This window comes from Schaalia odontolytica (assembly GCF_005696695.1).
GTDB classification, from domain to species: Bacteria; Actinomycetota; Actinomycetes; order Actinomycetales; family Actinomycetaceae; genus Pauljensenia; species Pauljensenia odontolytica_C.
The window spans coordinates 1611032-2360133 of sequence record NZ_CP040006.1; the positions used below are offsets into that span (position 1 = coordinate 1611032).

Annotated in this window: 642 protein-coding genes, 14 tRNA genes, 1 other RNA gene, 9 pseudogenes and 3 riboswitches; of the genes and pseudogenes, 256 read left to right on the top strand and 410 right to left on the bottom strand. The window is 65.8% G+C overall.

What is annotated here, in order from left to right; translation table 11 throughout:
* Positions 1-78 precede the first annotated feature (78 nt).
* A complete protein-coding gene (locus FBF35_RS07080) occupies positions 79-996 on the top strand; it encodes a LysR family transcriptional regulator (RefSeq protein ID WP_060567611.1) in 918 nt (305 codons plus the stop codon).
* 44 nt (positions 997-1040) lie between these two features.
* On the opposite strand, the gene FBF35_RS07085 is transcribed toward FBF35_RS07080, so the two are convergent.
* From FBF35_RS07085 to clpS, 4 genes are read right to left on the bottom strand one after another with little or no spacing between them, the layout of a single operon-like run.
* The gene (locus FBF35_RS07085; RefSeq protein ID WP_060567610.1) at positions 1041-1838 is read right to left on the bottom strand and encodes an MBL fold metallo-hydrolase; all 798 of its coding nucleotides are present in this window, start codon (positions 1836-1838) and stop codon (positions 1041-1043) included.
* Positions 1835-2665 (bottom strand): glutamate racemase, encoded by an 831-nt coding sequence (gene murI, locus FBF35_RS07090; protein ID WP_060567609.1) that lies wholly within the window; start codon positions 2663-2665, stop codon positions 1835-1837. Before murI ends, FBF35_RS07085 begins: the two co-directional genes overlap by 4 nt.
* Positions 2666-2681: 16 nt before the next feature.
* Entirely contained in the window at positions 2682-3254 is a 573-nt protein-coding gene (locus tag FBF35_RS07095; protein WP_060567608.1) for a DUF2017 family protein, read from the bottom strand.
* Between the two features lie 4 nt (positions 3255-3258).
* On the bottom strand, positions 3259-3546 hold the full coding sequence (gene clpS / locus FBF35_RS07100; protein WP_060567607.1) for an ATP-dependent Clp protease adapter ClpS: 288 nt from the start codon (positions 3544-3546) through the stop codon (positions 3259-3261).
* A gap of 81 nt (positions 3547-3627) precedes the next feature.
* Here clpS and FBF35_RS07105 point away from each other — a divergent pair, with 81 nt between their 5' ends.
* Positions 3628-4971: a nicotinate phosphoribosyltransferase gene (locus FBF35_RS07105; RefSeq protein ID WP_060567606.1), complete on the top strand. Its 1344-nt coding sequence runs from the start codon at positions 3628-3630 to the stop codon at positions 4969-4971.
* An 833-nt stretch (positions 4972-5804) separates the two neighbouring features.
* Here FBF35_RS07105 and FBF35_RS07110 read toward each other — a convergent pair.
* The 7 genes from FBF35_RS07110 to FBF35_RS07140 all read right to left on the bottom strand — a co-directional run bounded on the left by FBF35_RS07110 (position 5805) and on the right by FBF35_RS07140 (position 13068).
* Positions 5805-7547 (bottom strand): DEAD/DEAH box helicase, encoded by a 1743-nt coding sequence (locus FBF35_RS07110; RefSeq protein ID WP_003790028.1) that lies wholly within the window; start codon positions 7545-7547, stop codon positions 5805-5807.
* A complete protein-coding gene (locus FBF35_RS07115; RefSeq protein ID WP_034464295.1) occupies positions 7544-7876 on the bottom strand; it encodes a DUF3039 domain-containing protein in 333 nt (110 codons plus the stop codon). Before FBF35_RS07115 ends, FBF35_RS07110 begins: the two co-directional genes overlap by 4 nt.
* A 134-nt stretch (positions 7877-8010) precedes the next feature.
* Positions 8011-8784 (bottom strand): glucosamine-6-phosphate deaminase, encoded by a 774-nt coding sequence (nagB, locus tag FBF35_RS07120; protein ID WP_007590223.1) that lies wholly within the window; start codon positions 8782-8784, stop codon positions 8011-8013.
* Positions 8785-8859: 75 nt separating this feature from the next.
* On the bottom strand, positions 8860-9540 hold the full coding sequence (locus FBF35_RS07125) for a copper homeostasis protein CutC (RefSeq protein ID WP_065427126.1): 681 nt from the start codon (positions 9538-9540) through the stop codon (positions 8860-8862).
* Positions 9537-10469, bottom strand: coding sequence for an ROK family protein (locus FBF35_RS07130; protein WP_060567605.1), 933 nt, complete (start codon positions 10467-10469; stop codon positions 9537-9539). Before FBF35_RS07130 ends, FBF35_RS07125 begins: the two co-directional genes overlap by 4 nt.
* Entirely contained in the window at positions 10466-11923 is a 1458-nt protein-coding gene (locus FBF35_RS07135; protein ID WP_060567604.1) for a M81 family metallopeptidase, read from the bottom strand. Before FBF35_RS07135 ends, FBF35_RS07130 begins: the two co-directional genes overlap by 4 nt.
* Positions 11920-13068, bottom strand: a complete 1149-nt coding sequence (locus FBF35_RS07140) for an ROK family protein (RefSeq protein WP_060567603.1) — start codon at positions 13066-13068, stop codon at positions 11920-11922. Before FBF35_RS07140 ends, FBF35_RS07135 begins: the two co-directional genes overlap by 4 nt.
* Before the next feature lie 249 nt (positions 13069-13317).
* Between FBF35_RS07140 and FBF35_RS07145 the strand changes: the two genes are divergently transcribed.
* The 4 genes from FBF35_RS07145 to FBF35_RS07160 all read left to right on the top strand — a co-directional run bounded on the left by FBF35_RS07145 (position 13318) and on the right by FBF35_RS07160 (position 19132).
* Positions 13318-15135 carry a peptide ABC transporter substrate-binding protein gene (locus FBF35_RS07145; RefSeq protein WP_060567602.1) on the top strand — a complete coding sequence of 606 codons (1818 nt, stop codon included), beginning with the start codon at positions 13318-13320 and terminating at the stop codon, positions 15133-15135.
* Between the two features lie 79 nt (positions 15136-15214).
* Positions 15215-16174, top strand: coding sequence for an ABC transporter permease (locus tag FBF35_RS07150; protein ID WP_060567601.1), 960 nt, complete (start codon positions 15215-15217; stop codon positions 16172-16174).
* Entirely contained in the window at positions 16171-17070 is a 900-nt protein-coding gene (locus tag FBF35_RS07155; protein WP_060567600.1) for an ABC transporter permease, read from the top strand. Before FBF35_RS07150 ends, FBF35_RS07155 begins: the two co-directional genes overlap by 4 nt.
* A 10-nt stretch (positions 17071-17080) precedes the next feature.
* Positions 17081-19132, top strand: coding sequence for an ABC transporter ATP-binding protein (locus FBF35_RS07160; RefSeq protein WP_060567599.1), 2052 nt, complete (start codon positions 17081-17083; stop codon positions 19130-19132).
* Between the two features lie 813 nt (positions 19133-19945).
* Here FBF35_RS07160 and FBF35_RS07165 read toward each other — a convergent pair.
* The 7 genes from FBF35_RS07165 to FBF35_RS07195 form a co-directional block, all read right to left on the bottom strand.
* Entirely contained in the window at positions 19946-20227 is a 282-nt protein-coding gene (locus tag FBF35_RS07165; protein WP_003790058.1) for an HU family DNA-binding protein, read from the bottom strand.
* A gap of 364 nt (positions 20228-20591) precedes the next feature.
* Entirely contained in the window at positions 20592-21767 is a 1176-nt protein-coding gene (mmsB, locus tag FBF35_RS07170) for a multiple monosaccharide ABC transporter permease (RefSeq protein WP_060567598.1), read from the bottom strand.
* Positions 21764-23311, bottom strand: coding sequence for a multiple monosaccharide ABC transporter ATP-binding protein (gene mmsA, locus FBF35_RS07175; protein WP_060567597.1), 1548 nt, complete (start codon positions 23309-23311; stop codon positions 21764-21766). The genes mmsB and mmsA overlap by 4 nt, the downstream gene beginning before the upstream one ends.
* A 63-nt stretch (positions 23312-23374) precedes the next feature.
* A complete protein-coding gene (chvE, locus tag FBF35_RS07180; protein WP_060567596.1) occupies positions 23375-24559 on the bottom strand; it encodes a multiple monosaccharide ABC transporter substrate-binding protein in 1185 nt (394 codons plus the stop codon).
* Between the two features lie 238 nt (positions 24560-24797).
* Positions 24798-26306, bottom strand: a complete 1509-nt coding sequence (gene araA / locus FBF35_RS07185; protein WP_060567595.1) for an L-arabinose isomerase — start codon at positions 26304-26306, stop codon at positions 24798-24800.
* Positions 26307-26325: 19 nt separating this feature from the next.
* The gene (locus FBF35_RS07190; RefSeq protein ID WP_060567594.1) at positions 26326-27039 is read right to left on the bottom strand and encodes an L-ribulose-5-phosphate 4-epimerase; all 714 of its coding nucleotides are present in this window, start codon (positions 27037-27039) and stop codon (positions 26326-26328) included.
* A 92-nt stretch (positions 27040-27131) separates the two neighbouring features.
* Complete coding sequence (locus FBF35_RS07195) at positions 27132-28145, bottom strand: LacI family DNA-binding transcriptional regulator (RefSeq protein WP_060567593.1); 1014 nt, start codon at positions 28143-28145, stop codon at positions 27132-27134.
* Positions 28146-28310: 165 nt separating this feature from the next.
* On the opposite strand from FBF35_RS07195, the gene FBF35_RS07200 reads away from it, so the two are divergent.
* Positions 28311-30251 (top strand): solute carrier family 23 protein, encoded by a 1941-nt coding sequence (locus FBF35_RS07200; protein WP_060567592.1) that lies wholly within the window; start codon positions 28311-28313, stop codon positions 30249-30251.
* A 422-nt stretch (positions 30252-30673) separates the two neighbouring features.
* Here the strand turns inward: FBF35_RS07200 and FBF35_RS07205 are convergent, their stop codons facing one another.
* The 6 genes from FBF35_RS07205 to FBF35_RS07230 all read right to left on the bottom strand — a co-directional run bounded on the left by FBF35_RS07205 (position 30674) and on the right by FBF35_RS07230 (position 51116).
* Positions 30674-34603, bottom strand: a complete 3930-nt coding sequence (locus FBF35_RS07205) for a S8 family serine peptidase (protein ID WP_060567591.1) — start codon at positions 34601-34603, stop codon at positions 30674-30676.
* Positions 34604-35046: 443 nt separating this feature from the next.
* A complete protein-coding gene (locus FBF35_RS07210; protein WP_060567590.1) occupies positions 35047-38961 on the bottom strand; it encodes a S8 family serine peptidase in 3915 nt (1304 codons plus the stop codon).
* Positions 38962-39155: 194 nt separating this feature from the next.
* Positions 39156-41774: a leucine-rich repeat protein gene (locus FBF35_RS07215; RefSeq protein ID WP_060567589.1), complete on the bottom strand. Its 2619-nt coding sequence runs from the start codon at positions 41772-41774 to the stop codon at positions 39156-39158.
* Positions 41775-42186: 412 nt separating this feature from the next.
* Positions 42187-48711, bottom strand: a complete 6525-nt coding sequence (locus FBF35_RS07220) for a leucine-rich repeat protein (protein WP_060567588.1) — start codon at positions 48709-48711, stop codon at positions 42187-42189.
* A gap of 315 nt (positions 48712-49026) precedes the next feature.
* The gene (locus tag FBF35_RS07225) at positions 49027-49344 is read right to left on the bottom strand and encodes a heavy metal-binding domain-containing protein (RefSeq protein WP_034465938.1); all 318 of its coding nucleotides are present in this window, start codon (positions 49342-49344) and stop codon (positions 49027-49029) included.
* Positions 49345-49697: 353 nt separating this feature from the next.
* Positions 49698-51116 (bottom strand): hypothetical protein, encoded by a 1419-nt coding sequence (locus FBF35_RS07230; protein ID WP_131726650.1) that lies wholly within the window; start codon positions 51114-51116, stop codon positions 49698-49700.
* A 249-nt stretch (positions 51117-51365) separates the two neighbouring features.
* Between FBF35_RS07230 and FBF35_RS07235 the strand changes: the two genes are divergently transcribed.
* A complete protein-coding gene (locus tag FBF35_RS07235) occupies positions 51366-52151 on the top strand; it encodes an alpha/beta fold hydrolase (protein ID WP_060567587.1) in 786 nt (261 codons plus the stop codon).
* Here the strand turns inward: FBF35_RS07235 and FBF35_RS07240 are convergent.
* The 7 genes from FBF35_RS07240 to FBF35_RS07270 form a co-directional block, all read right to left on the bottom strand.
* Positions 52135-52737, bottom strand: a complete 603-nt coding sequence (locus FBF35_RS07240) for a class I SAM-dependent methyltransferase (RefSeq protein WP_060567586.1) — start codon at positions 52735-52737, stop codon at positions 52135-52137. The two genes, FBF35_RS07235 and FBF35_RS07240, sit on opposite strands and share 17 nt — an antisense overlap.
* A gap of 163 nt (positions 52738-52900) precedes the next feature.
* Entirely contained in the window at positions 52901-53266 is a 366-nt protein-coding gene (locus FBF35_RS07245; protein WP_060567585.1) for a hypothetical protein, read from the bottom strand.
* A gap of 123 nt (positions 53267-53389) precedes the next feature.
* Positions 53390-53569, bottom strand: coding sequence for a hypothetical protein (locus FBF35_RS07250; RefSeq protein WP_060567584.1), 180 nt, complete (start codon positions 53567-53569; stop codon positions 53390-53392).
* Positions 53570-53786: 217 nt separating this feature from the next.
* Complete coding sequence (locus FBF35_RS07255) at positions 53787-55463, bottom strand: FAD-dependent oxidoreductase (protein ID WP_060567583.1); 1677 nt, start codon at positions 55461-55463, stop codon at positions 53787-53789.
* Between the two features lie 204 nt (positions 55464-55667).
* Positions 55668-56753, bottom strand: coding sequence for a type I restriction endonuclease (locus FBF35_RS07260; protein ID WP_241772585.1), 1086 nt, complete (start codon positions 56751-56753; stop codon positions 55668-55670).
* A gap of 324 nt (positions 56754-57077) precedes the next feature.
* On the bottom strand, positions 57078-57539 hold the full coding sequence (locus FBF35_RS07265; protein WP_060567582.1) for a hypothetical protein: 462 nt from the start codon (positions 57537-57539) through the stop codon (positions 57078-57080).
* 64 nt (positions 57540-57603) lie between these two features.
* Positions 57604-57870 carry a helix-turn-helix domain-containing protein gene (locus tag FBF35_RS07270; RefSeq protein WP_060567581.1) on the bottom strand — a complete coding sequence of 89 codons (267 nt, stop codon included), beginning with the start codon at positions 57868-57870 and terminating at the stop codon, positions 57604-57606.
* Between the two features lie 115 nt (positions 57871-57985).
* Between FBF35_RS07270 and FBF35_RS07275 the strand changes: the two genes are divergently transcribed.
* The 22 genes and pseudogenes from FBF35_RS07275 to FBF35_RS07375 all read left to right on the top strand — a co-directional run bounded on the left by FBF35_RS07275 (position 57986) and on the right by FBF35_RS07375 (position 68065).
* On the top strand, positions 57986-58309 hold the full coding sequence (locus tag FBF35_RS07275; protein ID WP_060567580.1) for a helix-turn-helix domain-containing protein: 324 nt from the start codon (positions 57986-57988) through the stop codon (positions 58307-58309).
* Complete coding sequence (locus FBF35_RS07280) at positions 58306-58491, top strand: hypothetical protein (protein ID WP_060567579.1); 186 nt, start codon at positions 58306-58308, stop codon at positions 58489-58491. Before FBF35_RS07275 ends, FBF35_RS07280 begins: the two co-directional genes overlap by 4 nt.
* On the top strand, positions 58488-58709 hold the full coding sequence (locus FBF35_RS07285; protein WP_060567578.1) for a helix-turn-helix domain-containing protein: 222 nt from the start codon (positions 58488-58490) through the stop codon (positions 58707-58709). Before FBF35_RS07280 ends, FBF35_RS07285 begins: the two co-directional genes overlap by 4 nt.
* A gap of 42 nt (positions 58710-58751) precedes the next feature.
* The gene (locus FBF35_RS07290) at positions 58752-58964 is read left to right on the top strand and encodes a hypothetical protein (RefSeq protein WP_060567577.1); all 213 of its coding nucleotides are present in this window, start codon (positions 58752-58754) and stop codon (positions 58962-58964) included.
* Positions 58961-59347, top strand: a complete 387-nt coding sequence (locus tag FBF35_RS07295) for a hypothetical protein (RefSeq protein ID WP_060567576.1) — start codon at positions 58961-58963, stop codon at positions 59345-59347. Before FBF35_RS07290 ends, FBF35_RS07295 begins: the two co-directional genes overlap by 4 nt.
* On the top strand, positions 59347-59547 hold the full coding sequence (locus FBF35_RS07300) for a hypothetical protein (protein ID WP_060567575.1): 201 nt from the start codon (positions 59347-59349) through the stop codon (positions 59545-59547). Before FBF35_RS07295 ends, FBF35_RS07300 begins: the two co-directional genes overlap by 1 nt.
* Before the next feature lie 30 nt (positions 59548-59577).
* On the top strand, positions 59578-60816 hold the full coding sequence (locus FBF35_RS07305; RefSeq protein ID WP_060567574.1) for a hypothetical protein: 1239 nt from the start codon (positions 59578-59580) through the stop codon (positions 60814-60816).
* Positions 60813-61142 carry a hypothetical protein gene (locus tag FBF35_RS07310; RefSeq protein WP_060567573.1) on the top strand — a complete coding sequence of 110 codons (330 nt, stop codon included), beginning with the start codon at positions 60813-60815 and terminating at the stop codon, positions 61140-61142. The genes FBF35_RS07305 and FBF35_RS07310 overlap by 4 nt, the downstream gene beginning before the upstream one ends.
* On the top strand, positions 61139-61390 hold the full coding sequence (locus FBF35_RS07315; RefSeq protein WP_131726649.1) for a hypothetical protein: 252 nt from the start codon (positions 61139-61141) through the stop codon (positions 61388-61390). The genes FBF35_RS07310 and FBF35_RS07315 overlap by 4 nt, the downstream gene beginning before the upstream one ends.
* Positions 61391-61568: 178 nt before the next feature.
* Positions 61569-61922 carry a hypothetical protein gene (locus FBF35_RS07320; protein ID WP_060567571.1) on the top strand — a complete coding sequence of 118 codons (354 nt, stop codon included), beginning with the start codon at positions 61569-61571 and terminating at the stop codon, positions 61920-61922.
* On the top strand, positions 61919-62221 hold the full coding sequence (locus FBF35_RS07325; protein ID WP_060567570.1) for a hypothetical protein: 303 nt from the start codon (positions 61919-61921) through the stop codon (positions 62219-62221). The genes FBF35_RS07320 and FBF35_RS07325 overlap by 4 nt, the downstream gene beginning before the upstream one ends.
* Positions 62218-62460, top strand: coding sequence for a hypothetical protein (locus tag FBF35_RS07330; RefSeq protein WP_060567569.1), 243 nt, complete (start codon positions 62218-62220; stop codon positions 62458-62460). The genes FBF35_RS07325 and FBF35_RS07330 overlap by 4 nt, the downstream gene beginning before the upstream one ends.
* A complete protein-coding gene (locus FBF35_RS10740) occupies positions 62457-62846 on the top strand; it encodes a DUF4326 domain-containing protein (protein ID WP_082632915.1) in 390 nt (129 codons plus the stop codon). The genes FBF35_RS07330 and FBF35_RS10740 overlap by 4 nt, the downstream gene beginning before the upstream one ends.
* A 53-nt stretch (positions 62847-62899) precedes the next feature.
* A pseudogene (locus tag FBF35_RS10640) lies at positions 62900-63367 on the top strand (DNA cytosine methyltransferase); the annotation flags it as partial.
* Positions 63368-63562: 195 nt separating this feature from the next.
* Positions 63563-64090, top strand: a complete 528-nt coding sequence (locus FBF35_RS10645) for a hypothetical protein (protein ID WP_241772587.1) — start codon at positions 63563-63565, stop codon at positions 64088-64090.
* The gene (locus FBF35_RS07345; protein WP_060567566.1) at positions 64087-64395 is read left to right on the top strand and encodes a hypothetical protein; all 309 of its coding nucleotides are present in this window, start codon (positions 64087-64089) and stop codon (positions 64393-64395) included. Before FBF35_RS10645 ends, FBF35_RS07345 begins: the two co-directional genes overlap by 4 nt.
* Positions 64392-64817 carry a hypothetical protein gene (locus FBF35_RS07350; protein ID WP_060567565.1) on the top strand — a complete coding sequence of 142 codons (426 nt, stop codon included), beginning with the start codon at positions 64392-64394 and terminating at the stop codon, positions 64815-64817. The genes FBF35_RS07345 and FBF35_RS07350 overlap by 4 nt, the downstream gene beginning before the upstream one ends.
* Positions 64817-65314 (top strand): single-stranded DNA-binding protein, encoded by a 498-nt coding sequence (locus FBF35_RS07355; protein ID WP_060567564.1) that lies wholly within the window; start codon positions 64817-64819, stop codon positions 65312-65314. Before FBF35_RS07350 ends, FBF35_RS07355 begins: the two co-directional genes overlap by 1 nt.
* Positions 65315-65528: 214 nt before the next feature.
* Positions 65529-66575, top strand: a complete 1047-nt coding sequence (locus tag FBF35_RS07360; RefSeq protein WP_060567562.1) for an HNH endonuclease — start codon at positions 65529-65531, stop codon at positions 66573-66575.
* Positions 66575-66817, top strand: a complete 243-nt coding sequence (locus FBF35_RS07365) for a hypothetical protein (RefSeq protein ID WP_060567561.1) — start codon at positions 66575-66577, stop codon at positions 66815-66817. Before FBF35_RS07360 ends, FBF35_RS07365 begins: the two co-directional genes overlap by 1 nt.
* Entirely contained in the window at positions 66810-67592 is a 783-nt protein-coding gene (locus tag FBF35_RS07370; RefSeq protein WP_060567560.1) for a helix-turn-helix domain-containing protein, read from the top strand. The genes FBF35_RS07365 and FBF35_RS07370 overlap by 8 nt, the downstream gene beginning before the upstream one ends.
* A gap of 167 nt (positions 67593-67759) precedes the next feature.
* The gene (locus FBF35_RS07375) at positions 67760-68065 is read left to right on the top strand and encodes an HNH endonuclease (protein WP_082632913.1); all 306 of its coding nucleotides are present in this window, start codon (positions 67760-67762) and stop codon (positions 68063-68065) included.
* A 153-nt stretch (positions 68066-68218) separates the two neighbouring features.
* Here the strand turns inward: FBF35_RS07375 and FBF35_RS07380 are convergent, their stop codons facing one another.
* Complete coding sequence (locus FBF35_RS07380) at positions 68219-68770, bottom strand: hypothetical protein (protein ID WP_060567559.1); 552 nt, start codon at positions 68768-68770, stop codon at positions 68219-68221.
* Between the two features lie 125 nt (positions 68771-68895).
* Here FBF35_RS07380 and FBF35_RS10505 point away from each other — a divergent pair, with 125 nt between their 5' ends.
* The 25 genes from FBF35_RS10505 (at position 68896) to FBF35_RS07495 (ending at position 90615) form a co-directional block, all read left to right on the top strand.
* Complete coding sequence (locus FBF35_RS10505; RefSeq protein ID WP_187348943.1) at positions 68896-69315, top strand: hypothetical protein; 420 nt, start codon at positions 68896-68898, stop codon at positions 69313-69315.
* Entirely contained in the window at positions 69315-70985 is a 1671-nt protein-coding gene (locus FBF35_RS07390) for a hypothetical protein (RefSeq protein ID WP_060567557.1), read from the top strand. Before FBF35_RS10505 ends, FBF35_RS07390 begins: the two co-directional genes overlap by 1 nt.
* 30 nt (positions 70986-71015) lie before the next feature.
* Positions 71016-72584, top strand: coding sequence for a phage portal protein (locus tag FBF35_RS07395; protein WP_060567556.1), 1569 nt, complete (start codon positions 71016-71018; stop codon positions 72582-72584).
* Positions 72581-73390, top strand: a complete 810-nt coding sequence (locus FBF35_RS07400; protein WP_060567555.1) for a hypothetical protein — start codon at positions 72581-72583, stop codon at positions 73388-73390. Before FBF35_RS07395 ends, FBF35_RS07400 begins: the two co-directional genes overlap by 4 nt.
* A gap of 91 nt (positions 73391-73481) precedes the next feature.
* Positions 73482-74063: a hypothetical protein gene (locus tag FBF35_RS07405; RefSeq protein WP_060567554.1), complete on the top strand. Its 582-nt coding sequence runs from the start codon at positions 73482-73484 to the stop codon at positions 74061-74063.
* 25 nt (positions 74064-74088) lie between these two features.
* On the top strand, positions 74089-74937 hold the full coding sequence (locus tag FBF35_RS07410; RefSeq protein ID WP_060567553.1) for a P22 phage major capsid protein family protein: 849 nt from the start codon (positions 74089-74091) through the stop codon (positions 74935-74937).
* A complete protein-coding gene (locus FBF35_RS10510) occupies positions 74937-75113 on the top strand; it encodes a hypothetical protein (RefSeq protein WP_157843485.1) in 177 nt (58 codons plus the stop codon). The genes FBF35_RS07410 and FBF35_RS10510 overlap by 1 nt, the downstream gene beginning before the upstream one ends.
* 8 nt (positions 75114-75121) lie before the next feature.
* The gene (locus tag FBF35_RS07415) at positions 75122-75703 is read left to right on the top strand and encodes a hypothetical protein (RefSeq protein ID WP_060567552.1); all 582 of its coding nucleotides are present in this window, start codon (positions 75122-75124) and stop codon (positions 75701-75703) included.
* Positions 75700-76038 (top strand): hypothetical protein, encoded by a 339-nt coding sequence (locus tag FBF35_RS07420; protein ID WP_060567551.1) that lies wholly within the window; start codon positions 75700-75702, stop codon positions 76036-76038. Before FBF35_RS07415 ends, FBF35_RS07420 begins: the two co-directional genes overlap by 4 nt.
* A gap of 348 nt (positions 76039-76386) precedes the next feature.
* A complete protein-coding gene (locus tag FBF35_RS07425; protein WP_060567550.1) occupies positions 76387-76779 on the top strand; it encodes a hypothetical protein in 393 nt (130 codons plus the stop codon).
* A 27-nt stretch (positions 76780-76806) separates the two neighbouring features.
* Positions 76807-77469, top strand: coding sequence for a hypothetical protein (locus FBF35_RS07430; RefSeq protein ID WP_060567549.1), 663 nt, complete (start codon positions 76807-76809; stop codon positions 77467-77469).
* Between the two features lie 95 nt (positions 77470-77564).
* Positions 77565-77741, top strand: a complete 177-nt coding sequence (locus FBF35_RS10515) for a hypothetical protein (RefSeq protein WP_157843484.1) — start codon at positions 77565-77567, stop codon at positions 77739-77741.
* Positions 77742-77773: 32 nt separating this feature from the next.
* Entirely contained in the window at positions 77774-78115 is a 342-nt protein-coding gene (locus tag FBF35_RS07435; RefSeq protein WP_060567548.1) for a hypothetical protein, read from the top strand.
* A gap of 221 nt (positions 78116-78336) precedes the next feature.
* Entirely contained in the window at positions 78337-78540 is a 204-nt protein-coding gene (locus FBF35_RS07440; RefSeq protein ID WP_060567547.1) for a hypothetical protein, read from the top strand.
* A gap of 20 nt (positions 78541-78560) precedes the next feature.
* A complete protein-coding gene (locus tag FBF35_RS10715; RefSeq protein WP_138134121.1) occupies positions 78561-82250 on the top strand; it encodes a tape measure protein in 3690 nt (1229 codons plus the stop codon).
* Positions 82251-82399: 149 nt separating this feature from the next.
* Positions 82400-83689 carry a hypothetical protein gene (locus FBF35_RS07450; RefSeq protein ID WP_060567545.1) on the top strand — a complete coding sequence of 430 codons (1290 nt, stop codon included), beginning with the start codon at positions 82400-82402 and terminating at the stop codon, positions 83687-83689.
* The gene (locus FBF35_RS07455; RefSeq protein WP_060567544.1) at positions 83686-84816 is read left to right on the top strand and encodes a hypothetical protein; all 1131 of its coding nucleotides are present in this window, start codon (positions 83686-83688) and stop codon (positions 84814-84816) included. The genes FBF35_RS07450 and FBF35_RS07455 overlap by 4 nt, the downstream gene beginning before the upstream one ends.
* A complete protein-coding gene (locus FBF35_RS07460) occupies positions 84813-85595 on the top strand; it encodes a hypothetical protein (protein ID WP_060567543.1) in 783 nt (260 codons plus the stop codon). Before FBF35_RS07455 ends, FBF35_RS07460 begins: the two co-directional genes overlap by 4 nt.
* Positions 85592-86191 carry a hypothetical protein gene (locus FBF35_RS07465; RefSeq protein WP_060567542.1) on the top strand — a complete coding sequence of 200 codons (600 nt, stop codon included), beginning with the start codon at positions 85592-85594 and terminating at the stop codon, positions 86189-86191. Before FBF35_RS07460 ends, FBF35_RS07465 begins: the two co-directional genes overlap by 4 nt.
* A gap of 182 nt (positions 86192-86373) precedes the next feature.
* Positions 86374-87210, top strand: a complete 837-nt coding sequence (locus FBF35_RS07470) for a CHAP domain-containing protein (protein ID WP_082632912.1) — start codon at positions 86374-86376, stop codon at positions 87208-87210.
* A 2-nt stretch (positions 87211-87212) separates the two neighbouring features.
* Complete coding sequence (locus tag FBF35_RS07475; RefSeq protein ID WP_187348944.1) at positions 87213-87620, top strand: hypothetical protein; 408 nt, start codon at positions 87213-87215, stop codon at positions 87618-87620.
* Positions 87613-88152, top strand: coding sequence for a hypothetical protein (locus FBF35_RS07480; protein ID WP_060567540.1), 540 nt, complete (start codon positions 87613-87615; stop codon positions 88150-88152). Before FBF35_RS07475 ends, FBF35_RS07480 begins: the two co-directional genes overlap by 8 nt.
* Positions 88149-88556: a hypothetical protein gene (locus FBF35_RS07485; RefSeq protein WP_060567539.1), complete on the top strand. Its 408-nt coding sequence runs from the start codon at positions 88149-88151 to the stop codon at positions 88554-88556. Before FBF35_RS07480 ends, FBF35_RS07485 begins: the two co-directional genes overlap by 4 nt.
* 15 nt (positions 88557-88571) lie before the next feature.
* Positions 88572-89741 (top strand): hypothetical protein, encoded by a 1170-nt coding sequence (locus FBF35_RS07490; protein ID WP_060567538.1) that lies wholly within the window; start codon positions 88572-88574, stop codon positions 89739-89741.
* Positions 89734-90615 (top strand): glycerophosphodiester phosphodiesterase, encoded by an 882-nt coding sequence (locus FBF35_RS07495; RefSeq protein ID WP_082632911.1) that lies wholly within the window; start codon positions 89734-89736, stop codon positions 90613-90615. Before FBF35_RS07490 ends, FBF35_RS07495 begins: the two co-directional genes overlap by 8 nt.
* 65 nt (positions 90616-90680) lie before the next feature.
* Here the strand turns inward: FBF35_RS07495 and xerC (FBF35_RS07500) are convergent, their stop codons facing one another.
* The 3 genes from xerC (FBF35_RS07500) to FBF35_RS07510 all read right to left on the bottom strand — a co-directional run bounded on the left by xerC (FBF35_RS07500) (position 90681) and on the right by FBF35_RS07510 (position 92901).
* Positions 90681-91838, bottom strand: a complete 1158-nt coding sequence (gene xerC / locus FBF35_RS07500) for a tyrosine recombinase XerC (RefSeq protein WP_060567536.1) — start codon at positions 91836-91838, stop codon at positions 90681-90683.
* A gap of 270 nt (positions 91839-92108) precedes the next feature.
* Positions 92109-92570: a hypothetical protein gene (locus FBF35_RS07505; RefSeq protein WP_060567582.1), complete on the bottom strand. Its 462-nt coding sequence runs from the start codon at positions 92568-92570 to the stop codon at positions 92109-92111.
* Positions 92571-92634: 64 nt separating this feature from the next.
* Positions 92635-92901 carry a helix-turn-helix domain-containing protein gene (locus FBF35_RS07510; protein ID WP_060567581.1) on the bottom strand — a complete coding sequence of 89 codons (267 nt, stop codon included), beginning with the start codon at positions 92899-92901 and terminating at the stop codon, positions 92635-92637.
* Positions 92902-93016: 115 nt separating this feature from the next.
* Between FBF35_RS07510 and FBF35_RS07515 the strand changes: the two genes are divergently transcribed.
* The 35 genes and pseudogenes from FBF35_RS07515 to FBF35_RS07680 all read left to right on the top strand — a co-directional run bounded on the left by FBF35_RS07515 (position 93017) and on the right by FBF35_RS07680 (position 114816).
* The gene (locus tag FBF35_RS07515) at positions 93017-93340 is read left to right on the top strand and encodes a helix-turn-helix domain-containing protein (RefSeq protein ID WP_060567580.1); all 324 of its coding nucleotides are present in this window, start codon (positions 93017-93019) and stop codon (positions 93338-93340) included.
* Entirely contained in the window at positions 93337-93522 is a 186-nt protein-coding gene (locus tag FBF35_RS07520; RefSeq protein WP_060567579.1) for a hypothetical protein, read from the top strand. Before FBF35_RS07515 ends, FBF35_RS07520 begins: the two co-directional genes overlap by 4 nt.
* Positions 93519-93740 (top strand): helix-turn-helix domain-containing protein, encoded by a 222-nt coding sequence (locus FBF35_RS07525; protein WP_060567578.1) that lies wholly within the window; start codon positions 93519-93521, stop codon positions 93738-93740. Before FBF35_RS07520 ends, FBF35_RS07525 begins: the two co-directional genes overlap by 4 nt.
* Before the next feature lie 42 nt (positions 93741-93782).
* Positions 93783-93995 (top strand): hypothetical protein, encoded by a 213-nt coding sequence (locus tag FBF35_RS07530; protein WP_060567577.1) that lies wholly within the window; start codon positions 93783-93785, stop codon positions 93993-93995.
* Positions 93992-94378, top strand: coding sequence for a hypothetical protein (locus FBF35_RS07535; protein ID WP_060567576.1), 387 nt, complete (start codon positions 93992-93994; stop codon positions 94376-94378). The genes FBF35_RS07530 and FBF35_RS07535 overlap by 4 nt, the downstream gene beginning before the upstream one ends.
* A complete protein-coding gene (locus FBF35_RS07540) occupies positions 94378-94578 on the top strand; it encodes a hypothetical protein (protein ID WP_060567575.1) in 201 nt (66 codons plus the stop codon). Before FBF35_RS07535 ends, FBF35_RS07540 begins: the two co-directional genes overlap by 1 nt.
* Before the next feature lie 30 nt (positions 94579-94608).
* Positions 94609-95847, top strand: coding sequence for a hypothetical protein (locus tag FBF35_RS07545; protein ID WP_060567574.1), 1239 nt, complete (start codon positions 94609-94611; stop codon positions 95845-95847).
* Entirely contained in the window at positions 95844-96173 is a 330-nt protein-coding gene (locus tag FBF35_RS07550) for a hypothetical protein (RefSeq protein ID WP_060567573.1), read from the top strand. Before FBF35_RS07545 ends, FBF35_RS07550 begins: the two co-directional genes overlap by 4 nt.
* The gene (locus tag FBF35_RS07555; protein ID WP_131726649.1) at positions 96170-96421 is read left to right on the top strand and encodes a hypothetical protein; all 252 of its coding nucleotides are present in this window, start codon (positions 96170-96172) and stop codon (positions 96419-96421) included. Before FBF35_RS07550 ends, FBF35_RS07555 begins: the two co-directional genes overlap by 4 nt.
* A 178-nt stretch (positions 96422-96599) precedes the next feature.
* A complete protein-coding gene (locus FBF35_RS07560) occupies positions 96600-96953 on the top strand; it encodes a hypothetical protein (protein ID WP_060567571.1) in 354 nt (117 codons plus the stop codon).
* Complete coding sequence (locus FBF35_RS07565) at positions 96950-97252, top strand: hypothetical protein (RefSeq protein WP_060567570.1); 303 nt, start codon at positions 96950-96952, stop codon at positions 97250-97252. The genes FBF35_RS07560 and FBF35_RS07565 overlap by 4 nt, the downstream gene beginning before the upstream one ends.
* Positions 97249-97491 (top strand): hypothetical protein, encoded by a 243-nt coding sequence (locus FBF35_RS07570; protein ID WP_060567569.1) that lies wholly within the window; start codon positions 97249-97251, stop codon positions 97489-97491. The genes FBF35_RS07565 and FBF35_RS07570 overlap by 4 nt, the downstream gene beginning before the upstream one ends.
* Positions 97488-97877, top strand: coding sequence for a DUF4326 domain-containing protein (locus tag FBF35_RS10745; RefSeq protein ID WP_082632915.1), 390 nt, complete (start codon positions 97488-97490; stop codon positions 97875-97877). Before FBF35_RS07570 ends, FBF35_RS10745 begins: the two co-directional genes overlap by 4 nt.
* A 53-nt stretch (positions 97878-97930) precedes the next feature.
* Positions 97931-98398, top strand: a pseudogene (locus FBF35_RS10660) (DNA cytosine methyltransferase); the annotation flags it as partial.
* Between the two features lie 195 nt (positions 98399-98593).
* Positions 98594-99121 (top strand): hypothetical protein, encoded by a 528-nt coding sequence (locus FBF35_RS10665; protein WP_241772587.1) that lies wholly within the window; start codon positions 98594-98596, stop codon positions 99119-99121.
* The gene (locus FBF35_RS07585; RefSeq protein ID WP_060567566.1) at positions 99118-99426 is read left to right on the top strand and encodes a hypothetical protein; all 309 of its coding nucleotides are present in this window, start codon (positions 99118-99120) and stop codon (positions 99424-99426) included. Before FBF35_RS10665 ends, FBF35_RS07585 begins: the two co-directional genes overlap by 4 nt.
* Complete coding sequence (locus FBF35_RS07590; protein ID WP_060567565.1) at positions 99423-99848, top strand: hypothetical protein; 426 nt, start codon at positions 99423-99425, stop codon at positions 99846-99848. Before FBF35_RS07585 ends, FBF35_RS07590 begins: the two co-directional genes overlap by 4 nt.
* Positions 99848-100345 carry a single-stranded DNA-binding protein gene (locus FBF35_RS07595; RefSeq protein WP_060567564.1) on the top strand — a complete coding sequence of 166 codons (498 nt, stop codon included), beginning with the start codon at positions 99848-99850 and terminating at the stop codon, positions 100343-100345. Before FBF35_RS07590 ends, FBF35_RS07595 begins: the two co-directional genes overlap by 1 nt.
* 214 nt (positions 100346-100559) lie before the next feature.
* Positions 100560-101606, top strand: coding sequence for an HNH endonuclease (locus FBF35_RS07600; RefSeq protein WP_060567562.1), 1047 nt, complete (start codon positions 100560-100562; stop codon positions 101604-101606).
* Positions 101606-101848 carry a hypothetical protein gene (locus tag FBF35_RS07605; RefSeq protein ID WP_060567561.1) on the top strand — a complete coding sequence of 81 codons (243 nt, stop codon included), beginning with the start codon at positions 101606-101608 and terminating at the stop codon, positions 101846-101848. Before FBF35_RS07600 ends, FBF35_RS07605 begins: the two co-directional genes overlap by 1 nt.
* Positions 101841-102623: a helix-turn-helix domain-containing protein gene (locus tag FBF35_RS07610; protein WP_060567560.1), complete on the top strand. Its 783-nt coding sequence runs from the start codon at positions 101841-101843 to the stop codon at positions 102621-102623. The genes FBF35_RS07605 and FBF35_RS07610 overlap by 8 nt, the downstream gene beginning before the upstream one ends.
* 550 nt (positions 102624-103173) lie before the next feature.
* Positions 103174-103455, top strand: coding sequence for a hypothetical protein (locus FBF35_RS10520; RefSeq protein WP_187348945.1), 282 nt, complete (start codon positions 103174-103176; stop codon positions 103453-103455).
* The gene (locus FBF35_RS07620) at positions 103394-103735 is read left to right on the top strand and encodes a tape measure protein (RefSeq protein WP_138134123.1); all 342 of its coding nucleotides are present in this window, start codon (positions 103394-103396) and stop codon (positions 103733-103735) included. Before FBF35_RS10520 ends, FBF35_RS07620 begins: the two co-directional genes overlap by 62 nt.
* 160 nt (positions 103736-103895) lie before the next feature.
* Entirely contained in the window at positions 103896-104309 is a 414-nt protein-coding gene (locus FBF35_RS07625) for a hypothetical protein (protein WP_138134125.1), read from the top strand.
* A 259-nt stretch (positions 104310-104568) separates the two neighbouring features.
* The gene (locus FBF35_RS10720; RefSeq protein ID WP_138134127.1) at positions 104569-106350 is read left to right on the top strand and encodes an NlpC/P60 family protein; all 1782 of its coding nucleotides are present in this window, start codon (positions 104569-104571) and stop codon (positions 106348-106350) included.
* 250 nt (positions 106351-106600) lie between these two features.
* On the top strand, positions 106601-107890 hold the full coding sequence (locus tag FBF35_RS07635; RefSeq protein WP_060567545.1) for a hypothetical protein: 1290 nt from the start codon (positions 106601-106603) through the stop codon (positions 107888-107890).
* Positions 107887-109017 (top strand): hypothetical protein, encoded by a 1131-nt coding sequence (locus FBF35_RS07640; protein ID WP_060567544.1) that lies wholly within the window; start codon positions 107887-107889, stop codon positions 109015-109017. Before FBF35_RS07635 ends, FBF35_RS07640 begins: the two co-directional genes overlap by 4 nt.
* On the top strand, positions 109014-109796 hold the full coding sequence (locus FBF35_RS07645) for a hypothetical protein (protein WP_060567543.1): 783 nt from the start codon (positions 109014-109016) through the stop codon (positions 109794-109796). The genes FBF35_RS07640 and FBF35_RS07645 overlap by 4 nt, the downstream gene beginning before the upstream one ends.
* Positions 109793-110392, top strand: coding sequence for a hypothetical protein (locus FBF35_RS07650; protein WP_060567542.1), 600 nt, complete (start codon positions 109793-109795; stop codon positions 110390-110392). Before FBF35_RS07645 ends, FBF35_RS07650 begins: the two co-directional genes overlap by 4 nt.
* A gap of 182 nt (positions 110393-110574) precedes the next feature.
* Positions 110575-111411 (top strand): CHAP domain-containing protein, encoded by an 837-nt coding sequence (locus FBF35_RS07655; RefSeq protein WP_082632912.1) that lies wholly within the window; start codon positions 110575-110577, stop codon positions 111409-111411.
* 2 nt (positions 111412-111413) lie between these two features.
* Positions 111414-111821 (top strand): hypothetical protein, encoded by a 408-nt coding sequence (locus FBF35_RS07660; protein ID WP_187348944.1) that lies wholly within the window; start codon positions 111414-111416, stop codon positions 111819-111821.
* Positions 111814-112353: a hypothetical protein gene (locus FBF35_RS07665; RefSeq protein WP_060567540.1), complete on the top strand. Its 540-nt coding sequence runs from the start codon at positions 111814-111816 to the stop codon at positions 112351-112353. Before FBF35_RS07660 ends, FBF35_RS07665 begins: the two co-directional genes overlap by 8 nt.
* Entirely contained in the window at positions 112350-112757 is a 408-nt protein-coding gene (locus tag FBF35_RS07670; RefSeq protein WP_060567539.1) for a hypothetical protein, read from the top strand. Before FBF35_RS07665 ends, FBF35_RS07670 begins: the two co-directional genes overlap by 4 nt.
* 15 nt (positions 112758-112772) lie before the next feature.
* Positions 112773-113942 carry a hypothetical protein gene (locus tag FBF35_RS07675; RefSeq protein ID WP_060567538.1) on the top strand — a complete coding sequence of 390 codons (1170 nt, stop codon included), beginning with the start codon at positions 112773-112775 and terminating at the stop codon, positions 113940-113942.
* On the top strand, positions 113935-114816 hold the full coding sequence (locus FBF35_RS07680) for a glycerophosphodiester phosphodiesterase (protein WP_082632911.1): 882 nt from the start codon (positions 113935-113937) through the stop codon (positions 114814-114816). Before FBF35_RS07675 ends, FBF35_RS07680 begins: the two co-directional genes overlap by 8 nt.
* Before the next feature lie 65 nt (positions 114817-114881).
* On the opposite strand, the gene xerC (FBF35_RS07685) is transcribed toward FBF35_RS07680, so the two are convergent.
* The 17 genes from xerC (FBF35_RS07685) to FBF35_RS07760 all read right to left on the bottom strand — a co-directional run bounded on the left by xerC (FBF35_RS07685) (position 114882) and on the right by FBF35_RS07760 (position 132341).
* A complete protein-coding gene (gene xerC / locus FBF35_RS07685; protein ID WP_060567536.1) occupies positions 114882-116039 on the bottom strand; it encodes a tyrosine recombinase XerC in 1158 nt (385 codons plus the stop codon).
* Positions 116040-116217: 178 nt separating this feature from the next.
* Positions 116218-116595: a transfer-messenger RNA gene (gene ssrA, locus FBF35_RS07690) on the bottom strand.
* A 100-nt stretch (positions 116596-116695) separates the two neighbouring features.
* Complete coding sequence (locus FBF35_RS07695) at positions 116696-118900, bottom strand: YhgE/Pip domain-containing protein (RefSeq protein ID WP_060565633.1); 2205 nt, start codon at positions 118898-118900, stop codon at positions 116696-116698.
* The gene (locus FBF35_RS07700; protein ID WP_060565634.1) at positions 118897-121587 is read right to left on the bottom strand and encodes a YhgE/Pip domain-containing protein; all 2691 of its coding nucleotides are present in this window, start codon (positions 121585-121587) and stop codon (positions 118897-118899) included. Before FBF35_RS07700 ends, FBF35_RS07695 begins: the two co-directional genes overlap by 4 nt.
* Before the next feature lie 19 nt (positions 121588-121606).
* Positions 121607-122134: an SsrA-binding protein SmpB gene (smpB, locus tag FBF35_RS07705; protein WP_003790105.1), complete on the bottom strand. Its 528-nt coding sequence runs from the start codon at positions 122132-122134 to the stop codon at positions 121607-121609.
* Positions 122135-122219: 85 nt separating this feature from the next.
* On the bottom strand, positions 122220-123494 hold the full coding sequence (locus tag FBF35_RS07710) for a M23 family metallopeptidase (RefSeq protein ID WP_060565635.1): 1275 nt from the start codon (positions 123492-123494) through the stop codon (positions 122220-122222).
* Positions 123495-123499: 5 nt separating this feature from the next.
* Entirely contained in the window at positions 123500-124414 is a 915-nt protein-coding gene (ftsX, locus tag FBF35_RS07715; RefSeq protein ID WP_060565636.1) for a permease-like cell division protein FtsX, read from the bottom strand.
* A gap of 5 nt (positions 124415-124419) precedes the next feature.
* The gene (gene ftsE / locus FBF35_RS07720; protein ID WP_034464661.1) at positions 124420-125109 is read right to left on the bottom strand and encodes a cell division ATP-binding protein FtsE; all 690 of its coding nucleotides are present in this window, start codon (positions 125107-125109) and stop codon (positions 124420-124422) included.
* A 191-nt stretch (positions 125110-125300) separates the two neighbouring features.
* A complete protein-coding gene (gene prfB / locus FBF35_RS07725) occupies positions 125301-126422 on the bottom strand; it encodes a peptide chain release factor 2 (protein ID WP_060565637.1) in 1122 nt (373 codons plus the stop codon).
* Positions 126423-126558: 136 nt separating this feature from the next.
* Positions 126559-127920 carry an NADP-specific glutamate dehydrogenase gene (gene gdhA / locus FBF35_RS07730; RefSeq protein WP_060565638.1) on the bottom strand — a complete coding sequence of 454 codons (1362 nt, stop codon included), beginning with the start codon at positions 127918-127920 and terminating at the stop codon, positions 126559-126561.
* Positions 127921-127992: 72 nt separating this feature from the next.
* Positions 127993-128436 (bottom strand): hypothetical protein, encoded by a 444-nt coding sequence (locus FBF35_RS07735; protein WP_060565639.1) that lies wholly within the window; start codon positions 128434-128436, stop codon positions 127993-127995.
* The gene (locus FBF35_RS07740) at positions 128429-128827 is read right to left on the bottom strand and encodes a hypothetical protein (RefSeq protein ID WP_060565640.1); all 399 of its coding nucleotides are present in this window, start codon (positions 128825-128827) and stop codon (positions 128429-128431) included. Before FBF35_RS07740 ends, FBF35_RS07735 begins: the two co-directional genes overlap by 8 nt.
* Positions 128824-129198 (bottom strand): hypothetical protein, encoded by a 375-nt coding sequence (locus FBF35_RS07745; protein WP_060565641.1) that lies wholly within the window; start codon positions 129196-129198, stop codon positions 128824-128826. The genes FBF35_RS07740 and FBF35_RS07745 overlap by 4 nt, the downstream gene beginning before the upstream one ends.
* Positions 129185-129355 (bottom strand): membrane protein, encoded by a 171-nt coding sequence (locus FBF35_RS10525; protein ID WP_003790126.1) that lies wholly within the window; start codon positions 129353-129355, stop codon positions 129185-129187. The genes FBF35_RS07745 and FBF35_RS10525 overlap by 14 nt, the downstream gene beginning before the upstream one ends.
* Positions 129356-129370: 15 nt before the next feature.
* Positions 129371-130267 carry a type II secretion system F family protein gene (locus FBF35_RS07750; RefSeq protein ID WP_060565642.1) on the bottom strand — a complete coding sequence of 299 codons (897 nt, stop codon included), beginning with the start codon at positions 130265-130267 and terminating at the stop codon, positions 129371-129373.
* Entirely contained in the window at positions 130264-131130 is an 867-nt protein-coding gene (locus FBF35_RS07755; protein WP_060565643.1) for a type II secretion system F family protein, read from the bottom strand. Before FBF35_RS07755 ends, FBF35_RS07750 begins: the two co-directional genes overlap by 4 nt.
* Positions 131127-132341: a CpaF family protein gene (locus FBF35_RS07760; RefSeq protein ID WP_060565644.1), complete on the bottom strand. Its 1215-nt coding sequence runs from the start codon at positions 132339-132341 to the stop codon at positions 131127-131129. Before FBF35_RS07760 ends, FBF35_RS07755 begins: the two co-directional genes overlap by 4 nt.
* A 143-nt stretch (positions 132342-132484) precedes the next feature.
* Here FBF35_RS07760 and FBF35_RS07765 point away from each other — a divergent pair, with 143 nt between their 5' ends.
* On the top strand, positions 132485-133663 hold the full coding sequence (locus FBF35_RS07765; RefSeq protein ID WP_060565645.1) for a phosphotransferase: 1179 nt from the start codon (positions 132485-132487) through the stop codon (positions 133661-133663).
* A gap of 118 nt (positions 133664-133781) precedes the next feature.
* On the opposite strand, the gene FBF35_RS07770 is transcribed toward FBF35_RS07765, so the two are convergent.
* From FBF35_RS07770 to rfbA, 3 genes are read right to left on the bottom strand one after another with little or no spacing between them, the layout of a single operon-like run.
* Positions 133782-134174: a DUF2304 domain-containing protein gene (locus tag FBF35_RS07770; protein WP_060565646.1), complete on the bottom strand. Its 393-nt coding sequence runs from the start codon at positions 134172-134174 to the stop codon at positions 133782-133784.
* Positions 134171-134926, bottom strand: coding sequence for a glycosyltransferase family 2 protein (locus FBF35_RS07775; RefSeq protein ID WP_060565647.1), 756 nt, complete (start codon positions 134924-134926; stop codon positions 134171-134173). The genes FBF35_RS07770 and FBF35_RS07775 overlap by 4 nt, the downstream gene beginning before the upstream one ends.
* Positions 134927-135799: a glucose-1-phosphate thymidylyltransferase RfbA gene (gene rfbA / locus FBF35_RS07780; RefSeq protein ID WP_003790141.1), complete on the bottom strand. Its 873-nt coding sequence runs from the start codon at positions 135797-135799 to the stop codon at positions 134927-134929.
* A gap of 195 nt (positions 135800-135994) precedes the next feature.
* Between rfbA and FBF35_RS07785 the strand changes: the two genes are divergently transcribed.
* Complete coding sequence (locus FBF35_RS07785) at positions 135995-137422, top strand: sugar nucleotide-binding protein (protein ID WP_060565648.1); 1428 nt, start codon at positions 135995-135997, stop codon at positions 137420-137422.
* Positions 137423-137528: 106 nt separating this feature from the next.
* Here FBF35_RS07785 and FBF35_RS07790 read toward each other — a convergent pair whose 3' ends face one another.
* The 6 genes from FBF35_RS07790 to FBF35_RS07815 all read right to left on the bottom strand — a co-directional run bounded on the left by FBF35_RS07790 (position 137529) and on the right by FBF35_RS07815 (position 145196).
* Complete coding sequence (locus FBF35_RS07790) at positions 137529-138020, bottom strand: HD domain-containing protein (protein ID WP_060565649.1); 492 nt, start codon at positions 138018-138020, stop codon at positions 137529-137531.
* Positions 138017-138910, bottom strand: coding sequence for an NUDIX domain-containing protein (locus tag FBF35_RS07795; RefSeq protein ID WP_060565650.1), 894 nt, complete (start codon positions 138908-138910; stop codon positions 138017-138019). The genes FBF35_RS07790 and FBF35_RS07795 overlap by 4 nt, the downstream gene beginning before the upstream one ends.
* Positions 138907-140187 carry a CorA family divalent cation transporter gene (locus tag FBF35_RS07800; RefSeq protein WP_060565651.1) on the bottom strand — a complete coding sequence of 427 codons (1281 nt, stop codon included), beginning with the start codon at positions 140185-140187 and terminating at the stop codon, positions 138907-138909. The genes FBF35_RS07795 and FBF35_RS07800 overlap by 4 nt, the downstream gene beginning before the upstream one ends.
* 218 nt (positions 140188-140405) lie before the next feature.
* Complete coding sequence (locus tag FBF35_RS07805; RefSeq protein ID WP_060565652.1) at positions 140406-142466, bottom strand: N-acetylmuramoyl-L-alanine amidase; 2061 nt, start codon at positions 142464-142466, stop codon at positions 140406-140408.
* A gap of 250 nt (positions 142467-142716) precedes the next feature.
* Positions 142717-143898 carry a glycosyltransferase gene (locus FBF35_RS07810; protein WP_060565653.1) on the bottom strand — a complete coding sequence of 394 codons (1182 nt, stop codon included), beginning with the start codon at positions 143896-143898 and terminating at the stop codon, positions 142717-142719.
* Positions 143892-145196 (bottom strand): nucleotide sugar dehydrogenase, encoded by a 1305-nt coding sequence (locus FBF35_RS07815; protein WP_060565654.1) that lies wholly within the window; start codon positions 145194-145196, stop codon positions 143892-143894. The genes FBF35_RS07810 and FBF35_RS07815 overlap by 7 nt, the downstream gene beginning before the upstream one ends.
* Here FBF35_RS07815 and FBF35_RS07820 point away from each other — a divergent pair.
* Positions 145189-146385: a glycosyltransferase gene (locus FBF35_RS07820; protein ID WP_060566392.1), complete on the top strand. Its 1197-nt coding sequence runs from the start codon at positions 145189-145191 to the stop codon at positions 146383-146385. The genes FBF35_RS07815 and FBF35_RS07820 overlap by 8 nt on opposite strands.
* 21 nt (positions 146386-146406) lie before the next feature.
* Here the strand turns inward: FBF35_RS07820 and FBF35_RS07825 are convergent, their stop codons facing one another.
* Positions 146407-147690 (bottom strand): lipopolysaccharide biosynthesis protein, encoded by a 1284-nt coding sequence (locus tag FBF35_RS07825; RefSeq protein ID WP_060565655.1) that lies wholly within the window; start codon positions 147688-147690, stop codon positions 146407-146409.
* A gap of 90 nt (positions 147691-147780) precedes the next feature.
* Here FBF35_RS07825 and FBF35_RS07830 point away from each other — a divergent pair, with 90 nt between their 5' ends.
* The gene (locus FBF35_RS07830; protein WP_060565656.1) at positions 147781-148884 is read left to right on the top strand and encodes a glycosyltransferase; all 1104 of its coding nucleotides are present in this window, start codon (positions 147781-147783) and stop codon (positions 148882-148884) included.
* Between the two features lie 9 nt (positions 148885-148893).
* Here FBF35_RS07830 and FBF35_RS07835 read toward each other — a convergent pair whose 3' ends face one another.
* Genes FBF35_RS07835 through FBF35_RS07845 form a run of 3 tightly spaced genes read right to left on the bottom strand, consistent with a single transcriptional unit; the run spans position 148894 to position 151641 of the window.
* On the bottom strand, positions 148894-149877 hold the full coding sequence (locus FBF35_RS07835) for a Gfo/Idh/MocA family protein (RefSeq protein ID WP_060565657.1): 984 nt from the start codon (positions 149875-149877) through the stop codon (positions 148894-148896).
* Between the two features lies 1 nt (position 149878).
* Positions 149879-150979 (bottom strand): DegT/DnrJ/EryC1/StrS family aminotransferase, encoded by a 1101-nt coding sequence (locus FBF35_RS07840; RefSeq protein WP_060565658.1) that lies wholly within the window; start codon positions 150977-150979, stop codon positions 149879-149881.
* Entirely contained in the window at positions 150976-151641 is a 666-nt protein-coding gene (locus FBF35_RS07845) for an acyltransferase (RefSeq protein ID WP_060565659.1), read from the bottom strand. The genes FBF35_RS07840 and FBF35_RS07845 overlap by 4 nt, the downstream gene beginning before the upstream one ends.
* A gap of 95 nt (positions 151642-151736) precedes the next feature.
* Here FBF35_RS07845 and FBF35_RS07850 point away from each other — a divergent pair, with 95 nt between their 5' ends.
* From FBF35_RS07850 to FBF35_RS07865, 4 genes are read left to right on the top strand one after another with little or no spacing between them, the layout of a single operon-like run.
* A complete protein-coding gene (locus FBF35_RS07850; protein ID WP_241772504.1) occupies positions 151737-152417 on the top strand; it encodes a glycosyltransferase family 2 protein in 681 nt (226 codons plus the stop codon).
* Positions 152414-152884 carry a DUF2304 domain-containing protein gene (locus tag FBF35_RS07855; RefSeq protein WP_060565661.1) on the top strand — a complete coding sequence of 157 codons (471 nt, stop codon included), beginning with the start codon at positions 152414-152416 and terminating at the stop codon, positions 152882-152884. The genes FBF35_RS07850 and FBF35_RS07855 overlap by 4 nt, the downstream gene beginning before the upstream one ends.
* The gene (locus tag FBF35_RS07860; RefSeq protein ID WP_060565662.1) at positions 152874-154196 is read left to right on the top strand and encodes an LCP family protein; all 1323 of its coding nucleotides are present in this window, start codon (positions 152874-152876) and stop codon (positions 154194-154196) included. The genes FBF35_RS07855 and FBF35_RS07860 overlap by 11 nt, the downstream gene beginning before the upstream one ends.
* Positions 154193-155575, top strand: coding sequence for an LCP family protein (locus FBF35_RS07865; RefSeq protein ID WP_060565663.1), 1383 nt, complete (start codon positions 154193-154195; stop codon positions 155573-155575). The genes FBF35_RS07860 and FBF35_RS07865 overlap by 4 nt, the downstream gene beginning before the upstream one ends.
* Positions 155576-155655: 80 nt before the next feature.
* Here the strand turns inward: FBF35_RS07865 and galE are convergent, their stop codons facing one another.
* From galE to FBF35_RS07895, 6 genes are all read right to left on the bottom strand, one after another.
* A complete protein-coding gene (galE, locus tag FBF35_RS07870) occupies positions 155656-156651 on the bottom strand; it encodes a UDP-glucose 4-epimerase GalE (RefSeq protein WP_060565664.1) in 996 nt (331 codons plus the stop codon).
* A gap of 63 nt (positions 156652-156714) precedes the next feature.
* Complete coding sequence (gene purE, locus FBF35_RS07875) at positions 156715-157269, bottom strand: 5-(carboxyamino)imidazole ribonucleotide mutase (RefSeq protein WP_034465368.1); 555 nt, start codon at positions 157267-157269, stop codon at positions 156715-156717.
* Positions 157270-157336: 67 nt separating this feature from the next.
* Positions 157337-158491: a 5-(carboxyamino)imidazole ribonucleotide synthase gene (locus FBF35_RS07880; protein WP_060566393.1), complete on the bottom strand. Its 1155-nt coding sequence runs from the start codon at positions 158489-158491 to the stop codon at positions 157337-157339.
* A gap of 33 nt (positions 158492-158524) precedes the next feature.
* Complete coding sequence (locus FBF35_RS07885) at positions 158525-159853, bottom strand: sensor histidine kinase (RefSeq protein ID WP_060565665.1); 1329 nt, start codon at positions 159851-159853, stop codon at positions 158525-158527.
* Positions 159854-159877: 24 nt separating this feature from the next.
* Positions 159878-160555, bottom strand: a complete 678-nt coding sequence (locus FBF35_RS07890) for a response regulator transcription factor (RefSeq protein ID WP_003794418.1) — start codon at positions 160553-160555, stop codon at positions 159878-159880.
* A gap of 93 nt (positions 160556-160648) precedes the next feature.
* Entirely contained in the window at positions 160649-161683 is a 1035-nt protein-coding gene (locus FBF35_RS07895; protein WP_060565666.1) for an adenylate/guanylate cyclase domain-containing protein, read from the bottom strand.
* Between the two features lie 226 nt (positions 161684-161909).
* Here FBF35_RS07895 and FBF35_RS07900 point away from each other — a divergent pair, with 226 nt between their 5' ends.
* Positions 161910-162617 carry a Maf family protein gene (locus FBF35_RS07900; protein ID WP_060565667.1) on the top strand — a complete coding sequence of 236 codons (708 nt, stop codon included), beginning with the start codon at positions 161910-161912 and terminating at the stop codon, positions 162615-162617.
* A gap of 44 nt (positions 162618-162661) precedes the next feature.
* On the top strand, positions 162662-163618 hold the full coding sequence (gene dapD, locus FBF35_RS07905) for a 2,3,4,5-tetrahydropyridine-2,6-dicarboxylate N-succinyltransferase (protein ID WP_060565668.1): 957 nt from the start codon (positions 162662-162664) through the stop codon (positions 163616-163618).
* 77 nt (positions 163619-163695) lie between these two features.
* Here dapD and dapC read toward each other — a convergent pair whose 3' ends face one another.
* Together dapC and fdxA are read right to left on the bottom strand one after the other, a co-directional pair.
* Positions 163696-164841: a succinyldiaminopimelate transaminase gene (dapC, locus tag FBF35_RS07910; RefSeq protein WP_060565669.1), complete on the bottom strand. Its 1146-nt coding sequence runs from the start codon at positions 164839-164841 to the stop codon at positions 163696-163698.
* Positions 164842-164860: 19 nt separating this feature from the next.
* Positions 164861-165202: a ferredoxin gene (fdxA, locus tag FBF35_RS07915; protein WP_003790208.1), complete on the bottom strand. Its 342-nt coding sequence runs from the start codon at positions 165200-165202 to the stop codon at positions 164861-164863.
* 52 nt (positions 165203-165254) lie between these two features.
* Between fdxA and FBF35_RS07920 the strand changes: the two genes are divergently transcribed.
* Positions 165255-165581, top strand: coding sequence for a hypothetical protein (locus tag FBF35_RS07920; protein ID WP_060565670.1), 327 nt, complete (start codon positions 165255-165257; stop codon positions 165579-165581).
* 23 nt (positions 165582-165604) lie between these two features.
* Here FBF35_RS07920 and typA read toward each other — a convergent pair whose 3' ends face one another.
* Positions 165605-167524: a translational GTPase TypA gene (gene typA, locus FBF35_RS07925; RefSeq protein WP_060565671.1), complete on the bottom strand. Its 1920-nt coding sequence runs from the start codon at positions 167522-167524 to the stop codon at positions 165605-165607.
* 237 nt (positions 167525-167761) lie between these two features.
* Between typA and FBF35_RS07930 the strand changes: the two genes are divergently transcribed.
* From FBF35_RS07930 to FBF35_RS07940, 3 genes are read left to right on the top strand one after another with little or no spacing between them, the layout of a single operon-like run.
* Positions 167762-168616, top strand: a complete 855-nt coding sequence (locus tag FBF35_RS07930; RefSeq protein ID WP_060565672.1) for a D-hexose-6-phosphate mutarotase — start codon at positions 167762-167764, stop codon at positions 168614-168616.
* 47 nt (positions 168617-168663) lie between these two features.
* Entirely contained in the window at positions 168664-169242 is a 579-nt protein-coding gene (locus tag FBF35_RS07935) for a 1-acyl-sn-glycerol-3-phosphate acyltransferase (protein WP_060565673.1), read from the top strand.
* Positions 169239-170129, top strand: a complete 891-nt coding sequence (locus tag FBF35_RS07940) for a hypothetical protein (protein ID WP_060565674.1) — start codon at positions 169239-169241, stop codon at positions 170127-170129. The genes FBF35_RS07935 and FBF35_RS07940 overlap by 4 nt, the downstream gene beginning before the upstream one ends.
* Before the next feature lie 60 nt (positions 170130-170189).
* On the opposite strand, the gene FBF35_RS07945 is transcribed toward FBF35_RS07940, so the two are convergent.
* Positions 170190-171683 (bottom strand): glutamine synthetase family protein, encoded by a 1494-nt coding sequence (locus FBF35_RS07945; RefSeq protein ID WP_034511742.1) that lies wholly within the window; start codon positions 171681-171683, stop codon positions 170190-170192.
* Positions 171684-171867: 184 nt separating this feature from the next.
* Between FBF35_RS07945 and FBF35_RS07950 the strand changes: the two genes are divergently transcribed.
* Complete coding sequence (locus FBF35_RS07950) at positions 171868-173031, top strand: family 20 glycosylhydrolase (RefSeq protein WP_060565675.1); 1164 nt, start codon at positions 171868-171870, stop codon at positions 173029-173031.
* A gap of 100 nt (positions 173032-173131) precedes the next feature.
* Here FBF35_RS07950 and FBF35_RS07955 read toward each other — a convergent pair whose 3' ends face one another.
* Both FBF35_RS07955 and FBF35_RS07960 read right to left on the bottom strand, forming a co-directional pair.
* Positions 173132-173587 carry a MerR family transcriptional regulator gene (locus FBF35_RS07955; RefSeq protein WP_060565676.1) on the bottom strand — a complete coding sequence of 152 codons (456 nt, stop codon included), beginning with the start codon at positions 173585-173587 and terminating at the stop codon, positions 173132-173134.
* A gap of 147 nt (positions 173588-173734) precedes the next feature.
* Entirely contained in the window at positions 173735-174361 is a 627-nt protein-coding gene (locus FBF35_RS07960; protein WP_241772505.1) for a GNAT family N-acetyltransferase, read from the bottom strand.
* Positions 174362-174603: 242 nt separating this feature from the next.
* Here FBF35_RS07960 and FBF35_RS07965 point away from each other — a divergent pair, with 242 nt between their 5' ends.
* Positions 174604-177375 (top strand): hypothetical protein, encoded by a 2772-nt coding sequence (locus tag FBF35_RS07965; protein ID WP_060565677.1) that lies wholly within the window; start codon positions 174604-174606, stop codon positions 177373-177375.
* 18 nt (positions 177376-177393) lie between these two features.
* Here the strand turns inward: FBF35_RS07965 and FBF35_RS07970 are convergent, their stop codons facing one another.
* Positions 177394-178482: an EcsC family protein gene (locus tag FBF35_RS07970; RefSeq protein WP_060565678.1), complete on the bottom strand. Its 1089-nt coding sequence runs from the start codon at positions 178480-178482 to the stop codon at positions 177394-177396.
* 65 nt (positions 178483-178547) lie between these two features.
* Entirely contained in the window at positions 178548-179582 is a 1035-nt protein-coding gene (locus tag FBF35_RS07975; RefSeq protein WP_060566394.1) for an EcsC family protein, read from the bottom strand.
* Positions 179583-179745: 163 nt separating this feature from the next.
* Here FBF35_RS07975 and FBF35_RS07980 point away from each other — a divergent pair, with 163 nt between their 5' ends.
* Positions 179746-180564: a YbjN domain-containing protein gene (locus tag FBF35_RS07980; protein WP_048672179.1), complete on the top strand. Its 819-nt coding sequence runs from the start codon at positions 179746-179748 to the stop codon at positions 180562-180564.
* Positions 180565-180654: 90 nt separating this feature from the next.
* Here the strand turns inward: FBF35_RS07980 and FBF35_RS07985 are convergent, their stop codons facing one another.
* Both FBF35_RS07985 and FBF35_RS07990 read right to left on the bottom strand, forming a co-directional pair.
* Positions 180655-182148, bottom strand: a complete 1494-nt coding sequence (locus tag FBF35_RS07985) for an alpha-amylase (RefSeq protein WP_060565679.1) — start codon at positions 182146-182148, stop codon at positions 180655-180657.
* Between the two features lie 130 nt (positions 182149-182278).
* The gene (locus FBF35_RS07990; RefSeq protein ID WP_410060503.1) at positions 182279-183310 is read right to left on the bottom strand and encodes a hypothetical protein; all 1032 of its coding nucleotides are present in this window, start codon (positions 183308-183310) and stop codon (positions 182279-182281) included.
* 360 nt (positions 183311-183670) lie between these two features.
* On the opposite strand from FBF35_RS07990, the gene FBF35_RS07995 reads away from it, so the two are divergent.
* Positions 183671-184414 (top strand): hypothetical protein, encoded by a 744-nt coding sequence (locus tag FBF35_RS07995; protein WP_131726607.1) that lies wholly within the window; start codon positions 183671-183673, stop codon positions 184412-184414.
* Positions 184415-184509: 95 nt separating this feature from the next.
* On the opposite strand, the gene FBF35_RS08000 is transcribed toward FBF35_RS07995, so the two are convergent.
* The 5 genes from FBF35_RS08000 to FBF35_RS08020 all read right to left on the bottom strand — a co-directional run bounded on the left by FBF35_RS08000 (position 184510) and on the right by FBF35_RS08020 (position 187647).
* Positions 184510-185535 carry a hypothetical protein gene (locus tag FBF35_RS08000; RefSeq protein WP_198528830.1) on the bottom strand — a complete coding sequence of 342 codons (1026 nt, stop codon included), beginning with the start codon at positions 185533-185535 and terminating at the stop codon, positions 184510-184512.
* A gap of 497 nt (positions 185536-186032) precedes the next feature.
* Entirely contained in the window at positions 186033-186317 is a 285-nt protein-coding gene (locus tag FBF35_RS08005) for a type II toxin-antitoxin system RelE/ParE family toxin (protein ID WP_241772545.1), read from the bottom strand.
* The gene (locus tag FBF35_RS08010; protein WP_060565680.1) at positions 186289-186825 is read right to left on the bottom strand and encodes a hypothetical protein; all 537 of its coding nucleotides are present in this window, start codon (positions 186823-186825) and stop codon (positions 186289-186291) included. The genes FBF35_RS08005 and FBF35_RS08010 overlap by 29 nt, the downstream gene beginning before the upstream one ends.
* Before the next feature lie 259 nt (positions 186826-187084).
* Positions 187085-187456 carry a type II toxin-antitoxin system VapC family toxin gene (locus tag FBF35_RS08015; protein WP_060565681.1) on the bottom strand — a complete coding sequence of 124 codons (372 nt, stop codon included), beginning with the start codon at positions 187454-187456 and terminating at the stop codon, positions 187085-187087.
* Entirely contained in the window at positions 187453-187647 is a 195-nt protein-coding gene (locus FBF35_RS08020; protein WP_060566396.1) for a type II toxin-antitoxin system VapB family antitoxin, read from the bottom strand. Before FBF35_RS08020 ends, FBF35_RS08015 begins: the two co-directional genes overlap by 4 nt.
* Positions 187648-188155: 508 nt before the next feature.
* Here FBF35_RS08020 and FBF35_RS10725 point away from each other — a divergent pair.
* A complete protein-coding gene (locus FBF35_RS10725; protein ID WP_016423158.1) occupies positions 188156-188509 on the top strand; it encodes a type IIL restriction-modification enzyme MmeI in 354 nt (117 codons plus the stop codon).
* A 70-nt stretch (positions 188510-188579) separates the two neighbouring features.
* Here FBF35_RS10725 and erm read toward each other — a convergent pair whose 3' ends face one another.
* On the bottom strand, positions 188580-189434 hold the full coding sequence (gene erm, locus FBF35_RS08030) for a 23S ribosomal RNA methyltransferase Erm (RefSeq protein WP_016456425.1): 855 nt from the start codon (positions 189432-189434) through the stop codon (positions 188580-188582).
* 840 nt (positions 189435-190274) lie between these two features.
* Between erm and FBF35_RS08035 the strand changes: the two genes are divergently transcribed.
* The 4 genes from FBF35_RS08035 to FBF35_RS08055 all read left to right on the top strand — a co-directional run bounded on the left by FBF35_RS08035 (position 190275) and on the right by FBF35_RS08055 (position 195574).
* Positions 190275-191651, top strand: coding sequence for a recombinase family protein (locus tag FBF35_RS08035; RefSeq protein ID WP_060565682.1), 1377 nt, complete (start codon positions 190275-190277; stop codon positions 191649-191651).
* Between the two features lies 1 nt (position 191652).
* Positions 191653-192174, top strand: a complete 522-nt coding sequence (locus tag FBF35_RS08040; protein WP_060565683.1) for a hypothetical protein — start codon at positions 191653-191655, stop codon at positions 192172-192174.
* Between the two features lie 377 nt (positions 192175-192551).
* Positions 192552-195242 carry a phage/plasmid primase, P4 family gene (locus tag FBF35_RS08050; protein WP_060565684.1) on the top strand — a complete coding sequence of 897 codons (2691 nt, stop codon included), beginning with the start codon at positions 192552-192554 and terminating at the stop codon, positions 195240-195242.
* Between the two features lie 14 nt (positions 195243-195256).
* On the top strand, positions 195257-195574 hold the full coding sequence (locus tag FBF35_RS08055) for a hypothetical protein (RefSeq protein ID WP_241772507.1): 318 nt from the start codon (positions 195257-195259) through the stop codon (positions 195572-195574).
* A gap of 455 nt (positions 195575-196029) precedes the next feature.
* On the opposite strand, the gene ychF is transcribed toward FBF35_RS08055, so the two are convergent.
* Both ychF and FBF35_RS08065 read right to left on the bottom strand, forming a co-directional pair.
* Positions 196030-197118: a redox-regulated ATPase YchF gene (gene ychF / locus FBF35_RS08060; RefSeq protein ID WP_060565685.1), complete on the bottom strand. Its 1089-nt coding sequence runs from the start codon at positions 197116-197118 to the stop codon at positions 196030-196032.
* 37 nt (positions 197119-197155) lie between these two features.
* A complete protein-coding gene (locus FBF35_RS08065; protein WP_060565686.1) occupies positions 197156-198223 on the bottom strand; it encodes a 4-hydroxy-3-methylbut-2-enyl diphosphate reductase in 1068 nt (355 codons plus the stop codon).
* A 129-nt stretch (positions 198224-198352) separates the two neighbouring features.
* Between FBF35_RS08065 and xseA the strand changes: the two genes are divergently transcribed.
* Genes xseA through FBF35_RS08080 form a run of 3 tightly spaced genes read left to right on the top strand, consistent with a single transcriptional unit; the run spans position 198353 to position 200949 of the window.
* A complete protein-coding gene (gene xseA, locus FBF35_RS08070; protein ID WP_222845403.1) occupies positions 198353-199681 on the top strand; it encodes an exodeoxyribonuclease VII large subunit in 1329 nt (442 codons plus the stop codon).
* Positions 199682-199737: 56 nt separating this feature from the next.
* Positions 199738-199968, top strand: coding sequence for an exodeoxyribonuclease VII small subunit (locus FBF35_RS08075; RefSeq protein WP_034465426.1), 231 nt, complete (start codon positions 199738-199740; stop codon positions 199966-199968).
* A gap of 45 nt (positions 199969-200013) precedes the next feature.
* Positions 200014-200949, top strand: a complete 936-nt coding sequence (locus tag FBF35_RS08080; protein ID WP_060565687.1) for a carbohydrate kinase family protein — start codon at positions 200014-200016, stop codon at positions 200947-200949.
* 83 nt (positions 200950-201032) lie between these two features.
* On the opposite strand, the gene FBF35_RS08085 is transcribed toward FBF35_RS08080, so the two are convergent.
* Entirely contained in the window at positions 201033-201794 is a 762-nt protein-coding gene (locus tag FBF35_RS08085) for an isoprenyl transferase (protein ID WP_060565688.1), read from the bottom strand.
* Between the two features lie 187 nt (positions 201795-201981).
* On the opposite strand from FBF35_RS08085, the gene trhA reads away from it, so the two are divergent.
* Positions 201982-202665 (top strand): PAQR family membrane homeostasis protein TrhA, encoded by a 684-nt coding sequence (trhA, locus tag FBF35_RS08090; protein WP_060565689.1) that lies wholly within the window; start codon positions 201982-201984, stop codon positions 202663-202665.
* A gap of 115 nt (positions 202666-202780) precedes the next feature.
* Positions 202781-203260 (top strand): transcription elongation factor GreA, encoded by a 480-nt coding sequence (gene greA / locus FBF35_RS08095; protein ID WP_003794499.1) that lies wholly within the window; start codon positions 202781-202783, stop codon positions 203258-203260.
* 102 nt (positions 203261-203362) lie between these two features.
* Here the strand turns inward: greA and FBF35_RS08100 are convergent, their stop codons facing one another.
* The gene (locus FBF35_RS08100) at positions 203363-204847 is read right to left on the bottom strand and encodes an AI-2E family transporter (RefSeq protein ID WP_060565690.1); all 1485 of its coding nucleotides are present in this window, start codon (positions 204845-204847) and stop codon (positions 203363-203365) included.
* A 99-nt stretch (positions 204848-204946) separates the two neighbouring features.
* Here FBF35_RS08100 and msrA point away from each other — a divergent pair, with 99 nt between their 5' ends.
* Positions 204947-205573, top strand: coding sequence for a peptide-methionine (S)-S-oxide reductase MsrA (gene msrA, locus FBF35_RS08105; RefSeq protein WP_060565691.1), 627 nt, complete (start codon positions 204947-204949; stop codon positions 205571-205573).
* Positions 205574-205639: 66 nt separating this feature from the next.
* On the opposite strand, the gene FBF35_RS08110 is transcribed toward msrA, so the two are convergent.
* The 12 genes from FBF35_RS08110 to galK form a co-directional block, all read right to left on the bottom strand.
* Entirely contained in the window at positions 205640-206038 is a 399-nt protein-coding gene (locus FBF35_RS08110; RefSeq protein ID WP_034463888.1) for an FKBP-type peptidyl-prolyl cis-trans isomerase, read from the bottom strand.
* A gap of 33 nt (positions 206039-206071) precedes the next feature.
* The gene (locus FBF35_RS08115) at positions 206072-207052 is read right to left on the bottom strand and encodes a Bax inhibitor-1/YccA family protein (RefSeq protein WP_060565692.1); all 981 of its coding nucleotides are present in this window, start codon (positions 207050-207052) and stop codon (positions 206072-206074) included.
* A 155-nt stretch (positions 207053-207207) separates the two neighbouring features.
* Positions 207208-207281: transfer RNA gene (locus tag FBF35_RS08120), tRNA-Leu, on the bottom strand.
* Between the two features lie 52 nt (positions 207282-207333).
* On the bottom strand, positions 207334-208302 hold the full coding sequence (locus tag FBF35_RS08125; protein WP_034463892.1) for a Ppx/GppA phosphatase family protein: 969 nt from the start codon (positions 208300-208302) through the stop codon (positions 207334-207336).
* A 61-nt stretch (positions 208303-208363) separates the two neighbouring features.
* Positions 208364-208873 carry a DUF501 domain-containing protein gene (locus tag FBF35_RS08130; protein WP_060565693.1) on the bottom strand — a complete coding sequence of 170 codons (510 nt, stop codon included), beginning with the start codon at positions 208871-208873 and terminating at the stop codon, positions 208364-208366.
* Positions 208870-209631 carry an FtsB family cell division protein gene (locus FBF35_RS08135; RefSeq protein WP_060565694.1) on the bottom strand — a complete coding sequence of 254 codons (762 nt, stop codon included), beginning with the start codon at positions 209629-209631 and terminating at the stop codon, positions 208870-208872. Before FBF35_RS08135 ends, FBF35_RS08130 begins: the two co-directional genes overlap by 4 nt.
* Before the next feature lie 107 nt (positions 209632-209738).
* Positions 209739-211016 carry a phosphopyruvate hydratase gene (gene eno / locus FBF35_RS08140; RefSeq protein WP_241772508.1) on the bottom strand — a complete coding sequence of 426 codons (1278 nt, stop codon included), beginning with the start codon at positions 211014-211016 and terminating at the stop codon, positions 209739-209741.
* Positions 211017-211198: 182 nt separating this feature from the next.
* On the bottom strand, positions 211199-211795 hold the full coding sequence (locus FBF35_RS08145; RefSeq protein ID WP_060565696.1) for a hypothetical protein: 597 nt from the start codon (positions 211793-211795) through the stop codon (positions 211199-211201).
* A gap of 54 nt (positions 211796-211849) precedes the next feature.
* The gene (gene mfd / locus FBF35_RS08150) at positions 211850-215434 is read right to left on the bottom strand and encodes a transcription-repair coupling factor (protein ID WP_060565697.1); all 3585 of its coding nucleotides are present in this window, start codon (positions 215432-215434) and stop codon (positions 211850-211852) included.
* Positions 215435-215488: 54 nt separating this feature from the next.
* The gene (gene pth / locus FBF35_RS08155; protein ID WP_060565698.1) at positions 215489-216091 is read right to left on the bottom strand and encodes an aminoacyl-tRNA hydrolase; all 603 of its coding nucleotides are present in this window, start codon (positions 216089-216091) and stop codon (positions 215489-215491) included.
* Positions 216081-216944: an SGNH/GDSL hydrolase family protein gene (locus FBF35_RS08160; RefSeq protein WP_060565699.1), complete on the bottom strand. Its 864-nt coding sequence runs from the start codon at positions 216942-216944 to the stop codon at positions 216081-216083. Before FBF35_RS08160 ends, pth begins: the two co-directional genes overlap by 11 nt.
* Before the next feature lie 101 nt (positions 216945-217045).
* Complete coding sequence (gene galK, locus FBF35_RS08165; protein ID WP_060565700.1) at positions 217046-218293, bottom strand: galactokinase; 1248 nt, start codon at positions 218291-218293, stop codon at positions 217046-217048.
* A 132-nt stretch (positions 218294-218425) separates the two neighbouring features.
* On the opposite strand from galK, the gene FBF35_RS08170 reads away from it, so the two are divergent.
* Positions 218426-218974 (top strand): 2'-5' RNA ligase family protein, encoded by a 549-nt coding sequence (locus FBF35_RS08170; protein ID WP_060565701.1) that lies wholly within the window; start codon positions 218426-218428, stop codon positions 218972-218974.
* 135 nt (positions 218975-219109) lie between these two features.
* Here FBF35_RS08170 and FBF35_RS08175 read toward each other — a convergent pair whose 3' ends face one another.
* From FBF35_RS08175 to glyA, 3 genes are all read right to left on the bottom strand, one after another.
* Complete coding sequence (locus FBF35_RS08175) at positions 219110-219937, bottom strand: exodeoxyribonuclease III (protein ID WP_060565702.1); 828 nt, start codon at positions 219935-219937, stop codon at positions 219110-219112.
* A 129-nt stretch (positions 219938-220066) separates the two neighbouring features.
* A complete protein-coding gene (locus tag FBF35_RS08180) occupies positions 220067-220975 on the bottom strand; it encodes a bifunctional methylenetetrahydrofolate dehydrogenase/methenyltetrahydrofolate cyclohydrolase (protein ID WP_034466062.1) in 909 nt (302 codons plus the stop codon).
* Positions 220976-220977: 2 nt separating this feature from the next.
* Positions 220978-222261, bottom strand: a complete 1284-nt coding sequence (gene glyA, locus FBF35_RS08185; RefSeq protein ID WP_060565703.1) for a serine hydroxymethyltransferase — start codon at positions 222259-222261, stop codon at positions 220978-220980.
* Positions 222262-222300: 39 nt separating this feature from the next.
* Positions 222301-222385, bottom strand: a riboswitch (ZMP/ZTP riboswitch).
* Between the two features lie 309 nt (positions 222386-222694).
* Here glyA and FBF35_RS08190 point away from each other — a divergent pair.
* On the top strand, positions 222695-223390 hold the full coding sequence (locus tag FBF35_RS08190; RefSeq protein ID WP_060565704.1) for a sugar transferase: 696 nt from the start codon (positions 222695-222697) through the stop codon (positions 223388-223390).
* A gap of 1005 nt (positions 223391-224395) precedes the next feature.
* On the opposite strand, the gene FBF35_RS08195 is transcribed toward FBF35_RS08190, so the two are convergent.
* The 4 genes from FBF35_RS08195 to FBF35_RS08210 form a co-directional block, all read right to left on the bottom strand.
* A complete protein-coding gene (locus tag FBF35_RS08195) occupies positions 224396-225175 on the bottom strand; it encodes a WecB/TagA/CpsF family glycosyltransferase (RefSeq protein ID WP_410060512.1) in 780 nt (259 codons plus the stop codon).
* A gap of 5 nt (positions 225176-225180) precedes the next feature.
* Entirely contained in the window at positions 225181-228645 is a 3465-nt protein-coding gene (locus FBF35_RS08200) for a fibrinogen-like YCDxxxxGGGW domain-containing protein (RefSeq protein ID WP_060565706.1), read from the bottom strand.
* 226 nt (positions 228646-228871) lie between these two features.
* A complete protein-coding gene (locus FBF35_RS08205) occupies positions 228872-232327 on the bottom strand; it encodes a fibrinogen-like YCDxxxxGGGW domain-containing protein (protein ID WP_060565707.1) in 3456 nt (1151 codons plus the stop codon).
* 115 nt (positions 232328-232442) lie between these two features.
* Entirely contained in the window at positions 232443-233930 is a 1488-nt protein-coding gene (locus tag FBF35_RS08210; RefSeq protein ID WP_060565708.1) for an oligosaccharide flippase family protein, read from the bottom strand.
* Between the two features lie 59 nt (positions 233931-233989).
* Between FBF35_RS08210 and FBF35_RS08215 the strand changes: the two genes are divergently transcribed.
* Positions 233990-234643: a hypothetical protein gene (locus tag FBF35_RS08215; protein WP_060565709.1), complete on the top strand. Its 654-nt coding sequence runs from the start codon at positions 233990-233992 to the stop codon at positions 234641-234643.
* Here the strand turns inward: FBF35_RS08215 and FBF35_RS08220 are convergent.
* From FBF35_RS08220 to purU, 7 genes are all read right to left on the bottom strand, one after another.
* Positions 234564-236081 (bottom strand): O-antigen ligase family protein, encoded by a 1518-nt coding sequence (locus tag FBF35_RS08220; protein WP_060565710.1) that lies wholly within the window; start codon positions 236079-236081, stop codon positions 234564-234566. The two genes, FBF35_RS08215 and FBF35_RS08220, sit on opposite strands and share 80 nt — an antisense overlap.
* Positions 236078-237421 (bottom strand): glycosyltransferase family 2 protein, encoded by a 1344-nt coding sequence (locus FBF35_RS08225; RefSeq protein WP_060565711.1) that lies wholly within the window; start codon positions 237419-237421, stop codon positions 236078-236080. The genes FBF35_RS08220 and FBF35_RS08225 overlap by 4 nt, the downstream gene beginning before the upstream one ends.
* Positions 237418-238800 carry a YveK family protein gene (locus tag FBF35_RS08230; protein WP_060565712.1) on the bottom strand — a complete coding sequence of 461 codons (1383 nt, stop codon included), beginning with the start codon at positions 238798-238800 and terminating at the stop codon, positions 237418-237420. The genes FBF35_RS08225 and FBF35_RS08230 overlap by 4 nt, the downstream gene beginning before the upstream one ends.
* Positions 238797-239705 carry a glycosyltransferase family 2 protein gene (locus tag FBF35_RS08235; protein WP_034463953.1) on the bottom strand — a complete coding sequence of 303 codons (909 nt, stop codon included), beginning with the start codon at positions 239703-239705 and terminating at the stop codon, positions 238797-238799. The genes FBF35_RS08230 and FBF35_RS08235 overlap by 4 nt, the downstream gene beginning before the upstream one ends.
* Entirely contained in the window at positions 239698-240480 is a 783-nt protein-coding gene (locus tag FBF35_RS08240) for a CDP-alcohol phosphatidyltransferase family protein (protein WP_060565713.1), read from the bottom strand. The genes FBF35_RS08235 and FBF35_RS08240 overlap by 8 nt, the downstream gene beginning before the upstream one ends.
* On the bottom strand, positions 240477-240974 hold the full coding sequence (locus FBF35_RS08245) for an adenylyltransferase/cytidyltransferase family protein (RefSeq protein WP_060565714.1): 498 nt from the start codon (positions 240972-240974) through the stop codon (positions 240477-240479). Before FBF35_RS08245 ends, FBF35_RS08240 begins: the two co-directional genes overlap by 4 nt.
* A 270-nt stretch (positions 240975-241244) precedes the next feature.
* Entirely contained in the window at positions 241245-242099 is an 855-nt protein-coding gene (gene purU, locus FBF35_RS08250) for a formyltetrahydrofolate deformylase (protein WP_060565715.1), read from the bottom strand.
* A gap of 462 nt (positions 242100-242561) precedes the next feature.
* Here purU and FBF35_RS08255 point away from each other — a divergent pair, with 462 nt between their 5' ends.
* Both FBF35_RS08255 and FBF35_RS08260 read left to right on the top strand, forming a co-directional pair.
* The gene (locus tag FBF35_RS08255) at positions 242562-244295 is read left to right on the top strand and encodes a hypothetical protein (protein ID WP_131726608.1); all 1734 of its coding nucleotides are present in this window, start codon (positions 242562-242564) and stop codon (positions 244293-244295) included.
* A 342-nt stretch (positions 244296-244637) separates the two neighbouring features.
* The gene (locus FBF35_RS08260) at positions 244638-245144 is read left to right on the top strand and encodes a GNAT family N-acetyltransferase (RefSeq protein WP_060566399.1); all 507 of its coding nucleotides are present in this window, start codon (positions 244638-244640) and stop codon (positions 245142-245144) included.
* An 803-nt stretch (positions 245145-245947) separates the two neighbouring features.
* Here the strand turns inward: FBF35_RS08260 and FBF35_RS08265 are convergent.
* The gene (locus FBF35_RS08265; RefSeq protein ID WP_009054243.1) at positions 245948-246937 is read right to left on the bottom strand and encodes a malate dehydrogenase; all 990 of its coding nucleotides are present in this window, start codon (positions 246935-246937) and stop codon (positions 245948-245950) included.
* Positions 246938-247139: 202 nt separating this feature from the next.
* Between FBF35_RS08265 and FBF35_RS08270 the strand changes: the two genes are divergently transcribed.
* Positions 247140-248171 (top strand): cation diffusion facilitator family transporter, encoded by a 1032-nt coding sequence (locus tag FBF35_RS08270; RefSeq protein ID WP_060565717.1) that lies wholly within the window; start codon positions 247140-247142, stop codon positions 248169-248171.
* 170 nt (positions 248172-248341) lie between these two features.
* Here FBF35_RS08270 and pgi read toward each other — a convergent pair whose 3' ends face one another.
* The 4 genes from pgi to FBF35_RS08290 form a co-directional block, all read right to left on the bottom strand.
* Positions 248342-250021 (bottom strand): glucose-6-phosphate isomerase, encoded by a 1680-nt coding sequence (gene pgi / locus FBF35_RS08275; RefSeq protein ID WP_060565718.1) that lies wholly within the window; start codon positions 250019-250021, stop codon positions 248342-248344.
* A gap of 152 nt (positions 250022-250173) precedes the next feature.
* On the bottom strand, positions 250174-252429 hold the full coding sequence (locus FBF35_RS08280; protein WP_060565719.1) for a 6-phosphofructokinase: 2256 nt from the start codon (positions 252427-252429) through the stop codon (positions 250174-250176).
* Between the two features lie 172 nt (positions 252430-252601).
* On the bottom strand, positions 252602-253933 hold the full coding sequence (locus tag FBF35_RS08285) for a dicarboxylate/amino acid:cation symporter (RefSeq protein ID WP_060565720.1): 1332 nt from the start codon (positions 253931-253933) through the stop codon (positions 252602-252604).
* A gap of 169 nt (positions 253934-254102) precedes the next feature.
* Positions 254103-254393, bottom strand: coding sequence for a hypothetical protein (locus FBF35_RS08290; protein ID WP_060565721.1), 291 nt, complete (start codon positions 254391-254393; stop codon positions 254103-254105).
* Positions 254394-254568: 175 nt separating this feature from the next.
* Here FBF35_RS08290 and pta point away from each other — a divergent pair, with 175 nt between their 5' ends.
* The 3 genes from pta (at position 254569) to FBF35_RS08305 (ending at position 258190) form a co-directional block, all read left to right on the top strand.
* Positions 254569-256047: a phosphate acetyltransferase gene (gene pta / locus FBF35_RS08295; protein WP_060565722.1), complete on the top strand. Its 1479-nt coding sequence runs from the start codon at positions 254569-254571 to the stop codon at positions 256045-256047.
* Positions 256048-256146: 99 nt separating this feature from the next.
* Positions 256147-257346, top strand: coding sequence for an acetate/propionate family kinase (locus FBF35_RS08300; RefSeq protein ID WP_060565723.1), 1200 nt, complete (start codon positions 256147-256149; stop codon positions 257344-257346).
* An 88-nt stretch (positions 257347-257434) separates the two neighbouring features.
* Positions 257435-258190, top strand: a complete 756-nt coding sequence (locus FBF35_RS08305) for an NAD-dependent protein deacylase (protein WP_060565724.1) — start codon at positions 257435-257437, stop codon at positions 258188-258190.
* A 24-nt stretch (positions 258191-258214) separates the two neighbouring features.
* Here FBF35_RS08305 and FBF35_RS08310 read toward each other — a convergent pair whose 3' ends face one another.
* Positions 258215-259120: a hypothetical protein gene (locus FBF35_RS08310; protein ID WP_060565725.1), complete on the bottom strand. Its 906-nt coding sequence runs from the start codon at positions 259118-259120 to the stop codon at positions 258215-258217.
* 2 nt (positions 259121-259122) lie between these two features.
* A complete protein-coding gene (locus FBF35_RS08315; protein WP_060565726.1) occupies positions 259123-260133 on the bottom strand; it encodes an SPFH domain-containing protein in 1011 nt (336 codons plus the stop codon).
* 104 nt (positions 260134-260237) lie between these two features.
* On the opposite strand from FBF35_RS08315, the gene FBF35_RS08320 reads away from it, so the two are divergent.
* The 4 genes from FBF35_RS08320 (at position 260238) to FBF35_RS08335 (ending at position 263803) form a co-directional block, all read left to right on the top strand.
* Positions 260238-260993 (top strand): NUDIX hydrolase, encoded by a 756-nt coding sequence (locus FBF35_RS08320; protein WP_060565727.1) that lies wholly within the window; start codon positions 260238-260240, stop codon positions 260991-260993.
* 20 nt (positions 260994-261013) lie between these two features.
* Entirely contained in the window at positions 261014-263095 is a 2082-nt protein-coding gene (locus FBF35_RS08325) for an NAD(+) synthase (RefSeq protein ID WP_060565728.1), read from the top strand.
* A gap of 116 nt (positions 263096-263211) precedes the next feature.
* A complete protein-coding gene (locus tag FBF35_RS08330; RefSeq protein ID WP_082632805.1) occupies positions 263212-263421 on the top strand; it encodes a hypothetical protein in 210 nt (69 codons plus the stop codon).
* Between the two features lie 25 nt (positions 263422-263446).
* Complete coding sequence (locus FBF35_RS08335) at positions 263447-263803, top strand: hypothetical protein (protein ID WP_060565729.1); 357 nt, start codon at positions 263447-263449, stop codon at positions 263801-263803.
* Positions 263804-263912: 109 nt separating this feature from the next.
* Here FBF35_RS08335 and FBF35_RS08340 read toward each other — a convergent pair whose 3' ends face one another.
* The 15 genes from FBF35_RS08340 to FBF35_RS08410 all read right to left on the bottom strand — a co-directional run bounded on the left by FBF35_RS08340 (position 263913) and on the right by FBF35_RS08410 (position 282440).
* Entirely contained in the window at positions 263913-264284 is a 372-nt protein-coding gene (locus tag FBF35_RS08340) for a cupin domain-containing protein (RefSeq protein WP_060565730.1), read from the bottom strand.
* Complete coding sequence (locus FBF35_RS08345) at positions 264281-265102, bottom strand: class I SAM-dependent methyltransferase (RefSeq protein ID WP_060565731.1); 822 nt, start codon at positions 265100-265102, stop codon at positions 264281-264283. The genes FBF35_RS08340 and FBF35_RS08345 overlap by 4 nt, the downstream gene beginning before the upstream one ends.
* An 80-nt stretch (positions 265103-265182) precedes the next feature.
* Complete coding sequence (locus FBF35_RS08350; protein WP_060565732.1) at positions 265183-266856, bottom strand: phospho-sugar mutase; 1674 nt, start codon at positions 266854-266856, stop codon at positions 265183-265185.
* Positions 266857-266860: 4 nt separating this feature from the next.
* A complete protein-coding gene (gene deoC / locus FBF35_RS08355) occupies positions 266861-267514 on the bottom strand; it encodes a deoxyribose-phosphate aldolase (protein ID WP_060565733.1) in 654 nt (217 codons plus the stop codon).
* A 20-nt stretch (positions 267515-267534) separates the two neighbouring features.
* Complete coding sequence (gene deoD, locus FBF35_RS08360; RefSeq protein ID WP_060565734.1) at positions 267535-268242, bottom strand: purine-nucleoside phosphorylase; 708 nt, start codon at positions 268240-268242, stop codon at positions 267535-267537.
* 112 nt (positions 268243-268354) lie between these two features.
* Positions 268355-269338 (bottom strand): sugar-binding transcriptional regulator, encoded by a 984-nt coding sequence (locus FBF35_RS08365; protein WP_060565735.1) that lies wholly within the window; start codon positions 269336-269338, stop codon positions 268355-268357.
* A 36-nt stretch (positions 269339-269374) separates the two neighbouring features.
* Entirely contained in the window at positions 269375-270661 is a 1287-nt protein-coding gene (locus FBF35_RS08370) for a thymidine phosphorylase (RefSeq protein WP_060565736.1), read from the bottom strand.
* The gene (locus FBF35_RS08375; protein WP_060565737.1) at positions 270648-271103 is read right to left on the bottom strand and encodes a cytidine deaminase; all 456 of its coding nucleotides are present in this window, start codon (positions 271101-271103) and stop codon (positions 270648-270650) included. The genes FBF35_RS08370 and FBF35_RS08375 overlap by 14 nt, the downstream gene beginning before the upstream one ends.
* Before the next feature lie 8 nt (positions 271104-271111).
* Complete coding sequence (locus FBF35_RS08380; RefSeq protein WP_060565738.1) at positions 271112-272392, bottom strand: ABC transporter permease; 1281 nt, start codon at positions 272390-272392, stop codon at positions 271112-271114.
* Positions 272379-273518, bottom strand: a complete 1140-nt coding sequence (locus tag FBF35_RS08385; RefSeq protein ID WP_060565739.1) for an ABC transporter permease — start codon at positions 273516-273518, stop codon at positions 272379-272381. The genes FBF35_RS08380 and FBF35_RS08385 overlap by 14 nt, the downstream gene beginning before the upstream one ends.
* Positions 273515-275080 carry an ABC transporter ATP-binding protein gene (locus FBF35_RS08390; protein WP_060565740.1) on the bottom strand — a complete coding sequence of 522 codons (1566 nt, stop codon included), beginning with the start codon at positions 275078-275080 and terminating at the stop codon, positions 273515-273517. The genes FBF35_RS08385 and FBF35_RS08390 overlap by 4 nt, the downstream gene beginning before the upstream one ends.
* 90 nt (positions 275081-275170) lie before the next feature.
* On the bottom strand, positions 275171-276265 hold the full coding sequence (locus tag FBF35_RS08395) for a BMP family protein (protein WP_060565741.1): 1095 nt from the start codon (positions 276263-276265) through the stop codon (positions 275171-275173).
* A gap of 151 nt (positions 276266-276416) precedes the next feature.
* Complete coding sequence (locus FBF35_RS08400) at positions 276417-278720, bottom strand: bifunctional metallophosphatase/5'-nucleotidase (protein ID WP_060565742.1); 2304 nt, start codon at positions 278718-278720, stop codon at positions 276417-276419.
* A gap of 68 nt (positions 278721-278788) precedes the next feature.
* Positions 278789-281038 carry an ExeM/NucH family extracellular endonuclease gene (locus tag FBF35_RS08405; RefSeq protein WP_138134129.1) on the bottom strand — a complete coding sequence of 750 codons (2250 nt, stop codon included), beginning with the start codon at positions 281036-281038 and terminating at the stop codon, positions 278789-278791.
* A gap of 277 nt (positions 281039-281315) precedes the next feature.
* Positions 281316-282440: a GuaB3 family IMP dehydrogenase-related protein gene (locus FBF35_RS08410; protein WP_060565744.1), complete on the bottom strand. Its 1125-nt coding sequence runs from the start codon at positions 282438-282440 to the stop codon at positions 281316-281318.
* 80 nt (positions 282441-282520) lie between these two features.
* Between FBF35_RS08410 and FBF35_RS08415 the strand changes: the two genes are divergently transcribed.
* The gene (locus FBF35_RS08415; RefSeq protein ID WP_060565745.1) at positions 282521-283273 is read left to right on the top strand and encodes an exonuclease domain-containing protein; all 753 of its coding nucleotides are present in this window, start codon (positions 282521-282523) and stop codon (positions 283271-283273) included.
* Positions 283274-283524: 251 nt separating this feature from the next.
* Here the strand turns inward: FBF35_RS08415 and FBF35_RS08420 are convergent, their stop codons facing one another.
* The 4 genes from FBF35_RS08420 to FBF35_RS08435 all read right to left on the bottom strand — a co-directional run bounded on the left by FBF35_RS08420 (position 283525) and on the right by FBF35_RS08435 (position 288255).
* Positions 283525-284214 (bottom strand): transaldolase family protein, encoded by a 690-nt coding sequence (locus FBF35_RS08420; protein ID WP_060565746.1) that lies wholly within the window; start codon positions 284212-284214, stop codon positions 283525-283527.
* 105 nt (positions 284215-284319) lie between these two features.
* Positions 284320-285843: an IMP dehydrogenase gene (guaB, locus tag FBF35_RS08425; protein WP_060565747.1), complete on the bottom strand. Its 1524-nt coding sequence runs from the start codon at positions 285841-285843 to the stop codon at positions 284320-284322.
* Between the two features lie 100 nt (positions 285844-285943).
* Positions 285944-287218, bottom strand: a complete 1275-nt coding sequence (locus tag FBF35_RS08430; protein WP_060565748.1) for an AGE family epimerase/isomerase — start codon at positions 287216-287218, stop codon at positions 285944-285946.
* 116 nt (positions 287219-287334) lie between these two features.
* The gene (locus FBF35_RS08435; RefSeq protein WP_060565749.1) at positions 287335-288255 is read right to left on the bottom strand and encodes a MerR family transcriptional regulator; all 921 of its coding nucleotides are present in this window, start codon (positions 288253-288255) and stop codon (positions 287335-287337) included.
* A gap of 292 nt (positions 288256-288547) precedes the next feature.
* On the opposite strand from FBF35_RS08435, the gene FBF35_RS08440 reads away from it, so the two are divergent.
* Complete coding sequence (locus FBF35_RS08440) at positions 288548-288844, top strand: WhiB family transcriptional regulator (RefSeq protein ID WP_003790481.1); 297 nt, start codon at positions 288548-288550, stop codon at positions 288842-288844.
* A gap of 90 nt (positions 288845-288934) precedes the next feature.
* Positions 288935-289747 carry a DsbA family protein gene (locus tag FBF35_RS08445; protein ID WP_060565750.1) on the top strand — a complete coding sequence of 271 codons (813 nt, stop codon included), beginning with the start codon at positions 288935-288937 and terminating at the stop codon, positions 289745-289747.
* Between the two features lie 108 nt (positions 289748-289855).
* Here FBF35_RS08445 and groES read toward each other — a convergent pair whose 3' ends face one another.
* The gene (gene groES, locus FBF35_RS08450; protein ID WP_003790486.1) at positions 289856-290152 is read right to left on the bottom strand and encodes a co-chaperone GroES; all 297 of its coding nucleotides are present in this window, start codon (positions 290150-290152) and stop codon (positions 289856-289858) included.
* Positions 290153-290382: 230 nt separating this feature from the next.
* Here groES and FBF35_RS08455 point away from each other — a divergent pair, with 230 nt between their 5' ends.
* The 4 genes from FBF35_RS08455 to FBF35_RS08470 all read left to right on the top strand — a co-directional run bounded on the left by FBF35_RS08455 (position 290383) and on the right by FBF35_RS08470 (position 297239).
* Entirely contained in the window at positions 290383-291624 is a 1242-nt protein-coding gene (locus FBF35_RS08455) for a class I SAM-dependent methyltransferase (protein ID WP_060565751.1), read from the top strand.
* Positions 291625-291689: 65 nt separating this feature from the next.
* Positions 291690-292859: a glutamate--cysteine ligase gene (locus FBF35_RS08460; protein ID WP_060565752.1), complete on the top strand. Its 1170-nt coding sequence runs from the start codon at positions 291690-291692 to the stop codon at positions 292857-292859.
* A 145-nt stretch (positions 292860-293004) separates the two neighbouring features.
* Entirely contained in the window at positions 293005-295668 is a 2664-nt protein-coding gene (locus FBF35_RS08465; RefSeq protein WP_060565753.1) for a bifunctional lysylphosphatidylglycerol flippase/synthetase MprF, read from the top strand.
* Complete coding sequence (locus FBF35_RS08470) at positions 295665-297239, top strand: alpha/beta hydrolase (protein WP_060565754.1); 1575 nt, start codon at positions 295665-295667, stop codon at positions 297237-297239. Before FBF35_RS08465 ends, FBF35_RS08470 begins: the two co-directional genes overlap by 4 nt.
* A gap of 15 nt (positions 297240-297254) precedes the next feature.
* Here FBF35_RS08470 and tsaD read toward each other — a convergent pair whose 3' ends face one another.
* The 12 genes from tsaD to glmS all read right to left on the bottom strand — a co-directional run bounded on the left by tsaD (position 297255) and on the right by glmS (position 310555).
* Complete coding sequence (gene tsaD, locus FBF35_RS08475) at positions 297255-298310, bottom strand: tRNA (adenosine(37)-N6)-threonylcarbamoyltransferase complex transferase subunit TsaD (RefSeq protein WP_034466346.1); 1056 nt, start codon at positions 298308-298310, stop codon at positions 297255-297257.
* A gap of 81 nt (positions 298311-298391) precedes the next feature.
* Complete coding sequence (locus tag FBF35_RS08480) at positions 298392-298628, bottom strand: hypothetical protein (RefSeq protein WP_003795596.1); 237 nt, start codon at positions 298626-298628, stop codon at positions 298392-298394.
* 203 nt (positions 298629-298831) lie between these two features.
* Positions 298832-299575, bottom strand: coding sequence for a succinate dehydrogenase/fumarate reductase iron-sulfur subunit (locus FBF35_RS08485; RefSeq protein WP_003790501.1), 744 nt, complete (start codon positions 299573-299575; stop codon positions 298832-298834).
* Complete coding sequence (locus FBF35_RS08490; RefSeq protein WP_034466341.1) at positions 299572-301551, bottom strand: fumarate reductase/succinate dehydrogenase flavoprotein subunit; 1980 nt, start codon at positions 301549-301551, stop codon at positions 299572-299574. The genes FBF35_RS08485 and FBF35_RS08490 overlap by 4 nt, the downstream gene beginning before the upstream one ends.
* Before the next feature lie 16 nt (positions 301552-301567).
* The gene (locus tag FBF35_RS08495; RefSeq protein ID WP_034466371.1) at positions 301568-302281 is read right to left on the bottom strand and encodes a succinate dehydrogenase cytochrome b subunit; all 714 of its coding nucleotides are present in this window, start codon (positions 302279-302281) and stop codon (positions 301568-301570) included.
* Between the two features lie 231 nt (positions 302282-302512).
* Positions 302513-302962, bottom strand: coding sequence for a ribosomal protein S18-alanine N-acetyltransferase (gene rimI, locus FBF35_RS08500; protein ID WP_034466339.1), 450 nt, complete (start codon positions 302960-302962; stop codon positions 302513-302515).
* Entirely contained in the window at positions 302959-303654 is a 696-nt protein-coding gene (gene tsaB, locus FBF35_RS08505) for a tRNA (adenosine(37)-N6)-threonylcarbamoyltransferase complex dimerization subunit type 1 TsaB (protein ID WP_060565755.1), read from the bottom strand. The genes rimI and tsaB overlap by 4 nt, the downstream gene beginning before the upstream one ends.
* Positions 303655-303663: 9 nt before the next feature.
* On the bottom strand, positions 303664-304236 hold the full coding sequence (tsaE, locus tag FBF35_RS08510; protein WP_003790512.1) for a tRNA (adenosine(37)-N6)-threonylcarbamoyltransferase complex ATPase subunit type 1 TsaE: 573 nt from the start codon (positions 304234-304236) through the stop codon (positions 303664-303666).
* Positions 304233-305501 carry an alanine racemase gene (gene alr, locus FBF35_RS08515; protein WP_060565756.1) on the bottom strand — a complete coding sequence of 423 codons (1269 nt, stop codon included), beginning with the start codon at positions 305499-305501 and terminating at the stop codon, positions 304233-304235. The genes tsaE and alr overlap by 4 nt, the downstream gene beginning before the upstream one ends.
* A gap of 72 nt (positions 305502-305573) precedes the next feature.
* A complete protein-coding gene (locus FBF35_RS08520) occupies positions 305574-307355 on the bottom strand; it encodes a bifunctional ADP-dependent NAD(P)H-hydrate dehydratase/NAD(P)H-hydrate epimerase (RefSeq protein WP_060565757.1) in 1782 nt (593 codons plus the stop codon).
* 69 nt (positions 307356-307424) lie between these two features.
* Positions 307425-308324 (bottom strand): GRP family sugar transporter, encoded by a 900-nt coding sequence (locus FBF35_RS08525; RefSeq protein WP_060565758.1) that lies wholly within the window; start codon positions 308322-308324, stop codon positions 307425-307427.
* A gap of 317 nt (positions 308325-308641) precedes the next feature.
* Entirely contained in the window at positions 308642-310555 is a 1914-nt protein-coding gene (glmS, locus tag FBF35_RS08530) for a glutamine--fructose-6-phosphate transaminase (isomerizing) (RefSeq protein ID WP_060565759.1), read from the bottom strand.
* 89 nt (positions 310556-310644) lie between these two features.
* Here glmS and coaA point away from each other — a divergent pair, with 89 nt between their 5' ends.
* Positions 310645-311685, top strand: a complete 1041-nt coding sequence (coaA, locus tag FBF35_RS08535) for a type I pantothenate kinase (RefSeq protein WP_082632807.1) — start codon at positions 310645-310647, stop codon at positions 311683-311685.
* 82 nt (positions 311686-311767) lie between these two features.
* On the opposite strand, the gene FBF35_RS08540 is transcribed toward coaA, so the two are convergent.
* The 5 genes from FBF35_RS08540 to FBF35_RS08560 all read right to left on the bottom strand — a co-directional run bounded on the left by FBF35_RS08540 (position 311768) and on the right by FBF35_RS08560 (position 321894).
* On the bottom strand, positions 311768-315484 hold the full coding sequence (locus FBF35_RS08540; protein ID WP_060565760.1) for a cadherin-like beta sandwich domain-containing protein: 3717 nt from the start codon (positions 315482-315484) through the stop codon (positions 311768-311770).
* Positions 315485-315643: 159 nt separating this feature from the next.
* Positions 315644-316576: a carbohydrate ABC transporter permease gene (locus tag FBF35_RS08545; RefSeq protein ID WP_060565761.1), complete on the bottom strand. Its 933-nt coding sequence runs from the start codon at positions 316574-316576 to the stop codon at positions 315644-315646.
* Positions 316573-317484 carry a carbohydrate ABC transporter permease gene (locus tag FBF35_RS08550; RefSeq protein WP_060565762.1) on the bottom strand — a complete coding sequence of 304 codons (912 nt, stop codon included), beginning with the start codon at positions 317482-317484 and terminating at the stop codon, positions 316573-316575. The genes FBF35_RS08545 and FBF35_RS08550 overlap by 4 nt, the downstream gene beginning before the upstream one ends.
* 106 nt (positions 317485-317590) lie before the next feature.
* Complete coding sequence (locus tag FBF35_RS08555; protein ID WP_060565763.1) at positions 317591-319003, bottom strand: extracellular solute-binding protein; 1413 nt, start codon at positions 319001-319003, stop codon at positions 317591-317593.
* Positions 319004-319167: 164 nt separating this feature from the next.
* Positions 319168-321894 (bottom strand): glycoside hydrolase family 2 TIM barrel-domain containing protein, encoded by a 2727-nt coding sequence (locus FBF35_RS08560; RefSeq protein WP_082632808.1) that lies wholly within the window; start codon positions 321892-321894, stop codon positions 319168-319170.
* 210 nt (positions 321895-322104) lie between these two features.
* Between FBF35_RS08560 and FBF35_RS08565 the strand changes: the two genes are divergently transcribed.
* Positions 322105-323187: a LacI family DNA-binding transcriptional regulator gene (locus FBF35_RS08565; RefSeq protein WP_060565765.1), complete on the top strand. Its 1083-nt coding sequence runs from the start codon at positions 322105-322107 to the stop codon at positions 323185-323187.
* Positions 323188-323317: 130 nt separating this feature from the next.
* Positions 323318-324250, top strand: coding sequence for a hypothetical protein (locus FBF35_RS08570; RefSeq protein WP_060565766.1), 933 nt, complete (start codon positions 323318-323320; stop codon positions 324248-324250).
* Between the two features lie 159 nt (positions 324251-324409).
* Here FBF35_RS08570 and FBF35_RS08575 read toward each other — a convergent pair whose 3' ends face one another.
* The 45 genes and pseudogenes from FBF35_RS08575 to FBF35_RS08795 all read right to left on the bottom strand — a co-directional run bounded on the left by FBF35_RS08575 (position 324410) and on the right by FBF35_RS08795 (position 364215).
* Positions 324410-325312 carry a DUF4862 family protein gene (locus FBF35_RS08575; RefSeq protein ID WP_060565767.1) on the bottom strand — a complete coding sequence of 301 codons (903 nt, stop codon included), beginning with the start codon at positions 325310-325312 and terminating at the stop codon, positions 324410-324412.
* Positions 325313-325484: 172 nt separating this feature from the next.
* Positions 325485-326837, bottom strand: coding sequence for a phosphoglucosamine mutase (gene glmM, locus FBF35_RS08580; RefSeq protein WP_060565768.1), 1353 nt, complete (start codon positions 326835-326837; stop codon positions 325485-325487).
* A gap of 181 nt (positions 326838-327018) precedes the next feature.
* A complete protein-coding gene (rpsI, locus tag FBF35_RS08585; protein WP_009054763.1) occupies positions 327019-327510 on the bottom strand; it encodes a 30S ribosomal protein S9 in 492 nt (163 codons plus the stop codon).
* Between the two features lie 38 nt (positions 327511-327548).
* Complete coding sequence (rplM, locus tag FBF35_RS08590) at positions 327549-327992, bottom strand: 50S ribosomal protein L13 (protein ID WP_009054754.1); 444 nt, start codon at positions 327990-327992, stop codon at positions 327549-327551.
* Positions 327993-328195: 203 nt separating this feature from the next.
* Positions 328196-329104, bottom strand: coding sequence for a tRNA pseudouridine synthase A (locus FBF35_RS08595; RefSeq protein WP_060565769.1), 909 nt, complete (start codon positions 329102-329104; stop codon positions 328196-328198).
* A complete protein-coding gene (locus tag FBF35_RS08600) occupies positions 329101-329850 on the bottom strand; it encodes an ROK family protein (protein ID WP_060565770.1) in 750 nt (249 codons plus the stop codon). The genes FBF35_RS08595 and FBF35_RS08600 overlap by 4 nt, the downstream gene beginning before the upstream one ends.
* Positions 329851-329935: 85 nt before the next feature.
* On the bottom strand, positions 329936-330505 hold the full coding sequence (gene rplQ / locus FBF35_RS08605; RefSeq protein ID WP_060565771.1) for a 50S ribosomal protein L17: 570 nt from the start codon (positions 330503-330505) through the stop codon (positions 329936-329938).
* 43 nt (positions 330506-330548) lie between these two features.
* Positions 330549-331544, bottom strand: coding sequence for a DNA-directed RNA polymerase subunit alpha (locus tag FBF35_RS08610; RefSeq protein ID WP_060565772.1), 996 nt, complete (start codon positions 331542-331544; stop codon positions 330549-330551).
* A 124-nt stretch (positions 331545-331668) separates the two neighbouring features.
* Entirely contained in the window at positions 331669-332079 is a 411-nt protein-coding gene (gene rpsK, locus FBF35_RS08615) for a 30S ribosomal protein S11 (RefSeq protein ID WP_003790556.1), read from the bottom strand.
* Positions 332080-332140: 61 nt separating this feature from the next.
* On the bottom strand, positions 332141-332515 hold the full coding sequence (rpsM, locus tag FBF35_RS08620) for a 30S ribosomal protein S13 (protein WP_005872704.1): 375 nt from the start codon (positions 332513-332515) through the stop codon (positions 332141-332143).
* A 148-nt stretch (positions 332516-332663) separates the two neighbouring features.
* Positions 332664-332777 carry a 50S ribosomal protein L36 gene (gene rpmJ / locus FBF35_RS08625; RefSeq protein WP_003790577.1) on the bottom strand — a complete coding sequence of 38 codons (114 nt, stop codon included), beginning with the start codon at positions 332775-332777 and terminating at the stop codon, positions 332664-332666.
* Positions 332778-332817: 40 nt separating this feature from the next.
* A complete protein-coding gene (gene infA / locus FBF35_RS08630; protein WP_003790580.1) occupies positions 332818-333039 on the bottom strand; it encodes a translation initiation factor IF-1 in 222 nt (73 codons plus the stop codon).
* A 325-nt stretch (positions 333040-333364) separates the two neighbouring features.
* Entirely contained in the window at positions 333365-334273 is a 909-nt protein-coding gene (locus FBF35_RS08635) for a type I methionyl aminopeptidase (RefSeq protein WP_060565773.1), read from the bottom strand.
* Positions 334274-334276: 3 nt separating this feature from the next.
* Positions 334277-334855 (bottom strand): adenylate kinase, encoded by a 579-nt coding sequence (locus tag FBF35_RS08640; RefSeq protein ID WP_060565774.1) that lies wholly within the window; start codon positions 334853-334855, stop codon positions 334277-334279.
* Positions 334852-336144 (bottom strand): preprotein translocase subunit SecY, encoded by a 1293-nt coding sequence (secY, locus tag FBF35_RS08645; protein WP_060565775.1) that lies wholly within the window; start codon positions 336142-336144, stop codon positions 334852-334854. Before secY ends, FBF35_RS08640 begins: the two co-directional genes overlap by 4 nt.
* Positions 336145-336401: 257 nt before the next feature.
* Complete coding sequence (rplO, locus tag FBF35_RS08650; protein WP_003790587.1) at positions 336402-336866, bottom strand: 50S ribosomal protein L15; 465 nt, start codon at positions 336864-336866, stop codon at positions 336402-336404.
* A 2-nt stretch (positions 336867-336868) separates the two neighbouring features.
* Entirely contained in the window at positions 336869-337054 is a 186-nt protein-coding gene (gene rpmD / locus FBF35_RS08655) for a 50S ribosomal protein L30 (RefSeq protein ID WP_060565776.1), read from the bottom strand.
* Positions 337054-337743 carry a 30S ribosomal protein S5 gene (rpsE, locus tag FBF35_RS08660; RefSeq protein ID WP_003790589.1) on the bottom strand — a complete coding sequence of 230 codons (690 nt, stop codon included), beginning with the start codon at positions 337741-337743 and terminating at the stop codon, positions 337054-337056. The genes rpmD and rpsE overlap by 1 nt, the downstream gene beginning before the upstream one ends.
* A gap of 28 nt (positions 337744-337771) precedes the next feature.
* Complete coding sequence (gene rplR / locus FBF35_RS08665; RefSeq protein WP_016460323.1) at positions 337772-338143, bottom strand: 50S ribosomal protein L18; 372 nt, start codon at positions 338141-338143, stop codon at positions 337772-337774.
* Positions 338143-338685, bottom strand: coding sequence for a 50S ribosomal protein L6 (rplF, locus tag FBF35_RS08670; RefSeq protein ID WP_034463460.1), 543 nt, complete (start codon positions 338683-338685; stop codon positions 338143-338145). Before rplF ends, rplR begins: the two co-directional genes overlap by 1 nt.
* Positions 338686-338700: 15 nt before the next feature.
* Positions 338701-339099 (bottom strand): 30S ribosomal protein S8, encoded by a 399-nt coding sequence (gene rpsH, locus FBF35_RS08675; RefSeq protein ID WP_034463449.1) that lies wholly within the window; start codon positions 339097-339099, stop codon positions 338701-338703.
* Between the two features lie 62 nt (positions 339100-339161).
* Positions 339162-339347, bottom strand: coding sequence for a type Z 30S ribosomal protein S14 (locus FBF35_RS08680; protein ID WP_003790603.1), 186 nt, complete (start codon positions 339345-339347; stop codon positions 339162-339164).
* 3 nt (positions 339348-339350) lie between these two features.
* Positions 339351-339896 (bottom strand): 50S ribosomal protein L5, encoded by a 546-nt coding sequence (gene rplE, locus FBF35_RS08685; RefSeq protein ID WP_048775987.1) that lies wholly within the window; start codon positions 339894-339896, stop codon positions 339351-339353.
* 2 nt (positions 339897-339898) lie between these two features.
* On the bottom strand, positions 339899-340330 hold the full coding sequence (rplX, locus tag FBF35_RS08690) for a 50S ribosomal protein L24 (RefSeq protein WP_003790606.1): 432 nt from the start codon (positions 340328-340330) through the stop codon (positions 339899-339901).
* 3 nt (positions 340331-340333) lie between these two features.
* Positions 340334-340702, bottom strand: a complete 369-nt coding sequence (gene rplN / locus FBF35_RS08695) for a 50S ribosomal protein L14 (protein WP_003790609.1) — start codon at positions 340700-340702, stop codon at positions 340334-340336.
* A gap of 88 nt (positions 340703-340790) precedes the next feature.
* Positions 340791-341057, bottom strand: a complete 267-nt coding sequence (gene rpsQ, locus FBF35_RS08700; RefSeq protein ID WP_003790611.1) for a 30S ribosomal protein S17 — start codon at positions 341055-341057, stop codon at positions 340791-340793.
* 5 nt (positions 341058-341062) lie between these two features.
* Positions 341063-341296 carry a 50S ribosomal protein L29 gene (gene rpmC / locus FBF35_RS08705; RefSeq protein WP_003790613.1) on the bottom strand — a complete coding sequence of 78 codons (234 nt, stop codon included), beginning with the start codon at positions 341294-341296 and terminating at the stop codon, positions 341063-341065.
* The gene (rplP, locus tag FBF35_RS08710; protein WP_016460326.1) at positions 341296-341715 is read right to left on the bottom strand and encodes a 50S ribosomal protein L16; all 420 of its coding nucleotides are present in this window, start codon (positions 341713-341715) and stop codon (positions 341296-341298) included. Before rplP ends, rpmC begins: the two co-directional genes overlap by 1 nt.
* 5 nt (positions 341716-341720) lie before the next feature.
* Entirely contained in the window at positions 341721-342530 is an 810-nt protein-coding gene (gene rpsC, locus FBF35_RS08715) for a 30S ribosomal protein S3 (RefSeq protein WP_003790618.1), read from the bottom strand.
* Position 342531: 1 nt separating this feature from the next.
* Entirely contained in the window at positions 342532-342903 is a 372-nt protein-coding gene (gene rplV, locus FBF35_RS08720; protein ID WP_003790620.1) for a 50S ribosomal protein L22, read from the bottom strand.
* A gap of 29 nt (positions 342904-342932) precedes the next feature.
* A complete protein-coding gene (gene rpsS, locus FBF35_RS08725) occupies positions 342933-343214 on the bottom strand; it encodes a 30S ribosomal protein S19 (protein ID WP_003790621.1) in 282 nt (93 codons plus the stop codon).
* Positions 343215-343230: 16 nt separating this feature from the next.
* A complete protein-coding gene (rplB, locus tag FBF35_RS08730; protein WP_003790623.1) occupies positions 343231-344067 on the bottom strand; it encodes a 50S ribosomal protein L2 in 837 nt (278 codons plus the stop codon).
* A gap of 22 nt (positions 344068-344089) precedes the next feature.
* Positions 344090-344395 (bottom strand): 50S ribosomal protein L23, encoded by a 306-nt coding sequence (gene rplW / locus FBF35_RS08735; RefSeq protein WP_003790626.1) that lies wholly within the window; start codon positions 344393-344395, stop codon positions 344090-344092.
* Positions 344392-345036 carry a 50S ribosomal protein L4 gene (rplD, locus tag FBF35_RS08740; protein ID WP_009054699.1) on the bottom strand — a complete coding sequence of 215 codons (645 nt, stop codon included), beginning with the start codon at positions 345034-345036 and terminating at the stop codon, positions 344392-344394. Before rplD ends, rplW begins: the two co-directional genes overlap by 4 nt.
* 2 nt (positions 345037-345038) lie before the next feature.
* Positions 345039-345704, bottom strand: a complete 666-nt coding sequence (rplC, locus tag FBF35_RS08745) for a 50S ribosomal protein L3 (protein ID WP_060565777.1) — start codon at positions 345702-345704, stop codon at positions 345039-345041.
* A gap of 11 nt (positions 345705-345715) precedes the next feature.
* A complete protein-coding gene (gene rpsJ / locus FBF35_RS08750) occupies positions 345716-346024 on the bottom strand; it encodes a 30S ribosomal protein S10 (protein WP_003790631.1) in 309 nt (102 codons plus the stop codon).
* Positions 346025-346632: 608 nt separating this feature from the next.
* Positions 346633-347819, bottom strand: a pseudogene (gene tuf / locus FBF35_RS08755) (elongation factor Tu).
* A 147-nt stretch (positions 347820-347966) separates the two neighbouring features.
* Positions 347967-350090, bottom strand: coding sequence for an elongation factor G (gene fusA, locus FBF35_RS08760; protein WP_034463433.1), 2124 nt, complete (start codon positions 350088-350090; stop codon positions 347967-347969).
* Between the two features lie 80 nt (positions 350091-350170).
* Positions 350171-350641, bottom strand: a complete 471-nt coding sequence (gene rpsG, locus FBF35_RS08765) for a 30S ribosomal protein S7 (RefSeq protein ID WP_003790637.1) — start codon at positions 350639-350641, stop codon at positions 350171-350173.
* On the bottom strand, positions 350641-351015 hold the full coding sequence (gene rpsL, locus FBF35_RS08770) for a 30S ribosomal protein S12 (protein WP_060565778.1): 375 nt from the start codon (positions 351013-351015) through the stop codon (positions 350641-350643). The genes rpsG and rpsL overlap by 1 nt, the downstream gene beginning before the upstream one ends.
* Positions 351016-351521: 506 nt before the next feature.
* On the bottom strand, positions 351522-354473 hold the full coding sequence (locus FBF35_RS08775; protein WP_060565779.1) for a glycoside hydrolase family 3 C-terminal domain-containing protein: 2952 nt from the start codon (positions 354471-354473) through the stop codon (positions 351522-351524).
* 318 nt (positions 354474-354791) lie between these two features.
* Positions 354792-356240: an LPXTG cell wall anchor domain-containing protein gene (locus tag FBF35_RS08780; RefSeq protein ID WP_060565780.1), complete on the bottom strand. Its 1449-nt coding sequence runs from the start codon at positions 356238-356240 to the stop codon at positions 354792-354794.
* Between the two features lie 231 nt (positions 356241-356471).
* The gene (locus tag FBF35_RS08785; protein WP_060565781.1) at positions 356472-360392 is read right to left on the bottom strand and encodes a DNA-directed RNA polymerase subunit beta'; all 3921 of its coding nucleotides are present in this window, start codon (positions 360390-360392) and stop codon (positions 356472-356474) included.
* A 15-nt stretch (positions 360393-360407) separates the two neighbouring features.
* A complete protein-coding gene (gene rpoB, locus FBF35_RS08790) occupies positions 360408-363884 on the bottom strand; it encodes a DNA-directed RNA polymerase subunit beta (RefSeq protein WP_060565782.1) in 3477 nt (1158 codons plus the stop codon).
* Between the two features lie 257 nt (positions 363885-364141).
* Positions 364142-364215 (bottom strand) — tRNA-Ile (locus FBF35_RS08795).
* 141 nt (positions 364216-364356) lie between these two features.
* Here FBF35_RS08795 and FBF35_RS08800 point away from each other — a divergent pair.
* Positions 364357-366099 (top strand): pyruvate dehydrogenase, encoded by a 1743-nt coding sequence (locus FBF35_RS08800; protein WP_060565783.1) that lies wholly within the window; start codon positions 364357-364359, stop codon positions 366097-366099.
* A gap of 258 nt (positions 366100-366357) precedes the next feature.
* Positions 366358-367923, top strand: a complete 1566-nt coding sequence (locus FBF35_RS08805) for a molybdopterin-dependent oxidoreductase (RefSeq protein WP_060565784.1) — start codon at positions 366358-366360, stop codon at positions 367921-367923.
* A gap of 80 nt (positions 367924-368003) precedes the next feature.
* Here the strand turns inward: FBF35_RS08805 and FBF35_RS08810 are convergent, their stop codons facing one another.
* Positions 368004-368816, bottom strand: a complete 813-nt coding sequence (locus FBF35_RS08810) for a fructosamine kinase family protein (protein WP_060565785.1) — start codon at positions 368814-368816, stop codon at positions 368004-368006.
* Between the two features lie 244 nt (positions 368817-369060).
* On the opposite strand from FBF35_RS08810, the gene FBF35_RS08815 reads away from it, so the two are divergent.
* Entirely contained in the window at positions 369061-369240 is a 180-nt protein-coding gene (locus FBF35_RS08815; RefSeq protein ID WP_060565786.1) for a hypothetical protein, read from the top strand.
* A gap of 771 nt (positions 369241-370011) precedes the next feature.
* On the opposite strand, the gene FBF35_RS08820 is transcribed toward FBF35_RS08815, so the two are convergent.
* The 3 genes from FBF35_RS08820 to FBF35_RS08830 all read right to left on the bottom strand — a co-directional run bounded on the left by FBF35_RS08820 (position 370012) and on the right by FBF35_RS08830 (position 373455).
* A complete protein-coding gene (locus tag FBF35_RS08820) occupies positions 370012-370890 on the bottom strand; it encodes an anti-sigma factor (RefSeq protein ID WP_060565787.1) in 879 nt (292 codons plus the stop codon).
* Entirely contained in the window at positions 370887-371447 is a 561-nt protein-coding gene (locus FBF35_RS08825; RefSeq protein ID WP_060565788.1) for a sigma-70 family RNA polymerase sigma factor, read from the bottom strand. The genes FBF35_RS08820 and FBF35_RS08825 overlap by 4 nt, the downstream gene beginning before the upstream one ends.
* Before the next feature lie 103 nt (positions 371448-371550).
* Entirely contained in the window at positions 371551-373455 is a 1905-nt protein-coding gene (locus FBF35_RS08830) for a cytochrome c biogenesis protein CcdA (protein WP_316043220.1), read from the bottom strand.
* Between the two features lie 3 nt (positions 373456-373458).
* On the opposite strand from FBF35_RS08830, the gene FBF35_RS08835 reads away from it, so the two are divergent.
* Entirely contained in the window at positions 373459-373767 is a 309-nt protein-coding gene (locus tag FBF35_RS08835) for a hypothetical protein (RefSeq protein ID WP_060565790.1), read from the top strand.
* Between the two features lie 206 nt (positions 373768-373973).
* Here the strand turns inward: FBF35_RS08835 and FBF35_RS08840 are convergent.
* The 6 genes and pseudogenes from FBF35_RS08840 to FBF35_RS08865 form a co-directional block, all read right to left on the bottom strand.
* Positions 373974-374426: pseudogene (locus FBF35_RS08840) on the bottom strand (SIR2 family NAD-dependent protein deacylase); the annotation flags it as partial.
* 199 nt (positions 374427-374625) lie between these two features.
* Positions 374626-374701, bottom strand: a tRNA-Ala gene (locus FBF35_RS08845).
* A gap of 141 nt (positions 374702-374842) precedes the next feature.
* Positions 374843-375817: a hypothetical protein gene (locus FBF35_RS08850; protein ID WP_060565791.1), complete on the bottom strand. Its 975-nt coding sequence runs from the start codon at positions 375815-375817 to the stop codon at positions 374843-374845.
* A 188-nt stretch (positions 375818-376005) separates the two neighbouring features.
* Entirely contained in the window at positions 376006-376704 is a 699-nt protein-coding gene (locus tag FBF35_RS08855; protein ID WP_060565792.1) for a GNAT family N-acetyltransferase, read from the bottom strand.
* Entirely contained in the window at positions 376701-377927 is a 1227-nt protein-coding gene (glp, locus tag FBF35_RS08860) for a gephyrin-like molybdotransferase Glp (RefSeq protein WP_003790664.1), read from the bottom strand. Before glp ends, FBF35_RS08855 begins: the two co-directional genes overlap by 4 nt.
* A 5-nt stretch (positions 377928-377932) precedes the next feature.
* The gene (locus tag FBF35_RS08865) at positions 377933-378856 is read right to left on the bottom strand and encodes a UTP--glucose-1-phosphate uridylyltransferase (RefSeq protein ID WP_187348946.1); all 924 of its coding nucleotides are present in this window, start codon (positions 378854-378856) and stop codon (positions 377933-377935) included.
* 40 nt (positions 378857-378896) lie between these two features.
* Here FBF35_RS08865 and FBF35_RS08870 point away from each other — a divergent pair, with 40 nt between their 5' ends.
* Both FBF35_RS08870 and mscL read left to right on the top strand, forming a co-directional pair.
* Positions 378897-379541 (top strand): 5-formyltetrahydrofolate cyclo-ligase, encoded by a 645-nt coding sequence (locus tag FBF35_RS08870; RefSeq protein WP_060565794.1) that lies wholly within the window; start codon positions 378897-378899, stop codon positions 379539-379541.
* Positions 379542-379834: 293 nt separating this feature from the next.
* A complete protein-coding gene (gene mscL, locus FBF35_RS08875; RefSeq protein WP_060565795.1) occupies positions 379835-380233 on the top strand; it encodes a large conductance mechanosensitive channel protein MscL in 399 nt (132 codons plus the stop codon).
* Positions 380234-380702: 469 nt separating this feature from the next.
* Here mscL and FBF35_RS08880 read toward each other — a convergent pair whose 3' ends face one another.
* The 7 genes from FBF35_RS08880 to FBF35_RS08910 form a co-directional block, all read right to left on the bottom strand.
* Positions 380703-380924, bottom strand: a complete 222-nt coding sequence (locus FBF35_RS08880) for a hypothetical protein (RefSeq protein ID WP_048672678.1) — start codon at positions 380922-380924, stop codon at positions 380703-380705.
* Positions 380917-385113 carry a hypothetical protein gene (locus FBF35_RS08885; protein WP_060565796.1) on the bottom strand — a complete coding sequence of 1399 codons (4197 nt, stop codon included), beginning with the start codon at positions 385111-385113 and terminating at the stop codon, positions 380917-380919. The genes FBF35_RS08880 and FBF35_RS08885 overlap by 8 nt, the downstream gene beginning before the upstream one ends.
* A gap of 25 nt (positions 385114-385138) precedes the next feature.
* Positions 385139-386056, bottom strand: coding sequence for a DMT family transporter (locus tag FBF35_RS08890; protein WP_060565797.1), 918 nt, complete (start codon positions 386054-386056; stop codon positions 385139-385141).
* Between the two features lie 15 nt (positions 386057-386071).
* Positions 386072-386144, bottom strand: a tRNA-Arg gene (locus FBF35_RS08895).
* 153 nt (positions 386145-386297) lie between these two features.
* Complete coding sequence (locus tag FBF35_RS08900; protein WP_060565798.1) at positions 386298-387230, bottom strand: universal stress protein; 933 nt, start codon at positions 387228-387230, stop codon at positions 386298-386300.
* Positions 387231-387363: 133 nt separating this feature from the next.
* Complete coding sequence (locus FBF35_RS08905; protein WP_347230189.1) at positions 387364-388113, bottom strand: C40 family peptidase; 750 nt, start codon at positions 388111-388113, stop codon at positions 387364-387366.
* A gap of 2 nt (positions 388114-388115) precedes the next feature.
* A riboswitch (cyclic di-AMP (ydaO/yuaA leader) is annotated at positions 388116-388268 on the bottom strand.
* Positions 388269-388493: 225 nt separating this feature from the next.
* Positions 388494-389171, bottom strand: coding sequence for a metal-dependent transcriptional regulator (locus FBF35_RS08910; RefSeq protein WP_060565800.1), 678 nt, complete (start codon positions 389169-389171; stop codon positions 388494-388496).
* Positions 389172-389344: 173 nt separating this feature from the next.
* Between FBF35_RS08910 and serC the strand changes: the two genes are divergently transcribed.
* Positions 389345-390472, top strand: coding sequence for a phosphoserine transaminase (gene serC / locus FBF35_RS08915; RefSeq protein WP_060565801.1), 1128 nt, complete (start codon positions 389345-389347; stop codon positions 390470-390472).
* 19 nt (positions 390473-390491) lie between these two features.
* Here serC and FBF35_RS08920 read toward each other — a convergent pair whose 3' ends face one another.
* From FBF35_RS08920 to FBF35_RS08935, 4 genes are all read right to left on the bottom strand, one after another.
* Positions 390492-391781, bottom strand: coding sequence for an MFS transporter (locus FBF35_RS08920; RefSeq protein WP_060565802.1), 1290 nt, complete (start codon positions 391779-391781; stop codon positions 390492-390494).
* A gap of 146 nt (positions 391782-391927) precedes the next feature.
* The gene (locus FBF35_RS08925; RefSeq protein ID WP_060565803.1) at positions 391928-393379 is read right to left on the bottom strand and encodes an NCS2 family permease; all 1452 of its coding nucleotides are present in this window, start codon (positions 393377-393379) and stop codon (positions 391928-391930) included.
* Positions 393380-393500: 121 nt separating this feature from the next.
* Positions 393501-394355 carry a DUF3027 domain-containing protein gene (locus FBF35_RS08930; RefSeq protein WP_060565804.1) on the bottom strand — a complete coding sequence of 285 codons (855 nt, stop codon included), beginning with the start codon at positions 394353-394355 and terminating at the stop codon, positions 393501-393503.
* Positions 394348-394725: a cold-shock protein gene (locus FBF35_RS08935; RefSeq protein WP_060565805.1), complete on the bottom strand. Its 378-nt coding sequence runs from the start codon at positions 394723-394725 to the stop codon at positions 394348-394350. Before FBF35_RS08935 ends, FBF35_RS08930 begins: the two co-directional genes overlap by 8 nt.
* Before the next feature lie 209 nt (positions 394726-394934).
* On the opposite strand from FBF35_RS08935, the gene FBF35_RS08940 reads away from it, so the two are divergent.
* The 3 genes from FBF35_RS08940 (at position 394935) to FBF35_RS10530 (ending at position 399057) form a co-directional block, all read left to right on the top strand.
* Positions 394935-397031 (top strand): hypothetical protein, encoded by a 2097-nt coding sequence (locus FBF35_RS08940; protein WP_060565806.1) that lies wholly within the window; start codon positions 394935-394937, stop codon positions 397029-397031.
* Positions 397032-397246: 215 nt separating this feature from the next.
* Positions 397247-398800, top strand: coding sequence for a TPM domain-containing protein (locus tag FBF35_RS08945; protein ID WP_241772510.1), 1554 nt, complete (start codon positions 397247-397249; stop codon positions 398798-398800).
* Positions 398801-398919: 119 nt separating this feature from the next.
* Entirely contained in the window at positions 398920-399057 is a 138-nt protein-coding gene (locus FBF35_RS10530; RefSeq protein ID WP_187348947.1) for a hypothetical protein, read from the top strand.
* Positions 399058-399179: 122 nt separating this feature from the next.
* Here the strand turns inward: FBF35_RS10530 and FBF35_RS08950 are convergent, their stop codons facing one another.
* On the bottom strand, positions 399180-400325 hold the full coding sequence (locus tag FBF35_RS08950) for a low temperature requirement protein A (protein WP_082632810.1): 1146 nt from the start codon (positions 400323-400325) through the stop codon (positions 399180-399182).
* Positions 400326-400888: 563 nt separating this feature from the next.
* On the opposite strand from FBF35_RS08950, the pseudogene FBF35_RS08960 reads away from it, so the two are divergent.
* Positions 400889-401556: pseudogene (locus FBF35_RS08960) on the top strand (transposase).
* Between the two features lie 605 nt (positions 401557-402161).
* Positions 402162-402887, top strand: coding sequence for a PspA/IM30 family protein (locus FBF35_RS08965; RefSeq protein WP_060565808.1), 726 nt, complete (start codon positions 402162-402164; stop codon positions 402885-402887).
* 108 nt (positions 402888-402995) lie between these two features.
* Here FBF35_RS08965 and FBF35_RS08970 read toward each other — a convergent pair whose 3' ends face one another.
* From FBF35_RS08970 to FBF35_RS08980, 3 genes are all read right to left on the bottom strand, one after another.
* Positions 402996-403568 carry an NYN domain-containing protein gene (locus FBF35_RS08970; protein WP_060565809.1) on the bottom strand — a complete coding sequence of 191 codons (573 nt, stop codon included), beginning with the start codon at positions 403566-403568 and terminating at the stop codon, positions 402996-402998.
* A 123-nt stretch (positions 403569-403691) separates the two neighbouring features.
* The gene (glpK, locus tag FBF35_RS08975; RefSeq protein ID WP_060565810.1) at positions 403692-405212 is read right to left on the bottom strand and encodes a glycerol kinase GlpK; all 1521 of its coding nucleotides are present in this window, start codon (positions 405210-405212) and stop codon (positions 403692-403694) included.
* A 152-nt stretch (positions 405213-405364) separates the two neighbouring features.
* Positions 405365-406150, bottom strand: a complete 786-nt coding sequence (locus tag FBF35_RS08980) for an MIP/aquaporin family protein (RefSeq protein WP_060565811.1) — start codon at positions 406148-406150, stop codon at positions 405365-405367.
* 313 nt (positions 406151-406463) lie between these two features.
* Here FBF35_RS08980 and FBF35_RS08985 point away from each other — a divergent pair.
* Positions 406464-407404, top strand: a pseudogene (locus tag FBF35_RS08985) (sugar-binding transcriptional regulator).
* 81 nt (positions 407405-407485) lie between these two features.
* On the opposite strand, the gene FBF35_RS08990 reads toward FBF35_RS08985, so the two are convergent.
* Both FBF35_RS08990 and FBF35_RS08995 read right to left on the bottom strand, forming a co-directional pair.
* Complete coding sequence (locus FBF35_RS08990; protein WP_060565813.1) at positions 407486-409105, bottom strand: lysine--tRNA ligase; 1620 nt, start codon at positions 409103-409105, stop codon at positions 407486-407488.
* 56 nt (positions 409106-409161) lie between these two features.
* Positions 409162-410049 (bottom strand): carbohydrate kinase family protein, encoded by an 888-nt coding sequence (locus FBF35_RS08995; protein ID WP_060565814.1) that lies wholly within the window; start codon positions 410047-410049, stop codon positions 409162-409164.
* A 76-nt stretch (positions 410050-410125) separates the two neighbouring features.
* Here FBF35_RS08995 and FBF35_RS09000 point away from each other — a divergent pair, with 76 nt between their 5' ends.
* Entirely contained in the window at positions 410126-411499 is a 1374-nt protein-coding gene (locus FBF35_RS09000; RefSeq protein WP_060565815.1) for a 6-phospho-beta-glucosidase, read from the top strand.
* Positions 411500-411583: 84 nt separating this feature from the next.
* On the opposite strand, the gene FBF35_RS09005 is transcribed toward FBF35_RS09000, so the two are convergent.
* The 9 genes from FBF35_RS09005 to FBF35_RS09045 form a co-directional block, all read right to left on the bottom strand.
* Positions 411584-412279, bottom strand: a complete 696-nt coding sequence (locus tag FBF35_RS09005) for a PIG-L deacetylase family protein (RefSeq protein WP_060565816.1) — start codon at positions 412277-412279, stop codon at positions 411584-411586.
* Between the two features lie 68 nt (positions 412280-412347).
* Complete coding sequence (locus FBF35_RS09010) at positions 412348-413670, bottom strand: ABC transporter substrate-binding protein (protein WP_060565817.1); 1323 nt, start codon at positions 413668-413670, stop codon at positions 412348-412350.
* 30 nt (positions 413671-413700) lie between these two features.
* The gene (locus FBF35_RS09015) at positions 413701-414546 is read right to left on the bottom strand and encodes a carbohydrate ABC transporter permease (RefSeq protein ID WP_060565818.1); all 846 of its coding nucleotides are present in this window, start codon (positions 414544-414546) and stop codon (positions 413701-413703) included.
* The gene (locus FBF35_RS09020) at positions 414533-415411 is read right to left on the bottom strand and encodes a carbohydrate ABC transporter permease (RefSeq protein ID WP_060565819.1); all 879 of its coding nucleotides are present in this window, start codon (positions 415409-415411) and stop codon (positions 414533-414535) included. Before FBF35_RS09020 ends, FBF35_RS09015 begins: the two co-directional genes overlap by 14 nt.
* 180 nt (positions 415412-415591) lie before the next feature.
* Positions 415592-416026 carry an aspartate 1-decarboxylase gene (panD, locus tag FBF35_RS09025; protein WP_060565820.1) on the bottom strand — a complete coding sequence of 145 codons (435 nt, stop codon included), beginning with the start codon at positions 416024-416026 and terminating at the stop codon, positions 415592-415594.
* On the bottom strand, positions 416023-416976 hold the full coding sequence (gene panC / locus FBF35_RS09030; RefSeq protein ID WP_060565821.1) for a pantoate--beta-alanine ligase: 954 nt from the start codon (positions 416974-416976) through the stop codon (positions 416023-416025). Before panC ends, panD begins: the two co-directional genes overlap by 4 nt.
* A gap of 132 nt (positions 416977-417108) precedes the next feature.
* Entirely contained in the window at positions 417109-417996 is an 888-nt protein-coding gene (locus FBF35_RS09035) for a Rossmann-like and DUF2520 domain-containing protein (RefSeq protein ID WP_060566402.1), read from the bottom strand.
* Positions 417997-418021: 25 nt separating this feature from the next.
* Entirely contained in the window at positions 418022-419581 is a 1560-nt protein-coding gene (locus tag FBF35_RS09040) for a PH domain-containing protein (protein WP_060565822.1), read from the bottom strand.
* Complete coding sequence (locus FBF35_RS09045; RefSeq protein ID WP_060565823.1) at positions 419578-420078, bottom strand: PH domain-containing protein; 501 nt, start codon at positions 420076-420078, stop codon at positions 419578-419580. The genes FBF35_RS09040 and FBF35_RS09045 overlap by 4 nt, the downstream gene beginning before the upstream one ends.
* Positions 420079-420206: 128 nt before the next feature.
* Between FBF35_RS09045 and FBF35_RS09050 the strand changes: the two genes are divergently transcribed.
* From FBF35_RS09050 to FBF35_RS09065, 4 genes are all read left to right on the top strand, one after another.
* Positions 420207-420929: a response regulator transcription factor gene (locus tag FBF35_RS09050; protein ID WP_034466075.1), complete on the top strand. Its 723-nt coding sequence runs from the start codon at positions 420207-420209 to the stop codon at positions 420927-420929.
* 1 nt (position 420930) lies between these two features.
* Positions 420931-422397 carry a sensor histidine kinase gene (locus tag FBF35_RS09055; RefSeq protein WP_060565824.1) on the top strand — a complete coding sequence of 489 codons (1467 nt, stop codon included), beginning with the start codon at positions 420931-420933 and terminating at the stop codon, positions 422395-422397.
* Between the two features lie 175 nt (positions 422398-422572).
* Positions 422573-423535 carry a hypothetical protein gene (locus tag FBF35_RS09060; protein WP_060565825.1) on the top strand — a complete coding sequence of 321 codons (963 nt, stop codon included), beginning with the start codon at positions 422573-422575 and terminating at the stop codon, positions 423533-423535.
* Between the two features lie 302 nt (positions 423536-423837).
* Positions 423838-424131, top strand: coding sequence for a WXG100 family type VII secretion target (locus FBF35_RS09065; RefSeq protein ID WP_034465355.1), 294 nt, complete (start codon positions 423838-423840; stop codon positions 424129-424131).
* Positions 424132-424265: 134 nt separating this feature from the next.
* On the opposite strand, the gene groL is transcribed toward FBF35_RS09065, so the two are convergent.
* On the bottom strand, positions 424266-425894 hold the full coding sequence (gene groL, locus FBF35_RS09070; RefSeq protein ID WP_034465353.1) for a chaperonin GroEL: 1629 nt from the start codon (positions 425892-425894) through the stop codon (positions 424266-424268).
* Positions 425895-427220: 1326 nt separating this feature from the next.
* A complete protein-coding gene (locus tag FBF35_RS09080; protein ID WP_060565826.1) occupies positions 427221-427751 on the bottom strand; it encodes a LytR C-terminal domain-containing protein in 531 nt (176 codons plus the stop codon).
* 134 nt (positions 427752-427885) lie between these two features.
* On the opposite strand from FBF35_RS09080, the gene FBF35_RS09085 reads away from it, so the two are divergent.
* Positions 427886-428596, top strand: a complete 711-nt coding sequence (locus tag FBF35_RS09085) for a uracil-DNA glycosylase (protein ID WP_034465090.1) — start codon at positions 427886-427888, stop codon at positions 428594-428596.
* A 69-nt stretch (positions 428597-428665) separates the two neighbouring features.
* On the opposite strand, the gene FBF35_RS09090 is transcribed toward FBF35_RS09085, so the two are convergent.
* The 3 genes from FBF35_RS09090 to FBF35_RS09100 all read right to left on the bottom strand — a co-directional run bounded on the left by FBF35_RS09090 (position 428666) and on the right by FBF35_RS09100 (position 431867).
* Positions 428666-428741, bottom strand: a tRNA-Thr gene (locus tag FBF35_RS09090).
* A gap of 210 nt (positions 428742-428951) precedes the next feature.
* Positions 428952-429884 carry a DsbA family protein gene (locus FBF35_RS09095; protein WP_060565827.1) on the bottom strand — a complete coding sequence of 311 codons (933 nt, stop codon included), beginning with the start codon at positions 429882-429884 and terminating at the stop codon, positions 428952-428954.
* A gap of 60 nt (positions 429885-429944) precedes the next feature.
* A complete protein-coding gene (locus FBF35_RS09100; protein ID WP_060565828.1) occupies positions 429945-431867 on the bottom strand; it encodes a protein kinase domain-containing protein in 1923 nt (640 codons plus the stop codon).
* 261 nt (positions 431868-432128) lie between these two features.
* Between FBF35_RS09100 and FBF35_RS09105 the strand changes: the two genes are divergently transcribed.
* The 3 genes from FBF35_RS09105 to FBF35_RS09115 all read left to right on the top strand — a co-directional run bounded on the left by FBF35_RS09105 (position 432129) and on the right by FBF35_RS09115 (position 435470).
* Positions 432129-433259 carry an ABC transporter ATP-binding protein gene (locus FBF35_RS09105; protein WP_003795790.1) on the top strand — a complete coding sequence of 377 codons (1131 nt, stop codon included), beginning with the start codon at positions 432129-432131 and terminating at the stop codon, positions 433257-433259.
* Between the two features lie 164 nt (positions 433260-433423).
* Positions 433424-434686 carry a DUF4032 domain-containing protein gene (locus FBF35_RS09110; protein WP_060566403.1) on the top strand — a complete coding sequence of 421 codons (1263 nt, stop codon included), beginning with the start codon at positions 433424-433426 and terminating at the stop codon, positions 434684-434686.
* A gap of 40 nt (positions 434687-434726) precedes the next feature.
* A complete protein-coding gene (locus FBF35_RS09115; protein ID WP_060565829.1) occupies positions 434727-435470 on the top strand; it encodes a glycerophosphoryl diester phosphodiesterase in 744 nt (247 codons plus the stop codon).
* Positions 435471-435613: 143 nt separating this feature from the next.
* Here FBF35_RS09115 and FBF35_RS09120 read toward each other — a convergent pair whose 3' ends face one another.
* Positions 435614-436819 carry a hypothetical protein gene (locus FBF35_RS09120; protein WP_060565830.1) on the bottom strand — a complete coding sequence of 402 codons (1206 nt, stop codon included), beginning with the start codon at positions 436817-436819 and terminating at the stop codon, positions 435614-435616.
* A 93-nt stretch (positions 436820-436912) separates the two neighbouring features.
* Complete coding sequence (locus tag FBF35_RS09125) at positions 436913-437140, bottom strand: hypothetical protein (RefSeq protein WP_060565831.1); 228 nt, start codon at positions 437138-437140, stop codon at positions 436913-436915.
* A gap of 247 nt (positions 437141-437387) precedes the next feature.
* On the opposite strand from FBF35_RS09125, the gene FBF35_RS09130 reads away from it, so the two are divergent.
* Entirely contained in the window at positions 437388-438854 is a 1467-nt protein-coding gene (locus tag FBF35_RS09130; protein WP_187348948.1) for a flotillin family protein, read from the top strand.
* An 862-nt stretch (positions 438855-439716) separates the two neighbouring features.
* Here the strand turns inward: FBF35_RS09130 and fbaA are convergent.
* The 3 genes from fbaA to FBF35_RS09150 form a co-directional block, all read right to left on the bottom strand.
* Positions 439717-440742 (bottom strand): class II fructose-bisphosphate aldolase, encoded by a 1026-nt coding sequence (fbaA, locus tag FBF35_RS09140; protein WP_060565832.1) that lies wholly within the window; start codon positions 440740-440742, stop codon positions 439717-439719.
* A 124-nt stretch (positions 440743-440866) separates the two neighbouring features.
* On the bottom strand, positions 440867-443896 hold the full coding sequence (locus FBF35_RS09145) for a family 20 glycosylhydrolase (RefSeq protein WP_060565833.1): 3030 nt from the start codon (positions 443894-443896) through the stop codon (positions 440867-440869).
* 218 nt (positions 443897-444114) lie between these two features.
* Complete coding sequence (locus FBF35_RS09150) at positions 444115-444843, bottom strand: TrmH family RNA methyltransferase (protein ID WP_060565834.1); 729 nt, start codon at positions 444841-444843, stop codon at positions 444115-444117.
* On the opposite strand from FBF35_RS09150, the gene FBF35_RS09155 reads away from it, so the two are divergent.
* On the top strand, positions 444842-445663 hold the full coding sequence (locus FBF35_RS09155; protein WP_060565835.1) for an HAD-IIA family hydrolase: 822 nt from the start codon (positions 444842-444844) through the stop codon (positions 445661-445663). The two genes, FBF35_RS09150 and FBF35_RS09155, sit on opposite strands and share 2 nt — an antisense overlap.
* A 26-nt stretch (positions 445664-445689) precedes the next feature.
* The gene (gene pyrE / locus FBF35_RS09160; RefSeq protein ID WP_060565836.1) at positions 445690-446259 is read left to right on the top strand and encodes an orotate phosphoribosyltransferase; all 570 of its coding nucleotides are present in this window, start codon (positions 445690-445692) and stop codon (positions 446257-446259) included.
* A 75-nt stretch (positions 446260-446334) separates the two neighbouring features.
* Here the strand turns inward: pyrE and FBF35_RS09165 are convergent, their stop codons facing one another.
* Positions 446335-447123, bottom strand: a complete 789-nt coding sequence (locus FBF35_RS09165) for an SDR family NAD(P)-dependent oxidoreductase (protein ID WP_060565837.1) — start codon at positions 447121-447123, stop codon at positions 446335-446337.
* An 81-nt stretch (positions 447124-447204) separates the two neighbouring features.
* A complete protein-coding gene (locus tag FBF35_RS09170) occupies positions 447205-450282 on the bottom strand; it encodes a choice-of-anchor M domain-containing protein (RefSeq protein WP_060565838.1) in 3078 nt (1025 codons plus the stop codon).
* A gap of 139 nt (positions 450283-450421) precedes the next feature.
* Between FBF35_RS09170 and FBF35_RS09175 the strand changes: the two genes are divergently transcribed.
* On the top strand, positions 450422-451237 hold the full coding sequence (locus tag FBF35_RS09175; protein WP_060565839.1) for an exodeoxyribonuclease III: 816 nt from the start codon (positions 450422-450424) through the stop codon (positions 451235-451237).
* Positions 451238-451315: 78 nt separating this feature from the next.
* Here the strand turns inward: FBF35_RS09175 and FBF35_RS09180 are convergent, their stop codons facing one another.
* The 13 genes from FBF35_RS09180 to dnaK form a co-directional block, all read right to left on the bottom strand.
* Positions 451316-452119, bottom strand: coding sequence for a serine hydrolase domain-containing protein (locus tag FBF35_RS09180; protein WP_060565840.1), 804 nt, complete (start codon positions 452117-452119; stop codon positions 451316-451318).
* Positions 452116-452904 (bottom strand): TetR/AcrR family transcriptional regulator, encoded by a 789-nt coding sequence (locus tag FBF35_RS09185; RefSeq protein ID WP_060565841.1) that lies wholly within the window; start codon positions 452902-452904, stop codon positions 452116-452118. The genes FBF35_RS09180 and FBF35_RS09185 overlap by 4 nt, the downstream gene beginning before the upstream one ends.
* 75 nt (positions 452905-452979) lie before the next feature.
* Complete coding sequence (gene clpB, locus FBF35_RS09190) at positions 452980-455592, bottom strand: ATP-dependent chaperone ClpB (RefSeq protein ID WP_060565842.1); 2613 nt, start codon at positions 455590-455592, stop codon at positions 452980-452982.
* Between the two features lie 120 nt (positions 455593-455712).
* A complete protein-coding gene (locus tag FBF35_RS09195; protein ID WP_060565843.1) occupies positions 455713-456375 on the bottom strand; it encodes a YbjN domain-containing protein in 663 nt (220 codons plus the stop codon).
* Between the two features lie 359 nt (positions 456376-456734).
* Positions 456735-458147: a DUF418 domain-containing protein gene (locus tag FBF35_RS09200; protein WP_060565844.1), complete on the bottom strand. Its 1413-nt coding sequence runs from the start codon at positions 458145-458147 to the stop codon at positions 456735-456737.
* A gap of 88 nt (positions 458148-458235) precedes the next feature.
* The gene (locus FBF35_RS09205; RefSeq protein ID WP_060565845.1) at positions 458236-458949 is read right to left on the bottom strand and encodes a hypothetical protein; all 714 of its coding nucleotides are present in this window, start codon (positions 458947-458949) and stop codon (positions 458236-458238) included.
* 202 nt (positions 458950-459151) lie between these two features.
* Positions 459152-459808 (bottom strand): hypothetical protein, encoded by a 657-nt coding sequence (locus FBF35_RS09210; RefSeq protein WP_060565846.1) that lies wholly within the window; start codon positions 459806-459808, stop codon positions 459152-459154.
* A gap of 134 nt (positions 459809-459942) precedes the next feature.
* The gene (locus tag FBF35_RS09215; RefSeq protein WP_060565847.1) at positions 459943-460683 is read right to left on the bottom strand and encodes a type 1 glutamine amidotransferase; all 741 of its coding nucleotides are present in this window, start codon (positions 460681-460683) and stop codon (positions 459943-459945) included.
* Entirely contained in the window at positions 460680-461990 is a 1311-nt protein-coding gene (locus FBF35_RS09220) for a Mur ligase family protein (protein ID WP_187348949.1), read from the bottom strand. The genes FBF35_RS09215 and FBF35_RS09220 overlap by 4 nt, the downstream gene beginning before the upstream one ends.
* A gap of 564 nt (positions 461991-462554) precedes the next feature.
* On the bottom strand, positions 462555-463109 hold the full coding sequence (locus tag FBF35_RS09225; protein ID WP_060565848.1) for a heat shock protein transcriptional repressor HspR: 555 nt from the start codon (positions 463107-463109) through the stop codon (positions 462555-462557).
* Between the two features lie 3 nt (positions 463110-463112).
* Positions 463113-464162, bottom strand: a complete 1050-nt coding sequence (locus tag FBF35_RS09230) for a DnaJ C-terminal domain-containing protein (RefSeq protein WP_060565849.1) — start codon at positions 464160-464162, stop codon at positions 463113-463115.
* A gap of 39 nt (positions 464163-464201) precedes the next feature.
* A complete protein-coding gene (locus tag FBF35_RS09235) occupies positions 464202-464858 on the bottom strand; it encodes a nucleotide exchange factor GrpE (RefSeq protein ID WP_007590345.1) in 657 nt (218 codons plus the stop codon).
* On the bottom strand, positions 464855-466690 hold the full coding sequence (dnaK, locus tag FBF35_RS09240) for a molecular chaperone DnaK (RefSeq protein ID WP_007590341.1): 1836 nt from the start codon (positions 466688-466690) through the stop codon (positions 464855-464857). Before dnaK ends, FBF35_RS09235 begins: the two co-directional genes overlap by 4 nt.
* Positions 466691-467157: 467 nt before the next feature.
* Here dnaK and FBF35_RS09245 point away from each other — a divergent pair.
* The 3 genes and pseudogenes from FBF35_RS09245 (at position 467158) to FBF35_RS09255 (ending at position 471289) form a co-directional block, all read left to right on the top strand.
* Positions 467158-469529, top strand: a pseudogene (locus FBF35_RS09245) (alpha-L-fucosidase).
* Positions 469530-469608: 79 nt separating this feature from the next.
* Positions 469609-470766: a methyltransferase domain-containing protein gene (locus tag FBF35_RS09250; RefSeq protein WP_060565851.1), complete on the top strand. Its 1158-nt coding sequence runs from the start codon at positions 469609-469611 to the stop codon at positions 470764-470766.
* Between the two features lie 67 nt (positions 470767-470833).
* Positions 470834-471289 carry a GNAT family N-acetyltransferase gene (locus tag FBF35_RS09255; RefSeq protein ID WP_060565852.1) on the top strand — a complete coding sequence of 152 codons (456 nt, stop codon included), beginning with the start codon at positions 470834-470836 and terminating at the stop codon, positions 471287-471289.
* A gap of 1307 nt (positions 471290-472596) precedes the next feature.
* Here the strand turns inward: FBF35_RS09255 and FBF35_RS09265 are convergent.
* Positions 472597-473436, bottom strand: coding sequence for an aldo/keto reductase (locus FBF35_RS09265; protein WP_060565853.1), 840 nt, complete (start codon positions 473434-473436; stop codon positions 472597-472599).
* Positions 473437-473482: 46 nt separating this feature from the next.
* Here FBF35_RS09265 and FBF35_RS09270 point away from each other — a divergent pair, with 46 nt between their 5' ends.
* Positions 473483-474787 (top strand): M18 family aminopeptidase, encoded by a 1305-nt coding sequence (locus tag FBF35_RS09270; RefSeq protein WP_060565854.1) that lies wholly within the window; start codon positions 473483-473485, stop codon positions 474785-474787.
* Between the two features lie 99 nt (positions 474788-474886).
* Here FBF35_RS09270 and FBF35_RS09275 read toward each other — a convergent pair whose 3' ends face one another.
* The 3 genes from FBF35_RS09275 to FBF35_RS09285 form a co-directional block, all read right to left on the bottom strand.
* Positions 474887-475318 carry an Ohr family peroxiredoxin gene (locus FBF35_RS09275; protein ID WP_007587999.1) on the bottom strand — a complete coding sequence of 144 codons (432 nt, stop codon included), beginning with the start codon at positions 475316-475318 and terminating at the stop codon, positions 474887-474889.
* A gap of 110 nt (positions 475319-475428) precedes the next feature.
* On the bottom strand, positions 475429-475950 hold the full coding sequence (locus tag FBF35_RS09280; protein ID WP_060565855.1) for an NUDIX domain-containing protein: 522 nt from the start codon (positions 475948-475950) through the stop codon (positions 475429-475431).
* An 18-nt stretch (positions 475951-475968) separates the two neighbouring features.
* Positions 475969-477543 (bottom strand): aspartate:alanine exchanger family transporter, encoded by a 1575-nt coding sequence (locus tag FBF35_RS09285; RefSeq protein WP_060565856.1) that lies wholly within the window; start codon positions 477541-477543, stop codon positions 475969-475971.
* Between the two features lie 110 nt (positions 477544-477653).
* On the opposite strand from FBF35_RS09285, the gene FBF35_RS09290 reads away from it, so the two are divergent.
* From FBF35_RS09290 to FBF35_RS09315, 6 genes are all read left to right on the top strand, one after another.
* Entirely contained in the window at positions 477654-478145 is a 492-nt protein-coding gene (locus FBF35_RS09290) for a DUF2510 domain-containing protein (protein ID WP_082632814.1), read from the top strand.
* Positions 478142-478858, top strand: coding sequence for a hypothetical protein (locus FBF35_RS09295; protein ID WP_060565858.1), 717 nt, complete (start codon positions 478142-478144; stop codon positions 478856-478858). Before FBF35_RS09290 ends, FBF35_RS09295 begins: the two co-directional genes overlap by 4 nt.
* A gap of 45 nt (positions 478859-478903) precedes the next feature.
* Entirely contained in the window at positions 478904-479467 is a 564-nt protein-coding gene (locus FBF35_RS09300; RefSeq protein ID WP_060565859.1) for a DUF2510 domain-containing protein, read from the top strand.
* Positions 479464-480156 carry a hypothetical protein gene (locus FBF35_RS09305; RefSeq protein ID WP_060565860.1) on the top strand — a complete coding sequence of 231 codons (693 nt, stop codon included), beginning with the start codon at positions 479464-479466 and terminating at the stop codon, positions 480154-480156. The genes FBF35_RS09300 and FBF35_RS09305 overlap by 4 nt, the downstream gene beginning before the upstream one ends.
* An 84-nt stretch (positions 480157-480240) precedes the next feature.
* Positions 480241-480561 (top strand): small transmembrane and glycosylated protein, encoded by a 321-nt coding sequence (locus FBF35_RS09310; RefSeq protein ID WP_241772511.1) that lies wholly within the window; start codon positions 480241-480243, stop codon positions 480559-480561.
* Positions 480558-481271 carry a hypothetical protein gene (locus FBF35_RS09315; protein WP_060565861.1) on the top strand — a complete coding sequence of 238 codons (714 nt, stop codon included), beginning with the start codon at positions 480558-480560 and terminating at the stop codon, positions 481269-481271. Before FBF35_RS09310 ends, FBF35_RS09315 begins: the two co-directional genes overlap by 4 nt.
* 128 nt (positions 481272-481399) lie before the next feature.
* On the opposite strand, the gene FBF35_RS09320 is transcribed toward FBF35_RS09315, so the two are convergent.
* The 5 genes from FBF35_RS09320 to FBF35_RS09340 all read right to left on the bottom strand — a co-directional run bounded on the left by FBF35_RS09320 (position 481400) and on the right by FBF35_RS09340 (position 487114).
* Complete coding sequence (locus FBF35_RS09320; protein WP_060565862.1) at positions 481400-481822, bottom strand: RNA-binding S4 domain-containing protein; 423 nt, start codon at positions 481820-481822, stop codon at positions 481400-481402.
* A gap of 9 nt (positions 481823-481831) precedes the next feature.
* Positions 481832-484534: a hypothetical protein gene (locus tag FBF35_RS09325; protein WP_060565863.1), complete on the bottom strand. Its 2703-nt coding sequence runs from the start codon at positions 484532-484534 to the stop codon at positions 481832-481834.
* A 20-nt stretch (positions 484535-484554) separates the two neighbouring features.
* Positions 484555-485292 carry an ABC transporter ATP-binding protein gene (locus FBF35_RS09330; RefSeq protein WP_034465194.1) on the bottom strand — a complete coding sequence of 246 codons (738 nt, stop codon included), beginning with the start codon at positions 485290-485292 and terminating at the stop codon, positions 484555-484557.
* Positions 485289-485897 (bottom strand): PadR family transcriptional regulator, encoded by a 609-nt coding sequence (locus FBF35_RS09335; RefSeq protein WP_034465196.1) that lies wholly within the window; start codon positions 485895-485897, stop codon positions 485289-485291. Before FBF35_RS09335 ends, FBF35_RS09330 begins: the two co-directional genes overlap by 4 nt.
* A 392-nt stretch (positions 485898-486289) precedes the next feature.
* Entirely contained in the window at positions 486290-487114 is an 825-nt protein-coding gene (locus FBF35_RS09340; RefSeq protein WP_060565864.1) for a hypothetical protein, read from the bottom strand.
* Between the two features lie 154 nt (positions 487115-487268).
* Here FBF35_RS09340 and FBF35_RS09345 point away from each other — a divergent pair, with 154 nt between their 5' ends.
* A complete protein-coding gene (locus FBF35_RS09345; protein WP_060565865.1) occupies positions 487269-488147 on the top strand; it encodes an aldo/keto reductase in 879 nt (292 codons plus the stop codon).
* Positions 488148-488166: 19 nt separating this feature from the next.
* A complete protein-coding gene (locus FBF35_RS09350) occupies positions 488167-489486 on the top strand; it encodes a DUF4921 family protein (RefSeq protein WP_060565866.1) in 1320 nt (439 codons plus the stop codon).
* Between the two features lie 25 nt (positions 489487-489511).
* On the opposite strand, the gene FBF35_RS09355 is transcribed toward FBF35_RS09350, so the two are convergent.
* Positions 489512-490804 (bottom strand): hypothetical protein, encoded by a 1293-nt coding sequence (locus FBF35_RS09355; protein WP_138134132.1) that lies wholly within the window; start codon positions 490802-490804, stop codon positions 489512-489514.
* A 141-nt stretch (positions 490805-490945) separates the two neighbouring features.
* Between FBF35_RS09355 and FBF35_RS09360 the strand changes: the two genes are divergently transcribed.
* Entirely contained in the window at positions 490946-491224 is a 279-nt protein-coding gene (locus FBF35_RS09360) for a DUF4235 domain-containing protein (protein WP_060565868.1), read from the top strand.
* A gap of 31 nt (positions 491225-491255) precedes the next feature.
* On the opposite strand, the gene FBF35_RS09365 is transcribed toward FBF35_RS09360, so the two are convergent.
* Positions 491256-491624: a sterol carrier family protein gene (locus FBF35_RS09365; RefSeq protein WP_060565869.1), complete on the bottom strand. Its 369-nt coding sequence runs from the start codon at positions 491622-491624 to the stop codon at positions 491256-491258.
* Between the two features lie 101 nt (positions 491625-491725).
* Here FBF35_RS09365 and FBF35_RS09370 point away from each other — a divergent pair, with 101 nt between their 5' ends.
* Complete coding sequence (locus FBF35_RS09370; RefSeq protein ID WP_060565870.1) at positions 491726-492634, top strand: hypothetical protein; 909 nt, start codon at positions 491726-491728, stop codon at positions 492632-492634.
* A gap of 392 nt (positions 492635-493026) precedes the next feature.
* On the opposite strand, the gene FBF35_RS09375 is transcribed toward FBF35_RS09370, so the two are convergent.
* The 13 genes from FBF35_RS09375 to FBF35_RS09435 all read right to left on the bottom strand — a co-directional run bounded on the left by FBF35_RS09375 (position 493027) and on the right by FBF35_RS09435 (position 508935).
* Entirely contained in the window at positions 493027-493794 is a 768-nt protein-coding gene (locus FBF35_RS09375) for a CDP-alcohol phosphatidyltransferase family protein (RefSeq protein ID WP_060565871.1), read from the bottom strand.
* 1693 nt (positions 493795-495487) lie between these two features.
* On the bottom strand, positions 495488-497845 hold the full coding sequence (purL, locus tag FBF35_RS09380) for a phosphoribosylformylglycinamidine synthase subunit PurL (protein WP_060565873.1): 2358 nt from the start codon (positions 497843-497845) through the stop codon (positions 495488-495490).
* Positions 497846-497914: 69 nt separating this feature from the next.
* Entirely contained in the window at positions 497915-498622 is a 708-nt protein-coding gene (gene purQ, locus FBF35_RS09385; protein ID WP_060565874.1) for a phosphoribosylformylglycinamidine synthase subunit PurQ, read from the bottom strand.
* Complete coding sequence (locus FBF35_RS09390) at positions 498619-498900, bottom strand: phosphoribosylformylglycinamidine synthase subunit PurS (RefSeq protein ID WP_009054370.1); 282 nt, start codon at positions 498898-498900, stop codon at positions 498619-498621. The genes purQ and FBF35_RS09390 overlap by 4 nt, the downstream gene beginning before the upstream one ends.
* Positions 498901-498964: 64 nt before the next feature.
* Entirely contained in the window at positions 498965-499966 is a 1002-nt protein-coding gene (locus FBF35_RS09395) for a phosphoribosylaminoimidazolesuccinocarboxamide synthase (RefSeq protein WP_060565875.1), read from the bottom strand.
* An 18-nt stretch (positions 499967-499984) separates the two neighbouring features.
* Positions 499985-501319, bottom strand: coding sequence for a phosphoribosylamine--glycine ligase (gene purD, locus FBF35_RS09400; protein WP_060565876.1), 1335 nt, complete (start codon positions 501317-501319; stop codon positions 499985-499987).
* 92 nt (positions 501320-501411) lie between these two features.
* The gene (locus FBF35_RS09405) at positions 501412-502446 is read right to left on the bottom strand and encodes a hypothetical protein (RefSeq protein WP_060565877.1); all 1035 of its coding nucleotides are present in this window, start codon (positions 502444-502446) and stop codon (positions 501412-501414) included.
* A complete protein-coding gene (locus tag FBF35_RS09410) occupies positions 502436-503470 on the bottom strand; it encodes a VWA domain-containing protein (protein WP_060565878.1) in 1035 nt (344 codons plus the stop codon). The genes FBF35_RS09405 and FBF35_RS09410 overlap by 11 nt, the downstream gene beginning before the upstream one ends.
* A 1-nt stretch (position 503471) precedes the next feature.
* Positions 503472-504488, bottom strand: coding sequence for a vWA domain-containing protein (locus FBF35_RS09415; RefSeq protein ID WP_060565879.1), 1017 nt, complete (start codon positions 504486-504488; stop codon positions 503472-503474).
* Positions 504485-504973, bottom strand: coding sequence for a hypothetical protein (locus tag FBF35_RS09420; protein WP_060565880.1), 489 nt, complete (start codon positions 504971-504973; stop codon positions 504485-504487). The genes FBF35_RS09415 and FBF35_RS09420 overlap by 4 nt, the downstream gene beginning before the upstream one ends.
* Complete coding sequence (locus FBF35_RS09425) at positions 504963-505856, bottom strand: DUF58 domain-containing protein (protein WP_060565881.1); 894 nt, start codon at positions 505854-505856, stop codon at positions 504963-504965. The genes FBF35_RS09420 and FBF35_RS09425 overlap by 11 nt, the downstream gene beginning before the upstream one ends.
* 39 nt (positions 505857-505895) lie before the next feature.
* Complete coding sequence (locus FBF35_RS09430) at positions 505896-506885, bottom strand: AAA family ATPase (protein WP_131726610.1); 990 nt, start codon at positions 506883-506885, stop codon at positions 505896-505898.
* 211 nt (positions 506886-507096) lie between these two features.
* Positions 507097-508935 carry a phosphoenolpyruvate carboxykinase (GTP) gene (locus FBF35_RS09435; RefSeq protein WP_060565882.1) on the bottom strand — a complete coding sequence of 613 codons (1839 nt, stop codon included), beginning with the start codon at positions 508933-508935 and terminating at the stop codon, positions 507097-507099.
* Between the two features lie 371 nt (positions 508936-509306).
* On the opposite strand from FBF35_RS09435, the gene FBF35_RS09440 reads away from it, so the two are divergent.
* Genes FBF35_RS09440 through FBF35_RS09450 form a run of 3 tightly spaced genes read left to right on the top strand, consistent with a single transcriptional unit; the run spans position 509307 to position 511444 of the window.
* Entirely contained in the window at positions 509307-509939 is a 633-nt protein-coding gene (locus FBF35_RS09440; RefSeq protein WP_060565883.1) for a DUF47 domain-containing protein, read from the top strand.
* 3 nt (positions 509940-509942) lie between these two features.
* Positions 509943-511007, top strand: a complete 1065-nt coding sequence (locus FBF35_RS09445; RefSeq protein ID WP_060565884.1) for an inorganic phosphate transporter — start codon at positions 509943-509945, stop codon at positions 511005-511007.
* Positions 511007-511444 (top strand): septum formation family protein, encoded by a 438-nt coding sequence (locus tag FBF35_RS09450; protein WP_060565885.1) that lies wholly within the window; start codon positions 511007-511009, stop codon positions 511442-511444. The genes FBF35_RS09445 and FBF35_RS09450 overlap by 1 nt, the downstream gene beginning before the upstream one ends.
* A 182-nt stretch (positions 511445-511626) precedes the next feature.
* On the opposite strand, the gene FBF35_RS09455 is transcribed toward FBF35_RS09450, so the two are convergent.
* Complete coding sequence (locus tag FBF35_RS09455) at positions 511627-512877, bottom strand: NUDIX domain-containing protein (RefSeq protein ID WP_060565886.1); 1251 nt, start codon at positions 512875-512877, stop codon at positions 511627-511629.
* Between the two features lie 134 nt (positions 512878-513011).
* Positions 513012-513641, bottom strand: coding sequence for a hypothetical protein (locus FBF35_RS09460; RefSeq protein WP_003795887.1), 630 nt, complete (start codon positions 513639-513641; stop codon positions 513012-513014).
* Between the two features lie 31 nt (positions 513642-513672).
* Here FBF35_RS09460 and FBF35_RS09465 point away from each other — a divergent pair.
* From FBF35_RS09465 to FBF35_RS09475, 3 genes are all read left to right on the top strand, one after another.
* Positions 513673-513744: transfer RNA gene (locus tag FBF35_RS09465), tRNA-Lys, on the top strand.
* Positions 513745-513813: 69 nt separating this feature from the next.
* Entirely contained in the window at positions 513814-515928 is a 2115-nt protein-coding gene (locus FBF35_RS09470; RefSeq protein WP_060565887.1) for a PfkB family carbohydrate kinase, read from the top strand.
* 139 nt (positions 515929-516067) lie between these two features.
* Positions 516068-517312 (top strand): multidrug effflux MFS transporter, encoded by a 1245-nt coding sequence (locus tag FBF35_RS09475; RefSeq protein ID WP_060565888.1) that lies wholly within the window; start codon positions 516068-516070, stop codon positions 517310-517312.
* A gap of 370 nt (positions 517313-517682) precedes the next feature.
* Here the strand turns inward: FBF35_RS09475 and FBF35_RS09480 are convergent, their stop codons facing one another.
* The 3 genes from FBF35_RS09480 to FBF35_RS09490 all read right to left on the bottom strand — a co-directional run bounded on the left by FBF35_RS09480 (position 517683) and on the right by FBF35_RS09490 (position 522594).
* Entirely contained in the window at positions 517683-518543 is an 861-nt protein-coding gene (locus FBF35_RS09480; protein WP_060565889.1) for an EamA family transporter, read from the bottom strand.
* Positions 518540-518944 carry a peptide-methionine (R)-S-oxide reductase MsrB gene (gene msrB, locus FBF35_RS09485; protein WP_060565890.1) on the bottom strand — a complete coding sequence of 135 codons (405 nt, stop codon included), beginning with the start codon at positions 518942-518944 and terminating at the stop codon, positions 518540-518542. The genes FBF35_RS09480 and msrB overlap by 4 nt, the downstream gene beginning before the upstream one ends.
* Positions 518945-519213: 269 nt before the next feature.
* On the bottom strand, positions 519214-522594 hold the full coding sequence (locus FBF35_RS09490; RefSeq protein ID WP_060565891.1) for a mechanosensitive ion channel family protein: 3381 nt from the start codon (positions 522592-522594) through the stop codon (positions 519214-519216).
* A 163-nt stretch (positions 522595-522757) separates the two neighbouring features.
* Between FBF35_RS09490 and FBF35_RS09495 the strand changes: the two genes are divergently transcribed.
* The 4 genes from FBF35_RS09495 to FBF35_RS09510 all read left to right on the top strand — a co-directional run bounded on the left by FBF35_RS09495 (position 522758) and on the right by FBF35_RS09510 (position 524950).
* A tRNA-Glu gene (locus FBF35_RS09495) sits at positions 522758-522833 on the top strand.
* Positions 522834-522882: 49 nt separating this feature from the next.
* A tRNA-Asp gene (locus tag FBF35_RS09500) sits at positions 522883-522956 on the top strand.
* Between the two features lie 27 nt (positions 522957-522983).
* Positions 522984-523059 (top strand) — tRNA-Phe (locus FBF35_RS09505).
* A 427-nt stretch (positions 523060-523486) separates the two neighbouring features.
* Complete coding sequence (locus tag FBF35_RS09510; RefSeq protein ID WP_060565892.1) at positions 523487-524950, top strand: Ig-like domain-containing protein; 1464 nt, start codon at positions 523487-523489, stop codon at positions 524948-524950.
* 2018 nt (positions 524951-526968) lie between these two features.
* Here FBF35_RS09510 and cas2 read toward each other — a convergent pair.
* The 3 genes from cas2 to cas9 are packed head-to-tail and all read right to left on the bottom strand — an operon-like array spanning position 526969 to position 531654.
* Positions 526969-527289 (bottom strand): CRISPR-associated endonuclease Cas2, encoded by a 321-nt coding sequence (gene cas2 / locus FBF35_RS09515; RefSeq protein ID WP_060565893.1) that lies wholly within the window; start codon positions 527287-527289, stop codon positions 526969-526971.
* A 1-nt stretch (position 527290) separates the two neighbouring features.
* Positions 527291-528208 carry a type II CRISPR-associated endonuclease Cas1 gene (gene cas1, locus FBF35_RS09520; RefSeq protein WP_060565894.1) on the bottom strand — a complete coding sequence of 306 codons (918 nt, stop codon included), beginning with the start codon at positions 528206-528208 and terminating at the stop codon, positions 527291-527293.
* A 2-nt stretch (positions 528209-528210) separates the two neighbouring features.
* On the bottom strand, positions 528211-531654 hold the full coding sequence (cas9, locus tag FBF35_RS09525; protein ID WP_082632815.1) for a type II CRISPR RNA-guided endonuclease Cas9: 3444 nt from the start codon (positions 531652-531654) through the stop codon (positions 528211-528213).
* A gap of 265 nt (positions 531655-531919) precedes the next feature.
* Here cas9 and FBF35_RS09530 point away from each other — a divergent pair, with 265 nt between their 5' ends.
* The 4 genes from FBF35_RS09530 to FBF35_RS09545 all read left to right on the top strand — a co-directional run bounded on the left by FBF35_RS09530 (position 531920) and on the right by FBF35_RS09545 (position 535076).
* Positions 531920-533599, top strand: coding sequence for an ATP-binding cassette domain-containing protein (locus FBF35_RS09530; RefSeq protein WP_060565896.1), 1680 nt, complete (start codon positions 531920-531922; stop codon positions 533597-533599).
* 92 nt (positions 533600-533691) lie between these two features.
* A complete protein-coding gene (locus FBF35_RS09535) occupies positions 533692-534138 on the top strand; it encodes a phage holin family protein (protein ID WP_060565897.1) in 447 nt (148 codons plus the stop codon).
* On the top strand, positions 534135-534563 hold the full coding sequence (locus tag FBF35_RS09540; RefSeq protein WP_060565898.1) for a DUF3618 domain-containing protein: 429 nt from the start codon (positions 534135-534137) through the stop codon (positions 534561-534563). The genes FBF35_RS09535 and FBF35_RS09540 overlap by 4 nt, the downstream gene beginning before the upstream one ends.
* Before the next feature lie 234 nt (positions 534564-534797).
* Positions 534798-535076, top strand: coding sequence for a DUF3073 domain-containing protein (locus FBF35_RS09545; protein WP_003790993.1), 279 nt, complete (start codon positions 534798-534800; stop codon positions 535074-535076).
* Positions 535077-535276: 200 nt separating this feature from the next.
* On the opposite strand, the gene purM is transcribed toward FBF35_RS09545, so the two are convergent.
* Both purM and purF read right to left on the bottom strand, forming a co-directional pair.
* On the bottom strand, positions 535277-536437 hold the full coding sequence (gene purM, locus FBF35_RS09550) for a phosphoribosylformylglycinamidine cyclo-ligase (protein ID WP_060565899.1): 1161 nt from the start codon (positions 536435-536437) through the stop codon (positions 535277-535279).
* 99 nt (positions 536438-536536) lie between these two features.
* A complete protein-coding gene (purF, locus tag FBF35_RS09555) occupies positions 536537-538108 on the bottom strand; it encodes an amidophosphoribosyltransferase (RefSeq protein WP_060565900.1) in 1572 nt (523 codons plus the stop codon).
* Positions 538109-538284: 176 nt separating this feature from the next.
* Here purF and FBF35_RS09560 point away from each other — a divergent pair, with 176 nt between their 5' ends.
* On the top strand, positions 538285-540789 hold the full coding sequence (locus FBF35_RS09560) for a (Fe-S)-binding protein (RefSeq protein WP_060565901.1): 2505 nt from the start codon (positions 538285-538287) through the stop codon (positions 540787-540789).
* Positions 540790-540896: 107 nt separating this feature from the next.
* On the opposite strand, the gene FBF35_RS09565 is transcribed toward FBF35_RS09560, so the two are convergent.
* The 5 genes from FBF35_RS09565 to FBF35_RS09590 form a co-directional block, all read right to left on the bottom strand.
* The gene (locus FBF35_RS09565; RefSeq protein ID WP_060565902.1) at positions 540897-541109 is read right to left on the bottom strand and encodes a molybdopterin-binding protein; all 213 of its coding nucleotides are present in this window, start codon (positions 541107-541109) and stop codon (positions 540897-540899) included.
* A 76-nt stretch (positions 541110-541185) separates the two neighbouring features.
* Positions 541186-542742, bottom strand: coding sequence for a hypothetical protein (locus tag FBF35_RS09570; protein ID WP_060565903.1), 1557 nt, complete (start codon positions 542740-542742; stop codon positions 541186-541188).
* Between the two features lie 45 nt (positions 542743-542787).
* Positions 542788-543369, bottom strand: coding sequence for a dCTP deaminase (dcd, locus tag FBF35_RS09580; protein WP_003791007.1), 582 nt, complete (start codon positions 543367-543369; stop codon positions 542788-542790).
* A gap of 46 nt (positions 543370-543415) precedes the next feature.
* On the bottom strand, positions 543416-544000 hold the full coding sequence (locus FBF35_RS09585; protein WP_060565904.1) for a TM2 domain-containing protein: 585 nt from the start codon (positions 543998-544000) through the stop codon (positions 543416-543418).
* Positions 544001-544214: 214 nt separating this feature from the next.
* On the bottom strand, positions 544215-544529 hold the full coding sequence (locus FBF35_RS09590) for an NINE protein (RefSeq protein WP_060565905.1): 315 nt from the start codon (positions 544527-544529) through the stop codon (positions 544215-544217).
* Between the two features lie 252 nt (positions 544530-544781).
* Between FBF35_RS09590 and FBF35_RS09595 the strand changes: the two genes are divergently transcribed.
* Positions 544782-545618 carry a base excision DNA repair protein gene (locus FBF35_RS09595; RefSeq protein WP_060565906.1) on the top strand — a complete coding sequence of 279 codons (837 nt, stop codon included), beginning with the start codon at positions 544782-544784 and terminating at the stop codon, positions 545616-545618.
* Positions 545619-545698: 80 nt separating this feature from the next.
* Here FBF35_RS09595 and FBF35_RS09600 read toward each other — a convergent pair whose 3' ends face one another.
* The 3 genes from FBF35_RS09600 to FBF35_RS09610 are packed head-to-tail and all read right to left on the bottom strand — an operon-like array spanning position 545699 to position 548954.
* Complete coding sequence (locus FBF35_RS09600) at positions 545699-547030, bottom strand: ABC transporter permease (RefSeq protein WP_060565907.1); 1332 nt, start codon at positions 547028-547030, stop codon at positions 545699-545701.
* Positions 547027-547881 (bottom strand): ABC transporter ATP-binding protein, encoded by an 855-nt coding sequence (locus tag FBF35_RS09605; RefSeq protein ID WP_060565908.1) that lies wholly within the window; start codon positions 547879-547881, stop codon positions 547027-547029. The genes FBF35_RS09600 and FBF35_RS09605 overlap by 4 nt, the downstream gene beginning before the upstream one ends.
* On the bottom strand, positions 547878-548954 hold the full coding sequence (locus FBF35_RS09610) for an efflux RND transporter periplasmic adaptor subunit (protein WP_060565909.1): 1077 nt from the start codon (positions 548952-548954) through the stop codon (positions 547878-547880). Before FBF35_RS09610 ends, FBF35_RS09605 begins: the two co-directional genes overlap by 4 nt.
* 163 nt (positions 548955-549117) lie before the next feature.
* Here FBF35_RS09610 and FBF35_RS09615 point away from each other — a divergent pair, with 163 nt between their 5' ends.
* Positions 549118-549735 carry a GNAT family N-acetyltransferase gene (locus FBF35_RS09615; protein WP_060565910.1) on the top strand — a complete coding sequence of 206 codons (618 nt, stop codon included), beginning with the start codon at positions 549118-549120 and terminating at the stop codon, positions 549733-549735.
* 115 nt (positions 549736-549850) lie between these two features.
* On the opposite strand, the gene trxA is transcribed toward FBF35_RS09615, so the two are convergent.
* From trxA to FBF35_RS09630, 3 genes are all read right to left on the bottom strand, one after another.
* Complete coding sequence (gene trxA / locus FBF35_RS09620; protein ID WP_060565911.1) at positions 549851-550216, bottom strand: thioredoxin; 366 nt, start codon at positions 550214-550216, stop codon at positions 549851-549853.
* A gap of 95 nt (positions 550217-550311) precedes the next feature.
* On the bottom strand, positions 550312-550950 hold the full coding sequence (locus tag FBF35_RS09625) for a TetR/AcrR family transcriptional regulator (RefSeq protein ID WP_060565912.1): 639 nt from the start codon (positions 550948-550950) through the stop codon (positions 550312-550314).
* 167 nt (positions 550951-551117) lie between these two features.
* Positions 551118-551537, bottom strand: coding sequence for a (deoxy)nucleoside triphosphate pyrophosphohydrolase (locus FBF35_RS09630; protein ID WP_060565913.1), 420 nt, complete (start codon positions 551535-551537; stop codon positions 551118-551120).
* Positions 551538-551956: 419 nt separating this feature from the next.
* Here FBF35_RS09630 and FBF35_RS09635 point away from each other — a divergent pair.
* From FBF35_RS09635 to FBF35_RS09645, 3 genes are all read left to right on the top strand, one after another.
* Positions 551957-552030 (top strand) — tRNA-Gly (locus tag FBF35_RS09635).
* A 610-nt stretch (positions 552031-552640) separates the two neighbouring features.
* Positions 552641-553726 carry a hypothetical protein gene (locus FBF35_RS09640; RefSeq protein ID WP_060565914.1) on the top strand — a complete coding sequence of 362 codons (1086 nt, stop codon included), beginning with the start codon at positions 552641-552643 and terminating at the stop codon, positions 553724-553726.
* Positions 553727-554115: 389 nt separating this feature from the next.
* On the top strand, positions 554116-554733 hold the full coding sequence (locus FBF35_RS09645) for a DJ-1/PfpI family protein (RefSeq protein ID WP_060565915.1): 618 nt from the start codon (positions 554116-554118) through the stop codon (positions 554731-554733).
* 41 nt (positions 554734-554774) lie between these two features.
* Here FBF35_RS09645 and FBF35_RS09650 read toward each other — a convergent pair whose 3' ends face one another.
* The 14 genes from FBF35_RS09650 to FBF35_RS09720 form a co-directional block, all read right to left on the bottom strand.
* A complete protein-coding gene (locus tag FBF35_RS09650; protein ID WP_082632816.1) occupies positions 554775-555191 on the bottom strand; it encodes a carboxymuconolactone decarboxylase family protein in 417 nt (138 codons plus the stop codon).
* The gene (locus FBF35_RS09655) at positions 555191-555652 is read right to left on the bottom strand and encodes a MerR family transcriptional regulator (protein ID WP_082632817.1); all 462 of its coding nucleotides are present in this window, start codon (positions 555650-555652) and stop codon (positions 555191-555193) included. The genes FBF35_RS09650 and FBF35_RS09655 overlap by 1 nt, the downstream gene beginning before the upstream one ends.
* A gap of 664 nt (positions 555653-556316) precedes the next feature.
* Positions 556317-556556 (bottom strand): hypothetical protein, encoded by a 240-nt coding sequence (locus FBF35_RS10535; RefSeq protein WP_157843477.1) that lies wholly within the window; start codon positions 556554-556556, stop codon positions 556317-556319.
* A gap of 1091 nt (positions 556557-557647) precedes the next feature.
* The gene (locus tag FBF35_RS09670) at positions 557648-558694 is read right to left on the bottom strand and encodes an aspartate-semialdehyde dehydrogenase (RefSeq protein WP_060565917.1); all 1047 of its coding nucleotides are present in this window, start codon (positions 558692-558694) and stop codon (positions 557648-557650) included.
* Between the two features lie 143 nt (positions 558695-558837).
* Positions 558838-560154, bottom strand: a complete 1317-nt coding sequence (locus FBF35_RS09675; protein WP_060565918.1) for an aspartate kinase — start codon at positions 560152-560154, stop codon at positions 558838-558840.
* 223 nt (positions 560155-560377) lie between these two features.
* Positions 560378-561955 (bottom strand): sensor histidine kinase, encoded by a 1578-nt coding sequence (locus tag FBF35_RS09680; protein ID WP_060565919.1) that lies wholly within the window; start codon positions 561953-561955, stop codon positions 560378-560380.
* Positions 561952-562659, bottom strand: coding sequence for a response regulator transcription factor (locus tag FBF35_RS09685; RefSeq protein WP_060565920.1), 708 nt, complete (start codon positions 562657-562659; stop codon positions 561952-561954). Before FBF35_RS09685 ends, FBF35_RS09680 begins: the two co-directional genes overlap by 4 nt.
* A 210-nt stretch (positions 562660-562869) precedes the next feature.
* On the bottom strand, positions 562870-563463 hold the full coding sequence (gene recR / locus FBF35_RS09690; protein ID WP_060565921.1) for a recombination mediator RecR: 594 nt from the start codon (positions 563461-563463) through the stop codon (positions 562870-562872).
* A gap of 1 nt (position 563464) precedes the next feature.
* A complete protein-coding gene (locus FBF35_RS09695) occupies positions 563465-566422 on the bottom strand; it encodes a DNA polymerase III subunit gamma and tau (RefSeq protein WP_060565922.1) in 2958 nt (985 codons plus the stop codon).
* 209 nt (positions 566423-566631) lie between these two features.
* On the bottom strand, positions 566632-572487 hold the full coding sequence (locus tag FBF35_RS09700) for an SdrD B-like domain-containing protein (protein WP_060565923.1): 5856 nt from the start codon (positions 572485-572487) through the stop codon (positions 566632-566634).
* Positions 572488-572944: 457 nt separating this feature from the next.
* A complete protein-coding gene (locus tag FBF35_RS09705; RefSeq protein WP_060565924.1) occupies positions 572945-580324 on the bottom strand; it encodes an SdrD B-like domain-containing protein in 7380 nt (2459 codons plus the stop codon).
* Positions 580325-580807: 483 nt separating this feature from the next.
* A tRNA-Ser gene (locus FBF35_RS09710) sits at positions 580808-580897 on the bottom strand.
* A 78-nt stretch (positions 580898-580975) separates the two neighbouring features.
* Positions 580976-581062: transfer RNA gene (locus tag FBF35_RS09715), tRNA-Ser, on the bottom strand.
* 82 nt (positions 581063-581144) lie between these two features.
* A complete protein-coding gene (locus FBF35_RS09720) occupies positions 581145-582485 on the bottom strand; it encodes an AGE family epimerase/isomerase (RefSeq protein ID WP_060565925.1) in 1341 nt (446 codons plus the stop codon).
* A gap of 249 nt (positions 582486-582734) precedes the next feature.
* Between FBF35_RS09720 and pgm the strand changes: the two genes are divergently transcribed.
* Positions 582735-584411: a phosphoglucomutase (alpha-D-glucose-1,6-bisphosphate-dependent) gene (gene pgm, locus FBF35_RS09725; protein WP_060565926.1), complete on the top strand. Its 1677-nt coding sequence runs from the start codon at positions 582735-582737 to the stop codon at positions 584409-584411.
* Between the two features lie 101 nt (positions 584412-584512).
* Here the strand turns inward: pgm and FBF35_RS09730 are convergent, their stop codons facing one another.
* The 3 genes from FBF35_RS09730 to FBF35_RS10540 all read right to left on the bottom strand — a co-directional run bounded on the left by FBF35_RS09730 (position 584513) and on the right by FBF35_RS10540 (position 587444).
* Positions 584513-585031, bottom strand: coding sequence for a DUF4853 domain-containing protein (locus FBF35_RS09730; RefSeq protein ID WP_060565927.1), 519 nt, complete (start codon positions 585029-585031; stop codon positions 584513-584515).
* An 80-nt stretch (positions 585032-585111) separates the two neighbouring features.
* Positions 585112-586605 (bottom strand): alpha/beta hydrolase, encoded by a 1494-nt coding sequence (locus tag FBF35_RS09735; RefSeq protein WP_241772512.1) that lies wholly within the window; start codon positions 586603-586605, stop codon positions 585112-585114.
* 116 nt (positions 586606-586721) lie between these two features.
* On the bottom strand, positions 586722-587444 hold the full coding sequence (locus tag FBF35_RS10540) for a hypothetical protein (RefSeq protein WP_187348950.1): 723 nt from the start codon (positions 587442-587444) through the stop codon (positions 586722-586724).
* 214 nt (positions 587445-587658) lie between these two features.
* On the opposite strand from FBF35_RS10540, the gene FBF35_RS09745 reads away from it, so the two are divergent.
* From FBF35_RS09745 to FBF35_RS09765, 5 genes are all read left to right on the top strand, one after another.
* Complete coding sequence (locus tag FBF35_RS09745) at positions 587659-588930, top strand: hypothetical protein (protein ID WP_060565929.1); 1272 nt, start codon at positions 587659-587661, stop codon at positions 588928-588930.
* On the top strand, positions 588927-590225 hold the full coding sequence (locus FBF35_RS09750) for a hypothetical protein (RefSeq protein WP_060565930.1): 1299 nt from the start codon (positions 588927-588929) through the stop codon (positions 590223-590225). Before FBF35_RS09745 ends, FBF35_RS09750 begins: the two co-directional genes overlap by 4 nt.
* Positions 590218-591738 carry a multicopper oxidase domain-containing protein gene (locus FBF35_RS09755; RefSeq protein ID WP_187348951.1) on the top strand — a complete coding sequence of 507 codons (1521 nt, stop codon included), beginning with the start codon at positions 590218-590220 and terminating at the stop codon, positions 591736-591738. Before FBF35_RS09750 ends, FBF35_RS09755 begins: the two co-directional genes overlap by 8 nt.
* A 153-nt stretch (positions 591739-591891) precedes the next feature.
* Positions 591892-593112, top strand: coding sequence for an MFS transporter (locus tag FBF35_RS09760; protein ID WP_060565931.1), 1221 nt, complete (start codon positions 591892-591894; stop codon positions 593110-593112).
* Positions 593113-593158: 46 nt separating this feature from the next.
* On the top strand, positions 593159-594406 hold the full coding sequence (locus FBF35_RS09765; RefSeq protein ID WP_060565932.1) for an App1 family protein: 1248 nt from the start codon (positions 593159-593161) through the stop codon (positions 594404-594406).
* A 100-nt stretch (positions 594407-594506) separates the two neighbouring features.
* Here FBF35_RS09765 and FBF35_RS09770 read toward each other — a convergent pair whose 3' ends face one another.
* On the bottom strand, positions 594507-595115 hold the full coding sequence (locus FBF35_RS09770) for a LytR C-terminal domain-containing protein (protein WP_187348952.1): 609 nt from the start codon (positions 595113-595115) through the stop codon (positions 594507-594509).
* A gap of 204 nt (positions 595116-595319) precedes the next feature.
* On the opposite strand from FBF35_RS09770, the gene FBF35_RS09775 reads away from it, so the two are divergent.
* Entirely contained in the window at positions 595320-596468 is a 1149-nt protein-coding gene (locus FBF35_RS09775) for an acyl-CoA dehydrogenase family protein (RefSeq protein ID WP_060565934.1), read from the top strand.
* A gap of 66 nt (positions 596469-596534) precedes the next feature.
* Here the strand turns inward: FBF35_RS09775 and FBF35_RS09780 are convergent, their stop codons facing one another.
* The 5 genes from FBF35_RS09780 to FBF35_RS09810 form a co-directional block, all read right to left on the bottom strand.
* The gene (locus tag FBF35_RS09780) at positions 596535-597776 is read right to left on the bottom strand and encodes a hypothetical protein (protein ID WP_060565935.1); all 1242 of its coding nucleotides are present in this window, start codon (positions 597774-597776) and stop codon (positions 596535-596537) included.
* A gap of 116 nt (positions 597777-597892) precedes the next feature.
* Complete coding sequence (locus FBF35_RS09790; protein ID WP_060565936.1) at positions 597893-598756, bottom strand: anaerobic ribonucleoside-triphosphate reductase activating protein; 864 nt, start codon at positions 598754-598756, stop codon at positions 597893-597895.
* Entirely contained in the window at positions 598707-600572 is a 1866-nt protein-coding gene (locus FBF35_RS09795) for a ribonucleoside triphosphate reductase (RefSeq protein ID WP_060565937.1), read from the bottom strand. Before FBF35_RS09795 ends, FBF35_RS09790 begins: the two co-directional genes overlap by 50 nt.
* Before the next feature lie 496 nt (positions 600573-601068).
* Complete coding sequence (locus FBF35_RS09805; protein WP_007589743.1) at positions 601069-601593, bottom strand: DoxX family membrane protein; 525 nt, start codon at positions 601591-601593, stop codon at positions 601069-601071.
* A 911-nt stretch (positions 601594-602504) separates the two neighbouring features.
* Entirely contained in the window at positions 602505-603596 is a 1092-nt protein-coding gene (locus tag FBF35_RS09810) for a phosphatase PAP2 family protein (RefSeq protein WP_060565939.1), read from the bottom strand.
* 261 nt (positions 603597-603857) lie between these two features.
* Between FBF35_RS09810 and FBF35_RS09815 the strand changes: the two genes are divergently transcribed.
* The 7 genes from FBF35_RS09815 (at position 603858) to FBF35_RS09845 (ending at position 612184) form a co-directional block, all read left to right on the top strand.
* Positions 603858-604316 carry a YbjN domain-containing protein gene (locus tag FBF35_RS09815; protein ID WP_034512581.1) on the top strand — a complete coding sequence of 153 codons (459 nt, stop codon included), beginning with the start codon at positions 603858-603860 and terminating at the stop codon, positions 604314-604316.
* Positions 604313-604795, top strand: coding sequence for a YbjN domain-containing protein (locus FBF35_RS09820; protein ID WP_060565940.1), 483 nt, complete (start codon positions 604313-604315; stop codon positions 604793-604795). The genes FBF35_RS09815 and FBF35_RS09820 overlap by 4 nt, the downstream gene beginning before the upstream one ends.
* Before the next feature lie 125 nt (positions 604796-604920).
* The gene (locus FBF35_RS09825; RefSeq protein WP_060566409.1) at positions 604921-607500 is read left to right on the top strand and encodes a DEAD/DEAH box helicase; all 2580 of its coding nucleotides are present in this window, start codon (positions 604921-604923) and stop codon (positions 607498-607500) included.
* A gap of 125 nt (positions 607501-607625) precedes the next feature.
* Positions 607626-608816, top strand: coding sequence for a S8 family peptidase (locus FBF35_RS09830; protein WP_060565941.1), 1191 nt, complete (start codon positions 607626-607628; stop codon positions 608814-608816).
* 148 nt (positions 608817-608964) lie between these two features.
* Positions 608965-609435, top strand: coding sequence for a hypothetical protein (locus tag FBF35_RS09835; protein WP_060565942.1), 471 nt, complete (start codon positions 608965-608967; stop codon positions 609433-609435).
* Positions 609436-609461: 26 nt separating this feature from the next.
* On the top strand, positions 609462-611006 hold the full coding sequence (locus FBF35_RS09840; RefSeq protein ID WP_060565943.1) for a hypothetical protein: 1545 nt from the start codon (positions 609462-609464) through the stop codon (positions 611004-611006).
* Entirely contained in the window at positions 610985-612184 is a 1200-nt protein-coding gene (locus FBF35_RS09845; protein ID WP_241772513.1) for a S8 family peptidase, read from the top strand. Before FBF35_RS09840 ends, FBF35_RS09845 begins: the two co-directional genes overlap by 22 nt.
* Positions 612185-613010: 826 nt before the next feature.
* Here FBF35_RS09845 and FBF35_RS09850 read toward each other — a convergent pair.
* The 6 genes from FBF35_RS09850 to FBF35_RS09875 all read right to left on the bottom strand — a co-directional run bounded on the left by FBF35_RS09850 (position 613011) and on the right by FBF35_RS09875 (position 617542).
* Positions 613011-613442 (bottom strand): Rv3654c family TadE-like protein, encoded by a 432-nt coding sequence (locus tag FBF35_RS09850; protein WP_347230190.1) that lies wholly within the window; start codon positions 613440-613442, stop codon positions 613011-613013.
* On the bottom strand, positions 613439-613777 hold the full coding sequence (locus FBF35_RS09855; protein WP_060565945.1) for a TadE/TadG family type IV pilus assembly protein: 339 nt from the start codon (positions 613775-613777) through the stop codon (positions 613439-613441). The genes FBF35_RS09850 and FBF35_RS09855 overlap by 4 nt, the downstream gene beginning before the upstream one ends.
* Positions 613774-614046 (bottom strand): DUF4244 domain-containing protein, encoded by a 273-nt coding sequence (locus tag FBF35_RS09860; RefSeq protein ID WP_060565946.1) that lies wholly within the window; start codon positions 614044-614046, stop codon positions 613774-613776. The genes FBF35_RS09855 and FBF35_RS09860 overlap by 4 nt, the downstream gene beginning before the upstream one ends.
* Positions 614047-614179: 133 nt before the next feature.
* Complete coding sequence (locus FBF35_RS09865; protein WP_241772514.1) at positions 614180-615319, bottom strand: type II secretion system F family protein; 1140 nt, start codon at positions 615317-615319, stop codon at positions 614180-614182.
* Between the two features lie 104 nt (positions 615320-615423).
* Entirely contained in the window at positions 615424-616536 is a 1113-nt protein-coding gene (locus FBF35_RS09870) for a TadA family conjugal transfer-associated ATPase (RefSeq protein ID WP_060565947.1), read from the bottom strand.
* Entirely contained in the window at positions 616529-617542 is a 1014-nt protein-coding gene (locus FBF35_RS09875) for a hypothetical protein (RefSeq protein ID WP_060565948.1), read from the bottom strand. The genes FBF35_RS09870 and FBF35_RS09875 overlap by 8 nt, the downstream gene beginning before the upstream one ends.
* Positions 617543-617685: 143 nt before the next feature.
* On the opposite strand from FBF35_RS09875, the gene FBF35_RS09880 reads away from it, so the two are divergent.
* Entirely contained in the window at positions 617686-618456 is a 771-nt protein-coding gene (locus FBF35_RS09880; protein ID WP_060565949.1) for an HAD family hydrolase, read from the top strand.
* Between the two features lie 9 nt (positions 618457-618465).
* Here the strand turns inward: FBF35_RS09880 and FBF35_RS09885 are convergent, their stop codons facing one another.
* Entirely contained in the window at positions 618466-619302 is an 837-nt protein-coding gene (locus tag FBF35_RS09885) for a hypothetical protein (protein ID WP_060565950.1), read from the bottom strand.
* 17 nt (positions 619303-619319) lie between these two features.
* On the opposite strand from FBF35_RS09885, the gene FBF35_RS09890 reads away from it, so the two are divergent.
* From FBF35_RS09890 to FBF35_RS09905, 4 genes are all read left to right on the top strand, one after another.
* Complete coding sequence (locus FBF35_RS09890) at positions 619320-620249, top strand: hypothetical protein (RefSeq protein ID WP_060565951.1); 930 nt, start codon at positions 619320-619322, stop codon at positions 620247-620249.
* Positions 620250-620303: 54 nt separating this feature from the next.
* On the top strand, positions 620304-622091 hold the full coding sequence (locus FBF35_RS09895) for an MFS transporter (RefSeq protein WP_060565952.1): 1788 nt from the start codon (positions 620304-620306) through the stop codon (positions 622089-622091).
* Positions 622088-622993, top strand: a complete 906-nt coding sequence (locus FBF35_RS09900; protein ID WP_060565953.1) for an alpha/beta fold hydrolase — start codon at positions 622088-622090, stop codon at positions 622991-622993. Before FBF35_RS09895 ends, FBF35_RS09900 begins: the two co-directional genes overlap by 4 nt.
* Positions 622994-623173: 180 nt before the next feature.
* Positions 623174-623857, top strand: a complete 684-nt coding sequence (locus FBF35_RS09905) for a Crp/Fnr family transcriptional regulator (RefSeq protein WP_003791132.1) — start codon at positions 623174-623176, stop codon at positions 623855-623857.
* 142 nt (positions 623858-623999) lie between these two features.
* Here FBF35_RS09905 and FBF35_RS09910 read toward each other — a convergent pair whose 3' ends face one another.
* Complete coding sequence (locus FBF35_RS09910) at positions 624000-624179, bottom strand: DUF4177 domain-containing protein (protein WP_003791133.1); 180 nt, start codon at positions 624177-624179, stop codon at positions 624000-624002.
* Between the two features lie 9 nt (positions 624180-624188).
* Positions 624189-624539 carry a WhiB family transcriptional regulator gene (locus tag FBF35_RS09915; RefSeq protein WP_034468069.1) on the bottom strand — a complete coding sequence of 117 codons (351 nt, stop codon included), beginning with the start codon at positions 624537-624539 and terminating at the stop codon, positions 624189-624191.
* Between the two features lie 169 nt (positions 624540-624708).
* Here FBF35_RS09915 and FBF35_RS09920 point away from each other — a divergent pair, with 169 nt between their 5' ends.
* The 4 genes from FBF35_RS09920 (at position 624709) to FBF35_RS09935 (ending at position 628668) form a co-directional block, all read left to right on the top strand.
* On the top strand, positions 624709-626829 hold the full coding sequence (locus tag FBF35_RS09920; RefSeq protein ID WP_060565954.1) for a transglycosylase domain-containing protein: 2121 nt from the start codon (positions 624709-624711) through the stop codon (positions 626827-626829).
* Positions 626819-627799 (top strand): metallophosphoesterase, encoded by a 981-nt coding sequence (locus FBF35_RS09925; RefSeq protein WP_060565955.1) that lies wholly within the window; start codon positions 626819-626821, stop codon positions 627797-627799. The genes FBF35_RS09920 and FBF35_RS09925 overlap by 11 nt, the downstream gene beginning before the upstream one ends.
* Positions 627800-627936: 137 nt before the next feature.
* Positions 627937-628010, top strand: a tRNA-Pro gene (locus FBF35_RS09930).
* 139 nt (positions 628011-628149) lie between these two features.
* The gene (locus FBF35_RS09935) at positions 628150-628668 is read left to right on the top strand and encodes a hypothetical protein (RefSeq protein WP_060565956.1); all 519 of its coding nucleotides are present in this window, start codon (positions 628150-628152) and stop codon (positions 628666-628668) included.
* Between the two features lie 92 nt (positions 628669-628760).
* Here FBF35_RS09935 and FBF35_RS09940 read toward each other — a convergent pair whose 3' ends face one another.
* Complete coding sequence (locus tag FBF35_RS09940) at positions 628761-629174, bottom strand: hypothetical protein (RefSeq protein WP_204373166.1); 414 nt, start codon at positions 629172-629174, stop codon at positions 628761-628763.
* Positions 629175-629533: 359 nt separating this feature from the next.
* Positions 629534-629647, bottom strand: a pseudogene (locus FBF35_RS10675) (bile acid:sodium symporter family protein); the annotation flags it as partial.
* On the opposite strand from FBF35_RS10675, the gene FBF35_RS09950 reads away from it, so the two are divergent.
* Positions 629636-629709 (top strand) — tRNA-Pro (locus FBF35_RS09950). The pseudogene FBF35_RS10675 and the gene FBF35_RS09950 overlap by 12 nt on opposite strands.
* 139 nt (positions 629710-629848) lie before the next feature.
* Positions 629849-630334 carry a hypothetical protein gene (locus tag FBF35_RS09955; RefSeq protein ID WP_060565957.1) on the top strand — a complete coding sequence of 162 codons (486 nt, stop codon included), beginning with the start codon at positions 629849-629851 and terminating at the stop codon, positions 630332-630334.
* 111 nt (positions 630335-630445) lie between these two features.
* Here FBF35_RS09955 and FBF35_RS09960 read toward each other — a convergent pair whose 3' ends face one another.
* Positions 630446-630811: a hypothetical protein gene (locus tag FBF35_RS09960; protein ID WP_060565958.1), complete on the bottom strand. Its 366-nt coding sequence runs from the start codon at positions 630809-630811 to the stop codon at positions 630446-630448.
* Between the two features lie 59 nt (positions 630812-630870).
* On the bottom strand, positions 630871-631854 hold the full coding sequence (locus FBF35_RS09965) for a bile acid:sodium symporter family protein (protein ID WP_060565959.1): 984 nt from the start codon (positions 631852-631854) through the stop codon (positions 630871-630873).
* 221 nt (positions 631855-632075) lie between these two features.
* Here FBF35_RS09965 and FBF35_RS09970 point away from each other — a divergent pair, with 221 nt between their 5' ends.
* Positions 632076-632858, top strand: coding sequence for a YwiC-like family protein (locus FBF35_RS09970; RefSeq protein WP_060565960.1), 783 nt, complete (start codon positions 632076-632078; stop codon positions 632856-632858).
* A gap of 69 nt (positions 632859-632927) precedes the next feature.
* Here FBF35_RS09970 and hisC read toward each other — a convergent pair whose 3' ends face one another.
* The gene (gene hisC, locus FBF35_RS09975) at positions 632928-633992 is read right to left on the bottom strand and encodes a histidinol-phosphate transaminase (RefSeq protein WP_060565961.1); all 1065 of its coding nucleotides are present in this window, start codon (positions 633990-633992) and stop codon (positions 632928-632930) included.
* Positions 633993-634057: 65 nt separating this feature from the next.
* Between hisC and FBF35_RS09980 the strand changes: the two genes are divergently transcribed.
* Positions 634058-634444 carry a phage holin family protein gene (locus FBF35_RS09980; protein WP_048672739.1) on the top strand — a complete coding sequence of 129 codons (387 nt, stop codon included), beginning with the start codon at positions 634058-634060 and terminating at the stop codon, positions 634442-634444.
* 27 nt (positions 634445-634471) lie between these two features.
* Here FBF35_RS09980 and FBF35_RS09985 read toward each other — a convergent pair whose 3' ends face one another.
* Positions 634472-636166 (bottom strand): alpha/beta hydrolase, encoded by a 1695-nt coding sequence (locus FBF35_RS09985; RefSeq protein WP_060565962.1) that lies wholly within the window; start codon positions 636164-636166, stop codon positions 634472-634474.
* On the bottom strand, positions 636160-636480 hold the full coding sequence (locus FBF35_RS09990) for a hypothetical protein (protein WP_060565963.1): 321 nt from the start codon (positions 636478-636480) through the stop codon (positions 636160-636162). Before FBF35_RS09990 ends, FBF35_RS09985 begins: the two co-directional genes overlap by 7 nt.
* A 228-nt stretch (positions 636481-636708) precedes the next feature.
* Between FBF35_RS09990 and purB the strand changes: the two genes are divergently transcribed.
* Entirely contained in the window at positions 636709-638166 is a 1458-nt protein-coding gene (purB, locus tag FBF35_RS09995; protein WP_060565964.1) for an adenylosuccinate lyase, read from the top strand.
* 90 nt (positions 638167-638256) lie between these two features.
* On the opposite strand, the gene FBF35_RS10000 is transcribed toward purB, so the two are convergent.
* The 6 genes from FBF35_RS10000 to FBF35_RS10025 form a co-directional block, all read right to left on the bottom strand.
* Positions 638257-638949, bottom strand: coding sequence for a DUF4853 domain-containing protein (locus FBF35_RS10000; RefSeq protein ID WP_060565965.1), 693 nt, complete (start codon positions 638947-638949; stop codon positions 638257-638259).
* Between the two features lie 5 nt (positions 638950-638954).
* Positions 638955-639626: a DUF4853 domain-containing protein gene (locus FBF35_RS10005; protein WP_060565966.1), complete on the bottom strand. Its 672-nt coding sequence runs from the start codon at positions 639624-639626 to the stop codon at positions 638955-638957.
* Positions 639623-641308 (bottom strand): alpha/beta hydrolase, encoded by a 1686-nt coding sequence (locus FBF35_RS10010; RefSeq protein WP_060565967.1) that lies wholly within the window; start codon positions 641306-641308, stop codon positions 639623-639625. The genes FBF35_RS10005 and FBF35_RS10010 overlap by 4 nt, the downstream gene beginning before the upstream one ends.
* A complete protein-coding gene (locus FBF35_RS10015) occupies positions 641308-641658 on the bottom strand; it encodes a hypothetical protein (protein WP_060565968.1) in 351 nt (116 codons plus the stop codon). Before FBF35_RS10015 ends, FBF35_RS10010 begins: the two co-directional genes overlap by 1 nt.
* A gap of 133 nt (positions 641659-641791) precedes the next feature.
* The gene (locus tag FBF35_RS10020; protein WP_060565969.1) at positions 641792-642433 is read right to left on the bottom strand and encodes a hypothetical protein; all 642 of its coding nucleotides are present in this window, start codon (positions 642431-642433) and stop codon (positions 641792-641794) included.
* Positions 642430-643911 (bottom strand): hypothetical protein, encoded by a 1482-nt coding sequence (locus FBF35_RS10025; protein WP_060565970.1) that lies wholly within the window; start codon positions 643909-643911, stop codon positions 642430-642432. Before FBF35_RS10025 ends, FBF35_RS10020 begins: the two co-directional genes overlap by 4 nt.
* Before the next feature lie 146 nt (positions 643912-644057).
* Here FBF35_RS10025 and FBF35_RS10030 point away from each other — a divergent pair, with 146 nt between their 5' ends.
* The 3 genes from FBF35_RS10030 (at position 644058) to FBF35_RS10040 (ending at position 647249) form a co-directional block, all read left to right on the top strand.
* Positions 644058-644348: a metal-sensitive transcriptional regulator gene (locus FBF35_RS10030; protein WP_009054594.1), complete on the top strand. Its 291-nt coding sequence runs from the start codon at positions 644058-644060 to the stop codon at positions 644346-644348.
* 15 nt (positions 644349-644363) lie between these two features.
* On the top strand, positions 644364-644609 hold the full coding sequence (locus FBF35_RS10035) for a heavy-metal-associated domain-containing protein (RefSeq protein ID WP_009054619.1): 246 nt from the start codon (positions 644364-644366) through the stop codon (positions 644607-644609).
* A gap of 84 nt (positions 644610-644693) precedes the next feature.
* Positions 644694-647249, top strand: coding sequence for an HAD-IC family P-type ATPase (locus FBF35_RS10040; RefSeq protein ID WP_060565971.1), 2556 nt, complete (start codon positions 644694-644696; stop codon positions 647247-647249).
* A 153-nt stretch (positions 647250-647402) separates the two neighbouring features.
* Here FBF35_RS10040 and FBF35_RS10045 read toward each other — a convergent pair whose 3' ends face one another.
* From FBF35_RS10045 to FBF35_RS10080, 8 genes and pseudogenes are all read right to left on the bottom strand, one after another.
* Positions 647403-648641, bottom strand: a complete 1239-nt coding sequence (locus FBF35_RS10045) for a S8 family peptidase (protein WP_060565972.1) — start codon at positions 648639-648641, stop codon at positions 647403-647405.
* Positions 648620-648889, bottom strand: a pseudogene (locus tag FBF35_RS10050) (hypothetical protein); the annotation flags it as partial. The gene FBF35_RS10045 and the pseudogene FBF35_RS10050, both read right to left, overlap by 22 nt.
* Before the next feature lie 113 nt (positions 648890-649002).
* Positions 649003-649545: a hypothetical protein gene (locus FBF35_RS10055; protein ID WP_060565973.1), complete on the bottom strand. Its 543-nt coding sequence runs from the start codon at positions 649543-649545 to the stop codon at positions 649003-649005.
* Between the two features lie 179 nt (positions 649546-649724).
* A complete protein-coding gene (locus FBF35_RS10060; protein WP_060565974.1) occupies positions 649725-651227 on the bottom strand; it encodes a DUF2079 domain-containing protein in 1503 nt (500 codons plus the stop codon).
* On the bottom strand, positions 651224-652072 hold the full coding sequence (locus FBF35_RS10065) for a glycosyltransferase (protein ID WP_060565975.1): 849 nt from the start codon (positions 652070-652072) through the stop codon (positions 651224-651226). Before FBF35_RS10065 ends, FBF35_RS10060 begins: the two co-directional genes overlap by 4 nt.
* 92 nt (positions 652073-652164) lie before the next feature.
* Entirely contained in the window at positions 652165-653046 is an 882-nt protein-coding gene (locus FBF35_RS10070; RefSeq protein WP_060565976.1) for a DUF5926 family protein, read from the bottom strand.
* Positions 653047-653127: 81 nt separating this feature from the next.
* Complete coding sequence (locus FBF35_RS10075) at positions 653128-654732, bottom strand: xylulokinase (RefSeq protein WP_060565977.1); 1605 nt, start codon at positions 654730-654732, stop codon at positions 653128-653130.
* A gap of 158 nt (positions 654733-654890) precedes the next feature.
* Complete coding sequence (locus FBF35_RS10080) at positions 654891-655490, bottom strand: TetR/AcrR family transcriptional regulator (RefSeq protein WP_060565978.1); 600 nt, start codon at positions 655488-655490, stop codon at positions 654891-654893.
* Between the two features lie 127 nt (positions 655491-655617).
* Between FBF35_RS10080 and FBF35_RS10085 the strand changes: the two genes are divergently transcribed.
* Positions 655618-656790: an alpha/beta fold hydrolase gene (locus FBF35_RS10085; protein WP_060565979.1), complete on the top strand. Its 1173-nt coding sequence runs from the start codon at positions 655618-655620 to the stop codon at positions 656788-656790.
* Here FBF35_RS10085 and FBF35_RS10090 read toward each other — a convergent pair.
* Both FBF35_RS10090 and serS read right to left on the bottom strand, forming a co-directional pair.
* Complete coding sequence (locus tag FBF35_RS10090) at positions 656759-657676, bottom strand: HAD hydrolase family protein (protein ID WP_060565980.1); 918 nt, start codon at positions 657674-657676, stop codon at positions 656759-656761. The genes FBF35_RS10085 and FBF35_RS10090 overlap by 32 nt on opposite strands.
* Entirely contained in the window at positions 657673-658950 is a 1278-nt protein-coding gene (gene serS, locus FBF35_RS10095) for a serine--tRNA ligase (RefSeq protein ID WP_048670776.1), read from the bottom strand. Before serS ends, FBF35_RS10090 begins: the two co-directional genes overlap by 4 nt.
* Before the next feature lie 254 nt (positions 658951-659204).
* On the opposite strand from serS, the gene FBF35_RS10100 reads away from it, so the two are divergent.
* A complete protein-coding gene (locus tag FBF35_RS10100) occupies positions 659205-660524 on the top strand; it encodes a diacylglycerol/lipid kinase family protein (protein ID WP_060565981.1) in 1320 nt (439 codons plus the stop codon).
* A 640-nt stretch (positions 660525-661164) separates the two neighbouring features.
* On the opposite strand, the gene pheA is transcribed toward FBF35_RS10100, so the two are convergent.
* The 3 genes from pheA to FBF35_RS10115 form a co-directional block, all read right to left on the bottom strand.
* Positions 661165-662172, bottom strand: a complete 1008-nt coding sequence (gene pheA, locus FBF35_RS10105; RefSeq protein WP_048670780.1) for a prephenate dehydratase — start codon at positions 662170-662172, stop codon at positions 661165-661167.
* Between the two features lie 98 nt (positions 662173-662270).
* Positions 662271-664547, bottom strand: coding sequence for a DUF6541 family protein (locus tag FBF35_RS10110; RefSeq protein WP_060565982.1), 2277 nt, complete (start codon positions 664545-664547; stop codon positions 662271-662273).
* 3 nt (positions 664548-664550) lie between these two features.
* Positions 664551-665177 carry a DedA family protein gene (locus tag FBF35_RS10115; protein ID WP_051453529.1) on the bottom strand — a complete coding sequence of 209 codons (627 nt, stop codon included), beginning with the start codon at positions 665175-665177 and terminating at the stop codon, positions 664551-664553.
* A 113-nt stretch (positions 665178-665290) separates the two neighbouring features.
* On the opposite strand from FBF35_RS10115, the gene FBF35_RS10120 reads away from it, so the two are divergent.
* On the top strand, positions 665291-668305 hold the full coding sequence (locus FBF35_RS10120) for a lysylphosphatidylglycerol synthase transmembrane domain-containing protein (protein WP_060565983.1): 3015 nt from the start codon (positions 665291-665293) through the stop codon (positions 668303-668305).
* 65 nt (positions 668306-668370) lie between these two features.
* Here FBF35_RS10120 and FBF35_RS10125 read toward each other — a convergent pair whose 3' ends face one another.
* The 5 genes from FBF35_RS10125 to FBF35_RS10160 all read right to left on the bottom strand — a co-directional run bounded on the left by FBF35_RS10125 (position 668371) and on the right by FBF35_RS10160 (position 681116).
* Positions 668371-668835: a hypothetical protein gene (locus FBF35_RS10125; RefSeq protein WP_060565985.1), complete on the bottom strand. Its 465-nt coding sequence runs from the start codon at positions 668833-668835 to the stop codon at positions 668371-668373.
* Between the two features lie 202 nt (positions 668836-669037).
* On the bottom strand, positions 669038-672862 hold the full coding sequence (locus tag FBF35_RS10130) for a S8 family serine peptidase (protein ID WP_060565987.1): 3825 nt from the start codon (positions 672860-672862) through the stop codon (positions 669038-669040).
* A gap of 196 nt (positions 672863-673058) precedes the next feature.
* Positions 673059-676880: a S8 family serine peptidase gene (locus FBF35_RS10135; RefSeq protein ID WP_138134134.1), complete on the bottom strand. Its 3822-nt coding sequence runs from the start codon at positions 676878-676880 to the stop codon at positions 673059-673061.
* A 219-nt stretch (positions 676881-677099) separates the two neighbouring features.
* On the bottom strand, positions 677100-679013 hold the full coding sequence (locus tag FBF35_RS10680) for a hypothetical protein (protein ID WP_157843478.1): 1914 nt from the start codon (positions 679011-679013) through the stop codon (positions 677100-677102).
* 372 nt (positions 679014-679385) lie between these two features.
* Positions 679386-681116, bottom strand: coding sequence for an alpha/beta hydrolase (locus FBF35_RS10160; RefSeq protein WP_082632819.1), 1731 nt, complete (start codon positions 681114-681116; stop codon positions 679386-679388).
* A 250-nt stretch (positions 681117-681366) separates the two neighbouring features.
* Here FBF35_RS10160 and FBF35_RS10165 point away from each other — a divergent pair, with 250 nt between their 5' ends.
* Entirely contained in the window at positions 681367-681879 is a 513-nt protein-coding gene (locus FBF35_RS10165) for a hypothetical protein (protein ID WP_060565996.1), read from the top strand.
* A gap of 28 nt (positions 681880-681907) precedes the next feature.
* Here the strand turns inward: FBF35_RS10165 and FBF35_RS10170 are convergent, their stop codons facing one another.
* From FBF35_RS10170 to FBF35_RS10195, 6 genes are all read right to left on the bottom strand, one after another.
* Entirely contained in the window at positions 681908-682681 is a 774-nt protein-coding gene (locus FBF35_RS10170; protein ID WP_060565997.1) for a class I SAM-dependent methyltransferase, read from the bottom strand.
* Positions 682682-682734: 53 nt separating this feature from the next.
* A complete protein-coding gene (locus FBF35_RS10175; protein WP_060565999.1) occupies positions 682735-684258 on the bottom strand; it encodes a phospholipase D-like domain-containing protein in 1524 nt (507 codons plus the stop codon).
* Positions 684259-684262: 4 nt separating this feature from the next.
* Positions 684263-684856 (bottom strand): hypothetical protein, encoded by a 594-nt coding sequence (locus FBF35_RS10180; RefSeq protein WP_060566000.1) that lies wholly within the window; start codon positions 684854-684856, stop codon positions 684263-684265.
* Positions 684853-687255 carry an ATP-binding cassette domain-containing protein gene (locus FBF35_RS10185; protein WP_060566002.1) on the bottom strand — a complete coding sequence of 801 codons (2403 nt, stop codon included), beginning with the start codon at positions 687253-687255 and terminating at the stop codon, positions 684853-684855. The genes FBF35_RS10180 and FBF35_RS10185 overlap by 4 nt, the downstream gene beginning before the upstream one ends.
* 10 nt (positions 687256-687265) lie before the next feature.
* Positions 687266-687865 (bottom strand): ECF transporter S component, encoded by a 600-nt coding sequence (locus FBF35_RS10190; RefSeq protein ID WP_060566004.1) that lies wholly within the window; start codon positions 687863-687865, stop codon positions 687266-687268.
* Between the two features lie 30 nt (positions 687866-687895).
* Positions 687896-687997, bottom strand: a riboswitch (TPP riboswitch).
* Between the two features lie 28 nt (positions 687998-688025).
* Positions 688026-689495, bottom strand: a complete 1470-nt coding sequence (locus FBF35_RS10195; protein WP_060566006.1) for an amino acid permease — start codon at positions 689493-689495, stop codon at positions 688026-688028.
* Positions 689496-689658: 163 nt separating this feature from the next.
* On the opposite strand from FBF35_RS10195, the gene FBF35_RS10200 reads away from it, so the two are divergent.
* On the top strand, positions 689659-690147 hold the full coding sequence (locus FBF35_RS10200) for a DUF2218 domain-containing protein (RefSeq protein ID WP_060566008.1): 489 nt from the start codon (positions 689659-689661) through the stop codon (positions 690145-690147).
* A 528-nt stretch (positions 690148-690675) separates the two neighbouring features.
* On the opposite strand, the gene FBF35_RS10205 is transcribed toward FBF35_RS10200, so the two are convergent.
* From FBF35_RS10205 to FBF35_RS10230, 6 genes are all read right to left on the bottom strand, one after another.
* On the bottom strand, positions 690676-691155 hold the full coding sequence (locus FBF35_RS10205) for a hypothetical protein (protein ID WP_060566010.1): 480 nt from the start codon (positions 691153-691155) through the stop codon (positions 690676-690678).
* A 236-nt stretch (positions 691156-691391) separates the two neighbouring features.
* Positions 691392-691976 carry a DUF2249 domain-containing protein gene (locus FBF35_RS10210; protein ID WP_060566012.1) on the bottom strand — a complete coding sequence of 195 codons (585 nt, stop codon included), beginning with the start codon at positions 691974-691976 and terminating at the stop codon, positions 691392-691394.
* 82 nt (positions 691977-692058) lie between these two features.
* Complete coding sequence (locus FBF35_RS10215) at positions 692059-692514, bottom strand: RidA family protein (RefSeq protein ID WP_003791248.1); 456 nt, start codon at positions 692512-692514, stop codon at positions 692059-692061.
* Between the two features lie 197 nt (positions 692515-692711).
* Complete coding sequence (locus tag FBF35_RS10220) at positions 692712-694646, bottom strand: carbohydrate-binding domain-containing protein (protein WP_060566013.1); 1935 nt, start codon at positions 694644-694646, stop codon at positions 692712-692714.
* 97 nt (positions 694647-694743) lie between these two features.
* Positions 694744-695565: a polyphosphate polymerase domain-containing protein gene (locus FBF35_RS10225; protein ID WP_060566015.1), complete on the bottom strand. Its 822-nt coding sequence runs from the start codon at positions 695563-695565 to the stop codon at positions 694744-694746.
* Between the two features lie 78 nt (positions 695566-695643).
* Positions 695644-696186 (bottom strand): DUF4956 domain-containing protein, encoded by a 543-nt coding sequence (locus FBF35_RS10230; protein WP_048775245.1) that lies wholly within the window; start codon positions 696184-696186, stop codon positions 695644-695646.
* 905 nt (positions 696187-697091) lie between these two features.
* On the opposite strand from FBF35_RS10230, the gene FBF35_RS10240 reads away from it, so the two are divergent.
* The 3 genes from FBF35_RS10240 (at position 697092) to FBF35_RS10550 (ending at position 699177) form a co-directional block, all read left to right on the top strand.
* Positions 697092-698000 (top strand): SDR family oxidoreductase, encoded by a 909-nt coding sequence (locus FBF35_RS10240; RefSeq protein WP_060566017.1) that lies wholly within the window; start codon positions 697092-697094, stop codon positions 697998-698000.
* Positions 698001-698239: 239 nt separating this feature from the next.
* Positions 698240-699031: a hypothetical protein gene (locus FBF35_RS10245; RefSeq protein ID WP_060566019.1), complete on the top strand. Its 792-nt coding sequence runs from the start codon at positions 698240-698242 to the stop codon at positions 699029-699031.
* Positions 699028-699177, top strand: coding sequence for a hypothetical protein (locus FBF35_RS10550; RefSeq protein WP_187348953.1), 150 nt, complete (start codon positions 699028-699030; stop codon positions 699175-699177). The genes FBF35_RS10245 and FBF35_RS10550 overlap by 4 nt, the downstream gene beginning before the upstream one ends.
* 19 nt (positions 699178-699196) lie before the next feature.
* Here the strand turns inward: FBF35_RS10550 and FBF35_RS10250 are convergent, their stop codons facing one another.
* Entirely contained in the window at positions 699197-700519 is a 1323-nt protein-coding gene (locus FBF35_RS10250; RefSeq protein ID WP_060566020.1) for an ROK family transcriptional regulator, read from the bottom strand.
* 268 nt (positions 700520-700787) lie between these two features.
* Here FBF35_RS10250 and xylA point away from each other — a divergent pair, with 268 nt between their 5' ends.
* The 6 genes from xylA to FBF35_RS10280 all read left to right on the top strand — a co-directional run bounded on the left by xylA (position 700788) and on the right by FBF35_RS10280 (position 709648).
* The gene (xylA, locus tag FBF35_RS10255; RefSeq protein WP_060566022.1) at positions 700788-701963 is read left to right on the top strand and encodes a xylose isomerase; all 1176 of its coding nucleotides are present in this window, start codon (positions 700788-700790) and stop codon (positions 701961-701963) included.
* 26 nt (positions 701964-701989) lie between these two features.
* Complete coding sequence (gene xylB, locus FBF35_RS10260) at positions 701990-703393, top strand: xylulokinase (protein ID WP_060566023.1); 1404 nt, start codon at positions 701990-701992, stop codon at positions 703391-703393.
* On the top strand, positions 703386-704567 hold the full coding sequence (locus FBF35_RS10265; protein ID WP_060566025.1) for a MalY/PatB family protein: 1182 nt from the start codon (positions 703386-703388) through the stop codon (positions 704565-704567). The genes xylB and FBF35_RS10265 overlap by 8 nt, the downstream gene beginning before the upstream one ends.
* A 48-nt stretch (positions 704568-704615) precedes the next feature.
* Positions 704616-706073, top strand: coding sequence for a Na+/H+ antiporter NhaC (gene nhaC, locus FBF35_RS10270; protein WP_060566027.1), 1458 nt, complete (start codon positions 704616-704618; stop codon positions 706071-706073).
* A gap of 267 nt (positions 706074-706340) precedes the next feature.
* A complete protein-coding gene (locus FBF35_RS10275) occupies positions 706341-707648 on the top strand; it encodes an SIR2 family protein (RefSeq protein ID WP_060566029.1) in 1308 nt (435 codons plus the stop codon).
* On the top strand, positions 707645-709648 hold the full coding sequence (locus FBF35_RS10280) for an ATP-binding protein (RefSeq protein WP_082632821.1): 2004 nt from the start codon (positions 707645-707647) through the stop codon (positions 709646-709648). The genes FBF35_RS10275 and FBF35_RS10280 overlap by 4 nt, the downstream gene beginning before the upstream one ends.
* 113 nt (positions 709649-709761) lie before the next feature.
* Here the strand turns inward: FBF35_RS10280 and FBF35_RS10285 are convergent, their stop codons facing one another.
* From FBF35_RS10285 to FBF35_RS10310, 6 genes are all read right to left on the bottom strand, one after another.
* Complete coding sequence (locus tag FBF35_RS10285) at positions 709762-710454, bottom strand: DAK2 domain-containing protein (protein ID WP_060566031.1); 693 nt, start codon at positions 710452-710454, stop codon at positions 709762-709764.
* A 3-nt stretch (positions 710455-710457) separates the two neighbouring features.
* Positions 710458-711459, bottom strand: a complete 1002-nt coding sequence (locus tag FBF35_RS10290) for a dihydroxyacetone kinase subunit DhaK (protein WP_241772515.1) — start codon at positions 711457-711459, stop codon at positions 710458-710460.
* A gap of 2 nt (positions 711460-711461) precedes the next feature.
* Positions 711462-712550: an ABC transporter permease gene (locus FBF35_RS10295; RefSeq protein WP_241772516.1), complete on the bottom strand. Its 1089-nt coding sequence runs from the start codon at positions 712548-712550 to the stop codon at positions 711462-711464.
* Positions 712551-712555: 5 nt separating this feature from the next.
* Positions 712556-713620 (bottom strand): ABC transporter permease, encoded by a 1065-nt coding sequence (locus tag FBF35_RS10300; protein WP_241772517.1) that lies wholly within the window; start codon positions 713618-713620, stop codon positions 712556-712558.
* Between the two features lie 2 nt (positions 713621-713622).
* The gene (locus FBF35_RS10305) at positions 713623-715167 is read right to left on the bottom strand and encodes a sugar ABC transporter ATP-binding protein (RefSeq protein ID WP_060566034.1); all 1545 of its coding nucleotides are present in this window, start codon (positions 715165-715167) and stop codon (positions 713623-713625) included.
* 91 nt (positions 715168-715258) lie between these two features.
* Positions 715259-716305 (bottom strand): substrate-binding domain-containing protein, encoded by a 1047-nt coding sequence (locus tag FBF35_RS10310; RefSeq protein ID WP_060566035.1) that lies wholly within the window; start codon positions 716303-716305, stop codon positions 715259-715261.
* A gap of 394 nt (positions 716306-716699) precedes the next feature.
* On the opposite strand from FBF35_RS10310, the gene FBF35_RS10315 reads away from it, so the two are divergent.
* From FBF35_RS10315 to FBF35_RS10330, 3 genes are all read left to right on the top strand, one after another.
* Positions 716700-717449, top strand: coding sequence for a DeoR/GlpR family DNA-binding transcription regulator (locus tag FBF35_RS10315; protein ID WP_082632822.1), 750 nt, complete (start codon positions 716700-716702; stop codon positions 717447-717449).
* Between the two features lie 105 nt (positions 717450-717554).
* A complete protein-coding gene (locus tag FBF35_RS10320) occupies positions 717555-722681 on the top strand; it encodes a DEAD/DEAH box helicase (protein WP_060566037.1) in 5127 nt (1708 codons plus the stop codon).
* Between the two features lie 1819 nt (positions 722682-724500).
* Complete coding sequence (locus tag FBF35_RS10330) at positions 724501-725235, top strand: DUF4062 domain-containing protein (RefSeq protein ID WP_241772518.1); 735 nt, start codon at positions 724501-724503, stop codon at positions 725233-725235.
* Between the two features lie 25 nt (positions 725236-725260).
* Here FBF35_RS10330 and FBF35_RS10335 read toward each other — a convergent pair whose 3' ends face one another.
* Positions 725261-725587, bottom strand: coding sequence for a hypothetical protein (locus tag FBF35_RS10335; RefSeq protein WP_131726615.1), 327 nt, complete (start codon positions 725585-725587; stop codon positions 725261-725263).
* Positions 725588-726588: 1001 nt separating this feature from the next.
* Between FBF35_RS10335 and FBF35_RS10685 the strand changes: the two genes are divergently transcribed.
* Entirely contained in the window at positions 726589-726783 is a 195-nt protein-coding gene (locus FBF35_RS10685; RefSeq protein ID WP_410060578.1) for a transposase, read from the top strand.
* A 217-nt stretch (positions 726784-727000) separates the two neighbouring features.
* Here FBF35_RS10685 and FBF35_RS10345 read toward each other — a convergent pair whose 3' ends face one another.
* Complete coding sequence (locus FBF35_RS10345; protein ID WP_131726616.1) at positions 727001-727921, bottom strand: hypothetical protein; 921 nt, start codon at positions 727919-727921, stop codon at positions 727001-727003.
* Positions 727922-728217: 296 nt separating this feature from the next.
* Here FBF35_RS10345 and FBF35_RS10350 point away from each other — a divergent pair, with 296 nt between their 5' ends.
* Together FBF35_RS10350 and FBF35_RS10355 are read left to right on the top strand one after the other, a co-directional pair.
* On the top strand, positions 728218-729018 hold the full coding sequence (locus FBF35_RS10350) for a DUF6318 family protein (RefSeq protein ID WP_060566040.1): 801 nt from the start codon (positions 728218-728220) through the stop codon (positions 729016-729018).
* 388 nt (positions 729019-729406) lie between these two features.
* Complete coding sequence (locus FBF35_RS10355; protein ID WP_060566041.1) at positions 729407-729943, top strand: hypothetical protein; 537 nt, start codon at positions 729407-729409, stop codon at positions 729941-729943.
* Positions 729944-730110: 167 nt separating this feature from the next.
* Here the strand turns inward: FBF35_RS10355 and FBF35_RS10360 are convergent, their stop codons facing one another.
* The 5 genes from FBF35_RS10360 to FBF35_RS10380 form a co-directional block, all read right to left on the bottom strand.
* Complete coding sequence (locus FBF35_RS10360; protein WP_060566042.1) at positions 730111-731025, bottom strand: anchored repeat-type ABC transporter permease subunit; 915 nt, start codon at positions 731023-731025, stop codon at positions 730111-730113.
* Entirely contained in the window at positions 731022-731741 is a 720-nt protein-coding gene (locus FBF35_RS10365; RefSeq protein WP_060566043.1) for an anchored repeat-type ABC transporter ATP-binding subunit, read from the bottom strand. The genes FBF35_RS10360 and FBF35_RS10365 overlap by 4 nt, the downstream gene beginning before the upstream one ends.
* The gene (locus FBF35_RS10370) at positions 731738-733081 is read right to left on the bottom strand and encodes a TIGR03773 family transporter-associated surface protein (RefSeq protein WP_241772519.1); all 1344 of its coding nucleotides are present in this window, start codon (positions 733079-733081) and stop codon (positions 731738-731740) included. The genes FBF35_RS10365 and FBF35_RS10370 overlap by 4 nt, the downstream gene beginning before the upstream one ends.
* Complete coding sequence (locus FBF35_RS10375) at positions 733078-734691, bottom strand: anchored repeat ABC transporter, substrate-binding protein (RefSeq protein ID WP_060566045.1); 1614 nt, start codon at positions 734689-734691, stop codon at positions 733078-733080. The genes FBF35_RS10370 and FBF35_RS10375 overlap by 4 nt, the downstream gene beginning before the upstream one ends.
* A gap of 71 nt (positions 734692-734762) precedes the next feature.
* Positions 734763-736742 (bottom strand): TIGR03773 family transporter-associated surface protein, encoded by a 1980-nt coding sequence (locus tag FBF35_RS10380; RefSeq protein WP_060566046.1) that lies wholly within the window; start codon positions 736740-736742, stop codon positions 734763-734765.
* A 978-nt stretch (positions 736743-737720) separates the two neighbouring features.
* Here FBF35_RS10380 and FBF35_RS10750 point away from each other — a divergent pair.
* The 3 genes from FBF35_RS10750 (at position 737721) to FBF35_RS10400 (ending at position 741501) form a co-directional block, all read left to right on the top strand.
* Entirely contained in the window at positions 737721-739007 is a 1287-nt protein-coding gene (locus tag FBF35_RS10750; RefSeq protein WP_060566048.1) for an ATP-binding protein, read from the top strand.
* A 113-nt stretch (positions 739008-739120) separates the two neighbouring features.
* Positions 739121-740449, top strand: coding sequence for a PLP-dependent aminotransferase family protein (locus tag FBF35_RS10395; protein ID WP_060566049.1), 1329 nt, complete (start codon positions 739121-739123; stop codon positions 740447-740449).
* Positions 740450-740472: 23 nt separating this feature from the next.
* Positions 740473-741501 (top strand): D-alanine--D-alanine ligase, encoded by a 1029-nt coding sequence (locus FBF35_RS10400; RefSeq protein ID WP_060566050.1) that lies wholly within the window; start codon positions 740473-740475, stop codon positions 741499-741501.
* Between the two features lie 234 nt (positions 741502-741735).
* Here the strand turns inward: FBF35_RS10400 and FBF35_RS10405 are convergent, their stop codons facing one another.
* The 9 genes from FBF35_RS10405 to rpmH form a co-directional block, all read right to left on the bottom strand.
* Positions 741736-742365 (bottom strand): HAD family hydrolase, encoded by a 630-nt coding sequence (locus FBF35_RS10405; protein WP_060566051.1) that lies wholly within the window; start codon positions 742363-742365, stop codon positions 741736-741738.
* A 146-nt stretch (positions 742366-742511) separates the two neighbouring features.
* Complete coding sequence (locus tag FBF35_RS10410) at positions 742512-743798, bottom strand: ParB/RepB/Spo0J family partition protein (protein ID WP_060566052.1); 1287 nt, start codon at positions 743796-743798, stop codon at positions 742512-742514.
* 170 nt (positions 743799-743968) lie between these two features.
* Positions 743969-744850: a ParA family protein gene (locus tag FBF35_RS10415; RefSeq protein ID WP_277813756.1), complete on the bottom strand. Its 882-nt coding sequence runs from the start codon at positions 744848-744850 to the stop codon at positions 743969-743971.
* 285 nt (positions 744851-745135) lie between these two features.
* Positions 745136-745819 carry a 16S rRNA (guanine(527)-N(7))-methyltransferase RsmG gene (rsmG, locus tag FBF35_RS10420; protein ID WP_034465145.1) on the bottom strand — a complete coding sequence of 228 codons (684 nt, stop codon included), beginning with the start codon at positions 745817-745819 and terminating at the stop codon, positions 745136-745138.
* Entirely contained in the window at positions 745812-746315 is a 504-nt protein-coding gene (locus FBF35_RS10425) for a protein jag (RefSeq protein ID WP_003791364.1), read from the bottom strand. Before FBF35_RS10425 ends, rsmG begins: the two co-directional genes overlap by 8 nt.
* An 83-nt stretch (positions 746316-746398) precedes the next feature.
* Complete coding sequence (yidC, locus tag FBF35_RS10430) at positions 746399-747739, bottom strand: membrane protein insertase YidC (protein WP_060566053.1); 1341 nt, start codon at positions 747737-747739, stop codon at positions 746399-746401.
* A 48-nt stretch (positions 747740-747787) separates the two neighbouring features.
* On the bottom strand, positions 747788-748153 hold the full coding sequence (gene yidD / locus FBF35_RS10435; protein ID WP_060566054.1) for a membrane protein insertion efficiency factor YidD: 366 nt from the start codon (positions 748151-748153) through the stop codon (positions 747788-747790).
* Positions 748150-748503, bottom strand: a complete 354-nt coding sequence (gene rnpA, locus FBF35_RS10440) for a ribonuclease P protein component (RefSeq protein WP_060566055.1) — start codon at positions 748501-748503, stop codon at positions 748150-748152. Before rnpA ends, yidD begins: the two co-directional genes overlap by 4 nt.
* A 9-nt stretch (positions 748504-748512) precedes the next feature.
* A complete protein-coding gene (gene rpmH, locus FBF35_RS10445) occupies positions 748513-748653 on the bottom strand; it encodes a 50S ribosomal protein L34 (protein ID WP_009212821.1) in 141 nt (46 codons plus the stop codon).
* Positions 748654-749102: the final 449 nt, after the last annotated feature.

Genomic DNA, 749102 nt, shown 5'->3' on the forward strand with positions numbered 1-749102 from the left:
TGATGCACCTTCCGCTAGTCAAGCACAATTGAATGGTTCTATAGTTATCTTACAGTTTCACTTAACGAAGGAGTTCGCGTGGATATTGACCCCCGCCGCCTGCCTTTCCTTCTGTCCGTCGCGCGCGAAGGCGGCATCGTTGCCGCCGCCGACATCCTCATGGTCTCGCCCTCGGCAGTGTCCCAGCAGATCCAGAAACTTGAGGAGGAAGTCGGCCTCAAACTCGTCGAACGCACCACGTCCGGCGCGATTCTCACCCCGGCGGGCACGATCGTCGCCGAGGCAGGCGAGCGCATCAACGCCGACATCGAGGAAGCCCTCAAGGCGCTACGCCCCCTCACCGGCCAGGTGACGGGAACGGTCACCATTGGGGCGTTCCTGACAATTTGCCGCTCCACCCTCATCCCCGCACTCCCCGACCTCGCGGAAGCCCTGCCCGGCGTCGACCTGCGCATCGAGGAAACAGAAGAGACCCCGGGCATGGCCGCGCTGCGCACCGGCCAGTACGACATCCTCGTCATCGAACGAGACGAGGACCCGGGCCTGGCCCCTCGCGGGTACACGGACGTTCCCTTCCTCGACGAACCCTGGATGCTCGTCACCCCGGACTCCGCTCCCCCGATCGGCTCGATCGAAGACCTCGCGGACCTCACCTGGCTGCGCGTCAATCCGGGCACCAGCGGCGACCACGTCATGCGCCGTATTACGAAGGCCTTCCCGGACACACGCTGGGCGCCCCACCTGTACACGACCTACGAGGCCGCCCGAGCCCTCGTGCGCGCCCGCACGGGTTCGACGATCCTTCCAGCCATGGCGTTGGCCGGGGCCCACACGGAGGGCATGCGCATCACGCCGCTGCCGTCGCTGGGCACTCGTAAGATCCTGCTGCGCCACAAGAATCACGGATGGTCCGAGGCGTCAGGCCCGGCTCGCGTGGCCACATACTTGGCGGAGTGGAAGCGCCACAACGCCTCGTACTCGACGTCTAGCGACTGACCGAGGAGCGCCTCGCCTCACCCATCGACGGGGCGAGGGTCGGCTCAGAGGCTGACCTGCATCCCGGAGGTCGCGAAGTCGAGGGGACCAGACCAGGTCTGTCGCACTTCGGAGGCCACCCGATCGCGAGGCGTCCACGGCTGGATGTGGGTCGCGATCATTCGGCCCACTCCGGCTCGCGCGGCAACCTCGCCCGCGCGCACGCCATCCATGTGCATGTCGGGCTCGGTCTCGTCGCTCGTGAAGCCGACCTCGCTGAGGAGCACGTCGACACCGCGCGCGCCCTCGATGATCGTGTCACACAGGTCGGTGTCCCCCGTGTAGAACAGCGACACCAGGCGCTCCGGATCCTCCTCGGAGGGGCCCTCGATGCGCAGGCCAAAGGCCTCGACCGGGTGCAGGGCACGGTAGGGGCGGATCGTCATGGGGCCCACCTGGTAGGCCTCGCCCAACTGCATGTGGGTGAAGGCGAATTCAACCTCGTATGCCTCGTCGTCCGGCGCGTCTTCGATCTGGCGCACGCGACGCATCGTCTCGGCGGGCCCGTACAGGGGCAGCGCGGATGCGGCCGCTCCCGGGCCCCACTTGCGGTAGACCTGCAGGGAGATGATGTCGCCCATGTGGTCGGCGTGGCAATGGGACAGCGCGAGGGCGTCGAGCTCGCACGGGCACACGTGCGCCCACAGCGCCCCGAAGGAACCGGGACCCAAGTCGCACACGAGCGAGAAGGTCCGCTCCTCCCCCGTTCGAGGGTCCAGGCCTCGGGCCTGAACAAGGTAGGACGAGGCCGGCGACTCCGGGCCAGACATCGAACCGGTAGCGCCGATGACAGTCAACTTCACGCGATACCACCGCCGGTGTTCACGCGAGCGACGGAACCCACCTCGGGGCCAAGGAAACGGCGCGCCAGGCGCGGGAACGCGTCGGAAGCGCCCGTTGCCAGGAACTGATGCTGCGGCCCCTCACCCGCGGGCCACGGATCGTGAAGGAGCCCGCTGTCCACGAGCTCGTTATAGGTGACGTTCGCGGTCGCCTCCGAGGAGGTCACGAGCGTAACCCCCTCGCCCATAATGCGGCCGATAACACCGGTGAGCAGCGGGTAGTGCGTGCACCCCAGGATCAGCGTATCCACGCCCGCTTCCTTCAGCGGGGTCAGATACTCGCGCGCCACGGCCTCGATCTCCTCGCCCGTGGTCACCCCGGCCTCGACGAAGTCAACGAAAGCGGGGCAGGCCTGCTGGCTGACCGTCAGCCCGGGGACGGCTGCGAGCGCACGCAGGTACGCCTCGGACTGGATGGTGGCCTTCGTACCGATGACGCCCACATGGTGGTTACGCGTGGCGATAACGCTCTGGCGTGCCGCCGGGGTGATGACCTCGATGACGGGGATCCCGGCATCGATCCAGTAGCGTTCCCGAGCGTCCGCGAGCGCGGCGGCCGTCGCCGTGTTGCAGGCGATGACGAGAGCCTTCACGCCGCGCGAGGCCAGCTCGTCGAGAGCGGAGAGCGTCAGCGAGCGAACCTGCGCGATAGCTCGCGGACCGTAAGGCGTGTGCTCGGTGTCGCCCAGGTAGATGATTTCTTCGTCGGGCAGCTTGTCGATGACTGCGCGAGCCACCGTCAGCCCACCTAGGCCCGAGTCGAAAATTCCGATCGGGGCGTTGTTCATGTATCGACCTTATGCGTTACTGGGAATTATTGACGGCTTCTAGGAGTGAGTCCTGCCACCATGTGATGAGCATATAGATGGCGGCGACGGTTTGCGAGCGCTCCCCCGTCGGCTCACTGAGCGCCAATTCTTCGATGCGCTGAGCGTCGTGTTGATCCGATAGGTCCAGCTCACCGGCTAAGCCGAGCCTAATGTCGTTGAGCGCACCCAGCCAGGACCACACGGCCTCGGGCTGGATCCTCAGGGTGTCGCTCTCGCCGTGGACGATGTGGTCAAGATCGCTGACGATCGAACGCAAACGAACGGACTTGTCGGTGCGCAGAGAATCCTCGGTGAGGGCGCGCAGGCGGCCAGCATCTTCATCGTCCTCGCTCATCGAGGGCAGCAGCATACGCAGAGTGCGTTCACGGGGTTCGTCTCGGCGCTGCTCGGTCTCGGTGGCGGCATTCACCATGGACGAGGTCGCGGCGTACTCACCGGGATCATCCAGGACGACGAGAACCTCCGTCGCCAACTGGCGCAGGAGGAGCGCCTCGCCGTCGCTCATCGACGAGGCGTAGACACCGTCTCGAAGAGCGAAGCCTTCCATTTCCTCAGTCCCGGTCCTCTTCGATGGTGGCGCGCAGACCGTACGAGTGCATGGCCATGACGTCCGCCTCGATGCGTTCGCGCACGCCCGTGGAAACGGTGGCGCGCCCGCGCGTATGAACGGCCATCATAAGTTCCTCAGCGCGGGCGCTGGAATAGCCGAAATACTGGCGAAACACGGCGCTCACGTAGCTCATGAGGTTGACAGGATCGTCCCACACGACGGCACGCCAACGCGGCACCGCGGTGGGTGCCTCGTGCGTGCGGGACGCGGGTTGGAAGATCGTTGTCATACGTCAACACTAAGGCGTATTTGGGTATCAGGGAAGGAAATTCGCACCCCGGTGACACGCTTCTCAGGGTAGGCTCACAGTATGCCTGCATCAACATCTACTTCATTGCTGACTGATATGTACGAGCTCACGATGCTCGACGCCGCCCTGAAGGATGGCACCGCGCATCGTCGCTGCACGTTTGAGCTGTTTGGGCGCCGCCTGCCCGCCACGCGACGCTTCGGCGTTGTCGCCGGCACCGGTCGCATTCTCGAGGCCCTGGAACGCTTCGAGTTCGACGCTGAACAGATCGATTGGTTGCGCGACCAGGGGATCATCTCCGAGGAGGCCGCGCAGTTCCTGGCTTCGTGGCGTTTCACGGGCGACATCTGGGGCTACGCCGAGGGCGAGTGCTACTTCCCCGGCTCTCCCCTGCTGACCGTTGAGGGCACGTTCGCGGACTGCACGCTCCTGGAGACGCTGCTCCTGTCGATCCTCAACCACGATTGCGCGGTGGCTTCCGCCGCCTCGCGTATGACGATCGCCGCCCACGGCCGTCCCTGCATGGACATGGGTGCTCGCCGTGCCCACGAACGCGCCGCGGTCTCCGCCGCCCGCGCCGCCATCATCGGCGGTTTCCAGGGCACCTCCGACCTCGAGGCAGCCAAGCGCTACGGGATCCGCTGCATCGGCACGGCCGCCCACGCGTTCACGCTCCTGCACGACAGCGAACGCGACGCCTTCGACTCTCAGGTCGCCAAGCTGGGCGCGGGCACGACCCTGCTCGTGGACACCTACGACATCAGGCAGGGCGTCATCAACGCGGTCGAGGCTGCGCGCGCTGCCGGCGGCGAGCTGGGCGCGGTGCGCCTGGACTCCGGCGACCTGGTCGCTGAAGCGTTCAAGGTGCGCGGACAGCTCGACGCGATGGGCGCGACCACCACGAAGATCACGGTGACCTCCGACCTGGACGAGTACGCGATCGCCGCCCTCGGCGCGGCCCCCGTGGACTCCTACGGCGTGGGCACCAAGCTCGTGACGGGTTCGGGCGTCCCGACGGCCGCCCTGGTCTACAAGGTTGTCCAGCGCGAGGATAGCAACGGCCAGATCGTGTCTGTGGCCAAGAAGGCCGAGTCAAAGTCCACGGTCGGCGGACGCAAGGTTGCCGGCCGCGTCATGGGCGAGGACGGCTACGCGACCGAGGAGCTCCTGCTCGTCGGCACGTCCTTCGAGGAGGGCCAGGCTCTGCTGGCCGAGCGCGGCGCCCGCCCGCTGCAGGTCCAGCTGGTCCGCGGCGGCCAGATCGACGCCGAAGCCTGGGGCCCCGAGGCGCTGTCCCGCGCCCAGGAGCGCCACCTGCGCGCCCGCAACGAGCTGCCCTACCAGGCGTGGCGCCTGTCCGAGGGCGAGGTCGCAATCCCCACGCGCTACGAGCAGGTCGACTGACCCTCAGCTCTCACTGAACGAAGCCCCGGCCTCGTCCTTCACTGAACTGCCTCCCGTTTCTTGGACATCGACATTGAAGTCCAGGGAATGGGAGGCTTTTCATGCCCGCAAATCCGCGCAGAACGCATGGCCCTGTACTGCAAGCCTGAGCCCTCGTCGACTGCTGAATCTACAAAGAAACTTGTTACCCGATGGGGTGTAACACCTGATCGGGAAGATTCAACCCCTTCTGATCGGGTTGAATGCTCCCGATCAGGTTGAATCCTGACGATCGTGTCTTTCGTATTCAGCGTCGGCCCGATGCAGGTCGGGAGGATCAGGCTCACCACGTCACCAATGACGAACTCACACATGTCCCCGCAGTGCGGCTTGTTGCTAAGCGGTGTTACACCACTTAGCAGGGTATTGCACCAGCTCGGAAGTGGTGTACTGCTCCCTAACTGGTGTAATGCTCCCTAAACGGCACAGTACTGCCTGCCGCAGCTTGGTTGACAGCAATGTAACGACACATTGGGGCTTCCCCTGCCGCACGTGAGCTTGTAGCTAAGCAGCAGTGGACTACTTGGCGCAGCATTGCACTAGATAGAAGGCAGTGCAATGCCCTCCTAACTAGTGCATTGCTGCTGCATCTAGTGCAGCACTAGGCTTGCCGGAGCGTCTCTCGGGCCGGTTTTCCACGACAGGGCTTATTACCGATGGGGTCTGACACCCGATCAGCAAGATTCAACCCCTTCTGATCGGGTTGAATACTCCCGATCGGGTTGAATCCTGTCAATCGCGCATTCGCTATCTAGTGGCAGATTGACGCGGAGCGGATGCTGTGGAACCGAAGGTCAGTGGCGGCCGACGAACCACTCGCGCAGCAGGGCGATGCGGGCCTCGATCTGCTCGGTCGTGGCCTGGGCGACCTCGGGGCCGCCGCAGCGCGAACGCAGGCGCGAGTGAATCGTCGCGTGGGTCTCGCCGGAGCGGCGCGACCATGTAGAAACCAGGTGCTGAAGCTCCTTGCGCTTGGCGGCACGCAGCTTGTGGGCGGGGATTCCGGCGTTTTCTTCACGCATCTTCTGCGCGGCGCGGGTCTTCTTCTGGGCGGCAACCTGGTCGGCCTGGCGGGCGCGCAGCAGGGTCGTCACCTGATCGGCGTCCAGCAGGCCGGGAATACCCAGATATTCCTGCTCTTCCTCGGAGCCGACCTCCGCGCCCGCGCCCCACGCGGCACCGTCGAAGAGGACACCGTCAAACTCGGCGTCCGCCCCCAGGACCTCGAACTGCGAGAGCAGGTCGGAGGAAGCTTTCTCCTCGCGGTTCGCGGCCGCGACGAGGGCATCCTCGGGATTCCACATGTCGTCTTCGCTGGCCTCGTCACGCTTGGGCCGGTCCAGCGCATGGTCGCGCTCGACCTCCATGCCGCCGGCGAGCGTCAGCAGGGGCACGACGGAGGGGATGAAGACGGTGGCCGTCTCACCGCGGCGACGGGCTCGCACGTAGCGGCCGATGGCCTGGGCAAAGAACAGCGGCGTGGAGGCATTCGTCGCGTAGACGCCGACCGCGAGGCGGGGCACGTCGACGCCCTCGGACACCATGCGCACGGCGACCATCCACTTGTCGGTGGAGTCGGCGAACTCGGAGATGCGGTCGGAGGCGTCCGCGTCGTCGGACAGGACGATCGTGGGGGCCTTGCCGGTGATCAGGCGCAGGTGGCGGGCGTAGGCGCGCGCGTGCTCCTGGTTGGAGGCGATGACGAGACCTCCCGCGTCGGGCACGGCGCGGCGCACCTCTTCGAGGCGCATATCGGCGGCACGCAGGACGGCGGGAATCCACTCGCCCTTCGGGTCCAGCGCGGTGCGCCAGGCCTGCTTCATCATGTCCTTGGTGAGGGGCTCACCCAGGCGGGCGCTGACCTCGTCGCCCGCGCTGGTGCGCCAGGCCATCTGCCCCGAGTAGGACATGAACAGGACGGGACGAACGACGCCGTCCTTGAGGGCATCGCCGTAGCCGTAGGTGTAGTCGGCGCGCGAGCGTCGGATGCCTTCCTCGTCCTCCTCGTAGGTGACGAAGGGAATCGGAGAGGTATCGGAGCGGAAGGGCGTGCCCGTCAGCGCCAGGCGCCGCGTCGCGTCCGTGAAGGCCTCGCGCACGCCGTCGCCCCACGACAGGGAGTCGCCGGCGTGGTGGATTTCGTCGAGGATGACGAGGGTACGGTAGGCGCGGGTGCGCGCCGCATGAACGGCCGGGTTGGAGCCAATCTGCGCGTAGGTGACGGCCACGCCGTCGAAGTGGGAGCCGGCAACGCCCTGCGAGTTCGTAAAGTCGGGGTCGATGTGGATGCCGAAGCGCGCCGCGCTCGAGGCCCACTGTCCCTTGAGGTGCTCGGTGGGGCACACGACGGTGAGCTTGTCAACGATGCCGCGGGCGATCAGTTCGGTCGCAAGCGTCAGGGCGAAGGTCGTCTTACCTGCGCCCGGCGTTGCGACCGCCAGGAAGTCGCGCGGGGAGGTCGCCATGTAGCGATCCAGGGCAGCGGCCTGCCAGGCGCGCAACCTGCCAACGGGTGCGCGCCGGGTCGTCTCGCTCACTTGTCGGAGCCCTTTCCGCCGTCGGAGAAGGGCCAGTTACGCCCGTTCTTTCCCATCGAGTCGCGCAGCTCCTTGCAGGTGGGGCACACCGGGTACTGCGAGGCGTCGCGGGTGGGGATCCACACCTTGCCGCACAGGGCGACGACGGGCTGTCCCGTCACCATGGACGAGTTTGCCTTGTCCTTGCGCACGAAGTGGGCGAAGCGGTCGCCGTCCCCGCCGGTGCGCTCCTTGCGGGTCTCGGTACGCTCCAGCAGACCGGTCGAGGACGCGGTGGAGGGACCGGAGGGCGCGGAGGGGCCGGTGGGTTCGTCGAGGGCATTACGCATGGGGTCCATTGTACGTGCCTGGGGGTCCTTCCAACGGGTGGCACGCGTGCGCCGGGAGCGAAGAAGCGACGCTCACAATAAGGCCCCGGCCTCGCATTGACGAGGCCGGGGCGAAGTCGGGTGGGGAACCTATCTCACAGGTGTTCCTTCTCCCAGACCTCCTTGTAGAAGTCTGCGAGCTCGAGCTTGGAGGCGGCAGCCTCGTCGAGGAGCACAGTGACGTCGGGGTGGTGCTGGAGGATGGACGCGGGCCAGCGCTGGGTGACGCCGCCCTCGATCATAGCCTTGACAGCGTCGGCCTTGCCTTCACCCGTGGCGATGAAGATGTGGGCGCGCGAGTCCATGATCGTGCCCAGGCCCTGGGTCACGCAGTGCGTGGGAACCTGGTCGATGTCGCCATCGAAGAAGCGGGCGTTGTCGCGGCGGGTCTGCTCGGTCAGGACGCCCACGTGGGTGCGCGACGCGAGGGTGCCGCCGGGCTCGTTGAAGCCGATGTGGCCGTCAGAGCCAATGCCGAGGACCTGGATGTCGATACCGCCGTCGGCCTTGATGGCCTCGTCGTAGGCGGCAGCGCCGGCCTCGAGGTCATCGCACCAGCCGTCGGGGCCGTGTGCCGCACCCTCGGGCATGTCGACGAGGTCGACGAGGTTGCGGTGGATGAAGTTCGCGTAGCCCTCGTAGTGGTCGCGGGGCAGGCCCACGTACTCGTCGAGGTTGTAGGAACGAACCTGGGCAAAGGAGATCTGACCGGCCTCGTAGCGGCGCACGAGCTCTGCGTAGAGCTTCAGCGGCGAGGAGCCGGTGGCCAGGCCGAGCACGAAGTTCGGCTTAGCGCGGTACACCTCGAGGATGCGGTCCGCTGCGAGGGATGCGATCTGATCTTCGTCGTTGAAAATTCCAATTCTCATGTGTTTAACCTTACACTGCTGACGTCGATTTGTCAGACGAATCGATGAAGATTTTTTGAAAACGTGTGATCTGGGTTATCCGTGCAGGGCAGCGACGATTCGCTCGACCTCCGCCCGATCGGTTCCCGAGGTTCCGGGGGCTCGCATGTGGACCTCTCGCGCTCCCGAGGCAGCCACGACCTCGGCGACGTTATGAGCGCGCAGGCCACCCGACACCAGGATGATGATGTCGTCTCCCCCGCGCTCGACGAGGCGGGCGAGGGCGTCCGGCTGCGCGACGGCCGGATCCCCACCCGTCGTCAGCACGCGGTCGTACCCGAGTTCCATGAGAACGTCGAGACCGCGATCCTGATCCACGACCTGGTCGAATCCACGGTGGAAGGTCAGCGGTGCGTCCTCGGCTGTGTCCCGCAGGCGCGCGGCCGCGTTCACGTCGATCTGCCCGTCGCGAGTGATGACGCCAACGACGAAGCCGAGGCGCACGTCCGATCCACGACCGATCGACGACAGGGTCACGATATCGGAGGCGATGCGGTCGACCTCTTCCCGCGTATGGACGAAGTCCCCGGGGCGCGGGCGCACGAGCACCTGAACTCCCCCAGCGGGCGCCACCTCGAGGGCAGCGGCCACCTCGTCGAATGCGGGGGTCAGGCCGCCGCACGACAGGTCGGTGCAGATCTCAATGCGATCCGCTCCCCCGTCGCGCGCACGGCGCACGCCCACGGCATCTTCCACGCAAATCTCTACAGTCGTCACGGCTGCCACCTCTCGTAGCACGTCGAGCCGCCCACGCGGGCAGCCAGGATCGCGGCACCCCAGCGGCCGCCCGCTCCCCCGAGGGAGGCGCGAACGATCTCGGGAGCGTCACGGAATGTCAGCATCGAAGCGAATTCCTCGCGCAGCGGCGCCAGCAGGTTCTCGCCCGCGTGCGACAGGCCGCCGCCGATGATGATGCGCTCGACGTCGACGGTGAGCGTCATGTGGGTGAGGGAGAGCGCGAGTGCGCGAACCGCGGTGTCCCACACCTCGGTCGCGACCGGGTCGGTACCGATGCCAGCCTCGACAGCCTTCGCACCGATATCCTCGCCGGTCGCCTGCTCGTAGCGCCTCGCGATGCCCTTCGCCGAGGCGTAGACCTCCAGGCACCCGCGCGACCCGCAGCGGCAGGACTCACCACCGGGGAAGACGGGCGCGTGCCCAACTTCGCCGGCGCTAAACGTCGCGCCACTCCACAGGTTGTCCCCAAGCATGAGAGCCACGGAGATGCCGGTACCGATGGGCATCATGAGGAAGGAGGAAGCCCCTCGGCCCGCGCCGAGGAGTCCCTCAGCCAGGCCGGCGGCGCGCCCGTCGTGCATGAGTGCGGCGGGCACGCCCGTGGCGTCCTCAACCGCGCGGGCCAGCTGGACGCCGCGCAGCTCGAGGTTCGCCGCGTACACGACGGTCCCGCTCTCCTCATCGACGAGGCCGGGGCAGATCAGGCCGAAACCGACCAATCCCGGATAGTCACTCGCGAGTCGCGCGCCGATTCGTCCCACCTGAGTGGCCACGGCCTCGCGGTTGGTCGGCTCGTTTCCCTGAGTGAGGATCGCGCCCGCCTCATCGACGATCATCCACTTGATGGATGTGCCGCCGATGTCGATGCCCGCAAATACCGGGCCCTCAGAATCCTTGACGGCGCTCATGGTACGACGACCTGAGCATGCAGATCGGGATCTGCCATATCGGGATCGAAGGGGAACATCGGGCGCTCAATCTTGTGGTGACCGAGGCGGATGAGGTCCTGATCGACGCCACCGGGGGTCAGCGCCATGAGCCAGCCCTTCTGGGTCTCGTACAGGTCGGGCTCCAGGTAACCGATCTTGACAACGATGACGTCGGCGGTGGTGATATCCACGCCGAGCAGCTCGAACTGGCTGTACATCGTGTACTGGTTGCGGTTCGTCGTGATGATGAAGCGCAGGCCGCCCGTGCGCAGCAGCGCGGTGTGGCCACCCATCGGGTCGTCAGCGAGGGCCTCGACCGTGGCGTGGACGTTCAGTGTTCCGGGCTCGCGGGTATCGATGTGTCCGCCGACCTCGAGGTCGACCTCGGCGCCGACGCCAGCCTCCCACGCAACGGCGGCCGCGGCGGGATCGATGATCGAGGCGTAGATGACGTCGAGCGTGGCCTCCTGGACGGGCTTCCATGCGAGCAGGGCCGCGAGCGCGACCGTCACGTCGTCGGCACCGCCGGCGCCCGGGTTGTCGCCGGAGTCGGAGATGAAGAAGGGCTTGGGGCCCTCCTCGGCGGCTGCCAGGCACTCTTCCATGGAGGCAACGGGGGCGACGAACTCGAAGCGGTCGTGCACGTCCCAGAAGTACTGGCCGATGCGCTCGGCCTGCTCCTTGACGAGCTCCGCGTCGTCGCCCGTGACGACGACCGCGCCCTTGCAGCGCGGCTGGTCGGCCCACGCGAAGCCGATCCAGATCGCGGCGTCCAGGATGCCGTCCATCGCTTCGATGGGGTCGATCATCTTGTACAGGGACTTGGCGGGTTCGATGCGGGTCGAGGTCTTCTCACCCGGCAGCAGGACGGGGACGTGGACCAGGGCCTTGACGGGCTTGGGCTGGCCGTTGAGGAGGCGCATGCCCAGGTTGTAGGCGGCGCGACGGCGCGACTCGAGGGCGTCCTCGTGGGGTGCGAGGCGGTAGCAGGTGAGGATGTCGCAGCCGTCGAAGAGGTCCTGGGAGACGTTTCCGTGCAGGTCCATCGAGGCGCTGACCATGGGCTCGGGGCCGATGACGCCGCGGATGGCGTTGATGAGGTCGCCCTCGGCATCGTCCATGCCCTGGACGCTCATGGCGCCGTGGATGTCGAAGAAGAGGCCGTCGAGCGGGCCGGCAGCGGCGAGGCCCTCGAGGATCTCAGCCTTCCAGGCGTCGTAGGCGCTGCGCTCGACGACGCCGCCGGGCAGGGCGCGCGAGTGCAGGACGGGGATCCACTCGATCTGGGTGGCCCAGTCCTCGTCGCGCCAGTAGAAGCGGTCCATCAGCTCCTCGCCGCGGGTGACGATGAAGTCGTCGGCGGTCGAGATGTAGGGGGTGAACGTCGAGGATTCGATGTGGATGCCGGCAACCGCGATGCGGGGCTTGGTCATGAGCGATTCTCCTTTGAGATCTTCGAGGGGGTGAGTGTCGAGAGCCCCCAGAGCGCCGCTTCGCGCCCTGATCGAGACGATTCGATCACGAGGTGTTCCATGATCGAGGGGAGGCAGGATTGGTGGAGCGCAGCGCGCACTCCGGCGGTGAAAGCGTCGACGGCGGAGAGTGCTCCACCGACGATGACTCCCTGGGGTGCCAGGAAGGACACGAGGTGGGCGACGCAGTGGCCCAGGAGGGTGCCCGCCTGGCGGATGGCCGTCGCAACTTCGGGGATGCCGTCGCGTGCTGCGGCCAGAAGCTGTGCGTTGTTCTCATAGACGAGGCCTGCTGCGGCCAGGTCTGCTCGGATCGAGTCGGCGGACGCGATCGTTTCGAGGCATCCGACGTTGCCGCACTTGCAGGGGCGGCCCGCGGCGGCCTCGACGGGGATGTGCGAGATATCCCCGGCCAGTCCGCCCTGACCCACCTGCGGCACGCCATCGACGAGGTAGGCGCCACCGATGGCGGAGCCAGCCTTGACATAGATAAGCGTGTCGATGGGGGCCACGCCCTGAAGACGACGCCGGTAGACGGATTCGCCGATGGCTCCCGCGCGCGCGTCGTTTTCGATGAGGGCGGGCAGCCCGCACTGCTCGGTGACGGCCTCGGCGACGTTGATGCCGTCCCACCCGGGCATGCGGGCGGGGCGGATCACGCGAGAGCGCTCCGCGTCCACGGGACCAGGGACCGCCAGGGTGATACCACCGACCCGCACGCCGGCAGCTTCTTCCTGGCGGGATACCTCATCCATGACCGCGTCGAGTACCGCCTGGGGACCTTCCGCGATGTCGATAAGGAGGCTCGAGGCCTGCCCGACTCCGCGGGTGGGGTCCGTCAGGGCGACGAGGCCGTGGTGGGCTCCCAGCTCGACGAGGGCGAGTGCTCCGGCGCCGTCGGAGGTGACGAGGCGGCGCGCACGCCGCCCGCCCGTGGAAACAGAGTGTTCCGCTTCCGCGATGACCCCGGCTTCGACGAGGCGAGACACAGCGGCCGACACCGTTGATGGTGCAAGGCCCGTTTGCTTGACAATCGCGGGCCTGGTGTCTGCTTGACCGGACCCAATCAGCGTCAGGACGGTCTCGTCGACATCATGCGTGGCCATGACACCTCCTCTAAGTACGTATGCAGTAACTACAACGTTACACTGCGCTCATCGTTGAGAACATGATTCATTATGCCCCACCGAAGAAAGTCTGACACTTCTTTCGCCGAAATATCTTGTTATTTTTTCGTAACATTCCACATTTTGGCCAAAGTGGCAACATTCGCCGACAAACTGTCATATGATGAACGTCATCTGACAGGGTTGTCATCCGTCAGTGTCCCCGATCAACGTTGATTTGGAGCAGTCATGAACCTTAGAAAGAAGCGGTGGATGGTCACCGGCGCGGCCCTCGCAATGGTCGCCTCCCTGGGCCTGTCCGCCTGTGGTGGCGGCAGCAGCAGCAGTAGCGGCGGTGGCCAGGCAGCCAACTCGGAAACCGGAAAGAACGAGGTCACGATGGCCTCGCGTACCCCCAACTGGATCTTCCCGGTCTCCGCAAAGGGCTACACGCAGGGCGAGAACGGCCAGTTCATCCAGGCGATGTACCGCCCGCTCTTCGCCTACAAGTCCACCTCTGAAACCCCCTACAAGATCAACCTCCCCAAGTCCCTGGGCACCGTTCCCGAGGTCTCTGAGGACGGCCTGACCTACACCATCAAGCTGCGCGACGACGCCAAGTGGTCCGACGGCACGCCCGTCACCACCCGCGACGTTGAGTTCTGGTGGAACCTCGTCACCAACAACAAGGACGAATGGGCCTCGTACAAGAAGGGCTTCTTCCCCGACGGTGCCGATCTGAAGATCATCGACGAGCACACGTTCTCGATCACCACCGAGACCAAGTTCGCCCCGGCCTGGTTCATTGACAACCAGATCAACAAGGTCGCTCTGCTCCCCCAGCACGCCTGGGACAAGACCAGCGCCGACGAGGCCGTCTCCGACCTCGACCGCACCCCCGAGGGCGCCCAGAAGGTCTTCGCCTACCTGCAGGGCGAGGCCAAGAACCTGTCCTCCTACGCCACCAACCCGCTGTGGCAGACGGTGAACGGCCCCTGGAAGCTCAAGGAATTCACCCCCGACCAGGGCCTGACACTCGTCCCCAACGAGAACTACTGGGGCGAGGACAAGCCCAAGATCGACGCGCTGATCTACAAGGCCTTCACGGGTGACGACGCCGAGTTCAACTCCGTGCGTTCTGGCGCCATCGACTTCGGCTACATCCCGGCCGCGCAGTACAACCAGCGCAAGGCCGTCGAGGACAAGGGCTACAACGTCTTCCTGTGGCCCGGCAACTCCATCACCTACCTGGCCCTGAACTTCGCACCCCAGGCCCCCGGCTCGAAGTTCATCAACCAGAAGTACATCCGCCAGGCGATGCAGCAGCTGATCGACCAGCCGACCCTGTCTGAGAAGATCTGGTCCGGCACCGCCTCCCCGACCTGTGGCCCCGTCCCGATGCCCGCCGAGAAGACCGGCACCACCGAGGGCTGCGTCTACAAGTTCGATCCGGAAGCCGCCAAGAAGCTCCTCGAGGACCACGGCTGGAAGGTCGTGCCCGACGGTGAAACCACCTGCGAGAACCCCGGCACCGGCGCCAACCAGTGTGGCGAGGGCATCGCGGCCGGCGACAAGCTGAGCTTCAAGCTCGTCTCCCAGTCGGGCTTCGTCTCCACGCACCAGATGTTCGAGGAGATCATCTCCCAGTTCGGCAAGCTCGGCATCAAGATCGACATGAACGAGGTCCCCGACTCGGTCGGTGCCTCGCAGGCATGTGACGACGAGACCCCCTGCACCTGGGACATGTCCTTCTTCGGATCCCAGACCTCGTGGGGCTTCCCGATCTACGCCTCCGGCGAGCGCCTCTTCGCCTCTGACGCTCCCGTCAACCTCGGCCAGTACAAGAACCCCGAGGCTGACAAGCTCATCGAAGAGTCGACCCGCTCCTCCGAGCCCAACGCTCTCCAGGCATACAACGACTACCTCGCGGAGGACCTCCCCGTTCTGTGGATGCCCAACCCGTACTACCAGATCACCGCAGTGAAGAAGACGCTCGACCTGGGCGAACTCGACGCCACCGGCGACACCTGGCCCGAGGATTGGTCGTGGTCGACCGAAGGTAAGTAAACCTTCGCCTTGACGCCTCACGGGGCAGGCGCCCGCACCCGCACATGCGGGCGCCTGCCCCCTTACTGTGGAGTTCGCAATGATCCAATTCATCCTCAAACGCCTCGGCCAGGCAGTCGTCGTTGTCTTCCTGGTCACCATCATCACCTTCATCCTCCTCCAGTCTCAGCCGGGCGGCGCAGCCCGAGCGGCACTCGGTAAGGATGCGACCCAAGAACAGCTCGCGGCCTTCGACCACGAAAACGGCTACGACAAGCCCATCCTCGAGCAATACAAAATCTACGTCACCAAAATTGCGCACGGCGACTTCGGCTACTCCTACCAGCACAACCAGTCTGTGAACGACCTGCTGGCCGCCCGCCTGCCGCGCACCATCTTCCTGTCCCTCCTGTCCACCATCCTGGCTCTCATCGTCGCGATCCCCCTGGGCGTGTGGCAGGCCGTCAAGAGAAATAAAGCACCCGATTACATCGTGACGATCGCGTGTCTGCTGGCCTACTCGACGCCGATCTTCTTTGCGGGCCTGCTCCTCATCGTCCTCTTCTCCCAGGTGTGGCCGATCCTGCCCAACGATGCTCCGCAGGGCGAGGCCCTGTCGGTCATGTGGGAACAGTGGGATCACCTGGTTCTGCCTGTGTGTGCCCTGTCGATCGGCACGATCGCCGCCTACGCGCGCTACGTGCGCTCCTCGATGGTGGATAACCTCAACGAGCAGTACGTGCGTACCGCTCGCGCGAAGGGCCTGTCGGAGTTCCGCGTCGTCTTCGTTCACACGCTGCGCAACGCCATGTTCCCCGTCATCACGATGATCGGCCTGTACATCCCCGCGATGTTCTGTGGCGCCCTGGTTATCGAGACGCTCTTCAACTTCAACGGCATGGGCTACCTGTACTACCAGGCGACCGGCAGGCGCGACTACCCGATTCTCCTCGGCGTCGCCCTGATCGTCTCCTTCGCGACCGTCATCGGCGCACTCCTGGCAGACTTCCTCTACGCCCTCGCTGATCCCCGTATCCGACTGGCAGGACGTGCCAAATGACCACCGCAACCGCACCCATCGCCGCGCCGGCCAAGGCGCGCACCGCCCGCAAGTCGACGAAGCTGCAGGGCCTGCAGGTCTTCATGGAGAACAAGCTCGCCGTCTTCGGCGTGTGCCTCATCCTCATCCTGATGGCCTTCTCGTTCATCGGCCCGATGTTCTACGTGACCGACCAGATCCACACGGACCTGTCGAACTCGGCCCTGCCTCCCTCAGCCGAGCACCCGCTTGGCACCGACATGGTCGGTTACGACCAGCTCGGACGCCTCATGAAGGGCGGACAGACCTCGATCATCGTCGGCCTGTTCGCCGGCATCTTCGCCACTACGATCGGCACGTTGTACGGCGCGATCGCCGGCTTCGTGGGCGGTTGGATCGACGCGATCATGATGCGCCTCGTTGACGCGCTCATGTCCGTGCCCGTCCTGTTCCTCTTCATGCTGATCGCCACGATGATTCCGCCGACCGTCCCGGTCCTCATCATCATCATGTCGGCCCTGTCCTGGCTGGGAACGTCCCGATTGATTCGAGGCGAGGCCCTGTCCCTGCGCACGCGCGAGTACGTCGTCGCGATGCGTGGCATGGGCGGCTCGATGCCCCGAGCGATCCGGACGCACATCGTCCGTAACACGATCGGCACCGTCATCGTCAACGCGACCTTCCAGGTCGCAGACGCCGTCCTCTACGTCGCCTACCTGTCGTTCCTCGGCCTGGGCGCGCAGCCTCCCGCCACCGACTGGGGAGCCATGCTCTCCAACAGCCAGTCGCACGTCTACTCGGGCAACTGGTGGCTGCTCTACCCGCCGGGCGTCCTCATCATCCTCCTGGTCCTGTCGTTCAACTTCATTGGCGACGGCCTGCGTGACGCCTTCGAAGTTCGACTGCGCAAGAGGTGAGCACTGAACTATGAATACTCCACTCCTTCAGATCAAAGATCTGCACACCGATATTGAGGTCCGCAACGGCGTGGTTCGCGCCCTCTCGGGTGTCGACCTGCACGTGAACCCGGGCGAGACCCTGGGCATCGTGGGCGAGTCCGGCTCCGGCAAGACCATGACGGCCCTGTCCCTCATGGGCCTGCTCCCCCAGGGCGGCAAGGTCTCCTCCGGCTCGATCATCCTCGACGGCCAGGACCTCACCCAGCTGCCCCTCAAGGAGAAGCGCAAGCTGCGCGGCACCAAGGTCGGCATGATCTTCCAGGATCCTCTCACCTCCCTGAACCCGACTATGAAGATCGGTCTTCAGGTGTGCGAGCCGCTGCGCGTGCACGAGAAGCTCTCGAAGCGGGAAGCACTCGCACGCGCCGTCGAGATCCTCAAGCGCGTCGGCATGCCTCGTCCCGAGGTGGTCATCAATAACTACCCGCACCAGCTCTCGGGCGGCATGCGTCAGCGCGTCATGATCGCCATGGCCCTCGTCTGCAAGCCGCGCATCCTCATCGCGGACGAGCCGACGACGGCCCTGGATGTCACGACGCAGATGCAGATCCTCGACCTCATCGACGAGCTGCGCGACGAGTACAAGATGGGCGTCATCCTCATCACCCACGACCTGGGTGTCGTGGCCGGTCACACCGACCGCGTCGCCGTCATGTACGCCGGTCGTATCGTCGAGACCGCGCCGACGAAGACGCTGTTCACCGAGCCGAAGCACCGCTACACGAGCTCGCTGATGGCGGCACTGCCCGAGCGTGCGCTCGCAGCAGGCACCAAGCTCTTCTCGATTCCGGGCGCTCCCCCGTCGCTGACCAACCTGCCGGTGGGCTGCCGCTTCGCGGCCCGCTGCCTGTGGGCCACCGACGAGTGCCGCGCCGGCTACCCGGACCTGAGCGGGGACGATACCCACACCTTCTCCTGCTTCCACCCGGTGCAGGAGGGCGACGAGTCCCCCGCGGTCCTCCAGGGCAAGCTGGATTCCACCAAGGCCGAGGAAACGACCTCGGATGTCCCGCAGATCTCCCACGACGTCCTGCTCGACGTCAAGGAGGCCTCGCGCGAGTACGAGTCGGCAGGCTCCGGCTTCTTCAAGCGCGAGAAGGGCGTCGTCTCCGCCGTCGACCGCGTGTCCATCACGGTCAAGAAGGGCGAGACCTACGGCCTCGTCGGCGAGTCCGGCTGCGGTAAGTCCACCGTGGGTCGCCTCATTGCCGGCCTCGAGCCCCCGTCGGGCGGCGCCATCGAACTCGACGGACGCGACCTCGCCACGCTCAAGGGACGCGACGCTGTGCGCATCCACCGCGACGTGCAGATGATGTTCCAGGACTCCTACGCGGCAATGGACCCGCGCATGCGCATCGACCAGATCCTGGCCGAGCCCATGAGCATCCAGAAGACCGGCAACGCTCGCCAGATCGCCGAGCGCATCATGGAGATCCTCGAGCAGGTCGGCCTGACCGAAGAGGTCCTGGACCGCTACCCGCACGAGTTCTCGGGCGGTCAGCTCCAACGCCTCGGCTTCGCCCGTTCGCTGACCCTGGCTCCCGACCTGATCGTGGCCGACGAGCCCGTCTCGGCGCTTGACGTCTCCGTCCAGGCGCAGGTCCTCAACCTCATGAAGGATCTGCAGCAGGAGCTGGGCCTGTCCTACCTGTTCATCAGCCACGACCTGGCGGTCGTTCAGTACATGGCCGATCGCATCGGCGTCATGTACCTGGGCCGCATCGTCGAGGAGGGCCCCGCACACGAGGTCGTCAAGAACCCGAAGCACCCCTACACGAAGGCGCTCATCGACTCGATCCCCGTGCCGGACCCCGAGTTCAAGCACGACGAGAGTGCCATCAAGCTCACCGGCGAGCCGCCGAGCGCCGTCAACCCGCCCGAGGGTTGCCGCTTCCGCCCGCGCTGCCCGTTCGCTGGCGAGGAGTGCAAGGTGCAGCCCATGCTCACGGATGAGACGCACCGCGTGGCGTGCCACCACCCGCTCCTGACGCTGAGCGTCAAAGAAGAGGTGAACGCCTAACACACACGTTCATGCGAACTCCATGCGTTGCCCCCGGCCCGCTGATGCGAGCCGGGGGCAACGTTATGTGCGGCATCCACATCGCCGGGCCGTTATGCGCGTCTGAAGGGCGCAGGGCTGCGTCGCCCTCCTGGCGCCCTTCGCGGCGCCTCAGACAGGATGCGCCCCAGCGGGAACATTCCACCTGATCGGGAGCATTCAACCCGTTAGGGAAGATTCCACCCGATCAGAAGGGGTTGAATCTTCCCGATCGGGTGTAGCACCTCTTCGGCCACAAGCATCGTCGCGGAGCCGGCTGACCGCGCCCCTACCCCGTTCCTGTCAGTGATACCCTACCGGCGTTTATCGACACCCCGGCCGGGCGGCGCTGCACCGGTGAGGGGCATTGCACCAGTGAGGGAGCCTGACGCCAGGGGTACTAGTGGGGGGTTTGCATCATTAGAAGCCTCCCTTCGGCGTGTCGCCGGCGTGTCGCGGCCCTAATGACGCAAATCCCCCGTTTGGCGGCGGTGAGGTCACGGTTTGGGGTGGTAAGGCGCCCACATCGCAGACCACCTCGGTGAAAAACATTGAAAATGGGGTATTGCGGCTGAGGTGGTCTGCGTTTTGGGCACAACGGTGCCTGGCCTGGTGTGTTGGTCGCACGCGAACCGCTGAATATGCGCATCAACCCCTTGATACGCACGTAAACCCGTAAATTGGCGCGTTAAACCTCTCATGTGAGCGTGGGCGGGGCTGCCCAGGCCAGCAGATACGCGTGTGGGGCACGACCACGCGGTCGTGCCCCACAGGCTATTCGCTAGTGTCAGCGCGTCACTTGGAGACGGCCTTCTTCAGCGTGGAGCCAGCGGAGAGCTTCACACCGTAGCCAGCGGGGATCTTGATCTCTTCGCCGGTGCGGGGGTTACGGCCGGTGCGGGCGGCGCGCTCAACACGCTCGACGGAGAGCAGACCGGTCACCTTGACGGCCTCGCCCTTAGCCAGGGACTCAACGAGGACGGCCTGGAAGGCGGCCAGGGCCTCGTCGGCCTTCGCCTTGGTCAGGTCGGCGCGTTCGGCAATCTGAGCGACAAGCTCGGTACGGTTCACGGACATTGAGAAACCTCATTCCTGTTCGTTCTTGGTTACCACTGTCGTGGCCACGAATGACACACTACGAAATCTTTTGCGATTTTGCCGACTTTAGGGCCAGATTTCGCGGATTTCACGAAAATATCTCGTTTTTTTGCTCAAAAACCGTCAATTCTGTGCGACAGGTCACTCAAACTTGCCGAGTGGTTGCAATTCTGCGGAACTCAAATGCGCTGCCACCGGCACGTTTTTCGGTAACAGGAACTTTCCCACACACCGAGGACACACCCCTCTCATTAGACCTGACAAACATAGACGACCGACATACAAAAGGGCGGGGAGTGACCCTACGGCCACTCCCCGCCCCGATGAGAAGCTTCGCGATGCCTCAGGCCGAGGCGCGCTGCTTGTTCCACACGTCGAAGGCGACAGCCAGGAGCAGGACAGCGCCCTTGACGATCTGCTGGGTGGAGGTGGAGGCACCCATGAGCTGCATGCCGTTAGACATGACGGCCATGATGAGGCCACCGATGAGGGCGCCGGACAGGCGACCGATACCGCCGGTCGTCGACGCACCACCGATGAAGCATGCGGCGATGGCGTCGAGCTCGAACATATTTCCGGCCGAGGGCTGTGCGCCGTTCATACGAGCCGAGTAGACAACGCCCGCAACACCCGCAAGGAAGCCCATGTTGACGTAGCACCAGAAGGTGACCTTCTTGACGTCGATGCCGGACAGGGCGGCAGCGGACTTGTTGCCACCGATCGCGTACACGTCGCGGCCAAACATCGTCGAGGAGGCGAGGGTTCCGAAGACGAGAACGAGGATCGCCAGGAGGATCAGCACGATGGGCAGGCCGCGCTCGGTGGAGAGCTTGTAGGCAAACCACATGACGACGACGGCGGTCAGCACAATCTTCACGATGAAGAGCCACATCGCCTCAACCGCCTGGTTGTAGGAGATGCGGGCGCGGCGGGTGCGCAGCTGCTGGTAGGCGAAGCCCGCAACGCCGATGCCGAAGATCACCAGGGTGAAGACGTCGAAGCCGTTACCGCCCAGGAGGCCGTTCAGGAAGCCGTTGGCGATGTTGTAGTAGCCCTTCGGGAAGGGCGAGAGCGAGACGTTGTCGAGAACCTGGTAGGTCAGGCCACGGAAGAGGAGCATGCCGGCCAGGGTGACGATGAAGCCCGGGATGCCCACGTACGCGACCCAGAAACCCTGGAAAGCACCGATCAGGATACCCATGACGAGGGCGGCGACGACGCCGACCCACCAGGGGTAGCCCTGCTTGATGACGAGGACGCCACTGAGGGCGCCAGTCACGGCCACGACCGAGCCCACGGAAAGGTCGATCTGGGCCAGGACGATGACGAAGAGCATGCCGATCGCGAGGATCAGGATGTAGGAGTACTGCAGGACGATATTCGTCAGGTTGCCCGACGACAGGAAGGTGTCGGGGTTGAACGCCCAGAAGAGGACGACGATGGCGATGAACGCGATGAAGATGCCGCCCTGACGCAGGTTGGCCTTCAGCGTGTCAACCAGGCTGATTTCGGCGGTCATTTCTGGTCCTCCCTTGCGGGTTCGATAGTCATGAGTTCCATGAGGTTTTCCTGGGTGGCGTCCTCGGCCTTGACCTCGCCGGTGATGCGGCCGTACGCCAGGGTGTAGATGCGGTCCGAGACGCCGAGGACTTCCTCGAGTTCGGAGGAGATGACGATGACGGCCTTGCCTTCTTCGACCATCTTGTTGATGAGCGTGTAGATCTCGAACTTCGCGCCGACGTCGATGCCGCGCGTGGGTTCATCGAGGATGAGGACGTCTGCGTCCGTGTAGAGCCACTTGGACAGAACGACCTTCTGCTGGTTGCCACCCGACAGGGAGCCGGTCTTTTGGAGGACCGAGTTGGAGCGGATGTTCATCCGTTCCTTGTAGTCGGCGGCGACCGCCAGTTCCTTGTGCCCGTCGACGAGGCCTCGGCGCGAGAGCTTGAACAGGCCTGCGGTGGCCACGTTATGCCGGATGTCATCGATGAGGTTGAGACCGTATTGCTTGCGGTCCTCAGTCGCGTAGGCGATGCCATGCTTGATCGCGTCCGAGACGGTCTTGATCTTAATCTCTTTGCCATCCTTGAAGAGCTTGCCCGAGATACGCGCCCCGAAGGAGCGACCAAAAATACTCATCGCAAGCTCAGTACGTCCGGCACCCATGAGGCCAGCAATGCCGACGACCTCGCCATGACGCACGTTGAAGGAAGCACCGGAGATCACGACACGCCCAGCCTGGGTCGGGTGATAGACGGTCCAGTCTTCCACACGGAAGACCTCCTCGCCGATCTCCACGTTGCGCTCGGGGTAGCGCTGGGTGAGGTCACGGCCGACCATGAGCGAGATGATCTTGCCCTGCGTGGAGGCCGGGTCCTTCATATCGATCGTCTCGATGGTCTGACCGTCGCGCAGGATCGTCGTACGGTCGGCGATCTCGGCGATCTCTCCGAGCTTGTGGGAGATGATGACGATGGCGACGCCCTGGTCACGCAGGCTGCGCACGAGGTCGAGGAGCTGGGCCGAGTCGTTGTCGTTGAGGGCGGCGGTGGGCTCGTCCAGGATCAGCAGGCGCACGTCCTTGGACAGGGCCTTGCCGATCTCGATGAGCTGCTGCTTGCCCACGCCGAGGGTGCCGACCTGGGTCGTCACGTTTTCCTTCAGGCCGACCTTTTCCAGGACCTTTTCAGCGCGGTGGTTGACCTCGTGCCAGTCGATGAGGCCGAGCTTGCGGGGCTTCTCAGCGCCCAGGAAGATGTTCTCCGCGATCGACAGGTAGGGAACGAGGGCCAGCTCCTGGTGAATGATGCCAATGCCGAGCGCCTCGGAGTCCTTGATGGAGCGGAATTGGACTTCCTTGCCATCGAAGATAATGGTGCCGTCGTACTGCCCGTGGGGGTAGACGCCGGAGAGAACCTTCATAAGGGTGGACTTGCCGGCGCCGTTTTCGCCGCACAGGGCGTGGACTTCGCCGGGGCGGACATCAAGGTTGACGTGCTTGAGGACGGGCACGCCATTGAAACCCTTGTCGATGTCACGCATTTCCAAAATGTTCTGCGTCATGTTTACATTCCTCGAATCGGAAGGGGTGGGGTGCGGGGCGAGCGCCCCGCACCCCGTCGTCGCTTACTTCTTCACGACGCCCGCATCAACGTCGGCCTGGGTGAAGTAACCGGAGTCGATGAGCTTTTCCTTGAGGTTGTCGGCGTAGATGGTCTCGACCTCGAGCAGGTAGGAGGGCACAACCTTCACACCGTTGTTGTAGGTGGTGGTGTCGTTGGCCTCGGGCTGCTTGCCCTCAGCCATCGCCTTGATGACCGTCACGGCCTGGGCGGCCAGGGTACGGGTGTCCTTGAAGATGGTGGACTGCTGGATGCCATCCGCAATCATCTTGGTGGAGGCGATCTCGGCGTCCTGGCCGGTCACGATGGGCAGGCCATCCTTGATGGCGGGGCCGTAGCCGGCGCCCTGGAGGGCGGTGATGATGCCGCGGGAGATACCATCGAAGGGCGAGAGCACGCCGGCGAGGGGCTCAGATCCACCGCCGTAGGTCGAGGTCAGCAGGTCCTCCATGCGCTTCTGGGCGACTTCCTGCTGCCAGCGCAGGATGGCGACCTGGTCGAAGCTGGTCTGGCCGGACTTCACGACGAGGGTGCCGTCGTCGAGGTAGGGCTTGAGGACGCTCATGGCGCCGTCGAAGAAGAACTTGGCGTTGTTGTCATCGGGCGAACCGGCGAAGAGCTCGATGTTGAGCGGGCCCTTGGGGGCGTTATCGAGCTTCTTGCCGTCCTTGTCGGTCAGGCCCAGGCCGAACAGCAGAGCGTTGCCCTGTGCGACGCCGACCTTGAAGTTGTCGAAGGAGACGTAGAAGTCAACGTTCTCGTTGTCGCGGATGAGGCGGTCGTAAGCGATGACCGGGATGTTCTTCGAACCTGCGGTGTCGAGCTGGCTCGACAGAGCCGTGCCGTCGATGGATGCAATGACCAGGATGGTGGCACCGTTGGTGATCATCTGGTCGATCTGCTGGGTCTGGGTGGGGATGTCGTCGTTGGCGAACTGGAGGTCAACCTCGTATCCGGCTGCCTCAAGGCCTTCCTTCACCGCGTTACCGTCGGCGATCCAGCGCTCCGAGGTCTGGGTCGGCATCGCGACGCCAACCTTGACCTTGCCGCCGTTCGAGGCCGCAGCGCCGCTATCGGAATTGGAAGCGCCACCGGCACCGCCGCCCGCGCATCCGCTCAGCGCAAGGGCACCGGCCGCAAAAGTGGCCGCAACCGTCGCCATCTTGCCAAAGAAACCACGTGTCTTCATGGAATATCTCCTGTTAATTTCCTCGACATCACTGTCGATGAGTGTCACGTCTCCACACATCCGTCGTGTGGTCTGACAACTTTTACCATATGAGAGAGGGGACCCCCTCGCATTGCCCAATTGATAACGTTCCAATAACAATTGTTAACGTTCACAACTTTAAGAACGGACATATACACAAAGGAATCCCCAGGCTGTGTGGGGCCAGACGACCCCACACAGCCGATGTGAGAGGGTTTTACAGCCCCTCGGCGAGACGGTGGTACGCCTGGTTCCAGCGCACGCCGGAGGCAAAGTCGCGTCGCGTCGTCGACTCGTCGATGACGACGAGTTCCATGTGCGCCAGCGCCGCAAAGTTCTCCCACACCTCGGGCTCGATCTGCGTCGACATGCACGTGTGATGCGCTCCGCCAGCCGTCAGCCATGCCTCGACGGAGGTGTAGAAGTCAGGCTCGGGGATCCACATCGCACGGGCGACGGGGAGCTTGGGCATCGGCTGGGGAGGCTCGATGACGTTGACAATGTTCGCGGTAAGGCGGAATCGGTCGCGCATGTCGGACATAGCGACGACGACGCCTCGTCCCGGAGCCGCATCGAAGACCATGCGAACCGGATCCTCGCGATCCCCGATGCCCAGAGGATGAATCTCGATGCGCGGGCGGGCGTTCGTCAGCGAGGGGCACACCTCGAGCATGTGGGCGCCCAGGATCATCTCGGAACCCTCGACGAGGTTGTAGGTGTAGTCCTCCATGAGCGAGGCACCGCCGGGCAGTCCCTCCCCCATCACCTTCGCGGCGCGCACGAGGACCGCGGTCTTCCAGTCCCCCTCGGCGCTGAAACCGTAGCCGACCTCGGTCAGGCGCTGCACGGCCAGGCCGGGGAGCTGACGGAGCCCGCCGAGGTCTTCGAAGTTGGTCGTGAAGGCCATTGCCCCGCGCTCTTCGAGGAAGGTGCGCAGCGCAATCTCCTCGCGGGCGGCGTAGCGCAGCGATTCCGCCCGATCCCCACCCGGGGCCAGCTCGGGGGCAACGTCGTAACGCTCGCAGTATTCGGCCACGAGGGCGTCGATGGCGGCCTCGTCCACGGCGTCAACGACGGCGACGAGGTCGTTGACCGACCACGTGTTGACCGAGACGCCGAGGCGACGCTCAGCCTCGGTCTTATCACCCTCCGTGACGGCCACGTTGCGCATGTTGTCACCGAAGCGCACGACGCGCAGCTCATTGGTCGCCGCGAAACCGCCGGCCGCGCGCACCCAGTTGGCGACGCGACGACGCGTCTTCTCCTGCGAGGCATGACCGACGACCGTGGCGCGAGCCAGGCCCAGGCGCGTGAGGATGTAGGCGTATTCGCGGTCACCGTGCGCCGCCTGGTTCAGGTTCATGAAGTCCATGTCGATGCTACCCCAGGGGATCTCGACATTAGCCTGGGTCGCCAGGTGCAGCAGGGGCTTGCGCAGGACCTCGAGGCCGCGGATCCACATCTTCGCAGGGCTGAACGTGTGCATCCAGGAGATGACGCCGAGGACGCGGTCGTCCGCGCTGGCCTCGAGCATTGCTCGCTTGATGGCGTCGGAGTCCTTCAGGACGGGCTTCCATACGATCGGCGCGGGGAGCAGGTCTGATTCGTTGAGCAGGCGAACGACCTCTTGGGACTGCTTGGCGACCTGCGCCAGGGTTTCCTCGCCGTACAGGTCCTGGCTGCCGGTGACGAACCAGACCTCGCGGCCCTCGTAGAAACTGGTCACGGTGAAATCTCCTTTGATGTCAGTGCTGTCCGTAGACGTTTTGGTAGCGGTCGTAGAGGGAATCAATGTGGTGCTGCTCGATGGGAACGAGAGGTCCGCCCGCCCGGGCGACATGCACGGTCTTGGCGACCTCCTCGACCATGACGGCGGCCTTGACGGCGGCGCGCGCGTCGCGCCCGATCGTGAAGGGGCCGTGGTTGCGCATGAGGACAGCCGGCGAGCGCGATTCGCGCAGGGTGTCAACGATGCCGCGCCCGATCGAGTCGTCGCCAATGAGGGCGAAAGGACCGACGGGGACGAGGCCGCCGAACTCGTCGCCCATCATGGTCAGGACGCAGGGAATCTCCTCGCCGCGCGCCGCCCAGGCGGTGGCGTAGGTGGAGTGCGTGTGCACGACGCCGCCCACCTCGCTCATGTGACGGTAGACGTAGGCGTGCGCGGCGGTGTCCGAGGAGGGCGCCCCCTCCCCCAGCACGAGGTTTCCGTCGAGGTCACACACGACCATCGCCTCGGGACTCAGGTCATCGTAGGACACACCCGAGGGCTTGATGACGAGGAGGTCCTGACTGCCGTCCTGGGCCTCGCCGCGCACTCGCTGGGAGACGTTCCCTGCCGTCCAGACGACGAGGCCCCAGCGGGGTAGCTCGGCATGCAGGGTGGCGACGTATTCACGAACGCGCTCGATCTCGCGCGCGAACTCGGGGGTCCATGTGTCGGGGTTGCGGTGATCCATTCGTACTCCTCACTGAGCACCGATGAGCATCGGTTGGGTTAACGTTAACATTCACCCGCGCATGAAAGCAAGTATGACTACCAAAAGAGCCTCTAACGAGGGCAAACTCCCGTCGAACCGCGCACAACGAGGCGTGTAGGACGCACGTACGTGTCCACCGATTCCCCGTCGAGCGCGTGACTGACCGCCTCAAGTGCGCAGCGCCCAAGGTCCGCGAAATCCTGACGCACCGTCGTCAGCCCCGGCCCCGCGTAGGCGGCCATCGGCACATCGTCGAAACCCGCGACCGACACGTCACCCGGAACACTCACCCCGGCCTCGGCGAAGGCTCGGAGGAGACCGACCGCGACCTCGTCGTTCGCGCACATGACGGCATCAGGCAGGCCATTTTCGACAAGGTTCTGTCCTGCAACGTACCCCCAGCGCGCCTCCCACGAGCCGACGAGCGGCTCGCGCATCGGCAGACCCTCCTGGACCATCGCCTCGCGCCACCCGGCCACGCGTTCACGCGCCTCGAACCACTCCTGAGGACCCGCCACGCAGGCGATATCACGATGACCGAGCGTCATCAGGTGCTCCGCGAGCGCGCGCGCACCTCCGCGCTGGTCCGCGTGAACGACCGACACTCCGCGTCCGAACGTGCGCCCGCCGGAGACCGCGACCACCGGCACGGACGCGCCCTGGGATGCCACGGCCTCGGCGAGGGAATCCACCGGCGCGATGACCACGATCGCCTCGGCGGCCAGGGAGGAGAAGTGGTCGAAGGCACTGGCCACGTCGTCGGCACGGAAACGATCGAGGGCCACAACCGACGTGAAGAGCCCCGCTTTGCGGGCGGCAACCTCCAGTGCCACCAGCATCGAGGAGGGACCGAAGTGGGCCGAGGTCGTGGTCACGACGCCGATAATGCCCGAGCGGGCGGTCACCAGGGCACGGGCCACCGAGTTCGGGCGGTATCCCAGCTGTTCAATCGCGGCCTGCACGCGCTCGCGCGTCCGAGGCGATACGCGCCCCTTGCCGTTCACAACGCGAGACACCGTCTGATGCGAGACACCGACCAATTCGGCCACGTCCGCCATCGACGGAGGACGACCATTGCGCGTCATACCGGCCTCCCTCCCGCATAAGTCCGGCTTTGTTCACATCGTAAACGAAAAGCATCCGCGACATAGAACTCGCCACACTTTTTAAATAACTCGTAAAACAATCATGCCGATCACAGAGAATGGAGGGGTCCCTTCAACACTTGGATAAAGGTCCAGGAGACACAGATGGCATCAAGCCCCTCGTCCGCTCCCCACCCCGTCGATCAAGTCCCTCCCTTTGGGAAACTCACCATTCTGGGCATTCAGCACGTCCTCGCGTTCTACGCGGGCGCCGTGGTCGTCCCGCTCGTCATTGCTTCCGGCCTCGGGCTCGACAACCACACGCTGGTCCACCTCATTAACGCAGACCTGCTCACCTGTGGCATCGCCACCATCATCCAGTCGGCCGGCATTGGCCGCTTCATCGGCGTGAAGCTCCCCCTCATCCAGGGCGTCACGTTCACCGCCGTCTCACCCCTCATCGCAATCGGCGCGGCTGCAACGCCCGTCGGCGCCAACCCGACGACCGGCCTGGCCACCATGTACGGCTCCATCATCGCCGTCGGCCTTCTCGTCTTCCTGGTCGCTCCTTTCTTCGCCAAGCTCCTGCGTTTCTTCCCGCCGATTGTCACGGGCACGCTCTTGACCGTCATGGGCACGACGCTCCTGTCCGTCTCCGCCGGAGACATCGTCGCCTGGGCCGATCGGGCCACCGATGATGCAGCGAAGGCAGCCGCAACATACGAGGCACTCGGCTTCGCTTTTGGAACGATCGCGATCATCGTCATCATCCAGCGCCTCTTCAAGGGCTTCATGGGCACCCTGTCCGTCCTGCTCGCCTTGCTCATCATGACAGCCGTTGCCTTTGCGATGGGCAAGACCGATTTCTCGGGCGTGGGAGAAGCCAGCTGGTTGGGCATCACCACGCCCTTCTACTTCGGCATCCCGAAGTTCTCCGCCACCGCGCTCCTCGCCATGATCATCGTCATGGCCGTGACCGCCGTGGAGACCACGGGCGACGTCTTCGCCACCGGCGAGGTCGTGGGCAAGCGCATCGCCCCGCGCGACATCGCCAACGCCCTGCGCGCCGACGGCCTGTCCACGCTGCTGGGCGGCGTCCTCAACTCCTTCCCCTACACCTGCTTCGCGCAGAACGTCGGCCTCGTGCGCCTCACCCGCGTGAAGTCCCGCTGGGTCGTCACCGCCGCGGGCGTCTTCATGATCGTCCTGGGCCTGCTGCCCAAGGCAGCGGCGATCGTCGCAGCCATCCCGCAGCCTGTCATCGGCGGCGCCTCGCTGGCGATGTTCGCCAACGTCGCCGTCGTCGGCATCCAGACCCTGGCGAAGGTTGACCTGCGCGACAACCGCAACGCCGTCATCGTCTCCACGTCGATCGGCCTGGCCCTCCTCGTGACTCTCAAGCCCGGCATTGTCTCGGTCATGCCCTCCTGGCTGCAGATCATCTTCGGCTCCGGCGTGACCATCGGCTCGCTGACGGCCATCATCCTGAACCTCTTGTTCTTCCACATCGGACGCCCGGCCTCGCCGGACGTGGCCGTGGTGGACGGCAAGAAGATCAACCTGGACGACATCAACGCGATGGATCGCGACCAGTTCGTCGCAACTTTCTCGTCGATGTTCTCCGCTCACACGTGGCCGGTCGAGCGCGCGTGGGAGTCCCGTCCCTTCGCCTCCGTGTCCGAGCTGCGTTCCTCCTTCGAGGACGCCGTCCTGTCGGCTACCCCCGAGGAGGCCGAGGAGCTCATCGCGTCCTACACGGACGTCGTCTCCCTGGTCCTCGACGGCGCGGGTGATGAGCAGGCCAGCTCGGACACCTCGTCCCTGTCCGTGGGCGAGGTGTCCTCCGAAGAAGCCGAGGAACTGCGCGCCCTGGCCGCCGCCTACCGCGAGAAGTTCGGCCGTCCGCTGGTCATCTGCGTGGATAACGTGGTGGACCGCAAGCACCTGCTGTCCTCGGGCTGGCGCCGCGTCGAGCACTCCCCCGCCCGCGAGGCTCGCTTCGCGCTCGGCGAGGTCATCGACATCGCCGACCTGCGTTTCGATCAGCTGGTCGCCGACGCGAACCCCATGCGCGCCGCGTGGGACGCTGGTTTTGAGCGCCTCTGAGTAGCTTTCAGCTTCTCTGACTGACGAGGCCGGGGCGCGTTGGGCAATATGCCTGACGCGCCCCGGCTTTTTCATGCCTCAGCCGTGACGGTTCCCTCACGAGTCGCTCCGGATGCAGATACGCCGAGGGGCCGACCTGGCGGTCGGCCCCTCGGCGTATCCCATCAACACAGTGCAAGTTGTCCCAGAAGGCTCCTCGATGATGTCTCGTCGGCATTGCTCGGGCCCGTGTGGCCCGTGCCGTATTCCCTTGTGATGACACCTACTGTAGGCACCCAACCTTGCGGCAACGGCAAGGCAAGCTGAGAAAAACCTGGGATTTTAACCCCGCAGATAATTGACTGATCACAAGACGAGTGTGCGCCCCCGGTTTCCCGGGGGCGCACACTGCGTTACGCGCTGTCAGTGCTGCGCGTTAGGCCTCAGCCGTTCCACTGGCCGTTCTCGGCGAAGTAGTACCACTTCCAGCCGATCCAGTGCCCACCCGTGTACATCGCACCCGAGTCGGTACTCAGGTAGTACCAGAAGCCACCATCCTTCAGCCAACCGGTCGTCAACGCGCCACTGGAGTGCATGAAGTACCAGGACGAGCCGTCCTTGACCCATCCGGTCGCCATCGCGCCACTACCGGGCGTCAGGTAGTACCAGGTCGGACCATCAAGCAGCCAACCGGTCACCATCCGACCCGTCGCAGGATCCAGGTAGTACCAGGAAGAGCCATCCTTCACCCAGCCACTCGCCTGGGCACCCGAAGCGTCGTGGTAGAACCACGAACCAGCCTCACTCACCCAACCGGTACGCATGTAGCCGCGAGAATCAAAGCGGTAGATCGAGTTGCCGATCTGCAGCGTCTGGCTCACCGGGTAGGTCCCGTCGGCGTAGCGGTACCACCAGCCGAGAGAGTCGCTCACCCACTGGCCACCCTGCGGGGCAGGTGCCGGGGTCGGATCCGGGGAAGGCTCCGGCGCGGGCGCAGGATCCGGGGTCGGAGCGGGCGTCGGATCACCCTGGAGGCGCACCTCCTGCTTGGCGGGGTTGACGCCCCAGTCCCAGGCGAAGAGGTACGGGGTCACCGGGGCCTCGTCCGTGCGTCCCTGCTGCGCCCAGGCGGCCTTCAGCTCCGAGACGGGCACGTCGAAGTGGTAGCGGTGCGTGCCATCGGCGAGGATCTCACCATCGTCCTCGACGAGCTTGCGGTAGTACCACGTGCCATCGGCGTCCTCGTGGAAGTCGATGCCGGCCACGGGCGAGGCGTCGGTGACGTCGAAGGACACCGTGCGGGCATCGCCCTCACCGCTCACCGCCAGGTTGGAGATGACGGGGGCCTGCGTGTCCAGCGTGAACTCGTAGCTCATCTGGTGCTTGCGCGAGGACGGACCATCCGTCGCGGCCTCAATCGTCAGCGTGTAGGCGCCGTCGGCCAGCTCGTTGCCGGACTGGTCATAGCCGTCGAAGAAGGGTTCCTCACCGGCGAACTCACCCGGCTTCGTCCAGCCGGTCTCGAGGTCGTAGAGGGACTTGCGCACGCGGTTGATCGTATAGGAACGCACGGACTCGCCCGCGGAGTTGCGGTAGGTGAGAGTCATCGACGGAACGGAGCGCAGCATGCCGGTCATCGGCGCGATCTTGTCGGGGGCACCCGCCCACTTGGCGCGCGAGGTGATAAGGCGCTGCGTGTTGATCGTGGTGACCAGGTTCGAGTCCTGCTTGTCCGACAGCGGGTTCAGCGCTCCCAGCGGGATAGACGAGTGGGAGTTCACCAGCGCGGAACGGTAGACGTGCACAGGCGTCGTCTCGTTGTCCGACCACTTGCCGTCGAAGACGTTCGGGGCTCCCCACGAGCCGTAGAAGCCCAGGTAGGGCACGGTCAGGCTCGGGGTCCCATCCTTGCTCGTGAAGGTCACGGCGCCGTCGATGAAGGTGCCCTTCGGGGCGTTCTCCGACGCAAAGGCCGCGAACTCGGACTCGGGGGTCACGGTGACGGTCACGGTGGCGTTCGACATCGCGGGGACCGTGATCTGCTGGGCGTCCCCGGCCTCGGCAACGCCGTCACCGGAGAAGGTCAGCGAGATGCCCGCGCCCGCCCAGTTCTGCGAGTGCTCGAGGAAGAGGCCCTCCTCGACCATCTCGGAGAGCGCCTGGCCGCCGAGTGTGTAGGTGTGGGCGGCATCAGAGAGGTTGGTCAGCTGCACCTGGAAGGTCCAGCCCTTCGTCCCGTCGCCGAGGTCGGCCTTGGGTCGGGAGGGGTCGGCGGCGCCCACCACGGTCGGGTAGACGGTCGCGGTGGTCGCTGCGAGCGCGTCGACGGCGCCCGCGCCGACCCTGCGCGGCGAGTAGTAGGTGCCGTCGCCCAGCTCGACGTCGACGAGCGGGTGGGCGGTGCCCATGAGGAGGTTGGTGACGACCGCGTTCTTCTGCTCGGCGCTCATTCCAGAGAAGGCAGGATCGTTCGCGAGGCGCTGGCGCACGAGGGCACTGATGCCCGCGACCTGCGGGGATGCCATCGAGGTGCCCGACAGGCGCTGATACTCGTTGCCGAGGTAGGCCGACATGATGTCGCCGCCGGGGGCAGCGATCTCAGGCTTGAGGGTCAGGTCGGGGGCCACGCCCCACGCCGAAAACTCCGAGGCCGTCGGGTTGTTCGAGGCCAGCACGATGCCGGAGTGCGTGACAGTCACGGTGACGTCGGCTCCGTTGGCGCTAGCCAGGGCCTCGCGGATCGCCTCGCCGTCACGCTTGGTGATGGTCACCGTCGGCATCGACGTCGTCGAGCCGATGATCGCCTGGTAGGGCGTGCCGGCCTCGTCCGTGTCAGCGACCATGAGGGCTGCAGGAGCCGGCGAAAGGGCCGTCAGGTTGCGCGCCTTGAGTTCCTCGGTCATGGCCGAGCCATCGCGGGAGTCGGTGCCGCCCTTGTCCTCGAGGACGATCACGCCGGAGAGGTCGGTGCCCGCGTACTGCTCGAGCTGGCCGGTGCCGCCAGCGCCGGCGTCGACGATGCGGTAGGTCTTCTCAGGAACGTCGCGCAGGCCGCGCACAGCCGCACCCTGGCCGTCGAGGGCGGTGCGGTAGGCGATCTTGCGATCGCCCAGGCTCACGTAGGACAGGGCCTCCTGGTTGTCGACGGAGGCGACGGCCAGGGTGGACTTGTAGGAGGCGGGTTCGCCGAGCGTGCCCGTGTCGGGGTCGGTCGCGAACGGCTTGTTCTGGCCGGAGTTGTTGCCATAGGCGTTGGAGAAGGCGTTGCCGCCCGCCGCGTTGACGGTGATGCCAGCGGCGGCGAGCTTCTCATACACGCCGGCGAATACGCTGCCCGCGTCGCTGCTCATGCCGGAGTCGTCACCCAGGGACAGGTTGATGACGTCGGGCTTGATGACGAGCGCGTCATCGAGGGCCGCCAGCAGCGCGCTGTCAGGCATCGAGCCGTCCGCGTCCGAGGCGACCTTGGCGACGACGATCTGCGCGTGGGGTGCGGTGCCCTGCAGGACGTCCGCGTTGGCGGCCGCGATCGCGGTGACGTGCGTACCGTGGGACAGGTCCTTCTCGGAATGGGGCACGACGTCGGCGTCATTGTCCGCATAGTCGTAGGCGAAGGGGATCTTGCTGTTCACGTACGTGCCGGCTCCGCCGTGCGGGAGCTTGCCCGCGAAGGCCTGCACGTCGGCCTGGCTCATGCGCACGTTGACGCCGTCCATCGAGCCGGCGAAGGCGTCGTGGTCGGTCTGCAGGCCTGAGTCGATGACTTCGATGACCTGACGATCGCCCTTGAGGGCGACCTCGTTCGCGCGCGTCATCGCCAGGGACGAGGCGTTCTTGAGGACGGGCGCACCGCTCCCCTCGGCACCGGTTTCCATCGGCTTGTGGACGCCCTCGATGAAGGCGGTCTTGACGCCCTCGACCTTCTGGATCACGGAGAGAGCGGAGCCGGGCGCCTCGATGGCGAAGCCGACGAAAGCGTTGGTGTACTCGCGCACGGTCGTGACCTGCGCACCGGGGACGACTCCCTCGACCGCGGAGGTAATGCGGGCCTTCACGTCGTCGCGAGTGGCCTGCGTGGAGCCACCGGCTGTTCCATCCTCCAACTGGACGATGATCGTGGTCGGGGTGTCGTCAGCCGCCTCCTGCGCGGACGAGGCCTCGGGCAGGGTCACTCCCCCGGCCTCGGCCTGGCGGATGGACAGCAGCGCGTCCTCGACTCGCGTACCCGACTGCGCGTCCTTCGACGAGGCGTGGGTGGGGTTGGCGGGGAGGACACCGCCCGGCTGCGGGCTCGCTGCGAGCGCCGGGACGCTCACGCCGGTCAGGGCGAGGGCTGCGGCGAGCGCGAGTGCCGGGGTGGAGTGATGGGACATCAATGGCTCACTTACGTATCGACGAGATGACGATCTAGTGCGCGTCCGGATGACGCGCCGTCCCATTATGCGAAAGTTCTTCCAGTTGTGCAGTATGCATGTCCGATAGATGGCCCAGTGTCCACGCACTGACATTTTGTGCAGGCCCGAATATAAGCCGAGGGGCCGACCTTGCGGTCGACCCCTCGGCTTATCCCATCAACACAGTGCAAGTTTTCCCAGAAAGCTCCTCGAAAAAGTCTCGTCGGCATGTCCCGGACCCCCATGGTCCGTGCCGTATTCCCTTGTGATGACATTCAGTGTAAGGATCGAACCTTGCGACAACAGCAAGACAACCTGAAAAAACCCTGGGAATTTTGCGCTTGGTGCCTTTGACAGAAGCCAGGCCCGCACACCCAATGCGAATCGGGGTGCGGGCCTGGGCGGTCAGTCTGAGGGGCGACCTAGCTGATCAGCTGTCCCGTCTCAGAGAAGGTGTACCACGTCCAGAAGATGCGCAGTCGGCCCGTAGCCATCGCGCCGCTTCCGGTCTTCAGGTAGTACCAGGCACCACCGTCCTTGAGCCACCCCGTCATCATCTTGCCGGTGGTGGGGTTGAGATAGTACCAGGTGTCGCCGTCCTTGACCCAGCCGGTCGCCATGACGCCCGTGGCCGGGTCCAGGTAGTACCAGGAGATTCCGTCGAGGACCCAGCCGCTCGCCTGCGCGCCCGATGCGTTGTGGTAGTACCACGAGCCCTGCTCCTTCACCCATCCGGTGCGCATGTAGCCGCGCGCGTCGAAGCGGTACGTCGCTCCGTCGATAGCGAGGGTCGCATCGGCGGGGTACGTGCCGTCCTCGTAGCGGTACCACCAGCCGCGGCCATCCCACTTCCAGGTACCGGCCTTGGGGGCGGGCGCGGGGGCACTGACATGGATGGTGGCGCTGGCGGACACGCTCGGCTGCGTCGGGTCGGAGACGGTGATGGTCGCGTCGCCCGCTCCCACCGCGCGTACCTCGCCGGTCGCACTGACGGTCGCCACGGCCTCGTCCGAGGAAGACCAGACGACGCCGGTCACGTTCGCGTCCGCGGGCTCGTGGGTGGCGCTCAGCGCGAGGGTCTCCCCCACGCCGAGCGTGGCGGACTCGCGCGACAACGCGAGCGACGTCATGGGGATCGCTGTGAGGGCGACCGGCGCCGTTGCCCCGTTGACCGGCCAGTCCCACACGTGCAGGTAGATCGTCGACGGGTCACCGCCGATGCTCGTCAGGGCGTCCTTCAGCGGCACGTCGAAGTGGATGTGGACCAGACCGTCCTCGCTGCGCCCGGTCGGGTAGACCTCGGCGCCGCGCTCGACAACCTTGCCGTCGTCGGTGGCCGAGAAGCCGATACCGGCGATGGCCGAGGAGTCGATGACGTCGAAGGACAGGACGCGATCCTTGCCCTCACCCGACACCGTCACGTTGGAGATGACGGGAGCCTGCGTATCCAGGATGACGCTGTAGCTGATGGCCTGGGTCGCGGGCGACGGGCCGTAGGTCGAGGCATCGATCGTCAGCGTGTAGCGCCCGTCCGGCAACTCGGTGCCGTCCGGCGCATAGCCGTTGAACCAGGGGTCGCAGCCCGGCGCGGAGTCCTCGACCGTGCGCGGAGAGCGCGTGTGCACGTCGTAGATGGACCGATCCGCGCGCCCGCACGTGAAGGAGCGGATCGTCTCCCCGGCCTCGTTCCTAAAGGTGTAGGTCAGCGAGGGAACGGAGCGCAGCAGCACCGTGCCCGGGGTGACGACGGTCCGGGCGTCCTCGTGCGTGGAGCGCGAGATGACGAGGAGGTCGGGGTTGACCCCGTTGATCATCCTCTCGTCCTCGACGTCGAAGGGGCTCTGCTGGCCGAAGGGCAGGCGCCCATTCATGAACGTCGACCCGTATCCGCTGATGTGGTTGTCCGGGGTGACCAGGTCGAAGATCGCAGGCGCACCCCAGGAGCCGTAGAAGCCCACGTAGGGGACGGTGAGGTTCGGAGCCCCGTCGGCGCTCGTAAAGGTGACGGCGCCGTCGATGAACGTGCCCTTGGGCGTGTTCTCCGCAGCGTACGAGGCGAAAGCCTCGCGCGGGGTCACGGTAACGGCCACGGTGGCAGTTCCCTTGGCGGGTACGGTCACCGATTCGGAGGAGAAGGTCAGGTCGATGCCCTGTCCCGCCCAGTTGGTCGAGTGGTGAGTGAACAGCATGCTCTCGACCTTTTCGGACAGCGCCTGTCCGCCCAGCGTGTAGGTGTGGGCGGTGTCGGAGACGTTCGTCAGGGTCACCTGGAAGGTCCACCCGGAGGTTCCGTCGCCCAGGTCGGCCTTGGGGCGCGAGAGGTCAGCTGCCCCGACGACGCTTGGGTACACGGACGAGGTCGTGGCGCCCCGGGCGTCCACCAGGCCTGCACCCACGCGGCGCGGCGAGTAGAAAGTGCCGTTATTCTGCTCCGCGTCCACGATCGGACGGGCGGTACCCATCAGGAGGTTCGTGACCACGGCGTTCTTCTCGGCGGCGGACAGGGCTGCAAAGTCCGGATCGGTTGCCACGCGCTGACGCACGAGGGTGGCGACCGCGCCGGCCTGAGCCGAGGCCTCGGCCGTGCCGGACAGTCGATCGTAGTAGTTCCCGGGGGTCGCGGACATGACCGCGCCGCCGGGGGCCGCGACCTCGGGCTTGAGCCGCAGGTCGGGGGTCACGCCCGTGGAGGAGAAGTCGGAGGCGTGGACCCCCTCGGGCACGGTGAGGATCGTGGAGGGAGAGACGTTCACCTCGATCGATCCGCTCTCCGAGGCCTTGATCGCGTCGTAGAGGCGGTTGCGGTCCGAGGTCGTGATGGTCGCCATCGGCAGGTTGAACCAGCGATCGACCGACCACTTGATGGGGGTCTCGCTGTCGTACCAGTGTCCGAGCAGAACGCCGGCGGGCTTGCTGGTGAGGGACTTGAGGGCCTTGATCTTGTGCTTGACCTCCACCGAGTTACCGCGTGAGTCGTTGCCTCCCAGCTCCTCGAGGAGGATCGTGCGCGACAGGTCCCCGTAGTCCGATCCAAGGTGCTTGGCCAGGTCCTCGCTCGAGCCGTTTCCGGCGTATACAACGCGGTACGTGCCCTCGGCGAGGGTGTCGAATCCGGGGCCGTCACCCTTGCTCATGCGAGCCAGGGGGCGGTAGCCGATCAGGTGGTCACCGAAGGTGAGGGCACCCATGATCTCCTGTTCATTGACCGAGGCCACGGCGAGGGTCGAAGAGAAGGCAGCGGGGAAGCCGAGCGCGCCGTTGTCGGGGTCGTCGGCTCGACCATAGCTCTCGACGTCACCGGCGGGCGCGTAGACGGTCGTGCCCTGCGCGCCGAGCGCCTCGTAGACGTGGGAGTAGAGGGCCTCGGCGTCGTCCGTGAATCCTTCGGTCTTGGAGAAGGAGACCGAGACGACGTCGGGCTTGAGGACCATCGCGTCGTCGAGCGCGGCCAGGAGGTTCACGTCGCTGGCATCATTGCCCGGATCCTTCGTCACCTTCGCGACGATGAGCTGAGCCTGGGGCGCTGCGCCCGCGAACTGTCCGCTGTTAGCCGCGGCGAGGGCTGCGACGTGCGTGCCCTGGCTGTTGGCGCTGCGGGCTCCGTCGCCTCCTTCCTCCGTGGCCAGCACGTCGGTGTCCCCGTCACCGTAGTCGTAGGCGAAGGGGATCTTGGGACTCACCCAGACACCGCCCTTGCCGGCGCCCAGCTGCGAGGCGAGCGAGGCTACCGAGTCCTGCGTGAAGCGCAGCGACGCTGCATCCATGTCGCCGGCAAAAGCCTGGTGCGAGGTATCGATGCCGCTGTCGATGAGCTCGATGACCTGCCCCTGGCCCTTCTGGACAAGGCCGTCGGCCCGCATCATCTGGGCCGCTGCACCGGTGGCTGCATCCGACTCGTCGCCCCCGGCGACGGCTCGATAGCCGCCGGAAATCTCTTCATCCGTGGCGAACGTGTGACTGCCATCGAGGAAGGCACCCTTGACGCCATCCGTCGCCTTGATGGCGCCAAGCGTCGAGGCGGGCGCCTGGATCGCAAAACCGTCAAAGGCGTGGTGGTAGTCGCGCACGTCGGAGATGGTCGCGCCGGGGCTGGCCGCTGCTACGGCCTCGCCGATGCGTTTCTTCATCTGCGCGTAGTACACGGCGTGGTCGGCCCCGGCGTCGCCCGCCTCGAGCTGGACGATGATCGTCGCCGGGGAGTCGTTCGCGCCCTGCTGGGGCGACGAGGCCTGGGTGGCGTCGGCCGCGTCCGCAAAGGCGGCGGGCACGCCGATCGTGGTGAGCGCGAGGGCGCCGGCCGCTATGAGCGTCAGCGCTGCGCGTCGGTAGTGAAACATTGTCGGCTCGCTTTCTTCACACATAATGTGTTGAGCTGCATGAGGGTGGTGATCGCGCAGCACATCCCTGTGGGGCGCGATAGGGCGGGCGGAGCGTATGCGGTGCCCGCGTCGCCTTGCGAGCGCGCCCGCTCCCCCGGCACGAGTCCGGGCGGGGCGGGCGCGACGCATGGGTAGTCCTTCGGGTCAGCGGGTCAGCGGATCAACTTGCCGTTGTCGGCGAATCGGTAGTACTTCCACACGATCCACAGGCGTCCGGTCGCCATCTGGCCGCTGCCGGGCTTGAGGTAGTACCAGGAGCCCTCCTCGTAGTGCCATCCGGTCTTCATCTTCCCGTTGGTGGGGTTCAGGTAGTACCAGTGCGAACCGTCTTCGACCCATCCCGTGGCCATCTGGCCACTTCCGGGGGTCAGGTAGTACCAGGAGACGCCGTCAAGGACCCAGCCGGTGGCCTGCGCGCCGGACAGCGCGTGGTAGTACCAGGCGCCCCGCTCGAAGACCCAGCCCGTGCGCATGTAGCCGTCCGCGTCGAATCGGTAGACCTGGCCGTCGATGGTCTTGGCCGTGTTCGAGGGGTAGGTGCCGTCCGCGTAGCGGTACCACCAGCCGCGAGCGCCCCACGTCCACGTGCCCTGAGCGGGAGCGGAGTCGGAGCCGGCCTTGACGGTCACGGTCGCCGAGGTGACGACGTGGGGATCCTGGCGCACGTCGAGGCGCAGGGTGGCGTCGGCGCTGGTCGGGGTCCAGGTGTAGGAGGCGGTGGATGCGCTCTCATCCGAGCTGCCCTGCATCGATTCCCAGTCCTGGAGAACCGTCTCCGTGCCGTCGCCGCTGATCTGCACGACGCGCATCTGGCGTCCGCCCAGAGTGCCGCCCTGCGCGGAGACGTTCACGGTCGTCGGCGTACCCACCGAGGTGGTGAGCGTGTATCCGGGTCCGGCTTCGGTGATTCCGTCGCCTGACACTGCGACCTGCGGGCGGGTGTACTCGAAGAGGTTGGCCGTGTTGTAGCCGGCGTCCTTCATCGCGGTTTCGGTGAGGGTCCACGCCTTCGACCCCTTGGGGGCGGCGACGTAGATTTCGGTGCCGTCCTTGAGGTCCTGTGCCATGTCGGCCGCGAGCTTGATCTCCTGCACGGTCGAGGGCAGGACCAGGACGCGGGGCGTGTCGAACCAGAAGGTGAAGCTGGTCATCCCCTCGCCGAAGTAGGCGCTGTCGGGGCGGCCGTTGGTGGCCTTGCCCTCGTAGTAGAACTCGCCGTTGTTGCCGCCGCGCACGATGAGGTGGCGCGGGGTGGCGGTGTCTCGCGGTGTCATCCACAGTTCCGTGACCTGCGAGCCCAGTTCAATCGTGTCCAGGCCGTTGTTGACGAGGCCGCGGGCGACCGTCACCGAGTCGGGGATGACGAGATCGGTGAGGTTCGCGTCGCCTTCAAAGGCACCGTAGCCGATAGTCGTCAGCCCCTCGGGCAGGACGACGCGACGCAGGAACGTATTGTGCGCGAAAGCGGTGTCGGCGATAGCGACCGTGCCGTCAGGAACCGTCACGTCAGTGTCCGTCTTCGTGGGAAGGTACAGGACCAGGGTGCGGCCCGCGTTGCCCTTGCTGTACAGGACGCCGTCTTCGACGGTGTACATCGAGTTGGCGGGGGCGACGCTGAGGGAGGCGAGGTTGTTCGCGGCCACGAATGCGGATTCACCGATGGAGGTCAGGCCCGAGCCCAGATGCACAGACCGGAGCGCAGCGTTCCCAGCGAACGCGCCCTTACCGATCGAGGTTACCGAGTCGGGCAACGACACAGAGACGAGAGCCGAACCGTCGAAGGCATAGTCGCCGACCTCGGCCAGGCGATTCAGGTCGGGACGGAAATTCACCTCGGCGAGCGCCTTGTCGTAGCGGAAGGCACTATCCGGCAGCATCGTGGCACCACCCAGATCAACGCGCTCCAGCTTGGACATGTACCAGAAGGCCGTGTCATCCATGGACTCGAACCCGTCAGGCAGGGTCAGGGACGTGATCCGCGATCCCACGAACGCACCCTTGCCGACGTGGCGCAGATGTGAGGGCAGGGTCACGGAGGTGATCTGCGCGGAGGAGAAAGCGCCCTCGTCGATGAATGCGGTTTCCTCGGCAACGGTGTACGAACCGCCCGCATTCTTCGCCTGCGGGTAGGTCGCCAGGTGCGTCAGGCCCTTCGCGTACAGGACACCGTCGAGGCTCTGGTAGTTCTGGTTCGCCGCGTCAACCTCGATGCTCTCCAGGAGCGGGGTGCGCGCGAATGCTGCGAACAGGCCGTCGGCCTGGACGTTCGGGCCGACGGTGACGGAGCGCAGCTTCGCCATGTCGCTGAAGGTCTCGAGGCCTGCCGTCTTGAGAGAACGAGGCAGGGAAACGCTCTCCAGGGGTGTGTATGCGAAGGCGCGCTCCCCGATCGTCTCCAACTGCGAGGGGTGTGCGTCGTCGTCCTGGAAGGTCACCTGGGTGAGCGGCTGGCCTGAAAAGACATAGTCGTCGATTGTGCGCACACTCGCGGGGATCCACACGCTCGTCAGACTCGCGCCATTAAAGGCGTTCGTAGCGATCTCGGTGACACCGTCGGGGATGCGGACATCCGTTGCAGTGCCCGTGTACGACACGAGCACGCCGTCGGCGTCGATGGTGAAGCCATCAGCGTCGACTTGCAGCGGGGCGGCTGCGTTCACCCGACCGGCGGCGCCGGCGTCTGCCGCGAAGGCGGCGGGCACGCTGACCGCGGTCAGGGACAGGGCGCCGGCGAGCGCGAACGCCAGCACCGTTAACTTTCGATGGGACATCTGTGACCCCTTCTATTGACAGTTGGTAAGTGAAGGCTCCGTGTTGCAACCACGACCCCTTGTGTCAAACATATCTCTCAATAGGGTTTTCGGATACCCCCTGAGACACTCCTTCTCAGCATATGTCGCTTGGCGAGACGGCATATTTGCGCGTAGTACCATGCATCAACCCGGACCGATAGAGAGCACTCATCGGCGACATCACAGCCGCATATCACCCATTTTTTCTAGGGTTTCATGACATCTTTCCATCGAATCTGACAAATCAACCGACAGCCAAGATTTGCGCCATATCCACCCCTACAAGCAAGCACGCGCGAAGCCATAGCACACGAGGCCCGACCTAGTGGTCGAAGAAATGCCCGCGCCCCGGAGAGTCTCCGGGGCGCGGGCAAACAGTCTCGCAGCTATGTCAGCCGACGAGCTGTCCCGACTCGTTGAAGTAGTACCACTTCCAGCCGATCCAGTGACCGCCGGTGTACATCGCTCCCGAGTCGGTGCTCAGGTAGTACCAGAAGCCGCCATCCTTCAGCCAGCCGGTGGTCAGCGCGCCGCTGGGGGCCATGTAGTACCAGGAGGAACCATCCTTCACCCAGCCGGTCGCCATCGCGCCGCTGCCGGGCGTCAGGTAGTACCAGGTCAGCCCATCGAGGATCCATCCCGTCACCATCTGTCCGGTCGTCGGGTTCAGGTAGTACCAGGAGGAGCCGTCCTTCACCCAGCCGCTCGCCTGAGCGCCAGACAGATTGTGGAAGTACCACGCGCCATCCTCACTCGCCCAGCCGGTGCGCATGTAGCCATCCGCACCAAAGCGGTACGTGGAGTTGCCGATCTGCACCGTCTGGCTCACCGGGTAGGTGCCATCCGCATAGCGGTACCACCAGCCGACGGAGTCGCTGATCCACTGGCCACCCTGCGGGGCGGGAGCCGGATCGGGCTCAGGCGCCGGAGTCGGGTCCGGCGCGGGCGTCGGGTCCGGCGCGGGCGTCGGGTCCGGCGTCGGCTCAGGCGCAGGCATCGGATCCGGGGTACCCGGCAGCTTGATCATGAGGGCGCTCGTCAGGTAGGAGGCATCACGCACCTGGACGCGCAGGCTCACGTCCACGGCGGACGGGGTCCACGGGAAGGTCACGGAGGAGGCCGCAGCTCGGTCCCCGCCGTCCGTCACCGTCGTCCAGTCGCGCACGAGGGTCTCGGTGCCGTCTGCGCCGATCTGCACGGCTCGGACCTGCTGTGTGCCGGCGATGCCACCGGCAACCGTCGCGGTCACGTCGACCGACGCGCCGACCTCGCCCGTGTACGTGTAGCTTCCCCCGGCCTCGTTAATGTTGGCACCCGCCAGGGTCATCGACGCGCCCGTGTAGGTGTGCAGGTGGGAGGCGTCGATGCCGGCCGCCTCGAGGGCGTCCTTGGCGACATTCCACGCCGGCTCACCCTCGGCTGCGGCAACGTAGACGTGGGTGTCATCCTTCTTCTCGTCGCTCAGCTCAGGCTCGAGGTCGAGTCGGGTGAGCGTGGAGGGCAGGACGAGGACGCGCGGGACGTCCACGCCGAAGGACACGCGGGTCATGCCCTCGCCGAAGTAGGCGCTCTGGCGGCGTCCGTTCGTCGGGCGACCGTCGTACACGAAGGAGCCGTCCACGCCGCCGCGCACGACGATGCGACGAGGCATGGGAACCCAGCTGCCTTCCATGCGGATCGAGGTCACCTTGGAGCCGTACTCGACGAGTTCTAGGGAGTTTCCGGTGACGCCGCTCGAGCGCTCGACCGACTCGGGGATGACGAGCTCGGTGAGGGCCGTGGTGCCCGCGAAGGCGTCGTCGCCGATGACCTTGAGGCCCTCGGGCAGGACGACGCGGGTGAGCGTCTTGTTGTTGGCGAATGCCGTCGCGCCGATCTCGACCGTGCCCGCGCGCACCGTGTAGTCGGTGAGCGTGTTGGCGGCCGGGGACAGCATCAGGTGCAGGCCGTCGTCCGCCTTGCGATACAGGACGTTGTGCTCGGCCGAGTACACCGGGTTGCCATCCACAACGGTCAGCGTCGCGATCTTGCGGTCGTTGTACAGGGCGGTCTCGGCGAAGGAGGTGACGCCCGCTCCGATGTGGAACGAGGTCAGGGCCGTGCTCTCCGAGAATGCCTGCTCGCCGACCGTGGTCACGGAGTCCGGCAGGGACACCGAGGACTGTGCCGTGCGGCTAAACGCGAAGTCGCCGATCGTGGTCAGGCGGCCGAGCTCGGGCCGGAAGTTGACGCCGGCCTTGGCGCTCGTGGACTCAAACGCGCTGCCGCCCAGGGAGATCGTGCCGCCCAGGTCGATGCTCGCGAGCTTGTCGGCGGAGCAGAAGGCGCAGGTGCCGACCGTCTCGAACTTCTCGGGCAGGGTCACAGCGGTGAGCGCGGAGAGGCGGAAGGCCTCGTCCTTGATCTCGCGCAGGCTGTCGGGCAGCGTCACAGTCGTGATGCCCGCCTTCTGGAATGCCTTGGGCGCGATCGTCGTGACACCGTCCAGGACCGTGTACGTGCCTCCCGTGTTCTTGGCGGCCGGGTACAGGATGAGGCGCGAGTGGTCCTTGGAGTACAGGACTCCGTCAACGCTCTCGTAGTTCGGGTTCGCGGGATCGACCTCGACGCTGGTCAGCGCGGCGGTCTCGGCGTAGCCCGAGGTCACGGAGTCGGCGGCGACGTTGGGGCCCAGCTTGATCGTGGTGAGCGCCGAGTTGTAGTCGAAGACCTCCGCGCCGATCGTCACCACGGAGCGCGGCAGCTCGATGGCCTCGAGGCTCGTGTTCGCGAACGCGCGGTCGGCGATCGTGGTCAGCTGGGCCGGGTGGGCCTCGTCGTCGACGAAGGTGATCTTCTTCAGCGAGCTGTAGATGAAGGCCTCCAGGCCGATCGAGCGCACCGAGGCGGGGACCGTCACGGACTCCACGGTGGAGCTCGCGAAGGCACGCTCGCCGATGGAGGTCACGGTGTCGGGCAGGGTGACCTCGGTGGCCGAGCCCTTGTACTTGACGAGGACGCCGTCCTCGCTGATCTCGAAGTCGTCGGCATCGGCGGAGCGCACCGTGACGGGGATGGACGCGGTCTTGGCCGCGCCGGCCTCGGTGGTGACGGTGGCGGTCAACGTTCCGGAGCCCGCGTGATCGCCGGCGGTCAGGGTCGCCTTGCGCGTATCCGTGTCGGCGGCGACCGTGGCCAGGTCGGCAGGCTCCACGCTCCACGTCACCGCGCGGTCCTTCAGCGAGGGCGCCAGGTAAGCCTTCACGGGAGCGGTCTCGCCCACCTTGACGCTCACCTGGTTGTCGGCGAGTTCGATGCCCGCATCCTCGGAGATCGTGCGCACGCGGATCTGGGCGCTGGCCGACAGGGTCGGCTGAGACGCGTCGGTCGCGGTGATCGTCGCCTCGCCGGCGGCCAGGGCGCGGACCTCACCGTTGTCGTTCACGGTGGCCACGGCCTCGTTCGAGGACGTCCACACGAGGTCGGTGACGTTCGCGTTCGCCGGCTCGTAAGAGGGGCTCAGCGTGACCGTCTCGCCCGCGACGACCTCGGAGTCCTGCGGGGTGAGCGCCAGGGAGGTCATCGGGATCGTGCTGAAGCGGATCACCTGGCGGGCCTGGTTCTTCCCCCAGTCCCAGGCGAACAGGTAGGCGGTCGCCGGATCCGAGGAGTCCGCGCGGTCGATGAGGTCGGTCCACTTGATCTCGTAGTGCTTCGCGTAGGTGCCGTCGGCCTGACGGTTCGCGCCCACAGCCTCCTTCTCGTCGTAGTAGCGACGAGAGGTCGGGGACTCGGAGAAGGCGATGCCGGCCAGCGGCGAGTTGTCGGTGACGTCGAAGGACACGACGCGCTCGTCGCCCTCGCCGGTCACCGTCAGGTTGGAGATGACGGGCGCCTGGGTGTCCAGGGTGAAGTCCCAGGTCAGCTGCGAGGAAACGCTCGAGGGCGCGACCGAGGCCGCGTCGATCGTCAGCTTGTAGCGGCCCGCGGGCAGCTCCTTGCCGTCCTTGTCGAAGCCGTCAAAGACCGGGTTGTTGCCCTCCTGGCTTTCGATGGGCTCGACCTTGCTGGCGTGGTAGTTGAACAGGGACTTGCGGGCGCGCTCGAAGGTGTACTCACGCACCACCTCGCCGGCCTCGTTCGTGTAGGTGTAGGTCACCTTCGGCGAGTTACGCAGCAGGCAAGTGCGCGGCAGGATGCGCGAGGGGGCCTCGGGCAGCGCGGAGCGGGACATGATGAAGTACGCGGGGTCGACCGCGCGCACGTCATCGAGTTCCTGTCCGGCGAGCGGGTTCAGGGCGCCCAGGGGCACCTCGGTCGCGGGGTTGATGAGGGTAGAGGAGCAGGCGTGCGCGGTGCTCGTCGTGCCGTCGTACCACTTGCCATCGAAGACGGCAGGCGCGCCCCAGGAGCCGTAGAAGCCCATGTAGGGGACAGTCAGGTCGGGCTGACCGTCGGCGCTCGTGAAGGTCACGGCGCCGTCGATGAACGTGCCCTTGGGAGCGTTCTCATTCGCGTACGAGGCGAAGGCACCCTGCGGGGTCACGGTGACGGTCACGGTCGCGGTGCTCTTTGCAGGCACGGTCACCGAGTCAGCGGAGTAGGTCAGGTCGATGCCCTGCCCCGCCCAGTTCTTGGAGTGCTCGGTGAAGAGGCCCCCCTCGACGATCTCGGAGAGCGCCTGGCCGCCCAGGGTGTACGTGTGGTCGGCGTCGGAGATGTTCGTCAGGGTCACCTGGAAGGTCCACCCGTTCGTGCCCTCGCCCAGGTCAGCCTTGGGACGCCACGGGTTTTCCGCGCCCGCGACGCTCGGGTAGACGGTCGTGGTCGTGGCTGCGAGGGCGTCCACCTGGCCGGCGCCCACGCGGCGCGGCGAGTAGTAGGTGCCGTCGTTCTGGTCGATGTCGAGCAGCGGGTGGGCGGTGCCCATCATGAGGGTGGTGACGATCGCGGCCTTGTCTGCCTCCGACAGGCCGGCGAATGCCGGGTCGTTGTTGACGCGCTGGCGCACGAGGGTCGCGATGCCCGCCACCTGCGGGGTCGCCATGGACGTGCCCGACATGGAGCGGTACGTGTTGCCCAGGACAGCCGCGACAATGTTACCGCCGGGGGCCGCGATCTCAGGCTTGAGCTTGAGGTCGGGCGTGACACCCCACGAGGTGAAGTCGGAGACCGACGGGTTCGTCGAGGCGAGCTTCAGGCCCGCGTGAGGGTTGGAGATCGTGATGGAGCCGGACTCACTGGCCTTGATAGCCTCGATGAGCGCGTCCTTCTCTTTCTTCGTGATGGTCACGGTCGGCATCGTGTGGGTGGCCTCGATGGTCGCCACGTAGGGGTTTTCGACCGTCTCGGAGTCACCGATGATGAGGGCGGCGGGCTTGGAGGTCAGCTGGGTCAGGCCCTTGACCTTGGCCTCGTGGGTCATGTCCGCGCCCGTCGCACTGTCGGAGCCGCCGCGGTCTTCGAGGACGATGACCTGAGAGAGGTCTCCGGGGTGCTCGGCGACGAGCTTGCTGAGGGCTGCCGCGTCACCGATACCCGCGTAGACGAGGGTGTAGGTGCCCTCGGGGATGTCGAGGAGGCTCGGCACGACGGCATCCTTGAGGCCGCGCGACTTGCGGTAGACGACCTGGCGGTCCCCCACCGTCAGGTAGGGTAGGGCGTCCTGGTTGTTGACCGAGGCGACGGCCAGGGTCGAGCTGTAGGACCCGGGCTCGGAGACCGTGCCGGCGTCGGGGTCGGTCGCGTAGGGCTTGTTTCTGCCGCTGTAGTTGGAGTACGCGCTCGAGTAGGAGTTACCCGCAGCGGCGTTGACCGTCACGCCGGCGGCGGCGAGGTTCTTGTAGACCTCCGCGTACATGGTTCCGGCCTCGGTGCCCATACCCGCGTCCTCGCCGAGGGAGAGGTTGATCGAGTCGGGCTTAATAACGACCGCGTCGTCGAGGGCCGCCAGAACAGTGTTGTCGGGGATCGATCCATCCTTGTCGGAGGCGACCTTGGCGACGATGATCTGCGCGTGGGGCGCGGTGCCCTGCAGGTCGGCCGCGTTGGCGGCAGCGATCGCGGCAACGTGGGTGCCGTGCGACAGGTCCTTGCTGGACTTGGGCAGCACGTCCGCGTCGTTGTCCGCGTAGTCGAAGACAAAGGGGATCTTGCTGTTGAGGTAGGCGCCGGTCTTGCCGTGCGGCAGCTTGCCGACGAGGGCCTCGACGTCCCCCTGGCTCAGGCGCACGTCGACGCCATCCATGGAGCCGGAGAACGCCTGGTGGGTGGCCTCGATGCCTGTGTCGATGACCTCGACGACCTGACGATCACCCTTCTGGGTGGTCTGGTTGGCGCGCGTCATCTCCAGGGAGGAGGCGTTTTGCAGGGCGGGATCCACGGCCTCGGCACCGAGTGCGCCCGCGTCCCCCTCGACGACCATGGGCTTGTGGTGGCGCTCGATGAACGCAGCCTTGACGCCCTCGGTCGCCTTGATGGCATCCAGGGACGAGGCCGGGGCCTGGATTGCGAAACCGTCCAGCGCGTGCGTGTAGTCGCGCACGTCGGTGATGTCCGCACCGGGGACCACTGCCTCGACCGAGGTTTCGATGCGTTCCTTGACCGTCTCGTGCTTGGTCGAGGACGACAGGCCGAAGACCCGCTGGTACCACGGGATGCCGACCGAGCCGTCCTCGAGCTGGACGATGATCGTCGTCGGGGTGTCGTCGGCGGGGACGCTCTCGGGGGTGGTGGTCGGGTTCTCGGCCCCGGCCTCGTCGGCGGCTCCCGACTGCGGGGTGCCGGACTGGGCGTCGACGGACGAGGCGGGGGCGGGGGTACCCGACTGGCTTTCCTCGGGGCTGTTGGCCGCGAAAGCCGCCGGGGTGGTCACGGCGGTCATGGCAAGGGTGCCCGCGGTTAGCAGCACCAATGCCGAGGTTGTGCGATGGGACATCTATGGCTCACTTGGTTGACAACTGGGTCAGGGCATGGCCGTGGATACGGCATAACCCAGCGTCTAGGGTAGGGTTACCTATCCTTACTGAAAAGTCCCGATCAGTTTTCTTCTCACCATCCGTCGAGGGCTTTACGTCCGCGTTTATCCGCCGTAAACTATCCCTCTTAGTATCACCTTAGTTACGATAGTCGCCCTTAAATTGCGCTGGTCGCGGCAGGAGACGACAAACCCGCCGAGGAGGGCGCGGACGCGGGGTCCGCATCGCCTCCTGGCGGGCTGTCAGTCGTGCGCGTTGTGGCGCGCAGGCGCGGGTCAGAGAATAACCGCAGTGCCCGTCGCGATGGCGGCGAGCATGCCGTTGTTGGTGCCGGCGGTGAAGTAGTCGACCTTCACGCCGACGACCGCGTTGGCGCCCATGGCCTGGGCGCGGGCGCACATTTCATTGACGGCGGTTGCGGAGGCACCGCCGATCTCTTCCTCGTACTGGGAGGCGCGGCCACCGAACATGTTGGACAGGTTTGCACCGAAGTCCTTGAACATGTTGACGCCGGAGATCGCCTCGCCGGAGACCATGCCGATGTACTGCTTGACGGGCGCGCCCTCAACGGTCGGGGTCGTCACAACGAGCATCATTCACTCCTTCATAGGGGGTTAACGTGGCAACACTACCCGCGATCCCGTGCGTAGGCTAGTAGGCGCTCATCAACTGATTGGCTCAGTTGGTCGCCGCACCCGTTTGCTGCGTTGAAGCGAGCCCCTTTGAGCCGCCACGGCGCTACCATTCGATTCATCATTCCATCCGGGTGCAGCGGCGCGCCCGGCGACTTGTGCGGAGCGATGCCACGAAGATGCACGTTTACGGGTCCGTCGGGCAGAAGAGTCCCACCGTCCTCATCATTCACCCGATGCTGTCCTCGGCATCACTGCCACTGACAAGCCCATAACAACTCAAACAACACCACAATTCAGTGAATCTATACATACTACTCCTCCTGATAACACCACTTACCATTCTCATCAATACTCATAGACCAATAAGCCATCTTGGCGATAATCTTATCCAAAGCTGTCGAAACATAACTCCGAATACAAGAATCAAAATCAACTTTCGCAACGTGCAACGCAAGAAGCCTAACAATAAGCTTACTAAGATCGCATACTACAGTAACTTCACGACCGTCCGGAAAACTACCACGACTCGAATGCTTGATAGCGTTATACGTATTTGCAATTGCCCTCGACAAGGCAACCATGCCACCGAATTCACTCGACAGCTCCAGCTCCAGAACACGCAAACACCGAAAAATACACAATGATACTGGAAGATTCCTTCCCCTACCTTTCAAACATTCCTCACCAACACACTCACCAATCAGCTCACCGGCTGCTTCCATACTCATCGCCGTTGAGAGAATGACATCTTCAGCAAATACACCTTCACGACCAAGAACATTCACGCTCGGGAGAATAAAACGTTCCCACTTCTCATACTCAGCACTCCATACTTCCATACCTCCTACACCGACCATCTGGAAGTTAGCGAGCGGATCGTTCAACTTATCACGACTAGGGACATCACGGACAGAATCGGCAAAAGTCCTAGAACTAATAAGCTGGATACGCGGCTTGATCGGATCTTCCCTACTAGGAAGAGTAAAAGAAAAGCGTTCATCACGGAGAGCATGACGCCGAATGAACAATTGCCGCCCATACATGAATGTCATTAAATGACGCACCTTCTGCTGCTCACGATAGTGATCATCAAAACTCCTCGGACCTGAACGAAAAGAGCTAACCAATGACACATCATCAGCAATCAGCACTTTTCGCTGATACCCGTCAGATTCAGACACCTCTGACCAAATCGATTGAATCCGCATGTTCGTGTCGCCCTGCACCCACTCAAACACTATTTCTGACTTCACCTTTAGCTTAAGCTCATTTGCAATATTCTTCTCATCTACCAAAGGTTCAATACTCACAGCACTCAAGCCCGACCAGGCATTCAGGCCATCAATCCAGCTATATAGTTCATCTATAACAAGAGGGTCTTCAAAACACCCATTACGCGATTCAAGTACTGCGACTGAGGGCCGGAGCTTACCAACCGAAGCCTTCCAAGCGCCAAATGGCGCACGATGGCCCAGCCACACGATACCAAATAAGCCAACAGCCCCTTCTGGGGTAAGTAGCTCCATATTTGTCGGTGCTTTCCGCGATTCAAACCAGTGTCGAACATGATCAAACTGCCCATCATCCGCGCCCTGCAGATATGGCACCTCAACCACAAGACCGCGGCGACGGTCCATCTTTATTGTCGCTCCAACCCACGGCGTACCCTTGACACCATCGGCAAGTAGGCCACTAATACTGTCCCCAATTTCTAACTGAAAGTCGCTCATACGGAAATCCTACACACATTAACTACTTGTCTGTTAGAAAATAAGCAGATTATTTTTGACCACAGTCCCATTACACGAGTACCACCCTTAAACACGTTCCGTGTCAAATCAGATCTACCACAACATATCGCAACATTCTGAGTTCATATAACTGGAATCACTTAGGAGGGAAAACCATTGACACGCCCATACCTTGTTACACTTATGCCATCCCACTAACTCACGCATATTCATGTCAATTCCATCGCAATGCAACTACACGTCTACGGTCCTTGCGGGCACGACTGCCCCACCGTCCTCATCATTCACCCGATGCTGTCCTCGGCCTCGAGCATGAAGGCCTCGCTCTGCGATCACATGGGTCCCGGACTGCGTTTCCTCGTGCCGGACCTGTCCGCCCACGGGGACGAGGCCTCGGCCCCCTACGTGTCGGCGGCGGCGGAAGCGGGGGCGATCCACGAGTGGCTGGCCTCCCACGGGGTGCGTCGCCTATCGCTGGGGTTCGCGGCGTCGCTCGGAGGGGTGATCCTGTTCGAGCTGCTCCGGTACCCGGACCTCTCGTTCGATCGACTGTTCATTGAGGGGGTGAGCTTCTACTCGGGCGGTCCCGTAGCCCGAGTCGGCGGGGCCGTTCTCAGCCGGGTGATGGTCGCTAAGCACCGGAAGGCCGCGCGGGATCCCGAGGCCGGGGCACGCAAGCTCGCACGCCTCTACGGCGAGGAAGCTGCACGCTCGATGGTCGCTAGTTTTGCAGCGATGAGCGAGGAGAGCATCCGCGCGATCGTGCACGACTGCTCGCATGTCAGCCTGCCGCCCCTCTCCCCCGCCATCCAGCGGCGCTGCACGTTCGCGTACGGGGAGAAGGACTCGGACCTGCGGCTCGCGCGCCGCGTGATCCCTCGCCTCTATCCGGAGGCCGAGCTGCGCGTCTGGCCCGACTGGGGGCACTGCGAGCGCATGAGCCGGGACTCGGTCGCCTACGGGGCGATGCTGCGGAACGTCGCCCTGGGCTCGGCATCTACTGATCGTTCGTGAAGGAGGCGATCACGCAGGGAATTCGACCTCGCACGACGCGGTAGGTGACGCCCGTGCAGCCCATACGCTCAAAGAACGCCCGGTAGGACACCGGGTCGAAGTGCTCCTGGAAGTGCACGCCGAATCGGGAGATCACCCTCAGGAACATGGTGTGCGCCCGCTTCTTGGGAATCGCGTAGGTGGGCACGATGATCGTGCCACCCGGGCGCACGACCCGCTTGAGCTCCTTGAGCGCGTCGCCCGGTTCAGGCAGCAAGTGGATAACGTTGCCCGCCACGACGGCGTCAAACGAGTCGTTCGCGTAACGCAAGTCGGTGATATCCGCCTGCTCGACGGTGACGTTCGAGTGTTTCGCGAGCTTCTTGCGTGCCTGCTTGAGCATCCCCTCGGAATAGTCGGTCGCGACCACACGCGCACATGCGGGGGCGATGGCGGCGCTAATCGCGCCCGTTCCGCACGCACATTCGAGCACGGTGTCACCGGGGCGAATCAACCTGGCAACGGCACCGCCCGTCCCGTCATACACCCTCCTGTTGAGCGCGTTGACGGCGAGGTCGTAGAGCGGGGCAACTCGATCCCAGAACAATGCTGAACACCTCCGTATTCCCATGCATCACACGAGGCCGACGCTGCTTCGCGCTGCTGGACATGGTACGCCTACGTGTGAGATGCCGGGGCGGAAAGGGGTTCTGTGCACGGGGACATATCCGCGTAGTCGCCTTCAGCGCGCGAATCGGCCTGTTGCACACCTACATCCGCCGCGAGGAACGCGCGTGGATGAAGGCACCGACGCTATGGGCACCGAAGCCGAGCAGGCTATAGCCCACCCCGTAGATGAGCGCGCTGTCGTTGAGGAACAGGTACATTGGCGCCAGGAAGCACACGAAGGGCGCGAGCAACCACAGGAGGCTGAAGCCCTCCTTCACGCCGTCCCAGGCTCCGAAAGCCATCGCGAGGATTGGCAGGATCGCGAGCAGGATCAGGAACACGAGGCTCTTCACGATCTCCATCGAGTCCGAGACGCGCGAGAGACTAAACCACGCCGCCGGCACCAGCAGGTAGATGCCGAACAGCACGGCGATACGAATCCACGTTGATTTTGTCGCCCACCTCATAACTCAATGATAGCCGCGTCGCATGAATAAAAAAGCACTTTGACACGTCCACTGTGCGGGCCGCGAAATGGGCGTGAACGAGTCAGCGTCGCGGGGCGCGCGACGCTGGCAGTGGGGCGCAGGCTACCTGCAGTAACTGCCGAAGAAACCGCGCTTCTTCTCGGCGGCGGCGTACTCCTCGTCGGAATGGTCCTTATCGCACCACTGATCCGCGGGAACCTGCTCCTTCACCGAGTCGATGTGCTTGCCGCAGCCCTTCCAGGTGGTCTTTCCGCATACCTCGCAGGTGGTGGGTCGACACATGATTGCCTCCTTCGTTGTTGCGCCGCGAATTCGTCAGCGGATCCGCGTCATGGTGTTGCGAGCTTCCGTCCTCCTCAGGCTGGTTGCGCCGTCGCATAAGGCCAGTCGGAGGACCGAACGCTCGAATTTATCGATCGTTATGCTCTCGGTTTTGACAAGAAATTCTACTGCTTCGAACTGTGACGCGGAGTCGTTTTCGAGGACAAAATCCTCGGACTCAGCCCTCCCCCTTCACCAGCACGGCCTCGGCCTTCTCTCCGAGCCACGCGCGCAGCGTCTGGATGCCGCCCGACAGCATGGTGACGTTGAAGCCCGCGTGGCGCACGATGCGGTAGCCGATCCAGGAGCGCACGCCCGCCGCGCACATGACGACGAAGGGCTGGTCGCCGACGTTGGTCTCGACCCAGGCGCGGACTTCATCGAGGCGGTCGCGAAGCTGGGTGTGGGGGATGTTGAGGGAGTTGGGCATGTGCCCGGCCGCGTACTCCCCCACGGTGCGCACATCCAGGACGGGCATGTCCTCGGTGAGAGCGTCTGGGCCAGTCAGGACGAGCTCGCCGGTCAGCACGTTGTGGGCGACCATGCCGGTCTGGTTGACGGGGTCCTTGGCCTGGCCGTAGGGCGGCGCGTAGGCGAGGTCCAGGTCGATGAGGTCCATCGCGCTCAGGCCCGCTCGCATGGCGGTGGCGATGACGTCGATGCGGCGGTCTACGCCGTCGACGCCCACGGCTTGCGCGCCGAGGATCGCTCCGTCCGTACCCACGTGCATGAGGATGTGGACGGGCTTAGCACCGGGGAAATAGCCCGCGTGCTGGTTGGCGTGCGTGTGCACCGTGAAGTACTCCGTGCCCGCCGCGTCCAGGGTCGCACGGTTAGCGCCGGTCATCGCGGCTGTTAGGCCGCCGATCCGAACGATCGCGGTGCCCTGGGGGCTCGGGATGGGGCGCGCGGTGGCCTCGCCGTGCTGCGCGTCAGCGATCACGTCGGCGACGAGGCGTCCCCCGCGGTTCGCGGGTCCAGCCAGGGCGACGGGGCGGTCGTGATCGCGGCCGACCGTGCCATCACCGACCGCATAGACGTCGTCGGCGCTCGTACGCCCGTGCTCGTCGACGAGGATGTAGCCGCGGCTGGTCTCGATGCCCACGGCCTCGGCGAAGGCGGTGTCGGGGCGGACTCCGGTCGACAGGACGATGATGTCGGCAGCCAGCACGGTGCCGTCGGAGAGCGTCACGGAGTCGTGGTCGTCGCCGTGGGTGATGGACTGGGCGGCGACGCCCGCATGGACGTGAACGCCGAGGGCGCGCAGCTCCTGCGTGACCAGCGTGGCCATCTCGACTTCGAGGGGCGGCAGGACATGTTCGGCGAACTCGACGAGGTGGGTCTCGAAGCCGCGATGCGCGAGGGCTTCGGTGGCCTCGATGCCGATGAACCCGGCTCCGAGGACGACAGCTCGCGCGCCCGAGGCCTCGCGCAGGGCGAGAGCGTCGTCGACCGTGCGCAGGGTGTGCACGCGCGGGGAGTCGAGGCCGTCGATCGGGGGCCGGCTCGCGAGGGCACCCGGGGAGAGGATCAGGTGGTCGTAGGTGAGTGTGTAGGCCTCGCCGGTCTCCGTGTCGGTGACCTGGACGCTATGTGCAGCCGGGTCGATCGCGATGACCTCGGAGTTGATGCGCACATCGAGGTTGAGCGCAGCCTTGAGGGTGTGCGGGGTGTGGAGGAGGAGCTTGGCGGGGTCTTCGATCTCGCCGCCGACGTAGTACGGGAGTCCGCAGTTCGCGAAGGACACGTACTTGCTGCGCTCCAGCACGATGATCTCGGCGCCCTCGTCGCGCCTGCGCAGGCGTGCCGCCGCGCTCATGCCACCCGCGACTCCTCCGACGACAACTACTCGCATGTGCGGCTCACTTTCTGGCTCGAGGACGGGTCTTCTTCGACTGCTCTGAGGATACTCCCCCGCGTTTGGATTAGTGCCCCTATGCCAACCTCGCTTGATCTGACCTTAAACCGAATCGCGGCGCGGATTCATAGGTCGGGACAATGAGCGCACATCACGAACACGGTAACGCCCCGGGCACTAAACGCGTCCGGGGCATCACCGTCAGGCCCAGCGTTGCGCAGCCTCGCGGATTTGATCCACATACTGATAGATGTCTTCGACCGAGTTGATGTTGTAGCGTTCCTCAGTCTTATCTTCGTTGACGAACGCAATCACCTTTCGGCGACCGAAGTAGCACCGAAGAATCGGACGCCGATTATTGTCGTCAGCAAGGACGGAGAAGTAGGAACGCACGTCACGGTAGGTGATGCGTTCAAACGGCAGTTCAGCACACGCAATGGCCTTCACGATCCGATAAGCAGCGAGCTCCTCCTCGGTTGTTTCAATACCATCTGACACTTCCTCGACGTGCACCTCTTCGTTAACTTCTTCTTCCACATCATCGGGTACCGGCATCACCGTGTTCACATCCGCACCCAATGCACTCTTCAAGCGATCATTGATCCGTTCATTGAGGAACTGGCGAAGAGCTTTGTCCGTGATCACAGTGAACTTCTCCAGGACCTGCTGCGTCACACGCCCTTCGTAGACACGTGAGGCAAAAAGCCTCACGAAGTCCGCAGAAGGCTCTTTAAACTCCATGCCCACTTCACGCTTGATCGCTCCGAGATACTTGAGCTCCTCCGCAGCACTCACGATCGACGTCAGATCGAAACGTTCCTTCGTGAGCTTCCTCAGCTCAGGCAGGAAAGTCTCATCAATATCCGCAAGATCCAAAACCAAGAAAGGCCTTGAATCCATGACATTGGGGGCATCAAGGTCCGTGTAGAAGTTATAGACACGGCCGTTGGTGAGCACCGCAATTCGCGCTTTTGTCACTGAGAAGTATCGGTACAGCTGAGCGGCATGCTCAGGTGTAAGGTCACCGGCAACTTTCTTGCATTCGATGAGAATCCGAACCTCACCACCATCCATGATGGCGTAGTCAACCTTTTCGCCGCGCTTGGTACCAACATCCGCCGTGAACTCGGGTACAACCTCTTGCGGATCGAAGATGTCATAGCCGAGAACAGTTGAGATGAATGGAAGAATGAACGCGGTTTTCGTTGCTTCTTCAGTTTCGATGTTCTCCCACTGGTCAGCAACCTTGCCAGCCAGGAGGGTAAGAGCGTCTTCAAAGGCCACCATTGACTCCTTGTTGAAATACGTGAGCTTCCTCTATAACTCTAATCACACTTTACCTATGTATGTCAAGTAAGCTAGACAGCTCGCCACAGAACCGCTTCGACAGCACGCCATAGCCATCACCGCAGTTTGGTAGGGCCCCACACAAAAACTAGGGCATACCTTGGTGTGTGTCACGCACGCGTGTCACGCAGCAAGGCATGCCCCGTTTTACCGCAGAATCATGCGGTTTTTGTTGTGGAGATGGGGGGAATCGAACCGAAGGCCCCTAATCGCGCCCGAAAGTGCGCGCGCGGGTCATCGTGCGCCACTACAGCACCACAAAGTTTAGCGGAAAATGCGGCCCCAGCCGCCGGGCTTCGGGGCGGGCTGCTGAGGCATGCCGGTCCAGTGGGCAGGAGCGGGCGGGGCTGCGGGCGCAGGCTGAGACTGTGCGGCCTTCACGGCGGCACGGGTGTGTGCAACGAAGCGCATCAGTCCATCGACGGCTTTGCGCTCGAAATGGAGAGTCAGCAGCGCTTGCCGCGTCTCGATCATGAGCCACTTATCCCCGCCGCTCCTCTTCTTCGCAGCAAACGCGAGGATGCCGAGCGTGACGAGGCGCGTCGCAGTCACGCGCGCCTGCATGGCCTCGCCGTCCTCGACCTCGACGCTGACGACGTCGGTTAGAGGGATCCGCTGGATTGCCTCGCCGCGTCGCTTTGAGTCGTAGAGCAGCTCGGTGTCGGTGCAGATGATCTCAGCGGGGTCGGATGAGTAGAGGCGGAAAGCGCCTTTAGGGCGGTGCATAGCTCCTCCTTTGAGTGCGACCTACCTATATGGGCAGTCTACAGCTCGCACGAGGACGTGGAGGCTATTCCGGAGAGGCTTCGTCCGCGAGGCGGCGCTCCGCCTCGGCAGCTACATCGGAGCCACTGACTCCGAGAGCTTCGCACATCGCACCGAAGTCGCTCATCGTACAAACAGTGTCGCCCGCGAAGATCTTGTAACAGCGCGCGCGAGTGATGCCGGCCCGCTCGGCCAGGCGGTCGATAGTCAGGTCCAGACTTTGCAGACGCTCCTTGAGTACAGCTAAGACAGCGCGTTCAAAGGGACTCGATTTAAGAGATCTGCTTCCCATGAGGTAAGCATATCTACTTTTGTAGACCCATGTCACATGAAAACGAGTTGCAAAATCTCTATTTGTAGACTTATATAGCAGTCATTGGTCTACAAATGTAGAAAGGAACCATGAGATGACGGTCGCAGCCGTAATCAAGAGCATGGCCCGTGAGCTGGGCATCTCTCAGACAGAGCTTGCTGCCCGCGCTCGTATGAGCCGCGCGAGCCTGTCCCTCAAGCTCAACGAGCGCCGAGATCTGACCTTGCCGGAAGTTGAGAGGCTCGCAGCAGTGCTCGGCACGTCCGTCCGCGAGCTCCTCGACCAAGTCGAGCGCACCACCGAGACAGCACCCGCGCCCGATAAATCGCGAGGCTATGCAATCGCCGATAAGGCGACCGGCGTCGTGATCCTCCAGGCCTCGCACGGAAGCATCTACGACGAGGACATCCCGGCATGAGCGCCGTCGTCGCAGTGACCATCGGCCTAGTTCTCGCGGTCGCCGCAATACCTGTCATCGTCTGCGTCGTATACCTCACCGGTATCTACGCAGGGGATGCGCTCGACCGCCTCGTTTGTATGGGCCTCGACGCGGGTGATCGGATCGCCGAAATGATCGATGGGGAGGTGCCCGGGAAATGACCGCCGCTGCACCGTTCGCCCCTGACCGCTGGTACTCAGCCCAGCAGGTTCAGGAAACCCTCAGCCTCTCCCGCTCAACCGTCGAGCGCCTCGGAGTCGAGGGCAAGGTCGCCGCAATCAAGATCGGGCGTTCCGTCCGGTACAGCGGCGACGACCTCAACCACCAGTGCCAGAGCCTCGGCTCCTGCGCCACCGAAAAGAAGAGCTCCCAGCGGTAGAAGCGCTGGGAGCGAGCAGAACCCCTAGAGAAGGAAGATTCCGTGAACAAGACTACCACACGCCGCCGCCACCTGCGGCCCTGGCGAACCCTCATCGGAGGCGCCGCACTCGCCGCCGCCCTCACCCTCGGTTTCGCGATGCGCGGCCTCGACAACCCCGACGGCCTCCCCGAGTGGACCTTCTTCCCGGCCCTCGGACTCCTCGCGCTCGCGGTCTGCTTGATCCGCGCGGACTGGAAGGCAGGGCGGCTGTGAACGCCTCGGTCATCGTCACAGTTGTTTTCCTGCTATTCGCAGGCTGTGTCCTGCTGGCCTGGATCGCGGCGCGCGGGGCCTCTCGTGCGGCCTCCATCGAGGAGATCGCCGCTCGCATGCAGCGATCCGCGTCGAAGGCCAGGGCGAAGGGCACGACACTGCTTGAGCGCCACGTCGGCTTCGATTACTACGACGTGGACGGCGAGGCTCCGCTGCCTCATCTGATCTGCCTCGCGACGCAGGACGTCATTATCGAGGCAGAGCTGAATAACTGCTTCGCCCTCGACACGCCAAAGATCGCGGTCGATCTCGACCGTCAGCAGATCCACGTGACCCTCGAAGTGCTCAGGCTTGATGAGCCGAGCCTGGAGGTGCGGACCTGATGCCGAAGAAGCCGCCGCTCGATGTCGAGATCACACGCGCGATCGCCCGCGCTCACATCCTCTACGCGAACCGCCCGCACATAGATGAGCGTGTGCATCGCCTGGTCACGGAGGCCTGCGCCCGCGCCGCTCACTACCCGGTCGAGGTCAAGCCCTCACGTTCGGCGCTCGCGCCGATGAGGCCTCGCCGATCCGCTTAACCACCAACACCAAGAACAGAAGGAACCACAATGAGTAAGAAGTTCTGGGCAGCAGGCGCTGCCCTCACCCTCGCGGCGCTCGCGCTGCCCTACGGCGCCGCATACGCCGCCGCCGAGGCCGCGCCGACCATGACCGCACAGGTTACCAAGGCGACCAGTGCCTCACGCCAGACCTCGAGTGAGGTCACCGTCGAGGGAACCTGGACCGCGCCGAAGCTCGCGGTCGGCCAGCACTTCACCGTTGCCAGCAAGGACGGCGGCTTCAAGTGGTATGCCGGCTTTCCCTTCGTCCTCGACGACGGAACCAAGATCGGCGACTGCGAGGCCGACGAGGCGACGCTGACCTGCACGGTCACCGAGGTTCCCGCGTCCTACGCGGACAAGACCGACGTGACCGGAAACTTCCATGCCCGCGCGCGTCTCTCGGACGCCGCAGTCGGCACTGAGGACACGCAGATCGTCGTGAACGGCCAAGTCACGCGCACGCTCGTCTGGGGCGACCGTGACGGCTCGGGCACCTGCACGAACGACTGCTCGACGCCCGCGCACTTCGAGTACGCGGCTCCCGAGACGATTAAGTTCGGGTGGACCAACGCGGACCAGTCGATCGGCTGGGGCATCAAGTGGGTAGTTGAAGCCGGAAAGGCCTACACGCTGACGGACGAGACCAACCAGCTGCCGAAGGCTGTGAAGTGCTCGTCCGGCCCGACCTGGGATCCTGCGACGACAACCTGGACCGACGGCACGCTCGACGAGTCAGCGCACACGCTGACGTTCACGCCGCCCGCAGGCTCGCTGGTCTGCATCGTCTATCCTGCAGCGACCACGCACGTCGAGGGCCAGGACACCTACACCAACCGAGCTACGATCAACGGCAAGAGCCTTGAGGCAACCGCAACGATCAAGGCCTCGGGCGGTACCGACGGCGACGGCAAGACCAAGCCGCAGCCCGCGCCGGTCCCCTCGCCTCTCCCGAAGCCCTCGCCGAAGCCGTCCCCGGTTCCTACTCCTTCGGATGAGCCGCAGTCTGCGCCGTCCCCGATGCCTACTCCTACGACCGCGCCGACGCCGGGCACGGTGAAGCCCGCGCCGAAGCATGAGGCCGTGCCGGCTACTGCTCCGGCCCCGCAGGAGCGCCTCGCCAAGACTGGCGCGACCTCCAGCGGACTTTTGCTGATGATCGTCGCGATCCTGGGCGGCGCAGGCGCTGGCCTGTTCCTCCTCCGACTTCTTGAAGGCCCCGCGAGCAAGAAGGGAGAAAAGCTGTGAAGTTCGAGAAGGCACTCGAAAACCCGGTAACGCTCACCCTCGAAGCAGCCGACGTTTTCTACCTGCGCGATTTCCTGTACGAGGAGAGCATCAGTGCCGATGTCGATTTCGACAACGTCGAGACCCTGCACAACGACAGAGCTCGCCAAGCAGCGAAGATGACACTCAGCCGCGAGCACACGAAGATGACGAAGATCATCGACGCCCTGGACGCAACCCTGGACGCAACCGAGGGTCGCGTTGTCGGCGCAAAGAAGATCGCGTCCATGACCGACCCCATGCAGGCCGCTAATGAAGTCGGTACCTCGACGGAGGAGGGGAAGTGATGACTCGATACATCGCGGTCTATTTCGACACCGCTCAGGTGCAGGCTCTGCGAGACGACGCGCAGGAAACGGTCCTCGCCGCTGATGAGGATCTGGAGATCACGAAGCAGCTCAACGACCTCACGGCCCGCCGCCTCGCTCGAGAAGCGATCGACAAGAAACGCGACCTGTATGTCGAGATCGTCGACAAGCTCCAGGAAGCATCCGAGCGCCTCAACGTCGGTGAAGGCGACTACATCGACGAATGAGCACACTCCCCGATGAGCGCGGCCAACGGGGAGGCCACCCGCAAACCAAGAAAAAACAGGCGGGGCAGGTAAAGAGATCGCGCAGCCCGACCAGCAGACCCCCGGGTGCGAGTCCCGGGCGGGCACGAAGCCCGCGCCACGAGCGCGCAGGGCAAGACCCCCTAGAGAAGGACAACCAATGACCACCATCAACGAGATCAAGGACAGGCTGAACGCCGTGGCGTTCGCTGGCCGCAGCTACGCAGGCGCAGACCGCACCGCGATCGCGAAGGCCTACACAGACGCTGTCGCTGCGTTCGACCAGAACGCAGCCGTGGATATGGCGTACCTCCTCGACCGTGTCGATGAGCTGCAGGACGCGATCGCCGTCGCAGCTTCGGACCTCGCCGACGTAGCAAGCTACGTCGCCGCCAGGTACGCCGGCACACCCGACGAAGCCAGCGAAATCCGCCTAGCAATCGGCGAACCAATCGACGCCCTAGTCAACGTCTCACAGGGCACACCGATCACACCCGAGGAGGCCGGGGAATGAGCGGCGCCGGACTCCTCAGCATCGAGTGGGAGATCGCCAACCAACATCTCCCCATGCCTCATATCGTCGCGACGGCCTGCGCCGCGTTCGTCGAGGAAGCAGAACGCCGCGGACTCGTCATCCGCTCCGGACCCTCACCTTCCGTCCTGCACGAGCTCCGGCTCGTGCGAGTCACCGGCAAGGTCACCCGCCAGGACGACGAAACCCCAGAGCCGCAGCCACCGCACACACTGCGCCGATGCCCGGCGTGCGGGGTCCACATCTACGACCTCACCGACATCGAAGGAGCCGAGCAATGATCGAAATCAAGCAGGCGCGCAACGTCCCCGGCTTCCGCTTCTGCCCTGTCTGCCGCACGCGCCTCGCGCCGAAAGGCTCGAACGTTCACGTCACCATCGACGCCGAAAACGAAGCCACCGCAATCGAGCACATCACGCACAAAGCCTGCGCACAGACGGTCATCGACTTCACCCGCGCTCGCGGCTACACGCCCGCCGAGCTCGTGGAGGTCGGCGTCTGGGCTGAGGAGCAGCGATGAGGCTCCCGATCAGGATTCAGCGCCGCCGCGCTCGCGGCTGGAAGATGCCCGCGCACACGAAGTATGTAGGGCGAGGAAGCCTATACGGCAATCCGTTTTGGGTCGCTCGGTCGCCGTTTGAGCTTAAATATGGCGGTGCCCTCGTCGTCGCGTCTCGTGCGGAGGCTGTCGAGAAATTTCGTGAGTGGATCAGGCACACGGCAGAGGGTCGGTTCGTCGCTGGGTGTGCGGCGCGGAACCTCTGGGGCCTCGATCTCGCGTGCTGGTGTCCAGCTGATCAGCCGTGTCATGCGGATGTCCTCTTGGAGATCGCGAACCCGCGCGGTGCGAGGGAGTTCGAGAACCCGTATTACCGCAGGTGGGATCGAGACGAGGCCGCAGAATGACGACTATCGGCAGTCTCTTTACTGGCTACGGCGGTCTAGATATGGCAGTCCGCATGGCGCTTGATCCGGATGCGCGCGTCGCATGGACGAGCGATGTAGAGCCGGGGCCGTGCAGGCTGGCTGAGGTGCGCTGGTCTGGTGTCCCGAATCTCGGTGACATCACGCAGGTCGATTGGTCGGATGTTGAGCCGGTAGACATTATCTGCGGTGGATCGCCCTGTCAGGATCTGAGCCTCGCGGGTAGGCGCGCTGGCATGGCCTCGGGGACGAGGTCGGGCCTGTGGGAGTCGATGTTCGAGGCAATCAAGACGATGCGTCCGCGTCTGGTGATTTGGGAGAACGTGAGAGGAGCGCTGACAAGTGGAGCGTTCAGTCTGGTGGAACAAGAATCGCGACTGCTGGGAGACGGAGCAGATGGACCTGCTCTCAGGGCGGCAGGCCGTGTGGTCGGAGACTTGGCCGGCCTCGGGTATGACGCGCAATGGTGTGTTGTACGAGCTTCCGACGTCGGCGCCCCTCACCAGCGAGAGCGGCTGTTCCTTGTTGGCAACCCCGCAGGCGAACCTTGGCAGCTGCGGGGGCTCACAGCCTCCACAGAAGCGCAGGGAGGGCGGGCACTCCGTGAGTCTCGCGGATCAGATCGAGCACCTGGTGCCCTGATTCCGACGCCGACCGCGTCGGACCACAAGGCAGGCCGTCATCAGGAGGGAACGGGCATGAGTCTGTCGCAGGCAGTACAGATGCTGCCGACCCCGGTCGCGCAGCCCTCGGGCAACTCGCCCGAGGCACACCTGCGTAAGAAGCCAGGCCGCGCGCAGGTCACCGACCTAGCGATCCTCGTCGAGAACGGCCTGCTGGCAACGGGAGGTCTCCTACCGACACCGCAGGCGACGAACGCGACGGCATCCTCGACCGGCTACGGATCGAACCTGCACGAGGTGGCGAGAGGGATGAAGCCCGGCATCTTCGGCGTCTATGGGCAAGCGATTGCCAGGTGGGAGCAGGTGCTCGGACGTGAGGCTCCAGCTCCGACTGTCCCGCCGACACGCGAGGGGGGGCGAGCACGCCTCTCAACGAAGTTCGTCGAGTGGCTCATGGGTTTGCCCGAGGGGCATGTGACCGGCGAGGATCTCGGGCTGACGCGGGAGCAGCAGCTCCGTCTCCTCGGAAATGGGGTCGTCCCGCAGCAGGGCGCCGCCGCTATCTACCAGCTCACCAAGATCACCATTGAGGAGGCAGCATGACCGGCATCGACCCACTGAAGGACATCCCAGGTGTCGAGGAGTTTCAGGAGCGCGCGATCGTCCGCGCGGTCCGGCTGACTCGTGAGAACGCGGAGGCGATCGCCCGCCGCGCGCGCAAGCGTTGTGGCTTCACGCCGGACGGGCGGGTGATGCTCGTCGAGCACACCTACACGATCTGGGCGCTTGAGGGGGACATGATCGTCGCTCGCCCGGGCAGTATGCGTCTGTCGAACCGCATCCCGGAGGACTTCATAGCCTGGTACACGAAGCCGGGCGAGCAGCTGACTGAGGAGGATCTCGGATGAGCGCGCAGCTGGTGTGGGAGTCGCGCGTCTTGCCGCTGACGCGCAGCAAGCTCATCACCGCAAACGACAAATTGCACTGGGCCGCACGCGCGCGGCTCACGAAGCAGATCCGCCAGTGGGGCTATCTGCTCGGTCGCGAGGGTGAGGGGGTCGCGCGTCTCAGGCTGACGCACGCTCGAGTGGAGGTTGAGTTCGCGTATCCGGATCGTCGCCGCCGCGACCGTAGCAACCTCGCGCCGACCGTGAAAGCACTCATGGACGGTCTCATCGATGCCGGGCTGCTGCCTGATGACGCGGACCGCTTCCTCGACGGCCCGCACACGGTCATCGCGGAGCGCCTGGCGGGCAAGCACCTGAACATCCCGATGTACGAGGTCCGCATCCGCGTGTACGCGGACACAGATAAGAAAGAGAGCAAGTAATGGCCGGAGAAACCGTCATCACTGTCATCGGTAACCTGACCGCTGACCCCGAACTGCGTTGGACGCAGTCTGGCGCCGCAGTCGCAGACTTCACCGTCGCGTCGACCCCGAGAACCTACGACCGTAACGCCGGCGAATGGCGCGACGGCGACACCCTCTTCATACGCTGCTCCGTGTGGCGCGAAACCGCTGAGAACGTCGCCGAGTCGCTGCGCAAGGGTATGCGCGTCATCGTTCAGGGTCGCCTCACCCAGCGCTCGTATGACACCCAGCAGGGCGAGCGCCGCACGGTAGTTGAGCTGCAGGTCGACGAGGTCGGCCCCTCCCTGCGCCGCGCACGCGCACAGGTCACCCGTGTTCAGGCACAGGCCGCGAGCGCACCGTCCGCGAGCGCGTCGGCCTCTGGCGGTGCGGCTGGGTGGGGGCAGGAGACTCCGCAGCATGACCCGTGGGGTGAGCCTGGCGGGTCGGCGTTCGGGTCTGAGCCGCCGTTCTGATGGAGCGGTACTGCCCGGACTGCGGCGAGGTTCTCGCTGCAGGGCACGCGCGCTGTAGGCCGTGCTTCCGCAGGTTTGAGGCTGAGTATCAGAGGAAAACCGAGAGGGACTGGATGCGGCGCAACTTCCCGGAGTTCCGGCCCCGGGACTTGTTCCCGGAGGACGGCTGGGAGCAGACGGAGATCAAGACAACAAGTATGAAGGAGGGCGAGTAATGGCCTGGGTCAGAGTGGGCGACGAAGCACTGAGCCACCCGAAGCTCATGAGCTTGTACGACGTGGAGGGCGCCGAGGACATCTCGATCGTCGAAATGTTCGGCTTCCTCATGGCACTCGCGACCTACTCGGCCAAGCACCTAACAGACGGAATCATCGAGAGAGGTGCGGCGTTCCGCGACGGCGATCGTTCGCGGAGTGCGCACCTGATTGATGTGGCGGTCGGCGCCGGGCTGCTCACGTGGGTTGAAGTGGAGGGCAAGCGGAAGCTGCGCCTGTTCACGGACGAGGAGTTTATCCACGTCCAGCCGCGCGAGGAGGTCATGCGTCGCCGTGCGCGGTCGCGGGAGAATCGCGACCCGAACAAGAAAGCTGCTGTGATTTTCCGCGACGGCGACCAGTGCCGTTACTGCGGGAAGGTCGTGCGGTGGACCGGCCCGACAGGTTACAACCTCGGCACGCTCGATCACATTGACCCGGACTCGCTGGGGGACGCCCCGGTCGATGGTCTCGTGGTCGCCTGTCATGAGTGCAACTCCTCGCGCGGGCACGCGCGGGAGGCGTTCGATGCGGCCTCGCCACTGCGTCCCGTCCCGGCCACGCCCTATTACGGAGTGTGGTCGGCAGAATTCCTCACCAGGTACGGATATGAAGCCGCGCCGTCCGTGGATCCGGGCACGCCCGTTGACCCCGCCTCAGAGCCGCCCGCGAGGGGCGTGCTCCCGGGCCGAGGGTCCGGAGCGCCTGTTGACCCCGGGCGCGGCTCCAGCGGCCACGCTGAGGCCGCTGTGCGTGACCCCGGCACACCTGAGCGGTGTGCGTCCGAGGGTCCGCGTATTCGACCTAGTTCGGACTCAAGTCCGAACCCTGGTCCGACGTCGAAGGGTATCAAGGCGAATACTCTCGGGTCGGGTAGGGACGGGACGGGACGGGCAGGCCAGGGAAGGGCAGGCACGGGCCAGGCAGGGAAGGGCCAGGCCGGGCACCCGCGAACACCTCAGCAGAAGCAGACAAGCAAGCGGAACCGTAGAAGGAGAAGAAGGTAATGAGCCAGGAAGAAGAGCTGAGGGGCAAGGTAGAAGATGCCCTCTCAGCACTAGTGCAGGCAGGACACGGAGCCCAGGCATTAACTGGGGCCTGGGTGGTCTGTGCTGAGGTCATGGTCCCCGGCAAAGAAGAGGTCACCGTCTTTATGCACGACGGGGGCGGCTCGATGCTCGCGCGGCGTGGCCTCATCGAGTCTGTGCGCGATCAGCTCGCATCATGGGTGGAGGGATACGATGACTGAGCATGACGACCGCCGGGTTTGCCCGGTGACGGGTGAGCCTCTCCTCGACGGAGAGTACCTGTCTCGCGGCGGCGCTGCCCGCGTCCGTGTGGCGACCGCGTCGATGCCAGGACTCATGAGCGACCTCGCCTATGCTGCGTCGCACGGCGTGCGCACGGGTGAGCAGGTCGGCGGCGCTGGTGTCCCATCGTCGAGGGCTCCTCTCAACCTCGCGCTCATGATCGAGGTTGACGAGATGTGCGACTCGATCCTGACGTGGGCGACGCTGCTCCTCTCGCACGTGATGGGTCCGTCCTACTGGGTGCGCCCCGGCGATTGGTGGATGGTCGCGCGCGTATTCGACCTGCACGAGGACAAGCTCCGCAGGTGGTCGGAAGCCGAGCAGTGCGCAGACGAAGTTCTGTACTCGGTCGCGCGCCTTGAGCGTCTCGCCTCCCCCGGCAGACAGCGCCTCGTCTACGTCGGCTCGTGCAGCCAGTGCGACGCTGATCTTCTCGTCCGCGACCCAGATGAGGAGGCGACGACTTGCCGGGAGTGCGGAGCGGTCGAGCAGATCGGCGAAGCCTGGGAGCGACTCCTCTCGAAAGCTCGTGAGTCTCTGCTGCCGCGCTCGCGGGCGACCCGCGTCGCGGAGATCCTGGCTGGCACGCAGATCAAGGATCCGACTGTCCGGAAGTGGACGCAGCGGGGGCAGCTGGCGCCCCGGGCGAGGAGGGGCGGGGATCGCCTCTACCGGGTCGGGGATATTGAGAGGCTGGCGACACGCAGAATGTAGGCGCGTGTCGCTTGCGATAGGGCTTGTCACGGCGTATTCTCCTAGTGTGGCCCTGAGCGTAAGCGAGGGGCTTCTGCTTTAACGGCAATCCGCGCACTTGTACTGACCCCCGCTCCTATCGGCCCCGGTGGAGCGGGGGTCAGTGCATACGGACTGAGGGGGCGGGCATGGCATGGGAGACATCGGACCGCGCCGTCCGTCTGCCTGATGACTGGGCCGAGCGGCGCGCCTTCGTGCGTGACCGCGCAGCCGGCAGGTGCGAAGCGATGCTGCACGACGGCACGCGATGCCCAGCTGCAGGGACAGACTGCGATCACATCGAGCCAGGTGACGATCACCGAGCGGTGAACCTCCAGTGGCTTTGCCGTTGGCATCACAAACGTAAGACGCAGCAGGAAGCTGCTGCGGCGCTCGCTGCTGAGCGGAAGAAAAACCAGCCGCGAAAGCGTAAGCATCCCGGCCTCATCGACTGACCCACCCACCGGGGACCCCCTCCCCCACACGCTGCACCCACCGTCAAGAGCTGTCGATCTAAGTTTGTACGGGTCTGGGGATTTTGCGAGGGGCACTTTTCGTTGATGTGCCGCGCGAAACAGCGCATCGGAGGGTGGGTGCTCTGAGGATGGTCAGAGGGGCAGGAGTGCCCCGTGCTGGTACACATTGCCGGTAATGGTGATGTATCGGCCTGTCGAGTAAAACTCGATCCGCTGGCCCTTCCACTCGCGCTTGAAGCCGCGGCGTGGAGCTGCGGTGCCCCAGATGTGCAAGCCGCGCCCTGACGGCGAGATCTCGACGTAGGAGCCCTCGTAGTACGCGAGGAGCGTGCGAGTAGCCTCGTTCGGGATGCCGTTCTCGTCGAGGCAGGCGTCCAGGTCGATACAGCCGACGCCGTCGCCGAGGACGAAGCCGAGGGGCGCGCCGGTCGCGCTCGCGGCCTCATACGTGCTCCAGGTCGTCGGATCGGTGACGGACGCCCACGCGCCCGTGCGAGCGCACAGGGGGCGCTTGTTGATGTGGTTGACCCAGCGGGCGCGGGTGGTCAGCTCGACGGGGAGGCCGGCGGCTTCGTCGGCTCGGGTCGAGCGGTGATGAGCGACTCGGCAGCGTGTCGAGCAAAAGCGCGCGTCGGCTCGCGCCCAGGCTTTGAGCTGGTGGCCGCATTGTTCGCACGTTTTCATGTCTCTTATTGTAACGCTTATTTCGTTGATATTCCGCAGAATGGCTGGGGGTGATCTGTGTGGCTGGTCGCGGTCCTGCGCCGAAGCCGGAAGGCTCGCGCGCTCGTCGGAATAAGGATCCGCAGGTGCTCCGGATCATCACTGCGCAGCCGGTCGAGCAGCCGGCGCTTCCGACTATCGAGCAGGTCGTCGTCGATGAGTTCGGCGTGCCGAAGAAGAAGCGCTTCAATTGGCCGACGATCACGAAGCGCTGGTGGAAGATGTGGGGCGAGTCGCCGCTATCTGCCGAGTACACCGAAACCGACTGGGCGTTCCTCATGGACACGGCTTATCTACATGCCCTGTATTGGAAGGGCGACTTCAAGGTCGCAGCAGAGCTTCGTCTGCGCGTCGCTAAGTTCGGTGCAACGCCCGAGGACCGCGCGCGACTGCGGATCCAGTTCGCCGTCGCGGACGGCCTGGAAGATGACGGCCCATCCGCTGAGGCATCGCCGGTCTCATCGAGGTCGAGGAGGCGAAAGACAGTCCTCAAGGCGGTGCAGTAATGCCCTGGCAGCCAATCGACGAAGAGGACGAGTTTCCCACGCTCGGCTATGACGTCGCCGACTGGATGACCGCGTTCCTGCTGACGCCGGACAAGGACGAGATGATCCCGTTCGTGCCGACGCAGGAGCAGCTCGACTTCCTCGTCCATGTGTACGAGCTGGACCCGCAGACAGGGCGCCGACTCAAGCAGCGCGCCGTCCTCTCGCGCCCCCGTGGCTGGGGCAAGTCCCCGTTCCTCGCAGCGATCTGCTGCGCCGAAGCGATGGGGCCTGTCCTGTGCGACGGGTGGGATGCGGAAGGCCAGCCGGTCGGTGTACCGTGGTCGACGCGGCGAACGCCGCTCGTGCAGGTCACGGCAACGACGGACGATCAGACGGCGAACACATGGGATCCGCTCCTGGAGATGCTTCGCGGCTCGCCAGCTGAGGACGAGTACGGCATCGACCCGATGGATAGCTTCGTCGCTCTGCGGCGTGGGCGTATCGAGAAGCGCACGTCCTCGGCAACCTCCGTCAAGGGCGCGAAAGCAGTTATGGCCGTGATGGACCAGACGGAGACTTGGCTACCCGGAAACGGCGGGCCGAAGCTCGCAAAGACGCTACGGTCCAACGCGGACAAGCTCGGCGGTTTGACGATCGAGACACCGAACGCCTTCACGATCGGCGAGCGGTCGGTCGCAGAGAACACGGCACGGTTCTATGAGCTGGTGAAGGCCGGGAAGGTCAAGAAGGAAGCCTCACGAGGTCTCTACTACGACCACCGGCAGGCGCCGCTCGACACGGACATCACGGACCGGGAATCTCTCATCGAGGGCCTGCGGATCGCCTACGGCGACTCGGCTCGGGATCCGCGCGGCTGCGCGATCCACGATCCAGAGTGCGAGCCCGGCTGGGTGGACCTCGAGCGCATCGCAGATTCGTTCTGGCACCCGGATAACGATCCGGCGGACATGTGCGCCGACTTCCTCAACCAGATCAACAGCGCGTCCGACGCCTGGCTCACAATGCCGGAGCTTCGCGCGATCGAGGACCACGGTAAGACGATCTCGTCAACAGAGCCGATCACGCTAGGTTTCGACGGGTCGGAAGGACGCAAGATCGGCATCGCCGACGCGACCGTCCTGATCGGCTACTCGATCACGCAGAAGCATCTGTTCAAGGTGGGTATCTGGACGCAGCCGGACGGCCCTGCGGGTGAGGGGTGGCAACCGCCGCGCCTGGAGATCGAGCAGACCGTGCGCGACGCTTTCGAGCGATACAACGTCGTCGGCTTCTACGCCGACCCGTCGGCAGGTTGGGCGCAAGACGTTAAGACCTGGGAGGCGAAGTATTCGCGCCGACTGCGGGCAAAGATCAGCGCTGCGGAGCCGATCCGCTATCCGCAGCGCAACGTCTCTCAGACGTGCGAGAACTTCGCGCAGCTGCTCTCAGCGATCCACCAAGGACTCATCACCTACGACGGAGACCCGACGATGACCGCGCACTTCCTCAACGCGAGGAAGTCACCGAGACAGGCCGGATACGTGCTCGTCAAGCCCGCCGACGATCAGGACTACTCCAAGATCGACGCGACCTGGGGCGCGATGTTCGCCTATAAGGCTGGCCTTGACGCGGTCGGTAAGGGCGCGGCCAGGCCGACGGCACGCCGCGCTCCGCGACGACTCTACTAACAAACGCACTGGGGAAGGAGGCCCCACCTCATGACCAAGACCCCCGAGGAGTGGCTCTCCTACCTCACCGCAAAGATGGACAAGGAGTGCACCAGGACAGACCTGCTGCGCTCCTACACCAACGGCACAAGTCCCCTACCGGAGATGGGGCCGAACCTGGCGAAAGCCTGGATCAAGTTCCAGCGCCGCGCGCGCACGAGCCCCGGAAAGCTCGTCGTCGCCGCGCTCGTTGACCGACTCATCCCGAACGGCGTGACAGTCGGCGCGAGCGACAAGACGCCGGCAGCGCTGGCAGCAGCCAGGATCTGGCGAGACAACCGCCTCAAGGTCGCGTTCTCCGACGCGATCTGGGACGCCGCGACCCTCGGACGCGGATACCTCCTCGTCACCCAAGACGAGGACGGGCACGCCTGCGTGACCTACGAACGGCCTGAGCACATGTACGTGGAGCCGGATCCGGTCCGGCCCTGGCGTGCGCTCGCGGCTGTGAAGGTCTGGCGCGACTCCGCGGCGGGCATCGATCATCTGGTGATGTGGACGCCAGGGAAGCGCACCTCGTTCTCTCGCTCTGCCTACAGCGACTCGAAGGCCCTGATCTCGACGGTCTCCTCTGGGTGGCGGCAGGACGAGGGCGGCGAGCAGGCGTTCGAGGGCGCACCGCCCGTCGTCGTCCTGGAGAACCGTTTCGGCGAGGGTGAGTTCGAGAACGTCCTCGACCTGATCGACCGAATCAACTGGCAGACGCTGCAGCGTCTCGTCATTATCTCGATGCAGGCTTTCCGGCAGCGTGCGCTCAAGAGCGCCGAAGGGTCGGCGGGCCTGCCCGCTGAGGACGAGGCCGGGAACGAGATCGACTACCAGAAGGTGTTCGAGCCGTCGCCCGCCGCCCTCTGGGAGCTGCCTCCCGGCGTCGAAATATGGGAGTCCTCCCAGACGCAGATCACCGAGATCCTCAACGCCACGAAGGACGACTGGCGAGAGCTAGCGGTCGAGACCTCGACCCCGCTGTCGATCATGCTGCCCGACTCGGCAAACCAGTCAGCCTCGGGCGCCGAGCAGCCACAGAAGGCGCTCCTGTCCAAGGCTGAGGACCGGATCGAGCGATTCAAGCCGGCACTGGCCTACCTCATGGTTCGCGCGCTCGCGGTCGAGGGCATCGACCTTGACGAGACTGAAACCGTCGAGGTGTTGTTCGTGCCTCCGCACGCCGTTTCCCTCACGGAGAAGTACGCCGCAGCCGTGCAGGCCCGCAACGCTGGCGAAGCGTTGGAGACGATCCAGCGGAATATCCTCGGCTACTCGCCGGAACAGATCGCGCAGGACAAGCAGCGCCGGGCAGAAGAGCAGCTGGCTCTCGCGTTCGCCCTGCAGGACAACCCCAAGCCGACCGATGAGGCGCAGCCTCCGGTCACGGGGGGGGATCCGTCTGAACTGAAAACCAAGTTCGACGCGCTCGGTACCGCGATCCGCGCGGGCGTTGCCCCGCAGTCAGCGGCTCAGGTCGTCGGCCTCGACGGAATCAAGTTCACAGGCGCAGTGCCCGTCGCCCTGCGTCTGCCTGAGACGCAGTCAGCAGACCTTGAGGAGAAGCGAGCATGACGGACCTGGACGACCTCACGAGTGTCTACAGTTCCCAGGTCCACGCCGTGCGAACACAGATCACGAAGTTCGGCGAGGCCTACTGGGACTCCATGCCGAACTACCGGGCGAGCGCCGTCGAGGAGATGATCGACGCGCTCGTCCCCAGGGTCACCGCCGGTCAGCTCCGCATCGCGGATCTGACACGCGCCTACCTCGCGCGCTGCGCCCACGAGCTCGGCTGGAAGCTCGTCGTCCCACAGCTCGACAAGGCTGACATTCTCGGCGCTCGCGGCGTCGATCCCCGGACGGTGTACCGCCGCCCTGCGGTCGACGTGTACAAAGCACTGTCTGACGGGAAGCCTGTAGAGCAGGCGGTCTCTGAGGGGCGCTTGCGTTTGACTCAGCTGATCGGCGGCGACGCTCAGCTCGCGAAGGTACACGCATCCCGCCAAGTGATGCGCGCCTACCCGGACACGGGCTCGTATTACCGGCGAGTGCTCACGGGCCGCGAGAACTGCGGCCTCTGCGTCGTCGCTTCGACGCAGCGCTACTACAAGGAAGATCTGCTCCCGATCCATCCGGGATGCGATTGCGACGTGCAGCCGCTGCCGCCCGGAGCGGCAGGCCAGCAGGTCATCGACGAGGACCGCCTGGAGCAGGTCCACAAGATCGCTGCCGAACGGCTCGGCGAAGCCGACCGAGGAGGCAGAACGCCCGACTACCGGAAGCTAATCCGAGTCGAGGCGCACGGGGAGTACGGCGCCACTTTGACGTGGGCAGAGCCGAAAGCCCCGAAGCAAAGCGGCACAGCGGATAAGGCGTAACGCCTAAACGCACCGCCGCGCAATCAAGCCCCGCCGAGGCCGCAACGGCGCTCGCGGGGGAGGCTACCCGAAACGGGAGGACTGATCGACCATGAAGATTCACCTACACGAGCGCCCGCATCTGCGCTTCGCTGATTCCGTGGAAGCGCCTGCGGGCGGGGAAGCGGATGAGGCTCAGGTCTCGGAGGCTGCTGCCGAAACGGAGCAGGCGAAGGACTGGGAAGCCGAAGCGAAGAGGTGGAAGGCGCTCTCACGCCAGAACGAAGCGCGCGCGAAGGAAAACGCCGAGAAAGCTCGCTTGTTCGACGAGCACGAGGAGCAGGGCAAGACGGAGCTGCAGAAGGCTCTCGATAAGGCTGCGCAGGCTGAGGCCCGCGTGAAGGCCCTCGAAGTCCAGGCAGCGCGCGCTCAGGTCGCCGCGGCGAAGGGCGTGGACATGGAACTGCTGTCCGGCTCGACTCTGGAGGAGCTGGAAGCGTCTGCGGATCGTCTGCTGGCGTGGCGAGGAGCGCAGATCCCGAAGGGCGCCCCGGCGTCCGACGCGGGACATCGAGGTGAAGAGATCAGGTCGAGCAAGCAGCTCACACGCGAGGACCTCAAGACCATGAGTGCCGAGCAGATTAACCAGGCCCGTCGAGCGGGCCAACTCAACGACGTGATGGGCCTCGCCTGACAGCGAGCCCGCGAAAGGAGCCACAATGGCTAACACGAACTTCATCCCCGAAGTCTGGTCGGCCTCCATCCTGGAGAGCTTCCGTAACCAGGCTGTCCTGACCGGCCTGACGAACCGCGAGTACGAGGGCGCACTGACCTCCGGATCGAAGATCCACATCGCCGGCATCGTCGACGTCAAGGTCAAGGACTACAAGACCGGCGTCCTCCCCGCCGCGTCCGGCGGCGGCAAGCAGCCGCGCACGACCGCGCCCGACACGGTCGCCGACACGGGTATCGAGCTGGTCATCGATCAGGAGAAGTCCTTCGACTTCCTCGTCGATGACATCGACCGCGCACAGGCGAACAAGAGCTTCGACAAGTACACCGAGTCCGCCGGTATCGGCCTGGTCGAGGACGCGGAAGCCTTCCTCACCGGCCTGCTGTCCACGCAGGGCACGGCGGCAACGGGCATCGCAAACCCCACGGACTGGGCCTCTGCCTACAACGTCGCGCTGGCCCTGCGAGGCAAGCTCACCGACGCAAAGGTGCCGCAGGCAGGTCGCGTCCTGCTCGTGAACGCGAAGTTCGAGAACTTCCTGCTCTCCGACGGCTCGAAGCTCACGGCCTTCGACAAGGCCAACACGACCGACGGTCTGCGAGAAGCGATCATCGGTCGCCTCCTCGGCTTCGACGTCGTTGTCTCCCCGTGGATGGACAACACCAAGCCTATGGCGATCGGCCTGCACAAGCCCTCGGTTGCCTACGTCTCTCAGATCTCCAAGGTCGAGAGCATGCGCGCCGAGAACACCTTCGCCGACCGCGTCCGTGGCCTCCACGTGTACGGCGGCAAGGTGCTGCGCCCGACCGCCGTTCAGGTCTTTAAGGGGGTCTGATGCTCGTCCGTGGAACCAACGGCCTTGAGATCGAGGTCGAGGATCAGGTCGCAACCGCGATGATCGCCGCCGGCATCGTCGAGGCTGTCACAGACGGCACCGAGCCTGTCGAGGACATCGAGGCCGTCGAGGACGTCGAGGATCCGGAGCCCGCTCCGGCCAAGACCAAGAAGTAGGAGGAGAGATGACCGCCGCCCTACCGCTCGCATCCGTCTCAGACCTGGAAGCAGCACTAGGCCGCGACCTCAACGAGACAGAGAAGCGCCGAGCGGAGTTCGTCCTCGACAAGCTCTCAGCAGCTTTCCGAGACCGAGCCCGCCAGACCTTCACCGTTGAGCAGTACACGCACCGACTCAAGGTCGACGGCGGCGGTCGTATCTTCCCCACTCGGACCCCGCTCCTCGCCGTCCAATCGGTAACCACAGACGACGGGACGCCGGTCGCCTGGCAACTCAGGCATGGCTTCGTCCAGGTCGACAAGCCAGCGTCCGACTTCCTCGTCGTCACCTACTCCGCCGGCCTCGACGAAGTCCCCGCCGCCGTCCGGCTCCAACTCGCCGACAGCGCGCGCCGCATCATGTCGATCGACGCCGCCGCCGCACATGGAGCCACGCAGGCCACGGACACGACCGGCCCGTTCACCCAGACCAGGCAGTACGCCAGCTGGGCAATCGGAGGCCAAGCCCTCCTATCCCCCGACGACCAGGCGCTCGCAGACACGTTCAGGCCGCGACGCTCCGGCCATGTGTGGGTGATGGAAGCATGAGCCGGGAGCCGATGGAAGAGTGGAGAACCCCGGTCCAGGTTGAGGGGAGCGTCAGCAGGAACGCCGACGGCTTCCTAGTTGAAGGCAGTGGGCAGCGCCTGATCGGCGGCTGTCTCGTCGCCCCGGGAGCTTTCACGGTCCCAGGGCTGCTGACGTCGCCGACGTCGGAGCAGCCCGACGAGCAAGCGACGCTGTACGCGCCGCCGGGAACGTCGCTCAAGGTCGGCGACAAGATCACAATCCCTGCTGAGCACCCGCTCGGCGGGAAATGGCAAGTCGAGTCGCCGCCGTCGCCTTGGCCGAAAGGCGTCGCAGTCACCATCAACCGGAGGTGAGCCAATGGGGAACAACTTCCGCAGGGACTCAGCCGGCATCAAGGGCTTCCTACAAAGCGGCGCCCTCGCACCCGGACTCCACCAGGAAGCCGAACAGCTCAGGGCCGCTGCCGCCGCAGCCGCCCCGCGAGGCCTCACCGATAACCTCGCCGACTCATACAAGGCCGAAACGACTAAAGCACCGCTCAGACCGGGAGGCCCGGTCCGAGACGTTGGACGCGTCTACAACGACGCACCACACGCGCTTGCTGTCGAGTTCGGCCACCGCTCCAGAACCGGGAAGCCGGTCCCCGGAGCACACACACTCCGAGCACTCCTCGGAACCAGATCTAAACGGAGGCGGTTCAAGTGACCTACACAGACGCGGTCCAGGTCATCCGAGACGCAATCACCGCGGCGACCGGCATCCCGACCGCACGAGTCCTGCAGCCCGGCTTCACCGACGGGCCGCTTCCACTCGCACACGTCTCGCTCGTAAACGCCGACCCTGGCGAATACGACCGAGCCGACACGATCTCTGTCTCCATCTACGCAAAGACCCCGGCCTCACCAGACGAAGTCGGAGCCGCCGCGCTCGCGGACCAGATCGAGGGGGCGCTCGCCGTCCGTCCGGTCGTCGGTGCGTCCGGCTGGGTAGATGAAGCAGAGGTCGAATCGACCCTGGGCGTGCAGCCGTACTTCGAGGCTGTCGAGGTCGTTCACATGACGATCACGGTCACGCACAGGCCCATCTCAGAATGACAACACCTGATTAGGAAGGGGTCTTGCATGACCACCATCGAAGCTCTGAAGAAGAAGCACAACCGCACGACCAACGTCCGTAAGGGTCTGAACGCGCTGGCGTTCCTGGCACCGATGACGGCGACTGTCCCGGAGGCGATCACCGACGCCGGCGGCGCTCTCAAGGAAATCCCGACGGACTTCCTGCCGCTCGGCCTGATCTCGACCGACGGCATCACCAACTCCGCCGACGCGAACACGGAGGACGTGGAGGCCCTCGGCTATGCCGAGGCCGTCCGCACCGACCTCACCAAGGCACCTAAGACCGTGAAGTTCACGGTCCTTGAGCCCATCCGTAAGACCATTCAGCAGCTGGTCTACGGCATCGACCTGTCGCAGACCAAGGCCTCCAAGACCACGGGCGAGATCGTTTTCGACGAGGCCGCGACCCCGGCTCTCGCCGAATACCGTCTCCTGATGGTCATGGCTGACGGTCCCGCCGCCGACGAGTGGATCGTCGGTCGCTGCTACCCGCGCGTGAAGCTCTCGTCCCTGCCGGACGAGAAGTGGGCAGCCAGCGACGCAATCCAGTTCGACCTGGAATTCTCGGCCTTTATGGACGAGACCGCCGGCACTTCCTGCCGTCACTACATCGGTGGATCCGGCGCGATCCGTCACCGCGACGTGATCGGCTTCGATCAGGCCAACTGACCTGCTCTCGATCTCGGGCGGGCCGGAGACGATCTCCCTCCGGCCCGCCCGTCCACACCTCACGCATGGAGATCACCTCACGGATAGGACCAAAGATGAAGTTCCTCAAGACTGTCAAGACCGACGACGGCGACGAGATCAAGCTCGAGCGCGAGACCGACTCTGCGGTCGAGCAGAACCAGCTCATCTCTCAGGGATGGGAGCCCGCCGACGACTCGAAGGCCGACGTCGAGAAGCCGACGCTGCCCGCGCCGCCCACCTTCAACAAGTAACAACAATCCCGACAGATATCTAGGAGATCAATATGTCTGACACCATCAAGCCTACCCTTACGTTCACCGCACTCGAGAAGATTGAGAAGTCCGCGACGCCGGAGCCGTTCACCTTCGGGATCGGGCACACGGTCATCAACTTCCCGGACCCGATGGGGCTCACGACCGAAGAGGCAGAAAAGTTCCTCACGGATATGTCTGAACTTCGCTCGCCGATCAAGGTCATGCGTCGTTGGCTTCCGAAGGACGATGCTGAGCTACTCATCAGCAAGCTCAGCTTCCGTCAGCTCACGCTGCTGCTCCGTCAGGCATCAACGCATTACAACGCCGCGTTCGGGGATGCGGGGGAAGGCAGCGCCTCTACGATCGGCTAAGTCGGTACGAGAGGCAGATTACGTGTGACCTAGCGGAACAGGGCTGGGATGTTCCCGCCCTGTTCCGCGCCCGCCGCTGGCGCTTCCTCCTCACGCTCATCGACGGCCTCGGGCCGACAAGCAGGACAACCGTCGCGATCCTCAACGACCCCGAGCGCTTCGAGGAGATCGCGCGAAGCGTTGCCGAAACTGAAGCGACTACCGACGATACCGAGGCGCGGATGAGGGAACAGACGCCCGTCGTGCGCCTCCTGCAGGACATCTTCGATCTGGTGTCCTCAGTATTCGGCAGCAAAGAGCCGTACCCGCGCCCCGTCTCGGCGGTCGAGCTCGCACTCGAGGACGCGCGCACCGACCACCTTCACGACTTCCGAGATGAAGCGATGAAGGCCCTCCTCCCGAACTGGGAGGACGAAGAAGAATAACTGCAGAGAGGAACCCCATCATGGCAGGCGTCTACAAAGCCGGTACGCTCTACGTTGACGTCGTGCCCTCCATGAAGGGGTTTTTCAAGACTGTCGAGGCCGACGCCAAAGCGCAGATCCCGAACATCGGGCAGAACGTCGGCAGGGACTTTGCGAACGGCCTGCGCTCTGGCATCGGCACCAGCGGTGCACAAGTCGCCAAGAGCATCAGCCAGCCCCTCGACGCCGCCGCAAGCGACGTAAAAAACAGCGTCAACGCGATGACAAAGGGGCTACAGTCCTCGACGAGCGGCATGCAGCGCGCCGCCGACGGAGCAGGACGAAGCCTCTCCACGATGGGAGCCGAAGCGGGCCGCGCTCGCGGGCCGGTTGATTCGGCGGCGCGCGCGCTCGATGGGGCGGCGTCCTCGGCTGGCTCGGCGGCGGGCAGCATGCGAGACGCGGGCTCGGGCTTCTCGTCTATGGCGGGCTTTGCACAGAACGCGATCGCGCCCCTGGCTGCGCTGGCCGCAGCCGTGGGTATCGGGGGCTTCGTCTCTGAGGCTATCGCTGCGTCCGACGCGACGCAGAAATTCGCGGACACGCTGAAATTCGCGGGGATTGATCCGGATCGGATCGAGGAGCTGGGCGCCGCCGCGCAGAAGTACGCCGATGAGACCGTCTACGACCTGTCGGATATTCAGGGCATCACGTCACAGCTCGCAGCGAATAACGTCGAGGGCTTCGACAAGCTCGCGGAAGCAGCGGGCAACCTGAACGCGGTCTCGGGCGGCTCTGCCGAGACCTACAAGCAGGTTGGCCTCGCGCTCGTTCAGGTCAACGGTGCCGGGAAGCTGGCAACGCAGGACTGGAATCAGATCGCAAACGCGATCCCCGGCGCGTCCGGCAAGATCCAGAAAGCGCTCCTCGACGCGGGTGCCTACACGGGGAATTTTCGCGATGCGATGGCCCAGGGCCAGATCAGCGCCGAAGAATTTAACGAGGCATTGCTGAGCCTCGGCTTCGATGAGGTCGCGGCGAACGCGGCTCGCGACACGAGCCGCATTGAAAACGCCGCCGGCAACTTGCAGGCAACCCTCATGGGCGGCTTCAAAGACCTCATTGACTACATGAAGCCTACGATTACGGACTTCATGGGCTGGCTCTCTGACATGTTCTCGAACGCCTTCGACTGGATCAGCGAGCACAAGGATCTGCTGGTCGCCCTCGGTGAGGGGATCGGGATCGCGGTGGCCGCCTACTGGGGCTTCTCGGTCCTGACACAGGTCATCGAGTGGATCAAGAACACGACGCTCGTGCAGGAGGGGCTCAACGCTGCGATGGCCGCGAATCCCATCGGTCTTGCTGTCGTGGCTATCGGCGCGCTCATCGCTGGGCTGATCTACCTCTATAACACGAACGAGGACGTCGCGAACGCGATCAACGCCCTCGGCTCTGGCATCGCCGAATTCTGGACGAACAACGTCACGCCGGTAATCGACGCGTTCGTCGACTATACGAAGAACACGCTCATCCCGGGTATCGAGTCGGCGTGGGGCATCCTCACCACGGGCAACTACGACGGTAATCTCTTCGGTCTCGAAGAGGACTCGGCGCTCGTGGACTTCTTCTTCACCCTGCGGGACGCGCTCCTCGCGGTCGGCGAGATCTCCTACAGGGCGTGGACGGAGCAGATCAAGCCTTCCATTGAGGCGGCGTGGGACTGGATCTCCGGCACGCTCTGGCCGGGCCTCCAAAACTTCTGGTCGACCGTGTTGCAGCCGCTGTTTGAGGGGATCGGCTCGGGCCTCGCTCTCGCCTGGACCGCCGTCATCCGACCTACCCTCATGGCCCTATGGACCGTCGTCTCCCGGGTCATCTGGCCTGTCCTCAAGACCCTCTGGGAGAACGTGATTAAGCCGCTGTGGGAGGGCTTCGCGTCGGCAGTCCAGTCAGCATGGGCCGTGATCTACCCGGCTATGCAGGCGCTCGCGGGTTTCTTCCGCGACACGCTAATGCCTGCGCTGTGGAGCTTCTGGCAGGATGTGGTGGAGCCGGTCTGGACGAACGTGTCGACGTTCATCCTCGCTGTCTGGGATAACGTTCTGTATCCGCTTTTCGACCTGTTCGTGACGGTGATCTCGGGTACCGTCGGTATGGCCTTCGAGGGGCTGTGGACAACCGTCGTGACGGCCTGGAATGGGATCTCGTCGGCGATCCAGACGGTCTGGGGCATTTTGTCCCCGATCTTCTCTGCGATTGGCAGCGCGATCTCCTCGACGCTCGGCCCGACCTTCACGTGGCTGTATGACTCGGTCATTAAGCCGGTCTGGGATCAGATCTCGTCGGCGGTGCAGACGGCCTCCTCCGTCCTGATCGACGTCGTCTTTCCGGCGATTAAGAGCGCGATCGGTGGCGTGAAGGAGTCGTTCGAGTCTTTCCGTCAGTCGGTCGAGTCTGTGTTCGAGAAGATCAAGGGAGCCGCCGCAAAGCCCGTCAACTTCGTCATCACGACGGTCTATCGCGACGGAATTAAGGCAGCGTTCGATACGATCGCCGCGAAGGTCGGCCTCTCCGTGAGGCTCCCCGACGTGAAGCCGATTCCGGCCTACGCGACCGGCGGCGTTTTCTCCACCATGACGCCGGGGTACTCCCCCGGCAAGGACATCTATCACTTCTACAGCCCGGACGGTGGCGGCGCGCTTCGTCTATCCGGCGGCGAGGGCATCATCCGACCCGATGCCCTGCGAGCTCTCGGCGGGAAGCCTTGGCTCGACCGGGTAAATGCTTCGCGCGGCTCCGGCCTCGCGACCGTCGGTGAGACCGGACGCCGCCGCGGCGAAGTCGCTTTCGCTAGCGGTGGCATCTGGAACGCCGTGAAGGGCGGCTTCGGCGGCGCTCTGGACTGGATCAAAGACACGACAGAGGCGGTAGCGGAGATCGTCACCGACCCCGCCGCCGCAATCGCAAACCTGGTCCTCAAGCCGGCGCGCGAGCTACTGTCCCCGAAGGACGGCTCCTTCTGGGAGCAGGTCGCCTACGGTATCCCGCCGATGCTGTTCGACGGCCTCAAGAGCCTGTTCACCTCGAAGGTGAGCGAGTCCGGCCTCTCCGGCGGCGCGGGCCTCGTCGGCGCAGCCATGAAGGCCGTACTCATGGGAGTGCCTTACGTCTGGGGCGGCTCCGGCATCCCGCCGGGCCTGGACTGCTCCGGCCTCGTCTACTGGGCAGCACAGCAGCTCGGCCTCGGCTGGCCGCGACTCACCGCTGCCGGATACCAGTCCGGCTCGACACCCGTCCCCTGGGGCTCCGCGACACCCGGCGACCTCCTCTACTGGGGATCGCCCGCCTGGCACGTTGCCGTCTACGCAGGCAACGGGCAGATGATCGAGGAACCGCGCCCCGGCCTGAGCGCACGCAAGACCGCGATCTGGGGATCCCCCAGCGTCGGCAGGTACGGCGGCGCACGCAAGTACGACCGTGGAGGCTGGCTCCCAGACGGAGTCACCGCTGCAGTCAACCAAACCGGCCAGCGCGAAGCAATCCTCACAGCCCGACAGTGGGCCGACGTCTCCGCGCTCGCGGCCAGCGGTGCGGGAGCTGGCGTCTCGTTGGAGGGCGCTCAGGTGAATCTGGTCCTCGATGACGGCGTGCAGTTCCGCGCTCACGTCGAGGGGATTAGCGCGGGTGTTCTCGCTCGTAGGAAGCAGCTCGCAGGAAGGAGTCGATGATGGCGCGGACGAATCTTTGCCCTAATCCCTCGTTTGCGTATGGGACGAATGGCTGGGCGAAGTACGCGCCGTCGTCGCTCCGGATTGCGTCTGATCCCGCTGTATGGGGCGGGCACGAGCGGCAGTCACCAACTTACCTGGCTGTCGACGTGCCTGCCCAGCTGCAGGGCCAGGTCGCCACTCCTGGCGTGGTTCCTGTCTCGGCGGGGCAGGCGCTGGCTGTGTCTGCGCTGGTTCGCACGAGTCCTGGTATCGGTCTCGCCGTCCGTGTCGAGTGGACGGTCGCAGGTCGCAGTCAGGTCGCGTCTGCGCCGCTGCTGCTGACGTCGAGTGCGGAGGGCGAGCGCCCGACCTGGGTCCACGTGGCCCCGGCGGGCGCCACTCAGGCGCGCGTGCGCTTCGAGGTCTACACCTCGGGAGCGCGCGAGAACAAGCCCGGGTGGGTCCACCTGGACGATGTCATGATCGTCGCTTCGGCGACCGTCGAGGAGGCTGTCGCTGACGCGGCGACCTTCTTCGACGGCGACACGCCGCAGCAACGGATCGGATACTCGCAGCGCGCGATCGCTCACCAGTGGACGGGCACGAAGGGTCTGTCGTCCTCGCGTGAGGTTGAAGGCGCGCTCGATATGACGCGCACGCCGGTCGCGGTCGTCGAGGACGGCCAGGCCCCGCGCGTGCAGCTGGTGATCCCGGCGGCGCTCGCGCCTGCGGGCACGGCCTGCTACGTCGAGGGCATCGCTGCAACGGGTTTCAAGTGGATCCCGCGCGCGGGCGTGTGGACGGGTACGGGTGAGCAGCGTGTGATCGGCGATTCGCTCGCGCCGATCAACACAGAATTCAGGTACAAGTTGACGACGTCGAGCGGCGTCGAGGTGGAGTCCTCGCCGGTCGTGCGCCGCTGGCAGGGCCTCTCGCTCATGACGGACACTGCGGGCAAGATGCCCGTGAACCTGCTTTGGCAGGGAACAGATCAGCGTGAGATGAAGCTGCGGCTGACCGAGCATGAGGTACCAGGCAGGCGGACTCCGGTCATGGTGTACGCGCCGACGATGGGCGCAGGTACTGTCTCGCTGACGGCTCGCACGAATCTCAAGGACACGCCCGCGCTCAAGCTCTTGCTGGGAACGCCGACCCCCGTCGCTCTCTTCCACAATCCCGAGCACTGCGTGCAGTGCAGGGCAGGTGTCTGTGACGTTGACCTGGTGACGCTTATGTCGCCGACGGCGGTATCGATGGAGCGCGCAGCTCGGATCGATATTGCGGAGCGCACGTGGACGATTAAAGGAACGATCACGTCGCTGCCGCAGGCATCGACGCTCCTCGCTCTCTCGACGTGGACGGACTTTGACGGTCGCGCCCTTACCTGGCAGGCGCTCGATGCTCGGCGCCTCACGTGGGAGGGCTTTGACAGGACGATCTGGCAGGAGGAGCGATGAGCTTGACCGGCCCGGACGCGCGCATCCCTGACGATCTGCTGTCGTCTGCGTACACGCTGCAGGCGACGGTCGAGTCGTGGCTCGGCGATGAGTATCTCGGTGAGGTGCCCGTCGAGGACGGCTCGGTCGCCTGGGACGCGACGCAGCAGGTTCAGGGCTCGCTCTCACTCACTGTCCCACGCGTCGGCGCTGCGAGTGAGAGTGAGGACTGGCGGGACTGGGATCCGACGGACCCATCGCATCCGCTCGCCTGCTTTGGGCAGACGTTGCACGTGTCGCTGACGATCGCGTCGGTGATTCCCGGCGGCGGCTGGTGGGACGTCCAGCTCGGACGCTTCCTCATCACCGCTGTCGACCCCGGCCCATCGACAGTGAGGGTGACCGGAAAATCGCTGATGCACCGCCTCGAAGAGGACCGCCTCACGACGCCCCTGTCCCCCATGTGGAACGGGACGCTCGCGAGCGAGATCCGTCGCCTGGTCGGCGGGCACATGGGCGTCGTCATCGATACGGGCCTCGTGGACCGCTGGTGCCCGTCGATGACCTGGGGCGAGTCGAGGATCGATGCAATCTATGAGATCGCGAAGGCCTGGCCGGCATCGATCCGTGAGGGTGGCGACGGCATCCTGTATGTAACACCGCCGGTCTCGCCGCCTGTCTCGCCACCGAAGCTGCGGCTCACGGACGACCTGGACGGAACCGTCGTCGGCGTCTCGTCTCAGGTCTCGCGCGACAAGGTCTATAACCGAGTAGTCGCGCGCGGCCAGGATGGGCACGACGAGGGCGCGCCCGCGTTCCAGGCGGTCGCGGATCAGACGACAGGCCCGATGCGCACCGACGGCCCCTACGGCGTCGTCCCCCGCTTCTTCTCATCGCCGCTCATCACATCGCAGGAGCAAGCGCGCAAAACCGCTGAGGCGATGCTCGCCGAGTCGATCCGCCGAAAAGTGAAAGTCCCCGTGGAGCACGCGCCGGACCCGCGTGTCGGCCTCGATCAGCCTATCGAGATCGTGACGCAGCCTGTCCTCGCGGCGGAGCCGAAAACCCTCTGGGGCCTGGTCACAGCCTACGAAGTCCCGCTCACGTACAAGGGCACGCAGAAAACCGACGTGGAGGTGACCCTGTGACCGCGCGAGTGATGGACTTGATCTCTTCCACGCCGGATGATCTGCCTCCCCGGTACGGGGCGGACAGGTCGACGACGGCGATCGCGCGGATTATCGACCTCGTCGAAGGAGGTCGCCAGCTCATCGTCTCCCTGTACGGCGGGGAGGGCGTGCAGATCCCCGCGACCGCCGTCAACTGGGTAGGCGTGAAAACCGCGCATGTTCTCCTCGACCCGGACACTGGACGCCCGGTACACGCGCTGGGGCCTGCCCCGTCCCCCGAGGGGCCGCTCCCGGCTGTCCCGAAAACGCCCGCCCCTAAGCCTGTGGCCCGGCACGCGGTCCTCACGCCGCAGTGGATGGGCACATGGACAACCGGGGGGTGGTCGCGGTATGGCGACGGCGGCGCGTGGCAGGGCACCAACCCCGCAGGCCAGCGCCTCCGAGGCCTCATCACCTACGGTCGCCAGCTCGAAGCCCTCGGCACGATCACAATCACTCGAGCGCTGCTCACCATCCGGCCCGCGTCGCACGTCCCACCGTGGGCACTCGTGATTCAGCCAGCCGCCTACTCGGAGTCTGGGCCGCAGCCGACCGGCGCGACGCAGACAATCAACGTCAACGCGCAGCAGGCGCAGGTCGACATTACGGCCCTGGCAAAGACCCTCAAAGCGGGAGCTGGCCTCGCGCTCGTCGGCACTGCATACGGCGGCATCACCAAGGGCGGCGCAAGCGCAGCCCTACACCTCGACTACACCGAAACACTCCAAGTCAAACCCACAGGAAGGCGCGCACAATGAGCTACCAGGACCAGCGCGGACACAAGGTGCCCTCCCCCACCGACCCGGCCCGCCGCCAAGACCTCCTCGATCTCTCACTCTCGATCCCGTCCTACAAGGCGTGCGCGTCCGAGACCGCCGCCTCCCAGTACGTCGCCGCGCTCGCGGGCGTGGGCCTCACGGCCTCCCCGGCGCAGCCGGTATACGTGTGGCGAACCGACCTCAACGCTGTGCGCGTCTGGGACGGTCGGCGCTGGGCTGGAGAGTCGAACGTTCAGATGGAGCTGGGCGCCGTCGGAGATATGCCGGTCGGCTCAGGCCTGGGGACGGGAGTGCGGAACGGCCTCATTAAGGCTGGCCGCGTCGCGATATCCAGCGCGGAGGTCGCCTTCGGCAACCTCTACATGCCGCGCGTTACGTTCCAAACGCCCTTCCCGAACGACTGCGTCTCGGTCGTCATCACGCCGCTGTACGGCTCCGGCCCGGCGGGCTGGAACTTCAAGAACGCCAGACAGTTCTGCATCGACGTCATAGACAAGAGCGGCTTCCGCCCGATGCTCCCAGGAGTGACCTCTGAGGAGCGTCACTCCTATTCCTGGGTGGCCTTCGGCTACTGACAACCACCTGATCTTTAACGCCCTCGGACAAGCCCGTCCGGGGGCTTTCCCATACCCAAAGAGGAGAAACACATGGAACCGACCATTGAGCAGCTTATGGCGTCGATGACCCCCGCGACGGACACGCCGCCTGACGTCGTCGCCCCTATCGTCATCCCCTACGAGCAGACGGAGGGCACGCGATGAGCATGACCGCACAGAACGTCCTCGCCTGGGCAGCCGGCGAAATCGGCTACACCCGATGGGACGACCCCGAGGAAGGCTCGAAGTATGGCCGCTGGTACGCGCAGAAGCACGGCGCCTACTACGGCACATCCGGCGTGCCTTTCTGTGCGATGGGGGCCTCCTGGTGTGCGACCGACGAGGAGAAGCAGTCCGTCCTTCCCGGCGGCGACTTCGCTTACGTGCCGTATGGCATCAACGCCGCCGCCCGCGAGGGACGCCTCGTGTCCCCGATGACGCAGGCTGCGCCCGGCGACCTGGTCTGCTTCGACTGGGACGACGACAGTATCGCCGACCATGTCGGAATCGTTGAGGCCAATTATGGCGGGTGGATCCAGACGATCGAATTCAACACGTCGTCCGGCGCTGCTGGATCGCAGAGCAACGGCGGCGGCGTGTGGCGTAGGACCAGAGACTGGTCCTCGGTGTGCGCGGTCATTCGCCCGCACTACGGCGACGCGACCACCTCCTCGGGCTACACCGATGTCACGGCGCTCCAGGCGGCAGTCGGCGCGACCGCTGACAACGTGGTCGGCCCCGACACGACGAAGCGCATTTATGCCGTCGTCGCCGCCTCCAGCTGGGGAGGCCGGCAGTTCCCGTTCGGAGTCGAGTACGTCCAGTCCGTGATCGGCACGGAGCCGGACGGTGTCTGGGGCGATGCCTCGGACGAGGCGCACGACCGCGTCGTCGGCAACCTCCAGCGCGCCGTCGGCGTGGACGACGACGAGATCTACGGCCCGGCCACCAACAACGCGATTAACACCGCGCTCGCGGGCGCGGAGAAGGGAGAATGACGATGAATGATCTTCTGCTCGGTCTCCACACTGACCCATTCCTGACGACGGTCGTCGTCGGTCTGGTCTGGCCGATGGTACAGGCCGCGCTCGACCGTCCGTACTGGACTCCCGCGCGCCGTAAGGCGCTGCTCGCCGTCGTCGCGGTCATCGTCTCTCTCGCTGTCTGGGTGTCCGGTACCTATCCGGCGACCTGGCGGCTGCTCATCGCCCAGGCTGGCGTTTTCCTGGGCATCGCCTGGAGTGTGTTCCAGGTGCTCTCCGCGATCCGTATTAACGGCGTGACACTGATTGACTGGGTAGGCGCGCTGACTCCCGGCGGCGAGTCCATCGAGGAAGTTCGCGCTACCGCTGATGCTGTCCCTTCGACCCGGGTAGTTGACGGGGCCTCGCAGGCCAGCCGTGACTGAACTGCTCGCAGACCCCAAAGTAACGGATGCTCTGGCCGCGCTCGTCGTCGCGATCCTCGTCGCGATGACGGGCATCGTCGCCCTGGCCGCAAGCCAGGTGCGCCGATGGATGGACGCGAAATTCGCGCACGTCCTCGTGGGCGTCGAGGAAGCCAGAGCAGCCGCCCGCTCGGCGGACGCGCAGGTCTCCAACGATCACGACACCAACATCAGGGATGACTTGGACCGCGCGATCGAGACAGTGCGCGCTGTGTCGGATCAGATCGGTGAGTTGACAGGTCACGTCGGCACGCTCGCCGATCAGCTGGGCCGCGTCGAGACGACGCTCAGCAATCACGGCAAGAGCCTCGAAGCCGTCGAATCTCGCGTCGGAAGGATCGACGAACGAGGCGGTCGAATGGCCGAAGAGATCCACGACGAGCGCGTCGCTAGAGAGGCCGCTCAGCGGACAATCGACGAGCACTCGCACGACGCGCACGCGCGCCTGCACGAGCGACTCGACAAACTCGAAGAGAGGATGAACGAACAGTGACCACGACTATTTCGGGCACTGTCGGCAGGCTTGACGGCGCTCCCGAGCCGCAGGCCTACATCGTCGCTACGCTCGCGGGGACAGGTGAGAATCTCGCTGTCCTCGCGGGCGGGCCGGTGGCCCGGCAGGCCGACGTGCGAGGGCAGATAGTCCTCCCGCTTGACATCCACACGGAGACGCAGGTGCATCTGCGTCTCGCAATCCCCGGTCGCACCCTCCGCGAAGCGACCGTGTCCCTGCGCCCGGGCGTGGCTTACGACCTGGCGCAGATCTTCTCCGGCGCCGCGTCGCCGACCCCGTCTCCCGCGCCTGTCCCTGGTATGGGCGGCGTCGAGATCTCCGGCGACGGAGACACCCTCACCCTGGACGGAACGCTCTACGGCGATATATACGACACACTCTAGATCGGAGCCTGACCTATGGCAGCACGACCGACGCTCTACACGAAGCAGGGCACCGATAAGGCGATCGCGCGAGCAGTCGCACCGCTCGCAACAAAGTCGGAGCTCTCCGGCTATGCGACGAAGTCAGAGGTAGCGACAGCCGCCGCAGGCGGCAGAGTCGATCTTACCGACTACGCGAAGAAGGCCGAACTGCGGGGCCTCGCGACCCGCGAGGAACTGTCCGGATACGCGACCACTCGCCAGGTCGCCGACCTCGCCACCCGCGCAGACCTCACGGCCTACGCGACGAAGGACGAGGTCGCCGGAATCGCCAAGCGCTCCGACCTGACCGGCCTCGCGACAAAGTCGGAGCTATCCGGCTACGCGACGAAGGGCGATGTCGCGGGCGTCGCACACGCCTCGGACCTGACCGGCCTTGCCACCAAGGCCGAGCTGCAGGCCGCGCTCACAGGCGTCGGCATCACTGTCGTCGCCACCGAGGCCGAAGCTCAGCGCCTGCCCGACGGCGCGCTGTACTTCCTTGCCGCCGCAGCGTCGCCCGCGCAGCCGCCGACCCCGACCCCAGGCCCCGCGCCCGCCGCCGGCCCCACCGTCGTCGGCCACGCCTCGGGCTCCGTTGTCGGACAGACAATCACCGTCAAACTCGACGGCAAGGCAGGCGACAAGATCATCCTGGGCATCAACGAGAAGGCTCAAGGCGTTCGCGCGACCGTGAGCCTCCCGCAGGGCTGGACGACCCTCGTCGATCCGTACTGGGTCGGCACGATGAGCGCGACCATCATCACCGGCCCCTGGGCACCAACGATCACGATCACGATGTCTCAAAACGCCGAGATCGGATGGGCAGCAGCAGCAGTACGCGGGGCCTCCCGCATCGAAGCCGGCACCGTCAAGAAACGCCAGGCCGAACCTATCGAAACAAAGACCTGCACCGCGCCCGCGCTCGCGGGCACGGGTCTCGCGCTCGGCTTCACTTTCGAGCGCACGAGTGCGGGCGAAACTTCGGACCAGGTCACGGTCTCGGAGGGCTGGGAAAAGCTGGCATTCGCAGCTCAGGACGGTCTGAATTATCAGACTGTGACGCTTGCGAAGCGAACCGCAGCCGCTCCCGCCGACCTCATTGTCACATACCCAAACGTGCAGGGGTCGAACGGCATCGGCGTGCAGGTGGTCGCCCGTGGATGAGCTGACAATCTATCGCCGTCGCCGCGACGGAGGTGACGTGCCCGGGGTCGTCCGTCGCCGCCGCCGCGACGGAGGGGATCTTCTCCTGCGTCGACGTGAGGCGACGACTCCGGTCACGCCGGCCTCGACGGACGTCGTCGAGCAATTCCTCAAGCAGCGGCCCTTCTACATCGCCCATAGGATGAGCGGAACAGAATACCCGGAGTTCACGCAGCGGGGTCTTGATGCTTCGCTGCGCGCGGGCTTCAAGGCGCTGGAGGTCTCCGTCCGGCTCTGCGCCCGGGGGCAGCACGGAGAGCCTGCCGAGTTCGTCGCGATCCACGATTGGAAAACGACAAGAACTGTGCCGGGCACGGATCTCCCGATCTGGTCTACTCCCTGGAGCACGCTCCGGACACTCCAGCAGGGGACCGGGCCGTTTATGCGACTGCGGGACATCGTTGACCAGATCCCGGATGACGTGGTCCTCGCGATCGACCACAAGACAACGTCATCTGAGGATCAGCGGAACGCTGCTGATTTGCAGGCTGAGGAGCAGTTGTTCGAGTATCTGGACACCGCGTTCGGCGGGCATCCCGAGCGTCGCGTGATCTGGAAAGTCTTTGCGAAGGGAACGAGCGCGGCCCGCGCGAAAGCGCGCGGTTACCGCACTATGGCGATGCTGTACCCTGCCGAAGTCCCCGCGGCGCCCCTCGGCTCTTGGGACGTGATCGGTATGGAGTGGTCCGCGTCTGCCGACGTCTGGAACCGCATCAACGCAACCGGGAAACCGACGATCGCGCACATCATCACCAACGAGGGACAGGCGCGCGCAGCGCTCGAAAAGGGAGCGTCCGGCCTCATGGCTTCGTTCCCATCTCGCGTGCATCCGTAGCCGATGCAGAAGGCCCCACCACCCAGAATGGGCGGTGGGGCCTTCTCTTATGCGTTGAGACGGCCTTACGTGAGGACATGTGAGTCCATACGCGCTGCCAGGGCCGCGTCGCGCTCGCGGGTCGCATGCTGATAACGCAGGGCGACATCGACATCACTGTGCCCGCCCCGGTGGAGCAGCTCGGCGAGAGTGGCGCCCTGCTGTGCGAAGATCGTGAGGCCAGTGTGCCGCAGATCGTGGAACTTGAACCAGGGGATGCCCGCGTCCTCGCGGGCGCGCTCCCAGGCTCCGCGCAGGCTATTAGGATGCAGGGGCAGGCGCGGGGATCGCTCGGAGGATAGGAGCCAGGCCGTGCCCGCAGGCGCGACGTAGGACTCAAGATGAGTGCGCAGAGCTGGGACTAGCGACGCGGGGATGACGATCTCGCGGACGCCGGCGGCGCTCTTCGGAGGTAGCTCGACCGGCCCCTCGCCTGTCAGGTACTGAACCTGGCGCTCGATACGGAGAGTCGCAGGAGTGGAGTCGAGGTCGAAGTCGCGCCGCTGCAGGCCGGTCAACTCGCCGAGCCTCGTCTGGCACCATGCAGCGAGCAGGACGGCGATGCGCAGCCGCGCGGGCATCGCGTCGGCGGCTGCGCGGACCTCCTCGGGGGTCGCGACTTGCCGCTCACGCTCGCGCACGGGCCGATGCTTCTGACCACCGGGAACCTTGCACGGGCTCGCCGCGATGACGCCGGCTTTCACCGCGGCGTTCATGCATACAGATAGGGTCATGTAGATCGGGCGCACGACGCCCGGCCCCTTCGCATCCCAGATCCGCTGGTACCAAGCGTCGACATCCTCGACGCTGATCGCCCCGAGCGGCTTCGCGCCAAAGACCGGGACGAGCTGCCTCATCCGATAGGTATGCGTCTCGATGGTCTTAGGGGTGCGGCCCAGTCGCTCGAGCGACGCGAGCCACCTCTCCGACCACGCCGCGAAAGTGATAGCCGCGCGCTCGGCGGCGACCTCCTGCGCGCGATCGCGCTCGCGGCTCTCCTTCGGACTGACCCAGGTGCCCTCGCTAATCTCGGCCTCGACGTGTGCGAGGAAAGCACTAGCGTCGACCTTGCGAACGAATGAGCGCCCGGCGGTGTACTTGCCGCCGTCGGGGCCTGTGTACCGGACCTCGAAGCGTCCGCTGCGGGCTTTCCGGATCGAGCCGAAGGCCCTCCGTCCGCTCATGCCTGCCTCCTAGATCGGGAAGTGGCGCAGCATCTTTTTCCACTGTCTGCGCCACGCCTGCGCCACTAGCAATGCTACATCGTGATGCATCCTGATACATGGGAGAGAGTGGGACGAGGGAGCGAAAAGCGCGCGAGGGCAACGAAAACCCCGGAATCTCAACGAGACTCCGGGGTGTGTGTGGAGATGGGGGGAATCGAACCGAAGGCCCCTAATCGCGCCCGAAAGTGCGCGCGCGGGTCATCGTGCGCCACTACAGCACCACAAAGTTTAGCGGAAAATGCGGCCCCAGCCGCCGGGCTTCGGGGCGGGCTGCTGAGGCATGCCGGTCCAGTGGGCAGGAGCGGGCGGGGCTGCGGGCGCAGGCTGAGACTGTGCGGCCTTCACGGCGGCACGGGTGTGTGCAACGAAGCGCATCAGTCCATCGACGGCTTTGCGCTCGAAATGGAGAGTCAGCAGCGCTTGCCGCGTCTCGATCATGAGCCACTTATCCCCGCCGCTCCTCTTCTTCGCAGCAAACGCGAGGATGCCGAGCGTGACGAGGCGCGTCGCAGTCACGCGCGCCTGCATGGCCTCGCCGTCCTCGACCTCGACGCTGACGACGTCGGTTAGAGGGATCCGCTGGATTGCCTCGCCGCGTCGCTTTGAGTCGTAGAGCAGCTCGGTGTCGGTGCAGATGATCTCAGCGGGGTCGGATGAGTAGAGGCGGAAAGCGCCTTTAGGGCGGTGCATAGCTCCTCCTTTGAGTGCGACCTACCTATATGGGCAGTCTACAGCTCGCACGAGGACGTGGAGGCTATTCCGGAGAGGCTTCGTCCGCGAGGCGGCGCTCCGCCTCGGCAGCTACATCGGAGCCACTGACTCCGAGAGCTTCGCACATCGCACCGAAGTCGCTCATCGTACAAACAGTGTCGCCCGCGAAGATCTTGTAACAGCGCGCGCGAGTGATGCCGGCCCGCTCGGCCAGGCGGTCGATAGTCAGGTCCAGACTTTGCAGACGCTCCTTGAGTACAGCTAAGACAGCGCGTTCAAAGGGACTCGATTTAAGAGATCTGCTTCCCATGAGGTAAGCATATCTACTTTTGTAGACCCATGTCACATGAAAACGAGTTGCAAAATCTCTATTTGTAGACTTATATAGCAGTCATTGGTCTACAAATGTAGAAAGGAACCATGAGATGACGGTCGCAGCCGTAATCAAGAGCATGGCCCGTGAGCTGGGCATCTCTCAGACAGAGCTTGCTGCCCGCGCTCGTATGAGCCGCGCGAGCCTGTCCCTCAAGCTCAACGAGCGCCGAGATCTGACCTTGCCGGAAGTTGAGAGGCTCGCAGCAGTGCTCGGCACGTCCGTCCGCGAGCTCCTCGACCAAGTCGAGCGCACCACCGAGACAGCACCCGCGCCCGATAAATCGCGAGGCTATGCAATCGCCGATAAGGCGACCGGCGTCGTGATCCTCCAGGCCTCGCACGGAAGCATCTACGACGAGGACATCCCGGCATGAGCGCCGTCGTCGCAGTGACCATCGGCCTAGTTCTCGCGGTCGCCGCAATACCTGTCATCGTCTGCGTCGTATACCTCACCGGTATCTACGCAGGGGATGCGCTCGACCGCCTCGTTTGTATGGGCCTCGACGCGGGTGATCGGATCGCCGAAATGATCGATGGGGAGGTGCCCGGGAAATGACCGCCGCTGCACCGTTCGCCCCTGACCGCTGGTACTCAGCCCAGCAGGTTCAGGAAACCCTCAGCCTCTCCCGCTCAACCGTCGAGCGCCTCGGAGTCGAGGGCAAGGTCGCCGCAATCAAGATCGGGCGTTCCGTCCGGTACAGCGGCGACGACCTCAACCACCAGTGCCAGAGCCTCGGCTCCTGCGCCACCGAAAAGAAGAGCTCCCAGCGGTAGAAGCGCTGGGAGCGAGCAGAACCCCTAGAGAAGGAAGATTCCGTGAACAAGACTACCACACGCCGCCGCCACCTGCGGCCCTGGCGAACCCTCATCGGAGGCGCCGCACTCGCCGCCGCCCTCACCCTCGGTTTCGCGATGCGCGGCCTCGACAACCCCGACGGCCTCCCCGAGTGGACCTTCTTCCCGGCCCTCGGACTCCTCGCGCTCGCGGTCTGCTTGATCCGCGCGGACTGGAAGGCAGGGCGGCTGTGAACGCCTCGGTCATCGTCACAGTTGTTTTCCTGCTATTCGCAGGCTGTGTCCTGCTGGCCTGGATCGCGGCGCGCGGGGCCTCTCGTGCGGCCTCCATCGAGGAGATCGCCGCTCGCATGCAGCGATCCGCGTCGAAGGCCAGGGCGAAGGGCACGACACTGCTTGAGCGCCACGTCGGCTTCGATTACTACGACGTGGACGGCGAGGCTCCGCTGCCTCATCTGATCTGCCTCGCGACGCAGGACGTCATTATCGAGGCAGAGCTGAATAACTGCTTCGCCCTCGACACGCCAAAGATCGCGGTCGATCTCGACCGTCAGCAGATCCACGTGACCCTCGAAGTGCTCAGGCTTGATGAGCCGAGCCTGGAGGTGCGGACCTGATGCCGAAGAAGCCGCCGCTCGATGTCGAGATCACACGCGCGATCGCCCGCGCTCACATCCTCTACGCGAACCGCCCGCACATAGATGAGCGTGTGCATCGCCTGGTCACGGAGGCCTGCGCCCGCGCCGCTCACTACCCGGTCGAGGTCAAGCCCTCACGTTCGGCGCTCGCGCCGATGAGGCCTCGCCGATCCGCTTAACCACCAACACCAAGAACAGAAGGAACCACAATGAGTAAGAAGTTCTGGGCAGCAGGCGCTGCCCTCACCCTCGCGGCGCTCGCGCTGCCCTACGGCGCCGCATACGCCGCCGCCGAGGCCGCGCCGACCATGACCGCACAGGTTACCAAGGCGACCAGTGCCTCACGCCAGACCTCGAGTGAGGTCACCGTCGAGGGAACCTGGACCGCGCCGAAGCTCGCGGTCGGCCAGCACTTCACCGTTGCCAGCAAGGACGGCGGCTTCAAGTGGTATGCCGGCTTTCCCTTCGTCCTCGACGACGGAACCAAGATCGGCGACTGCGAGGCCGACGAGGCGACGCTGACCTGCACGGTCACCGAGGTTCCCGCGTCCTACGCGGACAAGACCGACGTGACCGGAAACTTCCATGCCCGCGCGCGTCTCTCGGACGCCGCAGTCGGCACTGAGGACACGCAGATCGTCGTGAACGGCCAAGTCACGCGCACGCTCGTCTGGGGCGACCGTGACGGCTCGGGCACCTGCACGAACGACTGCTCGACGCCCGCGCACTTCGAGTACGCGGCTCCCGAGACGATTAAGTTCGGGTGGACCAACGCGGACCAGTCGATCGGCTGGGGCATCAAGTGGGTAGTTGAAGCCGGAAAGGCCTACACGCTGACGGACGAGACCAACCAGCTGCCGAAGGCTGTGAAGTGCTCGTCCGGCCCGACCTGGGATCCTGCGACGACAACCTGGACCGACGGCACGCTCGACGAGTCAGCGCACACGCTGACGTTCACGCCGCCCGCAGGCTCGCTGGTCTGCATCGTCTATCCTGCAGCGACCACGCACGTCGAGGGCCAGGACACCTACACCAACCGAGCTACGATCAACGGCAAGAGCCTTGAGGCAACCGCAACGATCAAGGCCTCGGGCGGTACCGACGGCGACGGCAAGACCAAGCCGCAGCCCGCGCCGGTCCCCTCGCCTCTCCCGAAGCCCTCGCCGAAGCCGTCCCCGGTTCCTACTCCTTCGGATGAGCCGCAGTCTGCGCCGTCCCCGATGCCTACTCCTACGACCGCGCCGACGCCGGGCACGGTGAAGCCCGCGCCGAAGCATGAGGCCGTGCCGGCTACTGCTCCGGCCCCGCAGGAGCGCCTCGCCAAGACTGGCGCGACCTCCAGCGGACTTTTGCTGATGATCGTCGCGATCCTGGGCGGCGCAGGCGCTGGCCTGTTCCTCCTCCGACTTCTTGAAGGCCCCGCGAGCAAGAAGGGAGAAAAGCTGTGAAGTTCGAGAAGGCACTCGAAAACCCGGTAACGCTCACCCTCGAAGCAGCCGACGTTTTCTACCTGCGCGATTTCCTGTACGAGGAGAGCATCAGTGCCGATGTCGATTTCGACAACGTCGAGACCCTGCACAACGACAGAGCTCGCCAAGCAGCGAAGATGACACTCAGCCGCGAGCACACGAAGATGACGAAGATCATCGACGCCCTGGACGCAACCCTGGACGCAACCGAGGGTCGCGTTGTCGGCGCAAAGAAGATCGCGTCCATGACCGACCCCATGCAGGCCGCTAATGAAGTCGGTACCTCGACGGAGGAGGGGAAGTGATGACTCGATACATCGCGGTCTATTTCGACACCGCTCAGGTGCAGGCTCTGCGAGACGACGCGCAGGAAACGGTCCTCGCCGCTGATGAGGATCTGGAGATCACGAAGCAGCTCAACGACCTCACGGCCCGCCGCCTCGCTCGAGAAGCGATCGACAAGAAACGCGACCTGTATGTCGAGATCGTCGACAAGCTCCAGGAAGCATCCGAGCGCCTCAACGTCGGTGAAGGCGACTACATCGACGAATGAGCACACTCCCCGATGAGCGCGGCCAACGGGGAGGCCACCCGCAAACCAAGAAAAAACAGGCGGGGCAGGTAAAGAGATCGCGCAGCCCGACCAGCAGACCCCCGGGTGCGAGTCCCGGGCGGGCACGAAGCCCGCGCCACGAGCGCGCAGGGCAAGACCCCCTAGAGAAGGACAACCAATGACCACCATCAACGAGATCAAGGACAGGCTGAACGCCGTGGCGTTCGCTGGCCGCAGCTACGCAGGCGCAGACCGCACCGCGATCGCGAAGGCCTACACAGACGCTGTCGCTGCGTTCGACCAGAACGCAGCCGTGGATATGGCGTACCTCCTCGACCGTGTCGATGAGCTGCAGGACGCGATCGCCGTCGCAGCTTCGGACCTCGCCGACGTAGCAAGCTACGTCGCCGCCAGGTACGCCGGCACACCCGACGAAGCCAGCGAAATCCGCCTAGCAATCGGCGAACCAATCGACGCCCTAGTCAACGTCTCACAGGGCACACCGATCACACCCGAGGAGGCCGGGGAATGAGCGGCGCCGGACTCCTCAGCATCGAGTGGGAGATCGCCAACCAACATCTCCCCATGCCTCATATCGTCGCGACGGCCTGCGCCGCGTTCGTCGAGGAAGCAGAACGCCGCGGACTCGTCATCCGCTCCGGACCCTCACCTTCCGTCCTGCACGAGCTCCGGCTCGTGCGAGTCACCGGCAAGGTCACCCGCCAGGACGACGAAACCCCAGAGCCGCAGCCACCGCACACACTGCGCCGATGCCCGGCGTGCGGGGTCCACATCTACGACCTCACCGACATCGAAGGAGCCGAGCAATGATCGAAATCAAGCAGGCGCGCAACGTCCCCGGCTTCCGCTTCTGCCCTGTCTGCCGCACGCGCCTCGCGCCGAAAGGCTCGAACGTTCACGTCACCATCGACGCCGAAAACGAAGCCACCGCAATCGAGCACATCACGCACAAAGCCTGCGCACAGACGGTCATCGACTTCACCCGCGCTCGCGGCTACACGCCCGCCGAGCTCGTGGAGGTCGGCGTCTGGGCTGAGGAGCAGCGATGAGGCTCCCGATCAGGATTCAGCGCCGCCGCGCTCGCGGCTGGAAGATGCCCGCGCACACGAAGTATGTAGGGCGAGGAAGCCTATACGGCAATCCGTTTTGGGTCGCTCGGTCGCCGTTTGAGCTTAAATATGGCGGTGCCCTCGTCGTCGCGTCTCGTGCGGAGGCTGTCGAGAAATTTCGTGAGTGGATCAGGCACACGGCAGAGGGTCGGTTCGTCGCTGGGTGTGCGGCGCGGAACCTCTGGGGCCTCGATCTCGCGTGCTGGTGTCCAGCTGATCAGCCGTGTCATGCGGATGTCCTCTTGGAGATCGCGAACCCGCGCGGTGCGAGGGAGTTCGAGAACCCGTATTACCGCAGGTGGGATCGAGACGAGGCCGCAGAATGACGACTATCGGCAGTCTCTTTACTGGCTACGGCGGTCTAGATATGGCAGTCCGCATGGCGCTTGATCCGGATGCGCGCGTCGCATGGACGAGCGATGTAGAGCCGGGGCCGTGCAGGCTGGCTGAGGTGCGCTGGTCTGGTGTCCCGAATCTCGGTGACATCACGCAGGTCGATTGGTCGGATGTTGAGCCGGTAGACATTATCTGCGGTGGATCGCCCTGTCAGGATCTGAGCCTCGCGGGTAGGCGCGCTGGCATGGCCTCGGGGACGAGGTCGGGCCTGTGGGAGTCGATGTTCGAGGCAATCAAGACGATGCGTCCGCGTCTGGTGATTTGGGAGAACGTGAGAGGAGCGCTGACAAGTGGAGCGTTCAGTCTGGTGGAACAAGAATCGCGACTGCTGGGAGACGGAGCAGATGGACCTGCTCTCAGGGCGGCAGGCCGTGTGGTCGGAGACTTGGCCGGCCTCGGGTATGACGCGCAATGGTGTGTTGTACGAGCTTCCGACGTCGGCGCCCCTCACCAGCGAGAGCGGCTGTTCCTTGTTGGCAACCCCGCAGGCGAACCTTGGCAGCTGCGGGGGCTCACAGCCTCCACAGAAGCGCAGGGAGGGCGGGCACTCCGTGAGTCTCGCGGATCAGATCGAGCACCTGGTGCCCTGATTCCGACGCCGACCGCGTCGGACCACAAGGCAGGCCGTCATCAGGAGGGAACGGGCATGAGTCTGTCGCAGGCAGTACAGATGCTGCCGACCCCGGTCGCGCAGCCCTCGGGCAACTCGCCCGAGGCACACCTGCGTAAGAAGCCAGGCCGCGCGCAGGTCACCGACCTAGCGATCCTCGTCGAGAACGGCCTGCTGGCAACGGGAGGTCTCCTACCGACACCGCAGGCGACGAACGCGACGGCATCCTCGACCGGCTACGGATCGAACCTGCACGAGGTGGCGAGAGGGATGAAGCCCGGCATCTTCGGCGTCTATGGGCAAGCGATTGCCAGGTGGGAGCAGGTGCTCGGACGTGAGGCTCCAGCTCCGACTGTCCCGCCGACACGCGAGGGGGGGCGAGCACGCCTCTCAACGAAGTTCGTCGAGTGGCTCATGGGTTTGCCCGAGGGGCATGTGACCGGCGAGGATCTCGGGCTGACGCGGGAGCAGCAGCTCCGTCTCCTCGGAAATGGGGTCGTCCCGCAGCAGGGCGCCGCCGCTATCTACCAGCTCACCAAGATCACCATTGAGGAGGCAGCATGACCGGCATCGACCCACTGAAGGACATCCCAGGTGTCGAGGAGTTTCAGGAGCGCGCGATCGTCCGCGCGGTCCGGCTGACTCGTGAGAACGCGGAGGCGATCGCCCGCCGCGCGCGCAAGCGTTGTGGCTTCACGCCGGACGGGCGGGTGATGCTCGTCGAGCACACCTACACGATCTGGGCGCTTGAGGGGGACATGATCGTCGCTCGCCCGGGCAGTATGCGTCTGTCGAACCGCATCCCGGAGGACTTCATAGCCTGGTACACGAAGCCGGGCGAGCAGCTGACTGAGGAGGATCTCGGATGAGCGCGCAGCTGGTGTGGGAGTCGCGCGTCTTGCCGCTGACGCGCAGCAAGCTCATCACCGCAAACGACAAATTGCACTGGGCCGCACGCGCGCGGCTCACGAAGCAGATCCGCCAGTGGGGCTATCTGCTCGGTCGCGAGGGTGAGGGGGTCGCGCGTCTCAGGCTGACGCACGCTCGAGTGGAGGTTGAGTTCGCGTATCCGGATCGTCGCCGCCGCGACCGTAGCAACCTCGCGCCGACCGTGAAAGCACTCATGGACGGTCTCATCGATGCCGGGCTGCTGCCTGATGACGCGGACCGCTTCCTCGACGGCCCGCACACGGTCATCGCGGAGCGCCTGGCGGGCAAGCACCTGAACATCCCGATGTACGAGGTCCGCATCCGCGTGTACGCGGACACAGATAAGAAAGAGAGCAAGTAATGGCCGGAGAAACCGTCATCACTGTCATCGGTAACCTGACCGCTGACCCCGAACTGCGTTGGACGCAGTCTGGCGCCGCAGTCGCAGACTTCACCGTCGCGTCGACCCCGAGAACCTACGACCGTAACGCCGGCGAATGGCGCGACGGCGACACCCTCTTCATACGCTGCTCCGTGTGGCGCGAAACCGCTGAGAACGTCGCCGAGTCGCTGCGCAAGGGTATGCGCGTCATCGTTCAGGGTCGCCTCACCCAGCGCTCGTATGACACCCAGCAGGGCGAGCGCCGCACGGTAGTTGAGCTGCAGGTCGACGAGGTCGGCCCCTCCCTGCGCCGCGCACGCGCACAGGTCACCCGTGTTCAGGCACAGGCCGCGAGCGCACCGTCCGCGAGCGCGTCGGCCTCTGGCGGTGCGGCTGGGTGGGGGCAGGAGACTCCGCAGCATGACCCGTGGGGTGAGCCTGGCGGGTCGGCGTTCGGGTCTGAGCCGCCGTTCTGATGGAGCGGTACTGCCCGGACTGCGGCGAGGTTCTCGCTGCAGGGCACGCGCGCTGTAGGCCGTGCTTCCGCAGGTTTGAGGCTGAGTATCAGAGGAAAACCGAGAGGGACTGGATGCGGCGCAACTTCCCGGAGTTCCGGCCCCGGGACTTGTTCCCGGAGGACGGCTGGGAGCAGACGGAGATCAAGACAACAAGTATGAAGGAGGGCGAGTAATGGCCTGGGTCAGAGTGGGCGACGAAGCACTGAGCCACCCGAAGCTCATGAGCTTGTACGACGTGGAGGGCGCCGAGGACATCTCGATCGTCGAAATGTTCGGCTTCCTCATGGCACTCGCGACCTACTCGGCCAAGCACCTAACAGACGGAATCATCGAGAGAGGTGCGGCGTTCCGCGACGGCGATCGTTCGCGGAGTGCGCACCTGATTGATGTGGCGGTCGGCGCCGGGCTGCTCACGTGGGTTGAAGTGGAGGGCAAGCGGAAGCTGCGCCTGTTCACGGACGAGGAGTTTATCCACGTCCAGCCGCGCGAGGAGGTCATGCGTCGCCGTGCGCGGTCGCGGGAGAATCGCGACCCGAACAAGAAAGCTGCTGTGATTTTCCGCGACGGCGACCAGTGCCGTTACTGCGGGAAGGTCGTGCGGTGGACCGGCCCGACAGGTTACAACCTCGGCACGCTCGATCACATTGACCCGGACTCGCTGGGGGACGCCCCGGTCGATGGTCTCGTGGTCGCCTGTCATGAGTGCAACTCCTCGCGCGGGCACGCGCGGGAGGCGTTCGATGCGGCCTCGCCACTGCGTCCCGTCCCGGCCACGCCCTATTACGGAGTGTGGTCGGCAGAATTCCTCACCAGGTACGGATATGAAGCCGCGCCGTCCGTGGATCCGGGCACGCCCGTTGACCCCGCCTCAGAGCCGCCCGCGAGGGGCGTGCTCCCGGGCCGAGGGTCCGGAGCGCCTGTTGACCCCGGGCGCGGCTCCAGCGGCCACGCTGAGGCCGCTGTGCGTGACCCCGGCACACCTGAGCGGTGTGCGTCCGAGGGTCCGCGTATTCGACCTAGTTCGGACTCAAGTCCGAACCCTGGTCCGACGTCGAAGGGTATCAAGGCGAATACTCTCGGGTCGGGTAGGGACGGGACGGGACGGGCAGGCCAGGGAAGGGCAGGCACGGGCCAGGCAGGGAAGGGCCAGGCCGGGCACCCGCGAACACCTCAGCAGAAGCAGACAAGCAAGCGGAACCGTAGAAGGAGAAGAAGGTAATGAGCCAGGAAGAAGAGCTGAGGGGCAAGGTAGAAGATGCCCTCTCAGCACTAGTGCAGGCAGGACACGGAGCCCAGGCATTAACTGGGGCCTGGGTGGTCTGTGCTGAGGTCATGGTCCCCGGCAAAGAAGAGGTCACCGTCTTTATGCACGACGGGGGCGGCTCGATGCTCGCGCGGCGTGGCCTCATCGAGTCTGTGCGCGATCAGCTCGCATCATGGGTGGAGGGATACGATGACTGAGCATGACGACCGCCGGGTTTGCCCGGTGACGGGTGAGCCTCTCCTCGACGGAGAGTACCTGTCTCGCGGCGGCGCTGCCCGCGTCCGTGTGGCGACCGCGTCGATGCCAGGACTCATGAGCGACCTCGCCTATGCTGCGTCGCACGGCGTGCGCACGGGTGAGCAGGTCGGCGGCGCTGGTGTCCCATCGTCGAGGGCTCCTCTCAACCTCGCGCTCATGATCGAGGTTGACGAGATGTGCGACTCGATCCTGACGTGGGCGACGCTGCTCCTCTCGCACGTGATGGGTCCGTCCTACTGGGTGCGCCCCGGCGATTGGTGGATGGTCGCGCGCGTATTCGACCTGCACGAGGACAAGCTCCGCAGGTGGTCGGAAGCCGAGCAGTGCGCAGACGAAGTTCTGTACTCGGTCGCGCGCCTTGAGCGTCTCGCCTCCCCCGGCAGACAGCGCCTCGTCTACGTCGGCTCGTGCAGCCAGTGCGACGCTGATCTTCTCGTCCGCGACCCAGATGAGGAGGCGACGACTTGCCGGGAGTGCGGAGCGGTCGAGCAGATCGGCGAAGCCTGGGAGCGACTCCTCTCGAAAGCTCGTGAGTCTCTGCTGCCGCGCTCGCGGGCGACCCGCGTCGCGGAGATCCTGGCTGGCACGCAGATCAAGGATCCGACTGTCCGGAAGTGGACGCAGCGGGGGCAGCTGGCGCCCCGGGCGAGGAGGGGCGGGGATCGCCTCTACCGGGTCGGGGATATTGAGAGGCTGGCGACACGCAGAATGTAGGCGCGTGTCGCTTGCGATAGGGCTTGTCACGGCGTATTCTCCTAGTGTGGCCCTGAGCGTAAGCGAGGGGCTTCTGCTTTAACGGCAATCCGCGCACTTGTACTGACCCCCGCTCCTATCGGCCCCGGTGGAGCGGGGGTCAGTGCATACGGACTGAGGGGGCGGGCATGGCATGGGAGACATCGGACCGCGCCGTCCGTCTGCCTGATGACTGGGCCGAGCGGCGCGCCTTCGTGCGTGACCGCGCAGCCGGCAGGTGCGAAGCGATGCTGCACGACGGCACGCGATGCCCAGCTGCAGGGACAGACTGCGATCACATCGAGCCAGGTGACGATCACCGAGCGGTGAACCTCCAGTGGCTTTGCCGTTGGCATCACAAACGTAAGACGCAGCAGGAAGCTGCTGCGGCGCTCGCTGCTGAGCGGAAGAAAAACCAGCCGCGAAAGCGTAAGCATCCCGGCCTCAAGCGGGCCGCGCTCGCGGGCCGGTTGATTCGGCGGCGCGCGCGCTCGATGGGGCGGCGTCCTCGGCTGGCTCGGCGGCGGGCAGCATGCGAGACGCGGGCTCGGGCTTCTCGTCTATGGCGGGCTTTGCACAGAACGCGATCGCGCCCCTGGCTGCGCTGGCCGCAGCCGTGGGTATCGGGGGCTTCGTCTCTGAGGCTATCGCTGCGTCCGACGCGACGCAGAAATTCGCGGACACGCTGAAATCGCCGGGGATTGATCCGGATCGGATCGAGGAGCTGGGCGCCGCCGCGCAGAAGTACGCCGATGAGACCGTCTACGACCTGTCGGATATTCAGGGGCATCACGTCACAGCTCGCAGCGAATAACGTCGAGGGCTTCGACAAGCTCGCGGAAGCAGCGGGCAACCTGAACGCGGTCTCGGGCGGCTCTGCCGAGACCTACAAGCAGGTTGGCCTCGCGCTCGTTCAGGTCAACGGTGCCGGGAAGCTGGCAACGCAGGACTGGAATCAGATCGCAAACGCGATCCCCGGCGCGTCCGGCAAGATCCAGAAAGCGCTCCTCGACGCGGGTGCCTACACGGGGAATTTTCGCGATGCGATGGCCCAGGGCCAGATCAGCGCGAAGAATTTAACGAGGCATTGCTGAGCCCTCGGCTTCGATGAGGTCGCGGCGAACGCGGCTCGCGACACGAGCCGCATTGAAAACGCCGCCGGCAACTTGCAGGCAACCCTCATGGGCGGCTTCAAAGACCTCATTGACTACATGAAGCCTACGATTACGGACTTCATGGGGCTGGCTCTCTGACATGTTCTCGAACGCCTTCGACTGGATCAGCGAGCACAAGGATCTGCTGGTCGCCCTCGGTGAGGGGATCGGGATCGCGGTGGCCGCCTACTGGGGCTTCTCGGTCCTGACACAGGTCATCGAGTGGATCAAGAACACGACGCTCGTGCAGGAGGGGCTCAACGCTGCGATGGCCGCGAATCCCATCGGTCTTGCTGTCGTGGCTATCGGCGCGCTCATCGCTGGGCTGATCTACCTCTATAACACAACGAGGACGTCGCGAACGCGATCAACGCCTCGGCTCTGGCATCGCCGAATTCTGGACGAACAACGTCACGCCGGTAATCGACGCGTTCGTCGACTATACGAAGAACACGCTCATCCCGGGTATCGAGTCGGCGTGGGGCATCCTCACCACGGGCAACTACGACGGTAATCTCTTCGGTCTCGAAGAGGACTCCGGCGCTCGTGGACTTCTTCTTCACCCTGCGGGACGCGCTCCTCGCGGTCGGCGAGATCTCCTACAGGGCGTGGACGGAGCAGATCAAGCCTTCCATTGAGGCGGCGTGGGACTGGATCTCCGGCACGCTCTGGCCGGGCCTCCAAAACTTCTGGTCGACCGTGTTGCAGCCGCTGTTTGAGGGATCGGCTCGGGCCTCGCTCTCGCCTGGACCGCCGTCATCCGACCTACCCTCATGGCCCTATGGACCGTCGTCTCCCGGGTCATCTGGCCTGTCCTCAAGACCCTCTGGGAGAACGTGATTAAGCCGCTGTGGGAGGGCTTCGCGTCGGCAGTCCAGTCAGCATGGGCCGTGATCTACCCGGCTATGCAGGCGCTCGCGGGTTTCTTCCGCGACACGCTAATGCCTGCGCTGTGGAGCTTCTGGCAGGATGTGGTGGAGCCGGTCTGGACGAACGTGTCGACGTTCATCCTCGCTGTCTGGGATAACGTTCTGTATCCGCTTTTCGACCTGTTCGTGACGGTGATCTCGGGTACCGTCGGTATGGCCTTCGAGGGGCTGTGGACAACCGTCGTGACGGCCTGGAATGGGATCTCGTCGGCGATCCAGACGGTCTGGGGCATTTTGTCCCCGATCTTCTCTGCGATTGGCAGCGCGATCTCCTCGACGCTCGGCCCGACCTTCACGTGGCTGTATGACTCGGTCATTAAGCCGGTCTGGGATCAGATCTCGTCGGCGGTGCAGACGGCCTCCTCCGTCCTGATCGACGTCGTCTTTCCGGCGATTAAGAGCGCGATCGGTGGCGTGAAGGAGTCGTTCGAGTCTTTCCGTCAGTCGGTCGAGTCTGTGTTCGAGAAGATCAAGGGAGCCGCCGCAAAGCCCGTCAACTTCGTCATCACGACGGTCTATCGCGACGGAATTAAGGCAGCGTTCGATACGATCGCCGCGAAGGTCGGCCTCTCCGTGAGGCTCCCCGACGTGAAGCCGATTCCGGCCTACGCGACCGGCGGCGTTTTCTCCACCATGACGCCGGGGTACTCCCCCGGCAAGGACATCTATCACTTCTACAGCCCGGACGGTGGCGGCGCGCTTCGTCTATCCGGCGGCGAGGGCATCATCCGACCCGATGCCCTGCGAGCTCTCGGCGGGAAGCCTTGGCTCGACCGGGTAAATGCTTCGCGCGGCTCCGGCCTCGCGACCGTCGGTGAGACCGGACGCCGCCGCGGCGAAGTCGCTTTCGCTAGCGGTGGCATCTGGAACGCCGTGAAGGGCGGCTTCGGCGGCGCTCTGGACTGGATCAAAGACACGACAGAGGCGGTAGCGGAGATCGTCACCGACCCCGCCGCCGCAATCGCAAACCTGGTCCTCAAGCCGGCGCGCGAGCTACTGTCCCCGAAGGACGGCTCCTTCTGGGAGCAGGTCGCCTACGGTATCCCGCCGATGCTGTTCGACGGCCTCAAGAGCCTGTTCACCTCGAAGGTGAGCGAGTCCGGCCTCTCCGGCGGCGCGGGCCTCGTCGGCGCAGCCATGAAGGCCGTACTCATGGGAGTGCCTTACGTCTGGGGCGGCTCCGGCATCCCGCCGGGCCTGGACTGCTCCGGCCTCGTCTACTGGGCAGCACAGCAGCTCGGCCTCGGCTGGCCGCGACTCACCGCTGCCGGATACCAGTCCGGCTCGACACCCGTCCCCTGGGGCTCCGCGACACCCGGCGACCTCCTCTACTGGGGATCGCCCGCCTGGCACGTTGCCGTCTACGCAGGCAACGGGCAGATGATCGAGGAACCGCGCCCCGGCCTGAGCGCACGCAAGACCGCGATCTGGGGATCCCCAGCGTCGGCAGGTACGGCGGCGCACGCAAGTACGACCGTGGAGGCTGGCTCCCAGACGGAGTCACCGCTGCAGTCAACCAAACCGGCCAGCGCGAAGCAATCCTCACAGCCCGACAGTGGGCCGACGTCTCCGCGCTCGCGGCCAGCGGTGCGGGAGCTGGCGTCTCGTTGGAGGGCGCTCAGGTGAATCTGGTCCTCGATGACGGCGTGCAGTTCCGCGCTCACGTCGAGGGGATTAGCGCGGGTGTTCTCGCTCGTAGGAAGCAGCTCGCAGGAAGGAGTCGATGATGGCGCGGACGAATCTTTGCCCTAATCCCTCGTTTGCGTATGGGACGAATGGCTGGGCGAAGTACGCGCCGTCGTCGCTCCGGATTGCGTCTGATCCCGCTGTATGGGGCGGGCACGAGCGGCAGTCACCAACTTACCTGGCTGTCGACGTGCCTGCCCAGCTGCAGGGCCAGGTCGCCACTCCTGGCGTGGTTCCTGTCTCGGCGGGGCAGGCGCTGGCTGTGTCTGCGCTGGTTCGCACGAGTCCTGGTATCGGTCTCGCCGTCCGTGTCGAGTGGACGGTCGCAGGTCGCAGTCAGGTCGCGTCTGCGCCGCTGCTGCTGACGTCGAGTGCGGAGGGCGAGCGCCCGACCTGGGTCCACGTGGCCCCGGCGGGCGCCACTCAGGCGCGCGTGCGCTTCGAGGTCTACACCTCGGGAGCGCGCGAGAACAAGCCCGGGTGGGTCCACCTGGACGATGTCATGATCGTCGCTTCGGCGACCGTCGAGGAGGCTGTCGCTGACGCGGCGACCTTCTTCGACGGCGACACGCCGCAGCAACGGATCGGATACTCGCAGCGCGCGATCGCTCACCAGTGGACGGGCACGAAGGGTCTGTCGTCCTCGCGTGAGGTTGAAGGCGCGCTCGATATGACGCGCACGCCGGTCGCGGTCGTCGAGGACGGCCAGGCCCCGCGCGTGCAGCTGGTGATCCCGGCGGCGCTCGCGCCTGCGGGCACGGCCTGCTACGTCGAGGGCATCGCTGCAACGGGTTTCAAGTGGATCCCGCGCGCGGGCGTGTGGACGGGTACGGGTGAGCAGCGTGTGATCGGCGATTCGCTCGCGCCGATCAACACAGAATTCAGGTACAAGTTGACGACGTCGAGCGGCGTCGAGGTGGAGTCCTCGCCGGTCGTGCGCCGCTGGCAGGGCCTCTCGCTCATGACGGACACTGCGGGCAAGATGCCCGTGAACCTGCTTTGGCAGGGAACAGATCAGCGTGAGATGAAGCTGCGGCTGACCGAGCATGAGGTACCAGGCAGGCGGACTCCGGTCATGGTGTACGCGCCGACGATGGGCGCAGGTACTGTCTCGCTGACGGCTCGCACGAATCTCAAGGACACGCCCGCGCTCAAGCTCTTGCTGGGAACGCCGACCCCCGTCGCTCTCTTCCACAATCCCGAGCACTGCGTGCAGTGCAGGGCAGGTGTCTGTGACGTTGACCTGGTGACGCTTATGTCGCCGACGGCGGTATCGATGGAGCGCGCAGCTCGGATCGATATTGCGGAGCGCACGTGGACGATTAAAGGAACGATCACGTCGCTGCCGCAGGCATCGACGCTCCTCGCTCTCTCGACGTGGACGGACTTTGACGGTCGCGCCCTTACCTGGCAGGCGCTCGATGCTCGGCGCCTCACGTGGGAGGGCTTTGACAGGACGATCTGGCAGGAGGAGCGATGAGCTTGACCGGCCCGGACGCGCGCATCCCTGACGATCTGCTGTCGTCTGCGTACACGCTGCAGGCGACGGTCGAGTCGTGGCTCGGCGATGAGTATCTCGGTGAGGTGCCCGTCGAGGACGGCTCGGTCGCCTGGGACGCGACGCAGCAGGTTCAGGGCTCGCTCTCACTCACTGTCCCACGCGTCGGCGCTGCGAGTGAGAGTGAGGACTGGCGGGACTGGGATCCGACGGACCCATCGCATCCGCTCGCCTGCTTTGGGCAGACGTTGCACGTGTCGCTGACGATCGCGTCGGTGATTCCCGGCGGCGGCTGGTGGGACGTCCAGCTCGGACGCTTCCTCATCACCGCTGTCGACCCCGGCCCATCGACAGTGAGGGTGACCGGAAAATCGCTGATGCACCGCCTCGAAGAGGACCGCCTCACGACGCCCCTGTCCCCCATGTGGAACGGGACGCTCGCGAGCGAGATCCGTCGCCTGGTCGGCGGGCACATGGGCGTCGTCATCGATACGGGCCTCGTGGACCGCTGGTGCCCGTCGATGACCTGGGGCGAGTCGAGGATCGATGCAATCTATGAGATCGCGAAGGCCTGGCCGGCATCGATCCGTGAGGGTGGCGACGGCATCCTGTATGTAACACCGCCGGTCTCGCCGCCTGTCTCGCCACCGAAGCTGCGGCTCACGGACGACCTGGACGGAACCGTCGTCGGCGTCTCGTCTCAGGTCTCGCGCGACAAGGTCTATAACCGAGTAGTCGCGCGCGGCCAGGATGGGCACGACGAGGGCGCGCCCGCGTTCCAGGCGGTCGCGGATCAGACGACAGGCCCGATGCGCACCGACGGCCCCTACGGCGTCGTCCCCCGCTTCTTCTCATCGCCGCTCATCACATCGCAGGAGCAAGCGCGCAAAACCGCTGAGGCGATGCTCGCCGAGTCGATCCGCCGAAAAGTGAAAGTCCCCGTGGAGCACGCGCCGGACCCGCGTGTCGGCCTCGATCAGCCTATCGAGATCGTGACGCAGCCTGTCCTCGCGGCGGAGCCGAAAACCCTCTGGGGCCTGGTCACAGCCTACGAAGTCCCGCTCACGTACAAGGGCACGCAGAAAACCGACGTGGAGGTGACCCTGTGACCGCGCGAGTGATGGACTTGATCTCTTCCACGCCGGATGATCTGCCTCCCCGGTACGGGGCGGACAGGTCGACGACGGCGATCGCGCGGATTATCGACCTCGTCGAAGGAGGTCGCCAGCTCATCGTCTCCCTGTACGGCGGGGAGGGCGTGCAGATCCCCGCGACCGCCGTCAACTGGGTAGGCGTGAAAACCGCGCATGTTCTCCTCGACCCGGACACTGGACGCCCGGTACACGCGCTGGGGCCTGCCCCGTCCCCCGAGGGGCCGCTCCCGGCTGTCCCGAAAACGCCCGCCCCTAAGCCTGTGGCCCGGCACGCGGTCCTCACGCCGCAGTGGATGGGCACATGGACAACCGGGGGGTGGTCGCGGTATGGCGACGGCGGCGCGTGGCAGGGCACCAACCCCGCAGGCCAGCGCCTCCGAGGCCTCATCACCTACGGTCGCCAGCTCGAAGCCCTCGGCACGATCACAATCACTCGAGCGCTGCTCACCATCCGGCCCGCGTCGCACGTCCCACCGTGGGCACTCGTGATTCAGCCAGCCGCCTACTCGGAGTCTGGGCCGCAGCCGACCGGCGCGACGCAGACAATCAACGTCAACGCGCAGCAGGCGCAGGTCGACATTACGGCCCTGGCAAAGACCCTCAAAGCGGGAGCTGGCCTCGCGCTCGTCGGCACTGCATACGGCGGCATCACCAAGGGCGGCGCAAGCGCAGCCCTACACCTCGACTACACCGAAACACTCCAAGTCAAACCCACAGGAAGGCGCGCACAATGAGCTACCAGGACCAGCGCGGACACAAGGTGCCCTCCCCCACCGACCCGGCCCGCCGCCAAGACCTCCTCGATCTCTCACTCTCGATCCCGTCCTACAAGGCGTGCGCGTCCGAGACCGCCGCCTCCCAGTACGTCGCCGCGCTCGCGGGCGTGGGCCTCACGGCCTCCCCGGCGCAGCCGGTATACGTGTGGCGAACCGACCTCAACGCTGTGCGCGTCTGGGACGGTCGGCGCTGGGCTGGAGAGTCGAACGTTCAGATGGAGCTGGGCGCCGTCGGAGATATGCCGGTCGGCTCAGGCCTGGGGACGGGAGTGCGGAACGGCCTCATTAAGGCTGGCCGCGTCGCGATATCCAGCGCGGAGGTCGCCTTCGGCAACCTCTACATGCCGCGCGTTACGTTCCAAACGCCCTTCCCGAACGACTGCGTCTCGGTCGTCATCACGCCGCTGTACGGCTCCGGCCCGGCGGGCTGGAACTTCAAGAACGCCAGACAGTTCTGCATCGACGTCATAGACAAGAGCGGCTTCCGCCCGATGCTCCCAGGAGTGACCTCTGAGGAGCGTCACTCCTATTCCTGGGTGGCCTTCGGCTACTGACAACCACCTGATCTTTAACGCCCTCGGACAAGCCCGTCCGGGGGCTTTCCCATACCCAAAGAGGAGAAACACATGGAACCGACCATTGAGCAGCTTATGGCGTCGATGACCCCCGCGACGGACACGCCGCCTGACGTCGTCGCCCCTATCGTCATCCCCTACGAGCAGACGGAGGGCACGCGATGAGCATGACCGCACAGAACGTCCTCGCCTGGGCAGCCGGCGAAATCGGCTACACCCGATGGGACGACCCCGAGGAAGGCTCGAAGTATGGCCGCTGGTACGCGCAGAAGCACGGCGCCTACTACGGCACATCCGGCGTGCCTTTCTGTGCGATGGGGGCCTCCTGGTGTGCGACCGACGAGGAGAAGCAGTCCGTCCTTCCCGGCGGCGACTTCGCTTACGTGCCGTATGGCATCAACGCCGCCGCCCGCGAGGGACGCCTCGTGTCCCCGATGACGCAGGCTGCGCCCGGCGACCTGGTCTGCTTCGACTGGGACGACGACAGTATCGCCGACCATGTCGGAATCGTTGAGGCCAATTATGGCGGGTGGATCCAGACGATCGAATTCAACACGTCGTCCGGCGCTGCTGGATCGCAGAGCAACGGCGGCGGCGTGTGGCGTAGGACCAGAGACTGGTCCTCGGTGTGCGCGGTCATTCGCCCGCACTACGGCGACGCGACCACCTCCTCGGGCTACACCGATGTCACGGCGCTCCAGGCGGCAGTCGGCGCGACCGCTGACAACGTGGTCGGCCCCGACACGACGAAGCGCATTTATGCCGTCGTCGCCGCCTCCAGCTGGGGAGGCCGGCAGTTCCCGTTCGGAGTCGAGTACGTCCAGTCCGTGATCGGCACGGAGCCGGACGGTGTCTGGGGCGATGCCTCGGACGAGGCGCACGACCGCGTCGTCGGCAACCTCCAGCGCGCCGTCGGCGTGGACGACGACGAGATCTACGGCCCGGCCACCAACAACGCGATTAACACCGCGCTCGCGGGCGCGGAGAAGGGAGAATGACGATGAATGATCTTCTGCTCGGTCTCCACACTGACCCATTCCTGACGACGGTCGTCGTCGGTCTGGTCTGGCCGATGGTACAGGCCGCGCTCGACCGTCCGTACTGGACTCCCGCGCGCCGTAAGGCGCTGCTCGCCGTCGTCGCGGTCATCGTCTCTCTCGCTGTCTGGGTGTCCGGTACCTATCCGGCGACCTGGCGGCTGCTCATCGCCCAGGCTGGCGTTTTCCTGGGCATCGCCTGGAGTGTGTTCCAGGTGCTCTCCGCGATCCGTATTAACGGCGTGACACTGATTGACTGGGTAGGCGCGCTGACTCCCGGCGGCGAGTCCATCGAGGAAGTTCGCGCTACCGCTGATGCTGTCCCTTCGACCCGGGTAGTTGACGGGGCCTCGCAGGCCAGCCGTGACTGAACTGCTCGCAGACCCCAAAGTAACGGATGCTCTGGCCGCGCTCGTCGTCGCGATCCTCGTCGCGATGACGGGCATCGTCGCCCTGGCCGCAAGCCAGGTGCGCCGATGGATGGACGCGAAATTCGCGCACGTCCTCGTGGGCGTCGAGGAAGCCAGAGCAGCCGCCCGCTCGGCGGACGCGCAGGTCTCCAACGATCACGACACCAACATCAGGGATGACTTGGACCGCGCGATCGAGACAGTGCGCGCTGTGTCGGATCAGATCGGTGAGTTGACAGGTCACGTCGGCACGCTCGCCGATCAGCTGGGCCGCGTCGAGACGACGCTCAGCAATCACGGCAAGAGCCTCGAAGCCGTCGAATCTCGCGTCGGAAGGATCGACGAACGAGGCGGTCGAATGGCCGAAGAGATCCACGACGAGCGCGTCGCTAGAGAGGCCGCTCAGCGGACAATCGACGAGCACTCGCACGACGCGCACGCGCGCCTGCACGAGCGACTCGACAAACTCGAAGAGAGGATGAACGAACAGTGACCACGACTATTTCGGGCACTGTCGGCAGGCTTGACGGCGCTCCCGAGCCGCAGGCCTACATCGTCGCTACGCTCGCGGGGACAGGTGAGAATCTCGCTGTCCTCGCGGGCGGGCCGGTGGCCCGGCAGGCCGACGTGCGAGGGCAGATAGTCCTCCCGCTTGACATCCACACGGAGACGCAGGTGCATCTGCGTCTCGCAATCCCCGGTCGCACCCTCCGCGAAGCGACCGTGTCCCTGCGCCCGGGCGTGGCTTACGACCTGGCGCAGATCTTCTCCGGCGCCGCGTCGCCGACCCCGTCTCCCGCGCCTGTCCCTGGTATGGGCGGCGTCGAGATCTCCGGCGACGGAGACACCCTCACCCTGGACGGAACGCTCTACGGCGATATATACGACACACTCTAGATCGGAGCCTGACCTATGGCAGCACGACCGACGCTCTACACGAAGCAGGGCACCGATAAGGCGATCGCGCGAGCAGTCGCACCGCTCGCAACAAAGTCGGAGCTCTCCGGCTATGCGACGAAGTCAGAGGTAGCGACAGCCGCCGCAGGCGGCAGAGTCGATCTTACCGACTACGCGAAGAAGGCCGAACTGCGGGGCCTCGCGACCCGCGAGGAACTGTCCGGATACGCGACCACTCGCCAGGTCGCCGACCTCGCCACCCGCGCAGACCTCACGGCCTACGCGACGAAGGACGAGGTCGCCGGAATCGCCAAGCGCTCCGACCTGACCGGCCTCGCGACAAAGTCGGAGCTATCCGGCTACGCGACGAAGGGCGATGTCGCGGGCGTCGCACACGCCTCGGACCTGACCGGCCTTGCCACCAAGGCCGAGCTGCAGGCCGCGCTCACAGGCGTCGGCATCACTGTCGTCGCCACCGAGGCCGAAGCTCAGCGCCTGCCCGACGGCGCGCTGTACTTCCTTGCCGCCGCAGCGTCGCCCGCGCAGCCGCCGACCCCGACCCCAGGCCCCGCGCCCGCCGCCGGCCCCACCGTCGTCGGCCACGCCTCGGGCTCCGTTGTCGGACAGACAATCACCGTCAAACTCGACGGCAAGGCAGGCGACAAGATCATCCTGGGCATCAACGAGAAGGCTCAAGGCGTTCGCGCGACCGTGAGCCTCCCGCAGGGCTGGACGACCCTCGTCGATCCGTACTGGGTCGGCACGATGAGCGCGACCATCATCACCGGCCCCTGGGCACCAACGATCACGATCACGATGTCTCAAAACGCCGAGATCGGATGGGCAGCAGCAGCAGTACGCGGGGCCTCCCGCATCGAAGCCGGCACCGTCAAGAAACGCCAGGCCGAACCTATCGAAACAAAGACCTGCACCGCGCCCGCGCTCGCGGGCACGGGTCTCGCGCTCGGCTTCACTTTCGAGCGCACGAGTGCGGGCGAAACTTCGGACCAGGTCACGGTCTCGGAGGGCTGGGAAAAGCTGGCATTCGCAGCTCAGGACGGTCTGAATTATCAGACTGTGACGCTTGCGAAGCGAACCGCAGCCGCTCCCGCCGACCTCATTGTCACATACCCAAACGTGCAGGGGTCGAACGGCATCGGCGTGCAGGTGGTCGCCCGTGGATGAGCTGACAATCTATCGCCGTCGCCGCGACGGAGGTGACGTGCCCGGGGTCGTCCGTCGCCGCCGCCGCGACGGAGGGGATCTTCTCCTGCGTCGACGTGAGGCGACGACTCCGGTCACGCCGGCCTCGACGGACGTCGTCGAGCAATTCCTCAAGCAGCGGCCCTTCTACATCGCCCATAGGATGAGCGGAACAGAATACCCGGAGTTCACGCAGCGGGGTCTTGATGCTTCGCTGCGCGCGGGCTTCAAGGCGCTGGAGGTCTCCGTCCGGCTCTGCGCCCGGGGGCAGCACGGAGAGCCTGCCGAGTTCGTCGCGATCCACGATTGGAAAACGACAAGAACTGTGCCGGGCACGGATCTCCCGATCTGGTCTACTCCCTGGAGCACGCTCCGGACACTCCAGCAGGGGACCGGGCCGTTTATGCGACTGCGGGACATCGTTGACCAGATCCCGGATGACGTGGTCCTCGCGATCGACCACAAGACAACGTCATCTGAGGATCAGCGGAACGCTGCTGATTTGCAGGCTGAGGAGCAGTTGTTCGAGTATCTGGACACCGCGTTCGGCGGGCATCCCGAGCGTCGCGTGATCTGGAAAGTCTTTGCGAAGGGAACGAGCGCGGCCCGCGCGAAAGCGCGCGGTTACCGCACTATGGCGATGCTGTACCCTGCCGAAGTCCCCGCGGCGCCCCTCGGCTCTTGGGACGTGATCGGTATGGAGTGGTCCGCGTCTGCCGACGTCTGGAACCGCATCAACGCAACCGGGAAACCGACGATCGCGCACATCATCACCAACGAGGGACAGGCGCGCGCAGCGCTCGAAAAGGGAGCGTCCGGCCTCATGGCTTCGTTCCCATCTCGCGTGCATCCGTAGCCGATGCAGAAGGCCCCACCACCCAGAATGGGCGGTGGGGCCTTCTCTTATGCGTTGAGACGGCCTTACGTGAGGACATGTGAGTCCATACGCGCTGCCAGGGCCGCGTCGCGCTCGCGGGTCGCATGCTGATAACGCAGGGCGACATCGACATCACTGTGCCCGCCCCGGTGGAGCAGCTCGGCGAGAGTGGCGCCCTGCTGTGCGAAGATCGTGAGGCCAGTGTGCCGCAGATCGTGGAACTTGAACCAGGGGATGCCCGCGTCCTCGCGGGCGCGCTCCCAGGCTCCGCGCAGGCTATTAGGATGCAGGGGCAGGCGCGGGGATCGCTCGGAGGATAGGAGCCAGGCCGTGCCCGCAGGCGCGACGTAGGACTCAAGATGAGTGCGCAGAGCTGGGACTAGCGACGCGGGGATGACGATCTCGCGGACGCCGGCGGCGCTCTTCGGAGGTAGCTCGACCGGCCCCTCGCCTGTCAGGTACTGAACCTGGCGCTCGATACGGAGAGTCGCAGGAGTGGAGTCGAGGTCGAAGTCGCGCCGCTGCAGGCCGGTCAACTCGCCGAGCCTCGTCTGGCACCATGCAGCGAGCAGGACGGCGATGCGCAGCCGCGCGGGCATCGCGTCGGCGGCTGCGCGGACCTCCTCGGGGGTCGCGACTTGCCGCTCACGCTCGCGCACGGGCCGATGCTTCTGACCACCGGGAACCTTGCACGGGCTCGCCGCGATGACGCCGGCTTTCACCGCGGCGTTCATGCATACAGATAGGGTCATGTAGATCGGGCGCACGACGCCCGGCCCCTTCGCATCCCAGATCCGCTGGTACCAAGCGTCGACATCCTCGACGCTGATCGCCCCGAGCGGCTTCGCGCCAAAGACCGGGACGAGCTGCCTCATCCGATAGGTATGCGTCTCGATGGTCTTAGGGGTGCGGCCCAGTCGCTCGAGCGACGCGAGCCACCTCTCCGACCACGCCGCGAAAGTGATAGCCGCGCGCTCGGCGGCGACCTCCTGCGCGCGATCGCGCTCGCGGCTCTCCTTCGGACTGACCCAGGTGCCCTCGCTAATCTCGGCCTCGACGTGTGCGAGGAAAGCACTAGCGTCGACCTTGCGAACGAATGAGCGCCCGGCGGTGTACTTGCCGCCGTCGGGGCCTGTGTACCGGACCTCGAAGCGTCCGCTGCGGGCTTTCCGGATCGAGCCGAAGGCCCTCCGTCCGCTCATGCCTGCCTCCTAGATCGGGAAGTGGCGCAGCATCTTTTTCCACTGTCTGCGCCACGCCTGCGCCACTAGCAATGCTACATCGTGATGCATCCTGATACATGGGAGAGAGTGGGACGAGGGAGCGAAAAGCGCGCGAGGGCAACGAAAACCCCGGAATCTCAACGAGACTCCGGGGTGTGTGTGGAGATGGGGGGAATCGAACCCCCGTCCAATGGCCGGCCCCGAATTCTTCTCCGAGCGCAGTCTACGTTTTTATTTCTCAGCCCCCAGCATTGCGTAGACACACCGCTGGATAGGCTCAGTTGATGAAGTGTCGGAGGCGCCCCACCAACATGGGCGACTCCCAGTGGCTCCCTAGACGACGCCAGACACCGGGCCGGAAGCAACTCCCGGGCTGACGGACTAAAGGTTCAGGCTGCGATATCAGGCAGCGAGAACGTAGTCGGTGCGATTCTGTTCGGCACCTATTGGTTTGCACGCATCGTTAACGAGTTGAGCGTACATTCTCGGCTCGCTTCACTTCGATCGACGACCACTGTCGAAACCGATCATCCCCTCTTGAGTTTTCAACTCCCCGACACCCTACGAAACCGCAGACCGTCGGACACATCAGTTTACGCCGCCACGCACAACCCGTCAAGGGAAAACCCGACGCCTCAGAGCAGCTTCGTGGACTCCAGCTTCGCCACCATGCGCCGATTGTTACGCACCAGCAGCGGGCGCAGAGCAAGCCCCAGAAACGCGGCAAACAGGATGAAGGAAGCCAAGAACCACATGGCGTCCGCGTACTCGTGCCCCGCGTACCCGGCGATCGACGCTCGCAGCGCCGTGATAGCGTGCGTGGCCGGCAGGAACGGGGACACGGACGAGAAGAAGGAGGGCAGGATCGCCAGCGGGAACGCTCCCCCGGCGCCCGAAATCTGCAGGACCAGGAGCAGCACGCCCAGGGCTTTACCCGCGTTCCCAAACGTCGCAATAAGCGTGTACATGAGGAAAGAGAACACGACGGCCGTCAGCCAGAGCGTACCCATGAACTGCAACGGGTGAGCGTGCTGCACCTTCAGGAAGTACAGGTCTCCCAGCCCCAGGAGCGTCGCCTGCGTGAGAGCGATCGTCCCAAAGATCAGGTAACGCCCCAGGTATCCGGCGGCCAGGCCGACGGGCTTAGCCGTCAGGGTCGCGCGCAGCGGGTCACCTTCGGGCAGGCCGTCGGCAACGTTGGAGTCGGTGACGTCCGAACGCATGGACACGACCATGAGCACGGAGCCGACCCACAGCGCCAGGATCGTGTACAAGGGCGCCATCTGGGAGCCGAAGTTCGCGACCGGGTAGACGGGTGTCTTCTCCACGCCGACGGGGGCCGCAATGGCTGCAGCCAGGGCCTCGGGATTATTCCCGATGATGGTCCCGAGCGTCGTCAGGTCGCCACTGGCAAGCGCATCGCTGATCGAGGCGTGCAGGGAGTCGAGCTTGCCCGCAGCCTCGCGCAGGCTCGCTGCCGCGCCCGTCAGGTTGTCGCGCAGCTGGGTCAGCCCCTCGCGCGCGCTCCCGCTGCCGTTCGAGGCAGTGGACGTCGCGCCCTCCAGGGACGTGCGCGCGGCGCTCAGGGACGACTGGGCCGAGGCCAGGGTGGAGGCCAGCGATTCAAGCTGGGGTCGCAGGTTGGTCTCGTAGTCGGAGGACAGGCCGTCGACCGCGGAGCGCGCCTGGGCGATCAGGCCGTTGACCGTGGCGTGCCCAGCTTCTGCATTCGCGACCTTGGAGTCCAGCTCGGAGGCGGCGGCGCGCAGCCCGTTCGCAACCTCGGTCAGCCGGTCGGAGGCCGCCTGCAGGCGGTCCAGCGAGGACTGGGAGACGGGCGAGCCCGGCAGCGCCTCCAGCGTCGACTTGATGGACGCGAAGCTGGTCGCCTGCGTGTCCAGCACGGATGCCTGCGAACGCAGCGTCGAGGCCGCGTCCGACGCACTCGTTGATCCGTTCGCGTACACGCTCTCGACGGCGCTCGACAGGGAGGACAGCGAGGACTGGGAGGAGGAGATCGCGTCGGACACCGAGGAGACTGCGGCCGATGCAGCGGATCCGAGGCCGCTGGCACCCGCCTGAGCACTCGACACCGCGGACTGCGCGGAGCCCTTCGCGCTCCCGAGCCCGTCCACAAGTGTGCTCGTCGAGTCGATGAGTGTCACCGAGGATCCCACGAGCGACGCGTAGGCGTCCGCGCTATCCGACGCCGTGCGCAGGCGCGAGGCGACGGTCTGCACGCGGTTATCGAGCGCCGTCACCGTATTGACGGCTGTGGGCGACGACAGCGCGCTCCCGACCGACGTCGCCGTATCGAGGGCGACCTCGGAGAGCGTCTGCACGAAGATCTGGTTCACCTGGGCGCTCACGGCCTCGGCGCCCTGCCCGGCGATCTTCGGCGAAATGCCGTTCTTCTTCTCGTTGACGTAATAGGTCATCGGCGCGGAGGATGCTCCCCCGTCGAAGAACGTCAGCATCTCCTGAGAGAAGTCCGAGGGAATGACGATGGCCGCGTAGTACTCGCCCGAGCGCGTCCCCTCAACCGCCTCATCCTCGGAGGCAATGACCCAGTCGAAGTTGTCATTCTTGCGCAGTGCGGACACCACGGAATCGCCGATGTTGATGCGCAGCGGCACCAGGTCCGACTTGTAGCCCGCGTCCGTGTTCGCAATCGCGATGCGCAGGCTCTTCGTGTTGCCGAACGGGTCCCACGACGCCGCCACGTTGAACCACGTGAACAGCGACGGGATGACGACGAGGCCGAAGACGACGACGCTGGCGATCAGGGATCGATGCGCGCGGCGTAGGTCGGCGCGGTAGATGGCCCAGATGGTCCTCACTGTTCTTCTCCCTTCGCCGCCTCCGACGCGTCGCCCGCGCTGTCCTCATCGACGAGGCCGGGGCCGGCCTCGTCCGTATCCTCTCCCCCGTGCTCACCGAGGGAGGACGCCAGCGCCGACGAAATCGACGCACCCACCGCGGCCGCACCCAGCGCGAGACGCGAGCGCGCGCCCTGCACGCGCCGGGTCAGCAGCGAGCGCACGTCCCCCTCATCCATGGCGCCGAGGAGCTGCTGACGCGCCAAGGCCTCGCGCACGTACTGCAGGCCGATCAGGAACGTGATGACGAGGAGCACCCAGACGATCCAGGCACCCAGAATGATCGGCACCTCCGTCACATTCGCGACGGACAGCACCGCCAGAGCCACCGGCACGATAACCCCGAGAATGATCGCGGCGCGGCGGATCGTCGGGTAACGACGCTCGAAACGCGCGGCACGGCCGCTCACCGAGCGCTGGAAGCCGTCGTGATCGGCCAGGGCCGCCACGATCTGCGTCAGGCGGTAGCGGTTCGAAGGAACGCGCGTCGCCTCGGCCAGGAAGAGCCCGGAGGACGCCAGGTCGCGCGTGATCATCGCGTTCAGATTCACCAGGAACGGACGCAGCGCGAGGCCGATCGCGAAGGCAACCAGCGCCTCGGCACCGAGAACCGCCAGGCACGACAGGTAAGTGTGCCCATAGAAGCCGGCCACGATCTCACGCAGCGCGTTAATGCCGTAGGTGAAGGGGAACAGCGGGTGCAGGAAGCGGAAGAAGGACGGCAGCATCTCGATCGGATACAGGCCGGCAGACCCGGGAATCTGCATGACCATGATGATGACGCACAGGCCCTTGCCGATGTGCTGGAAGCACGTGGAGAGCATGTAGACGATCGACACAAACACCAGCGAGATGATCATCGCCGTCCCCACGAACGCGGGACGCGACACCGTCTGCACGCCGATAATCAGGTCACCGATCGACACAACGAGCCCCTGAATGACCCCGAAGAAGGCGAGAAGCATCCACCGGCCCATGTACTTGGCGGCCGACGAGGTCGGGCCGATGCCCTCCTCATCCACATCGAGCTTCAGGAGGAGGACGAGCGAAAACGCGCCGATCCACAGGGCCAGGTTCGTGAACAGCGGAGCCATGGCTGAGCCGTAGGCTGCCACGGGGTAGACGGCCTTCGTCTCGATCTGCGTCGGCGAGGCCATGAAGGAGGCGATCGATTCGGCGTTGACCCCGAGGGCGTCCGCGAGGTCGCGCAGCGTGTTCGAGGAGGACAGCGAGGAGATGTCGGTGGCCACCGAGTCGAGGTCGGTCTTGATCGCCGCAACATTCGTCGAGCTCGTCTGGGTCGCCGTCTTTGCCCCGTCCAGGAGGGAGTCGAGCTGGTCGAGCAGGCCCGACACCTGGTCGCGCTGGCTGCGCAGTGTATCGAGGGAGCCACGCATCGACGAGGACGCGCTCGAGAAGTCATCGAGCGCCGAGGAGATCGCGGGCAGCTGAGCGGACACTCCGCTGCGTGCGTTCGTCACTGCGGTCGACACGGCCGCGGACGCGTCGGAGGCTGACGTCAGCGCGTTCGAAATCGACGTGGACGTGGCCGACAGGTCGGAGTTAAGGGTCGTCAGGCTGCCCAGGGCCGTCGACAGCGCAGTGTTCTGGTTCGTCAGGTCGGTCAGCGCCGTGCCCGCGGCGGGCAGGTTCCCGATCCCCAGAGCATTCAGCTCCGCGAGCACCTCACCCACCGAGTCATTGATCGACGTTCCCTCGGTGAGCAGGCCACCCACACGGCCGGAGGCGCCCTGCACAGCGCCGTCGAGGGTTCCCGCATTCGCGGACACGCCCGCAAGGGCGCTCGCCGCGTTCGACGACAGACCGTCGAGGGCCCCTCCCATCTGGCTCGAGAAGGACGCCAGCGACGTGCGCGAGTCGCTCACCAGCTGGTCCGTCTGGTCCAGGGACGCCAACAGCTCCGCAGCCGCAGAGTCCAGATCGCTCAGGGTCGTGCGAGCCGAGGCCACCGAGGCCTTCGCAGCGTCGATCTTCTCCCCCATGCCGTCCAGGGTCTGCGAGGCGCTTCCGAGCTTGGCCGAGGCCTCGGACACCGACGCGGAAACGTCCGAGCGTTTCTGGTCAGCGTTGTCCGCAATACTGACCCCGGCCTCGGACGCCTTCTCCGACAGCACCTTGGCCACCGTCGAGACGAAGGCGGAGTTGATCTGGCGGTCGAGAGTCGTCGCGCCCGCCCCCGTGATCTTGGGGGCCACCGCGTTGTTCTTCTCGTTGACGTAATACTGGATGTTCGGCTTGACGTACGTGCCGTCAACGATGCCCGTCAGGTCGCGCGAAAACGACGCCGGGATAATGAAGGCCGCGTAGGAGTCCCCGCGTTCCACCTCGGCGCGTGCCTCCTGCGCGCTCACGAAGTGCCAGCCCAGCTGATCGTTCTGCTTGAGCTGAGTCTCGAGCATCGCACCAACGTTCACGGTGCCGATCTGGTCCTTGGTCGCGCCCTCGTCCTCGTTCGCGACGGCGACGCGAATGTGGGAGGTCTGCGAGTACGGATCCCAGAACCCGACGATGTTGAACCACGCGTAGAGCGCGGGCACGAACGCCATGCCGATGATGACGATCCACGCGGCCGGTACACGCACCAGCCTCAGAAGATCACGACCAAAAAACCTGACGGAACCTCGCACAGGGTCGCCTTCTTTCCCCTTATCGGCGGGCCTGCTTCACGTAGCGGCGCATCGCGCGCTCGGCCTCGCGCTGGTCCTGCTTCTCGCGCAGCGCCTGACGCTTATCCCATTCCTGCTTGCCCTTGGCCAGGGCGATCTCGACCTTGACGCGGCCACCGATAAAGTACAGCTCCAGGGGCACGATCGTGTAACCCTTCGCAGCCACGCGGTCCTGCATGCGGTCGATCTCCGCGCGGTGCAGCAGCAGCTTGCGCTTGCGCGTGGGCGCGTGGTTCGTCCACGAGCCCTGCGAGTACAGGGGAATATTGGCACCGTAGAGCCACGCCTCTCCCCCGTTGATCTCAACCCAGGCATCCACGAGAGATGCGCGACCCATGCGCAGCGCCTTCACCTCGGTGCCCATGAGGGCCAGGCCGGCCTCCCAGGTGTCCTCGATCGTGTAGTCGTGGCGCGCCTTCTTGTTACGGGCGATCGTCTTCTTCGCATCGGAGGCAGCCTTGGCGCGCTGCCCCTCCGTGGGCTTGGGCTTCTTCCATTCCTTGGGCATGCTGCCTCCTTTCAGACTCGTTTTCCGCACACCATGCGGAAAGACCCCCGTAGCAAAACGCTACGAGGGTCCATCCTAACGCGGATTACAAATAATCCATCGGTTCAACATAGCTTCCGTTCTGAATGACACCAAAATGCAGGTGGCATCCGGTCGCGTAACCGGTCGAACCGACCTCACCCAGAGCGTCGCCCGCATTGACGTACTGCCCCGGAGACACGTACTGGGCCTGCATGTGCAGGTACTCGGTGATGACGGAGTTACCGCCAACGAGGCCGTGGTTGATATCCACGTAGTTGCCCGCAGAATAGTCCGACGACACCGCATTGACGTAGCCCGACGCCACAGCACGAATGATCGTGCCGCAGTCTGCAGCCATATCCGTGCCCGAGTGGCCCTTCATGACACCCAGGACCGGGTGGTAGCGCATGCCAAACGGGCTGGTGACGACGATCGGAATGTCGAGGGGGCTGCGGAAACCCGAGGCCGACACGTACGAGGCACCCGACGCACGGTTCGCCTCGTCGATGGCAGCCAACTCCGCGCTGCGTGCCTGGTAGTCGGCTTCCGCCTGGTCGAGCGAGGCCTGGACCTTGTCCTTCTGAGAGTCCCATTCGGCTTGCTTGGCCTGCGCCTGCGTCTTCAGGTTGTTGAGCTCGGTGAGCTTGGAGTCGGCCTCATTCTTCGCAGCCTCAGCCTCGGCTTCGGCCTTCGCGGCCTTCTCCTCGAGGTCGGCGATACGGTCCGTGATGGCGTCCTGGCGCGTGGCCTGGGTGCGCTGGGACGAGGACACGTCCAGCGCGGCCGTCATGGTCTGGTTCTCCGTGCGCAGCGCCATGTCGGCCGCCGCCGCACGGTCGGTGATGGACTCCGTGCCGCCAGCAGTCAGGGCGACGGCGACCGGGTCGACGTTGCCCTCGCGGTACTTGCGACGCACGAGGTCAGCGATCGCGCGCTGCGCGTCGTCGGCCTGCGTGGTCGCCTGATTCAGCGACTGACCGATGCGGCTCTGCTCGCCCTGAGCGGCGCTCAGCTCACCCATGATCGTCGCGTGCTCGCGAGACTTCTGGTCGTACGTCGCGGTCGCGCTCTCGTAGGCGGCCTGCGCCACCGGGATCTGCCCGTTCAGCGACTGCAGGTCGATGAACACCTGGGCGAGCGAGGCGTCGATGCCCTCCAACTGCGACTGCAGGGCGTTGACCGTCGCCTCGGCCTCGGCGGCCGCGTTCGCGGCGGCGTCGCGCTCATCGTCCGCGCGCGCGGGCAGGGCCTGGCTCATCGCCGCAAACGAGGCGATCGCGAGGGCCCACGCGCCGGCGCGCAACGCGCGACGACCGGGACGATGCGAGGAGAGGGACATGAGACTCACGCCTTCGTGTACTTCGCGAGCGAGAACGCCGAGGCAATAACCGCCAGCGCCACCGCCGCCAGGACGAGGATCGGCGTCATGATCGCGACCTCGCCCATACCGATAAAGTTCGTCCACTTAAATGCGGGGGCCATCCACCCCTGGACGATAAAGTGCACGCCCGCGAACAGGGTGCCGATCGCGAAGGCGGCGCCCACCAGGGCGGCGAGCGCGCCCTCGATCATGAAGGGAGCCTGAATGAACAGGTTCGAGGCACCCACGTAACGCATGATCTGGGTTTCCTGCTCGCGGCTCATGGCGCTCAGGCGGATCGTCGTGGAGATCAGCAGGATCGCGGCGACGACCATGATGGCGCCCAGGCCCAGCGCAGCCGTGCGGGCAGCGCCCAGCACGCGGAACAGGGGCTCGACGACCTCACGCTGGTCGCGCACCTCGGACACGCCCGCGGTCCCGGAGAATTCCTCCTTGACCACCGAGTACTGCTCGGGGTTGACCAGCTTGATGCGGAACGCGAACTGGAGCATGTCCGGCGTGGTCCACTGGGTCAGAGCGTTGTTGCCGTTGAGACGTTGGAAGTTCTCGTAAGCCTCTTCCTTCGTCTCCTCGTACACGTTCGCCACGTACGGGGTCATCTCTGCGGATGCCAGCTTCTGACGCACGGCGTCGATCTGCGCGTCGGTTGCCTCGGTCGCGTTGCAGTTCGCGGCCGCGTCGTTGATGGCGCACATGTAGATCGTGACCTCGATCTTGTCGTACCACTCCGACTTCATCTTGGACACCTGCATCTGGGTCAGGCCCGCGATGCCCACGAAAAGGAGGGACACGAAGGTCACGAGGATGACGGCGACGCTCATCGCGCGGTTACGCGACAGACCCTTGCCGACCTCGGACAGAATAAAACGAAGCTTCACTGGTCTTACCTCCCGGCCCCGTAGACGCCGCGGTTCTGGTCGCGCACGACGTCGCCGCTGGCGAGCTCGATGACGCGCTTACGCATCTGGTTCACGATGTCCGCGTCGTGGGTCGCCATGACGACGGTCGTGCCCGTGCGATTGATTCGGTCAAGGAGACGCATGATGCCCAGCGACGTCTCCGGGTCAAGGTTGCCGGTGGGCTCGTCCGCGAGCAGCAGCTCGGGGCGGTTCACCATGGCGCGCGCGATCGCGACACGCTGTTCCTCACCGCCGGACAGCTCGTGCGGCAGGCGCGATTCCTTGCCGGACAGGCCCACCAGCTCGAGGGCGTCCGGGACGGCCGTCTCGATCGCGTGGCGAGGCTTGCCGATGACCTGCATGGCCAGAGCGACGTTCTCGTACACGGTCTTAGAGGGCAGCAGTCGGAAGTCCTGGAAGACCGTGCCGATCTGACGGCGCAGCTTCGGAACCGCCCACGTGGACAGCTTGGACACGTCCTTGCCGAGCACCCACACCTTCCCGCTGGTCGCCTTCATTTCGCGCATGACGAGCTGCAGGAACGTGGATTTGCCGGAACCCGACTTGCCGACGAGGAACACGAATTCTTCGCGTTCCACCTCCAGCGAGACGTGGTCCAGCGCGGGCTGGGCACCTGGCGTGTACACCATGGTGACATCTTCAAAACGAATCATGGGACCGTCCGATCGGGGTCAATAGTCCCTGTCAGATTAGGTAACGATCGGGTCACGACCCGGCTACGACACGCGGAAAACAGGCGGTGTGGCGCTCAGCCCTCCACCTGGGGACGCTTGGACACGCAACCCGGCCCCGGCCTCGTTCATGAATCGGCGAGGCCGGGGCCGGTTGCGCGTATGGGCGTCGCTCAGTCCTGAGCGGCCTTCTGCTCGTTCTTGCGCCAGCGGATGCCGGCGTTGATGAAGCCGTCGATGTCGCCATCGAAGACGGACTGGGGGTTGCCGGACTCGTACTCGGTGCGCAGGTCCTTGACCATCTGATACGGCTGGAGCACGTAGGAGCGCATCTGATCGCCCCACGACGCCTTGACGTCGCCGGCGAGCTCCTTCTTCTTCGCCTGCTCTTCCTCGTGACGCAGCACGAGGAGGCGGGACTGCAGGACTCGCAGGGCGGCCGCGCGGTTCTGGATCTGAGACTTCTCATCCTGCATGGACACGACGATGCCCGTGGGGATGTGGGTCATGCGCACGGCCGAGTCGGTCGTGTTCACGGACTGGCCGCCGGGACCCGAAGAGCGGAAGACGTCCACCTTCAGCTCGGACTCGGGGATCTCGATGTGGTCAGTCGTCTCGATGAGGGGGATGACCTCGACGGCCGCGAAGGACGTCTGGCGGCGGCCCTGGTTGTCGAAGGGGCTGATGCGCACGAGACGGTGGGTACCTGCCTCGACACTCAGCGTGCCGTAGGCGTAGGGCGCCTGAACCTCGAAGGTCGCCGACTTCAGGCCGGCCTCTTCCGCGTAGGAGGTGTCCATGACCTTCGTCGGGTAGCCGTGACGCTCCGCCCAGCGCAGGTACATGCGCAGGAGGATCTCGGCGAAGTCAGCGGCGTCCACGCCGCCCGCGCCGCTTCGGATCGTGATGACGGCGTTGCGCTCATCGTACTCGCCGTCCAGCAGCGTGCGGATCTCCAGGTCTCCCAGGTCCTTGCGCAGCTTCTCCAGGTCGGCCTCGGCCTCGGCGAGGATGTCAGCGCTCTCGTCCGGGTCCTCGGCGGCCATGTCCACCATGGCTTCCAGGTCGTCGATGCGCTCGCTCATCTGCGTGATGCGGTCCAGCTCGCTCTGGCGGTGGCTGAGTGCGCTCGTGACGGCCTGGGCGGCGCTCGGGTCGTCCCACAGGTCGGGCGCTGCCGCCTTCTCGTTCAGCTCGGCGATCTGCTCGCGCAGCTTGTCCGGCTGCACGACCGCGACGATGTTCTCCATCGTGGTGCGCAGGGACGGGATCTCTTCAGAAAATTCAATGGCCACGCACCCAGGGTAGCGGATCGGACGCCCAACGAGGAACGCTAAGGGGCGACGGTGGCGGGGTTTACTCCCCCGCCGGCCTCAGATACGACGGTGCCCCGACGCCACACAGGACGCCGGGGCACCGACAAGAAGCGGATCAGATGAGACCCATCGCGACCATTGCGTCGGCCACCTTGCGGAAGCCCGCCAGGTTCGCGCCGGCCACGTAGTCGCCCGCGACGCCGTATTCCTCGGCGGTGGCGACGGTGTTCGCGTGGATATCCACCATGATCTGGTGGAGCTTCGCGTCGGTCTCCTCGAAAGCCCACTGGGTGCGGCCGGAGTTCTGCTGCATCTCGAGGCCGGAGGTGGCCACGCCACCCGCGTTGGAGGCCTTGCCGGGGGCGTAGGCAACGCCGGCAGCCTGCAGGGCCTCGATCGCCTCGGGGGTCGTGGGCATGTTCGCGCCCTCGGCGACCAGCTGGACACCGTTCTTGATGAGGGTCTCGACGCCGGACAGGGGCAGCTCATTCTGGGTCGCGCAGGGCAGCGCAACGTCACAGGGCACATCCCAGATGGAACCGTCGGACACGAAGACGGCGCCGGGGCGCTCGGCCGCGTAGTCGGAGACGCGTCCACGACGCACCTCCTTGATGTCCTTGAGCAGCGCGACGTCGATGCCGGCCTCGTCCACGACGTAGCCGGAGGAGTCGGACACCGCCACGACGGTCGCGCCCAGCTGCTGAGCCTTCTCGGTCGCGTAGATCGCAACGTTACCCGAGCCGGAGACCACGACGCGCTTGCCGTCGAAGCTGGTGCCCTTCGCAGCGAGCATTTCGGCCGCAAAGTAGACGAGGCCGTAGCCGGTGGCCTCAGTACGCACGTAGGAACCGCCCCAGGTCAGGCCCTTGCCCGTCAGGACGCCCGCGTCGAAGCGGTTCTTGAGGCGCTTGTACTGGCCGAACATGTAGCCGATCTCGCGGCCACCCACGCCGATGTCGCCGGCGGGCACGTCGGTGTCGGGGCCGATGTGGCGGGAGAGCTCAGTCATGAAGGACTGGCAGAAACGCATGACCTCGGCGTCGGACTTGCCCTTGGGGTCGAAGTCCGCGCCGCCCTTGCCGCCACCCATGGGCAGGCCGGTGAGGGCGTTCTTGAAGATCTGCTCGAAGCCGAGGAACTTGATGATCGACAGGTTCACGGAGGGGTGGAAGCGCAGGCCACCCTTGTAGGGGCCGAGCGCGGAGTTGTACTCGACGCGGAAGCCGCGGTTCACGTGGATGTTGCCCTTGTCGTCGGCCCACGGGACGCGGAACTGGATCTGGCGCTCGGGCTCGACGATGCGGTCGATGATGGCCAGGTCAGCGTACTCGGGGTGACGCTCGGCGAGGGGGGCGATGGTCAGGAGGACCTCGTAGACGGCCTGGTGGAACTCGGCCTGGGCGGGGTCGCGGCGCTGGACGGATTCAAAAACGGAGGCCAGCGCGGGGGAAAGACGAGATGTATCAAAGCTGCTCATGGCCTAAAGTTTACGTTTCGTTTACTCGACCTTCCCTCGCCGTCCCACAATGTGACCGTCGCGGACGCCACTTTAGGGTGACCCCTGCACCCCACGCAGGCGCGCACTCGAGGTCCTCACCAGCTCGGGAACCACCGCACCGCGAAGCATCGGAGGCAAGAGAGAGACCCTGGGGTGCGCCCTCACACCGACCTCCACCTCCCTGCTGCTCACGCTGACCCAGGAGACGCTCACCCCGTCCCCAACCCGGCACGTCGAGTCCGACAGACCCGCGAGCGCACGGTCGACGCGAGAGCTCGCCGTCTCCTCGTCAACCCCGAGGTCACCTCCCGCGAAGACCGTTGACGAGGAGGCTCCCGACACCCCGGCGCTGGCCAAGGCGTCAGCGCATGACACGAGGCGGCGGTCCTGCATCGCGACCTCAGTGAGCGCGATCGACACGACGAGCAGCAGGCACACGAAGGCACAGCCCGCGCACATGAGGATCCCGACGCGCCCCTCCTCCCCTTCACTCACGGGCGACCACCTCCCGCACGGGCGCGCGGGCGCTCGAGGAGACACCCACGCCAACCCCGCCGAGCCAGGAGGGCATGAAGGGCAGCGGGACCTGCACGGACACGCGCACGTCAACAGCCCCTTCTCCGTCCTGGCAGTTCTCGCACGTCGAGGCCACCTCGGGGGTCGCGTTCACACCGAAGTCCTCGACGATGAGGGTGACGGCGTGGGATGCGTCGGCCGTTCGATCCGGGTCCTCGGCGAGGATACGCGCAGCCTCGCGCGCCCCCGCGTCTACCGCCATCGCACCGGCGCTCACCTGGCCGATCGCGAGCACGATGTAGAGCACCGGGATCACGACGACGACGAGGATCCCAAGGAATTCAACGCTGGCGTCTCCTCGCTCGCTCACGGCCCCTCCACCAGGGCACGCCCGCGCACGGTCAGCCACCTCGGACCGAGTCCTCCGACGAGCGGCAGGCGCGTGCGCACGGTGACGGTGAGGACATCGACGCCCGCGTCGCTCTCGCGATCCACGGCGATCTCGCGGTCCTTCGCGGCCCCCACGAGAGAATCGAGGAGTTCGCCTGTTCTCGCCCGTGCCTCGTCCTCATCCCCTCCGAGGAGGCCGCCACGGCGCGCGCCCTCGGACGCCGCGCTCACGCTCATGGTGCGCACGTGCGAGGCGAAGGCCAGCTGAATGAGCAGGAGGATGACGAGGACGACGAGGCCCTGGACGAGGACCGTCGAGACGACCTCAGATCCCTCCTCAGATGCCCGCAATCGAGTCCATCGCACGGTTAAAGATCTCCACGAGCCGCTCCGAGGCAACACCCCAGATGAGGACGACGAGCGCGGCCGTCATGAGGGTGATGAGGACCCACCCGGGCACGTCGCCGCGCTCCCCGAGGGGAGCCTTCCTGAGAAAGAGTTTCTTCATGACTGTTTCCTTCCTTCACGGGGTGAAATCCAGGGCGATGAGCCCCGGATAGAGGGCGAACATGACAGTGACTGGCAGGATGAGGGAGACGACGGGCAGGAGCATCGCGATTTCGCGGCGTCCACCCTCCTCCATGAGGGCAGCGAGAGAGCGTTCGCGCTGGTCCCGGGCCTGATCGTGCAGGACCGAGGCCAGGGGCGAGCCGCGCTCGATCGCCGTAGTGAGCGTGCGGCTCAGGCGCGTGAGGGCCGGGGATTCGGTGCGCTCAACGAGGTTGGCGAGAGCGCGCACGGAGGGCGTGCCGTTGCGGATGTGCCCGGCTGTCAGCGACAGCTCCGCCCCAAGAGGGCCTCCCGCGCACCCGGCGACGCGCTCGATGGCGGCCGGGATCGACTCGCCGGCCGCCACCGCGAGCGCGAGGAGTTCCGAGCAGTCGGGCACGGCGGCGTCGATCGCGCGCTGGCGGGCGTGTGCGCGCATGGTGAGGAAGCGGTCCATGCCGGCGACCCCGAGGAGGGTTCCGACGAGCGCGCAGGCGCACAGGGGAATCAGGGAGGCGCGCAGGGAGGAAACGTGGCGCGCGGCGACGAGGGCGCACGCTGCGACGAGGCCTGCCACCCCTGCGACTGCCTGGCGCAGCCGGAAGACGGACACGTCCGGGTTCATACCAGCCAGGGCGAGCCTGCGGGCGACGGATTCGCTGGTGGATCCGAGGGAATCGAGGGCTGAGGCGCTCATTCGGCGCGTCCACGCGACGAGCGCGGAGGGTGGCTGCTCCTGCACGCGGCCCTGCGCGACGCGGTCAACGAAGGAGGGGCGGCGCGCGAGGGCGGCGGCCAGGATGAGGACGAGGCCCGCGCCGGCGACGAGGGCGACGGCGAGGTCGAGGGCGCGCATGATCCACGGGTTCATCGCGCGCCCCCAAGGTTCCTTGGGTCGGTGCTCAGGCGGCCCATGGCCTTCATGATCAGGTAGGCGATGACGCAGATGCCGGCCCCCGAGCACAGGACGGCGATACCGCCCGGCGAGTTCCACACGTGTGCGCTGGCCCCGCCTCCCGACAGGAGGAGCAGGACGACCCAGGGGGCCGCGAGGCCGAGTCGGGCGGCGCCCACGGTCCAGGATTGACGCGCCTCAAGTTCTCCGCGCACGCGCGAATCCTCGCGCAGGAGCGAGGCGAGGTCTTGCAGCAGGCGGGTCAGGTCCGCCCCGCCGACAGATCGAGCGATGCGCAACGCCTCGACGATGCGGTCGGCAACGGGGTCCGCGACCGTCTCTTTCATCGTGTCCAAAGCAGGCTCGAAGCGGCCATTAGCACTGTAATCGCGCGAGAACGCTTCGAAGGCGAAGCGCACGGGGACGGGCCCCTCCTCGGCCAGGTCGCAGAGCACCTGGGGCAGCGCAGTGCCCGCACGCACGCCGGACACCATCGCGTCGATGACCTCCGGCCAGGCGGCCCGAACGGTCTTTGCGTGTGCGCCCAGGCGCGAGACGACCCACGCGTAGGGCAGGAACGCGACGCCGACGGAGACGATGAGGGCGACGGGCCAGGCTCCCGTGACGGCCAAGATAGCGAGCGCGACGACGATTCCGACTCCGAGGCTCAGCGCGACGAGGCGCGCGGCCGTCAATCCGGGGATGCGGGCGCGGGCCACGTCCTCGCGCAGGCGCTTCCACGGCCCCCACGGGCGCCACGCCGGCGGCGGCGTGAACCAGGGGGACACGGCTAGGACGAGGCCGATCCCGAACACGAGCCCGCACACGATCGCAATCACGCCGGTCCCCAATCCAGAAGGGACGCGAGGTCGAAGCCGGCGGCGGCAAAACGATCGTGCAGGTCGAGGCCGCCCGTTCCTCGTGCGCACCGGTGCCCATCGAAGCGGAAGAGGGTGGCTGTCTCGATCCGGTTTCCTTCGACGCGCCCGGGGACCGCCATGATCTCGGCGACGTGGCGCTGCCCGTCCGCGCCCCGCTCGACGTGACACACGAGGTCGATGGACGAAGCCAGGGTCGGGGTGACGAATCCCGTCGTCACGTTCTCCCCCGCCAGGAGCGGCAGGATCGACAGCTTGTCGAGGGCCTCGCGGGCCGAGTTCGCATGCACGGTCGCCATGCCCGGCACGCCCGCATTGAGGGCCACCAGCAGGTCGAGGGCTTCAGGGCCTCGGACCTCGCCAACGATCAGGTACTCGGGGCGCATACGCAGCGATTCGCGCACGAGGTCACGCAGCGTTATCTCGCCCGTCCCCTCCGCGCCGGCCGGGCGCGTCTGCATCGCGACGTGGTCCCAGTTGGCCAGACCCAACTCGAAGACCTCCTCGCAGGAGATGACGCGGCGCGACCTGGGCAACTCCCCCGCGAGCGCGCGCAGCAGCGTCGTCTTCCCAGCCTGCGTGCCTCCCGAGACGAGGACGGAGAGCCCCACAGAGACGGCGGCCGCCAAAAAATCCCGCATCGGAGGAGCGAGCATGTCAACCGCGACCAGGTCATCCAGGGTACGGGCGCTCTGGATGTGCTTGCGGATATTAACGCTCCACGACGATCCCGTGACGGGCGGAATGACGACGTGGAGGCGCTCCCCTCCCGCGAGCATCGCATCCACGAAGGGGCTGGACAGATCGAGCCTGCGCCCGGAGTGGTGGAGCATGCGCTCGACGAGCGCGCGCACGTCCTCGTCGGTGAGGATCAGGCTGGTCAGCTCGGCGACACCCGCACGGGCCACGAACACGCGCGACGCCGCATTGATCCAGATTTCCTCGACCGAGGGATCATCCATGAGCGCCTGAAGCGGGCCCAGACCGCAGATGTCATCCATGAGGTCCGCTTCGACCTGCTCGCGGGCCGCGGGCAGCAGGTCGGGCGCAAAACGGTCGATGGCGCGGTGAATGAGCAGACGCACGGATCGAGGGTCTCGGGCCGCGTCGACTCCACCCGCGGCTAAATCCTCACGCACCCGTGCGGCGAGCGCGCGCGTCGTGGCTTCCATCGCTGCGCCTCCTTGCTACAGACCAAGCCAATGTGTCGAAAGTAACAGAGTTTTTCGGCAAGGAGCAAACCCACATCCATTCAATCCTCCTCGCGCCCGCGCGGGGAGAAGCGCACGGCCCCAGGCCGCGATACGTTAAGGCAATGACCTCCCGCAAGAGCCCCCTCGAACTGGCAGCCCTGGCCACCGCAGCCGTCCCCGGCATGCGCGTCACCGCCCTGCGCCCGCCCACCTACAGCGACGAGCTCTCCACCGTGACCGGCATCGAAGACGCCGCCGGACACCGCTGGATCGTCACCTGCCCCCACGAGGAGGTCTCCGGACCCGCACTCGAGGCGACCTCCGGCATCCTGGATCGGCTCGGCCAGGCACACGACCACGACTACATTCCCTTCGACGTGCCGCGCCTGGCAGGCCAGGTAAAGACCAGCGACGGCGGTACCGTCTACGTCCACCGCGACCCGGGCGGCACCGCCCCCACGGACGAGGACCTCGACACCGATCCCCTGCTGCCCGCGTCCCTCGGACGCGCCCTCGCGGCCCTGCACAACCTCCCCGAGACCGTCTTCTCCTCGATCGGCCTGCCCAGCTACACGGCCATCGAGTGCCGCGATCGCAACCTCGCCCTCCTCGACGAGGCCGCCCGCGAAGTCGCCATCCCCGCCGCCCTGTGGAGCCGCTGGGAGGCCGCCCTCGAGGACGTGTCCCTGTGGCGCTTCCCCTCCGCACCCATCCACGGCGATATCCAGGAGCGCTGCCTGTCCGTCAAGCGCGGCTCACTGCTCGCCATCGGCGGCTGGACCAGCGCACACGTCGGCGACCCCGCACTCGACATCGCATGGGTCCAGGCCACCGCCCCCGACGCATTCCTCGACCGTTTCCGCGAGACCTACGGCCACGAGCGCCGCGCCACCGACCTGCACGTCTTCACGCGCGCCCAGCTCCTGTCCGAGATCGCGCTCGTGCGCTGGCTCGTGCACGGCCTGCACGCCGAAGACCCCTCCATCGTCGAAGAGGCCCGCTCAATGCTCGACGACCTGGCCAAGGACCTCGACGGTGAGCCCCTGCTGCCCTCGCACGCATCCGCGATGGGGGCGCGCATCTCCCTGACCCCCATCGAGTCCCCCTCCGCCTCGCCGATCGAGGCCTCGGAACCAACCCCGAGCGCGGCGGACGAGACCGACGACGACTCCAACGAGCCCACCGTCCCCGTGTCGCGCCCGGCCTCCGCGCTCAAGCGCAAGCTCGCCGAGGGCGAGGTCGACCCGGCCGCCCCCACGGAGCGCCTCAGCCTCGGCCCCGACGGCACGCTGCTGCGCTAACCGCGCCGCGCCGCACGCGGAACGACCACCCAGGGGCGCTCCCACGTCGAGAACCGGGGCCCGTCAGGTTTCCACCTGACGGGCCCCGGCCTCGTTGATCGTTGTGAAGGCGCGCGCCTCAGCGGGACTGACCGTCCCCCTGATGGGATGCCTCGAGAGCATCGACGCGGCGCTGCAGATCCTCCACCTGAAGGCGCAGAATCGCGGCCTCCTCGGTCAAGCGACGACGATCCTCGTCCGAACGCGACAGGTCCACCGAGAAACGCAGCGACAGGAGCAGCAGCACCACACCCGCCACGAAGAACCCGAGATTCAGCGGAACGACAACGCCCAGCTGGATCGCACTCCACTTCAGGATCGGCGGGAAGATGGACAGCAGCGCCGTGAAGAAGGCGATGCAGTACCACCACAGGCCGTAGCGTTCCTTCAGGCCCGAGTTACGCATCTTGACGAACACCATCACCAGGATGATGATCGCGAACACCAGTCCAAGCACGTACGTGGGGCTCATGCATTCTCCTCCGGCGCCTGGGTGACCTTCTCTCCGGGGCGCGACAGCGAAACCGCGAGGGCCATCGTCGCGCGCACCAGGAAGAGCGCCGATTTGATCGGGTTGTGGGAGGGCTCGCCGCCCGCGCGCGGGTGCATCTGCACGCCGACCTCGCGCACGACCAGGTGCGAGCGTGCCGCAATGACGAGCGCACCGATCGTGTCACCCAAGTACTCGGCCGGGTAGTTGCGCGCGAAGAGCGAGAGCGCACGAGGACCGTAGAGCTTGAAACCGCTGGTCGTATCGCTCAAATGAGTCTCACACACGCGCGAGAGGATGAACGAGAAAAGGTTCATCGCCCACTTGCGCGGGCCCCGCGCGTGGTAGTTGCCCTTACCCGCGAAACGCGAGCCAATGACGACGTCCGCGTGCTCGCTCGAGGCCGTCTCGATGAGCGTCTCGATCTCTCGCGGGTCGTGCTGGCCATCCGCGTCGAGCTGACACGCATACTCGTAGCCCATGCGCCGCGCGTACTGGAAGCCGGCGCGCATCGCGCCACCGACCCCCAGGTTGAGCGGCAGGTCGAGGACGGCCACGCCCGCGGCGCGCGCGATATCGGCGGTCGCGTCCGTCGACCCGTCGGAGACCACGAGGATGTCCGCGAATGAAGGCTTCTCAACCTTCACCATCTCGAGGACGTCACCGAGCACCTCCTCCTCGTTCCACGCGGGGATAACGATGAGCAGGCGGGACTGAGCACTGGGACGGCTCACTCAGCGACCCTCTCGCTCAAGCAGCTCGAGCAGGTAGGCGCCGTAACCGGACTTGACCAGAGGCTCGGCGCGCTGGCGCAGGCCCTCGTCGTCGATGAAGCCCATGCGCCACGCGACCTCTTCGGGGGCACCGATCTTCATGCCCTGGCGGGCCTCAACCGTACGCACGAAGGCGGTGGCGTCAGCGAGGGAGTCGAACGTGCCGGTGTCGAGCCACGCGGTGCCGCGCGGCAGGACCTCGACCTTGAGCTTGCCAGCCTCGAGGTAGGAGCGGTTCACATCGGTGATCTCGTACTCACCACGCGCGCTCGGCTTGAGGTTGCGGGCGATCTCGACCACGTCGTTATCGTAGAAGTACAGGCCGGGCACCGCATAGTTCGACTTGGGGTGCTCGGGCTTTTCCTCGATCGACAGCGCGTTGAACTCCTCGTCGAATTCCACGACGCCGTACTCACGCGGGTTGGACACGTGGTAGGCGAAGACGGCACCACCGTCGGGGTCGACGTGGCGGCGCAGCTGGGCACCCATGCCGGGGCCGTAGAAGATGTTGTCGCCCAGGACCAGGGCGGCACTGTCGTTGCCCACGTGATCGGCGCCGAGCACGAAGGCCTGCGCGAGGCCGTTGGGCTCGTGCTGGACAGCGTAGGAAATGTTGACGCCGAGCTGGCTGCCGTCGCCAAGCAGGCGATGGAACGACGGAGCGTCGTGGGGGGTCGTGATGACGAGGACCTCAGAAATGCCCGCCAGCATGAGGGTCGACAGCGGGTAGTAGATCATCGGCTTGTCGTAGACGGGGACGAGCTGCTTCGATGTCCCCAGCGTAATCGGGTTGAGACGGGTGCCCGAGCCGCCCGCCAGGATGATGCCTTTCATGTTGCCTCCGCTTCCCGGCGCGTCCTCGTGTGGGTCGCGCGTCGTTGACAATTATCCCTACACAACAGTATTTTTCCACAACTTTGCCCCCGCGCGCGCCCATGGGGCGGCGCACACCGCCGCGGGGGTGCAGATCGGATAGTATTTACATGGAATGTTGCGTCCGCACAAAAACCACGCACGTAAGGAAGAACCATGGCGCCCACCGCTAAGCCCCTGGGGATTACGACCACGCCGATCCCCGGCTTTTTGCGCATTGATCTGACTGTTCACGGCGATAACCGAGGCTGGTTCAAGGAGAATTGGCAGCGCGAGAAGATGGTCGCGCTGGGCCTGCCGGATTTCCAGCCCGTGCAGAACAACATCTCGTTCAACGACGAGGTCGGGGTGACGCGAGGCATTCACGCGGAGCCGTGGGATAAGTTCGTGTCGGTCGCGACCGGCCGCGTGTTTGGCGCGTGGGTGGACCTGCGCGAGGGCCCGTCCTTCGGCACCGTCTACACGACGATCATCGATCCGGGCGTCGCGGTGTTCGTCCCCAAGGGCGTGGGCAACTCCTACCAGACCCTGGAGCCGAACACGGCCTACACGTACCTGGTCAACGACCACTGGTCGCCGGACGCGCGCTACACCTTCCTGAACCTGGCTGACGAGACGGCCGCCGTGGATTGGCCGATCCCGCTCGAGCGCGCCATCCTGTCCGACAAGGACAAGGCACACCCGCGCATGGCGGAGGTGACCCCCTTCCCTGCCCCGGCTCCCGTGGGTCGCCGCGCGCTCGTGACGGGCGCGAACGGCCAGCTCGGCCGCGAGCTCATGCGCGCGCTGCCCGAGGCAGGCTTCACGGTGACGGGCGTGGACCTGCCCGAGGTGTCGATTTCCGACGCCGAGCAGGTGGCCACTCTGCCGTGGGATGACATCGACGTGGTGATCAACGCGGCCGCGTGGACGAACGTCGACGGCGCTGAGACGCCCGAGGGTCGCCGCGCGACCTGGCAGGCGAACTCGACGGGCCCGGCGATCCTGGCCCGCGAGGCCACGGCTCACGGCGCGACGATGGTTCACATCTCGACGGAGTACGTCTTCGATGGCACGCAGGACGTGCACCTCGAGGACGAGGCCCCCTCTCCCCTGGGCGCGTACGGCCAGTCGAAGGCGGGCGGCGACGCCGCTGTGGCCTCGACGCCGAAGCACTACATCGTGCGCACCTCCTGGGTTGTGGGCGACGGCAAGAACTTCCTGAAGACCATGGCATCCCTGGCAGATCAGGGCACTTCCCCCTCGGTCGTGTCCGACCAGGTGGGCCGCCTGACCTTCACCTCCGACCTGGCCAAGGGCATCATTCACCTACTGACCAGCGACGCCCCGTTTGGCACCTACAACCTGTCGGGCGAGGGACCGGTCATGAGCTGGGCGCAGATCGCCAAGCGCGTGTTCGAGCTGTGCGGCCGCAATCCGGAAGACGTCACCGAGGTGACGACGGAGGAGTACTTCGCGGGCCGCGAGGTGGCTCCGCGCCCCCTGTCCTCCGTCCTCGACCTGACGAAGATCAAGGCCGCGGGCTTCACCCCCGAGGATTCCTCGCAGCGCATCGACTCCTACGTCGCTTCCCTGCGCGGCTGACCACCACACCGACGAGGCAGGCCCCGGGCACCGACAGGTGCTCGGGGCCTCGCACATTCTGGGTTGATCTTGGGCAGCGCGCAGCGGATTCGCCCCGAACGTGCACTCAGAGCAGCTGGCTGAGGATCTCCTGTGAACCGTGGATCTCCTTCACTTGAGCGACGAGCACGTCTGCGAGCTTCTTCGCCGCTACGTACTGCGTTGATTCGACGCCGTAGCGACTCGCGATGTCCGCAAGGCGCGCAGGGATGGTCGTGGCGCTGCCATCCTTCGATGTCAACATGTCCGCCAGGTTAAGCACCAGGAGTTCATCCGACTGGTAGGAGCTGTCGGGATCGCCGTGATGGAAGATCTCCGCCCAGTACGCGAACCCCAGGGAGCGCAGCAGCGCACCTCCGAGTTCCTCGTGCTCTGACTGTTCCTGAGCGAATTGATAGCCGACATCGTGCAGGTAGCCCATCACGAACATCTCGCGGCACTTGTCGTCCGACCAACCAAACAGGGCGCGCCCCAGCTCGGAGGCCTTCATGCCCACGCCGCGGCAGTGGCGCAAGCGGTTGTCGTCCATGCCGATTGCCGGCGTCGAGTCATTCATCATGCGATCCTTTGCGTGCCGTCGGCCAGATACCGCAGGAGATCCTCAAGCCTGCGACGCTGAGAGTCAGCGAGGCGCAGATCGAGGAGATTCTCCTTGAGTACCCATCGGAAACCCGTGGATTCAGAGTCGAGGGACACCTCGTGACCCTCGGACACCCCGTGAAACACGACGGTGAACTCCTGGCGCACTTCCCCATCAGAGTATGCGATGCGCACGTCCGGGTCCGTGTAGGTGCCGACAATCCCGGTCACCCGCACGTCGAGGCCGGTCTCCTCCTTGAGCTCGCGGACCGCGCACTCGGCCAGGCTTTCGCCGAATTCAAGGGTGCCGCCCGGGAGCGTCCAATTCCCGCTGTCCCGGCGCTGGAGCATGAGGATGTGCCCCTCGCGCTCGATGGCGACCGCTGCAGCAGGGACGATCGAGTTGGCGGCCGGCGCATCGGGAGCGTGGGAGTAGTCCACGCGCGTGGTTCTCAGGGCCGAGGCCAGCCACGCCTCGACATCTGGGCCGGGGGTGACGACATTCTTGTCGTTCGTGGAGGGAACCTTGATGAAGAGGATCTGCGTCCCCCGCTTCGAGCGCTGCGCGTATGTCGTCCCGGGTTCGATGACGTAGAAGTCGCCCGCACGGAACTCATGCTCCTCGCCGGTGTCCGTATCCAGGTACTGCGTCCACCCCGACAGCATGTACTGGTACTCGGTGGCCTGCGTATGAAAGTGCGGCTGCTCGCTCGCGTCGTCGGAATAGGACGTGATCCCGATTTCAAGATCACTCGTGTCGTAGTGCGCGACCGCCTGCGGCCGAGAGAGGTTGCCCGCCAGGTACTGGCGCGACACGTGCTCCAGCGCCTGCCGGATCTCGCCTGACGTGATGGTGGAGAACATCGTCATCGCCTCCTTGGGGCCTTGTGTCGACTCTTCCTCAGCTGGCGCCTCAAGACAACGAGAACGCCGATCGCGACGACCACACTCGCCAGGCACAGGGCGAGCACGAACCAGAGCGAGGGAAGAGTTTCGCCCTGGTTGAGGCCAATGATGGACATCGAGAAGAAAGAGATGATGAGCGTCGGGACGAAAAAGACTGCGGACGCGAAAGTGAGGAAGGTGTTCGTTCGTTCTGCGGCCTCGGCGTTTTCCTGGTTCGCGACGGCCTGGACGGACTGAGCGGTGTTCGCGAGCAGGCCGGACGCCCGCTCGAGCAGCCGTCGGTATTCTTCGATCGTCGCCTTGAGTTCGGCGACCTTGTGCGTCGCGAGGCTCTGCAGGGCCTCGTTCCCGGTCACGAGTTCGTTGACCTTGGAACGGCGTTCGAGGTTCCTGGACACGAGGAACGCCGTCGTCACGAACTGGGAGAGCACGCCGATTTCTCGCTGCGCCCGCCCGAGGCGCTGCGCGGCTTCTTCCGAGTCATCGCTGATCATGATCTGGAAGGGTTCGTTCTCCCAGAATTCGAACTCAATCCGCCAGTTCTCGAGGTTGTATTGCTCGTATTTGATGGGGATCGAGAACGCCTCAACGATGTTGCCCACGTCCGACGGCTCCGTGAAGTACCCCTGCCCGCGGTTCAGCCAGATGCCGTTGTGCGGCCAGCGAAGGTTGTCGAGCTGGTCTGGCGAAACCGGCTGATAGATCGAGACGGTGCCGTTGCCCATATCGAAAATCCGGCACCAGCGATGAAGGGCACGAAGCGGCTCGGAGGTATCACCGGAACGGGCCGGCAGGTTCTGGGTCAGCAGATCGACGTATGCAATGCGCGTGTCGGCATCGATCTGCAGGGGCACGTTCGTTTTGTTCGCAGACACCCGCTGGATCATCTCCGGCATGGAAGCCATCAGCGCGTGAGCGACGGTCGGCGCCATGAGCTTTTCGAGGAGCGAGGAGATTTCGCCGTCGTGCGCACCATCGAGCGACACCTCGAGCTCGTACCTGTCGATGTCGCTCCACGGGTCCTCACGATGGGTTTCTGCGTCGATGGAGCAGTAGCGGTAGCTTTCGCCATCGTCCAGCAGGGGCAGAACGATCGGATTCTCGAACTCCATGGCCCGGCGATGCCATCCGGACAGAATGACTGCCTGCGTCCCATCCGCGTACTGGCACTTCAGCAGGAAGCTCGGGCCCGCGTCCCAAAGCTGAGGATCAGACGCGTACGTCTTGCTGTAGGAGCACATCGCCCGGGCACCTCCATTCACAGTCGTTGACACGTAGTTGTCCGCAGCTCACGCGGCCCACAGCACGAGGCCGTGGGAACACACCGCTCTTTGAGATTGTAGTCGGTCGCGCAGATGCCGCACCGGAGGGCAACATATGTGCGCGCCGCAGATAAACGAGGCCGGGGCCAGCCACGCTGAATCGCGCAGCCAGCCCCGGCCTCGTCACAGAAGAACTCTCAGAAGTATGCCTTCATCATGGAGACCAGGTCGTAGCCGTAGTTCTTTGCGGCAGCCCAGCCGGTGCGGTTGGGGTTCTCCTGAATGCCCAGGTACTCGACCACGGGGGCCGCACCCTTGCGCACGTAGGTGAAGCGCGGGTCGACGACCGTGTTTGCGAGCGACGCCGTGGTCACCGAGGAGTCCGCGTAGGCGCGCAGGTGCTGCACCTGGGCGCGGATGCCGGTGCGCACGTCCGGGAACGAGGCACCCTTCGCGCCGCCGCCGACCGCGCCAATGCCGGAGAAGTTGTACTGGCTGACGGTCACGTCGCCGCCGAATCGCAGCCAGCCCGTCTCCTTCATCGCCTGGACGAAGACCAGCTCGGGGGACACACCCTCGGCCACGGCCTCGTCGTAGACGATGGACGCGAAGTCGCGGATCGTCGGCGCACCGCCAGCGGCCAGCGCGCTCGGGTAGCTGTATCCAGCCTGATCCCAGGCGTCTTCCATCGCGTCGATGGTCTCCGAGCGCGAGGCGGTGGGCGCGCTCATGATGAGGCGCTGACCGGACGCGTTCGTGACAGAGGCGCTGCGCGAGGCGCTGCGGGAGGCCGCCGGAGCCTCGCTGCCATCCGCGTAGCCGAGCCACGCGCCGGAGGAAGCGAAGTTCGATGCGCGACCCTCGACGGTGACCGTGCCCGTCGCCATGGCACCCGAGTTCGGGTCCAGCCAGTACCAGGCGCCATCCAGGAGCCAGCCGGTGCTCATCGCGCCGGAGGAGTTCAGGTGGTACCAGGTGTCGCCCACCTTGGTCCAGCCGGTCATCATGGCGCCCTCACCATCCAGGTAGTACCACTTGCCGGCGTCGAGGAGCCAGCCGGTGACCATCTGGCCGCTTGAACGCATGTAGTACCAGCGGTTGTCATCCTCAGTCAGCTGCCAGCCGGTGAGCATGCGCGCGTCGTCATCAAAGAGGTACCAGGCGCCATCAACGTTGGTCCAGCCAATCGCGGCCGCACCGTTGACGCGCAGCCAGTACCAGTTGTTGCCATCCTTGAGCCAGCCGGTAACCATGACGCCGTCGGCGTTCATGTAGTACCAGGAGCCGGCGTCCTTCACCCAGCCGGTGGCCATGTCGCCGTCGGGACGCAGGTAGTACCACTTGCCGTCTTCCTTCTTCCAGCCCGTCACCATGGCGGTGGAGTCGTCGAAGAAGTAGCGGCGTCCGTTGATGGTGGACCATCCGCGGATCGTCTGCTTGTTGGAGCCAGCCCAGTACCAGCGGCCACCGGCAGAGAACCAGCCGGTCTTGGCTTCGCCGTTGGAGATGAAGCTCCAGGAGTCGCCCGTGGCGCGCCAGGTGCCCTTGCTCAGCCCGTAGGCCTGGGCGATGCCGGTCGCGTCGGCGACACCGAGGGAGCGCACGAAGCTCTCGTTGCGCAGGAGGGCCGCGTCGGATGCGGAGGTCACGAAAGCGTGCTCAACGATGACGCCGGTCATATTCTCTTCGCGAGCCTGGCGGATGACCGCGTAGTAGTCGCCGGTCGAGCCGTCCGGGTAGTCGTAGTAGGGGTTGTCACGCGTCTTGATGCCGCGATCAGCCAGCCCGAGGCCGGTGAGCTGCTTCTGGATCGCGTTGGACAGGGTGCGGCCCTGCGTGTGGGTGCCGTAGTTGTACGAGGAGGAATTCGGGTACCAGACCTCGGCACCCTTCGCGATGGGCGCGCCCGAGTTGAAGTGGATGGAGACGAGGGCGTCCGCATCCTCCGCAGCCGCCATCTCGACGCGGCTGGACAGGTCGGCGCTGGTGTTTTCCGAGGGACGAGTGTCCGTCGTGCGGGTCATAACGACGCGCACACCGTCGTAGCTTTCCAGCTCTTCCTTCAGTGCCAGGGAGACCGCGAGGGTCAGGTCCTTTTCACGCAGGCCGTTGGCGACCGCGCCAGGGTCGGAGCCGCCGTGCCCGGGGTCGATGGCAATCGTGATACCTGCTGCGTGCGCCGGCGGCACCAGGGCCGCTGCGGCTGCGCCGAGGGCCAGGGTGAGCCCGGCGACGATGGTCCTCCACGAGGAGCGCATAGTAATCCTTCATGTTGCTGATGTGACAGTCGTGATTGTAGGTACTTATGTTGTAACTGTAAACATGAGAATAGTTACACGCATGAACTGGTACGAACTAAAAGGATTCCTCTTTGCATATGAGACGAGGCCGGGGCCTCCTCTGCCCATGCGCACTGTCATCGGGACGCACCGACGCGCCATCGAAAGCACTCATGGCCAGGAATAACTCCACTCAGCGGCGTCAGCCCGAGGGAGAAAAACCGAAGGTCTACGCGAGCGCCGACCGAACCACCGCGGCCGCAGCGCGCGACGAGGCCTCGACTGACCGATGCGCGCTCACCCAGGCGCGCGCACCCTCAGCACCCACCCAGGGGGCAGTCCCCGACGCGAGACCGACCATGGCCTCGGCGATCTCATCGACATCAAGAGAGCACGCGACTCCGAGTTCCCCCTCCGCGACGTCGCTGGCTGCCTGGCCTGGACCCGCGTAAATGACGGGAGTGCCCTGCGCAAGGGAGGCGAGGATCTTCGTCGGGTAGGCGTAGTCGTATCCGCCCGGCCGCAGCGAGGCGAGGGTCGCGGTGGCTCGCGCCATCCACCGGTCTGCCTCATCGGCGCTGACGGCGGGGATCATCTCGACGCCGGTCACGCCTCGCGAGCGCTCGGCGAGGGCATCCCATCCGCTCCCCTGCCCCACGAACACGAGGCGCGCATCCCCGAGCCGCGCTCGCGCGCGCTCGAAGGCATCGACAAAGACCTCGGGGGCCAACCACTGGGCGACCGTACCCGCGTAGACGAAGACGGGACCGTCGCAGGTGGGGAATCCTTCCGGGGTGCCGGTAGCCACGGCGTCGGGCACGCGTACGCCGTTGGGAACGACCGCGACATCGCGCGCACCCAGGTCGCGCGCGCGACGGGCGACCCCATCGGACACAGCGATGACGCGGCGGGCACCACGCAGCGCAAAAGACTCCAGCCCCGCAACCGTGCGCACAACGAGGCCGGGCACACCCGCGAGCGCGGCGGCATCCGAGACAATGTCGGCGCAGTAGTAGACGTAGGGGACGCGGCGTGCCGCACACGCAATGCGGACGGCGGCTCCGGTCGTCGGCGGGGGTTCCGAGACGACGACGACGGGGCGCGGACCGGTGAGCAGCCGGGCGAGGAGGGGCAGGTCAAAGGACATGTAGGAGACGTATCCGCGTACCGCTCCCGTGCGGTCGCGCAGGACGGGGGCGCGGCGAACCTCGACGAGGCCGCTATCCTCCCCCGCATCGACACCACCGTCTGCGAGCCGGCGGGCGTCGCGGGCGACGGAGGGAGCCAGGCGCGAGGTGAGGACCCGGACCCTGTCTCCGCCCGCGGCGAGCGCGCGGGCGAGCGCCCCGAGGCGCAGCGCGGCGGCCGTCGGCTCGGGTGTAAAGGTGCGGGTCGCCAGAGTGACTAGCATGCGGGGGCGCTTCCCCCGCCGATGGTGATGCGCGGGGTGCCGGCCCAGGCCTCGGGTGAGGTGATGGCGCGTCCGTCGACGAGGAGGCGCACGCCGGGCAGGTCAGCGGGGGCCAGGTCCCGGTAGGCGGCGTGGTCGGCCTGGACGATGGCGACGTCCACCGGCTCGCCGAGGTGGTAGGCGTCCCACCCGAAGGCTGCCAGCTCGTCATCCAAATACAGCGGATCGTGAACGCTCACCTGTGCCCCGGCCTCGCGCAGCGCGCAGGTGAGGTCAAAGACACCGGAGAAGGCGGTTTCCTTGACCCCGCCGCGGTAGGCGGCGCCCAGGACCGCGACGCGCAGCCCTTCGAGGGAACCGAGCAGGGCGGCGGCGCGGGAGACCGCGTAGGCGGGCATGCCAGCGTTCGCGGCGCGTGCGGCGGACACGACGGTCGCGTCCGGGTCGCCGGCCAGGTAGAGGCGCGGGTAGACGGGGATGCAGTGGCCGCCGACCGCGATGCCGGGCCGGTGAATGTGGGAGTAGGGCTGGGAGTTGCAGGCCTCGATGACGCGAGCGACGTCGATGCCGACCGTGTCCGCGTAGCGCGCGAACTGGTTGGCCAAGCCGATATTGACGTCCCGGTAGGTGGTCTCGGCGAGCTTGGCCATTTCGGCGGCCTCGGCCCCGCCCATGGGCCACACGCCGTTGGGGTGCGGCAGGTCGTCGCGCTCATCGAAGGAGAGGACGGCTTCATAAAAGCGAACGCCGCGCGCTTCGCCGGATTCGCTGAGGCCCCCGACGAGCTTCGGGTAGCGCGCCAGGTCGGCGAAAACGCGGCCGGTGAGGACGCGCTCGGGCGAAAAGACGACGTCGAAGTCGCGACCCTCGACCAGGCCGGACATCTCCTCGATGAGGGGCTTGTATCGACCGCGCGTCGTGCCCACGGGCAGGGTGGTTTCGTAGGAGACGAGGGTGCCGGCCGTGAGATGAGCGGCCATCGAGCGGGTGGCGGCGTCCATGACGCGGAAGTCGGGGCGACTCTCATCATCGACGACGAGGGGCACGACCATGACGACCGCGTCGGCGCCGGGGATCGCCTCGGCGTACTCGGTCGTGGCGCGAAGGGCGCCGGAGGAGGTCAGTGGGGGCAGGTACTCGGCCAGGTGCGCCTCGCCCGGGAAGGGTTCAACCCCCTCGTTGATAAGGGCGACCACGCGGGGGTTCACGTCCACGCCAACGACGCTGTGCCCGCCGCGCGCGTAGTGCACCGCCAGCGGCAAACCGATCTTGCCCATGCCGACGACCGCGATGCGCATGCGGCTCCCCTTTCCGTCTCCGGCCTCGTTGTTCCCCTCCAGTGTAGTGCCCCGCCCCACCTACAATGGGGGCGTGGATCGCGCGCTCAATCTCCTGCTCTACCCGTCGAACCTGGCCTCGCCCGGGCGACTGGTGAAGATCGCGCGTTCGCTGTCCCCGCTTTTCTCGCGCACGCACGTCGTCGGGATCGATCAGGGCGACCTGCCCACGGACGAGGCCGTGGCCCCCACCGTGCGCCTCACGCGGATTCGGGGCGCGTCCCTGGGCGCGCCCCTGGGTGGTCCGAGGGTCGTCGTGGCGTGGGGCGCTCGGGTGTATCGGCGGTTCGCGAGGCAGCGCGTCGCGGCTGTCTCCGCACAGAACTTGTTCCTGCTGCCCCTCGCGCACGCGTTGGCGCGGCGAACGGGTGCGGTGTTTGCGTACAACGCGCACGAGCTTGAGACCGAGACGGTGGGGTCGGCGGGGCTACGTCAGCGTCTCCAGCGCGTGATTGAGCGCCGCTATATCCACCGCGCGGACGTGGTGTCCGTGGTCAACGAGTCGATCGCGCAGTGGTACCGCGAGGCCTACCCCGGCGTGGATCCGGTGGTCGTGACGAACGCTCCGACGGGCTCGGATGGGGTCATCAACCTGCGCGGGCAGCTGGGGACCCCGCAGGACGCTCTCCTGTACCTGCATTCTGGCTACCTGGCGCCGGGGCGTAACATTCCGTTGATTCTGCGCGCTTTTGAGCAGGTGCCGAGCGCGCACGTCGTCTTCGTCGGCGCGGGTGCCCTGCTGCCCGAGGTTGAGCGTGCGGCTACGACCCACCCGAACATCCACCGCCTGCCTCCCGTGGAGCCGGACCAGGTTCTGGCTATGACGCGCGGGGCTGACGTGGCGCTGTGCCTCATCGAGTCCGGGTGCCTATCGCACCGTATGTCCACGCCCAACAAGATGATGGAGGCCTTCGCGGCCGGTGTGCCCGCGCTGTGTTCTCCCCTGTCCGAGGCCCGCCGATACCTGGGCGATCAGGCCAACACGTGGGTGTTGGAGGATCCGGAGCGCGACCTCGTCGGCGCCCTGGAGCGCATCACGCGAGAAGACATCGCGGCTTTCACGGCTCCCGCGATTCCCACCTGGGAGGAGGGGGCCGCCCGCCTGCGTGAGGCCTACGAGCGGGCCCTCGCCGCGCGAGTTCGCCGGTGAAACACAGGTTTCACAAGGGTTTCACGCGGCCACTGGGCGCGTGACGTCACCCCGGTCGTAGGAGCGCGCAGTCAGGACAGCCATGACGAGCATACCCACCAGCAGCACAGCCATGAGGGCTCCGAGCACCGCGACCGTGGTCTCCACTCCGTAGGGGCTGCAGGCAAGCCACGCCAGCGGCGCCGCGCAGTACACGCACGCGAAGGCCAGCATGCGGCGCTGGTGGTAGGTCGCGACGAACACGTTTGAGAGCGGCGAGGTCGCGACCGTTAAGGCCAGCCAGGGGGCCAGGGATCGAGCGAAGTACCCGGCCGCCTCCCAGCGCGCCCCGAACACGAGGGGGAAGAGCGCGGGGCTCACCCACGCGAGCAGGGCGAACACGGGGATCGAGCATGCCAGCGCGATGCCGCCGACGCGCAGGGCGACGCGGGTCATCTCACCGGAAGGGGTGTCCGACAGGCGCGGCAGGTACACCTGCGACAGCGCCCCCGCGATGAGGGCGACCGGTGCTTGCAGGGCCAGCCACGCCAAGTTGAATTGGCCGAGCGACGCCACGGAATACGTGGCGATCAGCAGAGGGATCGCGCTCGTGCGCACCGCATCGACGACGACGTTGGGCACGCCCACGAGGGCCATCTTGCGGTAGCGCGAGGCAACCTCGCGCAGGGTCGGATCGGTGTCCAGACGCTCGCGGGCGTCGCGGGCGCGCCACGACAGGTACGCGACGGCGAGGCCCTGGCCCGCGATCGTCGCCCCAATCGCCGCACCCAGGCCGCCACCGGCCACGAAACCGCACACCAGCTGCAGGACCGCGATCCCGAGGGCGCGCACTACGGAGGAGCTCGCGATCGCCTGGAATCGCCGGTGGCGGGTCAGCCAGTAGGAGCACACCTGCCCCTGTGCCAGGAACAGGATGGAGACGCCAACGGCGAGCATCCATCCCGCGAGCGCGCTTCCGTAGCGCGCGCTCACCCACGGCCATGCGACGGCCGCAATGAAGGTAGCCAGAGCGGAGGCGACCAGCACGCAGCGCGAGGCGAGGCGGGCCAGGGAGCGGGCCGAGGCCTCATCCCCCGGGGCGGGCAGGACGATGCTGAGGTCGAAGCGGGCGCCCGCGACCGCGGCGCCGAGCGTGGCGGCGGAGGTAAAGATACCCAGGTAGCCCAGGTCCGTGTCCGTGTAGAGGCGGGCGATGCCGATCTGGGCGACGAAGGCGATGACCTGGGCGAGGAGGGTGCCGCCAAGGAGGGTGAGCACCTGCGCGAGGACGCCCGAGCGGGCGGGGCGGGCAGGTGCGTTCGTCATGGACTCATTTAATCACCTGGGGCGCGCGGCTTGCCCCTAGGATGGTGGCATGCCCGCTCACCGATCCGCGCCTGCCCTCGGGTGGAACTCGTGAGGGTCGCCCTGACGAAGGGAACCCTGCTGGTTCCCCCGACCTACTTCGCGCTCTCGCACGCCCTCGCGATGCCGGAGCTCGATTGGCGGGCTTTCACACTCGCGGCACGCATCACCGATCCGGCCGTCACGGTCCCCATTGACGAGGCCGCTCCGCGCGCGCTCAGCAGCCCTCTCCCGCTTCGCATGGCCGCGCAGGCACGAGGCATGGGACGGATGCGCCGCTCGATCACCGCCTGGAATCCGGACGTCATTCACCAGCATCAGGCGACCTGGTCCCTGCCGGCCGTGGGGGCTGCGCGGGAGACGGGGGTGCCCCTCGTGGTGACGCTGCATGGCGGGGACGCCTACCCGAGGCTCGGGCGCGGCGCGGGTGCCGCGTGGAACGCACGCAACCGCACGGCCGCCCTTGAGGGAGCGACCCGGCTGCTGGCCGTCTCCCATTACCTGGCGGACGTCGCGCTGGGCGCGGAAGCCGATCCACAGCGCCTGAGCGTCCACTATCAGGGTGTGGACACGCACTGGTGGACGTCCGCCTCGAACACAACAGAGTCGCGCGAGGAACCCGTCGTCCTGTTCGTCGGCGCGCTCAGCCGTCTCAAGGGGGTGGACGACCTGGCCCGGGCGTCCGCCACCCTCGTGGGGCGCCGCCCGCATCGCCTCGTCCTCGTGGGCGACGGGCCGCTGGCACCCACACTGCGCGCGAACGCACCCGCCCACGTGACGTTCACGGGCCGACTGGATCGTGAGGGGGTACGCGACTGGATGCGCCGCGCCCACGTCCTCGTCCTGCCCACGAAGCCGACGCAGGGGCGGCAGGAGGCCGCGGGACTCGTGCTGCTCGAGGCGCAGGCGTGCGGCGTTCCCGTCATCGCATATCGCACGGGCGGCACGCCGGAGATGATCGCGCCCGAGGTCTCGATGCTGACGGCTGAACGCTCGCCGGACGCTCTCGCTCGCTCCCTCGACGAGGCATTGGCTTGGTCCGAGGACGAACGCGCGGATCGCGGGGTGGCGTGCCGGGCGTGGGTGACACGCGAGCGCTCGCTGCACGGATCCGTGGATCAGCTGCGCGCAATCTACGCAGACGTGACCAGGTAACGCCGCGCTCTACAGGTCGACCGAGCGACCGGTGGCTGCCGAGGAGAGGATAGCCTCGACGACGCGGAGGTTATCCAAGGCCTCGTCCATGGTGACGTGCTCGCTTCCCACGCCGAGGATCGCGTCGCGGAAACGCTCATGTTCGAGGGCGAGGGGCTCGCGCTTGGTGAGCGCGTAGCGCACGACCTGGCCCTCGCTCACCCCGCGGAAGGCGGCGATGGCGTCCCACTGCAGGGGCGCGTGGCCATTCTCGTAGAAGGTCAGGTCCCCCATCGCGGTGTCTGCGACGAGCGCGCCGCGCTCCCCCGTCACGATCGTCGTGCGGTCCTTGTAGGGGGTCAGCCAGTTGACGAGGTGGTTGACGAGGATGCCGCCGGCAAGGACGCCCGAGGCGACCATCATGTCCTCGTGCACTCGCCCAGAGCGCGCGGACGTGCGCGCGTAGATGCTCTCGTAGGGGGCGCCGGCCACCCACGCGGCCAGGTCCACGTCGTGCGTGGCCAAGTCTTTGACGACGCCGACGTCGCTGATGCGGGCGGGGAAGGGGGACTGCCGACGCGTTGCGATCTGCTCAATCGCGCCGAGCTGCCCCTCCGAGATCCGCCTGCGCATGTCGATGAGCGCGGGGTTGCAGCGCTCGACGTAGCCGACGGCGCCGACGAGTCCCGCGGCCGCGAAGGCGTCGCGGATGCGGCGGCCCGCCTCCACGCTCGTGGCAAGGGGCTTTTCGACGAGGGTGTGCACCCCGGCCTCGGCGAGCGCCAGGGCTGCGGCCTCGTGGTGGGCGGTGGGCGCTGCGATGATCGCGGCGTCGATGCCGGCCTCGATGAGTTCCTCGACGCCACCCAGGACGGGCAGGTCGCCGGCGACGCCGAAGCGGTCGCCGCCCGGGTCAGCGAGCGCGACGAGGTCCACGCCGGCGGTGGCGCGGGCGTTGCGCACATGGTGTCGGCCCATCGAGCCGATGCCGAGGATTCCGAGGCGGATGCTCATGTCAGGCCCCCGCTTCCGCGAGCGCGTTCACGGCCTCGGCGATGCGCTCCAGCTCGCCGGAAGTGAGAGATGGGTAGATCGGCAGGGAGAGAACCTGGTCGGCTGCCTCGCGCGTGGCCGCAAGCTCCACACCGGGGGCGAAGCAGGCGAGGGATGGCAGCTCGTGGTTCGGGATCGGGTAGTAGACGCCCGAGCCGACGCCGTATTCCTCGCGCAGGGCGGCGGCAAAGCCGTCGCGGTCTTCGGCCACGCGGATCGTGTACTGGTGGTAGACGTGCGTGGCGCCGGGCGCGACGTGCGGGACGGTGACGCCTCGCAGGTGGGCGTCCAGGAAGGCGGCGTTGTCCTGACGCGCGCGCGTCCACGCGCCAACCTTCGTCAACTGCACGCGTCCGATCGCGGCGTGGATGTCGGTCATGCGATTGTTGAGGCCCACGATTTCGTTGGCGTAGCGCGTCTCCATGCCCTGGTTGCGCGCAAGTTTCACGCCGCGGATGATCTCGGGGTCGCTCGAGGTGACCATGCCGCCCTCACCGCTCGTCATGTTTTTGGTCGGGTAGAAGGAGAAGGCCGCGAAAGCGCCGAAAGAGCCGACCGCGCGCCCGTGCAGGCTCGCGCCGTGAGCCTGGGCGGCGTCTTCGAAGACCATAAGCCCATGCGCGTCGGCGATCTCCTGCAGCGCGTCCATGGGGGCGGGGTGACCGTAGAGGTGGACGGGCATGATGGCCCGCGTGCGCGGCGTGATCGCAGCCTCGACGGCGGCCGGGGACAGCGTGAACGTGAGCGGGTCGATGTCGGCGAACACGGGGGTCGCGCCCGTGATGGCGACCGAGTTGGCGGTGGCCGCGAAGGTGAAGGAGGGGACGATGACCTCGTCGCCCGGACCGATCCCGGCGGCGAGCAGACCCAGATGCAGTGCCGAGGTCCCCGAGTTGACCGCGACCGCCTGCACCCCGGGTACCAGGGCGGCGCAGAACTCCTCCTCGAAGGCAGCGACCTGGGGCCCCTGGGCGATCATGCCGGTGCGCATGACGGCTGCGACCGCGTCGATCTCCTCTTCGCCGATGAGCGGGCGTGCGGGTGGGATGAACGGGTGCGTCACTGCTGGTCCTCACGGGTTTGGTCGGGCATCTGCGCGCCATTCGGGGACGAGGCCTGGGCGGCCTCGGGCGACAGGGCGCCGTCTCGCTCGACGTAGCGGCGGCCCGAGGCCGGACACACCCACGTGCGCTCCCCGGCCTCGTTCGAGGCTTCATCGGCGGCCACGAGCGGCACCCCGGCCTCGCCGACCCACCCGACGCGGCGCGCGGGGACGCCGACGACGAGCGCGTAGGGAGCAACGTCGCGGGTGACGACCGCGCCCGCGCCGACCGACGCCCACTCCCCGATGCGCACGGGAGCCACGCACACGGCGCGTGCTCCGATGGCTGCTCCGCGTTCCACGGTGACGCCGACGCGGTCCCAGTCGCTCGCGCTCTTCAGGGTGCCGTCGGCGTTGATCGCGCGAGGAGCGTGATCATTCGTCAAGACGGCCGCGGGGCCGACAAACACTCCGTCAGCCAGGGAGGCGGGCTCGTAGACGAGCGCGTAGTTCTGGATCTTGCAGCGCGCACCGACTCTCACACCTTCGCCGATGTAGGCGCCACGTCCGACGATCGTCTCCTCCCCGATGCGCGCGTCCTCGCGCACCTGGGCGAGGTGCCAGACTCGCGCGCTGGGAGCGACGATCGCGCTGGGGGCGACGTCGGCGCTGGGCTCGATCACGATGCTTCCCTCTCCTTGTCGCTGCACGCGCGGGTGCGCTCACAGATACCCAACACTATAGGCGCGCGCCCATCCCGATGTGCGACACTATTCAAATGCAGATCGGCTCCGACACGTGGGTGGTGATCCCAGCGTTCAACGAGGCGTCCGTCATCGGGGGCGTCGTCGCGGGAGTCCGCACCTTTTTTCCACGTGTCCTCGTCGTCGATGACGCTTCGAGCGACAACACCGCCGCCGTCGCCCGCGCCGCAGGGGCATACACCGCGACACACCCGCTCAACCTTGGGCAGGGCGCCGCCCTCCAAACCGGATTCGATGCAGCCCTCGCCCGCGGGGCGCGATACGTGGTCACCTTCGATGCCGACGGCCAGCACGACCCCGCAGAGGCGGCGGCCATGGTCGAGCGGGCACTCCGGGAGGATCTCGCGTTCGTCCTCGGCTCTCGTTTTCTGTCGGGATCCCCGTCGTCGGCGGGTAGGGTCAAACGCGCCATGCTGCGACTCGGAGCTTTGGTGGCCCGGCTGCGCACGGGCTTGGATCTCACGGACACTCACAACGGGCTGCGCGTGATCCGCGCCGACGCCCTCGCCCACGTGCATCTCACCCACGCACGCATGGCCCACGCCTCGCAGATCGTCTCCCAGCTGGCCGCCTGTGGCCTGCCCGGCGCCGAGCACCCGGTGACGATTTCCTACACGGACTATTCGCGGGCGAAGGGCCAGCCTCTGCTCAACTCCGTCAACATCGTCGTCGACCTCGCGTTGGGGGGACGATGAGCGCCTACCTCGCCATCCGCATCCTCCTGCTCCTCGCCCTCGCGCTCACCGCGTGGTGGCTGGTGCGCCCGGTCTCCTCGGCCTCGTCGCTCGCGTTGCGCCGCATCGGCATCGGAGCGGTCGTCGCTGCGGCTATCGTGGCCATCCTCGTGCCCTCGCTGGCCAACACGGCTGCCCGCGCGGTCGGCGTTGAGCGAGGGGTCAACCTGATCGTCTACGGCCTCGTTATTGCGTTGATCGCGCAGATGGTGACCGGCTATCGGCGCGAGGCCCGCGCCGAGGAGCGCATGGCTACCCTGGCCCGCTCCCTCGCCCTCGCACACATCCTTCCGCCCGACGATCCGGGGGATGCGAGCACCGAGACGGGCAGCTCACACGCTGATACGAGCGGAGTGGAACGCGCCGCTAACGGCCCTGCTTCACCGACAAACACGCCAGATAACGATATGGTTACGAATGATGAGTAACGTGAATCTGCGACCGATCCAGCACTCGGCCGTCAACTTCGGACGCTTCGGCTTCCTGCGCGGCGCACTCGCCGTGCTCCTGGCCGGCGTCCTGTTCGTCGTGTCCTCCGCAGGCTTCGTCTACGCCAAGCTGAGCACTCAGTTCGCCAACCGCGTCGTCAACATCGACGCCTACGCGAGCGACGAACAGAACAAGGCCACCCCGGACTCCTTCGAAGGCCGTGCCGTCAACATCCTCGTGGTCGGCACCGACTCACGTAACGGCGCCAGCGGAGAGCTCGGCGCGGGTGACGCAGATGACGTTCCCGGCCTGCGTAACGACTCGACGATGGTGATTCACATCAGCGCGGACCGCTCCCGCGTGCAGATCGTCTCCATCCCCCGCGACACCCTCGTGGACATCCCGGCGTGTAAGCACCGCGATGGCACGACCAGCGAGCCGACCACGGACGATATGTTCAACAACGCGATGGTCTACGGCGCGGACGGTGGCGACGAACCGGAAGACATCGGCCCCGGTATCGCATGCGTGCGATCGACCGTCGAAAAGCTCTCCGGCATGTCCATCGATGCCTTCATGGTCGTTGATTTCGCGGGCTTTATTAACATGATCGACTCCCTGGGTGGCGTGTGGTTCAACATCCCCGAGCGCATCGACGACGACTCCGCCCAGCTCTACATCGACGAGGGCTGCTGGAAGCTGTCTGGCACGCACGCGCTGGCCTACATGCGCTCGCGCAAGGGCCAGGGCGACGGCTCCGATATTTCCCGTATCGGCCGCCAGCAGCAGCTGATTTCCGCGATGCTGCGTGAGCTGCAGGACAAGAACTACGTGACCGATCCCGGCTCGCTCATCAGCTTCCTGCAAGCCGCGATTTCCTCCGTGAACGTGTCCCCGAACCTGGGCAACGCCAGCTCGGACGCATCCCTGCTCATCAACGTCCTACAGAAGATCGACCGTTCCAACATTCAGTTCGTGACGATGCCGGTCGAGGAGCCCTCCTGGGATCCGAACCGCCGTATCCCCTCTGAGCCGATGGCCCGCAACGTGTGGAACGCCCTGAAGAATGACCAGGCTCTGCCCGTGGGCACGACCTACACGGACGGCAACGGCGCGCAGCTCGTGGTCCCCGATCCGACCGCGACGACGGCTCCTTCGACGCCCACTCCGACGCAGGCTCCGACCACCGACCCCAGCTCGGAGGAGACGACCACGGATAACACCGCGCAGTCCGCCTCCGTCGCGAATAACGCGGCGAACGAGGAAGCTGCCAAGCAGACAGCCGCCACCTGCCCGCCGAAGAACCAATGAGCAATCCTCCTTCTTTTACGCCTGACCCGAAGCGACGCCGCCCCGGATCCGACGACGCTCACGTCGTCGGTGAGGAGGTGCGCGGTGGCGCACCCACTCCCCCGCCGGAGGCTCTGGCCCCGCAGATGTGGAGAATCTCGGACGACGAGGCCGCGGCGGCCCGCCCGCTGATGCCCCGCACGCTGGATCAGCCGCAGAGGGACTCTCAGTCGATTTTCCCGCGCCGCACCCCGGCCCAGCAGCCGCCGTCGTTCCAGCCGGCCTCCGCTGCTAACCCGCCGTCCTACGCGCCGGGTTCCGGCCGTTCCTCGGGCTCGGGTACGTACGCCCCGTCGGGCAACGGGCCCCGACAGGTGACGATCAATCGCTCCCAGAGCGCACCCTCGCCGGCCCCCGCGCCGGCCGCTCCCACGGCCCCGGCTGCAAAGCCGAGGCGTCGCAAGCGCCGCCATCCGATTCTCAAGACACTGTGCCTGTTCCTGGTCCTCGTCCTCGCGTGGGGCGGATTCCTCATGTGGGATGCCAATACGAACATGGGTCGCGTGAGCGCCCTGTCGGGGGCCGCCGATACTCCGGGCACGACCTACCTGCTGGCGGGTTCCGATTCGCGCGCCGACGGCGCCGTCCAGGATGGCTTCAACGAATCCGAGCGCGCCGACTCGATCATGCTCGTCAACGTCGCCCCGAACGGACAGAAGGTCGCGCTGTCGATTCCGCGTGACACCTACGCGGAGATCCCGGGCGTCGGCTGGGACAAGATCAACGCCTCCTACGCGTACGGCGGCCCGCAGCTGCTCGTGGAGACCGTGGAGAAGCTGACAGGTCTCACCGTCGATCACTTCGTGCAGATCGGCATGGGCGCCGTGCCCGACATGGTGGACGCGGTCGGCGGCGTCGAGCTGTGCTACGACAACGACGCGGACGACCAGTACTCCGGCCTGAAGTGGAGCGCCGGCTGCCACACGGTGGACGGCACGACCGCACTGCAGTTCTCACGTATGCGCTACCAGGACCCGGAGGGCGACATCGGCCGCACGAAGCGTCAGCGCCAGGTGATTTCGAAGGTCATTTCCTCGGCTGCCTCGCCCTCGACCCTCGTTAATCCCGCGAAGACCCTGCGCGTGGAGCGAGCCGGTTCGAAGTCCTTCACAATTGACGAGGACTCCTCTGTTGTGACGGTCGCGTCGCTCGTGTGGGCGCTGCGCAGCGCCTCGTCGAATCAGATGATGGGTGTCCCCCCGATCGAGTCGCTGAACTTCACGACGAACGCCGGAGCCTCTGCTGTCCTGCTGCGCGATACGACCGCGGACGACTTCTTCGCCAAGCTGCGCGCGGGCAAGTTGACCACCTCGGACCTCAACCAGCTCCCGCTCGACTGAGCCCTCTCACCGACGCACGAACCCCGGCCTCGTCTCTCACAGGGAACGAGGCCGGGGTTCTTTGCGTTCTACGAGGGCCCTCAGGAGCCGGGAACGGTGATCGGGCGCGGACCCGCCTGCCAGCCCTCCCAGGCGGAGGTGAGGATCTCGTCGAGGCCGTTGTTGGCCTTCCATCCCAGGTCCACGCCGATGGACAGCGGATCGCCGATCAGCTTGGGCGGGTCGCCCGCACGGCGGTCCAGCTCCTCGACCGGGAAGTCCCAGCCGATGACGCGGCGCAGGCCGTCGATGATCTCGCGGACGGAGGTGCCCAGGCCGGTGCCCACGTTGTAGGTGTGGTGGTCGGGCTGGCGCCCCTCGGCGAGCACGTCGAGGGCTGCGATGTGTGCCTCGGCCAGGTCCAGGACGTGGATGTAGTCGCGCACGCAGGTGCCGTCCGGGGTGTCGTAGTCGGTGCCGAAGATCTTGGCGCTCTCCCCGCGCTCGATGCGGTCGAGGACCATGGGGATCAGGTTCATGATGGCCGGGTCGGCCAGGTCGGGCCAGCCGGCGCCCGCGACGTTGAAGTAGCGCAGGCCGATCCACTTCAGGTCCCAGGCGCGCTCGCAGTCGGCCATCATCCACTCGCCGATCAGCTTGGTCTCGCCGTAGGGGTTGATGGGGTAGCCGGCCATGTCCTCGGTGACGACTTCGGCGGTGGGGATGCCGTAGACGGCGGCCGACGAGGAGAAGATCATCTGGTCGACGCCGGCGTCCTCCATGGCGGCCAGCACGTTCGCCATGCCACCGATGTTCTGCTGGTAGTACCAGGTGGGGCGTGCGACGGACTCGCCGACCTGCTTGCGCGCGGAGAAGTGGATGACGGCCGTGACGTCCTCGTCCACCATGAGGTTGGAGAGAACGGAACGGGCTTCATCGGTAGCGACATCGAGGCGAACCAGGGGCGTGTCCCCGATCCTGGCCGCGTTGGAAGTGGACAGGTCGTCGACGACGACGACGCGATCCCCGCGCTGACGCAGGAGGCGGACAACGTGTGCGCCGATGTAGCCGGCGCCGCCACAAACGAGAATGCTCATGGCTTCAGGATACGACGCGCCGCCCCCTCGCGGCTACCCGCGCGGGGCTTGTGTTGTGCGGCCTCAGCGCGCCTGGGAGACGCGCTGGGCGAGGGCCGCCCCCTTTGCGCTGGCCACGTCGCGTAGGTCCTTCTGGAAGTCGCGCATTGAGGCGCGCAGGGATTCGGCGCGTTCCCCTTCGCCGGCTCCGAGGATCCGGGCGGCGAGCAGCCCCGCGTTACGCGCGCCTGCGATCGACACGGTCGCGACAGGCACGCCTGCGGGCATCTGGACGATGGAGTGCAGGGAGTCGACGCCATCGAGGTGCTTGAGGGGCACGGGCACGCCGATGACGGGCAGTTCGGTGAGCGCGGCGAGCATACCGGGCAGGTGGGCCGCTCCCCCGGCCCCCGCGATGATGACGCGCAGGCCGCGCTCCGAGGCGGATCGACCATAGGCCACCATGTCCTCGGGCATGCGGTGGGCGGAAACGACGCCGACCTCGCAGGCGATGCCGAATTCGGCGAGGGCGCCGACGGCCGCTTCCATCGTGGGCCAGTCGGAGTCGGAGCCCATGACAACACCGACGAGCGGGTTGTCGCCGGTGGCGGTCAGCTGGATGTCGAGCTCGGTGGTCATGGGCGGTCCTTTCGGGAGGGAACGAGGCCGGGGCACCTGGTCCCTCGGCCGCGGACGGGTGGGAGGGTTAGCTGGTGGGGACCTCACCCTTGAGGGCGTAGACGGCTGCCCGGGCTCGCTCGAGGGCAAGAGCCGGGTCCTTTTCGACGACAGTGACGTGGCCGAGCTTGCGGCCCGGGCGCACCTCCTTGCCGTAGAGGTGTACCTTCGCTCCCGCTCCCCCGGCTGCGAAGGCCACCCCGAGGGCGCGCGCAGGCTGATCGTGAGCCGAGCCAAGGAGGTTCACCATGACGGAATATGTACCCGGGGCGCGCAGATCGGTGGACCCCAGCGGCAGGTCGAGGACGGCACGCAGGTGCTGCTCGAATTGGCTCGTGACGGCCCCGTCGATGGTCCAGTGTCCCGTGTTGTGGGGGCGCATGGCGAGCTCGTTGACGAGGACGCGCTCGTCCGCGCCCTCACCGACGACGAACATTTCCACGGCGAGGACGCCGGTGACACCCAGCTCGGCGGCGATACGCTCGCCAATGCGGCGGGCCTCGGCGGCCGTCTCGGGCCGGATGCCAACGGCTGGCGCGGTGACCTCGGCGCACACGCCGTCGATCTGCACGGTGGAGGCGACGGGCCACGAGGCGATCTCACCCGAAGGGGTGCGCGCAAGGAGGGCCGCCACCTCGCCGGTGAAGGGAACCAGGGCCTCGGCCAGCAGAGGGCCGTTGCCCCACCAGGAGGACACGTCCGCGGGGCTATGAGCGACTGCCACGCCGTGCCCGTCGTATCCGCCGCGCGGGGTCTTGACGATGAGGGGCCATCCGATCGTGGCACCGAATTCGGCCAGTTGGGCCTCGTCCTCGACGCGCGCCCACGCGGGGCACGGGATGCCCATCTCGGTGAGGCGCTCGCGCATGGCCAGTTTGTCCTGCGCGTACAGGAGGGCGCTGGCCGGGGGCTGAACGGAGACGAGGCGGGCAGCCTCCTCCATCGTGGGGGCCGGGATGTGCTCGTGCTCGAACGTGAGAACGTCCGCGCCGTCGATCAGCACGCGGACCGCGTCCAGGTCGGCGGGCTCACCCACCGCTTTGTCGACGGTCACCTGACCGGTCGAGCCGTCCGAGGCCTCGACGAGGGCCCGAAGGTTAATGCCGAGCGCGACCGCGCTCTCCTGCATCATGCGTGCGAGCTGTCCGCCGCCGATGACGGCAACAGTGGGAGGGGTCAGCATCTCGTGTTCCACGCCTTTCAATGTACTCCGCTGCTAGAAGCGCCGCGAGCGGCGTCCCATGGACATGAGGGGGCCTTCGGGCATCACGCGATCGGGGTCGAGGGACGCGGGGATCGCGGCGACCGAGACGGTGAAGACCGGCGGCTTGTTCGTCTTGAGCTCGAGACGCCCGCCCATCGCCTGCGCGAGGTCGTGGGCCAGGGCCAGGCCGATACCCGTCGATCCGTGCCCGGAGACGCCCTTTTGAAAAATGTCGGGGGCCAGGGACTCGTCGATACCCTCACCTTCGTCGCTCACCTCAATGACGACGCCACGCTTGGAGGTGCCCGCGTGCGCCCACACGCGCGTGGTCCCGTCGCCGTAGCGCAGCGAGTTTTCGATGAGGGTCGCCAGGACCTGCCCGAGCTTTCCGGCGTCGGCCAGGATCGGACGCTCGGCCTCGTCGAGGAAAACGAGCGGACGTCCCGCCGCCTCGAACTGGTCCTCCCACTCCTCGCGGGCCGTGTTGAAGACCTCGAGAATGTGAATGGCCTCGGTCTGGCTGGTCTGACGCTTAGAAACGTCGAGGAGCTCCGTGACCACGTTGGTCATGCGTTCCACCTGTTCGAGGCAGGTGCGGGCTTCGGCGCGCACCTCGTCCTCTGTGGAGATGAGTTCGATTTCCTCCAGGCGCATGGACAGAGCGGTCAGCGGCGTGCGCAGCTGGTGGGAGGCGTCAGCGGCAGCCTGTCGCTCGGCTGCGAGTCGGCCCGCCATGCGTTCGCCGGTGCGAGCGAGTTCTTCGGAGACCAGGTCGATCTCTTCGATGCCGGACTTCTCCACGCGGGCACGCACGCCTCCCGAGCCGATCTGCTCAGCCTGGGCGGCCAGGTAGATGAGTGGGGCCGACAGCTCACGCGACAGGGAGCGCGCGAGTACCCAGCCGATCACCATGGAAGCGACCATGCCCCCGCCGAACAGCGCGCACGTCCACGCGATGCGGTTCAGAGCGTTCGACGCCGACGCTGTGAGCTGGACAGAAACGCCGCTCGGAGACGAGGCCAGGGCGGTCATGGTCCGCCCAGGGAACGCCTTGCTGTTGGTGGCGAGGTTGGCCTCGGGAACCTTAATGCGGTAGCCGAGTTCGTCCCCGCGGCTGTTCGCCTGATCCGCTACGAGCGAGGCCAGGGTTGCGGGGTCGTTCCCCTCCCCCACGGCACGCCTACGCTCGATGTTTTGGAGGATGAGCTGCGCCTGAACGTCGAGGTTACGCTGTTCGGACGACCAGATGGAGACCGACGCAAAGAAGGCGCCGGGCAGGCCCATCAGCACGCACACGACGGCGACGATGGAGACGATCATCCTCACCGCGCGAGCGCGCATGGCGGGCCTCCCTCAGCGACGCGCTCAGCGCGCGTTCTCGAAGCGGAATCCCATCCCGCGCACGGTGGTGATGTAGTGCGGGTCGGTCGCGTCGTCACCGAGCTTGCGGCGCAGCCACGACACGTGCATGTCGAGAGTCTTCGTGGAGCCGGTCGGATCCGAGCCCCACACCTCACGCATGAGGGTGTCGCGAGCAACGACGGAACCGGCCTCGCGCAGGAGCACGCGCAGCAGGTCGAATTCCTTGGCTGTCAGGCTCAGCTCAACATCGCCCACGAAGGCGCGATGCGCAGCGACATCCATGCGGATGTCCTGAGCGCGCAGCTCGCCCTCGGCAGGTTCGGCAGCCTGGCGACGCAGGAGTGCCCGCACGCGAGCGAGGAGCTCCGCGAGGCGGAAGGGCTTCGTCACGTAGTCGTCTGCGCCCGCATCCAGGCCGACGACCATGTCGACTTCGTCCGTGCGCGCAGTGAGGATCAGAATCGGGACTCGGTTGCCCGAGGAACGGATCTCGCGGGCGACATCCAGGCCGTCCATGTCGGGCAGGCCGAGGTCCAGGACGACCAGGTCAACGCCGCGAACATCCGCGAGGGCTTCAGCGCCTGTCGCGTGTGCGCGCACGTCGTAGCCTTCCCTGCCCAGTGCGCGGGCGAGGGGCTCAGAGATGGCCGGATCGTCTTCAACGAGGAGAACTGTAGTCACGCTTACATCTTAGCAATTCTGAACCAAAACTTGCACCTTTCTTGACCCGTTATGCGGGCCGGTCAGGCACTCGTTCACACTGCGAGATGAACGTTATTTAACAACGCTTGAGAGCAGGTACGGCGAGACAGGACCGAAACCGCGCAAGTCTGCGGTCGGGAACTCTTCAAGCTCGTACCCGTCGCCAACCTCGCCAGCAGCGATGGCGGCAGCCGTGGTCGGATCGGTGAGGATTTTGCCAACCGGCGCAATGTCCACGAGGCGAGACGCGAGGTTCACCGTGGGCCCGAAGACGTCACCCGATCGAGAGAAGACGTCTCCGCGCACGAAAGATGCTCGCACGGGCAGCATTTCGTCGTCGGCGTTCAGTCGCTCGATGAGGGCCGTGGCCACGCGCAGGCCAGTCGGCAGATCATCGGCGATGTAGAGGACGGCGTCACCGATCATCTTGACGACGCGACCCCCCTCCTCGATGACGGCGTTACGACTCTCCTCCTCGAAGCGCTCAATGAGACCCACGAGGGCATCACCGAGGATCGTCGAGGACGACGTGTAGGACACCATGTCGACGAAGCCGAGGCAGCGGTTGAGCGGGAAGCGGTTGTGCCTCTCCTCGTGCCCACGCTGGGATATCTCGCGATCAAAACGGGACAGGGTTGCCTCGAGCTGACGCCGCCAGGCGTATGTGAACATCTCCTGGAAGACGTCGATGTACTCGCGCATATGGTCCAGCACGTACATGCGGGCCGTCGTGTCGTCCAGCATCAGACGACGCATTGAATCCTCGACCAGCGCCTCGAACTGCCACAGGGCCAGGCGATCGGCCAGGTGGGCGTTGGCGCGCAGGAGAGAGCGCGAGGTAGCTGTGTCAATGCCACCGGATTCGACAAGGTCGTGCCAGCGACTGAAAACTTCCAGATCACGCTGAGAGAAAACCTTGTCGTCTGCAGTGGGAGCCTGGAAGCCGAGGGCAATCCAGAAACGGAAGACGCGCTCGATAGGCGTATTCGTCATCTCCGCGAGATCGCGGGCCGAATACGTCAGATGACCTCCGAGCAGCTGGGGAACATAGCTTGTTGCGGTCAGGTCATCAGGAGTTGCAGGGGACGAAGCCGCGTGCTCATCCATCGCAAATCCCTCCTCTTTGGGCTGACTCAACACCACATCAGCGGGTAACGGTATATCAGATCACTTTTCAAAGTCACATCGAGATTGTGACCTCGTACGTAGACAATTGTAGTAGTCTGATGAGTTTTTCACCAGGGTTTTGCACGTTTACCTGCGAAAACCCGCCATCTTGCAACAAATTGCAGTTTGTCTACACGCTTCTCGCGCGATGGTCCACAATGTCCCTATGCGCCTTGTTCTTGCCTCCGCTTCCCCCGCTCGCCGCGCAACACTCATTGCGGCGGGCATCACACCGATCGTCCAGGTGTCCACCGTCGACGAGGACGCCGTCCTTGCTGCGCTGCCCGGCGGGCGCGCATTCTCAGGCGGCACAACCACCCCGGCGGACGAAGTTGCAGCGCTTGCCGCAGCCAAGTGCGCCGACGTCTGCGAGGCTCTGAGCACGCCCGGCACCAACGCCGAACTGCCCGAGGGCGAGGCCGTCCTCGTCGTGGGCTGCGACTCCATGCTCGAGATCGACGGCCAGATGCTCGGCAAGCCCCACACCCCCGACATAGCCCGCGAGCGCATCCGCGCCATGCGTCGCACGAGCGCCACCCTGTGGACGGGCCACTCGGCCGCGATCCTCGCCCCGGCCTCGTCGGATGACGACCAGAGGCACGAACGCGCAGTCACCGCGACCGTTACCCGCTCCGCCTCGACCCAGGTGCACTTCGGGGACATCTCGGATGCCGAGATCGACGCGTACGTCGCCACCGGCGAGCCCCTGCACGTCGCAGGGTCCTTCACGGTGGACGGACTGGGCGGCCCCTTCATCGAGGGCGTGACGGGCGATTATCACTCTGTCGTCGGCATCTCCTTGCCACTGCTGCGCTCCATGGCCACCGAGCTCGGGGTCTTCTGGCCGGACCTGTGGGATGCACCGCGCCCCTGAGTTTCGGCGCCAATCACCCGCCCGTAGCGCCGTACTGTAGGGGCATGGACAACAGCACTGCATGGGGCATCGGCCTCGCAACGATCACTCTGGACGGCACGACACTCGACACGTGGTACCCCGCCCCGCACCTGGGCGAGCCCGGGACCGACGAGGAGCTGGCGACCTCGCTGTCCGTGCTGGAGCGCGTCGATGACGCGCGCCGCGTGCGCACCGTCGTCGTGACCACGACGATTGACCTGCAGGAAGCTCCCGCCTCGACGGAGGACGCCTACCTGCGTCTGCACCTGCTTTCCCACCGCCTGGTACAGCCCAACACGATCAACCTGGACGGTATCTTCGCGGTGCTGCCCAACGTCGTGTGGACGGATGCTGGCCCGTGCGCCGTCGCCGACTTCGAGGCCACCCGCCTGCGCCTGCGCGCTCGCGACGGTCACCCCGTGACCGTGCAGGGCGTCGACAAGTTCCCGCCGATGGTCAACTACGTCCTGCCTTCCGGCGTTCGCATCGCCGACGGCACGCGCGTGCGCCTGGGCGCCTACCTGTCCGAGGGCACGACCGTCATGCACGCCGGCTTCGTCAACTTCAACGCGGGCACGCTGGGCCGCTCGATGGTCGAGGGCCGAGTCTCGCAGGGCGTCGTCATCGGCGACGGCTCGGATGTGGGCGGCGGCGCCTCCACGATGGGCACCCTCTCGGGCGGCGGCAAGCAGCGCGTGCGCCTGGGGGAGCGCTGCCTGCTGGGCGCAAACTCGGGCCTGGGCATCGCGCTCGGCGACGACTGCGTGGTCGAGGCCGGCCTGTACGTGACCGCTGGAGCGAAGGTCAAGCTCATCGACTCTTCCGGAGAGTCCGAGCCGCGCACGGTTGCCGCGCGCGAACTGTCGGGTGCGTCGAACATCCTGTTCCGCCGCAACTCCCAGACGGGCCGCATCGAGGCCATTGCCCGCGCGGGCGTCGTGGGTATCGAGCTCAACGACGCGCTGCACGCGTCGAACTGAGTTTTCTCACCGACGAGGCCGGGGCCGCCTTGCGCAGTGCGCGCGGGCGGCCCCGGCCTCGTTATGTGGCTGACGTGTCAGCGCGCCGTCCAGGCCTCGCGAATGCGGCTCGCGGCGGCCTGAATGCGCTCGTCGGTGGCGGTGAGGGCCACGCGGACGCGCCCGTGAGCTGCCGTGCCGTAGAAGTCGCCGGGCGCCACGAGGATACCGAGATCGGCCAGGCGATTCACAAGGGCCCACGAGTCGGTCGGATTCGCGGGGTCCGAGACCCACAGGTACAGGCCGGCCGCCGTATCGGGATCAACGTCGAGGCCGACGTCGGTCAGCGCCTCGAGGAGGAGGGCGCGACGCACGGCGTAGACGCTGCGCTGGCGCTCCACGTGCTCGGTGTCGCGGAGGGCAACCGCCATCGCGTGCTGGACGGGGGCGGGCACCATGAGTCCGGAGTGCTTGCGCACGCTGACGATCGGTGCGACCAGCGCGGGGTCACCATAGATGAGGGCGCCGCGGTAGCCGGCAAGATTCGACTGCTTGGACAGCGAGTACAGGACGAGGAGGCCGCTCGCGTCGCCGTCGCACACGTCCGTATCGAGCAGGGAGGGCACTCCCTCGCTCACGTAGGGCTCCGACCAGGGCAGGGCCGCGTAGCACTCGTCGGACACGACGACGGCGCCGTGAGCGCGCGCCCAGCCGACGACCGCGCGCAGCTCGTCCTTACTCATGACGTGCCCGTCGGGGTTGCCCGGCGAGTTCAGGTAGACGAGGGCAGCCTCGGGCCAGGCATCGGTGTTCGTGGGGTCGACAGCGACGGGGGTGGCACCGGCCAGGCGGGCGCCAATGTCATAGGTCGGGTAGGCAACCTCGGGCACGAGGACCGTGTCGCCGGGGCGCACGCCCAGCAGGGCGGGAATCCAGGCGACTGCTTCCTTCGAGCCGATCGTGGGGATGACGCCGCCGTGGCCGACGTCGACCATGCCCCGTCGCTGTCCCCATGCGAGAATCGCGTCGCGCACCTCGGCGGTTCCGATCACCGTCGGGTAGCCGTGCGCGTTGGAGGCGTCGGCGAGGGCTTCGCGAATGAACGCGGGGGTGTCGTCGACCGGGGTTCCGACGCTCAGATCGCACATTCCCCCGGGATGTTCAGTGGCGCGCGCCTTGGCGGGCGCCAGCTGATCCCAGGGGAATTCAGGCAGGTCAAGAGGGCGGGGAAGGATCGTTGTCATACCCCTACCCTATCGACTGTCAGAGGTTTTCGGCCTTCCATTCCTCATTCTGAGGCGGCAGCGCGGCGATCATCGGATCGTCGAAGTCCTGGACGCCGGTCTTCTGGGCGCCGCCAGGGCTGCCCAGGTCGTTGAAGAAGTCGACGTTGGCGCGCAGGTAGTCGGACCACTCGGAGGGCAGGTCGTCCTCGTAGAAGATGGCCTCGGTCGGGCACACGGGCTCACACGCACCGCAGTCCACGCACTCCTCGGGGTGGATGTAGAGCGAGCGAGCGCCCTCGTAGATGCAGTCGACGGGGCACTCGTCCACGCACGCGCGATCCTTGACGTCCACGCAGGGCTGCGCGATGACGTAGGTCATGAGACGTTCCTCCTGGTCAGTTCTAAAGACTCGTTGATTCTATTATTCACGTATGAGTAGCCCCGAGTCACCCCGCATCCCCGACAGCGCTGCGAGCGGCGAGAATACGCCGATTCAGCACACCGAGACCGAAGGGGCGCGCGAAGAAATTTCCACACGCGCGCCTGGCGCAATTCCCCAGCTGCCGTGGATGAGCTTCGCTGTCGGAGAGAGGATCGTCATCCGCTACCGTCTGGCAGACGGGTTGCACGACGCCCTGGGAGAGGCTCTCGAGGTGGCCCCCACGCACGTCACGGTCGCGACGAGGCGGGGGCCGGTTCGGGTGGATGCCCGCACGATGGTGACGGGCAAGCGCGTGCCTCCCCCGCCCACCATCTAGCGAGCGGGGGAAGCAGGCGCGGTTCAGCGGTTGGCGCGGCGCTCGCGAGCGGCGATCTTGAAGCGCTCCTGGGCGTCCAGGACGACCTTGCGCACGCGCACGGCCTCAGGCGTGACCTCGACGCACTCGTCGTTGGCCGCGAACTCGAGGGACTCCTCGAGGGTCAGCTTGCGCGAGGGGGTCAGCGACTCGTACACGTCGGCGGTCGCGCTACGCGTGTTCGTCTGCTTCTTCTCGCGGCAGATGTTCACGTCCATGTCCTCACCGCGCGGGTTTTCGCCCACGACCTGGCCCTCGTAGACCTCGGAGGAGGGCTCGACGATGAAGGAGCCGCGCTCCTGCAGGTTCGTCATCGCGTACGGGGTGGCCTGGCCGGCACGGTCGGCGACGAGGGAGCCGGTGAGGCGCTGCTCGATGGTGCCCTGCCAGGGGGCGTAGCCCTCGGAGATGGACGAGGCGATACCGGTGCCGCGCGTTTCGGTGAGGAAGCGCGTACGGAAGCCGATGAGGCCTCGGGCGGGGACCACGAACTCAAGGCGGATCCAGCCCGAGCCGTGGTTCGCCATGGTCTCCATGCGGCCCTTGCGGGCGGCCATGAGCTGCGTGACGGCGCCCAGGTACTCCTCGGGGATGTCGATCGTCATGCGCTCCATAGGCTCGCTGAGGACGCCGTCGATCTCCTTGGTGACGACCTGCGGCTTGCCGACGGTGAGCTCGAAGCCCTCGCGGCGCATCTGCTCCACCAGGATCGCCAGGGCGAGCTCGCCACGGCCCTGGACCTCCCAGGCGTCGGGGCGCTCGGTGGGCAGAACCTTCAGGGACACGTTGCCGATGAGCTCGCGGTCAAGGCGGTCCTTGACCTGGCGGGCCGTGACCTTAGCGCCCTTGACGCGGCCGGCCATGGGCGAGGTGTTGATGCCGATGGTCATGGAGATGGCCGGGTCATCCACCGTAATGAGCGGCAGGGGACGCGGGTCCTCGAGGTCGACGAGGGACTCGCCGATCATGATGTCTTCGATGCCGGCGACGGCGACGATGTCACCGGGGGCGGCGGAGTCGGTGGACACGCGCTCGAGGCCCTCGGTGGCCAGCAGCTCGGAGATGTGGACGCGCTGGATGGTGCCGTCGTGGCGCGCCAGGCCCACGTCAGCGCCCTTCTTCAGGGTCCCGTTGTGGATGCGCAGCAGGGCGAGACGGCCCAGGAACGGGGAGGCGTCCAGGTTGGTGACGTGGGCCTGCAGCGGCATGTCCTCGTCGTAGGTGGGGCCGGGGATACGGTTCAGGATGGTCTCGAACAGGGGCTCGAGGTTCTCGGTGGGCAGCTGGCCGTCACCGGGGTTTTCCAGCGAGCACTTGCCGGCCTTAGCGGAGGCGTAGACGACGGGGACGTCCATGAGGGAGTCCACGTCGATGTCGATGCCTTCGTTCATGAGGTCCTCGCCCAGCGACAGGAGCAGGTCGGTCGTCTCGGAGACGACCTCCTCGATACGCGAGTCGGGACGGTCGACCTTGTTGACGACGACGATGACGGGCAGATGGGCCTGGAGGGCCTTGCGCAGCACGAAGCGGGTCTGCGGGAGCGGGCCCTCGGAGGCATCGACCATGAGGACGACGCCGTCGACCATCGACAGGCCTCGCTCAACCTCGCCGCCGAAGTCGGCGTGGCCGGGGGTGTCGATAACGTTGATGATGACGCCATCCTCGAGGCCCAGGGCCTGCGCGGCGGGGCCGGTGTAGTGGACGGCGGTGTTCTTGGCGAGAATGGTGATGCCCTTCTCGCGCTCGAGGTCGCCGGAGTCCATGACGCGCTCGCCGGTCTTTTCGACCGTGTCACGCTCGGAGAACGCTCCGGACTGCCAGAGCATTGCGTCAACCAGCGTGGTCTTGCCATGATCGACGTGCGCGACGATGGCGACATTTCGCAGGTCGGGACGCGTGGACATATGTGGACTCCTCAAATGTGGATACAGATTTATGCGTGTGAGGGGGCAGGCAAGCCGCAGACACGACCGGTTCGAACCGATTTCACGCACATACGCCTCTAAGAATATCGGCTGAACGAGGGGCAACGCGATCCCCATGTTGCGAATTCCACCACGTCGTGGACACATGGCTGAGATCTGAGGGCCCATCGGCCCGTCTATTTGCTCGTTCACAAGCAATGGCGTTAACTGGCTTGTATGACTGACATCGCCACGCTCAGCGCAGACGTTTCCACGGCCTCGGCCCTTGTCACCCCCTTCGGTGCGCACCTGCTGTCGTGGCGCCCTGCGGGCCACCCGGATGTCCTGTGGCTGTCCTCCCGTGCGGTGTTGGACGGCACGAAGGCGATCCGCGGCGGCATCCCCGTGTGCCTGCCCTGGTTCGGCAGCCCCACCGATTCCCCGACGAGGCCCGGCCAGGGAGCGGGTGCCCACGGGTTCGCACGCACGAGCCCCTGGACACTGCTGGGAAGCACCCAGCCCGCGAACGACGCCCCGGCCTCGTTCTCCTTCGAGCTGCACCACACGGGCGAGACCTCTGCCCTCTACCCGCACTCCTTCTGCGCGCGCCTGGACATCGCCGCCGGAGCCGAGCTGAACGCGACCCTGACCCTCACGAACGATGACGACCACCCCTTCGCTATCGAGGCCGCCCTGCACACCTACCTGCACGTCGGCGACGTCAAGGACGTGACGGTAGAGGGCCTGGACGGGGAGCGCTACTACGACAAGGTCCGCGAGCGCTACGCCACGCAGACCGGCGACGTGACTTTTATCGGCCCGACGGACCGCGTCTACACGTCCACCCAGCAGGTCCAGGTCGTCGATCCGAAGCTGGGACGACGCATCATCGTGGACAAGAACGGTTCGGGCTCGACGATCGTGTGGAACCCCTGGTCGCAGGGCGCGGCCACGATGAGCGACATCGGCGAGGGCGAGTGGCAGAACTTCGTGTGCGTAGAAACCGCGGCGGTGCGCGAGCGCGCGCTGACGCTGTGGCCGGGGCACCCCCACATCATGACGCAGACCCTTGCCGTGGAGACGCTGGACTGACCGACCCGCGGGTAGGATTGGCTCCAGCTACGACCAGAAAGGCCCTCATGGCTCTCACTTCCGCGATCGCGTCCGCGTACCTGTCCGTTTCCCGCTGGAAGCTGTCCACGCAGCCCCTGCCGGACAAGGTCATCGTCATCGGCGCCCCGCACACCTCGAATTGGGACGGTGTCTTCATGGCGATTTCCATGTGGAAGTGTGGGCGCACGTTCTCGTTCCTCGTGAAGGATTCCGTCGTCAAGGCCCCGGTGCTCGGCTGGTTCGTGAAAAAGATTGGCGCGGTCGCCGTCGAGCGCAGCGCCTCGCACGGCCTGGTCGAGCAGGTTGCCCAGCGCATCCGCGAGGCCGACACCTTCACGCTGTGCATCACACCGAAGGGCACGCGATCGCCGCGAGATTTCTGGAAGTCTGGCTTCTACCGCATCGCAATGGAGGCGGGCGTGCCGATCCAGCTGGGCTTCATCGACCGCAACACCCGCACGTTCGGCTGGGGCCCGACGTACCAGCTGACGGGCGACGTGCGCGCCGACATGGAGGTCATCCGCGCGTTTTACGCCGACAAGGTGGGTATTCGCCCCGAGAAGACATCTGTGCCGCGACTGCGCGCTGAGGACGAGGCCGAATGAGGCTCACGCGAGCGCTGCTCGGCACCGCTGGGGCTCTCGCCCTGACGGCGGGCGGCGCTGCGGCGTATGCGGACGAGCCGACGCAGATTCACCTCGTCGAGGTCTACGAGATGACGCCGGGTGTGAGCGCGACCCATGAGGTGACGCTGTCGACGGATCACGCATTGATCGGCGAGCAGTGCCAGTCGATGGGCACGGCCACGCAGGCGACTTCCTCACTGCTGGTGGATGTCGGCGGGGTCATGGGATGCCGTTTCACCTGGAACCTCGAGGACGCGGGCGCCGAGGTCGTCTCGGTCGACGACGGCGGGGTCTTCCACTTCGAGTCGACGTCGGCCCGCCTCCTGGAGGGTTTTTCCTCGCCCGAGGCGTCGGCCTCGATCGAGTCGGTGACCCTCATCGCTCACGATTCATTTGTCGTCGAAGCCTCTGACGGCGGGGAGATTTCGGTTCCTTCGTCGTCCACGAAGAACGATGCGAGCACGGTCGTGTGGCACGGCGTGACGGACAACGTGAGTGCGTCGGGCTCGGTTGAGCCGGGGGCCGCCGCACCGACGCCATCACCCTCCCCCTCTTCGAGTACCAGCCCCACGCCTTCCTCTGAGCAGCGAGGCGGCAGCTCAGTCGGGCGTTCTCTGCTGCCCGTCCTCGCACTAACCGGGTCGGTGCTGGCTCTGGTGATCATCGGAGCGCTCGTGCGTGGCCGCGTCGCGTCGCAGCGGCGAGCAGCAGACGCTCAGTTCGATCGCGATGCCTCGCTGAAGAATGCGCGCCGCGCTCAGGCAGGTGCGCGCAAGACCTCCGCACTCCCCTACGCGCGCAGCGCGGCGAGCTCGAACGACTACGAGCCACGATCGGACGAGGAGCGTTTCGCCCCGCCCGAGTGACCTCGTTCGTCTGTGACAACGACGTGCCCCGACCTCTTCGCGAGGCCGGGGCACGTGCCGTTAGCCGATGTGGAAGTAGCGTTCGACGAGTTCTTCCACCGAAATACGCGAGTCGGCCAGGTCGTCGCGCAGGTGCATGTCTCCGAGCGCAACCAGGTGAGACGCCCACGAATCAATGAGGCCGGCGGGGAACACGCCCTTCGCCTCGTAGTCCTCGCGCTGGGTGAGGAGCCTACCGGCGGCCTCGAAGCAGGAGCCGGGCAGCTGATCGAGGTCGGGGGTCTGCGAGGCGTCGCCGTCGACCTTGCGCTCGCGCGCGTAGTCGGCCATGCCCGGTTCGGTCAGGCCAATGCGCGCCGCAACAGCGATACCGGCCAGCAGCAGGTGGACGGCCGCGGAACCGTCGGGGCTGCGCAGCTCGACCGTTTGGGAGTCGTTCGGCAGCTCGTCAATGGGAGGCTCGGCGGGGTTCGCGTCACGGAACATCGAGTCGTCGATGTTCTGCCATCCCAGGGGCACGCGCACGAGGACGGAGCGGTTACGGTCGCCCCAGCAAATCGCCGTGGGGGCCTCCTGGTGCGGCACGAGGCGCAGGAAGGAGGTGGGGACCGTGTTGCCAAAGGCGGTCAGGGAAGCGGCATGCGACAGGTAACCGCCGATGACCTTCAGGGCCGTTTCCGTCAGGCCCGATCCGGTCGAGAACTGGTTGACACCGTCCTTGACGAGGCGGGTGTGGAAGTGCATGCCCGACCCTGCCTGTCCAACCGCGATCTTCGGCGAGAAAGAGACGTGAATGCCGTAGGAGTGGGCTACCTCGCGCAGCACCCACTTGGCGAGCACCATCTGGTCGGCGGCATCCAGGGCGTCCACGGGCAGGAATTCGATCTCCTGCTGGACCATCTGACGACCGTCGGACACGAAGTTACCGACCTCCGAGTGGGCGTACTTGACCGAGCATCCCATGGACACCAGGTGCAAGAGGGTTTCCGTACGCACGCTCTCCCACTTCGAGAAGGGGCCCGATTCGTGGTAGCCGCGCTGCGGTTCAACGGGGAACAGGTCCTCCTCGTCGGAGAAGAGGTAGTACTCGAGTTCGCCGAGGGCCTGCAGCTCGCAGCCCGTCTCCTCCTTCAGGGCGCGCTGGGCCTTGCGCAGAATCTCCTGCGGCGCCGAGGCCAGGGGCTTGCCGTCGACGTCGTAGAAGCCGCACAGGATATCCAGGGTCGGAATGTGCGAGAAGGGGTTGAGGAAGGACGTGGCCAGGCGGGGCACGACGTACAGATCCGAGGAGGTTGCCTCGACGAAGGCGAAGAGCGACGAGCCGTCGACGCGTTCCCCCAGCGTCAGCACACGATCCAGGTGCGCCTTGGATTGGATCGCGAAGTTGAGTGTCTTCAGGCGACCATCCCCTCCGATGTAGCGCAGGTTGAGCATCCTGATGCCGTTGTCCTCGATATAGCCGATGATGTCGGCTTTCGTAAATTCCTTCGCCGGCTTTCCAAGGGCAGCAACGAGGGGATTTGGACTGAGGGAAACGGTGTCGGTCGACAGCATGAAGCACTCCTCTTTGAGCATGACTGGGTTCACATGAGCACGACCATTGTAGCCCCGTTCAACAAACCTGACAGGCGGGAGATAATCGCGCCCTTCCAACAATTCCGCAGATTGACGAACGAAAACACTCCGCGCCATTAGTGACGCTTGTTACACTTTTTGTACCCAAGCCCAAGGAGCCGCCATGGCGACCACTCACCCCCGCCTTCCCCACGACACAACCAGACCGCCCGCTTGCTCATGGCGCGGTCTCCTCGTCGATTCGGCGCGCACATTCTGGCCGGTCCCCACCATGGAATTGCTCCTGACCGTCATGGCGCGTTACCGATTCAACGTCTTGCACTGGCACCTCACCGACAACACCGGGTGGCGCATGCGCGTGCCCGGATACCCCATGCTGACAGCGATCGGCGGAAACATCCCACGGCAGCCCAGCGACTGGTACGACCCCGAGTGTGCCCCCGGCCGAAAAGGCTCATGGCGCCTCACACCTGCACACTCGACCCAAGGTTTCTACTCGGACGCCAACATTCGCCACCTCGTCAACTTTGCAGCGGCGCGCGACATCCGCATCGTTCCGGAAATTTCCATCCCCTCCCACGCCGGAGCCGCGATCCGCGCCTATCCCCACCTGGGAAACCCCACCCTCGTCAATAAGGCAGCCCAAGGGGTCAACGAAACGCTCTGGCCCAGTGCCGCCTCTCTCAGCTTCGTCGAAGCAGTATTCCATCACGCCTGCTCTCTCTTCCCCTCACCAACCATCCACATCGGGGGAGCATCGACCGACTGGGGGCCATGGGAATCCGACCTCTCGCTGATGCGCGCAGGCCTCACCTCCGGCGCAGCGATTGAACGACTCTTTATCGACCGGGCACTGCGCACCCTCCACTTTCACGGCAGGCGCGCGGCCGCCTGGGATTCCTTCACGAGGACATATCCGACCCCTCCACCGGGAACCACTCTCCTTGCCCACTGTCCCGGGAACACTGGCCGCCAGGCCGCCGAATCCTCTGGAGCGCCGTGGATCCTGGCGGACGCCGACATTCTCACCCTCAGCCACCCCGGGCGAACTAACAGCCCCCTCGAGCCCGCCCACGCCCTCTTCGACGACCTCACCCAGGCGTTGCACGGGGAGCGGCTGAAAGGAGTCGAGGCCGTGGCATGGTCCTCAAGCGTCACCACCCCAGACCTCCTCTTCTACCACCTCCTCCCCAGGCTCATCGTCGTCGCGGAAGCAGCGTGGCACGGGGAGGACGCCCTGCCCTGGGACAAGCTGGCACCCCTCGTCGAACACGAGATGGCACACCTGCGGCACACCATCCCCTACTGGAATCCGCAGCGGCCATGATGAAGGGCCGCGCACCCGAGTCGAATGCGCGGCCCCGTGCCCCCTAGCGGGGCAGGATTCGGAGCAGGCATGAACCCGCCCCACTAGGACTATGAAGGCGTTACGACCAGGCTTTCAGGCGCTCAGCAAGCGCACGCGCCGCAGCGTCCAAACGCTCGGCTTCCTGGGTGTCCCCACCCCTGATCGCACGCCAGTAGGAAACTTTCGTCCGCAAGAACTCGCGACGCAGCTCAAGAATCTGCGCCTCTTCCCGCAGCCGCTCATCCTGCTGCTCCAGCAAGGTGATGAACTCGGAAATATCACGCTCACCACCAAGGCCCGAGCGAACGTACTCACGCATATCAGCAATCGACATGCCGGACGCCGACAGGCATGACACCCACGTCAACAGCTCAAGGTCGTCTTCCTGATAGATGCGATGACCGCTCGAAGGGTCACGCGCGATGGCGGGAATGACGCTCACATCCTCGTAGTAACGCAGGGTGGACGCGGGCAGCCCAACGAGCGCCGCTACCTCCTTGATGGAGTACGTGCGCCCGGAGCGAGTCCCTGCCATGACTTCACCCTAAAAGACCTCAAGTCCTTGAAGTCAAGCGGAAGTGCGGGACGTGCATCACGCGCTGCGACCTGCACAAAGGCGCAATCGCTCATCTATTGCCACGCAGGGTTGAGAAACGGCGCAAAACGTCTGCATGCACCAGCGTTAGAGAAGCTCCGCACGCCTCTCAAAAGCCCAGATCGGACAGGTCTCCTCGCGCATATGCACATCGACGCGGTCGAGGAGTTCACAACCGCCATTGAGATAGAAACGCGCATTCTTTTCCGTCGAGGTCACGAAGCCGTAGGCGCGCCCACCGCGCTTCGCCACGAAATCCGGCAAGACCTTGGAGACCAGCCAACGCCCCACGCCGCGGCCACGCATGCTCGAATCGACGGAGAGCACCTCGAGATACCAGTCGAAATCGCCATTATCGATGGCGATCTGATCAGATCGGTCGGTCACGTCGACAAAATCAGCCACGAGGCGCGGGGAAGCATAGCGGAAGAGCTCATAGCCTCCACTGACAAAGCTACGCACCACGCCAACCTTGCGATCATGCATCAGCGCCGTTGCGACAACTCGCCCCTCATGCTCCACGACAAGTGCGTGCCGTGCCCACTGATAGGAGGACGCAAGCATCCGATTGATCGCGGCCAGACATTGCGGGTAACGGTCCGGCTGGTAGAGGTAGGGCTTGAGCATGATATGCAGCGGATAGTCGAGGAACCCCTCGGTAATAATGCGCGTCATTTCGGGAATATCGTCGCGCGTAGCGGGTCGACACTTCACGGGCCACCTCCTTCATCAACATGGACGTATGGGCAATTTTCTATCGAAAACCGAACTACAGGTAGATACCTGTCATCCTACGGGATAGACACCGATCTAGCCTTGTCAACGAGGCGTGTTTCTCTTTGTCACTCGGCCTTCTTTCATTTGACGATCGGTCAGGCATTCTCGCGCACACTCCCCCTCGTTGCTTTGTATCCACGAACGGACGATAATCGAGTGGTTCATAACAGGAGGACTGCATGCGACTCTTTCGCGCCCTGTGCGCCACGCTCGGGGCACTACTCATCGTGTCGACGCTACCGTCGGGAGCCTACGCCGCCGACGGGCCGACGTTGTCGGAGGCGTTCGTCCTGACCAAGGACGGCCAGCTCGTCGACACACTGACCATCATTGATCCGTCCCGGACAATGAGTGAGTCGGCGTGCCAGCCCTACGCCGGTAAATCATCGGACCAGCATGTCGAGTTCGTGACGCGCGACGACGCAACCGTGTGCCACATGCAGCTCATGTACACGAATGCGGAGAATGAATCTGAGTTCTCCATTGAGGACTCCGGCGAGTTCGTCATGACTGCTCACGCCGAGCGCACGCTCACCGAGTCTCGAAAGTTGTTCCACCCGGACTTGACGCTGAAGTCTCTGTCCCTGAGCGTCGAGGGAGAGGTGCAGTCCGCCACTGCGGGCGCTTCCACGTCTGCAACGACGTACGAGGGCCGCACGTTTTCCGTCACTTCGTGGACCGACACCGTGCCCCAAATAATCACCGTGAAGGGCTCTCTCACCCCTGGCGGAGACCCCAGTGCCGCGGCGACGACGAATGCACTGAAGGATCCGTGGGGCGTGACCCCGATGCCTGCCTCGGCCTCGGCGAGCCCGAGCGCAGCGCCGACGGCGGGCGCTGCCGCCGCACCCGAGTCCTCCGATCCTCCGATCGCTCTTCTCATTGGTCTCATCGTTGGCCTCGTCCTTCTCGTCATCGGCATCGTGGTTGTCGTCTACGTTGTGCGCGCCAAGCGCGGCAAGAAAGCCACATCCGGAACGCAGGCTACAGCCCCGGCTTCTCATGTACGCGCTCCCTCTCCTGCTCGTGGGAACGAGGGCGTGGAGCGTCACGCTCCTCCGACACCGATTGCGCCCGCCCCTACGTCCGCTCCTGCTCCGACTCCCACCGAGCGTCCTTCGGCCTCGATGAATCCTCCACAGCCGACACCGCGCGACACCGGTTTCACGTGGGAGCACAAGTCGCGCCCAACGCCCACCGCCGCTCCCGCAGCTGCGACCCCGGAGGCTCCCAAGAGGCGACGCTCACGCAAGGACCACAGGCCTGCAGTCTTCCCCGAGCGCCCCACCCAGCCGATGGCCGGCCAGCCGATGCCTGGCGCCGGCATGTCCAGCGGCCCCTTCCAGGCCCCGATGACTGGCGTTTCTCAGCGCAGCGCGGCCCCGGTCGCTCCCCCTGTTTCCCCGCAGGCTCATACCGTCGCGCCTACCCCAGCCACCACTCCGACACCCACGCAAGCGTCCCAGCCCATCGTGCCGGCGCCACAGGCCGCAGCATCGGCACCGCAGCGAGAGACTCACACGGAGTCCGCCTCTGATTCCTCGCTTCGTCGTCGTTCGCGCCAGGCCTCGGAGGCTCAGCCAGCGACAGACGCTCAGCCGGCGTTCCCGAGCAGACGTTCGCAGCGTCAGGCGGTCCGCGACGCGCACGTTCCTCAGCCTATTCCGGCCCCCGAAGAAGCACCTGCAGCACAGCAGGTGCCGATTCCCGTGCCCGCGCCTCCCGCTCCGCCCGTGCCGCCGCCTCCCACGAGCGCCGTCGACGCACCCGAGACGATGCTGATCCCGAAGGTCCGCCAGGCTGCTATTCCGATGCCCGAGCCCGTCGCGGTCGTCGAACCCAAGCCGGTCGCGGAACCCGAGCCCGTCGCGGAACCCGAGCCGATCGTCGAACCGGAACCCGTCGCTGTGGTCGAGCCCGAACCGATCATCGAACCCGAACCGGTCGCTGTGGTCGAGCCCGAACCGATCATCGAACCCGAACCGGTCGCTGTGGTCGAGCCCGAACCGATCATCGAACCCGAACCGGTCGCTGTGGTCGAGCCCGAACCGATCATCGAGCCGGAACCCGAGCCTATCGCGGTGGTCGAGCCCGAGCCGGTCGCTGTGGTCGAGCCGGAACCCGTCGCGGAACCCGAACCCGTCGCGGTCGTCGAACCCGAACCCATCGCGGAACCCGAACCCGAACTGTTCGTGGAGCCCGGGCCGGTCGCTATGGTCGAGCCCGAACCGATCGTCGAACCCGAGCCGATTATCGAGCCGGAACCCGAACTGTTCGTGGAGCCCGAGCCGATCGTGGAACCCGAGCCGATCGTGGAACCCGAACCCGTCGTGGTCGTCGAGCCTGAACCCGTCGCGGTCGTCGAACCCGAGCCCGTCGCGGAACCCGAGCCCGAGCCGATTGCCCAGCCGGAGCCCGTCGCGGAACCCGCCCCGGCCTCGTCGATGTCGTTTATTGATGACGCGGAGATGCCGACCGCGCAGATTCGTCGTGTTCGTCGAGTGAGGCCCGCGGACTGGGGGACGCCCGAGCCGGCCGCGCCGGTGCAACAGTCCGAGCCCACCCCTCAGGTGTCTACTCCCCCGATGACGCCGGCTCCGTTCGAGCAGAGTGCGCCCGCTATGCCTTCGGTCGTCGAGCAGCCGCAGGCCCCCGCATCCCCGCAGATGCCTGCCCCCTTCCAGGCGCCGGCCGCTGCGACCCCCTTCCAGGAGGACTGGAACGCGGAAATCTCCCAGAAGAAGGAAGCCCCGCGCGAGCAGGAAGATGACAAGAAGCGCCGCAGGCTGTGGGGCTGGGGCAAGCGTCGCAAGAAGCGCAACGAGGCCGCCACCTCGCCCGAACCCGAGATCGATGAGCCGATCGAGTCCTCTCACGCGCCGATGATTTCAGTCGACGCGCAGGACGAGGACGATTGGAACGACTGGCAGAACTGGAACTCGCGCAGCTAACCGAGCGCCGGGGAGCGCCTATAGGCGGCTCTCGGCCTCGGCAAACTCGACGTAGTGCGCGAGCTCCTCATCCAGATCATCTGGATTGTCTGCCCCATCGGACGCGGCCTCGGCCTCTACATCCGCCTCTTCCTGTCCGTAGCGCTCCAACAGGAGGCGCTCTCGGTAGAGGTTGTCCGCTGTCACCCCGATGGTACGGATGAGGGATGCGTTCAGGGCCATGCCGATGATGATGCCGATAATCGGCAGGATCTGCGCCATCTTCAGGCCGACGAGACGCGCGCCCAGTGCCGCGAACAAGGAGTTCACGGACGCCGTCAGCGCATTGTTCCCGACGCTCTCCATCGATCCGCGTTTGGTGAGCTTACGCACCACCTTGTTGAACATGCGCATCGAGGTCTCCTTCTCGACGGCATGGTCACCAACCGTGCTACGAGGGGCGATCGCCTGGGATAAAACCATCGCGGAAAACAGCTTTTCTGCGGGGTCCTTCGTGTCATACCCGTAATACGCGGCCGTGTGCGACACGAGGCGCGCAGAGGAGGCCAAGAACGTCGCGATATCGAGGCCGATCGCCCCCACGATCACGCCGATGCCGGGCGCCGATGCGATGCCCAGACCGAGGAGAGCAGCGACCGACCCTCCCGTCGCGAATATGCTGCTCACCGCTCCCTCGGTCGCGGTAGCAACGGCGTATCCGACCTTCAGGTGGGGCCTGACCGATTGGATCTCAGCCAGGTTCAGGTTTCGGATGTCCTCGAGACACTCCACGTCGTTGCCGGCCCGGCGATACGCCCTCACAATTCGCTTTCGCGGAACTGAGGATTCGGCGGCTGACGTTGCCTTCTCGACGAGTCCCAGGACAGCCGATGAGGTCTTATCCGCAATCGCGGCCCCGCCGGGCACCTTGCGCGCGAGGTCGACCGTCTTTTTCAAAGGGGCGAGCACGTACGAACGGATGCGCTGAGTGATGACGCGAGGACTGCGCGGGCTGATCTGAGCGGCCTTCCATTCTTGGATCGCATCCCACTGCGCACGATCGTCACCGGTCATGCGGCCACGTATGTCGTCAGCTGTGCTGTTCGCTTCTTCTGAACAATCCGGCATACCCCCAGCCTACACGGCCAACAATCGCGACTTCATGGAACCGCGGGAGCGAGACTGCCGCTCTCCTACGGGCGGCTCTCGGCCTCGGCGATCTCCACGTAGCGCGCGATGTCGGCGCTCAGCTCCTGGGTATCGGCTGTCCTCACCAGGTCTGTCGAGGCACCGTCGGCAGCCTCCACGTGGCCGTAGCGTTCCGCGAGGAAGCGCTCGCGATACAGGTGATCGGCGGTCTCGCCAATGGTGCGCATGAGGGCGGCATTGAGCCCGGCGCTCACGACGACGCCCGCGACGGGGACGATCTGCGCGAGCTTGCGCGACGCCAGGCGCACACCCATCGCACTGAAGAGGGAGTTCATCGCGCTCACGACCACGTTGCCGCCGAGGCCGTCGAGCGAACCGCGCCGGGCGAGGTCGCGCATCACCTTGTTGAAGGCCAGCATCGTCGCTTGCTTTTCAACGACGAAATCGTGGCCGCTGCCCGTCGGATCGATCGCCTGAGAGAGCACCATCGTGGAAAAGAGCCGCTCGGTGGGGTCCTCCGAGTCGTAGCCGTAGTAGGCGGCCGTGTGCGCAACGAGGCGGGTCGCGGCGGCCAGGAAGCTCGTGATATCAACGGCGATCGCCGAGGCCGTGACGCCCACTCCCGGGGCGGAAGCCACGCCCATGCCAAGCACTGCGGCAACGGAACCACCCGAGGCGAACACGCCGCTTACCGCGCCCTCGGCGGCCGCGGTCGTCGAGTAGGCCAGGCTCAGGCGGGGCTTGACGGCGAGGATGTCGTCGAGCGTCAGAGAGCGGATGTCCTGCAGGGTCCGCACGTCAAAGCCCGCGGAACGGTAGGCCTTCAGGATGCGCTTGCGGCGCACCGAGGCCTCGGACGCGGATGCTGCCAGCTCCACGAGGCCGAGGGCAGCGGAGGACACGGTGCGGGTGAGCGCCTCGCCGCCGGGCACCTTGCGCGCGATGGACACCGCCTTACCCAGGGGCGCGAGGGCCGCCGAGCGGACGCGCTGGGAGATGACTCGGGGGCGCATCGGGCGCATCTGCGTGTCCTTCCACCGCTGGATTTCGTCCCAGTGGGCGGCGTCGGACTCGCTCATGCGTGCACGCAGATCGTCAGACATGCTCTCCCCGTTTCTCTCGCGGTCGCTAACTCACCAACACTACACAGTGAGGGCCGCCTGCGAGGCTGTAGCGCCGCCGCGTCCCCTGTTATGCTTGTGACCTGGTAGTCAGATTCGGCCTCGATACGAAGGAGCTTCCGTGGAATCTCGTGAGTCGCTCATCAACCAGATCGCTCTTCTCCATGAGGAGAAGGAACACCAGAAGATCATCGCGCTCATCGAGGGCCAGCCCCCGGCCGCGATGGACTACGAGCTGACGAGCCTTCTGGCGCGCGCCTACATCAATTACGCCCAGCCCTACATGGATTCTTTCCAGGAGCACATCAAGCACGCGGTGGAGCTGCTGCGCAGCGTTGAGGCTGAGGGCATGGCGGACCCGCAGTGGTACTACCGCATTGGCACCGCCCTGTACTGGCAGGACGAGGAAGAAAGCGCCATGACGTACCTGGAGCAGTGCCTCGCGATGGACCCGACCCACGAGGACGCTCCGCAGGTCATCGAGGAGTGCAAGCGCGCCCTCGAGCGTCGCACAGTCGTGCGCCCCCTCGATATGCGTGCACTTATCGACTTCTTCGAGCGCAACGACTACAGGTACGACGTTGAGGACAATCGCCTGCGCACGGGCTTCACGAACGGATACTACGTGTTCTCCGTGATCGACGACGGCGCGGACCTGAGCATGTGGGGCGGCATCCGCGAGGATGTATCAATGGAGCTGCGCCCGCGCCTCATCCAGGCGTGCAACGACTGGAACGCGGCCACCAAGTGGCCCAAGGTCTACGTGGCGACGCTGGATGACGGCACGCAGCGCGTGTGCGCCGAGCAGTTCGTCTCATCTCGCTACGGCATGACTGACGCGCAGGTGTCGATCAACATCGACCGTTTCATCTCCGCGTCCGAGTCCTTCTTCAAGGAGCAGATCGAGCGCATCCCCGCGCTGGGTGGCGCAAGCGAGTAACGCTCGCACAGAAACGTTCCCCGGCCTCGTCTTTTCGGACGAGGCCGGGGTTCGTTATACGGTCACTGCCCGACGCGCTGCGCCAATGCCCTACTCGCTGCGGCGGGGCACGTAGACGCTGAGGCCGCCGTCGCTGACCACACCCGTGAGGATCCCGTCATCCGCGACGCGCACGGACGGGTGGCCTCCGAGGATGCACTCCCACTCCTGGCCTGCGTGGCGCGTTCCCACGTAGAGGGTCTTCTCGGCTGCCATTCGGTCGGAGAGGATGACGGCGCAGCCGGAGCCGGGGATCTCCTCCTTGCCTTCGCGGGCAAAGCCCACCACGTCGGGGTCATCGAAAGCACTGTGCTGCGGGCCGACAGCCGCGCGGGCTCGGATACTCATGAGGACCGGCAGCTCACGCACGGCGGGCAGGTCGTCAGACTCGGGGGAACCCAGAAGGTCACCCCAGAAAACGCAGGGAACCCCGGCCTCGTTGAAGAGGATGATGGCGTAGGCGGCCGCCTTGAACCAGGGGGCGACCGTGGAGGCCAGGGACTGGCCGGGCTGCGTGTCGTGGTTTTCGACGAAAGTGACTGACTTGTCCGGATGGGAGGCGGTCAGCGTGTTCTCCCACAGGCGCGCCAGGTCCACGTTGCCATCCGAGACCGAGGCCTGATGGAGGTGATAGTGCAGAGGAACGTCAAAGAGCATGACGTTGGGGACCCGCTCCAGGTAGCCCTCGAGCTCGCGCACGTCGCCGCTCCAGTACTCGCCGACTGCGGGCAGGCGGCGCCCCGTGGAGGCGCGCAGGTCTTCGAGCCAGCGGGCGTAGAAGTCCGATCCGACGTGCTTGACGGCGTCCAGGCGCAGCCCGTCCACGCCGGTCGTCTCGACGTACCACTTGCCCCAGCGGTCCAGCTCCTCGCTGACGCGGGGGTCGGTGACGTGCACGTCGCAGCCCATCAGGTAGTCGAAGTTGCCGAACTCGGTGTCGACGGAATCGTTCCACTGCTTGCCTTCGAAGAGCCACAGGCCGTTGCGTTTCGTGGCTTCATCCCAGTCGATGCCGTGGAAGCACGTCCAGTCCCACGTGAAGTCCGAGTACACGCCGGCGCGCCCCGGGAATGTGAAGCGGGTCCACGCCTCGATCGTCTCGGGCTCGCCGATCGCCTCGTGACGGTTCTGGGGATTGATCGGGGTGGCTCGCACGGTCTCGGTCGCGTCGGCGCCCATGCGGTGGTTGAGGACGATGTCGGCGCACACGGCGATTCCCGCCTCGTGCAGGGCCTCGATGGCGGCCAGGTACTCGTCTTTCGTCCCGTACTTCGTGGGCACGGAGCCCCTCTGGTCGAACTCGCCCAGGTCGTACAGGTCGTAGACGCCGTAGCCGACGTCGTTGATGCCCTCGTGCCCCTTGTAGGCAGGCGGCAGCCAGACAATAGTGACGCCCAGGTCCGCGATCGCCCGGGCGTGCTCGGCGAGGTAGCGCCAGTGGCTGGCGTCCGGTGCCATGTCCCAGGCGAATGCCTGCAAGATCAGAGGGCCGGCCTCAGTCTGGGACGAGGCCAGGGCCGGTTTCGTCGTCTCATTCACCCGCATATGGTGGCAGGTTTTCTCTCTCCCGGGCGCGCGAGAATGGGAAACAGTGGCGGGATATACACGGTAACGAGGCCGGGGCTAAGCATCACGATTAAGCGCGGTCCCAGCCCCGGCCTCGTCGGTGATGTCATTACTTGCGGCGCCCGAGGCGCCCCTTCAGGCCCCCGGAGAGGCTGGAGGCGCCGTCGGCGATACCCGAGGCCGCGCTCTTAGCACCGACCATCACGACCTTCGCTTTGCCGCGCAGCCCCTTCTTGATAGTCGTCGCCGTCTCAGGTGTCTGTCCCTGCCTGGTCACGCCGAGGCGATGCCGGTCCCACTCGTCGACGTCGACGCCGGGAGGCGGGATCTCGCGCAGGTGCTCTTTGAGGAGCGCGGACTGGGACTGAAGGGCCATGAAGGTCAGGCCACTCGATACGAATCCGCCGATGACGGGGACGATCTTCGAGAATCCCTTGGCGGCGGTGCTCTTCGTGATGTTGATGCCGATGAGGCGCAGGCTGTGCTTGACGACCGGGTACCAGGTGATACTCATGAGGGCGCGCTTGGTCGCGTGATTCTGGTAGGCGGTCTTGGCAGCCACGCGCGCGAACGCCGTGAGGGATTGGGCGGCGCCCCCAACCCCCAGCATGACGCCGAAAAACACGGCGAGTACGCCGAGCGTGTCATCGTCAGCGTCTCGGCCGTCCGGGAGGAGATCTCCCCAGCCGTACAGGTAGGCGAGCTTTTGCATGATCCTCAGCGCGTGCGCGTAGTACTGCATCAGGTCCGCGGGGATGGTGCCGAGCATCGCGAAGCCGCCGGGGATACCCGCGACGAAGGAGATGGCCGCCGACTTGTTCGTCTCGTAGGAGATCGCTTCCTCCGCGAGTTTGTCGATCTCGGTCAGGGAGACGCCGGCGAGCAACGGGCTCGAGTCGATTGCACGTGCGATTGCGTCGTCACCCATGCGGAGCTTGCGCAGCTCCTGGCGCAGGAACTCCTCGCGGTTGACGCGCACGCCGGGCACGCGTACGACCTTCGCCAGGAACTCGAGAGCACGCTGCTCAGCCTCGCTCCGTTGAGCTGCCGTCAACTCCCCACCGCTTGTTTCACGCTGCAGGTCTCGCCCATCTCCGACGTTTTCACCATGTGCGCCAGGTTTATTGAGGCTGCCCCACATGTCATTCCTTTACACCCCGTTGTCGCCTCAGCACTAGGCCTGTATACGCGACAACAATAACCTAGTTATCCTCCATGATGGCGCTCACAACACACCGTCATTTAGCTCGGGTGCGAGGACGTCAGGAACGGACATACTCTGGTCGCATGTGGATCCTCGCTGCTGCCCCTTCAACCCGTCCCACAGGACCAACAATCTAGACACCCAAATCAGAGGCATGAAAATACATACTGTAAGTTACAATTTCACACAATATGAACGCCTGCTCCCACGAAGAGAAGTAGCCAAACCACATCCTCGAAGGGCATAAATATTCGGCAACTGGAAATGCTACACGCTACCACATACAGGAAAGCAGAAATGACAACAATTCCCCCATGCAAAAATGAATCCAGCCTGCACCCATCACTCTCACGCACACAAGCGCTGGCATTAATCCAAGAAGCAACGTCCGCAAAGAATCTTCTGCGCGACTGCATAACATCTATACGCAATATGAAGTACCTCGCCAACGATGCAGATACAACATTCACACTCGGAAGTATTGGAGTTGAAAAACTACTAAAGGTAATTCTAGGCTGCAACACGATAGAAGAATCAGGACAGTGGCCTTCCAAACACACACTCAGCAGGGACTGGGGACACGACATAGAGAACTTAAATGAAAGGATCAACACCATAATATCAGACAGCCTTCACAGTGGAAGAAGCAGCAACTACACACAGGAACTCGCAACAAAAATTACAACGAGCAGTATCATCCCATTACTTTTCAAAAAACTTGCTTGCTACGGCAACTCCGGCCGCTTTTACTACTTAGACATACTCGCAACTGGAAACAACAGAGATAGAGAGGCGCCACTGAAATTATGGGAAGACCTAGAAGACCACATCACCTCCACAATTGATGAATTCAAACAAATACCAACAGAAAACGCAGAGATAGACGACTATGTCAAGCGCACAAACAACTGGATAGCAGATGAATTATCTAACTGGTGGTACTCTATATATCGTCTAGCACAGAATGATTATTTTGGAACGGTCGCAAAAACGATGGCACCGCAACTATGGGACCCTGATCAACATAATCCAAATACATAAGACTCAGATGAATCTAATGACGAAAGCTGAGCAAGATGCGCTAGAACACTACTTCAACCAACGATTGAACGACAGCAAACTAAATCGATCAACGATCAAACGATAACATCCCCCACATGATACCCAACAAGACTAGTCACCAGCATTAATACCTGCAAACAGTTCCGCTTACTGAATTGACGCCTCGAGACACCATGAACACTTGCATGCCGCGAATACACCCGTGGAACACTATCACCTTTATCAACCCAAAATGCCTTATGCGCATTCCAAATTGGCAGCCAGACTAACCCCTGTCGCAGACTCAGATCATCAAACACATCAGGAACATTCGCCCCATTCCGATGATTAGTGAGAGAGCGACGCACCTTCGGATCCGGAACAAAACGTCGAATTAGAGTATCAAGCACAGCGGTCAACATCGCTTGAGCAGATCGAACGTAACCAGCCCGCATCGCACCAATTGCGTCAACAATAAATGCGATCTCATCACCATCCCAATCCTCTGCGCGAGCTTCAAGAATGCTCACACAGTCTTCAATTATCTGTTCATAACACGCACTTAGCACCTGACGCCGCGCAGCCGTATTTTGTGCTCGAACGAGACGCACGACAATGCGTTTCCGCGGCACCAAATATAGAGGAATTCCCTCTTGCTGGACAAAAGAGATTATTTCATCAAGATTGACCTCTTTGCTACAATCCTGCAAGTTCGAGGGAAGCGAACGCCACACAAGTTGCGAAGGGTCTGACAGATTTGCAATCGACTCCACTAAATGGCGTGCCTGGTCTAGAATAGCCGACTGAGCCATTGCAATCTGATTAAATACAGAACTTGCACCAAAGTCACGCAGGGATAAAGCCACACTAGGCAATATCAGATTACTAAATGATGGAAACAGATTCTCGAATTTGAACTTGTTTACACAAATGGTATTCCTATAAGACTCTATCAATGACAAGCCCGAATCATCAAGCTGCCGAAAAAACCGATTTAGGGCATGCACAGTTGCCTCACTTGACACCTGTATCGAAGACGATACAGATTTAGCAAATTCTTGAAATGCTACCTTATTCACCGCGTCGCCATACAACCCGAACGCCCGCTTTGCCTGCGCCATCGCCCGCTGCTCGGGCCACTCAGCTAAAGAGGCCCCCAGATCTCGCATTTTCTAATACCGCTCACGCATATCTTGCAACTCAAGATTCGACACCACTGTTCCGCCTTCGCTCAGATGAGCACGATTTTGCTCTTTATTCATAGTTCAATGAAAAATCCCTTCAAAGACCGAACCACGCAAATGTGGAACATCTTTACACTTTGAACATTAAGATCGCAGCCACACTGCCACAAATTAGATTACATGCACTTTTTCTCTTTTACCATACCGAAACTCTACTTCATACGTTTTGATTCCTTGCGCCAGTTTAGCTAGATACTTTCGATCAGCAGTCGCTTCATCGCATAACTGTATGACATAATGATACGTTAACACACAACTATTGACATTTGATGCACCACATCTCATCACAAGGATCGTTAATTCAGTGTATTTTTGACACAATCGACCGTGTAGCGTGTGTGCAGGTTCATCCAGAACCCCGGGGTGGTGCCGAATTAGCGGGAGAGACGCATGGCGGTGTCTGCCGTGATTCCCCGCTTCCCATGAACGATCTCAACCCCTTCTGGACCCGCGTCGCCCCACCTGAAGCAGATACGCCACTGATCGTTGATTCGGATACTGTACTGCCCCGCACGATTACCGCGCAGACGCTCGAGGCGGTTACCCGGAGGAATCCGGAGGTCTTCCAGACGGCACGCAGCATCAATCTGGCGTAACTTGCGCAGCGCGATGCAGAAGGTTCCGAGGCTACTACCCCTCACCTCCGCCGGAGCCAACACTCCGCAGTTCACGTCCGCGCACGAGTTCCCATTTCTGCGACGCGGCATCGACGAATGACACGTGAGTGATCATTTCTCCCGCTTTTCCCTTTGTCATCATATTCAGTTTTATCTGGGCAACTTCCTGGTCAATGACCGAGCCCCAGTTGTAAGTAGGGTGAGCAGGGATGACAAACTTCCCCGGCGGAAGCACGGCAAGGTCTAACGGTGGGTTTTCGCAGCTCTTATCAGCTCTCTGGCTCTCCACGCGAATGTCGTAAATGGGCGCATCCGAACCATTCACCACCAAGATCGCGTACCGCTCCTCCTGTGGAGCATCAGGACATTGAACGCCGACAACTGTCACATGCTCGGCCTGCCAACGCTCAGCCTCAGTTTCACGCTCCCGATCACGCTTATGCTCGAGCTTCACCACTTTCTCACTCGTCTTCCATGAACCGTACGCGGCACTGACGGCAAGCAGCCCACCGACGGCTCCCACCCAGTCAGCAAGTGTTCCCACGTCCATCTACTGTCCTCCTTGACATCTATTCCAAACTCGACGAGGTCACCATCAATCCCGTTAGAGGGCATGCACTGCAGGCTACCGAAACCGGGGCACAGTGTCAGGCCATTCATAAAGGGTTTACAGGGAGGCAACCATTTTTGTCAAACAGGCACATGTGAGGGCATCGACTAGACACCTCACCCCCGATCACTCCACAACGGCAAAGCCGGGCCACGCCCTCGCGCGACCCGGCCAATGCCTCGAAAGAGACGAGAACCCCTCAGTCAAGGTCCGCTAACACGCCCACGTCGCGCGCTGCCTGACGCAGGCGCTTATCGCGTGTCCACAGCGAGACACCGGGGGTTACGACAGCACTTGCCAGGAGCGCCACGTCTACCGCGCTGAGTCCCCTACCCCACAGCCTCCGCTCCTCTACGAGATGCCGCACGCCTTGATCATCAACGTTGCGCACGATCATCAAGCGCTCGAGCGCTTTCAGGAATACCGACCGATTCTTGAGATTCCCCAACGCGAGTTCAGTGATGACACTCTGATGCACGCACACCTGGTCACGCTCGAGCAGATCAACCAGAACCGGCTCAGTTTTCCGCAGGTGATCGATCCAGATGTTGGTGTCAACCAGGACTCTCACGCGCGCGCTCGACTCCGAGGCGCAGCCTCCGCCGCCGAATCACTGCCACCGAGCGCAGCGAGCTGCCGACCGGTCTCGATGCGAACGAGGAGTTCTACCGCGTCCCGAATCAAAGCGGATCGCTCGCTGATCCCGGTCAGCTCCTCGGCGCGCGCAAGCAGATCATCATCGAGTGTCACTGTGGTTCTCATGCTTACCTCCAGCTTCAGCATAGCACCACAGTCATCATCATTTGATTCTGATTTTGACGCAGCTCCTAGACCACCCAGCTCACACAACAGCAAAGCCGGGCCACGCTCTCGCGCGACCCGGCCACTGCCTCGTTCAGAAACGATCAGACATTGAAGCGGAACTCCACGGAGTGTCGTCGATAAATAACTATTCGATGCGCAAAGTACAACGAAATACCGCTAGAAACAGACAACATATGGGGGTGCACAGAAACACATATAGGTTCTGCGGAAAACCTATAGGGTGCGTCGCTAAAAACCGCTGTGCGCGAAAAACATAAAGGGTTTACGGACCCGGTCCCAGACCCCTCAATACTCTGAGCCGGAAGAATGGAAAGTGGAAGGTTGATGTATCCCCACTATTTATTTTTTCCGTTTTTCGGAGTACATCGGGAGCTACAACTGCGGACCAGCTCTGTGTGAACTAGATGAGAAGGCGCAGCAGCGAATCATCGACGCTGGACAGTTGGTGCTGCGGGCACGCGAGCGGCACCCCCAGCGGTCACTCGCGGAGCACTACAACCCGTTATCGATGGACCCAATTCTGCTCAAGGCTCACAACAACTTGGACCGGGAAGTCGATAAGGCTTTCGATGTGGCACGCAAACTCACCAACGAGCGCCAGCGCCAGGAGCTACTGTTCGCCAGCTACGGGGAGTTGGCGAGGGGCTATGTCTCCTCGCTTTCATCAAAATCGAAACCACCAGCAGGGTCGTTCCCCGTGCGGGTGATTTTGATCGGTCCCGCTGCTGGGTGTAGAACCCTGTCGCTGGCAACGCCGGGAACTATGACTGTGCCCGACGAGAACACGTCACTGCCATAACGCGGCTCACGGTAGACGAACATGGGTCGTTCACTACTACTGGTGGATTTCGGTTTTGGTGGTGGGGGGATTACCGCCGCCGGCCTCGATTTTTCCGTTGAGGAGGGCGTTGACTACTTCCCGATTGTGAAATGGGCCGATGGCGCGGTGAAGAGGAACCAGTCACCTGGAAGAGATCGATCCAGTCGCTGGTGTGCAATCTGGGAGGTAGGGTTGCGGGGTCGATTCCTCGCGAGCGCAACCATGATTGTGTCTCTGAACGTGATGAAAACAACCCTGCCCTTCGGAGAATTTCCCCTATCCCGCGTCCCCGGGCGGTGAAAACGGTGTGCACCATCGCCTGAAAGGCTTTGCGTTGCTCTATCGGGATCTTCGGGTCACCCACCCGGCGGATCACTAAGATCCCCCCGTCAACGTTTGGCTGTGGCCGGAAAGCAGACCTTGGTACTCGGGAACCAAGGTGAAACGTGAACCATGGGGACCACTGAGCTGTCATCATCGTGCTTGCACCTACCCCGGCCCGGCGGCGAGCGACTTCCCACTGCATGAGGAGTACAGCGGCAGTCCATGCCGGCGCATGCAACAACTTTCGAAGAATGGCAGTGGTGAGGTGAAAGGGAATGTTTCCCACAATGACGCAGGGAGTGGCGGGTAACGGGAAGTTGAGGAAATCATCATGGACCACTTCGACCGACGCCGAGGCGGTCTTTTTTGTGAGTTTGGCAGCTAGTTTTGCGTCTACCTCAACTGCCGTTATTGCCCTCCCCAAGTGGGATATCGGGTGAGTGAGGGCACCGCTTCCTGGCCCGATCTCAATGATGGGGCCGGAGGTTTGTTTTACAAGATCGACGATGGAGTTGATGATCTTGTGGTCTGTGAGAAAATTTTGGCCATGTTCGTGACGGCCGTATCCGTATGTAGACATTAGGTGTGCTCCGTGGAGTTGAAACGGAGCCGGGCATGGCAAATGGCCGCCCGGCTAAAGGACCGGAGCGGTTTCTAACCTGCGGGAGGGAGAAAGCCGCCTTAGCGGCTGGTGAGCGGCCGCATGAAAACGGAACCTGAAATCAACATGGGCCTATCGTATCCAATTAATTTCGCAGGGTCCAATACGGTGAGAAAGAAGACAACCGCACCGCAACAGTGCAAGACCTCTCTGGATTGGAATTTAATTGAACATGGGTTTGGGGTACGACGCGCCCTACTCGGAGTGGCACGGACACTACGGCTGCGCGCCCACACACAACAGTAAAGAGCTCGGCAATGCACAGACACGTAACGAGAGCGCCACAAATGTATGTACGTTTAAGTTACAGCATCGACACTGACGCTCCACATGGAGGGACGGCCGCAGCCCTGCAGCAAGCACACGGCAGGGTGTCTGCTTCGGGCGACGTGAAATTACGCAGAAAAATACGAAACACATCACCGCAGGTCACGGTAGGTATTTGCGGGTCATTTCGTAATCTCGTAAACGAAAAGAACAAAACTACGAAACACAAAAACATACGTTGAGCAGCGTAAATGGTTTTCGTTTCGTAATTTTTCCACTTTTTGAAGAAAATCTAAATAAGAAGAGACACCTTGATTGCGATTGTGTCCCGTGTCACATAGCTGCAACCCCTGCAGCGTGCCCTCAACGAGGACGCTCTGTGTCGTAGACATGTGCCTGCAATGCGTGTCTGTGTCTCTCTCTTAAAAGGTTTGGGTCGAAATACCGCCCGATTACCGCACAGAAAAACATAGAGGGGGTAGAATTGACCCCATGAGACGAGACTTCCCCCGCCGCGCTGCCATGTACCTACGCGTCAGCCTCGACGCTACAGGCGAGCACCTCGCAGTTGACCGACAGCGTGCCGACTGCCTCCGAATCATCCGCGAGCGCGGATGGACCCTCACGCAGGAATACGTCGACAACTCCGTTTCCGCGTCGAAGCGGACCGTTCGACGCCCTTCCTACGACCGCATGGTGCAGGACTACGACGCGGGCCTGTTCGACGCCTTGGTGTGCTGGGACCTCGACCGTCTCACCCGTCAGCCCCGACAGCTAGAGGACTGGATTGAACGGGCTGAGGAGCGCGGCCTTGTGATCACGACGGCGAACGGGGAGGCCGATCTATCCACCGACGGCGGGCGCATGTACGCGCGGATTAAGGCCAGCGTTGCCCGTAGCGAGGTTGAGCGTAAATCAGCCCGTCAGAAGGCCGCGAACGCACAGCGGGCGCGGATGGGACGCCCGCCGCTAGGAACGCGGCTCATGGGCTACACGGCCAAGGGCGAACTCATCCCCGAGGAGGCTAAGGTTGTGCGCAGCATCTTCGACAACTTCCTAGCCGGGGAGTCCTTGAAGGGTATCGCGCGAGCCTTGCAGGAAGCGGGTGTGCCCACGCGCCACGGGGGCCGTTGGAACCCCTCGTCTATCCGGACGATTCTCCTCAATGAGCGCTACGGGGGCATCATGGAGTACATGGGCGAGGTACTCCCCAACGTCCCCATCACGTGGGAGCCTATCGTCTCCGAGGACACGTTTTTCCTTGCACAGTCGAAGCTCTCGGACCCGCGTCGCAAGACCGCGAAGGAGGGCACGCACCGCAAGCACCTGGGTTCATCCCTGTTCCGGTGTGCTGAGTGCGGGCACAGCATGTACGCCTTCAGCAACATCCGCTACCGGTGCCCCCGGTGCGAGTTCACGCGCTCGCGGTCGCACATCGACGCTTACGTGCTTGCCGTGGTGCGTGCGCGCCTTGCACAGCCGGACGTCGCAGACCTGTTGGCCGTGGACCACGAGCCAGAGGTGAAGGAGCTGACGGCACAGATTCAACGCCTCCGTGATCGACTGGAGAGGGTGAATCAGGACTACGACGAGGGCATTATTGACGGGCTTCGATACCGGACGGCGGCTGAGCGCGTGCGGGCTGAGCTGACGGCTACCGAGGGGAAGCGGGCGGCCTTGTCCGGTGGGTTGAGCGGCACGACGTCGGTCCTGGGAGCGCCGGACCCGGTGGAGGCGTTCGACACGGCTTCGCTCATGATCCGCCGTCGCGTGATCGACGCGCTGCTAGACGTGCGGTTGAAGCCCGGCAAGCGCGGTTCCAAGACGTTTGACCCGGACAGTGTGATTCTGACGTGGAAGGAGGCCTAACATGACCAAGACGTACATTATCAAGCTCGTTCACCGGCACAAGGGGCGGCGCAATGACACCGTGCTGGACACGTTCGTTCCTGGCGAGGCGGGAGGCTGGACGCCCCTTCCCCAGCTCCACCCTGACCCGTGGCCTCACGGGTACCGCCCCCACAGCCGTCATGAGGTTGCCCTAGAAGGCGGGAGCGTTGCTACCCGGCGGTACCTCGTTGGGGAGACTGAAGAGCAAGGCACCGAGGTGCGCGCGGTTGACTCCCGTACAGCCCGGAACGAACGGGAGGTAGCCCGCCGCCGGGCACAGGAAGACCCCGAGTACCGCGCCCTGATGGACGAGGACCCCTGGGAGGCCCGCAAGGCGTCCCGTCGCCTCGCCTGGCAGATCAACCGGCGGTGCCCTGGGTGCGGTGAGGTGTTGTCGTACTCATTCCGTGAGGAGACGCTTTACCGGGCGTTCGACGGCGTGCGCGAGGCGGGTAGGCGCAAGGTGGGCATTGAGGAGCTAGCGAAGATGCTCAACCACTAGCCGTATTTGCTACGCAGCGTTATACTAAACGGTGTGCCGACTGTCCTATGACGGTCACGCTACCGGTGAGCTGGCACAGTAACACCGGACGCGCGGAATATTCCGGGCGATTCTCATTGCGGTCCTCAACGGGAGCGCGGTTTGTCATGCCTAGGAGGCATCATGGGAACCGCCCGACAGCGAGCCGCTGCGCGCTATGCATCCCTTACCCGTTCAAGGTCCGCGAATGACCCCGCTCTGATTTCAGCCCGGCAAGACCTGCACGCTGCAGAGCTGGAGGACGCTATCAACCGAGCGCTTGCCAGCGCCCCGCCCCTCAATGCTGAGAGCCGCGCCCGACTCGCGGCCATGCTGTCCGCCGGGAAGGCGGTGACAGCATGACTCCCGACGCAAAGAAGGGGGGCTATCCCGGCCCCGAGTCAATGGAACACCGGAATAGCCCCCTCCCCGAGAACCCCGATGCCCGCCAGGGCGGGCATTACACCCCCAATTCTACCCTCGACGAGTTGCCCGCTCTCGTCATGATGGAAGCTCCTCGCGTGGATACCAAGGAGTGGGAACGGCACGAGTACACGCGCGAGAAGTTCACCGACCGCTTCCAGCCGTGCAACGTGCCGGTGCGCTCGGACAAGAACGGCCCGGCCTACGTGGGCGGCTCGTTCCTCGACGAGAACGCCCCTCGTGGCAAGCGCAACATGCGCGAGCGCTGGCTTGTAGCTCTCGACGCCGACGACGTGACCCCCGAGGCGCTCCCGCTCCTCGTCGAGGCCGTGCATGGCCTTGGCTACGAGGCCGTCATTCACGCTACCCATTCCAGCACCGCGAGCGCCCCGCGTTGTCGCGTGCTGTTCGCGCTGTCCGCCCCGCTCCCGGCGGCTGAGTACCCCGAGGTGGCCAACGCCCTTATGGGGGCACTGGAGGTGCCGGGCGCGGCCTGGGATACGTCGTGCAACCAGGCCGAACGTGCCATGTACTGGCCTTCGACGCCCGACCCGGCCAACTACTGGGTGGAGTTCGTCAAGGGGGCACCGTTGGACGCCGCCGAATTCATGGCTGAGCGCGGCCTTCCCGCGCCCGTGGGAGGCCAGGACGCGCCCGCCGTGGGTAAGCGCTCCCCCCGCTCTCTGCCTGGCATCGTCGGGGCCTTCAACCGCGTGTACGACATTGCGGGGGCTATCGACGCTTACGCCCTGCCCTACACGCAAGAGGGGCCGGACCGATGGACGTACAACGGTGCGCACTCCACCGGCGGCCTAAAGCTTGTCCCGGGGCACACCGACCTGGCTATCTCCCGGCACGCGAACGCCGACCCGGCGTGCATCCGCGATAGCCGGGGCGGCTTCCGCGCGGTGACTGCCTTCGACCTCGCGGCCCTGCACCGGTATGGGCACCTCGACAGCGAAGCGGACCGCGCTAAGGGGCCGTCCGAGCGCGCCGCGAGCCAGGCGGCCATGCGACAGCGGGCCGCCCAAGACCCCGCCGTCATGCGCGAGTATGCGGGCGTCGACTTCACGCAGGAACCCGTCGAGGGACGCACTCGCGCGGTCATTGCCAAGACCGCCGAAGCCTCGGACTCTGCCTTGGCTGATTGGTGCGAGCCGCGCCTTGCCGGACGAGTCGAGTACGTCAACGGGGAGGGCTTCCGCATCTACAGCCCCGACCGGGGCACCTGGGACGCCGCCTCCGACGCTGCAGCCGCCCGCGTGGTCGAGAAGGAGTTGCGCGAATGGTACGCGGGCCTTGTCGCGTCCGGTGACTTGAAGCGCGTTCAGAGGGCGGCCAAGTACCTGAATCAGAGCAAGGTCAAGGCCGTGACCCAGCTCCTTCAGGGACGGCTCATGCACGAGGCGTCCGAGTACGATCAGGACCCGGACGTGCTCAACGTCGGCAACGGCGTTGTGGACCTTCGCACCGGGGAGCTACACCCCCACGCGGCGGCCTACAGGTGTACGCGGCATACGCCCGTGCCCTACGACCCCGACGCCACGCACGAGGATTGGGCGGCGGCGCTCGCGGCCCTCCCGGTGGAGGTTCACGCCTGGTTCCGCCGGTGGGTTGGCCAGGCCGCTACCGGCTACACGGCGCGGGAAGATCACACGATGCTCGGTATAGCGGCGGGTATTGGTGCCAACGGGAAGACGACGCTCCTCACGGCGTTGAGGTTCGCGTTGGGCACCTACGCGGGAACGGCCTCGATGGACCTCCTTGTGACGAGCCAGCACAACAAGGGCAACCCGAACAACACGAAAATGGCCCTGTTCGGTAAGCGCTTCGTGCTGGTTGAGGAGTTGCCAGAGGGCCGCCTTGACGGCGTTCAGGTCAAGGCCATTACGGGTACCGAACTCATCCGGGGAAACGCTAAGTTCAAGGACGAGTTCGAGTGGCGAGCCACGCACTCCCTGATCGTTACGACGAACAACCTCCCCACCGTCTCCGAGTTCTCCGAGGGCTTGTGGCGACGTCCGTTCGTCCTGGAGTTCCCCTACCGCTTCACCTCGACCCCAACGGCTGAAGCGGATAGGCCAGGCGACGCGGGGCTGACTCAACGCCTCCTCGCGCCCGACGCCCCGGCCATGCCCGCCGCCCTCGCGTGGGCGGTGCGCGGCGCGGTGGAGTTCTACGCGAACGGCAAGCGGGTGGGTGCCATGCCGACGCTGATTAGCGCCGCTACGACCGCGTGGCAGGAACAGTCTGACGTGCTCCTGGCGTTCGCCTCCGAGCGCCTCGTGAAGGATGCGGGCGCGGTCATTCCCGGCTCGGACCTGTACGCGGCGTTCGAGACGTGGCTTGCCGATCAGGGGGCGGCCCCGTGGAGTCAACGCACCTTCCGGGGGCGCATTGCGTCGCACGGCTACTTCCGGGACGTCAAGGCGGGTATGCACCGGTGGAAGGGGCTGACTCTCTCCCGGTGGCCAGCCGTGAGCGAGCCGCCCAAGGGCGACAAGGTGCGCGGCTTCCGGGGCGTGCGCTTCCGCACGAGCGAGGACGAGCGCCGCGAGCGCAAGGCTGAGCTAGCCGGGCGGGGCCTCCACGTGGTGACTGGCACCGACGACACGGACCTGATCTGAGGAGGAGGGTAGCCATGAAACTGACGGACACTCTCACTCTGAAGGAGCGGGACGAGGCCGCCGCGTCTATCCTCGCGGGGCGTCTCCGAGGCGACGTGCGGTTTAAGGGCCGCCGCTGGTACCTGTGGAATGATGCTGAGAACAGGTGGGAGCGCGCCACGGTTGCGCGCGGTGTCACCCGTCGCATCATTGAGGAGATTCAAGACCTGATTATCCAGGCCGTGTTCGTGAAGAACTACGAGGAGGCTCACGCCTGGACTCGGTACCTCGACCGAAGCGACGTCGGGACACGGCTCACCCCGCGCATTTCACGGATATTGCGGGGAGGCTGAGCCGCTTCGCTCGCGGCGGGGTTAGGCCTCGTCGGGAGCCGGGGAGGGGATGGGGGCGGTATCCCCCCCCTCCCCTTGTGTAACACCCAGAGGCCCAAGCGATATACCCCCCTTGGTTGAATTTTCAACCGGCGAAGCGCAAGGCGTCTCGAATCGCGAACTTGACACCTGTTTTTCGCGCGTCTCACGGCTAGCCTTCGGGGCGGCGCGGGCCTGTACCCACGTGTACCCAGATTTTTCGGCTCTATTTCAACGAAAAGTCGCTTTCTGGGTACGAGTGGGTACACCTTTCAAGTCCCCCCTATGAAAAAACAGTTTTATATAGGTAGTTAAGGAAGCGTACCCAAATTGCACGGAACCCAGACTTTCCCCTGCAATGAGAACGGAAAGTCTGGGTACACGTTTGTTCCGGGCCGCTTTTAGCGGGGCCGTGGGCCTTGTCTTGACACCCTAACTCATGATGTTTTACTAAAGCGGAACTCCACGACGTCTCCGTCTTCCATCACGTAGTCCTTGCCTTCCATGCGGACCTTGCCGGCGGCCTTCGCGGCGGCCATGGAGCCTGCTTCGACCAGGTCATCGTAGGAGACGACCTCGGCCTTGATGAAGCCCTTCTCGAAGTCCGTGTGGATGACGCCGGCGGCCTTGGGGGCAGTGTCGCCCTTGTGGATCGTCCAGGCGCGCGCTTCCTTCTCACCGGCGGTGAGGTAGGTCTGCAGGCCGAGGGTGTCGAAGCCGACACGGGCCAGCTTGTCCAGGCCGGACTCGTCCTGGCCGGATTCGGCGAGCATCTCGCGGGCGTCCTCGTCGTCCAGTTCGACCAGCTCGGCCTCGAACTGGGCGTCCAGGAAGATGGCCTCGGCGGGGGCGACGAGGGCGCGCAGTTCGTCCTTCATCTCCTCGTTGTCCATCTCGGCGGCGTCCATGTTGAACACGAAGATGAAGGGCTTGGAGGTCATGAGCTGGAAGGAGCGCAGCGCATCCTGGTCCAGCTTGGCGCCCTCGGGGCCGGACAGCAGCTCGCCGCGTTCCAGCAGCTCAAGGGCCTGGCGCGCGGTCTCGAGAACGATCGGCTCGGTCTTCTTACCGCGCACCTCCTTCTCGAGGCGCGGGATCTGCTTCTCGATCGTCTGCATGTCGGCGAGGATCAGCTCGGTCTTGATGGTCTCAATGTCCGAGGCCGGGTCCACCTTGCCGTCGACGTGCACGACGTCGGGGTCGGAGAAGGCGCGCGTGACCTGGCAGATCGCGTCGGCCTCGCGGATGTTGGCGAGGAACTGGTTGCCCAGGCCCTCACCCTCAGAGGCACCGCGCACGATGCCCGCAATGTCAACGAAGGACACAGTGGCGGGCAGGATGCGCTGGGAGCCGAAGATCTCCGCGAGCTTGTTCAGGCGCGGGTCGGGCAGGGGGACGACGCCGACGTTGGGCTCGATGGTCGCGAAGGGGTAGTTCGCGGCGAGCACGGTCGCGCGGGTCAGGGCGTTGAACAGGGTGGACTTGCCGACGTTGGGCAGTCCAGCGATACCGATAGTAAGAGACACGCCCCCATCCTATCGGAGCAGGCCCGGTGGTGTTGCCCTACTTCGTGTGGTTTGGCCCGGCGACGCGGGGCGCGTGGGGACGCGCGGGCGCCATGCCGGCCTTCTTCAGGTCGGCGCGCAGGTCGCGGGGCAGCGCGAAGGTCGTGGATTCGGTTTCGGTGCGGGCCACCTCGACGGTGGGGAATCCGCGTTCCTGCAGCCATTCGATGACGTCGCGCACGAGGATCTCGGGCACGGACGCGCCGGAGGTGAGGCCCACGGTGCGGGCGCCCTCGAACCAGGATTCCTGCAGCTCGTCGGCCTTGTCGACGCGGTAGGCGGCGCCGGCCCCGGCCTCGAGCGCGACCTCGACGAGGCGCACGGAGTTCGAGGAGTTCGCCGAGCCGACGACGACCATGACGTCCACCTGGGGTGCAATGTGCTTGACCGCGCCCTGGCGGTTCTGGGTGGCGTAGCAGATGTCGTCCGACGGCGGGTCGATGAGCTGCGGGAAGCGCTGGCGCAGGCGGTCCACGGTCTCGCGGGTCTCGTCGACGGAGAGCGTGGTCTGGGAGATCCACACAACGCGCGAGGGGTCGCGCACGACGACGTTATCCACCTCGTCGGGGGTGCCGACGACCTGGATGTGGTCGGGGGCCTCGCCGAAGGTGCCCTCGACCTCCTCGTGGCCCTGATGGCCCACCAGGATGATGTCGTAGTCTTCCTTCGCGAAGCGCACGGCCTCGCGGTGCACCTTGGTCACGAGCGGGCAGGTCGCGTCGATCGTGGCGAGATGGCGGGTGGCGGCGGCCTCGTGGACGGCCGGGGAGACGCCGTGCGCGGAGAACACGACGCGGGCACCCTCGGGCACCTCATCGGTCTCCTGGACGAAGATCGCGCCGCGCTTGGTCAGCGACTCGACGACGAACTTGTTGTGGACGATTTCCTTGCGCACGTAGACGGGCGCGCCGTAGAGCTCGAGGGCCTTTTCGACGACGTCGACGGCGCGGTCCACGCCGGCGCAGTATCCGCGGGGAGCCGCCAAGAGGATACGGCCGCTGCCCTCACCGTGGGACGAGGGCAGGGGGGTCTCGGCGCTGGCTCGCAGGTCGACGTTTTCATTCATGCGTCCACCCTAGCGCCCGGGGTGGCGTGCGTGCGCGCGCTCGTGGCAATCCCACACGCTCCTCGTCAACGAGGCCGGGGCTGTCCACAGGCCCGCGCTGCGGCAGCGCGGCGGGGACTGTCCTGTGGCATGCTGAGTGGCGTGACATTGCCTCTTTCCCCTGCTGCGCCGCCTCCGGGCGGCTCGCCCCAGCCTCGTCTGCCCGCCGCGAAGGCGGCTGATACGACGCGGGATAATCCGTGGCCGCTGCGCAGGCTGACGGAGAACATCAAGGTGTACGTGGACCGCATGAGCCCCCTGTGGGTGGAGGGCCAGGTCGTCGAGTACAAGGTGCGCCCGGGCGCGAAAATGCACTTTTTGACGCTGCGCGACCTCGAGACGGACACGTCGATGACGGTGACCGCGTGGGCGGGCGTCATGGATTCCACGCCACTGACCGAGGGCGCACGCGTGGTGACGCGCGTGAAGCCGGTTTTTTGGGAGCGTTCGGGCCGCCTTAACCTGCAGGCGGCGGAGATTCACCTGCAGGGCGTGGGCGACCTGCTGGCCCAGATCGAGGCGCTGCGCGCCCGCCTGGCCGCCGAGGGCCTATTTGCGGATGCTCGCAAGAAGCCGTTGCCGTTCCTGCCGCGCACGATCGGCCTAATCTGCGGTCGCAACGCGAAGGCGAAGGACGACGTGGTCGTCAATGCGTCGGACCGCTGGCCGAGCGCGCGCTTCGAGATCCGCGAGGTCGCCGTGCAGGGCGATCACTGCGTGCCCGAGGTGGGCCGCGCCCTCCTCGAGCTGGACGCCATGGACGACGTCGACGTCATCGTCATCGCGCGCGGCGGCGGCGCGGTCGAAGACCTCCTCCCCTTCTCCGACGAGCGTCTCGTGCGCGCCGTCGCGGACGCCCGCACTCCCATCGTCTCCGCGATCGGCCACGAGGGCGACTCTCCCCTGCTGGACCTGGTCGCCGACTACCGGGCCTCGACCCCGACGGATGCGGCTCGCCGCATCGTGCCGGATCGCGCCCGCGAGCGCGACGGCATCTCTCAGGCGCTGACCCGCATGCGTGGGGCGCTGGGCGCGCGCCTGGCGACGGAGCGCTCGAACCTGACGCTCATCGCGTCGCGGCCGGTGCTCCAGGGCCCGGAGGCCATCGTCGAGGGGCACCGCGTGGCCCTCACGCAGCGGGTCACGGCGATGCGATCGGCGATCGAGCGTCGGCTCGCCTCGGAGCGCCAGCAGCTGACTCGCTCGCGCGCGACGCTCACTGCCCTATCCCCGCAGGCGACGCTGGACCGCGGCTACGCGCTGCTCAAGACCCCGTCGGGTGCGCTCATCACCTCTTCGGCGCAGATCAAGAAGGGCGACCTGATCGAAGGCATCCTGGCCTCCGGCCGCATGGTCGCCCAGGTCGTCGGAGCCACGAACCCCGCTCCGCCCGCTGACACCCCCAACGCAGACGCCTGACGCCCTGGGTCCGCCCCGGCCTCGTCCCCGAACCCCTCACCCAAAGGAATACTCTCATGACCACGAACGACCAGCTCCCCGATCCCCAGTCCCTCGGCTACGAGGAGGCGCGCGACGAGCTCGTGCGCATCGTCCAGACCCTCGAGGGCGGGCAGGCCCCGCTCGAGGACACTCTCACGATGTGGGAACGCGGCGAGGCCTTGGCGGCCCGCTGTTCGCAGATCCTGGACGGCGCCCAGGAACGTCTTTCTGGACGCGCCACCACGCCCTCCCCCGAAGCGCGCTAATCTAAAACTCACAGATTTACCCGCGCCCCCAGGTGAGGAGACGTCATGACGGTGCAATCTCAGCCCCACGTGCTCGCGATCGGCGAGGCGCTCATCGATGTCGTCATCACGCACGAGCAGCCTGAATGCCCCTCCGAGATCCCGGGTGGCTCGCCCGCGAACGTCGCCCTGACGCTGGGGCGCCTCGGCCGTCCGGTGGCGCTGGCGACCTGGTTCGGCGCGGATACGCGCGGCCGCCTCATCGACTTCCACATGAACGATTCGGGTGTGTACATCACCCCGGCCTCGCGCGGCGCCTCGCACACGTCGACGGCCCTGGCGCGCCTGGATGAAAACGGCGCGGCCTCCTACACCTTCGACCTCGAGTGGGCCCCGACTGCCCCGATTGAGGTCCCAGAGACCGCGCAGATCATCGAGGCCGGCTCGATCTCCGCGATCATCGAGCCCGGCGCCTCCGCCGTCCTCGACGCGCTTGCCCGGGGCCGCGAGCACGCGCTCATCTTCTTCGACCCGAACGCCCGCCCCTCGATCATGGGCGAACCCGCGGCCGCGCTCGCCTCACTCGAGCGTTTCATCGCCCTCGCGGACGTCGTCAAGGTCTCCGACGAGGACATCGACTGGCTGACCGGCGGCGCGCCCATCGACGAGATCGTGGATCGTTGGCTCGGCATGGGCGTCTCGCTCGTGGTTGTCACGCGCGGCAAGCACGGGAGCGACGTCGCCACGGCCTCGGGCCTGCGCTTTACGAAGACCCCGAGCGACGTCCCGGTCGTCGACACGGTCGGCGCGGGCGACTCTTTCATGGGCGGCATGATCGACGCTATGTGGGGCATGGGCCTGCACGGTGCCGAGGCACGCGAGGCACTGCGCACCCTCCCCGAGGAGCAGGTCCGCGCCATCATCGACCGCGCCAGCGCCGTCTCCGACGTGACCGTCTCACGTAAGGGCGCAAACCCGCCCTGGGCGCACGAGCTCTCCTAAGAACGCCACACACGTGACGAGGCCGGTCCCCTACGACGGGTCCGGCCTCGTTCGTCGCACGCGTCGGCGCGCTCGACGTGCGCTTACTTGCCCATGCGGCGCTCGCGCTGCGCGTAAGAGCGCAGGGCGCGCAGGAAGTCGACGCGGCGGAAATCCGGCCAGTAGACCTCGCAGAAATAGTACTCGGAGTGCACGGACTGCCACAGCATGAAGCCCGATAGGCGCTGCTCGCCCGAGGTACGGATGACGAGGTCGGGGTCGGGCTGGTCCTTCGTGTACAGGTGCGCGGTGATATCCGCGTCGGTGAAGGAGTCGGCGAGCTCGTCGAGGGTGCGTCCCTGGGCCGACGCCTCGCGCATCATGGAGCGCACGGCCTCGGTGATCTCGTGTCGGCCGCCGTAGCCGACCGCGATATTGACGGTCATTCCCTGCACGTCGGCGGTGCGCGCGACGGACGCACGCAGGTCCTCGGCCACCTTCTCGGGCAGCAGGGAGAGGTCGCCGACGACGGCCAGCTTCCAGCGCCCCTGGTCCGCCAGGAGGGAGACAGCCTCGCAGATGATGCGCAGCAGCTCGCCGAGCTCGGCGGCATCGCGCGAGAGATTATCGGTGGACAGGAGCCACAGCGTCACGATCGACACACCCGCATCGTCGGACCACTGGAGGAACTCGCTGATCTTCCCGGCACCAGCGCGGTGTCCCTGCGAGGCGGTCGCGCCCAGGGACTTCGCCCAGCGGCGGTTACCGTCCAGGATCACGCCGATGTGGGCGGGCACGGCGGCATCAGACAGCTCGGCTTTGAGACGACGCTCGTACATGTCGTAGAGCATGTTCCACTGGGCCATGATGTCCCTCCTGCTGCTGTCGCACCCTGCGGTGCGGCGTACTCTTATGACATTAAGGGTATCGCGCCGTAGGACGGCAGGGAAACACAATTACTCTCGGAGTGCGAGAACACGCCTATCGCAACAAGTTACGGCGTAGTAACCTACGGACTCGTAAGAAATGTTGACAGATTGACAGGGGGAACGGATGAAGATCGCGTCGCTCAAGCCCAAGGAATGGTTCTCGGGCCAGCTCGTGCAGATCAAGCCGAAGCTGCGCGGCTGGCTACACCTGGCCGCCGCCCCTCTGTCCCTGGCCGCATCCATCGTCCTCGTCTGCCTCGCACCAACGACCCCCACGAAGATCGGATCCGCCGTCTACCTGGCGTGCTCCCTCATCCTCTTCGGCGTCTCGGCCGCCTACCACCGCTTCTACTGGGCCCCGCGCTGGGAGATCATGTGGAAGCGCCTCGACCACTCCAACATCTTCCTGCTCATCGCGGGCACCTACACACCGATCACGATCGCGCTCCTGGACCGCTTGGATGCGACAGTTCTCCTCTCTGTCGTGTGGGGTGGGGCGCTCGCCGGCATCCTCCTCAACCTCTTCTGGCCCAGCGCACCGCGCTGGCTGACCACCCTCGTCTACGTCGCGCTCGGGTGGGTGGCGGTCTGGTATCTGCCCCAGCTATGGGCGGGCGGCGGCCCCATCGTCGTGTGGCTGATCGTCGCCGGAGGAGTCCTCTACACGCTCGGCGCGGTCGTCTACGGAACGAAGAAGCCCGACCCCTCCCCCACCTGGTTCGGCTTCCACGAGATCTTCCACGCCTTCACCGTCGCCGCGTGGGCCTGCCACTGCGTCGCCGTCTACCTGGCGGTCCTGAATTCCTGACGCGCCACCCGGCCAGGCTGCGCCCGTGGCCTGGCGCAATGTTGCTACACTCGACACCATGCGCGCCGGCACCCGTGTGTCGGCGCTCGATTACTCACACGTCATTGGAGGAACCATGGCTGACACACAGTGGCTCACGCAGGCCCAGTACGACCTGCTCGCAAGCGAGCTGAAGGAGCGCGTCGAGGTCAAGCGCGTCGAGATCGCGCGCCTCATCGACGCCGCCCGCCAGGAGGGCGACCTGCGCGAGAACGGCGGCTACCACGCTGCGCGCAACGAGCAGTCCATGAATGAGACCCGCATCCAGGCCCTCCAGGAAATGCTGGAGCACGCCGAGGTCGGCGAGACCCCCGCCGACGACGGCATCGTCGAGCCCGGCATGGTCGTCACGGCTCTGGTGGCCGGCCGCGAGCAGAAGTTCCTGCTCGGTTCGCGTGACGCCGGCGGCGACCTGGGCATTCAGGTCTTCTCCGCGCAGGCTCCCCTGGGCGCCGCCGTCATCGGCCACAAGGCCGGCGACAAGCTCTCCTTCGAAGCCCCCACGGGCCGCATGATCGACGTCGAGATCCTCGACGCCAAGCCTTTCGAAGGCTGAGCTCACAGGCGAACAGGCCCGCGCGGCCTCGCCCGCCCACACTAACGCGAAGCGGGTCCCACCACTCGGTGGGACCCGCTCGCATATGCGCCTGAGCGAGCCTTACGCCTCCACGTGGGGCGTCGGAGGCTCCCCCGGCTTCTGCTTCTCGGCGGCCGGCGCCTCCTCCGAAGTGGGGTCCTCCTCCGACTCGACGCGGGCCTCGACGTGAAGATCCACGGACGCTACGACCTCGTCCTCATCAGCTTCTGCGCGAGCCACGTACGGGCGCGTATCGGGCTTACCCGCGTAGGAGGCGGCGATCTTCTCCTCGAGCATGCCGGGAGGGCCGCCCGGGCGGTCCTCGGCGGTCGCCAGCTCGGGCATCGGGTCATACCCGTGCAGGTACATGACGGTCGCGTTGATGAAGGCCGCGATCGGCACCGAGAAGATCGCGCCAGCGATGCCGGCGATCGCGGATCCGGCGGTGATGACGAGCATGACGGCGACGGGGTGCAGGGAGACGGCGTTCGACATCATGAAGGGCTGCAGGATGTTTGATTCGACCTGCTGGACCACCAGGATGATCACCAGCATGATAATTGCCTTCGTCAGGCCGCCGTTCACGGCCGCCACGAGCACCGCGATGACGCCGGACGTCAGGGCGCCCAGAATCGGAACGAACGCGGCGAAGAAGGTGATGACACCGATCGGGATGGCCAGGGGCACGCCCAGGAAGAACGCGCCCAACGCAATACCGATCGCGTCGATGGCCGCCACCTGGATCTGCGTGCGCACGTAGGAACCGAAAGTCGCCCAGCCGCGGATCGCGCTCTCGTGGACGGGAACGCGGGCGGGCGCGGGAAGCAGACGCACGCACCACAGCCAGATCGAGCGCCCCTCCTTCAGGAAGAAGAACAGACAGAAGAGCATGGTCAGGCCAGAGGTGGCCAGCGTGCCCACCGAGGAGGTGATGTTCAGGGCGCCGGTCGCCAGCGTTTCCTTGTTGGTATTGAGCCAATTCACCAGCTCGGCACGCAGCTGCTCGGCTGCATTCGTCAGGACGGTCGTGTCCATCTTGAGCGGGCCGTCCTGAAGGAACTCGTTGTGCACAATCGCGTCGAGCAGAGCGTGGAAGCCGTCTGCGGCCTGCGAGGCCAGCTGCGGGACCTGCTGGATGAGTTCGGCGGCGGCCTGGCTCAGCGCGCCCGCAACGGCGGCGAAGAAGACCAGCAGGCCGACGGTAGCGGCCAACGAGGAGGGAAAGTGCAGGCGGCGGCGCATCCAGGAGACGAGGGGCTCCAGAAGAACCGCCACCGTCAGCGCGATTGCGACCGGCATGATGACGAGCGTCAGGCGGGAAATGCCCCACAGGACGGCCATGACCAGACCGGCGACGACGAGGGTGCGCCACGAGATCGCCGCGGCGACGCGAAGGGTGCGCGGGACGGCGGCGGCCACGTCGCGCTCATCCTCGTGTTCCTCGCGCACGGACACCATGACGGGCGCGGGTGCGGGTTCATCTGCGTGTTTTGACGGCAGGGCAGCTGAGAGCCTGCCCATGAGGTCGGATAGCTTCCAGCGCGGCTGTTCCTGAGTGTCGGCCACGGTCCCTCCTTTTCGTTCACCCCTAAGCGTACTCGCCCGCACGCGCATTTCCGTTCGCGCAGCGCGCTCACCCGCCACGAGGGGCGCATACTGGGAGGTATGACATCGTTTTTCAAGCAGGCACACACGAACGTTCACGTCTCCACGCACGCAGTCCTCGGTTCGAACATGAGGGACGAGGCCAGGGCGGGCCAGGAGGTCATCTACCTTGCCGCGGGGTGCTTCTGGGGCGTCGAGAAGGCGCTGTGGAACACTCCCGGGGTCGTGACCACGGCGACCGGCTACATGGGCGGGCATTCGACCAACCCGACGTACGAGCAGGTGTGTTCTCATTCGACAGGTCATGCGGAGACCGTGCGCGTTGTCTTCGATACCGCGCAAACGAGCGCCGCGGAGCTGGTTCGACTCTTCTTTGAGATCCACGATCCGACGCAGGTGGGTGGACAGGGCAACGACATCGGCGACCAGTACCGCTCTGCGATCTGGACGACCACACCCGAGCAGCTGCGCGACGCGACCGCCCTGCGCGCGGCCTACCAGGAGGTGCTCACGAAGCGCGGTTTCGGCCCGATTCAGACCGTCATTTCTGCCGCACCCGACGGGGACTCCACCGCACGTTTCTGGTACGCGGAGGACTACCACCAGCAGTACCTGTTCAAGAACCCGGGCGGCTACGAGTGCCACGCCCGCACGGGTGTCGCCTGCCCGGCACTCCCCCACAAGTAGCCCACGCGTGACACAGATGTGGGGCGGGCCGGCACGTGTGTGCCGGCCCGCCCCACATGCGTGAGATCAGTTCACGCCCAGGATGTCAGTGACGAACACGAGGGTCGCGCCGCCGGGGATACCGGCCTGCGGAACGCCACGCTCACCGTAGCCGAGCTCGGAGGGGATGGACAGCAGGACGCGGTCGCCCACGCGCTTGCCCACGAGGCCCTCGTCCCAGCCGGGGATGACCATTCCAACGCCGATCTGGAAGGACAGGGCGCCGCCGCGGTCGAAGGAGTTATCGAAGTCGACGTCAGAGCCGAAGACCGCACCGTAGTAGTGGCACGTGATCGTATCGCCGGCCTCGACGACCTGGCCGTCACCAGCGTGCAGGACCTCGACGACGAGCTCATCGGAGGGGGTGCCGTCGAAGGACAGGGCGGGCTTGCGGCCGAATTCGCCGGCGACAGAGATGTTTTCCATGATGTCTTTCCTTAGGGTCGGTGAAGCGACGCGTCAGTCGCGGCGCATGAAGTAGGACAGGATCCTGAGGATCTCGAGGTAGATCCAGATGACGTCGGTCATGATGGCGAAGGTGCACAGCCACGAGTACTTCTCAGGCACGTTGTTGGCAACGCCCACCTTCACGGCATCGAAGTCGCGCACGAGGCACAGCACGCCGATGAAGACCGCGAGGACGCCAATAATGACGCCGAGCGGAATACCGAAGATGGAGGTGTTGCGAACGGCCGTCATATTCACGAGGCCGGTGCCCGACAGGAACAGGCTCGCCATGTAGTAGATGAAGAACGCGAAGGAGCCGATGCCCGCGACTCGGGTGAGCGTGTTCGAGTTGCGCACGAAGCCCATCGTGAAGGCACCCAGAGTCACACCAATCACCACGAGGGTCGCCAGAACTGCGCTCACCACGATGCCCGGGTACATCATTTCGAAGGCGCAGGACAGCGCGCCGAGAACGAAGCCCTCAATGAGCGAGTAGGCGACGATCGCACCCGGGCGGACCTTCTTCGAGAACTGGATGAACAGACCCAGGCCCAGCGTCACGGCACAAGCAGCGAAGGCCACGAGCATGGCAGCGCTCAGCGCAACGACGCCCGTCATCCATCCGGCGACCGCGCCCACGAGGAGCAGGCCGAAGCACATGAGGGACTTGACCACGACGTCGTCGTAGGTCATCGTTCCACGATCCACCGCGTCGGCCGCGGGAGCGTTCATCATCGCCTCGTACGAGGCCATCTGCTCCTCGTAACCGGACGGAGCCGGGTAGGCGCTGGGGTTACCCTGCGGAGCGCCGTAGACCGGCTGCCCCGAATAGTCGACACCCTGCTGGGTGCCGTACGGGTTGGTCGCACCCGCGTAGGGGTTCTGCGCCTGCGCCGAAGCCGGCTGGTACCCCGGCATCTCGGGGTAGCCGGCGGGAGTCGTCGACTGGGTCGACCAGTCCTTGACGATCGAATTCATCACCGGGTTGGCCATTTTTCCTCCTCATTCAGTGATGCACTGCCTCTAGTGTCGCACGAGGCATCCACGGGTGGGAAACGTACCATTATGCGCGCAGCGCAACGCGGCGTCCACACGCGCAGCGAGTTCCACCAACTGGCCACGGCCTCGTCGATGACACCGCTGGTCTGTACCCCCGGTGGGACTCGAACCCACAACACACCGATTTTAAGTCGGTTGCCTCTGCCAATTGGGCCACGGGGGCGCGCACGCGCACGTCCAGCCTACGGGAGGCTGGCGTGCACCTCAAGCTCCGCTCAGATCATCGCCTGTGCGATGCCGTCGAGGATGTCGTGCTCGGAGGTGACGACCTGCTCGATCGGGTGCCCGGCGGCCTCGGCGCGCGCCAGAACACGCGTGACGATGCGGCTCCAGATGAGCGCGCCCGCCGCGATGACGTCCTCGCGCCCCTCGGGCATGAAGCCCAGGGAGGCCTTCACGGAGGTCGGCTGATCGACCATGAAGCGCACGGCTTCCTCGAACTGCGCAGCGCTCAGGCGGGCGCCGTGGATGCGCTCGGGCTGGTAGGAGGTGAGCCCCAGCGCCTGGGCGGTCAGGGTGGTCACCGTTCCCGCAACGCCCACGAGGGAGCGCACGCGCGCCAGGTCCACGGACTTCTCCGCACCGTCCAGCTGCTCGTCGATCCAGGCGATCGCACGCTCCTGGTCCTCGACAGGCACGCCGCCCGCCGGATCCACGTGGGAGAAGAACTTCTCGGTGACGCGCACGGCGCCCATGTCGATCGAAATCGCCTGTTCGACGCGGGTCGCACCCAGCACCAGCTCCGTCGACCCACCGCCGATGTCGACGACCAGCATCGGGGCGGTGACGGACTCACCCAGGCCGCTCACCGCGCCATTGAAGGACAGTGAGGCTTCCTCCGTGCCGACGACGACCTCGGGCTCCACACCGATGATGGCCTTGATCTGGCGCACGAAGTCCGCGCTGTTGGACGCGTCTCGGGTGGCGGAGGTCGCCACAAAACGGGTGCGGGTCGCGCCCAGGGCCTCGATCATGCGCTGGTACTCGACCGTGGCCTCGACCGTGCGCTCGATCGCCGCGGGATCCAGGTAGCCGCGCGCATCCACGCCCTGCCCAAGGCGCACGATGCGCATCTGGCGGGTCAGATCGCACAGGTGGGGGCGGCCGTCCTCGCCGATATGTCCATCGGCGACGAGCAGTCGGATCGAATTAGTTCCACAGTCAATGGCAGCTACGCGGGTCATCGCTTCGTTTCTACGGGGGTGAGTCCCGGACGAGGCCGGGGCGGGCACGGGCTAAAGGCGCTCAGCAGGAGCAACGGGAGGTGGAGAACAGGCCACGCTCGTCGAGCATCGCGAGCGCGCGGTCCCCGATCGGATTCACGCCGGGGCCTGCGGCCAGAGAGTGGCCGACGAGGGCGTGCAGGCACTTGACGCGCGTGGGCATTCCGCCGGCGCTCACGCCCGAAATCTCTGGAACATCACCCAGGGTCAGGCGCGCCTGAATGTAGGCCTCGTGGGCGCGTGCATAGGCGGCGCGCAGCTCCTCATCGGCGGCGAGTTCCTCGTTGAGGGTCTCCATGACGTGCTCGGCCTCAAGCGTGGAAGCGCCCTTCACTGCTGCCGGGTGCGTCAGGTAGTAGGTCGTGGGGAACGGCGTCCCGTCAGGCAGGCGCGGCGCGGTGGCCACGACCGTGGGCCGACCACACACGCAGCGCGCAGCGATACCAACGACCCCTCGGGGCACGCGGCCCAGCTGGGAACGCAGGACCTCCAGGTCCTCTTCAGTGGCGTCGGTGGTGTTAACGAGGCTCATTCTCCGCTTTCTTGGCTGGTGGTGGGGGCCTGGCCCGACTGGCTGGTCTCAGCCGACGGGATAGGCGTCGCGCTCGGCGGCTGGTCCGCCTTCCCCACTAGGATACCGAGCTGCTGCACCCAGGGGCGCGCCGGTCCGGTGGAAGCCGCTGCGGCCGCCAGCGCCGAGTCCTGGTATTGCGGCCCCGGATCCACCACCGTGTATTGGGTCTCACCGGGGCGAACGAATCCGAGGCGCTCGCGCGCCTGAGTAGAGATGTAGTCGGGGTCATTCCACAGGTCGAGCTGACGCTGCATGTCGGCATTCTTCTGCTGTTGCTCGGCGACCTGCGTCTTGATCTGCGCCAGTTCACGCTCCTGCTGCCACCACTGGTAGAGGCTGGGCACCAGCATGACCGACAGGATCGCGGCGACGATCAGGACAACGAGAAGTCGCGTGGACACATCGAGGCCACCGATGGACAGGACCGAGGAGCCCTCCGCGGCGGGGCGCACAAACGAAGAGCGCGACGCGCCCTTCTCGCCACCCTTATTCCTGCGGAAAAAGCTGCGCTTTGCCCCCTCATTCTTCTGCGCACCCCGGGCCGTCTTCTGGCGCTTCGCCGAGGCCTCGGCCCCCTTCGAGGACTTCGAAGCCTTCGCGGCCGCCCTGCGCTGGCGCGACTTTTCCGCGTTGATCTCACGCGTCGTACGCGCTGCCTCCGAAGCGGAGGAGCGACGACGCGGAGAGGGGCGGGAAGAAGGACGACGGCTAGCCATTCTTCTATCGTGCCCTAAATTGACGTCTTTGGCTCAGCCCCACGCCGAAAAAACTCCGCGCGGACCCTGTCGGGCCCGCGCGGAGCTATGCGGCTAGTTGCCTAGGCTCACTTGAAGCGAGGGAAGGCAGAGCGGCCGGCGTAAACGGCGGCCTCGCCCAGCTGCTCCTCGATGCGCAGCAGCTGGTTGTACTTGGCGACGCGCTCGGAACGAGCGGGAGCACCGGTCTTGATCTGGCCGGAGTTGGTGGCGACGGCCAGGTCGGCGATCGTGGTGTCCTCGGTCTCGCCGGAGCGGTGCGAGGTCATCGAACGGTAGCCGTTGCGGTGCGCTTCCTCGACGGCGTCGAGGGTCTCGGTCAGCGAACCGATCTGGTTCACCTTGACGAGCAGCGCGTTCGCGGCGCCCAGCTCGATGCCCTTCTTCAGGCGAGCGGGGTTGGTGACGAACAGGTCGTCGCCGACCAGCTGGACGCGGCCACCGATCTCGGAGGTCAGGGCCTTCCAGGCATCCCACTCGTCCTCGGACAGCGGATCCTCGATGGAAACCAGCGGGTAGTTCGAGATGAGCTTCTCGTAGTACTCCACCATGTAGTCAGTCGAGCGGCCTTCGCCCTCGAACTGGTACAGGCCGTCCTTGAAGAACTCGGAGGAGGCAACGTCCAGGGCCAGGGCGACGTCCTCGCCCGGCTTCAGGCCGGCCTTCTCGATCGCGGAGACGATCAGGTCGAGGGCCTCAGCGTTGGAGTCCAGGTTGGGGGCGAAGCCGCCCTCGTCGCCCAGACCGGTGGACAGGCCGCGCTCCTTCACGACGCCCTTGAGCGTGTGGTAGACCTCGGCGCCCCAGCGCAGAGCCTCACGGAAGGAGGGAGCGCCGATGGGGGCGATCATGAACTCCTGGATGTCAACGTTGGAGTCCGCGTGGGAGCCACCGTTGAGGATGTTCATCATGGGGACGGGCAGGACGTGAGCGTTCGGGCCGCCCAGGTACTTGTAGAGGGGCAGGTCCGCGTACTTCGCGGCAGCCTTGGCGACGGCGAGGGAGACGCCGAGGATGGCGTTCGCGCCGAGCTTGCCCTTGTTGGGGGTGCCGTCCAGGTCGATCATGGCCTGGTCGATGTAGCGCTGATCGTCAGCTTCCTCGCCGATGAGCTCGGGGGCGATCTGCTCGACGACGGCGTCAACGGCGTCCTGGACGCCCTTGCCGAGGTAGCGGCCCTTGTCGCCATCGCGACGCTCGACGGCCTCGAACGCGCCGGTGGACGCGCCGGAGGGAACGGACGCGCGCGCAGCGGTGCCGTCCTCGAGGACGACCTCAACCTCAACGGTCGGGTTACCGCGCGAGTCGAGGATCTCGCGTGCACCAATGCCTTCAATAACTGCCACGTCATTCTCCAATCGATGTTGTTGCGTGGAAGCGGTCAGTACAACGGTAATACGGACCGCCATATGTGGTCACCCCCGGCGAGGGGGACGTTGTGGTTTTTGGGGCTATCAACCCCGGTTATGTGCCCGGACAAGCGACATTAGTCCCTGCCGGAGAAGCTGTGAGCGAATACTCACAAGGTTCAGTGAGCGCTGCCACCCAGGAGCGCGGCCGTGGGATCGTCCTTGGCTCCAGATACGGCGTCACCAAAGAGGGGCATGGTCGGTGCCTGGCCTCCACCCAGGGAGGGCTGTGCGAAACGCGGATTAATCTGCGCGTTCGCCTTGACGCGAGCCTGCTCGAGGGTCTCGTTCATGGCAGGCACGGCCGCCGGGTTCATCTGAGCGAACTGGCTGAGCTGCTGATTCAGGAGCACGGAACGCACGGTCGCTCGCGTGCCGCGCCCGATCGCGGGCACCTGAGCGCCGGTCTGCGCCGCAGCCTGCTCAAGAGCCTGGTCGATCTGCTCGTCGGTCACACTGAGGCCCACTGAGTCAGCCACTGCGACGAGCTGCGGCTCGTTGATCAGGCGAACGCGCACCTCGTACGCATCAATGGAAGACTTTCCAGCCGTCACTGTGGCGATCTGGCTCACGGCCTCGTTAACTTCCGCGATGCTGTAGTCGCCGTTGTTGGTGCTGACGGCAGCGCCGGGATGGGCGGAGCACGCCCCCATTCCCAGTCCTGCAGCCACAATCAGGGCGGCGGTGGTGAGCTGGCGTGTGTAGCGCACGAGCATTCCTTCCTCAGATGTGTTGCGACGCAATAGGACCAGTGTATTCCACCACAGGCACTACTCGCCAAAAGGCACAAGAATCTTGGTCACCAGAGTCTCCACCCACTCCAGGAGCGGGCCGTCGGTGAGCGGCGAACCGCCGACTCGCGAGGTAAGCGGTAGCGGCACGAGAACCTGGCGAACGGCGGCTTTGATGACCGTTCCGGGGTGCAGGCGCTTGAGACGCATGACCTGGGAATCGCGCAGTTCGACGGGCGAGACGCGCAGGTACTTGCCCTGCGTGACGATCTCGGTAATCCCCGCGCGTCGCACGATCTCGCGCAGCCGCGCGACGGCGAAGAGCAGGTCGACCTGGGGCGGGATGGGACCGTATCGGTCGACGAGTTCCTCGCGCACGTCCGCTTCCTGTTCGGGCGTGGAGATTGCCGCGATCTTGGCGTAGACCTCGAGGCGCAGGCGTTCGCCGCGCACGTAGCCGTCGGGAATGTGCGCGTCGACCTGCAGGTCCATGCGCACGTCGGTCTTTTCGGTGGGAGCGTCGCCTCGGTAGGCGGCGACAGCGTCGGAGACCATGCGCACGTAGAGGTCGAATCCGACGCCCTCCACGTGGCCGGACTGCGCCCCACCCAGGAGGTTGCCGGCGCCTCGGATCTCAAGGTCGCGCTGAGCGACGGCCAGGCCGGCCCCCAGCTCGGTGTTCGCGGCGATCGTCTTGAGGCGCTCGTGCGCGGTCTCGGTGAGCGCCTTGTCGCCGGGGTAGAAGAAGTACGCGTAGGCGCGTTCGCGGCCTCGTCCGACACGACCGCGCAGCTGGTGGAGCTGGGACAGGCCGAAGGTGTCGGCGCGGTCCACGATGAGCGTATTCGCGTTGGAAATGTCCAGGCCGGTTTCGACGATGGTCGTACACACGAGGACGTCGAACTCGTGGTTCCAGAAGTCCTGAATGACGGCCTCGAGCTGGTGCTCGTTCATCTTTCCGTGGGCGGTGCGCACGCGTGCCTCGGGAACCAGCTCGGTGATGTGGGCGGCGACCGAGGAGATCGAGTCGACGCGATTGTGCACGTAGAAGACCTGGCCGTCGCGCAGGAGCTCGCGTCGGATCGCGGCGCTAACCTGGGCGTCCGTGTAGGCGCCGACGAAAGTCAGGACCGGCTGGCGTTCCTCGGGCGGGGTCTGGAGGATCGACATCTCTCGGATGCCGGAGATCGCCATCTCGAGGGTGCGCGGGATCGGGGTGGCGGACATCGACAGGACGTCGACGTCGGTGCGCAGGGCCTTGAGCGTCTCCTTGTGCTCGACGCCGAAGCGCTGCTCCTCGTCGATGATGACCAGGCCGAGCTTCTTGAACGAAACGGTGCCGGTCAGCAGCGAGTGGGTGCCGATCACCAGGTCGACCTCGCCCGAGGCCAGCCCCGCCTTGACCTCCTCGGTTTCCTTCGGGGTCGAGAAGCGCGAGAGCGTGCCGATGCGCACGGGGAAGCCGGCGTAGCGTTCGGCGAAGGTCTCCGCGTGCTGGGTGACCAGCAGGGTCGTGGGCACGAGGACGGCGGCCTGATAGCCGTCCTGGATGGCCTTGAAGGCGGCGCGCACGGCGATCTCGGTCTTGCCGTAGCCGACGTCGCCGGTGAGCAGGCGGTCCATGGGGACAGGCTTTTCCATGTCGGCCTTGACCTCGTCGATGGTGACGAGCTGGTCGGGGGTCTCGACGTAGGGGAAGGCGTCTTCGAGTTCGCGCTGCCAGGGCGTGTCGGGGCCGAAAGCGTGGCCCTTGGTCTGCTGGCGCACGGCGTACAGGCGGATGAGTTCCTTGGCGACCTCGTTGACGGCCTTCTTGGCGCGGGCCTTGGTCTTGGCCCAGTCGGCGCCGCCCATCTTGGTCAGGGAGGGCTCGTCGGATCCGGTGTACTTCGAGATTTGGTCCAGCGCGTCGGTGGGCACGAAGAGCCGGTCGGCGGGCTGGCCGCGCTTGGAGGGCGCGTATTCGATGACCAGGTAGTCGCGCGTCGAGGCGGCATCCCCACGCCCGATCGTGCGGGAGACGAGCTCGATGAAGCGTCCGATACCGTGCTGGTCGTGGACGATGTAGTCCCCGGGGTGCAGGGTCAGCGGGTCGACGCCCTTGCGCCTGCGCGAAGGCATACGCCGCATGTCGCGCGTGGACGCGCCCGCTCGCCCGGTGAGGTCGCCTTCGGTAAGGATCGCGATCTTCAGGTGGGGCGCGACGAAACCGACGCCGGCCTGCGCCGTCGTAATAGTCACGAGGCCGGGATCGGGGCGCGCTTCCACGTTGTCCGCGAGCGCGGCCGGGCACGAGGCGTCGGTGAGGATGGAGCGGATGCGTCGACCCGGGCCGGGGCCTTCGGTGGTGACGACGATGCGCCAGCCGTCGCGGGCCAGGTCGGTGAGGTCGGCGGCGGCTCGGGCGAAGTCTCCGCGGTAGGGGTGCACGTCTCGGGCGCCCACGCGCATGAGGGTGGGCGAGACAACGACGGGCGCGGGGCCGTCCGCTGAGGGCGAGTCGGCCTCGGCCTCGTCGATCGCGGAGGCGAGGTCGGCGGGCGGCAGGTCGGTGAGCTCCCACCAGGGGCGCTTCCCGCTCCCCCACAGGTCGGCCAGGTCGAGGAACGAGGCCTTGGACGCCTCGAGCGGGGTGTCTGCTCCCCCGGCGGCGGCGCTCCACGCGGCGGCGAGGAACTCCTCGGTCGTGGCGACGAGGTCGGCGGCGCGGGCGCGGATGCGTTCGGGGTCGGAGGCGAGGATCGGCGATCCCGCGGGCAGCAGGTCGAGGAGGGACTCCATGCCGCCCACGAGGATCGGAGCCAGGGATTCAATGCCGGGGGCGGCGATTCCCTCGGCGGCGAGGCTGAGCATCTCGGCGGCGCCGGGCAGGCGGTCGGCGGCCTCGCGGGCGCGCGCACGCACGGCCTGAGTGAGGAGGAGTTCTCGGCAGGGGACGGCCCACAGGCCGTCGGCGGCCTCGCCGAGGGTTCGCTGATCGGAGACGGAGAAGGCGCGGATGTCGTCGACCTCGTCGCCCCACAGCTCCACGCGCAGGGGGTGGGGTTCCTGGGGCGGGAAGACGTCGAGGATGCCGCCGCGCACGCTCATCTGGCCGCGGCCTTCGACCATGTCGACGCGCTCGTAGCCCAGCTCAGCCAGGCGGTTCATGGTCTCGGTGAGGTCGAGAATGTCGCCGCTGCGCACACGCACGGGTTCGAGGTCCGCCAGGCCGGAGATGATCGGCTGGAGGAAGGCGCGGATGGGGACGACGAGGACCGAAACCGGGCCCGCACTGTCGTCTCCCGTGATCGGGTGGACGAGGCGGCGCAGGACGGCGATGCGACGCGCCATCGTATCGACCTGGGGCGAGAGGCGCTCGTGGGGCAGGGTCTCCCACGCGGGCAGCATGGCGACGCCCGGGATCCACGAGGCCAGGGCGTTGGTCAGCGATTCGGCGTCGCGCCCGGTGGCCGTGAGGACGACGAGGGGCGTGGCCGCGCGCGAGGCGACGGCCGCAAGGAGAGGCGGCCGGATGCCGACGGGCGCGACGATCGTGCCGGAACGGCCGGCTTCGACGGAGTCGATGGCCGTCTCGATCGCGGGATCGGTGGTGATGTCCGGGAGGAGTCCGGTGAGTAGCACGCGCTGCCTTTCGCGGTGAGGGTGCGCGGCGACGCCCAAGGGTCGCCGCCTCGATCAGGACCCGGTGTGCAGGGCCATCTGGGTGGGGGCGAATCCCTTGGTCACGATGTCTTCGACGACGTCTGCGGCCTGCTCGAAGGTCACGTCCCAGTCGGGGCGTTCCTTGGAGGGCAGGGGGGCGAGCACGTAGTCGGCGGGGTCCATGCGCCCCGGCGGGCGGCCCACGCCGATGCGCAGCCGGGCGTAGTCACGCGTGCCCAGGTGCTGACTGAGGGACTTCAGGCCGTTATGGCCGCCCTCTCCCCCGCCGACCTTGAGGCGCAGCGTGTGCGCGGGCAGGTCCATGTCGTCGTGGATGACGAGGATGCGCGAGGGCTCGATCTTGTGGAAGGTGGCGAGCGCACTGATCGGCCCACCGGAGGTGTTCATGTAGCTGTCGGAGCGCGCGAGAATCACGCGGGGTCCAGGCACGCCGCCGGGGCCGATCCCTAAGCGGACGTCGGCGGTGTGCGTGCGCGAGCGGTGCGAGGTGAGGGTCGCGCCGCCGCGCGAGGCGAGCACGTCGAGGGTCAAGTACCCGACGTTATGTCGGGTGGAGGCATACTGCGCGCCGGGGTTACCTAACCCGACGACGAGCCACGGTCCGTCAGTCGTCATACTCCGATTGTGCCACCCGCGCCGAGAGCATGTCCCACTGGGGGGCGTCCTCGACGACGGGGGCTGCCTCACGTCGAGACGTGGCCCACGCGTCTGCGAAGAGCTGTGCCCACTTGGTGTAGGCCGCCGAATTCGGGTGGAAGAAGTCCGCAGCGTGGTAGGCGAAGGTGTAGGTCGGCAGGGAGTATTCCTGGGTGAGGGAACGCAGGTCGACCGGGTGCGCGTCGCTGTCGGAGACGGCGGCCGCGATGCGGTCGGACATGTCCTGCGCGCGACTTTCCTGGGGCATGATGCCGAAGGACGGGATCGTGGAGACGAGCGCGTCGGCAGGCAGGACGGCGAGGACTCGACGCAGGCGCTCTTCGAACTGGCCGGGGGCCATGTCCTCGGTCATGACGTCGTTGCCGCCGATGGTCAGCGTCACCAGGTCGGGGCTGTAGGGGCCGTCCAGCAGGCCCAGGCCGCGCATCTGCGGGATCTGAGTGAGTTCCACGGATTCGATCGTGGCCCCGGAGAGGGACAGGTTGAGCAGAAGGACCTCGCGATCCATCTGCGCGGCGATCGAGGAGGCGAGGCGGGCCGGGTAGGACTCGGTGACGCGCGAGGCGCCAACGCCCTGCACGGAGGAGTCGCCGAGGGAGACGATCAGGTAGGGACGCTCATCCTCGGGATGCTCGTCGAGCTCGCGCAGGCGGTCCAGGGTCGCCAGGTTGTGGTTCTCCCATGCCTTGCGGTAGTCACCGCGCTGGGAATCCAGCCGCAGGAGGCGTCCAATCGCCAGGCCGCCGCCGAAGAGGCTCGCGCCGCCGGCTGCTGCGCCCGCTACCTGCCATGCTCGTTTGCTGATCCCCATCGGAATGTCCTTCCCTTGTGTCTGCTGGTCCTCAGTGTAACGAGGCCGGGGCCGGTGCTTCAAATGCTGAAGCACCGGCCCCTCGGTTTGTCTCAGATCGCTCAGTCCAGGCGTCCGGCGGGAGCTCCCGGGAGGGATCGGATGAAGTGAGGAGGCTCCCAGCCTCGCTCCGCGTAGGCGGCCGCGACGGCTCGTGCCACACCCTCGACGGCGCGCACGTCGACGAGCGCGATCGCGCTACCGCCGAAGCCACCGCCCGTCATTCGTGCGCCATGCGCGCCCGCAGCGCGGGCAGCCTCCACGGCCACATCCAGCTCCTCGCAGGAGACCTCGTAGTCGTCGCGCAACGAATCGTGCGAATCGTTCAGGAGAGCGCCCGCGACCGCCAGGCGCGTCCCCTCGAGCGGCCCCTCGTCAAGGAGCTCAATGAAGGCGCGCGTGCGCGCGATTTCGGAGACGACGTGGCGCGTGCGCGCGGCCAGGCGCTCATTACCCAGCGCGGCCGTGGCCTCGTCGAGGTCCTCAACGTCCACGAGCTGGCCCACCCCCAGGATGCGCGCCGACTCCTCGCAGTCCGCGCGGCGCGACCCATACTGGCCGTCCGCCAGCGAATGCTTGGCGCGCGTATCGATGACGAGGAGCTCGAGGCCGACCGCGCTCAGGTCGAAGGGAACCTGGCGCGTCGACATGTCGCGACAGTCGAGGGCCAGCGCATGGCCCTGACGGCAACGCAGAGAGGCCGTCTGATCCAGGCCACCCGTGTTCGCACCCGCCACCTGGTTTTCCGCGGCGCGGGCGGCATCCACGAGCACCTTGCGCCCCTCGTCGTTGGGGGCCTCGATCGTGCCCGCAAGACCCAGCGAGCACACCTCGTCGAGGGCAACCGCGGTCGCACACTCGAGCGCGGCGCTCGACGACAGGCCACCTCCCAAGGGCACACACGACCACAGGGCCGCGTCAAAACCGGGCAGCGGCCCGTATCCCGCCTGCTCGAGGGCCCACGCGACACCGGCGAGATAGGCGGTCCAATGGTTGGCGACCTCGCCAGAGGTCCCCTTCGGGCCGATCACGTCGAGATCGAGGACGTCGATCGCCTCGCGCGTCTGCGGCGAAATCAGGCGAATCGTCCGATCCTCACGAGGCGACAGCGCCACGTAGGCGCGGTGCGGCAGTGCGATCGGAACGCACGGACCACCGTTGTAGTCCACGTGCTCGCCGATGATGTTGACGCGCCCGGGCGCGCTCCACACGCCCCGAGGCTCGTAGCCAAACGCGTCACGGAACAGGTCTGTGGCCTGCGCGGCCCCTTCATCGGGAGTAGCGGCGTCGGCCCACACGAGATCAGTCACAAGATCCTCCTTGGTCTCACTTCCACAAGGCTACGTGAACGCCCTCACACCCTTCAAGCGCTACGGCCTCATCGAACCCGCCCCAACACCCGGTACAGTGGAGCCACCACAACCGCGACACAGGCAGGCCCCATGTTCCTCCCCCAACGACTCCCCGGCCAGGACTGGCTCGGCGTCGTCGTCGCGATCCCCGAACCGTGGGTCACACAGCTCACCGACCTGCGCCTGCGCCTGGGAGACCTTGCGGGATCACGCATCCCCGCGCACATCACGCTGATGCCACCCACGCCCGTCGCACGCGAGGCACGCGCCGAGGTCATCGACCACCTGCGCTCCATCGCCTCGAGGCATTCCCCCTTCCGCGTCACCCTGTCGGGCACCGATTCCTTCCGCCCCGTCTCCAACGTCGCTTTCATGACGCTGGCCGAAGGCGCCTCCGACTGTACGTACCTCGCCGAGGAGATCCGCTCCGGCCCCCTCGACCACGAGATGCGCTTTCCGTATCACCCTCACGTGACTCTGGCACAGGACGTGGACGACGTCGCCCTGGACATGGCACTCGATATCGGAGCGACCGTCGAGGCCTCGTGGATCGTTCCCGGTTTCCGCCTGGACCGCATCGACCCGTCGGGCATCTACTCCTCGATGGCACTGTTCGACTTCGACGCCTCCGGGCACTAATTCGCTGCTTACCAAGCCTTTGCACGCTGGCGTTCCGGGCGCCGGAGGCACCGGCCATTCACGGGCACCTCAGCGCACACACGAAAGGCCGCGGCCCGGGAAGGACTCCCAGGCCGCGGCCTCGTCGATAAAACGTCAGATCTCGTAGGTCACGGAGACCGGCGCGTGATCCGAGAAGCGCTCCGCGTACTCGTCGGCGCGGCCGATCTCGAAGGAACGCGCGCGCTCGCCCAGGGCGGGCGTCGCGTACTGGTAGTCGATGCGCCAGCCCGCGTTGTTGACGAAGGCCTGACCTCGCCATGACCACCACGAGTAGGGGCCCTGCACGTCGCCGGCCAGGTCGCGCACGGTATCGCGCCACCCCTCCTCCACCCACTGGTTGAGGAAAGCAATCTCCTCGTCGAGGACGCCGGCGCGCTTGTTGTGGTTCGGCTTCCAGTTCTTGATGTCGGCCTCCGAGCGCACGACGTTGAAGTCGCCGCACACGAGGGAAGAGATGCCACCGGCGGCCTCTTCAGCAATCAGCTCTGCCATGCGTGCGCCGATGCGGGGCAGGTGCGCCATCTTGGCCTCCTGCTTGGGGGTATCCTTCTCGCCCGAGTGGAAGTATGCGGAGACGACGCGCACGGGGGTGTCGCCGCCCTCGGGACGCACGACGGCCTCGAGCCAGCGGCCCGAATCCACGTCCGTCTCGGCCTCGTCGAGAATCAGGCGCGGCTCACCCTCCAGGACCGCGCGCCCGCGTCGCACTGCTACGCCCACGCCCGCGCGCCCCTTGATGCGGCAGGGAACCCACACGCTCTCCCAGTCCTCGCCCATGATCTCGCGGGAGATCTCCTCGGGCGCACGCACCTCCTGCATGAGCAGCACATCCGTATCGCTCGCCTCCAGCCAGTCGAGGAAGCCGCGCTTGTGGGCGGCTCGGATGCCGTTCAGGTTCACGGTGGTCACCGTCAGAGTCATCGTTTTCTCCTTACGCGAGTTTTCTTCAGTCTAGAGGAACGAGGAGGCGCGGCGAGGAATGGACATCCTCACCGCGCCTCCTCTTCGTTCCCGCGCTCACGCGTCGTTTGCCGAGGCCACGCGCACCTGTCAGTTCGCGCTAATTCCCGCCTGGCGTTCGGCCGCCTCGACGACGTTCGTCACGAGGAGTGCCCGAGTCATCGGGCCAACGCCGCCGGGGTTGGGGCTCAGCCAGCTGGCCACCTCATCCACGCCGTCCGCGACGTCGCCCATCAGTCGAGCCTTGCCATCCTCGCCCTGCACGCGGCTCACGCCGACGTCGAGGACGATGGCGCCGGGGGCGACCATGTCACGAGTGATGATCCCAGCGGATCCCGCCGCGGCCACGATGACGTCCGCACGACGCACGTGATCGGCCAGGTCGGTCGTGCCCGTGTGGCACACGTCGACCGTCGCGTTCACTTCCTTGCGCATGAGCAGGAGGCCGATCGAACGCCCCACGGTCACGCCTCGACCGATAACGCACACGTTCTTGCCGGCCAGGTCGATCCCATGGCGTTCCATGAGCTCGATGACCGCGCGCGGCGTGCACGGCAGAGGCGAATCGATGGGACCCGAGCCTCGCAGCACGAGACGCCCGAGGTTCATCGGATGCAGGCCATCCGCATCCTTCGCGGGGTCGATACGCTCCAGAACGGCGTTCGTATCGATGCCGCGAGGCAGCGGCAGCTGCACGATGTAGCCCGTGCAAGCAGGATCCGCGTTGAGCTGGTCGATCGCGGCCTCCACCTGTTCCTGCGTCGCGTCAGCGGGCAGGTCCACGCGGATCGACTCAGCGCCGATCTGAGCGCAATCGCGGTGCTTGCCGGCGACGTAGGCGACGGACCCGGGGTCCTCTCCCACGAGGATCGTGCCGAGGCCCGGGACAACCCCAGCCTCGCGCAGACGATCGACGCGCTCCTTCAGCTCCGCCTTAATGGCGGCAGCGGTCGCCTTGCCATCCAGGACCCCGGCGGGGCCCTCCCAGGGAGCCCTCACGATCAGAGCCCGGCGTACAGCGGGTGCTTGTCCGTCAGCTTCTTGACGCGGGCGCGCAGGGCGTCCACCTCAACATTGCCGCCGGACGCACCCTGCGACAGGGTCGTGCCGATGATGTCCGCAACCTCGGCGAAGTCCTCGGCGTCGAAGCCACGCGTCGCGAGTGCGGGGGTGCCGATGCGCAGGCCCGAGGTGACGGCCGGCGGACGGGGGTCGAAGGGAACGGCGTTACGGTTGACGGTAATACCGACCTCATGCAGCAGATCCTCGGCCTGCTGACCGTTGAGCTCGGAGTCGACCAGGTCAACGAGGACGAGGTGCACGTCGGTGCCACCCGTGACCAGCTTGATACCGGCCTTCTTCGCGTCGTCAGCGCCCAGGCGCTCGGCAATGATCTGCGCGCCCTCGAGGGTGCGGCGCTGGCGGTCCTTGAATTCGTCGGTCTGCGCGACCTTCATGGCGATGGCCTTCGCGGCAATCGCGTGCATGAGAGGGCCGCCCTGCTGGCCGGGGAACACGGCAGTGTTGAGCTTCTTGCCCCACTGCTCGCCGCGCGAGGACAAGATCATGCCGGAACGAGGACCACCCAGGGTCTTGTGGACCGTCGTCGTCACCACGTCAGCGAAGGGGACGGGGTTCGGGTGCAGGCCCGCGGCCACGAGGCCCGCGAAGTGAGCCATATCCACCCAGAGGGCGGCACCGACCTCGTCCGCGATGTCACGGAAGGCCTGGAAGTCAAGGTGACGCGGGTAGGCGGACCAACCGGCGATGATGACGCGCGGACGCTCGGCGAGAGCAGCCTCACGAACCTTCTCAGGCTCGATGCGCATGGTCTCACGGTCAACCTCGTAGGCGACGGCCTTGTAGTTCTTGCCCGAGAAGTTCAGGCGCATGCCGTGGGTCAAGTGACCGCCGTGGGCCAGCGACAGGCCGAGGATCGGGTCGCCGACATTCGCCATAGCCATGAGCGCGGCAGCGTTGGCCTGCGCACCGGCGTGGGGCTGAACGTTCACGTAGTCGCCGCCGAAAACCTGCTTCGCACGTTCGATGGCGAGCGACTCTGCGACATCCACGAACTCGCAGCCACCGTAGTAGCGGCGGCCCGGGTAGCCCTCGGCGTACTTATTAGTCAGGACCGAGCCCTGCGCCTCGAGGACGGCGCGCGGGACAAAGTTCTCCGAGGCGATCATCTCGAGAGTGTCACGCTGGCGACCAAGCTCGGCGTCCAGAACGGCCTGAATCTCAGGATCCAGCTGCGCAAGTGTCATGTCATTGAGGGAATCCATGGGGTTCTCCTATTGATCATCCGATGATGGTTGGCAGTGGCCTCTAGCCCAGGCGGGCGGCTATCGATGCCGACGCGTCGCTCCCCGGTGGTGGCCCACCTATTCGCCAGTCACGACACGCTGACCAGTCTATCGCTCAGCGGTTTTCCGCGCATTCTGCCAAGGTGTCAGCAAGCTACCAGCTGGTCACGCAACGTTCAGATCTGACTTGCACAACTCGTCAGGTGCACGAAATCACAGCCTTTTTTCGCTTGTACTTAACCCTTTGGTTAGCAACCAAGCTAACCATATGGATAGACTAGGGTTAACACCTAACGGTGACTGAGTTGCGCCAGGGACGTTTACCTAGTAAACATCCCAGTCCAGAGCGGATTTTCCGCCTCTAACCGACATGCAGCATTTGAGTTTGATGAAGTAGAAGGAAGACGCACAGATGACAACTTTGACGAAGCCCACCGCACGAGCCGCATCCACGGCTCTCGCATTCGAGCACGCGTCGGATCTTGCCGCCTCCGCCGACAACGCCATCAAGCGCATGTGCGACATTTTCGCAGCTCTTTTCGGCATTATCCTGCTGACCCCGCTGTGGATTATTGTCGCCGCGATGGTGCGCCTGAACGACGGCGGCCCCGCTCTCTTCACTCAGGAGCGCGTCGGCCTCGACGGCAAGACTTTTACCATGTTTAAGTTCCGCACCATGCGCGTGGACGCCGAAGAGCTCAAAGCCTCCCTCATGGAGGCCAACGAGGCCGACTCCTCCGCCGGAAATTCGATCATGTTCAAAATGGCCAACGATCCGCGCATTACGCGCATCGGAGCCTTCCTGCGCAAGACGTCGATCGACGAGCTGCCCCAGCTGTTCAACGTCCTGCGTGGCGACATGTCCCTCGTGGGCCCGCGCCCCCCACTCCCCAGCGAGGTCGCACAGTACGAACCCCGCGTGATGGGCAAGTTCGCCGTCCGCCCCGGCATCACCGGTCTCTGGCAGATCTCCGGCCGCTCGAACCTCTCCTGGGATGAGACCGTCCACCTGGACCTCTCCTACGCCCAGCACCGCTCCCTCACCCTCGACGCGTGGATCATGCTTCAGACCATCCCCGCGCTCCTGCGTCACGAGGGCGCCTACTAAGCCTTTCCTCTCTGTGTGTGATTGGGTGTGGCCCGAGCCGATTGGCTCGGGCCACACCTTTATCTTCAACGCCCCACCACGGCCTCAAATCCCCGCAACCACAAGGCAATTCACATCGGCTTGGACAGCGCGGCGAGGCCCCATCGCAGTACCTCACGGCAGTGATCACCGCACCACTTCCACCCCTCAGCCACACGTCAGGACCGGATCAACGAGGCTCACGTAGGCCACCCCACCCATTTGAAGATTGAGTCGTCAAACTCGCACATTGCGCTAGCGATCGATTCACATTGCACGGAAGCGCGCATACAGAGAGCAGCTCATCAGCCTCAAGAGAGTTTGACACCTACGCATAAGAGCACCCTTTGCCACCCACATCACAGGGAGGCATCACACCCTCATAATGTTTTGTGTGGGCTACGCCATTCACTGCATAACCCTTTTTAAGCATCTATCCGGAAGCATTTTGAGACACGCTCAGCGCCGCTCCCCCTCCCCCACGCTCGCCCCTTGTGTGCTCCCAAAAGCCGACCAGGGCACTCACACGAAAGAGCCCCTGACCTGCGAGCACACACCTTCACGCGAACCCTGTTGGTGGCCATTCTTCGAGACGTAGAACCGTCCGAAAACAGCCTTGCGCCCCACTTACCGCGGGCACGGGCCCGGAAGACATCTGGCAGGCCGCAGAACATCCGCACCGCAAACTGGATAGGAAGCGACGATCTGGATAGGTTGGAGCGATCTGGATAGGAAAATAACCTATCCCGAAGCGCCGTTCCTATCCAGAACCCCCATCGCAGCCGCCTGGAGCGTACGTCGCCGGATACAGGGGCGTGGCCACACTGGCCGCACACATTGCCAGATGACAGCAGGTACGAGCAACCGTCCCTACGCGCCAGTAGCCGTCACCACCTACCATCGGGCAGCACCAGCCCATCTGGCGATGCAAAGGAGGCCGGACCCCGCAGGGCCGGCCTCCTTCACAACGACTAGCGTCAACCTCGGTCAGCGAAGCGTCACGCCACCGACCAGTCCGAGATCGTCGAAGCTACCCATTGCCTCGAGCCGCGAGATGAGCTCGGGCGCGTGAGCGACGAAGTCGAGGGCTTCGACGGTGTAGCGCTTGGTGAGCCGCTTGGGCTCGTGCGCGATGCGCCAGGCCCACCCGAGGCGGGCGGCGTGCACCCAGTTCGGGAAATAGTCGTCGGCAGCGCGTGCGTACTGGTCGATCCAACCGCCCGCGGTGCACACGGACGCCTCGGGCAGGAGGCCGAGAACGAAGGACGCGACGACCTCCTGGAGACCGGCCCCCAGGCCGACGATCACGAGGCGTGGATCGAAGGCAGTGAGCACCGAGGGATCGACCTTCAGCCGACGAAGCCCCTCGTACCCGTCGATGACCTGCACATCGAAGCGGTGCAGGCGCTCGGCTGCGGCCTGACCAGCCTCGGGAACAGCCCCGATGAGGGTGATGCGGGTGCCATCCTCGAGGCGTTCAAAGACGTGCGGCAGGACGAGGTCCGCGGAGGTGCGGGCGACCTCGTGGCCTGCTGCGCGCAGACGCATCTGCAGGAGGGTCCCGTCGAAGCCGACGGTGTGCATGCGGGCAAGCGCACGGAAGTCGGCGTGCAGGAGGGACCAGTGGTTGAGCCACGTGGTCGTGTGCCCTCGGGTGAGCACGCGCTGCGCCATCGCGTCGAACGCGGGGTCGGTCGCGGGGGCGCCGACCGCGCCGGCGGCCTCGGCCTCTTCCGAGCCGCCGGCGGGGGTTGACGTCACGGTCATGGAGATCACCTCACCAGGCTTGCCGTGAGATCAAAGGTCACGGACGATGCTTTCGCGTAGTTGGCGTGAGACTCAACGGCGATACGGTTGACGCCATCCTTGAGCAGCTTGCGGGGCACCGTGATGCGCACGAGCTTGTTCTTCGCCGTAGTGAGGCCCACGTTGGAGGAGGCTCGCGTGTTGGCGTCGATCGTGCCCTCGGGCATGTTCACGCGCTTAATTTCGGTGCCGTTCACGTAGATGACTGCACCATCGTCAACGCGGACATCGAGGGTGACCTCGAAGTCGGCGCTGAGGGTACCGAAGTTGACGTCACGCACGAAGTAGTTCGTGATGGCTCGGTCCGCCGCAGGCATCGTGAAGGGCGTACCGGCGTCGCGGTCGCCCCAGCCGAGCGGGCTGGCGCCGTGCTTCCACGAGGACAGGTCGGCGGTGGAGTTCCACTTGGCGTCGGGCGCTTCCTTGGAGTTCCAGTAGTTCCAGTACATGCCCGAGAACAGGAAGGGTCCGAAGTTAAGCGCAGACACGTCGAGGACCTCGAGGGGCTTGTCCGGGTCAGGCGTGAGCGGAACATCCGGCTGCGGCTGGGGTGCCGGCTCCGGTTCGGGCGCGGGAGCGGGTGCCGGCTCGTTGCCCTTAGTGACGACCTGTACCATGCCGTCGATGGTCATCGACGAGCTGGAGCGGTAGTTCAGGTGTGTTTCGACGGCCAGCGTGTTCGCGCCGGCGACCAGCTTGTCCGCGGGGACGAAGACCAGCTGTCGGTCGGCTCGCGCAGAGGGCGTCGAGACAGAGGCGGATGCGAATGTAGACGCGTCAACCGTTCCATCGCCCATGCGCTGGCGAGCCACCTCGTTGCCGTTGACGTACACCACGGCACCATCGTCAGCCGTCACGGCGACGTTGACGCCGCCGATGGCGGTGGGATCAGCGACCGTGAAGTTGATTCGCGCGTAGGTGGTGACGGGGCGGGTCTTGGCCGTGCCCGGGGTCAGCTTCGTGTTGAGGCCGGGGCCGCCGTAGCCGATCGGGGATGCACCGCGGCTCCATGCAGAGTCGTCGAACGAGGTCTGGGCCCAGTTCTCGGCGACCGGATCGGTCGACCAGTGGTACGCCCAGGTGTCGTCCTCGTCGACGAGCAGCGAAGAATCGTCGGGCTGCGCGGGCTTACCGTTGGAGTCGACCACGTAGGCGTGCGTGGACGCGCCGCGCAGGCCGTCGGAGGCGACAGCGCGCACGAAGAAGCGGTTCTTGCCGCCCAGGGGCACGGTCACGGAGTTCGAGGTCGTGGTGGCGATCGGACGATCGTCACGCAGGATGTCGTAGGAGACGGCACCGGGCACGGAGGACCACTTGAGGGTCACCTGCTGGGAGTTGCCGTCGGAGGCGCGCAGGTTGGCGGGCACGGCGGGTGCGGTAGCGTTGCGCGCAGGCATGCGCACGAAGCCGCCGGACCACTGTCCCGAGGTGAGCGACGTGTAGGAGTAGTTGAAGTCGCCGCCTGCCCACAGCGCGCCGTCGTCGCCCATTTCGAGGGCCCACGCGCCGGTGAAACGCTGGGAGGACAGGCGGTAGGGGGTCCAGCCGAGCTGGCGGCCCGTGGCCTCGTCCCAGCCGCCGACCCACTGGATTTCGTCGGCACGCGTCCAGGAGGTGCCCAGCGTCAGGTAGTGGTAGGCGTCCTGGAAGGCGAAGTCGGAGCAGTGGCACGAGGCGTAGACGACACCCGTGGCGGAGCGGGTGCTCGCCTGAACGTCTCCGCCGTTCTGCATGGTGATGGAACCCGAGGTGCGGGTCATCGAGTCGGAGTTGTATCCGAAGAGCGAGTGCTGCGAGCCGCCGAAGTACACGCGGCCGTTGCGCGCGGTGACGGTCTGCTGGTACTTGCCGATCAGGTAGGAGTGCTGGAAGGTCCAGGACGAGTCCAGCGCAGCGCCGGTGGCTGTGGACAGTCGACCCGCATTTTCGACGACCAGGTTGTGCGCGCGCGTGAAGTAGCCGGCAGCGTAGTAGTAGGTCTCGTTTTCGTCAACGTCGATATCAATGACGGTGCCGTTGAACTCGGGGTTCCACGAGCGGTCGGGCTTGCCGTTGATATCGAGGCGCGCGCCGTTACGGGCATAGGTCCACGACGCACCGTTGCCCTGGAAGTGCGTGAAGATACCGCCCAGGTAGATGTGGTCGTTGATGATCTTGATGGACTTCACCGAGACGCGGCCACCGTTGGCGCCGGTGCGCGCCTGCAGGGTCCACGACGGGTCGATCTGGCCGGTCGCGGGGTCGATCAGAACCGTGCCGACGTGGGTCTCACCGTTGACCCGGGTGAAGTCGCCGGCCACGAGGAGCTTGCCGTTAGGCAGCTCAGCGAGGTCCTTGACCTGGTTGTTGAAGGAGAAGGTCTGTCCGTTCCACTCCCCCGTCGTCGCGTCGAAGCCGGCGAGACCACTGGAGGCGATTTCCTGGCCGTTCTTACCCTTCTGCACGCCGGTGAAGTTACCGCCGACGTACATGGTCGAGCCGATCTGCTCGAAGGCCTGGACCTGGATATTGCCTTCCTTGTAGGAACCGTTGAGGTTGCCGGTCACGCCCCAAGACATCGGCGAGGCGAACTCAGAAGCGGTGTCCTTCTGCTTTTCGGCGGGCGTGCCGCCGTCGCCGATGGCGCGGAAGCTGGCATCCGTCGAGCGCAGCTGCGGGCGGATGTAGGCCTCGGCGTAGGGGTTAATGATCGAGCCGTTGTAGTGGAAGTACGACGTCGAGGAGGACGTGTCGGCCCACGACGTGGCGAGAGGGCCGTAACCCCAGCCCATCGTGTACTTGTTCTGCGCGGAGGCCGTCAGGTTGACGTATCCCCAGCCAGTGTTCGTGCCGAAGCCCGACCAGACGATGCCGCCGTTGACCCACCACTCGCGGTTGAACTTCACGTCCACGGGGTGGGCGCTCTTAAAGGGCCAGATGAAGTCGCGCATCTTCGGGAAGCGCATGCGTACCGTCTGGTAGGCGGTGCCCCTGTGGTTCCAGGCGCGCTGGACCATGATGCCGTCATCGAGGTCGGAGACCGCGGTGCCGCCGAGCAGGCCGTTGACGGTTTCGTGCGAGGCCTGGACGACGTCGAAGTCGCCGGCCGTACGCGGACGGGTCTTGAGCTTCTCCTGGTCGCCCTTCCCTTGGCTCCACGTCTCCCAGCCTTCGCGGCCGCGACCGATGAGGACCCAGCCGCCGCCGTCCGTGGTCTGGTCGCAGAAGAACTGGCCGGGGGCCTCCATGGTGGAGGTCTGCAGCCAGTACGTTCCGTTCTGAGAACGCGGGTCGTTCTGCTTGATTTCCCAGCACGAGGCCGCAGCGGTGGCCTCGCTCAGGCCATCGTGGAGCGGGTCGGCGGCTGCGTGGGCAGCCGGGGAAAATGCAAGCACGCTCAGGCCGGTCACTGATGCCAGTCCGAGCGCCAAGCAACGGCGCATAAAACTCATGGGGTCCTCACAGGTATCGCGTAAATGGTTACTTCTATAGTGTCACGATAATTGCCAGCGCTCAACCACTTGGTTAGGAGGAGGTGGGAGTCGTTTACCACATACAAGTCAACCCCTGCCAAAACGGCAGGGGTTGGACCTGTCAACACGATTCACGAGCTGGATCGAACCATTTTCACTGGCTCACACCTCGCGCGAACTCGAGCGGAGAAGAACGATTCTTCCCTTATTTCACAAGAGTTGCGTTCAGATCGAAGGTCATCGAGGGCGAGCCCTTGTAGTTGAGGTGTTCCTCAACGCCGATGCGGTTCACGCCGCTTGTCAAGAGGCTGGCGGGGATGGTGACCTCGAGCAGATCGGAGGCTGCCTTGGCGGCACTCACGGCCGAGTTCGCGTAGGTGGTGTGAGTAATGTTTCCATCGGACATACGTTTCGTGTCGATGACCTTGCCATTGACTCGTAGAACGACACCGTCATCCGCGCGCACCTTGACGGTCAGCGAGGTGTTCGGGGTGATCGCGCCCAGGTCAATGTCGCGCGCGAAGTAGTACGTGATCGCACGATCCTTCTTGGCAATGTCGAGGGCGGTCGCCGCACCGGAGTCTCCCCAGCCGATCGGGCCGGAACCGCGGTTCCAGCTCTGGAAGGAGCCGGTCGTGGCCCAGTCGGAGGCGGGGGCTTCCGTCGAGGTCCAGTAGTTCCACTCGTCGCCGGTCTGGATGACCGTGCCGGACTTGACGGAGGCCGCGTTGATCGGCTGCGTCGCGTCGGTCGGCTGGGTGCTGCGATCGGCGGGAACAGAGCTGTTGTCGTCCGGGGTGCCATCCACGCGGAAGATGGAGGCCTGCATGGACACGGTCGCGGTGCGCAAGTAGTTGACGTGGGTTTCCACGGCGATCACGTTGTCACCGGTCTTCAGCGCCGATGCGGGGACGAAGATCTCGGACTGGGAGGCGGAAGCCGCAGCGAAGTTGGGAGCGGCGTCGGCGCGGGTCGTGTAGCTGACCGTGCCGGCACCCATGCGGGTGCGGTCCACCTCGACGCCGTTGATGTAGACGACGGCGCCATCGTCGGCCAGGTACTTGACGTTGATACCCTTGAGGCCCTTCGCGTCAGCCACCTGGAAGTGCGTGCGGTAGTAGGTCGTCACGGGGCGCGAGCCCTTGGTGGCGATCTGGGTCGTGATCGCAGAGTCACCGTAGCCCAGGGGGGCTGCGCCGGTCGGCCACGCGGAGTCGTCGAACGAGGCCTGGGCCCAGTTCTCGGGGGCAGCGCTGGCGTCAGCGCGGTAGTTCCACGTCGCATCGGCCTCGAGGAGGAACGGGTTGGAGGCGTCCACCTGGCCCGGAGCCGGAGCGGCGTAGACCGCGGTGGTCGCGGAGCGGTTGCCCTCGGCGTCGACGGCGCGCACGAAGTAGCGGTTCTCGCCGCCGCGCGGCACCTCGACAGTGGTGGTCTCGGAGGTGGCGATCGGACGATCGTCGCGCAGGATCTCGTAGGACACGGCGTCGGCGACGCCTTCCCAGGCGAGGGTCACGGTGGAGTCGTTGGACGCGGAGGAACGCAGGTAGGAGGGCGCCTCGGGCGCGACGTTGTCGCGGTTGTCGTAGCGGGCGAAGCCGCCGTTCCACTGGGTGCGCGTGGCGTCGGTGTGGGAGAGCGTGAAGTCGCCACCCACCCACAGGTTGCCGTAGTTATCGCTCGTCAGCGCCCAGGCGCCGGTCTTGCGGCGCGAGGAGAGCTCGAAGGGGGTCCACTTCAGGCTCTCGCCGGTAGCGGCATCCCACGCACCGACCCACTTGATCTCGTCGACGCGCGACCAAGAGCCGTTCATCGACCAGACGTACATGTCCTGGTAGGTGCTGTCGGAGCAGTGGCAAGAACCGTAGATAACACCCTTGGCGGACACGGTCGTAGCCTGGAGGTCGCCACCGTTGCTGAAGGTCATGGCGCCGGAGACGCGCTGGTTGGTGGCGGTGTCGTAGCCGAACAGGGAGTGCTCGGAACCGCCGACGTAGACGCGGTTGCCCGCCGTGGCGATGGTCTGCTGGTACTTACCGGCAGTGGCGCTAGAAGGCTCGAAGTTGAAGCCCGCGTCCAGGGCAGCACCCGGCTCGGTGGAGAACTTGGCGGCGTACCAGGCACGCTGATTACCGTGCGCGGTGGTGAAGTGGCCGCCCGCGTAGAAGGCGCTGTTCGCCTCGGAGACGCCGACCGCCTGGACGGAGCCACTGATCTCGGGGTTCCACGAACGGTCGGGGCGCGCATCAAGACCAACGCGGCCGGCGTTGCGTGCGTAGACCTTAGTGCGGCCGCCGCCGGACAGGTGGGTGAACGATCCGCCCATGTAGACGTTGCCGTCGTAGTAGGCCAGGGCGCGCACGCTCACGGCACCGCCGCGCAGCGCGTTGATGACCTGCAGGTCCCACGAGGGGTCGATCTGGCCCGTCGAGGGGTTGATAACGACGGTGCCGGAGTGGGCCTCGCCGTTGACGCGGGTGAAGTCACCGCCGACGAGGAGGCGACCGTCGGGCAGGGCGAGGAGGGCCTTGACCTGCGCGTTGAAGTCGAAGGTCTGGCCGGTGAAGTCGCCGGTGGCCACGTCGAAGGCCGCAAGGCCGCGCGAGGAGATCTCGGCGCCCTTCTCACCCTGCTTCACACCGGTGAAGTTGCCGCCCACGTACATGGTGGAGCCGACCTGGGCGAAGGCCTGGACCTGGATGTTGCCCTCACGGACGGAGCCGTTGAGGTTGCCGCTCACGCCCCACGAGGTCTTGGCGGCGTACTGCGAGACGACACCTGAAACCGTCGAGGCGCTCAGGCCCTCGTCTGGGATGCGGGCGAAGGCAGCCGAGTCCGAGGAGATGCGCGGACGCACGTAGGCCTCGGCGTAGGGGAAGACCGTCAGGCCCGACTTGTGGAAGTAGGAGGTTGCGGAGGTGACGTCACCGGTCCAGTTGGCGGTGAGAGCACCGTAGCCCCAGCCCGTCTTCCAGCCCGTGATACGGGCGGAGGGGTAGGTCTGCAGGCCGTTCCACTCGTTGTCGTAGCCGGTCAGGCCCCACATGAGGCCAGAGCGCCAGCCGCCCTTGTCGAGCTGGATGTTGACCGGGTGGGCCATCTTGAAGGGCCAGACGAAGTCCGTCATCTTCGGGAACTGAAGATCCACCGTCTGGTAGGAGCGGCCCGACGCGCTCCACGAGCGCATGACGCGCACGCCGTCGGCCTGGTCCTTGACCGGCTCGTTGTTGAGGAGCTCGGTGACGGACTTGTTGGAGAGCTGAACGACCTCGAAGTCATCGGAGGTCCGCGAGCGAGAGGTCAACTTCGCAGGATCGCCCTTGCCGCCGCTCCAGGATTCCCATCCTTCACGGCCGCGGCCGATCAGGACCCAGCCGCCGCCATCTGTCGTCTGGTCACAAAAGAACTGGGCGGGGTGATCCATCGCAGGAGTCTGGAGCCAGTAGGCGCCATCCGCTGCCTCAGGATTCCGCTGCTTAATGTCCCAGCACGACGCGGCTGCAGTCGCGGCGCTCGAACCGTCGCGAACAATAGCCTGACCGGGTGCCGAATCTCCCTGACCTGCACCAACAGCGTGAGCCATCGGAGCGAGCGCGAGGGAAGCGCAGGCGACAATCGGCGCAGTTGCAAGGATTGCAAGGCGCGAAATCGCAGAAGCCATGACACGACCTTTCGGAGGAACGGAAACTTGTTGCATAAATAATTACACAACAATCCCCATCAGATCAACCGAATGGTTAACTCAAACTTTCACAGGTGCACCACGCACCGCATTCCTACCCCCGATGACGCCTCGCCAGGGACCCAAGTCCCGACAGGTGCAGACGATCCCTAAACGCCCAGCAAACACAGGCGAAAACCAGGACCGAGAGCGCCGAGCCACCAATGGTCGCAACGAAAGAATCGCGCCCCAGCCACCATGCTATACACCCGCCCGGAATCACCGCAGATACGCCCACAACCAGAATCGGCTTGACCACTTCCGACAATTTCGGTGTCACACCGATAAACCGCGAGACCTGAACGGTCGCCATGGTCGCGTCAAGCACCATGCACACGGCCCAGACGATCGCCGCAGCGACCATTCCTCCGCGAGGAATAAAGATGACGTTACCCACAACGTTGAGGGTAAGGACCACGATCTTGTTGACCGCTGCCCACCCGGAGCGTCCACTCATGATGAGCAGAGAGTGAATGTTTCCCGCCATGAAAGTCACGATGGAGCCGATGCACAGGACCACGAGGACGTTCGCGCCGGGAGCGAAGCCGTCACCGAGGATGCGCATGAGCGCGGGCGCGTAGATCGCCATGAGGGCGTAGATCGGGGCGGCGAACAGGACAAGCCAGATCGAGGCCGTGCTGTAGAGGTCACGCAGCTCCTTCGTCTTACCCTGGTGCAGGAGTTTGGAGAACTGCGGGGAGACGACGACCCGCAAAGCCGTGTCGACGACCATGCCCGCCTGAATGAAGCGAATGGCGCCACCGTAGATGCCCGAGGCCGCATCGCCCGCCAGGAGACCGACGAGGAGGACGTCGAGCCACTGCAGCGCCTGCTCGAGGCCGGCGGTGAGGGTGCGAGGAAGCGCGAAGGACACGACCTGACGACGCCGCTGCGCACTTGGCCAGCGGCCCACCGAGTCGGCCGCCGAGGGCATGTGTCGCAGCAGCAGCCACCACGCGGCGACGAGGACAACGACGAAGGGCAGCGCCCAGGCGACCGAGACGAAGGCCAGCGACCCGGTGAACGCAGCCGCGAGCGCAACGAGGAGCGGGCGCAGGCCGGGCAGCAGCAGGTTCTGAATGAGGACGTACTCGCGCATGTTGCCGAGCGCCCGCAGGGCGGCGGATGCGACCAGGGTGAGGGCGCCGATCGGCACGAACCACAGGACGGCCCGGGTGGATGCCGCCACCTCGGCGTTCCAGATCAGGGGGGCCACGGCCTCGAGAATGAGGACGCACACGGTGGATACGCCCACCGTCAGGGAGGCCATGAAGGACAGGGTCGCGCGGATCTCTTCGGGAGCATCCAGGGACAGGCGAGGCATCAGGTAGATGGCGGTGGAGTCGAGGCCCACCTTGGCCAGGGCCATGACGATCGCGAAGACGCCGGTCGCCTGGGTGACGATACCGGCTCCCTCGGCGCCCAGCATGCGCGACAGGATGATCGTGAACGCGAAGCCCAGGACCGCCGAGGCGGCCGCTCCGACGAAGCCAACGATGCCCCCGCGCGCGAGGGAACGCCTGGCTTGATTTGCCTCACTCATGATTAACCTTCCCGCTACCGCGCGGTAGCCTTTCTCTATAACCTACCGATGGGATACACATGGACTTCATCAACTCGCTCTCCCCTGCCCGCAAGAAGAGCCTGCTGGCAGCCGCAATTCTCCTCATCATCGCGCTCGTCATCGCCGGCTTCCTGCGCCTGACGGGCTCCTCTGAGACGGATGCGGCCGCCTCCGCGGCGTCCGGCGCGCAGAGCGCCGAGGAGGACCCGCAGTCCGACATCCCACAGTCCGTCGCGAAGACCATCACCCCGCAGTCGGGCGGGCCCGCAAACGAATCCGGTTCGCTGGCCACGGACGCCGAGGCCGCCGGACAGGCCACCTTCGTCATGAACACCCTGTGGGACGCGTACACGGACCCCGAGCAGGCTCGTGCGACCGACCTGTCCTCCGTACTCACCGCCTCGGCGCTGGAGGAGTTCGACGCGCAGGCTCTCGAGTGGACGAGGGACGGCACCCACACCACCGGCTCACCCACCCTCGAGGACGTGCACATCCTCAGCGATGACGGTGCCGGAAACGTCACGGTCTCGGCGTGCGTCGATTCTTCCAACGTTCGCGTCCTCAACGACGCGGGAACTGCGCTGACGGACGACACGACCATGACCCGCGCCCTCACCTATTTTCTGTTTGTGAAGGACGGCGGCGCGTGGAAGCTGTCCGGCTTCTCGTTCCCCGACGACCCGACTTGTTGAGTCGAGCAAGCATGTGAGTGGCAAAAGCCCCGTCGTTCGCGGCGGGGCTTGTCCATTGCCCCATGCGCACCGCGCGCTGGGCGCGGACGGTCCCGGCGACGCTACCGGCGCTCGCGCGGCCGTCGCGCTCGACCTCGGCGCGCTTGATCGGATCGCTCTCCTCCTCCAGGTGGCGCGACAGGAGCGCCACCGCGACAACGGAGATCATGAGGCCGGTGTTCATGCCGTAGTAGAACTGCTCCACCAGGGTCGCCAGGATGATGCCGCCCAGGATCGAGCCGTACACGTCCGTGGCGCGCCAGATGCGCGGGAACATGCGCAGGAAGAAGGCGAGGAACAGCGCCAGGCCAACCAGGCCGTAGGAGAAGATGACCGTCCAGAACTGGCCCTGCGTGCCGAGAGACGGCAGCCACGGCGAGGCCGAGGGGCGCGGGGCGCCGAAGCCCAGGAGCGGGGACTGCTGGAGCTCATAGAGCGTCTCGAGGTAGTTGGAGGCGCGGTCTTCCGTCGAGGAGGAGGCCGCGACGCGCTCAAGGAGCGACTGGGAGGCCGGCGTGGCCAGCCACGCGATCACGCCCACGACGATGGCCGCAACGATACCCAGGACGGTACGCCAGGCTCCCGCGCGCAGGCGCTGGAAACCCACCCACACGACGATAACAATGAGGCCGATGTACATGCCGCGGTTGAGCGTCGCGGCTGCCGGAATGACCGACAGAGCGCACACGGCGGCCACGATGAAACGCCACTTGGAGCGCTCGCGCCACAGCACGTACGCGAAGACGAGCGCGAGCGGGAAGATCAGCGAGTAGACGTTACCGTAGGTGTTGGAGTAGATGAAGGGGGCCGACGGGCGCGGGTCGGAGAGGATCCACGACGACGGGTTCCACTGGGTGGTCGCGCGCTTCGTGAACTCTTTGACGAAGTCGTTGGAGTGCAGGGCGCGCGGCACCAGGTAGTACATGAGCGTCTTGAAGCGCAGCGTCGGCGCCGCCATGGCGATGAAGCCGCCGATGGTGGTCGACGCCAGGAAGCCCCACATCGTGCCGGTAATCGTGCGCACGCTCAGGGACTTGCGTGCGTTGAAGGCGTAGACCGCGAAAATAGCTGGCGAGAGCTCCAGCAGGAAGCGATAGAACGCGCCGATGACGCGCCCGCCCGTGTCGAGCATGGTCATCGAGGCCAGCACCCACGCCAGGAAGAACACCCACAGGATGGATCCGGGCGGGAAGCGCAGGCCGTGTCGGCCGATCATGAACACGAGCATGATCGATGCGAACAGCGGCCACATCAGATCACCGGAGCCGAGAACCCACCACAGGAAGTACGCCGAATAGGCCACGACGAAGGGCCACGCAGGCAGATCCTGCGCGTCCTCTCGTAGCGGCCCAATTTGGGCGGGGGCGGGTTTGGCCCAGAGTCCTCGGCGTGGGCTCACGCGTTGCCGTTCCCTTCGCCGGTCGTCTCCGTCGCGGACGAGGCCTGGGCCTCCTCAGCGCTGCTCGGTGCGGTCACGCTATCCTGCGCGGGGGCCGGCTCGGCCTGGCGCGGGGCGCCAAGCTTGTTGCGCTTGCGCGACGACAGGTAGAGGAAGGGACCCTCGAGGAAGCCCTTGATCTCGGACTTGGTGAGCGAGCCGGGCACGTCCTCGTCGGTGCCGGCGACGCGAGCGCCACCGAGCTTGACGCGGTTGAGGACGCCGGGCACACGGGTCGCCAGCGTGCCGAGCACGGAGGGTTTGGCGATGATCGCCTTCGTCAGGAGCGCCGCCATACCCGAGCCGTTGCCGCGGATCTGCTTGTCCAGGCCGGCCTCGTCGACGCGGTGACGGTGGTGCACGAGAGCGTCGGGCGTGTGGACGATGACGTCACCCGTGGCCAGGATGCGCGCGAACATGTCGAGGTCCTCGCCGCCGCGCGTCGAGGTGCCGGCGCCCAGCGCCGGATCGAAGGGACCGACCTCCATGAGGACGTCGCGACGCATGGCCATGCACACGCCCGCACCCACGCGGGCCGTCGTGATCGGGAACAGCGGGCCGCCGTCCCCCTTCTCGCCCAGGACCTCCAGGCCCTCGGGGATATCGCCGACGCACCACACGCGCGGGGACATGTCCTTGGGGAAGCCGCCGCGCGACTCGAACCACCGCTGGGGCGCGTAGCGCTGCTCCAGGGGCAGCGCGATACCCGTCGTGGCGGCCACGTACGGCGAGGCCGTGAACGGGTCGATCATGGCGGTCAGCCAGTGCGGGTCGACGATCGCGTCGTCATCCGTGAAGACGATGACTTCGCCGCGAGCAGCCAGCACGCCGCGGTTGCGGGCGCGAGACAGGCCCGGACGGGAGGCAGAGACGATGCTCAGGCGCGTATCGTCGATACCCGCGAGCTTCTCCCGAGTCAGGCCCGTGTGCGGAGCGTTATCCACCACGACGAGCGTGAAACGCTGGTGATCCTGGGCCAGGATGGCGCGCACGGCATCCTCGAGCATGTCGCACGAGCCGACCGTGCACATGACGACGGTCGCGTCCACGTCGGCGCCAGCGCCCTCTTCCCAGCCGCGCGCAGGGGCCGGTTCGACCTCGAGCACGCGCGGATCGGTCTCCGGATGGTCCGTGCCCTCGATCTCGACGAACGCCGAGTTACGGCCGTTATCGCGCACGAGCACGAGCGCTCGCGGATCCGACGGGTCGCCCGAAATCAGCTGGGAGACGCGCGCAGTGCGGTCAACGTGCCAGATCGAGGCGGCCTTGTGGTCGGCTGCGGTGGTCTCCTCGGCGGTCATTTCTTGCCCTTCTTCGAGGAAGCCTTGGCGTCCGACTTCTTGGAATCGGACGTGTCTTCCGTTTCCTTGGTAGGCGTGGATTCAGCGGCATCGACCTCAGGTTCCGAGGTCTGGGCGGACCCAGCCGGTGCCTCGTCCTTGGGGACAATGACCTCGGCAGACTGAGCGGGAGCGGTCGGAGCGGAGGCGGGCGCGGCCACCTGGTCGCCCAGGTAGATCATGCCGTTCACCTCGCGGTTGATGATCGCGAGCTCGTCGAGCAGGTGGTGCAGCTTCTTCAGATCGTGACCCTTACGCACGGCGACGAGGACGTGGCGCGAGGGGCGGACCTCGTCGAGGAGCGAGGCGAGGGGCTGGTTGATGTCGATGAGGCGCGGCGCGGGCACACGGGTCTCAGCCAGCGAGGCGGACAGGACGCGATGCAGGTCGCGGGCCTGCGGGTCAGATGCGTCGACGATCAGGTCAACCCAGTGATCGCGGTCGATCGCCATCGCGAGCATGCGGGTGGGGGCGAGCCACGGCTCGGGGGCACCCTCCTCGGCACTCCACACGGGCAGCGCCGTCAGGTCGGCGAGCTGCGTGGGCGAGATCAGGGAGCGCGAGCGGGTCTCACGGATGAGGACCAGGACCAGGCCCGCGAAGACGCCAACGACGGTCGAGATCAGGATCAGTCGCACCTTCGAGGGCGAGACCTCGTCGCTCGAGGCCGCGGCCGGGGTGATCACGCGGCCGGCGGTGGCGTGGTAGGGGGCAAGCTGCTCGGCATCCTTCGCAAGCTTCGTCAGCTCGGTGCGAATCTCGGAGGCGCGCGGGTTGTCCTTCGTGTTGCCGTCCTCGTCGACCAGGGGGGTCAGGCCGGCGAGCTCGGTCTCCAGAGCCTGGATCTGCTCGTTGATGCCGGCGGCCATCTCGTCGGCGCGCTGCTCGACGAGGGCGGTGCGCTCGGTCAGGTAGGCGTTGGCGATCGCGTCCGCGGCGTCAACGGCCTGCTGGCGCGTGGGAGCCACGTACTCGATCTTGACGATCGTGCCGTTCGTGTCGCCGGACACCTCCATGTTGGAGCGAAGCTCCTCGGCGGTGACGCCATTGCCGAGGCGCGCGGCTGCGACGTCGAGGACGGCGGCGGACTTCGCGATACCCTGCTCGGTCACCATGTCCGTCGTATTCGACAGGGAGGCGCGCACGGCGGGAGCCGGGGTGATCGACGGAGACGTCACGGTCATCGACACGGCCGCCGAGTGCGACGTGGGGACACCAAAGGCGGCTGCGACACCTACGACCAGGCCGGCCACGGTCCCCGCAACGATCGAGGTCCAGCGGCGTGCCAGCGCGTGACGAAGGATCTGCTGGCCGCCCGTGGGCGGAGGGGTCAGGATCATGACTGTTCTCCTTGGAGGTGAGAGCGCACCCACGCGGCGCGCGCATTGAGCCGGCGCTCGAGAGCGCGGCGAGACGATGCGGGTCGAGACGCGACCCCCTGAGTGTAGACCTGCACGAAGCGGTCGAGCTCACGCTCGGCCTCGTCGCGAGGAAGCGAAACGAGCGAGACCAGGCGCGGCAGCTCCTGGCCCGTCAGAGATACCGACAGGTCAGCGAAGGCCTGGGCCTGCTCGGGATTCTTCCACGAATCCGAGCGCCACGAGGCGTTTCCGGTGACCTGGCCCGGGTGGATGCGGTACAGCAGACCCCAGGGCGCAATACGGCGAATGCGACCGCCCGCGGATGCCACGCGCATCCACAGGTCGTAGTCCTCGGCGGGAACGCTGCGGTAGCCGCCGACGCGGTCCATGATCTCGCGGGTGGCGAGCATGGTCGGGTGGCACACGGGGTTGGTGAGCAGCAGATGCCAGCCCATGTCCTCGGGCGTGATCTCGTAAGGCATGCGGGGCACCGGGCGGGAGCCACGCAGCTCGATCATCTGCGTGAAGACCATGTCGTCGCCGCGCTCGATGGCACGCATCGTGCGCTTGAAGCGGCCCTTGAGAGACACGTCGTCGGCGTCCATACGCCCCACGAGGCGCGAGTCGGTGCGCTCCATGAGCTGAGTGAGGACGCGAGAGACGCCGCCCTCGCCCGGGGTGATGTCCTCGATGCGCAGGCGAGGATCGACCACTCCCCCACGCGACGCGCCGCGGATCGCCTCGCCGACCGTCGAATCCGACGACGAGTCGTTGCCGACGACCAGCTCGGCGTCACGCGGCATGGCCGCCAGCGTCGAGGCCACGGCGCGTGTGATCGTGCCCGCCGCGTTGCGCGCGGGCAGCAGGACGGACAGCTCAGGCACGGGACTCCCCCTGCGTGGCGGCCTGCTTAGCGGCCGCGTCCAGGGCGCGCAGGTCGCGGAACCGGCGACGCAGCGAAATCGAGGAGTGCGCGACCGCGATAACTGCGAGGAACGTGTAGAGCACCATGAAAGGAACGCCGAAGCCCCACAGCACGAAGGACCAGCACAGCACACCCGGGTCGGTGGGCAGCAGCACGAAGGAACGCAGGTTCCCGCCGCGCGTCTGCTTGCGGCCCGCCGCGCGCACGAACTGCTCGGCGAGGATCTGGCTCATGAACTGGCCCGACGTTACCCATCCGTAGACGAGCGCGACGACGGCCAGCCACCACGACTCGGGGCGGTAGATCATGACTGCGGCGGCGGTGCAGAAGTGGATCGCGGGGGAACGGAACGCGTCGGCGACGTGGTCCACCCACTCGCCCGTCTTCGACGAAGCGCCCGTGACACGCGAGACCTGGCCATCCGCGGAGTCGAACATGAAGCCGACCGCAAGAGCCGTGCCGACGATGAGGCCCGTCCACCACGCGGGTTCGAGCGCGACGAGGACGATGAGGCCGAGCGTCGAGAAGCACACGGAGATGAAACTGACGAAGTTCGGGGTCCAGCCAAAAGCCGCGCAGGCGGCTGCCACGACGCGCGCAGCGCCGCGGTTCACCCAGCGCATGTACGCGGGGACGCCCGCGCCCGGCTTCTGCGCGGCAGCCAGCGCGGAGCGGTAAGCGCTAAAACGAGTCCCCCACGAGGAACCCGGCTCGAGCACGACGGGCAGGCTCACTGCGCCTCCCCTTCCGCCGCCTGGTCCGCTTCCTTCGCTGGGGCCTCGTCGGAGAAGTCCTCGGGGGCGATGAAACGGCGCAGCTTCGTCGACGACGTCGACGGCGTGTACGGCAGGTAAACGACGCGCGCGCCGACCTCGGCCATCTCGGCCTCGAGCGCGGCGCCCTTCGGAGTGTCCTTCCAGTCGTCACCCTTGAAGAGGACGTCGAAAGGCTGGAGACGCCACGCGAGGCGCTTGTCCTGGTCCAGGTCGACGACAACCGCATCCACGAAACGCAGCGACGACACGAGGTCGCAGCGCTCCTTGAGCGGGATGACGGGGGCGCGGCCCTTCATACGGATGAGGGCCTCGTCCGAGGTCACGCCGACGACGAGGCGATCGCAGCGCTCACGCGCGGCGCGCAGAATGTTGAGGTGTCCCTGGTGGAACATGTCAAAACCCCCGGGCACGTAGCCGGTGATGGGGGTGCGTTGCTGAGTCGTTTCGTCCACGTAACAAGTGTGCCATTTATCAGGCGGTCAATGCGACACTTACCCACTAAATGACCGAAAGATCACGTCCCAGCGTTCCCCACCAAGTGACAAGACGCTCCACACAGGGCCGTCATATCGCGCAAATATGACCAGATGGCCGCACGTTACCTTGTTACAGGTTGCGACATGCCAGCCGGGTGTCACGAGGCCGGCGCGCCGGTCGGGCGGTCAGGCTCGGCGTGTGCGCGGACCGCGCTCCGGCCTCGTTACTGCGTGCGCGAGGGGACCTCAGCGCGAGAAGACGACCGTTCGGTTGCCATTCATGAGAACGCGACGCTCCGCGTGGAAGCGGACGGCCTGCGCGAGGACGCGGCGCTCCACGTCCTGGCCGAGGGCCACCATGTCAGGCGTGGAGTCGGCGTGGGAGACGCGGGTGACGTCCTGCTCGATAATCGGGCCCTCATCGAGGTCGGCGGTCACGTAGTGGGCGGTCGCGCCAATCAGCTTCACGCCGCGCTCGTGGGCCTGCGCGTAGGGGCGCGCGCCCTTGAAGGAGGGCAGGAAGGAGTGGTGAATGTTGATGACGCGGCCCTGCATGGCGCGGCAGACCTCGTCGGAGAGGATCTGCATGTAGCGCGCCAGGACGACGAGCTCAACATTTTCGGAGGCGATGAGGTCGAGGAGCTGGCGCTCCGCCTGGGCCTTCGTGTCCTTCGTGACGGGGATGTTGAGGAAGGGGACGCCGTAGAACTGGGCGACGGGCGCCAGGTCCGGGTGGTTGCCGACGACCGCGATGACGTCGATGGGCAGGCCCTGCGTCTGCTGGCGATACAGGAGGTCGGTGAGGCAGTGGCCCTCGCGGGAGACCATGATGATGGTGCGCAGCTTGCGGCCCAGGTCGTCGACGCGGTAGGTTGCGGCGAATTCCTCGGCGACGCGGGCAAGGCCCTCGTCGATGGGGGTGCGGCCCTTCGGGGAGTCGACCTCGACGCGCATGAAGAAGGTACCCGTGTCGGAGTCGCCGAACTGCTGGGACTGGATGACGTTGCCGCCGGACTCGCCGATCACACCGGTCACGGCGTGCACGATACCGGGGCGGTCCGGGCAGGACAGAGTCACAACAAGCTGCGCGTTTTCAGTCATGCGTTCCAGTCTAACTAGGTTCATACCCGCGAACGAGGCAGGGGCAGGGTTTGCGGGAGATGCCACGGGGTTACGGGGTGGGGTTGTTGCTGGGCGGGGTTGCGTTGCTACATTGCTGCGGTCGGGGTTGCGGTTTCGCGCTCGTTTCATGAGCCGCCGAGGCTAGCACCCTAGTTTCACGCGCGTTTCACGCACGCCTAGCCTGCTCCTCCCCCAAACGCCTGTGGCCACGCACCCAAGCCGGAGCCAAACTACGCCGGCTGATACAACCGCTGGCACGTCGCCCCACTGAGCGATACCCATCGACCTCTCCTATCGCACTCCACGCTGCAGAACTGCGACACCAGGCACCCGCATGAACATTAGCTTGACACCAAAGCCCCACAAGCTTTCATCTCGGGACCAATTCCCTGGACAGGCTGCTACGATGCGAAGCAGTGACCCCAGAGCAAAGGAGCCAGCATGGTCCCCGCCGACGATGACCCCAAGGACACCCCCGAGGTCGACAGCAGCGCATCCACGAAAGAGTGCAAGAGCAGTCATCTCACCCCCATGCCCGGCTGCCTGATGCACTGGTGGATACCGTTCGTATTAGCCGCCTTTTTGTTCTTAGGCAGCATGTTCATCACCTCCATCTGGGGCTCAGCGACTTTCGACGAGATCATGCATGCGATACAAGACTGCCCCAAGCGCTGGCCATTCCACATGCGCACACCATCTCGCGAGGAAATCGAAGTATGCCTAACCATCACGGCGGCCGGCTTCGCATTCTCGGCTTGGCAGCAGCGGAGCCACGACAACGCCATCAGGGAAGAAGAACGAACGAAGGCGCAGCAGCAAGCCGAAAAGGAACAAAAGAGACAAGAGCATAATCGCCTCGAACAGATTGAGCGCGACGAATACTGGAAGCGCCGCGAACATATTCTTCACACACTCGACAGCAACAATCCAGGTATCCGCCTTGCAGCGGTAAGCCTTCTAGCGGAACTTGCCGATTCAGCCGCACACAGCGGCCAACTCAATCACACTGCACAGCAACAACTCCAACAGCACATCATCAGCACACTTTGTCTCCAGATGCGCCATGAGGGCCAACTAATCGAATCAGAAGGAACCAAAGAAGATCACATTGGGATTCAGAGCGAAATTCTAGAGGTGATTTTCAGACGAGTAGATCCTGCCGACCAAAAAGACCTTCTAGCAAATTGGTCTATGGAAGTTTTAAACTTCAGGAACGTTAACTTCTATACCGAATTTAAAATGATCGACCGTAAGACACAATGTACCATTGTACTAACGGGAGCAGTATTTCACGAAAACGCAACCTTCAGCGGATGCACAATACATAAGCTCGTGTGGCACAAGAGCAGCTTCATGAAGCAACTCACGTTCCACTCACAACGCAAAGAAAATACACCTGGGACGATAGTTTCACACGACAATTTTCCGAAATATATTAGCTACGGGGACTTCAAAGGAATCGCGTTCTGCAAGGACGAGTCCACGGAAGGGATTGACCACAGAATCAACATTCGCGCATCTAACAAATCAGACAGCTCTGACTACGACGATATAAATTATCTCAATTTCTCGGAATGCACTTTCCTCCACACAATTAGCACATTTCATAAAGCCTCAAATAGCCCTGTTGCATACCGGAGAACAGAAGGTAAATCCATATTAGACAAGACACAGCTTCCAGAAAATTACACATGGGGCATACTCCGCATCGAACAAATCAACTACAGCAGCACACCGACGCATGAACGCGACACAGGCTTAAGATTTGACCGGTGCACATTCGAAAAAGTAACCGTTGACTCAGGACTAACACACTCGAACACGGAATTCACATCATGCTACTTCGCATCGCTGGCCTTCATTGCCATCATGACAGCAAATCGATCATCTTCATTCGAGGATCAAGACCACATCATCTTCGAAGATTGCATTTTCGCAATGTCCAGCAATTTTAACACCCCAATCAAACTAGTACATGTAACCAACGGCAACAGCGGTCTCATACCACGTACATTCTTTCGACTGAGGGACAATCAGGCACACATTCAAAATGAGAACGGACAACCAATTTTTCAAACACTAGAATTAACTGGCACCACTATTGGCGAAAGATACTTAAAGATTGGCACAGAAACAAATCACATACCTTTCGAAGAAAGAAACCCCAGCATATAACGCGCACTAAGAGATTAACGATTACACTTCACAATCGCGACAGACACCAACTGCTCCATCTTTACGCTGCACCAACCGACGAGCAGCAAGTTGAGCATCTGCAGATTTCAATTGAGAACGATTGAACCAATCACCTTAAGGCACAACTTTCACATTTTCAGATTTGACCATCATATCAATCACTGCCCACTCCGACACTGTTCGTACACAACAATATGATGCGGTTACACATCACCGCATGCACTTCGATTGCATTAAGTCGAAGTAAACGCATCTTAGGTCCCACATACAATATTTTTCGCCTTTCGCAAAAGACGAATAGTTTGCGTGTACGATTTCAGGATGCAGATTCGAATCGCATCCCCTGGCGACATCGCATTCATCGGGAGCGCGTATGTGCATGCCCGCGCGTTTATGCAGGCGAATGGGAATGCGACTCAGTGGCCCTTCGGATACCCGAGCCACATTGACGCTGAGGAAGACATCGCGCACGGGCACTGTTTCCTTGTGGCTGACGATGAGGGGCCACTTGCTGTTTTCACCCTCGCTCCAGGACCGGATGAGACGTATGCCGAGATCGACGGCGCATGGCATTTCGAGGCTGAGTACCACGTGATTCACCGCGTGGCAGCAGTGCGCGGGCATGGGGTCGCGCGGGCAATTTTCAACTTTGCGGCTGAGCACGCTAACTACCTGCGTTGCGACACCCACGAGAACAACGCCCCGATGCGGCGCGCGCTCGAATCCTTCGGATTCCAAGAGTGCGGCACAATCACCGTTACCAACGACACGGAGCGCGTTGCCTATGACTGGATCAAGGACAGCTCTACCGGCGCAGCAGCCAACTAGTTCCACCTCCTCGACCACACTGAGCTACCGAACAATCTCGCACGTAATTCCTAGACACCACAAATTTGCGATACCCCAGAAAGCGCGGAATTTCAACGTTCTGATTTCAAATTCTGAAGGACTCTGAATAGAATTACGTGCGAAATTTTGAGAGCTGCACCCGTTATGGAGCATTGCACCCGATCAGAACGGGTGCAATGCTCACTGATCGGGTGCACGCCCTCATCGACGACAAGCTCTATCGCGGATGCGCTTCCTACGCGGAACGGACACCACGACTAAACCCCCTCCCACACACCAACGCTCCAGCCAAGGCCACTCACGATGCCACTCACCGACGCACGGCAGGCATCCGACCGCAATCACACTTGCTCCTAACTGGTGTAATGCTCCCTTACTGGCGCAGGGCTGCCCGGCACGGCTCGGCTGGAATCTCGTTGGAGTAGCTATGGAGCAGGCCGCGCCGCGCGCAGGCTTGTTGCGCGGCAGCATTGCACTACTTAGCGCAGCATTGCACTGGATAGTAAGCAGTGCATTGCTGCCGCACCTAGTGGATCGCTCCATGCGCAGGGCTGCCGCACGTCACCGAGGCACCACGACCGCGCCACACTCACAGACGAACACCCCAGCAAGCCCGCGGCCCCAAGCCACGACCACCCCAAGCCACAACCGCAGCCCTCACGCAGGCACACACCGCCCCCGCGGCCATAACCCCCAACAACACCCCGCATACATGCGGGCGCGCGCCCGGCCAATCAGCCGGGCGCGCGCCCTTCCCACCAACCGCCACGAGGGCGGTCGCCTCACTTGATGAAGCCGAGCGCCTTGACGGCGTCGTACTCTTCCTGGAGGGCCTTGATGTTGTGGTCGATTCCGGCGCGGGTCGCGTCGGAGATCTCGAGGCCGTCGACGACCTGCCACTCGCCACCATCGGAGGTGACGGGGAAGCCGAAGTTCAGGCCGGCGGGGACGCCGTAGTGCGTGCCGTCGGACATGACACCGGCGGTGACCCACTCGCCCTCGGGGGTGCCGTGGATCCACGAGTACATGTGGTCGATCGCGGCGTTCGCGGCGGAGGCGGCCGAGGAGGCGCCACGCGCCTCGATGATGGCGGCGCCACGCTTGGCGACGGTGGGACGGTAGTAGCTGGACAGCCACTCTTCGTCCACGAGCTCGGTCGCGGGCTTGCCGGCAACCTTCGCGAAGGAGACGTCCGGGTACTGGTCGGCCGAGTGGTTACCCCACACGACGACGTCCTTGATGTCGGCGTTCGCGGCACCGGTCTTGTGGGCGAGCTGCGCAATCGCGCGGTTGTGGTCGAGGCGCATCATCGCGGTGAAGCGCGACGCGGGGACGTCCGGCGCGGCGTTCTGGGCGATGGTGGCGTTGGTGTTCGCGGGGTTGCCCACGACGAGGACGCGCACGTCGTCGGCGGCGCCGTCGTTGATGGCCTTGCCCTGGGGGCCGAAGATGCCCGCGTTGGCCTCGAGCAGGTCGGCGCGCTCCATACCGGCGCGGCGCGGCATGGCGCCCACCAGGTAAGCGACGTTGGTGCCCTGGAACGCACGGTTCACGTCGTCGAAGATCTCAACGCCGGCCAGGGTCGGGAACGCACAGTCGTCGAGCTCCATCGCGGTGCCCTCGGCAGCCTTCACGGCCTGCGGGATCTCCAGCAGGTGCAGCTTGACGGGCACGTCCGGGCCGAACAGCTGGCCGGAAGCAATGCGGAACAGGAGGGCGTAGCCGATGTTGCCGGCTGCGCCAGTGACGGTGACGATACGAGGTTCTGCCATGATGTGGCGCTCCTTTACAGTTCCTGTGGGCGTGTGCCCTTCAGTCGCGGTGTTCCCCGCGCTCTGTCTTCTAGGATACGTCGTCCGTCACACTCAGACCCGGGCACCCAGTCCCAAGAGAACCCACCCAAGCAGTGATCTGCAACATATCAAAGGAGCGGAGGTCTCCACCGCAGGCCCCATCGGCACGTACAATAGGAGCATGTCCGACAACCGTCCCAGCCCCTCCCCCAGCGCCGGATCCGCGCGAGAATCGGCCCCCGCCTCGTCCCACGTCGACGAGGCCGTGGCTCACTCCCACGATCACGCGCACTCCCCGAGCGGCGAGCGTGGAGGCCACTCGCACGATCATTCCCACGCGGGGGCCTCGACCAAGCGCCTGGGGTGGGCGCTCGCGGTCACGGGTGCCGTCGTTGTCGCCGAGCTGGTCGGCGCCTTCTGGTCCGGATCCCTGTCGCTGGCGGCGGACGCGGGGCACATGGTCGTGGACGCCTCCGGCCTCGTTATCGCGCTGATCGCCGCACGCCTCATGCGCCGCCCGCGCGACGAGAAGCACACGTGGGGGTGGGCGCGCTCCGAGGTCTTGGCCGCCGCCCTGCAGGCCGGCATGCTCCTCGTCATCTGCGTCATGGTCGCGTGGGAGGGCGCGTGGCGCCTGGCATCCCCGCCCGAGGTCGAGGCCGGCCCCATGCTCCTCGTCGGCGTCATCGGCCTGGTAGCAAACATCGTGTCGCTGGCGATCCTCGCGGGCGGGCGCGAGGCGAACCTCAACATGCGTGCCGCGTTCCTCGAGGTCGCGAACGACGCGCTCGGCTCCCTCGCTGTCATCGTTGCGGCCGGTGCCGAGTGGGCCTTCGGGTGGACGCGCGCCGACGCAATCGCCTCGCTCCTGATCGCCCTCCTCATGGCACCTCGCGCGCTCACGCTCCTGCGCCGCTCTGTCGCGATCCTCATGGAACAGACACCCGCGAGCGTGGACGTGACCGAGCTGCGCGCGCACATGATGGGCGTCGAGGGCGTCCTCGACGTGCACGACCTGCATGTCGCCGCCGTGTCCTCGCACCTCGTGACCGTCACCGCGCACGTGACCGTCACGCACGAGGCCGACGGGCCCTCGCGCGACCGCATCGTCCACGAGCTCGGCGAATGCGCGTGCCACCACTTCCCCATCGCGCACTCCACGTTCCAGCTCGAATGTCCCGAGCACGCGAGCCACGAGCACATCGAGCACTAAGCGACGCCTCGTCCCCACAAACAGTGAGGCAGCAAGGGCTTCACACTCTCTCGGGGGTCCGACACTCCCCGTCCGTTGAACACCCCCATACGAGCACGCCAAAACGTGCCCCACATACACGTCGGGGGCCGCGCCTTGCGGCGCGGCCCCCGAGCACAGCTCAGATGCGATTACTTCGTGCGATTCGCGCGGTAGTACTCGATGAGAGCGCGGGTGGACTGATCCTGCGCCTCCAGGGCCTCGGACGAGCCCTCGATGGCGGGGAGGATCTGCTTGGCCAGGACCTTGCCCAGCTCGACGCCCCACTGGTCGAAGGAGTCGATGCCCCACACGGCACCCTCAACGAAGGTGATGTGCTCGTACAGGGCGATCAGCTGGCCCAGGACCGAGGGGGTCAGGGCGGGGGCCATGATCGAGGTCGTGGGACGGTTGCCGGTGAACACGCGGGCGGAGACGATGGCCTCGGGCGTGCCCTCGGCGCGCACCTCCTCGCTGGTCTTACCGAAGGCCAGGGCCTTGGTCTGGGCGAAGAAGTTCGACAGGAACAGCTCGTGCATGTCGGCGTCGCCGTCACCCAGCGCCCACGTCGGGTTCGCGAAGGCAATGAAGTCGGCGGGGACCATGCGGGTGCCCTGGTGGATCAGCTGGTAGAAGGCGTGCTGGCCGTTGGTGCCGGGCTCACCCCAGAAGACCTCGCCGGTCTCGTAGGTGACGGGGCTGCCGTCGCGGCGCACGGACTTGCCGTTGGACTCCATGGTCAGCTGCTGCAGGTACGCGGGGAAGCGGTGCAGGTACTGGGAGTAGGGCAGGACGGCGTGCGTGTCGGCGCCCAGGAAGTTCGAGTACCACACGTTGAGCAGGCCCATCAGCAGGGGCACGTTCTTCTCGGGCGCGGCCTCGGCGAAGTGGCGGTCCATCGCGTGGAAGCCGGCGAGGAAGTCGGAGAAGCCCTCGGGGCCGATCGCGACGGCCAGGGAGGTGCCCACGGCGGAATCCACGGAGTAGCGGCCGCCCACCCAGCTCCAGAAGCCGAAGGCGTTGGCCGGGTCGATGCCGAACTCGGCGACCTTGTCCAGGGCGGTGGACACGGCGACGAAGTGCTTGGCGATTGCTTCCTTCTCGGAGGCCTCGTCGGTGACGATGCCGCGTTCACGCAGGCCGTCGAGCAGCCAGGCGCGCACGACCTTGGCGTTCGTGATGGTCTCGAGCGTCGTGAAGGTCTTGGACGCGACGATCACGAGGGTCGTCTCGGGGTCCAGGTCCTTCGTGGTCTCGCCCGCGTCGGTGGGGTCAATGTTGGAGATGAAGCGGCACTCCAGGCCCTCCTGCACGTAGGGCTTGAGGGCCTCGTACGCCATGACGGGGCCCAGGTCGGAGCCACCGATGCCGACGTTGACGACGGTCTTGACGGGCTTGCCGGTGATGCCGACCCACTCGCCGGAGCGGACGCGGCGAGCGAAGGCGTAGACCTTCTCCAGCACCTCGTGCACGTCGGCGATCGCGTCCTGGCCGTCGACCGTCAGGGAGTCGGTCGCGGGGCGGCGCAGCGCGGTGTGCAGGACGGCGCGGTCCTCGGTGACGTTGATGTGCTCGCCCGCGTACATGCGGTCGCGCAGCTCCAGGACGCCGGTCTGCTCAGCGAGGGCGAGGAGGTGGCCCACCAGCGTGGGGCACACGAGGTTCTTCGACAGGTCGACGTGCAGGTCGGCCGCGTCGAAGGTGAAAGTCTGGGTGCGGTTGGGGTCGTCCGCGAACAGCTTGCGCAGGTCGGGATCGAAGTTGTCGGCCAGCTGGTCGAGCGTGTCCCACGCGGGGGTCATCGTCGGGTCGATCACGGGGATATCACTCATGGGGTCTCCTGACAGTAGAGATTGGTTCGCACTTTAGTTTAGCGGGGTCTGCGCCCCTGGTCACCCTCGTTTCTCGCTTCTGAAACGACGAGGCCGTGGCCCGCAAGTGCTCACGGAACCACGGCCTCGTATGCCGTCAGAAGACCCGGGGTTCAGGCGACCGGATCGTCGATGTGGATGGGAGTGGCCTCGATGCCCGGGTTCTGCAGCGACACGATGCGCTGGACGGGGACGAGGTCAAGCCACCACTGGTGGAACGGGCGACGATTCTCGATGTCGAGGTCATCGAACATGTTCTTGACCGGGCGCGCCTCGACGGCGTTGCCGACCTGGCCGATGTAGTAGGCGCCGCGGTCGCCGCGATCGAACTGGTCGAGGAGCTGCTCGAAGGCGCGCGCCACGAGGCGCGTGGCGAGCAGGCGGTCGTACGGCGAGGGCGAGCCGCCCTGCTGCATGTGGCCGAGGGCCTGGTGCCGCACGTCGTAGATCCCCTCGGACTCGGCGTTGAACACGTCAGCCAGGAACTCGCGGTCGTAGTACTGGGACGCCGACTCGTTGAGCAACGTGAGGAACAGGCGTCGACCGGACTTGAAGGAGGCGACCATCCGATCGGCATCCGCGGCGATCTGCTCGAGGGAGGGGGACTCCTCGTTGATGTACATATATTCCGCGCCGCTCGACAGGGCGCTCATGAGAGTCAGGTAGCCGCATCGGCGCCCCATCGTCTCAGCGATGAAGCAGCGCTTGGACGCGGCCGCGCTCTCCTTGATGCGGTCGATTGCCCACGTCGCATTGTTGATTGCCGTGTCCGTGCCGATCGCGAGCTCGCAGCCCGGCAGGTTGTTGTCGATCGAGGCCGGGATGAGCAGAATCGGAATCTGGAACGCCGGGTAGCGGTCCTTCTCCGAGGTGATCGCGTGAACACCCAGGTAAGCATTCATGCCGCCGATGATGAGGAGGGCGTCGATCTCGTTGCGCTCAATGGCGCGACCCAGCGCGTAGAACTGCTCGACCGGCGGAATATCACGCTTGGTCCCGAGCTCTGCGCCACCCTTGAAGGCCCAGCCTTCCACGTCGGACCAGCTCAGTTCACGCACGCGGTCATCCGCCAGGCCGCTCCACGAGCCGTCGACACCGAGCATCGTCCAGCCGCGCGCGATACCCAGGCGCACGGCCACGCGGGCCGCCGTGTTCATGCCGGGGGCCAGACCGCCCGCGTGCAGGATCGCGACACGCTTGATCTCGCCCGTCGGCTCCGGGGTGAGCTGCGGGGGCGTGGACAGGATCTGGTTGATGCCCACCATCGACGAGAAGGACGAGCCACGCGAGGCCTGGGCCGCCGCGTAGTCGCCGGCCGCAATCAGGTCCTTGACCGCACGCGTATCGTGCACGGCCTTCATGAGGGGGATGCGGGTGATGCGGTTGCGACGCACGCCCAGAATAACGGGCTCATCCTCAGCCGAGGACGCCAGGATCTCCTGGACGGCCGCGTAGCCCAGCAGCGTGGACATCCAGCGGTCGTAGGCCGAGGGAGTGCCGCCGCGCTGCACGTGGCCGAGGATCGTCACGCGGGCGTCCTCGCCCGTGCGCTCCTGGATCGTGTCGGCGATCAGCTGGGTCGACAGCTCGTTGCCGTCGCGGTCGTGCGCGCCCTCAGCCACCAGGACGATGGACTCGCGGCGACCAGCCTCGCGGCCGAGGCGCAGGTGCTCGGCCAGGTCATCCTGCCAGCCCGGGCCCGCAGGGTCCTCGGGCGTGAACACGTAGTCAGCGCCGCCCGCGACAGCCGCCATGAGGGGCAGGTAGCCGCAGTGGCGGCCCATGACCTCAACGACGAACGTGCGCTGGTGCGAGGCCGCCGTGCTGGTCAGCTGGTCGATGGCGTCCAGAATGCGATGCAGCGCTGTGTCCGCGCCGATCGTCATGTCCGTGCCCACCAGGTCGTTGTCGATCGAGCCGACGAGGCCGACGATGATGAGAGCCGGGTGCTCGGCGGCGGTCTCGGGCGAGATCACGCCCTCGGCAGCCAGCTCGGCGACGTGCTGCGCCCACTCGCCGCGGAACTCGTTCGTACCCGACAGGGAGCCGTCGCCACCGATCACGACGAGGTGATCGATACCGTGCTCGAGTAGGTTCGCAGCCGCGCGGTGGCGCCCCTCGTACGTGCGGAAGTCAGCACTGCGAGCCGTGCCGATCACCGTGCCGCCTTCGGCCAGGATCGAGGACACGTCCGACCACTCCATCTTCTTAATGGAATCGCCACCCACGCAGGCACCCTGCCAGCCTTCGTAGATCGCGTAGGGCTGCGCTCCACGCGCCAGCGCCGTACGCACGACGGCTCGAACAGCCGCGTTCATTCCCTGGGCGTCACCGCCCGACGTGAGGACACCGATACGAACTGTGCTCATTTTTCTGCCATCTTTCGTTGACGGAGCGGGCCACGAGGCCCAGTGTGCCTATCGTTCCCTATTCTACGTGACCTGCGCCTCCACCACTAGGGCCTTACTCCCATTTACCGAGGAAACGACAAGCGCGCGCCCGCCGACAACGGCGGGCGCGCGCTCACGCGGTCACTGGAGACTAGGCGACAGTTTCGCTGCTATTGCGGGCGGCGGACTCGGCCAGTTCCTCGGGGCTGACAACGCCCTCGACGGAGACGCGGTCCAGGTAGGCCATGCCGTCAAACGCCAGCTCGCGAGCGTTCTCCGGGTCGCCCTCGTTGCCGATGGAGCCGTGGGCCATGCGGTCCACGATGAGCGCGATCGCGCCGTCGCCCGTCACGTTGGTGGCGGTGCCGAAGGAGTCCAGGGCGATGTAGGTCGCGATCATGAGCGCGACCTGGGCGTCGTTGAAGCCCAGCATGGAGCTCAGCAGGCCGGTGGCCGCCATGATGGCGCCGCCGGGGACGCCGGGGGCGGCGACCATGGTGATGCCCAGCATGAAGATGAAGCCGACCCACTGCAGGGAGCTCACCGTCAGGCCCTGGGTCAGGACGATGGCGAACGCGAAGGAGAAGATCTTCGAGGTCGAGCCAGCCAGGTGGATCGTCGCGCACAGCGGAATCGTGAAGGACGCGACCGCGTCGGACACGCCGTTCTTCTTCGTCTGACGCAGGGTCACCGGGATGGTAGCCGCGGACGAGGAGGTGCCCAGAGCCGTCAGGTAGGCCGGCATCATCGTAACGATGGCCTTGAAGGGGTTACGACGCGCGACGAGGCCCGCGAAGCAGAACTGGGTCAGCAGGATGATGACCTCGAGGACCAGAACCACGATGACCACGCGCACCAGCGTGCGGATGACCGAAGCGGCCTCGCCCGTGTAGGTCAGGTTCAGGAAGATGCCGAAGATGTGCAGCGGCAGCAGCGGAATGATGATCGTCTCGATGAGACGGGTAATGATGGCGCGGAACTCGATGAATCCCTTACGCAGCACGCCGCGCGGGACCATCGACAGGCCCAGGCCCACCACGAAGGACAGGAGCAGCGCCGTCATCACCTGCAGCGGCGCAGGCATTTCGATCGTGAAGTAGGACTCGAGGGCGCTGCCCGGCTCGGCCACGTCGGCCAGCTGGGTGGAAGCGAGGAGGCGCGGGAACAGGGACGCACACACCAGGTAGGTGAGGAAGCCCGAGAAGAGCGTCGACGCGTAGGCGATCGCCGTCGTGATACCCAGCCACTTGCCCGCGCCTCGGCCCAGGTCCGCGATAGCGGGGGTCACGAGGCCGATGATGATCAGCGGGATAGAGAAGGACAGGAACTGGCTGAAGATCGCCGAGAAGGTCGCGAAAATACGGCCGATCTCGACGGGAACCAGGTGGTCGCCGCCAATACGGACGGATCCGAGGACGGTCGCGAGGATGATCGCAGCGATCACCCACACGAGGATTCCGGATTTACGCAGGAACTCGCGCATGTGTTTCACCTTGACAATTAGGGATGATGGGTCGCTCATAGCATGCCCGAGCTTTACGAATTCTTGAAGCGGTAACCAGGATTCGGGATAGATGCGGCAAAAATCACGGAAGAAATGTCGTGCTCGCGCAGGCCGGCCACCGCTCGCAACACCACTGTTCCCAGGGGATTTAGCGCACCGCCAGGGTGGAGACGTAGGGGGCGAACCACCAAATAATCGCGGCGAGAATCACGTACACCGCGGCATCCATCAGACGAGCTCGCGACGCAAACCAGGGCCGTCCCGGCGTCCACAGACGCAGAGCACCCATGCCAACGAGGACAGCGACCATGAGCATGACCGCGCGATGGCGGTGATCGCTCACGGCCAGCGCAATCACGCCGAGAACGCCGAGCGCACTCAGGGCAGCGCCAAGCCACGCACCCACTCGTGCGCGCGCGGTCTTTTCCTCGTTATTCACGCCCCTACCCTATCGCACGAGCGCTCGTCATCATGCGCGCGCTCATCTGCGCCCCACCAAGCCAACCACGGCCTCGTCTTTTCAAAAGAATAGGAATAAGGGGCATGCGGGTTTAGTATTGGTCCAAAGGTCCCTGAGACCCGCAACATATTTCTCGCACCAAAGGAGCATTCGAGTGTCCCGCTTTATTGTCGTCGCCCCCGGTTCGTCGGAGGCAGCCGCCCTCGCTACTGACGAGCTGGCCCGCGTTCTCGGCGTCGCCACCGTCGACGCCCTGGCCGGCACGACGGCTACCGACGCCGCCCTCCGTCCCGCCTCCGCTCTGCCCGCCGCGGTCGAAGCCGTCCGCGCCGCCGGCGACGACGCGCTCATCGCCCCCGCCCGTGAGGCCTCGAACCGCGCCTTCGACCACGTGGCCTGGAACCTGAACCTCGCCGCCTCCACCCGCGCCGGCGTCATCCTTGCCTTCGACGCCGAGGGTGCCAGCGCCGAGCTCCTCGCCGAAGAGATCGCAGCCGCTCGCCTGCGCGCCAAGGCCGCTGCCGCATCCGTCGTCGCCGTCGTCCTGACCGGTGGCGCCCCCGCGCTTCAGGCCGACGTCCCCGTTCTGACCCTGCCGCTGGGCGACGAGGCCGCGGCCACCCTGCGCGCCACCGCCGCCCCCACCGCGGTCACCCCTCTCGCTTTCCAGGCGGACCTCATCGAGCGCGCCCGCGCCGAGCGCAAGCGCATCGTCCTGCCCGAGCCCGACGACGACCGCGTCCTGCAGGCCGCCGCCCAGGTCCTCGCCGCCGGCATCGCCGACATCACCTTCGTGGGCGACGCCGACTACGTTGCCAAGCGCGCCGGCGAGCTCGGCCTCGACCTGAGCGCCGCCCAGGTCGTCTCCGTGAACGATCCCGCCTACCTCGAGCGCTACGCCGAGGAGTTCGCGCGCCTGCGCGCCAAGAAGGGCGTCACCCTCGAGCAGGCCCGTGAGAAGGTCACCGACGTGTCCTACTTCGGCACCATGATGGTTCACATGGGCGACGCCGACGGCATGGTCTCGGGCGCTGCCCACACGACCGCGCACACGATCGTCCCCTCCTTCCAGATCATCAAGACCGCCCCCGGCGTCTCCGTCGTCTCCTCCATCTTCCTCATGGCGATGAAGGACCGCGTGTGGGCCTTCGGCGACTGCGCCGTCAACCCCAACCCCACCTCCGAGCAGCTGGCCGACATCGCCGTGACCTCCGCGCGCACCGCCGCCCAGTTCGGCGTCACCCCGCGCGTCGCCATGCTCTCCTACTCGACCGGCACCTCCGGGGCCGGCCCGGACGTCGACGTCGTCATCGAGGCCACCCGCCTCGCCCGCGAGAAGGCCCCCGAGCTGGCCATCGAAGGCCCCATCCAGTTCGACGCAGCCGTCGACGAGGCCGTCGCCGCCACCAAGCTGCCCGGCTCCGAGGTCGCCGGCAAGGCCACCGTCTTCGTCTTCCCCTCGCTGGAAGCCGGAAACATCGGCTACAAGGCGGTCCAGCGCTCCTCCGGCGCGCTCGCCGTCGGCCCCGTCCTGCAGGGCCTCAACAAGCCCGTCAACGACCTGTCGCGCGGCGCCCTCGTCGAAGACATCGTCAACACCGTCGCCCTGACCGCCGTCCAGGCCCAGGGCTGAACGGGAACGAGCCCCCGGGGTCCGGTTAGTATTGATGCGAACCGGGCCCCGGCCTCGTACTTTTTCTTTCCTATCCCCCACACCACGAAAGGCGAACGCGTGTCCTCGTCCTCCGTCCTCGTCATTAACTCCGGCTCCTCCTCCATCAAGTACCAGCTCGTCGACCCCGAAACCGGCGACGCCATCGCCAAGGGCATCGTCGAGCGCATCGGTGACACCACCGGCCTCATCAAGCATGAGCACGGCGACGCCGTCACCAAGGAAGAGCTCCCGGTTCCCGACCACACCGTCGGCATGCGTGAGGTCCTGCGCCTCTTCGACACGGAGGGCCCGTCCCTGGCCGAGGCCCACATCCTCGCCGTCGGCCACCGCGTCGTTCAGGGCGGCCGCTACTTCGACGGCCCGGCCCTCATCACCGACGAGGTCCGCAACCTGATCGAAGAGCTGTGCCCGCTGGCTCCGCTGCACAACCCCGCCCACCTCAAGGGCATCGACGTGGCGCGTGAGCTCATGCCCGACGTCCCCCACGTCGCCGTCTTCGACACCGCGTTCTTCCAGCAGCTGCCCGACAAGGCCGCCCTGTACGCCCTCGAGACCGAGACCGCCGAGAAGTACTCTGTGCGCCGCTACGGCGCCCACGGCACCTCCCACCAGTTCGTCTCCCAGGAAATCTCCAAGATGCTGGGCCGCGACGACCTCAAGCAGATCGTCCTGCACCTGGGCAACGGCGCGTCCGCCTCCGCCGTCAAGAACGGCCACCCGATCGACACCTCCATGGGCCTGACCCCCCTCGAGGGCCTCATGATGGGCACCCGCACCGGCGACATCGACCCCGCCGTCGTGTTCCACCTGCAGCGCGTCGCCGGCATGACCGTCGACGAGGTCGACACGCTCTTCAACAAGAAGTCCGGCATGAAGGGCATGACCGGTGAGTCCGACATGCGCTCCGTGTGGGAGGTCATCAACAACACCTCCGACCCCGAGGCCGCCAAGCGCGCGCGTACCGCCATGGACGTGTACATCAACCGCCTGCTGAAGTACGTGGGCTCCTACGCCGCTGAGCTCGGCGGCCTGGACGTCATCACCTTCACCGCCGGCATCGGCGAGAACGACGACGACGTGCGCCGCGAGCTGGCCGAGGCCCTCGCCCCCTTCGGCGTGAAGATCGACGTCGAGGCCAACAAGGGCCGCGTCAAGGAGCCGCGCATCGTGTCCGCTCCCGACTCGACCGTCACCCTCGTCGTCTACCCGACCAACGAGGAGCTGGCGATCGCCCGCCAGGCGCTGACCTTCGCCTGATTCGTTCGTGTCAACGAGGCCGGGGTTCCCACGTGGGGCCCCGGCCTCGGGCGTATCCTGGGAGAGTAGTCATCCTGAGGAGGGCCTCATGAACAGCGACGTTTCCACCCTGGCGGACTGGATTGCTGCTTCCCCATCGACCGTGTTTTTCGGCGGCGCAGGCGTCTCGACCGAGTCCGGGATCCCCGATTTTCGCGGGGCGAACGGCTTCTACTTTCAGGAGCGCGAGATCCCCCTCGAGACGGTGCTGAGCATTGACTTCTTTGAGCGACACCCGCAGGCCTACTGGGAGTGGTTCCACGAGATCTACCGTCCGGTGGAGCCCAACGGCGCGCACAGGACCCTGGCCGCGTTGGAGGGCGCCGGGCTCCTCGATGCTGTCATCACGCAGAACATTGACGGCCTGCACCAGCGGGCCGGGTCGCGCTCCGTATGGGAGCTGCACGGCAACTGGGAGCGGCTCGTATGCACGAGCTGCGGGACAGTCGCGTCACTAGGCGATGCCGTCACGGTTGACGGGGATCCCGTGCCCGCGTGCCCCTCGTGCGCCTCGCAGATGCGCCCCGACATCGTCATGTACGGCGAATGCCTCGACGAGGGCGTCATCGAGGCCGCCGTGTCCGCCATCGCGCGGGCATCCACGCTGATCGTGGCGGGCACGTCCCTCGTGGTCTACCCGGCGGCGGGCCTCATCAACTACTTCTCCGGGGACCACCTGGTGCTCATGAACGCCACCCCGACCTCGGCGGATGCGCATGCCGACCTGATCATCCGTGAGCCGGTGGGCGCGACCCTCGACCGCGTCATGGACCAGCTGCGCGCACGGGGTGTTCTGCCTGCGTAGGCGTTGGCGCACGACCCCGCAGGATCAGCCCTCCCCCAGGCCCGCGGGGTCCACGAGGGACAGGGCCCGCGGGGCGCGCGAAATCCGCACGCTTTGGCCCCAGGTGAGGGTCAGCCGGTCGGACTCCATGCCATCGCCGAACAGCACGAGGGATTCGGAGGCGACGACGAGGCTGAGGTCTTCGTCCTCGTCCAGGATCCCCTCGGTGTACTCGACGCCGGTGAAGGGCGAGGGCCACGCCTCGCGCACGAACCACGCGAGCGAGCGCGAGGTCGGAGCGGGCAGGTCCCCCATGTGGCGGCCGCGCTTGAGGGAGGCGCCCCACCCGGTCGCCCCGGTCCCGGTGGAGACGACGACGCCCGAGGAGGACTGTCGCTCCACACGGGGTCCGAGGGCCAGCTCGTAGCGTGCGCTCTGATGGCTCGGGTGCCCAACAAATACCTCGTTGAGGGCGGTGAGCGTGCGAGAGTCGTCGGCGGTCGCCCGCACCATGGTCAGCTGGTCCACCCGCAGGTCGCCGCCCGCGTCGATACGACCGAGGGCCGCGACCCCCTGGTCGGGAGTGCATCGGACGAGTACGCCGGCGTTCGACTGAGGGACCGAGTTGACGCCGACCACGGCCTGGTCGCCCGCATACTTGGCGACGTTGGCGACCAGACCGTCGGGTCCCACGACGACGATGACGTCCTCGGGGGCGAAAAGGAAGCGCGACAGGGAATCACGCTCCACGTCGGCGCTCGCCCACCCGTCCGGTATTCCTGCCCGCACGCGAGCCAGGGCGGCCACGTGAGACTCGTGCGCGCGCTCGACGGACTCGAGGGTGCGCCCGCGGCTGCGCAGGACGAATTCGACCTGGCCGCGCGTGGAGTAGCGGTCCATGAGCTCGTCGAACTCGGTGGGGCGTCGGACGATGACGGCGCGGCGGCGCATGACTACTGTCCCGCCTTCGACGAGCCGGTGAAGGCAGCGACAAGATCGCTGAGCACGTCGGCAGTGATGGTGATGTTCCCGAAGGACGGCATGTTCTTCGCCATTTCCTTCAGCGCGAGGGCACGCGCCACCTCGGGCCCGGCCTGCGCGAGCGCCTGGATGTAGGCAGCGTCGTTGGCGATGCGGGCGCGGCCCGCGGTGTTCCAGTCGACTTCGTACGCCTTGGCTTTTTCGGTGATACGGCGCGCTTCCGCTTCGACCTCAATAGCGTCCGCCGCGGCCTTCTCTTCGGCTTCGCGCCTGGCGTTATGGCCTTCCTGGTCGACGAGGTCGGCACGCTTGCGGGCCAGGTCGAGCTTGGATTGCATCTCGTTTGCGGAGATCTGGGACTCGCGCTCGACGGCGAGCGCCCGGCGTTCGTAGAGGGCGCGGTCGGCCTCGGCCTGGAGTTGCTCGAGGAGCGGGGCGCGCAGGGAGGATTCGACCCCTTCGTCCGGGCGCAGGCTCAGCAGGCGCGCGTCGACGACGGCAACGCCGGTGGCGCGCAGCTGATGATCGTCCGCGAAGGCTTGGGTGAGCACGTGACCAACCTTCTCCAGGGAGCCACTAATAGCGTCGGAGAGGGTCATCTCGCCGATTGCCGAGGCCAGGGCGGAGAAGGCGATGCGGGTGACGGTTTCGTCGATCTGCCACAGTCCCTGGGCGTCTGCTCCCACTTCGCGCGGGTAGAGCCCGAAGTCGTAGTGTGCGGCGGCGGCTTCTGCGTCCTCGATGTGGTAGGTGATGGCAACCTGCGCGTTGATGTTCTGCTGATCCGCGGTGGTCGCCTGCACGAGGAAGCTGTGGGCCCGGTTAGCGGTGGGCACCTCGGCGAGCGCGCAGCGGCCGGCTCGCAGCCAGAAGGACTGGCCGACGCCGGATCGGATCGTGCGTCCGGCGCGGATCTGGACGACGTGATCGCCGGCGCCGCCCTGGTAGCGGATGAGGAAAGGGTGGTGGCGAAGGGTTCCCATGATGACTCCTTGGTTGGGTGGCGAACCACTTGTTTATGTCAGGATGACGATAACCCCTCATCGCATTTAATGTCAACTCGACACAAATAGGCTAGGCTTGCACCATGACCTCACCCCTGACCATTCCCGTCGCGGTCGACATCGTCGCCCTGACGGTCATCGACCACACGCTCCACGCCCTCGTCGTGCGGCGCGGAATCGAGCCTTTCAAGGACCACCTGGCACTTCCCGGCGGCTTTCTACGCGAGGGCGAACAGACCGAAGAGGCCGCAGCGCGCGAACTCGAGGAGGAAACCGGCGTCACTCCGCCGGGACACCTCGAACAGCTCTTCTCCTACGGGCCGGAGGGCCGCGATCCGCGCGGCCCCATCCTCTCCGTCGCCTACCTCCTCCTCGCCCCCTCGTTTTCGCCCACCCAGGCAGGAGGCGACGCCACGGGAGCCCTGTGGCACCCCGTCGACGCCCTCCTTGCGCCCACCTCGCCCCTCGCCTTCGACCACGCGAGAATCCTCGCGGACGGCGTGGAGCGCGCCCGCTCCAAGATCGAATATTCACCCCTGGCCACATCCTTCTGCGGCCCCGAGTTCACGATCACGCAGCTGCGCAACACGTACGAAGCCATCTGGGGATCGGCGCTCGACCCGCGCAATTTTCATCGAAAAGCAACAAAAACCGCGTCATTCATCGAACCAACGGGCGGCACGGTGCGCGAGGGTGCCGGGCGCCCGGCCGCCCTCTACCGACTCGTCCCGGGCGTCGATGCTACGGCCTTCGTCCTCGACCCGCCCCTGCGCCGCCCACCCGCCCCAGCCCCGGCCTCGTCGATGAAGAGCGCGAGCGCGCCGAGTGCGCAAGAATAGCCCAGTACCGAAGGAGAACCATGAACTTCCATTCCCTCTACGATCAGGGCTTTGCGCGCGTTGCCGCCGTGACCCTGCCCGTACACCCCGCCCGCCCGTTCGAGAACGCGCGCGAGATCATCGACGCCGCCCGCGAGCTTGATGCGCGCGGCGTCGCGATGGGCGTATTCCCCGAACTGTGCGTCTCCGGCTACGCCATCGACGACCTGTTCCTGCAGGACGTGCTGCTCGATAACGTCGAGAAGGCCCTCGCACAGATCGTCGAGGCCAGCGCCGACCTGCTCCCCCTCCTCATCGTGGGCGCGCCCCTGCGCAAGGACAACGCCCTGTACAACTGCGCCGTCGCCATCCACCGCGGCCGCGTGCTGGCGATCGTCCCCAAGTCCCACCTGCCCAACTACCGCGAGTTCTACGAGAAGCGCCACTTCGTCACTATGCCCCCGCGCGCCTGCGAGCGCATCGAGGTGCCGTGGGGCGGCGTCGAGGAATTCAGCGGCGGCCCCGTGTGGGTTCCCTTCGGCCAGGCCCTCCTGTCCGCTGACGACGTGCCCGGCCTGACGGTCGGCATCGAAGTCTGCGAGGACATGTGGGTCCCCGTCACCCCATCGACGGAGCTGGCGCTCGCGGGTGCGACCGTCCTGGCCAACCTGTCGGCCTCCCCCATCACCGTGGGACGCGGCGCCGACCGCGAGCTCATGGTGCGCTCAATCTCCTCGCGCTGCTGCGCGGCCTACGTGTACACGGCCGCCGGCATCGGCGAGTCCAGCACGGACCTCGCCTGGGACGGCGAAACCATGATTTACGAGGCCGGGGATCGCCTCGCGATCGGCGAACGCTTCCAGGAGGGCACCCACATCACGATCGCCGACGTGGACCTGGAGCGCCTGCGCACCGAGCGCAAGCGCCAGAACTCGTTCACGGACAACGCACAGCGCTACTTCGCGGGCGACGAGCGCATGGCCCCACAGGAGGTCGAGTTCACGCTCGACCCGCCGCGCACCGACCTGGGCCTGGAGCGAGCAGTCAACCGCTTCCCCTTCGTCCCCAACGATCCCACGCGCCTGGAGCAGGACTGCTACGAGGCCTACAACATTCAGGTGGCCGGCCTGGTCCAGCGCCTGCGCGCGATCGGCAACCCGAAGATCGTCATCGGCGTCTCCGGCGGCCTGGATTCCACGCACGCGCTGGTCGTGGCCGCGCACGCAATGGACTTGCTGGGCCGTCCGCGCACGGACATCCTGTGCTACACGCTGCCCGGTTTCGCCACCTCCGAGCGCACGAAGAAGAACGCGACCCTGCTGTGCCAGTACCTGGGCACGTCCTTCGAGGAGATCGATATCCGTCCGGCTGCCACGCAGATGCTGGAGGACATCGGGCACCCCTACGGCGAGGGCGAGGCCACCTACGACGTGACGTTCGAGAACGTCCAGGCGGGCCTGCGCACCGACTACCTGTTCCGCCTGGCCAACCACCTGGGCGGCATCGTGCTGGGTACGGGAGACCTGTCCGAGCTGGCGCTGGGCTGGTGCACGTACGGCGTGGGCGACCAGATGAGCCACTACGCGGTCAACACGGGCGTGCCGAAGACCCTCATGCAGCACCTGATCCGCTGGGTCGTGGCCTCCAAGCAGTTCGACGACCGCGTTGGCGAGGTACTCCTGTCGATCCTCCACACGGAGATCTCCCCCGAGCTGGTTCCCGCCAAGCCGGGCGAGAAGATGCAGTCCACGCAGGACAAGATCGGCCCCTACAACCTGCAGGACTTCACGCTGTACCACGTGCTGCGTCGCGGCGCGCGCCCCTCGAAGATCGCCTTCCTGGCGGAGAAGGCCTGGTCGGACGCCTCGGTGGGCTCCTGGCCGGTCGGCTTCCCCGAGGAGGACAAGGTCGCGTACTCGCTCGAGGAGATCGTCAAGTGGGAGCGCCTGTTCCTGTGGCGTTTCTTCAGCCAGCAGTTCAAGCGCAGCGCCCTGCCCAACGGCCCGAAGGTCATGGCCGGCGGCTCACTGTCCCCGCGCGGGGATTGGCGCATGCCCTCGGACGTGTCGGGCGCGGATTGGGTCGCCGAACTCGACGAGGCCGTGAAGGGCCTGGTCGACTAACCTGACACACGCTCGGCAAGCCGAGCTGTTTCCTGAGGGGCGGTGCTCACGCGAGCACCGCCCCTTGGCTTACTCACCGCGCTCGTGCTGCGCCAGGCCAGGAGAGGAGCCGTCCTGTGAACGCGTTGACCTCCCCCGCGCAACGCAAGGCTGCCTCCCACACCCCGGCCTCGTCCGCGCACACGAAGCGCCCCACCCGGCGCACCGGCGCGTTCACGTCCCCATCTGCCCGGCGCCGCTGGTGGATCCTCTTCGGGGCCGCGTGCGCGGTGACGAGGCCGGGGCCGGGTAGAATGGTCGCGCGGCCCTTCGTGAAACGGCCGTGAAACGCTTATCTTTCGAGGGGTTCCCGTGCACGTCGGACTGATCGTTGCCTTCCTGATTCTCGCCGTTGCTCTCATCGCGGGTGGGCTCTACCTGTTCGCGTCGGGCCTGACCGCGCGCGCCGGCGTGTGCCGACCTCCCCTGGGGCTGCGCCTTCAGGGCGTCGAGCCCGGCTCGCAGGCTTGGGAGCGCGCCCACCGCGCTGCCTGGCCCATCCTCTTCGGCGGCGGCGTCCTGGGCACCGCCCACGGCATCGCCCTGGCCGCCACCACCCTCATGGACGCGCGCATCTCCGTGCCCATCGTCTTCATCGTCTCAGGCCTCATCGTCGAGGTCGGCCTCTGGCTGGTCGCGAAGGGCGCCGGCAAGGCGTCGCTGAAGTAAACCTCCGCGGGGCGCCGCCGCCCCGCCCGCCCCGCGCGGATACGACAAACGGGCCCCGGCCTCGTGCATCACCTCACGAGGACGGGGCCCGCCGCACAGTGTCGGGGTCTCAGGCCTTGGGGCGCTCGCGACGGTCGAGCATGTACAGGGCCATCTTCGAGGGCTCGAGCGCGCGCACGGCGTGCGGCAGGCGCGTGCCGAAGTGGATGACGTCGCCGGGCTTCAGGACGACGGTGCGACCGTCGGCCTCGATCTCCAGGGCACCCTCAAGGGTGTGCAGGATGACGGGCATCGCGGCGGTGTGCTCGCTGAGGATCTCGTCCTTATCGAAGCTGAAGAGGACCAGGCGCACGCCCTCTGCGTGCATGACGGTGCGCGACACCGTGGCTTCCTCGTTGATCTGGATCATCGAGGCGATGTCCTGCAGGTCCGTCATGATGGGCGTGGGGACCTCGGTGTTCGATTCGGGCGACAGGCTCATTGGCTCTCCTTGGGTTTGCGCGCGACGATGGCGACGCCGCACAGGTGTCGATCATATTTCTTAAACGTGCGCGCCATTGTCGTGACGCGTTCACGCAGGTCTTTGTCCCGCGCGACGTTGCGCATGATACGCAGCGCTCCGAGCACGCCCTCGTCGGCGATCATGCGGCCGGGCTTGAGGAGGGCCATCGGAGCCGTGCGTGTTTCCTCCACGACGAGGCCAACCTCTTCGAGCGCGCGCCTCCAGTCGGCGACCGTGAGGGGCCGGGCGTTGACATTGATGGCGCGTGCCAGCGCGCGGCGGATCTCGGTGGCGGGTTCTTCCGCGATGGAGTCGGGGCGCATCGCCAGCTCGTGGATGACGTACCGGCCGCCGGGGCGCAGGATGCGCGCGGCCTCGCCCATGATGGCGCGTTTGGCTTTCTCTCCCTGCATGGAGAGCATAGCTTCGCCGACGACGACGTCCGCGCTCTCGTCCGGCAGGCCGGTCTCAGCGGCATCAGCATTCACGCAGCGCCCCACACCCGAGGCGATGGCATCCACGCGCGCGGAGGCGTTCGGATCGCGCTCCACGCCGACGTAGGAGGCGGGGCCTACCTCAATAATCGCCGAGGCCGTGACGCCCAGGCCGGGCGCGAACTCGACGACGTCCGAGCCGGGCAACACGGCACGCTTGAGCGCCCACGTACTGAGGGCGAGACCGCCGGGGCGCAGCACCGTCTTTCCGGCGCGCGCAAGGACCCAGTGGCCGGGCGCCTTCTCGACGGGCCGGTCGGCGAAGGGAAGGGTCTCCGCCAGCGATTCACTGTGAGTTGCCATATACGCAAGTATAGCGTTATCTATTTCTTCACGCAGGGCTATACCCACAGAAAATACGCCGACGGAGTCCCGATTCGCCTCTACAGGCCGATAATCTCGGCGAAAGCAGCCTTAATTGCGTCGAGGCGCTCGCGCGCCTGCTCCCAGGGCAGCGGCTCCCCCTCGGCGACCGGCAGGATCACCTCGAGGTAGCACTTGAGCTTTGGCTCGGTGCCCGAGGGGCGCGCGATGACGCGGTCCCCCGCCTCGGTGAGCACGAGGACGCCGTCCGTGGGCGGCAGGCCGCGGTATCCCTGCGACAGGTCCGAGACCTCGACGACGGGAGAGCCGGCCAGGACACTCGGCGGCTGGGCACGCAGGCGTGCCATGCCGCTGGCGATCTGCTCGATCTGCTCGACGCGGAAGGTCAGCGGCGAGCTCACGTGTAGGCCGTGCAGTCGCGCCAGGCGCTCCAGCTCGTCCCACACGCTGCGCCCCTGCGCCTTGAGGGCGGCCACCAGGGAGGCGGCGACGACCGAGGTCGCGATGCCGTCCTTGTCGCGCACGTGGCCCGGATCGGGGCAAAAGCCAATGGCCTCCTCATAGCCGAAGCCGAGGCCCGGGGCCCGGGCGATCCACTTGAAACCGGTGAGCGTCGTGTGGTGCTCCAGGCCGTGGGCACGGGCAATACGCGAGAGCAGACGCGAAGACACAATCGAGTTCGCGAGCGACCCCGTCATGCCGCGCGAAGCCAGGAACTCGCCCAGCAGCGAGCCGATCTGGTCGCCGCTCAGCGGACTCCATCCCGTCTCCGAGGCGGGGTCAGGCACCGCGAGCGCGCAGCGGTCCGCGTCGGGGTCGACCGCGATGATGAGGTCGGCCCCCTGCTCGCGCGCCTGCTCGATCGCCATGTCGAGGGCGCCGGCCTCTTCGGGGTTGGGGAAGGGCACGGTCGGGAAGTCCGGATCGGGATCGGCCTGCGCCGCCACGAGGGAGACGTTGGAGAAACCGGCCTCGGCCAGGACGCGCGAGGTGATCGCGGCGCCAACGCCGTGCATGGCGGTCAGGACGATGCGCAGGTCCTCACGGGCTGAGGCCTCGCCCGAGGCCAGGGCGGACGCGCAGGCCACGTATTCCTCACGCGGGTCCACGGCCTCGATAAGGTCGTCATTCATCGGGACCTCGTCCGCGGGCGGCGCGGCCTCGATGGCCGCCGCGATCTCCGCGTCGAAGGGCGGGACGATCTGGACACCGCGCCCGTCGCCCTGCGCGACGGTGCCACCCAGGTAGACCTTGTAGCCGTTGTCCGGGGCGGGGTTGTGGGAGGCGGTCACCATGACGCCCGCGTCCGCGTCGAAGTGCAGCATCGAGAAGGAGGTGAGCGGGGTCGGGTTGGCCTGGGGCAGCGCGAGGACGCGCACGCCGGCGGCCGAAGCGACGCGGCAGGCGGCCGTGGCGAATTCGGAGGACCCGTAGCGGGCGTCGCAGCCGACCACCAGCGTGGGGGTGCCGGTTGCGTGGCGCTTGACGACCTCGCACAGGCCTGCGGTCGCGCGGATGACGACCGCGAGGTTCATGCGGGACTCGCCCGGACCGACGACGCCTCGCAGGCCGGCGGTGCCGAACTGGAGGGGGCCGTTCATGGCCGCACCGACGCGGGCCGCAGCCTCCTCGTCGCCGCCCTGTGCGGCCTCGATGTCGGCGCTCAGGGCCGAGGCCGTGGCGGGGTCCGGGTCGTGGCTCGCCCACTGGCGGGCACGCTCGAGCAGCTCCATCGTCTCAGTCCTCCAGTCCTGCCAGGATGGCGTTGGTTGCGGACACTCCCAGGCGGGAGGCTCCGGCCTCGATCATGGCCAGGGCGGTCTCGGCGTCGCGGATGCCACCCGAGGCCTTGACCCCCAGGGCGTCGCCGACCGTGGCGCGCATGAGCGCGACCGCGTGGGTCGAGGCGCCGCCCGCGGGGTGGAAGCCCGTCGAGGTCTTGACGAAATCCGCGCCCGCGGCCACCGAGGCGGTGCATGCGGCGACGATCTCGTCGTCCGTCAGCGCGGCGGACTCGATGATGACCTTCAGGATGCGAGGCGCGGGGACGGCGCGGCGCACGGCCGCGATCTCTTCCTCGAGCTCGCGGAGGCGCGCGTCCTTGATCAGCTCGATGTTGATGACCATGTCGATTTCGTCCGCGCCGTCGGCGACGGCCTGGGCGGCCTCGAAGGCCTTGACCTGGGGCTTGACCGCGCCCGAGGGGAAGCCGACCACGCAGGCGACCTTCAGGCCCTCGGGGACGTCGAGGGGCAGCATCGAGGGGGACACGCACACCGAGAAGGTGCCGGCTGCGGCGCCCTCCTCGACGATGCGGGCCACGTCCGCCTTGGTTGCCTCGGGCTTGAGGATCGTGTGGTCAATCATCGCGGCCACGTCACGCTTGTTCATGGAACTACTTTCTTGTCGCATCACAGCTGGGCCAGGGGCAGGGCCAGCTCCATCATGGTGGTAAAGGACGTCTGACGCGCCTGGGCATCGGTGGCCTCGCCCGTCACCAGGGAGTCCGAGACGGTGAAGATACCCACGGCCTCGACGCCCGCGTGGGCGGCGGTGGCGTACAGGCCCGCGGACTCCATCTCGATCGCGAGAACGCCCATGCGCTGCCAGGCCTCGTTGAAGGTCGGGTTCGCGTTGTAGAACGTGTCAGAGGAGAGGATGTTGCCCACGTGGATCGGCACGTCGGCCTCACGGGCACGACGCACCACGTCCTCGATGAGGCGGAAGGAGCCGATCGGCGCGTAGGAACCGGGGATCTGGTACTGATCCAGGAACGCCGAGTTCGAGCAGGCGGCCTGGGCGACCACCACGTCGTACAGGTTGACGTCCGGCTGCAGGGCACCGCATGTGCCCACGCGCACGAGGCGCGTGCAGCCGAACTCGTGGATCAGCTCGTGGGCGTACAGCGAAATCGACGGGATGCCCATACCCGAGCCCATGACGGACACCGGGGTGCCGCGGTACGTGCCGGTGTAGCCCAGCATGTTACGCACGGCGTTGAACTGCTGCGCGTCCTCCAGGTAGGTCTCGGCAATAAACTTCGCGCGCAGCGGGTCTCCGGGCAGGAGGATCGTCGGCGCGATGGGGGCGGTGGGGTTGATGTGCGGTGTCGAGCGCATGTGTCCTCCTGTGGTGTCGAGGAGCCCGGGGCTCCGTCGAGGCTTCTTTACCCTTGTCGCAAGGCTATGCCGTGCAATTGAAATGTGTCAACGAGTGGTTTGACAAATGTTCTCATCCGCTTGGGGTGCGATCATGCACCCCGCGCGGGGTTGCCCCGCGCGGCCGTTCCAGCAGCGCGAGGGCCAGGTCCTGGTCGACCACCAGGTGCGTGGCCAACCCCATGTGCAGCGCCGTGTCCAGCGCCTCCGCTTTCACACGCCCGCCGGCAACGAGCACCCGCACAGGGCGAGAGCGCAGCTCCTCGAGCGTGATGCCAACCGTCCTGCGGTCGACCGATGCCAGGGCGACGCCGCCCTCGCGCGTGAAAAATCGCGAACACGCGTCCCCGACCGCGTCGCGCAGGAGCGCCTCCACCTCGTCGTCCTCGAGCTGGCCAAGGTTGAGCGAGAGGGCCTCGCGACCCAGGGAACCGACGGTAAACACCGCCACGTCCACGCCGCGCCCCTCCTCCAGGATCCGCTCGATCGACCGGTCACGGCGCACGATCGAGAGCATCGCGGTGTCCTGGAAAATGACGGGGAGCGGCAGGTAGCGCGGCTCAGCACCGAAGGCCTCGCAGAAGGACCGCATGATCTCAAAATCGTGCGTCGCCCTCTCGGAAAACGACGCCCCGCCCTTGAGCTGGACGACGCGCACACCCACGCGAGGAGCGCGGGCCAGGTGGGCCGCGAGCGCACTCATCGTGCGCCCCCAAGAAATCCCCACGCTCATACCGTCGCGCACGAGCTGGGTGACAACATCGGCACCGACGCGGCCGACCTGCTCAATGGCTTCGTCCTCAGTCGCGCCCGCGCCATGGGCAACGCGAGCGCAGGCCAGTCCAAAGCGCCTCTCCAGCCGCAGCGCAATCTCCGAGGCATCCTCGCGCGGATCGTGGATCTCGATGGTCACGAAGCCGCGCTCGCGGCCATGAGCGAGGAGTTTGGCAACCGTGGGGCGCGACAGGCCCATGCGGGTGGCGACCTCGGCCTGGCTGAGGCCCTGCTGGTAGTAGAGCTTGACCGCCTCGATCGACTGTTCGTCGCGCCGTTCCACGATTCCTCCTCCCTGTTCGCTCGCGCCTCGCCGGCTTTAGGACACCGTCTCCAGGACGACGCTGCGCGGCTCGAGGGCGACCCCGTCGGCGATCTCGATGGCACCGGAGAGGGACTCCAGGGCGCGCTCGATGCGCCACTCGTCGTCGGTGTGGAGCGTGAGCAGGGGTTGGCCCGCCGCGACGCGCTCGCCCGGCTTTGCATGAATCTCGATGCCGGCGCCCGCCTGCACGGGATCCTCCTTGACGGCGCGGCCAGCGCCCAGCCTCCACGAGGCCACGCCCACGGACAGGGCGTCCATGCCGACCACGGTTCCCCCGGCCTCGGCGAGGACCTGGTGGGTGTGAGCGGCGCGGGGCAGCGGTGCATCCGGGTCTCCGCCCTGCTCGCGGATCATCGCGCGCCAGCGGTCCATCGCGCGCCCATCCGCCAGCGCGGCCTCCACGTCGGCATCGCGGACCCCCGCGAGGTCGAGCATGTTGCGCGCGAGCTCGCACGTCAGCTCGACGACGTCGGAGGGGCCGCCGCCGGCGAGGACCTCGACGGATTCCTCCACTTCGAGGGCGTTGCCGATCTTGCGCCCCAGCGGCACGGACATGTCTGTGAGGAGGGCGCGCGTGGCGACCCCCGCGTCGCGTCCGAGGTCGACCATCGTGCGGGCGAGCTCGCGCGCAGCATCCAGGTCCTTCATGAAGGCACCCGACCCGACCTTGACGTCTAGGACGAGGGCTCCCGTGCCCTCTGCGATCTTCTTGCTCATGATGGAACTGGCGATCAGCGCGATCGACTCGACGGTCGAGGTGATGTCGCGCAGGGCGTAGAGCTTCTTGTCCGCGGGCGCCAGGCCCGAGCCCGCCGCGCAGATGACCGCGCCACAGCCCTGCCCCAGCTGAGTCATGATCTCGTCGTTACTCAGCTGCGCGCGCCACCCGGGGATCGCCTCGAGCTTATCGAGGGTACCGCCCGTGTGCCCCAGGCCTCGGCCCGACAGCTGCGGGACGGCCACGCCGAAGCACGCGACCAGCGGGGCCAGGGGCAGCGTGATCTTGTCACCCACGCCGCCCGTGGAGTGCTTGTCGGCGGTCGGCTTGCCGATACCGGAGAAGTCCATGCGCGCGCCCGAGCGGATCATCGCGTCCGTCCAGCGGGCGATCTCGCCCCGATCCATGCCGCGCAGGAAGATCGCCATCGCCAGGGCGGCCATCTGCTCGTCCTTGATGACGCCCTTCGTGTAGGCGTCGATCGTCCAGTCGATCTGGTCGGGGGTGAGCACTCCCCCGTCGCGCTTGACGCGGATGATGTCAACGGCATCAAAGAGAGCCATCGTGTCCTTCTTTCTCTTCCGATGAGGCCGGGGCCGCCTGGGCGACGCTCGACAGATCGTGGGGTCCGAACGCGCCGGGCAGCACCTCCGTCATGGGTGCGACACCATCGGGCATGAGGACCAGGCAGGAGGGCCCGCCATGCTCGTAGATAAGCTGGCGGCAGCGCCCGCACGGGGCCACCGGCTCCTCGTTGCCGTTGACGGCGACGACCGCGACGAGGGTGCCTCCGCCGGAGCGGATGAGGTCGGAGACCATGCCGCACTCGGCGCACAGAGTGACGCCGTATCCGGCGTTTTCGACGTTGCATCCGCTAACGAGCCAGCCGTCCGCCGTCAGTCCCGCGGCCCCCACGGGGAAGTTCGAGTAGGGGCAGTACGCGTGCTTCATCGCGTCGATGGCCTCGGCCAGCAGGGCGTCCCAGTCAATATCTGTTGGATCCATGCGGGTTCTCACTTCACGTAGGGAATATTTTCAGCGGCCGGCGCGCGCGACTTACCAACGAATCCAGCGACGGCCACGATCGTGACCACGTAGGGAATCATCGAGACGAGGTCGGCGGGGATCGCGGGCTCGATGTTGGGCAGCATCCGGGCCAGGGCCTGCGCGAAGCCGAACATGACGGCCGCACCCATGGCTCCCAGCGGGTTCCACTTGCCCAGGATCATGGCGGCCAAGGCGATGTAGCCGTTGCCCGCGGAAATGTTGTCCGTGAAGGCCAGGCCGGAGCCGATCGTGAAGAACGCGCCACCCAGGCCGGCGAAGGACGACCCCAGGATCGTGTTGAGGGTGCGCGTACACCCCACGTTGATGCCCACCGTGTCGGCGGCGCGCGGGTGCTCACCGCAGGCCCGCAGCCGCAGGCCCCACCGGGAGCGGAACAGGAAGAAGGCCAAGGCGATGACGGCCGCGTACATGAGGTACACGAGGATCGACTGGTTGAACAGGACCGGACCGACGATCGGGATCTCCGACAGGACGGGAATCTTGATGTCGGACAGCGAGAACTGGTTGGTGTTCAGGCTTCCGGGAGCATCCTTCATGATCGTGCCGTAGAAGAACGTCGTCAGGCCCAGGGCCAGGACGTTCAGGACGACGCCGACGATGATCTGATCCACCCCGTATTTGACGGAGAAGAGGGCCAGGAGGGATCCCAGGAGGGCACCCGCAAGGGGAGCCGCGACGAGGCCTGCGTAGGGAGTCTGGAAGTACGAGGCCGCCATGACGCCCGCGAACGCGCCCACCAGGAGGTCACCCTCAATCGCGATATTAACGACGCCCACGCGCTCCGAGATAACACCCGAGAGGGAGCCGAAGATGAGCGGCGTCGAGATCGCCACGGTGGACACCAGGGTCGAGGTCAGCGTGACGACGCCCGACGACCCGGAGCCCGCGTAGAACAGGAAGCCCAGGATCGTGGACAGCCCGACAACCGCCATGCCACCGACGCGTGCCCACTCGGGCTGGGTGATGCGCCGCAGCGTCGCCGCAACCGTCCAGGCGGTGATCGCAATCGTCAGGGCGGCGAGCACCCACACGATGGGAGCGCCCGCGATGACGATGTCTGGAATCGAGTAGGACTGCGACTTGTCGTTCAGGCGCAGCGTCATGTCGCCTCGGGCGGCGGCCGCGAATACCACGAGCAGCACGCAGGCGGCGACGTAGATGCCGGGAAGCTTCCAGGAGCGCTTGGCCTCGACCTGAGCGACCACGCCGGACTCACTTGTGCTCATCGGCGTTCCCCTTTCGCGTGTTAGCCGCGAGCGCGCGGACATCGGGCAGACGGAACAGCCAGCGCACGAGCGCGGGCGCTGCGATCAGCAGAACAATGACCGACTGCAGGATGAGGATCATGTCGATCGGCACGCCCTTGGCCTGCATCGTGTAACCGCCCGCCTTGAAGGCGCCGAAGAGGAGCCCCGCGCCGAAGGTTCCCCAGGTCTTGTTGCGGCCCAGGAGGGCCACCGTGATCGCGTCGAAGCCGATCGAACCGGCCACGTCACGCGAGACGTACCCGATGGTCCCCAACGCCTCGTTCGCCCCGGCCAGGCCGAGGAACGCGCCCGAGAGAACCATCGTGATCGCCGTGATGCGCTCGACCGAGATACCGGCCGTGCGGGCGGCTGCCGCGTTGGCACCAACCGCGCGGATCTGGAATCCCAGCGTGGATCGCTCGATCAACCACCAGAAGGCGACGAGGGCGACCAGGGCAACCAGGAACCCTACATGCAGCTTGAAGGGGGCGGGCAGGAGCCGCGCGAAAGCTGCGCTCTCCGCAACCTTGGGTGTCACCGGCTGATTCGTTCCGGGCACCTGCCATGCCTTCTGCGCGAGCGTGTATCCCAAGCCCAGCGTCGCAATCGAGTTGAGCATGATCGTCACGATCACCTCGTTCGCGCCCGTCTTCGCCTTGAGGACGCCAGCGATGCCGCCGTAGAGGCCGCCCGCAATCACCGCGACGAGGAGGGCCACCAGCGTGTGCACAACCGGAGGCAGGCTCACAGCGAAGCCCACCCACACGGCAGCGAGCGCTCCGACGATGATCTGGCCCTTGCCGCCAATGTTGAACAGGCCGGCACGGAAGCCGAGCGCCAGACCCAGGCCCGAGATGATCAGCGGAATCGAATAGAAGAGAGAGTCCGTCAGCGGCTTGATCATGCGAACAGCGTTCGCCGCGTTCGGATCCACGATGGAGCCGCGGAACATCGCATAGTAGGCGTCCAGCACGGACGCCCCCGACAGCGCGATGAGGATCGCGCCGATCGCGAAGGCGATGAGGACGGCCAGCACCGATACGAACCACTGGGAGCCAAAGACCCGGGTCGCAATCCCCGGCCCGTTACTCTTACGCGTGCTCATTGCTCCTCCTTTCGAGGTGTCCCGGCGTCCCCAGCGGATCCCGAGGAAGCCGCCACGGCCTCGTCCAGGGGGACGCCGGCCATCATGAGGCCGAGGACGTCGCGGCCCGTGTCCGCCGGGACGATGCCAACAATGCGGCCGCGGTACATGACGGCGATGCGGTCGGCCAGTGAGACCACCTCGTCGAGCTCCGAGGAGATGAGCAGGACCGCGCAGCCCTGGTCCCGAACGTCCACGATCCTGCGGTGAATGAACTCGATCGAGCCGACGTCGACGCCTCGCGTCGGCTGATTCGCGACCAGCAGCGTCAGGTCACGCGACATCTCGCGGGCGACGACCACCTTCTGCTGATTGCCGCCCGACAGGGAGGAGACCGGGTCCTCGATTGCCGTCAGGCGAATGTCGTATTCCTTTTCCTTGTCGCGGGCGTTGCGCGCGATCGCGCCGCGCTTGAGGGATCCCGCAGCCGAGAAGGCGGAGGAGCGGAACTGGTCGAGCACCAGGTTGTCCGCGATCGAAAACGAGGCGATGATGCCGTCCGTCGACCGGTCCTCGGGGATGAAACCGACGCCCGCGTCCAGGGACTCGCGAGGCTTCGCGCGGGTAATGTCCGCGTCCTCGAGTCGGATCACGCCACTGTCGGGAGTCCGCAGGCCAAGGATCACCTCGGCAAGCTCCGTCTGCCCGTTGCCCTGCACGCCTGCGACCGCGAGGATCTCGCCGCGGGGAACGTCGAAGGACACGTGGTCAAGCAGCGGCACTCCGCCCGCGCCCAGCAGGGACACGTCCTCGAAGGCCAGGCCGCCGCCAGCGGGACGCGCGGGATCCTTCTCCACGCGCATGAGCACCTCGCGCCCGACCATCTGCGTGGCCAGCGAGGCCTCGGAATCGCTCGGGGACGCGTGCCCCACGACCCGACCGCGGCGAATGACCGTGATCTCGTCGGCCACCGCGCGCACCTCGCGCAGCTTGTGGGTGATGAACACGATCGAGGTCCCGGCATCGGCGAGCTGACGCATGATCGTCATCAGCTCGTCCGTTTCCTGCGGGGTGAGCACCGCCGTCGGTTCGTCGAGGATGAGGACCTTCGCCTGGCGCGACAGGGCCTTGACGATCTCCACGCGCTGTTGGGCACCCACCGGCAGATCCTCAATGAGGGCGTCGGGGTCCAGGTCGAAGCCGAAACGCGCCGACACCTCGCGCACCGTCTGGCGGGCACGCTCACGACTGATGATTCCGGCAGGACCGGTCGGCTCAAAGCCCAGGGCGATCGACTCGGCGACCGTGAAGACGGGGATGAGCATGAAGTGCTGGTGCACCATGCCGATGCCCGCCGCAACCGCGTCGCCGGGACCCTTGAACGTCACGGGCTCGCCGTCAATGAGGATCTGCCCCTCGTCAGGCGCATGCATCCCGTACAGGACGTTCATGAGCGTGGACTTACCCGCGCCATTCTCTCCCAGCAGCGCGTGAATGTGCCCTTCCTCGATCGTTAAGTCAATCGAGTCATTGGCGATGAGGGGACCAAACCTCTTCGTGATCCCCCGCAACTCTAATTTCATACCTTCGACCTTCCCCAGCAGGTGGGCGCCCCGCCCCGATGCCCGTGTGGGGCTGGCAGCGTCACCGCCGCCAGCCCCACACGCGTCGCGTCACTTCGGGGCGTTCTGCGATTCGATGACGAGCTTGCCGGACTTGATGTCGTCCGTGAGCTTGGTCAGGTCTGCCTTGAGTTCCGCGGAGACCTTGTCGTCGAAATCGTGGAACGGGGCGATCGAGACACCGCCGTTGGCCAGCGTGCCCACGTACGGGGTCGAGCTGAACTTGCCGTTCACCGAGTCCTGGATCGCCTGCTCGACAGAGGCGCCGATCTCCTTCATGACCGAGGTCAGCACGATCGAGGAGTAGTCGGGGTTGGCCTCGTACCAGTCGGAGTCAACGCCGATGATCCAAGTGTTGCCATCCGCCTTAGCCGCTGCGGCAGCGCCCAGGCCAACCGGGCCAGCGACGGGCATGATGATGTCCGCACCCTGGGAGATGAACTGCTGGGCCTGCTCCTTGCCGAGCGTCTGATCGTCGAAGGACTGCGTGAAGGAGCCGTTCTGCGAAGCCTTGTCCCAACCGAGCAGCTGCACGTTCGTCCCCTTGGCCTTGTTGTAGGCCGCGACGCCGTCAGCGAAGCCATCCATGAACACCGTCACCGAGGGGATCTGGATACCGCCAAAGGTGGCGACCTTGCCGGTCTTGGTCATGCCCGCGGCCACGTAGCCGGCCAGGTAGGCGGCCTCAGCGGTGTTGAACAGCAGCGGACGCGCGTTGTCCAGCGTCACCGTGTTGTTGTTGCCGTCGTTGAAGCTGGAGTCGATAAGGGCGTAGTGCACGTCCTTGTTCTCGTCGGCGGAGGTGTGGACGGCCTTCTCCAGGTTGAAGCCGACGCCGATAATCAGGTTGCAGCCGTCGGAGACCATGGACTCAACGTTCGGGTTGAAGTCCGCGTCCGAGTTGGACTCGGCCGTGTTGATCTGGATTCCGAGGCTGGTCTGGGAGGCCTTGAGGCCGTCGTAGGCGGACTCGTTGAAGGACTTGTCGTCCCAGCCGCCGGCGTCAGAGACCGCGCAGGCCTTGAACGAGGTGGCATCCTTCGCCCCGCCGGACTGGCTGGTGGCGGTTCCTCCGCCGCCGCCACAGCCGGCCAAGGCGAGCGTTGCAACTCCCGCCGCGGCGAGGAGCTTCGTGAGGTGCTTCATGAGTGTTTTCCTCCGTTGATGTGGATTCTTCCTTGAACCGGTGGCGGCGCGGGCCGCGGATCATGTCCACGCAGCCGCTGCGTGAACATTTGTCATGATCGACTTTTACGTCTGATCCGAGTCTCCCGCGCCGCCCCTCCCCTGTCAAGGTCTACTTGTTTTCGCTTTGGTAACGATTGAAGCGGCGCCGGGCGAACACCCCGGCAACGCCGATCGCTCCGACAAACATCGCCCCGGCCAGGCCACCCACGTCCGCACCCGTGCGGGCCAGGGAGCCCTTGGGCCCCTTCGTGTTCTTGTGCTGCGTGGAAGGTGCTGCCTGGTTACCCGACTGGGAACCATCCGCAGCATCGGCCGACGGACTCAGGTCGGGCGCCGCCGTTCCCGCGCAGGTCACGGGGATCGTCAGGCCGTCCCCGGCCTCGACGACCGTCGCGAAATCGGTGGCGACCGTGACGGGGACGTTCACGACCTCGCCGGCCGCCTTGCCCTCACAGGCACCCACGACCGTCACGTCCACGCTCGCCTGCCCCGCGCCATCCGTCGTGATCACCGAGGCAGCGTCAGAGGCGTGCGCATCCACGAGGGAGTTGTCGACCTCGGCCACGGCCTGCGCTCCCCCGGCGCTCACGCGCACCTTCGAGGTGATGGAGGGCCCCTCGGAGAAGGACAGGCCACGCAGCGGGATCGTCACCGTCGAGCCGTCAGCCACCGCCTCGGTGGGCAGGGTCAGGCCGATGGAGGACTTGGCCTCGCGCGGCGCCAGACCGCCCGTGGCCTGGATCGAGCGGGCGGCCGCACCCGAGTGCGCGCCCAGGTAGGCGTTGAAGGAATCGCGGTCCAGGTTGCCGTTCGTCGTGGCCGCTCCCCCGCGGGTCAGGGCCTCGAAGGAGTCACCGCCGGCGAGCAGGAAGGTCACGGAGCCGACCGTGTACGTCGCGTCGGCCTTCAACGGCTCACCGTTGATCGTCACCGACGTGATGCGCTCCCCGTAGGGCTTGGTCGGGTCGTAGGTGTAGCGCACGTTCGAGGAAAGGCCGAGCTTGAGCATGGGCCGAGAGTTCTGCGAGTTCAGGTCCGTCTTCCACTGCTGCTCGAGCGCGTCCTTGACGTCCGATCCCTTGAGGGTCACGTACCCCAGCTCGTTGGAGAAGGGCTCGACCTCGTAGGTCTGCGCGTAGGTGATCGTGCCGTCCTCGTTCGGCACCAGGTCGGCGCGCAGGCCGCCCGCGTTGATCATGCCGATGTCGACGCTCTTTCCGTTCGGGGTGAGGATGGTTTCGCGCAGCGAGTCGGCCACCAGGTCCCCCAGCGAGGATTCGATGCCTCGGTTCGACCCGGGGTCCGTTGCCCCCTCGGGCGTCGTGAAGACTCCACGCCTGAAGGGTTCCGTGTACCCGGTAGCGACGACGCGCTTGCCGGCTTCCTTCGAGTCGGCCTCGGCCTTATCGACGATCGCCTGGGTGTCGGGATCCGCGCCGCACTGGGCAACCTCGGCGGCCGGGATGAGGATTGAGTCGGCGCTGGTCACCTGACGCGTCGCGGGGTCGATCGTCAGGCGGATGAGACCCAGGTTGTCCGTGTAGGAACCCGATGCGATGCCCGCCAGGCGCGGGTTCGCGGAGTTGAAGGCCTCGACCGAGTTGACGTGGTCGAACTCGTAGGGCACGTGCGTGTCCCCGCCCATGAGGCCGTCGACGTCCTTGCCGACCTTCGTGTAGTTGTTCTTCACGTCGTCGTCCAGCATGGCGATGACGACGTCGGCCTGTCCGCTGGTCTTCAGCTGCGCAGCCAGCGAGTTAATGCGCGCAATCGGGTCCGTGAAGGTCAGGCCCTCAGTCGTTCCGGGGCTCAGCTTGTAGGGCACGTCCTGAGCAATTGCACCGATGAACGCCACCTTCATGCCCGAGGGCGACATCCACACCTTGTAGTCCCCCAGATACGGGATGCCGTCACCGTAGGTGCCCATGCCCTCGATGTTGGCCCCCAGGTAGGGGAAGGTCGCCTGCACGAATTCGCTCGGGTTGGAGCCATCGACGCGCTGCTTGAAGACGGCCTGCCCCATGTCCAGCTCATGGTTGCCGATCGTCGAGGCCAAGGGGTTCATCGTGTTGAGGGCCGCGATGGTCGGGTTATCCTTGAGCGCGCCGGAGATGTAGGGGGACGCGCCGATATTGTCTCCCAGCAGGGTGAACGAGGAGTTGGGATTCGTCGCGCGCGCCTTCTTCAGGTAGCAGTTCATCGCGGGCAACCCGGCCTCGCGCACGACGCCCTTCTTGGCGACCTGCTGGATGTGTCCGTGCACGTCCGTGAGGGTGTAGAGGTCCAGGGTGATGGGCGAGACCTCGTTCCGTGAGGCTTCATCCTGCGGTGCCGCGAGCGCTGTGGCTGGCAGGGACGCCAGGGAGAGTGCGGCCGCCGAGGCGAGCGCGAGGCGAGTCCATGGTCTGCGCATGGGTGTGTTCCTTTCATCGGGGCGGCGTCGGTGCCGCGTCCTACGTGGTGAGTGTGGAGTTCGTGGTGTCAACCGCGGCGGCGAAGGCGGCGCGAGAGGAGGATGAGTCCGCCGCCGAGGGCGGCGAGGAGGATGCCGATGCCGATTGCCGGGCCGGCGTCCGCACCGGTGCGCGCCAGGCCGCCCACCGTCGCGGCGCGCGTGGGCGTCTTTCGGGACGAGGCCGTGGCTGGCCGCGAGGGAGCGGGCGCGGGGGACGCGGACGGGGCTGCGCTCGGTGAGGGGGCCACGCTGGGGGCGGCGGACGGCTCAGTGCTCGGCGTCGGGGCCGGGGCGTCCCCACCGAGCAGGGTGAGCCCGATGAGCTCGGGGTTGTGGTCCGAGGATCGGTAGGGGTTGTCGGCCTCGATCGCCAAGTGGGCGTTCATGCCGGCCCTCGAGTATTCGAAGGCGATGGACTCCTGGGCGTTGACGGCCCAGCTGGTCACCCCCGCGAGGAGTGGCTTCGCGGCCGCGTTGGCGAAAACGTGGTCGAGGGATCCGGAGCGTCCCGCGTAGACGTAGGAGGCCTCGCCCGCGCCGGAGACGCGCTCCCAGCCCGCAGCCTCGAGGGCCTTGATCGGGTCCTCCTGCGAGTAGGAGTTGAAGTCGCCCACGAGCAGGGTCGGCTTGTCCGCAAAGCGGGCGGCGAAGGAGGCCAGGGCGCCCGCCTGGGCGACTCGGATCGCGTTCGCATTGCCCTGACCGTCCCCGCTATCAACATTGCCGGCAGGAGCGCCCTCGGGCACGGATCCCTTCGACTTGAAGTGATTGGCGATGACGACGAAGGAGGCGGGCGCGGATCGCTCGGCGGTGACGCGCGCGAACTCTTGGGCGAGAGGCTGGCGCGCCAGGCCCGTGAACGCCGGGTCGTCGTGGATCAGCGAGGGGCCGACCGGGGCGACGGTCGCGGGCTTGTAGATGAAGGCGACGCGGATGACGTCCTCGGCCTCGGGCACGGCAACGGGCGATGGCACGTACGCCCACGTTCCCGCTCCCGCGTCCTTGTTGAGGGCCTCGACGAGGCGCGCGAGGGACGCGTCGCGGTCTGTCCCGACCCCCACGGCAACGGGGTTTTCGATCTCTTCGAGGGCGACGACGTCAGCGCCCAGCGCGTTGATCGCGGAGACGATCTTGGCCTCCTGGTTGGCGAAGGCCTCGCGCGAGAATGCACCGCGCACCTTGCACTTCTTCGCCGTCACGAAGGCGCCCGTGCGGTCGGGATATCCCGTGCACCCGGCCTCGTCGACGCCGAGGTCGGAGAAGTAGTTGAGGACGTTGAACGTCGCCACGCGGGTGTCGCCACCGACCGTGGGTGCGCTCGGACGCTCCCCGGTGATGGTCACGGGAGAGCGGTCGGGGTGCCCGGCGACCATGGAGGTCGGCTGGAAGACGAAGGACCCGTGCCGAGGCTCGAGGATCACGGGCTTGGTGAAGGCCGCGTGGTAGCCGACGCGCGCGGGCGAACCGTTCGCCAGGTAGGCGTAGGCGACCTCGGTCGCCGCTCCCTTCTGCAGGTTCGTATTGGTGCCGTCGTCAAGGGCGATGGCGCGGGCGGCGTTGGCAGCCTCGTAGTCGCGGGCGGCCTGCCCGGGAGCCACCACGTCGGTGGCCGAGCGCAGCGGGCTCTCACCCGGGGTGAGGGTCAGGGTGCCGTACTGGTTTGTCTGGTAGTTGTCGGTGATGGTCCACGTGCCCTGGGGGGCGAGGAGCATGGACTCGAGGGCCTCCGCCTCGTCCGGCGTGGGGACGTTGGACGCCGGGATGGGCGTCGGCGCCTGGCATCCCTCGACCACGCTGACGGAGGTCACGGCGAGCTGGGTGAGGCTCTGGGGGTTGTCCTTCGCGCTCGTCGCGGGGAACTCACCGACCGTGCCGGTCACGCGCACGCAGGTGCCCGGGGCCGGGATCTCGCCTTTCTTGCCCGCGTAGACGAAGAGGCCGTCGGAGCGTGTGCGCCCCGGCTCCCACGCGCCGCCCGATCCGGGGGTCTGGATCGTGTAGCCGTCCAGGGTCGCGCCCAGCCCGGACTCGGCGGCCGGGTACGCGGCCGTCACGACCCCGAGAGTCGTCACGGTGGTCCCCACCATCGTGGAATCATCCCCCTCTCCCACGGCCTGGATGTCGGGGATCGGAGTATCGACGAGGCCGGGGCTGGCCTCACCCGATTGCGCGGAACCGGACTGGGATGCCTCGTTCGCCCATGCGGCAGGCACAAGCCCAATCGCGGACAGCGCGAGCGCGCCGAATACAGCTAGTGATCGTGTCCCGCACTTCATCGGGATGTCCTCTCAACCTCACCTCACCGTGAGGGGCCGACGAGCCCCGTGCCGCAGGCGTCTTTACCAACGGCAACACGAGTTATGACAAGTGTAGCCTCACGCACAAACGTGCGGAAGCGATTGAGAATATTCTCGAAAATACAAGGCGCAAGCGGGCGGGCGTGCACCCGCGAGCGCGCGGGCACCCCGGCCTCGTCAAACTCAGCCCGGCGTCGTTACGGGCCGTTGCTTCGTCGCGCTCAGCCCAGGCCTCGTCACGCTCAGTGAGCGCGAGTCAGGACGCCGAGTACGGGGAGACGACCACCTGGGCGCGCTGCAGGTCCTTGACCTCCGAGTATCCCGTCGAGGCCATGGTCCGCTTGAGGGCGCCCACGAAGTTCAGGGAGCCGTCCGCGCGCGTCGAGGGGCCGTAGAGGATCTGCTCGAGCGTGCCCGTCGTGCCGACGTGAACGCGCTGGCCGCGCGGCATGTCCGGGTGGGTCGCCTCCGAGCCCCAGTGCCAGCCACGTCCCGGAGCCTCCTCCGCGCGGGCGATGGCGGCGCCGAGCATGACCGCGTCCGCGCCGCACGCGATCGCGCGCGACAGGTCGCCGCTGCGGCCGATGCCGCCGTCGGCGATGACGTGCACGTAGCGGCCGCCGGACTCGTCCATATAGTCGCGCCGGGCCGCGGCCACGTCCGCGATCGCCGTCGCCATGGGCGCGTGCACGCCCAGGGACTGGCGCGTCGAGTGAGCCGCTCCCCCACCGAAGCCAACGAGGACGCCCGCCGCGCCCGTGCGCATCAGGTGCAGGGCCGCCGTGTCCGTGCAGACGCCGCCCACGATGACGGGGACGTCCAGCTCGTAGATGAAGCGCTTCAGGTTGAGGGGCTCGCGGCGCGAGGACACGTGCTCGGCGGACACCGTCGAGCCGCGAATGATGAATAGATCGACGCCCGCGTCCACAACCGCGCGCCAGTACTTCTGCACGCGCTGAGGCGAGAGCTTTCCGGCAACAACCACGCCGGCCTCGCGCAGCTGCTTGAGGCGCTCCGTGATCAGCGAGGGCTTGATCGGCTCGGAGTAGACGCGCTGGAGGGTGGCGATTGACTCCTCCTCACCCAGGTGAGCGATGTGGTCGAGGATCGGGGTGGGGTCCTCGTAGCGGGTCCACAGGCCGTCCAGGTCAAGCACGCCGATGCCGCCGAGGCGGCCGAAAGCGATCGCGGTCTCCGGACTCATCACCGAGTCCATCGGGGCCGCCATCAGGGGGATATCGACGTGGTAGGCGTCGATCTGCCAGCCGACGTTGACATCCTCGGGGTCACGGGTGCGCCGCGAGGGCACGAGGGCGATATCGTCCAGCGTGTAGGCGCGGCGTCCGCGCTTGCCACGACCGATTTCCACTTCGTCGCTCATGACCCGATTCTACTGCCTACGGGACGCAGATGTGCCCACCGTCTGCCACACTGGAGTCACCGGCAAGGCTAGGAGCAATCATGAGCTGGATCGACGACCCGTGGATGGGTTTTGACACCGAGACGACGGGCGTGCGCGCGCTAAAGGATCGTCTCGTCACCGCCGCGCTGGTGCTGCGCATCGACGGCGCTTCCTACCGCAGCGGCATCAGCGCCCCCGACCAGGTGGCCACGTGGCTGACCGACCCGGGCGTCGAGATCCCCGAGCAGGCCACGGCCGTCCACGGCATCACGACCGAGCAGGCGCGACGCGATGGCCGCCCCATCGAGGAGGTTCTGCACGAGCTGGCTGGCTCCATCGTCGAGCACTGGCTGCGCGGCTACCCGGTGGTCGCCTTCAACGCGACCTACGACATCACGCTGGTCAACCAGGAGCTGCGCCGCCACCGCCTGGGTTCCTTCGAGGAACGCCTGGAGGGCGCGCCCATGCTCGTCGTCGACCCGCTCGTCCTGGATCGTAAGCTCGACCGCTTCCGCAAGGGCAAGAAGACGCTGACAGAGATGGCGCCCGTCTACGGGGCGGTCGCCTCCCCCGACGCTCACACGGCCGAGGTCGACGTGGCCATGACGCTCGACGTGCTCGCCGGCATGGTGGACAAGTACCCGCAGCTGGCGTCCATGAGCGCCCTGGAACTCATGGACTACCAGCTCCAGGCTCACCAGGATTGGGCCGAGGACTTCGAGAAGTACCTGCGCAAGCAGGGCAAGGACGCGAACATCGATCGCGAGTGGCCACAGATCACGCCGCGAGGCCGCGGAGACGACCAGGAGTAAGAACGCTTCGGGCGGGGGTCGGGCGCCGGCCCCCGTTTTCGTTGCCTCTCGGATGCCACCAGCGGGGAGGGCGCCGGCGGGGCCGCGGGGCCTGGCCGGGCTTCGAGCCGACGCGCCGAGCGAAGCTCGCGGCGCGGACGGCGAGCGGGCGGGCGGGCCCGACGGCGCCCGGAACACCGGTGGCGCAGCAGCAATGCGAGTATGGAAGAGGCCCGGAGGTGGAACACCACCCCCGGGCCTCTACACAAGGCTCATTTTTCCTTGATGAGGTCCAGCCACGTGCGGCGCTCGCCCACGAGGAAGCCAAAGTCGCGGTTCTGGTCCGCGATGGCGGCGTCGGTCGCGGGGTTCTTGATGAGCGCGGCCAGCACGTCGGGGGCGGCGGTGATGGCACCCACACCCTGGCGGACCAGTTCGAGGACCTGCTCGGAGTTCTTGAAGGACGCGGCCAGGACGTCGGCCTTCAGGTCGTAGGAACGCAGGGTACGGTGGATTTCGGAGGCGACGCGCACGCCGTCAATGCCGTAGTTGTCCATGCGGTTCACGTATGGGGCAACGTAGCGGGCACCGGCCTTGGCGGCCATGAAGCCCTGCATCGAGGAGTGGATGCCGGTCGCGGTCACCTGCATGCCTTCGCGCACGATGCGCGGGATGGCGGCAAAGCCCTCACGCGTGACGGGGAGCTTAATGAAGAGGTTGCCGCCAATCTCGCCGCGCAGGGCGCGGGCCTCGGCGACCATGTCATCGGCACGCTGGGAGACGATCTGGACGTGCAGCTGAGCGCCGTCGGGCAGGAGCGACTTGATGGAGTGCAAGACCTCGAGGGGTTCCTTGCCCTCGCGGTACAGGATCGTCGGGTTGGTGGTCACGCCGTCGATGGGCAGGTATTCCAGGGTCTTGGCGATGGAATCGACGTTCGCGTGATCGATGAGGATGAGCATCTGAGCAGCTCCTTTGCGGTGTTGTGAGTTTTCGCACCCCTAGGATAGCGCGGGCGGGAGCAGCCCACCGACTGCTCCCGCCCATTCCGAACGCTCTGTCTGCGATTACCTCGCCGAAGAGGAGTGGTAGTTCGGCGCTTCCGTCGTCATCTGCACGTCGTGCGGGTGCGACTCGCGCAGGCCCGCGCTGGTGATGCGCACGAAGCGGCCGTTGGCCTTGACCTGGGAGATCGTGGAGGCACCCAGGTAGAACATGGTCTGGTGCAGGCCGCCGACGAGCTGGTAGATGACCTGGGCGAGGGAGCCGGTGTAGGGCACCTGGCCCTCGATGCCCTCGGGGACGATCTTGTCGTCGGAGGTGACGTCGGCCTGGAAGTAGCGGTCCTTGGAGTAGGACTTACGCCCACGCGAGCTCATCGCGCCGAGCGAGCCCATGCCGCGGTAGCGCTTGAACTGCTTGCCGTTGGTGAAGACGACCTCGCCCGGGGACTCCTCGCAGCCGGCCAGCAGGGAGCCGAGCATGACGGTGTCGGCGCCGGCCACGAGGGCCTTGCCGATGTCACCCGAGTACTGCAGGCCGCCGTCCGCGATGAGCGGGACGCCGGCGGGGCCGCAGGCCTTGGCGGCCAGGTGGATCGCGGTGATCTGAGGGACGCCGACGCCCGCGACGACGCGGGTCGTGCAGATCGAGCCGGGGCCCACGCCGACCTTGACGGCGTCGACGCCCGCGTCGATGAGCGCCTGCGCGCCCTCGGTCGTGGCGACGTTACCGCCGATGATGTCGATGCCAGCAAAGGTCGGATCGGCCTTGATGCGGCGGATCATGTCGAGGGCGAGCTGGGCGCCGCCGTTCGCGGTGTCGACGACGAGGACGTCCACGCCGGCCTCGGCCAGGGCGGTGGCGCGCTCCCAGGTGTCGCCCCAGTAGCCGACGGCCGCGCCGACGACGAGGCGCCCGCGCGAGTCCTTCGTGGCGTTGGGGTACTGCTCGGTCTTGACGAAGTCCTTGACGGTGATGAGGCCGGTCAGGTGGTCGTTGTCGTCGACGATGGGCAGCTTTTCAACGCGGTGCTCGGCCAGCAGGTGCTTGGCGTGCTCGCGGGAGATGCCGACCTGACCGACGACCAGCTGATCGCGCGGGGTCATGCAGTCGCGCACGCGCAGGGTAGCCCACTGATCCTGGGGGACGAAGCGCAGGTCGCGGTTCGTGATGATGCCCAGGAGGGCGCCGTCCTCGTTCACGACGGGCAGGCCGGAGACGCGGTAGTGACCGCAGAGGCTGTCGAGTTCGTCGATGGTGGCGTCGGGGCCGACGGTCACCGGATCCTCGACCATGCCGGATTCGCTGCGCTTGACCTGACGGACCTGCGCGGCCTGTTCCTCGATGGAGAGGTTGCGGTGAAGGATACCGATGCCGCCCTGGCGGGCCATGGCGATGGCCATGCGCGCCTCGGTGACGGTGTCCATGGCGGCGGACAGGAGCGGGATGCGCAGCGAGATGTTCTTCGTCAGGCGACTGCTCGTGTCAACGGATGAAGGAACGACGTCCGTAAGCTCGGGTAGGAGCAGGACGTCGTCGTAGGTGAGGCCGGTCAGGCCGAAAGGATCATGTGTAGCGAGTTCTCCCATGGGCCAATTGTAGGCGGTCGGTGGCGCTTTCGCGTAGTCGCTTCCACGCACGCCTCGAAGCCGGGCATCGGGGGACGAGGCCGGAGACCCTCGGGGACCGTCAGGAGGACGCGCTCTGGCTGGCCTGGGAGGCGTAGCGGGCTGCGGTCGCGCCGGTGACTGTGAGATGGATCGGGGCGGCGCCTCGTGCCAGCATGCGGGCGGCGGTGAGGGCGTCGGGGCGCCCCTCCCACACGAGCATGGAGACGGAGCCGTCGGGGGCGACCTCGTGGATCCAACGGCCCATGCCGGCGCGCGCGTGGGAGTCGGCCCAAGCGACGGCGCGAGCGTAGTCAACGGCGAGGTCCTCGGCGCGCGAAGGGTCCACGACCTCGGCGAGGACGCGGGCGGCGCTGGCAGCCTCGCACACGACCCAGTGCATGCGTTGGGGGGCGGCGACGACGCCTGTGGGATCGAGGGTGTAGACGATGCCGCCCACGCCCTCGTCCGTCCATCCGTCGGCGAGGGCACGGTCGTAGAGGGCGGTCGCGGTGTCGATCATCCAGGGGCCGGGTTTTTCGCCCATGTGCGTGAGAATCGCGTAGGTCTGCCCGATGAGGCGGGCGGCCTTGAAGCCGAGGCCGGGGAGCGTATCTCCGGGTCGGATGAGCTCAACGGGAGCCTGATCGCAGGAGGCGGGCAGGGGTCGCCATTCCTCGTCGTAGAGGTCGGGCAGGGCGAAGGCGCAGCGCGCGGCGATCTCTCCGACGAGGCGCAGGATCGAGCGCGCGCGGTCGAACCAGACGCGCTCCCCCGTCGCCTCCCAGGCGGCCAGGTAGGCCTGGGCAGTGTCGAGGTTGGTGGAGAGTCGACGCAGGGGCGACCGGGAGCCGGTCGCGGCATCAATCTCTTCGCGCACGGCTCCGGCGCACGGGTCCCACCAGCGTTGATCCTGGTCCGCTTCGAGGTCGGCGAGCAGGTCACGCGCTTCCTCGTGCCCGACCATGGCGGCAGCGGCAGCCGCACCGATCATCGCGGACTGTGCACGCTGGGAAAATACCGCGCGGGGAACGGGGGTGGCGCTGTTCTCTGACGTGGGCACGACCTCTGCGTACCAGGAGCCATTCGGAGCGCGCAGGGGGCCTGCGAGGGCTGCCAGGCCGTGGTTGACGAGGTGCGCGGCACCCTCAATGCCTCGCATCTGCGCGAGGGCGAAGACGTGGGTCATGCGCGCGCTGATACGCGCGTCGAGGGGACGCCCGAGATCGACCTGACCGTCGGCGCGCAGGAAGGCGAAACCGACCCGCGCCTTCGACCGGGAAGCGAAGGCGACGAGCGCGTCAAAATCAGCGTCAAAAGCGCGGCGCAGATCTTCGTTGTTCCAGGGGGCGTTCATGACTGTTCTCCTGCCGGTACGTGCCTTCACGGTATCACCTGTCCAGGCACCGCGGGTGGAGGTGGGGGCCGCGTGCGCGCAGTTGAGGGCACAATTGCGAGTGAGCCGTCAAGGCGTCAGGAGCGGCCGACGAGCTCCAGGTCGGCCTGGGGCGCAAGGAGGGCGAGGGCTTCCTCGACGCAGGCGCTGATGGTGCGCACGCGCTGCACCTGGGGCGAGAGGATCTCGGGGGCGTCCGCTCCCACCATGATCGTCGGCACTCCGTAGCGCGCGACGAGATTTTCTACCGTTTGCGCGCACTCGGGACCGCATCCGAGGACGACAGTGAGGGCGGGGACGCCTCCGCGCACGTACTCGCGGAAGCGTTCGGTGGTGCTGATGCCGCCGTAGTTTTCGCTGGAGAGCATGCGCACGTCGCAGCCGTACCAGGCCAGAGCGACGCCGATGACCTGGGCGGCGGTCTCGTGGAGCGAGTCGGAGATGATCGCGACGCGGTCCCCTCCGACGAGGGAGCGGGCCGGGCGAGACTGGTAGATGGAGCGGCACACGCGCTGGAAGGCGTTGACCAGCATGAGGGCGGGCGTGCTGCCGATGGGTTCGCCGCCCGGAGCGGAGCGCAGGGATTTGAGGGTCGGTTCGACGAATCGCGACCACGTATGGACGAGGCCATGGCTGGCGACGGCCGCCTCGATCACTTCTTCGAGGCGTTGGTAGTCATCGGAGAGGGCGACGGAGCGCAGCTGGGCGGCGTTCGCTGGGCCTCGACGGGGCAGGAGCGTACTTTCTGCGAGGGCGCGCTTGGCGGCCTCGGCGGCGGACATGCCGGCGCGCACGTGGTGGATCATGGCGCGCAGACGGTCAACGTCCTCGGGCTGGTAGCGACGTCGCTCGCCAGTCTCACGCTGCGCGGGGCCGAGGCCGTAGCGTCGTTCCCAGGTGCGCAGGGTGGAGGGGGATACTCCCAGTTCATCGGAGACAGAGGACATGGTGCGGGAGCGGTCGGCGTGCGCCGACTGCGCCAGTATGGCTCGTGGCATGTCCGCTCCCTCCGGTCCTTGTCCGTGCCTTGCTCTGATTCTTGCGTGTTCGCAGCGCGCACGCCACAGGAAGGGACATGTCACCCACATCCAAGTTGTTCAAAAAGTTATTCATAATCTGTTCACTCTGCGCGCCATACGTTTCTCCACGTTTTCACAGCACGGGCACGCTCGATCTGAGAACTGGCTCATAATTCGAGAAAGATCCTTGAATAACTACCGCACAAGTGTCTATTCTTGCCGACATCGTGTGCCGAAAATGTCGGCACGACAGACATGAAGGAGGCACCCAATGACTGACGTCTCCCGTCTGCCCGGACCCATGATCGACGCGTGGGAATGGCAGTACGAAGCGGCGTGCCGAGACCTGGACACCGAGCTGTTCTTCCACCCCGAGGGTGAGCGCGGCTCCACGCGCCGACGCCGTGCAGCAAACGCTAAGGCAATCTGCGCGACCTGCCCGGTTATCGAGCAGTGCCGGTCTTACGCTCTGGCCGCTCAGGAGCCCTACGGCATCTGGGGTGGAATGACTGAAGAAGAACGACGCGAAGAGATCCGCTCCTCCGGACGCGGTCGCCGCGTCTCCTAACGCGCATCCATTTTTCCGGTGCGGCATCGCCACCGCGATGCCGCACCTTTTTACTGCCCGCCACAACGCCCATCCTCTCCGGGAGCTCGCATGACCAGCAACGACACCAAGGCCTCGCAGAAAAAGGCTGAGGACACCTCCACCAACCTGTACAAGACCCTGTTCTTCGTCACCGCACCGATCACCGCGATCCTCGCGGGCGCGTGCGTGTGGATGGGTGTTCAGCTCTCCTCCACCTCTCCGGCGAGCCAGGCAACCCCGGCGGCCACGCCGACCGCGGCCGAACAGATGCCGCAGAACACGGAGACGGCGGCCCCCAGCCAGACGAACGCCAAAAACCTGGAGATCATGAAGTCTTTCATGCGCCACCAGGCTGACGACCCGCAGGCGAAGGGCGACGTGAATGCCCCCGTCACAATGGTGCTCTTCTCGGACTTCGCGTGCCCCTACTGCACGAAGTACGCCCAGGACGTCGACCCCGCGCTGGCCGACCTCGTCGAGGATGGCACCCTGCGCGTGGAGTGGTACGACCTGGCCCAGATCACCGAGACCTCTCCCCTGGCAGCCCAGGCGGGCATCGCTGCGGGCGAGCAAGGTAAGTTCTGGGAGTTCCACGACGTGGTGTACGCAGCGGCCGACCCGACCGGTCACCCCCAGTACTCCGAGCAGGCCCTCGTTGACTTTGCAGCCAAGGCGGGTGTGCCCGACCTGGACAAGTTCCGCGAGACGATGCTCTCCGACCACACCGCCTCCAAGGTGAAGGCGGCCAAGGAACAGGCCCACCAGTCCGGCATCACGGGCACGCCCACGATGTTCATCAACAAGGCGTTCGTCAGCGGCTACCGCGACGCCGCCTACATCCGCAACACCATCCTCGACCAGGCGGCGCAGTCCGCGTCCTGACGCGAGGCCCCGCGCCGCACGGATGCTCGGCGCGGGAGAGACGAACAAAAGGGGCGGCCCGGAAGGAATCCTTCCGGGCCGCCCCTGTAGCGTTCAGGTGCGAAGCGCTCAGCGCTCCACGACCGCCAGCACGTCACGCGAGGACAGGATCTGGAACTCCTGGCCGTCGTACTTGACCTCGGTGCCGCCGTAGCGCGAGTAGATGACGACGTCGCCGACCTTGACGTCGACGGGGATACGGTTACCGTTGTCGTCCACGCGGCCGGGGCCCACGGCGATAACTTCGCCTTCCTGCGGCTTCTCCTTGGCGGTGTCCGGAATGACCAGGCCGGAGGCGGTGGTCTGCTCGGCCTCAACCTGGCGGATGACGATGCGGTCCTCGAGGGGCTTGATGGAGATCGACATTGTCGCTCCCTTTCTTCTTTGTCACGAAGGTGCTCGTCCTTTCCCTGCCGTCGCGGGGGTCAGGTGCAGGACCGGTCGCGGGTGTTCCCGCGCTTCCTCCACGAGTGTAGGCGCGGTCCTGGCACTCGGGCAAGCTGAGTGCCAGGGGCGTTCACCCTGGGCAGACGACGCCCGCACCCGTCCGCAGGCCCCGCACGGCCTCGTCCCTAAAGAGATGGGACAATGAGCGGGTGAGCGCCCTGACACCCATTCTGTCCTCCCCCGGCTGGGAGCTGCTGGAGTCCCTGCAAGCGAAGCAGGCCACCAACCCCATCCCGCTGCCCGAGCTCGGATCCGCCCTGCGCGCCTCCGGCCTCGACGCAGACCTCGTGGTCGCAGTCCTCACCCAGCTGGCCTTGCGCCAGGCCGCGCGTTCAAAATTTGGCCCGTTTGCCTCTCACATGGTGTTCACCCGCGACGGCCTCGAGCAGGCGACACGCCTCGTCGTGGCAGCCCGCCACGCTCAGCGATTCAGGGATTGCGGCGCGACGCGCGTCGCGGACCTTGGCTGCGGCATTGGGTCGGATGCCATGGCGATCGCCGGCCTGGGCATGAACGTGCTGGCGGTCGACATCGATCCCGATACCGCCGGCGCCGTGGCCGCGAACCTGCGAGCCTTCGAAGGGGCAGAGGTGCGCCTCGGGGACGTCACCGACCTCGACATGGACGAGCTGGCCGCCGAGGGCGTCGACGCAATCTTCGCCGACCCGGCCCGCCGCACGGGCGCCTCGCGCGGGTCGGCGCGCATCACGGACCCGGAGCAGTGGTCTCCTCCCCTCTCGCTCGCCCTCGGCTGGGCCTCCACGATCGAACGAGTCGGCATCAAGGTGGCGCCGGGCATCGCGTACGAGCACATCCCCTCCTCCTGGCACGCGCAGTGGGTGAGCGTGGACGGTGATCTCGTCGAGGCCTCGCTCTGGTCCCCCGCCCTGTCCCCCGAGGGCCGTGGGCGCTCCTGCCTCCTCTTGGACGAGGCCGGGGCCGCCCATTCGCTCTCCACACCCGAGGGGTACGCACCCAACGCCCCCGCAGCCCGCGTGGAGGTCGCTCCCCTGGGCGCAATGGTTGCCGAGCCCGACAGCGCGGTTATCCGCTCGGGCCTCCTGGGACGCCTCGCGGACGAGGTCGGCGCGGGCATCGTGTCCGACAAGATCGCCTACCTGACCGGGGATGACCTGCCCGATTCCCCCTTCTACGACCGCTTCGAGGTCCTCGCAGTGACCAACCTGCGAGCAAAGGCGATTTCCGCCGAGCTACGCACGCGCGGCGCGGGCAGCGTCGAGATCAAGAAGCGCGGCGCCGACATCAACCCCGACGACCTGCGTAAATCGCTGAAACTGGGCGGAGGCGACGAGCAGCTGACCGTCATCGCGACGCGCGTGGACGGGCGCCACCGCGCGATCATCTGCCGACGGTTGGCTAAAAACCTGTAAGAAAGCTCTCCGCCGACACCGCTCGCTCCCCTGCCACAATGGAGGAAGCAAGCGAAAGGATTGACATGTCTTTGCCCTTCGGTTCCTCCCAGCGTTCCACGATCGGTGTCGAGTGGGAGCTCCAGCTCGTCGACCGCGACTCCCACGATCTGCGTCAGAGCGCGGACGCAATCATTGACCGCGCCACGACCGACGGGAAGCTCTACCCGGGCGTCCACCGCGAGATGCTGCTCAACACGATCGAGGTCGTCTCCAAGCCGCGCGCAACCGTCGCCGAGTGCATGGCCGACCTCATGGACTGCGTCGACTACCTGACCCCCCTAGCCTCGGACCTGCGCATCGACCTGGCCACCGCCGGCACGCACCCCTTCGCACGCCCGGGCCGCCAGCGCGTCACCGACTCGGAGCGCTACGCGCAGCTGGTGGAGCGCACCGCCTACTGGGGACACCAGATGCTCCTGTACGGCGTCCACGTGCACGTCGGCGTCGAAGACCGCGCGAAGATCCTCCCGATCCAGGCCGCCCTCACCGCCCACCTGGGCCACCTGCAGGCCATCTCCGCGTCGTCCCCCTTCTGGGCGGGCGAGGACACGGGCTACGCGTCCAACCGCGCGATGGTCTTCCAGCAGCTGCCCACCGCCGGCATCCCGCGCCAGTTCGCCACGTGGGAGGACCTCGAGGCCTACACGGACGACATGATCCGCACGGGCGTCATCGAGGGATTCGACGAAGTCCGCTGGGACATCCGCCCCTCGCCGGCCTTCGGCACGATCGAGAACCGCGTGTACGACGCTGCGACGAACGCGACCGAGGTCGCCACCTTCGCGGCCTTCACCCACGTCCTCGTCGAGCACTTCTCGCGCCTGTACGACGCGGGCGAGCCGCTTCCCTCCCTGCCGGATTGGTTCGTCGCTGAGAACAAGTGGCGCTCGGCGCGCTACGGCATGGACGCGACGCTGATCGTGTCGCGCGACGGCGCGACCGAGAGCGCGCGCGAGGGCATCGCGCGATTGAAGGAAGAGCTGGCCCCCGTGGCCGCCGACCTGAACTGCGCACGCGAGTTCGCCGGACTGGAGACGATCCTGACGATCGGCGCCTCCTACGAGCGTCAGCGGGCCGTCGCGGCGGCCGCTCGCCCCGGCCAGGGCCTCGACGCGGTCGTGGACCTCATGCGTGCGGAGATGAGCGCCGGGCGCCCCCTGGCTCTCGCCGAATTCGCAACCCTGAACGCCTAACCCATTCGAAGCGGTGCCCCGCGTCTTCAACGGCGCGGCGCACTGTCGTCATCGCCACACACTCACAGACAGCATTCAGGTGGTTCTCAGATCGCCGCCGTATCCTTGATGTGGCTCGAAACTGACGCTGAGAGGACACTCGCCCGTGGTACAGGAAGCAACACAGACACCCGATACCGACGGCGCACCATCGACGCTCGTCAGGATCACTTCCCCCATCGGAGCATCCCTGCAGACTGTGTGGCTGCTGCTTTCGTCGCTGGCCCACCTCACCATCCGCTGGCTGTCACGATGCCCGGCAACCGCAGTCCTTACGGTCGCCCTGACGATCGTGTCGGCGACCTACTGGGTGTGGCGCGATCAATTCACTGCCCTCGAGGCCGACCCGTCCGGCCCCCATTGGTGGTCGGTTCTCTCCTCCGTCGGCGCGGTGCCCGGCAACTTCATCGCCACCGCCGTGCTCGGCATCGTCACGATGATCATTGCGGGCGGTGCTGCGGAGCGACACCTGGGCACACGCGCATGGGTGGCCGCAGCTGCCGCCGGCCAGGTCGTCGGCATCGCTGCCACCTGGTTGACACTCCCCCTGCTCACCAGGGTGTTCTCTATGTGGGGGCAGACGATCGATGCGGGGAGCCTGTGGGGCACGAGCCTCATCCTCGTCGCCCTCGTGGGCGCCGCAGCGCAGTCACTGGCCTCTCACTGGCGCTGGCGCGCTCGTTTCCTCCTCATCGGAATCCTCCTCCTGTCGGCGGCGATCCTCGGATCGGCGATCTCGTATGCGCGCGTGTGGGCACTCCTCGCGGGCATGGTCGCCGCGCGCCTGGCTGGGGTTCGAGGGGCGCGCAGCGATTCCGGAAACGACATCACGATCGGACGCCAGCTCGCCTCCGTTGCCGCGCTGTGCTGGGCCTGCGCTGCGGCGCTGACCGTTGTTTCTTCGGCCCCCGAAGGACCGCTCGCTCAGATGCGGTGGTCGCTGGGCCCCGCGTGGTGGCTCGAGGGACGCACGGGCGTCATCACAACTCTCCTGTGTCTGGCCCCTATCACGCTCCAGCTAATCTTCGCGTACGGGCTGCGTAAGGGCAGGCGCGCCGCCTACTTCGGTACTCTCATTCTCCAGCTGGTCCTCGGCCTGTCGACGGTCGCGGCGACGGGTGTCGCTCTCACCCAGGGCACCGACGAGAACGGGATGGCCAGGCCCGAGCTCGTCACCACGGCCTCGCTCCTCCTCGTTCCGGTGATCCTCAACGCTGCCCTGTGCGTCATCACGTGGTGGGTGCGCCGTTCCTTCACGATTCACGCGGAGCCCTCCACGACCTCGACCCTGGTGCGGCGCTGGCTGCTCCTCATGGTCGGCTGCGCGGGCGCGGTCCTCGTCCTCGGGTTCCTCACGAGCGACTCGTTCGTCCCCCTCGAGGCCCTCAACTCCGGCGACGACCTGACCGTCACCGACTATGCGTCTCCCCTGCAGATCCTCCACGACTACACCCTCGCGCTGCTCCCCACGGCGACGGCTTCGATCTTCGAGCCATCCCTGGTTCCGATGACTCTCTTCGCCGAGGCGCCCGTCCTGTGGGTTCCCCTCGTCGCCTGGGTCGGCACCCTCGCGATCATCCTGAGCGCGCTGCTCGCTCGGCCCCGTATCCCGCTGTCCTCGCCGCTCGAGAGCCTCACGCCGCTCCTGCGCGCCCACGGAGCGGGCACCCTCGGGTGGATGCAGACCTGGGAGGGCAACCAGGTGTGGGTCTCCCCTACCGGCGAGGCCGGGGTCGCCTACCGCGGATCGGGCGGAGTCGCGCTGACGGTCACAGACTTGGCGTACGAGCCGGGCAAGGCCTCCGAGGCGATCGCGCTGTTCTCAGCCTTCGCGTCCGACTCGGGCCTGACCCCCGCGCTCTACTCGGTCCACGAGGAACTCGCGCAGGCCGCGCGCGAGGAGGGCTGGACGATCATGCAGGTCGCCGAGGAGTCACTGCTGGACCTGCCCGGCCTCGCTTTCAAGGGCAAGGCCTACCAGGACGTGCGCACCGCCATGAACCACGCGTCCCGCGAGGGCGTTGAGGCCGTGTGGACTACCTGGGAGGAGTGCCCGGCGGGCTGGCGCGATCAGATCACCGTCATCTCCGATACGTGGAGCGACGACAAGGCCCTGCCTGAGATGAGCTTTACGCTCGGTGGTGTTCGAGAGCTTGCGGTCCCCGAGACGCGCATCCTGGTCGCCATCGACGAGGAGTCGACGATCCACGCCGTGACTTCGTGGTTGCCGATCTACCGCGACGGAACAGTCGTCGGCCTGACCCTGGACGTCATGCGTCGGCGCACGACCGGGTGGCGTCCCGCGATCGAGTTCCTCATCGGCAAGGCCGCCCTGGCGGCACAGGAAGAGGGGCTCGAGATCCTGTCTCTGTCGGGTGCTCCCCTGTCGCGCTCGGCCGATGACACCTCGGCCTTTGGCCCCCTCACCGACGCGCTGGCCGCCATCATGGAGCCGCTCTACGGCTTCACCTCGCTGCACGCGTTCAAGCGCAAGTTCAAGCCCCGCACGCAGTCCCTGTACCTGGCGGTGCCGGATCCCGCATCCCTCGCGACGGTCGGACTGGCCATCTCGCACGCCTACGTTCCCCACGTATCCCCTGCGCAGACCCTCACGCTCGTCGCCTCCGTCGCCGGCGGCCTTGCCAAGCTCGCCGCGAAGGGTGTCGGCGACCTGCGATCGACGCGCGCCGCCTCCCGGGAGAGCGCTCCCGACGCGGAAGCGCTCGCTGCCACGGCCTCGTCCGATGGGGGCGGAAAGGAGCAGCGATGAGCGTTTTGGGAAGCATCCCCCTGACCTCGATCAAAACCCTGGTAGCGGTCGCCGTCCTGGCGGTTCTGTCTCTATTGGCGGGGGCGGTCCTACTCGCCCGATCGGCCCCCGCTCGCTGCCCGGGACGCACGAGGCGGTGGCTGGGACGCGCGGTCATCCTCCTCGTGCCTACGATCCTTATCGCGTCCGCGGGGGCGCTCGTCTTCAATCGCTCGCTCGGCCTTGTGAAGACCAGCGGGGATCTAGCGAAACTCGCCCTGTCGACCACCGTTGGAACAACCGCCCAATCCGGCGGCGAGGCCGACGTCAACGCGCAGTCCGCTGCCGCATCCGAACTCGACGCAACCTTCACAAAGACCGAGGACGGCATGCTCCAGACCACCTGGACCGGCCCGTCAAGCGGGATCACCCAGGACGTCTTCGTTATCACCCCACGCGACTACTCCCCCACCGACGGCAAGACCTACGCGGTCATCGAGCTGCTCCACGGCTACCCCGGCGGCCCCGACGGCACCATGCAGGGCGCGCAGGTACAGGAAGCCCTGAACAACGCCATCGACGCGGGGATCATCCCGCCGACAATCATCGTCGGCCCCTCCCTCAACGTCGACGAGGAGGCCCACGACTGTGCCGACATCGAGGGGCGCCCCGCCGTCTACACGTGGGTGTCCCACGACGTCCCCGAGATGATCCGACACAACTTCCCCAATACGACGTCCAATCGCGACGCCTGGATGATCGGCGGCTTCTCCGCCGGCGCCTACTGCGCGATCTGGACGGCCCTGCGTACGCCCGAGACCTACGGCGCCGCCGCCTCGCTGTCCGGCTATGACACGCAGATCGAGGGACAGATGACCAACCAGGGCGACCAGTACCTGGCCGACAACACGCTGTCGATCATGCTCGCAAATCGCACCCCCGACGGGATGCGCATCTACGCGATGGCCGCCGGCGACGACGCCGTTGGCGGCGCGTACACCGCCCTCAAGATGGCCTCAACCGTCAAGGAACCCGACAGCGTCACCACGGACGTCCCTCCGAGCGGCGGGCACGCGGGCCCGCTGTGGCGCGAGCACATTCCGACAATGCTGGCGTGGTGGGGGTCCTCCGACCGGGTCTCCCGGGCCGTCGGCGCCGCTTCGACGGCGGCGACCGCACAGTCCTCCGACGCCAGCGCGTCCATCGTCCCGGTGACGACCGTGACGCACGAGGTCCGGCCGACCGCCCCGAACGGGTACCTGACGCTGGGCCTCCTGATCGCCGGCGTGCTCGTCTCACTCGTGGTCGCGTGGACTGTCGCGCCGCGCTGGCAGCTGCACCGTCACGACGACGAGCGCGAACAGGCCGACGACCATCCGCACCGGGCGCGTCACCGCGCGCAACGCTCGGGTCTCTTCGCCTCTGTACCGCGTCCCGCGCTCCGGGTACTCGGATACCTAGCGCGTCTGATCTCCCTCGGGGCGGCCACGGTAAGCGCCGCGCTTCTCGTCGGCATTGCCGCCAACATGGTGGGCGGCTTCTACACCTCGTGGAGCTCGATCGCGCAGAGCTTTATGGACGGCCTGCGCTAGGCCCGCGGACCGCTCTCAGGCGCGCGGCGCCAGATACGTCGTCGTCAGCTCCATGCCCGAATCCGGGGAGAAGTCCCAGTCCGACGGCGGCAGGCCAGCCGCGACCAGCTCGGAGCCAATCGCCGCGATCTGAGCACCGTTGTCCGTGCAGAAGCGCAGAGGGGGCATGCGAACCTGAACGCCGGCCGCCTCGGCCCGCTCCGTCAGCAGGGCGCGCAGTCGGGAGTTCGCGGAGAACCCGCCGCCCACGACGATCGTGTCGCATCCGGTGTCCAGCGCCGCGCGCACGGCCTTCGCGGTCAGGGAATCGTTGACGGCCTCGGAGAAGGCGGCGCACACGTTTTCCTTGCTGACGACCTCGCCGCGCGCGGTCGCACCCTCGATGTATCGGGCGACGGCGGTCTTCAGGCCCGAGAAGGAGAAGTCGTACTTGTGACGTTCCTTGTCCTTGCCGGCAGCCAGGCCGCGCGGGAAACGGATCGCCTCGCGATCCCCCTGCTGGGACAGACGGTCCACGTGCGGGCCGCCCGGGTAAGGCAGGTCGAGGAGGCGCCCGACCTTGTCGAAGGCCTCGCCCGCGGCGTCGTCCAGGGTTCCGCCCAGCTCGACGACGTCGGTCGCGATGTTGCGGATCTCGAGGATGTTGGAGTGGCCTCCGGAGACGACGAGTCCGATGAAGTGCTCAGGCAGCGGCCCGTCAGCGAGCTTATCGACGGCCAGGTGGCCGATCACGTGGTTGACGCCGTACAGGGGCTTGCCCAGGGACGAGGCCAGCGCCTTCGCCGCGCAGATCCCAACGGTCAGCGAACCGACGAGGCCCGGTCCGGCCGCAACCGCGATCGCGTCCACGTCCGCAAGCGTCACTCCGGCCTCGTCGAGCGCAGCATCCAGCGTAGGCAAGAAGGACTCGAGGTGCGCGCGCGACGCGATCTCGGGGATGATGCCGCCGTAGCGGGCGTACTCATCCATCGACGTGGCCGTGCGGTCGACCAGCAGCTGCGTACCGCGCACGAGGCCGACGCCGGTCTCGTCGCAGGTTGACTCAATACCAAGGACCAGGGGTTCACTCACGCCCCCAGTTTAATCCGCGCATGCGGGCACCGCCGCACGCACGAAGCAAGCGGGTCCGCCGCGTGCGGAGTCGGCGTCGATCTAATCGCGAGAACGCGCGTTCGCGATGAACATCGAGACGCCCGCAACCGCGAAAACCAGCAGGCTCCAGGGGAACAACGAATCGGCGATCGGCTTGATCTGGGGAGAGCCAAAGAGCATGCCCAGGAGCAGGAGGATCGACAGAATCGCAAAGGCGATCATCGCCGTGATGCCGACGGTCGCGCTGACCCAGTAGCGGCGCGTATGCGTGTTCGGACCGGTTTCATCAAATTGCATGGCGTGCTCCTCTCTGAGCCGATGATGCCTCCATGATACGACGCCTACCGCACCGTCATGAGCATTTTGCGTGCGCTACGGCAGCTGTCTCGCCGTGTCATCACCCCACTATCACATCACTGTGCCACCACGTTTGCTCCCCATAAACGCGGGAGGGCCCGGCGCGTGCGCGCCGGGCCCTCCGCGAGGCCACTCCAGCCGAATCAGACGCCCTTGAAGGCAGCCTTGCCGAGCTGGCGGTTGAGGTTTGCGATCACGTCGAGCGGGATCTGCTTGGGGCAGACCTCAGCACACTCGCCGATGTTCGAGCAGGAGCCGAAGCCCTCCTCGTCCATCTGGTTGAGCATGTTGACGACACGCTTGTAGTTCTCGGGCTTGCCCTGCGGGAGCAGGCCGAGGTGCGTGACCTTCGCCGAGGTGAAGAGCATCGCGGAGGCGTTCGGGCAGGCAGCCACGCACGCACCACAGCCGATGCACGCGGCGGCCTCAAACGCGCGATCCGCGTCCTGCTTCGGGACCGGGGTCGCGTGCGCGTCGGGGGCTGCACCCGTGTTCACGGAGATGTAGCCGCCGGCCTGGATGATGCGATCCAGGGCGCTGCGGTTGACCACGAGGTCCTTGATGATAGGGAAGCCCGATGCACGCCACGGCTCGATCGTGATGACGTCGCCATCGTTGAAGGAACGCATGTGCAGCTGGCAGGTCGTGGTGACCTCCGGGCCGTGAGCGATACCGTTGATGACGATGCCACACTGACCGCAGATGCCCTCGCGGCAGTCGGAGTCGAAGGCGATGGGTTCCTCGCCACGTGCGAAGAGCTCTTCGTTCAGGACGTCGAGCATCTCCAGGAACGAGGACTCTTCCGAGATTCCCTTCACCTGGTATTCATGAATTGCGCCCTTGTCTTCGGGACCGTTTTGGCGCCAGATCCTCAGTGTCAGGTTCACTTGTAGCTCCGCTGCTTCAGCTCGATGTCGTTGTAAATCAGGTCTTCCTTGTGGAGGATCGGGGGCTCGCCTTCGCCAGCGTATTCCCAAGCCGCCACGTACAGGAACTTGTCGTCGTGACGCAGGGCCTCACCCTCGGGAGTCTGGGACTCCGCGCGGAAGTGGCCGCCACACGACTCTTCGCGGTGCAGCGCGTCGATGCACATGAGCTCGCCCAGCTCCATGAAGTCGGCGACGCGGCCGGCCTTCTCGAGGGACTGGTTGAGTTCACCGATCGACTTGCCGGGAACGCGAACGTTCTTCCAGTAGTCGGCGCGCAGCTCGCGGATCAAACCGATGGCCTTCTTGAGGCCTTCCTCGGTACGCTCCATGCCGCAGTACTCCCACATGATCTTGCCCAGCTCCTTGTGGAACGAGTCCACGGAGCGGGTGCCGTTGATCGACATGAGGGTGTCGATGCGGCCCTGCGCCGAGTCGAGAGCTTCCTTCACAGAAGGCGAGTTCTCGTCCAGCTTGGGCAGGTGGAAGCAGTGCGCCAGGTAATCGTTGATCGTGTTGGGCAGGACGAAGTAGCCGTCCGACAGGCCCTGCATGAGCGCCGAGGCACCCAGGCGGTTCGCGCCATGGTCGGAGAAGTTCGCCTCGCCGGCCACGTACAGACCGGGCAGGTTCGACTCGAGGTCGTAGTCAACCCACAGGCCACCCATGGTGTAGTGGACGGCCGGGTAGATGCGCATCGGCACCTCGTAGGGGTTGTCGCCCGTGATGCGCTCGTACATGTCGAAGAGGTTGCCGTACTTGGCGGACACGGCGGCCAGGCCCATACGGTTGATCGCGTCGGAGAAGTCGAGGTAGACGCCGCGGGCGACACCGTCGATCTTCGGGCCGACGCCGCGGCCCTCGTCGCACATGTTCTTGGCCTGACGCGACGCGATGTCGCGGGGCACGAGGTTACCGAACGAGGGGTAGATGCGCTCCAGGTAGTAGTCGCGATCCTCTTCGGGGATCTCACGCGGGTCCTTCTCGCAGTCCTCAGCGCGCTTGGGAACCCAGATGCGGCCGTCGTTACGCAGCGACTCCGACATGAGGGTCAGCTTCGACTGCTGGTCGCCGTGCTGGGGGATGCACGTGGGGTGGATCTGCGTGAAGCAGGGGTTGCCGAAGTAGGCGCCCTTGCGGTACGCACGCCAGATGGCGGTCGCGTTGCAGCCCATCGCATTGGTGGACAGGAAGAACACGTTGCCGTAGCCGCCGGTGGCCAGGACGACCGCGTCGGCGATGAAGGTCTCGAGCTTGCCGGTGGACATGTCGCGGGCGACGATTCCGCGGGCCTTGCCCTCGTCGACGATGAGCTCGACCATCTCGTGACGTGAGTGCTCGGTGACGGTACCCGCTGCGACCTGACGCTCGAGCGCCTGGTAGGCGCCGATCAGCAGCTGCTGACCCGTCTGGCCACGCGCGTAGAACGTACGCGACACCTGCACGCCACCGAAGGAGCGGTTGTCGAGGAGGCCGCCGTACTCGCGGGCGAAGGGGACGCCCTGGGCGACGCACTGGTCGATGATGTTGGCGCTGACCTCGGCGAGGCGGTAGACGTTGTCCTCGCGAGCGCGGTAGTCGCCGCCCTTGACCGTGTCGTAGAAGAGACGGTAGACGGAGTCGTTGTCGTTGCGGTAGTTCTTCGCGGCGTTGATACCACCCTGCGCGGCGATGGAGTGCGCGCGGCGGGCGGAGTCCTGGTAGAAGAAGCAGTCGACGTTATAGCCCATTTCGCCGAGCGAGGCGGCGGCGGCGCCGCCCGCGAGGCCGGAGCCGACGATGATGACGCGCAGCTTACGGCGGTTGGCGGGGTTGACCAGCGCGGCGCTGAACTTACGCTGCTCCCAGCGCTGCGCGATCGGGACGTCGTGGGGGGCCTTCGTGTCAGCGATCTTCTCGCCTTCACGGTAGAGGCCGTGGATGAGTGTATCGGTCATGATTGCGTGCCCTTCCTCAGTGGATCAAGCCGGTGACGATGGCGACGGGCGGGGCCATGAACATCACGAAGATGACCAGACCGACCAGGCCCGAGAGGAGAACCAGCGGCTTGCGGGTCGCGTTACGCACCCAACCGAGCGACTGGAACATGGACCAGAAGCCGTGGGAGACGTGGATGCAGGCGCAGCCGACGAACACGGCGTAGAGGATCACCAGGACCGGCGACTGGAAGGAAGCAACCATACGGGCGTAGGGCGTGGTGACGTCAGCGCCGAAGTTCGCGACCTTCGCGGGCAGGCTCACGGTGGTGAAGTGAGCGATGTGGAAGATCAGGATCAGCAGGATGAGAACACCGCTCATACGCATGGTGCGAGCCGCATAGGAGTCCGAGACGGACTTCTTGACGACGTAGCGGGTGGAGCGAGCGCGACGCGAACGCTTCCAGGTGTAGGCGGCGGCCCACAGGTGGATGATGAGCATCAGCACCATGGCGGCGCGGAAGACCCAGATGAATCCGCCGTGCGGGAAGATCGGCACGAAAGCCTCTTCATGCAGCCAGTGCGCGTAGTCGTTGTAGACCTCCGCGCCCAGGAACATCTTGAGGTTGCCGTAGGAGTGGAACAGCAAGAAGAAAACGAAAACGAAGCCCGAGACGGCCATCAGCTGCTTAATAAAGACGCTGGTGGTCCACGCGCGGCGCTTCTTCGTTGCGACATTTTGAGTGGCCATGCCATGAGCATATCGACGCTTTTCGTCCGCTTCGTAGGACCATGGCACGAGGCCGCCCGCGAAGGATCTCGACACGGTGTCATTTTCGGCCATTTTCCGCGGTTATCTCGGGCAGCTTGAGCCGCTATCGCAAGGAAAACACCTAGGACCATCGACCCCGCAAACGGGGGTAAAAAGACACGAATTTTGATACACCGACCATACCTATTTAGTGGCGGTCGTCGCATCACCTCAGATCAGGGGCGCCCTCATCTCGACGGCCTCTTCGACGGGGTTACGGAAGTAGCGCGGACGACGCCCGATTTCAACGAAGCCTCGGGACTCGTACAGGCCGATGGCCCCCTCGTTGGAGGGGCGCACGTCGAGGAAGATCTCGCGCGCTCCAGCCTCGCGCGACCACTCCAGGAGGACATCCAGGATGGCCGCGCCGATACCTCGGCCCCGCGCGTGAGCGCGCACGCCGATGGTCATGACGTCGGCTTGGTCTCCACCGACCTTGACTCCTCCGTATCCGACGACGTCGCCGGACTCATCCGTGGCGATCCAATAGCGCGAGGCCGGGGAGGAAAGTTCCTCGGCGATCATGTAGGGGGTCCAGGGGTCCTCGGGGAACACCTCGGCCTCGAGGGCGGCGAAGAGTTCGAGGTCGCCCGGCTCCGCGACGCGCAGCGTGGCGTTCACAGGCGCGCGGTGGGCTGGCCCTGAATGTCGGGGCGACGCAGGTACAGGGGGTCGGTGCGCAGGCGATCGTCTTCGCCGCGCGACAGGCGCGTGGCGACGATGCGGCTCATGACGGCGGGATCGAGGCTCACCTGGGGTCCGAGGTCTACGTGCGCGAGCGCGTCGACGCTGTGCGCGGGGATCGGCGCTCCCGCGACGACGAGGCCGGGGGCGGTCCGCATGGCGCCCAGGAGCGCGCTGACGTCGCCGACTTCGAGGCGCCCCTCGAGGGTGACGTCGTCGGGCCCGGCGGCCACGTACGAGCCCCAGTAGAGTTCGCGGCGGCGCGCGTCGGCGATCGCGTAGACGCGAGTGTCGGGAGGCAGGAGGTCGAGGCCCTGCCGGGCGATGACGTCGAGGGCTGACACGCCGTAGGCGGGCACGCCGGCGACCGAGGCGAGGACGCGGGCGGAGACGAGGCCGGCGCGCAGCCCGGTGAAGGGGGCGGGGCCGGTGCCCACGAGGACGCGATCAATGCCGGCATCCGCGAGCTGCGCAGGCAGGCCTGCTGCCGCGAGCGCCTCGCGCACGAGCGGGGTGATGGATTCGGCGTGGTGGCGCCCGGAATCGTTCTGGGCGCGGCCGAGAACGCGGCCGTCGTCGATGATGGCGACGGTGGTGGCTGCTTGGGTGTCTAGGGCTATCTCTCGCACGGTGTGATCCTACTCGTCGGTGTCAGCCTCGTCGATGCGGGTTCCGCCATGGGCGGCGACGACGCCGTCGAGGACGCCGTCCCAGCGGTGCCCGTGGGCGTGCAGGACGATGACGCGTGTGCCGTCGTCCATGTTCTCCAGGTCGATGACGTCCCCGTCGTGGGCGGCCTCGCCGCCCGAGGCCCGGCGCACCTCGATGGAGAGGCGTTCGTCGCTCATGGCCTCGGTCTTGCCTTCGCCCCATTCGACGACGGTGACGGCCTCGTCGAGGGAGGAGTCGAGGTCGAGGGTCTCGAGGTCGTTCAGGTCGGTGATGCGGTAGGCGTCCGCGTGGATGAGGTCGGGGCCGCCGCTCAGAGAGGGGTGCACGCGGGCGACGATGAACGTCGGGGATGCGACGCGTCCGCGCACGCCCATGCCGACGCCGATGCCCTGGGTGAGGGTGGTCTTGCCCGCGCCGAGGCCCCCGGAGAGCATGAGGAGGTCTCCGGCCGCGAGGATGCGACCAAGGTCTTCGCCGAACGCGCGCGTCTGGTCGGCGTCGCGCGTCGACACCTCGTAGGAGGCGATGGGCTGGGTCATGAGTTGCTCCCGAAGGTCGCGTCGGCGCCATCCCGGTAGATGCGGGGGATGTGTGCGCCCAGGTGGGTGACGATTTCGTAGTTGATGGTACCGGCTGCCTGTGCCCAGTCGTCGGCCAAGGCCTCGCCATACTCACCGGAGCCGAAGAGGGTGGCGATGTCGCCGGGGACGGCGGGGGCTTGCCCGCTGCGCGCGGTCGGCGTTCCAGGGCATCCCTCGGCTGGCCCGAGGTCGACCATGAACTGGTCCATGCACACGCGTCCGATGAGGGGCGCGTTAAAGGGGCCGGAGGCGGTGTGGACGACGACGCGTGCCCGGTTGGAGGCGGCGCGCAGGATGCCGTCGCCGTAGCCGAGGGGGACGAGGCCGATCCAGCGGCGCGTGGGCGCGACCCAGGTTCCACCGTACGAGGCCGGGGTCCCCTCTTCGATGACCTTGACGGAGGTGAGGGGCGCGCGCAGCTCGAGGGCGGGGATGAGGCCGAGTTGCTCGGAGGTGGCGACCGCCGGGTCGGGGCTCAGCCCGTACAGGCCGATGCCGGCGCGGACCATGTCGTAGTGAGCCTCGGGGTGCCACAGGATGCCCGACGTGGCGGACAGGTGGCGGATGCGCGGCGTGATGCCTGCATCGGCGAGGATCGACAGGCCCTCCTCAAAAATGCGCACGTGGCTCGCGGTCGAGGCGTTGCCCGCCTCGCTGGGGTCGTCGGCGCGGGACATGTGGCTCCAGGCGCCCACGACATCGACGAGGCCGTCGTCGGCGGCCATACGCAGGGCCGAGGCCAGGGCGGGCAGGTCGGCGAGGGTGGAGCCCGCGCGGGACATGCCGGTGTCGATCTTGACGTGGACGCGCGCGGGGCGGCCGGCTTCTCGGGCGGCGGCGCAGATGTCAGCGAGCACCCACGTCCACGACACGGACAGGTCGATGTCGGCCTCGATCGCGGCCGCGAAGTCGGAGGAGGAGGTGGAGATCCACGCGAGGATGGGCGCGTCGGCTCGGGCGATCCCGGCCTCGTCGAGGCCTCGGCGCAGCGTGAAGGCCTCGGCCAGCTGGGCGACACCCAGCCAGTCGGCGCCACCGTCCAGGGCGGCGCGGGCGACCGGGAGGAGTCCGTGCCCGTAGGCGTTCGCCTTGACGGTCGCGAGCTGGAGCGCGCCGGGGGCGGCTGCGCGCAGGACGCCCAGGTTGTGACGGATTGCGGCCAGGTCGACGGCCGCGGATGACGGGTAGTCCCGTCCTTCGACTCGTTCGTCTGTGGAAATCACGCCTCTAGTATCTCACGGCGCGCGCCGACCGCCCCCACGTTCGTCGTCTGCGCGGGCATAGCGACCAGGCCATCACGCCGTGGGCTGCGACAGGACCTTACCGATCGCGGCCGCAATGTCCGAGGCCTGAATGGGCGCAAATCCACGGAAAGCGTCGGCGGCCACCCGAGCTGCTCGCCCGTGGACGCTCACCGCCGCCGCCAGGCGTCCCGGGGTGACGCGCTGGGGCTGCCCATCGGGGCCGGGCACCGCGTCCCCTTCATCGACCGGTCGGGCGAGGACGCCGGCGAGGAATCCGGCGAGCACATCCCCGTTGCCGGCGACGCCCGCCCAGGAGGTCGTCACCTGGCCGACCGTCGGGGTGTAGGAGCGCACGAGGCGCCCCTGCGGCAGCGCGTCCACGTCGGGCCATGCCTCCGCGGCATTGAGCGCACGCTGGAAGGCCTCCTGCACCTCCGTATCGACGTATTCGAAGGAGTAGACGATGGTGACGGGCCCCTTGAGGATCACGTGGCAGCCCGTCGCCTCGTGGAGCGCGCGGGCGTAGCGCAGAGGCGCGGCGGCAACCTCGGCCCGCGTCACCGGAGTGCCGAGGCGCCCCAGAAGGCGCGCGGCCTCGCCGTAGTGCGGGGTGAGGACGGTGGCGTCAGGCTTGATGGAACTCGCCAGCTCGGGGACGAGATCAAGCGCCCACGCATCGATGACGAGGGGCATGCCCGATTGCCCGCAGAATTGCGCGAGCTCGAGCGCGTCCTCGCGCCGATCCTCGTCGAGGCCGGGGCCGATGAGGGCGGACTGGATGCGCCCGCCGACGGTGACAACGCCGGGCTGGTCGGCGAGCACGAGGTCCTGGACGCGCCTCGTGGAGTTCAGACGCACCATGCCCACACCCGCGGCCAGTGCGCCGCGCGTCGCGAGGAGGCCAGCTCCCGGGTAGGTGTCGGATCCGGCGACGAGGCCGACGACGCCGCGCGCGTACTTGTCGTCGGAGAAAGCGGGGACGGGGACGACCTCGTGGGCAGAGACGGCCTCGTCGACGACGTAGAGGTCATCTGCGCCGATCGCGCCGTCATCACCCTGGGCGCGGCCCACCCCATTGCTATCCCAGTCCATCGTCACGAGGCTGATGTCCCCGGTGAACTCGACGGCGGGAGGCAGGACCTGCGCGCGCTTGTAGGTGCCGACCGCGAGGGTGTGGGTGGCGCGCAGGATCGGGCCCGTGATCGCGCCGTCGTCGTCGGTCAGGCCCGAAGGGACGTCAATCGCGATGACGGGGCGCGGCTTGATGGCGGAGAGCCTGTTGAGGAGCTCCACGGATTCCGCGAGCGCGCCCGTGAGCGGGCCGTGGGCACCGGTTCCCACGATGCCGTCGATCCAGGTGTGCGCGAGAAAGACCTCGGACCACGCGGGAGTGTTCTCGATGGAGCGCAGCGACTGTCCGCCGAGGTCGATGATGCGTACGCCCGCTTCCTGGGCGGCGGCGAGGGCGCGGCGGTGGCAGCGCTTCTTCAGGAGGTAAGCGGTCGCTCCAATTCCTCCGCGCGCGAGGATCGCGCAGGCGTAGAGGGCGTCCCCGCCGTTGTCTCCGCCTCCGACGAAGGCTGTGACACGGCTGGCGATCCAGTCGACCCCTTCATCGTCGCCGTTTTCCTCAGCATCCGCGTTGGGATCAGTGTCCTCGCCGTTCCAGCTCACGGGCAGGTCTGCGCAGCGCACGACCGCGGCCGCGACCTCGCCCGCAACGTCGAGCATGTAGCGGTCCGGATCACCCTCGGAAACCGCCTGGTCAACGCACTTTTTCTCCAGTTCCCGCGCGTCGGCGAAGGACAGGGCAGCTCCATCAATCGTGAACATGCGCCATATTGTTTCACACCGCACACGCCTGGGGTGGCCGCTTGCGCGACGACGACGCCGTCGCGCCGATCAGGCGACGTCGAGGGTCTTGGCGACGCCCGCCAGGACCGCGCCCACGATGACGAGCGCGACGCCAATGATGGTCCAGCGCAGCTCCTTGCGCGAGCGCGTCTCGTGGAGCCACAGGATGCCCAGCGGCGTGGAGATGAGGATGCCGAGCTGGGAGAGCGTGAAGCCCGTTCCCGCGCCCAGCTTGTTGGAGTTGAGCTGGAGCAGCAGGATGGCGGTGCCCCACAGGACGCCGTTGAAGATCGAGGGGATCATGCGGCGGTGGCGCAGCGAGTCCTCGGGGTCGACGCCGCCACGGCCCTGGATCGCGAAGAAGATCGCGCAGTAGACGGTGTAGCCGACCGCCTGGGGCAGGAGGAACTCGGCGGGCTGGATCGCAAAGAACTTGATGATGAGCGGGAAGGCGACGAGGCCCAGCGTCGAGGTCGTCAGCAGGAAGGCGCCGCGCTTCCAGTCAAGGGAGGCCGCGTCGGAGCCGGACTCGGAGCGCGACAGGAACCAGATGCCGACAATGAGGACGGCGATGGCGGCGAGGCCGTAGGGCAGCGCGCCACCGTGCAGCCACTCGCCGAAGATGGCGATGCCCGCCAGGGACATGAGGACCAGCTGGCCGCCGGTGGACAGGGGCATCGTGCGGCTCATGCCCAGGACCGAGTAGGAGCGCAGCTGATCGCACACGCCGACGCCCAGGAGCAGGCCGGTCAGGAATGACACACCCAGGTTCAGCGGCGTCCACGCGGGGTGCATGAAGGGGGTGGCAACGGCGGCCATGAGCAGGCCGCCGAGGACGGCGCCCATGACTCGCTGGCGGTCTGATCCGCCGGTCTTTCCCATCAGCGTCGTGGCGACGCCGAAGAAGACAGAGGGCAGGATTCCGATAAGGATCGTGGACAGGGTCATATGCACACCTCCTGGGGTGGTCGCGGCCATCGTTTCACGAGGCCGGGGTTGACTTGCATTGTTGGGTGCGGCGCACGCGGCGCCACCCTTTCCACGCTAGTCACCCCCTCCCCCACCCTCGCACGCTCGATCGCCGTTTTGGCTAGTGTTTCACAGCATTTTCGTGAACGCATTCACCCTTTACGGGCCGTTCGATGACGCAGCACACCTGGGCGCATCCCTATCTGACGGGGCGTCATAAACGCAGCACGGGCCTCGTCCCACATGAGGAACGAGGCCCGTGAGCGTTCACGGGGCACCAGCCCCGCGCGGGTGGATCACTCCACCGTCACGGACTTGGCGAGGTTGCGCGGCTGGTCGACGTCGAGGCCCTTCACGGCGGCGAGCTCGCAGGCGAAGATCTGCAGCGGCACGACGGTCAGGAGCGGCGCGTACAGGGTCGGCACGGCGGGCACGCGGAAGACGACCTCGGCGAACTCGTCGACGGAGGAATCCCCCTCCTCGGCGATGATGATCGTGCGGGCGCCGCGAGCGCGGACCTCGGCGATGTTGGCCAGGACCTTGCCGTGCAGCTCGGGACGGCGCGGGGTCGGCACGATGACGATGACCGGCTGGCCCTCGTCCACGAGCGCGATCGGGCCGTGCTTGAGCTCTCCGGCGGCGAATCCCTCGGCGTGGATGTAGCAGATTTCCTTGAGCTTGAGCGCGCCCTCGAGGGCGACGGGGAAGCCGACGTGGCGGCCGAGGTAGATCACCGAGGTCGCATCCTGCATCGTCCGCGCGAACTGACGCACGCTCTCCCCGTTCTCAAGGACGCGGGAGATAGCGGCGGGGATGGCCGCGAGCTTGTCCATGTAGTCGGCGATCTCGTCGGCGTACTTGTTGCCGCGCACCTGCGCCAGGTACAGGCCCAGGATGTAGCAGGCGGTGACCTGCGCGGTGAACGCCTTAGTGGAGGCGACCGCGATCTCGGGGCCCGCGTGGGTGAGGATCACGGCGTCGGACTCGCGGGAGATGGTCGAGCCGGGCGTGTTGACGATGGCGACGACCTTCGCGCCCTGCTCGCGGGCGTGGCGGATCGCCTGGATGGTGTCCATGGTCTCGCCGCTCTGGGAGATGGCGACGACGAGGGTCTTCTCGCCGACGACCGGGTCGCGGTAGCGGAACTCGCTGGAGAGCTCGACCTCGACGGGGATGCGACACCAGTGCTCGATCGCGTAGCGGGCGACCTGGCCGGCGTAGGACGCGGTGCCGCAGCCAATCATGATGACCTTGTCGACGGAGCGCAGGACGTGCTCGGGGATACGCACCTCGTCCAGGGCCAGGTGGCCGTGGGAGTCGATGCGGTCGGCCAGAGTGGCGCCCACGGCGTCGGGCTGCTCGTGGATTTCCTTCTCCATGAAGGTCGGCCAGCCGTTCTTGGTGGCGCGGTCGGAGGAGAAGTCGACCTCGTACGCCTCGCGCTCGACGGGGTTACCCGCGGGGTCGATGACGGTCACGCCCGTCGCGGAGACAACCACGACCTCGTCCTGGTCGACCTCGACGGCGCGGTTCGTGTGCTCGACGAAGGCCAGGACGTCTGAGCCCAGGAAGTTCTCCCCGTCCCCCAGGCCGATGACCAGCGGGGAGGAGCGGCGGGCCGCGACGATGACGTTCGGGGACTGCGTGCTCAGCACCAGCAGAGTGAAGGTACCGTGCAGCTGCTCGGTGACGGCGCGCATGGCGACGACCAGTCGGCGCGCCACCTCCTCGTCCGTGCCGGTCAGTCCGGCGACCGCACCTTGGTACGAGGCCGGATCGGCCTGGTCGTAGGCGCGGGCCAGCAGGTGGACGACCACCTCGGTGTCGGTCTCCGACGCGAAGGTCTCTCCATCGGCGATGAGGGCGGCGCGCAGGGCGTCCGCGTTTTCGATGATGCCGTTGTGGACGAGGGCGAAGCGCCCGTCCGGGCTGGTATGGGGGTGGGCGTTCGCGACCGTCGGGCGCCCGTGGGTCGCCCAGCGGGTGTGTCCGATGCCCGCAAAGGCATCGGCCGGGGGCTGCGCGTCGAGCTCCTCGGAAAGGTTCACGAGCTTGCCGAGCGCACGGCGCACGTCCAGGTGATCCGGGGACGCCAGGGCGATACCCGCCGAGTCGTACCCGCGATATTCGAGGCGCGCCAGGCCGCCGAGGACAACCTCGCGACTACGCTGGGACGCCTTGCATGCAATATGTCCAACAATTCCGCACATAGCACCCATTGCAACACACCGAACCCCCCTGCTGGTCAGTAACGTGTGTCGCTTCACGTGGTGAACTAAGTGCGCACGAGCACAAACTTGTGGGGCACAATGGGTGCGTGAGCATCACCGAGAGCCCCTCGCCCATCCCATTCCCGGCCTCGTCGAGCGTCTCGTTTGACGAGCAAAAACTGGCCGACGAGCGCAACGCCCCCAACCCCTACGCGCGCTTCGATCGCTCCGAGTGGGACCGCCTCGCCGATCGCACTCCCCTGCCGCTCACGCAGGAGGACATCGACCGCATCGCGTCGCTGGGCGACCCCATCGACATGACCGAGGTCGACGCGATTTACCGCCCTCTGAGCGCGCTGCTGCAGCTCTACATCGACGGGCGCCGCCGCACCGCCGCCGAACGGCATGCCTTCCTCGGAGAGCCCGAAGGCCACTCGACCCCCTTCGTGATCGGTATCGCCGGCTCGGTCGCCGTCGGCAAGTCGACGGTCGCGCGTCTCCTCCAGCTGTTGCTCTCCCGCTGGGATTCCACCCCGCGCGTGGACCTGGTGACGACCGACGGCTTCCTCTACCCGAACCGGATCCTGCACGAACGCTCCCTCATCGCCCGCAAGGGATTCCCGGAGTCCTACGACCGCTCGGCCCTCATCTCGTTCCTGGCCTCGGTGAAGGCCGGTAACCCCCACGCGAAGGCCCCCGTGTACTCGCACGTCACCTACGACATCGTGCCCGACACCTACATCGACGTGGATCGTCCCGACATCCTCATCGTCGAGGGCCTCAACGTGCTCCAGCCGCCGCGCTCGGCGCCCGGATCTATCTCGGTGGCCGTCTCGGACTACTTCGACTTCTCGATCTACGTCGACGCCGACGAGAAGTTCATCGAACAGTGGTACGTCGACCGTTTCCTCAAGCTGCGCGCGACCGCGTTCTCGCGCGAGGACTCCTACTTCAAGACCTACGCCTCCCTCACGGACGACGAGGCCGTCTCGACCGCGCACGTCGTGTGGAACGCGATCAACCTGCCGAACCTGCGCGAGAACATCCGCCCCACCCGCGAGCGCGCGACCCTCATCTTCACGAAGGGCGCCGACCACCGCGTCGAATCGTTGTCGATCCGCAAGGACTGACCCCGCCCCCGCTCGTAGCGCACGCGAACGAGGCCGCAGCCGGAAAACCCGGCCACGGCCTCGTCTCATGTGGAGCTAACGGTTAGCCGATCCACGCGCCCGAGGGCGCGAAGTGGTACCAGGACCAGCCGATGAGTTCCCAACCGGTGGCCATGGAGCCGTTAGAGCGCAGGTAGAACCAGACGGGTCCTTCCTGGTACCAGCCGGTGGTCATCGCGCCATTGGCACCCAGGTGGTACCAGGTACCACCGAGGAGCTGCCAGCCGGTGACCATGGAGCCGGAGGGCGACAGGTAGTACCAAGCGCCACCATCCTTGACCCAACCGGTGCGCATAACGCCGGAGGAGGACAGGTAGAACCAGGTCCCGTCGATCTGGGTCCAGCCGGTCGCCATCTGGCCGGTCGCGGGTGCGAGGTAGTACCAGGAGCCGCGGTCCATGATCCAGCCGTACTGCTGGGCGCCGCTGGAGCCGTGGTAGTACCAGTGTCCGCCGTCGTAGACCCAGCCCATCTTCAGGTAGCCGCTCGCGTCGAAGCGGTAGGTCTGCCCGTCGATGACGAGAGTCTCGTTGGCCGCGTAGGTGCCGTCAGAGTAGCTGTACCACCAGCCGAAGTAGCCGGACTTCCACTGACCGGTACGAGGCTGGGGCGCGGGATCCGGGGTCGGAGCCGGGGTGGGATCCACGGTCGGCTCGGGAGCCGGGGTCGGGTCCACGGTGGGCTGCGGGTCCGGAGTGGGCTGCGGATCGGGCGTCGGCTGCGGGTCCGGAGTCGGAGCCGGGTTCTCGATCGTCACCCAGTACAGGAAGCGCGAGTCGCCGCCACCAACAGCGTGGAGCACGACCTGCGAGGTCTCGCCCTCGCCGAGTTCGACTTCCTGCGTCGTCTTGTCGGCCGGGTTGACGAGCATCAGGTGCGCGTTCGCAGCCGGCTTCTTGACGGTCAGGGTAATGTCCTGAGCGGTCTCGGCCAGCGAGCCGTTGTCGGTGCGCGGGTCGAGGAGGTAGGACGGGTAGCGGGTCTGGCCGGTCAGGGCGTTGACAACCATGAAGCCCTTGGGGACCGTCGTGGAGTCGCCGAAGATCTCGGCGGACTTGGCGGTCTCCAGGCCCTTCAGCTGCTCGAAGTAGCCGACGACGACGTCGCCGGGCATTCCGTCGTTGACGGAGCCGACGTTGGTCACCGACATGTCAACCAGGCCGACGGCCTCGTTGGCGGCCTTGGCCTCGTCGCCGGAGGCGAAGTCACCGTACTTGTAGCCGCTCAGCGAGGGGGTCGCGCCGCGAGCCGCGTACTGGCCGGGCTTGTAGGCGACGAACGTGGAGTTCATGGCCTTCGTGTAGTTACCGATGTAGGTGACGTTGCCGAAGATGTTGGAGAACTCGTAGAACGAACGCGTGGGCGCGCCATCGTGGTCGATGATCGAGGAGCGGTCGTAGCCGTTGTACTCCATGCGGAACAGGCCGAACCACTTCTGGCCGGTGGCCAGGCCCAGGGAGGGCACGATCGACTTCTCGGAGGCCGAGACGTTGGCATCCCAGTTGTAGTCCAGGTACTGGCCGTACAGGATCGGGCTGGAGCCGTCACCGGTGAGGCCCTTGAGGCCGTATTCGCGCTGCTTCTTCCATGTGTTGGTGTTGAGCAGGTCCATGACGACTCGGCTCGGAGCCGGGCCGCCGTTGGCGCCCCAGTAGTACTTGTCCCAGCTGAGCAGGTCGGGCTTGGCGTTTTCGACGTAGTAGCTCAGGTTGGTGTCGCGGTACCAGGACGGGTCGTCCCAGGAGTTGGCGTGGACGACGGCGCCGGGGATGTTCTCCTTGGACCAGGAGAACCAGTTCTTGAAGCACTCGGACTCGCCACGGTTGAATCCACCTTCATCGCCGTACTGGATGTCAACGAGCGTGGAGGCGTAGGGCTTCATGTACTCGTTCATGAAGTCGCGCGGCTCGCCCGCGTTGCACATGCTGTTCTTGCCGGTGGGGGCCTTGGCGAGGGCCCACGGCGCGCCCTTACCCAGGGACTCCATCATGGGGGTGTTGAACATGGGCAGGTCGTAGAACATCGGGAATGCGCCGCCCGTGAGGTCGCGCTCGTTGGCATCGAAGCCGCCGCGGCCGTAGCCCTCGGAGGGGACCCACGCGGGCATCATGACGCCGTACTGCAGCGCGAGGGCCTGGGCGCGGTTGACGCCCCACTTGCCGTCACCGGGGTTGAAGCCGGAGTAGCGCTCGTACATGGAATTGTCGACTGCCGGAGCGACGGGGGTCTTGCCGGCGGGCAGGCCCCACACCTCGACGTCGTTGAAGGTCACCGCGGTGGCGATGTTCTGCGGGGTCTGGGGCTCGGTCTCATCGTTCATCCAGATGCGGATGTTCTTGGCGAGGTGGTAGCTGTTGAAGTCCCAGTACCACAGGCCGCGCGCGTCGCGCGTGAGCGAGCCGTGGGTGACGATGGTCTTCCACGGCCCACCGTCGGCCTCCTGAACCGCGATGGCGACGGAGTTACCGCCGTGCCAGCCCTGCACGCCGGCGGGCAGGGTCGGGGTGCCCCAGCCGTTGACGCGGTGCACGTAGCGGGCCTCGCCCAGGTGCAGCTCGATGCCGGTGACGCTGCTCGACCATTCATTCGCGCGAACGAGCGGATCGGAGGTCCACGTCGTTGTCGGGTCGAGGTCGGTCAAGGCCGCGTTGTCGGCCTCGGTGCCGCCGTTCGCCTGAGCGGTCGCGGGGATCATCACGTTGCCGCGGAAGTCGGTGTCAACCTTGGTGATGTTGACGACGTAGGTGGCTTCCTTGCCGTCCTTGCTGACCGTGGCTGTAATGACGTTCAGGCCGGTGGTGAGGTCGAGGTTGGAGACACGTCCGTCGGCGTCGGGGGTCGCGCCGTTGATGGTGACGGTGGCACCGTCGACAGCGCGGATGCGCGCGGAGACTGTCTTGGCGTGGTAGTAGCCGGTGGCCGTGTAGGTGTGGGTGCCGGGGGCAAAGTCAACGGGCTTGCCGGGCTCGCCGTAGGGCAGCTGGTCGATGACGAAGTCAACGACGAGGTCGGATGCGCCCGATCCCTGCTCGGGGGCCTCGGGGTGGGGCACGACGGGGCGGGCTGCTTCGTGGTTGCCACCGGTGTCCTCGTTGCCGTAGGAGGTGATGGCGTTACCGTCAGCGTCGCAGGGCAGGAGCTTGATGTCGGACAGCGCCATGTCCTTCTTGCCGGGGGCGAGGGAGCGCAGGCCGGTCAGAGCGAAGACGCGCTTCGTGGTCGCCGGGAAGGTGACGTACTGTTCCTTGTTCCCGAACTGAAGGTCGCTTCCGTGCTTGACCTCGGTGCCGCCTTCCCACTTTCCCGCGGCGACGTTGGTCTTCCAGTCGGCGAAGGAGGCTTCGGCGGCCGGATTACCGGGGTCCTCATCGAAGGCAAACACGCGGTATTCGCCGGGGAACTGGTCGTTGCCCAGGGTCGAATCGTAGGTGGGGCGCGGGGTCAGGCCGAGGCCACAGACCTTGGTGCCGGGCGTGGGGTTCTCGACGGCGAGGGCGTGCGGGTATTCGTCGAGGCCACCCTTCCACTTGGTGGTCCAGAAGGTCTTGGTCGCGTCGGTACGGGTCGTGTCGTCGTCGACGAGGGCTGCGATCGTGCCGTTGGGTGCGCTTTCGCCGACCTTCTCTTCGGAGGTCGCCCACAGGACGGTCGGGTGATAAGGGGTTTCGGTGGCGGCGACGGCCGCAGCGGGTGCGAGGCCAAGCATGGTGGCCGCAAGAATCGGGGCTCCGAGTGCACCGATGATGGGTCTAGTCCCCATGAGTTTAACTCCTTCGTCAGTATGGGGGTGGTGGCTGGGATCGGCCGTTAGACGGCCACAAATCCACAATACCTAACACGTGTTAGTTATTTGTGAAAAAACCTCCTTTTAGGTAGAGAAGATCCCCGCGGGTGCGAGGGGCACCCGCGGGGATGAGGATCAGAACTTCAGGCCGCCGTCTTCGATGCCGCGGAAGAAGAACTTCTGGCTGAAGGCGAAGACCAGCACGACGGGGATCATCGCCACGACCGCGCCAGCCAGCACGAGCTGGTAGGTGACACCCTGAGGCGAGTTCTGGATGGCCGTCAGCGTCAGCATCAGCGTCTGCTTGTTCGGGTCGGGCAGCATGAGCAGCGGGAAGATAAAGTCGGACCAGGCGCCAATGAAGGACGTCAGGCCGACGACGGTGAGCGTGCCGCGCACCTGAGGCAGGAAGATCGACCAGAAGCGGCGCAGCTCGCCCGCACCGTCGATCAGGGCCGCGTCCTCGATCTCGTCGGGAATGCCCATGAACGCGGCGCGCATCATGAGGATCTGGAACGGCCCGATCATGGCCACCATCCACACGCCGGGGAGCGTGTTGTACAGGTCCAGCTGCACCATCATCTTGAACAGCGAGAGCATGATCGACTCGAAGGGGAAGATCATGGCGGACAGGACCACGAAGTACATGATGTTGCGGCCGGTCCACCCGCGCCTCGACAGCATGTAGCCGCCGATGCACGACAGGATAACGTTCGAGGTGACCGTCAGGGTCGCGAGAATCGCGGAATTCTTAATCGACAGCAGGATGTTTGTGCGTTCGAAGAGCACGTAGAAGGAGTCCAGCGACCAGTGCTGGGGCAGCATGGTTGCACCCTGACCGAAGACGGATTCGCCGGGGGCCTTGAAGGCCGCCATGAGGGGCAGGACGAGGGGGCCGACCAGGATGAGGGCGACGACGACGAGGAGGGCGTAGCGGGCAATGAGGGCACCGCCGCGCATCTGACGCGATGCCGTGTTGCGCCCCTGGCGTTCGAGGCGGCGCTCCTTGCGCCACTGAGCGAAACGCTCTCCGAAGGAGGCGGGAGTGGTCGAGGTTGCGGTACTCATGAGTCTTCAGCCTTCCTCTGCAGGCTCTGCGAAGCGATGATGAAACCGAAGGTGATGAGGAACAGGCACACCGAGGCGGCGTCGCCCTGTCCCAGCGACCCGAAGGTCGGGTCCACGATTCGGTCTCGGATGTACATCGTGAGGGTCTTCGTGGGCGAGGCGGAGCCGCCCAGCAGGTAGACCTCGGTGAAGATCTTCAGGCATCCGATCGTCGTCAGGGTGGCGACGAGGAACATCATGACCTTGACGCCCGGAACGGTGACGGTCAGGAAACGTCGGATCGGTCCGGCGCCGTCTAGTTCAGCGGCCTCGTACAGCGACTTGTCGACGTTCGCGAGGGCCGACAAGTACAGGATCATGTAGTAGGGCAAGCCCTGCCACAGGGTGATGAGCATGGCACAGAAGAGGATCAACCACTGATTCGACAGGAATGGCACGGGGTCGAGTCCCCAAGATGCCAGCATGTTGTTGATGGGTCCGCGCTGGTCCAGGAGGTAGCGCCACGCGAGCGAAATGACGACCAGCGAGGAGATGGCTGGCAGGTAGTAGAGGGCGCGGAAAAAGCCGATGCCGGGCACGTGCGACTTGACGAGGAGGGCCAGCAGCAGGGGCAGGAGCACCATCAGCGGGACGACGCAGACCGCGTAGATGAGGGAGTTCGTCAGCGACTGCCAGAATTCGGGATCCGACAGCACCGCGGCGAAGTTGTCGATACCAACGAAGCGACCGATGTGTCCCAATGGCTTCGTCTTCGTGAACGACACATAGACGGTCGTGATGAAGGGGTAGATGTAGAAGGAGATGACCGCGAGGACCGGGAGGGTCACCCACAGCCAGGGAACCCAGCCCGGGCGGAATCGGGCGGCGCCATTGAGGGAGCGCGTCTGCGCGCTCTTACGTGTCGGCATACCAAAGTCCTTTTTCAGGGATGCGCGGGGTCGTGAGCCGGCGGCCCGACGCTGGGCGAGGAATGCGTCGGGGGCCGAGGCCAGGCCTCGGCCCCCGAACGGTCAATCAGTCTCCGAGAGCCTTGAGCTTCTCGTTCATCTGATCCTGAGCGGTCTTGAGAGCGGTCTTGGGATCGACCTCACCGCGGATGGCCTTGTTGACGTTCTCAATGAGGGCGTCCTTCACGGCGCCGGTCGCGTAGAAGACGTCGGTGTAGGCCTCGGCGTCCTTGGCGGCCTTAGCGGCCTCCTCGTAGGCGGCCTTGAAGACCGGGTCGTCGGCGATCTCCGGCGGGTTGGCAACGAGCTTGTCAAGGGCGTCGGTGGCGGCCGGGAAGATGATGGCGCCGCCGTCGTGCGTCCAGGCGTACTCGTTCTCAGCGTTGGTGATCCACTCGGCGAACTTCATGGCCAGGGGGGCGTTCTGCGTGGTGACGGAGACGCCGATGTACTGGCCTTCGAAGACGGGCTTGATGCCGGGGTTGGTCGGGAACGGGCCGACGCCGGTGTTCTGGTAGACCGTCTCGTTGTTCTTCTTGACGGACTTGAGGAACGAGGCGTTGGGGGTACCGAAGGCGAGGTTGCCGTCGGTGTAGGCCTTGCCCGGGTCGGGCTCGCCGGTCAGGGAGTCCTTCGGGATGGCGCCGGAGGCGTAGAGCTCGGAGAGCTTGGTGACGTAGTTGATCGCGGCCTCGTTGTCGGCGAAGTCGAAGGCGGTCTTGTCGGCGTTGAGCAGGTTGACGCCCATGCCGTGCAGCTGAGCGATCATGTACCACTCGGGCGAGCCGTAGATACCGTAGTCTCCCTGTCCGTCGGCGCCGACCTTGGCGGCATCCTCGAACAGCTCATCCATGGTCTTGGGCGGCATGTTCTCGTCGAGACCAGCGCGCTTGAAGACCTCCTTGTTGTAGGTGGTGATGTAGGGGCCGAAGTACCAGGGCAGAGCCGTGTGGTGGTCGTTGGCGCCCAGGGCGGTGGACTCCCAAATGGACTTCACGAACTTGTCGCCGATGCCGGGGGCCTTGACGTCGTAGTCCATGAGGAGGTTGGACTTGGACAGGGCGAGGATGGTGGAAGAGGGAACGTTGATGACGTCCGCCATCTTGCAGTTCGAGGCCTGAGCGGTCACGGTCTGGTCGAACTCGGCGCCGCCGCCCTGGTCGGTCCAGTTGATCTTGACGCCGGGGTTGGCGTCCTCGAATTCCTTGATCTTGGCCTTGAAGAAGTCGCCGAAGTCGTTCTGCAGACCCTGGGTCTGGAACGTGATCTCGCCTTCAACCTTCGAGGTGTCGATCTTCGAGTCGTCAAGGTTGCCCGCGGGGATGTCGCACGCGACATCGGGCTCGGGGATGGAACCGGCAGCGGTCGAACCGCCGCTCGAGCTGTCGGAGCTGGAGCCACCAGGGTTGCAGGCGGCCAGGCCGAGGGTGCTGAACATGGCGAGGGCGACAACGCCTGCGGCCATCTTCTTCTTCAACATGCGAAACCTCCATTGGTCCGTTCTTGTTGGTCGATCGATGGGATCGAGTCACTAACTATCTCGTGTTAGTTGATGTCTGAATCATAGCGGCCTGTGACGCTTCGCGCATCATTTGCCAACAACTTTACGCATCGTTATCAAGCCGCAACATAACAGGTTGGGGCTTAATCACCCCCAACCTGGGCAATTACGAATGTCAGGTCCGTATCGCGCATACAACCGGCGAACTCGGGCCGAGAGTCAGGCCCGCACGAACGTGTGCCGATGCCGTCCTGGAATGCGTCGAGCCACAGGAACGTACGCTCACTGTCAGGCAGGTCCTCCCAGTGCGAGGCCTCGGCCAATTCACGCTCGCTCCACGGCGAGGCGCTCCAGCCCAGGGACGAGGTCGGCACGACGAGGAGGTCGCCCGCCTCGCCATGCAGACGGAGGGCTTCGAGGTCGAGGCGCTGCCCGCCTTCCTGGGGGCGCACGCTGACATCCCAGAGCTCTCGCACGGGGGCGCGTCCATATCCGCGAGCGCCACTCACGCGCATGTCGGAGTATCCGATAAGGGTGTCGCCGAGCCACGAGGCTTCCCACTGCGATCCGGGCATCTCGATGCGCACGCCGAGGCGCGGGACACGCTCGGGCCAGGCCCCGTAGGGCACGACGCGAGCAGACACAGACAGGGCCGGGGTCTCCCCCAGCAGCACGGGACGATATTCCCAGGTGAGGGTGACGCCAAACTGCGCGACAGGCGGGGCCCAGCGCTCGACGACGCGCTGGCAGGGGCCATCCTCCTCGACGGATACGAGGCGTCGGCGCAGCAGGTGCAGGCGAGCCTGCTCCCAGCGGGCTGCGTGCGAAGTTCCGTGCTCGCCGCGCCCGACCCCGAGCGGGCCGAGGTCGGCCTCGTCAATCCCCCAGTAGTCGACGGGGCCGCGCCCGCGATCGTTGTCGGTGGGGGCCCTAAAGACGCTGAGGTCGACGCTCACGGGCATGGTACCGATCCGCGCGAGGCGCCCGCGCGCATCGAGCGCGTAGGGGGCTGCCACATCATCGTCCGAGCGGACGACCGCGACGGGGGCGCCGAGGAGCGCGCGCAGTCGGGCCTCATCCGGGCCATGTCCGCGCGAGGACTCGACAGCCTTCGCGAGGGCCGGAGCGTCCGGGGCCATCGCCTGAACCCACGACCAGGTGCCGGCGTAGGGGCGCGACAGGGCATCGATCAGGCCATCGCACACGAAGCTGCCGTCGTGGACCTCCTCGCCGAAGTCGCCACCGTAGGACAGGGCTCGTCGCCCGTCGGGCAGGGTGCGCCACAGGGCATGGTCGCGCCATTCCCACACGAAGCCGCCAGCATGGCGGGGGTGGCCCATCTGCGCGGCGTAGGCGGCGGCGTTTCCGGGACCTGTTCCCATCGCGTGCAGGTATTCGCACATGATGTAGGGGGCGCGGCGGATGCGCTCGCGCGCGGCGTCGTCAACCCGCGCGGCGACGTGCGTGGGGACGGCAACCTCGGCGTGGGGATCGCTTTCGTCGAGGACGGCGGCGACTTCCTCGAGGGTCGGGTACATGCGCGAGTAGATGTCCGTGTATTCGAGGCCGTGGTCGCCCTCGTAGTGAACGATCGCCCGGGAACCCGTGCGCTCGTGGATCCAGCGCGCGCAGGCGACCAGGTTCGCGCCGGTGCCGGACTCGTTGCCAAGGCTCCAGCTCATGATCGAGGGATGGTTCTTGTCGCGCTCGAAGGCGCGGACCGTGCGATCCATGTAGGCATCGGTCCAGCGCGGGTCGTCGGAGGGGTTATCGATCCACTCCCCCTCGCCCTCGAACCCATGCGTTTCAATGTCGCCTTCGAGCATGACCCACAGGCCGATCTCGTCGACCAGGTCGAGCAGGCGGGGGTGGGGCGGGTAGTGGGAGGTGCGAATCGCGTTGATTCCCATGGACTTCATGAGGGTGAGGTCTTCGCGCGCCCAGGCCTCGTCAAACACGCGTCCCTCGGCGGCGCGCACCTCGTGACGGTTAACCCCGTTGAGGGTCAGGGACTCGCCGTTGGCCATGAGAACGCCGTCCTCGATGGACACGCGACGGAAGCCGATGCGCAGGCACCGCTCCCCCGCGTCGAGGCCTTCCGAGCCCTGGACGCTGACGCGCGCTTCGTAGAGGGCTGGGTCCTGCGCGCTCCACGGGCGCACGCTGCCCACTTCGATGCGGCCGCTGCGGTAGCGGCCGTCCTCGCCGCGTTCGAGCGAGCAGGCGAACGACCAGAGGCCGTCGATGCTGAGATGCCCGGACAGATGAGCCTCCTGGGCGCCGAGCACCCGGGCTTCGATGGTCACATAACCCACCCCGGCCTCGTAGTCGGTGTCGACCCACAGGTCTTCGATAGCTCCGGGAGCCAGGCGGCGCAGGCTCACCGAGCGGAAGATGCCGGGCAGCCACCACTGATCCTGGTCCTCGAGGTAGGAGCCGGAGCTGAACTGGTGCACGCGCACGGTGATCGTATTGACGCCGGGGTGCACGGCCTCGGTCACGTCGAACTCGTGGGCGAGGCGCGAACCGCGGGCCATGCCGATCCACGTGCCGTTCACCCACACGGTGGCCTGACTTTCAACGCCGTCGAAACGCAGGCGAATGTGGCTGCCCTGCCAGTCGGCGGGGAGTTCGAAGGTGCGGCGGTAGTCGCCGACAGGGTTGTCGTCGGGCGGGAACGGCGGGTCGACCGGGAAGGGGAAGTCGACGTTGGTGTAGGCGGGGTGGCCCCAGGCGCCCTCGCCGCGCAGGACCCAGTGGCTGGGCACGTCGATCTCGGACGCGTCGCCGGCGGGAGCGGGTTCATCCCAGGGCTGCTCGACGTTGACGAAGGGGGCGGGGTCGGTGCTGTGATAGGCGAAGCTCCACATGCCATCGAGGCTGAGAACCCCACAGTCGTCAGCGAGGTGCGCGCGCGGAGGCACAAGCGCGCCCGCGCCGGGAGCATAGGAAGGTAGTATCGATATCACGTCTCTGTGCCTTTCGGATGTCGTCGTCGAAACTCCGATCGTCAGAGATAAGACTAACACGTTATAGTTGTTGTGTTTCAACGAAACGCAACCGAGGATTGGGAGCCTTGCATGGAGCGCGCAACCCGGGCTGACGTCGCCCGCGCAGCAGGCGTCGCACCGTCGACCGTCTCGCTCGTCCTCAACGGACGAGGCCGGGACGTGAAGATCGCGCCCGCCACCATCGATCGCGTCAAGCAGGCCGCACGCGAACTCAACTACATCCCCAACGCAGCCGCCCGGTCGCTGCGCCGCGGCAAGTCCCACCTCATCGCCCTCCTTATGGCCGAGCTGCCGGACGACCCCTTCGTGCCCGTCGTCCACACGGTCCTCACGACCGCAATGATCGACATTCAGCGCCACGGCTACCTACTGCTCCCCCTCTTCCAGTCCGGCGACGGAGCCTCGGACGCCGAGGTCATCCGCGGGGTCCTGGGCGACACGCAGCTGGCCGGCATCATCCGCGAGACCACGTCGGCCGAGGCCTTCACCTCGCGCCTGCTCGCCAATCTCGGCATCCCTGTCGTCGCCATGTCGATGATCGAGGCCAACCCCACCGGCTCGGAATCCTCCCTCATTCGCATCGACGAGGGTGCCGGCGTGCGCGACGTTCTCTCAGACTGCGCGCTCGTGGATCCGGCGACCGGCACAGGTCAGGGGCGTGCCGTCTTCTTGGCGGGACCAAACACGAATCACGCGCGCCAGAACCCGATCGCGAGCGCGTTCGGCACGAAGTTCACCCTCTACTCGCTGCCCGACTGGGAGCCCACCACGGCCTACCAGGCCGCACTGCGCCTCCTCGACGAAGACCCGTCAATCTCGCTCATCGCCCTGGCCGACGACTCGCAGGCCCCCGGCGTCTTCCAGGCTGCCGCAGACCTGGATCTGTCAGTACCCCACGACCTGTCGGTCCTCGGCTTCGGCAATCAAGACCACCGCAGCGCCTCCGCTCTCGGCCTCACGACGGTCGAGTGGCCCCTCAAGGAAATGACCGAGGCTGCCGTCTCCTCGATCATCAACGTGATCGAGGGCCGCTCCCCCATGACCGATGTTCACCCCAGCGCATCCATCGACGAGGAGGCCCCGGACGGCACCCCGATCGCGACGATCCCGACGCACCCGGTATGGCGCTCATCGGTGGCCAGGCGCGCATAGGAGACGCACTCCCCCGCCGCGTCGGCAGTCGCGAGCTTATTCCCACGCCCACACTTCGCCCCGGGAACTGCGCATCTCCTGCACTGGCTTCCCCACACGCGGACACCGGGACTGCCGCTACAGTGGACCCATGGATCCCGATTACGTATTCAATAAGGCCCTGCCCTATCTGACGGGCAGGCTCGAAGATGCCGGCCTCACGGTTCAGATTGGCTTCAACAAAACCGAGCGCACAATGTTCCTCCTCCTCAACGATTCCGTGAAGTGCGGCATTAATCAACTCATCAACGAGCTGCTAGATGCGGAACCGGACGCGCACCACGATCTGATGGATCCGTGGGTTCCGTACCTCATCGAGCGGACACGCATCGACGAAACCATCCTGAACAAACCCGACGAGCTACGTCGACTCATACGCACCGAGTTCTGCACTGCCGACACTGTCGCACACCCGCAGTTTTCTTACGCCCGCCAATACCCCGGCGGCCTCGCGCTGACGCTCAGCCTCGACTGCCCGACACCCCTGTTCAGGCTGAAAGACGAACAGCTGGCCCAATGCCCCCTGAGCATCGACGAGCTCTTCCATTGCGCACAAAAGAACACCGACGACCTCCCCATCGAGCGCATCCAGCAGTTCGGGCCCTTCACCTGCCTGTCGGCGCAATCCCCGTTCGTCACGGCGAAGGCCGCGAACATACCCGCGCTCATGTCGCGTTTCCAGATCCAGGCACCGCACGGCCTGTTCTTTACGATCCCGGCGAACCACATGATGTACTACGCCCCCGCCGACCCCGCGAACATTTCGAAGCAGCTCTGGGATCTCGCGATCTTCGGCCGCGTCCCCGTCCTCACCACGACCAAGCAGCGCCCGGAGGCTGTTGTGAGCCGCGACATCTTCTACTACTCGCCAGAAGGAACGTACGAGCCGATCACGCAGGGCGATAACCCGGCCATCCAGGAGTTGTTCACGAATCAAGACATCGACGCCGAGACCGTGCGCACCTGCGTCGATCAGTACCTGTCCCCCTCCCCCGCTTTCCGGGCGCGATTCGACTTGCCCTAGTCGCGAGTCCGACGCGAGGGATGCATCACAGGATCCCCGACACGACGCAGGGAGGGGCGGATGTCAGTTGGCATCCGCCCCTCCCTCACACGTGCGCCTCGCGCCGGGCGCCTCCCGCACGCTCACAAAGTGCGAGAGCGACACCCGGCGGCGACGCCGTTACTCACCGAGGCCGCAGGCCCGGTAGATGTTGGTCAGCATGGCCAAACGCTGTTCGAGGGACGCGTCCTTGGGGACGCAGACCTTCGCGCCGAGGTACTTGGCCCCACCCGCGACGGCAGCCTGTGCGCAGCGGGCGATCTCGGCCTCGTCCATGAGCGAGGTCGGTTCGTCGGCCTGCGCGGGCAGGTGTCCGTCGATCCAGGAGTAGCCGTACTGGGTTTCCTCCGGGCCTGCGCCCGAGAAGATGATGCCGTCCAGGACACCGCGCTTGCCGGCCTCGAGCACGTGCTCGTAGGCGGTGTCCGCGCTTCGGCCCTCCACGGCAGAGCGGCCCCAGTTGAGGTGAATGCCGATACCGGCCTCAGAGACGACATCGATCTCGGATTCAAGGGAGAGGAATCCCTTTTCGGGGTTCTGCTCGGGGATGTACTTGTCACAGTGCTCGATGACGAGCGTGGCCCCGCACCAGTCCCAGGTGGCCACCTCGGCGAGCGAACGCTTGAAGGCGTCCACCTGCGCCAGGCGCGTGGGTGCCGAGTGCAGCTGCACGCGGGCGACCAGCTGGCGACCCGCCCGCTCACACAGGGCGGCGAGGTCGTCACGCAGCGCTCGGGTGAAGTCGAGAGCGGCGGCGCGTCCGGCCTCGTCGGGCGAGGCCAGGCCGAAGCTCTCGTTCTTCCACACGTTCTGCATGGTGCCGGGGATCGCGGTGATCGTATTGAAGTCCCAGTGAGCCGCCAGGTGGCTGGCCAGGACCTCACCCTGGGTGGCGAGCTGCCCCGGGTAGGGCATCTCAACGCCGCTCACCCACGGCTGATCTGCGAGGAGTCGGTAGTAGTCAGCTTCCAGCTCCGGTGCCGGATGCGACGCGTACGCGCCAAGGATGAATGGGAGTGCCATGATAGTTGCCCTTCTACGATGAAATTGTCGCACGGATCACTAGAACGAACATACTCCTATTTCGCGCATGTGCGCAGCGAAGTAACACGACGCCCTGCGATTACCCCATCTACATACGCGTGAGGGCGGGCACCAGCCGGTGCCCGCCCTCACGCGTACATCTCTCAGACGCTCACAGCGCCAGGTTCTCCTTGACGACGTCCGCCAGCGAAGCGGCGACCGAGTCGGCCTCTTCCTGCGTGGCGGCCTCGACCATGACGCGCACGAGCGGCTCCGTGCCCGAGGGACGCAGGAGCACGCGGCCGGTGTCGCCCAGGCGAGCCTCGGCGGCTGCCACGGCATCGGCGACGGCCTCGTTCGTCGAGGCGGCCGCGCGGTCCACGCCGCCCACATTGATGAGGGTCTGCGGAAGGCGCGCAATGAAGGACGTGAGGTCGGCCAGCGAACGACCGGACTCCTTCACCATGCGAGAGATGAGCAGCGAGGACAGGATGCCATCACCCGTGGTCGCGTGGTCGCGGGCGATGATGTGGCCGGACTGCTCGCCACCGAGCGAGTAGCCGGACGCCAGCATCTCCTCAAGCACGTATCGGTCGCCCACGCCGGTCTGCACCGTCTTGATGCCGGCCTCGCGCATGGCGATCAGGAGGCCCAGGTTGCTCATGACGGTCACGACGAGGGTGTCCTTGGCGAGCGCCCCGCGCTGCTGCGCGTTCACGGCCAGCGAGCCCATGATCTTGTCGCCGTCGATGAGGTTGCCCTCATGGTCGACGGCGAGGCAGCGATCCGCGTCTCCGTCGTAGGCGACGCCGAAGTCGCAGCCGGCCTCAACGACGGCGGCCTGCAGGGACTCGGGGTGCGTGGAACCCGCGTTCAGGTTGATGTTGCGCCCATCCGGGGACGCGTTGATGACGGTGATATCCGCACCAAGCTCCCGGAACACGGCCGGACCCAGCTCGGAAGCCGCGCCATTCGCGCAGTCGATCGCGATCTTCATGCCGCGCAGATCGGTGCCGATTGCCTCGACGAGGTGCGCAATGTAGGAGTCCTTCGCCCACGCGTGGTCGGCGTTGATCTCGCCGACGGCGTCGCCGGTAGGACGATCCCACTCGGTGTTCACGAGCGCCTCGATCTGGTCCTCCACGGCATCGGCCAGCTTGTAGCCGCCGTGCGCGAAGAACTTGATGCCATTGTCGGGCATCGGGTTGTGTGACGCGGAAATCATGACGCCGAGGTCCACGGTGTCCTCGGTGGCCGTCAAATGCGCGACCGTGGGGGTGGTGACGACGCCGATGCGGGTCACGTCCATGCCGGCACTCGCCAGACCCGCCGCGAGGGCGTGGTCGAGGAACTCGCCCGAGATACGTGTGTCGCGGCCAATGATCGCACGGGGCTTAGAGCCGTCCGCACGCGGGGAGCCGCCGAACTGGCGGGCTGCCGCCTCGCCGAGCTGCAGCGCGAGGTCCGCAGTGATGTCAACGTTTGCCAATCCTCGCACGCCATCCGTGCCGAACATCCTGGGCATAGTCTCTCCGTTCAGTGGGTCATACGACTGCACTAAGCCTACCGCGCCCGCGCCTTCTCCTTGGCACGAGGCCGGGGCACGGACAGCGGAGACGCTCACATCCTGGCACGTGCTGATGGGTAAACGAAGGCCGCGCCCCGCAGGAGCGGGACGCGGCCAACAGAAAATGTGCTGAGTGAAATCAGCGCTTCGAGAACTGCGAAGCCTTGCGGGCCTTCTTGAGGCCTGCCTTCTTACGCTCGGTGGCGCGGGCATCGCGGGTCAGGAAGCCAGCCTTCTTGAGGGCCGGACGGTTCGCGTCGCGGTCGATCTCGTTGAGGGCGCGCGACACGCCGAGGCGCAGGGCGCCGGCCTGGCCGGAGACGCCGCCGCCGTTGATGCGGGCGATGACGTCGAAGCGGCCGTCAATGTCGAGCAGCACGAAGGGGGACTTCACCAGCTGCTGGTGCAGCTTGTTGGGGAAGTAGTCCTCAAGGGTGCGACCGTTGATGGTCCACTTGCCGGAGCCGGGGACCAGGCGAACGCGGGCGACGGCCTCCTTGCGGCGGCCCAGGCCCGCGCCGGGCGCGGTGATGGACTGACCGGCGCCGGCGGGAGCCGACTCGGTCTCGGACGTGTAGGAGCTGGGGACGACTTCCTCGTCCAGCTCAGCGGAAACGATGGTCTCAGCCACGGTTCTCCTCAGGGTCAAAGGCGTTCAGCGACCAAAGGTCACTGAGCCACCTGGGTCAGTTCGTAGGGAACCGGCGACTGGCCGGCGTGGGGGTGCTCCGGGCCAGCGTAAACGTGCAGCTTCTTGAACTGCGCGCGGCCGAGGGAGTTGTGAGGAAGCATGCCCTTAACGGCCTTCTCGACGGCGCGCTCAGGCGTCGCAGCGAGGAGGTCGCGGTAAGCGGTCGCGGTCAGGCCACCGGGACGACCGGAGTGACGGTAGGCCATCTTCTGGTCGAGCTTCTTGCCGGTCAGAGCGACCTTGTCCGCGTTGATGATGATGACGTAGTCGCCCATGTCCATGTGAGGGGCGAACGTCGGCTTGTGCTTCCCACGGAGGAGGGCAGCGGTCTGGGCTGCCAGGCGACCGAGGACGACGTCGGTGGCGTCAATGACGTACCACTTCTTGTCCGCGTCCCCAGGCTTGGGTGAATAGGTGCGCACGGGCGTAACCTTCAATTCTTGTTGGTCATGGGACGCCGCGCCGGTATTTCCGGGGGCATCCGCGATGAAACGGTTCGCGCGAGGCGTCGGCGAGCGCTCCTAGCGAGTGGGAGACACTAGGTACTCTGCTGACGCACAGCACTAGCCATATTATCTGTGCGCAGCCCGGCGGTCAAAGCGCGGCGAATACTGTGTCACATTCCTCAGCCGTCGTCGCCGCAGCACGTGTCGCGCCTGGCCCGGGCCTGCTCGGCCCGCGCGCCCCATCGCGAGGGATCGGGATACTCCACGCCCTCGAGGGTGAGCCCGTGTGCGGGGGCGATCGGCGCGGCCTTGGAGCGGGACCGGGCCCTCAGGATCTGCGCCGGGTAGTCAACGTCGCGCGCGCCCGAGCCCACCAGGAGCAGCGCCCCCACCAGGGAGCGGACCATCGAGTGGCAGAACGCATCCGCCTCGACTCGGAAGACGAGGGTCCCCTCGGCGTCACGCTCGGCGCGCAGGGTACGCAGGGTTCGGATCGTCGTAGCCCCCTCGCGCGGGCGGCAGAACCCGAGGAAGTCGTGTTCCCCGAGGAGGGCGGCCCCGGCCTCGTTCATGGCAGCCTCGTCGAGGGGATCTTCGACCCAGAGGCGATCCCAGCGCCCGAGGGGCTCGGGGCGGTCCGACACACGGTAGGCGTACGAGCGCCCAAGGGCGGAGAAGCGCGCGTCGAAAGTGGGGGCGACAACGGCGGCCGAGTAGATGCGCACGTCGCAGGTCCCGCGCGCGGCGGCCAGGTCGCGGCCACGAGCGCGCTCGCCGTAGCGACCGGAGAGGATCTTGTTGAGTCGGCGGACGATCGCCGAGGCCACGGCCTCGTCGTCGGACTCCCCTCCCCTGGGCGACAGTCGCGTCCAGGCGGCCTCGGAAATGTCCGCGTGACAGACCTGGTGACGCGCATGAACCCCCGCATCGGTACGGCCGGCCACCGTCGTGACGATCTCTTCGCGCGAGGCCATGGCGAGGGCCGCTTCAACCTCGCCCTGGACGGTGCGCAGTCCGGGCTGGGCGGCCCAACCCCGAAAGTCGGTGCCGTCGTAGCCCAGGTCGAGGCGCAGGCGCCGCGCGCTCACAGCTCCCACGCCCGAACGCCGCCGATAATGCCCGCGTCGTTGGGCACGACGATCACGTCATCGCCCATGAGGCGCAGGTTCGAGGCCGTGATGCGCTTGGAGTTGCCGCCACCTAAGTAGAGGCGATCCCACATGTACATGGGGCGCAGTCCATCCACGACGCGGCGAACACGACGCGACCAGTGAACGTCGCCCAGACGCAGGCGCTCATGCTCGCCGATGTAGTCGTCGTATGTCAGGCCCCAGCGAACAGGTCCCTGAGAGACCTCGACGTGGGGCGCCAGCTGGCCGCCGTCGAACACCGCGTTACCGAGGCCCGTTCCCAGGGTGATGATCATTTCGAGGCCGCGGCCCGTGATCGCGCCGGCGCCAGCGACTTCGGCATCGTTCAAGACCTTGGTGGGCAGGCCGAGGGCCTCCTCAATCGCACGGCCCATGTCGAAGTGGTCCCAGCGCTCGACCAGCTCGGGCAGCACGCGCGAGCGCGGCCCATCGCGGGTGATGTAGTGAGGGGTCGCGATGACAACACCGTGGCGGATCATTCCCGGCATACCCATCGTCACTCGCGTCGCAGTGGGAAGCTCACGCGCGAGGCCGATAACGGTTTCCACGAGAAGCTCAGGAGGCAGCGGGTAAGGAGTGGGCACTCTGCGAGGCGGGGCCATCATCGTGCCGCGCTCATCCACGACGGAGCCCTTAATGCCACCGCCGCCGCAGTCAATCGCCAACGTCATCTCACGAGTCATGGCTTCAGGCTACCGGATACGGCAAGGGCCGGACACTCCTTGCGGAATGTCCGGCCCAATGCTCGAGTTGATCAGTGACGAACGGTCACTTCTCGTCGGCGACCTGCTCGGCGGCGTCTGCAGCCTTGCCGGCCTCCTCGGCGATTTCCTCGGCCTCGTTGGCCTTGGCGAGATCGCCTTCCTCGCGAGCCTCTTCGGCGCGCTCGGCGGCAGCCTCGGCGGCCTTCTCGGCCTCTTCGGCGACGGCCTTGGCGGCGGTCTTCTCGGCAGCCTTCACGACGGCCTTCTTCTCGACCTTCTCCATGACGAGCTCAATGCGCATCAGGGGAGCGTTGTCGCCCTTGCGGTTGCCGACGCGGATGAGGCGGGTGTAGCCGCCAGCGCGCTCGGAATCCATCGCGGGAACGAGCTCCTCGAAGAGGATCGCGACGATGCCCTTGTTGGGGATCTTCTTCATGACCGTGCGGCGGGCGTGCTGGTCGCCACGCTTGGCCTTGGTGATGAGCTTCTCGACGTAGGGGCGCAGGGCCTTAGCCTTGGCCTCGGTCGTCGTGATCGCACGGTGTTCGATGAGCTGAGCTGCCAGGTTCGACAGGATCAGCTTCTGGTGTGCCGGGCTACCGCCCAGACGAGCACCCTTCTTGGGGGTGGGCATGAGTTTCTCCTACGGATTCAATGCGTCCATCGGACGCACGGGGTCAGATGGACTGGTCGTCCGAAAAGATCGCGGCGGACTCCGAGTCGCCGAAGCTCGGCATGACCGAGTCCTTCAGCGTCATACCAAGGGCCGCCAGGGACTCCTTGATCTCTTCGATCGACTTGGTGCCGAAGTTGCGGATGTCGAGCAGGTCGGCCTCCGAGTGAGCAACCAGCTCGCCGACGGTCAGGATGCCGCGGCGACGCAGCGCGTTGTAGGAACGCGACTGCAGGTTCAGGTTCTCGATCGGGAGAGCCAGATCGGCTGCGAGGGTGGCGTCGGTGGTGGACGGACCCACCTCGATGCCTTCCGCTTCCTCGTTCAGTTCACGCATGAGGCCGAACAGCTCCACCAGCGTCTTGCCGGCCGAGGCCAGGGCATCGCGCGGGGTGATCGCCGGCTTGGTCTCCACGTCGATGACGAGGCGATCAAAGTCGGTGCGCTGCTCAACACGCGTCGCCTCGACCTTGTAGGTCACCTTGACGACGGGCGAGTAGATCGAATCAATCGGAATGCGAGAGATCTCGGCCTGCGGATCCTTGTTCTGAGCGGCCGACACGTAGCCACGGCCACGCTCGACGGTCAGCTCGATCTCCAGCTTGCCCTTCTCGTTGAGGGTGGCAAGGTGCAGATCGGGGTTGTGGATCTCCACGCCGGCGGGAGGCGTGATGTCGCCGGCGAAAACCTCGCCGGGGCCAGCCTTCCGCAGGTACATGACGACAGGCTCGTCGTTCTCGCTGGACAGGACGATCTGCTTGATGTTCAGGATGATCTCAGCGACATCTTCCTTCACACCTTCGATCGTGCGGAACTCGTGGGGGACGCCATCAATACGGATGGACGTCACCGCTGCACCCGGGATCGAGGACAGGAGGGTACGACGCAGGGAGTTACCCAGCGTGTAGCCGAACCCGGGCTCGAGGGGCTCCAGGGTGAAACGGGAGCGCAGGTCGCTGACCTTTTCTTCGGTCAGGATGGGTCGCTCTGCAATGAGCACGTCTATTCCTTTCTGGCCGGTGCCCGCTATATGACACCGGATATGGGAACCTGCTGAAGCAGGCTAAGGGAGTAAGAACCCGAAGGTTCAGACGTGGGGAGGGCAATGCCCTCCCGTCCACAAGTCAGCCGCGGCGGCGCTTCGGCGGGCGGGTGCCGTTGAAGGCCTGAGGCGTGACGTCCTGGATCGAACCGATCTCGAGGCCGGCGGCCTGGAGGGAACGGATCGCGGTCTCACGGCCGGAGCCGGGACCCTTCACGAAAACGTCAACCTTCTTCATGCCGTGCTCCTGGGCGCGACGAGCCGCAGCCTCGGCCGCGAGCTGCGCGGCGAAGGGGGTGGACTTACGCGAACCCTTGAAGCCAACCTGGCCGGAGGACGCCCAGGCGACAACCGCGCCCGTGGGGTCCGTGAGGGAAACGATGGTGTTGTTGAACGTCGACTTGATGTAGGCGTGGCCGTTGGTGACGTTCTTCGAAATCTTGCGACGCGGCTTGCGGGCACCGCCCGAGCGCGAGGTCTTTGCTGCTGCCATTTCTGGTTCAGTTCCTTCTTGTCGCGGAAAGCTACCCCGAGGGGATGCGCTCTCCTAGGCCTTACTTGGCCTTCTTCTTGCCTGCAACGGTGCGCTTGGGGCCCTTGCGGGTACGCGCGTTGGTCTTGGTGCGCTGACCGTGGACCGGCAGGCCACGACGGTGGCGAAGGCCCTGGTACGAACCGATTTCGATCTTGCGACGAATGTCGGCCTGAACCTCACGGCGGAGGTCACCCTCAACCTTGAAGTTTGCCTCAATGTAGTCACGAAGCTTGACGAGTTCCTCTTCCGTCGCGTCCTTCACGCGAGTGTCCGGGCTGACGCCGGTGGCGGCGAGGGTCTCTGCCGCGCGGGTGCGGCCGACTCCGTAGATGTATGTGAGCGCGATCTCGAGCCGCTTCTCGCGGGGGAGGTCGACGCCGGCAATACGTGCCATGGTGATGTTGCTCCAGTTGTTCATCGGAGGTCGTCATCGCTCAGTCCGGGCGAGCAGCCCGGCCTCGGCCTCCGAACCGAGGGTCACCCACGAGTGGGTGCTTAGAGTGATGCTGTGGGGCTTGGTGCCCCGCGGGTCGCAGCGGGTCTCAGCCCTGGCGCTGCTTGTGCCTGGGGTTGTCGCAGATGACCATGACGTTGCCGTGGCGACGAATCACCTTGCACTTGTCACAGATCTTCTTGACACTCGGCTTGACCTTCATGGTTGTTACCTCCACTGCCCGTCGGGCAGTTTGTGTCGGGTCACTTGTAGCGGTAGACGATACGGCCTCGGGAGAGGTCGTAGGGGCTCAGCTCGACGACAACTCGATCCTCGGGCAGGATGCGGATGTAGTGCTGACGCATCTTTCCCGCAATGTGGCCGAGAACCACGTGGCCATTCTTCAGTTCCACACGGAACATCGCGTTAGGCAGGGCCTCAACGACCGTGCCTTCCATCTCAATGACGCCGTCTTTCTTCGCCATATCCTCCGTTTATCCTCTACATGTCTCGGATAGGTTGCGGCGGATGCCGCTAGGCATAGTGCACCGACGAATGCCGGATGCAGATACGCCCAAGGAACTACTCTACGGCATTGACGCCCATCGGCGGTAGTCAGGGTCCCTGTCGGTTCGCTCACGTTTAATGCGTCACATTTCAGCGAAACGCCCCCACAGTCTGTCTTCTATCGACGAGGCCGGGGCTCGCCACGCGCCACCAGAACCACCAGAGGTCCGGCCGCGACCTCGTCGACGAACGACTCGGGCCCGGCACCTGAATGAGGTACCGGGCCCGCAGCCACACGTCGTGTCAGTCGAGCGACACCGGGGTGACACCATAGGGCGCCAGTCCGGCCACTCCCCCGTCGCGCGCCGTCAGAACGGAGACACCGTCCTCGGTGATCGCGATCGAGTGCTCCCAGTGGGCGGCGTCGCGACCGTCGACCGTGCGCACCGTCCACTCGTCGTCGTCCGTCTGCGAGGCAATGTCACCACGCGTCAGCATCGGCTCGACCGCCAGGACCATGCCAGGCTTGAGGCGAGCCTGAATGCCGCGAACGTTGTAGTTGAGGACATCCGGAGGCATGTGCATCTTCGTGCCGATGCCGTGGCCAACGAACTCCTCGATGATGCCTGCTTCCCAGCCGTTGATCAGAGCATTCTCGGCAACAACGGTCTCGACCGCGTTGCCGACCGCGCTAATACGCTTGCCGGTCGCGAGCCCCGCGAGGGCTGCCCACAGGGACTCACGCGTCACGGCGTCGAGCTGACGACGCTCGCGCAGCAGGTTCTCGTCCACTCCGGCGATAGCACCGGTTGCCCTCTCCCCCGCCGCGAAGTCAGCGTCCGACACAAAGGTTTCCCCGACGATGACGCTGAAGGCTGCGTCTCCGTGCCACTGACGGCCGCCGCGCTCCACGTACGCACCGCAGTCGAAAGACACGATGTCTCCGGGAGCCAGCTCATAGTCACCGGGGATGCCGTGAACGATCACATCGTTCACCGAGATGCACACCGTCGCCGGATAGCCGTAGTAGCCCTTGAAGTTGGACGTCGCTCCCCCATCGGCAATGGCCTGGGCGCTGACCTCGTCCAGCTCACGCGTCGTAATGCCGGGGCGAATGGCACCGCGCAGGGCCTCGTGGATGGACGCGACGACCAGACCGGCCTCGCGCATCCATCGAAGCTCCTGCGCGGACTTCAGTTCAATGCGTGGCATCGCTTAGTTCTTCGCCACCGAGTCGAGGATCTCGAAAATGCGAGCCGTAACCTCGTCGATCGTGCCACTGCCATCGACAACCTCCAGGAGGTCCTGGTCGACGTAGTAGGTGGCGACGGGCAGCGTCTGCTGGTGGTAAACCTCCAGGCGGTGACGCATGACGGGCTCGGTGTCATCCGTGCGGTGCTGCTCCTGAGCGCGCTTGAGCATGCGCTCCACGACCTCGTCCTCGTCCACCTGGATCTCCAGGACGACGTCAATGGACTTGCCCAGATCGAGGAGCATGTCGCGCAGGACGTGCGCCTGCTCCACGGAACGCGGGTAGCCGTCGAGGAGGAAACCGTCGGCAGCGTCGGGGGCTGCGAGGCGCGCCTTCACCATGGCGTTCGTGACCGAGTCCGGAACGAACTCGCCGCGGTCCATGTAGGCCTGCGCCTGCTTGCCGATCTCCGTACCTTCCGCCATGTTGGCACGGAAGATGTCGCCCGTCGAAATAGCCGGGATACCGAGGCGCTCAGCGATGCGCGAGGCCTGGGTGCCCTTGCCAGCTCCGGGAGGGCCGAGGAGGATGACGACTGTCATTTCAGGAATCCTTCATAGTGATGCTGCTGCAGCTGCGTGTTGATTTCCTTCACCGTCTGCAGACCAACGCCGATGATGATGAGCAGCGTGGTGCCACCGAAGGGCATCTGCGAGCTCGAGAGCTTCAGCGGAATGATCGCGAGAGACGGCAGGAGGGCGATAATCACCAGGTAGAGGGCGCCCGCCGACGTGATTCGGTTAATCACGTAGCGCAGGTACTCAGCCGTGGGACGACCCGCACGGTAACCGGGGATGAAGCCTCCGTACTTCTTCATGTTGTCCGCAACCTCGTCCGGGTTGAACGTGATAGCGGTGTAGAAGAAGGTGAAGAACAGAGTCATGAGGGCGTAGATCGTCAGGTAGAACGAGCTGCCCTGCGTGAAGTGCGCGGAGATCCACTGAACCCACGCGTCGTTCGGCTTGCCAAACTGCGCCGCCATCGGGGGCAGGGCGAGAATCGACGACGCGAAGATGACGGGAATAACGCCCGACATGTTGATCTTCAGCGGAATATACGTGGTGGTGCCGCCGTACTGGCGACGCCCAATCATGCGCTTGGCGTACTGGACCGGGATGCGGCGCTGGGCCTGCTCAACGTAGACGACAGCGATCGCGACGAGGAGAAGCAGGGCGACGATAGCGGCGACCGAACCCCACTTGCCGGCCTGGCCGATCGACAGGAGCTGCTCGGGCAGACGGGCCGCGATCGACGTGAAGATCAGCAGCGACATGCCGTTACCGATGCCGCGCTCAGTGATAAGCTCGCCGAGCCACATGATGACGCCGGTGCCGGCCATCATGACGATGATCATCATGATGAACGTCAGAACAGAGCGATCCTTAATGATGTCCTGGTTGCACGACTGGAACAGCTGACCGCTACGCGCGAGTGAGATCGTCGTGGTCGCCTGGAGGATACCCAGGAAGATCGTGAGGTAACGCGTGTACTGCGTCAGCTTGGCCTGGCCCGTCTGGCCTTCCTTGTGAAGGTCGTCGAAGCGAGGAATGACCACCCTCAACAGCTGAATGATGATCGACGCGGTGATGTACGGCATGATGCCGAGCGCGAAGATCGAGAGCTGCAGGAGCGCTCCACCCGAGAACAGGTTGACGAGGTCGAGCAGCGACGCCTGCGACTCCTGCGCCATACAGCGCTGGACGGCCTGAGAGTCCACACCGGGCGTCGGAATGAACGAACCCAGCCGGAACGCGGCCATGATGAACAGGGTAAACAGCAGCTTCCGACGCAAGTCGGGGGTACGGAACGCCTGGGCGAATGCACCGAGCAAGGCTTCCTCCTACGGGTGATGGGCATGCGGGGCAAAGCCCCTAGACTGATCCAGCTTACCCGACACGGGTAGTGGTTGGCGATATCCAATCATTAAAAAAGCGCATTGCCGCGTATTTAACGAGACGCGACGCGCAAAAGCCCCATGTGCTGGGGCAAGTCGGTTTCGCGGGTGAAAAACACTTTGACAGCTCTTCACCCGCGAAAACACAGACACGTAACGGGGGTGGTCCCTCGCGGGACCACCCCCGTTCAGCGTCAGCGAGCCGAGATGGACCCGCCGGCAGCCGTGATCTTCGCCTCGGCAGAGGACGACCAGGAGTCGACCTCAACCTCGAGCTTGACGCTCAGTTCGCCGGTACCGAGCACCTTGACGGGCGCGGAGTCGCGAACGGCGTGCTTGGCGATGAGATCCTCGACCGTGACCTTGCCGCCCTCGGGGAAGAGCTCCCCGAGCTTGCCAACGTTCACGACCTGGTACTCAACGCGGAAGGGGTTCTTGAAGCCGCGAAGCTTCGGCAGACGCATGTGAATCGGCATCTGGCCACCCTCGAAGCCGGCAGCAACCTGGTAACGGGCCTTGGTGCCCTTGGTGCCACGGCCAGCGGTCTTACCCTTCGAACCTTCACCGCGACCCACGCGGGTCTTCGCGGTCTTGGCTCCCGGGGCAGGACGCAGGTGGTGCAGCTTAACGATCTGCGTCTTGTTCGTGGAGTCCGCCATTGTCAGTCGACCTCCTCAGCGGTCACCAGGTGACGCACGGTGCGAACGGCGCCCAGAACGGCATCCGTCTGCTCACGCACGACACTCTGGCCGATCTTGCGCAGCCCGAGGGTGCGCAGCGTGTCCTTCATGTTCTGCTTCGCGTGAGCAGAGGACTTGATCTGCGTGATCTTGATGTTCTTCGCCATCACTTAGCCTCCCCTGCAGCGGCCTTGTCGGCCTCGGCGGCCTCGGCAGCCGCGCGCTTCTCAGCCTCGCCCTCTGCGCGAGCGCGCAGCATGGACGCGGGAGCAACGCGCTCGAGGGGCAGGCCGCGACGTGCGGCGACAGCCTCGGGCTGCTCGAGCTGCTTGAGTGCGTCAACCGTCGCGTGGACGATGTTGATCGCGTTGGACGAGCCCAGCGACTTGGTGAGCACGTCGTGGACGCCTGCGGCCTCCAGGACGGCGCGCACCGGGCCGCCGGCGATAACGCCGGTACCGGGGGCAGCCGGACGCAGGAGGACGACACCGGCGGTGTCGCGGCCCTGCACCACGTGCGTAATCGTGCGGCGGATCATCGGGACGCGGAAGAAGTTCTTCTTCGCCTCCTCGACGCCCTTGGAAATGGCCTGAGGAACTTCCTTGGCCTTTCCGTAGCCGACGCCCACCGTGCCTTCGCCGTCACCCACGACAACCAGGGCGGTGAAGGAGAAACGACGTCCACCCTTCACAACCTTGGAGACGCGGTTAATCGTCACGACGCGCTCGATGTACTCGTTCTTGTTTTCGTTGTTCCGGCGGTTATCGCGATCGTTGCCGCGGCCGGAGCGGCGCTCACGGCGATCGTTGTTCTCGCCCGCGCCCGAACCGTTCCTGTCTCGCTGCTGTGCAGCCATCAGATGATCTCTCTTTCTTTCGGCTCGTTCACAGCTCGAGTCCGCCCTCACGGGCGGCCTCGGCAACGGCCGCAACGCGACCTGCGTACTTGTTACCACCGCGGTCGAAGACGACAGCGGAGATACCGGCAGCCTTCGCACGCTCGGCGATCAGTGCGCCGACCTTGCGAGCCTTGTCGGTCTTCGTGCCCTCGGAACCAGCGAGCTCGGTCTCGATGTCGGAGGCCGACACCAGGGTGTGACCAACCGTATCGTCGATGACCTGAGCCACCATGTGGCGGTTCGAACGGGTGACGACCAGACGGGGACGCTCGGGCGTGCCGTTGATCTTCTTGCGGAGGCGGAGGTGACGGCGCTTGCGCGCGACGAACTTGCCCTTGCCCTTGATCGAGTAAGCCATCACTTACCAGCCTTTCCGACCTTGCGACGGATGGTCTCGCCCACGTAGTGGATGCCCTTGCCCTTGTAGGGCTCCGGCTTCTTCAGCTTGCGGATGCGAGCAGCGGTCTCACCGACGAGCTGCTTGTCGATTCCGGACACCGTGAACAGCGTCTGGGACTTCGGCGCAATCGTGAACTCGATGCCCTCGGGCGGGGTGATGGTGATCGTGTGGGAGAAGCCCAGGGAGAACTCGAGGTCCTTGCCCTTGGCGACCACGCGGTAACCGGTACCCGTGATTTCGAGATCCTTCTTGTAGCCCTCGGTCACGCCGACGATCATGTTGGCGATCAGGGTGCGCGACAGTCCGTGGAGCGAACGCGAGGTGCGCTCGTCGTTCGGACGCTCGACGATAACCTGGCCGTCTTCGATCTTGGCGGTGATCGGCTCGGCAACGACGTGGGAGAGGGTGCCCTTGGGGCCCTTCACCGACACGTTCTGGCCGTCGATCGTGACGTCAACACCGGCGGGGATTGCGATGGGGTTCTTACCAATTCGCGACATTGTTCAGCCTCCTCATCACCAGATGTAGGCGAGGACTTCCCCACCCACACCCTTCTCGGCTGCCTGACGGTCGGTGAGCAGGCCGGAGGACGTGGACAGGATCGCCACGCCGAGGCCGCCGCGGACCTTGGGCAGGTTGGTGGACTTGGCGTACACGCGCAGACCAGGCTTGGACACGCGCTTGAGCCCCTGGATCGCGGCCTCGCGGTGCGAGCCGTACTTCAGGTTGATCGTCAGGGTCTTGCCCACGCGGGCATCCTCGACGGAGGTCGAGGCAATGTAGCCTTCCTCGACCAGGATGTTCGCAATCGCGTTCTTGAGCTTCGAGTACGGCATGGAGACCGCATCGTGGTGCGCACGAGTCGCGTTGCGCAGACGCGTCAGCATATCTGCAATCGGGTCTGTCATTGTCATGGGGGTTTATTCCCCTTCCTCGTCGCGGTTTCTCCGGTTACCCGGGACCTGCGACGTTCGTTTTACCAGCTGCTCTTGGTGACACCGGGGAGTTCGCCACGGTGGGCGAGCTCGCGCAGGCACACGCGGCACAGTCCGAACTTGCGGTACACCGAGTGCGGACGACCGCAACGGTTGCACCGGGTGTAGGCACGCACGCCGAACTTCGGCTTGCGGGCAGCCTTGACCTTCAGGGATGTCTTGGCCATGGGTCAGTCCTCCTTGAACGGGAAGCCGAGGTGACGGAGAAGGGCGCGACCCTCTTCGTCGGTGGTGGCCGAGGTGACAACCGTGATGTCCATGCCGCGCACTCGGTCGATCGAGTCCTGATCGATCTCGTGGAACATCGACTGTTCCGTGAGACCGAAGGTGTAGTTGCCGTGACCGTCGAACTGCTTAGAGGACAGTCCGCGGAAGTCACGGATACGGGGAAGCGCCGTCGAGAGGAGGCGATCCAGGAACTCCCACATGCGGTCACCGCGAAGCGTGACGTGCGCACCGATCGCCTGGCCCTCACGCAGCTTGAACTGCGCGATGGACTTCTTGGCGCGGGTGGTCACGGGCTTCTGGCCAGTGATCGCGGTGAGGTCGCGGAGCGCGCCCTCGAGTGCCTTCGAGTCGCGAGCGGCCTCGCCGACACCCATGTTGACAACGATCTTCGTCAGTCCGCCGACCTGCATGACGTTCTCGTGCTTGAACTCAGCACGGAGCGCCTCGCGGATCTCGGAGACGTACTTTTCCTTCAGACGCGGGGCCATGCTCAGATCTCCTTGCCCTGCTCAACGCCGCGCTTCGCGCCACCACGAGCCACGCGGACTCGGACGGTGCGGGTGCGGCCGCCGCGCTCGACGGTGTCCTCGCGGAAACCGGCGCGAACGCGCTTCTTGGTCTCGGGGTCGACCAGTGCGACCTTGGACAGCGAGATGGGGGCCTCGATGGTCTCGATGCCGCCGGCGCTGCCCTGCTGGCCCTGGCGCACGTGGCGCGTCTTCAGGTTGATGCCCTCGACGAGGACCTTGCCCTCAGCCGGGAACACCTGGATGACGCGGCCCTGCTTGCCCTTGTCGCCGGGGGTCAGGGGCTCGAGGCCCTCTTCCGCACGGCGGGCGTTGCGCTCAGCCAGCGCCTTCTCGTCGGACGTGCGTCCGCGAACGACCTCGACGAGGTCATTCTTACGAATCTTGGCTGCCATGGATCAGATCACCTCCGGAGCGAGGGAGACGATGCGCATGAACTTCTTGTCACGCAGCTCGCGGCCCACGGGGCCGAAGATACGCGTGCCACGCGGCTCGCCATTGTTGTTGATGATGACGGCCGCATTCTCGTCGAAACGAATGTAGGAACCGTCGGGGCGGCGGGTTTCCTTACGCGTGCGAACGATCACTGCCTTGACGACTTCGCCCTTCTTGACGTTGCCGCCGGGAATGGCGTCCTTCACGGTGGCGACAATCGTGTCGCCGATACCCGCGTAGCGCCGACCCGAGCCACCGAGAACACGGATGGTCAGGATCTCCTTGGCCCCTGTGTTGTCGGCGACCTTCAGTCGCGACTCCTGCTGAATCATTTTCTATTGACTCCTGTCGTCGTGCCGGTTCTCTTCCGGATTCTACCGGTCGAGCCTTGCCGAACGGATTTCGGTCTGTGAGCGAAGGTCACTTCGCCTTTTCGAGGATCTCCACAACGCGCCAGCGCTTGGTGGCCGACAGCGGGCGGGTCTCCATGATGAGGACGAGATCGCCGACGCCGCACTCGTTGTGCTCGTCGTGAACCTTGACCTTCTTGTTCTTGCGCATGACCTTGCCGTAGAGGGCGTGCTTGACGCGGTCCTCGATCTGGACGACAACGGTCTTGTCCATCTTGTCGCTGACGACGTAGCCGCGACGGACCTTACGCTCGTTACGAGCGGTGGTTTCTGCCATCAGGCTCACTCCTCAGTGCTCGGGGCGGTGCGGTAGCCAAGCTCCCGCTCACGCGCGATGGTGTAGATCCGGGCAATGTCGCGGCGCACGGTCTTCATGCGACCGTGATCCTCGAGGTTGCCAACGGCCTGCGCAAAACGCAGGTTGAACAGCTCAGCCTTAGCCTTCTCCAGCTCCTTGGACAGCTGGGAGTTGTCCATTGCGTCGAGCTGCTCGGTGGTCAGACCCTTATCTGCCATCAGATGTCACCACCCTCTCGGACCACGAAACGGGTCTTGATAGGAAGCTTGTGCTGGGCACGGCTGAGGGCCTCGCGAGCGAGCTCCTCCGGGACGCCTGCCAGCTCGAACATGACACGTCCGGGCTTGACGGGGGCAACCCACCATTCCGGAGCACCCTTACCGGAACCCATTCGGGTTTCGGCGGGCTTCTTCGTCAGGGGACGGTCCGGGAAGATGTTGATCCAGACCTTACCGCCACGCTTGATGTGACGCGTCACGGCGATACGTGCCGCCTCAATCTGACGGTTGGTGATGTACGCAGGCTCGAGAGCCTGGATGCCGTAGTCGCCGAACGCGAGTTCGGTGCCACCGGAGGCAAAGCCAGTGCGGTGAGGACGGTGCTGCTTGCGGTACTTAGTCCGACGGGGAATGAGCATTGGGCTCAGGCCTCCGATCCGGTCGTGGGCGCAGTGGCCTCGGAGGCCGAAGCCTCACGGGGAGCCTGCTGCGCAGCGGTCTCCTGGTTGGGGCGTCCACCGCGGCGGGGGCCACGGCGGCCATCGCGACGGCCGCCACGCTGGGCCTGCTCGGCCTGCTGGCGAGCGAACTCGCGCTCGGTGATGTCGCCCTTGTAGATCCACACCTTGACGCCGATGCGACCGAAGGTCGTACGGGCCTCGTGGAATCCGTAGTCGATGTTCGCGCGGAGGGTGTGCAGCGGCACGCGGCCCTCGCGGTAGAACTCGGAGCGGGACATTTCAGCGCCACCCAGGCGGCCGGACACCTGGACACGAATGCCCTTGGCGCCAGCGCGCTGCGCGGACTGGATGCCCTTACGCATCGCACGACGGAAGGACACGCGAGCAGCGAGCTGCTCGGCGATGCCCTGCGCAACGAGCTGCGCTTCGAGGTCGGGGTTCTTGACCTCAAGGATGTTCAGCTGAACCTGCTTGCCCGTCAGCTTCTCGAGCTGGACGCGCAGGCGGTCGGCCTCTGCACCACGGCGACCGATGACGATGCCCGGGCGAGCGGTATGCAGGTCGACGCGAACGCGGTCACGCGTGCGCTCGATGCTCACCTCGGCGATGCCGGCGCGCTCGAGGTTGTCGGTCAGGAACTTGCGGATCGCGACGTCTTCAGCCACGTAATCCGCGTAGCGCTGTCCCTTGGTGGTGGAGTCGGAGAACCAGCGAGACCGGTGGTCAGTGGTGATTCCCAGACGGAACCCGCGGGGGTTGACCTTCTGACCCATATCAGCGGTCTCCCTTCTTCTTGTCTTCCTTGGTACCCACCACGATGGTGATGTGGGAGGTGCGCTTCAGGATACGACCGGCGCGCCCCTGAGCACGGGGACGAATGCGCTTCATGGTCGGACCCTCGTCCACGTATGCCTCCAGGACGAGCAGGTCGGCCTCGTTGAAGGTCTCTCCGGCGTTCTCAGCCTTGACCTTCGAGTTGGCGACGGCGCTCAGGAGCACCTTGCGGACATCGGTGGCGACGGCCTGCGGGGCGAACCGCAGAATGTCGGCGGCCTCCAGAACACGCTTGCCGCGAACCTCGTTCACAACACGGCGGGACTTCTGGGGCGTGACGCGGATGAATCGCGCCTGCGCCTTGGCTTCCATGTATCTGCCTCTTCTTCCGTGGGGCCGGCTCAGCGCCGACGTCCCTTACGATCGTCCTTGTCGTGGCTGCGGAAAGTACGCGTGGGAGCGAACTCGCCGAGCTTGTGGCCCACCATCGACTCGGTGACGAAAACGGGCACATGCTTACGGCCGTCGTGGACGGCAATGGTCAGACCCAGGAAGTCCGGGGTGATGACCGAGCGACGCGACCAGGTCTTGATGACGTTCTTAGAGCCGGATTCGTTCGCGGCGTCGACCTTCTTGAGCAGGTGGTCGTCGACGAACGGGCCCTTCTTCAAACTACGCGGCATTTCAATCGACTCCTACTCAGCGGTTCTTGCCGGTCTTGCGACGGCGGACGATCATGCGATCGGACGCCTTCTTCGGACGACGCGTACGGCCCTCGGGCTTGCCCCAAGGCGACACGGGGTGACGACCACCGGACGTGCGGCCTTCACCACCGCCGTGCGGGTGATCAACCGGGTTCATAACGACACCACGGACGTGCGGGCGCTTGCCCTTCCAGCGCATACGGCCGGCCTTGCCCCAGTTGATGTTCGACTGCTCGGCATTGCCGACCTCGCCGATGGTGGCGCGGCAGGTGGCCTCGACGTTGCGGATCTCGCCGGAGGGCATACGCAGCTGGGCGAAGCGGCCTTCCTTAGCGACGAGCTGCACGGAGGTGCCAGCGGAGCGGGCGATCTTGGCGCCGCCACCCGGGTAGAGCTCAACGGCGTGCACAACAGTACCCAGGGGGATGTTGCGCAGCTGCAGCGAGTTGCCGGGCTTGATGTCAGCGCCAACGCCGGCCTCGATCTGATCGCCCTGCTTGAGGCCGGTCGGAGCGAGGATGTAGCGCTTCTCGCCATCCGCGTAGTGCAGGAGGGCGATGCGAGCGGTGCGGTTGGGGTCGTACTCGATGTGAGCGACCGTTGCCGGGACGCCGTCCTTGTCGTGACGACGGAAGTCGATCACGCGGTACTGACGCTTGTGGCCGCCGCCGCGGTGGCGGGAGGTCACGCGGCCGTTGTTGTTACGGCCACCGGTCTTGTGCAGCGGGCGCAGCAGCGACTTCTCGGGGGTGTCGCGGGTGATCTCGACGAAGTCAGAGACGGACGAGAAGCGACGGCCCGGAGTCGTGGGCTTGTACTTGCGAATTCCCATTGTTCAAATGTCCCTTCGGTCCTCAGGCCTGATCGCCGAAGATGTCGATGGTGCCCTCACGCACGGTGACGATGGCACGCTTGACGTCCTTGCGCTTACCGATCCCGTTGCGGGTGCGGTAGGTCTTGCCCTTGCGGTTCTGGGTGGCGATGGAACCGATCTTGACGCCGAAGATACGCTCGAGGGCAATCTTGATCTCGGTCTTGTTCGCGCGGGGGTCAACCTCGAAGGTGTACTTGCCCAGGTCCATGAGGGCGAGCGACTTCTCGGTGGTGACCGGCTTCAGGATGATGTCGCGGGGGTTCTTACCCGCTTCGATCGTGCTCACTTGGTCTCCTCCTTGGTGCCGAGGAAGGACTCAAGGGCGGCCTGCGTGAAGACGATGTCATCGGCGTCCAGGACGTCGTACGTGTTCAGCTGGTCGGCCCACAGGACGTGAACCTCGGGAACGTTGCGCAGGGACAGCGCGGTCAGTTCGTTGCCACGCTCGAGGACGACGAGAGCCTGACGGTCCTCGACGATCGCGCGCAGAGCGGCGAGAGCAGCCTTGGTCGAGGGCTTGTCGCCTTCGAACAGGGCGGTGACAACGTGGATGCGGTCGGCGCGCGCACGGTCGGAGAGAGCGGAACGCAGAGCGCCCTGCTTCATCTTCTTGGGGGTGCGCTGGTCGTAGTCACGCGGCTGAGGGCCGTGGACGATGCCACCGCCGGTGAAGTGAGGCGCACGGATGGAGCCCTGACGGGCGTTACCGGTGCCCTTCTGACGGAACGGCTTCTTGCCGCCGCCAGCGACCTCACCACGGGTCTTCGTCGCGTGCGTGCCCTGACGAGCGGCCGCAAGCTGAGCGACGACAACCTGGTGCATCAGCGGAATGTTGGTGGGAACGTCAAAGATCGAACCCGGGAGAACGACGGAGCCCGCCTTCTTGCCCTTGAGGTCGATGACGTCAACGTTACGATCGTCAGCCATGATCACGCACCCTTCACGGAGGAGCGAACCAGGACCACGCCGTTCTTCGGACCCGGGATGGCGCCGCTGATGAGCAGCAGGCCCTTCTCGGCGTCCACGGCCTGGATCGTCAGGTTCTGGACAGTACGACGGTTGCCACCCATGCGGCCGGCCATACGCAGGCCCTTGAAGATGCGACCGGGAGTTGCGCAGGCGCCGATCGAGCCGGGCTTGCGGTGGTTGCGGTGCGCACCGTGGGAGGCGGAAACGCCAGCGAAGCCGTGACGCTTCATAACGCCGGCAAAACCCTTGCCCTTGGTGGTGCCGGAGACGTCGACGCCTTCGCCAGCCTCGAAGGTGGTGGCGTCGAGTTCCTGGCCGAGCTCGTAAGAGTCATGCTCGGACGTGCGGACCTCAACGAGGTGGCGACGGGGGGCAACCCCGGCCTTCTCGAAGTGGCCCTGGAGGGGCTTGGTGACCTTACGGGAGTCGATCTCACCGAAGCCAAGCTGAATAGCGGAGTAGCCGTCGACCTCTTCGGTACGAACCTGGGTCACGACGTTGGTGCCGACCTGCACGACAGTCAGGGGCACGAGGTGGCCGTCGGCATCCCACACCTGGGTCATGCCGAGCTTGCGGCCGAGCAGCGCCTTGATGGGCGCGCCAGCGTGCTGCTTCTTGTTAGTCATTGCAGATGTCCTCAGAGCTTGATCTCGATGTTGACGTCCGCAGGCAGGTCGAGGCGCATGAGCGAGTCGACGGCCTTGGGGGTCGGATCGATGATGTCGATGAGCCGCTTGTGCGTGCGCATTTCAAAGTGCTCGCGGCTGTCCTTGTACTTGTGGGGCGACCGAATAACGACGAAAACGTTCTTCTCGGTCGGCAGCGGCACCGGGCCCACGACCGTGGCGCCAGCACGCTGTACGGTGTCCACGATCTTGCGCGCGGAGCTGTCGATGACCTCGTGGTCATACGACTTGAGCCGGATGCGGATCTTCTGTCCCGCCATGCCGTCTTACCTCTTCTCGTACAGATTCGCCGCCGGTCCCCGCACTCGGGCGTGTCGCAGCCGTTGTGCGCGCGATTGCTCGCGCTGGACCGACGTCTTGTCCAAAGATCTTGGGCATATTGCCCGATCCATACGTGATGGCACGCATGGACCACCCCAGATACGCTGAGGCAACCGTGCCATTCTGTCAGAGTTCCACCCGCGAGCACAAACCCGAAAGGGGGTTCTCGCATGTGAAACCACCGACAGATTGGCGTGGATAGCGGCCCAAGCTGCGCATAACAGCCCAGACCGTCACCAAGAAACTACCGTACCCCGCACTCGGGCGTGTCGCAACCGGGGATCGGTCACATTCTCATCAACGAGGCATGGGGAAGCCACGCGAATACGCCACGTAGCACCAAAGGACAGTATGCCCATATGCCTCTTGAGCCGCCTATGTCACAGAAGACGCAGCGTAGAGCATTCACGTTCACACAGCGACTCCACGAGCAGAACCATTCACTCACGAGCCGAATAGCGAAAGGCCCCGCCTCTGAAAAGAGGCGGGGCCTTCAATGCCGCTGGATCAGCAGCGAATCAGATCTGAGAAAGTCTCAGAGGTTGATTCACTTGATGATCTTGGTGACACGACCGGAACCAACGGTGCGGCCACCCTCACGGATGGCGAAGCCGAGGCCGGGCTCCATAGCGATCGGCTGGATCAGCTGGACGGAGATCTCGGTGGTGTCGCCAGGCATGACCATGTCGGTGCCCTCGGGGAGGGTGATGACGCCGGTCACGTCCGTGGTACGGAAGTAGAACTGCGGACGGTAGTTCGAGAAGAACGGGTTGTGACGGCCGCCCTCTTCCTTCTTGAGGATGTAGACCTGGCCCTCGAAGTCGGTGTGAGGCGTGATGGAGCCGGGAACGGCCACAACCTGGCCACGCTCGACCTCGTCGCGCTTGGTGCCACGGAGCAGCAGACCACAGTTCTCGCCGGCCCAGGCCTCGTCCATCGACTTGTGGAACATCTCGATGCCGGTAACCGTGGTCTTCTGGGGCTCACGGATACCGAGGATCTCGACCTCGGAGTTGATGGGCAGCTTGCCACGCTCAACACGACCGGTGACGACGGTGCCACGACCGGTGATCGTGAAGACGTCCTCGATCGGCATGAGGAAGGGCTTGTCCATGTCGCGCTCGGGGTGGGGATGTAGGAATCCACAGCCTCCATGAGCTCCTCGACCTTAGCAACCCACTCCGGGTCGCCCTCGAGGGCCTTCAGAGCGGACACCTGGATGATCGGGGCGTCGCGGTCGAAGTCCTGGGACTCGAGCAGGTCGCGGCACTCTTCCTCAACCAGCTCCAGCATCTCCTCGTCGTCGACCATGTCGGCCTTGTTGAGGGCGATGAGGATGGTGGGGACGCCGACCTGACGGGCGAGCAGAACGTGCTCGCGGGTCTGGGCCATGGGGCCGTCGGTGGCGGCGACCACGAGGATCGCGCCGTCCATCTGGGCCGCGCCGGTGATCATGTTCTTGACGTAGTCGGCGTGGCCGGGGGCGTCAACGTGCGCGTAGTGACGCGCCTCGGTCTGGTACTCGACGTGGGAGACGTTGATCGTGATACCACGATCGCGCTCCTCGGGAGCGTTGTCGACCTGATCGAAGGGGGTGAACTCGTTCAGATCCGGGTACTTATCGTGCAGCACCTTGGTGATAGCTGCCGTCAGCGTCGTCTTGCCGTGGTCAACGTGACCAATCGTGCCGATGTTGACGTGCGGCTTGGTGCGCTCAAACTTGGCCTTCGCCACTTGTGTCCTCCTGGACTCGGGTAGATATTCTCAGCCTACGGCTAGGTGCCACTTTAACACCCCTGGGGCTTGAGACCTACTGGGTTTACTTGTGTGTGAGGCGGCTCGCAGGGCAGGTCACCCTGCCCCACGAGCCCCCGGTGGGACTCAGTTGCCCCGAGACTTGCCGACGATCTCGTCCGCGACGGCGCGCGGAACCTCGGCGTAGCTGTCGAACTCCATGGAGTAGACAGCGCGGCCCTGCGTCTTGGAGCGCAGGTCGCCAACGTATCCGAACATCTCGGACAGCGGGACCTGAGCCTTGACGACGCGCACGCCGTGCTGCTCGTCCATCGACGAGATCTGGCCACGGCGAGAGTTGAGGTCGCCGATGACATCGCCCATGTACTCCTCGGGAGTACGAACCTCAACGGCCATGATCGGCTCGAGGAGGACGGGGTTAGCCTTCTTAGCAGCTTCCTTCAGCGCCATCGAGCCAGCAACCTTGAACGCCATTTCGGAGGAGTCAACCTCGTGGTAGGCGCCGTCGAGCAGCGTGGCCTTGATGTCGACCATCGGGTAGCCGGCGAGAACGCCGGACTGCATGGCGTCCTTGATGCCCGCGTCGACCGACGGGATGTACTCGCGAGGAACGCGGCCACCGGTGACCTTGTCCTCGAACATGTACTCTTCCTCGGAGTCGGCCGGGAGGGGCTCCAGGGCGATGATGACACGCGCGAACTGACCGGAACCACCGGTCTGCTTCTTGTGCGTGTATTCGTACTTTTCGACCGTCTTGCGGATGGTCTCGCGGTAGGCAACCATCGGGTTACCCACGTTGGCCTCGACCTTGAACTCGCGACGCATACGGTCGACGATGATGTCGAGGTGGAGCTCACCCATACCACCGATGATGGTCTGGCCGGTCTCAGCGTCGAGCTCGACGGTGAACGTCGGGTCCTCTTCCGCCAGCTTCTGGATGGCGACGCCCATCTTCTCCTGGTCGGCCTTCGACTTGGGCTCGACGGCGACCTGGATAACGGGGGCGGGGAACGTCATCGACTCGAGGACGATCGGCTTGTCCATCGCGGACAGGGTGTCGCCGGTTGTGGTGTCCTTGAGGCCGATCACCGCGTAGATGTGGCCAGCGTGCGCCACGTCGACGGGGTTCTCCTTGTTCGAGTGCATCTGGAAGATCTTACCGATGCGCTCCTTCTTGCCCTTGGTCGAGTTGAGGACCTGGGCGCCGGACTCGACCTTACCGGAGTACACGCGGATGAAGGTGAGCTTGCCGTAGAAGGGGTGAGCGGCGATCTTGAACGCCAGAGCCGAGAAGGGCTCGTTCTCGTCGGGCTTACGAACCTCGGTCTCTTCCTCGGTCTCAGAGCCGGGGAGGAAGCCGCGAACGTCGCCGATATCGAGCGGGGAGGGCAGGAAGTCCACGACGGCGTCGAGGACGGGCTGCACGCCCATGTTGCGCAGAGCGGTACCGCAGTACACGGGGAACGCGCGCGAGGAGATGGTCAGGAGGCGGATGCCTTCCTTGATCTGCTCAAGCGTCAGCTCGCCGTTCTCCAGGTAGGCCTCAGTCAGCTCATCAGAGCCCTCGGCGGCGGCCTCAACGAGTGCCTCACGGTACTCTTCAGCCTTTTCCTGGTACTCGGCGGGGATCGGGCCGCGCTCGACGACGGAGCCGAGCGTGTCGTTGCCCTTGTCGTCCTTGGCCGGGTAGGTCAGGGCCTCCATGGTCAGCAGGTCGATGTTGCCGACGAAGTCGTTCTCGGCGCCCATCGGGAGCTGCATGACGATCGGGGTCGCGTGCAGGCGGTCGCGGATGGTACCAACCGAGAAGTAGAAGTCGGCGCCCATCTTGTCCATCTTGTTGATGAAGCAGATACGGGGGACGTCGTACTTGTCGGCCTGACGCCACACGGTCTCGGACTGGGGCTCAACGCCCTCCTTGCCGTCGAACACGGCGACAGCGCCGTCGAGGACGCGCAGCGAGCGCTCAACCTCAACGGTGAAGTCAACGTGACCGGGGGTGTCAATGATGTTGATCTGGTTACCGTTCCAGAAAGAGGTAACGGCGGCGGACGTAATCGTGATGCCGCGTTCCTTTTCCTGTTCCATCCAGTCGGTCGTCGAGGCGCCATCGTGCGTCTCGCCGATCTTGTAGTTGATGCCCGTGTAGAACAGGATGCGTTCCGTCACGGTCGTCTTGCCGGCATCGATGTGAGCCATGATGCCAATGTTGCGGACCTTGTTGAGATCCGTCAGCACCTCTAGTGCCACGAGTGTGGTTCCTTCGTTCGAAGTAATGGGTGTTCTTGCTGCGTGAGACGAGGCCCGGTTGCCCAGGCCTCGTCTTTAAATCACCAGCGGTAGTGCGCGAAGGCGCGGTTGGACTCAGCCATCTTGTGCATGTCCTCACGGCGCTTCACAGCGGCACCGAGGCCGTTGGAGGCGTCGAGGATCTCGTTGGCGAGACGCTCGGTCATGGTCTTCTCGCGACGCTGACGCGAGAAGTCAACCAGCCAGCGCAGGGCCAGCGTCGTGGCGCGCGCGGGGCGAACCTCGACGGGGACCTGGTAGGTCGCACCGCCGACGCGGCGGGAGCGGACCTCGAGGGCCGGACGAATGTTCTCGAGAGCGCGCTTGAGCACGGAGACGGGCTCCTGCTCGGTGCGCTCGCGAACGGTTTCAAGTGCGCCGTAGACGATGCGCTCGGCGACGGTCTTCTTGCCGTCGAGGAGAACGCGGTTGACCAGCTGGGTCACGACCTTGGAGCCGTAAACCGGGTCATCGACGAGGGGGCGACGGGGAGCGGGGCCCTTACGAGGCATTACTTCTTCTCCTTCTTCGCGCCGTAACGGGAACGAGCCTGCTGACGGCCGCGGACACCCTGGGTGTCGAGCGAGCCGCGGACGATGCGGTAACGCACGCCGGGCAGGTCCTTCACACGACCACCGCGCACGAGCACGATCGAGTGCTCCTGCAGGTTGTGGCCCTCACCGGGGATGTAGGCGGTGACTTCGATGCCGGACGAAAGGCGCACACGAGCGACCTTTCGCAGAGCCGAGTTCGGCTTCCTCGGCGTAGTGGTGTACACACGGGTGCACACGCCGCGACGCTGGGGGGAGCCCTTCAGCGCGGGGGTCTTCACCTTCGCGCGCTTCGAGACACGTCCCTTGCGGACGAGCTGCTGAATGGTAGGCACTGGGTCTCCAGTTTCTTTCCGTCGGCGGCCTCCCCTCGCTTTAAGGGGCGGCCCTGATTGTCAGTCTTCCGCGACTGCTGTCACCCCCGTGTGGGCACACGTGTCCGCCTGGGGGCCGGCGCGCCATGATAACCACGTGGGTCAGAGAATGACGCCCGGAGCTCCGACGGACGGAGCCCGCTCCCGGTTTCCCGGGCACAGAGGTTCCACAGAAGCGGGAACCACCCTCAAGGATAGTGGGAAACGTCGCCGTTCGTCAAAGGGGGTGCATTGTGGTTCCCCCCTCATCGACGAGGCCGGGGCTCGGGAGCGCTCAGATCGTTTCCTTCGCGCTCCCCCGTTTGCATGGTGACGGGCACGCAACTTGTCGCCTCGGGCGTTCCTGCTGTTAGGTCGGTGGCACGCGGAGGGGCCCGCAGGCACTTGCCTGCGGGCCCCTCCCCCACGAGTGATCGTTACCCAATGTCACCCGAGGGCTGTGCTCCATCCGTTTGTTCCCGGATCGGTCACTCTTCCGCCGTCTGCGCCCCGGCCTCGTCGATCGAAGCGTTGGGCTCGACGGTGATCACGGCCTGCGCCTTGCGGCTGCGGTAGCGACGGATCGCCACCACCTCAAGGCCCAGCAGCGACAGGATGATGATTCCCGCAACCACCCACGTGATGTACTCCCACGCGTTGCGCGTGACCTCGGGCTGGCCGTTCTCGTACATCCACGAGTTGGCAACCGTGTAGAGGATGTTGTGCGACGCACCGCGCATCGCGGTCACGCCCGCGGCATCCTGCACGTTGACCGTGGCGATCGGCATGTCGATCGTGGCCAGCATGATGTCGCCGCCGTTACGGGTGATCTGGTCCGCGTTCTGGTAGCCCATGCCCGCGAAGTAGTCGGTGAGGACCATGCCGCGGAAGCCCCACTCGTCGCGCAGGACATTCTTCAGCAGCGCCGAGTTGGCACCCGCGTACTCGGGGCCGATGTAGTTGAACGCGCTCATGATCGCGTGTGCGCCGCCATCCTTGACGCCGATCTCGAAGGAACGCAGGTAGATTTCGCGCATTGCCTGCTCGTTTGTCCAGGTCGCCAGCATGTGCGTGCGGTTGGTTTCCTGATCGTTGAGAGCAAAGTGCTTGAGGAAGGCGTACACACCCTTGGCCTGGGCGCCCTTGATCTCCTCGGCGACCTGCGAGCCGGCCAGGACCGGATCCTCCGAGAAGTACTCGAAGTTACGGCCCGCGTAAGCGTAGCGGTGCGTGTTCGTGGCCGGCGCGTACCAGCCCGAGACCTGCATGTCGTGCGCCATCGTGCCGATCGCATCACCGAAGGAACGCGCGAGCTCCTTGTTAAAGGTCGCCGCCACAGACACCGCGGAGGGCAGGCCGATCGAGCCGACGCCCGTGAAGTTGTTGTTCAGCGAGGCGGGGCCGTCCACGTCGGAGACGCGCAGCTTGCCGATCGAGGAGATCGCCGGGGAACCGTAGCCGCCCTTGGAGATGAGGGTGTTCATTTCCTTGACGGTGAGCTGGTCGAGGAGCTGATCCCACTTCGGGTCGTCGTAATCGAGGCCCGCGAGGTCACCCAGGACGAGGCCATTCTTCGCGCCCGTGGTGGGCATCGTCGCACTACTGTCGGCGTCGGCGGCTGCCGCATCATAGTTCGACGTCGCAAGGAACTTCGCCTTGCTGGCCTCGCTCATCTCGAAGTTCGTAGGAGCCGCGGTAGCCTCCGCCAGGTTGGCGAAGCGGCCCGCACGCGACAGGTAGGTGACGTCACCCTTCGCGTCGTCGAACTGGTTGGTGGCCACGACCTTGTCACCGTCGTGCGTGTTGTCGGCGGTGTTGAAGGTCTGCGTCGCATCCACCGTGTACGTCTTTTGATCGATGACGTCGTGTGAGTTGGAGCGCGCGGAGATCTTGTAGTCGCCGGCCTCGAGCACGTAGGCCTTCGCATTCACCGAGTCGTAGGAAGCGAGCGCATCACGGTTCCACGTGACCGTCAGCGTCTGGGACTCACCGGGCTCCAGCAGCTTCGTCTTCTCGTACGACAGCAGGTTCGCAGAAGCCTTTTCGATGCCACCGTCCGTGTAGGGCGGGTTGTCGTAGATCTGGACGATGTCCTTGCCGGCGACCTGGCCCGTGTTCGTGACGGTCACGTCCGCGGACATGGCTCCCGTGGCCTCGTCAACCGAGATGTCGCCCATCGACTGGGAAAACGTCGTGTAGGACAGGCCGTAGCCGAAGGGGTAGACGACCTCGTTGCCGTAGTCGATGACGCCCTCAGCGGCGGCCGTCTCGTACCAGCGGTAGCCGACGTAGATCGAGTCGTTGTAGTTGACGAAGGACGGCTGCGTCTGGGTGCCCTTGTTGAAGGGGTCGTCCTGGGCGAACTCCGTCATGTTCGTGTACTGGAAGTCGCCGAAGTTGTTGGCCGCGGGGCCCGCCTTGATGACACGCGGGAACGTGTCGGGGGTCTTCGCCGAGGGGTTGACTTCGCCGTCCAGGATGCGGCCCAGCGCGTTGAATCCAACCTGGCCGCCGGGGATCGCCCACACGATCGCGTCGATCTCCGGGTCGTCCTGAAGGTCGCCGAGCTGGAAGACGTTGGCAGCGTTGATGACGACGATCGTCTTCGTCGACGTCTTCTTCGCCAGCTCGATCATGTCCTTCTCGGGACGCGTCAGCTCGAGGTAGCCCTGACCATCCTCGAAGTCCGTGTACTCCTCGGAGTTGTTCGTGTAGCTGAAGTACGGGTTGTCAGCCATCTCCTTATTGACATCGCGCGGCAGGTCGAAGCCCTCTCCGCCCGAGCGGGCGATCGTCACGACCGCGGTATCACCGAAGGCGGTGGCGTTGGAGAGCAGGTCGTCAGAGTACTTGTCCTGCGTGGGCTCGGGCAGCGACCAGTCGGCCTTGAACATGCCGACCTCGGGGCGCTCGGCACGGTAGGAGGTGTACAGGTTCGTCAGCTCGTCGTTCGTGGTGAAGCCAGCGTTGTGCAGGCCGTCGAGGAGGGTCGTCGTCGGGTTGTCCTTCGACAGCGAGCCGGAACCGGTGCCGCCGTAGATCGGGTTCGTCGAGCCCCAACCCCACACGTTGATCGCGGAGCCCTTGGCGAGAGGCAGGGCGCCTCCCTGGTTCTTCAGGAGGACCATGCCCTCGTCAGAAATGTCGTTGCCCAGGTCCTCAACCTGGGCCTTCGACGCGTCCGTGAGGGCGCCCGTGCCGGCCGCCAGGTCGAGCACCGTCTTGAAGCCGCCGTACATCATCGACACGACCGCAACGACAACCGCAACAAACGCTGCGATCCACGCGGTCGAGCGCGTGAGCTTACGGGCAGGCTTGCCCATCTTGAAAACAGCGAGGGAGACGATGATGGCGAGCGCCAGCGCCACGCCGATGACGATCAAGGGGACCTTGATCGACTCAACCATCTTCCACACATCAGACCAGTTGATGGAAAGCATTGTTGATGTCCTCTTTCAGTTCCGAAACCCTGCATCCAGAGCCAGATCAGCTCCCTTTCCATCCCCGTTTGTGTCTCCATAGACGTGGGTCGCCGCAGACCAGAGGGCAGATGGGAACCGCCACCACCTATTCAACCGCACGGTCGGCACCTGGAGGTGGGACCTCGTGCGTTCTGTCGGATTGCGCGCACAATCTGTCAGGGTGGGCACGCTGGCATCCGCGGGCTTCGCCACCAACGAAGGCGATCACAGGGATGCGCGAGGGCCCGGCCCCCTCGCGGGGACCGGGCCCTGTACCGTTATTGACCGGATCTCCGATCAGCGTGCGCGGCGCCTCGCCACGACGAGGCCGACGCCGGCGATGCCGAGCAGGCCAACGAGCGCGATGGCAACACCGGTGTTCGCGCCGGTGCTGGCCAGCTTGGTGCCGTCAGTGCTCTTGCCACCCGCAGGCTGGGGCTGCTCGGCAGTCGACTGCGGCTGCTCAGGGGTGGGCTGCGACTGCTCGACAGTCGGCTGGGGCTGCTCGGGAGTCGGCTGGGGCTGCTCGGGAGTCGGAAGCTCGGGGAAATCACACGTCGAAGACGCCGAGGTATCGGACTCGGCGATGGCTGCGCCACTCGTCGTCGTCCCCGAGATCTTCACGAGCGGAGTAACCTCAGCGCTGCCAGTGATAAGGAACGAGAACTTCACCGACCCGTTGGCGGGAAGCTCCAGATCCTTGAAGGTCAGCACCTTACCCGCGACCGTCGGCTCGGGGGCACCGCTGGCCGACTGGGGAACGTAGGTAGCATCGTCCGACAGGGTCGCAATGACCGTCTGAACCGACTTGACATCACGGTTCGGATTCGTGATCGTCACTCCGATGGTGCGCGTCGCGGTGGAGTCGGCGCCCGGCTGGGCGACGGCGCACGTCGCGGAGGACAGCGCGACCTGGCCCTTCGGCGAGAAGGAGGTGATGAGAGAGTAGTCGGCCGTCATATTCGGCTCGAGCGTACGAGTCCAGCTCACAGCCATGCCGTTATCTCGGTTGGAATCTGCGTACGCGAGCATGTTGGGCAGCGGCGCACGATCCTTGAGCTTATCCCAGACCTCGTAAAAGCCACCGTAGTAGTAGTTCGAACCGGCGGTCGTCGGGACGAACTGCTCGACTCGGCCACGATCCGAATGCCCACCGGTTTCCGGATCCTTCGCTCGGCAGATGACCGTCCCCGTGTTCGCGTCGTACTCGCCGAAGCCGTAATCATCGTCCTGGAGGTAGCAATCCGCCGCGTGGTAGAGAGTAAAGTCCTGAGCGACATCCGAAATGTTCTTCACCGACGAGGTCGTCGCGTAGAAGTCATTGCCCGTGGAGTAGGTGTCCGTCTGCGTAATCTCGAATCCGCCGCCGCGAACGACAGTCGTGAGGACCCACGGATCGGCTTGAGTGCCCGTTCCTGACTTGGATTGCGAGACCGGTGTCCAGGCGATCGCACTCATAGACCGTGCCTGACGCGAATTCAGCTCCCCCGGACCGAAGAGCTCAGATCCTACAGCGAGGAACGTTCCACAGTCGGCTGGATCCGTAGTGGAGTTATCGTTGTAGAACTCGTTGTACCTATCGCCCTTGTAGTTGATCGAGCAGTTGAGCGTGTCGGATATGGCGATCCGAACGAGCGGTCCGTCCGTATCCTCAATCGTGGGACCAGCCGCAAGGGCCGCCAACGGGTTGAGAACGAGGGTCGCGGAGCCGAGCGCAGCAATGACCAGTTTCTTGGACAGGCGCATGAGGGGACATCCTTAAGCGTTGATGGATAGTGTGCGGTCAATCTAGCATCCGCGCGCAAGCTTTCCAAATGGTTGAACTGGTCATGTTCGACCGTCGCCGCCGGTGCTTGATCTGCGCCGCCGTGAGACATCCCCGGCGCACTCAGGGCAAGCGAGTAGACACGACAAGGGGCCCCGGCCTCGTCACGTTCTCACGGACGAGGCCGGGGCCCCAAGCGGTCACGAACCGGATTACTCGCGGAAGTTCATGCCAAAGTCGATGGCGCCCAGCGCGTCGAGGAAGTCCTCGGACACGGAGCCGTCACCGAAGTCGGCCTCGGAGTAGTTCGAGTTCGCCATGGCTTCAGCCGTCGGCTCGACGATGACGTCGTTGTAGCGCGACAGGCCGGTGCCAGCCGGGATGAGCTTACCGAGGATGACGTTCTCCTTGAGGCCCACCAGGGAGTCCGACTTGCCGTTCATGGCGGCCTCGGTCAGGACCTTGGTGGTCTCCTGGAAGGACGCGGCCGACAGCCACGAATCCGTGGCCAGCGACGCCTTCGTGATGCCCATCAGCATCTGGCGACCGGAGGCGGGCTGGCCACCTTCGGCTGCGACGCGACGGTTCTGCGTCAGGTACGCCATGCGGTCGACGAGCTCGCCGGGCATGAACGTCGTGTCGCCGGGCTCCAGGATGGTGACGCGGCGCAGCATCTGACGGACGATGACCTCGATGTGCTTGGCGTGAATGCCCACGCCCTGGTCGCGGTACACCTTCTGGACCTCGTCCACGAGCATCTTCTGGGACACGTTGCGGCCCATGATGCGCAGGATTTCCTTGGGATCCAGCTGGCCCTCGGTCAGCGGGGTGCCGGCCTCGATGTGCTGGCCCTCGGAGACGAGGAGCTTCTGGCGACGCGAGACCTCGATGACCAGGTCTTCCTTGCCGTCGTCACGGGTGATGACAACCTTACGCGCGCTCGGGTCTTCGTCGTCGATGTGGACGCGGCCGGCGGCCTCGTTCATCTTCGCCTCGACCTTCGGGCTGCGGGCCTCGAAGAGTTCCTGAACACGGGGCAGACCCTGCGTAATATCCGCAGCGGAGGCGGCGCCACCGGTGTGGAACGTACGCATCGTCAGCTGCGTGCCGGGCTCGCCAATCGACTGAGCGGCGATAATGCCGACGGCCTCGCCGATGTCGACCTGCTTGCCGGTGGCCAGCGAGCGACCGTAGCAGGCCGCACAGGTGCCGACCTGCGACTCACAGGTGAGGACGGAACGGCAGACGATCTGCTCGACGCCGGCGGCAACCAGCTCGGCGAGCTGATCGTCACCCAGGTCGGTGCCCGCAGGCATGACGACCTCTCCGGCCTCGTTCACCGCGTCACGGGCGAGGTTACGGGCGTAGGCGGTCGTCTCGATGGTCTCGGACGCCTCCCACTCACCGAACTCGTTCTTGTGAGCGATGTCGATCTTCAGGCCGGCGCGGGTGCCACAGTCGGCCTCGCGGACGATAACGTCCTGCGAGACGTCGACCAGACGACGGGTCAGGTAGCCCGACTCGGCGGTACGCAGAGCCGTATCGACCAGGCCCTTACGGGCGCCGTGCGTGGCGATGAAGTACTCGAGAACCGTCAGGCCCTCGCGGTAGTTCGCCTTAATGGGCTGCTCGATCAGCTTCTGCTTCGGGTCGGACACGAGGCCACGCATACCGGCGATCTGCTGAACCTGCGACCAGTTACCACGGGCGCCGGAGTTCACCATGCGGTACACGGTGTTGCGCTCGTCGAAGTTCGCGCGCATGTCGTCGGCGACCTCTTCGGTGCACTGCAGCCACAGCTTCACGAGCTCCTCGTAACGGGTCTCCTCGAGGATGATACCCGTCTCGAACTGCTCGACGATCTCGGCGGCCTTGGCCTCGTAGCGGGCCAGGATCTCGCGCTTACGCGGCGAGGCCTGAATGTCGGAGAACGCAATCGTGATGCCCGACCAGGTCGACCAGTGGAAGCCGGCCGACTTCAGCGCGTCGAGGCAGTCCGCCACGAGCACGTTCGGGTAACGCTGGGTCAGCGTGTTCACGATGTTACCGAGCTGCTTCTTGCCGACGACCTCGTTGACGAACGGGTAGTCGGTGGGCAGCTGCTCGTTGAAGATCGCGCGGCCGAGGCTGGTCTCGAGGATCAGCTCATCGCCGGGCTCCCAGCCCTCGGGGGCTTCCCAGCCCTCGGGGGCTTCCCAGCCCTCGGGCGGCACGGTGCCGTCGGCGAAGCGGATGCGCGCGGTCGCGTTCAGGTGCAGGTTGCCGGCGTCGTACGCCATCTGGGCTTCCGCCTGGCTGGAGAAGTATGGAATCACGGGGTTTCCGTCTTCGTCCTTCTCGACGGGGACCGACGGGTCGGGCGTCGAGGTCAGGTGGAACAGACCGATGATCATGTCCTGCGACGGCATGGCCACGGGGCGGCCGTCGGAGGGCTTGAGGATGTTGTTCGTCGACAGCATGAGGATGCGGGCCTCGGCCTGCGCCTCGGCGCCCAGCGGCAGGTGGACAGCCATCTGGTCGCCGTCGAAGTCGGCGTTGAAGGCGCCACAGGCGAGGGGGTGCAGCTGGATAGCCTTACCCTCAATCAGCTGGGGCTCGAACGCCTGGATGCCGAGGCGGTGCAGCGTAGGTGCACGGTTCAGCAGCACGGGGTGCTCGCGGATGACGTCGTCGAGGACGTCCCACACCTCGGGGCGCTGACGCTCAACCTTGCGCTTGGCGGCCTTGACGTTCTGCGCGTAGTTCTTCTCAACCAGGCGCTTCATGACGAAGGGCTTGAACAGCTCCAGGGCCATCTGCTTGGGCAGACCACACTGGTGCAGCTGCAGCTGCGGGCCGACGACGATAACGGAACGACCCGAGTAGTCGACGCGCTTACCGAGCAGGTTCTGACGGAAACGACCCTGCTTACCCTTGAGCATGTCCGAGATCGACTTCAGCGGACGGTTGCCCGGGCCCGCGACGGGGCGGCCACGGCGGCCGTTGTCGAAGAGGGCGTCAACGGACTCCTGAAGCATGCGCTTCTCGTTGTTGACGATGATCTCGGGGGCACCCAGCTCCAGCAGACGCTTGAGTCGGGTGTTGCGGTTGATGACGCGACGGTACAGGTCGTTGAGGTCGGAGGTCGCGAAGCGGCCGCCGTCCAGCTGAACCATCGGGCGCAGGTCCGGCGGGATCACGGGGATCTTGGTGAGGACCATCGAGGCCGGCGAGTTGCCGGTCGCGACGAAGGCGTTGATGACCTTCAGGCGCTTGATGGCGCGGGCCTTGCGCGGGCCGGAGTCAGAGGCGATGGTCTGACGCAGCGCGGCGACCTCGGCCTCCAGGTCGAAGGTCTCCAGGCGCTTCTGGATGGCGGCAGCGCCCATGTCACCCTTGAAGTAGGTGCCGTAGCGGGCCACCATCGCACGGTAGAGGCGCTCGTCGCCCTCAAGGTCGCCGACCTTGAGGTCCTTGAAGCGCTCCCACACGGCCTCGAGGCCTTCGATGTCGCCGTCGAAGCGGCGGCGAATCTTGGCCATCTCGCGCTCACCCTGCTTGCGAGCGCGCTCGCGCTCGGCCTGCGAGGCGCCGTCCTTTTCCAGGGCGGCCATGTCAGACTCGAGCTGCTCCGCGAAGTCGTTGATCGTCGCGTCGCGGTTGTTCTCCATCTGCTTCTTCTGCACCTCGAGTTCGGCGCGCAGTTCAGCCAGATCCTCGTGGCGACCCTTTTCGTCGACCTCGGTGATCATGTAGGCAGCGAAGTAGATGACCTTCTCGAGGTCCTTGGGCGCGAGGTTGAGCACGTAGCCCAGGCGCGAGGGAACACCCTTGAAGTACCAGATGTGCGTGACGGGGGCCGCCAGGTCGATGTGACCCATGCGCTCACGACGAACGCGCGAGCGAGTGACCTCGACACCGCACTTCTCGCAGACGATGCCCTTGTAGCGCACGCGCTTGTACTTGCCACACGCGCACTCCCAGTCGCGGGTGGGGCCGAAGATCTGCTCACCGAACAGGCCGTCGCGCTCGGGCTTGAGCGTACGGTAGTTGATGGTCTCCGGCTTCTTAACCTCACCGTGGCTCCAGACGGCGATGTCGTCGCCGGTGGCCAGGGTGATCTTCAGGCTGTCGAACGTTTTGGCGTCCAGCAAAGTTATCTCTCCCTATCAGATCGCATCGATGGTCGCCGCAGCGTTCGGACGGGCTTCAAGAGTGATGCCCAGATCCTCACGCGCATTGAAGTCTTCGTCCTGCTCACGCAGGTCAATGACGTTGCCGGCCGCGTCGAGAGCTTCGACGTTCAGGCACAGCGAGCGCATTTCCTGGATGAGGACTCGGAAGGACTCGGGGATGCCGGGCTCGGGGATGTCCTCGCCCTTAACGATGGCCTCGTACACCTTGACGCGGCCGGTGGTGTCGTCCGACTTGATGGTCAGCAGCTCCTGGAGGGCGTAGGCGGCGCCGTAAGCTTCCAGGGCCCACACCTCCATCTCGCCGAAGCGCTGGCCGCCGAACTGGGCCTTACCGCCCAGCGGCTGCTGCGTGATCATCGAGTACGGGCCCGTGGAGCGGGCGTGGATCTTGTCGTCGACCAGGTGGTGGAGCTTGAGCATGTAGGTGTAGCCCACCGAGATCGGGTACGGGAACGGCTCGCCGGAGCGGCCGTCGAACAGGCGCGCCTTGCCCTCGTAGTTGGTGAGGACGTCGCCGTCGCGGTTCGGGTTCACGTTGCGCAGCAGGCCCGCGAGCTCGTCGGCCTCGAGGCCGTCGAACACGGGGGTAGCAACGGGCGTGCCGGGCTCGGTCTTGATGCCGTCGGCGGGCAGGTGCGCCGCCCACTCTTCACCGGCCTCGACAGCGGCCGAGGCATCCCAGCCCTGGTGGGCGAGCCACCCGAGGTGGTACTCGAGCACCTGGCCGACGTTCATTCGGCCGGGGACGCCCAGCGGGTTGAGGATGATGTCGACGGGCGTGCCGTCGGCGAGGAAGGGCATGTCCTCGACCGGGAGGATCTTGGACACGACGCCCTTGTTACCGTGGCGGCCGGCCATCTTGTCGCCGATCGTGATCTTGCGTCGCTGGGCGACGTAGACGCGCACGGTCTGGCGGACGCCGGGGTTGAGGTCGTCTTCGTCGTCGTTGAATTCGCGGACGCCGATGACGATGCCCTCTTCGCCGTGGGGGACGCGCAGGGAGGTGTCGCGCACCTCGCGGGCCTTCTCACCGAAGATGGCGCGCAGGAGGCGCTCTTCGGAGGTCAGCTCGGTCTCGCCCTTCGGGGTGACCTTACCGACGAGGATGTCGCCGGCGGTGACCTCGGCGCCGATGCGGATGATGCCGCGCTCGTCCAGGTCAGCGAGGGATTCCTCGGAGACGTTGGGGATATCGCGGGTGATCTCTTCCTCACCGAGCTTGGTCTCGCGGGCGTCGACCTCGTACTCCTCGATGTGAATCGAGGTGAGGATGTCCTCTTCCACGACGCGACGGCTCAGGATGATGGCGTCCTCGTAGTTGAGGCCTTCCCACGACATGTAGGCGACGAGCAGGTTCTTACCGAGCGCGACCTCACCGTTGGAGGTGGCGGGGCCGTCGGCCAGGACGTCGCCGACCTCGACGCGGTCGCCCTCGTCCACGATAACGCGCTGGTTGGTGCAGTTACCGGGGTTGGAGCGCTCGAACTTCTCGAGGCGGTAGGAGTCGCGGCCGCCCTCGTCCGTGGAAACGACGATCAGGTCCGCGGAGACCTCGGAGACGACGCCGGAGTGCGCGGCGAGGATCATTTCGCCGGAGTCGTGCGCGGCGCGCAGCTCCATGCCGGTACCGACCAGCGGGGCTTCCGTGGTGAGCAGCGGCACGGCCTGACGCTGCATGTTCGCGCCCATGAGGGCTCGGTTCGCGTCGTCGTGCTCCAGGAAGGGAATGAACGCCGCGGCGACGGACACCATCTGACGTGCGGACACGTCCATGTAGTCGACGCGATCGCGGGCGATCAGGGTCGGGTCTTCACCGGCGACACGGCACAGGACGTCGTGCTCGGCGAAGGAGCCGTCGGCCTCGAGGGGCGACGAGGCCTGGGCGATGTAGTGGCCCTTCTCGTCGTCCGCGGTGAGGTAGCGGATTTCGTCGGTGACCTTGCCGTCCTTGACGACGCGGTACGGCGTCTCAATGAAGCCGAAGGGGTTGATGCGCGCGAAGGTCGCGAGCGAGCCGATGAGGCCGATGTTCGGGCCTTCAGGGGACTCGATCGGGCACATACGACCGTAGTGCGAGGGGTGGACGTCTCGAACTTCCATGCCCGCGCGGTCACGCGACAGACCGCCGGGACCCAGGGCCGACAGGCGGCGCTTGTGGGTCAGGCCGGCGAGGGGGTTGTTCTGGTCCATGAACTGCGAGAGCTGGGAGGTTCCGAAGAACTCCTTGATCGCGGCCACGACGGGGCGGATGTTGATCAGCGTCTGGGGCGTGATCGAGTCCGTCTCCTGGGTGGTCATGCGCTCGCGCACGGTGCGCTCCATGCGGGCGAGGCCGGTGCGGACCTGGCCCTGGATGAGCTCGCCGACGGCGCGGATGCGACGGTTGGCGAAGTTGTCGATGTCGTCGACCTCAACGCGGACCTCGACGGGCTCGCCATTGCGGGTGCCGGCGAAGGTCTTGTCGCCCTGGTGCAGGGCGAGGAGGTACTTGACGGTGGCGACGATGTCCTCGAGGGACAGGGTCGAGGCCTTGGGGTCGGCTTCGATGGCCAGCTTCTTGTTGATCTTGTAGCGGCCGACCTTGGCGAGGTCGTAGCGACGAGAGTCGAAGTAGAAGTTGTTGAGCAGCGTCTGGGCGGCGTCGACGTTCGCGGGCTCGCCGGGGCGCAGCTTGCGGTAGATGTCGAGCAGGGCCTCTTCCTGCGTGGCGACCGTGTCCTTCTCGAGGGTCTCGAGGAGGACGGGGTAGTCGGCGAAGGTGTCGCGAATCTCGGATTCGGTCATGCCGATGGCCTTGAGGAAGTGGGTCACCGACTGCTTACGCTTGCGGTCGATACGCACGCCGACGGTGTCGCGCTTGTCGATCTCGAACTCGAGCCATGCGCCGCGCGAGGGGATGATCTTCGCGCCGAAGGTCTCCTTGTCCGACGAGCGGTCCGAGAGCTTCTCGAAGTACACGCCGGGGGAACGCACGAGCTGAGAGACGACGACACGCTCGGTGCCGTTGATGATGAAGGTACCGCGGGGGGTCATGAGCGGGAAGTCGCCCATGAACACCGTCTGGGACTTGATTTCGCCGGTCTCGTAGTTCATGAACTCGGCGGTCACGTACATCGGTGCGGAGTACGTGTAGTCCTTCGCCTTGGCTTCCTCCATGGAGTACTTGGGGGATTCGAGGCGGTGGTCGTGGAACGACAGGCTCATGGTGCCTGCAACGTCCTCAATGGGGGAAATCTCGTGGAAGATTTCTTCGAGGCCGGAGACGTCGGGGACGTCGCCTTGGCCAGATGCCTGAGCGGCTTCGACGCGGGCCTTCCACGCGTCGTTGCCCAGCAGCCAGTCGAAGCTTTCGACCTGCAGGCCCAGCAGATTGGGGGCCTGGAGGGGTTCACGAAGCTTGGCGAACGAGATGCGGTGCTTGGGCTGTTTGGCGGTGCTGTTGGCAGCCAAAGGGGATCCTTCCCTGCATTAACGGTGCGCACGCTGCCTTATCACCCATTATCTGACGCGTCCTGGTCCGTCAAGCGCCTGTTACGACGGCTGGATACGGGTCACCTCGGGCATGATAAGGCGCAAATACTCAGCCTACCGTGAGTCGCATCGCGAGTCAAGGCTGCGTGTGATATGTGCAGGGTTTCACGGGAACGAGGCCGTGGCCAGCTTGTTCGTCAGGCGCGACGCTGGCGGAACCCGGGCTTGGGTGGCGGTGCCCCAAGTCGGGCTTGAACCGACGACCCACGGATTATGAGTCCGCTGCTCTGACCGACTGAGCTATTGGGGCGGTGCCATCCTATCGGAGGAACGCGGGCCTCTTCCACTGACACCCCACCTTGATCCGTCGATCACGCTGAAGCGACATAGGACCTTGGTCATCCTTATGGTTATTTCAGCAGTTCACAGCCAATGAAATGAAGGAGATGGCATGAACGTCGCGGAACAGATTGTGGCTCAACTCGTCGACGCTGGAGTCCACAGGGTCTATGGCATTGTCGGCGACTCGCTCAACCCCATCGTTGACGCCGTGCGCAAGACAGGCGGTTCGAAGAAGGGCGGCATCGACTGGATCCACGTGCGCCACGAGGAGGCGGCGGCGTTCGCAGCATCGGCCGAAGCTCAGCTCACCGGCAAGCTTGCCGTGTGCGCAGGCTCGTGCGGCCCGGGCAACCTTCATCTCATCAACGGCCTGTACGACGCGAACCGCACGGGCGCGCCCGTCCTGGCCATTGCCTCGCACATCCCGAGCGTCCAGATCGGCACGACGTACTTCCAGGAGACCCACCCGGACCGCATTTTCGAGGAGTGCTCGGTCTACAACGAACTCATCTCCTCCGCGGCGCAGTCGCCGCGCACGGTGAACTCGGCGATCCGCCACGCGGTCGGCTTGGGCGGCGTCTCGGTCATTACACTGCCCGGCGACGTCTCCGACCTCAAGGCCGTCGAGCACGTTCCCACCTACGCACCCGCGCGCCCCGCGACGCTTGCTCCCAACGCCACCGACATTGAAGAGGCAGCAGCTCTCCTCAACAAGGCTGACAAGGTCGCGATCTTCGCCGGCGCGGGCGTCGAGGGCGCCCACGACGAGGTCATCGCCCTGGCGGATGCACTCAAGGCACCGATCGGCCACTCGCTACGCGGCAAGCACTTCATCCAGTACGACAACCCCTTCGACGTGGGCATGACGGGTCTGCTGGGCTACGGCGCAGCCGCGGAGGGCATGAACGACGCCGACGTGCTAATCCTGCTCGGCACCGACTTCCCCTACGACCAGTTCCTGCCGTCCACCCCGACCATTCAGGTGGACACGCACGCGGAGAAGCTGGGCCGCCGCACGGACGTCGGCCTCGCGATCCACGCGCAGGTCAAGCCCTTCATCGAGGCACTCCTCCCCCACCTGCGCGCGAATCGTTCCGACTCTTTCCTGAAGTCCAAGATTAAGAAGCACTCGGAGATCATGCACGCTCCCGTGGGCGCCTACACGCGCAACGTGGAGAAGATGCGTCCGATTCACCCCGAGTACGCCGCCCACCTCCTCAACGAGACGGCCGCGAAGGACGCGATTTTCACCGCTGACACAGGCATGTGCAACGTGTGGACCGCCCGCTACATCGATCCCCTCGGCACGCGCCGCCTCATCGGTTCACTACTGCATGGGTCGATGGCGAACGCCCTGCCGATGGCACTGGGCGCTCAGGTCGCCTACCCCGATCGTCAGGTCGTGTCCGTTTCGGGCGACGGCGGTCTCTCGATGCTGCTTGGCGAGCTCATCACCGCAAAGATGTACGACCTGCCGGTCAAGGTGGTCGTCTTCAACAACTCGACGCTGGGCATGGTGAAGCTAGAGATGCTGGTCAACGGCCTTCCCGACTTCCAGACGGATGTCCCGGATACGAATTACGCGGAGATTGCCCGCGCAATTGGTTTCCACGCGGAGCGCGTCGAGGACGCCTCACGTCTGGAGGACGCGTACCGCGAAGCCTTCGCGGCGCCCGGCCCCGCTCTGGTCGAGGTCATCACGGACCCCAACGCTCTCTCACTCCCGCCGGCTATCACGGGCGGCCAGGTCGTCGGTTTCGCGACCGCGATGAGCAAGATCGTTCTCAACCGCGGCATCGCTGAGGCCTTCTCGATGGCCACCTCGAACATGCGCAACATCCCGCGCCTGTAGGTCATTCATATCTCCGGGAACGAGGCCGGGGCTGGGTTCGCACGACCTGGCCCCGGCCTCGTTTTACATGGCCACAACCCGCATTTTATCAACATTCACTTTTCTAAAAGACTGGTTTTTCCCAGCTCAAATATCGCTTGACAAGTGAGAACCTTGTAGCGGACCGCACAGAAAGGCCGTTTGACACCCATTTATGCGCGCATTTTCCCTCTAATCTACGAGGCATTCTATCGTTCACGCCACACAGGAGGAACCGCAATGCACGCGCTCGCAGCAATGGCTAGCGCAGCCGGTGCCGTCGACCTCGATACTTTTCCCGCTTGGCTGAGGATCACCCACTTCATCAACTTCATCATGATGGGCTTCCTCATCCGCTCCGGCTGGGAGGTCCTCGCATCGCACCCACGTCTGTACTGGAACAATCACTGCACGCCCGGATCCGAGTGGCTCAAGTTCACGAAGGACAAGGTGTCGACCGTCCCCGGCGAGTTCACGGCGCGCGACGACCAGCGCAACCTCCACCCGCTGATCTCCCTGCCTGGACGCGGACAGATCGGCCTGGGTCGCGCGTGGCACGCGCTCGTCACGGCCATCTGGCTCGTCAACGGCTTCGTGTACGTTGCCCTCCTCTTCGGGACTGGCCAGTGGCGACGCATCGTCCCCACCTCGTGGTCCATCTTCCCCGAGGCCTGGGAGAGCGCCAAGATCTACATGGGCCTGCAGATTCCCTCCATCGAGCACTTCCAGCCCTATGACGCGCTCCAGAAGCTCATGTACTTCACGGTCGTCTTCATCGTCGCGCCCCTCATGATCGCGACCGGACCCATCATGTCCCCCACCTTCGCGGGGCGCTTCCCCGGGTATGTCAAGATCTTCCGCAACCGCCAGACGGCGCGTTCCATCCACTTCCTGGGCATGGCGTTCTACTGCTTCTTCGTTGTCATGCACGTCGCGCTCGTGTTCATCGTCCACCCGAAGTACAACATCGCGCACATGATGCTCGGCGAAAACTACGACGACATCTCGGCAGCACGATTCGCTCAGGCTGTCACCATGCTGATTATCGGCATCGTCGTGGCCATCGCCCTGTGGATCGGAGCCTCCTACTGGTCCCTGTCGAACCTGCGCCGCACCCAGCGCTGGATCTGGGGTGCCACGCAGCCCATCCGCGCGCTCACGATCGACCGTTTGAAGTCGCGTCAGGTCGCGAAGAAGACCTTCACCGAGGACGACATTTCCCCGTTCCACTGGGTCAACACGCGCCCGCCGACAAAGGAGCAGTCCGAGGAGTACATCGCCCTGCGCGAGGACGACTTCAAGGACTTCCGTCTCGAGATCGGCGGCCTGGTCGAGGAGGAGAAGTCTTTCTCCATCGACGAGCTGAAGGCACTGGGTAAGGTCACGAACATTACGATGCACACCTGCATGCAGGGGTGGACGGGCATCGCGAAGTGGGAGGGTATCCGCCTCAAAGACCTCCTCGAGCAGGTGACGCCCACGGAGGGCGCGCACTACCTGATGGCCACCTCCTTCGGTCACGTCGGACACACCTACGATGGGCGCCCGACCGAGCCCTACTACGAGTGCATCGATCCGTCGATGATCGACGACGATGAGTGCATCCTCGCCTGGGGCATGAACGACGAGCCTCTGCCCGAGGTCTACGGCGGCCCTCTACGCCTGCGTGCCGATTCCCAGCACGGCTACAAGATGGTCAAGTGGGTGCGCCGCCTGGAGTGGATCCACGACTACCACGACGTGGGCGACGGCCAGGGCGGCTCGCGAGAGGATTCGGGCCTGCAGCACTACGACGCTCGCGCCTGATTCCCCCGCCTTCGAGCGTTGCCGCGCCTCCCTCCTCGTCCCCACGCATGCGCGTGCGGGTTCGCGGAGGGAGGCGCGGTCTACGCGTACCTGCGGGCGATCGCCATGGCCTCGGGCACGTAGGAGCGCCCGAAGACGGCACAGTGGATCATGATGATGTGCATCTGGTGGAGGGCGACGCGCTCCCGCCAGCCGTCCTCCAGGCGCGAGGCCTCGTCGTAAGCGGCAAGGATCCGCTCGTAGTGCGGGCAGCCGAAGACCGCGAGGGCCGCGAGGTCCTCCTCGGCGTGGCCGCCCTGCGCGGCGGGGTCGATGAGGACGGCGCCCACCGGGGTCCACATGACGTTGCCACTCCACAGGTCGCCGTGGGTGCGGGCGGCGTCGATGTTGCTCTGGCGGCTTTTCGCTTCTTCGACGAGGCGCGGCTGGCCGTGGTCGAGCGCGCCGGACTCGAGGCACTCACAGAGTTTTTCGATGAGCGTTCGTTCGGCGGCAGTGAAGATGCGGTCGTCAAGGTAGGGGGCGATGCGCTCGCGCGCGTAGAAAGCGCCCCAGGATTCGCCGTGGGACGAGGCCGGGGCCGGGCTCGGGCGGTCGGGTAGCGACAGGTGGGCCTCCCCCATCCAGCCATCCCCCTCGAAGCCGGGCGGCGGCGCACCCAGGTGGCTGGCTCCGGCGGCGTGCGTCTGGGCGAGGGCGCGGCCGAAGTCTTCGGCGGCTCGCGGGGTTGGCGCGATAGAGACCAGACGGGGTTCCTCAAGCCACGTCGCACCGTGATCGAGCACAGGCACGACGGCGGCCCCGGGGTCGGAGGCCCCGGCGAGCCACGCGAGCCCAGCGACCTCGTAAGCGATCCGCCCGCGGCGGCTATCCGCTTTCCTGATGGTGTCCATCGTGTGTGGCCTCCTATCCGCGTGGAAGCTGCGGCGCTCCCTCGTCTCTTGGCGCTTCAGCGCGCGACGAGTCCACGATATCAAGGGCTATGCGGGGCGTAGGTAACTCCTCCAACACTCAGCAGTGCTGCGGGTCGACCAGTCGCCAGCGCAGGTGAGCGCACGGACTAGCGGACTCACGTGCGAACAACACGCCATGCCTGGTGCCGCTGCGCCCGGTCCGCCCCGAACGTAAGGTGGTCCGATGGATGACGCAAACAGCCCCGCCGCCCCCGAGCGCGTTCTCTACGCGCACCTGCCCGAGGGGCCCGGCCGGGACAAGGACCTGCCCGACCCCTGGTACGGGGACTACGGGGACTTCGTGGACACCCTGGCCGTTATCGAGCGCTCCACACCTGCGCTGGTCGACTACGTGCGCCCCTAGGGCGTATCACGTGTGCGGGTGCGGTGGGATCTTTCGGGTATTGTGCCCCCGGCAAGGCCCACTTCCGGCGGGGGTGCCCGCGCCAGGCCTCGCGCCCGCCATGCCGCGGCCTCGGCTCCCGACGACCCGACCAGGTGGCCGGTCGGCGAGGTGACCCGACCCGGCGGGCTGTTTTGCAAGCGTTGTTCCGCATTGGGGTAGGAAACAGGTCATTCGGGCAGGTTAGTAACCTACCCCAATGCTTGGTTTCCTGCCCCAGTGTCGTCCGCTGGGCACTGGAGGGCGCGGCTGTGGTGCGGCGGCACGGCTGCGCCTGGCCCAAGGGCGCCTGGGTCCGGGTGCGCGCCCGCGTCTGCGCCACTTGGGCATTGCCCGCACCACTTAGGCCCCCGACACGCCGGGAGAACCAGGGCCCATTTGGGCCTAAGTGGCGCAGTGGAGCCCTAAGTGGTGTAGCGGTGCGCTAAGTGGTGCAACGGCGGGCTAAGTGGTGAAGCGGCGCACGAAGCCGCGCAACCGCGAGCGAATCCCGCAGCACAGCGTACGAAGCCGCCCAAAGCATCGACAACGAGCCGCACACGCAGCCCCTCCCCACAACCACGCACACAAAAGGACCGGAATCAGACAACACGGCCTAGTCGGGCACGCACGTAAGGGGACTGATTTCCGAAACACACTGCGCATACAACGGCTTGATTCCGCCCTTGTACGCGGTCGCATGTTGCGTAATTCCGATCCTTGTGTGTGTAAAACGGGGCTGCGCGGCGCCGTCTACACTGCGCCCGATTGCCCGTCAGATGATCGTCCCCCGTCCCAGGTGGGCGCGGTTGAGGGGGAGGGCGCCCCTCCCGGGGTGGGGGCCGAGTCCGGGGCCCCGACGCGCAGGACCACCAGGGGCTCGCCCGTCGGCTGGGCGGACCCGCCCTGGGGCTCGAAGGTCAAGAAGATCTCACTGCCCGGCTGGGGCATGATGTCCACGAAGGAGTAGTCCCCGCCCCGCCGCTCGTAAACGCCCAAGGATTCGACGGTGTTTCCGTGGCGCGCCCACACCTGCATCACCTGTCCCTCGGGTGCCCGCAGCGCCGAGGGCGTGGTGATCGCGGTCATCCCCATTTCCGGCGACCAGGTGAGGGTGACAACGTGCCCGTCGGGCATGGTGTCGGTGGAGCGCCGTACGTCTTGCGCCTGGTTGAGGGCGGCGTAGTGACTGGTGGACTCCATTGAGGTCATCGTGGTCCACCGGCCCACGCCGATCCCCGCTATGAAGAGCGCGACCGCCGCAGCCGCCGCGGCGAGGACGCGCGCGAACATGGGGATGGCCCTGCGGTCGCGCGCGGGGGCCTTCCCATGGGCACCTCCGCGGCTTCCGGATCCGGAGTCCGCCCCGGTCTCGGCCGCCACCCCGGAGCCGGAGCCCGCCTCTGATCCTGCCCCCGCCGCAGTGGGCGCCACCATGCGGACGAGGCGCGGGCCGGCGCCGGGGCCGTCCTCCGCTGCGGCCTCCTCAGGGGCCCCCGTCCGCCGCTCCTGCTCGACCTCCTCGATCGCGGCCAGGAGGGCGTCGCGCACGCGCGCCGACGGCTCGACGGGGGCGAGGGAGGCGCCGAGGCGGGCAGCGGTCTCGTCGTCGTCGAAGATGTGGTCGCTCATCGTTCCTCCAAGATGGTGCGCAGGCGGGCGAGGGCCTGGCGGATCGTGCTTTTCACGGTGCCGAGCGGCAGTCCCGTCGCGTCGGCGATCCTCGAATGGCTCAGTCCCCCGAAGTACGACAGGAGGATGACGGTCTTGTGCGGCTCCCCCAGGGAGCCGAGCGCGCGGCGGACGTCTCCGCCCGCGATGCGGGACTCCGCCTCCTCCGCCGTCTGGTCCCAGTCCACGTCCGGGGGCGAGGCGAGTTCGCGGTCGCGCGCCGCCTGGGCCGAGCGCACCCGGTCGATGGCCCGCCTGCGGGCGATGGTGGTGAGCCAGGCGCGGACGCTGCCGCGGCCGGGGTCGTAGGAGGGGGCGCGCCTCCACACGTGGAGGAACGTGTCCTGCAGGACCTCTTCTGCTTGGGCGCGGTCCTTGAGGACGCAGCTGATGAGCGCGAAGAGCGTGGGCGCCCAGGCGTCGTAGAGCCTCGCGAACGCCCGTTTGTCCCCTTCGGCGACCAACTGCAGGTCTTCGCGGCCCAGGTCGCGTTCGGCGGTGTCATTCACGGTGCTCATGATAGAACGCCGTGGCGCCCGGTGCCGGTGGACGCCCGGCGCCGGGCGGGGTCTCCGCCGGGGCGGCGCCGCGAAGGCCACCTGTTCCTCCGCGGCCAAGCCGTCACCCGAAGGTGAAGGAGTAGAGCGCCAAACCCTTGCTGGCCGTGACGGTGAGCAGCCCTGAGGAATCGGTGTCCCCGCTCACCAGCGTCATCGAGTTCGGGGTGCCGCTCACATGCTGGGTGTGGGACTGGCCGTCCATCTCCCAGGTGAGGTCGCCCTCGCCCGAGACCACCAGGTCCACGCGGCGTCCGCGCCACATGAGGCGCAGTTCCGCCTCGTCGTCGGCGGGGCTGATCGACTGGGCGCCGATGGTCCACCGTCCCTGCAGGGCGAAGCGGTCCGCGCCTAACGAGGCCGGGGCCGCGTAGTCGCGCGTCCCGGCGGAGTAGGCCTCCGTCCCCGCGAAGCTTGCTGCACGTTCGTGGCCCAAGTAGGTCTCGGGCGTGCGGTGAAAGGCCACTCCTTCGACGCCGTCGTCGGTGAAGAGCGGGTCGGGCAGCGCGTTGCCCTGGTCGGCCAGGAGCCGGCGGATCAGTGACTCCAGGGTCGCCTCGCCGCCCTCTCCGAAGTGCGTGTAGCGCAGTTGCCCGTGCGCGTCCGCCAGGTACTGGGCGGGCCAGTAGTGGTTGTCGAAATCCGTCCAGGTCTCCAGGTCGGAGTCGACGGCGATCGGGTAGGTGATGCCCAGCTTGTCGCCCCCGGATTGGACGTTCGCGGTCTCCTTCTCGAAGGCGTACTCGGGGGAGTGGACGCCGATGACTTGGAGCCCGTAGGGGTGGTACGCCTCGTAAAGCCTTTCGATCCCGGGAATGGAGCGCTGGCAGTTGATGCACGAGTACGCCCAGAAGTCGACCAGGGTCGCTCCACTGCCCTGGGGGGCCGCCCCGCCGTCCGTGTTGAGCCACGCGGTGGGTTTCAAGGAGGGGAGCGCGCCGCAGTCCGCCAGGGTCGTCGCGCCGTCGACGCAGGCTGAGCGCTGGCCTTCGCCCCTGCTCAGACCCGGATCGGCGCTGCGCTGCAGCGCTGACGTGTAGTCGGGCAGCGCCCTTTGGAGAACGGCGGGCAAGTCGGTGACGATCCCGGCGGCCAACGCCAGGACGGTGGCGCCTGCGGCGATGCGCACGCGCCGCTGGTGGCGGCTGAACGCGGAGACGCGCTCGGTGAGGCGGCGCCCCGCTAGGGCGAAGGCCAGGAGGGGGATCGCTGTGCCCGCGGCGAAGGAGAGCGCCAGGGCCACGGTGTCGGCCCCGATGCGGCCGGTGGAGCCGGCGACGATCACCGCCGCCAGTACGGGTCCCGCGCAGGGCACGTAGGCGGCGCCGAGGACGATGCCCAGGCCGAAGCCGTTGGTCCCCGTGCGCCTACCGGCCTTGGAGAACACGGCGAAGGGCTTCTCCAGGACGTGCATGAACCGTGGGACGATCATGCCCACACCGATGAGGACCAGCAGGACCACCCCGGCCCACCGGATGAAGTCCTGGGGCAGGTGGAGCGCCGTGAGCAGTGTCGAGCCGAGCAGCGTGAATGCTGTGAAGCTGAGGACCAGTCCCGCGACGACCTGGTAGGGCCGCCATTTCGAGGGGGCGCGGGGCACTGGCCGTGTCGCACGGTGGTCTTCCTGTGCGCCGGCAGTCCCCCGAGGGAGATGCCGGTGCCCGGAGCAACAGCGAAGGAAAGGGAGGGGCGCGCCGAAGCGGCGCCACCCGCCATGAAGATGACGGGGAGGACGGGGAGGATGCACGGGGAGATGCCCGTGATGAGGCCACCGAGGAATCCGATGAGGACCAGGGTTGTCATGATGCTCCTTTCGTGTGGTGCTACTCCTGATTCGTCGCAGTCGCAGTCGCGGATCAGCAGATGTCGTGTGTTGTATGTCACTGATGGCTGGATGATCCGTGGCGCTGTTCGCGCCGAATAGGAGGGTGAAGGCGCTAACGGAGCGCCCATCAACAGAAGGAATCACGCAATGAGTATTCGCCGCGCGGCTCTGGCAGCCGCCCTGTCCGTCGTCTTCGCCGCTGGTTTGGCGGCCTGTGGGAACTCCGCCAACGACAAGATGGAGAACCCGTCGTCGCCGTCGATGACGCAGGACACGAAGATGGAGAACTCGATGTCGGGCGATGGCATGAAGGGGGGGATGGACGACGGCAAGATGGACGACGGCAAGATGAACGACGGGAAGATGGACGACGGCAAGATGGACGACGGCAAGATGGACGACGGCAAGATGGACGACGGCAAGATGGACGACGGCAAGATGGACGACGGGAAGTAGGGGTAGCAGTAGGCCGCGGCTCGGGGCGTCCCAGAATCCCAAGGGCGGCGGGCTGATCCATGTGATGTCCCGCCGCCCAGGGCCTATCGATGGGCGCTGGCGGCGCAGTGGGGCGAGCGGGTGCTGTTGCGTGAGTCAGCGCTGTGGGCACCGGGTGCGAAACTGCCTCACGCCGCCACTTACTCTGGCCGCACTGTGGCGCCTGCTCACACGTGCCCCTGGATCTGCGCGAAGACGCGGCCGATGGGCTCGCGGATGATCAGGTCGGCGCGCCCGTCGTAGGGGGTGGGCGTCGCGTTCATGAGGACGAGGCGCCCGCCCTGGTAGTAGTCGATGAGCCCGGCCGCCGGGTAGACCGCCAACGACGTGCCGCCCACGATCAGCATGTCCGCCCCCGCTATGGCCAGGACGGCCCCCTCCAGCGTCGCCGGGTCCAGAGCCTCGCCGTAGAACACGATGTCCGGGCGCACCACGGCGGAGCACGACGGGCAGTGGGGCACGCGCCCGGCCCGGGCCTCGTCGAAGTCGTCGATGGTGGAGCGCGCGCCGCACCCCGTGCACTCCAGCCTCGTCCAGTTCCCGTGGAGCTCGAGCACGCGCTTGGAGCCCGCGGCCTGGTGGAGGCCGTCGATGTTTTGGGTGACCACCGCCTTCAGTTTTGTCCTATAATCCCGAAGCTCGCGGCGCAGACGGCTCGCGGGCGGGCCGCCGCCCACCGGCACACACAGCGGCCCGGCCCCACAACCCGGCCCTGCAGGCGCCCCGAACACCAGCGGCACCAATCAACACAACAACAGGCACCGCACGAACGCGCCCAGGCATACAAAAAACCGACATCCGCGATCGGATGTCGGCCTGTGGTGGAGCTAGGGGGATTCGAACCCCCGACCTTCTCATTGCGAACGAGACGCGCTACCAACTGCGCCATAGCCCCAAGGACTCGAACAGCTTAGCACCATCACAATCGGCCATGCAAGCCGACCACCACCCAGTGCGGCATGACACGAAGCCCACACATGCGACAGCGCCGCGAGCCCGAAGGCCCGCGGCGCGGCATCAGCAGCTGAAAGATCCCCTATTGGGCGCGTCGCGCGTCCAGGACGGCATCCAGGTCGAGGGCGACGGCCTGATCGGCGACGACCTCGGCGGTGGAGCGGGCGCCCACCTGGGCAGTTTGGGCGATCGGGCGAGCCGGGACGGCGGCGGCGATGCGCGGGATGCCGCGCAGGTCGGTGTCGGCGTGGACGATGCGGCCGCGCACGCGCTCGCGCGAGGCGTAGGTGGGTGCAGGGATCGGCGCGACGGTCCAGGCTCGGGCCGGGGTGTCAGCGACCTCAACGACCTCGGGAACCTCGACGTTGAAGACGAGGGAGGGCACGGAGCCGGTCTGAGGCTCGGACGCCTCGACCACCTCGGCGACCTCTTCCAATGAAGAGGAGGAAGACGAAGCCTGAGTCTCCGCAGGGGCAGCGGCGGTGGCGCGCCCAGCGCCGCGCACGTCGCCGCGAAGCTTGGTCAGCAGCTCGAGCTCACGCTCGGAGGCGCGCTGGGAACGCACGGCGGCGACGCGGGAGGTAGCCAGGGATGCGACGAGCGCGGCGGCCGGGATGGCGATCCACGCCCACGCGATAGAGGTCGCCGCGATGACAATGCCGAGCGCGACGGTTGCGAGCGCACACACGCCGGTAACAACCATGCGGCGGCGGCCGGCGGCGCTTTCGGCGGCAAGACGGGCGGCGCGGCGGGCGCGCAGCTTCGCGATCTCACGAACCGCCTTGTTGTTGCGACGGTCGATAACGGGACGCGTGCGCCCCGTGGTGCCCTGGTGCATGCTGCCTCCGCTCATCAACGCGCCCCGCGCCAGGATGGTTCCGCTGGCGTGGTCGCATGTGTCTAATTCTGGCTCATTCGTGTGGATCATGCGCAGCCTCGGAGAGAAACGGTCAATTTCTCGAGACTGAACGATTGCTGTCCTGCGTGCAACGAGCGACGGTACCGTCGCGATGAGCGCGACGAATATCGCTGCAATGACGAGTCCACCAATCTCCACCCTCACAAAGTACGGGCGTTTGTGGCGCTGCGCTTTGTGCGATGGGCGCGTGTCGGGGTCTCAAACCTTTCGGTAAAAAGAGAAGTAATCACAGGTGTCACACCTGTAACATCTGCACCATTTGCACCACCGCGCGAGGCCTCAAGCTCCGGATAGGCAGACCTCAGGGAGAGAATAAACGACGCCGCTCAGTCGATCGCCGAACTCCCCCACCGGCGCCGCACGAGGCCGCCCTCGGGCAGGGACTCAGCATCAATAAAGAACGCAATATGGTCCGCCCACTGGCCACCGATGTGCATGAAGCGCGGACGCAGCCCTTCTTCCACGAGGCCGAGGCCTCGGCACACGCCCAGGGAACGCTCGTTCTCGGGACGCACGCACACTTCGACGCGATGCAGCCCCAACTCGCCGACGACGAGGTCGAGAACGAGTGCCGCGACCAGGGAACCCAGGCCTCGGCCCGACCATTCGGAGACGATCCAGTAGCCGAGCATGCCCGACGACATCGCACCCCAGTGCACATTGGAGACGGAGAACTGGCCGACGAAGCGCCCGTCGATCTGCACGCCAAAAATCAGACCGGTCCCCTCGCGATGATCGCGATCCGCGCGACGCATGTACTGCGAGAACGTCGGGATATGTTCGAGCGTATCCGGGGGCAGGGTCGCCTCCCACGGGCGCAGCCAGTGCCCGTCGGTGCGGCGCACGGCATCGAGCGTGCGGTGTTCCTCGCCGCGCACGGGGCGCACGACGAGCTCGCGCGGGCGCGGATTCGACTCGGTGCCGCTGCGCAGGAAGCCGCGGCCCACCGGGTCGGCCACGCGCAGCGTGAGCATCTCAATGTCGCGGCCCCACACGCACCGGGGACGACGAAGGAAGCATTTCATTCGAGGACCAGGCACTGCAGGCGGTCACCCGCGCGCACCGTCGTCACGTCCTCGGGCACGACGGCGAGCGCGTTGGAGTCCGCGAGCGCGGACAGCAGCAACGAGGCCGGGGTTCCCATGACGGCGGCGTTGTAGCCGGAGCGGGGGGAGCCGGTGAGGCGCACGCGCACGAACTCGCGGCGGCCTCGCGGGGAGTACCAGGAGCGGTCGATGGCGGCGCGCACGACGGGACGGTTGACGGCGGTCCAGCCCTGCATGTGGCGCAGCGCGGGGCGGACGAACACCTCGAAGCAGACCTGGGCGGAGACGGGGTCGCCGGGCAGGCAGACGATGGGAGTGCCGGGCTGTCCGTCCTCGGCGCCGACGGTGCCCACACCCATGATGTGGCCGGGCCAGGCGGCGACGTTGTCGAAGCGGACGGTACCGAGCGCGCCGAGGACCTCACGCACAGTGTCGCCACTGCCGTAGGAGATGCCGCCGGTCGTCAGGATCAGGTCCGCGCGCACCAGCTGGTCCTCGATGGTCTCGCGCAGGCGGGCGCGCTCATCCGGGACGGCGGCGACGCGGAAGGTCTGTGCGCCGGCGTCGGCAACAGCGGTCGACAGGGCGTGACCGTTCGCGTCGAAGACGGTGCCGGGGCGGGCCTCGCCGCCGGGCTCGACGATCTCGTCGCCGATCGAGATGATGACGACGCGCGGGCGCGGGTGAACCAGCACGCGGTCGCGGCCCACGCCGGCGAGGAGCGCCATCTGGCGGGCACCGATTCGCGTGCCGGAGCGCAGCACCGTGTCACCCTGCGCAACATCCTCCGCGCGGCGGCGAATGTTCTCGCCGTTGGCGGGGGCGGTACGCAGGGCGACCTGGGCGATGCCGTGATCCGTGAACTCGAGGGAGACCACCGCCTCGGCGCCGGAGGGCATGGGCGCGCCGGACGCGATGCGGATCGCGGTGCCGGGCACGAGGGCCGCCGGGTCGACGGCGCCAGCGCGGATCTCCTCGGTGACGGGAAGCGTCACCGGCGACTCCAGGGTGGCTCCCTCGCAGTCACGGATGCGAACGGCGTATCCGTCGCACGCCGACAGGTCGGCGACCGGGAGGTTGAAGGGGGCCTGCACGTCCTCTGCGAGCACGCAGCTGACCGCGTCAGCGAGCTGAACGTCGAGCGGCGGCAGCGCGTGGGCAACGGCCATGCAGTCCTGGTAGAAGTCGGCAACGCTTCGCATAGTTCTTAGTCCTCGAGCTTGGAGCGCAGGAACTCCTTGAGTTCCGCTCCAAGCGCCGGGTCCTCAAGGGCGAGCGTGACGTTAGCTTCGAGGTAGCCGAGTTTGTCCCCGGTGTCGAAGCGTCGCTCGTCGATGACTACACCGTACAACCCTCCACCCTCTTCTTCGGGGAGGTCGATCATGCGCGCGTACCCATCTGTGAGCTGATACTCACCGCCGGCGCCCGGTTCGATGTTCTCGAGGGCCGTGAACACGGCCGGGTCGAGCAGGTAGCGGCCGACGACCGCGTACTCGGACTTGACCTCTTCGAGCGGGGGCTTCTCGGTGACGTCGGTGATGCGCATGAGCTGGCCCTCTTCGAGGTCGACGCCCTCGGGGATCGGCAGGACCTCAACGGCGGTCGACGCGTAGGCGGTGGCCTGCTCGGGGGTGACCTTCAGCAGGGCAACGACGGTGCCGCCCAGGGCTGCGCGCACCTGGATCATCTTGCGCAGCAGCTGCGAGCCGGGCTCCATCAGGTCGTCGGGCAGCAGGACCGCGCAGGGGGCGTCGCCCACGTGGGACTTGGCCTGCAGGATCGCGTGGCCGAGGCCGAGGGGGTGGCCCTGGCGCACGGAGTGGACGCGCGCGTACTTCTTGTACTCGTTGACGTACTCGAGGGCCTTCTCCTTGCCGGCCTTCTCCAGGTCGGCCTCGAGGCCGGGTTCGGCGTCGAAGTAGTCTTCGATCGACTGCTTGCCGGCGCGGGTCACGAAGAGGATGTCTTCGATCCCGGCGTCCGTGGCCTCGCGCACGATGTACTCGATCGAGGGACGGTCGACGACGGGCAACATTTCCTTGGGCACGGACTTCGTGATGGGCAGGAAGCGGGTTCCGCGACCGGCCGAGGGAACGACGGCGTGCACTACGGGCTGGTTTTTATCTGACATACTTCACAGAGTAGCGAAAAAACGGCCCGAAAGGGAGACGATGGCCACAAAAACAACTCTCCGCGCGGAGGTGCGTAGCAGGCGCCGCGCTCGGCGCGTCGGCACGCCCGCAGTCGAGGCCCTGTCCACCCCGGAATTCATCCCCTCCCCCATTCCCGTTCGCGACCGCGCCGAAGCGTCAGGGATCGCTCGCCAGATCCACGCCCTGGCCTCGTCGATGGGCGGAGTCGCCCTGCCCGCGCTGTTCGTACCCACCCCCCTCGAACCCGACATATCCCTCACGCTCGGACTGTTTGAACGCGCGCTCCTCCCGGTCCTCCTCGACGAGGCCGGGGCTCCCCTCGGCGCACCGCGCTGGGGACTGTGGGAGGCGGGCCGGGCGTTGGTAACGCTTGGGCGCCCTCCCGCTCAGCCGGACGGCGAGGCACGGGGCGCGAAGTCGCTCAAGGAGGCAGATCTGATTGTTACTCCTGCGCTCGCCGCATCGGCGGACGGGACACGTCTCGGCCAGGGCGGAGGCTGGTACGACCGCGCCCTCATGCACCGCTCCCCCGGCGTGCCGGTCGTTGCTGTGGTTTTCGACGACGAGGTACTGGAGCCCGGAATAATTCCTGCGGAGCCTCACGACGTTCCCGTCGACGCGATTGTGACGCCGACACGCACGATCACAACAAGCGTCCGATAGGCCTTTTTGCCATGTTTTTCCTGTTAATGACAACGCCGACAGTCGTTTGTCACACACCTCTCACAACGGACTGTTCGGCGTAAATCCGCAGCTCGCTGACCGAATTACAAAAAGTGCGACGAAGATTACCCCCTAATCACTATCCTTAAGACAAAAGTCCCCACTAGTGTTTTCAACGGTAAACGAGCGCCGACGCGGCGCGCGCTCCCCGGCGGCACAGAGCCGCCACGCCGAGGCACTTCGGCGATCCAGAATTGCCGGCCCGGCCGGCCTCATTCAACACAGGAGAAGCCATGCTCAAGGGATTCAAGGAATTCATCTCTCGCGGTAACGTCGTCGAGCTCGCCGTCGGTGTCATCATCGGTGCCGCCTTCAAGAACATCGTCGACGCCCTGGTCGACGGCATCATCAACCCGCTGATCGCGGCCGTCATCGGCAAGCACGATTTCTCGGACGCCTTCATCCTCACCCTGAACGGTACCGACGTGAAGTTCGGCCTGCTGATCACCGCCGTCATCAACTTCCTCCTCATGGCCCTCGCGATCTACTTCTGCATCGTTGTGCCCATGAACGCCCTCAACGCTCGCCGCAAGAAGGCTGAGGACGAGGCTCCCGAGGCCGAGGTCTCCGACGAGGTCAAGCTCCTCACCGAGATCCGCGACGCCCTCGCCCAGGGCACGCCGCGCCGCTGAGCATTTGTTCCCTCCTCGTGAGGGACACGGTGGGGCCGATGCGATTGCATCGGCCCCGCCGTTTTGTATGAGCATGAGAGCACCGCTCGGGCGTCCCAGGGTTCTCTCCCCGCTGATCCTCCTCCGCTGATCCTCCCCCACTGAAGTACCCGATCGCACATACTTCCCCGCAAATGTTGCACGTAATTCAACCCGGTCACTTTTGAGCATCCCGAAAAAACGTTGGAATTGCAGCGACGTGATTTCAAGACCTGAAATAGTCAGCGAGGAATTACGTGCGAGATTGGGGGAACGACAGGGTCGAGCGACGAGCCACACCACAGGCCCACCGCTCGAACAACTGGCGGCAGCCCCCGGATAACTGCGCATATCCGGATGGGTAAACAACATCCGGATAGGTAACGAAGATCCGGATAGCTTAATAACCTATCCGGATGCGCATAACCTATCCGGATGCGTGCCTACGCCCCTACGCCCGCGCCTGCGCGTGCGGCGGCACGTTCTCGAGCAGGCGCGCGTCGTTGGCGCCATCCCCGCGGTCGGGGGCGTCGGCCATGGAGCCGGGGCGCGTGTCCTCGGGGCGTACGCGATCCTCCCAGGAAGGCGGCAGGCCCTCCTCGATGAGGCGACGGTCCACGTCGGACACGTAGCGGGCGACGCGGCGACGTTTGCGCGGCGTCGGCTCACTCATCGGTGGAGTCCCCGGGCGCCGCGTCCTCGTCCGACGGCTCATCCGCATCCTGCACGCTCGCGGGCTTCGTGCGGCGCACGACGTTGCCCAGGACCGCGTCGGACTGGAAGCCGCGACGCGTGATGCCCAGGGCCTCGCGCAGCTCTTCGGCGGTCTCCAGGTCCGTGCGCTCGACGCCGTCAGAGCGCACCCAGGCGGCCATCTCGTCGAGCTGGTCGTCGGAGTAGGCGGCCAGCGGTAGCCCCTTGGCGATCGCGGGGCGCGGACCACGGTTTTCTTCGGAGGCGCGCTCCTTGCGCTTGATGGCGAGCAGCATGCCGGTGGTGTCCTCGTCGGCCTTCTTGCGACGCTTAGACTCCTCATCGAGGCCGTCGTCCAGCATCGGCATGCGCGGGGAGGCTGAAGCATCCGAGGCGTCGTCCTCTTCTTCGGCACCATCATCAGAGGAAGCCTCTTCCACGCGCTCTTCCACACGCTCGTCCGCGACCTCGTCATCGGCGATGCGCTCGGGTACCTCGACGGCGGGCTCGTCGTCGGTGGCGCGCAGCTTGTCGAGCGCGTCCAGGACGGCATCGACGACGAGAGATGCTTCCTTGTCGGGGTCGATGAACAGGGGCATCGACAGGGCGGTGTAGACCGCCCAGCCCTGGGCTTCGAGCCAGCGGGGACGGGCGCGGTCGCGCACGCGCTGGCTGGGCTCCGCCAGGTACTCCTCGTCGTCCGTGAGCACCGCGAGGAGCAGGCGCCCCGGAGATTCCGGGTGACCGATGGCGAGCGGAATCCGCATGCCGCCGGGGATACCGACGTTCGCGACGACCTCGAGGCCGCGCGAATACAGGTGCTCAGCGAGGTCGACGAGCAGGCGATCCGGCTCACCGGCCAGGACAGGCCAGGCGTCCATCCCCTCGCCCGCGTGCCCCTCGGCGATCTCCAGGAGGTCGACGAGCATACGCGCACCCTCGTGGCCGAGGCGGTCACGGTCGATCTCCTCGCTGTGCAGGGCAGAGACGAGCGTCAGGTCTCCGCGCACGACGCGCAGGACCTCGGCGAGCGCGTCCGCGCCCTCCTCGCTCGACAGGACGCCGAAGTCATGAATAACGCGCCCGTGCGGGGTCTTCGCGAACCCGACGGACAGGATGAGCGATTCGCGGGTCAGGCCGGCCACCTGGTCGGGGCCGACGACGACGAAGGGTTCCGGCGTCGCGGGATCAAAGAACGAGGTCAGGCCAGGCTCGTCGGCCTTCACGCTCTCCAGGGCTTCGCGGATGCGCTGCGCGTGTCGCTCGGACAGGGCGACGACCGCGAGGGAACGCTCCGGGGCCTCGACCGCGTGTTCGATGACGGCGTCGACGACTGCGCGCACCTCGGCGGCGGTCGATTCGATCGCATGCGCACCGGGTGCGGGCATGCCCGTCGCCTCCACCCAGCGGGCGGACACGGGCGCGTTCGAGGCAGTCCACGGGACGGGGATACCGGCGTGCTCGTAGCCGTACCGGGCGAGCAGCAGGGCCACCTGATCGTTGAGGCGGCGTGGACCGGGCTCGACACGCACGACCGGCAGGACATCAGCCAGCTCGCGGGTCGCGCCGCCTTCCGAGGCACCCGTCAGATCGTCGATCACGACCAGCTGGTGGCCGCGTGCGATGATCGGTGCCAGCTCGGCGAGCGGCAGGCCGTCAGCGCCGTCCAGGACGACGACGTCGACGGTGCGCCCCGTCGGCGCGAGGGCCGGAACCATCGAGGGCACCGTCATGAGGACGGGCAGCAGGTGGCGCACGAGCGGGTACGACGCGAGCAGGTCCAGGTCGGAGGGAGCCGTTCCGTCGGCGAGCAGGTCTCGCAGCTCCTCGTACTGGCTGGGGCGGGCCGCCAGGGCGTTGGTGCGGATTCGGCGCACGCCCGTGATGGCCTGCGGGATGAGAGAGGCCACCTGGGCCTCGTCGAGCTCGCACCCCTCGCGCAACAGTTCCTCGAGGGAGGCGGGGTCCACTCCGCCGAGCGCGGGCTGGGAGGCGAGCATGGCGCGCAGCAGCGAGGCCCACCACGCGAGGTCGAGCTCGGTGTCGATAGCGGCGTCCTCGACCTCACGATCGGCGAGGTCCTGGGCGAGCTTGTCGAGGCCGTGGGCGGCCAGGCGCTCGCGCATCTGCAGGCGCGCGGGCACCTCGCGGGCGGCGGAGGTGTCGCCGGCCCAGCGTTCGATGAGGGTCGTCAGGCGCTGCAGGTGGGTACCCACCAGGTCCGGTTCCTCGGCCACGAACACGGGGGCGATCGCGTCGAGGTCGTCACGCACGGCATCCGTCAGGGCTGAAATCTCGCCGATCTTCGCGGGCAGGATGGGCCACGAGTCGTCGCCGCAGACCGCGCACCACGCGTCGCGGCGCTCCTGAACGCGAATGAGGGCACGGTGCAGGTCGGGCACATGGACGCCCGGGCGCACGAGGTCCTGAGCTTGCTTGACGAGGCGGTTGCGCTCGGAGCGGCCCATCGAAATATCGTGGTCCTTGCGCCACTGCTTGGGCGCGGTCGCAATCACCATGTCGGCGGCGCTGCGCTCGAACACGCGGGGCAGGAAGACGTCGAGGACGTCGGCGATGCCATCGAACATGGCGAGCTGGCGGTCCCACTGGGCGAGCGTGCCGGCGGGCTTGATGCCGGCCTCGCCGGCGACGGCCGCGATGTGCACGCGCAGCTCGGGCAGGGTCTTGGAGAGGCGGTCGACGCGCAGCAGCACGTCGGAAGCCTGCTCGTCGGAGGTCAGGACAGCGTTGCCCCACGCGGAGGAGGCGGAGCCGCTGAGGGTTCCAGATGCCAGGGCCTCGCGCAGCAGGGCGCGGGCACTCTCACCCTGATCAACCGCGATGTCGTAGAGGGTCTTTTCGTCCAGGCGCACGCGGGTCGTGGGCGGGTTCTCCCCGCTCGTGAGGTCGGTGAGGGCACGCAGCGCGTCGGCCGCGCACACGCCGAAGCGACCGTAGGGCTGGTGGAGCGCGGCCGCATACGACGCGAGTGCGGCGCGTACCTGGCGCAGGCGGGCGCGCATCTCGTCAACGCTTGCCTGGTCGACGACGGGCGAGGTGTCCTCCATCGCGGCGCTCACGCGCGCTGCCAGGGTCTTACGCGCGTCGGAATAGCCGTCGATATTCGCCACGATGTCGGCGAGGCCCAGATCGGCCAGGCGCGTGTAGGCGGCGATTGAACGCGACGGGGAGGTCGACACGTGCAGGACCGACCGACCGGTGGCGGCAGCGTCCGCGAGGATCGCCGCGACGACCGACGCGTCGTCACTGTGCGCGGGGATGTCGATGAAGACGCTACGCCCGTCGGAGGCGGCCTCGACCGCGTCCTGCTGGGAGGGAATCAGGTCGCCGATGCCCTTTTCCGCCCACGGGTCTCGGTCAGCGGGGTTGGGAACCGGAGCCTCGGAACGCAAGTCATTGCGCGCGTCCTGGTCGCCCGCGAGCGCGCGGATCACCTGAGAGTCTTCGAGGGCGGTGACGTCCTCGGCCAGGCTGGCGGCGAGGGCACCGGCCGGGTGGCAGAACAGGCCGATCACGAGGTCGTCGCGGACCTCGAAACGCGGCAGGGCGGCGCAGGCCTCGCGCAAAGCTGCCATCGCCTGGGAGGAGGAGAACCCATGTGCGCCGCTCGCCTGCGCGAGGATCGTGTCCCCGTCCACGTCGAGGCCGTGGCTGCGCAGTGCCTCGGACAGTTCGGGCGCGAGCAGGCCGCCGCGTCCGAGCGCAATGAGCACGTCGTCGTCGCGGCGCACGAGGCGCACGGGGCGCAGCAGGGCGGGCACGGTGACGGCGTCGGTTCCGTTACGCCACGAGGCGGTCCCGATTCCCAGGTGGATGGGGCCTGTCCCGTGCGCGGAGGCGCGCTGCTCGGAGCGCGCGATGATGGAACGGGCGCGCTCGAGGGCGCGGCCCAGAGCAATGGGTTCGCGAATGAGGAGGCTCAGGCGGACGGGGTGTTCCGTGTAGAGCTGGGCGAGGCCTCCGGGGTGCGCGCCGGACAGGGACAGCGTCGGCAGGGACGTGGAGTCTGCGGCGATGTCCTGGTCGAGGCGTGAGCGCCACGCATCGCGCGCAGAGCCGACGAGGGTGGTCGGGTGCGTCGACGTGGACGAGGCTTCGGTGGCCTCGGGCTCGGGTGCGGGACGGCGCGAAAAGATACTAGGAACCACGTTTTAACCCTACGGCAGCACCGCCCTATTGTGTGACGCGGCGCGCCCGGAGGAGGTCGACAACGGAAATCGTCACAACCGCGCCGATGATGAGGGCCATGCCGACGATGTCGATCGCCGTGTAGTTGCTTCCCATGATGAGAGCGGAAAAGGCGGTCGCGGCGATGGGCTCGAGGCTCCCGATGAGCGAGGCCTTGACGGGCCCAATGCGGTCCACGCCCCACAGGAAGGCGGTGGAGGCGACGGCGGTGCCGAGGACGACGGTGATGAACATGGCGAGCACGACGTCGGGCGTCCAGGTGATGTCGAATCGCCACACTCGACCGACCAGGCCGACGCACGCACCCGCGATCAGCAGGCCGTATGCCACGACGACGTCCGCGCCATAGGCCGCAATGAGCCGAGCGGGAAGCAGCGTGTATGTCGCCAGCGTGAGCGCGGCGACGGCACCCCAGGCGAGGGCAGTGGGCGTAATGACGAGGGAGTCCAGCGACCCGTGCGTGCACAGCAGGAAGGTGCCGGTCACGGCGAGGACGATGGCGATCACCTCGGAGGCACGCGGCCATCGCCTGTGGGTGAGGCACACCCAAACGACGATGAGGATGAGACCCAGGTACTCAAGGACGGTGCCGGTGCCCGCGTTCGACGCGCGAATTACCCCCATGTAGGTGATCTGACAGGCCGCGAGCCCAAAAACCGCGTAGATCACGAGGTCACGCCAGTTGCGAGGTGTGGACACCAATTCTCGATGACGAGCGGAGACCCCGCGCGAGCGCGCGAGAACGTAGGCGAGGGCGAGAATGCCCGAGACGAACATGCGGAAGAAGCTGATGAGGGTCAGCTCGATACCGTGATGCTCCATGAGGTAGTCGGCGGAGACACCGGAGGCGCCCCAACACAGGGCGGCGACGACGGTCACGAGATACCCGAGAGCGTTGCGCATGGCGTCCTTCTACTGTGCCCCCGAGACGATTCGAACGTCCGACACCCGCTTTAGGAGAGCGGTGCTCTATCCCCTGAGCTACGAGGGCGTGACAAGTTGTCCGCGCCCACTGTAGCAAAGTGCGCGCACCGCTGCCCTGCAACCCCCGTGCGGAGAGCCTCACCTCGGCGGGCTTTCAACCCCACACACGCACGAGGCCGGGGCACCCACGTGGGAACCCCGACCTCGAGACCGTATGCGTTTAGCGGCGCTCCCATTCGGTGTGCACGGCCGTTCCCGCATCCCCAAGGTGGGCGGAGGGAACGATCATAACCGGGCAGGTCGAGTGCCCGAGCACCGTCTGCGACGTCGAACCGAGAAGCACGCCGGCCAGCCCTCCGCGTCCGCGGGTACCGACGACGACCAGGTCGACCGCGGTGGAGAACTCGATGAGCAGAGAAGCCGCTGAGCCGTCGAGGGCGTGGCGGGAGACGTGCAAGTCATCGCCGTCCAGGGCGGCGGCGATCGCAGTATCCATTCCCTCGCGCACCTGCGCGAGCAGGGCCGAGTGATCGACGCCCGTGGGGGTCCACGTCATGACGGACGGGCCCACCGCGATCGGCACGGCGGACACCGCGGTCAGGCGCGCATCCCACAGGCGGGCCTCGCCGATCGCGCGCTTGAGCGCGCACGAGGGCTGATCGGTGCCGTCGATACCAACGACGACGCGCTCGACGGGCGTGAACTTCTTGCCCGAGGTGTGGCGGGGTACAACGACGACGGGGCACTTCGAGTGCGCGGGCAGAGCCGACGAAACGGTACCGAGGAGACGATCAGCGAATCCGCCGCCGCCGCGGGAACCAACGACGATCATGTCCACCTCAGCGGAAAAGTCGATGAGCACCCCCGCCGGGTCTCCGGGCTCGGTCGAACCCGAGACATGCGTCGCTCCGCGTTCGCGTGCCAGGGCCTTTGCCTCCTCGACAACCTGTTCGGCGCCCGCCTTCAGGGCCTCATCGTCGAGAACGGCGTATCCGCCGTCCAAAGCGGCAGCAGAGTACGAGGCCAGCGCGTAGGTACACAGGCAATGGATGCGCGCTCCGGTGCGCGCGCCGCGATCAGCGGCCCATTTGACGGCGGCAAGGCTCTCCGTCGAGCCATCGACACCGACCAGAATGACTTCGGTAGAACTCATGATGTCCTCCTCGTGGTGGCAGTCACTTATATTGTGCCGCATTTTAACGATCCGCGAAAGCCCAACCCGAGCACAAACAGCGATCCCCGCAGCCCGTGGGGGCTGCGGGGATCATCAGCTATGTGTCGCAGGCTCAGTAGCGCACGTAGGTGGCGCCAGGGCGGACCGGCGAGACCTGGGAGAGACGGCCGGGCACCGTGGCCTCGACCATCTGGCCGCCGCCGATGTAGATGGCGACGTGGCCGGGGTAGGACACGATGTCGCCGGGCTGCGGGTCGGACACGATGGTGCCACCAGCGGTCTGAGCGGACGAGGAGTGCGGCAGGGGGATGCCGGCAGCCGCGTACGCGTACTTGACCAGGCCGGAGCAGTCGAGACCGTTGACGGACTCGCCACCGTAGACGTAGGGGATGCCGGTCAGGCCGAGGGCAGTGGCGACGATGCTGCCACCGGCCGCGTTCAGGGCAGCCTGACGGGCGGAGGTGTCGGCGGTCTCGTCAGCGCGAGACTCCGAGCGGGAAGCGGCCGAGTCGGACTGATCGGCGGCGGGGGTCGCGGCAGCGGGGGCCGGCGCGGGAGCCTCGGCGGTCGCGGAAGCTGTGACGTCCTCTTCAGCGGTCCATTCGATGTCCGGGACCTCAACGGTGGTCACATCATCGACGGCGACGGTCGTCGTGTTGAGGTCAGCGCTCTGCGGCTCAGACTGGGGGGTCGCCGGGGCGGCGTTCGCAACGCCGGCGGCAATCGCGGTCAGCGCAACACCGGCGGCCGACGCGAAAGCGATCGGACGGGCGGCGCCGGAAACGTTCATACCCTCAACGACCGAGTCGGTCAGCGGGCGACGTGCCATGCGGTGACGCGGAGCAGGCTTAATAGTCTTCACTCATGTTCTCCCTGTTTCCCTGCGAGGTTAGCTGTCGGGTTCGGACGGGAGGTCCGGCTCGGCGTGCGAGCTTCACCCCAAGGCTCAAGGAGCCACATCTGGGTTCCCCGCGTGAGACGATTTTTCCGCTCCATTCGTCGTCTCACTTCGGGTTCCGAATGGGCGGGTGGTCTGATGACCGATATGAACTATACCTTGGCCGACCGGTCAATGTCACGTTCTGGTAACAGTGACCCTCCTCATCGTTACCATTTCGTGACATTTGCACCCCCAGGATCCCAGGAAAAACTCACCTCTCACACACGTTTCGCGATTCGAGACACACCCCGTAGACGACAAAAGCCGGGGCTTATCGCCCCGGCCTCGTCAATTGTCAGCGCTCACTCACCCCGCACGAAAAGGTGCGCGGCCAGCGCCATCGGAATCGTCAGGTAACCGCGAACCTCGCCGGCCTCGTCGAGAGCGGCGACACGCACGACGTCACCGTGCGCCGAAAGCCCCACGCGAGCGCCCGGACGCAGGCCCAGCTCATCAAAGGAGGCAAGCAGCTCCGCATCCGCCTGAATCGGCTCGCCAATGCGCGCCAGCGTGAGGGCACCCGCCTCAAGCGAACGCACCGCCAGCTCAGCAGAATAGGCGCCCTCCAGCGGCGCACAGCCGGGCATAGGGTTGCCGTAGGGGTCCACGCAGGTATTGCTGAGCAGCTCCTCCAGGCGCGCCTCGACGGCGTCGCTCATCACATGCTCCCAGCGGCACGCCTCGTCGTGCACCTGCGCCCAGTCCATACCGATCACGTCGAGGAGGAGGCGCTCGGCCAGGCGATGCTTACGCAGCACCTCGGTGGCGTGTGCCCGGCCAGTGTCAGTCAGCTCGAGGCGACGATCGCCCATGACGTGCAACAGCCCGTCGCGCTCCATGCGCGCGACCGTCTGCGAGACCGTCGGCCCGGAGTGCCCCAGGCGGTCGACGATGCGCGCACGCAAGGGGGTGACCCCATCCTCCTCGAGCTCGAGGATGGTCTTGAGGTACATCTCTGTGGTGTCGATCAGGTCTGCCATGACGCCCTCCTTTATCAGGCATGTAATAAACACAGAATAGGGTCACCTTCCTTCCCGCAAGCGCAACGACGCGTTGATGCGGAAAAACGGGCGTGTCGGCGTGGGCGCCCTCACGATAATTCGATTAATGAACGTGATGGAAATACCCGACCCGAGGAGACTAGGCTGTTGCCATGGTGGCTTTCCCCGACATCCCCCAGGCCCTCCTCCCCACTGACGGACGCTTCGGCTGCGGCCCCTCCAAGGTGCGCGCCGCACAGCTCGAGGCGCTCTCCTCCCCTCTCCTCATGGGTACCTCCCACCGCGCAACGCCTGTGCGCGACGTGGTCGCCTCGCTGAAGGACGGACTACGCACCCTTCTGTCGGTCCCCAGCGACTACGAGGTCGTCCTGGGCAACGGCGGCGCCTCCGCATTCTGGGACGTGGCCTGCGCGTGCCTCATCTCTTCTCGCGCGGAGTTCGGCTCCTGGGGCGCATTTGGCGCGAAGTTCGCCTCCGAGGCGGCCCGCGCGCCCCACCTCACTACCCCCCTCATCGACGAGGCCGCGCACGGTTCTCTCGTTACCGTGTCCCCACGCGGGGCTTCAGAGGGCGTCGACGTCTACGCCTACCCCCACAACGAGACCTCCACCGGCGTCACCTCTCCCGTCTACCGGGTCGAGGTACCCGACGCGCTCACCCTCGTGGACGGCACGTCGATCGCGGGGGCCGCACCCGTCGACCTGACCCAGGTCGACGCCTACTACTTCTCCCTCCAAAAGGCCCTCGGGTCCGACGGTGGCCTGTGGGTCGCACTCCTCTCCCCCGCCGCCGTCGAGCGCGCCCGCCGCGTCGAGGAGAGCGCCGACGGACGCTGGGTCCCGCAGTTCCTCTCCCTGTCCGCAGCCATCGACAACTCGCGCAAGGACCAGACCCTCAACACTCCCGCGCTCGCAACAATCATCATGGCGGAGCGCCAGGTCCGCTGGCTCCTCAAGCGCGGCGGGATGGACGCGGTGAGCGCCCACTGCGCCCAGGCCTCGTCCCTCATCTACGACTGGGCCGAAGCGAATCTGGCCGCACGCCCCTTCGTGGACAACCCGGCGTGGCGCTCCCCCGTGACCGCCACGATCGAGATCGACGAGGCCGTCAGCACCTCTGAGCTGGCCGCGCACCTGCGCGCACGAGGGATCGTCGATATCGGCGCCTACCGCGGCGTGGGCGCCAACCAGCTGCGCATCGGAACGTGGCCGAGCGTGGAGGTCGAGGACGTGGAGGCCCTCCTCGCCTGCATCGACTACTGCCTGGAGCGCGTGCTCTAAGTCCCTCGCCCTGCGCCGATCAGATCGGGTCGACCGAACGGCGCGGCGCGTCCACGGAGGAATCCGCCTCGATGCCCACCCACGGGAACGAGCAGCGGCGCACGACGCGCCCCTTCCAGTGGATCATCGCCCACGCTCCGCAGATGAGCGCGATGCCGAGGGAGGCGATGCCGCCGACCAGGATCGACCAGCGCGCCCCAAACATGGTCCCCACCCAGCCGACGAGCGGCGAGCCGATCGGTGTCGCACCCAGGAAAACGAGGGAATACAGGGCCATGACGCGCCCGCGCTTGTCGGGATCGGTGCGCGTCTGTACGAGGGCGTTCGCACTCGTATTCATCGTCAGCATGCCAAAGCCCGTGGGAATCGACAGGAGGGCAAACCACCAGTACGAGGGCGATAGACCCAGCAAGATCTCGGCGGTCCCGTAGAAGGCGGCACCCATGAGAATCGTGCGCAGGCGAGGAGCGCGGCGCGCCGCTCCCGTGGATCCGAGAATCGAACCGAAGGCCATGAAGGTCGAGAGAATGCCAAAAGATCCGGCGGCCTTCCCGAACACCGTCGTCGCCATGAGAGCGCTCGTCATCTGGAAGTTCATGCCAAGCGCGCTCACAACGAAGATCAGCGCGAGGATGATGCGAATGTCGGTGCGGCTGTGCACGTAGACGACGGACTCGCGCAGCTGGCCGCGGGCGCGCGGCACGAGCGTGCGCGGATACAGTCGGTCACCGCGCATGAGGGCCAGCGCGATGACGGGGGCCATGAACATGACCGCATCGATGATGAACACCGGGCCGATCCCCCACCAGTCGATGAAGAAGCCCGCGGAGGCCGGGCCGATGAGGCGCGCGGTATGGAAGGCCGTGGCGTTCAGGGCAACGGCGTTCGCCATCTTGTCCTGAGGCACGAGCTCGCCCACGAAGGCCTGGCGCGCCGGGGTATCGACGGCGGAGATAGTCCCCGAGATGAACGCCAGGATGTACTGGTGCCAGAGCTCGCCCGTCCCCGTTAGAACCACGATGCCGATGATGAGGGAGACGAGACCGACCCCCGTCTGCGTGCACTGCAGGAGGCGGCGCCCGGGGACGCGATCCGCGAGGACCCCCGCCCACGCCGAAAACAGGATGATCGGCAGGAACTGCAGAGCGGTGACCACGCCAACCTGCGAGGCATCGTGATCGGTGAGAACCGTCAGCACGTACCAGTCCTGGGCGACGCGCTGAAGCCACACGCCCGTCGACGCAATGAGCGAGGCGACGAACCAGTACCGGTAGTTCACGTAGCGCATGGATGCAAACGTTGCCGACATGCCGTTCCTCCCTCTCTCAATTCACGCACTGTACGAGGCAGGGGCTGACGGCGCTGACCGGCCCCCATCGGTGCACCTTCCCAGGATACGACCGCCCCGCCGGAGGAAGGCTCCGGCGGGGCGGGAAGGGTATGAAGCGTGACGAATCAGCCGACGCCGAGGAGGCGCTGGATCGGACCCATCAGGAAGTAGATGACGAACAGACCGGCGACCAGCCACATGAGCGGGTGCACCTTGGCGGCCTTGCCCTTGACGAGCTGGATGACCGCGTAGGTCACGAAGCCCACACCGATGCCGACGGACACGGAGTAACCGAAGGGCATAAAGGCGATCGTCATGAAGGCGGGGATCGCAACTTCCTCGGAATCCCAGTCGATGCCGGTCACCTGGGTCATCATGAGGAAGCCGACGAACACGAGGGCCGTGGAGGCCGCCTCGGTCGGGACCAGCTCGACGAGGGGCGCCAGGAAGGTCGACAGCAGGAACAGGATGCCGGTGACCACGGAGGCCAGGCCGGTGCGAGCACCCTCGGCGACACCCGAGGCGGACTCAACGTAAGAGGTGTTCGAGGAGACGCCGCCGACGCCGCCGGCCACCGCGGCCAGGGAGTCGATGATCAGGATCTGGCGGGTCTTGGGGGGGTTGCCGTCCTTGTCCAGCAGGTTACCCTCCGCGCCGACGGCCACCATGGTGCCCATCGTGTCGAAGAAGTCCGCGAGCATGAGCGAGAAGACCAGCAGGATCACGGAGACGACGCCGAGCTTGCCGAAGCCGCCGAACAGATCCACCTTGCCGAGCGTGTCGAAGACAGGAACCGCGATCGGGGAACCCTTGAGCTCGGGGACGGTCTGGCCCCAGCCGGTCGGGTTGGTATCGGAGATGCGGTCGATGTGGGCGAAGGCCTGAACAATGACTGCGAGGATCGTGGAGGCGATGATCGAGATCAGCACCGCGCCCTTCACCTTGCGCACGTAGAGGATCATCATGAGGAACAGGCCGAACACGAAGACGAGGGCCGGCCAGCCGTCGAGCGAGCCCGAGATGCCAAACTGGACGGGGGTCGCGCCGGTGCGCACGATGCCCGCGTTCACGAGGCCGATGAGGGCCACGAAGAGGCCCAGGCCCACCGTGATGGCGGTCTTAAGGGCGGCGGGAACCGCACGGAAAACGGCCTCACGGAAGCCCGTGAGGACGAGCAGGAAGATGAGGATACCTTCCCAGGCGATGATGCCCATGGCCTCGCCGTAGCTGAGGCCGGCACCGAGGACCAGGGTAAAGGCGACGACCGCGTTGAGGCCGAGGCCTGCGGCGAGCGCCAGGGGGTAGTTCGCGACAACACCCATGAGGATCGTCATGATGCCCGCGACGAGCGCGGTGCCGGCTGCGATGCCCTGGGTCGTGATGGAGCCGTCTTCGGGAACGGCATTACCCAGGATCGCCGGGTTGACGACCAGGATGTATGCCATCGCGAAGAAGGTGACAATTCCACCGCGGATTTCGTGACTAATAGTCGAGCCGCGCTTGGAAATCTGGAAGAACGAATCAAGTGACTGTGCGAAGCCGCCGTGGGACGGGGCGGTCTTTTCTTGTGTGCTCACCGGATAATCGTGCCTGTTCGGCCGCCCGCATGCAAACAAACTCATCATTTGCCCACTTGCTGAGAAAGCACCCGGGACTCAGTCCCGAGTGCTTTCTGTCAGTTTACAGCGGAAGGAAACGTCAGCCTTCCTGTTCCTCACCCGTCGGGGCCTCGGCCTGGGCGGATATCACTTCGCCGACCACGGCCTCGTCCTTCTTCGCCTCGTTCGATGCGCGCGGCATCGGCTCGGCGTCGAGCGCCCCTTCGTTCACTCGCGAGGGACGCACGGGCCACGCGGTGCCGTTCTTGGGCACGTCGGTCTCCGAGTGAGAGCCGCACGTGTGGTCCAAAGAGACCACGGCACCGTCGTCGGTCGCCCACTCGTTCGCACACACGCCAAACATCGTGCGCATGTCCCCGCCCATCTTCACGAGGAAGCCACACGTCGAACACGTGTTACGCGGGCGACGCCCGGACTTCGGGCCGCGTTCCGACTCGTACCAGCGCTTCGCGGCCTGGCTGTGCCCTTCCGGCGAGAGGACGCGCACCCTCCCTAAGCCGAGCTCTCGCACGACCGGCAGGTCCGGGTCCACGCTCGTATCCTCGAAGCTCTGCACGAGACGCTCATCGTCCGCCTTGTACGGCAGGACGTCGTCGCGAGAAATATCCGAGGGACGCAGGCGATCCTCCCACGGAACCCACTCGGGGGCCAGAAGCGCACCCTCACCAGGGGTCATATCGACTTCACACACGGTGGCGACGCGTCCGCGCGGCACGCGGGCGATGGTCACGGCCCAGCACCAGCCCACGTAACCCGCGTCAGTCGACGCGAAATAGTGGGTAGCCAGGCGCTCCGACACCATCTCGAATCCGACGTGCTCGCCGACGGGACGCGGGTGCGCGACGGCCTCGGCACCGGCGCGCGCGACGTCGACGGCGGCCTCGAGGACGGCGTCCTTCTTCACTGCCCGCAGGCGGGCATTAGTCTTAGGCATCAAATTCCTCTGCGACGGCGCGCAGCACCTTCGCGATCTTGGTTGCGTTGTCCGGGTAGGAACCGCGGCGCAGCGCGGCGCTCGAGGAGTCGAGGAGCTTAATCAGATCCTCGACGACGGGCACCATCGCCTGCGGCTTGCGGCGCTTGGCTCGGGCAACGGAAGCTGTCTCCTTCAGGAAACGCACGCTCAGAGCCTGCGGTCCCTTTCGTCCGTCGGCCACCGAATACTCCACGCGAGCACCCACTCGCGGGTTAGCGTGGTCGGCCGGCAGCGCGGACGAGTGGAGGAAGACATCAGCGCCGTCATCTCCCGCAATGAAGCCAAAACCGCGTTCTGCGTCGAAGAACCTCACTTTACCGGTGGGCATGGTCCCCTCCTTCTCTCAATAGATAGTCTGAAAGCCCCTATGGGCTCTCCCTATCATAGGGCCCTCTTCCTCCGCGCGCGGGAAAGCGGCCGACGCCTGTAGCGAACAGCACCGCTACCCCCATTCCGTCTGAGCTTTCGCGTAGACTGACCCCACGGAAACAACCACCGATGCCGCGGTGCGTCACACGCTAGACGCGCACGGCACACATGGTGTATGTTGACCTGTTCGCCACATCGCAGGAGGACCCCGTGACACGAATCCGCCGTTTCAGCCTCATCGCTGTTCTCACAGCGATACTGCTTGCGCTGGGCCTTCCCGCGCTCGCAGCGTCGCCCATGTCCATCAGTGATTCGGTCACCGATCCCGACGGCTGGCTTGCCAGCGCAGACCGTTCCACGATCGAGTCCGCGACCAGCAGGGCCGCGTCCTCCGGCAAACCCGTCAAGGTCGTCCTCGTCGCTAACTTCTCGGGTACGGACGCAGCGTCCTGGTGCAAGCAGACCGCCGAGCGCTCCTCCCTGGCCAACGGCACCGTCGTCTACGTCATCGCATACTCGCAGCGCCGCGACGCAGCCTGCTCCTACAACGGGCCATCCGGCACCTCCCTTCAGAACGCCGTGCGCGCATCCGAGGCCCAGTTGACGCCCAATCCGCTGACATCTTCCGCCGTCGCCAACGGAGTCGACGCATTCGTTAATACCTACGTAAACAGCTCCTACAACTCCAGTTCCACGGGCTCGAGCTCCACGAGCTCAAGCCCGTCGCGCAGCTCCAGCTCGTCCTCCGACGACACGAGCTCGCTTTTCGGCATGTTCGTCATGTTCCTGCTGCTCGTGGGCGGCGTGATTGCCGTCGCCATCGGAGTTGCGCGCTCGTCGCGTCGCAACAGGGTCGCCGCCCTGCAGGCCGCACAGGTCGACGCCGAGAGCGCGGCGCGTGCCGCTCAGGAAGCGAATCGACAGCTCCTGTCCGCGGACGAGCAGGTACGCACCGCGACGGACGAGCTCAACTACGCGCGCGCACAATTCGGCCTGAGCTCCACGGACGAATTCGCCCGAGCGATCGAAGCCGGTAAGGCAGCGGTCTCGCGCGGCTTCAGCGCCCAGGGGCAGATGAACTCTGCAACCCTGCCGGCCGAGCAGCTCCGCCTGGCCACCGCAATCATGCAGGATCTGGGCGCCAACATGAACCCGCTCAGCGCCATCCAGGCGTCGTTCGCCACCAAGCGCGCCGAGCAGGCCTCGCTCCCCGAGCGAATCGCCGAGGCCCGCGAGCGCCTCGCGGAAGAGCTGGCGGATCTCGAACGCGCGAAGTCCGAGCTGGCCAGCATTTCGGCGCTCTACCCTGCGCAGATGCTCGCATCCCTCCAGGACAACCCGGACCAGGCCTCGGCCCTGCTCACCTCGGCACGCACCGCCATCGACACCGCAGAAGCATCCGCATCCACCGATCGCGCGCACGCCGCGAGCGCCCTCGACACGGCCCTGCGCGCCCTGACGATGGCCAACCACCAGACCGACGCGATCTTCTCGGCGAAGTCCGACCTTGACGCGATCCGCGATCGCCTCGTCGCGGCGATCAGCTCGATCTCCTCGGACATCACCGACGTCAACGAACTGCACACGGATCCGGCGGTCTTCAACCCGCTGGTGGCCGACGCTCACGCGGCCATCGCCGAGGCCCAGGCGGCCCTGGCAAACACGGGCGATCCGCTCGCGGCCCTCGAGCACCTGCGCATGTCCGAGGCAACCCTGGATGCCGCGCTCGAACCGCTGCGCACCAAGGAGGAGGCCTACGAGAAGGCATACACCGCTGCCGAGGCTCAGATTTCGTTGGCCGAGTCCGCCGTCGCCCAGGCCCAGCGCTACGTGCAGGGCCGACGCGGAGCCATCGACCTTGAGCTGCGTTCGACCCTGAACAACGCTGAGAGCGCCCTGAGCACCGCTCAGCGCTCACTCGAGGACGATCCCGAGGCCGCGTCGACACACGCGATGAACGCACGCGCCCTCGCGGACAGCGTCATGGCGACCCCCATCCAGAACTTCGGCGGGTCGTGGGGGCAGCCCACCACGGGCAACGGGTCCTACACGGGCTCGTCCCTGGGTGACTTCCTCCTGTGGTCGACGCTGTTCTCGAATTCCGGTTCGCACCACCGAGACGACTTCGATCCCTTCCACAGCGGCTCCAGCTCGTCCGGATCCGGCTGGTCCTTCGCTTCCGGCGGCGGCTCCGACTGGGGCTCGAGCTCGAGCAGCTCCGACTGGGGTTCGGGCGGCTGGTCCTCCGCTTCCGGTAGCTTCTGAGTGTTGCCCACCCGTGAGGCCCGCACATTCCTTTGTGTGTGGGCCTCACGGCATCCTTGTGGCCTCGGGAAACGTAAGCTAGTCCCTCACAGCTCCTCATATTTCCTCGTAAACTAAGAACGATCGCGAACCGGCGCCGCACCAAACAGCGTGTTGTCAGCGCGATCGAGCCGCACAGCAGAGCTTTATCGCTTCACCGACGAGCAGGAGACACCGTGTCACGGATCCAACGCCTGGTTGTCGCAGCCATCATGATGGTTGCGATGCTGATTAGCGGTGCACCAGCGTTCGCGACCGAGCCGCTCACCACATCAACCTCTATTACCGACCCTGAAGGGTGGCTCGACAAAGAAAACCGGGCGCGCATCGACGATTACATCCACCGTGCTGAAGTACAGGGCTTCGAGGTACGCGTCGCCATCGTACCCAACTTTTCTAATGTCAACCCTCCTGATTGGTGTTCGCGGAGCTTAGCTAATTCCGCTGACTCGGTGAGTGACATCCTCTACGTCGTTGCTTACGAGGAGAGAAGTGATATCTACTGCACCCGTGGCAACCCAACCCAGAAATATCTACTCACGATCGCTCATAAGGCGGCACAGCGCGCATTCAAAACCGATCCCCTAACGCCCGAGGACGCAGCAGAAGCAGCAGTATCTTTCATCTCAAGCCTCCAAAACATGGGATACGGGGAATACGCCCACCGCGCCGAACTCAACACAGCCTCCCAGAAGAGCGCGTCCTCGGAGACTGCAGCCTCTGACGATTACGAATCTGTAGTTTCTATCGTAATTCTTCTTATTCTCACGGGTGCCACAACAGTGTGGGGACTATCGAGACGACGTGCACAACTCGAGAAGGCGGATGATACATCCGAGGTGAACCCCCCTCTCCACACCCCTGTGAGGCGCGAGGCCCTGAGGGCCGCAGCGGAAGCACACCGGCGCTTGTTGGAGGCCGAGGAACAGGTGCGCGCCGCGGAGGAGGACTGGAACTTCGCTCGCGCCCAGTTCGGTAGTGCTGCGGCTGAGGAGTACGGACGTCGCCTCGAGGCAGCGAAGGAAGCTATTGCGCGCGGCTTCGACACCCACAAACAGATCGAGCAGACCCCTGATTCTCACACCAAGCAACGCCTCGCCACAACGATCACGGAGGATCTCGACAAGAACCTTCCGCCCCTGCAGGATGCTCGCAAGGAGTTTGAGGCACAACGCGAGAAGCGGTCATCGCTTCCCAAGCAGCTCGCCGATGCTCGCGAACGCCTCGTCGAGGAGCTCGCCGATCTGGAGCGCTCGAAGGAAGAACTCTTCAGTATCGCAGGCCTCTATCCTGAGTCCATGCTCGCTTCGCTCCAGGACAATCCGCAGCGCGCGGCACAACTGCTGGAGTCCGCTCAAACTGCACTGGAGACCACGAGCGCACATCTCGACACCGATCCCACCCGCGCAGCCTCCGCGCTGGATACCGCCCAGCGTGCACTGACCATGGCCAATGCGCAGACAGGTGCGATCTTCTCTGCGAAGACCGATCTTGACGCATTCCACGAGAGGCTCACCGCTTCCATCGGTTCCGTTTCTACCGCTGTGTCGGACGTGAAGCGGCTCGATTCCTCCAACGCCTTCTCTCCCCTTCTGGACGAGGCCGACGCCGCCATCGCCAGGGGACAGCGTGCGCTGGTCAGCGACGAGGACCCCCTCGGCGCGCTCGAGAACCTTCGCGACATGGAGCTCCGAATGGAAGCGATCCTCACTACTCTCACGACTCAGTAACAGGCAACGCGCAAGATACCGCACAGCGCCACATTCGCAACGCCGATGCTGCCCTCACCTAGGCTTTAACCTACCTAAAGGACCACAAGGGTTCGGCCCTGTTCGACGTGAACAGGCTGATGAGCGAAGCCAACCAGACAATGACCGAAGCGCACGCAGCCCTCGACGAAGATCCCCTCGATGAATTTGTAAGAACCTTTCGCATTGAAAACAAACAGGATGTTAAAACTCAGCTGATTTCAGGGAATTACTTTTAGGTACTTTCAATGTCAGGATTTTAAAATGGGGTAAAAGCGAGACAATAACGAATGACTCCCATTTGGTTCGAAAATCTACAATACCTAAGGAAGTTGATAGACGAATAATGGGCAAATTTAGTTTAGAAGAACCACCAGTAAGGCACGGAATACCGTTTAGTACGCGCAACCCAGAAAGAAATAAAATGACTAGCTATAGCTAGAGTAAAAACGGTTGCAACACTCAACACTGTTATAGGATTAGAGGCGAAAAGCAAAGAGAGAATCAAGGCAGCCAGATAGAGTGTCGCTTGAGCACAGTAGTAACTTCTCGAATAGCGAAGATAGTTTTTGTTATAGGGCCCATTTGCTAGGACAGCAGCTTGGAAGAGGCCAATCCCGATATAAAAGAGGCTGATTGCAACGAGAAGATTAGCATCAGGATTCAGAAGAAAACCCATCGAAACTGTCATCAACATAAGCCCGATGAAAATAGGATAGTGACTATAAATTATAAATAATCCCTTTTGATTGGATCCTTGATCAATAGCATGGTCAAATTCGCCAAAATAAAACAAGAACAGGGAAAGCATGATAACGAAATTAAGAACCGAATAAATCGAGAAATTCTCAACTGTAAAGAAGCTAACTAGCCCAATAACCATCTCTCCAAACGTAATAATGACAAGAAGGGAGACGCGCTCGATTAAATGGGGAAGATTTACCTGGAAATGCTCATCTTTAGTAATCAAGAAAATTGGCACAATAAATGTTAGCAGAATACTAGCAATAAAGATATAGACTCCAACGTAAATAGGAAAAAGAGCTGCCAGATAGACTCCTAAGCTTTGCAGACCTGTTAACCATAGAAAACCTTTGATACTTTCCCGATCAGCATTATCGGTTGATCCTCTAAAAAACTGAACCAAATATTGAAAAAATAAGGTAAGGGTTAATGTGCCAACAGCCCAACAGGTATGATAGTACCATTGTTGCCAATTGTATCCAATCATATTGGATATAAAGAGCATAAGTCCCATGTTGACAAACATGATCACCATGTTAAATAACGAGTTCGTTCCATAGCGATTGGTATAAATGGTTTGAATCATCCAGGAATTGATGATAACCATGACAGAGATGAAGAAATCAAGTAAAGAATCCCAAGCCAAAACACCGCTATGAAGAGGGTGAATTAAAGCAGTTGCTTTTGAAATTGCAAAAACAAACACTAGGTCATAAAATAGTTCTGAAAATTCTACACGTTTATGCTTAATAAGAGTTGCCATCTTAAGACCTTTCTGTTGTATAGGTGCAAGTTATCACAACATACACTATAGAGCATAGTGCAACAAATGAACTCATAGCGCTTCGATAGAAAAGTGAGATTATCCCCACTTACTATTAAATCTAATAGCTCCTCGTTTTCAATCAAGAGCTCTAATGGAGATTTTTTCTCGCTACAATAAAACCGGGTTCATTTTGGTTATGAAATGTCCTTTTCTAAGCAGTTGAATCAACATACAACTCTCTTCCGTGTTCTGTGTATAGCTGATTGCCTCTTGGTCGGTTAAGTAAATCCTCTAAGTGTTGCCCATCCACATGTGGGAAATGCTCGATAGATTTGACAGCTTTTAAGATTTCACCTATTTGATCAGAGCATTTATTAGATTCAAGAACACGCTTTTCTAACTCAATCTCTTTACTAATTCCAAATAGTTAGGTTGGAGTTGCATTGAAACATTCCGCTATATTATCCATGATTTATAAAGGTAGGATAGCCATTTTGTATTTCGTAATCAGAGATGGACTATTTACTGATTCCTACACCGTCCATCTGAAAGACCTCAACATTCCCAGTACCATCTGTGATCGCCCCGATCTGAGCGCGGGCGCTCGCCCGGATGACCTGGGGTTGGAGGTGACGGGTCAGCGCATTGAGCCAGACCCTGCAGTGTTGGTATGCCATATTGCTGGTGAGGATCGGTGGTGCCGACGCTGCGCGTGCCTGGGAACTTCTTGTGGCACGGCGGTCAGGCGCTTGGCTCACGTACCCTGCGGGTGGCGTCCCACATCTGGCTGGCCTCCCAGCCCAACACGTAACGCGAGCGCATGGAGATCGCCGCGATGGATCGATTTACCGGGTTCACAAGCGCAGCCGCTGAAGAACTCCCCGGCGCGAGGGCGGTCATGGATCTCTTCCACGTCGCGCACCTGGCCGGGGATGCTCTCGATGAGTGCCGGAGGCACATCGGGCAAGAACGTCACCAGCGACGCGGGCATCCCTACCGCCCTCACGGAGATCGTCACACTGGGAAGAACGCTCAAACGGTGATCCAGAGATATCCTGGCCTACTTCGACCAGCCCCCACACCACAGGCGATCCCACCGAAGCCATCAACGGCCACCTCGAACACCGACGCGGCTCCGCACTCGAACTTGCGAAACCTCACCAACTACACCACCCGAGCACTCCTCGAAACAGGAGGATTCAAAACCCAACTACACCCCCAACTATGAAGAGCCACTTTTTCCAGTTGACTTAGATGCCCCCTACAGGCAATCGCAGCGGCCTCGCGGGCCACCACGCTCGCCCAGCGCGCGCTTGCAGCACCGGGACGACGATAGAGGAGGTTGACGAGGTTTCATCACCGCGTGACACTGACCACCGTGACCACGTCGCGCATGACCCCACTCAGCATCGGCTCAAGCCCGGCTGATTTCCACCCGCACCCGACCATCGCGTACACTGGTCCCACACCAATACAATGTGACTCAAAATACATTAGATTGAGGGCGCTGCACCTCGCAATGATGTATCTTGATCTGTTCGCCACTAACCGAGGAGGATCACATGCCGCGGATTCGAGACTCTCGAACACGTGCGTGCAATGAGAGCCAGGCCAAATGCCACGCTCGATCCGCTTCGCTGCGCGTGGCACCACTCGGGAGAAACACACTCAGCGTGATGGCACCCCAGTCCCCCACACACACTGATCCAACAACCGGTTCGGGCAACTCGTAGCCCACCCACCAATCGCGCGAGGCCTCATCTCGCTCACAACCCGCGCACACGCGCACCAACCCAAACCGCGCAGATGCGCACCACCTCTAAGGAGAACATCATGGCCGAAAAGCAGACGATCCTGGGCCGCATTGCTCAGCTCGCCAAGGCGAACATCAACGCGCTCCTCGACAAGGCCGAGGACCCGCAGAAGATGATCGACCAGCTCATCCGCGACTACACCAACTCGATCATCGAGGCCGAGAACGCGATCGCTCAGACCCTGGGCAACCTGCGCATGGCCGAGCGTGACTACGAGGAAGACGTTAAGGCCGCCGCCGACTGGGGCCAGAAGGCCGCCGCCGCGTCCGCGAAGGCTGACTCCCTGCGCGCCGCCGGCGACGAGGCCGGAGCCGACAAGTGGGACAACCTGGCCAAGGTTGCCCTCGGCAAGCAGATCCAGTTCGAGAATGAGGTCAAGACCGAGGAGCCCGCTCTCGCTTCTCAGCGCGATGTCGCCGAGCGCCTGAAGACCGGCCTCGCTCAGATGAAGGACAAGCTCTCCGAGCTCAAGAGCCGCCGCGACCAGCTGATCGCCCGCGAGAAGACCGCTAAGGCTCAGGCCCAGGTCACGGAGGCCCTCGGCTCCATCAACATCCTGGACCCCACGAGCGAGCTCGGCCGCTTCGAGGACCGCGTGCGCCAGCAGGAGGCCCTCGCCCAGGGCAAGATGGAACTGGCCGCCTCCTCGCTGGACGCCCAGTTCGCTGAGCTGCAGACCGACTCCTCGCAGGTGGAGATCGAGGCTCGCCTGGCCGCCCTGAAGGGCAACAACACCCAGGCGTGAGCAACGCGGCCCAGCCGCACACATAGACAGGCCGGGCGGCCCCTCGCGGGGCCGCCCGGTTCGTCATGTCGGTGCCAACGCGTCCGCTCGCGGACGCGGGGCCAGGGTTTACAGGAAGGACATCGGGTCGAAGTCGTCGATATCGATGATGTGGAGCCTGGGTAGGCGCACCTGGAAGGCGTGCACGTCGTATTCGAGGTCGATGATCTCCAGGCCTCGTTCCTCCAGCTCGTGGAGCTGGGAGGAGAGGAATTCCTTGAAGCACATGACCGCGACGCGGCGGCCCTGGTCGAGGAGGGTCTCGATCTGGGGCAGGAAGTCGGCATCGTGGCTGGCCAGGATCACGTCGCCCGTACCGAGCTGCGCGATCGCGTCCATGGTGCGCTGGAGGCCGACGTCGACGACCTTCATGTCGGCCGGACCCGACAGGGGGATGACCGAGTAGTCCATGGCCGTGAGCGCCTGGACGAAGCCCATCGGCAGGAAGCCGGAGGAGCCGTTGAGGAAGAACAGGCCCTTGGCCTTCTGGCCCCAGCGGCCGTGCGCGCTCTCGAGGACACGATCCCAGCGGGGGCGCTCCTCGGGGTTCGGGCGCCGATCAAGGACAGAGAGACCCAGCGTGGCATCGATATTTTCGCCGTCTACGACGAGATATGTTGTTTGATTATTAGGGTTTTCCATGGGAATAGAGTAACTGACGATTGTCCATACCTATGCGGCCTTGAGTCCTATGTATAACCCGATAGAGCGAGGCCGGGACTGCTCAGCGCAGCCCCGGCCTCGTCAATTTCTATGGAGTGACAATCACTTCACGTCGTCGTCAACCCAGTCGAGCGTACGCGTGACGGCCTTCTTCCACAGGCGGTAGGTGCGGTCGCGCTCGGCCGGCTCCATGGACGGCGTCCAGCGCTTGCCTTCCTGCCAGTTGGCCACGACGTCCTCGGTGCCCGACCAGTAGCCCACGGCCATACCGGCGGCGTAGGCGGCACCCAGGGCGGTCGTCTCGATGACCTTCGGGCGAACAACGTCGACGCCGCACAGGTCGGCCTGGAACTGCATGACCAGGTCGTCGTGCGTCATGCCGCCGTCAACCTTGAGCTCCTTGAGCGGCACGCCGGAGTCTGCGTTCATCGCGTCGAGGACCTCGGCGCTCTGGAACGCGGTCGACTCCTCGACGGCGCGGGCGATGTGGCCCTTGTTGACGTAGCGGGTGAGACCCACGATCGCGCCGCGGGCGTCCGCGCGCCAGTAGGGGGCAAACAGGCCGGAGAAGGCGGGGACGAAGTACACGCCGCCGTTATCCTCGACCGTGCTGGCCAGCTCGCCAATGTCCGAGGACTTGACGATCATGCCCAGGTTGTCGCGCAGCCACTGGACCAGCGAGCCTGCAACGGCGATCGAACCCTCGAGGGCGTACACGGCCGGCTGATCGCCGATCTTGTAGGCGACCGTGGTGAGCAGGCCGTTGTTGGAGAAGACGGGCTCGGTGCCGGTGTTCATGAGCATGAAGCAGCCGGTGCCGTAGGTGTTCTTCGCCATGCCCTTCTCGAAGCAGGCCTGGCCGAAGGTGGCCGCCTGCTGGTCGCCGAGGATTCCGGCGATCGGGGTGTCGATGAGCAGACCATTCTTGCGGCCGTAGCCGTAGATCTCGGAGGAAGACTTGATCTCGGGGAGCATCGACATCGGGATGCCGAAAATCTCGCAGACGTCCTCGCGCCACTGCAGCGTGCGGATGTCCATGAGCATGGTGCGCGAGGCGTTGGTGACGTCGGTGCAGTGCACGCCGCCGTTGACGCCGCCCGTCAGGTTCCACAGGACCCAGCAGTCGGTGTTGCCGAAGAGCAGGTCGCCGGCCTCGGCGCGCTCGCGAGCGCCCTCGACGTTGTCGAGGATCCACTTGATCTTGGAGCCGGAGAAGTAGGGGGACAGACCCAGGCCACAGATCTGGCGGAAGCGGTCCGGGCCCTCGTCGCCCTCGAGTTCCTTGACGATGTCGGAGGTGCGCATGTCCTGCCAGACGATGGCGTTGTAGACGGGCTCGCCGGTGTTCTTGTCCCACACGACGGTGGTCTCACGCTGGTTGGTGATACCGACGGCCGCGAGGTTGTGGCGGTTGATTTCCGCCTTCTGCAGAGCCTCGGCGACGACGGTACGGGTGGTCTCCCAGATTTCAATGGGGTTGTGCTCGACCCAGCCCGGGTTCGGGAAGATCTGGGTGAATTCCTTCTGTCCGACGGAGACGATCTCGCCGGAGTGGTTGAAGATGATCGCACGGGTCGAGGTGGTGCCCTGATCGATGGCGAGAACGAACATTTCGGTGGTCATGAGTGTCCTTTCGGAGGCGTTGTCACGTCATTGTGTGTGCCGCGTCGAGCCACCTGCGCGGCAAGCGGGACTTCGCAGTCCCACAAAATGTCACCCCGGCGGCGGGGTATGACGCGGGCGAGGCCGCGGAGGCCTCGCCCGCGCACTCACTCTCAGGCGAGAATGAGGAAGTAGAGAACGGTACCGACGATGGCGCCGATGATCGGGCCGACGACGGGAACCCAGGAGTAGCCCCAGTCGGAGCCACCCTTGCCCTTGATCGGGAGGATCGCGTGGGCGATACGGGGGCCGAGGTCACGGGCCGGGTTGATGGCGTATCCGGTGGGGCCGCCAAGCGAGTTACCGATGACAACGATAATCAGCGCGACGCCGAGGGGGCCGAAGTGGGTCTCGGTGTAGCCGGAGACGTAGACCCACAGGATCAGGACGGCGGTGCCGATGGCCTCAGTGAGGCAGTTCCAACCGTAGGAGCGGATCTCGGGGCCGGTGGAGAAGACGCCGAGCTTGAGGGCGGGGTCGCAGTCCTCGTCGAAGTGCTTCTTGAAGGTCAGCCAGCACAGGACAGCGCCGACGAAGGCGCCGAGGAACTGAGCAACGATGTAAACGAGGATGTTGGTCGCGTTGACCGCGACGCCGGGGGCGAGCTCAACAGAGGAGTCGAAGGCGTGGCCGACAGCCTTGGCGATCGTCACGGCGGGGTTCAGGTGACCGCCGGAGCGGAATGCAACGTACACGCCGGCGAAGACCGCGAGGCCCCATCCCCAGTTGATGAGCAGCCAGCCGCCGCCCTTACCCTTGGACTTGGGCAGCAGGTTCGTCGCGACGACGCCGCCACCGAGGAGCAGCAGCACGGCCGTGCCGAGGAATTCGGACCAGAACAGCTGGGCCGTGGTGAAAGCAGCCGTGTCGGCGGCTGCCGGGAGCAGTGTTGTGAGCATGTTTCCCTATCTTTCTCCAGCGCGTCGTCGCGCCGGTCACCGGTGGTTTCCCACCGCGAACAATGTGCCAGCGAACACTATCAACTGAGATAGCGATCCGTGGGTCACACCAAGTATGTCACTTGTTGCACGTTGGCCCAAACTGAGTGCACATTCGTGCAGCCCCAGAGGTGTGACCCTGACCATCTGACGAAGATTAATCTACTCACCCCCGCACGGAAGTCAATGTTCAAACACACACATCTGCACGCTTGTGCATGGCACACTAGAAAACGTGACAATACGTGACGAACAGGCGCATGAGGCCGCCTCGATGTACTACCTCCAGGGGCAGACGATGGAGACAATCGCCCGCCACCTGCAGATATCACGCTCCTCGGTCTCGCGACTTCTCGCCCACGCGCGGGAGGTCGGCCTGGTGCGCATCTCGGTGTCTGCCTCCCCCGGCCTCAAGGGCACCCTCGCAGGACAAATCGCCGACCTCTTCGGCGTCCAGGTTTCTGTCGTTCCCGTTCACGACGTCCACACCGAGGTCAACCGCCTGCACAACGTTGCGCTCGTCGCGGCGGAACACCTTATCGACATGCTCTTCCCCGGCGTCACCCTCGGCATCGCCTGGGGAAACACCACCGCCGAAGTGACGCGGGCCATGCCCCACGTGTCTTTTGCGGGTTCCACAGTCGTCCAGCTCAACGGAGCGGCCACCGCCACCGAGTCGGGCATGCCCTACGCCGAGGCCATCATCGCTCGTGCCGCGAAGGCCATCGGCGGGCGCATCGTCAACTTCCCGTGCCCGCATTCTTCGACTACGCGGACACCAAAGAGGCGCTCTGGCGCGAACGCTCCGTCCAGTCGGTCCTCAACACGATCGACAGCGCAGACGTCGCCCTGTTCGGCGTCGGCTCCATGTCGGCCCGCCTCCCCTCTCACGTCTACTCGGGGGGGTTCCTCGACCCCAACGAGATCGCGGCGGCCCAGAACGACGGGGTTGTCGGCGACGTGTGCACCGTCCTCATCCGCGAGGACGGCTCCACGAACATGCACCTCAACGAGCGCGCCTCGGGCCCGAGCCCAGCCACGCTCAAGAAGATCCCACGCCGCCTCTGCGTCGTCTCCGGCGCCTCGAAGGCGCTACCGCTCCTCGGGGCACTGCGCGCAGGGGTCGCCACCGACCTCGTCCTCGACGACGGGGCCGCGCACGAGCTCCTCGACCTCGTCCACACGCGCATGGCTCCCCGCCGCTCCTACATCTGAGCAGAGGCCACACCGACGCACAAGACAGGACCCCGACCTCGTCCATGATGGAACGAGGCCGGGGTCCTTTCTCAGCTCAGCTCAGCTCAGGCGCTTGACCAGCGGGAACGGAATCGTCTCGCGGATGCCCTGGCCGGTGAGGACCATGAGCAGGCGGTCGATGCCCATGCCCATGCCGCCGCACGGCGGGAAGCCCTGCTCCATGGCGATGAGGAAGTCCTCGTCCATGACCATGGCCTCGGGGTCACCGTTGGCAGCCGCGAGGGCCTGCGCCTCGAAGCGCTCGCGCTGGACGACCGGGTCGGCCAGCTCGGAGTAGGCGGTGCCCGTCTCGAAGCCGCGCACGTACAGGTCCCACTTTTCAGTGAGGCCGGGGCGCGAGCGGTGGTAGCGGGTCAGCGGGGAGGTGTCCTCCGGGAAGTCGTAGACGAAGGTCGGCGCCCACAGCTTGGAGGCGACGAGCTCCTCGAAGATGTCTTCGACGATCTTGCCGGACACGGCGTAGTCGTCGACCTCCAGGCCGATGCGCTCCGCGTACTTGACGAGGGTCTCGCGCGGCGTCTCCACCGTGATCTCCTCGCCCAGGGCCTCGGAGGTGGAGCCGTACAGGTCGATGCGGTCCCACTCGCCCGACAGGTCGTACTCGGTGCCGTCGGCCAGGCGCACGATTTCCTCGCCCTCGGACAGGTCGAAGGCGTCGCGCGCGGCCTGCTGGATGAGGTCGCGGGTCAGCTCAGCCATGCCGTTGTAGTCCGAGTAGGCCTCGTAGGCCTCCAGGGACGTGAACTCGGGGCTGTGCGAGGAGTCCATGCCCTCGTTGCGGAAGTTGCGGTTCATCTCGAAGACGCGGTCCACACCGCCGACGACCGCGCGCTTGAGGTAGATCTCGGTCGCAATGCGCAGGTAGAGATCGGTGTCGAGCGCGTTCATGTGCGTCGTGAAGGGGCGGGCAGCCGCGCCACCGTGGATCATCTGCAGCATCGGCGTCTCGAGCTCGATGTAGTCGCGGCGGAAGAAGTTCTCGCGGATCGAGCGGTTGACGGCTGCGCGGATGCGGACCATGTCGCGCGCGGCGGGGCGCGTGATCAGGTCGAGCTCGCGGCGGCGGATGCGCTGGTCCTCGGACAGGGTGATCTCTTCGCCGTCCTCGGTGGTCCAGGTCTTGGGCAGGGGGCGGATCGCCTTGGAGGCAATGGCCCAGGAGGCGTCGGGGGCGGGCAGCGCGGTGGGCGCGGCGTCGTACTCGGCCTGGGCCTCGGGCGTGACCTCGGCGGGGGTCGCGAAGATCGACAGCTCGCCGCGGCGCGAGGAGATCACGCGGCCGTGAACGAAGAGGTGATCGCCCAGGTCGACGTCGTTCTTGTAGGCGGCCAGGGACTCAGCGCCGACGGAGGCAGCCGAGAGCATGACCTGGATCTTGTTGCCCTCACCGTCCATGAGGGTCGCGAAGCAGAGCTTGCCGCCGTTGCGCGCGAGGATGACGCGGCCCGCCAGGCCCACGTAGTCCTCGGTCTCTTCGCCAGGCTCGAGGTGGGCGTACTTCTCACGCACCGCCTTGATGGTGGTCGTGATCGGCAGGCGCACGGGGTAGGCGGGGATGCCGGCCTCCATGAGGCGCGCGCGCTTGGCCGCGCGAACCTTGACCTGCTCGGGGGTGTCGTCTGCGGGTGCTTGCGTGGGCGTGGAAGAAGAATCGGTCATGCGCCTATCGTACCGGGATTTGGCCTCGTGACGAGGCAGGGGCCCGGTTGGGCTGCTCACGCACCCGGGAGGTCAGCCGCGTAGGGGGCCGAGGAGGATCCGCCGATCCCCTGCGTGGAGTGTGCGGCGGCCTCGCAGGCGAGGGCGAGCGCCTCGGGCCACGGCATGCGGCGCGTGCGGCGCGCCCAGGCCAGCGCCGCCGAAAAGACGTCCCCCGCGCCCGTCGTATCCACCGCCTTCACGGCGGGTGCGGGCACACGCAGGATCTGTCCGTCGACGCACGCAATCACGCCGTTCTTGCCGCAGGTAACCACGCAGTCGCACCCAAAGGACGCGAACCACCGCGCAGCTTCCTCCACGCTGTCGGTGCGCGCGTAGGCGAGCGCCTCCTCCTCGTTGGGCGTGCACACGTCGGCCAGGTGCAAGACCTCCAGGTCGGCCGGGTCCCAGGCCCCGGCCTCGTCCCAGGCTGTATCCGCCAGCACCCAGGTCCCGCGCTCGCGCCAAGACGAGACAACCTCGCCGTTCTCGCTGATTCCCCGCACATCCGCGAGCAGGCACGCCGGCGCGTCGCCTCCCAAGCGTGGCAGCGCGGTCGTCCCGCGCGTCGTCATCGCGCGATCGCCATCAAAAGACAGGGAGACGGTGACGTTTTGATCGCCCACGCGCTCGCACGAGGAGGTGTCCACGCCTTCGCGCGCGAGCATCTCGTCCACGAACGCTCCCATCTGATCGACGCCCACGCGGCTGTGCAGGCGCACGGGCGCACCCAAGCGAGCCAGCGCAATCGCCTGATTGGCCGCGCCGCCCGCGCACATGAGAGCTCCCTCCACCCAGGCCTCGCGGCCGGGAACCGGAGGACCGTCGAGGGGACCCATCACGACGTCAAGAAACGTCGGACCATACACCGCGAACTGAGATGCGGCGGGTAGATGAGATGCCACGGGTCCTCCTAGACGTGAGCGCGACTACAATATGTCACTGAGCCACCACTATACGTATCCAGAGAGGATGCCCGCCATGCAGCTCACCATCGTCGGAGGAGGGGGCTTCCGGGTCCCCGCGATGATCGACGTCTTGGCCCGTTCGCGGTTGGGTCAGGGAGCCTACGCCTCCCTCGACGTCGACCGCGTCGTCCTGTACGACACCGATGCGCGCAGGCTCGACGCGATGATGGCCGTGCTTTCCTCGCTGGACTTCCCGCACTCCCCCACCGTTCGTGCGACGACGGACATCAACGAGGCGCTTCCCGGAGCCGACTTCGTCTTCTCCGCGATGCGCGTGGGCGGGACCTGCGGAAGGGTCCTCGACGAGCACTGCGGCCTCGACAACGGCTTGTTGGGGCAGGAGACCGTCGGCGTGGGCGGCTACTGCTACGCGTTCCGCTCGCTCAGACCGGCACTCGAGCTGGCACGTGCCGCCAAGCGCCTGTGCCCGGGCGCCTGGCTCATCAACTTCACGAACCCGGCCGGGATCATCACCCAGGCGATGCGTTCCGTGCTCGGCGAGCGCGTCATCGGCATCTGCGACACCCCCATCGGCCTCGTCAACCGCACGCTGAACGCCCTGGGCGTTGCCGAAGATGAGCGCACCGACGTGTCCTTCGACTACGTGGGCCTCAACCACCTCGGCTGGCTGCGCTCGCTCTCAGTCGACGGCCGCGACATCCTCCCGCGCCTCTTCGCCGACGAGGCGGCCCTGGGGTCCATGGAAGAATCCCGCGCCATCGGCACGGACTGGATTCGCGCGCTGGGTGCCCTGCCCAACGAATACCTCTTCTACTACTACTGCCATCGCGAAGCCATGGCCCGCATCCACCAGGACCAAACCCGCGGCGAGTACCTGCGCGATCAGCAGGAGGCCTTCTACAACGCCGTCCTCGCGTGCCCCGAGCAGGCGGGACGGACATGGATCGATGCGCTCGCCGACCGGGAGGCGACGTACATGGCCGAGGCCCGCGACGTCGACGAGCGTTCCGGCAGGCGTGCCGAGGACATCGCGGGCGGTGGCTACCAAAAGGTGGCCCTCGACCTCATGAACGCTCTCGCTACGAATACTCCGGCGCGCATGATCCTCAACGTCGGTAACGGCGACGGCGGGTTCTCCTCGATTCCGACGCTGCGCGACACGGACGTCGTCGAGGTTCCCTGCGACGTCGACGCCTCCGGCGTGCATCCGATTCCGGTCGCTCCCTTGGAAGGGGCCGCTCTCGGCCTCGTCCAATCCGTGAAGGCCTGCGAGAATCTCGTCATCGACGCCGCCCGCGAGCGCGACCGCAGCCTCGCGTGGCAGGCGCTGGCGCTGCACCCCCTGGTCGACTCGGTCAACGTCGCGCGCGCCGTACTCGACCAGGCGATCCGCACAAACCCGCTGGTCGCCGCTGCCTTCGACTGAGCGGCGCCCATCAACGCACTGTGCCCCTGCCTCGTACGGACGAGGCCGGGGCACAGTGCGGCAAACAGGCCGGCTAGCGGGCCATCACCCGCGCGTGTCCCAGCGGAAGAACTCTTCTCCCCCTGCGTAACCGTGGGGACACCCCGCGTCGCGGGTGCCCTGTCGGATCCAGGACTCCATCCGGTCGAGGTCGTCGAATTGGGTGACGTGCTCGCGCACTGCCCTGACCTTGGCCTCGATGTCTGCCTGGTCCAGCTCGACGACGTGATTCGTCGACGGGCCGCCTTGGAACCACACTTCTTCGACGACGTGGGGGTCCAGGCCCTCGTCGAGCAGCTCGGGGAACGCGAAGGGGTTGCGCGCGGCCGGGTAGACGGCGTCCGTGACCGCGGCGCCCACGGCTCGGTGGTCCGGGTGATTGGCGTAGATGGACGACCAGTTGTATTCGGGCGAGAGGGTGAGGATCAGGTTCGGTTTCACGCGCCGAATGAGGGCGACGATATCGCGCACGAGCCCGTGGGACGGGGTCACCATACCGTCGGGGTAGCCGTCGAAGAAGACGAGCTCCGTGACGCCCAGTTGCTCGCACGCGCGGCGCTGTTCATCGCGACGCAACTCCCCCATCTGCTGATGTAGATCCTGGTCGGAGCCGCCCGCGTCACCGTCCGTGACGACTGCGACGACGACCCTCGATCCTTCGCGCACGAAGCGAGCCAGCGTCCCGCCCGCGTCCACGTCCGCATCATCGGGGTGGGCGTAAATGCCCAGCACGGTATCCATTCGTGTACTCCTTATTGAGGCGCCGGCGAGATCATGTCCCGCCGGCGCCTGTCCCGAGTCTGTGACGACTACTGATCAATCGCCGCGTTGGCGGCGTCCTGAGCGGCCTGGACGCCCTCATGCACGCCGGTGCGTCCCAGGAAGACTTCCTTGAGCACGCCGTTGTACGCGTCCATTGCCGCGCCCAGCTTCGCGCCGAAGGGAGCCATGATCGTACCCGAAGGAGTCTTCGCCATCACCGAGGTGTCGACGCCCTTGTCCGACCAGTAGGCGGTCCACGTCGCCTGGGCCTTCTCGTTCGCGGGGAAGCCGGCGCCGGTCTTACCCAGCGCGGCACCGCCGTCCTTGCCAGCCAGCCACGCCAGCAGCTTGTGCTGAGCCTCGGGGTTTGCGCTCGCCGTCGAACCGGCGGCGACGACGGAGTTACCGACCGTCACGGCACCGGCGGGACCCTTCGGCTGGGGAGCCAGGCCCCACTCGAAGGAAGCGCCCTCTGCCACGTTCGCCAGGTTGTAGGAACCGGACTGGAACAGAGCGATCTTGCCCTGCAGGAACTGGTCGCGGCTGAAGTCGCCGTTGTCGTTCGTATCGGCCGCCGAGGGGGCCACGTGCTCCTTGTTGATCAGGTCCACCAGGTAGCCGACCGCGGCGTCACCCTCGGGGCTCGCGAACGTAAAGCGACCACTCTCGTCCTGCAGGGTGGCACCGGCCGAGCCCAGGTACGGAATGAACATGGCCTGACCATCCAGCGCAGCGTTGTATCCGTACTGGACGATGTGGTCCGCGTCAAAAGCGGGGTCAGCCGCGTTGCGGCCCGACGAGTCCAGCGTCAGCTTGCGGGTGATCTCCCGCAGAGAGTCCGTGGAAGCGCTCGGGTCCCACGACAGGTTCTGCAGGTCATCGATGCTCACGCCGGCCGCGTCCAGCAGCGACTTGTTGTAGTACACCGCGATCGACGGGTCGGTGAGGACCGGGACGCCGTAGAGCTTTCCGTCAACCGTGTACTGATCGATGGCACCCTGAAGCCAGCCGTCACGCTCGGAGGCGGGGAACTCCTCGTCAATGTTGACAATCTTGCCGCCGCGCGCGTACTCCGTGTAGTTGTTCGTGTTGGACCAGAAGACGTCCGGCCCGGTGCCCGCGGCGAGCTCAGAACGCAGGCCCGTGAAGTAGTCCGACCACGGGACGACCTCGACGTTGACCGTGATCCCCGTTTCCTCGGTGAACGCGGGGAGCGCCGCCTCGTACGCCTGGGCAGCCTGATCATCCCACAGACGCAGGGTCAGGGACGTGCCCGCCTCGCTCGACGCGCTGCCACCCTGCGAGCAGGCGGCCATCAGCATCGACGCGGCACCAATCAGAGCGGTAGCGGTAACAAAACGCCTTTTCATGAAGACCTCCAGTTGTGATGGGTTGTGTTGTTACTTGATGCCCGTCAGGGCAATCGATTCAACGATGTGTCGTTGAAAGACAATGAACAGAGCGATCAGCGGTACGAGCGCGATGGTCGTCGCCGCCATGACGTACGTCCAATTCGCGTTGTACTGGCTCTGCAGGGCGGCCGTCGCAACCGTGAGGACGCGTGGCCTGGTCGCGGCGATGATCCGCGGCCACATGAATGAGTTCCACTGGCTCACAACCGTGATGAGCACGAGCGTCGAAATGATCGGCTTCGACACGGGAACGACGATGGAGAAGAGGATACGCATCTGCCCGGCGCCGTCCATGGTCGCCGCGTCGATGATTTCCTGGGGGATCTGGCGGAACGACTGACGCAGCAGGAACACCGCGTAGGGCGAGGCGAACACGAAGGGCAGGACGATGCCCCAGAAGGTGTTGTTGAGCCCCATCTTGGCCATCATGAGGTACAGCGGGATGACGAGGACCGACGCCGGAATCATCATGGTGCCCAGGAAGAGCCAGAAGATGACCTCGCGCCCCGGGAACTCGATGCGGGCGAACGCGTATGCGGCCAGCACGGAGGACACCAGCTGCCCGACGACCATCACCACGACCATGAGAAGCGTCGTGATGATCGCGTCGCCGAAGTTGACCCGTCCCGTGAGGATCGCCTGGAACGAGGCCAGGGAGGGCGGGGAAGGCAGCGCGAAGGGCGAGTGTGATGCGAAGTCCTGCGGCGACTTAAAGGCCGTGACAAAGCTGAAGAGGAGCGGGACGACCATGATGAACGCGGCCAGCGAGAGCCCCGCGTAGATCCCCATGGTCGACCACCAGGGCCGGCGCGACTGCGACTTAGACGAGCTCATACGTGGTCCTCTTCCGGAAGTACAGGTTCTGGGCCAGCGTCAATCCCATGAGGAGCAGCATCATCACGCACGCCATGACTGCGGCGCGGCCGACGTTTCCGGTCTCGAAGGCCTCCTTGTAGATCAGGTAGGCGAGGACCTCGGTGGAGCCGGATGGGCCTCCCTTGGTGAGGGCGTAGATCTGGTCGAAAACGTTGAAGACCGAGATCACGGAGGTGACCGAGACGAAGAAGAAGGTCGGGCGCAGGAGGGGCATCTTGATGTGCCAGAACACCTGCGAGGAGGATGCCCCGTCCACGGTCGCGGCCTCGGTGAGCTCACGCGGGATCGCGAGCAATCCCGCGATGAAGAAGAGAGCCGTGTACCCCACGTTCGACCAGACGACGACGAAAGCCGCCGCGGGCAGCGCCCAGGTGGGCGACACGAGAATTTCTAGTCGAGTGCCCGCAAGCGCCGAGAGGAGGCCACCGGTGGGGGCAAAGATCCACGACCATACGACGCCGAGGGCCAGCGGAGGCGCGATCCACGGGATGACGATGAGCGTGCGATAGACGACGGTTCCTCGCACGCCTTTCGTCAGCAGGTTCGCGAGGAGTAGGCCCAGGATGATCTGGATGGGGACCACGAGGAGGACGAAGAGAATCGTCGTACGCAGGGACGACAGGAAGGCCGGGTCGCTCAGCACGTTCGTGACGTTGGCCAGGCCCACGTATCGCGTGTCCCCGATCAGATCCCACCGGTACAGGCTCACCCACATGATGACGCCGATGGGGACAACCATGAAGATGAGGACGCCGATGAGGGCAGGCGACAGGAACGCGTATCCGACGAGCGCGTGGCGCGTCCGAGACGCTCGCTTGGTCATGCCCCACCTTCCTTTCGTTCGGTTCTTCGAGGATAGGTGTGACGGGTGTATCAGCGCCGGACGGAGACAAGGTATGGACAATTGTGAACAGCGCATGCCGTCAAACGAGCAAAGGTGCACGAAACGAGGCAAAAAGGGAGCGCCCACTCAGTTGAGTGGACGCTCCTGCCGGTGCGTCAATCAGACGCCGGAGCTTTTCAGCCCCAGCTCGCGGGCACGGGGCGAGTCCTCGGGGACGGTTCCCGCGTGGTCGCCGGCGCTGACGATCCTGTTGGCCTCGTCGACGAAGACGACGGAGGGCTTAATCGTACGCACGAGAGATTCGGGCACCTGAGCGTAGGCCATGATGATGACGAGGTCGCCGACGGTCACCTTGTGGGCAGCCGCCCCGTTGAGCTGAATCGTGCCGCTGCCTCGCTCGCCCGCGATCGTATAGGTCGAGAGGCGCTCGCCGTTGTTGACGTCGACGATGTCGACCTTCTGCCCGGGCACGATGTTCGCGGCGTCCAGCAGGTCCTCGTCCACCGTGATCGAGCCGACGTAGTGCAGGTCGGCGCCGGTGACGACGGCGCGATGGATCTTGCCGATGGCCATCTCGCGGGTCATTTCCATCATGCGAGGTCCCCCGCGCGTTCGGCGAGACGGCCGGCAGGATCGGAAGCGTCGCGCAGCGGCACCTCCATGTTGTCGATGAGGCGCGTCGTGCCCACCTTGGCGGCGATGAGGATGCGTCCCTCACGCGAGCCGTCGGACAGGATCGTGGGCGCGGCAGTGCCCTCGCCGACGGGCACGGACTCGGTGCCAGCGAGGATTTCGAAAGTTCCCGCGTCCACGAGCGCGATGTAGTCCAGGTCGATACTGCCCTCGGCGTCGATAACCGAGCGGCACTGCGCGATGATCTCCGCGGGCTGTGCCCCGGCCTCGGCGGCCTCGGCGCCTCGACGCAGCGCACGCGAGAGGGCACGGGCGCGGATACGCTCATCGTCGCTCAGGTACTGGTTGCGGCTGGACAGGGCGACCCCGTCCTCGGCGCGCACGATCGGCACGGGGTGAACGCGCACGGGGATGTCCAGCTGGGAGAAAACGGTGCGCAGGACGGCCAGCTGCTGGGCGTCCTTCTGACCGTAAAGGGCCACGTCGGGGCGCACAAGGTTGACGACCTTGGTGCACACGAGCGCGACGCCCGCGAAGTGCGTGGGGCGCGTCTTGCCCTCAAGGACGCGCGCGATGGGGCCCGGGTCGATCGTCACGGTCGCGGGCGTGGGGTACACGTCCTGGGGCGCGGGCGCCCACACAAGGTCCGCACCCACCGTCTCGAGCGCGTCCATGTCCGCGTCCAGGGTACGCGGGTAGGCGTCGAAGTCCTCGCCGGGCGCGAATTGCGTCGGGTTGACGAAGATCGTGACGATCACGTGATCGGCCAGTTCGCGGGCTTCGCGCACGAGCTGCAGGTGCCCGGAGTGGAGGGCACCCATGGTCATCACGAGGGCCTTCGTGCCGGGCAGGCGCGACAGGGCGTCGGCCAACTCGGCACGCGTGTGGGTCAGGACGGGACGGTGAGTCATAGTTCTATTCTTGCAACTTCGGCCCGCCGGTGCGCAATCGAGTCGCTTTCCTCACGCCTCGCGTTTTCGCGACGAGGCCGGGGTTGCGCGCATTCTCTCTCCCGCGTTTCGGGCTCGTTGGGTGTGTGGCGATCAGGCGCCCGGGTCGAGGAGGGCGGCCTCGACGCTGGTGGCGGCCCGTTCGTCGAGGAGACGCGCGTCGCGCAGCAGGCGGGTCAGGGCGCGGGTCATGTCCGCGTAGGTGTCGCGTTCCCCCGAGAGACCTTCCCTAGCCCCGAGGCTGCGTGCGTGCGCGGCGATCGTTCCCACGTCCCCGCGGGCGGCGGGCCCGGAGATGCCCACAACCCCCTCAGTGAGGGCCCGGTCGAGGGCGGCCTCGAGGAGGGGGCGCACGTACAGAGCGGGGTTCTCAATGCCGGCCTCGGCGAGAATCCGCGTCGTCTGCACGGTGATGCCCGCGATGAAGTTGGCGCCGTGGGCGAGGCCCGCGTGGTAGAGGGGGCGATCCTCCTCGGCGACGACGACGGGTTCGCCGCCCATTTCGACGACGAGGGCCTGGGCGATCGGCAGGAAGGGTGCCGCAGCCGTCACCGCAAAGGGCGTGCCCACGAGGCGCGCCACATCAACGCTGGTGCCGGTGAAGGTCATCGCCGGGTGGATGGCGAGCGGGATCGCTCCCGCGCCCGCAGCGGCGCCGAGCAGCCCCACGCCGGAGGCACCCGACAGGTGAATGACGATGTGCCCGCTCTGCCAGGCCCCCAAGTCGGCCAACCCGCTCACGAGGGGGCCGATCTGGTCGTCAGGGACGGCCACGATGACCACCTCGGAGCGTCGCACGACCTCCTCGGGCGTGGCGATCGGCACGCCGGGGAGCATCGCGTCGGCACGCTCGCGCGAGGCATCCGACGACGCGGAGACGGCGACGATCTGGTGCCCGACCGCGCGCAGCGCAGAGCCGATGACGGGCCCGACGTGGCCCATGCCGATGATGCCGATTCCGAGGCGTCCGGGGGTACTCATGCCTCCATTGTCGCCGATCATCGGGCTACTTGTCGTCCTCCGCACGCTGCGAGGTCGCCTCAACGATCTCGGTGACGCGAGAGAGCCAGCGCTCGGGAACCTCGGCCTCACGGCGGACCTTCGAGGCCTGCGACAGCTGCGCCCACAACTCCAGAGAGCGGCCCGCCTCGACGTGCTCGGCCATGGACGCCACCGGTCCGGGAACCAGCGCGGCGCGCACCGATGCGACGCGGCGCCAGCGCTGAATGGGTCCCTGATGCAGCGACACCGACTGGATACGCGTGAGCGGGATGATCGAGAAGCGCAGGTTGAAGAAGCCGTCGCGGATCGCAAACACGGCATCGGTCAGGCCGAAGGCTCGGCGCTTATACACGAGAGGATCCAGGATCCTCGCGCGCTGGGGGATCGGTGTCATCCAGCGGTCCTCGCCCGTGCCCACGCGAAGGGACTCGAGGAAGCCGTCGGGATCCTCGACCCCCAGGTCCGGGATCGCCATCGCAATCGCCTGGATGACTTCCACGCGGCTGCCGACGGGAAGCAGCACGTCGGAGGCCACATCCACCTGCATGCCCTTGTTCTTCTCGTCCGTCGTATGCGCCGAGTTGCCGGCCTGCGTGATCTCCACGCGATACCAGCCAAACAGTCGCCAGATCAGCGGCTGCGTCACCTCGATGGCGTGAATGCGCCCCGGAGGGATCGTCACGTGACGGCGAGCCGTCAGGCCGCGGTCGATGCGCACGCCATCGGCAGCGATCGCCGCGGTGAAGCCGAACTCTCGATCGAAACGCGCCCAGACACCCGCCAGGAGGCTGAACGCACCCGCCAGGATGCCCAGGAAGCTCATGATCGACGACACCCCGACAACACCCACGAGGAAGCCGTTGAGACCCAGGAGGAAGATGCCGAAGAACAGGGCGATCGCATTGTCGATGGTCGCCAGCATGGACACCAGGAGCTTGACGAACCCGACCTTGAATACGGGGCGCTCCGGGGCCTCCAGCGGGGTCTGTGCCGTCGTCACTCGGGCCGAGGCCGGGGTAAGGTCGGCGGGATCCACAGCCTCGTCAATCGCACCCGAAGCGAGCGCGAGGAGCAGGGCACGCAGTTCCTCGAGGCGCTGCGCGGGCAGCAGGCCCAGCTTGATACTCGAGTCAGCGCCGCCGGCGACCTCGATGTCCAGATAGCCCAGGCGCAGGAGGCGCCCGATGAGCGAGTAGGACACGTTGATCGTCTGGATGCGCGTCAGCCTCGCATGGCGCTGCGTGCGCTTCAGGATGCCGGCGCGGTACCAGATCGCGGTGTTGCTCACCGCGTAGCGAGTCTTCGTCCACGACAGGTAGCAGTACGCACCCGCGATGGCTAGGACGATGCCCGCGATAATCAGAAGGCCCAGGAAGATCCCGGTCGTCGCGAGCCACGCGGGCGCCTCACCGTTGAGCAGGCGCTCAATCGCGGACGCATTACTCAGGGACACGAGGCCACCAACACCCGTCACGCTCCCTACGACGCGGGGAACGTAGGTGAGCGGGTGAAGCGGCTTCCAGTCCTCGGGGGCGATGCCGTCGGAGGAAAGGTCCGCGCTCATAGGCCCATCAGCTCCGCCGAGCCACGCTCCGCCAGGACGTCACGCAGACGGGCCGCGTCCGCGACGGGCACACCACTCAGCGTCGCGTCGGTCTTCGCGCTCGCGGTCGACAGCTTGATCGTGGAGATGCCAAGCAGGCGCAGCACGGGGCCCTGGTAGATATCGACGTACTGGATGCGGCCATAGGGCACGAGGGTCAACGATCGATTGAAGACGCCGCGGCGGATGACGAAGTCCGTGTCGGCCAGTGCGTAGCGCAGGGCGCGCACCTGGGCGGGCACGAGCCACAGGCAGAAGAGTGCGATGGCGGCGGGCACGAGCATGAGCCACCACAGCGCCGGAATATCGACGACGAGGACGAGCGCGGAAATCGCGCCACACAGGGCGCCGCACAGCGCGAGGGCGTTACCGAGGCGCAGGGTCGCGAGTTTGGGGGACACGTGCTGGAAGTCGACGCCGTCGGGAGACATGACGTCTGCTGCGTTCTGGGATGACATGCTTCAATTCTTGCACATCTTTTCCGCGCCTTTTCCTGTCCTTTGTTTCCGCGCGACCAACCGAGGTGACGAAGCAAACAGAAGTCGCGTCATTACTCCCACCTACCTCACAGGAAACATTCAGACACATGGGCGACACTAGTTGCATGAGTACCCCGGGAACCGAAGCAAAACTGCTCGTCGTCGACGACGAGCCCAACATCCGCGACCTCCTCGCCTCCTCCCTGCGTTTCGCCGGCTTCGACGTCGTCACCGCCGAGGACGGCAGCGGCGCATTTCACGAAGCCCAGGCCTCGCGCCCCGACCTCATCGTCCTCGACGTCATGCTCCCCGACATGGACGGCTTTACCGTCACCAGGCGCCTGCGCGACGCCGGCATCACCACCCCGGTCCTCTTCCTCACCGCGCGCGACGACATGCGCGACAAGATCCAGGGCCTGACCGTCGGCGGCGACGACTACGTCACCAAGCCCTTCGGCCTCGAAGAGGTCGTCGCCCGCATCCGCGCCATCCTGCGCCGCACCATGGGTTCCGAAGAAGACGACGCATTCCTGCGCGTCGGAGACCTCGTCATCGACGAGGACGCCCACGAAGTCACGCGCGCCGGCGTGCCCATCGACCTGTCCCCCACCGAGTTCAAGCTCCTGCGCTACCTCGTCATCAACGCTGGACGCGTCGTCTCCAAGATGCAGATCCTCGACCACGTGTGGGAATACGACTGGGACGGCGAAGTCGCCATCGTCGAGTCCTACATCTCCTACCTGCGGCGCAAGCTCGCCGTCGAGGGGGCCTCCGGGGAGCTGATCCACACCAAGCGCGGGGTCGGCTACATCCTGCGCGCTGAGGACTGACGTGCACCGCAGCCTGGCCCAACGCATCGAGGCATGGTGGGACTCCAAGCCGCTATCCGCGCAGCTCGTCACGCTCATCACGCTGCTCCTGGCCATCGGACTCTCCCTGTCCGGCACGGTCATGATCGGCCTCCTCCAGCGCCACCTCACCTCTCAGATCGACGACCAGCTCGTCGCCACCGCGCATACCATGCAGATCTCCGGATCGGCGGCGACATTCTCCGCCGACGGTCAGGGCGGCATCCCCACCCTCTACTACATCCACATCCACGACACCGGCGGGGGCGACCGCTACTTCTACTCCGAGGACACCCTCAAGGCCTCGGGCAAGCCCCACCTGCCCGAACTCGTCGACACGAGCTCCGCGCCCATCTCCTCCTTCCGCACCCTCCCGGTCACCGTCTCCTCTTCCAAGGCCGGCCTCGGCTGGCGCGCCCTCGTCGTCCCCGTGTACGAAACGGACTCCGGCCACTTCTCCGGATACATGACGATCGCCCTGCCCCTGTCGGACATGCAGCACACTCTGCGCACCACGGCCTCATACTTCGCGGTCGCCGGCATCATCATCGTCCTCATCGGAGGCTGGACCGGGCGCGTCCTTGTGCGCCGCGCCCTCCTCCCCCTGCGCTCCATCGAATCGACCGCCGGAAAGATCGCCGCCGGCGACCTCACCAAGCGCGTCACCCCACACCCTCCCACGACCGAGGTTGGCTCCCTCTCACTCTCACTCAACGCCATGCTCACCCAGGTCGAGCAATCCTTCGAAGCCCGCCAGGCCTCGGAACAAAAGATCAAACGATTCGTCTCCGACGCCTCCCACGAGCTGCGCACCCCCCTCGCGGCCATCTCCGGCTACTGCGAGCTCTACGCCATGGGCGGCGTACCCGCCGAGCGCATCGAGGAAGTCATGGGGCGCATTGCTTCCGAATCCTCGCGCATGGCCACCCTCGTCGAAGACCTCCTCACCCTCGCGCGCCTCGACGAAGGCCGACCCCTCGAGATCACCGACATCGACCTCGTCAAGCTCGCCGATAACGCCGTCTTCGACCTCCAAGCCCTCGACCCCACGCGCACGGTCGGACTCACCGGCATCAACAGCCGCACTCCCCCGATGACCCTCATCGTCCCCGCGGACCGCGACCGCATCTCGCAGGTGTTCACCAACCTCATCGGCAACATCGTGCGCTACACCCCCGAAGGCTCCCCCGTCGAAATCGCGCTCGGACGCAGCGGCGACACCGCCATCGTCGAACTGCGCGACCACGGGCCCGGCATCGACGAAACTGACCGCGGACGCGTCTTCGAACGCTTCTACCGCGCGGACACATCGCGCAACCGCAAGTCCGGGGGCTCCGGCCTCGGCCTCGCAATCGTTTCCGGCATCCTCGCAGCTCACAAGGGCAACGCATCACTCACGAAAACGAAAGGCGGCGGCCTCACCGTTCGCATCGAACTCCCCACAGCGTGAACGACATAACGCACCGGTCAGCACACACGGCTTTTTCGCTCAGTTTTCGCCATTTTTCACCTGACAGTTTCACGAAATCTATCGGGATTTTCCCCGATTTTTTACCAACGAACGTGACCTTCGCTCAAAAGCGCACTAGCATGGCTCGGGTATTCCTCAGCAAGGAGAGTGGCCCATGGGTGCTCAAGCACCTCAGTGGCTGCTGACGTCTTTCGTTGACGCCATGCAGCAAATCGGCGCGACCGCGACCGACACAGACCTCGAACATGAGGGCACGGACCTCATGCAGCGGTGGAGCGCGCCCAACCGGCAGTTGCACAACCTGCGTCGGCTCATGAACACGCTCACCCATATCGATGAAATCTCGTCGTCCGCGCACGACCCCGACATCCTGCGCGTCGCTGCGTGGTACCACGGCGCCTTCCTCAACAAGGCGCTCGAGATCAAGCTCGGCGGGTTCCAAGCAAACTTCGCCTCCACCCGATGCATCGATCACGCGCACAACCGCCTCACCAACCTCGGTGTGCCCGAGGAGGTCGTCGCCCGCATCGACGAGCTGATCGCGTTCCTCACGCGCCACCGCGCGCCCCGCACCGACTTCGACGCGCAGGTGCTCGTCGACGCGGACCTGGCGGGCCTGGCCTGCAGCCCGCAGGACTACAAGAAGCTCCGCACGTCGCTGCGCGCCGAACTCAGCGAGCTCGACGACCTACAGTTCACCAAGGCTCGTATGGCACTCGTCAAGAAGCTCCTGAGCTACGAGACGATCTACCAGTCCCCCCTCGGTTCCGCGTGGGAGGATACCGCCCGCGCAAACCTCGAGGTCGAGCTGACCCGCCTTGAGCGCGAGAAGGCCCAGCTGTGCCAGGCCGCCCAGGCCGAGGACACGGACGACACCGAGGACACGGACGACACCGACGAGGTCGTGGAAGACTCCACGACGACGACCGGCACGCTGATCATCAAGCGCCGCTCAATCAAGAAGCGCATCCCCGTCGCGTCCCCGGACGACGAGGCAACGTCCACCGGCATCCTGCCCCGCAAGATCGAGGAAGATACCGAGTCGGACGAGGACGAGGAGGCAACCTCCTCCCTCGAGTCCGCCGTCGAATCCCTGGACCTTCCCACGTCCGACTGACGAGGCCTCGGCCGCCCGCGAAACTAGGCGACCTCGCTTCGCTCGGTGCCGCGTCTCGAAGCCCGCCCGTGCCCTCCGGTCCCTCCGGCGCCCTCCAAACCTGTGGAGCCTGGCCACTGTGTGCGCTGGTGGGCGGCGGCTCCTCACCCGTCAGCAGCACGGGTATACCCTGGCCTATCCACAGGCATTTTTCGGCGCGGGCGGTTATCCACAGGGCTTCGTTTCTGCCTGGATCACGCGTCGTCACGCGCGTAGCGTCGATGTCGACGGACCCACCCGGGGTCCCACAAAGGAGTGACATCATGACCGCATACGCCGTCGACGCCGAACAAATTGCTGCCGCCTCCGCGCAGGCCTGCACAACCGCATCCACCATCCGCACCGAAGTGGACACGATGATGGCCCAGCTGCTCGCCCTTCAAGACACCTGGACGGGCGGGGCGCAGGTGAACTTCCAGGCTACTATCACGCAGTGGCAGGGCATCCAGGCGCAGACACACGACGCCTTGGACGCTATCTCCTCGCAGATGCAGGTTGCGGCCTCCACCTACGCCGACGCAGAAACCCATTCCGCTTCCCTCTTCGCGGGGGTCTGACACCGCGCGCTACGCCCCGTTCCCCCGCGAGGCGCCACGACCTCGTGGCACACCGGCGCAGACAGACAGAAACGCCTGGGGGCGGGACCCTCACGAGTCCCGCCCCCAGGCGTTTCAGCTTAACGCCGAGCGGATCAGTACATGCCGCCCATGCCAGCGCCAGCGTCGTCGCCACCGGCGGCCGGAGCCTCGGGCTTGTCGGCGACAACGGCCTCGGTCGTCAGGAACATGCCTGCGATCGACGCAGCGTTCTGCAGCGCGGAACGGGTGACCTTGACCGGGTCGGAGATGCCGGCGGCCATGAGGTCGGTGTACTCGCCGGTCGCGGCGTTCAGGCCGTGGCCGGGCTCCATGTGCGCAACGCGGTCGGCAACCACGCCACCCTCGACGCCCGCGTTCTCAGCGATCTGCTTGAGCGGGGCAGAGACGGCCAGGCGCACGATGTTGACGCCGGTCGCCTCGTCGCCGGTGAGGGCATCGAGCTTGGGCAGCGCCACGGTGGCAGCCTGGATCAGGGCGACGCCGCCGCCGGCGACCAGGCCCTCTTCGGAAGCCGCGCGAGCGTTACGAACGGCGTCCTCGATGCGGTGCTTGCGCTCCTTGAGCTCAACCTCGGTGGCCGCGCCGGACTTGATGACGGCGACGCCGCCAGCCAGCTTGGCGAGGCGCTCCTGCAGCTTCTCGCGGTCGTAGTCGGAGTCGGTGTTCTCGATCTCCTGGCGGATCTGGCGCACGCGGGCATCCAGCATGTCCTTGTCGCCAGCGCCCTCGACGATGGTGGTCTCGTCCTTGGAGACGACGATCTTGCGGGCGCGGCCCAGCAGCTCGAGGTCAGCGTTCTCGAGGGAGAGGCCGACGGTCTCGGAGATGACCTGGCCGCCCGTCAGGATGGCCATGTCCTGCAGCATCGCCTTGCGGCGCTCGCCGAAGCCGGGGGCCTTGACGGCCACGGACTTGAAGGTGCCGCGGATCTTGTTGACGACCAGCGTGGCGAGGGCTTCGCCCTCGACGTCCTCGGCGATGATCGCGAGGGGCTTGCCGGTCTGCATGACCTTCTCCAGGACGGGGACGATGTCCTTCACGTTGGAGATCTTGGAGTCCATGAGGAGGACGTAGGCATCCTCGAGGACGGCTTCCTGGCGCTCCTGGTCGGTCACGAAGTAGGCCGACAGGTAGCCCTTGTCGAAGCGCATACCCTCGGTGGTCTCCAGGGTGGTGTCGAAGGAGTTGGTCTCCTCGACGGTGACGACGCCCTCGGCGCCGACCTTCTCGAAGGCCTCGGCGATGAGCTTGCCGATGGCGGGGTCGTTGGCGGAGATGGAGGCCGTGGCAGCGATCTGCTCGGTGGTCTCGACGGGCTTGGCGTCGGCGTGCAGCTGCTCAACGATGGCCTCGACGGCCTGGTCGATGCCGCGCTTGAGGGCGATCGGGTTGGAGCCGGCGGCGACGTTACGCAGGCCCTCGTGAACCAGCGCCTGGGCCAGAACGGTCGCGGTGGTGGTGCCGTCACCCGCGACGTCGTCGGTCTTCTTGGCAACTTCCTTCACCAGCTCGGCGCCGATGCGCTCGAACGGATCGTCAAGGTCGATTTCCTTAGCGACGGAGACGCCATCCTTGGTGATCGTGGGGGCGCCCCACTTCTTGTCGAGCACGACGTTGCGGCCCTTGGGGCCAAGCGTCACCTTAACGGTGTCGGCCAGCAGGTTGAGGCCGTTCTCCATGCCACGACGGGCATCCTCATCAAACTTGATGATCTTGCTCATTGGAAATGTGTCCTTCCGCGATGCGGATCGGGTTCGATGCCCGCGACGGACGGCCACGCTTTTGAGGTGGCCTCATCGAACCGGTGGTCTTATCACTCTCCATGTCGGAGTGCTAACTACGATTTTGGCACTCACCATCCCAGAGTGCAAGGCGAGGTCACGGGGCTTGAGTCCGCTGCGCTCAGGGCGTAACAATCAACGACGAGGCCGGGGCCGGCCCACTGAGCGCACCTGCACACCAAGCGCGGCCGGCGTGGAAGGCGCCGGAGGATCCGGAGGGCCTGGCTGCGGTGCCCGTGGGCGGCGGCGAGGCCTGGCCGGGCTTCGAGACGACGCGCCGAGCGAAGCTCGCGGCGCGGACGGCTCGCGGGCGGGCCGCCGCCCACCGGCACACACAGCGGCCGGGGCCTCCGGCGCCCGGAACACCCGTGGGTAGACACAGCAGCCCGCCGAGCGGGCGGCCGGGCCATCCGGCGCCCAGAACACCAGCGGCAGAACACAACTTGCCCTGTGGGATCCCACGACTGCCGGTCCGCGACAAAATTCGCCCAGCACTGCCCCTCCAGCGGCATTTCCGCGAAAATATTCGCCCTGCTCATATAAAAACGCTGTTTTTGGGGCATTTTGCGCGCGCTGGGCGAACTTTTTCGCACACGAGGCGCGACAACGTGGCGACGTTGAAACCAACAACACCACTGCTCGCCCCCAACAAGGGCCCCTTGAAACCGACATCACCTTTGCACCCGAAAACTGCACCAAAAACACCCATTTCTCACCCGCAAAGGCGATGGCGGTTTCACTCCCACACGGATACCAGCAAGCAAAGGTGATGACAGTTTCAGACAACCGGCCCACCTGGTCGACAGGGCCAGGCGGCGGGGCTGGCCGGGCTTCGAGACGACGCACCAGTCCACACGCCAGCACGCTAAGCGCCGCCGGTGTGGAGGGCGCCGGAGGGCCCGGAGGGCCTGGCTGCGGAGTCCGTGGGCGGTGGCGGGGCCTGGCCGGGCTTCGAGACGACGAGCCAAACAACGTCAGCAGCACACCAGGCCCCACTGGTGTGGAGGGCGCCGGAGGGTCCGGAGGGCCTGGCTGCGGTGCCCGTGGGCGGCGGCGGGGCCTGGCCGGGCTTCGAGCCGACGCGCCGAGCGAAGCTCGCGGCGCGGACGGCTCGCGGGCGGGCCGCCGCCCACGGGCACACCAAGTAGCCCGGCCCCACAGCCGGATCCGACGGCGCCCGGAACACCAGCGGAGCAAGACGCAACCTAGGCATAACAAAGCCGCCCGGCCCCACAGGGGCCGGGCGGTTCAGTCAGTATCAGTGGTTCATCGCAGGATCACGATGATGTCGGGGTCTCCGAGGCCGCTCTCCTGGCGAACGTTGGAAATACCGAGCTTGGCGGCAACGTCCTTCGCGGTTCCCTCCATGCGGGGATCCTCGTAGAAGACGGTGGAGGTCTGCGTGGCCCAGCCGTCAGCGTTCGCGGCGGAGGTGCCTGCGTAGCCGGCCTGGTTCAGGATCTGAGCCTGCTGGCCAGCAAACCCTTGCGTTCCAGTGCCGTTGAGGACCTGGATGACGGCTCCGTGGTCGGGCTCAGAGGAAGCCGACGGGGAGGAGGAGCTGGCGGAAGGCGTGGGCTCAGCGGACGCGGGGGCCTCGGCCGTGGGCGACGCGGAGGGAGCGGAGGCGCTCGGGGTGGTCGCGGCGGGGCTGGGCGCGTTGCTGACAGTGGCCTGCTGGCGCGACAGGGCGGTCGCCGCTGCCCATCCGAGGGCGGGAACGATCACGAGGATGGCCAGGAAAGGCCAGACGTTCTTCCACTTGGACGGCTTGGGGCGGTGCATGCCGACGGGCATATCTTCGCCGGCGCGGTCAAATTCATCCCTGGGGTACTGAGAACTCACGCGTTCAGACTATCGGAAAAGAGGGAGTGGGGCGCGGGTGGCGCGCGGGGAATGTGGCGTGGCCTGTGCGGCATTAGGCTGGTGCTATGAGTGAACACAATCCGCGTCCATTGGCCGAGTTGATTGATCCGGGCTGGGCTCGGGCGCTGGCTCCGGTGGAGGGGCGTGTCCACGAGTTGGGCGCGATGTTGGCCGCTGAGGTCGAGGCGGGACGCGGCTACCTGCCTGCGGGCACGGATGTTCTCCGCGCCTTCACGTACCCGTTCGACAAGGTGAAGGTCCTGATTGTCGGGCAGGATCCGTATCCGACGCCGGGGCACGCGATGGGGCTGTCGTTTTCGGTGCACCCGGGGGTGGCGTTACCCAAGTCGCTCATCAACATTTTCCGCGAGCTGAGCGAGGACATGGGTGTTCCCGCTCCGACGTCGGGTGATCTGACGCCGTGGTGCGAGCAGGGCGTGTGCCTGCTCAACCGTGTGTTGACGGTGCGCCCGGGCGCTCCCGCGTCGCATCGAGGTCGCGGCTGGGAGGAGGTGACGCAGTGCGCGATTGACGCACTGGTGTCCCGGAAGCGTGCCGATGGCTCGCGCGCTCCCCTCGTGGCGATTTTGTGGGGCAAGGACGCGCAGTCGCTCGCGCCGCGCCTGGGTGACACGCCGATTATTGCGTCCGCCCATCCGTCGCCGCTCTCTGCGTATCGAGGGTTTTTCGGGTCGAAGCCGTTCTCGCGTGCAAATGAACTGTTGGAGGCGCAGGGCGCGTCGGGCGTGGATTGGTCGCTGGGCGCTTCTCATTGACGAGGCCGGGGCACCCCACCCGAACGGGCGAGGTGGGCGGCGGCTGCGGTGCCGCGGTGAGGGACTCCGTGGAGCCGGCTATCGGACTCGAACCGATGACCTGCTGTTTACAAGACAGCTGCTCTACCAACTGAGCTAAGCCGGCGGCGGACACTAGTGTGCCACAGGTAGGGGCTCGCGCGCGCGGGCGAGCCAGATCGAGGTCAATGAGCGCGCAGCAACGCGATTCCCCATTGCGTAGTGCAGATAACTGGCGCGCGCCTCAAGGCCCTCCAATGAGCCACAGGGATTTGACGTTCGCACCAAAGAAGTGAGGGGTGGGACCACATGGCCCCACCCCTCACTGATTGAAGGCTCAGTTGGAGCTGTCGGTCGTCTCGGAGCTCTGGGCTTCGCCGGCGCCGCTCTGGGAGGGCTCGGTGGCCTCGGGTGCCGGGGTCTCGGCGGGGACCGGGCTCGCGGAATCGGTGATGCCGAATACCTCCGCGATCGTCTGCTTGGCTGAGGTCAGCGGGGTGTGCAGCGCGATGACGGTCGAGTGATCCTTGATCAGCTCGGGTGTGCCGAGCCCGTTGTTACGGCCGCTGTAGTTGGCATTCTGCCAGGCGGTGGTTGAGGCCTTGAGGTAGTCCTCGGCGGCGTTGAGCGGGAAGGTATCGATGACGTCGGAGGGAACGCCCACCTCGGCGGCGATCGTCTTGACCTGCTTCCAGGAGGCCTCGAGGTTCTGGACGACGGTGCCGTTGGACGCCTGGTACTGGGAGGCGAAGTAGGCGAGCAGCGCGTGGTGGAAGTCCACCCACTTGTCGGGCGCCTTCTGGGCAACGATCAGCGACGCGCTGGTCGCGGGCTTCAGGTAGTCCATGTTGACGGTAATGACCGGCTGGAGCTCGAGGTTGTAGTACCCCTGGGCAGCCCAGGTGGTGAGGTCCTTGCCGACGGCGACATCGAGGTCGGAGCACACGTGGCAGGTGTAGTCAAAGTATTCGGTGAGGGTAGGCAGGTTCGGATCCGCCTCGGTGACGACGCCGTTCCCATTGACGATGACCGGTCGACCGTCGGCGTAGATGCCGAGGACGTCGGAGGCGTCGACGTTGCGCGCGGCGTTGACCTGCGCCTGCTGCTTCCAGATCACACCGCCGACGGCTGCGACGACCGCGAGGACGATCGCGACGACGGCGGAAATGACGATGATGCGGGTGCGGCGGTCAGCGCGCTCCTGCGCCTGGCGCATCTGCGCGGCTTTGGCGCGCACGGGGTCGACGGCCGGCTTCTTCTTCTGAGCCATGGACTCACCTTCCGAAAGTAGTTGAATGTTGTAAGAATATCGAGCGCAGCGTGATCACGCTTAGTGCGACAGCCCACCTGTGACGATGAACCACGCACCCGCAAGGAACCCCACACAGCCTACCGCGAGGAGGCCTCGACCCCAGGCAGGACGCACGATCGTGCGCAGCGTTGTGGATACGCCAACCCTCAGATCGGCGGCAAACGGCATGAGCCAGGCAGTCAGCATCATGAGCGCGGCGAGTGCCCACACGACGATCGTCCCGCGCGGGTCGCTCAGCCAGTAGTCCGTGCGATCAACTCCGGTGGACGCGACGACATCGGCGGGCCATGACCACAGGACGCGCCCCTCGCGCGAATAGGACACAAAGGCCCAGATCCCGTATGGAACGAGGCCCCCGACGACGAGGCCGAGCGCCGTCGACAGGATCGAGCGCACCAGCAGGATCGGCGACATGGCGATGACGGCCGCCGTGTCGCTGGCCTTTGCTCCTCGCAGGATCCGACGACGCTCCAGCCACCGCGACATAGCACCGATCAGGCCGAAAGCGGTGAGAGCGATCCCCACGATCATGGATCCGGTGAGTCCAAAAAGGAAGGGCAGGGAGGCCAGGAGGGCCATCAGCGCACCGCCCGAGATCCACGTCCCCTTCGCGGTGGACGAGGACCCCTCCGCCGAAGCGGCGCCCATCCCCATCGCCGGGTTGGGGTTCCACTGCGGGCCCGTCGCCATCTGCTGTGCGGGGACGCCGGCCTGCGGATAGGGCTGCTGCCCGTAGCCGGGGGCAAAACCTGGATCATACGCACCCTGCGGCCCCGGGTACTGAGGCTGAGCGTAGGGGGCTATGACCTCGGTGGGATCCGAGTCGTCGACGCTCTGCCAGGTGTCGGTGGCGTCGTCGTGCCAGGCGACTTCCCCGGTGTCATCGGACCAGTCGCCATACCCCTGCGCCACCGACGCAGTGTCCACCACGTCGGTATGGTCGTTGGCCGCGGTGAACTCCGAGGCGTCGCGGCGCGGGTGCTGCGGATAGGAGACGGCGCGCGCGCCGGAGGCATCCGGGCGCTGCCCCGCATCCTCCCACTCGGGAGGCGCGGCGATCTCCTGGGGGTCAGAGTTCACCATCTGCGTGCGCATGCCCGTGTCGAGCAGCTGCGCCCAGTTCACGGTCACGTAGTCAAGCTCGCCGGGAGCCCACCCGACGGCGCTCATGAGATCGGCAACAATCAGGGAAGGTGACGGTCGATCGTTGGGATCGGGGGCGAGTCCGCCCGCGAGCGCGTCGGCGACCATGGGGTGCAGTCCGGCGAGGTCGGGGTCCCCTTCGAGGACGCGCAGCATCGTGGCGGACACGTCGCCCTTGCCGAACGGCGGGCGCCCGGTGGCGCAGGACAGCAGGGTGGCACACCACGCCCACCAGTCCGATTCCTTCGTGGCACCGTGGCCCTGCAGGAGTTCGGGCGCGGTGTACCCGGCCGTCCCCGACACGAGGCCGGTGCTGGTCAGGTGCTGATCGGAGGTCGCCATCGCGATACCGAAGTCGATGAGGACCGGGCCGCGCGGCGAACAGATGATGTTGGAAGGCTTAATGTCGCGGTGGATGATGTTCGCATGATGAACGGCCGCGATCGTGGACGCCAAGTGGTAGGACAGGGCGGCGACGCCGCGCAGAGGAACCGGCCCGGAGACGAGGATTTCCGCGAGGGTTGGGCCCTCCACGTACTCCGAGACGACGAAAGGCTGGGAGGCCTCGGTTTCTGCATCGACGATGTGCGCGACGAAGGGTGAGCGCACGGAGTTTACGGTGCGCGTCTCGCGCTCCAGGCGCTGACGCGACTCCTCCGAGGCGGCCATCGCCGGGTGCATGGCTTTGAGGGCGACACGCGTGCCACCCCCGTCTTCGGCTAGCCAGACCGTCCCCGCCCCGCCCGTACCGAGCCGACGGATCAGCCTGTAGCCGCCCAGTTCCTCGCCTTCTTCCACGCCCTCAGCCTACCTGGCCCCTCCCCCATCTGCGGCCACCCGCGCGGGGCGGCCCCGGCCTCGTCCCTGAATGAGACGGGCGAACACACGCTGTCAATCCATCATGTGGCCCGAACTGTACACCCGCGAGCGAGCGTGCTAACTTCGCTATTAGTCGCGCGCGCGGAACGATCCGCGTTCGCACTCCGTGGGCGAAGACGCTCCACGGTCACCCCACTACGGATCGTCCGGCACGTACCTGCCGGTGGGAAGGAAAACTCCATGGCAACCGTTACCTTTGACAAGGCCACCCGCGTCTACCCGGGTTCCGACAAGCCCGCCGTCGACCAGCTCGACCTCGAGATCAAGGACGGCGAATTCCTCGTTCTCGTCGGCCCCTCCGGCTGTGGCAAGTCGACCTCGCTGCGTATGCTCGCCGGCCTGGAGGACGTGAACTCCGGCCGCATCCTCATCGGCGACAAGGACGTCACGGACGTTCCGCCGAAGAACCGCGACATCGCGATGGTCTTCCAGAACTACGCTCTCTACCCCCACATGTCGGTGCGCGAGAACATGGGCTTCGCCCTGAAGATCGCCGGCACCCCCAAGGAAGAGATCAACAAGCGCGTCGAAGAGGCCGCTAAGATCCTCGACCTGGAGCCCTACCTGGACCGCAAGCCCAAGGCCCTGTCCGGCGGCCAGCGTCAGCGTGTCGCCATGGGCCGCGCGATCGTCCGTAAGCCCCAGGTGTTCCTCATGGACGAGCCCCTGTCGAACCTGGACGCGAAGCTGCGTGTCCAGACCCGTACGCAGATCGCCTCCCTGCAGCGTGAGCTCGGCGTCACCACCGTGTACGTCACCCACGACCAGACCGAGGCTCTGACGATGGGCGACCGTATCGCGGTTCTCGCCGGCGGCCTCCTCCAGCAGTGCGGCACCCCGCAGGAGATGTACGAGCGTCCCGCCAACGAGTTCGTCGCCGGCTTCATCGGCTCCCCCGCCATGAACCTGGGCACCTTCACGGTCGAGGGCGAGTGGGCCAAGCTCGGCCCCGCACGCGTGCGCGTCTCCGAGGCTGCACGCGCCGCGATGACCCCTGAGGACGGCGGAAAGATCAAGATCGGCTTCCGTCCCGAGGGCCTGGATGTCGTTGCCGACGGCTCCGAGGGCTCCATCCCCGTCGAGGTCGACTTCGTCGAGGAGCTCGGCTCGGACGCCTACGTGTACGGCCACCTGGCCGGCGCCGCCGAGGGCGAGACCCTGGGCTCCGGCTCCGAGGGCACCGGCAAGCAGCTGATCGTGCGCGTTCCCCCGCGTACCGCTCCCGCGCGCGGCGGCGTCCTGCACGTGCGCATCCGCGAGGGCCAGCAGCACAACTTCTCCGCTGCAACGGGCGTTCGCCTGCCCGAGTGACGCATAGCGCTCACGCACAGCGATAATCGGCCCCGGCCTCGTCCACTCGTACCTCCAGGACGAGGCCGGGGTTTCGCTATGCACACATGTGTTCTTGGCCGCGACTAGCGCACATGCCGCGTCGGGGCTATACGCGCGGCGCTGGAGATGAGAGAATGGTTCTCATGGCTCTGGACATTACGGCGGCGGCAGTTGACCCCGCCCTTTTGGACCTCCCGTGGGATGTTCCCCTCGAGGAGTGGCCGTCCAACCTACTCGCGGCACTTCCCCGCGGCATTTCCCGCCACATCGTGCGCTTCGTGAACCTGTCTGGCCGCGTGCTCGCGGTCAAGGAGATCGGCCCGACGGTCGCCCATCATGAGTACGACCGCCTGCGTGACCTGAAGCGGCTGGACGCCCCGTCCGTCCAACCTGTCGCCGTCATCACGGGCCGCAAAAGCCCCGAGGGCGAGGAACTCAACGCCGTCCTCATCACCGAGCACCTGCAGTTCTCCCTCCCCTACCGCGCACTCTTCTCCCTGTCGATGCGTGAAGACACCGCGACGCGCCTCATCGACGCGCTCGCTCTCCTCCTCGTTCGCCTCCACCTCCTGGGCTTCTACTGGGGCGACGTCTCCCTGTCGAACACGCTGTTCCGCCGCGACGCGGGCGAGTTCGCCGCCTACCTGGTCGACGCCGAAACCGGCGAACTGCACCCGAAGCTCACCCCCGGCCAGCGCGAGTACGACGTCGACCTGGCCCGCACGAACATCATCGGCGAACTCATGGACCTCCAGGCCGGCGGCTTCTTCCCCGAAGACGCCGACCCCATCGACGTCGGCGACCGCATCCGCACCCAGTACGACCTGCTGTGGACCGAAGTCACCGCCGAGGAATCCATCCCGAACGATCAGCGCCAGTACCTCGTCAGTGAGCGCATCCGCCGCCTCAACGACCTCGGTTTCGACGTCGCCGAGCTGCACATGTCCACCGATTCCTCCGGCGAGCGCCTCGTCATTCAACCCAAGGTGGTCGACGCCGGTCACCACAACCGCAAGTTCATGCGCCTGACCGGCATGGACGTCGGCGAGCATCAGGCTGCGCGTCTCCTCGCCGACATCGACGTGTGGCGCGCGACGAACGGCTTCCAGGACCTTCCCCTCGAGCAGGCCGCCCACGAGTGGCTCACCGACGTGTTCGCCCCCGTCGTGCGTGCGATTCCGCGCGAGCTGGCGGGCAAGCTGGAGTCCGCGCAGCTCTACCACGAGTATCTCGAGCACCGCTGGTACATGGCCCAGCAGGCCGGCCACGACGTGCCGCGCGAAGAAGCCGTGGCCTCGTACGTGGAGACGATCCTGCCCTCCAAGCGCGACGAGGCCGTCCTCATCGAGCCCGCCCCAGGTCGCGCGTCCATGCTCAGCGCCGAGGCGAACCTCGACCTATGGTGAGGGGGCACAACGCCCCATCCCGTTCACGCTAGGAGCACCTATGTCTGAATTCCCCCGCATCTTTGCCCACAGGGGCGCGTCGTCCCTGGCTCCCGAGAACACGATCGCCGCGTTCGCCAAGGCCATGGAGGTCGGCGCGCGCTGGTTCGAGTTCGACGTGGACATCACGGGCGACGGCTCGCTGATCGTCATTCACGACGACACCTTGGACCGCACGACGACGGGGTCCGGCTCCTACTACCAGCTCGGGTTCTCGGATATTCGTCGGCTCGACGCCGGCCGCTGGTTCTCGGACACCTACCGCTTCGAGCGCATCCCCGAGGCCGCGGATGCCCTCGCGTTCGCGCATGCCCAGCAGATGGGCGCGAACCTGGAGATCAAGCCCTGCGCGGGCGGGGATCGGCTGCGCGAGCGCCTGATCGAGGCCCTGGCCGTCACGCTGGCCGGAGACAAGGTTCCCTCCCGACTCATCGTCTCCTCCTTCGACCACGACCTCCTCGGCTCCTTCCACGAGGCCTGCCCGACGGTTGCGCTCGGCTGGCTGATCGAGCGCGCCTCCGAGGAGTGGCGCGAGGGCGCGGCCGCCCTGGGTGCGACAGCAATTCATCCGGGCGTTGAGGGCCTCACCGAGTCCGACGTGCGCGCGATGCGCGACGCGGGCTTCGAGGTCAACGTGTGGACCGTCAACGACGTCGAGCAGGCCCGCGAGCTGGCCTCGTGGGGCGTCACCGGCATCTTCACGGATCGCCCGCAGGACTTCCCCGCCGAGGCCCTGAAGGCCTGACGGGTTCGGGTGCTTCCGCGCCGCCACACTGAATTCCCTACGAACACGAGCGCGGGCCGTGCCCGCGCCAGCATCGACAGAAAAAGCAGCCGGGGTCGCTCACGCGGCCCCGGCTACCTCTTAGGTATGCGGCGGAAGGCTCCTTACGCCTCGCCCGCGCGGCGCGCGAAGCGCTTGGAGACGTGCTTGGCCAGGGACAGCTCGGCGATCGAGTCGACGACCATCAGGCCGCCCACGATGCCCGCGAAGCGCATCCAACCTGAACGCGGCGAGGAGGCGCGCACCGCGGCCACAAGCATGCCGGTGCCGACGATGGCCTCGGCGGCGACGGCGGCATGGATGATCCACGGGCGCTCGACGGCCACGGACTCGTAGGAGTTCCACAGGGGCTTCACGACCGACTGCGGCTGGCCCATCATGATGTCGACGCTGCGACCAATCGCGTTGGAGATACCGCGAGCCAGGTGCACGGAGACACCCTCGACGTCCTCGAGGTCAGTGGTGCCCAGGAGGAAGCCGGCGACGGAGCCGGGCAGGCCGAGGGCGCGCACGACCTTCCACACGGATTCCTCGCCGGTCGTGGCCACGGAGGCCCACAGAGCGTCGGCGTCGGAGCCCGGGACAGCCTCGGCGATCTCCAGGAGGTCGAGACGGTCACCCACGAGATCAATGACCTCGCCGGGCAGTTCCGAGGTGCGGTCGTGTCCGCCGGGGACGATCGCGGCGTCCATGCCCCAGTTGTGGGAGATGATGTGCTCGAGGTGATCGTCGGTGACCAGGAAGACCTGGAATTCACCGTCCGTCACAGAGAGAGTCACGAGCGGCAGATCGCCGAAGTTCCAGCCCTCCTTCTCGGCGGGCAGCTCAGCGAGAAGTGCGCGGTGATCATCGGCGAGCTCAAGGTCACCGAGATCCACGCCCTCAAGGGCCGCGAGGAGCGGCACGGACGAGGCAGGGGTGCGGCCGATCTCGACAATGCGGGTCGGGGTAGGTTCAACGGCGGCGGCCTCCTCCTCATCGGAGGGCCAGACCTTGCCGAGCGGCGAGTCACCCTCGGGCAGGTGATCGGCCGTCGCGTTACCGATGCGCACCTCGGCGTCGAACAGAATGGCGAGCTCGTCGGCCAGTTCTGCGGGGGTGGGGCCGGGAACAACCTCGGTCGAGCCGGCGGGGACGGTCGCAACGCGTTCCTTGTCGACGGCAACGTTCAGGCCAAGCAGCTGGGGCGAGGAGGGGAACCACTCGAGCTGGGCGAGGATCGAACGCTCCTTCAGCTCGCCGGCGACCACGCTGGGATCCAGATCGTGGCCGATGATCATGCCTTCAATGCGAGTCCATTCCTGGGCCATGTCGCTACCTTCCTGTCCGTGGTGAGGTCGTCCCACCACTCTATAGTTCCATTGTGTCGCGTGGGTCGCTATTTCGCTCGCCCGCGCGGTCAGTTACGAGATTTTGTGTCGCTGTGCCCCGCCCCACTCGACGGCTGTGAAGCCGGTGCGCGCCGGCAGAGGCGCGAAAGTCTGCGCTTGGACGACGGTATTCGCATCGGCCTCGCAGATCGTCATGAACACCCGAATGAACGTATCCGGCGTGACCGTCGCCCCGGCCTCGTCCGTGAGCGTTCCAACGGGCGCGGCCGTCACAGTCCACGAGGCCTGGGTCCATCGCACACCATTCTTTCAGCATCCAACGCCCATCATTGGGTGGTCCTCGCTGCGGCTCATTCCGCAGTTGCCCCATCATACGGCGCACAAACAGCCGGTTTCAAGAGGCGTGGAGAGGATCGCTGAGCCCAGCAGAGAGCCTCTCAGGTCCGCACGCGGACACGTTTGAGAACCGCGTCATACGTTGCTATCCTGACCGGTTACGCGGCTCTACGGAAAAGGGGGCCGCATCCCTCACGTGAAAGCAACTATCATGCCTCTCCTCAGCACCGCAGCGATCGCCGTCGCTGCCACTGTCTTTTTCCTCCTGTTCCTGTGGGCAAGCTTCGTCTCCGCGTCGCCAGGCGAAATTAAGGTGATCTCCGGCCCCCGAGGCCAGCGCGTCCTGCACGGCAAGACGGGCTGGAAAGTTCCCCTGCTAGAGCGCGTGGACACCATGACCGCCTCGATGATTTCCGTCGACGCGCAGACCACGGACTTCGTCCCCACGAACGACTACATCAACGTGCGCGTCGACGCGGCCGTCAAGGTCCGTATCGCGACCGACGACCCGACGCTGTTCCGCGCGGCGACGCGTAACTTCCTGTACAAGACGACCGCCGAGATCTCCGAGGAGGTGCGTGACACCCTCGAGGGCCACCTGCGCGCCATTATCGGTCAGATGCGACTGACCGACATCATCACCGACCGCGCGGCCTTCTCCGAGCGCGTCCAGGAGAACGCGAAGCAGGACCTGGAGGAGATGGGCCTCGAGATCGTCGCCTTCAACATCCAGAACGTGACCGACCAGAACGGCGTCATCGACAACCTCGGTATCGACAACACGGAGCAGATCCGCAAGACCGCGGCCATCGCGAAGGCGAACGCGCAGAAGGAGGTCGCGCAGGCGACCGCCGTCGCCCAGAAGGAAGCCAACGACGCCCAGGTCGCCTCCCAGCTGGAGATCGCCCAGAAGCAGACGGACCTCGCCAAGCGCCAGGCCGCTCTGAAGGTCGAGGCCGACACCGAGAAGGCAAAGGCCGACGCCGCCTACGAGATCCAGTCCCAGATTCAGCGCCGCGACATTGAGCGCGAGACCGCGCAGGCCGACATCGTCAAGCAGGAGCAGCAGGCCGTCATCAAGGAGAAGGAAGTCGTCGTCACCAAGCAGGCCCTGCAGGCCGAGGTGAACGCAAAGGCCGATGCCGACCGCTACGCCGCCGAAAAGAAGGCCGACGCGGCCCTGTACGCGCGTCAGCGCCAGGCCGAGGCCGAGGCGTTCGAACGCACCAAGAAGGCCGACGCCGACAAGCAGGCCATGCTCGCCGAGGCGCAGGGTATTGAGGCTCGAGGCCGCGCCGAGGCCTCCGCGATCGCTGCGAAGCTGACGGCCGAGGCCGAGGGTCTCGAGAAGAAGGCCGAGGCCATGACCAAGATGAACCAGGCGGCCGTGTTGGAAATGTACTTCCGTGCGCTGCCCGAGGTGGCACGCGCCGTGGCCGAGCCCCTCTCCAAGGTCGACACCATCACGATGTACGGCGAGGGCAACAACGCCCAGATGGTCGGCGACATTACGAAGTCGATCAGCCAGATCAACGCGGGCCTGGGCGATTCGTTGGGCCTGGACCTGCAGCAGATGTTCACGGCGCTCGTGGGCGCCAAGGTCGTCTCCCCGACGATCTCCGACGCGGTTGCGGAGGGCGTGCGCGACGCCTCCGTCCCGAATCCTCCGCAGGAGTGAGCGAGGCCCACGCTCAACGCGGGCGGTAGCCACCTGCACCGCGGGCGCGGCGCGACCGCTTGTGAAGCGGACCGCTCGTGATACGGGGCGGGATCCTACGGGGTCCCGCCCCGCTGCCGCACCCCGACACACCCCCACCATCGGCATTTCCGCGAAAAAACTCGCCCAGCACGCCATAAGACGCCGATTTTTGGCTCTTTGGAGCATGCTGGGCGAACTTTTTCGCGTTCGCGCGCACTCTTGGCCGAGCAGGGCGAAAAAAATCGCGTACAGTGCACTCCGACGCGGGGCTTTGAAACCCACAACACCAATGCTCGCCCCCGAACAGCAACCATTGAAACCAACGACACCTTTGCACCCGGAAACTGCACCAAAAACGCTCGTTTCTCGCCCGCAAAGGTGGTGGCGGTTTCAATCCCACGCATGCACGCACAAGCAAAGGCGATGGCGGTTTCAGACGAGCGTGCTGCCTGTCGTGCAGACCCATAGGCAAGCCACAAGACTTGGGCCTGGCTGCGGCACCCGTGGGCGGCGGCAGGGCCTGACCGCTCACAGCGATAAGCCCCGACCGATAGGAGGCCGCCGCGGGGCCTGCGGGGCCTGGCCGGGCTTCGAGACGACGCGCCGAGCCACACGTCAGCACACCCAGCCCCACTGGTGTGGAGGGCGCCGGAGGGACCGGAGGGCACGGGCGGGCTTCGAGGCGCGGCGCCGAACGAAGTGAGGACGCCTAGCCTCGCGGGCGGCCGGGCCCTCCGGCGCCCGGAACACCCGTGGGGCCACAAGCAACACGAAGCCGCCCAGCCCCTGTGGGGCCGGGCGGCTCACGCATCAGGCCGCTAGGCAGCTCTCAGCGATTGTTTCAGCGCATCTGCGTGCCGTCAGCGCCCAGGCGCTGGCAGGCCTCGACAACGCGGGCGGCCATGCCGGCCTCAGCCGACTTGCCCCACGTACGCGGGTCGTACTGCTTCTTGATGCCGACCTCGCCGTCGATCTTGAGGACGCCGTCGTAGTTGCGCAGCATGTGGTCAACGACCGGGCGGGTGAACGCGTACTGCGTGTCGGTGTCGACGTTCATCTTGATGACGCCGTTGGCGACAGCGGTGGCGATCTCCTCGGCGGTGGAGCCAGAGCCGCCGTGCATGACCAGGTCGAAGGGACGGTGGTCGAGGCCGTAGTGCTCAGCGACCTCCTTCTGGATGGTGCCGAGCAGCTCGGGACGCAGCTTCACGTGGCCGGGCTTGTAGGCGCCGTGCACGTTGCCGAAGGTCAGAGCGGTCAGGTAGCGGCCGTTCTCGCCCAGGCCCAGGGCCTCGACGGTCTTGATGGCGTCGGCGGTGGTGGTGTACAGCTTCTCGTTGATCTCGCCAACGACGCCGTCTTCCTCGCCACCGACAGCGCCGACCTCGATCTCGAGGATCGTGTTGGCCTTGACGGACAGGGCGAGCAGTTCCTTGGCGATCTCGAGGTTCTCATCGAGGTCGATGGCGGAACCGTCCCACATGTGGGACTGGAAGGTGGGCAGCTTGCCTTCGGCAACCTGGCCGGCCTCGATCTCGAGGAGGGGGCGGACCCAGGAGTCGATGTTCTGCTTGGCGCAGTGGTCGGTGTGCAGAGCCACGGTGATGCCGTAGTTCTTGGCAACCTCGGTCGCGTAGGCAGCGAGGGCCAGCGAGCCGGTGACGCGGTTCTTGATGGTGGAGCCGGAGCCGTACTCGGCGCCGCCAACGGACACCTGGAGGATACCGTCGGACTCGGCCTCGGCGAAGCCCTGGAGGGCGGCGGTGATGGTCTGGGACGAGGTCACGTTGATCGCGGGGTAGGCGAACTTGCCATCCCGTGCGCGATTCAGCATCTCTGCGTAGACCTCAGGGGTTGCGATAGGCACTTGGAGCCTCCTAATCGAGTGACAGTTTTGTCGTGATAGATTCTCTCACATTTTGCACGAGCGGGGAGGGGAAGGAAGTCCCGTTTGGACGGTTTTCTTCCAACCCCTCCCCCACTGCTATGCGTCAGTTGGAGCGGCCGATGCGGACTCCGAGTTCGGCGACGGACATGACGTCCGTCAGGTCCTTAGCAACGTCGGCCTGGGCCGAGGTGCCGCGGAACCGGAGGTAGGAGCCGTTGCCCGCAACCGGGATGTCGACGGTGTCGGGGGTGTTGGCCAGGGTCGTCGCGAGGACGGGGTTGCCCTGAGCCTTCACGTCGGCCTTGTTGTCGCCCTGCCCCTTGAGGGCGTCGCGCGATCCAGCGAGGTAGATCTGGACGTCCTTGGCGCGGCCCGAGGCCTTGGGGCCGTTACCGGCGCGCGGCGTGTACGTGACGGCGCAGACGTCGTATCCGGTGGAGCCGTTGCCGATCTTCAGGTCGATCCAGTGGGGCCACTTGCGGGCGTTGTCGGTGCCGGGCAGCTTGGCCTTGTTGGCGTCGATGTACTGGGAGTGCCAGTAGGTCGCGGGGTCACCGTCGGTGGCCATGGATTCCTTGCCGCGCTCCCAGCGTGTTTCGACGGAGTCCGCTGCCACGGCCGCGACCTCGATGCGCGGGCCGCACACGCCGATCAGGCCTTCGCTGGCCACGGTCTTCTCACCGGAGTGCGAGACGGTGACTGTGAAGGTCGCTTCACCGAACTCGGTGGTGGGGCGTGCCCAGAACTTCACGACGCGTGTCTCGCCGGGGGCGAGGCGGTCGATCGGCTGGGGTCCGTTGGCGAGCTTCCAGGAGTTGGAGACGGCGGGGGTCAGGTGGATCTTGGTGGCGTCCGTGGTGCCCTTGTTGGTGACGGAGACCTCGAGGACGGTTTCGCCCCAGTTCTCGTCGCCGATGATGGGCAGGGAGTTGCGATCCATGCCGGACAGGGCGGTCTTCGGGTAGGCCTCGTCACCGACGCGTTTGATGCTCACATCGAGGGCCGAGGAGGCCTGGGAGGTGAGGGTGAAGACCGAGTGGCTGTTGACGGTGACGTCGAACGGCAGCTGCGCGACGGTGCCTTCGGCGGTCTTCTCGCCACCGTTGGGGCGACGCGACAGGTAGCCGGAGTCGATGACGCTCAGGTACTGGTTGGTCATGGCGTTGCGCAGGCGGAAGCCGTCGCCGGCGGGTTCCGCGACCCACTTCTGGGGGTTACGCGTCGCGTAGTCGCCCTGGAACGTGGGGGTGAACTCCTGGCTCGTGTCGGCGCACCCGTAGGCGGTTACCGGGTGTCCGGGGGTCGTCGACACGTGGGACTCGGAGTTAGGCGTTTCCTCGGAGTAGACGGCGAGGCAGCGGTTCGCGTTGACCGAGCGGATCTGGTAGTAGCCGTCGGGGGTGGCGGCCAGCTCCCAGTTATCGGAGGCAGTGCCCGCGGTCGGGGTAGTACCGGACACGCTCAGGGCTCGCCCGTCGGACAGCGCAATCGTGTACTGGCCGGGGGCGAGGGTGTCGCGCGTGGGGTCGACGTAGGTGGAGGGCTCACCCAGGGCCTTGATGCGCGCCTTGAAAGCCTCAACGTTGCCGTCGGCCTTGGGGGTCTTGGCGTTCCAGAACATCTGGGCGCCGTAGCGCAGGCCTTCGGTGACCCAGGCTTCGGCCTCGTGGTCGGTGACCTTGCCGTGGCCACCCTGCCAGATGGAGACCTTGCCGCCGCGGATGGAGGCGTCGGGAACCTTGTAGTCCTCGTTCTGGTAGAACTTGTTCATGTTCCAGTCTTTGTCCTTGTACACGCCCTCGAGGCCCTTCACCTGCATGACGTAGGAGGAAGGCTGGTCGCGGTAGTAGTACAGCGCGGAGGAGGCGTTGACGACGGTGTAACCCGCGTCGACGAGGGTCTTGACGGGCAGGCCGCGGTTGGCGTCCTTCTTGCTGGATTCGCCCTTGCCCCAGTATTCGATGATGACGTCCTTGTCGACCGGGATGCGCGAGATGTCGGCGATGCCGTCGTTCCACACGCGCAGCGTGCCGCCGCGAGACTTGACGTGCGCGTTGACCTTGTTGATGAAGTCATTGAACGCGGCGTCGAAGGTCATGGACTGGTCGCCGTAGTGGCTGCGAATCTGTGCGAGGTACTTCTTGAACTCGCCGGGGCCCTGCTTGAAGAAGAACTCGTCGGCGCCCATGTGCCATTCGGTGGAGCCGAAGGTGTCCATGTACTCGTCGATGAGGTCGAAGTAGAACTGCTGGGCGGCGGGGTCGATGAAGTTGAGGTGGTTGGGGCTCTTCTTGCCGGAGTCGTCGGAAACCTGGTACTGCGGGAAGTTGCCGAGGATGGTGCCGGTGTGGCCGGGGGCGTTGAGGAGCGGGACGACGCGAACGCCGACCTCGCGGCCGTGCTCGACGATCGCCTTGACTTCATCCTTCGTGTAGTAGGAGAAGGAGGTGGTGGCGGGGTACTTGTCGGACTTGATGCGCAACTCGAGGGACAGGTAGTTCATCTTCAGGTCGGACATGCGGTCGATCTGTCGGGTGATCCAGTCCGGGGTGATGTGGGTGCCGCAGGCGCACAGGGTGGCGCCACGGTCGGCGAAGCGCGGAATGTCGGTGATGCTACCGGCGGGCACGGTGCCCTGGCCGGCGCGCACAGCCTGTTCGATGGTGCGGGCACCCCACAGGAGGCCGGAGCGGGTGGCGGCCACGACCTGGGCACCGTTTGCGCTGACGGTCAGCTGGTAGCCCTCATCACCGAGGTCGGTGCGGGACGCGTTGATCGTGAGGGAGACGGCGTTGGAGGCGGGGGCTGCGCCGGTACCCTCGGTGATGCCGGTGATGCCGGCGTCGGTGAGAGCGCGGCTCAGCAGGGCACTGACGCCGGCAGCGTCGGCGGAGTCAGTGCGGACGATCTGCAGTCCGCTGGCAGGAGTCCAGGAGCCCGAGGCCGGGGCCCATCCTTCGAGGGAGGGGATCGTTCCGGGGACTTGGCTGGCCGCCTGCGCGTTCAGGTGGGAGGTCAGGGGGACGAGGACCGCGGCGACGAGGGCACACACGGACGCGAGGATGAGCGCGACTTTCGCTCGGGTGCGCGCGAGCCGCGGCGCCCGCGCATGGCTTGGCGATGACTGAGGCATTAATTCTCCTGTTCAACGGTTTGCTTCCACGCAAACTGTCCAAAGCCCGAATTAAAACGGATGCTCCGTATCCATTCCGACTACTTTTTGGCCTGCAAATGCTATCAAAGATCGGAGGATAAAAACAATAGAAACGGTAAAAGATGAGTTAGCCAGCGAGAATATCGGTCAACCGGGTTAATTAGTGTATTTCAGTTTGACACTTCGCCCACAAGTCACTAGTTTTGCGCGCCCTCCAGACGCGACGCGTGCGCCCACATAACGATCGCGGCGGCATGACCAACGTTCATCGACCGAGTCGAACCGCGCTGAGTAATGGCGACGACAATGTCGCACGCCCGGATCATCTCCTCGCTCAATCCGGAGGCCTCGGATCCAAAAACGAGGCACGCGCGCTCAGGCAGCACCGCACCTTCGAGCGCGACGGACCCCTCAACGTTGTCAACGCCGACGAGTGCCAAGCCTTCCTTCAAGCAATGCTCAACGAGTTCACGCACTTCGGGACGGTGATCCACCGGCAGGTAGCGGTCGGTGACCATCGCGCCGCGTCGGTTCCACCGCTTGCGCCCCACGACATGCACGCGGCGCGCACCCAGAGCATTCGCCGTTCGCACAATCGACCCGATGTTGAAGTCGTGATCGAGATTCTCCACTGCCACCTCGAAGGGCAGCGAGCGGGCTGCGATGTCCGCGCGGATCGCGTCCATCGTCCAGTAGCGGTAGCGGTCTTCGACGTTGCGCCGATCCCCCGCCTTCAGGAGCTCCCGGTCGTAGTGCTCGCCGACCGGCCAGGCGGCCTCCCCACCCGGCCACGGACCGACCCCGACCTGCCCGGACTGCGCGGCCCCGGCCTCGTCGTTCCCGCACGCGCCATCACGCGCGATGTCACACCCGTTTTCGAACTCGTTCACGGATCCCACCCTAGCGGCACCGTAGAATGGAGGCATGACTGCCCTGACGCACGAACCAACACCCCTGACCGATCTGCCTCCCGTCACCGCGTGGCTCTCCGACATGGACGGCGTCCTGGTCAAGGAGAATCGGGCGCTTCCTGGCGCGAACGAGTTCCTCTCGGCGCTGCGCGAGAAGAACATCCCCTTCCTGGTCCTCACGAACAATTCGGTGTTCACGAACCGCGACCTGTCCGCGCGCCTGGCGAACTCCGGCCTGGACATCCCCGAGGACAACATCTGGACCTCCGCGAATGCGACGGCCGCGTTCCTGCACCAGCAGTCGCCCGGCTCAACCGCGTACGTGATCGGCGAGGCCGGCCTGACCACCGCGATCCACACCGCGGGATACGTCATGACGGAGATCGATCCCGAGTTCGTGGTGCTCGGCGAGGTGCGTTCCTACGACTTCCACGCGCTGACCCACGCGATCCGCCTCATCGAGGGCGGCGCGAAGTTCATCGCGACCAACCCTGACGTGTCGGGCCCCTCCGACGAAGGAACCCTCCCCGCCTGCGGCGCCATCGCGGCGATGATCACGGCGGCGACCGGGAAGAAGCCCTACTTCGTGGGCAAGCCGAACCCCGTCATGATCCGCGCTGGCCTGAACAAGATCGGCGCGCACTCCGAGAGCGCCGCCATGGTCGGCGACCGCATGGACACGGACGTGCGCGCGGGCGTCGAGGCCGGCCTGCGCACCCACCTCGTCCTGTCGGGCTCTACCGCCCGCGAAGACGTCAACAATTTCCCGTTCCGCCCCTTCGGTATCCACGAGGGCATCGGCGATCTCATTGAGCTCGTCGAGGCGGCGCACTGACCCACACCGATCCGGAAGGAACACCCATGACCAACGATTCCCACAAGGCGCGCCTGGCTGCCCTCGTCCAGGAGCTGTCCGTCATCCACGAGAAGGTCATCCTGGCCTCGGGCCGCGAGTCCGACTTCTACGTCGATATGCGCCGTTCGACCCTGCACCACGAGGCGGCCCCCCTCATCGGCCACGTCATGCTGGACCTCCTGGAGGAGTCCGGCTTCGCGGTCGGCGAGGAGTACGTGGCCGTCGGCGGTCTGACGATGGGCGCTGACCCCGTCGCGACCGCGATGATGCACGCCGCCGCGTCGCGCGGCCTGGACCTGGACGCATTCGTCGTGCGTAAGGCCGCGAAGGATCACGGCATGAAGCGCCGCATCGAGGGCCCGGACGTCGTGGGTAAGAACGTCGTCGTCCTCGAGGACACGTCGACGACCGGCGGCTCCCCGCTGGAGGCCGCACTCACGCTGCGCGAGGCCGGCGCGAACGTCGTCGCCGTCGCAGTGATCGTGGACCGCGCAACGGGCGCGAAGGAGCGCATTGAGGCCGAGGGCTTCCCGTACTTCTACGCGCTGGGCCTGGAGGACATCGGCCTGGCCTGATTCAGCTTGCATTGACGAGGCCGGGGCCGGGTTCTGCGTGAACCTGGCCCCGGCCTCGTTTCAGTGCACGCGCCCTTACATGTGGGGGACGGAGCGCATGGCGCGCGCTGTCACCCAGCGCGGGGCCAGCTTCATGGCTCCCATGGCGACCTTGTAGGGGATGGTCGGGGTGACCTGAACGCGACCCGCACGCACGGCGTCGAGGGCCTCCGTGACGACCTGTTCCGGGCTGGCCATGAGCCAGGAGGGGGTCGCACGCATGTCGACGCCCGCGCGCTCGAAGAACGGCGTGTCGACGGGGCCGGGGCACACGACTGTGGCGGTGATTCCCGATCCCTTAAGCTCGGCGGCGAGGCCCTCGGTGAAGGCAACGACCCAGGCCTTGTGGGCGGAGTAGGTGCCCGCGCCCGTGCGCGAGGCGACAGAGCCAACGTTGAGGATGGCGCCGCGTCCGCGCGAGCGCATGGAGATGCCGGCGTGGTGGGCCAGGGTCATGACAGCGCGGACCATAACGTTCAGGCCGTTGATTTCGTTCTCGAGGCTGTTGTCCAGGAACTCGGTTCCCAGTCCGAAGCCTGCGTTATTGACGAGGAGGTCCACGGGAGCCAGGTCAGGCTTGTCGCGGTCTGCGGGTCCTCCCACGTCGAGGCGGGCGGCAACGCGCGCGCAGCCCTCATCGGTCGACAGGTCAGCGGCGATCACCTCGGCGCGCACGCCGGCGACGTTCGCGAGCGAGTCCGCGAGCGCACGCAGGGCGTCTTCGCTGCGCGCGACGAGCACCAGGTCGTGGCCCGCAGCGGCCAGTTGCCAACAGAATTCTTCACCAATGCCGGAGGTTGCTCCGGTGACCAGCGCTGTTCCCATGGGGGAAGTCTAGCGCCGCATGGTGCGCGCAGCACGAAGCCGGGGCGGGAACGCTTCGCGCTCCCGCCCCGGCTTGGCGTGTCATCGGGTCCGGATCAGGTATCCAGCTCCACCGCCGGCGAGGGCCGCCGGGATGACGAGGAGGACGAGCCAGTAGGGGCTCCATCCGCCCGATCGGCCGCTCTCGGCGGCCGCAGCGATCGGCACGGCGCCCGATGCGTCGGCCGTCCCGTTCTCGGGGGCGGCCACGCCACCGCTCTGCGCGACCTCACCGCTCTGCGCACCGCTCTGGGGCGCAGCAGAGGGGCTCGCGGACGGGGTGGCCGCGGGGGCCGCCTTCGGGGCAGTCACGGGTGCAGAGCTGGCCGCACCGGTCGTTCCAGTTGCCGCTCCGTTGCTGCGAGCAGCCGGAGCGCCGGTCGCGCTACCGCCGGTCGCCGCATAGGCCGGCGAACGGGTCGCGCCGGACGAGGCCGGGGTGCCTGCGTTTGTCGCGGGCGCTGCGGGCGCTCGAACCGGGCCGCCAGTGGGTGCGGGAGCCGGGAAGGGGCGCGGCATCGGTGCAGGATCCGCAGACGGAGCGGGAGCCGGAGCGGGGTCCGCAGTCGGAGCCGGAGCGGGGTCCGCAGTCGGGGCCGGAGCGGGGTCCGCAGTCGGGGCCGGGGCGGGATCCGCAGTCGGCGCCGGAGCGGGGTCCGTCGTCGGCGCGGGGGCCGGGGCGGGGTCCACAGTCGGCGCGGGAGCCGGAGCAGGGTCCACGCTCGGAGCCGGAGCCGGGTCCGTTGTGGGCGCCGGGAAAGGCGTCGGCATCGGTGCGGGAGCCGGATCGACGCTCGGTGCGGGAGCCGGGTCAGTCGTTGGCGCGGGTGCGGGCGTCGGCTCGGGTGCCGGGGTGGGGACCGGCTCCGGCACCGGGGAGGGTCCGGGCGACGGCGTCGGAACGGGCTCTTCCTCGACCGGCGCGGGCTGCTCATTGCGGTGTCCGGATCGGACGATCACAGTGAAGGACTGAGGCTCGACGAGGCTGCGTTCGCCGCTGCGTGCGCCCACCTCGATGCGGTAGGTGCCGGGCGCACTGAAGACCCAGTTGCCGTGCATGTGCGTCGCTTCGGTCGTGTGGACGAGGCCGTCGCCCTTGGACGAGTCGAAGTGGACCTTCGCACCCGCCCCGAAGGTGCCGCCCTGGAAGAATGCGACGCGCGCGCCTTCGGGGGCCTGCGCGAGGTGCAGGGTCAGGTCCGCGCCCTCGGGCAGGGCCGCGTAGTCGATGCCCTCGGTGGACAGGCCGGGCCACACGATGTCGCTGTTCTGTGTCTCGGGCAGCACGTAGGTGGCGGTGCCCACCGGTCCGAGCACGTCGTAGCTCGCATCCGACAGGGAGGCGGGGCGCACGAAGCGCGCGTTGGGTGCGACCGTGAGGGTCGTGGAGCCGACGGTGCGCAGCACCGAGGTGCGCGCGTTGGTCAGGGAGTCATCCTTGACGGCCAGGCCGTAGGTGAGTCCGCCCTCGCCGCTCGCCTGGGTGAGGCGCACGTCCAGGTGTCCGCGCGCGATCTCCACCGGGTCGCTCAGCAGGGACGAGGCCGGGTCCGGGGTTGGGTCGTTTCCGCCGTTATCGGGGGCGGGAGCAGGCGCGGGCGTCGGGTTCGGCGCGGGCTCCGGTTCCTCGGGGGCGGCGACACCATCGCGCATCTTGAGCATCGCGGTGAGGCCCACGTGGGCGCCAACGGTGACGTCGGAGGCCTCTGCGACGGTCATGACCGCGTCAGAGAGCGGGTGGGGGCGCAGGGTGACGCGCATGTACATGGGGTCGGTCTGGCACACGCCGAGGTCCTGGGCCTTCGTGTCCATGCCGCCCGCGCCCAGGGTGCCTTCCATGGAGCACCAGGGGCTGAAATCCCACTTGGATTCGAGGAACTCGATCTTGTAGGTGGCGCGCAGGGTCGGGTCGTTGGCGCGCACCGTGGCGGTGTACTGATCGGTCGATCCGGGGATGAGGTCGTAGGAGACCTCGACGCGGCGCGAGGAGATCGGCAGGTGGTCGGGGTTCCAGACGGGAGCCGGGTCCGGGTTGGAGGGGCCGAGGATCGTGTCGGTGCCACCGACGGTGACGGGTTCGGTGTCCTTCTGGGAGTACTGAACGGTCTGGGAGATCCAGCGAGCCGAGGCGGAGTCGCTGGGAATGTAGATCGCCTGGACGGCAGCAGCATCGGCGCCCAGCAGCTCGGAGACCGTCGCTCGGCCACCTTCAACGGGAACCTCGGTGAGGAAGTAGCCGTTGACGGTGATCCACGCGCGACCCGTGTCGGTGGCGACGCCCGTGTCGAGCGTGATGTCGGTCAGGTGGTTGTCGCCGGGGTGCTCGCGCTCGCCGTGGTGCGACACGGTGAGCGTCGGGGTAGCCGCGTTGCCGTCGGCGCGCTCAGCGCGCGCCGCGTTGTACGCGGATTCAATGTCCTTGATCGTGCCGTCGGCGGGGTTCGCGCCGCCGACCTGCCAGACCAGCGGCGTAATCGGCGAGGAGTAGATAGCGGTGCCGTCGGCGCTGCGGGCGGTCATCTTGTAGTTCGCGACATAGCGACCCGGCTGCGTGAAGGTCGTGTACAGGTGCGTGTGGCGCGGGTTGTAGACGCTGCGGTATGCGGTGTCGTGACTGGAGAGGAAGCGGTTCACGCTGTCGCCGTTGTCAATGAACATCTCCATGCGACCCGGGCCGTCGACGCTGATGAGGTCGAGCGTGTAGGTCTCGCCCTCGAACTTGTCGGTGTCTCCAATTTCGCCGGCGCCGAGGCCCGCCCAGATGGGCGTATTACCGGGGCCGGGATTCTGGGGGGCAGCGTTCAGGACGGTGCCTTCGGTCCCCAGGAAGGCCAGGTCGGGACGCTTGGCCGGGATGACGAGCTGCGACTTCGCCTCGTCTTTCTCGCCTGTGCCGGTCCACGCCTTGGGGATCCACAGAGCGGTCTTCTCCATCGGCATGTTGATGGTGTTCAGAGAGAAGCTGTTGGTGTCGTCATGCCAGACGGGGATGGGTGCATCAACGTGCTGTCCGGTAACGATCCATTCCTTGTCCTGGTCGGGACCGGCCCACGCGGCGGCGGGGGTCAATGCCAGGAAGAGGGCGAGCGCAGCCGTGCTGATGCGTCGCAGGTGTGACATTCGAGTGCCTTTTCTAGCTATGTTGTTGGTGAGAATCATTATCACTCTAAATAAGCTCACACACAACTCACACCGATCAGGCATGTTTCACGCGTGTTTCACGCAGCCTCACCTCTCCCCCGCCGATAGGCTCGACCCCATGAGATTTGCGACCTGGAACGTCAACTCCATCCGCACGCGCGTCGACCGCGCTATTGCTTTCCTCGAGCGCTCGGGAACGGACGTACTCGCCATGCAGGAAATTAAGTGTCGCCCCGACCAGTTCCCGACACAAGCCTTTGAGGAGGCCGGCTACCACGTCGCCATCCACGGTCTCAACCAGTGGAACGGCGTCGCCGTCGCTTCCCGTCTGCCAATCCTGGACGTGCAGGACCACTTCCCCACCCAGCCCGCCTTTGGCGAACCGCCCGTGGTCGAAGCTCGCGCGCTCGGCGTCACCATCGACACGACCGACACCCTTCCCTCCGAGGACGGGCAGGCCTCGTCGATGACGATCTGGAGCCTGTACGTCCCCAACGGCCGCGAGCTCACGCACGCGCACTACGCCTACAAGCTGGAGTGGCTCGCGAACCTCGCCGAGCAGGGCCGCGCCTGGCTCGCCAACCCGAGCGCCCTGATTGCCCTCGTCGGCGACTGGAACGTCGCTCCCCTGGACGAGGACGTGTGGGACATGAGCGCCTTCGAGGGAGCCACGCACGTGTCGGCGCCCGAGCGCGAGGCCTTCGCCGCTTTCGCCGCGGACGGGTGGGTTGAGGTCACGCGCGAGCGCGTCACGAACTACACCTACTGGGACTACCAGAAGCTGCGCTTCCCCAAGAACGAGGGCATGCGCATCGACTTCGCCTACTGCTCGCCGGCGCTCGCTGCACGTGTGAGCGGCGCACAGATCGACCGCGACGAGCGCAAGGGCAAGGGCGCGTCCGACCACGTGCCCGTCATCATCGACGTCGACTGAGAGGCGAACGAGGCCGGAACTCGGCCGGCCGACACAGGTCGAGGCCTGGGCGCGTGCCCAGGCCTCGTTCCGTATCGATTACGCGTGCTCACGCGCGAGGCGCAGCAGCTCGGAATTGAGGGCCGACCAGTTGTCGTGATGCCACTGCCCGAAAGGCTCCGCGCCAACGAAGGCGGCGCTGGCGCGAAGGTCACGGTCCGCCCACACGAAGGAGCCGGACTGGCCGAAGTGCCCGATCGTGCGCGGGGAGGCGTCGGGCGCGGTCCAGTGCGGCGACTTCTCACCGCGAATCTCGAGGCCGAGGCCCCACGGGCAGGGATTGAAACGCCCGTAGCCGGGCACAACGCCTGCGAGCGCGGGAAACTGCGATAGTGCGGCGAGGGCTGCCAAGGGGCCGCCCACCAGCGTTGGACTCGCAAGCTCAGCGCCGAAGAGGCTGACGTCGGACGCACTGGCGATCCCCGCATGGGCGGGGCTACCGGGAATATCAGCCCTCGCCATGCCGAGCGGCTCAAAGACCGTCTCACGCACCCACTGCGCAATGCCGACGCCAGTCGCGGCCTCAATCACCTCGCCGAGGACGTCGAAGCCCTCGTTCGAGTAGATCCGGCGCTTCTCGGGAGCAGCGACGGGGCGGCGCCCCTCGAACGGCAGGCCCGAGGCGTGGGCGAGCAGGTGACGGACCGTCGCCGCCTCGGGACCAGCGGGATCATCGAGGGAAATCAGGCCTCGTTCGACCGCGACCAACGCCGACCACGCGACGATCGGCTTGGTCACCGACGCGAGCGGGAAGACGCGATCGACGTCTCCGTACGTATAGACGACGTCGCCCTCGACACGAAGGACGAGGGCGACATCAAAGGATGGCAGAGGGCCGATCACGCGGTGGCCTCCGGAGCCGGAGCCGCACCTGCCTCGGCGGCTGCGGTGGTCTTTTCGCTGATCTTACGCAGGGTGCGTGCGTAAACTTCCGCGACCTCCTCGGGGACCGAGGCCCCGAGCTGCAGCACGTAGTGCGCAGGCAGGCGCAGGAGCTGCACACACACAGCAAGGAAGTCCGCCACGAACTCACGAGCGTCGATCGGTTCGTCGTTGTAGCGAGCCGAGACGACGGAGCCGTACCAGTAGCGGATGAGGATCCTCGCAAGCGTGCGAGGAGTGGTGCCGATCTCGGCGCCTTCCTCGTCCACGAAGGTCTGGATCATCGCAGTGAGGGCTTCCTCCATCTGCTGGGTGCGGTACTTGTAGTGTGCGTGTGCAGGGTGCGTCTCAGAGGAGGACTCAGCCCACAGGACACAGTCCAGTGCGATGGCCGCATCGGCGCCGGGCTTCATGGCGAAGCGCATTTCCCCGACCGCCCAGTCAACAAACGAGCCTGCGGTGATACCACCCTCGTCGAACCCACCTTCGGCCTCTTCGTTAATGGAGACGTCGAAGAGCGCGTTCATTTCCTCGTGACGCTGGATTGCGCTGCGCAGGATGGCTTCCTTCGAAGGGAAGTGATAGACCACCGCGGGGTGCGAAATGCCGACTCGGCGGCCAAGGTCACGCAGGGAAAAGCCGTTATAGCCTCGCTCTGCAATCAGAACCATCGCTGCCGAGAGGATGGATTCACGCGTCGCCTGTCCTACGGAGTAGGCGCCACGGGCCTTCCTCTGGGTTGTCATATCATCTCCTGCTGTTGCGGGCACCACATACCGAGCGCCCGAAATACACACTGGTAGTCAGTGTACCGCGCAATCTCAGGGTTTATCAACATTCATGACAAGCCCGTCAATGGAATCGTTGATGTCAACTGTCACATTCTGACCATCTTGAACGTCTCCACTGAGCAGCAGCTTGGCCAGTCGATCGCCAATCTCGCGCTGAATCAAGCGGCGCAGCGGGCGCGCTCCGAAGGCCGGATCGTAGCCGACTCGAGCGAGCCATCCACGGGCCGGTTCGGTTACTGTCAAACCGATGCGACGCTCGCGCAGGCGAGACTCCAGCGACGCGACGAGCAAATCGACGATCTCGCCCAGATTTTCGCGGGTAAGAGCGTCAAACATGACCGTCTCATCCAGCCTATTGAGGAACTCCGGACGGAAGGCCGCCGACACGACGGACATGACAGACTCCCGCTTTTCTTCGGGTGTCAAGTCCGGGTCCGCCAGGAACTGCGATCCGAGGTTCGAGGTGAGGATCAGAATGGTGTTGCGGAAGTCGACCGTCCGCCCCTGTCCGTCAGTGAGACGTCCGTCATCCAGAACCTGCAAAAGAATGTCGAAAATCTCAGGATCGGCCTTCTCAACTTCGTCCAGCAGAACGACGGAGTAGGGACGACGACGCACCGCCTCGGTCAGCTGACCGCCCTGCTCGTAGCCCACGTACCCCGGAGGGGCACCGACGAGGCGCGCCACCGAGTGCTTTTCGGAGTACTCGGACATGTCGATACGCACCATCGCACGCTCGTCGTCGAAGAGGAACTCCGCGAGCGCCTTGGCCAGCTCCGTCTTACCCACACCCGTCGGGCCGAGGAAAAGGAACGAACCGGTCGGACGGTTCGGGTCAGACAGGCCTGCACGGGAGCGACGGACCGCATCGGACACCGCACGCACGGCATCTTTCTGACCGATCAGGCGCTTTCCGAGCTCATCCTCCATGTGCAGGAGCTTGTCCGTCTCCGTTTGCAGGAGCTTACCCGTCGGAATTCCGGTCCACGCCTCGATCACCTCGGCGATCTCTGCGGGGCCGACCTTCTCGGCGATCATCGGCTCGTCGTCGCTTCGAGCATCCTGCTCCTCGGCCTGCGCTTCTGCCTCAGCAATCTGACGCTCGACGGCCGGGATTTCACCGTTCTGCAGGCGCCCGGCTTCCTCCCAGCGTCCCTCGCGCACGGCCAGGTCCAGCTGGGTACGCAGCGAGTCGAGCTGGACGCGCAGCTCACCAACGCGGTTGTGGCCAGCCTTCTCAGCCTCCCAGCGAGCCGTCAGAGCACGCAGGCTCTCCTCGCGGTCAGCGAGGTCGGCACGCAGCTTGCTCAGCCGCTCCTGGGTAGCCTCATCGAGGCCCTCCGGATCGGACTCGGTCAGGTAGGACTCCTCCATGCGGAGGCGATCCACGCTGCGGCGCAGCTCGTCGATCTCGACGGGCGAGGAGTCCAGCTCCATGCGCAGGCGCGAGGCCGCCTCGTCGATCAGGTCGATCGCCTTGTCAGGCAGCTGACGCCCCGTGATGTAGCGGTTCGACAGGGTCGCCGCGGCAACGAGCGCACCGTCGGAGATGGTCACCTTGTGGTGCGCCTCGTACTTCGGCGCGATACCGCGCAGGATCGCAACCGTGTCCTCAACCGAGGGCTCGCCGACGAACACCTGCTGGAAGCGGCGCTCAAGCGCCGGGTCCTTTTCGATGTTCTCGCGGTACTCGTCGAGGGTGGTCGCGCCGACCATGCGTAGCTCGCCGCGGGCGAGCATGGGCTTGAGCATGTTGCCCGCGTCCATCGCACCTTCGGAGCCGCCACCCGCACCAACGACGGTGTGCAGCTCGTCGATGAAGGTGATGATCTGCCCGTCCGAGCGCTGAATCTCAGCGAGGACCGCCTTCAGGCGTTCCTCGAACTCACCGCGGTACTTCGCGCCGGCAACCATCGACGCAACGTCGAGGGAGACGAGGCGCTTGTCGCGCAGGGACTCCGGGACGTCGCCCGCAACGATGCGCTGGGCGAGGCCTTCAACGACGGCCGTCTTGCCGACGCCGGGCTCGCCGATCAGAACAGGATTGTTCTTGGTACGACGGGACAGGACCTGCACGACGCGGCGAATCTCGTTGTCGCGGCCGATGACCGGATCGAGCTTGCCTTCGCGCGCCACCTCCGTCAGGTCCCGCCCGTACTTGGACAGGGCCTCGAAGGACCCCTCGGGGTCCGCCGAGGTGATCGGATCGGGGCGCAGCTGCGCGAGGGCCTGCGTCAGCGCATCAGCTTCGACGCCGCCCTGGGTGAGGATACGCCCCGCCTCGGTCTGCGACGCAGCCAGCGCGATCAGCAGATGCTCGGTCGAGATGTACTGGTCGCCGCCAGCCTCGGCGCGCTCGCCAGCGTCGCGAACGACCGCGAGAAGAGCGTTCGAGGGCTGGGCGCTTCCGGCGGATGCGCCCTGCGCACTCGGGAGCGCCACGAGGGCATTGCGAGTGCGCGCGCCGATCGCGCGCACGTCGGCCCCAACGGCCTCGAGCAGGGAGAGCGCGATACCTTCGCGCTGTTCAATCAGTGCTTCGAGCAGGTGGATGGGCTCCACCTGCGGGTTACCGGCTGCACCGGCAGCCTGGAGCGCAGAGGAGACGGCCTCCTGCGCCTTTGTCGTCATTTCACGTGCCATGAAATCACTCCTCCAAATGGTTTGTCTGGTGGCGTCGAGCTACTCAACGCCTTCTGACAGACACAACGAAGCCGAAGTTGAGTCTATTCCACTCAACTTCAATTTTGGGGAGGATGTGAGTCAGCTCTCGGGAAGCCAGGCAGGGCCATCAAACCCGCGCTGATGACCGCCGGCAGGACCGGACCCTTCATCATCATCAAGGCCATAGCGCTCCTCGAGCGCGCGGAAAAGCTGAAGGGTTGTCGCCAGCGCACACATCACCTGCTGCACGAGCTGCGCATCCGTCGCACCATACTCGTAATCGGCATTCACCTCGGCGACGACACGGTCCCCCTCGTCCTGATCGGCGACGTAGGCCTTGGGCCACAGGAACTCGCCGTGCCACGCCTGCAGGAAGTCACGCAGATCCTCACCAAATTCAATGGGAACGAGGCTCTTCATGAAGGCAACGATCGACAGCACCTCGCGCGAGTCTCCGAGGAAGCGGAAGCAGAACAGATGCCCCTCCCAGAAACCGCAGAGATCTCCATCGCTATCGATACGCCACGCCCACCCCTCAGAGTCAAAAAGGAGCCCTAGGCGCTCCTGCGTGATGGGACGAACCATATCGAAACGATTGGCTTCAAACTCCGAATTACCCGTGACAATTCCTTCCGGAGGTGCTGCATTGCTACCTCCCCATTGTTCCATATCAGAGGCGGTATCGTCCGGCAGTTCGCGGCGGCGAGGCGTCTCCTCACCGTCGGTTCCTCCGTCGGCATCCGCCCGCCATAGCCAGCCCATGATGTACCCCTAGTCGTGCCGATGATTGATGACGCGCCACTGCGTCGCTACCGATGGGGCGAGAGCGCGCCGATCGCCCCTGACTGCGATCTGCACATGCATACCCATTGGCGCCTCCTCAGCTCACCTCATCGTGTTACCAGCACGTGTCTTGGTAACTTCACAGTAGCGCAGAAACCGCGAAAAACCAACGCCCTTGACAGTTTCAGGGCCCCGGAGCGGACTCGCAATAAGACGGCGCGTCGCCATCGTCGCAGCTCACCCCACAGTGCTCACATCACTTCATAACAAATGTTTCGTTGCTCACATTTTGATATAGCCCTTGCACGCAGAGCTCATTTCTATTAAATAGGAAAATTTCACTCGCCTTCGCACGTACTGCCCTGCGCACTCCCCTTGGGCTCGACACCTGGCGCAGGGTCCGGAGCCACCGGGAACGACGAGGCCGGCGCGACTCCTGTGGACGCGCCCGAGCGGACGACGGGAAGGGGCACGAAGGCCGGCATCGGCCTCTTCTTGGCGCTCTTCGCGACCAGCCAGCGCAGCGCCCACTCAGCGGGACCGCGCGACGATCCCAAAGCCTCGGCGATGGCGCAGCCCACGCCGATCAGCGCCCACACGACGAGCGCGATCAGGCCGGACACGGCGACGCCCAACGAGCGCACACCAAACGAGATCGACAACCCACAGATGAGGATGAAGAGCAGCGTCTGGGACAGGTAGGCGGTCATCGAACGACGACCGATCGCGCTGAGGAAAGCGCACGCGGTGCCCAGCTTCTCGCGCGGGCCGCCGCCCACGAGGGCCAGAAGCGCCAGCCAGCCGCACGCACCCGCGACCCCCGAAGCATGGAACAGCGGGTAGGACCAGGCGGCCGAGCCAGCGAATGCCCAATCCAGCTGCATGAGCGCGAAAGGCAACCCTCCGAGTGCTCCGATCCCCAGGCCGCACGCCGCGATGCCGGACAGCAACGCCCCACGCCCACGCGGGTCCTGGAGGAGGCCCCAGCGCGCCACGCCCACGCCGATCATGACGCAGGGAACCACCAGAGCCGTGAGGACAGTCATCGGCGTCGCGATGAGCCAGGAGGCAACAGACACCAGCGGATACCCCACGTCCAGCGATACAGGATCGTGGAACTCCAACATCATCGGTTCTCGGCCCATGAACGCCGCCATCGACCAGATTCCCAGCAGACTTAAGGAGCCAATGAGTGCGCCGACCAGCACACGCACCCATGCGCGCGTCATGACGATCACCTCAGCAAAAACCACCGCAACCAGGCCATACGCCCCGATGATGTCACCCGAGAAGAAGACAGCATGCACCAGGCCGAAGGCCAGCATCCACCAGCCGCGACGGCGAATCAGGCGCGAGGCCGTGCGGCGCGCATAACGCTCGACGTTCTCCTCGACAATCTGTCGTTGGACGGGATGCCAGCCGGCAACCTCCTCGGCAGTGAAGGTCTCCATGGCGGCCCGGCGCTCACGTTCCATCGTGCGCGAGGCCATGATCGCCATGCCGAAACCGAACAGGATCGAGAACAGCGGGTAGGCCCTGCGATCAACGAACAGGGTCCGCGCCAGGTACCACCACTGGTCGGCGCTGCCCATCGCCGCAAGCGCCGCATGCCCGGCGTGAGGCGCCTCCGGGAAGTACCTGAGCCAAAAGGGGACGTTTGCGAGCGCAATGAGCGCGAGCATGAAGCCGCGCGCGACGTCGGGGGCCGGGTATCGAAGCTGGCGTTCTCCCGTGAAAGACAGGGTGTCCATGGCGTCCTTCCTCGTGGTGGTGTTAGTGCGACAAAGGGGCGAGGCCGGAGAGTCTGTCCGGGCCTCGCCCCTGATCACGTCGCACGGGTCAGTACATCGCTGACATCATGGCCTGCTGCTGAAGCTCTTTGGTCTTACTGCCGGCTCGAACCACGAGGACGATACCGACGATCAGCAGGACGATGCCAGTGACGCCAACCACGGTGCTCCACAGGAACGCGCCGGTGGTCGAACCCACCATCTCCTCACCGCTCGCGGGAAGTCCCGTGATCCGTGCGGTGGACGGCAGGCCCTGGCACTGGATCCTGTAAGTACCCTGCGCCAGACCATCGAGGTAAAACACCTCCCCACTGCCCTGCAGCTGCTTCATCTCGAAGCTCTGGTTGCTTGCATTGATCAGCGCGCACGAGGACGCCTTATCGGGAGAGAGAGACACCGTGTAGCTACCGTTAGCGCCAACCTCGACGTTCCCACCGTTCGATACGACAGCGCCAGCGGCCATGTTTTCAGCTATGCCCGTAAGCCCCTGGAACATGAGGACGAAGAAAAGGATGGGGGCGGCGACAAAAGACGCGAGGACGCCCAGGACGATGAGAATGGTGCCGGGGGCCTTGCTGGGGCCCTTCACGATCGGCATCGGGGCCGGACCACCGTAGCCTCCACCCTGGAAGTTCTGAGGTCCTCCCTGCATCGGCATGCCCTGCATGGGCATACCCTGCATCGGAGCTCCCGCTCCGTTGTCACCGTACTGGGGCCAGGGTGTGCCCTGATTGCCCGGGACACCGTAGGTGGGATTCGACATGCGCGTGCCTTCCTAAAGGAAATTTTACTTAAGCATAACAATGCGGCACGCGGACTGAACAGTGCGCCGACGCGATTGGAACGCTCAGATAACCCTCGATCGTACGCTGTTTCCTGCCGTGGGGGAAAGCGTCAGAGGGAAGCGCAAAGGGGACGAGGCCCGGGATAGCTCCCCAGGCCTCGTCCCCTTTGTGGACCTTGAGTCAGCGCACGGCGCTCAGCATGGCTTCCTGCGTGATGCGGCGGCGCTTGCCGTTCACCTTCACCAGGAGAACGATACCGACGATCAGGACGATCAGACCGGTGACACCGACGACGGTTCCCCACACGAAGGGCATGGCGAAGACCTTTGCCACAACCTCAGGCGATGCGTTGAATGCGGTGATGTTCGCACCGCTGGCGATGCCGTCACACTGCAGCACGTACGAGCCCGCGGGCACGTGCTCCACCAGGTACACGTCCTCGCTGCCAGCGTAGGGTTCCAGCTCGTAGCTCTTGTCGTCTGCGCCGACCAGCGAGCAGGAGGGATCCTTGTGCGCGTCGCCGCGCACCATGAAGACGCCGTCCGCGGTCACGGTGACGACGCTGCCATTGGCGGTGGTGCCGCCCTTGACCGCATTACCCTCAGTACCGGCGATACCGGCGATCATCGTGGCAAAAAAGACGACCGGCGCGATGATAACCATGAGCACCACGCCGAGAACGAGCGTGGTAATAGCGCCGCCTCGACCGGGCAGCTTCGGCATGGCCACGGGCGCGGGAGCGCCGTAGCCCTGCGGGGCTGCGGCACCCGGGTAGGAGGTGCCGTTCGTGGGTACCGCGTTCTGCTGGTCCGCGGGACCGTAGGAGGGATTCGACATGTCTATGCCTTTCTGATGAGACATCTACTTGACTCGTGAGTAAGCCGCGCAGATTGACGAGAACGTGCCAACATAGCACACCGGCGACCGCTGCGCGGAATCGGCGGTGAAAAATTCCGAGTTCTGGTCGCGTATCAGCTTAGCGAAACTCCGCTCAGGCGTTCCTCCCGCAGCTCAGCGACACCCGGCACGTCGAGCGGCTCCAGCGTTGCGCCCGTAGCGCGCTCAAGCAGCAGGTCCGCCAGCTCGGGGTTACGAGCCAGAGCGGGACCGTGCATGTAGGTGGCGATGACGGACCCCTGAACGGCGCCGTCGTAGCGCACCTCGGGCGCTTCCTCTCCCTGGGGTGTGCCGTTTCCGACGCCCGAGATGACGCGTCCCAGCGGGGAGGCATCGGGGCCGAGAACGGTGCCACCACCGTGGTTTTCGAAGCCGGTGAGGGTCTGGGTCAAGCCGTCGAGGACGGGCTCACAGACGAGCTCGCCGATCGCTCGGTGTCCCTGGGGGCGCGTCGTAATGTCGAGGACGCCCATGCCGGGAACGCGCACGCCGCGAGCATCCTCGTACCAGTGGCCGAGAACCTGCAGGGACGCGCAGATCGCGAGGAGGGGGCGCCCCGCGTCGAGGGCACGGGCGAGACCGGAGGTGCCGCGGAACTTGTCGGCCGCGAGTGCCTGAGCGGTATCTTCACCACCTCCGAGAGTGTAAATGTCCAGGCTGTCCGGGATCTCCTCGGTCAGGCCGACGTGGACGACCTCGGCATCAATGCCGCGCCTGCGGGCACGCTCGGCGAGGATCAGCGCGTTGCCGCTGTCGCCGTAGGTGCCCAGGACCTCGGGCATGAGGACGCCGATTCGCAGCATGGAGGTGCTCATCGCGTGCCTTCCTTTCGATCGAGCAGGACCTTGAAGTCGCGCATGGCCGTGTAGTTGAGGAGCATCTCGACGCGGCCGGGCTCGCACGCGGCGAGGGCGTCCATGGGCAGCGGAACGAGGTCGCAGTGGACGCCCGCATATTCGAGGCGCACGGCCAGGTCGGCGCCGCGCTCACCGCAGGCTACGACGCGGCGGCCGGGCTGCTTGACGGCGGAAAAGTCGACGTCCCACAGCCAGGAGAGGTCCTGGCCGTCGGGCACCTGGCCGTTGACACCGATGACAACCTGGTCGACGCGCGGGTCGATCATCGTCATAGCTTCCTGCCATCCGGCGGGGTTCTTGGCGAGCATGAGGCGCGCACTGCGTCCGTTGACATCGTGGACGGAGTAGCGTCCCGCGACTTCGGTGACGGCGCTGACGGCCGCGGCGGCAGCAGCGGGGTCAATGCCCATCGCGACGGCGGCGGCGACGGCCTGCGCGGCATTGCCAAGGTTGGCTCGCCCGGGAAGCTTCAGTTCGAGGGGGACGCTGACGCCGTCGGGTCCACGCAGCGTCGCACGCGGCCCCTCGGGGGCCAGCTCGACGTCCTCGAGCCACCACTGAGGCTGAGGACGGCTGCTGAGCTCAGGGAGTTCCTCGCCGTCGAAGGCGGGGATCAGGTGCCAATCCTCGCCGGAGCGGACGACGCGGCCACCGCGCGGGTATGCAGCGGAGTCCCCTCCCCAACCGGCGCCTGCGGCCACCCACACGACGTTCGGATTGTCGGCAGCAGCGGAAACGATCAGCGGGTCGTCGCAGTTCGCAACGACGACGGCACCCGGGTGGGCCGAGGCCCCGTCACGCAGGCGACGCTCAACGGAGCCGATTTCGCCGACGCGGTCGAGCTGATCGCGCGAGAGATTCAGGTACACGAAGACCGATGGATTGACGTCGGCGGCGACAGCGGGCACGTGCATCTCGTCGACCTCGAGGGCCGCACGCGTCGCCTCCTTACCCTGCATGAGGGCCGTAATGACGCCCGAGGTCATGTTGTCGCCATTGATATTGGAGGCCACGGGTCCGGCGCTTTCGAGGGCCGCCCGCACCATGCGGGTCGTCGTCGACTTTCCGTTCGTGCCGGTCACGATAACGGAGGAGTAGGGGGCTGCCAGCTCCGAAAGGAACTTCGGCGAGATGCGCATGGCAACCTCACCGCCGATCATGCCGCCGGATCCGCGTCCGAGGGCCCGGGAGGCGAAGCGGGCGGCACCGCCGGCCGCTTTGGCCACGCGCGAGCGCACCGAGAGGTGATGCGAAGATTTCGTCATGCGTCCACGTTAACGCATGCGGGGCGTCGGTCGCGCCGCTGACGCATCTCGACCCTTTCTATCAGGACACGAACGAGGGGCGCTGCGGGGACCGCTTTCCTCGCGCGACACGCTGATACCCATCTGACCTGCACAGATAGTTACGTATTGCATACCAACGTTATCCACGCCATCTCTCTGTGACGGCGTAGATATATCCCACCGGTCAATATCGACCGATGAGCCACCTCAGAGCACCGTCCCACCGGCTCACAACACGAGCATTTTCAAGGAAAAGGCGCATCCGCGAACAAAATTGCAGGTCAGGGGGCATTTCCAAAAAATAGTAGCGAATCTGACGCACACATTTCGCGCATCCCCTGCACGTTTGCGCCAAGCGGTCCACACCCCAAAAATCAACTATCGAAACCGGCCGTGACCTGGTAAAACTATGTTCAGCAGGCGAAAGCCTGTCGCCTGTTCCAGGCTTCGGTCGGGGATCCTGTGTGCCCCCGGATCCTCGATCGAATATGCTGCGGGACCCATCCTTTGGATGGGTCCCGCAGTCCTTTATGTCTCGATGCCCTAGCGGCAAGAGACGATCGTCCCCTCAATCACCGCGCGCCCATTCGATCGCGGCGCAGCCGGAAGTGCCGAACGCGCCGAAGCCTCGGAGGAGGCGAGCGCCGCGAGCGCCCGCACCGGATTCCACACGGTGAGAGAGCCTCCAGAGCGAGCCTCAGACCTCGAGGAGCTATCCCATGGGCGCTGGCCTCGTCGCATCGGCATGACCTGACCGTCAGCAGACGCAGCAAACACGCGATTGCGCTTAGCCTCGGCCTCGGCGACCGCCCCACGCAGGGCGTCCCGCTCCTCTTCCAAGGCCTCGACGCGCCGCTCGAGCTCGAGGATACGTCGGATACCCGCCAGGTTGATACCCTCTTCCTGGCTCATCCGCTGCACGTCGCGCAGACGCTGCACGTCCCGCTTCGTATAGCGGCGTCCCCGCCCCTTTGTACGGGCGGGGATCACCAGGCCGAGACGGTCGTACTGGCGCAGGGTCTGCGGATGCATGCCCGCCAACTCGGCCGCAACCGAGATGACGAACGTGATCGCATCGTCCGATCCCGTCTTCGCCATGGCTTACTCCTCCACGGCCTCGATCAGGGATGCGCGCACGTCGAGGTCGCCCTCGGCCTTCGCCATCTCCTTCGCGAGCTTCTTGAGGTCGCGGCTCGGCTTTTCCGGAATCTGGATGGCGACACGGGCAATCAGGTCGCCCGTCGCCTTGGAGGTCTTCACTCCCCCGCCGCGCACGCGGATCTCAGCGCCCGAGGAGGAACCCGCGGGCACCTTGACCGTGGCCGTGTTGCCGTCGATCATCGGCACGTCAACGACGGTGCCGAGGATGGCCTCGGACACGGTCACGGGCAGGGTGAGGACCAGGTCGTCACCCTCGCGCGAGAACACGGGATGCGGCTTGACCGTCACGGCGACCTCGAGGTCGCCCGCGGGACCGCCGTTGATGCCGGGCTTGCCGTGGCCCTTGACGCGGACCTTCTGGCCGTCCTTGATACCCGCGGGGATGCGGACCTTGATCGGAGAGCCGCCGACCTTGATGGTCAGGGTCGCGCCGTTCAGGGCCTGACGGAAGGAAATGGCCAGCTTGGCGCGCACGGTCCCGCCCTTTTCAGGGGTGGGTGCCGCCTGCTGGGCGTGACCGGCGGCGCCGAAGGGCGAACCGTAGGGGTCGCCCCCAAAACGCGCGCCACCGCCGCCACCGCCGAAGAGGCCGGAGAGGATGTCCTCGAAGCCCGCCCCGCCGCCGGGCATGCCGGAGGTCTGGAAGCGCACGTTATGGCCGCCGCCTCCGAAGCCACCGGCGCCGCCGAAGGCACCGAAGAGGTCCTCGAAGCCGCCCGCGCCGCCCGATCCGGCGGAGAAGCGTGCCCCGCCGCTAGCCATCGCGCGGATCGCGTCATAGCGCTTACGATCCTCGTCATTGGACAGGACGGCGTAGGCCTCGCCGATTTCCTTGAACTTGGCCTCAGCGGCCTTGTCGCCCGGGTTCTGATCCGGGTGCCACTGCCGAGCCAGCTTGCGGTAGGCCTTGGTGATGGCCTTCTTGTCCGCTGTCTTGTCGACTCCGAGGACCTTGTAGAAGTCCTTGGAGAACCATTCCTGTTCACTCACGCGCGTGTCACCTCTCTTTCAGTTGCGAGCGTGTCGATGTCATTCAGGGTTGTTCACCAGTACCTTCGCGGCGCGCACAACGCGTTCGCCACGGCGGTAGCCGCTCGCGAGGACCTGCCCGATGACGGGATGGTCGACGTCCGGGCTGGTGGTCGCCATGAGGGCGTCGTGCAGGGCGGGATCGAAGTCGTCGCCCGGAGCGCCATAGCGCTCGAGCTCGAAACGCGTCTTGAGCGTCTCCTCGAGCTTCGTGGCGATCGACGCGAAGGGGCCGTCCTCCAGGTCGCCGTGCGCGCGGGCGGCGGCGATGTCGTCGAGGACGCTGATGAGCGACTCGATGACCTCATCCTGGCCCGCGGTCTTGTGGCCGGGGATGGCCTCCTTGGAGCGGCGCACATAGTTGGCGTACTCCTGGCCCTGGTTATACAGCTCCGCGTTGGCGCGGGCCAGCTGGTCTTCGACGCTCGCGATGCGCTCGAGGGCCTTGGCGAGGTCGGAGTCCTCGATCTGCTCCTCGAAGGCGCTCATGTCGTCGGTCGAACCCTCGGACGAGGCTTGGGCAGCGTCATCCGCGCCGGGTGCGGTCTCGTTGTTCTCGGCCGCCTGGCCGGCCGGGGCCGACTCGAAGGAGTCGGCCCCGGCGACGTTGGCGTCTTCGTTGGGCGCCGAGAAACCGTTGGTTTCTTCGGTGCTCACTTGTTGTCCTCGTCAACGATCTCGGCGTCCACGACGTCGTCCTGCGCGGGCGCGGACTGGGCGCCGGCCTCGTCGGCCTGCTGCTTGGCGTAGATCTCCTGGCCGATCTTCATGCCGGACTCGGACAGGGTCGCCATGGCGGTCTTCACGGCCTCGATGTCGTCACCCTTGAGGGCTTCCTTGACGGCGTCGACGTCCTTCTGGACGGCCTCGCGGGTCTCCTCGGAGATCTTGTCGGCCTCGTCCTTGAGCAGCTTCTCCGTCGCGTAGACGGTCTGCTCAGCCTGGTTGCGGGTGTCGGCCTCTTCGCGGCGCTTCTTGTCCTCGGCGGCGTGCTCCTCAGCCTCGCGCACCATGCGGTCGATGTCCTCCTTGGGCAGGGACGAACCGCCGGTGATCGTCACCGACTGCTCCTTGCCGGTGCCACGATCCTTCGCGGAGACGTGAACGATGCCGTTCGCGTCGATGTCGAAGGTGACCTCGATCTGCGGCACGCCGCGGGGGGCCGGGGCGATGCCGGACAGCTCGAAGGTGCCGAGCAGCTTGTTGTCACGGGCGAACTCACGCTCACCCTGGTAGACCTGGATGAGCACGGAGGGCTGGCCGTCCTCGGCGGTGGAGAAGATCTCCGAGGCCTTGGTCGGGATGGCCGTGTTGCGGTCGATGAGCTTGGTCATGACGCCGCCCTTGGTCTCGATGCCGAGCGACAGCGGGGTCACGTCGATGAGCAGGACGTCCTTGCGGTCACCCTGGATGACGCCGGCCTGCAGGGCGGCGCCCACGGCGACGACCTCATCGGGGTTGACGCCCTTGTTGGGCTCGCGACCGCCGGTCAGCTCCTTGACGACCTCGGTGACAGCGGGCATACGGGTGGAGCCGCCGACGAGCACGACGTGGTCGATCTCGGAGACGGTCACGCCGGCCTCGGCCATGACATCGCGGAAGGGCTTCTTGGTGCGCTCGAGCAGGTCGGAGGTGAGCTCCTCGAACTTGGCGCGCGTGAGGGACTCATCCAGGTGGATGGGGCCATCGGCGGTCATGGACAGGTACTGCAGCGAGATGTTCGTGGAGGTCGCGGAGGACAGCTCCTTCTTCGCCTGCTCAGCGGCTTCCTTCAGGCGCTGGAGGGCGACCGCGTCCTTGGACAGGTCGGCGCCGGTCTTAGCCTTGACCTGGTCGATCAGCCAGTTGACGATGCGCTGATCCCAGTCATCGCCACCCAGGTTGTTGTCGCCGGAGGTGGCGCGCACCTGGATGGTGGAGAAGCCGTCGTCATCCTTGCCCACCTCGAGGAGGGACACGTCGAAGGTGCCGCCACCGAGGTCGAAGACCAGGATGAGCTCATCTTCCTTGCCCTTTTCGAGGCCGTAGGCCAGGGCCGCGGCGGTGGGCTCGTTGACGATGCGCTCGACCTTCAGGCCGGCGATCTGACCGGCATCCTTGGTGGCCTGGCGCTGAGCGTCGTTGAAGTAGGCGGGGACGGTGATGACGGCCTCGGTGACGGGCTCACCCAGGTAGGCCTCGGCGTCAGCCTTCAGCTTCATGAGGATGCGCGCGGAGATTTCCTGCGCGGTGTACTTCTTGCCGTCGATCTCCGTGGTCCAGTCGGTGCCCATGTGGCGCTTGACGGAGGAGATGGTGCGGTCGACGTTGGTGACGGCCTGGCGCTTGGCGATCTCGCCAACCAGGACCTCACCGGTCTTGGAGAAGGCGACGACCGAGGGGGTCGTGCGAGCGCCTTCGGCGTTGGGGATGATAGTGGGCTCGCCGCCTTCGAGGACGGCGATAGCGGAGTTGGTGGTACCGAGGTCGATGCCGACTGCACGTGCCATGGTTGTTGTCCTTTCGTTCGCTCAGCCGTCTCCGCTTCTGGAGCGGCTCGCGTTGGTCTGTGTGGTCTATGTGGTGCCGGGAGGGTCCCGACACATCCTTGAGTCTGTTGTACTCAACTTTAGGAGCAGGGTTTTTATTCCGCAACCCGAAGCCCTCAAACTTGAGTCTGATGTACTCAACTTTGCAGGACCGACTTTTATTCCATCGTCGAGTCCCGCAAGCTTGAGCTACTCAAAAGCTGAGTCTGATGTACTCAACTTTCTTTTCTCAGTTTTATTCCATTCCACCTGGCCAGGTAGAACGCGGCCACATGGTGCGGAAATTTGCATAGTGTCAAACGGTCGTAAGTCGAACGAAAGCTTGTCGTAAGTTTTTGCAAAATTCGAAAGTGGCGTACTACACCCCTCCTCTGGCAAACTAGTAACGCTCTCAACGACCGAGAGTCCCGTCAATCAATGGAGACTTGATGCGCATCACGAACCGACTGGCTGGCGGCCTCCTCGCCGGCCTACTGACACTAGGAATGGCAGGTCCCGCCTTGGCCGACACGCCAGCAGCCGACGGTGCCCAGTCCGGCACCCCCGCCCCCAGGCCACCTACGACGCGCGCTACGCGATCCCTGCAGCCGTCGCCGCCTCGAGCGAGGCGAAGGTATCCGAGTGGCAGGACATGAAGTACGCCATGTTCATCCACTGGGGCGTCTACTCCTCCTACGCAGGCTGGTACAAGGGCCAGAAGCAGGAAGTGGGCTACCCCGAGCAGATCAAGGCATGGGGCCACCAGCAGACCTGGGATTCCCGTATCCCGCTGCAGGGCATCCCGCGCGAGGAGTACCTGGCCACCGCCCAGACCTTCGAAGCCCCCAACTTCGACGCGACCGCGTGGTGTCAGCAGGCCAAGGACAGCGGCATGAAGATGCTGCTCATCACCTCCAAGCACCACGACGGCTTCGCCATGTGGGACACGGCCACGACCGACTACAACTTCACGAAGCAGTCGCCCTCGCACCGCGACCCGCTCCTCGAGCTGTCGCAGGCCTGCAAGCAGGTCGGCATCAAGTTCGGCCTCTACTTCTCCAACATCGACTGGGAGAAGCAGCCCGAGAACCCGTGGCGTAACGACAATACGCTGAACGAAGAGGGCTACATGGACTACATCCATGAGCAGCTCAAGGAACTCCTCGGCGGCAAGTACGGCGAGATCGCCGAGCTCTGGTACGACATGGGCAAGCCGAACCCCGAGCAGTCCGACCAGCTGCGCCAGTGGGCGCACGAGCTCCAGCCGAACATCATGATCAACTCGCGCGTCGGTAACGACCGCGCGGACTTCGAGGTCGGCTGGGACAACGAGATGCAGTCCGAGCAGACCCAGGGTCCCTGGGAGTCGGCCGTCTCGATCTTCCACAAGACCTGGGGCTACGCGAACTGGGACGACGCTGCTCCCAAGTTCAAGGACACCGGCTACCCGGACTACTCCGAGGAAGACTGGGACCACATGATCGACGTCGACAACACGACGGCGTTGCGTAAGGCCCCGGGCGGCGCCCACACCAAGACCACCGAGATCGTGGGCAACATGTTCTCGACCGTGGCCCTGGGCGGCCAGTTCCTCTTCAACGTCGGCCCGAAGTTCGACGGCTCCTACGACCCGTGGGACGCCTCGGTCCTCAAGGGCATCGGCGACTGGAACCGCGCACACCCCGGCGTCCTCAACAACTCGCGCCCGACCCACTTCCCCATCGAAACCTGGGGCAAGACCATGGTCGATGATTCCCACATCTACCTGGGCATCGAGAAGTGGCCGGCCGACGGCACGATCACGCTGCGCGGCGCCGGCGCCAACGACATCTCCTCGGTGAAGCTGGACGGCTCCGACGCGGCTCTGACCTACAAGGTCGAGGGCAACGACCTCGTCATCACGCTACCCGCGCAGCCCGACGAGATCCTCCCCGTCGTCACGGTCACCACGAACGGCACGCCCAACTACGTGCCCACCGGCCTGACCACCATCGGCACCGAGGCGACCACGATCCCCGCCTCCGGCCTCGAAAAGTTCAAGGCCCCCACCCCCAAGACCGGTGAGACCAGCTTCACGGCCTCCATCACCTCGGGCGACCAGGTCGCCTCGGGCGTGAGCGTCGCCTTCGACACCGAGGGCTTCACGGACGCCTACGCGAAGTACAAGGTCAGCGTCAACGGACAGGTCATCAAGAACCTCACCGTCGCCGAGCTCAAGGAAGGCGTCGGCCCCTTCGCGATCGGAGCGAACGAGACCGCTCGCGTGACCCTGGAATACGACAACCCGGCGTACGCCCTCAAGGGCTTCGGCAAGGACACGACCGTCAAGTCGGTCACCGTCAAGGCCGAGAAGCTCTCGACCCCCGCCGTGACCGTCGAGCCGTCGACCGTCGAGGCCGGCAAGAACGTCACCGTGAAGGGCACGGGCTTCGCCCCCGAGTCGACCGTGACGCTCACGCTGCACTCTGAGCCCGTCGAGGTCGGCACCGCCACCACTGACGCGAACGGTGACTTCACCGCAGAGGTGACGGTCCCCGCCGACACCGAGGCCGGCGAGCACACGGTCGTCGCTGAGTCCACCACGCCCGCCGTGACGGCCTCCGCGCCGCTGACGGTCACCGCGCCGCCGGCACCCGCCGAGGACCCGAGCGCCGCTCCGAGCGCGCAGCCCTCCGCCGCCCCGGCGCCCACCCCCGAGCAGGGCGGCAAGGGCGGCCTGGCACGCACCGGCACCAACGCGCTGCTCGCTGTGGCAGCCGCGCTGATCGCCGCGGGAGCGGGCACGGCGTTCATCCGCCGCTCACGCCGGGCCAAGGCCTAAGCACCGCGTGGGCATAACCACCACAGATGGGGGCGGGGCGTACCTGACGGTACGCCCCGCCCCCACTTACACTGGAGCAATGCGCTGCGACCACTTTGACGCCGGGACCTGCCGGTCCTGCTCCCTCCTCCCCCAGCCCTACGAGCGTCAGCTCGCCGGCAAGGTCGAGGCCGTCGCAGCCACCCTCTCCCCCGTCCCGGGAGCCGGCGAAATCTCCTGGCTGGCCCCGGCCTCGTCCCCGGAGAAGGGATTTCGCACGAGCGCAAAGCTCGTCGTCGGAGGAACCCGCCGCCGCCCCACCCTGGGTGTCCTGGGGCCCGACCGCCGCGGCGTCGACCTGCCCGGCTGCCCCATCCAGCACCCCGCCATCAACCGCGCGACGCCCGGCCTCAAGCGCTTCATCCGCTCCCTCGATCTGACGCCCTACGACGTCCCCACCAAGCGCGGGGAGCTCAAGAACATCCTCATCACCGTGGGCGACGGCCAGCGGCTCATGATCCGCTTCGTGCTGCGCACGCGCGACCGCGTCTCCGACATTCGCTCGGCGCTGCCGTTGCTGCGCGACCTCGTGCCCAGCGCCCACGTCGTCACGGCGAACATCCACCCCACGCACGAGGCCATCGTCGAGGGCCCCGACGAGATCATCCTGACGCGGGCGCGCACGCTGCCGCTCAGCGTTGAGGGTCTCGAGCTGGGGCCACGCTCCTTCGCGCAGACCAATGCATCCGTCGCCTCCGCCCTGTATGAGCAGGCTACCCTGTGGGCGTCGCGCCCCTTCGCCGACGGGCGTCTGCCCGAGAGCCTGTGGGACCTGTACTGCGGCGTCGGCGGCTTCGCACTCGCCGCCGCGCGAGCCGGATTCCCGCGCGTCACCGGCGTCGAGGTGTCCTCCGGGGCGATCTCCTCGGCGATCAGCGCCGCCCGCCACGCGGGCCTGCCACGGTCGGCTGCGTCCTTCATCGCGGACGACGCGACCTCGTGGGCTCGAGCCCAGGCGCCCGAGGAGGTGCCCGACGTGATCGTCGTGAACCCGCCGCGTCGAGGCATCGGAGCCGACCTGGCAACCTACCTGAACGAGTGCGACGCGCCCCGCGTCATCTACTCCTCGTGCAACCCCGCCTCGCTGGCCACGGACCTGGCGGCCATGCCCACGCTCCGCCCCATCGAAGGCCGCCTCTTCGACATGTTCCCCCACACGACCCACGCCGAGGTCGCCCTCCTCCTCGAGCGCGCGTAAATCGCTCCGATCGCGCGGCCCACCCCGGCCCCGGCCCGTTACAATTGGACCTAACGTTAGGAGAAACATGACCGTCGAACTTATCACCGCCGCCACGCCCGAAATCCACGAGGCTATGGGGCGCCTGATCCCCCAGCTGTCCCGCTCTGCCGCGCCAATGAGTGAGGCCGACGTGGAGCGCTTCCTCTCCCAGTCCGGCGTGCACCTCTTCGTGTTCCGCCCCGACACCGCTGATTCCGAGGGCAATCACCCGATCCTCGGCATGCTGTCGCTGGCCACCTTCGAGATCCCCACGGGCGTGCGCGCGTGGATTGAAGACGTCGTCGTTGACGAGGCCGCCCGCGGTCAGGGTGCCGGCCAGTCCCTCGTGGTCGCCGCGATCGAGCACGCTCAGAAGATCGGCGCACGTACCGTCGACCTCACCTCGCGCCCCTCGCGCGAGGCCGCGAACCGCCTCTACCAGCGCGCCGGCTTCCAGCTGCGTGAGACCAACGTGTACCGAGTGACGCTCGAGAAGAAGTGAGCGCGCGGCGCTTGCATCGCTTGCGGCTGTAGTGTCGTGTGCACTGCTTGTAGCTACTTACCTTCCGCACGTTGCGTGCAGCGCTTGGACTCCAATCAGCCTTTGCCGTACCGCCCGCCCCCGCATGTCGCGTGGGCGGGCGCTTCGTTTGGGCCTTGGGGCGTGACCGGCCTGGGCCGAGCAGGGCGAACTTTTTCGCGCACAGGACCCCGCCCGTGTTGACTTTGCAACCAATGACACCTCTGCAGCCACTGATGCAGGCCAGCATGAAACCCCCATCGCCACTGCGCACCCCTGAACGGCAACCGTTGAAACCGACAACACCACTGCGACCGAAAAACACAACAAAAACACCCAATTCCCACCCGCAAAGGCGATGGCGGTTTCAACCCCAGGCACTTACGAGCGAGCAAAGGCGATGGCGGTTTCACGCGAGAGATTTCCGATGCTCGAGGGCCGCGGCAGGGCCAGAGCCAGAGTCAGAGTCAGACAAAAGTCGCACATAATTTCCCGCGGTCACTTTTGGAGACCGTCCACAAACGTTGCAATTGCAACGACGTGAATTCAAGGTTTGAAGTAGCCTCCAGGGAATTACGTGCGAAATTACTGAGGGCAAGGCACTCACTAGCACCCGAACGCGGCTGGCGTGGGGGTCGCCGCATGGTCTGAGAGCCTAGCTGGGCACGCGTAGGCGAGACATTCTTCGCCCAGCACGAGGCCTATATGGCCTTGCGCGAGACAAAATTCGCCCTGCTGACACAAAAGCGCCTAATTTGGGGTGTTTTGCGCACGCTGGGCGATTTTTCTCTCGCGCACGCGATAAACCAGCTGCGCTGGGCGAGTTTTGTCTCACCTGAACGATGCATAGCGGCCGCCCAGCAACGGTCCCACCGACGCGGAGGCCAACGGACGTTAGGAAGACCTCGGACTCACAAATTTCGCATGCAATTCACCCAGTGCAGGAATCAACACACGCCAAAAAACCGCAGAATATCAACGATTCGATTACAAGATCTGAAATACAGTCCGGGGAATTGCATGCGAAATTGCAAAGCACCGCACGCTTGGAGGGCACCGGAGGGACCTACCGCGGTGCCGGTGGACGGCAGCGGGGCCTGGCCAGGCTTCGAGACGACGCGCCGATCAGCACGCCAGGAACCACTGGTGTGGAGGGCGCCGGAGGGACCGGAGGGCACGGGCGGGCTTCGAGGCGCGGCGCCGAACGAAGTGAGGTCGCCTAGCCTCGCGGGCGGCCGGGGCCTCCGGCGCCCGGAACACCCGTGGGGCCGCAAGCAACATCCAAAAAGTCAGAACTCCTCGTAGTACTCCGGGTTCTGGTCGGCCTGGCGGCCGTCGGGGCGGCCAAGCGCGCTGATCGCAGCCATCTGCTCGTCAGACAGCGAGAAGGAGAAGATGTCGAGGTTTTCGCGCTGGCGCTCAGGGTTACCAGACTTGGGCAGGGGCATCGTGCCGAGCTGGTAGTGCCAGCGCAGGATGAGACGCGACGGGGACACACCCACCTCGGATGCCAGGGCGACGATCGCGGGGTCTTCGACGATGCGCCACTTGCGCCCCAGGGGACTCCACGATTCGGTAAGCACGCCGACCTGCGCGTGATACTCCAGCGCGGCAGCCTGTGGGAAGTAGGGATGCAGCTCGATCTGGTTGACACTCGGGTACTCGCCGGTCTCAGCGTGCACACGTTCGAGGTGCTCGGGCAGGAAGTTGCACACGCCGACGGATCGAATGAGGCCGCGGTCGCGGGCGTCCAGCAGGGCCTGGAAGGCCTCGACGTAGAGGCCGCGCTTGGGGTTGGGCCAGTGGATCAGGTACATGTCCCAGTAGTCCAGGCCGGCGCGCATGAGGGATTCTTCGAGGGTGTAGACGGCCTCGTCGTAGTGCTGGTGGCGCCCGGGGAGTTTGGAGACGAGGCGCAGGTCCTCGCGGGGGATGCCGCAGCGGCGCACGGCGGCACCGAGGGCGCCCTCGTTCTCGTAGTTAAAGGCGCTATCGAGCATGCGATACCCGGCCTCAATGCCCGAGACCATTGAGGAGACGCCCGAGGCGCCACGTAGGTTGTAGGTCCCCAGCGCGATCGCGGGAACATCCAGGCCATCGTTCAGGGTGTACGCGGGGATCTCACTCATGCCTTAAGCGTAGGCCACGCCACGCCCGGCGTTCTACCATTGGGGTATGGCACAGCTTGAACTGGACGAGGTCCACGCGAACGCGGTGGACTATCAGCATTTCCTCCTTGATTCTCCTTCCCCCTATCACGCCGCCGAGGTCGTGGCGCAGCGCCTGGTGGACGCCGGCTTTACGCGCGTCGACGAGAAGGGCGCGTGGGACGCGTCCCCGGGTGGTCACGTGATGGTGCGCGGCGGTGCGGTGGCCGCGTGGTTCGTGCCCGAGACGGTTTCCGACGACGCGGGCTTCCGCATCGTGGGCGCGCACACGGATTCGCCGGCGCTGTCGGTGAAGCCGTCGGTGCAGTCGACGACACCGGATGGCTGGGGCCAGATTGACGTCGAGGTGTACGGCGGCATGATGTGGAACTCGTGGCTGGATCGCGAGCTGACGCTGGCGGGCCGCCTGGTCCTGAACAGTGGCGAAGTCATCCTGGCTCGCACGGGCCCGATTGCGCGCATCCCGCAGCTGGCGATCCACCTGGATCGCGACGTGAATCCGGGCGGGCTGAAGCTGGATCCGCAGAAGCACCTGCACCCGGTGTGGACGGTGGATAACCCGTACGGCAACGTGCTGGAGTACGTGGCGCGCACGGCGGGCCTGGATGACGCGTCGCAGGTTGCGGCGTTCGACCTGATCCTCACACCCAGCCAGGGTCCGGGCTTCTTCGGCGATAAGGGCCAGTTCATCGCGGCCTCGCGCCAGGACAACCTGTCGAGCGTGCACCCGGGCCTGGTGGCCTTGGAGCGCCTGGCCGCGCAGGGTACGCCGGCGGGCGGCGACGTCACGGTGTTCATGTGCTTCGATCACGAGGAGGTGGGCTCGGAGTCGCGCACGGGTGCGGCCGGCCCGATCCTGGAGACGGTGTTGCGCCGCACGGCGAAGGCGCTGGGCCGCGACGAGGACGGTTTCGAGCGCATGCTCGCGGCCTCGTCGTGCGTGAGCGCGGACGCGGCGCATTCGGTGCACCCGAACTACGCGGGCCACCACGATCCGGATAATCGTCCGATGATGGGCCGCGGCCCGATCATCAAGATCAACTCGAAGCAGCGTTACGCGACGGACGCGGAGGGCATCGCCCTGTGGAATCGCGCGTGCGCGGCGGCGGGCGTTGCGTCGCAGAACTTCGTGGGTAATAACGCGATGCCGTGCGGGACGACGATCGGCCCGATCACGGCGACTCGTCTGGGGATCCTGACGGTGGACGTGGGCGTGGGCCTGTTGTCGATGCACTCGGCGCGCGAGATGAGCCACGTGGATGATCTCCTCGACCTTTCCCGGGTGCTTGAGGCGTACTGGCAGGGTGCCTAAAGCGGGCCCTCACAGCGGCGCCTGACGCCTGAGCGCATGAAGTAACCCCGGCCTCGTCCATCGTGACGAGGCCGGGGTTCTTTCGTCTATCGGGCGCGCTCAGAGAGCGGCGACCGCGGTGACGGTGACGGGCACGTTGCCGCGCGTGGCCTTGGAGTAGGGGCACAGCTGGTGGGCGCGGTCGACGAGGGCCTGGGCGCGGTCGAGCTCGACGCCGGGGATGAAGACCTCGATGTCGGCGGTGAGGGCGAAGGAGTCGCCCTCGGGGCCGAGGCCGATCGTGGTGCGCACGACGGAGTCCTTGGTGTCGATACCCAGTTCCTTGGCGGCCAGGCCCATGGCGCCCTGGAAGCAGGCGCCGTAGCCCATGGCGAAGAGGGCTTCGGGGTTGGGGCCGTCGCCGGGGCCGCCCAGTTCCTTGGGCATACGCATGACGTGGCTGATGCCGAGCGCGGGGACGGAGGAGGTGCCGGCGCGACCACCGGTGGAGTCGGCGGTGACGGTGTAAACGATCTCGTTAGGTGTATCCATGACCCCATTCCACCACTAGGACTTCAGTCCCGCAAGGGGTTTGACAGAAACACAAGCGTTTTCGCGCTCACCTCGACGAGGCAGGGGCGTGCCCCTCCGCTCACGCGAGGTCAGGCGGTGAGGAAGTCCGCGTCGGGGCGGGCGCTCAGCGCCTTGGCAACGGCGCGGCGGAAACGGTCATTCATGGGAGGGAGCTGGTCGCCACGGAAGAACGCGGTCTCGCTGTTTTCACCGTCGGCGGGGCTCGGCTCGCCGCTCACCCACTCGGCAGCGAAGGCGACGTCCAGGTAGGTGGTGACGTCTCCGTTGTAGTAGGTGACGGGGCCGACGACCTCGACGGAAAGGAGGCGGCGCACCTCGATGCGAACGTCGGCTTCCTCCAAGGCCTCACGTGCGGCGGCGATCGCGGGCTCCTCGCCCGGGTCAACGATGCCGGTCACGGGAGTCCATGCGCCGTTGTCCGAGCGGCGCACACACAGGATCTCAACCGCCTCGGGAGCAATGGGGCGTTCCCAGTCGATCGCCACCTGGCCCGGCGCGGGACGCATGATAACGACGGTCGTGCCGGGCATCCACAGGGGCGCGTGGCCCATGTGACGGCGCAGTTCGAGGACGAAGTCGGGGGTAGCCATAGCCCTAGTCTACGGCGTTCACAGGAAGGAGGTGATGAGCGGCAGGAGCAGGATCTTGACGATAATTGCGAACGCGAAGAGGGTCGCGTAGGCGGCCTCGATGCGCTCGTCGGTGACGCGGGCGTCGGCGGCCTGCAGGACGGCCGGCTGGCCGAGGAAGCCCGCGATGCCGCCCGCAGCGCGCGCGGAGGACAAGCCGATGAACTTCGCTCCGAGGGCCTGGATGACGCAGCAGACGACGACCATGACGGCGGCGAGGAGCGCGGCGCGCCAACCCTCAGGGCTGCCGAGCAGGCTCGCGAACTGCGGTCCTGCATTCAGGCCGAGGGCCGCGAGGAACAGCATGAGGCCGATCTGTCGGATCGTCAGGTTCGCGGCGGCGGGCAGGGTCCACACGAGCGGTCCGGTGCGGCGCAGTGCGCCGAGCAGCATACCGACGATCAGGGGGCCGGCGGCGGCGCCCAGCTGGAAGCCCTGGCCGCCGGGCAGCGGGAAGGAGACGATACCCAGGAGCAGACCGAGGACGAGGCCGATGCCGAAAGCCATGCCGTCAACCTCGGCGACGCGGCGCTCGGAGTCGCCGAGCCACTCGGCGATGTCATCAAGCTCGTCGGTGGGAACGACGACGGCGACGTGATCGCCGAGCTGCAGGTCAAGGTCGTCGCGAGCCAGGAGGTCCAGGTCGCCTCGGCGCACGCGCGTGATGACGGCACCGAAGCGCTTGGTGACGTTCAGCTCGGAGACGCTACGGCCTGCGACGTCGGGGTTGGACACGACGATCCGCTCGAAGGCGAGATCGGAACGGTCATCCTCAAGGTTGTGGTCGAGGATCTCGCCGACGAGGGGCGCCGTCTCCTTGATCGACGCGGGATCGCCGACCATGACGACGTGGTCGCCCGGCAGCAGGTCCTCGCCGGGAGCGGTGACGCGGGTGCGCCCGTCACGACGCAGGTAGGACAGGCGCACGCGCTGGTCGCGCCACGCGTCGATGTCGCGCGTGTTGGTGTGCTTGGAGACATGAATACTCACGGCTTCCAGGGAGGCCCCCGCGAGGGAAGGCGTGTCCTTGGGACCGACCCACTTCCTCGTCACGGTGATCGTCACAATGAGAATGCCGCCGATGACGCCCACCGGGTAACCGAAGGCGTAGCCGACCGCCGCGTTGGGATCTCCCGTGAGTCGGGTGGCTGTGTCGAGGGCGGGAGCGGCCGTCAGAGCACCCGTGAACAGACCCGAGGTCAGGCCCGATGACAGGCCAAGGAGGCGGCCTCCCGCGAGTGCAATGAGCGCACCCACGACGCACACGATTGTCGTGAGGGCGAGGAGGTTCGTCTGCTTACGCAAATCCTGAAAGAAGGTGGCACCCGCAGAAATGCCGACGCAATACACGAAGAAGGCCAGGCCCATCGGCTGGACGATCGACATGTGGGTGCTGACAACCTCGGGATGCAGGGCCGAGACGGTCAATCCCACGAAGAGCGCGCCGGCCGCTCCGAAGCGCAGCGGGCCGATCCGGATGGCCCCGATCGCCGCACCCAATGCAACGACGACAAACAGTGCGAGCAGGGGCGAAGACGCGAAAAGAGAGGCCATAGCTTTCAGAGTACCTGTCGCGAGTCTGGCCTTCTTCACGACTGTCATATTGCCTGCGTTATGAACCTCACGGATTGGTTACACTGGTGCCAGAAACTGAAAGGACGGTCATGCCTCAACCAGCACCCGGATGGTACCCCGACCCCGCAGGAAGCCAGCGCCTTCGCTGGTGGAACGGCGGCGAGTGGACCGAACAATTCCACGATATGCCACAGCAGGAAGTATCCGCCGGGCAGCGGTGGCCCGCAGACCCGGCGGCGGGGCAGTACGTGCCCACCCAGTCGCAGGCTCCCACCGTTTCCTCGGACCCCTACAACCCGGCAGGCACCGCTCCACAGCTGGGTAACGCCGAAGCGGGATCGCAGCACGCAGGAGACGCCGCACCGAAGAGCGGTCGCGGATGGGTCATCGGCGCTGTTGTCTCTGCCCTCCTCATGGTCGTTTTCTTCGGCACGATGGTGTACGCGGGTATCCAGCTGCGCGCTCAGAACGTGGAGTGGCGCGACGTGCAGGATCAGCGAAACTCTACAAAGATCAGCCTCGACCACAAGCAGGATGAACTCAACGATGTGAAGGAAGAACTCGAGGAGGCACAGAAGTGAGCAACGGATTCCAGCCCCAGGCGAAGAAGCCCTCCAGCCTTCCTAAGATCCTGACGATTATCTGCTCAGTTCTCGCAATCCTCTTCCTCCTTGTCAGCACCAGCATGTTCGTCAGCGCTCGCTCGAAGGCGCAGGAGATTGAGGAAGGGCGCGCCGAGATCCAGTCCGCGGACGCTAAGACCGTGGAAATCGACAGCGAAATCACATCCACTAAGGAGCAGATCGCCGCGGCCAAGGGGAAGAAAGAGGCTCAGAAGTGGTGCGACGACGTCACCCGCGAGAATGCAACGGAGACGAAGCTTCGCAGTCAGGGAAGCGCCCTCAAGTCGATGAACCAACCCACGCGCGACGCAGTCGATAATCTCTGCTCCCAGAAAAAGGCCTTCATTGAAGCTTTCGCGCAAGACGCAAAAGCAAATACCGAAATGATCACCCCCTCGAGCCTCGATTGCCAGAAAGACGGCAAGACGATGACGATTACGGCCACTGTCACAATTACTGCTCCCTCGCTCCTGGCGTATGGCAGCATGGACGTTACTTACAACGTGTTCGCGGCCGATCACGCGATCACCAAATCCGATACTCCGCTCGGGACAGCAACCGCCACCGTTCCTTCGAGCGGGTCGGGTCCCCTGTCCACATCCATGCCGATCTCGGGCAACGAGACGCACTGCTCGATCGAACCGGTGAGTATCTGGCCCACCGGTCTGTAAGCCCCACATCCACAGCGATCTCCCGACACGAGAGCAGGAACCCCGATGAGTGAACCCGCGGAAGGCTGGTACGCCGATCCCAGTGGCGCAAATCAACTGCGCTGGTGGGACGGACACGCGTGGACGGACTACGTCGAGCCGTACGAGGCACCGGCGCCCTCTCCTCAGGACGTTGAGGTCGCAATTCCGGCGGTGGACGAGGCCTTCCCGGCTTCGTCCACCGAGGAGTGGGCCGCCACTTCCGCCGGTACACCTATCCCCATGCCCGAGGCCTCCTTCCCGCAGGAGGTCACCCCAGCCTCGTCGGTAGCGGAGGCACCGGTCGCACCGATTCCGATGCCCGGCTCCCCCGTCGATGAAAAAGACAGCGAGGAGGCGGATGCACCCGAGAAGAGCGGAACGCTCAAGTGGGTTCTCGCATGCGCAGCATCGTGGGTGCTCGTCGCGGTGTTCATTACCGTGCTCGTCATCGCCTGGTCGCACCTGGGGGCCAGCGGCCGCATCCAGGAGGACGCGAAGAACCGCGCCGAGACCGCCCAGAATGAGCTCGACACGGCCCGCTCGACGCTCGAGTCCATCAACCAGCAGCTCCAGGAGGCCACCAAGTGAGCGCTCCCGCACCCCTGCGTGCCGCGACCGTCGCGGGCGCCATCCTCGCCACGGCGTTCATCGTCCTCTCAGCCATCGTCGGGGGCATCAACGCGTGGCGCACGCATTCTGCATCCACGTACGAGGCACAGGCTGAGCAGGCCCAGTCCGACAAGGCCACGGTCGATCAGCAGATTACGGAGGCAAAGGCCGCGCTGGATGCTGCCACCGTACGCAAGGACGCCGAGGCCTGGTGCGATTCGATCACGCGCGAATCCGCCGCGTCGATTCGAGACTCGCTCAAGACCTACGATTCGGCGACTCAGGCCACCAAGGACGCGATCCACGAACAGTGCGCGGCCAAGGAGACCCTCGCGCAGGTCTACCGCACCAACAAGGACGCTGACTTCACCATCGCGGTGGGCGAATGCACAACTGACCAGGTGACGACCACGGTGAACGGAACGCTCACCCTCAAGGACTCTTCCCAGATCACGTCGCTGGGCACACTCGATGTGGAGATCAACGGGTTTACCGCGGACAAGGGGAAGAACCCCAGCCCCGGCTCGCCGTACCAGGGCACGACGACGATCACTCTGACACCCGGCTCGCCCGCCACTTTTACGCTGTCGATTCCCTACGATCCCGCGATGACCGATAAGACCGAGTGCGGCGCGACGATGACCAGCTGGTGGCCCTCCAACCTGTGATGCACGGTGAATCCCGTCACCGCAGCAAATCCAATTTTTTCAACTCGCATAGAATTGGGGAGACACAGTGAAAGGAGTCTCCCCGTGAGCACCCCCACCCCCGGCCTGCCCGAGAATCCGGCTGGCTCCCCCATTCCTCCCGCCGGTCAGGTTCCGGCTGCGCCGAGACCCGCGGTCGCGGCGGCCACGCCGACGTTCACCCCGCTCACCGCCCCGCGCCCGCGCGCTACGGGCGGGCAGATCGCGATCGCCGTCATCACGTCGGTCCTCGTCGTCCTCTTTGCCATTACGACCCTCATGGCTGCCGGCATCTACTCCCTGAAGAGCAAGGACCTCACCGAGACCCAGGAAGAGCTCACCACCGTCCAGCAGGAGCTTCAGGAAGCGCAGGAGGCCACCAAGTGAGTGACAACAACATCCCCACGCCCGAGGCAACCGCCCCGGCTCCCGTGACGGTCGCGACCAAGGCCCCGAAGAGCAAGGGACTGTCGATCTACAACCGCGTCGCGCTCGTCCTCCTCCTCGTCCTCGTCATCGCGACGACCACCCTGTTCACCTTCGCCGTCCAGAAGACAAAGGCGGAGAAGGACATGAAGGATGAGATCCAGACAATCAAGGAGCAGACCGCCGCCCTCGCTGCCCCGGCCTGGTGCGAGCAGGTGACCCCGGACAACGTCGACAAGGTCGACGAGCTGTACTCCAAGTACGACAGGATGTCCTCGGAAGCTCAGGAATCCGTGAAGAAGGAATGCAAGGATCGGGTTGACGCCGTCCAGCTGCTGAAGTTCCAGGACGCCGAGGACGCATTCAAGGTTGATTCTACCTGCGAGCTGGACGACGCTCAGACGACTCTGCACTGCACCGCGGACGTCTCCCCCGCCAGCGACACGGTGAAGACCAAGCTCGAAGCTTTCCAGACGACCGACCTGACGTTCGAGATCCTGTTCGACGATTCGATGTTTGTTGTCGGTACCCCCGACCACGTCACAGAAAACGTCACAACCGCGACGATGACGAAGGGCGAGAAGGTGTCCCTCGAGTTCACGACACCCTACGACCCAAGCTGGGGCGCCCACTACAAGGTCAAGGTCACGAAGTACTTCCCGCACGCGTGAGCCAGGCACTCTGATCGAACGCACAGGTCCCGTCGCCCAATTCCGGGCGGCGGGACCACGTGCATTCACAAGAGGCAGGCGCGCGGTCCACATCGCCACGTAGCCCCGCCACGGCCTCACGCAAGCGCTTAGTAGTGCTCATGTGAGTCGTATCCGCGCAGCCGATCCAGCTCTCGCCGTTCCTTCTTCGTGGGACGCCCGCTCCCCTTCTCACGCATGGCGACGGGAATGTGCACGCGCGGGCGCTCAGGCGTGCGATCGTCGTAGGCCGTGCGCGCCTGCGGGTAGGACACGCGCTTGTTCAGCAGCAGGTTGACCCCCAGGATGCGGTCGAAGCCCTCGATGCGCAGGCGCACCTCGTCGCCGACGCGTACCTTGTAGGCGGCCTTGACGGCCTCTCCGTTGACACGCACGTGCCCGGCGCGCACGGCGGCCGTCGCCTGCGACCGGGACTTGAGCTGGCGAGTCGCCCACAGCCATGTATCGACGCGCACGGCCGACGAGGCGAGGGCACCCGCGGGGATAACGACTTCTTCGGGGGTCTCACTCATAGCGACCGCCTAGTTGATGCGGCGGATGCGCTTCTGGTGGCGGGGCGTCAGGATAATTGCGACGAGGGCGCACAGGATCGGCATGCCGATCAGCATGCCCAGCAGGGCTCCCCAAGGAACGATGGGGCGCAGCGTCGTGGTCAGCGTCGGGAAGATCCCCGAATTCGCGAAGGTGATGACGGCCAGCACGCCCACAACGAGGCCGGAGAGCACAGCCGTCGGAATCGCGTTGAGCGCAAGCACCACGCCCTGCCACGTGGTGACGTGGCGGCGCATCGAGGGAGCGGCACCGATTGCATCAAGGGTGTCGAGGTCCGGGCGCATATCCGAGGAAGACAGTGCCACCACGAGGGCAACCGTCGCCGCAGCCGCGACGACAGCAATCAGGGCGGCAACGTAGGGCAGAACCAGCGACCGCATCGTCGGGGCGATCACCTGTGCGGAGGCACCGGGGACCTGGCGCGCAATCGTCGTCTGGAAGGTGGGCGCGTCCACCGGATTCACCGGCTTCTCGACGGTGAGGAGCTCGCCGAGGGGCACGGCGCGCAGGCCGAGGGCTTCGGAGGCCTGCGGGGACAACACCATGACGTTGATACGCGTGAGGGGCGAGGCCGGGAAGGTCATCGTCCTCTGCACGAGGGCGTCCGGCAGGTCATCATCGGAGGCACCGGCGGCCTTGGCGGCAGCAATCGCCGACATGTCGAGGCTGCGCAGGTCCGCCTGGCCGGCGCCGTTAATCAGCTTCGGATCGGGCACGAGGACGCCACCGGCGTTCAGGGTGGCGATCGCTCGGACCATGTCGTCCTCGTTCAGGTAGCCGGCCTCGCGCAGGTAGGTGCCGTCATCGACGATGTAGGCGACGTCGATCTCCGCCATCGTTCCCATGTCATCGCGCATCGTGAGCGTCGACTTGTCGACGGGGTTCACGGCCTCGACCATGGTCTCCGGGCCACCTGGGCCACTGTTCCACGCCATGCCGTTCATGATGGCGCTGGAGGTGACCGTGCGCTCCCCATCGACGACCTGCTGGGCCGACTGAAGAAGGTTGCGGGTGCGCGTCACCGAGTCGGTCTTATCGACCGTCGAGAGGAAGACCTGCCCACGCTGCCCGGCGTGCGGGCGCGAGTTCCAGCCGGCCTCGTTCGACGAGGACAGGGTGATGAGCAGGCCGCAGGCGACGAACACGGTCGTCAGGATCGAGGCCATGGCGGGGAACGTGCGGTGGCCGTTACGCACGGCGTCGCGAAGCGCCAGGCGCATGCTCATCGACGCGCGACGATTGGGCGCACGCCAGCGGGTGAAGATGTAGGGGATCGACCCGATGAGGCCGGCCTCGAGCAGACCGACACCAACGACGAGGGCGAGCACCCACCCGCGCCAGGCGGCAATCCCCAGCAGCGGGAGTCCGGCCAGCAGCGCCAGGGGGTAGATCATGCGACGACGCACGAGGCGGGAGGGCTCCCACACGCGCCCGCCGATGACTGCGGACGTGTTGATGTGCGACGAGGTGTGCGCCGGCGACACGGACGCCATGAGGGACAGCAGGATCGGCAGGAGCACCGACAGGGCCAGCGGCCACCACGGCACGATGCCGATGCCGAGGCCCGACCAGATGCCGATGCCCACCATGCCGCAGGCGGACAGCACGGCGGAGACAAGCCCCGAGTACAGGCCGATGACGAGGCCGTGGGCGATCGTCAGGCGACGACCGTCGGACTGGTCGCCGCCGTTGGCGACGATCATGGCTGCCGTGCGCATGACCGATCGCTGGGCGACGGTGTAGAGCGGCGAGATGAGCAGGATCATCTCGGTGAGGATGAGGAGGATGCCTGCGACCAGCAGAAGGTACTGCCAGGGGTTGGTAGCACGATTGTTTTGGGGGCCCTCGTACTGAGCGAACTGGGCGGGCAGAGCCGAAACGTCCGGCGGATCAGCGAGTACCTGTCGCGACACGACGGAGAATCCCGACTGGTTGATCTGACGAATATGGTCCCAGGTCACCGGAGTCGGGCCGGTGACGAACCAGGCGGTCTGCGTGCGTCCCGCCACCGCGAGACGGTCAATGTCGATCGTGCCGTCACCGATGATCGCCCGATTCATACCGGGAATGATCTCGTCGATGACGACGCTTCCCGTGAGCGCCTGAGTGGTGCGATCCTTGGCGACAGTCAGCGACAGCGTGAGCGTATCGCCCACCTCGGCCTTGAGTGCGCGCGCGACGTCGTCCGAAATGACGGCGTGGTTCGCGGCGAGCGCGCCGCTCTTTCCACCCGCATTCACGCGTGGAGCATCCAGCGTGGCCGTCTGGGTGCCTGAGTCAACCGTGTAGCCCGTTCCATCCTGCGTCGTGAGGTGGAGCTGGTAGAGGGTGTCGACGGCGATCAGTTGGTCCCCCGCCGGCACCCAGTCGGTGAGGGTGCTCTGGGTAACCGTCACTTCCTCGTCAGAGGCCGTCTTCGATAGAAAGTCGGCGGTGATATCTTGCTCGATGGCCGTCGACGAGCGGTGCAGGGTGACCGCCTGGACGTCGGAACGGTGGCCGAGCCACGACGCGGCCTGGTAGCGCTGGGAGGTCGTCACGTCCCAGAACGTGATCGCGCCGATCGCGATAACGATCGGCAGCGAGATGAGAAAAACCGCCGTCAGCGTGCGCCCCAGGCTTTGGCGCGCATCACGAGAGGCGATGCGGAGTACTACTCCCCATCGCCTCATTCGTGTGTTGAGTCGACTCATCAGATCCTTGGTGCAGTGTCAGCCAGCAGATCCCTCAGCGAGTCTCCGCGCGAGCGGTCGACGATGCGACCGTCGCGGAGGAAGACTGTGCGGTCCGCCCATGCGGCCATTCGGGCCTCATGAGTAACGAGGATACCGGCTGCACCCGCATCAATGTGGTCACGCAACACCAACATGATCTGGTCGCTCGTGTGCGAGTCCAGCGCGCCCGTCGGCTCATCCGCAAGAATGACCGAGCGGTTACCCACGAGGCCTCGGGCGATCGCGATGCGCTGACGCTGACCACCCGAGAGACGCTCGGGGAAGCGATCCGCGAGCTCGGCGACGCCGACCTCTTCGAGGGCAGCCATGGCGGCCTCGCGCACCTTCGACGGGCTAACCCCGTCCAGTTGCAGCGGCATCTCAACGTTTTCGAGGGCCGACAGGGACGGGATCAGGTTGTAGTCCTGGAAGACGTAACCGATGGAACGGCGACGCACCTCAGCACGGTGAGCCGCATCCATCGTGGCCATATCGACGCCGTTGATGAAGACACTTCCGTGCGTCGGACGCTCCAGTCCGCCAGCGATCGACAGCAGGGTCGACTTGCCGGATCCAGAGGGGCCCATAACAGCGAGAAGCTCGCCGGGGGCGACCTCAAGGTCGATCCCGTCGAGCGCTCTCACTCGGACGCCGTCGGCGCCGAACTCATGTCCGACACCCGCCATCCTGATCGGTAGCGGCACAGGCTGGCTCATCGCACCCCGGCACGCTCCGAAATGCCGGCTTCCGTCTGAGCCCAGTTCATCGAGCGACCCTTCGCAGCAGCGAAGGCGGCGCGACGAGCGGCCTCGGAAACAGCACCGGACTCGATGTGATCGAGCCAGTTGAGCTCGGCCTCGAGGTCGAAGATGTGACGCTCCAGGATGAGCTTCCACGCGAGCTCACCCTCGTCGGCCGAAGCCTTCAGGCGGGTGACGTCACGCAGGGAGCCCAGGGTCGAGCGACGCTGGGTCTGGATCATGGCCTCGACGTCGACCGTGGGGTCAGCGGCGGCCACGGCGAGCTTCATGACGAGCTCATCGCGTTCGGGGTGTTCGCGGGGAACGGGGGTGGACCACCAGGCGTTGAGGACGTCGCGACCGGCATCAGTCAGCTCGAAGACCTCGGAATCACGGCCGGCGTTGGTCTCAGCGTGAGACACAACCTGGCCGTCGCGCTCGAGGCGCTGCATCGTCTGGTAGACCTGGCCGATATTCAGCGGCCATGCTCCGCACGTCTGCTCCTCGAACATCTGCTTCAGGCGGTAGACACCGGCGGGCTGCTGCGCAACAAGCGCCAGCAGGGCATTGCGAACCGACATAACTCTCCGTTCGTTGTCTGGACGTGTAGACGATCGTGGTTGAACAGTATCTATCGTACGCGAATTTTGCTCTTAGAGCGGGGAATTCGCGGTGGGTTACCTAACACAAAGCCTACCGCCCGGTTAGACAGGAGACCCCGAATTTTCAGGCTATATCACAGATATTGACCACTATACCAATTTAAGTGTCAACCACATTGCAGACGCCATTCAAGGGTTTTTCAGCGACATTTCAGCGCTTCCCTACTCACGCGGTCAGACCCCTCAAAAGAGAGGACGACGAGCATCCAAAACCGGGAAAAACACCGCAAACAGGCCGACTGACCGCCAGGACAGAAATAATTTGTCACCCGACGTTCTCAGACTGTGAGATCTGCGGTTCAGGAGTTGGACTACTCAGAGAGAACATCCTCGATATCTTCCCAGAGCACCCCCGGCGATGACGGCGCAGCAACCGCCCAGAACTCACCATCCGCGCCCGTCAGCAGGGGCACCTCGTCGGGATACAGCTCGGTGAATTCAACGCCGGCCAGCACCTCGCAGACCTCCTCGCTGGTGGCGAGCAATCGCCAGCTTTCGCCCGACAGGCTCGGGTAGGACGCCACATCGACAACCCGCACGGCCAGACCCACCCACGCCTCATCCGCGACATCCGCCCAGAAGGTCCCCGTCACCTCGTCGACCTCGACATCAATCACCTCGGCAATCTCGCGAGCGACCTTCGGCACCTCCACGAGTATTTCCGTCACCTCCGCCCGTTCGAGGGCACCGAAGAGCGTCGCCGGCACCGCCGTCGGCACAATCCCCTCGCCGGAAGGCTCACCGATAGCGCTGAGCTCGAAGAACGTGTCGCGCAGCTGCGCGGAGTCGACCACCCACACCGACAACGGGTCATCCTCGCCGGGAAGTGGCAGCCCGTCATCGCATCGCAGCACCGCGGCAGAGTGCGGGCCAACGAAGAAGGTGGATCGCCGGCACCCAGCCGGAGCGACGACCCAGGCGGTCAACACCTTCGTCGCCTGCGAGAACGCCTGAAGGAGAGCAGCGAGGCGGGGGACGGGAGTATCACCAACGACGAGGCCCTGGCCGCGCAGCAGCTCAACGAACGGATGGTCGGGGTCAGTCAGAAGTCCGTCGGCGTATGAGCGCAGCGCCTCGCACTCCATCGCGCTCATATCGAAGACGACGCCGTCCTCAGTCTCGTATGCATTGATCATGATTCCTCCTGCGCTCTCACACCAGCGCCGCGCACGGCTTTAAAACGAGGATAACGCTACGACATGCGCACCGACCGCGCCCGCGGACGACGGGACGACGGCAACCGCAGCGCGTGCGGGAGGCTACACTGGGAACGACTAGGAGGATTCACCGATGAACACCCCGCTTCCCGCCGAGAACGCCCCGGCCTCGTCCCCGATTCCGACCCTCACGCTTCCGACGGGCGCTCCCATCCCCGTGCTCGGTTTCGGCACCTACAAGGTCGCGCCCGAGGACACGTACGACGCGGTGAGCCGCGCCCTCGAGGTCGGGTACCGTCATATCGACACCGCTCAGATGTACGGCAACGAGGCCGAGGTCGGGGCGGCGCTCGAGGCATCGGGCATCGCGCGTGAGGACCTGTTCGTCACGACGAAGGTCGACAACTCCAACCACGAGCCCGATCGGGCAGCCGCATCCATCCGACGCTCCCTCGAGGACCTGCGCACCGACTACGTGGACCTCCTCCTTGTGCACTGGCCGCTGCCCACGCTCTACGGGGGCGACGTCGCCCTGCCCTGGCCCGCCCTCGAGGACGCCTTCAACGCGGGCGGCGCACGCGCGATTGGCCTGTCGAACTACGAGCGCGAGCACGTCGAGGCCGTCCGCGCGGTCGCGACCGTCGCTCCGCACGTCCTCCAAGTTGAATCCCACCCCTTCTTCCCCAACGCCGACCTGCGCGCCTACGCCCAGGGCCTCGGCATGGTGTTCGAGGCGTGGTCCCCCTTGGCACGCGGACGCGCGGTCACCGACCCGACGCTCGTCGACATCGGCGCGCAACTCGGAGTGGGCCCGACGCAGGTCGCACTGCGTTGGGCGCTGGATCGCGGCCACGTCGTCTTCCCCAAGACCCTGAGTCGTGAGCGCATGGCCGCCAACTTCGACGTGTTCTCCTTCTCGCTGGATCCCGAACAGACCGCGCGCATCGACGCTCTCGACGCGGGCGAGGCCGGTCGCATGGGGTCGCATCCGGCCACCATGGACCGACTCTGAGGACGGGTACGATACAGGTATGGCTTCCAAGCTCACGCGCGCCGACCGCGCCATCGTTCGACTGGCCGATGGCACCGTCAAACAGCAGAACCTCCTCACGGGCACAGAGGTGTGGACCGTTCCGGGCCGCGGCAACCGGCCCCTCACCGCGCCGCACACGGACCACCACCCCATCGACCACGAGGCCGACGGGCACCACTGCGCGTTCTGTTCCGGCCGTTACCTCGAGACCCCGCCCGAGAAGTCGCGCCTGGTGCGCCATGAGGACGGGTCCTGGGAGCAGCTGGACGCCCTCGGCGCCGATCAGCTCGGCGACACAGTCGCCGAGTTCCGACGCATTCCTAACCTGTTCGAGATCGTCTCCTACAACTACTGGCATCTCAACCACGGGCACGTCCCCTCCGAGGACGACCGTCGTCGCATGGCCCACTACCTGGCCTCGGACGCGGGCTACGAGCACGTCATGAACGTCGTCCGCTCGCGCATGTTGGCCTCGGGCATGAGCGAAGGCGAGTTCGCGGCCACCAGCGAGACCGCGCGCCTCCAATCCGCCAATGGCTTTTTCTCCGGCGGGCACGACCTGATCATCGGCAAGCGCCACTTCGTCGACGGCGCCACCGAGGCCCACCAGCTGGCCGGGTCCGGCACCCTCACCCCCGAGGAACATGAGCAGTACACCGCCTACACGGCCCGCTCGATGCGCGACCTGTACGACCTGGATCCCGCGGTCCGCTACGTAGCGACATTCCAGAACTGGCTGCGCCCCGCGGGCGCGTCCTTCGACCACCTGCACAAGCAGCTCGTCGCGATCGACGACATGTCCGTGCAGACCGAGGCCGAGCTGGAGCGCCTGCGCGCCCAGCCCGACATCTACGACCAGATCTTCACGGTCGCGGCCACGCGCAAGCTCCTCATCGCCCAGAACGAGCACGCCGTCGCCTTGGCTGGCTTCGGGCATCGCTTCCCCGGCATCGCAATCTGGCCCCTGGGCGAGCCGAAAAACCCGTGGGAGGTCAGCCCCGAGGCCATGCGGGGGATCTCCGACATCCTGCACGCCGCGCACGCTGCGACGGGCGTGGAGGTGCCCGCCAACGAGGAGTGGTACCACCGCCCGCCCACCGTGTCCACGCCCATGCGCTGGCGCATCCTGCTCAAGTGGCGCATCTCGACACTCGCGGGTTTCGAGGGTGGCACGCGCATCTACCTCAACACGATCGACCCGTGGAAGGTCGTCGAGCGCACCGTGCCGCGCCTCCTCGAGCTGCGCGAAGCGGGCCTCATCGCCCCCATGCGCATCGGGGAGGAATGCAAAGTCAGCCCCGCAATGCTGCGAGGCTGACTCTTCAGGATGCATCCGGCGGGGATTACTCCTCGTCGTCGCTCGAATCCTCGTATCCCGTGTCGGTCGCGGGGTTATCCGCGGGAGCCGGCTCCGGTTCAGCGTCCTGCGCGCCCGGATCCGTCACCGGATCGGGAGTACTCGGCGTGGCCGGCGCCGGGGAAGCCAGCGCCGAGGTCCACGTGGCCAGCCACGCGCTCATCGCGTCGAGGGAACCGACGGTCTCGTCGGCGACGATCGGGTCGCCGGTGATGCCCATCAGCCAGCCGGCCTTCGTGTCGGCGCCGAGCACACCATCGATCGGGTAGACGGCGCCCGTCGTGGCCAGGGAGCGCTGCGCGGTCTCACCCTGCAGCCACGCGATCAGGGACTCTGCGCCGTCCGACGCGGGCGAGGACGTGGGGGCCGCGTACATGATGCGAGCGATGCACGTCGAGGAGATCGCGGTGCCGTAGGAATCGGCGCCCGTATTCGTCGCCGCTGCGGCCGCCAGCGAGCGCGGGGCCACGATTAGCGGATACGCGCCGGAAGAACCCGCGGAGGCTCCCACGACCTCGGACAGGTACCCCTCGGACACGTGCGCGCCGGCCGTCCACGCGGCGATGGCGCCACCCAGGGAGGAATCCACACGCGGGTTGAGGGACTGCGCGAAAGAACCCAGCCCCTCGCCCGTCTGCGCGGCTGCCTCCTGCACGAAGGCACGGCCCACCGACGACGAGGCCGGGTCCGGGACCGTCAGCAGCGCGCGGATACGCGGTGAGGTCAGATCGCCGAACGAGGTCGGCAGCGGGCGGCCGTTCGCACTCATCCACGACTTGTCGGCGATCACGCACACGTCGTCGCGGCCGTAGGCGATCGCCGCAGCGGCACCGTCCACGACCGTGCCCGCGATCGTCGCCGTATCCTGCGGCGCCGAACCCGCGATCGTGCCCGCCGCGGTCGCCTGCAGGGCATCCGCGCCATCCAGGCCGAGCACCACGTCCGCGCCCGCCTTCGACAGCGCATCCACGCCATCCACCGGCACCGCCGCAACCGTGAAGCCCGTCGCCTTCGTGAACTCCTGCGCGGTCTCCATCGGCAGCTGCGCGCCACCCACCAGGGCGACGGTGACCGTGCCCGAACCGCTACGAGGAGTCGGAGCATCGATCTTGCCAGCCGTGGTCGTACCCGAAGAAGCACGGGCGCTCTGACCCGGAACGATCGGCGACGCGAACGGATCCCGAGGCGCGCTCGACGAAACGGACGGCGTACAAGCCGCCACCGCCGTCGACGCTACAACGAGGGCCGACAACGCGAAAACAGAGCGGGCGCGAGCCATAAGGAATCCTTCAGACGGGAACACTACCGTTCAAGCATAAGACAGGGCACCTGTGGGCCTCGCGCAAGAGCGCCGCGTGGGGCATCATGGAAGCGTGCGCACGCGCACAGGGACAATCACCCATCACGCCAGGAGGCACTCATGGATTCAGCCACCATCGAAAAGCTCGCCACGACCGCCGTCATCGCCGGAGCGGCCTTCGCCGCGACCAAAGTCTTCGAAGCCGGCTGGAAGGTCGCCACCGGCCGACCCGTCCCCGCCGAAGACGCCGACGACGTCACCCTGGCCTCCATCGTGCTTTTCGCCGCGACCTCCGCCGCCATCGCGGCCGTCGCCCAGCGCTACGCGTACAAGGGCTCCCAGAAGTGGCTTAGCCCTAAGCTCGAGGCCCGCTTCGGCGTGCCCCAGCTTCAGGCCTGAGCGCCGCCGGTCGGCGCCCCTCCCCTGCCGCTCACACGAGCGGCAGGAAGGGCCCCAGGTCCGTACGCTCCCCCGACGCGCTGACTCGGGAGTCGGCCACGGCCTCGTCCCACGTAAGGAGGCCGCATGCGAGCGACAGCCACGTGCGCGCGTCGGTCTCCACGACGGCGGGCGGAGTTCCGCGCCGATGCGTCGTGCCCGGCAGGATCTGCACGGCACCGGCGGGAGGCACGCGCACCTCGACCGCGCGGCCCGGATGCGAGATGCCGAGCTCCTCAAGGGTGAAGCGCACCGCGGTGAGCACGACCGCGCGCGCAGGCTCCTCACCGCGCTCCACGGCGCCGCGCCACGAACGCAGCGCCACCATCCCCTCACCGGGGTCAATCCGTCGTTTCGCCATGAGTCGATTCTACGCGGCGCTACCGTCTCTCCCCCGAGCGTGCATTCCGACCGCCTTGTCAGGCACAATGGATACATACAACTTCCGACGAGAGGCCACCCGTGACCGACACAGCTTCCCTCATTACGCTGCGTTCGATCCTCGACATCGAGATCGCACGCAGCTACCAGTGGGACGCGGCCACCATCATCCAGGTTTCCGGCGTCGACCGAGCCGGTGACCTCACGACCCGCATCGTCGAAAACCCCGGCGCCCTCGCCGACATCGCCGCCGAAGGATTTTCGCCCCACTCCGCCGCGGGACACGCACTCTCCCACGAACTCCACGACGCCATCCAACGCCGCGTGCGCCTGTGGATCGCCGAAATCCCCACCGATCAGCTCCCCCGCCTGCGCGAGGCCCTCGGCGACGACCTCGTCCACGAGGCCGGCACGCCCTCCGGCGGATACACTCCCATTGCTCTGTCCCCCCTCGAGCTGCTCGAGCGATGGGCGGCCGGCACCGACGAGCAACGCGAATTCATGCGCGTCGCCATGGCCGGACTCGACACGCTCACGACCTCGTCACACGCCACCCACGCCTCGCGCGCCGTCGGCGCCTCCATCATCGAACGCTCAGCGTTCCTCAGGCTGTGCCGCAACCCCAAGTTCATCGCCTACGTCGTCGTCCTCGTCTACTCGATGGCGCGAGCCCTGCCCGTCATGTACGTCCCCGACTTCCGGGGCGACTGGCGCGTCCTGTGGGCCATCGACATGATCACCGCCATCCCCTACACGTGGGGCCTCATCGAAATGGTCGCCGGGCAAAAGCTCTGGCACCGCGTCGTCGGCGCCATCACCGCCTCCGTGACCTTCCTGGCCCCCTACGTGTACTTCCTCATGTACGGGCGCGACGCTCCCCCCGGCGTATGGACCGCCATCGCGCTGATCTTCTTCGGCGGTATCTTCCTCGAAGTCTTCCGCTACCAGCGCGACCGCGCCGTCAAGAAGGGCCTCGCAGAGCAGCTGTAGGCGCGCTCCGATGCGGCTGCGTCCAGCTGGCGCTCCGGGTGCCGGCGGCCTCGGTCGCCCGCTGGGCCGGGCTGCGCCGTGGGCGGCGGCCCGCCCGCTCGCCGTCCGCGCTGCGAGCCTTCGGCTCGGCGCGTCGTCTCGAAGCCCGGCCAGGCCCCGCCACCGCCCACGGGCACCGCAGCCAGACCCTCCGGTCCCTCCGGCGCCCGTCACACCTGTGGGGCCAGCGTCCGCATACTGTATGTTCACAGCGCACCTTGCCCCGGCCTCGTTCCTCTGAGACTCGCCCGCCCTCACCTGACGTGACCGCGAATGTGTTTATCGGGCTCGCATAACGACGTCCCCCGAGCGCAATGCCCGGGGGACGTTCGTATTCGTTCGTGACGAGGAGGTTACTTGTCCTCGCCGGTCGCTGTGCGGATGAAGCCGGCGATCATGAACCAGCCGCCGCCAACCCAGAACAGGATCAGAGTCCACAGGGGCTGGACCGGGTACACGACCACCAGGTACGCGCACGCGACGATCCACGCGGCCGCACCGATGATGTTCGGGATCTGAAAACGCTTCACACGCGCCGGGTGCGTGTAGTGCAGCGGGACCAGCGTCATGATCGCCAGGAAGATCGTCGCCGCAATGTTCACCCAGGCGGGGGTTTGAAGCACGTACATGACGATCGCAACGCAGTTCCACGCCGCCGGGAAGCCCACGAAGTAGTTGTCGTTCGACTTCTCTCCGTCGTTCGCGTAGCAGAACACGGAAGAGACGATGATGACCACCATCATGATGACCGGGATGGGCTTGGGTCCAAACGGCAGATACATCGCCATGAAGAGCGCCGGCAGGAACGTCCACGTCAGGTAGTCAACGAGGTTGTCGACGACGCCGCCGTCGAACCAGGGAATGACCTGACGGACTCCGACCTTGCGGGCCAGCGTGCCGTCGACACCGTCAACAATCAGGGCAATGACGAACCACAGCCACATCATGGGGATGTTGTTATCGAGCATCGCGAACAGAGCGAGCGTCGCCCATGCGAGCCCGGAGATCGTGAACGCGTGCACCGCCCAGGCTGCGATCACGCGACCCAGGCTGGGTTTGCTGGCACTCTCTGACGAGGCCTGGGCCTGCTCAGTTGTAGTGGGGACATTTTGCTCAGGCACGGACGGCTCCTGTGATGGCGGATATTTTCCGCCCCTCAGTATGCCAAAGATGGGTGGGCTTTTGGTAGTACTTCGACCAAATGGCACGCGTTCGGAGCGTTCTCACAGAACACAGTGGACATTGTTCCTGTTGACCGTGGCATTGCTTCATGACACTTCGCACCGGTACTCGTTGGTGGCTGGAGTACCTGGGCCAATAAGCGGGGGCGTGCCCGCCAGCTCGCTTGCGTGCGCTCGGGTCGAGCAGGTGGCCGCCTGGGCCCTTTCATGCGCACGTTAACCCGACGGGTGGCGGCGCCCAGCTTCCACTAGGTGGGTTTAGCTTCGCATTGAAGGGTTAACACTGCCAGTAGATGGGCCCAGCTGCCATCACTGCCTGCATGACCGCCCCCACCGCGGCACAAGAAGTCCTCATGAGGCAGCTCAGTCACATGCACACCCGCGAATACGCACGCAGGCCCGATGACCTGCACGCGGGCCCGACACCTCGCACGCGGGCCCGATGACATGCACGTGGGCAACGTCGCCCACGTGCATGTCTAGTGGTTTACGTGCGTACTCTCCAGCGGCTCTTCCGTGAAAAAACTCGCCCAGCACGCACAAAAACGCTGAATTTGGGGTGTTGTGAGCGTGCAGGGCGAACTTTTTCGCACCCGAACCACACGAACATCGCCTATTGGCAAAAAATCACACCCAGACATGACGCACTACGCGGCCCAGTGCAACCCGTGGCACCACTGCTCAGGCATCCATCGGCAACCTTGAAACCAGCATTGCCTTTGCTAGCTCCTTTACGGGTACGCATGAAACCAGCGACACCTTTGCTCGCCCACAATGCCGCAAAAACACACATTTCGGGCGAGCAAAGGTGATGGCGGTTTCACCCACGCACGAAGACCGGGCCGCAAAGGTGACAGCGGTTTCAACCCAGCAACGTGTTGCACCAAAAAGGCCAGCAATGCACCAGGTAGCACACCATTGCACTAGCAACCAGGCAGTGCAATGCCCCCCTATCTAGTGCAATACTCTCAAGCAACAAGCTAAATCATGGAGCAGGGGATCCGCACCGAGATTCCGCATGCAATTCCACATCACCCCTCCGCAACATGACCCCATAATCCGCAGAATTCCAACGATCTGAATTCAATGTTTGAAATAGTCGTGGGGGAATTGCATGCGAAATTGGGTGTGGAATCAGCAGCGATAGACGCAAGCGCTGGACACGAGGCCTGCGGCGTGAAGGTGGGGCCTGGCTGCGTTGAGGAGAGCCTGGCCGGGCTTCGAGACGACGCGCCACACATCAGCGACCTAGCCCCACTGGTGTGGAGGGCGCCGGAGGTAGCTGCCGCGGTGCCGGTGGGCGGCGGCAGGGCCTGGCCGGGCTACGAGACGACGCGCCACACATCAGCGACCTAGCCCCACTGGTGTGGAGGGCGCCGGAGGGACCGGAGGGCACGGGCGGGCTTCGAGGCGCGGCGCCGAACGAAGTGAGGACGCCTAGCCTCGCGGGCGGCCGGGCCCTCCGGCGCCCGGAACACCCGTGGGGCCACAAGCAACACCGGCACACACAGCGGCCGGGCCCGAAGGTTGAGCAGCGGACGCCCGGACCGCCAGCGGCACCACAAGCAACACAGCACAGGGGCGCGGGCCCGCAGGCCCGCGCCCCTAGACGCTACGACTCAGACGCGAACGCTCAGAAGTACTTGCGTCCGGTCTCGCTCAGCTCACGCAGCTCGTCAATCGAGGCGATCCAGCCGCAGCCCTCGCCTTCGGCGGCGAGCAGGTCCACGCCGCTGATCGCGAGCATGTCGCCGCCCGTGGTGCCGATGCGCACGGCGTCCACGCCCTCGGCCTCGGCGGCCGCGAACACGGCCTTGACGGCCGCCTCGGGCACCGCGACGAAGGCGCGGGCCTGGGACTCGGACAGGAGCATCTCGTGGTCGCCGACGCAGTCGCGGCGGGCGGCCCCGGCCACGTCGAAGACGCCGCCGATGCCGAAGCGCAGCGCGGAGTCCACGAGGGACTGCACGAGGCCGCCGTTCGACAGGTCGTGTGCGGCGCGCACGAGGGGTCGGCCGTCGGGTCCATCGGCGGCGCTCAGCGCACGCACGACGTTACCGAGGGCAACCTCGGCCTTCAGGTCAACCTCGGGCGGCAGGCCACCCAGGTGCGAGCGGGCAATGCGCGCCCACGCGGACCCGTCGAACTCCTCGCGGGTGGTGCCCAGGAGGATGACGGCGAGGCCCTCTTCGGTGAAGCCGGAGGGGTTGGCGCGCGTGACGTCGGGGAGGATGCCGAGCATGCCGATGACGGGCGTCGGGTTGATCGACGAGTTCGGCAGGCCCTTCTCGGTGCCAGACAAGTTGTACAGCGACACATTGCCGCCGGTCACGGGGATCTCGAGCTCGATGCAGCCGTCCGCGAGCGCGGTCATGGCGGTCACCAGCTGCCACATGGCATCCGTGTCTTCGGGGTTGCCGAAGTTCAGGCAGTCCGTGATGGCGACGGGCTCGGCGCCGACGACGGCGACGTTGCGGTAGGACTCGGCGAGGGCCTGGCGGGCGCCCGCTGCCGGGTCGAGCTTGGTGTACCAGCCGTTGGCGTCGGTCGACAGAGCGACGCCGAGGCCGCTTTCCTCGTCGATACGGATGACGCCCGCATCGTCGGGCTGGGCGAGGGCGGTGTTGCCCTGCACGTAGCGGTCGTACTGGTCGGTGACCCACGCCTTGGAGGCCTGGTTAACGTCGGAGAGCACGGCACGCACGTCGGCGATCAGTTCCTCGCGCGTGGCGGGACGCGCCAGATCCTCGGAGGTGGCGGCCTGCAGCTCGTCCTGCCACGCGGGGCGCGCGTAGGGGCGGTCGTAGACGGGGCCCTCGTGGGCGACGGTCTTCGGGTCGACGTCGACGATGCGGTGACCGTGGTGGTCGATCGTGAGGCGACCGTCGCCGGTCAGGTGGCCGATGACCGCTGCCTCGACGTCCCACTTGTCGATGATCTCGAAGAAGCGTTCGCGATCCTCGGGGGTCACGATCGCCATCATGCGTTCCTGGGACTCGCTCATGAGGATCTCGCCCGCGGTGAGCGTGGGGTCGCGCAGGAGCACGTTCTCGAGGTCGACGTGCATGCCGGAGTCGCCGTTGGAGGCCAGCTCGGAGGTCGCGCACGAGATGCCCGCGGCGCCGAGGTCCTGGATGCCCTGGACGACGTCGGCCTCGAACAGGTCGAGGCAGCACTCGATGAGGACCTTCTCCATGAAGGGGTCGCCCACCTGGACGGAGGGGCGCTTGGCGGGCATGCCGTCTTCGAAGGTTTCGGAGGCGAGGATGGAGGCGCCGCCGATGCCGTCGCCGCCGGTGCGCGCGCCGAAGAGGACGACGAGGTTGCCTTCACCGGTCGCGTTGGCCAGGTGGATGTCGTCGTGGCGCAGCTTGCCGATGCACAGCGCGTTGACGAGGGGGTTGCCCTGGTAGGAGGGGTCAAACTCGGTTTCGCCGCCGATGTTGGGCAGGCCCAGGCAGTTGCCGTAGCCGCCGACGCCGGAGACGACGCCGTGGACGACGCGCGCCGTGTCGGGGTGGTCGACGGCGCCGAAGCGCAGCTGGTCCATGACGGCGATCGGGCGGGCGCCCATGGAGATGATGTCGCGGACGATGCCGCCCACGCCGGTGGCCGCACCCTGGTAGGGCTCGACGAAGGACGGGTGGTTGTGGGACTCGACCTTGAAGGTGACGGCCCAGCCGCCGCCAATGTCGACGACGCCGGCGTTCTGGCCCATGCCGACGAGGAGGTTCTTCCTCATGGCGTCGGTCGTGCGCGCGCCGAACTGCTCGGCAAGGTGCTTCTTGGAGGACTTGTAGGAGCAGTGCTCGGACCACATGACGGAGTACATGGCGAGCTCAGCGTTGGTGGGTCGGCGCCCGAGGATGTCGCAGATGCGCTGGTATTCGTCCTCTTTGAGGCCGAGTTCCTTCCAGGGCATGTCCTGGCCGGGGGTCGCGGCGGCGTTCTCGACGGTGTCGGGCAGCTCGCGGGTGTTTTCGGAGGTCATTCGTGTTTCCATTCGAAAGGTCTGGGACGAGGCCGGGGCTCCCTCACGGGTGAGGGCGCGGTGGCGTCGTCAGCCGACGAGGGATGCGAGGACGGAACGGAAGATGCCCAGGCCGTCGGTGCCGCCGTGGTGGCTGGCGCCGTCGGGGCCGAGGGAGAGCGGGCCGAAGCCGGCTTCGGTCGCGTGCTCGGGGTGGGGCATGAGGCCGACGACGTTTCCCGCGGCGTTGGTGACGCCCGCGATGTCATTGGCGGAGCCGTTGGGGTTGAAGTCGACGTAGCGGAACACGACGCGGCCTTCACCCTCGAGTCGTTCGAGCTCGGCGGGGGACGCCTGGAAGTTGCCTTCGCCGTTCTTGAGGGGGACGGTGATGGTGTCGCCGACGCTGTAGGTGCGCGTCCACGCGGTGTCCGCGTTTTCGATGCGCAACACCTGGTCGCGGCACAGGAACTTCTGATGGTCGTTGCGGATGAGCGCGCCGGGCAGCAGGTGCGACTCGCACAGGACCTGGAAGCCGTTGCAGATGCCCAGGACGGGCAGGCCTCGTCCGGCTTCGCGCACGATTTCGCTCATGACGGGAGCGGTCGCGGCGATAGCGCCGCAGCGCAGGTAGTCGCCGTAGGAGAAGCCGCCGGGGATGACGACCGCGTCGACGCCGTGCAGGTCGGCATCCTTGTGCCACAGGGACACGGCCTGCGCACCGGCGATTTCAACCGCGCGGGCGGCGTCGCGGTCGTCGAGGGTGCCGGGGAAGGTGACGACTCCGACGCGGGTCACTGCACGCCTCCCGCGTAACGGGCGTCGGCCTCGTCGATGGCCTCGACGCGCACAACGTCCTCGATGATCGGGTTGGACAGGACCTCTTCGGCGGCCTTGCGGGCCTGGTCCAGGAGCTCGTCGGTGACGGGACCGTCCACGCTCAGGTGGAAGCACTTACCCTGGCGCACGGCCTCAAAGCTCGTGATTCCGAGCCTGGGTAGCGCCGAACCGACAGCCTTACCTTGGGGATCCAGGATTTCCGGCTTCGGCATCACTTCCACGATGATTCGCCCCACGGCGTTCCTCCTTGTGTTGTTGGTGAGGATCCCGCCGTGCATCTTGCCCGGCGGGCAAGTCTGTTTACAGGATGGGGTCCGACCCGGTGAGTCGGCGGTATGCCTCGACGTAGCGCGCGGCGGTCGCGGCGGCCACGGATTCGGGCAGCGCGGGCGGGTTGGCGCCCGAGGAGCGGTCCCAGCCGGACTGCTCGGAGACCAGCCAGTCGCGCACGTACTGCTTATCGAAGCTGGGCGCGACCTGGCCTTCCACCCACTGGTCGGCGGGCCAGAATCGCGAGGAGTCCGGCGTGAGGATCTCATCCGCGAGCACGAGCGCGCCCGTGGTCACGTCGATGCCGAACTCAAACTTGGTGTCCGCGATGATGATGCCGCGCTCGGCGGCGATGTCGCGGGCGGCCCGGTACAGGGCGATCGACAGGTCGCGGATCGCGACCGCGAGCTCCTCGCCGATGCGCCCGACGGTCTGCTCGAAGGTGATGTTCTCGTCGTGCTCGCCCAGCTCGGCCTTCGCGGCGGGCGTGAAGATCGGCTCCTCGAGGCGCGAGGCCTCGGTGAGGCCCTCGGGCAGCTTGATGCCGCACACGGATCCAGACTCGCGGTACTCGGCCAGGCCTGAGCCGGTCAGGTAGCCGCGCACGACGCACTCGATGGGGATCATGTGCAGGCTGCGGCACACGACCGCGCGCCCATCAACCTCGGCGGGCACCGTGAAGCGCGTGGGCTGGGCGCCCTCCAGGGCGCGCGAGGCCTCGGCCGGAGCCTTCGTGCCGACGGCCAGCAGGTGGTTTTCCACGAGGGGACGAAGCTGTCCCATCCACCAGATGGCGAGCTGGTTGAGGACCGCGCCCTTGCCGGGGATCAGCGTGGGCAACACGTAGTCGTAGGCGCTGATGCGGTCCGAGGTCACCATGAGGAGCGCCTCCGGTCCCGCCTTCGCGTGGCGCGGGCGCCCCGCCGGGGTAGCGCTCTGCGGCGCGGGGCCGACCACGGCCTCGTCGGGAGCGTAGATGTCGCGAACCTTGCCCGCGCTCAGCGGGGTCCAGCCGTGGAGGGTGGCGGTCATGATGCTCCTCAGGGGTTCTCAGTCAAGGGTGACGACCAGGTCGGCGGGCCACGTCGCGATGTCGCTGCGGTGGTGCTCCCCGTCGAAGTGGATGAGGTCGACGCCGCGATAGGCGAGCGCCCGGGCCTCGTCGAGCGTTGCCGCGCGGGCGACGACGTCGAGGACTCGGCCGCCGGAGTTCACCAGCGCGTAGGTCGGCTCGAAGCCGCAGCATCCCGCCGCGACATCGGTCGGGTCGTCGGTGATCTCCTCGGAGGTGCCGGCGTGGATAACGTGGACGCCGTCGAGCTCCTCGGCCGCTTCGATACCCGTGATCTCATGTCCGGTATCCGTGGGGCCCGGGTAGCCGCCCGAGGCCATGACGACCGTGACGGCCGCGTCCTCGCTCCACACGGGGGCGGGGACCTTGGCGAGAGTGCCGGTCGCGGCCGCGTACAGGATGGGGGCCAGCGGGGAGTCGAGGCGCTCGAGGACCGCCTGGGTCTCCGGGTCGCCGAAACGCACGTTGAACTCGACAACGCAGATGCCCTTCGAGGTCATCGCGAGGCCGCAGTACAGGAGGCCGCGGAAGGGGGTGCCGCGACGCGCCATCTCGGTGATGACGGGCTGGGCCACCTCATCGACGATGCGCTGCGTGGCCTCTTCGGGGAGCCACGGCAGGGGGCTGTAGGCGCCCATGCCGCCCGTGTTCGGACCCTCGTTGCCGTCACCCACGCGCTTGAAGTCCTGCGCGGGCTGCAGCGGCACGACGGTGGCACCGTCGGCGAAGCAGAAGAGGGAGACCTCGGGGCCGTCGAGGTAGTCCTCGATGACGACCGCTCCCCCGTCGCGCGACAGGCAGGCGCGCGCATGCTCCGAGGCCTGGGCGCGGTCGGTGGTCACGACGACGCCCTTGCCGGCGGCAAGCGCGTCATCCTTCACGACGTAGGGGGCACCCAGATCGTCGAACGCGGCCTCGACCTCGTCCATCGTGGTGCACGTGAAGGCGCGAGCCGTGGCCACGCCGGCATCGGCCATGACCTGCTTCGCGAAAGACTTGGAGGCCTCGAGACGCGCCGCGTCCTTCGTCGGGCCAAAAACGGGGATTCCGTAATCCAGGACCGCATCCGCGACGCCCGCAACGAGCGGGGCCTCGGGGCCGACGACCACGAGGTCGACGTTCTCGGACGTGGCGCGACGGACGACGTCCTTCGGATCCAGGGGATCCATGGTCAGGGAGCGTCCCAGCTGCTCCAGCGCGGGGTTACCCGCCTGGACGACAAGATCCACAGGATGCTCGGGGGTGGACGTTCGTACAAGCGCACGGGCGATCGCGTGTTCGCGACCCCCGTTACCAACGAGAAGAACCTTCACGATTTAAGCCTATCGGTGTTTGGTAGCCTTCCGGGCCACCGTGGTGTTTTATGGGTGCACGTCACAGCGAAAGTGAGACGGGCTTGCGACCCTCACCAGGCGCCGTTCGGGTTGCCGCTGCGGCGGTCATCCCTCTTATCGCGCTGGTCCTTGTTGCGCTGATCGTTCTTGTGCTGCAGCTCCTCACGGCGCTGCTTCTCTCCCGGGGTCTCGCCCTCGTAGGGGTTTTGCGTGGGGCTCGGGCTGGGACTCGGGTTCGTCTGCTGATCCTTCGCCCCCTTGTCCTGCTGGTCCTTCTGCTGGTCCTGCTGCTGATCCTTCTGCTGGTCGCCCTGCTCCTGGGACTGCTCCTCAGCCTTCTGCTTCTTATCCTCGACGCGTTCCTTGTTCTGGTCGGCGGGGTTATCGGACTGGTTGCCAGACTGCTGCTGGTCGCCGGACTGGTTCTGGTTACTCGACTGGTCCTTGTTGTCGGACTGGTTCTGGTCGTCAGACTGGTTCTGGTCGGACTGGTTCTGGCTGGAGTTGGAGGCGGTCTGACAGGGGGCGACAGTCTCTTCGGCTTCCTGGTAGGTAGTCGCGGCGTTTCCGTAGGCGCCGGCGGCAGCCTGCGCGTCACCCTGAATCTCGATGCCGATCGCAAGGTTGACGCGAACGCGGCATTCGTAGGAGAAGGGCTCGAGTCGGCCAGGCTGGACCTCGGTGGCCTTGGGGACAAGGTCGAAGGCGGTACGCAGCTCCGTCACGCCCTCGTCGGTCTGTCCCTGACGCACGAGAGTGGTGCCGCGGTTGTAGTGCGCGACCCAGCGCTCGATGCCAATCTTCGTCCACGCCATCTGGCCTTCGTAGCCCGCCTGGGCGATGTCATATTCCTGCGCCTTCCAGTGGCTCAGGGATGAGCGCGACCAGAGCGAGAGGCCGATCAGGTACGCGGCGACGCTCAGCACGATGACAAGGATCGGGATGGAGTACCACAGGGGGCGCAGCGCACGGGGGTTGCGCTGGATCTTCTGCTTACCCGACGAGGCCTTGGTGAGCTTCGCACGAACGGACGCATCGACGGGATCGACCTGGGGCGCACCAAAGGGGAGGAGGTCTGCTTCGGGCTGCGAGTTTTCAGATGGCATGGGAGTTCCTCAACTGTTGGGCGCGCAGCGCCAGCGTGGCACCCTCCCACGCGAGGAGAGCCCCAAGAAGGAGTGCGAAAGGCCAGATGATGTAGCGATACGTGTCTTTCAGGTTGCGCGACTCAGCCATCGTCGTCGCCTTGTCGAGGACGGAACGAGCATGCGATTCGATCGCCGACTTGTCGGGCGAATGCACGTAGTCGACGCCCACGCGTGAGGCGACATCCTTCAGGGCGGCCTCGTCGATCTTCGAAATGGCGATCGGGTTGTCGGGCTTCGAGGAGTCGTGGATGTACTCGGGTTCACCACCGCTCTGGGAGCCGCTGTTACCCAGGCGCAGCACCTTCATGGGGCCGCCTTCCTCGGTGCCGTAGCCGAGGACAAGGCCTCCGTCGATGTACTCCTTGACGGCATCCCAGTCGCTGGCGTTGCCGGAGGGGGCGCTGGTCCAGTGGTCCTGGTTGGAGGTCTCGCCGTCGGAGAAGACGAAGAGCGCGCGCACGTTCTGGGGGTGGCGTTCCTTGTTCTTCTTCAGGAGCTTGGCAAGGTCTTGGGCGGGTCGGTTCACCGACGATCCCTGGGAGGAACTGGAGAGCTCGCGATCAAAGGAATCCATGTACGAGATGACCGCGGAAGCGTCGGAGGTCAGCGGCAGGTCGGTGTGGCCCCTCGAGTCCCAGGACATGATGGAGAAGCGCGAGCCGGTGAGGATGTTCATCATGATCGAGATGTCGTTGCGCACACCGTCGATGCGGGGCTTGCTGCCGTCCCAGTCCTCGGCGGCCATGGAGCCGGTGCGGTCGATGACGAAGTAGACCTCGAGGGTCGAGGTCACTTCCTGTGCCTCGCCGGGGATCGACGGGCCCGCGCCCATGATGATGACTGTGACGACGATGAGGAAGCGACGCAGAACGTCCATGACGTGGCGGCGGGTGGCGCGCTTGGCCGACAGGAACACGAAGAGCGCGCCGAGCACGGCAATGATGCCCAGGAGGGCCAGGTGAAAGACGGGGCGAAAAATCATGTCAGAGCCTCCCGAACGCCAGCAGACCGAGCAGGGACACGACGCCGATCAGTGTCCACCCCAGGGCGGCGCCGGGGCGGTCCGTCTCCATCATCTTTCCAGCGGAGTCGAGTTCTTCTTTCTGTTCGGCCTCGATCTGCTTCACCACACTATCCACAGCCGACGGGGACGAGGCATCGTAGAAGTCGCCTCCGGTCTTACGGACCTCGTCGCGCAGCTGTAGGCCCTGGTAGGTCAGGCTGATATCCGATCCCGGGTACAGGGCCGTGACCGTCACGCCCTGGCTCTTCGCGAATTCGATCGCCTCGCTCAGGTCGTAGACGCCCTCGCCGTACACCTCGTTGTCTGTGGCCAGCAGGATGGTGCGGGAACGCTGCTTGTCGTTATGGTCGAAGCCCATGATGCACGAGGCCAGACCGTCGCCGACGAGCGAGGAGACTTGCTGGTCCTCGTCCAAGACGGGCTCCAGGTACTCGAAGAGTTCCCTTGTGCCAGACACCTTTCCACCAATTTGGATGAGGCCGGTGTCGATCGTGTCCGACATGTCCTGGAGGACGTCGGTGGCCATGTCGTAGTCATCAGTGAGCGGGAACATCGTCATCGAGTAGGCGTCCCACAGCTGCAGCGAGATCCTCTCACCCTCGAAGTGGGAGATGATTTGCCGGAAGGCCTCGCCGATCTTCGAATCGTAGGGCAGCATCGATCCAGACGAGTCCAGGCACAGGACGATGTCGCGGCTCGCGGACTTGTCATGCTTGACGTAGCGGTCAACGGGCGCGCCCGCCGACACGGAGGTCGCGATGACGGCGATCAGGAAGCAGACGAAGGCCATGGCCAGCGAGGCGCGCGTGCGACGCACGAGCGCCTGGTACTTCGGCAGGCCGCGCAGGTAGCCAGTGTTGGCAACCCAGCCCTTCTTGCCCGAACGCACGCCGGCGCGACGCGCGAGCAGCCACCCGACGACCGTCGCGATTGCGACGACCGCCAGGACGACGGGGATCAACCACCAGAACCTCATACGTTCACCGCCTCCACGGCCATGGTCAAGACGTTGGTGACGGCCTCGTGAGAAGGCTGTCCCTGCGGGATCTCATCGCCCGAGAAACTGGGGACTTCGCAGGCCTGCAGGATGTTGGCCAGGCCCGGCCACACGGGAACGAGCTCGCGCACCTCGGACACGGTCGCGACCTCGAGGTCTCGGCCCGTTCGCTCGGTGCCCAGGGCACGCATGAGGCCCGCGAGCGCCAGGTGAACGCCGCGCGCATCCAGGTCACCGTCGGCGTAGCGGTCAGCAATCTGATCGATGTAGGTGAGGTACTTCTTACGGCGAGCATCCGTGATCGTCTGAAGTTCCATGACCTCGCCGATACGCGACGTCCACCAGCGCCAGATGCTGTAGACAATCCACCCGAGGACGGCCACGACGAGTACCGTCCCCAGGATCCACATCCAGTTCGGGTAGAGTGCGGGATCGTTCAGGCCATTGGTGAGATCACCGGACATGTGCTCCCCTTTCGAGGGCTCGCATGAGTGCGCGCGGGACGTCCTGACTGGAGCCCACGTCCACGCGGATCACCCCACGTTTATCGAGCATTTGGGCGACCGCGTGTCGGCGCATCGCCACGAGATTGGCGGCTTCCCCGGCCAGCTGCGAGTCGCGCAGCAGGAAGTCCGGGAGGGGCCCTTCGGTCACGTCGACCACGTTCGTCCCCTCCTCAAGGGAGGTCGGGTCGATGTCCTCGACGCTCACGAGGATGACCTGGTGGCGCACGGACAGGGACTTGATGAGGTCATCGGACAGGCGCGTCGGCTCCGGCTGGGTTGCGTCTGTGACGATGACGATGAGGCTGCGGCGTCGGGTCACCGTCCGCGCACGCGCCAAGAGCTTGGGCACATCCGAGTGCGGGGAGGACAGCGTGATGTCCTCCTCGATGCGACGCATGATGGTTTCAGCGTGGGCATTTCCGGATCGGGCCGGCATGAAGCGCACGCGCTCGGCGTCACCGGCGACGAGGCCGATCTGGTCGCCGCGCGCGACGCTCAGCCATGCGATCGCCTCGCATGCGGCGAGGGCGACCTCTTCCTTCGTCTCACCCGACGGGGCGAGAGCACCCATTTCGCGGCCCGTGTCGACGACGAGCATAACCTGCAGGTTCGCCGTGGCCTCGTGCCTCTTGATGACCGGCGAACCGGTGCGAGCCGTCGCCGCCCAGTCGATTTCGCGCACGTCGTCGCCCGGCTGATAGGGAGCCAGGTCCATGAACTCCCAGCCGCGTCCCTGCCGCAGCGCGGAGTGCTGTCCATCCATGATGGACAGCAGCTTGCGCATAACGGGCAGCTGGATGCGCGTGGAGAGCGCGTGGATTTCGCGCGAGCGTACAGGCATTGCGTTCCTCGAGGGCGTCGGCGGCGGGCGGGAGAATCGTTACGGCACGGGCACCGCGTTGAACACGGCGTCGATCAGGCCCTCGATGGAGACGTTGTCCGCCAGTGCGTCAAAGGTACGGATGATGCGGTGGCGCAGGATGCCGTAGCGCATTTCCTTGATGTCGTCGGGCATGACGTGGTTTCGTCCCGCCATGAGGGCGATCGCCTGCGCGATCTGCATGAGGGCGATACCACCACGGGGCGAGGCGCCCACGCGCACGTGCTTGTTCCAGCCCGGCAGCGGGTTCGGGCCGGCGCCGCGGGTGGTGTTGACGATGTCGACGATGTAGGCCTTGAGGGTATCGTGCACGAACACGCGTCGGCGCGCTTCCTGCAGGGTGCGCACGTCGTCAAGGGTGATGGGCGCGACCGAGGCCTGCGAGCTCATCTGGCCGGAGTCGATGCGGGTGAGAACCTCGAGCTCCTCGACGGGCGTCGGGTAGGTGATGACCTCCTTGAGGAGGAATCGGTCCATCTGCGCCTCGGGCAGCACGTAGGTGCCCTCTTCTTCGATGGGGTTCTGGGTGGCCATGACCATGAAGGGGCTGGGCAGCTTGTGGTTGACGCCGCCGATCGTCGTCTGACGTTCCTGCATGGCCTCGAGCATGGCGGACTGGGTCTTCGCCGAAGAACGGTTGATCTCGTCGAGGAGGACCATGTTGGCGTGGACGGGGCCCAGCTGGGTGACCATCTCGCCGCGCTCCTGGTTCCAGATCTGGGAGCCGACGATGTCATTGGGCATCAGGTCGGGCGTGCACTGGATACGGTGGAAGGTTCCGGACACCGCGGACGCGAGGGTCTGCGCGGCCGTCGTCTTCGCCAGGCCGGGCACGGATTCAACCAGGACGTGGCCGCCGGCGAGGAGCGAGGCGGTGAGCGCGCGGCGCAGACCTTCCTGACCCACGACGGTGTGCTGGTAGATGGTGGTCATGCGATCGAGCAGGCTCTTCGCGTGGGCCAGCTCGTCGTTCGTCAAGTAGTTGGGCACGGGCTCTCCTTGCGTGCGCGGTCGGATGCTGTTCCAGTGTAGCCCCTCCCGCTCCTCGTTGACACAACCCGGTCAGTTTTCGCTTCCTCATCGACGAGGCTGGGGCTGACTGCCGCTCGGTATCTTTCCTCTGCGTTTCAGCACCCCCACGGGGAGAAAAAGGGGCGAGCCCCGGAGTTTCCTCCGGGGCTCGCCCTCAGGTCCGCGTTGATCAGGCCTGCTTCGCGGCGGCGATGCGCGCGCGGAACTTGGCCAGCTGCTCGGTGATGGCGGCGGGAACCTTGTCGCCGAACTGCGAGAAGTATTCCTCGGTGTCGTCCATCTCAGCGGCCCAAGCGTCGGGGTCGATCGCGAAGAGCTTCGCCCAAACGGCCTCGTCGATGTCCAGACCGTCGAGGTTGAAGTCCTCGAACTTCGGGTAGCGGCCGGTCACGCCATCGATGGCCTCGACCTCGCCGGCGGCGCGGCGAACGATCCAGTCCAGGACGCGGGCGTTGTCGCCGTAGCCGGGCCACATGAAGTTGCCCTCTTCGTCCTTACGGAACCAGTTGACCTGGTAGACGTGCGGGAACTTCTCGCCCAGCTTGTCCTGCATCTCCAGCCAGTGGCCCCAGTAGTCGGCCATGTTGTAGCCGCAGAAGGGCAGCATGGCGAAGGGGTCGTGGCGCAGCGAGCCGGCCTTGACGTCGGTCGCAGCAGCGGTGACCTCGGAGGCCACGGAGGCGCCGATGAACACGCCGTGGGCGGGCTCGTACTGCTCGGCAACCAGCGGGACGTTGGTGGCGCGGCGGCCACCGAAGAGGATGGCGTCAATGGCGACACCCTCGGGGGCTTCCCAGTCGGGGCAGATGATGGGGCACTGCGAGGCGGGGACGGTGAAGCGGCTGTTCGGGTGAGCAGCCTTCTCGCCGGACTCGGGGGTCCAGTCGTTGCCGTGCCAGTCGATCAGGTGCGAGGGAACCTCGCCGTCGATGCCTTCCCACCACACGTCGCCGTCGTCGGTCAGGGCGACGTTCGTGAAGATGGAGTTGGCCTTGGCGGTCTCCATGGCCATGGGGTTGGTCTTGTAGGAGGTGCCGGGGGCAACGCCGAAGAAGCCAGCCTCGGGGTTGATGGCGCGCAGGCGGCCATCCTCACCGGGACGCATCCACGCGATGTCGTCGCCGACGGTCTCGACCTTGTAGCCGGGGATCGTGGGCTGGAGCATGGCGAGGTTGGTCTTGCCACAGGCCGACGGGAAGGCGGCGGTGACGTGGAACTGCTGGCCGGTGGTCTCGCGGGTCAGGCGCAGGACGAGCATGTGCTCGGCCATCCAGCCGTCGCGGCGGGCCATCGTCGAGGCGATACGCAGGGCGAAGCACTTCTTGCCGAGCAGGGCGTTGCCGCCGTAGCCCGAACCGAAGGACCAGATCTCGTTGGTCTCGGGGAAGTGGGTGATGTACTTCTCGTCGTTGCAGGGCCAGGTGGAGTCTTCCTGACCGGGCTCGAGGGGAGCGCCGACCGAGTGAACGGCGGGAACCCACACGCGGCCCTCGTTGATGAGGTCCATGGCAGCAGCACCCATGCGGGTCATGATGCGCATGTTGACAACGACGTAGGGGGAGTCGGTGATCTCAACACCGAGCTGGGAGATGGGGCCGCCCAGGGGGCCCATGGAGAAGGGCACCACGTACATGGTGCGGCCCTTCATGGCACCCGTGAACTTCTCGCGCAGGGTGGCCTTCATTTCCTTGGGGTCGGCCCAGTGGTTCGTCGGGCCAGCGTCCTCTTCCTTCTCACAGCAGATGAAGGTACGGGACTCAACACGCGCAACGTCGGACGGCTTGGAGCGAGCCAGGAACGAGTTGGGGCGCTTCTCCTCGTTGAGCTTGGTGAACATGCCGCTCTCGACCATCTGAGAGGTCAGGCGATCCCACTCCTCCTGGGAGCCGTCGGAGAACTCGATGGCGTCAGGCGTGGTCAGCTCAGCAATTTCAGCAACCCACTTGATGACATCTTCGGGAGCGTTCGCCGGAGCGGCTGCACGCACGTCCTGTTCGGTCACGGACATTTTGCCTCCTGAGGCATTTCGGATTGTCGAGGCCGCAGTTGCGTCCTCGATTGACAGAATCAATCATGCCGGACCCCTCACCCGCGCTTGCGGGAGCTTGGTCCCGGTCACACCTCAATCGTAGTCGAACAAGTCACACACCGCCCGACTGATAGGGACCTTCAACCCACCCACAAGGGCCTTTATGAACGCCCCACCCCGCCCCGACCTCGTGAATGCGACGGAAGTCGTCCAATCACCCACCACCGTGAGATAGAACACCCAATATGGGGTCACAATTCCATCTCTGAACTTGAAGTCTCACCACCCCATGACCGACGATTACACGTAGCACAACAGTGCTGTTCACCATTGGAAGGACCGAATACACCATGGGACTCCGTTCTAAGACCCAAGGCCCTGACTTTTTTGAAGATCTGACTTCTCAGGCCCGCCAGCTCGTGCAGGCCGTCGAGTTCCTCTCGCACATCTACGCCGCCTCCCCCGAAGAGCGCATCGCCCTGCGCGATCAGCTCCACGAGGTTGAGCACCGCGGTGACGAGCTGAACCACGCGATCGTTCAGCGCATCAACTCCTCGTTCATCACGCCTTTCGACCGCGAGGATCTGCAGTCGCTGGCGTCGCACCTGGACGACTGCCTCGACTTCATCGATGAGGCCGGCGACCTCCTGGTCGTCTACGGCATCGCCGACATCCCCACTTCCCTGGTCTCCCTGCTCAACGAGCAGATCGCGGTCATCGAGCACTGCGCGGCGCTGACCGCCGAGAACATGCCCAAGCTCAAGTCGCCCGTGGACATGCGCGACTACTGGATCGAAGTCAACCGCCTCGAGAACGAGGGCGACCTGGCCTACCGCCGCACCCTGACGGCCCTCTTCGACTCGGGCCTCGACCCGGTCACGATCATCAAGCTCAAGGACATCGTCCAGGGCCTCGAGTCCTGCGCCGACGCGTTCGAGGAGCTGGCCAACGTCATCGAGTCCCTCGCACTGAAGGAATCCTGAGCCGTGGATCTGAATCTGATCCTCGTCTGCGTCGTCATCGCCGTCGCGCTGTTCTTCAGCTACACCAACGGCTTCCACGACGCGGCGAACGCGATCGCGACCTCCGTGTCGACGCGCGCGTGGACTCCTCGCGCGGCGCTCCTCATGGCCGCAACGATGAACGTCATCGGCGCCATGATGGGCACGGCCGTCGCCAAGACGGTCGGTAAAGGCATCATTTCGATCAGCGACTACGCAGAGTCTCCCCTCCCGGAGATGCAGCAAAAAGGCCTGGTCATCATCCTGGCGGCCCTGCTGGGCGCCTGCATCTGGAACCTGATCACCTGGTGGTTCGGACTCCCCTCGTCCTCCTCGCACGCCCTGATCGGCGGCATGGTGGGCGCGGGCCTCATGAGCGGCACGGTCGTGTACTGGTGGGGCATCATGAGCCACGTCGTGATCCCCATGTTCGCCTCCCCCATCATCGGTTTCGTCATCGGCTACATCGCCATGAAGATCGTACTGTGGGCACTGCGCAAGGCACAGTATCACCGCACGATGCGCCGCTTCCGCGCCGCGCAGCGCTTCTCGTCGGCGGCTATGGCCCTGGGCCACGGCATCCAGGACGCGCAGAAGACGATGGGCATCATCGTCATGGCGCTGCTGGCTGGCGGTTACGGCGAGACCCACAACATCCTCGATCCCATCACGGGCGAGATGAACGTGCCGCTGTGGGTCAAGGTGTCGGGCGCTCTGGCGATTTCGCTGGGCACGATGGCCGGCGGCGGACGCATCATGCGTACGATCGGCCGTAAGATCATCGACCTGGATCCGGCTCGCGGCTTCACGGCCGAGGCCGTGTCTGCCTCGATCCTGTACCTGTGCTCCTACGTCATTCACGCCCCCATCTCGACGACGCAGGTCGTGTCGACGGCGATCATGGGTGTGGGTTGCACGAAGCGTTTCTCGGCGGTTCGCTGGGGCGTCGCGGGCAACATCGTCATCGCGTGGTTCCTCACCCTGCCGGCCGCCGCCCTGGTGTCGGGCATCGTGTACCTCCTCGTGGCGCTGCCTCTGGGAGTTCACTGATGCGTGGTCGTCTCGTCGTGACGGCTGCGGTCGCCGTTCTTGCCGCCGCCCCGCTCGCGGCATGCTCGGATTCGTCCGTCATGCACATGCGGGTCGGGCAGTGCATCCTCCTGCCGGAGGATAAGAGCGCGACCACGGCGACGACGATCGATAAGACCAGCTGCACGCGCGAGCACGACGCTGAGGTCTTCGCCTTGGCGTCCGCGCCGGACGGTGATTTCCCGGGCGCCGAGGCGCTCAACCGGCAGGCCGAGACCGAGTGCATTTCCGCGTTCGACGCGTACGTGGGGTCGGATTACCTGACCTCGTCTCTCGACGCGACGTGGATGATCCCGACGAAGGATTCGTGGGCGCAAAACGATCGATCGATCGTGTGCCTGGCGCGTCCGCTGGATCATTCGAAGCTCACCTCGTCGGTGAAGGAGTCGGGCCTGTAGGGTCCGTCGAGCCTCCGAACGTCATCGGGTGGTGTGTGGCCTGGGGCCACGCACCACCCGATACTTTTGCGTTCTATCTACTGCGAATGCGACCGATGCGGATCACGCTTTGTCGAAGGCTGTTCTTCCACACAGCTGCCTCGCGGATCGAGTGGAGGCGGTTCGGCTTGTGCCGGGCCGCCTCAGTGCTTCTTGGAGGCCTTGCGCGCGTGGGCTGCGGGGTCCTTCGTGGTGACGCCGTGCGTTTCGAGGGCGGCGACCGTCAGGGCATCACCGGCGTGTTCGACGTGGGCGACGAGGACCTGACCGTGCCTCAGGCGCGGCGCCTCGGCGCCGGCGACGGGAGCCGACGCGTAGGCGCGGATCTCTTCGATGATGGCGTCGCGAGCCGTTCCCGCGACCGACAGGACCGTGGGGGACGCGTGCTCGCGCAGGCGCTCGGCCGCGAAGGCCCGGACACGTCCAAGACGCGCCTCAGTGTCGACCTGCGCATCCGAGCCGCAGGCGGTCAGGTCGAGTGACTCGACGAGCGTCACCGAGCCCCCGCCCATCGACGCCCACGGGGTGAGGCTCTGTCGCGAGCGGGCGGCCGGCGACGCGAACGCGCGGGCCACACCGAAGCTCGAGAGCAGATCGATGAGGTCGAACGCCTGCCGCACGCCGAAGCGGCTGAGCGGCGGATCGACAGCTTCCGGTGCGGTCTCAACCTTCTTCGCCGAGGCCTGCTCCACCTGGGCGGCCCTCCTAGCCGCAGCGGAAGCCACCATCGCGGGGGTCGGCGCGGGGCGAGGCTTAGAAGGAGCCGCTGCCTCAGCAGGTGCCGCGGAACCGCCGGCAGAAGCGGAAGGAGAGGCGGCCGCGTGGGCATCCCCGGCCTCGTCGAGGCGCGGGGTGAGGCCCTGCCCCGGACGCAGGACGAGGAGAGTCGTGGTCACAAGGCGGCCCTCGCGGGCGCGGGCGACGATGTCGGCGAGGAGGCGGCGATCGCCTCGGCGCGTGAGCATGTCGGCGGCGCGCTCGGGCGAGGTCCACGCGGTCTGGTCGATTTCGGTGCGCGGGGCGCGCGCGACGGGGGCGCGCAGGCGCTCTGAGGCGTGACCCGCAGGGACGGGGGTGCCCACCCAGTAGTGGACTTCCTTCGTCTGTCCACCGCCCAGGCGGTAGCGCTGGGTCGTCAGGGGCGCGCCGAGCGTGATGATCTGGCCGGTTTCCTCCTCGACTTCGCGCACGGCGGCGGCAACGAGGGATTCACCGTTTTCGGTCTTGCCCTTGGGCCAGGACCAGTCGTGGTAGCGCGGCCGGTGGACCATCAGGACTTCGATGTCCGCGGGGTCGATGGGCTCGCCGGGGACGGCGACGCGCTCGGGGTCCGTGAAGCGCCAGACGAGTGCGCCCGCAGAGCGAACGAGTCGCTGGGGACGGGGGGCTGGCATCGGACGCATAGGGACAAGGGTAGTCGCCCGCGCGCGCCCGTGCCCTGGTGGGCGCGCCACGTCACCCCGGTTTGGGCCTTCCACGAGGCCGTCCAGGGGACGCCGGGAGCAGCCCGGGCGCTACCGACGCGGGCTCAGTCGAGGGTGCCGACGGCCGCCTCGCGCGCGGCGACGTCGAGCTCGTCGGCGGTGACCAGCAGCGCGGAGTGGCGCATGGTGACGCGGTGGGCGAGCGGGTCGGCGGGGTCTTCGATCCACAGGGCCCCGGCCTCACCGGCGGCGAGCACGCGCATGGCCCGCGAGGCCTCGCCCAGCACGTATTCGAGGTCGTCGTCGGTCAGGTCGCCGCGCAGCAGCGAGTCGACCTCCTCCATGATGAGGCTCAGGGGCCGCAGCTCGACGGGGGCCTCGAGGCCCTGGATGATGGGCGCGCGCGAGCCCTCGGCGTAGCGCTCAGCCACCAGGAGAGGGTCGCGGTGGTACCACTCGTGCAGCAGGTAGACGCGCCACAGCGCACCAGGGAGGGTGAACTCGGGGCTGCGCGACCACACGTGCGCGATCGTGTCGACGCCGCTGGTGCGTACGGTCTCGCGCAGGCGCGCGACGTCGGCGTCGGTGAAGGTCTCGTCGCCCACGCCCATGAGGGCCCATGCGGCGGTGTGGGCGACGGCGGCGCTGGCCGCGGGGTCTTCGTCGCCGATAATGGCGTCAGCCCTGGCGGCGTCGAGCATGGCGGGGCGTCGCGGCATCTTCGATTGGGCCATGGGGACTTCTTCCTCCTACAATGGGGCTGCTGGGCCTATAGCTCAATGGTAGAGCAGCGGACTTTTAATCCGTAGGTTGGGGGTTCGAGTCCCCCTGGGCCTACTGGTCGCCTCGGAATTTTCCGGGGCGTTCACGCTATCTGCGGGCGCGCGCCCGCGTTGGAGGTGCAGCATGGATCCTCGTCTTTCTCGCGCGTACGGCGCCCTGGCCGGCCTTGCGCTCGGCGACGCGCTGGGTATGCCGACGCAGGCGATGTCCCCTGAGCAGATCCGCGCGGTGTACGGGCGCATCACCGGCCTCGTCGACGGGGACGCCTCCCAGCCCTACGCGCCGGGGATGCCGGCGGGGTCGGTCACGGATGACACGGAACAGGCTCTGCTGATTGCGTCCCTCCTGGTACGAGGCCGGGGCTCGTCCTCGGGTCGCGTTACCCTCAATGCGGTCGAGTTCGCCCACGCCCTGCTGGCCTGGGAGGATTCGATGATCGAGCGCGGCTCGCTCGACCTGCTGGGACCCTCCACGAAGGCAGCTCTCGAGCGCGTGCGCGCGGGCGAGGACCCGCTGACCGTGGGCGGCGAGGGCACCACGAACGGCGCGGCGATGCGCGTTACCCCGATCGGTATTGCGGTCTCAACGGAGGATCCGGAGGCCTTCGCCGAGGCCGTGTGGTCGTCGTGCCGGGTCACGCACGCGACGCGACAGGGCTTCCAGTCGGCTGCCCTTGTGGCGGCGGCCGTGTCCATGGGGATCGACGCGGCGCGCTCACCTTCCCTGGACCTGAGGAGCCTACTGTGGAAGGCCCTCACCTACGTCGATTCCCTCCCCGATCGCGGCGCGTGGACCCCAGACCCGGACGTCGTTGACGCGACGCGCAGGGCCATGCAGCTGGCCGTCAACCCCGCCTCGTCATCCCTGGAATGCCTCGTTGAGCAGGTGGGAACGTCCGTGGCCTCGGCCCACGCGATCCCCATGGCCTTCGCGCTGCTCGCACGCGATCCCTCCCCGCAGGCCCTCCTGGACGCAGCTAACATCGGCGGGGACACCGACACGATCGGCGCGATCGCGGGCGCGATCCTGGGTGCAACCCTCGGGGTCGAGGTTCTCCCCACAGACAGCCTCTCGAAGATCGAGGAGGTCTCCCACCTCGGCCTGCCCACCGTCGCCAGAGAACTCTTGGAGCTGCGCGATCAGGCGATTGTCGGGCGCCAGGAGGAGGCTCCCACGGATGCGTCGTCAGCTGCCGATCCCGACGCTGGCGCGTCTCCCGAGGAGCCAACCCCCACCTCGTCGCCAGCCTCCCCCGCGGGCCGCGTTGTCCTCATGGGCCAAATCCTCGTGGACCTCGCCGTTCGTGGCGAAGCTCTGCCCTCGCCCGGTGGCGACGTGTGGGCCATCGACGAGGGAATGCACGTTGGCGGCGGCTTCAACGCCCTCGTGGCGGCGCGGCGCATGGGGGCCGAGGCCGTCTCCCTCAGCCCGATCGGCGAGGGCCCCTACTCCTCGCTCATTCAGGCGGCGCTGACGCGCGAGGGGATCACAGACCTCGGGCCTCGGGTCACGGGCATTGACAACGGGTTCTGCATCGCGTTCACGGACCGCACGGGCGAGCGCACCTTCATCTCCACCAAGGGCGCCGAGACGATGGCACCCTCGAGCGCATGGGCTGACTTCGTGCGCACGATGCACCCGGGCGACGTGCTCTACGTCGACGGTTATCTCATGGACCACCCCGCAAACCGCGAGGCCGCGGAGGCGGCGCTGCGTACCCTCCCCGAGGGTGTGCACGTCGTCCTGGATGTCTCCCCCGTCATCGGGATCCCGGAGGGGCTACCCTCTGACGACGTCATCGTCTCGATGAACCACAGGGAGGCTCAGGAGGTCGCTCACCAGAGAGGCGATGCGAGCCTTCGCAACCGATGCGACCAGCCTCGCGAAGCGGCGCGAGCGATGCTCACCGTGCTGGATCGTCCCGTTCTCGTGCGCGCGGGAGCCGAGGGCGCATACTTTGTGCGGCCCGCCGGAACAGCACCGAATACCCGCAATGAGGACGTGATCCATGTCCCGACGCCTCACGTCGAGGCGATCGACACGAACGGCGCGGGCGACGCCCACTCGGGTGTCCTGGCAGCCTCCCTCGCTCAGGGCATTCCCACCGACCAGGCACTCATCCTCGCCAACTGCGCAGGCGCACTGTCCACGACAGCCATCGGCCCGGCCTCGTGCCCCACGCGCGAGGAGATCGAGGCCACGGCGGACGCGCTGGAGGCGAGCAACGACGAGGAGTGAGCGCGGTCGAGGCGTTCGCGCGGCAGGCACACTGCACGCCTGAGCACATGTACGCACGTCAGCGCCCGCGGCGTGCGAGATGCGTCAAATATTCAACCGGATCGTCTATTTCATACACCCACGGGTACACAATTACCCCATGACGACTAACGACACCCAGGACCGCAGCGGCATCGTCGGCGGGGCACTCACGGTTGCCCTGCTGATCACCCTGGCCGTGCAGAACGCCGTGCCCCCGATGGCGACCGACATGTACTCGGCGGCGTTCCCGCAGATCACGGCGGACCTTGCGACGAACTCGACGATGCTCGGGTTCACGCTCACGACCTTCTTCGTGGGCTACGCGACCGGCCAGGTCCTGGGCGGCGCCATCTCGGACCAGATCGGGCGCCGCCGCCCCATCATCGCGGGCGGCATCATTGCCCTGGTCGGTTCCATGATCTGCGTGTTCACGCCCAACATCTGGGTGCTTCTCTTCGGGCGAGTCTTCCAGGGCCTCGGCGGCGGCGTGGCCTCGTCGGTGGCGCGCGCGATCCTCGTCGACGTCGCGCACGGCAAGACGCTGGCGCGCGCCATGAGCCTCATCCAGGCGATCGTCGGCTTCGCGCCAATGCTCGCCCCGGTCCTCGGCGCGTTCATCATCACGCACGCGACGTGGAGGGTCGTCTTCTGGGCGCTCGCCGCCTTCACGCTGCTCATGGCTGCCCTCGCGTGGGTCGTCGTGCCCGAGTCCCTGCCCGAGGAACGCCGCCACCCCGGCGGTATCCCCCGGTTCTTCTCCGGCCTCATTCAGGTCGTGCGCATCCGTCCCTTCGTGGGCTTCATGCTGACCAACGCCTTCTCGAGCTTCTGCATGTTCGGATACATCTCGAACGCCACCTACGTCCTGCAGGGGCCGCTGGGCCTGTCCCCCATGGCTTTCGCGTGGGTCTTCGCGTTTAACGCGCTGCTCTCGACCGGTTTCGCGCTGGTCAACGTGCGCCTGATCTCGCACTTCACGCCGCGCACGCTCATCATCACGGGCCTCACGATCGCCGCGACCGGCGTGGTGACACTCGCGATCTCGACGTTCGTCCTCGACCTGCCGCTGATTCTCACGTGCGTGGGCTTCGCGCTGGTCATGACGGCGAACGCGTTCATTTTCGGCAACTCGGGCGCGCAGGCCATGAGTGAGGCGCGCGAGCACGCGGGCACGGCCTCGTCCGTCATGGGCGTGTTCCAGTCGATCGCGAACGGCATCGCCGCTCCCCTGGCGACCTCGGGCGGCGACAGCGCCGTGCCGATGGTGCTCGTCATGATCGTCGGCTCGGCCGGCGCGTGGTTCGCGTTCTGGGTGATCGCCCGCGGCGGCACACACACGCCGCGCCACCTCAACCTCGACTGAGGGGCTTCAACACCCCCGGACAGAACTTATAGGAACCCCTCGAAAGGCTGACGTCCCCGACTGTTGTTACAAACGTCGTCAATCCGCAGCATTTTCAACGCGTCTCCGACCCCGCATGTTACAAACGTCGTCAATCTGCGGGCTAAAACGCCAGAAAAAGCCGATTTCGGGCTTGGATTGACGACGTTTGTAACAAGGAGCGCTAAACCCCCTTGAAAAACGGGGTGGTTTGACGACGTTTGTAACATCGCAACATGCGCGCACCCGACCGCCGGCACATCGGCAGGCGTTAGGCCGCACTGACGCGCACCTGAGGGATGGCGCGGACACACCGGCACAGAAAACCGGGAAAGTGCCCCACCGAAAACCCCTACTCGCGCGAGGCCAGCCAGACCGCGACCGACACCAGGACCAGGCCGATGAGTTCGAAAACGCCGGGGATCTGGCGGAGCATGACGGCCCCGACCAGGGCGGAGGTGGCCGGCAGGATCGCGGCGAACAGCGCGAAGGTTGACGCCGCCAGGCGCCGCATCGCGAGCGCCTCGAAGGTGTAGGGAATCGCGGTGGACAGCAGGCCCACGCCGACGACGATCGCGATCAGCTTCCACGAGGCCAGGGCCGCCATCGCTCCCGGCCCGAGGAAGGGCGCGAAAAACAGGGTGCCCCACGCGCATCCGAGCGCCAGGTTCGTCACCCCGTCGCGCGTGGTCGAGGCCTTCTGCCCGACGACGATGTAGGCCGACCAGGCGAGGGCCGCAAGGAGAATCCAGGCGACGCCGACGCGCACGCTCGGCACGCTGAGGTCGAGGGCGAGGCCGCCGATGCACGCCACCCCCGCGAACGCGAGGACGGCGGCGATGCGCGGCCGCCAGCCGCGGCCCCTGATGACGGCGACGGCGACGGGGCCGATGAACTCGATAGACACGGCGGTACCCAGGGGAATGCGCGCGATCGACTCGTAGAACGAGGAGTTCATCGTCAGGATGATGACGCCAAACAGCGCGGAAATCGCCAGGTCGGAGCGCGTGAGACCACCGCGCCACGGGCGCTTCCAGGCCAGGAGAACGACCGCGCCGGTCAGGACGCGCCACCAGGCGACGGAGGCGGGTTCGACGGACGCGAAGGCAATAACCGCGAGCGCCGCGCCCACGTACTGGATGAGGCCGGAGCCGACGATGTAGAGCTGGGGCGGGATGCGGTCGGTGACGGGGCGCTGCGCGGGCGCGTTCACTGCGCGGGCGCGAAGGTGAGGGCCGCCGAGTTCATGCAGTAGCGCATGCCGGTGGGCTGATCGGGCGAGTCGGGGAACACGTGGCCGAGGTGGGAGCCGCAGGTCGCGCAGCGCACCTCGGTGCGGATCATGCCGTGGCTGGTGTCGACGCTCTCAACGGTCGCGCCATCGTGGGCCTGGAAGAAGGAGGGCCACCCGCAGGAGGAGTCGAACTTCGCGTCGGAGTCGAAGAGCTTGGATCCGCAGGCCGCGCACGAGTAGGTGCCGACGCGCGCCTCGTCGAGGAGCTCACCGGTGAAGGGACGCTCGGTGCCGGCCTCGCGCAGCACGTGGTAGCGCATGGGGCTCAGGAGTTTCTTCCACTCGGCGTCGGTGCGGGCAGCGGGATCAGTTGCGTTCATGACTCTATTGTCCCGCGCCGCCCGCGCCCTCGCACGCGTGCGGCGGCTCTCCTCGTGCGGATCCATGGACGAGGCGGGGGCTCAGTCCGCGGTCACCTCTCCGGACCCGCGTTTGCCGAAGAATAGCTGTGGCCGGTGGGATCGGGAGCAGTCATGCCTCTATTGTCGCGGACCGCCCGCGCCCGTGCACATATGTGCGTGGGCGCGGGCGGTCCGTTTTCCTCGCGCTGGCCTCAGTGACGAGGCCGTGGCCCGTTCACCTGTCCCCATCACTCATTGGTGGCGGGCCCTGCGCTGGAGGTCTTCTTTGCCGCTGCCTTCTTGGGAGCCGCCTTCTTGGCGGCACCCTTCTTGGCGGCGGGCTTCTTCGCGGTGACCTTCTTGGCGGGAGCCTTCGCGTCCTTTGCAGGGGTCGTGTCGGCTGCCTTATCAGCAGCGGCGCCGTCCGTCACGGTTTTTGTGGCCGCGGCGGAGGACTTTTTGGCACCCTTCTTCGCGGTCGAGGCCTTCTTAGTGGCCGCCTTCTTCGCGGGAGCCTTCTTCGCGCCGGCCTTGGTGGAGGCCGCCTTCTTGGCGGGCTCCTTCTTCGCCGGGGCTTCCTCTTCCGCCGCGAGGACGTCTGTCGCGGCGGCGTCCTCAGCATTCACACCCTCAGACGCCGGCTCGGCGATGGCCGCCGCGGGCATCACGAGGGTCTCGTCCACGGGCTCGTCGACGGAGGGCAGGACCTGCGTGGCGTCGGAATCGAGCGCGCCGGCCTCTTCGGCCTCCACGGGATCCATGACGACGGTCGCGTCGGCAGCGGGTTCGTCGGCGGCGTCCTTCTGCGCAGCCTCAACCTCGGCAACCTCCACCTCGGGGGCCGAGTCCTCCGCGGGCGCACTCTCAGGCGCCACAGCCTCGTCGGTCGTGGCCTCGTCGGTCGCGGCCTTTTCGATCACCACAGACTCGGCGTTCTCGGGCTTGGGTTCCCGGGGCTCGACGGCCGGGATCTGGCCGGTGACGGCGCGCAGCATATCGGCCTCGGCGCCGGTGGGGGCGACAGCGGGGAAGAAGTCCATGATGGACACGCGCGCGGGCTTCACCGTGGGCGTGGGGCGGGTTTCCGCGTCGAGGCGCGCCTCTTCCGCGACCGCGTACCAGCCGGGGTGGACGGCGGGCTCGTCGGTCTCCTCCTCGGGCGCGCGGGATACGGCCATCTCGGCGGGGGTCGGCGCGGGCGGCGGCACGAGCGCGGGCGCGATCGCCTGGACCGTGTCGGTCATGACGGGTCGACCGGTGCGCACGGGCGGGGGCACCTGCACGGGATGTTTCACGGATGTTTCACGCGCGGGGATCGGCGTGGTTTCCTGCTCGTCCGGGGACACTTGGACGTCCGACGAGGCCTGGGCCTCCTCCTCGCCTCCCGTTTCCTCGGGCGCGTCGGGGGCGGGTGCGCCCTCATGCTCAGCGTCCTCGACGGGGGCGCTGTCCTCCTGCGAATCGTCGGCGCGCGATTCGCTGGAATCGGCGGATGCGCCAGCGTCGGTGGCCGCGTCCTCGGGGGCCTCGCCCTGCGCGGGGGCAGCCTGCACGTCGGCGGCCTGTTCCTCAGTGGAAGCGGCATCGGCAGACTGCGCGGCGGCCTCGGGCTTCACGCCTTCGGTCTGGTCGTCAGCGGTTTCGGATCCGGCGTCAGCAGTGTCGGGCTTCTCGTCGGCGGAATCGTCTGCGACAGAGTCAGCCGCAGCGTCCTTCACGGTCGCATCGTCCGCGCGCTCAGCACCCGCAACCTCTGCAGAATCGGCGGCCACACCCGCAGAATCGGGGGCCACACCCTGAGCAGCCTCGGGCTCCTCGTTTTCGGGCGCCTCGTTGTCGGCAACGACCGGCTCGACGCCGACGGCCGCCAGGGCGAGGGTGGCCTCGGGGTCGAGGGCCTCGGCTTCGCGGCGCTTGTGGGCCTCGCGGCGTTCCTGCGCGCGACGGGCCTCGGCCTCGCGCTCGGCGTAGACCTCTTCACCCGGGCCCTCGAGGGCGGCGGCGCGGGCCTCGGCTTCGGCGGAGCCGGAGAAGAAGCGCTCGCCTCGGCCGATGGAGGTCGCGGTGAGAGTCTGGGTGAGCTGCGGGTTCGCGTTGCCAGCGGCCTCGATGATCTTGCGCAGAGCGCTCTTGGAGATCACCTGGGTTTCGTCGCGGGAGGCGCTGGGGCCACCCTCGGCGAGTTCGCGCTGGCGGTCGGCCATGGCGCGGCGGCGGGCGTGCTTGGCCTTGCGGCGGGCGGCGACCATGCGCGCGGCGTGGGCGGGGTCCTTGGGGGCGGCAGCCGTGGCGCCGGACGCGGAGATCGCGGAGGCGGCGCCGCCCGTCGCGGCGCTGGACTGCTCACCGGTCGACGCGGCCGTACCCGTGTGGGAAGCCGACGTGCCCGTGGCGGCCACGGCCTCGTTCGTGCCGGAGATCCCAGCGAGTTCGGCGGCCAGGCGCGCGATGCGTTCGCGGCTCATGTCCTTTTCGACGGTGACGGTCTCGCGGGGCTCGATGCGCTGGGCGGGGCGCGCCCACGGCTCTTCGGAAACGATCCACGCGATGACCTGTTCACGCAGGTAGGCACGCAGGTCGTTGAGGTGCCCGGAGTTCTTCGCGGAGACGAGGACGCGCACGGTCACCGTGTACTCGTCGGAGTCGGTGATCTGCACGCCCCACGTGCGCCCGTCCCACAGGTCCGTGGCGGTCAGGAGCTGCTCGACCTTCGTGCGGATGAGGGTCATGGGGGCCGACCAGTCGAGCTTGAACTCAACGGTGCCAAGCTGCGCGGCGGCGCGGCGCGTCCAGTTCTCGAAGGGCGTCTGCGTGAAGTAGCGGCACGGAATGATGAGGCGGCGCTCGTCCCAGATGCGCACGACCACGTAGGAGAGGGTGATTTCCTCGACGGAACCGGTCTCCTGCTTGTCGCCGGCGACAACGACGTCACCAACGCGGATCGCGTCGGTGAAGGCCAGCTGCAGGCCGGCGAACACGTTACCGAGGGTCTGCTGGGCGGCAAGACCGGCGATGACCGAGAGGACACCGGCGGAGGCCAGCACGGTGGTCATGGCTTGGCGGGCGACCTCAAAGGTACCGATGATGGCGACCACGCCGACGAGGACGATGATCGACTGCGTGAGCCGGCGCAGGACTTGAGCCTGCGTCTCGAAGCGACGCGAACGCCCCTGGTCAGATTCCTGACGGGCCTTGGCGGCGTCCTCGAATACCCAGGCGGCTGCGTAGGCCATCCATGTCAGGCACGCGAGCGCGACGATGAGGAGCACGTGCATGAGGAACGTCGTGATCGACGTGCCGTTCCAGTCGGAGAGGTGCGGGTTGACCAGCGCGATACCAAGCCCCGCCCACGCTCCCCATGCCGCAAAGGTGAAGTGACCCGGGCGGCGCACACGCGCCAGGATCGACGAGGCAATGGCAGCCTTCGCGAACGCCTTTCGGGCGAGGGCGGACATGACGACCGAAATGACAAGGCCCACGAAGGCGCCGACGATCGGGCCGAGGATCAGGAGGGTGAGGTCGATGGTCGTGGCCACGGCGGCCTCCGCCCCGGATTGAGGGTCGGCAGCAGCCCGCATGAGGGCGTCCGAGGCCTGGGCAAGGGCACCGAGTGCTGGTGTCATAGTCATGCATCAAGCCTAGGTCGGAGAGCTGATGAATTCCTGGGAATTCCGCACAATTGCAACGTTTTTCGGTAATGTGTTAGCTGTCACTTGATTTCGTTTTGACGTGCCGTGCGCGTTCTGCCTAAACTATCTCCCGTCTTCGGACGCCAGTTCGACGGCCAAGCAGGCCCCCATCGTCTAGCGGCCTAGGACACCGCCCTTTCACGGCGGCGACACGGGTTCGAATCCCGTTGGGGGTACCACCGGTCGCAATCGTGATTGGAACAATTCAATAGGTCTTACCTGTTGTAAGGCCCCGTAGCGCAGTTGGTTAGCGCGCCGCCCTGTCACGGCGGAGGTCGCGGGTTCAAGTCCCGTCGGGGTCGCCGACCAGACCTTTTGGTTCAGGTCTTGGCTCTGTAGCTCAGTTGGTAGAGCGTTCGACTGAAAATCGAAAGGTCACCGGATCGACGCCGGTCGGAGCCACCAGCAAGTCCCCGAAGCATTCGCTTCGGGGTTTTTGTTTTGCCCATTGCACCGACGCAGCCACCAGGACCGAGGCAGGCATGCGCGCTACACCTAACGCCGCTTAACCGAAAACGAAGCAGCTCATATGAGCTTCGCCACCAACATAACTGGGCGACAAAAAATAGTAGCGCCAGTTAATTAATTACCGAACAACCAGAACGCCGCCCGAATGCTCACATTTCCACCCGGCTTAATGGTTGATGAATTGCTGGACGACCAAAACAAACCCTCCATAACGTGGACAAATAGACGAAATTGAAGGCGCGGACTGTGACGGACAGGCGTAGCCTTCCCATCAGCACCATTACTTGCTAACCCGAGCGGATGGGCGGACACCCGACGCGCACGCCACGGCCTCGTCCCCCATCCATGACGAATGGAGACTCACGTGCACCCACGCAGTATCGGACGCCTTTTCCCGCTCGCTGTCGGGCTGATCGTCGCCGGCCTGCTGGCCGCGTTCATCGCGATCGCCCCCTCCTACGCCAGCTCCGTCGGCGTCGTCACCAAGATCTCGCTGGCGCGCGAGGACAAGGAAACCACCGCTCCCACGGTCGGCATCCACGTCATGACCATGTCCTTCGACATCGACACAACCGGTAAGGACGTCGCGCCCGGCGACACGTTCACCATTCAGATTCCGCCGGAGCTTGAGATCGTCTCGGACTCGGGCAGCTCGACGCTGAACTTCAGCATGCTCAACGACGACAAGGTCCCGGTCGTCGACTGCTCCGTCCCCGCGGGCGAGGGCGTCTCCATGACCTGCACCTTCGGCGAGTACGCGAAGGACCACCACAGCATCATCGGCCACGGCACCGTGCGCACGAAGGCGGTGCACGCCACGGCCTCGTCGACTGTATCCTTCCCGGTGAACGGCACCGCCATTGTCGTGGACCTGCCCGGCGGCTCGATCTCCGGCACGTACGAGCGCATCCTGCGCAACACCCAGAAGTGGGGCCAGCCCAAGCAAGGCGACTCCTCGCGAATCATCTGGGAGATCGACATCAAGGGATCCCAGCTGCCCGAGGGTGCGACCGCGGTCGAGATCGTTGACACCTTCGACATGAGCTCCGGCGGCTACTCGCTGGTGCCCGGGTCGGAGAAGCTCTACTACTACAACAACGACGCCGAATACCAGGCCGAGCAGGCGCCCGCCCTCAAGGCCGGCGCGTCGATCGGCGACGGCACCTTCACGATGGAGGCCAGCGCGGACGGCACCGGGTTCACCGCGACATTCCCGCGCCTGACGAACAACGGCACCTACGTCCTTCAGTACGAGGCCACGATCAACAACGTAGCGACCGTGCGCAACGGCGTTACCTTCCACAACGACGCGCTCATCAACGCGAAGCTGTACACGGGCGGCGTGGACATCCACTCGGACGGCTCGGGTGACGCGAACGGCGACGCGAATCCGACGCCCACCCCGTCGGTGACGCCGACTCCGGAGCCGACGCCCACGCCGGAGCCGACTCCTTCCACGACTCCCACTCCGGAGCCGACTCCTTCCACGACTCCCACTCCAGAGCCGAGCCCGACCCCGTCCGTGACCCCGTCTCCGACGCCGACCTCAACTCCGACGCCCACGCCGTCTTCCACGCCCACCCCGTCGGTGACGCCCACTCCCGAGCCGACGCCGTCGACCACCCCGACTCCTTCGGCCACGCCGACCCCGTCGGCGCCCTCGACGCCAAGCTCGTCCACTCCCCCGGCCACGCCGCCCACTCCTCCGACTCCCGCGCCGAAGCAGCTGGCCCGCACGGGCGCCGACATGGCTGGCGTCCTCGCTGGTGCCGGCATGCTGGGCCTGCTGGGCGCGCTGGCGGTGGCGGCTCGCCGACGCCAGGCCTGACCACCCCGCCCTCCGCGTGAGGGCGCGCATCTGACGCACTGAGCCCCGGCCTCGGATCGACGAGGTCGGGGCGAAGTCATGTGCGAACGCGCCCACGCGGGGCTCGTCATTGCCGGGAAAGTGTGAGAGAAACCGGCGGCGAGCGGTCGCGTGGGCGCGTCCGTTTACACAGAACGTTTCAACAGGAGAAAGCACCCGGAAGAAACAGTGACTAGCGTAACAGGCATCGGATTCTCGCGGGCGCGTTTGGATGATGAATTTTCGGCGAACTTTTGCGCGGCCCTCTCGGTCCATCCGGGCGCGCCACGACCGCCCTCCTACCCCTCTCTCGGGACGACCGAAACGCATCAGGGCTCGATCGCGTCCCAGTCATCGTCGAGGATGTAGGTGCCGTCGAGGCGTTCGACCATCTCGGAGGCGCGGGTGCAGGCTTCGACCGCCTCGAGAATGCCAAGGGCGATGAGGGTGCGACCGTCTGCATCGTGCAGGCGGCCCGTATCAACGACGAGGGTGGCCCGCCTGCCCGGGGATCACTCCCAGGTGGGCTGGCTGCCACCCTCGTGCGCACCCCAGCACTATTTCGAAGATGATCACTCCCGCTCAGAGCGGGAAACTATGATCAACCGGCGTCAGTCAGCAAGAGAGCGTTGTTCATGTCCTCATTGACCAAAACTCAGCTTTTAGGCTAGTATCGACCTAGCGAGAGGATGCGTCGGGCGTCTGGTAACAGACGTTCAAAGGAAGCCGCTTCAGCGGCTTCGGGTGTGGGACTGCCCTCAGCTTCGGGCTGTAAAGACCCCATGTACCAAGATCTCCTCTCGCTTTCAAGTGCTCCTGAACATCGTTCAGGAGCACTTTGTTTGCTCATTTTGATTAGGCAATTTCCGATCACGGATTATCTCCGCTCAGACCGGGAATCAATCACCAATCCCCTTGATATACTTGGAACCTCAAAGCTCACCCCTACCTAAAGGCTGGGATTCAGTCACCTATCCCCTTGATATACTTGTGGGGCTGACTGACAAAAGTGTCAGGTAGCTGGGATTCAGTCACCCATCCCCTTGATAAACTTGAGGTGCAGCTACTCGCCGACGCTGAGAAGTTGGGATTCAGTCACCTATCCCCTTGATATACTTGCAGTACACCGTGACGATCGTGCCGGTTAGCTGGGATTCAGTCACCTATCCCCTTGATATACTTGTCAGGCCATCACGCAAGACGCGCGCGCTGCTGGGATTCAGTCACCTATCCCCTTGATATACTTGACGTCGACCGTCGTCTGAATCGACTCGTGCTGGGATTCAGTCACCTATCCCCTTGATATACTTGCGGCGCACCGTCCGCACGAGACCTACACGCTGGGATTCAGTCACCTATCCCCTTGATATACTTGAGGCCGCCGCCGCCGTCGTCGGCGAATGGCTGGGATTCAGTCACCTATCCCCTTGATATACTTGGCTCGGAGAAGAGGTCCATCTGCTCGGTGCTGGGATTCAGTCACCTATCCCCTTGATATACTTGCAGCATGATCGCCCCCTGGCCCCGCAAGGCTGGGATTCAGTCACCTATCCCCTTGATATACTTGCGGGCCTCGATCCAGTCAGAGATCAGAAGCTGGGATTCAGTCACCTATCCCCTTGATATACTTGGCAGCGAGGCCCCACGGACCACCGAACGGCTGGGATTCAGTCACCTATCCCCTTGATATACTTGGCTGTGGTGTTGGGCGTGTGCGCGACGGGCTGGGATTCAGTCACCTATCCCCTTGATATACTTGTGAGCGCGTGACGCGCATGGTTTCCCTGGCTGGGATTCAGTCACCTATCCCCTTGATATACTTGAACCGCTTCGCCGCGTCCCGCTTCATCGGCTGGGATTCAGTCACCTATCCCCTTGATATACTTGGTCACCAGCACCAGATCGGCGGCGAGTCACTGGGATTCAGTCACCCATCCCCTTGATATACTTGAGGTGGATAGGTTTTACCCAAAATCGCAACGTTTTCTCATGAAAACACATCAGAAAATCATGAGCTGCTCGGGTGCCTGACCGTCATCCTTACGCTCCGCACGCACAAAATGCAGGCCACTGGCCCACTGCCGATCCGTGAGCCCCAGGACTTTCACTTTTCCCCCACTCGGCAAGTGACTCTTAATCGCCCGCAACGTCGCATGATCTTGCCCACCCAGAGGCCAATACTTCACATACACACTGAACTGGACCATTGAAAAACCCCAATCCAACAAATCATGCCTGAATCTCGTCGCCTCCCGGCGCTGCTTCTTCGTCTCCACCGGGAGGTCGAACATGACCAAACACCACATTGCATCATCCGCCATTTCAATCTCCCACGCTCACAACCGATGGCCCCTGCCACGACAGCACGTTCAGACGATCGATATCGCCCTCCACGTAGCGCCCGAACGACTGGGCCAAGGCCTCGGCAACGGCAGGAATACCATGTCCATCCAAATCGAAACGCTGCGACGCGGCAGCCACCAATAGCTGCTTCACCGGGCGATCCGAAGGAGATGCCGTGGGCGGGAGCTGCAGGGCAACCTCATCGATCGCCGGTCTAAACGGTTCGATCAGATCGTCGGCAAGAGCAAAGGCATTGCCTCGGCCTCGATGGAAGACTCCGAGTGCGGGCGCCAGCCCCGCCGCCAGAACAGCGCGCATCAGGTGCCCGCGCAACACTGAGTACCCATAATCCAAACAGGCATTCGCACCGATCAGTTGGCCGGCTGCCGGTTGACGCCCGACACCCTTTCCGAGGGCGCGTGACCAATACAGCCGAGCAGCCTGGGCCTCAACATTTCCAGGATCACCCGAACGAACCTGGTCCGCGAGCGCGAGGAGCTCACCACTGCCCCGAATCTTGAGGTTTTCCAGAACCGAGGCCTGCCCCTCGATCTTCGCTCGAACCAGACGCGCCCACGCATTCTTTTTCCGAGGCAGCGATACCTCCGCCTGAGCTCGGTGGCGGGCTGCCACTCGGCCATGATCGGACCACGAGTAGCAGCCGCCTTCCGGTATACCTCTCCAGTCACAAAACAGAACTGCGACATCGGCCTCACACAGGCGGTGAAGAACCGAGGCGCTCAACACCACCTGCAGACCGATGAGGACAACCGCCACATCCGCCACAGGAACGATCTGCACGCCACCACCAGCCAAATGCACTTCGATACCGCCGCAACATGACCGCAGCTCTCCATCAAATGCAGAGAGGTCTATAACCCGCCAGCTGCCGTCCATTGTCACTCAAAAACCTTGCTACATGGGAGTCTGTCATCTTTCGACTTCCAACGCTCTTCGCCCAGAACATTACGACGGATCACTGCAACACCACCCGCTTCAAGCAATGCACCAATGGTGACGCGCCAAGATTTGCTCCTACCTGCGATATCCTTCACAGCTTGTGGAGTTTCGTCATTGAATCCTTCCTCTGAAATACGCAGGGGACGCAGATTAACTTGCGTCGCGCTTTCAAAACCGACGATCCGCCACTCGACTACATCACCATAGCCTTCCTCTTTGAAGAATTCACCAATTTTACCTTCATCGTAGAACTTTGGATTTACCCTTAACTCATCACCAGCGACAAGCCAAGCGTACGGCTTTTTCGTGCTGTCGCGAAGGAATTTGCGAACCACTTTATCGGCCGTACGCATTGAGATTGAGCTTGCTGGAATTGAGAACGAGAAAAGATCCTTTCCATGCGCATGCCGCAAATCAACCTGATAGACACGCAGCATTGCATACTTTGCCGGCTCTTCAGCAATCTTGTAGATACGGACGTGATGGATCGTATTACTGATCGACACATAACCGCCCCGGACCGCGAGTGACGCTGACCATTTCCCGGCGGGAGTCGCTCCAAAGAAGCGGATTCGCTCCATAGGGCCGATCCTTCTGCCATGGATCGTGATTGTCCGTTTGGGGTCCGCAGGGAGCCCCGTCTGCGGATCGAACTGTTCATCCTTCACGAGGGCCGCCCATAGAGCAGGCGTCTCCGCCCGATCAATGAGATCCACAGGAAGCGGATCAGACAACAGACGAAACTCTCCATGTTCTTTGACTTTACGCATTCCATTCTTGTCAAGCTTCGGAACACGATCACCATTCCGGTCTAGATACGCATGCTCAAAAGATGTAACACTGTCCATGTGCGCTCTGCTCGATCCAAGGCGTAAACGCTGATTCATGGTGAACCGCACCATGCCACTCTCGAGCGAGTCATTAAACTTCTTCGCCGCAACTTGCATATGCTGAGACCAGTCATACATCAGAGCATTTTCCGACGGATGAGAATGCAGATACCGTCTCCACTCATCAGCCCCACTAGTAACAAGCTGCGCAAAACGCAGATTATCACGTAGTGCAAGTAATTGTGCGATGCGATCATCAAGTAGCGCAATGACGAGAGCATCCATTGCATGGTGTCGACGATCAAGACGCGTCTTACCATTGCCACCAGTGAAGCGTACACAGCCCTCAAATCCAGAAACGACCCGAGCTGCCGCAGTAATACGGCCTCGATACAGCCCAACTGAGGGAACTACTGCCCCTTCATTTGCAGAGGATGCTGATGCGAAGTATCCCCTGATGCGCTTGCCTAGCTCAACCGCCATCCATGCCACCGATTCCATCGATCGTGCATCAAACTCTTGATCCGGCTTCTTCGACTTCAGGCGTGCAACAACGACAGCTTGGAACTTCTTATGCTGCTTCGGACTCACCCCCGGGTCCTGTCCCCATGACCAAACACGTTCGATCACATCGTCGAACGAAACCTTATCTTTGCGACTTCCTGATTGAGCCCACTCAGAGAACAGCTGACTCCCTTTGCTCGCGTTACACTCACGACAGACTGCAACGAGATTATTTCGATCATTGGTTGATCCTAGGCCTGAACGTGGAACAATATGGTCCATCTCTGCGGTTTCAAATCGAATTCCCGCACCACAGTACAAGCACTTAGATTTTTGCCTCTGTAGCGCTAAAAGCCTGATCTTTGTTACCTGATTCAACTTTCCACCAGCACATGCCTGTCCACCTAATCGCTCTGCCAAGACCTCAATCTGACGCCGCCTCGCCTTATTCGCGCTTGTCAGTTTCTTGGCGCTTTCAGCGGACATCATCCCGCTACGCGTGTGCTCGATGTTCACTGCCTCGGGAACACCCCAGCGATCAACGGCCACCTTCAGCCATCGACTCACTTCCTTCATGACGCGGTCAACAGCGGGATTGCCAACAGGAGCGCCGATAGGGTCCGGTTTGGGGACCCAGGAGCTGCTCACCCCGAACTCACGCTTTCTTGCTTCGTGCAGGTCACATCCATCAGCAAGCATGCGATCCGTTAGTCTCTGCAGGCTGTCCAGGGAATACGCAGCGCGGCCAGATGGCAATGCAAGTTCCTCTAGCTTTGCCAGGTCATCATCTGTGAGAGAAGCCAGGAAACCATCAACCTCATCGTTTTCAAACTCCTCTCCCTCAGCGAGGGTCGAGTTAGCCATAAACTTTACGAGGTCCGCACGATCCTCGTCATTCGCAGACTTCCACCAGCGCTTCAATTTCGTCAACTTGCTCGACATGACAATGACACTGACAGCATCAGTCGGCGGACGGCGCAGAGCGGGCTCTCCTTCGAATACCGGTTTCGCGGTGCCCGTCAAACAATCCCGTTCAATGCCGAGCTGCTCTGCAATATCAAACCATTCAACATCCTCGACCTTGAGGGCGCTATCCAAAACATATCGCGTTACTCGTCGCAGCTCATTGGCATTCAACTTCCGCTCCTGGCCACCAGAACGAACCCTCAGATTCGCTAGTGCCGCAACGATTCTGAACTTCTGAAACGCCGGATGTGCAATTTCGGCCCGCCATTTCGATTCCTGCCCCGGTAACTGATCGTGGCCAACCCGCATGTTTCGTCGCGCCCCATTCCTGGGGTGAGTCACTCGGAAAACTATCTCTGTCAGCTCCTTGATTTGAGCACGATCAATGTGTTGGAGCTCAAGAATTCGACTGAGCTCGTGGTAGGTATCGCTCTGGTACTGTCGACCTCGGAATAGACCTTGCGTGCCACGCAGTGCCTGAAGGGCATAGCGTTCATCTGCGACGTAGGCAGAGGCCAGCTGCCCCTGCGTAGCCTCGGCGACAATCTTCGTCCCCAGAGCCTCACAGACCCTTTCGTTCACCTTAATGAGCGCTTTGCTCGGGTAAGTAGCCCGAGTCAACGATGCAACCGATGTATAAGAATTCCGCCAACCACGATGCCTCGCGATATGCCTGACAGCGATCGCTAGCATTTCCGCACGCTCCGCAGGGTCTGACACGTAGGAGTCGAGCAGCTCCGCACGCACGTGCCACGGTTCGTGCGGATCGTCGAACTCTTCAAGATTAGGAAGCTGCCAACCCAATTGCTGCGACAAGTATGAATCTAGATCCGCTAGACGCTTCTCATTCGAGCGCCTACGCCTTCTGGTTCGCCGAGCGATGCCCGACACTTTCTTTCGGCTAAGGTCTTTCCCGTCACCAGGCTCAACACCACCATCGTGCAGATGTACGGTCGAATTGAGGAGCTTGATGGGAGTTCCACGTTCGTCGACTTCGATCGCGCAGAAACCAATGGACTTGAGGCCAACGTCGATCCCGATGCGGTAGCGACGATGCTGCACATTTGCCGAATAATCACTCATGCACACATAGTGGCACAACGCACACACATTTGTGTCTGTTTCGAAAGATACCGAGCCTCTCACGGAGAGACCCGGTCTACTGCAAAGCAGTGAGCATTCAGAACCGCTAACATGTCGGCCCTTGTTAAGATTCAGTCGCTTCATAGCATACATCTCCAATTCCAGAGATGCAAGCCACATCCGCAAGGACTTTTCGGCAGGGCCACCCCACCCACTTCCGCGCGCCACTGCGACACAAGGGGCGCGATCCTGAAACAATGGGGGCATGTCGAATGACCCGCGTGAAAACCTGCATGGCTCGGACAGCCAGGAGCTGGCCGACGTGACGGCCGACGCCGCGCGCGCCGGCGCCGAGCGAGCCGCCTCGACCCCCGCCCACACCTCCGACGAGGCACCCGCCCCGCGCAGCGCCCTCTCGTCGTTCGAGGAGATCCTCAGCGGCACCACCCACGAGGCCGACGCCCCCATCGCCGACACCCCCGCAGAAACGCTCGCCGACGACGGCGCACAGGACCTGCAGGAGACCCTCGTGTCCTCCACCCCCCTCGTCACAACCGACGAGGCCGAGGCCACCCCCGCCGCGCTCACGACCGACGCGGCGGCAGCAGCGGAGAACACATCGGAGACCGCCAGCGACATCGCGCCCGAGACCGCAACCCCGCAGGCCGCGCCGCAGCAGCCTGCCCAGAAGCTCACGCCCGCCAACAGCGCCAACACCACAGGCAACAGCGCGGCAACGAACGCCAACAACGCCCTCGCCGCCCCCGTGCACCTGCCGCCCGCCGAGCCGCGCCCCTGGTACCGCTCGCGCCGTTCCTTCTCCGCGAAGGGCCGCGGTGGCCGCGTCCAGGTCGCCGGCCTGGGCATCACCTACACGGACCACGTGACCGGCGCGGTCCTCCTCGCCGACATCGACCTGGGCTTCCGCGCCCGCTCGCTGAGCGCGATCCTGGACCCAACGGGCCGTCGCGCCCGCGCCCTTTTCCTGATCCTCGCGGGCCTCGAGGAGCCGCAGGCCGGCCGCATCGTCGCCGCGCCCTCTCGCTCGCTGGCCGCGCGCCTCGCGGGCCGCATCGGCTCGGTCGCGCTGATCCGGGCAGACTCCCCGCTCGACGAGTCCCTGACGATCCGCCAGAACATCCTCGCTCCCCTGTCCGCGACGGGCTCCGTCGCCGACTGGGACAACCTCGTGGGCGCCCTGCAGATCACGGGCCTCGCCCAGCGCGTCGAGGTCCACCCCTCCGAGCTCTCCGAGTGGGAGCGCTTCAAGGCCCTCATCGCCCGCGCGATCGTGTCCGGCGCCGAGGTCTTCCTCATCGAAGACCCGGTCTCCCTGCCCGCCGCCGCGCGCGACGAACTCGGCCCCCTCCTGCGTTCCCTCGCGGACGCGGGCTGCGCGGTCGTCATCGCGACCCCGAACGCCGAGGTCGCGGCCGCCTCCGACCGCGCGATCCTCCTGACGAACGGCCGGGTCGCGCTCGACGCACCCAACCCCTCGGCCGCGATCATCGCCGCCTCCCTGGAGGCCAACCCCGAGGACCCGAAGGCCCTCCTCGGCCCGATCCCCTCGGCGCTGCCCGCCTCCTTCGACGAGGTCATCTCCCCCACCGGCTCCGCCTCGGCCCCCGCGTGGCACCCGCTCGGCACCGCCGACGAGGCCGGGGCGCAGACCTCGGACACTCAGCAGGCCCCCGAACCCGAGGAAGCAGCCGAGGCCGCCCTCGACGCGGCGACCACCCGCGTGGAGGCCACCCCCGCCCAAGCAACCCAGGCGACCGAGGTCCCCCAGGCCTCGCCCGAGCCCCGCACCGAGACCGCGATGCGCGGCATCCCCGTCGTCGAAGCCGAGGACCCGGCCCTAGCCGAGCCCGAGGTCTCCGACCTGGTAGTGCGCGCCCGCAAGATCCTCTCCGACCTGCCCGGCTCGATCGCCCCGCAGGAGTAACGTAACGGTCACTGCGAGCCGCCATTCTTCGTGAGACACTAGGCGTATCAGGCGAGGCATCGCCTCGTTCACCCGTACGCGCAGGAGCATCCATGACTCAGCCCACCCCCCAGCCCGGGCAGTACCCGCCCGCTGCCCCCGCACCCGCCGCCGGCGAGGCGCGTCCCAGCATCGGCGCCCTCTTCGCGTCGGTCACCAGCCAGATCTCCAGCATCATCCGCGGCGAGATCGAGCTCAACAAGGCGAAGCTGCGCGCCTTCGCGTCCAAGAGCGGTAAGGGCATCGGCCTCCTCGTGGCCGCCGCGGTCTTCGCCCTCTACCTGCTGGGGTGGGTCTTCCACACGATCGAGGTCGCCCTCGAGCTCGTCGTCCCCGCGTGGGCAGCGTCGCTGATCGTCGTCGGCATCCTCCTCCTGATCGTGCTGATCCTCGCGCTCGTGGGCGCCAGCTCCCTGAAGAGCGCGCAGGCCCACCGCCCCGACCCGGCCGCGTCGGTCGCCGCCACCAAGGAAGCCATCGAGAAGGGACTGGGCAAGTGAGCACCAACCTCGATACGCGTAACGTGACCATCGGCGAGGCCGCCCCCGCCGAGCCGCGCACGGAAGCCCAGATCACCACCGACCTCGAGCGTCAGCGCGCCGAGCTGGCCGCCACGATCGACCAGCTGTACGCGCGCGTGCAGCCCGCTGCCCTCGCCCAGGAGGCGAAGGAAGAGGCCAGCGCCCGTTTCGCATCCTTCAAGGAGTCCGCGTCGCTGACCCTGCAGGACGCCGCCGGCGGTAACGCCGAGGCCCTCAAGAAGGTCGGCGTCGTCGCCCTGTCCGTGGTCGGCGCCATCGGCGTGATCGTCCTGCTGGCGACCCGCTCGTCGCGTCGTTCCCGCCGCGAGGCTCGCCGCGCCGCCCGCGAGGCCGCCGCGCACACGCTTCAGGCCCTCAAGTCCAACGTCACCGAGGCTCTGTAAGCATCAACTGACGCAAACCGGCGTAACTCCGGCCACACTGGCCGCGGGTTGCGCCGGTTCTGTTTCCCCAGTTTCGTGGGAATACGCGCCCAGCGCGCCGCTCCGCTGAGCGCGCAAAACCCAATCCAAGGTGAGGTCAAGGCCAGTCATTAGCTATGATGGTCCCACGAAACATTTTGAACACCCAGGGAACCGCTTCACGCGGACCCGAACGACGCGGAGGGGGTCGACGCCATGGGGCGCGGCCGTCAAAAGGCTAAGCAGATGAAAGTCGCTCGGAAGCTGAAGTATTTCAGCCCCGACACCGACCTAAACGCACTTCAGCGCGAGCTGGCGGATGAGGACTCGTACCTGGCACACGTGCCGGCGGACGAGCCCGAAGAGGACGATGCGATCGACGACGACCTCTACTCGAAATACGCCGACTTCGCCGAGATGCCCGCGGAAGAAGACGACATCGATCCGGAGCAGCTCGATGAGTCCTTCTGGACGGGTGGATCCTCCACTAAGTAACGGCTCAGCCACACGGCGGACCGAGAACCGGTCCGCCGCTTTGGCGTGCCCACACCACTATTTCTGACGGGCGCAGACACGCCCGCCCGCACGCGCACAAAAGCACGCGCACGCTACGAGGGGTCGAGGCCCGCAGGCCTCGACCCCTTTCACGCACTCAGCGCAGGCGCGCGGCTCAACGCCGCGCAGCGCAGCACAGCTCAGCCCACGCGGTACTCGCCGTGCAGCAGCACGGCGCCCGCCTGGACGCCCTTCGTGCCGGAGATGAGGCGCACGCCGGAGGAATCAGCGCCGAGGTCGGCGACCGACCCGAAGCCGGCCACGGTTCCGTCGGCGGCGGCCGACGTGACGGAGCCCAGGACCCACGCGGCCACCCCGGCCTCGTTGATCGCGGACAGGACCTCGGAGGCCACAGAGGCCGAGACGACGGCGACCATGCCGACGCCCAGGTTCAGGGAGTCCTCCATGCCGACCCAGGTGACGTCGCCGCCGCGGCGCACCCAGTCGAACACGGCGGGCACGGTCCACGTGGAGCGGTCGACCGTCGCCACCGCGCCGACAGGCAGGACGCGCGACAGGTTCGCGGCCAGGCCGCCGCCGGTCACGTGCGAGTAGGCGTGGATGCCGCCGACGCCGAAGCGCTCGACCAGGTCCAGGCACAGGCGCGTGTACAGGCGGGTGGGCTCGAGGAGCTCCTCGCCGAGGGTGCGGCCGAACTCGGCCACGTGGGACTCCAGCGAGGCGCCGACGCGGGAAACGACGGAGCGCACCAGCGAGTAGCCGTTGGAGTGCAGGCCGGAGGAGGCCATGGCGATAACGACATCGCCGTCGGCCACGCGCTCGGGGCCCAGCAGCTTGGAGGCGTCCACGACGCCGGTCGCGGCGCCCGCGATGTCGTAGTCGTCGGGTTCCATGACGCCCGGGTGCTCGGCGGTCTCGCCGCCGATGAGGGGCGTGCCCGTGGCCTCGCAGGCGCGCGCGATGCCGGTGACGATGGAGGCGATGCGCTCGGGGACAACGTGCCCGCAGGCGATGTAGTCGGTCATGAGGACAGGGCGCGCGCCGATCACGACGATGTCGTCGACGACCATGCCGACCAGGTCCTGGCCGATCGTGTCGTGCACGTCCATGGCCTGCGCGATCGCGATCTTCGTGCCCACGCCGTCCGTGGAGGTCGCGAGCAGCGGCTTCTCCATGCCCAGCAGCGCCGACGCGTCGACCATGCCGGCGAATCCGCCGGTCGCGCCCAGGACGGTGGAGTCGTGGGTGGCGGCGACCGCGCTCTTCATCAGCTCGACGGCGCGGTCGCCCGCAGCGGTGTCGACGCCGGCTGTCGCGTAGTCCAGGGGGGTATCGGTCATGGGTGGTGCCTTTCGCGGATGGCGCTCGACGAGGCCGTGTCTGGGTGGACGGGGTGAGAACAGCGCCCGCGGCGCCGGGTGGCGTCGCGGGCGTGGAGGTTAGCAGGGGGTGGCGTCGGGAGTTCCGGGCACGGGCGTCCCGGCGGGAATCGTCTCCGGGTATTCGCCGGTGAAGCAGCCGATGCACAGGGACGTGCCCTGTCCGGTGGCACCAACCATGCCGTCGATCGACAGGTAGGCCAGCGAGTCGGCGCCGATGGATTCGCGCACCTGTTCGACGCTCATCGACGAGGCGATGAGCTCGGCGCGCGTCGGGAAATCGATACCGAAGAAGCACGGCCACAGCACCGGCGGGGACGAAATGCGGATGTGCACCTCGGCGGCCCCGGCCTCGCGCAGCATCTTGACGAGCGCGCGCTGCGTGTTACCGCGAACGATCGAGTCGTCGATGACGACCAGGCGCTTACCTTCGATAACCTCGCGCAGCGGGTTGAGCTTGAGGCGGATGCCCAGCTGGCGCAGGGACTGCGTGGGCTGGATGAACGTGCGGCCCACGTACGCGTTCTTCACGAGGCCCTGGGCGAAGGGAATCCCGGACTCCTGCGCGTAGCCGATCGCGGCCGGCGTACCCGAGTCGGGCGTGGGGATCACGAGATCCGCCTCGATGGGGTTTTCGCGCGCGAGGGCGGCACCCATCTCGTGGCGCGCGGCGACGATCCGGCGCCCGCCGATCGTCGTATCGGGGCGGGCCAGGTACACGTACTCGAAGACGCAGGTGTTGGAGCGGCGCACGGCGAAGCGGCGCGAGTGCACGCCCGACGCGTCGATCGAGATAAGCTCGCCGGGCTCAACCTCGCGCACGAAGGTCGCGCCACACAGGTCCAGGGCGGCGGTCTCGGAGGCCACGACCCAGCCAGAGGCCAGGCGGCCCAGCACGAGCGGGCGGTAGCCGTGCGGGTCGCGCGCGGCGTACAGCGTGTTCTCGTCCATAAAGACCAGGGAGAACGCGCCCTTGATGCGTGGCAGGACCTTCAGGGCGGCACCGACGAGGGGCGCGGGCTCTAGGTCGTCAGCAACCGACGAGGCCGGGGCGGCCTCGTCCCCGTCGGTCTCGGAAGGCGTCACGGACGGCGACGCGATGAAGGGGGTCGGCCCGGGGATGCGGTCGGCCATGCCCAGCAGCGCGGTCACGAGGGAGGTGTCGGTGGAGGCGCCGCGTTCGAAGTCCTCGCCGTCGTCGGCGATCTCGGAGGCCAGCTCGCGCAGCTCGACCGTGTTGGTGAGGTTGCCGTTGTGGGCCAGGGCGAGCGTGCCCGTGGGGGTGGGGCCCAGGGTCGGCTGGGCGTTGCGCCACACGTCCGCGCCGGTCGTCGCGTAACGGACGTGGCCCAGGGCGATGTGGCCGCGCAGGCCCTGGAGGGACTGCTCGGAGAACACCTGAGAGACGAGGCCCTGATCCTTGTACACGAGGATCTGCTTGCCATTCGACGTCGCAATACCGGCGCTCTGTTGGCCGCGGTGTTGCAAGGCGTAGAGGGAGAAGTAGGTCAGGCGGGAAACGTCCTCGCCCGGGGCCCATACTCCGAAGACCCCGCAGTGATCATGCGGGTGATCGTCTCCGAAGAGTTCCTGGGCGGACAGTGTCATGTCTGGCTGCGAGACGGGAAGCACGCTCTCACTCTCCCATACTTTTCCCCTCCTCGTGGCATATATCCACGTTGTGGCGAGCACACGCAGGCCCAGCAAACACGACGCGCAGCGCGTAATTGCGCACGCTTTGCGGGGCAGAATCGGTCTCTCCAGTGTCGAGATGACACAATGGAGTGCAGCAATCTTGAGGAGGAAACGTGGCCAATCCGACGCTGAGCGCCATCATGTGGGGACTCGCCCTGCTGGTGAGCGCTGTGGCCGTCCTGTCGTTCGCGCGAGGCCTGACGCACATGTGGCGCACGGTCTCGGCGGGCACGCCCGATCCGGGACGCCTGACCCCCGTGGGCAAGCGCCTCTGGGGCGTCGTCTCCGCAGCCCTCACGCACCGCGAGTTCAAGGGGCGGCCCTGGATCAAGGCCGCCCACTGGCTCGTCATGGTCTCCTTCCCGATCCTCTTCCTCGCCCTGGTCACGGGCTACGCCCAGCTGCGCGTCCAGACCTTCACGCTGCCCCTCCTCGGCCACTTCACGCCGTGGGAGTGGCTCACCGAGGTCTTCGCCTGGGGCGGTCTGGCCGGCATCATCGCCCTGATGGTCGTGCGCCAGCGCGCCGGGCGCGGCACGGCCGCCGAGGCGGCCCTCTCGAACGACGACCCCGACGCCGCTGCTGCCGCGGCCGACCCCGAAGGAACCCCGCCCTCGTCCCTGGCCAAGCCCCACCCGCGCGATTCCTCCCCGCGCGGCCTGGCCTCCCGATTCCTCGGCTCGACCCGCTGGCAGGCGCTCTTCGTCGAGTGGGTCATCCTCATCGTGTGCGCGTGCGTCGTGGCCCTGCGCGGCCTCGAATACGCGCTCTTCAGCGTGACCCCGGGCCTCGAGGCCCACGCGAGCGCCCTGCACTTCCCGCTCACCGGCTGGCTCGGCGCGCTCTTCGCAGCCGCGGCCTCCTCCTCGGCCGCCTCGCTGGCTAACGCGATCGTGCTGGTCAGCGCGCTCAAGGTCATCACCTCCATGACCTGGCTGACGGTCGTCGGCATCCAGACGGGCATGGGCGTCGCCTGGCACCGCTTCGTCGCGATCCTCAATCTGTACACGCGTCGCAACGCGGACGGCACGAAGTCCCTGGGACCGGCCGACCACATGCTCATTGACGGCAAGCCCGTGACCAGCGAGGACGACTTTGACGACCTGCCCGAGGACACGGTCCTCGGCGTGGGCACGATCGACGACTTCTCGTGGAAGGCCCGCCTGGACCTGTACTCGTGCACCGAGTGCGGCCGCTGCCAGGAGCTGTGCCCCGCGTGGAACACCCAGAAGCCCCTCTCCCCCAAGCTGCTCATCATGGGCCTGCGCGACCACATGGAGTCCGCCTCCAACGTGCAGATCGTCGAGCAGGAGGAGGGCCACCAGAAGCTCGAGGACGGAGAGGTCCTCCTCGACAAGGGCGTGCCGGCCTCGCCGCACTCCTTCGACCTGGTGTCCGCGCTGTCCCTGTCGGGCGCGACCGGCCCCGAGGGCGTCTCCGCGGTGACTGCTCCCCTGGTCCCCGAGGTCGTCTCCGAAGAGGTCCTGTGGGACTGCACGAACTGCGGCGCCTGCGTCGAGCAGTGCCCCGTCGACATCGAGCACATCGACCACATCCTCGACCTGCGCCGCCACCAGGTCCTCATGGAGGGCGCGTTCCCCCGCGAGCTGGGCCGCGCGTTCCGCGGCATGGAATCCAAGGCGAACCCCTACAACCAGCCCGCCCGCAAGCGCATGGAGTGGGCGAAGAAGCTGGACTTCGACATCCCCGTCGTCGGCGAGGACATCGAGGACGCCTCCGAGGTCGACTACCTGTTCTGGGTGGGCTGCGCGGGCGCCTACGACGACACGGCGAAGAAGACCAGCGCCGCCGTCGCCGAGCTGCTGCACACGGCGGGCGTGTCCTTCGCGGTCCTCGGCTCGGGCGAGTCCTGCACGGGCGACCCGGCCCGCCGCGCCGGCAACGAGGCGCTCTTCCAGATGCTGGCCGCCCAGGCCATCGACACGCTCAAGGAAGCCAAGCCCCAGAAGATCGTCGTCTCCTGTGCGCACTGCTTCAACACGATCGCCGGCGAGTACCCGGAGCTGGGCGGCTCATTCGACGTCGTCCACCACACGCAGCTCCTCAACCGCCTGGTGCGCGACGGCCTCCTCACGCCGGTGGCCCCCACTTCCGCTGCATCTACGGGTGCGGATTCCACGGACGAGGCCGGGGCACAGTCCGCGGGCAGTGCTCCCTCGGTCGGCGCACCCCTGAAGGTCACCTACCACGACGCGTGCTTCCTGGGCCGCCACAACCGCGTCTACGAGCCGCCGCGCGAGCTCGTGGGCTCCCTGCCAAACGTGGAGCTCGTCGAGATGCCGCGCAACCGCGACCGCGCGATGTGCTGTGGAGCGGGCGGCGCGCACGCCTGGTTCGAGGAGACGCGCGGGACCCGCATCGCGGACGCCCGCATCGTCGAGGCCGCCTCCACAGGCGCGGACGTCGTCGCGACGGCCTGCCCCTTCTGCTCCCAGATGCTCGGCTCGGCCTCGGGTACGTCCGCCGGCTTCGTCTCCTCCGACGCCAACCAGGGCGGCACGAACGCCGAGGGGGCCACTGCCTCGTCGGGCGGGAAGCTCCCGGAGGTGCGCGACGTGGCCGTCATGCTGCTCGAGTCCGTCAAGCGCGGCCAGTAACGCACGCGCACGGCGCGCACGCCACAGTGCGCACCGCACGCAAGCCCCACAAACAAAAGGGTGGCCCCGCAGGAACACCTGCGGGGCCACCCTTTAACGAAAGAAAATCAGTCCTCGACGCCGACGATGACGTTGGAGGCCTTGATAACGGCGACGGCCTTGGAGCCGACGGTCAGGCCGAGCTCCTCGATGGCGGAGTTCGTGATCGACGAAGAGATGACCAGGCCGGGAGCAACCTCGATCTTGACGATTCCGTTCACGGCGCCCTGAGAGACCTCAACGACGGTGCCGGGGAGCTGGTTGCGTGCAGAGAGCTTCATGGTGTGCCCTTTCGTTCATTCGGGTATGTAGACACAGACACACTACCGGGCGATGCACGCGGCGTCTACAGCTGACCTATTCCCCGTCCTCCGGGGAGATTTCCTCGAGACCGACGAGGAAGCCGTCCTCGTCGATGACGTTGCCGCCCACGAGCGTTGCGATCATTCCGGCGGCCTTCTCCACGTCCTGGGTCGAGCGCAGGCGCTCGAGGCGAGCGGTGCGGCTCATCGTGCCAACACCGGGCGTCGGCGCGGAGGTGGGCAGCCAGCGGACCTGATATTCGATGATGGCTCCGGCCGTCCACGGCTCCCAGCGCAGGACGCGCGGCGGCGTGGGCACGGCGTGGACCTCGATCATCATGTCCGAGCGGTGGCCGATCGGGCTCATGAGGGCGTAGCCGTCGACGACCTGCGGCTTGTCACGCTGTGCCTCGTGCTCCTCGCGGGCCTTGGCGATCTTGGAGGCGATGTCCTTGCGAACCGGGCCCAGCTCGGCCTTCAGCTTCTCGATCTGGGCGATCTGCGCGGGGGTCAGCGGGACGGGCTTGGGAGCCTCAGGCGTGATGTCGCGCGCGTCCTTCATCTGCTCGAAACCGGCGCGCTCACGCATCGCGGAGAGCAGGTCCTCGGGGTTGATCCAGCGCGGCGAGTACACCGTCAGGTTCACGGCCGAGTCGGCGTCGGGGACCATGACGTAGCCGCTGCCCGCGATGCGCAGTCCGCCCGCGAGGCGGCGGGCCATGCGGCGCAGCGCCTCGAGCACGCGGTACTCCAGGCCCGTGGGCAGGCCGTCGGGGAACGCCTTGTCCCACTCGCCCATGACGCCGTTGTTTTGCTGGCGGGCGGGCGCCTGCGGGCAACGCAGGACCCACGCGTTGGACAGCGAGGCCGGGGTGCCCAGCGCCGCGCGCGTCGGCTGGTCGAGGGTCCACGGGCCCTCCAGCTCGGCGTCGGAGGAGAGGCGCAGGCGTCCCGGGGCGATCCATCCGGCCTCGTCCCACATGGAGATCGCAAGGGCCTCGAGCTCGGCGGGATCAACCGCGTCGGAGACGAGGAACAGATGATGCTCGCGCGCAACGTCCAGGTCGATGACGCCGGCGGGCTCGCTCACCTCAATGGCGGCGGCGATCGGGATAGTGGCCTCAGCGCTCGTGACTTCACCGTCGGCCGCGATCTGGAAGGCAGCATCCGTCGAAGTCATCGTCGTCAGGCCGACGTTCGTCTGGGTGAGCGGGTTATCCGTCGCGCTCATCGGCGTCGGATCCGCGAACGAATGGTGGGCCGAGGCCATGCGTTCCTTGAGGGAACGCCTCACCGGCGCGGCCTGGGGAGCCTCGTCCCTGTTGGTGACCTGCTCGCGCGGCGTCATACCGGGCAGTGCAACACCCTGAATGACGCCCGTGCGCGTCTGACTGGGAGCCACCGGGGGGATGCCGACCTCGGCCTCGTGACCGGCGCTTCGCTGCGGCGCGACCTGCACCTGAGGAACACCCATGACGGGCGTCGGCTCGGGCGGCTCCGGCGGGGGCGGTGCCTGCAGGTCAGCCGGCTCTGGAGCGGGCGGCTCCGGCAGGTCGGCGGGATCCGGCGCTGGCGGATAGCTCGCCTCGCGGGCCGCGCGCTCGGCGCGCATGCGTTCAAGCCGGGAGGGCGGAGGAGGAAGAGCCGACATCGGGTATCACCGTTCGATGCGGGTGCGCGTAAAGCGCTCGTGGGTGCGCGAGGGCGTCGGCCCGCGCTGGCCCTGGTAATGAGAGCCGAGGCCACTGGAACCGTAGGGGTGCTCGGCCGGGGAGGACAGGTCGAAGAAGCACAGCTGCCCGATCTTCATGCCGGGGTAGAGCAGAATCGGCATCGTCGCCGTGTTCGACAGCTCCAGAGTCACGTGGCCCGAGAAGCCAGGGTCAATGAAGCCCGCCGTCGAGTGAGTGAGCAGGCCGAGGCGGCCCAGGGAGGACTTGCCCTCAAGGCGCGCGGCGATGTCGTTACCGAGGGTCACCAGCTCGTAGGTAGCGCCCAGGACGAACTCGCCGGGGTGCAGCACGAAAGGCTGATCGGGGCCCACGTCTACCTGGTGGGTGAGGTCCGACTGGTCCGCCGCCGGGTCGATCACCGGGTAGCGGTGGTTATCGAAGAGTCGGAACAGGCGATCCAGGCGCACGTCGATGCTGGCCGGCTGGACCAGGTCCCGGTCGAGCGGGTCGAGCTGGATACGTCCAGAGTCCAGAGAGGCCTTGATGTCGCGGTCACTGAGCAGCATGACTCGATTGTCGCATACTCAGCGCCGCGACAACAGCCTCAGGGGGTCACTGCAGGGGCTGGCCCTGAGCGTCGTAGGCGTAGGAGCCGGAACGCATGAGGAGCATGATGAACTCGATGAACGCCCAGATGCCGGAGATGGGCGCGCCGATGAGAGTGATCGTCAGAACCACCTGAATAATGCCCTTCGTGGTGTAGCCCAGGTAGAAGTTGTGACCGCCGAAGCCACCCAGGAAGAAAGCCAGGAGCACGGCGACAATCCACTGCTTGGGGGCGGTACCGAAGACGGGCTGACCGTAGGCCTGCTGGCCGTAGCCGGGCTGGCCGTAGGCCTGCTGGCCGTAAGCCTGCTGGCCGGCCGCGTAGGCCGCCTGCTCGTAGCCGGGCTGACCGTAAGCACCCTGAGCGTTCGCGTCGGGGCCGGGGACGCCGTAGCTCGGCTGCTCGGCCTGGGCGTAGGAGTCGGCCGCGGGAGCGTCGTACGCAGTGCCGTAGGTCGTCGCACCGGGGGTCGCCGTGGCCTCGTCGTAAGCGGGGGCAGAGGTCTGGGGGAAGGCGGGTGCCTCGGGGGCGGGGACCTGGGCGGCATCCTCGGGCTGGTAGGGGGTGGCCTGCGGATCAGGCGTCGTCATGGGAAAGCCTTTCGATAGACGTGGGGGCCGAAATGGCCTGACTGGTACAGGGTAGCGTGCGGTCGGCATTCAGTGGTAACCGGTCCACCCCGACCCATCCCTGATTAATCCCGGAGCGACCCGAGCGGGTATAGAAGAAGTGCGGGGCCCGGCATGTTGCCGGGCCCCGCGCGTGACGTTGTTAGCGCGCGCGTAATGCGCGCACAGGCACAACTCAGACGGTGGGAACGCCGTTGGCGTCCTTCTCGTAGATCCACTTGCCCAGGAAGGTCATGATGGCCACGACGAGCAGAACGACGGCCCACGCGTAGTAGAGCAGGCTGAAGATGGTCGAGATGAAGCCAAGATCCAGGACGGTCGGCACCACGAGCACGAGGGAGATGACGATCTTGTAGATGGCGTACTGGGTGTAGCCGAGGTAGAAGTCACCAATGCCGAAGCCGCCGAGGAAAAGGTTGAGAAGGCCAGCGATGACGCGGGACTTACCCTGGACGGGGGCGTTGTAGCCGGGCTGCTGAGGAGCGGACATGTTGTCTCCTATGTATTGATGGGACCCCACATGGGGTGTTTTGAAAACACGGTCAGACTAGCGGACCGTTTTAAATTTGACAACAATCGCCCATTTTTATGTAGCAGATCACAGGTTAATTCCTTTCGTTCGTCACGATGAAGTTTTGTTCCATAGACTGACTGAGTGTTCATAAATCCAACGGCGGAGGCCACACGAGCACTCCACTGCGACCTGCCCCATTGGTTCGCGACGCACAAGCGCGACCTACCAATGCGCGCAGCCGACGTCTCTGACTGGGGGACCCTCGTCTTTGAGATCATGAGCCAGCAGACGCCCATCGCACGCGTCCAGCCGATCTGGCTCGAATGGATGGAACGCTGGCCCACCCCGGAGGACGTGGCGGCCGCGTCCTCCGCCGACATCATTGTTGCCTGGGCAAACCTTGGATACCCCTCCCGCGCCCTGCGCCTCAAGGCCTGCGCGGCCGCGATCGTCGAGAAGCACGGCGGAGAGGTCCCCCTCTCCCTCAAAGAGCTGACGCTCCTGCCGGGCGTCGGCACCTACACCGCGTCCGCGCTGCTCGCGTTCCGCCACGGAATCCGCGTGCCGGTCCTGGACACGAACGTCCGTCGCGTGCTGGTCAGATTTCTGGACGGCCGTGAGTTTCCTCCCCACACCACTCCCTCGAAAGCGGAAACAATGCGGGCCGATGCAATTTTGCCCGAAGACGGGCACCACGCGGCCGAGGTGAGTTTGTCTCTCATGGAATTCGGGGCTCTGGTCTGCACGCAGCTCAGCCCCTCCTGCGACGAGTGCACGATCCACGCAAACTGCGCGTGGGCCACCGCCGGATTCCCCAAGGACGAGAAGCGACCCACGCCCCAGCCCTACGCGGGCACCGACCGCCAGGCGCGCGGACGCATCATGAAGGCCCTGCGCACCGCTCACTTCGAGGGCACGGACGGCCTCACTAAGCGCAAAGTCCTCGACGCCGCCCGCATTGACGGGGGCGACCGCTACCAGCCCACCCGCGTCTACCGGGCACTCCTGAAGGACGGCATGATCATCTACGACCAGGACACGAATCGAGTCACCCTCCCTCGATGACTCCATAGGCAGGAACGAGGCAGGGGCCCCTTCACCCGAGGACCGCGGTCCCGGGAGGGAGCCACGGCCTCGTCTGTGCATCAGTAGCGGATCGCGTCAATCGGTTTGATGCGCACCGCCGCGAGCGCTGGGATGATGCCGCACAGGGCACCGATGCTCGTGGAGATGGCGACGCCCGCGATGGCAGCACCGGCGGGGAATGCCGGGGTGTCGCTGAGCGTGACGCCCAGGGCCTCGAGGGGCAGGAATCGCACGACAACGACCGCGATGCCCACGCCGATGACGCCCGCGACGAATGTCGCGACGACCGACTCCATGAAGACGGCGAAGAAGACGCGCGCCGCGGAGGCGCCGACGGCGCGGCGGATACCGATCTCGCGCACGCGCTGGCGCACTGTCACGATGGCGACGTTGAGCAGGCCGAGGGCACCTAGGAACACGATGATGCCGCCGATGACCATGATGACGTTGGAGATGGTGCCCAGCTGCTCCTCGCCGATGTCCTCATGCTCGCCGCCGGAGACGGAGACCTTCCACCCCTCGCCGAGGATCGAGGCCAGGGCGCGCGGCAGGGTCTCGCGGGCCTGGTCGGCGTTCTCGGTGCCCACCCAGGCGATCATGGCCGGGGAGGTCATCTGCGGGAAGGAGACGCGCGCCGCGTCGTAATGCGCGAACACTGTGGGCATGTCGAAGGAGCTCTTCGACTTGGTGACGCCGACGACGCGCATCGCGACGCCGTCGCTCGTGTGCAGGACGATCGGCACCTGATCGATAGGGGCGCGCCCCAGCTGCTCCCAGAGAGTCTGCGAAATGACGACAGGAATCAGGCGCTGGTCGGCGTCGCTGCTCTCGACCCAGCGTCCCGCGAGCATGCGGGTGCGGTAGATGACCGCATAGGAGGGGTCCACGCCCTGGAACGCGACGCCGTCAACCATGTCGCCGATCTTCGTCAGGGGGTATCCGCGGAATTGCCCACTGGCCCTGGCCTGGCGGGTTTCGACGATCTCACCACCCCCGCTGGAAAAGCGCGACCAGTAGTGAATGTCCGTGCGTTCGGCCAGGGTGCCCATGGCCTCGCCGATGGTGTCCTTTTCGTCGGGTCGCTTCGCCGTCTGCGCGCCGGTGGCCGCGGCGGGATCGGACGCGTCCTGATATGGACCGCCAGCCGCCGGTCCTTCCGGGGCGTTCGAGGAGCTTTCGGGGGTCAGGCGCAGGGTGACCGAGCGCCCCTCGTAGAGTTCCGCCAACTCGCGCGAGGACTGCAGGAGCAGGTCGCCGAGCGCGATGACGATCGTCATGGCGGCGACGGCCGCGACCACACCCACGAGGGAGAGGACGACGCGCGCCTTCTGGACCTTGACCTCGCCCCAGGCCTCGATGAGCGCACCCAGGATCTGACTAACGGCGTTCACTGCTCACCCTCCTGCGACATCTCGGGGGACGAGGCCTGCTCGGCTTCCGGGTCACCCTCGGCGGGCGGACGCGGAGGTTCGGCCACAGCGGATTCTGAGCCCACCTGCTCAGCCCCGGCCTCGTCGCTGCCATGCCCGGCTTCCGCGCGGTGCGTGAGAGCGGCAGGGTCCTCGACCTCGTGCAGCATGCCGTCGTAGAGCTCGTAGGCGCGCTGCGCCCGAGCTGCCACCGCCATGTCGTGCGTGATGACGATGAGGGCGGCGTTGGACTCGCGGGCGACCTCCTCCAGGAGGGCCATGACGACGCGGCCCGTGTCCGGGTCGAGGGCGCCCGTCGGCTCGTCGGCGAGGATGACGCGCGGGCGGCGTACGAGGGCGCGCGCGATCGCGATGCGCTGCTGCTCGCCGCCACTCATCTCACCCGGGTAAGAGTCCGCGCGCTCGCCCAGGCCCACGCGCTCAAGCATGTCAATCGCAATCGAGCGCCTGCGCAGCAGCTGGGGGCCGGGGGCGTACAGGAGGGGAACCTCGACGTTTTCCGCGGCCGTGCGCGCCGAGAAGATGTTGAATTGCTGGAACACGAAGCCGAAGTCTTCGCCGCGCATGCGCGCGCGGCGCCCCTCGCTCAGGCGCGTGGTGTCCACGCCGTCCAGCTCGTACGTGCCCGAGGTGGGGGTATCCAGCAGGCCGATAATGTTGAGCATCGTGGACTTGCCGGTGCCCGAGCGGCCCACGATGGAGACGTGCTCGCCCTGGGCGACGTCCAGGTTGACGCCGCGCAGGATGTGCAAGTCGTCCCCGTCAGGCAGGGTCACCGTGCGGGTCACGTCCCGCAGGCACACGAGACTCATTGCGTGCCCGCCGTGCCGCCCGAGCCCCCGGCCATGCCAGAGTCCATGCCGCCGTAAGGGCCGGTCTGCCCGTCCTGGTTGTCCTTGTTCGAGGTCGGGGTGAACTCCAGGATCTCCTCGCCCTCCGTCAGCCCCTCTTTGACCTCGACCATCTTGCCGTCCGTGATGCCCAGGGTGACGGCGCGCTTCTCGGGCTTGGTCGGGTCGGAGGTCGGCAGATACACGGTGCCGGACTGGTAGCGGCCCTCAACCGCGGAGATCGGCACCGCGAGGACGCCCGTCGCCGAGCCCGCCGTCATCTCGAGGGTGACCTGCAGGCCTGCGAACACCGTCTGATCGGAGGGGATCGCGCAGCGGGCCTTCAGGTCCGTCGAGGAAGAGGCGCCGTTATCGGACCCGGCATTCGCCTTGGGATCCTGCGCCTTGCCGGTCGGGCTCACCAGCTTGACGCCCGAGCACTCGAAGGGCGCGGGGCCGTTCTTAATGGTGACGGTCGCGGTCGACGGGGCGTCCTGGAGGCGGTACATCTGGTCCGCGCTCAGGGAGGCGACCGCGGAGAAGGTCGCAGGCGCAATCGTCGCAACCGTGTCGCCGATCGCGAACTGCTGGCCGACGAGCACGCTCGTCGAGACTGTGCCGTCACCGGGTGAGACGACCGTCTCGTACTTGTAGGTCGGCTCGGCGGTCTCGACGCTGACGTTGCCTTCCTCATCGGTGACCTGGCGGGTCTCGCCGGGGATCTCCTTGCGGATCTGCACGATGGCGTCGCCCTTGGAGATCTTGTCGCCGTCGTTGACGAAGGTGCGCACGACGTTGCCGTCCAGGGTCGCGCGGGCAACGACCGGCTCGTCGGCCTGGATCGTACCCGTCACACTCACGGTGTTCGTGATGTCGGCGCGGCCCACCTCGATCGTCATCTGCCCGAAGTTGCCGCCCGGGTCCATGCCGTCAGTGCTCTTATCCTCCTGCGCGGCAGGAAAGAACGCGAACTTCACCAAGGCCACGGCAATAACTACCCAGGCAAGAACCTTGACGATGTCGAGCACCTGGGCGGTGCGGGTCTTGTGTGCCACGTGCGTCTCCTTCGATGAACGGCGTCGCCCAATTGTAAGGTGCGCCTCATTCACGCAGCAACGCTATCCCCGTCTTTTCAGGGTTTTCTCAGGGTCTATCCCGACCGCTGGGCGCAGCGCTCCCTCGCCTCTACGATGGGTAAGGAATCGACGAAAGGCAGCCATGATCCGCCGCGCCACCCCCGCAGACGCCGAGGCGCTCTCCGCCCTCTCGCGCACCTGCTTCACGCAGACATTCGGGCACCTCTACGACCCCGCAGACCTGACGGCCTTCCTCGACGAGGCCTACGCGCCCAACGTCCTGCGCGCAGAACTCGAGGACCCCGACCGGGCGACGTGGCTCCTCTTCGAGGACGTGGCCGACGAGGGCTTCTCGCGGCCCGCCCCCTCCCCCGCCGACCACCCGCGCGCACCAGAACCGGGTGACGAGGCCCCGGCCTCGTCGGCGTCCCCGGCACCGATCGGCTACGTCACCGCATGCCCCGCGCACCTGCCCCACCCGGACGTGGCGCCCAGCGACGGGGAAATCCAGCGCCTCTACATCCTGCAGGGACACCAGGGCGGCGGGCGCGGCACGCTCCTCCTCAAGACGGCGCTCGAGTGGCTCGAGCGCGACGGCCCGCGCCCCCTGTGGATCGGCGTGTGGAGCGAAAACTACAGGGCGCAGCGCTTCTACGCGCGGCACGGCTTCGAGATCGTTGGCGACTACTCGTTCATGGTGGGCGACCACGCCGACCATGAACTCATCACTCGACGTCTCCCGCGAGCGCTCGACGCATAAGTGGCGCACGCGGTACGCGCGGCGCGTCATCACCTCAGGCATTCGCGCCGACACTGGTAGACGAAAGGGCCCCGAGGCGTGATGCCTCGAGGCCCTCTCGGTTAGTAACGAGTCGTCACTTCTGCTCAGACTCGGCGATCTTCTTGCGCACGTCATCCATGTCCAGGTTCTGGATCTGGGAGATCAGGTCCTCCAGGGCAGACAGCGGCAGGGCGCCGGACTGACGGAACACTGCGATGCCATCACGGAAGGCCATCAGGGTCGGGATCGAGGTGATCTGCGCGGCCATCGCCAGCTGCTGCTGATCGTCAGTGTCGATCTTGCCGAACACGATGTCCGGGTACTTCTCGGAGGCCTCTTCGAAGATGGGGCCGAACTGACGGCACGGGCCGCACCAGGTCGCCCAGAAATCCACCAGGACAATGCCGTCGGCGGACACGGTCTGCTCGAAGTTCTCCTGCGTAAGGGTAACGGTAGCCATGATTCTCCTCTTGTCGCCGGCTTATCCGACGGTCGTTGGGGCGGGCCCGTGGGGCCTCGCGTGAACTGTCTTATTCAACGGGCGTGGTGCGCCCTCTATTCCCCCGAAGCGAGAGAGGAAGCGGTGACGTGACGCACATTCTCCTCCGAGGCGCCCAAGCCTCGCAAAATAAAGGCCTCCACCAGGGCGAGCGCCGACTCCCGATGCTCAGGATCCTTCGGGAGGCGCTGCCCCTGCAGGGTCGCATGGATCAGATGAACCGCACCGAGGGTATTCTGCTCGACGATCAGCCCGCGCTCCATGGCCTCGTCGAGAATGCCGATGAGGACCTCACCCACGAGGCCAGCATGATCATGCAGATGCGAGGCGCCCTGGCCGGACATCTGGCGACGCAGGCCCATGCCGGCCTTCACGTGATAGCGGCCGATCATCTGCAGGTGGGAGCGGATATAGACGCGCAGGCGCATGAGGGGATCCGGCTCAGCCTCGAGGCGCTGCGTCAGGACCCGCGCAAACTCACTGGTCACCTCGCGCATGTAGGCAAGCAGAAGCACCTCTTTGTCCGCGAAGTGGTTGTAGACCGCCGTGCGCCCAACGCCCGCACGTTCGGCGATCTGACTCATGGTGATCGACTCGAAGGACTGCTCCCCCATCAGCGATCCCAGGGCCTCAAACAGGCGCGTACGGGTCAGCTCGCGGTGAGAGGCGAGGGACTCCCCAATAATCTTCGGCATGCGCTTATTCTGACACCTTGCCCCTATGTGTCGTCAAATGGGAGAGCATGCGGGATGAACTGCATGTACACGCAACGACACCGGTCGCGACGCTCACGGGCACCCGTTGCCAGCGCCTACGCTCCCGAGCACAGCACCGGGGTGTCAGCGAGCGCAGCGCCGGGGTGTCAGTGAGCGCAGCGGGCGACCACGGCCTCGACAATCGGCAGGTCAGCGACGATCCACGGAAGCGCGGCGAGGTCCGCGAGGGGCACCCACCTGGCCTCGAGGTGCGACGCACCCGCGCGCGGTGCGGGCGAACCGGCCGCCACCTCGGCGAGCCACACGCCCATGACGCGCCCACCCAGGATCGGCCACCACTGCCTATCCTCGGGGCACACGCGCTCGCCGATCGCCAGGCGCGCGCCGAGCTCCTCGGCAATCTCGCGAGTGAGGGCTTCGACTGGATCTTCATTGTCCTCGACCTTGCCGCCGGGCAGCTCGAACTGCCCGCGCAGTTCCTGCGGGTAGGCGCGCGAGCATGCGAGCAACATCGTGGGCTCGCTCAGCGAATCGACGATAGCGGCCGCCACCACGGGACGAGGCATGGGAACTCCAATCAGTCAGGCGACCTCAGTGTATCGGGCGCGATAGCGTGCGGATGGTACGGAGGCTGAGCGCCGGGCGGTGCCGCATCTCATTGCTGGGCGGCGCCGGTTGTGCGGCGACCCACGCACTCCACACACCTCCACCACCATTCGCCGTTATCCACGCGTTCCGCTCGCCTCCGCCGCCGTTCGCCGCCACACACGCACCCCCAGACCTCTACCGCCATTCATCGCCACCCACGCGCCCCGCTCGCCTCCACCACCATTCATCGCCATCCACGCGCTCCACTCGCCTCCGCCACCGTTCGCGACCACATCCTCCACCCAGCCCTGCCACACCGTTCCCAGCCAACGCCGGTTGCGCGGCCATCCGGCGTGGCGATATGATCGACGGGTCGATTCCTTCGGGACGATGAATTGCGGGCGTAGTTCATCGGTAGAATGGAAGCTTCCCAAGCTTCAGAGGCGGGTTCGATTCCCGTCGCCCGCTCCATTTTGACTCCGGATTTGATAAGTCCGGAGTTTTTTTGTTTGCGGGTGTCTGACCAGTGTTGGTCGGCAGTGTCATGGGGTGTAAGCGATTTGTGTGGTAGTAGCGCTGTTGGAGGGGTTGGTTGTGAGCTGTTGTCGGATGCTGAGTGTTTGGGATCGCGCGGTGATGATAGTGGGGTTGGAGACAGGCTTGTCCCAGGTGCGTATCGCCGACCGGGTTGGGCGTAGCCCCTCAGTGATGTGCCATAAAATCACTCGCCACCCGAGGCTCTGATGGCACATACCAGGCCAAGGACGCCAGGAGAGCGGCGCAGGTGGCCAGGCCAGAGCGTACGTGCCCCTGATCGAGCGCACCACCGGCTAGCAAGGACGTTCAGGAACGTATAGTGTCGGATCTGGAAGCGAAATTGAGGCGACTTGACGAAGCTGAAAGTGCTACCAGCGAGGCCCTGGGGAGGCTTACTGATCTACGCTATCTATGTATGGAAAACTCGCTATACCCCCGCGAAGGTACTATTGCCTGAACTTGCGTGAACCATCTCGCGCACTTCTGTCGACACTAAGAAAACGACATTCGCGACCATATTTTTCTCCCGATTGGAGGTGTGACGATGGGTTCCCGGTTAGGTGTTTTGCTTAAGACTTACTCTGGTTGGGAGATCTACTACAACCACTCGGCGGCCCAAACGGTCGGACTGGACATTGCGATCGACGGTATGGAAGCCACCTACGAGCGTGTGCGTCGTATGTCTCCGATGGGTGTTGACGATCCGCATGCTTGGAAGGGGGCGACGTGGATTGAGGGCACACTTCTGATCGACGAGACCAGGAAACTGGTCGTGTGGGCAGAGGAGAGCGAGGCACTCTACATGCCTCGACTTATCAACTACCTCGTTGAGCACACCTGGCCTGGGTGGACAGCCGCCTGGTCAGCCGAAGGAACCCGTGGAACTCTTTGGGCTGCGGGCGTCGATCCGGCCACCATCTTCACACACCGTTCTGATCGTTTGCCGTGTGATCGCGCGCCCAGTCTAGAGCCATGGGATGAGTGGCACGGAGTTGATCCCATCACCGTGCGCATGGCAGACGGCACCTTGGCCACCTGGCGCGCCTACGGCTTCCTGGATGATCTTACTGGATGCGGTCCTGAGAATTTCCTGGCTTTGGCTCGCGAGGTCGCCTCCCGGCTACCGGATGAATCGGATGCGTGGGAGCAGACCACGGATGACCACGTTCCGACCACCGGGATATTCGTGGACTACCAAGCACGCTCGTTGCGTTGGTGGTCGCTCCAGGACAGGGACATGCACCTGGAGGATTTCGATGCGCTGTGGCCGGGATGGACACTAACCAGCAGTTCGGACGACTACTCCTGGCACCAAGAACTCACCGGGCAGGTATTCCGTACCTGGGCTGACGATGTCAACGAATGTCGCTCCTGGATCGAGAGAGCTATTGAAGAAGGTACACGAGCCAACCCGCTAGCAAGCTTAGCTAACGCCCTGTCAGGTCAGGGTCATGAGATCAGTCCGTACGCGTCCACTCTGGTGTTCGTTCCCTCCAAACGTCACGCCGCGATGGAAACCTTCGACCGGCTCCTCAATGCCGTTCGAGACGCGCCGTTGAAGCCCGCGCGAATTATCGACCGACACGGAACTATCACACCCCCGCTCGAGGAGGGAGAGGCCGGATTCTAGGGGTGGTTGCAAGACGGGTTATGTCCTGAGCAGCGGTTCGAGCCGTTGCTTGGGTGCGTCCCAGTTGAGCGTTTTGCCGGGGCGCTCACCCCGCTGGTCAGCGATGATATCCAGGTTTGCGTCGCTCGAGGGCCGACGATCAGAGCCTTTGGGCATGAAATTGACGCAGTGACCGCACCCATAACAAGCAACAGGCCGACCACCCACGGTTACACCACTATGCGGGACGCTACTAAAAGTACGGGACTTGCATCAAAAGGTATCGAGCAAGCGTCAAATGATGTACCAGTCGACATGCACGTGCTCGTCCGAAAGCACAGCCTCCTACCGGAGTAGCCTTGGTGAGGGGAAACCTACAAGTCCGGCTCAGTTAGGCGATTGGAAATAAGATGAAGACAATCTACCTCTACATACTCGATGGCATGGCCGAGTGGGAAATTGGAAACATCCTCCAAGCCCTCAGCATGGAACCACAACTCAAACAAGGCCGCCAGGACTACCGTATCCACACCATTAGCCATGATGGAAAGCCGGTAAAGAGCCTCGGTGGCCTCACCATTACACCTGACGGATCGTTAGAGACGCTCCCGGACGATCGCCCAGTTGCTCTGCTGTTGCCTGGAGCAGATTCCTGGGAGCGTGAATCGCACCATCCAATCCTGGATATAGCAGAGTCGTATCTGGCGCAGGACGTCTTGGTGGCGGCAATCTGCGGAGCAACGCTTGCACTGGCGAACCGAGGTGTGCTGAACAGCTTCGAACACACAAGCAACTCGCCCGAATATTTGAGCATGTTCGCCACCAATTATTCAGGTCAGGCGCTGTACCACGGGGAAAATGTCTGGGTGGACAAGAACCTCATAACCGCCAACTCAGCCGCCGGGCTGGACTGGGCAAAAGCCATACTGGAGTACCTTGACGTCTACCCGGTAGAGACAATCAACGCCTGGTACCAGTACTACTCAACAGGAAACCCAGAATTCTTTTTCAAGTTGATGGCCAACTAGACCGAAACGGAAATTGATGCAGACAGCACCTCCGCATCAACTTACCTGTCGCAGTTCCGCCGTGACTCAATTGCTTCCTGTGCTGCGAAAGTAGCGTTCAGTGCTCGCGGAAAGCCGCAGTACACTGAGGCGTGCAGGATAGCTTCCTGAATTTCCTCTTCGGAAATCCCGACATTAAGTGCCGCTCCAACATGAACTTTAAGTTGAGGTTCGCATCCGCCTAATGCAGTCAATACGCCAATGGTTACTAGCTGGCGACTGCGTGCATCCAGACCAGGCCTATCGTAAATATCCCCGAAAGCAAATGCGGCGATGTGGTGTCCTAAAGCAGGGTTTGACGCGGAAAGTGATTCGATAACACTCTGACCAGCGTCTCCGTCGATACGGGAGAGAACCTGCAATCCAAGATCACGACGTCGCTGGTTATCGACGGAATCAATATCGTACTGATCACTCATTATGGACGGGAACCTTTCTGATACATTGCTATCTTGAATTCGGTAGCTGCCAGTGATAACTGAAGATCCTCTATTCGTTGCCGAAGGATGTCGCGATGCTCCAGCATCAAATCAAGACGCTCCTGCACTGTTTCTGTACCTTGTTCAACCAAGGAGATGTAATGCTGGAGTTGGGCAATCGACATTCCAGAGACCCGCATTCGGGTAATAAAAACCAAACGCCGTACAGCCGCAGCATCGTAAAGCCGATAGCCGGATGCGTCGCGTCCTACTTTCACCAGCCCTGCGCGTTCGTAATAGCGCAGCGTATGTGCGCTGATTCCCAGATACTCGGCAGTGGTAGCGATATCCCACTGAGTGTTCTCGTCATCTCTGATCAGGTCGCGCAACGCCGCAGTATTTAGCCCTCCGGGTGGATCGATCGCCAGCCTAAGGGCTTGCTCTAACCGTTCTTCCAACATGTCTATTACGCTAAACCTTTGAGTGCGCTCGAAGGCAAACTGGCTCTTCCGAGTTGAGTGTGGGTGACCGGGTGTTGGTCGGGGGTTGCGGGAAGAGGTCGAGGTCCTTGATGATGAGCGGACTTCTACCCCCGCTGTCTTCAAGGACCTCGGGCTGTGTCTCACCCTACCTGCTGCTCTGTGTCGCTTGATCGTTGTGATCGGTGTGATCTGCTGGTCGGTTTGGAGGGCTTCCATCTGATGAGCGTGGCTCGCACCCCACAGGCTCTGGTGCTCGATGCTGAGTCGTGCAACCAGCTGGTTGGCTGCCCAGGTTGTGGGGTGCTCGCTCAAGGTCACGGGCGTGTGGTGGTAGAGGTGATCAACGCACCCTGGGCCGGGGTTCCGGAGCGTATCCGGTGACACAAACGACGCAGGATATGCCGCGCACACACCTGCGAAACGGTGACATTCCTGGAGCGCAGCGAGAAGGTGTGCGCACCCATCAACACACGAGGGAAACCCGGTGCGCACGCAAAACCGGATGCGGCACTGAGCAGCGGGGGGAATTGCACTACATGAAGGGCCGACACGCCGGCGACACGCTGTACGACGGCTTCGTGTAGTGCAAAACCCCCACCATTGCAGGCAGGGAGGGCGCGCGCTGCCTACAAGACCGTGCGCACTACCGGTTGGTGCGATAAAACTCGCCCAGCACGGTCCCTCCAGCGGCATTTCTGCGAAAAAGTTCGCCCAACGCGCCTGAAAACAGCGTTTTTCGGCCGTTTTGAGCATGCGGGGCGAACTTTTTCGCGCTCACGCACACATCAGGGCGCGCGGGGCGAACTTTTTCGCGCACAGGACACAGCCACGTGCCGACTTTGAAACCAATGACACCACTGCAGGCACTGATGTAGGCCAGCATGAAACCTCCATCACCACTGCGTGCCCTTGAACAGCACCCGTTGAAACCACCATCACCAATGCAACCGAAAAACGCACCAAAAACACCCATTTCTCACCCGCAAAGGCGATGGCGGTTTCAGTTGAGGCTCGGCCTACGCGAGCAAAGGCGACGCCGGTTTCATCGCGACGAAGCAGTGCAATGCCTACCCAAGTAGTGCACCCCTGAGCAACAAGCTCGACCACGGACAAGGGAACTCCCTCAATTCCGCATGCAATTCCAACTCAGCCCGACCCCACACCAACGCAGAATCCGCAGAATTCCAACGATCAGACTTCAAACCATGAAACACATCCGAGGGAATTGCATGCGAAATTACTGGGGCGGTGTGGCCAGGCGCCCAGAAAAGTCGCACGTAATTCGATTGGATAAACGTTCAACAAAGTCTGAAAGCGTTGCAATTCCAACGATATAAATTCATGATTTGAAGAAGCCATGAGGGAATTACGTGCGGAATTGGGTGTGGGCTCAGCAATGGGGTAAACGAGGGCTGGACACGACACCTGTGTGATAGCGGTGGGGCAGACTACGGTTCTGGCCCGCGGGGAAGCCTGACCGGGCATCGAGTCGCCGCGCTGGGCCACACGCCAGCACGCCCGGCACCGCCGGTGTGGAGGGCGCCGGAGGGACCGGTAGGCCTGGCCGCGGTGCTGGTGGGCGACGGCGGGGCATGGCCGCGGTGCCCGTACGCGGCGGTGGGGCATGGCCGCGGTGCCCGTACGCGGCGGTGGGGCCGGGCCGGGCATCGATTCGACGCGCTGGGCCACACGCCAGCACACCAGGCGCCGCCGGTGTGGAGGGCGCCGGAGGGATCTGCCGCGGTGCCGGTGGGCGGCGGCGGGGCCTGGCCGGGCTTCGAGACGACGCGCCGAGCGAAGCTCGCAGCGCGGACGACTCGCGGGCGGGCCGCCGCCCACCGGCACACACAGCGGCCGGGCCCGACGGCGCCCGGAACACCCGTGGGGCCACAAGCACCCAACCAAGCAACGCAAGCAACGCAAACGCGCGGCAGCCCACCGGGCCGCCGCGCGTTCACGCAACTAGTGCAACACTCAGCGCAGTCGCGCAGCCACCACCTCGGCAACCTGGACCGCGTTCAGGGCAGCGCCCTTGCGCAGGTTGTCGCCGGAGACGACCAGGACGAGGCCGCGGTTGCCGTCGACGGCCTGGTCGTGACGGATGCGGCCGACGAGGACCTCGTCGCGGCCGGCGGCTTCGAGCGGGGTCGGGACGTCGACGACGCGCACGCCGGGGGCCTCGGCCAGCAGGGCGCGGGCCTGGTCGGGCGTGATGTCGCCGGCGAACTCGGCGTGGATGGTGAGGGTATGGCCGGTGTAGACGGGGACGCGCACGCAGGTGCCGGACACGGCGAGGTCCGGGGTGTGCAGGATGCGGCGCGACTCGTTGCGCAGCTTCTGCTCCTCGTCGGTTTCCTCGCTTCCGTCGTCGACGATGGAGCCAGCGAGCGGCACGACGTCGAAGGCGATGGGCGCGACATACACGCCGGGCTCGGGCAGGGTGACGGCGCGGCCGTCGAGGGCCAGGCCCGCGAGGTCCTGCTTGACGCCAGCCTCGATCTGGCTGGTCAGCTCGGCGACGCCGGCGCGGCCCGAGCCGGAGACGGCCTGGTAGGAGGACACGAAGAGGCGCTTGATGCCGCCGGCAGCCTCGACGAGGGGCTTGAGGACGGGCATGGCGGCCATGGTCGTGCAGTTGGGGTTCGCGATGATGCCCTTGGGGCGGTTGTCGACGTCGTCGGGGTTGACCTCGGACACGACGAGCGGGACCTCGGGGTCCTTGCGCCACGCGGAGGAGTTGTCCACGACGACCGCGCCGGCGGCCGCGAACTTGGGGGCGTACTCGCGTGAGGCGGTGGCGCCCGCGGAGAACACGGCAATGTCGATGCCGGAGTAGTCGGCCGTCGCGACGTCCTCGACGACGATGTCCTGTCCCTTCCAGGGCAGGGTCGTGCCGGCGCTACGCGCGGACGAGAAGAATCGAATCGTCTCGACCGGGAAGTTACGCTCCTCCAGCAGGGTGCGCATGACTCGGCCGACCTGGCCGGTGGCGCCGACGACGGCGACATTGAAACCACTCATGGTGTTCTCCTTTGTTGGTGCGCGCGCCCATACGACGGGGCGAACGCTGGGTGAAATCTATGGGGACGAGGCCGGGGCTCATTCTCAGGTCCCCGGAACCGGGCGGAAATAACGGAGCCCGCCCGAGCCTCGTCGATGAACGATCAGCGGCCGGTGCCGCCGTAGACGACGGCTTCGGTTTCGGAGGCGTCGAGGCCGAAGGCGGTGTGGACGGCCTTCACGGCGCGGTCGAGGTCGTCGAGGCGGGTGACGACGGAGATGCGGATCTCGGAGGTGGAGATCAGGTCGATATTGATGCCCGCGTCGGACAGGGCGCTGAAGAGGCGCGCGGAGACGCCGGGGTTGGTGCGCATGCCGACGCCGACGAGGCTGAGCTTGCCGATGTTGGGGTTGTAGCGCAGCTCGTTGAAGCCGATCTCGTCGCGGTGGGCCTCGAGGGCGTCGAGGGCCTTCTGGGCGTCGCCTTCGGGCAGGGTGAAGGTGATGTTGGCCTTCGTGGGGTCGGAGATCGGCAGGTTCTGGACGATCATGTCGATGTTGGCGCCGACCTCGGCGACGACGGCGAAGACGCGGGCGGCGACACCGGGGCTGTTCGGCACGTCGGTGACGGTGATCTTGTCCTGGGAGCGGTCGTGAGCGATACCGGAGATGACGGGCTTTTCCATGGCGTTTTCCTCGGGAGACTTCAGGGCTGCGTCGGGCACGAGGCCCTTGAGTTCAGGGTTTGCGGGGGAGTCGGAGATCCAGGTGCCGTTCTTTTCGGAGAACGAGGAGCGCACGTGCAGGGGGACCCCGTAGCGGCGCGCGAATTCGACGGCGCGCAGGTGGAGGATCTTGGCGCCGTGCGCGGCCATTTCCAGGGTTTCTTCCTGGGTGAGGGTGCGCAGGCGGTGTGCCTTGGGGACGATGCGCGGGTCTGCGGAGAAGAGGCCGTCGACGTCCGTGTAGATTTCGCACACGTCGGCGTGGAGGGCGGCGGCGAGGGCGACGGCGGTCGTGTCGGAGCCTCCGCGGCCCAGCGTCGTCACGTCGTCGTCCTTGGAGATGCCCTGGAAGCCGGCGACGATGGCGACCTGGCCGTCCTTGATGGCGCGGGCGACGCGCTCGGGGACCATGCCGACGATCTGTGCGGCGCCGAAGCGACTGTCGGTCTGGATGCCGGCCTGCGCGCCGGTGTAGGCGCGGGCTTCGACGCCGAGTTCGTTGACGGCCATCGCGAGGAGGGCCATCGAGATGCGCTCGCCTGCCGACAGGAGGATGTCCATTTCGCGCTCGGGCGGGGTGTCCGTGAGGGCTGCGGCCGAGTCGAGCAGGTCGTCGGTCGTGTCACCCATCGCCGATACGACGACAACGACGCGGTGTCCCGCGTTGTGCGTGTCCACGATGCGCTGGGCGACGCGCTTCATGGCTTCGGTGTCGGCGACGGAAGAACCGCCGTACTTTTGCACGATCAGTGCCACTAGAGCCTCATTTCTATCTGTACGTGCCGATTCGCACGCATTCGGGTGGCGCACGCCACCACAACAATCCTACGGCCCGCCAGGCATCGCGCCGCGAAAGACCGGCATGTGGGCGCAGGTGACATGGGACGCGCCGGGGCGACCCAGGCCACATAGCCCTTTAATGCCCGGAATTGCAACGATCCTGGTCAGCACCGAATGCCGCGCCCACACGCGGGGACGGTCAGGCGGCGGGCAATGTCACGTCGATGACGGTGCCCTTCTCAGAGTCGACCAGCCGCACGGACCCGCCCATCGCGCGGGCGAGCGACTCGACGATCGACATTCCCAGGCCCGAGGAGCCGCGGCCGTCGCGCGTGCGCGAGGAGTCGCCGCGCACGAAACGGTCGAACACGCGGTTGCGGATCTCTGCCGGGATGCCGGGACCGTCGTCCGCGACGCGCAGGGTCACCATGGACGAGGCCGGGGCCCCCTTCACGGGTTCCGCCCCCTGGGGCGCGCGGCTCAGCGAGACGGTCACGCGTGTGCCAGCGGGCGTGTGCACGCGAGCGTTCGCGAGGAGGTTCGTGAGGATCTGGAGCAAGGCCGCCTCATCGCCGAGGACGGGCACATCCACTGCCTCGCCGAGCTCCCACGCGTGGTCGGGGGCGACCACGTGCGCGTCTGACAGGGCGTCCAGTATCAGCGGAATAACGTCGACATTCTCGCGTTTGAGGGCGCGGTCTCCATCCAGGCGCGCCAGCGTCAGCATCTCCTCCACGAGGGACGCCATCCGCGCCCCCTCCGAGGAGATGCGCTCGAGCGCCTGGGTCCGGGAGGCCTCGTCAATGTCGCGACGCGCGAGCTGCGCGTACCCCTGAACGGAGGCCAGCGGCGTGCGCAGCTCGTGCGAGGCGTCGGCGACGAACTGGCGCAGCTTCGCCTCGCTGCGGGCGCGGCGCTCCATGCCGTCTTCGACCGCGTCGATCATCGAGTTCAGGGCCCCCGCGACGTCGGCGACCTCGACGGGGCCGGAGGTGGCCTCCTCGCCGACGCGGGTCAGCTCCTCGGCGTCGTCGGCCAGGTCGCGGCTCGCAATGTCCGCGGCCGCCGCGCGCACAACACCGAGGGGACGCAGCTCGCGGCGCACCCACGCGCGGCCGGCGAAACCCGCCGCGATAGCGACGACGAGGGACAGGCCGACCTCGACCGCGACAAGCATCATGACCACGTCATCGACGCTGTCCATCTGCACGCCGACGAGGACCGTCTTGCCATCGACGACCTGGGAGGTCACCCGGAACGTGCCCAGCCCCTTCAGGCGCACGGTGTGCGGGGCACCATCCGTGGGCACCGCTGCCAGGATCGCCAGTGCAGGCTCATTCAAGTAGGTCACCGAGAAGTTCGAGACGACCGCGCCTGCCGCCTGCCCATCCTCGCTCACGTACTGGAGAGTGCCCTCGGCGATGCCGGAACCGCCAAACCCGGGCCCCGTGGGACCGCCGGGGACAACAGGTCCTCCGGGCACAATCGGCCCACCAGGACGAGGCACACGCCCGCCCGACTGCGGGGTCGTTCGGGCACCATCGTCGGAGTCGTCGTTGGAATCATCGTCCGCATCCACCTCATCGTCCGGCGCGTCCTCGACATCCAGATGCTCACCCGCGCGCTGGGCAAGGCGGTGCAGCTCGGAGTCCATGTTGCCGAGCATCCAGGAGCGCATCACCAGGGTGGACGCGGCCACCATGACGATGAGCGCGAGGGCGACGCACGCGGCCAGCGCTCGCGACAGGCGCCCAGCGAGGGAACGCCGCCGCGTCACTGGGGCTCCCGCATGATGTAGCCGGCACCGCGCACCGTGCGAATGAGGGCCGGTCGATCCGCGTCGATCTTCTTACGAAGGTACGAAATGTACAGCTCGACGACGTTCACCTGTCCGCCGAAGTCATAGCTCCACACGGCGTCCAAAATCTTCTGCTTGGATAGCACGATTCCAACGTTTTCCATGAGATACCGGAGCAATTCAAACTCAGTGTTCGTTAACGTGATTTCTTCCCCGCCACGGCGCACATCGTGCGAGTCCACATCGAGGGTCAGATCGGCGACCTGCAGGACCGTCGAGGCCGCCTGCTGGGTGCGCCCAGCCCGGCGTAGCAGCGCCTCCACGCGGGCCGCCACCTCGTCCAGATCGAAAGGCTTCGTCACGTAATCGTCCGCACCCGCGCGCAAGCCCTGCACTCGATCCGCGACCGCGTCGCGCGCGGTGAGGAACAAGACCGGCAGCTCCGGATCGCGAGCGCGCAGGCGCTCCAGCGTCTCCAGGCCATCCATGCGCGGCATCTGAACATCGAGGATCACGACATCCGGGTGGAAGCTCGTCGCCTTCGCCAGCGCGTCCAGCCCGTCCTTCGCCGTGGCCGTCTCCCAGCCCTCGTGGCGCAAGGCCTGCGAGAGCAGGTCCGCCAGCATCGCCTCGTCGTCAACAACCAGCACTCGGGGCGCGTCTGAGCTCGCCTGGGTCGCCATCGTGGCCTCCTCATATGTCGGAGCGTTACCCTCCGATTGTGTCACACGTGCGTCACCGACAGGGGGACGCGCGGCCCGCAGCGCGACAAACGCCGCAGGTCGCGGGCAGGACGGGTGCCGCGGCGCCTGGGGGCCGCTCGAACACAACGCGAGGCCGCACCCGCCCGCGCATCGAGAACGCGAGGCAACCACGGCCTCGTCGACGAAAGCTCAGAGGCGGCGGCGCCCCTCGAGCGCGCGGCCCAGCGTCACCGAGTCCGCGTACTCCAGGTCGCCGCCCATGGGCAGGCCCATCGCCAGGCGCGAGGTCTCGACACCCATCGTGGAGAGCATGCGCGCGAGGTAGGCGGCCGTCGCCTCGCCCTCGACGTTCGGGTTGGTCGCCAGGATGACCTCGGTGACCGTCCCGTCGGCCAGGCGGCTCATGAGCGAGGCGATGTTCAGCTCGTCGGGCCCCACCCCGTGGATCGGATCGATGACGCCGCCGAGGACGTGGTAGCGCCCGCGGAACACGCGCGCACCCTCGATCGCCTGGATGTCCTTGGGCTCCTGCACGACGCAGATCGCGCTGGGGTCGCGGCGCACGTCGCGGCAGATGGAGCACTCGTCCTCTTCCGTGAGATTGCCGCAGATGTCGCAGTGGCGCACGCGCCCGCGCACGGCGTTGATCGCGTCGACGAGGCGCGCAACGTCCTCGGGCTCCGCGTCCAGGACGTGCATGGCCATGCGCTGCGCGGACTTCGGGCCGATGCCCGGCAGCTGCCCGAACTGGTCGATGAGGTCGGCCAGGGCGCCGTCGTACATGTCAGTATCCTCCCTCGGTCATCTTTTCTTCGATGACGCGTCCGCCGAGGATCTCCAGGACCGCTGCCAGGCCGATCGTCTGCGAGTTTTCGATATTTTCGTCGTCGATGCTTGCGCTGTCGTCGTCGGCCGCGTGAGTGCGGGTCGAGACGGTGGCAGCCTCACGCTGGGCCTTCTCGCGCAGGGCGGCCTCGGCGGCGGCGCGTCCGGTCAGCGGCCCGTCGGATGTTTGCCCGGCGTCGCGCTGGGGTTCCGGGGCGCCGAATCCGGGGGCGGGATCCGACGTGGGCGCAGGAGCCGACGTGGGCTCGGGGGCTGCGGCCAGCCAGGCGGGGGCCTGCGCGGGGGCACTCGGGGCCGCACTGATCGGAGTCACGTCGGCGGGCGCGGCGGACTCGGGCGGTGTCCACGAGTCGGCGCCGTCGTCGAAGTTCACGGAGGCTCCCCCGGAGATGACGACCGGGTCTCCCCACCCCGTCGGGGTCGACGGGGTGTGCGCGGCGGGCTCGATGGGCGCGTCGTCGAAGACGGGGGACGAGGCCGACTCGGGCTGCACGGGTGCGTCCGCCGACTCGTCGGTGGGCTCCGGGTCGCCCGGGTAGCGGAAGACCGTGAAGGAATGCTTGCGCGGGGCCGCGCCGCCGTTCGGGGACGAGGCCTGGGCGGCCTCGGGCGTATCAGTGGGAGCCTGTGCGAGGGCACGGGCGGCTCGCTCGGGTAGCGCGGGGCGCTCGGCGGGCTGCGGCCGCTCCTCCTGGGTAACCGGTGAGGCTGTAGGCGCGACGGGTTCTTCGCGTCGGATCGGCGTCACCGTCGCGGGCTCGGGCCAGCCTGCATCCTCGGGTTCGGGCGCAGGCTCCGGTTCCGGTGCACGAGCGGGCTGTGGCCAACCGGATTGCGCGGGCTCCGGCGCGCGAGCAGGTTCGGGCCAACCGGTGTCGACCGGCTCCGGGGCAGGAGCCTCCTCCGGCACGAATTCGGGTTCGGGGTCGCCCTGGGGTGCCGCCTGCGCGGCGGCCTCATCAAAAGGGGGCGGCTCCGAAACCCAGCCTCCGGGCTGAGAGTGTTGCGCGGCAGGGCCGGGGTGCGAAGCCTGCGCCGACGGGCCAGTCGTCGCGGGTCCACCCGAGGCCTGCCCGACCTGCGCGGAGACGCTCACGGTCAGGCCGGTGACCTCGTTGATGGCCTTTTCGACGTCGGCCGCGCGAGGGCCACGCGAGAAGGCGTTGACCATGGCCTCGACGGGGAAGAGGAGGACCACGCGGGAGCCGTCGACGGCACCGAGCTGGGCGTTGCCGCCGACCATCGACCACGTGACGCGGCTGATGGAGGACAGGCGCTCGACGACCTCATTCCAGCGGCCACGCAGCATGTCCGCGTCGCGACCCGAAGCCGGGGCCTCTGCGCGGGCGGGGTTGTCCGACCGCTGCGGCGCGCCGGATTCGTGGCTCTGCTGCGGAGGGGCGGCGGGGCGCGGCTCGGCCTGCGCGGGCGCGGCCTCGCGGGCGGGTGCAGTCTCACGGGTGGGCTCAGCCTCGGGACGCGGCGCATCCTGCGGCTTGGACTGCGCCGGAGCGGAGCTCGGCTCCGGGACCGCGGGCTTGGGAGCGGACCAGTCGGGGCCGCTCCCCCACGCGGGCATGCCCTGGGGAGCAGGCGCGGCAGACGATGCGGGAGCCTGAGCGGCCGGGGCCGAGACCTCGGCGCGCTCCTGCTTCTTGCGAGCCAGGGCCTCGCGGGCCTCGCGCGCGCCGAAACGGCCCGAGGACCCCTCGGACGACGGCGCGGAGGAAGCCTCTCGCGGCGCTCCCCCACCGGTCATGCCAACCATGCCCTGGACAGGTGCCTGGGCGGGGGCGGGGGCGGGCACGAGGATGCGCCCGACGAGGAGCTCGAGCTGCAGGCGGGGCGAGGTCGCACCCGTCATGGCGCGCAGGGCCTCGTCGGTCAGGTCGGCGGCGCGGGACAGGCCATGCGGCCCCCAGTTCTGCGCCTGGCGCTGCATACGCTCGAATTGGTCGTGCGGGGTGTCCGCCAGGACGTCACGTGCCCCATCGCCGGCGACCGCGATGATGAGGAGGTCGCGCAGACGCTGCAGGAGGTCCTCGACGAAGCGTCGCGGGTCGTGGCCGGACTCGACCATGCGCTCAACGACGCGGAAGGCCGCGGCGCCGTCGCCACCCGCGAGAGCGTCGACGGATTCGTCCAGCAGCGCGGAGTCCGTATAGCCGAGCAGCGCGACGGCCGTCTGGTAGGTGACCTGGCCGTCGATCGCGCCGGCCATCAGCTGGTCGAGCACCGACAGGGTGTCACGCACCGAGCCGCCGCCCGCGCGCATGACGAGGGTCAGGACACCCTCGCCCACGCCGATGTGCTCCTCGGCGCACAGGCCCGTCAGATAGGGGCCGAGGACGTCCGGCGGCACCAGGCGGAACGGATAGTGGTGGGTACGCGAACGGATCGTGCCGATGACGCGCTCGGGTTCCGTCGTCGCGAAGACGAACTTAACGTGCTCGGGCGGCTCCTCGACGAGCTTGAGCAGCGCGTTGAAGCCCTGGTTCGTGACCATGTGGGCCTCGTCGATGATGAAGATCTTGTAGCGGTCGCGCACCGGCGCGAAGGTAGCGCGCTCGCGCAGGTCGCGGGCGTCGTCGACGCCGCCGTGCGAGGCCGCGTCGATCTCGACGACATCGAGCGAACCGGGGCCGCCGGTGGCCAGCTCACGGCACGATTCGCACTGGCCGCACGGGGTGTCCGTGGGGCCCTGCGCGCAGTTCAGGCAGCGCGCGAGGATGCGCGCCGAGGTGGTCTTGCCGCATCCGCGCGGCCCGGAGAACAGGTACGCGTGCGTCACGCGATTCGCGCGCAGCGCCGCCTTGAGCGGCTCCGTCACGTGTTCCTGGCCGATCACCTGGTCAAAGGTGTCGGGGCGATACCGGCGATACAGAGCTGTGGTCACCCTCCAAGCCTAGTTGCTCCCACCCTCATCTGCGCCCCGCGCCGCGCGTTCCACACGCTCTGGGGATGTTCGTTCAGTGACGAGGCCAGGGCGGGGTCATGGGGTCAGGGCGGGGTGGGTATGCGAGAGGGGGCGCGGGACCACTATGGTCTCGCGCCCCCTCACCCTTGGTGGGGTCAGCCCCGTGTGGGGGTCAGCCCGCGTCTGGCTCAGGCATCCTCACGCTCCCGGCGGCGCTTGCCCGCCAGAGCCGCGATGCCGGCGATAGCAGCCACGGCCGCCATGCCGCCCAGAACGCTCGCGTCCGAGCCGGTACGGGCCAAGACCTTTGCCACCGTGGTGGACGGCGTCGGGGTCGGGGTGTCCGGCGTCGGAGCCGGAGGCACCGTCAGCGGGAAGTCCACCGTCAGCAGCTCCTCACCTTCACCCACCGTGACCGTCATCGAGGTCGTCGCAGCGTTATAGCCGGCGGGAACCTCGATGTCGACCGTGTAGGTACCGGGGATCAGGCCAGTGAAACGGTAACGACCATCAGAATCGGTGGTGGTGCGAGCCAGCTCCACGCCGTTGGCGTCCTTGAGGATCACGGTCACGTTCGGCGCACCGGGCTCGCCGTTATCCGCACCGTTACCGTCCTCGTCGTACCACACGCGGTCACCGATCGTGGCGGGGGCAACCAGACCGAAGTCCACGCCCTGCACCGACGCATCAGTAATCGTCACCGACGCCTGAGTCTCGCCCCGGCCCGTGTAGGCCTGGGTCGGAATCAAACCAGCCAGATCACCCTTGTCAGGATCCACGATCACCACACGGTACGAGGCAGGAGCCAGACCCACAAACTGGTAAGCACCCTTCTCATCCGTCGTTGTCGTCATCGGGTTACCCTCAGCGTCGAGCACCGGGGTGCCGTCCTCGTTCAGCAGAGCAACCGTCACGCCCTTGAAGCGCTGCTCAGAATCACTCTTGGAGTACGACACATCCGAATCACGATAGATCGTGCCACCCAGGTTGAAACCACCCTTGAACGACGCCGACGACTCATTATTCGTCGGATCATCACCCGGCTGATCCTGGTGCGTAATCCTGGCAACGTTCGTCACCAGCTTGCCCGCACCCTCACCAGTGATCTCAACCGTGATCGCGATCTTCTTCGCCTCACCCTTGACCAGGGTCAGGCCAGACAGATCCCACACACCAGTGGCCGCATCGTAAGTACCATCACCCTGCGAGGACACAAAGCTCACGCCAGAAGGAAGCTGATCGGAGACAGTCACGCCAGTGGCCGCGCCCGGACCATTATTCGTCAGCGTCAGCGTGTACGTCACCTTCGCGCCCGGAGTGAACTCGAAGGACTTCTGAGCCTGCTCATCCGGATCGGTGATCTCCTTGAGAATCGCAGTATCCGCGGAGATACCGAAGCCCCAGTCCTGATCCAGGTTCGAGTTGTTCTCACCCGTCAGCGTCAGGTTAGCCGTCAGCTTGAACGCATCCGCCAGCTTGGCAGCATCCTTCTTCACATCCTCGGACACAACGCTCTTCGCAGCCACATCACCCGCAGGCGAATGCGTCAACACATCCAGCAGCGGCTCAGCCTTCAGAAGCGACTCAGGATCAACCGAAACCTTGTACTCGCCCGGAAGCAAATTCTCGAACTTGTACTTGCCATCCACATCGGTCGTGGTCTCGTAGGTGCGGGTGATTCCACCCGGACCCGTCCAGGTCAGCGTCACCTTCACACCGGGCAGCACCTTGTCTCCGGCATCGGGGGCATTGCCACCGTTCTGGTTAACATCCACGAACAGCTGATCACCGATGACGCCAGTACCGACCAGACCGTAATCCACGGTCGTGTCTTCCTGGCCCTGGGTAAGGCTCACCGTAGACTCGGTGCCATTAGAGTCGGCACCTCGATCATCGCCGGCCTGCGACACAGTCGCCTCGTAACCCACAGGGTTGGTGAAGGTGATCTTGTAATCACCAGGCATCAGGTTCGCAAACACGTACTTACCAGCGGCATCCGTACTCACGGCCGCAACCGGATTACCGTCCAGGTCGACGACAGGGTTGCCGGATGCATCCACGATGGTTGCGGTGATGCCGGGCAGAGCCGGCTCGTCGCTGTCCTGGAGACCGTCCTTGTTCGCGTCGAACCAGACGTAGTCGCCGACAGACGCAGGCTTGACGAAACCAAAGTCGACCTTCGTCACGTTGGGCGCGGCGGCCGTCAGCTCGATCGCGCTCGGCGTCACGAGCTTGCCCTGGCCGACCTGGGTACGGTCCGTGGAGGAGCCGTAGCCGTAGGTCTGCTTGTAGTCAGCCAGGTTCACGTCGGAACCATCGACCTTCGCGTCACCGGGAACGACCTCGACCTTGTAGGAGCCGAGCGGCAGGCGGTTGAACAGGTAGTTACCGTCGGCGTCGGTCTTCGTGGTGATATCCGCTCCGGAGTCGTCCTTCAGGGGGTTGCCGTCCGCGTCGAGCAGACGCAGCGTCACACCCTCGAAGGGCTTATCGTCACCGGTACCAAAGGTCCACGAGGCGTCGGCATCATTGAAGATGGTGCCTGCGATCGTGCCGCCAACCGTGAAGGTCGCACTCGAGGTGTTGTTCTTCTTGTTGGAGTCGATCTGGTCGTACTCGCCCAGGGTCGCGGTGTTCGTGATGGTCGCTCCCTCGGTTGCGGGCTTGACCTTCACGAGGACGTAGAGCGTCTCGGTACCACCAACGTTGAGGTTGGTGTCGAGAATGCCGGACTCCATCGCGGTCCAGGTGCCGGCCGCCGCATCGTAGTTGGCGGTCGCATACACGGGGCCCGTGCAGGGGTTCGTCGCGCCGTCCTGGCAGATACGCGTCTCGGCGGACACGTACTCGACGCCTTCGGGCAGCTTGTCAGCGACGTTCATACCCGAGGCAACGGCCGGACCGTGGTTCTTCAGGTTGACCTTGTAGAGAACGTGGTCGCCCGGCATGATTGCCTCGGAAGACTCGATGGTTTCGGGCAGGCCGTTCGCGTCGCGCACGACCTCGTCACCGTTCATCTTGACTCGGGCGACGGTCTTGCTGACCTCGACGTCGGTCGAGACGTTGATGCCGACCTTGGGGGCCTCGTTGGGCAGCAGGTAGGACACCTTGCCGTTCTCGGTGACGCCACCCGCCATGGCCACGGAGTTCCAGGCGATGAGGTTGGCGTTGACCGGGGAGGTCATGGTCGCGACGAACTGGATCTTCTCGCCCACTTCGATGTCGCGGTTCATGACGATGCGGAAGCCGGTGATCGAGGCCAGGTTGGCGGGTGCGTCGCCCCACGCGTTGGGGGTACAGCCGGCGGGGGCGTCATTCATCGAACCGCCCACCGACAGGACCTCGCCGCGGCAGGGGTTGGGAACCGTGGAGTACTGGATCGTAATGTCCGAGGCCGGAACCGTCGTGATCTCGGGGTCACGGCCCTGACGCTCCTTCACCGACTGGAACGTCCAGTTCGTGGAGTTCAGGTTCGGCTTCCAACGGGACTCGCGAGCCTGGTTGGCTGCGGGTCCGACGCCCACGTCACCCACGTAGGGCAGGATGTCGTAGGCCACGACCTGCGTCAGCGGCGCATTGCCCGCGTTGGCGATCGTGAAACGGTAGGCGCCGTCGGCGCCCGGGTCGATCTCGGCGATCTCACCGGCGGGAACGAAGTCGGGGTTCTTGTTGCCCTTGACTTCCTTTGCGATCGTCATACCCGCAGTCGTGGCGATCTTGAAATTCACGCTGGAGTCACACAGGAAGTCCGTCGTCGAACCGTCCTGGTTGAGGTCGAGCGTGTCCTGAGCGCGACTGCGGATGCAGTACTTGAGGTTGCGGACACCACGGTCCTGATCGTAGGGCTTCGCTCCGCCACCCGGCATGAACGCCCAGGCGGTATTCGTCGTGTCGCCAGCGGGAGCGGTAGCCAGGACATTGGCGTCGTACTTCGAGAAGAACGCGCCCTCGACCGGATCCGGGACGATCCAGCGAATCAGGGTGCGGCCGGTATTGTTGAAGTTCTTTTCCACCTCGACCTTCACCTTGGCCGGGTCGTAGGCGCTACCGTCGGGGTTCTTCAGGACGGAGTAGCTCTCCGCGCGAATGTTGGACGCATCGTCCACGTCGAGGCCCTCGGGCAGCAGGTCCACGACCGTGAACGGCGTGGGAGCACCGCCGTCGACGGCCTTGCGGGCCTCGGCGACGATCATGAAGCTGGCGGGCTTACCGACGACGACGGGGTTGGTACGCAGTTCCTTACTGACCCGAACGCCGGGCACCTCGGTGCGAATACGGGTCCAGCTACACGTGTTGTCCTTCGAGACGGCGACGTTACCCGTGTCCTTGTCCGTAACCTTGACGGACGCGCAGTTCTGGATACGCACGTAGTCCTCGGAGGCCACGGTGTCGTAGTACTTCTCCGGGGGAAGGACTGCGTTGTAGTGGTTCGTGAAATCTGCGGGTTCGGTCCTCGGGACGTCGCGCGAGACCTTGCTAATCAGGTCGACGGTCGGCCTGGCCAGCGGGGCGACGTCGGTCTCGATGACGAAGCGGGTGATCCACTCGCCGTCCGGCAGGGTGAGAGTGCGGGTGTTCTTGTAGGTCACCGTCTCGTGGTTGCCCTTGTTGGTCCAGTACTCGAAGGTCCAACCACCCAGCTCTTCATATCCGGACTTGGTGGAAATCTTGAACTCGTAGGGGCCGACGAAGGCGGGCTTATCGCAGCCGTCACCGGCTGCCTTGCCGTCCTCGGAGGACCAGGTGCAGGGCATGACGTCTTCCCAGCGGAAGTGCACGGTCGTGTTTCCGTTGTTGCTGCCCTCGAAACGCCAGGGCAGCTCGTCGCCGCGCGCGTAGTCGCGGTTGTATGTGCCGATCTTCTCAGCTGTGGCCTCGACCCTGCGCTCGGCGAAGCCGTGCGTGATCTCGGAGCTCTTGGACACGACGTTCGTCGGCTCGTTCATGCCCTCGGCGGTGATGGTCGCGTTGTTGGTGACCGTGTCTGCGGTCGTCACCGAGCCCTCGGGGTATTTGACGGTGACGGTCGACTCGATCGGGTTCTGGTACGTCCACTTGTCGTACGACCACGTCACGGAGTGGGTGGCCGCGTCGTAAACACCGCCGTTCGAGGCACTGACGAAGACGGCCTGCGCGGGCAGCGGGTCGACGACCTTAACGTTCTGCACCTGCTGGAAGCCGATGCCGACAAGCTTGCCGTTGTATGCCGAGCCACCCCAGCGGGTGCCGACCTCGTTCGGCTTGGTCGTGTCGTTCTGCTGGTAGCCGTATCGAAGCTCGTACGTGGCCTCGCCGCCGACGGCCGGGTAGTACAGGCGGTTCGTCGGTCCGGACTTCTTGATGGCGACGTCGGTCGAGGCGGTCCAGGTAGTGCTCAGCGTCTGTTCGACGCTGGCGGCGTTGTTGGCCGAGAAGACGACGTTCTGCGTGGTGGTGGAGTTGTTCGGCGCATCGTTGCCGTTGTAGTGCCACGGAATCTGGATGCGGTCCGACGTGCCGGCGGGCAGCGGATCCTTGAGCGTGAAGCGGTAGCGCTGCACGCGCGCCCCGTCGGCAGAGTTCTCGACGAAGTTCTCGCTCTTCGCGACAACGTCGCCGGTGACGGGCACGACCGTGTAGCCCTGCTCGATAAGCTTGAGCCCGGCCGGAGTGATCGGGCCGGGCAGGGTCATCTCGATAACGGCGCCCTGACAGGGCGTGGTCACCGACGAGCACGAGAAGTTAATCGTCGTGATCTGCTGGTCGCGGACTCGCAGGGTGGTGGAGTCGTTGACGACGGTCATCGCCAGGGTGGCGGACTCGTCGCGGGCGGCAGTGGGGGCGGCAACGCCCTCGGCGCCGGCTGCTTCGTCGGCGGCCCCCGCATCGGACGAGGCAGTGGCGGCGTCCTGCGACGACGCTACGTCGGTTTCTTGTGTGCTTTCATCGGCGGCGTTGGCTCGCATGGCGAGGGGTGTCAACGACGTGACGAGAAGCGAGAGAGCGGCCAGACTGGCAGCACCCGCAACGCCCACACGGGCGCGGAACGGACGCAGTCGAGACATCGACTTCTCCTTCTGTGGGGCAGAAAGTGGACAGGATGTCTCCCAGCGTAGTGAAGGCGCTGATCCCTATCTAGCCCTTACACATCAGCACATCATGGCGGCTAACGACTGCAATGTCGGGAAGAGCGTGTTCCACAGTTTCGGAACAAGTTCTCTGAACTGATGGTTAGTTAAGCAATCACACGGGCGAGCGAGATTTATCGAATAATCATGAAGCCCCTGCCAACTCGATCATTCAATAATGACCGAGTCGATAGAAATAACGTAACGAACGACAAGATAACCAAGTGCCTAAGCTCACACACTTATTGACCGTTAGTTGATTAGAACGTTGTTGCGGGGTGGGGTGCGGGTGAGCAGCACATAAAGGGAGGGGGCGCGGGACCTGTGTTGGTCTCGCGCCCCCTCCCTTGTTGAGGCGTGTACCCCTGTGTGGGGTGTGGGCCTCGCCTACGGGTTAGGCATCCTCACGCTCGCGGCGGCGCTTGCCCGCCAGAGCCGCGAAGCCAGCGATAGCAGCCACGGCCGCCATACCGCCCAGCACGGACGCATCCGAGCCGGTACGAGCCAGAACCTTCGCAACCGTGGTAGCCGGAGTCGGAGCCGGGATCACCGTGAGCGGGAAGTCCACATCCAGCTTCTCCTCACCCTCACCAACCGTGACCGTCATCGAGGTCGTGGCCGCGTTAAACCCGGCAGGAACCTCAATATCGACCGTGTAGGTGCCCGGAACCAGCCCAGTGAAGCGGTAGTTACCGTTAGCGTCGGTGGTGGTACGACCCACCTCCACGCCATTGGCGTCCTTGAGGATCACGGTCACACCAGGCACACCCGGCTCGCCGTTATCCGCACCGTTACCATCGGCGTCATTCCACACACGATCACCGATCGTGGCGGGGGCAACCAGACCGAAGTCCACGCCCTGCACCGACGCGTCGGAGATGGTGACCGACGCCTGGGTCTCGCCCTTGCCCGTGTAGGCCTGGGTCGGAATCAGACCAGCCAGATCACCCTTGTCGGGATCCACGATCACGACGCGGTACGAGGCGGGAGCCAGACCCACAAACTGGTAGGCACCATTCTCATCCGTGGTCGCAGTCATCGGATCACCGTTCGCGTCGAGCACCGGGGTGCCATCCTCGTTCAGCAGAGCGACGGTGACGCCCTTGAAGCGCTGCTCGGAATCACTCTTGGAGTAGGAGGCGTCCGAGTCACGGTAGATCGTGCCACCCAGGTTGTATCCGCCCTTGAACGAGGCCGAGGACTCGTTGTTGGTCGGGTCATCGCCTGCCTGATCCTGGTGAGTAATACGAGCAACGTTGGTGACCAGCTTGCCCGCGCCCTCACCGGTGATCTCAACCGTGATCGTGATCTTCTTGACATCACCCTTGGCCAGGGTCAGGCCAGACAGATCCCACACACCAGTGGCCGAGTCGTAGGAGCCGTCACCCTGGGCCTCCACGAAGGAAACACCAGAGGGAAGCTCATCAGAGGCCTTCACGCCAGTGGCCACTCCCGGACCGTTATTGGTCAGCGTCAGCGTGTAGGTCACGCGCTGACCCGGGGTGAACTCGAAGGATTCCTGAGCCTGCTCATCCGGATCGGTGATCGCCTTCAGGATCGCAGTGTCAGCGGAGATACCGAAGCCCCAGTCCTGATCCAGGTTCGAGTTGTTCTCACCCGTCAGCGTCACCGACGTATTCAGGTTGAACGCCTGCGCCAGCTTGTCCTTATCGGCCTTCGCATCCTCAGACACAACCTTCTTGGCATCCACATCACCCGCAGGCGAATGCGTCAACACATCCAGCAGCGGCTCAGCCTTCAGAAGCGACTGCGGATCAACCGAGACCTTGTACTCGCCCGGCAGCAGGTTCTCGAACTTGTACTTACCCTCAGCATCCGTGGTGGTCTCGTACGTGCGAGTGATACCACCCGGACCCGTCCAGGTCAGCGTCACCTTCACACCCGCCAGCGGCTTGTCACCAGCATCAGGGGCAGACCCACCATTCTGGTTGACATCCACGAACAGCTGATCACCGATGACGCCGGTACCGACCAGACCGTAATCCACGGTCGCATCGTCCTGGCCCTGGGTAAGGCTCACCGCAGCCTCGGTGCCATTAGAGTCCGCGCCACGATCATCGCCAGCATCCGACACGGTGGCCTCATAACCCGCAGGGTTCGTGAAGGTCACCTTGTAGTCGCCGGGCAGCAGGTTCTCGAACTTGTACTGTCCGTTCGCGTCGGTAGTCACGGCCGCAACCGGGTTACCCGACGCGTCCGTCACGGCAGAGCCGTCGGCGCGGGTCAGGGTCACCGTCACGCCCGGCATGGCCGGCTCGTCGGCGTCCTGGATGCCGTCACGGTTGACGTCCATCCACACCTTGTCACCAACGGAAGCAGGCTTGACGAAACCGAAGTTCACATCGATGACCGAACCGGTCGCCTCAGCGATGGTCACGTCCGCGGTGGTCTTGTAGCGACCGGTGTAGGCCTCGGTGGGCTTGGTGCCCGCCAGAGGACCGGACGTCGGATCAACGACGCTGACCGTGTACTCGCCCAGCGGCAGACCCACGAAGGAGTACTTACCCTCGGCGTCGGTCACAGCCGTCATCGGGTTGCCGTCCTTGTCGAGGACGGGGGTGCCGTCCTTCTTGAGGAGCGCAACCGTGACGCCCGCGTACGGGGCCTCGGAGTCGCTGGAGCTGAACGACGCGTCGGCATCGTTGTAGAGCTTGCCAGCGATCGTGTAGCCGGCGGTCAGCGGCACGGACGAGGTGTTGTCCGGCTTCTTGTCGCCGATCTGATCCTGCTTCTCGATCGTGGCCGTGTTGGTCACAACCGAGCCGGCGGCGGAAGCGTCGATGGTGACGGTGATGCGCAGGGTGCGCGTCGCGCCCTTCTCGATCACCTCAGTGCTCAGGTCCCACTTGCCGGAGGCGGCATCGTAGGTGCCATCGCCCTGCGCGGACACGAAGGTCACGCCCGACGGGAGCTTATCCTGCGCGATGACGCCGGTCGCGGGGCTCGGGCCCTCGTTCGTGACGGTCAGCGTGTAGGTGACGGACGTGCCGGGGGTGAAGCCACCCGCCGGAACCTCGGCCGGCTCCGCAATCGCCTTGACGATCGCCGTGTTGGCGACGCCGGTGAACGCCCAGTCCTGGTCGTTGTTCGTCATCTTGCCGGGGCTCAGCGTCACCTTGGAGGTGAGGGAGAGCTCCTGGCCCTCAGAGGCCGTCAGGTCGCCCGACGGGGCGTGGGTCTGAGCGGTGCACTCGGGGCACACGGTGGCAAGGGAGGCCTTGTCAACAGTCACGACGTAATCGCCGGGAGCCAGGTCCTTGAACGAGTACTTGCCGTTCTCGTCCGTGACCGTGGTCAGCGTCTTCTCCACGCCCGCGGGGGTCGTGTAGGTCAGCTTGACGGTCACGCCGGCCAGCGGCTTGTCCGCACCCGAGGGCTCGGAACCGCCGTTGTTGTCGACGTCCCAGAACAGGGTGTCACCAATCGTGCCGTCGGCAACCAAACCAAGGTCAACGGTCATGTCGTCCTCGCCCTGCTTCAGAACAGGCCATGTTTGCGCGCCGTCAGAATCGACGGCAGTATCATCGCCCGCATACCTCGCGGTCTCGGAGTAGCCATCCGGGATGGTAAAGGTCACTTCATAGGGGCCGGGCAGCAGGTTCGTGAACACGTACTTGCCGTTGGCGTCCGTGATCACAGGCTTGACGACATTACCGTCGGCATCAAGGACCGGGTCCATGCCCAGCGGCTGATCCAGGGTAACGGTGACGCCGGCAACGCCGACCTCATCCGCATCCTGAATGCCGTCCTTGTTCGCGTCGAACCACACGAAGTTACCCACCGACACAGGCTTGACAAAACCAAAATCGATCCTGGTCACGTTCGGCGCGGCACTCGTCAGGGTGATCGGGTCCGGCGTCACGAGCTTGCCCTTACCAATCTGGGCACTCGTCATCGACGAGCCATACGCGAAGGTCTGCTTGTAGTCGGCCAGGTTCACGTCGGTGCCATCAACCTTCACCTCACCCGGCACGACCTCGACCTTGTACGAGCCCATCGGCAGACGGGTGAAGGTGTACTTACCGTCAGCATCGGTCTTCGTGGTGATGTCGGCGCCGGACGAATCCTTCACCGGGTTGCCGTCAGCATCGAGCAGACGAACCGTCACACCCTCGAAAGGCTTACCGGTGCCTTCGCTGAAGAACCACCAGGCTTTCACATCGTTATAGATGGTGCCCGACAGGGTGCCACCCACCTTGAAGGTCGCGCTGTCCTTGTTGTTGTCCTTGTTGGAGTCGACCTGATCGAACTCACCCAGGGTCGCCGTGTTCGTAATGGTCGAACCCTCCGTCGAGGGCTTGACCTTCACGAGGACGTACAGCGTCTCGGTACCGCCAACGTTGAGGTTGGTGTTGAGAATGCCGGACTCCATCGCACTCCAGGTGCCGGCAGCCGGATCGTAGGAAGCGGTGGCGTACACCGGGCCCGTGCAGGGGTACGTCGCACCATCCTGGCAGACACGCGTCTCGGAGGACACGTACTCCACGCCAGAAGGCAGAGCGTCGGCAACGTTCATGCCCGAGGCAACCGCCGGACCCTTGGCCTTCAGGTTCACCTTGTACAGCATGTAGTCACCCGGCATGATGACCTCGTCGGACTCAACCGTCTCGATGACACCGTTAGCGTCACGAACCGGTTCATCACCGTTCATCTTCGCCCGAGCAACCGTCTTGGTGAGCTCCACATCGGAGGACACGTTAATGCCGACCTTGGGGGCCTCGTTCGGCAGCAGGTAGGACACCTTGCCGTTGAGCATGGAGCCACCGGACATAGCCACAGAGTTCCAGGCAATCAGGTTGGCGGTGACCGGGGAGGTCATGGTCGCGACGAAGCGGATCTTCTCACCCGGCTCAATGTCGCGGTTCATCACCAGGCGGAAGCCGGTGATCTGCGTCAGGTCGGCAGGAGCGTCGCCCCACGCGTTGGGGGTACAACCGGCGGGGGCGTCGTTCATGGCGCCACCCGCAGAGAGGACCTCGCCGCGGCAGGGGTTGGGAACCGTCGAGTACTGGACCGTGATGTCCGAGGCCGGAACAGCCGTGACCTCGGGATCGCGACCCGGCTTCTCCTTCACCGACTCGAACGCCCACGCCGTGGAGTTCAGGTTCGGCTTCCAGTGGGAGCCACGGGCCTGCGAGGAGGCGGGGCCGACACCCACGTCGTTCAGGTGCGGCAGGATGTCGTAGGCCACGACCTTGGTCAGCGGGGTGTTACCCGCGTTGGAGATCGTGAAACGGTAGGCGCCGTCGGCACCCGGGTCGATCTCGGCGATCTCACCGGCCGGAACGAAGTCGGCGTTCTTGTTGCCCTTGACTTCCTTCGTGATTGCCATCGAGGGGGTCGTGGCCACGTTGAAGTCGAATGCGGCGTTACACACGTAGTCGGTGGTCGAGCCGTTCTTGTTCACGTCGAAGGTGTCGACCGCGCGGCTACCGATGCAGTAGTTCCAGTTGCGCTGGCTCTTATCCTCGGTGGTCGCCTTCGCGCCGTCGCCGGGCATGAACGCCATGGCGTCGTTCGTGTTCTTACCAGCCGGAGCCGTGGCGAGAACGTTGACGTCGAAGGACGAGTACAGGCTGCCCTCGACCGGGTCCGGAACGTTCCAACGGATGAGGGTGCGGCCGGTGTTGTTGTAGTTCTTCTCGATCTCCACCGTGACCTTGCTCAGGTCGTAGGGGGTGCCGTCGGGGTTCTTCAGCGTCGAGCGCTTCTCGGGAACGATCTTGGAAGCATCGTCCACGTCAAAGCCCACGGGGAGGAGGTCAACGATCGTGAACGGAGTGGGCGTGCCACCCTCGGACTTCGCCTTAGCGGTGCCGTTGATGAAGAAGTTAGCGGGCTTACCCACAACCACGGGGTTGGTGCGCACGACCTTGTAGGCCTGCACGGAGGGGAACTCGTCGCGCACGCGCATCCAGGAGCAGAGCTCGTCGCTCGACGCGACGACGGCGCCTGTGTCCTTATCAGTCAAAGTACCGCTGGCGCAGTTCTGGAAGCGCACGTAATCCGGGGAGGCCTGGTAGTCGTAGTACTTCTCCGGAGGGGACACAGGGTTGTAGTGCGAGGCGAAGTCCGCGGGCTCCTTCGTCGGCAGAGCGGGGTTGATCGTGCCGTAGAAGAAGATGGACGCGTTGGTCTGGGGCGCCACGTCGGAGTCGATCGTGAAGCGGGTGATCCACTCGCCCTCGGGCAGGGTGAGGCCACTCGTCTTCGTGTAGTTGACGGTCTCGTGGTTACCCTTGTTGGTCCAGTACTCGAGGGTCCAGCCACCGTTGTCCTCGTAGCCGGACTTGCCGAAAATGTTGAACTGGTAGGGGCCGACGAACGTAGGGGTGTCACAGGCTGCACCGGCGGCCTTAGCATCCTGAGAGGACCAGGTGCACGGCAGGGTATCGTCCCAGTGCGTGTGCAGCGTCGTGTTACCAGTGTTGAAGGTGCCGAAACGCCAAGGGGCCCTCATGTTGCGAACATAGTGCTGCCAGTCGCCACCGGCCTTGCTGATGCGGCCACCGACCTTACGCTCGGCGAAGCCGTGCGTGATTTCGGAGCTCTTCGTGAGGGTGGTCTTCGGGTCGTTCATGACCTCGGCGCTGATGGTTGCCTTGTTGGTGACCGTGTCATCGAGCGATACCGTACCCTCGGGGTACTTGACGGTGACGGTCGACTCGAGCGGGTTCTGCCAGAACCAGCGGTCGTAGGACCAGGTGACGGTGTGGGTCGCCGGATCGTAGACGCCACCGTCGGAGGCCGTGACGAAGACGGCCTTGGCGGGCAGCGGATCGACGACCTTGATGTTCTGGACACCAACCAAGCCGAGCGCGTTCAGGCTGTTGGACTTCATCGCGGAGCCGTTCCAGCGGATACCGACCTTGTTGGGGTTGTCCTGGTCGATCTGCTGATAGCCGTAGCGCAGCTTGTAGGTCGCCTCACCACCAACGGCGGGGAAGTTCGCCTTGTTGGTGGGGCCGCTCTTCTCGATCGCGATGTCGGTGTCGGCGGTCCACGTGGTGGTGAGCTCGTTCTCGACCTTCTCAGCATTCTGCGCGCTGAAGGTCACCTTCTGGGTGGTCGTCGAGTTGTTCGGCGCGTCGTTGTAGTTGTAGTACCAGGAGACCTGGATACGGTCGGACGTGCCGGCGGGCAGCGGATCCTTCATCTTGAAGACGTAGCGCTGCACGCGGGTGCCGTCCGGCTTGTTCTCGGTATAGGTCGCCGTCCTGGCGACGCTGTCGCCGGTGACGGGGACGACCATGTAGCCGCGCTCGATGAGCTTCAGGCCGTCCGGCGTGATGGGGCCGGGCAGCGTCAGCTCGATTTCGGCACCCTTACAGGGGGTGGTCACCGAGGAGCAGGAGAAGTTGATCGTCGTGATCTGCTCGTCGTGAATACGCAGGGTCTCCGAGTCGTTGACGACGTTCAGAGCCAGCGTCGCGGAATCGTCCGCAACGGCGCGGGCGCGGCGCGTGCGGGGCTGATCCTCGGGGGCGACCTCGGTGGCGGGAGCCTCAGCACCAGCCTCGGCGGCGGGGGCTTCGACCCCGGCCTCGGCGGCAGGCGCGTCGGCGGTCTCAGAGTTGGACGAGGCCGTGGCAGCTTCCTGGGAGGTTGCTACGTCGGGCGATTGCGTGCTTTCGTCGGCGGCGCTGGCTCGCATGGCGAGGGGTGTCAGCGACGTGACGAGAAGCGAGAGAGCGGCCAGGCTGGCAGCACCCGCAACGCCCACACGGGCGCGGAACGGACGCAGTCGAGACATCGACTTCTCCTTCTATCGTCAGAATGTGGACAGGACTTGCGCTCCAGCCTAGTGAAGGAGCAGACATCACCACCATGCCTAACAACTATCGCCTAAGCCACAACTACAACGGTGTATTTCGTTGAAATTTCGGGCATAACGGCAATGTAACAACTTCTCTGAACTCTTGGTCAGTACGAACTTTTGAGCATCAACAATAGATTTTTCAACAATTGCCGGGAAAGCATTGTCGGCATCATCAAATTATGACCACTGCAATAGGGATTAGATGATAGCCGGTCTCATATTTTAGTGACGCATCACACTCAGGTCTCACCAGTTACTTAATTACCCAGTATTCCCAAAGTGTGTGCGACGCCCCTGCACAACATGCTTCCCAAACCAACTTGCAAATTAGCTGCGCAAACACCGGATAGCTCCCCGCCCACTGGGCCAGAGAATACGAAAACCCCCGCGCTTCTTTCGAAGCGCGGGGGTTATGCGCGGAGACGGCGGGATTTGAACCCGCGAGGGGCTATGCACCCCTACCTCCTTAGCAGGGAGGCGCACTCGACCGGACTATGCGACGTCTCCAGTGCCGACTACTTTAGGGCATTTTCGCCGCGAGCGCGAACGTGCACCCGCCGCGACGCCCGTGGGCGGCCGGCTCGGCGGAGGGCGAGGGATTCGAACCCCCGGTGCCATTGCTGACACAACGGTTTTCAAGACCGTCTCTTTCGGCCACTCAGACAGCCCTCCAGACGCGGAACATCCTACAGGACGGGGCCCGGGGATGCGACCCTCGCATCCCCGGGCCCGAGCCCATCAGACATCCGATGCGTCAGCCGCGCAGCCCGAAGAAGTTCCAGGACTTCTTATCGGGGGCCGGTTCCTCGGGGCGATCGAGGAGGCCGCGCGAGAGAGCGGGGGCCGTTGGCGGCCACAGCGGCAGGCGGATCGCGAGCGTCGCCTGGACGGCATGGTAGACGTCCCAGCGCGACGACTTGGCGGGCTGGACGTTCTCGTTGCGGGGACCGAGGCGACGCACCCATCGACCGGGCTGGCTGATGAGGTAGTCGTGGATGTAGTCGACGAAGGAGCGGTAGCAGTGCTCGAAGTGCTCGACGTCGGAGACGCGGGCGCCGTCGTCCAGCATGGCGCGGCGCACGGCGACGGTGGCGCACACGCCCTCGCAGACGACCCACTGCTGATGCTCGTCCTCGCCGGGCACGGGGTCGCCCTCGTCATTGACGCCGGTGGAGAAACCGGGGTTGCCGTCGGTGCGACGCCATCCGTCGACGCGTGCACGCTCGAAGAGCTCGGTTCCCATCTCGAGGAGGTAGTCGGGCACGGTCCAGCCCATCGACCGCAGGCCCGCGCGCACCTGCAGCGCAAAGCGACCGAGCTGCATGGAGTGGCCGGTCACGTAGCCCTCGTAGTAGCGGCGTCCGTCGTTGAGGAGCTTGCCCGCCTCGGGGCTGGGCTCCCACTTCTCGTCGAAGAACTCGGGGATGCGCCAACCGTTCTTTGAGGCAACCTTGTACGCAAAGGCCGTCATCTTCTCGGCGCGATCAAGCCATTCGGGCTCGGTCGTGGCCTCGGCCGCGGCCATGTAGGCCTCGATCGTGTGGATGAGGGTACCGAGTGTGTGCACGGGGACGGGCTCATTGAAGGCCTCGTCGTATTGATCCCACACGAGGCCGTAGTCGTCGGCCCACAGCTCCTTCTGCTCCTCGAGCATGCGGTTGAGCAGCTCGTGGGCTCCGGGGCGGTTCGCGACCGTCGCGGCGGCGACGCCCAGCAGCGCGTACACCGTGTGGTACTGCGACTTGACGCGCGCGTCCTCGTCCCACGGCACGCCGTGGCCATCAGCGTCGGGCTCAGGCTTGATCGCGAACCACATGCCGCCGTTGACGGGGTCCGTGAAGTAGCTGGTGAGCGCCTTGACGGCGTGGTCGGCGTAGCGACGAGTGCCAGGCAGACCCATGAGCGCACCGAGCGAGAACACGTAGGCCATGCGACCCGTGACGGCCAGGTCGATCGATCGGGTCGGGTCGGGCTTTCCATCGGCGTCGAGGTGCGCGAAACCAGTCGCGACAATCGCGCCTTCTGCCTCTTCAATGAGTGCCTGCATGTGGCCGCTCAGCCAACGGTTATGTTCGATGGAATCAAACCATCCCACGATGTTCCTCCTGACAACACAGTCACGGTCTGCGGTGACCGACATCTCATAGGATAGTCGCTCGGCGCCGATTTTGGGAAAACGTGCATATCCCTTTTTCTTCCCCGGGGACGAGGCCTGGGCAGCCCCCGCTCCCACCTGACCTTTTTCGCCCTCCCAGCCACGGCCTCGAACAAGAGAAAACAAGGAAAAGTCCACGCCGTGGGACGGCGCTACCCACAAGAGGACGTAACGTGCAACACTGTCCCTATGCATGAACGAGCTGGCACACGTGCCCTACCTGAAGACCTCATCAACGTCGACGATGTCATCTCCGCTTACTACGACATCACGCCCGACCCGACCGACGTGGGACAGCGCGTCGTGTTCGGCACCTCGGGTCACCGCGGATCCTCGCTGGACGCCAAGTTCAACGAGGCGCACATCATCGCCATCACCGCTGCGATCATCGAGTACCGCGCCTCCCAGGGCTTCAACGGTCCTCTGTTTATCGGCCGCGACACCCACGCCCTGAGCGAGCCCGCGTGGCGCACCGCCCTGGAGGTCCTCGCGGCCGCCGGCATCGACACGCGCATCGACTCGCGTGGCTCCTACACGCCCACCCCCGCCGTGTCCGTCGCCATCCTCGGCGCGAACGGCGCCCCGGGTAACCTGCGCACCGAGGGCGACGGCCTGGCCGACGGCATCGTCGTCACCCCCAGCCACAACCCCCCGCGCGACGGCGGCTTCAAGTACAACCCGCCTCACGGCGGCCCCGCCGACACCGACGCGACCGGCTGGATCGCGGCGCGCGCCAACGAGCTCCTCGACTCGGGCGAATGGAAGAACGTTCCCCGCGTCACCGGCTCGGACCTGCTGCACGACCCGAACATCAAGCCCTTCGACTACCTGGACTTCTACGTCTCGCAGCTCGACCAGGTCATCGACATCGAAGCCATCCGCAAGGCGGGCGTGCGCATCGGTGCGGACCCGCTCGGCGGCGCGTCGATCGACTACTGGGCCGCCATCGGCGAGCACTACGGCCTCGACCTGACCGTCGTGAACCCCGAGGTTGACCCGGCGTGGCCGTTTATGACCCTGGACTGGGACGGCAAGATCCGCATGGACTGCTCCTCGCCCTACGCGATGGCGTCCCTGCGCGAGGCCATGACCCCCGACGCCGAGGGCAATACCCCCTACGACATCGCGACCGGCAACGACGCGGACTCGGACCGTCACGGCATCGTCACCCCCGACGGCCTGATGAACCCGAACCACTTCCTGGCCGTCGCCATCGAGTACCTGTTCACGCACCGCCCCGGCTGGAACGCCGACGCGGCCGTGGGCAAGACCCTCGTGTCCTCCGCGCTCATCGACCGCGTCGTGGCCTCCATGGGCCGCGACCTCATCGAGGTGCCCGTGGGCTTCAAGTACTTCGTGCCCGGCCTGCTGTCCGGCACCGTCGGTTTCGGCGGCGAGGAGAGCGCGGGAGCCTCGTTCCTGCGCAAGGACGGCACCGTGTGGTCGACCGATAAGGACGGCATCATCCTGGCGCTGCTCGCCTCGGAGATCCTAGCCGTGACCGGCAAGACCCCCTCCCAGCTGCACGAGGAGCAGGTCGAGCGCTTCGGTGCCTCCGCCTACGCCCGTATCGACGCTGCCGCCTCCCGCGAGGAGAAGGCGAAGCTCGCAGCCCTGTCTGCGGACGACGTGACCGCGACCGAGCTGGCCGGCGACCCGATCGTCGCCAAGCTGGTGCGTGCGCCCGGCAACGACGCGCCCATCGGCGGCCTGAAGGTGACAACCGAGTCCGCGTGGTTCGCCGCGCGCCCGTCGGGCACCGAGGACGTCTACAAGATCTACGGCGAGTCCTTCAAGGGTGCCGAGCACCTGGCCCAGGTCCAGGAGGCCGCCAAGCAGGTCGTGTCCGACGCCCTGAACGGCTGACGCTCTGACGCTGCCCGCTCACGCGGGTTGCGTAAGGGGGGCGGCGCTCAATCGAGCGCCGCCCCCCTTCGCTGTCTAGCAGACTCCTCAGTTGGATTTCGTCACGACTGCGTGCCTGCGGCCGCGTCGGCGAACCAGTCCGGCACGCGTCCCGGAATATCCGCCAGTTCCTGGGGATTAGTGGATGTTCCATCGCTGCGCAGATCACCCGTGTAATAGTTCATCATTGTCAACCCGATACCCGACACCACGATGTGTACGGTCGCTCCGTATCGTTCGCTCGTCCAGGCAAGGACCGTGTCGCTGCCACGGCCATCATCCTCATAGACGTGTTCACGGAAATCGAAACCGAGGGGCCCCAGCTCTGTGTCAAACGCAGCGCGCACCCGGGCAGGATCGCGCTCTTCGAAATTGTACGTACGCGACACCATCGAGAACAGAACCTGGTCACCAACAACGTTACGGTAGATGTAATCGTTGCCGTCGTAGCTCCTGTAGTTCTCACGCGTCATCAGTGTGTCGCGCGCACGAATGATCGCCGGCTCTACGTCTCGCTTGAACGCCTCAATAGGTTCAAGCGACGCGGCCCGTTCCAGGTTTTCCTTCTGTTCCGGGTTCATTCCTTTTCCTCCTCCGAACGGTACGCACGCGGCGCACACCACTGCTAGAACAACCGCGAGCGCTCCGACGAGCGGGCGCCTCACTTCTTACCTCGGCCCGCGATGACCCGAGAGATATCGTCGAGCGCCTTGCTACCCTCGTTGAAGTATCCGCCGTGCTTCTGGAACGGATAGGGCTGCGACTCGTCGATCTTGTCACCGACATCGCCGGACAGGTGGTTATAGCCCGGCATCTTGGCGGGATTCTTTCCGAATCGGCCGTCGTCTCCTATGCCCTGGACCATGTCCTGCTTGTAGTCCGTGGCACTGACCCAGGCGTGTCCCTTCTCAAGCTTGAACTCGGAGACATCCTGGACACCCGAACCCGGAGAGCCGAACTGGATGAGGTCGTCCACGACGCCGGGATTGACCTTGGTGAGCGCGATGCCGGCGGTCGTCGACCCGAAGGAGTGGCCGGCGACGCTAATATGCGCGTCGCCCGCCGGACCGGCTTCGCGCGACGCATCCAGGCCATTGAGGAATCCGGACAGCTTATCCGCGCCCCTCCGGGCGTAGCCAATGTCCGCTACCTCTGCGATGTTCTGGGGTGCCTCGTAGCCAAGGTAGGAAACGATCGCAACCCCGTCACCCGGAGCGTGTTTCTGAACATTCTTTCGCATGATACCTGCACGCGTGTCATAGTCGTCCAAGTTCTCGGCGACGTTGGAGTACAGGCCGGGAACGACCACACCGACATGAGCGGCCGTGTCGACGTTGCCCTGGGCGACGGCTGCGGTAACGTGCTTGCCCGAGGTCTCCAGGCTCAGGAGCTGGCGGGGCACACCGTCCTGATCTTCCCTCTTGATTGTGTCCTTGACATTATGGAGCGACTTCACACGCTCTTCGACAAGCTCCAGCTCCTGGCGCTCACGACGCGAAGGATGCGCGCCGTAGCGCTGCTTGAGACGCTCAAGCTTCTTCTCTTCCCTCTTGGTGGCATCGTCCAGGTAAATACGGTTCGCCTTGTTACGCGACGTTCCGTCGATACCGTTCAGGTTGCCGATCTCCTGGGGGTGAGCCTTGATCATCTGCTCTTTTTCGGCGTCGCTGAGCGACGACCACCACTTGGCCACTTCCTTCTCGGAGGCGCTCTTGGGCGGCAGCTTCAGATCCTTCTTCGGGACGCGCGTTCCCTTGGTCGACCCATTCGCGTAGGAGCTTGCTCCACCACCCAGGGCCGCGAGCTTGCTCTGCGCGTTCTGGACAACACTTCTCGCCTTCTGGACAATCGCGCTCACCTGGTCGGACACGATCTTCATGTTCTTCTTGATCGTCGCCGCATCGGCCGGAGACACGTTATGCGGGCCCACGTACTGAACGGACCCATCCGCCCCGATGTGAAGGGAGTGGTTCGCGGCGGTGCCGTCGAGCTTCCTGGCGGCCTTTCCGACCGTTTCAGCTCCCTCCGAGGCCTCGCTGAGGACGTTCGCGAGAGCCGTGAGCTTTTCTTCCTGCTTGTCAACCTCCGCACAGAGCTTCAACATCGCAAGACGGGCAGCATCGACCGTATTTCCCTGACCGGTCAGGGAGTTCACGTTGGATTGAAGACTCTCAGACGCATTCCTGAGCGACTGTGCACTCTTTTCATATGCCTGCGCTTGCTGGCTGAGGGATGAGCCCTCCCATTGCAGGAGATCAGACCACTTCATTATTACGACTGCCCTCCGAGTTCTGCGCTAAAGCGATTGAATCCCAGGATCGGATCCACCCCCGGGGTCGGATTTCCCATCTGGGGCAGCGTCACGGGAGGCACCTTGGGAAGGTCGATAGCAGGTTTCGGAAGGGGGCGCGGACCAGTCGGCCCCGTGATGATCGGATCCAAGGGCTTGAGCGGACCGACGGGGTTATAGGGCATGGGCTCAACCTTCGGCCGACCTGTGCCGGGGTTCGGTCGGCGGTGGCCGCGAGTCCCCTCGCCCCCGTGGTGGCCCCCCCTCTGCTTGCCCGGGTCACCGGGAAGACGCGGGCCGCGCGTAGGCGGATTGCCACCGCCGATCGGCGAGGGAAGAGGAACCAGTCGCGGGTTCTTACGACCGTCTCCGCCGCCACCTGGACCCGAGTGACCGCAGTCGTCACCGTTGACAATCGAGCCGATGAGCTGGCCGTTCTCTTCCTCTGCGGCGATGAAGTCTCGTTCGGCAGCCTCGAGCGAGTCGGCACATTCCTCGAGCTTCATGCTGGTCTTCATGCACTGGTCGGCGAGCTTCTCTTCGGCTGCCTGCATGGGTGAGGCCAGGTCAGCGCCGGGCATCGCGGAGGCGAACGCACTCGCCCCTCCTTCCGGGCGTGCAGACCGGACGGCGTCTGCGGTTTCACGCGAGGTCGCGGCGAGCTTCGGGAACTCACCCGCAACAAAGGACAGATCGCTCATCATTTACTCCATTGAATACTGACCAGTGACACACACAATATTACCGGATGGATATAGACGGCGCACCGCTTCACCATAGCTGCGCCGCACATTGTTCTTGTAGCCCATCACCCAATTTCACCGTTTTTATCCCTAGAAAAGTACGTGCAGGGCCGCTACCTTGGCACTGTCCCCAGATGGGAACAACGGCAACGCCCACCGACTCCAGGAGCCCCACATGAGCGAGGCATCCCGCCCACCCGCACACGACGCGGGACCGGATGCGCCAGCCCAGGCCTCGTCGATAGCGACGAGGCCTCCCATCCCCCGGCTGCCCGTCGGCCGCCTCGCGTTCCTGCTCCTCGCGGGCGTCGCGCTCCTGGCGGGACTGGACGCCTCCCTCGTGCGCCTGGGGGCGCTCGCCCCCGTGGCTTCGACGAGCCTGGGGACCGTGCACGGACTCCTCATGATCTACGGGTTCCTGGGCACCGCGATCTGCCTCGAGCGCGCGGTCGCCCTGCAGTCCGACGGGCGGCGCGCGTGGGCGTACGCCGCTCCCCTACTGACCGGAGCCGGCGGCGTCAGTGCGGTCGTCATCTCCCTGAACGAGGGGGCGCGCGCGGCGCTCGCGAACCTCCCGATCCCACGCTACCTGGCCGCCCACCTGCCCGGATTCGCGACCGAGCGGATGATGCCCGGCTTCCTCATCACCCTCGGCATGGCGCTGCTGACGGCGATCTACTGCTACGTGTGGGCGCGCCGTCAGGCCACCCACGCGGTCCTCATCCAGCTGATGGGCGCTCTCATTGGCCTGGGCGGCATCCTCCTGTGGTGGCGAGGCCTGGAGACGCCGCGCGCAGTGCCCTGGTGGCTGGCCTTCCTGATCGTCACGATCGTCGGCGAGCGCGTCGAGCTCGCACGCCTCGCCTTCGCGTCCGGCTCCACCGAGCGGCGCATCACCGCCGAGAGCGCCGCCCTCATGGTGGGCCTGACCGTCGCGCTTTACTCCCCCGCGATCGGTTACCCGCTGATCGGGCTCTCCCTCGGTGTCCTCGCGGCGGACACCGCGTGGCATGACGTCGCGCGCGGCACCGTGCGCATGAGCGGCCTGCCTCGCCTGGCGGCCGTGTGCATGCTGAGCGGATACGCGTGGGCGCTTGTACCCGCGTTGATGTGGGTCATCGCTCCGCCCGCTTTCGACGGATACGGCTACGATGCCGGCGTCCACGCGATCACGATCGGCTTCGTCGTCTCGATGCTGCTGGCCCACGCGCCCGTCATCATCCCGGCGGTCGCCCGGCGCGAGGTCCCGTACCACCCCGCCATGTGGGTCCCCTTCGCATTCCTGCAGGTCTCCCTCCTGCTGCGTCTCCTCGCGGGCGCGCGCGAGGCCGCCTACCCGTGGCGCCTGGGCGGCACCCTCGGGGTCGTCGGCATGCTCCTCTTCGTCGCCACGACGTTGACGGTGACGATTCGCCGGGCGCGCGCCAATGCTCGGGAGGCCCGATGAACAAGCCTCGCGTTCCGCGCACCGACCGCGCGACCTCCGTCTGGATGTGCGTGGCGGCCATCGCCGCCGCGGTCACGATTGTCGCTCGAGGCCGCATCCCGCAGAACCTGTGGACGATGATCCACCTAGTGACCCTGGGCGTCCTGTCGAACGGGATCTTCCAGTGGTCCTGGTACTTCACGCGCGCGCTCGCTCACCTGGCCCCGGACGACCGGCGCGCGGGGCGGGACAACACCGTGCGCATCATTGCGTTCAACCTTTCCCTGCTGCTCCTCATCGGCGGCATGTGGTCGGGCTTGTGGCACGCGACCGTCACGGGCGCGACCGTTGTCGGGTTGATCGCGGCCTGGCACGGGTGGGCGCTGCTCACCGCGTCCCGCGAGCGCCTGGCTTCGCGTTTCGCGGTCATCATCCGCTACTACATCGCGGCCGCGTTCTTCCTGGTGCTCGGCGCGACGCTGGCGGGTTTCGTCACGGCGGCCATGTTCGACGCGGACGCTCCCGCGTGGCTGGCCGAGGCCCGGGATCGCCTGACGGTCGCCCACGCGCTGGCGGGTGTCGCCGGATGGGTGGGCTTGACGATGGGCGGGACCCTGGTGACGCTGGGGCCGACCGCGATGCGCACGCGCATGGATCCGCGTGCCGTGTCCTTCGCGACGAGCGCCCTGCCCCTGTGGGTGGCCGCGCTTCTCATCGCCGTCACGGGCGCTGTGGCCGGGTCGATGCGCGTTGCCTCGGTGGGCCTCCTCATCGTCGTGGGCGCGGCCACCCTGGGCGTGGGCGTTCCGCTGGTCCGCGTGGCGCTGAAGAAGGGCCCGGCGGAGTACGGCGCGTGGTCCCTCATGCTGGGCGCCGCCTGGATCCTCATCGCCGGCGCGGGAGCGTCCCTGCGCGCCTTCGGGGCGGCGGACGCGACCGGGCTGCGCTCGGCTTTCCTCGCGTGGATGCCGATCCTGGGCGCGGCCGGGCTGGGCCAGCTCTTCGTCGGCGCGCTCACCTACCTGATGCCCGTCGTGATTGGCGGCGGCCCGTCCGCGGTGCGCGTCGGCGTCGGCGTGCTCGAGGCCGGGGCGCCCATCCGGGAGGCCGCTCGCAACGTGGCCGCGCTCCTCGCGCTCGCCGTCGCGTCCCTGGGCGGAACGTCCGCCGAACGCCTCACCATCGCCGCGTGGGTGGTCCTGCTGGCCACCTACGTCGTCGACATCGTCCTCATGGCCCGCTGCGGCGTGGCCCAGGCGCGCGCCAAGCGCGCCGCCGATTCATACCCCACCACGCAAGGAGGCCGCCGTGGCTGACCTGAACCTGTCCGCTTCGCCGTCGTCGGGAGGCGAGAAGCCGAAGACGCCCGCCCCGAAAGGCCCCGCGACGGGAACCCCCAAGCTGCGCATGAGTCCTGCGGGCGATCACTCGCCCGTGAGCCGCACAGCCGGAGCAATCGTCGGCGTCGTCTCCGTCGTGGCGCTCGCTCTCGCAATCTTCCTGTCCAACCCGTCCGCGCCCACGACGCAGGGCACGGGAACGGGGACCGGGACCACGGCCTCGTCGGTGACGCCGACCGGGCACACGACCCGCGTGTCCGTGGGCGTCGACGGAATGGCGTTCACGCCCAACCACATCGAGGTGCCGGTCGGCGATCGCCTCATCGTCGACTTCACGAACTCGGGGGACCAGCGCCACGACCTGGTGTTCGAGACGGGCGTATCCTCCGGGTCGCTCGCCGCGGGTGAGACGAAGGAACTCGACCTCGGTGTCATCTCCGGCGACGTCGAGGGCTGGTGCTCCCTGCCGGGTCACCGCGAGATGGGCATGACCCTGCACGTGCAGGCCACGGGCGCGTCATCGTCGTCCTCGTCCTCCTCGGGGACCTCGGCCTCGGGTAGCCACGCGCACCACGGGCACGACCACGGCCAGGACGCCGCCGCAGGACCGGCCACCCCGACGGCCCTGACGGACTACGCGGCGACGATCGACGCACGCGACCCTGCGCTGCCGCCCGCCACGAACGAGACCGAGCGCCACTACACCTTCACGGTCACCGAGCAGACCGTCAACGTCACGAGCTCTCTCACGCGCGAGACGTGGACCTTCAACGGGGACGCACCCGGCCCAATCCTGCACGGACACATCGGCGACACCTTCCACATCACGCTCGTCAACAACGGGACGATGAGCCACTCGCTGGACTTCCACGCGGGCCTCGTCGCCCCCGACAACGTCATGCACTCAATCGAACCCGGGCAGACCCTCGAGTACACCTTCGTCGCGAAGAACGCGGGCATCTGGCTCTACCACTGCTCGACCGCGCCCATGTCGATGCACATCGCGAACGGCATGTTCGGGGCCGTCATCATCGACCCGACCGACCTGGATAAGGTCGACCGCGAGTACGTCATGGTCGCCTCCGAGCTCTACCTGGGCGCGGACGGGCAGCCCGCTGACGCCTCACTCCTGTCGGCCCTGCAGCCCAACGCGATGGCCTTCAACGGCGTGCCCTTCCAGTACAAGGCTCACCCGATCCAGGTCAAGACCAACGAGCGCGTGCGCGTGTGGGTCATGGACGCGGGCCCGAACCTGGCGACCACCTTCCACGTCGTCGGCACCCAGTTCGACACCGTGTGGCGCGAGGGTGCCTACGTGATCCGAGGCGGCGGAAGCGGCGGCGGCTGGGGGCAGGTCCTCACGCTGGGCGCCGCCGAGGGCGGATTCGTCGAGTTCACACCGCTCGAGGCCGGCCACTACGCGTTCGTTAACCACGCTCTCTCCCTGGCGGAAAAGGGCCAGCTCGGCGTCTTCGAGGTGACCGACTAGACCTTTCCCCGCTCCCCGGCCACGGCCTCGTCCTTTTTGACGAGGCCGTGGCTTTTTTCGCGGTATCCCCTCCCCTCGCGGAGGGTCCGAATGGTTACGAACGCCCCATTCCACGTGGCTTTCGGGACGCTGCCCCGGCGATAGAATGGATGGATGCTCGGCACCTATCTTGACATTCTGCGTTACCGCCAGTCCTGGAAATTCTCCGCGGCTGGACTTGTGCTACGCATGCCGATGTCCATGGTGGGATTGTCAACAATCCTCATGGTGCGCACCGAGTACGGAAACTACACGCTGGCCGGCGCGGTTTCCGCCGTCAACATCATCGTCATGGCACTGTGCGCGCCCATCCTCGCGCGCCGCGTCGACCGCTACGGGCAGCTGCGCGTCATGGGCCCCGCATGGACTATCTCGGTCCTGTCGATGTCTGCGCTGGTCGCGGCCGTCTTCATGCACGCCCCGGCGTGGACGCTCTTCATTCCGGCCGCCCTCGCGGGCGCCACGTGGGGGGCGCCCGGCGCGCTCGTGCGCTCGCGCTGGTCGACGATCCTGCACAAGCCCGGACAGCTGACGACCGCCTACGCCCTCGAGTCCGCGGTCGACGAGTTTGTGTACATCGTGGGCCCCGTGCTCTCCACGGTCCTGGGCACCGCGGTGCACCCCGCGACCGGCCTCATTATCTCAATCGTCAGCCTGGCGGTGGGCGGCGCTCTCTTCCTGTCGCGCCGCGGCTCTGAGCCCGCGATCATCCCCTACGATCCCAGCGCCCCGCGCGAGTCCGTTATCCGCAAGCCCGTCGTCCTCGTCATGGCCGCGACCTACATCGGCATGGGCATGACGTTCGGCGCGATGGAAGTGTCGATGGTCAGCTTCACCGAGGAACTGGGCTCCCCCGCGCTTGGCGGCATCCTCCTCGCCCTCTTCTCGATCGGCTCCCTGACGGCCGCCCTCGTGTACGGCGCACGAACGTGGAGGCGCCCCACCTGGCAGCTCTTCGTCATCGGCGTGATCGCGATGGCGATCGGCATGAGCCTGTTCCCCGTGGCGTTCAACGTCTGGACGATGGCCATCGTCATCCTCATCACGGGCCTCACCTGCGCCCCCACGATGACGAACGTCAACGTCATCATCCAGAAGTCCGTCTCCCCCGCAAAGCTCACCGAGGGCCTGACCTGGATGTCCACCTCGATCAACCTGGGTACCTCGCTGGGCACGGCGATCGCCGGACCCGCGATCGACGCGATCGGTGCGCGCGGCGGCCTGTTCACCATGGCCGGCGCAGGGTGGGCGATGGTCCTCCTCATGCTGATCGGCCTGCCCGCGCTGCGTAAGGGCACAGCAGCCACCCCCAAGCCCACGCTGCCCCTCGACTAAGGACGGATTCCCTTCGATTCTTGCGCCCGCACGGGCGCGAGGACCTATGATTGCCCTCATGCGCCTCCGACCGCCCCTCATCGACGACGAATCACCGTCGCTCGCGCTCGCCCTGACGGCAGGCGTGGGTGAATTTGCCTCGTCTCTGCTGGTCGCCGCCATGTCGCAGGGCTGGTATTACCCGGGCGTGGTCGGATTCGGCGGCATCGGCTCCGAGCGCAGCGCCCGCATCCTCGGCCGCGTCCTCATGGCGCGCGGCGACGACGGTCGTTCCTGGCTGCAGACCCGGCGCGGGTGGCGCCAGTTCTTCAACGCGCAGGTCCCCCGCCAGCCCGTACTCATCACGGTCGGCAACGCGCGCCGACTCGCATTCGCGGACCGCGGCGGATTCGTCGACATGACGGTTCTGGGCCACGGCCTCGAACCCGGCTGGCACGACGCGACCATCCAGGTCCTGCACGCGGGCGACGTGCGTGCGCTCGGCCTGTCCGAGGACACCGCCGCCAAGCTCGCGACCACTCTGCGCACGGCGACCCCGTTGCCCGCCCCGGCCTCGGCGATGTACGAGCGCCCCCGCAAGGGCCGCATCCGCGCCGGCCGCCCCACCTCCGTACGACTGCGCATCGTGTCGGATCATGAGCATTTCGGCGTGGTTTCCGACATCGATGACACCGTCATGGTGTCGATGCTGCCGCGACTGGTCACGGCCGCGAAGCACGCCTTCCTGGACCGCGTGTCTTCACGCGAGGCCGTCCCCGGCATGGCGAACCTGCTGACGACGCTGACGACGTCGTCGGCCTCGTCGGAGGGTGTGCCCGAGGGCACCCACTCCCCCATCATGTACCTGTCCACCGGCGCGTGGAACGTCGTGCCGACGGTGCGTTCCTTCCTGGAGCGCTCCGGCTACCCGGCCGGCGGCTTCCTCATGACGGACTTCGGCCCCTCGAATACGGGATGGTTCCGTTCGGGGCCGGAGCACAAGCGCCGCGAGCTGCGCCGCCTGGCCCGCATGTTCCCGCACATGCGTTGGCTCCTCGTCGGCGACGACGGGCAGCACGACCCGGAGATCTACGCGGAGTTCGCTCGCGAGTTCCCGCAGTGCGTCGCCGGCATCGCGATCCGCTCCCTGTCCGAGATCGAGCAGTTCATGGCGCACGGCAGCTTCGAGGCCATGGTGCCCGACGCCCTGTGGACCGTCCCCGAGTCCGTCCCCGTCTGGTACGGGTCGGACGGCGAGGCACTCCTGGAGAACATACGAGGCCGTGGCACGGCCGGGCCTCTGACCGGCCGCTGAGCGCAACGCCCCCATCGCCCGCGGCTCTCTTCGGTCAACGAGCGGCGCAGCCGATGCGAAAAGGCCGCCCACTCGGGGCGGCCTTTCGTCTGTCTCAGTCCTACTTCGTGCCCGACATCGGTCGGCACTTCGCGGGCTGCTCGATCGAGTCGTTGGACTTGAGGACTCGCTGCACGTCCTCGGCGCTCATCGTGTCGTCGTAGAAGGTGCCGAGTTCGACCTTGACGGTGGCGTCCTCCGCGTCGCTGAGGCGCACGTGGGAGCCGGGGAAGAATCGAGCCACCGAATAGGCGGCGTCCACCGAGTCAGCGCGTGCGGTGATGCGCACCTTGCCGGTGTACTCGGTGTCCGAGTTCGCCGGTTCCTCGGTCTGGAAGCCGGCGGTTGAGAGCATATCCGTGGCCTTGGAGGCCAGGCCCTGGTGCTGAGTCGTGTTGATGACCGTGACGGTGACCTGCGAGGGGGCCACGGGCTTCGCGTCCGCCGTCGGACACGGGATGTCACCGGTCTCGGCATACTTGACCTTGACGGAGAAGTCGTTGCCGAACGGGACGGGAACGATTCCCGTGAACACGAGGGCGGCCGCCACCGCGGCCACTATCATCGCGATGCCGATGACAGCGAACGTCGTGTTCTGGCGCTGCTGACGCTCGCGCAGGAAACGCTGACGCGGAGTGAGGGCAGGGCGGGGCGCGTTCGGAGTACTCACAGTATCCACCCTAGCTAATAGGGGCGGCCCGAGGCCAGACAACGCCCCGTCAGGCACATTACATCTCGCCCACGCGTCCCACTCAGCGTTACAGTTAGGTCACCCTGAGTAACGGGGACATTCCACGCGCTACCGCCCCTCGAAGGGCGCCGACGCGCACGAGGCACCCCGGCCTCGTTCACCCCCACCGAAAAGAGGACCGCGATGAGCTTCCTGGATTCCGACCTGCTCGCCCGCATCCACGAGCGCGCCGCCGACGCGGACGCCACCAACGCCTACCCCGAGAAGGATCTGGAGGAGCTACGCGAGGCCGGATACCTGTCGGCCTTCGTTCCCACCGAGTTCGGTGGCGCGGGCCTGAGCCTCACCGAGATCGCCGCCGAGCAGACGGCCCTGGCCAAGGCCGCTCCCGGCACGGCACTGGGCATCAACATGCACCAGATCATCGTCGGCCTCGGCCGCTACCTGGGCGCCCACGGCAACGCGCGCGGTGAGCAGATCCTGCGCGACGCGGTCGCCGGCGAGGTCTTTGGCTTCGGCATCTCCGAGCCGGGCAACGACCTCGTGCTCTTCGGTTCGACGACGCGCGCGACCGCGACCGCAGACGGCGGCTACTCCTTCGAAGGCACCAAGATCTTCACCTCCCTGTCCCCCGTGTGGACGCGCCTGCTCATCTTCGGGCGCGCGGAGACCGAGGAGGGCCCCAAATCCGTGTTCGGCATCGTCCACCGCGACGACGAAGGCTACTCGATCAAGGACGACTGGAACACGCTGGGTATGCGCGCCACCCAGTCCATGACGACCCTGCTCGAGGGCGTCACCGTGCCCGAGGAGCGTATCCTCACGATCACAGATCCCGGCCCGAGTGCCGACCCGGTCATCTTCGGCATCTTCTCCCACTTCGAGATCCTGCTGGCCGCCACCTACCAGGGAGTCGGCGAGCGCGCGGTCGAGGTGGCCGCCGAGCACGTGGCGAAGCGCCGCTCGGTGAAGAACCAGACGACCTACTCCAACGACCCGGACATCCGCTGGCGCATCGCCGAGGCCGCCCTCATCATGAACGCGGTCGGCCCGCAGATCCGCGAGCTTGCGCGCGACATCGACGAGGGCGTGGACCGCGGTCGCTCGTGGATGCCGCAGCTGTCCGCCGCGAAGAACGCGGCCGCCGAGGCCACGCTTCGTGCCGTCGAGCAGGCCATGCGCGCGTGCGGCGGCAGCGCCTACTACAACACGCACGAGCTCTCGCGCCTGTACCGCGACGCGCTCGCCGGCCTCTTCCAGCCCTCCGACCAGGAGTCCCTGCACGCCGCGTGGGCAAACCTGATCCTGGGCCCCATCGAGAAGGCCCAGTAGGCTTGCGCAGACTTAAGGGGCGGGCCCGAGGATGTCCTCGGGCCCGCCCCTGTTATGCGCGTGATGTCAGTCGTTCCAGCTGAACTTCTGGGGACCGATCTCGCCGGTCGTACCGGTCATCCAGCCGCCGCGTGCCAGCGCGAACGACTGGCCGGTCTTCGTATTCCAGCAGCTAATGCCATCCTGCGTGGAGTGGCAGGCGTAGTCGCCCTTGGCCGCTGCGGCGCCGTACGCGAGGGCGTTGCCGCCGCCCGGCACCGCGGCCTCGCAGGACTGGCCCGCCTTGTCCTTCGAGGCGGTGAGGACGCCGACCTGGCTGCCGGAGCAGGAGGCGTATCCGTCCTCGGCCCAGTCGGATTCCTTGATGCCGCAGCTAACGCCGTCAGCGGTGAAGGAGCAGGTGATGTTGCCGGACGGGGACGAGAAAGAGTCCACGGTGATCGCACCGGCGGGCGCCGGGTACTTGACGGGTTCCTCCGTGGTCGCGCTCGGTGAGGGCGTCGCGTGTGCCGGCGCCGAAGAGGAGGCCGAGGGGGTCGCGTCCGAGCTCGTGGCCGGGCCCTCGTATCCGCGCGTGAAGACGTAGATGACGAAGCCGAGGAGGATCACTGCGATCAGGCCTAGGATGCCCAGGACGAGGCCCATCATCGGGAAGCCACGGCGTTCCTTTTCTTCCTTCGGCGCAACCTCCTGCGAGGCAGTGGGCTGCACCTGGTAGGAGGCGCCGGCGCCCCGGTAGGCCTGCGGCGTGGACTGGGGCCGCGCGGGGGTACCCGACGCGCTCGGGTAGGACGAGCCGGAGGACGCGCTCGGGTAGACGGCGGTCGCCTCGGGATCCTGTGCTCCCTTGCTGCCCATGATGGAATGACGCTGCACCTGGGCGACGACCTGCTCGCGAGCACCCACCTGCGGGACGGGAGCATTCGTGCCGACGACAGCCGAGTAGGGGGTGGTGCGCTCGACCTGCGAGTAAGAGTTCACGCCGCCCTGACCGAGGACGTACATGCCGGATTCGGAGGTGCGGATCGACGAGCCGGCGACCGCGCCGGACACGTCTCCGTGCATGACGAGGTAGCCGTTGGAGTCGATGTAGCCGTCATAGTCGTCGCGAGCCTCGAGGGCCGCGTTGACCTGCGGGTCGTTGAACTGGTGCAACCAGTCGAGCAGCCCGCGGTACGCGTGCGGATGCGCGGCCACGACCGGGCGCAGCTCGGGGTAGCGGTACGCCAGCTGGCGCAGCGCTTCGGCGTCGGTCGACGGGTCCTGGGCAGCCGCCGCAGGATCGTCGAAGTGCAGCTCTTCAGCCATCGAAACTCCAGACTTCATGGTCACGAGGTTGTTACACAATACCGCGATCAGTGGTCACAAGTGAAACCTTCCCCATATTTTTTCCCAACATGCGGCGCTGTCACTTGACAAATGCTCTACGAGTCCCCACGGAAGATAAACCTGTCAAAGTCCAGCGTTTCGATGTCCCGCGCGAGGGAACGAACCTGGTCATCCCACCCCGGCCTCGTCGCGGAAAAGCCGTCGGGCGTCCCCATGTCGCGCGCCTGCTGAAGGGCGAAGGTCCTCGCCCCCATCTCGCGTGCGCGCGCCGCCACCTCGAAGCCGTCGCCAGGCCCGTCCGGGTAGACGGTCAGGCGCACCTCGTGGTCCACCTCGGGGTGGGCCAAGACGATGCCCAGCGACTCCCACGCCTGCTCGCCCGCGCCGCTGCGGCCGGCCACGGCCTCGTAATTGCCCCGGGTCGCCTTCACGTCGATGCCCACCCAGTCGACGAGGCCCACGCCGAGCAGCTCCTCGAGGCGCCGCGGATAGGGGCCCGCGGTATGCAGGCCCACGCCAAAGCCGAGCTCGCGCACGCGAGCCATCGCCGCCCCGAGCGCGATCTGCCGGGTCGCCTCGCCGCCGGAAAACACGACGCCGTCGAGGAGGCCGCGCCTGCGCGCCAGCAGATCCTCGAGCGCGCTCCACGCGACAACACCCGGGATGCGCGGGTCGATGATCGCACTGTTGTGGCAGTACGGGCACGCCCACGGGCACCCCTGCAGGAACAGGGACGCCGCGAATTTTCCCGGCCAGTCCACGGTCGACATCGGCACGAGGCCGGCGATCTGCAGGTCGTCCGGCGTCCACTCGCGCGCAGCCCGCCCCCCGACGAGGCCGGGGACGCCCAGGCTCAGCGTGCCCTCCCGGGTCGCCCCGGCCTCGTCGTCATGGGGACGGGCGCCCACGTCAGCGACTCCCCGCGGGAGGGAACGCGCTGACGAGCTCACCGTGCGCATCCGCGGCGCTCTCGGAGAACATCTGACGCTCGTGGTACTCGCCCTTCTTGCCGATGTTGAAGGACTGGACCGGGCGGAAGTAGCCCATGACGCGCGTCCACACCTCGCAGGCCTGCGGCTCCGAGTGGGGGTGGGCGGCTGCGCACTTCTCGCACGTGAAGTGCTCGCCGGCCAGGTAGCCGTGAACCGGGCAGATCGAGAAGGTCGGCGTGATCGTAATGTAGGGGACCTTGAAGGCCGTCAGCGAGCGGCGCACCATCTCCTTGCAGGCCTCGCCCGAGGAGACGCGCTCGCCCATGTACAGGTGCAGGACCGTACCGCCCGTGTACTTGCCCTGCAGGACCTCCTGATCCTCGAGGGCCTGGAACGGATCATCCGTGTAGCCGACGGGAAGCTGCGAGGAGTTCGTGTAGTAGGGCTCGTCGGGCGTGCCCGCCTGGATGATGTCAGCGAAGCGCTTGCGATCCTCCTTCGCGAAGCGGTAGGTCGTGCCCTCCGCGGGGGTGGCCTCCAGGTTGTACATGTGGCCGGTGGCCTCCTGGAGCTGGACCATGCGCTCGCGCACTCGATCCAGGATGCGCACGCACATGTCGAAGCCGCGCGGGTCCGTCAGGTCGTAGGCGTCGTCGCTGAAGTTGCGCACCATCTCGTTCATGCCGTTGACGCCGATCGTCGAGAAGTGGTTATCGAGCGTGCCCAGGTAACGCTGCGAGTAGGGGAAGAGGCCGTGGTCCATGTGGTACTGGATGGTCTCGCGCTTGATCTCGAGGGACTTCGAGGCCAGGTCGATGAGCTCGTCCATGCGCGTGACGAGGCCCTCCTCGTCCCCCTTGTACAGGTAGCCGAGGCGCGCCATGTTGAGCGTGACCACGCCGATCGAGCCGGTCAGCTCCGCCGAGCCGAAGAGGCCGTTGCCGCGCTTGAGGAGCTCGCGCAGGTCCAGCTGCAGGCGGCAGCACATGGAACGGATCATGTGCGGGTCCAGGTCGGAGTTGATGAAGTTCTGGAAGTAGGGCAGGCCGTACTTCGCGGTCATGTCGAAGAGGGCGTCGACATTCTCGCCCTCCCAGTCAAAGTCGGGCGTGATGTTGTAGGTCGGGATCGGGAACGTGAAGACGCGACCGTCCGCGTCGCCGCCCGTCATGACCTCAATGAAGGCGCGGTTGATGAGGTTCATCTCCCGCTGCAGCTCACCGTAGGTGAAATCGACGACCTCGTCGCCGATGAGGGGGTGCTCGTCCGCGAGGTCGTCCGGGCACGTCCAGTCGAAGGTCAGGTTCGTGAACGGGCACTGGCTGCCCCAGCGCGAGGGCACGTTCAGGTTGTAGATGAGCTCCTGCATGCACTGCACGACGTCCTCGTACTCCATGTTGTCCAGGCGCACGAAGGGGGCCATGTAGGTGTCGAAGGAGGAGAACGCCTGGGCGCCCGCCCACTCGTTTTGGAGGGTTCCGAGGAAGTTGACGATCTGGCCGCAGGCCGAGGAGAAGTGCTTGGGCGGGGCCGAGGCGATCGCGCCGCCCACACCGTTAAAACCCTCCTGGATCAGGCGCTTGAGAGACCAGCCGGCGCAGTATCCGGCGAACATGTCGAGGTCGTGGATGTGGTAGTCGCCCTCGCGGTGGGGGGCGCCGATCTCGGGGGTGTAGACGTGTTCAAGCCAGTAGTTGGCGACGATCTTGCCCGCCGAATTCAGGATGAGGCCGCCGAGCGAATACCCCTGGTTCGCGTTGGCATTCACCCGCCAATCGGAGCGGTCGAGGTACTCCTGCACGGTTGCGATGGCGTCGACGTCGTAGCGGGGTGCGCTAGTCATTGTTCTTCCTGTCTTGATTCCGTTGCGTGCTGCGGGCTGCTGGGCACTGGGTGGGAGATGTGTGTGGTGTCGTGGAACTGTGTGGGGCGACATGCGCCTCTCGCCCTACCGTCGCTTCGGTGGGCGGCGGGCCGGTACTGCTGTTCGGTCGCATGATCGACACGTCGTGGATGCTCCGCCCTCGCGGGACGAGGCCGTGGCACTGTGGGTGGAGGTGGTTTCCTCCGCCCGGTGCGAGGCTCCCCTAGGTCTAGGGACGTGCGATCATCAAGCACTAGATGTAGTGCTTGATGCGAATGGTGACCACAATATCTAGTGTCATACGTGCGTCAGAAGCGCGACGCGCGCGGCGAGCAGTTCCGCTCATCACGCGCGCGCTTTTTCGACATATACTGAGGACCAACGTCCCGTTGCGCAGCCACGCCCCGCGCGCCCGCCGACAACACAGCGAGGCCGCAACCGGAAACCCGGCCACGGCCTCGTTGATCGATGCGAATCAGATGAGGAAGGGCAGCTTCTTCACCAGCCCCAGGCCCTTCCACCACGCGCCCAGGCCGAGCGTGTCGCCCGCACTGGTCAGCGGAATCAGGATGAGAACGAGCGCGTAGACCAGGTGCTCGTTGACGACCGGATTGAGGGAACCCCACACCCAAGGGGCGACCGCCGCATACATGAAGCCCAACATGACGACGCCCGCGACAGCCGCGAGGCGCGTACCGATCCCCAGCAGGAATGCCAGGCCGATACCCAGGAGGCCCAGCATGAACAGCCAATCCATGGCGGGCATGGCCAGCGACTCGAAGAAGGAGGCCAGGGGCTTGCCGGTCGTGGCGCCCGTCAGGTAGCTCTGCGCCGGCGTTCCGCCGTTGATCCACGCGCGCGAGGGGCCCGTCGAATAGTGCAGGCCGAACGTCTTGTCCAGGAACGACCACAGGAAAATGAAGCCGACCGCGATGCGCAGCAGGGCCAGGACGAAGCGCGCGGGCTTGGAGGTGACGACGGCTGATGCGGGACGAGGCATGTCGGTCCTTTCGGGACGGGTCTGCGGGTGGGCGTTGTATGGGCGTCGACGGCGTGCTGCCCTCCTCCCATTATCCACTGGCCAAACCCTGCAACGCCAGGGGCGGTTCAGTGAGCATGAGGCCATCGAGCAAACAACTGCGCACAAGTGGCGGCCCAGTGAAACCCGTGGCACCACTGCTCAGGCATCCAGGGGCAACCTTGAAACCAGCATCGCCTTTGCTCGCCCACAATGCCACAAAAACACACATTTCGGGCGAGCAAAGGTGATGGCGGTTTCACCCACGCACGAATACCGGGACGCAAAGGTGACAGCGGTTTCAGCCCGGCAACGCGTTGCACCAAAAAGGCAGGCAATGCACCAGTTCGCGTGCCATTGCGGAGACGAGCCCCCTCCCCCGCAATTTCGCACGTAATTCGATTGGACGAAGTTTCAACAAACTCTGAAAACACTGCAATTCCAACGATCTGAATTCAATGTTTGAAAGAGTCGCGGGGGAATTACGTGCGAAATTACTGAGCGGCGGCGGGGCCTGGCCGGGAGTCGAGACGACGCGCCAAGCCACCCAGCACACCACAAGCGCCACCGGTGAGGAGGGCGCCGGAGGGAGCTGCCGCGGTGCCGGTGGGCGGTGGCGGGGCCTGGCCGGGAGTCGAGACGACGCGCCAAGCCACCCAGCACACCACAAGCGCCGCCGGTGTGGAGGGCGCCGGAGGGAGCTGCCGCGGTGCCCGTGGGCGGTGGCGAGGCCTGGCCGGGCTTCGAGTCGACGCGCCGAGCGAAGCTCGCGGCGCGGACGGCTCGCGGGCGGGCCGCCGCCCACCGGCACACACAGCGGCCGGGCCCTCCGGCGCCCGGAACACCCGTGGGGCAACAAGCAACGCCACAGATCAGGCGACGCTCAGCAGGAATTACTCGCCCGCGAGGCGGTCGACCTCGTGCATGATGAGGCCACACACCGCGCTCACCCACGCGACGGCTGCGACGCCGAGGACGCGCGAGCGCCAGGGCCTCACCTGCAGGAAGTCCTCGAAACCGTAGCCGGATCCTGGGGACGCGGCGGACATGCTGAAGCCCCACATGGCGGCGCCGGTGGCCAGCAGTGCGATGACGATGAGTCCAAGGCTCGCCCACACCATGACGCGTTGGACTTTCGCTCCGTGTCGGGGGCGCCGCTCGATGGGCGACAGGGCGAGGGCCCACGCTCCAGCGATGAGGGCGGCGGTGATGACGTCGGAGGGGCGGTGCCAGCCTTCCATCATGACGGACACGCCCATGAGGGATGTCCACGCCCAGCCGATCCACGCGGACGGGCTGCGGAACCACTGGGGCGCGACGACGATGAGGGCCAGCGACAGGGTGACGGCGACGGTCGTGTGCCCGGAGGGCAGGGAGTTGCCGGCGCCGGTCGTGACGCCCAGATTCGGGCGGGTGAGGATGTAGTCCTTGAGGATCTGGGTCGTGATGTTAGCGCCGATGACAGCGCCGAGGGCGCGCCCTGCGAGCGTGGGCCGCCGTCGCGCAGCGGCGACGAGGGCGACGACAATGCCGGCTGCGACCATGACGGGCACGGACACGATGCCGGTGATGAGGGTGGAGAAGGCCTCGTAGCGCCTCGCGGAGCGCATGGTGCCTTCCATGAGGATCGTGTCGAGGACCTGCCCGGGCGCGGTCGAGAGCGCCACGTGGCTGATGAGCATCGTCAGCGCCAGGCAGGCGGCAACTCCCCCGAGGCGTCGGGCGAGCTTGCGCCGGTACCAGGAGTCGGAGGTCAGGCGACGAGGCTGGGACCCATTCGCCGGGGCCTCGCCGTTGGTCTGGGGGCCGGGAGCACGCCCTCGGGTGGGCCGCTGGGTAGCGGGGGTGCGCTCCGCTCGGGAGGAGCGGCCGGCGGTCTCGGCGGATGCCGACGAGCGCGCGCGGGGGCGCACGGGGCGTGAGCCTTTGGTGTAGGACTCGTCGACGGTGGGGTCGGAGGGCAGGGCGGCGTTGGGGTCGTCCATGGTGTCCTCCGTTCGTGTCGATGCGTTATTTCGTATCCACTGTAGTGGAGGGACGCGCGGGCGCGTGTATTGGTTTCGCTTTCTCACGAATCGAAGGCAAGCACACAGCGGGTGGGCACCCTGCGCACCTGCCCTGGCCTCGTCGAAAAGGCGCGGAAGGCCCCGTGTCAAGACTTGTCGGACAACGTGGGCGCGCGCGGGAGAGAGGCCTCGGTTACAGTGGGGGTGTCCGATTCTGTATGTCTCACGCGGGAGTTGTCAGTGGCTGCATCTTCACCTGTCAGCACCGATCGCATTCGGGATTTGCTGCGTTCCCGGGACGTGCGTTTCGGCGACTACAACGAGGGCGAGCTGGCGTATCTGACGCCGAACGCCGCTTTTTTCTGGAATGCGACGAACCCTCAGATTTTGCAGTTGCGCGCTCAGTGGCGCGGGATTGCGCGCACGCCGGAGCAGTTCGGTGAGCTTGCCCGCGAGGTCGCGGCCTGCAATTCGACGCGCACTGGCCCGAAGGCGTACTTGGCGCCCCTGGAGGATGGCACGCAGTACGGCCTGATCGCGGAGTGCAACGTCGTGGTCATGTCGGGGCTTACGCAGGCTCAGTTGGATAATTTCTTTGAGACGTCCATGTCGATGATCATGGGTTTCTTCGCAGATCTTGAGGTGACGTTGCCCGGGTTCGTGGATTGGGATTCCCAGGGTCGGGAGGTGTCGCTGTGAACGTTCCGTACGTGGTGCCCGAGGACGACGTGACCCCCTACCCGGCCGATTTTGAGCGGGTCGTTCAGGCCGTGCGCGAGATGGGTTACGCGCTGGACGTGATCGAGAAGGGGCGCGCGGCGGGCGCTATTTTTGACGAGATTCCTTTCCTCGTGTCGTTCGATGCGGCGGGGCGTTTCCTGTCGATTCGTGCGCTGTGGGAGTCGGATCTGCCGGCCGAGAGCGCGGAGCCCGCACTTTTTGCGACGGCCGACAATTGGAATCGCGAGAAGTATTTCCCGACGGTGTACACGGCGACCTCTCCGGAGGGGACGCTGGGCGTGTACGCGGACTTCGTGGTGGACACGGAGGCCGGCCTGTCGGATGTGCAGCTGCGTGACGCGATTTCGTCGGGTATTTCGACGGGTATCGCGGCGATCCAGTACGTGAAGGAGTCCGCCTCCGAGGCACTGGGGCTCGGTGAATCCGGGCGCGAATGAGCGCTGACCTGCCACCCGCTTCTGAGACGTCTTCGTCGAACGAGGCCGGGGCTTCCTCGCCCGATCAGGCGCAGCAGGGCCTGTCCTCTCCTTCTCCCGCGCACCTGCTCGATGTTCTGGAGCGCATGAGCGCCGGGGATGATCGGCTGCTCGGCCACGTGACGCTGCCGGGCCGATCGGGGAAGATCGCGGATTGGCCGCAGTGGGTGTCGCCCGCAGTCGTGGACGCGTGGGCGCGCCGGGGCGTGGAGCGCCCGTGGATCCATCAGCGCGAGGCCTTGGACGCTGTGCGCGAGGGCCGCGACGTCGTGCTCGCGACGGGCACGGGGTCAGGCAAGTCGCTGGCCGCGTGGACGCCGATCCTCTCCGACCTGGTGGAGGCCGAGGATTCGTCGCGCATTTCCGCGATTCACCGCCGCCCGACGGCCCTGTACCTGGCTCCGACGAAGGCTCTGGCGGCGGATCAGCTGGCTTCGCTGATGTCGCTTCTCGGCCAGGACGACAAGCCCGCCGACGCGCAGGCGAGCGCAGACGCGGAAGGGAGCCCCGGCCTCGTCGATGAGAGGCTGCGCCGCGTGCGCGCGACGACCGTGGACGGGGATACTCCGCGCGAGGCGAAGGAGTGGGCGCGGGCGGGCGCTGACCTGATCCTCTCGAACCCTGATTTCCTGCACTACGTGATGCTTCCGTCGCACCAGCGGTGGTCACGTTTCCTGGCATCGCTGCGCCTCATCGTCATCGATGAGGCCCACCATTGGCGAGGCGTGACCGGCTCGCACATTGCGCTGGTCGTGCGCCGACTGCTGCGCGTCGCCCACCACCTGGGCGCGGATCCGCGCGTCGTCATGCTGAGCGCGACCGTGCGCGACGCGGCGGCGGTGGGCCGCGCGCTCACGGGGCGCGACGCGGTCGCCATCACCGAGGACGGCTCGCCGGCGGGCGCCCACGAACTAGTCCTGTGGCAGGGCGCGATCATGGCCGACGAGTCCGAGGTCGACATCTCTTCTTTCCTGGAGGCCCTCGACGCGCCGCCCGGCACGGCCACCCTCAAGGTCCCGATCGTGCGACGCAGCGCCGGGGTCGAGGCCGCCAACCTGGCCACCGCTTTCGTCGAGGAGGGGGCGCGCCTCCTCGCCTTCGTGCGTTCTCGCGCGGGGGCCGAGGCCGTGGCCGCTCAGGTGCGCGACCGGCTCTCGGCGCGTGGTTCCGCGGACGCGGGCCGGGTGGGAGCGTATCGCGGCGGTTACCTACCCGAGGAGCGCCGGGCGCTCGAAGAGGCGATCCGCACGGGAGAAGTACGGGCGCTCGCCACGACGTCCGCGCTCGAAATGGGCCTGGACATCTCGGGCCTGGACGCGACGATCACGGTCGGCTGGCCGGGCACGCGCGCGTCCCTGCGCCAGCAGATCGGCCGCGCGGGTCGCGCGGGCGCGCCCGGAACCTCCGTGCTCATCGCTTCCGACAACCCGCTGGACGCGTACCTAGTGCGCCACCCGGAGCACATTCTCGGCGAGGTCGAGGCCTCCGTCATCGACCCCTCCAACCCGTGGGTGCTGGCACCGCACGTCGCAGCCGCGGCCGCCGAAATGCCGATCACGGCGTCCGATATCACCTACTTTGGCCCGGAACTGCGAGGCGTCACCGAGCGCCTCGTCGCCGACGGGTACCTTAAGCGCAGGCCCTCAGGGTTCTTCTGGGACGCCACCAGGCCCGAGCGTCCCAGCGACCTCACCGACCTGCGCGGAGCCGCCGGCGACGTCCAGATCGTCGACGCGGCCACCGGCACCGTCATCGGTACGATCGACCAGGCCTCCGCCGACGCCCACGTCTTCCCCGGCGCCATCTACATCCACCAGGGGCGCACCTTCCACGTCCTGAGCCTCACCTCCCTCACCACGCCCGCCGCTCCCGCCGCCCAGGGGTGGCCGCGCGCCCTCCTGCCCGAGGCACCGGGCGGCACCCAGGGAACCGAGCACCTCGGGGGCGGGGAGCGGGAGGGGGCCCAGGCCTCGTCGATCATCATCCCGCCCGCGCGGACGGGCGACGCGCGCGTCGCCCTGGTCGAGGAGGTGCGCACTCCCCTGCGCACGCGCTCGGCGACCCACACGAGCGTCGAGGTCTGCGCGATCGAGGAGACCTACGTGTGCGGGGACGGCACGGTCACCTGGCATCACGGGCCGACGAACGTGTCGACGCGGGTCACCGACTACGACCTGCTGCGCCTGCCCGGGCTCGAGTTCATCCGCAACATCGAGCTCTTCCTGCCCACCCACACCCTGCCCACGAAGTCGACGTGGTTCACGCTCACTCCGGCGGCGCTGGCCGCGATGGGGATCGAGGCCGCGGACCTGGCGGGCACGCTGCACGCGACCGAGCACGCGATGATCGGGATCCTGCCGATCGTCGCGACCTGCGACCGCTGGGACCTGGGCGGCCTGTCCACCGAGCTGCACGACGACACGGGCGCGCCCACTGTCTTTATCCACGACGCGTTCCGGGGCGGCGCGGGGCACGTGCTCGCCGGCTTTCACAGCGCGCGGTCGTGGGTGGCCGCGACCCTCGAGGCCGTCTCCTCCTGCGACTGCGAGTCCGGGTGCCCGCGCTGCGTCCAATCCCCCAAGTGCGGCAACGGCAACGAACCCCTGTCCAAACAGGGCGCGATCACGCTGCTTACCTACCTCCTGGAGCGCGCACCGGGGGCGTAATGCACGTTGCCTTTTCGGTAACCTCACCATATGCTGAGCGACGTCCCCCATCACGCCGAACACATGATCAGTGTGCCAGCCACGAGGAGCCGCATCGTGGCTGTCCAACGATGGAGTCCCTTTCAATGACGACACCTGCCTCTTCTACGGCGCGCCTGCTCGGCGTCGTCACCTCGACGCTGGCGCTCACTGTGGGGACCGCGGCACTACCCTCCGGCCCGGCGCGGGCGGCGGACACGATCACGGCAGCGGATCAGCCGTACGTCTCCTACTACCGCCTCGACGAGCTGCACGCCACCGGCCTGACGGGTGAAGGCGTCACTATCGCGATCATCGACGGCGAGGTTGACACGAAAGCCCCCGAGCTGTCGAGCACAACCATCACGGACAAGACGCCGTGCACGGTGACGTCCAGCCCGTTCGCGCGGACCCACGGCACGGCGGTGGCCTCGGTCATCGGCGCCGACGGATACGGGGTCGCTCCCTCGGCGATGATCCTCTCGTACCGATCGAGCCTGTCCGGGCAGGGCGACGTGTCCGGCGATGACTGCCGCGGTGACTTCGGCGTGCGAAAGGATTCCTACGCGTCCCTCGCCAACCACGCGATGAATGACGGTGCGACGATCATCAACATGTCGGTGTCGAGCGACGACCGGGACGTCTTTTTGAAGTGGGCGGTCGCTCGAGCCATGTCTCAAGGCGTCATCATCGTCACCGCGAGCGGGAACTCTGGCCGGGATGGGAACTCTCGGTCGCTTGCCTGGTGGTCGGGCGTTGTCGGCGTCGGCGCCATCGACACTCAGGGTGCCGTCGTGGCGTCCTCATCCAGCGGCGACGGACTCGTCTCTGCAGCCGTGAGCGGCCCCGTGACCGTGCACGACTATTCCTCCCGACAGACCACGCAGGTCAGCGGCACGTCGATTTCCTCTCCCCTTGTTGCTGGTTTCCTGGCCTTAGCCCGCCAGAAGTGGCCCGAGGCGACCGCGAATCAGTTGCTCCAACTCCTCGTTCACACGGGCACCAACCCGGACCACACCTGGAACGAGCACACCGGCTACGGTCCGATCGACCCGGCTGCGATGCTGGCGACCGACCCAACCCAATTCCCGGATGAGAATCCCCTGGCGAACAAGGGTGACGCGTCGACGCCGACTCCGGAGGAGATCCAGCAGTACGAGGACGGGGTCGTCTCTCCCTTCGACATAGCCTTCGACAACTCCTACGTTTACCGAGGCCTGGACCAGAGCACGCTATTCGACAACCGCAACCCCTACCCCACCCACCTGGGGACCAGCCCGCGCTACCACGGCAAGTAATCCGACACGACACGGTAACTACCGCTGCACGTCGTCCGTTGTCCGTCATATGACTTGTTTTCTTGAACACCTGGTCATATGCTGATCAGCGTCTCATTTTGTTCCGCAGGACACGTGTTTGGCGGACTCGCTACGCAGGAGGTGCGCCGTGGCTGACGTCGCTTTCGATTCCAACAAGCACGCCCAAACTCGCCAGGACGTCGAACAAGGGGAGGCGGCAATCACCTCCAGCTCCGAGGCAATCACTCGCCTCTCGAACGGACAATACGAGCGTTTTTGGACCGATGAAGCAGGCCCTCAGGCACTGCGGAACGCGTTTATCTCTTTCCTCGGCACATACGGCAAAATTGCCGCTACCGAGCGCGACACTCTCCTCTCCTTCGGGCGCAATGTCGATCAAGCGATCGAGGACTTTGCCGCCGTTGAGCAGGCGACGGGGGACGAGCTGAAGGCGCTTCGCGACTCGATGGGCGACCCATCGTCCTACACCTCACCAACGCCCACTTCTTCGACAAGCCCGTCCTCCTCACCTGCCGGGGGATCAGCAACGAGTCCCGATCCTGCAACGACGGCGGGCACCAACGGCGCGCCCACCCAGGACGCGCAGACAGATTTCTAGCCCGAGACGCACGATAGGAGACAGACATGGTGAGTAGCCCCATGTACGACCGCCTCATGAAGTTCGTTGAAGGCGTGGAGGAATCCCGCAAGCTCAGCGGCTACGACACCGAGCATTCCGCGATTATTGCCGGAATGGGGATGATGAGTTCCAGGGTGTCCCACTTCAAGGAATACCAGGGCTTCGAGGGGCAAACGGGCGAGGCCATCGATGGCTGGATCGATCGGGCGCAGCAACGCTACAGCAGCGAACGACAGGGGTACGTGACCGGCACCGAGCACTACGTCGAAGGCCGACGCCTGCTCGTGCACGCCGCCGAGGACGCTAAGCTCCTATCACCAACGCTCCTAGACAAGGCAACCGAAGCAATGCGGGGGCTTGCTCAGGTCGTCATTCCTGTCACGAAGCACATGGGCCCATTCGGAGAGACCATCAACACGATCGCCACAACTGGCGCCGCCTACGTGGACGCTATCGAGGCGCAGGCAAACGCACAGCGCGAGGCTGCGGCCACGGCAATCCTGCAGCGAGTCAACGACGAGGCGCAGAAGCTCGCCGACCAGTTGCAAGCACACACGGAACAGCTCAAAGATCTGAAGGACGGCATTGACGATAGGTCCTTTCCTTCCCATTCAGGCCCCTCTAGCCCATCCGTGTCCGATCAACTAAACCAGGGCAACATGTGGGTCTCCCCTCACGAAGCAGGCGTGTACGGAGCCAGCCGCGATGACGACTACGGGCGTTCCGACCTTCGGGGTCAAGGGTCGGGCCTGTACGCGGACGGATACGACGAGGGCGGTCCCATCGATTCCCGCGTCATGTCCTCGAAGCGTATTCCCAACCAATACATTTCCGAAGGAGAGCTTGGATCCCGCCTGAACCCCGTCACCGATCCGCAGGATCTGATGGATATCGACCTGCTACACACGCGCGTCAACGGTGACCGACACGCGAACGGCGTCATCGGCGGTCACACCCCGGCTTCTCCCGTCGATCGCGATCACCCTCTATGGCGCTTCAACGGAGGCCCTGCCAGCGAATCGTCAACGGCTGGTCGCCTCGGCGGAGCCGGCATCCTCGGCGCAGGGGCGTTAGGCCTTCGCGGCTCCGCTCGTATGGGTTCTGCTGGAACCAGCATGGGGCGAGCCGGTGGAGCGGGAGCAGGAAGCGCGGCCGGCTCAACGGCCCTGCGCACCGGTTCCTACTCCGGTGCCGGATTTGGCAAGTACACGCCCCCTGCTCCTGCTGGCGCAACGGGGGCTGGTGCCAACGGAACCTCTGGAGTGACGGGCTTGTCAGGGACGTCCAGCGGCGCGAATAGTGCTGGAAGCTCCGCGGCCGGCGGTCGCACCCAGGGAGCCGGCGGTTTCATGGGTGCTGGCGGCGCTGGCGCTGGAGGAAAGAAGGACGAGAAGAAGGTCCAGCGACGCCGCTACACGCCGTTCCGATTTGAGGAAGACGATGAGCTGCCCGAGGGCTACGTGAACCCACTGTCGCAGACCTACGGTTCCGACAAGGACATTTCGCCCGCACCACGCAAGGACGACGGATGGGATCCCCGCCAATGGTGACACGCACGAATAGCACGGCACACCTGCTCGGCGTCGCAGCATCGACCCTGGCGCTCGCCGCGGCAGCCACCGCTCTGCCATCCGGACCTGCTCATGCGGCGGACACCATCACTGCCGCCGACCAGCCCTATTTTGCTTACTACCACCTCGACCAGGCGCGCGCGAAGGGCTTCACCGGGCAGGGTGTCACGATCGCCATCCTGGACGGCGAGGTCGACCCCAACGCGCCCGAGCTGGCAGGCGCTGACATTACCGATAAGTCGCCCTGCACAGTAACATCATCGAAGGCATCAATCACCCACGGCACTGCCATGGCATCACTCTTGGTTGCGCGAGACTACGGCATCTCTCCCGATGCCAAGATCCTCTCGTATCGATTGGTTTTTTCCGATGACTCAGCCGGTTCAGATTGTTCGAGCACCTCTGGCATTGACAAGAATGAACCCTCATCGCTGATCAATACTGCGATTAACGACGGCGCTCAGATCATTAGTATTTCGTCGTCTAATAAGAGTGGAACGACTCCTCTCAAGTGGGCAATGGCGCGGGCATTGTCGCAGGGGATCATCATCACCGCCGCCGCCGGTAATGACGCAAAGAACGAAACGGATGTCACCTACGAAAAGTGGTCCGGCGTCATTGGTGTCACTGCCATCGATACCAACGGCAACTTTCAGGACTATTCCTCGTGGGGCGAAGGCGTCGTCAGCGCAGCTGTTGGAGGTCCCGTAAAAATTCGTGATTATTCAAGTGGGGAACTTGTAACCACCAGCGGCACATCAGCTTCGGCCCCCCTCGTCGCTGGTTCTCTCGCGCTCGCCCGACAGAAGTGGCCCCAGGCCACCACGAACCAGCTCCTTCAGCTCCTCATTCACACGGGAACCAATCCGGACCACACGTGGAACAAGTACACGGGCTACGGCGGCGTCGCGCCCGGGGCGATGGTGAACACCGATCCCAGCCAGTACCCGGACGAGAACCCGCTGGCAGTCAAGGAAGGCGGTTCCAGTCCGACGCCCGACGAGGTCAAGCAGTACACCGACGGCGTTGTCTCCCCCTTCGAGATCGCCTACGACAACTCCTACACCTACCGTGGCCTGGACGAGAACGTGATCGGTGACAGTCGAAACCCATACCCCACCCACCTGGGGACCAGCCCGCGCTACCACGGCAAGTAATCCAATCTCGGGGTTATAGGTCAAAACGCGTTGGTTGTGGTTCAGTCCCAGGCTTCGTCGAGGGCAGTGTCGTTGGGCTAGCACGCTCGCACCGCTGCACCTCAGACAGGATCAACCCCATCGGGAAGATTCCACCTGATCGGGAGCATTCAACCCGTTAGGGAAGATTCCACCCTATCGGAAGGTGTTGAATCTTCCCGATCGGGTGTAACACCTCATCGGCAACAAGCGTCATCTCGGAGCCGGCCGCTCGCGGTGCCCCTTGTCGTTGAGTCGGCAACGCCCTACCGGCGTTTATCGGCACCCTGCCGGGCAGTCATGCACTAGTGAGGGAATATGACACCGGGGGTAATGGCGGGGTTTTGCGGCTGAGGTGGTCTGCGTTTTGAACACAACAGTGCACGGCCTGGCATGTAGCTCGCACGCGAACCGCTGAATATGCGCGTCAACCCCTTGATACGCACGTAAACCTCTAGATGTGCGCGTGGGCGGCGCTGCCCACGCGCACATCATCGGGTTAACGTGCGAGTTGTCGCACCCACGCGCATGTCATCGGGTTCACGTGCACATTAGCGGGTCCACGTGCGCGGCGAGGAGCGCAGGCAGCTAGCACGCCTCGGCACACGGAACGCGACAGCACAAACTCGAAGGGGCCGGCCATAAGGCCGACCCCTTCGAGTATCCCATCAACACAGTGCAAGTCTTCCGATGCGCTCCCTTTCTTGGCTCACCCTTTGTGGGTGTCGCCCTTGGCTTGATGACTATTAATGTACGGACCCCACCTGTGGGAACCATTGAACGAACCTGGCAATTTCCTGAGAATTTTTCACCGCTCGGGTCCGGCGCGAGCCCGGGCGCTCACATTCGTTGAAATACCGGCGATTCTGACTGGCTGTGTGAGGACCACCAGGCAGTCGAGATCGCGCACCTCGCAGGACTGGACGCCCACGCCGTTCGCCGCAGCGACGGCGGAGGCCGCCCCGCATGGCCGCTCCCCCACGTCCTCCCAGTCAGCGGTTGCAGACTGTTCTGCCCCCGCCAGGGCCGCCAGGTCGGCGATGGCCTGCAGGTGCACCCGCTCACGGAGGGCGACACCAACCCCACCGAGGACAACCGCGAGCGCCAGGGCCAGGACAATGAGCCCCACGGAATTGATGGTCCCCGATCCTTCGTCATCGGAACGGTCGCCGGCACGCCCATACGCGACAGGCTCACCTCGGTACACAGCAGCACCCCTACCTGGCGCTCGCGGCGTCACGGCAGGTCCCCCTCGTCGATGGTGGTCACCGAGCATCGGGCGACGCCCCCGACCCAGCCGGCCGCCCCACGGTAGGGGGCGGTGCCGGTGACGCTCACCCACCCACCGCTACGCGACACCGCGTATGATCCGGGCGGGTAGGCGGCCGAGGCAGCTCCCTGCGGGTCGGTCTGCCCGATGGAGGCGGCCCGCGCGCCCTCGCGCACAGCCTGGCACAGGGAGGCTCCGGTCATCCCGGCCTGCGCGGCGGTGACGATGACGCCGACGACGAGGGTGACGGCAACGAACCCGATGGCGTGTTCGACGGTGACGTATCCGCGCTCGTCACTGTTCATCGGGTGTTGAGCGCCTCCTGAATGATGGATTCGAGGGCGGCGCGCACGGTGTCCGATTTGAGGATCACGATGAGCAGGCCCGCGAATCCGGCGGCGGCAATGGTGCCGATCGCGTACTCGACGGTGGTCGCGCCCTCCTCGGGGTCGCACCCATCGGTGGGCTCGGCCGTGGTCCGGGGGCGCAGGGCCCGAGCTCCCTCCTGTACGGCCGCGATCGCGATGAGCTGGGCGCGCGTAGCGGCGCTGTCGATTCTGTCGATGATCGTCATTGATCTGTCCTTTCTTCCGTTGCGCGCGGTCGCGCGCAGGGCCAGTGTGCGCGAGGGCCATCCCACGTTTCCAGGCGGATTCGAACCCCTGTGGATAACCAACGAGGCCCCGCGACCCCTGTGGATAACCCGCCTACACACCGATTCCTCCGACGAGATGCGCGAGCAGGGGTGCGATGCCCAGGGCCAGGAAGGCTGGCAGGAAGAAGGTGCCGAGCGGACCAACGAGGCGGACGCTCAGCTCCTCGGCCTGTGCCTTCGCGTCGACGAGGCGGGAGCGGCGCTCCCACGCGGCACTGCGGGCGAGCAGCGTTTCTGGGGCGGTTCCACTGGTCCACGAGGCCTCGAGGGCGTCGCGCAGGGGATGGCTCCACTCGGGCGCATCCTCCCAGGCGTCCGCCCAGGTCGCCCCGAGCCGCAGCGAGGCGGCGGCCCACGACAGTGCCTCGTCGACGCAGGCGTCGGCAAGGGCTTCCAGTGCGCGGGGGATCGCTGCACCGCACGCCAGGGCGGAGGCGACGAGGTCGCAGGCGAGCGCGCCGTCTATCCCCTCCTCGACGCGCCTGCACCGGGCAAGGATCCGTCGACACGAGGCGACCCCCGCCGCCCACGCGGACACACCCACGAGGGCGCACACCCGTCCCACCCCACCTCCCGTGTAGAACTGCCAGGGCGATGCCCCGAGCGCGAGCGCACACGCGATCCCCACGAGGGGAAGGGCCGCGAGGACACGCGCGGACATGAGCGGGCCGGCGGCGGCAACGCGACGAGCCTCCTCGAGCGCCTGCGCGTCGTCTATCGCGCTGCCGATCGCATCGAGCACATCGGCGAGGGGCGCGCCGAGGTCGTGGCTGAATCGGCAGGCGAGGGCGACGGATGCAGCGCTCGCACGGGATGCGGCCGCGCCCGGCACCCTTTCTGCTCTGCGCAGGGAGCGCCAGCGCGTCGGCGCGCGCGCCCACTCGTCGAGGACCGCGGGGTAGGAATAATCCACGCCGACGCTCCCTCCCGCACCGATGCGCGCCAACGCGAGGCCCCAGGCAAGGGAGGTGGGGGCTCCCGCGCGCAGGCGGGTCGCGACCTCGGCAACGAGGAGGGAGAGCTCGCGCGGGGTGGGCGGGCCCTGTGCGCGGCCGCGATGACGCGCGGATCTTTCCGCCCCGGGGAATAGCCGACCCCACCGCCCCCGGGCCTCGCGCCTTGGGCTACACACACGCGTCGGCCGCGCCCACGCGCGCGCGATGCGCCTCTCGCGCGCTCCCCGATACACCACGACACAACACTGACAACACAACGCAACCACGCATATAACGAACACGCTGACCGCCGCCACCTCACCAAGGCCGAGGCAGTCCACAAACGCATCCCAGCCCGCCCTCATAGCCCGACCCGTCGGGCGAGGGAGGACCAGGCCTCGTGCGTGGTGACGCAGCCATCGGCGGTGGCACTGAGAGCGAGCGCGCACTCGAGTGACCCGCGGGCGCGCGTAAGGACCCCGACCTCGGACACCCAGCGGTGCCCGGAGGGGGCTCGGCGCAGGTGGAGGACGGCGTCGATGGCGCTGGCGGCCTGGGCGGCGACCGCACTTTCGCTCATCCCGGCGAGCGCTCCAAGGGCAGCGAGCCGTGCGGGCACGTCACGCGCCCCATTGGCGTGGATCGTCGCCCATCCTCCGTCATGCCCGGTGTTGAGAGCGGTGAGGACGTCGCGCACTTCGGGGCCTCGACACTCGCCGAGGATGAGGCGGTCGGGGCGCATGCGCATGGCCGCGCACACGAGGTCGGCGAGGGTGACCGCGCCCCTCCCCTCGACATTGGGTGCGCGCTCGATGAGGTGCACGCAGTGCGGGTGCGCGGGCGCGATTTCGGCGACCTCTTCGACGCAGACGATCCGCTCACCAACGGGGACAAGGGCAAGCGCGGCGCTCAGGAGCGTCGTTTTTCCGCTTCCTGTCGCCCCACTGACGAGGACGTTGGCGCGCGAGGCGACAAGGGCCCGCAGGAGCGTCCCCACCTCGCCGGGCAAAGTCCCACAGGCCTCGAGATCCGCAATGCCCAGCCGACGGGTGCCGAGGACGCGCAGAGAGATGAGTGTGCCGGATCCCGACACGGGGGCGAGGACCGCGTGGAGGCGCACGCCCCCGGGCAGGGTGCCGTCCGCGATGGGGCGCGCATCGTCGAGGCGCACGCCGCACGCGCTCGCGAGGCGGATGGCGGCGCGGCGGGCGTCCGCATCGTCTCGGATCCCTGCGTCCACGCGCACGAGGCCGCCCCCTCGGTCGACCCACGCCTGGGGACCGTTGATGAGGACGTCGGTGACGGCTGGGTCGTCGAGGAGGCGCGCGAGGGGCGGGTCCATGCCGCGTTGCCGGGCGCGTAGGGACTCCAGGGTGGAGGTGACCGCGGCGGCTCCGCAGCCGGGCGGAGCGCACGCGGCGGCCGCACGAGCGGGGTCCTCACCGTGGGCGAGCAGGCGCAGCGCGTCACGCATGACGTGCCTCGATCGCGAGGAACTCACCCGGTGACGACGCGGCCCCACCTCCATGCGCGGAGGAGGCGGATCCGAGGGCGCGCATCAGCGCGCGCAGGTCCCGCCCGGGGCGCGTTGGGGCGCGCAGGATGGGCCCGGGGGCGCACGCGCGCAGACCGGCTCCCCAACGCTCGCCAGCACTCACGAGCGTGATCGCGGGACATGGAGGGGGAACCGCCGCGCATGTCGCCGACAGAGCGGCGGCTCCCTCCAGGTCCCCGTGAGTCACGACGATAAGCGCGTCGGCGTGGATCGCGGACACGCATCGGGCGGCTCGCTCGTCCCATCGGCCTGCGTCCACGATGAGGGGCGCGTCGAGGGATCGGCACGCCGCGACCACGCGGGGATCGTCGGCGGCGGCACCGCCTCGGGAGTCCCCGACGAGGGCCCGCACGTCCCCAACGACGGGCAGGTACTCGCGTAGTGAGGGCAGATACGAGTCTTCGGAGGCGTCGAGATCCGCCCAGCGCACGCCGGGCACATCATGGTCAGCCGCGAGCGCGACACCGGGCACGGACCCGGACGCGTCGACAACAACCGCCTCGCCCGACCCCGCTCGGCGGACACCGCGCTCCCCGCGCCGCACACTCCCTCGGACACCCCGACGACGCCCGCACTCACGTGCCAGCAGCCGCACAATGCCGGTGACCCCAACCCCTCCGGCGATCCCGGCGACCACCCACACCGCACCCGAGCGGCGAGTTTGCGCACAGGCCTCGGCGATGAGGGACACGAGGAGCGCGCTATCCCCCGGCAGCCTCACCTGACCGCCCTGCCCGACGCGCACGCAGGGCGCTCCCTCGGGCACGGGAGCCGACGGGGAGGCCAGGATCAACGAGGCCTGGCCCGGGTTCGAGCACACGCGCGCCCCCGCGAGCACCGCGGCATCGCGCGCACCATCGAGGTCGGGCGGGGCGAAGCCGACGAGGGCGACGGTTCCTCGAGGTGGGGTGACGTGGGCGTTCATGGGACGACGATGCGCCCGCACCGATTGTCTCGTCCACCCGCGTGCGCGCCCCTGTGGACAACGCCAACCCGAGGTGCGAGGCTGTGCATAGAGGGGTCCGATGGAGGACCCCTGTGGATTGATCCAACGCTGGAGTAGACGCAATGGTACGCGCGGCCTTTTTCGACCTGGATAAGACGATTCTGGACACGTCCTCAAACGTGGCGCTCTCGGGTCCGTTCATCGAGGCCGGCCTCATGAACCGTCGGACCGCGCTCACCTCCGTCCTGGTTCAACTGCCCTACCTGCTCGCGGGCGCGGACGAGTCCCGCATGGAGCAGATGGCGCAGGCCCTGGGGCGCATGGGGCGAGGCTGGAACGCCGCTTTCCTCGAGGCAACGGTGGAGGACGCGCTCGAGCGCACGATCCAGCCAGTCTGCTACGCGCAGGCCCTCGCGCGCATCGAGCAGCACAAGCGCGCGGGAGACGTCGTCGTCATCGCGTCGGCATCGGTCGAGCAGGTGGTACGTCCCATCGCGAAGATGCTGGGGGCTGACGAGGTTCTCGCCTCGCGCGCGGCGGTCGACGAGGACGGGTGTTTCACGGGCGAGATCACGCACTTCAACCAGGCTCAGGGAAAGGCGGATGCCTGCGAGGCCCTGGCTCGCGCGCGCGGCTGGGACCTGTCGGAATGTTCGGCGTACTCGGATTCGGTGTCGGACGCACCGCTCCTGCGCCTCGTCGGCCACCCCTACGCGGTCAACCCGGACCGCGGCCTGCGCGAGATGGCGCAGCGCGAAGGCTGGCCCACCCTCACGTTCACGTCCACGGTGCGCGTCCTGCCGCGCGAGGTTCCCACGCCCGCGAAGGTCGCGGTGCCTTTCATCGCCGGCGTCGCCGTGGGCGCGGCGGCCTGCGCGCTCCTGCGCCGCTGAGAAACAGCCCTAGGAGAGGCGGCCCGCCTGCACGTGGCGGGCGACGTCGCGCCCCACCTGGGCGCCGTAGACGACTCCCGCGCAGTAGTGGATGATCCACCGGGCCAGGCCGGCCTCGTCGGCGCTCACCCACCCGGCGAGTTCGCGTCCCGCGCGCGCCGGATCGAGCGCGTCGTAGGCACTGGGCACGCACACGCCGGTCGGGTCAACGCCTCGGGTGACGAGGATCCACCGCGCTAGTCCGCCTCCCACGACGGACGAGGCCGGGTCAAAGACGCGCCGGAAACGGAAGTGTGCGGTCAGGGCGGCGGCGACCGCGAGGGCGGGCGCATCGACGCGCGTGTAGGCGAGGGCGGGCGCGAGCAGGGACGGGTCGGCGGGCACGGCGACGGACCGCGACTCAACAAGGCCGGCGGCAACAAGCCCCGAGCAGGCATCCCTGTGCAGTCCCGCGATCAGTGCGGGAAGGGGCGTGGGGGCAACGCGCGCACCCCCCTGGGATCGGGTGTTGAGCGCGGGGAAGCGCGAGGCCAGGTTCCACTGCGAGCGCCAGATCCCCAGCGCGAGGGCGGCCCCCGGATCCGAGGCCGCTCCCCCTTCGTCAGCCATGGACAGGGCACGCACGTCGTCGACGCTCGTGCGAGCACCCTCGATGATGGACAGGGCGGCGGCCTCGCGCACGGCGGCCTCCGCGCGCGCCTCCTCCCAGCCTCGGCGCAGTCCCTCGCTAAAGCGCAGGTCGGCGAGGGCCGCGTGGGCCTCGTTCATGGCGGAGGCGACGTCGGGGCGGGCTGCCGCCGCACGCAACACGGCGGGTGCGGGGTCGACGAGGGCTTCGATACTCACCCCTCTACACTAGGGGCATGACGCTTTTGCAGCATCGAAACCTCTCCGCGCGCCTGCGCTCAGGGTTGTTCGCGTTCGTTTTCGCCCCGATCGCCCTGGTGTTCCTGGGGTCCTCGATGGTCGACGTACAGGCGTTGGCCTCGGTCGGCCAGCCCCTGGCCTCGGTCGAGGGGCTCATCGGCATGGCGCTCGCGTCACTGCTGCTGGCCCTCATCGCCCTCAATTGCGAGGAGTCGAGCGCGGGCATGGTCGTGACCTTCGTGTGGTCGATCGTCGTGGGGGTGGCCCAGTTCTTCGGCGTGGCGCGCCTTCCTTTTCTCATGAAGTCATCCGTGGGCGCCGAGGATGTCATCGCGGGCGTGTCCTGGTGCCTCTACCCGGTGTGCATGTCGCTCATGCTCGGCGCGTGCGCGCTGACGATCAAGTCGGTGCGAGTGCGCGCCGGTAAGAGCACGCGCGTGCCTCTGGCCCGCGTGCACCGCCACGGATTCGGCACGACGGTAGCGCTTCCCGCGGCGGTCGCGGCGGGCACGCTGATGGTCGCGGCGGCCCCCTCGGACACGACGAACGTCGCGGCCATGGGCCTGGAGGGGGTCACCGAGGGCTTCGAGCCGATGCACTGGCTCGCGCTCGGAGCGGGCGTCGCGTTCGCGGTGCTCGTCGTGAGCGCCCGCTGGTCGATCACGGGCACGCAGATCGCGAGCTGGTTCATTTTGGTGCTCCCCACGTACGTCGTGCTGCCCGTGTGGGCGTCGCTGACGGGCAACGTGATCGTCCCCGGCCCGTCCCTGCTGACGAAGATCGCGCTCGCGAGCCCGCCGCTGGCGGCCCTCGGAATGGCGACCGGCTGCGCTTCGATGGGTGTCCTGTGGGCCCGCGTGCGGGCGCTCAAGAAGCTCGAGACGGATGAGGATTCGACGGCAAAAGAGGGGCCTGCCGAGGGCTAATGCGCGCAAGCGCTCACCCTGACCGTAATATGTGGGCAGATATAAGGAGGAAGCATGTCTGATAACGAGTTTGACGCCCAGCGCGACCGCGCCGAGGAGGTACCTGACAACCTGGTGCTGACCGGTGAGGAAATCGAGCTGCCCGGTGAGGATTCCGACGCGTCGGCGATCATCGGCGAGTCCAGCGAGCCCATCCACACGGGCGAAATCGAGGCCGTCGCGATCGGCGGCCTGACGGGCCGCGTGCCGGCCGCAGCGCCGCTCAAGCCGACGATCGAGGACAAGATCTCCACGGGCGAGCTGCCCGTCGTGTCCGCCCCCGAGGGCGATCTCCCGGTCGTTTCTTCCTCCGACGAGGCCGACTCCGCCCCCGAGCAGGAGCAGACCGAGCAGGAGTCCGCCGCCGACGCTCCGGCCGCCGACCAGGGCGCCGATGAGTCTGCCGAGGCCGACGCTCCGTCCGCAGAGGCGACCGATGAGTCCGAGACCACCAATGAGGCCCCCGCTGAGGAGGCCCCCGAGGAGCAGGCTCCCGCAGACGACACCGCTTCCGACGAGCCCGCCCCCGCCTCGTCGAACGAGGAGGGCGAGCAGCCCGAGGCCTCCGCGGACCAGCCGGAAGAAGGCGGGAATTCCTTTGCTTCCCTGCTCTCCTCCGCAGACGAGGACGCAGCAGGCGAGGCGACCGAGGACGTGACCGAGGATCCGGAGCCCGCGCTCGCCCCCGTCATGACGCCCGCGCAGGCGGCCGCCGCCCTGAGCGAGGCCAACGACGAGGCGACCGACGATACTTCCGACGAGGCCGAGGCCCCCTCGAGCGACGATCAGCCCTCCGAGGACGAGCCGGCCGAGAGCGAGGTCGCCGCAGTCGGTGGCGCAGCCGCCGAGGCCTCCGCGCACTCGCCGTCCTCGCGCCGCTCCATGATCTTCGGCGACGACGAGACCCTGTCCTCCTCGATTCCCGCGGTCGCGGCCGAAGAGGAGAACGCTCCCGCCGAAACCTCCGCGGAGGAAGAGCCCGTGGCTGAGGAGGAGGCCCCCTTCACCGAGCCGACGACCCAGCTGCCGACGCAGGACACCGAGGCCTCGTACTCCTTCGAGGATCAGGATGCCGCCGAGGCCGCACGCCCGCGCCGCCGCTCCCTGCTGGGCGAGGGGAACGAGGACAGCGAGGCGGCAACCCTGGCAGCCATCGCGTCGACCGCCGCGCGCGGCGACAAGTCCGACGCGCCTTCGAGCCTGGACGACGAGCTCTTCTCCGCCGCCCCCGAGATCACGGAGATGCCCTCGCGCACGGGCGCCCACTGGCTGTCCTTCCTGCTCTTCCTGCTGCTCGTGCCCGCCGGCTGGTACCTGGCCGCCGACGCGGGTGCCCGAATGACTCTGGCGGACACCGCCCCCATCTACACGGGCGTCGCCTCGATCGTGGCCCTGGGCGAGATCCTCGGCGCGATCGTCATCTCCGCGATCCTTTTTGTGACCGCGCGCCGCTCGTCGCTGGGCGCCTGGCTGATGGGCATCGTGACCCTCATCGTGGGTCTGCCGTGGCTCATGGCCCCCGGCATCACGGAGGCGTCGGTGCTGTCTACGCTCACCGCGCTGACCAACACGGGTTCCCTGGGCGCAAACCTGTCGCATCACCTGCAGGCCTCCGGCTACTCCGGCCGCTTCGCGCTGCTGGGCATCGCCCTCATGGGCCTGGCCTACGTGTCCCACTCGGCACGCCGCACGGGTCGCGCCGAGGAAGCGCTGCGCGTCTCGCTCGAGTCCACCAACCCGGCGGGCGCCTTCTACTCCAAGCGCGCCCGTAAGAAGGCAGCGAAAGAAGCGGCCCGCAAGTGAAAACTCTGATTCCCGCCAGCGCGATCGAGCTTGAGGGTCCGTGGACCCATCGGCACGTGAGCGCTGGCGGCGCCGCATTCCACGTCGCCGACATGGGCGAGGGCATGGACCATGCGCTCGTCCTCCTGCACGGCTTCCCCGAGCACTGGTGGGCATGGCGCGACGTCCTGCCCGCCCTCGCGGAGTCGACCTCGCGCGTGTTCGCCCTTGATTTGCGAGGCTTCGGTACCTCCGACCTGACGCGCGGAGACTGCGACCTACAGCAGATGGCGAACGATGTGATCGGCGTTGTGCGCGCCCTCGGCGTGGCATCGTTCTCCGTGGCCGGCATGGGGATCGGCGGCACGGTCGCGTGGATGATCGGGGCGCTGGCCCCCCTCGAACTGCGATCGGTGGCCGTCCTGTCGGCGCCGCACCCCCTCGGCGTCCAGCCCGTGATCGGTCGCGCGCCCTGGGCGGGTGGCCGCGTCCTGCAGGGTCGCCTCGCGCTGCCCACCGGGCGTGAGCGCGCGCTGCGTTCGGGTGCTCTCGTGACGACCGTGTTCCGCGCGTGGGCCTCGCCCGGGAACGTCGACGCCCTCGTCTCCCAGTCGGGCACGTACCGCGCCGCGCTGCGTCGCCCCTTCGCGGCGCATACCGCGCTGCGTGGCCTGAGCGCCGCCCGCAAGATCTCGCGTGAAGAGCGCCGACTGCTGTCGGAGCCTGTGCGCGTGCCCGTCCTGTCCCTCGTCGGGCGCGACGACGGGGCATGGTCGGCGCTGGATCACGCGGCGGACGCCCAGTTCGTGGATGCGCCGCTGACGCAGATCGTCATTCGCGAGGCCGGACACTTCCTCCCCGAAGAAGCACCGCAGGCTGTGGCCGAGGCTCTGTCAGAGCACGTCGGCGCGCACGCTCAGTAACCGGTTTTTCATTAGACAGGTCACACAAAACGCGAAATGAAGCCCATTTCACCTGATAGATAGGGCATAATGGTGTGATGCGCGGTACCTCCTCGTGAGTGGTATTACGTATGGGATCCACTGCGCAATCCAAATCGAAACGCCCGAGCAATCGGGCACGAGCGGAAGGAGCTCCGCACCATGATCGGTGACGGAAACTTCATCAGCCAGGTGCCGCTGTTCGGTGGCCTTGATGATGCACAGCAGGTGTCCCTCCAGCAGAAGATGGGTCACACGACCCTGCGTCGCGGAGAGACTCTCTTCGACGAAGGCGATCTCGGCGATCGCCTGTACATCGTGACCGAGGGCAAGGTGAAGCTCGGCCACACGTCCAGCGACGGCCGCGAGTCTCTGCTCGCAGTCCTGGGCCCCGGAGAGATCATCGGTGAGCTCACGCTCTTCGATCCGGGTCCGCGCTCAACCACCGCAACCGCCGTTTCCCCGGCGTCCCTCCTCTACCTCGAGCACGAGGATCTCATGCACGTGCTCGACACCAACCCGACCCTGGCCAAGCACATGCTGCGCGCCCTCGCGCAGCGCCTGCGCCGCACCAACGAGTCCCTCTCGGATCTCGTGTTCTCCGACGTTCCCGGCCGCGTCGCCAAGGCCCTCCTGGACCTTGCAGATCGCTTCGGCACCGCGACCGACAAGGGCGTCCACGTCCCCCACGACCTCACGCAGGAAGAGCTCGCCCAGCTGGTCGGCGCCTCCCGTGAGACCGTGAACAAGTCTCTGGCCGACTTCGTGTCGCGCGGCTGGATCCGTCTGGAAGGTCGCGCCGTGACCCTCCTCGACGTTGATCGCCTGGCGCGTCGCGCTCGCTGACCGCAGCCTACACAGGGTTGGGCCCGACACCGTGAGGTGTCGGGCCCAACCTTTTGCTTGACGATATGAACGAGGCCGTGGCCCCTCGTGCGATGTCCGCACGGCCGACCACGGCCTCGTTCATACGCAGAGCTGCTGCGCGTCAGTTCTGAACGGCGGGTGCTTCCTCAATCGGACGCTTGAGGTAGGCCACCAGGTTCTCAGAACCTGTAGGACCGGGGATCACCTGGACGAGTTCCCACCCGTCGGCGCCCCACTGGTCGAGGATTGCTTTCGTCGCGTGCGTGAGCAGCGGAATCGTGGAGTATTCCCATTTAGTCATAGCTCTATCCTACCCGCCCGCCAACTGGGGGCGCACGAAGGACAGGACCTTCGGGACGTGGGGGCTGCGGAGCTCGCGGGCGAGGGGCTCGTCGGAGGTGCGCAACCATTCCAGCCAATTGTCCGCGTGAGGATAGTGGCGCAGAATCGCTCGACGTTCACGTTCCGTCAGTCCGCCCCACACGCCGTAGTTAGCCTCAGACTCGAGAGCATCGGCGAGACATTCGAGGCGAACCTCGCATTCGTAGCAGCGCATACGAACCTGACGCTGGGAGGCACCCTGCACGAACAGCACGTCCGGTTCGATGGACGCGCAGAGCGCGCGGGCGACCCAGCTCTGGTCGTCGCCTTGCGTTGACATCGTGGAACTCCACTTCACTGTATTTCGAGCCCTGCCTGTGACCATACACACATGCGTGTGCCGGTGCAAACGCTGCGACCACTGTCGAAGGCACCTCAAGGTGATTCATCAGGCAATTCTCACGCGCCGCCAAACGCCAGATGAGCGGGCCGACACGTAAGCTAGGAACATGTCGCACTCTCACTCTCGCGCTGTCCGACCGGCCCAGCTGCTCGCGCTGCTACTGGCGTTCCTGAGCGTGTCCTCGCTCATGGGCGTCGTCACGGCCGGCATGCTCGTCCCCGTCGCGGGACCCACCGCGCTGGCAGCAAAGTCGGTCCCCTCCGTCTTCAACGAGCTGCCCGGTGACCTGCAGACCGTGGCCCCGGCCGAGGAGTCGCAGCTCCTCGATTCGTCCGGCGGCGTGATCGCACACTTCTACGACAAGCAGCGCATCGTGGTGCCCAGCGCCAACATCGCTGACGTTATGAAGAAGGCAATCGTCGCGATCGAAGATAAGCGCTTCTACGAGCACAACGGTGTCGATGCCACGGGTATCGCTCGTGCGCTCGTGACGAACCTGGGCGATAGCGGCCGCCAGGGCGCTTCGACGATCACCCAGCAGTACGTGCGTAACTCGCTGGCAGAGCGCGGCTACCTCGAGGGCGACGCGGACCAGGTGAGCGCAGCGACCGAGCAGACCACTGAGCGCAAGCTGCGCGAAATCAAGTACGCGCTGGCATTGGAGAAGACCCAGTCGAAGGACGAAATCCTCACGGGTTACCTCAACATCGCCCCCTTCGGCCCCATCACCTACGGTGTCGAGGCCGCTTCGCAGCGATACTTCTCCAAGTCCGCGTCGGAGCTGAACTACCTGGAGGCTGCGCTCCTCGCAGGCCTCGTCCAGTCCCCCGTCCAGTATGATCCGCTGACCCACCCGGAAGCCGCTCAGGAGCGCCGCGACACGGTCCTGGCAACGATGCTTGACCAGGGCGTCATCACGCAGGAAGAGTACGACGAGGGCATCGCAACGTCGGTCGATTCGATGCTGCACCCGACGGTATCCTCGGAGGGCTGCTCGGGCGCCGACTCCTCGAAGGCATACTTCTGCGACTACGTCCTGTCCCAATTCCTGGAGGACCCGACATTCGGCGCGACGCGCATCGAGCGCGAGCGCCTGCTCAAGACCCAGGGCATCACGATCCGTACGACGCTGGACACCGCGAAGCAGGACGCAGCCTACGCCTCGTTGACGAACGCGATCCCCGTGGGCGACGCCTCCGGCCTGAACGACGCGCTCGTGTCGCTGGACCCGCGCACCGGCAAGGTGCTCGCGATGGCCCAGAACACGACCTACGGCATCGAGAGCGGCCAGACCATGGCAAACTACTCGGCCGACGGTAACTTCCAGGTGGGCTCGACCTTCAAGGTGTTCACCCTCCTGCAGTGGTTCAAGGAAGGACACTCGGCCTACGAGACCGTGGGGTCGGCCAACACGTTCTACCCGAACGGCTCCTTCAAGTGCGATGGCCGCTCCATCACCACCGAGGGCTACCAGGTCAACGACCTCGCGGGTAAGACCGGCACGATGAACGTCGTGCGCGCCACCGGCCAGTCGGTCAACCAGGCGTTCGTGAACATGGCGTCGCGCGTGGACTTCTGCTCGATCTTCGAGACCGCCTACGACATGGGCATCACAGAGGACGGCGAGGTCCCGGCCCCCTTCCCCGCCAACATCCTCGGCTCCGTGTCGAGTTCCCCGCTGCACATGGCGTCCGTGTTCGCCACGATCGCGAACTCCGGCCAGCAGTGCAAGCCCCAGTCCATCGAGTCCGTGACCGACCGCGACGAGAACGTTCTCAAGGAGTTTGCGGCGGACTGCAAAGAGGTCATCTCCCCTGACCTTGCGAACAAGACGGCGGCCCTTCTGACGGCCTCGGCCGGCCAGTACTACACGTCGACGCGCCTGGGCGACGGTCGGCCCTTCGCCGCGAAGTCGGGTACCACCGACGGGCACGCGAACACGTGGCTGACGGGCTTCACGCCGTCGCTCGCGACGTCCGTGTGGGTGGGTCACGGCGACAACTCCTCGCAGGAAGTGTCCGGCGTTGTCATCAACGGCGTCTACCACTCCGAGATCTTCGGTGAGACCTACGTCGGCCAGAACATCTGGGCTCCCTACATGACGCAGGCGCTGGCGGGCACTCCGGTCGAGGCCGTGTCGAACGCGAACATCGGCGCGACGACGCCTCAGCGCGGCGCGACTCCCACTCCCACACCGAGCGCGTCACCCACCAGCAATGACCACTAACATCGCGTCTACACTCGCAGGGGCCACGGCCTCGTCCGCTCGACGAGGCCGTGGCCTCCTGCGCACTGCGGGAGCGGTCGTCGGCGGGCTGGGTCTCGCTGGCCTGGCCGCGGGCGGCGCGGCGCTCGCATGGGGTTCGGTCGAGCGTACGATGCCGGTGCTGCGCCGCTACGACGTCCCCGTTGAGGGTGACGTTCCCGAGGTAACGATCCTCCAGATCGCGGACCTGCACCTGTTTGCCGGACAGGATTTTCTCCTGCGTTTCCTATCGGATGTCGCAGCCTCGGAGCGCTTCGACATGGTCGTAGCGACCGGCGACAACTTCGGATCTGTGGATGCACTGGACATGGTGATGGACGCGTACCGCCCGTTCCTGTCCTATCCGGGCGCTTTCGTGCTCGGTTCGAACGACTACTACTCACCGATTCCCAAGCGCTGGAGCCGCTACCTATCACGATCGAAGCCGCACCCCGCACGGGTTGTTCCCGATCTTCCCTACCTGCCGATGGTGCGTCACATGCGTCAGGCCGGCTGGGTCGATCTGTCGAATGCTGCCGGCACGATCAGCCTGCCCGCCGGCACGGTGTCCCTGCTTGGCACGGATGACGCTCATATCCACCGGGATCGTGTGGGAGCGCCGGCCTCGTCATGGGCGGCACCGGGCACCCTGCGTCTGGGCGTCACGCACGCCCCCTACACGCGCGTCGTGTCCGCGCTGACGTCGGCAGGCTCGGACCTGATCCTCGCCGGGCACACGCACGGCGGCCAGATCGGCATTCCCGGAGTCGGGGCGATCATCACGAACTGCGACATTTCGCGCCCCTACGCGAAGGGCTTGAAGCGGTGGGAGGCTCCGGACGGCACTGAAGCGTGGCTGCATGTTTCGGCTGGCCTGGGAACCTCCCCCTACGCAAAGATTCGCATCGCAACGCGTCCCGAGGCATCTCTGCTGCACGTGCACCCCGCATAGGAGGGAGTCGCGCCACCGGCTGCCGGGCTTTCTGGAGCCCACGCGGCCGGACGACATGCGGCGTGGACCACACTTCGAGCGCTCACTCCGTCTCCGTTTGGGAATTTCGACGGGGTGAGGCTATACTCGAACGGCACCGGGGTGTGGCGCAGCTTGGTAGCGCGCTTCGTTCGGGACGAAGAGGCCGTGGGTTCAAATCCCGCCACCCCGACCGGTAGTCGCCGGGACCGAAAGGTCCCGGCGACTTTTGTATAGGCGCTATGCTCAGAATCACTGACCAATGGGTCGAAAGAGCATAATCGCCCATTAGACTGAGGTCGTACCCATCACTCACTTTGAGGAGAATCTTTATGAAGCGTCGTCTTGCAGCAGCTCTGCTCATCGTCACGCTCCCCCTGGGCATGGCAGCATGCCACGGCACGAAGTCCCGCAAGGCCACTCCGAGCACCCCGGCGCCCGCGGCGACCGCCAGCGCTGATCCGACGCAGGCCCCCGGTCCGACCCAGGCCCCCGCCGCCACGCAGGCCCCCGGCAACTCCAGCCAGTCCGTCGACCAGGCTTGCGGCCTGATCACGGACCAGATGAAGACTTTTACCACGAGCTTCGACAGCGTCAATGACGAGGTGAAGCAGAAAGCAATCGTTGACACCACCATCGAGACGCTCAACTCGCCGAAGATCACCAACCCTGAGGTCAAGCAGGCTTCCAGCAACGTGGCCACTGTCCTGACGGACATCCTGGCCTACGGCAAGAAGTACGAGTCGAACCCGAGCGCTGCCGATCAGAACGAGGCCAACGAGCTCATCGCGCGCCTCGGCACCTCGCTACTCTCGCTGAACGACCTCTGCCCCGGGATTGTGGAGAAGTGACGCACACCTACGTCATCTCACCGATCAGGTAGTAGATGGAGGGGCGGCCCATCGGGCCGCCCCTCCAACGCTATGTTCGACTCAGTGACTAATCAGTGCTGGTATCCGCACTTGTTGAACAGTTCCGTCTGCTTCGCGCTGAGATCCTCCATAATCTTCTGGTATTCCTCGAGCTTCTGGACGTCCATGCTCATCGGATCCGCCTTCAGAACACCCGAGTTGTCAGCAGCGGCACGCCATCCAGCAGCGACCTGATCGACGGACTCTTTAATCTCCTTGTTGGTGATCTTCTTAGAGGCCTCTTCGTAGGTGGTGGCAAACGTGGTGTAGGTGTCGGCGATGTTGGCAGCGTCACCATTCTGTGCTGAATTCACGAGGGCGAGGCCCGCGTCATTGAGAGGCTTCTCGAGCAGCTTGCAGGCGTCAGCCTTCGACTGGGACCCACACGCGGCCATGCCGAGAGGGAGAAGGGTCACGAGGATCGCGGCGGCGATGCGGCGCTTCATATGTTTGCTCCTTGATGTGTTGATGATGGATGCTCTTCGAGCCTATCGACCTACGAGAGCCTGACTCAACGGTCAGAGCGTGCCTCTGCTCACACATCGAAAGGCCATAAATATCGACACACACGAACGGTGACCACGGATGACCAACAGCCATCATAATTACCCTCTCAAATTGAGCAAGAGTGCCGACTCGCGACCTCCGTCGACGATCTCACCAACCTGTGCAGCGTGGACAAGTAAGCAACCACTGACTCATGGCAACGCAGGAGGGGCGGCCCGACGGGCCGCCCCTCCTCGCTGTCTAATCGACCGATAACCGGTGCTGGGGATCAGCGCCCCCGCGCCCCGACCTCGTCGATTCAGGCCGCTCCGCCGTTCTTCCAGCGACGGAAGAACATGGCAAGCAGCGCGCCGGAGAGGTTGTGCCACACAGAGAACACAGCCGCCGGGAGCGCGGTCTCCGGGGTGTGGCGCAGCTTGGTAGCGCGCTTCGTTCGGGACGAAGAGGCCGTGGGTTCAAATCCCGCCACCCCGACCGGTAGTCGCCGGGACCGTTTGGTCCCGGCGACTTTTGTATAGGCGCTATGCTCAGAATCACTGACCAATGGGTCGAAAGAGCGCGATCGCCCATTAGACTGAGGTCGTACCCATCACTCACTTTGAGGAGAATCTTTATGAAGCGTCGTCTTGCAGCAGCTCTGCTCATCATCACGCTCCCCCTGGGCATGGCAGCATGCCACGGCACGAAGTCCCGCGAGGCCACCCCGAGCACCCCGGCACCCGCCGCAACCGCCAACGCCAACCCGTCGCAGGCCCCCGGCGCTTCCAACCAGTCCGTCGACGAGGCCTGCGGCGTTGTGCAGACCCAGATGAAGCCATACATCGACGCCGGCAACAACGACTCCAGCAACACCGCGCAGCAACTGATAGCTGCTGAATCCACCATCAACGGCCTGAATTCTGCGCAGATCGGCAACCCCGACGTGAAGCAGGCGGCCAGCAAGTTTGCCGCGGCCCTCACGGATGGGATTAACTTCAGCAAGAAGTACGGGCCAAACCCGCCTGCCGCCAACCAGCAAGAGTATAAGCGATTGGTGCAGAACCTGATCGACTCCGTGGCCTCTCTGCAAAAGCTGTGCCCCAGCATCCAGTTGTACTGACGCTCGCCTGAACATTCATTCATCGATCACGTAGTGTTGGAGGGGCGGCCCGATGGGCCGCCCCTCCTCACTCAACGCCCGCACGCGGGCACATACATCTGATGTTGCTCGTCAGCGCGCGTTGCACACCGTCTCAAGCGACGACATTGACGTCGCGAGGTTCGTGTACAGATCCATAGCCTCAGTCATCTGCTCTTGCGAAGGTTCGTCTCCCACCGTCTTGGCGAAATCAGCGAGAGCCTGAGCACTATCGCCCGCAGCCACCGCAGCAGCCTTCACTTCCGAGTTGGTAATCTCGTCAGACTTCAGGACAGTCGCAACGCTGCTCATACCCTGGACCATGTCTTCCGTGTTGCTCGGATCAAGGCCATCAATTGCCTTGACGGCCTTGTCATTGATGATCTGACAGGCAGCCTGCTTGGACTGCCCACCACAGGCGGCCAGGCTCAGGGGCAGCAGTGCAACGAGGCTCGTCATCTACTCAGTTGAGAACCGGACGCGGGGACCAGTGCTCGTCCCGCCCCGGCCTCGTCTATTTAGGCCTGTCCGCCGTTCTTCCAGCGACGGAAGAACATGGCCAGCAGCGCGCCGGACAGGTTATGCCACACGGAGAACACAGCTGCCGGGAGCGCGGTCTCCGGGGTGGAGGCGAAGTGGGTCTTCGCCAGCGTCGCGGCCAGCGCCGAATTCTGCATGCCGACCTCGATTGCGGTCGTGCGCGCCGCCTTGTCGGAGCCACGGCCGACGCGTCCGGCCAGGTAGCCGAAAAGGTAGCCCAGGAGGTTGTGGCAGATGACAACCGCAATGATGAGAGCGCCAGACGTCAGGATCTTGTTAACCGAGCCAGACACGACGACCAGCAGCACGTAGCAGATACCGAACACGGAAATCCAGGGGAGAAGCGGCAGGATCTTCTCCACGAACTTGCCAGCGACGAAGCGCACGATGAAGCCGCCCAGGACGGGGGCGAGAACCATCAGCAGGATGTTCTTCGCCATCGCCGCGCCATCCACCGGCATGCGATTACCCACCAGCCAGGCGGTGAGCAGCGGCGTCATGAGGGGTGCGAGCAGCGTCGAGATCGAGGTCATGGTGACCGACAGCGCGACGTCAGCCTTCGCCAGGTAGGAGATCACGTTCGAGGCCGTACCACCGGGCGCACAGCCGACGAGGATGACGCCGACCGCGACCGCGTCGGGCAGACCAAACACGTAGCACAGGGCCCAACCGACGAGGGGCATGATCAGGTACTGGGCGACAACACCCACGAGCACGGGCAGCGGACGCTTGACGATAAGCCCAAAGTCGGGCAGCGTCAGGGTCAGGCCCATGCCGAACATGATGACACCGAGCGCCCAGTTAACGCCGGGGGCCAGCGGCTTGAAGGTGTCGGGCGTGATCATAGCGATCGCGAAGGCCGCCAGGATCAGCAGCGGGAAGACCGTGACGGCGATGCGCGCACTTCGGTCTTCGGAGGAAAGGACGGGGGATTGAGTTGTAACTGCGTCTGATGTGGACATGCCACCATATTTCACCGCTCGTTGTATTTTTCCCGCTTCAGTCTCACGTTATGACCCTCCCAGTATTGAGCCTCACAGGAGTACTTCACTAAGCTAAGGCTATGCACAGTGCAGCGCCGCAGACTCACTCAACGCCCGAACGCACCGCGGAGAGCTCCCCCAACCGCCCATCGGGGCGCCTCCAGGGGTGCCCGAAGCCGCGCCACCACAACAATCCCCGCATGCGTAAGCTTGCCCGCGACGGCTGGATCTCGGACCAGCATGGCGCGTGGACGATGATGGCTTTCCCGCCGCTGCTCGGGTGGGCGCTGTCCTTCACCTTCTCCTGGACGGTCTTCCTCATGCTGGTGTCGTGGGCGATGGCATTCCAGATGTTCTCCGCCGTGTGCCTGTGGGTGAAAACGCCCGCCAAGCGCCGCTCCCGCATTGCCCCCGCGGTCCTGACCTACGGCGTGCTCGCGGCGCTCCCCGGCGCCACCCTCCTGGCACTGCGCCCACAGCTGCTATGGTGGGCGATCGCTTTCGCACCCCTGGCCTCGTCCGCGATCTACCTTGTGTGGAAGGGCCGCGAGCGCTCCCTGGGCGCCCGTGCGGCCTCGATCCTGGCGGGCAACATCATGGGCCCCGTGGCGTTCTCGCTGGCGATCGCTGATGGTTCACCGTCTGCGGTGACCCTCCACGCATGGGCGACGTGCGCCGCGTTCGGCCTGCACTACATCGGCACAGTTCCGCTGGTTCGTTCGATGATCCGAGGCCGCAAGGACCCGCGCTGGGCGATGGGTTCCACGCTGCTGCACGCTGCGTTCACGCTGTGCGCGGCCGTGGGGTGGTGGTTCGGCGCGCTGACGATCTGGCCCGTCCTCATGTGGGCGTGCCTGACCGCGCGCGCGTGGGTCATGCCGACGCTGAACCGGACCCGCGCGCGTCCCTTCTCACCCAAGCTGATCGGCTTCAGCGAGCTCGGCTGGTCGCTTCTCCTCATCGCCTCGCTGCTGATCCCGTAATCCACTGCACCCCGGTGGGTGGTCGTGGGCGCGTCCGTTTCGTCGGGCGCGCCCATTCGCATGCTGACCCTACGCGCCGACGCCCGCGGTGCGCGCGAATTCAGCGGCCACGGACAGGAAGCGGTCGTTCTGCTCGCGCGAGCCGACCGAGACTCGCACGCCCACGCGGAAGGGGCGCACGATGAGGCCGACGCGCGCGCATGCCTCGACGAGGCCGTAGACGTCGCCGCGGATCAGGTAGAAGTTCGACTGGCTGTCGGGGATGTCGTAGCCGAGTGCGCGCAGGGCCGGGATGATGCGCTCGCGCTCGGCGATGATCTCGGCGACCGCGCGCTGCACGCCCTCGGCGTCCTTCAGGGAGGCGAGGGCCGCGGCGAGGGCAAGGGAGCTGACGCCGAAGGGGACGAGGAGAGCCTGGATCGCGCCGATCACCTCGGGATCGCCGATGGCGTAGCCGACGCGCACGCCGGCCAGGGCGTGCGCCTTGGAGAACGTGCGCATGACGATGACGTTGGGGTGTTCTTCGATGAGGGGGACCGCTGTGCGCACGCCGGGCTTGGTCGCGAAGTCGATGTAGGCCTCGTCGACGATGACCATGACGTCATCGGGGACGTCGGCGACGAAACCGGCGATCTCCTCGTAGGTGAGGGCCGGGCCGGTCGGGTTGTTGGGCGAGCAGACGATGACGGCGACGGTGTCGGGCGTGATCGCGGCGCGCATGGCGTCGAGGTCGTGGGTGGCGTCCGGGAGGAGCTCAACGGGCACGGGTTCGCCGCCCACGGAGGGAATGGCGATCGGGTAGGACTCGAAGGAGCGCCAGGGGAAGACGACCTGGCTGCCGGGCTGGCAGACGGCGGACAGTGCGGCGACGAGGATCGCCGAAGAACCAGTACCCACACACACCTGGTCGGCACCGACGCCGAAGCGCTGCGCGAGGGCCTCGCGCAGGGGCGCGGCCGTCAGGTCGGGGTAGCGGTTGATCGTCTCGAGCTCGCGGGCGATCGCCTCAAGCACCGCTGGGCTGGGCGGCGTCGGCATCTCGTTGGAGGAGATTTTGACGGCGTCGGGCGCGGTCTTGCTGGGAACGTAGCGAGGCAGGGAGGCGACGGCGGGACGGATGCGCAGGTTGGTCATGTGTGTAGTCCTATCCCATGGACTTGGACCGTGCAAGCATCATCCCACTGCGCAAGAATGGAGAAATGGACTTTATTGCTCGTTTATTGGCCACGATGGCCGGCCTGTGGGTGACGACCCGCGTGGTCTCGTCGATCTCGATCGAGTCGTCGTCGGCGTCGCAAACCGTCATCGTTCTGGCGGCCGTCGCCCTCGTGTTCACTGCGGTGAACTCGATCATCAAGCCTGTGGTGACGACGCTGGCATTCCCCCTGTACCTCCTCACTTTCGGCCTGTTTGCCCTGGTGACGAACTCTCTGCTCTTCGCGCTGACGGGGTGGCTGTCCACGTCGCTCGGATTCCCCATGACGACGGGCGGCTTCTGGTCCTGCCTGTTCGGCGCGGTCATCACCTCCGTGGTGTCCTCGATCGTCTCGGGCATCCTGCGGGATAAGAAAGACAAGCGGGACTGACTCGGCTCCCCTCTCCGTCGAGGCGCATTACCCCTGGGTAATGCGCCTCGTTTGATAGTGGTGGATGGTGGTCTGCGTGTCCTGGGTGAGGCCGAGCGCCTGGGTGCGGCGGGCCTCGGCGGCCGCCAGCGCGCTCAGGCCCGGATCGGACGAGGCCCGGGCGGCGTCCAGGGTGCTTCTTATTTCATCCACGTACAGCGGCGCGCTGTGCGAGGAGGGAACCGGATCTTCGGGGTGAGCCGCGGCCTCGTAGTCGTGGAACCTGACGGTCGTCACGTTGTCCCCACGGGTCGCGTTCCCGTCCAGACCGGGAACGATGTCGCCCGAGTTTTCGTAGGAGAGGACGGGCACGTCGCTGGGCGCAACCGTCGCCGTGGGCGAGCCGGCGGTAACGACCGAGACGACGTTGTAGCGTGCGCGCACGGCGGGGTCGGCGGCCAGCTGAGCCGCCATGATGCCGCCCTGCGAGTGGCCGGCAAACTCGACGGCTTCCTCGGGCGGGATACCGGCCGCCTCCATGGCTTCCATGATCGCGTCGAGCTGATCCGAGGCCATTCCCGCCACGCCCTGCAGGTTGGTGGTCATGTCCTGAGGGCCCGACTGCCCGATGGCAAACGATTGGGTGCCTCGAATGTCGACGGTCCACGAGCGGGTCGTCGTGCCATCCTCCCCCACAGTCACGTGTTCCTCGATGGCGATCTCTCCGTTGTCAGCATCGCCCCCGTGCATGTCGACGATGTGCTCGATGGTGTCGGCACTGGTGGCGACGCCCTCGTAGTGGGTGTCGGGTGCCGCGTCGGGCATGGCCGCGAGCGCGGACTGGGTGCGTGCGTCGAGGACACGCGAGGGCATCAGGGAGCCCAGTCCGTTGGGCCGAATGCGGGCATCGCCGTCCGTGCCTCGAACGATGACCCCGCAGCTGACTCCATGGCCCCAGCGGAAGTCAACGAGCCCCAGGTACGCAAGGAAGGGCGCGGCGAGCGCGGCCATCCCGGACGCCGATTGCGTGGACGTCGAGTTCAGATCCTGGCTGACTCCCAGCCCGGACAGCGCACCTGCGACCCCTCGGTAGACGGGCGAGGAGTTGACGTCCAGGGCGAACCTACCGAGGTCGCGCTGAAACAATGCCCCAGATTCCGCATCTCCGTGCCGCGCGAAGGTGATGCCGTCGATCACGGTGTCACATAGGTCTTTCTCTGCCGCCAACACCGCGAAGCCGGGCATAAGAACGGTGGGCAGCCAGGGGACCCCCGCGCTCGCGGAGGCATCCTGAAACCCGTGGTAGAACGCCACGCCACCGGTGGCCAGGGCGCCGCCTGGCGAGAGGGCGAACGCTCCGAGGCTTCGCCAGCTGAGCTGCGCTCCCAACGGGCTGCCGGGTACGGCCTCCCACAGGGAGGCAGCCGCGTTCGCATCCGCGTACGTGAGGGCCGCGTCCTGCATCTTCCATCGCAGGTCGTCAACGCTGGACTGAAGGGCGTCGAGGGCGCTCAGGGCGGCGCTAATCGCGCCTATGAGGCCAGCCGCCGTCTCCGGGGCAAAAATCGAGGCCAGGTCGGCCTCGGCGAGGGCGGCGTTGAGCGCGAGGCGCGCGGGCCCAATCGAGAGGTTCTCTTCGTACGTGACGAGGGTATGCGTGGCGCACAGCTCGTTGACGTCGACGCTGAAGGAGCCCGAGGACACGGACACGTGTCGGTTCGGATCGAAAGCCACGGTCACCACGCTCCGAGCATGACGAGTTCGGGATGAAGTACGGCTGATTCGGCGGACTCGGCAAGGCTGCGCGCGAGGCCCTGCGTCCGCTCCGTATCAAAGGCTGGGACGAGGTCGAGGGCCTGTTGGATCTGGTCGAGGACTGCCTGAGCGCCGGCGACGACCTCGCCGCAGCGCGCCCGGTATGAGTCACCCCCTACTCCCGTCCACTGCGGGCACGACGCACCCGCGAGTACCCCGCGCAGGCCGTCGACGAGGCCCTGGGCGGCTTGGAGAGACAGGCCTGGGCTGGTCGGATCGAGGATCATGGTGTCTCCCATCATCGGAAGAGTCGTTACTTGTCCTCGCACGCTACGCCGCCCCACTCCCCCACCACCAGCCGCGCAGCGCCGCCTGTGGATAACCACCCGACGCCACCCACCCCTGTGGACGACACGCCCGGGGACGTCACGCGCCCACCCGCCCAGCCCCGGCCTCGTACGTTACCCACGCCACGAACCGCCGAGCGGACTGGGCGTCCCGATGGCCCCTCGTTCTGGGAAGATAGGGGTATGAGCGACACGATGACACTGTTCTCCACTGCCCACGGATATTCGGACCTGGCGGGCGGGGGTGAACCGCTCAGCCCCCTGGACGGCCGCTACCGCGCGGTGGCCGCGCCCCTGGCGAACTACCTGTCCGAGGCGGGCCTGAACCGCGCGCGCGTGCACGTCGAGATCGAGTGGCTGATTTTCCTGCTCGACAACTCGGTCCTGCCGGGAGCACCCACGTTGACCGACGCCGAGCGCGACTACCTGCGCGCCCTCACGCGCGACTTCGGCGCCGACCACATCAAGCGCCTAGGCGAGTTCGAGGCCGTTACCCGCCACGACGTCAAGGCCGTCGAGTACCTGATCGGCGAATACCTCGAGGCGGCCTCCGAGAAGCTGGGCGAGGGCACGAATCTGCCGTCGCTACGCGAGGTCGTCCACATCTTCTGCACCTCCGAGGACATCAACAACCTGGCGTACGCGCTGACGATCAAGGCCGCGACCGAGCAGGTGTGGCTGCCCGCGATCCGCGCGCTCCTGGATCGCCTGCGCGGCCTCGCCGAGGCCGGGGCGGCCGTCCCGATGCTGGCGCACACGCACGGACAGCCGGCAACCCCCGTGACGATCGGCAAGGAGATGGCTGTGTTCGCGCACCGCCTGTCCCGCCAGATCAAGCGCGTCGAGGCCACGGAGTACCTGGGCAAGATCAATGGCGCGACGGGCACGTGGGCCGCGCACGTCGTGTCGGTGCCGGGTGCGGATTGGCCGACGCTGGCTCGCTCTTTCGTGGAGGGCCTGGGCCTGACGTGGAACCCGCTGACCACGCAGATTGATTCGCACGACTGGCAGGCCGAGCTGTACGCGGACGTGGCGCGCGCTGGTCGTATCGCCCACAACCTGGCGACGGACGCGTGGACCTACATTTCGATGGATTACTTCCACCAGAACCTGGCGGCGCAGGGCTCGACGGGATCGTCGACGATGCCGCACAAGGTCAACCCGATTCGCTTCGAGAACGCGGAGGCGAACCTGGAGGTGTCGAACGCGCTGCTGGATTCCCTGGGCGCGACGCTGGTGACCAGCCGCATGCAGCGCGACCTGACGGATTCGACGACGCAGCGCAACGTGGGCGTCGCGTTTGGTCACGCGGTACTGGCCTATGACAACCTGGTGCGCGGCCTGGATGGCATCGAGATCAACGCTGCTCGCATGGCGCAGGATTTGGACGCGAATTGGGCGGTGCTCGGCGAGGCCGTCCAGCAGGCGATGCGCGCCGCCGCGATCGCGGGCGCGACCGGCATGGCGAACCCGTACGAGCGCCTTAAGGAGCTGACGCGCGGCCACGAGGTGGGCGCGGAAGACATGCGCGAGTTCATCGCTGGCCTGGGTCTTCCGGCCGAGGTGGAGGAGCGCCTCCTTGCGCTGACCCCCGCGACCTACATCGGCCTGTCCGAGCGCCTGGCGCGCTGGGAGGCCTGAACTCTATCGGTTGGGGCGGCGGGTGCGCGGTTGGTCCGCGCCTCGCCGCCCGTGCCGTTTCTCGACTATATCGACGAGGCCGGGGCAGGTTTACGAGCCTGACTGGGCACCGCTCTGGTAGCCAGTCTGCGAATCGGACTGGGTGCCGGATTGTGGGGTGACGTGGGCACCCGGGGTGAGCGTGGGGACCGGGTGCAGGTCGGGGTCCGTGTTGTCGCTGACCGTCACGTGCACACCCGGGAACGCCTCCTCCACCGACGGCAAAACGAACTGACCGGGATCATTCAGAGCGTGAGAGGTCGGCAGGCACGCGGAGTAGGATCTCATCTCGATACCGGTCTCGGTGTACTTAAACTGAGCGGAGTTACCGTCATTGTCCGTGAAGTAGATCTTCCGGCTCCCATCTTCACGGAAGTCGTCTTGCATCCACAGACCAGACGTACCGTCACGCCGGTGAGTGTTGACGACCTCCCCAAGCCGATCAAAGGAGATCTGCGGAGCCACCGTGCTGTAGCCAACGACCCGATAGCCTTGCGTGTTGTCGATCCCGCACGCCTGCACGTAGGGCAGGCCCATCACCGTCAGCTCGCCGCCCGTCTCGGCGGCCACCTGCCCGGCCATGCGCGACAGCTCCGGCAGCTGACGGCTCATGTACTCCTCGAAGCTCACACGCTGAGGGAAGGGAACGAGCTTACCTTGACGCGGCATCACCGCATCCCACCCATACAAACCGGCCACTACCACGGCCGCCGCGAGACCAACACGCGCTGGCGTCCACTTCATGGCTCTCAACTCCCCGACTTCTTATCAGAGCCCGTCGTCACCTGACGGAAAATCAACGGGTTCCTCTGCTTATTCGCGTCGAACGCGTCAACTATCGTTACCCGAGAGAACAACTCCTCGGGCTCAGGAAAACGAAGACGCTGAGACATTCCGTCAGGCTGCGCCGCGGGCAGGCACCCTGAATCAAAGAAGACAGAGATCGTATCGTCCTCCAAGTGGTAGAAACTGAGCACATTACCATCTTGGTCACCAACATCGACGCTACGCTTCTTTTCCTTGTCCCGAGGAACAGGATCAGTCGAATAGCTGAACCCGTAGCGCTGAGCACCGTCTGCGACAACCCGGGTCAGATCCTCATAATCCATCAACGGGATGTAATAGCGGGCCAAACGAATCTCAAACCCATTCGACGTGGGACCGCAGCTCCATACGTAAGGCTTCTCACCGACTCCGAGTGTTCCTCCCGCTTCCACCGCGACATCCTCAACGATGCTCATGTACCGAGGCACGGTCTCGTCGATGAATACCTCCATCGTCTGACGCTCAGAGTTAGACTCACCCTCGTCACCGCGCCCAAAATACTGACTCGCATCATTGGAAAGCCCCGGCACGCACGCCGCCAGAAGCAACGAGGCACAGCCGGCGCCCAGCAGCGTGACCAGCCGTTTCCGGCTCATTGCCTCTCCTTCTTACCCACGATGACCTTACCGATATCTTCGAGGGCATAGTTATGTTTGCCTTCCTTGTCCGGTTTATGGAAATACGAGGAGTGATTCCCATCAGGCCTGTGCCATATGCCGTGTTTGTATCCTTCTCCCCCACTCGTATCTCCCGAGAGGTGCCCGATTCCTTCCAGGTGCTCGGGGTTGCGCCCAAAGGTACTGTCAGGCCCAATTCCCCGAACCGGATCAAGGTGTGGGGTCGCCGAGACCCACGTGTGGTCTGCGTCCACCCCCAACGTCCCGACGGCGCTCACCCCTGCGCCCGGGGAACCCGTGTACACAAGCTCATCGACGACGCCCTCTCCGATGTCGCGCATCGCAATGCCCGCAGTCGTCGACCCGTATGAATGCGGAATGATGCTCTGGTGCACGTCCAGTCCCCGCTCTGAGCGCCACGAGTGGATTCCCGTCACGAAGCCGTTCAGCTTCTCAGCTCCAGCCTCGGCTTTGTCGATCGACGTGACAGACGTGTCCCACGTCTTCACTATGTCCGGCGGAGCTTCGTAGCCTATCCAGGCGATGGTAGCCACGCTCCCATCGGTAGGAGCTCCATATGTGTCCGCCGCCCACTTGAGATTCTTCGCGAACTCGACATTGAGCCTGCCATTATCGCGAAAATTCGAGCCCATCCCCGGCACGAACGTCGCCACGTGCTGCGCGTTGTCGACGTCACCGATGGCGATTGCGGCACGGACGTTTTCACCAAGATTCCCCGGTTCAAGGACAAGGAGCGTCGCCCCAGCATTGCTACCGAGCTGCTCCGAAATAGCGTTCAGATCCGCCAAGCGATTCTGGAGATTCTCCTGCTTGTCGAGAAGGTCCGATGAGACCTCCTGTCCATTTTCACGCATACGGTCTATCTCTTGGTTCAGTTCGTCAAGTTCGTTCTGGGTCTTTTCAATCAGACCCGTTCCCGGAATACGATTTCCCGCGGCATCTACGTGTCCGTTCAACGCAAGCTCATTTGCCCTCGCCCGCGAGGCCATGTCGATTCCATTGAGATTGCCGTACTTTTCGGGATCCTTGTTGATGAGCGCCTCGCGCTCGGACTCCGACAGGAGTGCCCACCACACGGAGACCTCCTCGGGACTCCACGCGGGGTCGGCGTCGTCGGCCAAGCCCGCAGACGCCGAGTGGCGCCCCTCAGCTAGGACATACCGACCGTCGGCCAACGCCTGATAACGTGGCCCCACCGTTTCCTCGGCTTCCGTCGCAATTCTCACTGCATCGTCAATACAATCGCGCAGCTCGTCGAACTTACGCGGCACCGGCTCAAACCTCTTGTCAAGCGCATCTGGTTCAATGAGGCCACTCTCCGGAATGTCATACCCAACTTCTGCCGCGACCTCCCACGCGGACTTCCGCTTCGCCACGACCCGGCTCACGTACCCGTGCAGCTCCGCGGTCGCCAGCGCGTATTCAGTGAGTTCATTGAGGCACGAGTCCAGCTTGTCCTGGATCTCGGTGAGCCGCTCACGCATCCGGTCGGGACCCTCGCCCTGAGATCGGATATCGTTCGCAGCATGCTCGAGGTCAGCGATGATCTCGCGCGCCTCGCGCACCTCGGCCTCGATGAGGTCCTCGGCCTCCTCCACGTAGCTGAGTTCCCAGCTCTGAATGTCCGCCCAGGTCGCCATTACTGCTCCTCCCTCATGCGCAGCAGGTCGTCCATCGTCATCGCCGGGCCGCCGTGGTCGGTGTGCTGGAAGCTCACCGCAGCTTTATTTTCGGTTGCGTTATAGGCGTTGATCGAGTCGTTCACGGACTGGGAGAAATCGTCCAGGTCACGCGTCAGTGCGATGACCGCCTCGTCGATCGTCTCGCCGGCGCCGCGTCCCTGCCCCGCGAGCGGACTCCCGCCCACTGCGGATGAAATGTAGTCGCCCGCCGTCGCGACGGTCACCGACTGCAGTCTGCTGGACAGGTCTCTCGTGCGGTCGCGCAGGGCTTCGAGGTCCCCCTCTTCGATGACAAGATCGCCGGCCATGATGCTCCTTCGACGTCACTTCGGTGCTGTTAAGCCAGACCCTACCAAACGGTCATAAGGCGAACAACAGCGCCCCCCAAGGGGCGGGACACCCCGCCTCGTCAAAGGAACGAGGCCGACTCTCGCTGGCCGGTCACGGCCTCCAGGCGGGGTCGCACTCGGGCGCACCGTAGCGGTCGTAAAGCTCGTCGGGGCGCGCGATCTCGTCGGCGAAGCCGAGGGCGCTCATGTCGACAACGGTGTCGGTCTGCGCGCCAGGGGCCTCGAGATCGCCAGCCTCGTCGTGGGCGACGAGGACTCGTGCGCGCACGCTGACCGGCGCCATTTCGGGATTGTTCCAGGTTGCGCGGGTGATCGCGCCGAGGGCGCGCGTGGCAGCCTCGTGCTCCGACAGTGCGTCCGAGGAGGCCACGACCACGTCGATGGACACGAGAGAGGGACGCCCGAAGCCCTCGCCAACCTCGACGTGAACGACGCGGCGCGGCGCGCGGGACTCACCCGCACCGGCCTCGTGCGTGCGCACAGGGAAGCCGGAGTCGAGCGCCGAGGTCGCCAGGTCCACGAAACGCTGCGTGCGCCCAGTGCCCCTCGTCGAAGACAGGGCGCGCCACGCGATGCCCGCACCCAGGGCGCCCACGCCGAGCGCGCCGATCATGAGCGGCCCGGCGATCTGCGGGAGCCGACCGCGCAGGCCCGCGGAGGCCGCCTTGTTGACGGGGGTCGAGACGCGCATCCATCGGCGCACCTCGCGCAGGGGGGCGTTGGGGTCGGTCATGACCTGTCCTTTCTGAGGGAGGAGAGGGCGGAAACGATGCGCGCCGGGAGGGCCGCGCGACGCCTGGCTCGGGCGATACGCGGCAGGCGGGGGGCCGTGACCGCGTAGTCGATCGGGTAGGTGGCGGGTTCGAAGGAGCCCCCGCGTTCAAGCGCGGCGACCGTGTCCCACGTGCTCTCGGAGGTGGGGGTCAGGATGTCCTGCCAGATCTCGTAGTGCATGACGCGGGTGTCCTCGCCCGGCGCGGGTAGGAAATCCTGCAGGGCCGCCATCGCCGAGGCCAGCCGGCCCCACGGGGTCACGCGAACCTTCCGCTCAAGGAGGCGGACGGTCTCGGTGTAGGTCGAGGAGGAGTGCGCGTAGTAGAGGGGACGGGTCCGAGGCCTCACGAGGCTGCGTCCGACGGTGACGCGCCGGTCGGGGGCACGGTCGGGCGAGCCGTCGAGGCTCGGCATGACGTCTTGGTCGTGGTAGACGGCGACAGTCACCACGTCGGGGCGCACGCGGATGCGGCGGTTCGGGCCGCCCGTGGACAGGATGCCGGCGACGTTGACCCCGGCCTCGCGCGGAGGGACGGAGGCGAGGGCGGCGGCGACGATCCCGCCCTGGGAGTGGCCGCAGATGAGGACGGGCTCGCGCGGCCACCGCTCGGTGGGCACGCCGTCGCGTTCCATCGCGGCGTGGAGGGCGCGCACGACGCCGACGCTCATCGCGCTTTCCAGGCCAAGCATGAGTCGGATGTTCGTCTCGGCGTCGGCCGGGTTGTTCGTGGAGCGCCACGTCATGGACTCGGTGCCGACCAGCGAGAGGAGCCAGCGGCGGGCCTCGCCCTCGCCGACACGGGTGATCTTGACGGCGGGGCCGATCGTGCGCGACCAGTAGAGCTCGTCGATATCGGCGCACATGTCGGAGAGGAGCGCGGGGGCGTCAACGCGGCGGATCTGGGCCTCGGGGTGGCCGGGCAGCGGGTCCTGGAAGGCGGGGTCTGCGTCGGAGTCGCGCAGGAGCGCGACGTGGACTTCTCCGCCGCGCAGGGCGCCCACTGCCGTGCCGATCGTCAGCATGCCGGTCATGAGGGCGTCGTATGCGCGCCTGGGGATGAGGGGCAGCATGCGGGCCAGGCGGCCGTCCTTGTCCGCGCCGACGGCGACGACCGCTCGCGCCCAGGCGCGCCCCACGGTCGCGGTGCGCCGCGCGACGTGTGAGAGGGAGCGGATGAGGAGGGTGTCGAGGCCGGGGTTATCGAAGAAGATGCGCTGCGATTTTTCGCTGATCGCGGTACCCATGTCATCGGAGAGGGATCGCGCGCGGGTGCGAACGTCCTCGGGCAGGGCGGAGATTTCCGCGAGCGCACCGACGGCGACCGTGGCCGCGAGGGCGGGGACGATGGGTGCGACTTTGAGGCGCAGGTAGAGACCGGGGTAGGCCTGGGGGACGCGGCGGATCGCGCGGTAGCGCCGACGCGGGCGTCGCTTCATGTCCCCTCCTTCCCTGTGTGCTGCCTCCACCCTACGGCGGGCCGGGGCTGGGCGCGCCGCATTGGGGGATGCGTGTCGCCACCCCCACAGCGCTCGTTGACGACACCCCCTTGACACCCATACCCCCTAGGGGTACCATCATTTCCATGAGCAACGAGCATGGCTATCACGGCAACACCGAGAATCATCTCGCGCGCCTACGCCGCATCGAGGGCCAGGTGCGCGGCCTGCAGCGCATGATCTCGCAGGGTGACTACTGCATCGACATCCTCACGCAGGTTTCGGCCGTCCAGTCCGCGCTCGATTCGGTCGCGGTCAACCTGCTCAAAGACCACATGAATCACTGCGTCGTCACGGCGGCGCGCGAATCCGACGAGGCCGCGCAGGCCAAAGTCGACGAGGCGGCCGCGGCCATCGCGCGCCTCATCAAGTCCTAACCCCAAGGAGAAATCATGACCACCGAGATCGATCGCACCATTGAGCTGTCCGTCGACGGCATGACCTGCGGCCACTGCGTGATGAGCGTCAGCGAAGAGCTGAGCGAGATCCCCGGCGTGAAGAACGTCGACGTGATCCTCAACTCGGGCGCCACCTCCAAGGTGACGGTCCTGACCGACACCCCCCTGGACGACGCGGCGCTGAGCGACGCAGTGTCCGAGGCCGGCTTCAAGCTGGTCGGCATCTCGCGCGACTTCTGAGGTTTTCCGCACCTCACCGACGAGGTCGGGGCACTTTCCCGGCCTCGTTTCCTTTCACCCGATACATACCCCCGGAGGGTACCCATGTCCACTGACTCTGTGACGACCACTCCCGCGGCCGCCCCTTCTTCCCCTGAGGCCACCCCGGCCTCGGCCCCGGCCCCCCAGGTCGGCGAGAGCACCCACGCCCACGCCGCCGACATGCTCCGACGCCTCATCGTCTCTGCGCCACTGGGCATCCTCGCGGCAATTCTGTCGATGGTGCCCGCCTGGCAGTTCACGGGGTGGCAGTGGGTCGTCGCGGCGATCACGATCCCGGTCGTCACGTGGGGCGCGTGGCCCTTCCACCGGGCGGCCTTCTCGGCGGGTCGCCACGGGTCGACGACGATGGACACGCTGGTCTCCCTCGGCGTCATCGCCTCGACGCTGTGGAGCTGGTGGGCGCTGCTGTGGGGCGGCGCCGGGATGCTCGGCATGCGCATGCAGATGAGCCTGATCCCGCGCGCGGCGCACGCCGGCCACGCGGAGATCTACTTCGAGGTCGCGTCCACGATCGTCGTCTTCCTGCTGACGGGACGCTACCTGGAGGCGCGCGCACGCTACCGCGCGGGCGACGCGCTGCGTTCGCTGTTGAGCATGGGCGCGAAGGAGGCGACGCTCGTGAGCGTCGACCCCGCGACCGGCGAGCGCTCCGAGAGCATCGTGCCCGCCTCGTCCCTGCAGGTCGGCGACCTGTTCACGGTGCGCCCGGGCGAGAAGGTGGCAACCGACGGCGTCATCGTCGAGGGTTCCTCCGCCCTGGACACCTCGCTCCTGACGGGCGAGTCCGTGCCCGTGGACGCCGCCCCCGGCGACGCGGTGACGGGTGCGACCGTCAACACGTGGGGATCCCTGCTGGTGCGCGCCACACGCGTCGGTTCGGACACGACGCTCGCGCAGATGGGGCGCATGGTCGCCGAGGCCCAGGCCGGAAAGGCTCCCGTCCAGCGACTCGCGGACCAGATCTCCGGTGTGTTCGTGCCGATCGTCATCCTCGTTGCCCTGCTGACGCTCGGGGGCTGGCTGCTCGCCGGCGGCAGCGTGCAGGCCGCGTTCACGGCTGCCGTCGCCGTTCTAGTCGTCGCGTGCCCATGCGCGCTCGGCCTGGCCACGCCAACCGCGATCCTCGTCGGGTCGGGGCGCGCCTCGCAGCTGGGCATCCTCATCAAGAACGCAGAAATTCTCGAGCAGACGCGCTCGATCGACACGATGCTGCTGGACAAGACGGGCACGGTCACCACGGGCGTCATGTCCCTCGAGTCGGTCGCCGTCGCGCCCGGCGCGGGCGAGGCCTCGGCCCTGTCCCTGGCTGCCTCCGTTGAGTCCCTCTCCGAGCACCCGGTCGCCCGCGCCATCACGTTGGGTGCCGCAGACCGCGGCCTGTCACTCGTCCCCGTGACGGCATTCGCGAACCAGCCCGGGCTCGGCGTCGTCGGCATCACCGCGCAGGGCGGCGTGCTGGTCGGCCGCCCGTCGTGGCTGGCTTCCCTGGGCATCGACGTGCCCTCCTCCCTCCTCGATGCCGTGCGCGAGGCCGAGGCCTCGGGCGCCTCCGCCGTCGTCGCGGCCCTCGCGCCGCAGCTCGGCCAAGTGGCGACCACCGAGGCCGTCACCCCCGTGCCCGAGGCCCACACGCACGTTGTCCTGCCCGGCCCCGACGCCAAGCTGCCCCTCACAACCCTCACCATGAGCGTGGGCGGCATGACCTGCGCATCCTGCGTGGGCCGCGTCGAGCGCAAGCTCGGCAAGCTCGACGGCGTGAAGGCCGAGGTCAACCTCGCCACCGAGTCCGCTCGCATCACGCTCACCGTCCCTCACAGCAACGAGGAGCTTGAGGCCGCCGTCAACGCCGCCGGGTACTCCGGCACCGTCACCTCCCGTTCTGAGGCCGCGACCGCCGACGCTGCACCCGCGGCTGGCGGCAGCGCGGGTGGGGATACCGGTACCCCCACCCAGCCGGACACCACCCCGGGCGCGGGCGAGCGGGAGGGGGCCCAGGCCTCGTCCCTGGTGATCCCCGAGCGCGTCGAAGGCAGTGCGATCGCCGCGCTGATCGTGCGCGACACGGTCAAGGAGTCCTCCGCGGATGCGATCGCTCAGCTGCGCGAGCTCGGCATCGAGCCGATCCTGCTGACCGGCGACAACGAGGCGGCGGCGCGCCACGTGGCAGACCAGGTCGGGATCAAGCGCGTCATCGCGGGAGTCCTGCCCGACGGCAAGCGCAACACCGTCGCCGATCTACAGGCCGAGGGCCGCACGGTCGCGATGGTGGGCGACGGCGTGAACGACGCGGCCGCCCTGGCGCAGGCGAGCACGAAGGGCCTGGGCATCGCGATGGGCTCGGGCACAGACGTGGCGATCGAGGTCGCGGACATGACGCTCATGAACTCGTCGCTCACCTCGGCGGCGACCGCGATCCGAGTGTCGCGTCGGACGCTGCGCATCATCAAAGAGAACCTCTTCTGGGCGTTCTTCTACAACGTGCTGATGGTGCCGCTCGCGATCGCTGGGCTCCTCTCCCCCATGCTGGCCAGCGCCGCGATGGCGTGCTCATCCGTGTTCGTAGTCCTCAACTCGCTGCGCCTGCGTGCCGCGAAGTAGCCGCACAAACGGCACGAGTGCCGCGTGGCCGGACATCCGGCTGCGCGGCACTTGTCGCATTACGAGGTGCGTCAAGCGATACGCCCCGTTCTCTCCTCACGGGGAAGGGAGAACGGGACGCAGGCTGCGCGCTCGATCGCGCGGGTGTCATGGTCACTTCCGGTGGTAGCGCGGGCTAGTTCCCAGGTGGACGGTGATTGTCTTGTTGTCATTCAAGACGACCCCTTCGTCCGTTCCACGATAGACGTAGGACGACGGGAATGAGTCCGTCAGTGTGTCCCCTGCGATCCCATCCATGTAGTCCTGCATCTCCTGGACACTGGGGGAAGAGCCATTGGGCTTTGGAATAATGGGGTTCTCATCCGGGTACTGCGACGGATCCGTGTTAACCAAAGACCCCAGAGCCGCCGCACCATAGCCGGTGTACTTATCCCAGTTATGAGTGGGGTTCAGGCCCGTGCGAACCAGGAGCTGGAGGATCTGGTTGGTAGTGGCCTCGGGCCACCGCTGGCGCGCTAAAGCCAGCATGCCTGCCACAAGCGGCGCAGACACAGATGTCCCATTGACCGTTTGCGGTTGGTTTGTCGCAGGGTCGAAAGTGTTGAAGGGTCCGCCAAAAGCAGCTGTGACTACGCCGTCGCCCCAGGACGAGTAGGACGCGAACGTACCGTCGGCGTTAATCGCGGACACACCAACGACGCCAGAGAACCTGCTCAGGTGCGTCACATTGTCGTCACTGGCGCCATTTCCGGCGGAGGCGACGATGATGACGCCCTTGCTGATCGCGTTGGCGATCGCCCACTTCAGCTCAGGACTCTCCTCCGAGACACTTTGCGAGACGGAAATGATCTGAGCACCGTCCTCAACGGCCTGGTTGATGAGGCTGGCGAAAGTGTTGAGCCGACCGCCATCGGAGCTGCAGGTTCCATTCGACGTTGTCGATGCCGTCGACGACTGGTAGGTGTATAGAGTCGCATCGGGTGCCACGCCGGTCTTGGGGGAAACCAAGATGATCGCCATATCGGTGCCATGACGCTTCCCCTCGGGGGTCGCCTCCACCGTACAGCGGCTCTTGTCGGTGACCTTAGCCCCCTTGAGCGCAGGGTCACTCGTATCAACCGGACCGCCAATGGCAGCGATCGTGACGCCCTTACCGGTGTATCCCTTGGCGCGTACGGTATCGAGAGGATAGTAGGAGAAATAATCCTGTGAAGGCACCGCGTCGTCCGCTTGCGTGGGGGCAGGGGCCACTGTTAGGACCCCGACGGCAAGCGCAAGGGCCGAGACGGCGGTGGTCAGGGCGCGCGCGGCGCGCCCCGCCCTCCCCGCGAAAGCGAAGGGAGAACGAGGCGCAACGTGAGAAGAAATGCTCACCACTGGCGGGGGTCCCATCCGTCGTCCGTACGCCTGGCCGGCGCGATGTCCTTGTCTGTGCCGTAAGTCTGGGACATGGGATTCACGTAGCCCGCGGGCAGCTCGTCCTCGTCATCCTCAAACTTGAAGGCCATGTACTGGCGCCTGCGGCCCTTCTTGTCTTCTTTGCCCGCTCCAGCGCCAGCGCCGGCTCCGGCCCCCATGAAGCCGCCGGAGCCCTCGTGGGCCGCGCCGCGCACGCCGGCTCGGCCCACGACACTTGCGCCACAGGGCGCTGCTGTCTGCCGGTAGTTGCCATACCAGGCGTCGGGTTCTCCAGCCATTGCGGGCTCCTCAAGTGTCAATGAAAGAAGATGAGTGCGCCGATGCGCCCGGTTGCTTACTTGGCGACCTTGAAGCGGCGGACCAGCGGCTTATCAGGCTGGTCAGAACCCTCAATCTTCAGGGTCCACACGTAGGTCAGGTCAGAGCCGGAGCCCTCCACGTCCACGGTCCAGGACGAGTAGTACTCGCAGTTCTGCTCCACGCACAGGTCGTAGGTGTCATTGCCCAGCCGCCAGAAATCAGTCGCCGACATCATCTGGTAGATCGTCTCATTCTTATTGACGACCGTCTGGCCCTTGGGATCAAGCTTGAAGGTCTGCTGGGCGATCGTCACGGGGGCCTCGGCCACCAGCTGCGCGCCAACCATATTGTTCAAGGCGACGGCCTTCGCAGCGATCTGCTTCTTCTGATCGCCCGACGCGGACTGCATCTGCTGCACCAGCTGCTGCTTCTGCCCCTGAGGAATATTGGGCAGCTTGCTGATATCGGTGGCCTTAGAGCCACCCCCACCGAAGAGGGAGCAACCCGACAGTGCGACGGCAGCGAGCAACACGGAAGCGGTCGCCGCACCGGCGCGACGAGATACGAGAGAGAACATATTTTCTCCTACCTTCAGACGAAGCAATCATATGCGAGAAAGAGGACGCCGTGGCGCTATGCACACTCGATACTCACTCAGCGCAATAAAGCTGTTATTCGTCTTATGAAGCCAGCCGCATTGCACGAACGTCGTCAGTGCCGCGCGGCCGGGTGTCCGGCTGCGCGGCACTCGTCGTTTTACGAGGTGCGTCGCGCGACGCGGAAGCCCTGCTTGGCGTAGACGGTCTCGTAGGAGTGTCCCGGGTGGGCAGCGCTCCCCCACGACTCGGCATCGACCTCCTGGCCGCCCCACGCGTAGGATCGCGCGTCGATGACGACATACTCCGGCGGGGTATCCATCTTCCCCGTCGTGCCTACCCAGTAGACCTCGCGACCGGGCACGAGGCGCGCAAGCAGCGTCGTGTCGGTTTCGACGCTCACCCCTTCGGGCACCGCGTCGAGCGCGCCGAGGGCGGCGGCCATGCGCGGATCCTCCTTGAGGTCGGACAGGTGCCACAGCGGAAGGGACGAGGCCGTGAGAGCCAGGGACACAGCGGGCACGCACGCGGCCGCCCAGGCCGCGACGCGCCAGCCCAGGTTCGACGAGGCCAGGGCCTCGTCCTCAGCGTCCGCGTCGGTCCCGAGGCCGGCGCGCTCGGGCGCGAGCCACTGGTCGATGACATCGAGCAGCGAGCACGCCGCAATAGGAACGAGCACGGCGTTGTAGTGCCACGAGTCCCAGCCGTAGTAGGCCTCGACGGAGCCCGCGAAGCGCCACGCGAGCGTCGGGGCCACCAGCGCGAACCACGGGGAGGCCGTGCCCACAAAACCGGCCCCGGCGGCCAGGACGATGAGGGTCACGAGCTTGACAGAAGGGGTCGTCAGGATGTCCCACAGGGAGGGGATTGCGCGCGCGGCGGTGGTTCCACCGGTCGGCGTGCCCGCCCCTGTCGCGGCCCCGTCAAGCGAGTATGCCCATGTGCCCGCCGGGTTCATCGCCGGGAGCAGCACCTTCACCGTCAACACAAACGCGACGATGCCGAACAGCGCGTACGCTATCGACCGCAGGACAGCAGACCGCCCTTCACCTCGGCGACGCCATGCGAGAGCCAGGCCGGCGACGAAGACCGTCAGGCCCAGATCCTCCTTGACAAAGACGAGGGGCACCAGCCACGCCATGCACGCACCCCAGCGCCGCTCAACGAAGGCGACGCCTCCGAAAGCCAGCAGCGGGACGGCCACGCAGACCTCGTGAAACTGGGCGCCAACCGCACCCTGCAGCCCCCACCCCAGGCCGTAGGCAAGACCGACGAGGAGCGCGCCGCCTCGACCGAGGAGACGCTGCGCGAGGCGCGCGATCGGCGCCGCCGACGCCGCGATCAGCACGTCTTGGACGACGAGAAGGGTCAGCGCGGAGGGGAAGAGACGAAAGATCGGACCGAGCAGCGCCAGGATCGGGTGGAAGTGATCACCCAGCAGGTTGTAGCCGGGCCCCTTGATGGGGACGATGGGCGCCTCGAAGCGCGAGTAGGCCTGGACGGCCTCGGCGAAGATGCCCAGGTCCCAGGAGGGGGCGACAAGTGCGCGCCACTGCGCCACCGAGTAGCAGACGTAGAGCGCGCCGACTGCGCAGGCGATGAGGGTGGGCAGCCACCAGGTCGCCACCAGGCGAGCGACGGCTAATCGATCCGGGCCCTTCACCCGACCATCTCCGAACGGCGCGCGTCAGAAGAATCAGATTCTTCCGCCTCGTCTCGGGCCGAGGCCGGAGCCGGGTAGGGCACGCCGATCCCCTGTTCGTGGTCGGCGCGGCGCTTCGAGCGCGCGTCGGAGTGGAAGAGCTGGCTGACCGTGGCGCGCACAGCGTCGAACATGCGCGCCGGGCGGTTGAGCGAGCCGAGCGAACGGTCCGCGCCCGAGTGCGCGAAGTTGCAGGGGACCTCCATGACGGACAGGCCCGCGCGCAGCACGCTGATAGTCATGGCGGCTTCGAGCACGTAGCGGCCCGCGAAGGGCATGGCCGCATCAATGGCCTCGCGCGTCAGGCAGCGCTGGTAGCTAAGGGGGTAGTGGCAGTTCCAGCCGGTCTTGCGACGGATGAGCCGGCGGGCGACGCCCGGCCCGTAGCCGGAGTACTCGCGTCCCGCCGCCGGGACGGCGATCGCCATGTCGGCCTGGCGGGCGAAGACGGCCTCGACGAGGGCGGTGGCCTCGACCGCAGATTCGCCGAGATCGGGAGAGAGCAGCAGGATGTGGCGGGGCGGCCCGTCGGGGCGGTCGCGCATGGCGGCGACCTTCACGCCGGTCTCGATCGCCGAGGCGCGCCCGCGCTCGACGGAGTGGCGCACGACGACGGCGCCTGCGGCACGGGCGGCACGCCCGGTGTCATCCGTGGAACCATCGTCGACGACAATGAGGAGGTCAACGCTGGGTATGGCGCGGCACGCGCGCACGGTGGCCGCGACGGCGCGTCCGACGTTGTGCGCAGCGATGACGGCGGCGACGCGCTGCGGCTGGGAACCTCGAGATCCGGCGGGATAGTTCACGAATAACAGTGTACGGGCGGCGGGGGCGCAATCGCGTCCCGCCGCCCGTAATGTGAGCGACAAGCCTATCTAAACGACAGGCAAAATTGTGCCTAGCGGATCGTCACAGCTCGGGAGACGAGGCCCTGGCGTGCGCGGCGTTCCTTGTCATCCAGGCGCTCAGTGACCTTCAGGGCCTCCTCGAGAGCCTTGGCAAGGGCCTGCGTGCCGGGCGCGACGTCGGCCGCGCTGGCACCCTCGGGCAGCTCGAAGACCGGGACGATCAGGCCGCACGCACGGAAGGAACCCACGTAGCGCGAGCCCTCACCGACGTTGGCCTCGCCGCGCACGGCCAGGCGGGCGAGCGCATCGAAGAGCTTGGCTTCGTCGTTGTCCGTCAGGAAACGCACGAAGTTACGGTTCATCTCGCACCAGTACGCGCCGGGGACGCCGGGGACGGGCTCGGTCGGGATGATCTCGTCGCGGTTCTGCTCGAGGGCGCGACGCGTCGACTCGTCGATCTCCTCGGCCGGGTCGAACCAGAAGGAGAAGTCCTCCTCGAGCTTCATGTCCGTGAAGCTGTCGACGTCGACGATGTCCTGGAGACGCTCGGAGGGCTCGCGCACGTCGATCGAGATGACGCCTTCGTCGCCGGCTTCCTTCGCGGCGATGGCCGCGAGCAGCGCGGCGCCCGCGTCGTGGCTGAGGTCCGCGGAGTTCGAGCGGGTCTGCAGCGCAACGAGGATACGGCCGTCGGGGCGCACCATCGCGGGGTGGCCCTCGGGCAGGAGAGTGACGAAGTCGAATTCGACGGCGCCGTGGTCGGCGTCGGTGCGTGCGGTCAGCGTGGCCGCCGGGATGAGCTCGCGCATGGCGACCAGCTCGATCTCCTTCGGCAGACCCTCGTAGGGGCGCGCGACGAAGGGGATCGGCGGGCGATACGCCTTGAGCTTGGCGGGATCGGTGACCTTCTTACGGCGGCTAGCTTTACCCATGGGTGTAATCGTAGCGGTTTTCGCCCAATCGACGAGGTGGGGGCTGGGCGAGCCGGTCCACTCACCCCGGCCCGTGCCTCGTCAGCGGGCGGCGCCTCGGGCGATAACCTCCACGCCGGGCAGGGCCGCGCGGTAGGCGTCGAGGAAGCGTTCGTAGCCGGCCACGCCCTCGGGGGTGGGTTCCAGAGTCGAGACCGCAGTGCCCGCGAAGACCCGCTCGGAGAGGTAGTCCGGCAGGGCGGGTGCGGCCTCGTCCCCTGCGAGGACCGTACGGTAGCGCGCGAGCACCGCGATGCCCCACGCGCCACCCTCGCCCGCGGTATCACCAACGGAGACGGGGATGTTCAGCGCGTCCGCGAGGATCTGCTGGGCGACGCCCGGGGTCTTGAAGAGGCCACCGTGTGCGAAGAGCGAGTCGAGGTGCACGCCCTCGCCGCTCAGGATGTCGACGCCGATGCGCACGGCGGCGAAGATGCTCATAAGCTGGGCGCGCACGGCGTTGGCGAGGCTCACGCGCGCGTCGGCGGTGTGAGTGAAGACCGGCTGCGCCGCCTCCTGGCCAACGAGGGGCTCGGCAGACAGCGTGTTGTAGGCCATGACGCCGCCCGCATCGGCCGCGCCCGTGAGCGCGTGGTTGTAGAGGGCCTCGTAGATTGCGGGCACGGACACGTCGACACCGACGAGGCGCGCGAAGTCGGCGAACCAGCCCACCCACGCGTCGAGCTCGGACGCGCCGTTGTTCGAGTGCACCATCGCGACGGGCGAGCCGTCGGGCGTGGTCACCATGTCGATCTCGGTGTGCAGCTCGGTGAGCGAGCGCTCGAGGACGGCCATCAGGAAGACGGAGGTGCCGCACGAGATGTTGCCCGTGCGCTGGGCGATCGCGTTCGTGGCGATCATGCCAGTGCCCGCGTCACCCTCCGGCGGGCACAGCGCGATCCCGGCCTGAAGCGTGCCGGTCGGGTCGATGAGCGCGGCGCCCTCGGGGGTCAGCGTCCCCGCGTCCTCGCCCGCGCTCAACACGGTCGGGAGGACGTCGCGCAGGCGCCACGGGACCCGGGCCTCGACCAGGGCCTCGTACTGATCGAGGTAGGACTCCACGTAGGTACCGGCTTCCGAGTCGATCGGGAACATGCCCGAGGCATCGCCGACGCCCAGGACGTGGCGGCCCGTTAGCTGGTGGTGGACCCAGCCGGCCAGCGTCGTGAGGCGGGCGACGCGCGGCGCGTGCTCCTCGGAGTCGAGGACCGCCTGGTGCAGGTGCGCGATCGACCAGCGCAGGGGGATGTTGAAGCCGAAGAGGCGGGTGAGCTCATCCGCCGCGCGACCCGTGTTGGTGTTGCGCCACGTGCGGAACGGCGCGAGCAGGTTGTCGTCGGCGTCAAAAGCAAGGTAGCCGTGCATCATCGCGGAGATGCCGAGCGAGCCGTACGACGTGGGGGTCACGTCGTAGCGCTCGCGCACGTCAGCCACCAGGGAGGCGTAGGCGCTTTGCAGGCCGGCGACAACCTCGTCGAGGGTGTAGGACCACAGGCCGCCCTCCAGATGGTTCTCCCACCCGTGGCCACCGGTGGCGAGCACCTCGTGATCGGGGCCGATCAGGACGGCTTTGATACGGGTCGAGCCGAACTCGATGCCGAGCGCGGTATCAGCGGCGGCGATGGCGGCGCGGGGGTCGGTGCTCATGTGTGCTCCTTGGGTCTTCATTGACGAGGCCGGGGCCGGGGTTGCGTTAACGGTAACACTTTCGCGCATGACCCGACGGGGACCTGAGACCCCTTATCGAACGAGCTGCACGATATCGATGAGCAACGTATCAAATCTCAACAGTACAAGGTGCCGAATTACTCAGCACCAAAGCCCTCGATGAAGAGCTCACGCGCGCGGTCGATGGCGGCGAGTTCCTTGTCGGTGAGTGGCTTGGTGGCGCTGCGCTCGATGAAGGTCATGACGACGGACGCGTAGACATCCGCGGCCAGCGGGAGCACCTCGTCATCCATGCGACCACGCGCCCAATCGGTAAATACCGAACAGCACGTGCGATAAAGCTGCTCATGCAGATCCCCCTCGCCGCCCACGCGGATTGCCAGCAGGGTTGTCAGGGCCTGTCCATTGCGCGAATACACGTCGGCGAGGTGTCGGGCGATGGCGCGGGCGTCGCGTCCCTCGCCGAACCATAGGCCCTCGAGGGCAGGGGTGATCTCCTCGAGGAGGAAGGACACGACCTCAGCCAGGAGCGCGTCCTTGTCGGTGTAGTGGTCGTAAAAGGTCGTGCGCGAGACCATCGAGGCGGCGCAGATGTCGGTGACGCTCACGTGCGCGTAGAGCTTTGCCTGGCACGCCTTGACGAGGCCCGAGCGGATCGCCCGACGCGTCTTCCGGATCCGCAGATCCAGGTTCTTCTCAGCCTCACGCCCGTGCTTATCCGCACTCCGCAGGAACATGTCTCTCCGATCATTTTTCCACTATCAATATGCTTATCCTACGCATAGCGGTCGCACCGTCCGGTATCCAACACTCCGTTTGCTATTGTGCGCCCCGCCGCACGCTCAGCGGCGATACGGTCGATGCATGTTCACCGAGTACACCGGCAATCGCCAATTCAACCTCCAGCTCAACCGGACCTTCGTACCGATCCTCGACCGCCCTGGCATAGACAAGATCGCAGCCACCACACTCCCCCGCCTGCGGACGACGACGCAGATCACGACGCTGGCCCAGCACCTCGCCGAGCGCTTCGAAAAGCAAGGGGATGCGGATGCCGCGTGGCGCCTCTACGAGCTCGCTGCCTTCTACCTCGGGGCCGACGACCCCCGCAAGCATCGCTTCATCGACGCAATGTCACGCACTTTCGACGAGGCCCACCGAGGCCTCGCGCTCACCCGGCACTCGGTCCCCTATCGCGGCGGGGAGCTCACCGCGATGCGCTGGGAGGCGGACCCGGCGGACCAAGCTCAGGCACCGTCGGGCACCCCGACCACGCTCGTCATGATGAACGGCTTCGACGGGTACGCGGAGGAAATCATCGACTTCGCGTCCCACTTCCCGGCCCGCCCCTTCGACATCATCACCTTCGACGGTCCCGGTCAGGGGCACACGGCGGCAGCGGGCATGCCCCTCGAGCCCGAGTGGGAGCACCCGACGGAGGCGGTCTTGGATTACTTCGGGGTGACCAGCGCGGCCGCGCTCGGCGTCTCCTTTGGCGGCTACCTTGTCACGCGCGCGGCCGCCCACTGCCCGCGCATCACGCACGTGATCGCCTTCGACATGATGTATCGGCTCCTTGACGGCCTGACGGTGCCACTGCCTCGTCCTCTGCGCCCCATCGCGAACGCGCTTATCGAGAACCCGCGGCCCGCGCGGCTCATCGATGCCGCGCTGGGGATGGCCTCGCGACTCAGCGCGGACCTGTCATGGAAGCTCCAGCAGGCGCGGCACCTCACGGGACTGCGCCGGCCCAGCCAGGTGCTGCGAGCCTTCGGCGACTACACGATGGAAGCTTTCGAGGGGCGCATCACCCAGCCATGCCTCGTCCTCGCCGGGGACGCGGATCAATACGTGCCCTTCGAGCGCCTGGGCGACGTGCGCTGCGCCCTGAGAAACGCTAAGTCGCTGGAGGTACGCGCGTTCCATGACGCGCAGGACCCGGATATGGCGCAGCACTGCCAGATCGGGGACCTTGACCGCGCCTTCGCGATCATGGGCGACTGGCTCAGCGGGCCGCAACCCCGCAGCGGCGCATGATGCCGTGCATGACCGCGGCGGCGCCATCGTTTTCGACGGCGGCCGTCACATGGTCGGCGTGGGCGCGCACCTCGTCGGAGGCCCCACCCATGGCGACGCCGAAAGCCGCCCACTCGATCATCGCAATGTCGTTCGTTCCGTCACCAACGGCGACGGTCCCGCACGCGGGAAGTCCGAGACGCTGACGGAGAGACTCCAGGCCACTGGCCTTGGTCACGCCGAGGGGCTCGATGTCCGCCCAGGACGTCCAGCCGACGAACACCTCGTGCGTGCGTGACACGTCCAGGGACGACAGGATCCGATCGAACTCCTCGCGATCCATGTCGGCGGCGCGCACGACGATCTTCGGCGTGGGCGTGGAGGCAAGCTCCTCCATCGACACGATGCGATGATCGCTCCCCTCGATCTCGTTGTTCGGGAAGGGAGCGGACAGCAGGATGTCGGGGTGCGGCATCGATGCGAACACCGAGCCGGGCACGGCCGCGGCGATCTCCTCCAGGATCGGACCGGGCACGAAGGTGCGCTCCTCGACGATCTCGCACGCCCCGCCGCTCACGCGCACGAGGGTCGCGCCGTTATTGCACAGCGCCCACCCGTCCGTGAACTCCAGGGCATCGAGAACGGGAATCACGCCCTCGAGCGCGCGGCCCGAGGCGATGAGCACCTGGGCACCCGCGGCGGCGAGGCCGTGGATCCCCTCGAGCACGCGCGGAGTCGCCCCCGCGGGGGTGAGGATCGTGCCGTCGATGTCGAGCGCGACCAGGACCTGGCCCGCCGACGTCGGAAAGTCGGCGGGCAGGGCGGCCGAGGCCTCGTCGAGAAGATCCTCGAAGGGGCGAGCGACTTCCCCGGTGGAGGGGACCGTCAGGAAGCGCTCTTGGCTCATCGAGCGACCGGGCTCAGAACCTCGAGTCCACCCAGGTAGGGACGCAGGGCCTCGGGCACGTAAATCGAGCCGTCCGCCTGCTGGTGATTCTCCAGGAAGGCGACGATCCAGCGGGTCGTGGCCAGGGTGCCGTTGAGGGTGGCGACCGCGGTCATGCCGTCCTCGCGACGCTCGCGAATGCCGAGGCGGCGCGCCTGGAACGTCGTGCAGTTCGAGGTCGAGGTGACCTCCATGTAGCGCTCCTGGGTGGGCAGCCACGCCTCGCAGTCGAACTTGCGGGCGGCGGAGGTTCCCAGGTCGCCGGCGGCCGTGTCAATGACGCGGTAGGGCAGCTCGACCTTGGCGAGCATCTCCTCTTCCCACGCGAGGAAGCGCTGGTGCTCCTCGGCGGCGTCCTCGGGGCGGCAGTAGCTGAACATCTCGGCCTTGTTGAACTGGTGGACGCGAATGATGCCGCGCGTGTCCTTGCCCGCGGAGCCGGCCTCGCGGCGGTAGCAGGTGGACCAGCCCATGTAGCGCTTGGGGCCATCCGACAGGTCGAGGATCTCGTCGGCGTGGTAGCCGGCGAGGGCCACCTCGGACGTGCCCGTCAGGTACAGGTCGTCGGCGGGCAGGTAGTAGATCTCGTCGGAGTGCTCGTTGAGGAAGCCGGTGCCACCCATGACCTGCGGGGTCACGAGGGTCGGGGTCATCATCGGGACGAAGCCATTGGCGAGCGCCTGGTCCATGGCCATCGTCATGAGGGCCAGCTCGAGGCGGGCGCCGATGCCCTTGAGGTAGTAGAAGCGCGCGCCGGAAACCTTCGCGCCGCGCTTGGTGTCGATCGCGTCCAGGCCCTCGCCGAGCGCGAGGTGGTCCTGGGGCTCGAAACCCTCGGCCGCGAAGTCGCGGGGCGCGGGGCCCTCGTGGCGCAGAACCACGAAGTCGTCCTCGCCACCGACGGGCACGCCGTCGACGACCAGGTTGGGCAGGAGGCGCGCGAGGCGGTCGGCCTCGGCGTCGGCGGCGTTCGCGGCGGCCTCAGCGGCCTTCACCTGCTCGGCAAGCTCCTTGGCCTGAGCCAGGATCGCCGGCCGCTCCTCCTTGGAGGCGCGGCCCACGGACTTGGAGACCTCTTTTTGGGTGGCTCGCAGCGTCTCGAAAGCCTGCAGGGCCTCGCGGCGGGCGGCATCGGCCGCGATGATCTCATCGACGAGGCCGGGGTTCGCTCCGCGGGCACGCTGGGAGGCGCGGGCGGGTTCGGGGTTTTCACGCAGGGCACGCACATCAATCATGCCTCCCATCCTATGCCAGGTGGGCGCGCTGTGTCCCCTACCGACCCGACTTTGAATTCAACACGGCAGGTCAGGGTTATGCACAAACTACATCCCTAGGGTCTTCAAAACCCTGAAAGTTATCCACCTTTGGTGCATAACCGTGTGGACAACATGACGGCAAGCACACGTCAGCTCGTCTCTGATGACACGAAGTGCAACGAAAAGCCACTTCACAACCCGTCCACAGGCATAAAGCGGGATACGCTAGGCATATGGACGCAATTTACTGGGCACTCGCAGCCTCCGCCGGAGCCGGAGCCATCGGAGTCGCGCGTCTGGCAACCGCCATCACCCGCCGGCATCGTCGCCGCAAGGCCCTCGACGTCCCCGCGTCGGTGGACGACCCGACGCGCGGACGGCCGCGTCCCTGGATCATCATGAATCCCTCCAAGCACGAGAATCCACAGGCCTTCAAGGACCGCATCAACCGCAAGGCCAAGGAACTCGGCATCGACCACGTGCACTGGCGTGAAACCACCCGCGAAGACCCGGGCACCGGGCAGGCCGTGCGTGCCCTCGAGGAAGGCGCCACCGTCGTGATCGCCGCAGGCGGAGACGGGACCGTGCGCGCCGTCGCAGCCGGCATGGCAGGATCCGGCGTCCGCATGGGCATCATCCCCGTGGGCACCGGCAACGTCCTGGCCGGAAACCTCTCCGTCCCCGATGACCCCGAAGAGGCCCTCGCCGTCGCGCTCGACCGCAACCACCGCGCCGTCGACCTGGCGTGGGTACGCGTCGAAGACGTCACCCAGGAGTCCACTCAGCCCGCCGAGGGCGGACTGCGCCTCGCCGCACGCACCGCGCTACACCCCGAAGCCAGCGCTGCGGACCAGGGCGCCCCGGCCTCGTCGATGGAGCCGCGCGCGGACGAGTACGCGTGCCTCGTCGTCGCGGGCATGGGCTACGACGGCGCAACGATGGCGGACACGAACCCCGAACTGAAGAAGCGCATCGGATGGATCGCCTACGTGTGGGCCGGCCTGGGCGCGATGGGCGTTCCGCGCATGAAGGCGCGCCTGACCCTGCGCTCCCCCGCCGCTCGAGTGGCAGACCCCCTCGGCGTCGGCGACCAAATCGCGGGAGAAGCCCTGGACGAGGCCGCCTCGGAGAGCCCGGAACCCCTGCGCTCACCCGCGGATGAGATCACCCGCGTCGAAGCCCGGTCCGTCATGTTCGCGAACGCCGGAGAGATGAAGATGCTGGTCCTCGCGCCCGACGCGGAGCTGTCGGACGGCCTCATCGACGTCATCGCGGTCGACGCGCACGCCGGCCTACTCGGCTGGGCGGACGTGACCTGGAAGATGCTCGGCCAGCTCATCGGCCTGCGCCCCATCAACCTGCCCGTATCGACCGGCAAGGTCGCGTTCCGCCAGGCGAAGGGAGCGTCCGTCACGGCCGAACAGGCCCAGGTGTGCCAGGTGGATGGCGACGCGATCGGCCTCGCCCACACCATGCACATTCGCATGCAGGCGGGCGCCCTCGACATCGCCGTGCCCGTGGAGCGCACGTGGATGGAGCTGCTGCCCGGCTGAGCTCGCTTCCTTACGCGACGCGCGCCGCGCACGAGCTTGTCGCTGAGTAGCAGTGCACTACTTAGCGCGGCATTGCACCAGATATCAGGCAGTGCAATGCCCCCACAACTAGTGCATTGCTCCCGCATCTAGTGCAGTACTGCAGAGTCTGCGCCCATTGAACGCCGACAGGAGGCACTGTCGGCGACAAATTCCACGACGACGCTTGTTACCGATGAGGTGTTACACCCGATCAGGAAGATTCAACCCCTTCTGATCGGGTGGAATGTTCCCGATCAGGTTGAATCTTCCCTAACGGGTTGAATCCCGACGATGGGATGCTAGGTTTCTCGTTGCACCTCGAGCAGGTATCTAGTGACACCTCGATGCGGAGCCTCGAGGCTAAGGCTCGCACATCTCCAACACCAACCCACTGCACATCTCCACGATCTGCCTTGTTACTAAGTGGTGTTACACCACTTAGCGGGGTATTACACCAGCTCGGAGGTGGTGTAACACCCCCTCACTGGTGCAATGCTCCCTAACTGGTGCAGACCTGCCCAATACAGCTCGGGTGGCAGTTCGTTGGAGCAGGAGATGCCGTGACCCGGCTTATCCCTACCGGGGCGACGCCTATTGACTCAGCGCGGCAACGCGGGCGTCAGGCCAGCGGCCAGGACGGGGCGTTGCCCGCAGCCTCGCCCGTTCCATCCCCGCCGTGCAGCAGGTCCGCGACCCACGCGCGACCCGCACGGAAGGCCTCGTCCGTCGTGCCAGGGGCAACCGACGCGCGCACGCCATCGACGCGCGGGTAGGAACCCATGAAGCGAACATCCGGCGAGTAACGGTGCAGGCCGACGAGGGCTGCCTGAACGCGCTCCTCGCGGATGTGGCCAACGATGTCGATGCTGAACGTGTAATTGCCGAGGCCGTCGCCGCTCGGGCGAGACTCGATGCGGGACAGGTCGACGCCGCGCGCCGAGAACTGCTCGAGGAGGGTCAGCAGAGCGCCCGACTCGTTGACCGGCAGGGCGACCTGGATGGTCGTCTTATCCGCACCGGTCGGAGGAGGCACCACGCCGGGGCGGGCCACCAGCACGAAGCGGGTGATCGCGCCCGGGTTGTCGGCGACGTCGGTGAACAGGGCCTCCAGGCCGTAGGTGTTGACCGAGACCGCGTTGCACAGGGCGGCATCGAAGGACGCGTCTCCGTCCGAGAGGAGCTCGGCGGCGGCGGCCGTCGACGTGGCGGGCACGTGGATCGCGCCGGGGAAGGTCTCCTCGACCCAGCCGCGGCACTGCGCCCACGCGTGCGGGTGGGTGCCGATACGGCGAATATCCTCGGGGCGCGTGCCCGGCAGGACAGCCAGCTGGAAGACAACGTGCACGTGCATCTCGGCGACGATGACGAGGGGGTCGCCGTGCGAGAGCGAATCGAGCGTCGCGTTGACGCCGCCCTCGATGGAGTTTTCGATCGGGACGACGGCACGGTCGGCCTCGCCGCGACGCACGGCCGCGAGCGCCTGCGGGGCGCTCGTCATCGGCATGAGGATCGCGCCGGCGGGAGCGACCTGGTGGACAGCCTGCTCGGTAAACGTGCCGAACGGGCCGAGGAAGGCGATACGAAGCTTGTCACCGAGGGGCGCGGGGCCGGGAATGTTCGTCGTCATGGTGTCAAGGGTAACGAGAGCGAAGGGAGTGGCGCGGCCTCGTTTCGAGGACGGGGCGCATTGTGGCCAATCGCGCGGGTTCCGAGGCCGGGCGAGCGTCAGTCGCGGGAGCCGGTCACGCCGGTCGCGAAGGCCTCGCGTCCGCCGCCCGGCGTCACGTCGCCGCACGCGGTGATCTTCCACAGCTTCGCGGTGCCGCCCGCGTCGACCAGCTCGAAGCCGGTGGACGTGTCCACGTTGTAGAGGCCGGGGTGACGGGAGGATCGCATGAAGTTGTAGTAGGCGCCGTCTTCCTCTTCGTAGAAGTGGGTGATGCCGAGCCTGCGCACGACCTCGCACACCTCGGGATCGGTCGCGATGTCGTGGAAACGCTGGATGAGGATCTTCTGCGAGGCCACATCCTTGTTAGCGGTGTTCAGCTGCGGGAATACCGCCTTACGACCGCCGATCATCTCGGAGTACGCCGCGCCCGCGATCGGGTCGCCCAAAATGAGCGCGTCGGGGGCGGTCGTGTACGGCATGCGGCGCAGCATGGCGAGCTCGCCAATCGTGGCCATACCCGGCTTGCCCAGGCGATTCGGATCGTACACCTGGGCGACCGCCGCGTTTCGCGCGTCGATGGCACCAAAGCTGGACAGGACCAGCACGAGCAGGCCGACAGCGAATTGGATTGGCCAGCGCGGCGCCTCAATGTTGTCGTCGGCTCCGCGTTCGGCGAGGATCCGCTGCAGCGACCTCGTCCAGACGGTGTGAATAAGGCGAACGATGGCGGCGACGCCGACCGCCATGAGGATCGTCAGCGCGATGTCTTCGACGCCCATGATGCGGCGGGCGTCCTTGTACCAGGGGGCCAGCAGGTACGTGCGCAGCGCCGAGTTAGGCGAATACGCCAGGCCGGTGAGAGCCGCGAGGACCGCGTAGGAGGCCAGCGGCCAGCACGGCAGGGGCTGCGCCTCCTCTTCGGACTCCTCGATCTCTTGGGCCGAGGCCAGGGTGCCCTCCTCCGCGTCCACGTCCGCATCATCGGTGAGACCAGCGCGCTCGGCAGCACGCTCGAGGGGGTCCCTGCGACGGAACAGCAAGTAGAGGCGCGCGGTCGCCGCAATGCCGACGATCAGGAGAATGAACTGGACGATCGTCCACTGAATGTTGCCGGATGTGTTCGAGAAGGGCGGGTAGGGCAGGAAGGCGTGCATGAAGGCTTCGCCCCAGTTACTGCCGTCGCGCCGGTAGCTGCCCATGGCCCGGATCTTTGACGACGACAGCGCGAGGAGCGGCGCGGCGATGACGACAAGCGCGAGGGCAGCCCACGCGAGGGCGACGAGCTGGCCTCGTCCACCGCGACCGTAGGCGCGTCGTGCGAGGGACGCGATGGAGGCGAGGAGCGGCGCGATCAGGAACGCGAGGATCGAGAAGGCTGCGCTCGGGTGCGCGCCGACGAGGCCGATGGCACCGATGAGGAGGAACACCGCCTGCGGGATACGGCGCAGGAAAGCACGCATCCCATCACCCGCACGCAGGTCGGCGACCAGCCTGCGCCCCGCGACGATCGCAATGGCCGCCAGGCCCGGCACCAGGGCGGTGCCCGTCGAGTTGGGCCACTGGTTGTACATAGTGAGTGCGTCGGCGGGCATATTGAGCAGCATGCCGCCGATGATGGGTGCCGACATGATCGCGGTGCGCGAGGCGGTCAGGACCGAGACGAGGGCCGCCAGTCCGATGACCCACACGGCCATGAGCGCCAGCGAGGACACGTTCGAGGCCTGGACGACCGAGTCGTAGCGCGCGAACAGCGAGACGAAGGCGTGCCAGCCCGTCGGATAGTAGACGTTGCGGCCGCCGTACAGCTCGTGGAGGCCGCCGAAGGGACTGGCGTTCTTGCCGTACAGGATCGCGTGCACGCCGTTCTGATGGAACGTCGGATCCCACTGCTGGACAGGGTTCGCTGGGGCAGCGCCCATCACGAGGGGCAGCGCCGCGAGGATGAATCCCACGAGGATCGCTCCCCACGTGGCCGCGCGGATCGCGGCCTGGCGTCCGCCGATCGGCTTGCGCACGCCGATCGCCTCGCGCAGGGGAACTCCCCGCAGGGAGAATCCGTCGTTGCTGCGGCGGAAGAAGCTCAGGCTCCACGCGCCGGCGCCTCCCAGGGCGCTCATGCCGAGGATCGGCAGCGCCGTCGAGGGCTCCCACTCGATATCGAGCGCCGGGTAAGCGACCGACAGGATCGTGATCAGGCCAAAGGTGAACGCGGGTGCCGCACCGATCGCGACGAGCGACGAACGACCTCCCGCCCGCAGCCACATGAAGCCCGGCAGTACCAGGGCGACCATCATGGCCAGCAGGGTCGGGAGCAGCATCCACCAGGCCAGCATGGATTACTCCTTGTCGGAAGCGGCGCGGCGCTTGCCCACGATCTCAATGATGACGGGCAGGACCGACGCGAGGATGATGACGCCGAGGATGAGCGTCAGGTTGTCGTGCACGAAGGGCACGTTGCCCAGGAGCGCGCCGACGAGGATGAAGCCCGCGCCCCACACGATGGCACCCAGCGTGTTGAAGGCCAGGAACTTCGGGTAGGGGTAGCGGGCCATGCCCGCTGCGATCGGAATGAAGGTGCGCACGAAGGGGATGAATCGTCCGATGACCAGCGAGCGGCCACCGTAGTTCGTGAAGTAGTGCTCCGCCTTCTCCAGGTGCGCGGTCTTGAGGATGCGAGCGTCGGGCTTGAAGAAGCGACGCCCCCACTTGGCGCCCAGGAAGTAGCCGATCTGCGCTCCGATGAAGGCCGCGACGACGACGAGGAGGATGAGCGTCGGCAGGTGCAGGCCGAGGCGATCATGGAGCAGGCCGGCGGTGAACAGCAGGGATTCACCGGGCAGCACCGGGAACAGGACACCCGACTCGATGAGGACGATGAGCATCGTTCCCCACAGCACCCACGGCCCCATGGCGACGAGCAAAGTCTCGGGATTTTTAAACCACTCGATAACGGTGTGCAGCATCGACGGATCTGATGCGGTCACGAGTGTCGACCAGGTCACGATAGGGCCCTTTTCTGCCGGGAATGTATCACCCTAACCCTACCTTTGTTGACCGCGATTATAGGATAGGCGGCATGAGGAAGCGCAAGGATTCACACGACGGTTCTCCGGTCGGGGACACGAACATCCTCTTCGTCCCCGATTCCTCCGCCGACCCCTCGACATCCGGGGTGGATGCCCTCATGGGGATGATCGACGAGGCCGGGGCACCCCCGCAGGCTCCCCCGCCCCTGGAGGTCCCCTCCTCGGAAGCGCGCACCGAGGTCATGGAGCCCGTCGTCACGCCGGACACGACGACCGCGCCCGTAGCCATGCCGCCCAGCATTCCTCCCAGCCACGCGGACGCCGACCAGAGCGCCCAGGCCTCGTCGTCAAATGACGAGAGTGCAGCGGATCCCCTGCTTCCCCCGCCCGCGCCCACGGCCGATAACGCCGCCGCCATCCCCGAGGAACCCACCGATGAGGCCGAGGCCAGCGCGCCAGAGGCCACCACGGAGACCGAGGCAGAGGCCAGCAGCGGCGACAAGGACGCGGACATTGAATCCGCCGCGCCCCCGGCTACCGACGAAATCGCCGCAAACCTGCCCGTGCGCCGCATGCGCCTGCCCCGCCCCGTCTACATCGCTGACCGCATCCTGCCCGTTCGCCGCCGCCGCGAAGACCTCGTCGACGTCGTCATCTCCCTCATCGCGATTCTCTTTATCTGGACGATCGGAGCGCTGGCCAGCGCGACCACGCGCGGCGTCACCATGGATGTCCTGAGCTTCCAGCTCGTCCGCCAGATCCTCATCCTGCCGGTGAGCATCACCGAGGGCCTCATCATTTTGACCACGCCGATCCTCGTGATCGTCTCGCTCGCGCTGCGCAAACGCCTCCAGGCGATCATCCAGGTCCTCGTGACGAGCCTCGTGGCCGCGGTCGGCGGCTGGATCATCATCCTGCTGACGGGCCTGCTGCCCTCCGAACTGACTGCGCCGTTGAGCGTGGACCGCGCACTTGCCACGCAGGGCTCCCAGACCGGCATCGCAATCGCCATCAACCTGGTCATCGTCACCCTGTGCGCGCTGTTCACCTCCGCCGGCGAGGCCCAGTCGATGAAGGCCATCAAGTGGGGATGGACGGGCCTGTGGATCATTCTCATCCTCGGCGTGCTGCGCTCGTCCATGACCCTGCCCGTCGCTTTCATCTCCGTCTTCTTGGGCCGCGCTTTCGGCTCGGGTTCGCGGTGGATCATGGGCTACGACGACCAGCGGGCGAAGGGCGCCAAACTCGTCGAGGCGCTCCTCAACATCGGGATTACGCCCTCGCGGATCGTGCGCACCGACCTCGACACGACCGACGAGCCCCTGGCTACGTGGGCCGTCGCTGAGAACTCGCGCGGCCGCCTCACCCAGATGCCCGCCGACCTGGGCGACATGGGCGTCACGGTGACGCGCCGCCCGACCCAAGACCATCACCGCCACTACCAGGCGTGGAGCGACACGGGCCTCGCCTACGAGATCATCGCCATGGACCCCGGCCAGGAACTGACCGGCACCCTCCTCGAGATGTGGAACAACCTGCGCCTGCGCGGCATCAGCCGCTGGGTGTCGCCCTCGCTCAAGGCTCAGGCCGAGCGTTCCTCCTTCACGACGCTGCAGGCGCTGCGCGCCGGCGTGTTCACCCAGGAGCCGATCGGCATCGCCTCGGCCTCCGACTCGATCATCCTGGTCATGTCCGCCCTGCCCCCCACGACTCCGCTCACGGAGCTCGGCGAGGACGCATCGGACGAGGTCCTGGACCGCGCGTGGGAGCAGCTGCACTTCGCGCACTCGCGCGGCATCTCGCACCGCGCTCTCACCCCCGAGGCCGTGGTCGTCGACTCGTCCTCGGACGTGTGGCTGCTGGACTGGGATTCCGGCGAGGTCGCGACCACCGAGCTGAACCAGTCCATCGACATCGCGCAGATGCTGGTCCTGACCGCGTTGGCCGTGGGCCCCGAGCGCGCGCTCGAGGCCGGCCGACGCTGCGTCGGTGAGGAGACGCTGATCGCGTGCGCCCCCGTCATCCAGAAGCCTGTCCTTCCTGCGGAGATCAATCAGCGCCTGCGCCGTTCCGACCTGCTGGGCGAGCTGCGTGCCGCCCTCGTGGGAGACTCCGAGGCCGAGACCGCGCCCACCGCTGACCTGCAGCGTTTCCGTCCGCGCACGATCTTCACGATCGCGGTGGCGTTCATCGCCGTCTTCATCGTCGTCGGTTCGCTGAACTTCAACGACATCGTGACCACGGTCAAGAGCGCGAACCTGTGGTGGATGCTCGCTTCCGCCGTGCTCGCCTGCCTCATCTGGGTCGGTTCCGCGGTCCCGCTTGTTGCCCTGTCGCCCGAGAAGCTGAGCCTACGTGAGACGCTCATCGCCCAGGTCGCTGCCTCGATCATTACGATCGTGGCACCCGCCGGCGTAGGACCCGCGGCTCTCAACCTGCGCTACCTGCGCAAGCGCCGCGTCCCGACCGCCATGGCGGTGACGACGGTGACTCTCATGCAGATTTCGCAGGCGCTCATCACGATCGTCCTACTACTCCTCGTCATGGTGATCGCCGGATCGTCACTGTCCGTGTCGGTCCCCTACGGCACCATCCTGGGTGTCGTCGCGGTCGTCATGGTCGCGGTCGGCATCATCGTCGCCGTGCCAAAGGTGCGACGCTGGATCTGGTCGAAGATTCAGCCGACCTGGCAGCAGGTCTACCCGCGCCTCCTGTGGATCATCGGCCAGCCCCGTCGCCTCGCCGCGGTCGTGGGCGGCAACCTGCTGATGAACATCGGCTACGTGGGCTCGTTCTGGACGGCCCTGCTCGCCATGGGCGGTTCGCTCAACTTCTCCACAGTGTCGATCACCTACCTGACGGCGAACGCGGCCGGCTCCTTCATCCCCTCGCCGGGCGGTATCGGTACTGTTGAAACGGCCCTCACCTCGGGCCTGACGGTCGCGGGCATCTCCTCGTCGGTCGCCATCGCGACGGCTCTGCTCTACCGTCTCGTCACCTTCTACGGCCGCATCCCGTTCGGCTGGTTGGCCATGAAGTACATGGAGAAGAAGGACATGATCTAGGTTCCCTCTGAGCGCATCCACATCCGGCTGTCACGCGTCCCGGCGCGAGGCAGCCGGATGTTGCTTTACTGGAGGCTGTTGTTGCCGTCCGGGTATGCCGCCTGGACGCCGCTCACCGCTCGAATGACGTCAATCGACCCGGCGGGCACGCGCAGCGCGTAGCCGCGCAGGGCGTTGCGATACTCGCGTTCCACGGACACGGAGGCGCCCGGGAAAGCGCCGGCCACGGCCTCGTTGATCGAGGCGAGGATGGTTTCTCCGTCGGCGCCTTCCGCGAGCTGGACGATGACGACGACGGAGCTATCGGAGTCCTGGCCGGACTGCGCGCTCGGGCCGCTGCGCCCGTTCTTGGACGTCAGTGCGGTGTCGGGGTTGACCGTCGGCGAGGCCGTGGCACCCGGCGCAGACTGGGCGGAGTCCACGGGAGCGGCGGACTGCGACGCGGGTGTCGGCGACGTCGCGGTAGAACAGCTGGCGACCGCAAGCGCGCACGTGCCCACCCCGGCCAGGAAAACGGCTGGTTTCTTCATGGTTATCTGCTCCTTGCTGTGGGCATGCACCGTCGCGCTGACGCCTCCAACATACCCCAGCGGCCATCGACGTTGCGGCGTTAGTACGTGCATGCAGACACCCATGGGCGCGCATGAGAAGGGGCCCGGGAGCGCTCGCAGTGAGCGTTCCCGGGCCCCGGCCTCGTGAATCATCGAATTACCGATTCAGAAGAGACGCGCATCAGTGCACCCAGACTCCGTTCGCGTCGAACACGTAGGTGCGTCCGTTGATCACGTGAGTGCCGGTGAACATTGCCCCATCGGGTCCCAGGTAGTACCAGGTACCGTCGAGGTTCAACCATCCGGTGTGCATCGCGCCCGAATCCTTCAGGTAGTACCAGGAGCCGCCATCGCGCACCCATCCGGTGGCCATCGCGCCACTACCGGTGAGGTAGTACCAGGAGCCACCGTCGGCGACCCACCCGGTCTTCATGACCTTCGTGGCCGGATCCAGGTAGTACCAGTAAGCACCGCCGAAGCTCTCGTCGAACACCCAGCCGCCAACCAGGGCGCCCTCGGAATTTGCGTACACCCACGCACCGTCATCGCGCCGGAGCCAGCCGGTCATCATGTACCCGTCGGAGTCGAAACGGTAGTCCCTGCCGCCAATCGTGAACCAGCCGTTCTTGAGGTACTCCTTCCCATTCGCGCACTGGTACCACCAGCCAAACAAGTCCTTCGCCCAGTGGCCGCCGTCAGCCGTGATGCACACGCCCGGGTTATCCGACGGCAGGTCAAGGGTCGCGGCCTTGGAGTGGTTGAGGCCGTAATCCCATGCGAGCACGTAGGGGTGGGCGATGACCTCGCCGGAGCCACCCTGATCGGCCCACCCCTGCGAGATGGCCGACATGGGAACCTCGACGTGGTACGTGTAGGTTCCGTCAGCCCCGACCGTTCCTTCGTTGTCCGCGAACACGTGGCGGTAGAACCACAGGCCGTCGGCCGGGTCATGCAGGTCGAACGCGGCCAGCGGGGACGCGTCGGTGACGTCAAAGGACACGACCGTGTCAGGACCCTCCCCGCTGTACGTCACTGCGGAGACGACGGGGGCGGTGGTGTCGAGGCGGAACTCGTATGAGATTGACTGCTCGGTCTGCGAGGGGCCGTCGTTGTGCGCGGACAGCGTCAGCTTGTACACACCGTCGGGAAGATTCTTGTACTCGTCGGCGCTCGAATCAAGAGCCAGCGGCTCATGTCCCCGCTCGACCCACGTCATCCTTCCGGACGAATCCAGCGCGGACTTCCAGTTCTGGTAGCGCATGAAGGACGCGATCGTCTCTCCTGCGGCGTTCGTGTACGCGGCGTTGATCGTGTGGACGCTGCGCAGCGTGCCCGTGCGCGGCTCCAGGACCGTGGGAGCACCCGAGGCGTCCGAGCGAGAGATGACGTTCTTGCTCGAGGTGGGCAGACCGATACGATCAGCATCCTTGACCAGGGGGTTGTATCCCAGCTGCTGGCCCGTGTTGCCGTTGTAGACCCAGGAAGCGAGCGTGTGGGCGCCGTCCTCGGAGGCTAGGGCGTCGAAGATGGGCGCCTTGCCCCAGTTGCCGTAGAAGCCCAGGTAGGGCACGGTCAGGTTGGGCTGGGACGCGGTCTTCGAGGTGAAGCGCACGAAGCCGTCGAGGAAGGTGCCGTTGGGCGTGTTCTGCGCGACGGAGGCATCGAAGTCGGCGCCGGGCTTGACGTCCACACCCACGGTCGCCTCGCCGTTCGCGGGAACGGTGATGATCGCGCCCTCATCGGTGCCGCTCACGGCCGCACCGGAGTAGGCGATATCCACGCCCTTGCCTCGCCAATCGGCGGACTTGCCGGTGAAGAACCCGCCCTCAACGATCTCCGACAGCGCCTGGGAGCTCAGCTCGTAGGAGGCCTCGGTGCCGGACAGGTTGTGCAGTGTGACGTCAAAGTGCCAGCCCGTTGTGCCGTCCCCCAGGTCCGCCTTGGGGCGAGACTGCTCGGGGGCGCCGACCACGGTCGGGTACACGGACGAGGTCGTGGCCGCCAGGACGTTCGTCAGTCCAGAGCCCTGCTTGCGTGGGGAGTACGGGGCGCCAGTGTCCTGGAGGGGGTCGACGACGGGAGACGCCGTGCCCATGATGAGGTTCTGGACGACGTCAATCTTCTCGCGCGCGCTCATCGAGGCGAACAGCGGATCGTTCTGGACGCGCTGCAGGACGACGGCGCTCACGCCCGCCATCTGCGGGGTCGCCATCGATGTGCCGGACATGAACTCGTAGGTGCCACCGGGCACGGCCGAGTAGATGTTGCCTCCGGGGGCGCTGACCTCGGGCTTGAGGCGCAGGTCCGGGGTGACGCCCCACGAGGAGAAGCTCGACATGGAGTACTTCGAACTCGGGGCCACGACCTTGCCGGGGGCGACGCTCAGGTGGTGGTCAGCGGCGGCCAACATGGCCTCGCCGTCGGCCTGCGAGATGAACGCGGCAGGCACGCCGTCCGTCGCCAGGCTCATGACCACGAGCGAGTCACCGGGCACGTTGTTGTACACGATGAAGCCGGCGGGCTTGGAGCCTGCGACATTGTTGAACTTGTCCTGGAAGGTGAGAGTACCGCGCTTGACCAGCACGATCTTGCCCGCGAGGCCCTCGGGGTACTTGGCCTTGAGCGCGGCGCCATCCTCGGGCGAACCGATGCCGCCGTCGACGTACTCGAACGGGCCGCCTGTCAGGTCGGACAGGTCGGGCATCTTCTGGCCGTCGGCGCCGCCGGCGCGCTGGTAGGCGATATCGCGGTCGCCGACGGTGAAGGCGCTGTGCGACAGCGAGTTGTCGACCGAGGCCACGGACACGACGGAGGAGTAGGACGCCGGTTCGCACAGGACGGAGGAGTCGGGGTCCGAGGCGAAGGGCAGGTTCTTGCCGGAGAGGTTGCCGTATCCGGCCGTGTACTCGTTGCCGGCGGCCGCGTTCACGGTGACGCCAGCGTCCTGGAGGCTCTTGAACACGGTCGCGTACATGGAGTCGGCCTCGTTATCCATGCCGCCGGTCTGTCCGAGGGACAGGTTCACGACGTCGGGGCGCAGGACGACCATGTCGTCGAGGGCGGCGAGCAGCGCCGAGTCCGGGATGCCGCCGCTGGTACTCTTGGCGACCTTGGCGACGATGATCTGCGCGTCGGGGGCGATGCCCACGATTTCGCCCGCGTTGCCCGCGGTGATGCCGGCGACGTGCGTGCCGTGCGATCCGGCTTTGCCGGTCGGCGAGGCGTCCGGGTCGTTATCCGCGTAGTCGTAGGCGAAGGGGAACTTTTCCGACACGTAGCTGCCGGTCTTGCCGTCGCCCAGCTGGGGGGTCAGGGACTCAACCTTGTCCTCGGAAAGCCCGGGGGTCCCGTGCAGGGCACCCGCGAACGCTGGGTGGGTCATGTCCACGCCCGTGTCGATGATGGCGACGACCTTGCCATTACCCTTTTGGGTGATCTGGTCGGCGTGCATCATCAGCTGGGCGCTGAGGTTGTCGGGGTTCTGGGTGGAGATGCGCGAGGAGTTCGTCGCGCCCTCTCCGGCGACCTGATCATCGACACCATCGACATGGGTCTCGCGATCGAGGAAGGCGGCCTTGACGCCGCTCACCGCGCGGATCGCGTCGAGGGAGCCGGCGGGGGCGCTGAGCGCGAAGCCCTGCATGGCCTTGTCGTACTCGCGCTCCACCTGGGCGGAAGAGCCGGGGAATGCCGCGGCCACGGCCTCGTTGATCGAGGCGAGGGCTGCCGCGCGGTCGGCGCCGTCGTCGAGCTGGACGACGATCGTGACGAGGGCGGCAGGGTCGACCTCGTCGGTCGTCGGTGCCTGAGCGTCCTGGGTGGTCTCCCCGCTCTTCGAGGTGAGCGCGGTATCGACGTCACCGACGGGCAGGGACGAGGCCGTGGCGCCCGCGTCGGGTCGGGTATCCGCCGGGATTGGCGGGGATGCGAGGGTCGCGGGGCCGGCAACCACCAGAGCGGCGGTGCCAGCCAGCGCGAGGAACGCCGCTGGTTTCTTCGTTGTCATGTGCGTAACTCCAAAATGTGAATGGGGACCTCGAGAGGCACGAAGCGAACGCGCACCTATTGGTCGTTATGTGAGAACAGCGCTGCGACACATCATTGCGCAGCACGTCGGACAGCAGGGCAGTGCGACGACGAACAAGGCCCGGGCCGGGTGAGACGCCCTCCCGGGCCTCGTCGTCGCTGGGCAAGCACTCAGGTCAGCCGACCCACGCGCCGCTGTCGCCAAAGACGTAGGTGCGTCCGTTGATCACGTGCGTGCCCATGAACATCGCACCATCGGGTCCCAGGTAGTACCAGGTGCCCCCGTCCTTCACCCAGCCGGTCGCCATCTTGCCCGAGGCGCTCAGGTAGTACCAGGAGCCGCCGTCGCGCACCCAGCCAATCGCCATCACGCCGTTGCCGTGCAGGTAGTACCACGAGCCGCCGTCGGCGAGCCACCCGGTCTTCATGATCTTGGTGGCCGGATCCAGGTAGTACCAGTAGGGGCCACCGTACACGTCGTCGAGGACCCACCCGCCGACGGGAACGCCATCGGAATCCACGTACATCCACTCACCGCTGGGGCGCTTGACGAAACCGGTCATCATGTAACCGGAGGGGCTGAACTGGTAGTCCCTGCCACCAATCGTGAACCAGCCTCCCGAGAGGTACGCCCTCCCGTCAGCGCACTCGTACCGCCAGGACCTCGGCCCACTGATCCAGTGGCCGCCCACCGGATCCTTGCACGAGGCCGTCTGGTTGCTGGAGTAGAAGGGCAGGTCGAGGGTCACCGGCTCGGAGTGGTTCAGTCCGTAATCCCACGCGAGGACGTAGGGGTAGGCAGGAGGTGCACCGGAGCCACCCTGGTCGCTCCACGCCTGAGAGATCGCCATCAATGGGATCTCGACGTGGTACATGTACCGACCGTCGGGGCCGACGCTGCCCTCACTCTCGGTGAAGACGTGGCGGTAGAACCACAGGCCATCGGCGGGATCGTGTAGGTCGATCGCCGCCAGCGGAGAATCGTCGGTCACATCGAAGGACACAACCATGTCGGGCCCTTCTCCGGCGTACGTCACCTCGGAGATGACGGGCGCGGTGGTGTCGAGGCGGAACTTGTAGGAGATCGACTGCTCGGCGCGCGACGGGCCGTCGTTGGACGCGGCAATCCGCAGCGTGTACGTGCCGTCGGGCAGCTGCGCGAAGGGCTCGGCATTCGCGTCGAAGACCGTGGACTCGTGGTAGGCCTCGACCCAGGTGTTCTCCTCGCTGCTCGTCTGGTAGAGGGACTTCCAGTTCCGATGGTTGGTCACCGAGAAGACCGTCTCCCCTGCCTCGTTCGTGTAGGTACTGGTCAGCGAGTGGACGCTGCGCAGTGTGCCCGTGCGCGGCTCCAGGACCGTGGGGGCACCCGAGGCCTCGGACCGGGAGATCACGTAGCGCTGCGGGTTGGGCTTTCCTGTACGGTCGGCCGCCTTAACGAGAGGGTTGTAGCCGAGGGAGTCGCCGGTCTTGCCGTTGACGATGGCCGAGGCCCGTGTGTGTGCGCCGCCGTCCGAGGCGAGGGCATCGAAGATGGGGGCCTTGCCCCAGTCGCCGTAGAAGCCCAGGTAGGGCACGGCGAGGTCGGGCTGAGACGCGGTCTTCGACGCGAAGCGCACGAAACCGTCGAGGAACGTCCCGTTGGGCGCATTGTCCGCGACGTAGGAGGCGAACTCGCTGCCGGGCGTGATGTCGATACCGACGGTGGCCTCGCCGCTCGCGGGAACGGTGACAGTCGCGCCCTCAGCGGACGCGGATGCGGCACCCGAGTACGTGATCTCCACGCCCTTGCCTCGCCAATCGGAGGAATGCTGCGTGAAGAAGCCGCCGTCGACGATCTCGGAGAGGGCCTGCGAGCTCAGCTCATAGGTGGCCGGAACACCCGACAGGTTGTCCAGCGTGACGTCGAAGTGCCACCCCTTCGTGCCATCCCCCAGGTCCGCCTTGGGCCGGGACTGCTCGGGCGCGCCGACCACGGTCGGGTACACGGACGAGGTCGTGGCAGCCAGGGCATCGACGAGTCCCGCACCCTGCTTACGCGGCGAGTACAGCGCTCCCGTCGTCTGGGCCGCATCCGTCAGCGGACGGGCAGTACCCATGATGAGGTTCTGAACCACATCAGCCTTCTGGCGCGCACTCATCGACGCAAACAGCGGATCAGACTGGACACGCTGGAGGACGATCGTGCTGACGCCCGCCATCTGAGGCGTGGCCATCGACGTGCCGGAGGACTGCTCGTACGCACCGTCCGGGATCGACGAGAAAACCTCGCCACCGGGCGCCGCGATCTCGGGCTTGAGGCGCAGGTCCGGGGACACGCCCCACGCGGAGAATTCTGACGCCTCGTAGACGGTGGACTGCGGCAGGACCTGGCCCTCGGCGATCGAAAGCGTGTGCTCGGGGGCGTCCAGCATGGCCTGGCCGTCGGCCTGGGAGATGAACGCGGCGGGCATGTCCTGCGTCGTCAGATTCATGGCGATGAGGGATCCGACCGACACGTTGTTGTAGACGACGATTCCGGCGGGCTTGAGGTCGTAGAGGTTCTCGACCTTCTTCTGGTAGGTCATGTTGCCGCGGGAGACGAGCGCAATCTTGCCGGCGAGGCCGTCCGGGTACTTCGCCTTGAGCGCGGCGGCGTCCTCCTCGGAGGCGAACCCGGCGTCGACGTACTCGTAGGTGCCGGCGGGCAGGTCGGAGAAGAAGGCGACCTTCTCACCGTTCAGGCCGCGAGCGCGCTGGTATCCGATGTCTTTCCCATTGACGGTGAAGGCGTTGCGAAGCAGGGCGTTTTCGACCGAGGCGACGGCAACCACCGAGGAATACGTGGCCGGCTCGTCCATGACCGAGGAGTCGGGGTCCGAGGCGTAGGGCAGGCCCTTGCCGGAGTTGTTGCCGTACCCGGTGGAGAAGGCGTTGCCCGAGGCCGCGTTGACGGTGATGCCCGCTTCCTGCAGCTTCTTGTACACGGTCGCGTACACCGAGTCGGCCTCGCTATCCATGCCGGCCGTCCAGCCGAGCGACAGGTTGATGACGTCGGGATGCAGGACGAGCATGTCATCGAGGGAGGCGAGCAGCGCCGAGTCCAGCAGCGCGTCGTCCTCGCTGCGCGTCACCTTCGCAACGATCACCTGGGTGTTCGGAGCGGTGCCGACGATCTTATCGGCGTTACCTGCGGCGATGCCGGCGACATGCGTCCCGTGGGAAGCATACGGGGTCTTCGACGGCGACGCGTCGTTGTCGCCGTCCGCGTAGTCGTAGGCGAAGGGGAACTTCTGCGAGACGTAGACGCCAGTCTTGCCCTCACCCAGCTGCGAGGTCATCGCGGCTACCTTCTGCGGGGTGAGCGGGGGCGTTCCCGCGAGCTCACCAGTGAATGCCGGATGCGTCATGTCGACGCCCGTGTCGATGACGGCGATGACCTTTCCTTCGCCCTTCTGGGCGACCTGGTCGATGTGCATCATGAGATGGGCGCTCAGGTTGGCGGGGTCCTGCCCGCCGGTCTGCGAGGACTCGATGCCACCCTCGGCATCGGGCGTGGCCACATCACTGACGCGCCCCTCGCGCTCGAGGAACGCGGCGCGTACGCCCGGAGCACGGCGGATCGCGTCGAGCGCACCGACGGGTGCCTTGAGGGCGAAGCCCGACATGACGTTGTCGTACTCGCGCTCCACCTGGGCCTGCGTTCCCGGGTAGAGGGCGGACACGGCCTCGTTGATCTCACTGATCGCACCCTCGCGGGACGCGCCATCCTCGAGCTGGACAATGACGCTGACGACGCGCGCCGGGTCCACCTCTGCGTCGGTCGAGGAGGGCGCGGACTGTCCGCTCTTCGAGGTCAGCGCCGTGTCGATGTCGCCCACGGGCAGGGAGGTTGCTGCACCATCGTGCGTTCCGGTGGGCCCCGGGGGCATGGGCGAGGCCAGGGCGGCCGGCCCAGTCACCGCGAGCGCGCACGCGCCGACGAAGGCGAGGAGGGCAGCCGGTTTCTTCGTTGACATAAGCTTTCTCCGATATGTTGGGGACGGAGTGCCGGTGGCACCCGGTACGTCGGCGTACCAGCCGTCTCCTCACAACATACCTCATGTGGCCTACCTGACAATCAACATCTTGCTTATCGATACGTTAGCGCAGCTGAAGCGTCTAACACGACCGGGCCCGGGAGCGCAGTGTTGCGTTCCCGGGCCCGGCGTATTGCCTGGTGGTAGGCGGATATCAGATCACGGCATCCACATACCCGAGGCGTCGAAGGTGTACATACGGCCGTTGATCATCTGCGTGCCGGTCACCATTGCTCCCGAGGGAGACAGGTAGTACCAGGCGCCACCCAGGTTGAGCCAGCCGGTGGCCATCGCGCCCGAGCCGTGCAGGTAGTACCAGGTTCCGTCGACCATGACCCAGCCGGTACGCATGGCGCCATCCGAGCCCAGGTAGTACCAGGAGCCGCCGATCATCTGCCAACCGCTGAGCATCGCGCCCGAGCCATGCAGGTAGAACCACGTGCCGCCCAGGTTGATCCAGCCGGTGGCCATCGCACCGGAGCCGTGCAGGTAGTACCAGGTGCCGTCGACCATGACCCAGCCGGTACGCATCAGGCCGTTGTCACCCAGGTAGTACCAGCTACCGCGGACCATCTGCCAGCCGGTGAGCTGAGCACCAGAGGCGTCGTGGTAGTACCAGGCTCCGCCGTCCATGACCCAGCCGGTGCGCATGTAGCCGCGTCCATCGAAGCGGTACGTGCGTCCGTCGACCATCATCGAGGTGTTCGTCGGGTAGGTGCCGTCAGCGTTGCGGTACCACCAGCCGACCGAGTCCATCATCCAGGTGCCCGTCGGGGCGGGAGCGGGTTGCGGATCGGGTGCAGGCTGGGGGTCGGGTGCGGGCTGGGGGTCGGGCTGAGGCTGAGGATCCGGCGCAGGCTGCGGGTTGGGTGCAGGCTGAGGATCCGGCTGAGGCTGGGGATCCGGAGCAGGCTGCGGGTCGGGAGCAGGCTGCGGATCCGGAGCGGGCTGGGGATCCGGCTGGGGCTGCGGATCCGGAGCAGGCTGGGGATCAGGCGCAGGCTGGGGATCCGGAGCAGGCTCGGGCTGCGGAGCAGGCTCAACCCACGGAGCAGGTGCCTTCACGTCCTGCTTCACAGCCTTCACAACGGCGATTGTCGTCGTCGTTGCCGCGGTTCCATCGGGCAGGGTGGCGGTCAGGTTCACCTGATCCCAATCAACAACGTTGCCGCCGGTGATCATCGCACTCTTGCCATCCTCGGCCACCTTCAGGATGACCGCGCCACCGTACTCCAGGCTCCAGGACAGGGTGGCATCCTTAAACTTCTCGGGAAGCAACGGCTTGAGGGTAACAGTCTCACCCTCCTCGATGTCCACGCGGAGGTGATTGAGCACAATCTCGTCCTTGCCCAGCTCGCTGACGCAGACCTGGACACTGGCCATCACTGGGTCGAAGACCTTCGGATCCATGTAGTCGGCGACAGCCCTAACATCCGAGCAGCCTTCCTTCTGGGCAGTCACGAGGCCTGACTTCTCATCGACATTGAGGACGTCAATGTCGTCGCCGGACCAATTGACCTTCGTCATGTTGGCATTTTCCGGCATGTGCGTGACGCCAATGTTCGTCTGCTGGCCAACGTACAGATCGAGTTTTCCTGACTCGATACCAAAGTCGAGAGAAGTCATCGCGACCGGTTCGATGGCGACATCGGCACGCTTGGACGGCATGCCGTCGCTGCCCCATGCGACGAGCTTGACGGTCGCGGGCAGGGCATCGGTGTGGCCGGCCTTGGCCCAGGCGGCCTGGATATCGGAGAACTTGATGGTGAACGTGTAGTGATGCTTCCCGTCAGCGGTGACGTTGCCGGGGAAGTCGACGACGCGGCGATAGAAGATCGCGTCGGAGACCGGATCGCGCAAGTCGATGCTGGACAGGCCGGGATTGTCGACGACGGAGAAGGTGACCTGACCGCCAATACCTTCACTGGTGGTGGCGAGGTCGGAGATCATCGGACCATCCGCGTCGGGCGCGGGGGTTGCTGCCAGGGCGGGAGCGCCGAAGGCGACGCCGGACGCTGCCATCGCGCCGGTCGCCAGGGCCGCTATCCACGCCCTGTGAAATATGTATGACATGCTCACTCCAATGTTGATTCAGGCGAGCTATACCGCGCGGTTAGGTTATCTGCTCGCAATTCGCACGATACTGCGAAACCAGATACCTAGCAATGCTTTACTGACTTACCATTCAGTAGCTACAAGGCATTGCGAGGGGAAATGAGGGGAACCTTCTCCCTCTTGTCAGCAGGATTTCAACACATTCACTGACCAATGAACATACGTTCCGTGACAAAAGCACACATGTTCACCGATAACCCTCTTAAAAGACTGAAATTCTGGATGATACAGAATTCATTTGACACGGTAAATACCATAGCAAACTAACACAAACTGATACATGGCAGGCCCACAACCTCGACAAACATGCCACGGTACGCCGCGGGCGCCCTACTGCCGGTCAGACAGCTCCAGGTTCGCCCGCACGACGATGCCGATACGCTCCACCATCTCCTCGTCGACCCACTCACCATCCAGGGCGGCCAAGCGCGGGTGAGTCGGGGCCTCGTCGAAGAGGAGATCGAAGCCGAGGATCGCCCGCCACAGGGGGATCAGCTCCTCGTTGTAGGTGTGGCCGTGGCCGCCGGGAGCGGTCCCCGCGACGGGCAGGTCGGCGAGCACCTGAATGAAGGTGACGAAGCGCGTGAACTCAACGAAGGGAGACACGTCGCGGCCCGCGCGCTCACGCAGCCAATCGGGCTGCATCCAGAGCATCTTCCGATTCCACCACACGACCGGATCGGAGGCGTGCTGGGCGTAGACGAAGCGCGGGAAGCCCCACGGCCCCAGCTCGCGCCCGTACAGGTCGGTGCGCAGGTCGGATGGCTCGTTCACGAAGCGCACGCGCCGACCGTTGTAGACGACGGGGGCGACCTCGGGGCTTCCCTTGTGGCGGGCTGCCGTCAGCTCGGCGTGCATCGGCGTGAAGGCGGGGGTCCCCACCCACAGGGCCCCATCCACTTGGGAGAGCGCCTCCTCAACCGAGGAGAAAACCGACTGCGAGGCGAAAGCCCCCAGGGATTCACCGCAGACGAAGAGCGCGGGTCGGTCGGCCTCGTCCATAGTGTCGAGCTCGGCCCGCACCGCGCGGAAGAGCGCTGCCGAGGCCTCCTGCGCCGGCTCGAGGCCGGTCAGCCAGTTGAGGGCCGACGGCACGTAGGAGTACTGGAGCGAGGCGGTGGCACAGTTGCCGCGGGTCAGGAACTCGAGGGGCTGGACCTGCCACTCGTCAACCCAGCCGGAGCCGGTCGACGCGGCGATGAGAATGACGGCGCGATCGAAGGCTCCCGTGCGGCGCAGCTCGGCGACCACAGTCGCCGCGGCCTGCTCGATGCCCGCCCCACCCGTAGGCATACCGGAGTAGACGCGGATCGGCTCCATGGCCTCGCCGCCGGTGACCTGGGCGATGTCGAGGCGCGAGGGGCCGCGCCCCAGGAAGACGCGCCCCTGACCACCGACGGATTCCCAGGTGACGGGCGAGGCCGGGGAGGCGGAGCGCTCGGGCACGAACGGCTTGTAGATACCGCGCGCGGTGCGCGTGTTCATCTGCTCAGCATGGTGGCGGAAGAAGCCGATTCCGCCGCGCAGGATCACGTTGGACGTCAGGAAGAAGACGATGGCGACCAGAATCGCGACGCCCACGACGATCGCCGCCGGGCGCGGCATGTAGCCGCCGAGCACCCCGATCAGCATGCGTCCCACGCGGTTCAACGCCCCGACGATCAGGATGAGACACCAGGCAATCACGACCGTGCCGGCCGTACCCAGGAGGTACTCGCCGAAGGTCTCCCCCGGCATGTTGACAAGCCTGGCGGCGACGCGGGCCCGTCGGTAGGACTGGATGACCGCGTAGAGCCACCAGATCGCGAAGAGGGCGGCGATGCAGACGCGGAAGCCGATCTCGACGGGCTCGGATGCGCGGATCGTCAGACCGGTCATGGCTATGACGCGGGCACCCACGTTCTGGACGACGACGCCGGCGACGTAACCGCAGGCCACGAGGACGCCCGAAGCGACCGCGTGCCACGCCCACGAGCGCGCCATCAGCGACGGCGCCACGCTCACCGCGTACATGGCGAGGGCAGCGATCACTCCCAGAAACGACACAGCCATGGCCCCCATTGTGCCAGGCGCGCCCGCCCCATTCGAGAGCGGCACGAGGCACGGACTCCCACGCACACCGAGGGCTGACACGCGTCCCCTTCCTGCGCCTCGCCAGTCACGCTCATGCACCCCCACGAGCATTCGGTTTCGCTCACCGGCAACAATCGGATACCGTGGGCACATCACCACCGACGTCGTCACCAACGAAGACGGTCCAGACAATGGCGCCACGGACCCCCGACGCGCCCCGCACAAGCCAGGAAGACCAATGACTGACAATCATGCCGAACATATGCGCGGACTCCTCAAGCTCCTCAACAAGCTGCCCCCCAGGCCGCAGATCACCTTCCGCGGCTACGTCGATCGCACGGTGGACCGCGTGCGGGTCGTCGGCTCGCCGGCGCTCACGTCGACGTCACACAGCCTCGAGACCGCGACGAACAACCTCGCGCGGCCGGAGGTCGCCATCGTCGTCGGCGCCAACGGGCGCGATCTCACCCCGATCTTTGCGCTGGATCCCGACTTCAACCTCCAGGAGGTCACCTACCTCCCGAACTCCTACTTCCTCCAGCACGTCGCCCACGAATACAACGGCGTGACCATCCAGGTCTACGAGGAAATCGTTCTGAACAGCGACTCCGCTGGATTCACGATCGCTCATCGGCTGCTGTCCTGGGATCCGGTCCTGGCCGTCCTCGACCCCGCCCTGCGTGCCGCGCGGGAACGCCCGCTCCCCATGCCCGAAGGAGCCTCGGAGAGGTTCCTGGAGCCCATCCACTGACGTTCCACGCGCGCGGCTCGCTCACCTGTCACAGGTGGGTGAGCCACACGAGCGTCGCGTACGGGATGGTGACCTGCTGCCCGGGCGCATACCCGAGGTGGTCGTAGAGGTACCAGCGCAGGTTTTCCTGCATGCGGGCCCGGCCCTCCTCGGAGGAACGAATGTACGAGGAGCGCGTCGTCCCCAGGGTGAGGATCTGCTCGGGGGTCATGCGGTCCTCCCAGGCGACCTGGGTGAGGGTCATCGGCGCGAAGCCTCCACCCGGCGTGGGCGGGTTGTCGGGGCGGTGCACGTCGCCCGAGCGCATGATGCGCGTCAGGCGATGCACCCACGGGATCGACACGGCCATCTGGTTCCACACGATCGCGAGCGCGCCGCCGGGCCTGAGGATCCGCGCAGCTTCGAGGCCCGCGCGCTCGGAATCCACCCAATGCCAGGACTGGGCAAACACGACGATGTCATACACGTCGTTCGGTAACCCCGTCTCCTCCGCGACGCCGCCGTGCCACGTCACGCCTTCGATCGACGAGGCCTGGGCGCGCATCGCCTCGGAGGGTTCGACCGCGTCGACGAGGAGGCCGCCGCGCGCCAGGAGCTCACTCATCTTGCCGGTGCCCGCGCCGATGTCGGCGGCGCGCAGCGGTCCACCCTGCCCCAACGCGTCAGCACCTCGCGCGCGCTGCGCCGCTTCGATCAACGCGGCCACAGCCTCGTCCGGGTAGGCGGGGCGCACGGAGTCGTAGGCGCCGCCCTCGCCGACGAAAGGATTGACCTCAAGCGAGGAGGACAAGATGTTCGACAAAGTTTGCTCTTTCCTATCAGGAGAGTCTTTTATTCCCGGATCTTCGTGAGCGCTCACAGGAGCGAACTCCCCAGTCGACACACGTTGTCGATGTAATGGACGTGCCACGGCAGGCCTCGCCACTCCTCGTAGGTGAGCTCGCGAGACTTCTCGCGCGTGCGGTCGTCATTGCCGTGCAGCATCTCGACCAGGCGCGAGCTGTCAGCGACGAGCACGATCTCGTAGTTGAGGCCGAAGGAACGCACGTCCATGTTGGACGAGCCGATGATGCACAGGCTCCCGTCGACGATCATGTACTTCGAGTGGAGCATCCGCGGCTTGTGATACAGGTGGATGCGCACGCCCGCCTTCAGGAGCGGCCCGTAGTAGGAGCGCTGCGCGTGCCCGACCAGGAACTGGTCGAACTGCTCGGAGACGAAGAGCTCGACCTCGACGCCCGACAGCGCGGCGTTCGTCAGCGCGGTGATCAGGGCCTCGTCGGGAATGAAATACGGGCTCGTGATCGACACGTGCGTGCGCGCTGAGGAGATCATGTGGACGAACGCGCGCAGGTTCGGCTCGTCCTTGAACGCGGGGCCCGACGGGATGATCTGCATCGCCGAGGCCTGCTCCTCCTCGCGCTCTGCCGCAACCTCCGCGGCGGGCGGGGTGAGGACCTCGGGCGTGAGGATCTCCTTGCACGCGTAGTACCAGTCAACGGCGAAGACCGCCTGGATCTGAGCGACGATCGGGCCGGTGACGGACACGCTCGTGTCGTCGTAGAGCATGCCGGCCTTCGCGTACGAGGGGGTGTCGTAGTCGGGGGCCACGAGGTTGTGGGAGCCGACGTAGGCCTCGCGCCCGTCGATGACCAGAATCTTGCGGTGGTTGCGCAGGTCGGGGCGGCGGATCTGCCCGCGAAGCGGCGCGAAGGGCAGCATTTCGTGCCACTCGATGCCCATGGCGTTCAGGCGGCGACGGAAGTCCTTGTGGCCCGGGATCGTGCGCATGCCGTGGTGGTCGACGAGCAGGCGGACGGTGACGCCGCGGGCGACCGCGCGCTCAAGGGCCTCGTAGAAGGGGGCCGTGTACTCATCCCACGACGTCTGGTAGTACAGGGCGTTCACGTGGTGGGTGGCCGTATCGATGCTGGCGGCCATGGCGCGGAAGGTCTCAGCCGTGTCGTTGTAGAGGCGACCGACCTGTCCCACCGAGGCCGGGAAGCCGCTGAGGGTCCCGGACAGTCGCATGATCGAGGCCGTGTCGTCGTCAGAGCCCGCGGGTAGGCCGTCGGGCCCGTCCGGCGCCTCGTAGTTCTCGGGATCGGGCGCGGTCGAGCCGGCCACGATGGCGTCGACCAGCTGGCGGGCCTCCGGGTCGTCGTCGAGCCTGCGGCCCATCGCCCACCACGAGCCGAAGATGATGTACAGGGGCACGCCGAGGAGGGGCCACAGGAAGATCAGCAGCAGCCACGCGGTCGAGGTCGACGCGCGCCGATGCTTGGGCACGACACCCAGCGCGACAACGCGGATCACGAAATCGATGGCCCCAAAGAGGAGCCACCCCCACAGCGGGGGTTCGGGAGGCGGCGGCAGCATGCGCCTAGTCTATCGAGCGCCCCAGATCTTGCTCGGCCCAGCGCCGCCAGTGTGGCGCGTAGGTCTGCCCGTCGCGCGCGATCGCCCTGCTGCGCCGTTCGTCCTCGCCGGGGTCGGCGATCCACACGCTGAGGTCGGCCTCGGCCTCGATGGCGCCGCAGCCCTCGATGATCGTCGGGGCGAGGGGGACGCTGATCGTCGCCCCCGTTGTTCCGTTCTCCCAGTCCCAGGCCTCGTAGGAGGAGGCACGTCCTCCCCGCAGGTCGGAGGCGATGCGCCGGGCGATCTGCGCCCCGGCCTCGAGGCCATCCCAGCCGGGGTACCAGTCGTCGAGGTGCAGCACCTGCCAGCCGTTCACAAGCCGAGCGAGCGCGGCGGCCAGCGTGGACTTGCCGGAGCCGGAGTAGCCGTCGATCGTGACGACCGGGACGCCGCGGCGCGTGCCCGCCTCACCAGACGAGGCCGGGGCCCGCACCCCCGCCAGGGCACTCAGGCGGGGGGCGAGCTCGCGGGCGGCCTCATCGGGGCCCATCGTGACGGGGACGGTGACCCGCAGGCCCACTCCCCCACTCACGTCTTCCCAGGTCAGGCCGCTCATCGGCCCACCAGGGCGAAGGTGCCCGCCCAGATGCTCGCGGCCAGCGCGATCGCGGGCAGGGCGATCGCGACAACCATGAGGACGGCATCGGCGGCGCGCAGGCGCGAGGGGCGTGCCCACGTTCGCTTGCCTGCCGCGCCGAAGCCCCGGGCCTCCATCGTGGTGGCCAGCTTGCCGGAGCGACGCAGCGCGAAGACCAGCAGCGAAAAGGAGCCTCGCAGGAAGGAACGGATGCGCGAGGAGTCGCCCACGCCTCGGGCACGGCGCGCCCGCTCGAGGGCCTTCCAGTCGGCCGCCATCAGCGACATCATGCGCGCGCCCGCGAGCGCCGCCAGCACGGGGCGGGCGGGCAGGTGCAGGATCTGCGCGAGGCCGTCGCCCATGTCGGTCGGATCGATGCGGTCGAGCAGAGCAATCGCAGGCAGGACAATCGCGCACATGCGCAGGCCGATACCCAGCGCCAGCCACATCGAGTGGTCCGAGATCGCTGCCGGCCCGAACTGCCAGTACACGGTTCCGCCCGGTGAGGCGTAGAGCAGCATGGACGCCGCACCCAGCGGCGCGGCCAGCAGCAGCGGCGTCGCCTTCAGGAAGAAGCTGCGCGCAGACACGCCCGACAGGGGCATGAGCGCGAGCTCGAGAATGACGGCAACGGCCGCGCTCACCGGGTCAATCGTGATCAGCAGGGGCGTCGTTGCGACCAGGAGGGCGAGCACGCGGGCGACGGGATTCGTACGCGCGAGGAGGCCTCGGGCGCCGCGCTTCGGGCCCTGATCGTGTGCGTTCCCGGCGGGGGCGGCCCCGGCCTCGTCCGTCGAATCCTCGGGGGCTGCGCCACGCGTGCCGACCTGCCCGAGGTCGATGACGCGCTGGCCCATCGCGGCCACGAACGCGGGGTCGTGCGTGATCGACACCAGGGTGACGCCGCGCTCGAGGGCGGCGCGCAGCAGGCGCACGAGGCCGAGCCACGTGCCGCGATCCTGGCCGAAGGTCGGCTCGTCGAGGATGAGCAGCTCGGGGGCGCTGATGAGCGCGGTCGCCACCGACAGGCGGCGCTTCTCGCCGCCCGAGAGGGTCATGGGGTTGGCGCGCGCGAGTTTGGTGAGGCCCAGGGCCTCGAGGTGTTCGTCGACGAGGGGAGCGATCTCTTCGTCGGTCATGCCGGCGGCGCGCGGGCCGATCGCGAGCTCCTCGGCGACGGTGGGAGCCAGGAACTGGTATTCGGGCTCCTGGAAGACCATCGACATGCGGCCCAGGAGTTGCTTGCTGGACCACTCGTGGGGGTCGCCTGCCGTGCCGTCGGCGGTCTCGACCTCGACGGCGCCCTCCAGGGGCGGCAGGAGGCCCGCGAGCGTCAGTGCAAAGGTCGATTTTCCGGCGCCGTTAGCGCCAACGATGCAAGTGGAGACCCCGCGCTCGATCGTCAAGTCGATGCCGCTGCGCACGGGGGCGGACGCGTCGTAGCCGATCGTCAGGTCGGTGACGCGGGCGATCGGGGTGGCGCCTCGCGCTCTCCCTTCCGCGCCCTCTTCCGCGCCCACGGACGAGGCCGGGGGGACCTCGGGGGCGGGGCCGACCTCGGCGGCGACGTCGTCGCCGGGAAGCCAGATGCCGCGCTCACGCAGGGCCTCGCCCTGCTGCGCGAGGACCTCGTCGAGCGGGCCGTCTGCGGCGATCGCGCCGTCCGCGACCACGATGACGCGATCCACGAGGGAGGCCCACACGTCGACACGGTGCTCGACGACGACCACGGTCGCGCCCGTGCGCTCGACGACGGTTTCGACGGCGGCGCGCACCTCGGCGACGCCGCTCGGGTCCAGGTTCGCGGTGGGCTCGTCCAGGAGCAGCAGGCCCGGGCCCATCGCGAGAATCGACGCCAGAGCCAGGCGCTGCTTCTGCCCGCCCGACAGCTCCGTCGTCGAATGATCCAGGGGGACGCTCAGGCCCACAGCCTCGAGCGAGTTCTCCACGCGCGGCCAGATCTCCTCACGCGCGACCCCCATGTTTTCCATGCCGAAGGCCACGTCGTCGCCCACGCGGGCGAGGACCACCTGGGCCTCGGGGTCCTGCATGAGCAGGCCCACGCGGCCCCTGGCATCAGCCGGAGCGACGCCGTCCACGGTGAGCGTGCCGGTGGCCTCGCCCTCCTCGGCGCCGCCCAGCAGACCGGCCAAGCCGCCCATGAGCGTCGACTTGCCCGACCCGGACGGGCCCAGCACCAGCACGCGCTCGCCCGGCGCGATATCGAGATCAACACCCGACAGCGCGGCGTTCTTACGCCCAGCGTGACGCCATCCCCAGCCGCGCGCGCACACGCGCGCGCCCGCCCCCTCACCCAGCGGCACCTGGCCATCCGGGGAGGAAGCGGGGCGGGAGGAGGCGGAGTGGGCCTCGTCCATGGATTCGAAATCAGACAAGCTCACGCGCTCCACGGCCGGAGGCAAAGCGATCCAGGGCGCCTGTCTTTGCCAGCGCGTTCGTCAGCGCCCAGGCGAGGATGCCCGCCAGGACCACGCCCGAGACGGCGCCGCACACGAGGTAGATCACGTTGTAGAGCAGGCCCTTCTCGATGTGGCCGTAAAGGAAGAGCTCGAGAACCCACTCGAACGCGAAGGACACGGCGCCCGCAACGCCCACGATTGCCGCATTGAAGCGGCGGTATGCGACGAGGGCGAAGACGAGCTCGGCACCAATGCCCTGCGCGAGACCCGAGTAGATGGTCTCGACGGCCCACTGGGATCCCAGAGCCATGGAGACGGTCGCGGCCATCAGCTCAACGAAGAGCGCGGCACCGGGCTTACGGATGACGTAGCCGCCGAGCGTGCCACCCAGCAGCCAGACGCCCGTCGCAAGTCCGTCCAGGCCGGGGGTTATGGCCTTGAGGCCCTCCAGGGCGGCATTACCCACCTGGTTCCAGACGACAAAAATGAGGCCACACGCGACGCCCAGGACGGCGGCGGTGACGATGTCAATGACCCTCCAGCGGAGGGACGGAGCAGTGGATGCCATGCGAAAATACTCCCTTCGTGTTGCACGGCGGCCACGAGGGAAGAGCCTTCCTACGCCGGTATGATCCGGATCAGGTTCTACGGTCGGGGGTGGTCCCCTCTCAGCTCGCTTCGAGCTCCCGTGGCACTCTGGTGAGCATAGTCACTTGGTATTCATTCCGCTACTCATGCAGATGAGGGCCGGTATGCGGACCCTCACCCGTTCCACCGTCGCCGAGGACCCCGCGCGACGCGCGACGCAGCAGGAAATGGCGGTTCGCGAAGGCCGCGCCCACGATGAACGCGATCCAAATCAGCGAATAGACGAGGCCGGGGCGGGTATCGTCCCACATCGCCAGGATGATGCCCATGCAGCCCATGAACGCAAGCACGATCCATGCGCTGATCGCGCCGCCGGGGGCCTTGAATTTCGAGGCCGTATGCAGGTCGGGGCGCTTGTGCAGGTAGACCAGGTAGGACACGACGATGACCACCCACACGCCCATAAACAGCGTGGCCGACACGGAAGTCACCAGCGTGAAGGCCGCGGAGATCGAACCGCCCATCCCCATGATGACGATGCCCGACAGGAGGCACACGCAGGACAGGAACAGGGCGTTGAGGGGCACATGGTGGCTGGACAGGCGGGCGAAGATGCCAGGCGCCTGCTCCTGGCGGGCCAGGCCGTAGAGCATGCGCGAGGTGGAGTAGATGCCCGAGTTCGCGCTCGACGCGGCCGAGGAGAGGACCACGAGATTGACGATCGTGGCCGCGGCGCCCAGCCCGGTCAGCGAAAACATCGTGACGAAGGGCGATTTCTCGGGGCTCACCTGATCCCAGGGGGTCACCATCATGATGGCCGCGAGCGCCGCCACGTAGAAGAGCATGATGCGAACGGGGATGGAGTTGACGGCCTTGGGAAGGGTGTTGTCCGGGTCATCGGTCTCGGCGACTGTCGTGCCGACCATCTCGATACCGATGAAGGCAAAGAGGGCGATCTGGAAGCCGCCGAGGAAGCCAGTGAATCCGGTCGGGAAGAAGCCGCCATGGCTCCACAGGTTCGAGACCGCGGCCGCTGTGCCCTCGGTGTCAACCGTGCCCATGGCAACCATGCCAAAACCGACGACGACCAGCGCAATGATCGCAACGATCTTGACGAGCGCGAACCAGAACTCCGTCTCACCAAAGGCCTTGACCGTCATCGCGTTGAGGGCGAAGAGCAGCAGCGTCGTCGCGCCGATGGGGATCCACGCGGGCAGGTCCGGCCACCAGAAGTGCGTGTAGCCGGTGATCGCGATCATGTCGGCGACGCCAGTGACCACCCAGCACGCCCAGTAGGTCCACCCCGTCACGAACCCAGCCCACGGCCCGATGAGGTCGCGGGCGATGTCCGCGAAGGTCGCGTACTTGTGGTCGGAGAGCAGCAGCTCGCCGAGGGTGCGCATGAACAGAAAGAGGACCGCGCCGATGATCATGTAGACCAGCAGGATCGAGGGGCCGGCGACGGAGATCGTTTTACCCGATCCCATAAACAGGCCCGTACCGATCGCACCACCGATGGCGATCAGCTGGATGTGGCGGTTTTTCAGCGTGCGCTGGAGCTTTTCGCCACCCTGATGGGGCTCACCGTGTTCGACGTTCTCGACTGTCATCGTTGTTCCTTCCGCCTGCTCCCGCCCCACCTGGGACGTTTTGCGCGGTCTTTGCGCGCTCGCGTGACGCGCTTGACTATCCAACGCTACCGCACAGGTACGCTCATGACCGAATCCAGAGCCACGCATGGCAGAACGAGCACATTCAAGTTAGGTTTGCCTTATGACGCAGAATTCGACGCCTTCGACGGGCGAGACCGCCACCCCCTCAACGGCCGAGGCCTCGTACCCCCTGATCTCCGTGGCCACCGTTCCCACCGAGCGGGCCGCACGCTACGGCAAGCAGCTGGTGAGCCACATGGCACACAAGATCACGGGTTCCTGGGACGAGGAGGCAGGCAGCGGATACTTGCTTTTCGACCGCGAGGGCCCGGTTCTGGGGCGTTTCGACGTGATCGCATCGGCATCTGATCTGAGGCTTGAGCTGCGCACGGAGCCCGAGCGCGCCGATCGCCTCGAATTCATCGTCGGCATTCACCTGGCACGCTTCGGCGCGCGCGACAGCCTCGCTATTTCATGGGAGCGCAGCGAAGGTTCGACGCAGGGCCCCCTCACCCCCGAAGAGGTCGAGGCTCGCGCCCGCGCCAAGAAGGCCGCCCGCGAGGCGGCGGCACGCGAGGCGGCGGCACGCGAGGCCGGGCACGCGGAGTAGGCCTGGCACGGCGGACTAGGCCCAGCGCACACGGCGGACTAGGCGCGGCGAGCCCCATCAATTCCGCACGTAATTCCCCGACGGCCGGACGCGTTAACGTCTCGAAAACCGCAGAATTCCAACGTTCTGACTTAAAACATTGAAACAGTCGCAGGGGAATTACGTGCGAAATTTCGGGCACGCACCCAGCCCCCCACGCGTATCAATACGAGTCACGTGGAGATCCGCATCGAAAACGGTTCACCGCTGCAGGGCATTGCACTAGTTAGGGAGCGTTACACTAGTTAGGGAGCATTACACCACCTGGGAACTGGTGTAATACCCAGCAAAAAGGTGTAACACCACTTAGCAACAAGCCCCACCGCGGCAAACGTCCGGCGACCCACCGCCAACAGACAACCCCCGCAGCCGTGAGGCTGCGGGGGTGCACAGTTTGGCAACACGCTAACTACGCGTCATTCGCCGGCGAATACCGCGACAGCGGAACCTTACCGACATCAACGGATGCTGGCGCGGAAACTCAGACGCTCAGCGGCCCTCGAGGTAGTTCTTGGCCGCGATCAGGACCTGTTCCCACATGCCGACCTCATCGTCGTACGCCTGGCGGGCCTCGGCCTCGTCGTCGGAGACCGACGCCAGACCCGACTCCTCCACGTGGATGGCAACGCCGCCGCGCTCCTCGGACAGGGAGACCTCGATGCGGGTCGCGTACTCGTCCGGCAGCTCGTCGTCGGCCAGCGGGTACCAGCGGAAGGCGACGACGTCCATCGGATCCTCGTCGGCCTTCTCGATCAGCCAGTCGCCGGCGTCCGGGTCGCTCACGCGATAGATGCCGTCGTCCCCGAGCGTCACCTCGTGGTCACCCAGCGGGCCGTCGTTGACCCACCAGCCCGGCTCCGACACGAGCGCCCACGCGGCCTCAATGTCGCAGTCCACGACCACGTCGGTCTCGACGCGATCCAGGTCGTCCTCAACGTCGGCGTCAGAAGTCATGTCAAAGAAGCTCATACACCAACGGTACCGGGTCGGACGCTCCCAGGCACGCGAATGGACACCCCAACGCGCGCCCATCTACGCACGTCGGCGGGCACGGGAACAGACGAGGGATCAGACCCCGCGCGAGCACGTCGGCGCACAGATGCGCGAGGCATTGGAAGGCCACGTCTTCGTGCGCATACGACGAGGCCGTGGCCAGCCCCGCGGAGAAGCGAGAGTCGGCCACGGCCTCGGCGTGTCAAAGAGCCTCAGGCGAGACGCGTGATGCGGTAGCGCCAATCCACGGGGCCAACCTCGAGGGTCTCCACGCGGTAGTGCTGCTCGGAGTCCTGCAGGTGCGCGAACAGCGGCTCGGGCTGGTGGGGCGCGCAGATCTGGATGTTCTCGCCGACGGGCAGGTTGTCTACCGCCGCGAAGAGGACCGCGTGGCGCACGACTCGGGGGATCGAGTGGATGACCAGCTCGTCCGCACCCGGGCGGTGAATGACGCCGGCGCCGCCAGCGTGGACGTTGCCCGCCGAGGGGGCACCGTCGCCGCAGCCGCAGCCACCGGCCGTGGAGGCGATGGGCTCGGCGGCCATCTCGTGGGGGCGCTCGGCGGGGGCGTCGTGGCCGCCGCAGCCGCAACCGGCGTGCTCGGCGGGGGCCTCGACAGCCTCGGCGCCGTGGCCGTGTCCGCCGCAGCCGCAGCCACCCTGCTCGGGGGCCTGCGCAGCGGGAGCCTGCTCGGCGCGCGCCTTCTTACCTTCGCCACCACAGCCGCACCCGCAGCCGCCGTCCGTGGACGGGACGGTGTTGGCGTCGACCAGCTTGAACATCTGACGGTCAGTCATGTCTTTTCCTTATCCTTCGGCCCGACGGGCCATTTCAGCGAACCTTACCCAGTGTAGGCATGCCTCAGCCGCGCACGCGCGTTCACTTAATGAGGAACTCGGCCTCGACCTCGACGCTCACGTTGAGGGGCAGCGCGGCGACGCCCACGGCGCTGCGCGCGTGCTGGCTGCCGAAGATCTCGCCGAACAACTCGGATGCGCCGTTGATGACGCCGGCCTGCCCGTAGAAGTCGGGGCGCGAGGACACGAAGCCCACGACCTTCACGACTCCCGCGAGGTTGTCGATGCCGCCCGCGACGGAGGCCGCCGCGGCCAGGGCGTTGAGGGCGCACACGCGCGCCGCGTCCTTGGCGTCCTCGGGGTCCGCGCCGTCCTCGCCGACCGCGCCGATGCACACGGGCTCGCCGTTCACGACGGGGATCTGGCCGGAGGTGCGCACGACGCCGCGGTCGATGACGGCGGGCACGTAGGCGGCGACGGGGGTGGCGACGGCGGGCAGTTCGAGGCCGAGCTCGGCGAGCTTCTCGGAGGGGAGCATGAGGGGTCCTTTCGTTGTGATCGACGAGGCCGGGGCCTCGTCCTCCGGTTCCAGTTTAGTTGCGCTGATCCCGGGGGTGGCGAGTGACGGCGTGACCGTGAGATTCCGGCCGAGGCCTCGTCGATGAAGAGGCAGCGCAGGTATAAGCGTGCGCCCCGCATGTCGACAATCACGCGGGGCGCACTATTCAGGAAGCCTCAGCCCTGGGGAGCGGCCGGGGGCTGACCGCCCTGACCCGGACCGCCCGCCGGGGGCTGACCGCCCTGACCCGGACCGCCCGCCGGGGGCTGACCGCCAGCCGGCGGCTGGCCACCCTGTTCCGGACCGCCGGCCGGGGGCTGACCGCCCATCCCCATGCCGCCCTGGCCTGCGGTCGCCTCTGTGGCAGTGCCGTCGACGCTCACCGTGTAGGTGGAGCCGTTGGTCATGCCCGAGGTCGAGTAGATGACGTTACCGAAGGCCTTCAGCGAGGTGTAGGTGCCCAGGACCGTGCCGGAGGCATCGGTGATCGTCACCGTGGATCCGGCGGAGCCGGTCGCGGAGGCGGAGACCCAGCCCTGGCCGTCGGTCATGGTCGGCGTCTCCACCATCTCATTGGTCGCGAAGGCGATGACCGTGCCACCCGTGATGCTCATGGCTCCGTTGGAATCCAGGGCGCCGTTCGCGCCGGACGCCGGGCCGTAGACGGTCGTCGTGCCGCCGCTGATGGTCAGCGAGCCGTTGGAGTCGAGGCCGTCGCCGTTCGCGTTGACGGTCACGGTGCCGCCGCTGATGGTGAGCTGCTCGCCGGTGTCTTCCATCGAGCCGCCGCCGTCAGCCATGCCACCGGGGCCCATCCGCTGGGTGGTGGTCGTATCGGAGCTGGATTCGGCGACTGCGGCCAGGCCGGCCTCGACCGTGATCGAGCCCGAGGCGTTGATGCCGTCGTCGCTCGAGGTCAGGTCGACGGTACCGTCGGAGATCGTGATGAGGCCACCCTCGAGGGCCTCGTTCGACTGCGTGACGGTCACGGTTGCGCCGTCCAGGACGGCCGCGACCTCGGTGTGCACACCATCGTCGCCGGAGGCGGCGGTGATCGTGCCGGAGCTCAAGCGCAGGGCGCCGTTGGAGTGAATGGCGTCATCCCCGGCGTCGATGGTGGTCGTGCCGCCATCGACGATGATGTAGGTCTGCGCCTTGATGCCCTTGGCCGAGCCCGTGGAGGGCTCGCCGGCCGAGGCGCCGCCGCCCGAAGTGATCGACAGGGTGCCGCCGGTGACGATCGCGTCCGTGTACGCGTCGATGCCGTCGCCGCCCGAGGTCAGAGTGACGGTGCCGTCCGCGATGTTGACGTAGCCCTTGGTGTCGTCGTTGTCCTGGTCGGACTTGAGGGCGTCGCCGCCGGAGTTCACGGTGACGGTGCCGCCGGCAACGGTCAGGGAGTCCTTGCCGCGCAGGCCGTCGTCCGAGGCGGTCGCGTTGATCGTGCCGCTCAGGACGTACAGGTCGTCCTTGGAGGTGATCGCGTCCGAGGCGCCGGAGGTCACGTTGAGCGTGCCCGAGCCGGTGATCGTCAGGTCCATGTCGGCGTAGATCGCGGCGTTCGCGTCCTCGGTGCCGGTGTAGGTTCCGTCGGTGATCGTCGAGGTGCCCTCGAGGGACAGGACGAGGTCGTCACCGCTGGTCGCCTCGATCGCGGCGCCCGTCGAGGAGGTGATGGTCGCGTTATCGAGAATCAGGACAACCTGGTCCTCAGCTCCCGCGGCCACGACAACCTTGCCGGTGAAGGAGCCGCTGAGCTTGTAGACGCCGGCCTTGGAGATGGTCAGCACGCCGTCGCTCACGGACACGGCGTCGGACGAGGAGGTCGCGGTTGTGCCGCTGAGCGTCACATCGACGGCGTCCGAGGCCTTCCAGTCGCTGTCCTTCACGTAGGAGGCCTTCGCGTTCGAGGCCAGGGCGTCAGCCGCGGTGGGCGGCGCGGTCGTGTCGCCATTGGTTCCAGAAGCCGCAACGGTCGCGGTGGCCGTGGTGGAGCCGGAGCCGGATGAGGTCACGCCCGCGGAGCTGCAGGCTCCCAGCGCGAGGGTTCCGACGAGGGCGATCGCGCCGATCGTCCGGGCGGGGGTCCAGAATTTCTGAAGGGCTTTCATGTGTCTGTTTCTTTCGTGTGATTAAAGCTTGTGTTTCTTATGCTCAGCGCTTTCGTTTCGCGTGCTGTCGAAACCGCGGGCGCCGTTATGAGGTCTGTCAGGCCGCCATCGCAAGGGGCGCGGAGTGCGCGAGCTCGGGAACCTCCACATATTCGTGAAAGTAGCGGTCCAGCGTGCGGTGCCACTTATTCGCGGGCAGGTGGTGCATGGCGGCCATCGCGGTCCCGTACTTGGAGATCTTCACGGGTCGCACGCCGCCCTCCCACAGGAGGTGGTCGACGATCGAAGGGGTCGCGCCCGACTTCGTTTCGATGATGACCAGGTCGGGGCGAGCAACCTCGGTGCCGTCCGTGCGCAGCGAGCGCCACTTCAAGTCGGTGTCCACCGTCGCGCGTCCCACGCCACCAGGCAGGAGCAGGGTGTTGCGCTCGTAGGATCCAGCCAGGACCGGCTCGAGCGCTGGCACCAGGTGGCCATAACCCGTCTTCTCAACCTTGCCGGCCACCCACTGGCGGCGCTCACCCGCGAGAGGGGCCCCGGCCTCGTCCCACGAGATCGGCATACGCTTCTTGACCGTCACGCCGCGCGGGCCGCGGGTCTTGACCTCCAGGAAGGACGCGCCCGACGAGAGGTAAGAGCGGGTGCGGACCTTGAAGCGGCGGCGGCGCTTGAGCGCAGTCAGCAGGTACGAATCCATGTCGGGGGTGTCGTAGTAGGTGGAGGCGTAGCCCTGGGACACCTGGCCGTCAATCTGCAGGACCAACGCGTCCTCAGGGAGGCGGCTCAGAATCGCCGAGGCCGTGGCCGCGTCCAGCGCGTACTTGCGGTCCACTCGGGTCAGCATCGCCGCACGCTTATTCAGTTCATCGAGGCCGATCGCATCGAGGTCAGCGAGAATCGAGTTCAGGGTGGCGTTCATGAGTCGTGTCCTTAGTAGTGGCGGTCTGCGGGGTGGCGGTCGTGTCGGCGTCTGCTGGCGAGCCGGTGGGCCGGCGTATCAGGCGACCTTCGAGCGGACGTCCACGAGAGTCAGGTCGTTCACGAGGTCGAGCTTGACGACGCTGACCGAGGCGACGGACGCGCCGAGGCGCTGCTCGAGGGCCGCCTTCAGCTCGGCGGGGTCGGCGATCGCGCGGTCCAGCTGGACGGTCTGCGAAGTGTAGCGGCCGAAGACCAGCTTCGAGTCACCGAAGGCCAGTGCCACGAGGATCAGGGCAATGAGGCCACCGAGCAGCGGGGTCACCGCCGAAGACATGCCCGTCAGCAGGCCAAGAGCCAGCGACGCGAAGTAGTAGGCGATCTCCGTCTGCGAGATCTGATCCGAACGCAGTCGGATGATCGAGAGAACACCGAAGAGGCCGAGGCCCAGGCCCGCGCTCACGGTCGAGTTCGCGAGGATGATCGTGACGGCGAGGACGCCGACATTCACACCGAGGAAGGCTGCGACCAGGTCAGCGCGGCGATGGCGTGGGAAGTACAGGCCGAACACGAGGGCGGCCATGGCGACCAGGTCAATGGCAATCAGGATCAGGGCGGTCATTGGGATCTCCTTTTGTCGATGCACCAATTTCCCCACGCGACCCTATGAAGAACCTATGAAGCTCTCATATTTCTCATATGACTTTTGGGAGTGTTGCTGTGAAGCTGTGAATGCCGGCGGCTGGGCGGGCGTTTTTCGGCGTTTTTCTGCGGTTTCTCTCGCTGTGAATCCAACGCACTTTTCAATCGCTACACGAGTTGCCAAACCTCCAATCGCCGGATCATCGCTCTTGTTGGGCCGGGCTGCTTTGAGTGCCCGTGGGCGGCGGCCCGCCTCATTGATGGCGTTGCTTGTGGTCCCACGGGTGTTCCGGGCGCCGGAGGGCCCGGAACACCCGTGGGACCACAAGCACGACAAAATTCGCCCTGCTCGCCTCCATCAGCGCCCATGCGCGAAAAAGTTCGCCCAGCGCACGCAAAACACCCCAAAATCGGCCTTTTTTCGCCTGCTGGGCGAATTTTTTCGCGGTTTGGACCAGAATCCACTCCTGTTGGGCGAACTTTTTCGCGCCGATGGGGCCACAGCTGCCTCACAACACCTGCCGACCGCCTTGCCTGAAACCGATGACACCAATGCGGGTGGCTCTTTGCCTCGAGATGAAACCGCTGACACCTCTGCGAGCTCCTTTCCGCACACGGTTGAAACCACTGACACCTTTGCTCGCACGAAACGACCAATTCCGGGCCATTTTCTGCCCGCAAAGGTGTCACGGGTTTCATGCACCCCTCGCCGAGCACCCACAAAGGCGATGACGGTTTCACGAACTCTCATCAATGTCCCAACAGAGTTACCCCCGGGATCCCAACAGAGTTGCCACCGGGATCACCCCCGCCAGGCGCTACACCCACAGCCCAAGCCTTGCGTGGCGTGCGCACACGCCACAACGCCGGTGGCACACTGGCCACATGACTGACACCCCCACTCCCCGAGCCCACACAAACGAGCCGGCCCAGGCCTCGTCCCTCCCGTCCCTTGCGATCACCGGCGCGTCCGGGAACGTCGGAGGCACCACCGCCCGACTCCTGTCCGAGCGCAGCCTGCCCCTGCGCTTGCTCGCGAACACGCCGTCGCGCGCGCCCGAGCTGCCGGGTGCCGTCGCGGTGAAGTGCTCGTACGAGGACACCCTCACGACGCGCGTCGCGCTGGAAGGCGTTGACGTCCTCTTCATGGTGTCCGCGCCCGAGAGCGAGGAGCGCCTGTCCAAGCACCTCGCCTTCGTCGACGCGGCGGCCGCCTCCGGGGTGCGCCACATCGTGTACTTGTCGTTCATGAACGCGGCGCCCGACTCGACGTTTACGCTGGCGCGCACGCACTTCCACACGGAGGAGCGCATTAAGGCGTCGGGCATGACGTACACGTTCTTGCGCGATAACTTCTACGCGGACTTTTTCGTGGCGCTGCCGGACGAGGAGGGCCGCATCCTTGGGCCCGCGGGCGACGGGCGCGTCGGCGTGGTCGCGCGCGAGGACGCGGGGCGCGTGGCCGCCGGGGTCCTGGTGGATCCGGGGCGCTACGAGAATCAGACTCTCGACGTGACGGGTCCCGAGGCCCTGACCCTCGATGAGATCGCCGCAATCCTCACCCGTGTGCAGGGCCGGCCCGTCACCTACGTGCGCGAAACCGTCGAGGAGGCGTACGAATCGCGCAAGAAGTGGCCGGCCGCCCAGTGGGAGTACGACTCGTGGGTGTCGACCTACACGTCGATCGCGCGCGGCGAGATGGACGTCGTCTCCACGACCGTGCGCGACGTGACGGGCCGCGACCCGCTCACCTTCGAGGAGGTTGCCCGGGCAGCGCTCGCGTCGCGCCGCTGACTGTCACGAGTGTGGCTTGGTGGGCCCCGGTTTCGCTTCTCTTCTCAGGGACGAAGCCGGGGTTCCCTCATGCGCTCATGCTTGCCGCCTGCGTCACACTCCTGGTAGCGTCGGAGCATGAACAACGAGCCCTTCTGCACTCTTCGGAGGCAACACGCCCGCGCCCAGGCGTGGTGGTAACTGTGGCTCGTCCTTCATCACTTTTGGCGAGAAAACCTCACGACAGTTCTCCTCGGGGTGTGGACCTGGCTGCGCGAGACTTGTGGAAGCTCACCGCGATAGCCATTGTCGTTAACGCCGTCTTGGCGGTGGGCGCCTACTGGGTTTTCTCTTTCATTCGCATCGGCCCGCTACAGCTGCTCTTCATCTGGTTCCCCCTGTATCTGTGCGCGGCGCTTCCTCACCTCATCGAAATGACTGTGCGCCCGTTCTGGTCATCGCACCCCCATTACGAGGACGGCTCCATCGTCATTTGGGGCAACCACCAGTCGATCGCGCTCGTCACGACCGGACTTCTGCTGTACGCCTTCGCGGGCGGGACGATGGCCGCGGGTTTCACGACCGGACAACCCTTCCATGCGGCGCTGTATGTGTTCGCCGCTGCGTCCATGGCCTACCTCGAGTGCAGCCGAAATCCCGGCAAGGACCTCGTCATCGCCCTGACTGACAAGCAAAAGACAACTCTGACCCCCGAGGGAATCTCGTTCCACTTCCCGGAGCTACTGTCCGTCGAGAAAGACTCAAACGACCGGGATGTCACCATCCTGTGGTCGGATAATGTCACGATCGACAGCATCCTCAGTCCAACTATATTTCTCGAAGCAGACCCTGACATATACGGCGGACCATGGGGCATCTCGTCCGAGCGCATCGGCATCCCCTTCACCGGCCTCGACGCGCTCATCCGGCACTTCAACGAGCACCCCGAGGACCGCCCACTCCTGGCCACACCGCAGGGCGTCGACCTCGTCAACGACATCCTCGCTGAGGCCCGCGCAGCACTCACAACCCCACAAAGGAGCCACGCATGAGCACCAAGAAACGCATCCTCGTCACCCTGATCGTCGCGGTCCTGGCCGCGATCGTCATCTTCCCGATGCTGCCCCTCGAATACCGAGACCGCGTCGTCGCGATCCTCACCCACCCGCTGTACTACCTGGGCTTGGGTAACTGGTGAGCGCTCCGATAGAACGCGCTTAACTCAAGAACGCGGCGGGGTCGTCCACGAGTGAATCCAGCACTCGGAACGCCGCACCCCGAACCGTCAGCGACGCAGAATCCGGCAGCACCTCAACGATCGGCGAGGACCACGGGGCCTGCAGCGTGCGCGTCTCAATCTCCTCGCGCGCCGGATCCAGCAGGGCACCACTCAGCTCAGCGACGGCACCGCCCAGCACGACGTGCGGGATATCCATCGCGTTGATGACCCCCGACAACACGCGCCCAAGGGCCGCTCCGGCCTCCGTCAACACGGTGCGCGCACGTTCCTGCTCCTCGCCCCCGGCAAGCGACTCTGAGGTCTTCGCCCCGGCCTCGTCGACGAGGCCCGCGCAACGCAGAATCCCGCGCGGCCCGGACCCCGCAGGGGCACCCACATGCTCGGCGAGGGCACGCACACCCAGGTAGGCCTCGAGGCATCCGCGCGCCCCGCAGCGGCACAGCGGCCCATTGGGATCCGCGCACATGTGCCCAATTTCGCCGGACCAGGCACGCGCCCCGCTCATCGGTCGATGATCGACGATGACACCAGCGCCAACGCCCACCTCGCCCGACACGTACACGAAAGTCGACGGCCCGCCCGCTACGCCCGGGCGTGTGTAGGCGACCGCGTAGGCCGCCAGGTCCGCTTCGTTCGCGACGACCACCGGGTTCAGTTCTGCGAGTGCGGCAAGTAGCTGGTCGTGCGGGATGTCTCGCCACCCCAGGTTCGGGGCGAGCGCGAGGCGGGTCGGCGACACCAGGCCCGGCAGCCCAACGCCCGTCCCGAGGAACAGGGCGCCGTCGGGCAGGGTTTCTTCGAGCAGAGTGTGGGCCTCCTGGGCCGCGAGCGCCATCGTCTCCTCCGGCGCACTGTCGGCGAAATCGCGCTCAATCCGTCGGTGCCCGAGCTCCCTTCCGGCGAGGTCAACGAGCATGACGTCAAGGCTCGCGACGTCCACTTCGATGCCGAGGGCGACGGCGCTGCCCTCCGCGGGGGTGAGGCGGTTGGCCGGGCGGCCACGGCCGCCGCCGTCGCCGGGTTCGAGTTCTCGCACGAGTCCGGCACCCACCAGGTCGTCCACGAGGCGCGAGATCGTCGCGCGCGTCATTCCGGTGCGCTGCGAGAGGCCTGCGCGCGTGACCTCGCCCGGCGAGGCGAGGATGTTGCGCAGCACCGTCGACATGTTGGATGCGCGCACGTTTTCCGACTTCACACCGCGGTTCTGAGCGCCCATCCCCCGCTCCGAGGGGCGCGGCGAGGCGACCGGGCCGCGACAGATGCGGCCGGCGTCGTTGGCGCTGTCGGAACGGGTCGGCATGGACCCAGGCTACCGTGTCGGAGCGGCGGTGCCCACCCGTCGTGCGGACTTGTCGGAGGGCCTTGACGAACGCGCACACAGGTATTAAGTTTTACCCCACAACAAATAAATTGTGACGACGCGAACACGACGCGCAACGACCGCGCGACCAAACACGCGAGTACGGCACACGGACCAACATCCACCACCACACAACGACGCGCAGCGCCATCGACGACGCGGTACCATCCGTCTCCAACTGAACACCGACGTTCGAAAGGACACCACCATGACAACCACCCCCGACAACAAGTTCTCCTTCGGCCTGTGGACGGTCGGCTGGAATGCGGTCGACCCCTTTGGTACGGGGACCCGCCCGGTCCTGGATCCGTGGGAGTACACGGAAAAGCTCGCGGAGGTCGGCGCGTGGGGCATTACCTTCCACGACAATGACGTGTTCGACTTTGATGCGTCGGATCAGGAGCGTCACGACCGCGTCATGAAGGTGAAGGAGGCGGCCGACGCGGCTGGCCTCGTCATTGAGATGGTCACGACGAACACGTTCACGCACCCGGTCTTCAAGGATGGCGGCCTGACGAACAACGATCGTTCGATCCGCCGTTTCGGCCTGCGCAAGATCCTGCGCAACGTGGATCTGGCTGCGGAGATGGGCGCGACGACCTTCGTCATGTGGGGCGGGCGCGAGGGCGCGGAGTACGACTCGTCGAAGGACCTGAATGCGGCGTTTGACCGCTACAAGGAGGGCCTGGATACGGTCGCCGCCTACATCAAGTCGCGCGGCTACGACCTGAAGATTGGTCTGGAGCCGAAGCCGAATGAGCCTCGCGGCGATATTTTCCTGCCGACGGTCGGTCACGCGCTGGCCCTTATCGCGCAGCTTGAGCACGGCGACATCGTGGGCCTGAACCCGGAGACGGGCCACGAGCAGATGGCCGGCCTGAACTACACGCATGCGCTGGCACAGGCGCTGAACGCGGGCAAGCTCTTCCACATCGACCTCAACGGCCAGTCGGGCATCAAGTACGACCAGGACAAGGCGTTCGGCCACGGCGACCTGGCCAGCGCGTTCTTCACGGTCGATCTGCTGGAGAACGGCTTCCCGGGCGGTGGCCCGCGCTACGAGGGTCCGCGCCACTTCGACTACAAGCCGAGCCGCACGGAGGGCATGGAGGGCGTGTGGGAGTCCGCGCGCGCGAACATCGAGATGTACCTGACTCTCGCCCAGAAGGCCCGCGCGTTCCGCGAGGATCCGGTCACCCAGGAGCTGCTCGAGGCTGCGTCGGTTCCCGAGCTCGGCGAATCCACGCTGGCCGCGGGCGAGTCCCTTGAGGACTTCCTGGCGGATCGCAGCTCCTACGAGGACTTCGACGCGCAGGCCGCGGGCGAGCGCGAGTACCACTTCGTGGAGCTGTACCAGCAGGCGATGCGTCACCTGATCGGCTGATCGTCTCTTCGACGAGGGGTTGTGTGATGGGCGAGAGGCCTTTCGTTGCGGGCGTCGATTCATCGACGCAGTCGTGCAAGGTGGTCGTGTGGGATCCGGTGTCGGGCGAGGTGGTGCGCGAGGGTCGCGCGCCGCATCCGGAGGGCACCGAGGTGGATCCGCGCGCCTGGTGGGACGCGTTGAACGAGGCCGTGGCTGCGGCCGGCGGACTGGATGACGTGCGGGCGCTCAGCGTGGGCGGCCAGCAGCACGGCATGGTCGTGCTGGATGAGCGGGGCGAGGTGATTCGGCCGGCCCTGCTGTGGAATGACACGAGGAGCGCGGGCGCGGCTCGGGAGTTGATCGCGGAGCGCGCGGGCGAGTCGTCGGGTGAGGCCTGGTGGGCCGATGCCACGGGCTCGGTTCCGGTCGCGTCGTTAACGGTCACGAAGCTGCGGTGGTTGGCGGATCATGAGCCGGAGGCGGCCCAGCGCGTGGCTGCGGTGTGCTTGCCGCACGACTACTTGACGTGGCGGATCGCGGGCGGTTTTGAGCGCCTGGGGTTGGAGGGGTTGGCGACGGATCGGTCAGATGCCTCGGGGACGGGATACGTGGATCGGTCGGGGTCGGCGTATCGGCGTGACATTCTCGCCCAGGCGCTGCGCTGTGACGAGGAGCGGGCCGAGCGCATCGTGCTGCCGCGGATCGCGGAACCGTACGAGGTCGTGGCGCACGGGGACGAGGCGCGAGGCTGGGGCGAGATCGCCTTGGGTCCGGGCGCGGGTGATAACGCGGCGGCGGCCCTCGGCGTGGATTTGGGTCCGGGCGCGGCGATGCTGAGCCTAGGGACGTCGGGCGTCGTCGCGGCGGTGTCGGAGTCTGCCGTGTCGGATCCGTCCGGCCTGGTCACGGGCTTTTCGGACGCGTCGGGGCGGTGGCTGCCGTTGGCGTGCACGCTGAACGCGTCGCGGATTATCGACGCGATGAGGCGGGTGACGGGCCTGGGGTACGAGGAGTTCGACGAGGCCGCCCTGTCGGTTCCGGACGCGGGAGGTCTGCGCCTGATCCCGTACTTCGAGGGCGAGCGCACCCCGAATCTGCCGGACGCGACGGCGACGTTGGAGGGCATGACGCTGGCGAATTGCGACCCCGCGCACGTGGCTCGCGCGGCGGTCGAGGGGCTGCTGACGCTCATGCGCGGGGCCCTGGACGCGGTGCGTGCGCAGGGTGTGCCCATCGAGCGGGTGGTCATGGTCGGCGGCGGGGCGCGGTCGAGAGCGGTTCGAACCCTGGCCTCGAGCATCCTGGGGGCCGAGGTGGAGGTCCCCTCCCCCGCCGAGTACGTCGCCCTGGGGGCGGCGAAGCAGGCGGCCGCCCTGAATGTCGCGGGCCTGGGGGCGTGCGGGCAGACCCACCACTGCACGAGCCGGGCGGGCGGATCCGATGTTTGACGAGACGATCACCCGCTGGGGAACGCACAGCGCGAAGTGGGACTTGCTGGCCGCGCACCTGGGCGAGGATGCGCTGTCGCTGTCGGTCGCGGACATGGAGTTCGCGACGTGCCCGGAGGTGTCGCGCGCGATCGTGGACGCGTGCGCGGAGGGGATTTTCGGCTACACGGAGGTCTTCGATGACTTTCGCGAGGCCGCGGCCCGTTGGCAGGAGCGCCGCCACGGGTGGACGCTCGACCCGGGCGACGTGCACTTTTTCCCACGCATCGTCCAGTGCGTCTCGGCCCTGTGCTCGATCGTCCTGCCGGGGTCGCTGGGGCGCCCTCCGCGCGTGGTGACGCTGGATCCGGCGTACGGGCCGATCATCGAGGTCGTGGAGCGCGCCGGGTGCGAGCTGCGCCGGGTTCCCCTCGACCTGTCGGGCGAGACCCCTCGAATTCCCGAGGATTTGTTCGCCCGCACGATGGAGGGCGCGGACCTGCTGCTCTGGTGCAGCCCGCACAACCCGACGGGGCGCGTGTGGACTGAGCGTGAGATGGATATGGTCGCTTCCCTCGCGCGTCAGGGGGACGTGCTGGTGCTCTCCGACGATATTCACGCGGATTTTCAGCGACCGTGCAGGAACCGGTACCGGCCGCTCGCGGCCGTCGCGCCGCGTCTGTGGGAGTCGGGGCGCCTCATTCAGTGTGCGTCCCCCGGGAAGACGTTTAACAGCGCGGGGTTGGAGGCCTCGGCGATCGCGGTGCGCGGCGAACTCGGGGAGCGCCTCGAGGAGGCCAAGCGCCTCATGGGCCTGCACAACCCGAATTTCTTCGCGATTCCTGCGACGATCGCCGCGTGGAACCAGGGCGAGGCCTGGGTGGATGAGCTGCGCGATCACATCGACGCGAACCTGCGCGTGGCGGTCGAGTATCTGCGTCGCGCACTGCCTCGGGCGCGCGTCGTCGACCCCGACGGCACGTACTTGGTGTGGGTGGACGCCCGGGCATACCTGGCCTCGTCGTCTTCTCTCGACGAGGCCGTGGCCGCCTCCCGGGTCGCGGTGTCCCCGGGCGAGGACTTCGGTTCCGAGTACGAGGGATTTTTCCGCATCAACGTGGCGCTTCCCGAGCGCGACCTGGTGCGGGCACTGGAGCGCTTGTGCGAGGCGATCGCGGCGCTCGCATCGAACTAAGTGGACGCGCACTGGCGCGCGGACGCAATGAAATAGAAAGGATTGACGATGTCAGTCACCTCCTCGGAGAAGCGGGCTCACCGCACTCCGTCTCTCCTGGTCGCGGCGATTCCCGCGGTCACGCTGATCGTCCTTTTGGGCGGCGGCTATATCGCGGCGAGCCTCCCGGTGGAGCCGCTGCTCATCGCGTCGGCCGTGGTCGCTGGCATTGTTGCCATGACCTTGGGGTACACGTGGGACGAGATCATCGGCGCGATCGCCGAGAAGATCGCGAAGACAATGCCGGCTGTTCTCATCCTGATCGTCGTCGGTGCCTTGATCGGCACGTGGATGGCGGGCGGTACGATCCCGATGCTCATCTACTACGGCTTGAAGATCATTAACCCGCAGTTCTTGGCGCTCATCGCGCTGGTCGTAACGGCGATCGTGTCGCTGTGCACGGGTACCTCGTGGGGTTCCGCGGGCACGATCGGCGTCGCCTTCATGGGCGTGGCCGTCGGCATGGACGCGAACCTGCCGATGGTGGCGGGCGCGATCGTGGCGGGTGCCTACTTCGGCGACAAGCTCTCTCCCCTGTCGGATACGACGAACATCGCGTCGCTGGCGACGGGCGTGAACCTGTTTACGCACATTCGTCACCTCATGTGGACGACCGTGCCAGCGTTCCTGACCTCGGCGGTCGTGTACCTGATTTTCGGCCTGCAGTCGTCGGGCGGGACCGTGCCCGAGAAGGTCGGCACGATCCTCGCGACCCTCGACTCGGCGTTCAACTGGAACCTGCTCCTGCTGGTGCCCGTCCTGGTTGTGCTGGTCGGTTCCGTCATGAAGCTGCCGACCGTGCCGGTCATGCTCGTGTCGTGCGCGACTGCCATGTTCAACGCGGTCGTGTTCCAGGGAGTGTCTTTCTCAAACTCGGTCGTGGCCTCCGTGAACGGTTTCAAGGTCGACATGGTCGGCAAGAGCGGCTTCCAGGCCGACTCCGTCATCGAGGACGTGACGCGCCTGCTGGAGCGCGGCGGCATGAACTCGATGATGAGCGTCCTCCTGATTTGTTTCTGCGCGATCGCCTTCGCGGGCACCGTGTCTGTGTCCGGGTCGCTGGACGTGCTGATTTCGAGCCTGCTGGCACCCGTGAAGTCGACCTTCGCCCTGATCGCGGCGACGATCGTGACGGGTCTGGCGGTCATCGGCATCACGTCGAACGGCCAGGTCTCCCTGCTGATCCCAGGCGAGATGCTGCGCGGCGAGTACATCAAACGAGGCCTGGACCCGAAGAACCTGTCGCGAACCATCGAGGACGCGGCCACCGTGTGGGAGCCCATCCTCCCGTGGACGTCGGCAGGCGCCTACATGGCCGGCACCCTGGGCGTCGCCACCCTGGCCTACATGCCCTGGGCAATCTCCAACTGGATCGCCATCTTCTTCGCCCTCCTGTGGGCGGCCACGGGCATCGGCATCGCCAAGCTCACGCCCGAGGAGCAGAAAGCCCTCGAAGCGGAGGGGTGAGCGCAAGTTGTTGAGGTGGGGGACCCCCGGGTGGGGGTCCCCCACCTTGTTGTGTGTGAACACCATGAGGCGCGTAGACGAGCAGCATTCCACTTGTATGTATGATCCACTGAAGATCGACGCACACACTTACTAACAACCACGCTATCGTGAGGCGCATGACAAAGACGTACATGAACGGCGAGGCAAACACGGACCAACTCGCTCGCTTAGGTGACGTCTCAGCAACAAGATTCTGCTGTCCAACTAGCCAACGAAGGAAAAACCGTGCCTGACAGTCACGCAGCCAACGACACGACGCACGTTCTATACAGGGAGGTAGACCAGGACTTCCTCAGTGACTTACGCAAGACCCTGGAAAGCACGAACATCAACTTCCTCCTGGGCGCTGGATGCTCAATGCCGGCGTTCAAAACTCTGGGCAATTTGGAAGAGCTGCGCGTCGAACTCGAAGAAAAGAAAGACAGCCTCGGGGAAAACAGGGACGTCATCTACCGCCTGATCAAGGCAGAGATAGATCGCATTTTCTTCATGGGTTCCATCTACCGCAATGTCGATTATGTGCCCAAAAGGATAGATTGCCCCGAAGAAGACATTCAACAAACCAGAGCAGCCTACAAGGGTTTCTGCACTGAGGCGATTCAGACGGTTGCGAACAGAGAATCTGTCGACAAGCCGAAACAGGTTACGTTCTTCACCTCGAATTACGACCTGTGTATGGACCTAGCACTCGACGAAGCGGAAATCCCGACTAACTCGGCATACCTGGGCCGTTTTGCCCGACGAGTTACACTACAGACGTTCGGCAATCGCGTTTTCTCGAACGGTATCGGCCTCGGATACCGAACCGAAATCCCATCAGCAAACCTCGTGAAGATTCACGGATGCGCATCGTGGCGCGACGACGGCGATCATCTGACCATCGATGATAGCTATCAAATACTCGAAGAGATCAAGACACTGTTTAACACGATCAGCCGATTTGGTGAAGGCCAGCCTGAGATCAGGCCTAACGCCTCAGAGCCGAGCGAATCACGCGCAACAGAGACCAGCACCGAAACACCTGCAGACTTAGAGACACTGAAACGTCAGGCGGAAGCGACATTTGAGCGCGCAAAACAGGACGAACGCGGAGAACAGAATCTAGTTGACAAGCTCGATAAGCTAGACGAAGCACGCGACAAGTTGGCCGTCGTGCTTCCCAATAAAGGAAAATTCGCCTCAACCGTCCTTAACGAGACGTATTACGATCAGCTACGACGCCTGTCGAACCAGTTGGAGCTTCCTAACACGAGCCTTCTTGTGATGGGCTTTTCATTCGCAGACGAGCACATCCGTTCACTCATCACTCGTGCCGCTAAGGCGAATCCAACGCTGAAGGTCATTATCTTCTGCTACTCCAAAGACACAACGAGAACGATTGCGGACTACCTGCGCTACTCCCCAAAGGAGTACCCGAACATCGAGCTAGTGGTCGGCCCCCGTTTTGGGCAAGCGCTCGGAACCGAAGCGAACGACCATCAACGTCTTGATATCCACGCGATCACTGAGATCCTCCGAAAGGCAAGCGCATGACCGATAACACTGGGAACGAGACCTCATCGCTGCGAATCGGCACAGTGACGGCGGTGCGTGGAAGGCGGATCGATATCACTGTGGACGTCGACAAGAATGACTCCAGCTTGATTTTTCAGGGTGAGATCATCAACAACGTTTCAATTGGCTCATTTTTAGTCGTACGACGAGGATACGCACACCTCGTCGTACAAGTCGAGGAAGAAGAGCTCGTCGAGAACAATGCATGGGAGAACAGCACCTACCAGCGGGATGTCGACCGCAACACACGCATCCTCAAGACGATCCTGCTCGGCGAATTCGAAACAGACACGTCAGTATCACCGTTCCAAACACACTTTGTTTCTGGATCTCAAACAAGTCCACTCATCGGTAATATCGCGTACCTTGCGTCTGCGAAGCAAGCTTCAAAGATTTACGTATCAGAGTCTGCACCAGGAACACAGATTACAATTGGACATTTAGCGAATGACATCACGATTCCATTTCCAATCGATATATCGTCATTCTTTTCAACCCACATTGGCATTTTTGGCAATACAGGTTCCGGAAAGTCGCACACTATCTTCCGAATTTACACTCAACTCTTTGAGAGAGCATACCAATACACGACTAATGGACACCCACTCAACTCCTCCCAGTTTATCCTATTCGACACGAATGGGGAATACCGACACCTAAGTCACTCCAACATATCAGGCACCCCGACTTTCGGACACATTTATGGTCTACCGAAGTCAAAATCCGACACAATCGAACAACAGACAAATCTCATCCCACTACCAGAAACAACCATACAGGATATCGAATTTTGGATCAGCATACTCGAGGCTTCAGAACGCAAGGAGCGCTATTTAATTGAAAGCACCCTCAGGGTAAAATTAAATTCCGACTCAACTCGTAGTATCACACAGGAGCTTCTGCATATGTTTTTCACATGGCGCACACAGAGCACACTTAGCCCACCGATGATGTTCTTAATCTTGCGCAGGATTCACACCATTGCCGATCCGAACCATGAGACATTCTCACACGAGATTCACAAGTTTGAAAAGTCCATCAAGTGGGATTCCAGAAATCAAACATACTATATTGATACACCATCGGATCCCTTGTACACAAGCTCCCCTTTTTTCGAGAATCACTTAGATTCATTTTTTAATCGCGCTTTCTCTAAAGATTTCACTAAAGAGCTAACGTCCCTCGACAAATTTGAACTAGCATTTTATCTCACCTTTATCGCAGCCACAATTTCAGGGCACAGAGATGAAGCGCACATCAACTCACTACTCGATCGCGTCATTGACCGAGTTAGCATTCTTCGAAAATGGTTCATCTTTACCACAACCGACAGTCCATCATATCCAGTCCTTCAGATCATCAACTTCGAACAGGCCACTCAGACCGAACGCTATCTGATCCCACTTATCACCATCCGTGCGCGATATATAGAACAGCGGCGGAGATCCATTTCACCCAAAAATCCCACTTATTTGAATTTCATCATTGAGGAAGCTCATACTCTGTTATCGCACGGAAGGCGCATCGAAGACAATTTCCATCAAAATGCACTTCTCGATTTACTGGAGGAAATCATTACAGAAGGTAGACACTTCGGCATTTTTCTTACAGTTTCCTCACAACGACCTTCCGAAATTTCGACAAGAATCACATCGCAGTTGCATCATTATTTAATTCATCGTCTAGTGAATCCCGCAGATCTAGCCTGCATCCAAAGCGCGATCAGTTTTCTCGACAGCAAGTCCTTTGAGTCGATCCCATCATTACCGTGTGGTACCTGCATCATCTCCGGCACGAGCGTTCAGATTCCTGCCGTCGTCAAGATTGATGAATTGCCCGAGGGGCGCAGGCCCAACAACGAGACAATTGATCTCGTCAAGCTGTGGGGCCTAGCGCCTGACTCTTCCGTGGATGCTGGTAGCACCGCAGCCGATTTGGCCGACACTCAAGACACAGAATCAACAGATGAAGTGCCTTAATGCTGTCCCTTGGCAGACATGAAGCATCTCCACCGCGCACGGCCAAACTGTGAGGGGGGGTGGGGTTCCCAACCGGGAACCCCACCCCCACAGCGAACTGCTAAGCCGCAGCCTCAGAGATTCTCAACGACCGCCGCGCGGGGGCCGCGCTCGCCGGTGGATGCGTCGCGCCAGGCCTCGAGGGCCCGCAGGAACGCGGTGGCGCCGGGGTCCTGGAGGCCGATCGAGCGGTCCTGCAGCCAGGAGGCGCGGCCGCGCTGCGACTGGAGGTCGCGGGTGGCAACGACAGCCTCGGCGGCGTCGGCGATGGCGCTATCCAGGGCCGCCGCCGCGAGCCCGCTGTCCGAAGCGACCGCAGGGTTGGCCTCGATGCTGCGGGCGAGAGAATCGACGGCGGGGACCATCGCGTCGAGGATGGTCTTGTCACCCACCTGGCTCTTGCCGCGGTGCGAGATGGAGCTGGCGGCCGCGCGGATGAATGCCTCGGCCTCGACAGCCGTGACGTCCTCGCAGCCGACCCACACCTTGGACCCGGCGAGGAGGCCACCGGCGACCAGCGCCGCCATCGTCGACGGGTTGGCGTTGGCGAATGCCTTCGCGCAGGCGCGCGCCACGTCGGAGGGGGCAGGTTCGGGCTCGGTCGGCATGGCCTTGAGCGCCTCGATGACCGCGCGGGCTCCCGCGGAGATCGTGATGCCGAGGTCGCCGTCGCCAAGGACCTGGTCGAGGTCGCGCAGTTCGTCCGATGATTCGATGAGCAGTGTCATCGAGTCCTGAATGCGCTGGATGAGTTCGGGTGAACGCATTTGTCATGCCTCCCTGAAGAACGGGGACTGGGCGGGGGCGTCGAGGAGCTCGAGGAGCTCGTCGTCGACCTTGAGCAGCGAGATCGAGGCGCCGGCCATTTCGAGGGACGTCGCGTATTCGCCGATGTAGCGGCGTTCGATGACGACGCCGAGTTCCTCGAGCCTCTGGTGGGTGCGGCGGTAGAGCAGGTAGAGCTCTTCGAGGGGCGTGGCGCCGAGGCCGTTCACGAGGACGGCCACACGGTCGCCTTCGGCCAGGCCGAGGTCGGGAATGACGGAGTCAAGGATCTGGTCCGCGATCTCGTCGGCGGTTCCGAGGGGGCCGCGGTGGATGCCGGGTTCGCCGTGGATGCCGATGCCGATTTCCATTTCGCCTTCGGGCAGGTCGAAGGATGCGGCGCCCGTGGTCGGGAGGATCGTCGGGGACAGGCCGACACCCATGGTGGCCGTGTTGTCGACGACCTTCTGGGCGACGGCGGCGACCTCGTCGAGGCTGTCGCCGCGCTCGGCGGCAGCGCCCGCGGCCTTGTAGGCGAAGAAGATGCCGGCGACGCCGCGGCGGTCCTTGGCGCGTTCCTTGGGCTGGGAGGCTACGTCGTCGCAGCCGAGGACGGTGCGCGTCTCGATGCCGTCGAGTTCGAGGAGGTCGACGGCCAGGTCGAAGTTGAAGACGTCGCCGCCGTAGTTGCCGTAGAGGAAGAGCACGCCCGCTCCCCCGTCGACGGCCTTCGCGGCGTCGGCGCACTGCTGGACCGAAGGGGAGGAGAACACGTTACCGATGGCGACGCCGGAGCACAGCCCCTTGCCGACGTAGCCCTTGAAGAGGGGGAGGTGACCGGAGCCGCCGCCGGTGACGATGCCAACCCGGCCGGGTGCGGGGCTGTCGGCGCGGACGAGGACACGCCTGTCGTCTCCGGGGGTACGGACCTGATCGGGGTGCGCCAGGAGAATGCCCTCAACCATCTCATCGACGAACTGGTCGGGGTTGTTAATGATCTTCTTCATGATCATTTCCTTTCTGTTGCGCCGCTATTGAGGGCGGCTGCTGGTTGTGGGCGCCTGAACGTCGATGTCAGGCGTGTTCGAACGTCTTTCCAGTTGACGCAGTCGAGAACGAGGACGCCGATGAGGATGACGCCCTGGGCGATCGCGTACTGGAAGGCTGATAGGCGCATGGAGGTGAAGCCGCTTTGGACGACCTGGAGGGTGAGGGCTGCCAGGAATACGCCGCCGACGGTGGCGAAACCGCCGTTCGGGTTGGTCCCGCCGAGGACGGCGATGACGATGACGAGCAGCACGTAGGAGGCGCCGTAGTCCGCCGAGGCCGTGGGGTTTCGTGCGATGAACACGATGCCCGTGAGGGAGCCGAGGAATCCGGTGAGCAGGTAGGAGCTCAGGAGGATTCGGGAGGAACGAATTCCGGAGAATCGGGCGGCCGTCCCGTTGGATCCTTCGAGGGAGAGGGACAGTCCCAGCGGGGAGCGGTTGAGGATGAATCCAACGAGGAGGGCGACGAGTCCGAAGACGATGAAGAGGAGGGGAACTCCTGCGACCGCGGTCTTGCCGAACGCCGTCAGCGCTTCGGGGGATCCGTAGAGGGTTTTGCCGCCCGTCCACACGACGGCGAGGCCGTTGAAGATCTGCATGGTGCCGAGCGTGGCGAGGATCGGGGTGACGCCAACGTAGGCGATGAGGACGCCGTTGACGAGGCCGCACAGGAGTCCGACCCCCAGCCCGATGAGGATGATGACCGGGCCCCACTGTTCGGTTCCGCCCAGTGCACTCGAGGTGTACAGGGTCGACACGGTGATCGCGCAGAGGTTCGCGATGGCGACGAGCGACAGGTCGATGCCGCCGGTGACCATCGAGATCATCATGGCGATGGAGAGGATGCCGATTTCTGCGACGGCGAGCAGCATGTTCTGCAGGTTGAGGCCCGTGAGGAACACGCTCGGGGAGAGTACCGAGAAGATTCCGATGGCCACGAGGAGGATGAGGACCATGCGGGCGATCGACCGGTCGCGGCGCAGCCGGGAGAGGATCGAGGCACTGAATTGGTCAATCCGGGAGTTTGTGTCGCGGAGTGTGTTGTTCATGGGACTCATCCTTCGACGGCTTGGGGGACGGCGTTGCTGTGGTCGACCTGGGCGCTCTTGGCGCGCATCGTTCGCGTGCTGCGCTTTGCGGCGAGCGCTTGGATGCCGACACCGGCGACGAGGAGCAGGCCGACGGCGGCGCGCTGCCAGGCGCTGGGCACGCCGATGAGGATCAGCGAGTTGTTGATGAGCTGGACGAGCAGCACACCGAGGATCGTTCCGCGCACAGACCCGCGTCCGCCGAAGATCGATGCGCCTCCGAGGACGACGGCGGCGATGATGTCGAGTTCGTGGCCGACGAGTTCCTGCGGGTTGGCGGACCTGCCGAGGATCATGTAGACCATGCCGGCGGTTGCGGCGAGGGTTCCGGCGATGACGTACACCCAGATTTGGGTGCGTTTGACGTTGATGCCGGCTCGGTGGGCGGATTCGGTGTCGCCGCCGATCGCGTAGATTGCGCGCCCGAACATGGTCCGGCTGAGCACCAGCGCGATGACGATCGCGAGGATAATGGCCGGGATGATCATCGAGTGCAGCAACGCGACGCCCGTCGATGTTTCGACGGAGACGAGGTTCGCGGTCGAGGCCGACGCCATGCCCTCGGGCAGCTGGGCGATGTACTTCGAGCCGATGTACGCCAGGAGGAAGCCTTGGAAGATTCCCTGGGTGCCGAGCGTGACGATGAGGGTCGGGAGCTTGAACCTGGAGATCAGGTATCCGTTGAGCAGGCCGAGGAGCGCTCCGATGGCCAGCGCCATCGCGAAGGATCCGACGAGGCCGATGTTGATTCCTCGGCTCAGCTGGAACACGATCGTGGCGTAGGAGGCGAACGAGGCGATGGCCGCGAAGGACACGTCGATGCCGCCGGAAATGATGACGAGGAGGACGCCCAGCGCGTAGATCATCGGGACGATGGAGGAACGCAGGAGGGAGAAGAGAGTCGAGACCGTGAAGAACGCGGGGCTGATCGCGGACATGATGATGGTCAGGAGGACCAGGACGGATAGGACGATTCCTTCACGGTTGGGTCCCCAGATCCAGCGCAGGACGCGCCGTGCGACGGTATTCATGTTCATGACACGACCATCTTTCTAATCGTTCGAGCATCGACGTCCTCGCCGGCCAGTTCGGCGGCGATGTGGCCGCCCTTGGTGATGAGCACTCGATGGCAGCAGGAGACGAGTTCCGGCGCGTCGTCGGAGATGATGACGATGGCCATGCCGGCTTCCGCTTGTTCGCGCAGGATGTCGAGGATCTCGGCTTTGGAGCCGACGTCGACGCCGACCGTGGGGCCGTTGAGGATGAGGACCTTGGGGTTGCGCGCGAGCCACTTCGCGAGGACGACGCGCTGGGCGTTGCCTCCGGACAGGGATCGCACGGGGGCGAGGACGTCGGGTGCTTTGATGCGCAGCGACTCGAAGTAGTGGGCGATGGTTTGACGGATCTTGTCTTTGCGCAGCGTGTTGAGTTTCGAGGTGTGGTGGTCGATGGACGCGGCGATGACGTTATCGGCGATCGACTTGTCGAGGAAGAGGCCCTCGGTGAGTCGGTCTTCGGGGACGTATCCGATGTGGGCCTTGATGGCCTGTCCGATGGATCCCACCTCGACGTGTTCGCCATCGATGTAGACGCGACCGGAGTCGATGGGCAGGAGGCCAAAGAGGGCCTGGGCGATTTCGGTACGCCCGGATCCGAGGAGCCCGGTGATGCCGAGGATTTCGCCCTTCTTCACGGAGAAGCTGACGTCCTCGAAGCCTCCCTGGGAGGTGAGGGATTCGACGCGCAGGCGCTCCTCGGCGTCCTCAGCGAGGGGCGGGACGCGTCGGCTCTGGTCGAGTTCCTTGCCGGTCATGTAGTGGGTGATCTTCTCACGGTCGAGGTCTTCGACCGGCGAATCGATGACGTTGCGTCCCGATCGCATGATGGTGACGCGCTGCGAAATCGCCATGACCTCGTCGAGCTTGTGCGACACGAAGATGAGGGCGACGCCCTGTGCGCTCAGCTTTTCGACGACCATGAACAGGCGGGCGACCTCACGCTGGGTGAGGGCGGTCGTCGGCTCGTCCATGATGAGGAGCTTCGCGTTGCCGGCCAGGGCGCGGCAGATGGCGGTGAGCTGCTTGTCCGCGACGGAGAGCTGTTCGACGTCGGCGTCGAGCGGGAGCGGGACGCCGAGGCGCTCGACGATCTGCGAGGCCTGCTGCTTCGCGTTCGTGGCACTGAAGAACTTCTTCTTTTCTGTCACCGACGAGGTCATCATGATGTTCTCGGCGACCGTCAGGTTCGAGAATAGGCTGAAGTCCTGGTAGATGACCTGGATGCCGGCGTCCATGGCGCTCAGCGGCGTGAGCGAGGAGACGGTGTGGCCGTCGATGAGTATGTGTCCCGCGTCGGGGGCGTGCACTCCGGAGATGACTTTGATGAGAGTGGACTTTCCGCAGCCATTCTCGCCGGCCAGGCACAGCACTTCTCCCGGCCAGACGGCCATGTTGACGCCATCGAGGGCGCGAACACCGCCGAAGTTCTTGACGATATCCCGAACCTCAAGAAAGGGGTTCTCCTGCACGCTGACGCCTTCTCCGTGGGGGCGCGGTGCTTCATCCACATTGCTGCGCATGTGCTCTCCTTCGAGTGTCTTGTCGACTGCGCTGTCGTGGGACGCCCGCCCCGGCCTCGTGCCGATGTGTCACGAGGCCGGGGCTGCGCGATCAGAAGTCGTAGTTCTTCGCTTGCTCGGCGTCTGCGGCGATCTGGGCGTTGCCGACCCAGACGTTGTCGTAGCCGTCGAGCTTGTGGAGGTTGTTGTAACCCTCAATGCCGAGGTCCGTGCCTTCGGTGATGGTGCCGCCGTCAGCGAGGATCTTCGCGATCTGCAGCTGGGCCTTGCCAGCGAGGGCGGGATCCCAGAAGAAGATCTTGTCGATCGATCCGGTGGCCAGGTACTTCGCGGAGGCCGAGGGGATGGAGGTGCCCATGACGCAGACCTGATCGGACAGGCCGGCCTCTTCGATCGCGCGAGCGATGCCGGGCACGTCGTTACCGGCGGAACCCTGGAAGGCCTTGATATCGGGGTACTTGCCGAGGACTTCCTTGGCCTTTTCGTAGGCGGCCGTCTCGTTGTCGGTCGACTCGATGGGCGTCTCGACGCGCTCCATGTTGGGGAAGTTCTTCTGCTGGTAGTCGTAGGCTGCCTCGACCCATTCCATGTGGGTCTTGGCGGTCAGACCACCGACGAACTGCACGTACTTGCCGGTGCCACCCGTGCACTCCCCGAGGTTCTTCATGATGTCGACACCGTAGGAGGCGTTGTCAAATGCCTCGATATCCGCGTCAACGTTCTTGATGCCGGTCGCCTCGTGAGAGACCACCTTGATGCCCTGTGCGCGAGCCTGTTCAAGGACGGAGGAAAGGGACTCGGGCGAGTTGGGAACGACGGTGATGGCGACCGGCTTCTGCGCGATCAGATCCTGGATGATCTGGATCTGCTTTTCCGGCGAGACGTCCGTTCCGCCCTCGGTCCTCGTGTCGTATCCATTCTCGGCGCCCCATTCCTTGACGCCCACGTCCATGCGATCAAACCATGCGATGCCCTTGACCTTGACGACGGTGACCATCGTCTTGCCGGAATCGCCCGCGGCCGAGCCGGTGTTTGATGCGGAGTTGTCGCCTGCCGTCCCTCCGACGGTCGAGCAGGCAGTCAGAGCAAGCATCGATGCAATGGACACCGATGCCGCCGTCAGTCTTCCGATCTTCATGTCGTCACTTCCTCGTGATCTAGTTGTCGGACGTTCCGGGTTCGCCATCTCCTGCGATGACGCACGCATCATGGCGTGACCCGCGTCGCAATCACTTACATTACACGCGGTATCGCGCAGTAGCAACTCGTTTTCGCGCATTTATGACGGCTTGATTCGCCGCTAGCTGCTCACGGGCGCGCAGCTCAACGCACGGTTATACGCAAATGCTGAGCGAAAAACGCCCCTGTGGACTGGCGATTTAGGCAAATGCCCTCGTTGCGCGGTATCGCGCACATTCGCGCCGAAAGTTCGGTACAGTGTCAAGCGGGCGGCGATCACGATGCACTATTGCGAGCATCATTTTTCCCCTAGCCGCACCCCGCGTAGACCATAGCCAGCAGAAGGAACCATCGTGACCCGGCAAGACACCATTGTCTCCATGATTGAGGCAACCGGCTTCGAGACCGTGTCCTCGTTGGCAGAGGCTCTCGACGTGAACGTGTCAACCATCCGCAGGGACCTGGAGCACCTGGCCGAGGCCGGCCTCGTGCGCCGTACCCACGGTGGCGCGATCCCGATCCCCCAGGACGAGGACACCGAGGAGTTCCTGCAGGATTCCCCGAACCGCGCGGAGAAGCGTGCGATCGGCCCCGCCATGGCGGAGCGCATCCTGGACGGCCAGTCCGTGTTCATCGATTCGGGGTCGACGTGCCTCGAGGTGGCTCGGGCCCTCGACGCGCGCCGCGTGACCGTCGTGACGCACGATCTGCTGGTAGGTCTCGAGATTTTGAAGAAGCCTTCCCTGAACCTGGTGTTCGTGGGCGGCGAGCTGCTGCCGAACCGGACCCACATGTGGGGGCCCACCGCCATCGATCAGCTGGAGCACATCCGCGTGAACACGGCTGTTTTCGGCGCGAATTCGGTGATGGAGGACGGCATTTACGCGTCCACCGGCTACTCGATCGAGCTGCAGCAGAAGGTCCGCTCGATCGCGTCGACGGCCTACTTCGTCGCGGATTCGACGAAGTTCGGCCGCAACGCCCTGTACAAGGTCCTCGGCATCGACGCGTTCACGGCGGGCATCACGGACTCGTTCCTCTCCCCCATCTCGGCGGCGGCCTACCCGATCCCCCTCATCCGGGCTGAGGTCGCGCAGAGTTAGTTGGGGGCGCCGCACCACGGTGCTATAACGCAGCAATCCCCTTGTAGCCACACCACGGCACCCAACTAGCTTGTGTGTCGTAGATTACCCGCTATTCTTGGTCGCATGACTGCTGCGCGCGACGACGACTTCATGGCTCTGCCCGGTATGGAAGCGGATTCCACCGAGACCCACCACGGCCGGGAACGTTTGTCAGATGAAGCCACCCCCACCTCCCCAAACGCCTCCTCGAAGTCAGCGCTCGATGCCCTGCTGGATGAGTACCGTGCGCGCGCGAAGAGCGAGCGCGAGAAGGGCACGCTGTTTGAGGAGCTGACGCGTCAGTTCCTGCTCCACGATGCGCGTTTCGCGCACCAGTTCAAGGAAATCTACCTGTGGAGCGAGTGGCCCGAGCGCCGCACAGGCGACACGGGTATTGACCTGGTGGCGATCCCGGTCGACGAAAACGCAGGCCCGGTCGCCATCCAGTGCAAGTTCTACGCGCTGGGTCATCGCATTCAGAAGGCGGACATTGACTCGTTCCTGTCGGCGTCGGGCAAGGAGCCGTTCGGTCGCCGCATCGTCGTGGACACGTCGGGCGCGCCGTGGGGCAAGAACGCGCAGGACGCGATCGAGGGCCAGCAGATCCCGGTTTCCCGCATCACACTGGCAGATCTGCGCGATTCGGACATTGATTGGCGCACGTATTCGCTGGGTTCGACGCAGGCGCCGAAGACCCGCGAGCGCAAGGTTCCGCGCGACCATCAGGTGCGTGCGCGCAGCGCGGTGATATCGGGCTTCGAGGAGCACGACCGCGGCACGATGGTCATGGCGTGCGGCACGGGTAAGACGTTCACGGCGCTCACGATCGCGCGCGAGTTCGTGGAGAAGGAGGGCGGCACCGCCCGGATCCTGTTCGCTGTCCCCTCGCTCGCGCTTCTCAAGCAGACGCTGGACGATTGGGCGGCCGAGGCCGATGGCGCGTTCACGGCGTGGGCGGTGTGTTCGGATACGAAGGTGTCCTCGTCGGCGCGTAACGACACGGCCGAGGAGTCGGCGGTGGACCTGCCGATCCCGGCGACGACAGACGGCCAGCGCCTCGCGGACTCCCTGAATGCGAATAACACGACGGAGGGACTGCAGGTCGTCTTCGCGACGTACCAGTCGATCGAGGTCATTCACCGCGCGCAGGAGATCGCGGGCGATGAGTGGCGCGATTTCGACCTGATCATCTGCGACGAGGCCCACCGCACGACGGGTGCGACGCTGACGGGCGAGGACGAGAGCGCGTTCACGAAGATCCACAGCGACGAGTTCATCCGCCGTGCGAAGACCCTCTACATGACGGCAACGCCGCGTATTTTCGCGGAGAACGCGAAGAATAGGGCGTCGGAGAAGGACGCGATCCTGACTTCGATGGACGACCAGGAGACCTACGGTCCGGTGTTCTTCCGCCTGGGCTTCGGCCAGGCGGTGAAGGAGAACCTGCTGACGGACTACAAGGTCATCATCCTGACGGTCAGTGAGGAGGAGGTGTCGCAGCACTATCAGGCGATCGCCGAGATGGGCGGCGAGCTGAACCTGGACACGGCCGCGAAGCTGACGGGCTGCTGGAACGCGCTGGCTAAGCGCAAGAATCGCGGCTCGGACGTGGACTACGGCGAGGATCGTGCGCCGATGCGCCGCGCCGTGGCCTTCTGCAAGGACATCAAGGCCTCGAAGGCGGTGGCCACACAGTTCCCGGACCTGGTAAACGGCCCCTTTGGCCTGAGCGACCTCAGCAACGATGACGCGTCGGATAACCTGCAGGTCGAGTGCCGCCACGTGGACGGCACGATGAACGCCGCGGTGCGTGCACGCGAAATGGATTGGCTGACCGAGGGCGCGGGCACGGACGAGGTCCCGGTGTGCCGCATCCTGACGAACGCGCGCTGCCTGAGCGAGGGCGTGGACGTGCCCACGCTGGACGCGGTGCTCTTCCTGTCGCCGCGCAAGTCGCAGGTGGATGTCATCCAGGCGGTGGGCCGCGTGATGCGCCGCGCGGAGGGCAAGGATTTCGGTTACATCATCTTGCCCGTGGCCGTGCCGGTGGGCATGGCGCCGGAGCGCGCGCTGGACGACAACAAGCGCTTCCAGGTCGTATGGCAGGTCCTCAAGGCCCTGCGCGCCCACGACGAGCGCCTGGACGCGGCGATCAACTCGATGGAGCTCAACGGCCAGGGGCCGGAGAACATCATCGTCGAGCAGGTCTCCCTCGAGAAGGCGAAGAAGCAGGACGATCCGCTCGGGGGCAGTGCACCCGATGGGGACGAGGCCGGGGCCGGGTCCTCGGGTTCCGGAGCGGACGGCGTGGCCCAGGGCATCCAGGGTCAGCTGACGCTTCTTCCCTCGGATTGGAAGGAGTCGGTGTTCGGCCGGATCGTGAAGAAGGTGGGCTCGTCCCTGTACTGGGAGGACTGGTCCAAGGACATCGCGACCGTGGCGGACCGCTACATTCACCTCATCGATCGCCTGCTGGAGGATCCGGAGCGCCAGGACGCGTTCCAGGAGTTCGTGAACGCGCTGCGCGCAACCCTAAACCCAGCCGTGGACAACGAGTCGGCGGTGGAGATGCTGGCCCAGCACATTCTCACCGCGCCGCTGTTTGACGCGATGTTCCCGGATCATTCGTTCTCGAAGCAGAACCCGGTGAGCCGCGCGATGAACACGATCGTGGAGATGCTGGCGTCGCACTCGATGTTCGAAAACGAGCGCCGCGAGCTGGATTCCTTCTATCGGGCGATGGTCGAGCGCATCGAGGCCGTGCACACCCTGGCGGGCAAGCAGGAGATCATGCGCACGCTCTACGACCGCTTCTTCTCCCAGGCCTTCCCACGCATGAGCGAGCGCCTGGGCATCGTCTTCACGCCCGTCGAGGTCGTCGACTTCATTATCCGCAGCGCGGATGATGCAATGCGCACGGCGTTTGGCCAGAGTCTGGGGGATCCGGGCGTGGCTATCATCGAGCCTTTCGCCGGAACCGGCACCTTCGTGGCGCGCCTGTTGCAACTGGGCGTCATCCCGCCCGAGGCCCTGGAACGCAAGTATAAGAACGAGATCTTCGCGAACGAGTTCGTGCTGCTCTCCTACTACATCGCGTCAATCAACATCGAGCAGGTCTACCACCAGGTGCGCGCCGAACAGGGCGTGGACGAGGGCTACGTCGAGTTCCCCGGCATGACCCTGACGGACACCTTCCAGCTCCACGAGGGCGACGGCACGATCACCGAGGACTTCGAGGGCCTGGCCGCCAACAACGAGCGCGCGAAGGCGGAGAAGGATTCCGCAATCACGGTGATCGTGATGAACCCGCCGTACTCAGCGGGCCAAAAGGAAGAGAACGACAAGAACAAGAATCTCAAGTACCCCCGTCTGGACGAGAGAATCGAAGAAACGTACGTCCGCCAATCTGGAGCTGGCCTGATGACCAAGCTCTACGATTCCTACTTCCGCGCCCTGCGCTGGGCGTCGGACCGAATCGGGGCGCGGGGCGTCATCGCCTTCGTCTCCAACAGCTCCTTCCTCGATGCGAACAGCACAGACGGTGTGCGTCTTACACTGCAGGATGAGTTCTCCCAAATCTTCGTCTACGACATGAAGGGGAACGCACGAACATCCGGTGAGCGCCGGCGACGCGAAGGCGGAAACGTTTTCGAGTCTGGTTCTCGCACGGGTGTAGCCATCACCATCCTAGTGAAGGACCCCACCCACTCCAGCACCGCCGAGATCTTCTACGCGGAGGCGGAGGACTACGCGACGCGGCAGGAGAAGCTCGACCAGATCACCAACTACGGATCCATTGAGGGGATCAGCGGAACAGATGCATTCCGCACCATCACGCCGAACGAGCACGGCGACTGGATCAGTACACGCGACGAGCATTTTGCTACCTTCCAAGAAATCGGCAATCAAGCCCTCAAGGGAAAGATGGCTTCTCCAGGCATTTTCCAACAATTCTCACTTGGATTGGGAACAAACCGTGATGCATGGTGCTACAACTTCTCAGGTACGGCTGTGTCCTCGAACATGCACCGCATGATCGACAATTACAATTCACATGTTAAAGCCAAACGTACGAGCGCAAACGCAACCACGGATGCCACGCAAATTAATTGGAATGATCGACTGCTTCGAGACCTCAACAGCCAGAAGATTCACCATTACGAGCACGCAGCGCTACGCGTGAGCATGTATCGTCCCTTCTGTATACAACATGTATATTTCTCAAGGGAAATGAACAATAGAACATATCAGCTTCCGCAACTCTTCCCTACAATTGCACACAGAAATCTATCCTTCGTAGTCTCCAGAGGGGATATTACAAAAATTGGTCCGCTAATGACCGACTTTCTCCCCGACCTGCATCTTGTGGGAGATGCGCAGACATTCCCCCTCTACACCTGGGAGCCCCTCTCCCCCACCTCCGGTGGCGAGCCGGACCTGTTCGCGGACCTGGCAACCTCCTCGGAGAGCCAGGCGGATGGGGTGGCCACGGCCTCGTCACTTGATTTCTCGCGGCCGATCGGCGACCAGATCCCGGTGATCCTGGACGGCTATCGCCGCGTCGATAACGTCACGGACGCGACGCTAGCCTCGTACCGGGAGCACTACGGGGATGCGGGGATCACGAAGGAGGACATTTTCTTCTACGTGTACGCGCTGCTGCATCACCCGGAGTATCGGGAGCGCTACGAGGATGATTTGAAGAAGATGCTGCCGCATATTCCTCGTGCGGCGGGTTTCCACACGTATGCGAGTGTGGGCCGCGAGCTGGCGGACCTGCACGTGAACTACGAGCGGGTGGAGCCGTATCCGTCGGTGCAGGAGGAGGCGAGCTTGCACGCGCCTGCCGACCCGTGGGAGCGCTACCGGATCGGTGAGCGCAAGATGCGTTTCCCGAAGCTGGGGCGCCGCGATAAGGACTTTACGCGCTTGGAGTACAACGACTACGTGACCCTGACGGGCATTCCCGCAGAGGCGCAGGGCTATTCAATTTCGGGCCGCAGCCCGCTCGAGTGGATCATCGACCGCTACCACGTCAAGACGGACAAGGCGTCGGGCATCGTCAACGACCCGAACGACTTCCTGCGCGAGCAGGGCCGCCCCGACGCGGTCGTAGACCTGATCAAGCGCCTGGTGACCGTCTCGATGCGAACCCAGGAGCTCCTGGCGACGCTGCCCGCGTTGGAGATTCCGGAAGGGGCAGACCAATGAAAGCACAAGGTAACCAGCCTATTGCACTATTCAAACGGCACCCGCGCACCGATCCAAAATCCCTCGTGATGCATAACCAAGTATACCGCCTGGGCGAGTTATCAGAAGCGCATTATGAATCCACAGTAGTCATTTCCAGCAAGTTCGACGGACAAGCTACATCCGACACTTTCCTTCTACCTTATCTATTCCTAATGCGCCACGCCTTCGAATTATCACTCAAAGATGGAATAATAGTTCTCAAAAAAACTTAGAATAGAGCACTTTGTTGCAGATCCGGAAGTAGCATTCAACTACATGTCACCAATTGACTACGTTACTGATATCGGACACAATTTAATGAAGCTCTTTAACGAATTCAAACGAGAATATAATTCATTTGACTTCATGGATAGGTTCCCCAAAGGAGTTGAAACTGCATTAATTCTTCTCCACCAAGCAGATAAATAGAGCACCGAATTTAGATACGGCACGGAGCCGCAGGATGAACCGTCACATATCGACTCAGCATCACTCTGCGCAGAACTGAGTACACAATTCCAAAAACTATCGACTGTTATCGACTACGCTTGTGGCACCTGCTCATACCTTCCCATTGCTCGATATCAGGGCAGTGTCAATGTGTGATAGCAATGAGCTGGTTGAACCCTTTGAGGGTGCGTCTGGGGCAGTTGTTCAGTTCATTGACGATGGCTTCGAGGTAGGGTTGGTGGGTGGTGATGGGGTTCGTTTGGGCAGGTAGTGACGGAAGAGTCGGTTGGTGTTTTCGTTAGTCCCGTTTCTCAAAGACTGTGGGGGTCAGCGAAGAACACGTCTACGCCAATGCCTAGGATGAGGCGCTGGTGGTGGGTCATTTCTCGTCCCCTTGGCCCCCGTGTCAGTTGCCTCGCACCGTTGGGGAGTGGGGTGAATACGGCGGGTGAACGCGTCACAGACTTGGTCGACCCTCCGCCCGAGAGGCAGAACCACCATAAATCAGGTAGCGGATGGCTGCCTCGACCAGGATTGTCTGCGCAATAGCCCCATCTCGGCTGATACGTGAGGTCACCTTCGAGGTGCCCATGATTCTTCGGTAGGCAATGTTGGCGCACCTCAATCGATTAATCACGTTTCAATCATCGGTGGCGAAAAATCACCCGCTCGGTCTATCTTGCAGATCCACCACGCGGAGGGCAAGCAAATGCTGTGATCGATCAACGTCTACTTGGGTTGGGCGTAGATCCAGGTTCGATCGCCTCACGGCTAATCGCAACCGTGGGCGTCGGGAGAATTGTCCGTAGGAACCACTGTGCCACACACCTCAGCACTCAGACGTCGATCTGCCCTGGCGGGGCGTGCGCCCCTGCGACAAATCAGAGATAACACATCGGCGAAGAGCCATATCACGGTCCCGAAGCCACATCTTGGGCGATCCTCGCGGCTAGTGCCACGCTCAGGGCTTTCTCGGCCTGATACACGCCGTCAGGACCTGCATGGCGGGCGACCTAGCGGCATTCCACCGAGGGGATAGGCCCAACCCAACGAGCGATACGAACCCTAGGAGAGGCCCACCTCCAAGCCCGCCATGATCACCACACGATTCCAAACACTGCACATCAGACGACAGTTCACAACCACCCACCCAACAGCATTAGTACCACACAAATTGCTCACAGCCTATGACACTGCCCTGTGTTGAGGCTATCCTTGCAGTATGGCTTTTTCTGCAACAGTACTCCGGGTAGCGATAGCGTCTCCGTCTGACGTCCCCGAATCGCGTGATGCAGTTGAAAGAGCACTTCACTCGTGGAATGAGGCCAACTCAGCCACGAAGAATGTCATGCTACTGCCGTGGAGATGGGAAACATCGTCAGTTCCCAAGCTCGGCAAGCATCCCCAAGTATTTGTCAATGAGCAGGGGGTTGATAAGGCAGACATAGTCATTGCCCTATTCGGTAGCAGGCTCGGAACTCCGACGCCTGAAGCAATCTCAGGAACCGTAGAAGAGATCGAACGATCCGTAGAACACGGGAAACACGTACATCTCTATTTTTCTGAAGCCCCTCATCCAAATGACGTGGACGTTGAGCAGCTGAGCGCTCTTCGTTCTTTTCGTGAAGAGATCAGCGAAAGAGGACTCCTTGCGACATTCGCAAACCCGAGTCAGCTAGAACATAAGGTCTGGCAAGCAATCGAGCTAGACGTCTCAGAACTTGTTGACGGCGGGCAAGTTTTGACTCCAGCAAAAAAACGCGGAGCACAGTTTCGCGTCCAGTCGAAGCAAAGCCAGCAGCTCAAAGAAACAGACTCGCGAGGCAGAGCGAAATACACAACGAAGCACTGGCTAGAGGTCACGAACATCGGAGATTCCGCTGCCGAAAACGTAACATTTAGAGCAGAAGCCACTTCAGGTCCAATTTTTCTTGTCACGCCAGAACAGCCAATTCGACTCGATCCTAATGTGACCTGGAAGCTCAATTTCGACCTAACACTGGGGACTGGTGGCAGGCTCCAGCTGATCATTAGCTGGGATGAAAACGAAGATCACAAGACAGAACGCTTCGACTTTCAGTAGGGCTACGCAAGCTTCGTCCCTGCAATCAGCACTCAACCAGCGGCTTCCGATTTGAACCACCCAGGCAGCCAGCGAACACGAGCCACCAACTTTGTAGCAAGCCTGGCAGGATAGCTTCGAGAAGGTAGTCGGTGGCATGGACATCGACCATCTCAGCCATGAGTCTTGTAGCGTGCTCAGGAGCGAGTACGACAACGAGACCAGAGCCGTCTCCTCCGCCATAAGAAATGAACTCTTGGTAGCAGTTACCGAGAATGTCAGAGTTGATCGTTGAGCGGCCGGTGACGACGTGGTACACGTCGTCGGTGAGGATGTTGGTCATCCACTTCAGGGGCAACTGAGGCGTCTTCATAGTTGGGTGTGGGTGACAGGTGTTGGTCGGGGGTTACAGATAGAGGTTGAGTTTCTTGATGATGAGCGGGCTTCAATCCCCGCCTTCTCCAAGGACCCAAGTGGTGTCTTACCCTGCCTGATGTTGTTCTGCTTCGCTTGACCGGTGCAAGCGGTTTGATCTGCTCGTTGGGATGGAGGGTTTCCACCTCACAGGTGCAGCGCACTGCCAAGGGATCATGGTGCAGGATACTGAGTCGTGCAACCAGGTGGTGGGATGTCCTGAGTGTGGGGTAATTGCACAGGGCCATAAACGAGTGTAGGTGGAGATGATTGACGCGCCGTGGGCCGGGACGCGGACGCGGGTTAGGCGGGACAATACGGCGCTGGTGCTGCCGCGAAAACGCCTGTCAGACGGTGACGTTCGTGGAGCACAATATGCGCGTGTGTGCCCTCAAGACGCGTGTAGATGTGCGGGCAATTCGGTGAGCGATCCGTCAGTTGCGCTTTTTGGGAGCCACCATCGCATATCTGGCCCGCCAGCTAAGCACGGGCGTAACACCGTGTGGTCCTAAATCAAATCCCTCTTCCAAGCTGCGGCCGATCATCCCGACCGTTTCGCAGGCGTGCGGGCTCTAGGGGTGGATGAACACGTGTAGCACCACCAGAACAGACGCCAACGCGGCCCCATAGGCTCACCGGTATCAAAACTCACCCGAGGAGAGACCACACCGCAGCCCACTTGCTGGACCTGGTCCCAGGCAGGTCTGGAACCATGTACAAGAACTGGCTGGCCAAGCGCGGCGAGCAGTTTCGCTCCGGCATCCAGCTCATGACACTGGACCCCTTCCACGGGCAGCACACACGCCATCGATTACCAACTCTAAGACGCCACCAGCGCCTCCAATGCCTTCCATGCCGATGAGGCGCACATCAGTGTCCAAGTCGCCTACTGTTACGATCAGCAAGGCCGAGGTTTACCAGACTGCCCCGTCCCCGAGCTTGCTCGCCAAAGGGTAAACCTTGGGGCGACGAAAAAAGGCGTTCTCGGCCTACTTCGACACCGACCGAGCAAACAACGGACCCACGGAAGCCACCAATAGAATCCTAGAACTAGGCATACGAAACGCCAGAGGCTACCGCAACCCGACCAACTACCAACTCCGAATGCCCCTCATCGCAAGAGGCTTAGACGCCTCCACCCACACCCAACTATGAAGAGCCACATCACCCGAGCACTCCTCGAAACAGGAGGATTCAGAACCCAACTACACCCCAATTATCAAGAGCCCCGAATAGCACACAACAGTCCTGGGCAGAATAACCAGACCATAACGATCCAGTGTTCCAAGATCTTTGGTCTCCTACCCCTACGAGACAATATTGCCTCCGCGCGGACATCCGCGCGGAGGCGGCACCATGATTGGGATTGGCACTAGCTGAGCCAGGTTGGCTGCACGTAGCGGAAGAGCACGACGATCAGCGCTGGCACGCAGGCAAGCAGCAGGGCACCCAGGATGTAGTGCCAGCCCGGAACGGGAAGATGATCAACAAACCAGGTAGTGACTCCGCCCGCACGGCGCGTGGCAAGTCGGCGCTCTAGGAACTCTCGAATCATCATCGCAAGAGCAAAGAAGCAGAGCACAGCCGTCACGAGCATCGCCATGAAGGCCACTGAAACATAGGGGAAGGCTTGTTCAGCACTGAGGAGATGGAAGGCATCGGCGAACGGTACCAGCTTCTCATCCCCGGCAGCTTCAGACAGCATTCGGCTTAGATCCGGCATCGACAGTCCGGACTTTCCTGTGGACAAGGTGAAGGACGACCAGTAGGTCGCGTAGGCAGAGGTAACCGCGAAGATACTTGCAACGATGGAGGAGCGAAGAGGCTTCGACACGTGCCTACTCCGCAACGATAGGCCTGTAGTCAGCAATGACATCGTCATCAAGAACACGGAAGTGATGACGAGGATACCCACCAGAATCTCGTAGTACCTCATGAGGAAGATAGCAATGACGACGAAGGCAGCAAAGCCAAGGCCAATCATCAGCCACATGTCCCCATCGCTATCGGCCCTCGCCGACCTGCTCTCACCGGCGACAGTCACATGTGTCGAGTTGTCGTCACCAATATGCGTATAGTTTCGATCGCCGGCAACCATGGCGACATCACCATTCGCTGCCATCACCTGTTGGGTTACGGCGCCTCGTCCTGATGCTGTAGGTTCCGGAGCCATTGAGCCATCCGGGACCAGTTTCGCAAGAATGATCCCGGAGACAACGCCTGACACAACGCCAATCACAAGTTCAACAATCCAAGACACGGTCTTTCCTTTCTTATCGATCGCGGTCTTCATCGACAGCATCTGACTGTCAAGCAGAGAGTAAGGTCAGCCATATACATCTGCGTACGGGCGTCAAACACCAGGCTTGTACTCACTGCTCTGCAAGGACATTTCCAGGGCCAAAACAAGAAGCCCAACCCCAACGCACAATTGTGCGTTTCTGAGAGTTTGGATGGGAGGATTTGCGTGATGGTTGCGCAGCATTCTTGGTGTTTCGTGTCGGTTCTGCGCGTACCCTGATGAGAAAGGACGCACCCCCAAGGGTGGGGGCGCGCCGGAGGACACCTCACCGTGGAGGCACACACACCATGAAGGTCCCACCCCTATCCGAGCAACCCGTCACCGAGGAAGAAGAGCACGCCTTCCTCGACCCGACGTCACGCCGCAAGAAGAGCTCCCTAGCAGACAGGAGAGCAGCACTACGCCCGTGGGCAATGGGTATCGGACTCACCGTACTGGTGGCTATGGCAGCTGTTGGTGCCTACACACTGGGTGCGAGCATCGGCTCGTGGAACGATCATCCCAGTGCCGCCGCAACACCCACCGTGCACCCCGCGCCCGCACCATCAGCATCCAGTGAACCTCCGATGTCAGGCGGCTACGAGATCGGCCCCGACGGCGTCCTCGTGCGACCCGCCGAGTACGCGGCAGACACCTACACCAAGCCGGAGCTGCCCGAAGAAGCCAAGGAAAACACCGAACGCGGCGCCGAAGCCGCGGCGGAACACTACCTCGCGCTGCTTGTTTACGCGTGGAACACCGGAGACACTCAACCATTCGCGGATATGTCCTCCCCATCATCACAGTTTGCATCGGCTATTGTCCGAGACATTAACGAACGATATGGCAGTGGATGGACATACGGAATGGAATCGAACATCACACATATCCTTCGCGTTGAGCCGATTGAAGCAAACGGCAAAGATATTCCCGAAGGTTCTATCGTTGTGAAATATCGTGTCGATTCATACGACGGAACGTACTGCACCAAGACGAAAGTGCACACCGCCACCTCGAGGTATAAATCCACGTTGACCCTGATCATGACATGGCGCGACGGACAGTGGGTTGAAACGCAGGGAAGATTTGCCGGTGATGAGAAAGAATAAACCCTATACGTCTAGGGCCATCTATACTCTAGCCGTATGTCTTTGTCTTACTTTCATTCCCAGTGCGGGATGGGCGTTTGGCGAAGCTGACGTGCAACTAAACAATTACACCGAAGGCGAAAACGCAGTAATTCAGGGGCTACTCGGTGACAACGAACCTGATCCCGGCACCCCTTTCGGAAATCATAAACCGGCTGACGATATCCCTAGACTCACAAACTTGTTCGACACGAGCCCTGCTGCGCAGACATACGAAGACGCGGCACGCTGTAAGAACGTGTACGTCAATAGAGCTCCCAACAGCCCCACGGTCTCCGACGACGATACTGTCGATAACTGCCCACTCCCGTCAGACCCTGAGGGAGACTCCAATCAAGACCCAGGCCGCGTGCCCTCGACACGAGACCTCCTCTACCTAGCCACTGCCGTCATCCACGCCGACGGCGCCGGTCTCTACAAGCGGCCCGAGGGTGTGTCCTACACGAATAAGTACATCCCGACGATCGTCTCGGCTACGCGCCCCACGCAAACACACGTAGTGACGATGTTCGGCCGCGAGGTCACCGTGACATTCACAGCCACGTCCTACACGTGGAGCTGGGGTGACGGGACCCCGGATCTGACCACGACCTCGCCGGGGATGCCCTGGCAAGAAGGCATGGACCCCAACACTGACCCCGCCCTGATCCGTCACTACTACAAGGCGCCGAACGGGTGGAAGTCCTTCCTGGATGGGCCTTACCCCTCCGCAACGCGCACCATCACACTGACCACGACCTGGGCGGGCACGGCCACCAACCCCTTCACCGGTGACACTCAGACCATCAACGGCTTGGTCACCACCACGGAAACGACCGGCCCATTCAAGCTCGACCAACTCATCGTCAACAACACCGACACTTCAGAAGAAAAACAAGGCCACTAAAGCACTGAGGCCCCAGCCCACCATCGTGGGCTGGGGCCTCAACGTCAGTGTTTCACGTGAAACAGTCGCCGACGATCGGCGCGATTAGAAGCGAAACAGGGTTCGGAGAGACGGGACGGCAGTCAGCCCCACCAGCTCAGGTATGCGAACACCCCAGGCCCAGACAGTCACCCCTGCCTCTCGCGCAATGTCCGCGCGAGGAGGCCGTGCCTCGGCGCGAAGAGCCAGGCGAGCACGAAGCAGGCGGTCAGCACGAGGACGATCGTGGCGCCCGTGGGCACGTCCAGCGCCCACGACAGGTACAGGCCCACCAGGCCCCCGGAAGCCCCGAGCACGGGTGACAGGATCATCATGGTCCCCAGACGGTCGCACAGGAGCCGCGCGGTGGCCGCGGGGGTCACGAGGAGGGCCAGCACCAGGACGTTGCCGATCGTCTGCACGGAGATAACGACGGCCAGGGCCACGGCAACATACAGAGACAGGTCGGCCAGCAGCACGTGCACGCCCGCCGCCCGGGCGCTCTCGCGGTCCAGGGTCACGGCGACGATGGGCCGGTGCGCCAGGAACAGCATGAGCAACACGAACAACGCGCCAGCCAGCACCACGGGCACATCCGACGCCGGGATGCCCGTGATCGACCCGAACAGGAAGTCCTGCAGGCTGCCCGCATACCCGGGCGCCCGCGCAATGATCGCGACGCCGAGCGCAAAAGCGCCGACGAAGAGCACGCCAATGACGGAGTCCTCCTTGAGCCGCCGATTCTGCGCCAACAAGGCCACGAGCACGGCGGTCACGACGCCCGCGAGCGCCCCGCCGAACACCAGGGACCCGCCGCACACGAAGGCGATCGCCAGGCCGGGGAACACGGAGTGCGCGACGGCGTCGCCGATGAACGCCATGCCGCGCAGGACGACGTGCACGCCGACGCTGCCGCACACGAGCGCGGCGACGACCGCGATGAGCAGCGCGCGCGGCAGGAACGCCAGCGCGGGATTCGTCAGGTCGCGGAAGAAGTCGTAGGGGCTCAGGAAGTCCGCCGCCGCGGCGAGACCACCCCCGGCCGCGTGGATCACGGTGCTCATGCGCGCACTCCTAGGGCGTCAAGGATCGGGTTGTCGGGTCGCACGTCGAAGGCGCGGATCCACGGGTCGGCGTCGGCCAGCTCCTCGGGCCGCCCGGAGGCGACGATCGTGCGCCGCAGCAGGTACAGGCGGTCGCAGCCGGCGCGCGCGCCGATGAGGTCGTGCGTGGTCATAAGGAGGGCACGCCCCCCGTCCGCGAGCGCGCGGAACAGGTCCATGAGCATCTCCTGCGTGGGCATGTCGAGGCCGGTGAAAGGCTCGTCGAGGAGCAGCACAGCGGGCCGGATCGCGAGTGCCCGGGCGACGAGGACGCGCTGGCGCTGCCCACCGGACAGCTCGCCGATGGGGCGCTTGGCGAGGTCGCGCATGCCCACGAGGGACAGGGCCTCCTCGACCGCGCGGAAGTGCGGGGTCCGTGCGCGCCCGAGCAGGCCTCGTCGCACGGTGACGGCCTGGAGGACGGCGTCGCGCACGCTGATCGGGAAGTCCCACGCGAACTCGTGCCGCTGCGGCACGTACCCGATCGCGCCGTCGGTCTCGACGCGCCCACTGGAGGGAATCAAGCCCAGGATCGAGCGGATCAGCGTGGTCTTTCCGGCGCCGTTGGGTCCGATGAGGCCGACGAGCTCCCCTGCCTCGACCTCCAGGTCGACGCCCTCGAGGACACTGCGCCCGCCCAAGGACGCGCCCACTCCGGTGACGCGCAGCTGGCTCACTGCTCCCCTCCCCGATCGTCGAGGCCGGGGCCGCGCTCGCCCGAGCCCTCACCGCGGGCGGTGGGCAGGGGCGCGAGGATGGAGTCGGCCTCGGCGATGGCGGCGGCCTGTTCGGCGCGGCTGCGGCGCGAGCGCGCCACCACGAGGGCGCCGATCACGAGGAGGGACGCCGCGGCGACAGCGATGATCGCGAGGAAGGCCCAGTCGGGCAGCCCGCCCGGCGCGGCACCCGAAGCGGAGGAAGAGGACGCGGGGGCGGCCCCGGAAGCAGCGGGCGCGGCGCCAGAGGAAGAAGCGGACGCCCCCGCCGAAGCGGAATCAGCAACGGCGGGCGCGGCCATGGCCAGGGCCTCGGACGCGGAGGCGGCGTCACCGACGGCGAAGCGTAGGGTCGTGGAAGCGCTGACGGCCTCACCAGCGGTGGTCGTGCCGAGGAAGGTCACGGTCGCCGTGTAGGTGCCGGGCGCGGAGAACGCCCAGTTGGCGTGCACGTGCGTGCCCGAGTCGATCCACACGTCGCCGGGTGCCGCGCCCGAGTCGGCGAGCAGGAGGGGCTTGCCAAAGGTGCCGGACTGCAGGAACAGCCACGCGCGGCCGGGGCCGGACACGGGGCCGACGCGCATGGTGAGGCCGCGGTCGATGGTGGCGGTGACGGCGGGGTCCTGCGTGTTCCAGCCGAGCCACACGACGCCAGGGTTCTGCGTCTGGGGAACGACGTACACGGGCTTGCCGGCAACGTCGGCCAGGAACGGGTAATCGTCGGAGTCGGGCGCGGTCATGATGGCCGCATCATTGACCCGCAGGACGGTCTGGTTGGGGTCACGCCACACGGCGCCGGTCTCGGCGTCGTGGCGCAGTCCGGCCCGCCACTGCCCGTCGATCAGTCGGGGGCCGAGGTCGACGTGCCCAACGCTGATCTCGCTGGCCTCATTCGACCACTCCTCGTGCGCGGCAACGCTCTGCGCGAGGTCGGGGTCGGGACTCGGGTCAGCAAAAGAAGAGGGCGCACCCACGATGACGAGGAACGCCGACACAAGCAGAGCGCTCAGAGACATGCCAAGGCGCGCGAAGCGCGACGAGGTGCTGGCAGGACACCCGCTCGGTCCCGTGGGCGACGACAGGGCCTGGCTGGGCTTGCAGAAAGGCCTCCGGCTAGCCCCGGGGGCGGCGGCGGGGCCTGGCCGGGCTTCGAGATCGACCACTCCGAGCGAAGCTCGCGTGTGGCGATCTCGCGGGCGGGCCGCCGCCACCGGGGCGTAGAGCCGGCGGCCGTCCTCGCAGGCAAAGAGCCGGCGGGCGACGCCTCGGCCGGAAGTCGGGCGAGAAGAGAAGGATTTCATGGCATCTCCTTGCCGCCCAGGCAGCGTGCCAGTGAGCGGGCGTTGTGTTCCATCATGTCGATGTAGGTGGGTGCTTGGTCGTCGAGGGTGTCGCCGTACAGGGGGCAGATGTCCACGCCCGCGTCGGTGGCGGCGGTGCGCAGGGTGGAGCGTGTGCGCGCCAGGTTGGGTTCGAGGAACACCGCGGGGATCGAGGAGTCGGACAGGGTGGCCTGGAGTTTGATGCGGTCGGCGATGGAGGGTTCGACGCTGGGGTTGGGTGCGACGAAGCCGGCGACAGTGAGCCCGTAGGCGTTGGCCAGGTACGCGTACGCGTCGTTGGTGGTGACGAGTTTGCGGCGCTCCTCGGGGATGGACGCGATGGTCGAGGCGACGGTGGCGTCGAGTTCGTCGAGGCGCGTCAGGTAGGCGGCTGCGTTGGCCCGGTAGGTGGCTTCGCCGTCGGGGTCGACGGAGATCAGCGAGTCGCGGATGACACGCACGTACGCTTGGGCGTTGTGGACGTCGTGCCACAGGTGGGGGTCGATGTCGCCGTGGACGTGCTTGCCGAGGACGGCCTGCGGGAGCATGTACACGTTCGCACCGGGCTCGCCGATGAAGCGGAACGAGGCCTCCCCGGGGATCGTCGTGAGGGCGCGGGTGGGCACTTCGATGACGACCTGGTCGAGGTCGGTGCATTCCATGGTCGAGGCGACGGCCGCCGCCGCGCTGGATGCGCCCACGCAGGGGGCCGAGGCCTCGTCCCCGCTGAGTGCTCCGGCGTCGGAGGCGAGTTCGACGCGCTTGGTGGTGAGGTTGACGGTGATGTCGGCATGGCCTGCGGAGAGGACACGGCGGCCTTCGGCGGAGGCGACCTCCTCGGGCGGGGTGCCGACGGCGAAGACGGCGGTGCCTTCCCCGACGCCCACCGGCGTGGCGCCGGGGGTGGTGCGCAGGTTGGCGCGGAAGTGGACGCGGTACACGCCGGGGGCGGTGAACGCCCAGCTCATGTGCTGGTGGGCGTCGGCGGGCAGCTGCGCGGTGTCGGTGTCGTATCCGCCTGCGGCGTTGAAGCCGTCCGAGGTCGCGAAGGCGATCTCCGGCTGCCCGAACGACGTGGTGAGGTAGGCGGCGGCCTGGCCGGGCCCGTCGACGCCGGTGGTCGTCAGGTCGATCTGTGAGGCGCGGGTGGCTCCCATGTCGGCGCCGTCGCCCCACACGCGCATGCCGAGCCACGGGGTGTCAAGCGCGCGGTCTTCGACGAGGGGAAGGATGGTGGCGCCGTTCTTGGCGGCCTCCTCGGCGACGGAGACGGAGCGCGAGCCAGCGGGCAGGTTGGAGTCGAGAGCACGGATGAGGGCGTGCTCCTCGAGCATGAGGTAGTTGGAGAAGGCGACGTCCGCGTAGGCAACATCGCGGATGGTGCGCAGGGAGGGCTCCCACGAGTGCGGGTCTGCACCGTTGGGCACCATCTGGGTCACGTGGACGCGGTCTCCGGCAACGTTGCGCACGAGGTCGGCGAGGATGCCGGTCGTGGCGACGACGCGCAGTTCACCGTCGCTGGAGGGGTTGGGCGCGGGCGCGCAGCCGGCCAGGGTCGCCGTGAGCGCTAACGTCGAGGCAGCGAGCACACACCCACTCCCCCGCCACCCACGAAAGGGGAGGCGGGGGATGAAGGAGAGTCGGCCTCGTGAATGAGGGGTCACAGCGTTGCGCGCAGGTTGCGGCGACGTCCGATCGCACCCACCCACACGCAGGCCGCGCCCGTGAGCGCCCACGTCAGGGAGACGACGGTCAGCGGGATGGTGTCGGCGCCGGTGGTGGCCAGGGAGAGGTCGCAGTCCTTGCCGGACGCGGTGCGGCCGACGACCTGGGAGACCATGGGTCGCCCGTTGGGGCCGGTCGCGCCGGTAGCCGTGAGGTCGCCGCCCGAGCCGAAGCCGCTGCCCGCGAGCGCCGCGCCGTTGGGGGTGACGCGCATGGTGATGGTCAGCGTGTAGGTGCCGGGCGCGGTGAACACCCAGTTCTGGTGGGCGTGCGTATTGGCGCCGAGCGTGTAGCCGGTGCCCGGGCCGTCGAAGACGTGCTCGCCGACGCCGGAGCCGAGCGCGCCCGCGTTGAAGACGGCGACGCGTCCGGGGCCCTCAACGGCGTCGAGGGTGAACTGGACGGGGCCGGTCGTGCCGGTGACGATCTCTTCGCGCTGGGAGTTCAGGCCCAGCCACGGCACGCCCGCAATCTGGGTGGAGGGGATCAGCCAGACGCTCGAGCCGGGGGTGGCAACGAAGCCGAGGTCAGCGGGCGCGGTGATGCGCGCGGCGTCACCGAGGGCGAAGGTCAGGGACGAGGGGTCGACCCACTGGGCGGGCTGGCTGCGGTCGTCCTTGACGCGGGCGACGAGGGTGCCGTTTTCGATGGCGGGGCCCAGGTCGAAGTGGCCGTCGGTCGCGTTACCGGAGGCGCCGTCGCCGACGCTCACGGTCAGCGTGGTGCGCGCGGTGTTCGCGGGGGCGTTGTTCGAGGCCAGGGTGGCGGCCTCGGCCTCTGTGGCCTCGCGGGTGATGCGGGTGGCGACGCAGCGCTCACCGCCGGTCGTGCCGGATGTGGTGCGGGCGCCCGAGGAGAGGGCGGGGTTCGCGCCGGTCGTCGTGCCGGTGGTGCCGGTCGTTCCCGAGGTCGCGGCGGGGGCCGGGGCACTGGGGGTTCCCGTGGCACCGCCCTCGCCCTGGTCCTGGGCGGCCTGGTTGTTCGTGGAGCTCACGGAGCCGGGGCCCACGCCGGGGGCGGGGGCGGGCTGCGCCTGGTCGGTCGAGGGGGCCGATCCGGACTCGGCGAGGCACGAGGCCTCGTCGGCGACGTCGATCGTGTACGTGTGGGCCGCGGACTGGGCGTTGGCGGCGCCGGTGTTCCCGGGGGTCCACGCGCTGGCCTGGACGGTCAGCGTGTAGCGGCCGGCACGCGTGAAGAGCCAGTTGACGTGCTTGTGGGCGGCGTAGGGCTGGTCGATGTCGTCGCCCTCGGGGGCCAGGTCGAAGCTGCCGTCATTGGTGACCGCCTTGGTGCCCTCGGTGAAGCTGGAGGTGAAGGCGTAGATGCGGCCGTTGGCGGGACCCGTGTAGGAGATGTGGAAGCGCGCGGCGTCGTAGCCGCCGGCCGTGACGCCCAGGGTGTCCCAGCCGGGCCACAGGACGGTGGCCTGGTTGTCGCCGGACTGGCCAAGCAGGTACGCGGCGGCGGGAGCGCCGGTCGCCTGGCTGACGGAGGCGGGGATCTGGGTGAGGGTGGACTTGTTGACGGCCAGCAGCGTCTGTTCGGGCTCGCGCATGACGCCGGAACCCGTCGCGTCCTCCTTGATGCGCAGGGAGAGTGCGCCGGAGGCATCGGAGGTCAGGTCGAAGATGTCGGCGTGGCCGCGGTCCAGGGTGGCCGTGGTGCCGGCGGGGGCGGTGCGCATGACTGCGCAGGCGGAAGCGTCGGCCTCGGACGAGGCCGTTGCTGCGTTCGCGGTGTCGGCCTCGGCGGTGGTGGCCTCCTCTGTCGTTACCGCGTCCGTGGTGTCGGCGGTGGCCTCGTCGGCGGCGTGTGCCGCTCCGGGCACGAGGAAGGAGGTGGCCGCGAGGGCCATTGCAGCGAAAGCCCGGGCAGCTGCGCGGCCCGGGTTCCGGTACTTCGTGGGGTTCATGAGGGGGTCCTCTAGGTGCTTCGCACGTGTATATGAATGAGAATCGTTATCATTCTATGCCCGTGGCCCACGCCGCGCAAAGTTCTAGCGCCCGAAACCGTCGATAGCGACCCAAATACTGATGGAGCACCGCTCCCCCACCTCAATAGATGTCGTCATGCCCCTCGGAGGCCAGGGCCACACACAGGCATTTCATGAACCTGCACGAAACAGCATCAAGATTCCCGAATTTTTGTGATCTGTAGACGAGCAGAGCCGACACAACAGACGAATTGTGACGGCGTGCGCACGTTTGCGCAGGTGGTGTGCACGTAGCCACTTTGCTTTGCAATTGCTTGGTTTTTGATGCGATCTAAATTACTGGCCGAACGGTTGATTGAGCTTTTTGGGAGGGATAAACTATAACCATCAAGCGCCTGACAGAGCTGCCAAGCTGGTCTGGCGCTTTTCTTGTTTGAAACGCAGGGTCGCGCCGACGCTACCCGCGTTGGCACTCCTCGTTACAGACCGGGTGATCCTCGGCCTCGTCAAGCAGGGAATCAATACACAATACGATCCCACAAGGAGTTCACTCATGTTCTCGACCATCGACGTCATGGTTGCCCAGGCCCACATCGATCAGCTCAACGAGCTCGCCGACACCAAGCACCTGGTGAAGGCCGACCGCCACTGAGCGAATTCCGGCCACGCCGGAGTTCCACGCAAGTCCGCAGACCCGCAGGGGCTGCGGACTTTTTGCATACCGCCGCATGCACGCAGCACCGCTCCCCCACTTCTCCCTCGGCCAACGCACCACGGGGGTACGCCCATGTAGAGGACACCACGAGGTCCACCTGCGTCGCGGACCCTCGGCGCGGTACCGGTGGGCGCGACAGTTACATGGGTGGAAAATGCCCTGTCTTTTGGGTGGAAAATGTATACCAAGATTGGTGGAAAATGTATAATTCTCTACATATTTGCTGATCATAGGAGGTTCAGATGCAAGCTGTACGTCCGGACAACTACCGCCCTCGAGCAATCGACCGGCGTATCGACCAACTGCTGCGATCCTTCGGCGCTGTTGAAATCGCCGGGCCCAAATGGTGTGGAAAGACCTGGACCTCACTTGCACATGCTGGCAGCGCTGACTTGCTCACTGACCCATCGACGCTATTAGCCGCTCAGTCCTCCCCCGAACTTGTCCTCTCTGGCGAGCGCCCACACCTCATTGACGAGTGGCAGGAGGTGCCTCAGATCTGGGATATGGTTCGTTCTCGTATCGATTCGTCCGCGGGTGAACGAGGACAGTTCATCCTCACAGGTTCATCCGCACCACACGATATTGAAACAATCAGGCACAGCGGCGCAGGGCGCATTGCTCGCGTTCACATGCGGCCAATGACCTCATACGAGGCCGGAGCGACTCCCGGAGGCGTAAGCCTCCGCGATCTTTTTGACGGCAAGGGAATCACTTCGCAACGATGCGAAAGCTCTATCGAAAGCGTTGCGCGTTGGTGTTGCCGAGGAGGATGGCCGTCGATTCTTGATCTCGATGACGAAGATGCGTTGGAAACTCCGGCACAGTACCTACGCAACCTCATTGAGGTAAACATGCCTCAACTGCGCCGATCTCCAGACACTACACGGTCACTGTTACGCGCTCTCAGTATGAATCTTGCGCAAGCTCCGACAATGAGCACCCTGGCAAAGGATATGGGCAGCGAAGGTGAAGAAAAGTCGCGTCACACGATTAGGGCCTACCTCGACGACCTCCGCGCAATGTACCTACTCGAAGATGTGCCCGGATGGGAACCCGCAGCTCGAGGAAAGAAACGAGTTCGTATCAAGCCCAAGCGCTACTTCGTCGATCCCTCGCTACCTGCAGCCATGCTCGGTCTATCCCCCAGCAAGCTGCTGCGCGATACTCAGACTCTCGGCGGATTGTTTGAAACTCTCGTCTGCCGTGATCTCCTCACGTTCACCGACACACTTCCTGGTGTCGGAAACTCCATCGCCTACTACCGTGACGACAAAGGTCTCGAGGTTGACTTCATCATCGAACTCGCTGACGGCCGCTGGGGCGCGTTCGAGGTCAAACTATCGTCGATGGGTATTACCGAGCGCGCCGTGGAACGCCTTCGGAGGTTTCATGCGCTCATGACCGGTAACCCTATGGCCCGGACTTCCGAGCCCGCTTTTCTTGGTTTCATCGTGGGTCATGGAGAGTTCGCGTACCAACGCGACGACGGTCTGTTTGTACTCCCTTATGCGTGTATCGAGCCCTAATGTTTCACGTGAAACATCTGCCCAACCACCGGCCCCGTTACCCCGTATGGCCAGGAAAGTGGCACACTTGACCTATACGGTTCTATGTACCTTCATGCAAAGGATGGCATGCCTTGACTCAGCCTTCGACCAACGGCGGCACCCCGGCCTCGCCCGGGCGCACGCCCGCGCAGGGAAACCGCCTCGACCCCTGGTACGACGTCTACGCAGACCGCGCACACAACCTGCGCGCATCCGAGATTCGAGCTCTGTTCTCCGTCGTGTCGCGCCCCGAGGTCGTCTCCCTCGCAGGCGGCATGCCGAACCTGAAGGACCTGCCCCTCGATAGGCTCGCGGCGTCCGCGGAGAAGCTCATCCGCAACCACGGCGCGCAGGCCATGCAGTACGGCAGCGGCCAGGGCTGGGAGGTGCTGCGCGAGCGCATCACCGAGGTCATGGCATATGACGGCATCGTCGGCGCTGACCCAGACGACGTCGTGGTGACGACGGGCAGCCAGCAGGCACTCGACCTCGTCACGGAACTCTTCGTGAACCCCGGCGACGTCATCCTCGCCGAGGCCCCCTCCTACGTCGGCGCTCTGGGCGTGTTCCGCGCGCGCCAGGCGGACATCGTGCACGTTCCCATGGATGAGAACGGCATCATTCCCGAGGCCCTGGTGGAGACGATCCGCGACGTGCGCGCCTCGGGCCGCACGATCAAGTTCATCTACATCATTCCGAACTACCACAACCCCGCGGGCGTGACGCTGTCCGCCGAACGCCGCCCGATCATCGCCGAGATCTGCCTGCGCGAGCACGTTCTGATCGTCGAGGACAACCCCTACGGCCTGCTCGGCTTCCACAACGATCCACTGCCGGCCATCGCCTCGTACAGCCCCGAGGGCGTCGTCTACCTGGGTTCGTTCTCGAAGATGTTCGCACCCGGCTTCCGCATCGGCTGGGCGTACGCGCCGCACGCGATCCGCGCGAAGCTGGTCCTGGCCCTCGAATCCGCGATCCTGTGCCCGTCGATGGTGGGCCAGATGGCGATCGCCGACTACCTGAGCAACTACGACTGGTACGGCCAGGTGAAGTCCTTCCGCTCGATGTACGCGGAGCGCTGCCGCGCGATGCTGACCTCGCTCGAGGAGTACATGCCGTCGTGCACGTGGACCGTGCCGGACGGCGGCTTCTACACGTGGGTGACCCTGCCCGAGGGCCTCGACGCGAAGGCCATGCTGCCGCGCGCGGTGCGCGCCCAGGTCGCGTACGTGTCGGGCACAGCGTTCTTCTACGACGGTTCGGGCTCCAACCACCTGCGCCTGTCCTTCTGCTACCCCACTCCCGAGGAGATCCGCGAGGGCGTGCGCCGCCTCTCGACGGTCGTCAACGCGGAGAAGGAAATCGTCGACATGTTCGGTACGGCTTCGGGCAACGAGGCCGGGGCCGGGTCCGATCGCTAAGAGTTACCTGAGGAGACACCCCCATGGCTACCAAAGTTCTGATCATCGCCGGCGGTCTGACGCACGAGCGTGACGTCTCTGTTCGTTCGGGCCGTCGCGTCGCGAATATCCTGACGCAGTTCGGCTACGAGGTGCGTATTTCCGACGTCGACGCGTCACTTGCGGAGGCTATCGAAACCTTCTCTCCCGACGTTGTATGGCCGCTCGTGCACGGCTCGATCGGCGAGGATGGCTCCCTCCAGTCCTTCCTGGAGTCGGTGGGAATCCCCTTTGTGGGCTCGTCGTCGGTGCAGGCCATGCTCGCCTCGAACAAACCCACAGCGAAGGCTCTGCTGGGCTCTGCGGGCCTCGCGACACCCGGCTGGGTGACGCTTCCGCAGGCGATTTTCCGCCAGCTGGGTGCCTCTCACGTGCTCTCCGCGCTCGAGGGTTCGGTGTCCTTCCCCGTCGTCATCAAGCCGACGGACGGCGGCTCCGCGCTCGGCATTTCGACCGCTCTGGACGCTAAGGCCCTGCGCCGTGCGATGGTGGACGCCTTCGCATACGGACAGCGGCTGATGGTCGAGCAGCGCATCAACGGCCGAGACGTGGCCGTTTCCGTCGTCGATCTGTGGGATGGACCCGTGGCCCTTCCCCCGGTCGAGGTGTCGACGGACCGTGGCCGCTATGACTACGACGCCCGCTACACCACCGATGAGACCGAGTACTTCGTGCCCGCACGCCTTTCCGACGAGATTCTCGCGGACCTCCAGGCCGCGGCCGTCGAGGCCCATACGACGCTGGGTCTACGCGATCTGTCCCGCATGGACTTCGTGGTCGACGACGAGGGCACCTGCTGGTTCATCGACGCAAACGTCGCGCCCGGCATGACGGACACGTCGCTCCTCCCCCAGGCCGCCGACGCGCTCGAGGACTCCTCCTTCGCGCAGCTGTGCGCCGACATTGTGGACTTCGTGGCCGGTGGCCGCGACGTGCACAGCGTCGACTACGTCATCGACGAGGAAGGCACCGGCGTCATCATTTCAGAGGACGCCGAGGCGACCGAGGAGTAATCGCTCATTCAACGCGCTGTGGGCCCGGGAGGATGATCCTTCCGGGCCCACATGTTTCACGTGAAACATCGTCCACTACGAATTCGCGCACTCCGACTGGCGACAGTCACACGCGATGAAAGTTGCTCACGAGGCAACAGCATTGCTCGAACCGAGCAAAATTTCGTTCTCTGTACGCCTCTGTGTCGTTTTCGCGGTCCGGAACGAAACAGAGTTTCGCTGACACAGAGCGTCTCAGAAAAGGACTCCGAGCTCCTTCAGACGCGTTTCTGCGTCCTCAACACCCTGCCAGACGATGCCCTGCACACCAAGGAGTTCGGCCGCGCGGACGTTCTCGCGACGGTCATCGATGAAGACGACATCCTCGTGAGGTACGTCGAGGCGCACGAGAACGTCACGGTAGATACCGCGGGACGGCTTGCAGATACCGTAGTCGCACGAGAAGGCGAAGAAATCGAAAAGGCTCCCCCACTCGGAGCGACGAATCGCCTTAGCAATGGGATACGGTGCGTTGGATAGAATACCGAGGCGTACTGCCTGTCGCCGCAGACGGCGCACAAGATCGAGAGCTTCTTCGTTTGCCGTTGCCATGCGCGACGCGTCGAGCGCGACAAGTTCCTTCAACAGAGCACTGGAAGGCTCGGGCTGACCGCAATCTCCGGCGATACGGTCCCAAAATTCACGGTCGGACATCCCAGCGTCATACTCGCCGCGATGGGTCCACATCGCCTGATCGACGAGAGTCGTGAGACCTCGCGAACCATCGCCGAACAACTCAGCGATAGCGTGCGGGTCCGGGTGAGCATCCACGAGGACACCTCCGACATCGAAAAGCACGGTGCGCGAACTGCCTTGAGCGTTCATGCCTTTCGCTCCTTCTGGTACTGCGAGGGCCCGACGACGGACCCTTTAGAGGTAGTTTAAGCGTTAATTCATCCGAAGATTAGCTCAGGAAATGTCGCGTACGGAACATACTGCGCGTGATCTGCGAAAAGAACTATGAAGTTAGATCAGTGGAGAATAAGGTCTGCAATTCGCTGAAGATCCTCGGATCCTGCGAATTCGATGACGATCCGACCCTTCTTACGTCCCTCAGTGATGGTCACGCGCGTATCGTACGCGTCGGACAGCGCCGATACGACGCTCTCCCCCAGCTGCGACAGAGGACGCTGCTGGCGTGCGCGCGGACGCGGGGTTGCCTTCGCCTTGCCGAGGCGAACGATCTCTTCGGTAGTACGCACGGAGAGACCCTCGGCGACGATACGCTCGGCCAGTCGTTCCATCTCTTCGGGCGTCGACAGAGACAGCAGCGCACGGGCGTGGCCGGCGGTGATGACCTGAGCGGCGACCTTCTTCTGAACGGACGGCGGGAGCTTGAGGAGGCGCAGGGTGTTCGCAATCTGCGGGCGCGAGCGGGCGATTCGCTTGGCGAGCTCTTCCTGAGTCGCGCCGAAATCCGCCATGAGCTGCTGGTATGCGCTCGCTTCTTCCAACGGGTTGAGCTGGGCCCGGTGGAGGTTTTCCAGGAGCGCGTCGCGGAGCAAGTCCCCGTCTTCGGTCTCCCGGATGATTGCCGGAATCGTGGTTTCGCCTGCGAGCTCTGAGGCGCGCAGGCGGCGCTCACCCATGATCAGTTCGTAGCGTGCTTCGGGCTTCTCGGCGAGGAACTCGGTGAGCTTCTCGGAGCGGCCCTTCGTGGGGATACTACGAACGACGACGGGCTGGAGAACGCCGACCTCCTTGATCGAGGCCGACAGTTCCTTCAGATCATCCTCATCAAAGACCTCTCGAGGCTGCTTCGTGTTGGGGACGATCTGATCGATCGCAATTTCAGCAAAGGATGCACCGGGCACCGGAAGAAGCTCGTGATCAACGGATGTTTCACGTGAAACATTCTGTTCTTCGCGCTTGTCTGCTTCGTTGACGGAAGCGTCTTTCGCGGGCACACGAGTCGCCTTCTGGCGGGAATCTGAGCCATTGATTCCAGCGCCGAGACCGCTGCGAGAGCCAGCGCCTCGACGTCCACCAGCCGCCTCAACGGACGGCATGGTCGGACGCTTCTTCTTCGACGAGGCAGTGCCACGCTTGGGCTGCAAAAGATCCTTCGCAGAACCTCCACGCTTACCGGCGGAGCTACCTTCGGGGAAGAACACGTCCAGGGGACGGGAGGGCGCGGAGGGTGCATTATGCGGCGTCTGCTCACTAGCCTGAGGAATGAGAGCGCCAAGACCACGGCCGAGGCCAGTGTGCTTGCGAGCGCCCTTACGGCCCTCAGACTTCGGTGCTGCATCCGCCATTGCAATACTCCTTCAATTGCGTCGGTTCATTGTTTCACGTGAAACAATGGCATGCGCTCAGCTAGTAAGCGTCTTTGATCACTTTGTTGCACCAATGCTCACGCACGGTGACTAATACGTGCCGACCTGCGGAAACATGCGGAAAACTCCGAATGTTTCACGTGAAACAATCACTCTTCAGAGGCTGCGACGCGCTGGCACAGCTCCAACGCGGCCTTCCGATACGCGATTGCGCCCACGTTACGGGGATCGTACGTGACGACAGTCTGACCGTAGCTCGGCGCCTCGGAAATGCGCACAGAACGCGGGATGACGGTCTCAAAAGTGTGGTCCGGGAAGTGCGAGCGAACCTCGCTCTCAACCTCCTCGGAAAGCTTCGTGCGCTTGTCCGCCATGGTGAGCAACATGCCGGAGACACGCAGGCCAGGGTTAAGATCCACGCCGATCCGTTCGACGGTGTTCCACAGCTGGCTGAGGCCCTCCAGGGCGTAATACTCGGCCTGAATCGGGATCATGACCTCGTCCGCGGCGACCATGACATTCAGCGTCACGAGGCCGAGGGAAGGCGGGCAGTCGATGAGCACGATATCAATGTCGGCATGCTCAGAAACATACTCACGCAGGGCCTCGCGCAGCCGGTATTCACGGCGCTCAACGTCGACGAGCTCGATTTCCGCGCCGGAGAGGTCGATCGTGGCCGGGCACACGACAATACCATCGATGTCGGGGCACGGCTGCACGACGTCTGCAACGCTGGCCCCGCCGATGATGACGTCATAGGTTGACGGGGTTCCGGCGGGGTGCGGCACGCCGAGCGCGCTCGAGGCATTTCCCTGGGCGTCCGCGTCGACGACGAGGACAGACAAGCCGCCCATCGCGAGGCCGGCCGCGAGGTTAACAGCCGATGTCGTCTTACCGACGCCACCCTTCTGGTTCGCGACGGCGATGATGCGCGTGTGCTGAGGGCGCGGGAACGTTGCGCGTTCGAGCATGGCCAGATCGCGCATGTTGCGCTCGATCTGATTCGACAAAGGGGTGTTGTTGGTACTCACGTGACACCTTCCTAGATACTGCCCCTAGTTTACGGGCAGACGCACACACTTCCAGCACGAAAAGCCCGGGATGCATCCAGGCGCACACAATCTCCATGCACCGCCGTACAACAAAGAAAATTTCGTTCTGTAGGATCGATTCTCCCAGCGAAGAGCCGAAACGTGACAAACCGTCAATCGACAGAATCGATCTGACACAACACCACACCGATGTGGCCTGCGTCACTATATGAGAGGAGCGCCGCAGTAAACGCCACGACGCTCCTCTCCCCCACTGGGGACGCGTTACTTAATGCGCGTGCAGACGACCACGTACGTGGACTCGTCCTCCATGATGGAGGGCACCTCGTGGATCTCAGCGCGCAGGTGGTGACGGCGCAGCTCCGCCGAGGCCTCGTCCACCTCGATGGGCGCGCGGCGACCCTTGAGGGCCACGAGCGAGCCACCGGGGGCGATCAGCTTCGAGGTCATGCGCACGAGCTTGCTCATGTTCGCCACGGCGCGGGCAGTGACGACGTCAGCCTTGCCCTTGCCGCGCAGCTCCTCGGCGCGCGCCTGGTGAATGGTGACGTTGTCGAGACCCAGGTCCTCCACGACGTCCATGAGCCACTCGACGCGGCGCGCCATGGGCTCAGCCAGGTGCACGTCGAGCTCGGGGCGGCAGGCGGCGATCACGATGCCGGGCAAGCCGGATCCGGAGCCGACATCGAGGACCTGACGGCCATCCTTACGGGGCATGAAGTCCAGGACGGCAGCGGAGTTGACGATGTGGCGCGACCAGATGCGCTCCATGTCGCGCGGGCCGAGGAGGCCGCGAATCTCGCCTTCCTCCTCGAGCATGCGTGCGTATTCGGCGACCTCCGCGAAGGCCGGTCCGAAGAAGTCGCGGACGGCCTGCGTGGGCTCTTCTGGGACGAAGGGGTCGCCGACCTGGCGACCCCTTCCCGTCCCGTTCGGGTTCTCACTCACCGTCGGTGTCCTCGGGGAGGATCACCACGCGGCGGTGGGGCTCGGCGCCCTCGGACTCAGAGGTGAGGCCCTCGTCGGCGACCACGTCGTGGCACACCTTGCGCTCAAACGGGTTCATGGCGTCGAGCTTGACGGCCTCGCCGGTGGCGCGCACGCGGGCGATCGCCTCGCGGGTGATGTCCTGCAGCTCTTCCTTGCGCTCGGCGCGGAAGCCGGCGATGTCGAGCATGAGGCGCGAGCGCTCGCCTGTCTCGGTCTGGACGGCCAGACGGGTCAGCTCCTGGAGGGCGTCCAGGACCTCGCCGTCGTCGCCCACGAGGCGGTCGAGGGCGTCGGGGTCGTCGGCGACAATCTCGACCGAGGCGCGGCCGTTTTCGACGTCGATCTCGATGTCGCCGTCGAGGTCGGCGATGTCAAGCAGCTCTTCCAGGTAGTCGGCGGCGATTTCGCCTTCTTCTTCGAGGCGGGTCAGCTTGTCTGCGTTGTCGTCACTCATGACGTGTCCTCCGTAGTGGGGAATGGGGTCTTGCTGGTGTCCAGGTTACCGGCTGGGGGCCTGGAACCGTGAATCTATGGTGGTCAGCGCTTGTTGCCGCGGCGGCGGGCCTTGCGGCGCTCGATGCGGCGACGCTCAATCTCCTCGGCGCTCAGCGAGCCGTGGCCGGAGGTCGACTCGCCGGCCTCGGCCGCATCCTTCGACGAGGCCTTGGCGGACTCACGCTCGAGGGCACGGCGGTCGCGGACCTGCTTCTGGAGCTCGGCGCGCTGGGCGGAAGCTTCCTGCTTGGCCAGGCGCTTCTCGACGGCCAGGGTGAGGCCGTGCATCCACTGCTCGTCGGGCAGGGTCGTCCACTTCTGGGTGGCCAGGTTGCGGTAGACAGTGATGATTTCGCCGGCGCTCATGGAGGCCGGGAAGTCGGAGGCAACGCGCTGCTTCTTGGCCTTGGAGCGCAGCTCGGCGAGGGTGCGCTCGTTGAGCTCGTCGATACGCGGGTCGGAGCCGGCAACACCGAGGGCGGCGCGCTCACGGTCGTAGTTCTGGAAGAAGGGCTTGGCCCATTCCTGGTAGGCAGACTCGCGCGAGGACAGCAGGTCGGCGTAGGCCGGAGAGCCGGGGGTCGGCATGACCTTGATGGTCCAGAGGGACTGGGCGAGAGCCCAGAAGGAGGCGGTCACGGTGTAGATGACGACGCCCATCTGGAAGAACGCGCCGGAGAAGATGAACATCAGCGGCATCACGTACATCATGGAGCGCTGCGACTGAGCCATCGGGTTGTCGCCCATGTCGGGCATGTTGCGCGAGAAGGACAGTCGCATGGAGACGAACTGCAGGACCACCATGAGGACGATCGCGGCAATGAAGACGGCGACGATCGCGGGCTGGCCCCAGGACTCGCGCAGGGTGTGGGAGAGCGGAACACCGAAGACGGTGGAGTTGACGATCTCGGTGGACACGGACTCGGTCAGCGGGCCGAGGTGGTCGGTGGCATCGCCGCGGTAGGTGTAGGTGCCGGCGGAGATGGAGGAAACCGCGATGATGGCTCGGTACATGCCGAACAGGACGGGCATCTGCACGAGCATGGGCAGGCAGGAGGCGAAGGGCGAGACCTTGTGCTTGCGCTGGAGGGCCTGGGTCTCTTCCATCATCTTCTGACGGCTGACCTGGTCCTTCTTGCCCTTGTACTTCTCCTGGATCTTACGCATCTCAGGCTGGATGGCCTGCATGGCTCGCGAGGAGCGGATCTGCTTGAGGAACAGCGGGATGATGGCGATACGCACCAGGATGGTGAGCAGCACGATGGACAGGACCCACGCCATGCCCGAGCCGGAGGACATTCCGAGCAGCACGAGGAGGTCGTGGATCCAGACCCACACGTAGGAGATCGCCCACGCGAAGGGGTGGAGGATTGCGTCGAACATAGTTTTCGCTTTCGCCGTGGCGCGGGAGCGCCGCTGTTTCGTTGTTCCTTAGAGTCCCGAGGCCGTGTCCGGCTCGGTCAGGTCGTGCTCCGGGTCGAGTCCCATGGGGTCGGGGCGGACCCAGTTGTCGTGCCCAGCCCAATCCTCGGGTGGGACCCATGGGTCGGGCTTCCAGCGTCCACGCTCTGGTACGTGGTCCACTCCCCCGTGGCTCCAGGGGTTGCATCTGAGCAACCGCCAAGCCGCGAGGATGAGTCCCTTGATGGGTCCGTGGACGCGAATGGCCTGGAGAGCGTATGTGGAGCAGCTGGGTGCGTATCGACACCGGGGGCCGAGGGCCGGGGAGATGTAGCGCTGGTAGGCGACGATGGGTGCGGACACGAGAGCGCGAAGCGCTCGGCCCGCCATGTTCATCGTGCGTCCCACTTACGCCACGCTCGCGCCATCACGCGGTCGAGGTGTTCGCCGAGTTCCTTGGAGGGGACGCCGAGAGCCTTACTTGAGGCCCTCACGACGACCCGGGATCCTTCGGGGAGGTCGGCAATCCGTTCGCGCATGAGGTGGCGCAGCTGCCGCTTGACGCGATTGCGTCCGTTGGCGCGCTTAATTTCCCGCTTGGGTACGACGAAACCGACGAGGCGACTGTTGCGTTCCTCGTCGGCTCGGACGTGGACGACGACCAGCGGATCCCCTGCTCGCGTTCCCTGTCGGATCGCGGCGGTGAAGTCCGCTGGGTCAACCATGCGGTGCGCGCGCGGCAGCACCGGGGTGTCTCAGGCGGACAGCTTGGCGCGGCCCTTGCGGCGGCGGGCAGCCAGAATGGCGCGGCCGGCGCGGGTCGACATGCGCAGACGGAAGCCGTGCGTCTTGGAACGACGACGGTTGTTGGGCTGGTAGGTCCGCTTGGTGGTCACGGCAATTCTCCTCGGCGGGGAGTGGTTTCCCACTCGGTATCGGTTGGGCTATCGACACGTAAGCACGCGCGATAGCGGGGACGCACGCCCGAAATGGGCGCAAACAAAGACCAAGACTAAGCGGATTGGGGCCACACGTCAACGCGGCAGCGTTACCCACCGCGTCACACACAGTATCCACAACTGTGCAAATCGCTGTGGATCTCATCCGTCCACAGAGGGTGGACGACGACAGTTATCCACAGGCTGTGCGTATTTTTGCTTTCCGCACGCTGCTGCGGACCCAAAGTTGTAACTACAAAGCTGTGATTCTGTGATAGTTCTCCACAGCTTCATCCCCAGTCTGTGCATAACATGTGCGCGGACTACACTGCGACAATGTACGAGCGTCACGCACATCACCGAGAAGTCGTGACCGAACTCACCAGTATTTGTGACCGGAGGTTGCC

Coding starts and splice junctions, on each gene's coding strand:
- FBF35_RS07865 (WP_060565663.1), top strand. CDS start 154,193: ATGAGCAATCCTCCTTCTTTTACGCCTGACCCGAAGCGACGCCGCCCC.
- smpB (WP_003790105.1), bottom strand. CDS start 122,134: ATGCCCAAGGAATGGAAGAAGCCCAAGCCCACGGAGGGGCAGCGCGCC.
- FBF35_RS09970 (WP_060565960.1), top strand. CDS start 632,076: ATGCGTAAGCTTGCCCGCGACGGCTGGATCTCGGACCAGCATGGCGCG.
- FBF35_RS09780 (WP_060565935.1), bottom strand. CDS start 597,776: ATGGCTGAAGAGCTGCACTTCGACGATCCTGCGGCGGCTGCCCAGGAC.
- FBF35_RS07995 (WP_131726607.1), top strand. CDS start 183,671: ATGACAACAATTCCCCCATGCAAAAATGAATCCAGCCTGCACCCATCA.
- FBF35_RS07465 (WP_060567542.1), top strand. CDS start 85,592: ATGAGCTACCAGGACCAGCGCGGACACAAGGTGCCCTCCCCCACCGAC.
- gdhA (WP_060565638.1), bottom strand. CDS start 127,920: ATGAGCAGCTTTGATACATCTCGTCTTTCCCCCGCGCTGGCCTCCGTT.
- FBF35_RS08370 (WP_060565736.1), bottom strand. CDS start 270,661: ATGGCTCTCTTTGATGCCGTTGACATCATCCGCGTCAAGCGCGACGGG.
- FBF35_RS07115 (WP_034464295.1), bottom strand. CDS start 7,876: ATGCGTAATGCCCTCGACGAACCCACCGGCCCCTCCGCGCCCTCCGGT.
- FBF35_RS07245 (WP_060567585.1), bottom strand. CDS start 53,266: ATGAGGTGGGCGACAAAATCAACGTGGATTCGTATCGCCGTGCTGTTC.
- FBF35_RS10010 (WP_060565967.1), bottom strand. CDS start 641,308: ATGGCGACCTGGGCGGACATTCAGAGCTGGGAACTCAGCTACGTGGAG.
- deoD (WP_060565734.1), bottom strand. CDS start 268,242: ATGCGCTCGACACCGCACATCAACCCCACCGCCCCCATCGCGCCGACG.
- infA (WP_003790580.1), bottom strand. CDS start 333,039: ATGGCGAAGAAAGACGGCGTCATTGAGATGGAAGGCACGGTCGTTGAG.
- fdxA (WP_003790208.1), bottom strand. CDS start 165,202: ATGACCTACGTCATCGCGCAGCCCTGCGTGGACGTCAAGGATCGCGCG.
- FBF35_RS09475 (WP_060565888.1), top strand. CDS start 516,068: ATGACGACTAACGACACCCAGGACCGCAGCGGCATCGTCGGCGGGGCA.
- FBF35_RS09545 (WP_003790993.1), top strand. CDS start 534,798: ATGGGGCGCGGCCGTCAAAAGGCTAAGCAGATGAAAGTCGCTCGGAAG.
- purM (WP_060565899.1), bottom strand. CDS start 536,437: ATGACCGATACCCCCCTGGACTACGCGACAGCCGGCGTCGACACCGCT.
- FBF35_RS07850 (WP_241772504.1), top strand. CDS start 151,737: ATGCAGATCGGCTCCGACACGTGGGTGGTGATCCCAGCGTTCAACGAG.
- FBF35_RS08520 (WP_060565757.1), bottom strand. CDS start 307,355: ATGTTCACGATTGATGGAGCTGCCCTGTCCTTCGCCGACGCGCGGGAA.
- FBF35_RS08040 (WP_060565683.1), top strand. CDS start 191,653: ATGACCAAGACGTACATTATCAAGCTCGTTCACCGGCACAAGGGGCGG.
- FBF35_RS07265 (WP_060567582.1), bottom strand. CDS start 57,539: ATGCACCGCCCTAAAGGCGCTTTCCGCCTCTACTCATCCGACCCCGCT.
- rplD (WP_009054699.1), bottom strand. CDS start 345,036: ATGGCTGACGATCGTAACGTTGACGTCATCGACCTCAAGGGCAAGAAG.
- FBF35_RS09165 (WP_060565837.1), bottom strand. CDS start 447,123: ATGGGAACAGCGCTGGTCACCGGAGCAACCTCCGGCATTGGTGAAGAA.
- FBF35_RS09285 (WP_060565856.1), bottom strand. CDS start 477,543: ATGGCCTCTCTTTTCGCGTCTTCGCCCCTGCTCGCACTGTTTGTCGTC.
- FBF35_RS10540 (WP_187348950.1), bottom strand. CDS start 587,444: ATGATGAGCGATCTGTCCTTTGTTGCGGGTGAGTTCCCGAAGCTCGCC.
- FBF35_RS10125 (WP_060565985.1), bottom strand. CDS start 668,835: ATGAAGAAACCAGCCGTTTTCCTGGCCGGGGTGGGCACGTGCGCGCTT.
- FBF35_RS08410 (WP_060565744.1), bottom strand. CDS start 282,440: ATGAGCGACGAAGTGGAAATCGGTCGTGGCAAGCGCGGACGCCGCGCC.
- FBF35_RS07490 (WP_060567538.1), top strand. CDS start 88,572: ATGGCAGCACGACCGACGCTCTACACGAAGCAGGGCACCGATAAGGCG.
- FBF35_RS07195 (WP_060567593.1), bottom strand. CDS start 28,145: ATGACGCGCAATGGTCGTCCTCCGTCGATGGCGGACGTGGCCGAATTG.
- FBF35_RS07785 (WP_060565648.1), top strand. CDS start 135,995: ATGGCGCCCACCGCTAAGCCCCTGGGGATTACGACCACGCCGATCCCC.
- FBF35_RS07955 (WP_060565676.1), bottom strand. CDS start 173,587: ATGGCAGGGACTCGCTCCGGGCGCACGTACTCCATCAAGGAGGTAGCG.
- FBF35_RS09020 (WP_060565819.1), bottom strand. CDS start 415,411: ATGACCAAGCGAGCGTCTCGGACGCGCCACGCGCTCGTCGGATACGCG.
- panC (WP_060565821.1), bottom strand. CDS start 416,976: ATGACTCACCGTCCCGTCCTGACCCACACGCGTGCCGAGTTGGCCGAC.
- FBF35_RS07305 (WP_060567574.1), top strand. CDS start 59,578: ATGAGTAAGAAGTTCTGGGCAGCAGGCGCTGCCCTCACCCTCGCGGCG.
- FBF35_RS09615 (WP_060565910.1), top strand. CDS start 549,118: ATGATCCGCCGCGCCACCCCCGCAGACGCCGAGGCGCTCTCCGCCCTC.
- FBF35_RS07235 (WP_060567587.1), top strand. CDS start 51,366: ATGCAACTACACGTCTACGGTCCTTGCGGGCACGACTGCCCCACCGTC.
- rpsQ (WP_003790611.1), bottom strand. CDS start 341,057: ATGGCAGAAACCACCGCTCGTAACGAGCGTAAGGTCCGTCGCGGCTAC.
- FBF35_RS07940 (WP_060565674.1), top strand. CDS start 169,239: ATGAGGCTCACGCGAGCGCTGCTCGGCACCGCTGGGGCTCTCGCCCTG.
- yidC (WP_060566053.1), bottom strand. CDS start 747,739: ATGTTCGACGCAATCCTCCACCCCTTCGCGTGGGCGATCTCCTACGTG.
- FBF35_RS07345 (WP_060567566.1), top strand. CDS start 64,087: ATGACCGGCATCGACCCACTGAAGGACATCCCAGGTGTCGAGGAGTTT.
- FBF35_RS10425 (WP_003791364.1), bottom strand. CDS start 746,315: ATGAGTGACGACAACGCAGACAAGCTGACCCGCCTCGAAGAAGAAGGC.
- FBF35_RS07545 (WP_060567574.1), top strand. CDS start 94,609: ATGAGTAAGAAGTTCTGGGCAGCAGGCGCTGCCCTCACCCTCGCGGCG.
- FBF35_RS09745 (WP_060565929.1), top strand. CDS start 587,659: ATGAGCGAGGCATCCCGCCCACCCGCACACGACGCGGGACCGGATGCG.
- FBF35_RS07375 (WP_082632913.1), top strand. CDS start 67,760: ATGGCATGGGAGACATCGGACCGCGCCGTCCGTCTGCCTGATGACTGG.
- FBF35_RS08565 (WP_060565765.1), top strand. CDS start 322,105: ATGGAGCGCGCAACCCGGGCTGACGTCGCCCGCGCAGCAGGCGTCGCA.
- FBF35_RS07590 (WP_060567565.1), top strand. CDS start 99,423: ATGAGCGCGCAGCTGGTGTGGGAGTCGCGCGTCTTGCCGCTGACGCGC.
- FBF35_RS08815 (WP_060565786.1), top strand. CDS start 369,061: ATGGATGACGCAAACAGCCCCGCCGCCCCCGAGCGCGTTCTCTACGCG.
- FBF35_RS10750 (WP_060566048.1), top strand. CDS start 737,721: ATGCAAGCTGTACGTCCGGACAACTACCGCCCTCGAGCAATCGACCGG.
- FBF35_RS09005 (WP_060565816.1), bottom strand. CDS start 412,279: ATGGATACCGTGCTGGGCATTTACGCCCACCCCGATGATGCGGACGTG.
- FBF35_RS08810 (WP_060565785.1), bottom strand. CDS start 368,816: ATGGACACCATCAGGAAAGCGGATAGCCGCCGCGGGCGGATCGCTTAC.
- FBF35_RS10110 (WP_060565982.1), bottom strand. CDS start 664,547: ATGCTGGCCTGGTGGATGCTGCTCCCGACCCTGCTGGCCATGATGGTC.
- FBF35_RS08350 (WP_060565732.1), bottom strand. CDS start 266,856: ATGGAGCTGCTCGAGCGTGCCCGCCAGTGGGCGAGCCACGACCCGGAC.
- FBF35_RS07770 (WP_060565646.1), bottom strand. CDS start 134,174: ATGAGCCCCACGTACGTGCTTGGACTGGTGTTCGCGATCATCATCCTG.
- FBF35_RS09365 (WP_060565869.1), bottom strand. CDS start 491,624: ATGGCGAAACGACGGATTGACCCCGGTGAGGGGATGGTGGCGCTGCGT.
- FBF35_RS07825 (WP_060565655.1), bottom strand. CDS start 147,690: ATGACGAACGCACCTGCCCGCCCCGCCCGCTCGGGCGTCCTCGCGCAG.
- recR (WP_060565921.1), bottom strand. CDS start 563,463: ATGTACGACGGCGCCCTGGCCGACCTCATCGACCAGTTCGGGCAGCTG.
- FBF35_RS07260 (WP_241772585.1), bottom strand. CDS start 56,753: ATGGTGGCCTTTGAAGACGCTCTTACCCTCCTGGCTGGCAAGGTTGCT.
- FBF35_RS09265 (WP_060565853.1), bottom strand. CDS start 473,436: ATGAGTGAGATCCCCGCGTACACCCTGAACGATGGCCTGGATGTTCCC.
- FBF35_RS10265 (WP_060566025.1), top strand. CDS start 703,386: ATGTTTGACGAGACGATCACCCGCTGGGGAACGCACAGCGCGAAGTGG.
- FBF35_RS09325 (WP_060565863.1), bottom strand. CDS start 484,534: ATGAGGCGATGGGGAGTAGTACTCCGCATCGCCTCTCGTGATGCGCGC.
- FBF35_RS08190 (WP_060565704.1), top strand. CDS start 222,695: ATGACAACTTTGACGAAGCCCACCGCACGAGCCGCATCCACGGCTCTC.
- FBF35_RS09220 (WP_187348949.1), bottom strand. CDS start 461,990: ATGACGAAATCTTCGCATCACCTCTCGGTGCGCTCGCGCGTGGCCAAA.
- FBF35_RS07365 (WP_060567561.1), top strand. CDS start 66,575: ATGAGCCAGGAAGAAGAGCTGAGGGGCAAGGTAGAAGATGCCCTCTCA.
- FBF35_RS08260 (WP_060566399.1), top strand. CDS start 244,638: ATGCAGATTCGAATCGCATCCCCTGGCGACATCGCATTCATCGGGAGC.
- FBF35_RS09300 (WP_060565859.1), top strand. CDS start 478,904: ATGAGTGAACCCGCGGAAGGCTGGTACGCCGATCCCAGTGGCGCAAAT.
- FBF35_RS09065 (WP_034465355.1), top strand. CDS start 423,838: ATGACCGCATACGCCGTCGACGCCGAACAAATTGCTGCCGCCTCCGCG.
- FBF35_RS09205 (WP_060565845.1), bottom strand. CDS start 458,949: ATGTCGAATCCCACCTACGGTGTCCCGGGCAATCAGGGCACACCCTGG.
- FBF35_RS07205 (WP_060567591.1), bottom strand. CDS start 34,603: ATGTCCCATCACTCCACCCCGGCACTCGCGCTCGCCGCAGCCCTCGCC.
- FBF35_RS07145 (WP_060567602.1), top strand. CDS start 13,318: ATGAACCTTAGAAAGAAGCGGTGGATGGTCACCGGCGCGGCCCTCGCA.
- FBF35_RS07140 (WP_060567603.1), bottom strand. CDS start 13,068: ATGGCCACGCATGATGTCGACGAGACCGTCCTGACGCTGATTGGGTCC.
- FBF35_RS10530 (WP_187348947.1), top strand. CDS start 398,920: ATGAGCGAAGCCAACCAGACAATGACCGAAGCGCACGCAGCCCTCGAC.
- FBF35_RS09045 (WP_060565823.1), bottom strand. CDS start 420,078: ATGTCATCCCAGAACGCAGCAGACGTCATGTCTCCCGACGGCGTCGAC.
- FBF35_RS09625 (WP_060565912.1), bottom strand. CDS start 550,950: ATGCCGAAGATTATTGGGGAGTCCCTCGCCTCTCACCGCGAGCTGACC.
- FBF35_RS08930 (WP_060565804.1), bottom strand. CDS start 394,355: ATGCCTAAGACTAATGCCCGCCTGCGGGCAGTGAAGAAGGACGCCGTC.
- FBF35_RS07105 (WP_060567606.1), top strand. CDS start 3,628: ATGCCTGCATCAACATCTACTTCATTGCTGACTGATATGTACGAGCTC.
- FBF35_RS08890 (WP_060565797.1), bottom strand. CDS start 386,056: ATGCGCAACGCTCTCGGGTATCTCGTGACCGTCGTCGCCGCCCTGTGT.
- FBF35_RS08205 (WP_060565707.1), bottom strand. CDS start 232,327: ATGGCTTCTGCGATTTCGCGCCTTGCAATCCTTGCAACTGCGCCGATT.
- FBF35_RS08490 (WP_034466341.1), bottom strand. CDS start 301,551: ATGACCGATACACTCATCCACGGCCTCTACCGTGAAGGCGAGAAGATC.
- chvE (WP_060567596.1), bottom strand. CDS start 24,559: ATGAAGACACGTGGTTTCTTTGGCAAGATGGCGACGGTTGCGGCCACT.
- FBF35_RS08210 (WP_060565708.1), bottom strand. CDS start 233,930: ATGAGTGAGGCAAATCAAGCCAGGCGTTCCCTCGCGCGCGGGGGCATC.
- FBF35_RS09860 (WP_060565946.1), bottom strand. CDS start 614,046: ATGACGATCATCGACAGAATCGACAGCGCCGCTACGCGCGCCCAGCTC.
- clpS (WP_060567607.1), bottom strand. CDS start 3,546: ATGACAACGATCTTCCAACCCGCGTCCCGCACGCACGAGGCACCCACC.
- FBF35_RS09120 (WP_060565830.1), bottom strand. CDS start 436,819: ATGGCCCAGGAATGGACTCGCATTGAAGGCATGATCATCGGCCACGAT.
- FBF35_RS07165 (WP_003790058.1), bottom strand. CDS start 20,227: ATGTCCGTGAACCGTACCGAGCTTGTCGCTCAGATTGCCGAACGCGCC.
- FBF35_RS09105 (WP_003795790.1), top strand. CDS start 432,129: ATGGCAACCGTTACCTTTGACAAGGCCACCCGCGTCTACCCGGGTTCC.
- FBF35_RS07455 (WP_060567544.1), top strand. CDS start 83,686: ATGAGCTTGACCGGCCCGGACGCGCGCATCCCTGACGATCTGCTGTCG.
- xerC (WP_060567536.1), bottom strand. CDS start 116,039: ATGAGCGGACGGAGGGCCTTCGGCTCGATCCGGAAAGCCCGCAGCGGA.
- FBF35_RS08780 (WP_060565780.1), bottom strand. CDS start 356,240: ATGCGCCTGTCCAAGAAACTGGTCATTGCTGCGCTCGGCTCCGCGACC.
- FBF35_RS10040 (WP_060565971.1), top strand. CDS start 644,694: ATGTCCACTGACTCTGTGACGACCACTCCCGCGGCCGCCCCTTCTTCC.
- FBF35_RS09595 (WP_060565906.1), top strand. CDS start 544,782: ATGCGCGCAGCCGACGTCTCTGACTGGGGGACCCTCGTCTTTGAGATC.
- FBF35_RS08495 (WP_034466371.1), bottom strand. CDS start 302,281: ATGGCCACTCAAAATGTCGCAACGAAGAAGCGCCGCGCGTGGACCACC.
- FBF35_RS09010 (WP_060565817.1), bottom strand. CDS start 413,670: ATGAAAAGGCGTTTTGTTACCGCTACCGCTCTGATTGGTGCCGCGTCG.
- FBF35_RS09845 (WP_241772513.1), top strand. CDS start 610,985: ATGGGATCCCCGCCAATGGTGACACGCACGAATAGCACGGCACACCTG.
- mscL (WP_060565795.1), top strand. CDS start 379,835: ATGCTCAAGGGATTCAAGGAATTCATCTCTCGCGGTAACGTCGTCGAG.
- FBF35_RS09015 (WP_060565818.1), bottom strand. CDS start 414,546: ATGAGCTCGTCTAAGTCGCAGTCGCGCCGGCCCTGGTGGTCGACCATG.
- FBF35_RS07805 (WP_060565652.1), bottom strand. CDS start 142,466: ATGCGCTCCTCGTGGAGGACCATCGTCGCCGGGCTCACCCTGGCCCTC.
- FBF35_RS10210 (WP_060566012.1), bottom strand. CDS start 691,976: ATGACTGACCGTCAGATGTTCAAGCTGGTCGACGCCAACACCGTCCCG.
- FBF35_RS09320 (WP_060565862.1), bottom strand. CDS start 481,822: ATGAGTGAGACCCCCGAAGAAGTCGTTATCCCCGCGGGTGCCCTCGCC.
- FBF35_RS08935 (WP_060565805.1), bottom strand. CDS start 394,725: ATGCCCACCGGTAAAGTGAGGTTCTTCGACGCAGAACGCGGTTTTGGC.
- FBF35_RS07810 (WP_060565653.1), bottom strand. CDS start 143,898: ATGCTAGTCACTCTGGCGACCCGCACCTTTACACCCGAGCCGACGGCC.
- FBF35_RS08375 (WP_060565737.1), bottom strand. CDS start 271,103: ATGGATCCAACAGATATTGACTGGGACGCCCTGCTGGCCGAGGCCATC.
- panD (WP_060565820.1), bottom strand. CDS start 416,026: ATGATGGAAATGACCCGCGAGATGGCCATCGGCAAGATCCATCGCGCC.
- FBF35_RS09435 (WP_060565882.1), bottom strand. CDS start 508,935: ATGTCCGTGACCGAACAGGACGTGCGTGCAGCCGCTCCGGCGAACGCT.
- FBF35_RS09130 (WP_187348948.1), top strand. CDS start 437,388: ATGCCTCTCCTCAGCACCGCAGCGATCGCCGTCGCTGCCACTGTCTTT.
- FBF35_RS07510 (WP_060567581.1), bottom strand. CDS start 92,901: ATGGGAAGCAGATCTCTTAAATCGAGTCCCTTTGAACGCGCTGTCTTA.
- FBF35_RS08020 (WP_060566396.1), bottom strand. CDS start 187,647: ATGAGAACCACAGTGACACTCGATGATGATCTGCTTGCGCGCGCCGAG.
- FBF35_RS09210 (WP_060565846.1), bottom strand. CDS start 459,808: ATGTCGAATCCCTCCTACGGTCCCGCGGACCAGCAGAACGCGGTACCC.
- FBF35_RS07595 (WP_060567564.1), top strand. CDS start 99,848: ATGGCCGGAGAAACCGTCATCACTGTCATCGGTAACCTGACCGCTGAC.
- FBF35_RS08085 (WP_060565688.1), bottom strand. CDS start 201,794: ATGGCCCAGTGGAACATGCTCTACGACATGTACGAGCGTCGTCTCAAA.
- FBF35_RS09630 (WP_060565913.1), bottom strand. CDS start 551,537: ATGCCTCGTCCCGTGGTGGCGGCCGCTATCGTCGATTCGCTGAGCGAG.
- FBF35_RS08405 (WP_138134129.1), bottom strand. CDS start 281,038: ATGAAGTGCGGGACACGATCACTAGCTGTATTCGGCGCGCTCGCGCTG.
- FBF35_RS07790 (WP_060565649.1), bottom strand. CDS start 138,020: ATGATGAATGACTCGACGCCGGCAATCGGCATGGACGACAACCGCTTG.
- FBF35_RS07525 (WP_060567578.1), top strand. CDS start 93,519: ATGACCGCCGCTGCACCGTTCGCCCCTGACCGCTGGTACTCAGCCCAG.
- FBF35_RS09830 (WP_060565941.1), top strand. CDS start 607,626: ATGACGACACCTGCCTCTTCTACGGCGCGCCTGCTCGGCGTCGTCACC.
- FBF35_RS09215 (WP_060565847.1), bottom strand. CDS start 460,683: ATGAGCACCTCCATGCTGCGAATCGGCGTCCTCATGCCCGAGGTCCTG.
- rpmC (WP_003790613.1), bottom strand. CDS start 341,296: ATGGCAGATAAGGGTCTGACCACCGAGCAGCTCGACGCAATGGACAAC.
- guaB (WP_060565747.1), bottom strand. CDS start 285,843: ATGGGAGAACTCGCTACACATGATCCTTTCGGCCTGACCGGCCTCACC.
- serS (WP_048670776.1), bottom strand. CDS start 658,950: ATGATTGATGTGCGTGCCCTGCGTGAAAACCCCGAACCCGCCCGCGCC.
- FBF35_RS10680 (WP_157843478.1), bottom strand. CDS start 679,013: ATGTCATACATATTTCACAGGGCGTGGATAGCGGCCCTGGCGACCGGC.
- FBF35_RS10015 (WP_060565968.1), bottom strand. CDS start 641,658: ATGGCCGGCGATCTTGTCATCGAAGAGGGGGACCTCGAAGCCCTGCGC.
- FBF35_RS09585 (WP_060565904.1), bottom strand. CDS start 544,000: ATGACGACGCCTGATCCGCAGGCCACCCCCTACCAGCCCGAGGATGCC.
- FBF35_RS07815 (WP_060565654.1), bottom strand. CDS start 145,196: ATGCGCATCGCGGTCGTCGGCATGGGCAAGATCGGTTTGCCGCTGGCG.
- FBF35_RS08200 (WP_060565706.1), bottom strand. CDS start 228,645: ATGAGTTTTATGCGCCGTTGCTTGGCGCTCGGACTGGCATCAGTGACC.
- FBF35_RS10055 (WP_060565973.1), bottom strand. CDS start 649,545: ATGTTCTCTCTCGTATCTCGTCGCGCCGGTGCGGCGACCGCTTCCGTG.
- FBF35_RS08325 (WP_060565728.1), top strand. CDS start 261,014: ATGAACTTCCATTCCCTCTACGATCAGGGCTTTGCGCGCGTTGCCGCC.
- FBF35_RS09195 (WP_060565843.1), bottom strand. CDS start 456,375: ATGGGCTGGCTATGGCGGGCGGATGCCGACGGAGGAACCGACGGTGAG.
- FBF35_RS08835 (WP_060565790.1), top strand. CDS start 373,459: ATGAGTATTCGCCGCGCGGCTCTGGCAGCCGCCCTGTCCGTCGTCTTC.
- FBF35_RS07660 (WP_187348944.1), top strand. CDS start 111,414: ATGAATGATCTTCTGCTCGGTCTCCACACTGACCCATTCCTGACGACG.
- FBF35_RS09040 (WP_060565822.1), bottom strand. CDS start 419,581: ATGAGCGCGGACCTTTCCTCCGACGGCATCGCCCCCGAGGACTGGAAG.
- glmM (WP_060565768.1), bottom strand. CDS start 326,837: ATGCCCAGGATGTTCGGCACGGATGGCGTGCGAGGATTGGCAAACGTT.
- purE (WP_034465368.1), bottom strand. CDS start 157,269: ATGACCACCGAGCTCGACATCCAGCTGACCGCCACCGGCGACAACCCG.
- FBF35_RS10085 (WP_060565979.1), top strand. CDS start 655,618: ATGTTCACCGAGTACACCGGCAATCGCCAATTCAACCTCCAGCTCAAC.
- FBF35_RS07540 (WP_060567575.1), top strand. CDS start 94,378: ATGCCGAAGAAGCCGCCGCTCGATGTCGAGATCACACGCGCGATCGCC.
- FBF35_RS08110 (WP_034463888.1), bottom strand. CDS start 206,038: ATGGAAAACATCTCTGTCGCCGGCGAATTCGGCCGCAAGCCCGCCCTG.
- FBF35_RS08390 (WP_060565740.1), bottom strand. CDS start 275,080: ATGAAATTAGAGTTGCGGGGGATCACGAAGAGGTTTGGTCCCCTCATC.
- FBF35_RS08280 (WP_060565719.1), bottom strand. CDS start 252,429: ATGAGCACAGTTCGTATCGGTGTCCTCACGTCGGGCGGTGACGCCCAG.
- FBF35_RS09460 (WP_003795887.1), bottom strand. CDS start 513,641: ATGGCCCAATCGAAGATGCCGCGACGCCCCGCCATGCTCGACGCCGCC.
- FBF35_RS08270 (WP_060565717.1), top strand. CDS start 247,140: ATGTCCGACAACCGTCCCAGCCCCTCCCCCAGCGCCGGATCCGCGCGA.
- FBF35_RS07390 (WP_060567557.1), top strand. CDS start 69,315: ATGCCCTGGCAGCCAATCGACGAAGAGGACGAGTTTCCCACGCTCGGC.
- FBF35_RS08320 (WP_060565727.1), top strand. CDS start 260,238: ATGACCTCACCCCTGACCATTCCCGTCGCGGTCGACATCGTCGCCCTG.
- FBF35_RS10715 (WP_138134121.1), top strand. CDS start 78,561: ATGGCAGGCGTCTACAAAGCCGGTACGCTCTACGTTGACGTCGTGCCC.
- rpmJ (WP_003790577.1), bottom strand. CDS start 332,777: ATGAAGGTCAAGCCGAGTGTCAAGAAGATCTGTGACAAGTGCAAGGTG.
- rpsK (WP_003790556.1), bottom strand. CDS start 332,079: ATGGCAGCAGCAAAGACCTCGCGCTCGGGCGGTGCCCGCAAGCCGCGT.
- FBF35_RS08075 (WP_034465426.1), top strand. CDS start 199,738: ATGACCACGAACGACCAGCTCCCCGATCCCCAGTCCCTCGGCTACGAG.
- FBF35_RS08345 (WP_060565731.1), bottom strand. CDS start 265,102: ATGGCAACTCACAGTGAATCGCTGGCGGAGACCCTTCCCTTCGCCGAC.
- FBF35_RS08310 (WP_060565725.1), bottom strand. CDS start 259,120: ATGCGCCGCCGCGCCGTCATCGTCCGACGCCCCACCGAGTTCGACGAG.
- FBF35_RS07710 (WP_060565635.1), bottom strand. CDS start 123,494: ATGTCCCTCTCCTCGCATCGTCCCGGTCGTCGCGCGTTGCGCGCCGGC.
- FBF35_RS07610 (WP_060567560.1), top strand. CDS start 101,841: ATGACTGAGCATGACGACCGCCGGGTTTGCCCGGTGACGGGTGAGCCT.
- FBF35_RS08215 (WP_060565709.1), top strand. CDS start 233,990: ATGGACTTCATCAACTCGCTCTCCCCTGCCCGCAAGAAGAGCCTGCTG.
- FBF35_RS08910 (WP_060565800.1), bottom strand. CDS start 389,171: ATGGCAGACCTGATCGACACCACAGAGATGTACCTCAAGACCATCCTC.
- FBF35_RS09890 (WP_060565951.1), top strand. CDS start 619,320: ATGACGCTTTTGCAGCATCGAAACCTCTCCGCGCGCCTGCGCTCAGGG.
- FBF35_RS10320 (WP_060566037.1), top strand. CDS start 717,555: ATGACTGCTGCGCGCGACGACGACTTCATGGCTCTGCCCGGTATGGAA.
- FBF35_RS08865 (WP_187348946.1), bottom strand. CDS start 378,856: ATGTCAGATAAAAACCAGCCCGTAGTGCACGCCGTCGTTCCCTCGGCC.
- FBF35_RS08555 (WP_060565763.1), bottom strand. CDS start 319,003: ATGTTGAAGAAGAAGATGGCCGCAGGCGTTGTCGCCCTCGCCATGTTC.
- FBF35_RS09895 (WP_060565952.1), top strand. CDS start 620,304: ATGTCTGATAACGAGTTTGACGCCCAGCGCGACCGCGCCGAGGAGGTA.
- murI (WP_060567609.1), bottom strand. CDS start 2,665: ATGAACAACGCCCCGATCGGAATTTTCGACTCGGGCCTAGGTGGGCTG.
- FBF35_RS10745 (WP_082632915.1), top strand. CDS start 97,488: ATGAGGCTCCCGATCAGGATTCAGCGCCGCCGCGCTCGCGGCTGGAAG.
- FBF35_RS09935 (WP_060565956.1), top strand. CDS start 628,150: ATGAAGCGTCGTCTTGCAGCAGCTCTGCTCATCGTCACGCTCCCCCTG.
- FBF35_RS09990 (WP_060565963.1), bottom strand. CDS start 636,480: ATGATGGGAGACACCATGATCCTCGATCCGACCAGCCCAGGCCTGTCT.
- rplC (WP_060565777.1), bottom strand. CDS start 345,704: ATGACTAACAAGAAGCAGCACGCTGGCGCGCCCATCAAGGCGCTGCTC.
- FBF35_RS09270 (WP_060565854.1), top strand. CDS start 473,483: ATGGCACAGCTTGAACTGGACGAGGTCCACGCGAACGCGGTGGACTAT.
- FBF35_RS09350 (WP_060565866.1), top strand. CDS start 488,167: ATGGCTTCCAAGCTCACGCGCGCCGACCGCGCCATCGTTCGACTGGCC.
- deoC (WP_060565733.1), bottom strand. CDS start 267,514: ATGAACAAGCGTGACGTGGCCGCGATGATTGACCACACGATCCTCAAG.
- rpsG (WP_003790637.1), bottom strand. CDS start 350,641: ATGCCTCGTAAGGGCCCCGCTCCCCGTCGCCCCCTCGTCGATGACCCG.
- FBF35_RS07215 (WP_060567589.1), bottom strand. CDS start 41,774: ATGTCCCATCGAAAGTTAACGGTGCTGGCGTTCGCGCTCGCCGGCGCC.
- FBF35_RS07400 (WP_060567555.1), top strand. CDS start 72,581: ATGACGGACCTGGACGACCTCACGAGTGTCTACAGTTCCCAGGTCCAC.
- FBF35_RS08415 (WP_060565745.1), top strand. CDS start 282,521: ATGAGCTGGATCGACGACCCGTGGATGGGTTTTGACACCGAGACGACG.
- FBF35_RS10135 (WP_138134134.1), bottom strand. CDS start 676,880: ATGTCAACGAAGAAACCGGCTGCCCTCCTCGCCTTCGTCGGCGCGTGC.
- FBF35_RS09355 (WP_138134132.1), bottom strand. CDS start 490,804: ATGGCTCGCGCCCGCTCTGTTTTCGCGTTGTCGGCCCTCGTTGTAGCG.
- pgi (WP_060565718.1), bottom strand. CDS start 250,021: ATGAGTGATATCCCCGTGATCGACCCGACGATGACCCCCGCGTGGGAC.
- FBF35_RS10345 (WP_131726616.1), bottom strand. CDS start 727,921: ATGAAGACCGCGATCGATAAGAAAGGAAAGACCGTGTCTTGGATTGTT.
- FBF35_RS10220 (WP_060566013.1), bottom strand. CDS start 694,646: ATGAAAGCCCTTCAGAAATTCTGGACCCCCGCCCGGACGATCGGCGCG.
- FBF35_RS08160 (WP_060565699.1), bottom strand. CDS start 216,944: ATGGGGATCAGCAAACGAGCATGGCAGGTAGCGGGCGCAGCAGCCGGC.
- purL (WP_060565873.1), bottom strand. CDS start 497,845: ATGACCTCCGAAAACACCCGCGAGCTGCCCGACACCGTCGAGAACGCC.
- FBF35_RS09200 (WP_060565844.1), bottom strand. CDS start 458,147: ATGGACACCCTGTCTTTCACGGGAGAACGCCAGCTTCGATACCCGGCC.
- tsaE (WP_003790512.1), bottom strand. CDS start 304,236: ATGACCCAGCCCATCGCCTCCTACGAGGTGTCGACGCGCGACGCCGAC.
- FBF35_RS10025 (WP_060565970.1), bottom strand. CDS start 643,911: ATGAAGCGACGCCCGCGTCGGCGCTACCGCGCGATCCGCCGCGTCCCC.
- rplF (WP_034463460.1), bottom strand. CDS start 338,685: ATGTCGCGAATTGGTAAGAACCCCATCGCAATCCCCGCCGGTGTTGAC.
- FBF35_RS10020 (WP_060565969.1), bottom strand. CDS start 642,433: ATGACCGACCCCAACGCCCCCCTGCGCGAGGTGCGCCGATGGATGCGC.
- FBF35_RS10225 (WP_060566015.1), bottom strand. CDS start 695,565: ATGAACGCCACCCTGAACTCGATTCTCGCTGACCTCGATGCGATCGGC.
- FBF35_RS08820 (WP_060565787.1), bottom strand. CDS start 370,890: ATGAGCGACCACATCTTCGACGACGACGAGACCGCTGCCCGCCTCGGC.
- FBF35_RS08855 (WP_060565792.1), bottom strand. CDS start 376,704: ATGAAATGCTTCCTTCGTCGTCCCCGGTGCGTGTGGGGCCGCGACATT.
- FBF35_RS09410 (WP_060565878.1), bottom strand. CDS start 503,470: ATGATTTTTCGCCCCGTCTTTCACCTGGCCCTCCTGGGCATCATTGCC.
- FBF35_RS09395 (WP_060565875.1), bottom strand. CDS start 499,966: ATGACCGCCACCCTCCACGGCTGGACCCCGCTGAGCGCGGGCAAGGTT.
- FBF35_RS09730 (WP_060565927.1), bottom strand. CDS start 585,031: ATGAACCCGGAACAGAAGGAAAACCTGGAACGGGCCGCGTCGCTTGAA.
- FBF35_RS07190 (WP_060567594.1), bottom strand. CDS start 27,039: ATGGATCACCGCAACCCCGACACATGGACCCCCGAGTTCGCGCGCGAG.
- FBF35_RS07420 (WP_060567551.1), top strand. CDS start 75,700: ATGAGCCGGGAGCCGATGGAAGAGTGGAGAACCCCGGTCCAGGTTGAG.
- FBF35_RS09255 (WP_060565852.1), top strand. CDS start 470,834: ATGACCGTCGAACTTATCACCGCCGCCACGCCCGAAATCCACGAGGCT.
- FBF35_RS07965 (WP_060565677.1), top strand. CDS start 174,604: ATGCGACTCTTTCGCGCCCTGTGCGCCACGCTCGGGGCACTACTCATC.
- FBF35_RS09050 (WP_034466075.1), top strand. CDS start 420,207: ATGGGCGACACTAGTTGCATGAGTACCCCGGGAACCGAAGCAAAACTG.
- FBF35_RS10410 (WP_060566052.1), bottom strand. CDS start 743,798: ATGGCGGATGCAGCACCGAAGTCTGAGGGCCGTAAGGGCGCTCGCAAG.
- FBF35_RS09290 (WP_082632814.1), top strand. CDS start 477,654: ATGCCTCAACCAGCACCCGGATGGTACCCCGACCCCGCAGGAAGCCAG.
- FBF35_RS07605 (WP_060567561.1), top strand. CDS start 101,606: ATGAGCCAGGAAGAAGAGCTGAGGGGCAAGGTAGAAGATGCCCTCTCA.
- FBF35_RS10165 (WP_060565996.1), top strand. CDS start 681,367: ATGACTGACAATCATGCCGAACATATGCGCGGACTCCTCAAGCTCCTC.
- FBF35_RS07900 (WP_060565667.1), top strand. CDS start 161,910: ATGCGCCTTGTTCTTGCCTCCGCTTCCCCCGCTCGCCGCGCAACACTC.
- FBF35_RS09645 (WP_060565915.1), top strand. CDS start 554,116: ATGAAGACAATCTACCTCTACATACTCGATGGCATGGCCGAGTGGGAA.
- FBF35_RS07415 (WP_060567552.1), top strand. CDS start 75,122: ATGACCGCCGCCCTACCGCTCGCATCCGTCTCAGACCTGGAAGCAGCA.
- purB (WP_060565964.1), top strand. CDS start 636,709: ATGAGCGACACGATGACACTGTTCTCCACTGCCCACGGATATTCGGAC.
- xylB (WP_060566023.1), top strand. CDS start 701,990: ATGGGCGAGAGGCCTTTCGTTGCGGGCGTCGATTCATCGACGCAGTCG.
- FBF35_RS09925 (WP_060565955.1), top strand. CDS start 626,819: ATGACCACTAACATCGCGTCTACACTCGCAGGGGCCACGGCCTCGTCC.
- FBF35_RS10200 (WP_060566008.1), top strand. CDS start 689,659: ATGACGCAGAATTCGACGCCTTCGACGGGCGAGACCGCCACCCCCTCA.
- FBF35_RS10230 (WP_048775245.1), bottom strand. CDS start 696,186: ATGACCGCCCTGATCCTGATTGCCATTGACCTGGTCGCCATGGCCGCC.
- FBF35_RS10175 (WP_060565999.1), bottom strand. CDS start 684,258: ATGCTGCCGCCGCCTCCCGAACCCCCGCTGTGGGGGTGGCTCCTCTTT.
- FBF35_RS08680 (WP_003790603.1), bottom strand. CDS start 339,347: ATGGCCAAGACATCCCTGAAGGTCAAGGCTGCCCGCAAGCCGAAGTTC.
- FBF35_RS10045 (WP_060565972.1), bottom strand. CDS start 648,641: ATGGGACCCCCGCCAGTGGTGAGCATTTCTTCTCACGTTGCGCCTCGT.
- FBF35_RS07330 (WP_060567569.1), top strand. CDS start 62,218: ATGATCGAAATCAAGCAGGCGCGCAACGTCCCCGGCTTCCGCTTCTGC.
- FBF35_RS10645 (WP_241772587.1), top strand. CDS start 63,563: ATGAGTCTGTCGCAGGCAGTACAGATGCTGCCGACCCCGGTCGCGCAG.
- FBF35_RS09795 (WP_060565937.1), bottom strand. CDS start 600,572: ATGACTAGCGCACCCCGCTACGACGTCGACGCCATCGCAACCGTGCAG.
- galE (WP_060565664.1), bottom strand. CDS start 156,651: ATGAGCATTCTCGTTTGTGGCGGCGCCGGCTACATCGGCGCACACGTT.
- FBF35_RS08055 (WP_241772507.1), top strand. CDS start 195,257: ATGAAACTGACGGACACTCTCACTCTGAAGGAGCGGGACGAGGCCGCC.
- trxA (WP_060565911.1), bottom strand. CDS start 550,216: ATGGCTACCGTTACCCTTACGCAGGAGAACTTCGAGCAGACCGTGTCC.
- FBF35_RS09840 (WP_060565943.1), top strand. CDS start 609,462: ATGGTGAGTAGCCCCATGTACGACCGCCTCATGAAGTTCGTTGAAGGC.
- clpB (WP_060565842.1), bottom strand. CDS start 455,592: ATGGCACGTGAAATGACGACAAAGGCGCAGGAGGCCGTCTCCTCTGCG.
- FBF35_RS08225 (WP_060565711.1), bottom strand. CDS start 237,421: ATGACCGCCGAGGAGACCACCGCAGCCGACCACAAGGCCGCCTCGATC.
- FBF35_RS10290 (WP_241772515.1), bottom strand. CDS start 711,459: ATGAAGAAGATCATTAACAACCCCGACCAGTTCGTCGATGAGATGGTT.
- FBF35_RS07620 (WP_138134123.1), top strand. CDS start 103,394: ATGAGACCGTCTACGACCTGTCGGATATTCAGGGGCATCACGTCACAG.
- FBF35_RS08050 (WP_060565684.1), top strand. CDS start 192,552: ATGACTCCCGACGCAAAGAAGGGGGGCTATCCCGGCCCCGAGTCAATG.
- FBF35_RS10130 (WP_060565987.1), bottom strand. CDS start 672,862: ATGACAACGAAGAAACCAGCGGCGTTCCTCGCGCTGGCTGGCACCGCC.
- FBF35_RS09605 (WP_060565908.1), bottom strand. CDS start 547,881: ATGAGTCTCGTGTGCCTGCGGGACGTGACCCGCACGGTGACCCTGCCT.
- FBF35_RS09905 (WP_003791132.1), top strand. CDS start 623,174: ATGATCGGTGACGGAAACTTCATCAGCCAGGTGCCGCTGTTCGGTGGC.
- FBF35_RS09405 (WP_060565877.1), bottom strand. CDS start 502,446: ATGCCATCTGAAAACTCGCAGCCCGAAGCAGACCTCCTCCCCTTTGGT.
- rpsH (WP_034463449.1), bottom strand. CDS start 339,099: ATGACAATGACAGACCCGATTGCAGATATGCTGACGCGTCTGCGCAAC.
- FBF35_RS08805 (WP_060565784.1), top strand. CDS start 366,358: ATGCACGCGCTCGCAGCAATGGCTAGCGCAGCCGGTGCCGTCGACCTC.
- FBF35_RS08950 (WP_082632810.1), bottom strand. CDS start 400,325: ATGGCAACTCTTATTAAGCATAAACGTGTAGAATTTTCAGAACTATTT.
- FBF35_RS07220 (WP_060567588.1), bottom strand. CDS start 48,711: ATGTCCCATCGCACAACCTCGGCATTGGTGCTGCTAACCGCGGGCACC.
- FBF35_RS08340 (WP_060565730.1), bottom strand. CDS start 264,284: ATGAGCCTGTCGCCCGAATCGAACACCGAGGTCCCCACGCCCATCATG.
- FBF35_RS10195 (WP_060566006.1), bottom strand. CDS start 689,495: ATGACAGTCGAGAACGTCGAACACGGTGAGCCCCATCAGGGTGGCGAA.
- FBF35_RS10185 (WP_060566002.1), bottom strand. CDS start 687,255: ATGGACGAGGCCCACTCCGCCTCCTCCCGCCCCGCTTCCTCCCCGGAT.
- FBF35_RS09940 (WP_204373166.1), bottom strand. CDS start 629,174: ATGAAGCGCCGCATCGCCGCCGCGATCCTCGTGACCCTTCTCCCTCTC.
- pgm (WP_060565926.1), top strand. CDS start 582,735: ATGCATGAACGAGCTGGCACACGTGCCCTACCTGAAGACCTCATCAAC.
- FBF35_RS07765 (WP_060565645.1), top strand. CDS start 132,485: ATGACCTCCCGCAAGAGCCCCCTCGAACTGGCAGCCCTGGCCACCGCA.
- FBF35_RS10280 (WP_082632821.1), top strand. CDS start 707,645: ATGACCGATAACACTGGGAACGAGACCTCATCGCTGCGAATCGGCACA.
- xerC (WP_060567536.1), bottom strand. CDS start 91,838: ATGAGCGGACGGAGGGCCTTCGGCTCGATCCGGAAAGCCCGCAGCGGA.
- FBF35_RS08965 (WP_060565808.1), top strand. CDS start 402,162: ATGGCCGAAAAGCAGACGATCCTGGGCCGCATTGCTCAGCTCGCCAAG.
- rplP (WP_016460326.1), bottom strand. CDS start 341,715: ATGCTCATTCCCCGTCGGACTAAGTACCGCAAGCAGCACCGTCCTCAC.
- serC (WP_060565801.1), top strand. CDS start 389,345: ATGGTGGCTTTCCCCGACATCCCCCAGGCCCTCCTCCCCACTGACGGA.
- FBF35_RS08305 (WP_060565724.1), top strand. CDS start 257,435: ATGAACAGCGACGTTTCCACCCTGGCGGACTGGATTGCTGCTTCCCCA.
- FBF35_RS09335 (WP_034465196.1), bottom strand. CDS start 485,897: ATGTCGGTTCGCAATGCCCTGCTGGCGCTTGTTGCGCAGCAGCCCGCC.
- FBF35_RS07795 (WP_060565650.1), bottom strand. CDS start 138,910: ATGACGATGTTCTCCACCATCACGTCAGGCGAGATCCGGCAGGCGCTG.
- FBF35_RS07225 (WP_034465938.1), bottom strand. CDS start 49,344: ATGCTCGTTGTGACGACCCCGACCGTTGAGGGCGCGCCCGTCAAGCAG.
- FBF35_RS07985 (WP_060565679.1), bottom strand. CDS start 182,148: ATGCGGGTGAATGAGACGACGAAACCGGCCCTGGCCTCGTCCCAGACT.
- FBF35_RS08395 (WP_060565741.1), bottom strand. CDS start 276,265: ATGAAGCACCTCACGAAGCTCCTCGCCGCGGCGGGAGTTGCAACGCTC.
- FBF35_RS08130 (WP_060565693.1), bottom strand. CDS start 208,873: ATGAGCCTCGTTAACACCACCGACGCCACTGAAGAGGACCTGGAGGTC.
- FBF35_RS07860 (WP_060565662.1), top strand. CDS start 152,874: ATGATGAGTAACGTGAATCTGCGACCGATCCAGCACTCGGCCGTCAAC.
- FBF35_RS09855 (WP_060565945.1), bottom strand. CDS start 613,777: ATGAACAGTGACGAGCGCGGATACGTCACCGTCGAACACGCCATCGGG.
- FBF35_RS08430 (WP_060565748.1), bottom strand. CDS start 287,218: ATGAACGCCCCCTGGAACAACGAAGATCTGCGCCGCGCTTTTGACGCT.
- FBF35_RS07970 (WP_060565678.1), bottom strand. CDS start 178,482: ATGCCGGATTGTTCAGAAGAAGCGAACAGCACAGCTGACGACATACGT.
- FBF35_RS08145 (WP_060565696.1), bottom strand. CDS start 211,795: ATGCTCGTGCGCTACACACGCCAGCTCACCACCGCCGCCCTGATTGTG.
- FBF35_RS07655 (WP_082632912.1), top strand. CDS start 110,575: ATGAGCATGACCGCACAGAACGTCCTCGCCTGGGCAGCCGGCGAAATC.
- FBF35_RS07565 (WP_060567570.1), top strand. CDS start 96,950: ATGAGCGGCGCCGGACTCCTCAGCATCGAGTGGGAGATCGCCAACCAA.
- FBF35_RS07300 (WP_060567575.1), top strand. CDS start 59,347: ATGCCGAAGAAGCCGCCGCTCGATGTCGAGATCACACGCGCGATCGCC.
- FBF35_RS09910 (WP_003791133.1), bottom strand. CDS start 624,179: ATGACTAAATGGGAATACTCCACGATTCCGCTGCTCACGCACGCGACG.
- FBF35_RS10215 (WP_003791248.1), bottom strand. CDS start 692,514: ATGCTCCCCTCCGAGAAGCTCGCCGAGCTCGGCCTCGAACTGCCCGCC.
- FBF35_RS10520 (WP_187348945.1), top strand. CDS start 103,174: ATGCGAGACGCGGGCTCGGGCTTCTCGTCTATGGCGGGCTTTGCACAG.
- nhaC (WP_060566027.1), top strand. CDS start 704,616: ATGTCAGTCACCTCCTCGGAGAAGCGGGCTCACCGCACTCCGTCTCTC.
- greA (WP_003794499.1), top strand. CDS start 202,781: ATGGCTGACACACAGTGGCTCACGCAGGCCCAGTACGACCTGCTCGCA.
- msrB (WP_060565890.1), bottom strand. CDS start 518,944: ATGAACGCAACTGATCCCGCTGCCCGCACCGACGCCGAGTGGAAGAAA.
- FBF35_RS07820 (WP_060566392.1), top strand. CDS start 145,189: ATGCGCATGCGGCTCCCCTTTCCGTCTCCGGCCTCGTTGTTCCCCTCC.
- FBF35_RS07990 (WP_410060503.1), bottom strand. CDS start 183,310: ATGTGGGGCAGCCTCAATAAACCTGGCGCACATGGTGAAAACGTCGGA.
- FBF35_RS08570 (WP_060565766.1), top strand. CDS start 323,318: ATGGATCCCGATTACGTATTCAATAAGGCCCTGCCCTATCTGACGGGC.
- FBF35_RS07570 (WP_060567569.1), top strand. CDS start 97,249: ATGATCGAAATCAAGCAGGCGCGCAACGTCCCCGGCTTCCGCTTCTGC.
- FBF35_RS10070 (WP_060565976.1), bottom strand. CDS start 653,046: ATGGGTAAAGCTAGCCGCCGTAAGAAGGTCACCGATCCCGCCAAGCTC.
- FBF35_RS10330 (WP_241772518.1), top strand. CDS start 724,501: ATGCTACTGCCGTGGAGATGGGAAACATCGTCAGTTCCCAAGCTCGGC.
- rpsM (WP_005872704.1), bottom strand. CDS start 332,515: ATGGCACGTATTGCCGGCGTCGACCTCCCCCGCGAGAAGCGGCTCGAG.
- FBF35_RS10115 (WP_051453529.1), bottom strand. CDS start 665,177: ATGCTGCACACCGTTATCGAGTGGTTTAAAAATCCCGAGACTTTGCTC.
- FBF35_RS09275 (WP_007587999.1), bottom strand. CDS start 475,318: ATGGATACACCTAACGAGATCGTTTACACCGTCACCGCCGACTCCACC.
- FBF35_RS09035 (WP_060566402.1), bottom strand. CDS start 417,996: ATGAGTACCCCCGGACGCCTCGGAATCGGCATCATCGGCATGGGCCAC.
- glmS (WP_060565759.1), bottom strand. CDS start 310,555: ATGTGCGGAATTGTTGGACATATTGCATGCAAGGCGTCCCAGCGTAGT.
- mmsB (WP_060567598.1), bottom strand. CDS start 21,767: ATGACCGCCGAAATCAGCCTGGTTGACACGCTGAAGGCCAACCTGCGT.
- FBF35_RS07410 (WP_060567553.1), top strand. CDS start 74,089: ATGGCTAACACGAACTTCATCCCCGAAGTCTGGTCGGCCTCCATCCTG.
- FBF35_RS09980 (WP_048672739.1), top strand. CDS start 634,058: ATGGACTTTATTGCTCGTTTATTGGCCACGATGGCCGGCCTGTGGGTG.
- FBF35_RS09250 (WP_060565851.1), top strand. CDS start 469,609: ATGCGCTGCGACCACTTTGACGCCGGGACCTGCCGGTCCTGCTCCCTC.
- FBF35_RS08000 (WP_198528830.1), bottom strand. CDS start 185,535: ATGGCGCAGGCAAAGCGGGCGTTCGGGTTGTATGGCGACGCGGTGAAT.
- FBF35_RS07135 (WP_060567604.1), bottom strand. CDS start 11,923: ATGACCAAGCCCCGCATCGCGGTTGCCGGCATCCACATCGAATCCTCG.
- FBF35_RS09175 (WP_060565839.1), top strand. CDS start 450,422: ATGAGATTTGCGACCTGGAACGTCAACTCCATCCGCACGCGCGTCGAC.
- FBF35_RS09150 (WP_060565834.1), bottom strand. CDS start 444,843: ATGCCTCCATTCTACGGTGCCGCTAGGGTGGGATCCGTGAACGAGTTC.
- FBF35_RS07560 (WP_060567571.1), top strand. CDS start 96,600: ATGACCACCATCAACGAGATCAAGGACAGGCTGAACGCCGTGGCGTTC.
- FBF35_RS07130 (WP_060567605.1), bottom strand. CDS start 10,469: ATGAGCGCCGTCAAGGATTCTGAGGGCCCGGTATTTGCGGGCATCGAC.
- rpmD (WP_060565776.1), bottom strand. CDS start 337,054: ATGGCGAAGAACATCAAGATCACGCAGATCAAGTCCTCTGCTCACGCG.
- FBF35_RS07600 (WP_060567562.1), top strand. CDS start 100,560: ATGGCCTGGGTCAGAGTGGGCGACGAAGCACTGAGCCACCCGAAGCTC.
- FBF35_RS08400 (WP_060565742.1), bottom strand. CDS start 278,720: ATGCGCAGACCATGGACTCGCCTCGCGCTCGCCTCGGCGGCCGCACTC.
- FBF35_RS07515 (WP_060567580.1), top strand. CDS start 93,017: ATGACGGTCGCAGCCGTAATCAAGAGCATGGCCCGTGAGCTGGGCATC.
- rplN (WP_003790609.1), bottom strand. CDS start 340,702: ATGATTCAGCAGGAGTCGCGACTGAAGGTCGCCGACAACACAGGGGCC.
- FBF35_RS08980 (WP_060565811.1), bottom strand. CDS start 406,150: ATGCTCACAACACTGCTCCCGGCAGCCGCCGACACGGCTGCTTTCACC.
- FBF35_RS09875 (WP_060565948.1), bottom strand. CDS start 617,542: ATGAACGCCCACGTCACCCCACCTCGAGGAACCGTCGCCCTCGTCGGC.
- FBF35_RS09450 (WP_060565885.1), top strand. CDS start 511,007: ATGCGTGGTCGTCTCGTCGTGACGGCTGCGGTCGCCGTTCTTGCCGCC.
- FBF35_RS10000 (WP_060565965.1), bottom strand. CDS start 638,949: ATGAAGTGGACGCCAGCGCGTGTTGGTCTCGCGGCGGCCGTGGTAGTG.
- FBF35_RS09415 (WP_060565879.1), bottom strand. CDS start 504,488: ATGAGGTTCTGGTGGTTGATCCCCGTCGTCCTGGCGGTCGTCGCAATC.
- FBF35_RS09790 (WP_060565936.1), bottom strand. CDS start 598,756: ATGCGCACGGTGAGCTCGTCAGCGCGTTCCCTCCCGCGGGGAGTCGCT.
- FBF35_RS08880 (WP_048672678.1), bottom strand. CDS start 380,924: ATGAGTGAGCCGACGCCGCGCAAACGTCGCCGCGTCGCCCGCTACGTG.
- trhA (WP_060565689.1), top strand. CDS start 201,982: ATGAAGATCGCGTCGCTCAAGCCCAAGGAATGGTTCTCGGGCCAGCTC.
- FBF35_RS07880 (WP_060566393.1), bottom strand. CDS start 158,491: ATGCTGACCCCTCCCACTGTTGCCGTCATCGGCGGCGGACAGCTCGCA.
- FBF35_RS09170 (WP_060565838.1), bottom strand. CDS start 450,282: ATGTCACACCTGCGACGCATCAGCACGGCTGCGCTCGCCCTCTTCCTG.
- FBF35_RS09420 (WP_060565880.1), bottom strand. CDS start 504,973: ATGTCCGGTGATCTCACCAATGGCCTGAACGATCCCGCACTCTACCCG.
- FBF35_RS07380 (WP_060567559.1), bottom strand. CDS start 68,770: ATGAAAACGTGCGAACAATGCGGCCACCAGCTCAAAGCCTGGGCGCGA.
- FBF35_RS09870 (WP_060565947.1), bottom strand. CDS start 616,536: ATGCGTGACGCGCTGCGCCTGCTCGCCCACGGTGAGGACCCCGCTCGT.
- FBF35_RS10310 (WP_060566035.1), bottom strand. CDS start 716,305: ATGAAGATCGGAAGACTGACGGCGGCATCGGTGTCCATTGCATCGATG.
- FBF35_RS09440 (WP_060565883.1), top strand. CDS start 509,307: ATGGGACTCCGTTCTAAGACCCAAGGCCCTGACTTTTTTGAAGATCTG.
- cas9 (WP_082632815.1), bottom strand. CDS start 531,654: ATGAGTGATTATTCGGCAAATGTGCAGCATCGTCGCTACCGCATCGGG.
- FBF35_RS07200 (WP_060567592.1), top strand. CDS start 28,311: ATGGCATCAAGCCCCTCGTCCGCTCCCCACCCCGTCGATCAAGTCCCT.
- FBF35_RS10005 (WP_060565966.1), bottom strand. CDS start 639,626: ATGAGCCGGAAACGGCTGGTCACGCTGCTGGGCGCCGGCTGTGCCTCG.
- hisC (WP_060565961.1), bottom strand. CDS start 633,992: ATGACCAACCTGCGCATCCGTCCCGCCGTCGCCTCCCTGCCTCGCTAC.
- FBF35_RS10030 (WP_009054594.1), top strand. CDS start 644,058: ATGAGCAACGAGCATGGCTATCACGGCAACACCGAGAATCATCTCGCG.
- rplQ (WP_060565771.1), bottom strand. CDS start 330,505: ATGCCCACCCCCAAGAAGGGTGCTCGTCTGGGCGGTAGCCCGGCACAC.
- FBF35_RS09155 (WP_060565835.1), top strand. CDS start 444,842: ATGACTGCCCTGACGCACGAACCAACACCCCTGACCGATCTGCCTCCC.
- FBF35_RS07950 (WP_060565675.1), top strand. CDS start 171,868: ATGGCGACCACTCACCCCCGCCTTCCCCACGACACAACCAGACCGCCC.
- FBF35_RS10550 (WP_187348953.1), top strand. CDS start 699,028: ATGAGCACCAAGAAACGCATCCTCGTCACCCTGATCGTCGCGGTCCTG.
- FBF35_RS09470 (WP_060565887.1), top strand. CDS start 513,814: ATGGATCCTCGTCTTTCTCGCGCGTACGGCGCCCTGGCCGGCCTTGCG.
- FBF35_RS08115 (WP_060565692.1), bottom strand. CDS start 207,052: ATGGCCAACCCGGTGATGAATTCGATCGTCAAGGACTGGTCGACCCAG.
- FBF35_RS08870 (WP_060565794.1), top strand. CDS start 378,897: ATGGCCACAAAAACAACTCTCCGCGCGGAGGTGCGTAGCAGGCGCCGC.
- FBF35_RS08775 (WP_060565779.1), bottom strand. CDS start 354,473: ATGCTTTCCATCAACTGGTCTGATGTGTGGAAGATGGTTGAGTCGATC.
- FBF35_RS09655 (WP_082632817.1), bottom strand. CDS start 555,652: ATGTTGGAAGAACGGTTAGAGCAAGCCCTTAGGCTGGCGATCGATCCA.
- FBF35_RS09080 (WP_060565826.1), bottom strand. CDS start 427,751: ATGCCCGTCGGCATGCACCGCCCCAAGCCGTCCAAGTGGAAGAACGTC.
- yidD (WP_060566054.1), bottom strand. CDS start 748,153: ATGAACATGGCGGGCCGAGCGCTTCGCGCTCTCGTGTCCGCACCCATC.
- FBF35_RS09455 (WP_060565886.1), bottom strand. CDS start 512,877: ATGCCAGCCCCCCGTCCCCAGCGACTCGTTCGCTCTGCGGGCGCACTC.
- FBF35_RS10240 (WP_060566017.1), top strand. CDS start 697,092: ATGACTGACACCCCCACTCCCCGAGCCCACACAAACGAGCCGGCCCAG.
- FBF35_RS07885 (WP_060565665.1), bottom strand. CDS start 159,853: ATGCGCGCTCGCGCGGTGAGGATGATCGTCTCCATCGTCGCCGTCGTG.
- FBF35_RS10380 (WP_060566046.1), bottom strand. CDS start 736,742: ATGAACCCCACGAAGTACCGGAACCCGGGCCGCGCAGCTGCCCGGGCT.
- FBF35_RS09670 (WP_060565917.1), bottom strand. CDS start 558,694: ATGAGTGGTTTCAATGTCGCCGTCGTCGGCGCCACCGGCCAGGTCGGC.
- FBF35_RS10400 (WP_060566050.1), top strand. CDS start 740,473: ATGGCTACCAAAGTTCTGATCATCGCCGGCGGTCTGACGCACGAGCGT.
- FBF35_RS09880 (WP_060565949.1), top strand. CDS start 617,686: ATGGTACGCGCGGCCTTTTTCGACCTGGATAAGACGATTCTGGACACG.
- FBF35_RS07800 (WP_060565651.1), bottom strand. CDS start 140,187: ATGTGCTCCTACAGCAAGACGTACGCGTCTGATCCTCAGCTTTGGGAC.
- FBF35_RS09750 (WP_060565930.1), top strand. CDS start 588,927: ATGAACAAGCCTCGCGTTCCGCGCACCGACCGCGCGACCTCCGTCTGG.
- FBF35_RS08265 (WP_009054243.1), bottom strand. CDS start 246,937: ATGGCAGAACCTCGTATCGTCACCGTCACTGGCGCAGCCGGCAACATC.
- FBF35_RS09185 (WP_060565841.1), bottom strand. CDS start 452,904: ATGACAACCCAGAGGAAGGCCCGTGGCGCCTACTCCGTAGGACAGGCG.
- rpsS (WP_003790621.1), bottom strand. CDS start 343,214: ATGCCGCGTAGTTTGAAGAAGGGCCCGTTCGTCGACGACCACCTGCTC.
- FBF35_RS09110 (WP_060566403.1), top strand. CDS start 433,424: ATGGCTCTGGACATTACGGCGGCGGCAGTTGACCCCGCCCTTTTGGAC.
- FBF35_RS08545 (WP_060565761.1), bottom strand. CDS start 316,576: ATGAGTACCGCAACCTCGACCACTCCCGCCTCCTTCGGAGAGCGTTTC.
- FBF35_RS10510 (WP_157843485.1), top strand. CDS start 74,937: ATGCTCGTCCGTGGAACCAACGGCCTTGAGATCGAGGTCGAGGATCAG.
- FBF35_RS09590 (WP_060565905.1), bottom strand. CDS start 544,529: ATGTCCGCTCCTCAGCAGCCCGGCTACAACGCCCCCGTCCAGGGTAAG.
- FBF35_RS07895 (WP_060565666.1), bottom strand. CDS start 161,683: ATGGATGAGCACGCGGCTTCGTCCCCTGCAACTCCTGATGACCTGACC.
- FBF35_RS07255 (WP_060567583.1), bottom strand. CDS start 55,463: ATGCGAGTAGTTGTCGTCGGAGGAGTCGCGGGTGGCATGAGCGCGGCG.
- ftsE (WP_034464661.1), bottom strand. CDS start 125,109: ATGATTCGTTTTGAAGATGTCACCATGGTGTACACGCCAGGTGCCCAG.
- FBF35_RS10515 (WP_157843484.1), top strand. CDS start 77,565: ATGAAGTTCCTCAAGACTGTCAAGACCGACGACGGCGACGAGATCAAG.
- FBF35_RS07835 (WP_060565657.1), bottom strand. CDS start 149,877: ATGAGCATCCGCCTCGGAATCCTCGGCATCGGCTCGATGGGCCGACAC.
- FBF35_RS07095 (WP_060567608.1), bottom strand. CDS start 3,254: ATGGAAGGCTTCGCTCTTCGAGACGGTGTCTACGCCTCGTCGATGAGC.
- FBF35_RS10100 (WP_060565981.1), top strand. CDS start 659,205: ATGGACGCAATTTACTGGGCACTCGCAGCCTCCGCCGGAGCCGGAGCC.
- FBF35_RS09425 (WP_060565881.1), bottom strand. CDS start 505,856: ATGCCTGTACGCTCGCGCGAAATCCACGCGCTCTCCACGCGCATCCAG.
- msrA (WP_060565691.1), top strand. CDS start 204,947: ATGACATCGTTTTTCAAGCAGGCACACACGAACGTTCACGTCTCCACG.
- FBF35_RS09650 (WP_082632816.1), bottom strand. CDS start 555,191: ATGAGTGATCAGTACGATATTGATTCCGTCGATAACCAGCGACGTCGT.
- FBF35_RS07325 (WP_060567570.1), top strand. CDS start 61,919: ATGAGCGGCGCCGGACTCCTCAGCATCGAGTGGGAGATCGCCAACCAA.
- FBF35_RS08255 (WP_131726608.1), top strand. CDS start 242,562: ATGGTCCCCGCCGACGATGACCCCAAGGACACCCCCGAGGTCGACAGC.
- FBF35_RS07505 (WP_060567582.1), bottom strand. CDS start 92,570: ATGCACCGCCCTAAAGGCGCTTTCCGCCTCTACTCATCCGACCCCGCT.
- FBF35_RS09530 (WP_060565896.1), top strand. CDS start 531,920: ATGTCGAATGACCCGCGTGAAAACCTGCATGGCTCGGACAGCCAGGAG.
- FBF35_RS10370 (WP_241772519.1), bottom strand. CDS start 733,081: ATGAAATCCTTCTCTTCTCGCCCGACTTCCGGCCGAGGCGTCGCCCGC.
- FBF35_RS10080 (WP_060565978.1), bottom strand. CDS start 655,490: ATGTTCCTGCGGAGTGCGGATAAGCACGGGCGTGAGGCTGAGAAGAAC.
- FBF35_RS08600 (WP_060565770.1), bottom strand. CDS start 329,850: ATGACTCGTGAGATGACGTTGGCGATTGACTGCGGCGGCGGTGGCATT.
- FBF35_RS07150 (WP_060567601.1), top strand. CDS start 15,215: ATGATCCAATTCATCCTCAAACGCCTCGGCCAGGCAGTCGTCGTTGTC.
- FBF35_RS08940 (WP_060565806.1), top strand. CDS start 394,935: ATGGTGTATGTTGACCTGTTCGCCACATCGCAGGAGGACCCCGTGACA.
- FBF35_RS08460 (WP_060565752.1), top strand. CDS start 291,690: ATGTCTTTGCCCTTCGGTTCCTCCCAGCGTTCCACGATCGGTGTCGAG.
- FBF35_RS08435 (WP_060565749.1), bottom strand. CDS start 288,255: ATGCCACGAGCCATACTGGCGCAGTCGGCGCACGCCGACCGCTCCCGC.
- FBF35_RS08635 (WP_060565773.1), bottom strand. CDS start 334,273: ATGCCACGCATTGAACTGAAGTCCGCGCAGGAGCTTCGATGGATGCGC.
- FBF35_RS08560 (WP_082632808.1), bottom strand. CDS start 321,894: ATGTGGAGCTTCGCCTATCACAGCACCGACCCCGCCCCCTTCGTCAAC.
- glpK (WP_060565810.1), bottom strand. CDS start 405,212: ATGACCACCGAAATGTTCGTTCTCGCCATCGATCAGGGCACCACCTCG.
- nagB (WP_007590223.1), bottom strand. CDS start 8,784: ATGAGAATTGGAATTTTCAACGACGAAGATCAGATCGCATCCCTCGCA.
- FBF35_RS07320 (WP_060567571.1), top strand. CDS start 61,569: ATGACCACCATCAACGAGATCAAGGACAGGCTGAACGCCGTGGCGTTC.
- FBF35_RS08170 (WP_060565701.1), top strand. CDS start 218,426: ATGTTCCTCCCCCAACGACTCCCCGGCCAGGACTGGCTCGGCGTCGTC.
- FBF35_RS09825 (WP_060566409.1), top strand. CDS start 604,921: ATGAGCGCCGGGGATGATCGGCTGCTCGGCCACGTGACGCTGCCGGGC.
- rplV (WP_003790620.1), bottom strand. CDS start 342,903: ATGGAAGCCAAGGCGCAGGCGCGATTCATCCGCGTCACGCCCCAGAAG.
- FBF35_RS08540 (WP_060565760.1), bottom strand. CDS start 315,484: ATGGGGACTAGACCCATCATCGGTGCACTCGGAGCCCCGATTCTTGCG.
- FBF35_RS07405 (WP_060567554.1), top strand. CDS start 73,482: ATGAAGATTCACCTACACGAGCGCCCGCATCTGCGCTTCGCTGATTCC.
- FBF35_RS08230 (WP_060565712.1), bottom strand. CDS start 238,800: ATGATCCTGACCCCTCCGCCCACGGGCGGCCAGCAGATCCTTCGTCAC.
- FBF35_RS10360 (WP_060566042.1), bottom strand. CDS start 731,025: ATGAGCACCGTGATCCACGCGGCCGGGGGTGGTCTCGCCGCGGCGGCG.
- rplX (WP_003790606.1), bottom strand. CDS start 340,330: ATGGCAGCCAAGATTCGTAAGAATGACCTCGTCGAGGTCGTTCGCGGA.
- FBF35_RS09915 (WP_034468069.1), bottom strand. CDS start 624,539: ATGTCAACGCAAGGCGACGACCAGAGCTGGGTCGCCCGCGCGCTCTGC.
- rpsC (WP_003790618.1), bottom strand. CDS start 342,530: ATGGGTCAGAAGGTCAACCCCCGCGGGTTCCGTCTGGGAATCACCACT.
- mmsA (WP_060567597.1), bottom strand. CDS start 23,311: ATGACGCAGAACATTTTGGAAATGCGTGACATCGACAAGGGTTTCAAT.
- FBF35_RS09060 (WP_060565825.1), top strand. CDS start 422,573: ATGGGTGCTCAAGCACCTCAGTGGCTGCTGACGTCTTTCGTTGACGCC.
- FBF35_RS09360 (WP_060565868.1), top strand. CDS start 490,946: ATGGATTCAGCCACCATCGAAAAGCTCGCCACGACCGCCGTCATCGCC.
- erm (WP_016456425.1), bottom strand. CDS start 189,434: ATGTCTACATACGGATACGGCCGTCACGAACATGGCCAAAATTTTCTC.
- FBF35_RS09345 (WP_060565865.1), top strand. CDS start 487,269: ATGAACACCCCGCTTCCCGCCGAGAACGCCCCGGCCTCGTCCCCGATT.
- FBF35_RS10535 (WP_157843477.1), bottom strand. CDS start 556,556: ATGCTGGCCTACATCAGTGCCTGCAGTGGTGTCATTGGTTTCAAAGTC.
- FBF35_RS07370 (WP_060567560.1), top strand. CDS start 66,810: ATGACTGAGCATGACGACCGCCGGGTTTGCCCGGTGACGGGTGAGCCT.
- FBF35_RS07285 (WP_060567578.1), top strand. CDS start 58,488: ATGACCGCCGCTGCACCGTTCGCCCCTGACCGCTGGTACTCAGCCCAG.
- FBF35_RS07930 (WP_060565672.1), top strand. CDS start 167,762: ATGACTGACATCGCCACGCTCAGCGCAGACGTTTCCACGGCCTCGGCC.
- FBF35_RS08195 (WP_410060512.1), bottom strand. CDS start 225,175: ATGACCGTGACGTCAACCCCCGCCGGCGGCTCGGAAGAGGCCGAGGCC.
- FBF35_RS08135 (WP_060565694.1), bottom strand. CDS start 209,631: ATGGCTAGCCGTCGTCCTTCTTCCCGCCCCTCTCCGCGTCGTCGCTCC.
- FBF35_RS10300 (WP_241772517.1), bottom strand. CDS start 713,620: ATGAATACCGTCGCACGGCGCGTCCTGCGCTGGATCTGGGGACCCAAC.
- FBF35_RS09960 (WP_060565958.1), bottom strand. CDS start 630,811: ATGACGAGCCTCGTTGCACTGCTGCCCCTGAGCCTGGCCGCCTGTGGT.
- FBF35_RS10335 (WP_131726615.1), bottom strand. CDS start 725,587: ATGAAGACGCCTCAGTTGCCCCTGAAGTGGATGACCAACATCCTCACC.
- FBF35_RS08470 (WP_060565754.1), top strand. CDS start 295,665: ATGAGCGTTTTGGGAAGCATCCCCCTGACCTCGATCAAAACCCTGGTA.
- FBF35_RS08800 (WP_060565783.1), top strand. CDS start 364,357: ATGAACGTCGCGGAACAGATTGTGGCTCAACTCGTCGACGCTGGAGTC.
- pth (WP_060565698.1), bottom strand. CDS start 216,091: ATGACGACTGACGGACCGTGGCTCGTCGTCGGGTTAGGTAACCCCGGC.
- FBF35_RS10720 (WP_138134127.1), top strand. CDS start 104,569: ATGGCCCTATGGACCGTCGTCTCCCGGGTCATCTGGCCTGTCCTCAAG.
- FBF35_RS08990 (WP_060565813.1), bottom strand. CDS start 409,105: ATGACCGATTCTTCTTCCACGCCCACGCAAGCACCCGCAGACGACACC.
- FBF35_RS07585 (WP_060567566.1), top strand. CDS start 99,118: ATGACCGGCATCGACCCACTGAAGGACATCCCAGGTGTCGAGGAGTTT.
- pheA (WP_048670780.1), bottom strand. CDS start 662,172: ATGACGACGAACATTCCCGGCCCCGCGCCCCTCGGTGACAAGCTTCGT.
- FBF35_RS09810 (WP_060565939.1), bottom strand. CDS start 603,596: ATGGACGACCCCAACGCCGCCCTGCCCTCCGACCCCACCGTCGACGAG.
- cas2 (WP_060565893.1), bottom strand. CDS start 527,289: ATGGCGGATGATGCAATGTGGTGTTTGGTCATGTTCGACCTCCCGGTG.
- FBF35_RS08480 (WP_003795596.1), bottom strand. CDS start 298,628: ATGCAATTTGATGAAACCGGTCCGAACACGCATACGCGCCGCTACTGG.
- dapC (WP_060565669.1), bottom strand. CDS start 164,841: ATGACAACGATCCTTCCCCGCCCTCTTGACCTGCCTGAATTCCCCTGG.
- FBF35_RS10205 (WP_060566010.1), bottom strand. CDS start 691,155: ATGAGCTTCTTTGACATGACTTCTGACGCCGACGTTGAGGACGACCTG.
- FBF35_RS08385 (WP_060565739.1), bottom strand. CDS start 273,518: ATGAGCACGCGTAAGAGTAACGGGCCGGGGATTGCGACCCGGGTCTTT.
- FBF35_RS07750 (WP_060565642.1), bottom strand. CDS start 130,267: ATGAACCCGTGGATCATGCGCGCCCTCGACCTCGCCGTCGCCCTCGTC.
- FBF35_RS10035 (WP_009054619.1), top strand. CDS start 644,364: ATGACCACCGAGATCGATCGCACCATTGAGCTGTCCGTCGACGGCATG.
- rpsJ (WP_003790631.1), bottom strand. CDS start 346,024: ATGGCGGGACAGAAGATCCGCATCCGGCTCAAGTCGTATGACCACGAG.
- FBF35_RS07520 (WP_060567579.1), top strand. CDS start 93,337: ATGAGCGCCGTCGTCGCAGTGACCATCGGCCTAGTTCTCGCGGTCGCC.
- FBF35_RS09000 (WP_060565815.1), top strand. CDS start 410,126: ATGCAGCTCACCATCGTCGGAGGAGGGGGCTTCCGGGTCCCCGCGATG.
- FBF35_RS09280 (WP_060565855.1), bottom strand. CDS start 475,950: ATGGCTACCCCCGACTTCGTCCTCGAACTGCGCCGTCACATGGGCCAC.
- FBF35_RS09340 (WP_060565864.1), bottom strand. CDS start 487,114: ATGATCAATGCATACGAGACTGAGGACGGCGTCGTCTTCGATATGAGC.
- FBF35_RS09700 (WP_060565923.1), bottom strand. CDS start 572,487: ATGTCTCGACTGCGTCCGTTCCGCGCCCGTGTGGGCGTTGCGGGTGCT.
- FBF35_RS08445 (WP_060565750.1), top strand. CDS start 288,935: ATGACCAGCAACGACACCAAGGCCTCGCAGAAAAAGGCTGAGGACACC.
- FBF35_RS10350 (WP_060566040.1), top strand. CDS start 728,218: ATGAAGGTCCCACCCCTATCCGAGCAACCCGTCACCGAGGAAGAAGAG.
- FBF35_RS07975 (WP_060566394.1), bottom strand. CDS start 179,582: ATGAGCGAGTCCGACGCCGCCCACTGGGACGAAATCCAGCGGTGGAAG.
- FBF35_RS07435 (WP_060567548.1), top strand. CDS start 77,774: ATGTCTGACACCATCAAGCCTACCCTTACGTTCACCGCACTCGAGAAG.
- FBF35_RS09760 (WP_060565931.1), top strand. CDS start 591,892: ATGCTCGGCACCTATCTTGACATTCTGCGTTACCGCCAGTCCTGGAAA.
- rfbA (WP_003790141.1), bottom strand. CDS start 135,799: ATGAAAGGCATCATCCTGGCGGGCGGCTCGGGCACCCGTCTCAACCCG.
- FBF35_RS09490 (WP_060565891.1), bottom strand. CDS start 522,594: ATGACTATGACACCAGCACTCGGTGCCCTTGCCCAGGCCTCGGACGCC.
- FBF35_RS09085 (WP_034465090.1), top strand. CDS start 427,886: ATGAGTGAACACAATCCGCGTCCATTGGCCGAGTTGATTGATCCGGGC.
- FBF35_RS09095 (WP_060565827.1), bottom strand. CDS start 429,884: ATGGCTCAGAAGAAGAAGCCGGCCGTCGACCCCGTGCGCGCCAAAGCC.
- FBF35_RS07935 (WP_060565673.1), top strand. CDS start 168,664: ATGGCTCTCACTTCCGCGATCGCGTCCGCGTACCTGTCCGTTTCCCGC.
- glp (WP_003790664.1), bottom strand. CDS start 377,927: ATGCGAAGCGTTGCCGACTTCTACCAGGACTGCATGGCCGTTGCCCAC.
- FBF35_RS07210 (WP_060567590.1), bottom strand. CDS start 38,961: ATGTTTCACTACCGACGCGCAGCGCTGACGCTCATAGCGGCCGGCGCC.
- FBF35_RS09225 (WP_060565848.1), bottom strand. CDS start 463,109: ATGGCGAAGACGGGATCGGACGATGCGATCACGTTCGTCATCTCGGTT.
- FBF35_RS07160 (WP_060567599.1), top strand. CDS start 17,081: ATGAATACTCCACTCCTTCAGATCAAAGATCTGCACACCGATATTGAG.
- FBF35_RS07640 (WP_060567544.1), top strand. CDS start 107,887: ATGAGCTTGACCGGCCCGGACGCGCGCATCCCTGACGATCTGCTGTCG.
- FBF35_RS07230 (WP_131726650.1), bottom strand. CDS start 51,116: ATGAGCGACTTTCAGTTAGAAATTGGGGACAGTATTAGTGGCCTACTT.
- FBF35_RS09965 (WP_060565959.1), bottom strand. CDS start 631,854: ATGTCCACATCAGACGCAGTTACAACTCAATCCCCCGTCCTTTCCTCC.
- FBF35_RS07675 (WP_060567538.1), top strand. CDS start 112,773: ATGGCAGCACGACCGACGCTCTACACGAAGCAGGGCACCGATAAGGCG.
- FBF35_RS07440 (WP_060567547.1), top strand. CDS start 78,337: ATGAGGGAACAGACGCCCGTCGTGCGCCTCCTGCAGGACATCTTCGAT.
- FBF35_RS08575 (WP_060565767.1), bottom strand. CDS start 325,312: ATGGCACTCCCATTCATCCTTGGCGCGTACGCGTCGCATCCGGCACCG.
- rplB (WP_003790623.1), bottom strand. CDS start 344,067: ATGGGAATTCGCAAGTACAAGCCCACGACTCCGGGCCGTCGCTTCTCG.
- FBF35_RS10305 (WP_060566034.1), bottom strand. CDS start 715,167: ATGCGCAGCAATGTGGATGAAGCACCGCGCCCCCACGGAGAAGGCGTC.
- FBF35_RS09330 (WP_034465194.1), bottom strand. CDS start 485,292: ATGAGCCAGCCTGTGCCGCTACCGATCAGGATGGCGGGTGTCGGACAT.
- FBF35_RS09705 (WP_060565924.1), bottom strand. CDS start 580,324: ATGTCTCGACTGCGTCCGTTCCGCGCCCGTGTGGGCGTTGCGGGTGCT.
- rpsE (WP_003790589.1), bottom strand. CDS start 337,743: ATGGCTGCACAGCAGCGAGACAGGAACGGTTCGGGCGCGGGCGAGAAC.
- purU (WP_060565715.1), bottom strand. CDS start 242,099: ATGACTGAAAACGCGCAGCTTGTTGTGACTCTGTCCTGCCCGGACCGC.
- FBF35_RS10120 (WP_060565983.1), top strand. CDS start 665,291: ATGAGGAAGCGCAAGGATTCACACGACGGTTCTCCGGTCGGGGACACG.
- rplR (WP_016460323.1), bottom strand. CDS start 338,143: ATGGCTTACTCGATCAAGGGCAAGGGCAAGTTCGTCGCGCGCAAGCGC.
- FBF35_RS09920 (WP_060565954.1), top strand. CDS start 624,709: ATGTCGCACTCTCACTCTCGCGCTGTCCGACCGGCCCAGCTGCTCGCG.
- FBF35_RS10405 (WP_060566051.1), bottom strand. CDS start 742,365: ATGAACGCTCAAGGCAGTTCGCGCACCGTGCTTTTCGATGTCGGAGGT.
- FBF35_RS08175 (WP_060565702.1), bottom strand. CDS start 219,937: ATGACTCTGACGGTGACCACCGTGAACCTGAACGGCATCCGAGCCGCC.
- FBF35_RS07430 (WP_060567549.1), top strand. CDS start 76,807: ATGACCACCATCGAAGCTCTGAAGAAGAAGCACAACCGCACGACCAAC.
- FBF35_RS08920 (WP_060565802.1), bottom strand. CDS start 391,781: ATGTCGGCAACGTTTGCATCCATGCGCTACGTGAACTACCGGTACTGG.
- FBF35_RS10160 (WP_082632819.1), bottom strand. CDS start 681,116: ATGGGGGCCATGGCTGTGTCGTTTCTGGGAGTGATCGCTGCCCTCGCC.
- FBF35_RS08285 (WP_060565720.1), bottom strand. CDS start 253,933: ATGCGCGAGTTCCTGCGTAAATCCGGAATCCTCGTGTGGGTGATCGCT.
- FBF35_RS07270 (WP_060567581.1), bottom strand. CDS start 57,870: ATGGGAAGCAGATCTCTTAAATCGAGTCCCTTTGAACGCGCTGTCTTA.
- FBF35_RS07395 (WP_060567556.1), top strand. CDS start 71,016: ATGACCAAGACCCCCGAGGAGTGGCTCTCCTACCTCACCGCAAAGATG.
- FBF35_RS09535 (WP_060565897.1), top strand. CDS start 533,692: ATGACTCAGCCCACCCCCCAGCCCGGGCAGTACCCGCCCGCTGCCCCC.
- FBF35_RS08825 (WP_060565788.1), bottom strand. CDS start 371,447: ATGAGCACCGTGAATGACACCGCCGAACGCGACCTGGGCCGCGAAGAC.
- FBF35_RS08125 (WP_034463892.1), bottom strand. CDS start 208,302: ATGACCCGCGTAGCTGCCATTGACTGTGGAACTAATTCGATCCGACTG.
- FBF35_RS08525 (WP_060565758.1), bottom strand. CDS start 308,324: ATGACCCTGTCCACGATCCTTATCGGAATCCTGCCCTCTGTCTTCTTC.
- FBF35_RS07650 (WP_060567542.1), top strand. CDS start 109,793: ATGAGCTACCAGGACCAGCGCGGACACAAGGTGCCCTCCCCCACCGAC.
- FBF35_RS10295 (WP_241772516.1), bottom strand. CDS start 712,550: ATGAACAACACACTCCGCGACACAAACTCCCGGATTGACCAATTCAGT.
- FBF35_RS09565 (WP_060565902.1), bottom strand. CDS start 541,109: ATGAAGCTCTCTGCACGCAACCAGCTCCCCGGCACCGTCGTTGAGGTC.
- FBF35_RS07360 (WP_060567562.1), top strand. CDS start 65,529: ATGGCCTGGGTCAGAGTGGGCGACGAAGCACTGAGCCACCCGAAGCTC.
- FBF35_RS07250 (WP_060567584.1), bottom strand. CDS start 53,569: ATGTGTCGACCCACCACCTGCGAGGTATGCGGAAAGACCACCTGGAAG.
- FBF35_RS07470 (WP_082632912.1), top strand. CDS start 86,374: ATGAGCATGACCGCACAGAACGTCCTCGCCTGGGCAGCCGGCGAAATC.
- pyrE (WP_060565836.1), top strand. CDS start 445,690: ATGACCAACGATTCCCACAAGGCGCGCCTGGCTGCCCTCGTCCAGGAG.
- FBF35_RS07280 (WP_060567579.1), top strand. CDS start 58,306: ATGAGCGCCGTCGTCGCAGTGACCATCGGCCTAGTTCTCGCGGTCGCC.
- typA (WP_060565671.1), bottom strand. CDS start 167,524: ATGTCCACGCGTCCCGACCTGCGAAATGTCGCCATCGTCGCGCACGTC.
- FBF35_RS07945 (WP_034511742.1), bottom strand. CDS start 171,683: ATGCTGTCGACCGACACCGTTTCCCTCAGTCCAAATCCCCTCGTTGCT.
- FBF35_RS07275 (WP_060567580.1), top strand. CDS start 57,986: ATGACGGTCGCAGCCGTAATCAAGAGCATGGCCCGTGAGCTGGGCATC.
- FBF35_RS08380 (WP_060565738.1), bottom strand. CDS start 272,392: ATGAGCACAAGTGAGTCCGGCGTGGTCGCTCAGGTCGAGGCCAAGCGC.
- FBF35_RS07760 (WP_060565644.1), bottom strand. CDS start 132,341: ATGGAAGCCACGACGCGCGCGCTCGCCGCACGGGTGCGTGAGGATTTA.
- xseA (WP_222845403.1), top strand. CDS start 198,353: ATGCTGAGTGGCGTGACATTGCCTCTTTCCCCTGCTGCGCCGCCTCCG.
- FBF35_RS10525 (WP_003790126.1), bottom strand. CDS start 129,355: ATGAAGAAACTCTTTCTCAGGAAGGCTCCCCTCGGGGAGCGCGGCGAC.
- FBF35_RS08065 (WP_060565686.1), bottom strand. CDS start 198,223: ATGAATGAAAACGTCGACCTGCGAGCCAGCGCCGAGACCCCCCTGCCC.
- rplE (WP_048775987.1), bottom strand. CDS start 339,896: ATGGCCCCGCGTCTGAAGGAAAAGTACGTCTCCGAGATCCGCGAGGCG.
- dcd (WP_003791007.1), bottom strand. CDS start 543,369: ATGCTGCTCAGTGACCGCGACATCAAGGCCTCTCTGGACTCTGGACGT.
- FBF35_RS10665 (WP_241772587.1), top strand. CDS start 98,594: ATGAGTCTGTCGCAGGCAGTACAGATGCTGCCGACCCCGGTCGCGCAG.
- FBF35_RS08315 (WP_060565726.1), bottom strand. CDS start 260,133: ATGGGAACCCTTCGCCACCACCCTTTCCTCATCCGCTACCAGGGCGGC.
- FBF35_RS07855 (WP_060565661.1), top strand. CDS start 152,414: ATGAGCGCCTACCTCGCCATCCGCATCCTCCTGCTCCTCGCCCTCGCG.
- FBF35_RS09775 (WP_060565934.1), top strand. CDS start 595,320: ATGAGCTTCCTGGATTCCGACCTGCTCGCCCGCATCCACGAGCGCGCC.
- FBF35_RS08900 (WP_060565798.1), bottom strand. CDS start 387,230: ATGAGTTCTACCGAAGTCATTCTGGTCGGTGTCGATGGCTCGACGGAG.
- FBF35_RS09570 (WP_060565903.1), bottom strand. CDS start 542,742: ATGCGCGCCGAGCGCGCGGCCCGCGAGGCGAGCTATCCGCCAGCGCCG.
- FBF35_RS10250 (WP_060566020.1), bottom strand. CDS start 700,519: ATGCCGACCCGTTCCGACAGCGCCAACGACGCCGGCCGCATCTGTCGC.
- FBF35_RS09145 (WP_060565833.1), bottom strand. CDS start 443,896: ATGCCTCAGTCATCGCCAAGCCATGCGCGGGCGCCGCGGCTCGCGCGC.
- FBF35_RS08640 (WP_060565774.1), bottom strand. CDS start 334,855: ATGACAGTCGTCATCCTCCTCGGCCCTCCCGGAGCTGGCAAGGGCACC.
- FBF35_RS08010 (WP_060565680.1), bottom strand. CDS start 186,825: ATGGACGTGGGAACACTTGCTGACTGGGTGGGAGCCGTCGGTGGGCTG.
- FBF35_RS07350 (WP_060567565.1), top strand. CDS start 64,392: ATGAGCGCGCAGCTGGTGTGGGAGTCGCGCGTCTTGCCGCTGACGCGC.
- FBF35_RS09640 (WP_060565914.1), top strand. CDS start 552,641: ATGGGTTCCCGGTTAGGTGTTTTGCTTAAGACTTACTCTGGTTGGGAG.
- FBF35_RS07155 (WP_060567600.1), top strand. CDS start 16,171: ATGACCACCGCAACCGCACCCATCGCCGCGCCGGCCAAGGCGCGCACC.
- FBF35_RS09765 (WP_060565932.1), top strand. CDS start 593,159: ATGATTGCCCTCATGCGCCTCCGACCGCCCCTCATCGACGACGAATCA.
- FBF35_RS08420 (WP_060565746.1), bottom strand. CDS start 284,214: ATGCTCATCCTCATCGATCACGCGAACGTCGATTCCATCGCCAAGACC.
- FBF35_RS09115 (WP_060565829.1), top strand. CDS start 434,727: ATGTCTGAATTCCCCCGCATCTTTGCCCACAGGGGCGCGTCGTCCCTG.
- FBF35_RS08440 (WP_003790481.1), top strand. CDS start 288,548: ATGACTGACGTCTCCCGTCTGCCCGGACCCATGATCGACGCGTGGGAA.
- FBF35_RS08080 (WP_060565687.1), top strand. CDS start 200,014: ATGACGGTGCAATCTCAGCCCCACGTGCTCGCGATCGGCGAGGCGCTC.
- groL (WP_034465353.1), bottom strand. CDS start 425,894: ATGAGCAAGATCATCAAGTTTGATGAGGATGCCCGTCGTGGCATGGAG.
- FBF35_RS10285 (WP_060566031.1), bottom strand. CDS start 710,454: ATGCGTTCACCCGAACTCATCCAGCGCATTCAGGACTCGATGACACTG.
- FBF35_RS07920 (WP_060565670.1), top strand. CDS start 165,255: ATGAGTAGCCCCGAGTCACCCCGCATCCCCGACAGCGCTGCGAGCGGC.
- FBF35_RS07475 (WP_187348944.1), top strand. CDS start 87,213: ATGAATGATCTTCTGCTCGGTCTCCACACTGACCCATTCCTGACGACG.
- FBF35_RS09805 (WP_007589743.1), bottom strand. CDS start 601,593: ATGCCTCGTCCCGCATCAGCCGTCGTCACCTCCAAGCCCGCGCGCTTC.
- FBF35_RS10180 (WP_060566000.1), bottom strand. CDS start 684,856: ATGAGCGGCCTGACCTGGGAAGACGTGAGTGGGGGAGTGGGCCTGCGG.
- FBF35_RS08970 (WP_060565809.1), bottom strand. CDS start 403,568: ATGGAAAACCCTAATAATCAAACAACATATCTCGTCGTAGACGGCGAA.
- dnaK (WP_007590341.1), bottom strand. CDS start 466,690: ATGGCACGTGCAGTCGGCATCGACCTCGGTACCACCAACTCCGCTATC.
- FBF35_RS07355 (WP_060567564.1), top strand. CDS start 64,817: ATGGCCGGAGAAACCGTCATCACTGTCATCGGTAACCTGACCGCTGAC.
- FBF35_RS10090 (WP_060565980.1), bottom strand. CDS start 657,676: ATGAGCCAAGAGCGCTTCCTGACGGTCCCCTCCACCGGGGAAGTCGCT.
- dapD (WP_060565668.1), top strand. CDS start 162,662: ATGGACAACAGCACTGCATGGGGCATCGGCCTCGCAACGATCACTCTG.
- rplO (WP_003790587.1), bottom strand. CDS start 336,866: ATGGCGGACTCCACGAACAAGACGCAGATCGTTAAGCTGCACCACCTG.
- groES (WP_003790486.1), bottom strand. CDS start 290,152: ATGTCGATCTCCATCAAGCCCCTCGAGGACCGCATCGTCATCCGCCAG.
- FBF35_RS07625 (WP_138134125.1), top strand. CDS start 103,896: ATGTTCTCGAACGCCTTCGACTGGATCAGCGAGCACAAGGATCTGCTG.
- cas1 (WP_060565894.1), bottom strand. CDS start 528,208: ATGGACGGCAGCTGGCGGGTTATAGACCTCTCTGCATTTGATGGAGAG.
- FBF35_RS10190 (WP_060566004.1), bottom strand. CDS start 687,865: ATGGCATCCACTGCTCCGTCCCTCCGCTGGAGGGTCATTGACATCGTC.
- glyA (WP_060565703.1), bottom strand. CDS start 222,261: ATGGATTCCCTCAATGACATGACACTTGCGCAGCTGGATCCTGAGATT.
- FBF35_RS10075 (WP_060565977.1), bottom strand. CDS start 654,732: ATGAGCACCGACCCCCGCGCCGCCATCGCCGCCGCTGATACCGCGCTC.
- FBF35_RS08035 (WP_060565682.1), top strand. CDS start 190,275: ATGAGACGAGACTTCCCCCGCCGCGCTGCCATGTACCTACGCGTCAGC.
- FBF35_RS08550 (WP_060565762.1), bottom strand. CDS start 317,484: ATGCCGACACGTAAGAGCGCGCAGACGCGCTCCCTCAATGGCGCCGCC.
- FBF35_RS09955 (WP_060565957.1), top strand. CDS start 629,849: ATGAAGCGTCGTCTTGCAGCAGCTCTGCTCATCATCACGCTCCCCCTG.
- xylA (WP_060566022.1), top strand. CDS start 700,788: ATGACAACCACCCCCGACAACAAGTTCTCCTTCGGCCTGTGGACGGTC.
- FBF35_RS10740 (WP_082632915.1), top strand. CDS start 62,457: ATGAGGCTCCCGATCAGGATTCAGCGCCGCCGCGCTCGCGGCTGGAAG.
- FBF35_RS09685 (WP_060565920.1), bottom strand. CDS start 562,659: ATGGCGACCCAGGCGAGCTCAGACGCGCCCCGAGTGCTGGTTGTTGAC.